This window comes from Curtobacterium sp. BNK-1, assembly GCF_048685235.1.
In the GTDB taxonomy this organism is placed as follows: Bacteria; Pseudomonadota; Gammaproteobacteria; order Enterobacterales; family Enterobacteriaceae; genus Pantoea; species Pantoea agglomerans.
The window spans coordinates 749103-1667925 of sequence record NZ_JBLQTJ010000001.1 but is presented as its reverse complement, the minus strand read 5'-3'; the positions used below and the strand labels follow the sequence as shown (position 1 = coordinate 1667925).

891 protein-coding genes, 20 tRNA genes, 3 other RNA genes, 3 pseudogenes, 1 riboswitch and 2 other annotated features (2 of these 920 only partly in view) are annotated in these 918823 nt (G+C 55.7%); of the genes and pseudogenes, 372 read left to right on the top strand and 545 right to left on the bottom strand.

Features of this window, described 5'->3' with window-relative positions:
* The 4 genes from ACMGGP_RS07950 to ACMGGP_RS07935 all read right to left on the bottom strand — a co-directional run.
* Positions 1-208, bottom strand: the 5' end (the start) of a protein-coding gene (locus ACMGGP_RS07950) for a type II toxin-antitoxin system HicB family antitoxin (protein WP_010245317.1). The gene continues 218 nt to the left of window position 1, outside the view; only the first 208 of its 426 coding nucleotides appear in the window; the start codon lies at positions 206-208; its stop codon lies off the left edge, out of view.
* Between the two features lie 22 nt (positions 209-230).
* Entirely contained in the window at positions 231-413 is a 183-nt protein-coding gene (locus tag ACMGGP_RS07945) for a type II toxin-antitoxin system HicA family toxin (protein WP_010245321.1), read from the bottom strand.
* A 196-nt stretch (positions 414-609) separates the two neighbouring features.
* Positions 610-1104: an RrF2 family transcriptional regulator gene (locus ACMGGP_RS07940; protein WP_010245324.1), complete on the bottom strand. Its 495-nt coding sequence runs from the start codon at positions 1102-1104 to the stop codon at positions 610-612.
* 207 nt (positions 1105-1311) lie between these two features.
* Complete coding sequence (locus ACMGGP_RS07935) at positions 1312-2496, bottom strand: MFS transporter (RefSeq protein ID WP_346450222.1); 1185 nt, start codon at positions 2494-2496, stop codon at positions 1312-1314.
* Positions 2497-2698: 202 nt separating this feature from the next.
* On the opposite strand from ACMGGP_RS07935, the gene tus reads away from it, so the two are divergent.
* Positions 2699-3628, top strand: a complete 930-nt coding sequence (gene tus, locus ACMGGP_RS07930; RefSeq protein WP_010245329.1) for a DNA replication terminus site-binding protein — start codon at positions 2699-2701, stop codon at positions 3626-3628.
* A gap of 42 nt (positions 3629-3670) precedes the next feature.
* Here the strand turns inward: tus and fumC are convergent, their stop codons facing one another.
* Entirely contained in the window at positions 3671-5068 is a 1398-nt protein-coding gene (fumC, locus tag ACMGGP_RS07925) for a class II fumarate hydratase (RefSeq protein ID WP_064691288.1), read from the bottom strand.
* A gap of 199 nt (positions 5069-5267) precedes the next feature.
* Here fumC and manA point away from each other — a divergent pair, with 199 nt between their 5' ends.
* Together manA and ACMGGP_RS07915 are read left to right on the top strand one after the other, a co-directional pair.
* Positions 5268-6443 (top strand): mannose-6-phosphate isomerase, encoded by a 1176-nt coding sequence (manA, locus tag ACMGGP_RS07920; protein ID WP_022625703.1) that lies wholly within the window; start codon positions 5268-5270, stop codon positions 6441-6443.
* 132 nt (positions 6444-6575) lie between these two features.
* Positions 6576-8075: a YdgA family protein gene (locus tag ACMGGP_RS07915; protein ID WP_425042241.1), complete on the top strand. Its 1500-nt coding sequence runs from the start codon at positions 6576-6578 to the stop codon at positions 8073-8075.
* Positions 8076-8117: 42 nt separating this feature from the next.
* On the opposite strand, the gene malI is transcribed toward ACMGGP_RS07915, so the two are convergent.
* Positions 8118-9143, bottom strand: a complete 1026-nt coding sequence (gene malI / locus ACMGGP_RS07910; protein ID WP_010245345.1) for a Mal regulon transcriptional regulator MalI — start codon at positions 9141-9143, stop codon at positions 8118-8120.
* A gap of 174 nt (positions 9144-9317) precedes the next feature.
* Between malI and malX the strand changes: the two genes are divergently transcribed.
* The 3 genes from malX (at position 9318) to add (ending at position 13236) form a co-directional block, all read left to right on the top strand.
* Positions 9318-10907 (top strand): maltose/glucose-specific PTS transporter subunit IIBC, encoded by a 1590-nt coding sequence (malX, locus tag ACMGGP_RS07905; RefSeq protein ID WP_207253720.1) that lies wholly within the window; start codon positions 9318-9320, stop codon positions 10905-10907.
* Between the two features lie 17 nt (positions 10908-10924).
* Positions 10925-12097 carry a MalY/PatB family protein gene (locus ACMGGP_RS07900; protein ID WP_498798335.1) on the top strand — a complete coding sequence of 391 codons (1173 nt, stop codon included), beginning with the start codon at positions 10925-10927 and terminating at the stop codon, positions 12095-12097.
* A 143-nt stretch (positions 12098-12240) separates the two neighbouring features.
* On the top strand, positions 12241-13236 hold the full coding sequence (gene add / locus ACMGGP_RS07895; RefSeq protein WP_010245359.1) for an adenosine deaminase: 996 nt from the start codon (positions 12241-12243) through the stop codon (positions 13234-13236).
* Between the two features lie 82 nt (positions 13237-13318).
* Here the strand turns inward: add and ACMGGP_RS07890 are convergent, their stop codons facing one another.
* From ACMGGP_RS07890 to ACMGGP_RS07870, 5 genes are all read right to left on the bottom strand, one after another.
* Complete coding sequence (locus ACMGGP_RS07890; protein ID WP_498798334.1) at positions 13319-14365, bottom strand: oxidoreductase; 1047 nt, start codon at positions 14363-14365, stop codon at positions 13319-13321.
* A 102-nt stretch (positions 14366-14467) separates the two neighbouring features.
* The gene (araC, locus tag ACMGGP_RS07885) at positions 14468-15385 is read right to left on the bottom strand and encodes an arabinose operon transcriptional regulator AraC (RefSeq protein WP_003853440.1); all 918 of its coding nucleotides are present in this window, start codon (positions 15383-15385) and stop codon (positions 14468-14470) included.
* A 76-nt stretch (positions 15386-15461) separates the two neighbouring features.
* Complete coding sequence (gene araH / locus ACMGGP_RS07880; protein WP_010245363.1) at positions 15462-16445, bottom strand: L-arabinose ABC transporter permease AraH; 984 nt, start codon at positions 16443-16445, stop codon at positions 15462-15464.
* 12 nt (positions 16446-16457) lie between these two features.
* Positions 16458-17978: an L-arabinose ABC transporter ATP-binding protein AraG gene (araG, locus tag ACMGGP_RS07875; RefSeq protein ID WP_498798333.1), complete on the bottom strand. Its 1521-nt coding sequence runs from the start codon at positions 17976-17978 to the stop codon at positions 16458-16460.
* A gap of 99 nt (positions 17979-18077) precedes the next feature.
* Positions 18078-19061 carry an arabinose ABC transporter substrate-binding protein gene (locus tag ACMGGP_RS07870; RefSeq protein WP_010245365.1) on the bottom strand — a complete coding sequence of 328 codons (984 nt, stop codon included), beginning with the start codon at positions 19059-19061 and terminating at the stop codon, positions 18078-18080.
* Between the two features lie 365 nt (positions 19062-19426).
* On the opposite strand from ACMGGP_RS07870, the gene ACMGGP_RS07865 reads away from it, so the two are divergent.
* The 3 genes from ACMGGP_RS07865 to ACMGGP_RS07855 all read left to right on the top strand — a co-directional run bounded on the left by ACMGGP_RS07865 (position 19427) and on the right by ACMGGP_RS07855 (position 24165).
* Complete coding sequence (locus ACMGGP_RS07865; protein ID WP_498798332.1) at positions 19427-21130, top strand: ribulokinase; 1704 nt, start codon at positions 19427-19429, stop codon at positions 21128-21130.
* A 202-nt stretch (positions 21131-21332) separates the two neighbouring features.
* Positions 21333-22832 (top strand): L-arabinose isomerase, encoded by a 1500-nt coding sequence (gene araA / locus ACMGGP_RS07860; protein WP_010670082.1) that lies wholly within the window; start codon positions 21333-21335, stop codon positions 22830-22832.
* Positions 22833-23697: 865 nt separating this feature from the next.
* Entirely contained in the window at positions 23698-24165 is a 468-nt protein-coding gene (locus ACMGGP_RS07855) for a GNAT family N-acetyltransferase (protein ID WP_498798331.1), read from the top strand.
* Positions 24166-24209: 44 nt separating this feature from the next.
* Here the strand turns inward: ACMGGP_RS07855 and yjfF are convergent, their stop codons facing one another.
* The 4 genes from yjfF to ytfQ form a co-directional block, all read right to left on the bottom strand.
* Complete coding sequence (gene yjfF / locus ACMGGP_RS07850) at positions 24210-25196, bottom strand: galactofuranose ABC transporter, permease protein YjfF (protein ID WP_010245373.1); 987 nt, start codon at positions 25194-25196, stop codon at positions 24210-24212.
* Positions 25193-26194: a galactofuranose ABC transporter, ATP-binding protein YtfT gene (ytfT, locus tag ACMGGP_RS07845; RefSeq protein ID WP_250488570.1), complete on the bottom strand. Its 1002-nt coding sequence runs from the start codon at positions 26192-26194 to the stop codon at positions 25193-25195. The genes yjfF and ytfT overlap by 4 nt, the downstream gene beginning before the upstream one ends.
* 7 nt (positions 26195-26201) lie before the next feature.
* A complete protein-coding gene (locus ACMGGP_RS07840; RefSeq protein ID WP_010245377.1) occupies positions 26202-27722 on the bottom strand; it encodes a sugar ABC transporter ATP-binding protein in 1521 nt (506 codons plus the stop codon).
* Between the two features lie 76 nt (positions 27723-27798).
* On the bottom strand, positions 27799-28755 hold the full coding sequence (ytfQ, locus tag ACMGGP_RS07835) for a galactofuranose ABC transporter, galactofuranose-binding protein YtfQ (RefSeq protein ID WP_010245380.1): 957 nt from the start codon (positions 28753-28755) through the stop codon (positions 27799-27801).
* 684 nt (positions 28756-29439) lie between these two features.
* Between ytfQ and ydgT the strand changes: the two genes are divergently transcribed.
* The 12 genes from ydgT (at position 29440) to ACMGGP_RS07775 (ending at position 41038) form a co-directional block, all read left to right on the top strand.
* Positions 29440-29658 carry a transcription modulator YdgT gene (ydgT, locus tag ACMGGP_RS07830; protein ID WP_498798330.1) on the top strand — a complete coding sequence of 73 codons (219 nt, stop codon included), beginning with the start codon at positions 29440-29442 and terminating at the stop codon, positions 29656-29658.
* Between the two features lie 110 nt (positions 29659-29768).
* Positions 29769-30212 carry a DUF2569 domain-containing protein gene (locus ACMGGP_RS07825; RefSeq protein WP_010245382.1) on the top strand — a complete coding sequence of 148 codons (444 nt, stop codon included), beginning with the start codon at positions 29769-29771 and terminating at the stop codon, positions 30210-30212.
* Between the two features lie 123 nt (positions 30213-30335).
* On the top strand, positions 30336-30917 hold the full coding sequence (gene rsxA / locus ACMGGP_RS07820) for an electron transport complex subunit RsxA (RefSeq protein WP_498798329.1): 582 nt from the start codon (positions 30336-30338) through the stop codon (positions 30915-30917).
* The gene (gene rsxB, locus ACMGGP_RS07815; protein ID WP_010245386.1) at positions 30917-31495 is read left to right on the top strand and encodes an electron transport complex subunit RsxB; all 579 of its coding nucleotides are present in this window, start codon (positions 30917-30919) and stop codon (positions 31493-31495) included. Before rsxA ends, rsxB begins: the two co-directional genes overlap by 1 nt.
* The gene (gene rsxC, locus ACMGGP_RS07810; RefSeq protein WP_498798328.1) at positions 31488-34196 is read left to right on the top strand and encodes an electron transport complex subunit RsxC; all 2709 of its coding nucleotides are present in this window, start codon (positions 31488-31490) and stop codon (positions 34194-34196) included. Before rsxB ends, rsxC begins: the two co-directional genes overlap by 8 nt.
* Positions 34197-35255, top strand: a complete 1059-nt coding sequence (rsxD, locus tag ACMGGP_RS07805) for an electron transport complex subunit RsxD (RefSeq protein ID WP_010670076.1) — start codon at positions 34197-34199, stop codon at positions 35253-35255.
* A 3-nt stretch (positions 35256-35258) separates the two neighbouring features.
* A complete protein-coding gene (gene rsxG, locus ACMGGP_RS07800) occupies positions 35259-35891 on the top strand; it encodes an electron transport complex subunit RsxG (protein ID WP_010245397.1) in 633 nt (210 codons plus the stop codon).
* Positions 35884-36588, top strand: a complete 705-nt coding sequence (locus tag ACMGGP_RS07795; RefSeq protein WP_010245400.1) for an electron transport complex subunit E — start codon at positions 35884-35886, stop codon at positions 36586-36588. Before rsxG ends, ACMGGP_RS07795 begins: the two co-directional genes overlap by 8 nt.
* Positions 36585-37217: an endonuclease III gene (gene nth / locus ACMGGP_RS07790; protein ID WP_159226396.1), complete on the top strand. Its 633-nt coding sequence runs from the start codon at positions 36585-36587 to the stop codon at positions 37215-37217. Before ACMGGP_RS07795 ends, nth begins: the two co-directional genes overlap by 4 nt.
* 207 nt (positions 37218-37424) lie before the next feature.
* A complete protein-coding gene (locus ACMGGP_RS07785) occupies positions 37425-38144 on the top strand; it encodes an HPP family protein (RefSeq protein ID WP_010670074.1) in 720 nt (239 codons plus the stop codon).
* Positions 38145-38373: 229 nt separating this feature from the next.
* Positions 38374-39717: an MFS transporter gene (locus ACMGGP_RS07780; protein ID WP_010245410.1), complete on the top strand. Its 1344-nt coding sequence runs from the start codon at positions 38374-38376 to the stop codon at positions 39715-39717.
* Positions 39695-41038: an enolase C-terminal domain-like protein gene (locus ACMGGP_RS07775; RefSeq protein ID WP_158149340.1), complete on the top strand. Its 1344-nt coding sequence runs from the start codon at positions 39695-39697 to the stop codon at positions 41036-41038. The genes ACMGGP_RS07780 and ACMGGP_RS07775 overlap by 23 nt, the downstream gene beginning before the upstream one ends.
* 39 nt (positions 41039-41077) lie before the next feature.
* On the opposite strand, the gene ACMGGP_RS07770 is transcribed toward ACMGGP_RS07775, so the two are convergent.
* Positions 41078-41773, bottom strand: coding sequence for a CTP synthase C-terminal region-related (seleno)protein (locus ACMGGP_RS07770; protein ID WP_187505428.1), 696 nt, complete (start codon positions 41771-41773; stop codon positions 41078-41080).
* A gap of 669 nt (positions 41774-42442) precedes the next feature.
* Between ACMGGP_RS07770 and dtpA the strand changes: the two genes are divergently transcribed.
* Positions 42443-43939, top strand: coding sequence for a dipeptide/tripeptide permease DtpA (gene dtpA, locus ACMGGP_RS07765; protein ID WP_010245419.1), 1497 nt, complete (start codon positions 42443-42445; stop codon positions 43937-43939).
* A gap of 151 nt (positions 43940-44090) precedes the next feature.
* On the top strand, positions 44091-44696 hold the full coding sequence (gene gstA, locus ACMGGP_RS07760; RefSeq protein ID WP_033757533.1) for a glutathione transferase GstA: 606 nt from the start codon (positions 44091-44093) through the stop codon (positions 44694-44696).
* 32 nt (positions 44697-44728) lie between these two features.
* Here the strand turns inward: gstA and pdxY are convergent, their stop codons facing one another.
* From pdxY to ACMGGP_RS07740, 4 genes are all read right to left on the bottom strand, one after another.
* Positions 44729-45589: a pyridoxal kinase PdxY gene (gene pdxY, locus ACMGGP_RS07755; protein ID WP_010245428.1), complete on the bottom strand. Its 861-nt coding sequence runs from the start codon at positions 45587-45589 to the stop codon at positions 44729-44731.
* Positions 45590-45646: 57 nt separating this feature from the next.
* Entirely contained in the window at positions 45647-46921 is a 1275-nt protein-coding gene (tyrS, locus tag ACMGGP_RS07750; RefSeq protein WP_010245429.1) for a tyrosine--tRNA ligase, read from the bottom strand.
* Positions 46922-47061: 140 nt separating this feature from the next.
* The gene (gene pdxH / locus ACMGGP_RS07745; protein WP_010670068.1) at positions 47062-47718 is read right to left on the bottom strand and encodes a pyridoxamine 5'-phosphate oxidase; all 657 of its coding nucleotides are present in this window, start codon (positions 47716-47718) and stop codon (positions 47062-47064) included.
* A 25-nt stretch (positions 47719-47743) separates the two neighbouring features.
* Entirely contained in the window at positions 47744-48058 is a 315-nt protein-coding gene (locus ACMGGP_RS07740) for an MliC family protein (protein WP_187513612.1), read from the bottom strand.
* A 189-nt stretch (positions 48059-48247) separates the two neighbouring features.
* Here ACMGGP_RS07740 and ACMGGP_RS07735 point away from each other — a divergent pair, with 189 nt between their 5' ends.
* From ACMGGP_RS07735 to ACMGGP_RS07720, 4 genes are all read left to right on the top strand, one after another.
* The gene (locus ACMGGP_RS07735) at positions 48248-48451 is read left to right on the top strand and encodes a hypothetical protein (RefSeq protein WP_003848989.1); all 204 of its coding nucleotides are present in this window, start codon (positions 48248-48250) and stop codon (positions 48449-48451) included.
* Between the two features lie 367 nt (positions 48452-48818).
* Positions 48819-49052 (top strand): YgdI/YgdR family lipoprotein, encoded by a 234-nt coding sequence (locus tag ACMGGP_RS07730; RefSeq protein WP_010245442.1) that lies wholly within the window; start codon positions 48819-48821, stop codon positions 49050-49052.
* A gap of 15 nt (positions 49053-49067) precedes the next feature.
* Entirely contained in the window at positions 49068-49298 is a 231-nt protein-coding gene (locus ACMGGP_RS07725) for a YgdI/YgdR family lipoprotein (RefSeq protein WP_010245445.1), read from the top strand.
* Between the two features lie 443 nt (positions 49299-49741).
* Positions 49742-50014: a hypothetical protein gene (locus ACMGGP_RS07720; RefSeq protein WP_022625718.1), complete on the top strand. Its 273-nt coding sequence runs from the start codon at positions 49742-49744 to the stop codon at positions 50012-50014.
* Positions 50015-50565: 551 nt separating this feature from the next.
* On the opposite strand, the gene ACMGGP_RS07715 is transcribed toward ACMGGP_RS07720, so the two are convergent.
* From ACMGGP_RS07715 to umuD, 4 genes are all read right to left on the bottom strand, one after another.
* Positions 50566-51180, bottom strand: a complete 615-nt coding sequence (locus ACMGGP_RS07715) for a TetR/AcrR family transcriptional regulator (protein ID WP_033757531.1) — start codon at positions 51178-51180, stop codon at positions 50566-50568.
* A 185-nt stretch (positions 51181-51365) separates the two neighbouring features.
* Complete coding sequence (locus tag ACMGGP_RS07710; protein WP_033767133.1) at positions 51366-51641, bottom strand: hypothetical protein; 276 nt, start codon at positions 51639-51641, stop codon at positions 51366-51368.
* Positions 51642-51792: 151 nt separating this feature from the next.
* Positions 51793-53061, bottom strand: a complete 1269-nt coding sequence (umuC, locus tag ACMGGP_RS07705; RefSeq protein ID WP_045140393.1) for a translesion error-prone DNA polymerase V subunit UmuC — start codon at positions 53059-53061, stop codon at positions 51793-51795.
* A 2-nt stretch (positions 53062-53063) separates the two neighbouring features.
* Positions 53064-53483: a translesion error-prone DNA polymerase V autoproteolytic subunit gene (gene umuD, locus ACMGGP_RS07700; protein WP_010245460.1), complete on the bottom strand. Its 420-nt coding sequence runs from the start codon at positions 53481-53483 to the stop codon at positions 53064-53066.
* 335 nt (positions 53484-53818) lie between these two features.
* On the opposite strand from umuD, the gene ACMGGP_RS07695 reads away from it, so the two are divergent.
* The gene (locus ACMGGP_RS07695; RefSeq protein WP_010670062.1) at positions 53819-54070 is read left to right on the top strand and encodes a hypothetical protein; all 252 of its coding nucleotides are present in this window, start codon (positions 53819-53821) and stop codon (positions 54068-54070) included.
* A 109-nt stretch (positions 54071-54179) separates the two neighbouring features.
* Here the strand turns inward: ACMGGP_RS07695 and ACMGGP_RS07690 are convergent, their stop codons facing one another.
* Positions 54180-54404 carry a hypothetical protein gene (locus ACMGGP_RS07690; protein WP_010245468.1) on the bottom strand — a complete coding sequence of 75 codons (225 nt, stop codon included), beginning with the start codon at positions 54402-54404 and terminating at the stop codon, positions 54180-54182.
* Positions 54405-54989: 585 nt separating this feature from the next.
* Between ACMGGP_RS07690 and ACMGGP_RS07685 the strand changes: the two genes are divergently transcribed.
* The 3 genes from ACMGGP_RS07685 to ACMGGP_RS07675 all read left to right on the top strand — a co-directional run bounded on the left by ACMGGP_RS07685 (position 54990) and on the right by ACMGGP_RS07675 (position 57268).
* The gene (locus ACMGGP_RS07685) at positions 54990-55202 is read left to right on the top strand and encodes a biofilm development regulator YmgB/AriR family protein (protein WP_498798327.1); all 213 of its coding nucleotides are present in this window, start codon (positions 54990-54992) and stop codon (positions 55200-55202) included.
* Between the two features lie 289 nt (positions 55203-55491).
* A complete protein-coding gene (locus tag ACMGGP_RS07680) occupies positions 55492-56340 on the top strand; it encodes a manganese catalase family protein (protein WP_498798326.1) in 849 nt (282 codons plus the stop codon).
* A gap of 64 nt (positions 56341-56404) precedes the next feature.
* Positions 56405-57268 carry a glucose 1-dehydrogenase gene (locus ACMGGP_RS07675; RefSeq protein ID WP_498798325.1) on the top strand — a complete coding sequence of 288 codons (864 nt, stop codon included), beginning with the start codon at positions 56405-56407 and terminating at the stop codon, positions 57266-57268.
* Here the strand turns inward: ACMGGP_RS07675 and ACMGGP_RS07670 are convergent.
* A complete protein-coding gene (locus ACMGGP_RS07670) occupies positions 57261-58271 on the bottom strand; it encodes a UV damage endonuclease UvsE (protein ID WP_033779260.1) in 1011 nt (336 codons plus the stop codon). The two genes, ACMGGP_RS07675 and ACMGGP_RS07670, sit on opposite strands and share 8 nt — an antisense overlap.
* A 101-nt stretch (positions 58272-58372) precedes the next feature.
* On the opposite strand from ACMGGP_RS07670, the gene ACMGGP_RS07665 reads away from it, so the two are divergent.
* On the top strand, positions 58373-58738 hold the full coding sequence (locus ACMGGP_RS07665; protein WP_010245482.1) for an MmcQ/YjbR family DNA-binding protein: 366 nt from the start codon (positions 58373-58375) through the stop codon (positions 58736-58738).
* A 104-nt stretch (positions 58739-58842) separates the two neighbouring features.
* On the opposite strand, the gene ACMGGP_RS07660 is transcribed toward ACMGGP_RS07665, so the two are convergent.
* From ACMGGP_RS07660 to zinT, 3 genes are all read right to left on the bottom strand, one after another.
* Positions 58843-59127 (bottom strand): helix-turn-helix domain-containing protein, encoded by a 285-nt coding sequence (locus tag ACMGGP_RS07660; protein ID WP_010245485.1) that lies wholly within the window; start codon positions 59125-59127, stop codon positions 58843-58845.
* Positions 59120-59440 carry a type II toxin-antitoxin system RelE/ParE family toxin gene (locus tag ACMGGP_RS07655; protein WP_010245489.1) on the bottom strand — a complete coding sequence of 107 codons (321 nt, stop codon included), beginning with the start codon at positions 59438-59440 and terminating at the stop codon, positions 59120-59122. Before ACMGGP_RS07655 ends, ACMGGP_RS07660 begins: the two co-directional genes overlap by 8 nt.
* A 140-nt stretch (positions 59441-59580) precedes the next feature.
* A complete protein-coding gene (gene zinT, locus ACMGGP_RS07650) occupies positions 59581-60228 on the bottom strand; it encodes a metal-binding protein ZinT (protein ID WP_010245496.1) in 648 nt (215 codons plus the stop codon).
* Positions 60229-60617: 389 nt separating this feature from the next.
* Between zinT and katE the strand changes: the two genes are divergently transcribed.
* Complete coding sequence (katE, locus tag ACMGGP_RS07645) at positions 60618-62882, top strand: catalase HPII (protein WP_010245500.1); 2265 nt, start codon at positions 60618-60620, stop codon at positions 62880-62882.
* A 68-nt stretch (positions 62883-62950) separates the two neighbouring features.
* Here the strand turns inward: katE and ACMGGP_RS07640 are convergent, their stop codons facing one another.
* Positions 62951-64609, bottom strand: a complete 1659-nt coding sequence (locus tag ACMGGP_RS07640; RefSeq protein WP_498798324.1) for a methyl-accepting chemotaxis protein — start codon at positions 64607-64609, stop codon at positions 62951-62953.
* 222 nt (positions 64610-64831) lie between these two features.
* On the opposite strand from ACMGGP_RS07640, the gene ACMGGP_RS07635 reads away from it, so the two are divergent.
* The gene (locus ACMGGP_RS07635) at positions 64832-66088 is read left to right on the top strand and encodes a mechanosensitive ion channel family protein (protein WP_010245507.1); all 1257 of its coding nucleotides are present in this window, start codon (positions 64832-64834) and stop codon (positions 66086-66088) included.
* A 54-nt stretch (positions 66089-66142) separates the two neighbouring features.
* Here the strand turns inward: ACMGGP_RS07635 and ACMGGP_RS07630 are convergent, their stop codons facing one another.
* Positions 66143-66439, bottom strand: coding sequence for a hypothetical protein (locus ACMGGP_RS07630; RefSeq protein ID WP_033767119.1), 297 nt, complete (start codon positions 66437-66439; stop codon positions 66143-66145).
* Positions 66440-66873: 434 nt separating this feature from the next.
* Between ACMGGP_RS07630 and treZ the strand changes: the two genes are divergently transcribed.
* The 4 genes from treZ (at position 66874) to budC (ending at position 74209) form a co-directional block, all read left to right on the top strand.
* Entirely contained in the window at positions 66874-68658 is a 1785-nt protein-coding gene (treZ, locus tag ACMGGP_RS07625; RefSeq protein ID WP_307380030.1) for a malto-oligosyltrehalose trehalohydrolase, read from the top strand.
* Positions 68655-71183, top strand: a complete 2529-nt coding sequence (gene treY, locus ACMGGP_RS07620) for a malto-oligosyltrehalose synthase (RefSeq protein ID WP_498798323.1) — start codon at positions 68655-68657, stop codon at positions 71181-71183. The genes treZ and treY overlap by 4 nt, the downstream gene beginning before the upstream one ends.
* A 59-nt stretch (positions 71184-71242) precedes the next feature.
* Complete coding sequence (glgX, locus tag ACMGGP_RS07615) at positions 71243-73318, top strand: glycogen debranching protein GlgX (RefSeq protein WP_045140403.1); 2076 nt, start codon at positions 71243-71245, stop codon at positions 73316-73318.
* A gap of 126 nt (positions 73319-73444) precedes the next feature.
* Positions 73445-74209 (top strand): meso-2,3-butanediol dehydrogenase, encoded by a 765-nt coding sequence (budC, locus tag ACMGGP_RS07610; protein ID WP_010245522.1) that lies wholly within the window; start codon positions 73445-73447, stop codon positions 74207-74209.
* 114 nt (positions 74210-74323) lie between these two features.
* Here the strand turns inward: budC and ACMGGP_RS07605 are convergent, their stop codons facing one another.
* Positions 74324-74605, bottom strand: a complete 282-nt coding sequence (locus ACMGGP_RS07605; protein WP_498798322.1) for a hypothetical protein — start codon at positions 74603-74605, stop codon at positions 74324-74326.
* Positions 74606-74976: 371 nt separating this feature from the next.
* Between ACMGGP_RS07605 and ACMGGP_RS07600 the strand changes: the two genes are divergently transcribed.
* Genes ACMGGP_RS07600 through ACMGGP_RS07590 form a run of 3 tightly spaced genes read left to right on the top strand, consistent with a single transcriptional unit; the run spans position 74977 to position 76823 of the window.
* The gene (locus ACMGGP_RS07600; protein ID WP_022625733.1) at positions 74977-75135 is read left to right on the top strand and encodes a hypothetical protein; all 159 of its coding nucleotides are present in this window, start codon (positions 74977-74979) and stop codon (positions 75133-75135) included.
* Positions 75136-75138: 3 nt separating this feature from the next.
* Positions 75139-75678 carry a TetR/AcrR family transcriptional regulator gene (locus ACMGGP_RS07595; RefSeq protein WP_498798321.1) on the top strand — a complete coding sequence of 180 codons (540 nt, stop codon included), beginning with the start codon at positions 75139-75141 and terminating at the stop codon, positions 75676-75678.
* A complete protein-coding gene (locus ACMGGP_RS07590; protein ID WP_498798320.1) occupies positions 75675-76823 on the top strand; it encodes an MFS transporter in 1149 nt (382 codons plus the stop codon). Before ACMGGP_RS07595 ends, ACMGGP_RS07590 begins: the two co-directional genes overlap by 4 nt.
* Positions 76824-76974: 151 nt before the next feature.
* Here the strand turns inward: ACMGGP_RS07590 and ACMGGP_RS07585 are convergent, their stop codons facing one another.
* Positions 76975-77208 (bottom strand): hypothetical protein, encoded by a 234-nt coding sequence (locus ACMGGP_RS07585; RefSeq protein ID WP_010670048.1) that lies wholly within the window; start codon positions 77206-77208, stop codon positions 76975-76977.
* Between the two features lie 289 nt (positions 77209-77497).
* Here ACMGGP_RS07585 and ACMGGP_RS07580 point away from each other — a divergent pair, with 289 nt between their 5' ends.
* The 3 genes from ACMGGP_RS07580 (at position 77498) to ACMGGP_RS07570 (ending at position 79794) form a co-directional block, all read left to right on the top strand.
* Complete coding sequence (locus tag ACMGGP_RS07580) at positions 77498-78019, top strand: GNAT family N-acetyltransferase (protein WP_060680115.1); 522 nt, start codon at positions 77498-77500, stop codon at positions 78017-78019.
* A gap of 100 nt (positions 78020-78119) precedes the next feature.
* Entirely contained in the window at positions 78120-79331 is a 1212-nt protein-coding gene (locus ACMGGP_RS07575; protein ID WP_192033629.1) for a diguanylate phosphodiesterase, read from the top strand.
* A gap of 229 nt (positions 79332-79560) precedes the next feature.
* Positions 79561-79794 (top strand): DUF4060 family protein, encoded by a 234-nt coding sequence (locus ACMGGP_RS07570; RefSeq protein WP_010245542.1) that lies wholly within the window; start codon positions 79561-79563, stop codon positions 79792-79794.
* 46 nt (positions 79795-79840) lie between these two features.
* Here ACMGGP_RS07570 and anmK read toward each other — a convergent pair whose 3' ends face one another.
* Entirely contained in the window at positions 79841-80968 is a 1128-nt protein-coding gene (gene anmK, locus ACMGGP_RS07565) for an anhydro-N-acetylmuramic acid kinase (RefSeq protein WP_498798319.1), read from the bottom strand.
* Positions 80969-81244: 276 nt separating this feature from the next.
* Between anmK and slyB the strand changes: the two genes are divergently transcribed.
* Complete coding sequence (gene slyB, locus ACMGGP_RS07560) at positions 81245-81712, top strand: outer membrane lipoprotein SlyB (protein ID WP_010245548.1); 468 nt, start codon at positions 81245-81247, stop codon at positions 81710-81712.
* A 40-nt stretch (positions 81713-81752) separates the two neighbouring features.
* Here the strand turns inward: slyB and slyA are convergent, their stop codons facing one another.
* A complete protein-coding gene (gene slyA / locus ACMGGP_RS07555; RefSeq protein WP_010245551.1) occupies positions 81753-82190 on the bottom strand; it encodes a transcriptional regulator SlyA in 438 nt (145 codons plus the stop codon).
* A 150-nt stretch (positions 82191-82340) separates the two neighbouring features.
* Between slyA and ACMGGP_RS07550 the strand changes: the two genes are divergently transcribed.
* The 3 genes from ACMGGP_RS07550 to ACMGGP_RS07540 are packed head-to-tail and all read left to right on the top strand — an operon-like array spanning position 82341 to position 85437.
* Positions 82341-82577 (top strand): DUF1656 domain-containing protein, encoded by a 237-nt coding sequence (locus tag ACMGGP_RS07550; RefSeq protein WP_010245554.1) that lies wholly within the window; start codon positions 82341-82343, stop codon positions 82575-82577.
* Positions 82578-82582: 5 nt separating this feature from the next.
* The gene (locus ACMGGP_RS07545) at positions 82583-83440 is read left to right on the top strand and encodes an efflux RND transporter periplasmic adaptor subunit (RefSeq protein ID WP_033771647.1); all 858 of its coding nucleotides are present in this window, start codon (positions 82583-82585) and stop codon (positions 83438-83440) included.
* Positions 83437-85437, top strand: a complete 2001-nt coding sequence (locus ACMGGP_RS07540) for an FUSC family protein (protein ID WP_346551057.1) — start codon at positions 83437-83439, stop codon at positions 85435-85437. Before ACMGGP_RS07545 ends, ACMGGP_RS07540 begins: the two co-directional genes overlap by 4 nt.
* Here ACMGGP_RS07540 and ACMGGP_RS07535 read toward each other — a convergent pair whose 3' ends face one another.
* From ACMGGP_RS07535 to ACMGGP_RS07520, 4 genes are all read right to left on the bottom strand, one after another.
* Positions 85438-85905, bottom strand: a complete 468-nt coding sequence (locus tag ACMGGP_RS07535) for a hypothetical protein (RefSeq protein ID WP_010245563.1) — start codon at positions 85903-85905, stop codon at positions 85438-85440. It abuts the gene before it with no gap.
* Positions 85906-86035: 130 nt separating this feature from the next.
* A complete protein-coding gene (gene sodC / locus ACMGGP_RS07530) occupies positions 86036-86554 on the bottom strand; it encodes a superoxide dismutase family protein (RefSeq protein ID WP_033767102.1) in 519 nt (172 codons plus the stop codon).
* Positions 86555-86638: 84 nt separating this feature from the next.
* Positions 86639-87535 carry an aldo/keto reductase gene (locus ACMGGP_RS07525; protein ID WP_033757493.1) on the bottom strand — a complete coding sequence of 299 codons (897 nt, stop codon included), beginning with the start codon at positions 87533-87535 and terminating at the stop codon, positions 86639-86641.
* A 68-nt stretch (positions 87536-87603) separates the two neighbouring features.
* Positions 87604-87843, bottom strand: coding sequence for a DUF1289 domain-containing protein (locus ACMGGP_RS07520; RefSeq protein ID WP_010245573.1), 240 nt, complete (start codon positions 87841-87843; stop codon positions 87604-87606).
* 174 nt (positions 87844-88017) lie between these two features.
* On the opposite strand from ACMGGP_RS07520, the gene ACMGGP_RS07515 reads away from it, so the two are divergent.
* The 4 genes from ACMGGP_RS07515 to rnt all read left to right on the top strand — a co-directional run bounded on the left by ACMGGP_RS07515 (position 88018) and on the right by rnt (position 91075).
* On the top strand, positions 88018-88614 hold the full coding sequence (locus ACMGGP_RS07515; protein WP_010245576.1) for a TetR/AcrR family transcriptional regulator: 597 nt from the start codon (positions 88018-88020) through the stop codon (positions 88612-88614).
* Between the two features lie 50 nt (positions 88615-88664).
* Positions 88665-89762: an alkene reductase gene (locus ACMGGP_RS07510; RefSeq protein ID WP_010245578.1), complete on the top strand. Its 1098-nt coding sequence runs from the start codon at positions 88665-88667 to the stop codon at positions 89760-89762.
* Between the two features lie 116 nt (positions 89763-89878).
* Positions 89879-90286 carry a lactoylglutathione lyase gene (gene gloA / locus ACMGGP_RS07505; RefSeq protein ID WP_010245580.1) on the top strand — a complete coding sequence of 136 codons (408 nt, stop codon included), beginning with the start codon at positions 89879-89881 and terminating at the stop codon, positions 90284-90286.
* 120 nt (positions 90287-90406) lie between these two features.
* On the top strand, positions 90407-91075 hold the full coding sequence (gene rnt / locus ACMGGP_RS07500; RefSeq protein WP_010245582.1) for a ribonuclease T: 669 nt from the start codon (positions 90407-90409) through the stop codon (positions 91073-91075).
* 43 nt (positions 91076-91118) lie between these two features.
* On the opposite strand, the gene ACMGGP_RS07495 is transcribed toward rnt, so the two are convergent.
* On the bottom strand, positions 91119-91454 hold the full coding sequence (locus tag ACMGGP_RS07495; RefSeq protein WP_170933470.1) for a Grx4 family monothiol glutaredoxin: 336 nt from the start codon (positions 91452-91454) through the stop codon (positions 91119-91121).
* 278 nt (positions 91455-91732) lie between these two features.
* Here ACMGGP_RS07495 and ACMGGP_RS07490 point away from each other — a divergent pair, with 278 nt between their 5' ends.
* A complete protein-coding gene (locus tag ACMGGP_RS07490; RefSeq protein WP_498798318.1) occupies positions 91733-92617 on the top strand; it encodes a C40 family peptidase in 885 nt (294 codons plus the stop codon).
* 45 nt (positions 92618-92662) lie between these two features.
* Here ACMGGP_RS07490 and cydH read toward each other — a convergent pair whose 3' ends face one another.
* Entirely contained in the window at positions 92663-92752 is a 90-nt protein-coding gene (cydH, locus tag ACMGGP_RS07485) for a cytochrome bd-I oxidase subunit CydH (RefSeq protein WP_010245592.1), read from the bottom strand.
* A gap of 281 nt (positions 92753-93033) precedes the next feature.
* Between cydH and purR the strand changes: the two genes are divergently transcribed.
* On the top strand, positions 93034-94059 hold the full coding sequence (gene purR / locus ACMGGP_RS07480) for an HTH-type transcriptional repressor PurR (protein ID WP_010245595.1): 1026 nt from the start codon (positions 93034-93036) through the stop codon (positions 94057-94059).
* Here purR and punR read toward each other — a convergent pair.
* A complete protein-coding gene (gene punR, locus ACMGGP_RS07475; RefSeq protein ID WP_010245598.1) occupies positions 94056-94961 on the bottom strand; it encodes a DNA-binding transcriptional activator PunR in 906 nt (301 codons plus the stop codon). The two genes, purR and punR, sit on opposite strands and share 4 nt — an antisense overlap.
* Positions 94962-95068: 107 nt before the next feature.
* Between punR and punC the strand changes: the two genes are divergently transcribed.
* Together punC and cfa are read left to right on the top strand one after the other, a co-directional pair.
* Positions 95069-96271, top strand: coding sequence for a purine nucleoside transporter PunC (gene punC / locus ACMGGP_RS07470; protein WP_033771637.1), 1203 nt, complete (start codon positions 95069-95071; stop codon positions 96269-96271).
* A 310-nt stretch (positions 96272-96581) separates the two neighbouring features.
* Entirely contained in the window at positions 96582-97730 is a 1149-nt protein-coding gene (gene cfa / locus ACMGGP_RS07465) for a cyclopropane fatty acyl phospholipid synthase (protein WP_010245604.1), read from the top strand.
* A gap of 335 nt (positions 97731-98065) precedes the next feature.
* Here the strand turns inward: cfa and ACMGGP_RS07460 are convergent, their stop codons facing one another.
* Positions 98066-98725 (bottom strand): riboflavin synthase, encoded by a 660-nt coding sequence (locus tag ACMGGP_RS07460; RefSeq protein ID WP_010670039.1) that lies wholly within the window; start codon positions 98723-98725, stop codon positions 98066-98068.
* 202 nt (positions 98726-98927) lie between these two features.
* Here ACMGGP_RS07460 and ACMGGP_RS07455 point away from each other — a divergent pair, with 202 nt between their 5' ends.
* The 6 genes from ACMGGP_RS07455 to ACMGGP_RS07430 all read left to right on the top strand — a co-directional run bounded on the left by ACMGGP_RS07455 (position 98928) and on the right by ACMGGP_RS07430 (position 102996).
* Positions 98928-100301 carry an MATE family efflux transporter gene (locus ACMGGP_RS07455; RefSeq protein ID WP_022625743.1) on the top strand — a complete coding sequence of 458 codons (1374 nt, stop codon included), beginning with the start codon at positions 98928-98930 and terminating at the stop codon, positions 100299-100301.
* 152 nt (positions 100302-100453) lie between these two features.
* Positions 100454-100530, top strand: a tRNA-Val gene (locus tag ACMGGP_RS07450).
* 3 nt (positions 100531-100533) lie between these two features.
* A tRNA-Val gene (locus tag ACMGGP_RS07445) sits at positions 100534-100610 on the top strand.
* Between the two features lie 11 nt (positions 100611-100621).
* A tRNA-Val gene (locus tag ACMGGP_RS07440) sits at positions 100622-100698 on the top strand.
* Between the two features lie 344 nt (positions 100699-101042).
* Entirely contained in the window at positions 101043-102455 is a 1413-nt protein-coding gene (pykF, locus tag ACMGGP_RS07435) for a pyruvate kinase PykF (protein ID WP_010245613.1), read from the top strand.
* Positions 102456-102759: 304 nt separating this feature from the next.
* Positions 102760-102996 (top strand): major outer membrane lipoprotein, encoded by a 237-nt coding sequence (locus ACMGGP_RS07430; RefSeq protein ID WP_003853216.1) that lies wholly within the window; start codon positions 102760-102762, stop codon positions 102994-102996.
* Between the two features lie 81 nt (positions 102997-103077).
* On the opposite strand, the gene ACMGGP_RS07425 is transcribed toward ACMGGP_RS07430, so the two are convergent.
* Genes ACMGGP_RS07425 through sufA form a run of 7 tightly spaced genes read right to left on the bottom strand, consistent with a single transcriptional unit; the run spans position 103078 to position 109740 of the window.
* Positions 103078-104103 carry a L,D-transpeptidase family protein gene (locus tag ACMGGP_RS07425; protein ID WP_182499984.1) on the bottom strand — a complete coding sequence of 342 codons (1026 nt, stop codon included), beginning with the start codon at positions 104101-104103 and terminating at the stop codon, positions 103078-103080.
* Positions 104104-104159: 56 nt separating this feature from the next.
* Positions 104160-104576 carry a cysteine desulfuration protein SufE gene (gene sufE, locus ACMGGP_RS07420; protein ID WP_010245623.1) on the bottom strand — a complete coding sequence of 139 codons (417 nt, stop codon included), beginning with the start codon at positions 104574-104576 and terminating at the stop codon, positions 104160-104162.
* Positions 104577-104597: 21 nt separating this feature from the next.
* On the bottom strand, positions 104598-105824 hold the full coding sequence (sufS, locus tag ACMGGP_RS07415; RefSeq protein WP_498798317.1) for a cysteine desulfurase SufS: 1227 nt from the start codon (positions 105822-105824) through the stop codon (positions 104598-104600).
* Positions 105821-107101, bottom strand: a complete 1281-nt coding sequence (sufD, locus tag ACMGGP_RS07410) for a Fe-S cluster assembly protein SufD (RefSeq protein WP_498798316.1) — start codon at positions 107099-107101, stop codon at positions 105821-105823. Before sufD ends, sufS begins: the two co-directional genes overlap by 4 nt.
* Positions 107076-107822, bottom strand: coding sequence for a Fe-S cluster assembly ATPase SufC (gene sufC / locus ACMGGP_RS07405; RefSeq protein WP_010245631.1), 747 nt, complete (start codon positions 107820-107822; stop codon positions 107076-107078). The genes sufD and sufC overlap by 26 nt, the downstream gene beginning before the upstream one ends.
* A gap of 42 nt (positions 107823-107864) precedes the next feature.
* A complete protein-coding gene (gene sufB, locus ACMGGP_RS07400; protein ID WP_010245634.1) occupies positions 107865-109358 on the bottom strand; it encodes a Fe-S cluster assembly protein SufB in 1494 nt (497 codons plus the stop codon).
* Positions 109359-109365: 7 nt separating this feature from the next.
* A complete protein-coding gene (sufA, locus tag ACMGGP_RS07395; RefSeq protein ID WP_010245637.1) occupies positions 109366-109740 on the bottom strand; it encodes a Fe-S cluster assembly scaffold SufA in 375 nt (124 codons plus the stop codon).
* A 388-nt stretch (positions 109741-110128) separates the two neighbouring features.
* On the opposite strand from sufA, the gene ACMGGP_RS07390 reads away from it, so the two are divergent.
* On the top strand, positions 110129-110533 hold the full coding sequence (locus ACMGGP_RS07390) for a hypothetical protein (RefSeq protein WP_498798315.1): 405 nt from the start codon (positions 110129-110131) through the stop codon (positions 110531-110533).
* 33 nt (positions 110534-110566) lie between these two features.
* Here ACMGGP_RS07390 and ydiJ read toward each other — a convergent pair whose 3' ends face one another.
* Entirely contained in the window at positions 110567-113620 is a 3054-nt protein-coding gene (gene ydiJ / locus ACMGGP_RS07385; protein ID WP_498798314.1) for a D-2-hydroxyglutarate dehydrogenase YdiJ, read from the bottom strand.
* A 205-nt stretch (positions 113621-113825) separates the two neighbouring features.
* Here ydiJ and ydiK point away from each other — a divergent pair, with 205 nt between their 5' ends.
* Together ydiK and rprA are read left to right on the top strand one after the other, a co-directional pair.
* Positions 113826-114944, top strand: coding sequence for an AI-2E family transporter YdiK (gene ydiK, locus ACMGGP_RS07380; RefSeq protein ID WP_010670033.1), 1119 nt, complete (start codon positions 113826-113828; stop codon positions 114942-114944).
* Positions 114945-115236: 292 nt separating this feature from the next.
* Positions 115237-115344, top strand: an RNA gene (rprA, locus tag ACMGGP_RS07375) — antisense sRNA RprA.
* A gap of 69 nt (positions 115345-115413) precedes the next feature.
* Here the strand turns inward: rprA and ppsA are convergent.
* Entirely contained in the window at positions 115414-117798 is a 2385-nt protein-coding gene (gene ppsA / locus ACMGGP_RS07370; protein WP_498798313.1) for a phosphoenolpyruvate synthase, read from the bottom strand.
* A gap of 437 nt (positions 117799-118235) precedes the next feature.
* On the opposite strand from ppsA, the gene ppsR reads away from it, so the two are divergent.
* Together ppsR and ACMGGP_RS07360 are read left to right on the top strand one after the other, a co-directional pair.
* Entirely contained in the window at positions 118236-119063 is an 828-nt protein-coding gene (ppsR, locus tag ACMGGP_RS07365) for a posphoenolpyruvate synthetase regulatory kinase/phosphorylase PpsR (RefSeq protein ID WP_010245652.1), read from the top strand.
* Between the two features lie 151 nt (positions 119064-119214).
* Positions 119215-120261, top strand: a complete 1047-nt coding sequence (locus ACMGGP_RS07360; protein ID WP_010670032.1) for a 3-deoxy-7-phosphoheptulonate synthase — start codon at positions 119215-119217, stop codon at positions 120259-120261.
* A 7-nt stretch (positions 120262-120268) separates the two neighbouring features.
* On the opposite strand, the gene ACMGGP_RS07355 is transcribed toward ACMGGP_RS07360, so the two are convergent.
* The 15 genes from ACMGGP_RS07355 to ACMGGP_RS07285 form a co-directional block, all read right to left on the bottom strand.
* Positions 120269-121720 (bottom strand): protein adenylyltransferase SelO, encoded by a 1452-nt coding sequence (locus ACMGGP_RS07355; RefSeq protein WP_498798312.1) that lies wholly within the window; start codon positions 121718-121720, stop codon positions 120269-120271.
* Between the two features lie 80 nt (positions 121721-121800).
* Positions 121801-122547 carry an EAL domain-containing protein gene (locus ACMGGP_RS07350; RefSeq protein ID WP_010670031.1) on the bottom strand — a complete coding sequence of 249 codons (747 nt, stop codon included), beginning with the start codon at positions 122545-122547 and terminating at the stop codon, positions 121801-121803.
* 295 nt (positions 122548-122842) lie between these two features.
* Complete coding sequence (locus ACMGGP_RS07345; protein WP_010245666.1) at positions 122843-123301, bottom strand: C40 family peptidase; 459 nt, start codon at positions 123299-123301, stop codon at positions 122843-122845.
* Positions 123302-123369: 68 nt separating this feature from the next.
* A complete protein-coding gene (btuD, locus tag ACMGGP_RS07340; protein ID WP_498798311.1) occupies positions 123370-124119 on the bottom strand; it encodes a vitamin B12 ABC transporter ATP-binding protein BtuD in 750 nt (249 codons plus the stop codon).
* Positions 124120-124665 carry a glutathione peroxidase gene (locus ACMGGP_RS07335; protein WP_010670029.1) on the bottom strand — a complete coding sequence of 182 codons (546 nt, stop codon included), beginning with the start codon at positions 124663-124665 and terminating at the stop codon, positions 124120-124122. It abuts the gene before it with no gap.
* Between the two features lie 50 nt (positions 124666-124715).
* A complete protein-coding gene (btuC, locus tag ACMGGP_RS07330; protein ID WP_010670028.1) occupies positions 124716-125699 on the bottom strand; it encodes a vitamin B12 ABC transporter permease BtuC in 984 nt (327 codons plus the stop codon).
* Positions 125700-125878: 179 nt separating this feature from the next.
* Positions 125879-126181 (bottom strand): integration host factor subunit alpha, encoded by a 303-nt coding sequence (ihfA, locus tag ACMGGP_RS07325; protein ID WP_003853259.1) that lies wholly within the window; start codon positions 126179-126181, stop codon positions 125879-125881.
* A 4-nt stretch (positions 126182-126185) separates the two neighbouring features.
* A complete protein-coding gene (gene pheT / locus ACMGGP_RS07320) occupies positions 126186-128573 on the bottom strand; it encodes a phenylalanine--tRNA ligase subunit beta (protein ID WP_158149358.1) in 2388 nt (795 codons plus the stop codon).
* A gap of 14 nt (positions 128574-128587) precedes the next feature.
* Positions 128588-129571 (bottom strand): phenylalanine--tRNA ligase subunit alpha, encoded by a 984-nt coding sequence (gene pheS / locus ACMGGP_RS07315; protein ID WP_010245680.1) that lies wholly within the window; start codon positions 129569-129571, stop codon positions 128588-128590.
* A gap of 71 nt (positions 129572-129642) precedes the next feature.
* Positions 129643-129768: a sequence feature (Phe leader region), on the bottom strand.
* A complete protein-coding gene (gene pheM / locus ACMGGP_RS07310; RefSeq protein ID WP_106120997.1) occupies positions 129719-129763 on the bottom strand; it encodes a pheST operon leader peptide PheM in 45 nt (14 codons plus the stop codon). It overlaps the preceding feature by 45 nt.
* 117 nt (positions 129769-129885) lie before the next feature.
* Positions 129886-130242 carry a 50S ribosomal protein L20 gene (rplT, locus tag ACMGGP_RS07305; protein ID WP_003853267.1) on the bottom strand — a complete coding sequence of 119 codons (357 nt, stop codon included), beginning with the start codon at positions 130240-130242 and terminating at the stop codon, positions 129886-129888.
* Between the two features lie 42 nt (positions 130243-130284).
* Positions 130285-130482 (bottom strand): 50S ribosomal protein L35, encoded by a 198-nt coding sequence (gene rpmI / locus ACMGGP_RS07300; protein ID WP_010245683.1) that lies wholly within the window; start codon positions 130480-130482, stop codon positions 130285-130287.
* Positions 130483-130581: 99 nt separating this feature from the next.
* Complete coding sequence (gene infC, locus ACMGGP_RS07295) at positions 130582-131091, bottom strand: translation initiation factor IF-3 (RefSeq protein WP_498798714.1); 510 nt, start codon at positions 131089-131091, stop codon at positions 130582-130584.
* 45 nt (positions 131092-131136) lie between these two features.
* Positions 131137-133065, bottom strand: a complete 1929-nt coding sequence (gene thrS, locus ACMGGP_RS07290; RefSeq protein WP_010245687.1) for a threonine--tRNA ligase — start codon at positions 133063-133065, stop codon at positions 131137-131139.
* 246 nt (positions 133066-133311) lie between these two features.
* Complete coding sequence (locus ACMGGP_RS07285; RefSeq protein WP_010245689.1) at positions 133312-134073, bottom strand: DUF481 domain-containing protein; 762 nt, start codon at positions 134071-134073, stop codon at positions 133312-133314.
* Between the two features lie 350 nt (positions 134074-134423).
* On the opposite strand from ACMGGP_RS07285, the gene ghoS reads away from it, so the two are divergent.
* Positions 134424-134741 carry a type V toxin-antitoxin system endoribonuclease antitoxin GhoS gene (ghoS, locus tag ACMGGP_RS07280; protein ID WP_010670025.1) on the top strand — a complete coding sequence of 106 codons (318 nt, stop codon included), beginning with the start codon at positions 134424-134426 and terminating at the stop codon, positions 134739-134741.
* Between the two features lie 78 nt (positions 134742-134819).
* Positions 134820-135713: a fructosamine kinase family protein gene (locus ACMGGP_RS07275; RefSeq protein ID WP_033757473.1), complete on the top strand. Its 894-nt coding sequence runs from the start codon at positions 134820-134822 to the stop codon at positions 135711-135713.
* Between the two features lie 12 nt (positions 135714-135725).
* On the opposite strand, the gene ACMGGP_RS07270 is transcribed toward ACMGGP_RS07275, so the two are convergent.
* Positions 135726-136262 carry a YniB family protein gene (locus tag ACMGGP_RS07270; protein ID WP_010245694.1) on the bottom strand — a complete coding sequence of 179 codons (537 nt, stop codon included), beginning with the start codon at positions 136260-136262 and terminating at the stop codon, positions 135726-135728.
* A gap of 146 nt (positions 136263-136408) precedes the next feature.
* On the opposite strand from ACMGGP_RS07270, the gene hxpB reads away from it, so the two are divergent.
* From hxpB to ACMGGP_RS07240, 6 genes are all read left to right on the top strand, one after another.
* The gene (gene hxpB / locus ACMGGP_RS07265; RefSeq protein ID WP_010670023.1) at positions 136409-137077 is read left to right on the top strand and encodes a hexitol phosphatase HxpB; all 669 of its coding nucleotides are present in this window, start codon (positions 136409-136411) and stop codon (positions 137075-137077) included.
* 173 nt (positions 137078-137250) lie between these two features.
* Positions 137251-138087, top strand: a complete 837-nt coding sequence (kduI, locus tag ACMGGP_RS07260) for a 5-dehydro-4-deoxy-D-glucuronate isomerase (protein ID WP_010670022.1) — start codon at positions 137251-137253, stop codon at positions 138085-138087.
* Positions 138088-138103: 16 nt separating this feature from the next.
* Complete coding sequence (gene kduD / locus ACMGGP_RS07255; protein ID WP_010245706.1) at positions 138104-138865, top strand: 2-dehydro-3-deoxy-D-gluconate 5-dehydrogenase KduD; 762 nt, start codon at positions 138104-138106, stop codon at positions 138863-138865.
* A 140-nt stretch (positions 138866-139005) separates the two neighbouring features.
* Positions 139006-139596, top strand: coding sequence for a metal-dependent hydrolase (locus ACMGGP_RS07250; protein WP_010245708.1), 591 nt, complete (start codon positions 139006-139008; stop codon positions 139594-139596).
* Between the two features lie 151 nt (positions 139597-139747).
* Complete coding sequence (locus ACMGGP_RS07245) at positions 139748-141139, top strand: L-cystine transporter (RefSeq protein ID WP_010670021.1); 1392 nt, start codon at positions 139748-139750, stop codon at positions 141137-141139.
* Positions 141140-141327: 188 nt separating this feature from the next.
* The gene (locus tag ACMGGP_RS07240; RefSeq protein WP_033757987.1) at positions 141328-141720 is read left to right on the top strand and encodes a DUF6515 family protein; all 393 of its coding nucleotides are present in this window, start codon (positions 141328-141330) and stop codon (positions 141718-141720) included.
* 66 nt (positions 141721-141786) lie between these two features.
* Here the strand turns inward: ACMGGP_RS07240 and osmE are convergent, their stop codons facing one another.
* On the bottom strand, positions 141787-142122 hold the full coding sequence (gene osmE, locus ACMGGP_RS07235; RefSeq protein WP_010245718.1) for an osmotically-inducible lipoprotein OsmE: 336 nt from the start codon (positions 142120-142122) through the stop codon (positions 141787-141789).
* Positions 142123-142171: 49 nt separating this feature from the next.
* Here osmE and ACMGGP_RS07230 point away from each other — a divergent pair, with 49 nt between their 5' ends.
* The 5 genes from ACMGGP_RS07230 (at position 142172) to cho (ending at position 146449) form a co-directional block, all read left to right on the top strand.
* Entirely contained in the window at positions 142172-142378 is a 207-nt protein-coding gene (locus ACMGGP_RS07230) for a hypothetical protein (protein ID WP_301250268.1), read from the top strand.
* 46 nt (positions 142379-142424) lie between these two features.
* The gene (locus tag ACMGGP_RS07225; protein ID WP_022625759.1) at positions 142425-143627 is read left to right on the top strand and encodes a multidrug effflux MFS transporter; all 1203 of its coding nucleotides are present in this window, start codon (positions 142425-142427) and stop codon (positions 143625-143627) included.
* A 118-nt stretch (positions 143628-143745) separates the two neighbouring features.
* Complete coding sequence (gene nadE, locus ACMGGP_RS07220; protein ID WP_064691254.1) at positions 143746-144570, top strand: NAD(+) synthase; 825 nt, start codon at positions 143746-143748, stop codon at positions 144568-144570.
* 60 nt (positions 144571-144630) lie between these two features.
* Positions 144631-145521, top strand: a complete 891-nt coding sequence (yddG, locus tag ACMGGP_RS07215) for an aromatic amino acid DMT transporter YddG (RefSeq protein ID WP_061704022.1) — start codon at positions 144631-144633, stop codon at positions 145519-145521.
* A gap of 67 nt (positions 145522-145588) precedes the next feature.
* Positions 145589-146449, top strand: coding sequence for an excinuclease Cho (cho, locus tag ACMGGP_RS07210; protein ID WP_010245728.1), 861 nt, complete (start codon positions 145589-145591; stop codon positions 146447-146449).
* A gap of 73 nt (positions 146450-146522) precedes the next feature.
* On the opposite strand, the gene spy is transcribed toward cho, so the two are convergent.
* The 6 genes from spy to ACMGGP_RS07180 all read right to left on the bottom strand — a co-directional run bounded on the left by spy (position 146523) and on the right by ACMGGP_RS07180 (position 153411).
* Entirely contained in the window at positions 146523-147017 is a 495-nt protein-coding gene (spy, locus tag ACMGGP_RS07205; RefSeq protein WP_010245731.1) for an ATP-independent periplasmic protein-refolding chaperone Spy, read from the bottom strand.
* Between the two features lie 308 nt (positions 147018-147325).
* Positions 147326-148321 carry a succinylglutamate desuccinylase gene (astE, locus tag ACMGGP_RS07200; RefSeq protein WP_498798310.1) on the bottom strand — a complete coding sequence of 332 codons (996 nt, stop codon included), beginning with the start codon at positions 148319-148321 and terminating at the stop codon, positions 147326-147328.
* A 50-nt stretch (positions 148322-148371) separates the two neighbouring features.
* On the bottom strand, positions 148372-149700 hold the full coding sequence (astB, locus tag ACMGGP_RS07195) for an N-succinylarginine dihydrolase (protein WP_187507636.1): 1329 nt from the start codon (positions 149698-149700) through the stop codon (positions 148372-148374).
* On the bottom strand, positions 149697-151166 hold the full coding sequence (astD, locus tag ACMGGP_RS07190) for a succinylglutamate-semialdehyde dehydrogenase (protein ID WP_498798309.1): 1470 nt from the start codon (positions 151164-151166) through the stop codon (positions 149697-149699). Before astD ends, astB begins: the two co-directional genes overlap by 4 nt.
* The gene (gene astA, locus ACMGGP_RS07185; protein WP_033771605.1) at positions 151163-152194 is read right to left on the bottom strand and encodes an arginine N-succinyltransferase; all 1032 of its coding nucleotides are present in this window, start codon (positions 152192-152194) and stop codon (positions 151163-151165) included. The genes astD and astA overlap by 4 nt, the downstream gene beginning before the upstream one ends.
* A complete protein-coding gene (locus ACMGGP_RS07180) occupies positions 152191-153411 on the bottom strand; it encodes an aspartate aminotransferase family protein (protein ID WP_010245746.1) in 1221 nt (406 codons plus the stop codon). Before ACMGGP_RS07180 ends, astA begins: the two co-directional genes overlap by 4 nt.
* Before the next feature lie 928 nt (positions 153412-154339).
* On the opposite strand from ACMGGP_RS07180, the gene ACMGGP_RS07175 reads away from it, so the two are divergent.
* The gene (locus ACMGGP_RS07175) at positions 154340-155413 is read left to right on the top strand and encodes a porin (protein WP_010245750.1); all 1074 of its coding nucleotides are present in this window, start codon (positions 154340-154342) and stop codon (positions 155411-155413) included.
* 76 nt (positions 155414-155489) lie between these two features.
* On the opposite strand, the gene ACMGGP_RS07170 is transcribed toward ACMGGP_RS07175, so the two are convergent.
* Positions 155490-157046 carry a putative bifunctional diguanylate cyclase/phosphodiesterase gene (locus ACMGGP_RS07170; RefSeq protein ID WP_111533736.1) on the bottom strand — a complete coding sequence of 519 codons (1557 nt, stop codon included), beginning with the start codon at positions 157044-157046 and terminating at the stop codon, positions 155490-155492.
* Positions 157047-157598: 552 nt separating this feature from the next.
* Here ACMGGP_RS07170 and ACMGGP_RS07165 point away from each other — a divergent pair.
* From ACMGGP_RS07165 to ACMGGP_RS07155, 3 genes are all read left to right on the top strand, one after another.
* The gene (locus ACMGGP_RS07165; protein WP_033771601.1) at positions 157599-159143 is read left to right on the top strand and encodes a methyl-accepting chemotaxis protein; all 1545 of its coding nucleotides are present in this window, start codon (positions 157599-157601) and stop codon (positions 159141-159143) included.
* 333 nt (positions 159144-159476) lie between these two features.
* Positions 159477-159959: a MarR family transcriptional regulator gene (locus tag ACMGGP_RS07160; protein WP_050442343.1), complete on the top strand. Its 483-nt coding sequence runs from the start codon at positions 159477-159479 to the stop codon at positions 159957-159959.
* Between the two features lie 103 nt (positions 159960-160062).
* Positions 160063-160263 (top strand): hypothetical protein, encoded by a 201-nt coding sequence (locus tag ACMGGP_RS07155; RefSeq protein WP_194709459.1) that lies wholly within the window; start codon positions 160063-160065, stop codon positions 160261-160263.
* Between the two features lie 277 nt (positions 160264-160540).
* Here the strand turns inward: ACMGGP_RS07155 and ACMGGP_RS07150 are convergent, their stop codons facing one another.
* The 7 genes from ACMGGP_RS07150 to ACMGGP_RS07120 all read right to left on the bottom strand — a co-directional run bounded on the left by ACMGGP_RS07150 (position 160541) and on the right by ACMGGP_RS07120 (position 168240).
* On the bottom strand, positions 160541-161974 hold the full coding sequence (locus ACMGGP_RS07150; RefSeq protein ID WP_171820329.1) for a YchO/YchP family invasin: 1434 nt from the start codon (positions 161972-161974) through the stop codon (positions 160541-160543).
* A 173-nt stretch (positions 161975-162147) separates the two neighbouring features.
* Complete coding sequence (locus ACMGGP_RS07145) at positions 162148-162945, bottom strand: SDR family oxidoreductase (RefSeq protein ID WP_010245769.1); 798 nt, start codon at positions 162943-162945, stop codon at positions 162148-162150.
* A gap of 11 nt (positions 162946-162956) precedes the next feature.
* Positions 162957-164024 carry an ABC transporter permease gene (locus ACMGGP_RS07140; protein ID WP_498798308.1) on the bottom strand — a complete coding sequence of 356 codons (1068 nt, stop codon included), beginning with the start codon at positions 164022-164024 and terminating at the stop codon, positions 162957-162959.
* A gap of 227 nt (positions 164025-164251) precedes the next feature.
* A complete protein-coding gene (locus ACMGGP_RS07135) occupies positions 164252-165784 on the bottom strand; it encodes a sugar ABC transporter ATP-binding protein (protein WP_061901497.1) in 1533 nt (510 codons plus the stop codon).
* A gap of 10 nt (positions 165785-165794) precedes the next feature.
* Complete coding sequence (locus ACMGGP_RS07130) at positions 165795-166409, bottom strand: DUF2291 family protein (protein ID WP_498798307.1); 615 nt, start codon at positions 166407-166409, stop codon at positions 165795-165797.
* 42 nt (positions 166410-166451) lie between these two features.
* Positions 166452-167387, bottom strand: coding sequence for a D-ribose ABC transporter substrate-binding protein (locus ACMGGP_RS07125; protein ID WP_010670004.1), 936 nt, complete (start codon positions 167385-167387; stop codon positions 166452-166454).
* A 55-nt stretch (positions 167388-167442) separates the two neighbouring features.
* Positions 167443-168240 (bottom strand): GolD/DthD family dehydrogenase, encoded by a 798-nt coding sequence (locus ACMGGP_RS07120; RefSeq protein WP_010245786.1) that lies wholly within the window; start codon positions 168238-168240, stop codon positions 167443-167445.
* 352 nt (positions 168241-168592) lie between these two features.
* On the opposite strand from ACMGGP_RS07120, the gene ACMGGP_RS07115 reads away from it, so the two are divergent.
* Together ACMGGP_RS07115 and ACMGGP_RS07110 are read left to right on the top strand one after the other, a co-directional pair.
* The gene (locus ACMGGP_RS07115) at positions 168593-169405 is read left to right on the top strand and encodes a DeoR/GlpR family DNA-binding transcription regulator (protein WP_010245789.1); all 813 of its coding nucleotides are present in this window, start codon (positions 168593-168595) and stop codon (positions 169403-169405) included.
* A gap of 109 nt (positions 169406-169514) precedes the next feature.
* The gene (locus ACMGGP_RS07110; RefSeq protein WP_422457923.1) at positions 169515-169868 is read left to right on the top strand and encodes a DUF6404 family protein; all 354 of its coding nucleotides are present in this window, start codon (positions 169515-169517) and stop codon (positions 169866-169868) included.
* 608 nt (positions 169869-170476) lie between these two features.
* On the opposite strand, the gene cobA is transcribed toward ACMGGP_RS07110, so the two are convergent.
* The 7 genes from cobA to ACMGGP_RS07075 form a co-directional block, all read right to left on the bottom strand.
* Positions 170477-171319 (bottom strand): uroporphyrinogen-III C-methyltransferase, encoded by an 843-nt coding sequence (gene cobA / locus ACMGGP_RS07105; protein WP_250498554.1) that lies wholly within the window; start codon positions 171317-171319, stop codon positions 170477-170479.
* On the bottom strand, positions 171316-173934 hold the full coding sequence (locus ACMGGP_RS07100; RefSeq protein WP_422457925.1) for a nitrate reductase: 2619 nt from the start codon (positions 173932-173934) through the stop codon (positions 171316-171318). The genes cobA and ACMGGP_RS07100 overlap by 4 nt, the downstream gene beginning before the upstream one ends.
* Positions 173931-177995, bottom strand: a complete 4065-nt coding sequence (nirB, locus tag ACMGGP_RS07095) for a nitrite reductase large subunit NirB (protein ID WP_346460948.1) — start codon at positions 177993-177995, stop codon at positions 173931-173933. The genes ACMGGP_RS07100 and nirB overlap by 4 nt, the downstream gene beginning before the upstream one ends.
* 10 nt (positions 177996-178005) lie before the next feature.
* Entirely contained in the window at positions 178006-178794 is a 789-nt protein-coding gene (locus ACMGGP_RS07090) for an ABC transporter ATP-binding protein (protein WP_010245808.1), read from the bottom strand.
* 10 nt (positions 178795-178804) lie between these two features.
* Positions 178805-179677: a nitrate ABC transporter permease gene (gene ntrB / locus ACMGGP_RS07085; protein WP_010245811.1), complete on the bottom strand. Its 873-nt coding sequence runs from the start codon at positions 179675-179677 to the stop codon at positions 178805-178807.
* Positions 179678-179688: 11 nt separating this feature from the next.
* Positions 179689-180939: a CmpA/NrtA family ABC transporter substrate-binding protein gene (locus ACMGGP_RS07080; protein WP_010245814.1), complete on the bottom strand. Its 1251-nt coding sequence runs from the start codon at positions 180937-180939 to the stop codon at positions 179689-179691.
* A gap of 262 nt (positions 180940-181201) precedes the next feature.
* Positions 181202-182416 carry a nitrate- and nitrite sensing domain-containing protein gene (locus tag ACMGGP_RS07075; protein ID WP_498798306.1) on the bottom strand — a complete coding sequence of 405 codons (1215 nt, stop codon included), beginning with the start codon at positions 182414-182416 and terminating at the stop codon, positions 181202-181204.
* 488 nt (positions 182417-182904) lie between these two features.
* Between ACMGGP_RS07075 and ACMGGP_RS07070 the strand changes: the two genes are divergently transcribed.
* From ACMGGP_RS07070 to ACMGGP_RS07035, 8 genes are all read left to right on the top strand, one after another.
* On the top strand, positions 182905-183396 hold the full coding sequence (locus ACMGGP_RS07070; protein ID WP_010245819.1) for a hypothetical protein: 492 nt from the start codon (positions 182905-182907) through the stop codon (positions 183394-183396).
* Between the two features lie 85 nt (positions 183397-183481).
* On the top strand, positions 183482-184699 hold the full coding sequence (icmH, locus tag ACMGGP_RS07065) for a type IVB secretion system protein IcmH/DotU (protein ID WP_010669997.1): 1218 nt from the start codon (positions 183482-183484) through the stop codon (positions 184697-184699).
* Positions 184699-186813 carry a type VI secretion system membrane subunit TssM gene (tssM, locus tag ACMGGP_RS07060; protein ID WP_498798305.1) on the top strand — a complete coding sequence of 705 codons (2115 nt, stop codon included), beginning with the start codon at positions 184699-184701 and terminating at the stop codon, positions 186811-186813. The genes icmH and tssM (ACMGGP_RS07060) overlap by 1 nt, the downstream gene beginning before the upstream one ends.
* A 13-nt stretch (positions 186814-186826) precedes the next feature.
* On the top strand, positions 186827-187525 hold the full coding sequence (gene tagF, locus ACMGGP_RS07055; RefSeq protein WP_010245828.1) for a type VI secretion system-associated protein TagF: 699 nt from the start codon (positions 186827-186829) through the stop codon (positions 187523-187525).
* 36 nt (positions 187526-187561) lie between these two features.
* Complete coding sequence (gene tagH / locus ACMGGP_RS07050; RefSeq protein ID WP_010669995.1) at positions 187562-188698, top strand: type VI secretion system-associated FHA domain protein TagH; 1137 nt, start codon at positions 187562-187564, stop codon at positions 188696-188698.
* Positions 188695-189471 (top strand): PP2C family protein-serine/threonine phosphatase, encoded by a 777-nt coding sequence (locus ACMGGP_RS07045; protein WP_010669994.1) that lies wholly within the window; start codon positions 188695-188697, stop codon positions 189469-189471. The genes tagH (ACMGGP_RS07050) and ACMGGP_RS07045 overlap by 4 nt, the downstream gene beginning before the upstream one ends.
* Positions 189472-189485: 14 nt before the next feature.
* Positions 189486-190439 (top strand): hypothetical protein, encoded by a 954-nt coding sequence (locus tag ACMGGP_RS07040; protein WP_010245838.1) that lies wholly within the window; start codon positions 189486-189488, stop codon positions 190437-190439.
* A 44-nt stretch (positions 190440-190483) separates the two neighbouring features.
* Entirely contained in the window at positions 190484-191911 is a 1428-nt protein-coding gene (locus ACMGGP_RS07035; protein ID WP_022625780.1) for a serine/threonine protein kinase, read from the top strand.
* A 73-nt stretch (positions 191912-191984) separates the two neighbouring features.
* Here the strand turns inward: ACMGGP_RS07035 and ACMGGP_RS07030 are convergent, their stop codons facing one another.
* Complete coding sequence (locus ACMGGP_RS07030; protein ID WP_202940069.1) at positions 191985-192659, bottom strand: gamma-glutamylcyclotransferase; 675 nt, start codon at positions 192657-192659, stop codon at positions 191985-191987.
* A 48-nt stretch (positions 192660-192707) separates the two neighbouring features.
* Between ACMGGP_RS07030 and ACMGGP_RS07025 the strand changes: the two genes are divergently transcribed.
* Entirely contained in the window at positions 192708-192896 is a 189-nt protein-coding gene (locus ACMGGP_RS07025) for a hypothetical protein (protein ID WP_033771581.1), read from the top strand.
* On the opposite strand, the gene chaB is transcribed toward ACMGGP_RS07025, so the two are convergent.
* Complete coding sequence (chaB, locus tag ACMGGP_RS07020) at positions 192886-193116, bottom strand: putative cation transport regulator ChaB (RefSeq protein ID WP_010245846.1); 231 nt, start codon at positions 193114-193116, stop codon at positions 192886-192888. The genes ACMGGP_RS07025 and chaB overlap by 11 nt on opposite strands.
* Before the next feature lie 373 nt (positions 193117-193489).
* Between chaB and chaA the strand changes: the two genes are divergently transcribed.
* Positions 193490-194581, top strand: a complete 1092-nt coding sequence (gene chaA, locus ACMGGP_RS07015) for a sodium-potassium/proton antiporter ChaA (RefSeq protein WP_010669990.1) — start codon at positions 193490-193492, stop codon at positions 194579-194581.
* Between the two features lie 290 nt (positions 194582-194871).
* On the opposite strand, the gene kdsA is transcribed toward chaA, so the two are convergent.
* Genes kdsA through hemA form a run of 6 tightly spaced genes read right to left on the bottom strand, consistent with a single transcriptional unit; the run spans position 194872 to position 200193 of the window.
* Entirely contained in the window at positions 194872-195726 is an 855-nt protein-coding gene (gene kdsA / locus ACMGGP_RS07010; RefSeq protein ID WP_010669989.1) for a 3-deoxy-8-phosphooctulonate synthase, read from the bottom strand.
* Positions 195727-195751: 25 nt separating this feature from the next.
* Positions 195752-196561: an invasion regulator SirB1 gene (gene sirB1, locus ACMGGP_RS07005; RefSeq protein WP_010669988.1), complete on the bottom strand. Its 810-nt coding sequence runs from the start codon at positions 196559-196561 to the stop codon at positions 195752-195754.
* 1 nt (position 196562) lies between these two features.
* A complete protein-coding gene (locus ACMGGP_RS07000; protein WP_250488606.1) occupies positions 196563-196958 on the bottom strand; it encodes a SirB2 family protein in 396 nt (131 codons plus the stop codon).
* Between the two features lie 20 nt (positions 196959-196978).
* Positions 196979-197812, bottom strand: a complete 834-nt coding sequence (gene prmC, locus ACMGGP_RS06995) for a peptide chain release factor N(5)-glutamine methyltransferase (RefSeq protein WP_045140431.1) — start codon at positions 197810-197812, stop codon at positions 196979-196981.
* Positions 197812-198894, bottom strand: coding sequence for a peptide chain release factor 1 (gene prfA / locus ACMGGP_RS06990; protein WP_010245863.1), 1083 nt, complete (start codon positions 198892-198894; stop codon positions 197812-197814). The genes prmC and prfA overlap by 1 nt, the downstream gene beginning before the upstream one ends.
* Positions 198895-198936: 42 nt before the next feature.
* Positions 198937-200193, bottom strand: coding sequence for a glutamyl-tRNA reductase (hemA, locus tag ACMGGP_RS06985; RefSeq protein WP_010669985.1), 1257 nt, complete (start codon positions 200191-200193; stop codon positions 198937-198939).
* A 216-nt stretch (positions 200194-200409) separates the two neighbouring features.
* Between hemA and lolB the strand changes: the two genes are divergently transcribed.
* From lolB to ACMGGP_RS06965, 4 genes are all read left to right on the top strand, one after another.
* On the top strand, positions 200410-201033 hold the full coding sequence (lolB, locus tag ACMGGP_RS06980; protein WP_010669984.1) for a lipoprotein insertase outer membrane protein LolB: 624 nt from the start codon (positions 200410-200412) through the stop codon (positions 201031-201033).
* Positions 201030-201887 carry a 4-(cytidine 5'-diphospho)-2-C-methyl-D-erythritol kinase gene (gene ispE, locus ACMGGP_RS06975; protein ID WP_045140432.1) on the top strand — a complete coding sequence of 286 codons (858 nt, stop codon included), beginning with the start codon at positions 201030-201032 and terminating at the stop codon, positions 201885-201887. Before lolB ends, ispE begins: the two co-directional genes overlap by 4 nt.
* 136 nt (positions 201888-202023) lie before the next feature.
* Positions 202024-202971 carry a ribose-phosphate diphosphokinase gene (gene prs, locus ACMGGP_RS06970; protein ID WP_010245874.1) on the top strand — a complete coding sequence of 316 codons (948 nt, stop codon included), beginning with the start codon at positions 202024-202026 and terminating at the stop codon, positions 202969-202971.
* A gap of 214 nt (positions 202972-203185) precedes the next feature.
* Positions 203186-204337: a GGDEF domain-containing protein gene (locus ACMGGP_RS06965; protein ID WP_498798304.1), complete on the top strand. Its 1152-nt coding sequence runs from the start codon at positions 203186-203188 to the stop codon at positions 204335-204337.
* On the opposite strand, the gene ychH is transcribed toward ACMGGP_RS06965, so the two are convergent.
* Entirely contained in the window at positions 204334-204609 is a 276-nt protein-coding gene (ychH, locus tag ACMGGP_RS06960) for a stress-induced protein YchH (protein WP_159226360.1), read from the bottom strand. The genes ACMGGP_RS06965 and ychH overlap by 4 nt on opposite strands.
* Positions 204610-204864: 255 nt before the next feature.
* On the opposite strand from ychH, the gene pth reads away from it, so the two are divergent.
* The 3 genes from pth to ACMGGP_RS06945 all read left to right on the top strand — a co-directional run bounded on the left by pth (position 204865) and on the right by ACMGGP_RS06945 (position 207937).
* On the top strand, positions 204865-205452 hold the full coding sequence (gene pth / locus ACMGGP_RS06955) for an aminoacyl-tRNA hydrolase (protein WP_062757497.1): 588 nt from the start codon (positions 204865-204867) through the stop codon (positions 205450-205452).
* A 108-nt stretch (positions 205453-205560) separates the two neighbouring features.
* Entirely contained in the window at positions 205561-206652 is a 1092-nt protein-coding gene (gene ychF, locus ACMGGP_RS06950; protein WP_010245885.1) for a redox-regulated ATPase YchF, read from the top strand.
* Positions 206653-207220: 568 nt separating this feature from the next.
* Positions 207221-207937, top strand: a complete 717-nt coding sequence (locus tag ACMGGP_RS06945) for a hypothetical protein (RefSeq protein WP_498798303.1) — start codon at positions 207221-207223, stop codon at positions 207935-207937.
* 80 nt (positions 207938-208017) lie between these two features.
* Here ACMGGP_RS06945 and ACMGGP_RS06940 read toward each other — a convergent pair whose 3' ends face one another.
* The 30 genes from ACMGGP_RS06940 to ACMGGP_RS06795 all read right to left on the bottom strand — a co-directional run bounded on the left by ACMGGP_RS06940 (position 208018) and on the right by ACMGGP_RS06795 (position 241563).
* The gene (locus tag ACMGGP_RS06940; RefSeq protein WP_498798302.1) at positions 208018-209736 is read right to left on the bottom strand and encodes an AIPR family protein; all 1719 of its coding nucleotides are present in this window, start codon (positions 209734-209736) and stop codon (positions 208018-208020) included.
* A gap of 630 nt (positions 209737-210366) precedes the next feature.
* A complete protein-coding gene (locus ACMGGP_RS06935; protein ID WP_498798301.1) occupies positions 210367-210609 on the bottom strand; it encodes a hypothetical protein in 243 nt (80 codons plus the stop codon).
* A 103-nt stretch (positions 210610-210712) separates the two neighbouring features.
* The gene (locus tag ACMGGP_RS06930; protein ID WP_064691221.1) at positions 210713-210928 is read right to left on the bottom strand and encodes a hypothetical protein; all 216 of its coding nucleotides are present in this window, start codon (positions 210926-210928) and stop codon (positions 210713-210715) included.
* Positions 210929-211250: 322 nt separating this feature from the next.
* A complete protein-coding gene (locus ACMGGP_RS06925) occupies positions 211251-211562 on the bottom strand; it encodes a hypothetical protein (RefSeq protein ID WP_498798300.1) in 312 nt (103 codons plus the stop codon).
* A gap of 418 nt (positions 211563-211980) precedes the next feature.
* Positions 211981-212103 (bottom strand): hypothetical protein, encoded by a 123-nt coding sequence (locus ACMGGP_RS06920; protein WP_498798299.1) that lies wholly within the window; start codon positions 212101-212103, stop codon positions 211981-211983.
* Between the two features lie 276 nt (positions 212104-212379).
* Positions 212380-212643, bottom strand: a complete 264-nt coding sequence (locus tag ACMGGP_RS06915) for a hypothetical protein (protein WP_052271745.1) — start codon at positions 212641-212643, stop codon at positions 212380-212382.
* Between the two features lie 649 nt (positions 212644-213292).
* Positions 213293-213874 (bottom strand): immunity protein Sip4, encoded by a 582-nt coding sequence (ssi4, locus tag ACMGGP_RS06910; RefSeq protein WP_498798298.1) that lies wholly within the window; start codon positions 213872-213874, stop codon positions 213293-213295.
* Positions 213874-214836 (bottom strand): Ssp4 family T6SS effector, encoded by a 963-nt coding sequence (ssp4, locus tag ACMGGP_RS06905; RefSeq protein WP_307617969.1) that lies wholly within the window; start codon positions 214834-214836, stop codon positions 213874-213876. The genes ssi4 and ssp4 overlap by 1 nt, the downstream gene beginning before the upstream one ends.
* Before the next feature lie 453 nt (positions 214837-215289).
* Positions 215290-215760, bottom strand: a complete 471-nt coding sequence (locus ACMGGP_RS06900; RefSeq protein WP_235765019.1) for a hypothetical protein — start codon at positions 215758-215760, stop codon at positions 215290-215292.
* Positions 215757-220145 (bottom strand): RHS repeat-associated core domain-containing protein, encoded by a 4389-nt coding sequence (locus ACMGGP_RS06895; RefSeq protein ID WP_498798297.1) that lies wholly within the window; start codon positions 220143-220145, stop codon positions 215757-215759. The genes ACMGGP_RS06900 and ACMGGP_RS06895 overlap by 4 nt, the downstream gene beginning before the upstream one ends.
* Positions 220146-220148: 3 nt before the next feature.
* Positions 220149-220589 carry a DcrB-related protein gene (locus ACMGGP_RS06890; RefSeq protein WP_163637191.1) on the bottom strand — a complete coding sequence of 147 codons (441 nt, stop codon included), beginning with the start codon at positions 220587-220589 and terminating at the stop codon, positions 220149-220151.
* A 17-nt stretch (positions 220590-220606) separates the two neighbouring features.
* The gene (locus ACMGGP_RS06885; protein WP_425014030.1) at positions 220607-221452 is read right to left on the bottom strand and encodes a hypothetical protein; all 846 of its coding nucleotides are present in this window, start codon (positions 221450-221452) and stop codon (positions 220607-220609) included.
* 222 nt (positions 221453-221674) lie between these two features.
* Positions 221675-222391, bottom strand: a complete 717-nt coding sequence (locus ACMGGP_RS06880) for a hypothetical protein (RefSeq protein WP_498798296.1) — start codon at positions 222389-222391, stop codon at positions 221675-221677.
* A gap of 426 nt (positions 222392-222817) precedes the next feature.
* Entirely contained in the window at positions 222818-223597 is a 780-nt protein-coding gene (locus ACMGGP_RS06875; RefSeq protein ID WP_137241378.1) for an Ivy family c-type lysozyme inhibitor, read from the bottom strand.
* Between the two features lies 1 nt (position 223598).
* On the bottom strand, positions 223599-226184 hold the full coding sequence (locus ACMGGP_RS06870) for a type VI secretion system Vgr family protein (protein ID WP_498798295.1): 2586 nt from the start codon (positions 226182-226184) through the stop codon (positions 223599-223601).
* Positions 226185-226200: 16 nt separating this feature from the next.
* On the bottom strand, positions 226201-227706 hold the full coding sequence (locus tag ACMGGP_RS06865; RefSeq protein WP_159226338.1) for a serine/threonine protein kinase: 1506 nt from the start codon (positions 227704-227706) through the stop codon (positions 226201-226203).
* A gap of 27 nt (positions 227707-227733) precedes the next feature.
* Positions 227734-230343, bottom strand: coding sequence for a type VI secretion system ATPase TssH (gene tssH / locus ACMGGP_RS06860; protein WP_498798294.1), 2610 nt, complete (start codon positions 230341-230343; stop codon positions 227734-227736).
* A 54-nt stretch (positions 230344-230397) separates the two neighbouring features.
* Positions 230398-231444, bottom strand: coding sequence for a type VI secretion system baseplate subunit TssG (gene tssG / locus ACMGGP_RS06855; protein ID WP_050680026.1), 1047 nt, complete (start codon positions 231442-231444; stop codon positions 230398-230400).
* Positions 231441-233312, bottom strand: coding sequence for a type VI secretion system baseplate subunit TssF (gene tssF / locus ACMGGP_RS06850; protein ID WP_010669908.1), 1872 nt, complete (start codon positions 233310-233312; stop codon positions 231441-231443). Before tssF ends, tssG begins: the two co-directional genes overlap by 4 nt.
* 2 nt (positions 233313-233314) lie before the next feature.
* Entirely contained in the window at positions 233315-233890 is a 576-nt protein-coding gene (gene tssE, locus ACMGGP_RS06845) for a type VI secretion system baseplate subunit TssE (RefSeq protein ID WP_010669907.1), read from the bottom strand.
* Positions 233880-234707: a type VI secretion system accessory protein TagJ gene (locus ACMGGP_RS06840; protein ID WP_498798293.1), complete on the bottom strand. Its 828-nt coding sequence runs from the start codon at positions 234705-234707 to the stop codon at positions 233880-233882. Before ACMGGP_RS06840 ends, tssE begins: the two co-directional genes overlap by 11 nt.
* 16 nt (positions 234708-234723) lie before the next feature.
* Positions 234724-235698: a hypothetical protein gene (locus ACMGGP_RS06835; RefSeq protein WP_033767004.1), complete on the bottom strand. Its 975-nt coding sequence runs from the start codon at positions 235696-235698 to the stop codon at positions 234724-234726.
* A 10-nt stretch (positions 235699-235708) separates the two neighbouring features.
* Positions 235709-236500: a PP2C family protein-serine/threonine phosphatase gene (locus ACMGGP_RS06830; RefSeq protein WP_010246078.1), complete on the bottom strand. Its 792-nt coding sequence runs from the start codon at positions 236498-236500 to the stop codon at positions 235709-235711.
* Positions 236497-238368, bottom strand: a complete 1872-nt coding sequence (gene tagH, locus ACMGGP_RS06825) for a type VI secretion system-associated FHA domain protein TagH (protein ID WP_498798292.1) — start codon at positions 238366-238368, stop codon at positions 236497-236499. Before tagH (ACMGGP_RS06825) ends, ACMGGP_RS06830 begins: the two co-directional genes overlap by 4 nt.
* A 392-nt stretch (positions 238369-238760) precedes the next feature.
* On the bottom strand, positions 238761-239159 hold the full coding sequence (locus ACMGGP_RS06820) for a lysozyme inhibitor LprI family protein (protein WP_029519559.1): 399 nt from the start codon (positions 239157-239159) through the stop codon (positions 238761-238763).
* A 23-nt stretch (positions 239160-239182) separates the two neighbouring features.
* Positions 239183-239581, bottom strand: a complete 399-nt coding sequence (locus ACMGGP_RS06815; protein WP_064691204.1) for a lysozyme inhibitor LprI family protein — start codon at positions 239579-239581, stop codon at positions 239183-239185.
* A 79-nt stretch (positions 239582-239660) separates the two neighbouring features.
* Positions 239661-240035: a hypothetical protein gene (locus tag ACMGGP_RS06810; protein ID WP_010246091.1), complete on the bottom strand. Its 375-nt coding sequence runs from the start codon at positions 240033-240035 to the stop codon at positions 239661-239663.
* Between the two features lie 149 nt (positions 240036-240184).
* Positions 240185-240544 carry a T6SS amidase immunity protein Tai4 family protein gene (locus ACMGGP_RS06805; protein WP_010246094.1) on the bottom strand — a complete coding sequence of 120 codons (360 nt, stop codon included), beginning with the start codon at positions 240542-240544 and terminating at the stop codon, positions 240185-240187.
* A complete protein-coding gene (locus ACMGGP_RS06800; RefSeq protein ID WP_010246097.1) occupies positions 240541-241032 on the bottom strand; it encodes a type VI secretion system amidase effector protein Tae4 in 492 nt (163 codons plus the stop codon). The genes ACMGGP_RS06805 and ACMGGP_RS06800 overlap by 4 nt, the downstream gene beginning before the upstream one ends.
* A gap of 48 nt (positions 241033-241080) precedes the next feature.
* Complete coding sequence (locus tag ACMGGP_RS06795) at positions 241081-241563, bottom strand: Hcp family type VI secretion system effector (RefSeq protein ID WP_010246100.1); 483 nt, start codon at positions 241561-241563, stop codon at positions 241081-241083.
* Positions 241564-241885: 322 nt separating this feature from the next.
* On the opposite strand from ACMGGP_RS06795, the gene ACMGGP_RS06790 reads away from it, so the two are divergent.
* Positions 241886-242104, top strand: a complete 219-nt coding sequence (locus ACMGGP_RS06790) for a hypothetical protein (RefSeq protein WP_010246103.1) — start codon at positions 241886-241888, stop codon at positions 242102-242104.
* Between the two features lie 197 nt (positions 242105-242301).
* Here the strand turns inward: ACMGGP_RS06790 and ACMGGP_RS06785 are convergent, their stop codons facing one another.
* From ACMGGP_RS06785 to exaC, 11 genes are all read right to left on the bottom strand, one after another.
* Positions 242302-242961 carry an Ssp6 family T6SS pore-forming effector gene (locus ACMGGP_RS06785; RefSeq protein WP_010246109.1) on the bottom strand — a complete coding sequence of 220 codons (660 nt, stop codon included), beginning with the start codon at positions 242959-242961 and terminating at the stop codon, positions 242302-242304.
* 133 nt (positions 242962-243094) lie between these two features.
* Positions 243095-244594 (bottom strand): type VI secretion system contractile sheath large subunit, encoded by a 1500-nt coding sequence (gene tssC, locus ACMGGP_RS06780; RefSeq protein WP_010246111.1) that lies wholly within the window; start codon positions 244592-244594, stop codon positions 243095-243097.
* Positions 244591-245124: a type VI secretion system contractile sheath small subunit gene (gene tssB / locus ACMGGP_RS06775; RefSeq protein ID WP_010246114.1), complete on the bottom strand. Its 534-nt coding sequence runs from the start codon at positions 245122-245124 to the stop codon at positions 244591-244593. Before tssB ends, tssC begins: the two co-directional genes overlap by 4 nt.
* Before the next feature lie 81 nt (positions 245125-245205).
* On the bottom strand, positions 245206-246225 hold the full coding sequence (gene tssA / locus ACMGGP_RS06770; protein WP_080694259.1) for a type VI secretion system protein TssA: 1020 nt from the start codon (positions 246223-246225) through the stop codon (positions 245206-245208).
* 10 nt (positions 246226-246235) lie between these two features.
* Positions 246236-246952 carry a type VI secretion system-associated protein TagF gene (gene tagF, locus ACMGGP_RS06765; RefSeq protein WP_010246121.1) on the bottom strand — a complete coding sequence of 239 codons (717 nt, stop codon included), beginning with the start codon at positions 246950-246952 and terminating at the stop codon, positions 246236-246238.
* A 14-nt stretch (positions 246953-246966) separates the two neighbouring features.
* Complete coding sequence (gene tssM, locus ACMGGP_RS06760) at positions 246967-250596, bottom strand: type VI secretion system membrane subunit TssM (RefSeq protein WP_163798293.1); 3630 nt, start codon at positions 250594-250596, stop codon at positions 246967-246969.
* Between the two features lie 3 nt (positions 250597-250599).
* Positions 250600-251838 carry a DotU family type VI secretion system protein gene (locus ACMGGP_RS06755; protein WP_010246128.1) on the bottom strand — a complete coding sequence of 413 codons (1239 nt, stop codon included), beginning with the start codon at positions 251836-251838 and terminating at the stop codon, positions 250600-250602.
* 14 nt (positions 251839-251852) lie between these two features.
* Entirely contained in the window at positions 251853-253202 is a 1350-nt protein-coding gene (gene tssK / locus ACMGGP_RS06750; protein WP_498798291.1) for a type VI secretion system baseplate subunit TssK, read from the bottom strand.
* Positions 253202-253696: a type VI secretion system lipoprotein TssJ gene (gene tssJ, locus ACMGGP_RS06745; protein WP_010246135.1), complete on the bottom strand. Its 495-nt coding sequence runs from the start codon at positions 253694-253696 to the stop codon at positions 253202-253204. Before tssJ ends, tssK begins: the two co-directional genes overlap by 1 nt.
* Positions 253697-253719: 23 nt before the next feature.
* Positions 253720-254304: a hypothetical protein gene (locus ACMGGP_RS06740; protein ID WP_498798290.1), complete on the bottom strand. Its 585-nt coding sequence runs from the start codon at positions 254302-254304 to the stop codon at positions 253720-253722.
* A gap of 1079 nt (positions 254305-255383) precedes the next feature.
* The gene (gene exaC, locus ACMGGP_RS06735) at positions 255384-256907 is read right to left on the bottom strand and encodes an acetaldehyde dehydrogenase ExaC (protein WP_498798713.1); all 1524 of its coding nucleotides are present in this window, start codon (positions 256905-256907) and stop codon (positions 255384-255386) included.
* A gap of 229 nt (positions 256908-257136) precedes the next feature.
* Between exaC and ACMGGP_RS06730 the strand changes: the two genes are divergently transcribed.
* Positions 257137-257700: a class I SAM-dependent methyltransferase gene (locus tag ACMGGP_RS06730; RefSeq protein ID WP_033766984.1), complete on the top strand. Its 564-nt coding sequence runs from the start codon at positions 257137-257139 to the stop codon at positions 257698-257700.
* Here ACMGGP_RS06730 and ACMGGP_RS06725 read toward each other — a convergent pair.
* The gene (locus ACMGGP_RS06725) at positions 257688-258413 is read right to left on the bottom strand and encodes a glutamine amidotransferase (RefSeq protein ID WP_033757357.1); all 726 of its coding nucleotides are present in this window, start codon (positions 258411-258413) and stop codon (positions 257688-257690) included. The genes ACMGGP_RS06730 and ACMGGP_RS06725 overlap by 13 nt on opposite strands.
* Positions 258414-258585: 172 nt before the next feature.
* Here ACMGGP_RS06725 and ACMGGP_RS06720 point away from each other — a divergent pair, with 172 nt between their 5' ends.
* From ACMGGP_RS06720 to ACMGGP_RS06710, 3 genes are all read left to right on the top strand, one after another.
* Entirely contained in the window at positions 258586-259470 is an 885-nt protein-coding gene (locus ACMGGP_RS06720) for a DMT family transporter (protein WP_010669895.1), read from the top strand.
* A 46-nt stretch (positions 259471-259516) separates the two neighbouring features.
* Positions 259517-260893, top strand: a complete 1377-nt coding sequence (locus ACMGGP_RS06715) for a CoA transferase (RefSeq protein WP_498798289.1) — start codon at positions 259517-259519, stop codon at positions 260891-260893.
* Positions 260894-261186: 293 nt separating this feature from the next.
* Positions 261187-261552: a helix-turn-helix domain-containing protein gene (locus ACMGGP_RS06710; protein WP_010246157.1), complete on the top strand. Its 366-nt coding sequence runs from the start codon at positions 261187-261189 to the stop codon at positions 261550-261552.
* A gap of 124 nt (positions 261553-261676) precedes the next feature.
* On the opposite strand, the gene ACMGGP_RS06705 is transcribed toward ACMGGP_RS06710, so the two are convergent.
* The 4 genes from ACMGGP_RS06705 to ghrA form a co-directional block, all read right to left on the bottom strand.
* Positions 261677-262243: a TorD/DmsD family molecular chaperone gene (locus ACMGGP_RS06705; RefSeq protein ID WP_010246159.1), complete on the bottom strand. Its 567-nt coding sequence runs from the start codon at positions 262241-262243 to the stop codon at positions 261677-261679.
* A 687-nt stretch (positions 262244-262930) separates the two neighbouring features.
* Positions 262931-263626, bottom strand: a complete 696-nt coding sequence (locus ACMGGP_RS06700; RefSeq protein WP_045140493.1) for a hypothetical protein — start codon at positions 263624-263626, stop codon at positions 262931-262933.
* A 604-nt stretch (positions 263627-264230) separates the two neighbouring features.
* Entirely contained in the window at positions 264231-264968 is a 738-nt protein-coding gene (locus tag ACMGGP_RS06695; protein WP_033771485.1) for a phosphatase, read from the bottom strand.
* 39 nt (positions 264969-265007) lie between these two features.
* Entirely contained in the window at positions 265008-265949 is a 942-nt protein-coding gene (ghrA, locus tag ACMGGP_RS06690) for a glyoxylate/hydroxypyruvate reductase GhrA (RefSeq protein ID WP_045140494.1), read from the bottom strand.
* Between the two features lie 210 nt (positions 265950-266159).
* On the opposite strand from ghrA, the gene treA reads away from it, so the two are divergent.
* Together treA and ACMGGP_RS06680 are read left to right on the top strand one after the other, a co-directional pair.
* Positions 266160-267845, top strand: coding sequence for an alpha,alpha-trehalase TreA (gene treA, locus ACMGGP_RS06685; RefSeq protein ID WP_498798288.1), 1686 nt, complete (start codon positions 266160-266162; stop codon positions 267843-267845).
* Positions 267846-268036: 191 nt separating this feature from the next.
* Positions 268037-270136: a TonB-dependent siderophore receptor gene (locus ACMGGP_RS06680; protein WP_498798287.1), complete on the top strand. Its 2100-nt coding sequence runs from the start codon at positions 268037-268039 to the stop codon at positions 270134-270136.
* A gap of 67 nt (positions 270137-270203) precedes the next feature.
* On the opposite strand, the gene ACMGGP_RS06675 is transcribed toward ACMGGP_RS06680, so the two are convergent.
* Positions 270204-270452: a GlsB/YeaQ/YmgE family stress response membrane protein gene (locus ACMGGP_RS06675; protein WP_031375306.1), complete on the bottom strand. Its 249-nt coding sequence runs from the start codon at positions 270450-270452 to the stop codon at positions 270204-270206.
* 211 nt (positions 270453-270663) lie between these two features.
* Here ACMGGP_RS06675 and ACMGGP_RS06670 point away from each other — a divergent pair, with 211 nt between their 5' ends.
* Positions 270664-271398, top strand: coding sequence for a flagellar brake protein (locus ACMGGP_RS06670; RefSeq protein ID WP_031592913.1), 735 nt, complete (start codon positions 270664-270666; stop codon positions 271396-271398).
* A 96-nt stretch (positions 271399-271494) separates the two neighbouring features.
* A complete protein-coding gene (locus tag ACMGGP_RS06665) occupies positions 271495-272625 on the top strand; it encodes a mechanosensitive ion channel family protein (protein WP_064691169.1) in 1131 nt (376 codons plus the stop codon).
* Between the two features lie 111 nt (positions 272626-272736).
* On the opposite strand, the gene ACMGGP_RS06660 is transcribed toward ACMGGP_RS06665, so the two are convergent.
* The 8 genes from ACMGGP_RS06660 to ACMGGP_RS06625 form a co-directional block, all read right to left on the bottom strand.
* Positions 272737-274155, bottom strand: coding sequence for an L-fucose/L-arabinose isomerase family protein (locus tag ACMGGP_RS06660; RefSeq protein WP_250327408.1), 1419 nt, complete (start codon positions 274153-274155; stop codon positions 272737-272739).
* A gap of 20 nt (positions 274156-274175) precedes the next feature.
* The gene (locus ACMGGP_RS06655) at positions 274176-275663 is read right to left on the bottom strand and encodes an FGGY family carbohydrate kinase (RefSeq protein WP_498798286.1); all 1488 of its coding nucleotides are present in this window, start codon (positions 275661-275663) and stop codon (positions 274176-274178) included.
* A gap of 2 nt (positions 275664-275665) precedes the next feature.
* Positions 275666-276610, bottom strand: coding sequence for a transketolase family protein (locus ACMGGP_RS06650; protein ID WP_498798285.1), 945 nt, complete (start codon positions 276608-276610; stop codon positions 275666-275668).
* Complete coding sequence (locus ACMGGP_RS06645) at positions 276603-277433, bottom strand: transketolase (protein ID WP_010246187.1); 831 nt, start codon at positions 277431-277433, stop codon at positions 276603-276605. The genes ACMGGP_RS06650 and ACMGGP_RS06645 overlap by 8 nt, the downstream gene beginning before the upstream one ends.
* 189 nt (positions 277434-277622) lie before the next feature.
* Positions 277623-278729 (bottom strand): ABC transporter permease, encoded by a 1107-nt coding sequence (locus ACMGGP_RS06640; protein WP_010669880.1) that lies wholly within the window; start codon positions 278727-278729, stop codon positions 277623-277625.
* A 2-nt stretch (positions 278730-278731) separates the two neighbouring features.
* Positions 278732-280246, bottom strand: a complete 1515-nt coding sequence (locus ACMGGP_RS06635; protein ID WP_236351817.1) for a sugar ABC transporter ATP-binding protein — start codon at positions 280244-280246, stop codon at positions 278732-278734.
* On the bottom strand, positions 280246-280845 hold the full coding sequence (locus ACMGGP_RS06630; protein WP_158131791.1) for a DUF2291 family protein: 600 nt from the start codon (positions 280843-280845) through the stop codon (positions 280246-280248). Before ACMGGP_RS06630 ends, ACMGGP_RS06635 begins: the two co-directional genes overlap by 1 nt.
* A 2-nt stretch (positions 280846-280847) precedes the next feature.
* Complete coding sequence (locus tag ACMGGP_RS06625) at positions 280848-281789, bottom strand: D-ribose ABC transporter substrate-binding protein (RefSeq protein ID WP_010246199.1); 942 nt, start codon at positions 281787-281789, stop codon at positions 280848-280850.
* Between the two features lie 183 nt (positions 281790-281972).
* Here ACMGGP_RS06625 and ACMGGP_RS06620 point away from each other — a divergent pair, with 183 nt between their 5' ends.
* On the top strand, positions 281973-282947 hold the full coding sequence (locus tag ACMGGP_RS06620; RefSeq protein WP_045140498.1) for a sugar-binding transcriptional regulator: 975 nt from the start codon (positions 281973-281975) through the stop codon (positions 282945-282947).
* On the opposite strand, the gene emtA is transcribed toward ACMGGP_RS06620, so the two are convergent.
* On the bottom strand, positions 282940-283569 hold the full coding sequence (gene emtA, locus ACMGGP_RS06615) for a membrane-bound lytic murein transglycosylase EmtA (RefSeq protein ID WP_010246204.1): 630 nt from the start codon (positions 283567-283569) through the stop codon (positions 282940-282942). The two genes, ACMGGP_RS06620 and emtA, sit on opposite strands and share 8 nt — an antisense overlap.
* Before the next feature lie 161 nt (positions 283570-283730).
* On the opposite strand from emtA, the gene ldcA reads away from it, so the two are divergent.
* Together ldcA and ACMGGP_RS06605 are read left to right on the top strand one after the other, a co-directional pair.
* Positions 283731-284657 carry a muramoyltetrapeptide carboxypeptidase gene (gene ldcA / locus ACMGGP_RS06610; protein ID WP_045140499.1) on the top strand — a complete coding sequence of 309 codons (927 nt, stop codon included), beginning with the start codon at positions 283731-283733 and terminating at the stop codon, positions 284655-284657.
* Between the two features lie 22 nt (positions 284658-284679).
* Entirely contained in the window at positions 284680-285342 is a 663-nt protein-coding gene (locus tag ACMGGP_RS06605) for an MBL fold metallo-hydrolase (protein ID WP_010246210.1), read from the top strand.
* Here the strand turns inward: ACMGGP_RS06605 and ACMGGP_RS06600 are convergent, their stop codons facing one another.
* From ACMGGP_RS06600 to ACMGGP_RS06590, 3 genes are all read right to left on the bottom strand, one after another.
* Complete coding sequence (locus ACMGGP_RS06600; protein ID WP_010669877.1) at positions 285343-285756, bottom strand: GNAT family N-acetyltransferase; 414 nt, start codon at positions 285754-285756, stop codon at positions 285343-285345.
* A gap of 14 nt (positions 285757-285770) precedes the next feature.
* Entirely contained in the window at positions 285771-286154 is a 384-nt protein-coding gene (locus ACMGGP_RS06595) for a hypothetical protein (protein WP_010246217.1), read from the bottom strand.
* A gap of 184 nt (positions 286155-286338) precedes the next feature.
* On the bottom strand, positions 286339-286521 hold the full coding sequence (locus ACMGGP_RS06590; protein ID WP_250489689.1) for a hypothetical protein: 183 nt from the start codon (positions 286519-286521) through the stop codon (positions 286339-286341).
* A gap of 211 nt (positions 286522-286732) precedes the next feature.
* Here ACMGGP_RS06590 and ACMGGP_RS06585 point away from each other — a divergent pair, with 211 nt between their 5' ends.
* Genes ACMGGP_RS06585 through ACMGGP_RS06575 form a run of 3 tightly spaced genes read left to right on the top strand, consistent with a single transcriptional unit; the run spans position 286733 to position 288715 of the window.
* On the top strand, positions 286733-287062 hold the full coding sequence (locus ACMGGP_RS06585) for a hypothetical protein (protein WP_010246223.1): 330 nt from the start codon (positions 286733-286735) through the stop codon (positions 287060-287062).
* Between the two features lie 28 nt (positions 287063-287090).
* On the top strand, positions 287091-287681 hold the full coding sequence (locus ACMGGP_RS06580) for a hypothetical protein (RefSeq protein WP_498798284.1): 591 nt from the start codon (positions 287091-287093) through the stop codon (positions 287679-287681).
* A gap of 23 nt (positions 287682-287704) precedes the next feature.
* Positions 287705-288715 (top strand): Ppx/GppA phosphatase family protein, encoded by a 1011-nt coding sequence (locus tag ACMGGP_RS06575; RefSeq protein ID WP_060679962.1) that lies wholly within the window; start codon positions 287705-287707, stop codon positions 288713-288715.
* A 20-nt stretch (positions 288716-288735) separates the two neighbouring features.
* Here ACMGGP_RS06575 and ACMGGP_RS06570 read toward each other — a convergent pair whose 3' ends face one another.
* Positions 288736-288948: a DUF2767 family protein gene (locus ACMGGP_RS06570; RefSeq protein ID WP_010246232.1), complete on the bottom strand. Its 213-nt coding sequence runs from the start codon at positions 288946-288948 to the stop codon at positions 288736-288738.
* Positions 288949-289172: 224 nt separating this feature from the next.
* Between ACMGGP_RS06570 and ACMGGP_RS06565 the strand changes: the two genes are divergently transcribed.
* The 4 genes from ACMGGP_RS06565 (at position 289173) to ACMGGP_RS06550 (ending at position 291523) form a co-directional block, all read left to right on the top strand.
* A complete protein-coding gene (locus tag ACMGGP_RS06565) occupies positions 289173-289421 on the top strand; it encodes an ElaB/YgaM/YqjD family protein (protein WP_010246235.1) in 249 nt (82 codons plus the stop codon).
* A 168-nt stretch (positions 289422-289589) separates the two neighbouring features.
* Entirely contained in the window at positions 289590-289760 is a 171-nt protein-coding gene (locus ACMGGP_RS06560) for a hypothetical protein (protein WP_010246238.1), read from the top strand.
* Between the two features lie 471 nt (positions 289761-290231).
* Entirely contained in the window at positions 290232-291185 is a 954-nt protein-coding gene (locus tag ACMGGP_RS06555) for a glycosyltransferase family 9 protein (RefSeq protein WP_498798283.1), read from the top strand.
* Positions 291185-291523, top strand: coding sequence for a DUF1493 family protein (locus tag ACMGGP_RS06550; RefSeq protein WP_061704069.1), 339 nt, complete (start codon positions 291185-291187; stop codon positions 291521-291523). Before ACMGGP_RS06555 ends, ACMGGP_RS06550 begins: the two co-directional genes overlap by 1 nt.
* Here ACMGGP_RS06550 and ACMGGP_RS06545 read toward each other — a convergent pair.
* The 3 genes from ACMGGP_RS06545 to icd form a co-directional block, all read right to left on the bottom strand.
* Positions 291517-292524, bottom strand: coding sequence for a glycosyltransferase family 9 protein (locus tag ACMGGP_RS06545; RefSeq protein WP_425014016.1), 1008 nt, complete (start codon positions 292522-292524; stop codon positions 291517-291519). The genes ACMGGP_RS06550 and ACMGGP_RS06545 overlap by 7 nt on opposite strands.
* A 645-nt stretch (positions 292525-293169) precedes the next feature.
* Positions 293170-293367: a hypothetical protein gene (locus tag ACMGGP_RS06540; protein WP_010246253.1), complete on the bottom strand. Its 198-nt coding sequence runs from the start codon at positions 293365-293367 to the stop codon at positions 293170-293172.
* A 512-nt stretch (positions 293368-293879) separates the two neighbouring features.
* Positions 293880-295130 carry an NADP-dependent isocitrate dehydrogenase gene (gene icd / locus ACMGGP_RS06535; RefSeq protein ID WP_010246256.1) on the bottom strand — a complete coding sequence of 417 codons (1251 nt, stop codon included), beginning with the start codon at positions 295128-295130 and terminating at the stop codon, positions 293880-293882.
* Positions 295131-295255: 125 nt separating this feature from the next.
* On the opposite strand from icd, the gene rluE reads away from it, so the two are divergent.
* The 8 genes from rluE to ACMGGP_RS06495 all read left to right on the top strand — a co-directional run bounded on the left by rluE (position 295256) and on the right by ACMGGP_RS06495 (position 303087).
* Entirely contained in the window at positions 295256-295897 is a 642-nt protein-coding gene (gene rluE / locus ACMGGP_RS06530) for a 23S rRNA pseudouridine(2457) synthase RluE (protein WP_498798282.1), read from the top strand.
* Between the two features lie 44 nt (positions 295898-295941).
* The gene (locus tag ACMGGP_RS06525) at positions 295942-296415 is read left to right on the top strand and encodes an NUDIX domain-containing protein (protein ID WP_010246262.1); all 474 of its coding nucleotides are present in this window, start codon (positions 295942-295944) and stop codon (positions 296413-296415) included.
* Between the two features lie 42 nt (positions 296416-296457).
* Positions 296458-297570 (top strand): tRNA 2-thiouridine(34) synthase MnmA, encoded by a 1113-nt coding sequence (mnmA, locus tag ACMGGP_RS06520; RefSeq protein ID WP_010669869.1) that lies wholly within the window; start codon positions 296458-296460, stop codon positions 297568-297570.
* A gap of 42 nt (positions 297571-297612) precedes the next feature.
* Entirely contained in the window at positions 297613-298254 is a 642-nt protein-coding gene (hflD, locus tag ACMGGP_RS06515) for a high frequency lysogenization protein HflD (protein WP_010246266.1), read from the top strand.
* 44 nt (positions 298255-298298) lie between these two features.
* Complete coding sequence (gene purB, locus ACMGGP_RS06510; protein ID WP_010246268.1) at positions 298299-299669, top strand: adenylosuccinate lyase; 1371 nt, start codon at positions 298299-298301, stop codon at positions 299667-299669.
* Between the two features lie 104 nt (positions 299670-299773).
* Positions 299774-300442, top strand: coding sequence for a two-component system response regulator PhoP (phoP, locus tag ACMGGP_RS06505; RefSeq protein WP_010246270.1), 669 nt, complete (start codon positions 299774-299776; stop codon positions 300440-300442).
* A gap of 2 nt (positions 300443-300444) precedes the next feature.
* Positions 300445-301905 carry a two-component system sensor histidine kinase PhoQ gene (gene phoQ / locus ACMGGP_RS06500; RefSeq protein WP_010669868.1) on the top strand — a complete coding sequence of 487 codons (1461 nt, stop codon included), beginning with the start codon at positions 300445-300447 and terminating at the stop codon, positions 301903-301905.
* Between the two features lie 57 nt (positions 301906-301962).
* Positions 301963-303087 carry a ribosomal protein uL16 3-hydroxylase gene (locus ACMGGP_RS06495; RefSeq protein WP_010246274.1) on the top strand — a complete coding sequence of 375 codons (1125 nt, stop codon included), beginning with the start codon at positions 301963-301965 and terminating at the stop codon, positions 303085-303087.
* 65 nt (positions 303088-303152) lie between these two features.
* Here ACMGGP_RS06495 and pepT read toward each other — a convergent pair whose 3' ends face one another.
* The 5 genes from pepT to lolC all read right to left on the bottom strand — a co-directional run bounded on the left by pepT (position 303153) and on the right by lolC (position 308738).
* A complete protein-coding gene (gene pepT, locus ACMGGP_RS06490; RefSeq protein ID WP_010246276.1) occupies positions 303153-304382 on the bottom strand; it encodes a peptidase T in 1230 nt (409 codons plus the stop codon).
* A 236-nt stretch (positions 304383-304618) separates the two neighbouring features.
* Positions 304619-305452: a Sir2 family NAD+-dependent deacetylase gene (gene cobB / locus ACMGGP_RS06485; protein WP_010246278.1), complete on the bottom strand. Its 834-nt coding sequence runs from the start codon at positions 305450-305452 to the stop codon at positions 304619-304621.
* A gap of 145 nt (positions 305453-305597) precedes the next feature.
* Positions 305598-306842 (bottom strand): lipoprotein-releasing ABC transporter permease subunit LolE, encoded by a 1245-nt coding sequence (gene lolE / locus ACMGGP_RS06480; RefSeq protein ID WP_498798281.1) that lies wholly within the window; start codon positions 306840-306842, stop codon positions 305598-305600.
* Positions 306842-307546, bottom strand: coding sequence for a lipoprotein-releasing ABC transporter ATP-binding protein LolD (gene lolD, locus ACMGGP_RS06475; protein WP_010246282.1), 705 nt, complete (start codon positions 307544-307546; stop codon positions 306842-306844). Before lolD ends, lolE begins: the two co-directional genes overlap by 1 nt.
* On the bottom strand, positions 307539-308738 hold the full coding sequence (gene lolC, locus ACMGGP_RS06470) for a lipoprotein-releasing ABC transporter permease subunit LolC (protein WP_010246284.1): 1200 nt from the start codon (positions 308736-308738) through the stop codon (positions 307539-307541). Before lolC ends, lolD begins: the two co-directional genes overlap by 8 nt.
* Positions 308739-308986: 248 nt before the next feature.
* Between lolC and ACMGGP_RS06465 the strand changes: the two genes are divergently transcribed.
* Positions 308987-309196 (top strand): hypothetical protein, encoded by a 210-nt coding sequence (locus tag ACMGGP_RS06465; protein ID WP_003849845.1) that lies wholly within the window; start codon positions 308987-308989, stop codon positions 309194-309196.
* Positions 309197-309424: 228 nt separating this feature from the next.
* Positions 309425-312868 carry a transcription-repair coupling factor gene (gene mfd, locus ACMGGP_RS06460; RefSeq protein ID WP_498798280.1) on the top strand — a complete coding sequence of 1148 codons (3444 nt, stop codon included), beginning with the start codon at positions 309425-309427 and terminating at the stop codon, positions 312866-312868.
* A 144-nt stretch (positions 312869-313012) separates the two neighbouring features.
* Here the strand turns inward: mfd and ACMGGP_RS06455 are convergent, their stop codons facing one another.
* The 17 genes from ACMGGP_RS06455 to hinT form a co-directional block, all read right to left on the bottom strand.
* Positions 313013-313555, bottom strand: a complete 543-nt coding sequence (locus tag ACMGGP_RS06455; RefSeq protein WP_003849847.1) for a glycine zipper 2TM domain-containing protein — start codon at positions 313553-313555, stop codon at positions 313013-313015.
* 405 nt (positions 313556-313960) lie between these two features.
* Positions 313961-314500: a hypothetical protein gene (locus ACMGGP_RS06450; RefSeq protein ID WP_498798279.1), complete on the bottom strand. Its 540-nt coding sequence runs from the start codon at positions 314498-314500 to the stop codon at positions 313961-313963.
* A 117-nt stretch (positions 314501-314617) separates the two neighbouring features.
* On the bottom strand, positions 314618-315028 hold the full coding sequence (locus ACMGGP_RS06445) for a DUF2569 family protein (RefSeq protein ID WP_498798712.1): 411 nt from the start codon (positions 315026-315028) through the stop codon (positions 314618-314620).
* A 297-nt stretch (positions 315029-315325) separates the two neighbouring features.
* Positions 315326-315889, bottom strand: coding sequence for an Ail/Lom family outer membrane beta-barrel protein (locus tag ACMGGP_RS06440; protein WP_033785920.1), 564 nt, complete (start codon positions 315887-315889; stop codon positions 315326-315328).
* A 652-nt stretch (positions 315890-316541) separates the two neighbouring features.
* Positions 316542-316661 (bottom strand): hypothetical protein, encoded by a 120-nt coding sequence (locus ACMGGP_RS06435; RefSeq protein ID WP_498798711.1) that lies wholly within the window; start codon positions 316659-316661, stop codon positions 316542-316544.
* A gap of 182 nt (positions 316662-316843) precedes the next feature.
* Entirely contained in the window at positions 316844-317146 is a 303-nt protein-coding gene (locus ACMGGP_RS06430) for a hypothetical protein (protein WP_498798278.1), read from the bottom strand.
* A gap of 240 nt (positions 317147-317386) precedes the next feature.
* Positions 317387-318982, bottom strand: coding sequence for a hemagglutinin repeat-containing protein (locus tag ACMGGP_RS06425; protein WP_498798277.1), 1596 nt, complete (start codon positions 318980-318982; stop codon positions 317387-317389).
* Positions 318983-319080: 98 nt separating this feature from the next.
* Positions 319081-319701: a hypothetical protein gene (locus ACMGGP_RS06420; RefSeq protein WP_031377911.1), complete on the bottom strand. Its 621-nt coding sequence runs from the start codon at positions 319699-319701 to the stop codon at positions 319081-319083.
* Positions 319691-330067: a hemagglutinin repeat-containing protein gene (locus tag ACMGGP_RS06415; protein ID WP_498798276.1), complete on the bottom strand. Its 10377-nt coding sequence runs from the start codon at positions 330065-330067 to the stop codon at positions 319691-319693. Before ACMGGP_RS06415 ends, ACMGGP_RS06420 begins: the two co-directional genes overlap by 11 nt.
* 39 nt (positions 330068-330106) lie before the next feature.
* Positions 330107-331825, bottom strand: coding sequence for a ShlB/FhaC/HecB family hemolysin secretion/activation protein (locus ACMGGP_RS06410; protein ID WP_498798275.1), 1719 nt, complete (start codon positions 331823-331825; stop codon positions 330107-330109).
* 590 nt (positions 331826-332415) lie between these two features.
* Entirely contained in the window at positions 332416-333720 is a 1305-nt protein-coding gene (locus ACMGGP_RS06405; protein WP_498798274.1) for an NAD(P)/FAD-dependent oxidoreductase, read from the bottom strand.
* A 212-nt stretch (positions 333721-333932) separates the two neighbouring features.
* Positions 333933-334475 carry an alpha/beta hydrolase YcfP gene (gene ycfP / locus ACMGGP_RS06400; protein WP_010246299.1) on the bottom strand — a complete coding sequence of 181 codons (543 nt, stop codon included), beginning with the start codon at positions 334473-334475 and terminating at the stop codon, positions 333933-333935.
* A gap of 40 nt (positions 334476-334515) precedes the next feature.
* Positions 334516-335556, bottom strand: coding sequence for a beta-N-acetylhexosaminidase (gene nagZ / locus ACMGGP_RS06395; protein ID WP_022625859.1), 1041 nt, complete (start codon positions 335554-335556; stop codon positions 334516-334518).
* Positions 335557-335595: 39 nt separating this feature from the next.
* Positions 335596-336408: a thiamine kinase gene (thiK, locus tag ACMGGP_RS06390; protein ID WP_498798273.1), complete on the bottom strand. Its 813-nt coding sequence runs from the start codon at positions 336406-336408 to the stop codon at positions 335596-335598.
* Entirely contained in the window at positions 336395-336952 is a 558-nt protein-coding gene (gene lpoB / locus ACMGGP_RS06385; protein WP_010246306.1) for a penicillin-binding protein activator LpoB, read from the bottom strand. Before lpoB ends, thiK begins: the two co-directional genes overlap by 14 nt.
* 47 nt (positions 336953-336999) lie before the next feature.
* A complete protein-coding gene (locus ACMGGP_RS06380; protein ID WP_010669861.1) occupies positions 337000-337368 on the bottom strand; it encodes a YcfL family putative periplasmic lipoprotein in 369 nt (122 codons plus the stop codon).
* A 20-nt stretch (positions 337369-337388) separates the two neighbouring features.
* On the bottom strand, positions 337389-337739 hold the full coding sequence (gene hinT / locus ACMGGP_RS06375; RefSeq protein ID WP_009090851.1) for a purine nucleoside phosphoramidase: 351 nt from the start codon (positions 337737-337739) through the stop codon (positions 337389-337391).
* Positions 337740-338097: 358 nt separating this feature from the next.
* Here hinT and ACMGGP_RS06370 point away from each other — a divergent pair, with 358 nt between their 5' ends.
* On the top strand, positions 338098-339696 hold the full coding sequence (locus tag ACMGGP_RS06370) for an MFS transporter (RefSeq protein ID WP_010669860.1): 1599 nt from the start codon (positions 338098-338100) through the stop codon (positions 339694-339696).
* Positions 339697-339699: 3 nt separating this feature from the next.
* On the top strand, positions 339700-340839 hold the full coding sequence (bglB, locus tag ACMGGP_RS06365) for a beta-galactosidase BglB (protein ID WP_498798272.1): 1140 nt from the start codon (positions 339700-339702) through the stop codon (positions 340837-340839).
* A gap of 54 nt (positions 340840-340893) precedes the next feature.
* On the opposite strand, the gene ptsG is transcribed toward bglB, so the two are convergent.
* The 14 genes from ptsG to yceD all read right to left on the bottom strand — a co-directional run bounded on the left by ptsG (position 340894) and on the right by yceD (position 353102).
* Positions 340894-342330, bottom strand: a complete 1437-nt coding sequence (gene ptsG, locus ACMGGP_RS06360; RefSeq protein WP_010669858.1) for a PTS glucose transporter subunit IIBC — start codon at positions 342328-342330, stop codon at positions 340894-340896.
* A gap of 289 nt (positions 342331-342619) precedes the next feature.
* Positions 342620-343411, bottom strand: a complete 792-nt coding sequence (locus ACMGGP_RS06355; protein ID WP_033757273.1) for a metal-dependent hydrolase — start codon at positions 343409-343411, stop codon at positions 342620-342622.
* A gap of 18 nt (positions 343412-343429) precedes the next feature.
* Complete coding sequence (gene holB, locus ACMGGP_RS06350; protein ID WP_010246320.1) at positions 343430-344419, bottom strand: DNA polymerase III subunit delta'; 990 nt, start codon at positions 344417-344419, stop codon at positions 343430-343432.
* Positions 344419-345051 (bottom strand): dTMP kinase, encoded by a 633-nt coding sequence (gene tmk / locus ACMGGP_RS06345; protein WP_010246322.1) that lies wholly within the window; start codon positions 345049-345051, stop codon positions 344419-344421. The genes holB and tmk overlap by 1 nt, the downstream gene beginning before the upstream one ends.
* Positions 345041-346060, bottom strand: a complete 1020-nt coding sequence (gene yceG / locus ACMGGP_RS06340; RefSeq protein ID WP_010246324.1) for a cell division protein YceG — start codon at positions 346058-346060, stop codon at positions 345041-345043. The genes tmk and yceG overlap by 11 nt, the downstream gene beginning before the upstream one ends.
* Positions 346057-346872 carry an aminodeoxychorismate lyase gene (gene pabC / locus ACMGGP_RS06335; protein WP_089414327.1) on the bottom strand — a complete coding sequence of 272 codons (816 nt, stop codon included), beginning with the start codon at positions 346870-346872 and terminating at the stop codon, positions 346057-346059. The genes yceG and pabC overlap by 4 nt, the downstream gene beginning before the upstream one ends.
* 91 nt (positions 346873-346963) lie before the next feature.
* Positions 346964-348205, bottom strand: coding sequence for a beta-ketoacyl-ACP synthase II (gene fabF / locus ACMGGP_RS06330; RefSeq protein ID WP_010246329.1), 1242 nt, complete (start codon positions 348203-348205; stop codon positions 346964-346966).
* 85 nt (positions 348206-348290) lie between these two features.
* Positions 348291-348527 (bottom strand): acyl carrier protein, encoded by a 237-nt coding sequence (acpP, locus tag ACMGGP_RS06325; protein WP_003849865.1) that lies wholly within the window; start codon positions 348525-348527, stop codon positions 348291-348293.
* 154 nt (positions 348528-348681) lie between these two features.
* Positions 348682-349416, bottom strand: a complete 735-nt coding sequence (fabG, locus tag ACMGGP_RS06320) for a 3-oxoacyl-ACP reductase FabG (protein ID WP_010246337.1) — start codon at positions 349414-349416, stop codon at positions 348682-348684.
* 10 nt (positions 349417-349426) lie between these two features.
* A complete protein-coding gene (gene fabD, locus ACMGGP_RS06315) occupies positions 349427-350359 on the bottom strand; it encodes an ACP S-malonyltransferase (RefSeq protein ID WP_010669852.1) in 933 nt (310 codons plus the stop codon).
* Between the two features lie 16 nt (positions 350360-350375).
* Positions 350376-351329 (bottom strand): beta-ketoacyl-ACP synthase III, encoded by a 954-nt coding sequence (locus ACMGGP_RS06310; protein WP_010246341.1) that lies wholly within the window; start codon positions 351327-351329, stop codon positions 350376-350378.
* Positions 351330-352370: a phosphate acyltransferase PlsX gene (gene plsX, locus ACMGGP_RS06305; protein ID WP_062757396.1), complete on the bottom strand. Its 1041-nt coding sequence runs from the start codon at positions 352368-352370 to the stop codon at positions 351330-351332.
* A 25-nt stretch (positions 352371-352395) separates the two neighbouring features.
* A complete protein-coding gene (gene rpmF / locus ACMGGP_RS06300) occupies positions 352396-352566 on the bottom strand; it encodes a 50S ribosomal protein L32 (RefSeq protein ID WP_003849870.1) in 171 nt (56 codons plus the stop codon).
* A 14-nt stretch (positions 352567-352580) separates the two neighbouring features.
* Complete coding sequence (gene yceD, locus ACMGGP_RS06295) at positions 352581-353102, bottom strand: 23S rRNA accumulation protein YceD (RefSeq protein ID WP_010246346.1); 522 nt, start codon at positions 353100-353102, stop codon at positions 352581-352583.
* A 140-nt stretch (positions 353103-353242) separates the two neighbouring features.
* On the opposite strand from yceD, the gene ACMGGP_RS06290 reads away from it, so the two are divergent.
* Positions 353243-353830, top strand: coding sequence for a Maf family protein (locus ACMGGP_RS06290; RefSeq protein WP_167422813.1), 588 nt, complete (start codon positions 353243-353245; stop codon positions 353828-353830).
* 11 nt (positions 353831-353841) lie between these two features.
* Here ACMGGP_RS06290 and rluC read toward each other — a convergent pair whose 3' ends face one another.
* On the bottom strand, positions 353842-354798 hold the full coding sequence (gene rluC / locus ACMGGP_RS06285) for a 23S rRNA pseudouridine(955/2504/2580) synthase RluC (RefSeq protein ID WP_010669849.1): 957 nt from the start codon (positions 354796-354798) through the stop codon (positions 353842-353844).
* 582 nt (positions 354799-355380) lie between these two features.
* Here rluC and rne point away from each other — a divergent pair.
* On the top strand, positions 355381-358812 hold the full coding sequence (gene rne / locus ACMGGP_RS06280; RefSeq protein ID WP_498798271.1) for a ribonuclease E: 3432 nt from the start codon (positions 355381-355383) through the stop codon (positions 358810-358812).
* A gap of 372 nt (positions 358813-359184) precedes the next feature.
* Here rne and flgL read toward each other — a convergent pair whose 3' ends face one another.
* The 11 genes from flgL to flgB all read right to left on the bottom strand — a co-directional run bounded on the left by flgL (position 359185) and on the right by flgB (position 369156).
* Entirely contained in the window at positions 359185-360150 is a 966-nt protein-coding gene (flgL, locus tag ACMGGP_RS06275) for a flagellar hook-associated protein FlgL (RefSeq protein WP_033766930.1), read from the bottom strand.
* A 14-nt stretch (positions 360151-360164) separates the two neighbouring features.
* Positions 360165-361814 (bottom strand): flagellar hook-associated protein FlgK, encoded by a 1650-nt coding sequence (gene flgK / locus ACMGGP_RS06270; RefSeq protein ID WP_010669846.1) that lies wholly within the window; start codon positions 361812-361814, stop codon positions 360165-360167.
* Positions 361815-361937: 123 nt separating this feature from the next.
* Positions 361938-362900 carry a flagellar assembly peptidoglycan hydrolase FlgJ gene (flgJ, locus tag ACMGGP_RS06265; protein WP_010246357.1) on the bottom strand — a complete coding sequence of 321 codons (963 nt, stop codon included), beginning with the start codon at positions 362898-362900 and terminating at the stop codon, positions 361938-361940.
* Positions 362900-364009 carry a flagellar basal body P-ring protein FlgI gene (locus ACMGGP_RS06260; RefSeq protein ID WP_010246359.1) on the bottom strand — a complete coding sequence of 370 codons (1110 nt, stop codon included), beginning with the start codon at positions 364007-364009 and terminating at the stop codon, positions 362900-362902. Before ACMGGP_RS06260 ends, flgJ begins: the two co-directional genes overlap by 1 nt.
* Before the next feature lie 9 nt (positions 364010-364018).
* A complete protein-coding gene (locus ACMGGP_RS06255; RefSeq protein ID WP_029519565.1) occupies positions 364019-364729 on the bottom strand; it encodes a flagellar basal body L-ring protein FlgH in 711 nt (236 codons plus the stop codon).
* Positions 364730-364789: 60 nt separating this feature from the next.
* Positions 364790-365572 (bottom strand): flagellar basal-body rod protein FlgG, encoded by a 783-nt coding sequence (flgG, locus tag ACMGGP_RS06250; protein ID WP_003849881.1) that lies wholly within the window; start codon positions 365570-365572, stop codon positions 364790-364792.
* 17 nt (positions 365573-365589) lie between these two features.
* Positions 365590-366345 carry a flagellar basal body rod protein FlgF gene (locus tag ACMGGP_RS06245; RefSeq protein ID WP_010246364.1) on the bottom strand — a complete coding sequence of 252 codons (756 nt, stop codon included), beginning with the start codon at positions 366343-366345 and terminating at the stop codon, positions 365590-365592.
* A gap of 20 nt (positions 366346-366365) precedes the next feature.
* A complete protein-coding gene (gene flgE / locus ACMGGP_RS06240) occupies positions 366366-367622 on the bottom strand; it encodes a flagellar hook protein FlgE (RefSeq protein ID WP_010246367.1) in 1257 nt (418 codons plus the stop codon).
* 26 nt (positions 367623-367648) lie between these two features.
* The gene (gene flgD / locus ACMGGP_RS06235; RefSeq protein ID WP_010246369.1) at positions 367649-368323 is read right to left on the bottom strand and encodes a flagellar hook assembly protein FlgD; all 675 of its coding nucleotides are present in this window, start codon (positions 368321-368323) and stop codon (positions 367649-367651) included.
* Between the two features lie 12 nt (positions 368324-368335).
* Positions 368336-368740 (bottom strand): flagellar basal body rod protein FlgC, encoded by a 405-nt coding sequence (gene flgC / locus ACMGGP_RS06230; RefSeq protein WP_003849888.1) that lies wholly within the window; start codon positions 368738-368740, stop codon positions 368336-368338.
* 2 nt (positions 368741-368742) lie between these two features.
* Entirely contained in the window at positions 368743-369156 is a 414-nt protein-coding gene (gene flgB, locus ACMGGP_RS06225) for a flagellar basal body rod protein FlgB (protein WP_003849889.1), read from the bottom strand.
* Positions 369157-369310: 154 nt separating this feature from the next.
* On the opposite strand from flgB, the gene flgA reads away from it, so the two are divergent.
* From flgA to flgN, 3 genes are all read left to right on the top strand, one after another.
* The gene (gene flgA / locus ACMGGP_RS06220; RefSeq protein ID WP_010669839.1) at positions 369311-369970 is read left to right on the top strand and encodes a flagellar basal body P-ring formation chaperone FlgA; all 660 of its coding nucleotides are present in this window, start codon (positions 369311-369313) and stop codon (positions 369968-369970) included.
* 104 nt (positions 369971-370074) lie between these two features.
* Positions 370075-370383, top strand: a complete 309-nt coding sequence (flgM, locus tag ACMGGP_RS06215; RefSeq protein ID WP_010669838.1) for a flagellar biosynthesis anti-sigma factor FlgM — start codon at positions 370075-370077, stop codon at positions 370381-370383.
* A gap of 5 nt (positions 370384-370388) precedes the next feature.
* A complete protein-coding gene (gene flgN / locus ACMGGP_RS06210) occupies positions 370389-370820 on the top strand; it encodes a flagellar export chaperone FlgN (protein ID WP_010246377.1) in 432 nt (143 codons plus the stop codon).
* Between the two features lie 306 nt (positions 370821-371126).
* Here flgN and murJ read toward each other — a convergent pair whose 3' ends face one another.
* From murJ to rimJ, 4 genes are all read right to left on the bottom strand, one after another.
* Positions 371127-372665 carry a murein biosynthesis integral membrane protein MurJ gene (gene murJ, locus ACMGGP_RS06205; protein ID WP_010246379.1) on the bottom strand — a complete coding sequence of 513 codons (1539 nt, stop codon included), beginning with the start codon at positions 372663-372665 and terminating at the stop codon, positions 371127-371129.
* 122 nt (positions 372666-372787) lie between these two features.
* Complete coding sequence (locus tag ACMGGP_RS06200; protein WP_010246381.1) at positions 372788-373708, bottom strand: Gfo/Idh/MocA family protein; 921 nt, start codon at positions 373706-373708, stop codon at positions 372788-372790.
* A 1-nt stretch (position 373709) separates the two neighbouring features.
* Complete coding sequence (locus tag ACMGGP_RS06195) at positions 373710-374348, bottom strand: YceH family protein (protein WP_010669835.1); 639 nt, start codon at positions 374346-374348, stop codon at positions 373710-373712.
* 16 nt (positions 374349-374364) lie between these two features.
* Positions 374365-374955, bottom strand: coding sequence for a ribosomal protein S5-alanine N-acetyltransferase (rimJ, locus tag ACMGGP_RS06190; RefSeq protein WP_010246386.1), 591 nt, complete (start codon positions 374953-374955; stop codon positions 374365-374367).
* 299 nt (positions 374956-375254) lie between these two features.
* Between rimJ and grxB the strand changes: the two genes are divergently transcribed.
* From grxB to ACMGGP_RS06145, 9 genes are all read left to right on the top strand, one after another.
* Positions 375255-375902 (top strand): glutaredoxin 2, encoded by a 648-nt coding sequence (gene grxB, locus ACMGGP_RS06185; protein ID WP_033757257.1) that lies wholly within the window; start codon positions 375255-375257, stop codon positions 375900-375902.
* A 114-nt stretch (positions 375903-376016) separates the two neighbouring features.
* Positions 376017-376580, top strand: coding sequence for a lipoprotein (locus tag ACMGGP_RS06180; protein ID WP_010246390.1), 564 nt, complete (start codon positions 376017-376019; stop codon positions 376578-376580).
* Between the two features lie 685 nt (positions 376581-377265).
* Entirely contained in the window at positions 377266-378309 is a 1044-nt protein-coding gene (pyrC, locus tag ACMGGP_RS06175; protein ID WP_033766918.1) for a dihydroorotase, read from the top strand.
* 62 nt (positions 378310-378371) lie between these two features.
* Positions 378372-378617 (top strand): DNA damage-inducible protein I, encoded by a 246-nt coding sequence (dinI, locus tag ACMGGP_RS06170; RefSeq protein ID WP_010246395.1) that lies wholly within the window; start codon positions 378372-378374, stop codon positions 378615-378617.
* 145 nt (positions 378618-378762) lie between these two features.
* Positions 378763-379035 (top strand): hypothetical protein, encoded by a 273-nt coding sequence (locus ACMGGP_RS06165; RefSeq protein WP_010246397.1) that lies wholly within the window; start codon positions 378763-378765, stop codon positions 379033-379035.
* 246 nt (positions 379036-379281) lie between these two features.
* Positions 379282-379536 (top strand): biofilm formation regulator BssS, encoded by a 255-nt coding sequence (gene bssS, locus ACMGGP_RS06160; protein ID WP_010246399.1) that lies wholly within the window; start codon positions 379282-379284, stop codon positions 379534-379536.
* 94 nt (positions 379537-379630) lie between these two features.
* The gene (solA, locus tag ACMGGP_RS06155) at positions 379631-380743 is read left to right on the top strand and encodes an N-methyl-L-tryptophan oxidase (protein WP_022625882.1); all 1113 of its coding nucleotides are present in this window, start codon (positions 379631-379633) and stop codon (positions 380741-380743) included.
* 294 nt (positions 380744-381037) lie between these two features.
* Positions 381038-381613, top strand: coding sequence for a cytochrome b (locus tag ACMGGP_RS06150; protein ID WP_050680549.1), 576 nt, complete (start codon positions 381038-381040; stop codon positions 381611-381613).
* 1 nt (position 381614) lies between these two features.
* Positions 381615-382190 carry a YceI family protein gene (locus tag ACMGGP_RS06145; RefSeq protein WP_022625884.1) on the top strand — a complete coding sequence of 192 codons (576 nt, stop codon included), beginning with the start codon at positions 381615-381617 and terminating at the stop codon, positions 382188-382190.
* 39 nt (positions 382191-382229) lie between these two features.
* Here the strand turns inward: ACMGGP_RS06145 and trhO are convergent, their stop codons facing one another.
* The gene (gene trhO / locus ACMGGP_RS06140) at positions 382230-383279 is read right to left on the bottom strand and encodes an oxygen-dependent tRNA uridine(34) hydroxylase TrhO (protein WP_010246407.1); all 1050 of its coding nucleotides are present in this window, start codon (positions 383277-383279) and stop codon (positions 382230-382232) included.
* A gap of 252 nt (positions 383280-383531) precedes the next feature.
* On the opposite strand from trhO, the gene ACMGGP_RS06135 reads away from it, so the two are divergent.
* Both ACMGGP_RS06135 and ACMGGP_RS06130 read left to right on the top strand, forming a co-directional pair.
* Positions 383532-384455 carry a Kdo(2)-lipid IV(A) acyltransferase gene (locus tag ACMGGP_RS06135; protein ID WP_010246409.1) on the top strand — a complete coding sequence of 308 codons (924 nt, stop codon included), beginning with the start codon at positions 383532-383534 and terminating at the stop codon, positions 384453-384455.
* Between the two features lie 926 nt (positions 384456-385381).
* Positions 385382-385783 carry a MysB family protein gene (locus ACMGGP_RS06130; protein WP_010246413.1) on the top strand — a complete coding sequence of 134 codons (402 nt, stop codon included), beginning with the start codon at positions 385382-385384 and terminating at the stop codon, positions 385781-385783.
* On the opposite strand, the gene ACMGGP_RS06125 is transcribed toward ACMGGP_RS06130, so the two are convergent.
* The 3 genes from ACMGGP_RS06125 to ACMGGP_RS06115 form a co-directional block, all read right to left on the bottom strand.
* Positions 385774-386013 (bottom strand): YceK/YidQ family lipoprotein, encoded by a 240-nt coding sequence (locus ACMGGP_RS06125; RefSeq protein WP_033767370.1) that lies wholly within the window; start codon positions 386011-386013, stop codon positions 385774-385776. The genes ACMGGP_RS06130 and ACMGGP_RS06125 overlap by 10 nt on opposite strands.
* 134 nt (positions 386014-386147) lie before the next feature.
* Positions 386148-388700, bottom strand: a complete 2553-nt coding sequence (mdoH, locus tag ACMGGP_RS06120; RefSeq protein ID WP_010669828.1) for a glucans biosynthesis glucosyltransferase MdoH — start codon at positions 388698-388700, stop codon at positions 386148-386150.
* On the bottom strand, positions 388693-390228 hold the full coding sequence (locus ACMGGP_RS06115) for a glucan biosynthesis protein G (RefSeq protein ID WP_170933489.1): 1536 nt from the start codon (positions 390226-390228) through the stop codon (positions 388693-388695). The genes mdoH and ACMGGP_RS06115 overlap by 8 nt, the downstream gene beginning before the upstream one ends.
* Before the next feature lie 268 nt (positions 390229-390496).
* On the opposite strand from ACMGGP_RS06115, the gene mdoC reads away from it, so the two are divergent.
* Positions 390497-391630, top strand: a complete 1134-nt coding sequence (gene mdoC, locus ACMGGP_RS06110) for a glucans biosynthesis protein MdoC (protein ID WP_010246421.1) — start codon at positions 390497-390499, stop codon at positions 391628-391630.
* Positions 391631-391926: 296 nt separating this feature from the next.
* Here mdoC and ACMGGP_RS06105 read toward each other — a convergent pair whose 3' ends face one another.
* A complete protein-coding gene (locus tag ACMGGP_RS06105) occupies positions 391927-393387 on the bottom strand; it encodes a phospholipase D family protein (protein WP_498798270.1) in 1461 nt (486 codons plus the stop codon).
* Positions 393388-393542: 155 nt separating this feature from the next.
* On the opposite strand from ACMGGP_RS06105, the gene ACMGGP_RS06100 reads away from it, so the two are divergent.
* Entirely contained in the window at positions 393543-394706 is a 1164-nt protein-coding gene (locus ACMGGP_RS06100; protein ID WP_010246425.1) for a glycoside hydrolase family 1 protein, read from the top strand.
* Here ACMGGP_RS06100 and ACMGGP_RS06095 read toward each other — a convergent pair.
* The 23 genes from ACMGGP_RS06095 to ACMGGP_RS05985 all read right to left on the bottom strand — a co-directional run bounded on the left by ACMGGP_RS06095 (position 394694) and on the right by ACMGGP_RS05985 (position 414101).
* A complete protein-coding gene (locus tag ACMGGP_RS06095) occupies positions 394694-394867 on the bottom strand; it encodes a hypothetical protein (protein WP_010246427.1) in 174 nt (57 codons plus the stop codon). The two genes, ACMGGP_RS06100 and ACMGGP_RS06095, sit on opposite strands and share 13 nt — an antisense overlap.
* A gap of 39 nt (positions 394868-394906) precedes the next feature.
* Positions 394907-395050, bottom strand: coding sequence for a hypothetical protein (locus ACMGGP_RS06090; protein WP_010246429.1), 144 nt, complete (start codon positions 395048-395050; stop codon positions 394907-394909).
* Positions 395051-395182: 132 nt separating this feature from the next.
* Positions 395183-396418 (bottom strand): beta-ketoacyl-ACP synthase, encoded by a 1236-nt coding sequence (locus tag ACMGGP_RS06085; protein WP_187499923.1) that lies wholly within the window; start codon positions 396416-396418, stop codon positions 395183-395185.
* Positions 396415-397146 carry a 3-ketoacyl-ACP reductase FabG2 gene (locus tag ACMGGP_RS06080; protein ID WP_498798269.1) on the bottom strand — a complete coding sequence of 244 codons (732 nt, stop codon included), beginning with the start codon at positions 397144-397146 and terminating at the stop codon, positions 396415-396417. Before ACMGGP_RS06080 ends, ACMGGP_RS06085 begins: the two co-directional genes overlap by 4 nt.
* A complete protein-coding gene (locus tag ACMGGP_RS06075; protein WP_498798268.1) occupies positions 397112-397618 on the bottom strand; it encodes a hotdog family protein in 507 nt (168 codons plus the stop codon). Before ACMGGP_RS06075 ends, ACMGGP_RS06080 begins: the two co-directional genes overlap by 35 nt.
* Positions 397608-398768: a beta-ketoacyl-[acyl-carrier-protein] synthase family protein gene (locus ACMGGP_RS06070; RefSeq protein ID WP_266093624.1), complete on the bottom strand. Its 1161-nt coding sequence runs from the start codon at positions 398766-398768 to the stop codon at positions 397608-397610. Before ACMGGP_RS06070 ends, ACMGGP_RS06075 begins: the two co-directional genes overlap by 11 nt.
* A complete protein-coding gene (locus tag ACMGGP_RS06065; RefSeq protein WP_031593666.1) occupies positions 398765-399337 on the bottom strand; it encodes a DUF3261 domain-containing protein in 573 nt (190 codons plus the stop codon). The genes ACMGGP_RS06070 and ACMGGP_RS06065 overlap by 4 nt, the downstream gene beginning before the upstream one ends.
* Entirely contained in the window at positions 399334-401640 is a 2307-nt protein-coding gene (locus ACMGGP_RS06060; RefSeq protein ID WP_062757372.1) for an MMPL family transporter, read from the bottom strand. Before ACMGGP_RS06060 ends, ACMGGP_RS06065 begins: the two co-directional genes overlap by 4 nt.
* On the bottom strand, positions 401627-402235 hold the full coding sequence (locus tag ACMGGP_RS06055) for a LolA family protein (RefSeq protein WP_010246442.1): 609 nt from the start codon (positions 402233-402235) through the stop codon (positions 401627-401629). Before ACMGGP_RS06055 ends, ACMGGP_RS06060 begins: the two co-directional genes overlap by 14 nt.
* Positions 402229-402642: an acyl-CoA thioesterase gene (locus ACMGGP_RS06050; protein ID WP_031594668.1), complete on the bottom strand. Its 414-nt coding sequence runs from the start codon at positions 402640-402642 to the stop codon at positions 402229-402231. The genes ACMGGP_RS06055 and ACMGGP_RS06050 overlap by 7 nt, the downstream gene beginning before the upstream one ends.
* Entirely contained in the window at positions 402635-404344 is a 1710-nt protein-coding gene (locus ACMGGP_RS06045) for a glycosyltransferase (protein ID WP_495921308.1), read from the bottom strand. Before ACMGGP_RS06045 ends, ACMGGP_RS06050 begins: the two co-directional genes overlap by 8 nt.
* Positions 404338-404685 (bottom strand): 3-hydroxyacyl-ACP dehydratase FabZ family protein, encoded by a 348-nt coding sequence (locus ACMGGP_RS06040; protein ID WP_010669819.1) that lies wholly within the window; start codon positions 404683-404685, stop codon positions 404338-404340. Before ACMGGP_RS06040 ends, ACMGGP_RS06045 begins: the two co-directional genes overlap by 7 nt.
* On the bottom strand, positions 404672-406024 hold the full coding sequence (locus ACMGGP_RS06035) for an AMP-binding protein (protein WP_498798267.1): 1353 nt from the start codon (positions 406022-406024) through the stop codon (positions 404672-404674). Before ACMGGP_RS06035 ends, ACMGGP_RS06040 begins: the two co-directional genes overlap by 14 nt.
* On the bottom strand, positions 405988-406551 hold the full coding sequence (locus ACMGGP_RS06030; RefSeq protein WP_033779443.1) for a COG4648 family protein: 564 nt from the start codon (positions 406549-406551) through the stop codon (positions 405988-405990). The genes ACMGGP_RS06035 and ACMGGP_RS06030 overlap by 37 nt, the downstream gene beginning before the upstream one ends.
* A gap of 7 nt (positions 406552-406558) precedes the next feature.
* The gene (locus ACMGGP_RS06025) at positions 406559-406813 is read right to left on the bottom strand and encodes an acyl carrier protein (protein ID WP_498798266.1); all 255 of its coding nucleotides are present in this window, start codon (positions 406811-406813) and stop codon (positions 406559-406561) included.
* A gap of 16 nt (positions 406814-406829) precedes the next feature.
* Complete coding sequence (locus ACMGGP_RS06020) at positions 406830-407087, bottom strand: phosphopantetheine-binding protein (protein ID WP_010669816.1); 258 nt, start codon at positions 407085-407087, stop codon at positions 406830-406832.
* A gap of 13 nt (positions 407088-407100) precedes the next feature.
* Entirely contained in the window at positions 407101-407901 is an 801-nt protein-coding gene (locus ACMGGP_RS06015) for a lysophospholipid acyltransferase family protein (RefSeq protein ID WP_022625895.1), read from the bottom strand.
* On the bottom strand, positions 407894-408625 hold the full coding sequence (locus ACMGGP_RS06010; protein ID WP_045140532.1) for a beta-ketoacyl synthase chain length factor: 732 nt from the start codon (positions 408623-408625) through the stop codon (positions 407894-407896). The genes ACMGGP_RS06015 and ACMGGP_RS06010 overlap by 8 nt, the downstream gene beginning before the upstream one ends.
* A 230-nt stretch (positions 408626-408855) precedes the next feature.
* Positions 408856-409242, bottom strand: a complete 387-nt coding sequence (locus ACMGGP_RS06005) for a hypothetical protein (protein WP_010669813.1) — start codon at positions 409240-409242, stop codon at positions 408856-408858.
* 266 nt (positions 409243-409508) lie between these two features.
* Positions 409509-410876: an efflux transporter outer membrane subunit gene (locus ACMGGP_RS06000; RefSeq protein ID WP_498798265.1), complete on the bottom strand. Its 1368-nt coding sequence runs from the start codon at positions 410874-410876 to the stop codon at positions 409509-409511.
* Positions 410877-410890: 14 nt separating this feature from the next.
* Entirely contained in the window at positions 410891-411985 is a 1095-nt protein-coding gene (locus ACMGGP_RS05995) for an HlyD family secretion protein (RefSeq protein ID WP_010246464.1), read from the bottom strand.
* Complete coding sequence (locus ACMGGP_RS05990) at positions 411982-413667, bottom strand: MFS transporter (RefSeq protein WP_029518976.1); 1686 nt, start codon at positions 413665-413667, stop codon at positions 411982-411984. The genes ACMGGP_RS05995 and ACMGGP_RS05990 overlap by 4 nt, the downstream gene beginning before the upstream one ends.
* A 2-nt stretch (positions 413668-413669) precedes the next feature.
* The gene (locus ACMGGP_RS05985; protein WP_010669811.1) at positions 413670-414101 is read right to left on the bottom strand and encodes a MarR family winged helix-turn-helix transcriptional regulator; all 432 of its coding nucleotides are present in this window, start codon (positions 414099-414101) and stop codon (positions 413670-413672) included.
* A 145-nt stretch (positions 414102-414246) separates the two neighbouring features.
* Here ACMGGP_RS05985 and ACMGGP_RS05980 point away from each other — a divergent pair, with 145 nt between their 5' ends.
* The 4 genes from ACMGGP_RS05980 to ACMGGP_RS05965 all read left to right on the top strand — a co-directional run bounded on the left by ACMGGP_RS05980 (position 414247) and on the right by ACMGGP_RS05965 (position 417840).
* A complete protein-coding gene (locus ACMGGP_RS05980; RefSeq protein ID WP_498798264.1) occupies positions 414247-415095 on the top strand; it encodes an AraC family transcriptional regulator in 849 nt (282 codons plus the stop codon).
* Between the two features lie 41 nt (positions 415096-415136).
* Entirely contained in the window at positions 415137-415544 is a 408-nt protein-coding gene (locus ACMGGP_RS05975; RefSeq protein WP_010246471.1) for a DUF2000 domain-containing protein, read from the top strand.
* A gap of 390 nt (positions 415545-415934) precedes the next feature.
* Positions 415935-416195, top strand: coding sequence for a biofilm/acid-resistance regulator YmgB/AriR (locus tag ACMGGP_RS05970; protein ID WP_010246474.1), 261 nt, complete (start codon positions 415935-415937; stop codon positions 416193-416195).
* 139 nt (positions 416196-416334) lie between these two features.
* The gene (locus ACMGGP_RS05965) at positions 416335-417840 is read left to right on the top strand and encodes a SulP family inorganic anion transporter (protein ID WP_022625901.1); all 1506 of its coding nucleotides are present in this window, start codon (positions 416335-416337) and stop codon (positions 417838-417840) included.
* A 34-nt stretch (positions 417841-417874) separates the two neighbouring features.
* Here ACMGGP_RS05965 and ACMGGP_RS05960 read toward each other — a convergent pair whose 3' ends face one another.
* On the bottom strand, positions 417875-418066 hold the full coding sequence (locus tag ACMGGP_RS05960) for a DUF6404 family protein (RefSeq protein WP_498798263.1): 192 nt from the start codon (positions 418064-418066) through the stop codon (positions 417875-417877).
* Between the two features lie 202 nt (positions 418067-418268).
* Here ACMGGP_RS05960 and ACMGGP_RS05955 point away from each other — a divergent pair, with 202 nt between their 5' ends.
* Positions 418269-418436: a hypothetical protein gene (locus tag ACMGGP_RS05955; protein WP_010246480.1), complete on the top strand. Its 168-nt coding sequence runs from the start codon at positions 418269-418271 to the stop codon at positions 418434-418436.
* Between the two features lie 31 nt (positions 418437-418467).
* On the opposite strand, the gene ACMGGP_RS05950 is transcribed toward ACMGGP_RS05955, so the two are convergent.
* Positions 418468-419319: a substrate-binding domain-containing protein gene (locus ACMGGP_RS05950; RefSeq protein WP_498798262.1), complete on the bottom strand. Its 852-nt coding sequence runs from the start codon at positions 419317-419319 to the stop codon at positions 418468-418470.
* A gap of 179 nt (positions 419320-419498) precedes the next feature.
* A tRNA-OTHER gene (locus ACMGGP_RS05945) sits at positions 419499-419571 on the bottom strand.
* A gap of 235 nt (positions 419572-419806) precedes the next feature.
* On the opposite strand from ACMGGP_RS05945, the gene ACMGGP_RS05940 reads away from it, so the two are divergent.
* Positions 419807-420043 (top strand): hypothetical protein, encoded by a 237-nt coding sequence (locus tag ACMGGP_RS05940; RefSeq protein ID WP_010246484.1) that lies wholly within the window; start codon positions 419807-419809, stop codon positions 420041-420043.
* Between the two features lie 135 nt (positions 420044-420178).
* Here ACMGGP_RS05940 and ACMGGP_RS05935 read toward each other — a convergent pair.
* The 6 genes from ACMGGP_RS05935 to uvrY all read right to left on the bottom strand — a co-directional run bounded on the left by ACMGGP_RS05935 (position 420179) and on the right by uvrY (position 423709).
* Positions 420179-420265 (bottom strand) — tRNA-Leu (locus tag ACMGGP_RS05935).
* A gap of 10 nt (positions 420266-420275) precedes the next feature.
* Positions 420276-420349, bottom strand: a tRNA-Cys gene (locus ACMGGP_RS05930).
* A gap of 40 nt (positions 420350-420389) precedes the next feature.
* Positions 420390-420465, bottom strand: a tRNA-Gly gene (locus ACMGGP_RS05925).
* A gap of 150 nt (positions 420466-420615) precedes the next feature.
* Positions 420616-421164 carry a CDP-diacylglycerol--glycerol-3-phosphate 3-phosphatidyltransferase gene (gene pgsA / locus ACMGGP_RS05920; RefSeq protein ID WP_010246604.1) on the bottom strand — a complete coding sequence of 183 codons (549 nt, stop codon included), beginning with the start codon at positions 421162-421164 and terminating at the stop codon, positions 420616-420618.
* A 69-nt stretch (positions 421165-421233) separates the two neighbouring features.
* Positions 421234-423066, bottom strand: coding sequence for an excinuclease ABC subunit UvrC (gene uvrC / locus ACMGGP_RS05915; RefSeq protein ID WP_010246606.1), 1833 nt, complete (start codon positions 423064-423066; stop codon positions 421234-421236).
* The gene (uvrY, locus tag ACMGGP_RS05910) at positions 423059-423709 is read right to left on the bottom strand and encodes a UvrY/SirA/GacA family response regulator transcription factor (RefSeq protein WP_250488757.1); all 651 of its coding nucleotides are present in this window, start codon (positions 423707-423709) and stop codon (positions 423059-423061) included. The genes uvrC and uvrY overlap by 8 nt, the downstream gene beginning before the upstream one ends.
* Positions 423710-424150: 441 nt before the next feature.
* Here uvrY and ACMGGP_RS05905 point away from each other — a divergent pair, with 441 nt between their 5' ends.
* Positions 424151-424375 (top strand): DUF2594 family protein, encoded by a 225-nt coding sequence (locus ACMGGP_RS05905; protein WP_003849983.1) that lies wholly within the window; start codon positions 424151-424153, stop codon positions 424373-424375.
* A gap of 35 nt (positions 424376-424410) precedes the next feature.
* On the opposite strand, the gene ACMGGP_RS05900 is transcribed toward ACMGGP_RS05905, so the two are convergent.
* The 3 genes from ACMGGP_RS05900 to ACMGGP_RS05890 form a co-directional block, all read right to left on the bottom strand.
* Complete coding sequence (locus tag ACMGGP_RS05900; protein WP_498798261.1) at positions 424411-425013, bottom strand: acyl-homoserine-lactone synthase; 603 nt, start codon at positions 425011-425013, stop codon at positions 424411-424413.
* Between the two features lie 131 nt (positions 425014-425144).
* The gene (locus ACMGGP_RS05895) at positions 425145-425867 is read right to left on the bottom strand and encodes an autoinducer binding domain-containing protein (RefSeq protein WP_191919030.1); all 723 of its coding nucleotides are present in this window, start codon (positions 425865-425867) and stop codon (positions 425145-425147) included.
* Between the two features lie 1168 nt (positions 425868-427035).
* Complete coding sequence (locus tag ACMGGP_RS05890; protein ID WP_010669801.1) at positions 427036-427731, bottom strand: extensin-like domain-containing protein; 696 nt, start codon at positions 427729-427731, stop codon at positions 427036-427038.
* A 286-nt stretch (positions 427732-428017) separates the two neighbouring features.
* Here ACMGGP_RS05890 and cycA point away from each other — a divergent pair, with 286 nt between their 5' ends.
* Entirely contained in the window at positions 428018-429412 is a 1395-nt protein-coding gene (gene cycA, locus ACMGGP_RS05885) for a D-serine/D-alanine/glycine transporter (protein WP_022625909.1), read from the top strand.
* 46 nt (positions 429413-429458) lie between these two features.
* On the opposite strand, the gene ACMGGP_RS05880 is transcribed toward cycA, so the two are convergent.
* Together ACMGGP_RS05880 and rutR are read right to left on the bottom strand one after the other, a co-directional pair.
* Positions 429459-430433, bottom strand: a complete 975-nt coding sequence (locus ACMGGP_RS05880; protein ID WP_163851133.1) for a metal-dependent hydrolase — start codon at positions 430431-430433, stop codon at positions 429459-429461.
* Between the two features lie 38 nt (positions 430434-430471).
* Positions 430472-431107 carry an HTH-type transcriptional regulator RutR gene (gene rutR, locus ACMGGP_RS05875; RefSeq protein ID WP_003849991.1) on the bottom strand — a complete coding sequence of 212 codons (636 nt, stop codon included), beginning with the start codon at positions 431105-431107 and terminating at the stop codon, positions 430472-430474.
* A 306-nt stretch (positions 431108-431413) separates the two neighbouring features.
* On the opposite strand from rutR, the gene rutA reads away from it, so the two are divergent.
* Genes rutA through rutG form a run of 6 tightly spaced genes read left to right on the top strand, consistent with a single transcriptional unit; the run spans position 431414 to position 436353 of the window.
* Positions 431414-432505 (top strand): pyrimidine utilization protein A, encoded by a 1092-nt coding sequence (rutA, locus tag ACMGGP_RS05870; protein ID WP_010669800.1) that lies wholly within the window; start codon positions 431414-431416, stop codon positions 432503-432505.
* Positions 432502-433218 (top strand): pyrimidine utilization protein B, encoded by a 717-nt coding sequence (gene rutB / locus ACMGGP_RS05865; protein WP_022625911.1) that lies wholly within the window; start codon positions 432502-432504, stop codon positions 433216-433218. Before rutA ends, rutB begins: the two co-directional genes overlap by 4 nt.
* A gap of 20 nt (positions 433219-433238) precedes the next feature.
* Positions 433239-433634: a pyrimidine utilization protein C gene (rutC, locus tag ACMGGP_RS05860; RefSeq protein ID WP_033766884.1), complete on the top strand. Its 396-nt coding sequence runs from the start codon at positions 433239-433241 to the stop codon at positions 433632-433634.
* Positions 433634-434443 (top strand): pyrimidine utilization protein D, encoded by an 810-nt coding sequence (gene rutD, locus ACMGGP_RS05855; RefSeq protein ID WP_498798260.1) that lies wholly within the window; start codon positions 433634-433636, stop codon positions 434441-434443. Before rutC ends, rutD begins: the two co-directional genes overlap by 1 nt.
* 19 nt (positions 434444-434462) lie before the next feature.
* The gene (gene rutF / locus ACMGGP_RS05850) at positions 434463-434978 is read left to right on the top strand and encodes an NADH-dependent FMN reductase RutF (protein WP_029518970.1); all 516 of its coding nucleotides are present in this window, start codon (positions 434463-434465) and stop codon (positions 434976-434978) included.
* Between the two features lie 46 nt (positions 434979-435024).
* Positions 435025-436353, top strand: a complete 1329-nt coding sequence (rutG, locus tag ACMGGP_RS05845) for a pyrimidine utilization transport protein G (RefSeq protein ID WP_010669797.1) — start codon at positions 435025-435027, stop codon at positions 436351-436353.
* Positions 436354-436357: 4 nt separating this feature from the next.
* On the opposite strand, the gene ACMGGP_RS05840 is transcribed toward rutG, so the two are convergent.
* Together ACMGGP_RS05840 and ACMGGP_RS05835 are read right to left on the bottom strand one after the other, a co-directional pair.
* The gene (locus tag ACMGGP_RS05840; RefSeq protein WP_010669796.1) at positions 436358-437272 is read right to left on the bottom strand and encodes a DMT family transporter; all 915 of its coding nucleotides are present in this window, start codon (positions 437270-437272) and stop codon (positions 436358-436360) included.
* Positions 437273-437368: 96 nt separating this feature from the next.
* Positions 437369-437542 carry a con-10 family general stress protein gene (locus ACMGGP_RS05835; RefSeq protein WP_010246636.1) on the bottom strand — a complete coding sequence of 58 codons (174 nt, stop codon included), beginning with the start codon at positions 437540-437542 and terminating at the stop codon, positions 437369-437371.
* A gap of 300 nt (positions 437543-437842) precedes the next feature.
* Here ACMGGP_RS05835 and wrbA point away from each other — a divergent pair, with 300 nt between their 5' ends.
* Genes wrbA through ACMGGP_RS05820 form a run of 3 tightly spaced genes read left to right on the top strand, consistent with a single transcriptional unit; the run spans position 437843 to position 440119 of the window.
* Positions 437843-438442 (top strand): NAD(P)H:quinone oxidoreductase, encoded by a 600-nt coding sequence (gene wrbA, locus ACMGGP_RS05830; protein ID WP_022625914.1) that lies wholly within the window; start codon positions 437843-437845, stop codon positions 438440-438442.
* A gap of 19 nt (positions 438443-438461) precedes the next feature.
* Complete coding sequence (locus ACMGGP_RS05825) at positions 438462-438692, top strand: YccJ family protein (RefSeq protein ID WP_010246639.1); 231 nt, start codon at positions 438462-438464, stop codon at positions 438690-438692.
* A gap of 53 nt (positions 438693-438745) precedes the next feature.
* Entirely contained in the window at positions 438746-440119 is a 1374-nt protein-coding gene (locus ACMGGP_RS05820) for an NAD-dependent succinate-semialdehyde dehydrogenase (RefSeq protein ID WP_122889031.1), read from the top strand.
* Between the two features lie 65 nt (positions 440120-440184).
* Here the strand turns inward: ACMGGP_RS05820 and agp are convergent, their stop codons facing one another.
* The 3 genes from agp to ACMGGP_RS05805 all read right to left on the bottom strand — a co-directional run bounded on the left by agp (position 440185) and on the right by ACMGGP_RS05805 (position 442402).
* Complete coding sequence (agp, locus tag ACMGGP_RS05815; RefSeq protein WP_174819587.1) at positions 440185-441888, bottom strand: bifunctional glucose-1-phosphatase/inositol phosphatase; 1704 nt, start codon at positions 441886-441888, stop codon at positions 440185-440187.
* A 271-nt stretch (positions 441889-442159) separates the two neighbouring features.
* Positions 442160-442247 (bottom strand) — tRNA-Ser (locus tag ACMGGP_RS05810).
* A gap of 67 nt (positions 442248-442314) precedes the next feature.
* Positions 442315-442402, bottom strand: a tRNA-Ser gene (locus tag ACMGGP_RS05805).
* A 220-nt stretch (positions 442403-442622) separates the two neighbouring features.
* Here ACMGGP_RS05805 and yccA point away from each other — a divergent pair.
* Together yccA and ACMGGP_RS05795 are read left to right on the top strand one after the other, a co-directional pair.
* Positions 442623-443276: an FtsH protease modulator YccA gene (gene yccA, locus ACMGGP_RS05800; RefSeq protein WP_003850014.1), complete on the top strand. Its 654-nt coding sequence runs from the start codon at positions 442623-442625 to the stop codon at positions 443274-443276.
* Between the two features lie 104 nt (positions 443277-443380).
* Complete coding sequence (locus ACMGGP_RS05795; RefSeq protein ID WP_022625917.1) at positions 443381-443707, top strand: TusE/DsrC/DsvC family sulfur relay protein; 327 nt, start codon at positions 443381-443383, stop codon at positions 443705-443707.
* On the opposite strand, the gene yccX is transcribed toward ACMGGP_RS05795, so the two are convergent.
* Positions 443708-443986 carry an acylphosphatase gene (yccX, locus tag ACMGGP_RS05790; RefSeq protein WP_498798259.1) on the bottom strand — a complete coding sequence of 93 codons (279 nt, stop codon included), beginning with the start codon at positions 443984-443986 and terminating at the stop codon, positions 443708-443710. It lies immediately after the preceding gene.
* An 85-nt stretch (positions 443987-444071) separates the two neighbouring features.
* Here yccX and rlmI point away from each other — a divergent pair, with 85 nt between their 5' ends.
* On the top strand, positions 444072-445262 hold the full coding sequence (gene rlmI, locus ACMGGP_RS05785) for a 23S rRNA (cytosine(1962)-C(5))-methyltransferase RlmI (protein WP_022625919.1): 1191 nt from the start codon (positions 444072-444074) through the stop codon (positions 445260-445262).
* A 59-nt stretch (positions 445263-445321) separates the two neighbouring features.
* A complete protein-coding gene (gene hspQ / locus ACMGGP_RS05780) occupies positions 445322-445639 on the top strand; it encodes a heat shock protein HspQ (protein WP_010246651.1) in 318 nt (105 codons plus the stop codon).
* A 31-nt stretch (positions 445640-445670) separates the two neighbouring features.
* Here hspQ and ACMGGP_RS05775 read toward each other — a convergent pair whose 3' ends face one another.
* Positions 445671-446090: a CoA-binding protein gene (locus ACMGGP_RS05775; RefSeq protein WP_010669789.1), complete on the bottom strand. Its 420-nt coding sequence runs from the start codon at positions 446088-446090 to the stop codon at positions 445671-445673.
* A gap of 176 nt (positions 446091-446266) precedes the next feature.
* Between ACMGGP_RS05775 and ACMGGP_RS05770 the strand changes: the two genes are divergently transcribed.
* Entirely contained in the window at positions 446267-446908 is a 642-nt protein-coding gene (locus ACMGGP_RS05770) for a YccT family protein (RefSeq protein ID WP_010669788.1), read from the top strand.
* A gap of 69 nt (positions 446909-446977) precedes the next feature.
* Positions 446978-447436 (top strand): methylglyoxal synthase, encoded by a 459-nt coding sequence (mgsA, locus tag ACMGGP_RS05765; protein WP_010246657.1) that lies wholly within the window; start codon positions 446978-446980, stop codon positions 447434-447436.
* 1 nt (position 447437) lies between these two features.
* On the opposite strand, the gene helD is transcribed toward mgsA, so the two are convergent.
* Positions 447438-449492 carry a DNA helicase IV gene (helD, locus tag ACMGGP_RS05760; protein ID WP_124889831.1) on the bottom strand — a complete coding sequence of 685 codons (2055 nt, stop codon included), beginning with the start codon at positions 449490-449492 and terminating at the stop codon, positions 447438-447440.
* 123 nt (positions 449493-449615) lie between these two features.
* Here helD and ACMGGP_RS05755 point away from each other — a divergent pair, with 123 nt between their 5' ends.
* The gene (locus ACMGGP_RS05755; RefSeq protein WP_167429951.1) at positions 449616-450056 is read left to right on the top strand and encodes a YccF domain-containing protein; all 441 of its coding nucleotides are present in this window, start codon (positions 449616-449618) and stop codon (positions 450054-450056) included.
* Entirely contained in the window at positions 450040-452199 is a 2160-nt protein-coding gene (yccS, locus tag ACMGGP_RS05750) for a YccS family putative transporter (RefSeq protein ID WP_031592830.1), read from the top strand. Before ACMGGP_RS05755 ends, yccS begins: the two co-directional genes overlap by 17 nt.
* Here the strand turns inward: yccS and ACMGGP_RS05745 are convergent.
* Positions 452196-452825 (bottom strand): TfoX/Sxy family DNA transformation protein, encoded by a 630-nt coding sequence (locus ACMGGP_RS05745; protein ID WP_022625925.1) that lies wholly within the window; start codon positions 452823-452825, stop codon positions 452196-452198. The genes yccS and ACMGGP_RS05745 overlap by 4 nt on opposite strands.
* 210 nt (positions 452826-453035) lie before the next feature.
* On the opposite strand from ACMGGP_RS05745, the gene sulA reads away from it, so the two are divergent.
* Positions 453036-453527 carry an SOS-induced cell division inhibitor SulA gene (gene sulA, locus ACMGGP_RS05740; RefSeq protein ID WP_111533593.1) on the top strand — a complete coding sequence of 164 codons (492 nt, stop codon included), beginning with the start codon at positions 453036-453038 and terminating at the stop codon, positions 453525-453527.
* 350 nt (positions 453528-453877) lie between these two features.
* Positions 453878-454948 carry a porin OmpA gene (ompA, locus tag ACMGGP_RS05735; protein WP_010255028.1) on the top strand — a complete coding sequence of 357 codons (1071 nt, stop codon included), beginning with the start codon at positions 453878-453880 and terminating at the stop codon, positions 454946-454948.
* Between the two features lie 95 nt (positions 454949-455043).
* Here ompA and matP read toward each other — a convergent pair whose 3' ends face one another.
* Positions 455044-455511: a macrodomain Ter protein MatP gene (gene matP, locus ACMGGP_RS05730; RefSeq protein WP_138919647.1), complete on the bottom strand. Its 468-nt coding sequence runs from the start codon at positions 455509-455511 to the stop codon at positions 455044-455046.
* A gap of 170 nt (positions 455512-455681) precedes the next feature.
* Here matP and ACMGGP_RS05725 point away from each other — a divergent pair, with 170 nt between their 5' ends.
* Both ACMGGP_RS05725 and fabA read left to right on the top strand, forming a co-directional pair.
* Complete coding sequence (locus ACMGGP_RS05725) at positions 455682-457433, top strand: AAA family ATPase (protein WP_498798258.1); 1752 nt, start codon at positions 455682-455684, stop codon at positions 457431-457433.
* Positions 457434-457501: 68 nt separating this feature from the next.
* Positions 457502-458020, top strand: coding sequence for a bifunctional 3-hydroxydecanoyl-ACP dehydratase/trans-2-decenoyl-ACP isomerase (gene fabA / locus ACMGGP_RS05720; protein ID WP_009091047.1), 519 nt, complete (start codon positions 457502-457504; stop codon positions 458018-458020).
* A 68-nt stretch (positions 458021-458088) separates the two neighbouring features.
* Here the strand turns inward: fabA and rmf are convergent, their stop codons facing one another.
* From rmf to rlmKL, 6 genes are all read right to left on the bottom strand, one after another.
* Complete coding sequence (gene rmf / locus ACMGGP_RS05715; protein WP_008925875.1) at positions 458089-458256, bottom strand: ribosome modulation factor; 168 nt, start codon at positions 458254-458256, stop codon at positions 458089-458091.
* Between the two features lie 279 nt (positions 458257-458535).
* Positions 458536-459105 carry a membrane integrity-associated transporter subunit PqiC gene (gene pqiC, locus ACMGGP_RS05710; RefSeq protein WP_033757190.1) on the bottom strand — a complete coding sequence of 190 codons (570 nt, stop codon included), beginning with the start codon at positions 459103-459105 and terminating at the stop codon, positions 458536-458538.
* Positions 459102-460745, bottom strand: a complete 1644-nt coding sequence (gene pqiB / locus ACMGGP_RS05705) for an intermembrane transport protein PqiB (protein WP_010255015.1) — start codon at positions 460743-460745, stop codon at positions 459102-459104. The genes pqiC and pqiB overlap by 4 nt, the downstream gene beginning before the upstream one ends.
* Entirely contained in the window at positions 460732-462000 is a 1269-nt protein-coding gene (gene pqiA / locus ACMGGP_RS05700) for a membrane integrity-associated transporter subunit PqiA (RefSeq protein WP_010669781.1), read from the bottom strand. The genes pqiB and pqiA overlap by 14 nt, the downstream gene beginning before the upstream one ends.
* A 14-nt stretch (positions 462001-462014) precedes the next feature.
* The gene (locus ACMGGP_RS05695) at positions 462015-463931 is read right to left on the bottom strand and encodes an ABC transporter ATP-binding protein (RefSeq protein WP_187492710.1); all 1917 of its coding nucleotides are present in this window, start codon (positions 463929-463931) and stop codon (positions 462015-462017) included.
* 6 nt (positions 463932-463937) lie between these two features.
* Positions 463938-466052 (bottom strand): bifunctional 23S rRNA (guanine(2069)-N(7))-methyltransferase RlmK/23S rRNA (guanine(2445)-N(2))-methyltransferase RlmL, encoded by a 2115-nt coding sequence (gene rlmKL, locus ACMGGP_RS05690; protein WP_033785545.1) that lies wholly within the window; start codon positions 466050-466052, stop codon positions 463938-463940.
* A 110-nt stretch (positions 466053-466162) separates the two neighbouring features.
* Here rlmKL and ACMGGP_RS05685 point away from each other — a divergent pair, with 110 nt between their 5' ends.
* Complete coding sequence (locus ACMGGP_RS05685; protein WP_010255007.1) at positions 466163-467272, top strand: YcbX family protein; 1110 nt, start codon at positions 466163-466165, stop codon at positions 467270-467272.
* On the opposite strand, the gene ACMGGP_RS05680 is transcribed toward ACMGGP_RS05685, so the two are convergent.
* From ACMGGP_RS05680 to ACMGGP_RS05665, 4 genes are all read right to left on the bottom strand, one after another.
* Positions 467273-467815 (bottom strand): cell division protein ZapC, encoded by a 543-nt coding sequence (locus ACMGGP_RS05680; RefSeq protein WP_010255003.1) that lies wholly within the window; start codon positions 467813-467815, stop codon positions 467273-467275. It lies immediately after the preceding gene.
* A 153-nt stretch (positions 467816-467968) separates the two neighbouring features.
* Entirely contained in the window at positions 467969-468979 is a 1011-nt protein-coding gene (gene pyrD, locus ACMGGP_RS05675; protein ID WP_010255000.1) for a quinone-dependent dihydroorotate dehydrogenase, read from the bottom strand.
* A gap of 134 nt (positions 468980-469113) precedes the next feature.
* Positions 469114-470415, bottom strand: a complete 1302-nt coding sequence (locus ACMGGP_RS05670; protein WP_122889039.1) for a flippase — start codon at positions 470413-470415, stop codon at positions 469114-469116.
* A gap of 101 nt (positions 470416-470516) precedes the next feature.
* On the bottom strand, positions 470517-471497 hold the full coding sequence (locus tag ACMGGP_RS05665; protein WP_498798257.1) for a glycosyltransferase family 2 protein: 981 nt from the start codon (positions 471495-471497) through the stop codon (positions 470517-470519).
* Positions 471498-472242: 745 nt separating this feature from the next.
* On the opposite strand from ACMGGP_RS05665, the gene ssuE reads away from it, so the two are divergent.
* The 5 genes from ssuE to ssuB are packed head-to-tail and all read left to right on the top strand — an operon-like array spanning position 472243 to position 476507.
* Entirely contained in the window at positions 472243-472797 is a 555-nt protein-coding gene (gene ssuE, locus ACMGGP_RS05660) for an NADPH-dependent FMN reductase (RefSeq protein WP_498798256.1), read from the top strand.
* Between the two features lie 11 nt (positions 472798-472808).
* The gene (locus ACMGGP_RS05655; protein WP_346554728.1) at positions 472809-473762 is read left to right on the top strand and encodes a sulfonate ABC transporter substrate-binding protein; all 954 of its coding nucleotides are present in this window, start codon (positions 472809-472811) and stop codon (positions 473760-473762) included.
* 9 nt (positions 473763-473771) lie between these two features.
* The gene (ssuD, locus tag ACMGGP_RS05650) at positions 473772-474920 is read left to right on the top strand and encodes an FMNH2-dependent alkanesulfonate monooxygenase (RefSeq protein WP_033757171.1); all 1149 of its coding nucleotides are present in this window, start codon (positions 473772-473774) and stop codon (positions 474918-474920) included.
* A 7-nt stretch (positions 474921-474927) separates the two neighbouring features.
* The gene (gene ssuC / locus ACMGGP_RS05645) at positions 474928-475722 is read left to right on the top strand and encodes an aliphatic sulfonate ABC transporter permease SsuC (protein WP_498798255.1); all 795 of its coding nucleotides are present in this window, start codon (positions 474928-474930) and stop codon (positions 475720-475722) included.
* Positions 475719-476507, top strand: coding sequence for an aliphatic sulfonates ABC transporter ATP-binding protein (gene ssuB / locus ACMGGP_RS05640; protein WP_010254985.1), 789 nt, complete (start codon positions 475719-475721; stop codon positions 476505-476507). Before ssuC ends, ssuB begins: the two co-directional genes overlap by 4 nt.
* Positions 476508-476544: 37 nt before the next feature.
* On the opposite strand, the gene pepN is transcribed toward ssuB, so the two are convergent.
* Positions 476545-479160, bottom strand: a complete 2616-nt coding sequence (gene pepN, locus ACMGGP_RS05635) for an aminopeptidase N (RefSeq protein ID WP_033766848.1) — start codon at positions 479158-479160, stop codon at positions 476545-476547.
* A gap of 243 nt (positions 479161-479403) precedes the next feature.
* Between pepN and pncB the strand changes: the two genes are divergently transcribed.
* The 4 genes from pncB to ACMGGP_RS05615 all read left to right on the top strand — a co-directional run bounded on the left by pncB (position 479404) and on the right by ACMGGP_RS05615 (position 485015).
* The gene (gene pncB / locus ACMGGP_RS05630) at positions 479404-480609 is read left to right on the top strand and encodes a nicotinate phosphoribosyltransferase (RefSeq protein WP_010669771.1); all 1206 of its coding nucleotides are present in this window, start codon (positions 479404-479406) and stop codon (positions 480607-480609) included.
* Between the two features lie 157 nt (positions 480610-480766).
* A complete protein-coding gene (gene asnS, locus ACMGGP_RS05625) occupies positions 480767-482167 on the top strand; it encodes an asparagine--tRNA ligase (RefSeq protein ID WP_010254981.1) in 1401 nt (466 codons plus the stop codon).
* A gap of 301 nt (positions 482168-482468) precedes the next feature.
* On the top strand, positions 482469-483590 hold the full coding sequence (gene ompC, locus ACMGGP_RS05620) for a porin OmpC (protein ID WP_277950702.1): 1122 nt from the start codon (positions 482469-482471) through the stop codon (positions 483588-483590).
* Between the two features lie 234 nt (positions 483591-483824).
* The gene (locus ACMGGP_RS05615) at positions 483825-485015 is read left to right on the top strand and encodes an amino acid aminotransferase (protein ID WP_163762869.1); all 1191 of its coding nucleotides are present in this window, start codon (positions 483825-483827) and stop codon (positions 485013-485015) included.
* A 42-nt stretch (positions 485016-485057) separates the two neighbouring features.
* Here ACMGGP_RS05615 and ACMGGP_RS05610 read toward each other — a convergent pair whose 3' ends face one another.
* The 7 genes from ACMGGP_RS05610 to cmoM form a co-directional block, all read right to left on the bottom strand.
* The gene (locus tag ACMGGP_RS05610; protein WP_498798254.1) at positions 485058-485687 is read right to left on the bottom strand and encodes an MBL fold metallo-hydrolase; all 630 of its coding nucleotides are present in this window, start codon (positions 485685-485687) and stop codon (positions 485058-485060) included.
* Positions 485688-485726: 39 nt separating this feature from the next.
* Complete coding sequence (mepK, locus tag ACMGGP_RS05605; protein WP_010254972.1) at positions 485727-486275, bottom strand: peptidoglycan L,D-endopeptidase MepK; 549 nt, start codon at positions 486273-486275, stop codon at positions 485727-485729.
* 185 nt (positions 486276-486460) lie between these two features.
* Positions 486461-488272 (bottom strand): L,D-transpeptidase, encoded by a 1812-nt coding sequence (ldtD, locus tag ACMGGP_RS05600; RefSeq protein WP_010254970.1) that lies wholly within the window; start codon positions 488270-488272, stop codon positions 486461-486463.
* A 147-nt stretch (positions 488273-488419) separates the two neighbouring features.
* On the bottom strand, positions 488420-492907 hold the full coding sequence (gene mukB, locus ACMGGP_RS05595) for a chromosome partition protein MukB (protein ID WP_498798253.1): 4488 nt from the start codon (positions 492905-492907) through the stop codon (positions 488420-488422).
* On the bottom strand, positions 492904-493629 hold the full coding sequence (gene mukE / locus ACMGGP_RS05590; RefSeq protein WP_022625940.1) for a chromosome partition protein MukE: 726 nt from the start codon (positions 493627-493629) through the stop codon (positions 492904-492906). Before mukE ends, mukB begins: the two co-directional genes overlap by 4 nt.
* The gene (gene mukF / locus ACMGGP_RS05585) at positions 493610-494932 is read right to left on the bottom strand and encodes a chromosome partition protein MukF (protein WP_010254963.1); all 1323 of its coding nucleotides are present in this window, start codon (positions 494930-494932) and stop codon (positions 493610-493612) included. Before mukF ends, mukE begins: the two co-directional genes overlap by 20 nt.
* Positions 494929-495714, bottom strand: a complete 786-nt coding sequence (gene cmoM / locus ACMGGP_RS05580) for a tRNA uridine 5-oxyacetic acid(34) methyltransferase CmoM (protein ID WP_346556271.1) — start codon at positions 495712-495714, stop codon at positions 494929-494931. Before cmoM ends, mukF begins: the two co-directional genes overlap by 4 nt.
* Positions 495715-495839: 125 nt before the next feature.
* Here cmoM and elyC point away from each other — a divergent pair, with 125 nt between their 5' ends.
* On the top strand, positions 495840-496625 hold the full coding sequence (gene elyC / locus ACMGGP_RS05575; protein ID WP_207253945.1) for an envelope biogenesis factor ElyC: 786 nt from the start codon (positions 495840-495842) through the stop codon (positions 496623-496625).
* On the opposite strand, the gene ACMGGP_RS05570 is transcribed toward elyC, so the two are convergent.
* The 12 genes from ACMGGP_RS05570 to serC form a co-directional block, all read right to left on the bottom strand.
* Positions 496605-497498, bottom strand: a complete 894-nt coding sequence (locus tag ACMGGP_RS05570) for a phosphotransferase (RefSeq protein ID WP_498798252.1) — start codon at positions 497496-497498, stop codon at positions 496605-496607. The genes elyC and ACMGGP_RS05570 overlap by 21 nt on opposite strands.
* 111 nt (positions 497499-497609) lie before the next feature.
* Positions 497610-498359 (bottom strand): 3-deoxy-manno-octulosonate cytidylyltransferase, encoded by a 750-nt coding sequence (kdsB, locus tag ACMGGP_RS05565; protein ID WP_010254955.1) that lies wholly within the window; start codon positions 498357-498359, stop codon positions 497610-497612.
* Entirely contained in the window at positions 498356-498538 is a 183-nt protein-coding gene (locus tag ACMGGP_RS05560; protein WP_003849374.1) for a Trm112 family protein, read from the bottom strand. The genes kdsB and ACMGGP_RS05560 overlap by 4 nt, the downstream gene beginning before the upstream one ends.
* Positions 498539-498643: 105 nt before the next feature.
* Positions 498644-499858 (bottom strand): winged helix-turn-helix domain-containing protein, encoded by a 1215-nt coding sequence (locus ACMGGP_RS05555; RefSeq protein WP_187501363.1) that lies wholly within the window; start codon positions 499856-499858, stop codon positions 498644-498646.
* Positions 499859-499897: 39 nt separating this feature from the next.
* Entirely contained in the window at positions 499898-500884 is a 987-nt protein-coding gene (gene lpxK, locus ACMGGP_RS05550; RefSeq protein WP_163851164.1) for a tetraacyldisaccharide 4'-kinase, read from the bottom strand.
* Positions 500881-502629: a lipid A ABC transporter ATP-binding protein/permease MsbA gene (gene msbA / locus ACMGGP_RS05545; protein WP_010669759.1), complete on the bottom strand. Its 1749-nt coding sequence runs from the start codon at positions 502627-502629 to the stop codon at positions 500881-500883. Before msbA ends, lpxK begins: the two co-directional genes overlap by 4 nt.
* A 34-nt stretch (positions 502630-502663) precedes the next feature.
* A complete protein-coding gene (locus tag ACMGGP_RS05540) occupies positions 502664-504919 on the bottom strand; it encodes a DNA internalization-related competence protein ComEC/Rec2 (RefSeq protein WP_498798251.1) in 2256 nt (751 codons plus the stop codon).
* Between the two features lie 204 nt (positions 504920-505123).
* The gene (gene ihfB / locus ACMGGP_RS05535; protein ID WP_003849360.1) at positions 505124-505408 is read right to left on the bottom strand and encodes an integration host factor subunit beta; all 285 of its coding nucleotides are present in this window, start codon (positions 505406-505408) and stop codon (positions 505124-505126) included.
* Between the two features lie 82 nt (positions 505409-505490).
* A complete protein-coding gene (gene rpsA / locus ACMGGP_RS05530) occupies positions 505491-507164 on the bottom strand; it encodes a 30S ribosomal protein S1 (protein WP_003849352.1) in 1674 nt (557 codons plus the stop codon).
* 108 nt (positions 507165-507272) lie between these two features.
* Complete coding sequence (cmk, locus tag ACMGGP_RS05525) at positions 507273-507959, bottom strand: (d)CMP kinase (RefSeq protein WP_010254946.1); 687 nt, start codon at positions 507957-507959, stop codon at positions 507273-507275.
* 198 nt (positions 507960-508157) lie between these two features.
* Complete coding sequence (gene aroA, locus ACMGGP_RS05520; RefSeq protein WP_010254943.1) at positions 508158-509444, bottom strand: 3-phosphoshikimate 1-carboxyvinyltransferase; 1287 nt, start codon at positions 509442-509444, stop codon at positions 508158-508160.
* 82 nt (positions 509445-509526) lie between these two features.
* Positions 509527-510612 (bottom strand): 3-phosphoserine/phosphohydroxythreonine transaminase, encoded by a 1086-nt coding sequence (serC, locus tag ACMGGP_RS05515; RefSeq protein ID WP_033757140.1) that lies wholly within the window; start codon positions 510610-510612, stop codon positions 509527-509529.
* 326 nt (positions 510613-510938) lie between these two features.
* Here serC and ycaO point away from each other — a divergent pair, with 326 nt between their 5' ends.
* From ycaO to pflA, 4 genes are all read left to right on the top strand, one after another.
* A complete protein-coding gene (gene ycaO / locus ACMGGP_RS05510; RefSeq protein ID WP_010254940.1) occupies positions 510939-512702 on the top strand; it encodes a 30S ribosomal protein S12 methylthiotransferase accessory factor YcaO in 1764 nt (587 codons plus the stop codon).
* Positions 512703-513075: 373 nt separating this feature from the next.
* Positions 513076-513936: a formate transporter FocA gene (gene focA, locus ACMGGP_RS05505; RefSeq protein WP_010254939.1), complete on the top strand. Its 861-nt coding sequence runs from the start codon at positions 513076-513078 to the stop codon at positions 513934-513936.
* Positions 513937-514007: 71 nt separating this feature from the next.
* Entirely contained in the window at positions 514008-516290 is a 2283-nt protein-coding gene (gene pflB, locus ACMGGP_RS05500) for a formate C-acetyltransferase (protein ID WP_010254936.1), read from the top strand.
* 164 nt (positions 516291-516454) lie between these two features.
* The gene (gene pflA, locus ACMGGP_RS05495; protein ID WP_010254935.1) at positions 516455-517195 is read left to right on the top strand and encodes a pyruvate formate lyase 1-activating protein; all 741 of its coding nucleotides are present in this window, start codon (positions 516455-516457) and stop codon (positions 517193-517195) included.
* A 53-nt stretch (positions 517196-517248) separates the two neighbouring features.
* Here pflA and ACMGGP_RS05490 read toward each other — a convergent pair whose 3' ends face one another.
* The 6 genes from ACMGGP_RS05490 to lrp form a co-directional block, all read right to left on the bottom strand.
* Positions 517249-518400: an MFS transporter gene (locus ACMGGP_RS05490; protein WP_010254932.1), complete on the bottom strand. Its 1152-nt coding sequence runs from the start codon at positions 518398-518400 to the stop codon at positions 517249-517251.
* Positions 518401-518718: 318 nt separating this feature from the next.
* The gene (gene serS / locus ACMGGP_RS05485; protein ID WP_010254930.1) at positions 518719-520011 is read right to left on the bottom strand and encodes a serine--tRNA ligase; all 1293 of its coding nucleotides are present in this window, start codon (positions 520009-520011) and stop codon (positions 518719-518721) included.
* A 92-nt stretch (positions 520012-520103) separates the two neighbouring features.
* Positions 520104-521447, bottom strand: coding sequence for a replication-associated recombination protein A (locus ACMGGP_RS05480; protein WP_323169915.1), 1344 nt, complete (start codon positions 521445-521447; stop codon positions 520104-520106).
* A 7-nt stretch (positions 521448-521454) separates the two neighbouring features.
* On the bottom strand, positions 521455-522066 hold the full coding sequence (gene lolA, locus ACMGGP_RS05475) for an outer membrane lipoprotein periplasmic chaperone LolA (protein WP_003849334.1): 612 nt from the start codon (positions 522064-522066) through the stop codon (positions 521455-521457).
* A 177-nt stretch (positions 522067-522243) separates the two neighbouring features.
* Positions 522244-525786 (bottom strand): DNA translocase FtsK 4TM domain-containing protein, encoded by a 3543-nt coding sequence (locus ACMGGP_RS05470; protein ID WP_498798250.1) that lies wholly within the window; start codon positions 525784-525786, stop codon positions 522244-522246.
* Between the two features lie 118 nt (positions 525787-525904).
* Positions 525905-526399 carry a leucine-responsive transcriptional regulator Lrp gene (lrp, locus tag ACMGGP_RS05465; RefSeq protein WP_006118610.1) on the bottom strand — a complete coding sequence of 165 codons (495 nt, stop codon included), beginning with the start codon at positions 526397-526399 and terminating at the stop codon, positions 525905-525907.
* Between the two features lie 520 nt (positions 526400-526919).
* Here lrp and trxB point away from each other — a divergent pair.
* The 5 genes from trxB (at position 526920) to infA (ending at position 532821) form a co-directional block, all read left to right on the top strand.
* The gene (gene trxB, locus ACMGGP_RS05460) at positions 526920-527888 is read left to right on the top strand and encodes a thioredoxin-disulfide reductase (protein WP_003849329.1); all 969 of its coding nucleotides are present in this window, start codon (positions 526920-526922) and stop codon (positions 527886-527888) included.
* 143 nt (positions 527889-528031) lie between these two features.
* Positions 528032-529801, top strand: coding sequence for a heme ABC transporter permease/ATP-binding protein CydD (gene cydD / locus ACMGGP_RS05455; protein WP_010254926.1), 1770 nt, complete (start codon positions 528032-528034; stop codon positions 529799-529801).
* The gene (gene cydC, locus ACMGGP_RS05450; protein WP_498798249.1) at positions 529801-531531 is read left to right on the top strand and encodes a heme ABC transporter ATP-binding protein/permease CydC; all 1731 of its coding nucleotides are present in this window, start codon (positions 529801-529803) and stop codon (positions 531529-531531) included. The genes cydD and cydC overlap by 1 nt, the downstream gene beginning before the upstream one ends.
* Positions 531532-531594: 63 nt before the next feature.
* Complete coding sequence (gene aat, locus ACMGGP_RS05445; protein ID WP_498798248.1) at positions 531595-532257, top strand: leucyl/phenylalanyl-tRNA--protein transferase; 663 nt, start codon at positions 531595-531597, stop codon at positions 532255-532257.
* 345 nt (positions 532258-532602) lie between these two features.
* Entirely contained in the window at positions 532603-532821 is a 219-nt protein-coding gene (gene infA, locus ACMGGP_RS05440; protein WP_002211347.1) for a translation initiation factor IF-1, read from the top strand.
* Positions 532822-532907: 86 nt separating this feature from the next.
* On the opposite strand, the gene clpA is transcribed toward infA, so the two are convergent.
* On the bottom strand, positions 532908-535184 hold the full coding sequence (clpA, locus tag ACMGGP_RS05435; RefSeq protein ID WP_010254457.1) for an ATP-dependent Clp protease ATP-binding subunit ClpA: 2277 nt from the start codon (positions 535182-535184) through the stop codon (positions 532908-532910).
* 52 nt (positions 535185-535236) lie between these two features.
* Positions 535237-535557: an ATP-dependent Clp protease adapter ClpS gene (gene clpS / locus ACMGGP_RS05430; RefSeq protein WP_010254453.1), complete on the bottom strand. Its 321-nt coding sequence runs from the start codon at positions 535555-535557 to the stop codon at positions 535237-535239.
* A 316-nt stretch (positions 535558-535873) separates the two neighbouring features.
* Here clpS and cspD point away from each other — a divergent pair, with 316 nt between their 5' ends.
* On the top strand, positions 535874-536095 hold the full coding sequence (cspD, locus tag ACMGGP_RS05425) for a cold shock-like protein CspD (protein ID WP_010254451.1): 222 nt from the start codon (positions 535874-535876) through the stop codon (positions 536093-536095).
* A gap of 73 nt (positions 536096-536168) precedes the next feature.
* On the opposite strand, the gene ACMGGP_RS05420 is transcribed toward cspD, so the two are convergent.
* Entirely contained in the window at positions 536169-537806 is a 1638-nt protein-coding gene (locus tag ACMGGP_RS05420) for a DUF2813 domain-containing protein (RefSeq protein WP_498798247.1), read from the bottom strand.
* Between the two features lie 132 nt (positions 537807-537938).
* Here ACMGGP_RS05420 and ACMGGP_RS05415 point away from each other — a divergent pair, with 132 nt between their 5' ends.
* From ACMGGP_RS05415 to ltaE, 3 genes are all read left to right on the top strand, one after another.
* Positions 537939-538838: a LysO family transporter gene (locus ACMGGP_RS05415; protein WP_010254448.1), complete on the top strand. Its 900-nt coding sequence runs from the start codon at positions 537939-537941 to the stop codon at positions 538836-538838.
* Between the two features lie 130 nt (positions 538839-538968).
* Positions 538969-540690 carry a ubiquinone-dependent pyruvate dehydrogenase gene (gene poxB / locus ACMGGP_RS05410; protein ID WP_061901623.1) on the top strand — a complete coding sequence of 574 codons (1722 nt, stop codon included), beginning with the start codon at positions 538969-538971 and terminating at the stop codon, positions 540688-540690.
* A gap of 68 nt (positions 540691-540758) precedes the next feature.
* On the top strand, positions 540759-541760 hold the full coding sequence (ltaE, locus tag ACMGGP_RS05405; protein ID WP_010254443.1) for a low-specificity L-threonine aldolase: 1002 nt from the start codon (positions 540759-540761) through the stop codon (positions 541758-541760).
* A 4-nt stretch (positions 541761-541764) separates the two neighbouring features.
* Here ltaE and ACMGGP_RS05400 read toward each other — a convergent pair whose 3' ends face one another.
* Together ACMGGP_RS05400 and ACMGGP_RS05395 are read right to left on the bottom strand one after the other, a co-directional pair.
* Positions 541765-542589, bottom strand: coding sequence for an N-acetylmuramoyl-L-alanine amidase (locus ACMGGP_RS05400; RefSeq protein ID WP_498798246.1), 825 nt, complete (start codon positions 542587-542589; stop codon positions 541765-541767).
* Complete coding sequence (locus ACMGGP_RS05395; protein ID WP_003849304.1) at positions 542586-542906, bottom strand: heavy metal-binding domain-containing protein; 321 nt, start codon at positions 542904-542906, stop codon at positions 542586-542588. Before ACMGGP_RS05395 ends, ACMGGP_RS05400 begins: the two co-directional genes overlap by 4 nt.
* 106 nt (positions 542907-543012) lie before the next feature.
* Between ACMGGP_RS05395 and ACMGGP_RS05390 the strand changes: the two genes are divergently transcribed.
* The 6 genes from ACMGGP_RS05390 (at position 543013) to ACMGGP_RS05365 (ending at position 547490) form a co-directional block, all read left to right on the top strand.
* Positions 543013-543552: a lipoprotein gene (locus ACMGGP_RS05390; protein WP_498798245.1), complete on the top strand. Its 540-nt coding sequence runs from the start codon at positions 543013-543015 to the stop codon at positions 543550-543552.
* Between the two features lie 224 nt (positions 543553-543776).
* Positions 543777-544505, top strand: coding sequence for an arginine ABC transporter ATP-binding protein ArtP (artP, locus tag ACMGGP_RS05385; RefSeq protein ID WP_010254433.1), 729 nt, complete (start codon positions 543777-543779; stop codon positions 544503-544505).
* A 15-nt stretch (positions 544506-544520) separates the two neighbouring features.
* Positions 544521-545252, top strand: a complete 732-nt coding sequence (gene artJ / locus ACMGGP_RS05380) for an arginine ABC transporter substrate-binding protein (protein WP_010669747.1) — start codon at positions 544521-544523, stop codon at positions 545250-545252.
* Between the two features lie 15 nt (positions 545253-545267).
* Positions 545268-545975: an arginine ABC transporter permease ArtQ gene (artQ, locus tag ACMGGP_RS05375; RefSeq protein ID WP_498798244.1), complete on the top strand. Its 708-nt coding sequence runs from the start codon at positions 545268-545270 to the stop codon at positions 545973-545975.
* On the top strand, positions 545975-546643 hold the full coding sequence (gene artM / locus ACMGGP_RS05370) for an arginine ABC transporter permease ArtM (RefSeq protein ID WP_031593159.1): 669 nt from the start codon (positions 545975-545977) through the stop codon (positions 546641-546643). The genes artQ and artM overlap by 1 nt, the downstream gene beginning before the upstream one ends.
* A gap of 115 nt (positions 546644-546758) precedes the next feature.
* Positions 546759-547490: an arginine ABC transporter substrate-binding protein gene (locus ACMGGP_RS05365; RefSeq protein ID WP_010254425.1), complete on the top strand. Its 732-nt coding sequence runs from the start codon at positions 546759-546761 to the stop codon at positions 547488-547490.
* Here the strand turns inward: ACMGGP_RS05365 and rlmC are convergent.
* The 10 genes from rlmC to ACMGGP_RS05315 form a co-directional block, all read right to left on the bottom strand.
* Positions 547469-548659 (bottom strand): 23S rRNA (uracil(747)-C(5))-methyltransferase RlmC, encoded by a 1191-nt coding sequence (gene rlmC / locus ACMGGP_RS05360; RefSeq protein ID WP_324700312.1) that lies wholly within the window; start codon positions 548657-548659, stop codon positions 547469-547471. The genes ACMGGP_RS05365 and rlmC overlap by 22 nt on opposite strands.
* Before the next feature lie 41 nt (positions 548660-548700).
* Complete coding sequence (locus ACMGGP_RS05355; RefSeq protein ID WP_498798243.1) at positions 548701-549168, bottom strand: YbjO family protein; 468 nt, start codon at positions 549166-549168, stop codon at positions 548701-548703.
* A gap of 75 nt (positions 549169-549243) precedes the next feature.
* A complete protein-coding gene (gene potI / locus ACMGGP_RS05350; protein ID WP_010254422.1) occupies positions 549244-550089 on the bottom strand; it encodes a putrescine ABC transporter permease PotI in 846 nt (281 codons plus the stop codon).
* Entirely contained in the window at positions 550086-551048 is a 963-nt protein-coding gene (potH, locus tag ACMGGP_RS05345; RefSeq protein ID WP_010254421.1) for a putrescine ABC transporter permease PotH, read from the bottom strand. Before potH ends, potI begins: the two co-directional genes overlap by 4 nt.
* 9 nt (positions 551049-551057) lie before the next feature.
* The gene (potG, locus tag ACMGGP_RS05340) at positions 551058-552266 is read right to left on the bottom strand and encodes a putrescine ABC transporter ATP-binding subunit PotG (RefSeq protein WP_498798242.1); all 1209 of its coding nucleotides are present in this window, start codon (positions 552264-552266) and stop codon (positions 551058-551060) included.
* A gap of 47 nt (positions 552267-552313) precedes the next feature.
* Positions 552314-553423 carry a spermidine/putrescine ABC transporter substrate-binding protein PotF gene (gene potF, locus ACMGGP_RS05335; protein ID WP_485525010.1) on the bottom strand — a complete coding sequence of 370 codons (1110 nt, stop codon included), beginning with the start codon at positions 553421-553423 and terminating at the stop codon, positions 552314-552316.
* Positions 553424-553810: 387 nt separating this feature from the next.
* A complete protein-coding gene (locus ACMGGP_RS05330) occupies positions 553811-554290 on the bottom strand; it encodes a YbjN domain-containing protein (RefSeq protein ID WP_022625960.1) in 480 nt (159 codons plus the stop codon).
* 87 nt (positions 554291-554377) lie between these two features.
* A complete protein-coding gene (gene rimK, locus ACMGGP_RS05325) occupies positions 554378-555280 on the bottom strand; it encodes a 30S ribosomal protein S6--L-glutamate ligase (RefSeq protein WP_111533566.1) in 903 nt (300 codons plus the stop codon).
* A 20-nt stretch (positions 555281-555300) separates the two neighbouring features.
* Entirely contained in the window at positions 555301-556023 is a 723-nt protein-coding gene (gene nfsA / locus ACMGGP_RS05320; protein ID WP_010254415.1) for an oxygen-insensitive NADPH nitroreductase, read from the bottom strand.
* A 16-nt stretch (positions 556024-556039) separates the two neighbouring features.
* Positions 556040-556291, bottom strand: coding sequence for a DUF1418 family protein (locus ACMGGP_RS05315; RefSeq protein WP_010254414.1), 252 nt, complete (start codon positions 556289-556291; stop codon positions 556040-556042).
* Positions 556292-556546: 255 nt separating this feature from the next.
* Between ACMGGP_RS05315 and ACMGGP_RS05310 the strand changes: the two genes are divergently transcribed.
* Entirely contained in the window at positions 556547-556810 is a 264-nt protein-coding gene (locus ACMGGP_RS05310; RefSeq protein WP_010254413.1) for a GrxA family glutaredoxin, read from the top strand.
* An 87-nt stretch (positions 556811-556897) separates the two neighbouring features.
* Here ACMGGP_RS05310 and ybjM read toward each other — a convergent pair whose 3' ends face one another.
* Positions 556898-557263 carry an inner membrane protein YbjM gene (gene ybjM / locus ACMGGP_RS05305; protein WP_010254412.1) on the bottom strand — a complete coding sequence of 122 codons (366 nt, stop codon included), beginning with the start codon at positions 557261-557263 and terminating at the stop codon, positions 556898-556900.
* 258 nt (positions 557264-557521) lie between these two features.
* Between ybjM and ACMGGP_RS05300 the strand changes: the two genes are divergently transcribed.
* Complete coding sequence (locus tag ACMGGP_RS05300) at positions 557522-559210, top strand: aspartate:alanine antiporter (protein ID WP_010254410.1); 1689 nt, start codon at positions 557522-557524, stop codon at positions 559208-559210.
* A gap of 403 nt (positions 559211-559613) precedes the next feature.
* On the top strand, positions 559614-560219 hold the full coding sequence (gene ybjG / locus ACMGGP_RS05295) for an undecaprenyl-diphosphate phosphatase (RefSeq protein ID WP_010254408.1): 606 nt from the start codon (positions 559614-559616) through the stop codon (positions 560217-560219).
* Between the two features lie 263 nt (positions 560220-560482).
* Here the strand turns inward: ybjG and ACMGGP_RS05290 are convergent, their stop codons facing one another.
* On the bottom strand, positions 560483-561685 hold the full coding sequence (locus tag ACMGGP_RS05290) for a serine hydrolase (RefSeq protein ID WP_010254406.1): 1203 nt from the start codon (positions 561683-561685) through the stop codon (positions 560483-560485).
* Between the two features lie 272 nt (positions 561686-561957).
* Between ACMGGP_RS05290 and ACMGGP_RS05285 the strand changes: the two genes are divergently transcribed.
* Positions 561958-562614: an HAD family hydrolase gene (locus ACMGGP_RS05285; RefSeq protein ID WP_022625965.1), complete on the top strand. Its 657-nt coding sequence runs from the start codon at positions 561958-561960 to the stop codon at positions 562612-562614.
* Between the two features lie 209 nt (positions 562615-562823).
* Here ACMGGP_RS05285 and ACMGGP_RS05280 read toward each other — a convergent pair whose 3' ends face one another.
* From ACMGGP_RS05280 to ACMGGP_RS05240, 9 genes are all read right to left on the bottom strand, one after another.
* Positions 562824-563960, bottom strand: a complete 1137-nt coding sequence (locus ACMGGP_RS05280; protein WP_498798241.1) for a PQQ-dependent sugar dehydrogenase — start codon at positions 563958-563960, stop codon at positions 562824-562826.
* Between the two features lie 115 nt (positions 563961-564075).
* Positions 564076-564738, bottom strand: a complete 663-nt coding sequence (locus tag ACMGGP_RS05275) for a DUF3313 family protein (RefSeq protein ID WP_250488697.1) — start codon at positions 564736-564738, stop codon at positions 564076-564078.
* A gap of 138 nt (positions 564739-564876) precedes the next feature.
* Entirely contained in the window at positions 564877-565512 is a 636-nt protein-coding gene (locus ACMGGP_RS05270) for a carbonic anhydrase (RefSeq protein ID WP_010254395.1), read from the bottom strand.
* 513 nt (positions 565513-566025) lie between these two features.
* Positions 566026-566475, bottom strand: coding sequence for a DUF4385 domain-containing protein (locus ACMGGP_RS05265; protein ID WP_010254385.1), 450 nt, complete (start codon positions 566473-566475; stop codon positions 566026-566028).
* Positions 566472-567377, bottom strand: coding sequence for a glutathione ABC transporter permease GsiD (gene gsiD / locus ACMGGP_RS05260; protein ID WP_010254377.1), 906 nt, complete (start codon positions 567375-567377; stop codon positions 566472-566474). Before gsiD ends, ACMGGP_RS05265 begins: the two co-directional genes overlap by 4 nt.
* A complete protein-coding gene (gsiC, locus tag ACMGGP_RS05255) occupies positions 567374-568303 on the bottom strand; it encodes a glutathione ABC transporter permease GsiC (protein ID WP_010254376.1) in 930 nt (309 codons plus the stop codon). The genes gsiD and gsiC overlap by 4 nt, the downstream gene beginning before the upstream one ends.
* 46 nt (positions 568304-568349) lie before the next feature.
* Positions 568350-569885 carry a glutathione ABC transporter substrate-binding protein GsiB gene (gene gsiB / locus ACMGGP_RS05250; RefSeq protein WP_010669736.1) on the bottom strand — a complete coding sequence of 512 codons (1536 nt, stop codon included), beginning with the start codon at positions 569883-569885 and terminating at the stop codon, positions 568350-568352.
* Between the two features lie 54 nt (positions 569886-569939).
* Positions 569940-571796: a dipeptide ABC transporter ATP-binding protein gene (locus ACMGGP_RS05245; protein ID WP_498798240.1), complete on the bottom strand. Its 1857-nt coding sequence runs from the start codon at positions 571794-571796 to the stop codon at positions 569940-569942.
* Between the two features lie 9 nt (positions 571797-571805).
* Positions 571806-572765 (bottom strand): isoaspartyl peptidase/L-asparaginase family protein, encoded by a 960-nt coding sequence (locus ACMGGP_RS05240; protein ID WP_010254371.1) that lies wholly within the window; start codon positions 572763-572765, stop codon positions 571806-571808.
* A gap of 256 nt (positions 572766-573021) precedes the next feature.
* On the opposite strand from ACMGGP_RS05240, the gene moeA reads away from it, so the two are divergent.
* Both moeA and moeB read left to right on the top strand, forming a co-directional pair.
* A complete protein-coding gene (moeA, locus tag ACMGGP_RS05235; RefSeq protein WP_045140591.1) occupies positions 573022-574257 on the top strand; it encodes a molybdopterin molybdotransferase MoeA in 1236 nt (411 codons plus the stop codon).
* On the top strand, positions 574258-575016 hold the full coding sequence (moeB, locus tag ACMGGP_RS05230) for a molybdopterin-synthase adenylyltransferase MoeB (RefSeq protein ID WP_033771233.1): 759 nt from the start codon (positions 574258-574260) through the stop codon (positions 575014-575016). It abuts the gene before it with no gap.
* 301 nt (positions 575017-575317) lie between these two features.
* Here the strand turns inward: moeB and ACMGGP_RS05225 are convergent, their stop codons facing one another.
* The 7 genes from ACMGGP_RS05225 to mntR all read right to left on the bottom strand — a co-directional run bounded on the left by ACMGGP_RS05225 (position 575318) and on the right by mntR (position 584336).
* Positions 575318-576910 (bottom strand): ABC-F family ATPase, encoded by a 1593-nt coding sequence (locus ACMGGP_RS05225; protein WP_010254366.1) that lies wholly within the window; start codon positions 576908-576910, stop codon positions 575318-575320.
* 178 nt (positions 576911-577088) lie between these two features.
* The gene (locus ACMGGP_RS05220) at positions 577089-577490 is read right to left on the bottom strand and encodes an H-NS family histone-like protein (RefSeq protein WP_003850507.1); all 402 of its coding nucleotides are present in this window, start codon (positions 577488-577490) and stop codon (positions 577089-577091) included.
* 865 nt (positions 577491-578355) lie between these two features.
* Entirely contained in the window at positions 578356-579885 is a 1530-nt protein-coding gene (locus ACMGGP_RS05215; RefSeq protein ID WP_010669731.1) for an efflux transporter outer membrane subunit, read from the bottom strand.
* 1 nt (position 579886) lies between these two features.
* Complete coding sequence (locus ACMGGP_RS05210) at positions 579887-581455, bottom strand: DHA2 family efflux MFS transporter permease subunit (protein WP_010254360.1); 1569 nt, start codon at positions 581453-581455, stop codon at positions 579887-579889.
* Complete coding sequence (locus ACMGGP_RS05205) at positions 581452-582597, bottom strand: HlyD family secretion protein (protein WP_010254357.1); 1146 nt, start codon at positions 582595-582597, stop codon at positions 581452-581454. Before ACMGGP_RS05205 ends, ACMGGP_RS05210 begins: the two co-directional genes overlap by 4 nt.
* A 150-nt stretch (positions 582598-582747) precedes the next feature.
* Positions 582748-583818 (bottom strand): SLC13 family permease, encoded by a 1071-nt coding sequence (locus tag ACMGGP_RS05200; RefSeq protein ID WP_010254354.1) that lies wholly within the window; start codon positions 583816-583818, stop codon positions 582748-582750.
* 59 nt (positions 583819-583877) lie between these two features.
* A complete protein-coding gene (gene mntR / locus ACMGGP_RS05195) occupies positions 583878-584336 on the bottom strand; it encodes a manganese-binding transcriptional regulator MntR (protein WP_010254350.1) in 459 nt (152 codons plus the stop codon).
* Between the two features lie 322 nt (positions 584337-584658).
* Here mntR and ACMGGP_RS05190 point away from each other — a divergent pair, with 322 nt between their 5' ends.
* Positions 584659-584781 carry a hypothetical protein gene (locus tag ACMGGP_RS05190; protein ID WP_498798239.1) on the top strand — a complete coding sequence of 41 codons (123 nt, stop codon included), beginning with the start codon at positions 584659-584661 and terminating at the stop codon, positions 584779-584781.
* Positions 584782-585021: 240 nt separating this feature from the next.
* Here the strand turns inward: ACMGGP_RS05190 and ompX are convergent, their stop codons facing one another.
* Positions 585022-585534 (bottom strand): outer membrane protein OmpX, encoded by a 513-nt coding sequence (gene ompX / locus ACMGGP_RS05185; protein WP_010254344.1) that lies wholly within the window; start codon positions 585532-585534, stop codon positions 585022-585024.
* A 368-nt stretch (positions 585535-585902) separates the two neighbouring features.
* On the opposite strand from ompX, the gene rhtA reads away from it, so the two are divergent.
* The 5 genes from rhtA to glnQ all read left to right on the top strand — a co-directional run bounded on the left by rhtA (position 585903) and on the right by glnQ (position 590170).
* Positions 585903-586817 (top strand): threonine/homoserine exporter RhtA, encoded by a 915-nt coding sequence (gene rhtA, locus ACMGGP_RS05180; RefSeq protein WP_263054273.1) that lies wholly within the window; start codon positions 585903-585905, stop codon positions 586815-586817.
* Positions 586818-587143: 326 nt separating this feature from the next.
* Positions 587144-587647 (top strand): DNA starvation/stationary phase protection protein Dps, encoded by a 504-nt coding sequence (dps, locus tag ACMGGP_RS05175; RefSeq protein ID WP_010254336.1) that lies wholly within the window; start codon positions 587144-587146, stop codon positions 587645-587647.
* A gap of 316 nt (positions 587648-587963) precedes the next feature.
* Positions 587964-588713, top strand: coding sequence for a glutamine ABC transporter substrate-binding protein GlnH (gene glnH / locus ACMGGP_RS05170; protein ID WP_498798238.1), 750 nt, complete (start codon positions 587964-587966; stop codon positions 588711-588713).
* Between the two features lie 78 nt (positions 588714-588791).
* Complete coding sequence (gene glnP, locus ACMGGP_RS05165) at positions 588792-589451, top strand: glutamine ABC transporter permease GlnP (protein ID WP_022625976.1); 660 nt, start codon at positions 588792-588794, stop codon at positions 589449-589451.
* On the top strand, positions 589448-590170 hold the full coding sequence (gene glnQ / locus ACMGGP_RS05160) for a glutamine ABC transporter ATP-binding protein GlnQ (protein ID WP_010254327.1): 723 nt from the start codon (positions 589448-589450) through the stop codon (positions 590168-590170). The genes glnP and glnQ overlap by 4 nt, the downstream gene beginning before the upstream one ends.
* Positions 590171-590248: 78 nt before the next feature.
* Here glnQ and rlmF read toward each other — a convergent pair whose 3' ends face one another.
* Positions 590249-591181: a 23S rRNA (adenine(1618)-N(6))-methyltransferase RlmF gene (gene rlmF / locus ACMGGP_RS05155; protein ID WP_010254323.1), complete on the bottom strand. Its 933-nt coding sequence runs from the start codon at positions 591179-591181 to the stop codon at positions 590249-590251.
* A gap of 141 nt (positions 591182-591322) precedes the next feature.
* Here rlmF and ACMGGP_RS05150 point away from each other — a divergent pair, with 141 nt between their 5' ends.
* On the top strand, positions 591323-591955 hold the full coding sequence (locus ACMGGP_RS05150) for a flavin reductase family protein (RefSeq protein WP_010254320.1): 633 nt from the start codon (positions 591323-591325) through the stop codon (positions 591953-591955).
* 3 nt (positions 591956-591958) lie between these two features.
* Here the strand turns inward: ACMGGP_RS05150 and ACMGGP_RS05145 are convergent, their stop codons facing one another.
* From ACMGGP_RS05145 to hutI, 7 genes and pseudogenes are all read right to left on the bottom strand, one after another.
* Positions 591959-593476: an HAL/PAL/TAL family ammonia-lyase gene (locus ACMGGP_RS05145; RefSeq protein WP_498798237.1), complete on the bottom strand. Its 1518-nt coding sequence runs from the start codon at positions 593474-593476 to the stop codon at positions 591959-591961.
* Positions 593473-594245 (bottom strand): annotated as a pseudogene (locus ACMGGP_RS05140) (ABC transporter ATP-binding protein). Before ACMGGP_RS05140 ends, ACMGGP_RS05145 begins: the two are co-directional and overlap by 4 nt.
* Positions 594246-594247: 2 nt before the next feature.
* On the bottom strand, positions 594248-594979 hold the full coding sequence (locus tag ACMGGP_RS05135) for an ABC transporter permease (protein ID WP_010254311.1): 732 nt from the start codon (positions 594977-594979) through the stop codon (positions 594248-594250).
* 8 nt (positions 594980-594987) lie between these two features.
* Entirely contained in the window at positions 594988-595707 is a 720-nt protein-coding gene (locus tag ACMGGP_RS05130; RefSeq protein WP_010254310.1) for an ABC transporter permease, read from the bottom strand.
* A gap of 12 nt (positions 595708-595719) precedes the next feature.
* Positions 595720-596568, bottom strand: a complete 849-nt coding sequence (locus ACMGGP_RS05125; protein WP_031591733.1) for a transporter substrate-binding domain-containing protein — start codon at positions 596566-596568, stop codon at positions 595720-595722.
* A gap of 315 nt (positions 596569-596883) precedes the next feature.
* Positions 596884-597675 carry an N-formylglutamate deformylase gene (hutG, locus tag ACMGGP_RS05120; protein ID WP_010254308.1) on the bottom strand — a complete coding sequence of 264 codons (792 nt, stop codon included), beginning with the start codon at positions 597673-597675 and terminating at the stop codon, positions 596884-596886.
* Positions 597672-598889: an imidazolonepropionase gene (gene hutI / locus ACMGGP_RS05115; RefSeq protein ID WP_031293039.1), complete on the bottom strand. Its 1218-nt coding sequence runs from the start codon at positions 598887-598889 to the stop codon at positions 597672-597674. The genes hutG and hutI overlap by 4 nt, the downstream gene beginning before the upstream one ends.
* 81 nt (positions 598890-598970) lie before the next feature.
* On the opposite strand from hutI, the gene ACMGGP_RS05110 reads away from it, so the two are divergent.
* Positions 598971-600326 carry a formimidoylglutamate deiminase gene (locus ACMGGP_RS05110; RefSeq protein ID WP_122889066.1) on the top strand — a complete coding sequence of 452 codons (1356 nt, stop codon included), beginning with the start codon at positions 598971-598973 and terminating at the stop codon, positions 600324-600326.
* Complete coding sequence (locus tag ACMGGP_RS05105; RefSeq protein ID WP_498798236.1) at positions 600323-600865, top strand: HutD/Ves family protein; 543 nt, start codon at positions 600323-600325, stop codon at positions 600863-600865. The genes ACMGGP_RS05110 and ACMGGP_RS05105 overlap by 4 nt, the downstream gene beginning before the upstream one ends.
* Here ACMGGP_RS05105 and hutC read toward each other — a convergent pair.
* Complete coding sequence (gene hutC / locus ACMGGP_RS05100; protein WP_187496012.1) at positions 600849-601604, bottom strand: histidine utilization transcriptional repressor HutC; 756 nt, start codon at positions 601602-601604, stop codon at positions 600849-600851. The two genes, ACMGGP_RS05105 and hutC, sit on opposite strands and share 17 nt — an antisense overlap.
* Positions 601605-601930: 326 nt before the next feature.
* Between hutC and hutH the strand changes: the two genes are divergently transcribed.
* The 3 genes from hutH to ACMGGP_RS05085 all read left to right on the top strand — a co-directional run bounded on the left by hutH (position 601931) and on the right by ACMGGP_RS05085 (position 606540).
* Positions 601931-603481 (top strand): histidine ammonia-lyase, encoded by a 1551-nt coding sequence (gene hutH / locus ACMGGP_RS05095; RefSeq protein ID WP_346451301.1) that lies wholly within the window; start codon positions 601931-601933, stop codon positions 603479-603481.
* A gap of 15 nt (positions 603482-603496) precedes the next feature.
* A complete protein-coding gene (hutU, locus tag ACMGGP_RS05090; protein WP_033757077.1) occupies positions 603497-605182 on the top strand; it encodes a urocanate hydratase in 1686 nt (561 codons plus the stop codon).
* A 200-nt stretch (positions 605183-605382) separates the two neighbouring features.
* Positions 605383-606540, top strand: a complete 1158-nt coding sequence (locus tag ACMGGP_RS05085) for a M20 aminoacylase family protein (RefSeq protein ID WP_307593891.1) — start codon at positions 605383-605385, stop codon at positions 606538-606540.
* A 1-nt stretch (position 606541) separates the two neighbouring features.
* Here ACMGGP_RS05085 and ybiB read toward each other — a convergent pair whose 3' ends face one another.
* The 4 genes from ybiB to ACMGGP_RS05065 all read right to left on the bottom strand — a co-directional run bounded on the left by ybiB (position 606542) and on the right by ACMGGP_RS05065 (position 610975).
* Entirely contained in the window at positions 606542-607510 is a 969-nt protein-coding gene (gene ybiB, locus ACMGGP_RS05080; protein ID WP_498798235.1) for a DNA-binding protein YbiB, read from the bottom strand.
* Positions 607511-607536: 26 nt separating this feature from the next.
* Positions 607537-609705, bottom strand: a complete 2169-nt coding sequence (gene dinG / locus ACMGGP_RS05075; RefSeq protein WP_010254283.1) for an ATP-dependent DNA helicase DinG — start codon at positions 609703-609705, stop codon at positions 607537-607539.
* Positions 609706-609896: 191 nt separating this feature from the next.
* Positions 609897-610415: a GNAT family N-acetyltransferase gene (locus tag ACMGGP_RS05070; RefSeq protein WP_346456490.1), complete on the bottom strand. Its 519-nt coding sequence runs from the start codon at positions 610413-610415 to the stop codon at positions 609897-609899.
* Positions 610412-610975: a helix-turn-helix domain-containing protein gene (locus tag ACMGGP_RS05065; protein WP_422881647.1), complete on the bottom strand. Its 564-nt coding sequence runs from the start codon at positions 610973-610975 to the stop codon at positions 610412-610414. Before ACMGGP_RS05065 ends, ACMGGP_RS05070 begins: the two co-directional genes overlap by 4 nt.
* Positions 610976-611124: 149 nt before the next feature.
* Between ACMGGP_RS05065 and ACMGGP_RS05060 the strand changes: the two genes are divergently transcribed.
* Positions 611125-611859, top strand: coding sequence for a MerR family transcriptional regulator (locus ACMGGP_RS05060; RefSeq protein ID WP_498798234.1), 735 nt, complete (start codon positions 611125-611127; stop codon positions 611857-611859).
* Between the two features lie 87 nt (positions 611860-611946).
* Complete coding sequence (locus tag ACMGGP_RS05055) at positions 611947-612054, top strand: YohO family small membrane protein (protein ID WP_010254271.1); 108 nt, start codon at positions 611947-611949, stop codon at positions 612052-612054.
* Here ACMGGP_RS05055 and ACMGGP_RS05050 read toward each other — a convergent pair.
* The 4 genes from ACMGGP_RS05050 to osmF are packed head-to-tail and all read right to left on the bottom strand — an operon-like array spanning position 612035 to position 615784.
* The gene (locus tag ACMGGP_RS05050; protein WP_010669716.1) at positions 612035-612766 is read right to left on the bottom strand and encodes an ABC transporter permease; all 732 of its coding nucleotides are present in this window, start codon (positions 612764-612766) and stop codon (positions 612035-612037) included. The two genes, ACMGGP_RS05055 and ACMGGP_RS05050, sit on opposite strands and share 20 nt — an antisense overlap.
* Positions 612754-613701: an ABC transporter ATP-binding protein gene (locus ACMGGP_RS05045; RefSeq protein WP_010254263.1), complete on the bottom strand. Its 948-nt coding sequence runs from the start codon at positions 613699-613701 to the stop codon at positions 612754-612756. The genes ACMGGP_RS05050 and ACMGGP_RS05045 overlap by 13 nt, the downstream gene beginning before the upstream one ends.
* Entirely contained in the window at positions 613694-614869 is a 1176-nt protein-coding gene (locus ACMGGP_RS05040; protein ID WP_498798233.1) for an ABC transporter permease, read from the bottom strand. The genes ACMGGP_RS05045 and ACMGGP_RS05040 overlap by 8 nt, the downstream gene beginning before the upstream one ends.
* Positions 614870-614872: 3 nt before the next feature.
* Positions 614873-615784: a glycine betaine ABC transporter substrate-binding protein OsmF gene (osmF, locus tag ACMGGP_RS05035; RefSeq protein ID WP_050679471.1), complete on the bottom strand. Its 912-nt coding sequence runs from the start codon at positions 615782-615784 to the stop codon at positions 614873-614875.
* A gap of 306 nt (positions 615785-616090) precedes the next feature.
* Between osmF and ACMGGP_RS05030 the strand changes: the two genes are divergently transcribed.
* A complete protein-coding gene (locus ACMGGP_RS05030) occupies positions 616091-617566 on the top strand; it encodes an MFS transporter (RefSeq protein WP_010254254.1) in 1476 nt (491 codons plus the stop codon).
* Positions 617567-617690: 124 nt separating this feature from the next.
* Here ACMGGP_RS05030 and idi read toward each other — a convergent pair whose 3' ends face one another.
* From idi to ACMGGP_RS05000, 6 genes are all read right to left on the bottom strand, one after another.
* Positions 617691-618233 carry an isopentenyl-diphosphate Delta-isomerase gene (gene idi, locus ACMGGP_RS05025; RefSeq protein WP_010669710.1) on the bottom strand — a complete coding sequence of 181 codons (543 nt, stop codon included), beginning with the start codon at positions 618231-618233 and terminating at the stop codon, positions 617691-617693.
* A 146-nt stretch (positions 618234-618379) separates the two neighbouring features.
* Positions 618380-620275: a methyl-accepting chemotaxis protein gene (locus ACMGGP_RS05020; protein ID WP_498798232.1), complete on the bottom strand. Its 1896-nt coding sequence runs from the start codon at positions 620273-620275 to the stop codon at positions 618380-618382.
* Between the two features lie 191 nt (positions 620276-620466).
* The gene (locus ACMGGP_RS05015; protein ID WP_498798231.1) at positions 620467-621576 is read right to left on the bottom strand and encodes a suppressor of fused domain protein; all 1110 of its coding nucleotides are present in this window, start codon (positions 621574-621576) and stop codon (positions 620467-620469) included.
* 329 nt (positions 621577-621905) lie between these two features.
* On the bottom strand, positions 621906-622133 hold the full coding sequence (locus ACMGGP_RS05010) for a hypothetical protein (RefSeq protein WP_208443142.1): 228 nt from the start codon (positions 622131-622133) through the stop codon (positions 621906-621908).
* Positions 622134-622135: 2 nt separating this feature from the next.
* Complete coding sequence (locus ACMGGP_RS05005) at positions 622136-622621, bottom strand: DUF2778 domain-containing protein (protein ID WP_311974605.1); 486 nt, start codon at positions 622619-622621, stop codon at positions 622136-622138.
* Positions 622622-622803: 182 nt separating this feature from the next.
* Positions 622804-623109 (bottom strand): EexN family lipoprotein, encoded by a 306-nt coding sequence (locus ACMGGP_RS05000; RefSeq protein WP_437382477.1) that lies wholly within the window; start codon positions 623107-623109, stop codon positions 622804-622806.
* Between the two features lie 147 nt (positions 623110-623256).
* Between ACMGGP_RS05000 and ACMGGP_RS04995 the strand changes: the two genes are divergently transcribed.
* From ACMGGP_RS04995 to ACMGGP_RS04985, 3 genes are all read left to right on the top strand, one after another.
* A complete protein-coding gene (locus tag ACMGGP_RS04995; RefSeq protein WP_498798230.1) occupies positions 623257-623598 on the top strand; it encodes a hypothetical protein in 342 nt (113 codons plus the stop codon).
* A gap of 203 nt (positions 623599-623801) precedes the next feature.
* Entirely contained in the window at positions 623802-624728 is a 927-nt protein-coding gene (locus ACMGGP_RS04990; protein ID WP_498798229.1) for a hypothetical protein, read from the top strand.
* A gap of 218 nt (positions 624729-624946) precedes the next feature.
* Positions 624947-625351, top strand: a complete 405-nt coding sequence (locus ACMGGP_RS04985; RefSeq protein ID WP_010254222.1) for a tautomerase family protein — start codon at positions 624947-624949, stop codon at positions 625349-625351.
* A 167-nt stretch (positions 625352-625518) separates the two neighbouring features.
* Here ACMGGP_RS04985 and ACMGGP_RS04980 read toward each other — a convergent pair whose 3' ends face one another.
* The 3 genes from ACMGGP_RS04980 to bglX form a co-directional block, all read right to left on the bottom strand.
* Positions 625519-626259, bottom strand: a complete 741-nt coding sequence (locus tag ACMGGP_RS04980; protein WP_498798228.1) for an SDR family oxidoreductase — start codon at positions 626257-626259, stop codon at positions 625519-625521.
* Between the two features lie 314 nt (positions 626260-626573).
* A complete protein-coding gene (locus ACMGGP_RS04975) occupies positions 626574-627446 on the bottom strand; it encodes an oxygenase MpaB family protein (protein ID WP_480255577.1) in 873 nt (290 codons plus the stop codon).
* Between the two features lie 96 nt (positions 627447-627542).
* Positions 627543-629840 (bottom strand): beta-glucosidase BglX, encoded by a 2298-nt coding sequence (gene bglX, locus ACMGGP_RS04970; protein WP_480255578.1) that lies wholly within the window; start codon positions 629838-629840, stop codon positions 627543-627545.
* 155 nt (positions 629841-629995) lie between these two features.
* On the opposite strand from bglX, the gene dld reads away from it, so the two are divergent.
* The 3 genes from dld (at position 629996) to ACMGGP_RS04955 (ending at position 636090) form a co-directional block, all read left to right on the top strand.
* Positions 629996-631699, top strand: coding sequence for a D-lactate dehydrogenase (gene dld / locus ACMGGP_RS04965; protein WP_010260312.1), 1704 nt, complete (start codon positions 629996-629998; stop codon positions 631697-631699).
* A 293-nt stretch (positions 631700-631992) separates the two neighbouring features.
* A complete protein-coding gene (gene chiP / locus ACMGGP_RS04960; RefSeq protein ID WP_498798227.1) occupies positions 631993-633390 on the top strand; it encodes a chitoporin ChiP in 1398 nt (465 codons plus the stop codon).
* Between the two features lie 48 nt (positions 633391-633438).
* Positions 633439-636090 carry a beta-N-acetylhexosaminidase gene (locus ACMGGP_RS04955; protein WP_498798226.1) on the top strand — a complete coding sequence of 884 codons (2652 nt, stop codon included), beginning with the start codon at positions 633439-633441 and terminating at the stop codon, positions 636088-636090.
* A 454-nt stretch (positions 636091-636544) separates the two neighbouring features.
* Here ACMGGP_RS04955 and ACMGGP_RS04950 read toward each other — a convergent pair whose 3' ends face one another.
* The 3 genes from ACMGGP_RS04950 to ACMGGP_RS04940 form a co-directional block, all read right to left on the bottom strand.
* The gene (locus tag ACMGGP_RS04950) at positions 636545-638992 is read right to left on the bottom strand and encodes a DUF3772 domain-containing protein (protein WP_010260302.1); all 2448 of its coding nucleotides are present in this window, start codon (positions 638990-638992) and stop codon (positions 636545-636547) included.
* Between the two features lie 226 nt (positions 638993-639218).
* A complete protein-coding gene (gene pbpG, locus ACMGGP_RS04945; protein WP_010669685.1) occupies positions 639219-640166 on the bottom strand; it encodes a D-alanyl-D-alanine endopeptidase in 948 nt (315 codons plus the stop codon).
* A gap of 178 nt (positions 640167-640344) precedes the next feature.
* The gene (locus tag ACMGGP_RS04940; RefSeq protein ID WP_010260296.1) at positions 640345-640932 is read right to left on the bottom strand and encodes a Yip1 family protein; all 588 of its coding nucleotides are present in this window, start codon (positions 640930-640932) and stop codon (positions 640345-640347) included.
* 205 nt (positions 640933-641137) lie between these two features.
* Here ACMGGP_RS04940 and ACMGGP_RS04935 point away from each other — a divergent pair, with 205 nt between their 5' ends.
* The 4 genes from ACMGGP_RS04935 to ACMGGP_RS04920 all read left to right on the top strand — a co-directional run bounded on the left by ACMGGP_RS04935 (position 641138) and on the right by ACMGGP_RS04920 (position 646890).
* A complete protein-coding gene (locus tag ACMGGP_RS04935) occupies positions 641138-641719 on the top strand; it encodes a DedA family protein (RefSeq protein ID WP_498798225.1) in 582 nt (193 codons plus the stop codon).
* Positions 641720-641950: 231 nt separating this feature from the next.
* Positions 641951-643765 carry a glycoside hydrolase family 15 protein gene (locus ACMGGP_RS04930; RefSeq protein WP_498798224.1) on the top strand — a complete coding sequence of 605 codons (1815 nt, stop codon included), beginning with the start codon at positions 641951-641953 and terminating at the stop codon, positions 643763-643765.
* 214 nt (positions 643766-643979) lie between these two features.
* Entirely contained in the window at positions 643980-645101 is a 1122-nt protein-coding gene (locus ACMGGP_RS04925; protein WP_010260287.1) for a L,D-transpeptidase family protein, read from the top strand.
* Between the two features lie 187 nt (positions 645102-645288).
* Positions 645289-646890, top strand: coding sequence for an inorganic phosphate transporter (locus ACMGGP_RS04920; protein ID WP_033785492.1), 1602 nt, complete (start codon positions 645289-645291; stop codon positions 646888-646890).
* A 21-nt stretch (positions 646891-646911) separates the two neighbouring features.
* Here ACMGGP_RS04920 and ACMGGP_RS04915 read toward each other — a convergent pair whose 3' ends face one another.
* From ACMGGP_RS04915 to ACMGGP_RS04900, 4 genes are all read right to left on the bottom strand, one after another.
* A complete protein-coding gene (locus ACMGGP_RS04915) occupies positions 646912-648099 on the bottom strand; it encodes an MFS transporter (protein WP_010260279.1) in 1188 nt (395 codons plus the stop codon).
* Between the two features lie 70 nt (positions 648100-648169).
* Positions 648170-649120, bottom strand: coding sequence for a tRNA dihydrouridine(16) synthase DusC (dusC, locus tag ACMGGP_RS04910; RefSeq protein WP_010260276.1), 951 nt, complete (start codon positions 649118-649120; stop codon positions 648170-648172).
* A gap of 2 nt (positions 649121-649122) precedes the next feature.
* Entirely contained in the window at positions 649123-650502 is a 1380-nt protein-coding gene (gene rhlE / locus ACMGGP_RS04905; protein ID WP_022626008.1) for an ATP-dependent RNA helicase RhlE, read from the bottom strand.
* Between the two features lie 217 nt (positions 650503-650719).
* Positions 650720-651112, bottom strand: a complete 393-nt coding sequence (locus tag ACMGGP_RS04900; protein WP_010669681.1) for a YbhQ family protein — start codon at positions 651110-651112, stop codon at positions 650720-650722.
* A 179-nt stretch (positions 651113-651291) separates the two neighbouring features.
* Between ACMGGP_RS04900 and ACMGGP_RS04895 the strand changes: the two genes are divergently transcribed.
* From ACMGGP_RS04895 to ACMGGP_RS04885, 3 genes are read left to right on the top strand one after another with little or no spacing between them, the layout of a single operon-like run.
* Positions 651292-652053: an endonuclease/exonuclease/phosphatase family protein gene (locus tag ACMGGP_RS04895; RefSeq protein WP_022626009.1), complete on the top strand. Its 762-nt coding sequence runs from the start codon at positions 651292-651294 to the stop codon at positions 652051-652053.
* Positions 652050-653294 carry a cardiolipin synthase ClsB gene (gene clsB, locus ACMGGP_RS04890; protein ID WP_010260263.1) on the top strand — a complete coding sequence of 415 codons (1245 nt, stop codon included), beginning with the start codon at positions 652050-652052 and terminating at the stop codon, positions 653292-653294. Before ACMGGP_RS04895 ends, clsB begins: the two co-directional genes overlap by 4 nt.
* Positions 653294-654259: a lysylphosphatidylglycerol synthase domain-containing protein gene (locus ACMGGP_RS04885; protein ID WP_498798223.1), complete on the top strand. Its 966-nt coding sequence runs from the start codon at positions 653294-653296 to the stop codon at positions 654257-654259. The genes clsB and ACMGGP_RS04885 overlap by 1 nt, the downstream gene beginning before the upstream one ends.
* 50 nt (positions 654260-654309) lie before the next feature.
* On the opposite strand, the gene ACMGGP_RS04880 is transcribed toward ACMGGP_RS04885, so the two are convergent.
* Positions 654310-655017: a Bax inhibitor-1/YccA family protein gene (locus tag ACMGGP_RS04880; protein WP_010260256.1), complete on the bottom strand. Its 708-nt coding sequence runs from the start codon at positions 655015-655017 to the stop codon at positions 654310-654312.
* 246 nt (positions 655018-655263) lie between these two features.
* Entirely contained in the window at positions 655264-656358 is a 1095-nt protein-coding gene (locus ACMGGP_RS04875; RefSeq protein WP_089414453.1) for a DUF1615 domain-containing protein, read from the bottom strand.
* A gap of 106 nt (positions 656359-656464) precedes the next feature.
* On the opposite strand from ACMGGP_RS04875, the gene ACMGGP_RS04870 reads away from it, so the two are divergent.
* Positions 656465-657250, top strand: coding sequence for an OBAP family protein (locus ACMGGP_RS04870; RefSeq protein WP_425033815.1), 786 nt, complete (start codon positions 656465-656467; stop codon positions 657248-657250).
* A gap of 105 nt (positions 657251-657355) precedes the next feature.
* On the opposite strand, the gene moaE is transcribed toward ACMGGP_RS04870, so the two are convergent.
* The 5 genes from moaE to moaA form a co-directional block, all read right to left on the bottom strand.
* The gene (gene moaE / locus ACMGGP_RS04865) at positions 657356-657808 is read right to left on the bottom strand and encodes a molybdopterin synthase catalytic subunit MoaE (protein ID WP_010669678.1); all 453 of its coding nucleotides are present in this window, start codon (positions 657806-657808) and stop codon (positions 657356-657358) included.
* Between the two features lies 1 nt (position 657809).
* Positions 657810-658055, bottom strand: coding sequence for a molybdopterin synthase sulfur carrier subunit (gene moaD, locus ACMGGP_RS04860; RefSeq protein WP_010260243.1), 246 nt, complete (start codon positions 658053-658055; stop codon positions 657810-657812).
* The gene (moaC, locus tag ACMGGP_RS04855) at positions 658048-658533 is read right to left on the bottom strand and encodes a cyclic pyranopterin monophosphate synthase MoaC (protein ID WP_010260240.1); all 486 of its coding nucleotides are present in this window, start codon (positions 658531-658533) and stop codon (positions 658048-658050) included. Before moaC ends, moaD begins: the two co-directional genes overlap by 8 nt.
* 2 nt (positions 658534-658535) lie before the next feature.
* Positions 658536-659051, bottom strand: a complete 516-nt coding sequence (gene moaB, locus ACMGGP_RS04850) for a molybdenum cofactor biosynthesis protein B (protein ID WP_010669676.1) — start codon at positions 659049-659051, stop codon at positions 658536-658538.
* Between the two features lie 14 nt (positions 659052-659065).
* Positions 659066-660052 carry a GTP 3',8-cyclase MoaA gene (gene moaA / locus ACMGGP_RS04845; RefSeq protein ID WP_022626014.1) on the bottom strand — a complete coding sequence of 329 codons (987 nt, stop codon included), beginning with the start codon at positions 660050-660052 and terminating at the stop codon, positions 659066-659068.
* Positions 660042-660175, bottom strand: a riboswitch (molybdenum cofactor riboswitch). Its footprint overlaps the gene before it by 11 nt.
* Before the next feature lie 204 nt (positions 660176-660379).
* Here moaA and ACMGGP_RS04840 point away from each other — a divergent pair.
* On the top strand, positions 660380-661303 hold the full coding sequence (locus ACMGGP_RS04840) for a gluconeogenesis factor YvcK family protein (RefSeq protein WP_010669674.1): 924 nt from the start codon (positions 660380-660382) through the stop codon (positions 661301-661303).
* Here the strand turns inward: ACMGGP_RS04840 and uvrB are convergent.
* Positions 661287-663308, bottom strand: a complete 2022-nt coding sequence (gene uvrB, locus ACMGGP_RS04835) for an excinuclease ABC subunit UvrB (protein WP_010260230.1) — start codon at positions 663306-663308, stop codon at positions 661287-661289. The two genes, ACMGGP_RS04840 and uvrB, sit on opposite strands and share 17 nt — an antisense overlap.
* Before the next feature lie 895 nt (positions 663309-664203).
* Here uvrB and ACMGGP_RS04830 point away from each other — a divergent pair.
* Positions 664204-664926, top strand: coding sequence for an ABC transporter ATP-binding protein (locus tag ACMGGP_RS04830; protein WP_010260222.1), 723 nt, complete (start codon positions 664204-664206; stop codon positions 664924-664926).
* A gap of 146 nt (positions 664927-665072) precedes the next feature.
* Here the strand turns inward: ACMGGP_RS04830 and bioD are convergent, their stop codons facing one another.
* Genes bioD through bioB form a run of 4 tightly spaced genes read right to left on the bottom strand, consistent with a single transcriptional unit; the run spans position 665073 to position 668662 of the window.
* Positions 665073-665744 (bottom strand): dethiobiotin synthase, encoded by a 672-nt coding sequence (gene bioD / locus ACMGGP_RS04825; protein WP_062758126.1) that lies wholly within the window; start codon positions 665742-665744, stop codon positions 665073-665075.
* Positions 665741-666496 carry a malonyl-ACP O-methyltransferase BioC gene (gene bioC, locus ACMGGP_RS04820; RefSeq protein ID WP_022626017.1) on the bottom strand — a complete coding sequence of 252 codons (756 nt, stop codon included), beginning with the start codon at positions 666494-666496 and terminating at the stop codon, positions 665741-665743. Before bioC ends, bioD begins: the two co-directional genes overlap by 4 nt.
* Positions 666480-667631 (bottom strand): 8-amino-7-oxononanoate synthase, encoded by a 1152-nt coding sequence (gene bioF, locus ACMGGP_RS04815; RefSeq protein WP_033766721.1) that lies wholly within the window; start codon positions 667629-667631, stop codon positions 666480-666482. The genes bioC and bioF overlap by 17 nt, the downstream gene beginning before the upstream one ends.
* Complete coding sequence (gene bioB, locus ACMGGP_RS04810; RefSeq protein WP_122459028.1) at positions 667631-668662, bottom strand: biotin synthase BioB; 1032 nt, start codon at positions 668660-668662, stop codon at positions 667631-667633. Before bioB ends, bioF begins: the two co-directional genes overlap by 1 nt.
* Before the next feature lie 85 nt (positions 668663-668747).
* On the opposite strand from bioB, the gene bioA reads away from it, so the two are divergent.
* Both bioA and ACMGGP_RS04800 read left to right on the top strand, forming a co-directional pair.
* On the top strand, positions 668748-670052 hold the full coding sequence (bioA, locus tag ACMGGP_RS04805) for an adenosylmethionine--8-amino-7-oxononanoate transaminase (protein ID WP_498798222.1): 1305 nt from the start codon (positions 668748-668750) through the stop codon (positions 670050-670052).
* Positions 670053-670127: 75 nt separating this feature from the next.
* Complete coding sequence (locus tag ACMGGP_RS04800; protein ID WP_013357177.1) at positions 670128-670604, top strand: kinase inhibitor; 477 nt, start codon at positions 670128-670130, stop codon at positions 670602-670604.
* A gap of 343 nt (positions 670605-670947) precedes the next feature.
* Here ACMGGP_RS04800 and pgl read toward each other — a convergent pair whose 3' ends face one another.
* A complete protein-coding gene (pgl, locus tag ACMGGP_RS04795; protein WP_498798221.1) occupies positions 670948-671949 on the bottom strand; it encodes a 6-phosphogluconolactonase in 1002 nt (333 codons plus the stop codon).
* Positions 671950-672104: 155 nt separating this feature from the next.
* Between pgl and ACMGGP_RS04790 the strand changes: the two genes are divergently transcribed.
* Positions 672105-672923 (top strand): pyridoxal phosphatase, encoded by an 819-nt coding sequence (locus ACMGGP_RS04790; protein WP_010669666.1) that lies wholly within the window; start codon positions 672105-672107, stop codon positions 672921-672923.
* Here the strand turns inward: ACMGGP_RS04790 and modC are convergent, their stop codons facing one another.
* The 4 genes from modC to ACMGGP_RS04770 form a co-directional block, all read right to left on the bottom strand.
* Positions 672924-673982 carry a molybdenum ABC transporter ATP-binding protein ModC gene (gene modC, locus ACMGGP_RS04785; RefSeq protein WP_498798220.1) on the bottom strand — a complete coding sequence of 353 codons (1059 nt, stop codon included), beginning with the start codon at positions 673980-673982 and terminating at the stop codon, positions 672924-672926.
* Positions 673982-674671, bottom strand: a complete 690-nt coding sequence (gene modB / locus ACMGGP_RS04780) for a molybdate ABC transporter permease subunit (protein WP_010260189.1) — start codon at positions 674669-674671, stop codon at positions 673982-673984. Before modB ends, modC begins: the two co-directional genes overlap by 1 nt.
* Positions 674668-675441: a molybdate ABC transporter substrate-binding protein gene (gene modA, locus ACMGGP_RS04775; protein ID WP_498798219.1), complete on the bottom strand. Its 774-nt coding sequence runs from the start codon at positions 675439-675441 to the stop codon at positions 674668-674670. Before modA ends, modB begins: the two co-directional genes overlap by 4 nt.
* Positions 675442-675585: 144 nt before the next feature.
* Complete coding sequence (locus ACMGGP_RS04770; RefSeq protein ID WP_010260183.1) at positions 675586-675741, bottom strand: AcrZ family multidrug efflux pump-associated protein; 156 nt, start codon at positions 675739-675741, stop codon at positions 675586-675588.
* Positions 675742-675877: 136 nt separating this feature from the next.
* Here ACMGGP_RS04770 and modE point away from each other — a divergent pair, with 136 nt between their 5' ends.
* From modE to gpmA, 6 genes are all read left to right on the top strand, one after another.
* Positions 675878-676660: a molybdenum-dependent transcriptional regulator gene (gene modE / locus ACMGGP_RS04765; protein ID WP_400368398.1), complete on the top strand. Its 783-nt coding sequence runs from the start codon at positions 675878-675880 to the stop codon at positions 676658-676660.
* 69 nt (positions 676661-676729) lie between these two features.
* Positions 676730-678202, top strand: a complete 1473-nt coding sequence (gene modF / locus ACMGGP_RS04760; RefSeq protein ID WP_157351717.1) for a molybdate ABC transporter ATP-binding protein ModF — start codon at positions 676730-676732, stop codon at positions 678200-678202.
* A 237-nt stretch (positions 678203-678439) separates the two neighbouring features.
* Positions 678440-679486 (top strand): galactose-1-phosphate uridylyltransferase, encoded by a 1047-nt coding sequence (galT, locus tag ACMGGP_RS04755; RefSeq protein WP_010669661.1) that lies wholly within the window; start codon positions 678440-678442, stop codon positions 679484-679486.
* The gene (gene galK / locus ACMGGP_RS04750; protein ID WP_498798218.1) at positions 679483-680631 is read left to right on the top strand and encodes a galactokinase; all 1149 of its coding nucleotides are present in this window, start codon (positions 679483-679485) and stop codon (positions 680629-680631) included. The genes galT and galK overlap by 4 nt, the downstream gene beginning before the upstream one ends.
* Positions 680625-681659, top strand: a complete 1035-nt coding sequence (gene galM / locus ACMGGP_RS04745; RefSeq protein ID WP_157351713.1) for a galactose-1-epimerase — start codon at positions 680625-680627, stop codon at positions 681657-681659. Before galK ends, galM begins: the two co-directional genes overlap by 7 nt.
* Before the next feature lie 151 nt (positions 681660-681810).
* On the top strand, positions 681811-682563 hold the full coding sequence (gpmA, locus tag ACMGGP_RS04740; RefSeq protein ID WP_346465270.1) for a 2,3-diphosphoglycerate-dependent phosphoglycerate mutase: 753 nt from the start codon (positions 681811-681813) through the stop codon (positions 682561-682563).
* A gap of 202 nt (positions 682564-682765) precedes the next feature.
* On the opposite strand, the gene aroG is transcribed toward gpmA, so the two are convergent.
* Complete coding sequence (gene aroG / locus ACMGGP_RS04735) at positions 682766-683818, bottom strand: 3-deoxy-7-phosphoheptulonate synthase AroG (protein WP_010669658.1); 1053 nt, start codon at positions 683816-683818, stop codon at positions 682766-682768.
* Between the two features lie 287 nt (positions 683819-684105).
* Here aroG and ACMGGP_RS04730 point away from each other — a divergent pair, with 287 nt between their 5' ends.
* From ACMGGP_RS04730 to zitB, 4 genes are all read left to right on the top strand, one after another.
* Entirely contained in the window at positions 684106-684474 is a 369-nt protein-coding gene (locus ACMGGP_RS04730) for a YbgS-like family protein (protein ID WP_022626030.1), read from the top strand.
* A 98-nt stretch (positions 684475-684572) separates the two neighbouring features.
* A complete protein-coding gene (locus ACMGGP_RS04725) occupies positions 684573-685154 on the top strand; it encodes a response regulator (protein ID WP_346554758.1) in 582 nt (193 codons plus the stop codon).
* A complete protein-coding gene (locus ACMGGP_RS04720; RefSeq protein WP_498798217.1) occupies positions 685151-688213 on the top strand; it encodes a hybrid sensor histidine kinase/response regulator in 3063 nt (1020 codons plus the stop codon). The genes ACMGGP_RS04725 and ACMGGP_RS04720 overlap by 4 nt, the downstream gene beginning before the upstream one ends.
* Positions 688191-689138 carry a CDF family zinc transporter ZitB gene (gene zitB / locus ACMGGP_RS04715; protein ID WP_498798216.1) on the top strand — a complete coding sequence of 316 codons (948 nt, stop codon included), beginning with the start codon at positions 688191-688193 and terminating at the stop codon, positions 689136-689138. The genes ACMGGP_RS04720 and zitB overlap by 23 nt, the downstream gene beginning before the upstream one ends.
* Before the next feature lie 29 nt (positions 689139-689167).
* Here zitB and pnuC read toward each other — a convergent pair whose 3' ends face one another.
* The 3 genes from pnuC to ACMGGP_RS04700 form a co-directional block, all read right to left on the bottom strand.
* Complete coding sequence (gene pnuC / locus ACMGGP_RS04710) at positions 689168-689890, bottom strand: nicotinamide riboside transporter PnuC (protein WP_498798215.1); 723 nt, start codon at positions 689888-689890, stop codon at positions 689168-689170.
* Between the two features lie 24 nt (positions 689891-689914).
* Positions 689915-690967, bottom strand: coding sequence for a quinolinate synthase NadA (nadA, locus tag ACMGGP_RS04705; protein ID WP_498798214.1), 1053 nt, complete (start codon positions 690965-690967; stop codon positions 689915-689917).
* Positions 690968-691102: 135 nt separating this feature from the next.
* Positions 691103-691645 (bottom strand): methylated-DNA--[protein]-cysteine S-methyltransferase, encoded by a 543-nt coding sequence (locus tag ACMGGP_RS04700; RefSeq protein WP_033771153.1) that lies wholly within the window; start codon positions 691643-691645, stop codon positions 691103-691105.
* A 158-nt stretch (positions 691646-691803) separates the two neighbouring features.
* Between ACMGGP_RS04700 and ACMGGP_RS04695 the strand changes: the two genes are divergently transcribed.
* Positions 691804-693279 carry an AlkA N-terminal domain-containing protein gene (locus ACMGGP_RS04695; protein ID WP_010260146.1) on the top strand — a complete coding sequence of 492 codons (1476 nt, stop codon included), beginning with the start codon at positions 691804-691806 and terminating at the stop codon, positions 693277-693279.
* 363 nt (positions 693280-693642) lie between these two features.
* On the opposite strand, the gene ACMGGP_RS04690 is transcribed toward ACMGGP_RS04695, so the two are convergent.
* The 23 genes from ACMGGP_RS04690 to sdhC form a co-directional block, all read right to left on the bottom strand.
* Positions 693643-693776: non-coding RNA, RtT sRNA (locus ACMGGP_RS04690), on the bottom strand.
* Positions 693777-693819: 43 nt separating this feature from the next.
* Positions 693820-693895 (bottom strand) — tRNA-Lys (locus ACMGGP_RS04685).
* A 46-nt stretch (positions 693896-693941) separates the two neighbouring features.
* Positions 693942-694017 (bottom strand) — tRNA-Lys (locus ACMGGP_RS04680).
* Between the two features lie 70 nt (positions 694018-694087).
* A tRNA-Lys gene (locus ACMGGP_RS04675) sits at positions 694088-694163 on the bottom strand.
* Positions 694164-694327: 164 nt separating this feature from the next.
* Positions 694328-695122, bottom strand: a complete 795-nt coding sequence (gene cpoB, locus ACMGGP_RS04670) for a cell division protein CpoB (RefSeq protein ID WP_010260773.1) — start codon at positions 695120-695122, stop codon at positions 694328-694330.
* A gap of 9 nt (positions 695123-695131) precedes the next feature.
* Complete coding sequence (gene pal, locus ACMGGP_RS04665) at positions 695132-695662, bottom strand: peptidoglycan-associated lipoprotein Pal (RefSeq protein WP_010260771.1); 531 nt, start codon at positions 695660-695662, stop codon at positions 695132-695134.
* Between the two features lie 50 nt (positions 695663-695712).
* Positions 695713-697008, bottom strand: a complete 1296-nt coding sequence (gene tolB, locus ACMGGP_RS04660; protein ID WP_010260769.1) for a Tol-Pal system beta propeller repeat protein TolB — start codon at positions 697006-697008, stop codon at positions 695713-695715.
* A gap of 115 nt (positions 697009-697123) precedes the next feature.
* A complete protein-coding gene (gene tolA / locus ACMGGP_RS04655; RefSeq protein ID WP_163792456.1) occupies positions 697124-698425 on the bottom strand; it encodes a cell envelope integrity protein TolA in 1302 nt (433 codons plus the stop codon).
* Between the two features lie 27 nt (positions 698426-698452).
* On the bottom strand, positions 698453-698884 hold the full coding sequence (gene tolR, locus ACMGGP_RS04650; protein WP_498798213.1) for a colicin uptake protein TolR: 432 nt from the start codon (positions 698882-698884) through the stop codon (positions 698453-698455).
* 10 nt (positions 698885-698894) lie between these two features.
* The gene (gene tolQ / locus ACMGGP_RS04645; protein ID WP_022626039.1) at positions 698895-699572 is read right to left on the bottom strand and encodes a Tol-Pal system protein TolQ; all 678 of its coding nucleotides are present in this window, start codon (positions 699570-699572) and stop codon (positions 698895-698897) included.
* Between the two features lie 5 nt (positions 699573-699577).
* Complete coding sequence (gene ybgC / locus ACMGGP_RS04640; protein ID WP_010260759.1) at positions 699578-699982, bottom strand: tol-pal system-associated acyl-CoA thioesterase; 405 nt, start codon at positions 699980-699982, stop codon at positions 699578-699580.
* A gap of 178 nt (positions 699983-700160) precedes the next feature.
* The gene (ybgE, locus tag ACMGGP_RS04635; RefSeq protein WP_346457834.1) at positions 700161-700454 is read right to left on the bottom strand and encodes a cyd operon protein YbgE; all 294 of its coding nucleotides are present in this window, start codon (positions 700452-700454) and stop codon (positions 700161-700163) included.
* On the bottom strand, positions 700454-700558 hold the full coding sequence (gene cydX / locus ACMGGP_RS04630; RefSeq protein ID WP_010260755.1) for a cytochrome bd-I oxidase subunit CydX: 105 nt from the start codon (positions 700556-700558) through the stop codon (positions 700454-700456). The genes ybgE and cydX overlap by 1 nt, the downstream gene beginning before the upstream one ends.
* Positions 700559-700573: 15 nt before the next feature.
* The gene (cydB, locus tag ACMGGP_RS04625; protein WP_022626041.1) at positions 700574-701713 is read right to left on the bottom strand and encodes a cytochrome d ubiquinol oxidase subunit II; all 1140 of its coding nucleotides are present in this window, start codon (positions 701711-701713) and stop codon (positions 700574-700576) included.
* A gap of 11 nt (positions 701714-701724) precedes the next feature.
* Positions 701725-703296 carry a cytochrome ubiquinol oxidase subunit I gene (cydA, locus tag ACMGGP_RS04620; RefSeq protein WP_033779579.1) on the bottom strand — a complete coding sequence of 524 codons (1572 nt, stop codon included), beginning with the start codon at positions 703294-703296 and terminating at the stop codon, positions 701725-701727.
* Between the two features lie 574 nt (positions 703297-703870).
* Entirely contained in the window at positions 703871-704746 is an 876-nt protein-coding gene (gene sucD, locus ACMGGP_RS04615; protein ID WP_010260744.1) for a succinate--CoA ligase subunit alpha, read from the bottom strand.
* Positions 704746-705912 (bottom strand): ADP-forming succinate--CoA ligase subunit beta, encoded by a 1167-nt coding sequence (gene sucC, locus ACMGGP_RS04610; RefSeq protein WP_003853151.1) that lies wholly within the window; start codon positions 705910-705912, stop codon positions 704746-704748. The genes sucD and sucC overlap by 1 nt, the downstream gene beginning before the upstream one ends.
* 70 nt (positions 705913-705982) lie before the next feature.
* Positions 705983-707206, bottom strand: coding sequence for a 2-oxoglutarate dehydrogenase complex dihydrolipoyllysine-residue succinyltransferase (gene odhB / locus ACMGGP_RS04605; RefSeq protein ID WP_010260740.1), 1224 nt, complete (start codon positions 707204-707206; stop codon positions 705983-705985).
* Between the two features lie 15 nt (positions 707207-707221).
* The gene (gene sucA, locus ACMGGP_RS04600; RefSeq protein ID WP_010260738.1) at positions 707222-710029 is read right to left on the bottom strand and encodes a 2-oxoglutarate dehydrogenase E1 component; all 2808 of its coding nucleotides are present in this window, start codon (positions 710027-710029) and stop codon (positions 707222-707224) included.
* Between the two features lie 200 nt (positions 710030-710229).
* Positions 710230-710946 (bottom strand): succinate dehydrogenase iron-sulfur subunit, encoded by a 717-nt coding sequence (locus ACMGGP_RS04595; RefSeq protein ID WP_010260736.1) that lies wholly within the window; start codon positions 710944-710946, stop codon positions 710230-710232.
* A 14-nt stretch (positions 710947-710960) separates the two neighbouring features.
* Entirely contained in the window at positions 710961-712727 is a 1767-nt protein-coding gene (gene sdhA / locus ACMGGP_RS04590) for a succinate dehydrogenase flavoprotein subunit (RefSeq protein WP_022626042.1), read from the bottom strand.
* Entirely contained in the window at positions 712728-713075 is a 348-nt protein-coding gene (gene sdhD, locus ACMGGP_RS04585; RefSeq protein ID WP_009091417.1) for a succinate dehydrogenase membrane anchor subunit, read from the bottom strand.
* A complete protein-coding gene (sdhC, locus tag ACMGGP_RS04580; protein ID WP_029519433.1) occupies positions 713069-713458 on the bottom strand; it encodes a succinate dehydrogenase cytochrome b556 subunit in 390 nt (129 codons plus the stop codon). The genes sdhD and sdhC overlap by 7 nt, the downstream gene beginning before the upstream one ends.
* A gap of 633 nt (positions 713459-714091) precedes the next feature.
* On the opposite strand from sdhC, the gene ACMGGP_RS04575 reads away from it, so the two are divergent.
* Positions 714092-715375: a citrate synthase gene (locus ACMGGP_RS04575; RefSeq protein WP_010260725.1), complete on the top strand. Its 1284-nt coding sequence runs from the start codon at positions 714092-714094 to the stop codon at positions 715373-715375.
* A gap of 286 nt (positions 715376-715661) precedes the next feature.
* Here ACMGGP_RS04575 and nei read toward each other — a convergent pair whose 3' ends face one another.
* The 11 genes from nei to ACMGGP_RS04520 form a co-directional block, all read right to left on the bottom strand.
* Positions 715662-716450 carry an endonuclease VIII gene (gene nei / locus ACMGGP_RS04570; protein WP_010671297.1) on the bottom strand — a complete coding sequence of 263 codons (789 nt, stop codon included), beginning with the start codon at positions 716448-716450 and terminating at the stop codon, positions 715662-715664.
* Positions 716451-716461: 11 nt separating this feature from the next.
* Positions 716462-717109, bottom strand: a complete 648-nt coding sequence (gene pcp / locus ACMGGP_RS04565; protein ID WP_010671296.1) for a pyroglutamyl-peptidase I — start codon at positions 717107-717109, stop codon at positions 716462-716464.
* Positions 717110-717115: 6 nt separating this feature from the next.
* Complete coding sequence (locus ACMGGP_RS04560; RefSeq protein WP_031592206.1) at positions 717116-718132, bottom strand: DUF979 domain-containing protein; 1017 nt, start codon at positions 718130-718132, stop codon at positions 717116-717118.
* Positions 718132-718860, bottom strand: coding sequence for a DUF969 domain-containing protein (locus ACMGGP_RS04555; RefSeq protein ID WP_010671295.1), 729 nt, complete (start codon positions 718858-718860; stop codon positions 718132-718134). Before ACMGGP_RS04555 ends, ACMGGP_RS04560 begins: the two co-directional genes overlap by 1 nt.
* Before the next feature lie 53 nt (positions 718861-718913).
* On the bottom strand, positions 718914-719651 hold the full coding sequence (pxpA, locus tag ACMGGP_RS04550) for a 5-oxoprolinase subunit PxpA (RefSeq protein ID WP_498798212.1): 738 nt from the start codon (positions 719649-719651) through the stop codon (positions 718914-718916).
* Positions 719641-720570: a 5-oxoprolinase subunit PxpC gene (gene pxpC, locus ACMGGP_RS04545; protein ID WP_010260710.1), complete on the bottom strand. Its 930-nt coding sequence runs from the start codon at positions 720568-720570 to the stop codon at positions 719641-719643. The genes pxpA and pxpC overlap by 11 nt, the downstream gene beginning before the upstream one ends.
* Positions 720564-721196, bottom strand: coding sequence for a 5-oxoprolinase subunit PxpB (gene pxpB / locus ACMGGP_RS04540; RefSeq protein WP_498798211.1), 633 nt, complete (start codon positions 721194-721196; stop codon positions 720564-720566). The genes pxpC and pxpB overlap by 7 nt, the downstream gene beginning before the upstream one ends.
* Before the next feature lie 183 nt (positions 721197-721379).
* Complete coding sequence (locus ACMGGP_RS04535) at positions 721380-722123, bottom strand: type 2 GTP cyclohydrolase I (protein ID WP_010260703.1); 744 nt, start codon at positions 722121-722123, stop codon at positions 721380-721382.
* A gap of 18 nt (positions 722124-722141) precedes the next feature.
* Entirely contained in the window at positions 722142-723566 is a 1425-nt protein-coding gene (gene phrB / locus ACMGGP_RS04530) for a deoxyribodipyrimidine photo-lyase (RefSeq protein WP_033771141.1), read from the bottom strand.
* A gap of 12 nt (positions 723567-723578) precedes the next feature.
* Positions 723579-724535, bottom strand: a complete 957-nt coding sequence (locus tag ACMGGP_RS04525; protein WP_010671291.1) for a YbgA family protein — start codon at positions 724533-724535, stop codon at positions 723579-723581.
* Positions 724536-724689: 154 nt separating this feature from the next.
* Positions 724690-724890 (bottom strand): DUF2517 family protein, encoded by a 201-nt coding sequence (locus tag ACMGGP_RS04520; RefSeq protein WP_010671290.1) that lies wholly within the window; start codon positions 724888-724890, stop codon positions 724690-724692.
* A gap of 257 nt (positions 724891-725147) precedes the next feature.
* On the opposite strand from ACMGGP_RS04520, the gene kdpE reads away from it, so the two are divergent.
* Complete coding sequence (gene kdpE, locus ACMGGP_RS04515) at positions 725148-725822, top strand: two-component system response regulator KdpE (RefSeq protein ID WP_010260694.1); 675 nt, start codon at positions 725148-725150, stop codon at positions 725820-725822.
* A gap of 276 nt (positions 725823-726098) precedes the next feature.
* Here the strand turns inward: kdpE and pgm are convergent, their stop codons facing one another.
* Both pgm and seqA read right to left on the bottom strand, forming a co-directional pair.
* Entirely contained in the window at positions 726099-727739 is a 1641-nt protein-coding gene (gene pgm / locus ACMGGP_RS04510) for a phosphoglucomutase (alpha-D-glucose-1,6-bisphosphate-dependent) (RefSeq protein ID WP_010260692.1), read from the bottom strand.
* A 26-nt stretch (positions 727740-727765) separates the two neighbouring features.
* Positions 727766-728314, bottom strand: coding sequence for a replication initiation negative regulator SeqA (seqA, locus tag ACMGGP_RS04505; protein WP_010260690.1), 549 nt, complete (start codon positions 728312-728314; stop codon positions 727766-727768).
* A gap of 250 nt (positions 728315-728564) precedes the next feature.
* Between seqA and ybfF the strand changes: the two genes are divergently transcribed.
* The 4 genes from ybfF to fur all read left to right on the top strand — a co-directional run bounded on the left by ybfF (position 728565) and on the right by fur (position 731228).
* Positions 728565-729329 (top strand): esterase, encoded by a 765-nt coding sequence (gene ybfF, locus ACMGGP_RS04500; RefSeq protein ID WP_033766681.1) that lies wholly within the window; start codon positions 728565-728567, stop codon positions 729327-729329.
* A 168-nt stretch (positions 729330-729497) separates the two neighbouring features.
* Positions 729498-729773: a LexA regulated protein gene (ybfE, locus tag ACMGGP_RS04495; protein ID WP_010260688.1), complete on the top strand. Its 276-nt coding sequence runs from the start codon at positions 729498-729500 to the stop codon at positions 729771-729773.
* Between the two features lie 132 nt (positions 729774-729905).
* On the top strand, positions 729906-730436 hold the full coding sequence (gene fldA / locus ACMGGP_RS04490; RefSeq protein WP_498798210.1) for a flavodoxin FldA: 531 nt from the start codon (positions 729906-729908) through the stop codon (positions 730434-730436).
* Between the two features lie 348 nt (positions 730437-730784).
* A complete protein-coding gene (gene fur, locus ACMGGP_RS04485) occupies positions 730785-731228 on the top strand; it encodes a ferric iron uptake transcriptional regulator (protein ID WP_009091454.1) in 444 nt (147 codons plus the stop codon).
* 71 nt (positions 731229-731299) lie between these two features.
* On the opposite strand, the gene ACMGGP_RS04480 is transcribed toward fur, so the two are convergent.
* The 3 genes from ACMGGP_RS04480 to nagE all read right to left on the bottom strand — a co-directional run bounded on the left by ACMGGP_RS04480 (position 731300) and on the right by nagE (position 735778).
* Positions 731300-731695 (bottom strand): hypothetical protein, encoded by a 396-nt coding sequence (locus ACMGGP_RS04480; RefSeq protein WP_010260686.1) that lies wholly within the window; start codon positions 731693-731695, stop codon positions 731300-731302.
* A gap of 235 nt (positions 731696-731930) precedes the next feature.
* Entirely contained in the window at positions 731931-733598 is a 1668-nt protein-coding gene (gene glnS, locus ACMGGP_RS04475; protein WP_010671287.1) for a glutamine--tRNA ligase, read from the bottom strand.
* Positions 733599-733750: 152 nt separating this feature from the next.
* Positions 733751-735778 (bottom strand): N-acetylglucosamine-specific PTS transporter subunit IIBC, encoded by a 2028-nt coding sequence (gene nagE, locus ACMGGP_RS04470; RefSeq protein ID WP_031293061.1) that lies wholly within the window; start codon positions 735776-735778, stop codon positions 733751-733753.
* A gap of 328 nt (positions 735779-736106) precedes the next feature.
* Between nagE and nagB the strand changes: the two genes are divergently transcribed.
* The 12 genes from nagB to ACMGGP_RS04410 all read left to right on the top strand — a co-directional run bounded on the left by nagB (position 736107) and on the right by ACMGGP_RS04410 (position 743141).
* On the top strand, positions 736107-736907 hold the full coding sequence (gene nagB / locus ACMGGP_RS04465; protein ID WP_010260676.1) for a glucosamine-6-phosphate deaminase: 801 nt from the start codon (positions 736107-736109) through the stop codon (positions 736905-736907).
* Positions 736908-736969: 62 nt separating this feature from the next.
* Positions 736970-738118, top strand: coding sequence for an N-acetylglucosamine-6-phosphate deacetylase (nagA, locus tag ACMGGP_RS04460; protein ID WP_122459053.1), 1149 nt, complete (start codon positions 736970-736972; stop codon positions 738116-738118).
* Positions 738119-738125: 7 nt separating this feature from the next.
* Complete coding sequence (gene nagC, locus ACMGGP_RS04455; RefSeq protein ID WP_010260667.1) at positions 738126-739346, top strand: DNA-binding transcriptional regulator NagC; 1221 nt, start codon at positions 738126-738128, stop codon at positions 739344-739346.
* Between the two features lie 186 nt (positions 739347-739532).
* Entirely contained in the window at positions 739533-740285 is a 753-nt protein-coding gene (locus ACMGGP_RS04450; protein ID WP_010260664.1) for an HAD-IIA family hydrolase, read from the top strand.
* 307 nt (positions 740286-740592) lie between these two features.
* Positions 740593-742260: an asparagine synthase B gene (gene asnB, locus ACMGGP_RS04445; protein WP_010671283.1), complete on the top strand. Its 1668-nt coding sequence runs from the start codon at positions 740593-740595 to the stop codon at positions 742258-742260.
* Positions 742261-742479: 219 nt separating this feature from the next.
* Positions 742480-742556 (top strand) — tRNA-Met (locus tag ACMGGP_RS04440).
* Positions 742557-742565: 9 nt separating this feature from the next.
* Positions 742566-742650 (top strand) — tRNA-Leu (locus ACMGGP_RS04435).
* Positions 742651-742672: 22 nt separating this feature from the next.
* Positions 742673-742747, top strand: a tRNA-Gln gene (locus ACMGGP_RS04430).
* A 34-nt stretch (positions 742748-742781) separates the two neighbouring features.
* Positions 742782-742856, top strand: a tRNA-Gln gene (locus ACMGGP_RS04425).
* Between the two features lie 22 nt (positions 742857-742878).
* Positions 742879-742955: transfer RNA gene (locus ACMGGP_RS04420), tRNA-Met, on the top strand.
* Positions 742956-742961: 6 nt separating this feature from the next.
* Positions 742962-743036 (top strand) — tRNA-Gln (locus tag ACMGGP_RS04415).
* Between the two features lie 30 nt (positions 743037-743066).
* Positions 743067-743141 (top strand) — tRNA-Gln (locus tag ACMGGP_RS04410).
* Between the two features lie 107 nt (positions 743142-743248).
* On the opposite strand, the gene ubiF is transcribed toward ACMGGP_RS04410, so the two are convergent.
* Entirely contained in the window at positions 743249-744421 is a 1173-nt protein-coding gene (gene ubiF / locus ACMGGP_RS04405; protein WP_022626049.1) for a 3-demethoxyubiquinol 3-hydroxylase, read from the bottom strand.
* Between the two features lie 172 nt (positions 744422-744593).
* On the opposite strand from ubiF, the gene miaB reads away from it, so the two are divergent.
* The 9 genes from miaB to ACMGGP_RS04360 all read left to right on the top strand — a co-directional run bounded on the left by miaB (position 744594) and on the right by ACMGGP_RS04360 (position 754012).
* Positions 744594-746018: a tRNA (N6-isopentenyl adenosine(37)-C2)-methylthiotransferase MiaB gene (gene miaB, locus ACMGGP_RS04400; RefSeq protein ID WP_498798209.1), complete on the top strand. Its 1425-nt coding sequence runs from the start codon at positions 744594-744596 to the stop codon at positions 746016-746018.
* A 209-nt stretch (positions 746019-746227) separates the two neighbouring features.
* Complete coding sequence (locus tag ACMGGP_RS04395) at positions 746228-747289, top strand: PhoH family protein (protein WP_498798208.1); 1062 nt, start codon at positions 746228-746230, stop codon at positions 747287-747289.
* A complete protein-coding gene (gene ybeY, locus ACMGGP_RS04390; RefSeq protein WP_010671280.1) occupies positions 747286-747759 on the top strand; it encodes an rRNA maturation RNase YbeY in 474 nt (157 codons plus the stop codon). The genes ACMGGP_RS04395 and ybeY overlap by 4 nt, the downstream gene beginning before the upstream one ends.
* An 82-nt stretch (positions 747760-747841) precedes the next feature.
* The gene (gene corC / locus ACMGGP_RS04385; protein ID WP_008925004.1) at positions 747842-748723 is read left to right on the top strand and encodes a CNNM family magnesium/cobalt transport protein CorC; all 882 of its coding nucleotides are present in this window, start codon (positions 747842-747844) and stop codon (positions 748721-748723) included.
* Positions 748724-748727: 4 nt separating this feature from the next.
* A complete protein-coding gene (gene lnt / locus ACMGGP_RS04380) occupies positions 748728-750251 on the top strand; it encodes an apolipoprotein N-acyltransferase (RefSeq protein WP_010258955.1) in 1524 nt (507 codons plus the stop codon).
* Positions 750252-750691: 440 nt separating this feature from the next.
* Entirely contained in the window at positions 750692-751588 is an 897-nt protein-coding gene (locus tag ACMGGP_RS04375; RefSeq protein WP_010258958.1) for an amino acid ABC transporter substrate-binding protein, read from the top strand.
* A gap of 280 nt (positions 751589-751868) precedes the next feature.
* Positions 751869-752609, top strand: a complete 741-nt coding sequence (locus tag ACMGGP_RS04370) for an amino acid ABC transporter permease (protein WP_010258960.1) — start codon at positions 751869-751871, stop codon at positions 752607-752609.
* On the top strand, positions 752609-753286 hold the full coding sequence (gene gltK, locus ACMGGP_RS04365; RefSeq protein ID WP_010258961.1) for a glutamate/aspartate ABC transporter permease GltK: 678 nt from the start codon (positions 752609-752611) through the stop codon (positions 753284-753286). The genes ACMGGP_RS04370 and gltK overlap by 1 nt, the downstream gene beginning before the upstream one ends.
* Positions 753287-754012, top strand: a complete 726-nt coding sequence (locus ACMGGP_RS04360; RefSeq protein WP_010258962.1) for an amino acid ABC transporter ATP-binding protein — start codon at positions 753287-753289, stop codon at positions 754010-754012.
* Between the two features lie 58 nt (positions 754013-754070).
* Here ACMGGP_RS04360 and ACMGGP_RS04355 read toward each other — a convergent pair whose 3' ends face one another.
* The gene (locus tag ACMGGP_RS04355; protein ID WP_010258963.1) at positions 754071-754553 is read right to left on the bottom strand and encodes a zinc ribbon-containing protein; all 483 of its coding nucleotides are present in this window, start codon (positions 754551-754553) and stop codon (positions 754071-754073) included.
* A 222-nt stretch (positions 754554-754775) separates the two neighbouring features.
* Here ACMGGP_RS04355 and leuS point away from each other — a divergent pair, with 222 nt between their 5' ends.
* The 13 genes from leuS to lipA all read left to right on the top strand — a co-directional run bounded on the left by leuS (position 754776) and on the right by lipA (position 768271).
* The gene (gene leuS, locus ACMGGP_RS04350) at positions 754776-757358 is read left to right on the top strand and encodes a leucine--tRNA ligase (RefSeq protein ID WP_010258964.1); all 2583 of its coding nucleotides are present in this window, start codon (positions 754776-754778) and stop codon (positions 757356-757358) included.
* 14 nt (positions 757359-757372) lie between these two features.
* A complete protein-coding gene (gene lptE, locus ACMGGP_RS04345; protein ID WP_010258965.1) occupies positions 757373-757972 on the top strand; it encodes an LPS assembly lipoprotein LptE in 600 nt (199 codons plus the stop codon).
* The gene (gene holA, locus ACMGGP_RS04340) at positions 757969-759000 is read left to right on the top strand and encodes a DNA polymerase III subunit delta (RefSeq protein ID WP_010258966.1); all 1032 of its coding nucleotides are present in this window, start codon (positions 757969-757971) and stop codon (positions 758998-759000) included. Before lptE ends, holA begins: the two co-directional genes overlap by 4 nt.
* Positions 758993-759637, top strand: a complete 645-nt coding sequence (gene nadD / locus ACMGGP_RS04335) for a nicotinate-nucleotide adenylyltransferase (RefSeq protein WP_022626055.1) — start codon at positions 758993-758995, stop codon at positions 759635-759637. Before holA ends, nadD begins: the two co-directional genes overlap by 8 nt.
* Positions 759638-759729: 92 nt before the next feature.
* Complete coding sequence (rsfS, locus tag ACMGGP_RS04330) at positions 759730-760047, top strand: ribosome silencing factor (protein ID WP_010258968.1); 318 nt, start codon at positions 759730-759732, stop codon at positions 760045-760047.
* A 3-nt stretch (positions 760048-760050) separates the two neighbouring features.
* Positions 760051-760521 (top strand): 23S rRNA (pseudouridine(1915)-N(3))-methyltransferase RlmH, encoded by a 471-nt coding sequence (rlmH, locus tag ACMGGP_RS04325; protein ID WP_010258969.1) that lies wholly within the window; start codon positions 760051-760053, stop codon positions 760519-760521.
* A gap of 34 nt (positions 760522-760555) precedes the next feature.
* Complete coding sequence (gene mrdA / locus ACMGGP_RS04320; RefSeq protein ID WP_010258971.1) at positions 760556-762460, top strand: peptidoglycan DD-transpeptidase MrdA; 1905 nt, start codon at positions 760556-760558, stop codon at positions 762458-762460.
* A gap of 2 nt (positions 762461-762462) precedes the next feature.
* Complete coding sequence (gene mrdB / locus ACMGGP_RS04315) at positions 762463-763581, top strand: peptidoglycan glycosyltransferase MrdB (RefSeq protein ID WP_022626056.1); 1119 nt, start codon at positions 762463-762465, stop codon at positions 763579-763581.
* A 10-nt stretch (positions 763582-763591) separates the two neighbouring features.
* Complete coding sequence (gene rlpA, locus ACMGGP_RS04310; protein ID WP_498798207.1) at positions 763592-764689, top strand: endolytic peptidoglycan transglycosylase RlpA; 1098 nt, start codon at positions 763592-763594, stop codon at positions 764687-764689.
* 80 nt (positions 764690-764769) lie between these two features.
* Positions 764770-766032 (top strand): D-alanyl-D-alanine carboxypeptidase DacA, encoded by a 1263-nt coding sequence (gene dacA / locus ACMGGP_RS04305; RefSeq protein ID WP_498798206.1) that lies wholly within the window; start codon positions 764770-764772, stop codon positions 766030-766032.
* A gap of 100 nt (positions 766033-766132) precedes the next feature.
* On the top strand, positions 766133-766396 hold the full coding sequence (gene ybeD, locus ACMGGP_RS04300) for a DUF493 family protein YbeD (protein ID WP_003854030.1): 264 nt from the start codon (positions 766133-766135) through the stop codon (positions 766394-766396).
* An 80-nt stretch (positions 766397-766476) separates the two neighbouring features.
* Complete coding sequence (gene lipB, locus ACMGGP_RS04295) at positions 766477-767136, top strand: lipoyl(octanoyl) transferase LipB (RefSeq protein ID WP_498798205.1); 660 nt, start codon at positions 766477-766479, stop codon at positions 767134-767136.
* Between the two features lie 169 nt (positions 767137-767305).
* Positions 767306-768271, top strand: coding sequence for a lipoyl synthase (gene lipA, locus ACMGGP_RS04290; protein ID WP_010258979.1), 966 nt, complete (start codon positions 767306-767308; stop codon positions 768269-768271).
* Between the two features lie 112 nt (positions 768272-768383).
* Here the strand turns inward: lipA and tatE are convergent, their stop codons facing one another.
* From tatE to ACMGGP_RS04260, 6 genes are all read right to left on the bottom strand, one after another.
* Positions 768384-768587, bottom strand: a complete 204-nt coding sequence (gene tatE / locus ACMGGP_RS04285) for a twin-arginine translocase subunit TatE (protein WP_010671272.1) — start codon at positions 768585-768587, stop codon at positions 768384-768386.
* 92 nt (positions 768588-768679) lie between these two features.
* Positions 768680-769450, bottom strand: a complete 771-nt coding sequence (locus ACMGGP_RS04280) for an amino acid ABC transporter ATP-binding protein (RefSeq protein WP_498798204.1) — start codon at positions 769448-769450, stop codon at positions 768680-768682.
* Positions 769447-770382: an amino acid ABC transporter permease gene (locus tag ACMGGP_RS04275; protein ID WP_498798203.1), complete on the bottom strand. Its 936-nt coding sequence runs from the start codon at positions 770380-770382 to the stop codon at positions 769447-769449. Before ACMGGP_RS04275 ends, ACMGGP_RS04280 begins: the two co-directional genes overlap by 4 nt.
* Positions 770379-771266, bottom strand: coding sequence for an ABC transporter substrate-binding protein (locus ACMGGP_RS04270; RefSeq protein ID WP_061704241.1), 888 nt, complete (start codon positions 771264-771266; stop codon positions 770379-770381). Before ACMGGP_RS04270 ends, ACMGGP_RS04275 begins: the two co-directional genes overlap by 4 nt.
* 22 nt (positions 771267-771288) lie before the next feature.
* On the bottom strand, positions 771289-772080 hold the full coding sequence (locus tag ACMGGP_RS04265) for a deaminated glutathione amidase (RefSeq protein WP_498798202.1): 792 nt from the start codon (positions 772078-772080) through the stop codon (positions 771289-771291).
* The gene (locus ACMGGP_RS04260; RefSeq protein ID WP_425013801.1) at positions 772077-773045 is read right to left on the bottom strand and encodes a substrate-binding domain-containing protein; all 969 of its coding nucleotides are present in this window, start codon (positions 773043-773045) and stop codon (positions 772077-772079) included. Before ACMGGP_RS04260 ends, ACMGGP_RS04265 begins: the two co-directional genes overlap by 4 nt.
* Before the next feature lie 120 nt (positions 773046-773165).
* On the opposite strand from ACMGGP_RS04260, the gene ACMGGP_RS04255 reads away from it, so the two are divergent.
* Positions 773166-774521, top strand: a complete 1356-nt coding sequence (locus ACMGGP_RS04255) for an aminotransferase-like domain-containing protein (RefSeq protein ID WP_425013800.1) — start codon at positions 773166-773168, stop codon at positions 774519-774521.
* Here the strand turns inward: ACMGGP_RS04255 and ACMGGP_RS04250 are convergent.
* The 3 genes from ACMGGP_RS04250 to ACMGGP_RS04240 form a co-directional block, all read right to left on the bottom strand.
* A complete protein-coding gene (locus tag ACMGGP_RS04250) occupies positions 774499-774930 on the bottom strand; it encodes a GNAT family N-acetyltransferase (protein ID WP_010258992.1) in 432 nt (143 codons plus the stop codon). The two genes, ACMGGP_RS04255 and ACMGGP_RS04250, sit on opposite strands and share 23 nt — an antisense overlap.
* 226 nt (positions 774931-775156) lie before the next feature.
* Positions 775157-775366, bottom strand: a complete 210-nt coding sequence (gene cspE / locus ACMGGP_RS04245) for a transcription antiterminator/RNA stability regulator CspE (RefSeq protein WP_006118399.1) — start codon at positions 775364-775366, stop codon at positions 775157-775159.
* Positions 775367-776323: 957 nt separating this feature from the next.
* A complete protein-coding gene (locus ACMGGP_RS04240; RefSeq protein ID WP_019105993.1) occupies positions 776324-776407 on the bottom strand; it encodes a small membrane protein YohP in 84 nt (27 codons plus the stop codon).
* Between the two features lie 256 nt (positions 776408-776663).
* On the opposite strand from ACMGGP_RS04240, the gene ACMGGP_RS04235 reads away from it, so the two are divergent.
* The gene (locus ACMGGP_RS04235) at positions 776664-776909 is read left to right on the top strand and encodes a hypothetical protein (protein ID WP_010258994.1); all 246 of its coding nucleotides are present in this window, start codon (positions 776664-776666) and stop codon (positions 776907-776909) included.
* A gap of 198 nt (positions 776910-777107) precedes the next feature.
* Here the strand turns inward: ACMGGP_RS04235 and gntT are convergent, their stop codons facing one another.
* Positions 777108-778424 carry a gluconate transporter gene (gene gntT, locus ACMGGP_RS04230; protein WP_010258995.1) on the bottom strand — a complete coding sequence of 439 codons (1317 nt, stop codon included), beginning with the start codon at positions 778422-778424 and terminating at the stop codon, positions 777108-777110.
* A gap of 291 nt (positions 778425-778715) precedes the next feature.
* On the opposite strand from gntT, the gene ACMGGP_RS04225 reads away from it, so the two are divergent.
* On the top strand, positions 778716-779864 hold the full coding sequence (locus ACMGGP_RS04225) for an iron-containing alcohol dehydrogenase (RefSeq protein ID WP_498798201.1): 1149 nt from the start codon (positions 778716-778718) through the stop codon (positions 779862-779864).
* Between the two features lie 165 nt (positions 779865-780029).
* On the opposite strand, the gene ACMGGP_RS04220 is transcribed toward ACMGGP_RS04225, so the two are convergent.
* The 4 genes from ACMGGP_RS04220 to ACMGGP_RS04205 all read right to left on the bottom strand — a co-directional run bounded on the left by ACMGGP_RS04220 (position 780030) and on the right by ACMGGP_RS04205 (position 784337).
* On the bottom strand, positions 780030-780869 hold the full coding sequence (locus ACMGGP_RS04220) for a Cof-type HAD-IIB family hydrolase (protein WP_498798200.1): 840 nt from the start codon (positions 780867-780869) through the stop codon (positions 780030-780032).
* Between the two features lie 99 nt (positions 780870-780968).
* Positions 780969-781433: an RcnB family protein gene (locus ACMGGP_RS04215; protein WP_010671265.1), complete on the bottom strand. Its 465-nt coding sequence runs from the start codon at positions 781431-781433 to the stop codon at positions 780969-780971.
* Between the two features lie 278 nt (positions 781434-781711).
* Positions 781712-782809 (bottom strand): ABC transporter substrate-binding protein, encoded by a 1098-nt coding sequence (locus tag ACMGGP_RS04210; protein ID WP_061704246.1) that lies wholly within the window; start codon positions 782807-782809, stop codon positions 781712-781714.
* A 241-nt stretch (positions 782810-783050) separates the two neighbouring features.
* On the bottom strand, positions 783051-784337 hold the full coding sequence (locus ACMGGP_RS04205; protein ID WP_498798199.1) for an HAAAP family serine/threonine permease: 1287 nt from the start codon (positions 784335-784337) through the stop codon (positions 783051-783053).
* 364 nt (positions 784338-784701) lie between these two features.
* On the opposite strand from ACMGGP_RS04205, the gene ACMGGP_RS04200 reads away from it, so the two are divergent.
* A complete protein-coding gene (locus ACMGGP_RS04200; RefSeq protein WP_033771112.1) occupies positions 784702-785292 on the top strand; it encodes a hypothetical protein in 591 nt (196 codons plus the stop codon).
* Between the two features lie 149 nt (positions 785293-785441).
* Entirely contained in the window at positions 785442-786635 is a 1194-nt protein-coding gene (locus ACMGGP_RS04195; RefSeq protein ID WP_010259005.1) for a zinc-dependent alcohol dehydrogenase, read from the top strand.
* A gap of 65 nt (positions 786636-786700) precedes the next feature.
* Here ACMGGP_RS04195 and ACMGGP_RS04190 read toward each other — a convergent pair whose 3' ends face one another.
* Together ACMGGP_RS04190 and ACMGGP_RS04185 are read right to left on the bottom strand one after the other, a co-directional pair.
* Positions 786701-786907 carry a hypothetical protein gene (locus ACMGGP_RS04190; protein ID WP_122889111.1) on the bottom strand — a complete coding sequence of 69 codons (207 nt, stop codon included), beginning with the start codon at positions 786905-786907 and terminating at the stop codon, positions 786701-786703.
* Between the two features lie 139 nt (positions 786908-787046).
* Positions 787047-787739 (bottom strand): DUF421 domain-containing protein, encoded by a 693-nt coding sequence (locus ACMGGP_RS04185; RefSeq protein ID WP_052271545.1) that lies wholly within the window; start codon positions 787737-787739, stop codon positions 787047-787049.
* A 600-nt stretch (positions 787740-788339) separates the two neighbouring features.
* Here ACMGGP_RS04185 and ACMGGP_RS04180 point away from each other — a divergent pair.
* A complete protein-coding gene (locus ACMGGP_RS04180; RefSeq protein ID WP_498798198.1) occupies positions 788340-792101 on the top strand; it encodes an NAD(P)-binding protein in 3762 nt (1253 codons plus the stop codon).
* A gap of 13 nt (positions 792102-792114) precedes the next feature.
* On the opposite strand, the gene ACMGGP_RS04175 is transcribed toward ACMGGP_RS04180, so the two are convergent.
* On the bottom strand, positions 792115-792444 hold the full coding sequence (locus ACMGGP_RS04175; RefSeq protein WP_045140688.1) for a hypothetical protein: 330 nt from the start codon (positions 792442-792444) through the stop codon (positions 792115-792117).
* A gap of 352 nt (positions 792445-792796) precedes the next feature.
* On the opposite strand from ACMGGP_RS04175, the gene ACMGGP_RS04170 reads away from it, so the two are divergent.
* Complete coding sequence (locus ACMGGP_RS04170) at positions 792797-794020, top strand: AI-2E family transporter (RefSeq protein WP_010671259.1); 1224 nt, start codon at positions 792797-792799, stop codon at positions 794018-794020.
* 343 nt (positions 794021-794363) lie between these two features.
* Here ACMGGP_RS04170 and ACMGGP_RS04165 read toward each other — a convergent pair whose 3' ends face one another.
* From ACMGGP_RS04165 to ACMGGP_RS04155, 3 genes are all read right to left on the bottom strand, one after another.
* Positions 794364-794681, bottom strand: coding sequence for a KPN_00521 family repetitive protein (locus ACMGGP_RS04165; RefSeq protein ID WP_010259015.1), 318 nt, complete (start codon positions 794679-794681; stop codon positions 794364-794366).
* A gap of 138 nt (positions 794682-794819) precedes the next feature.
* Entirely contained in the window at positions 794820-795245 is a 426-nt protein-coding gene (locus tag ACMGGP_RS04160) for a DUF4186 domain-containing protein (RefSeq protein WP_033766668.1), read from the bottom strand.
* Between the two features lie 12 nt (positions 795246-795257).
* Positions 795258-795530: a cupin domain-containing protein gene (locus tag ACMGGP_RS04155; RefSeq protein ID WP_010259018.1), complete on the bottom strand. Its 273-nt coding sequence runs from the start codon at positions 795528-795530 to the stop codon at positions 795258-795260.
* Between the two features lie 171 nt (positions 795531-795701).
* Between ACMGGP_RS04155 and ACMGGP_RS04150 the strand changes: the two genes are divergently transcribed.
* Positions 795702-796598, top strand: coding sequence for a lipid kinase (locus ACMGGP_RS04150; protein WP_060679624.1), 897 nt, complete (start codon positions 795702-795704; stop codon positions 796596-796598).
* 37 nt (positions 796599-796635) lie between these two features.
* Here ACMGGP_RS04150 and ACMGGP_RS04145 read toward each other — a convergent pair whose 3' ends face one another.
* The 6 genes from ACMGGP_RS04145 to ACMGGP_RS04120 all read right to left on the bottom strand — a co-directional run bounded on the left by ACMGGP_RS04145 (position 796636) and on the right by ACMGGP_RS04120 (position 801023).
* Positions 796636-796869 (bottom strand): BssS family protein, encoded by a 234-nt coding sequence (locus ACMGGP_RS04145; protein ID WP_010259022.1) that lies wholly within the window; start codon positions 796867-796869, stop codon positions 796636-796638.
* 255 nt (positions 796870-797124) lie between these two features.
* Positions 797125-797580: a DUF421 domain-containing protein gene (locus tag ACMGGP_RS04140; RefSeq protein ID WP_010671255.1), complete on the bottom strand. Its 456-nt coding sequence runs from the start codon at positions 797578-797580 to the stop codon at positions 797125-797127.
* A 12-nt stretch (positions 797581-797592) separates the two neighbouring features.
* A complete protein-coding gene (locus ACMGGP_RS04135; protein ID WP_223565618.1) occupies positions 797593-798102 on the bottom strand; it encodes a hypothetical protein in 510 nt (169 codons plus the stop codon).
* 131 nt (positions 798103-798233) lie between these two features.
* On the bottom strand, positions 798234-799199 hold the full coding sequence (locus tag ACMGGP_RS04130) for a magnesium and cobalt transport protein CorA (RefSeq protein WP_010259025.1): 966 nt from the start codon (positions 799197-799199) through the stop codon (positions 798234-798236).
* A gap of 103 nt (positions 799200-799302) precedes the next feature.
* Entirely contained in the window at positions 799303-800322 is a 1020-nt protein-coding gene (locus ACMGGP_RS04125) for a DUF481 domain-containing protein (RefSeq protein WP_163799274.1), read from the bottom strand.
* Between the two features lie 104 nt (positions 800323-800426).
* The gene (locus ACMGGP_RS04120) at positions 800427-801023 is read right to left on the bottom strand and encodes a DUF1349 domain-containing protein (RefSeq protein WP_050498552.1); all 597 of its coding nucleotides are present in this window, start codon (positions 801021-801023) and stop codon (positions 800427-800429) included.
* A 355-nt stretch (positions 801024-801378) separates the two neighbouring features.
* On the opposite strand from ACMGGP_RS04120, the gene ACMGGP_RS04115 reads away from it, so the two are divergent.
* A complete protein-coding gene (locus ACMGGP_RS04115; protein ID WP_003854080.1) occupies positions 801379-801615 on the top strand; it encodes a DUF2171 domain-containing protein in 237 nt (78 codons plus the stop codon).
* 346 nt (positions 801616-801961) lie between these two features.
* On the opposite strand, the gene ACMGGP_RS04110 is transcribed toward ACMGGP_RS04115, so the two are convergent.
* From ACMGGP_RS04110 to ACMGGP_RS04095, 4 genes are all read right to left on the bottom strand, one after another.
* A complete protein-coding gene (locus ACMGGP_RS04110; protein WP_022626071.1) occupies positions 801962-802765 on the bottom strand; it encodes a carboxymuconolactone decarboxylase family protein in 804 nt (267 codons plus the stop codon).
* 25 nt (positions 802766-802790) lie between these two features.
* Positions 802791-803513, bottom strand: coding sequence for a putative quinol monooxygenase (locus ACMGGP_RS04105; protein WP_022626072.1), 723 nt, complete (start codon positions 803511-803513; stop codon positions 802791-802793).
* Between the two features lie 80 nt (positions 803514-803593).
* The gene (locus tag ACMGGP_RS04100) at positions 803594-804157 is read right to left on the bottom strand and encodes an NAD(P)H-dependent oxidoreductase (RefSeq protein ID WP_498798197.1); all 564 of its coding nucleotides are present in this window, start codon (positions 804155-804157) and stop codon (positions 803594-803596) included.
* A 212-nt stretch (positions 804158-804369) separates the two neighbouring features.
* Positions 804370-804693, bottom strand: coding sequence for a hypothetical protein (locus tag ACMGGP_RS04095; protein WP_060679616.1), 324 nt, complete (start codon positions 804691-804693; stop codon positions 804370-804372).
* A gap of 141 nt (positions 804694-804834) precedes the next feature.
* On the opposite strand from ACMGGP_RS04095, the gene ACMGGP_RS04090 reads away from it, so the two are divergent.
* Positions 804835-805734 (top strand): LysR family transcriptional regulator, encoded by a 900-nt coding sequence (locus tag ACMGGP_RS04090; RefSeq protein WP_010671249.1) that lies wholly within the window; start codon positions 804835-804837, stop codon positions 805732-805734.
* Between the two features lie 302 nt (positions 805735-806036).
* On the top strand, positions 806037-806363 hold the full coding sequence (locus ACMGGP_RS04085; RefSeq protein ID WP_022626076.1) for a SymE family type I addiction module toxin: 327 nt from the start codon (positions 806037-806039) through the stop codon (positions 806361-806363).
* 317 nt (positions 806364-806680) lie between these two features.
* Here the strand turns inward: ACMGGP_RS04085 and ACMGGP_RS04080 are convergent, their stop codons facing one another.
* Positions 806681-807004: a hypothetical protein gene (locus ACMGGP_RS04080; protein WP_498798196.1), complete on the bottom strand. Its 324-nt coding sequence runs from the start codon at positions 807002-807004 to the stop codon at positions 806681-806683.
* Between the two features lie 498 nt (positions 807005-807502).
* Between ACMGGP_RS04080 and ACMGGP_RS04075 the strand changes: the two genes are divergently transcribed.
* On the top strand, positions 807503-807730 hold the full coding sequence (locus tag ACMGGP_RS04075; RefSeq protein WP_089414547.1) for a putative hemolysin: 228 nt from the start codon (positions 807503-807505) through the stop codon (positions 807728-807730).
* Positions 807731-807859: 129 nt separating this feature from the next.
* Positions 807860-808072, top strand: a complete 213-nt coding sequence (locus ACMGGP_RS04070) for a hypothetical protein (RefSeq protein ID WP_064689934.1) — start codon at positions 807860-807862, stop codon at positions 808070-808072.
* Between the two features lie 1029 nt (positions 808073-809101).
* Here ACMGGP_RS04070 and ACMGGP_RS04065 read toward each other — a convergent pair.
* Positions 809102-809395, bottom strand: coding sequence for a DUF2542 family protein (locus tag ACMGGP_RS04065; RefSeq protein ID WP_033766659.1), 294 nt, complete (start codon positions 809393-809395; stop codon positions 809102-809104).
* A gap of 172 nt (positions 809396-809567) precedes the next feature.
* Here ACMGGP_RS04065 and ACMGGP_RS04060 point away from each other — a divergent pair.
* A pseudogene (locus ACMGGP_RS04060) lies at positions 809568-810098 on the top strand (site-specific integrase).
* Between the two features lie 340 nt (positions 810099-810438).
* Here the strand turns inward: ACMGGP_RS04060 and ACMGGP_RS04055 are convergent.
* Together ACMGGP_RS04055 and ACMGGP_RS04050 are read right to left on the bottom strand one after the other, a co-directional pair.
* Positions 810439-810762, bottom strand: a complete 324-nt coding sequence (locus tag ACMGGP_RS04055; RefSeq protein ID WP_498798195.1) for a S24/S26 family peptidase — start codon at positions 810760-810762, stop codon at positions 810439-810441.
* A gap of 2 nt (positions 810763-810764) precedes the next feature.
* On the bottom strand, positions 810765-811004 hold the full coding sequence (locus ACMGGP_RS04050; protein WP_498798194.1) for a hypothetical protein: 240 nt from the start codon (positions 811002-811004) through the stop codon (positions 810765-810767).
* 280 nt (positions 811005-811284) lie between these two features.
* Here ACMGGP_RS04050 and ACMGGP_RS04045 point away from each other — a divergent pair, with 280 nt between their 5' ends.
* The gene (locus tag ACMGGP_RS04045) at positions 811285-812376 is read left to right on the top strand and encodes an acyltransferase family protein (protein ID WP_498798193.1); all 1092 of its coding nucleotides are present in this window, start codon (positions 811285-811287) and stop codon (positions 812374-812376) included.
* Between the two features lie 346 nt (positions 812377-812722).
* On the opposite strand, the gene ACMGGP_RS04040 is transcribed toward ACMGGP_RS04045, so the two are convergent.
* Positions 812723-814582 carry a phage tailspike protein gene (locus ACMGGP_RS04040; RefSeq protein WP_498798192.1) on the bottom strand — a complete coding sequence of 620 codons (1860 nt, stop codon included), beginning with the start codon at positions 814580-814582 and terminating at the stop codon, positions 812723-812725.
* A 43-nt stretch (positions 814583-814625) separates the two neighbouring features.
* Here ACMGGP_RS04040 and ACMGGP_RS04035 point away from each other — a divergent pair, with 43 nt between their 5' ends.
* Complete coding sequence (locus ACMGGP_RS04035; protein ID WP_498798191.1) at positions 814626-814976, top strand: hypothetical protein; 351 nt, start codon at positions 814626-814628, stop codon at positions 814974-814976.
* Here ACMGGP_RS04035 and ACMGGP_RS04030 read toward each other — a convergent pair.
* The 42 genes from ACMGGP_RS04030 to ACMGGP_RS03825 all read right to left on the bottom strand — a co-directional run bounded on the left by ACMGGP_RS04030 (position 814918) and on the right by ACMGGP_RS03825 (position 840111).
* Positions 814918-817194 (bottom strand): P22-gp16 family phage DNA ejection protein, encoded by a 2277-nt coding sequence (locus ACMGGP_RS04030; protein ID WP_498798190.1) that lies wholly within the window; start codon positions 817192-817194, stop codon positions 814918-814920. The genes ACMGGP_RS04035 and ACMGGP_RS04030 overlap by 59 nt on opposite strands.
* On the bottom strand, positions 817191-818432 hold the full coding sequence (locus ACMGGP_RS04025; RefSeq protein ID WP_498798189.1) for a phage DNA ejection protein: 1242 nt from the start codon (positions 818430-818432) through the stop codon (positions 817191-817193). Before ACMGGP_RS04025 ends, ACMGGP_RS04030 begins: the two co-directional genes overlap by 4 nt.
* Positions 818432-819094 (bottom strand): P22-gp17 family phage DNA ejection protein, encoded by a 663-nt coding sequence (locus tag ACMGGP_RS04020; protein WP_406548721.1) that lies wholly within the window; start codon positions 819092-819094, stop codon positions 818432-818434. The genes ACMGGP_RS04025 and ACMGGP_RS04020 overlap by 1 nt, the downstream gene beginning before the upstream one ends.
* 369 nt (positions 819095-819463) lie before the next feature.
* The gene (locus ACMGGP_RS04015) at positions 819464-820060 is read right to left on the bottom strand and encodes a hypothetical protein (protein ID WP_498798188.1); all 597 of its coding nucleotides are present in this window, start codon (positions 820058-820060) and stop codon (positions 819464-819466) included.
* On the bottom strand, positions 820060-821478 hold the full coding sequence (locus ACMGGP_RS04010) for a packaged DNA stabilization protein (protein WP_498798187.1): 1419 nt from the start codon (positions 821476-821478) through the stop codon (positions 820060-820062). The genes ACMGGP_RS04015 and ACMGGP_RS04010 overlap by 1 nt, the downstream gene beginning before the upstream one ends.
* Positions 821432-821956, bottom strand: a complete 525-nt coding sequence (locus tag ACMGGP_RS04005; RefSeq protein ID WP_498798186.1) for a packaged DNA stabilization gp4 family protein — start codon at positions 821954-821956, stop codon at positions 821432-821434. The genes ACMGGP_RS04010 and ACMGGP_RS04005 overlap by 47 nt, the downstream gene beginning before the upstream one ends.
* Entirely contained in the window at positions 821931-822521 is a 591-nt protein-coding gene (locus ACMGGP_RS04000) for a WDGH domain-containing protein (RefSeq protein WP_498798185.1), read from the bottom strand. Before ACMGGP_RS04000 ends, ACMGGP_RS04005 begins: the two co-directional genes overlap by 26 nt.
* 39 nt (positions 822522-822560) lie before the next feature.
* A complete protein-coding gene (locus tag ACMGGP_RS03995) occupies positions 822561-823865 on the bottom strand; it encodes a P22 phage major capsid protein family protein (RefSeq protein WP_498798184.1) in 1305 nt (434 codons plus the stop codon).
* Entirely contained in the window at positions 823865-824776 is a 912-nt protein-coding gene (locus ACMGGP_RS03990) for a hypothetical protein (RefSeq protein WP_498798183.1), read from the bottom strand. Before ACMGGP_RS03990 ends, ACMGGP_RS03995 begins: the two co-directional genes overlap by 1 nt.
* Positions 824777-824790: 14 nt before the next feature.
* Entirely contained in the window at positions 824791-826974 is a 2184-nt protein-coding gene (locus ACMGGP_RS03985; RefSeq protein ID WP_498798182.1) for a portal protein, read from the bottom strand.
* Positions 826974-828422 carry a phage terminase large subunit family protein gene (locus tag ACMGGP_RS03980; protein WP_498798181.1) on the bottom strand — a complete coding sequence of 483 codons (1449 nt, stop codon included), beginning with the start codon at positions 828420-828422 and terminating at the stop codon, positions 826974-826976. Before ACMGGP_RS03980 ends, ACMGGP_RS03985 begins: the two co-directional genes overlap by 1 nt.
* Positions 828391-828888 carry a terminase small subunit gene (locus ACMGGP_RS03975; RefSeq protein ID WP_498798180.1) on the bottom strand — a complete coding sequence of 166 codons (498 nt, stop codon included), beginning with the start codon at positions 828886-828888 and terminating at the stop codon, positions 828391-828393. The genes ACMGGP_RS03980 and ACMGGP_RS03975 overlap by 32 nt, the downstream gene beginning before the upstream one ends.
* A 12-nt stretch (positions 828889-828900) precedes the next feature.
* A complete protein-coding gene (locus tag ACMGGP_RS03970) occupies positions 828901-829143 on the bottom strand; it encodes a DUF2560 family protein (RefSeq protein ID WP_498798179.1) in 243 nt (80 codons plus the stop codon).
* Entirely contained in the window at positions 829131-829517 is a 387-nt protein-coding gene (locus ACMGGP_RS03965; RefSeq protein ID WP_498798178.1) for a hypothetical protein, read from the bottom strand. Before ACMGGP_RS03965 ends, ACMGGP_RS03970 begins: the two co-directional genes overlap by 13 nt.
* A gap of 56 nt (positions 829518-829573) precedes the next feature.
* Positions 829574-829849 (bottom strand): DUF2829 domain-containing protein, encoded by a 276-nt coding sequence (locus tag ACMGGP_RS03960; protein WP_498798177.1) that lies wholly within the window; start codon positions 829847-829849, stop codon positions 829574-829576.
* Between the two features lie 9 nt (positions 829850-829858).
* Complete coding sequence (locus tag ACMGGP_RS03955) at positions 829859-830374, bottom strand: hypothetical protein (protein WP_498798176.1); 516 nt, start codon at positions 830372-830374, stop codon at positions 829859-829861.
* Between the two features lie 12 nt (positions 830375-830386).
* Positions 830387-830653 carry a hypothetical protein gene (locus tag ACMGGP_RS03950; RefSeq protein WP_498798175.1) on the bottom strand — a complete coding sequence of 89 codons (267 nt, stop codon included), beginning with the start codon at positions 830651-830653 and terminating at the stop codon, positions 830387-830389.
* A 20-nt stretch (positions 830654-830673) separates the two neighbouring features.
* On the bottom strand, positions 830674-830844 hold the full coding sequence (locus ACMGGP_RS03945; protein ID WP_498798174.1) for a hypothetical protein: 171 nt from the start codon (positions 830842-830844) through the stop codon (positions 830674-830676).
* Entirely contained in the window at positions 830841-831020 is a 180-nt protein-coding gene (locus ACMGGP_RS03940) for a hypothetical protein (RefSeq protein WP_498798173.1), read from the bottom strand. The genes ACMGGP_RS03945 and ACMGGP_RS03940 overlap by 4 nt, the downstream gene beginning before the upstream one ends.
* Entirely contained in the window at positions 830983-831255 is a 273-nt protein-coding gene (locus ACMGGP_RS03935) for a hypothetical protein (protein ID WP_498798172.1), read from the bottom strand. The genes ACMGGP_RS03940 and ACMGGP_RS03935 overlap by 38 nt, the downstream gene beginning before the upstream one ends.
* The gene (locus ACMGGP_RS03930) at positions 831252-831506 is read right to left on the bottom strand and encodes a DUF2644 domain-containing protein (protein WP_191921319.1); all 255 of its coding nucleotides are present in this window, start codon (positions 831504-831506) and stop codon (positions 831252-831254) included. Before ACMGGP_RS03930 ends, ACMGGP_RS03935 begins: the two co-directional genes overlap by 4 nt.
* Complete coding sequence (locus ACMGGP_RS03925) at positions 831506-831979, bottom strand: hypothetical protein (protein WP_498798171.1); 474 nt, start codon at positions 831977-831979, stop codon at positions 831506-831508. The genes ACMGGP_RS03930 and ACMGGP_RS03925 overlap by 1 nt, the downstream gene beginning before the upstream one ends.
* Positions 831976-832281 (bottom strand): hypothetical protein, encoded by a 306-nt coding sequence (locus ACMGGP_RS03920; protein WP_223563942.1) that lies wholly within the window; start codon positions 832279-832281, stop codon positions 831976-831978. Before ACMGGP_RS03920 ends, ACMGGP_RS03925 begins: the two co-directional genes overlap by 4 nt.
* Positions 832265-832663 carry a hypothetical protein gene (locus ACMGGP_RS03915; protein WP_223563943.1) on the bottom strand — a complete coding sequence of 133 codons (399 nt, stop codon included), beginning with the start codon at positions 832661-832663 and terminating at the stop codon, positions 832265-832267. Before ACMGGP_RS03915 ends, ACMGGP_RS03920 begins: the two co-directional genes overlap by 17 nt.
* A gap of 404 nt (positions 832664-833067) precedes the next feature.
* A complete protein-coding gene (locus ACMGGP_RS03910) occupies positions 833068-833556 on the bottom strand; it encodes an antiterminator Q family protein (protein WP_279856454.1) in 489 nt (162 codons plus the stop codon).
* A complete protein-coding gene (locus ACMGGP_RS03905) occupies positions 833537-833674 on the bottom strand; it encodes a YlcG family protein (protein WP_498798170.1) in 138 nt (45 codons plus the stop codon). The genes ACMGGP_RS03910 and ACMGGP_RS03905 overlap by 20 nt, the downstream gene beginning before the upstream one ends.
* Before the next feature lie 190 nt (positions 833675-833864).
* A complete protein-coding gene (locus ACMGGP_RS03900) occupies positions 833865-834443 on the bottom strand; it encodes a recombination protein NinG (protein WP_498798169.1) in 579 nt (192 codons plus the stop codon).
* Positions 834436-834750 carry a hypothetical protein gene (locus tag ACMGGP_RS03895; protein WP_498798168.1) on the bottom strand — a complete coding sequence of 105 codons (315 nt, stop codon included), beginning with the start codon at positions 834748-834750 and terminating at the stop codon, positions 834436-834438. The genes ACMGGP_RS03900 and ACMGGP_RS03895 overlap by 8 nt, the downstream gene beginning before the upstream one ends.
* Before the next feature lie 276 nt (positions 834751-835026).
* Positions 835027-835302, bottom strand: coding sequence for a dATP/dGTP diphosphohydrolase domain-containing protein (locus ACMGGP_RS03890; RefSeq protein ID WP_498798167.1), 276 nt, complete (start codon positions 835300-835302; stop codon positions 835027-835029).
* 2 nt (positions 835303-835304) lie between these two features.
* Positions 835305-835505, bottom strand: a complete 201-nt coding sequence (locus ACMGGP_RS03885; protein WP_498798166.1) for a hypothetical protein — start codon at positions 835503-835505, stop codon at positions 835305-835307.
* On the bottom strand, positions 835498-835710 hold the full coding sequence (locus ACMGGP_RS03880; RefSeq protein ID WP_213014100.1) for a hypothetical protein: 213 nt from the start codon (positions 835708-835710) through the stop codon (positions 835498-835500). Before ACMGGP_RS03880 ends, ACMGGP_RS03885 begins: the two co-directional genes overlap by 8 nt.
* Positions 835703-836158: a YbcN family protein gene (locus ACMGGP_RS03875; RefSeq protein ID WP_498798165.1), complete on the bottom strand. Its 456-nt coding sequence runs from the start codon at positions 836156-836158 to the stop codon at positions 835703-835705. Before ACMGGP_RS03875 ends, ACMGGP_RS03880 begins: the two co-directional genes overlap by 8 nt.
* Positions 836124-836327: a hypothetical protein gene (locus ACMGGP_RS03870; RefSeq protein WP_498798164.1), complete on the bottom strand. Its 204-nt coding sequence runs from the start codon at positions 836325-836327 to the stop codon at positions 836124-836126. The genes ACMGGP_RS03875 and ACMGGP_RS03870 overlap by 35 nt, the downstream gene beginning before the upstream one ends.
* The gene (locus tag ACMGGP_RS03865; RefSeq protein ID WP_498798163.1) at positions 836324-836542 is read right to left on the bottom strand and encodes a hypothetical protein; all 219 of its coding nucleotides are present in this window, start codon (positions 836540-836542) and stop codon (positions 836324-836326) included. Before ACMGGP_RS03865 ends, ACMGGP_RS03870 begins: the two co-directional genes overlap by 4 nt.
* Position 836543: 1 nt before the next feature.
* Positions 836544-836852 carry a hypothetical protein gene (locus ACMGGP_RS03860; protein WP_498798162.1) on the bottom strand — a complete coding sequence of 103 codons (309 nt, stop codon included), beginning with the start codon at positions 836850-836852 and terminating at the stop codon, positions 836544-836546.
* Positions 836840-837217, bottom strand: a complete 378-nt coding sequence (locus ACMGGP_RS03855) for a hypothetical protein (protein WP_498798161.1) — start codon at positions 837215-837217, stop codon at positions 836840-836842. Before ACMGGP_RS03855 ends, ACMGGP_RS03860 begins: the two co-directional genes overlap by 13 nt.
* Positions 837214-837423: a hypothetical protein gene (locus ACMGGP_RS03850; protein WP_498798160.1), complete on the bottom strand. Its 210-nt coding sequence runs from the start codon at positions 837421-837423 to the stop codon at positions 837214-837216. The genes ACMGGP_RS03855 and ACMGGP_RS03850 overlap by 4 nt, the downstream gene beginning before the upstream one ends.
* Positions 837420-837611 carry a hypothetical protein gene (locus tag ACMGGP_RS03845; protein WP_498798159.1) on the bottom strand — a complete coding sequence of 64 codons (192 nt, stop codon included), beginning with the start codon at positions 837609-837611 and terminating at the stop codon, positions 837420-837422. Before ACMGGP_RS03845 ends, ACMGGP_RS03850 begins: the two co-directional genes overlap by 4 nt.
* Entirely contained in the window at positions 837608-838489 is an 882-nt protein-coding gene (locus ACMGGP_RS03840) for an ATP-binding protein (RefSeq protein ID WP_498798158.1), read from the bottom strand. Before ACMGGP_RS03840 ends, ACMGGP_RS03845 begins: the two co-directional genes overlap by 4 nt.
* A gap of 3 nt (positions 838490-838492) precedes the next feature.
* Positions 838493-839374 carry a replication protein gene (locus tag ACMGGP_RS03835; RefSeq protein WP_498798157.1) on the bottom strand — a complete coding sequence of 294 codons (882 nt, stop codon included), beginning with the start codon at positions 839372-839374 and terminating at the stop codon, positions 838493-838495.
* A 78-nt stretch (positions 839375-839452) separates the two neighbouring features.
* Complete coding sequence (locus ACMGGP_RS03830; RefSeq protein WP_058956886.1) at positions 839453-839752, bottom strand: CII family transcriptional regulator; 300 nt, start codon at positions 839750-839752, stop codon at positions 839453-839455.
* 125 nt (positions 839753-839877) lie between these two features.
* On the bottom strand, positions 839878-840111 hold the full coding sequence (locus tag ACMGGP_RS03825; RefSeq protein ID WP_498798156.1) for a hypothetical protein: 234 nt from the start codon (positions 840109-840111) through the stop codon (positions 839878-839880).
* 118 nt (positions 840112-840229) lie between these two features.
* On the opposite strand from ACMGGP_RS03825, the gene ACMGGP_RS03820 reads away from it, so the two are divergent.
* From ACMGGP_RS03820 to ACMGGP_RS03720, 21 genes and pseudogenes are all read left to right on the top strand, one after another.
* The gene (locus ACMGGP_RS03820; RefSeq protein ID WP_498798155.1) at positions 840230-840967 is read left to right on the top strand and encodes a S24 family peptidase; all 738 of its coding nucleotides are present in this window, start codon (positions 840230-840232) and stop codon (positions 840965-840967) included.
* A gap of 333 nt (positions 840968-841300) precedes the next feature.
* Positions 841301-841459 carry a hypothetical protein gene (locus ACMGGP_RS03815; RefSeq protein ID WP_498798154.1) on the top strand — a complete coding sequence of 53 codons (159 nt, stop codon included), beginning with the start codon at positions 841301-841303 and terminating at the stop codon, positions 841457-841459.
* Positions 841460-841850: 391 nt separating this feature from the next.
* Positions 841851-842030: an antirestriction Ral family protein gene (locus ACMGGP_RS03810; protein ID WP_498798153.1), complete on the top strand. Its 180-nt coding sequence runs from the start codon at positions 841851-841853 to the stop codon at positions 842028-842030.
* A gap of 109 nt (positions 842031-842139) precedes the next feature.
* A complete protein-coding gene (locus ACMGGP_RS03805; RefSeq protein WP_498798152.1) occupies positions 842140-842493 on the top strand; it encodes a hypothetical protein in 354 nt (117 codons plus the stop codon).
* A gap of 19 nt (positions 842494-842512) precedes the next feature.
* Positions 842513-842734 carry a DUF551 domain-containing protein gene (locus tag ACMGGP_RS03800; RefSeq protein WP_498798151.1) on the top strand — a complete coding sequence of 74 codons (222 nt, stop codon included), beginning with the start codon at positions 842513-842515 and terminating at the stop codon, positions 842732-842734.
* Between the two features lie 138 nt (positions 842735-842872).
* Positions 842873-843874, top strand: a complete 1002-nt coding sequence (locus ACMGGP_RS03795) for a hypothetical protein (RefSeq protein WP_498798150.1) — start codon at positions 842873-842875, stop codon at positions 843872-843874.
* Between the two features lie 33 nt (positions 843875-843907).
* The gene (locus ACMGGP_RS03790; RefSeq protein WP_167861880.1) at positions 843908-844072 is read left to right on the top strand and encodes a hypothetical protein; all 165 of its coding nucleotides are present in this window, start codon (positions 843908-843910) and stop codon (positions 844070-844072) included.
* The gene (locus ACMGGP_RS03785; protein WP_158001809.1) at positions 844069-844209 is read left to right on the top strand and encodes a hypothetical protein; all 141 of its coding nucleotides are present in this window, start codon (positions 844069-844071) and stop codon (positions 844207-844209) included. The genes ACMGGP_RS03790 and ACMGGP_RS03785 overlap by 4 nt, the downstream gene beginning before the upstream one ends.
* A complete protein-coding gene (locus ACMGGP_RS03780) occupies positions 844206-844517 on the top strand; it encodes a hypothetical protein (protein ID WP_498798149.1) in 312 nt (103 codons plus the stop codon). The genes ACMGGP_RS03785 and ACMGGP_RS03780 overlap by 4 nt, the downstream gene beginning before the upstream one ends.
* The gene (locus ACMGGP_RS03775) at positions 844517-845335 is read left to right on the top strand and encodes a PD-(D/E)XK nuclease-like domain-containing protein (protein WP_498798148.1); all 819 of its coding nucleotides are present in this window, start codon (positions 844517-844519) and stop codon (positions 845333-845335) included. The genes ACMGGP_RS03780 and ACMGGP_RS03775 overlap by 1 nt, the downstream gene beginning before the upstream one ends.
* Positions 845332-846231, top strand: a complete 900-nt coding sequence (locus ACMGGP_RS03770) for a RecT family recombinase (RefSeq protein WP_498798147.1) — start codon at positions 845332-845334, stop codon at positions 846229-846231. The genes ACMGGP_RS03775 and ACMGGP_RS03770 overlap by 4 nt, the downstream gene beginning before the upstream one ends.
* A gap of 2 nt (positions 846232-846233) precedes the next feature.
* On the top strand, positions 846234-846632 hold the full coding sequence (locus tag ACMGGP_RS03765) for a hypothetical protein (RefSeq protein WP_498798146.1): 399 nt from the start codon (positions 846234-846236) through the stop codon (positions 846630-846632).
* 248 nt (positions 846633-846880) lie between these two features.
* Entirely contained in the window at positions 846881-847306 is a 426-nt protein-coding gene (locus ACMGGP_RS03760; protein ID WP_498798145.1) for a hypothetical protein, read from the top strand.
* Positions 847307-847500: 194 nt separating this feature from the next.
* Positions 847501-847743, top strand: coding sequence for a DNA polymerase III subunit theta (locus ACMGGP_RS03755; protein WP_354475755.1), 243 nt, complete (start codon positions 847501-847503; stop codon positions 847741-847743).
* Positions 847740-847982, top strand: coding sequence for a hypothetical protein (locus ACMGGP_RS03750; RefSeq protein WP_498798144.1), 243 nt, complete (start codon positions 847740-847742; stop codon positions 847980-847982). Before ACMGGP_RS03755 ends, ACMGGP_RS03750 begins: the two co-directional genes overlap by 4 nt.
* A gap of 61 nt (positions 847983-848043) precedes the next feature.
* Positions 848044-848283: a hypothetical protein gene (locus ACMGGP_RS03745; RefSeq protein WP_498798143.1), complete on the top strand. Its 240-nt coding sequence runs from the start codon at positions 848044-848046 to the stop codon at positions 848281-848283.
* Positions 848284-848288: 5 nt separating this feature from the next.
* Positions 848289-848501 (top strand): hypothetical protein, encoded by a 213-nt coding sequence (locus ACMGGP_RS03740; protein ID WP_498798142.1) that lies wholly within the window; start codon positions 848289-848291, stop codon positions 848499-848501.
* The gene (locus ACMGGP_RS03735) at positions 848498-849034 is read left to right on the top strand and encodes a hypothetical protein (RefSeq protein WP_498798141.1); all 537 of its coding nucleotides are present in this window, start codon (positions 848498-848500) and stop codon (positions 849032-849034) included. The genes ACMGGP_RS03740 and ACMGGP_RS03735 overlap by 4 nt, the downstream gene beginning before the upstream one ends.
* Before the next feature lie 46 nt (positions 849035-849080).
* Positions 849081-849245 (top strand): hypothetical protein, encoded by a 165-nt coding sequence (locus ACMGGP_RS03730; protein ID WP_498798140.1) that lies wholly within the window; start codon positions 849081-849083, stop codon positions 849243-849245.
* Positions 849246-849339: 94 nt separating this feature from the next.
* Positions 849340-849429, top strand: a pseudogene (locus tag ACMGGP_RS03725) (helix-turn-helix domain-containing protein); the annotation flags it as partial.
* 137 nt (positions 849430-849566) lie between these two features.
* Complete coding sequence (locus tag ACMGGP_RS03720; RefSeq protein WP_498798139.1) at positions 849567-850727, top strand: tyrosine-type recombinase/integrase; 1161 nt, start codon at positions 849567-849569, stop codon at positions 850725-850727.
* An 18-nt stretch (positions 850728-850745) separates the two neighbouring features.
* On the opposite strand, the gene ACMGGP_RS03715 is transcribed toward ACMGGP_RS03720, so the two are convergent.
* A tRNA-Arg gene (locus ACMGGP_RS03715) sits at positions 850746-850822 on the bottom strand.
* A gap of 94 nt (positions 850823-850916) precedes the next feature.
* On the bottom strand, positions 850917-851420 hold the full coding sequence (locus ACMGGP_RS03710) for a DUF1198 family protein (protein ID WP_132499485.1): 504 nt from the start codon (positions 851418-851420) through the stop codon (positions 850917-850919).
* Positions 851421-851593: 173 nt separating this feature from the next.
* On the opposite strand from ACMGGP_RS03710, the gene folD reads away from it, so the two are divergent.
* Positions 851594-852460 (top strand): bifunctional methylenetetrahydrofolate dehydrogenase/methenyltetrahydrofolate cyclohydrolase FolD, encoded by an 867-nt coding sequence (gene folD, locus ACMGGP_RS03705; RefSeq protein ID WP_010671240.1) that lies wholly within the window; start codon positions 851594-851596, stop codon positions 852458-852460.
* Complete coding sequence (gene ybcJ / locus ACMGGP_RS03700) at positions 852461-852673, top strand: ribosome-associated protein YbcJ (RefSeq protein ID WP_003849455.1); 213 nt, start codon at positions 852461-852463, stop codon at positions 852671-852673.
* 27 nt (positions 852674-852700) lie between these two features.
* On the opposite strand, the gene ACMGGP_RS03695 is transcribed toward ybcJ, so the two are convergent.
* Both ACMGGP_RS03695 and cysS read right to left on the bottom strand, forming a co-directional pair.
* Complete coding sequence (locus tag ACMGGP_RS03695) at positions 852701-853807, bottom strand: AAA family ATPase (protein ID WP_010671239.1); 1107 nt, start codon at positions 853805-853807, stop codon at positions 852701-852703.
* Between the two features lie 33 nt (positions 853808-853840).
* On the bottom strand, positions 853841-855226 hold the full coding sequence (gene cysS, locus ACMGGP_RS03690) for a cysteine--tRNA ligase (RefSeq protein WP_010259051.1): 1386 nt from the start codon (positions 855224-855226) through the stop codon (positions 853841-853843).
* Positions 855227-855438: 212 nt separating this feature from the next.
* On the opposite strand from cysS, the gene ppiB reads away from it, so the two are divergent.
* The 4 genes from ppiB (at position 855439) to purK (ending at position 858348) form a co-directional block, all read left to right on the top strand.
* Positions 855439-855933, top strand: a complete 495-nt coding sequence (ppiB, locus tag ACMGGP_RS03685; protein ID WP_010259052.1) for a peptidylprolyl isomerase B — start codon at positions 855439-855441, stop codon at positions 855931-855933.
* Positions 855933-856649 (top strand): UDP-2,3-diacylglucosamine diphosphatase, encoded by a 717-nt coding sequence (gene lpxH, locus ACMGGP_RS03680; RefSeq protein ID WP_033766656.1) that lies wholly within the window; start codon positions 855933-855935, stop codon positions 856647-856649. The genes ppiB and lpxH overlap by 1 nt, the downstream gene beginning before the upstream one ends.
* A gap of 131 nt (positions 856650-856780) precedes the next feature.
* Positions 856781-857287, top strand: a complete 507-nt coding sequence (purE, locus tag ACMGGP_RS03675) for a 5-(carboxyamino)imidazole ribonucleotide mutase (RefSeq protein ID WP_010259054.1) — start codon at positions 856781-856783, stop codon at positions 857285-857287.
* The gene (gene purK, locus ACMGGP_RS03670; RefSeq protein WP_158131935.1) at positions 857284-858348 is read left to right on the top strand and encodes a 5-(carboxyamino)imidazole ribonucleotide synthase; all 1065 of its coding nucleotides are present in this window, start codon (positions 857284-857286) and stop codon (positions 858346-858348) included. Before purE ends, purK begins: the two co-directional genes overlap by 4 nt.
* 268 nt (positions 858349-858616) lie before the next feature.
* Here the strand turns inward: purK and ybbP are convergent, their stop codons facing one another.
* Positions 858617-861034 carry a putative ABC transporter permease subunit YbbP gene (ybbP, locus tag ACMGGP_RS03665; protein ID WP_167429853.1) on the bottom strand — a complete coding sequence of 806 codons (2418 nt, stop codon included), beginning with the start codon at positions 861032-861034 and terminating at the stop codon, positions 858617-858619.
* A complete protein-coding gene (ybbA, locus tag ACMGGP_RS03660) occupies positions 861031-861717 on the bottom strand; it encodes a putative ABC transporter ATP-binding protein YbbA (RefSeq protein WP_010259059.1) in 687 nt (228 codons plus the stop codon). The genes ybbP and ybbA overlap by 4 nt, the downstream gene beginning before the upstream one ends.
* Here ybbA and tesA point away from each other — a divergent pair.
* The 6 genes from tesA (at position 861655) to ACMGGP_RS03630 (ending at position 866405) form a co-directional block, all read left to right on the top strand.
* Positions 861655-862311, top strand: a complete 657-nt coding sequence (tesA, locus tag ACMGGP_RS03655; RefSeq protein ID WP_033756808.1) for a multifunctional acyl-CoA thioesterase I/protease I/lysophospholipase L1 — start codon at positions 861655-861657, stop codon at positions 862309-862311. The genes ybbA and tesA overlap by 63 nt on opposite strands.
* A gap of 333 nt (positions 862312-862644) precedes the next feature.
* Complete coding sequence (locus ACMGGP_RS03650) at positions 862645-863094, top strand: lysozyme inhibitor LprI family protein (RefSeq protein WP_080701257.1); 450 nt, start codon at positions 862645-862647, stop codon at positions 863092-863094.
* Between the two features lie 181 nt (positions 863095-863275).
* Positions 863276-864049 (top strand): SDR family oxidoreductase, encoded by a 774-nt coding sequence (locus ACMGGP_RS03645; protein WP_010259063.1) that lies wholly within the window; start codon positions 863276-863278, stop codon positions 864047-864049.
* A 79-nt stretch (positions 864050-864128) separates the two neighbouring features.
* Positions 864129-864986 (top strand): thioredoxin family protein, encoded by an 858-nt coding sequence (locus tag ACMGGP_RS03640; protein ID WP_010259064.1) that lies wholly within the window; start codon positions 864129-864131, stop codon positions 864984-864986.
* A 58-nt stretch (positions 864987-865044) separates the two neighbouring features.
* A complete protein-coding gene (locus ACMGGP_RS03635; RefSeq protein WP_010259065.1) occupies positions 865045-865959 on the top strand; it encodes an SPFH domain-containing protein in 915 nt (304 codons plus the stop codon).
* On the top strand, positions 865959-866405 hold the full coding sequence (locus ACMGGP_RS03630; protein WP_010671234.1) for an NfeD family protein: 447 nt from the start codon (positions 865959-865961) through the stop codon (positions 866403-866405). The genes ACMGGP_RS03635 and ACMGGP_RS03630 overlap by 1 nt, the downstream gene beginning before the upstream one ends.
* Here ACMGGP_RS03630 and cueR read toward each other — a convergent pair.
* A complete protein-coding gene (cueR, locus tag ACMGGP_RS03625; RefSeq protein WP_010259067.1) occupies positions 866393-866797 on the bottom strand; it encodes a Cu(I)-responsive transcriptional regulator in 405 nt (134 codons plus the stop codon). The genes ACMGGP_RS03630 and cueR overlap by 13 nt on opposite strands.
* A gap of 97 nt (positions 866798-866894) precedes the next feature.
* Here cueR and copA point away from each other — a divergent pair, with 97 nt between their 5' ends.
* The 3 genes from copA (at position 866895) to ybaK (ending at position 870938) form a co-directional block, all read left to right on the top strand.
* Positions 866895-869408, top strand: a complete 2514-nt coding sequence (gene copA, locus ACMGGP_RS03620; RefSeq protein WP_158149502.1) for a copper-exporting P-type ATPase CopA — start codon at positions 866895-866897, stop codon at positions 869406-869408.
* A 71-nt stretch (positions 869409-869479) separates the two neighbouring features.
* The gene (locus ACMGGP_RS03615; RefSeq protein ID WP_498798138.1) at positions 869480-870283 is read left to right on the top strand and encodes a TraB/GumN family protein; all 804 of its coding nucleotides are present in this window, start codon (positions 869480-869482) and stop codon (positions 870281-870283) included.
* A gap of 175 nt (positions 870284-870458) precedes the next feature.
* A complete protein-coding gene (ybaK, locus tag ACMGGP_RS03610; RefSeq protein ID WP_498798137.1) occupies positions 870459-870938 on the top strand; it encodes a Cys-tRNA(Pro)/Cys-tRNA(Cys) deacylase YbaK in 480 nt (159 codons plus the stop codon).
* Here ybaK and ACMGGP_RS03605 read toward each other — a convergent pair.
* Positions 870935-871804: a LysR family transcriptional regulator gene (locus tag ACMGGP_RS03605; protein ID WP_010671230.1), complete on the bottom strand. Its 870-nt coding sequence runs from the start codon at positions 871802-871804 to the stop codon at positions 870935-870937. The two genes, ybaK and ACMGGP_RS03605, sit on opposite strands and share 4 nt — an antisense overlap.
* An 89-nt stretch (positions 871805-871893) precedes the next feature.
* Between ACMGGP_RS03605 and ACMGGP_RS03600 the strand changes: the two genes are divergently transcribed.
* Entirely contained in the window at positions 871894-872325 is a 432-nt protein-coding gene (locus tag ACMGGP_RS03600) for a multidrug/biocide efflux PACE transporter (protein ID WP_010671229.1), read from the top strand.
* Positions 872326-872359: 34 nt separating this feature from the next.
* Here the strand turns inward: ACMGGP_RS03600 and ushA are convergent, their stop codons facing one another.
* The gene (gene ushA / locus ACMGGP_RS03595; RefSeq protein ID WP_498798136.1) at positions 872360-874126 is read right to left on the bottom strand and encodes a bifunctional UDP-sugar hydrolase/5'-nucleotidase UshA; all 1767 of its coding nucleotides are present in this window, start codon (positions 874124-874126) and stop codon (positions 872360-872362) included.
* 531 nt (positions 874127-874657) lie between these two features.
* On the opposite strand from ushA, the gene ybaL reads away from it, so the two are divergent.
* The gene (ybaL, locus tag ACMGGP_RS03590) at positions 874658-876352 is read left to right on the top strand and encodes a YbaL family putative K(+) efflux transporter (protein WP_498798135.1); all 1695 of its coding nucleotides are present in this window, start codon (positions 874658-874660) and stop codon (positions 876350-876352) included.
* Between the two features lie 513 nt (positions 876353-876865).
* Here ybaL and ACMGGP_RS03585 read toward each other — a convergent pair.
* From ACMGGP_RS03585 to ACMGGP_RS03570, 4 genes are all read right to left on the bottom strand, one after another.
* The gene (locus ACMGGP_RS03585; protein ID WP_010255936.1) at positions 876866-878167 is read right to left on the bottom strand and encodes an inosine/guanosine kinase; all 1302 of its coding nucleotides are present in this window, start codon (positions 878165-878167) and stop codon (positions 876866-876868) included.
* A 58-nt stretch (positions 878168-878225) separates the two neighbouring features.
* A complete protein-coding gene (gene hemH, locus ACMGGP_RS03580; protein ID WP_022626102.1) occupies positions 878226-879185 on the bottom strand; it encodes a ferrochelatase in 960 nt (319 codons plus the stop codon).
* A 113-nt stretch (positions 879186-879298) separates the two neighbouring features.
* Entirely contained in the window at positions 879299-879943 is a 645-nt protein-coding gene (adk, locus tag ACMGGP_RS03575; protein WP_010255934.1) for an adenylate kinase, read from the bottom strand.
* A 129-nt stretch (positions 879944-880072) separates the two neighbouring features.
* The gene (locus ACMGGP_RS03570; RefSeq protein ID WP_010255933.1) at positions 880073-880933 is read right to left on the bottom strand and encodes a DUF6024 family protein; all 861 of its coding nucleotides are present in this window, start codon (positions 880931-880933) and stop codon (positions 880073-880075) included.
* Between the two features lie 186 nt (positions 880934-881119).
* Between ACMGGP_RS03570 and ACMGGP_RS03565 the strand changes: the two genes are divergently transcribed.
* Entirely contained in the window at positions 881120-881989 is an 870-nt protein-coding gene (locus ACMGGP_RS03565) for a LysR substrate-binding domain-containing protein (RefSeq protein WP_022626103.1), read from the top strand.
* A 280-nt stretch (positions 881990-882269) separates the two neighbouring features.
* Here the strand turns inward: ACMGGP_RS03565 and htpG are convergent, their stop codons facing one another.
* The 6 genes from htpG to ACMGGP_RS03535 all read right to left on the bottom strand — a co-directional run bounded on the left by htpG (position 882270) and on the right by ACMGGP_RS03535 (position 888575).
* A complete protein-coding gene (htpG, locus tag ACMGGP_RS03560) occupies positions 882270-884138 on the bottom strand; it encodes a molecular chaperone HtpG (protein WP_498798134.1) in 1869 nt (622 codons plus the stop codon).
* Positions 884139-884241: 103 nt separating this feature from the next.
* On the bottom strand, positions 884242-884847 hold the full coding sequence (gene recR / locus ACMGGP_RS03555; RefSeq protein WP_003850420.1) for a recombination mediator RecR: 606 nt from the start codon (positions 884845-884847) through the stop codon (positions 884242-884244).
* Entirely contained in the window at positions 884847-885179 is a 333-nt protein-coding gene (locus tag ACMGGP_RS03550; protein WP_003850423.1) for a YbaB/EbfC family nucleoid-associated protein, read from the bottom strand. Before ACMGGP_RS03550 ends, recR begins: the two co-directional genes overlap by 1 nt.
* Positions 885180-885234: 55 nt before the next feature.
* Positions 885235-887331, bottom strand: coding sequence for a DNA polymerase III subunit gamma/tau (gene dnaX, locus ACMGGP_RS03545; protein ID WP_498798133.1), 2097 nt, complete (start codon positions 887329-887331; stop codon positions 885235-885237).
* Positions 885832-885893 (bottom strand) — a sequence feature (DnaX frameshifting element). (Overlaps the previous gene by 62 nt.)
* A gap of 158 nt (positions 887332-887489) precedes the next feature.
* Positions 887490-888041, bottom strand: coding sequence for an adenine phosphoribosyltransferase (gene apt / locus ACMGGP_RS03540; protein WP_010671221.1), 552 nt, complete (start codon positions 888039-888041; stop codon positions 887490-887492).
* Positions 888042-888185: 144 nt separating this feature from the next.
* The gene (locus tag ACMGGP_RS03535) at positions 888186-888575 is read right to left on the bottom strand and encodes a DUF454 family protein (RefSeq protein ID WP_010255914.1); all 390 of its coding nucleotides are present in this window, start codon (positions 888573-888575) and stop codon (positions 888186-888188) included.
* A gap of 57 nt (positions 888576-888632) precedes the next feature.
* Here ACMGGP_RS03535 and priC point away from each other — a divergent pair, with 57 nt between their 5' ends.
* From priC to rsmS, 3 genes are read left to right on the top strand one after another with little or no spacing between them, the layout of a single operon-like run.
* Entirely contained in the window at positions 888633-889154 is a 522-nt protein-coding gene (priC, locus tag ACMGGP_RS03530) for a primosomal replication protein PriC (protein ID WP_010255912.1), read from the top strand.
* Between the two features lie 57 nt (positions 889155-889211).
* On the top strand, positions 889212-889457 hold the full coding sequence (locus tag ACMGGP_RS03525) for a GlsB/YeaQ/YmgE family stress response membrane protein (protein WP_498798132.1): 246 nt from the start codon (positions 889212-889214) through the stop codon (positions 889455-889457).
* A gap of 8 nt (positions 889458-889465) precedes the next feature.
* Complete coding sequence (gene rsmS / locus ACMGGP_RS03520) at positions 889466-889618, top strand: pleiotropic regulatory protein RsmS (protein ID WP_010255907.1); 153 nt, start codon at positions 889466-889468, stop codon at positions 889616-889618.
* Here rsmS and acrR read toward each other — a convergent pair.
* Positions 889615-890253, bottom strand: a complete 639-nt coding sequence (gene acrR, locus ACMGGP_RS03515) for a multidrug efflux transporter transcriptional repressor AcrR (protein ID WP_010255906.1) — start codon at positions 890251-890253, stop codon at positions 889615-889617. The genes rsmS and acrR overlap by 4 nt on opposite strands.
* 142 nt (positions 890254-890395) lie before the next feature.
* On the opposite strand from acrR, the gene ACMGGP_RS03510 reads away from it, so the two are divergent.
* The 4 genes from ACMGGP_RS03510 to ykgO all read left to right on the top strand — a co-directional run bounded on the left by ACMGGP_RS03510 (position 890396) and on the right by ykgO (position 895330).
* A complete protein-coding gene (locus ACMGGP_RS03510) occupies positions 890396-891589 on the top strand; it encodes an efflux RND transporter periplasmic adaptor subunit (protein WP_010255904.1) in 1194 nt (397 codons plus the stop codon).
* A gap of 16 nt (positions 891590-891605) precedes the next feature.
* Complete coding sequence (locus tag ACMGGP_RS03505) at positions 891606-894761, top strand: multidrug efflux RND transporter permease subunit AcrB (protein ID WP_010255902.1); 3156 nt, start codon at positions 891606-891608, stop codon at positions 894759-894761.
* A 162-nt stretch (positions 894762-894923) separates the two neighbouring features.
* Positions 894924-895178, top strand: coding sequence for a type B 50S ribosomal protein L31 (locus ACMGGP_RS03500; protein WP_010671219.1), 255 nt, complete (start codon positions 894924-894926; stop codon positions 895176-895178).
* Between the two features lie 11 nt (positions 895179-895189).
* Positions 895190-895330 (top strand): type B 50S ribosomal protein L36, encoded by a 141-nt coding sequence (gene ykgO, locus ACMGGP_RS03495; protein WP_010255896.1) that lies wholly within the window; start codon positions 895190-895192, stop codon positions 895328-895330.
* A gap of 45 nt (positions 895331-895375) precedes the next feature.
* Here ykgO and ACMGGP_RS03490 read toward each other — a convergent pair whose 3' ends face one another.
* From ACMGGP_RS03490 to ACMGGP_RS03480, 3 genes are read right to left on the bottom strand one after another with little or no spacing between them, the layout of a single operon-like run.
* Positions 895376-896254, bottom strand: coding sequence for a metal ABC transporter substrate-binding protein (locus tag ACMGGP_RS03490; protein ID WP_475009788.1), 879 nt, complete (start codon positions 896252-896254; stop codon positions 895376-895378).
* 15 nt (positions 896255-896269) lie between these two features.
* Entirely contained in the window at positions 896270-897109 is an 840-nt protein-coding gene (locus ACMGGP_RS03485) for a metal ABC transporter permease (RefSeq protein WP_187512285.1), read from the bottom strand.
* Positions 897106-897774 (bottom strand): metal ABC transporter ATP-binding protein, encoded by a 669-nt coding sequence (locus ACMGGP_RS03480; RefSeq protein WP_033772778.1) that lies wholly within the window; start codon positions 897772-897774, stop codon positions 897106-897108. The genes ACMGGP_RS03485 and ACMGGP_RS03480 overlap by 4 nt, the downstream gene beginning before the upstream one ends.
* A gap of 341 nt (positions 897775-898115) precedes the next feature.
* Here ACMGGP_RS03480 and ACMGGP_RS03475 point away from each other — a divergent pair, with 341 nt between their 5' ends.
* The 3 genes from ACMGGP_RS03475 (at position 898116) to hha (ending at position 899234) form a co-directional block, all read left to right on the top strand.
* Positions 898116-898469, top strand: a complete 354-nt coding sequence (locus tag ACMGGP_RS03475; protein WP_010255885.1) for a hypothetical protein — start codon at positions 898116-898118, stop codon at positions 898467-898469.
* Between the two features lie 147 nt (positions 898470-898616).
* The gene (tomB, locus tag ACMGGP_RS03470; RefSeq protein WP_003850455.1) at positions 898617-898994 is read left to right on the top strand and encodes an Hha toxicity modulator TomB; all 378 of its coding nucleotides are present in this window, start codon (positions 898617-898619) and stop codon (positions 898992-898994) included.
* A 24-nt stretch (positions 898995-899018) separates the two neighbouring features.
* Complete coding sequence (gene hha, locus ACMGGP_RS03465) at positions 899019-899234, top strand: hemolysin expression-modulating protein Hha (RefSeq protein WP_003850458.1); 216 nt, start codon at positions 899019-899021, stop codon at positions 899232-899234.
* Positions 899235-899368: 134 nt separating this feature from the next.
* Here the strand turns inward: hha and ffs are convergent.
* Positions 899369-899465: signal recognition particle sRNA small type (gene ffs / locus ACMGGP_RS03460), an RNA gene on the bottom strand.
* A gap of 175 nt (positions 899466-899640) precedes the next feature.
* Between ffs and ACMGGP_RS03455 the strand changes: the two genes are divergently transcribed.
* The gene (locus tag ACMGGP_RS03455; RefSeq protein ID WP_031293095.1) at positions 899641-899952 is read left to right on the top strand and encodes an MGMT family protein; all 312 of its coding nucleotides are present in this window, start codon (positions 899641-899643) and stop codon (positions 899950-899952) included.
* 39 nt (positions 899953-899991) lie between these two features.
* Here the strand turns inward: ACMGGP_RS03455 and ACMGGP_RS03450 are convergent, their stop codons facing one another.
* Complete coding sequence (locus tag ACMGGP_RS03450) at positions 899992-900516, bottom strand: YbaY family lipoprotein (RefSeq protein WP_498798131.1); 525 nt, start codon at positions 900514-900516, stop codon at positions 899992-899994.
* 223 nt (positions 900517-900739) lie between these two features.
* Here ACMGGP_RS03450 and tesB point away from each other — a divergent pair, with 223 nt between their 5' ends.
* On the top strand, positions 900740-901603 hold the full coding sequence (gene tesB / locus ACMGGP_RS03445) for an acyl-CoA thioesterase II (protein ID WP_124889747.1): 864 nt from the start codon (positions 900740-900742) through the stop codon (positions 901601-901603).
* A gap of 50 nt (positions 901604-901653) precedes the next feature.
* On the opposite strand, the gene amtB is transcribed toward tesB, so the two are convergent.
* From amtB to ACMGGP_RS03420, 5 genes are all read right to left on the bottom strand, one after another.
* Positions 901654-902940, bottom strand: a complete 1287-nt coding sequence (gene amtB, locus ACMGGP_RS03440; RefSeq protein ID WP_010255877.1) for an ammonium transporter AmtB — start codon at positions 902938-902940, stop codon at positions 901654-901656.
* A 34-nt stretch (positions 902941-902974) separates the two neighbouring features.
* The gene (gene glnK, locus ACMGGP_RS03435) at positions 902975-903313 is read right to left on the bottom strand and encodes a P-II family nitrogen regulator (protein WP_003850469.1); all 339 of its coding nucleotides are present in this window, start codon (positions 903311-903313) and stop codon (positions 902975-902977) included.
* A 257-nt stretch (positions 903314-903570) separates the two neighbouring features.
* Positions 903571-905346 (bottom strand): SmdB family multidrug efflux ABC transporter permease/ATP-binding protein, encoded by a 1776-nt coding sequence (locus ACMGGP_RS03430; protein ID WP_010671215.1) that lies wholly within the window; start codon positions 905344-905346, stop codon positions 903571-903573.
* Positions 905339-907108: a SmdA family multidrug ABC transporter permease/ATP-binding protein gene (locus ACMGGP_RS03425; RefSeq protein ID WP_033756779.1), complete on the bottom strand. Its 1770-nt coding sequence runs from the start codon at positions 907106-907108 to the stop codon at positions 905339-905341. The genes ACMGGP_RS03430 and ACMGGP_RS03425 overlap by 8 nt, the downstream gene beginning before the upstream one ends.
* 24 nt (positions 907109-907132) lie before the next feature.
* On the bottom strand, positions 907133-907594 hold the full coding sequence (locus ACMGGP_RS03420; RefSeq protein WP_010671213.1) for an Lrp/AsnC family transcriptional regulator: 462 nt from the start codon (positions 907592-907594) through the stop codon (positions 907133-907135).
* A 117-nt stretch (positions 907595-907711) separates the two neighbouring features.
* Between ACMGGP_RS03420 and ACMGGP_RS03415 the strand changes: the two genes are divergently transcribed.
* Positions 907712-908746 (top strand): PLP-dependent cysteine synthase family protein, encoded by a 1035-nt coding sequence (locus ACMGGP_RS03415; protein WP_122889137.1) that lies wholly within the window; start codon positions 907712-907714, stop codon positions 908744-908746.
* A 34-nt stretch (positions 908747-908780) separates the two neighbouring features.
* Here ACMGGP_RS03415 and cof read toward each other — a convergent pair whose 3' ends face one another.
* Positions 908781-909602, bottom strand: a complete 822-nt coding sequence (gene cof / locus ACMGGP_RS03410) for an HMP-PP phosphatase (protein ID WP_158131947.1) — start codon at positions 909600-909602, stop codon at positions 908781-908783.
* A 92-nt stretch (positions 909603-909694) separates the two neighbouring features.
* Between cof and ACMGGP_RS03405 the strand changes: the two genes are divergently transcribed.
* Both ACMGGP_RS03405 and queC read left to right on the top strand, forming a co-directional pair.
* Positions 909695-911413, top strand: a complete 1719-nt coding sequence (locus ACMGGP_RS03405; protein ID WP_346461050.1) for an SgrR family transcriptional regulator — start codon at positions 909695-909697, stop codon at positions 911411-911413.
* Positions 911414-911454: 41 nt separating this feature from the next.
* On the top strand, positions 911455-912150 hold the full coding sequence (gene queC / locus ACMGGP_RS03400; protein ID WP_031592184.1) for a 7-cyano-7-deazaguanine synthase QueC: 696 nt from the start codon (positions 911455-911457) through the stop codon (positions 912148-912150).
* 50 nt (positions 912151-912200) lie between these two features.
* On the opposite strand, the gene ACMGGP_RS03395 is transcribed toward queC, so the two are convergent.
* From ACMGGP_RS03395 to clpX, 6 genes are all read right to left on the bottom strand, one after another.
* Complete coding sequence (locus tag ACMGGP_RS03395; RefSeq protein ID WP_010671209.1) at positions 912201-912599, bottom strand: YbgC/FadM family acyl-CoA thioesterase; 399 nt, start codon at positions 912597-912599, stop codon at positions 912201-912203.
* Positions 912600-912699: 100 nt separating this feature from the next.
* Positions 912700-913053, bottom strand: a complete 354-nt coding sequence (locus ACMGGP_RS03390) for a ComEA family DNA-binding protein (protein WP_022626117.1) — start codon at positions 913051-913053, stop codon at positions 912700-912702.
* Between the two features lie 140 nt (positions 913054-913193).
* Positions 913194-915062, bottom strand: a complete 1869-nt coding sequence (ppiD, locus tag ACMGGP_RS03385; protein ID WP_022626118.1) for a peptidylprolyl isomerase — start codon at positions 915060-915062, stop codon at positions 913194-913196.
* Positions 915063-915309: 247 nt separating this feature from the next.
* A complete protein-coding gene (gene hupB / locus ACMGGP_RS03380; protein ID WP_009091701.1) occupies positions 915310-915582 on the bottom strand; it encodes a nucleoid-associated protein HU-beta in 273 nt (90 codons plus the stop codon).
* Between the two features lie 214 nt (positions 915583-915796).
* Entirely contained in the window at positions 915797-918151 is a 2355-nt protein-coding gene (gene lon, locus ACMGGP_RS03375) for an endopeptidase La (RefSeq protein ID WP_010671206.1), read from the bottom strand.
* A gap of 186 nt (positions 918152-918337) precedes the next feature.
* On the bottom strand, positions 918338-918823 hold the end of the coding sequence (gene clpX, locus ACMGGP_RS03370; RefSeq protein ID WP_010671205.1) for an ATP-dependent protease ATP-binding subunit ClpX. 786 nt of this gene lie beyond the right edge of the window; 486 of the gene's 1272 nt are visible here — the last part of the coding sequence; its start codon lies off the right edge, out of view; its stop codon occupies positions 918338-918340.

Below are 918823 nucleotides of genomic sequence, written 5' to 3'. Positions count from 1 at the left end.
ACTCTCCTTCCAGCGGTTTACTGGCAACCGGAATCGGACGACGCGTATCCATCTCGAGAGAGATTGCCGTCACCAGCCCATCTTCGGCTTCTGCAAGTGCTTCCTCAACGGTGTCACCCACGGAATGCAGTAACGGCAAATCACGACACGAGACCTCATAGGTATCGGTTTTGGCGTCATGAGTTAATCTGACGGCATAATTAAACATAGAGTTACCTCTCTGATCGGGCTCACAGGCCCAGATCTTTTAAAATTTTTCTGCGCGTACCTTCAGGCATTTCTTTTGCTCCGTGATCCGGAAAAATGGATTGCCTGTCGCCCAGGAAGACCTTGAAATGGCTGCTTCCACTGCGGTGCTTAGTCAAAATAGCGCCCTGCTGAATGAGCCAGCGTCTGAATTCACTGTACTTCATCGCGTTCCCTCGCTGTGTATAACAGCAAGAATAACATTGGTGATAATCAATACAACATTAATGTTGTGATGGATGCTGAATTTTCAAATGTTTATCAGATTCAGCGTGATAACCGACCCCAGGAAAGTGAGTTATTGGCTTATGGCAGATTTGAGGCAGGAAGTTAGTGACCAGCAGGCATAAAAAAAGCCGCTAATCAGCGGCTTTTTTTGCAGAGATCATCAATCTCTTCGGGTTCAGGTTCCGGCACGGCGGTGCAGTTGCTGGTGTCGCGTTTCTTCAGTTCGTTCAGTGCGTCTGCCACGGTGCGTTTTGCCAGCACATCCAGCGACGCCTGCTCGGCTTCATCGGCTATCGACTTGAAGTACCAGCAGAGGTTGGCACTGACCAGACAGCGTGGCGCGACGTCGGGACGCGCGGCCCAGATTTTTTTGTCTTCGATCACGGAGACATAGATATCCCGCAGGGTAATTTCCGCAGCAGGACGGCCCAGATGAATCGAACCGGTACGGCCCAGCGTGGAGACGATAATGCCGTCACGGGTCAGCGGGACCATTAATTTTCGTATGAAACTGGGATTCGCTTCCAGCCCGTAGGCCAGAATCGCGCTGGTAGAGCGTTTTCCCATTTGCTCCGCCATCGCTACGCTCAGAACCATTTGCAAAGCTGTCGGGAAGCGGTAATCAAGCATTTCTTTATCCTGAGTTGCGGTGCATCTTATTGTTTTATTGCCGCATAAGTGAACAATCAATGAGCAATAAATATAACAAACACTGTTGCTTTTTTGAAGCAAACCGGCGGTGACAAGGCACGTATTCACCAAAGGCTGAGGCCCGATAGCACAAGGTGCTTAGCCTGCTAACGGCCCTCTTCCTGCGGAGCAAGGAGAACCGTTCCGTTATGCCGTGGTGGCCGCTGTCGCCGGTAATCGCTGCTTCAGCGCAATAACCAGTACCACGTTAAAGATTGCCAGGGCGCAAAGCAACCACAGCGTCGCCGATGCTCCCATCTTTTCAAACACATATCCACCTATCAACGGCGTCAGTGCCTGCCCCATCAACGCCGGGCGGGCCATTTTACCCACCACAATCGCATAGGACTCTGGTTTGACCATCGCCAGCGGTAAAGTTCCCCGCACGATGGCACGTAAGCCATTTCCTGCGCCATACAACACCATGCTCAGCAACGCCATCTGCGGAAAGAGTGCCAGTAACAGCAAGCCCAGCGCCACCAGGCCGACGGAAAAAAAGGTGGTACGGATGGGATGACTGCGTTTAAAGGCGATATCGACGAGTCGGGATCCCACCTGACACGGGCCAAGTACGGCGCTGATTGCCAGCGCCGAGGTCAGCGTATGGCCACTGGCCTGCAACAAGGCGATAAGCTGCACGGAAATAGCCGTCATGATCACTGACGCCAGGGTAAAAATGGCACACAGCAGCCAGAACAGCGCAGGCGCAATCTCCGCCGAGCCAGGCTGCGGACTCAGTCGTTTCTCCGGCCGCTTAGCGTGACTGTCGGGTAAGGCAAACAGATAGGCAGGCAGCACGCAGACGACCATCAGTGCCGCAATTATCAGCGACGCGTTTCGCCAGCCGAATCCGTGGATTAACAACGCCGTTCCCGGCCAGACCAGCGTGGTGCAGAAGCCAGATATCAGGGTGATACCGGTGATCGCTGCACGCGCCTGACCGCCATAGCAGGTGCCGAGCGTGGCAAACAGTGCGTCATAAAGGCCCATCGCCATACCGATGCCAATAATTACCCAGGCAAACAGAAACAGCGGCAGAGAGTGGCTATAAGCCATGATCATCAGCCCCACCGCCATCACCATGCCACTCAGTGCCAGCAACAGGCGGCCACCGGTGCGGGCGATAATCCTGCCTGCCAGCGGTGACAGCAGGCCCGATACCAGAATCCCGGTCGAGAGTGCGCCATAAATCCACTGCTGTGACCAGCCTGTCTCAGCCGCAATCGGATTCGCCATCACCGCCATCAGGTAGAACGACCCGCCCCATGACAGGATCTGCACCCAGCCCAGGGTAATAATGGCGGCGATGCCGGGTTTGTTGTTCTGATTCACAGGCAATCTCCTGGTTAGCAGGCGAACCGTTTTTATAACATGTTCTGCGATAAGCCAAAATGCGTGATGCCCTTTTGACTGGATAGCCATGCAGGCCGCACGGTTTTGAGTAAACCATCTATAGTATGTTGTAACTATATGACGCTTGCATCCTCGCCAGGCTTCTGCCACATTGTGGACGTTGTAACTATGGAGGCACAACATGACGCGCTACGACTTAGTGGCTGATATGCATCAATGTGTAAATGACCTGGAACTGGCGCTGGGTGAATTGCGTCAGCAGATTGAAGTGCAGCCTCTGCTGATCGCCCGCGTCTTCAGCCTGCCGCCGGTGGTTAAAGGTCGCGAACATGAAGCGATCACCCGGATTGCCGTCGAGCAGCATCTCGGGGAGAGCGCGTTAAAGATGGCGCTTGACCACTACTGCCGCCTGTTTATGCAGCATCAGTCAGAACAACTGAGCACCAAGGCTGCCGTGCGCTTGCCTGGCGCACTCTGTATCGAATGCGACGCGCAGCAGGAGGCGGAGATCGGCGCACTGGTCGACGTCATCAATCAGCTGAAAGCACGGCTGGAGCAGCTGATTACGGTGGACTCTGGCCTGCCGAGTGAAGCGCGTTTTGAGTTCGTCCACCAGCATTTGCGCGGGCTGATCACCCTGAATGCCTATCGCACTATCACCCTTCTGAGCGCACCGGACAGCCTGCGTTTCGGCTGGGCCAACAAGCACATTATCAAGAATCTCAAGCGTGAAGAGGTGATCGCCCAGCTGGAAAAAAGCCTGAAGTCGGGACGTGCAAAAGCGCCGTGGTCACGTGAACAGTGGGCGGAAAAAGTGCAGGAGGAGCTGGCAAGCGTGCGCGCCCTGCCCGCCTCAGCACGGCTGAAAATCAAGCGCCCGGTGAAAGTCCAGCCGGTTGCCCGCGTCTGGCGCGCGGATGAACAAAAACAGACTCAGCTGGCCTGTCCTTCTCCGATTCTGGTTATCTGTCGCGATCGCAGCCAGGTTCCGGTTCTGGGTGAATTGCTTAACTACGATGCCGATAACATTAACCATCGTTATAAACCTGCTGCAGAACCGCTGAATCTTTTAATCCCCAGACTGCATCTGTGGGTCGATTGTCCGATATAAATAAAAAGGCCAGCTTTCGCTGGCCTCTGATTCACTCAAACCCTACGACTTCATGCTGCCGACCATCTCTTCCGGACGAACCCAGGCATCAAACTCCTCTTCGGTAAGATAACCCAGCTTCAGCGCCGAGCCTTTCAGCGTCAGCCCCTCTTTGTGTGCCTTCTTGGCAATTTCTGCCGCTTTGTCATAGCCAATATGGGTATTCAGCGCCGTCACCAGCATCAGCGATTCGTTAAGCAGTTGATCGATGCGCTCACGCACCGGCTCAATGCCGACCGCGCAGTGATGATTAAAGCTGTCCATGCCATCCGCCAGCAGGCGAATCGATTGCAGGAAGTTATGGATTACCATCGGACGGAACACGTTAAGCTCAAAGTTACCGGATGCGCCGCCCATGTTGATCGCCACATCGTTACCCATCACCTGACAGCAGAGCATGGTCATCGCTTCGCACTGTGTCGGGTTAACTTTACCCGGCATGATGGAGCTGCCTGGCTCATTTTCCGGGATGGCGATTTCGCCGATGCCGCAACGCGGGCCGGAAGAAAGCCAGCGCACGTCGTTCGCGATTTTCATCAGCGAGGCGGCCAGCCCTTTCAGCGCGCCATGCGAATGCACCAGCGCATCACAGGTTGCCAGCGCCTCAAACTTGTTTGGCGCAGTGACAAACGGCTGCTGCGTGAGATCGGCCAGCGCCTTCGCCACGCGCACCGCATATTCCGGATGGGTGTTCAGGCCCGTACCTACTGCCGTGCCGCCCAGCGCCAGTTCCGCCACGTGCGGAATGCTCTGCTCAATATGCTTCAGGTTATGCTCCAGCATCGCCACCCAGCCGGAAATCTCCTGGCCCAGGGTCAGCGGCGTGGCATCCTGCAGGTGAGTACGGCCAATCTTGACGATATCTTTGAAGGCGTCGGACTTCTGGCTCAACGTCTTTTTCAGTACCTGAATCTGAGGGATCAGCTGTTCGCGCAAGGCGATAACGGCGGCAACGTGCATCGCCGTCGGGAAAACATCGTTGGAGCTCTGGCTCTTGTTCACATCGTCGTTGGGATGAACCAGCCGCGCCATACCACGCTCGCCGCCGAGGATTTCACTGGCGCGGTTCGCCAGCACTTCATTCATGTTCATATTGGTCTGGGTGCCGGAACCGGTCTGCCAGATCGCCAGCGGGAATTCATCCGCATGCTTGTCAGCCAGCACCTCATCGGCCGCGCTGACAATCGCCTCGGCGCGGTCAGCGGGCAGCAGTCCCAGATCGCGGTTAACGCTGGCCGCGGCGCGCTTGGTCAATGCCAGTGCATGCACCAGCGCGGTCGGCATTTTTTCGGTTGAGATGCGGAAGTGCTCCAGTGAGCGCTGTGTCTGCGCGCCCCACAGTTTGTCTGCCGGTACGTCGATGGGGCCCATTGAATCTTTCTCAATGCGATTGGCTGCCATGAATACGTCTCCTTCATCTGGTTTTTAAAAGAATGACCGCCCGGTACGTCATTACGATCGACTGCCGGGCGGTCAGGATAGTAATACACAATAATTTAACATTATCAGAGCTTAGCGTCCTTTTGCGCTGGAGATGTATTTTTACCGGCAGTTTCTGCTTTAATACTGGCAATAATTTCCCGTGATAAAGGGTTATACAATGCAAAAAATGAACAATACGCTGCAAAACTACGCATGGGGCAGCAAAACTGCGTTGACTGAGCTTTACGGAATCGCCAATCCACAGGGACTGCCGATGGCGGAACTCTGGATGGGCGCACATCCGAAAAGCCCCTCCACCGTGATTGACCAGGGCAGCGAGCGTTCGCTGCGTGACGTGATTGATGCCGCGCCTGCCGCCATGCTGGGCGAAGCGGTGGCGCAGCGTTTTGGTGAACTGCCCTTCCTGTTCAAAGTGTTGTCTGCCGATCAGCCGCTGTCGATTCAGGTCCATCCCAGCAAACGCGCGGCCGAAGTGGGCTTTGCCCGTGAGAATGCGGCGGGTATTCCGCTGACAGCTGCTGAGCGTAATTATAAAGATGCCAACCACAAGCCGGAGCTGGTCTACGCGCTGACGCCCTTCCAGGCGATGAATGGCTTTCGCACCCTGACGGAGATGGTCTCACTGCTGGAGCCGGTTGCGGGCGCACATCCACAGATAGCCCATTTTCTGCAGCATCCCGATCAGGATACGCTGGCCGCGCTCTTCTCTACCCTGCTGTCACTGGAGGGTGAGGCGAAATCGCTGGCGCTGGGCATCCTGAAATCCGCGGTTGATGCACAACAGGGTGAGCCGTGGCAGACCATTCGCATGATTGCGGCAGAGTATCCTGACGACAGCGGCCTGTTTTCGCCGCTGCTGCTGAACGTAATCACGCTGCAACCGGGCGAGGCGATGTTCCTCTACGCGGAGACCCCGCACGCTTATCTGAAAGGCGTGGCGCTGGAGGTGATGGCAAACTCTGATAACGTGTTGCGGGCCGGGTTAACCCCGAAATATATCGATATTGCCGAGCTGATGGCGAACCTGAAGTTTGAAGAGAAGCCAGCCAGCACCCTGCTGACTGAGCCAGAGCAACAGGGCAACGCGCTGCGCTTCCCGATTCCGGTGGAGGATTTTGCCTTTGCCATTCATACCCTGAACGCAGAGCCACAGCCGCTGGCGCAGCAGAGCGCCGCACTGCTGTTCTGCATTGAAGGCCAGACGGTGATCGCCAAAGGCGAGCAGCAGGTAACGCTGAAACCAGGTGAATCCTGCTTCATTGCCGCCAGCGAATCCCCCGTAACGGTCGCAGGCACGGGCCGACTGGCGCGGGTATTTAACGACTTAGGGTGAAGCGGCTGACGGAGTGCCTGTTAACTGCTATTATTTCAACCTATTAGCTTTTAAACGCCTGCGGGCGTTTTTCTTCAGTCGCTGGGGTAAACCTGCGGCATAAGCGGACTCAAGGATAAGGACGAATCAGCAATGAAAAAGACCAATGTTGCCGTAGGTGTCATCATCGCACTGGGCGTAGTCTGGACTGGCGCGGCATGGTTCACCGGCAAGCAGATTGAAAACCACAGGGATGAGCTGGTGCAGAACGCCAATGCCCAGCTGAATGCTTATGCCCCTAACAGCCGACTGAAGATCAGCTATCAGGACTATCAGCGCGGCGTGTTCAGCAGCAAAGTGAATCTGGTGATTCAGGCCAACTCGCAGACGGAAGATAATCCCCTGCTGAAACCAGGCCAGAGCATCATCCTGAACGAAACCATCGATCATGGCCCTTTCCCGTTTGCTCAGCTGAAGCATTTCAATCTGATCCCGAGCATGGCGTCGGTTCATACCGAACTGGCTAACACCGATGCGGTGAAAAAGCTGTTTGAGCTGACCGGCAACAAGTCGCTGATTAACGCCGATACCCGTATCGGCTACAGCGGTGCCACCGATACGGCGCTGCGCGTTCTGCCGGTTGATTATCAGAATGCGCAAAGCGGCGAGCGTCTTGCCACCAATGGGGGCACCTTCAACGTCAGCGCGGATAACAAAGGCGACAAAGTCTCGCTGGACAGTGATGTTGATAGCCTCGCGCTGACCAGTAAAAATGAGATGGGCCAGCCGGTGCTGTTCACCATTAATGGTCTGAAGCTGAGCGGTAACACCCATCTCAGCCCGGAAGGCGTACGTATTGGCGACCAGTCAGTGGATATTGAGAAGGTCAATGCCAGCATCAATGGTCAGGACGCCCTGACGCTGCACAAAATGAAAGGCACCTCCTCTTTCGATAACAACGCCGGTAAGATTGGCGGCAATATCGACTACAAGGTTGAAGGCATTCAGCTGCAGAAGCAGGATTTTGGTCAGGCAGCGCTGAAGATGAAACTGTCACAGTTTGATGCGCAGGCGGTAAAAGCCTTCTCCGATCGTTACAACGCGCAGATGCAGGAACTGCTGAGCCAGCCTGGCGTCGCGGAAGATCCTATCCGCTACCAGGCGGGTGTGCATCAGATTCTGATGAGCAACCTGCCGATGCTGCTGAAGGGCTCACCTGCGATCAGTATCGCCCCGCTGAGCTGGAAAAATGATAAAGGTGAAAGCACCTTTAACCTGAACGCTAATTTCAACGATCCCTCTGCGGTGACCGGCGAAGCCCAGACACTCAGCGCCATGGTTGATCGGGTACTGAAGAGCCTGGACAGCAAGCTGGTCATCAATATGCCAATGGCGACCGAAACCATGCATAAAGTGGGACTGGCTGAAGGATATCAGGCCGATGACGCACAGAAGCTGGCAGATCAGCAGGTGAAAGGACTGGCGGCGATGGGTCAGATGTTCCGCCTGACCCAGCAGCAGGATAACAATATCGTCACCAGCCTGCAGTATACCAACGGTCAGGTGAACATGAACGGCGACAAAATGACGCTGGAGCAGTTCCTCTCCCGCTATATGCTGGGTATGCCGACCAGCGAAGGGATGCCGCAGTAATTCTCTACTCTTCCTTTAAAGGCGACCTCCGGGTCGCCTTTTTTATGCCGAGCCGCGAATAACCAGCTGCGGCGGCATAATCACGTTCTGCCGGGCGGCATCGGGTTGCGCTATCCGTTGCAGGATACGCTCAGCTGCCACACGGCCAATCTCCCGGGCTGAACTGGTGACAAACGTCAGCGGCGGATCGGTCAGTTCCGCCTGCGGTTCATCGCCAAAGCCCATCAGAGCCAGTTGCTGATCGTAATAGCTGTCGACTGCACCCCGGGCGAATGTTCGCCCGGTGCGCAACAGCCCAAAATAGCATCCCAGCGCGGTAGTGGCGTTATAGGCCAGCACGGCAGTCAGCCGCGGATGGTGCTGAAACAGCTGTACCGCTGCTTCCGCCGCCTCTTTTTGCGTGTTACCGCATTCAATAATCCACTCAGGCCGGAACGGCAGCCCATATTGCAGCAGGGTGGCGCAGTAGCCGCCAAGACGTTCTGCCCGGGTCAGTGATGCGCTATGGCCGCCCAGCCAGGCAATGCGCTGATGCCCCTGACGAATCAGGTATTCTGTGGCCAGACGCGCAGCCTGAGCATTATCGGGGCGGATAGCGTCCACCTCCTCCAGACTACTGGCGCGCGCGGCACAGACTAAGGCCATATTCACCTCTCTGGCCCGCGTCACAATCTGACTGGCCTTATCGGCACCGCCTCCCAGCACCACGCCATCCACTCCCTGAGCGACCAGTGACTCAAAGCAGCGATGCAGATGCTGTCCCTGGGCGCCGCTCTGCGTCAGGAACAGCAATTTGCCCTGCTTCTCCAGCGCTTCACTCAGACCTGCCGTCATTTCGGCATAAAATGGCTGGCTGAGATCGCGGACGATCAAGCCAATCACGCCACTCTCACCCCCGCGCAGCATGGTTGCCGAACGGTTACGCACGAAACCGAGTTGCTCAATGGCCTCGTTCACGCGCGCCATGGTGGCCGCAGAGATCCGTCCTTTGCCGGATAACACCAGCGATACCGTAGTCACCGACACGCCCGCCGCCGCCGCAACATCATTGATGGTGATTTTACTCATCAGATTACTCAACTGAACTACAGCATTAGAAAACAAGGTAAAACGTTACACCTTATGACGTCAGAATTATATCGTCCATGACCTGAAGAGTGTGATTCAGCGCGCATAAGATCCAGGTAAAACGTTTTATCATCCCGCCACTTCACTCAGTGGTCCGTTTATCCAGGAGCGTTCATGTCACCCTCTCACCAAAAAATGTCCGTCTGGGAATTTTTCCAGAGTCTGGGGAAAACCTTTATGCTGCCGGTTGCCCTGCTTTCCTTCTGCGGCATCATGCTCGGGATTGGCAGTTCGCTGAGCAGTCGTGATGTCCTGACCCTGTTACCTGTGCTGGATCACCCCTGGCTGCAATATCTGTTTCTCTGGATGGCCAAACTGGGATCGTTCGCCTTTAGCTATCTGCCGGTGATGTTCGCCATTGCGATTCCGCTGGGTATGGCGCGCGAGAACAAGGGCGTGGCAGCGTTTGCCGGCTTTGTGGGGTATGCCGTGCTAAACCTCAGCATCAACTTCTGGCTCAATATCCACGGCATTCTGCCAACCACCGATGCCGCCGTGCTGAAAGCTAACAACGTTCAGCCGATCCTGGGGATCCCGTCGATCGATACCGGCATTCTGGGCGCGGTCATTGTGGGTATTGTGGTGTTCTGGCTGCATGAGCGCTTTCATAACATCCGACTGCCCGATGCGCTGGCTTTCTTTGGCGGCACCCGGTTTGTGCCGATTATCACCACGCTGGTGATTGGTTTACTGGGACTGGTCGTCCCGCTGATCTGGCCTTTTTTCGCGCGGGGTATCACCGGATTAGGCTGGATGATTAACAGCGCGGGTGATTTTGGCCCGATGATCTTTGGAACCGGCGAACGTCTGCTGCTGCCGTTTGGCCTGCAGCATATTCTGGTCGCCATCATGCGCTTTACCGATGCAGGCGGCACACTGGATGTGTGTGGCAAGAGCGTGAGCGGTGCCTTAACCATTTTCCAGGCGCAGCTCGCCTGCCCGGAAACCCACGGTTTTGCTGAAAGCGCGACCCGCTTCCTGTCACAGGGTAAAATGCCTGCGTTCCTGGGTGGTCTGCCAGGTGCTGCCCTGGCCATCTATCACTGCGCCCGCCCGGAGAATCGTCATAAGATCAAAGGCCTGTTGATCTCTGGCGTGGTGGCCTGCGTGGTTGGCGGCACCACCGAACCTATCGAATTCCTGTTTCTGTTTGTCGCCCCGTTCCTCTATCTGATCCACGCCCTGCTGACCGGCGTTGGCTTCAGCATCATGGCGATACTGGGCGTCACTATCGGCAATACAGACGGCAATATCATCGACTTTGTGGTGTTTGGTGTGCTGCACGGGCTGTCGACCAAATGGTACTGGGTACCCGTTGTTGCAGCGATATGGTTTGTTGGTTACTACCTGATTTTCCGATTCGCCATTCTGCACTTCAATATCAAAACACCGGGACGCGAAGTGGAAAGTGCCAGTGCGGTTGCGCAGCAGGTCAGCAATGCCGGTAAAGGCAAATCTGGCTATAACTCACCAGCTATTCTGGCGGCACTTGGCGGCGTAGAGAATATTACCTCGCTGGATAATTGTCTGACGCGTCTGCGTCTGAACCTGGCGGATATGAGTAAAGTGGATGATGCGGCGCTGAAAGCCAACGGCGCGATAGGTGTGGTCCATCTTAATCAGACCAGCCTGCAGGTGGTTATTGGTCCACAGGTGCAGTCGGTGAAAGATGAACTGTCACACCTGATGAATGTCCCTGCCTGATGTGCCGGAGCCGATTAATGTTTAACTTTGACGAAGTCATCGATCGCCGCGGCAGCTGGTCGACCCAGTGGGATTTCGTGGCTGACCGCTTTGGCGTCCCCGATTTGCTGCCGTTTACCATTTCGGATATGGACTTCAGAACCGCGCCAGCGGTTCAGCAGGCGATGGCCCAGCGCGTAGCACACGGCGTGTTGGGTTACAGTCGCTGGCAGCATGACGATTTTCTTTCCGCCTGCTGCCACTGGATGTCCAGCCGTTTCGGCTACCAGCCCGATGCTGACAGCCTGGTTTATGGACCCTCGGTGATCTATATGGTGGCGCAGATGCTGCGCCGCTGGAGCAACCCGGATGATGAAGTGGTGCTCCACACTCCCGCCTACGATGCTTTTTATAAAACGGTACGCGGCAATCAGCGACAGGTGCTGGAGATGCCGCTGCAGCGGGATAACGGTAGCTGGCGATGTGATATGGCCGCGCTGGAGACGCGGCTGGCGCGCCCGCGCTGTAAAATCCTGTTGCTCTGCAGCCCGCACAATCCCACCGGCAAAGTGTGGACAGCAGCTGAGCTGCAACAGATGGCGGCGCTCTGCGATCGTCACGGCGTGCGGGTGATCAGCGATGAAATCCATATGGATATGATAGTGGGTAATCAGCCCCATACTCCGTGGGCCAGCGTGGCGCGCAGTGACTGGGCGCTGTTTACCTCGGCGTCGAAAAGCTTCAACGTGCCAAGCCTGACCGGTGCGTGGGGAATTATCCCGGATGTGGCAGACAGAGCCGCCTGGTTTCAGGCGCTGAAAAATGCTGACGGCCTTTCGTCTCCGGCCGTTCTGGCCGTCACGGCACACGTTGCCGCCTACCGACAAGGCGCACCCTGGCTGGATGCCCTGCGCAGCTATCTTTATGGTAATTTCACACTGGTTGCCAATCGGCTTAACGCTGAGTTTCCCGCACTGAACTGGCACATTCCCGAGGCGACCTATCTCGCCTGGCTCGATATCAATCCGCTGGGCATTCCAGAAGAGGCCCTGCAACAGGCGCTGATCCAGCAACGGGTCGCAATTATGCCCGGCTCGACCTACGGTGATGCAGGCAAAGGGTTTTTGCGTCTTAACGTTGGCTGTCCGCGCAGCAAAGTTGATGAGGGCGTTTCACGCCTGATTGCGGCGATCCATCATTTACAGAAGTGATATTAACCGGCGAGGCAACCATTGCTCGCCGGTTATGCGTAATTAAGCAGCATCCGGCGCGGCTGTTGCGCAAATAGCTGGCGCTGTTGCGCAAGATATTTTTATAATGCTCTGCACTTCACCGACAACTGAGCGAGTGCGCCATGATCGATTCTAAAATTCCTCTGACTGATATTCACCGCCACCTTGATGGCAACATCCGTGCACAAACCATTCTCGATTTAGGTCGCCAGTTTAACCTCGCCCTGCCTGCTTCCACGCTGGAGACGCTGCGTCCGCATGTGCAGGTCGGCCAGAATGAGCCTGACCTGGTGAGCTTCCTGCAGAAGCTCGACTGGGGTGTAAAAGTGCTGGGTGATCTGGATGCCTGCCGCCGGATCGCGCAGGAGAATGTCGAAGATGCCGCCCGCGCGGGCATTCACTATGCTGAACTGCGTTTTTCCCCTGGTTATATGGCGATGACCCACAACCTGCCGATTGCCGGTGTGGTTGAAGCGGTAATTGAGGGCGTGCGCGCAGGCCGTCAGCAGCACGATATCGACGTGCGTCTGATCGGTATCATGAGTCGTACCTTTGGCGAAGATGCCTGCCTCAGCGAACTGGAAGGTTTGCTTGCCCATCGTGATCACATCACCGCGGTCGATCTGGCGGGTGATGAGCTGGGCTTCCCGGGCAGCGAGTTCCTGAGCCACTTTACCCAGGCGCGCGATGCCGGTTTCCGCGTGACCGTCCATGCGGGCGAGGCGGCCGGACCCGAGAGCATCTGGCAGGCGATTCGGGAGCTGGGTGCAGAACGTATCGGTCACGGCGTGAAAGCGATTGAAGATCGCGCGCTGATGGATTTCCTGGCGGAGCACCGTATTGGTATTGAATCCTGCCTGACCTCCAATATTCAGACCAGCACCGTGCCATCACTGGCGCAGCATCCGCTGAAGACCTTCCTGGAGCATGGCATTCTGGCGACGATTAACACGGATGATCCTGCGGTTCAGGGCATTGAACTGGCGCATGAGTATCATCACGCCGCTCCGGCTGCCGGTCTGAGCGCGGCGCAGATCCGTCAGGCGCAGGAAAATGGTCTGACGATTGCGTTCCTGAGCGAAGCAGAGAAAGCGGCTCTTCGCGCACGGGTGCAGTAATCCTGAAGCGTAGCGACAAAAAACGGGCCGGATATCCGGCCCGTTTCGCTTTTTTACTTATTGCGTTTTAAGCACCGACCGATTAAACGCGCTTCAGCGACATCGTCTGGCGTTTCTCGGCAGATTGCAGACCTAACTCGATCAGCTCCATCACATGAATCGCCTCTTCCGCTGTCACCGGATTGTTACCACGTCCGGCAATCGCATCGCGGATGCCCGCATAGTAAGCGGGATAGTTGCCTGGCTGGGTCAGCTGGGTCGTTTCGGTCAGGGAATCTCCGTCAACCAGCGTCAGAGTGCCATCACGCATGTCATAGCCCCAGTCTTCCTGCGGCGGGAAATCACCTGACTTCAGGCGATCTTCCTGTGGATCAAGACCATATTTGACGTAACTGCCGCGCGTGCCGTGGACGGTATAACGGGCAGATTCTGCCGCGACCAGCATGCTGGCGTGCAGCACGACACGGCGCTGCGGATAAGTCAGCGTCGCGTGGAAGTAGTCCGTAGTCTGCGCGCCCGGACGCATCTCGGCCAGATCAACCGTGATAGCGACCGGCGGGCCAAACAGCTGCAGCGCCTGGTCCAGCAGATGCGGCCCCAGGTCATACCAGATTCCGCTGCCTGCGCCTTTCATTTCACGCCAGCGATTACGCACTTCCAGACGGAAGCGGTCAAAGTGCGATTCGAAGTAGCGCACTTCACCCAGCGTACCGGCCTCAATCAGCGATTTCAGCGTCAGGAAGTCACTGTCCCAGCGGCGGTTGTGGAACACCGACAGCAGCAGCCCTTTGGCTTTCGCCAGCGCATCCAGTTCACGTGCCTGTGACAACGTCACGGTGAACGGCTTATCGACTACCACATGTTTACCGGCGTTCAGCGCTGCTTTTGCCAGCGGGAAGTGCGTGTCGTTGGGGGTAGGAATAACGATCAGTTGCAGCGTCGGGTCGTCCAGCAGCGCCTGAGGGTCGGCCACTACCTTAACGGCGGGCCAGTCGGCGTAGACTTTGCTGGCGTCGCTACTGGAAATGGCTGCCAGCTCGACGTCCGGCGTCCCCGCAATCAGCGGGGCGTGAAACGTTTTACTGGCAAAACCGTAGCCGATCAGACCAACACGTAATTTATCGCTCATTTGGATTCCTCTCAGAGCCTGATTGACCAGACTCTTAGTTGATAACCTGATTGATTTAAGACTATTAACCAAATGACGACAAGCCGGAATTCCCCGAAAAAACTAAGAGATAGCACTTCGCGCCAGCGGCCAGGCGGTCTGAGCGGCCAGGCTGTCGTGCGCATCCTGATTACGGCGGCGGAAGTCGCTGGGACTGACGCCGACCCGCTTGCGGAACACCCGCGAGAAGTAGAGCTGATCGTCATAGCCCACTTCACGTCCTACCGAGGCGATCGGCTCCTGGGTGGTCTGCAGCAGCAGTTTCGCGCGGATTACACGCTGATCTTCACGCCAGCGCAGCAGGTTCACGCCCATCTGCTCGCGGAACAGGTGCGCCAGCCGCGACGGTGACAGACAGACGTGGCGCGCCACCTCTTCAATCTTAACCTCACTGGCGAGATGGTTAGTGACGTACTGGCAGGCTTCAATCACGCGCGGATCGCGAATTAACTGATGGCTACGAGGATCTTCTTCAACGGCGCGCAGCAGCAGCCGTTCCAGCAGGTTCATCGCCAGCTCTTCCGCAAAGCGACGGCCCGAATTGTGGGTCTGTTCGATACTGGCAAACAGGCGGTCAAATTCGCCGCGCAGCGATTCAGGCAGCAGCAGACGTCCCACGCCCTCCTGCTCATCCTGCCAGCGCAGCCAGTCGTGCCAGTAGGCGCGCGGACGGAAATAGACCCAGCGGTGAAACCACTGCGGGCTGTCCGGCGCGCGACCATAATAGTGAGCCGTTTTCGGCTGAAACAGCAGCATTTCGCCAGGTTCGCAGTCAAATGCCCGCTCGCCGTCAAATACCCGCCCTTTACCTTTGATAGTGAGATTCAGAATGTAACCTTTCATGCCGTGCGGGCGATCGATAAAGAAATCGAGCGGACCATCGGCGGTGATCGGCGTCAGCCCCGCCACCAGCCAGGCATTGAATGAATAGCCCGGCAACAAGGGGTTTTGCTGCTCGGCCGGTAATTCGCGGTGATACATAGCGTCCTCACTCAGTCTGTTATTGTTCGGATAGCCCGCAGAGGCTTCTGCCTCTGCGGACCAACGGCTCGCTCAATCAGGCTTTTTTCTGTTTGTAACGGTCAAAAATCACCGCAGCTAACAGTATCAGACCGCGTACCACATACTGTGAGAATGGCGAGATATTCAATAAATTCATCGCATTCTCTACCGTGCCGAGGATCAGCACCCCTGCCACCACATAGGAGATTTTACCGATGCCGCCCTTCAGCGAAACGCCACCCAGCACGCAGGCAGAAATCACCACCAGCTCATAGCCGATGGAGGTCATTGGCTGGCCGCTGGTCATACGTGACGCCAGAATGATGCCCGCCGCCGCTGAAACCAGACCGGAGAGGATAAAGATGATGATGCGGGTGCGCACCACCGGCACACCGGCCAGACGTGCGGCTTCTTCATTGCCGCCAATTGCCAGGGTGTTACGGCCAAAGGTGGTTTTGTTGAGCAGGAAGCCGAAGATCAGCATGGTGGCCAGAGTCAGCCAGATGGGCGCAGGCACGCCAAGCCAGTTGGCAAAGCCCAGTTCGAAGAAACGCTCATCTTCGATACCGACCGCTTTACCGTCAGAGAAGATATAGGCCAGGCCGCGGACAATCTGCATGGTCGCCAGCGTGGTGATCAGCGCATTGATCTTGAGTCGGGCAATGACAAAGCCGTTGATAAAGCCGGTGATCATACCGAGAACCAGGCCGGCACCCACGCCAATCCACAGGCTTTCGGTCATGTTAATCACCACGGCGGTAACCACACCCGCACAGGCGATGACGGAAGCGACCGACAGGTCAAAATCACCGGAAGCCAGACAGAACAGCATGCCGCAGGCGACCATGCCGGACATTGACATTGCCAGCCCTAAGCCTTTCATATTGATAAACGAGCCGAAGTTCGGCACAAAGATCGCACAGACAATAAACAGCAGTGCAAATACCACCAGCATGCCGAAGTTGTCCCAGATGCGACCTAACTGCAGGCCGCCGCGTGAAGCGGGCTGCGGCGTATTTGAGGTCGTGGATGAAGCCATGATGATCTCCTGTCAGGCCACGGCGGCCGCTTGAGTGGTTTTGGGCATCGCCAGGCTCAGCGTCTGCTGTTCCGTGGCGTCGTCGTGTAGCAGTTCACCGGCAATGGCACCTTCGCGCATCACCACGATGCGATCGGCCAGGCCCATCACTTCCGGTAAATCGCTGGAGGCGAACAGCACCGCAATGCCCCGGTTCGCCAGCTGATAAATCAGGTTATAGATTTCATGTTTGGCACCGACATCGATACCGCGCGTTGGCTCATCCAGCAGGATCACTTTCATATCCTCTGACAGCCAGCGTCCCAGAATCGCCTTCTGCTGGTTGCCGCCGGAAAGGTTCATGATCAGCTGATCGGCGCTGGGCGTTTTGATGTTCAGCGAGCGGATATGGCTGTCGGCATTTTTATTTTCCCAGCCGTTTTTAATCAGGCAGCCCGCAGTAAGGTTATGACGACGGGCGCTGATGTTGATGTTGTCGCGCACCGAATGCACCGGAATAATGCCCTCGGCTTTGCGATCTTCCGGGCAGAGCATGATGCCCGCACGGATGGCATCGATCGGCTCCCGCAGCGGCAGCGGTTTGCCGTCCAGAATCACCTGACCGCCGCGCAGACGCGTGCCGCCAAACAGCCCTTTCAGCAGTTCACTGCGACCGGCACCGACCAGGCCAAACAGGCCGACGATTTCACCGGCATGGACTTTCAGCGAAATCGGCGTCCGCACGCCCTTCGCTTCGACCTTGTCCAGCTCCAGCCGCACCGCGCCTTTGGCACGCGGTGAATAGCCATAGATATCACCGAGGTTTCGTCCCACCATCGCCTGCACCAGATCGTCGTGATGGGTGTTAGCCATATCGGTAAACGTCCGCACGTAGCGGCCATCTTTAAAGACGGTGATGGCATCGCTGAGGGCGAAGATCTCCTCCATGCGGTGTGAAACGTAGAGCACCACCCGGCCCTCCTCACGGAGCTGACGGATGACGCGGAACAGGTTGTCGATTTCACGCGCTGAAAGTGAGCTGGTTGGCTCATCAAAGGCGATAATACGCGCGTTACGCGCCAGCGCTTTGGCAATCTCCACCATCTGCCACTGCCCCAGCGACAGATATTTCAGCGGCATATCGGGATCGATATCCATGCCGAGATTTTTCAGTTGCAGGCCCGCCTCAAAACGCATCAGCTTACGGTTGACCAGCCCATGTTTGTGCGGGATCTGACCGAGATAGATGTTCTCTGCCACGCTCATTTCCGGCACCAGATGCAGTTCCTGGTAAATAATGGCGACGCCTGCGTCCAGCGCATCGGTGGTGCGCTGAAAGCTCATCGGCTGGCCTTTAATACGAATCTCACCGCCGCTCGGCTGATAACTGCCGCTGAGTATTTTTAACAGCGTCGATTTGCCTGCGCCGTTCTCGCCCATCAGAGCATGGACTTCACCGCCACGGCAGTCGAAAGAGATATCCTGCAACGCTTGCACGCCAGGGAAGGTTTTACTGATGCCATGAAACGACAGAAATGCTGAATCAGTGTTCATGTTTTTCCTCACTCTTTCGCGCCACCGGCCGGTTATGGCGGGCGGCGCGAAATTGGCTATTAAGGATGCCAGGCGACAAACTGCCTGGCAGGCTCAGGGTTACATCAGTCCTTTTTTCGCCAGTTCAGTTTTGAAGTTGTCACGGGTGATCAGCACCACATCGGTAACTTCGGTGAATTTCGGTGGCTCTTCACCTTTGCTGACCCAGTTGTAAAGCATCTGGCTGCTTTTGTAGCCGTGGATATCCGGGCTTGGCAGCAGCGAGCCGTAGAAGCCGGTCGCCTTCTCTTTCGACAGTTCACTGATGGCATCCACGCCGTTGATGCCGATACCGATGACGTCAGCCGCTTTAAAGCCCTGACCTTCGGTCGCACGCACGCCGCCCAGCACGGTGTTGTCGTTCATGCCGACAATCAGCCAGTGTTTGACTTCAGGATGCTGAACCAGCAGAGAGTTACCGGCGTCAAACGCGCCAGGGATGTCGTTAGATTTGGTGGGGACCTGGTAGATCTGCGCTGCCGGGAAGCCAGCGGCTTTGATGGCGTCCATGGAGCCGCCGGTACGACGACGAGCAGTGTCGAGTTCGTTAGCGGTAATCGCCATCACGCCGGTGGTTTTCACATCCCAGCCGCGTTTCTGCATCTCTTTATAGAGTTCCTGACCCTGACGCTCACCAATTTTGGTCGCAGCCATCATCACCAGCGGCACGGTATCCATTGGTTTGCCTTTGGCGGTGACGAACTGGTCATCGACCGCGATGACTTTCAGACCGTAGCCACGCGCTTTTGCCATGATGGCAGAGCCGAGTTTCGGATCGGGCGTACAGATAACAAAACCTTTCGCGCCGTTAGCCGCCAGGCTGTCGATGGCATTCAGGGTTTTTTCACCATCCGGCACGGCAATTTTAATGACATCAAAGCCAAGATCTTTGCCCGCTTTGTCGGCGAATTTCCATTCAGTCTGGAACCAGGGTTCTTCTGGTTGCTTGACTAAGAATCCCAGCTTCATGGTCTCGGCGATAGCGGATTGTGACATAACCGCTGCCAGGCCGATGGCCGCGAACGCTTTAGTGAATTTATGCATGATGCTCTCCGGTACCAGGTTATTTTTCGCTGCTAATAACGAATCGGTGTAAACGCTACCAGTTTGTTTTGTTTTGTGGGTACAGCCATAAATCAGTGCGTTAGGCTGGCATGTGCTGACAGACTGTCCAGACGCTGGGCTAGTTTTAGCGGTATTAGCGAAGAAAAATGTAGAGCGGTATCACATCTTAAAATCACGACAAAATGATCCATATATTCAGCAAATTTAACCGGACCTTAACTTTTGCAATGGATCACAAAATCACTGCCGATGACAGAAAAGTGCATATTGTCAGCCAGCGATGACTAACTGATTTGGCGCGCCGAACCCAGGATACAGGAGTTAACTAACTACAGGAGATTCCGATGCGTGCTGGAGCCATCACCCTTGGGCTGGACTTTGGTAGTGATTCGGTGCGTGCGCTGGCCGTGGATTGTCATAGCGGCAAAGAGCTGCAGAGTGCGGTGTTCAGCTATCCGCGCTGGCAACAGGGCTTATACAGCGATCCGCACACTAACCGTTTTCGTCACCATCCACAGGATTACATCGACGCCATGGAGCAGGCGCTGCTCGGCGTGCTGAATGCACTGAGTGAAGATCAGCGCAACGCCGTGGTCGGCATTGGTGTTGACAGCACCGGTTCGACCCCTGCCCCTATTGACCGCGACGGCAACGTGCTGGCGCTGCGTCCGGAGTTCGCCGACAACCCCAACGCGATGTTTGTGTTGTGGAAAGATCACACCGCTATAGAAGAAGCGGAAGAGATCAATCAGCTGTGCCACAACGGCCGCTTCCAGGATTACAGCCGCTATATTGGCGGAATTTACTCCTCAGAGTGGTTCTGGGCGAAGATTCTGCACGTGTCGCGTGAAGATGCGGCCGTGCGTGACGCCGCTGTCTCCTGGGTCGAGCTGTGCGACTGGGTGCCAGCCCTGTTAAGCGGCACCACCGCACCTGACAAATTGCGTCGGGGCCGCTGTGCGGCCGGGCACAAGGCGCTGTGGCACGGCGACTGGAACGGTCTGCCCGATGTCGATTTTCTCAATGCGCTGGACCCGCTGTTGACGCAACAGCTCGACTCTCCCCTGTTTACCGATACCTGGACCGCTGATCTGCCTGTCGGCACGCTTAGTCCTGAATGGGCGCAGCGTCTTGGCCTGACGCAAACCGTGACGCTTTCGGGTGGCGCATTTGACTGCCATATGGGCGCGGTCGGTGGCGGTGCCAAACCCTATACCTTGGTGAAAGTGATCGGCACCTCGACCTGCGACATCCTGATTGCGGATAGTGAAAAGGTCGGCGATCGCGACATCAAAGGCATCTGTGGTCAGGTCGATGGCAGCGTAATGCCAGGCGCTATCGGGCTGGAGGCGGGTCAGTCTGCCTTTGGTGATATCTACGCCTGGTTCAGCCGTTTACTGGGCTGGCCGCTGCAGCTGGCGGCGCAGCAGCATCCGGAGCTGAAGCCTCAGCTGGCTGAGATGCAAAAGAGTCTGATTAAAGATCTGACCGAGGCCTGGGCCGCAAACCCGCAGCTCGACCATCTGCCGGTGGTGCTGGACTGGTTTAACGGTCGCCGCACGCCAAATGCTAATCAGCGGCTGAAAGGGGTGATTACCGACCTCAATCTGGGCACCGATGCCCCCGCGCTGTTTGGTGGTCTGGTCGCCGCCACCGCATTTGGCGCACGCGCAATTATGGAGTGCTTCGAACAGCAGCAGATCCCGGTCGAGAGCATTCTGACCCTGGGCGGCATCGCGCGGAAATCCCCGGCGATTATGCAGGCCTGCTGCGATGTGATGAACCGCCCACTGGATATCGTCGCCTCTGACGAGTGCTGTGCGCTGGGTGCGGCCATTTTCGCCGCCGTCGCCGCCGGTGTGCATGCCAGCGTTCCCGACGCCCAGCAGGTGATGGCCAGCCCGATTGCCGTGACGCTGCAGCCCGATCCGGCGCGCGTCGCACGCTATCAACAACTTTATCAACGCTATCAACAATGGTGCGTGGCGGCTGAACCGCAATACGCCGCACGCCCCGCTTCCGCTAAGAGCCTATCTCAGCAGGCGTAATGTTGCAGGCAGTCTGGACACGGACAGCGCGGAACAATCCGTAGTACACGGAGTACGTGAGGATTACTCGCTACGCTCGCCCTTTCAGGGCCGCCCTGACGGGCGTTCAGGTTGCTAAAGCAGCCTGTGTGAGCACTGCCCAGGTTCAGACTGACAAATAAAATAGCCTATTGAGGTAGGCTCAAAGTAAAGGAGTGATTTTATGGAACAGTCAAACAGCTACAGCGTGTGGTTTGTCATCGGCACGCAGCACCTCTACGGGGCGGAGACGTTACGCCAGGTTGAACAGAATGCACGTCAGGTGGTAGAGGGTTTAAATCAGGCCGGTTTACCGCTGCGTCTGGAGCTGAAACCGCTGGTTAAGTCACCGGATGAAGCGCTGGCTCTGTGTCGCGACGCCAATTATGACAAGGAGTGCGTCGGTATTATTACCTGGCTGCACACCTTCTCCCCGGCCAAAATGTGGATCGGTGGTCTGAGCGTGCTGAATAAGCCGCTGCTGCAATTCCATACCCAGTTCAATGCGGAGATTCCGTGGGACAGCATGGACATGGACTTTATGAACCTGAACCAGACCGCACACGGCGGCCGCGAGTTCGGTTTCATCGGCGCCCGTATGGGCCTGCAGCACAGCGTGGTGACCGGTCACTGGCAGGATAGCGCCAGCCAGCAGCGCCTCGGCAACTGGATGCGTGCAGCACTGACAAAACAGGCCAGTCAGCAGCTGAAAGTTGCGCGTTTTGGCGACAACATGCGTGAAGTGGCCGTGACCGAAGGCGATAAAGTCGCCGCGCAGATTCAGTTCGGTTATTCGGTGAATGGCTGGGGCGTCGGCGATCTGGTTGAGGTGATCAATGGCGTCAGCGATGGCGACGTGAATGCGCTGGTCGATGAATATGAAAGCCTTTATCGCTTTACCGATGTTGCCGCTTCCGGCGGCGAAAAGCGTCAGAACGTGCTGGATGCCGCGCGCATCGAGCTGGGTCTGAAGCGTTTCCTGGAAGCAGAAGGCTGCCACGCTTTCACCACCAACTTCCAGACGCTGCATGGCATGACGCAGTTGCCAGGTCTGGCGGTTCAGCGTCTGATGGGTCAGGGTTATGGCTTCGCAGGTGAAGGTGACTGGAAGACCGCTGCGCTGCTGCGTATTTTCAAAGTGCTGGCTGGCGATCGCAAAGGTGGCACCTCCTTTATGGAGGATTACACCTATCACTTCTCACCCGGTAACGATCTGGTTCTCGGCTCGCATATGCTGGAGGTCTGCCCGTCGATTGCCATTGAAGAGAAGCCATTGATCGATGTGCAGTTCCTGGGCATTGGTGATAAAGCCGATCCGGCGCGCATGATTTTCTCAACGCCAGCGGGTCGCGCGATTAACGCCAGCGTAATTGATATGGGTGATCGTTTCCGTCTGCTGGTTAACGTGGTGGATGCTATCGAACAGCCGAAACCGCTGCCGAAGTTGCCGGTTGCGCGCGCACTGTGGAAAGCCCAGCCGTCACTGGCAACGGCATCCGAAGCGTGGATTCTGGGCGGCGGCGCGCACCATACGGTGTTCAGCCAGGCGCTGACGCTGGATGATATGTATCTGTACGGTGAGATGAACGATATCGAAGTGCTGGTGATTGATGAGCACACGCGTTTACCTGCGTTTAAAGACGCACTGCGCTGGAACGAAGCGTATTACCGTTTGAAACGTTAATAACTAAAGGGCGCTGTTCGATTTTTTAATTAACAGCGCTCTTAAGTAAGTTAATGAAACGGCCGACGCAGGATTATGTGGCATCAGTTTTTGATAAATACTGTGCTATTCAGTCGGGAATTGAAAATTCCATGCGGCGAACACCTTAATTTACTGCTCGTTATCTACCCCTTATTAATACTTTCTCGCATGTTTTTAAAAGCAATGATTAAGCCTAATCGGGAAGGAAAGGTATGCCTGAAAAGCAAAGCGTCCGTGCCAGGGATGGCGCGGCCGATCCGCATGGATGCGGGAATCCTTTGCGATCAGGCATATCTTTCCTGACCTTTCTCATCAGCCAACAGCAATTTGAATTAATCCACCATCAATAGAAATATCCACTGTCCTGCTTCTTAAAGCGATGCATCAGCCCAACCGGGAAGGAAAGATATGCCTGAAGAGCAAAGCGTCCGCGCCAGGGATGGCGCGGCCGATCCGCATGGATGCGGGAATCCTTTGCGATCAGGCATACCTTTCCTGACCTTTCTCATCAGCCAACAGCAATTTGAATTAATCCACCATCAATAGAAATATCCACTGTCCTGCTTCTTAAAGCGATGCATCAGCCCAACCGGGAAGGAAAGATATGCCTGAAGAGCAAAGCGTCCGCGCCAGGGATGACGCGGCCGATCCGCATGGATGCGGGAATCCTTTGCGATCAGGCATATCTTTCCTGACCCTGCTCCTTAATCTAAAGCGATTGTTTTTCCTGTCATACAAAAGAGAACCAAAGTCTTTGCTATAACTTAACCCTTTCTTGAACTTGCACTTTCCCCCACCAGCCTGTATTGCTTGTAGCCTGACAAAAACAAAGGTCGCCAGCGCCATGCAAATTGCCGAGCTAAACCAACATCCCGGCTATGCCGGACAAACTGCACAACTGTTGCACACTGAATGGTCACACCTTCCTGCATGGTCTCACTCGCCTGCCATCCTTGAGCGTTTAAAGCAGCGCAATCAGAAACCTTCGGCAGAATTTACTCTTATTGCCACACCGGATGGCGAAACGGTGGTCGCGACCTGTAGCGTCATTCGCTATGAACTGGATGACATTCCGGCACGAGAATTCTGGATTGGTGAGGTGGTGACGGACAAGGCATTCCGGGGTCAGGGCGTGGCAAAAGCGTTGATACAGCAGGCGATTGCGCGAGCCAGACAACAGCAGATGGGTGAACTGTGGCTCTATACACCCGATCAACAGGCGTACTATCAGCGTTCAGGATGGCAGGCGGTGGAGCAGCGGCAAATCGCGGGTGAAGAAGTCACGGTCATGGTGCTGCGCCTTGCGCAGTAAAAGGCGGCTCCTGCGAGCCGCCATTGACCGGAGTACTGAAGAACTCAGGAAGGTAATCGCTTAACGGGCGCGTTCTGCTGACGATCCCAGATGACCGTCAGTAACCGCTGCAGGGCGATAAACGCAAACAGCAGAATTCCGATGGCGATCTTGGTCCACCAGGAACTCAGCGTACCGTCGAAGTTAATCCAGGTCTGAATCAGCCCCTGAATCAACACACCGAACAGCGTGCCCAAAACTGTACCGACACCACCCGACAGCAGCGTGCCGCCAATCACCACTGACGCGATCGCATCCAGCTCTACACCCAGCCCTGCCAGCGCATAACCTGCCGAGGTATAAATCGAGAATACGATCCCGGCCAGCGTCGCCAGCGTGGTGGAAAGCATATAAATCTTAATGGTGGTCGCACGTGTCGAAACGCCCATCAGCTGGGCGGATGTCATATTGCCACCGATGGCGTAAACCCGGTTACCAAAACGCGTGCGGTGCGCCAGAATAATCCCGCCAGACACCACCACCAGCATAATCACCGCCAGCAGGCTGAGACGCCCACCGCCCGGCACTTTCCACGCCAGACTGGAAAGCATGCTGTAGAACGGATGATCGATAGGAATTGAGTTCTCCGACACCAGATAACTGCATCCGCGCAGGAAAAACATCCCCGCCAGCGTAATGATAAATGCCGGAATCTTCAGCGCATCGATCAGCCAGCCCATCATGGCCCCGAACAGCGCGCCCAGCGACAGAATCAGCGCAAAGGCCAGCAAGGGATCGATATGAAAATCACCGATCGCCCGGGCAAGAAACACGCCGGTAAAGGCGATCACGGCACCCACAGACAGATCGATACCGCCCGATAAAATCACGAAGGTCATGCCGACGGCGATAATCCCAAGGAAAGCATTATCGGTCAGAATATTGCAGATTACCCGGGTGGAGGCAAAGCCCGGAAACTGACTCAGACAAAACAGGTAACCCGCCACAAACACCAGCAAGGTGATCATCAGCGGAAGATGACGTTTAATCATGTCGGGCGTCTCCGTTTCAACATCGCAATAAACCGTGGTGACTGCAGCAACAGCACGCACATCACCACCACCGCTTTCACCACCTGATTCAGCTCAGGCGGGAAGCCGGAGAGCAAAATCCCGGTATTCATCGACTGAATAATCAGCGCGCCGATCAGCGACAACACCAGATTAAAGCGGCCACCCATCAGCGACGCACCGCCAATCACCACGGCGAGAATCGCATCCAGCTCCAGCCATAATCCGGCGTTATTAGCATCCGCACCGCGAATATCCGCCGCGACGATCAGCCCCGCAACAGCGGCACAAACGCCACTTATGGCGTAGGTTGACATCACCACCAGCCAGCCTGTCACACCCGCGTTACGGGCCGCGCGCAGATTAATCCCCACAGCTTCGATAAACAGACCCAGCGCGGTTTTGCGCGTCAGCAACCAGACCGCCAGCGCTACCACCAGCGTGATCCAGACCGGGACCGGCAACATCCACAGCGAGCCGTTACCAAACCAGCCAAGACTGTCACTGTCGAACGTCACAATCTGCCCCTGCGTAATCAGCTGAGCGATTCCGCGCCCGGCGACCATCAGAATCAGCGTGGCAACAAATGGCTGAATACGCAGCAACGCCACCAGCACGCCATTCCATACGCCACAGGCTAAACCGGTTCCCAGCGTGCAGAGAATAATAAACGGCACACCGTGTCCGGCTACGGTCAATGTCGCAGCCGTCGCGCCTGCGATCGCCATCACCGCACCCACGGAAAGATCGATGCCGCCGGTGGCGATCACCAGCGTCATCCCAATCGCCAGCAGGGCAACCGGTGCCGCACGGTTAAGAATATCGATCGGACTGCCGAACAGACGCCCATCCTGCAGATGCACGGCAAAAAAGTTATTGGCCACCAGACTGTCAATCAACAGCACCAACAGCAGCGCGGCGATTTGCGGCATCCCTGGCGGGAGTTTCAGCTTACGACGTGGCGTTTTTTCAGATGTCATAGGGGACTCAAGCATGTTTTACCCCTCCGTCCGCGATAGCATTGACGATCGACGCTACCGAAAGCTGCTCCAGCGGAATTTCTGCCACCTGCTTCAGATCGCGCATAATCAACACCCGATCGGCATAACCGACCAGCTCTTCGAGTTCAGAGGAGATCACCAGCAGCGCCAGACCGTCGGCGCACAGGGATTCAATTAAACGGATAATCTCGGCGTGCGCGCCCACATCAATGCCGCGCGTCGGTTCGTCGAGGATTAAAAACTGCGGTTTGGTCACCAGCCAGCGCGACAGCAGCACCTTCTGCTGGTTGCCGCCCGATAACAGCTCCACAGGCTGCTCTGCATGCGGCGTACGAATACCCAGACTCTTGATAAAACGATCGGCAATCGCCTGCTGCTCGCGCTTCTTAATCGGCCGTAGCCAGCCGCGCTGCGCCTGCAACGCCAGAATAATATTTTCACGCACCGAGGCCGCGCCGATAATCCCATCTGTCTTACGGTCTTCCGGGCAAAAACCCATGCCCAGCTGCGAGGCTTTCGCCGGATTAGTAATGCGCTGCACCTTGCCTTTGATCTTCGCTGTTCCTCGGTCGGCACGACGAATACCAAACAACACCTCGGCGGTTTCGGTGCGGCCCGAACCCAGCAGCCCCGCCAGTCCCACTACTTCGCCTGGACGAACTTCCAGATTAAAGGGCTCAATGGTGCCTTTCCTGCCGTAATCTTCAAACGACACCACCGGCTGATTGCTGCGCAGCGTGCTGCCCTGCCGCTGCAGCGCCGTCTCCAGCAGTTCGCGACCCAGCATCAGCTTAATCAGCTCAATCTGCGGCAGCGTGGCGGTATCGCGGGTGGCGATAAATTGCCCGTTACGCAGCACGGTAATCCGGTCAGTAATGCGGTACACCTGGTCGAGAAAGTGCGTCACAAAAATCAGGCTCATCCCTTTGGCTTTTAACTGCGCCATCAGGGTAAACAGCATCTCAACCTCGCTGGCATCCAGACTGGCTGTCGGCTCATCCAGGATCAAAACCTGGGCGGAAAGATCGACCGCGCGGCAGATGGCGATAATCTGCTGCATCGCCACCGAGTAGTGGCCCAGCGGACGTGTCACATCAAGGGAAAAACCATAGTTCCGCATCAGCGCATCGGCCTCCCGCACCATCCGGCGACGGTCAATCATGCCAAAGCGGCGCGGTTCGCGGCCAATATAGAGGTTATCTGCCACCGACATGTTCGGCAGCATATTCACTTCCTGATAAACGGTGCCGATGCCCATCTCCTGCGCCTGCGCCGTATTATGCGGCGTAATCGGCTCACCATTCAGGGTGATGGTCCCTGCATCACGGCTGTAAACACCGGTCAGCACTTTAATCAGGGTGGATTTGCCGGCACCGTTCTCCCCCAGCAGCGCCATGATCTCCCCTTTACGGATATCAAAGGAAACATTATTCAGCGCTTTGACGCCGGGAAAACCTTTGCTGACGCCGCTGATGGATAACAGCGGTGTTTCATTTTGCGTGGTCATTCTGCTCACTCCGCCTCACGTCATGAAAAACCGCCCCGTAGGGCGGTCTGCGGCTGGTCTGCGGCTGATCGGTGAATCAGTAACCCATGCCTTTTTTGGTATCCAGCTCCTTCTGCGCGTCGGCAGGCAGGAACAGCTTAGATTCGGTCTTGATCACTTTTGGCGGCAGCGTGCCATCTTTCTTGAATTTTTCCAGCGCATCAAACGCCGGGCCAGCCATGTTTGGCGTCAGCTCCACGTTGGCGTTAGCCTCACCCGCCAGCATCGCTTTATAGATATCCGGTACACCATCAATCGAGCCGGTCAGAATATCTTTGCCCGGTTTCAGGCCAGCTTCTTTAATCGCCTGAATGGCACCGATCGCCATATCATCGTTATGCGCGTAAACCATGCAGATGTTTTTGCCGTTGTTCTCCGCCTTGATAAAGCTCTCCATCACCTCTTTACCCTTACTGCGGGTAAAGTCACCCGACTGCGAGCGGATCACTTTAATGTTTGGATGGTTGCTGATCGCTTCAGCAAAGCCTTTCTTACGATCGATTGCCACGCTGGCACCCACCGTGCCCTGCAGTTCCACCACGTTACACTGCTTGTCACCCACGGTTTTCACCAGCCAGTCGCCAATCAGCTTGCCTTCCAGCACGTTGTCAGCCGTCACCACCGCCTGATAGAGCGATTTGTCTTTTACCACAATGGCGCGGTCCAGCAGGTAAACCGGGATTTTGGCATCTTTGGCTTCTTCCAGTACCGGCTCCCAGCCGGTCTGCACCACCGGTGCGATGAAGATGGCATCAACGCCCTGAGCAATGAACGAACGTACCGCCTTGATCTGATTCTCTTGTTTCTGCTGTCCGTCGGCGATTTTCAGGGTGATTCCGCGTTTTTTGGCTTCGCTTTTCGCTACGTTGGTTTCCGCCGAACGCCAGCCAGATTCCGAACCTACCTGCGAGAAGCCGACCGTCATATCTGCAGCGAGTACCGGGCCGGTTAACGCGGCGCTGACCAGCGTGGTCAGAAGTAAACGTTTCCACATAGTTTTTAATCCTCTGAAAGGCGTTTGCTGTTTAGGGTAGAGAGCCTGCTTAGACTGGACTAAAAAAGCGTGCATAATGGCGACACACTTCACAAAACAGAGCAATTTAAAGGGGTTACGTGTAGTCACACGGTTTGGCTGACGAGGGAGTTATGGATAAAACGGCTGAGTAGAAAAAATCTGCTCGTTAAATAATTGTAATAAACAGAATCGCTTATGCTTACTGCCACTGGAAACGATTACAGCCAGGCGTACAAAACGGGTTATCCGGCCTGCGATGAACAAAAAATGGGATTTGTGATAGTCCGCACAGTAGATCGCTGGCCTGAGTCAGGGGCGAAACGTTTCTCTGGCACTAAGTGCAGAATGGTTAATTTTTTTGGGCTAAAAGGGTGATAAAGAAGCCACTAATGCATTGTCAGCGCTGAATAAGAAAAAAAATAATATTCAACCTCTGCTTTTAAACGCTTTATGCCGGCTCTGTCCGTAATAAGTTAGTGAGGTGTTTAAGATAGAGACGCTGAGTTGCTGGCTCAGACAATAGTAAAAAAGCCAGATATGGAGTTTTAGTGACTAATAAGGTGCTTTTATCTGATTTTCGCCTTTTTTAAGCCGCATGATCTGGACAGCATAAGCTTGCCCCCTATACTGAGCACTCCTTTGTTACTTCTATCTGTTATGGCAATGATGACTGCGCACGATTACCTGCTTAAATTCCGCAAAGTAAATAATTCAGACAGTCTGGAAAAGCTTTTCGATCATCTTAATTACTCCCTGACGAATGATCTGGAAATCATCAATATGTACCGGGCTGCCGATCACCGACGTGCTGAACTGGTCTCTGGCGGACGGTTATATGATCTCGGCTGTGTCCCTAAAACGGTGTGGCGCTACGTGGTCTGATTTTCGGCTGATTTATCGCTGTTTATCCCGCTGATCTTGTCCGGATGGGCGTGCCCCTCTGGACATGTTATTCTGCTGCGCTTCGACTCCCCGAGACAGGAATAACCACGATGAATGAACAGGTTGCTGCGCCGCGTATTGGTGGCTGGCTTTTGCTGCCGCTGGCCTGGCTGATAATGACCCTGTTAACCACCGTTCTGGTGCTGGCGATGTATCTGACACCACTGTTTAATCCGGAATGGCGTGTGGCGCTGTTTTCTCACGGCAGCACACTCTTCTCTTACTGGGCTATTTCCCTGCTCACCGCCGTGGCGGTCTGGGCTTATAGTCTCTGGATCAGCTGGCTGTTCTTTAAGCGCTCCCGCCGCCTGCCGCGTCACTACCTGCTCTGGCTGCTGATTACCGTGCTGCTGGCGCTGAAAACCTTTGCCTTTACGCCGGTTACCGATAGCCGTGCCCTCCAGACATTACTGCTGTCACTGCTGGCCGCTGCGGTGTTTGCGCCCTACTTCAAACGCTCAAAACGGGTAAAAACGACCTTTATCGCGCCATAACGCTGTGAGTTATGTCAGGAATTTAATTCTGAGTGCGGTCTGCCGCTCAGCAGATGGCGCAGGTGTTGAGATACGCCGCGCTATCAATGATAATAAGCCGCTTTCTGGCTCCCAGGCGAAAAAATGACCGATTATCTGCTTCTCTTTGTTGGCACCGTGCTGGTGAATAACTTCGTCTTAGTGAAGTTTCTCGGCCTGTGTCCTTTTATGGGCGTTTCCAAAAAACTGGAAACGGCGATTGGCATGGGCCTCGCCACGACATTCGTCATTACCCTGGCCTCGATCTGCTCATGGCTGGTCAACCATCTGATCCTGCTGCCGCTGGATCTGGTCTATCTGCGTACCATGGCCTATATCCTGGTGATCGCCGTCGTGGTGCAGTTCACCGAAATGGTGGTGCGTAAAACCAGCCCGTCGCTCTATCGTCTGCTGGGTATCTTTCTGCCGCTGATCACCACCAACTGTGCGGTGCTGGGCGTACCTCTGCTGAGCGTCAACCTTAACCACACCTTTATGCAGGCCGCGCTGTATGGTTTCAGTGCCTCTATCGGCTTCTCGCTGGTGATGGTGCTGTTCGCCGGTATGCGCGAGCGGCTGGTGCTGGCTAATGTTCCTGCCCCGTTTAAAGGCAACTCCATCGCCCTGATTACCGCGGGCCTGATGGCGCTGGCATTTATGGGCTTCAGCGGTCTGGTGAAATTCTGATGACCGCGATCTGGATTGCTGTTGCCGTATTAAGTGCGCTGAGCCTGGTGTTCGGCGCGCTGCTGGGTTACGCCTCGCGCCGCTTTGAAGTCGAAGAAGATCCTATTGTTGAGCAGATTGATGCCATCCTGCCGCAGAGCCAGTGCGGTCAGTGTGGCTATCCGGGTTGTCGTCCCTATGCGGATGCGGTCGGCAATAATGGTGAAGCGATCAATAAATGCGCGCCAGGTGGTGAGCAGACCATGCTTAAGCTGGCAGCCCTGCTTAACGTTGAACCGCAGCCGATTGATGGCGACGAAACGGCGAAAGAGCCGGTGCGCACCGTGGCGTTTATTGATGAAGCCAACTGCATTGGCTGCACCAAATGTATTCAGGCCTGTCCGGTGGATGCGATTGTCGGGGCAACCCGCGCCATGCACACCGTGCTGAGCGATGTCTGCACCGGCTGCGATCTCTGTGTCGCGCCCTGCCCGACTGACTGTATTGAAATGCGTCCGGTTGCCACCACGCCAGCTAACTGGAAGTGGGATTTAAATACCATTCCTGTACGGGTGATCCCGGTAGAAACTCATGCTTAATCTGTTTAACTTCCTGAAAAAAGAGAAGGTCTGGGATTTTCAGGGTGGTATTCATCCGCCGGAAATGAAAACCCAGTCCAACGGCACGCCGCTCTCCGAACTGCCGTTGCCGCACCGTTTTATTATCCCACTGAAACAGCATATCGGACATGAAGGTGAGATCTGCGTTGCGCCTGGCGACAAAGTGCTGCGCGGTCAGCCTCTGACATTTGGCACTGGCCGCATGCTGCCAGTCCATGCGCCCACCTCCGGCGTGATTGAAGATATCGGTCAGCATATGACCGCGCACCCTTCCGGTCTCTCTGAGCTTTGCATTTTCCTGACGCCAGATGGCGACGACCGCTGGATGCCGCTGGATCCGCTGCCTGACTACCGTCAGCATCCGCGCGCCGACATTGTTAAGCGTATTCACGACGCCGGCATCGCCGGTCTCGGCGGCGCGGGTTTCCCTACCGCCACCAAACTGAAGGGCGGCCTGCGCGGGGTTAAAACCCTGATTATTAACGCGGCGGAGTGTGAACCTTATATCACCGCTGACGATCGTCTGATGCAGGACTACGCTGCCGAAGTCCTGGAAGGCAGCCGTATTCTCGCCTGGGTGTTACAGGCTGAACAGGTGCTGATTGGCATTGAAGATAACAAGCCTAAAGCCATTGCCGCACTGAAGCAGGCGCTGGGTAGCGAGCGCGATCTGCACATCCGGGTCATCCCGACCAAATATCCCTCCGGCGGTGCCAAGCAGTTGACCCGCATCCTGACCGGGAAGGAAGTGCCGCACGGCGGGCGTTCCTCCGATATCGGCGTGCTGATGCAGAACGTCGGCACCGCCTGGGCGGTTAAGCGGGCCATTATCAATGGTGAACCGATCACCGAACGCGTTGTGACGCTGACCGGCGAGGCGATTGCCCAGCCGCGTAACGTCTGGAGTCGTCTCGGCACCCCGATCAGCCATCTGTTACACCAGGTCGGGTTCACGCCTGCGCCGCGTCAGATGGTGATCATGGGCGGTCCGCTGATGGGCTTTACTCTGCCATCGCTGGATGTGCCAGTGGTGAAGATCACCAACTGTATTCTGGCTCCATCTGCCAGTGAAATGGGCAACAACGACGAAGAGCAGTCCTGCATTCGCTGTTCAGCCTGTGCCGATGCCTGTCCGGCCAAACTGCTGCCGCAGCAGCTTTACTGGTACAGCCAGGGCGGCGATCACGATAAAGCGCGCGCTCACCATATTGATGACTGCATCGAATGTGGTGCCTGCGCCTATGTCTGCCCGAGCAATATTCCGCTGGTGCAATATTACCGTCAGGAAAAAGCGGAACTGCGCGCCATCGATCTGGAAGCGAAACGCACGCTGGAAGCCAAAGCACGCTTCGAAGCACGCCAGGCGCGACTGGAGCGTGAAAAGCAGGCTCGTGAAGCGCGTCATGAAGAGGCGAAGCAACGCGTTGCCCGCACCGATACCAGCGAACTGGCTGCGGCCAAAGCGCGGGTGAAAGCCCGCCAGACGGCCGAACCGGATGAGGCAACGCTTGAAGCCCAGCGTGAAGCCCGCCATGCGCAGGCGCGTCTGCGTCAGGCCGAGGCGCAGGCTGAAACACAGCCGGTGACGCGTCAGACCGTCGATCCGCGTAAAGCGGCGGTTGAAGCGGCTATTGCCCGGGCGAAAGCGAAGAAAACAGTGCCGGTTGATGCGGCGGATAACCAGGCTGAGGCCATTGTCGATCCGCGTAAAGCGGCAGTCGAAGCCGCCATCGCCCGTGCCAAAGCGAAGAAAGCCGCTCAGGCTGAAGGCACCGAGGCACCGCAGGCCGCAACCGACAGCGCTGCAGAAGCCGTGCCAGCCGACGCCGCTGAGACCGAGCCGCGTAAAGCCGCGGTTCAGGCAGCCATTGCCCGCGCCAAAGCGAAGAAAGCCGTGCAGGCGGAAAACGCCGAGGCACCGCAGGCCGCAACCGACAGCGCTGCAGAAGCCGTGCCAGACGCCGCCGCTGAAAGCGATCCGCGTAAAGCCGCGGTTCAGGCCGCCATCGCCCGCGCCAAAGCGAAGAAAGCCGCACAGGCTGAAAACGCCGAGGCACAGGCCGCAGGCGACAAAACTGCAGAAGCCGCGACAGACGCCGCCGCTGAGACCGATCCGCGTAAAGCCGCGGTTCAGGCCGCCATCGCCCGCGCCAAAGCGAAGAAAGCCGCACAGGCTGAAAACGCCGAGGCACCGCAGGCCGCAACCGACAAAACTGCAGAAGCCGCGACAGACGCCGCCGCTGAGACCGATCCGCGTAAAGCCGCGGTTCAGGCCGCTATCGCCCGCGCCAAAGCGAAGAAAGCCGCACAGGCTGAAAACGCCGAGGCACAGGCCGCAGGCGACAGCGCTGCAGAGGCTGCGCCAGATGCCGCCGCTGAGACCGATCCGCGTAAAGCCGCGATTCAGGCCGCCATCGCCCGCGCCAAAGCGAAGAAAGCCGCACAGGCGGAAAGTGAGGCGGATGCCGCTTCACGTGATGCCGCAGCACTGGCCACCGCCGCGCATTTTGCGGTGGATAAAGCGGAGCAGGCCCAGGAGCAGGCAAACAACGCCAATGCAGAACCTGAACAGGCACCTGAACTGAATCAACCCGATGATGCGCGCAAGGCCGCTATTGCTGCCGCCATCGCCCGTGCCAAAGTGCGTAAAGCGCAGTCGTCTACGACGCTTGAGGATTAAATGGCTTTTCGTATCGCAAGTTCTCCTTACACCCATAATCGCCGCAGCACCGGCAATATCATGCTGCTGGTGGTGCTGGCCGCGGTGCCAGGTTTTGCTGCACAGTGTTATTTCTTTGGCTACGGCACCTTTTTACAGGTCTTACTGGCGACGCTGACCGCCTGGCTGACAGAGGCAGCGATTCTGCGACTGCGCAAAGCGCCCGTTGCCAGCACGCTGGCAGATAACTCGGCGCTGCTGACCGCCGTCCTGATCGGTATCAGCCTGCCGCCGCTGGCGCCGTGGTGGCTGGTGGTGATCGGTACCCTGTTTGCTGTCGTCATTGCGAAGCAGCTCTATGGCGGACTGGGCCAGAATCCGTTTAACCCGGCGATGGTCGGCTATGTGGTCCTGCTCATCTCCTTCCCGGTGCAGATGACCAGCTGGTTGCCGCCCGATACGCTTCAGGCGATCAAACCCGGGCTGATGGACAGCCTGAGCATGGTGTTCCAGGGCCACACGCTGGCGGGTGAAACCATGCAGCAGCTACAGATGGGTGTTGATGGCATCAGCCAGGCGACGCCGCTTGATACGTTTAAAACTGGTTTACGCGCGGGGCACAGTGCTGAACATCTGCTGGCGCAGCCGATTTACAGCGGTGTGCTGGCGGGCCTCGGCTGGCAGTGGGTTAACGTGGGTTATCTGGCCGGCGGCCTGTTCCTGCTGTGGAAAAATGCTATCCGCTGGCATGTCCCTGCCGCCATGCTGCTGTCACTGGCCTTCTGCGCGACGCTGGGCTGGTTCTTCTCACCAGAATCGCTGAACAGCCCGCTGATTCATCTTTTCTCCGGTGCCACCATGCTGGGTGCGTTCTTCATTGCCACCGATCCGGTGACCGCTTCAACCACCAACCGTGGCCGCCTGGTGTATGGCGCGCTGATTGGACTGCTGGTCTGGCTGATCCGCAGTTTTGGCGGTTATCCCGATGGCGTAGCGTTTGCTGTGCTGCTGGCGAACATCTGTGTGCCGCTCATCGATTACTACACCCAGCCGCGCGTTTACGGCCATCAGAAGGATTAAGCGATGCTGGAGACGATTCGCAAAAACGGGGTTACGCTGGCGATTTTTGCTGCGATCACTACCGCCGCCACGGCAGTGGTAAATACGGTAACCAAGCCGACGGTGGAACATCAGACCCTGTTGCAGCAGAAAAACCTGCTGGACCAGGTGGTGCCTGTTGAGCTTTATGACAACAACATCCAGCAGGACTGTTACGTTGTCACGGATGCAGCGCTGGGCAACAGTGCGCCGCATCATCTCTTCCTGGCGCGTAAAGGCGGCCAGCCGGTCGCGGCTGCACTGGAGACGACTGCACCTGACGGCTATTCTGGTGCGATACAGATGCTGGTCGGTGCCGATTTCCAGGGTAAAGTATTGGGCGTGCGGGTGATTGAACACCACGAAACGCCCGGTCTGGGGGATAAGATCGAACTGCGTATCTCTGACTGGATCAACAGCTTTAATGGCAAAGTGGTTCATGGTCCGGCGGATAAAGCTTTTGCGGTTAAGAAAGATGGCGGTGAATTCGATCAGTTCACCGGTGCCACCATTACCCCACGCGCGGTGGTCAATGCGACCAAACGCACCGCGCTGTTAATGAAAACGCTTCCGGAGAGACTCTCTTCGTTACCGGTATGTGGAGACGCAAATGAGTGAAGCTAAAAGCCTGCTGGTCGGTGGATTATGGAAGAACAACTCAGCGCTGGTGCAGCTGCTGGGCCTCTGTCCGCTGCTGGCGGTCACGGCAACCGCCACCAACGCGCTGGGTTTAGGTCTGGCGACCACGCTGGTGCTGACCCTGACCAACAGTTTTATTTCCGCCTCGCGCCGCTGGGTGCCATCGGAAATCCGTATCCCGATTTATGTGATGATCATCGCCTCGGTGGTGAGCTGCGTACAGATGCTGATCAACGCCTATGCCTATGGTCTTTATCAGTCGCTTGGGATTTTTATCCCGCTGATCGTGACCAACTGCATCGTGGTTGGCCGTGCTGAAGCCGTCGCCTCTAAAAGCAGCATCCCGCTTGCCGCGCTGGATGGCTTTGCCATCGGCATGGGCGCGACCTGCGCCATGGTGGTGCTGGGATCGCTGCGCGAAATTATCGGCAGCGGCACGCTGTTTAACGGTGCCGACCAGCTGCTCGGTCCCTGGGCGAAGTCGCTGCGAATCGAAGTGGTCCATTTCGACTCGCCAATGCTGCTGGCAATGTTGCCGCCAGGCGCCTTTATCGGCCTGGGCATGATGCTGGCGGGTAAATATCTGATCGATCAGAAGATGAAACAGCGGGCAGCACTGCGTGCTCAGGCGGCTGAAACCGCGCCGCCTCAGGACGCTGTCGGGAAACCGGTGTGAATCAGACCAAGCGCACCGAAATTCTCCGTCGGCTGCAGCAGAATAATCCGCATCCGACCACCGAACTCAACTTCAGCACGCCGTTTGAGTTGCTGATCGCGGTGCTGCTCTCGGCGCAGGCGACCGATGTCAGCGTGAACAAAGCCACCGCAAAGCTCTATCCGGTGGCCAATACGCCTGCCGCGATGCTGGCGCTGGGTGTGGATGGCGTGAAGGAGTGCATTAAAACCATCGGCCTGTTTAACAGCAAAGCGGAAAATGTGATTAAAACCTGCCGCATTCTGCTTGAGCAGCACAACGGCGAAGTGCCGGAAGATCGTGCGGCACTGGAAGCCCTGCCCGGTGTCGGCCGTAAAACCGCCAATGTGGTGCTCAACACCGCCTTTGGCTGGCCGACGATAGCCGTCGATACCCATATTTTTCGCGTCAGCAACCGGACGAAATTTGCGCCGGGTAAGAATGTGGAAGAGGTGGAGCAGAAGCTGCTGAAGGTGGTTCCGGCGGCGTATAAGGTTGATTGCCATCACTGGCTGATTCTGCACGGTCGCTACACCTGCGTAGCGCGTAAACCCCGCTGTGGCTCCTGCCTGATTGAAGATCTCTGCGAGTATCCCGACAAAGTCGAGTGATTGCACTGATGAAAGACCCGCTGCGGCGGGTTTTTTATTATCCGGCGATCACTTCTGCTAACGCGTCTCCTGCCCGATCCCCCTTTTCGCTGCTCTCCCTGCTCGTACGAATAACAGTACAGTTTGTCGGGTTGTTACATTGATGTTGATGATGGAAAATCGCCGCCCCTGACGATAAGAAAATGTTATGACACAGTGAGTAAAGTAATGAACAAAAGCGCTTCTGCCGGAAGCCATCCTCTGCGCCTGTTTCTGGCGCGCCTCTGGCCACATCCGCTGGCAGTGAGTAAAAAGCATGTGGTGATCGCCGGACTGGGTGCCGGTATCGGCTTGATCCTGACCAGCCTGCTGAGCCACTGGGTGCTGGGCGAACTGAACCTGTGGTTTGTCGCGCCGGTCGGTGCCTCGGCGGTTTTACTCTTTGGTCTGCCCGCCAGTCCGCTGGCTCAGCCGTGGGCAATCGTCGGCGGCAACAGCCTGTCAGCGCTGGCGGGCGTTACCGTCAGCCAGCTGATCCCTGATCCTGCCCTTGCCTGCGGCGTCGCAGCCTGTGTGGCGATCCTGTTAATGTTCCAGCTGCGCTGTCTGCATCCGCCCGGCGGTGCCGTTGCGCTGACCGCTATTCTGGGCGGCCCTTCGGTGCAGCAGCTTGGATATCACTTTGTCCTGACGCCGATCCTGCTCAATTCACTGACCCTCGCCCTGCTGGCTCTGCTGTTTAATAATCTGGCCGGTCGTCGCTATCCGCATCCGCTGGCCCCGGAAGAAGTTAAACCCGATCCGGTAGCCATGCCGGTGCCGCTGACGCGCGCCGATCTGCATCAGGCTTTGCAGGACGGTGAACTGCTGGATATTGACGAGGATGATTTGCAGGCGCTGCTGCTGCGTGCTGAAGAGATTGCCCAGCGCCGTCAGTTCAGTGGCTGAAACCTGTCGGCGCGAATTCTGGCATTCAGGTCTCCCCTGAACCCTGGTCCTGAGAAGTTGATCGCTGCCACAGTTTTACTCTGCCGCTTCGCCCACGCCACTCCGTAACATACTGATAACACAACCGTCCAGGCCGTACGCCCATCGGCTCCTGGGCGGATGCCCATAGAGCTGGCCTTTTCAGCGCCCTACACTTTGCTCTTCTTTACGTTTCTCACGAGGAAGACCGATGGATAGCGCCTTGTCCCCGCAGCACGATGAGCTGATCGCCTCCGCCATCAAAAAGTTCTTCACCCATATCATCCCGATGCTGGTGGTGATGCTGATTATTAACCAGATCGACCGCGCCAATATTGGCTTTATCAAAGCGGAGTTGCGAACCGATGCCGGGATCAGCGCGGCGGCCTTTGGGCTGGGCGCGGGCCTCTTTTTTATCGGCTATGCGCTGTTTGAGGTGCCGAGCAACCTGATGATGAAGCGCTTCGGCGCCCGCGTCTGGCTGACGCGCATTATGATTACCTGGGGACTGGTGGTGGTCCTGACCGGTTTCGTCACCTCACCGATCCAGTTTTACCTGCTGCGTTTTTTACTTGGCGTAGCGGAAGCAGGCTTCTTTCCTGGCGTGCTGTTCTATTTCCGTCAGTGGGTGCCCAATGCCTGGCGCGGCCGCGCCACCGCGATGGTGCTGAGTGCCACCGCTGGCGCCTTTCTCTTCTCCGGCCCCATCACCGGCGCGATCCTGATGATGCACAATTTCATGGGGATTGCAGGCTGGAAGTGGGTGATGTTTCTCGAAGGCGGTGCGTCGGTGCTGGTCGGCATTCTCGCCGCCTGGGTGCTGGTGTCACGACCTGGCGAGGCGCGCTGGCTGAGTGCCGCGGAGAAACAGGCGCTGGTGCAGCAGCTGCAGAATGAAGAGGCGCAGCGTGACGAGCTTAACCGCGAGCCAGGCAAAATGTCGCTGCTACGTAATCGCAGCCTGCTGTTCTTCTGCGCGATCTTTTTCACTATGACCATGACCGGCTATACGCTGGTGTTCTGGCTGCCGCAGATTATTCAGCGCATTCAGGGCTTCAGCAGTTTTGGCATCGGCATTCTCACCGCCGTGCCCTGGCTGTGCGCCATTATTGCCATTAATCTGCTGAGCCGTTTTTCAGACCGCCACCGCGACAAGCTCGATAAAGCGCTGGGTGTCGCCATGCTGGTCGCGGCCTGCGGTACCTTTATGGCCACGCTGGGTTCCCCGTGGTTTGGCTTCCTGGCGATGATCGTGGCCTGTATCGGCTCGAAAGTCAGCGCGACCTTTTTCTGGCCGATGCCACAGGGAGAGCTGCCCGCCTCGATTGTTGCGCCCGGTATTGCGCTGGTGAATTCCGTTGGCAACCTTGGCGGCTTCTTCGCACCGACGGTGTTTGGCTATCTGGAGATGAAGACCGGCTCCACTACCGGCGGTCTCTATGCCCTGACCAGCGTCTCGTTGCTGACCGGACTGTGGCTGCTGCTGCGCCGCAAGCCATCCCCGCCTTCCCTTGATCCTATGGAGAATCAACATGTCAGACAGTCCAGTCATTAAAACAATGCGGGTAGTGCCGGTCGCCGGATATGACAGCATGCTGCTGAACATTGGCGGCGCACACAACTGCTACTTTACCCGTATCCTGGTGATCCTGACTGACTCGGCTGGCCGTACCGGCGTCGGCGAAAGTCCCTGTCACGCTTCAACGCTGGCGCTGCTTGAGCGCTTTCGTCCGCAGATTGAGGGCAGCGAACTCCTGCGGCTGAATGCCACTATCGCCACGCTGTTTGCCAGCGACGCACGACACCAGCAGACCGCGCATACCGACGACATTCATATTCCGCAGATGAACCCGGAGAAGTTTTACAACGCCACCGCGGCGATTGAAGCGGCGCTGCTTGATCTGCTGGGTCAGCACCTGAATCTGCCGGTGGCCGAGTTACTTGCCAGCGGCAAGCAGCGCGATCGGGTGCCGGTCCTCGGCTATCTGTTCTATATCGCCGACCGTAATCTGACCAGCATGAACTATCAGGCGGGCCACGCGGGTGGTGATGCCTGGCTGCAACTGCGTCATGAGAAAGCGATGGACGCGGAAGGCGTGGTGCGGCTGGCGGAGGCGGCAGCGGATCGCTATGGCTTCCGCGATTTCAAACTCAAGGGCGGTGTGCATCACGGCGAAGTGGAAGTGGAGACGGTCAATGCCCTGCTGGCGCGCTTCCCGCAGGCCCGGGTAACGGTTGATCCTAACGCCAGCTGGTCGCTGGATGAGGCCATTTATTATGGCAAACAGCTGGCGGGCCGCATTCCCTATCTGGAAGATCCCTGCGGCGCGGAGCATGGCTATTCCGGTCGGGAAACGCTGGCAGAATTCAGGCGGGCCACCGGCATTCCGGTTGCCACGAATATGATCGCCAATGACTGGCGACAGTTGCAGCATGCGCTGCAGCTCAATGCCATCGACATTCCCCTGGCCGACCCACACTTCTGGACGATGCGTAACGCACACACCGTGGCGCAGCTCTGCCATGAGTGGGGCCTGACCACCGGCTGCCACTCAAACAACCACTTTGACGTGTCGCTGGCGATGGTGGCGCATCTGGGGGCAGCCGCACCCGGTGATCGCCTGACCGCCTTTGATACCCACTGGATCTGGCAGGATGGGCAGCAGCTGACGCAGCATGCGCCGCAGATTCGGGATGGCTATCTGGAACTGCCAGAGGGTCCAGGGCTGGGGATTACCCTGAATATGGCGCGGGTTGAAGCGGCACATGCGCTCTACAACTCGCTACCGGACAAAAACCGAAACGATGCGCTGGGCATGCAGTTTCTGATCGATAACTGGTCCTTTAACGCAAAACGTCCGGCCATGCTGCGCTGATACACATCATCCTGTGACAGTGTCACAGGATGATTGCGTTTAGCGTTGCGCCAGCGCCGCCTGCATCCAGGCAATCACCAGCGGAGAATCTTTGTCCTGCAGGGCGGCGCGTTCCGACTGAAACAGCGTCGCGACATAGAATGGGTGATCCGGTAGCTCAACGCCACGCACATCGCCCGCGTTGTCCCAGGCAGTAATGCGCAGCGTATTATCGCCCAGCGCTGCACTGAATTCCGGGTTAACACCAAAGTTACAGTGATAACCTTCATCGCTCTCCAGCGCGCCATAGGCTCTGGCAATGCGTGACCCGGGTCCGAACCTCACCGCGCCGCGCTGTTCCACCAGCGAACAGCTCAGCGGGGCAATCACCATCCTCCCCTCGGTGTCCGTCTCGGCATGACTGGCATCCTGCCAGCCCAGTACGTTGCGCGCATACTCGATCAGCGCATACTGGAATCCACCGCAGGAGCCAAGAAAAGGCTTTCCGGTTTCACGCACCCAGCGGAGTGTTTCAAACACGCCGGCATCATTTCGATAGGGGCTACCGGGCACCACCCAGACGGCGTGGCTGAGTTGCAGTTCTGACTCATCCAGTCGGTCAGTGGCGATCCACTCCGCTTCAGCGGTGATATTCAGCCAGCGGGCAGCACGTTCAATAGCAAGGGGGATAGCCTGATGGGCAACCGCATCGGCGCGGTAGTCACCAACCAGGGATAAGCGCAGGGGGGACGACATAAACAGATCCTTCTCGGGGAAATTGAGAGGTTACAGTAATGTTAATTTTCTGTCGAGGGCGAGCTGAAAGCGGATTATCGCGATACGTTTTTTAACACGCACGGGCGGCTTTTCACCGGCAGGCTGAGCTGATTTTTATCTTGCCTGCGCCTGCGAGCCCCCTCAGCTCCCGCGTCAGACGAGACGACGCAACCGGTTTCTTTTTTTCCTTTCTGAAATAAATCATCTGTTTGTGCACAGGATCATCATTTGACGGTTTTTGCGGCAATGCCAGGCGTGTAATGTCCGATAATTCGGCAGATTGACTGTGAATTAATCAGCAACCTGCCGTTAGTGCTGCCTGATTATCATTCAGCAAACTATTTATCTGGTTAATCACGCATTAGCAGTTAATGTTAATACTCTCCAGTGCGAGGCGCTTATCCAGCGCTTATGCGCTGCTATTTTCCCTACACTCAAAATTAAAAACCAATTAACAGTTTGCTATAAGTTTTTTAACCCAACATTCCAGGGTCGGGCGGGTTGTCAGAAAATTCTTGCCCTGCCGCCCGTAATCAGCCAAATTAGTCGCCGCTTTTCCCTTCTAATAACAATCTTGCGCATGGAAAACTCACATGACGCGGACTTAATTCCTGTCCCGAAACAGGGTATGAAAAAACTGAGGTACATGTGTCAACTGCAAACAAACACACTGATGAGGCTGTCAGTCTCAATGCGTTTAAACAGCCGAAGGCGTTCTACTTAATCTTCTCGATTGAGTTATGGGAACGTTTTGGCTTCTATGGCCTGCAGGCCATTATGGCGGTTTACCTGGTGAAGCAACTGGGGTTGTCTGAATCAGACTCCATTACCCTGTTCTCTTCATTCAGTGCGCTGGTGTATGGTCTGGTCGCGATTGGCGGCTGGCTCGGTGATAAGGTGCTGGGTACTAAACGCGTCATCGTGCTGGGTGTCCTGGTGCTGGCGCTGGGCTATGCGCTGGTGGCGTTCTCCGGTCATAACGTCAGCATTGTCTACATCGGTATGGCGACCATCGCGGTGGGTAGCGGCCTGTTTAAGGCAAACCCCTCTTCGCTGCTCTCTACCTGCTATGACAAAGATGATCCGCGTCTCGACGGTGCTTTCACCATGTTCTATATGTCGATCAACATCGGTTCACTCTTCTCAATGATGCTGACACCGTGGTTAGCGGCGAAATATGGTTATAGCGTAGCCTTCTCACTGTGCGTTATCGGTCTGATCATCACCCTGTTTAACTTCCTGTTCTGCAAACGCATGGTTAAGGATTACGGTTCTAAACCCGATTTCGCTCCGTTGCAGATCGGAAAACTGCTGATGACGCTGGTCGGCATCGTCGTACTGATCGCACTGGCCAACTGGATGCTGCATCACCAGTCTATCGCACGACTGGTGCTGGCCGTGATTGCCCTGGGTATCGTGCTGGTGTTTGCCAAAGAGGCCTTTGCACTGCAGGGAGCGGCACGTCGTAAGATGATTGTTGCCTTCCTGCTGATGGTCGAAGCGATTCTGTTCTTCGTGCTTTATATGCAGATGCCAACGTCACTCAACTTCTTTGCTATCCGCAACGTTGAGCACACCATTCTCGGCATTACTTTTGCCCCCGAGCAGTTCCAGGCGCTGAACCCGTTCTGGATTATGCTGGCCAGTCCGCTGCTGGCGGCGCTCTATAACAAGCTGGGCGATAAACTGCCGATGCCGCACAAGTTTGCCTTTGGTATGGTGCTCTGCTCCGCTGCGTTCCTGGTGCTGCCGGTGGGTGCGAAGTTCGCCAGCGATGCCGGTATCGTTTCCGTTAACTGGCTGATCCTGAGCTATGCGCTGCAGAGTATCGGTGAGCTGATGATCTCTGGCCTCGGCCTGGCGATGGTGGCACAGCTGGTGCCTCAGCGTCTGATGGGCTTTATCATGGGTTCCTGGTTCCTGACTACCGCTGGCGCGGCAGTGATTGCCGGTAAAGTGGCAAATCTGATGGCCGTGCCTGAAAACGTTACCGATCCACTGATTTCGCTGGCGACCTACAGCCGCGTATTCCAGCAGATTGGTATCGTGACGGCGGTGATCGCCCTGCTGATGCTGATTACGGCGCCGATGCTGAACCGCATGGCGCAGGATCCTGACGCGAAAAAAAATAACGTGCAGGCGTAATTCACGCTGCACTTCAGCTAAGCCGGGCTCTGCCCGGCTTTTTTTATGGCTTGCCGCAACGCCCTTCGCAGATCCCTGATCTTTGTCACTGGTAATCCCGCTTTGACTCTTTACTATGCAAGGATCCCATTGCAACAAGGAGTACCTGGTCATGAAACTGTTTTGCAAAGCGGGTGCCTGCTCTCTCTCACCCCATATTGTTATGCGTGAATGCGGACTCGACTTCACTCAGGTGAGTGTTGATCTGGCCACAAAAATCACTGAACGGGGCGATGACTTCCGCCAAATCAATCCTAAAGGCCAGGTGCCCGCGCTGCAGCTCAGCGACGGTTCTGTGCTGACAGAAGGCGTTGCCATTGTTCAGTACCTGGCGGATCTTAAGCCCGATCGCCATCTGCTGGCACCGGTTGGCAGCCTGACGCGTTATCACACCGTGGAGTGGCTCAGCTACATCGGCAGTGAGCTGCATAAAAGCTTTGGGCCACTGTTTCGCCCCGGTTACTCCGATGAGGTGAAAGCGCAGACCCGCAGCCAGCTGGAAGCAAAATTCCGCTATGTCGATGAGTCACTGCGCGACAAACAGTGGCTGATGGGGCTGCATTTCAGCGTGGCGGATGCCTATCTGTTTGTGGTGACGCGCTGGGCAAAAGCGCTGGGACTGGATTTATCCGGCTTTACGGCGCTGGGCGCGTGGTTTGATCGTGTCGCGGAACGTCCTGCGGTGCAGGCGGCGCTTAAAGCGGAAGGCTTAGCCTGAGTCAACAGGGCCGGTTATCCGGCCCTGATGCGTTACAGTTTTTCTGCCGCGAAGTGCTGCGTCGGCGTGGCGATGGCATCCTGTGCCGCCACCAGCTGCAGTTCATATTCGCCCATCTGATGGGTTTTCAGCATCACCTCGTATACCGCTGCGGTGACATGCTCCAGCGCATCCTGCAATGATTTGCCGTGTAGCAGATTCACCAGCAGCAGACCGCTGGTGAGATCGCCCACGCCGACCGGCTGACGGACACCGAAATCGACCAGCGGACGGCTGATGTGCCAGGCATCTTCAGCCGTCACCAGCAGCATTTCAAAGCGATCGCTGCGACGACCCGCACGCGCCAGATGCTTCACCAGCACCACGCGTGGTCCCTGGGCAATCAGTGCCCGCGCAGCGTCTACCGCCGCGTCGACGTCTGTGACGGTGCGCTCGCTCAGCATCTCCAGTTCAAGCAGGTTCGGAGCGATAATGTCGCTGGCAGGCATCGCCATTTTACAGTGAAACTCCGCCACACCCGGCGCCACGATGCAGCCTTTCTCCGGATGGCCCATGACCGGATCGCAGAAGTACCAGGCATTCGGGTTGGCCGCTTTGACCTGACGGACAATCTGCAGAATCTGCTCGCCCTGCTCTGCCGAGCCCAGATAACCGCTCAGGACCGCGTCACAGGTCTTCAGGCGGTCGATGTCAGCAATGCCTTTAACAATGTCGGTTAAATGCGTTGCAGGCATCACCGTGCCGGTCCAGTGGCCATATTGTGTATGGTTGGAAAACTGCACAGTATTCAGCGGCCAGACGTTTGCGCCCATACGGCGCATCGGAAACTCAGCCGCCGCGTTACCGGCGTGACCAAAAACAACGTGCGACTGAATCGCTAAAATATTTTTCACTTGTTTGCCCTGTCCTGCCTTGCCATAAAAAAAGGGCCGGAAACCGGCCCTGAAATCTTACTGCCAGTTAATCAGGCAGTAATGTTTCTTGCCGCGACGCAGCAGCGTATAGCGGTTAAACAGTTTGTCACTGTCGCTGAAGCGGTACTCCGCATCGGACTGCTTTTCACCGTTCAGTGAAACGGCATTGGAGCCGATCATGGTGCGCGCCTGGCCACGGGACGGCACCAGCTCTGCTTTTACCAGCGCCTGCTGCAGATCATCGTCAGCGCCCAGCACGATAGTTGGCATACCATCCTGCGCCAGCTGTTCAAAATCGGCTTCGGTCATTTCGCTCACGGATCCGGAGAAGAGGCTGGCAGTAATGCGTTTCGCCGCCGACAGACCCGCTTCGCCATGTACCAGACGCGTCACCTGCTCAGCCAGCACGTACTGCGCACGTGGCGCGGTGCCGCTGTTTTTGTCCTCTTCTTCCAGCGCGTTGATCTCTTCCATGCTCAGGAAGGTGAAGAACTTCAGGAAGCGATAGACGTCAGCATCCGCGGTGTTGATCCAGAACTGATAGAACTTGTACGGGCTGGTTTTCTTCGCATCCAGCCAGACTGCGCCGCCTTCGGTTTTACCGAATTTGGTGCCGTCAGACTTGGTGATCAGCGGAACGGTCAGGCCAAAGACCTGGTTCTGATGCAGACGACGGGTCAGATCGATACCGGAGGTGATGTTGCCCCACTGATCAGAACCACCAATCTGCAGGGACACACCGTGCAGCTCGTTCAGACAGGCGAAGTCATAGCCCTGCAGCAGATTATAGGAGAACTCGGTAAAGGAGATGCCCTGATCGTCACGGTTCAGACGCTGCTTCACCGCTTCTTTGTTGATCATCTGGTTAACAGAGAAGTGCTTGCCGATATCACGCAGGAAGGTCAGCACGTTCATGCCGCCAAACCAGTCGTAGTTGTTGGCAGCGATGGCGCTGTTGCTGCCGCAATCGAAGTCGAGGAATGGCGCCACCTGCTGGCGGATCTTTTCAACCCATTCGTTGACGGTTTCACTGGTATTAAGTTTACGCTCTGCGGCTTTGAAGCTCGGGTCACCAATCAGGCCGGTTGCACCACCGACCAGCGCCACCGGCTTGTGGCCGGCATCCTGAAAACGCTTCAGGCAGAGCAGCGGTACCAGATGGCCCAAATGCAAGCTGTCAGCAGTGGGGTCAAAGCCGCAATAGAGCGAAATTGGCCCCTGCGCCAGTTTCTCTGTTAACGCGTCTTCATCCGTCACCTGGGCGATTAGGCCCCTCTCCTGCAATTGTTGTATCAGGTTACTGCTGGTCATTACTGACTCCAAATTGATCAGACTGCACCTATGCTGGTACACAGCTTTCCGCTGAGTTGCGGAATCGAAAAAAATCAGGGCTATAGCATAAAGCGCTGACGCTTTCTGTGCCAGCGCTGATAGGGGCGAATCGTGCAGATTCAGGGTGCCAGACGGTCGATTTTCCAGCCGTCGTGATCGCGCTGATAGATGAAACGATCGTGCAGACGATGTTCGCCACCCTGCCAGAACTCCAGCGTGTGAAATTTCACCCGGTAGCCACCCCAGAAGCTGGGCAGCGGCACTTCGCCCTGCTGGAACTTCTGTTTAAGCTCCAGGAACTTTCCTTCCAGAATACCGCGTGCCGAAATACGGCTTGACTGCTTCGACACCCAGGCACCAATCTGACTGTCGCGCGGACGACTGTGGAAATATTTCAGCACCTCGAGGGGCGACAGTTTTTCCACTTCACCCAGCACCATCACCTGACGCTCCAGATAGTGCCACGGGAAGTGCAGAGAGATGCGCGGATTGTGCGCCAGCTGCAGCGCCTTACGGCTGCCGAGGTTGGTGTAAAACACCATGCCCTGCGCATCGTAGTGCTTCAGCAGCACGATACGCTGCCATGGCTGGCCCTGCTCATCCACGGTTGCCACGGTCATGGCGGTAGGATCGGGCAGTTTTGCCTCGCAGGCCTGGCTTAGCCACTGTTCAAATAGCGCGATCGGATCGTCCGGCAGATCCTTACGACGCAATCCACCGCGGGTATATTCACGCCGCAGATGGGCAATGGTGTGTAGCGTTTCGCTGTCGCTCATAATGCTCGCCTATTCAGATAACAAGTCAGCTGGCAGGTTGCAGCTCACAATCATTCACGACAATTTTATCGTTACGTTCGATAAATGCGCCGTTTCCTTTGGACCAGAACACATAGGTGTTATCGCTGTAGCGTGCGCCGGAAGCGGATACCGTCTGCTTCAGCGTCAGAGGCTGCCCATCCATAATGAAACTGACCTGCTGCTGCGCCTCGTCCAGCGTCACGGTCAGGGGCATGGTTCCGCAGCGATAGTGCAGGGTCTGCGGCGACGGCGGCTGTTTATGCATCAGGCTACAGCCTGACAGCAGTAGCACCGCGGCAATGGTTAATCCTTTCAACATTAGCGGGTCTCCTTCACGAGTGAAGCTGGCATTATAAGAAGGATTGGGCGCGAAGTAAGTGGGAATCCACGCCAATCTGGCAGATGCTGTCAGTCAGGCTGAATTATTGCGCCTTTTCAGACGGTTGTCTGAATGCACAGGCCGCGTTCTCAGGCTACGCTCTATAGATCTTAAGCGAGGAAGACAAACATGAAATTTGATAACGAAGATGCATTTAAGCTGGCAGTGGCGTTTATGAACCACAAAGAGAATGCCACCATCGCCAGCAGCTACTTTAAAACCTTTATCGACACCTACCAGAAATTTGACCGCTGGCTGAGCGCATCAGACCCGGTCAGCGCCATGAAAGCAGAAAAAGCGGCCGCCAAAGCGGGCGAAGACTCCATCCTCTGATCCGCTTCTCCACGGGTCCGATAGCCTTCAGGGTATCGGACCCATGAATCCCGCCAGACATTCCCCCACATGCTGACTATTTCCGCACAGCTATTCTGGCTTTTACGGAAATATCCGCTCTGGCTGCCGTGCTTATTTCCCGCATCAGCATCGATCTTATTTTGATACAGCGCATCTTCTGCTGAAATGGCACAGAACGGCTGGGTACATTTGCAATAAATGCTATTTCACGTCGTCATACCCCCTAATCAGCACCACACACTCCGGTTTTGTTTAAAAAACAGGCAGCGAGACGCGACAGGGCCAGCAAACCTGATAAAGCCGACTATGCTGTAAACGTTCGGATATACTTCATGGAGCAGAAAAAATGAAAATGAAATCCCTGTCAGCCATTGCGTTGCTGGCTCTCTCTTTAGGTACGCTGGCAGGTTGTGCCTCAAACCAGTCGATTAAGACCACCGATGGCCGCACGATTGTCACCGATGGTAAACCGCAGATTGATTCAGATACTGGTCTGGTTTCTTACCGCGATGCTCAGACAGGAAAAACTGAGCAGATCAATCGTAATGAGATCAGTAATATGAGTGAACTCGACAACTAATATAAGGTGAATAAGATGAAAAAAGCGCTGATTTTACCTCTCGCCGCATTGATTGGTATGACCGTATTAACCGGCTGCACCCGTACCAGTTATGCGATTCAGACTAACGATGGACGCACCATTATTAGTGATGGCAAGCCTTCTGAATCGGATGCCGGCCTGCTGGCTTATACCGATGCAAATGGCGTGAAGCAGCAGATTAATAAAGCGGACGTTAAAGCGGTCTCTGAAGTACCGAAGAAATAATCCGATCGCTGTTGCCCGATGAATAAAGCCGCCCACGAGCGGCTTTATTTTTGTCTGCGCCTGGCACGAAGTGGCGCACAGGCCCGGTTTTATTCCCCGGTGGTTTATAAATCAGAAATATCCGCTGCGGCGTGGCCATAATATGGCAGGCAACCGTGCGGATAGTGGTGCAGATAATAATCTGATAACGAAATGCGCCGTTCCGCCCTTATCTGAATTTCCGGCAACTCCCAGCTTTTTTAACCAGCATAATAGCTCAGCTTATTTCTCACAAAAAACCTCAGCCTGTTTTTATGCTTTGATATGAGTGGTTTACCGCCTCGATTAAAGGTTCACTTTATTTTCGGTAAATTTTAATCATAGCGCCCTGCTGTTTCCCACCTTTTAGTCCAGAGCGCCTTTAACTAGACTCTTTATATCGCTACTTAATCAGGAGGGTGCAGATGGTTTATCACGACAAAACAACGGGTCATATGATTCTTGGTGAAGCTGCAATTAATCTGGCTTTTGACGAACAGGAGATTACGCTGGTAGCACTGATTCGCCAACTGAGCGAAATGGCCGAACAGGAGCGCAACGATGAGCGGGTCACGCAGATTGCCGATGCGCGGAACTGGCTCAAAGGTTTTATCGAATCCTCAACGCGCGACCGTGCCGAATTAAACTGGCTGGTCGAGACCGGACAGGCGCCGGTTAATCTTAAAGATTATCGTTAGTTATGTGCGGGTCATTGCTGTTTATTTTGGGTGCCGGGCGCGCGCCTGGCCTCTCAGCCAGAGAAGCAGGGACAGCGTGGCAGTGGAATAGTGCATGTCGGCCAGAACGTGACCAGAACGTGAATTGCAACGCTCTGCACCCGGCTCCCGTGTCGGCCTGAAACGGCTTCCACGCAGATTGATGAGTGCTATTGCTCTGCACTCATCGGCCTGCCATCTGGCCGTTAACCGGCCTTCATCGGCTTCTCCCCACCTGCCGTCACGCTCAGCGCGTCAGCGGCTCCCCGTTTTCAGTCACCTGCAGCGTTTTTGGATGTTTCGCTGTAGGGGTTTCAAACCCACCACGGGCAGCAAAAACAGAACAGCCAATGGCTGCCACAAGTGTCAGTAAGATTGAGGTTTTCACGAAACGCGCCTTAATTTTCTTCGCTACAGGATAAAGCGTGAAAGCCTGGCACATAATCAGATGGGGGGAAAGGAAAGTGCAGAATTTCTCTGTCTGGAAGCCCAGGTCCGGGAAGTCTGTTTACTGATTGAGCGGCCTTGCCTGGTTACCCCAGTACTTTCAATGCCAGCGCCAGCGTCTTTTCTTCGTTAGTCACATCGCTGACCTTACCTGCCACCCGCAATCCAAAAGCAATACAGAGAATTAAACCGGCTGCCGCCTCGCTGTCCAGCGTGTTATCGATAGATCCATCCTGTTGTCCCAGCTCCAGCAGCGAGACCAGGAAGCGTTGATTACGCTGAACGACCTCATCAATGCGCTGCGCGAGTGGCTGATCCATCGTCTGCAGCGCAATCGCGCTGGCGACGACCAGACAGCCGCAACGCCCTTCTGTGGCACGTGCCGAATCCAGGTAGAATTGCAATAGCTCGGTTATTTTCCCCCGCCCGCTGGCACAGGGTGCCAGACGACGGTGCAACTCACTATTTCTCAGCAACAGATAGCGTTCGAATACCAGCAGGAAGAGCGAGCGCTTATCTTTAAACGCCTTATAGATGCTGCCTGCGGAGAGATGCATCGCCTCACCCAGATCGTTCATTGAGGCCGCGTGATACCCTTTTTGCCGGAAAACGATCATGGCGTGATCCAGAGCCTGTTCGATCCCGAACTCTCTGGGGCGTCCCCGCTCTTTGTTTTTATACGTTTTGGCTGTCGTGATCATTGCTACCGGCCTGGGGGGTGTGTTGCTGTCAAAATCAGTGGCGATTCTATCCCAGGCGCGGGTAACAAGCCAGGCCGTCCGTCACCCGTCACGCGCAGACGGCCCGTTATTTCCCGGACGCATTAATATGATTCGCCGCTGTCTGACCAGCCGCCGTCTGGTCTGCGGTGCAAGCCGGACGCGGTTCATTCAGATAAAGATGTTGTCTCTGTGCGGCCTTTTTCCCGCTGCTGGCTGCGCTTCAGCGCGTTTATTTTTATCAGCCATAACGTAAATTGCTTAATAAGCAGGCTGGCGTGGTTTTCATTGTCAGCAAAACAGAGAAAGAGTCGGGTTTTTATATTGCTGTTATCGTCGATCGCATAAATCTCATATTCGTCATGATGGCGGGATTTTATGATTGCTGTGAAATGTATTGCGGGCCAGAGCATCACTCTGGCTTCAAACTGCCTGAAATCCATTATATTTACCTGGTAATTTGCTTAAAATACCCGATGAAAAACTACTCATCGGGTCAGGCAAAGCATAACTTCCTGCCACTTTAATCGCGTGATAAAAAAAGCTTTTAGCAGAGGCCGCGGCTTCAGCAGCAGAGGAACATCGGGTCAGCCTTCACTTAAGCGCAACCACAGGCAGATCGGTTATCCGGGTGGTATAGGCAGGCGACAGCATCTCGCGTTTCATCGACCAGGCTTTGTTGATCCCCTGCCCGGCAAACCACAACTTCCCGCTGCCGAGCTTGTTGACTGTGTCGATCAGCTTCATCAGCTCTTCGCTATTGCGGCGTGGCTGATGTTCGTCAAACAGATCAAACTGAGCCACGCCCTGGCTGAAAAAATCCCCCAGCACGATGCCGGCCTTCATATAGCGATGTCCCTCAATCCAGATGTTATCCAGGCACGCCATTGCAACTCTGATGATGTCGCGTGTGTCCTGCGTCGGAATCAGCAGTTGCTCCATCGACTGATTGCCATAAAAGGGTTCGTCAGTCGCATGCGGACTGGTGCGCACAAATACCCCTACCTGACGGCAATATTGATTCTCACGGCGCAGCTTCTCCGCCGCACGCTCGGCATACGCGCAGACAGCCTCGCGCATCTGATCGTAGTCGGAGATACGGCTGCCAAACGAACGCGAACACATGATTTGCTGTTTTACCGGCGTCACTGACTCCAGCTCCAGACAGGATTCGCCACGCAGCTCTCTGACAGTGCGCTCCAGCACGACGCTGAACTGTTTGCGGATGGCCTCGGTGCTTTGATCGGCCAGATCTTTCGCCGTCATGACGCCCATGGCGTTGAGCCGTTTGCCGATCCGATGACCCACGCCCCAGACTTCCGCCACATCAATCAGCGCCAGCAGCTTTTTTTGTCGTTCAGGGTCCGACAGGTCGACAATGCCGCCGGTTTTGCTCCACTTTTTGGCCGCAAAATTCGCCAGCTTGGCCAGCGTTTTAGTCTGTGCAATGCCGACGCCCACGGTCAGATGGGTCTCTTTGCCTATTCGTTCTCTGACCTGGCGACCAAAGGTCTCCAGCGCCATACAGTTCTGCACGCCGGTGAGATCCATAAACGCCTCGTCGATCGAGTAGATCTCCACCGACGGCGCCATCTCTTCCAGTATGGTCATCACCCGATGGCTCATGTCGGCGTAGAGCGCATAATTTGAGCTGAAGACCTGCACCGCGTGACGCGTTAGTTCTTCACGCATTTTAAAATAGGGCGCGCCCATTTTGATGCCGACTTTCTTTGCCTCGGCGCTGCGCGCAATCACGCAGCCGTCGTTGTTCGACAGCACTACTACCGGTTTACCTTTAAGGTCAGGCCGGAAAACGGTCTCACACGACGCGTAAAAGCAGTTCACATCGACCAGCGCGAACATGGTCAGTGGGTCGCTTTAATAACAAAGGTCACAACGCCAAACACTTCCAGCGCATCTTCGGTCTGGATAGCGATCGGTTTAAATTTGGTATTCATCGGCATCAGTTGCAGGCAGGGATGAAGCTGGAGACGTTTAACGGTGAATTCACCTTCCACCGCGGCGACCACAATATCGCCGTGTGAGGCGGTGAGTGAACTGTCGACCACCAGCATGTCACCATCATTGATGCCCGCCTCAATCATTGACTCGCCGCTGACACGGACAAAATAGGTGGCGCTGGGGTGCTGAACCATCAGCGCATTGAGATCAATACGTTGTTCGACATAATCCTGCGCCGGGGATGGAAACCCGCACGGCACACGTTCGATATATAGCGGTAAAGGCATAACGGCACGAATGTCCGCAGGTTTAATGAATTCCATAATTTCGCTCCTTTTTCAGATTACTGTATATAAACACAGTAATAGCTAATCCCCCTTTTAATCAAGTGACATGGAACATCTTTAAGCGAAAGGGTTGATGGTAATGCACTTTTTTTTAAACGTTTTTTCGCATTGCCGTCAGAGTAAGCGGAAACGGGTTACTTTCACCGCACCGCCGGAATAGCGTCGATTTCTTCTTACAGTAAAGAATCTTATAAATTCACCGGCTGATTATTTTTACTTAAGGAAAATCTGACAACGCTTCTCTGGCATTCGGAGAGGTTTGAATATTACGGGCGGGCTGGTTATTCTGCTTTTTTAAGCATGGAGGGATTATGGCAGACGACGATCGAATCAAACATCTTGAAGAGGCAGTTGCGCAGTTAAGGGTTGAGACTACGGTATTAAAAGCGATACTCGGTCAGCAAATTGCGCTGAATAATCTCAATTACAAAGGGAAGTTTGACGATGTACTGGCGGCGCTGGCGAAAGAGTATGCCGAACGCGGTCTGGAAGAGGGCAATAACCAGGCTATCCATGATGCCCTGCGTCAGTATATTAAATATGAGCCACCCGCAATGGAATAAGCGGATTTTCCGGCAGCGTCCGATTGCCGGACTTTATCGGCTCCTGAACGCTGCCACCGCCCTGTCCTGCACCGCCTCCGCAGCAGCCTCAGACGATACCGGTTAGTATTTACACCTCGCTGTCACTCTCCAGCGCATCCTGAATCGCGTCGGCCAGATTAGCAACTTCATTCGCCACGGCCTGCAGATCCCAGGCGGTTTTTGAGCCGGTTGCAGAGGTGGAGGCGCTGACGGACTCCTTTGCCACTGACAGAGCAGCAGCCACGGCGACCGAACGTTTATGTTGTTCCTGAGTCATGCCCGCAGGCGGAATTGCGAAATAGTCGTGAACCATGATCATTTCCTTGTGATAAATAAGGGGTCAACCTTAGCCTTCTGCATCAGGCGTGGGAAGTGAATTATGCGGCATGGCCTGTCAGACGGCCAGGATTGCAGCAGCACAATCGCACCCGCCACTTTTCCAGCGCTGAAACCTGTACAACTTTGGCTGAAATCTGCGGAAAAAAGCGGTTTTAACGCATTGATGTGTCGTCAGCACAATCCCCAGCCTCCTGGTCTGAAAATCGCCACCCCTCTGAAAACCTCACCAACTCACTGTATTTATTCAATTAACCATCGAAAGCCTCTTTTTTCACTTTAAACATGCTTTTTACATACACCACCGACCAGTTAAATTTTGTCAAATTTCATTGTACAACTTTGCGATTCTTGTATAACTTTGTCTCGTGATGTTAAATCACTTGTAACGAAAGGTGCTTTGCACCGCATCTGAAGGTGTTGTGGATTTCCACCTTCAGATGCATTTTTTTTTGCGTCAGCCGGTAACCGGATCTGAATCGACGCGTTCTTCCCCCCATTTCTTATGAGGCCTGACATGCAAACAACGATGAATACAGAGTCTCAGATTTCTGATTACTTCATGAACTCTGGCACAGCGCTGACCACTGAAAAACAGGTTATCGCCGCAGTCCATGCCGAGCTCGCCCATGCGAAAACCCATGTCTCCGATAAAGACATTGTGCTGGGCCTGATTCACCGCCTGGAGAGTGAGCGTGACGTGGTTAAGCAGGATATTTACCGTCAGGCGCTTGAACATGTTCTGCAGCGCGCTTCGGCGACCAGCGACAGCTAAAAATCTGTGTCTGTTATGAGGGAACGCGAATTAGCATGGATGCTTTTCCCGTCCGGAATCAGCCCCTGTTATGGGGCTTTTTTTATTCCTCCTGCTCTGAATCACTTGTCCCCTTCACACCGCTAAGATTGCCTGCCCCACCGGACCAGATATAGCTCCGGAAAACACCGTTTTCGCCATTTATTTAACCTGAAATTCCGGTTAATTGCTGTCGTTTCGCTTTATTTATCCGATATCTGTGTCCAGGCTTTTTCTGCATCTACTGCAAACACAGATGAGGAAAATAATCATGTTTCATCATTCATCAAAACTTCAATTCCCGGTTCGTGTAGAGAAACCCGATCCAGAATTTGCCATGCTGCTCCAGCAGGCCATCGGCGGCGTCGAAGGTGAGATTCGTGTAGCGATGCAATACTTTTTCCAGGCGATGGGCGCGCGCGGTGATGTGCGGATTCGTGATCTGCTGATCTCGACCGCTACCGAAGAGCTGAGCCATATCGAAATGCTGGGCTACGCCGTGGCGCTTAACCTTGAAGGCGCCCCGCTCTCTTACCAGGAAGCGTCAGCGAAAGATCCGGTAGTTAATGCAATTCTGGGTGGAATGAACCCGCGCCATATCCTCTCTTCCGGTCTGGCAGCGATGCCGGTTAACGCCAACGGCATGCCTTTTGATATGAGTCATATCTATGCCTCCGGCAACGTGGCGGCCGATATGCTGGCTAACGTCACCGCAGAAGCCACCGGCCGCGTACTGGCTACCCGCCTCTACAACATGACGGAAGACAAGGGCATGAAGGACTTCCTCTCCTTCCTGATCGCTCGTGACACTATGCATCAGCAGCAGTGGCTGACGGTGATCGAAGAGATGGGCGGACTGAACGCGTCGCTGCCGATCCCGAACAGCTTCCCGCAGGAGCATGAGGCGCAGGAGCACTCTTACTACTGTCTGAATACCTCGCTGGATAAACCGCTGCCGGAAGGTCGCTGGAGCAGTGGCCCGGCTTACGATGGCCATGGTCAGTTCAGCGCGAAACAGCAGCCAGAGATTCTGGGTGATGAGCCGCTGCTCGGCAATGCCCGTCCCGGTTCTGGTGCGCAGTCAGAGCAGATTGACGGCGTTACACCACCGAAACTGTAATTACTCGCCTGTCAGGGTTTGATGCCCTGACAGGCTTGTCCCACCTTTTGACGGAGGAATAGTCATGTCATCGACTCAACGCCCGCAACCCCCTTTTGCCGAACAGCAACAAACGCCACCGGGTAAAACCGCGGCGATGCAGCCTCAGCCCGATCACGGCGAAGAGAGTTATCAGGGTTCAGGCCGCCTCACGGGGAAAAAAGCCATTATTACCGGTGGCGATTCCGGCATTGGCCGGGCCGTCGCCATTGCCTTTGCCCGGGAAGGGGCCGATGTCCTGATCTCCTATCTTGATGAACATGAGGATGCGCAGGATACCGCCCGGCTGGTTGAAGAAGCGGAACAGAAAGCGGTTCTGGTGCCTGGCGATATTACTGAGGCGTCACACTGCAACGCCCTGGTCGATAAAGCCGTCGAAGCCTTTGGTGAGATTAATATTCTGGTGAACAACGCGGCGTATCAGATGACGCGCGAATCGCTGGATGAGATCAGCGACGAAGAGTTTGACCGGACCATGAAGACCAACCTTTACGCGATGTTTTACATCACTAAAGCGGCAACACGGCATATGCCTGCTGGTGGATCGATCATTAATACGGCCTCGATCAATGCTGACCAGCCGAAACCGAAGCTGCTCGCCTACTCCGCCACCAAAGCCGCCATCGTTAATTTCTCTGGCGGCCTGGCAGCCTTACTGGCTGAAAAAGGTATCCGTGCCAATGCGGTCGCGCCCGGCCCTATCTGGACGCCACTGATCCCGTCGACCATGCCGGTTGAACAGGTGAAGAACTTTGGCAGCGAAGTGCCGCTGCAGCGTGCCGGTCAGCCTGCAGAACTGGCTGCAACCTATGTGATGCTGGCCAGTGATGAAGCCAGCTACATTTCAGGTGCGACCATCGCCGTGACGGGCGGTGTGGCCATTATTTAACGTTCGCCGATTCCCTGGTCGCTTCGGCCAGGGGATTAGCTATCAGCTTCTGTGTTATCCCCCACTGGTAGAGTTGTTCCCGCGCCAGATTCTTCATTTTCACTTCGCACATGATATCGAAATCCTGAAACGACAGTGCCCATGCATTCAGCGTCGGATTAAAGAAGTAATCAGAGTGCGCCCGCAGTTTGCTTTTGCTCACGCCCAGCTGCTGCTGATCGGGCCAGCCCTCCTGCGGAATCATCCCCTCCTGCGAAATCGAATAGTGCAGCACCGGCCGCACGCCGCGCCAGGATTCGATCACTCTGGCTACACGCGCGTCATCCGGCTGAATAAACTCACTCTCTTTTACCCAGTGATGGTGAATATCCAGCACCACCGGACAGAGCGGTGCTGCCTGCAGCACGTCATCCAGCGAGCAGGAGATCTCATCATTCTCCACCGTCAGCATCCGCCGCGCTTCCGGGCTGAGCTGATTAAACGACCGTTTGAAACCGTCGAATCCCGCCTTGCCGTTCATATGAATGTTGATTTTAAAATCCTGGAAGGTCTTGCCATATCCCATCAGACAGGCGCAGAGCGTGTGATACTCCACATCCTCCAGCGCGCGCACCACCACATCGGGATTATCGGAGGCGAGCACGGTATATTGTCCTGGATGGAATGAGAGACGGATGTGATGCGCCCGCGCCAGCTCGCCACAGCGGGCAAAGAGCGGATAGAGTTCGGGCAGAAATTCGGTGAACAGTGGCGTGGCCTCGGGAACCGTATAGAGCGGTAACAGATCGCTGCCAATACGCATCATCCTGAGTGGCTCAGGTAAGGTGGCCAGATGCTCAAGCGTCAGGTAGAGATTGTTGAGGTTAGTGACGGTAATCTCATAGATCAGCTGATGACGTTCATCGTGCGATAAACTCAGAAACCGTTTACGGGTGGTGGCGCGAAGCGGGAAAAACTGTTTGCCATCGCTGTTGAGATACTTACATGCAAAGCCTAATTTCATGTCTGCTCCTGATTTATGCTTATCAGAAGTGTAACAGGCCCCTGGCGACCAGCCAGTCGCGGGCCGCAGACTCAGGCTGAATAATTACAGGGAGACTCACTATGCAGGGCCATGAGATCCAGCGCATCGCCATTGAAGCGGCTGAGCGGCTGCCCGCCGCTGAATGCAGCTATCCATTCGGGCCGGAACATCAGGTCTATAAAGTGTGTGGCAAAGTGTTTTTACTGCTGACCGAACTGCGGGGTGTGCCGATTATCACCCTGAAATGCGAGCCGCAGCAGGCGGAGCTGCACCGGGTGATCTATCCCTCGATCACCGCCGGTTATCATATGAATAAACGTCACTGGATCACGGCCTATCCCGGTGACGACCTCTCGCCTGGCTTGATTCAGCAGCTGGTTGAGGATTCGTATCAGCGTGTGGTTAAGGGTATACCCGCCTCGCGCCGCCCGGCCTGGGTGGGATAAAACCCGTGGAGGGGTGCGTGTGCACCGGAAAGAAAGTTTGCTTGATAGCAGGCAAGATAAATAGCAGGGCCAGCATTGTTCTGGCACCTGCCGTCATCTCTCAATCAAAGAGAGATCTGGGGATTTTCAACGCCACAGGCACGGGCATAGCGGGCGAGTGTTTCAACTGTGGCTTTATCTGCGCGACGCTCGGTGCGTGACACTGCCGACGGGCTGACACCGAGCGCCTCCGCGACCTGAGCGCTGGTCATTCCGGCGCTTTCCCGCCATTTGGCTAACTGCTCGCGCAGGTGCTCTGCCCGAACTTCTGCCTCGTAATGTTCGCGAACAGCCGGATCAGATAAAATTTCTTTGCGGGCCGTCGTCCACGCAACTGATTTCTTACTCATCGTTTAACATCTCCTCTAAACGGTGCGCCGCTGCCGTCATGACTGCTGCTGGCGTTTTCTTTGTCTCTTTCACAAAAGCTTTCAGGATAAAAATACGTCTGCCTTTCTGGTAAACATACACCGCTCGCCCAATCTCATTGGCCTTCGCCCTGAGCTCAAAAAAACCCGACCCTAACGGTTTGGTATCCGGCTCTCTCAAATCAGTTCCACGGGCAGCCAGTTTATCTATTTGCCGGGCCAGCTTAGCCCGGAGCATCTCTGGCATTGCCTTAATTTCAGTGAGCGCGTCCTTGTGTATCGTTATCTCAAACATAGATCCTCCGTTGGAGTTAAGTTAACTCATGAGTTAACTTAACTCAAGGATCTATATTTCCTCAAACGGGGGAAATGAATCCAGTCGCTATCCTTGCGAAACAGCTCTGATCCGCGGAGCATCTGACACCGGCCCGGCTCTCAGTGGTGCAGCATCTCCTCCACGACCTGTGAGTTCATCATCTGGTAAGGGTAATAGGTCGGCCAGTTATCCATCTCCGCCAGCAGGGCTTGCTGAGAATCGTTGCCCATAAAGATATGGAAATGGGCAGATTTACGCGGCCCGATGGTGTGGTCGCTGAACTGCACATATTTCGGCGCTTTGCTGCCCGCGTCCTGGCATTCAAACAGGTAGCGCACCCCTTTTTTACCTGAGGCATAGGTCAGGATTTTGTGGCCCGCATACCGGTAGTGGCAGGCGCTGACCTGGTCGCCGATGTGGAACTCCATCACGCCATTTTCAATACCGATGGTATCGACGTCGGTGGCGTAGCCTTTGCGGTAATACGCTTTATACTCCTCTGCCGTTTTGCTGTGATCCTGCTGCGCTTTCTTCTGCCAGACCGGGTCCAGCTCCCCGCTTTGCAGCAGCGGATAAACCGACTGCCACAGGCCATCCCAGTCAGCGAGCGGACGATCTTTCACATCGCTGTCAGCAAAAACCCCTTCTGCCGCTTTCTGCTCCAGGGCTGACAGCGGTTTTCCATGTGCATGCGTGCCGTGTGCCAGCGACGGCTGGCTGACTAACAGTGCGCCCAGTAGCCCAATCCATTTACCTGCATGATTCATCAAAGTCTGATACCCCGGTCAACGTTACAAAATGAAATGTTATGATATAACATTTCTAACTTCAACCAAAAGCAGCAAACTCCAGCATTAATTTTATTAATCGGTTAATGCCCTGCATCAGGCAATGAGCGCCTCCTGCGGCGGCAGATTCTGCATCCTCTGAAACCTCACTTTCCGTATAGCAGGCGCGGGCTGGAACGCCGTTAAGCCAGACGGCACAAGGCATGAATAAGCGAAGCGATAATCCGGATTGAGAGATAAGTGCGCTTTTCTGGCGGACAAAAAAGGCACAGTCGTCACAGTTAAATGCCCGATTTAACCTCAGTATTGTTCAGGTTGTTCTATATTTAGTGTCGTCGAAAGTAAAATAACAGCTGGAGCATGAATTAATGTCGAAAGAAACAGAGAAGAAACCCCTGAGCGAGCGCGCCCCCACCACCGGTCCGGAATCCTCAGAGCCGGGTCTGGGTTCACTGGCACCAAAAGATGGTTCGCATCAGCCCCCAGCCGAACCGACTCCGCCAGGCAAGCAGCCCACCGCCCCAGGCAGCCTGAAAGCGCCTCAGACGCACAACGCCAAACTTGACCAGCTTGAAGCCAGCCGCAAAAACGGCACCGACCGCGCCCTCACCACCAACCAGGGCACACGCATCGCCAACGATCAAAACTCACTGCGTGCCGGTTCGCGCGGTCCGACGCTGCTGGAAGACTTTATTATGCGTGAGAAAATCACGCACTTTGATCATGAGCGTATCCCGGAACGTATTGTTCATGCCCGTGGCTCAGCCGCACATGGCTATTTTCAGCCTTACCGCTCCCTGAAAGATCTGACCAAAGCGCAGTTCCTCAGCGATCCCGAGCAGACCACGCCGGTTTTCGTGCGTTTCTCCACGGTTCAGGGCGGTGCCGGATCGGCTGATACCGTGCGTGACATTCGCGGTTTCGCCGCCAAGTTCTACACCGAAGAGGGTGTCTTTGACCTGGTGGGCAACAACACGCCGGTGTTCTTTATTCAGGATGCGCATAAGTTCCCTGACTTTGTGCATGCCGTTAAGCCGGAACCGCATAACGAAATCCCGCAGGGCCAGAGCGCCCATGACACCTTCTGGGATTACGTCTCTCTGCAGCCGGAAACCATGCACAACGTCATCTGGGCGATGTCTGACCGGGGTATTCCGCGCAGCTATCGCACCATGGAAGGCTTTGGTATTCACACCTTCCGCCTGATTAACGCAGAAGGTAAAGCGACCTTTGTCCGTTTCCACTGGAAGCCGGTGGCCGGTAAAGCGTCGCTGCTGTGGGACGAGTCACAGAAACTGACCGGTCGCGATCCCGATTTCCATCGCCGCGATCTGTGGGAAGCCATTGAAGCGGGTGATTTCCCGGAATATGAACTGGGCCTGCAGCTGATCCCGGAAGAGGATGAGTTCAAATTTGACTTCGATATTCTGGATGCCACCAAGCTGATCCCGGAAGCGCTGGTGCCGGTTGAGATTGTCGGCAAGATGGTACTTAACCGTAATCCGGACAACTTCTTTGCTGAAACCGAGCAGGTGGCGTTCCACCCGGGTCATATCGTGCCGGGCCTCGATTTCTCCAACGATCCGCTGCTGCAGGGTCGTCTGTTCTCCTATACCGATACGCAAATCAGTCGTCTGGGCGGACCGAACTTCCATGAGATCCCGATCAACCGTCCGACCTGCCCGTACCATAACTTCCAGCGTCAGGGCATGCATCGTCAGGATATCGACACCAATCCGGCGAACTACGAGCCGAATTCGATCAACGATAACTGGCCGCGTGAAACCCCACCTGCTGCAGAAGGCGGCGGCTTCGAGAGCTATCAGGAGCGGATTGAGGGCCATAAAGTGCGCGAGCGCAGCCCCTCATTTGGTGAGTACTATGCGCAGCCTCGCCTGTTCTGGCTGAGCCAGACTGAAGTCGAGCAGCAGCACATCATTGGCGCCTACTCGTTTGAACTGAGTAAAGTGGCGCGTGCTTATATCCGTGAGCGTGTGGTGGATCATCTGGCACGCATCGATACTAAACTGGCGCAGGGCGTGGCGGATAACCTGGGACTCGCTCTGACGGATGAGCAGCTCAACATTCAGCCGCCTGCACCAGTGAATGGCCTGACTAAAGATGACAGCCTGAGCCTCTACGCCATTCCGGATGGCGAGATTAAAGGTCGCCAGGTCGCACTGCTGCTCAGCGATGGTGTGAAGGCGGCTGATGTGCTGGCGATTTTGCAGGCGCTGAAAGCGGTGGGTGTTCACGCCAAACTGCTGGCTCCGCATATGGGCCAGGTGCGCGCCGATGATGGTTCAGTGCTGCCGGTCGATGCGACGTTCGCCGGTCTGCCCTCTCTGACCTTTGATGCGGTGATGGTGCCGGATGGCAATATCGATGCCCTGCTGCTGAGCGGCGATGCCCGTTACTTCCTGCTGGAAGCCTACAAGCACCTCAAGGTGATTGGTCTGGTGGGCGAAGCGCGCCGCTTTAAAGCACAGTTTGGTCTGGAGGATGCGGATCAGGAAGAAGGTATTGTGCAGGGCGACTCGGCGGAGAGCGCGCTGATGTCTGAGTTCACTCAGGCGATGAAAGCGCACCGCGTCTGGTCGCGCAGCCAGAAGGCACAGTCCGTCCCGGCCTGATGTCAGCGGCATGATGCTGCATGCCGCGTCACAAAATAAAAAACCGCCCTTCGGGGCGGTTTTTTTTATCAGAAGGTCTGCCAGTTATCGTTGTCCGCCAGGCGGGCAGGCTGAAGTTTTGGCACGGCAAGGGCTTTCGCCACCGGCGCAGCAGAGAACGCCACCTGCAGAGTGCCGGTTTTGAATACCGATACCGTTTTACGCAGGTAGCTTGCCTGCTCTTCCAGTGAGGCGGCAGCAGTCGCGGACTCCTCCACCAGCGCGGCGTTCTGCTGCGTCACACCATCCATTTCCGAGACCGCTTTGCAGACCTGCTCAATGCCACGGGTCTGTTCAGTAGAGGAGGCCGCGATCTCTTCGATCAGCTGCGTGACACGACTCACCGACGTCACGATGCTCTCCATCGCGACGCCCGCCTGAGAAGCATGACCGGCACCGGTTTTAATCCGCTCGGCTGAGCGGTCGATCAGTCCCCGGATCTCCTGCGCGGCGCTGGCGCTGCGCCCGGCCAGCGAGCGCACTTCACCCGCTACCACTGCAAATCCACGACCCTGCTCACCGGCACGCGCGGCTTCAACGGCGGCGTTCAGCGCCAGAATATTGGTCTGGAAGGCAATACTGTCGATAATGGCGATGATACCGGCGATCTGATTCGAGCTTTCGCTGATCTGATCCATGTTGGCGATGACCCGGGCGACAGTCTCACCGCCCTGCATGGCCGTGGCTGAAGCCTCTTTCGCTACCGTGGTCGCCTGCTGCGCATTGTCTGCATTGAGTTTCACCGTTGAGGTGAGCTGCTCCATACTGGCTGCGGTCTGTTCCAGCGCGGCAGCCTGCTGTTCGGTACGGGAAGAGAGATCGGTGCTGCCCGCAGAGATTTCCGCTGCACCGGTAAAGATAGAGCGGGTGGCGTCATCGACCGAGGTAATGGTCACCACCAGCGCATCGCGCATCTGTTGCAGCTCCTGAATCAGCAGGCCCATCTCATTGCGGCCTTCGTGCTGAATATCGGAGGTCAGATCGCCGCCCGAAATGGCGCGCATATGGCCGGTCAGCCTGCCCAGTGGGCCAATCAGCAATTTCTGCAGCCCAATCCAGACCGCGACCCCAATCACGCCGGTGATCAGGCCGATAGTCAGCAGCGCCCAGAGCGCATCCGTCAGGCTACGCTGGTTATGCTCCGAGGACGCTTTCATCAGCTGGATGTTCACTGCACGCCAGGCCTCATAAGCACTGTCGAGCTGGTCCTGCGCCGCCTGCGCTTCAAGGTTGCCGTAGCCCGCGTAGTTGCCCTGCTTCAGAAAGGTAATCGAGGCCAGCATGGTGTCACGCATCTGCTGGTAGGCTGACTGCACCTGCGTCGCCTGGGCTTCACCCTGGCCCTCTTTGCGCGGCAGCGCCTGCCAGGCTTTGAAGTCCGCATCGGCGGCAGCAGCAGACTTTCCAGCCTGCTCCAGCAGCGCAGCCATGGCTGCCAGTGATTTTGGATCCTGCTGATTTTTCAGGAAACGGATTGCCACGCGGTTGATGGTGACGCGGGTTTTGATCAGGGTTTTTACCGCGTCACTCAGGTGCTGCTGCTGCAGCGTAAGCTGCTCTGCCGCCACGAAGTTTTTGTCGGCTTTTGAGACGCCGTTATAGAACAGGAATCCGGTCAGGGTCAGTAACGCCACAAAGATCACCAGAACAGCAGCGATACCGTGAGTGATTTTAATATTTTTAAGCATGTCCGCAGGCTCATATCAGAGGAGATAAAGCTGTTATCGGCCAGCGCGGCGTTTATCTGAGTGTTGCACCAGAGAAGGTAACAATCCGCAGGATGGAGGGTGCTGTCAGCGCGCCGTTACGCAAAAAAAGCGGTGCGGCTCAGCCTGAACGCATTCGGCGCTTAACAACCGTCCCCGTGCTGTGGTTGAATTCGCCCCTTATCTTTTTTGCACGTGGTTATCATGCATTACATTCAGAGTCTGATGAGTTTTATTGAGGGAAACAGGGTACTGTCGATCAGCTTCAGCCTGTTGCTGCTGATTATGGCCGGGATGGTCACTCACCTGATCTGCAAATTTTTCATTGTCAAAGTGATCAGGAAGGTCTTTTTCAGCAGCCACAAAAAGGGCGTGCCGCTGGATAAAGATGTCCGCCTCTCTCAGAAGCTGTCAAATTTTGTGCCGGTGATTGTGGTCTACAATTTCCTGCAGTTTATGCCGGGCCTGCCTGAAAATCTGAAAGTGGCGATTCAGACCATCTGCGGCATCCTGTTTTTTGTCTATCTGTCGATCTTCTTCAACGAAGTGCTGGAGATTGTTAACAACTCCTATTCGCGCAAATCAAAACGCAAGAATCACTCGATCAAAGGCTATATCCAGATCGGAAAAATTCTGGTGCATATTATCGCCGCGATCATGATTCTGGCGATTATGTCCAACAAGTCGCCGGCGATTATCATCTCCTCGCTGGGTGCGGTCGCCGCGGTGCTGATGCTGATTTTCCAGCATACGCTGCTGTCGCTGGTGGCGAATATTCAGCTCTCCTCTAACGATGTGCTGCAACTGGGCGACTGGATTGAGATGCCGGACAGAAATATCAGTGGTGAAGTGATCGATATTGCTCTGCATACCATCACCATCCGCAACTGGGACAACACCATTTCGCGCATCCCGACCAAGAACTTCCTGACCGAGACCTACACCAACTGGCAGGCGATGTTCTCCTCGGGCGCACGCCGCATCATGCGCAGCTTTTATCTTGATCAGAAGTCGATCACCTTTGTGAATCAGGAGATGCTGCAGGCGATGAGCCAGATCCGTCTCGCTGGCGAATCGATCACTGAGCTGCTGGATGGGCGTGATATCAATGCCGTGGGCGACCGCTGGTTTATGGAGAACGGCATCACCAATCTGATGGTGTTCCGTAAATACCTGACCGCCTGGCTGGCGCAGCGTGACGACATTCAGAAAGAGATGTATATCGTGGTGCGACCGCTGAAACCGTCGCCGGATGGATTGCCGGTGGAGATCTACTGCTTCACCTCCTCTATTTTCTGGGCCGATTATGAAAATACTCAGGCAGCGATCTTTGAGTATATCTACGCGATGGCCCGCCACTTTGAGCTGCAGATTTATCAGCATCCGGCAGGATCCGATTTTGCCCGTCTGGCTCAGCCGCGCCCCGACAGCCGGGATGCACAGCAGAGCGGCGGGCAGTAACCAGAATACGCGGTGGCGATCTGCCGCCGCCGTGATTCACGTTTGCTCAGCGCATTAACTTTTACTCAGCGCATAGTTCAGCACTTTGTCATTTTTCATCTGCACGGTCAGCGTCTGCCCTTCGGTGGTATTCAGGGTGCGCGCCTCGCTGTAGGTCCACTTCAGCAACCGTTGCCCGTCCGGGTAAGGCGTTTCACTGTCAGGCTGACCGAACAGCGCGATCAGCTGGGCTTTAGTGGTCTGACCGGCATGAATTTGCTGCAGATTACTGCTGTCCAGCCTGTGTCCGACCCGGTTAGAACAGGCGGAGACCAGCAACAACAACGCGGCTAACAGAACTCTTTTCCTCACGTAACATCCTTCTGAAGTGTTCAGCGCCGCAGGTCATCCGGAGCGACCTGCGCCATCGCGCATAAGCTTATAGCGAATCGGCGCCATCCGGCAGGCTTTTCTGCGCCTGGTTCCTGCTTTCGCCCCGCCGGATGCAGATTCACAGCAATTAACGCAAATTAATGCCTCTCCACCTCCCGCCGCCCTGCGATTGCAACATCTTAGTCTATGATTACTCTCTGTATGCCGCGTGGAAGCGGTCTCACGGCCCGTTTTCCGCCACACCACGCTGAATACCAGTCCGGCTTTCTGACTGAAGAGACGCGCCAGCCCACCTGGCCTCCTGGTCTCCTGGTCTCGCTGATAGCTTTAAGATTTTTTGACGCTTGCGTCATCGACATCCTTTTCGTGCGGTGGCCACCATCGCGCATTTCCAGGCTAAATGAGGCAACTGAATGGAATCCAAATCTTTTTTTAAAAGTTGGGGCGCTGAACGGGTTGCCAGCGACGAGGTGCGTTTCCGCCTCTGGGCAACCGGTCAGCAACGCGTGACGCTACGGCTCTCCGGTAAAGACATTGAGATGACGCCGCAGGCTGACGGCTGGTTTGAAACTCAGGTCGCTGGTGTGGCAGCCAATGCCGAATATGATTATGTGCTGGCCGATGGTACAACGGTGCCCGATCCCGCCGCCCGCGCTCAGAAAGCAGAGGTCAATGGCCCGTCGCTGGTGATCGATCCTGACGCTTATCAGTGGCAGAACACGAGCTGGAAGGGTCGTCCATGGCAGGAGTCGGTGGTGTATGAACTGCACATCGGCACCTTTACGACTGAGGGCACCTTCCGGGCGGCGATTGAGAAGCTGCCAACGCTGGCTGAAACCGGCATTACCATGATTGAAGTGCTGCCGGTGTCGCAGTTCGGCGGGAATCGCGGCTGGGGCTACGATGGCGTGCTGCTCTATGCACCGCATGCTGCCTACGGCACACCCGATGATTTTAAAGCCTTTATTGACGCAGCACACGGCCACGGTCTGTCGGTAGTGCTGGATATCGTGCTGAACCACTTCGGCCCTGAGGGCAACTATCTGCCGCTGCTCTCACCAGACTTCTTCCACAAAGAGCGCCAGACGCCATGGGGCGCCGGTATCGCCTATGACGTTGATGCGGTGCGCCGCTATATCGTGGAAGCGCCGCTCTACTGGCTGCAGGAGTTTAATCTGGATGGCCTGCGCTTTGACGCCATCGATCAGATTGACGATCCCAGCGACAAGCATGTGCTGATTGACATTGCTGAGCGCATCCGCGCCACGATTACCGATCGCCCTATTCATCTGACCACCGAAGATTGCCGTAACGTCACCTTCCTGCATCCGCGTGACGAAAACGGGGACGCTCCGCTGTTTACTGGCGAATGGAACGATGACTTCCACAACGCCGTGCATGTGCTGGCAACCGGTGAAAGCCACGCCTATTACCAGGATTTCGCCGACCAGCCAGAACAGCGGGTTGCGCGGGCGCTGGCAGAAGGCTTTGTCTATCAGGGCGAAGTCTCGCCGCAGTCGGGTGAACCACGCGGCGTGAAAAGCAGCAGCCAGCCGCCGGTCGCCTTTGTCGACTTCATCCAGAACCATGACCAGACGGGCAACCGTGCGCAGGGCGAAAGGCTCATCAGCCTGGCCGGCGCAGAGCGCACCCAGGTGCTGCTGGCGATGTTACTGGTCTCGCCTCATATTCCGCTGCTGTTTATGGGTGAAGAGTATGGCGAAACCCGGCCGTTCCTGTTCTTCACCGATTTCCACGGCGATCTGGCCAAAGCGGTGCGTGAAGGTCGCGCAAGAGAGTTTGAAGGCCATGCCGGTCACGGCGAAACTGTGCCGGATCCCAACGATGTCACCACCTTTGAACAGTCGAAGCTTAACTGGCAGCGAACAGAAACGCCGGAAGGTCAGCAGTGGCTGGCGCTGACGCGTCAGCTGCTGGCCCTGCGTCAGCAACATATCGTGCCGCTGCTGCAGACTGCCGGTGGCGATGCCGGTCAGGTGGTGAAAACGGCGGAAGGTTTCCTCGCGGTGCGCTGGGACTTCCCGCAGGGCACGCTGTCACTGGCGCTGAACGTCGGCAACAGCACACAGCCGATCCCCGATCTGCCAGGCGAAACGCTGTTTGCCTGGCCGCAGGCCGCCAGCGAACTGATTCCCAACGCTATCGTGGTTCGCCTGGCTAAGAGAGAAGCAGAATGAATATTCCAACCGCAACGTACCGCATTCAGTTCCGCAACGGCATGACGTTTGACCGTGCGGCGGCGCTGGTGCCCTACCTGAAACAGCTGGGTATCAGCCATCTTTACGCGTCACCGATCTTCAGCGCTACTGCTGAATCGACCCACGGCTATGACGTGACCGACGTTAACCAGATCGAGCCGTCGATTGGCGGCCGTGAAGGATTTGATCGCATGGCTGCTGCGCTGAAAGCGGCCGGGCTGGGGCTGATCCTCGACATCGTGCCCAACCATATGGCCGCCTCGCTGGAGAACCCGTGGTGGCGCGACGTCATTGAGCATGGCGAACAGAGCCGCTATGCGCATTACTTCGATATCGACTGGTCACGCCGCCTGACGCTGCCGTTCCTCGGTGACACCTTTGAGGCGGTGCTGGCCAACGGCGAGATCAGCGTGAAGCGCGATCCGCAGACCGGCAAACCGGCGCTGGCCTACTTCGACAATTTCTATCCGCTGGCACCTGAGACCTGGCAGGATCGGGAAGAAGCGGTGCTCGCCCTGCGCGACGCGGCGGAGATTGCTGAACTGCATGACCAGCAGCCGTGGCGGCTGATGTCGTGGCGCGATGCGCCCAACGATCTCTCCTACCGTCGCTTCTTTGAAGTCACCGGTCTGGTAGGCGTGCGCGTGGAAGACAAAACGGTCTTTGATGCCGCGCATGAGCTGATCCTGGAACTGGTTCACAGCGGTGCGGTGCAGGGCTTACGCGTCGACCACGTGGATGGCCTGGCCGATCCGCACGGCTATCTGGAGCAGTTACGCCAGGCTGCCGGTCCCGACTGCTATCTCACCGTGGAGAAAATCCTGGGTGACAATGAACAGCTGCCTGATGCATGGCCGGTTTCCGGCACCACCGGATATGAATTTATGGCCGCACTCGCCAATCTGCTGGTCGACAGCGATCAGCTGAGCGGACTGCGCAAAGCGTATCAGGCCGTCATCGGTAAAACCGTTGATATGAAAGCGGAGCTGCGCGCCGCCAAACTGTTGATGGCAAACCGCAATTTTGCCGGTGAATTTAACCGGTTACTGCAGCTGGCACTGAAGATTGCCGACGCAGAAGGTACGCCACAGCCGGAAGCGGAACTGAAGAATGCGCTGCGTGAACTGCTGGTGGCGTTCCCGGTCTATCGCACCTATGGTACGCCGCAGGGCCTGACCCCAGCCGACACCGCGCTGTTGCAACAGGTGGTCAGCGAGGTGAAAGCCAGTGCCCATGCGCCCGACAGTCAGGCGCTTGATTTCCTGACCCATATTCTGCGCGCAGAGGTTGCCGACTCCGCTCGCGACGATGCCACGCAATTCCGCACCCGCTTCCAGCAGCTGACCGGACCGCTGATGGCGAAATCGGTGGAAGATACCCTCTTCTTCCGTCAGCACATGGCGCTGGCGCTGAATGAAGTCGGCGCTGAACCGCTGGCGCGCCACTTCTCGCTGGATCAGTTTCACGCTGAAATGCAGGCGCGGCGCGAACATCAGCCCGATGCGCTGTCGGGCACCTCTACGCACGACACCAAGCGCGGTGAAGATGCGCGTGCGCGACTCTATACCCTTACCGAAGCGCCGCAACGCTGGGCGGATTGCGTCAACCGCTGGCGGGAGATGAACCACGATCAGGTCGTACGTCTGAAAGATGGTCCGGCACCCGAACCGGCCGTGGAATGGATGCTGTATGAAGCGCTGGCGGGCGTCTGGCCAACCACCCTGCTGCCGCAGGATGCGGAAGGTCTGGCGGCGCTGGAAGCCCGCTTTGTGGTCTATGTGGAAAAAGCGCTGCGTGAAGCCAAGCTGCGTACCGACTGGGCCGACAATAACGACGCCTATGAGGAGGCAGTGCTGGGCTATGCCCGTCACCTGCTTGCGCCCGCCAACAGCACCTTCCTCAATGACTTCTGCCAGTCGCTGCAACCCTTTATGCGTGCCGGTCTGGTCAACAGTCTGACACAGACTGTGGTGAAGCTTACCGCGCCTGGCGTACCCGATATTTATCAGGGCAGCGAGGCACTGGACTTCAGCCTGGTCGATCCGGATAACCGCCGCGAACCCGATTTCGACGCGCTGGCGGCGATGCTTAACGCGCCACAGCACGACGGCAGCGAGGCGCACTGGCTGCGTGGTCAGGTCAATCAGCAGGCGATTGTGACGCTGCTGACGCTGCGTCAGCAACAGCCTGCCCTGTTCCGCCACGGTGACTATCTGGCACTGTCGGCAGAGGGCGAGCAGCAGAATAATGTGCTGGCCTTTGCCCGCACCAAACAGGATCAGGCGGTGATAGTGGTTGTGTCACGCCGGGTCTTTAACCAGCTTCCGGAGAATCTCGACCAGCCGCCCGCTGCGCGCTGGGCTGACACGGTCATTGCGCTGCCCACCGCACTGAGCCAGCGCCGCTACCAGGATGTGCTGACCGGTAAAACGGTGGCTGCGGGCGACCAGTTGCCGCTTACCGGGCTGGCATCGCAGTGGTGTGCCGTGCTGGTGGCACAGTGAATTCCGGAAAGAACTTTTTTTATTACGCGTCAATCTGTTCATTGAATAACGAGGCATAAATGTCAAACAGTCAGCGTTTTGAAATTACGGCGGGATACAGCCATTTACTGGGGGCCAACTTTGATGGTCAGGGCGTGAACTTCGCCCTGTTCAGCGCCCACGCCGAGCGGGTTGAACTCTGTCTGTACGATCCCAGCGGTAAAACGGAAATTGCCCGTCTGGAGCTGCCGGAATATACCCATGAAGTATGGCACGGCTATATTCCGGGCCTGCAGCCCGGCGCGCTCTATGGCTATCGCGTTTATGGCCCTTATGACCCGGAAAATGGTCATCGCTTTAACCCGAACAAGCTGCTGCTCGATCCCTACGCCCGTGAACTGGCGGGAGACATCGCGTGGAACGAGGCGCACTTCGCTTACGATCTCTATCATGACGATAAAGATCTGACCTTCGACAGCCGCGACAGCGCGCCGTTTACGCCAAAGTGCCGGGTGATCGATCCCAACGAATTCGACTGGCAGGATAAAAACCGCCCGAATGTGCCGTGGCCGAAAACCGTCATCTATGAAACCCACGTTAAGGGCTTCACGCAGCTCAACACCGCCCTGCCACCTGAAATGCGCGGCACCTTTGACGGCATGAGCCACAAATCGACCGTCGACTACATCAAAAGCCTGGGCATTACCTCGGTCGAACTGCTGCCGGTACACTGGTTCCCGGATGACCAGCACCTGCTGGATAAAGGGTTGAAAAACTTCTGGGGATATAACACGCTGAACTTCTTTGCCCCCGCCACCCGCTACTTTGGGCCGCGCGGCATTCAGGGCTTCCGTGACATGGTGCGAGCCTTCCATGATGCCGGTATTGAGGTGATCCTCGACGTGGTTTACAACCACACCGCCGAGGGGAATGAGCTGGGGCCAACGCTGTCGTTTAAAGGCATCGATAACTTCTCCTATTACCGTACGTTGCCAGACCAGCATCGCTATTACATCAACGACACCGGTACCGGTAACACCGTCAACACCTCGCATCCGCGTGTGCTGCAGATGGTGCTCGATTCGCTGCGTTACTGGTCAGAATCAATGCATATCGACGGCTTCCGTTTCGATCTGGGTACCATTCTCGGTCGCGAGCCTGATGGTTTTGACCCGCGCGGCGGCTTCTTCGATGCCATCATGCAGGACCCGGTCCTGTCGCAGAAAAAGCTGATTGGTGAACCCTGGGATATCGGTCCGGGCGGCTATCAGGTGGGCAGCTTCCCGCCAGGCTGGGCAGAATGGAACGATCAGTATCGCGATACGGTGCGTGACTACTGGAAAGGCAACAACGTCTCCACAGACTTTGCTGCCCGCCTGCTGGGTTCCGGCGATCTCTACGATCAGCACGGTCGTCGTCCATGGGCCAGCGTCAACTTTATCACCGCACACGATGGCTTCACCCTCAACGATCTGGTGTCGTACAACGACAAACATAACGCGGAGAATGGCGAAGACAACAACGACGGCCACAACGACAACCGCTCCTACAACTACGGAGTTGAAGGCCCGACCGATGATGAAGGCATCAACGCGGTGCGCGAGCGTCAGAAGCGCAACTTCCTCGCCACGCTGATCTTCTCACACGGTACGCCAATGCTGCTGGCGGGCGACGAGTTTGGCCGCAGCCAGATGGGCAACAACAATGGCTACTGCCAGGACAGCGAAATCTCCTGGGTACACTGGGATAACCTGCCGGAATCTGCCGAGGCGCTGCGCGAGTTCACCCGCCAGATCCTGACGTTACGTGCTCAGCAGCCGTTACTGCGCCGTGAAAACTGGCGTGATGGCATGGATATTAAATGGTTTAACGCCGGTGGCGGCTTCCAGCAGGCTGAGCAGTGGGACGAAGGCTCAACGCTGGGGGTTTATATCGGCCGACCAGACCTCCAGACCGAGGAAGGCATCTGGCACGACGTCCTGATGCTGTTCAATCCGTTTGAAGGCAATGTACCGTTCCAGATCCCGCAGTTTGGTGAAGGCGGCTGGGTGCTGGAACTGACCACCAGCGACACCGAGAAGCGCGGTCTGGTGATCACCAAAGAGAAGGATTTCGAACTGGAAGGACGCAGCTTCGCCCTGTTCAGACGTCCATAGCCGCTCACCCGGTTAAAAAGCAGTCATCTGGCGCAGCGCATTTCGCGCTGCGCTTGTGTTTCTGGCGATCGCTGCCAGGCTTAACCGGTTGTTAACAGTGAGAATTGATGCTGAAAAGGAGGCATAATGTCCAGATTTACGCAGAAAGTTGTGGTTGTGACAGGTGCCGGATCCGGCATTGGCGAAGCCAGCGCAAAACGCTTCGCTGAAGAGGGTGCATCAGTGGTGCTGGTGGGCCGTACCGCGCAGAAACTGGAAGAGACGCTGGCCGACATGACGCCAGGCGATCACCTGGTGGCTGCCTGCGACGTCTCAGAAGCCGCACAGGTTAAACAGCTGTCAGAAACCGTGCTGAAGAAGTATGGCCGTGTTGACGTGCTGGTAAATAATGCCGGCGTCATCGTGCAGGGCCGCATTCATGAAGTCGACCTCGACGCATGGAAAACCCTGATGAAAACTGACCTTGATGGGGTCTTCCACGGCGTACACTATTTCATGCCTGCCCTGTTAAAGAGCAAAGGCAACGTGGTTAACATCTCTTCCGTTTCCGGCTTAGGCGGCGACTGGGGTATGAGCATCTACAACGCGGCTAAAGGGGCGATTACCAACTTCACCCGTGCGCTGGCGATGGACTACGGCGCAGATGGCGTGCGGGTCAATGCAATCTGTCCCGGCTTTACCTTTACCGATCTGACCGAAGATGCCAAACAGGATCAGGCGCTGCTGGAGCGCTTTTACGACCGTATTCCACTGCGCCGGGCCGGTGAAGCGGATGATATCGCCCGTGCCATTCTCTTTATTGCCAGCGATGAAGCCAGTTATATTACCGGCGTTAATCTGCCGGTTGATGGCGGAATTACCGCTTCAAATGGCCAGCCTAAACAGGCTTAAATAAAGAACAGGGCAGCGTCTTTACGCTGCCTTTTTTTATTCTAACCGGCCCGCAGCATTAATTCCCTTTATTATCCTTCTGCCACAGCAGAACAATAACTGCCTGCATACAAATTAATGTTTTGGCGTATGGCGGGTTGGCGTTGCCGCGCGTGCCGGTTTAATTGCCGTGCTGCTGGTCGGGCAAATAAAAGTGCTCAGGCAGGCATTACAGAGTATGGCATTAGCGTGATGGACTTTCGCCACGGCCAGCGCCTGCTGGCGGGTATAAAGCGAACCAATAAAAACGCGTTTATCGTTCTTTGACAGATTAACGCAACCTTCTTTGTGTAAAATCCATCCACCCATGGGACGCGGGCACAGATAATAGTAGCTGGCTTTGAGCATGGTAGTCATCCTGATAGTTGCTGTATGTATCTTAAAAAACGAACCAAAATTCGTAAGAGGTTTTTTTTGTAATCTGAAGCTTTATTAAACTAACTGAGAATTATCCCTAAAACCACTTTATTGCGTGAGTCTGGCTGACTTTGAGAATATGCCCTTTCTCATTGCTTATGTCGCTTCAGGCATTCCACGCGCTGTAACGCCCTCACCCTCACTGTCGCCCCGCTTACATTTATACTGCTAATGCATCATTAAAAAAGCAAAAAACAAAATAAAATTTAAAAAACAATAGTTTATAAAATCAATCCGCGCGCCATGGGTGACGCGCTACTCAGATATGATTAGAGCAGAAGCTGAAAAATATCATCCCCGCAGGGGTATTTATGAGTATTGATAAACTGAACCTGAATAAGAGTGAAAGTGGTGCACAGCGTGCCTTTAAGCGGAACGCCAGCTCCCCTGGCATCAGGGATTTATCAATACCAGCGGGCGTAATTAACAGCGACCGGCTTGAAAAAGTAAAACGATCGGTTTACTTTTAAAGCATGAAAAAGAGAAACGATATCATCCAGGCCGCCGAGCGGCTCTTCTACACCCACGGTTTCCACGCCACCAGCACCGACAATATCTGTCGCGAAGCGGGCGTCTCTACCCGCACGCTCTATCATCACTTCGCCTCACGCGAAGCGCTGACCGCAGCGGTACTCGACGCGCGCGAGCAGCGCTTTATGGCCGATCTGCTGCCACCGCAACAGCCTGATGCGATAGCGCATCTGTTCAGGGTACTGGGCGAGTGGACGGAGGCGAACGGTGCCCGGGGCTGCTTTTTTCTGAAAGCCTGGGGAGAGTATGCCGAGCGGGACAGCGAACTGGCCGCTCAGGCGCTGGCCTTCCGGACCACGATGCGTGCTTATATCACCCATTGTGTGACGCATCTGCGCGGTGCTGAAGACAAGTCGCTGAGCGATGCTATCTGGATACTCTTTGAGGGTGCCATTACCACGGCGCTGATTACCGGTCCCGCCGCTGCTCAACAGGCGGCGCAGGTCGTCAGTCAGTTACTTCAGAACAGGGCGACAGGATGAGATCGCCCATCGCGCTGGCGCTGACCGGCTTCAGCCTGATCGCCGTGACCTATGGCATGGCGCGCTTCTCATGGGGATTGATGCTGCCCGCTATCTCAGCGGAGATCCCGTTCAACCCGCAGCAGGCGGGTATGCTGTCAGCCTGCAGCTTTGTGGCATATTGCCTCACCATTCTTACCGCAGCCGCGCTGGCGGATCGCTATGGCACCCGGCTGACGGCGCTGCTGGCCTCACTCAGTGCGACGGCGGGTCTGCTGCTGCTCGCCTGTGCCTCATCAACGCTGCTGCTGGCGGCCGGACTCTTTATTGCCGGATTGAGTGCCGGTCTGGCTTCACCTGCCCTGGCGGCGGCGGTCAGCGATCGAATCCCTGCTGCGGGTCAGCCGCGCATCAATACCCTGATCAATGCCGGCACCAGCGCGGGCATTATCCTGACGGTGGTCATCCTGAGCGTTCTGCCCGGCGGCTGGCGTGCCGCCTGTCTGCTGTTCGCTTTGCTGTCGCTGGCCTGTGTGCTGCCGGTGATGCGCGTGTTATCGGGTCACGCCGCCAGCCGCCCCACCAGAGTGGGTCACTGGCACCAGCGGCTGTATCGCCGCTCCATGCATCGGCTGATGAGTATTGCGTTGATTTCGGGTCTGGTCAGTGCAGCCTGGTGGAGCTTTGGGTCAGCGCTGCTGCGACAGCATGTCGGTGTGGATGAAGAGACCGCCCGCTTACTCTGGCTGATTGCCGGAGGAGCAGGCATCGTGGGTGCGGCAACCGGCCCGGTCGCTGCCCGTATCGGGCTGAAGGGTGTATACCGGCTCTCACTGTGCGGGATGGCAGTGCCACTGCTGGTGCTGGCCTGGAGTCGGGGCGAATCCACCGGTTTAGCGATCGCGGTTGCCTGCTGTGGCGCAGGTTACGTCACGCTATCGGGCGTGCTGCTGGTGTGGGGCGCACGCGCCACTGCTGAAGATCCGGCGACCGGCGTCGGCATCCTGTTTTTTATGCTGGCGGTGGGCCAGGTAGCGGGATCGCTGCTGTTTGGTCAGCTCTACGCCTCTTTGGGTGCCAGTACGGCATTGACGCTGTTTGCGGTCAGCTCCCTGCTGTTGCTGTTTATTGCACCCGCGCAGAACAGCAGCGAGTCGGCTAAATAAGCAGGCGTAAACGAATGGGTTGGCAGAAAACAGGGAAGTTAGAAATAGCGTCGATGCTATTTACCAGACAGTGCCAATATTATCGCCCGGAGAATGAGGAAATATTACGCAGGTGTTATGGCTGAAGCGATAAACTCATCGCGGCGTCCGTTCAGATCGCGCGGATATTTTTAATGCGTGGATTTATTTTCTGCTGAAGCAAATCTTCTTCGGGACCCAGATAATAAGGCACAGCACACTGCTTACCATCTTTGGTAAAAATAATCTGGTTATCATGCAGGAATAACGCAGTAAAATGGCCAAGTACCACACCATTTAATTCAAAGCAGTGATTTCTTGCTGCACGCAGCCCCTGCTTACTATTCAGAAAATCAACAAATCGCATCACGCTGCGCCTCCAGTTAATAAATCAATTCCATCAGAATCGCGAAGATAATAGCCTTAACGCAGGCCCGGATCATCCGGCTGACGCTGTTTTCAGAATAGGCTTAATTACCATTCAGTAGTGGCACTAAACCGACGTGATTTTTTATCTGCTTCCTGCCAGGAATAATCCTGGAGAACGACGCACTCATAAAATTTCATGAGCGCGTAATATTTATATTGCGCCCTCACATCGCCCGCTATACCGTTGTTTTTCCACCAGGTGCAGACTTTCGGGGCAAAACCGCATAATGGAAATTTTTGAGGCAGATGAACGCCACATCATGGCGATTCAACAGATCTACGCCTGGCATGTCCTTAACGGCACCGGCTCATTTGAGACAGTGCCGCCCGACGCGGCAGAGATTGACGAGCGGATGCGGAAGATTCAGCAGGCGGGCCTGCCGTGGTTTATCGCCGTCAGCGAGGGAGAAGTGCGTGGGTTCTGTTATCTGACGCCTTATCGTCCGCGCCATGCCTACCGGCATACGCTGGAAGACTCAATTTACATCGATCCCGGATTTCAGAAGCGCGGAGCCGGTTCGCGCCTGTTAAACCATGCAATCCGCTGGGCTGAGCAGGCAGGATTCCGCCAGTTGATCGCCAACGTCGGCGACAGCGAGAATCAGGGCTCGATTGCCGTACATCGCGCCGCAGGCTTTGAGATGACAGGTATCCTGCGCTCGGTGGGTTTCAAACAGGGTCGCTGGCTGGATACCGTTTTTATGCAGCGCTCTCTGGGAACGGGCAATACCACGCTGCCGGTTGATTAAAACAGACTCAGAGTGAGAAAGACGTACTGGCCCTCGTTTTCCCCGGAAGAAGCTTCTGGTAAGGTGCCATAACAAAAAATAAAAAATTCCGGAAACCTTTATGTTGTCGACAATCATCTATCGCAGCCACATTACTGAACATGTGCCGCTTGAGATCCTGAATGGTTTGGCGCGGAAAGCGAATAAAATCAATAAATCCTCAAGCGTCACCGGAATTTTATTATTCAATGGCACGCATTTTTTCCAGCTGCTGGAAGGGCCGGAGGCGGCGGTAAATGCAGTCTATAGCCGGATTTGCCAGGATCCACGCCACCATAATCTGGTCGAACTGCTGCGCGATTACGCCCCGGCACGCCGTTTTGGCCACGTCGGTATGGAGCTGTTCGATCTACGGCTGCATGATAAAGAGACGGTACTGGAGGCGGTGCTGGCAAAGTGCACCACAAAGTATCAGCTGACCTATGCCGATCGCGCACTGCAGTTCCTGCGCACTTTTGTCGAAGCGCGGGAAAAAGAGAACTATTTTGAGATCCCGGCCGCCAGCGGCTGGACGTTTATCCGTGACGAGTCAGAACAGCGTGAAGGCAACGCATCGCTGGTGGCTGCGGATGAGGTCAGCTTTGCTTTTCAGCCGATCGTTGACCCCTTCGCCTGCGAAATCGTCTCGCTGGAAGCGCTGCTGCGCGGCCCGCACGGTGAACCGCCGCTCGACTATTTTGCCCGACTGTCACGTGAGCAGCTCTATCAGCTCGATCTGAGGTCGAAAAAGATCGCCTTCGCCCAGGCGAAGCAGCTGGGGATTGAGGGCATGACTCTGTCGATCAATCTGCTGCCGATGACGCTAGTGGAAGTGCCCGACGCCGTCCCGTTTTTGCTGGATGAGATTGCTGCGCAGGGACTGGTGCCAGAGCAGATCATGGTTGAATTCACCGAGAATGAAATTATCTCGCAGCCTGAGGCCTTTGAAGCCGCCATCAGGCAGCTGAAGGCGGCCGGCATCAGCCTGGCGCTGGATGATTTCGGTGCCGGTTTTGCCGGCCTGTCGCTGCTGACGCGCATTCAGCCTGACAAGATTAAAATCGACCGAACCATCATCGCTGATGTGCATAAAAGTGGGCCGAAGCAGGCGATCATTCATGCCATTCTGAAATGCTGCTCCTCGCTGGAGATCGGTGTTATCGCCGAGGGCATTGAACAGCCGGAAGAGTGGATGTGGCTTGAAGCGGCAGGCGTGACCCAGTTTCAGGGCTTTCTGTTCTCAAAACCTGTACTCAATGGCGTTGCGGCCGTGGCCTGGCCGGAGCTGATCTGACCGCCTCTGCGATTTGGATGAATTTGCGATTTCCTGCCTTGCTGGATCACCCGGTGGCTGCTAATTAATTAACAGCCCCGGGGGATCATCTTTCTGTCATCTTCCCGCGGCAGAGTCAGTCATTACCCAGTCAGTGATTAAATGTTTAGCAGTCAGATGTTCAGTGTTTAGGCCAGCGCTACGCGCCATGCGTGCGACGTGACTCCAGGGACAGCATTTGAGGAACTGAATGAAGCAAATCATCCGCGGTGATAAAGAACCCTCCCATATTCTCGCAGCGACCCGTGCGCTTGAAGCGCACTACTCCCGCTACGGAGAAGGTAATAAGTACCATCCCGTTATCTATTCCATCGCCTACCGCAGCCGGTTTTATCAGGTTGAGGTGATTACCCGACGTGAAACCATGGTTGCCTCGGTGATTACTGGCGTTCGCAACCTGACGCATCTCTCCGGCGCCGCCTGACGGCCGCCTGTCATCCTGCGGGGGCAGATTGCCCCCGACTCACTGCTTAGCGTCGATAGAGTGAATTCGCCGGAAAAATTGCGCCAATCACGCTTTTTTCCCGTGCGCCCGTCACCGCAGGCAGATTGCCCGGCAGGCCGGAGAGCGTGCGGAAAGCCAGCCAGGCAAACGCCAGCGCCTCCATATCGTCACCACTGACACCCGCCGCATCGGTAGTCGTTACTTCCGTTCCCGGAAGATGCGCTGCCAGTCGTGCCATCAGCAGCGGATTGCGGCTGCCGCCGCCACACACCAGCAGACGGTCGCAGCCATCATTGAGTAACACCTGCTGCGTGATGGTGATGGCGGTCAGCTCGACCAGCGTAGCCTGCACGTCCTGCGCAGCCAGACCCGGGAAATAGCGCAGATGCTGCTCCAGCCAGCTGAGGTTGAAATGTTCGCGCCCGGTGCTTTTCGGCGGCGGCAACGCAAACCAGGGCTCACGTAGCAGCGCCTCCAGCAGTGCCGGAATCACTGACCCGCTGCGCGCCCACTGCGCATCTTTGTCATACGGCTGAGCCTGATTACGCCAGATCCAGGCGTCCAGCAGCATATTGCCGGGGCCGGTATCGAAGCCGCGCACCGGCTGACCCGGGATCAGCAGCGAGAGATTGGCGATGCCGCCAATATTCAGCACCATGCGGCGTTCAGTGGCATCCATCAGCAGCGCCTGATGAAAGGCAGGCACCAGCGGCGCGCCCTGCCCGCCCAGCGCCATGTCACGGCGGCGGAAATCTCCTACCACGGTGACGCCGGTGGCCGCCACGATCTGATTATGATCGCCAATCTGCAGCGTATTGGGTGCGTCACTCTGTGGCTCATGCCAGACGGTCTGACCATGACAGCCAATCGCCGTGATATCGCTGGCGTCAAGCGATTCGCGCTTCATGAATGTCACTACCGCTTCAGCAAACAGCTGGCCGAGGCGGGTATCAAGCTGGCCGAGCTGCGACAGCGTCAGGGACTGTCCCTGACATATCCCCAGAATCGCCTGACGCAGTTCTGGTGGCATCGGATGGCAGTAGCTCGCCTGCTGCGCCACCATATTTTCATCAATGGCAGCCAGCACCACATCCACTCCATCCAGGCTGGTGCCTGACATTACCCCAATATAGCGTCCTGATTTCATAGCCATTCCTTACTTCCGGCGGGAAGTGCGATTCATCTGCGGTTAGCCTGACAAATAATGATCGCTAATTCTATGATTAAATTCTTTTTATCCAATCGTGCTGACTGATAACGTAATGGGACTATTTTTAGTCCACGATTGAATTATTGTTGATCCTGCATAGTCTATGCTTCGTCCAGCCGTGTTTTATTCGGACAGGGATTAATTTGCCAGGTTTGTGTCTTATACTGTGAGCAGGATACAGCGGTAAACGTGGCACCTTCTCAACTAAAGGAGTTTCAAATGATTAAGCGTGTAATTGTGGTCGCTCTGGCCGGTGTGATGCTGGCAGGTTGTAGCAATACCAGTACGCTGTCGGGTGATACCTACAGTGCCAGTGAAGCTAAGCAGGTGCAGAGCGTTTCGTACGGTACCTTAGTCTCAGTACGTCCGGTGAAAATCCAGGGCGGCGATGAGAGCAATGTCATCGGTGCTATCGGTGGTGCGGTGCTGGGTGGCTTCCTGGGTAACACCATTGGTGGCGGCAGCGGACGTAGCCTGGCGACAGCCGGTGGTGCGGTTCTGGGTGGCGTAGCAGGCCAGGGCGTACAGGGCGCAGTCAATAAAACCGATGGCGTTGAGCTGGAAATCCGTAAGGATGATGGCAACACCATCATGGTGGTTCAGAAACAGGCCGCCACGCGTTACTCTGTTGGCCAGCGCGTTGTGATGGCATCCAACGGCAGCCAGGTGACGGTTTCACCTCGCTAATGAAGCTAAACAAAAAACCGACGCCTGGGCGTCGGTTTTTTTATTTCTCTTTATGCTGAAGTTCGAGAATGTTTTTTTCAAGCCGGGCGATCAGCGTCACCATCTGACTGATCTCTTCCCGACTGATGCCGGACAAAATGTCATCCCGCGTCTCATCAATCACACTCTCAACCTGTTCGATAATCGGCTCGGCCTGCTGCGTCAGCTTAATGCGCTTGGCACGACGATCGTTGGCGCAGGTCGAACGGGTGATTAATCCTTTCTCTTCCAGCTGATCCAGCGTGCGCACCAGCGAAGGCTGTTCAATACCAATCGCCTTGGCTAACTGAATCTGGGACTGTTCGGGCGGCAGTTGATGAATATTGTGCAACGTCACCCAGTGAGTCTGAGTCAGCTCAAGCGGCTTCAGCCGCTGATCAATCAACGCGCGCCAGATGCGCACCAGGCGAGATAAATCCGTTCCGAGGGGCGTATCCATTTCATCTCCTTATAATTAGCTTGCTAGCTATCAAGCCAGATTTTACACTATTCTGCGAGTTTACAGGACAAATTACAAATCCCGGACCAGGCCACCATAACGTGGCAGCGCTTTCACTCTGCTGTTTGGGTTAACGAAGGATGTTATCACGTGCTCACTCCTGCTTTTTCAGGTGCGAATCCGCTGACCGATCTGGTGGTGGGCGCCTCACTGTTTTTCCCGCCGATATTCAAAGCGGTGATCCTCGGCTTCTTTTTCTGGCTGCTGATCCACCCTCTGGTGCGTGGCTGGATCTACTCCGGCGATGTCTGGCATCCCACCCTGTTTGATCTCTCCCTGTTTGTGCTGTGCGTTACCGCCGCACTCTGGCTCATCGGTCACGGATAATCGATATGAAATTTAACGCGGTAAAATACTTCTCCACGCTGATCGTGTTTGCCCTGGCGCTGCTGGCCGCTGGCTGGCTCTGGAACTACTACATGCAGTCGCCCTGGACCCGTGACGGGAAAGTACGGGCAGAGCTGGTGGATATCACGCCTCAGGTGTCGGGACGAATTACGCAACTGAAGGTCAAAGACAATCAGTTTGTGCATCAGGGCCAGCAGCTGTTAACGCTGGACCCGGTGCCGTGGCAGATCGCGCTCGACAATGCCGCCGCCCAGCTCAGCAAAGCGCAGGCGGATCTCGCGAAAGCGCAGCATGAATTTAACCGTCGCAGCAGCCTGCCGCGCAACATCATCTCCGCAGAGGACCTTGATGCCGCGCGATTAAGCGCCGGCGCGGCGGCCGCCAGCACCAAAGCGGCACAGGCGGAGTGGGAACGGGCGCGCTGGAATCTGCAGCAGACGACGCTGACCGCACCGGCGGATGGCTGGATCACCAATCTGACGCTGCGTCCCGGCAACTATGCCACCGCGGGTTCGCCTCTGTTTGCTCTGGTCGACAGCCACTCTTACTACGTAATGGGCTACTTCGAAGAGACCAAACTGCGCCATATTCACCCAGGCGCAGCGGCCCAGGTGGTGCTCTACAGCAATGGTATGCGGCTGCAGGGTCAGGTGGATAGCATTGGCCGCGCCATCTATGACCAGAGCATTGAGACCGACAGCGGCCTGGTGCCCGATATCAAACCCAACGTGCCCTGGGTGCGGCTGGCGCAGCGAGTGCCGGTGCGTATTCGTCTCGACCCGCTTCCTGCCGATGCAGACCTGGTGGCGGGAACCAGCTGCACCATCACCATCCAGCCATGAATTTTCAGTGGCTGGCCTGGGATCAACTGCCCTGGATTAAGGCGAACGCCGGCCAGTGGCGCTATGCGTTGCGCAACGCTATTGCGATGTGCCTGGCGCTGAGCATCGCCTACGCACTGGATCTGGATGAGCCGTACTGGGCAATGACCTCTGCTGCCGTGATTAGCTTTCCCACCGTCGGCGGCGCGATCAGTAAAAGTCTGGGGCGCATCGTTGGCAGTCTGATGGGGGCCAGCGCTGCGCTGCTGATCGCCGGACATACGCTTAATGAGCCGTGGCTGTTTACCTTTGCCATTGCCGGCTGGCTGGCGCTCTGTACCGGCATAGCGAATCACTACCAGAATAACGTTGCCTACGCCTTTTCGCTGGCGGGCTACACCGCCGCCATCATCGCCTTTAGCAGCGTTAATATCACCGATATCACCTCGCTATGGACCATCGCTCAGGCACGGGTTTGCGAGGTGATCTCCGGCATTCTCTGCGCCGGATTGATGATGATGGTACTGCCGAGTACTTCCGATGGTGAGACGCTGATTACCTCACTGAAACAGATGCATGCCCGGCTGCTGGAACATGCGGTGTTACTGCTGCAGCCCTCAGCCAGCGAGACCATCCGGACCGCGCATGAAAATGTCATCAGCCAGATCCTGACCATGAATCTGCTGCGAATTCAGGCGTTCTGGAGCCACTACCGCTTTCGCCGACAGAACAACGTGCTGAACTATGTGCTGCACCAGCAGCTGCGACTCACCAGCGTGCTCTCCAGCCTGCGACGCATGCTGCTGAACTGGCCCGACGCGCCAGAGGCGCTGTTTGAGGCGCTGCAACAACTGCTGGCGGAGCTGGCGAAACCGGCGTGTGATAAATATCGTCTGGCGCAAATCCTGCGCAGCGTGACCCCGGCAGCGGATGGCGACTACCGGCAGCGCGCTTTTTGTCAGCGGCTACGCTACTTCTGCTGGATGTACCTCAACGTGCTGCGCTGGATCCGCCTGCTGGATCGCGCCGATGCCTACACCCGCTTTCAGCCACCGCCGGTTCCGGCGCTGGCGCGCGACAGTGACAGCGCCGAGGCGGGCTGGAGCGCCCTGCGTACCTTCTGCGTTATCGTGCTGGGCTGCGCCTTCTGGATCAATACGCAATGGTCTTCCGGTGCCGCCGCGCTCACCTTAACCGCCATTGCCTGTGTGCTCTACGCTTCATCACCCTCACCTGGCGGCAGCGTCACGCTGCTGCTGAAGACCCTGCTGTGGCTGTTTGCGTTTAGTTTTGTGATGAAGTTTGGGCTGATGGTGCAGATCAGTCAGCTGTGGCAGTTTTTACTGTTTCTGTTCCCGCTGCTGGTGACGCTACAACTCTTTAAGCTGCAGCAGAAGCAGCGCGCCGGGATGTGGGGACAGTTCATCGTCTTTATGGGTTCGTTTATCGCGGTGACTAATCCGCCCACATGGGATTATCAGGACTTCTTTAACGATAACATCGCCAAAGTCTGCGGGGTGCTGCTCGCCTGGCTGGCGTTCCAGATTCTGCGACCCAGCTCTGATGCGCGGCGCAGCCGACGGCATATCCGGGCGCTGCGGCTGGCGTTTCTCGATCAGCTGCGGCAGCGGCCCCGGCTCAGCGAGAGCCGCTTCGAATCGCAGATTTACCACCGTATCAGCCAGCTCAGTCACAGCCGGGACGAGCAGGCACGCGTCTGGCTACTGCGCTGGGGCGTGGTGCTGCTCAACTGCTCGCATATCGTCTGGCAGCTGCGTGAATGGCGCGCCGGTTCAGCCGCACTGATGGGGTTTCGCGATCACTGCCTGCAAGAGTTACAGCAGATTATCAGCAGCCGCGGCGTGCGCCACAGCTCGCTGGATCGAATGCTGACGCAACTGGAGGAGACCATCACCGCGTTACTGGCACTGGAAAGCAACGAGGCCAGCGAGCTGGCGGGGATTATCTGGCGGTTACGCTGTTCACTGGCACAGCTGAAGCAGGCGGTGCCGGAGTGATCACTGGCAATATTGCTGCTGTTGCCGGTTAAAATCATCCTGCAGCTGTTGCAGCGTTTTATGGCCTTCGAAGCGGGTTTTATCCATTTCGGTCATCGGTTCAATCACCAGCACTTTCTCATCGGGTGAGAAGATAAACCGGCGTGTCAGTTCGGTACCGGTAAAACTCTGACCATGAATGCCACCGCACACCATAGTCATGGTGCGGCGATAAATAGTGCTATCCGTGAAATTGGTTTCGGTGGCGCTGCGAAAGACCTGATCGCAACCCTGCGCTTCCAGCTTACGCACCATGTTTCGGCTCAGCCATTCACGACCCTTCGCGATCTTTTCACAGGTGATACGCATTGGGTTGGTATCGATGGTGCGCTGCAGTTCGCGTCCGGTTTCGGTGACCAGTTGCGTATCATTGGGTTTATCGCATCCCACCAGCAGCAGACACAGCAGTAATGCGCCCTTGAATTTCATTTTCCTGCTCCTTTCCCGATCACGCTTTCTTACCTGAATCAATATCATAGGGGGGAAATGTCAGGGATGGTACAACAATTCATAAACAGGCAGGAGAAAAGCGGGCGGCCATCGCCTGCCGCCCGGAAACTCAGATGACACCGCAGGCGTAGCGTGCCCCGCCACCGCCCAGCGGTTTAGGATGGTCGGCATGATTGTCACCGCCGACGTGCACCATCAGCGCTTTGCCTTTGATCTCTTTTAACGATTTCAGACGCGGCGCCAGCACCGGATAAGTGGCGCTGCCTTTGTCATCGACATAGACCGCGGGCAGGTCGCCCAGGTGCCCCTCTGCATAAGGCCCCAGATGTTTGCCGCTGTTGGCTGGATCAAGGTGACCACCCGCCGCACCGGCGGCGACCACTTTGCCTTCAGACTCGCCCGGTTCACAGCTGCCTTTAGCATGAACATGGAAACCATGAATGCCCGGCTGAAGGCCCTGCAGATCCGGCGTGAACTGCAGACCATACTGTGTCTCGTCAATCTTAACGGTGCCCAGCGATTTCCCAATCCCTTCAGCGGTAACCTGATGGATCGTAACCTGCTCGCTGGCAGCCTGTGCTGAGCCGCAGGCGATCAGTGCGAATAGGGCAACTACTTTCATTTTCATGGTGACTCCATTTGCATACCAGGGTTTGAGATAAGTCTGGTCGCTGTTGCACTATTTTGCCGGAGATTGACGCAGTTTTACGCTTCAGGGCACATCAAATCCCAGCGCCGCCTTGCGAATACGGAACCACTGCTGACGCGACAGGGATAAGTTCAGTGCTCCGGCGGCTTCGCTGACCCGCGCCGTTTTACCTGAGCCGATGATTGGCAGCGGGCGCGATGGCAGCATCAGTATCCAGGCATAGACCACCTGCTCAAGGCTGGTGGCACCGGTTTCCTGCCGCACGGCTTCCAGTTCGTCTCGCAGCGGCTGGAAATGGGGATCGTTAAACAGGCGACCGCCACCCAGACAGGACCAGGCCATCGGACGAATACGCAGCTGCTGACACTGATCCAGCGATCCATCCAGCAGCACACTTTGCTGCACGGGTGAGATCTCCAGCTGATTTGTCACCAGCGAGAACGGCAGACGGGATTGCAGCAGGGAAAACTGTGATGGTGTGAAGTTAGAGACGCCAAAATGCAGAACCTTGCCGCTGTGATGCAGCGCCATAAAGGCTTCGGCCACCTCGTCAGCCTCCATCAGCGGATCGGGACGATGGATCAGCAGCAGGTCGAGACGATCGGTATGGATATGGCGCAGTGAGTTTTCAGCACTCTGCAGGATATGACGTTTGTCGGTAATGTAGTGGCCTATCTGATGCTCAGGCTGGGCGCGGGTGGCGATGCCGCACTTGGTGACAATCTGTAGCTGGTCGCGCAAGCCGGGTGCCAGTTTCAGTGCCTCGCCAAACGCCGCCTCACACTGGTAGTCACCGTAGATGTCCGCATGGTCAACGGTAGTGATGCCGAGCCTCACGTGGTGCTCAATAAAGGCGACCCGTTCCTGTGGCGACATCCCCCACTCCATCAGACGCCAGTACCCCATGACCAGCGGTGAAAAATCGGGCCCCTGTGAAGCGATGGCTTGCGGTTCTAACATGACGTTCTCCCTGTTGCGCGTTGGCTGAAATTAGCGTGTCAGAGAGTATAACGGAAAGCGCAAAGTCGTCAGAATAACTCCGGCTGTTGTGGCGCGTGTGGCTCCTCACCTTTCTGTTGCCGTTGCAGACGCTGACGCCGCTGCTGACAAAGACGAATGACCTCACGCTTTTGCGCATCGCTGAAGCGCAGCCAGTTGAACCGCTCATCGCGGCTGCGTAAACATCCCAGGCAGTAGCCGCGCGCATCCGTCTGGCAGATGCCGCGACAGGGGCTGGGAACCGGGAAAAACTCAAGCTGCTCGGCCACCACGCCTCCGGATTCACAGAATAAACAGTCCAGTAAAAAGCGTAGCCTGGTTGCGCAGGAAGTAAGCCCCACCCGGTCAGAATTATCCTGTTCTTTGACTCAGGAGTGAACACTCTGTGCCAAATAGTGAGAGTTGCGTTGCATTAGACCGACTGGTCTACTAATCTCACTGCCATGAATAAGACGCTACAACGCAACGAAACCCGCGAACACCTGCTCCAGACAGGTGAGCAACTCTGTCTGCAACGCGGCTTTACCGGAATGGGCCTCAGCGAACTGCTGACGCAGGCGGCGGTGCCGAAAGGCTCCTTCTACTACTACTTCCGTTCTAAAGAGGCGTTTGGCGTGGCGTTACTGGAGCGCTATTTTGCGCGTTTCCTGCAGGATGTGGCGTTGCAGCTTAACCAGACCGAAGGCACGCCGCGTGAGCGTCTGCTTAACCACTTTCGTGCTGCCGTTGATCTGTTTGTTCAGCAGGGCCACATCGTAGGCTGTCTGGGCGTCAAAGTCTCCGCGGAGGTGTGCGATCTCTCAGAGCCGATGCGTGATGCATTGCAGCAGGGTGCCGGAAAGATCACGGCACTCTACGCCCGGACCCTGATTGCCGCAGAGCAGCAGGAGTCGCTGAGCCTGCCGCAGCCCCCCGCGCAGATGGCGGAATTGCTGTCGCTGCTGTGGCTGGGTGCCAGCCTGCAGAGCAAAATTTCCCGCGAGGCGCAGCCACTGCGTCTGGCATTGAGTACCATCGAACAGTGGCTTGAACGCCGCTGATTTTTAAAAAACATGTTTGTAGACGACTGGTCTACTAATCAGGAGCTATTATGGCGAGTACCCAGCTGTTTCGTCCGCTAAAAGTCGGTGCAATTACCGTCCCAAACCGCGTATTTATGGCACCGCTGACCCGTCTGCGCAGCATTGAGCCAGGCGACATTCCTACCCCAATGATGGCGGAGTATTATCGCCAGCGCGCCAGCGCCGGTTTGATCATCACCGAAGCGACCCAGATCTCTTTCCAGGCGAAAGGCTATGCCGGTGCGCCAGGCTTACATACTCAGCCACAGATTGCAGCGTGGAAAGCGATTAACGAAGGCGTGCATCAGGCTGGCGGTCACACCGCAGTACAGTTATGGCACACCGGTCGTATCTCACATAACAGCGTGCAGCCGGAAGGCAAAGCACCGGTTGCGCCATCGGCGATTGCCGCTGGCACCCGTACCTCACTGCGTGCTGAAGATGGCAGCGTCTATCGCGAAGATACCTCAACGCCGCGTGAGCTGACAGTGCCAGAGATTAAGCAGATTGTGGCAGATTTTGGCCAGGCTGCGGCCAACGCGCGTGAAGCGGACTTTGACCTGCTTGAGCTGCACTCGGCGCACGGTTACCTGATGCACCAGTTCCTGGCTCCTGGCTCAAACCAGCGTACTGATGAATATGGCGGCAGCATCGAAAAACGCGGTCGCTTTGCGCTGGAAGTGGTTGATGCGGTGATCGCTAACTGGTCAGCCGATCGCATTGGTATTCGCGTCTCACCTATCGGCAGCTTCCAGAATCTGGACAACGGCCCGGATGAAGAGGAAGCGGCGCTGTGGTATATCGGCGAGCTGGCAAAACGCAACATCGCCTATCTGCACCTTTCCGAGCCAGACTGGGCCGGCGGTCAGCCTTACACCGATGCCTTCCGTCAGAAAGTGCGTGATCTCTTCCCGGGTGCCATCATTGGTGCCGGTGCCTATACCGTTGAGAAAGCGGATGACCTGATTGGTCGCGGTCTGATCGATGCGGTTGCGTTTGGTCGCGATTACATTGCTAACCCGGATCTGGTTGAGCGTCTGCAGCAGGACGCCCCACTCAATCCACAGCGTCCGGAAAGCTTCTACGGCGGCGGCGCGGAAGGTTATATCGACTACCCGACGCTGTAACCGGTTCGGGCTGCCGTCCGGGATGATGACGGCAGCCATTATTCAATAGCGATTTTCATCGCTATACTTAGCGCCTGAGTCATCGGGCGATGGCGTTTTATTTAAAAGAGGATGTTATGCGTTTACTTCATACCATGCTGCGCGTTGGCGATCTGCAACGTTCAATCGATTTCTACACCCGTGTGCTGGGCATGCGCGTGTTGCGTCAGAGCGAAAACACCGAATACAAATATACCCTGGCATTTGTGGGCTACACCGACGAGAGCGAAGGTGCGGTGATCGAACTGACCTACAACTGGGGCGTCGATAAGTATGACCTCGGTGATGCCTATGGTCATATTGCGCTGGGCGTTGATGACGCAGCAGCGGCCTGCGAACGTATCCGCAAAGATGGCGGCAACGTGACGCGTGAAGCTGGCCCGGTTAAAGGCGGCTCCACCATTATTGCCTTTGTTGAAGATCCCGATGGTTACAAAATCGAGCTGATCGAAAACAAAGATGCCGGTAACGGCCTCGGCAACTAAACCTGCCTGTCAGCCTGCCCGATCGGGTGGGCTGAATCCCCTTCTCTGCGCTTCATCTGCTGCACCCGGCCCCGTTTTTTGCCATAATACGCGCTGCCCTTTTTCTGCAACGAGATCCTGATGTCTGAATCGAATTCCCCTAATGCACTCAATCAACGTTTCCGTGGCTTCTATCCGGTGGTGATCGACGTTGAAACCGCGGGTTTCAATGCGCAAACCGATGCGTTACTGGAGATTGCCGCTATCACGCTGAAAATGGATGAAGAGGGATGGATTCAGATTGACCAGACGCTGCATTTCAACGTCGAACCTTTTGTCGGGTCGCTGCTGCATCCCGAAGCCCTGGCCTTTACCGGCATCGATCCCAGCAATCCGCTGCGCGGCGCGGTCAGTGAATATGAGGCGCTGCACGCCATTTTCAAAATGGTGCGCAAGGGCATTAAAGACAGCGGCTGCAATCGCGCCATTATGGTGGCACATAATGCCACCTTCGACCTGAACTTTATGTCAGCGGCGGCGGAACGAGCCAGCCTGAAGCGCAACCCGTTTCACCCGTTTGCCACCTTTGACACCGCGGCCCTGAGCGGGCTGGTTTTGGGTCAGACGGTGCTGGCGAAGGCCTGTATTGCGGCGGGAATGGAGTTTGACAGCACGCAGGCGCATTCGGCGCTCTATGACACTCAGCAGACGGCAACGCTGTTCTGCGAGCTGGTGAACCGCTGGAAACGGTTAGGCGGCTGGCCGCTGCCCTTCGCGGAAGGCGATGCAGAAGCCACGACATCCGCATAAGGGATGCCGCAATGAAAAAGGCCGACGTGATGTCGGCCTTTTTTTATTCTGCTTCTTTAAATTTTTCTGCGGTCTCTTTGATCAGCGTCTGCAGTTCACCACGCTGTAACATCTCAACGATGATGTCGCATCCACCGACCAGCTCGCCATCGACCCACAGCTGCGGGAAAGTTGGCCAGTTAGCGAATTTCGGCATCTCGGCACGAATGTCCGGGTTCTGCAGAATATCCACGTAAGCAAAACGCTCACCGCAGGCTGACAGCGCCTGCACCGCCTGTGCAGAGAAACCGCAGCTTGGCAGTTTCGGGGAACCTTTCATGTACAGCAGGATCGGGTTTTCTGCGATCTGGCGCTGAATTTTTTCTACAGTACTCATAATTGCCTTCCTTAATTCGTTACATCGTGTTTGTTTATTGTAGCGACTTCGCAGCGTGACTGAAAACGAGATTTTGATCGCTGCCCGATTAAATCGCCATCATTGTTAAGTCCTGCTCCGGGACACCTGAATTCCTGATTATTAACAGCAGGTAACAGATTAATAATTCGTAATAATTTCGTTGATATAAGACGCTGAAAATGTTCATTTTCAGCACAATTGCGTGGGTTGCAAAGATTAATATTAAAAGGCATTACAGTTTTTAAAAGAACTGGACTAGAATGGCCTGGGCGCTGATCCTGGATCAGATTAATCTCAACTTTGTCGCGGTGCGTAGTGGCCCTGACAACTTAACTAATCAACGGACTATGCGTTTAATCATTACGTTTTTCATGCTGGCCTTTGCGCAACTGTTTTTCAACATCGCCGCTGCGTCGCCTCACGCGCCGGTGAACGTCAGTACGCATAAAGCAGAGAAAAAGAGTGCGCGCGACGATGAGCGTCGCAAGCGTCGCCCGGTCAAAACGGTGACGAAAAAGACTCGCCTCAGCCCGGTTCAAAAACTAAAAACAAAAAAACTGAAAAAAGTCGAACTCGCCGCGAAACAGACGCCTGCTAAGAAGACCTCGCTAAAAACCGCCCGTCTCAGTAAGAACAAAGAGAAAAAACGTTATGGTCATCAGCGCCTGCTGAAAACCGCTGAGGTCACCACCAGCGAAACCGGCACGATTAAGATGAGCAAATCTCACCGTCAGCGCTACCAGAAGGCCCGCGAAACCGCGATGACCAAGCTAATGGGTCAGTTGGGTAAACCCTATCAGTGGGGCGGCACCTCTCCCCATACCGGTTTCGATTGCAGCGGCCTGGTCTGGTACGCCTATAAAGATCTGGTGAAGTTTAAGATCCCACGTACCGCTAACGAGATGTACCACCTGCGTGATGCCGCACCGATCAAGCGTGAGTCGCTGGAGAAAGGCGATCTGGTCTTCTTCCGTATCAATGGACGCGGTACTGCGGACCATGTCGGCGTTTACCTGGGTGATGGCAAGTTTATCCAGTCGCCACGCACCGGCAAAGATATTCAGATCAGCGCGTTAGGAGAAGATTACTGGCAGCGTCACTATATTGGTGCACGTCGGGTGATGACGCCAAAAACCATACGCTGAGCAGCAGAACAACCAGAAGAGAGCCGGGATAATCCCGGCTTTTTTTTAGTGCAGAATAGCGGTAAAACTAAAGGCCACAATCATCAGCAGACAGCCCGCGGTGGTCATTAAAGCCAGTTTAAGATCGGTACTCATTGCTTGCTCCTTAGTCACACAATCAGTAGGGGTATCGCATTTTCCCACAGGGCCCGGTAAAAATCTCGTTTTATCCGTTCAGCCTTGTTAGAATCCCGCCTTTGTTGCGCAACGCGCGCAACCCTGATTCCGTTTGCGCACGTTTTCAGGCGCTTTTACGCCGCCAGCGGCCTGTTTCCTGGCCATGAAAGCTGCATTTTTGCGGAAAAAACCCTGAGCAGACGCAAACGTTTAACACTACGCTTATCATAGAGTTAGATAAGCACTGGAGTCCGATTTTCATGGCAACAATTAAAGATGTGGCGAAACGCGCTGGCGTCTCAACGACCACCGTTTCGCACGTCATCAATAAAACCCGCTTTGTGGCTGAAGAGACGCGCAACGCGGTCTGGCAGGCGATTAAAGAGCTGCACTACTCGCCGAGCGCCGTGGCGCGCAGCCTGAAAGTAAACCACACCAAGACGCTGGGCCTGCTTGCCACCTCCAGCGAAGCACCCTATTTCGCTGAAATTATCGAGGCGGTTGAAAATCACTGTTTTGACAAAGGCTATACGCTGATTCTGGGTAATGCGCATAACGATCTGCAAAAACAGCGCGCCTATCTCAGCATGATGGCGCAGAAACGCGTCGATGGGCTGCTGGTGATGTGTTCTGAATATCCGGACGATCTGCTGCAGATGCTGGAAGAGAACCGCAATATCCCGATGGTGGTGATGGACTGGGGCGAGTCGCGCGCTGACTTCACCGACACGGTACTGGATAATGCTTTCCAGGGCGGCTATCTGGCGGGACGCTATCTGATTGAACGCGGACACCGGGATATTGGTGCAATCCCCGGCCAGATGGAGCGTAACACCGGTGGCGGACGTCATGCCGGTTTCCTGAAGGCGATGGAAGAAGCGGGTATTCAGCCACGCGCCGAGTGGATTGTGCAGGGTGACTTTGAGCCGGAGTCGGGCTATCAGGCGATGCAGCAGATCCTGTCGCAGAAGCAGCGTCCGACGGCGGTGTTCTGTGGCGGTGACATCATGGCGATGGGCGCGATTTGCGCCGCCGACGAGATGGGTTTGCGCGTACCCCAGGATATTTCGGTGATCGGCTATGACAACGTGCGCAACGCCCGTTATTTTGCACCGGCCCTGACCACAGTGCATCAGCCTAAAGCCCAGCTGGGTGAGAAAGCGCTGGAAATGCTGCTGGACCGCATTACCAGTAAGCGCGAAGTGTCACAAACGATTGAGGTCCATCCCACGCTGATTGAGCGCCGTTCCGTGGCCGATGGCCCGTTCCGCGACTATCGCCGTTAATGCTCGCTTAACCACTCCTGATTAAGCGTTTGCGCATCACCCAGATAGCTGAGCAACCAGCCTGTCGCGGGTGATGCGCGATCTTCTGCCCAGCTGACGCAGCATGGACTGTCCGGAAACGCCACCGGCAGCGTCAGTTCTACCAGCTCGCCGCTGTCGAGCAGTGGCCTGGCCAGGTGACCGGGCACCATCGCCACACACAATCCCGCCTGCACGCACTCCAGCCCGGTTTGCCACTCCGGCACCACCAGCCGGCGCTGGTTATCCAGCGTCCATGTCATACGACGCGGCAGTGCGCGAGAAGTATCTTCCAGCACCAGGGAGGGCCAGCTCCGCAGCGTGTCATCATCTATCTGGCTCGCCTGTGTCAGAGGATGGTCGGGCGCAACCACGCAGCGCCAGTTAAGTGTGCCCATATCCCGAAAAGCAAAACGTCCGCCCACCGGTATCGCCTGAGTGGCACCAATCGCCACTTCCACCCGGCCATCGGCCAGCGCATCCCAGACGCCGTTAAAAACTTCATAGCTGATGATCAGCTCCATATCGGGAAAGTGGCGATAGAAATCTTTGACCAGTTGCCGGGTGCGCTGAGGTTTAGCGATACGGTCAACGGCAATGCTTAGCTGGCCGCGCCAGCCGTTAGCCAGTTGCTGACACTGTCGCCGGGTGGCAAGCATTTTTTTGATGACGCTGCGCCCTTCCCGGACAAAATGCTCACCCGCCGGGGTCAGAACCACTTCGCGATGCTGCCGTTCAAATAGCGGTACCGCCAGCCAGTTTTCCAGCTGACGCACCGTATAGCTGATGGCAGAGGGCACCCGATGTAACTCCTGCGCGGCGGCGCTGAAGCTCCCTCCGCGGGCGACAGCGTCAACCACTTCTAATGCATATTCTGACCACATAATCTGCCTTCAAAAATTTTAACAGCAATCGGCAAATATTACCGTTTCACAGCAGCAAACGCACCTTTTACACTCTGCCGCGTTTATCCTGCAAAAATGAGAATCAGATGCTGTCGAATAAAGGGTTTATGCCCTACCTTGCCCTGCTGAGCATGCTGGGCTTTTTAGCCACTGATATGTACCTGCCCGCCTTTGGTGCGATGCAGCAAACCTTTAACACTTCACCCGGTCTGATCAGCGCCAGTATGAGTCTCTTCCTGGGCGGCTTCGCCGTGGGTCAGCTCTTCTGGGGACCGCTTTCCGATCGCATCGGTCGTAAACCGGTGCTGCTGTCCGGACTGGCCATGTTTGGCGCTGGCTGCGCAGGCATGCTGTGGGTGAATGATATCTATCTGATGCTGGCGCTGCGTTTTGTCCAGGCGATTGGCGTCTGTGCCGCTGCCGTAAGCTGGCAGGCGCTGGTGGTGGATCGCTATCCTGCAGCGCGCGCTAACAAAGTCTTTGCCACCATTATGCCGCTGGTTGCGCTCTCTCCGGCGCTGGCTCCGCTGCTGGGTGCCTGGCTGATCGGCCACTTCCACTGGCGTTCGATTTTCCTGGTGCTGACCCTGATTGCGGTGGCGTTGATTCTGACCACGCTGCGTCTGCCCACCGTGCGCAAGGCAGCGGGAGAAAAAGGTGCGCAGCCCGGCTTTTTCACGCTGCTTAAATCCCGGGTCTACAGCGGCAACGTGCTGATCTACTCCGCCTGCTCAGCCAGCTTCTTTGCCTGGCTGACCGGATCGCCCTTTATTCTGGCGGATCTGGGTCTGTCGCCCGCCGATATCGGTCTGAGTTATGTGCCCCAGACGCTCGCCTTTTTAATTGGCGGCTTCGGCTGTCGCACCCTGCTCAACCGCTTTAACGGCGCACAGTTGCTGCCCTGGCTGCTGGCCGTCTACAGCCTGAGCATTCTGGCGCTGTTTGCTGTTGCGCTTGCTGGCAGCAGCACGCTGGTGAGTCTGATGGTACCGTTCTGCGGTATGGCGCTGGCTAACGGCGCGATCTATCCGATTGTGGTGTCCAGTGCGCTGATGCCCTTCCCGACCGCTACCGGTAAAGCCGCCGCGTTGCAGAATACACTGCAGTTAGGACTCTGTTTCGCTGCCAGCCTGGCGGTGTCGGCCGGCTTAACTCAGCCGCTATTTACCACCACACTGATGATGACGGTGACAATTGTGCTGGCGCTGTTGGGTTACGCCATGCAGCGTGCCGCAAGCGCACAAACTGTTGTTGCCTCTGCGCAAACTGCCTGCCAGGATAATCAGTGACACACTGACTTTTTAGTTAGCGCCCTAACAATAAGTTATTGAATATTGACCCGCGTGAGCATATACTCATCCGGGTCAACAAATCTGTAATAAATCAACAATATAATAACGTAATAATCTGATTGGCACCCTGCTGCCGGGACGGTATTCGCGCGCGTTATTCTCACCTTACCCGACCTGCTGCAGGCTGTTCCAGTCCTCTGTATCACACAGATAACCGGTTTGCGGAGCCATCCGCATCGTTTCTCATTGCCTGAATAAATTGGCTACTCTTTGTTCAGGTTCAGATTGGACAGGTGGTGGAAAATCTATGAGTTCATCTTATGCAGAAGAAGTGAGCCTCGAAGAAAACCATTGGTATCGCATCGTTCATGAACTGCTGGAAAAAGCGGATATCGAAATTAATGGTTCACGTCCCTGGGATATTCATATTAATCATCCTGGTTTTTTTAAACGTGTTCTGCAGGAGGGCTCTCTTGGGCTCGGTGAGAGCTATATGGATGGATGGTGGGAGTGTGACCGGCTGGATATTTTCTTCCACCAGGTACTTAAACATAAACTCGATCAGCAGCTGCCTCATCACTTCAAAGATACGCTGCGCATTGCCGCCGCACGCTTAACCAATCTGCAGTCAAAAAAACGGGCGTGGATTGTCGGTAAAGAGCATTACGACCTGGGCAACGACCTCTTTTCACTGATGCTCGATCCCTATATGCAATACTCCTGTGGTTACTGGAAAGAGGCGACGACACTGGCGACGGCGCAGGAAGCCAAGCTGGATATGATCTGCCGTAAATTAGCGCTGGAACCCGGAATGTCACTGCTGGATATCGGCTGTGGCTGGGGCGGACTCGCGGAATTTGCCGCACGTCATTATGGCGTTAAAGTGCATGGCGTGACGATTTCCGCCGAACAACAGAAACTGGCGCAGCAGCGCTGTAGCGGATTAGACGTCACGATTCTGTTGCAGGATTATCGCGACCTGAATGAGCAGTTTGATCGTATTGTGTCGGTGGGTATGTTTGAACATGTCGGACCGAAAAATTACGCGACCTATTTTGACGTGGTCGATCGTAATTTAAAGCCTGACGGTATTTTCCTGCTTCACACCATCGGCGCGATTAAAACCGATATGAGTGTCGATCCCTGGATCGATAAATATATCTTCCCCAACGGCTGCCTGCCTTCGGTGCGCCATGTGGCCGATGCCAGCGAGCCCCATTTTATTCTGGAAGACTGGCACAATTTCGGCGCAGACTACGATAAAACACTGATGGCCTGGCATGAACGCTTTTTGCAGGCCTGGCCAGAGCTGGCCGATAAATATGGCGAACGCTTTAAGCGGATGTTCTCCTATTATCTGAATGCCTGTGCCGGTGCCTTCCGGGCGCGTGATATTCAGCTGTGGCAGATCGTGTTCAGTCGCGGTGTTGAGGGGGGATTACGGGTGGCGCGGTAGGGGTTAAAAAGCGGGCAATTAACAAGGCGCTGCCCCGGCTGAACACTTGAAAAGAAGGGCCTGCTTTGCTTTAACAGGGAGCGTTGCGCAAGGAACGGGGTCAGATCGGAAAGTCGCAAAACCTGTCATCCCTGACACGCCCGGCCCACGCGATTACGCACCTCATCCTGAGGTGCGCCCGTTGCCGGGTCAACGCTTTGCGTTGTTCAAAAACGCTCCTGACGTTTTTGTCCATGGCGTGGGACGCTTTCCTCTTCTGACCCGGCGCCCTGCGCTTTTATAATGCTGACAGAGTAAAACCGATTAGGCTGTCTGCGGTGCTTACGCGCCTTTTATTAACTCTCTGTCGTTGACTGGCCGGTCAGCATGCTCATCGCCGCCGCGGCATCGCGCTGTGCTAACACCCGCTCAACAGTCTCCACGATTGCCTGCGTGTGCGGATCGATTTCAATATTCACCCGGTCGCCAAAGGTCTTCGCCCCCAGCGTGGTACGCTCCAGCGTTTCCGGGATCAGATAGACGCAGAACTTAGTCTTAGTCACATCGCCTACCGTCAGGCTGATACCGTCGATGCCGACAAACCCTTTATGCAGAATATATTTCATCTGCGCCGCATCCTGGATTTTAAACCAGACCTCGCGGTTATGTTCTGACTGGATAATCTTGCAGATTTCAGCGGTGGTCATAATATGACCAGACATCAGATGTCCGCCTATTTCATCGCTGAATTTCGCTGCACGCTCAATATTGACCACATCGCCCTGACGTAAATCGCCAAGGTTAGTCACCCGCAATGTCTCTTTAATTAAATCAAAACTGACGCGGTCGCCTTCAATTGCCGTTACGGTTAAACAGCAACCGTTATGGGCTACGGATGCGCCCAGCGCCAGACCCGGTAAGAGCTCTTCCGGCAGGCGGACAGTGTGGGTGCGAAACAGTTCTTTCTCTTCAATGGACACGATTTCTGCGGTGCCCTGCACAATACCGGTAAACATAGTCTTTGCCTCTGCGAAGTTTACGCTAGTTTATCACAGCTCAGGTCGGCTGTTAGATTTCAGCCCGCACCGCCGCTTTATAGCGGAGCAAACCGCATTGTGTGACAAAGATTGGCGAATTCTGTTACGCCAGTTACACTAGCTCGCGAAATTCCCCGGGCTTCCTGCCCCTTTTAATTCATTCAATAAGTCAGGTGTTAACGTGCAGAAGTATTTAACAGAAGCGCGTCAATTGCTGGCCCTTGCGATTCCGGTCATCCTTGCTCAGGTGGCTCAAACCGCAATGGGATTTGTGGATACCATTATGGCCGGCGCAGTCAGCGCCACGGATATGGCCGCCGTTGCTGTCGGCACCTCTGTCTGGCTACCGGCCATCCTGTTTGGTCATGGTCTTCTGCTTGCATTGACGCCCACCGTTGCGCAACTCAATGGTTCTGGCCGCCGCGAACGCATCGGTGAACAGATCCGCCAGGGATACTGGCTCGCCTTTTTCGTCTCCCTGCTGATTATGGTGCTGTTGTGGCATGCCGGTTATCTTATCCGGGCGATGCATGACATTGATCCAGTGCTGGCGCTGAAGGCAGAAGGCTATCTGCATGCCCTGCTGTTCGGCGCGCCTGGCTACCTCTTCTTCCAGGTGCTCCGCAATCAATGCGAGGGGCTGTCGAAAACCAAACCCGGCATGGTGCTGGGCTTTTTAGGCCTGATGTTCAACATCCCGCTTAACTATGTCTTTATCTATGGCCACTTCGGCATGCCTGCCCTGGGCGGTGTCGGCTGCGGCGTGGCGACCGCCTCGGTCTACTGGGTGATGTTTATCTGCATGCGCTTCTGGGTGCGCCGGATGGGTAGCATGCGCGATATCCGTATGGAGAGCCGCTGGTCACCCCCTTCCCGTCCGATTCTGAGCCGCCTGATGACGCTGGGATTGCCGGTGGCGCTGGCACTCTTCTTTGAGGTCACGCTGTTCGCCGTTGTCGCCCTGCTGGTTTCGCCACTGGGCATCGTTAACGTGGCCGGTCACCAGATTGCGCTCAATTTCAGTTCACTGATGTTCGTATTGCCGCTGTCGCTGGGTGTCGCGACCACCATCCGCGTCGGTTATCGTCTGGGCCAGGGCTCCACCGAGCAGGCACGGGTCGCGGCCTGGACCGCACAGGGTGTAGGCATCAGCATGGCGGCGCTAACCGCCATTTTTACCGTGACGTTCCGTCATCAGATTGCCCTGCTCTATAACGACAACCCTGAAGTGGTGACGCTGGCGGCACAGCTGATGTTGCTGGCGGCAATTTATCAGTTCTCAGACTCGATACAGGTGATTGGCAGCGGGATCCTGCGCGGCTATAAAGATACGCGGTCGATTTTCTTTATTACCTTTATCGCTTACTGGCTGCTGGGGCTGCCAGCCGGTTATCTGCTGGCGCTGACCGACTGGGTGGTGCCGCGCATGGGACCTGCGGGCTTCTGGTGCGGCTTTATTATCGGCCTGACCTCGGCTGCGGTGATGATGATATGGCGCATCAGACGCTTACAGCAATCACCGGCGGAAATTATCCTGACGCGTGCAGCGCGATAACGTTCGAGGCGGGTCATTCATGGCCCGCAATGACGAAAAAAACGACGGTTAGCACAGTTGCTGTGCAGTCAAGGCGAAAAAACTATTTTCCCCTTGCCAGCCTCACACGCTGCCGTTAATATTCGTCCCCGCTGTCGCCCTGACAGCATGTTGCGCTCTTAGCTCAGTTGGTTAGAGCACCACCTTGACATGGTGGGGGTCGATGGTTCGAGTCCATTAGAGCGCACCAAGTGCGTCCGTAGCTCAGTTGGTTAGAGCACCACCTTGACATGGTGGGGGTCGGTGGTTCGAGTCCACTCGGACGCACCAATATTCAGTATGCGCTCTTAGCTCAGTTGGTTAGAGCACCACCTTGACATGGTGGGGGTCGATGGTTCGAGTCCATTAGAGCGCACCACTTTCAGAATTCCTTCAGCTTGCGCAACTCCACTTTTATTGATCTGCATCGCTTCCCCCTTCTGCTTTTTGATTGGTTTTCGCATACTTAGCGTCTATACTGTCCCGCGTTGCTTACTTGAAAGGTTTCAGCGATCACGTGCTTACTGCGATAACTCAAATGATTTGCGCAACAACAGCGTGGTGGTTACCAACCGTAACCGCACAACTTCCCTGCACGCCTGGCCTTCGTCACCTATTCTTACTCAGTACTGCCCATTTCAGTCTCAATCAGAAATTTCACTTCGATGCGCTGCCATCGGATTCCGCCCTTATTCATCCATCACAACTTACAGAAAATCCGTCATGAAAAAGACTAAAATCGTTTGTACAATCGGCCCGAAAACCGAATCCGAAGAGATGCTGACTCAGCTGCTTGAAGCTGGCATGAATGTTATGCGTCTTAACTTCTCTCACGGCGACTACGCTGAGCATGGTCAACGCATCACCAACATGCGTGCCGTTATGCAGAAAACCGGCCGTCAGGCCGCTATCCTGCTGGATACCAAAGGCCCTGAAATCCGCACCATGAAACTGGAAGGCGGCAACGATGCGGCTCTGAAAGCCGGTCAGACCTTTACCTTTACTACAGACCAGAGCGTGATTGGCAACAGCGAGCGCGTTGCGGTGACCTACCCGGGTTTCACTGCTGACCTGAAAATCGGCAACACGGTGCTGGTCGATGATGGCCTGATTGGTATGGAAGTGACCGAAGTCACTGAAAATACCGTGGTGTGTAAAGTCCTGAACAATGGCGATCTGGGCGAAAACAAAGGCGTTAACCTGCCAGGCGTCTCTATCCAGCTGCCAGCACTGGCCGAAAAAGATAAGCGCGACCTGATTTTTGGCTGTGAGCAGGGCGTAGACTTCGTCGCCGCCTCTTTCATCCGTAAACGTTCAGACGTGCTGGAAATTCGCGAACACCTGAAACAGAACGGCGGCGAGCATATCCAGATCATCTCCAAAATCGAAAACCAGGAAGGCCTGAACAACTTCGACGAAATCCTCGAAGCCTCAGACGGCATCATGGTTGCGCGTGGCGACCTGGGCGTTGAGATCCCGGTTGAAGAAGTGATCTTCGCGCAGAAGATGATGATCAAAAAATGTAATAAAGCACGCAAAGTGGTCATCACGGCTACCCAGATGCTCGATTCCATGATCAAGAACCCGCGCCCTACCCGCGCAGAAGCCGGTGACGTGGCAAACGCCATTCTCGACGGTACCGATGCTGTCATGCTGTCAGGTGAGAGCGCCAAAGGCCGTTATCCGCTGGAGTCGGTCACCATCATGGCGACCATCTGTGAGCGTACCGATCGCGTGATGAAGTCCCGCATCGACAGCCAGAGTGATAACCGCAAAATGCGTATCACAGAAGCCGTCTGCCGTGGTGCTGTAGAGACCGCTGAGAAGCTGGAAGCGCCACTGATTGTGGTTGCTACCGAAGGGGGTAAATCTGCTAAAGCCGTACGTAAATATTTCCCGAACGCGACCATCCTGGCACTGACCACCAATCCGATGACTGCCCGTCAGCTGATCCTGAGCAAAGGGATTGAGACACGTCTGGTGACTGAGATCGCTTCAACCGACGATTTCTATCGTCTGGGTAAAGAAGCGGCGCTGGAAAGTGGCTATGGCCAGAAAGGCGATGTCGTGGTACTGGTGTCAGGCGCATTAGTACCAAGCGGAACTACCAACACCGCTTCTGTACACGTTCTGTAAAACTCTCTCTGACCATTATTTTGAAGCGCCTTTATCGGGCGCTTTTTTTTATTTCTACTTAAACCAAATGTCAGAAAATTCCAATCGAAAATAACTATTCAAATACTCTTAATATTAAGGTTAATCCGATTAAATCTCTCTGTTTTCGCTAAATTTTTTTATCATATTCTGTGATTCGCTGCTTCTTTGAGCGAACGATCAAATTTAAGCATCTTCTCATCAAAAATTTATTCTCAACTTAAAAAGCTTTGTGTAATACTTGTAACGCTACATGGAGATTAACTCAATCTAGAGGGTATAAATAATGAATCGTACTAAACTGGTACTGGGCGCGGTAGTTCTGGCTTCAACTATGCTGGCTGGTTGCTCAAGCAACGCTAAAATCGACCAGCTGTCTTCAGACGTTCAGACTCTGAACGCTAAAGTTGACCAGCTGAGCAACGACGTGAACGCAGTGCGTTCAGACGTTCAGGCTGCTAAAGATGACGCAGCACGCGCTAACCAGCGTCTGGACAACCAGGCTCACTCTTACCGTAAGTAAGAGTTCTGGTTTAAAAATGGCGCCTTTATGGCGCCATTTTTTTTGCTCCGAATTCAGTGCCCTTCACAGGCACTTATCCGTTCAGGGCTGAACCGCGTTGCCCTCAGCCTGTGTCACCGGGATATCAGCCCCCACAGACGCGCTCTCCAGCCCTGCAGGCGGCACCGTATCACTCTGCACCGGCTCCCCACTGCTGACCAGCACAGGCATGCCTGAGCGTCGCGCTAAGCTGGCTTTAATCAGGGAACTATCACTCTTCTCACTTTTCATAAACTGCTTCACTCCGGCAGTGAGTGCAATCGGCATGGTCTGTGGATCGTCCTTATCGTTGCGTGACAGCGGCTGATGCACTTCCACGTAGCGTTTCCCATCCGGCTCTACAGCGTACTTCACCGGCTGATTGATGATCTGTACCCGCGTCCCTTTCGGGGCTGAATTAAACAGCGCTTCGATATCTTCTGAACGCAAGCGGATGCAGCCTGAACTGACGCGCATGCCGATGCCGAATTTCGCATTAGTGCCATGGATCAGATACTGGCCGGTGCCGCGCGCCAGACGCATGGCAAACTGCCCCATCGGGTTATCCGGTCCGGCGGGGACCACGCCAGGCAGCGTAATGCCCTCTTTAGCGTAGCGTTTGCGGATGTTCGCCGTGGGCGTCCAGGTGGGATTAGGGATCTTCTGGCTGATCTGCGTCACCATCACTGGCGTGGCTGCACCCAGCTGGCCAATACCGATGGGATAGACAATGACCTTATCCTCCCCTTTGGGATAGTAGTAGAGACGCAGCTCGGCCAGATTCACCACAATCCCTTCGCGCGGCGTATCGGGCAGGATCATCTGCAGTGGAACCGTCAGCTGGGTGCCCGCTTTGGGCAGCCAGGGATCGGTACCGGGATTTGCCTCCAGCATGCTCAGCAGGCCGACCTGGTAGCGCGCCGCAATCGCTTCCAGAGGTTGTTTATTGTCAGGAACCTGAGTCAGGACGTTTTCGCCAATCAGGCGACTGTCAGGTGGTGGCAGCGGATATTCGGTGGCGAACGCGGGTGCAGAGAGCCCAAAGCAGGTCAGCAGCAATGCACCGGCTAAACGTAAAGCAGGTTTCATGCAATTTTCTCGTCAGATAAAAAAACAGACGCCGGATGGCGTCTGTGGAGTGTAACTTAGCTGAGGTTCTGAGCGGTATGGCGAATAGACCGAATCATCGCCTCCAGCCCCTGCGACCGGGTGGGCGTCAGGTGCTGCATCAGTGCCAGTTCGCCAAACCAGTGGCGCACATCCAGCGCCAGGATATCGGCGGGCGGCAGGTTCTGATAAAGGCTAAATACGATAGCAATCAAACCTTTAACAATAGCGGCATCGCTGTCGCCTTCAAACGCAATGGAACCATCCGCCTGCGGGGTCATTCTGATCCACACCTGACTCTGACAACCCGAAATCACGTTCTCCGGCTGGTGCAAGGTTTCAGAAGATTCCGGAAGCTTTGAACCCAGCTCAATAATGTAGAGGTACTTCTCTTCCCAGTTAGCGCAACGGTTGAAGTTGCGAACCAGTTTCTCTTTTTCAGGCAAATTCGCCATCAGTGACTCCGTTAAAACTGTTCAGCCGCCCAGCAGACGATGAATGCGCGTCAAACCGGCAGCCAGACGATCCACTTCCTCTTCACTGTTATAGAACGTGAAGGAGGCACGGCACATCGCCGGTACATTGTAATGCTGCATCAGCGGCATCGCGCAGTGATGTCCGGTGCGGATGGCAATGCCATATTGATCCAGGAAGCTGCCAACATCGTAGGCGTGGTGTTTACCGAGATTGAAGGCGATAACGCCAGCTCGTGACTGCGGACCGTAGATCTGGATATCCGGAACGGTGCCCAGCTTATCGAGCGCATAGTTCATCAGTGCCGTCTCGCGCTGATGAATCGTATCCAGTCCCAGCGCCTGCACATAGGCCATCGCCGCACCAAAGCCAATAATGCCGCCGGTATTCGGCGTACCCGCTTCAAAGCGCCACGGCGCACTGTTCCAGGTGGTGCCGGTGGGCAGCATGACGCGCTCAATCATTGAACCGCCCCCTTCCCATGGTGGCATCTGATCCAGCAGCGCTTTACGGCCGTAGAGGATACCCACGCCGTTGGGGCCATAGAGTTTATGGCTGGAGAAGGCGTAGAAGTCGCAGCCGATATCCTGCACATCAACCTTGTCATGCATCACCGCCTGGGCACCATCCACCAGCGTGATGACGCCAGCCGCTTTTGCCTGAGCAACGATCGCTTTAACCGGGTTAACCGTGCCGAGCACATTTGAAACATGCGTCACCGCCAGCAACCGCGTACGGCTGTCGATCAGCCCCGCCAGTTTCTCCAGCGCCAGCTCACCGTTGTCATTTAATGGCAGGACCCGCACTTCTGCGCCGGTGCGCTGGGCCAGCATCTGCCATGGAACGATATTGGCGTGATGCTCCATCTCAGTGATGATCAGGTTATCGCCAGCCTGGAGGTTACTGCTGCCCCAGGTGTTCGCCACCAGATTGATGCCTTCGGTGGTGCCTTTGACGAAGACAATCTCTTCCTGTGACTGCGCATTGATAAAACGGGCAGCCTGATCGCGCACGTTCTCCATGTCGCTGGTCGCCTGCTGGCTCAGCGTATGGATACCACGATGCACGGCCGCATAGCCGTGCTGATAGAAATGACTCTCGGCGTTAATCACCGAGAGTGGACGCTGTGCGCTGGCCGCACTGTCAAGATAGGCCAGCGGATGACCGTTGACCTCACGCTTCAGGATAGGAAAATCAGCCCTGACGCGTTCGAGATCGAAGTTCATCATATCTCGCCTCCGGGAAAACGTTGCGCGATACGCTGCAGCACGGCCTGACGCATCACCTCATTTTCCAGTGTTTCGGTCAGTTCTGCGGCAAACGCATGAATAATCATGGTCTGTGCAGCATCCTGCTCAATACCGCGCGAACGCAGGTAGAACATCTGCTCATCATCAATACGACCGATGGTGGCACCGTGGCTGCACTTGACGTCATCCGCATAAATTTCCAGCTGCGGTTTGGTATCGACTTCTGAGAGCTTGCCCAGCAACAGGTTGTTGTTGGTCATCTGCCCGTCGGTCTTCAGCGCATGCTGTGCCACTTTAATGTGGCCGTTAAACACCGCACGGCCTTTGTCACGCACGATGGTTTTATGCATCTGGCGGCTGACGCAGTAGCCCTTGTTGTGCTCCAGGTAAGTACGGGTATCCGCCACTTCCTGTTTCACCGGCAGCACCAGGCTGTTGATCGCCAGCGTGGTGTTTTCGCCGTTCAGCTGGGTACTGGTGTTGTGACGCGACAGCCCGGCACCCAGCAGGAAGCTGGTGCTGCTGACCTGGCCATCGTTGCCAATGACCAGATCGTTATGCGCAAAGTGATAGCTGGCGCTGCTTTCAAAGGCCAGCTTCGTGTGCGTCAGTTTGGCATTGTCGCCTACCGCAAAGGTAAAGCGCGTGCCGGTGAAATGGGCGCGCTCATCCAGTGAAACGTAGTGCTCAATCACTTCCGCTTCGGCACTCTCTTCCAGCTGCAGGTGATGACGATAGTGAACCGTGTTCATACCCGTCTGCTGACCGCTGGTGATGTGCAGCAGATAGACTGGACGCGCAGCGGATTTACCGCGTGCCAGACGCAGGGTCGTCACCTCTTCTGCCAGACTTTCTGTCAGATGCAGGAAGACTTCAGGCTGAACCGCAGCAGGCAGCGGACGGCGCTCGGCGGCCACGCTGTGCTGAACCTCAAACAGTTCGCAGTCGCGACTGCTGAAGGCTGGCTGGAACTGACCGTCAACATAGACCAGACGGATCGCATCCAGCGGCAGCGCCAGTGCATCAACCTGTTCAGCGCTCAGGGTCTGCGGCGCGTCAGGCAGTACAAACTGCTGTGACAGTAAGGTGTCCAGCGGCGTGTACTTCCAGTTTTCGTGCTTGCGGGTTGGCAGGCCAACGCGCATCAGTTGCTGCCAGTGCTGCTGTGCCTGCAGAGAACGCACGTCGCCACGCGACTCAAACAGGTGATGCCACTGTTGCAGCGCAGAATCACTCTTCGTCGGTAAGCCAGCCATAACCTTGCTCCTCCAGCTGTTTCACCAGCGAGAAGTCGCCAGATTTCACGATTTTGCCCTGATACAGAACATGAACGAAGTCTGGCTTGATGTAATCCAGAATACGCTGGTAGTGGGTCACGATGATAAAGGCACGCTTCTCGTCGCGCAGGCTGTTTACGCCATTCGCCACGATTTTCAGCGCATCGATATCCAGGCCTGAGTCGGTCTCATCCAGGATGCAGAGTTCTGGCTCCAGTGCCGCCATCTGCAGGATGTCGTTACGCTTCTTCTCACCGCCGGAGAAGCCAACGTTGACTGAGCGGGTCAGCAGATCTGCCGGCATCTTCAGCAGCTCAATTTTCTCTTCAATGAAGTCCTGGAAATCGAAGCGATCCAGCTCTTCCTGCTGACGATATTTGCGTACCGCATTGACCGAGGTCTGCAAAAAGAACTGGTTGCTGACGCCCGGAATTTCTACCGGATACTGGAATGCCATAAAGATGCCTTCACCGGCGCGCTCTTCAGGGGCCAGTTCCAGCAGATCTTTACCTTTGAAGCTGACCGAACCGCCGGTTACTTCATAATCTTCACGGCCTGCCAGCGTCGCTGACAGGGTACTTTTACCTGAGCCGTTCGGGCCCATGATGGCATGCACTTCGCCGGGTTTAATTTCGAGATTCAGGCCACGCAGAATGGCTTTATCTTCAACACTGACCTGCAAATCTTTAATGCTTAACATACTTATTCCTTCACATTGCTTCCGGCAACGCGTGTGACGGCATCAGCCCACACTGTGCTCAAGGCTGATGGCTAACAATTTCTGGGCTTCCACAGCAAATTCCAGTGGCAACTCCGAGAATACGTCTTTACAGAAGCCGTTCACGATCATCGAGATGGCGTCTTCTTCACTGATACCGCGTTGCAGACAGTAGAACATCTGATCTTCGCCGATACGTGATGTCGTGGCTTCATGCTCAAGCTGAGCGGTATTGTTGCGGGTCTCCACATACGGGAAGGTATGTGCGCCGCAATCAGGACCGATCAGCATCGAGTCACACTGCGTAAAGTTACGGGCATTGGTCGCGGTTGGCATGATTTTCACCAGCCCGCGATAGGTGTTCTGACTTTTACCGGCCGAAATCCCTTTAGAGATGATGGTCGACTTGGTGTTTTTACCAATGTGGATCATCTTGGTGCCGGTATCGGCCTGCTGACGACCGCTGGTCAGTGCCACTGAGTAGAATTCACCCACTGAATAGTCCCCGCGCAGAATGCAGCTTGGGTATTTCCAGGTGATAGCAGAGCCGGTTTCAGACTGTGTCCAGGACATCTTGCTGTGGTCGCCTTCACACAGCGCGCGCTTGGTTACGAAGTTCAGGATACCCCCCTCACCTTCGCCGCCTGGGAACCAGTTCTGAACCGTCGAATATTTCACTTCGGCATTTTTGTGGATGATGACTTCCACCACGGCCGCGTGCAGCTGATAGGTGTCACGCACTGGCGCTGAACAGCCTTCGATGTAGCTGACGTAGCTGTCTTCATCGGCAATCAGGATGGTGCGTTCGAACTGACCGGTTTTCGCTGCGTTGATGCGGAAATAGGTCGACAACTCCATCGGGCAACGCACCCCTTTCGGGATATAAACGAAGGTGCCGTCAGAGGCGACTGCCGAGTTCAGCGCCGCAAAGAAGTTATCGTTCGCCGGAACAACCGTGCCGAGATACTGCTTCACCAGCTCCGGGTGCTCCTGGATCGCTTCGCCAAAGGAACAGAAGATAATCCCCTGCTCCGCCAGCTTGCCGCGATAGGTGGTCGCCACCGAAACGGAGTCAAAAATGGCGTCAACCGCCACTTCACGGCCTTCACGCACCGGGACACCCAGCTGATTAAAGGCGTTTTCCACTTCCTGTGTCAGATAATCGCTGGCTGGCGCGCTGCCTGAAGCCTGCAGTGCACCGGGTTCTGATGCGCAGCTGTCATCACAGTTGCCGCAGGAAGGCGCGGAGTAGTAGCTGTAATCCTGGTAGTCGAGTTTTTCGTAGTGCGCTTTCAGCCAGTGTGGCTCTTCCATTTCAAGCCAGGCACGAAACGCTTTAAGACGAAACTCCAGCATCCACTCTGGCTCGTTACGCTTGGCCGAGATCGCCCGCACCACATCTTCATTGATGCCGTTGGCAAATTCTTCGGTTTGCAGTTGGGTAAAGAAGCCCTCTTTGTAGTTGAGCTTGCCTTCCCAGATTTGTACATCGTCAGATGTTTCGCTGTGTCGTGACATATTTCACTTACTCGACGCCAAAGCTCTCACCGCACCCGCAGGCGTGCTGAGCTTTAGGGTTATTGAATTTAAAAATCTGATTCAGGCCTTCACGAACGTAGTCCAGTTCGGTGCCATCAACGAATGGCATCGCCTGTAGCGGCACAAACAGCGTTGCGCCATGGAATGAGAACTGCAAATCATCCTCGACTGGCTCTTTCACCAGATCCATGACGTAACCAAACCCGGCGCAGCCGGATTGTTTTACGCCGAGCCGCAGACCCTTGACATCGGGGTCCTGAGCCGCCAGATTGAGAATTTGTTGCGCTGCGGTTTCAGTCAGCGTCAGCCCTTTCCAGACAAAATCGTCGGGTGAGAAAGAGTCTGTATTAACGGATGCCATGTTGATACCTCTTGAGTCCGGACCTTTTCAGGCTATCCCCCTATGGTAGTGATCTGACCAATCACTTCAACCTCTTGTTTTGCAGGGATAATCATCTTGTGCGGTTTTATTTGCTTAATTATTAAGCATAGCCTCTTCAGCTCACCTTGTGGTGAGCGCGTCAGCATAAATAAGCCAGTGTTAACCTATTAATAAATCACTCTTTTTTAAATAACCATTTTTGATAAAAATGCTTATTGATAGGTTACGCCTTTCTGCGATGTAAACAGATTGTTATTTCCGATTATACCGACAGGCAGGATAAATCGATAAATTTTTCTGCCCGCCAATTGCAATCACAGCTCAATTGAATATGATAATTATTATCATTCACATTCAGGGTGGCGTTATGACGCTTTCTGTCTCAGCCTGGCTGCAGCACAAAATCGACGAATATCAGTTTGCGGTGCGTGATATCACCGTCGACTTTTATATGGCGCAGGCAAAGCTCGACCGGGCCGACTGCACGATTCATCAGCTACGTCAGTTTAACGATGCCTGTCAGGATATGGCAGAAATCTGCCAGTTGAACGGTGACGACCAGAGTTACCTGCATGCCATGGGTAAACTGCATCACCGACTGGTGCAGGAGATGGGAAACAGCGATCGCGATCGCCTGTTTCGCCTTCAGGCTTATCAACTGGCGCGATTGTCCCTGACCCTCCTCTGCCATCAACTGGCAATGGTCGGGGAGTGGAACCAGGCCACTGCGCTGCAAAGTGACTTCATGCGTCACGCAGGCTGGATATTCTAATCCAGCCAGGGCGTGACGTCGCGCACAATTTTTTTACATTAGCTCTAACAATGCCTGAAGCGGATGACGCATTCCGTTGCCCTCTACACGCTTGACCTGACTGCGGCACGAATAGCCAGTGGCCAGGCAGCGCTGGCGTGGCAGTCGCTGAAGCTGGGGATGCCAGGAGAGCGCGTAGATCCCCAGCGAGTTTTCAAGGTTCTTACTTTCGTGACCGTAGGTGCCAGCCATACCGCAGCAGCCAACATTGATGTTCTCCAGCTTCGCGCCAAAAAGGGAGAAGATCGCCTGCCACTGATTCGGTGTGGAGGGCAGCGCGGTCACCTCGGTGCAGTGTGCAAACAGATACCAGGATTCTCCGCCCGTGGCCTGCACGTCACGCTCTGCCAGTGCACGCTCTAACCACTCATGTACCAGCAGGACGTTAAAGTCGCCGCGTGATTCGCCCAGCGTCTGACGATACTCATCGCGATAGCAGAGCACCGTGGCCGGATCGACACCGACCATGGGCAACCCCAGTTTTGCCACCCGATTCAGGAAATCGGCTGTGCGGGACGCCGTGCGGGCGAAACGTTGCAGGAAACCTTTCACATGTTGCGCTTTGCCATTTGGCGAGAATGGCAGGAGCACGGGCCGGTAGCCCAGTTTCTCAATCAGCCTGACAAAATCGTTAACCAGCTGCGCCTCATAGAAGCTGGTAAAAGGATCCTGCACCACCAGCACACAGTTTGCGCGTTCAGCGGCTGACAGCCCTTCCAGCTGCTCCAGCGTCATGTTCATGGCGGGATGACCACTGAGCTGCTGTTTCAGATTTGGGGCCGAAAGCAGAGGCAGATCGACCATACCGATATGGGTTTTACTTATCTCTTTCAGCCACGGCTGGCGCAGGAAGAAGTTAAACACTTTCGGTGCTTTTGCCATCAGCGGCGCGTAGCCCTCCACTGCAGCCACCAGGTGATCGCTGACCGGACGCAGATAACGGGTATGGTAGAGCTGTAAGAAGCGCGAGCGGAAAGCGGGCACGTCAATTTTAATCGGACACTGGGTAGAGCAGGCTTTGCAGGCCAGACAGCCAGACATCGCCTCTTTCACCTCGTGCGAGAAGTCATACTCCCCTTTGCTGGCGTGCCAGCTATTGCGGGTACGGGTAATCAGGGTGCGAAGCGACAGCCGATTTTCAGGCAGCTGCTTTTCCAGGGTGAGCGGATCGACGCCCTGCCCGGCCAGCAGCCGCAGCCACTCCCGCGTCAGTGTTGCCCGCCCTTTGGGCGAGTGAATGCGGTTGCGGGTGATCTTCATGGAGGGACACATCGGGCTGCGGGCATCAAAGTTAAAACACAACCCATTGCCGTTACACTCCATCGCGCCACGCCATTCATCCCGGACCGTTAACGGGATCTGACGATCATAGGTTCCGCGCTTCACCGCATCGACCTGCATCATTTCATCATTACTGTTGTATGGCGTACAGATCTTGCCCGGGTTCAGGCGATTGAGCGGATCAAAGGCCGCTTTGATGCGGCGCAATTCGTTAAACAGCGTCTCACCGAAGAATGCCGGACTGTACTGGGCTCGAAACCCTTTGCCATGTTCACCCCACAGCAGGCCGCCGTAGCGCGCTGTCAGCGCTACGACTTCGTCGGAGATCTGCTTCATCATCATCTCCTGCTGCGGATCACACATATCCAGCGCCGGACGCACATGCAGTACGCCTGCATCGACATGGCCAAACATGCCGTAGCTCAGCCCGTGGCTGTCGAGCAGCGAGCGAAACTCGACGATGTAGTCCGCCAGTTTTTCCGGTGGAACCGCGGTATCTTCCACAAAGGGAATGGGTTTAGCCCGGCCTTTGGCATTTCCCAACAGACCCACCGCTTTTTTACGCATGTTATAGATGCGTTCAATGCCATCCAGGTCGTTACAGAACTGATAGCCAATCACGCCGCCCTGCTGCTGCGCCATCAGTGCGTCAAGGCGGCCACAAAGCTGTTCAATCTGCTGATCGATCAGCGCGGCGTTGTCACCGGCAAACTCAACAATATTCAGACCCAGCATCTCTTTGTCGGGTACATCGGCGATCAATTCACGCACCGAGTGCCAGACAATGTCTTCGCGCGCCAGGTTCAGCACCTTAGAGTCAACGGTCTCTACCGAGAGCGCCTGCGCTTCCACCATAAAAGGCGCATTGCGCAGGGCGGAGTCAAAGGAGTCATATTTGATATTTACCAGCCGGCGCACTTTAGGCAGCGGCGTGATATCAAGCCGCGCTTCCGTGACAAAGGCCAGCGTGCCCTCTGCGCCGCACAGCAGGCGCGTCAGGTCAAAGGTTTGCATATCGTCGCTGAAGACATGGCGCAGGTCATATCCGGTCAGGAACCGATTCAGCTTTGGAAACTTTTCCAGAATCAGCGCACGATGCTCGCGGCAGCGCGTCAGCACCTGCTGATAGAGCCGGCCTTCGGGCGTCGCCGTCTGCGCCAGGGTTTCAGCCAGCGCGGTGGCCATTGGACGCGTATCAAGGATATCGCCGCCCAGCAGCACGGCGCGCAGGCCCAGCACATGGTCCGAGGTTTTGCCATAGACCAGTGAGCCCTGGCCGGACGCATCGGTATTAATCATGCCGCCCAGCGTGGCACGGTTACTGGTGGATAACTCCGGCGAGAAGAAAAAGCCGAATGGCTTCAGCCAGGCGTTAAGCTGATCTTTGATCACCCCCGCTTCAACCCGCACCCAGCCCTCATCCGTATTGATCTCCAGGATACGGTTCATGTAGCGCGACATATCCACCACAATCCCCTGATTCAGCGACTGACCGTTGGTGCCGGTACCGCCGCCGCGCGGGGTAAATACCAGACTGGCAAAGCGCGCTTCTCCGGCCACGCGGGCGAGCAGCGCAACATCCGCAGTCGAGCGCGGAAAGAGCGCCGCGTCGGGCAGCAATTGATAGATGCTGTTATCGGTAGAGAGTGAGAGACGGTCGGCATAGCTGGTTGCCATGTCACCGGTAAAACCCTGCTCTTTCAACGACTCAAGGAACGTCAGCACCAGTTGAACGAGGCCCGGTGCCTGCGAAATCTGTGGGATCATGATTGTCTGACCGAAGGTGTTGTAAACGTTTGCGTTTATAGATTAGCGATTTCTCGTTTTATCATATTTTTCCTGCGCCTGCCCTTTTTTCAGAAAAGGCAAAAACCTTTCTCCGCAACTCTGTTTAAACCTCAGCAAATAGATCATGATAAAAACGGGCATCCGAATGCCTGAAAATGAAGGATTAAGACGAGGTTATGAGTCAATGATGAAAAGCCAGTACCGGGATATGGATTTACCGCAAATACTCTTCACCCTGATGTTCATTCTGCTGCTGATTGTCGCCTGTTTATGGGTCGTGCAGCCGTTTATTCTGGGCTTTGCCTGGGCCAGCATGGTGGTGATTGCCACCTGGCCATTGATGCTGAAATTCCAGCGACTGTTATGGGGACGCCGTTCCCTGGCGGTGATCGTGATGACACTGCTGCTGCTGCTGCTGTTTATTATCCCTATCGCCCTGCTGGTCAGCAGCCTGATTGATAACAGCGCGCCGGTGATTGCCTGGGTTACCCAGGGGCATATGATGCCGCGACTGTTATGGCTCAACGATGTACCTATGGTCGGCAAGAAGCTTTATGTCAGTTATGACACGCTGGTGGCGAGCGGCGGTGCCGGCGTCATGGCAAAAATACAGCCCTATATCGGCCGTACCACCGGCTTTTTTGTCGCGCAGGCCGGTCATTTCGGACGCTTTATGATCCATCTGGGCGTGATGTTACTGTTCAGCGTGCTGCTTTACTGGCGTGGCGAACAGGCTGCCCAGGGCATTCGTCACTTTGCTTTCCGCATGGCGGGACGGCGCGGTGATGCCGCCGTACTGCTGGCGGCGCAGTCGATTCGTGCCGTGGCGCTTGGCGTAGTGGTGACGGCGCTGGTGCAGGGCGTGCTGGGCGGTATCGGTCTGGCGATCTCCGGCATTCCTTACGCCACGCTGTTGACGGTACTGATGATCCTCTGCTGTCTGGTACAGCTCGGCCCGCTACTGGTGCTGGTTCCCGCCATTATCTACCTCTACTGGAGCGGAGATACAACATGGGGAACGGTGCTGCTGGTCTGGAGCTGTGTGGTCGGCACGATGGATAACGTGCTGCGCCCGATGCTGATCCGTATGGGTGCCGATCTGCCGATGATCCTGATTCTTTCTGGTGTTATTGGTGGACTGTTTGCGTTCGGGATGATTGGTCTGTTTATTGGGCCAGTGGTTCTGGCGGTCTCTTATCGTCTGGTTTCCGTCTGGGTTCATGAAGCGCCTGCCCCGGATAGTGACCAACTGGCCGTGGCTGATGCCCTGGCGGATCACGATGATACCCCGCCTGCTGTATGATGGGATGCAATAACCCGCTGCGCCGCTAGCCCCCATAAGCATTGATTAGTGCGGTTAATGATGATTAACCGCACCCCTTCTCTCAGATCAGATAAATTCTGTTTTCCATTAGCGATTTTTAAGAAAAAAGCCACCTTTGGCCTGAAAGTGACCTTTTCGGGCCAAAAAAGATTACTTTCTGCACTGTTTCTTAAGCCAAATGGCGAAGTAAAGGTCACAAAAGATTATTGGCTTTAAACTAATAAGAGGATTCTTAAAGACGACAGCCAGCCGTATGAATAACATGTTTCCTATGTTCGAAATCAACCTGATGATTTTCAGACAATCTCATTCCCCTGAGTAGAGTAAAGAATTGCTGTGTGTAGTCTTTGCCCATCCCCTGTGATGGGCTTTTTTTTTGCCTGAATCTGACCAGATATAAACAGAAAAGGCCCGCATAGCGGGCCCTGAAGAGTGCTAACAACCCGTATCAGGCTGTTTTATTTAACTGCGCCAGACTCACCCAGGTCTCCACCACCGTGTCCGGGTTCAGTGACAGACTGTCGATGCCCTCTTCCATCAGCCATGCGGCGAAATCCTGATGGTCTGACGGTCCCTGCCCGCAGATTCCGACATATTTCCCCTTCTGCTTCGCGGCCCTTATGGCCATTGAAAGCAGCATCTTCACGGCCTCGTTACGCTCGTCAAACAGCGCGGAGACGACGCCAGAGTCGCGGTCCAGCCCCAGCGTCAGCTGAGTCATGTCGTTTGAGCCAATAGAGAAGCCATCGAAGTGCTCCAGGAACTGATCCGCCAGCAGGGCATTGGACGGGATCTCGCACATCATAATGATCTTCAGCCCGTTCTCGCCGCGCTTCAGTCCCTGACGCCCCAGCTCTTCCACCACAGCCTTCGCCTGCTCAACGGTGCGCACAAACGGAACCATAATCTCGACGTTTGTCAGGCCCATCTCGTTGCGAACACGTTTCACCGCTTCGCACTCCAGTGCAAAGCAGTCCCGGAAGCTGTCAGCGACATAGCGACCCGCACCCCGGAATCCCAGCATCGGGTTTTCCTCTTCCGGCTCGTAGCGTTCTCCACCCACCAGGTTGGCATATTCATTGGTTTTAAAGTCAGAAAGTCGGACAATTACGCGTTTCGGCGCAAAAGCGGCGCCAAGCGTGGCAATTCCTTCAGTCAGGCGAGCGATGTAAAACTCCACCGGATCATCAAATCCTTTCATCATTTTACGGATCTGCTGCTGCAGCTCCGGCGTCTGTTGGTCAAACTCCAGCAGCGCTTTAGGGTGGACGCCGATCATACGGTTAATGATAAATTCCAGCCGCGCCAGACCCACGCCTTCGTTAGGAAGACAGGCGAAATCAAAGGCGCGATCGGGGTTGCCCACGTTCATCATGATCTTCAGCGGCAGTTCAGGCAGTGAATCGACCTGCGAACTGGTGACGTCGAAGTCGAGCAGTTGATCATAAACGTAGCCGGTATCACCTTCGGCACATGAGACCGTGACGTTATGCCCCTCTTTCAGCCGATCAGTGGCATCGCCACAGCCCACCACTGCCGGAATGCCCAGCTCACGCGCGATGATCGCAGCATGACAGGTCCGTCCGCCACGGTTAGTCACAATCGCTGATGCTTTTTTCATGATCGGTTCCCAGTCCGGGTCGGTCATGTCGGTCACCAGCACATCGCCTTTTTCAATGCGATTCATTTCGCTGATATCGTGGATGACCTTCACCACGCCTGCGCCAATACGATGACCGATAGCACGACCTTCCACGACGACGCTGCCCTGCCCCTGCAGCGTGTAACGCTCCATTACCTGACCATTTGAGCGTACGGTTTCAGGGCGCGCCTGAACAATAAACAGTTTGCCGGTGTGCCCATCTTTGGCCCACTCAATATCCATCGGGCGCTGATAATGCTGTTCAATCAGCACCGCCTGCTTCGCCAGCGCCTGCACTTCCTCATCGCTCAGGCAGAAACGGTCGCGTTCGGCCTCAGGCACATCTTCGATCCGCACCTGCTCGCCATGCGCCTGGGAATCGGCATAGACCATGCGAACCTTTTTCGAGCCCATATTGCGGCGCACAATCGACGGACGATCGGCTGCCAGGGTTGGCTTGTGCACATAGAACTCATCGGGGTTAACGGCACCCTGCACCACCATTTCCCCCAGCCCCAGTGCGGCGGTGATAAAGACCACCTGATCAAAGCCGGACTCGGTATCAATGGTGAACATCACACCCGAGGCGGCCAGGTCTGAACGCACCATGCGCTGTATTCCCGCTGAGAGCGCAACACCACGATGGTCATAGCCCTGATGCACACGGTAGGAGATAGCGCGGTCATTAAACAGCGAGGCGAAGACATGCTTTACCGCCACCATGACGGCGTCGATGCCCTGTACATTCAGGAAGGTTTCCTGCTGGCCGGCAAAAGAGGCATCAGGCATATCTTCTGCGGTTGCAGAGGAGCGCACGGCAAACGACGCGGCATCATCATCAGCAGAAAGCTGCTTATAGGCGTCCAGAATGGCGGACTCCAGCTCGGGCAGGAACGGTGTCTCCACGACCCACTGACGAATCTGCTTACCCGCTTTTGCCAGCGCATCAACGTCATCAATATCGGTCTCATCCAGCAGCGCATAAATACGCTGATTCAGCCCGCTTTGATCGAGGAACAGGTTAAAGGCGTAGGATGTGGTCGCGAAACCATTGGGCACGGAAACGCCCAGCGACGTCAGATTAGTAATCATTTCACCCAGAGAGGCATTTTTGCCCCCCACCCGGTCAACATCATGCATGCCAAGCTGGTTATACCAGAGCACGAGTGGCTGTTCGCCTTTACTGGACATTGAGCTTATCCTTTATCAATTATCAATGAATGGACACAGGGAGTAATCTGTCTTCAGCCTGGCATATCACCCTCTCAATAACGATCTGTTGAATCGTTAAAGCAGAATCTCAGCCACAGTTTCGGAATTGTGAGCGCATTATTTTGCTGTTGCGCAAAGTCGCCTTTTTTCTCTAAATGATTGATGCCACAGGAAATGGCAGATTTTCAGCCACTTAAGCATTCTGTTTTGTTGCGCAACAACTGCGTGGCTATTTGCGGCTTAACGACAGATTAAAAAGAATGCTGGCTCAACGAGCCACCCTTTCATTTTTAGTATCATGATGAAACGACAGACAAATAATCCGGACAGACATTCCAGAAATTAAAATCAGAGATGATTTATTTAATCGCATGGCCCATGCTGAATGCTCACTCTTGTCTGAGGCTGATTTCGTTATGACAACTGACAGAAGCGTTTTTTATATCTCCGATGGTACGGCCATTACGGCTGAGGTGCTGGGTCATGCGGTGCTGTCGCAGTTTCCGGTCAATATCACCAGCCTGACGCTGCCGTTTGTGGAAAATGTTCAGCGGGCGCTGGCGGTTAAAGCCCAGATTAACGCGCTCTATCAGCAGAGCGGTGTCCGGCCGCTGGTCTTTTTCTCCATCGTGACGCCGGAAGTGCGCGACATCATCGTACAGAGTGACGGCTTTTGTCAGGATATCGTCCAGGCGCTGGTCGCCCCGCTTCAGCAGGAGCTGGGGTTATCGCCCGCGCCGGTGGCACACCGTACCCATGGACTGGATGCCAGTAACCTGGGTAAATATGACGCACGTATCGCGGCCATCGATTACACCCTGGCGCATGATGACGGCATCTCGCTGCGCGGACTGGAAGATGCGCAGGTGATTCTGTTAGGCGTCTCGCGCTGTGGCAAAACCCCCACCAGCCTCTATCTGGCAATGCAGTTTGGTATTCGCGCCGCCAACTATCCATTCATTGCCGACGATATGGATAACCTTAAACTCCCGCCCGCGCTGCGCGCGCATCAGAATAAACTGTTCGGGCTGACCATCGATCCGGAACGGCTGGCTGCGATACGTCAGGAGCGAGCGGAAAATACCCGTTACGCCTCGATGCGTCAGTGCCGGCTGGAGGTGGGCGAAGTGGAAGCGCTGTTTCGCACTCATCAGATCCGCTATCTCAACAGCACCAACTACTCCGTGGAGGAGATTGCGACCAAAATTCTCGACATTATGGGCCTGACTCGCCGCATGTACTGATGGGTAACCGGCGCTGAACTGTAAAGCGGCGCTGCCGTCGCTTTTGATTTCATTATTAAATTCCGGGTTGAATTCGCAGACTAATGGTTTATTGTGACCACCATCACTTCCCGGTATTTCACCGCTGCGAAGAACCGTTTTCGAGAAACCCATGAACAAAACCGACGAACTGCGTACCGCACGCATTGGTAGTCTGATTACCCCCGCCAGCCTGGCGGCTGAGCATCCTGTCTCTCCGGCAATTGCCGACAATGTCACCGCTGCCCGTAAACGTATTGCCCGTATTCTGACTGGTGAAGATCCCCGCCTGCTGGTGGTGATTGGCCCCTGCTCGCTGCACGACCCGAAAGCGGCGCTGGAATATGCTGAGCGTCTGAACGCGTTACGCCGCCGCTATGAAGATCGGCTGGAGATTGTGATGCGCGCCTACTTTGAAAAGCCGCGCACCGTAGTGGGCTGGAAAGGCTTAATCTCCGATCCGGATCTGGATGGGAGCTACGATGTGAACCGCGGCATAGGCATCGCCCGCCAGCTGCTGATTGATATCAACGCGCTGGGCCTGCCTACCGCCACGGAATTCCTGGATATGGTGATCGGCCAGTTTATTGCCGATCTGATTAGCTGGGGCGCGATTGGCGCACGTACCACCGAAAGCCAGATCCACCGCGAAATGGCATCGGCCCTCTCCTGCCCGGTCGGCTTTAAAAATGGCACCGATGGTAACGTACAGATTGCCGTGGATGCGATTCGCGCCGCGCGCGCCAGCCACATGTTCCTTTCGCCCGATAAGCTGGGCCAGATGACTATCTATCAGACCAGCGGCAACCCGCATGGTCATGTGATCCTGCGTGGCGGCAAACAGCCTAACTATCATGCCAGTGATGTCGCCGCCGCAGCCGAAAGTCTGTCGGCGTTTAATCTGCCACAGCAGCTGGTGATCGACTTCAGTCACGGTAACTGCCTGAAGCAGCATCGTCGTCAGATGGATGTCGCGGCAGAGGTGGCAGAACAGATTAAAGCGGGATCGCAGGCCGTTGCTGGTGTGATGATTGAAAGCTTCCTGGAAGAGGGCAATCAGAAAGTTGTCAGCGGCGAACCGCTGGTCTACGGCAAGTCGATTACCGATCCCTGCCTCGGCTGGCAGGAGAGCGAAAAGGTGCTCGCCCTGCTGGCCGAGGCGGTTTCTCACCGCCTCTGAGTCTGCATCAGCTGGAGCAGCTCACTTCCAGGGTTTTGCCCCAGTCTGGCGGCCGCTGACGATATTCAGCGGCTGTCTGATCGCTAAAGGGTTGCTGTAACGCCTGATGCAGACGTGCCAGCGCCCCCTGCTCTCCCCGCTCCGCCTCTTCAATCGCCTGCTGCGCCAGATAGTTGCGCAGAATCACCGCCGGATTGGCCGCCTTCATCACGGCCTGACGTTCTGCATCGCTGACCTGCTCATCCATCAGACGGCTGCGGTAGCGCTGATACCAGCTATCAAACGCCTCACGATCGATAAACTCATCCCGCAGCGGTGAACGGCTGTCAGCCTGTTGCGTCTCACTAAGCAGGCGGAACGTCAGGGTGTAATCGCTATGCTCCTGCGTCATCAGTGCCAGCAGATCGGTCAGAATCTCATTATCGCTGCTCTGCTGCGTCAGCAGACCGAGTTTCGCCCGCATCCGTTCGCCCCAGACCCGCATCAGTTCAGGTTCGTAGGCGCTCAGTGCCGTCCGCAACTGCTCGGTGGTCAGCAGACCCGACAGCGTATGTGCCAGCCGGTTAAGATTCCACATACCGATCATTGGCTGATTTTCAAAGCTGTAGCGCCCCTGATAGTCGCTGTGATTACAGATGAAGTCAGGCTGATAATCATCCAGAAAACCAAAGGGGCCATAGTCGATGGTCAGACCCAGAATCGACATGTTGTCCGTGTTCATCACTCCATGAGCAAAGCCCACGCTCTGCCACAGCGCAATCAGACGCGCAGTGCGTAACACAATGTCGGTAAACCACTGTTGATAGCGGTCTGCTTCAGCGTCCAGATGCGGCCAGTGATGGCGAATGGCGTAGTCGGCCAGTTGCTGCACTTTCTCCTGCTGCTGGCTGTAAAAGAAATGCTCGAAATGACCGAAACGCAGATGACTTGGGGAAATGCGCATCAGCATCGCGCCACGCTCTGTTGTTTCGCGGTAGACCGGCTCATCACCTATCGACAGCGTCAGCGCACGCGTAGTGGGAATGCCCAGATGATGCAGCGCTTCCGAGGCGAGAAACTCACGCACGCTGGAACGGATCACGGCACGACCATCCCCCATGCGGGAATAAGGCGTCAGGCCTGCGCCCTTGAGATGCCAGTCCAGCTTGCTGCCATCCTCCAGACGCTGCTCACCCAGCAGAATGCCGCGCCCGTCGCCAAGCTGGCCCGCCCAGACGCCAAACTGATGGCCGCTGTAGACCTGCGCCAGCGGCTGCATGCCGGGCAGCAGTGCGGCACCGTGCCAGACGGCATGACCCTTATCGGCAAAGAGCGCGCTATCCAGCCCCATTGAGGCTGCAAGCGGTGCGTTATGATACAGCAGGCGTCCGCCTGCCAGTGGCGTGGGGTTTAGCGCGGTGTAACACCCGGTAAGTTCACGGAACCAGGTGTTGTCAAAAGAGGCCTTGCCTGAGGACATTGTTTCTCCCATGCGATGCTCAGCGTTACTTAAGGTTAGTCCTCTAGTGTAACGCTGATAGCGGGGATTAACAGGAAGTATCAGCCGGGATGCTGCGCGGATGGCACACGATCGTCGGCGCAGATCAGCGAACGCAGCGCGTCAGATTTTACCACCGGGAAGAGCGCACCCTGAAACTCGGCACCGCTCAGCTGGCTGACTTTATCCAGCAGCACGTCGTCATCAATGCCACAAATAATGAGCCGGTCACAATGGGCGCGGAAATTATCGATAATGCTCTGAATAAATGGCACGAATGAAGCGCGCTTTGCCAGCGAATGAATAAACTCTTTGTCCAGGCAGATGCAGCTGAATAAATTATCGTAGACCGCATTAGAGGGGGTCTTACCCGCGCCGAAATGAGAAATCGCTAAATTAAACTCAGCATGCAGGCTTGCCAGCAGGGGATTATTTTTTCCCAGTTTTAGTTGCGGAAACGTTTCAGTGATATTCAACAGAATGAATGGCAACTGCTTTATTTTGCGCATCACTAATTCGCTGGCCAGCAGCGTCCGGGCCATGCCTTCATCAATACGTATAAATGCTGACACGGAATGCGCTTCAAAAAAGCCGCGATTCTGCTCCAGCAATCCAATCTGACTTTGCAGCAGGCGCAGCTGCTGCGACTCATCGAGCTGCGGCAGCAACAGATCCTGCGGCAGGGTGATGGGGGCACTTTCATGCACAAACTGCGTGACCAGCTCGACAGCGGTCAGTCGCCCATTAACATCACAGACAGGATAAAACCAGATTTCCGACTGATAGTCGGCCGAAAGATGAATTTTCATTTTAATGCCAGAATATGCGGCGATGGGGATATCGTATAGTAATGGTCAGGCGCAGGCAATAGTGCCAAATCATTGAAGAGACGAACTTCTTTACTCTTCCATTGCCGTTTGGCAGCAGGCGATCACCCTTAAGCCAAATAGTAGCGATAAAACAGCGGTTATTAGTGGAATTAAATAAGCGTTTATTATGTTTATTAAAACCCACGCTCAATAACTGTCATTTAAAATAAACCTTTTACTCTCTGTTTTAACTCTATTTAAAATTGGACTTAAGTCTGATTCCCCGGACCTGCGTTTAAATACGACGCGCCTGCCAGAACACTTTTCGCCAGTAGACATTGTCGAGCGAGGAGCGGATGACGCCCTGGCTGGTTGAGGCATGAATAAAAGCATTATCGGTGTCATAAATGCCAACATGCAGGCCATTCTCCCCGCGACCGGTTTTGAAGAAGACCAGATCGCCTGGCAGCAGCTCGTCTTTGCTGATTCGGGTGCCGATATCGCTTTGAGCTGAGGTGGTGCGCGGCAGTTGCAGCGCAAATTTATCGCGGAAAGTCAGATAGACAAAGCCGGAGCAGTCAACCCCGTTACGACTCATGCCGCCATAGCGATAAGGCGTCCCACGCCAGTTACCGAGCTGATCGTTCAGTTCCGCAATCACGGTGATCGAATCGGAAAGACGGCCATTAATCGGCGGAGCGTGATGACTGCATCCCGTCAGCAGCAGAACTAAAATCAGCAAACCCAGGCGCATCGCCAAATGTCCTTATCAGAAGTTGCAACCGGCTTAATGTAGCGGTAAAGCCCGCAGGGTAGCAAGTGTCAGGGCAATACGGTCAGCAGCGTGCGTCCTTCGAGTTCAAGCTGCCGGAAAGCAATCTGGTAGAGCGGTGTCAGGCGCTGCGGCGTCAGAACCTCTGCCGGTTCACCCTGGGCTATCAACGCTCCCTGATCCATCAGCCAGACCCGATCCGCCTGTTGCAGGCTGTGGTTGAGGTCGTGACTGCTGGCGATAACGCTGATGCCCGCCGCGCACAGGTCGGCAATCAGATCGTCCACCGCTTTTTGCTGGGCGATATCCAGCGCGGTCATGGGCTCATCAAGGATCAGCAGCCGCCCGTGTGGATTGATGTGGGGATCAATCTGCATACAGACCGCCGCCAGCCTGACGCGCTGCCATTCACCACCGGAGAGCCGGGTCAGTGAACGCGATAACTTATCCTGCAGCTGAAGCCGTTTCAGCAGCGTGCTGAGACGATCGTCTGTCTGCCCCCCCGCCTGTTTCAGATGCAGACGCAAATAGTGCCAGACCGGCATCTTGCTCAGCGGTGCCTGCTGCTGAGGCAGCCAGCCGCGAACCCGGGCCATCGCCGCGCCGTTCCAGTCACTCAGCGGCTGTTCGTCCAGCAGCACCGTGCCGGAGGCGGGTTGCAGTCCCGCAATCACACTGAGTAAGGTGCTTTTGCCTGCACCGTTCGGGCCTGCCACGTGCAGCAGCTGACCGGCGGCAAGCTCACCGGTCAGTGGCAGCAGCCGTCCGGGGACGGCTGCCTGTTGCAGGCGCAACAGCATCTATTTTGCCAACGCCTGCTTAATGGTTTCCAGAATGATCGGATCTTCCGGCGTCATGTCAGGTGCAAAACGCTGGATCACGCTGCCGTCACGGCCAATAAGGAATTTTTCGAAGTTCCACAGGATGTCGCCCTGCTCTTTCGGCGCGCGTCCTTTGCTCTCCATGCGCTCGTAAAAGCCGCTGCCTTCCGGGCGCACCGCGTCAGGTCGGGCCGCAATCAGCTGGGCATAGAGCGGATGGCGGCCTGCGCCATTCACCTCGGTTTTGGCAAACATCGGGAACGTGACACCATACGTGGTGCTGCAGAAGGTTTTAATCTCCTCACTGCTGCCCGGCTCCTGCTCCAGAAACTGGTTGCAGGGAAAACCGAGTACGCTGAAGCCCTGATCCTGCCAGGCTTTCTGCAGGTTCTCCAGCTCTTCATATTGCGGCGTCAGACCACATTTCGAGGCAACATTGACCACCAGCAGTACCTTGCCCTGCCATTGTGATAGCGTGGTTTTTTCCCCATCGAGCGTAACCAGTTCAGTTTGATATATGTTCATGCTGTTTCCTGTTGTGGATGCTGTTGTGGATGCAGAGTCGCCAGCCGAAGCTAGCGTGAAGATTTCACCAGTAAAATAATAAACAGCGGCGCGCCCAGTGTCGCCGTCACGACGCCTATCGGTAATTCCGCCGACGTCAGCGCCAGGCGTGCCACAATATCGGCTGCCAGTAATACACCGGCGCCAGCCAGCGCCGATGCCGGCAGCAGATAACGGTGATCGCTGATGCCGCTCATACGCAGCAGATGCGGGATCACCAGTCCGACAAAGCCAATAGCACCGGCCATCGCAACGCTGATGCCGACCAGCCAGCCCATGGCGAGCACCAGCAGGTTACGCCAGTAGAAGAGAGACAGTCCGAGCTGGCGGGCGGATGTCTCGCCCAGCGCCAGCAGATTAAGAATCTGCCCGGTCGCCCCCAGGGCCAGCATCACCGGCAGCAGCGCCAGCATCATCCAGCCATAGCGCCAGTCAATCCCGCTGAATCCCCCCATCATCCAGTACATCAACTGACGCAGATCGAGGCTGGTACTGAAGTAGACCGCCCAGGTCATGATGGCACTACAGATAATCCCCAGCGCTACGCCGGTAAGCAACAGCCGGGTGACTGAGAGCTGACGATGGGCAAAATGCAGCAGGATGAGCGTAATTATCAGTGCACCGGCCATCGCCGCCAGCCCAAGGCTCCACAGCGAGCCGCTGCCCAGCAGCACGCCGAGCACCAGGCCAATACCGGCACCATTTGAGACGCCGAGCAGGCCGGGCTCCGCCAGCGGATTTGTAAACAGCGCCTGCATCACGACACCGCATACCGCCAGCGATGCCCCGACCAGCACCACCGCCAGACTGCGAGGCAGCCGCAACTGCCAGACAAAGAGCCTGCCGCTTTCCGTGAACCAGTCTGAGGGCGCGATCCAGCTGTCACCGGCACACAGGCTGAGACAGAGCAGAGCAGAGAGCATAAGTGCTAACACAATAAGCCATTTCTGGCCGCGCTGGTCGGCCTGGCGCGCGAGCTGGTCGAGCAGAGACATAAGCGGGATTAGCTGAGAAAACAGAGATTTGATTGTAGAGGGATTGCAGAAAAAAGAAAGGCAGATGAGGCGGTTTGCATTTTGCTGTCAGGGAGATTAACGGGCGTGGGAGGCGGGATTGCTGCGTACTGAAACCATGAAAAAAGGCCGCTTGCGCGGCCTTTTTGAAACGCTGAAATTCAGTCAGTCTCTTTGGGTGTAGCGTTCTCTACGCGGCTTTTCAGCTTCTGTCCTGGGCGGAACGTTACTACGCGACGCGCAGTAATCGGAATATCTTCACCCGTTTTCGGGTTTCTGCCAGGACGCTGGTTTTTGTCACGCAGGTCAAAATTACCAAACCCAGACAGTTTTACCTGTTCTCCATTCTCCAAAGCGCGACGTACCTCTTCGAAAAACAGCTCAACTAACTCTTTGGCATCGCGTTTGCTCAGCCCGAGTTTCTCAAACAGGTACTCTGACATCTCAGCTTTTGTAAGCGCCATAGGTTCAATCCCTCAAGGTTGCCTGGAATCGCTCTTTTAATGCCGCAACGCATTTGCCAACGGTCGCGGCAATCTCCTCTTCTTCGAGTGTCCGGCTGGTATCCTGCAAAATCAGGCTGATTGCGAGGCTCTTGTAGCCCTCAGAAACGCCCTTACCGCGGTACACGTCAAACAAGTTTACGCCAACTACCTGATTTACGCCAACTTTCTTACACTCCGCGATGATATCTGCTGCGGGGACGTTTTCAGCCACCACAACGGCAATATCACGACGGTTCGCCGGGAAGCGAGAAATCTCGCGCGCGTCAGGCAGGACGCGGTCTGCGACCTTATTCCAAAGCAGTTCAAAGACTAAGGTGCGGCCATTGAGATCAAGCTTACGTTCCAGCTCAGGATGAACCACGCCGATAAATCCGATATGTTCATCATGCAAATAAATCGCCGCGCTCTGTCCTGGATGCAACGCCGGATTCGCTTCAGCACGGAAGCTGATGTCATCCAGTTTGCCGGTTAAATCGAGCAGCGATTCTAAATCGCCTTTCAAATCATAGAAGTCAACTGTCTGACGCGCCAGATCCCAGTGCTCTTCAACGCGGTTACCGCTGATGACGCCAGCCAGCATAAGATCCTGACGGATGCCCAAATCTGCCTGGGTATCCGGCACAAAGCGTAAGCCGCTCTCAAACAGGCGCACGCGGCTCTGCTGACGGTTCTGGTTGTAGACTACCGCGCTGAGCAGGCCGGTCCAGAGTGAGAGACGCATGGTCGACATATCGCTGGAGATTGGGCTCGGCAGCAACAGCGCCTCTTCACCCGGGTGCAGCAGCTGCTGAATTTTCGGATCGACGAAACTGTAGGTAATCGCTTCCTGATAGCCCTTGTCCACCAGCAGGTTTTTCGCGCGCTTCAGCGACAGATTCGCTTCGCGATGCTGAGTCATCACCAGACCCGCCTGTACCGGCACATCCGGAATGTTGTTGTAGCCATAAATACGGGCCACTTCTTCAACCAGATCTTCTTCAATCGCCATATCGAAGCGCCAGCTCGGGGCGATGGCCTGCCACTGCCCTTCTCCCACGGTCACTTCACAGCCGAGACGCGTCAGAATGTCAGTCACCTGCTCATCCGCGATCACGTGGCCAATCAGACGGTCCAGCTTTTCACGACGCAGCGTGATCGTCGCTGGCACAGGCAGGGCTGCCTGATGGGTCTGATCGATGATCGGGCCCGCTTCACCGCCGCAGATTGACAGCAGCAGCTGGGTAGCACGCTCCAGTGCGGTATGTTGCAGCGCCGGGTCAACACCACGCTCGTAGCGATGTGACGCGTCGGTATGCAGACCATGACGACGGGCGCGGCCGGTAATAGAGAGCGGATCAAAGTAAGCGCACTCGAACAGGATGTTCTGCGTTTCGCCGTTCACGCCCGAATGTTCGCCACCAAAGATACCGGCCATCGCCAGCGCTTTCTGATGATCGGCGATCACTAAGGTATCACTCTGCAGGCTGGCTTCAGTGCCATCCAGCAGCGTCAGCTTTTCGCCCTCTTTCGCCATACGCACCACGATACCACCGTCGATGCGGTCGAGATCGAAAGCGTGCATCGGCTGACCCAGCTCCAGCAGAACGTAGTTAGTGATATCCACCACCGGATCGATAGAACGAATACCACAACGACGCAGCTTCTCTTTCATCCACAATGGCGTTGACGCCTTTACGTTAATCCCTTTTACTACACGGCCCAGATAGCGTGGACAGGCTTCTGTCGCGTCAACCTGAATCGGGAAAGTGTCGTTCAGCGTCGCAGCGACCGGCTGCATCTCCGGCACGTTCAGTGGCAAACCGTTGAGGACGGCGACATCACGGGCGATACCGATCAGACCCAGACAGTCAGCGCGGTTAGGCGTGACGCTGATTTCGATGGTGTTGTCATCAAGCTGCAGGTAGGTGCGGATGTCAGTGCCAATCGGCGCATCGGCTGGCAGTTCGATGATGCCGTTGTGGTCGTCGGAAATCCCCAGCTCGGAGAAAGAGCAGAGCATGCCTTCAGACGGCTCGCCACGCAGTTTGGCCGCTTTGATTTTGAAATCACCTGGCAGCACGGCGCCGACGGTGGCGACCGCGACTTTCAGTCCCTGACGGCAGTTCGGCGCGCCACAGACGATATCCAGCAGGCGATCGCCGCCCACGTTGATTTTGGTCACACGCAGCTTGTCTGCATTCGGGTGCTGGCCGCACTCCACCACTTCCCCGACCACGACGCCGTGGAAGGCACCGGCAACCGGATCAACGCCGTCCACTTCCAGACCGGCCATAGTGATTTGTTCAGACAGCGCAGCGCTGTCCAGGGCTGGATTTACCCATTCGCGTAACCAGAGTTCACTGAATTTCATTGGATATCCTGCCCTTACTTAAATTGTTTGAGAAAACGTAAATCATTTTCAAAGAAGGCACGCAGATCGGTCACGCCGTAGCGCAACATGGTCAGACGCTCCATGCCCATACCAAAGGCGAAACCGGAGTAGACTTCCGGATCGATGCCGACATTACGCAGCACGTTAGGGTGAACCATGCCGCAACCCAGCACTTCCAGCCACTTGCCGTTTTTACCCATGACGTCTACTTCTGCTGATGGCTCAGTAAACGGGAAATAGGAAGGACGGAAACGAATCTGCAGATCTTCTTCGAAGAAGTTGTTCAGGAAATCGTGCAGCGTGCCTTTCAGGTTGGTAAAGCTGATGTTTTTATCCACAATCAGCCCTTCCATCTGATGGAACATCGGGGTATGGGTCTGATCGTAATCGTTACGATAGACGCGGCCTGGCGCAATAATGCGAATCGGCGGCTGCTGAGCCTTCATAGTACGGATCTGCACGCCGGACGTCTGGGTACGCAGCAGGCGCGTGGCGTCGAACCAGAAGGTGTCGTGATCGGCACGGGCCGGGTGATGGGCAGGAATATTCAGCGCATCGAAGTTATGGTAATCATCTTCAATTTCTGGCCCGGTTACGACGCCAAAGCCTAACTCACCAAAGAAGGTCTCAATGCGATCCATGGTGCGGGTCACCGGATGCAGGCCGCCATTCTCAATGCGACGGCCAGGCAGAGAGACATCAATGGTCTCTTCAGCCAGACGGGCATTCAGCACCGCAGCTTCCAGGGCATCTTTGCGCGCATTCAGACGCTCGGTGACCTGCTGCTTCGCTTCATTGATTACCGCACCCGCTGCCGGGCGCTCTTCGGCTGGCAGCTCGCGTAACGTAGTCATCTGCAGTGTCAGATGTCCTTTCTTACCCAGGTATTCGACGCGCACCGCGTCAAGGGCGGCGATATCCGTCGCCCCGTCGATGGCCGCCGTGGCGCTGGCCACCAGTTCTGCGAGTTGGGACATAGTTTCCTCTTTTTCCAGTCAGGCTGGTCAGTTCTCGTTGGGACCTGCCGGTCCAATATGCTAGCGCCAGAAACAAAAAAGCCTCCACGAGGGAGGCTTTTAGCGCGATTTTTCGTTTCTTTTCTTATGCGCAAAAGCCCCTGGATGTCAGGCGCTAAAGTAAAAAAAGAAACGGAAAATAGCAGCGTTCATGCTTGCGGTTACCTTGTCATGCGATACAGGGGGTCTATTGAAATGCTCAGCGACGGAAATGTCAATCTTTTGCGTAAGTTACAGGCAATAAAAAAGGGAGCAAGCTCCCTTTTCCATCTGACTTACGCCAGGGCTGATTTCGCTTTTTCGACCAGTGCAGAGAATGCCACTTTATCGAATACCGCGATGTCGGCCAGGATCTTACGGTCAATCTCAATGGCTGCTTTTTTCAGACCATTGATGAAACGGCTGTAAGACATGCCGTTCTGACGAGCCGCTGCGTTGATACGCGCGATCCACAGCTGACGGAACTGACGCTTACGTTGACGACGGTCACGGTAAGCATACTGACCAGCTTTGATAACAGCCTGGAAGGCAACGCGGTAAACACGTGAACGTGCACCGTAATAGCCTTTAGCTTGTTTTAAGATTTTTTTGTGACGTGCGCGAGCAACTACACCACGTTTTACACGAGCCATTTAGCTCTCCTGTTTAATATTCTGATTTAATGAAAAAATTACTTATGCGTACGGCAGGCAGGCAATTACCAGACCCAGATCGCCTTTTGACACCATGCCTTTAGGGCGCAGGTGACGTTTACGCTTAGTAGATTTTTTGGTCAGAATATGACGCAGGTTTGCGTGTTTACGCTTGAAGCCGCCAGAAGCGGTCTTGCGGAAACGCTTAGCCGCACCACGTACAGTTTTAATCTTTGGCATTTTAAAAATATCCACTTCGCATTGTTAATAACATGACCCAGACAGGCGAACAGTTAACCGCACAGCGCGAACGCTGCGCGGTTAGTGTTACTTGAAAGCCTACTGTTTCTTCTTAGGAGCGAGCACCATGATCATCTGGCGGCCTTCGATCTTCGAAGGGAAGGATTCGACAATGGCCAAATCCAGATCTTCACACAGGTCTTTACGGACGCGGTTAAGCACTTCCATACCGATCTGCTGGTGCGCCATCTCACGACCGCGGAAACGCAGCGTGATTTTGGCTTTATCGCCTTCTTCCAGAAAGCGAATCAGGTTGCGTAGTTTGACCTGATAGTCGCCATCATCGGTTCCAGGACGGAATTTGATTTCCTTAACCTGAATAACTTTTTGCTTCTTCTTCTGTTCCTTAGAAGATTTGCTTTTTTCATAGAGGAACTTGCCGTAATCCATGATGCGGCAGACCGGCGGTTCGGCATTCGGGCTGATTTCGACTAAGTCGCCGCCCGCTTCCTCGGCTTTTTCCAAAGCTTCGCGTAATGTGACAATGCCAATCGGCTCGCCATCCATGCCTGTTAAGCGCACTTCAGTTGCGCGGATTTCACTGTTGATTTTGTTCGGACGCGTCGGTAGTACTCGTTTTCCGCCTTTAATACTTTATTCCTCCAATTGTTGAAGATTTCGGCTGCGAATCTCTTGTTGAAGTTTCTCAACAAACACATCGACATCCATCGACCCAAGGTCTTTACCACGGCGGGTGCGAACGGCAACTTTGCCAGATTCCACCTCTTTATCACCGCAGACCAACATATAAGGGACGCGACGTAATGTGTGCTCGCGGATTTTAAAGCCTATCTTCTCATTTCTCAAGTCTGCCTTCACACGAATGCCAGCATTCTGCAGCTTACGCGTCAAAGACTCAACATATTCTGCTTGTCCGTCGGTAATATTCATTACCACGACTTGCAGCGGTGCCAGCCAGGTTGGGAAGAAACCGGCGAATTCTTCGGTCAGAATACCGATGAAACGCTCCATTGACCCCAGAATCGCACGGTGAATCATCACTGGCGTCTGACGATCATTGTTTTCACCCACGTAGGTTGCTTCAAGGCGTTTTGGCAGGGAGAAGTCTAGCTGAACTGTTCCGCACTGCCAGGCGCGATCAAGACAATCGTACAAAGTAAACTCAATTTTAGGACCGTAGAACGCGCCTTCGCCTGGCTGGAACTCAAACTCAATATTGTTTTCGTTCAGCGCCGCAGCCAGATCTTCCTCGGCACGATCCCACATCTCATCCGTACCGATGCGCTTCTCAGGACGGGTGGATAACTTCACCACAATCTTTTCAAAACCGAAGGTGCTGTACATGTCATAAACCATGCGGATACAGCTGTTCACTTCGTCACGCACCTGCTCTTCAGTACAGAAGACGTGTGCATCATCCTGGGTAAAGCCACGAACACGCATCAGGCCGTGCAGTGCGCCTGAGGGTTCATTACGGTGACAGCTGCCGAACTCTGCCATACGCAGCGGCAGGTCACGGTAGGATTTCAGACCCTGATTAAAGATCTGAACATGCCCAGGACAGTTCATCGGTTTGATGCAATATTCACGGTTCTCAGATGAGGTGGTGAACATTGCTTCTTTATAGTTTTCCCAGTGCCCGGTTTTTTCCCACAGGACGCGATCCATCATGAATGGACCTTTAACTTCCTGGTACTGGTACTCTTTTAACTTGCTGCGGACAAACACTTCCAGCTCGCGGAAGATGGTCCAGCCGTCATTATGCCAGAAGACCATGCCTGGTGCTTCTTCCTGCATGTGGTAGAGATCCAGCTGCTTACCAATCTTACGATGGTCACGCTTCGCCGCCTCTTCCAGACGCTGCAGATAGGCTGCCAGCTGCTTTTTGTCTGCCCATGCGGTGCCATAAATACGCTGCAGCATTTTGTTGTTGCTGTCGCCGCGCCAGTAGGCACCGGAGATCTTCTGCAGTTTAAAATGATGGCAGAACCGCATGTTCGGCACGTGCGGACCGCGGCACATGTCGACATATTCTTCGTGATGATACAGGCCAGGCTTATCGTCATGGCTGATGTTTTCATCAAGAATGGTGGTCTTGTAAATTTCGCCGCGCGCCGCAAAGACGTCGCGAGCTTCCTGCCAGCTGACCTTCTTCTTCACCACATCGTAGTTGGTTTCAGCCAACTGATGCATGCGTTTTTCCAGCAGGTCGATATCTTCCTGGGTCAGGGTACGATCGATGTCGACATCATAATAGAAGCCGTTATCGATGACCGGGCCAATCGCCATTTTGGTATCCGGCCACAGCTGTTTAATCGCATGCCCTAACAGGTGCGCACAGGAGTGACGGATGATTTCCAGACCCGCTTCATCTTTAGCGGTAATGATCGCTACGGCGGCATCTTCAGTGATGGGATCAACAGCATCAACCAGTTCACCGTTAACACGGCCAGCGATACAGGCTTTCGCCAGACCAGGACCGATGTCCAGCGCAATATCCATCACACTGACAGGGCGGTCAAACACGCGCTGGCTGCCATCAGGAAGCGTAATTACAGGCATTTCATATCCTTATTTGCAGTGGTAAGCCACACGAAAGCCTACATGCAACGTAATGTAAAATTAGTGACCCGGCGTGATATCAGACCCACATTGTCGGAATGTCGCCAGGATTTCAGTGCGGGGCCGATGATAGCAGTTTTCCCCGGCGAGAAAAACCCATGCCTTTTTCGCTAAGCCCTGGAGAAATCAAAAAAAATCGGCCTGACACACTGTCAGGCCGCTGTGAATGCTGCTGCAAAAATGCGCTTACATAGCGTAAGAGAGCATGATTGAGGTTTTGGTATCGGTGCGATCAGGTGCCGATTCCGCCGGATTGTTGTTCCAGCTGACGTTGTAAGCCAGCTTCAGCGCGAAGTGGCTGTTGATCGCCACCTGCAGACCAGTTTCGGAGTTCACCGTGGTGTCTTCTCCGAAGCTGCTCAGCACTGACACGCCCTGAATAAATTTAGTGGTGTCGGTCAGCTGCCACTGATAGCTGACTGCGCCATAGCCCAGCGCTTTGGTCTGATGACCACCCGCGTGATAATCGTCATAACGTACACCCGGACCCAATTCCGCACGCAGCGAGTGCACCGGTCCATTCAGAATCTGACGACCGTAACCGGCTGTCAGCACGTCGCGTGAATCGTAACCATTGAAACGATCGCTTAACCAGCTCGCCTGTCCAAACAGGTAGTCATACGAGTTGAGGTTGTAACGTGAACGACCACCGATGTTGTAAGTTTCAGAAGAGCGCTCATCGTTTGACGAGGTGTTGGCTGCGTTACCCCACAAGCTGTAAGCCATAGATGACTGATACCAGGTCATATTGGTCTGAGCCGTCATTGATGAACTGGTGGTGTTACCGGTTTGCGCCAGATATCCCGCAGCAGCAGAACCTTCAAACGGCTTTTTAGCTGTTGAAGGGTCATCCATTGACGTAAATACGGCGTTATCGGCCATTGCCTGGTGACAAAAAGCTCCGGCGGAGAGCAAAAGAACAGCAGACAGCTTGTTATAGGCTTTCATTAAATGTGATCCGTGCGACTGTTTAAAAAACGGAGAGTCTGAAGCGTTTTGCCGGGCATTCAATGCAATTTACGGTAAGTTTTGTAAAAAATTATTAACTTACACAAAATGCCTGGAATCGCCCTGACAACCCCTGTTAATTGGGACTCATCTTATTAACGTCGCGCATTATAGTGCTGCCCAAACGAAAAGCCAGACGCAACGGCAGAAGATTTTTACGTTATGCTGCTGGCTCCTGACACGAATTTACGCTATGCATCACGTCACACACACGGCATCTCCTTCATAATTCGCCTGATTTTTCACCATGGTCTACGCTCAGTTCAGTTTCCCTTCCCCGGAGGTGCCTCATGAGCAACACCTTAACCCGCTATATCGTGACCTTTCACTATCAGGAGTCGGGCTTAAGTGACATCCTGGAGCTGACCAGCGCAATGACCGCTGCAGGTTTCACGACCACGATGACAGATGACGACGGCCATCCGCATGAACTCGGTACGAACAGCTATGGCATCGTCAGCACGCTGGAGGCTGAGGATCTGCGGCAACAGGTCACTACGGCCGGTGAAAGCGCGCTGGGTCAGGAACCCGAGGTGACCGTCACGACCTTCGAAGAGTATCTGCGCGATGCTGCCGATCATCGCCCTGCCACCTCAGCGCCAGAATAAAGGGTGCAATTGCGCGGTTTTTGGTGAATATTTACGCAATACAATCGAACTTACGCAGCGAATAACGAGGATAGCCCAATGTGGTCAGCCATTAGTCGTCTGTTAAGCGAGCAGTTAGGCAACGCCGAAATCACTCAACGTCACGCCCTCGCGGGGGGTGATATCCATCCCACCTGGCAGATCCGCTACGGTGATCACGACGTCTTCGTCAAAAGTAACAGCCGCGATATGCTGTCGCTCTTTACCTGGGAAGCAGACCAGTTGGATTTGCTGGCGCGCACCGGCACGGTTCGGGTGCCTAAAGTCTATGGTGTGGGTCATCATCGCGAGGAGAGCTTTCTGCTGCTGGAATATATCAGGCCACAGCCGCTTGATGAGCAGAGTGCATATCAGCTCGGTCAGCAACTGGCGCATCTGCATCAGTGGAGCGAGCAGACGCAGTTCGGCCTCGATTTCGACAATAACATCACCACGACGCCCCAACCCAATAGCTGGCTGCGACGCTGGTCGGTTTTTTTTGCTGAACAGCGCATTGGCTGGCAGCTGCAGCTGGCGGCAGAAAAGGGAATTCAGTACGGGGATACAGAGCTGATCGTTGCCTGCGTGCAGCGGGTGCTCGCGTCACATCATCCGCAACCGTCGCTGCTGCATGGCGATCTCTGGCCGGCTAACTGCGCCAGCAGTGAGAGTGGCCCCTGGCTGTTCGACCCTGCCTGTTACTGGGGCGACCGTGAGTGCGATTTAGCCATGCTGAGCTGGTACCCTGACCTGCCTCGCCAGATTTACGACGGTTATCAGGCGGTGTGGCCGCTACCGGATGGTTTTTCGCAGCGTCTGCCGGTCTACCAGCTCTACTATCTGCTCAACCGGGCTAACGTCTTTGGCGGGCACTGGCCAGGCGATGCACAGTTCGCCATTGGCCAGTTGCTGGATGAGGATGCGCTGGGCGCCAGTCAGGCCAGACCGGCCTGACAAAGCTCGCGGTCAGATAAAGCCCAGCAGCGACAGCGCAAAATAACCGGCTATCGCAATCACCACCGGCAGGACATAGAGCGGGAAGATCTGCAGGAAGATGGTGTGCCGAGGTACGCGCACCTTCTCTTCCAGTTGCTGACGGCTACGCCCTTCACTGCCTTTTGCCTGCTCCAGAATCATCTGATCCTCAATGCCTTCTTTGACGTGACGCGCCTGACGTCCCATCCGCGCGCCTGACGACTCCAGCGCCAGCCCGACAAAAATCAGAATGTAGATCAGCCAGAAACCCAGGTTCATCTGACCGTTAAATTCCGGTACCGGCGAGTTATGCCAGAAGACATTCAGGAATGGCGTGTTAAAGCGCAGCATATCGACGATGACGTGGACGAAATCGAGCATGACGGCATCAATGCCTGGCTGCTTTTCGCTGTGCTTAAACATAAAGCTCAATACAGAAATAATGGTCGACAGCAGCGCCACTAAAAAGAGCACCCAGCCTGCCACTCGCTTGAGGATGGCGATACGGCCAGCCTGTTGATAGGTCATAATATCTCCTGAACCCGGAATCCAATTTGCCGTCAGTTTACCTGCCAACGGTGAAATTTCCCAAATAAAGCGTGGCCTGTCGGGCAGAGCGTGCGCCAGCAAAGAATGATGGTAAGGTAAAGCTGACTTTAAAAGGAGACCCCCTGATGCCTTATCACCGCCCTGTCCTTGCCGCCCTGTTTGATATGGATGGCTTACTGATCGATTCTGAGCCTCTGTGGGATCAGGCTGAGCTGGATATCTTTTCAACGCTGGATGTTGACCTGTCACGTCGCAGTGAAATGCCCGATACCCTGGGTCTGCGCATCGATCAGACTGTACGGATGTGGTACGAAACGCTGCCCTGGCATGGCCCCTCTCAGCAGGAGGTCACTGAGCGGATTATTACGCGCGCCATGACGCTGGTGGATCAGACGCGGCCACTGCTGCCGGGCGTGGAAACGGCGCTGCAACTGTGCCGGGAACAGGGGCTGAAAATCGGCCTTGCCTCAGCATCACCGCTAAAGATGCTGGAACAGGTGCTGGAGATCTTCAATCTGCGCCCTTATTTCGACGTACTGGCTTCAGCAGAAGCGCTGCCCTACAGCAAGCCCCATCCGCAGGTCTATCTCAACGCCGCCGCCAGCCTTGCGATCGATCCGCTCAACTGCGTCACGCTGGAAGATTCGTTTAACGGCATGATCGCCACCAAAGCAGCGCGAATGCGATCGATTGTGGTGCCCGCCGCTGAACACCGTGACGATCCCCGCTGGACGCTGGCGGATGTCCGGCTGGACAATCTGACCCAGCTTAGCCTGCAGCATCTGCAGGGATAATATCAGCCCGCTTATGGCGGGCTTTTTATTGCCTGTTGCACCTGTCACTTGATCTGACCCGCAAAAAATAAAACAACGTTTCATTTTTATTGAATTCCCATCCCGCTCTGCCTAAGATGCCAAAAGCGTCCCCGTTTGGGGCATGAATAACCTGACCTGCAGAGAGGCCTGAGATGGACGTTCGTCAAAGCATTCACAGCGATCACGCTAAGCAACTCGACACTGAAGCACTGCGCCGCGAGTTCCTGATTGAGAAGATATTTACTGCCGATGATTACACCCTGACCTACAGCCATATCGACCGCATCATTATTGGCGGCGTCATGCCGGTGAATAATCCGGTCACTATCGGTGATGAGATGGGAAAACAGCTGGGCGTCGCTTATTTTCTTGAACGCCGCGAGCTGGGCATGATCAATATTGGCGGCCCGGGTCTGGTAGAAGTTGACGGTAAAGCGTGGGAAATCGGTCACGAAGAGGCACTTTACATAGGCAAAGGTGCGCGCAACCTGCAGTTCCGCAGCCTGAACCCTGCGCAGCCGGCCAAATTCTATTACAACAGTGCGCCAGCACACAGCACCTTCCCGGACAAGAAAATCACGCTGCAGGAAGCCGCCACCGCGACGCTGGGTGATGCCGCGACATCCAATCGCCGCACCATTAACAAATTTATCGTGCCGGATGTGTTGCCCACCTGTCAGCTCACCATGGGCTTAACCAAACTGGATGAAGGCAGCCTGTGGAACACCATGCCCTGCCACACCCACGAACGCCGCATGGAAGTCTATTTCTACTTCGATATGAGCGAAGAGTGCGCCGTCTTCCACATGATGGGGCAACCGCAGCAAACCCGCCATCTGCTGGTACACAACGAGCAGGCGGTGATCTCACCCAGCTGGTCAATTCACGCCGGTGTCGGCACCCAGCGTTACACCTTTATCTGGGGCATGGTGGGTGAGAATCAGGTCTTTGATGACATGGACCACGTCAAAATCAGTGAACTGCGCTGAGCAGAGGAGAAATACCATGGTACTGAGTACGTTTAACCTGGAAGGTAAAGTCGCGCTGGTGACCGGCTGTAATACCGGTTTAGGGCAAGGTATGGCGCTGGGTCTGGCCCAGGCGGGTTGTGATATCGTCGGCGTTAACCGTGATGGCCCGGATGATACCCAAAGTAAAGTGGAGGCGCTGGGTCGCCGGTTCTGGCCGGTACAGGCCGATCTGATGCAGACCAGCGTGGTGGCCTCAGTGGTTGAACAGGCGCTGGCCGCTGCCGGTAAAATTGACATTCTGGTCAACAATGCCGGCATTATCCGCCGTGAGGACGCACTGAATTTCAGTGAGCAGGACTGGGATGACGTGATGAATCTTAACAGCAAGAGCCTGTTTTTCCTGTCGCAGCAGGTTGCCCGTCAGTTTATCGCGCAGGGTAATGGCGGCAAGATCATCAATATCGCCTCCATGCTCTCCTTCCAGGGCGGTATCCGGGTGCCCTCTTATACGGCGTCGAAAAGTGCCGTGATGGGACTGACCCGTCTGATGGCGAACGAGTGGGCAAAACATGGCATTAACGTCAATGCCATCGCTCCCGGTTACATGGCCACCAACAATACGGAACAGCTTCGTAATGATGAGTCGCGTAGTGAAGAGATTCTGGGCCGTATTCCGGCAGGCCGCTGGGGCGTGCCGGATGACATGATGGGCCCGGTAGTCTTCCTGGCCTCTTCCGCGTCTGACTACGTGAATGGCTACACCCTGGCGGTGGATGGCGGCTGGCTGGCGCGTTAATCTTACTGGCGGACAGTGTTTCATCGCTGTCCGCCTTGTTAATAATATTCATGCTTCGTTACAGCGTCACATGTTCTCATTTACTGGATAAATCCCTATACTGGATGCATCGACAGTTTTCTTTGCAACCAGGTTCTATCATGACGGGCGAAGGCCACATCATTTTTGCCATTGCCAGCGCTATCTTTGCGAAGCGTGCTGAGCTGACACCGGTGCTGGCGCAGGCCGACTGGTGGCATCTTGTCCCCTCAGCGCTGCTGACATGTCTGTTGCCCGATATCGATCACCCTAAATCTCTGCTGGGACAGCGACTACGCTGGCTCTCTCATCCTATTGCGCGCGCGTTCGGCCATCGCGGCTTTACCCACAGTTTGCTGGCGATAGCCGCCGGTTTGTGGCTTTTTCAGATAAACCTGCCCCAGTCGTCGCCGATACCGCCTGATGTCCTGCAGGGTCTGACGCTGGGCTACCTTAGCCATATTGTGGCCGATATGCTGACGCCTGCCGGGGTTCCGCTGCTGTGGCCCTGCCGCTGGCGTTTCCGGCTGCCGATTCTGCGCAGTCAGAAAGGCAACCAGCTTGAACGGGCATTGTGCCTGGGACTGGTGGGATATGCGCTCTGGTTTCCGGTGGGCATGCCATCTTTTGGTGCAAACGGCTGGCCGTCACAGCTGTTCGATACGCTACAAAATGGCGTAGGACGGTTGATTTCCAGTCATACTGCGCAATAAATCAGCACAAAACGCCTTTAAGTTATAAACCATGCCATTTGGATATAAGGCACCCTCTTCGCCTGCTGTTACCATTCCTGCTGTCTTAATTCGTGATTAACATTATGCGGCCTTTCCAGAGCGAAAGGCCGCATTACTCTGGAGTTTCAGTATGGACCTTCCTCTTACGCTTAATATCGTAGCCTTTGTGGTGCTGCTGGTATTGCTCTCTCGCTTCAGCCGTCAGAACTGGAGCCTGTCGAAAAAAGTGCTGACCGGTCTGGTAATCGGCGTACTGTTCGGCCTGGTTTTGCAGTTGATCTACGGCGAAAACAGCGCAGTGGTCAAAGAGTCTATCAGCTGGTTTAACATCGTCGGTAATGGCTATGTCCAGTTGCTGCAGATGGTCGTAATGCCGCTGGTGTTCGTTTCCATTCTGAGTGCGGTTGCCCGTCTGCATAACGCCTCGTCGCTGGGAAAAATCAGCGTACTGACGATTGGCGTACTGCTGTTTACCACCGCGATCTCGGCGCTGGTCGGCGTCTTCGTGACCGGCCTGTTTGGCCTGAGCGCTGAAGGTCTGGTTCAGGGCGTGCAGGAGACTGCGCGTCTCAGTGCGATCCAGAGCAACTATGTCGGCAAAGTGGCTGACCTGACCGTGCCGCAACTGGTGCTCTCCTTTATCCCGAAAAACCCGTTTGCCGATCTGACCGGAGCCAGTCCGACCTCGATTATCAGCGTCGTTATCTTCGCCGCCTTCCTGGGTGTAGCTGCACTGCAGTTGCTGAAAGATGATGAAGTTAAAGGTCAGCGCGTGCTGGTCGCGATCGATACGCTGCAGTCCTGGGTCATGAAGCTGGTGCGTTTAGTGATGAAGCTGACACCTTATGGTGTGCTGGCGCTGATGACCAAAGTGGTTGCCGGTTCTAACCTGCAGGACATCATCAAGCTGGGCAGCTTTGTGGTTGCCTCTTACCTCGGTCTGGCCATCATGTTTGGTGTCCACGCCCTGCTGCTGTCGGTAAATGGTATCAACCCGATGCGCTTCTTCCGTAAAGTGTGGCCGGTTATTACCTTCGCCTTTACCAGCCGCTCCAGCGCAGCCAGCATTCCGCTGAGCGTGGAAACCCAGACCCGTCGTCTTGGCGTGCCTGAGTCAATTGCCAGCTTTGCGGCCTCTTTTGGTGCCACTATCGGCCAGAACGGCTGTGCCGGTCTCTATCCAACTATGCTGGCAGTGATGGTTGCGCCAACCGTCGGGATCAACCCGTTTGACCCACTGTGGATTGCGACGCTGGTCGGGATCGTGACGCTGAGCTCAGCAGGCGTTGCCGGTGTCGGCGGTGGTGCAACCTTCGCGGCACTGATTGTCCTGCCTGCGATGGGCCTGCCGGTCACCCTGGTGGCGCTGCTGATCTCCATTGAGCCGCTGATCGATATGGGTCGTACAGCCCTGAACGTCAACGGTTCCATGACCGCCGGTTCTCTCACCAGTCGCTGGTTAGGTCTGACCGATAAGCGCGTCCTGGAAAGCGACGACAACGCCGAACTGGCACACCGCTAATCTGCTCTGAACCTGGCGCGCCCGCGCCAGGTTATTCCCGCCCTTCTTCTCCATAATCTCCCCCATTAATGGCAACGCCGTTAAGAAAGCGTTAAGCATGGTAAACAGGCGAAAAATCGCCGCTTTATTGCTTGTCTTTGCCGGGTAAAAAGCGAATTCTGCATCCAGTCTTATGAGGAGAACACCTGATGAAAAAGATAATCGCCTCGCTTCTGACGCTGACGCTTTTGACACCCGCTCTGGCTTTCGCTCATCCTGGCGACTGGGGCCCGCCGGGTGGATGGGATCGCCATGGCGGCCACGGGCCACACTGGGGCGGACCCGGGCCGGTGCGCTTTTTGCCTGAAGCCGCAACCGCGGTGCTGATAGGCGGACTGACCTACTATCTGCTCAATGGCAATTATTATCAGCGTCACGGCGATGAGTATGTGGTGGCAGAGCCGCCTGCAGAGTCGCGGGTCAGCAGTGAAATGCGGGTACTAGACTTTAACGGCAAACGCTTCTATGTGCAGGCTGGCCACTTCTACCAGCGGCAGATAGATGGCGATTATGTTGAGGTGCCGCGCCCGGCAGGTTTGTAGTCAGTGCCACAACGAAAAACGGCCCGTCATGATGACGGGCCGTTTACTATTCAGGGGTGCTAAGAGTTACTGCTGAACCTGCGGGTCGGTGTCATATTCCGCACAGCTCTGGAAGCCGTAGTTCATGACACGGCCGGTGTCGTTATAGCTCACGAAGTAAGTCTGAGCTTTACCGTCGCGCTGACCCAGTACATAAGTCTGGCAGGTGCCGCGCGCGTGAACCATGGTGATTTCAGTAGAAGGCGTACCGGCGATCTGACGAACCTGATCACGGGTCATACCCTTTTTAACATCCTTTACCACTGGCTTAGTCACGTAGCTTTCCGCACGATCGTAAGTCGTACAACCAGACAGTGCAGCCAGCGTCAGCGCCGCAGCGATACATCCCATCACTTTATTCATCTTGTTGTTCCTCATTTATTGTCCATGTGGAAACAAGCCTGGAACATAAATGCTGATTTATCAAGTTTATGACGAACAATTAGTGGCCTTCCAAATGTCAGGATTTCGTAAAGAAGGCTGTTTTGCTGTCAACGCAGACGTATACTGCCCGGCAAAACAGGTACCCGATAGCGCCCCGTTTTCAGAGACCACACCGTCATCCGCGCAGTCGCAGATCGGCGTAAATGTCACGTTACCGGACGCTGTTATTCACTGACTTACCCGCTTTCTGTTTACCCCATCGCTGACAATCCCGAGGATAAATGACCCCTGTACACTCCAATCGCCTGGTTTATGCCATTACGCTGGGCCTGCTGGCCGCACTGGGCCCGCTCTGCATCGACCTCTATCTGCCTGCACTGCCACAAATGGCCCAGGACCTGCACACTGAAACCGCTACCGCGCAGCTGAGTCTGACCGCTGGCCTGTTAGGTCTCGGCTTTGGCCAGCTGCTCTTTGGCCCGATGAGCGATAAGTTCGGCCGCCTGCGCCCGCTGACCCTGTCACTGGTGTTGCTATTTATCGCCTCGATGGGCTGTGCGCTGGCGCAGGATATTAACCAGCTGCTGCTGGCGCGGCTGTTCGAAGGATTAGCGGGTGCGGGCGGCGCGGTGCTGTCACGGGCGATTGCACGCGATATGTACAGCGGCCACGAGCTGACGCGGTTCTTCGCTCTGCTGATGCTGGTCAACGGTCTGGCACCGATCGGCGCACCGGTATTAGGCGGCGTGCTGATGACGATTTTAAACTGGCGCGGCATCTTCATGGTGCTGGGCGGCATTGCCATTTTGCTGATCCTGCTGGCCCGCTGGAAGCTGCATGAAACCCTGCCTGAGGCACGCCGCAGTAAAGGATCAATATTCTCCGCCTACGCAGCATTGGGTCAGGTGATTACCCATCGCCCCTTCATGGGCTTCTGCCTGACCCAGGGGTTTATGATGTCCGGCATGTTCGCCTACATCGGTGCCTCGCCGTTCGTGCTGCAGCAACTCTATGGTCTTTCGCCTCAGGCCTTTAGCTTCTGCTTTGCGGCCAACGGGTTTGGCCTGGTGATTGCTTCACAGACCAGCGCCCGCCTCTGTCCATTGTGGGGCGAATATCGGGTGCTGAAAGGCGGACTGACGCTGGCCTTTGTCGCCTCCAGCCTGCTGCTGCTGGCCGCGCTGCTGCATGCTCCCTTAGCGCTGCTGCTGGTGGCACTGTTCTTTACCATTGCCAGCAACGGCGTTATCGCTACCACCGCCTCGTCCCTGGCGATGCAGAGTCAGGGCCATCGCGCTGGTAGCGCCTCCGCGGTGATTGGCGTCACGATGTTTACGCTGGGTGCGATTACCGTGCCGATTACCGGCATCGGTGGTACCTCGGTGCTGAGCATGTGCGCCACCATTTTTGGCTGCTTTATGACGGCGATTCTGATGTTTAGCGTGCTGGCGAAAAAACCGCTGCCGCAGGTAAAAACTCACTGATTTCGCAACGTTTCATGGTAATGAGTTACCGCTTTGGCTTGTTGTTTTCGCAAAGGCACGTTAGCTTTAATAAAACGTTCGCATCGAGCCGACAGGCCACTGACCTGAGGAGAAGTTCATGTCACTGCAGCAGGAAATTATTGAAGCCCTGGGTGTGAAGCCCACTATCGACGCCGACCAGGAAGTGCGCGTCAGCATCGATTTTCTTAAAGCCTACCTGAAACGCCACAGCGGCCTGAAAACGCTGGTGCTGGGGATCAGCGGCGGTCAGGATTCAACCCTGGCGGGCGCGCTGGCACAGCGGGCGATCACCGAACTGCGTCAGGAGAGCGGTGATAACGACTACACCTTTATTGCCGTGCGTCTGCCCTATGGTGTGCAGGCGGATGAGCAGGATTGTCAGGACGCGCTGGCCTTTATCAAACCCGACCGTTCGCTGGTGGTAAACATCAAAGAGTCGGTGCTGGCCAGTGAGCGCGCGCTGAAAGAGGCGGGTATTACGCTTTCCGATTTTGTCCGCGGCAATGAAAAAGCCCGTGAGCGGATGAAAGCGCAATACAGCATCGCCGGCATGACCAAAGGCGTGGTGGTCGGCACCGATCACGCGGCTGAAGCCGTGACCGGTTTCTTCACCAAGTATGGCGATGGCGGCACGGACATCAATCCCCTGTTCCGCCTGAACAAGCGTCAGGGCAAGCAGTTGCTGAAACACCTTGGCTGCCCGGAGCATCTCTATCTGAAGAAACCGACTGCCGATCTGGAAGATGATCGTCCAGGCCTGCAGGATGAAGTGGCGCTGGGCGTCACCTATGAGATGATTGATGACTACCTGGAAGGCAAAAGCATCAATCCTGAGAGCGCCCGTATCATCGAAGGCTGGTATCAGAAAACCGAGCACAAACGTCGTCCGCCGATCACGGTATTCGACGACTTCTGGAAGTAATCCTGCCCCTCCCTTGCCGCGGCAAGGGAGGCTTCTCTCACTGACTTTGTTGATCGCTGCATGCCTGCCACCGTTTCGCGCGCGACCCTCATCGGGCTTGTCGCCATTCTGCTCTGGAGTACGACCGTTGGCCTGCTGCGCAGCGTCAGTGAAGCCTTTGGCGCCACCGGTGGTGCGGCGCTGATCTACACCACCACGGCGTGTCTCCTTTGCCTGACCCGGGGCCTGCCCAGACCCGGCGCGATGCCAGCCATCTACCTGTGGTTGGGCGGCGTACTCTTTGTCGGCTATGAAATCTGTCTGGCACTGGCCATCGGGCTGGCCAGCGATCGCAGCCAGTCGCTGGAGCTGGGGATGATTAACTATCTCTGGCCCTGTCTGACCATCGTGCTGGCGATCCCATTTAATCAGCAGCGTTTCCGTGTCTGGCTGTGGCCAGGACTGCTGCTGTCGCTGCTGGGGATCGTCTGGGTAATGAAAGGCAGCGGCAGCGGATCGCCGGCGCTGTTGTGGCAGAATATGCTGCGCAACCCGGTCGCCTATGCACTGGCCTTTATCGCCGCCCTGACCTGGGCGCTCTACAATAATCTCACCCGCCGCTTTGCCCGTGGTTCCAATGGCGTCACGCTGTTTTTTATCCTGACTGCACTGGCGCTGTGGCTGAAATATGCCTTCAGCGATCACACTGTGCCGATGGCCTTTACGCTGGTGCCGCTGCTGGAGGTGCTGTTTGTCGGGCTCTCCACCGCCATCGCCTATTCCGCCTGGAATCACGGGATTCAGCAGGGCAATCTGACGCTGCTGGCCACCGCCTCCTACTTTACGCCGGTGCTGTCGGCCCTGATGGGATCGCTGTGGCTCGGCCTGACGCCGCCGCTGGCCTTCTGGCAGGGCGTGGCGATGATCACGCTCGGCTCGCTGATCTGCTGGCGGGCAACACGGTCTTTGTAACCAGACGGCTGGCGATCATTTCACCTGCCTGTTATGCTGTATGGACAACCAGTAAATGGAGTCCATCTTGGTCAGACGTTCTGCCATACTTCGCCCCGAACCCGATGCGAATGCAATTTATCAATATCCCGAACACCTGCGTGAATGGCTGGAAGGCCTGCCAAATCATCCTGGCGTCTATACCTTTCATGGCGAAAGTGAGTCGCTGCCGCTCTATATCGGTAAAAGTGTGAATCTGCGTTCGCGGGTGATGTCCCATTTCCGCACCCCGGATGAGGCGAAAATGCTGCGCCAGTCGCGGCGTGTAAGCTGGATCCCTACCGCGGGCGACCTCGGCGCGCTGCTGCTGGAAGCGCAGATGATCAAAACCCAGCAGCCGCTGTTCAATAAGCGACTGCGCAAAAACCGGCAGCTCTGTTCATTGCAGATTACCGACGGCAAACCGAATGTGGTCTATGCAAAAGACCTCGATTTCAGCCAGTCCCCCAACCTGTTTGGGCTCTATCGCAGTCGCTTCGCCGCGCTGGAACGGCTCAAGCAGCTCGCGGATGAGTATCAGCTCTGTCATGGCCTGCTGGGTCTGGAAGCGCTGAGTGCGGGGCGAGGCTGCTTCCGCTCGGCACTGCGCCGTTGCGCCGGGGCCTGCTGTGGAAAAGAGCCGGTCAGCGATCATCAGGATCGACTGCTGGAGGCGCTGGAAAACGTGCGGGTGTTCTGCTGGCCATGGCAGGGTGCCGTGGGGCTGGTGGAGGAAGGCAAAGAGATGACGCAGATCCACGTTATCGACCACTGGTTCTATCTCGGTTCGGTCAGCAGCATGGATGAGGCCAGAAAACTGCAGCGGCCCAAAGGCGGTTTTGATCATGACGGCTACAAAATCCTCTGCCGCCCGATTCTGTCAGGTGCCTACCCTATTCTGCCGCTATAAAAAAACCGCCGACGCTGCCCACTCACCTTCAGTGGACAGCGCCGGCGGTCTCAGACCGTTCGCTTAACGAGTGTTATTCAGCCGGTTCTGCTGGCGGTGCCATTTTGCCCTCGTGCGGGCCTTTCTCAGTCAGACGCTTTTCAAAGTTAGCGTTGTACTGTTTCTTCTGCTCCGGCGTCAGCACGTTATAGAGCTTGTTCTGGGTTTCCAGCATCTTCAGCGCATGCTCTTTGGCATTGGCGGACATCTTCTCTGCCTGTGCTTCTGCTTTGCTCTGGTCGAAGCTGTCAGAGGCAATAATGCTGTGGGCCGCACGACGCTCGTCCAGTGACGGGCGTTTCATATCTTTGTGGCTCTCTTTCATGATGTCGCGCATCTGAGTTTTCTGCGCGTCGGTCAGGTTCAGACCTTTAAACATCATCTCCATGCCGTGGCGCATTGGCGGCTTGTGCATCGCTTTTTCGCTGCCTGCTGGCGGTGGAGTCAGGTTGTCAGCGGCTGCATGGACGGCGCTGGCTGCACCAAACGCCAGCGAGGAAGCCAGTAAAAGGGAAGTCAGTTTGCGCATAATAGTGTCCTTATAATTCATGATAATGACGACAGCACTCTGTCGCGTCTTCGGAAACAAGCATACGACGCTGAACGTCAACTACTCAGAGCCTGAGTAAAGCCGTGAAAGCATAAAAGATAAAAATCGGGCAATCATGAAGAGAATAAGAAGAAAGGCGTGAGGAATTGAAAATGTTTATGAATTTAAAGCGAATTTGGCAGAAATCATGGAGGAGTGTAAGGGTTACGACAGGAAAGCGGAAGCCGATCTTCCACTTTTCCTGTCGGTTTTTTAGCGCCGAGGGTCTGCGCTGTTAACAACCGCTATCAGACCGGCAGCGCCTGAGTCTGTTCGCTCTCTTCAATCAGCATCAGTCCGGCACGCAGCCCGGCGGCCACGTTAGGGTTAGGGAACAGCACATACTCCCGCGCCTGCTGCACGTAATAGCGGGTGCTACCATCTTCCGCCAGCAACGTCCCCTGTGGAAACGCGGTAAAGTTCAGCGTTTCCGGCGACATATGCAGCGTAAAGTGCTCACTCAGTCGGGTGATCTGCTGCGCGACCCGATAGTGACGCGGTTTAACCGCCGCCGCAGGCAGCACTTCGCCATAGAGTAAAGACGCCAGCGCCTGTTGTGCCGCACTGAAATGACTGAGGTCGTTTTCGCCAAACGGCAGCGCTTTGCCCAGCTCCAGGGTACAGCTGGCCGCACCGAAGTGCTCGCAGCTGAAGTGGGTAAAGGTGCCGCCCGGCGAGCGATGGAACACCAGCGCTTCCAGCCCGGCAGCGGCCAGCCAGTCAAGAAACGTGGGCGGCCAGGGGCGTTCATTATGCGGCATTACGCCGAACTGAGGATGATAAGAGCCACGAATAGCCGTGTGCATGTCGAGATGCCAGCGCGTTTCATCGCACTCGCCCAGCTGCCAGAAGGTCTCCAGCGTCTGCTCCAGCCGCAGCACGCGGCGGGCCTCATCACCATCATCAATCTGCTGCCAGCGTCCGCCAAACAGCCGGTTAATGTCATAACGCACATAGCGCTTACCGGCGCGTAGCGCTGAGGGATTACCCAGAATCACCAGCATGCGCTGCTGTAACGGCTTTTCGCCCCGCAGCAGCGGATTAACCAGCTGGTTCACCATTTCTACCGGGGCCGTTTCATTGCCGTGGATCCCGGCAGAGAGCACCAGCGCCTGTTTAACCGGCACCGTCGGCTCCATCAACAGTATGCCGTGATACAACCATTGCCAGCGAAGATGCGCCGTTTCACCACTACGCTTACGCGGCACCTCGCCGGAGAGCGTTTGCTGTAAAAAGTCCTGCATCGTTCCTCCTTTTCGCCCTGAGCAGGCGGCAGACTGTGCTGCCCCCTCCTTCACTGCTGAAATGCATATACATTTCCTAAGTCTAGCAGCTTCGTCAGTTCATCCAGCGCGTCGCGTCCCTCACGCAGCAATTCTGGGTCGACCAGATCGGCCTGGGTCAGGCGATCGCGGTAATGACGGTCAACCCAGTTATTCAGCGTGCTGAAGAGCCGATCGTTCATCAGCACCGCCGGATTCACTGCCTGCTGCTCCTGTGGTGTCAGCACCACCCGCAAACGCAGGCAGGCTGGACCACCCCCGTTATACATGCTTTCGCGCAGATCAAACACCTTCAGGGCTTTGAGTGGCGTGTCAGCCTCAACCTGTTCACACAAGTAGCGCCAGACACCCGGATGCTGACGTGACTCCTCCGGCAGCACCAGCATCATGGTGCCGTCGGGACGGCTCAGCAACTGACTGTTAAACAGATAGGTCTCTACCGCATCTTTCACTGACACCCGATTTTCCGGCACTTCCAGCGCAACAAAACCGGGGACGCGCGACCGAAGCTGCGCCAGCAGTTCAGGCTGATTAACAAAGGCGTGCTGGTGACAGAAGAGCATCTGCTGGTTACTTACCGCAATCACATCGTTATGGAACACGCCCTGATCGATCACCGCAGGATTCTGCTGCGCATACAGCACGCTTTCCGGTGAGAGCTGATGCAGACGGGCGACAGCCTCGCTGGCTTCCCGGGTCTGACGTGCCGGATAGCGCTGCGGGGCTTTGCCCTCATGGCTGCTGTCGCGGCCATAGACAAACAGCTGCACGCCGCGCTCACCATAGGCGCCGCCCAGTCGGTTATGGTTCGCCGCCCCTTCATCGCCAAACATCGCCACCTGCGGCAAAGCATCATGCACCGCAAAATGGCGATCGTCGCGGAAGATGGAACGCAGCAGCCAGGCCGTTTCCGGCGCTTCTATCGCACGGTGGAATTTGTTGTTAAGGTTCGCCACCGTCAGGTGAACCCGGCCATCAAGGCTGTCCGCTGACGGCGAGACCGTGGCAGCATTGGCGACCCACATCGCCGAGGCTGAACTGACGGCGGAGAGTAATCCCGGCGCAGTTTTCCCGGCCGCAGCCAGCACCTGCTCATCGCTGCCACCAAAGCCGAGCTGGCGCAGCGCCGCAATATTGGGCCGCTCATGCGGCGGGATCACCCCCTGCACGTAGCCCATATCGGCCAGCGCTTTCATCTTGAGCAACCCCTGCTTTGCCGCCAGACGGGGATTCGACGGCTGCAGCTGATTGCGGGTCGAGGCTTCGTTACCAAACGATAGCCCGGCATAGTGGTGTGTTAACCCCACCAGCCCATCAAAGTTGGCCTCGGTTGCCTTCATGACGTCGTCTCCTGGGTGGAGAAATCGAGGCCCGGCGACAGCGTGGCGGGCAGCGTCAGGTCAGGCGTCTCCAGCGAGGCCATTGGCCAGGCGCAGTAATCCGCCGCATACCAGGCGCTGGCGCGATGGTTGCCCGAGGCACCAATGCCGCCAAACGGTGCGGTACTGGCTGCGCCGGTCAGCGGTTTGTTCCAGTTGACGATACCGGCACGCGCTTCAAGCAGCAACTGATCAAACTGCTGGCGTGAAGGCGAGATCAATCCGCACGACAGGCCATAACGGGTCTGGTTCGCCAGCGCTATCGCCTCTTCAAATGTCTCATAGCGGACTATGCCTAACAGCGGACCAAAGACCTCTTCATCCGGAATGCCCTGCACGCCGGTTAAATCGATAATACCTGGCGTCAGGATGGCAGTGTGGCGATCCGGCCAGCGCATTTCCAGCAGCACCTCGCCGCCCGCCTCAACCCGCCGTTGCCACTCACCCATAATCTTCTCTGCTGCGCCGGTGGAGATCACGCTGCCCATAAACGGCTGCGGTTCAGCATTCCAGGCGGCGGGTTGCAGTCGCCCCGCCACCTCCACCAGTCGCCGCAGAAACGCATCCCCTGCATCGCCGCGTCTGACCAGCAGACGCCGCGCGCAGGTGCAGCGCTGACCGGCGGTTATAAAGGCTGACTGCAACGTGATGTTGACAGCCGCATCAGTGTCCGCCGGATCTTCAACAATCAGGGCATTGTTACCGCCCATCTCCAGCGCCAGCATCTTTTCAGGCTGACCGGCAAACTGGCGATGCAGCTGATAGCCGGTATGGGCGCTGCCGGTAAACAGCAGGCCATCAATCTGCTGACAGTTGGCCAGCGCCTGACCAGTCTCACGTCCGCCCTGTAACAGTGCCAGCACACCGGCAGGCAGGCCCGCAGCCAGCCAGAGCTCAACGGTTTTTTCGGCGGTCAGCGGCGTCAGTTCGCTGGGTTTAAATACCACACAGTTGCCCGCCAGCAGCGCCGGAACGATATGGCCATTTGGCAGATGTCCCGGGAAGTTATAGGGACCAAACACCGCCAGTACCCCATGCGGGCGGTGGCGCAGGGAGCTTTCGCCTTCACGCTGTTCACCGGTGCGGCTATGGTATGCCTTCACCGAAAAGCCGATTTTGTTGATCATCGCGCCCACTTCGGTCAGCGCTTCCCAGCGCGGCTTGCCGGTTTCACGGGCGATGGTTTCCGCCAGCGCCGTTTTATGCGCCTCAAGCCCGGCGGCAAATTTCTCGACGATCGCCTGCCGTTCCGCCAGCGGGCGTCTGGCCCAGGCTGGAAATGCGTCGCGCGCCGCCTCACAGGCTGCGGTGACCTGAGCGGCTGATGCCGCGTGGCCCTGCCATAACGTCTCGCCGCTGACCGGATCCGCTTTCGTCAGAATCTCAGCGTCACCGTTCAGCCATTGTCCATTTATCAGATGTGTCATGCTGTTTTCTCCTCTTTGCAGAGCGTCACCACACGCAGGCTGTCGCCCGGCTGGCAATGGAGCGCCCGCATCTGTTCATCCGTGAGTTGCACGCTGTCGCTGTCAGCCTTTGCCGGAATCAGCGCCACACGGAACTGGCGATAATCGCTATTGGCAACCAGACAGAGCGGGCCATCAGCCGGGTTTTCGCCCCGTTCTGCGCTGCGCAGACGGCTTTTACGCACCGCACGGATATGATCGATATCGCACTCCAGGGTCGGGCCGCCATCAAAAATGTCGACATAATTGAGGTAGCGGAAGCCCTCTGCTTCAAGCACCGCCCGCGCAGGCGCGGTTTGCGGATGGACCTGTCCAATCACCGCCTGCGCTTCCGGTGTCAGGTAGTCGATGTAGAGCGGATGTTTCGGCATCAGTTCAGCGATAAACGATTTCTGTCCGGTGCCACTAAGGAAATCCGCTTTGCTGAATTCCATAGAGAAGAAGCGACTGCCGACGCTCTCCCAGAACGGCGAATGGCCCTGCTCATCGCTAACGCCACGCATCTCGGCCACCACCCGGTTGGTGAAACGTTCACGGAAACTGGCCATAAACAGGAAGCGTGACTTCGACAGCAGATAGCCGTTTTTGCCATCACGGTAATCGGGATCGAGAAACAGCGTGCAGAGCTCACTGCTGCCGGTATGGTCGTTACTCAGCGACAGGGTGGGCAGCGCGGCATAAACATTCAGCTCTTTTGAGGCGTGCACCTGGGTACCGACGCGAAAGTTGTACCAGGGATCCTGCAGACCCACCGCCACCTCAATAGCGCAGATACCGACGGCGCGGTTATCTTCGCTGTCGGCCAGCACAAAGACATAGCCCTGTTCGGCACGTGGCAGAGAATCCTCCCAGGTCTGCAGCGATCGATCGATACGCGCCTGAAGCGTCGCGCTATCAACCGGCAACGAGGTCAGCCCGCCACCGGTTTTGCCCGCCAGCGCCATCAGCTGGCTTAAGTCATCGCGTTCAACCGGACGGATTACCATCATGATGTTGACCCTCGCACCAGGCTTTCACACACTTCGGCAAAGCGGGCCATGCCCAGCTTCACTTCCTGCTCACTGATATTCAGCGCCGGGGCAAAACGCACCACATTGGCACCCGCAATCAGCACCATGACGCCCATTTCCGCGGCGGCAAGGTTGATCGCTTTGGCTTTACCGGCAAAATCGTCGCTGAGCACCGCGCCAATCAGCAGGCCAAGACCGCGCACTTCTTTGAACAGGTGCAAACGCTGGTTGATCTCATCCAGTGCCGCCACAATCCACTGGTGACGTTCTGTTACACCCGCCATCAGTTCAGGCTGGTTGATCAGCTCCATGACTTTACCTGCCACTGCGCCCGCCAGCGGATTGCCGCCATAGGTGGTGCCGTGGGTGCCAACGCCCATCACCAGCGCCAGATCTTCGCGCGTCAGCATCGCACCAATCGGGAAGCCGCCGCCCAGCGCTTTGGCGCTGGTGAGCACATCCGGCGTGACGCCATAATGCATGTAGGCATAAAGCGAACCGGTACGGCCAACGCCGCTCTGCACTTCATCAAAAATCAGCAGAGCCTGATGCTTATCACAGAGCTCACGCAATCCACGCAGGAACGCCGGATCGGCAGGCAGCACGCCGCCTTCACCCTGAATGGGTTCAACAATGACTGCGCAGGTATGGTCATTAATCAGTTCAGCCGCCGCAGCCAGATCGTTAAACGGGGCATGCTGGATCTCTGGCGGCAGCGGCGCAAAATCTTTTGAGTAAGCGGGCTGACCCCCGGCTGTTACCGTAAACAGGGTGCGGCCATGAAATGCATTCTTAAACGCCACGATGCCACTTTTATGCGGACCGACACGATCATGTGCCACCTTGCGCGCCAGTTTCAGCGCCGCTTCGTTCGCCTCCGCCCCGGAGTTACAGAAGAACACCCGGTCAGCGAAGGTGGCATCGATCAACTGCTTCGCCAGTCGCAGGATCGGTTCGTTGGTATAGCCATTACCGGTGTGCCATAAACGTGCGGCCTGTTCCTGCAGCGCCTGTTGTAATGCCGGATGCGCATGCCCTAACGCATTGACGGCGATGCCACCGGCGAAGTCGATATAATCTTTGCCGTTTTGATCCCAGACGGTGGAGCCTTCCGCGCGAACCGGTATAAAAGTCGCAGGCGCATAAACCGGCATCATCCATTGATCGAAATCGTGACGTGAAACGTGCAGTGCCATAACCCACTCTCCTGCTTTACTTTACCGGCCGGGTAAAGCTTATGTTTTAAAATTGTTAAAAGATGTTGTAGTGCAGCCCTACTGTAGAGTGCAGTTAACGTGCCAGCCAGAGAATTAATGCATAAAATGGTCTTCACGACGTAATATCAATGAGTTAGATGCTGACAATATTCACTTAATTTGCATATATAGTGAATAGCTGTCTGATTGCAGCGCCAGAACCGGGTTTTAAACAGCAGAATTATGCATTCACGGGATGAAATATCGCTTTTGTGATCGCTGATAAATTATCTCTCCAGAAAAGCCCCTTCACTGCCCTGTTTTAGCGCAGTTTGCCTCGCGCTGGTGCAGCGATTACGCGGGAACTCGCCCGGAAATGTCAGAACACCCTGGCTTTATTTAACAAAAGTTTTTCATTTCCCCCTGCAGACACATTAATCTGCGTATCTTTATCAGGCTATTTTATAAACAGGATGATCAATATTTAATCAGCAACTCTGACTATTATTCCGGAGGTGATTATCGGGCCAGAAAGAATATTCTATAAAGATGAACAAATATTAATACGCAGACTAATGGTTAGGATAAAAGCCTTATAAGGCTATTCTTAGCGGATAATCACCCATAATTAAATCAGGGGTTATATTGATTTAAAAATGTACAAAAAATGCCCATTTAAGACCACTACATACAAACATAACCCATTGATAAATAAAGATATAAAATCAGATAACTCATAATTACTTATTAGAAGAAAATCTTATTACTTTACAATTTAATCTTCTGTTCCTCGCTGTTATCCATCAGCTGAATATAGACATCACATTTTGTTACTTTTATTGCACTTTGTAGTTTTACCTTTTTGTGTCATTTTCTTTTCACCCCATATCAGGGGAATAATAATTAATGAATACAGGGTAATAATTAAATGATGAAGCGCACTTTACTGGCGGCTGTCATGCCGTTACTGATCGGTCTCTCCTCCGCGCAGGCCGCAGAAGTTTATAACAAGGATGGCAATAAGCTGGATCTGGTCGGCAAGATTAACGTGTCACACCTCTTTTCTGACGATAACAACAACGATGGTGATACCTCCTCTTATGCCCGCTTTGGCTTTAAAGGCGAGACAAAGATTACTGACCAGCTTACCGGCTACGGTTTCTGGCAGTATCAGTACAGTCTGCATAACTCCGAGGGCAGTGATGCCCAGGCCACCAATCGTACCCGTCTGGGCTATGCTGGCCTGAAGTTTGGCGAGGCGGGTTCGCTGGATTACGGACGTAACTACGGCCTGGTCTATGACGTGCTGAGTTATACCGATATGCTGCCGTTCTTTGGCGGCGACTCCGGTTATACCGACGCCTTTCTCTCTGGCCGCTCAACCGGTGTGCTGACCTGGCGTAACAGCAATTTCTTTGGTCTGGTTGACGGCTTAAACCTTGCCGCGCAGTATCAGGGCAAAAACGATCGCAGCAGTAACATTGACGGCGTGCGTCGTTCCAACGGCGACGGCTTCGCCCTCTCCGCTTCCTATGACTTCGATTTCGGCCTGAGTTTTGCCGGCGCGTTTGCCAGCCTGGATCGCACCACGGCGCAGAACGCTGCCGCACGCGGAGAAGGCGAAAAAGCCCAGCACTGGGCGACCTCGGTGAAATATGATGCGAACCAGGTCTATCTGGCTGCCATGTACGGTGAAACTCTGAACGCCACGCCAATTACTGGCGGTTTCGCTAACAAAGCGCAGAACTTTGAAGCCGTGGCGCAGTATCAGTTCCTGAACGGCTTCCGTCCGTCCGTGGGTTACGTCTCATCCAAAGGCAAGGAAATTGAGAATATCGGCGATGCCGACATCATTAAATACACCGCCGTGGGTGCCACTTACTACTTCAACAAGAACATGTCGGTCTATGGTGAATACCGCATCAACCTGTTGAAAGATAACAATCCGCTTCGCCTGCCGACCGACGACATCACAGCCCTGGGTCTGATTTACCAGTTCTGATGTGACAGCGGGCCCGGCTCTGACCGCCGGGCCCGTTTATTGTTTTAATCCCGGCCACAGAGAGTGTTGCGCGCTTTCAGCCCAGCGACCTGACTAAGCTAACGGCCATCGCCTCTTCCTGCATCAATTCCTCCACGTTAGCGGACGCCAGCAACGTGGTGGCCTGCCCGGCAGGAACCGGACGGCTGAAGAGATAGCCCTGACCGTAATCACAGCCGCGCTTTCTCAGCCACCTCAGCGTGGCGACATCCTCAATGCCCTCTGCAGTAATGATCACATTAAGCCCCTGACAGAGTGCCAGCAGCGTTTCCACCACTTTTCGCTGCTCAGATCCGGTCACGATTCCGGCGATAAACGTCTGGTCAATTTTGATTTTGGTAATACCCAGCCCCAGCAAAACCGACAGGTTGGAGTAGCCGGTGCCAAAATCATCCAGCACCACTCCGATACCGGCCTCTTTCAGCAGACGGATCGCCTGGCGGGCATCGTCAGAAATGGCCATGACATTCTGTTCGGTGATTTCAAGTTCCAGCATTACCGGCCCGGCATGCTGCATAATGCTGGACAAACAGCTGGTCAGCGACGGTCTCAGCAACTGCTCCGGGGTAATGTTCAGCGACAGGCAGAGCCCGGCTGGCCATGCCCGGGTTGCACTGACAGCATCCTGCAGCAGCGCCACGGTCATGCTGTCCATCAACCCCAGCCGCTCCACCACTGGCAGAAACTCTGCAGGTGAAACCGTCTGACCGGACGCAGTGATCCAGCGCGCCAGTATCTCAAAGCCGGTAATGTTACCGGTGCGCAGTGAAACCAGCGGCTGCAGAAAGGGAACGATGGCGTGACCGCTTACAGCGGCAACAACCTCCTGCTCCAGCCTTTCCCGCTGGCGAAAGCGCAGCTCCATGTCCGGGGAGAATCGTGCCAGACAGGCGCACTTATCCTGCTTCGCCTCGTACAGCGCCAGATCCGCCGCCCGCACGACATCGGCCTGACCCGTGCAGGATGAGCTGGCGATGCCTGCTGAAAGGCTCAGGAAGGTGTGCGGACCGGTCCGGATGGATGCCGCATGCTGGCAGAAGCTTTCGGCGGCGGCCAGCGCCTGATCTGCCTGTGAAGCCTGGGCAACAATGGCAAATTCATCCCCGCCGATGCGAAACACCTGACTCCCGGTACCCGCCGAGGTGGTCAACAGATTGGCCAGCGCGACCAGCGTGGCGTCGCCCTGACGATGACCGTTCAGATCATTGATATTCTTAAAGTCATTGATGTCGAGCAGCGTCAGTGTGTAAGACGTCCCGTCGGCATCAAGCGCAGCAATGTGTGCAGTGAACGATCGGCGGTTCATGACCCCCGTCAGCGCATCAGTTCCGGCCAGCCTGAGGGCATTTTTTTCCGCACGCAGCGTGTTGCGGATCAGACCCGCAATAAGCAGCGCCGGAATAATCATTGCCAGTCCGGCAAACGAGGTGGAGGTCAGGATAAACCGCAGCCGCTCGCTGGTTTCAAAATCGGGATCATAGCTCAGGCCCAGCAGGCTGGAGATCCACGCCTCGAGCCCGAATTCCCACAGCGTCGAGAGTAAAATGATGGTCGCAATATTCAGCATTGCGAGCCAGAAAAGTTTCAGGCGCATGCGTTAGTTCCCGGTGATGGAAAGTGTCAGAGTTTTGTTTTAATTTTCAGTAAAAAACCGGGGCGTACTTCTCATACAATGCCTGCTAAGCTGCCGACAATTATCACCCCTCCGCTATTTTTACTCATCGCATTTGCACGTTCTCACCCGCCTTACGGCAGTGAGGCAGACGTTTTGCGAAGCCCGATGCGTGTCGGTTACGTCATCAATGTCGAATAGTGTTCTATCGGCAGCAGCGGCCAGATTAACAGGCCCGTCCGGTTAAATTTGTGCATTCCGGTGTTTTTAACCGGTTACGCTGCTGGCGTATCGCGCCGCTGAACAGCGCGAAAAGGCGCACACTCGCCAGACGATAAAAAGCGATTTATCAGGATATTGGCCGGGTTTTCGTTATCAATTCCGTTACGATTTTTGTGGCATAACGAGGTGGGTATACGTGCAGTTTTTAATTTCGTTAAATTAAATAGCGAACAATTTAGTTAAACGTAACTCTCCAGAAGTTCTCTCGCCTGCCGATACCGGTTTACCCAATGAACTCTTTCGGAACGAGAGATGAAAATTTCAACGCGCCTTAGCGCAGGTTTTGGCTTGCTTATTCTGCTGTTTATTATCTGTACCGGCACCGCGATTCACGCCCTGGATAGCGCTCGCGATGGTATGGACGAGGTGGTTAATGTCCGTTTGAAAAAGTACCAGACGGTGCTGGATATGCGCGGTGGCGTGCGGGATATGGCAATCGCGGTGCGTAACCTTGCTCTGCTGACCGATCCCGTTGCCATGAAGCCAGAATGGGAACGTCTGCAAAAACAGCGCGCGCTCTACATCAGCAACCGCGAAGTACTCTCAGGCATGATGCAGACCGACCCCGGACAGGCAGGACGGGAGGCGATGAGCAGAATCGAGTCCACTGAAGAAGCCGCTCTCTCCACGCTGATGACCGCCGGGAAACTGGGGATGGAAAATCGTCAGCAGGAGGTCACCGACTATCTGTTAAAGGTGGCGCGTCCGGCTCAGCAGAGCCTGCTGAAGGCGATAAACGATCTGACCGAGCTTGAGATGCGCAGCAGCCGGGATGCGGTAGTGGATAACGGCATCGCTATCGCCCGCACCACCTGGATACTGATCATCCTGGCGGTGCTCTCCGTGCTGGCTGCCGTCGTCACCTGCGCGTTTATTGTGCGGATACTGATGCGCCAGCTGGGCGGCGAACCGGTGCAGGCTCAGACGCTGGCTGCTGCGATTGCCGCCGGTGATCTCACCTCGCCGGTCACGCTGCGCCGTGGCGACAGCACCAGCCTGCTTGCCTCGCTCAGCGGCATGCAGACCAACCTGCGTGAACTGGTTACGCAGATCAAAGGGGCATCCGCCTCGGTGGCGCTGGCGGCCGATGAGATTTCGCAGGGCAATACCGAGCTTTCATCCCGTACCGAGCAGCAGGCTGCTGCGCTGCAGGAAACGGCCGCCAGCATGGAGCAACTCACCGCCACGGTAAAAAGCAACGCCGCGGGCGCGCAGCAGACTGCCGGTTCAGCGCGCGAGGCCGCCACCCTGGCCCAGGCGGGCGAAGCAGATGTCCAGCGCCTGTCCGAAACCATGCATGACATTTCACTGAGTGCCGTTCGGGTGCGCGATATTACCTCGGTGATTGAAGGCATCGCTTTCCAGACCAATATTCTGGCGCTCAACGCCGCCGTCGAAGCCGCGCGCGCCGGTGAAGAGGGCCGCGGATTTGCCGTGGTCGCGGGTGAAGTCCGCTCGCTGGCCCAGCGCAGCGCCACCGCAGCACGCGACATTAAGCAGCTGATTGAGCAGGCCGTGACGCAGGTCGAGGATGGCGTGACCGTAGCGGCCGGAACGGGTGAGCGCATCCTGAAGATTGTCAGCCGCGTCGGTGAACTCGCCGATGCTATGGACAACCTCTCCCTCTCCTCCGGTGAACAGATGCAGGGCATCTCCCAGGTCAGTATTGCGGTGAGTCAGATGGATGGCGTCACGCAGAATAACGCCGCGCTGGTGGAAGAGTCCTCTTCTGCATCGCAGTCACTGCTGGCCCAGGCGCGCGACCTGCGCGGTATGGTAGAGACCTTCACCGTATAAGCCGTATCGGCGGGCGGCTTCAGCCTGGGTTAAATGCTGAAATTGTCCTGCCGATCTTAGCTGCGTTGCACCCGGCGCACGTTGTGCGCAAGGGTTGCGACCGGTTATGTTGACTTCAATTTAATTTGACTCAATACTGTGCCGACTTTCAATCGGCGGCGCAGCTAAAGGCTTTTTCTCCCGCTGCGATAGCGCTTAAAAGTCTGGTGTCTTACACCAGAAAGAGATGCTGCCGAAATCAACATCTCCCCGAGATACTATTCGCGAGACTTCACGGCTGACCAATAGCCTGGGGTCTGGCTGTCCCACCCCGGACTCAGAATGAGTAAAGATATGAATGACGAACCCGCGGGGATCTCCGATACGCCTCCCGCCAGTGCAGCGCCTGAAACCATCGACCAGTTTCTCTGCTTTGCGCTCTATTCCGCCTCACTTGCCATGACAAAGCTCTATCAGTCGCGGTTAAAACCGCTGGGTCTGACCTATCCGCAATATCTGGTGCTGCTGGTGCTGTGGGAGAAAGATCGCCTGACCGTCTCTGATATTGGTGCACGCGTCCGGCTTGATTCCGGCACGCTCAGCCAGCTTCTGAAGCGGCTTGAAAGCGCGGGCATTATCTGCCGCCAGCGTGACACGGGAAATGATGAGCGCCGGGTGCTGATCTCCCTGACAGAACAGGGCCACCAGCTTAAAGTCGCGGCGGCTGGCGTCCCGGCTGATATGATCTCGGTGATGGATACCGCCTGTAGTGAACTCGGTGAGCTGACAACCCAGGTGGCAACGCTGCGTGAAAAGCTGCTTAAGGCCCTGCCATGATGCTGGCTTATAAAAAAACCTGTGACCAGGCTGATAAAGCTGAATCGCCTGAGTGTTGCCTCTTCAGGTGCTATTCAACAGAACGGTTGCGCTGGAGTTTCAATTGAGTACCGATAAACCGGCAGATATGGCTGACGTCCATGCCGTTGTAGGGCAGGCCGTGTCGAGCCTGCTGAAGTCAGGCAAGACGGCAGGCTTACAGGACATAATTGCATTCCTGCAGCATCAGCAGGCACGGTCGGTAAACGGTCAGCGAGAAGTCTACGCCAGAGCGGTGCGTATTGTGATGAGCATGGTTAACTGATAACCGGGCCGCTGTGCTAAATGGCGGCGCTGCCCGCGCCTTCTTAATATCAATACCCTGCCCGCAGCGCAGCGTCGTTCCTGCTTTCACCCAGTGGTTCCCGCTCTCATTTCAGGATCAATCGTGATGTCACTCTGCCGCACCCGCGCCTTCGTCAACCCGACAACTTATCTCTGCCAGTAACCGCTGTCGGGCCTGCAGACGTTAACAACAGCGTCTGCACACCACCGCCGCTATTCACTCCCCCCAATCCTTTCTGTGCAGTAAAGCATCCCAACTAAAGTGTGGTGCCGCCGGGTGCCATCAAATCATAACGATCGTTCTGCGGGGCCTCGTCCACGGTCATCGGTGGCTGAATTTTCAGGGTGATCCAGTTAGAGGTCACACGCTGCTGCTTGCTGTCCTCCAGCGTTACCGACAGGCGATATTCGTTGCTGGCGTCTGGCGACGGATCCCACTGCGGTAAGATCACACTCCAGCCCTGCGGATCGGCGTTATTGGCCGGAGGTGTCAGGCTCAGCGCCTGCGTATCGCCCTGCCAGCTTACCGCCTTGATAGCATTGCTGGCGCGCACCTGCAGCTTCAGCGGCAGACTCTCGCCACTGCTTAACTGCCAGGGCGGTGTGGCCAGAAACACGGACAGCGTTTTGCGCTGACGGAAAGCGAGCACCGGCGTATCACTGCGGGTGACGGTATCGTAACGGCTGCCGCGCAGGGAGTGCGCCTCCGCAACGTTTCCGGCATCGAGCTGACGTCGCAGCGCCACGCCAAAGCGATAGTTGAGTTTCAGCCCCAGCTGATCCTGACTCTCACCGGCGCTGCTGGTTTTATGGGTAGCGGACAGCGTCACCAGCGGCACGGGAGTGTAAGAGAGGCCAAACGACATGGCGGAGGGATTGTGATAGCGGTTGCCGCTGTTAAACAGATCGACATTCTCACCCAGATATTGCTGATAGCTCACCGAAACGCCCAGCTGACGATAAAAGGGCAGATAGCTCTGGCTGGTAATATCGTAGCCGCGCGCCATGCGCTGCTGCTGCGAATCGCCCAGATTTTTCCAGCCGGAAAGCGGCTGATAGTAGTTGGCCGAGAAGCGCATTGAATCGCTCCACGCTTCCGTACCCACAGAGGCGCGCTGCAGGCCGCTGCTGAACACGCGGTCAACAAAGCCGTTGTAACCCAGCAGCCAGTCACCGGCATCCCAGCGTTGCCCCAGTCCTGCATTGCCAACCAGGCCATCGCCGGTATCGTGCAGACCAAGCTGGCTGAAGGTGAGCCGGCTGTTTTCGTCGGCCAGTGCGCTGAAGAGATCGCCGCCGGTGCCGGTAAAGTTTCCGTTCATGTCGACTTTCAGATCCAGCTGCGCGGTGCCGTAAGGGGAAAGCAGTGACTGCCCTTCGCTCTCAACCCGATCGGCCACTTCATCGCGCAGATGATTGAACGCCCAGACGCCCGCCTGCTGACCAAACGTGACATTGCTGTCGCTGTTGTTACTCGCTTCACCGATACTTTTGGCCACGGCCGCCAGCTTTTTGCTCCACTCTTCATCCTGATCGCTGGCACCGCCGAGCGTCGGCAGCGACTGACTGTAGCGCGCAGGATTGTCGAATGGCGTCTCTGACACCGCTGTTTCAGTCTGGAAGGCGCGGGCGCTCTGCGTGGCAGTCAGCGACAGCGCAATCAAAGAGAGAACCCCTGTTTTCCGTATCATGTCACCCGGCACATTGATTAGTTCGTAGCTGCAATTAAAGAAAAATCATCAGCTATTACCTTAACATATTGTGACGGCGATGCAGGACAGCAGCGGCGAATTGTGCATATAACAGAAAAGTCCGGGTCAGAAAAAGGCCTGCGTTTACAGCAGGCCTGCGATCTCTCACCGCATCAGGAGAAGATCAGCCCGCCATCCACATTGATTGTCTGCCCGGTGATGTAGCGCGCATCCTCTGATGCCAGAAACGCCACCAGTCCGGCGACATCTTCCGGCTGACCGGCACGCTTCAGCGGAATGTTTTTCACCCACTCCGCCATCAGCTCCCCTTTACCGTAGGTTTTCTCCTCGCTGCTGAGGATCTCGCCCCAGACGCGATCGTTGTAGTCCCACATCTCACTCTCAATGATGCCAGGGCAAAAAGCGTTGACCGTAATGTTCCACGGCGCCAGTTCCAGCGCCAGACTCTGGGTAATGCCTATCACCCCCATTTTGCTGGCGGCGTAGTGCGGCGTGTAAATAAAGCCCTGTCGTCCCTGCCCCGATGAGGTGTTGATCAGGCTGCCACTGCGCTGCTGCACCATATATTTCGCCGCTTCACGGCAGCAAAGCCAGACGCCGGTGGTGTTAACCGCCAGAATCCGCTCAAAGTCGCTTTTCGGCATGGTGTCGAAGCGGTCGATGGTGATCACACCCGCATTCTGTATCGAGACGTCGATCTGACCAAAGCGTTCAAAGGCCTGCTGATAGAGCTGCTGAACCGCAGCTTCATCCGTGATATCGACCTGCAGCGCCAGAATCTCACTGCCATACTGCTGCTGAAGCTGGTCGGCTGTAGCGAACACCCGGTCAGCATTCGACACCATCACCAGCCTGGCCCCGTCGCGGGCGAAACGCGCCGCGATCCCGGCCCCGATGCCACGACAGGCACCGGTTATCACCACTGTTTTTCCACGTTGTTCGCGGCTCATAATCGCTCCTGTTAACTGTGACGAATATCAGTAAGGGGGGCTGCCTGCTGCTTTTTTTCATGGCGACGCAGCAGCACCACTTTGCTTTGCAGACGTTGCTGGAACTGGTCGATGACTACCGCAGTCACAATCACCAGACCTTTGATCACCATCTGCCAGAAATCGCTGACGCCCATCATCACCATGCCATCCGCCAGGAAGACGATAACGAAAGCGCCAATAATCGAGCCGGAAACCCGGCCACGTCCACCTGCCAGCGCCGTGCCGCCCAGCACGGTGGCACCAATGGCATCCATCTCAAACATGTTGCCGGTCATCGGGTGCGCAGTCTGCAACTGAGAGGCCACCACCAGCCCGACAAGCCCCGCGCATAGGCCGGAAAAGGCGTAGACAAAGACTTTCACCTTGATAATCGGCACACCCGCCAGTCGCGCGGCGGACTCATTGCCGCCAATGGCGTAGATGTAACGACCCAGCGGGGTTTTGCGCGTCAGGTAGAGGCCGAGCAGTAAAAAGCCGAGCATCAGCCAGATTGGCAGATAAACGCCCAGTACGGTGCCGGAGCCGAGCAGCGAAAAGCCGGTGTTGCCCAGCGCGGGCACTCCCACCAGGTTGGCGTAGGTACCGCCGTCGTTGAACAGCAACGCCGCACCGCGCGCCACATACATCATGCCCAGGGTGCAGATAAAGGGTGCGACGCCCAGTTGGGTGATCACCGTGCCGTTAATCAGTCCTACCAGCACGCCAAAGATGGCCACCACCAGAATCACTTCAGGCACGTTGAGAAACAGCGTATTGCCGCCCCACAACGGGATGCCATTGGTGAGCAGTGCGCCCGCCACCATGCCGCAGATCCCGGCGACCGCACCCACCGAGAGATCGATACCGCCGGTCAGGATCACCAGCGTCATACCAATGGCCAGCAGGCCGGTAATCGCCACGTGCTGCGTCATGATCAGCAGGTTAGAGGGGGTAAGAAAGTTCGGCACCATCACGCTGAAAAAGCCGACCACAATCAGCAACGCAATAAAGGTGCGGGCCTTGAGCAGGTACATATAGAGCAGATATTTTTGGTTCATGAAATTCTCCGGCCAGCTTAGAGCCTGGCCCGCCAGGCGTAATGGTTTCAGGCAGTCTGGACACGGACAGCGCGGAACAACCGGCACGTACACGCAGTACGTCAGGATTACTCGCTGTGCTCGCCCCTTCAGGGCCGCCCTGACGGGCGTTCAGGTTGCTAAAGCAGCCTGTGTGACCACTGCCCAGGTTCAGACGGACAAATAAAATAGCCTGATGGGTCAGGCTCTTAATCCTGCGGGGTTGATGCCGCAATCAGATGTTCTCGCGTCGCCGCTGCGCGCGGCAGATCGGCAGTAATCCGGCCATCGGCCATCACTAAAATGCGGTCCGCCAGCGCCATCACCTCATCCAGTTCAGACGAGGAGAACATCACTGCCAGCCCCTGCTGTGCCAGACTGCCAATCAGGTGATAGACGTCGGTTTTGGCACCCACGTCGATACCGCGCGTTGGCTCATCCAGCAGCACCACCTGCGGCCCGGTCATCAGCGCTTTACCCAGCACCACCTTCTGCTGATTACCGCCGCTCAGCGCCGTAACCGGCAGGTCGGGATCGCTGACTTTAATCGCCAGATGGCCGATCATCTCACTGACCCGCTGCTGCTCCCTGGCAGGATTCAACAGCCCCAGCGCACGTCGAAAACCGCGCAGGCTGAAGTCAGAGAGCGTCATGTTGGCGGTGACCGACATCAGTTCAATCACCCCTTCGCCTTTGCGATCTTCGGGCACCAGCGCTATGCCACTTTTCAGCCGCTGCTGGAAGCTGCGTTTCGCCAGATCCCTGCCCGCTAAACGTACCCGGCCCGACTGACAGGGCATCAGGCCAATCAGCCCCTTGAACAGCTCGGTGCGTCCGGCACCCAGCAGACCATAAATGCCGATCACCTCGCCTTTGCGCAGCGTAAAACTGACCTCATTAAGCTTGTAACCGCCGTTCTGATGCAGCGCAGTCAGGCCCTCTACCTCCAGCACCGTTTCCCCCTGTGGCGCAGGCTGATAGTCGAACTGCTTTTTCTTGTCACCCACCATCTGGGCGATAATCCACGGCACGCTGGCGTCCCGTACCTCGCGCTCACTGATAAAACGGCCATCGCGGAAAATGGTGATGTGATCGCCAATCTCCATCAGCTCTTCCAGCCGGTGAGAGATGTAGATAATGGTGACACCGCGTCGCTTAAGCTGATCGATGACGTTAAACAGCACTTTCACTTCAGACTGGCTCAGGGCGCTGGTCGGTTCATCCATAATCAGCACCCGGGTATCCTTCGACAGCGCCCGGGCGATCTCCACCAACTGCTGATGACCAATACCCAGCTCACCCAGCGGCGCGTAAGGATCGACATCCAGCTGCAGCCGCTCCAGCAGCGACTTTGCCAGTGCGTACTGATACTTTTCATTGATCACCCCGCGCTGGAAATACTCATTGGCGATAAAGATGTTGTCCATCACGTTCATGTTGGGAAACAGATTCAGCTCCTGAAAAATGATGCTGATCCCCTGCTTCTCTGCCTGATGCGTGGAGTTCAGCGACACCACCTTGCCATCCAGCAGAATCTCGCCCGACGACGGCGTCTCTACACCCGCCAGCATCTTCATCATGGTGGACTTACCGGCGCCGTTCTCACCGATCAGCACGTTAACTTTATTGCGGTAGACCCGATAACTGACCTGATCGAGCGCGGTAACGCCGGGATAAAGACGCGACACGTTGCGCGTTTCGATAATCACGTCGCCGGACTGTTGCGGTTGAGGATTTTGCATCTGCCGCTCCTTATTGCCGGGTGATCGCAGCCGGAGTGATATCCGGCAGCTGCTGCGGAATGTCCCAGCTGCTGAACACGCCGGAAACCCTCACTTTATCGCCCACCTTCGGCGCAAACTGCTGCATCAGAGTGGAGGCGTGCTGGTTAATCGCCTTGCCGTAATCACCAAACAGCACCTGGTCATTGAAGTCCTGATAGCTCACGCCTTTGTAGACATCCCGCAAAGCGGTGCCACGAATGATTGGCCCGACCTGAATAGTGACACTGTCACCTGATTCATCTTTCACGGTCATCTTCCCGCTCCGTGACGTGGTATTCACGGCGGTCACCTCGCCGCTAACCGAGACGCTGAAGACACAGGGATTCTCAGCCTGACTGCGATAGCCGTAGCTCTGACAGGCACTGTCGAAGTCTTTAGCAGACTGCAGCGACTTCATCAGCGTCGCCAGCGGTTTAGCCTCTGCCTGAACCTGTGGCACCAGTTTCTGCTGCCAGAGCTGGTCGATGTTCGCCATTTTCGGATTGGGGGGATTTTTCAGGGCAGCCAGCTCCTGCTGCGACACAATTTTGCAGCCGCTTAACAGCAAGACCACCAGCGTCAGCCAGACTCTTCGGGACATCATCTTCTCCCTGGCGCCCGCTTTCGCAGGCGCGACAGCGTTTAATTACGACTTGTAGTTAAAGTCCTGTACACCTTTAGCGTTTTCCGGGGTAATCAGAATGCCGCGGAACATCACCCGCTGTTTTTCCGGCTTCACGCCCTTCTGAATGAAGTTATCGAGATCGGTCACCCCTTCAGCGGCAATCGCCTGCGCCTGCAACATGACCGTGGCTTTCAGCGTGCCCGCTTTCACTGCATCGCGTTCGTCGTTGCTGCCATCAATCCCCACCACGATGACATCATTGCGACCGGCCGCCTTCAGCGCGGCAATGGCGCCCAGCGCCACCGGGCCGTTACCGCAGATCACCCCTTTCACATCCGGATGCGCCTGCAGGATGCTGTCCATAATGCGCTTGCCGTCGATCAGCGTGCCTTTGGCATCCTGCCGTGCCACGCTCTGCATATCAGGATACTGATCCAGCACCTGATGGAACGATTTCGAGCGTGTCACGCAGTTGTTATCCGCCAGGTTACAGGCGAGTTCGGCGTATTTGCCCTTTTCGCCCATCTTTTCAACAAAGACGTTGGCAACGTCTGAACCCGCCTGGAAGTTGTTGTGGGTGATCTGCGCCAGCGCCACGTCATCCACCGGGATTTCGCGGTTGATCAGCACCACCGGGATCCCGGCATCTTTGGCTTTTTTAATCGCCGCCACGCTGGCGGTGGAGTCGGCGTTATCCAGCACGATACCCTGCACTTTTTTACCGATAGCGGCGTCGATCAGTTCGCTCTGCTTTTTCACATCTTCGCCGTGCGACAGCACCGTTGTTTTGTAACCCAGCTCCTGCGCTTTGAGATTGGCGCCTTTGGCTTCGGAGGCGTAGTAGGGATTATCGAGTGAGTTAACCAGAATCATAATGGTGCCCTTTTCGGCGGCAAACGCCGCCTGCGAAACCAGACAGGCAGCCACGGCAGTGCACAGCAAGGTACGGTTTTTCATGATGTTCTCTCTTATCGTTATGGCAGGGTATGAATTCCCGGGTGCTGGATTGGCCTTACCAGATGGTAAAGCCCCCATCAATCATCAAATCGGCGCCAGTGATCATGTCGCTGCCGTTGCTGGCGAAAAACAGCACCGCAGCGGCGATCTCATCGGTATAGGCAAAGCGTCCGAGCGGAATCAGCTTCTTCATCTGCTCGCCCTTCTCGCCGCGCCAGGCCTTTTCGCCCATCGGCGTCAGCACCACGGTGGGCGACAGGGTGTTAACGTTAATGCGATGCGGGGCAAACTCTTTGGCCATCACTTTGGTCATGCCTAGCAGGCCCGCTTTGGCTGAGGTGTAGGCGACATGGTTGTCGATAGCGATGGATGCCGCCTGGGAGGCGATATTAATAATTTTGCCGCCCGCACCGGCACGGATCATCAGCCGTGCGGCGGCCTGTGAGCAGAGAAAAGGCCCGGTGAGATTCACCGCAATTTGCTTCTGCCACTCGGCAAAATCGGTCTCGATCACCGGCTGCAGCATCACGTAGCCTGCGCAGTTCACCAGGATATCGATCCGGCCATAGTGGGAAACCACATCGTCAAAAGCCTGTTCAACCGACGCGGGATCGGTAACGTCACAGCAGACAAACTGCACCCGCTCGACGGGGAAATCTGCCCTCAGGCTGGCCACCTTCTCTGCTTCAAACGGCGGATAGAGTAGTGCCAGACTCGCGCCCTTCTCCAGCAACATGCCATTGGTCGCCATCGCGATACCGCCCAGCCCGCCGGTCACGACGGCCACTTTGCCGGCCAGATTCATTGCGGTATCCACGCCGTAGCGCAGGTTTACGTCATATTCACCACTCATCCCACTCTTCCCCTCAGATTTTTGCCGATGCCGTTGACTCACTCATTTTCGAACAAAAATATAAGCTATCGAAAAGAAATGTTGTGTGGAGCAGATCAAATTTCGACCATCTGCCCTGCAAAGCGGCTTATCTGATTGAAAAGACGTGATCTGGCTTCCAGTCCCGAAATAAAGGCAGCTGGTTGCAATCCGGAAAGCGTGAGAGATTCAATAACCTGCACATTTTATATTTTCGTTCGAAAACCAAAGGCAGATCAGGCTATCTCGCATTCATAAAAATGGCGCGTTAAACTCAGCCACAAAGACCTTGTTCGCCCGACTTCTCAGGTTATTGGAAAAGGGAGCATTTCGATTGAAAAGCAAAAGTGAGCAGTTCGCTGACATGCAGCAACGCCGCGAGAAAATTCTGGAGATGATCCGTGAGGATGGCACGGTCACGGTTAAAGCTTTGACGGAGACCTTTGGACTGACCGAAGCCACCTTACGCAGCGACCTTCGCATGCTGCAAAAACAGGGTTTTGTGCAGCGCTACCATGGTGGCGCGACGCTGATGACGGGCAAACAGAATACCGGGGCGATGCTGCTGGAGCGGCAGACACATCTGGAAGAGAAAGAGGCGATTGGCCGACTGGCGGCGCAGCATATCGAAAATGGCGACACGGTGATTTTCGATTCCGGCACCACGACCACCGCGATCACCGATGCCATCAGCCACATCCGCCGCCTGTCGGTCGTGACAACCGCGGTGAATATCGCCCTGAAACTGGGCGGCGAGCCGGGGATCAACATCCTGCTGACCGGCGGTACCTTTAAATTTCCGACGCTCTCAACCTCCGGCGAAAAGGCGGCCAGCTTCTTCGAAAATGTGCTGGCCGGTAAACTCTTCCTGGCGACCGCCTGCATCTCACCGCGTCTGGGCCTGAGCTTCCCCAGTGAAACTGACATCAAGGTAAAGCTGGCGATGATCAAATCCGCCAGCACGGTTTACGTGGTCGCTGACTCCAGCAAAATCGACAAGGTTTCGATGTTCGCGCTGCCCTGTGACTGGAGCAATATCCACTACCTGATCACCGACAGCGGCATCAGCACTGCGCAGGTAAAAGCGTTTGAAGCGCTAGGCGTGAAAGTGCTGGTGGCCCCGCTGCCGCTGAAGCGGGCGATGTAATGCTTGTTGAAACAACATCGATTCAGCCACTCGCTGTCATCAGACAGCCACAGGATTAAGTTACGCTCCAGAGCGAATGCTAAGCAGGGATGTAACGGATGATAAAACGATGAAAAACGAGATTTTCGAGCGCAGGAAAGCGCGGGCTTTAGCCCTGATGGCAGCGAAGAAAATATGGCCGAGTAACTCTGCTCCGCCATTACATCGTTTGTTATGGAAAATGAATATCCATCTTCCACCCCCGAGTTTCACTCCTTTCTGGCTCAATCTTGTGGTGTTTGCCAGCATGTACACGCTTATGATGCCACTGCTGCTCTTATTGCCTTCTCTTCCGGGCGTGTCTGACGACAACTATTCGCTGATACCCAATCTGATCGCAGGTCTGTTCTTCGGTGCGACAATGGCACTGTTTCACGCATATCGAAAAAAGGTTCACAACCTGCCTGTGTGGGAGGAGCTTTAAAGCCAGCTAAAGCTCCATCGTCTTTTATACAGTGCACCTGCACGATGGTGCCTCCACTGTAAGCACGTACTATCGCTAATCGTGCAGGTAAGGCCTGCTGAAGAGCAAAGTGTGCGAGCCAGGGATGGCGAGCCCAGTCCGCAGGGATGCGGGATCCCTTTGCGATCAGGCAAGCCTTTCCTGCACGACGCACCGTCTTACCAACCCTCACCTGCCTTCCCACACTGGACTGCTCTTTTCGTCCTGCTCGGGCACTTCCACTCTCATCAACCGCACTCAATCCAGATCTGATCCCAAAAAAAACCGCACCGCCGCCAGCCGGGCAGGAAGGGCCTGCCTGAAGATCAAAGTGTGCGAGCCAGGGATGGCGAGCCCAGTCTGCAGGGATGCGTGATCCCTTTGCGATCGGGCAGGCCTTTCCTGCACGCCGCACCGTCTTGCCGCACCGTTCCGGCCTTACCACCAAGACATACGCCCACTCAATCCAGACCTGATCCCGCAAAACCCCGCACCAATGCCAACAGTGCAGGTAAGCCCTGCCTGAAGAGCAAAGTGTGCGAGCCAGGGATGGCGAGCTCAGTCCGCAGGGATGCGGGATCCCTTTGCGATCAGGCAGGTCTTTCCTGCACGACGCACCGGCTCACCGTCTCCCCACCCCGCACCTGCAAATCCGCCCGATAAAACCGCACCACTTCACCCACCATCAGCAACGACGGAGACACCGGCTTATCCCGCGCCACCGTCTCCGCTAATCCCCCCAGCGTGGTAATCAACACCCGCTGATCGGGCCGGGTCCCATTCTCAATAATCGCCACCGGCGTCTCCGCATCACGTCCCTGCGCCTGCAACTGCGCACTGATCGACGCACTCCAGCTCAACCCCATATAAAACACCAGCGTCTGATTCACCGCCGTCAGCGCAGCCGCCTCCAGCTGCGGCTCGCCGTTCCGCCCATGCCCGGTAATCAACCGCAAAGACTGCGCGCAATCCCGATGCGTCAACGGAATTCCGCTGGCTGCCGCACAGCCCACAGCCGCCGTAATCCCTGGCACGACCTCACAGCGAATCCCGGCCTGCTGCACGCTCACCATCTCCTCGCCTCCGCGACCAAAAACAAACGGATCGCCCCCCTTCAGCCGGATTACATTGCGTCCACTGCGCGCCAGTTCCACCAGCAACTGATTAATCTGCGCCTGCTTCAGACCATGCTGCCCCGGCTGCTTACCCACATCAATACACAACGCCTGCTCCGGCACCTCCGCCATCACCGCGTCACTCACCAGCCGGTCATATACCACCACCTCAGCACGCTGCAGCAACCGCAACGCCTTAACGGTCAGCAGTTCCACATCGCCAGGGCCCGCACCCACCAGCCACACCGCGCCCTGTTGCGACACGGCATCCACCGGGGCCAGTAACTTATCCAGAGAATCAATTGCTCGTGTCATCATTCCTCCGACATCACTTCGGACAGCAACAACTGCTTCAGCTCCGGAATACAGGAGCCGCACTGCGTGCCGCACTTTAGCTTTTCGCCCAACGCCTGAGTTGTACGACACCCCTGCGCCACCGCCTGTAAAATCGTCTGCTCACCCACCGCCATACAACTGCAAATAATCCGTCCCGTGGCCGCGCCCTGCGCGGGCTGTCCTGCCAGTACACTGTGCCGCCCTGCCGCATCCTGCGGCGCATGACTAAAGGCCTCGGCGACCCACGCACTATCAATCGACGGCAACACGGAGCCGGCATAAAACGCCAGCTGCAACTCGCCGTCACGCCATGCCAGCAACCGGTAATCATTGCCGCTGCCGGTCGCAAACTGCCTGTGACAGCCTGAAAGAACAACCTGCCCGTCCAGCCAGACCTGCGGCGAGCCCTCGCCCGCCACCGCATAACGCTGCACCGCCGGATAGGGGGTACGCGCCCAGTAACGCAACCCTGTGGGCTGCGCTATCTCGCGCTGCCATAGCCAGCCCTGCCAGCTCACCCTCAACGGCAGAATCCGCACCGACGTCTGCTTCAGCGCGGGCTGCCCCGAAAACGGACAGGCGCGGGCGGCCACCAGTAAATCGACGTGACTCTGCTGACTGAACTGCCGGTTCCAGTGCATCGGCACAAACAGCTCGCCGCGCCGCATCCCGGCATCGACACGCACCCGCACGCTAATCCAGCCCTGAACAGACTGCACCCGCGCCAGTCCGCCCGCCGTCACGCCATACGTTGCCGCATCCGCCGGATGCAGCGCGACAAACGGTTCATCGCAATGCTGCATCAGACGCGGCACCAGCCCGGTACGCGTCATGGTGTGCCACTGATCGCGCACCCGTCCGGTATTCATCAACAACGGATACGCCGGTTCGCGCGGGGCGACAACCGGCGTGGCCGGCACCCGCAACCGGGCCTTACCATCCGGATGAAAAAACCGACGATTGCCAAACAGCCGGGCGCAGCCCTGCGGACAGGCCGCGTTAACCGGCCACTGCACCGGACGCAGCGCATCCCAGTCAGCATTACTCAATTGCGCCAGGCCGCTGATATCAAACGCCCTGGCGCCCCGGTTCTCGAAACCTGACAACGCCGCATGCTCACGGAAAATCTCTGCCGGATGCTGCCAGTTAAAGCCTTCATCAAACCCTAAACGCCTGGCCACCTGCGACAGCAACCACCAGTCAGGCCGGGCGTCACCGGGTGCGGCGGCAAAAGCGCGCTGACGTGAAATACGCCGCTCGGAATTGGTCACCGTGCCGTTCTTCTCGCCCCACCCCTGGGCGGGCAGCAGAATATTGGCAAAGGCGCTGGTATCGGTCTGCGCCATCACATCTGATACAATCACCAGCGGACAGGCCGCCAGCGCCTGCGCGACGCGGTTGCCCTCAGGCATCGACACCGCCGGATTGGTGCCCATAATCCACACTGCTTTCACCGTGCCATCCGCCAGTGCCCGGAAAAGATCCAGTGCAGTCAGTCCCGGTTCCCGGGCAATGGCCGGACTGCGCCAGAAACGCTGCACCCGTTCGCAATCCGCTTCAGTAAAATTCATATGCGCCGCCAGCTGATTCGCCAGGCCACCCACCTCCCGTCCTCCCATGGCATTTGGCTGTCCGGTCAGCGAAAAAGGACCACAGCCCGCGCGGCCTATTTTGCCCGTCAGCAGATGCAGATTAAGAATCGCCTGGTTATTGTCGCTGCCGGTGGCGGACTGATTAATCCCCATGCACCATAGCGTCAGCACCCGATCGTGCTGGCTGAAAAGCTGGAAAAAGTGCGCGACCTGCTGCACGGTTAAGTCACATGCCTCTGCCACTCGCGCCACACCCCACTGCGCTGCGGCGGTCAGCGTCTCGTCCACACCATTCAGGTGCGGCAACATGCTGGCATCAATGCCATCCTGCTGCGCCAGCCAGTGCAGCAGACCGGAAAACAACGCCGTATCGCTGCCGGGCCGCAACGGCAGGTGGAGATCGGCCTGATCGCAACTCGCCGTACGCCGCGGATCGATAACGACAATACACATCGCCGGACGTTGCAGCTTCGCCTGCATCAGCCGCTGCCACACCACCGGATGCGCCCAGGCAGCATTAGACCCCACCAGCAGCACCAGGTCGGCCTGCTCCAGATCCTCATAGCAGCAGGGCACCGCATCGGCCCCCAGCGCCCGCTTATAACCGACCACCGCCGACGCCATGCAGAGCCGCGAATTCGTATCGATGTTGGCTGCACCGATGTAGCCCTTCATCAGCTTATTGGCGACGTAGTAATCCTCGGTCAACAGCTGGCCGGAGCCGTAAAACGCCACCGCCTGCGGGCCATACTGATCGATAACCGCCCGCAATCCCGCCGCCGCCGCATCCAGCGCAGCGTCCAGGCTGACGCGCTGCCCGTTAACCTCGGCGTTCAGCAAACGCCCTTGCGGCGTCAGGGTCTGGCCCAGCGCTGCGCCTTTTACGCACAACCGACCTGCATTCGCGGGATGGTGCGGATCGCCGATCACGGTTGCCTGATGCGCCCCCTGCGGGGTGACGCAGACGCCACAGCCGACGCCGCAATAGGGACAGGTACTGTTCATGATGCCTGCGCCAGCTGATCCAGCGGACGATTTGCCAGCCAGATCTGACCCGCTTCCAACTTCACCGGCCAGCAGCGCAGCTGATGCTGCGGGTTATCCAGGCTCTGTCCGTCACGCAACCGTATCCGCTGCTTATAGAGCGGGGAGATCACCACCGGCTCGCCGCCCACATCGCCAAGGATCCCACGTGAGAGCACGCTGGCGTCGCTGCCGGGTTCGCGGTCTTCCAGCGCAAAAAGCGCATCGCCAAAGCGGAACAGCGCAACACGTTCGCTACCCAGTCGCGCCCCGATCCCCGCCTGCTGAGGAATCGCCTCCAGTGTACACACCGCGCTCCACGGCTCGGCTGGCGGCGGTAACAGCGGACGATCGGTAACGGCCTCCGGCTGACGCTGACCGCGCACCCGGCTGTAGTGCAGAGTCTCATCCGGGCGATCGCTGTTGACCGTAGGGGTAAACAGCGCAAGTCGTGAAGGATCCGCCAGCGTGGTCTGCCACTCGCACTGATACGCGTCCACCACCCGCTGCATCTCCTGCTCCAGCGTCTCGCCCAGACCGAGGCTATCCTCAATCACCACCTGACGCAGATAGTCCAGGCCGCCTTCCAGATTGTCCATCCAGACGCTGGTGCGCTGCAGCCTGTCTGCGGTGCGGATATAGAACATCAGCAGGCGGTCGACATAACGCAGCAGCGTGGCATCATCGAGATCGCTGGCGAACAGGTCGGCGTGGCGCGGCTTCATGCCGCCATTGCCACACACATAGAGATTCCAGCCCTTTTCCGTGGCGATCACCCCGATATCTTTGCTCTGCGCTTCCGCACATTCGCGGGTACAGCCCGATACCGCCATCTTGATCTTGTGTGGGGCGCGCAGCCCCTTGTAGCGGTTCTCCAGCGCAATGGCGAAAGCGGTTGAATCCTGCACGCCGTAGCGGCACCAGGTCGACCCCACACAGGACTTCACAGTGCGCAGCGACTTGCCGTAGGCGTGACCGGTTTCAAAACCCGCCGCCAGTAGCGTCTGCCAGATATCAGGCAGTTGATCGAGCCGCGCGCCAAACAGGTCGATACGCTGACCGCCGGTGATTTTGGTGTAAAGATCGTAACGCGCCGCCACCTCGCCAATCGCGATCAACCCCTGCGGCGTGATTTCGCCCGCCGGGACGCGCGGCACCACCGAATAGGTGCCATCTTTCTGGATATTGGCGAAATAGCGGTCGTTGGTGTCCTGCAACGGCAGATGCGCCGGTTTTAGCAGATAGTCGTTCCAGCATGAGGCGAGCAGTGACGCCACCAGCGGTTTGCACACTTCACAACCCTGCCCCCGACCATGTGACGTCAGCAGCGCATCAAAGGTTCTGAACTCACCGGCCCGCACCAGGTGATAAAGTTCCTGGCGCGAATAGCTGAAATGTTCACAGATATCTTTTTTTACCTCGACACCGAGGTTTTCCAGCTCAAACTCCATCACCTGTTTTACCAGTGCCGCACAGCCGCCGCAGCCCGTAGCCGCTTTGGTGCAGCTTTTGATGCTGCTCATCTCACCGCATCCGCCTTTCACCGCCGCGCAGATTTCGCCCTTGCTGACGTTGTGACAGGAGCAGACCTGGGCGCTGTCAGGCAACGCCGCGACGCCTGGCGCTTTCGGCGCCCCCGACAGCGCAGGCAGGATAAGGCTTTCTGGCGCGGCAGGCAGCGGTAACTCATTGAGCATCATCTGCAGCAGCGTGGCGTAGTCGCTGCTGTCACCGACCAGCACGCCGCCCAGCAGCCGGGTGCTGTCGGCAGAAACCACGATTTTCTTGTAGATGCCTTTTGGCCCGTCGGTCCAGTGATAGTGCTGACTGCCCGGCGTGCGGCCATGCGCGTCACCAAACGACGCCACCTCCACCCCCAGCAGTTTCAGTCTGGTACTCATGTCCGCGCCGCTGAAGGCGGTGGATTCAGCCGCCAGATGCCCGGCCAGCACGCGTGCCATCTGATAGCCTGGCGCGACCAGACCAAAGATCTGACCGTTCCACAGTGCGCATTCACCAATGGCAAACACCTCTTCATCGCTGGTCTGGCAGCGATCGTTGATCTCAATGCCGCCGCGCGGTCCCAGCGTCAGGCCCGCTTCACGTGCCAGCTCATCGCGCGGCCGGATACCGGCGGAGAACAGCACCAGATCGCCGGGTAAACTGCTGCCGTCAGCAAAGCGCAGCACCACGCTACCGTCGGTCTGACGCTCAATCAGTTCGGTCTGTTTTGAGGTGTGAACCGTGACGCCCAGCGCATCGATCTTCTGGCGCAGCATCAGCGCCCCGCCCTCATCGAGCTGCACTGCCATCAGGCGTGGCGCAAACTCCACCACATGCGTTTCCAGCCCGAGCTGCTGCAGCGCATTCGCCGCCTCCAGACCCAGCAGGCCGCCGCCAATCACGATGCCGCGCTGGCTATTGCGGGCGCAGGCAGCAATGGCATCAAGGTCATCCAGCGTGCGGTAGACAAAGCAGCGTTCGTCGTCGTGGCCCGGCACCGGCGGCACAAAAGCACGCGAGCCGGTGGCCAGCACCAGCTTATCCCACGCCAGCTCATTGCCCGCGCTGTCACGCAGACTGCGCTGCTGACGATTGATCGCCACGACTGCGCAGCCGCTGCGCAGTTCGATGCCGTGCAGGGTAAAAAAGTCCGCGCTGACCAGCGACAGATCGTCGGCCGTTTTGCCGTTGAAATAGTCCGACAGATGCACCCGATCGTAAGCCTGCTGACGCTCCTCGCCGTAAACCACGATGTGGTAGTGCTGATGCAGTTCGCGGGCAACCAGCTGTTCAAGAAAGTGGTGACTGACCATGCCGTGACCCACCACGGCTAATACCGGTTTACTCATCTCAGGACTCTCTGCAGCCTGCGGCTGCGGTTCAGGTTGACGGGAATCGAACAGGGCTTCGAGCGTGACAGCTTCGGTGTGCAGCAGACGCGCCAGCAGCGCGGGACCCTGCCGGGTGTCGCCAGAGAGCAATACGCCACAGAGGCGGCCCTGACGAAGAAACAGACGGCGGTAGTCGCCGGAGATCGGATCAAAACTGCTGATGGAGGGTGCCTCACTAACATCCCCGGCGCTGAACAGCGAAATGCCACTGACTTTGAGCCGCGTCGCCTGCGGCTGGCTGACAAAATCCGCCAGTGGCGACCCCGCCAGCTGTGCGGCCAGAATCTGCGCCTGCGTCAGGCAGGGTGCGACCAGGCCAAAGGTTTCGCCGGCAATTTCGCAGCACTCGCCTACGGCGTACACCGACGGGACCGCTGTGCGTAACTGCCCATCGACCAGAATACCGCGCTGACACGGCAGCCCCGCCGCCTGCGCCAGCGTTATCTCCGGCTGAACGCCGATGGCAATCACCACCTGCGTGGCGGCGCAGTGACGACCGCTGGTCAGCGTCACACCCGCCTCGTCAATCGCCGTGAGTCCGCTGTTCAGCACGCAGCGGATACCGCGCTGCTGGAGTGCCGTCAGCAACAGCTCGCCCGCCTTTGCATCCAGCTGGCGATCCAGCAGCCAGGGTTTGTGATGAACCAGCATAACCTCACGCCCACGGGCACAGAGTGCCGCCGCCGCTTCAATGCCGAGAAAACCACCGCCCAACACCACCACCGGTCCCTGGCCCGTCAGGAGTTGCCGGACGTCGGCGATACTGCGAAAACCCAGTACGCAATCCGCGTTGATGCCGGGAATGGCGGGCAAACGGGGCTGTGAACCGGTGGCAAACACCAGCCGATCCCAGCCCAGCTGGCGATAATCGGTCTGCACTGTACGTGCCGCCAGATCGACCTGCAGCACGGTTTCGCCGTTCAGCAGCGTGACGCCGTGCCGCTCATACCAGTCGCGATCGTGGATCAGCGTTTCACTGAACGGCGTTTCACCTGCCAGCACCGGCGACAGCAGCACACGGTTATAGTTGCCGTGCGGCTCGCGGCCAATGACCGTGATGGCGTAGCGCTGCGGCGCACGTTGCAGCAGGCTCTCCACCATCTGCATTCCCGCCATGCCATTACCTATCACCAGCAACCGTTGCTTCATGGTCTGTTCCTTACGCCGCAGTCGTCTGTTTTTCATAGAGGAAATGCAGCACTTTCTGTCGCAACTGGTGGTAGCGCGGCTCATCCGCCAGCGCCACCCGTGAACGCGGACGTGGCAGATCGACAGTGAGGATCTCGCCAACCTGCGCCGCCGGGCCGTTAGTCATCATCAGCACCCGGTCTGACAGCAGCACGGCTTCATCCACGTCATGGGTAATCAGCACGATGGTGGTGTTCAGCTCCTGCTGAATGCGCATCACGCTGTCCTGCAGATGAGCGCGGGTTAAGGCGTCCAGCGCGCCAAACGGCTCATCCAGCAGCAGCACGCGTGGCTTCATCGCCAGCGCCCGCGCAATACCGACGCGTTGCTTCATGCCGCCGGATATTTCGCCGGGCCGCTTGTGCATGGCATGGCTCATCTGCACCCGGTTAAGGTTGTGCTCGATCCAGTCACGCATCTCCGCTTTGCTGAAGCGCCCTTTAAACACCTGTTGCACCGCCAGCTCGACATTCTGAAATGCCGTCAGCCACGGCAGCAGCGAATGGTTCTGAAACACCACCGCGCGCTCCGGACCGGGGCCAGTGATTTCGCGGTTATCACACAGCAGCACGCCGCTGCTGGGCCGGGTTAAACCGGCAATCAGGTTCAGCAGCGTCGATTTGCCGCAGCCGGAGTGGCCGATCAGGCTCAGGGTTTCCCCTTCGTGAATATCAAAACTGACATTGTCCAGCGCCAGAAACTCGCCGCTGGCGGTGGCAAAACGCTGGCTGACCTGCTGGACGCGAATGATCTGTTGCATCGTGCTCTCCTTATTTATCCCAGCTAAAACGACGGACCAGCAGCATCAGCCCCTGTTCCAGCAGCAGCCCGATTACGCCGATGACCAGAATGGCGACCAGAATATTTTCCACGTTGAGGTTGTTCCACTCATTCCAGATCCAGAAGCCGATGCCCAGTCCGCCGGTCAGCATTTCGGCGGCGACGATCACCAGCCAGGCGATGCCGATAGAGAGACGGACCCCGGTCAGCACCGCGGGCAGCACGGCGGGCAGCAGGATCCGGCGCATCACCGTCCACTCAGAAAGCTGTAACACCCGCGCCACGTTGAGGTAATCCTGCGGAATACGCTGTACCCCTTCGGCGGTGTTAATGATCATTGGCCAGATCGAACAGATAAAAATGGTCCAGCTGGCGGCAGGCTCGGCGCGCTGAAACAGCAGCAGGCCAATCGGCAGCCAGGCCAGCGGACTCACCGGCCGCAGCAGGGCGATGACGGGATTGAACATCTGCGCCATAAAGCTAAAGCGACCGATTAAAAAGCCCGCCGGAATGCCGACCAGCGCGGCCAGGCCGAATCCAATGCCGACGCGTTGCAGCGACGCCAGCACGTTCCAGCCGATGCCCTGATCGTTGGGGCCGTTGCTGTAGAACGGGTCAGCGAACAGGACCTGAGCGGCCTGCCAGGTGGCGTAAGGCGAAGGGAAACCCGGTTGCGACAGCGCCGCGATCTGCCACACCAGCAGCATTAATAACAGGCCACCGGTGGCGGGAATGGCGCGCTGCAACAGCGGACGCAGACGCGCCGGACGGGCTGCGGCTTTCGGGGTGACCTGTAACGGAATAACGGTGGCACTGTTGTGACTCTGCACCGGCTGCGCCAGGGCGCGCGCGTCAGTTTTCATAGCAACCTCTCTTAACGTTTGATAGCGAAACTGGCGGCATAGGCGGCAGGATCGCTGCCATCCCAGACCTTGCCGTCGATGAAGGTACTGCTGCGCATTTCACTGGCGGGCAGTGCAACCTGTCCGACTGCGCTGGCGGCCTGTTTGTAGATGTCGATGCGGTTGATCTGGCGCGCCACCGCGAGGTAGTCGGGATCGCTGGCAAGCAGGCCCCAGCGTTTCATCTGGGTCAGGAACCACATGCCGTCTGAGAGCCAGGGAAAACTGACGTTGCCGTTGTCAAAGAAGCGCATCGGGTGAGCGTCCTGCCACGACTGCCCCAGGCCGTTCTGATACTGACCGAGCATCCGACCCTGTAACGTCTCCACTTTGGTATTGATCCAGGCGCGGCCGGCTAACACCTGCGCGGTTTCACGGCGGTTGTCGTCCGAGGCATCAATCCAGCGCGCGGCCTCCAGCACAGCGGCGGTGAGTGCACGGGCCGTGTTGGGGTTCTCTTTCACCCACTCTGCGCGGGTGCCGAGCACTTTTTCCGGATGCTCCGGCCAGATCTGCTGGCTGGTGGCGGCGGTAAAACCGATGTTGTCGCTGATGGCGCGCTGGTTCCACGGCTCACCAACGCAGAAGCCGCTCATGTTGCCAATTTTCATGTTCATCACCATCTGCGGCGGCGGCACGACCACGGTGCGCACGTCATCAAACGGGTGGATGCCCGCATTGGCGAGCCAGTAATAGAGCCACATGGCATGGGTGCTGGTCGGAAAGGTATGGGCGAAGGTAAAGCTGCCTTTGGCGCTGCCATCAATGGCCTTTTTCAGGCTGGCCGCATCGGTGACCCCACTGGCTTTCAGCTGGTTCGACAGGGTGATCGCCTGGCCGTTATGGTTGAGCGTCATCAGGTTCGCCATGTCGTGCTGCGGACCCGCTACGCCCAGTTGCAGGGCGTAGATCATGCCGTAGAGCACATGCGCCGCATCCAGCTCACCGGAGGTCAGTTTGTCGCGCACCGCCGCCCAGCTCGCCTCTTTGCTGACCTGCAATGTGAGACCATACTTTTTGTCGAAGCCTTTCACAGAGGCCATCACCACCGGCGCGCAGTCAGTGAGCGGGATAAAGCCGACCCGCACCTGCGCTTTTTCTGGCGCATCTGATCCCGCTGCCCAGACCGCATTTCGTAATCCCGGAACGATCCAGGCCGCACCCAGCGCGGCGCCGGAGATCAGCGCCTGACGTCGTGTCAGTGAAAATGGCGTTTTGCTCATCTTGTTGCCCCTGAACAGAAATAAAAAAAGGCGTCCTCCGACAAGCCGAAGCCTGCGGATGGACGCCTTTATCCAAAGCACTGACCCCACCGCCATTGGCGGGAGCAATGCGTACTCTCTATAGGGATTAAGCAAAGGGTGTGCCAGATCGCCGAAACAGCCTTAATGCCGATCTGCGGTGACGCACTGTTGAAAAATTAACCGTTTTTGCACGTTTCTGACGCAGATCACGCACAAAGGTTGTGCAGCTACCTCATCCGGGTTAGTTGCTCAGGGTCTTCGCTACTGCCAGTACCGCCTGCGCGATCTCCAGTACCCGCTTATTCTGATTCATCGCACTTTTGCGTAATGCCTGCCAGGCGGCCTCTTCTGTGAAACCCTGCTGCTGCATCAGCCAGTGTTTGGCCTGATCGATCACCCGCCGCTCGTCTAGTGAGGCGCGCATCGCCGCCAGTTCATCCGCCTGCTGCTGCAAACGCTGCGACTGTTCGCCAATCAGCGATAGCACCGAGCGCCCCAGCTGCGGGGCCAGACCGTCGCTGTCGAGCGCCGCCGCGCCAGGCAGCCAGTCCGCCCCGGAGACGTAAAGCGAAAAATTGCTGTCGCCCTGCACCACTGTTCCTGCCGCCTGCTGTTGTGCCTGATCAATGGTAGCCCGGCAGCGCTGCATCAATGTCGCCGTCAGGGCATCCTCCAGCATTTTCATCTGATCCAGCCGCTCAGAGAGCAGGGAAAACCAGTGCAGCGCGCCGGTCTCATCACAACGGCCGCCGGTGCAGGCGATGCGACGAAGGCGTTCGATGTCGCGGCTGGCCTGAGCCAGCGGCTGCCAGGATTCACACGCGGCGCTGTCAGCAAACTCCCGGAAGGTGATAAAGCTCTGCTCCTGTGCCGCAATCAGGGCGACCATCTGGCTGCGCTGGTCGGGGGTGAACTGACGCGCCGCAAAGCCGGCTGAGCCGATGGCCCGCTCCTGCCCGGCCAGTTCTTTGCCCTGCATAAAACTGAACAGGGCGATCAGTGCACGGGAGATGCCGGGATAGCTGGCGGTGTCGGCCGCCTCAAACACCAGATTGAGTAAAGTACGGATAACCTTGTTAAAGGCGGCCATCGCCGCGGCCTGATCAAGCTCACGCTGGCTGATTTGCTGGCGCAGCGCAGGCAGTCCGGCCAGCGCCTGCAGGGCAGCGGCAATCAGGTTGCAGAAGCGGCTGTAGCCGGGCTGCGCTATGGCGGCCGGCAGCGCCTGATAAAAATGCTCCAGGCCGGCGCTGACCTCCTGCTGGCGGGCATGACGTTCGGCGCTGAACAGCGCTCCGTCAGAGCAGATCCAGAGATTGTTTGCGCCACGTTCCCGCTGCAACCGATGGACCAGTTCACTGACGGCAGCCATCAGCTCGCCGGTTTCCAGAAGACGTTGCAGGCTGGCGATATCGCTCGCGCGTGATGCCTGCAGCCAGGTCAGGGCGTCCCTCATTGCTCACCTCAGTGCGGTTAAAACCTTTCAGAAGCAAAAGGCGTGCCGCTTTCCTGAAAAAAGAGGGTCTGAGCAGGGGCGTAAAATCTGATTTTGATAAGTTTCTTAACGCAAACTGATAAATTTTTTCGGCAACAAGTTATTAGTAAATCTTAATAGTTTCCAATCGGATTCATTGCATGTCAGAATGCGCGGCACTGTTCTCAACCAGTTTGTCTCTGCGATAATTCAGTTCGCTTTAACTATCACATTACCTGGCGCTTTTCTTATACCGAAACCCGCCCGTAAAGCGCCTGCTATCACGCATCAGCAGCGGGTGCAATGGTTTGAATTCTCAAAAGTCTTAGGTAAACTGAATGCGTTACTATCCCGATGTAATCTGACCCTTTTTTTAAAAACAGAATTTCGGCACGATGCGGCGCGATAAAGATCGCCCCATGGCATCGGGCCTGGCAATATGCAGATACTTTGATGAGATCACGAGGAACATGGTGAAAAAGAGTCTTGCGTTAACGCTGCTGGCGGTTCTTACCCTGGCAGGCTGTAAGGCCCCGCCGCCGCCCGTCACTGACGATACGCTGGTTACCAGCGAAATTAACGGCGTCAAACTGGTCCATCGACACGCTGTCGCGGCACCGACTGAATTTGAGCCGGTCAATCAGACCTGGCGGGCGCTTTATGGCGCATCCGTCATGACCTCGCCTGATTACGGCGGCAAAGTGGTTCGCTATCTCGAAACGGGTAAACCGTTCGAAGTATTAGGTAATGTGGAACACAGCTGGCTGGCGATTGCTGACCAGGCTGACGGCCCACTGATCGGTTATGTGCCATTAAAAGCGGGTGTAGAGAGCAGCCGTTATGATGCCACCGTGCAGAGCGATCGTCCCCGTCCCCGCAAAACGAAACAGGTCTGTGTGGCCGTCGGCGGCGCCAGCAAAGCCTGCCGGACTAACGATACCGCGACCTGGATCTTAGACTGAATATGAAATCCGGCGCATATTGCCCGCAGAACCGTCCCGGGCTGCGGGTACAGGGATTTGCCATTGGCTGGAAGATCACGAATTAATGACTGTGGAATCCCCTGCGCGTGAGGCGACCCCCTCAGGCAATGAGAATCTCTTACTTCAGGCTGCGGCGCCACTGCTGAACGCGGTGGTGCAAATTCGTCAGGCAGCCACCCACGATGACCCTGCGGGTCTGCGCCAGTCTCTGATCGATGAAATCCGCCAGTTTGAACAACGCTGTAAACAGGCAGGGCTGCCGTTTGAGATGATTATCGGCGCGCGTTACTGCATCTGCAGCGCGCTCGATGAAGCGGCAGCACAAACCCCCTGGGGCACGCGCGGCGTCTGGTCTGGCAATGGCATGCTGGTGACCTTCCATAATGAAAGCTGGGGCGGCGAGAAATTCTTTCAACTGCTGTCGCGCATTTCACAAAGCCCGCAACAACACCTCTGGCTGCTGGAAGTGGTGCAATACTGTCTGCTGCTAGGCTATGAAGGCCGCTATCGCGGCAGTGAAAATGGTCGCGCCCAGTGCGATGGTATCCGTAAACGCCTGAAAACCCTGATTGACGAAACGCGTGCCCAGCGCCAGACAGCGCAACCGCCACTGGTTGAAGTGCATCCGCTGGTTAGCACCCTCGCCCGCCCGATGGTGCCGCTCTGGGCCTGTGCCATGCTGGTCGCGCTGATCGGCTGCCTGATCTACAGCGGCCTGAACTGGCGTCTCGGTAATGCCGCCGAACCGCTGCTGCGTACCATCTATCAGACGCCGCTGCCGCAGATTACCGCGGGCCGTCGTCCCTCTTCCCCGCAGGCGCTGCTCGATCTGCGTCAGCGCCTGAATGATGTGATTGCAGCCGGGCAGCTTGAGGTCAGCGATGGTGCCTTTGGCAGCAAAGTGATCATCCCCGCGGACAAACTGTTCGCCGAACAGGGCACGGTGATCAATCCAGTCGGGCGCGCCCTGCTGGCCCGCGTCTCAACCGCAATGAAAGATGTCAAAGGGACCATTCTGGTGTCGGTGTTTACCGATGATCATCCGGTGGATAACAGCCGCTTTGCCTCCAGCTATGAGTTCTCATTTGCCCGCGCCCGCGCCATCACCCAGTTGTTACAACTGCAACTGGCTGACGGTCATACGGTTCGCTCCGAAGGCCGCGGCGACAGCGACCCCTTGCTGCCCAACGACAGCAGCGAAAACCGGACCCGCAACCGCCGTGTTGAAATCACCCTGTTTGCCGCGCCTGAAACGCTCAGTAATCATCAAGGAGCACAATAATGCGCGCCTCCCTTCGCCTGCTGCTAACGCATCGCCTGCTGTGGAGCTTTATTGGCGTCACGGCGCTGAGCTGCCTGGTCTGGATGCTGGGTCCGTTCTGGTCATGGGGGGAATCGCGCCCCCTGGAACCCGTACTGCCTCGCCAGCTTACCGTGAGCGCTCTCTATTTTCTCTGGATCCTGTTCCAGCTGATCCCGTCGCTCTATCGTGCCTGGTTCAACAGCCGCTTACTGACCCAGCTTCAGCTGTCGGGCAACGACGACCCGGCGGAACGTCAGATGACCGAAGAGCGGCTCAACCAGCGCTTCAGCGAAGCTGCGATGCAGCTGAAACGCACCCAGTTTGGCCGTCGTCACAGCGGGAACCTGCTCTCACGCTTTAACGCTAATTATCTCTATCAGCTGCCCTGGTACCTGGTCATGGGTGCGCCCGGCGCTGGTAAAACCACCGCACTGTTTAATGCCGGCCTCGATTTCCCGCTGACCGATACGCTGGGCAAAAATGCGGTCCGCGGCGTCGGGGGCACCCGCAACTGTGACTGGTGGTTTACTGACAGCGCGGTGCTGATTGATACCGCCGGTCGTTATGCGTTGCAGGAGAGCCAGCGCGTGCGAGATGCCGCGGAATGGCACAGCTTTATCAACCTGCTGAAACGCTATCGCACCCGCCAGCCGATTAACGGTGTGATCATGACCATCAGCGTCGCCGATCTGCTGAGTGATTCAGCCGAGGCGCGTTTCGCCCAGGCCAGCGCGCTGCGAGAGCGCATGGCAGAACTGCATCAGCAGACCGGTATTCACTTCCCGGTTTATGTGATGGTCACCAAAACCGATCTGCTGAAAGGCTTTATGAGTTACTTCGGCTCGATTGATAAAGCGCGGCGTGATGCTATCTGGGGCTTCACGTTCAACTGGGAGCTGGGCAAGCCGCACAAAGATGACTGGCATCGCCATTTTGGACAGCAGTTTCAGCGGCTGGAACAGCAGCTCCAGCAACAACTGGCGGAGCAGATGACCCATGAGCGCGACCTGAACGAGCGCGCTGAGTGCTTCCTCTTCCCGCAGGAGTTCGCCTCGCTGCGTCCACTGCTGAACGAATATCTGGATATCGTTTTTTCTGATCACCAGGATGCGGTCGCCTGGAGCCCGCGCGGCCTCTTCTTCACCAGCGGAACGCAGGAAGGCCTGCCGTTTGATCGGGTGATGGGTGAACTGAGCCGCAAACTGCAGTTGCGTCAGGCGGGCGATCACTCGATTGCGGCCTGGGACAGCGTTAATCGCAACAGTCCAATTCCCGGCAACAAAGGCCAGAGCTTTTTTATTCGTGACCTGCTCAGCGATCTGATATTCAAAGAGAGCGGCCTGGCCGGCAGTAATCGCCGCTGGGAGTACCGTAATCAGCTGTTCCACTGGATTGGCTACGGCGTGCTGGCAGGCGCCCTGCTGATCGCCTCCAGCCTGTGGGGCATCAGTTACTACCAGAATCAACAGTATCTGCAGCAGGTAGCCGCACGGGTACCGCTTATCCGTGAGCAAAGTCAGCAGGTGATTCATCAGCCTGCTGATAATATTTTTGATCTGCTACCCTTTCTGAATAACCTGGTGAAGTTGCCGCTCTCGGCGCGCTTTTCCCTCGATAATCCGCCGCTTACTATGCGGGCGGGCTTATACCGGGGTAATCAGATCAGCGATGCCGCCTGGGTGCTTTATCAAAATGCGCTTAAGTCTTTGTTGCTGCCGCGTGTGGCGCAGCAGATCACGAATATCCTGCGCAACGACCCGGGTGATGATAACGCCTACAGCCGCAATGCGCTGCGCGCCTATCAGATGCTCTATCAACCGCGTAATTATGATGGCGAGTTTTTACGGGCCTGGCTGCTGCAAAATTTACAGCGCTCCCTGCCCGATACGGTAAGCGCCCGCGACCTGCAGCAGCTTGACTGGCACCTGAGCCAGCTGCTGGATCAGCAGATTCAGTCGTCGCCTTATGCACGTGATAATGCACTGATGATGCGCAAGCTTGCAGAGAATCTGCAAATTGCGGACCAGGCGGGCGGCGTGCTGGCGGTAGCGCCGCGGCACCCGGCCCCGCAATCAAACTCGCATAGCGAGTAATGGTGAGGTGAACATGGCTGCTTACACGGCCCCCGGCTGGTATGGCAAGCTGCCGTCGACCGGTGACTTTCTGCACCATCGACTGAGCGAGCAACAGATTAGCCCGTGGAATCACTGGTTCCAGCAGGGATTAATGCACTGGCATCAGCAGGCGTATTCCTACAGCGCGGACTTTCTCCATGCGCCGGTGTGGAACTTTGTGCTGCCGGTTACCGCGACCCGGCCGCAGATACAGATGGGCTGTCTGCTGCCCTCCTGTGACCGCGTCGGACGCGCCTGGCCGCTGCTGGCCCTGCACAGCTTCACGCTGGCTCAGTGGCATCCTGCTCAGCTGACCATTTCCGGCGACTGGTTTCAGGATCTGGGCGCGACACTGTTACGGGCGGTTCAGACACCGCTGAACGGCGAGCAGTTAGAGCAGCAGATACAGGCTTTACCACCGCTGCTGGTGCCGGCCAGGAAGCCCTCTGAAATCATGGATGTGATCGGTTTTCAGGATCTGCCCTGCACGCTGAGCTGGCGTGAAGTGGCTGAACGTTTCGACCCTCAGCAGCATATGAGCTACTGGTGGAGTAACCGCAGTGATGGTTTTGCCCACGCGACCCACAAGCACAGCGGCAACCTCACCGCGCAACTGTTTTCGTTACTGTTTAACCCGGCGGCAGGTTCACAGCCGGGACGTAATGGCCTCTATCCTCCGATGTTCGAGTGAGGCCGGAAGCGTTTGCCGTTCAATCTGGGATAACTCATGCAATTTACCATTGTGCAATGCACTACGGATGTTCCGGTCAGAAGCGTCGCGTTTCAACCGCCTGGCGGCACCATTGGCCGCAGTCAGGACAACGATCTGGTGCTGCCAGATGAGACTCGGGCCATTTCGCGTCTGCAGGCGCTGGTTCACCTGTCGCATGACGGAGAGTGCCGTCTGACGAACCAGGGCAGCGTGACCCCGGTGGAGCATAACGGCATTACCCTGGGTCGCGGCATGCAGGTCGTGCTGAAGCATGGCGATGCGCTGCGCATCGGTGACTATGCGCTGGAAGTACGAGACCCCGCCTGCCACGACACGCAGAGCGATCCGCTGGCGCTGTTTGCTGGCGACAGCGCTCAGCCCGCGAATCCGCTGGGCATCCACGAACATCATGAGGTTGAGGACCGGCTGCTGGTCAGTGAGGCAACGCCCTCACGCCACGAGCGCCACAACGATGCGCGACTGGCTATCGATCCCCAGGCCAGCGAGCCGCGTCGGGCGCTGACGGCGCAGCCGGTGGATCAGGATCGGCTAATCGCCGCACTGCTGGAGGGGATGGGGCTGAGCAACGGTCACGCCACGCCGGTGGATGAAGAGCAGATGCGCATTACTGGCCGGATGCTGAGCCTCTTTTCCCAGGGCACCGTCGCGCTGCTCTCTTCGCGATCCATTCTCAAGCGTGGTGTCAAAGCGGACATGACGATGATCCTGAATGAGGCCAACAATCCGTTCAAGATCCTGCCCTCCGGCAAAACCGTGCTGATGCAGATGTACCAGAGCCAGATGCCCGGGTTTATGCCGCCGGAACAGGCGGTACGCGATGCCCTGGTCGATTTGCAGGCCCACCAGCTGGGGATGATTGCCGGTATCCGCGCCATTATTGCGGCGATGCTGCAATCCTTTAATCCGCAGCGGCTGGAGGAGCAGGCGCGTGCCGATGGCGTGGTGTCAAAAATGCCCTTTTCCGCCATGAAGAAGGCGGCGCTGTGGGACTACTTCACCCGTAATTATCAGCGTACGGCCGGAGAGATCGAAGATGATTTCCATACGCTGTTTGGCGAGGCCTTTCTCCATGCCTATGACATGGAGGTGAATCAGTATAAGGACTCTCAGACGCGGGTAGATGAACCATGAAAATCGTTTTTGCCAGCCGCTGCCAGCAGGGGCTACGCGATGAGAATCAGGATCGCACCGGCGCAGAGCTGGATGAGCGTAAAGCCTGCTTTGTGGTCTGCGATGGCGTGGCCGGTCTGCCCGGCGGCGAGATGGCGGCACAGCTGGTGCGTGACACCCTGCTGAGCCAGTTACAGGCGCACGCCGACCTGACGCCGGAGATAACCCATCAGGCGATTGAACAGTGCCGCTTAGCGCTGCATGAGGCACAGGGTAAAAATCCGAAATATTCACGCATGAGCACCACGCTGGCGGCCCTGTTTATTGACCGCGAAAAACAGCGCGCATGGTGGGCGCATGCCGGTGACAGCCGGGTTTACCACTTCCGCCGCGGCGTGCTTCATGAGGTCACTCGCGATCATAGTCTGGCCCAGCAGCTGAAAGAAGCGGGCTATGAAAATACCGGCATTAACAGTAATTTACTCTATAATGCGCTCGGCGCTGAACCGCCTCGCTTAGTAAGCTTTTCGCAGGAGATTGCGCTGGAGGATGGCGACGCGTTTCTGGTCTGCACCGATGGCTTCTGGCTGAATCTGGCCAGTCATGAAATGGAACAGGCGCTGCGCATGGTGAATGCCTGCGAAGAGTGGCTGGCTCTGATGGAACAGGCGGTAAGCCGCAACGTTAAGAAAGATAATCTCAGCGCACTGGCGGTCTGGATTGGTGAGCCGGAGGAGGCAACGCTACTCTATTCACTGGCTGATTCGGCGCGCTTTCTGCCGCCTCGTTTTTGATTCCAAGGATCCTTATGAAACTGTGGTTGCCCGGCATCATCACCCTGCTGATTGCCTTTCACGCCCAGGCTGAAAATTATCGGGTTGTCTACTCCCCCAGCCTGGCGCTGGAGGTCTATATCGATAATGTGGTGAGTAAAGCGCCTGACGACTGGTGCAAAGAGACGCTGCCACTGCGCATCGTCTCCGGCAAAAGTAAGGATTCGGCGGTGCTGACCACCTTTTTACCGCGCGTCGGCACCCTGCTCGCTAATCAGTGCGGATTACTGGACGAGCTACCCTGGCAGATGACCAGTAAAGAGGGTGGCGTACTGGCCAGCGGCAGCGCCAGTAAGCTGCAGAACTGGCGTCCTATCGTGATGGCAGATGCCACCGCCAGCGCCAGTGAGAGTAATGCTGCACCGCTTGACCTGTCTCGGCCCGCCAACAGCACGCCGCTGCAACATTTTGATCTCCCCAGCGGCTGCCATTTTCGCACCGCCTGGGATGAAAATGCCCAGACCCTGTTTATCCCGGATGTCAGCAAGCAGCAGTGCTCACCGGATGGCTGGGCAGAAGGCAAAAGTGAGCTGATGCTGGCGACCCCAGACCACCCAACGCCGGTGGCAGTCACCTTTTATCAGGGCTATCCCATCGCCAATCTGACGATCCCGGACAGCAAGCTGGAGGTTATCGCCGCGAACAATCAGCGCATGATTGTGACACGCCCGGATGCGAATGATAGCTGGCTGGTGCTGCCCTTTGATGCCAAACAACATGTCTGGCGCTTCAATGGTGCCCTGTTGATAAAGATGGATAAGAATGCTGCGCAGCAGGATGCTGACGCTGTGAAATCGCGAGTTGATACGTTGCGCAGCCACTGGGCGCCCTATTTCATGCCACAGCAAAAAGTGAATGTGTTACTCATCGACACCCTGCACGCGGATCTGGTTGATCCTGCCATTGGTGCCTGGCGTAACATCAATTAATTACCGCGCAGCCTGGCGAGCAGGCCGTGTACAGAGAGTTCACTATGTCGGCAAATGATAATCCGAAAACCGTTCCGAATGCCCTGCCTGACGGATACCGTTTCAATGAGTTTGAGATCAAGGAAGTGATCGGAGGCGGCGGCTTCGGCATCGTCTATCGCGCGTGGGATCACCAGCTTGAACGCACTATTGCAATCAAAGAGTACATGCCGGTGTCGCTGGCAGTCCGTGCCGCCGATTTAACGCTGGAGCTGCGCGGTGAGCGTTTCCAGAAGCTGTTTAATGCCGGGCTCACCAGCTTTATTCAGGAAGCGCGTCTGCTGGCCCGCTTTAATCATCCGGGACTGCTGCACGTGCTGCGCTTCTGGGAGCAGAACGGCACAGCCTATATGGGCACGCTCTACTACAGCGGTATGACGCTGAAAGAGTGGCAGGTAACCAGCCCGGCGTCGATCACTGAAGCCTGGATCCGCCGCCTGCTGCCGCCGCTGTTGGGTGCCATCAGCACCATCCATCAGGCCGGCTATCTGCATCGCGATATCTCGCTCGACAATATTCAGATTCAGGAGAACCAGCTGCCGGTTCTGCTCGATTTTGGCTCGGCGCGTAAAGAGATTGGCAACCTCTCTGACGAAACGGAAATCATGCTTAAACCTGGCTTTGCGCCGATTGAGCAGTACAGCGAAGAGGGTGAAGTTGAACAGGGGCCGTGGACCGATATCTACGCCCTGGGCGCGGTGCTGCATAACCTGATTACCGGTAATCCGCCGCCGGTCAGCGTGGTGCGCTGCATTGAAGATAATTATCAGCCGCTGGTGGAACGCCAGCCAGAAGGCTACTCACTGCCGCTGCTGCATGCCATTGACTGCGCGCTGGCAATGAAGCCAGGCGATCGCCCACAAACGATTGATGCCTTTGCCGCGTTGATTGATCTGCCGGTCAGTGATGTGGAAGCGGTGGTAAACAGCTTCCCGGTGCCGGGCGAGTCGCCTGCTCTGCCGGTCGAGGAGCCGGTGGAGGCTGCTGCGCCGGTGGTGATGGCGATGAATCATGCCGCCGCGTCCGCCGAGCCGGTGACGCCGCGCACGGTGCGTAAACTGTCGCCTGGATTGCTGGGTCTGGCTGCCGTGGCTATTCTGGCCGTGGTTGTCGCCACCTGGCTGGCGAATCGCCACAGTGCCACACCAGAGGTGGTTAACAACAGTTCAGCCATGACGCAGGCGCCCGCATCGATTCCGTCAGCCGCTGCCGTTCCGGCCGCGCTGGCGACCGTCTATCTTAAGCTGGAGAGCGGTGAAAGCGTGGTGCTTAACGGACAGCCGGTTGAGGTAAAACCGGGCAGCAGCGGATTTGCCGCACTGAATCTGGCGGCGGGACAGTACAAAATTGACGTTAAGAATGGCAGTGAGACGCACACACAATCCCTGACCATCGATAAACCCGGTACCTGGCTGATTAATCCGGGTAATTAAGCCCGGTAACCCGCACCCGGATCGTAAAAGGGCGCGACCCTGTCGCGCCCTTTTACTCTGCTTATGCCCCGGTTCAGGCCTGCTTCAGACAGGCTTGCTGAAGTGTTCGCACCTGATGGGCCAGCCGGCTCAGACTCTCCTCCTCCATGCCGCGCCGGGTCAGCTCCTCTTCCAGAGCAAACAGATATTGCGCATTCGAGCCGAGCGGGCCGCTGGCCGCGGCGATTAATGGCGCAATCGCCTCCGGACAGGAGTCCGATTCATACAGCGGATGACGCGGATCCATAATAAAGGTCAGCGCAGTGACGCTGCGACCATCCTCCAGCTGTAATTCACACCAGGTTGGAAGATAGCAGCCGGTGATCATCTCACGCTTCCACAGCAGCGCCAGCTCTTCATGCAGCCGCTCTTCCGGCAGACGAAACGCCAGACCCGTGGTTCTGCCGCCCTGCTTCAGCGCCAGCATGCGACCGGGATGCGTGGCGGTGCCACGTCCGGCAATCAGCCGCAGGCAGAAAGCACGGTGCCAGCCCTCCAGCGCACCGGACGCCACTTCATCCGCCTCAAAAATCGGGTTCCACATCAGCGAGCCGTAACCAAAGATCCATACCGGGCTGTGATCGGGACGACAGGCCAGGGTGGCTGCCAGCGAGGCCGCGCGCTGCTCGCAACTCCAGAGCAACGCCTCTTCGATATCCCCGAACGACGTTTTACAATCCGCTTTTAATAGAAATTCCCGGGTAAGCAATGCGACCTCCTCAACATCAACGGCGTCCTGCAGAATGGCTCCTGTAACATGATCTCCAAAACGGCGCTGCGTTTCGTTCATCAAATTGACATTAATCTATTTCCGCGCGGGGTTACAAGCGTGATTCCGGTCGCAGGTCAAAAAAAACCAGATAAACCTTATAGCGAAGATGAAAAAAAGGGCCAGATAATCCTGGCCCTTTGGCGTGAACAGGCTAGCGACGGCATTAACGTTTAGGATGCCACTTATCGTCATCACCTTTTTCATACTCTTTCTTCACGGCTGCCCAGGCGACTTTGTGCGCCACCTCTTCCCGCGAATCATCGCCCCGTCGATCCTTAGCTTCTTTATATTCTTCCCACGCGCTGTTAAATGCCTGCTGATAGATATCCTGCGCATGCGCGGGAAGCACGTGTTTTACGTTGTCAGGTAAGTCGGTTCGTTTAGAGTAAGGCATAACGGCTCCTCAGTTTATGGATTCCTGTTAAGCCTGGCGCAACAGAATAAAAATACAAACAGCCACTTATCTCCCCTTCAAATTAAAAACCAGAAACAGGCGACACAAGTTACAATGATAAGCAGATTTTCCGGCGTTTGACGGTCAGATAGGTGGGTAAAGAGAAGTTGTTGTGGCCTGATTAATATTGCAATATTTGAGATAACTTCAGGTTAATACTGCTTCGACCATTTATTGCATTTAAGTAAAAAGCAGTAAATTTTTCCCGTTCGGACCGGTGAAAAGATAAACTGCGCCCTGCCCTAAAACTGATTATATTTCTAACAGCAGCACTCGCTGTGTCCGGATAATCATTAACCAGAGAGGATGGTGAATGCCTTCACATGAAAAAACACGTCACAAGGAATTCTCGCTGATACTTCCCCTTATCACGCTGGGTATACTCTATTTTTTTGGTGCAACCACATCATTTCCGATTGTAGTCGGTATCAACTTAGTGGCGCTGGTTGCCATTCTGAGCAGCGCCTTTAGCGTTGTACGACATGCCGACGTGCTGGCGCACCGGCTGGGCGAGCCCTATGGCTCTCTGATCCTGAGTCTGTCCGTGGTGATTCTGGAAGTGAGCCTGATCTCGGCGCTGATGGCGACCGGCGATGCCGCCCCCGGGCTGATGCGCGATACGCTCTATTCGATCGTAATGATTGTGACTGGCGGACTGGTTGGCTTTGCGCTGCTGCTGGGCGGTAATAAGTTTGCGACGCAATACGTGAATCTGGCGGGCGTGAAGCAATACCTGATCGCTATCTTTCCCCTGGCGATTCTGGTGCTGGTGTTTCCCAACGCACTGCCGGGCGGTAATTTCTCTGTCACTCAGGCACTGCTGATCGCGGCGATTTCAGCGGCGATGTATGGCGTGTTCCTGCTGATTCAGACCAAAACCCACCAGAGCCTGTTTGTCTATGAGCATGAAGATGAGAGCGATGATGGCGACCCGCATCATGGCAAACCCTCTGCCCACAGCAGCTTCTGGCATACCAGCTGGCTGATCGTGCATCTGATTGCGGTCATTGCCGTGACCAAGATGAATGCTAATACGCTGGAAAGCCTGCTGACGGATCTGAATGCACCGGCACAGTTTACCGGTTTCCTGGTGGCCCTGCTGATCCTCTCACCGGAAGGCCTGGGGGCGATCAGGGCCGTGCTGATGAATCAGGTGCAGCGCGCCATGAACCTCTTCTTTGGTTCAGTGCTGGCGACCATCTCACTCACGGTACCGGCGGTAACCATTATCGCCACCCTGACCGGACAGGAGCTGATATTTGGTCTGGAGCCGCCGCAGATGGTGATTATGATGGCGTCGCTGATTCTCTGTCAGCTCTCCTTCTCGACCGGACGCACAAATGTACTGAATGGAGCCGCGCATCTGGCGTTGTTTATCGGTTATCTGATGACCATCATGCTGTAACGTCACCGGATTTCAGGCGAAAAAAAAGAGCGATTAATCGCTCTTTTTTTGTCGTTGAAAACCCAGGTCAGAATACATCTGGCAGCAACAGATGAACTCGACGTGAAGGGAACAGGGGCAGAGGAGAAAAGCGTCCCGCGCCAGGGACGGCGCGGGCCGAGCGGCCATGGATGGCTTTAGCGTCTTTTCGATCTGCCCCTGTTCTCTGAACTGGCTCGATTTCACAGCGAATCCAGCAGCACTTTCCCACAATCTTATTAAACGACTCAGTGCTCTTTTTTACTGCAAACTTATTTGCTGGTATCGAGTTCCGGGAAGCTTTTCACCAGATCGTCAATCGCTTTCATCTGCACCAGGAATGGCTCCAGCTTATCCAGCGGCAACGCGGATGGGCCGTCACACAGGGCGTGTTCAGGATCCGGGTGCGCTTCGATAAACAGACCGGCAATGCCGACCGCCATACCGGCACGCGCCAGCTCAGCCACCTGAGCACGACGACCACCTGATGCTGCGCCAAACGGATCGCGTGTCTGCAGCGCATGGGTCACATCGAAAATCACCGGGCTGTTTTTGGTGACTTTCTTCATCACGTTAAAGCCGAGCATATCGACAACCAGATTGTCGTAGCCGAAATTGCTGCCGCGATCGCACAGGATGACCTGCTCGTTGCCACCTTCAGCGAACTTATCAACGATGTTGCCCATCTGACCCGGGCTGACGAACTGGGGCTTCTTGACGTTAATGACCGCGCCGGTTTTCGCCATCGCTTCCACCAGGTCAGTCTGACGCGCCAGGAACGCGGGCAGCTGGATCACATCAACCACTTCAGAGACCGGCTGCGCCTGGGACGCTTCATGCACATCAGTGATAATTTTGACGCCGAAAGCCTGCTTCAGCTCCTGGAAAATCTTCATTCCCTCTTCCAGGCCTGGGCCACGATAGGAGTGAATAGAGGAGCGGTTCGCTTTATCAAATGACGCTTTGAATACGTAAGGAATACCAAGCTTACTGGTGACGGTAACGTAGTGTTCGCAGATGCGCATCGCCAGGTCGCGCGACTCCAGAACGTTCATCCCGCCAAACAGCACAAATGGCAGATCGTTTGCAACCTTGATATCGCCAATACTCACGACTTTCTGTGTCATGCCCTTTCCTTTTCAGTGGGTCCGCTTAGTGCAGCGTGACCTGTTTTTGTTCGATTGCGTGAATCTGAACTTTGATCATTTCGCTGACCGGGTCTTCAGGACACTGCTCAACGAAGTAGGTTAAATCATTCAGGGCGATATGTTCGCACTCCAGCTGCGCGTAGATCAAACCGCGATCGCGGATTTCGTAGGGATCGTCAGGATCGATACGTAACAGCACCTGACTGACGTTCAGCGCCAGCTCCATCTTCTTCTCTTCCATCAACGCCGCTTTCAGCGTGTCGAGCATCTTGCGCATCACGGTGACGGTTTTGGCTTCGTCGAGATCATCGTCATACAGACGCGCTGTCGGGCTGATATTGCCTTTGAGCCACACTTCCAGCGTGTGCCGGTCAAGGGTTTCGCCATTAAACGGGTTGATCATCCACTTATCGCCATCAATCCAGTCGGCGCGCAGAATCAGCTGCGTCGGGAAGATCACCGGCATCAGCGGCAGTTCCAGCTCGGCGGCGATGTGCAGCAGGATAACGCCCAGTGACACCGCCGTGCCCCGGCGGGTCTTCAGCACATTGTCGATCCAGAGGGCATCAGAAAGATTGTAGACGCCACTGGCACCGCAAAATCCCCACTGGCGATAGAACAGTTCCAGCAGCTTTTCGAGCTGCATGTCAGCATCTTCAGTATGGCTGACATAGTCACGTGCTTCGGCGACTAACGCCGCAAGTTGTGCTTCCACCGACAACGCCGGGAAATCGGCGCGGATGGCAAGCGTGGCACCAATCACCGCTTCACACAGCGGTGTCTGGCTGAAATCTAATTGTTCGGTCGAGGTCATGCTATCCCCATAACGGCATTTTGGTCAGCGCCAGCTTAATGATGGCCACCAGGGCGATTAACGCTACCAGAAAAGCGATCCAGCGGGTGCGATCAGTGCGTGGACGGCGACTCAATGCCACAAATCCTAAGGCGATGTAGATGATAACCGCTAAAAGCTTCTCCGTCAGCCAGCTTCCTTGCGGTGTAAAGGGATAGAAGTGGGTAATCATCACCAGCGAGACGCCGGTCACCAGTAACAGGGTGTCGTTAGCGTGCGGCAGGATGCGCACCCAGCGTTTCGTCATCATTGCCGATCCACGGCGCAGCCAGTAAAACCGCAGCAGGAACAGCGTCACGGTAAGCACCACCGTTAAGATGTGCAGATTTTTAATTAAGGGATAAAAGGCGAACATCATGAATCCTTTTCAAAGCGCTTTTATGAAGGGAACTGGCCTAAGGTCACACGCGGATTGCCGCCGTAATCATCGACGGTTTCCACGGCGTGATAGCCTTTTTGCCGCATCAGCGTGGCCACCGCCTCGCCCTGCTGCCAGCCATGTTCCAGCAGCAGCCAGCCACCCGGCAGCAGCCATGTGGGTGCCTGCTCGATCAGCGTGCGCAGATCCGCCAGTCCCGCTTCATCCGCCACCAGCGCGCTGCGCGGTTCAAAGCGCACGTCACCCTGCTCCAGATGAACATCGCTGGCATCTATGTAGGGTGGGTTACTGACAATGAGGGTAAAGCGCTGTGGCGTCAGCGCCTGGAACCAGTGACTGAGCAGAAAGGTGGTGTTGGTGAGGCTGAGCTGCTGCGCATTACTGTTCGCCAGCTCAACGGCGGCTTCAATGCGATCCACGCCGGTCACCTGACAATCGGGACGCTCGCTGGCCAGCGCCAGCGCAATCGCTCCGGTGCCGGTGCCCATGTCCAGAATGGTTGCCGGTGTCGCGGGCAGATGTGCCAGCGCCTGTTCAACCAGCAGTTCGGTATCCGGGCGCGGGATCAGCGTGGCGTCATTGACGCGCAATGGCAGCGACCAGAATTCGCGTTCGCCCACCAGATGCGCCACCGGCTCACCGCGGGCGCGACGCGCCAGCAGGCTATCCAGCTGCGTCAGCTGTTCTTCGCTGAGCACCGTTTCATCAAAGGCGATTAACCAGCTGCGTGATTTGCCGGTCACAAAACCTAACAGGATCTCTGCGTCACGCTTCGGACTGTCACCACCGCACAGCGTGGCGACCGCCTGTTTCAGCCAGTGACGAATATCCATTAATCCTGACCAGCCAGCGCCGCCAGCTGATCGGCCTGGTACTCCTGAACAATCGGCTCAATCAGGCTGTCGAGTTTCCCTTCCATCACTTCATCCAGACGGTAGATGGTCAGGTTGATACGGTGATCGGTCACGCGGCCCTGCGGGAAGTTGTAGGTGCGGTTACGGTCAGAACGATCGCCGCTGCCCAGCAGGTTGCGTCGGGTACTGGCTTCGGCGGCGTGACGGCGGGCCATCTCTGCAGCGTGAATACGCGAGCCCAGCACCGCCAGCGCTTTGGCTTTGTTTTTATGCTGTGAACGTTCGTCCTGACACTCCACCACGATACCGGTTGGCAGGTGGGTAATACGAATAGCGGAGTCGGTGGTGTTAACGTGCTGACCGCCTGCGCCGGATGAGCGGAAAGTATCGATCTTCAGATCGCCCGCATTAATTTCCGGCAGTTCCGCTTCCGGGATTTCCGGCATCACGGCAACGGTACAGGCTGAGGTGTGAATGCGGCCCTGGGATTCGGTCTCCGGCACGCGCTGCACGCGATGGCCGCCTGACTCAAACTTCAGGCGTCCATAGGCACCTTCGCCGGTGACGCGGGCAATCACTTCTTTGTAACCGCCATGCTCGCCTTCGTTGGCGCTGATGATCTCCACGCGCCAGCGACGCGCTTCGGCATAGCGGCTGTACATGCGGAAGAGATCGCCGGCGAAAATCGCCGCTTCATCGCCGCCGGTTCCGGCGCGCACTTCGATAAAACAGGCGCGCTCATCATCCGGATCTTTCGGCAGCAACAGAACCTGCAACTGCTGCTCCAGCACGTCACTCTTCTCACGCGCTTCCTGCAACTCTTCCTGAGCCATGTCACGCATTTCAGGATCGTCGAGCATCTGCTGCGCGGTTTCGATATCTTCCTGCACCTGCTGCCAGTCGCGGAAGCAACGGGTCACATCGGTCAGCTGAGCATATTCGCGTGACAGCGCACGGAAACGCTCCTGATCGGCGATCACGCCTGCATCGCCCAGCATCGCTTCCACTTCTTCGTGGCGCTCCTGCAGGGCTTCCAGTTTGGCAACTATAGAGGTTTTCATTTAAATGTGGGATTCCCGTAACAGGTGGCGACAGCGGTGTGCCTAATCGAGACCCAGGCTGTCGCGTAAAATCTGCAGGCGTTCATTATCGCCGTCGCGGGCGGCCTGCTGAAGTGATTTGGTTGGAGCGTGTATTAAACGGTTGGTCAGCTTGTGCGCCAGTTCCTGCATGACTTTCTGCGGATCGGCACCCTGCTGCAGCGCCTGCAGCGCACGGCCTTCCAGCTCAGCGCGGATCTCTTCCGCCTGAGAACGATATTCACGGATCGTATTCACAGCGCCCTGTGAGCGCAGCCACGCCATGAATTCGCTGCTTTCCTGAACCACGATGCTTTCGGCCTGAACCGCGGCCGCTTTGCGCTGCGCCAGGTTCTGCTCGATGATCGCCTGCAGGTCATCCACGCTGTAGAGATAGGCGTTAGGCAGGTCGCCCACTTCCGGCTCTACGTCGCGCGGAACTGCAATGTCGACCAGCAGCATTGGCTTGTTACGTCGCGCTTTCAGCGCGCGCTCCATCATCCCCTTACCGATAATCGGTAGCGGACTGGAGGTTGACGAGATAATAATGTCGGCTTCTGCCAGACGGGCGTCGATCTCCGCCAGGGTGATCACCTCTGCACCCACTTCCGACGCCAGCGTTTCGGCGCGTTCGCGGGTACGGTTGGCGATGATCAGATTTTTAACCTGATGTTCACGCAGATGACGCGCCACCAGCTCAATGGTCTCACCTGCGCCAACCAGCAAGACATTGACGGAGGAGAGCGATTCGAAGATCTGACGGGCCAGCGTACAGGCGGCAAACGCCACCGACACCGCGTTGGCACCGATATCGGTTTCCGTACGTACGCGTTTGGCAACCGAGAAGGTTTTCTGGAACATGCGTTCCAGTTCACTGCTCAGCGCCTGACCGCGTGAGGAGTCGGCAAAGGCTTTTTTCACCTGACCGAGGATTTGCGGTTCGCCCAGCACCAGTGAGTCGAGTCCGCTGGCGACGCGCATCAGGTGGCTGACCGCCTCGTTATCCTGATGCCAGTAGAGGCTGTTTCGCACATCCTCTTCATCCAGCTGATGATAATTGCATAACCAGCTCACCAGACGCGCCTGTAAGTCGGCCTGCTGCTCTACACTCAGGTAGAGTTCAGTCCGGTTACAGGTGGACAACACCACGCCGCTCTGCACCATTGGCTGTGATAACAGGCTGTTTAACGCCTGCTCAAGCGTCTCCGGCCCGAACGAGACGCGTTCGCGCAGAGCAATGGGGGCTGTCTTGTGATTGATTCCGAGAGCGAGCAGCGTCATAGCGGTTTTGGTTGGGATGTCCCAATAATGTCAGGGTTTTGTGAGGCGCATTCTACAAGATGCGGCAGATCAAGAAAAGCCATACAAAGGCTATGACTGTAATAAGATTAACCCGATCGTGCTCAATTTGCTGCATAACAGCATTGACGGTTAAAACCGGGACGGTTAGCGTTATCCGTTACGAATAATAAATGTGTCCGAGGAGATGACCACTTGATGCTTAATTCACCACGCAATCTGTTGCGCCTTTTGCCCCTTGCCAGCGTGCTGCTGGCAGCCTGTAGCGTCAACAAACCGCAAGGCCCGGGCCCCAGCGTTACCGCGCCACAGTGGCAACAGCATCAGCAGGCGGTCTCAAAGGTCACGCACTATCAGACCCGCGGCGCCTTTGCCTATCTTTCTGACAAGCAGAAAGTCTATGCCCGCTTTAACTGGCAGCAGACCGCGCCCGATCGCTATCGCCTGCTGCTGACCAATCCGCTGGGCAGCACCGAACTGCAGCTGGATGCGCAGGGCTCGGTGGTACAGATCGTCGATAACAAAGGCAAGCGTTACGTCAGCAACGATGCGCAGAAAATGATTTCGCAGCTGACCGGCATGAACATTCCGCTGGCGAATCTGCGCCAGTGGATGATGGGTCTGCCAGGCGATGCCACCGACTATCAGCTCAACGAGAGCTATCAGCTGAGCAGCCTGAACTACAGCCGCGACGGTCAGAACTGGCAGGTCTCTATTGCGGGCTACGACAGCAAAGTCACCCCGCCGCTTCCTTCGAGCCTGGAGCTGAAAGAGGGTGACCAGCGGATTAAACTGCGTATGGACGGCTGGACCGTTCAATGATCACCCACTGGCCTGCCCCGGCAAAACTGAATCTTTTTCTCTACATCACCGGCCGTCGTCCCGACGGCTATCACAACCTGCAGACGCTGTTTCAGTTTCTTGATTACGGTGACCAGCTGCAGATTACCGTCAATCAAAGCGGCTCGATTACACTGTTAACGCCCGTGGCAGGCGTTGCGGATGCGGATAACCTGATTGTCCGCGCCGCAAACATGCTGAAACAGGCGGCGCAGGATAACCACCGCCTGTCCGCTCACGCGGGCGCGCAGATTGCCGTTGAGAAAAACCTGCCCATGGGTGGCGGTCTCGGTGGCGGCTCCTCTGATGCGGCAACCGTGCTGGTGGCGCTGAATCATCTGTGGCAAACCGGCTTCACGCCGGATGAGCTGGCGGCGATGGGCGTGAAGCTGGGCGCGGATGTGCCGGTGTTTGTCCAGGGCTTCGCGGCCTTCGCCCAGGGTGTGGGTGAACAACTTCATCCCGCAGAGCCGGAAGAAAAGTGGTATCTTGTCGCCCATCCCGGCGTGAATATCAGCACCCCAGTAGTATTCAACGACCCCGAACTGACGCGAGATACTCCATCGCGCAGTTTATCGACGCTTTTAGCATCACCCTTCACCAATGATTGTGAAGCAGTGGTAAGAAAACGTTTTCGTGAGGTTGATGAGCTTGTTTCCTGGCTGCTAGAATACGCGCCGTCACGCCTGACTGGCACGGGCGCTTGTGTGTTTGCTGAGTTCGACACCGAGTCTGCTGCCCGCCAGGTGCTGGAGCTTGCCCCGAATGGGGTACGCGCATTTGTAGCCCGGGGCGTAAATGTTTCGCCGCTACAGCGTACCCTGCGAGGCGATTAGCGAATGCGTGACAGTGTCACCACGTTCCGGACACTGCACGTTTCGCATCAACACACCCGTGTGAACGCACATGACCGTACGCGCCGGTTACAGTCATGCCGTTCATTCTCTGGACGCAAAGCCTGAGGTTCTTCTCGTGCCTGATATGAAGCTATTTGCTGGTAACGCCACCCCGGAACTAGCACAACGTATTGCCAACCGCCTTTACACCAGCCTGGGAGACGCCGCTGTAGGACGTTTCAGTGATGGTGAAGTGAGCGTACAGATCAACGAAAATGTACGCGGTGGTGATATTTTCATCATCCAGTCCACCTGTGCCCCCACCAACGATAATCTGATGGAACTGGTTGTGATGGTCGACGCGCTGCGTCGTGCTTCTGCTGGTCGTATTACCGCAGTCATCCCCTACTTTGGTTATGCCCGTCAGGATCGCCGCGTGCGTTCCGCGCGTGTACCTATCACCGCTAAAGTAGTGGCAGACTTCCTTTCCAGCGTCGGTGTTGACCGTGTTCTGACGGTTGACCTGCACGCCGAGCAGATCCAGGGCTTCTTCGACGTCCCGGTTGATAACGTATTTGGCAGTCCGATCCTGCTGGAAGATATGATGCAGATCGGTCTGGAAAACCCGATTGTTGTTTCTCCCGATATTGGTGGCGTAGTACGTGCCCGTGCTATCGCTAAACTGCTGAACGACACCGATATGGCCATCATCGATAAACGCCGCCCTCGCGCGAACGTTTCTCAGGTGATGCACATCATTGGTGACGTTGCTGGCCGCGACTGCGTGCTGGTCGACGACATGATCGACACCGGCGGCACGCTGTGCAAAGCGGCTGAAGCGCTGAAAGAGCGTGGTGCTAAACGCGTATTTGCCTACGCGACCCACCCGATCTTCTCCGGCAATGCGGTTGAAAACCTGCGTAAATCTGTGCTCGACCAGGTAATCGTCTGCGATACCATCCCACTCTCTCAGGAGATTAAGTCACTGCCGAATGTGCGCACGCTGACCTTATCTGGCATGCTGGCCGAAGCCATTCGCCGCATCAGTAACGAAGAATCAATCTCGGCAATGTTCGAGCATTAATCTTCGCGGAACCGGGCCCTGTGCCCGGTTTTTTTATGCCTGCCGGGCGCCCGATTAACGCGCTTCTTTTTCTGATATTTTCGCGATAAATTTCCCCAAAATCGCCTGTTTTCAACGCCACCCACTCTTTTGATAAAACGCCGCGTTCCCCGCTTCTGCCCTGTGCCGTTAAGTGGTAATTTGCAGCGCACTTTTCATAAGAACCCTGACCGCCATGAGCCTCGATATCTATACGTTATTTGTCTGCGAGCTTTATGTGCTGGGGTTTCTGAGCATCATCATGTTTTTTGCCTGGATCGGATCGCAGTATGATCGCGTTCTCGGCTTCACCTGCCTGTCGCTGGTTTTTACCCTGATTGCGGTATTCTTAAGTAGCCTGCGCAGCAGTGGCCTGCATTTCCTGCCCGTTGCAGTGGGTAACGTTTTAGTGATGCTGGCTTACGGCGGATTGTTAAATGCGTTCCGGCGCTTCTGCGGCAAGCCCATCGGCACTCACTGGCTATTGGGCGCCCTGCTCTGGGCACTCCTCTGCTGTTTCCCGGCGTTCTATTACAGCTTACCCAAACGGGTGCTGGTGCTCTGCATCGCCTGCATCGCCTATACCGCCGCACTGATCCAGCTGGTCTGGCTGGCGCGTGCCACGCTAAAGGTGACCTTCTGGCCTGCACAGTTGCTGCTGTGGATCCATCTGCTGTTTCACCTGGCTCGCCTGTTTCTGGACAGCGCGATTCCCAGCACGCTGCCTGGCGCCATTGGCGGATCAAACTTCTCGATTTACGTCATCCTGGAATCGATTCTGTTTGTCATCGGTCTGACATTTACTATCCTGGCCATGGTGAATGAACAGATGCAGTCAGTCTTAAAACATGCCTCGATGCACGATCCTCTGACCAGCGTCTGGAATCGTCGGGCTTTATTTAATGAAGCAGAGAAGATTGTGGCGCGATGCCGCCGTCAGAACCGGCCGTTTAGCGCGATTCTGTTCGATCTGGATCATTTTAAGAGCATTAACGATCGGTATGGCCATCAACAGGGCGACCAGATATTGATTCACTTTTGCGACATTGTCAGAGGGCTAATACCGGCTGAGGGGCGTTTTGCGCGACTGGGCGGAGAGGAGTTTGCGGCGATAATTCCGGCGGCGGCAACAGAGGCAGAGGCATGGTGCGAGACTATCCGGCGGGAGGTCTGTGCGTCACAACCCAATTCAATTGCCTATTCGGTAAGCATTGGGTTTGCCACGGTCTCACATCAGCAGCAGGGTTTTGACGATTTACTCGCACTGGCGGATAAAGCGCTCTATCACGCTAAGGCCAGCGGCCGGAACCGCATCGCGCAGCATCCGGTCACTGCTGGCATCGGTTAATGGTGAGAATTGTGCGACCGGCGACAACGTTTGTCATAGTGACGATGCCAGTAATAACGATCTTCAACCTTTTCACGACCACTCAAACCCGCCCCGACCAGCCACATCATTGCACCAACAAAGATGCCGAGGATTGCGCCCTGCGCCAGCGCATCTGGCAGATCAAGCGCGGGAAGCTGGTTCATAATTGAGAAACCCACGCCCAGCACCATTGTGACTAATCCCAGTACCATCAAGCTGTTACCCGCTACGCGGCAGTGTTGATGTTTCATGCTGCACCTCCATCCATATGAGTCAATAACCGCACACAATGTTAAGTGCCATAAGCTTAGGCAATGGGTGAAGATAACGTTGCGGAGTGGATCACACATCAGCCATAAATAATTAACTGGCCCTGATTGCAGCCTGTTGATTTCGATAGAAAATGATTAATCACCGTCATGAACCATTTCGATGCTTGTACTTTGTCATCTCGCCCGTGGCGAAGTAAACTAACGCCCTTTCGCGATAACAGCAGGATAATCATTGTGAGCAGCATTAAACTGATTGTGGGCCTAGCCAATCCAGGCGCTGAATATGCCGCCACGCGCCACAATGCGGGTGCCTGGTATCTGGATTTACTGGCTGAGCGCCACAATCAGTCACTGAAAGAGGAAGGCAAATTCTATGGCTATACCGCGCGCCTGGCGATAGCCGGAGAGGATGTACGCCTGCTGGTGCCGACCACCTTTATGAACCTGAGCGGGAAAGCCGTGGCGGCGATGGCGACTTTTTATCGCATCGCGCCAGAAGAGATCCTGGTAGCGCATGATGAACTCGATCTGCCACCCGGCGTGGCGAAGTTCAAGCAGGGCGGCGGGCATGGCGGCCATAACGGGCTGAAAGATATCATCAGTAAAATGGGCAACAACAACAATTTCCATCGGCTGCGCATCGGTATCGGGCATCCCGGCGATCGCAACAAGGTGACCGGATTTGTGCTGGGCAAGCCGCCCGCCAGTGAGCAGAAGCTGATTGATGATGCCATTGATGAGGCGGCGCGCTGCACCGAACTGTGGCTGAAAGAGGATCGTATCAAGGCGATGAACCGGCTGCACGCCTTCAAGCCTGCTTAAACGCCCGAATCGTCGTGATTCCGTGTATAATGCGCGAAATTTTTCAATTCGTCTCCGACAGTCCGCCTTCTGGCGCACTGTCCATCCAGTTATAAAGGGTATCAAACCATGGGATTCAAATGCGGTATCGTGGGCCTGCCGAACGTCGGTAAATCCACTCTGTTTAACGCGCTGACTAAAGCGGGCATCGAAGCGGCTAACTTCCCCTTCTGCACCATTGAGCCAAACACGGGCGTGGTGCCGATGCCTGACCTGCGTCTCGACCAGCTTTCTGAGATTGTTAAGCCGCAGCGCGTGGTGCCGACTACCATGGAATTCGTCGATATCGCCGGTCTGGTAAAAGGCGCGTCAAAAGGTGAAGGTCTGGGCAACCAGTTCCTGACCAACATCCGCGAAACCGAAGCGATTGGTCACGTAGTGCGCTGCTTTGAAAACGACAACATCATCCACGTGGCGGGCAAAGTTAACCCGGCTGAAGATATTGACGTGATCAACACTGAGCTGGCGCTGTCCGATCTTGAAACCTGTGAACGTGCGATTCAGCGTGTGCAGAAGAAAGCCAAAGGCGGCGACAAAGATGCCAAAGCCGAGCTGGCTGCGCTGGAGAAGTGCCTGCCGCATCTTTCTGAAGCGGGCATGCTGCGTTCACTGAATCTGGATGAGGACGACAAAGCGGCAATCCGCTATCTGAGCTTCCTGACCCTGAAACCCACTATGTACATTGCTAACGTCAATGAAGATGGTTTCGAGAATAACCCGTACCTGGATCAGGTGCGCGCTATCGCCGAAGCGGAAGGTTCAGTCGTGGTGCCAGTGTGCGCCGCCGTTGAGTCGGATATCGCCGAGCTGGAAGATGAAGACCGTGACGAGTTCATGGCAGAGCTGGGACTGGAAGAGCCAGGCCTGAACCGCGTTATCCGCGCTGGTTACTCCCTGCTGAACCTGCAGACCTACTTCACCGCTGGCGTAAAAGAAGTGCGTGCATGGACTATCCCGGTTGGCGCGACGGCTCCGCAGGCTGCTGGTAAAATCCATACCGACTTCGAGAAAGGCTTTATCCGCGCCCAGACCATCGCGTTTGAAGATTTCATCGCTTATAAAGGCGAGCAAGGTGCTAAAGAAGCAGGCAAGATGCGTTCAGAAGGTAAAGAGTACATCGTGAAAGATGGCGATGTGATGAACTTCCTGTTCAACGTCTGATTAAAGATTGTTGTCTTATGGGGTTTAACTGAATCTCATGACCATCACAGAATAAATCCACGCTCTTGCGTGGATTTTTTATTTCATAAAGTCTGACTTCATTTCGTAATGACGCAATCATAAATTAGTATATGGATGAGTATTAATTTTTCCATCTTCATTTAAGTGAGTTCAAGAACGGTATTAAAAAAACAAGGCACCGTTATGCTCATAGATAATCAATGCCGCGCTGTCTAGCCGAAAAAAAACCATCGGCTCAAGGATTTCAGCGGCCTCAAACTTGAAATAAAAACAAGTGGCAATTGGGCATGACGCGATCATTTTAAAAAAACAGTAAACCCAGCATGTTTGCGTTGGGTGAGTATCCGACGGTTAAACCTGCCGAGTCTCGCGATAAATGCGAGCAAGCGCGTAAAATAGGGATCTTTCCTTTCAAAGGAAAAATGAATAAAATTTAACCTCACCCTCCAATAGCATTTATTTGTGAGAATAAAATGCAGTAATAAATGACAAGTTATATATTTACAAAATAAAAATCGAAAAATAGCATCTTCTAGGAAGATTTAAAATGAAAAAAATTTTTACACTAGCTTTGAACTGGCTTTTTGAAAAAAAATATAATGTCATTACATTTATAGCATATACGATTATTGCTGCCCTCCTGTTAAAGCAACATATTTACTCTGCTTTTGTATTGATGTTTTTAATCAGCCTAAAAGAAATATACCCCATCAGTAAAAAACTAATAATAATAGCTAAAAGTGCTTTCATGATAAAATTTTACAATATATTCATTTGGTTCATATCTTATATAATATCACTTAAAATATTAAGCTATTCAATTGGCATTAGCGAGGACAAGTTAAAATTTGCACCTTTAATTATGGCAGTACCTGTGTCTATCATATTAGTTTATATACTAATAGCCTTGCTTTCTCTTTTTTTATTATTATCAATCCAGGTCTTAGCTCAACTATCCTTTTTCATGACTACAAATTTAAAAAATAGAATTACAAAATCAGGATATTATATCTTCGCAAATAGATTTTATTTTCTAATGATTTTACTTATTCCCTTCTTAATGGGTGTTGCTTATATTTCACCCTATTTCATAAGGCTGGCGTTGCTTGCAGATTCAACATTCATATCGGACTGTGGTGAAAAAGAGAAAAACAGAAGTTATTTAAGGATTGATGATAAATCATGCCTCGCATTTGATTTAAACTGGTCGGTTATCACTGAAACACCAAAAAAAATAATAATTGATGAAAAAGATAAGCATTAATAATGCTGTAAACTATGTGCTTCTATTTTTGCATGATTTATAATCAGTGGGCTTGATTAAATTAAGCCCTTCCATTGATGTTATCCAAGACTTTCCAATTTTTGTTTAAGAGATAATTCAAGACCTTCCCGGAAGCGCACCTGTATCATTTTCCTTGCATCTGACAAAGATTTATCACCCTCACGGAAAGTGGATATTTCTTCCTCAAGAATACTAATAAGAATATCAACATTACATGATGGGTATTTGCTAATCATATAAACTAAATAATAAATTTTTTGTTCCATAAAAACAACATCTGGTCGATTATAATATGCTGCAATTGATTTTTTATATTTATTAATAATTTCAAGTGATTCGGAAACATCAAAACCATTTAAGAAAAGGTCATCATAATATTTGCTGAAAATGTATTGCTTATGATTTGATGATTTGTCCGGCTCTCCTTTTTTAATCGCTAATAAAAGCTGACCAAATTTCTCCATTGTGATTTGATAATTGTAATTTTTATCACTATCACCTATATCGCCGCTCTTCCTAGAGTAAAGAATGTCATAATTAGATAAATAGTTTTCAATATCGATCTGTTCTGAGCTTAAAGATTTTAGATCGGCTGTAGAAATTGAATTTTGGCTGTTTGTATATTCCGCAATCTTATTTATTGTATTATCATTACCACTAGATGAGAAAATTCTCACAAGAATTTCACATTCATTAAGAATGTCAGTTATATTCTTTTCCGACTCTTTATTAAAGTCGTGGATAGTTCGTAATGTTTGCCCACCATTCAAAACCTGAAAATCATTTATCCTCATCTTTTGTTTTCTGTTACCATTGATACCTTCAGAATGTATTTCCTTAGCTACCATTGTAATTCCATTATTATACATAAATAATTTTGACGGACTATTGCTTAGTGTTTTCTTTATGTTTACATTATACTTTGAGTTCATAACAAAACCACGAACATTATCAAACAAAACACCATAATCTAATTCGGTTTTTGACAAAGGATGTATATCTTCAATATTATAATCATCCCTTAGCGAAGAATTTTTAGAAGTAATTCTTATTAATTCACTCGCTTTCATTCTAACTATATAGGATTTAGAAGATGACAATTCATGTTCAACATAAGGCATAATACAAGTTGAATCAAACAGTATTGATGCACATATTGGCTCTGGCCTTAAAGACATCATATCAGAAATATAATCTAATGATATTGACTTCACTTCAAGATCATATATATCTCTCAATCTATCCAAATGAGGATCGTTTAACCGTATGTTATTACTCTCATTACTTACGGCGTAAAAAGTTATTTTCCATATATTATTGCCATTTAATAACTCTATGATTCTTTCTAACGAATCCTTCACCTTTCCGTTAACACCAGATAGATTTTCAGTTTCAATTGCGTTGAAATACTTTGAACTTATAAAGGGATCATTAATAGCTTGCGTTGATGTTGCGCTAAACTTTTCTCTGTATTTAAAGTTGAAGAGGTTTATCTCTTGATTTTCGTCATCAAACAGGACAGCATCAATACCAAGATCATCATGCCCCACACCATAAACAATATCATTGAAATCAGAATCAATAATACATTGTGAAAGATCAACGATATCCTTTCCTCTGCCAAAAGACTCTAAAATAAAAAGATAGAATCCAATCCTGCGCTTATCAATTACTTTCTCTTCTGATAGTACTTTTTTAATGGGAATCGTTTTTGTAAGAAGGTTATAATACTTCTCACATTTAACATTCAAATTTTTAAAGGTATTTAACCCTGCCATTTTAACCACCTCTATCTATAATAATTGTGTTAATTATACATCTGAAATAAAAATAACATACAATTTATCACTCCACTTTAATGTAGGAATGGAGTTGACACGAAAGCATAAATAATACAGCCCAGAAATTTAGTTGGAAAATAGCAGCCAAATACATGATGGTATCTCTTTCGCTTTTCTGACAAGACCATTCCAGTAATGATATTTCAAGCTTTGTCTTTTTGACAGATATCCGTTTATCGCATTACCCGCCTGAAGCGTTACATCTTCCCAGTCGACGCTCGTTATATGGCTGATAAAATATGATTCAGCAGTTATGTTTTTTATATCATTCAAATAACCGCCTCTACCTAAATTAACAAACCACGGGATATTCTGAAGACGATCTACAGCAGTCCTGGAGATTTCCATCTGTATTTTTCTTCCGGGCAATACTAGTGTCTTCTACCAGTCCGGCGAGAGCTATGCAATGTAAAATTTACTTTAATCGTTGCCTTATCAACGTTCGCAGACTGCCATGATCCTCAATGCCACTCTTTACTTCATTTTTTACGCGTTAAATCGAGAGTCGATTCAGCTAGCCTTATTTACCCTGGCAGATTCAAGTGGCTTTACGCAAAAAATACTCAATCACAAGTTACATTTTCTTGCTCTGGACTGGGACCTTAACATCACTTCATAAGCTTCCAGCCCACTTTGGCGAGCTTTAATAGCCTCCTGTTCACTTATTTCATATCTTATATCTTTATTGCTAATGCCGCCTTCATCAAAGTTGATGTAATACTTACTATTCTCTTCAGTGATGAACATGCCATAGCCACTAAATATAATTTTTTCCATCACCAACACCTTAGCGACACGTTGTATTGTCATAAAACTGGCCTGAGCATCCTGTTATAAGGACAGAAATATAGTATCTTAAGCAAACCTTTCTCATACATTGGAATAAAATTTACGATAAAAATCTTTAAATCCTTCAGGTTTTTCGTGGGACTTTTTTAATCCTGTCTCCTAATGACATAATAACTTCATAGGCATCCTGTTGGCTTTTTTTGATTTTTAGAGCTTCATGCATGCTAATTTCAGCTTCAAGATATTCAGGAACAAGCCTGCCCGAGTCAAACAAAGCAATAAGAATCCCATCCCTGTCTACAAGGGTTATCCCATAATCGCAAAAGATTTGATATTGCATATTCAATACCGATTAATAATTAAAGGGGTCTGATGAACATGTCAGAAACCTGACTGCACTTCTCCGGGCCTGAGCAAAACGCCTGATTGAAGTGCTCTTCGCACCCAGACTTATTTTCAACACCGTCGTTCACATAACGAATAGGTCAGGATGTAAAGCTGCCACATGAGTCTCCATAAGCTTTCCTATGGATGCACGGCGCTATTTTTGCATGCCCTGCCTGACAATATAGAAAACGCAACAGGCTGGAAACACTTTTAACCGCGTTATGGAATGACAGATAGGAAAACATGAAACCGATAATCTCCAGACAAACGATTTGCTATTTTTCCACGTAATCAAGAATCTTAGCGATATTACTCTTTATTGAATCCAGCGGAATATTACGTTTAACCCTCTCATTGTAATCATCATGCCAGAGATGATAATCAGAGAAAGAACCATTTCCGCCATACATTAACCTCCATGTATCACATGCATCCTTACAATAACTTGCTGATTCAACCCCCTGAGAGTCGATAGAAACCCTGAGCTTTTCTATTATTGATAAAACGCCTCTAATCCAGTTACGCTCTCCATCATTGATTAGAATGTTTTTTAAATTCATAAATTCAATTAATAGTTTTTGAGCCATTTCTTTACAATACACTACCCACCTCACAGGCCATGCTTCTGATACCTCAACCCACTCACACGACCGAATTCACAGGCCATTTAATCATTAGTATAACATTCGCATTGCAGGCAGTGAGGGCCGGTATAATTCGCTGCGGCCATTATGATTTATATTAACTTTTACAGCATCAGTAAGCTCGTGATAACCGCACCAGTTGATTAGTTTGCTGATGGAAAGAGAAATGCCAGTCACTCCAGCCATCAATTTTGCCAGTAAAAACGCAGACTATTAAGACTTCTTTTTTTGAATCCACCGTCATGTAGTAGAATGCTCCACCATCGGGCGGTGAAAAAGATGATAAAATTTTGCCCTGCGCATTTATTATAGTGAGTCTTTCAGGCAAACTTTCCTTCTGATCAAGAACAAATATTAAATCTCAGCTTTCATCAACCAACACCTGATCGATTCCTGATAATGTCAATGTAAATTCTTCATCCATAAATCCCCACTGAATAGTGGATTGATCAGCTAACAATGTTAACCCACTGATGTTATTCATTTAAACACTTTTCTTATTGACTGACGACTTATTAGCGAAAAACACATTAATTTTTCCATCAATAAATCAACTTTAACTCTCACTTTTATTCAATGCAAAAAGCACTTATTCAGTATTTAGCCAGGCCATAAATTGACAGCATGGAGCATGGTTAGGTGAGAAAAATTCTGGCATTAATTGCAGCTCTCATTCTCCAAAAATAACCAAAAACCATCAGTAATCATTAAAGCAGAAGATGACCTGTGATGTGAGTGATGAGCCATGATCCGACATGCGTTATTTTTCACTGGACAACTTACCCTTAAAAACATAAATAAGATCAGTCCATTCCTTATAGCTGAAATCACTAATGTAATAATCCCCAAGCCATTTAACGTGGCTACGGGAAATCAAATCATCAATAGCAGATATTCTGTTCTTATCATTCTTTTCCAGTGTACTAATCATTAAAACCATCGAGCTAATCTCACTGGCCTCTTTGTTAAAACCAGACCTACTCAGAATATCGCACACTGTTCGGCTTATTTCTTCGAAAGTCATAATGGTTCCGTTTTTCAACGCAGACAAAGTGGATGACGTGATATTTTCACGCTGCGATTAGCATAATAAGCAATCTACTCTTTGTGTAATGACCTGTTCTGGATTCACCATGCCTGATGCGACGCTCCAGTGGATCGTAGCGGAAGCTCACCTTCGTGCATGGCTTATTGCGGCCCCACGGTTCGCTGAGGAAGTTCGTCAAACGGTGCTCACCATTGTAACGGTAGTATTAGTGGGGCTGACCATGCTACTTCCCGGTGGTACGCCCATGGAAATTATATTGCAAGCGGATATTGTTTCGTGCGGTTATGGCGGAACCAGCCTTGCAATCCAGCGTGTTGCCTGCATTGTCCCATCGCAATTGCTCACAACTCAGCTGCGCGTCATCATAAGGCAAACAAACAACCGGTATTATCGTAGTTCCATAATGTCTGTTGAAAGGATATCGTCGCGCTCTTCGAGTTTGAGGTTGTTAGCGTAATCGTAATAACGCTAATGAAACCTGCATATCGCAGAGCTATCCTCATCATCAATACTTACAAGGGGGTAACTTGCATCTGGCTTTTGGTTTCAGTTTGAGAGAAAGTGGATGAAGACCAGAGTCGCGGAATGGGTATTCCGCGATAACAGTACTACAGATCAGTATGGGTTATTTCATGCGACCCTGCCGGGCGACGCTGGCGAGGCGTTGTGTCCGGCAGTAAATGGCAAAAAGGATGAAAGCCTGCCCGTTAAGTATCCAGCGAGCCCCCACCAAAGCCGCGAGTGCCAGAAGCAGCCACAGACCCGAGTGGCTACCCGTAACTACGCTGTAGCTCAAGAGTAAAACGGTCGATATAAACAACATCGCACAGACGTAAGCCAGCCCCGCCACACCGGCTGTATGGCCTCGCGCAAGCAGGTAACTGGCCGTGAGTATCGCGCCAATAACGACGATTGAGGGAACAAAAAAACTCAACGCATGTATCTGTGGACTGAGCGGAGGTAAAGCGTGCAGAAACGTCAGCAAATTAAATGCAAATGAAACCAGCAACAGCATCAGCACTATCGCAACCGGGAAGCCGTTTTGCCTGGGAAGCGACTCAGCAGGCTGTTTAAAATAACGTTCAAGCTCTGTAGTGGAACGGGCAAGTATCGAATTATCCTGCCGTGCGATTAGCTGATCTATTTCGCGACCATGTTGCAGTAGTTCAGTGATATTTCGCCCGACAAGCCATGATAGAAATTGCATTAAAATACCGCCAGTGATTGAATTGTCCCCACAATATAGCGCCCGGAGCGTGGCACATTACCTGGAGCAGCAATGATACCACTGACAGCACTGCCTGCCACAGCAGCTGCGCTCGTAACGACCTGCGCGAGTTGCTTAACAAGTTCTTTTTGCACCGACTCTACAGGGAAACGCTTTGGATAAAGTCCTGCACGGATGGCGGCTTTAAGCTCTTTATTACTTATACCAGGGTTTTGTGCCTTAATGATTAATTCAGTAAGGCGAGCCCGGTCCTGCCTTGGATAGTTCCGGAGCCACTCCGTTGCTTTTAAAGAAGAGACTGATTTCATCGCTCGCCATGTTGCAAGGGCTTCTTTTAACGCACCGCCCACACTGGCTAGTGAAATAAGGTCAAGAGACGTTGAAGTGGCAACGTACCAATCCTGAGAGTCCAGCCACGCTACGTTTTCACCACCATTTTCGACGAGATCATAAACCCGGTAAATACCATTGACACATTGCACGCCTGTTGCGGCAGCGCCAGCATAACCAATAGCAACAAGCACGCCGCTACTGCCAGCGGTTATAGGCGTTGCTGAAGCGCCGATAACCGCTACACCAGCGGTGATAATCATTGCACCACAGGAAAGCACGGTCGAGGCAATCTCCGTTCCCATTGAGGTTACGCTTACGGCTTCACTAAGTGACTTGCCCGTATTAGACGCTGTGGCTTGCTTAGGCGTTTTGGTCACAATCAGATGTGTAACGATACCACTTTGACCATTGGGATGACGCTGACCAGGCCGAACAAGATAACGCTGTGCGCCATCTGCATAGATGATGCCAGCCTGATAAAACTCCCGAGTACAATCCATTGCTGCACCCAGCGCTTTGAAATCAAAATCAGGTGCCCCATAACCGGTCATCCTGGCGATGTCATAACCCGGTAAGTTATTCTCGGGATTTATTCCTGGCAGGTTCATTTTATCTCCTTATAGGCTCAAACTGATGAAGAGAGAGTTCTTAAAAATTGAAATTTGGAATGCAGGCCCAGTCATTACCGCAACAGGATTACATATCAATAAGCATGTAATACGCTAAAAAAGCATCATGTTTTAATTAAACAAAAGAACAATAGTTATTCTACTTAACCTTTCACCAAGGACATATAATAGCAGAACCACACTCCATCATAAAAAACCTTTAAAATAAATTGACATCAAAAATAACATTATTCAGGCGGTAGTCACCATAGTAGCAATAGCGCTAACAGGCATGCCCGTCATCTTTTTCAATCGTTCGTCCTTGAATATCGTAGTGCCTGCAGGCATTTATAATCCTTACCAAGATTAATAGTTAAACCTTAACGCCCTACATTATAATTTTCTGCAATAGCACTACGCATTAATATATTAACAGGGTGATTAACTTTAAATTTATCTCCACTCAATATATATCCCACACGTAAATGATCTTTCATTAGACTGTACTGTCATCTCACCCCATGAAAATTCCCAAACATGACCATAAGGAGGATCTTTTAATTCACCCTTGTAATTATTTGGATACTTTTTCATCATCCACTCATACAATCTTTTCTCTTCATCAATTAAAACGTTTAAATTTGCTCTTTTTTCCCAATTATTAATGTTTTTATAAAAATAACCAGTTTTACTGATCAGGAACACGCTCTTATTAATAGAAAAAATAGCAGGCCTAAATTGCACATGGAACGGTTCATTGTGCCACATGACATTTTTTGCAGAAAAATAATATTCCCCTACACTTATAAGATCATCAGATGATTTAAAAAACGAAGAATTAATAAATTTTTCGTAAGAAGAAAGTTCTATTTTACTTCCATCTACAAGCAAAGCACCATTCTCTTCTAAAATCATTTTTTTCATATATCAATTACTTTTCCAGGTTTCAGTTTAAGCCGAGCCTCTTCCGGTATATAAAACTGTAGCCCCCCTCCTCGACCATACTGAGCATTAGCTTCAGCACGTCCTCTGGCTACATATATATCTTCGGTAACGTAGTAAGCTCTCACCTTTGAACGCATTGTAAATGCTGGGTCTAGCATAACTTGCAAAGCTTTATGATAGCCAAGTGGATCACCTTTATACTGCCTGACTGTAGGATGGCTTACAGTATAAGCAGGTAACCGATCTCCATTAGGATGAAGAGCATAAAGTATCGTCCCTTTTTTTATAACCGTATTCTCATAAACATCGATGCCTGGATAATCTCTATTCCCTGGCCCCTGCCACTTCGTCGCTTCTTTCGCAGGGTCTTTACACTTCATCAAACCCCATGGATCCACCCAACCCAGCGCGTTCGGCGCATACTGGTAGAGGTTGATCCCGCCCGCCAGCCCTATCGGGTCCTGCTGGGTAAATCGTCCGCTGTCCGGATCATAATATCGAAACAGATTGTAGTGCAGTCCTGTTTCCCGGTCCAGGTACTGGCCCTGCATACGCAGGTTCTGCTCCACCACAGGAACACGCTGGCTGGACTCGCGCAGCAGCTTGCCCCAAGGGCTGTTAATTCCTTCCCAGGCTTTTTGCCCTTCACCGTCAGTCAGCAGCTCCGGCATTCCGTTGGCCGCATTATGGAACCAGTAAATCTCTGGGCTTTCAACACCATCAATACGGGCCAGCGGCTCATAGCTCTGACTGTCGCTGTAAACGTAGGTCAGCGGGATCCCGTCGTGGATTTCCTGCAGCAGGCGGTAGCCTTCCCACACAAAGCGCGTCGTGACGGCGTTCCCCGACGGTCTTCCCTGCAACAGCTGCTGGCTGGTTTTACTGATGCGGCGCCCAAGCGGATCGTAGCGGAAACTCACCTTAGTGCGCGGCTTATTACGGTCCCGTGGCTCGCTGATGACGTCCGTCAGGCGATGCTCACCATCGTAGCGATAACGCCAGCGGGTGTGCCCGTCATCTTTCTCAGTGGTACGGCCATGAATGTCATATTGCCAGCGGATACCGTTCAGTTCGGTGACACGGTTGTGCAGGACATGTGCGGCAGTATGGCGATCCAGCGGGTTGCCTGCGCTATCCCAGCGCCACTGTTCATTACCCGGCTGCGCACCGTCCTGAGACAACAGCCGCCCGGCGTTATCGTAGTTCCATAATGTCTGGCTGAAAGGATTATCGTCGCGCTCTTCACGGATCAGGTTGTTGCCGTAATCGAATTCGCGTCGGCGGGACCAGACGCGCGGTGCAGGACGCTGTGAGTCACCCTTAAACACGTCACGGCGGCGCAGTCTGCCTAAGCGATCGTACTCACTGCGCATGGTCAGGCCGCCCTGCGTCCGGCTCAGCTCCCGATGCAGTGTATCCCGGGTAAATTCCGTGACCGGCAGGTTGTCTAATGCGATGCTCAGCAGATGCCCGCTACCATAATAAAGCTGCTTCAGGTTGCGGCCATCCGGCAGCGTCAGGGCAGTGCAGTTGCCCAGCGCGTCATACTCCCACGCCAGTTCGCCCTGCTCCCCCTGCTCAGCAACGATGCGGCCCAGCGCATCATACTTAAAGGTGATCTCCTGCTCGGCCTGCTGGCTCCACTCGGTGTCAGACAGCGGCAGATGCTGCGACACTTTGCCCAGTTGCCCCCCACCGCTGTAGTGATAGCGCGTCTGGCCTTCCGGCGTGGATCGCGCCAGCAGTTGCCCCGCACGGCTCCAGTGATAGCGATGGGTAATGGACTGAGGATGTCCGGCGGCAAAGGTGCGTGATACCGTGCGGCCCGCCGCATCATAGTCATATCGTGTGGCAACGCCATCCAGCCCGACCTGGGCCAGCAACAGAGAATCTGCGCCCCACTCGAACTGATACTGCTCGCCGTTCTCATTTTGCAGCGCCGTCAACCGGCCACGGCTGTCCCAGCTTCGCTGAACCGTCTCACCCTGCGCATTACGGTTGGCGATCAATCGCCCGACATTGTCGTAACGGAATTCACTGCGCTTGCCATCAGCCGATTCATAGGCCAGCGGCAGTCCGTTTTCACTCCAGTGCAACCGCTCTTCCCATCCTTCTGCGCGTTCCAGCTGAAGAGGACGGCCTGCTGCGTCATAGTGATAACGGGTTTCTTCACCATCCGGCGCGATGACACAGCTGAGCCAGCCCAGGGGATGATAACGGTAGCGCGTGGTCAGCCCTGAACAGTCGGTTTCACGGATAACCTGGCCGGCATCATTAAACTCACGGCGGTAGCTATTACCTGCTGCGTCAGTCTCTTCGACAACCAGTCCGAACTCATCCCGCTGATAGAGCGTGCTTTGCCCGAGCGCATCAACAACGCGTTCAAGGCCGTGATGGGGATCGTAATAGTATTTCGTTGTGGAACCGTCTGCTCCGGCAACAACCGTGGGCAGCGAACGGTGTGACAGCCATTGCACCGCCTGCACACCACCGTCAGCATCCTTCTCTTCAACACGGTTGCCCAGATCGTCATAGGTGAAGCTCACCGCGTTGCCCAGCGGATCGATGCGACGCGTCAGGAGTTCGTTTTCATCCCACTCATAACGCCATTTCTCACCACGCTCATCGATAAAACAGGTGATGAGCCCCGCGGCATTCCAGTGGTGTTCGCGCTGCTGACCGTCATAGGTCGACACGCGCGTGATGCCCGCCTCAAGATCGTAATGCATGTGGCAGCCATCACCGCTGTTGGTGCGGTTTTCTACAACGCGCCAGTGATCCAGCTTCTGCCAGCGATATTCACTCTCCAGCCCGCCCGGCAGTTGGTGCCAGACCATTAACCCTTCGTCGTTGTAACGGAAGCGTCGTGAGACAACGCCTGCGGCATCAGTAACGCTGGCAAGCTGGCCCCGATCATTGTAGGTCCAGCGTGCTAATGACCAGTGCTGATCGCCATCAAAATGGCTGGCTGATGTCGGACGCCGCGCGTGCTGTTTGTCGTCGTAGTGCAGCGTGACGTCAATCGCCAGCGGCGCGTCATGGATACGCACCAGGCGGGCCTGTTCATCCCAGCCCATCTCCAGCGCATTACCGTACTCGTCGCTCAGTGAAGCCAGGCGCAGCACCTGCGGATCAGCGGCCGTGCGCCTGTAAAGACGCCATACCGCACCGTCATCATCGGCAATGGCGATATCGCCAGACTCGTTGCGGCGCACCATCAGCCCTTCGCTGATGCTGTAGAGCACCTCTTTTTCACCGGGAACGTCAAAACTCAGTTCGCGCCCGTTGTCATCAAACCAGGTCGCCCGATTCCCTTCCAGCGTCAGGTAGCTGTCAAACACCGTGGCCCAGCTCTGACCAAACAAGCCAGCGCGCTGAGTCAGACTGTTATAGCTGCGCTGAAAACTGAGCGGGAAACGTCCTGGAAGGGAAAAATCGCGCTCGGCATCATCATTAAGGACTTTGACGCCGGTCGCCGCATGAACCGGAAACAGCGACGAGAAGGCCGCATTGATAGCCATGTCCGCCGCCATACCGCCCACGGCACCGGCCAGCGCGCAGGGCATGTTTTTGATGATCTGACTGGGGCGACCACGGATGAGGGAAAGGCCGATCATCATCACGGCCAGACCTGGCACCTTGCCACTTTTGATCTCTCTGACCGTGACGGTTTCACCACCAATGATGACATTGGGGGAAACATCGTCGCTCACGGTGGCGTCACAGGTGGTTTTATCCTTTGCGCGCACTGCAGGCTGGCCATTGATAAAGACGCTTTTCGATCCCTGAGCCAGATATTGCGGTGCGCTGTGTTTTTCACAGGCCACTTTGTCCTGCTCCAGCGGAGAGGTGCCCGCATCGGCGGAGGCTACCGTGGGCTGCCACATTGCACTGCCAAACTGGCCGACCGCAGAGAGCAACATGCCGCCATAGTCGGCGAAGCTCTGCGGCGATTGTGGTTCCGGTGGCGGTGTCTCGCCGGGCGTGAGCATCCCGGCCGCGCGTGCGGCTAAAAGACCATTAACGTAGACATTCACTGATCCAGTGGCGATTACTCCGGCAGGTGACGGCGGGAATATCATGTTTCCCAGCCCATCGGCCGCTTTGCTGATCTCCTGTGACAGACCAACGGCATTGGCCAGTACACCACCCAGAATACCGCTGAGCAGGCAACTGTTACCCACGGCTGCTACACTCGCCGCTGCCGCCCCTGTGCCCAGCAGAGGCGCTGCCGAGACGATAGCAGCACCCACTGCGGCACCAATGACGGCATAGGCCGCACCTTCCGCAACAATGCTTGTGATATCAGCGAAAATGCTGGAGTGAATGATCTCGTCGCCCACGCGGGCAGCAGGGTTATCCATAGGTTATGCTTTCCGTGGATTGTTCAGACTCAGGCTTTGTTTAAATGCACTCCAGCGCTGTCCATCCTCTTCATTGAATGGACGCATGGCTGATAGCGTAAAAATCATTAAGATGTTCGAGTCAGGCACCTGTGTAGCCAGCTGTTTCTGCCACACGGCTTGCCCGTTACGGTCAAATACGGTTTCAACTTCTACCGCGTGTAATGTGTTATCCACACCTGCCATCAAACGTACAAATTCAGTCTGCTGGATATGGCCCATCTGACTCCGCAATGTGTCCCACTGACGCTGGAACTCTTTTTCCGCATCACTGCCCTCAGAAATAACACCACGGCTCACAACCCAGGCCAGCCCACTGGCTTCATCGCGGAGAATATTCATGGTGGTGTCCTGCCAGGCAGCAGGAAAAAGCGCAAAGGCGCCCTCATTGAACTGATAATTCATATTGGGTGTCCGTTTTATTAATTGTTTGTGGCGGGTGGAATCAGGCTATGGTATTCGCCATCAACGTTATCGGCATTAGTGAGTATCTGTGTATTATCACGCGCAACTTTAATGTCGAAAAGTCGATGCGTAATATCAGGATCGCCACCGCAACTGTCGTCGTGATTATCTTCACGAACCGTAATGACAAAGAAACTTTCATCACTGCTGTCGTCAAGATCATATCGCAGGCATTTCTCATCGAGGGTGGTCAGTTGCCAGGTATGAATTGCTTCGGTTGCAGCGCTGATAGCCTGGTCAGCGCTGATTTCGCTTTGCTCTGCACCCATATCTGTTTTCAACATGATGCAGCTGACTTTTCCCTGGTCAATCTGGAACATCAACTGTTTCCCGCTCGACTGGTAGACAAGCCAGTGCTGATTATCACTGTTATCTTCTTTTCCGGGTCCATAGGCTTGCTGAACCTGTTCCAGGCTATCGCCTACCTTTATATTTCGGGACGTCGGAACATTGGCATTTTCCAGTAGGATCTCAGCCAGAACCGTGTGGCTGGCATCTCCAGCCGCCGCAGCGCTGAACAACTCAAAGCCGTCATAGCTATGCTGGAAGTAGTTGTACTGCTGGTTATTGATAGCCACTTCTCCGGCCAGAACTGAACTCAGAGCCTTACCAGCCCGTATGAAGCTTTCATTGCTCCATGTGTCTCCGGGAGTGAAAGCATAGTCGTTTAGCAGAACGGAAAAATCGCCCTCGTTAAGAGCAGGAACGGTCAATTCCGTGCTGGATTCAGCCCTGGCAATGCAGGATAAAACCATGAGGACAGGCACAAATATAATGCTGGCGAAATAACGGTTTACAATCATTATGTTTTTATCGGGGGTTGACAATAGAAAACAAGAAGGGTATTTAATCACTAAGAGCAACGTAATTAAAATATTTTAAATTAAAGAAATTACTCACACTTCAACATTATGTGGGGTGGAGAGTACTCATCACCACCCTAATGAAACCCATAACATTATTATAATGTCATTCTTATTAATTGAAATACAGTAAAGATCTCACTTGAGTGATAATGAAAATTATCATTCCCACTTGCCACCTTGCTTAACAAGCGTTTTATTACCCTGTACCACCTTCAATTCAAGCGGATTAAAGCTCACAACATAATCTACACCGCTATTATTGAAAAGCATCCCTTCAGCTTTATTTGAGTTTACAGGCTGCGTAGTTTTACCTTCAAGAGTAATTTGTTTTCCATCTTTATTTCTGAGGCCTATGTATTTAACCTTATCACACACAGTATAAAAATCCCCACAGCTATTCAATAAAGTAATCGTGAAATCAGATGTAGACAAAACCTTCATATCTGATTTTAAATCCCCTTCACTAACATCTTTGTCAAGATTATAGGTTTTTGGCGCATAAAAACCCCCATTCTCAGGGTCTTTGATTAATTTCCATAAAACTTTATTATCTTTAAGTTCTAAATTTGCTTTACCCTTCATTCCGCCAAATGAAGAATCAAATTCAACCAAAGCATTTTTACCATTTGTAGTGCCTTTGAGATTGCTGTCATTATCATCAGGGCAATCTATTTTATTTCCGCCCCTTGTCACATAACAATAACTACCCGTTATGTTATTATTATTCTGTTTTAACTTTAATGTTAGAGTGGAATATAATGATCCATTATCATTTTTCTCTTGCCCACTCCACTGACCAGTAAAATTATCAGTAGCAAACAAGGATAATGAAGAAATTGACAACAAAACCGCTAAGCTAAATCCAACTTTATTCATTTGATTAACCTTTAAAATCCAGACAATCATTAACCCTATTAATCCAGCCGTTAAGATTAGGTAAATTTAGAGTTACAGCGCCTGGCTGAGCGAGTTGCCATCACGCTTTTCACAGATTAGGTTATTGTCATAGTCAAAGTTTTCACTTATCTGCGTGCCCGCCTGCTTCTGAGTTTAACTGCTACAATCTTCACCTAAAGCAAAACAATGATGATTAATAATTATACGAAAGTCAGAGGCATTCAGTTCAGTACTGAAATAATCCGCCATTACACAATGAGCATAAAAAATAACAGACAGCAGCACACTTAATCGAAAAATAAATTATATTTAAGATCTGCCACTTTAAAAATCCATTTATATATGATGTGCAAAAATCGTGTGTGATAGTGCGTAAAATTAGCACACCATCACACAGAAATTTAATTACTCGGAATCACTCTTCCATTTTCCGTCTTCAGATAGTACGATTTTATTATTAACAACAACAGTAAGATTACTAATTACATTATTGATAATATAGGTTGCATCATGATTACGGAATTTATAACTCAACACCGGGCAGGATGCTTGATCACAATCACTTTTCATGGCTTTGCCTTTTAATCTGACAACTGCCCCATCTGATTTCCTTACACCCTCATAACTAACGTCATTACACTCCGAACCCACAGGGCAAAGCGACGTTATTCTGATTTTGAATTTTTCCGTCTCGAAAACTTTCTCGCCATTGCTTTGCATTTCTTTTTGGTTTTTAGCAGGAGTAACTGACTGTTCTTTATCAAAACGCTTTGCCCAACTCGCAATATCTTCCTGCATTTTATTATTTGCACGATCATTGCTTACATAATGTATTTTATTATCTTCAGGCAGCATCCATGCAGCATACACTTTACCGTCAGGCTGTATAACAAATGCTGAAGCCTGCTCAAGATAAAGATCTTTTAACCAGCCCTCGACAAATATACCCCCCTTAGCTGTTTTGTGAGGCTCGCCAAATACATCAAAATTCTGGCTAAAGTCACTGTACTCGCTGCCTAAAACAGATTTTAAACTGGAAACGACTTTCTGGTCATTAAAAATAGCTGAAACACTATTCAGGTTATTATACTGAGAATAAGCCGTCTGAGTATCCGATGCTGTTGCAACACCTATTGAGCCACCTGTAAAAACAACCAGAAAAAATAACTTAATAAATAGATTCATTTCATTCACCTGAAAACTTCAAAAATTCAGCAGCTTCATTGGTATAGCGCTTAGTCAAACCGGTTGAATAATGATCCCACCAGTTATATGAAACACCATTTTTCACCGTAGTGGTTGAACCATATATAGCCTTGTCATAATTCAATCTGGCGCTGACAAGGTCATTTTGGAATTCAGAAGAACCCATTTTTTCAACATAGTCAATAGATTTTTCAGTGAGTTGTGAAGATTTGACGATATCATCACCACTCATAGAATTGAGTATAGCCTGAGCACCTCCCACTCCTCTCATGTGTGCTAATGACATAACGGCTGCTTGTTTTCCTGGATCACTAAAATTAAGCGCCCCGGCTTTTTGGGCTGTCTGGTTCATATATTTTGACACCACCTCAAATTCTTCATCACTCCCCTGACCATACTTCTTCCTGGCGGCTGCGATATCTTTATATGCAGGCCCAAATCCTTTTCTGAAACCGTACATTTCCGGAACACCGCCCTGTTCACCACCCGCTCCTTCTGACTTCATAATTGATCGAACAACACTGTCATCAAGTTTCTTAGCGTCATCCGAATTAGCGGTTTGTTTTAACGGTGCAGCCGCCCCTTTCGCCGGTGCCGCCGCAGCTTTTGGCGCAGCCGGAGCCGCCTGTCCTTTCTGCTTCGGCGGGAACAGATTCTCTACGGCCTGGCTGATATTCTGTTTATGACTGGAGCCCGGTGCGCTTGTGCCCGGCTTCGCGCCATCCGTGTTCAGGTTCAGTTTGCCGCCAGAGGTGGTGATATGACCATCACCCTGCACAAAAATATTGAAGCCCTTGCCCACAATATTGATCTGACCATTCGCATTAAGTTCGATAGCACTCTCTCCGCATTCAAGGCGAAGTTTGGTGCCCGAACCCACTACATAGGTATCGACCACCGCATCGAGTTTGCCCTTACCGGTCAGCCGCTCTTCGCCCCCTTTTACACCGTGGACACGGTTGGTTTCGACACGGTAGAGCTCATTGCCGCCCGCGTAATGGCTGTGATTGTTGGCGACTGAATGGCTGGCGTCATTTTTAACATGCGTATCCATGTTCTTCTGTGCCTGAATCCACAGATGTTCCTCACCCGACTTATCCTCAAACCTCAGCGCGTTCGCGGTGTCCGCCGTGCCATCCTTCGACCGGCTTAAAAAGCCCATCTGCGTCGCCGCTGCCGGCAGCGCCCACGGCGGCATGCTCGCCTCGTTGTAAACCCGGCCGATGATCAGCGGACGATCCGGATCGCCGTTGATGAAGTCCACCACCACTTCGTCGTTCACTCGCGGGATCTGCACCCCGCCAAATCCCTGGCCCGCCCAGGCGCTGGAGACGCGCACCCAGCAGGAGCTGGTGTCATCGCCCTTCGCCAGCCGGTCCCAGTGAAACTTCACCTTTACCCGGCCGTAGCGGTCGGTCCAGATCGACTCGCCTTTGGGTCCCACCACCTTCGCGGTCTGCGGGCCGTGCGTTTTCGGCCACGCCGTTTCCGGCGGCGTGCGGTAGGTCACTGACGACGGCAGCACCGTGAAGTGGATGTTGTGACGGCTGTCGCCGGTGTCGCCGCTGGCGTAACTGTTTTCGGCAAAGTCATAGGTCGCCGAGGTCACCAGATACTCGCCGTTGTCGCTGAAGTGCGGCGCGTTGATGATCGAGAAGGTAAAGCCCGGCGCGATGCCGGTGGCCGTGCCCGACCCGCTGACGCTGTGGTGCTCGGCCTGCCACACCTCCTGACGGATGCGCGCGTAGGACTCGCCGTGGCTGTGGTCGACAAAATGGCCCGGCCAGTCATAAACGTCCACCGAGCCCGGCACCGGCGACGCCGGGTTCTGCCGCGCCTGCAGCATCCAGGCGTTCGGCTTGCGGAAGTCATAGTCGTCGGTGCTGTAGATGCCCGGCGTCACGCTCTCCGCCAGCGACCACTGGCTGATGCCCTCTTCAGTGACGACGCCGCCCGACGGGGTGACGTGATAGGCAATGGTCTCATAGCCCGGAAACGCCTGATGCTGATCCGGCGCGTCGCACAGCACCAGCGTGTGTCTGTCCGCCTCGTGGCGGAAGAAGTAGTAAATCCCCTCCAGCTCCATCAGGCGGCTGATAAAGTCCAGGCTGCTCTCCTGATACTGCACGCAGTACTCCCACACCCGGTAGCTGCCCGCCAGGCGCGTCTCCACATTGACCCCGTACTCCTTCAGCAGCGTCTGCACAATCTGCGGCACCGTCTGGCTTTGGAAGATGCGCAGGTTGCGGTCGCGCTTCATCGGCCACAGGTCCGGCTCGACCGTCAGCTCATAGACCGCGTAGCGGGTGCCGCTCAGCTCCTGGCTGCGCACCGCCACCCGGGTGATTTTGCCGTTGAGGTAGCGCGGGCTCAGCGCGTTCATCAGGCCATCGGTCGGCAGCGTAAACGTCACCGGCTTCCCCAGCAGGGCGTGGCGGTCGATGCGCGCGTCGGTGGCCAGCAGTTCAGCGGTGAGCACAAACGGACGGGACAGCGTCTCGGTGCCCTTAAGCGTATGGAACAGCAGGCCGTCCGCCGGCAGCTGTGCGGTAATGCGTGAGAACATAAGTAATCCCTGACTATTAACTGTGTGGATCGAGCAACCAGACACCTTCTTCACTGATGTTCAGCGTTTGTTCGCGGGTGCCACTCTGGCCGCTGATGGCGAAGGTGTAGTTGCCCGGCGCCAGCTGCAGCGTGGCGAAGCCATTCACCGCCGGCACCAGCGCCTGCGGCTGACCGTTCACCTGAACGCGTTCACCCTGCTGCAGACGGATATAGACCTGGGCGACCGGAGCGGGCGGTGGTGCCGGTTGTGGATCAGGTTCACGCGCGGCGGTCTGCGCGGGCTCAGACGTCTGAGCCGGAGTGCTGGCAACGGTATCCGGCGGGGCCTCAGTCTGAGTCGGAGGCGCGGCAACCGGCTGGTTAACCGGCGCGACAGCGGCGGAAGGTGCGCTGTTCTGCGCCATCTCATCCGGCGGTGACTGCTCGTTGCCGCGTGACATCAGCAGACCGGCGCCCAGGCCGACCAGCACGCCAGCGGCAACCAGGCCCGGCAGTGCAAAGCGGTGTCCCAGCAGCGTTTTCAGTTTAGAGGCGGGTTTGATGACCTCCTCTTCTTCTTCAATCGGCACCAGCATGGTGCCCGGTCCGCTCATTTTTGCGCTGAGCAGCGGTTCCGGTTCACGTTCCGGCAGCGCCATCAGCGCAGCAAAATCATCAATGCTCTGCGGACGATCTTCCGGTTTCAGCGCCAGCGCACGATCGACGGCGCTCAGCAGCGCAGTCGAGTAGCCTGCCATACGGCGCTGCACCAGCGGCTGGTAGTTATCTTCGATGCTGCGCACCACGCTGACCGGCGGCGGCGCACCGGTGATCAGGGTATGCAGCACCGCGCCCAGCGCGTAAATATCGGTCCACGCGCCCTGCTCGCTCTCATCGTTGTCGCTGTACTGCTCAATCGGTGCATAGCCGGGACGCAGCATCGTCTCGCTCTCATCCGACAGATTGCCGATAGTTTTACGCGCCGACCCGAAGTCCAGCAGGATCGGCTCGCCACTGCTCTGAATCTGGACGTTATCCAGCGAAATATCGCGGTGCAGATAGCCCGCTTCATGGATGGTTTTGATCGCGCCCAGCAGCGGTGGCAACATGCGACGGATCCAGGCCTCATTTACCGACTGCGGATTACGTTCGCTGAAGTTCGAGAGCGTGGTGCCGCTGTAGAACACCGTGCCCATGTAGGCGGTGTCGTTCTGCACCCAGAAACGCAGCACGTGCAGCAGGTTGGGATGATTAAAGCGCGCCAGCAGACGCGCCTCCTGAATAAAGCTATTCAGTCCGGCGTGAAAGGTTTTGCTGAACCGTTCGCTGCGCAGCACCAGATTCAGATCATCGCTACGGACCGCCAGTGAGGCGGGCATAAACTCTTTGATGGCGATATCACGTTCCAGCTGGTGATCCCAGGCGCGATAGACGATGCCAAAGCCGCCACCGCCGATGACCTCTTTGATTTCAAACTCATTGAAGCGGTAACCCAGCGGCAAGGCGTTGGGGACATTCAGGGGTTGATCATGTTCCGACATATTCGATTACTCTCTGATAGCCAGGCTTTAAACCGCGAACTGGCAGACAAATTCACCCTGCTCACAACGCACATCGACGCGGCGATAGCGTTCATCACGGGCGTGGGCGCTCAGCAGGATCTGGCTCATCTGTGGCAACAGCGTGTTGGTAAGGATGGCATCCACCATGCGACCGCCCGACTCGACTTCGGTGCAGCGCTGAACGATCTGGCTCACCACTGACTCGTCGATCTGCGCCTCAATGCCGTGGTTCTCGGCCAGACGACGCACAATGCGCGCCAGCTGCAGCCGCACAATCTCCGCCAGCATCGCGTCGCTGAGCGGGTAGTAAGGCACCACCAGCAGACGGCCCAACAGCGCAGGCGGGAACACCTCCAGCAGCGGTTTACGCAGCGCGGTGCTCAGGGCATCGGGATCGGGCATCAGTTCAGGATCGGCACACATCGCGCTGATTAACTGCGTGCCGACATTGGAGGTCAGAATGATGATGGTGTTGCGGAAATCGATGTGCCGGCCTTCGCCATCCTCCATCCAGCCTTTATCAAACACCTGGAAGAAGAGCTCATGCACATCCGGATGGGCTTTCTCAATCTCATCCAGCAGCACCACGCTGTAGGGACGACGGCGAACGGCTTCGGTCAGCACGCCGCCCTCGCCGTAGCCGACGTAGCCCGGCGGTGCGCCTTTCAGCGTCGAGACGGTGTGCGCCTCCTGAAACTCACTCATGTTGATGGTGATGATGTTCTGCTCGCCGCCGTACAGCGACTCGGCCAGCGCCAGCGCGGTCTCGGTTTTACCGACACCGGAAGGCCCGCACAGCATAAACACACCGACCGGCTTGTTGGGATTATCAAGGCGCGCGCGCGAGGTGCGTACCCGTCTGGCGATCAGATCCAGACCGTGACGCTGGCCGATGACCCGCTGGTTCAGGGTATCGGCCAGATTCAGCACCGCGTCGATCTCATTCTTCACCATTCTGCCCAGCGGAATACCGGTCCAGTCAGAGACCACGGCAGCCACCACGCCTGCATCGACGGCGGCAAACAGCAGCGGCGTGTCGCCCTGCAGCGCAGTAAGCTGCTGCTGCGTCGCATCACGCTGTGCACGCAGCGCCGCATCCTCTTCTGTCACACAGCGGGCGCGCAACGCAATCAGCGTCTCGACCAGTTCGCGCTCCTGCAGCCAGCGCTGTTGCAGCGCATCCCGCTCGGCTTCCAGCGCAGTGCGCTGTGCTGCAATCGCCTGCTGGCGGGTGGCGTCGCCCAGGCCCACCCGGATTTCACGTTCAATGATCTCCGCTTCAATCTCCAGCGCCGCCAGGCGGTGCAGACAATCTTCCAGCGCCGCGGGCTGCGCACCCTGGCTGACCGCTACGCGGGCGCAGGCGGTATCCAGCAGCGCCACCGCTTTGTCAGGCAGCTGGCGCGCCGGAATGTAGCGATGCGACAGTTTCACCGCCGCACTGACCGCATCATCCAGCAACAGCACCCGATGATGTTTCTCCAGCGCGCTGACGGTGCTGCGGAGCATCAGAATCGCTTTGGCTTCATCCGGCTCCTGCACCTGCACGGTCTGGAAGCGACGGGTCAGCGCCGGATCTTTCTCGATGTACTTTTTGTATTCAGCCCAGGTGGTCGCGCCGATGGTGCGCAGCTGTCCACGTGCCAGCGCCGGTTTCAGCAGGTTGGCGGCATCACCGGTGCCCTGCTGACCGCCTGCCCCGACCAGGGTGTGGATCTCATCAACAAACAGCACAATCGGCGTCGGGCTGGACTGCACCTCATTGATCAGCGCCTGCAGTCGCGCTTCAAACTCCCCTTTCATGCCGGCACCCGCCTGCAGCATGCCGATGTCCAGCAGCCAGAGCTGCACATCGCGCAGCGGCGCAGGCACATCGCCCGCCGCGATACGCAGCGCAAGGCCTTCGACCACCGCGGTTTTGCCGACGCCCGCTTCGCCGGTCAGCAACGGGTTGTTCTGGCGGCGACGCATCAGGATATCGACCATCTGGCGGATTTCGTCGTCACGTCCGGTTACCGGATCAATGCGGCCTTCACGGGCGCGCGCCGTCAGGTCCTGCGCATATTGTGCCAGCGTACTGCCACTGGCGGCGGGCGGTGCGCCGCCAGCATCCGCCGGTGCGCTCAGCACCTGCTGTGCTTCCTTGCTGTTGCTGAGCAGCGTGTCGAACTCCGCCAGCAGCGCATCGGCGTTGACGCGGCTGAACTGACCGGAGATGCCTTTCAGCACGCTGGCCAGGTTGAAGGTTTTCAGCATGCCGATAAGCAGATGGCCGCCGCGAATGCGGGTCGCGCCATATTTCAGCGAGGCGTAAACCCACGCCCGTTCAACGGCGCTGTCGATATGCTCGGAGAGGTCGGAGACCGCACTGGCACCGCGCGGCAGGCGATCCAGCGCGGCAACGATATCCTGAGTCAGGGCCTTTTCATCCAGTGAAAAATGTGTGATGACCTGCTGTAAGTCACCATCCTGCTGCTGCATCAGCTGATGCAGCCAGTGCACCAGCTCGACATAGGGATTGCCGCGCAGTTTGCAAAAGGCGGTGGCGCTTTCCAGCGAGGTAAATAACAGCGTATCCAGTTTGCCGAATAGCACGGCACGGCTGATTTCTGACATAGGGGGCTCTCTTCAATGAAAGACGCAGGCTGTGTAACAGGGAAAGCGGCTGGGCTAGCGCGAAGCAGCCTCAACCTCAAACATAAAATCTTCACGATCTTGCGACTGCGGCGCGAGCCCCAGCCAGCTGGTATAGCCGAGTCGGGCAGTTCCACCCAGCGTCACACCCTGTACCTCGTCAGCGGCCAGGATCAGGCTGAGATCCCACTGCATTTCAATGCCGAGGTAGTGACGCACCCAGTCGCGTACTTCACACGCGCCGGGGGCATCCGGCAGAAAACGGGCATACTGCGCGGCGCTGAGCGGTCCCAGGTGCAGGCGAAAACGGTGCTGCACATCGCGCACCGCCACGCCGAGAAACGCAGAAGCGCCCAGCCGGGGCATATGGCGTCCCGCGCCCAGTCGGGCCTGATCGCGGCTGTCCAGCGTCAGCCAGTGCGGCAGGTTCTGCGTCAGCCTGACCGGCACGCCAAAGTAGTGACGCAGAATGCGCACCAGCCCTTCAGCATCGTGGCCGTGGCGGCTGAGATGGCCCACCAGCATCAGCCGGGCATGGAGGCTGAGCGAGCTGGCCTGCTGCTGGGCCGGTAAACCGATGCCCGCCAGGCAGGCGAGATAGTTCAGGAAGCGACTGTCGTCGGGGCGATCCAGCGACACGGTCGGCTGCGCATCGGCCCAGGCACGATAAAAAAGCAGCGTGGCGCGATGGTGAAACAGGTCAGCAAACGCCGAGAGGCTGTGATCCTGATGATGCACGATACGTTCATGCACATATTCGGTCAGATGGGTCGGCAGCGGGCCGTTGGGGCCAAACAGGCCGAAGCTGTAGATGGAGAGCTCATGACGTCCCGCCTCGTCACGCGGCGTGGCGCTGGCGACGGTGGCGGGCGCAAACGCCAGTGACGGTGTCTGACCGATGCGCACCGATTCGAACTTCGGCAGCGGCGCACGGCCCAGCGGATAGCGCTGACCGCCCTGCGCATCCAGCCGCCGCAGCAGCTGGAACAGATCGTAGCGCCACGGCGCGGCCATCACCCGCTGCCAGAAATCATCCGGCAGACGGGTGAGCCGGGGCAGCGAAATCACCTTTTCGCCACTCATATCAGCGCTTTCCGGCCCATGCGCGGCGGCCAGTAGCCCACTTCTCCACGCTGCTGGCTGTTCAGGGTGAACTCCGTGAAGCTGTTCAGCGCCACAAGGCGGCCACAGACCCGCTCCAGCACGCTGCCGAACAGCCACGGGCTGGCACCCGAAAACGCCTGCTCATCCACTTCCAGCGTGATGCTGACACCGCGCGCAAACACCACCGGGCCCGGCTCCGGCACGCGGCGGTTGACCGCGCTGAGCGTGCAGTGGCGGATGCCGTCAATCTGACGGGCGACCGGCGCTTCCGCCAGGTTGGCGTAGAGGCTCAGCAGCTGACGCAGCGCCGCCGCGCCTTCTCCGTCGCTGCTGTCCATCAGGCTGAGGTAGTTCATCTGCAGATGGCTGATCAGCCGCCACGCGGAAAGTCCCTCGGCCAGCGCCGGACGCGGAGGCGTCGGCCCTTTGCACAGCTTCAGCTCCGATACCGGAATGGAGTCCGGCATCACGAAGTTACCCTGATCCTGCTGCAGCATCAGCGGCAGATCGCGACTGGTGCACATCACGTCGGCGGAGAGATAGCGCACCTCGTCGTGCCACGGCGCGTGATGCTCATCCACCAGCGACAGAAAGACTTCTGAGCCGATGTAACCGGTGCGCGTGCCGTAGCGCTGCGCCTGCTCGGACAGCGTGCGCTGTTCGCGGCGCAGTGAAAAATAGGCACCGTAATCGCCCTGGTCACCGCTGAAGGTGCTCCAGAACGGACGGAAAACCTGCTCTTCGCGCTTGCCCTCTACCGTAGCGAACAGCCGCTGCACCGAGTGCACCTCATAATCCAGCGGACGGATGTTATCTACCACCAGATGATATTCATGCTGGCTGTCGCTGACCTTCAGGCGCTCGGCGGTTTTCGGAAACAGATTGATGACAGGCGTGCAGTGCAGCGCCAGATGGCTGTGATCAACCACGCTTTCCAGTGCGCTGTCCGCTTTGTCGAGCAGAATGATGATGTCGAACGCCATGGCATTGTCGCAGCGGCGCAGAAACGGGGCCAGCTGGCTCAGACTGATAAACTGGAAGCGCGCCGGAAAGGCGAAATACTCCTGCAACAGACGATAGCCGTCAAAGTTGCGCAGATCGTCCGGCAGCAGCGCCTGCTCCGGCGCAAAGCCCTGCTGCTGTAACGCGTCATCTGTCAGCACCTGACGCTGCGGACGCTTCTCAACCGACTGCAGCACGATGCCCACCCGGTGCTGCATCAGCAGCTCCAGTAGTTTCAGTGCCTGGATATCCGGGCCGCTGAGAAACAGCATCAGATCGTCCACGCTGAGCTGGCTAAGCGAGGAGATCCCTTCGCAGCTGATGCGGATACGCAGCGCACTGACCGCGCCCAGACCGCCGAGTTTCAGCTCGCCAGAGGGCAGATCGCCGGGCACGCCGCCGAGACTGGCTTCACTGATGCGCAGCGGATGCAGTACCACATCGTGCGCGGTGGTGTAGCTGCAGGTCACGCCGGTTTTTTTCAGGTTCTGGCTCTCCATCATGGTGCCGCGCGGCACGCGAAAGCCCTGGGTGATGTCGCCTTTGCGGCTGTCCGGCGTCAGCTGAGCGATCGCCATTGACGGCGTTGGCGAGAGATAGGATGGCGCAATCATCTCCAGCAGACGCTGCGAGAAACGCGGAAACTCCGCATCCATCTTCAGCTGCACGCGCGACGTCAGGAAGGCAAAACCTTCCATCAGCCGCTCGACATAAGGGTCCGCCACGTCAATGCCGCGCATGCCAAGACGTCCTGCCACTTTAGGATAGCGCGCAGCGAACTCGGCCCCCATCTCACGCAGGTAGGCCAGTTCACGGTTGTAATAGTCGAGCAGATTGCTGTCCATGATTACCCTGCATCCTGTAGTTCGAAATGGCCGCTCTCCAGATCAACCTGAGTGCGGAACAGAAACGCCAGCGGATAAGGCACGCACCAGAGCCGCCCTTTGATCTCAATCGACAGCACGTTGTGCAGGCTGAGCGAGCCGAGATCGCTGACGCAGCGCACCTGTAAACCCTGCGGCAGAATGCGCGGCTCGAAGTGCAGAATGGCGTTGGTCATTTTGCGCTGCATATCCTGCCATTCGATATCAGAGACGTTCTGCCCGGCCAGCGGTGCCACGCCGAAGTTCCAGACAGAGCGCTGCACCTGGTCAAAGCCGCTGAGATCCTGCTGCGCTTCGTTGTTGATGGTGTTGAACAGCCACTGCAGATCGCGCAGTACGTGGCGGCGCAGCGTGCTGTGAGTGATCAGCATGCTGTTGTCCGCCTCCTGCTGTTTATCCGGCGCGTTGTCGGTCAGGCGATCCAGCAGCGAGGATTGCAGCTTGTCGCGGGCGGTTAAAGCATCGCGCTTTTTGCGCGCGCGAAAGCCGCCATGCAGCTGGGCATAGCCGTCATTGTGCGCGCCTGAATCATGGCTCATCGGCGGACTCAACGTTGTCAAACGCGACCTGCTGCAGGCTCAGCAGCGAGAATTCCGCGCTGTCGCTGAGCCACATTTTTTGTCCCTGGCCGATAAACTGGTCCGGATCCTCACCCAGCGGCTGCCATTCGGTGACGCTGGCGCGCAGAAAACGTTCGTCAGATGCCGCCAGCAGCGGATAGCGCGCCGGGATCTGGCACACCTGCTCACTGCCATCAACCAGCTGCACACGCGTGTGACGCCACACCAGATCGGTGACGCTGGCGGGTGCCTGAAACTGCATCTCACGAATGGCGGCAAACGGGATCCAGTAATAACGGCCCTGACTGATAACTTCACACACTGGCCCGAAACGGCTGTCGCCATCCATCAGCCAGCTGAATGCGGTGGGCTGATCCTGCTGCGTCGCGGTGCCGGGATTGGCCGCCGCGAGCTCAAGCGCTTCAGCCCGCAGCGTGCTGCCGCGCGCGACATCACCCGCCGTTTCGGCCTTTAAGGCGGCCAGCAGCGTGTTGCACCAGTGCCAGGCGCTGCCCGGCAGCACCGGCCCGGCCTCGCCACGCAGCACCGCGTCACGCTGCAGCTCACCGGCGATCGCCTGTTGCAGCAGATTAACTGTCGGTTGCGCCTGCGGGCTTAACGCCAGCCAGGATTGCAGCTGCGTCTGCGCGCGCGACCAGTTGCCTGAAAGACAGAGCAGCTGCACAAAGGCGGCCCGCAGGTCAGCATTCGCCGGATTCGCCTGAATCTGGCGGGTCACGTCAGCGAGCGTCTCGCCGAGGGTGGCGCTGGCCAGACGGTGTTGTAAGGATTCCATGCAAACTCCTTTTGCGTCAGTTAAGGGTGCGGTAGACCGCAGCGGCGGGATCTTTCAGTTCAGGATGGAGTTTTTCCACCAGCTGCACGCTCAGCGCGGCATCGCCGCTGATCCACGGCGACCAGACTTTACGGACTTCCTGCAGACGCGCCTGCAGCGCACTCTGATCGGCGGCTTCGCTGACGGGCATCTGCACCACCACCTGACGCGTTGCCTGCCAGCCGTTAAAGCGGTTGCTGAACGGCAGAATCAGCCAGCTGTCCGGGGATTTTTCATTGCTCAGCACCATGCGTTCACTGTTGACCGTGGTGATGTGCAGTTCGGCAGTGGGCGACTGATTGCTCAACCCCATCACCGGAAAACCCTGCAGGAAGGTCACGCCGACTGCCGCAGGTGCGCCGTTACCCTGTTGCGTCAGTCGGCTGTGTCCGCTGAGCCAGCCATCCGAACCGCAGATCAGCCCCTGATTTGCCGGAACAAACAGCGCGCTGCCCTGTGCCGGGTGCTGCCACCAGGTACGGAAATGGCATCCGTCCAGCAGACTGAATTGCAGCCACGGCGACGTGTCGGCCTGAGCGGCGTTGCGTAGTGCGTCTGCGGGGACCGCTGTAGCCGTCGGCTGGACCGGCTGCGTCGCGGGCGGCGTCACCACGGTTTTCCACTGCTGCGCACGGGCGGCGCTGCCAGTAGCGATTTCACTCCCCTGCGCATCGGTCAGTTGCCAGTGCAACTGTTGCAGCGGTTTACACTGTGACGCCATCAGTCCGGCAACGCGCGGCAGAAAATCTTTCAGCACCGCGGCGTTTTTTTCGCCCAGGGTTACGATGCGCAGGTTAATGGTGCTGTTACACCAGCTCGACAGCTGATTGTTTTTTACGTCATCAATCCAGACATCCAGTTTCTGTGCCGGGGACTGTACGATGCGATAGTTTTCAGCATAAGCCTGCGTGCTGAGCAGCAGCGCAGCCAGACCCAGTAATCCATATTTCATGTTGGCGTTCTCAATCTCGCAGAGGGAAGAACTGCGCCGCTTCAGAGAGCGAGTGCAGCAAGGTGGTGTCCTGAGGTGATCCAATCCAGACGGCCAGCGCGCTGAAATTATCCTGCTGCCCCTGATCCGGCTGATCGTTCCTGATGATTTGCTGCATCAGCGTCAGCCACTCTTCCGGCGTATTCACCATGTGCAGCGACTGCTGCATCTGTTCCAGCGTCACGCCGTGCCAGAAACCATCGGTGCAGAGTAAAAAGGCGTCGCCATCTTCAATCCCGACCACCTCGCTGTAGCTGGCGTCACGCTGCTCATCGCCCATCCCCAGCGCAAAATAGAGCAGATTGCTGTTAATGCCTTCGGTGCGATGCCCGGCATCTTTCATCTGCTGCACCAGGCTGTGGTCGGTGGTGACAAGATAGAGATAGCCGCGACGGAACAGATAGAGGCGGCTGTCGCCTGCATGGGCCCAGCAGGCCAGATGGTAGTCGCGGTCAATGAACAGGCTGACCAGCGTAGTGCCCATCCGGCTGTGTTCGCTGCTGGCTTTCTGCTGCTGACGGATGGCGTGATTCGCCTGATTGACGTAGTTACGAATCGACTGCGCATTGAGATGCGCATCGCCATCAAACGACTGCAGCAGGCTGCTGCGGGCAATCGATGCCGCGATGTCCCCGCCGGGAAATCCGGCCACACCGTCGCAGACCACAAAGCAGGCCGAGCGCTTACCGATGACATCACCGATCTGATCCTGATTACTGGCGCGATCGCCCTGATTCGACGTCGAGGCAATAGTGATATTCATGCGTCATCCGTGTGGGTTTGTGAGTCTTTGTACTGATTAACTTCCAGGTCATAGGCGTGCAGGAACGCTTCGCCGAACAGGGTGTGGAAATCGTCTTCGATCTCGCCCGCCGTCTCGCCGTAGCGCTCAACAAAATGCTCCCAGAGCGCCGCTTTACGGCTGCCCGGCAGGCCGATACGTGACACCGATCCCGCCTGACGCGCCTCCTCCTCCAGCTGCTCCGGGTTAAAGGATTGCAGCATTGAGGCGATGATGGCGCGGATACCGGCGATCATGCCCAGCTGGTGCGCCTGCAGATCGATCAGCGCATCACGCACAGCCTGACGCGGCGGCATAAAGCCCGGCATCCGGCTGCCAAACATCTGCATTAAGACGGTTTTGCCTGAAGGCAGCAGCTTGAACGGGTTGTTGGCGTCGTCGAGGATCACCGTCATGTCAGCCTTCACACCGCGCTTGAGGATCGAACGCGATGAGAGCAGCGCCACCGTGCCCTGCGAAAACATGCTCAGCATCTGCCCGAATTGCAGCATCTGCTCACGGTCAAATTGCGGCGTCGGCTGCAGGTCGCGCAGACCCATTCCCTCCAGCAACGCATCCAGTAGTTCGCCCTTGAGAGCATCACCGCTGCTTTCGCTGGGTGTCGTCGGGTGCGCAGCGGCGGCATGGTGGCGACCGGAAGCTACGGGATCGATGCGCAACCGCCCTTTCGGCGTCGGTGATGGCGTACGCTGTACCGCCTGCGGCGTGGGCAGCGTAATTCCGCCGTAATCGATCTGTGGATTTACCGCGTCAGACTGGCCGGGCAGTTCCTCGTCAATCAGCTGTGTCTGCTGCTGTGCCTCAGGGTGAGGCTGGCTATGAGTCTCATGCTGTGATTCGTCGAAGCTGAACAACGGTGAGTGATCGGTGTCGGTCAGGCTGGCGGGATCCTGCTCCGATGGACGTGCGGCCATCGGCTCATTTTTTGCCACCGGTTGAGGTGGTACATGCAACGTGGCCGGCTTCGGCGTCGTCAGCTCCGGCTGCGCCAGCGGTACCGCGTTGCCCATCATCAGACCCAGCGGATCATCATGGTTGCGCGCATCCGTACTGCTCTCGCCGTCAAAAAGGCTCAGCGGATCAAGTTCAGCGGCAGGCGTTTCAGTCTGCGGTGGCGCCGTGTTTTGCTGAGCAGACAGCGTGCTTGGCGTCCGGTCGTCAAAAATACTCTGCTGCCCGAACAGCGCATCGCCTTCATCAAACAGGCTGCTGTTTTTTGGCTGCTGCCCATAATCCAGCGGCGCATCGTTAATCAGCTGAGCCAGCGGATCTTCCGGATTTCGGTCAGGACGAGCGGGCGCAGTCAGCGGATGGGCCTCAGGCATCTCTGGCGCAGCTTTGCGTTTAGAGAGATCGTCCGAAATCGAAAACTCTTTCGCCAGGCTGTCCCAGATTTCGCTGGGAATGGCGGCGGTGGTGCTGGCTTTTTCCGCTGCCGGTTCGCGAGCGGGTGCTACGGGCTGCACCGGCTCAGGACGCGGAACAGCTCTTTCACTCTGCGGTTGCTGTGCACTGTTGAGATCGCTGACCAGCAATTGGTAATCATCGATGCCCAGTATGTCTCCATCCTGCAGCTCAACCTGACGTCCGCGTTCCAGCGGAATATCGTTGAGTAACACGCGCGTCACATTGCCACGGTTGGTCAGGCGACATTCGCCATTTGCCGTGATGTGTACAATCGCCTGCAGGCGGGAGAGTGTGCGATCGTCATCCGGCAGCACCAGATTATTATCCACACCACGACCAATGGTGCCGCCAGGCGGAAAGAAATCACAATGAGTTTGCGGCGGCTGTTGGCCGGGTTTAGTCGTTATTATCGTAAAGCGCATAACGGATTCCTGCGGTTAGCGGTTCGGCATCTATACCGCGCACCTCTCAAGGAAAGGCGCGGGGTATAGAGAGCGGGGGGATTTAATTTTGGGAGTTGTTTTTTAATTACTCTGCCACTGGATTAATTCAATTTTTTAAACAGAGGTAGAGTTATATTTATTTAAGAAGATGAAGCTGCGTTAACGGCTTATTTTTAATTAACATACAGGGTAAACATTAAAATAGCTGCAAAGATGATTGCATTACAATCACCAGAAACCACTCTGCTGAAATATCATTTATGCAGAATTATTTACCGGCATTGAAAAAACGGGATTAAAGCGTAATGCAGAGAGTGATATTCATAGAGAATATCGTGCCCAGCCTGTAAACCCTGAGCACGACGACATAATCAGTAAGGCAGTTGCTTCAGAATAGCAGTGCGTTCTTTGTCGATGCGGATAACACAGAGGTTGGTGGCAACCGCATTCGCATTGCTGCCTTCTTCAGCGGCAAAGGCTTCCAGCTTGCACTGACCATCACGATACTTCAGCCAGTTACGCTGGGTATCCACCAGCGTGGCGACATAGTCATCAGCCAGTTTTTTCTGCGTGCCGTACATCTTTACAATGCGTTTTTTAGCCGTCTGGTATTCTTTGTTGAGGTCATCTTCCGCCAACTTCTTCTGCTGAACAGTACACTGAAATAGCGCACCGTCTGAAGGCTGTTTTGCACAGGTATCTTCAGCGAGCGCTGAAGCGCTGATGCAAAGAGACACAGTGATTAAAGCCAATTTATGCAGTCTCTTCATATTTTTCTCAGCAGTCTGTACCATCAATGATAAGGAATTAACTTAAGTTTTTTAATTCTTTGCTCGTTAAGTTCAGAAGTACACATATTAATATTAGCGTTACTTAAATCACTTCCCTTATCTGCAGCATAAGAAGCCAGTTTACAATCATTCTCTCTATACTTCAGCCAGGCTCGTTGTGCTTCAGTAAACGCATCCATATACTGGCTTAACTCTTTGTTGTCACCTTTAAAAAGCGTTTCAACTCTGATCTTAGCCAGCTTATATTCTTTGTTTAAATCAAGCTCAGTTTCGTTCCTGTTTTTCTGGGCACAGGTATAAACTTCCTGATCATTATTGCCGCTTGAGCAATCACTGGTTGCGTAGACGGGGGAAACATAAAAAACTGTGACACACAGCAACAAAGAAAAATAAGTTCTCATTAAAAATATCACCTGTAATAACACACCTATGTCTGAGAGCAAGTGCAGGCTCAATATGCAAGAATTTTTATAAGCGATGTTATTTAATCACCCCAAGATCCCGAGCAATAACTTTACTTTTAAAGGTTACGATATAATCCCAGAGGCCGTTGCCCTTCTGGCTTGGATAAAAAGAATAATCATACTGGCCGTTAGTAAAGCGATAACCCCGGAAGTCGCAGACGTCAGGACAATTTGAATTTATCGTTTCACCTTTAAGAAATATCGATGAATTGTCTTTTACTCTGGTTGACTTAAGCGAAACGTCATCACAGGTGACGTTTCCTTCATCACAACCATATTCAATATCCGCTTTGAATATTTTCCCTTCAAAGTGTGAAACTGACTTCGCCAAAGCAAATGAAGGTGAAACTATAAGCACCATCATAATCAAATGACTTACTTTGTTCATCATGTGGCAAGTTCCGTATAAGAGTAATTTACACTACACTGCTCAACTTCAGGATTAATTATCGGCTTCATTTAACTAAACATATTCTCTTTTGAAAATTCGCTGCTGATGTTTAGCGCTGCCTCAACTTTTAATTCCCTTAAAAATAAACGCTATTTCTTATACTTATTGTAAAGCGCCTCAGCATCCTGGCTTTGCGAAAGCAACGTGCATTTCATCATGTTGAAGTTTCCTGTGACCGAGCCAGTCAGGTTCATCTTCAGATAGGCATTGATTAACTTATCGCCTTCGCTGAAAGCTTCAACAGGGAGATGGCTTACCTCTAACCAGGCTGATGCGCTTTTAAAGGCATCATCGGTAAAAGCCTTGTCAGTGGCAGCTTTACCTGCACAACGGTTCAGAAGCCAGTTGCTGAAAATCTGCGGTTGCCTGAATGAGTCAGGCGCCGGTGGCGATATCGCCAGCGCGGCTGGAGATAACGTCAGGGCAAATAACATCAGGAATTTTTTCATTTTAGTATCCACAGGGAGGCAACATCAGGAACAAAACTACCATTTTCTGCGCCACCCAGGAAGTGACAGGTATCAGAACAGATGTTGCCATTCCAGAGTGTCACGTGTCCGCGGGCATTGCTCCAGCCACTGCCCTGAAAAACAATAATTCCCTGTTTACCGTTAAATGAACCGGGTTTTGGTGACGTCACGTTCAGGTCTGGCTGACCGAAGGCGCCGACTAAAAAGTCCATCATATCGTTGACGCGAAACATATAACGCTTTTTGTCTTTTCCCGTCACGGTTGCATAACGACTGTTGGCGGGTATGGGAACACCAGTGTAATTAAGGACATAGCTCATTCTGATGGGACAGGCATTCTCGAAAATTCCGGAGGAGATATTCGCTTCTACTTTACCACCCAATATTTCCCCAACCTTCTCAACGGGAACATTAACTTCTGAGAAGCGGTTCCAGGCGGCCGAAAATTGAGGTCTTAAATGTACCATCGCAAAACTCCTTTATAGCCTCCCCTGAGGGGAGGCTGCTGACCAGAATTACGCTTCTTTGTTGCCTTTGATGTCCCAGCCGGCGCTGCTCTCTGCGCCTTTGCCGCCGGAAGAGCTCTGCTCCCAGTACTGCTGCTTCACTTTAGAAGCCTGGAAGGAGTAGGTCATTCCCAGGGTATCGCCGTTGTCGGAACCATTGTAATTTACAGCGGTAACCAGAACATCTTCCAGGGTAATGCGTGCATACTCAACCTGAGAGCCACCCGCTTTACAGATAGAGAGTTCGACTTTAGCGAGATGTTTACCGCTTGCGCAGTTCTTCAGCAACGCCGTGGTCGATTTGTCAATCAGTGCATTAACGTGCAGGTCGTTGAAGTTAACCTTACCCGCACCGCCGCCGCCGCCAACAGACATGTTGCCTGGCTGAGAAGCACCCCATGAGAAAGAGGTGATATCAGTCCAGCCAGTGTGGTTTGAGTCTTTAGACTCGCCGGTGACTCCGTCAACCTTCATAAACATATCAATAGCCATTATCTTTCACTCTTTATTGGTTAAGATTATTGCTTTCAAAAAAGCAAGGATATGGCAAAAAGAAAAGCATGGGGCTGAATAAAACAGTCCATATTTTACCTTTGCCTTGCTTCTGAAATATCGTTATAAACCATATTCCAGACGTCGTATTGCCGGTTATTTAACCGGACAAAAATCGGTATGCATTTTCATGGCGAGAACAACAGCAGATAATCTGATGCCCTGCCATAGACCTCATGCCCAGGCGGTCATTTCATAGACAGCATCCTGGCAGATCGTTTATAGTAAGCAGGCGCTTATAAAGTTCACAGAAGGAATGAATATGAAAAAGATCATCTCACTTTTCCTGATAGTCGTGTTGTCGCTGCTCTCTCTCTATGCCATCGCTGATATTATTGGTTCGATATATCTGGTTGCTCGCTATGAAAACTTTACTCTTTCTTCCTCCGGGATTATTGCTGGTAAAATTCTCTTCACCGCCGTCTGCGTGGCCTTTATTTTTATTTTAATTAAGATATCACGCAGAAAACTGGTTAATTAATTTGCTTCAACTTTTGCGCCACGGCATAAAGCGATATTGACGCAGTTATTGAAATAATAATCAGGACTGCGTTAATAACCTTACCCATTACTGATATGTCCCAGTCAAAAAACAGAATATAATAACCCGAGCAGGTAATTAATATCAGGGCAGAAAAAAAGGTCAGCAGATAACTCATTAAAAAGAGAGCGGCCTTTTTAAACATCATGCATTCCTTCCACAAAGTTAGTAAAGACCTCATTGGCGAGCGGGGAGTTATTCTGTTGCAATGCAATTGCATCCAGCCAGGGATCAATGTTGTCCTCCAGCAGGAAATAGAGTAAATCAAGATCGCCCGCTCCGCGCAGCAATGCGTACACCTCCTTGTTCTTTTTCATCAAATCTCTGGAGGTATAGATCGATCTTGAAACTGATGCGCCAATTGTGATGATCCCTGTCATCCCCGCGCTAAAAAGAAACTTAGGTATGACCCGACTAAAAAATCGTGAGACGATCGCATCCACAAAAAGGTATTTAAACGTAAAAGAGCCTGCAGCGCTTCCGCCCATTTTGACCAGCATTTTTTCTAACTGCTGTTCATTAAGGCGTTTAATATATTGCTCAACCACCAGCTTAATTAGTTTCCTGAGATCGTCACTGGTCGCCCCTTTTTTCAGTAAGGTGAGCAATCGAATACGATCCGTCTCGTTATCCCAGCGATGATCGCTATCTAAAAAGTCTTTGGTCAGCGCATAGAGATCACCCGGAATAGAGGTAAATCCACTTATTGCACTCACCATAAACGTCTCAACGCCTGATTTCTTTTTGGTATTGAACAGGCCCAGCATGCCATCGGCGATATTTTTCGGTGAATCCATGTCCCACATCCTTTTTTATGCAGCAATCTTTCCCGTAAACCGGGAGCGTAAAACCCTTTGTCCCGGTTAACTCTGTGACTCAAGGGAAACGTGATGCCCGGTTATCCCAGGCATCACGCCTCCCTTTCAACCCTTACGCATTATCATTTTTCAGCGACGGCAGCTTAGAGACCAGACGCAGAGAAACCGTCAGCCCTTCCAGCTGGTAGTGCGGACGCAGGAAGAATTTCGCGGAGTAGTAGCCAGGATTATCCTCCTGCTCTTCCACATTCACCTCGGCAGCCGCCAGCGGCTTGCGTGACTTGGTCTCCTGCGAGGAGTTGGCCGGATCGCCATCGACATAGTTCATCACCCAGTCGTTCAGCCAGCGTTCCATTTCATCACGCTCCCGGAAGGAGCCGATCTTGTCGCGCACGATGCACTTCAGGTAGTGCGCGAAACGGCAGCAGGCGAACAGGTAAGGAAGACGCGCGGCCAGACGGGCATTGGCGGTGGCATCAGCGTCGTGATATTCCATCGGCTTCTGCAGTGACTGCGCACCAATAAAGGCAGCGAAGTCAGAGTTTTTGCGATGTACCAGCGGCATAAAGCCATTTTTCGCCAGTTCGGCTTCACGACGATCGCTGATGGCGATTTCGGTCGGGCACTTCATATCCACGCCGCCGTCATCGCTCGGGAAGGTGTGGCACGGCAGATTTTCCACTGCCCCACCCGACTCCACGCCGCGGATTGCGGTGCACCAGCCATACTCTTTGAAGGAGCGGTTGATGTTGGCGGCCATCGCGTAAGCCGCATTGCTCCACGTATAGTTGCCATGATCGGAACCATCGGTCTGCTCTTCAAAGTCAAAGCTGTCGACCGGGTTGGTACGGATGCCGTAAGGCAGACGCGCCAGGAAGCGCGGCATCACCAGGCCCAGATAGCGTGCATCTTCCGATTCACGCAGGCTGCGCCAGGCAGCATACTCAGTGTTCTGGAAGATTTTGGTCAGATCGCGTGGATTCGCCAGCTCCTGCCAGGACTCCATCTGCATCACTTCGGGCGCGGTGCCGGTGATAAACGGACAGTGCGCGGCTGAGCCGATACGCGCCATCTCACCCAGCAGCTCAACATCCTGCGGGCTGTGGTCGAAGTAGTAGTCGCCCACCAGGCAGCCAAACGGCTCGCCGCCGAACTGACCATACTCCTGCTCATAAATTTTCTTGAACAGCGGACTCTGATCCCAGCCGGCACCCTTGTAACGCTTCAGAGTGCGACCCAGCTCCTGCTTGGAGATGCTCATAAAGCGGATTTTGAGCATCTCGTCAGTTTCAGTGTTGTTCACCAGATAGCTCAGGCCGCGCCAGGCGCTTTCCAGCGACTGAAACTCCGGATGGTGAATAATCTGGTTCACCTGCTGCGACAGCTTTTCGTCGATCTCCGCGATCAGCGCCTGAATGGTGCGATAGGCATCGCTGGAGACGGTAACGGTGTTCTCCAGCGCCTGCTGTGCCAGGGTTTTCACCGCGCTTTCGACCGCAGCACGTGCCTGATCGCTTTTTGGCCGGAACTCTTTATTCAGCAGCGCGCTGAACTCATCCTGACTGAAACTGGCTGCGCCCTGCGACTGCGGTTGTTGTGAAGTCTGCGTCATGCCTGCGGCTCCTTACCTTCAGTGGCCTCATCCTGCTTTGGCAGATGGGTCAGGGCCTGCAGCAGCGTAGGATCCTGCAGCACCTTACCAATCAGCTCTTCCGCGCCGTTTTTGCCATCCATATAGGTCAGCAGGTTCGCCAGCTGGGTACGCGCTTCCAGCAGCTTGCTCAGCGGCTCCACGTTGCGGGCCACCGCGTCCGGCGAAAAGTCATCCATGCTGTCAAAGGTCAGATCGATGTTCAGCTTGCCTTCGCCATTCAGGGTATTGTCTACCTGGAACGCGGCGCGCGGCTTCAGTGCTTTCATGCGCTCATCGAAGTTGTCGATGTCGATTTCCATGAATTTACGATCATCAATGCCTGGCTGTGGCTCCAGCGGTTTACCCACCAGATCCGCCAGCACGCCCATTACAAACGGGAGCTGAATTTTGCGTTCCGCGCCATAAATTTCCACGTCATATTCAATCTGAACGCGAGGCGCGCGATTGCGGGCAATGAACTTCTGCCCACTGGATTTGCTTGTTGCCATGGTTTTCTCCATACATGATGCGCGGATAAAGTGTCACAGCAGGCGCGCAGGTCCCGCTGAGTGTGTGTGCGTCACGCCTGCTTAATCGCGACGTCCGAAAATGGTTTCCAGCTGATGTACGCCGTCGGGTGCCAGTTCGCGGATGATTTCCAGAAAGTCGCGCTCGATTAAGCGCTGTACACGGTCGATCATCAGCGGGGCCGGATGACTCGGCTCATGCTGGGTGAAGTAGAGCTTCACTTTCTCCAGCATCAGCTGCGCGTCGGCGCGGGAACTGATCTGCACCGTGCGCCAGTCAGCGGCAGCGCGCGGGCTGGCCGGTGCAGGCGATGCCGTGGTTTCTGCGGGCTGTTCCACGGCGGCTGTGGGGATCAGCGCATTCAGATCGGTGGCCTGGCAACGTTCAGCGATCAGCGCAATCTGTCTGCGCAGCTGTGTGAGTTCCGGCACCGCGGCTTCGCCCAGTCGTTCGGTCACGGTTTCGCAGATGGTCTGCAGCCGCTCATGAATCTGCAGCACCGCCTCAATACCAGGCTGGTCGCCGCGCGCCAGTTCGTCGATCAGACGCGGCAGGCCGCCAGGATAGTCCGCGACTTCGGTTTTACTGCCGTCGCACAGGGCGGCCGCATCGCGCAGCGTGATGCCGTCAGAGGGATAGCGCAGCAGCCAGCACTGACGCACCGCGCCGCTCAGATCAGTTTTGTCACCCAGCAGCGCCAGTGCATTAATGCGGTAGAAGGGATCCTGCTCGCCGAACTCCTCCAGCCGGGGCCACAGCGGCTCCCAGTAGAGCAACAGCGCCTGTTCAATCAGCTTCAGGCCCTGGGCATAGCCCGGCAGCCCTTTCAGTTCGGTCCAGGCGTGGGTCAGCGCCAGCATTACCCGTAAATCTTTGCTGCGCGCCAGCAGCGCTATCGCCAGCTTCTCAACTCTGTTCCAGTCGGCCGGTTCTGCCGGAATGATGGTATTGCCAAACTGCTGCTCCGCTTTACCGGCGCTGGCCTGCTCCATCGCCTGAAAATCAGCGTGGTACTCCAGGTTATCGCCGCCGGGATTGTCCTCGCTGACCGGAGCCAGCAGAGCCTCTGTATTCATCGTCATGCGTGTCGCCTCAGGATTCAAACATCGGGGGATAAAGTCCGTTTCGTCCCGGCTTTGCCCCACCGGCCGGATCAAACAGCAATGAAAAGAGCTGGGCGGTAAAATTACCGCTGTGGACCTGGGTATAAAGCGGGAAACCGTCGCTTTGATTGGTCCACCAGAAACTGGTGTAGAACTGCGGGTCGAAGTTCTCGCCCGGCAGTGTCCAGTTCAGCGTCGAAGGGGTATCGCCATGCCCGATGACGTTGAGAATGTCTGACGTCTCGTCCGACTCCTGCGGCGGCTGTGGCTGAGGAATGCTGATCAGCGCCTGATCCAGCTGCTCCGGTGACCCGCCGCCCTGCACCACCCGCAGCAGCGTGTTGCCCACCTGCTGATACCACTCGCCGGAGCGCGCCAGCAGGGCTGGCGACCACTCGGCGGGCGTGAAGTGGCGCAGTGCGCAGAGTGGGTAGTTACGGCCCACGCTGTCACGCGCGGCAATCAGGCAGCCCATCTGAATCAGCTGGCTGCCCAGCATCGGCGGCACCACAAAATTCCAGACCGGCGCGTTAAGGAACGGGCGCGACGGGGCGTTATCACTCTCCTGACTGCTCTGCCAGTGATGCAGGCCCACCTGAAACCAGCTGGACCATTGGCGATAAAGCACGTCCGGGAAGCGGCGCTTCACAAAGTCACCCGCGCTGGGCACTTTGCCGTACCAGCAGGGTGCAGCGTAATGAGTCATTGTCGGGTCCTGTTTCAGGGGCAGCTAAAGCCGGGAAGCTGGAACGGGTTACGAATGCTGCCAGGGGTGAACGACAGCGTGACCTGATGACCGTCCACGCTGAAACTCGCTTCGCGGGTCAGGCCGCCTGCCGCTGTCAGCCGGGCGCGGTCAAAGAAGCGATTGAGCGCCCAGGGACCGCTGGTGACCAGCGTGGAGGTGGTGCCGTTGGTCAGACCCAGCTGCATCCGCACCTGGCTGGTGCCGCCGGGGCCGGGCCAGCTGACCATCTGTACCGCCTGCGGTCCGTGGCTGTAGCGTAAAATCTGCCCATCCACATCCAGCGTCAGGTTAAGGATGTCGTTATCCATTTTTACCGTACGCAGCGTGACGCGGAAGCCGGGCGTGGTCGCACCATTGGCAAAGAAGGCATCGCGGATTGACTGCGCCTGCTGGAAAGGCCGCAGCAGGGCTTCGCCCCCCGGCAGGGTTTTACCGTCAATGCCCGGCGTAAAGCGCCACGCCGCGTTTGTGGTGTCGACTTTGCTGGCCAGGTTGTCGCGGAAGAAGCTGTCCATCATGCCGCTGCCGGGTGCAAACATCCGCGCCAGATCGTCTGGTGTGACCTCACTGCGCGCAGAGCGAACCAGCGGATAGCGACCGGCGATCGCCTGGCGGCAGAAACTGCCCACTTCCATGGTGATGCGTTTGCGGACGTTATCCATATCGCGGCGCTGTGCGTCGCTGCTGGCACCCACCGCCATGCTGGAAACCATGTTCTGCAATGAACCCGGCAGACGGCCGGCACTGGCCTGCAGACGACTGATGGCATCGCTGGCCGGGGGCGGCATCCCGCTGTTCGCCGCATCCTGCACGGCGGTGAGGTAGCGATAGAGATCGTCAATCTGATGCAGGAAATCATCCACCGCCAGCACCTTACTGCCCTGCTGTAACGGCTGAGCCAGCTCAAGAACCGGCGCAAAATGCACGGCAACCGCCTGTTCCGGAGACGCCTGCGCTGCCGCCTGTCCACGCGCCGCAGCCGCTTCGGGTGAGGTAAACAGCGCTTCAAGGGTGCGGGTGGCGCTGTTATCCGACGGCTTTGCTGCCTGCGCGGTTTTCTCATCCGGTTGCGCCCGGTTCAGCGTCAGCAGACCACCGAGATTGATCACCAGCTGGCGCAGCGGCGAATGGTTGCCCGACAGCAAACGGGCGGTGTTGATGCGTTGCGAGAGATCGGCGCTGCTGTTGAGCTGAATATCGCTGAGAAACTGCTCCCACTGCCGGATATAGTCCTGCACGTAGAGCTGGCGCACCGCAAGATCCGTCTGCTCACTTTTCTGCTGCGGCGCGGCGCCGCCCAGCACCCAGAGATCGTCCTGATACAACGCCTGGGTCACCGGGGCAATCTGCTTATCCACGTGCTGCCAGTAGCCATCCGGCGTATAGAGACCCGCCACACCGTCATTGACCGATTTACCGCTTTTGCGGGAAAACACCAGCTCGCTCTGGGGACCACCCAGCGCCGCCAGCGTCACCGGCTGCAGGCTGTCATCGCGTTGCAGCAGGCGCTTCAGCCGTCCATAGACGCGCTGTGACAGCGGCATCTGATTAATCAGCGCCTGCTCGCGCTTTACCAGCGCTTCATCCTTCGCATACGGCGACGAGTGAATCTGCGTCTCCAGCAACTGTTGCAGGTGCCACGCCAGCTGTTTCACCTGCTGCTGAGTGACGTTCTGCGGCAGTTCGCGTGACAGGTTGAGCATCAGCCACGCCTGCAGGAATTTGCCATCGTAGTGCTTTGGCTGATAGAGCATCTGATACGCCTTCAGCGCTTCGTAGCTGTAGTCAGCATCACTGCCGTTGTCATTACGCAGCCAGCGGGTGATGTTCTGCGCCACCTGCGGCAACAGCAGCTGTTTCAGTGCCTTGTCGTAGAGCGCACGGGTGGCATCGCTGACCTCGGTGCCGCGATAAAGCCCCATGCGGCGCGTCAGCGGCGGTGCTTCCAGTGAGAAGTCGGCGCTCTCCGGCAGGTGCAACAGAGTGTTGAGATAAGGCACCAGCGCAAAGAGGTCGCCATTGACCTGCTGCTGAAGCTGATCGCCCAGTTGTTCAACCTGCGGCGCTTTAGCGGCCATCTCCTGCAGATAGGCTTTGTTTTTACTGTAGCTGGTGAGCCACAGCGCCCCGGCCACCAGCAATACCATCAGCAGCGCCAGATAACCCGACCAGAGCCCGGCGCGGTTGCGCAGCTCCCACCAGCGGTTGCTGCCCGCCAGACCGGACTCCTGGAAAATCACATTTTCCAGCACCCCTTTCAGAAAGAAGCTCTGCCCTTTGTTCTGCGGGATGGGCGACTCTTTATCGACCTTATCCCAGCTTCCTGACTCGCCAGCCTGCTGCCCCGGCAGATTCAGTGCGCGGTTCAGCTCGCCCATCACCCTGTCAAACGGCAGTCCCTCCTGGGTGCCGCTGGCAAAGTAGATACCGCGCGGCGCGAACTGGGTTTCAAAATCGGAGCGGGCAAACAGCGTATCCAGCGCGTCTGCCAGCAACGGCCGCAGCGCCGCAAACTCCTGCGGGAAGAGATAGCTCTCTGCCCGCGCCTGCGCGTCGCTTTCCGTCAGCAGCCGATCGGCCAGTCCGGCATCCAGACGCTGTTGCAGCAGGGAATACTCCTGCTGGAACTGGTTATTAAGTTCGAAATCGGCGGCGGAGGCCTTCGCCCAGGGAAAGGTGAATCCCCAGATTTGTTCACGCTGCGCTTTATCCAGCGAGGCAAAGTAGCTGCGGAACCCTTTGAGCAAGTCCGCTTTAGTGACCAGCACATAGACCGGGAAACGGATGCCGAGGCGATCGTGCAGCTCCATTAACCGCTGACGCAGTGCCAGCGCCTGATTACGCAGCGCCTCGGGCGACTGCGACAGCAGGTCGGAAACGCTCAGCGTGACGATGACGCCGTTGATCGGCTGACGTCCGCGATATTTACGCAGCAGGTCGAGAAAATGATGCCATTCGCTGGCATCACGCTCCTGCTGACTCTCCTGGGTACTGTAGCGCCCGGCGGTATCGAGCAGCACCGCGTCATTGGTGAACCACCAGTCGCAGTTGCGGGTGCCGCCAATGCCGCGCAGCGCCGACTTGCCGAATTTATCTGCCAGCGGAAACTGCAGGCCCGAGTTGACCAGCGCGGTAGTTTTACCGGCACCGGGCGCGCCGATGATCATGTACCACGGCAGCTGATAGAGATACTGACGGCCAAAGCGCTGTGCCCAGAACGGCGTGCCCTTGCTGCTGTGGCGCTGGAAGTGCGCCTTTTTCAGCATGTCAGTGGCTTCGGAGAAACGCCCTGCCAGCACCTGCTCTTCACTGGTCAGGCGCTGACGATCGGCTTCCGGCGCATCGCTTTTGCCGGTTTCAAGGCTCGACATCAGCTTGCGATTGAGCCAGATGTTATAGAGCCGCGGAATCGCCTGGCCTAAGCCCCATACCAGATAGAGCAGCGCGATACTGATAATGCGGTTCTGCTCCGGCTCAAGCGGGCGCGAATCGACGATTGAGAACACCGGGCCAATTACCCAGATGATAAAAGAGAGCGCGGTAATGCCGACAAAGCCCCACGCGAGGCGGCTGGTCAGCACCGCAAACAGAATATTCAGCATGGATCAGTTCCCTCTCGCCAGGCCGTTGAGTTCGGCATGCGTCGCATCCGGTGCCACCAGCAGGGTAATTTCAACACGACGGTTACGTGCGCGATTTTCTGCGCTGTTATTAGGCACCAGCGGATTGCTTTCACCGCGTCCTTCCGCTTTCACCCGTGACGGCTGCGCCAGCTGCTGTTGCAACAGGGTCTGTACTGACCGGGCACGTGCCAGCGAAAGCTCAAAGTTGGAGGCGAAGCGGGCACTGCGGATCGGCACGTTATCGCTGTAGCCAATCACCTGAATCTGGCCGCTGACATTGTTCATGGCAGCAGCGATGCGCTGGATTACGTCGGTGTAACGTCCACGTACTTCGGTGGCCGCCGAGGCAAACAGTCCGTCCCCTTTCAGCGTCACCACGCTGCGGTCCGCTTCGTCACGCACCGCTACCAGCCCGGCATCAATTTCCGGTTTCAGGAAAGCGCGCAGGTTCAGCGTGGCGGGCGGTGGTGGCGCAGGATTGCCGATCTTCACTTCCGGCAGCGCCGTCTGATAGATACGGGCCAGTACCGGCGAGGTGTAATCGCCGAGACGCCAGTTGAGCACGATGTAGAACAGACAGGCCGCCAGCCCCGCCACCGCCGCACAGGCCCACAGCGGGATCATTGGCCGCCACAATTTGCGCAGGACCGGCTGATCGGTGGGATGCGGAGACAGCGCCGCTGCATAATTGCCACGCACGCTTTTGATCATCTGCAGCAGGCGCTGTTTGATGGTCTCCAGCTGCGAGCGACCGTTGTCCAGCACCCGGTAGCGTCCTTCGAACCCCAGCAGCAGGCAGAAGTAGATCAACTCCAGCATCAGAATGTGGCGTCTTGGGTTCTGCGACAGCTTAGCCAGCAGCTGAAAAAACTTTTCGCCGCCCCAGGTTTCATTGTGAAAGGTGACCAGCAGACCATTGCTGGTCCAGACGCCGCGGCTGCCCCACGGCGTCAGCGCCGCCGCCTCATCCAGCGCGGTACAGAGACAGTATCGCGCACCGATGATCACTTCATAGCCCAGGCCTGACTGCTGGCAGCTCAGCTCGAAGCGCCGAATCTGATCGATCAGCTGCTGACGCAGCTGCGCCGGGTCTTCATGTGATACCGAGTGACGGATCTGAGGAATGGCGTTAATCAGGGGGTTGGCCGCCGCGACCAGCACATTCTGATGGCTGGCCTCCGGCGCAAGATCGCTGTGTGATTTTTGTTGTTCCTGCATCATGCTGCGTGCTCAGTTTATGATTCTGACTGACTACGAATGGCCCAGAACTCCATGTTCAGACCTGGAAACTCACCGGCAAGATGCAGCGCAAAAGCGCCCGAGCGCTCCATCTCTTTCCATAGCTCGCTGTTCTTATCCAGTTCGAAATAGCTGTATCCGGCATGCCACGGGATCTGCGGCGGCGCGCCGGGCATCGCCCGAAGTGCCAGACCGGGCAACTGCAACTGCACCAGATCGCGAATTTTGCTGACCGGGGCGACTTTCATTTGCGCCGGGAAGTGGGTTTTGAGGGTGTCGGCTGGCACGCTGGCTTTCACCGCCAGCACAAAGCCAAACTCATGCACCATACTGCTCTCCGGCACGGTCGCGACGTTAAGACCGTGCGAACGCTGAATCAGCGGCAGCTGAATCGCGCTCTCTTCCATCACCTGGGACAGCCCCTGACGCAGCAGTAGTGACAGGCGGCTAAAACAGCTGTGCAGATCGTCATGATCATAGAGCGGCAGGCCATCGGGCGCGCGGGCTGGCGTCCAGGTACTGAGCTCCGCCGCCAGTTGCAGCCAGTGGTTGTAGAGCGTTTCAGGATGCAGCAGCGGCAGATGTTGCAGATGAGTGTGCAGGCCAAGCTGACGATTCAGCAGCGCCAGCAGCATAAAATCGACCATATCCGCGCTGTTAAAACGACCGGTGCCCGGCGCGCGCTGACTCAGCTGCTGGCTGCGTTGCTGGATCAGCCCGTGCAGATCGTTGAACATGTTTTGCAGCGGACGGCTGCTGTTAAGCGTCAGCATCGGCGGGATGTAGTCGCTGTCGAGCCGGATGTGGTTGTCGCTGCGTTTTTCAATCACCTGAGCCACGCCCATGGCGGTCCACTCGGCGGTCAGATCCTGTTCCAGCATCAGCCGCAGACGCAGTTTGCCGAACTGCACCGTGGCGCTGCCCACGGCCTGGGCATTGTCATCTTCCACTTCTGCTTCCCAGGCGAGGTAGCGCGCCAGAGAATCCTGCGACTCCTGAAAGGCGACCGCTTCACGGCCATTGCGCCGTGCCGGAATGGCCAGCACCACTTTGCTGCGGTCAACGGAGGCAGGCAGATCAAGCGGGGCCGGACCGTGCTGTGGCTGGCTGAAGGCAAAAAACGTGCCGTCAGGCAGACAACCGCTGGCGGCGCTCAGCGCCAGTTTCCCCTGGCGCAGCAGCGCTTCATCGAACTCCAGATCGTAAAAACCCCAGGTATAGGCGCGCTGCGACTGGCCCCACTCACGCAGGGTGCTGAGAAGATAATTTTCTGACTGCTGGAAATGGTGAGGACGCAGAAACATCCCCTCGGTCCAGACCACCTTTTCGGCTCTGTTCATAGACATCACTGTTTTTCCACGCGAAGGCCGTTAATCCCCGCCACAATGCGCGCATTCAGCTCACCATCGTCACGCTTCCAGAACGCCCAGAATGAGGGTGATTCGCCTTCGGGAACCGGCAGCGACAGTCGCCAGACCTTGCCATCCAGCGCCTGATATTCCGCCATGATGCCGATGAAGCGCGCCTCGGGCAGACTCTTAATCCGCAGCGTTTTATGGGGCTGAGTGGAAGTCAGGAAGAACTGTTGCGTATTGAGTTGCGCATTACCCAGCGCATTAGCGGACTGGTTTTGCAGGGAGTAGAAGTCAGCCGACATAAACTCCGCATCGGAGGTCAGTAATACCACCCGGACTTTCAGCGGCGCACCGCCGTTAACCTGGTTTTGCGCCTGAACGTCCAGGTTGTACCAGGCAACGGGCTGTGGAGTACTGCTGCACGCGGTCATCAGCCACGTCAGCAGCACTATCAGCGCCCCACGCCATTGCGTTGTTGTCATCATCCCGCCCTCCCTGCTTAGTGCGATTAGTTAATAATCCAGGTTCCGTTAGTGCTGTTCTGGCAGGCGGTGCTGTCACCGTTTACCGCAACACAGGTTTTCTTCTTGCTGCTGCGCACCCGGCGCTTCGGCTGGTCAGCCTTGATCGTCTGATCGTAAAGCTCGCTTTTCACCACGGCGCGAAACGGCACATAGCCGGTCAGCTGAACGGTTGCCTGCGGTGCTGCGGAGGGCGCTGACTCTTTAACGGCACTGCTGGCTTTACCCGGTTCAGGTTCTGCTGACGCCTGAGCGGGTTCACCCAGCGCCAGCCAGTTGTTCTCTACCTGACCAATCACGGTGTAGCTTTCGCCGGTTTTCAGCGTCTCCACCACCTTGCCGCCAAAACTCGGATGGCTCATCACTGAAGCGGGATAGAGCGCACGGTAGGTTTCATTGACCGGGCTGAACTGCGCAGGCGGTTTAACCGCATAACGGTGACTGATCACCACGCCATCCACGGTGCTGGTGACCAGCGTGTCATCCGTCATTTTTGGCGGCGTTTTACAACCCGCGACAGAAAAAACAAACATCAGGCCTAACGCAATACGGAGCTTCACCATTTTTTTCATGTTGTGTTCCATTCATATCCTGGAGAGTGGCCAGAGGCCGGTTGTCAGTAATGAAAATCGGGGATGTGGTGCTGAGAGAGCGCCACTTAGTGCCAGCCTAAAAGAAAAACCTTAAGCAAATAGCGTTAAAGTGCCATGGCGTGGCACGTTAACAGATCAACTAACGTTAACTATTAAAAAACAACTCTGGCGACCGGGACGGGCGCAGGGAGAAATCTGAGCTGGCGATAAATGATCAGAAACATGATCTATTTTTTTCCGTCAGATTGGATGAAGAAGGCAAAACCCAAGCTTTACTTATGCCATCCCTGGCCGAAAAACTGACATATTGACTCAGATTTACACTTGTGACGCTATTCGCTGACAATAGGAAAAAGCGCAGCGCACAGGCTGATTTTCCTGTTTTAACGATCACATTCAGTAAGTTACAAGATGTGTATAAGCTCATAGCTACCGCACGAGCCAGGTATATCCTGCCCGTAGGTATGAAATCACAATTCCTTTGTAAACATAAGCTGCGAGTTTACAGAAGATTGACAAAATTTCAACGGGCCACTTTCATAAGATTTTACTTAAGTAAAGTTTAAGTAATTTACTTAGTGCAAATATGTGTTACTTTTAATCACTCGCTTAGGATTATTCTTAACAAGATGAGCAACTATCAAGTATTCTTACACAGAAACCAGACACTCCTGTAGTCAGCATTAAAAAAACTCATGTAAAAAATGGCGCTGTTTCACCAGGCCGTAATGAAGGTTAACGCCGAGGTGACCGTAATACGTGGCAGTTTTTAGCGTAAAAACAGTGAGATAATGCTTACAAATCAGCAAGTTGTTTCATTATGGGACGATTCAGAAAGGGCTGAGGATGAGGTGGTCGTGAAGCGAGGTAAGCGAAGCGCAAAACGGCCCGGCGTCGCTTTAAGAAAGGACTGATTAATTGTTCTTTATCGGCATTGCAGCCATCGCCATGCTTCTGATGCTTCTCAGCATGCCCGGCTATGTGGAGCAAAAAAACCACGCCGTAGCGTGGTTCTGAGGGAAGAGTGCAGGGTTATCCTGGCAGGTTGCGGGCCAGAACTAGAAGAAGCCCAGCGGCTCGATACTGTAGCTGACCAGCAGGTTTTTAGTCTGCTGATAGTGATCCAGCATCATTTTGTGAGTCTCACGCCCGATACCCGACTTCTTATAACCGCCAAAGGCGGCGTGCGCCGGATAGAGGTGATAACAGTTGGTCCAGACGCGCCCTGCTTTAATCGCCCTGCCCACACGGTAAGCACGGTTGATATCGCGGGTCCAGACGCCAGCACCTAACCCATAGATGGAGTCGTTGGCGATACTGATTGCTTCCGCCTCATCTTTAAAGGTGGTGATACCAATGACCGGGCCAAAGATCTCCTCCTGGAAAACGCGCATGCTGTTGTTGCCTTTCAGCAGTGTCGGCTGAATGTAGTAGCCGCTGTTAAGTGAGTCATCCAGCTTCTCTACGCCACCGCCCACCAGCACTTCCGCGCCCTCCTGTCGGGCAACCTCAAGATAAGAGAGAATTTTATCAAACTGCTGCTGCGACGCCTGCGCGCCCACCATGGTTTCGGTATCCAGCGGATCGCCACGTTTGATGGTTTTTACCCGCTTCATCACGGCTGCCATAAAAGGTTCGTAGATCGACTCCTGTACCAGCGCACGCGACGGACAGGTACAGACTTCGCCCTGATTCAGGAAGCCCAGCACCACGCCTTCGGCGGCTTTCTCTATAAAGCTCTCCTCCGCCTGCATGATGTCTTCAAAGAAGATGTTAGGTGATTTACCGCCCAGCTCAACGGTCGAGGGGATCAGGCTTTTTGCTGCCAGCTCCAGAATATGACCGCCGGTTGCGGTAGAGCCGGTGAAGGCTACCTTGGCGATGCCGGAATGGGAGGCGAGCGCTTCACCCGCCTCTTTGCCGAACCCATGCACCACGTTCAGCACACCCGGCGGCAGCAGATCTTTAATCAGATCGACAAAAACGGTGATCGACAGCGGGGTCTGCTCAGCCGGTTTCAGCACCACACAGTTACCCGCGCCCAGTGCCGGAGCCAGTTTCCACGCCGCCATTAATAGCGGAAAGTTCCATGGAATGATCTGCGCTACCACGCCCAGCGGCTCATGGAAATGATAGGCGGCGGTGAACTCATCAATCTCGGCGGCACTGCCCTCCTGCGCCCGGACACAACCGGCAAAGTAACGGAAGTGATCGACGGCCAGCGGCATATCGGCCGCCAGGGTTTCGCGAACCGGTTTACCGTTATCCCAGGTTTCATAGACCGCCATCGTCTCCAGATGCTGTTCCAGCCGATCGGCGATTTTCAGTAACAGCAGCGAGCGTTGTTGCGGCGAGGTCTTGCCCCAGGCTTCCGCCGCCGCTGCCGCAGCAGCCACAGCGTTATTAACATCGGCAACGTCTGAGCGCGGAAACTCACCGGCCGCAGAGCCGTTCACCGGGGAGGTATTGGTGAAGTAGTTGCCGTTCACCGGCGCGACGAATTCACCATTAATGAAGTTGCCATAATTCTTTTGTAGGGTAATCAGAGAACCCTGTTCTCCGGGGGCGGCATAACGCATGATCATTCTCCTGACAGGTGACTGATGTAACAATGATGAAACTTATTATTAACATGAAGCATCATCAAGAGCCTGTCAGTTCTGTTAACCGGAAACTGTGACCGCCCCGAAGGAATGGGTGTTTACGCTTCGTCTTTAGATAATTCCGACTTTTACCCAAAAGGCTGGTCAGAGAGAAACTTGTGCGGCACAAAGGGGTCAACGTGAGGATGAATTCATTCTGGAGATGAGCATGCTGGCTTCAGCTTTTACCCTGATGCGCGCTAAAGCCAATTTCGTGCATCAGTTTATCCGCAACCCGCGCAAGATGGGCAGCATTACGCCCTCGTCAGAGGCGCTGTGCCGCACCATGATTACGTCGGTGGAATGGCCTGAAAAGTTACGTATTGCCGAACTCGGCGCGGGCGACGGTGTACTGACGCGGCAGATACTGGCGCAGATGTCACCCGATGCCACGCTGGATGCCTTTGAGATCAGCAGCACGCTGGCCGATAAGCTTAATGCGCTGAACGATCCGCGCATGACGGTGCGCACCTGTTCAGCGGAATACCTGAGCGGAGAATATGACGTGATCTTCTCTGGCCTGCCGCTGCTCTCATTACCCACTGAATTGCGTGAGGCGATTCTGCGTGCGGTGTATAACGCCCTCGGGCCCAACGGCGTCTTTGTACAGTTCCAGTATACCTCGCTGACTCAGCCAGACCTGTCGCGCTACTTCACCTGGGAGCGCCAGCGGGTGATGAAAAACGTGCCACCCGCCTGGGTCTATCGCTGCACGCGTCACTACGCACCCTGAGCTTGCGCCATTGCAGGGCGCGTTTGTTGCCAGAACGCCACCAGCAACTCACGCGCCCAGTCTTTCCCCTCCATCTCGTTTGCCCCATCTTCTGTACAGCCTTTGGGCATACAAACGTTCATGATGTGCCGTGAAAATTCAGGATGAAACTGCACCGATAGCGCCTGCGGCGAATAACGGACAATCTGACAGCCATCGCGCGCAGAGGCGGCCAGCACCTGCGCCTGTTGTGGCGCGCTGATCACCGACTGGCGATGTGACAGCCAGACGCTGAAGTCCTGTGGCAATTTCTTCAGTAGCGGATCGCGCTGCGCCTCCGGCATACAGTTGATTGGTAACAGCCCGCGCTCCCATCCATTGGGATTGTCCGCCACCTCGCCACCCAGCGCATAGGCCATCAGCTGGTGACCGTAGCAGACCCCCAGCAGCGGCAAGCCGTGATCCATCGCTGCGCGAATCCATACGGCGCTGCGTTCGCTCCATTCAGCGTGATCGGTGACCATCGCCCAGGAACCGCTGAGGATCGCCCCGGAAATCTGGTCGAAAGCGGGTAGCGCCTCGCCCAGATGGGGCCGTACAATCAGGTATTCATCGGGTTGCAGGTTTAACGCGTCGATGAACCAGCGCGGCTGTTCACCAATCTCTGAGACAACGTTTGCAGGTGGGACTTCAAGCTGAATTAACGCAAGGGGTAAGGCGGACGTGTAGGTCATACCGAATCAGTTCCTTTAAGAAGTCGTTTCAAATCAGTCTGCCAGCAACGCGCCCGAAAGTCTCATCAGGCTGCGCGGCAATCGCAGAAAATTTCTCCCTGCGATTGGCTGCAATGCCGCAGTTCGTGCCATCATTAGCGGGCTAAGCAAAAAACATCGAAAGGATATTATCGTGGCTGTGCGGCATTTTTTTCTGATTCTGATGGTGGTTTCAATCTGGGCCTTCAACAACGTTGCGGTGAAATGGGGCCTGCTGGAGCTTCCGCCACTTTTCCTGACGTTTATGCGCTTTGTGGTCGTCGCCATCGTACTGGTACCGTTTTGCCGGATTAACCGTCAGCAGCTACCCTGGCTGTTGCTGCTGGCTTTCACGTTCGGTTTTATGCACTTTTCGCTGCTGTTTGTCGGCCTGCGCTATACCGATGCCGGCACCGGCGCGATTGTGGTTCAGCTCGGTACACCCATTGCCATGCTGCTGGCGATGGTGGTGCTGAAAGAGAAGCTGAAGCTGGTGCAGCTGATGGGCATTATGATCTCGCTGAGCGGCGTCGTCGTGCTCTCCGGCAGCCCGACGATTCCGTCGTGGTGGGTGCTTTGTCTGTTGTTGTGCAGCGCCACCGGCTGGGCTGTCAGCAACCTGATTGTGAAAAAGTCACCGCCGATTAAACCGCTGACCATGACCGGCTGGATTGCGTTTCTGGCCATTCCTGTCGTCGGCGCATCCAGTCTGTTGATGGAATCACATCAGCTCTACGCCCTGCAAAATGCGGGCTGGCACGGCTGGTTTGCCATTCTTTACAGCGCTATCGCCTCGTCGATTGTCGCCTATACACTGTGGTATATGCTGCTGAAGAAATATAACGTTAACCTGATCATGCCCTACTCACTGCTGACGCCGGTATTATCCGTGCTGATGGGAATTGTGGTGCTGGGCGACAGCCTCAACAGCTTCAAGATTATCGGTGCGTCGCTGGTGATCCTTGGCACCGCTATTGCAGTAATCAACCTGCGTAGCCTGCGGATGCATGCCCGCTTCCCGCGCCTGCGGCGTCGTTAATCCCGCGTGCTATGCTTGAGAAATCACCTCTCTCAGGAAGCACAACATGGACTCACCGCTTGCCGCCTCTCTCTGGCAGCAGATGCAGCAGGGATTGCGAGGTCGCGACGCCGCCTGGCCTCTCCCCGCCTTCGTTGATCGCGCCACCTTCTCTTCTGCCTTTGCCGTCAGTGAACTGGCGGCCACCAGTATCGGTCTGGCAACGCAGGCTGCTGCTGCGCTTATCGCCACATCCCGCCCTGAACTCTCTCCGCCCGTCACCGTTAACGTCCGGCTGGCGTCACGCTGGTTTCAGCAGAGCTTCCATCCGCTGAATCGCGCGGCACCCGCGATGTGGGATGCGTTTGCCGGTGACTATCGCAGTCAGGATGGCTGGATCCGTCTGCACACCAACGCCGCACATCACCGGCTGGCGATGGAGCGGGTGCTGGGCGCGCACGCCGATCGCGCAGCACTGGCGCAGCAGGTGCAACAGTGGCAGGCCAGCGAACTGGAGCAGGCCGTTATTGATGCGGGTGGCTGTGCCGCAGAGATGCGCAGTGCCGCCGCCTGGCAGCAGCATCCGCAGGGCCTGGCCGTGCAGCGCGAACCGCTCTTTAGCTGGCAGACCACACAACAGGCAGCGGCGCCGGCGTGGCCGCTGGCCGAAGCTAGTCCTTTACTGGGCATCAAAGTACTGGATCTGACGCGGATTATTGCCGGGCCGGTCGCTACCCGTTTTCTTGCCAGCCTGGGAGCCAGCGTGCTGCGCATCGATCCGCCCGGCTGGCAGGAGCCGACGCTGGATGAAGAGATGAGTTGCGGCAAGCGACGAGCGGTGCTGGATCTGACTCAGCCCGCCGATCGCGAGCAGTTTATCCACCTGCTGCGTGAAGCGGACGTGCTGGTGCATGGCTATCGGGCGGATGCGCTGGAACGGCTCGGGTTTGACGCGGAGACCCTTCAGTCACTCTCACCCGGTCTGGTTGATGCCGGCCTGAATGCCTGGGGCTGGCAGGGTCCGTGGCGCAATCGCCGGGGTTTTGACAGTCTGGTGCAGATGGGATGCGGCATTGCTGAAAGAGGCATGCAGTGGCAGCAGAGCGACAAACCGGTTCCGCTGCCGGTGCAGGCGCTGGATCATGCCAGCGGCTATCTGCTGGCGGCGGCGGTGCTGGAGGGATTACGGCGACGCATTACTGAGCGCCACGGCAGCCAGGTCCGGCTGTCGCTGGCGCGCACCGCGTGGCTGTTGCAGCAGCATCCCACCGATCAGCGCACAGGCTCCGGCATTGCGCCGCAGGTTAACGATAACCTGCCCTGTTACGAATTAACGCCGTGGGGGCTTGGAGTGAGGCTGCGAGCGGCCGCCTGGCTGCCCGGCACCCCACAGCTCTGTGCGACGCCAGGCTGTGCGCCGGGTACGCACCCGGCGACGTGGTGAAGCGGATGCGGCTCGCGTCTGTTTAATCCGAACCGGAACATTTTATGTCTCAGGGATGAGCATCACGGCGTGGATGTAAGCTGTTAGCGCGTCTGTCTAAACCCGCATCACCATTTCCCCTCGCTTACTGGCATCATTAGATGATTAGAAAACTCATTTGATAGCATTAGATAATAACCTTATCATTCGCCATAATTCATGAACTCCGGCCACTTACTCAATACTATGCAGTTCCGGCATAGCCTTACGCACTCACGACCTCTGCTGCGACACACAATTACCACGGATAAACTATGTCAAAACAGTACATCTATGATGAAGCAGGCAAACCCCAGTTTGTGGTCTTGCCGGTGGCGGAATATGAAAGGCTGCTCTCGGCCAGCGATGGCGAATGGGAGACTATTCCTGTGGAGGCTGACGAGCACGACGATGAGACGATCCCGCACGACGTTGCAGGGATCATGATTGAGCAGGAAGTGAGTCTTCAGGCGGCCTGGCGCATCTGGCGGGGGCTCAGCCAGCATGATGTGGCTCAGCAGTTGGGAACCACGCAAAGTGCGATCTCTCAACTGGAGCGTATTGAAAGTAAGCCGCAGAAAAAGACGCGTGAACGTCTCGCAAAACTGTATGGTTGCCGACCCGGGCAGTTAATCCTGTAAGCCGATTGAGAGGGTTCAGGTGCCCGAAAAAAAGCACGCCGTATCCAGAGAATCCCCCCCCAGAACCCATTGAGAAAGATGATTCAGCACTGTGCGCCGGGTACGCACCCGGCGACGTGGTGAATCAGGCGTCAGGCGTCTCTTCGCTGCTATCCAGCAGTTCGTTGTACATCGCCTGGATCGCTTCGCGGCTCAGCATGGCAAGAGTACGATAAAAAGCGGTGGTCGCGTGCGCTTCCACTTTACCCAGGAAAGCACCGCACCACGGCAGCAGATACTCTTCAAACAGCGCCATCTGCGCCGCGCTCTCATCTTCCGCTGACTGATCTTCCAGCCATGACGCAGCCAGCATCAGCACACCAAAATGATCAGCAGGCGCATCGCTCAGCGGCATTCCGCGTGAGGTTAAAAACGCACGCACTTCTGGCTCCGTTTTGCCTTCCGGCCACTGTGAGGCGTACGGCGGCACGTTGCAATCGCTGCCAACAAACAGCGCGTTGTAATCGGCGGCCAGCGCCTGGGGATCGCTGTTCTGTTGCAGACGGGTCAGCAGCTCATCCTGCTCCAGTGGCCACTGCGACTGCAGTTTGCCTTCACGCAGCAGCGTAAACAGCGGCACCAGCAGCGGATCCTGCGGCTGACGATTAAACAGTGAGCCGATCACGCGGCACAGAATGGAAAACTCATTCATGAGTCAGATTTCCTTGAGGCAAGTAAATTAAAAGTCAGCCAGTTCAGCAATATGTTTTCCGCTGCGCAGCTCCAGAAAGTCGAGCAGGCGACGCGGCGTGACATTTAACACCCGATCCTCAGGAAAATCCACCTCACGGGCGATGCGCAGGCAGTGATCGAAGTGACCCAGCGTAAACGCCGTATGGGAATCGGAGCCAAATGCCAGCCGTCCACCGGCATCGGCGGTCTTAACAACGGCGATGACCGGGACTCTGAGTAATCCACCCTTACACCTGGCTATCTCAGCCAGAAAGTGAGTTCATACTTCAGAAAAAATCTTAAAGCAACTGGTTAATTTTGCATAGAAAACTTCAGAATACATCATCCAGCAACTTCTGATTCTGATGAACTATTAGCCAGGCGGAATGAAGATATGCAATAACAGGCTAATCAAACTCGTAAATTTTCATAAAAAAATAGAATAAAATAAAAAGCACTTTTCATACGGGGGCTTACCTCCACTAGTAATAGCGAAAATATTTTCCACAAAAATAAATAATTAAAAGGATCCATAGAAAAGCGAACAGCAGACCATATGTAGGAAAAACGCTTACAAAAAAAATGGCCCCGACCAGACCGGCCGCTGGTGGTATAAGTCCAAAGAAGGATTGACTTACCCAGGCATATAGCCAGCGAAGGAACGCCTTCATTTTATTAAAATCTTGTTTAGTAGATTTAAAATCTGCTCTTCGCTAGTGGAACCTGAATTTTTCAAATAGATTATTTTAGACATTTCCGGCTCAATCAAATAATAGAACATTTCTAAATTAGCATTATATAAGTCGAAGTAATACTCCGCATCATCGAAGCGTAATTTTCTTGCTGCTTTTGTGGCAATCTCAAACTTACCATAAAATTTAAAAGCGGTCACGGCATACGAACTTGTAGCATTAATTACATTAATATGTGACTGTTTGAAATCCCGGGATTGTGTAATAACGAGAGCGATTAACTGTGCTATAGCAAGTTTAGAGAATTTACCAGAAGCATAATCAGACGCTTTTTCAGCTAACAGTCTCTGTATGTTCTGGATGCCTGTATCACCAATACGGCTCAGTTTTTTTCTGAAGTATATTTCTACCATCTTTAAAACCACGTCCTGCCGGGTAAACAGCATTCTGAGTTGCTTCAGGTATCGCAAATCTTCCTGCTTAAGTTGATTACAAACATCCTTGTAGTCATCAAAAAAGCATGAACCATAGCCGCTTGCACGTTGAGCGCCAGACACAATCCCCCTTCCTGTATCAAGCATTGTTTGATGTAACTCAGCAAGTGCCTTCTCAAAGTTAAGCGCAATGGTTCGCTCTGCCTGAAGTTTAATCTTAAGATAAGACATGCTCATACTCATCCCTTTGTGTAGAATTCCTTATGCAACGATTGTATACTGAAGTGAAAGGTATGCAAAGAGAATGGCTTATGAAAAGGATCAAGTGGCTGGCTTTATACACCGTATTTACTCTATTTTATCTTATAGTGATCCCGGAAATCATCTTCAGAACCCTTTCGGAAGATGCTTACATGAAGCTCGGTGAAATCGTAAATCCATTTCAAATTTTTCCTTCAACAGCGAATGCATTATTCGTAGCAATAATAATTTCAGCTTTGCTATTAGCATGGTTAACTATTAAATTAGTAAAGCGCGTTACCAGGCGTGGTAATTCTACGCTTTGATCTAACGCGATCAATAAAGAGCAGAGTAGAACTTAAAGTTTACGCCATTACCCGCCCGGACGAACCGCCCCGTTGACATTGCTAACCCGAACGATTGAGACCATTTTTCAGTTATTAAGTGCTCTCTCAGCTTTAAGCTTCAGGTCTTGCCACACGCCCTTTCCGGGCTGATAAGAGAACAGGTTACGGTAAAATACTCGCCTCAGTCATTATATCCCCGCAGATAAAAGCGGGGATTTTCATCATGGTGAGCGTGTTGCTTACCTGGCATGGCGCTAAAAGTCAGCCAGTTCAGCAATATGTTTGCCGCTGCGCAGCTCCAGAAAGTCGAGCAGGCGACGCGGCGTGACATTTAACACCCGATCCTCGGGAAAATCCACCTCGCGGGCGATGCGCAGGCAGTGATCGAAGTGACCCAGCGTAAACGCGGTGTGGGAATCGGAGCCAAATGCCAGCCGTCCACCGGCATCGCGCACGGCGGCGGCGATAGCCCGGCAGTTCGGTTCACTGCCCGGACGCGAATGGGTAAAGGAGGAGTTGTTCAGCTCCAGCGCCACATCGTAGTGCGCGGCTGCCTCGGCGATAGCCGGGATATCGACCGGGAATTTCGGGTTGCCTGGATGACTGATAATATGGACCAGCCCGCCCGCCATCGCGGCGATCATCGCATCCGTGTGATGTTTCCGGTCGCGCGGCGCATAAACCGGCTCGTGAAAACCGGCGACGATCAAATCCAGCGCATCGAGCATCGGGCCGGAACAGTCGATTTCGCCCTGCTGATTTTTAATATTGGCTTCGATACCGCGCAGAATACCCACGCCATCGATCACGCGCGGCCAGACGCGCATATTAATGAAGTGCCAGTAGTGCGGCGCGTCGGCCATGTCGGGGCCGTGATCGGTAATGGCAAACAGTTTCATGCCGGTTTGCTTCGCCTGAGTCACGTAGTCGTGCAGCGTGCTGTAAGCATGCGTGCTGGCGATGGTGTGCATATGCAGATCTACCGGATACATCCTCTTCTCCTGCTGATTGCCCCTGACGGGGCCGGTTCATTAATAGCCGCGCTGACGATCCACCCTGCCCTGCGGCGGCTCGCCTGCCTGGTCCTGGGTGATGGCGCGGGCGATGTAGTCGATAGCTTCGTCGATCAAGGTTACCGCCGCATTATGGGGCGTGATCGTGACGCGCGGATGTGACCAGAGCGGATGCGCTTCGGGCAGCGGTTCAACCTGAAAGACATCCAGCGCCGCCGCTTTCAGCTGCCCGCTATTGAGCGCGGCCAGCAGATCTTCTTCCACCACCTGCGCGCCACGCGCGATGTTGAGGAAGAAAGCGCCGTGCGGCAGCTGCTGTAAAAAGTGGTGGTCGATAAGATTAATGGTTTCTTGCGTGCTCGGCAGCAGGTTGATCACCACCCGCGTCTCCTGCAGAAAGGCAGGCAATGCATCGCGACCGGCAAAGCTGGTCACGCCATCGATCGCTTTGGGCGAGCGGCTCCAGACGCGTAACGGGAATCCCCAGGGTTTAAGGCTTTCCGCCACACTCTGCCCCAGCACGCCCGCCCCCAGGATGCCGATAGTAAAGTTTTCACGCGTGTAAGCGGGCAGTGGCTGCCAGCACTGTTGCTGCTGCTGGAGACGGTAGTCGTCAAAACGGCGGAACCAGCTCAGTACGCTATGAACCGCATACTCCTGCATCTGCCGCGCCATGCCGGTATCTTCCAGCCGGTACAGTGGCACGCTGTCGGGCAGCATCTCAGGGTTCTGCTGCAGCTGTTTCAGAATCTCGTCCACGCCTGCCCCCAGCGCAAAGACGCCGCGCAGGGTGGCGCGTCCCTGCAGCATTTCTGTGGGGGGCGAGCGGACCAGCGCGTAATCAGCCGGACCGTTATCGCCTGGCTGCCAGGCACGCACCCGCGCCTGGGGCAGACGCTGTTGTAAACCGTTAATCCAGGCCGCTGCAGACTGCGACGGGTGATACCAGATGATCTCCATCCTGCTCTCCTTTTTTTCTTTCAGCGTCAGGGAAAAGTAGGGTGAGAGCAAGAAAAAACCAGCGTAATAAAGCGGTTTTTTCCATAAAAATAATTCCCGTGGCTTCACATTTCCGGCTCGCTTCAGGGTGAAGTGGTCAGATAAGGTCTAAAGTTGGTCCTGTGGTCAATGCGTTACGCGCGGCCGCGTTTCGGACAAGGAGAAAAACCGATGACAAAAATTGAGGTAAACGCCGCTCCACGGCGTCAGCGTTATGCGCCCTTTCTGCTCACGTTGCTGCTGAGCGTACCCGCCTTCACTGCCCAGGCCGACGACAACAGTCGCATGCTGAATAATCAGCCGCAGCCACCTGACGTTCGTTTAGGACCGCTGTTTAATGCCGTGCAACAGGCGAAGTTCTATCCCGATCAAAAGACCTTTGCGGATGCGGTGCCGAAATTCGATCCCGCCTCAATTCTTGCCGACTGGCAGATGCAGAAGAAACAGCGCAATTTCGATCTTAAGCGCTTTGTGGATGCCAACTTTATCCTGCCCGCGGCCGGTGACAAATATGTGCCGCCAGCCGGACAAAACCTGCGTGACCACATTGATGGCCTGTGGCCGGTGCTGACGCGTACCACCAGCAGCGCCGGTCAGTATGACTCGCTGCTGCCGTTGCCCAAACCCTATGTGGTGCCAGGCGGGCGCTTCCGCGAAGTCTATTACTGGGACAGCTACTTCACCATGCTGGGGCTGGCCGAGAGCGGGCACTGGGATAAAGTGCAGGATATGGTGGATAACTTCGCCTCGCTGCTCGACCGCTATGGCCACATTCCCAACGGCAACCGCAGCTACTATCTGAGCCGGTCACAGCCGCCGTTCTTCAGCCTGATGGTCGATCTGCTGGCGACGCACGATAACGGCAAAGCCTATACCCGTTATCTGCCGCAGCTGCAGAAAGAGTATGACTACTGGATGGCAGACAGCGATAAAGTCGTGGCGGGCGCAGCCAGCAAGCGTGTGATTAAGCTGGCGGACGGCAGCCTGCTCAACCGCTACTGGGATGCGCGCGACGTGCCACGCACTGAATCCTGGATGGATGACATTGCCACCGCCCAGAAAGCGCCGCAGAGGAATAAAGCCGAACTCTACCGGGAGCTGCGTTCCGGTGCGGCGTCGGGCTGGGATTTCAGTTCGCGCTGGTTTACCGATGCGCATAACCTGTCGACAATTCGTACCACGCAGCTGGCCCCGGTTGACCTCAACAGCCTGCTGTTCCATCTGGAGCAGACCCTGTCGAAAGGCTATCAGATGAACAAGCAGAGCGATCTGGCGAAGCAGTTTGCCGATCGCGCGGAGAAGCGCCAGGCGGCGATCAACCGCTATCTGTGGGACAGCAAACAGAACTGGTACGCCGATTATGACTGGCAGAAAAAGCAGGTCCATCCTCAGCTGACTGCTGCCGCGCTGTTCCCGCTCTATCTGCAGGTCGCCAGCGATAAGCAGGCTGAAAGCACCGCCAGCGCAGTGGAAAAACAGCTGCTGAAACCTGGTGGTCTGGTGACCACCACCGTGAACAACGGTCAGCAGTGGGATGCACCCAATGGCTGGGCACCGCTGCAGTGGGTCGCTGTGGAAGGTCTGGAGCACTACAACCAGCCGAAACTGGCGAAAGAGGTGGGATTACGCTTCCTGCAAAACGTTCAGAACACCTATGACCGTGAGCATAAGCTGGTGGAGAAATATGTCGTTGATGGCAAAAATCTCGGCGGCGGCGGTGGCGGTGAATATCCGCTGCAGGATGGCTTCGGCTGGACCAACGGCGTCACGCTGAAACTGCTGGATAAGTACTGCCCGAAAGATAAAACCTGTAACAGCGCCCACGATATTCCGCAGGCGTCTGCCTCACAACCTTAATCCTCTCTGGATACCTCTGGCCTTGCCGGGGGTATCCCCACTTCATTTCCGCGAATTTTACTTGACCTTCTTTCATCAACAGGCAAAATTGCAGCCAATTTACAAAAGGTAATAATTCTCATTATGATAATGAGATTGCCTATCAAAGCTTTTATTCACCTGCCTGAACCTTTGCCAAGAAAGGAATTTTGATGAAACTGTCATTGTCGCTGAAAGGTTATGTTCCCCTATGCACCCTGGCGCTGACCGCGCCTGCTCTGAGTTATGCTGCCGATATGGTGGTAACCGCGCAACCGCAGGAAGATTCGACCTCGCCGACCCAGGGCTATCTGGCGACGACCAGCCAGGGCGCAACCAAAAGCGATCGTCCGCTGATCACCACGCCGCAATCGATTTCCGTGGTTACCCGTCAGCAGATGCAGGATCAGGGCGCGCTGACCCTGAATCAGGCGCTGGGCTATAGTTCCGGCGTCTTCACCAACTTCGGCGGTGCCGCGACCCGTTACGACACCATTGCCCTGCGTGGCTTCCATGGCGGCGATGTCGATAACACCTTCCTCGACGGCATGCGGCTGATGAGCGACGGCGGCAGTTTCAACGGCCTGCAGGTGGATAACGCCTTCCTTGAACGCATCGACGTGATCAAAGGCCCCTCTTCTGCGCTCTATGGTCAGACGGTGCCGGGCGGACTGGTGAACATGGTCACCAAGCGTCCTCAGTTCAGCGAAGAGGGTCACATCCAGTTGCAGGCGGGCAGCAACGCCACTACCGGCACGATGTTTGACTACACCAATGCCATCAACGATCAGTGGGCGTTTCGCCTGACCGGCGTAACCCGCAACAGCGATACCCAGTACGATCACACCCGCGAAGAGAAATATGCGCTGATGCCGCAGCTGATGTGGCAGCCGGATGAAGATACGCATCTGATCCTGAAAGCCTATCTGCAGAAGGATCCGTCGGGCGGCTATCACGGTTCGGTACCGGGTGACGGCAGCCTCACCGAACACAACGGCTACAAGCTGAGCAACGGCTTTTATGAGGGCAACAGCAATCTCGATCAGTTCAAGCGTCGCGAGCAGATCTACAGCTTCGATTTCGCCCATCGCTTTAACGACGTCTGGTCATTCTCCTCGACCGGCAGCTACAGCCACTCGAATGTCGATCTCGATCAGGTCTATCAGATTGGCTGGGACAGCGTGAATCCCGATCTGCTGAACCGCTACTACTCTGGCGAGCGCTCGTCGCTCTCGGCCTGGTCCACCGATAACCGCTTACAGGCAGAGTTCGGCACCGGAGAACTGGAGCACCGCGTCACCCTGGGTGCTGAGTATCATCGTTATAAAAATGAGATCACTGCTGCTGGCGGCTCTGCCAACCAGCTTAATGCACGGACTGGTGAACAGGTTGGCGACATGCCTGATTACACCTGGGCCGATAAAACCCGTCGCTACTATCAGACCGGCCTCTATCTGCAGGATGAGATGACGCTGGATCGCTGGCATCTGGATCTCTCCGGTCGTTATGACCGCATCGTCGCCAATAACAGCGGCAGCGATCGTCGTCAGGACGATCACATCAGCGGCCGCGCAGCACTGCTCTATGCCTTCGACAACGGTATCTCGCCTTACGTCAGCTGGAGCCAGGCGATTACCCCGACCGCGCTCACCGATCCCAACAACAACCTGCTGAAGCCAACTACCGCCGAGCAGTATGAAGCCGGGGTGAAATATCAGCCGGTCGGCACCCGCGATCTCTATAGCGTGGCGGTCTATGACCTGACGCAGAAAGATGTGGCGAACCGCGACGTGCTGACGGCGACTTATACGCCATCAGGCAAAGTGCATTCACAGGGCATTGAGCTGGAAGCGCGTAATCAGTTAACCCCGCGTCTGAGCACCGTGGCGAGCTATACGCTGAATCATCTGCGCTTTAAAGAGTCGGTAGATGGCAACGACGGACATACGCCATATGTCACACCCAACAGCATGGCTGCACTCTGGGGTCACTATCAGTTTGATTACGGTCTGAGTGCGGGTGCGGGCGTGCGTTACATCGGCAAACAGTGGGCGGACAATGAAAACACCACGCGTGTGCCGTCTGTTACGCTGTTTGATGCGTCAGTGCGGGCCGATCTCGGCGTCTGGAACAGCAGCCTGAAAGGTGCCTGGGTGCAGGTCAATGCCAATAACCTGACCGATCGTACCTATGTAGCGGGCTGTTACGGCACGGGCTATTGCTACTGGGGCGCAGAGCGCAGTGTAATGGCGACAGTCGGTTACGACTTCTGATAGCAAAATAAGAGATAAAAAAAGGGGACGAATCGCTTCGTCCCCTTTTTCGTTTAAACCTTTACGGTCAACTGCGTACTTTGCGGTAGATAAACAGCACCACGATGGCACCGATAACAGCGACCACAAAACTGCCGAAGTTAAACCCATCGACGCGGCCGAAGCCAAACAGCGTACTGATCCAGCCACCCACTACTGCACCGATAATACCCAGAACGATAGTCAGAATGAAACCGCCACCGTCTTTACCCGGCATAATCCACTTCGCCAGAATACCTGCGATTAAGCCAAAGACGATCCAGGAAATAATACCCATCTGTTACTCCTTCCTTTTTATGATTAAATCGTGAACGCCTGATTAATCAAGCGGTTTACCGCGATAAGTATAACCCGCTTTTCAAAAAATGCCTGCCTGCTCACAGTTATTATTGATGAATGGCATGCTAAAGCTTTTTTTTGCGGCGCCGATAACCGAGACGAGGCAAAAAAACCGCATCAATAAAGTAACCCCCCTTGTGGAGCAGGACGTGAAAGAAGCCGACCAGGAACAATATCTAAAACGTGGCACGCTGGCGGTTCTTGGCGTTATGAAAGATCTGCTGCGATTGCAGACGCCATTACTGGTGCGCTTTCCGCGTGGGCAGTTTATCAGCCGGATGCTGGCTGCCGATGAAGATCGCCTGCTGTTTGACCTCGGCAGTAATAATCTGGATAACGATTATGCCCTGACCAGCGACGATCTCAGTATCACTGCGGAAACCTACGGCGCTAAGGTGGAATTCAGCCTCGCCGCGCTGGAAATCGTGGAGTTTGAAGGGTTACCCGCTTTCAGCGCGCCGCTGCCAGACCTGCTGTGGCAGATCCAGCGACGTGAGTTTTTCCGTGTCTGCGCCCCGCTGGAGCCGCAGTTCTGGTGTCATACCGTGTGGCCCGATGGCAGGAAAACGCGCCTGCGTCTGCAGGATCTGTCGCTGGGCGGTATCGGCGTGCTGGTGGATGAAGCGCTGCCGGACGGGTTGCAGGACGGTGACAGTTTCAACCCGTTCCGGGTCGAGTTGGGCGAGTATGGCCATTTTGACGTGCCGGTAAAGCTGCTGAGCATTGGCGAGCGCAGCGTGGTGACTGGCAAAAATGAAACCCGCATCACACCGCGACTGAGCTTTCGTTTTGCCACGCTGAACCCGGCGCAGGAGCGGCAGCTTCAGCAGATTATTTTTGCCCTTGAGCGCCTGGCGCGCGATAAATCGACCCGATTCCAGTAACTGCTTTACGGATGCGCCACACAGGTGGGCCGCATCCAGGCTATGCTTCTTGCTTGTTTTCTTTTAAACCGGAACCCAGCAAGGAGACCCTCCCCAATGGAAAACTGGCTCTCTTCACGTCGTTTTCACTCCCTCTTTTTTAATCAGGAACTCTGGCTAAACAGCGCCATCGTGGTGGTGTCCACGCTGGTGATTTACTGGATATTACGTACTCTTATTCGCTTTATCTCCAACCGGATTGCCCTTTACAGCGAACATCGTCATGTTCGCGCCACTGCGATTCTGGTGGAGATATTGCGCAGTACCAGCCAGACCCTGCTGCTGATCTTTTCGCTGCTGATTGCCCTGAAGTTTGTCGATCTGCCCGCGTCGTGGAGTGTAACCATCGCGCACGGCTGGTTCCTGGCGCTGATTGTGCAGCTCGCTCTGTGGCTCGACTGTGGCATCCGGCTATGGCTGAAAAGTCTGCTGCGTGACCCGCTGCACGTGCGCAACCCGGTCACTACGGTGATCCTCGGGATTCTGCTGCGGGTGGTGGTCTGGATCATGATGTTCCTGGCCATTCTGTCGAACATGGGCATCAACATTACCGCACTGGTCGCCAGTCTCGGGGTCGGGGGCATCGCGATTGCGCTGGCGATACAGACGGTACTGAGCGATGTGTTTGCTTCACTGGCGATAGGCTTTGATAAGCCGTTTGAGCATGGCGATTTTATTGTCTTTGGTGACATTGCCGGTTCCATTGAGCATATCGGCCTGAAAACCACCCGACTGCGCAGCCTGAGTGGCGAGCAGATTGTCTGCTCAAATACCATTCTGTTGCAGCAGACGATCCACAACTATAAGCGCATGCAGCAGCGCCGCATCGTCTTTAAGTTTGGTATCAGCTATGCCACGCCGTCAGAGCAGGTCCGGGAGATCAGCCCGCTGGTGAAAGAGATTATCCAGGGCGTTGAGACCACCCGTTTTGACCGCGCCCACTTCCTGGCCTTTGAGGATTCAAAACTGACCTTCGAAGTGGTCTATTTTGTGCTGGATGCGGATTACAACAAGTACATGGATATTCAGCAGGAGATTAACCTGCAACTGATGGCAGCACTGGAAGAGCGAAATATCCGCTTCGCCTTCCCGATTCGTCAGGTGGAGTTCAGCGGCGGCAATCTGCCACCGGTGGATCTGGTTGCGGTACAGAATGATGATGACGAGGTGCGCAGAATGACGCGCTAAATCAGTGCCCGCCTTCCTTTTCAGGCGTGGCGCGCATACAAGCCGGTGCGGGCGGAATCGTGACCGCACCGGCTGCTTCATCCCCTGCATTCAGCCGTTCCGCCTTACCGCTTACTGATGCCGGTAGCAGCTCACGCCGAGATACTCACTGAACGCTTCCTGCAGCACACCAGCCGTGGCAGAGTGGTTCATCGCCACATGATGCTCAAAGCCGTTACTGCAGATCCACGCCAGCAGTGTCTCCAGCTGCGGCACCTGGATCACCGCACGGCAACCTACCGTGTCCAGCGGATCGGTGACCGACATTCCCTCTCCCACATAGGCTTTGATTTCGCCGCTGAAGTCGTCGGTAGAGAGGCGGAAATAGGTCAGATCGCCCTGCTTCATGCGGCCATGCACTGCGCCACAGGTGTTCTCTTTGCCCACGGTGGTGCCGATGATATCCGCCGTGCCCATGGTCGCTGACTCCAGGCTGGCGCTGGCGAAATTACCGCAGTGAAACAGCACACATTTGTCCCGCTCGTCGCCAAAGTTGTTGTTCCAGTCTGCCAGCGAGGCGGGGTTCAGCGAGCAACTGGCGAGCGCATACATCGACAGCGCCCCCATCACATCCACTTCGCAGGCGCTGGGCATCAGCTGGCCCGACATCACGCTCATGATTGAGCAGACGTTAATGCCCAGGTTCTCCTGCAACGACGTCCAGCACTGGATGGCGGTGGTATCGATATCGTTGTCGCTGATCCACTCGCTGATCACCACAAACAGTTTGGCCATGGTCACCAGTTTTTCACCCGGAATCCCCCGCGCATCGGCGTTGGCCTCCAGGATTTCACGCTTCTCTGCCACGCGGATATCGTCATCGCGCAGCCGGTTGGTGCGGGTAAAGATCTCCGATAAATCCAGGGTCTCCACCGCGATACCCATCTTCTCCAGCAGCTTTTCGCTGTAGCGCACGGTGTTGAATCCGGCGGGCCGGGCACCAATTGCCCCGACGCGTACCCGGCGCATAGCATTCACCACCCGACAGAGCTGGCTGAACCGCTGCAGATCCTGCATAAACACGTCGCCGCTCAGGGCGCAGACGTGCTGGCGGGTCAGCGTAAACGGGATGCCATATTGCCGCAGGTTGTTGCAGAGCGAAATTTTGCCGCAGAAGCTGTCGCGGCGGGTCGCCAGTCCCATTTTATCCAGATTGTCCTCTTCGGCCTGCACCAGCACCGGCACGTTCAGCCCGGCGAGACGCAGTGCTTCCGCGATGGCTTTTTCATCACCAAAGTTAGGCAGCAGCACCACAATGCCGTGAATCGCTTCGCGATGCTGTCGAAACAGCGCGGCGCAGGTTTTCGCCTCCTGACGCGTCTCGACGCCGCCCAGGTTGGTCTGGTTCTCATCCAGCATCACCGTATTAATATTCATCTTTTCAAACAGCGCGACCGCCTGCTGGCGCGCCTCGCCCACCAGATAGCTGGGAAAAAAACCCCGGTTGCCAATAATGACGCCGAAGGTTAACTGCTGAGGAAGTGTTGACATGGCTCTGCTCCGGATAAGGATTAATGTGGCTGATAACGACAGCGTGCAACGGCGTCAATCCAGCCTTTATAGTTTTCCTGCATACGCTGCGCGTGCTCTTCACGCGGCATGATGACGCTGCCGCCCTGCAGCGCCTGCATATCACTGCCCTGCTGCCACCATCCCAGCACTTTGCCTGCCAGCAGTGCCGCGCCCAGCGCGGAGACCTCGGCGGTAGGCACCCGCTGCAACGGCCGCTGTAACACATCCGCCTGTAACTGCATCAGCCAGCTATTTTCGGTGGCGCTGCCATCCACACAGAGCGCCGGAAGCTGCTGGCCGCTGGCCTGCTCCATGGCAAAAAAGACGTCGGCGATTTGCCAGACGATCGACTCCAGCGCCACCCGCGCCAGCACGGCGGGTGTGGCGGCATCCGTCAATCCGCACACCATGCCGCGCGCCTGCAGATCCCACCAGGGCGCGCCCAGGCCAGAGAGCGCCGGGACAAAATAGATGCCCTGATTATCGTCGCAGCGCTGCGCCATCGCGGTGAGCTCGCGCGGCTCCTGCACGCCGAGCATTCTGCCCAGCCAGGCGGCACCGGAACCGGTGTGAGTGATGTTGCCTTCAAAGGCATAACGCAACGTGCCGTCATGCCAGGCCACGGTGGTGCTGAGGCCATTTTCCGTCAGCAGCGGCGTCGCCATGGACATCATCAGTGAAGACCCGGTGCCGTAGGTGGCTTTCACCACTTCAGACTCGCCGCGCCGCTGCGCCTGTAAGGCGGCATGTGAGTCGCCGATGCGCGCCAGAATCGGCGTGCCTGGCGCTAAGCCGGGAATATCATTCACCGCGACCACGCCCTGTTCACTGGCTGAGGCGGTGATGCGCGGCAGCGCGGAGCGCGGCAGCTGAAACAGCGTCAGCAGCTCGTCGTCCCAGTCATTAAGATGCAGGCTGTAGAGTTGAGTACGGGAGGCGTTAGCATGATCGGTAATAAATACCTCGCCGGCGCTGAGCTGCCAGCTGAGCCAGCTGTCGACCGTGCCGATACAGAGCTCACCCGCCGCCGCCCGCGCCGCGCCGTCGGGAATGGCGGCCAGCATCCCGGTCAGCTTGGCGGCCGGAAACATCGGGTCAACGGCCAGGCCGGTCAAACCGGTGATGCGAGGTGCTTTGCCCGCCTGACGCAGGTCGCGACAGAGTGACTCGGATCGTCGATCCTGCCAGCTCACCAGCGGCGTCAGCGGCTTGCCGTCACGCCGCTGCCAGATCAGTACCGACTCGCGCTGATTACTGATCGCCACTGCCGCGACAGGCGCGCCACCACAGGCTGCCAGGCAATGGGTAATGGCCTCTTTTACCGCCTGCCAGATCGCCACAGGGTCCTGCTCAGCCAGTCCCGGCTGCGGGTGTTGCAGGGTTAAGCTCTGGCTGCCGCGTGCCACCACGCGGCCATCGCGATCAACCGCAATCGCTTTAGCATTGGTAGTGCCTTCGTCGATCGCCAGAATCAGGGGTCCCACCATGTTTATGCTCCTGCGCAGATGCGCGTTGCACTGTTCACCACGCTACTGGCATCAATGCCATGATGGGCGCGGGTAGAGGCGCGATCGCCGGCAATTGCATATTCCCCATCAGCAATGCCGAGCCGCAACAGCGGGATGCCGCAGCCGCCTTCCGCCAGCACTTCGGCCACCAGGCTGCCGACACCGCCATTAACGTTATGCTCCTCTACGGTAATCACCGCTGGGTAGTGATTTAACAGGTTGCGCAGCTGTTGGGTATCACAAGGTCGAATCGATGGAACCGCGATCACACCGGCTGAAATGCCCTGCTCAGCCAGTTGCTCAGCAGCGTGAACCACCTCGTGAACCGTTGAGCCCATCGCCACCAGTGCGATGTCGCTGCCTTCACGCAGCAGGTCGATCGCGCCCGGCCTGAACTGGTAGCTTTCCGCGTGCAGCTGCGGCAGATCTTTGCCATCCAGACGAATATAGACCGGCCCGATATGCTCAAGGGCGTAATCGATGATCTGACGGCACTCCAGTGGACAGGAAGGCGCATAGATCTCGATGTTGCCGAAACCGCGCATCACCGCAATGTCATCAATGCTGTGATGGGTACTGGCTAACGGGCCATAGCTGGTCCCGGCATTCAGCCCGAACAGTTTGACGTTGGTGTTGTTGTAGCAGACGTCGACTTTTACCTGCTCATTGGCGCGTGACACCAGAAATGGCGCGGCGTTACAGGTCACTGCGACCTTGCCGCCCAGCGCCAGACCGGCCGCCGTGCCCACCAGCGTCTGCTCAGCGATGCCGACGTTAATCAGCCGGTCGGGAAACGCCTTGATAAAGGGGGCGATTTTGGCCGTCGACGTAGAGTCGGCTACCACCGGCACCAGATCCACACCGCGATTCACCGCGTCGATAAAGGCCGTGACCATGACGCTTGCTAAATGTTGTGCATTACTCATCTTTCAGTTCCTCCAGTGCCAGTGCGATCTCTTCGCCTTTCGGCACCCGGTGATGCCATTCCGCCTTGCTCTGGATAAATGAGACGCCAAATCCCTTCTCGGTATGCGCCACAATCACCTGCGGTTTGCCGTTCTTCGGCAGGTTTTCAATGGTGTCGACCACCGCCGCCATATCATTGCCGTTGCATTCGGTGACCTCCAGCCCGAAGGCGCGCCATTTTTCCGGCAGCGGATCGGTGTTCATGATGTCGCGGGTCGCGCCCGCCAGTTGCAGCTTGTTTTTGTCATTGATGATGATCAGGTTGTCGAGGCCGTAATGCGCCGCCACCAGCGCCGCCTCCCAGTTGCTGCCTTCAGCCAGTTCACCATCGCCGGTCACCACAAAGATGCGGCGCGGGCTGTTATCTTTTTTCGCCGCGATAGCGATGCCCACCGCCACCGGCAGGCCGTGACCCAGCGCACCAGTATTCAGCTCAACGCCCGGCGTTTTCTGCCGTACCGGATGGCCGGGCAGATGCGAGTCGGCATGCTGATAGGTTGCCAGCCAGTCGGTCGGGAAGTAGCCCGCTTCCGCCAGCACGCAGTAATAGCCCCCCACCGCATGCCCTTTGGACTGGATATAGATGTCACGCTGATCGTCGTCTGTGCGATCCGGTGCGCAGTTCAGAATGCGGAAGTAGAGCGCAGTAAGGATCTCTACCTGTGACAGGTCAGCGCCGGTATGACCGCCTGCCGGGCTGCCCGCGTTAAGCTGGATGATGCGGCGGCGGATTGCCCGCGCCCGGCGCTCAAGGTCATCGACCGGAAGATTGAAAGGATTCATACACTACCTCTGAATTTTAAATCGGTTATGAATATATATTCACGTCGGTTAAAAAATTTTGTGCCTGAAAAAAGGGGCTAATAAACTAAACCGCCCTTTGTTCACTACTCTGCCCATTAAACCGGGCAGGCCGTCCGCTGCCAGGAATCACTCAGCGGCACCCGCTGTCCGGTTCAACGCACTTTCCCGTCAGGGTTTTGCCGGTGTCCCCTCCTCGATTAACGCTTTCTGAGCCACCACGGCCGCCTTCTGCTGCATCCGGCTCTGGGTCTGGTCGATGATCACCGCGATGATAATCACGATGCCTTTGATCACCATCTGCCAGAATTCACTGACACCCATCATGATCAGGCCATCCGCCAGAAAGCCGATGACGAAGGCACCAATCAGCGTGCCGAGGATGGTGCCGCGTCCGCCCGCCAGCGACGTGCCACCCAGCACCACGGCGGCAATGGCATTCATCTCAAACGCGGTGCCGTTAGCCGGATGGCTGGCGACCAGTTGCGATGAGACCACGATGCCAGCAATCGCCGCGCAGAATCCTGACAGGGTGTAGACCAGAATTTTTACCTGCCGGGTTTTCACACCCGACAGTTCAGCGGCACGTTCATTGTCTCCGATGGCATAGACCTGACGGCCAAACGGCAGGCGACGGGCGATGTAGGCGATCACCAGCGCCAGCAGCACCATCATCCAGATGGCGTAAGGCAGCCCCAGAAAGGTTCCGGCACCAATCCGATCGAAACCGGTATTGCCCAGCAGCGGATTCCCCTGCAGACCAGGAAAGGTCTCGCCGCCGGAGGTGAGCATCGCCGCGCCGCGCAGGATATACATGGTGCCGAGGGTGCAGATAAAGGGTGCCACGTTGTAGCGGGTAATGATCCAGCCGTTGCCCGCGCCAATCAGCGCGCCGATCAGCAGCACCACCGGCACAATCACCCAGACGCTGGGAAAAATAGCGATGCCAAACATCGGCAGCACAATGCCTTTGGTAATCAGCCAGCCGGCGATCATGCCGCACAGTCCCAGCGTCGCCCCAATCGACAGGTCAATTCCCGCGGTGATAATGACAAAGGTGATGCCCAGCGCCAGAAAGGCGTTGATGGCGATATGTTTCACCATGATCACCAGGCTGCCGGTGGCGAGAAAGTCCGGCACGGTGATGGCGAAGAAGCCGACGATCAGAATCAGCGCAATAAAAGTGCGCAGCTTCAGAAGCAGCAGCAGAATGCTTTCACGTGAACTGAACGCCTTAGCCGGAAGTGTGGTCAGCGCGACGCTGTCATTGCTTTTCATGCTCAGAACCCCTGCGCACTTGCTTTCACCAGCGCTGCCTCTTCCGCCTGGTCGCGGGGAAGATCAGCCGTAAGTTTGCCGCCCGACATCACCAGGATGCGATCGGCTACCGCCATAATCTCTTTCAGGTCCGAAGTGGAGAACAGCACCGCAATGCCCTGCTGCGACAGCGCCACCATCATGCGAAACACCTCTGCTTTTGCACCGACATCAATGCCGCGACTCGGCTCATCCAGCAGCAGCAGGCGCGGATTGGTCAGCAGCGCGCGGCCAATCACCACTTTCTGCTGGTTGCCACCACTCAGCGCGCTAATGGCCACGTCCGGCGAGGAGATTTTGATCGCCAGGTTGCCCACCGTCTGGCTTACCGCCTGCTGCTCCGCCTGATGGGCAATGGCAAAGCGATGTGACAGACGCCGCCACAGGCTGGCGATGGTGAGATTACTGGCGACCGATGAGACCGGGAAAATCCCGGCGCGTTTGCGATCTTCCGGCACCAGACTCATGCCCATGCGGATACGGTCGGCGGTGGGCAGACGGGTCGGCAGCGGTTTGCTGTCGAGCCACAGCTTGCCCAGATAGTGACGCTGACTGCCAAGCAGACACTCAAACAGCTCGGTGCGGCCTGCGCCCATCAGCCCGTAAATCCCGACAATTTCCCCGGCCCGCACCTGAAAACTGACATCATCCACCAGGGTATTGCCGTTGGGGCTGACGCAGGTAATGTGCTGCGCCTCCAGCACCGGCACGCCAAACTCACGCGCTTCCGGCAGGAAGGTGGTGACCGGTTCACTGCCCAGCATCTCACGCACGATCCACGGTACATCGATGCTGCTGACCAGCGCTTCGGCCTGAAAGCGCCCGTCGCGCAGAATGGTGATCACGTCGCCAATTGCCATCAGCTCTTCCAGCCGGTGGGAGATGTAAATCACGGTAACGCCCTGCTGTGTCAGGTCGCGGATCACCCGGAACAGGATCTCCACTTCGGTTTTGCTCAGCGCCGAGGTCGGCTCGTCGAGGATCAGGATGTCCGCATCTTCCGCCAGCGCTTTGGCAATCTCGACCAGCTGCTGCTGACCCACTTTGAGATTACCGACCCGCTCATGGGGTGAAATCGGCTGATCCAGGCGCGCCATCAGCGCGGCGGTGCGGCGAGCCTGCTCTGCCTCGTTGATCGGGGCCAGGCCGCGCTGGATCTCCCGGCCCAGAAACAGGTTTTCAGCCACCGTCAGGTTCTCAAACAGATTCAGCTCCTGGTGCACCATGCCGATGCCGTGCCGGGCGGCGTCACGGGTGCTGCTCAGCGTCAGCGGCTCGCCATTCAGGAACAGCGAACCGGCCGTGGGCTGCTGTACCCCGGCCAGAATTTTCATCAGGGTCGATTTGCCCGCCCCATTCTCACCGATGATGACGTTAACTTTGCCGCGCCAGACCCGATAGTCGACGCGATCCAGCGCCAGCGTGCCGGGAAACAGCATCGATATCTGTTCGGCCCGCAGAATGATCTCATCGTCCATCAGGGCGTCCCCCGCTTCAGCTCAACCGCCACCACATCATCAACGCTGTTCTGCCCGATGGTTATGGCCAGCAGCGCCTGCACCGGCTGATTGACCCAGCTGGCATCCAGCGGTGGCAGTTGCTTCACCGCGTGACGGTTCAGCGCCCGCGTCAGCTGGGCGTACTGCACCTGATTGGTAAATTCTTCGAAACGGAAACCGGCGGCATCCCGGATAGCGTTACTGCGCAGCACCGGCCCGACACTGACCGCCACCGGCTTGCCGTTAATCATCAGCGTCAGCGTGCGTTCACGCGGGTTACTCTCATCAAAGGCGCTGGCTGTACCCCCGGCTCGCACGAAGACGCTTTCGCGCCCGCCGGGTTTGACCGTCTGACTTTTCGCCTCCATGTCGGCCCAGCTCAGCGCATGGCTGTTCGCAGTGGTCATCACGCGCGGCTGCCAGGTCTCTTCCGCAATCTGCTGCGGTGTCTGGGTGGTATAGCTGGGTTTCGCGTGCGGATCCTTCGGCAGAATCGGCTTACCGTCCGCGTCCAGATCCACCACGGTGCAGGCGCTGAGCAGCGCCATACCGGTCAATACCGCCAGCATCCGTTTCATGGTTATTTCGCCAGGTTGAAGTTTTTCAGCTTAGCGGCGTTGCTGTCGTCAATCAGCACGCAGTCCATCAGCTGCTTCTCCTGTTTCTGCGCTTTGCCGTTCTTCAGGTAGTAATCCGCCTGCGTGACCGCCATCTGCGCCTGATCCCAGCCCGGCTGCAGCACCGTCGCTTTAATATTGCCTTTGTTGAGGATCGAATCGCGGGTGTAGTCGCTGCCATCAAAGCCCACCACGATCACCGATGTTTTCCCGGCGGCTTTCAGCGCGGCTTCGGCACCCAGCGCCATGGTGTCGTTACCGGAGATGACGCCCACGATGTTGGGGTGTTTCTGCAGCAGGGTTTCCATGCGGCTGAAGGCTTCGGTCTGACTCCAGTTGGCGCTCTGCTGAGCCACCATTTTCATGTCGCTGTAGTCATCCAGCACATCGTGATAGCCCTGCGACCGCACGCCCGCGTTGGTGTCAGACTCTTTGCCCAGCAGTTCAACATAGTCCCCTTTGCCGCCCAGCAATTTCGCAAATTTCTCCGCGCCCAGCTGCGCCCCCTGATAGTTGTTAGAGACGATCTGCGCTACCGCGATGCCGGTTTTGTTGATCTCCCGGTCAATCAGGAAGGTCGGGATCCCGGCATCTTTGGCTTTCTGCACCGGCCCGACGGTGGCGTCGGCACCAGCGTTATCAAGAATGATCGCTTTGGCTTTGCGCGCAATCGCGGTCTCAATCAGCTGGTTTTGCTTGTTTACGTCATCATCGTGCGACGCCACCAGCGTGGCGTAACCCAGCTCTTTGGCTTTCGCTAAGGCCCCTTCCGCCTCGGCTTTAAAGAACGGGTTGTCATGGGATGGGGTGATAATCGCCAGCAGGCCTTGCTCTGCCGCCAGCGCGGTCGCTGAAAAGGCGAGCATCGATGCGAGCAGGGTCAGTTTGATCAGAGGACGAGTCATTATTTTTCTCCGCTTGAATATATATTCACACGCGATTTTATATGCATAATGACTATGCGCCCGCGCTGACGTGCCGTCCAATGCGCGATCGTCAAAAAGCGAAAACGATCACAAATTAGCCTGCGTTGTGATTTTGATCATCCTGGTTAACAATACCGGGCAGAATCAGAGAGGGAAAAACCGATGGCAAAACAGGATGAACAGCGACTGATGGTGAAGATTGCCACCCTTTACTATGTCGAAGGGTTGAAGCAGTCAGAGATTGCGGAGTCGCTGACCTTATCGCAGTCGTTTGTCTCACGCATTCTTAATCGCAGCGTGAAAGAAGGTGTGGTCAAGATCAGCGTGGTGCCACCAGCCAACGTTTATCCTGAGCTGGAAAAGGCCATTGAGCAGACCTATAACCTGCCGCAGGCGATTGTGGTGGATGTGCCGGATCAGGCGTCGCCGCTGCAGATTAAGCAGGCGATTGGATCGGCGGCCGCTCACTATCTGGAGACCCGACTGCGAAACGATGAGCTGATTGGTATTTCGTCATGGAGCGGCACGATCCGGGCGATGGTTGATGCGCTGCATCCGCTCAACAGCGCCTGCAAAGGGGTGATCCAGCTGCTGGGTGGCGTCGGGGCTAACGGCAATGTGCAGGCCACGATTCTGACGCAAAATCTGGCGGCGCTGCTGAACTGCCCCGCCTGGCTGCTGCCGTCGCAGTCGATTGAGCATTCGGTCAGCGATCGCCAGCGGCTCTCTGCCAACGCGGAGGTCGCCGAGGTGCTGAGTAAATTTGAGCAGGTCGACCTGGCGATTGTCGGCATTGGCGATCTGGAGCCGTCGGCGCTGTTACGTAATTCGGGCAACTACTACGATGGCAGGATGCTACAGACGCTGGCGGCGCGCGGTGCGGTAGGCGATATCTGTCTGCACTATTTCGACGCCTGCGGACAGCCGGTGCTGAAAGCAGAAGAAGATCCGGTGATTGGTATGGAGCTGGCACAGGTAAAACAGTGTCCACAGGTGGTCGGGCTGGCAGGCGGAAGAGAGAAAGCCCAGGCGATTCGCGGTGCGCTGCTGGGCGGCTACATCAAGGTGCTGATCATCGACTATCCCACGGCGCGGCTACTGCTCACGCCGCAGGATTCATCACAACCGGTCAGATAGTGCGGTAAGCCGTGGTGACTTTCCACAGATAGCGCGGGGCCTGCGCCGCCGGATGCTTGTTCTGCACATGCTGATAGAACTCATCCGGTGACATCGCATTGATCATCGCAATGGCCCGATCGCGATCGCTGGAGAAAGTCCGCAGTAACGCCCCTGCGCCGTTGGCATAAGAGACGATGGTGGCATAGCGCAGGGTCAGCGGATCGCGGATGCCCGACAGCGCGGAGTTCTGCAGAATGCGGATATAGGCGGTGCCGATATCAATATTTTTGGCCGGATCGCGCAACTCGGCATTCGACGGCTGACCACGACGGCCCAGCGTGCGATAGACTTCGCGCCCGGCGGTCGAAGCTTTAATCTGCATCAGCCCCACCGCATTTGAACGGCTCACCACGCCCGGATTTCCACCCGACTCGACACTGATAATGGCGCTGATCAACTTCTCATCAACGCCATAATGACTGGCGGCATCTTCGGTAAACATCGCCCAGGTGCCATTGACGCTGGACGGCGGTGCCTGAGTTAATGGCGTGTTGCGCTGCTTAACGGCATGGTGCGGTGGCTCGCTGGCACAGCCGGTCAGGAGTAACGCTGAGAGTATAAGGTGTCGGATTTTCAGCAATTTTTCATCTCGTAGCTGTTGTGGCGAATGCTATCATACCCAGGCAGCCTGAGAGCAAAATTACCGTTTATCCTAAATGCATGAAAATGCGGCGCGTACCGTGACTTCAGCGGCGCTTTTCGCCATCATCGCCGTCAGTCAGGCGCTAACAGCAGGAAAGTATGATGATTTCACGTTCAGTTCGTCTTATCTCCCCCTCCGGTTACTGTCACAATCAGTCTGCGGCGCTGCAGGGCATTGCACGACTGCGTGCGGCCGGCCATCAGGTAGAGAACGAGCAGGTGATCACCCGCCGTTTTCAGCGCTTCGCCGGTACGGACGCGGAGCGCCTGGCGGATATCAACCAGCTTGCCAGTCTCAGCACGCTGCCCGATGTGGTGCTGGCGGTGCGAGGCGGTTATGGTGCCAGCCGGTTACTGGATTCCATCGACTACATCGGCCTGCAACGCCGTCTGCTGAATCAGCCGCTGGCGCTGTGCGGCCACAGCGACTTCACCGCGATTCAGCTGGCGCTGCTGGCGCAGGTCGGCCTGATTACCTTCAGCGCACCGATGCTGGCCGGTAACTTCGGCGCCGCGACCTTATCTGAATTTACTCTTCACCACTTCTGGCAGGCACTGACTTCACCTACAGTAGAGGTGACATGGCAAAGCGAAACGCCTGACGAGGGCGAGTGGCAGGGTACGCTGTGGGGCGGGAATCTGGCGATGATCTGCTCACTGATTGGCACGCCGTGGATGCCGCAGTTTGAGAGCGGCATTCTGGTGATTGAGGATGTGAATGAGCATCCGTTCCGCATTGAACGCATGCTGATTCAGCTGCAGCAGAGCGGCATTCTGGCGCGACAGCGGGCGATCGTTACCGGCAGCTTCACCAGCACAGCCCTGACAGAATATGACAACGGGTTTGACTTCAGCACCGTCTGGCAGCGACTGCGTGACACCACCGGTCTGCCGCTGATTTGTGGATTAGATTTTGGTCATGCCGCTGACACCGTAACACTGCCTTTGGGTGCCAGCGCACGATTAGCGGTCAGCCAGGGCCACGCCCGTTTGCAGGCGACCGGGCATCCCGTCCTGCGGGAATAGCGTTTGTTTCAGGAGATCGACATTGAAGCCGTTGTATGACGATTTGTGGATCTCAACCCCGGAATTTCCGGTGGAAGATGCCGTTAATGACCTGATGATGCATGGCTTTATGCTGCGTCACCCTCGCGGCAATCTGTTGATTGGCCGCGTAGAAAATCCGCTCGATCATGAAGTCATGGCCGATACCGGCGGCGTGATCCGCCACTACCTCACCCACTGGCATGAATCCGCGCCCGGTGCGGCACTGATCCAGCAGCGCTTCAGCAGCGCACTTTACTGCCATAGCCGATCGCTGGGCCCCATCAGCCGTTTTGCTGAGCCTGATGACACCTTTTCGCAGCAGGAGACGCACTTCGGGGATTTCCATCTGCTGCCAACGCCAGGACACACACCGGGCAGTTGCAGCTATCTCTACACCTCGCCGCTGGGGCTGACCTATCTGTTTGTTGGCGATACCGTGACACGTTCGCATGACCGCTGGATCACGGTGCTGGTGCCGGACAGTAATCCGGCTGAGCTGAGCCAGACGCTGGAGTTTTACCGCTCCCTGCGTCCCGACGTGGTGCTGATGAGTACCACGCGCGGGCATCTCTCCTGGAAAAAAGTTACGCTGCAGAGCTGGCTGGCCGCGATTGATGAAGCAGAACAGCATCCGCTGGATTTGCGTCAGCAACCATTATTCTGATTACAGGGCTTTCGTCAGATAGTGGCGCTGATGATGCCGTGGATAGTTATCCAGGCTGAAGCGCAGTGTATAGCCAAGCTTTTCATAAAACGGCCGCGCCTGAAAACTGGCGGTATCCACCTGGGCAAAGCGGCAGCCGCGATCCCGCGCCTCCTGCTCTGCCGCCTGCATCAGCTTGCTGCCCGCCCCCTGCCCGCGTAGCGCCTCACTCACCCACAGCATATCAATCCGCAGCCAGTTTCCGGCGGTTGATCCGGTCAGTCCGGCCAGCTTTCTGCCCTGGTCATCACGAATAAACACGCCGATCGATCTGATCTCATCAATATTAATATATTTGCTGTTGAACGCAGTCAGACCCAGCCTGACTTCATCCAGATCCTGCGTTGTGACCTTATCGGTAATCTCGGGTTGCATAGTGGCTCCGTGGGTTAAGTGTCGGAGTGCTGACGATCGTCGTAACGCTCCAGGCTCAACGCATCAACATCGCGTTTTTCGCTGCGGCTGCAGGGCAGCAGTTTATCGCTGTCGCGGTAGACAAAAAAGGTCGCCTGGCTGCGCTGGTTCACAATCAGCTGATCGCCATTGCGAAAGCGGGTAATCGCCACCTTATCACCCGCCTCTAAACGGGTACGCTGCTGACCGGCGGCAATCTGGAAATGCCCCGGCGGCCACATTAACGTGGTTAAACCATATTCGGCACGCGAAACGGTCATGGTTGTCCGGCCGGGACAGTTAAGCTGAAATTCCGTCTCGCTCCAGGCGGGTGCGATGTGACAGGCCAGCAGGCCCAGGGCAATTAATGCTGCCTTCATGCTGTTTCTCCGCTGATTTTATTGAGATTTTTTAGCTTAACACATCACAGGACGGAGAAGGGACGCGGGGCAATCCGCAGCAAGACCATTGAAAGATAGAATCGGCGTGCGAAGTAATCTGAAAGTTGAGAAAAAATGAAGTAATCCGGCCAGCGTAACAGGCTGCCACACTGACCGGATATGATTATTCGGCTGCTACCTCGGCGGCCACTAACATCAGTGCCAGCCCGGCATTCTCGCTATCGTAAGCCTGCATTGCTGCACGTATATCCGCTGAACAAGCGATCACCTGTTGCTTCTTATCGGCTTCTAACTGGTCAATCGCATGGCGAATAATCATAAGACTTGCTTCTTCTTCGTTCATCATTTATCCCTGAATTTGCCTAAGTGGTGCGCAAAGGAGCCAAGAATAACGTTTATTGATAAGCAAAGTCACCCTTTTACATTCCTGTTGCTTAACGATTAAACAAATCACAAACAGGAAGCGCAGCGTAAACTGCTATGATTAAGTAATCAGTGACGCAGCAGGATAGACTCTGCGCCACGAAACTCCCAGGGATTGAAGCAGGTAGAAAATCATGATGCGTCTCAGCATTTTTATCCTCATCGCGATGGTGACTGGATGTTCATCTGGCCCGAAAGGGGTGGAATGTCCGGGTGAGGTCTCGACAATTTATGGTCAGTCGATGGGGCATACCCAGGGCGTGATTTTTGATCTGGTTAATAGCTTCACCGTGACCCGGGATAAGGTCAGCGTTAAGAGTGGCCCGCTGCAGTCGCTGGATCGCTTTAAATATGTTCCCTCCGCCGTCACGCCTGAGGGCTATTACGCGCAGCGCCTGTCAGATAAGCAGTTCCGCCTGATCAACCCTTACCAGGACACCCAAATCACCTGGACCTGTCCATAAGGGATGAATCCTGCTGCCAGATGGTTTATTGTCAGGAAACGTCAAGCAGCAGGTCTCCCCGATGGAAAAGCGTCTGGATAACAACGGTTATATCGACTTCCCCTTCCCCGCCACCCGCAATGCGGATGGCTCCGTGAATCCCTGTGGCTTTGATCTGACGCTGGAAACTGGTCGCCTTGAGGAGATCGCGGTGCTGAACCATTCAGTGAATCTGCGGCGGCTGGTCGAGGAGATCAATCTGCAGGAGGGGCTGTTTATGACCCTGGCCTGCGACTGGCAGCAGCAGGCAGATGCGGTCTGTGGCTTTATCGATGTGGCTTTTCGTCCCGACCTGCCGCAACACGGCTTTGAGGAGGCGCTGCAGCTGGAAGCGAACTTTTATCGCTACCTGACCGGGCAGGAGCAGCAACATCAGATGCCCGCGGAGACGCTGGTCAATTATGCCCGTTCGGTACTCGACTGGAGCTGGTCACCGCTGCGCCAGCGTCAGCGCGATTATGAAAAGATCACTATTCAGTTCTATTGCCCGCAGGCGGATGACGCCGAATGGTGTTTTGATCATCTGCGTCACTTCCTGGTGAGCGTCTATCCGGCCTGCGTCGCCGCCCGTTCACTCTGATCTTCATTGCCCCCGGAGTCGCTATGCGTTCTGCTGCGCTGTCTGCTGTCACGCTGTTCTGCTCACTGTTTTTTGCCGCTGCTGCCCAGGCCGATCGCTGCCAGCAAATCCGCGCCGGTCTGGATATCGGTTCCGGCACCACCAAAATTGCGGTAGCCCGTGTCAATGTCTGCCAGCTGCGCATCGAAAAGATGCTGTATCAGGATCAGCGCGCCGTGGCCTGGAACGAGGCCTTAGCGCATTCAACAGATAATCAGCTCAGCCCGGCAATGACTCATGAAGGTGCCGCCGCCCTGCAGCAGCTTTTAACGCAGGCACGGCGCTTTCATCCACAGCGGATCAGCGGCGTTGCCACCGCGGTGTTCCGCAACGCCAGCAACGGACAGGCGGTCATCGATCAGTTGCAGCGCCAGACCGGTGCGCAAATCAGCATCATCTCGCAGCAGCAGGAAGCGAAACTCGGTTTCCTCTCCGCTAAAGCCGCGCTTAACGATCCGGCGATCCGTGATGAGCAGCTGCTGGTCTGGGATATTGGTGGGGGATCGATGCAGATGACTGCCTGGCGACAGCAGGCGGGTCAGCCGGTTGCAGATATCTATCAGGGCAAACTGGCCTCGGTGACGCTGAAAAACTTTATTCTGACGGTGCTGAAGAACAGCCCGGAGGCCAAATCCCCTAATCCGATTGGCTCCTGGCGGCAGTCGGTGCTGCGCTTTGTGCAATTTTATGCCGCTAATGAGGTCAGTCCGCAGATTAAACAGGATCTGGCGAGCCGTCGGGTCATTGGCATCGGCGGCGTCCATGGTTTTTCAATCCGCAATCAGTTACCGGGCAAACCCCATCGTTACAGCCTGACGACATTAAGTCAGCTGTCGCAGCAGCAGGTCTGGAAAGGCGACAGTGAACTCCCGGGCGACTACCGGGCCACTGATGTCAGCAATCTCTTACTGGTTGAAGGTTATATGCAGGCGCTGAAAATTAATGAGGTTACGATTGTTGAGGCCAGTCTGATTCAGGGCGTGCTGCTGCAGTAGCGCAGCGTTTCCGCACTATGCTAAACCTCTGGCTTAATCAGCCGGATAGCATGATCCAGCATCCGCTGCTCATCCCGTTCACTGTGCGCGCGCTGCTGACGTATACGTTTAAGCAGGTCGTAGATTTCGCCACGGCGGGTGTCATGGCCGCGCTCCGACAGCACAATGACCGCATCGCCAATGACCCGGCAGACTTCATCATAGTCGTCATCATTCAGTGCATCACGTTTCATTGCTTATCCTCCGGCTGTAGCTTTGGCTTTGGCTATGGCTGTGGCTGTGGCAGCGCCTGAGTGCGCCTCTCTTTCCAAAGGCTAGACAGTAAATCCCTTACCCGCAAACGCAGCGCCATTAACAGCCAGAAATGATTTTTTAGCCCATTTTCCTCCGCTGGAGGAGCAGAATTCACTATCTTTGCTACGCTTTGAGGGTCTCACTCAAAACCAAGGAGCAATAAATGTCAGGAAAAATCGAAGATAAAGTAAAAGAAGCCGCTGGCGCAGTTCAGGAACAATGGGGTGCAGCAACCGGTTCATCTGAGCATCAGGCTAAAGGCGCAGCACGCCGTTACACCAATCAGGCAAGCTATGCTGCCCGCGATGCTGCTGACTGTATCAAGGATCAGGTTCAATCCAATCCTGTTGCAGGTCTGGCCGTTGCTGCAGGCGTTGGCGTATTTATCGGCTTCCTGCTGGGCCGCAAGTAATCGCGCTGAACGTCAACAGAACGGGAGCCACTGGCTTCCGTTTTTTTTGCCTGGACTCTCTCCGCCGGCTGAGAAACATCTGAAAGATAAGCCTTTTCAGGCCAGAATGCGGTAAGTATCTATGCTTAGTCTGGTTTCGTCTCTTTCTGACAACATCAAGGTGACCTTATGAAAACAATTCCTGCCCTGCTGCTGGTTGCAGCGACCTTAACCTCTCTGGCGGGCTGCTCGCAGAAGAGCGACGCAATTAAAGATGATGGCCGCCCTCATGCACCAAGCGGTCAGTCGTCACCGGGCGGTACGCTGGGTTCAGGCCCGGTGGGTCAGCCACAGTCGTAATACCCTGCCCCGGCACACGTGCCGGGGTTTGTTTTATCGCATGTTTTTTAATAGATAGAAGTCATAGAATAATTCCGCTAATAATTAACCTGCTATTAGTTATGACCGGAATCAGAATATTTTCCATACTTTCCTTTTTATAAGAATCATCCCATCTCTTTTTAATAATCTCTTACTTCTTTTACACAATTCTGTATATATACCCAGAATAAACAACATTAAAATTGTGGAAACAATTTAAACGAAACTTCTACGGCCGCGAAAAAATAAACCTTAATAATGAACTTTAGTCGCAGAAATATTCTCTAATAACACACAACACCTTTTGTTAAATATTATTGATACGTTTAAGAGAATTCAGACGTGAAGAAAAAAAAGATTTATCTGATAGACCGACTTTTAACGCTCTATTCTCGATTTTCCAGCAGAACAAAACCACAGGCCTTGCACGACCTGGCCCCACAAACAGTGGTGATATACTCCACCACGGCACTGGGCGATTTTCTGATGAATACGCCGGCTATCTGGAGCCTGAAAAATCGCTTTCCCACCAGCAAATTTATTCTGGTTTCCAGCAAGAAAAATAAGGATCTCGTCAGCCGTTATAACTGGTTTGATCAGATCTATATCTGGGATAACAAACTGGCGAATTTCCTGCCACTTTTTTTCAAACTGCGCCGCCAGAAACCTGACCTGTCAGTAATATTACACGCCCATTTCCCCTACGATATTATGAGCTCGGTACTGACCGGCAGTAAGGTAATTGTGCGCGATCATTACGGCCGCGAGTCGCCTCTGCTAAATAAATATCTCGATCACTATTCAGGCTATTTTGATGACCATACCATCAAGCGTAAGCTGAAACTGATTGAAGTCCTGGGCGCAGAGACAGAGCAGACCCGGATGCACCTTCCGGCACTGAACAACAGTCCGACTGCAAAGGCTGACCATCGCCGTATCGGTTTTCAGTTAGGGGCATCAAAAGATATTCGCCGCTGGCCGCTGGCCTCCTTCAGCCAGCTGGCGACAGCCTTGCTTGAACGCTGGCCTGACACGGAAATTATCGTTACCGGCACCGCCGCTGAGCAGCCTCTTGAGCAGGAATTTATTGAAAGCCTGCCCCTGCACTGCCGTCAGCGTGTGACCCCGATGGCGGGTAAAACGAATCTCAGCGGCCTGATTAGCCTGATTCGCACGCTGGATGTGCTGGTTACCGGGGACACCGGTCCATTGCACATCGCCGTGGCCGCACAGACGCCGACGGTCAGCCTGTTCTCCACCGCCAATCCGCGCTATACCGGTCCCTGCCAGGACAGCGCTCGGCACATCATTATTCACCGCCCGGATAAAACCGCCTCACAGCATCCGATGGCAACGATCAAGGCCGATGAGGTCGGGCAGGCCGTGGCGAAACTGGTGGGGTAATGAACGACCTTTCTCAATCCATCATTGCGCTGATTGAGCACCACAATCAGCCAACCGCACTGGGCTGGTTCCGTAAAGTGGATCGGGCGGGATTTCATCTGCAGCAGTTACCGCTGAGTGAGGTGGATTTCGCCATTCTGATGAGTGATTTTTTTATCACTTTCGGCGTCTGTTCAGAACAGTATGATGACGCCCGCTATTTTCCGGAGCCGCGCCGACGGCGTTTTGCAGTGGCAAACTGGTTTACTGCGGGCACAGCACAGCCTTATCGTCCACTGACGGTCGCCATGCTGTATGAAGCGGCCAGACTGGGACGCTGGCCTGAAGAGGCTTACTGAGTAATGGTATGGGCGAACGCGTCATAGACCTCGCTGCTGCTCAGCGCATTGACCTCACGTGACGCCGGTTGCAGCACCTGATAGTTAACCTGCCACGGGTGCCAGCATGCCGGATCGCTGTCGCCAAACAGCGCGACGACCGGCAATCCCAGCGCCGCACCAATGTGCATTGCCCCGCCATCACTGCTCACCAGCCCCTGACACAACGACATTGCTGCAATTAACTGCGGCAGGCTGGTGGTTGCCACCGCTTTGATCGGCAGATGCGGGCAGAGCGCCATAATTTCATGCGCTTTTTCATCATCTCCCGGATGACGCGGATTATCACGGCTGCCGGGTGACCAGAGCAGCATTATCTGGCAGGGATGACGCGCCGCGATTTTTTCAGCCAGCCCGGCAAACCGCGCGGCTTCCCACTGCTGGCTCGGCTTGCGGGCGCTGATTTGCAATGCATAGACCGGAACAGCGGGATCAATTGCACAGCTGTCACGCAGGCTGGCCGCGATTGCCGCATCCGGTAGCAGCGTCAGTTTGCCTGGCGCTGTGGCGCTGAGATTGAAAGGCCGCCCCAGGCTAAACAGGGTTTCACTGATATGACACGGCGACTGGCTGGGTGGCGGCAACAGATCGGTAATCAGCGGATGGGAATGGCCCAGGGCGATCACTCTGGCGGGACGCACTGTTTTAACCCACTTCAGGCCATGCTGATCCCAGCGGCTTTTTGCCAGAATCACCACATCGTAACGCTGTTTTTTCAGCGTCAGCATCAGCTTCAGTCGCTGTAATACACAGGCCAGTCGTCCCTGCCCTGCCTCACGGTGATGCAGTTTGGTGTAATAGAAGAGCTGCCGGATATCGGGATTATGCTGCAACACTGGCGCAGCATAATTGTTAGTCAGCACGTCGACCTGATGCTGCCCCGATTGCGCCAGCGCACTGATCAGCGGCGTGGTCAGTAAGGTGTCGCCAATATTATCCCGACAAATAATTAAAAACCGCATGTCTGACATCCTCTGCGCAAAGGCTACGCCGTTCTGGCTGAATAAAAGTAAGACTCGCCCGGTTAACGTTCTGAAAACGGTAACGTAACGGTATAGTCAGCAAATTAGTCAGCGCAGTGTCAGATTGGTTCCATAGTTGCGATATTGTTAAAATATGAGGCCAGCACGACAGGCCAGAGACAGGCCAGAGACAGGCCTGAATTATTAACCGGATTATTATTTTTACGGCGTCGGCCATGCCGGGCCAGCGTATAGGAAGGAAAAGGCCGCCCATGGCGTAATACTGGTCAGTTAAGATTAGATTTGTAAAGGCTGTCACGGTCAAACGGGGCAGCTTTTTTTCCGGGCGAGCGAGCCGCAGTGCGGGCCAGCGCAGGCCGGTGGCGATCAGGGGCAGGCAATCCGCAGCGCTGAACAGAATGAGTCTGCCAGGAGAGCCCGCAGGACGCGGGCGAAAGGCGGGGCGGCACAGGATGTGCCATCCCCGGCGGTCCGTCAGGCAGGCGAATGAAGTGAAGGAACCGCGCAGCGGCGCGAGGACCGCCAGCCCCTGAGCGGCACCAGACTGCGTTATCACCTGTCGCTTAACTGACTGGCATTACGCCCATGGCGGCCTGAGGTCTCTGGCTTGATGACCGGGATCGGTCAGTCGGCGCGGGTTGTCAGCAGGCTGATAGCCAGCGTCATCACGGGTTCCGGGTTGATTCCGGTAAACATTTGATGAATTTTTTCAGAAATGGCTTCGCCAGTCACCGGCTTATTTTCAGCCACGATTTCCATCACCGCCTGTCCAAATAGCAGGCGACATGCCGCAATAGCATCACTTACCGCTTCATCATCCATAATGCTCTCCCTCTGTATCGGCAGAAGCGTACACGTCTGCGGCAACCGGATCATGCGTAACTCTATTTTTTTGTGGTACAGGTTACAAAAATGAATCAGCTGTAAGGAGCAAATAACGTGGCCCGACGCATTTAATGCCGGGCGCTTAACTGATACTGAAAGAGATTAACAGAGGGTCGTTTAACAAATCAGGTGTGACAGGGTGGATGACAGATATGCGTTCACTCACTCTTTTACCGTGGCATCAGACAATTCAATTTGCAGAGAGAGTAAAATGCCATGCAGCGGGAAATGATTTAGCAGCACTCTCACTGAGAAAATGTCTTAAACAGTACGGTGCGAGAGCAATAAGCGCTTAGATGAGTAACCGCTATAACGATGATCGCGGCAAAGCCTGGATTGTGGTTGCTGCGTGAAGGTGATTTTATGAAGAGTTTTGGGGAAAGAAAGCGGGAAGTAAAAAGCCAACACGATTTTTACATCCGTGTTGGCTATATGTTATGTAATGCGGATTACATATTTTCGATGATCGCGTCACCAAACTCTGAACATTTCAGCAGTTTAGCGCCATCCATCAGGCGTTCGAAATCGTAAGTCACGGTCTTGTTAGCGATAGCGCCTTCAACACCTTTAACAATCAGGTCAGCCGCTTCGAACCACTCCATGTGACGCAGCATCATTTCTGCGGACAGAATAATTGAACCTGGGTTCACTTTATCCTGACCTGCATACTTAGGTGCTGTACCGTGGGTCGCTTCGAACAGCGCACACTCGTCACCGATGTTGGCGCCTGGTGCGATACCAATACCGCCAACCTGCGCTGCCAGAGCGTCAGAGATGTAGTCACCGTTCAGGTTCATACAGGCAATAACGTCATACTCAGCCGGACGCAGCAGGATCTGTTGCAGGAACGCATCAGCAATCACATCTTTAACGATGATCTCTTTGCCGGTGTTCGGGTTTTTGAACTTCATCCACGGGCCGCCGTCGATCAGTTCGCCGCCGAACTCTTCTTTCACTAACTGGTATCCCCAGTCTTTGAAAGAGCCTTCGGTGAACTTCATGATGTTGCCTTTGTGGACCAGGGTCAGTGAATCACGATCGTTAGTGATGGTGTATTCCACTGCCGCGCGCACCAGACGTTTGGTGCCCGCTTCTGAACATGGCTTAACGCCGATACCGCACTGCTCAGGGAAGCGAATTTTCTTCACGCCCATCTCTTCGCGCAGGAACTTGATCACTTTGTCCGCTTCGGCAGAGCCCGCTTTCCACTCGATACCGGCATAGATATCTTCGGAGTTTTCACGGAAGATCACCATGTCGGTCTCTTCAGGACGTTTAACCGGGCTTGGCGTGCCTTTGTAGTAACGTACCGGACGCAGGCAGACGTAGAGGTCAAGCTCCTGACGCAGGGCCACGTTCAGTGAACGAATACCGCCGCCGACCGGGGTGGTCAGTGGGCCTTTAATGGCCACGCGATATTCTTTGATTAAGTCGAGAGTTTCCTGTGGCAGCCAGACATCCTGGCCGTAGAGTTCAACTGACTTCTCACCGGTGTAAATCTCCATCCAGGAGATCTTACGCTCGCCGTTGTAGGCTTTCTTCACCGCCGCATCGACGACTTTCAGCATTACCGGGGAAACATCAACACCGATACCGTCACCCTCAATGTAAGGAATGACCGGATTGTTTGGCACTGTGAGCTTGCCCTGATTCAGGGTGATTTTCTGACCTTCCGCCGGAACAACTACTTTGCTTTCCATTAACCTCTCCTGGGCGTTTGTTAATGATTTGTAAGATGCGCGTCAATACTACTTGAATATTTCCGCCACGCCAATCACCGCAATTTCACGTTATAATGCGCCGAATGTTTCTGACTGCAAAGCCCATGCGAAAAACTTCTCAACGAATTCACCAGGATAAACGATTCAGCCGCCCGACGCGTGATGCGCGGCGTTCCCCTGCCCGCCCTGCGGCTCCGCGCCGCGTGATTCTGTTTAACAAACCGTTCGACGTGTTACCGCAGTTCACCGATGAAGCGGGCCGCCGAACACTGAAGGATTTTGTCAGCGTCGCAGAGGTTTATGCCGCAGGTCGCCTCGATCGCGACAGCGAAGGATTGATGGTGCTGACCAACGACGGCGCGCTGCAGGCTGCGCTGACTCAGCCCGGCAAACGCACAGGTAAGATCTATTATGTGCAGGTGGAAGGCGAGCCACAGGAGACGGATCTGCAGCCTTTGCGGGATGGGGTTAATCTGAAAGATGGGTTGACGCTGCCCGCTGGGGTAGAAAAAGTGGCTGAGCCTGAGTGGCTCTGGCCACGTCAGCCACCTATACGCGAACGTAAAAACATCCCGACGCAGTGGCTGAAAATCACGCTGTATGAAGGCCGTAATCGTCAGGTTCGCCGGATGACCGCCCACATTGGCTTTCCCACATTGCGATTGATCCGGTACGCGATGGGGAGTTATTCGCTCGACGATCTGGCTCCGGGCGCGTGGCGTGAACTCAGCGAAAGTGCGCTCTGAAAACCGGTTTTTTATAACCTCAGGTTAACAATTGCGGAGAAGTGATGTTTAAACCTCATGTTACTGTCGCCTGTCTGGTTCAGGCCGAAGGTGAATTACTGGTGGTGGAAGAGACGATCAACGGTCGCCCCACCTGGAACCAGCCCGCCGGGCATCTTGAAGCGGATGAAACTCTGCTGGAAGCCGCAGAGCGCGAACTCTATGAAGAGACCGGCATCGCCACGCCGATGCACTATTTCATCGCGATAAACCAGTGGATCGCACCCGACAGTACGCCTTTTGTGCGTTTTCTGTTTGGCGTGGATCTGGCGGAAAAAGCGCCAACCCAGCCGCAGGACAGCGACATCGATTGCTGCTGGTGGTTGCCGCCAGCGCAGATTCTCACTGCCTCTAACCTGCGTTCGCCGCTGGTCGCGGAAAGCGTACGCCTGTGGCAACAGGGCACGCGCTACCCGCTACATCTGGTCAGCCCGTTCCGGTGGCCGTTTCACGAGGGTGCGCGCCTGCCTTCTGCATGATAGAATGCGCCGCCTGTTTTTTTATCGTAATGCGAGCGTGTCATGTCTGACAACAGCCAGAAAAAAGTGATCGTCGGTATGTCCGGCGGCGTCGATTCTTCCGTTTCCGCCTGGTTACTGCAACAGCAGGGTTACCAGGTTGAAGGCCTGTTCATGAAGAACTGGGAGGAGGACGATGGCGAGGAGTATTGTACCGCCGCGGACGATCTGGCGGATGCGCAAGCGGTGTGCGACAAGCTGGGTATGAAGCTGCACAAAGTTAACTTTGCCGCTGAATACTGGGATAACGTCTTTGAGCATTTCCTCGAAGAGTACAAAGCGGGCCGCACGCCCAACCCCGATATTCTCTGCAACAAAGAGATCAAATTCAAAGCGTTCCTGGAGTTCGCGGCTGAGGATCTGGGCGCAGATTTTATCGCCACCGGTCACTACGTGCGTCGTCAGGACGTGGCTGGCCAGAGCCAGCTGTTGCGCGGTCTGGATGGCAACAAAGATCAGAGCTACTTCCTCTATACCCTGAGCCACCAGCAGATCGCCCAAAGTCTGTTCCCGGTTGGCGAGCTGGAAAAACCGGAAGTGCGCCGCATTGCCGAACAGCTGGACCTTATCACCGCGAAGAAGAAAGATTCGACCGGTATCTGCTTTATCGGTGAACGCAAATTCCGCGACTTCCTGGCGCGCTATCTCCCGGCTCAGCCTGGCGAAATAGAAACCACCGAAGGCCAGATCGTCGGTGAACATCAGGGGCTGATGTACCATACTCTGGGACAGCGTAAAGGCCTGGGTATTGGCGGCCTGAAAGAGAGCAAAGATGATCCCTGGTATGTGGTCGACAAAGATGTGGCGCGTAACCGCCTGATTGTTGCCCAGGGCGGCGATCATCCGCGTCTGATGTCCGTCGGCCTGATTGCGCAGCAGCTGCACTGGGTTGATCGCCAGCCGATTACCGCCCCGCTTCGCTGCACCGTGAAAACCCGCTATCGTCAGACCGATATTCCCTGTGAGATTATCCCACACGGCGACGATCGGATTGAGGTGCGTTTCGACGAGCCGGTTGCAGCGGTGACGCCGGGTCAGTCTGCGGTGTTTTACCTTGGCGAGGTCTGCCTCGGTGGCGGTATTATCGAACAGCGTCTGCCGTTAGTGGCGGAGTAAGCGGGCTCAGCCCGCATTGATGACGCGTAAACAGGAGTAACCGTGGCGAAAAATTATCAGGAAATTACGCTGGCGCTGGCGGGCATCTGTCAGTCGGCCCATCTGGTGCAGCAGCTGGCTCAGCAGGGTCACTGCCAGCCGGAGGCGCTGACCGTGTCGTTGCGCAGCGTACTGGACCTCAATCCTGGCTCAACGCTGGCGGTGTTTGGCAACAATGAAGCCAACCTGCGCCTCGGACTTGAAACCCTGATGGCGGTGCTGAACAGCAGCAGTCGTCAGGGCGCAGGTGCAGAGCTGACGCGTTACACCCTGAGCATGATGGTGCTGGAGCGCAAGCTCAGCGCCAGTAAAACGGCCATGGCGACGCTGGCCCAGCGCATCACTCAGCTGGATCGCCAGCTGGCGCATTATGAACTGGAGTCAGACACCATTCTCAGCGCGATGGCTGCCATCTATGTGGATGTGATCAGCCCGCTTGGCCCGCGTATTCAGGTCACCGGTTCGCCTGCGGTACTGCAGAATACGCAGGTACAGAGTAAAGTGCGCGCCACCCTGTTAGCCGGTATCCGTGCTGCCGTATTGTGGCAGCAGGTCGGTGGTGGCCGACTGCAACTGATGTTCTCGCGTCAGCGTTTGCTGCGTGAAGCGAAAACCCTCTTATCCCGGCTGCCACTGACTTACTAAGTCGGTGCGGCAAAACACTGCTAAATGATTCAGGAGTTGCACTGATGGAATTATCCTCTCTGACCGCCGTCTCACCTGTCGATGGTCGTTACGGCGATAAAGTCAGCCCGCTGCGTGCGATTTTCAGCGAATTCGGTTTGCTGAAATTCCGCGTTGAGGTTGAAGTTCGCTGGTTACAAAAACTGGCCGCGACCGCAGAGATCAAGGAAGTTCCTGCATTTGATGCCGACGCAAACGCTTTCCTTGATGCGATTGTCGCCGGTTTTTCCGAAGAAGATGCCGCGCGCATCAAAACCATTGAGCGCACCACCAACCACGACGTCAAAGCGGTTGAGTATTTCCTGAAAGAGAAAGTTGCCGACGTCCCTGCCCTGCATGCTGTTTCTGAATTTATCCACTTCGCCTGTACTTCTGAAGATATCAACAACCTGTCGCACGCCCTGATGCTGGAAACAGCCCGTCGTGACGTGATCCTGCCTTACTGGCAGCAGCTGATTACCGCTGTGAAAGATCTTGCCAGCGAATATCGTGACATTCCGCTGCTCTCCCGCACCCACGGCCAGCCGGCTACACCGTCGACGATGGGTAAAGAGATGGCGAACGTCGCTTACCGTCTTGAGCGTCAGTTACGTCAGCTGAAACAGATTGAGGTGCTGGGCAAAATCAACGGCGCTGTAGGGAATTACAACGCCCACATTGCCGCCTATCCCGAAGTGGACTGGCATGCGCTGAGCGAGAACTTCGTCACCTCGCTGGGGATCACCTGGAACCCTTACACCACGCAGATTGAGCCGCACGACTATATTGCCGAAATGTTTGACTGCATCGCCCGCTTTAACACCATCCTGATCGATTTCGATCGCGATATCTGGGGTTATGTGGCGCTGAACCATTTCAAGCAGAAGACCATTGCGGGCGAGATTGGCTCGTCGACCATGCCGCACAAAGTGAACCCAATCGACTTCGAAAACTCCGAAGGCAATCTGGGCCTGGCGAACGCGGTAATGCAGCATCTGGCCAGCAAACTGCCGGTCTCACGCTGGCAGCGCGATCTGACTGACTCCACCGTGCTGCGTAACCTCGGCGTGGGCGTCGGTTATGCGCTGATCGCCTATCAGGCGACGCTGAAAGGCATCTCGAAACTGGAAGTGAACCGCGATCGTCTGCTGGATGAACTGGATCACAACTGGGAAGTGCTGGCAGAACCGATTCAGACGGTAATGCGCCGTTACGGCATTGAGAAGCCTTATGAGAAGCTGAAGGAGCTGACGCGCGGTAAACGCGTCGATGCCGCCGGCATGCAGGCCTTTATCGACAGCCTGGCACTGCCGGAAGAGGAAAAAGTCCGTCTGAAGCAGATGACGCCTGCAAACTATATTGGCCGCGCTATCCAGATGGTTGACGATCTGAAATAATGCCCGCCGCAGACCGGCCCAGTCCGGTCTGCGTTAACATCTTGTTTAATACATTTCGCGTATACTTTCTGCAGGTTGACTCAAACAGAGTGTAAGGAATTTCTATGCGTGTTCTGGTTGTTGAAGACAATGCCCTGCTGCGCCATCATCTCGCCGTCCAGTTACGTGACATGGGCCATCAGGTCGATGCCGCCGAAGACGCCAAAGAAGCTGACTATTTTCTTCGGGAACATCTGCCAGATATCGCGCTGGTGGATCTCGGCCTGCCGGATGAAGATGGTATGTCTCTGATTCGCCGCTGGCGCAGCGATGCTGTGCGCCAGCCGATTCTGGTGCTGACCGCCCGTGAAGGCTGGCAGGCCAAAGTTGAGGCGCTGGAAGCCGGCGCGGATGACTACGTCACCAAACCGTTTCACATTGAAGAAGTCGCGGCACGCCTGCAGGCGCTGATGCGTCGTAACAGCGGACATGCCTCGCAAATCATCGATATGGCCCCGTTTCAGGTTGATCTCTCCCGCCGTGAACTGACGGTCAATGAACAGCCGGTGAAGCTTACGGCCTTTGAGTACACCATTGTTGAAACACTGATCCGTAACGCGGGCAAAGTGGTGAGCAAAGACTCGCTGATGCTGCAGCTGTATCCTGACGCTGAACTGCGTGAAAGCCACACCATCGACGTTCTTATGGGACGTCTGCGCAAAAAAATTCTGGCGTTGCATCCTACTGACGTGATCGCCACCGTGCGTGGCCAGGGCTACCGCTTTGATCTCTGACCATGTCCTGGTTTAATCGTTATCGCCCTATTTCGCTGCGCGCCCGCTTTCTGCTGGCCTCCGCAGCGATCGTCCTCTTCCTCTCACTCTCCTACGGCATGGTGGCGGTGATTGGCTATGTGGTCAGTTTCGATAAAAACACCTATCGCGTAATGCGCGGCGAGAGCAACCTGTTCTTTACGCTGGCGCAATGGCATGACAACAAACTCACCATCGCCCAGCCGGAACGGATGACGCTCAACTTCCCGACGCTGGTGTTTATTTACGATGAGCACGGCAAGCTGTTGTGGCAGCAACGCGACGTGCCGGAGATCCGCAAGAAGATCCGCCGTGAATGGCTGCTGAAGCCTGACTTCTACGAGATTGATACCAGTAACCGTACCAGCATGGTGGCGATGGGCAATAACCTGAATGCTCAGCAACGACTCAACGACTGGGACAATGACAGCAACGATACCTTTACCCACTCGGTCGCCGTTAACCGTTACGATGCCACCACGAATCTGCCCGCACTCACCATTGTGGTGGTCGACTCTATCCCGCAGGAGTTGCAGCATTCTGATGTGGTCTGGTCGTGGTTCAGCTATGTGCTGGCAGCCAACCTGATACTGATCATTCCGTTGCTGTGGCTGGCGGCGCACTGGAGTCTGCGGCCGATTGGCGCGCTGACACAGCAGGTGCGCGAACTGGAGACCAGTCAGCGCGAAAATCTGGCGGATAATCCGCCGCAGGAACTGCGCAGTCTGGTGCGTAACCTCAATCTGTTGCTGACCAATGAGCGGCAACGCTATACCCGCTATCGCACCACGCTTTCAGACCTGACCCACAGCCTGAAAACGCCGCTGGCCGTGTTGCAGAGCACCCTGCGCTCGCTGCGCAACGGCAAGGAACTGACGGTGGAACAGGCTGAGCCGGTGATGCTGGAGCAGATTAGTCGAATCTCGCAGCAGGTCGGTTATTATCTACATCGCGCCAGTATGCAGGCCGATCACAATCCGCTGCAGCGCGATCTGCATTCCGTTTCCGGTCTGCTCGACAAGCTCTGCTCAGCCCTGAATAAAGTCTATCAGCGTAAAGGCGTGGCGATTTCGCTGGATATCTCACCGGAGCTGACCTTTGTTGGCGACCAGAATGACTTTATGGAAGTGCTGGGCAACGTGCTCGATAACGCCTGCAAGTATTGCCTGGAATTTATCGAAATCAGCGCTTTTCAGAGCGAAAATGCACTCCATCTCTATATTGACGATGATGGTCCGGGCATTCCCGAGAGCAAGCGCGATTTAGTGTTTGTCCGGGGTCAGCGCGCCGACACCCTGCGTCCCGGTCAGGGACTGGGTCTGGCGGTGGTGCGCGATATTCTTGAGCAATATGAGGGCAACGTCATCGCCTCCAGTAGCGCACTCGGCGGAACACGCATGGAAGTGGTCTTTCAGCGCCAGGAAGTCGAACATCGCCGCGAGTAGAAAACCCTCAGGGCTGTTATACTTGCTGGCATTTACAGCCCTAAGCGGAACCCTTTTATGGACTATCAGCTCGATATTAACTGGCCCGATTTTATTCAGCGTTACTGGCAGAAACGCCCGGTAGTGCTGAAGCGTGGTTTTAAAAACTTTGTCGATCCTCTTTCACCGGATGAACTGGCCGGTCTGGCGATGGAAAACGAGGTGGATAGCCGCCTGGTCAGCCATCAGGATGGCAAATGGCAGGTCAGCCACGGCCCGTTCGAGAGCTATGATCATCTGGGTGAAAACAACTGGTCGCTGCTGGTACAGGCGGTCAATCACTGGCATGAAGCCTCTGCCGCACTGATGCGCCCTTTCCGTTTCCTGCCTGACTGGCGTGTTGATGACCTGATGGTGTCGTTTGCCGTGCCTGGCGGCGGCGTCGGTCCCCATTTTGATCAGTATGATGTCTTTATTATTCAGGGTGCTGGTCGCCGTCGCTGGCGCGTCGGTGAAAAGGTGCCGCTGAAGCAGCACTGTCCGCATCCGGATCTGCTGCAGGTTGAGCCATTCGACGCCATCATCGATGAAGAGATGGAGCCGGGTGATATTCTCTATATTCCGCCGGGGTTCCCGCATGAAGGCTACTCGCTGGAAAACGCCCTGAACTACTCCGTGGGTTTCCGTGCCCCCAGCGGACGCGAGTTAATCAGCGGCTTTGCGGATTACGCGCTGGCCAATGAGCTGGGCAGCCTGCGCTTCAGCGATCCGGATGTGCCTGCACGTGATTGCCCGTCGCAGATTCTGCCGCAGGAGATTGAAGGCGTACGTCAGTTGATGCTGGATGTGGTCAATCAGCCGGAGCAGTTCGCTCAGTGGTTTGGCGAATTCATTTCCCAGTCACGTCACGAACTCGATGTCGCGCCACCGGAACCGCCTTACCAGCCTGATGAAATTTATGATGCGCTGCAACAGGGCGATACCCTGAGCCGGTTAGGTGGCCTGCGTGTTCTGACGATTGGTGATGCGGTCTATGTCAACGGTGAGCGGGTTGAGTGTTCACATCCCGATGTGATGGCGGTACTGGCGCGCCACTATCGCATCACACTGGACGATCTGGGCGATGCGCTGGATGACCCGTCGGTACTGGCGCAGATCGCCGACCTGGTCAATGCCGGATACTGGTACTTCGGCGACGAATAATCTGAGCTGATACTGAATCAGGCTCTCTTGCCGCTGTGGCAGAGAGCCTTTTTTGTGCCTGCAGGTTAATTCTTCTTCTGCGCCGCCAGTTCTGACAGCCGCACAATCACTTCCACCGATTTCGCCATGATATTCAGCGAAGCAAACTCATGCTTGCCGTGATAGTTATAGCCACCGGTGAAGATATTCGGGCAAGGCAGCCCTTTCCACGACAGCGCCGATCCATCCGTACCGCCGCGAATCGGTTTCACTACCGGCTCAATGCCGCAGTCACGCATCGCCTGTAAAGCCAGTTCGATGATGTGCGGGAACGGCTCAACCTTTTCACGCATGTTGCGATAGCTGTTGGTGATCTCGACGGTGACCGAACAGTCCGGGTGCAGGGTTTTGTTGATCTCTGCGGCAATCTGCAGCAGCGTCTGTTTACGCTGTTCAAAACTCTCCGTTTCGAAGTCACGAATGATATAGAGCATCTCGGCGTGTTCAACGCTGCCTTTGATCTGATGCAGATGATAGAAGCCCTGATAGCCGTCAGTATATTGCGGTTTTTCGCTGGCCGGGACCGCGGCATGAAACTGGTTTGCCAGATCCAGCGCATTGACCATCACCCCTTTGGCGGAGCCAGGGTGCACGTTGTTACCGACGATTTTGACGGTGGCCGAAGCAGCGTTGAAGTTCTCATATTCGAACTCACCCAGATCACTGCCATCAATGGTGTAGGCCCAGTCAGCGGCAAAGCCTTCCACATCAAAGTGAGAAGTGCCGCGACCAATCTCTTCATCGGGCGTAAAGGCAACGCGGATCGCACCGTGCGGCGTATCGCTCGCAGCCAGTTGCGCCATCGCCGTCATGATCTCAGCGATACCCGCTTTATCATCCGCGCCCAGCAGGGTTTTGCCATCGGTAGTAATCAGCGTATGCCCAATCAGCTTGTGCAACACCGGGAACATCACCGGCGAGAGAATTTCGTTGCCGTTACCCAGCGCAATGTCTCCACCGCGATAATTTTCAATGATCTGCGGATTAACATGTTTCGCCGTAAAGTCTGGCGAGGTATCCATGTGAGAGATGAAACCGATGACTGGCGTCGGCCAGTCAACATTGGCAGGCAGTGTGCCCATGACGCAACAGTGATCGCTCAAGGAGACATCGACAAAACCCAGTGCCAGCAACTCCTCCTGCAGCTGACGCGCCAGCGTCCACTGCCCTTCACTGCTGGGCACCTGGCGCGCCTGCGGCTTAGCCTGTGTCTCAACGGCCACATAACTTAAAAAGCGCTCAAGTAACTGTTCCATATCCCATCCTTTAAAAGTGCCATCCGGTATTATTAACAGACCAGCCGGTTACAACGTTGCGTAAAATCATTCGCAGACAGGTTAGCGCTGTCGATAACCTTTGGGAAAGCAATAAGCCCGAAAAAAACGGCTGATTACGAGATTGTTGCGGCAAACCTCGCAATGTTGATAAACACCGGGCGGCTGGAATCAGCATGACGGGCAAAAAACGGCGAGGCGGCCATAGCCGCCCCTGCTTACTTATAAAGCGCGCGCAGCAGCTTATGCACAAACTCCGGCACCACTTCGCTCGCCAGGCCGTAATGCCGCTCGGCAAATTCGTTGCCCACCTGGCTTGGCTCCAGGTTCAGTTCAACAGTATGCGCGCCCTGCAGTTTGGCTTCATGGACGAAACCCGCGGCCGGATAGACATGGCCTGAGGTGCCGATAGCGATAAAGTAATCGGCCTGTTCAAGCGCCTGATAAATCTGCTCCATGCCCAGCGGCATCTCACCAAACCACACTACGTGCGGCCGCAGCGCCGAGGGGAACTGGCAGCAGGTGCAGCGATCGTCCGGCGTGATATCACCGGTCCACTCAATGACCTGACCGCTGGTGACACAGCGCACTTTTAGCAGCTCACCGTGCATATGCAGCACCCGGCTGTTTCCGGCACGTTCATGCAGATTGTCGATGTTTTGCGTGACCAGCAAAAAGTTATCGCCTAATACCTGTTCCAGCTCCGCCAGCGCCAGATGGGCCGCGTTAGGCTGAATCTCTGCCTCCTGCAATTGCTGGCGGCGCGCATTGTAGAAGCGCTGCACCAGCGCGGGATCGCGCTGAAATCCTTCGGGCGTCGCAACATCTTCAACGTGGTGCTCTTCCCACAGGCCGTCAGCGGCGCGGAAGGTCCGGATGCCGGACTCCGCTGAGATGCCTGCGCCGGTCAGCACAACAACATGCGGCTGAGGATGGGCGGCCAGTTCGGCCTGACGATCGCGCTCAAATATGCGCTGGCGAAAGCGCTGATGCACTTTTCTCCGGGTTTTCTTCAGGCGGGCAAGTCGTATGCGGCGACGTGGTGTACGCATAAAATCTCCTGGCGTAGCAGCTGCGGCGAGCCGCTCTAAACAGATTCCGGGTTAACATCACCCGATAGTAACGGTTGCTGAGGGCCGCGCCCAACAGCAAAGGTCTTAAACAGATGCGGCGCGAAAGGATTCGCGCCGCATTTTTTCACTGACCGCTTAATACCCGAGCCGGGTCAATGCGGCTGGCGCGTCTGGCGGGATACCAGCTCGCCAGCAGGCTCAGCAGAATCGCGGTAATCAATACTGAGAACACATCAATCCAGTGCAGTTCCGACGGCAGGAAATCAATGAAGTAGATATCACCCGCCAGCAGATGATGACCGGTAACCGACTCCAGCCCGCGCACCAGTGAGGTCAGATTCAGCGCCACCAGCACGCCCGCGATCACGCCGCTGACGCTGCCCAGCAGGCCTGCCAGCAAACCGTACCAGATGAAGATGGCGCGGATCAGCCGGTCTTTAGCACCGAGGGTACGAAGCACCGCAATGTCACTGCTCTTATCCTTCACCGCCATCACCAGCGTTGAGACAATGTTAAAGCAGGCGACGCCAATCACCAGCACCATCGCCAGATACATGATGGCGCGGATCATCTGAATATCGCGGTACATATAGCCGTAGGTGCCAATCCAGCTCTTGATGTAGACGTAGGAACGGGTCGCTTCACCGGCATCCCGCACCAGTTTGACCGCCTGGAACGGGTCGGTCATCTTCAGGGCGATGCCGGACACGCTGTCACCCATCTCCAGATAGTGCTGTGCATCGGCGAGTGGCACCAGCGCCAGGCTGTGATCGAGCATGCCGCTCAGTTGCAGAATACCGCTGACCTGAAGCCGGATACGTTTAGGCTGAAGCAGTTTGTTATCACCATCGTTGTTGGGGATCATTATGGTGATCCAGTCGCCCTGCTTCACGTTCAGCGATTTAGCAATGCCGCCGCCCAGAATGATCTGCTGCTTACCGGCGGCAAAAGAGGACCAGCCGTTATCTGCCACAAACTGTGGCAGGGCACTGAGACGCGGCTCCTGTGCCGGATCAACGCCCTTTACCTGCAGCGCTTCCAGCCGGGCGCCGCTCTCAATCAGGCCGGTGAAGTTCATATAAGGCGCTGCCGCCGCAATGCCGGGCACCTTTTCAATCGGGGCAATCATCGACTGCCAGTGCTGGAACGGCTGATTGACCGCCTCGATCTCGCCGTGCGGCACCACCGCCAGAATGCGGTTGTTCAGCTCACGCTCAAAACCATTCATGGCGCTCAGACCGATAATCAGCACCGCCACGCCCAGCGCAATACCGATGGTGGAGATCACCGAAATCAGCGACACCATGCCGCCACGACGGCGGCCACGGCTAAAGCGCAGGCCCAGCAACAGGGATAACGACGAACCCATTACACCGCTCCTGCCATGGTGAGCTGATCGCTTAACTGACCATCACGCATCTCCATCTGACGCGTCATGCGTTTTGCCAGCATCAGATCGTGGGTCACCACCAGAAACGCGGTGCCCTGACGCACGTTCAGTTCGCCCAGTAATTCAAAAATGGCGTCGGCGTTGCGTGCATCAAGGTTACCGGTTGGCTCATCCGCCATCACCAGCCGTGGGCGGTTAACCAGCGCACGGGCAATCGCCACGCGCTGGCGTTCGCCGCCTGACAGTTCTGAAGGCCGGTGCGCGGCGCGATGGTCCAGCCCGACCGCGGCCAGCATCTCACGGGCGCGATCCTGTGCTTCCGTTTTAGCCGTTTTGCCAATCAGCAGCGGCATCGCCACGTTCTCCAGCGCGCTGAAGTCCGGCAGCAGATGGTGGAACTGATAGATAAAGCCCAGCTCGCGGTTACGCAGCTCCGCTTTGGCCGACGAGGACATGGCATTCAGTGACTGGCCATCAAACACCACGTCGCCCGATGTCGGTGCATCCAGACCGCCGAGCAGATGCAGCAGCGTACTTTTACCGGAACCGGAGCTGCCGACAATCGCTGTCAGTTCACCGGGCTGGAGGCTGAAAGCCACATTGCGCAGCACATCGGTCTGCACGCTGCCTTCCTGATAGCGTTTGCACAGGTCGCGGCACTGCAACAAAGGAGTGTTACTCATAACGTAAAGCCTCAGCAGGTTGAACGGCGGCAGCGCGCCATGAAGGATAGAGCGTAGACAACAGCGCCACAATCATGGCGCTGAGGGCGATGGTGACCACCTGCCACACATTAATATCAACCGGCAATGCGGCACCATCAAGGAACAGGCCAATCACCGGCATTAAGTTGTTGAGCTGGCTGGCCAGCAAGACACCGAGCAGCGTGCCGAGCAGCGTGCCGATAATACCGGCGCTGGCACCCTGCACCATAAACACCGCCACTATTTGCCGGCGCGTCAGGCCCTGGGTTTGCAGGATCGCCACTTCGCCCTGCTTCTCCATGATCAGCAGGCCTAACGAAGTGATAATGTTAAAGGCAGCCACGGCGATGATCAGGCTCAGCAGCAGGCCCATCATGTTCTTCTCCATACGCACCGCCTGGAAGAGATCGCCTTTGCGCTCACGCCAGTCTTTCCAGACCAGGCCCGCAGGCAGTGTCTGCTGACTCAGACTGTCGACCGACAGCGGTTTATCCAGCCACAGTCGCCAGCCGGTAATATTACCGGCCGGATAGCGCATCACGCGCGACGCATCCTGAAGATTGACCAGAATCTGATAACCATCGACTTCGCTGTTAGCGGCATAGGTGCCCGCTACGGTAAACAGACGCTGACTTGGCACGCGTCCCATCGGGGTGAACTGGCTGACCGACGGCACCATCAGACGCAGTTGATCGCCACGTTTTACGCCAAGCTGGGATGCCAGCTGTTCACCGAGGATGACATTATACTGCCCGGCCTGCAGCACGCTCTGCCGGGTATTGACCAGGAAAGGGGTAAGCGGATCTTTTTCAGCCGGCTCAATGCCCAGCATCACGCCAACGGAGACGCTGTGCGGGCTTTGCAGCACCACATTGGCGGTGGTCAGCGGCGCAATACGGCTGACACCCTGCAGATTCAGCGAAGTGGCGGGTTGCTGTTGTGGATTGAGACTGCCTTTGTCGCTGGTGATCAGCGCCTGAGGCATCAGGCCAAGAATATTGCCTTCGAGTTCACGCTCAAAACCGTTCATCACCGATAACACGGTGACCATCGCCAGCACGCCGAGCGTAATGCCAATCGTTGAGAGCCAGGAGACAAAGCGACCGAAGCGATCCGATGCTCGTCCACGCATATAACGCAGACCGATAAATAGCGCGACAGGTTGATACATGGAATCCAGTAAGCCGTTGCCTGAAAATAGGTAGTGGGATGATAAAGGAGCGGCTGGCTTTATGAAACCTCTAACCCTCTGAGTCGGCAGCAAAGTTGCATCCGGATGCGTCACATTCCGCGCCAAAGCAGCGGAATAGCCGATAAAGCCACCGCTTATTGGCTGATTATTCAGCGTCCAGGGGGGTAGACTACAATCAGTACCATGATCACGGGTGATTTATTGCCGGGCAGTATGAGGTAGCGACCATGTTGAAATTTCCCAAAGGCAGCATCGTTAAACATAAATCCGGGGAGATCAGAGGCGAAATCATCAACGTCTTTGAGCAGGGAAACGCACCAGCCGGCTACTACGTAAAGTGGGACGACGGTAACCTTAGCTATCATCCTGAGCAGGAGTTATCCTGGGCGAATATCGACCGCCCACGCATGCATTACACACAGCAATCCATAAAATAAAATGCCCGTTTAACCCCGTCGCTGCATGGCGACGGCGGTTTTTTCTGATCCCTTGCCAGACTCCGTCTATCCTCTCTTTATCCGCACGATTACCGCTGACGCCCGGTAATGGCTGACCGATCCCCTGGTTCAGCGCGGCGCGGCAGGAAAATTGTGCCGCAGAGGTGATCCCCCTGACATAATATGGAATGATTACGTCCTGGAAAAATGGAGCAACCCCGAGATCCCATGCCCGAACAGACTCGTTATACCCTGCCCGTTAAATCCGGCGATCACCGTCAGCTCGGCCAGCTCATAGGCGCGGCGCACGCGGTGGAGTGTGCCAGCATTACCGAACGACATGCTGGTCCGGTGTTAATGATTACACCCGATACCCAAACCGCTCTGCGTCTGCTGGATGAAATCCGCCAGTTTACCGATCTGCCGGTGGCGCACCTTGCCGACTGGGAAACGCTGCCCTACGACAGCTTTTCGCCGCATCAGGATATTATCTCCGCCCGCCTGTCGACCCTCTACCAGCTGCCGGTGATGCAGCGCGGTATGCTGATCATGCCGGTCAACACCCTGATGCAGCGCGTCTGCCCGCACAGTTTCCTGCACGGCCATGCGCTGGTGATGAAGCAGGGACAAAAACTGTCTCGCGACCGGCTGCGCGACCAGCTTGAGCAGGCCGGTTATCGCCATGTCGATCAGGTGATGGAGCACGGTGAATACGCCACGCGCGGCGCCCTGCTCGATCTGTTCCCGATGGGCAGCGATCAGCCCTACCGCATCGACTTTTTCGATGATGAGATCGACAGCCTGCGCCTGTTCGACGTCGACAGTCAGCGCACGCTGGAAGCAGTCCCCGAAATTAACCTGTTGCCTGCGCATGAGTTTCCCAGCGACAAAGCCGCCATTGAGCTGTTCCGCAGCCGCTGGCGTGAAACGTTTGATGTGCGCCGTGAGTCGGAGCATGTCTATCAGCAGGTCAGCAAAGGCACGCTGCCAGCGGGCATCGAATACTGGCAGCCGCTGTTTTTTGAGCAGCCGTTGCCCAGCCTGTTCAGCTATCTGCCGGATAATACCCTGATTGTGAACTGCGGCGATCTTGAAGGCAGCGCCAGCCGCTTCTGGCAGGATGCCGAGGCGCGCTATGAAAATCGCCGCGTTGATCCGATGCGTCCACTGCTGGAGCCGGTCACCCTGTGGCTGCGTCCGGATGCATTAATGGGAGAGCTGAAAGCCTGGCCGCGCATCCAGATGACCAATGAGGTGCTGCCCGCCAAAGCCGCGAATACCAACCTCGGTTATACCCCGCTGCCTGACCTGACCGTTCAGGCGCAGGCAAAAGCGCCGCTGGATCATCTGCGTCAGTTTATTGAAACCTTCAGCGGCACCGTGGTCTTCTCGGTCGAAAATGAAGGCCGCCGTGAGAGCCTGCAGGATCTGCTGGCCCGGATTAAACTGCGTCCTCAGCCGGTGCACCGCTTCGATGAGACCGGCGAAGAGCGTTTCCGACTGATGATCGGCGCCAGCGAGCGCGGTTTTATTGATACCCAGGGCAACCGGGCGCTGATTTGCGAAAGCGATTTGCTGGGCGAACGCGTCAGCCGTCGCCGTCAGGATACCCGTCGCACTATCAATCCGGACATTCTGATCCGTAACCTGGCGGAACTGCATCCCGGCCAGCCGGTGGTGCATCTGGAACACGGTGTGGGTCGTTATATCGGCCTAACCACGCTGGAAGCCGGCGGCATTGAGGCGGAATACCTGATGCTCTCTTACGCCAACGACGCCAAACTTTATGTGCCGGTTTCATCGCTGCACCTGATCAGCCGCTACGCAGGCGGTGCCGACGATAATGCACCACTGCACAAACTGGGCAGCGATGCCTGGTCACGCGCACGGCAGAAAGCGGCTGAGAAAGTGCGTGATGTGGCGGCTGAACTGCTGGATATCTATGCTCAGCGCGCCGCCAAAACCGGCTTTGCCTTTAAGCATAATCGCGAGCAGTATCAGCTGTTCTGCGAAAGCTTCCCGTTTGAAACCACCCCGGACCAGGCGCAGGCGATCAACGCGGTGCTGAGTGATATGTGCGAGCCGCTGGCGATGGACCGTCTGGTGTGCGGCGACGTTGGTTTCGGTAAAACCGAAGTAGCCATGCGCGCGGCGTTTCTGGCGATTGAGAACCATAAACAGGTGGCCGTACTGGTGCCGACCACCCTGCTGGCACAGCAGCATTACGACAACTTCCGCGATCGCTTCGCCAACTGGCCGGTTCGCATTGAGATGCTTTCCCGTTTCCGTACTGCCAAAGAGCAGACGCAGGTGCTGGAACAGGCCAGCGATGGCAAGATCGACATCTTAATCGGCACCCATAAGCTGCTGATGAGCGATCTCAAATGGCACGATCTTGGTCTGCTGATTGTCGATGAAGAGCACCGTTTCGGGGTGCGTCACAAAGAGCGCATCAAGGCGATGCGCGCCGATGTGGACATTCTGACGCTGACCGCAACGCCAATCCCTCGCACCCTGAATATGGCCATGAGCGGCATGCGCGATCTCTCGATCATCGCCACGCCGCCTGCCCGCCGTTTAGCGGTGAAAACCTTTGTCCGTGAATTTGACGATCTGGTGATCCGCGAAGCGATCCTGCGTGAGGTTCTGCGTGGCGGACAGGTCTACTACCTCTACAATGACGTTGAAAATATCGAGAAAGCGGCGCAGCGTCTCAGCGAACTAGTGCCGGAAGCGCGTGTCGCTATTGGTCATGGTCAGATGCGTGAGCGTGATCTGGAACGGGTGATGAACGATTTCCACCATCAGCGTTTTAACGTGCTGGTTTGTACCACCATTATCGAAACCGGTATCGACATACCGACCGCCAATACCATCATCATTGAGCGGGCCGATCACTTTGGCCTGGCGCAGTTGCATCAGCTGCGTGGTCGCGTCGGGCGTTCGCATCATCAGGCTTATGCCTGGCTGTTAACACCTCATCCGAAGTCGATGACCGCCGATGCGCATAAGCGGCTGGAGGCGATCGCTTCACTGGAAGATCTGGGAGCGGGTTTTGCCCTGGCAACACACGACCTGGAGATTCGCGGTGCCGGCGAACTGCTGGGTGATGAGCAGAGCGGACAGATGGAGACGCTGGGCTTCACGCTTTATATGGAGCTGCTGGAGAATGCGGTCGAGGCGCTGAAAGCGGGTCGCGAGCCGTCACTGGAAGATCTCACCAGCAACCAGACCGAGGTGGAGCTGCGGATGCCCGCCCTGCTGCCCGAGACCTTTATCCCGGATGTCAGTACCCGTCTTTCACTCTATAAACGCATCGCCAGCGCGGAGGCTGAAGAGGAGTTGCAGGAGCTGAAGGTTGAGATGATCGACCGCTTTGGCCTGCTGCCCGATCCGGCGCGTAATCTGCTGGATGTGGCGATTATCCGGCTGAAAGCCCGCGCTGTCGGTCTGCGTAAGATCGAAGCCAGCGACAAAGGCGGTTATTTCGATTTTGCGCCGAAGAACAACGTGGATCCGGCATGGCTGATAGGCCTGCTGCAGAAAGAGCCTCAGCAGTGGAAGCTGGACGGTCCGACACGACTGCGGTTTACCCGTGAGCTATCGGAAAGAAAGGTGCGGCTTGAGTGGGTGCAGGGATTCGTTTCGCAACTGGCTCAACGGCAGGCGTAACACCCTGCCCGTGCGTTGGTGATCTAACCGGTAAAACGCCGGTTAGTTTGCCGCAAAAAAAGGCGCATCCTGAGATGCGCCTTTTTCATTACTGCTGTATTACGTTGTGCTGTGTGGCCGCGTGAGCGGCAAAGCTTTGCCCAATTACGCCTGATCGCCGTTGAGAACCAGCTGGCCATTGCGATCCAGTGGAATACGCGTGCCGGGGTCATTTTCCATACGGATTTTACCCTGCTGATCGCCTATTTTATAGGTCACGTCATATCCCAGTTTTTTCTCTTGTTTGTCGTAAACGGTTTTGCAGCGCTGTTCGGTTGTGGTGTAGGTATCCCGATCCTGCAGTCCGCCCTGGACCTGATTACCGGCATAACCACCCGCTACCGCACCTGCTACTGTCGCCACATCTCTGCCGCGACCGCCACCAAACTGGTGACCCAGCACTCCACCTGCCACTGCACCTAATACAGACCCGGCAAGACGGTTTTCATCCTGCACGGCCCGACGGTGGGTCAGAGTGACATTACGGCACTCCTGACGAGGCTGTTTAATGCTCTCTTTGATTGGCGTTGCAGACAGTACCTGAGCATATTGAGGACCGCGATCAAACACGTTCATGCCTGCTACGGCTGCAACACCCAGAGCTGCTGCCACACCAATACCGATACCCGCTAACATTGATTTATTCACAGGAAGTTCCTCCTGAAAAGTGTTACCGCGCAATCCTGCTGCTAAAGCATCCTCGTTAACTGAGGTATAACCGGCGTGCGCGACGCGCCGTGTTTGTTGAGATGAAGTTTTACAGATGGACCGAAAATGCAACATCAGATAAATGGAGGAAATTGGTCACTTTGCTATCAGGACCAGTTTTTAGGAGAGTTCTGAGGTGGGGAACGTTATTAATGATGCTTTTTCGCTAAGGAAATTAAACCAATTAAATCAACGGCATATAATTTTATATACCTTAAGCAAAGCCTGACTGCCCGTTATGGCAACGGCCTTTCCATCGTCACCCAAAAGTATCATCTTTATGTACCGTTATCGGGAACATTCATTCCTGAAGCACTCAGGCTTCAGGAATGAAGAAAAAGGAAACTAATCAAAAATGCTCTCGGATGGGCATACCTTTACCTCGCCCCAGCCCACAATGGTGCCATTGGGGGTAAGGTCTTTGATGGAAACGCTATCGCCTGAATATTCGGACCCTCTGACTACAATATCGTAGTCATGGTTAGCCTGAGGAATAAATTCAACAGTGGCCGATTTTTGAGTGTTCTGATGGTACCCAGCCTCTGTCCAGTAGTGAATGACACGAATCATTTGTCCCGGCTTCAGGGTAAATTCATTGATGAAAGCACCCTTGTTTTCAGACGACGCTGACATACCTATCCGTTTATTACCTGTAACGGGGATGCCCAGAATGGCAAAACCAGGAGTGATACGGCGTTCCAGCATTTTTTTATAGCAACCTGAACTCTGTTTTTCATAGAACTGAAGTGCCGTATTGCCCTCTGAACCCACCCGGATTCGGGCCGCATCCTGCCCTTTATAATCATCCAGTGAAGGTCTGAAGCCTGCCGTGCAACCACTCAATAATAGTGCTATCAATCCGGTGATCAAAATTTTTGCAGCCATTCTTTATTATCCTTAATCTAACTGACACAGACTGGAACTGGTTATTTTATTGGTACTATAACGAGGCAGGTGTTGCGTTACCCATCGTTTATTTTGTGACAAAAAATATTGACCGTATTAATGCACAAAGACTTTATTAATCCTGCTGGAAAAAATAAAATATGGTACCCATATCAGACAACTGATTAAGGCCCGAGCCAGCATATTGATAGCAGGCTGCGTAAGATTTACGTGAAAAACCAAAGCAGGATAAAGCGTGCAAAAACTCGCAAAGATAAGACCGTATAAATAGTACGTTATCATCACGTATCTGGTTTTTACTTTCTTCCTAAAGAAGAACCAGCAAGCCAGCACTGTTACGGGAGCATTAATAATGGACAGCGCTAATAATAAAACACTAAAACTATTAACCACACCTTGTTTCTGATAAGTGTTGGCAATCAAGGAAACAATACAAAAATCATTATACAGCATCGTAAAAGAACCAATAATCAAGCCTAAAGCTGGCAGATATAATAAGCCATTAATCCTGCCCTCTTCTTTTTTTCACAATTATCACAAAAGCCTGATTCTTTATTCTCTTCTGCTTCCTGACATTTAATGCATAACATTCTCGCCCCCTGAAGCTGTAATTGTTTTTCTTTGTTTTAACAAAATTCAAATCGGTTAATTCAGAAGATCGACGTCTTTGGTCAGACAGGATCAGGTACTATTTTAAATGTATCGAAGAACTGCCTGATTCGACCTTTATAAAAAACGATCCTTTCCAGAGTGCAAAAAAACAACCCTGACCAGATGACCAGGGTTGCGGTTTTTAGCGTTGAATCAGAAACGGTATCCGATGCCGATGTTAAAACCATTAATGGCAACATCTTCGTTATATTTTACGCGAGTACCTTCATAGCCAACACTCACAGAGAGGTTGCTAATAGGATTCACGACAACGCCAGCGCCATAGGCAAAAGAGGTTTTATTTTCGCTGTATTCTTCGGAATAGATACCGGGATAAGTCACGTTCTCATCCACTTTGGTATGGGCAACACCAATTAATCCATAGAAGCTGATGTAGTCATTGATGCGATATGCGGGACCTGCCATCAGTGAGTAATATTTAACTTTGGTTTTTCCATCATATCCGCTAACGTCGCCATAAAAATCTTCTCGCTCAGAAAAACTTTCATCGCCTTTCATGTAGCTGAATGAGCCAATCACACTGAGAGGAGAATTCCATTCATAGCGATACTGAACATTGACACCGCGGATGTTTTTAAAGTCTTCAACTTTACTTTGCGCATAACCAACCGAGACGGTGTGATTATCAGCCAGCGCATTGCTGCCCACGAGCAGACCGCCACACAGTAATGCCAGCATTGTCATTTTAGAGGTCATGTAATTAATTCCTTTTCATAATTTAACATTATTTCCCTGCGCTTAACGCAGGACTTCGTTCCCTGAATCACCAATACCCGACGGACAGGATGATTTTTTATCTATCCGCCTGTATCGGACAGGAATTTCATGTAGCGCTCCGCGCCTGATGTTCAGATCGGTCGGAGAGCATCTATTCATACCCGGATTTTTTTAAAACTGGCTGGCCTGAGTCAATGTGAAACTTAAACGCCAGCCTTATTAAATGGCACTTCGGCCATTTAATTTAGGTTAAGTAAAGAATTTAACCACAGGATTCATCCTGGCGATTAGTTATCAATCAATTCTTAATGGCACTATTAGACCAAAAAGAATTAGAGGTATCAAGACCGAGTTGCCATAAAAAAGCAAAACACCTGAAAACCATTACGGCACATACATCCAGAAAATTATCCTGCCTTATACAATCCATTAACGCAGATTATTAACTGACCTGATATGTTCCCAACCCTTTAAAAGACTAAGTTACAGTTCTATTTAAACCCCTCTGAATAAATGAAAGCATTCGGAAAAATAATACCTGTATTTTCCCAAAAAGCGGTACTTTCAAGCTGACTGCCAATGCTGCCGCCGGTACTCATGCCCATCCTTTACCTGTGACTGATTCTGCACATCAACACTGGTGATATTCAGCAAGCTGACGATCTGCCCGTAAGCATCCGGGGCTGGTAACCCTGCCATTACTACAGGCATCCATAACTTTCTTATCACTAATGATGTCATTCTCAGGCAGGTCGTTTATCAGACACTAGGTCTTTTGGCATGCTATCCGTAATAAAAACCTCGGTGAACATGCGCCGGGACAACCTAGCAGCTTAGCCTATGTGAATGAAACTTTTGTAATTCGCCTGCATCTCTTTCAAGAATACCAATGTAATGCTGGTATGACCTAATTAACTCAAAATAACCTAAAATTTAGATAATCCCAAATGCGTCATACAAGTCAGAATAATCTATTGTTTTCTCGGTAATGATACATCCCCAGTCAGGCGGCAACTTATCATCCAGTACATTAAAGATATTTGAAGGTACCCATAGTGGATTCTCACCTTCAGGGCATAGCAAAAAATCTATTCGAGTCGTATAAAACATAATACCGTAGACTTTATACTCCATACCAGTTTTTAGCGGCTCAAATAATGTTTCGTCAGTTTCCCCCATGATTCTTGCATCATCGGGTAAGCTTTTTCCGGATATTGAATTGCATATAACTAACATTTATCACACCCTACTTAAATTTGAAATCGTCTACTTGGCCAGTTTTGGTATTCCGAACATAGTGAACTTCAACACCATTAATATTTTGAGCCATTTTGACCCAACCATCTTCTCTAGGCCATCGTTTATCTGTCATTGGTATTGGCAGTTGACGTCCAGATTCTGGATTCGACAGTGCTTGTTCAATAGCCAGTTTTTCTTGCTAAGAATTAGGTTCCGTTCTACCAGTTGAACCACGGCCTAATTGTGCCGCTGCTCCTCACTCAGGTCTTCGCGCTTAACCCCCGGATACATCTGCTGCGCGATGTACTCGCCCATCGCCGCGCCAGAAGCACCCGCAAGTGCAGGATTACCCGACGCGTATGACGTCACCGCGCCCACCACCGCGTGCGCAATCAGGTTCGCCTGAACGTTCACCACCTCTTTGCCGTCCGGGCCTTTTGTGGTCGTCAGCTTGTGTATCTGCTCCGCCAGGTATGGCGCGGCCGCCCCGCTCACCGCCTGGGCAATGTTGCCCCCCGCCAGGCCCTGAATCGCCGCCGTCGCCGCGCTGATGCCCTGCTGCACCGGCCCGCCGGTTCCCATTCCGCTGGCCAGCATCTCCCGGTTGTACAGCGTCTGATAGACCTGTCCGGTGATGTCGGCCGCGGTCGGCTCCTGACCCGGATTCGCTTTGCGCCACTGCGCTTCGGCATCCTTCTTCTGGTCCGGCGAGATGTTCTTCATCTTCTCCGTGGCCGCTTTCGTCGCCGCAATCTCGCCCTGCGTCCGCGCAATGTCGCCCGCCTGGCTGCCGATTTCCGCCAGCAGCTGCGCCGTCTCCATCCGCCGCTGCTCTTTATCCTTATCGAAGATTTTATCCAGCCCCGGATTCGCACCCGCCGCGTCGCGGTTCAGGTCCGCCACGTCCTGCGTCTGCTTCGCCTTATCCCGGATAATGAGGGTGCCGTCGCTCACCGCCGCCTTCGTCACCGACGACGCGCTGCCGCTGCCGTTCAGCCCCGCCAGTAGACCGTTCGCCATGTAGCCTTCGAACTGGCTGCCGATGCTGCCGCCGGTGCTCATGCCCACGCTCTGGTGCTCGGTTTTATAGTCCGCGTGGTTCTCAATGTTGCTGAAGCCCAGCGTGCCGGTGTCGAGACGGTTTTTATCGGCGGTGGCGGTGGAACTGATGACCGCGCCGTTCAGTTGGGTGTGCTCACCCGCCGTCACGTCAAAGCCGCCCTTCCCGGCAAAGATGCCGGTCTGCTCGGCCACGCTCTGCCAGTTGCTGTGCATCTTATCCTGGCTGAGGTTGACGCTTGCGGAGCCGGTCATCGAGCCGAAGGTGAAGCTGCCGCCCGCGCTGGCGTTCTGCTGCTTACTGTCGTAGCGGTCGCTGTCCTGCTCTGAGGTCAGCGTCAGGTTGCGGCCGGTATCCACCTTCACGCTGTCCCCGCGCACCTGTGCGCCGGTCAGCGTGGTGTCGCGCCCGGCGTTCAGGCTCAGCCCGTTGCCCGCCGTGAGCGTAGTCTCGGTATGGGTCAGCCCGTTGCCGTTCTCGCGGCCTTTGCCCGCGTTGACGCTGGCTGAAACGCTGATACCGTAGCCGCCCGACCCGGCGGTCAGGCCGATACCCAGGCTGCCGCCCTTGCTGCTGTTAGTGCTGTCGGTGCGCTCGCTGTTCTGCGCTGAAACCAGGCTGATGTCGTTTTTCGCCGTCAGCCCGAGGTCGCCGCCCGCCTGAAGCTGGCTGCCCTGCACGAGGATGTCGCCCGCGCTGCCCGGCTGTGCGCCGGTGGCGGTGATGGCCAGGTTACCGCCCGCACCCAGCGTACTGCCACTACACCTCTGCATCCTTCTTCTGCTCTGGCGTTATCATTTTCAGCTTATCAGTGGCTGTTTTCGTCGCCGCAATCTGCCCCTGTGTCCTGGCGATGTCCACCGCCTTAACGTCAGGTGTACTTAAGTTTTTGCAGGTTTCTTTTTTGGCCTAAAGCAACAATTTCACAATCAGGTTCGTCATAACGCCCCAATGCAAAAAAAACAACACCATTATTTATCCAGATATTACTCATCCATTCTGTTATCTGCCTCGGTATGGAAGCAGTCATATTTACATTAGTTGATTGGATGGTTGAAAAAAACACCTTCTCGCCGCTATTAATTAAGCTTTCAATTACTCCCAAGCTATTTGATTTAACAGAACCTAAGCCGGAAAGAATCAACCCTTCACTTCCCTTAACTATCACATCTTTTTTTTCCTCAACCCCATTAACTTTAACACCTCTAACATTAAGTAAACCCCAGGTTTTTCTGTGGTTAACAATTGCGCTATCAGGTTGCTCCGCTGATAAAACGACAAATGTGTATATGTCTTCATCGCTAACACCTGCAGAATAACTCTCTACCATTTTTTTCAATAAACCTTCACCAAATTTCTTTAGTGGCGCATTGGGTAATTCCCAGCTCACTGCAGAGATACCCTTGCCGCTTATTGAAAATAAGTTAAAATCTGTAATCTCATTTTTTTCATTTATATCTTCAGCATATCTAATAACAACATCAGTAGTCATAGTGGTTACCTGCAGGATCGTTAAAATGTGAGCCTCGATTTTGAGGATCATCGACTCCAAAGAAATGGCCTCCAGCATCATCTCTTATATAAACTTTTTGCGTACCTCCTCCCGGTTTTTGAACTATAAATTCATATATATAACCTGGTTGAGGATTACCACGCTTGTCTATATTAGGGGATACCTTATTGGGGCTCTGACTCACTGGTATACCAGACTGTCTCTTCGCCTCATTAAAAGCACCTGAGCGACCAGCCCCTTCAGGAGAAAGATTTGCAGGCTTGTCCCCTTCAGCCAGATAAGCCAGATCATCCTTATTCTGCTCAGGGATCGGCGTAACCGTGGTATTGCCTCCCGTATCCGGCATACCATCCGTATTTCCGGTATTGCTGGATCCCTGCTCACCAGACTGATCCGGCGTGATCAGCGGAGTTCCCTTATTCTCATCCTGCGCCGGATTGACCAGCTTACCACCCGTCAAATCATCATTAACCGGTACGGTTTCAGTTTTGCTGCCTGCTCCGTTCGTGTGCTGCTGTGCCGTAACCACAGCCATTATCACACAGCTGGTATTCGCCAGGCAGGTCGCGTCCAGCCCTGCTTTTACCTTTTTGGTCAGCGCCAGTGCCGCCTGTTCATTTGCGCCGCCCTGGCCCGCTTCGGCCACTGCCGCCGCATCCAGCAACGATTTAGCCTGCATCATCTGCAACATGCCCATGCTGACCATATTGTTGCTGATTTCGTTCTGGCCCGCCTGCGCTCCGGCTACCGTGTCCGCCGTAGTCTCTCCAGCCAGACCACCTGCAAGACCCGCCGCAACCGTTCCCAGCGCAACCAGCGTCTGTTTCTGCTGTTCGCTAAGCTGACTGACCGGCACGTCACCGTACAGAACATTTTTGATGGCTTCACCCATCGCGGCGGTGGTAGCCGCGCCCGCCGCACCTGCTGCCGCTGAATTACCCTGTGCGGCAGCTATAACTCCGGCTACCGCAGCATGTGCCATTATACGACTGGCCTCATCCGGCGCTTTCTGCTTAATCAGTTCTGCAAGGTAAGGGGCCGAACCGCCAGCCAGAGCGGCTTTCAAATCGCCCCCCGCCAGGCCCTGTATCGCCGCCGTCGCCGCGCTGATACCCTGCTGCACCGGCCCGCCAGTTCCCATTCCGCCGGCCAGCATCTCCCGGTTGTACAGCGTCTGATAGACCTGTCCGGTGATGTCGGCCGCGGTCGGCTCCTGACCCGGGTTCGCTTTCCGCCACTGCGCTTCGGCGTCCTTCTTCTGGTCCGGCGAGATGTTCTTCATCTTCTCCGTGGCCGCTTTCGTCGCCGCAATCTCGCCCTGCGTCCGCGCAATGTCGCCCGCCTGGCTGCCGATTTCCGCCAGCAGCTGCGCCGTCTCCATCCGCCGCTGCTCTTTCTCCTTATCGAAGATTTTATCCAGCCCCGGATTCGCACCCGCCGCGTCGCGGCTCAGGTCCGCCACGTCCTGCGTCTGCTTCGCCTTATCCCGGATAATGAGGGTGCCGTCGCTCACCGCCGCCTTCGTCACCGACGACGCGCTGCCGCTGCCGTTCAGCCCCGCCAGCAGACCGTTCGCCATGTTGCCTTCGAACTGGCTGCCGATGCTGCCGCCGGTGCTCATGCCCACGCTCTGGTGCTCGGTTTTATAGTCCGCGTGGTTCTCTATGTTGCTGAAGCCCAGCGTGCCGGTGTCGAGACGGTTTTTATCGGCGGTGGCGGTGGAACTGATGACCGCGCCGTTCAGTTGGGTGTGCTCACCCGCCGTCACGTCAAAGCCGCCCTTCCCGGCAAAGATGCCGGTCTGCTCGGCCACGCTCTGCCAGTTGCTGTGCATCTTATCCTGGCTGAGGTTGACGCTCGCGGAGCCGGTCATCGAGCCGAAGGTGAAGCTGCCGCCCGCGCTGGCGTTCTGCTGCTTGCTGTCGTAGCGGTCGCTGTCCTGTTCTGAGGTCAGCGTCAGGTTGCGGCCGGTATCCACCTTCACGCTGTCCCCGCGCACCTGTGCGCCGGTCAGCGTGGTGTCGCGCCCGGCGTTCAGGCTCAGCCCGTTGCCCGCCGTGAGCGTAGTCTCGGTATGGGTCAGCCCGTTGCCGTTCTCGCGGCCTTTGCCCGCGTTGACGCTGGCTGAAACGCTGATACCGTAGCCGCCCGACCCGGCGGTCAGGCCGATACCCAGGCTGCCGCCCTTGCTGCTGTTAGTGCTGTCGGTGCGCTCGCTGTTCTGCGCTGAAACCAGGCTGATGTCGTTTTTCGCCGTCAGCCCGAGGTCGCCGCCCGCCTGAAGCTGGCTGCCCTGCACGAGGATGTTGCCCGCGCTGCCCGGCTGTGCGCCGGTGGCGGTGATGTTCAGGTTACCGCCCGCGCCCAGCGTACTGCCCTGCGCTTCACGGCTTTCGGTGCGGGTCTCGCTTTTCGACGACTGGCTGCCGTAAGAAAGACTGATGCCGATCGAGTTGGTGGAGCCTTCTTCATAACCTTTGTCGCCCGGCTTCAGGCCTGCGGCGGTGTTTCTGGCGTTCGCCGCGTCGGTCTGCGCGCCGTCCATCTGGTACGCCTGCGCGGCCTGAGCCGCCGTCAGCGCCGCTTTGGTGCCCTGCAGCGCCTTCAGCCGGTCATCGCCGCTCTCATCGGCCGTGCGGGCGGTCTGCACTGCCGTGTTCAGCGCCGCGCCCACCGTGCCGGACAGCGCCAGCGTCAGCCCGCTCTGCTTCTGCTCGGTTTTCGTCAGTGCGGTGTGGCTGTTTTCGGCCGCACTGAGGGTCACGTCGCTGCCGCTCAGGGAGAGATCTTTACCGGCGATTACGTCGCTGCCGTGCACGTTAAGCTGGTTACCGGCGCTGAGGGTGACGCTTCCGTCGCTGCTCCCCACCGTGCTGCCGCGGCTGAGTGCGCCGCTGGCGTCGGTGCTGCTCTTCTGCATCGCCTGACCCACGGTGAAACCGATGCCGCCAGTGCCCATCAGGCCAGATTTTTTCTCCTCGCGCTGATGCACTTCATCACGCGTTTCTGTGGCGGTCGTGATGCTGAGATCGCGGCCGGCGGCCAGGGCAACATCCTGCGTACCGGCGACGTTGCTGCCGGTCACGGCAATGTCGCGGCCCGCCTGAAGCCGGACGCTGTCGCCGCTCAGCGTGGTACTGAGCGCCTCGCTGCTGTGCAGTTCGTCGTGGGTTTCCAGACTGCTGCCCGACAGCAACCCTTTGCTTGACTGCCTGCTGTGTTCGGTGAGATCGGTACGGCTGTTGCCCGCGCTGAGCACGATGTCGCGTCCGGCACTGGCGGTCAGTGCCCCGCCCGACGTGACGTCCGCTGCCGTAGCGCGGATATCCTGTCCGGCACTCAGCTGCAGCGCGCCGCCGGCGGTGATGCGTGACCCGGCATCGCTCTGCTGTGACAGGCGACGGTAGTTGCTGCTGTTCCAGCTGTCATTTTCAGTGTGCTGCGTGCTGAGGGTGCCGAGCGTCAGGTCATTGCCCGCCTGAATCTTCGTGGTGCTCTTCTCTCCGGCGTTGCCGATATCGCTGGCGGCCAGGGTGATGTTGTTCAGCGCGCTCAGCGTCAGCGCACCGTCGGTGCCCTGCACGTAGATACCGGCCGGACGATCTATCCAGCGGTCGGTACCGTCGCCGCGCAACGTTGACTGGCTGGTAATATCCCGTCCGGCCAGCAGCGACACCTGCTTATCACCGCTGATGACGCCGCCCAGGTTAGTGATATCCTGACGGGCGGTGAGATTGATCGTGTTGCCGCTGATGTAGCCGCTGTTGGTCAGCGACTGCGCCGTCAGCTGCGTCACGTCGCGGCCCTTAATGGTCCCGCTATTAGTGATGTCGTTGCGGGCATTCAGCGCCACGCTACCGCCCCCGATCAACGCGCCGTCGCCGGTTAAGTCACCCTCTTTCACCTTCGCATAAACCTGCGGCACCAGCACGGTTTGCTGTGTGCCATCCGGCAGCGTCACGGTCTGATTCACCAGCCAGACGATATCGCTGGTGAGCAGCGCCATCTGCGCCGGGGTCAGCGCCACGCCAAGTTCCAGGTCGTAGGCTTTGCCGAAGGCTACCCCATTATTCATCAGTCCGCGATACTGATCTTCATCACTGCCATACCCGCTGATATAGCGGTTGCCGGTCAGCTGGATAATTTGATCGCGCACCAGTCGCTGCTCGTAATAACCATCGCCCAGCCGCTTCAGGATCCGGCTGCTGTCGGTGGTCAGCGCGTTCTGCATATAGTCGCTGCTGAGCCACTGCTTCTGATTCACAAAGCGCGGATCGGTCTCGACCAGGTAATGGCTGTCACTGCCAGGTTGCAGCTGGTACAGGCTGTTGTCCGGCAGCCGGATATCAGGTGAGACGGCGCGGATCACCGGCGTAATCGTCTGTCCGTCGACGACCGTTGCTGGCAGTGTCAGCGAGAATTGTTGCCCGGCAGGTAACAGGAGTGGCCGGTCTTTGAGGCTGCCGAGCTTGTCCAGCGTCAGCGCACTGTCATAGCGTAATCCGACTGGCAGTAACGCACTGCCGCTATCCGTGGTACTCAGCGCCACGGCCGCAACCGTCTGCTGGAGAGCAGGTGTGCCGATGCGGTCAGCCTGCGCGGTGACGCCCTGCTGCTGGCGGTTGCCGGTCTGATAGCCATTTCCCTGCGGCGCAGCATTCGCCTGCCAGCTCAGCGTCTGCAGATCGATGGTTTCCGTCACGGGTGCCGGGCGGTAGTTTTTCTTATCTTTGCCCTGCGACGTTTTGGTTCCACCCAGTTTCTTTTTCTTCTTCTTCGCATACCAGCGAACCGATTTCCCGTCGTCCGTGGTAACGCGCGTTCCTTTTGTCGCCTGATTATTCAGCTCGCCTATCTGACCGCCGAGCACAGCACCCGCGACAATCTGGCTGTCGTGGTTGTTAAGACGACCGGCGCTAAAGGTCATGTTACCGCCCGACAGAATCTTGCCCGGATCGCTCTCCAGAATCTGGGTTTCTTTCACTATCCGCCGGTAGTCATACTCATAAAACTCGCTGCCGCTGGTGCCATCCGGCATTTTTGCCGTGTGCACGCCATATTTGTTTTTTTTGCTGGTATCCACGTCGGCCCAGTCAAAACGATCGGTGTGGCCTTTTAGCACCGCGTCGTGATGCTGGCTATCTTCGGTCGTAACGACCTGCGTGGTCAGGTGGCGGTTGGTATTGTTGATTTCCGCCATGCTGATCGTGGCATCCTGCCCGGCCTCAATTGTTGCCCCGTCATTGTTGAGCTGCTGCCCCTGTCCGGTGGCCTGATTATTCGCATCCAGCTGGCCGCCAATGTGCAGATCGCCATCACTGTAGATCAGCGCATGGTCGCGGTTGTTCAGCGTGCCAGCCGCAATATCCAGTCGCTGCCGCGCCGCAATCACCGCTGCTTTGCCCGCTTCACTGAGGTTGTTGAGCAGCGTAGCCGCAATGGCAATGTGATCGCCATAGATACGGCCGGTGCCGCTGTTATTCAGGACGCCCGCAACCAGGTGTGTCAGTCCGCCGTCAATCAGACCGCGATTGTTCAGGGTGTCGGCTGCAGTAATTTCGGTCTGCCCGCCGCTGATCTCGCCATTTGCCTGATTACTGATATTTTGCGCGGTAAGGAATAGCGCCTGCTGAGCAGCAAGGGTGCCGTCGTTGGTCACGTTTCCGCCCGCCGTCAGCCGCAGCGTGCCGTTGGCTTTGACCTCAGAGAGGTTATGGAAATCACCTGCCAGCGTGATGCCGAGATTCCCCTGCGACAACACCTGTCCGTCGCCACTCAGGGAAGCTGCGTTGATCTGCGCCTCTTTATCAGCAATCAGCGTGCCCTGCTGATTGTTGATGGCGAGCGCCTGCCCCTGGGCTGAGTCCTGAATAGTCAGCGTATCCGCTGACGAGATCAGCCCGCTGACGTTATCCAGTGCCTGTTGCACGGTAAGCGCCAGCCTCTGTTTTGCGCGCAGAGCACCCTGACTGTTGTCCAGCGTGCCGGTTTCGATGGTTAAACTGCCCGCTTCAATGCCTTTACCGCTCTGTCGTGTATCACGGTTGATCAGCGATGGCGTGGTGATCGTCATCTGCTGGCCGCCCTGAATCATCCCGCTACGGTTATCCAGCTGCTGGCTCAGTGACAGGGTACCGGTGCCGACGCTTTGCACCAGGCCGTCATTGTTGACCAACTGACCCGCCGTCAGCGATAGCGTGCCTGCCGAAAGGAGTTTGCCCGCCTGATTAAGCAGCGCATTTTGTCCCGCATTGAGCGTCAGATCGGTGCCACCCTGGATCTGTCCCTGCTGGTTATCCAGCGCACCACTTTCAATATTGAGGTTACCGGCACCGGCAATAAGTCCGCGCTGGTTAGTCAATGTCTGACCTGCCGTGGTGAGGGTGATATCCCCCGCCGACTGCAGTTTACCGTCACTGTTGTTCAGCGCCTGACCGTTGAAAGTCAGCCCGCCATTGCCTGCGACCTGCCCCTGGCTATTGTTCAGTTCACTGGCGCTGAGTGATGCCTGCTGTCCTGCAGCAATGAAACCCGCCTGGTTATCAATTGCCCCGCTGCGCAGATCCAGACTGTTGAGGGCAACGATACCGCGCTGGTCACCACTGTCGCGATTGATCAGGGCGTGCCCCTGGGTGTTCAGCGTCATGTCGCTGCCAGCCTGTAACAGGCCACCCTGGTTTTGCAGCTCCCCGCTGGTGAGATCGAGGCGCCCTTTGCCGCCCGTCAGCGTGCCGGACTGGTTGTTGATATCGCCCGTCACAACCTGCGCGCCGCTATGACCGGTGATGAAGCCGCGCAGATTATCCAATGCGCCGCTGTAGAGCTTCAGCATGCCCGCACTGAACAGGCCGCCTGCGGCTCCGCTCTCACGATTGATCAGGCTGTTGCCGTGGGTGTCCAGTTGCAGATCGCCACCCGACTCAATCCTGCCTGCCCGGTTGTTGAGGAGTCCGCTATCCAGTTGCAGGATGCCTTTAGCACCCAGTTGACCCTGTTGGTGGTCGAAGGTCTGCTGATGAGTATCGATGCGAATATTCTGTCCCAGCATCACCCCGCTACGGCCATCAATCTGGCCGCTGGAGAGCAGCAGATCGCCGCCTGCAACAATGCCACCGCGTTCGCCACTGTCGCGGTTATTCAGTTCGCCGCCCCGGGTGTTGACGGACAACGCCTCACCCGACTGAAGCAGGCCGCGCTGGTTATCCACGCTGCTGCTTTCCAGCGTTAATCCATGATCGGCATTAATAATCCCATCGACGTTGTTCAGTCCACCGCTGGTGAGCCGCATAGCGCCCGCCGAGACCAGCGAGCCCGTGCTGTTATCAAGATCACCACTGCTGATATGCAGATTAGCTCCCGCAATAACGCCGCCTGATGCCGCATTATTCAGCGCCTCTCCGTGCGTATTAAGCTGCATATCACCGCCGGACTGCAGTCGCCCGCCGCTGTTATCCAGCGCGCCACTGCTCAGCAATAGTTCGCCGCTGGCGCTGAGCAGAGCAGACCTGAAATCAGCGGCCTGGCCCTGCGTATCGATTACCAGGTTTTGTCCCTGAATGACGCCGTGATCACCGGCTAACTTTCCGGTTGAGAGTTGCAGATCGCCGCGTGCCACAATGCCGCCGCGATCGCCGCTGGCGCTGTTGTTCAGCTGCGCGCCGTGAGTATCCAGTGAGAGCGCCTGACCCGATTGTAATAAGCCTCGCTGATTGTCGAGCGCGCCGGTCTTCAGCGTCAGCGCCCCATCAGACATCAGTGTGCCGTCAATGTTGGTCAGCAGGCCGCTGCTGATGCTGGCCGCCGAGGCAGCGGCGATAACGCCGTACTGGTTATCCAGGTCGCCACTGTTAAGGGCAAGTGCGCCACCGCTGATTATTCCTGCTTTACCGCTGTCACGGTTAATCAGCGCCTGTCCGTGGGTATCAAGTGTCAGATCGCCGCCTGACTGGATCAGACCGCTGTGATTGTCCGTTGTCCCGCTGGAAATGCTGAGATCGGTACGGGCGACCAGGTTACCGCCAGTATTGTTCAGTTCACCCTGCTGCGTGTCGATGGTCACGCCGCGGCCGAGCAGGGTTCCACGCTGATTATCCAGCGCCTGACTGCGCAAAGTGACCTGCTGACCCGCTTCGATGCGACCCTGGGTGTTATCAATAGCCTCGCGGGTCATCAGCGTAGCGTCACCGCCAGTTGAAGCAATCAGGCCCTGCTGATTATCCAGGCTTGCGCTGGTGAGTTGCAGATTGTGACTGGCCTGCAGCACACCCTGCGCGTTCGTCAGGGACTCCTGAACCTGCAGTTGCAGATCGCCGCTGCCCGCAGCCAGCAGCGTGCCACCGCTGTTATCCAGGCTACCTGAGGCAAGATTCAGATTACCGCCGCTCTCAATCCGTCCACCACGGTTGTCTGTGTCACCCGAAACCGCGATCGCCATCTCGCCAGCGCCACGCTGCGACAGCAGACCCTGACGGTGATCCAGCGTGCCCGCCTTCAGCGTCAGCGCCTCTGCCTGGGTGTGTGCCTGTGAGAGATCGAGCCTGTCGCCGCTGAGCGTTAACGAACCCGCTGACAGCAGATTGCCCTGATTGCCCTCCAGCCGGGTCGCATTAAGGTTCAGCGCGCCATTATTGCCCGCCAGCTGCACGGTGCCGCCCTGATTATCCAGCCATGGCGTATCCAGCTGCAGTAAGTCACCGTTACCTGCGATGAGCCCGCTGCGGTTTTCAATATGCTCTGCCTGCAGCCGGGTATCACCTTCATTGCTCAGCGTGCCCTGATTGTTGAGCAACGACCCCGTGGAGATCGTCAGGGCTTCGCGGTTTTGCTGCCGCAGCAGGCCGCGATTGTTACTGACGTTTTGTGCCGCGACAGCGAGGCTGCCCGCCGCCAGTTTGCCGTCATCATTGTTAAGCGCCGTCGCAGCCTGAATCCCGAGTGTACGGCCCGCCACCGTGGCGCCCTGGGTGCTGATATCCGCCTGCGTAGAGGTCAGCGCGATGGCATCTGCTGAGGTCTGGCTCCCGGCGAGATCGACCCGGCTGCCCCGCGCCTGAATCTGGTCGTGCGCCAGGTTTTTACCCCGCGCCTTAAGCTCACCCTGGCTGGTCAGCAGCAAATTACCGGGCTGGCTCAGCGTCTCATTGCCGCCAACGCCTGCCGCCAGCGTACTTTCAGCGGTGCTCTCAATGGTGCTGGCGGAGAGCGTCGCGTTACGGCCTGCGCTCACCAGCCCACTGTTGCGCAGCGTGCCGCTGGAGGCCAGCGTGACATCCTGCTGTGACACGATGTTGCCGCGGTTCTCCTGGTCGCCATTGCTGGCTATCTGCAGCGCGGCCTGACTTTGCAGCGTGCCGCTGTTCTCCAGTCTGCCATCCACTGTCAGGTGCAGCTCACCGGCACTGGCACCCAGTTCACCGGCATTACGCACGCCAACGCCCTTTTCAGTGCCGGTCAGGGTGATTTTATGGGCATACATGCCGCCAATAGCTGCGACGTCGAGCGCAAACTCAGGCCGTGTCGTCCCATTATCCCCTTTCACCGTAGTGACGGTACCTTCGGTCGCAACCTGGTTCCTGCCTGTGACCACATTGAGTTCGCGGGCATGAACTTTTGCGTTAACCGCTACCGACTGCGCAATGATCTGGGTGTAGTCAGCATCGCTGTCATTCAGGCCCTGACCTTCGATATTGATTCGGCCGCCATTAACATCGAAGCCTTTGAGCTGGCCGTTTTCAATCAGCGCCTGTCCGGTGGTCAGCGTATTGCGGCTGGCGTTAATAAATCCGCAGCCGTTACAGGTAATGCCTGACGGGTTTGCAATGACTACCGCAGCCCGTTTACCGGCTACTTCGATAAACCCGTTAAGCTGGCTGGGATTACGGCTGTTGACTTCGTTAAGGATAACCGTGGCTTCCTGCTTTGACAGCCACGGGTTAGCCGCCACCATGCCACCCAGTTGAGTAGCCGTGTTCTGATGGCTGTTGTTCAGGATTGCGCCGCGCGCGTCAACGTCGAGCTGGCTGTAATGGTTGCGGGAAACACCCTGGCTATTGGGCGTCTGAATGTTGATTTGCGGCAGACCATTTGCGGTGGCCATGACGGTAGGCTGCTGGCTGCCCGGCGCGCTGTTGTCTGCCACAATGTTGGCCTGCACCGGCAGACTGACCCCACCCGCTGCCAGCCAGAGTGCAAAGCTGAGCGGTGAGATCCGCACCCTCACCTCTGCATATGAGGTGCGCTTCGGGCTTCGGGCAACACGTGAATAGCCGCTACGGGTGATGTCAGACACCACCATTAACATGCCGCGAACCCGGTTGAAAATAAGGCGATAGCAGAGTTTATTCATAATGCGCACAGTCCATTGTCAGCAATATCGATAAAAGGTTTAGTAGTTCCAGTTCACGCTGAAACCATAGGTGACAGGATCGGTTTTGAAGCCGTCCGGTTTCGACAGAGGAATCCCGGCAAAAAAGTCGTAGCTCAGGCTGGCGGGCGTGATCGCGCCGCGCAATCCGATGACGCCGCCCGCCAGATGTCGTCCCAGAGGTCCACCCTGGGAGGCGCTGTTGCCGCCCACCTCGCCATAGTCGGCACCCAGGTAAAGCTCCTGAGTGGGCAGCGGCGTCTGCCAGGCCAGCGTGTTCTGAACGGTCCAGCCGCGACTGGCACTGAGGGTGCGTTCACCATCAAAACCGCGCACCGTCCAGCGGTTGCCAATCGCGAACTCATCCTGCGGTGTCAGCGGGGTGTTGCTCATCTGGCGACGATATTGGATGTTGTAACTTAAACGCTGATTACCCAGCGCGAACGGCGTGGTGAGTCCCGCCTGCCAGGTCAGGATTTTAGAAAGCGCGGTGGCATAGGTAGAGTCCTGATATGACTCCTCCCAGGCGGGCAGCGCACCGAACCAGCGCGTACCACGCTGATAACTGACACCGGCGTCCAGCGTCGCCGGACCGATGAAGTGCCGGTGCGACAGGCCGAGTCGCCATGCGCTGGTACGGCGCTGCTGGCTGCTGATTTCGGTGTCGTTGATGAAGTTGCGCGACTCTTTAACCAGCACATCGGCGCTGACGGTGGTTTTGGCGGCGGCATTGCGGTAGATCACCCGGCTGGCCTGCACATCCAGCGAGCGGCTCTTTCCGGCGTAGAGAAAATCGCGGCTGTAACCGGCGACTGTCTGATGGTAGTCGTAGTCGCTGGCGGTAAGGCCAAACAGCCAGTAGCCCACAGGCACCGCGTAATGTCCCGACAGGCTTTTGCTGCTTTTTCTGCCAGCAAATCCCAGGTCGCGACTGGCGGTCAGGTAGAAGAGATCGCTGAGAGAGGTCGGGTTATCCAGCGCCAGCATAATCCCGCTCTGATAGCGCCCGGTACTTTCGGTGCCGGAATCATCCAGCCATGCGCCGAGTCGCCAGAAACGGCGCTGCGTGCGTTCAATCACGATGTCACTTTCACCCGGATTGAGGCCTGGACGGAGCGCCATATGCGCTTCCACCGTCGGCAGACGCTGCAGGTTTTCCAGCCCCTGTTCAATATCCCGTAAATCCAGCAGATTGCCTGCATGGGCGGGTAATGTCGGCCACAGGCTGACATAGCGGGATGATGAGGGTGACAATTCCACACTGCGGATTTTGCCAGGCACTATCAGAAGTTGCAGCACGCCCTGACGCAGATCCTGCTGCGGAGCCAGCACGCGCGTAGTGACCCAGCCATGATTGATCAGCCGGTTTTGCAGCGTGCTCATTAACTGGCTGATGCCTTTCACGCCGAGACAATGACCATTGGCCTGACTGGCCAGACGCTGCAAAGGCACCCAGTGCGGCAGCGCCTCCTGCCCGGACAGAGTGACCTGCTGAATAACAAAACAGGGTGTTTCCTGCGGGAACGTCAGGTGGGAAGGTGCCGGAACCGTTTCTGAGAGACGCACATCAGGCACCTGTGGCATCAGCCGCTGCTGACGCGCTTTTTGTTGCTCCTGCTGATGCTGTAATTGCTCATCACCCGGTGCCGCCTGCACAGTGCAAACTGGCAGGGTGGTAATCAGCAGAGCGCAAAGCAGAGGTGCCAGCGTTATTAAAACTCCATTTTTTTGGGGCTGCATAACCGATCCGTGTGGTTAAGTTGTAACAAAATGTATATTACTGCTTTCCTGCGCACATTATGCCGCTGGAATCAAAAACCACAAGAAAAATTATAGAAAAACTTACACTAAACTTACAAAAGTTAGTGAGACAGGCCATTTAAAAAAGTACCAGTAATTATCCGTAGTTCAGGGGCTGCTGAGTCTGGCGAATCGCCGGGATTAGCTAAAGGCGCAGAGACGGATATTTTTAGCCAATGAATAACAAGGAATTAGCCATTCGTTCTGCGCGTCAGAGACCAGCTTTGTAGCCGGGCTAACGACGGAACTGAAGTAGCCGAACTCGTTACCTGTAAAGTTTTCTGGCTATAGCAAATATTCTTACGGTTACTCTCTTGTTATTAATGGTACGCATTTCAGGCATCACCAACATACTACCCTGCCATGCTCATAAAATTTTACTTTAGTCAAAATTATGAATGCATTTTGCTTTAGTCGATATCGCACTCTCCTGCGCCAGCGTCTGTTTCAGGGGCTTCTCCAGGACATAAAAAAAGCCCCCTCATAAAGGAGGAGGCTTAACATTAATTAGCCAGCGTTATTGCTGTTGCTTAGTGCAGCTTCAGCCGGGGACGAATAACCCGGTTAATACTGCCGACCAGCATCATCAGCCCGGTTTTGAAGTAGCCGTGCAGCGCAATCTGGTGCATACGGTAAAGCGAGATGTAGACAAAGCGCGCGATGCGCCCTTCCACCATCATTGAGCCACGCATCAGGTTGCCCATCAGGCTGCCGACCGTACTGAAGCGGGAGAGCGATACCAGCGAGCCATGATCTTTATAGACATAGGCTTTCAGCGGTTTACCGTCACGCTGCGCCAGAATGTTGTTCATGGCGCGTGAAGCCATCTGATGCGCTGACTGGGCGCGCGGTGGTACAAAACCGCCGCCCGGCAAGGCGCAGGAGGCGCAGTCACCAATCGCGTAGATGTCATCGTCCAGCGTGGTTTGCAGCGTCTCTTTGACCACCAGCTGATTGATGCGGTTGGTTTCCAGTCCGCCAATCTCTTTCAGGAAGTCGGGTGCTTTAATCCCAGCCGCCCAGACCATCAGATCGGCTTCGATAAACTCACCGCCTTTGGTATTCAGGCCATTACGCTCGGCGCTGGTGACCATGGTCTGCGTCAGCACGCGAACGCCCAGCTTGGTCAGCTCCTGATGTGCCGCAGCAGAGATGCGTGGTGGCAGTGCAGGCAGGATACGTTCACCCGCTTCAACCAGCGTCACATTCAGCGCTTCGCGTCCCAGGCCTTTGAAGCCGTAGCTGTGCAGCTGTTTCACCGCGTTGTGCAATTCAGCTGACAGCTCAACGCCTGTTGCCCCGCCGCCCACGATGGCGATGTTAACTTTCTCGACCCTGCCTTCGCTGGCGGAGAATTTCAGGAACAGGTTGAGCATTTCGTTATGGAAACGACGCGCCTGATGCGGATTATCCAGGAAGATGCAGTGATCTTTGACGCCTGGCGTACCGAAATCATTCGAGGTGCTGCCCAGCGCCATCACCAGCTGGTCGTAGGCCACTTCACGCTGTGGCACCAGCACTTCGCCCTGCGCATTCAGCACTTCGGCCAGGCGGATCACTTTTCGGGTGCGATCGATATCGGTGAGTGAACCCAGCTGGAACTCAAAACCGTGATTGCGGGCATGAGCCAGATAGCTCAATGCATCAATGCCTTCGTCCATTGAGCCGGTCGCCACTTCGTGCAGTAGGGGCTTCCACAAATGACTGTGGTTACGATCAACCAGGATAATCTCGGCCTTCTTTTTTCGGCCCAGTTTATGGCCCAGCTGCGTGGCCATTTCCAGGCCGCCCGCTCCCCCTCCGACAATAACAATTTTCTTAACAGACGTAGTCAACAAAGACCCCCTCAAATTGTGAACCAAAAGTTAACCAAAGGTTAAATTAAACCTTAAGAAACATAGGGTTGGCGAAGTTAAAATCGCAATCTGCTGGGAGAATAGCATGGCGGGAAGAGGAGAACATAAGAATATTGATATACATCAAAGCGGGAAAATAAAACTCAGATAATTACGTAATAAAAACAGGCACCTTGCGATGCCTTTGCTGCTTAACCTAATGTTTTAAAAGCTTTTATCCGCTTAAGATGTGGGGATATATTTTTGAATTTGTGCCCTTCCGTCTCATCCCAGACAATTTCATAAAACGGATGCAGCTGGTCAGCAATGTGCTGGCTGTCGAGCGCCTCATCGTGACGGGAGAGAATGGCCAGACAGCGGTCACGATTACGCTCGCGAAAATCGCTGACGCACTTCGTTGCGATATCCTGATACTCCTCCGGCCGGTCGATCTTCCCTTCCATGTTCGCCTGCGGCGAGAGGTTGGGATTAAAAATCACCTGCCGGATGCCGCACAGAAATCCAATGCGCTCTGACCAGAAGCCGCCCAGTCCGACGCCGCAAATCAGCGGCCGGTCGTCGTCAGAAAGCGTCAGCATCTTATCGGTCTCTTTTAGCAGAAACTGCATGTCATGTTTGGGATGGCGGGTGCTGTAACTGATCAACCTGACGTCAGGATCGATAAATTGCAGTTGCAGCACTTTTTCGTGATTGCCCGGACTGTTGGAATCAAAACCGTGCAGATAGATGATCATGATAATCCTCAAGGTAGTGATAGCGCCGGGCAGTCACTGCTTACCACGACGCCTTATGAGCCAGCCAGCGTTCCTGAAGCGCACTCAGTTGCTGAGCATTATTTTTCCAGCGATGCGTTCCCCGCAGTTCATCGCGGGTAAACCTGCCCTGATGATACAGCTGTGTAACCCGCTCTGACCCGACCGGGATCAGGTTATCCAGTACACTGATGGCACCCTGACGCTGATTGCAGACCAGAATCATGTCACAGCCCGCGGAAAGGGACTGCTGCGCCCGCTCAGGATAGCTGCCCATCACCGCTGCGCCCTCCATCGACAGATCGTCGGAGAAAATAATACCGTCAAAGCCCAGTTGCTCACGCAGCACGGTTTTAAGCCAGTATGGCGAACCACTGGCGGGCAGCGGATCAACTTCGGAGTAGATGACGTGTGCGGGCATGATGGCGTCCAGTGCCTGTTCGGTAATCAGCTTGCTGAAGATTGCCATGTCATGCTCACGCAGCGTCTTTTCGTCCCGCGGATCGCGTGGGGTCTCTTTATGCGAATCCGCACTCACCGCACCGTGACCCGGAAAATGTTTACCCGTAGTCTTCATGCCCGCCTCGTGCATCCCGGCAATAAAGCGGCGGGCGACATCAAGGGCGATGGCCGGATCGGCATGGAAAGAACGGTCACCAATCGCGGCGCTGATATGACCAATATCGAGTACCGGCGCAAAGCTGATATCGATATCCATGGCGATCATCTCGGCCGCCATTTGCCATCCCGCCTGTTGCGCCAGTTCACCGGCGGTATCCAGGTCGTGCAACGCAGCAAAAGATTGCATGGCAGGCAGTTGGGTGAAGCCGTCACGGAAACGCTGCACGCGACCTCCCTCCTGATCCACCGCCACCACCAGCCGAGTGTGAGAGGCGGCGCGGATCTGCCGCACCAGCTCAGCCAGCTGTGCGGGATCATGATAATTTCGGGCAAATAAAATTAAACCGCCCACCAGCGGATGCTGCAGGATGTCGCGCTCTTCGCCATCCAGTTCATAACCCTCGACGTCAAGCATCAGTGGGCCGGGTAAATCTGATCTCATATCATGAATCCTGTAGCGAAACGCACCTGCGTAACGCGATTAAATCTGTTCCCAGCTCTGTCGAGCCAGATGTTGTAATGTGTCGTCGTCACGCTGACCGGCACGGAGCTGATACCAGCTGGCCATCAGCAACTGCAGCCAGGGCTGCCAGCGTCTGACCTGCTGCACCAGCGCGGTAAGCGGCAACTGCATCGCCGCGGCATACTCAGCCAGCCACTCGGCATGGTGCTGCGGATCGCTGGCACAGACAGCCGCCAGCTCCAGCGCCACGTCGCCATCGGCGGCATACTCCCAGTCGATCAGACGCAGACCTTCGGGACCTTGTATGACATTTCCGGCATGCAGATCCATGTGCAGCGGAGCCAGCCGCAGCGGGTGAGGTTCACCCTGCTGCGTCAGACGCCTGAGCGCCCGCAACCAGCGGTGATGCCGCTGTGGAGTGAGCTGCCAGTAGCGCCATAACAGCGGCAACAACTGCAGACGATAGCCGGTCAGCGGCTGCTGATGCAGCTGCTGTAGCAGTGCCACGATCTGTGGACGCTGCTGGCTGAAACGGTGTTCATCCAGCGCTTCGCCTGCGCACCAGGTCAGGATGATTCCCTGACGATGGCCCGCCACGGGCTGCGGTGCCACTCCGCTGGCTTGCAGTTTGCGTAACAGACGGAATTCGCGCTGCCGATCCACAAACGGAATAACAGGTTGCGGTGCCGCCCGCGCGATAAAAGTTCCGCGCGGGCTGACAATCTTCTGGCTGTGCCCGGTCAGACCGGCAAGCGGGATAAAGGATGTCTTTTCTGGTTCGCCGGTGACCTGCTGAATCATCCGCTGGAAAGCGGGATTAATTCTGTGCAATGCCGTTGCCGGACCAGATGATCTCACCGGTCTGGACCAGCATCAGTTGCATTTGCAGCGTCGGCGCTTTGACATCGCCACGCGCGTTGCTGTAGAGCACATACTGAGCATTAACGTTACGCGCCAGGCCAATCGCTTTACTGCGCGAGTTCAGGCTGTCATCCGGCGATAATCCCAGCGTCTGCTTGGCCTGCGCCAGTTGGTCAGCAGAAACCAGGGTGAATTTGCCGTTGTTATTCAGCGCATTCTGGATAGCTGCCGTCGCTTTCTCGCTTTGCAGCGCACCGTTGGTGCTGTTTTTAACCCGATCCACCAGCAACACGCTGCCCGGCTCGGCGCTGGCGGCCTGCAACATCTGCGCCACCAGCGGCTGAACGCTGGCATCCCAGTTGATAGTGACCAGTTTCGGTGGCTGCGGCACAGGCTGCGGTTGCGGCACCGGTTCAGGTTGTGGAACGGGCTGCACCGGCTCCACAGGCTGGGTCGGTTCAACCGGTGCAGGCTGCTGCTGTTTCACGACACAGCCGGTCAGAATGAGCGCCATCAGTATCGCTCCGGTACGATTAACACTGCGTATCACGTAGAAAATCCTTAAAGATAGAGATAAAGACGAACCTTGCTGGCCGTCAGGTTACCCAGTTGCGAAGTGGCGATAATGCTGCCCTGCGCCGGAACGGTAACGGTCTGCGCCGGTTCCTGCGGGGTGATTTCCAGCCCTTTGTCGTCATACCAGTAGTAACGATAGTGCACAACAACCGGTGTTTCGCGCTGATTATAGAGCACGCTGGTGGCACGCTTCAGTCCATCGTTCTCATCCAGCGTCGGTTCATCGGTAATGATCCCTGCCGACAACACAGAGGACTCCATCACCAGCGACTGTGACGTATTGATCATCGGTTTATCACTGCTGCAGGCCGTCAGGCAGAGCAGGATCGGCAGGCCAGTCAGCCAGGATCGCATAGCACGCTTCCGTTATCAGGTCAGTTAGAGAGCATCGGTCCCAGCGGTTCACCGCCCAGCAGATGCATATGAATGTGATAAACCTCCTGACCACCATGTTGATTGCAGTTCACAATCAGACGATAACCATTTTGATCGATACCTTCCTGACGGGCGATTTTCGCCGCGGTAGTAAACATACGTCCCAGCGCATGCTCATGCGCCGCTTCCGCCTCGTTGACCGTTGGGATCAGCACATTCGGCACGATTAAAATATGGGTCGGCGCTTTGGGCGAAATGTCGCGGAAGGCAGTGACCAGCTCATCCTGATAAACCACATCAGCGGGGATTTCGCGGCGGATAATTTTACTAAAAATGGTTTCTTCTGCCATGGTGCAATTCCTTTAGCCTGAGTCTTAATCAATCAGTATGCGGGAGAAATTTGTTTTCTTTCAACCTCAGGACCACTTTTCTTGCATTGTTCGCCTGCCTTTGCAGCAGCCCCCTCTCTCCGTGACCCGCACGCTGTTCAGAATGCTAACAACGCCCCTGCCACACCAGAAAATGAAACGCTGTTTTATAAATTAGAATTTCGCCACCCTTTTCTTTGTATGACTGCCACTTCAGCGCCAGCACTTGCCAAATTGCGAAGGTTTAGCCGACCCGTCAGTTCTACTTTGCTAACCAGTCCGGGTGAGATGACCGGCGTCACCAGGGATAAACCGCCATAAACATCAAGGAGCATCAGACATGCGCTCACGTAAAATTGGTCTTGGCCACTATCTGGCCTACGGTTCCGGAGATTTTCTTGGAGCAGGCACCACGGCGCTGACCGCCGCCTGGTTGCTCTATTTTTACACCACCTTTTGTGGGTTAACCCCGATTCAGGCCACGCTGATCTTTGCCGCTGCCCGCGTGCTGGATGCGATAGTCAGTCCGCTGATGGGCTTTCTGACCGATAACTTCGGTTCGACCTGGCTGGGCAAACGCTTTGGCCGCCGCAAATTCTTTATCCTGCTCGGCATACCCTCTGTATTCAGTTATAGCCTGATGTGGCTCAGCGACATGAGTTTCTGGTGGTATCTCTGCACGTATCTGTTGTTTGATATCGTCTACACCATGATCCTGGTGCCGTATGAAACGCTGGTGCCGGAAATGACCGACGATTTCAAACAGAAAACCCGCTTCTCCGGTGCCCGCATCGGCCTGGCACAGCTGTCGGCCATTCTGGCTGCCTTTTTACCCGGTATTTTGCTGGGTATGCTGGGCAAAGATAATCCTCTCTCCTTCTTCTACGCCAGCCTGGTGTTTTCGGTAATCTGCGCGCTGGTGCTGACGCTGGTGTGGTGTTTTACCTGGGAGCGTCACCCCGATGACTTTTCCGCCGAGTCACGCCGTGCAGAACAGGAAAAGCAGCAGCTGACGCTGATGCAGAATCTCAAGCGGCTCTATGTCGAGCTGGCTTCAACCTTACGCATCCGCATCTTCCGCCAGCACCTTGGCATGTACCTCGGCGGCTATATCGCCCAGGATGTGTTTAACGCCGTCTTTACCTGGTATGTGGTATTTGTGCTGATGCAGAGCGCTCAGGTCGCCTCCAGCCTGATGGGCACCATGGCGGTGCTGCAGTTTATTGCCGTGATGGCGATGATTCCGCTCTGCATCCGCATGGGACCCGCGCCCGCCTACCGTCTGGTGGCTGTACTGTTTGGACTTGCGGCGCTCTCTTACGCTGGATTGTGGTATGCCGGAATGAACGACAACATGTCACTGCTGCTGGTGATCTCCGCCCTGGCAGGCCTGGGACGTGGCGGCATCAACTATGTGCCGTGGAACACCTATACCTATATCGCCGATGTGGATGAGGTGATCACCGGACAGCGCCGTGAAGGGATTTTTGCCGGCATCATGACCCTGACGCGTAAAGCGTCGCAGGCTGGCGCAGTTATGCTGGTCGGTATCGTGCTGCAGCTCTCCGGCTTTGTTTCTGGCCAGGCGACCCAGGTACCCGGCGTCAGCCACACTATTCTGGCGATTCTCAGCATTGGCACTGTGGCCGTACTGGCCTGCGGCTTTATCGTGTCACTGCGCTTTAAGCTTAATCTGCAGACCCACACTGTGCTGCGCCAGGAGACGCTGAAGATGCGCGACGCGGGCCGCATCGTGCCGGAAAGCATCACGCCGGAAGCACGCGGAATTGTAGAAACGCTGGCTGGCATGCCTTACGAAAATCTTTGGGGCAACAACAACATTGGCTTCCTTAATCGTAATAAGCCAGCGCCGGAAAAATTGTCCGCACATCCCACTTTAAACCCTTCTTTAAACCCGACCTTAAAACGACAGGAATAAACCATGACTGTATTTCCCGTTAAACACAGCAAATTATTGTGCCAGCCCGAACATCTGTTGCCACGCAGCGAACTGGTACAGCTGATTCAAAAGCTGACACAGAATCTGGTTAACATCACCGATGAGACAGGCGAATTTTTATTACGGCTGGACGATGGCCGGGTGATTGATACCAAAGGCTGGGCGGGTTGGGAATGGACACACGGCATCGGTCTGTATGGCATGCTGCACTACTATCAGCAGACCGGTGACCAGCAGACGCTGGCCATTATTGATGAGTGGTTTAGGCAGCGTCTGGCGGAAGGCACGCCGACCAAAAATGTGAATACCGTTTGTCCTTTTCTGACGCTGGCCTACCGTTACGAAGAGACCGGGAATCCGGCCTGGGTGCCGGTGCTGGAGCGCTGGGCAGAATGGGTTATGTATGAGATGCCGCGTACCGAACAGGGCGGCCTGCAGCACATTGTCTATAACAACGAAAACCCACAGCAGCTCTGGGACGATACGCTGATGATGAGCGTGATGGCGCTGGCTAAAATTGGCCAGTTGCTGAAGCGCGATGAGTGGATTGAAGAAGCGAGTTATCAGTTCCTGCTGCACACCCAGTATCTGATGGATCGCAAAACCGGCTTATGGTTCCACGGCTGGAACTTTGACGGCCGCCATAACTTTGCTGATGCACGCTGGGCGCGCGGTAACAGCTGGGTGACGATTGTCATTCCCGACTTCCTGGAGATGATGAACTGGCCTGAGCATCACGCTACCCGCCGTTTTCTGCAGCAGGTGCTGGAGACCCAGGTTAAAGCGCTCAGGGAGTGTCAGCACAGCAGCGGATTGTGGCACACCCTGCTTGATGATCCGCACAGCTACCCGGAAGCCTCCGCCACCGCCGGGTTTGCCTATGGCATTCTGAAAGGGGTTCGTAAACGTTATCTGCCCGCGGAGTATCGCGAGGTGGCAGAAAAAGCGTTGCGCGGCGTGATTGCCAATATTGATGACGATGGCGAGTTAAAACAGGTCTCCTTTGGTACCGCAATGGGCATGGATCTGGATTACTACCGCACGGTTCCTCTGACCTCTATGCCCTACGGCCAGGCGATGGCCCTGCTCTGCCTGACAGAGTATCTGCGCGTTTACCTCTGAATCCCGGCCAAAAAAAAGCCCCGCTTAGCGGGGCTTTTTCATCGCTGTAAATCATTACATGCTGCGGATGTAATCATCCATATCGGTTTTCAGGTTATCGGATTTAGTCCCGAAAATCGCCTGCACACCGGAACCGGCAACCACCACGCCACGGGCGCCGAGGTTTTTCAGTTCAGTCTGATCCACTTTCGCCACATCGGCGACGCTGACACGTAAACGGGTGATACAGGCATCCAGGTTGGTGATGTTCTCTTTACCACCAAACGCCGCCACCAGTTTGCCCGCCATCTCTGTACCGGTCGCGGTAGATTGCTCGCTGCTGCTGCTCTCTTCACGGCCAGGTGTTTTCAGATCCAGCTTCGCGATCAGTACACGGAATATGGTGTAGTAAACCAGACCATAGATGATACCAACAATCGGGAACAGCCAGATTTTACTGCTGTTGCCGCTCAGGACGATAAAGTCGATCAGACCGTGAGAGAAGCTGGTGCCATCACGCATCCCAAGCAGGATACAGATTGGGAATGCCAGACCCGCCAGCAGCGCATGGATCACATACAGGATTGGTGCCACGAACATGAATGAGAATTCAATCGGTTCGGTGATACCGGTCAGGAATGCGGTCAGCGCGGCGGAGATCATGATACCGCCCACTTTGGCGCGATTTTCAGGCTTCGCTGAATGCCAGATAGCAATCGCTGCCGCTGGCAGACCGTACATTTTGAACAGGAAGCCGCCAGAGAGTTTACCTGCGGTCGGGTCACCCGCCATATAGCGCGGGATATCACCGTGGAACACCTGACCTGCCGCATTGGTGTATTCACCGATCTGCATCTGGAAAGGAACGTTCCAGATGTGATGCAGACCAAATGGCACCAACGCACGTTCAATTACGCCATAAATACCAAAGGCGACAACCGGGTTTTGATAGGCTGCCCACTGCGAGAACTCCTGAATCGCGGAACCTATCGGTGGCCAGATAAAGGAGAGCAGCACGCCGAGAATGATAGCTGCCAGACCGGAAATAATCGGCACAAAACGCTTACCGGCAAAGAAGCCCAGATATTCTGGCAGCTTGATGCGGTAGAAGCGATTAAACATGTAAGCGGCGATGGAACCGGCGATAATACCGCCCAGCACCCCGGTGTCGGCGAGGTGTTTAGCCTCGATCTCCGCCGCAGGCAGATGCAGCACCAGCGGGGCAACCACCGCCATGGTTTTCACCATGATGCCATAGGCAACAACCGCTGCCAGCGCCGAAACGCCGTCATTATTGGTAAAGCCCAGCGCCACACCAATAGCGAAAATCAGCGGCATGTTGGCGAACACCGATCCACCCGCTTCTGCCATCACATGCGAAACCACTGCAGGTAACCAGCTGAAATTGGCTGAACCGACCCCTAACAAAATACCGGCAATCGGCAGAACCGATACCGGCAGCATCAGCGATTTACCGACCTTTTGAAGGTTGGCAAAAGCATTTTTGAACATAGCGTGAAGCTCCTGAGTAAGAGTGCATATTTGCGCAGTGCGCGTGGCAAAGAGGGAGGATTCTTTGCCGGGCTGGCGGTGACCGCCTTTTGATTTATTACGAAGGGTAAAATAATTCCCGATTTGTTACTTTGACGGGTATCACGTTTCGACAATCACAAGGGCGCACTTTACGAAATTTCTTACTGATCCGCACCAGTAATCGGCGATAAAAAGCTGACCCTGTCTGAAAAAACAGGGTCATATACGCAGGTTACAGATTAATTACAGAGGCTGAAATAATAGCTGATCAGGCGCCCAGCTGGCTCATCGGGATATGAAACAGCGTTGAGAAGTTTTGGGTTGTTGTGGCTGCCAGCGTTTCTAAATCCACCCCTTTTAGTACAGCCAGATATTCGGCAACATCGCGCGTATAAGCGGGCTGATTCTCTTTACCACGGAAAGGCACCGGGGCCAGATAAGGCGAATCCGTTTCCACCAGCATCCGATCCAGCGGCACATAGCGTGCGGCTTCACGTAACTGCTCGGCATTGCGGAATGTGACGATGCCGGAAAAAGAGATGTAGAAGCCCATATCCAGCAGTTTTGCTGCGGTGGGCTGATCCTCAGTGAAGCAGTGCAGCACGCCGCCGCAACGTTCAACCTGCTCTTCACGCAGAATCGCCAGCGTATCTTCGCGGGCATCACGGGTGTGAACAATGATCGGTTTGTTCAGCGCAATACCGGTACGGATATGTTCCCGGAACGAGCGCTGCTGCTGATCTTTTGTTTCTGGCTGATAGTGATAATCCAGCCCGGTTTCTCCCAGAGCCACCACCTGAGGATCGGCAGAGAGCCGACGAAACTCCTCAACATCATAGGCCTCTTCCTGATTCAGCGGATGCACACCGCAGGAGAGCGCTATATTTTTCCGTTCGCCGACCAGACTTTTAAGGGTATGAAAACCCGGCAGCGTGGTGGCGATTGCCAGCATAAATTTCACATCACGCGCCGCCGCTTTGGCGATCACATCATCCAGGTCACGATGGTTCTTTTCATAGTCCAGGCCATCAAGATGGCAATGGGAATCCACAATAAACATAATTACTCTCAGATAGGTTTAGCCGACAAGCGCGGGCTTCTGTTTGTCCGCCCAGCTCAGAAGCTGATCGGTCAGCAATAATTCGCGATTCACCGATGCCACATGCAGTAGCTGCTCGCGACAGCGCATCCAATCCTGGAGGCTGCTGTTGAGCGCGCTGGCAGAAAAGTATCCGGCCAGCAACTGCACCACATCCTGACGATCGATATTACTCAGCCACTGACCTGCATGTTGCTGCCACTTCATTGCATCCAGCAGCAAAGAGAGCAGCCAGCCGATACGCGCTGCCGCGTCGTCGGCGTTCAGCGCAGGCAGCAGTTGCAGGATGTCCTGCTGCAACGCAGCGGACAGCGCATCGCAGAGCTTCTGCCGGGCCTGCCACGGTCCGTTTTCCAGCAGGCTCAGCGCCGCACCGGGTGCACCTGCGCTCAGACGCAGAGCCGCCAGCAGCATCTGTTCGTCGTGCGCAGCGTGCTTCTTCAGCCAGAGCAGGCTTTGTCCTTCGTCCGGCGGCGTCAGATGCAGCGCCATGCAGCGGCTGCGCAGCGTGGCCAGCAGGCGCGAGGGATCCCGGCTGCTGAGGAAGAACCAGCTGTTGGCTGGCGGCTCTTCCAGCGTTTTCAGCAAGGCGTTGGCCGCCGCTTCCGAAAGCTGCGCGGCATCCGGCAGCCAGACCACTTTCGCGCCGCCCTGCTGACCAAAGTGGTACATTTTTTCCGTTACCTGCCGCACCGCGTCGATGCCCAGGGTACTTTTGCCCTTCTCCGCCTCAAGCCGATACCAGTCAGGATGGGTATTGGCCTGCATCAGCTGGCAACCGTGACACTGTCCGCAACTTTTCAGGCCATCCCGCTGCTGGCACATCAGCCAGCGGCTCATCCCCCAGACCAGCGCCTCATCGCCCATACCTGCCATCGCCTGGATCAACAACGCATGGTGAGCGCGATTCTCCTGATGCTGGCCAATCACCTGGCGATAAGGCTGATTCAGCCACGGATACCAGTGCATCACGCCTGCTCCGCCAGCCAGCCATCCAGCGCCGCCTGAAGTGACGCTGTCACATCGCCCAGTGATTGTGTCGCATCGATGGTGATGATGGTGGGGTCCTCCGCTGCCAGCGCCAGATAGCGCGCGCGGGTGCGTTCAAAGAAGCGCAATGACTCCTGCTCAATGCGATCCAGCTCACCGCGCGCACGGGCGCGCTGCAGACCGATGTCGGGTGTCACATCAAGATAGAGCGTGAGATCGGGACGGAAATCGCCTAAGACGGTATCACGCAGCGTCTGCATCAGACCGGCGTCAACTCCACGTCCGCCTCCCTGATAAGCCTGAGAAGAGAGATCATGACGGTCGCCGATCACCCAGGCACCGCGCGCCAGCGCCGGTTTAATGACCGTTTCCACCAGCTGAACCCGCGCCGCATAGAGCATCAGCAGTTCCGCTTTATCTGTAACCTGCTCGCCCTCAATACCCTGCTTAACCAGCATCCGCAGCTGTTCTGCCAGCGGCGTTCCGCCAGGCTCACGGGTAAAGACCAGATCGTGAATGCCCCGGGCACGCAGCGTGGCGACGATGGCATCACGCGCGGTGGTTTTACCGGCGCCTTCCAATCCTTCAATGACGATAAACTTACTGTTCATTTTTTTCCTTTAGCGTCTGCCGGTAAACCTGCACCGCCTTGTTATGGCTGGCAAGATTAGTCGTAAAGGTATGGCCGCCCTTGCCGTCCGCAACAAAGTAGAGATAGTTGGTTTTCTCGGGATGAGCCGCTGCCTGCAGAGAGGCTTTACCCGGCATGGCGATCGGACCCGGCGGCAGACCGTTAATGATATAGGTATTGTAAGCGCTGGCCGTCTCAAGATCTTTGCGGGTCAGCGTCCCGTTATAGCTGTCGCCCATGCCATAGATGACGGTGGGATCGGTCTGTAACCGCATACCGGTGCGCAGGCGATTGATAAATACCGAGGCTACGCGCGCGCGCTCCTCGCTGACGCCGGTCTCTTTCTCAATGATTGAGGCCATGGTCACCAGATCCTGTGGGGTTTTATAGGGCAGATTATCCGCCCGTCCCTGCCACACCTCAGCAATGGTTTTTTTCATCCGCTCATGAGCGCGCTGTAGCAGCGCCATATCGGTGGTGTTAGCCGTGTAAAGCCAGGTATCCGGGAAGAAGTTGCCCTCCAGCTGCTCAGGCTCCACTTTTAGTGCGCTGGCAAGGGTGGCGAACTGATCATCTTTCAGGGTATGCCGGATATAAGGCGCTTTGCGCAGCTCACTCAGCCACTCTTTCAGCCGCTGGCCTTCCACGAACCGCACCGGGAACTGCGCCTCTTTACCGCTGGCCAGCAGCTGTAACAGCGAGCGCACCGTCATGGTCGGCTCAAGGCGATAGGTACCCGCCTTGAAGGTAGCCAGTTCAGGTTCCAGACGCAGCAGCGCGCCAAACCAGATACTGTGCGGAATAATCTTCTGCTCTTCCAGCTGCGCTTCAAGTGCGACCCGGCCCGTGCCGGCAGGCAGCGTGTAGATCGTTTCCTGCTGCAGGGTTAACGGGGTGGCCGCAAACCGCTTAACCTGCCAGTAACTCAGCACAGCCGCGAGACCCACGATCGCCAGCAGGCTGACGACGATTTTTTTGCTTCGAATCATGATGCATCCATTATCTTTTCACAGCTTGCGCGCAACTGATTAAACAGCGAACGCTCAGTAAACTCTACCGCTTCTATCTGTCGGACCGGCAGGACCGGCATCAGCGCGTTACATATCACCACTTCATCGGCGGCCAGCAGCTGCGCCGGTTCGCTTTTTATTACCTGGCAAGCCTGGCCTGCGGCAGCAAGTTGCGCCATCAGACTTCGCCGCATAATGCCATCCACACCCGACGCTGATAGATCAGGCGTGAAAATTTGCGAGCCCTGACGCCAGAATAAATTGGCCGCACAGCATTCCACCACCCAACCTTCAGTGTCAAGCACCAGCGCCTCGTCGGCGTCTGTCTGGTCAAGATGAGCTCTGATCATCACCTGCTCCAGACGATTAAGGTGCTTGATACCGGCAAACTGTGGATTACGTGCCAGACGGACCGGGCTGAGCCGGAGTGACACGCCACGCTGCTGTAAATCGGAGTAGTGTTGCGGCCAGGGCGCCAGCGAGACAATTCGCGTGGGTTCACCACAGCCGCGCCGGCTGTAGCCCCGTCCGCCGCTGCCCGTGCTGATAATCACTTTTAGCACCGCCTGGGTTTGTTGCTGCGCGGCCTGTCGCATTTCAGTCTCAAGCTGAAGCCAGTCGACGCCATCAATCCATAACCGCTCACAGCCCTCTTTGAGGCGCTGAATGTGACTTTCCAGCAGCACGATTTTACCCTGACGCACGGCGGCGGTAGTAAAACAGCCATCCCCAAACTGCAGGCCGCGGTCGCTGGCGGCCAGCATCGATTGTTTTAACCCGTTAATCCACATGGTTCTCTCCTGAGCGTGACTCGTGATTTCAGCGCATTCTGCAGGATAAAAAAAGGCCCGCATCGCGGGCCTTTTTAGCAATCAACAACGATTACACTTTACGGAAGATCAACGAACCGTTGGTTCCGCCGAAACCGAAGGAGTTACACAGGGTGTACTCCAGACCGGGAACCTGACGCGCGGTGTGGGGCACGAAGTCGAGATCGCAGCCCTCATCCGGATTGTCGAGGTTAATGGTCGGTGGAATGGCCTGGTCGCGCAGCGCCAGAATCGAGTAGATCGATTCAACCGCGCCTGCCGCACCCAGTAAGTGCCCGGTCATTGATTTGGTCGAGCTCACCATCACGCTGCTGGCTGCTGCCCCAAAGACCGATTTCACCGCCCGCGCTTCCGCTTTATCACCCGCTGGCGTGGAGGTGCCGTGCGCGTTGACATAGCCAATCTGCTCTGGCGTAAGCTGAGCATCGCGCAATGCGTTGATCATTGCCGCGGCGGCGCCTGATCCATCTTCTGGTGGTGAAGTCATGTGGTAGGCATCGCTGCTCATACCAAAACCTACGATTTCCGCGTAGATTTTCGCACCACGTTTCTTCGCATGTTCATACTCTTCGAGTACCACAATGCCAGCGCCGTCACCCAGCACAAAACCGTCACGATCTTTATCCCACGGGCGGCTGGCCGCTTGCGGGTTTTCATTACGGGTTGAGAGAGCACGTGCTGCACCAAAGCCACCGACGCCTAATGGCGTACTGGCTTTCTCTGTGCCACCCGCCAGCATCACATCAGCATCGTTATAGGCGATGATGCGTGCGGCATGACCGATGTTATGCACACCAGAGGTACAGGCTGTCGCGATAGAGATGCTTGGACCTTTCAGGCCATACATGATGCTGAGATGACCCGCCACCATGTTAACGATGGTTGAAGGCACAAAAAATGGGCTGATTTTGCGCGGGCCGCCGTTGACCAGTGAAGTATGATTCTCTTCAATCAGACCTAAACCACCGATGCCGGAGCCAATTGCTGCGCCCATACGGCTTGCATTTTCGTCGGTAACAACCAGACCACTGTCCTGCATGGCCTGCATACCGGCCACAATGCCGTACTGGATGAAGGCATCCATCTTGCGCTGATCTTTGCGCGAGATGTAGTCATCACAATTAAAATCTCTTACCAGACCTGCAAAACGTGTTGCATAAGCACTGGTATCAAAATGGTCGATCAGGGTAATGCCGCTCTGACCGGCAAGGAGAGCACTCCAGGTAGACTCTACGGTATTGCCGACAGGAGACAACATGCCAAGACCAGTCACAACTACACGACGCTTAGACACGTTCGTCCTCCAGGGAGGGGAAATAGGGAACTATGTGGGACAAACAAAAAAATCAGGCGGTCGAGCGACCGCCTGAAGATATTCATTAGCCTTTATGGCTATTGATATAGTCGATCGCTGCCTGAACGGTAGTGATTTTCTCAGCTTCTTCGTCTGGAATCTCAGTATCAAACTCTTCTTCCAGAGCCATCACCAGCTCAACGGTATCAAGAGAATCGGCACCCAGGTCTTCTACGAAAGATGCAGAGTTGGTGACTTCTTCCTCTTTCACACCCAGCTGCTCACTGATGATTTTCTTAACGCGTTGTTCGATATCGCTCATACTATTTAATTTCCTATCAAAACTCGCTTTCGCGATGGTTTTCGTAGTGTATAAAATGGTGAAAAAGATGCAACAAAATCCCGGCTGGTCGAACCACGATTTTGCGTTATTTTGCGGTTCTAACCGCAAATAAAGCAAATCATTTCGTGATTTATCAGACCATGTACATTCCGCCGTTGACGTGCAGCGTTTCACCTGTGATGTAGGCTGCTTCGTCAGAGGCTAAAAATGCCACAGCATTGGCGATTTCCTGAGCATCGCCTAAGCGACCCGCAGGAACTTCCGCCAAAATACCGGAACGTTGATCTTCGTTCAGTGCCCGCGTCATGTCAGTCTCAATAAAGCCTGGAGCCACGACGTTGACGGTAATGCCACGTGACGCGATTTCGCGCGCCAGTGATTTGCTAAAGCCAATCAAACCCGCTTTTGCTGCCGCATAGTTTGCCTGGCCCGCATTACCCATAGTTCCAACAACGGAACCAATGGTGATGATACGGCCCACGCGCTTTTTCATCATGGCACGCAGGACCGCCTTGGAAAGGCGGAATACCGATGTGAGGTTGGTATCCAGGATATCCTCCCACTCATCGTCCTTCATGCGCATGAGAAGATTATCACGCGTAATGCCTGCATTATTGACTAAAATATCCACTTCGCCAAATTCAGCACGAATATTCTCTAAAACAGTGCTGATTGAGTCAGCGTCAGTCACATTCAGTAACAGGCCTTTGCCCTTGTCGCCAAGGTAAGCACTGATGGCGTCGGCGCCACTCTGGCTGGTTGCAGTTCCTACCACTTTAGCACCGCGTGCCGCCAGTGTTTCTGCAATCGCACGACCAATGCCGCGACTCGCGCCGGTAACCAGCGCAACTTTACCTTCAAAGCTCATGATTTTCCTCTTATTCCTTACCGAGTGCAGCCGTCAGGGATGCAGTATCGTTAACGGCAGCCGCTGTCAGGCTATCGACAATACGTTTCGTCAGTCCGGTCAGGACTTTACCTGGCCCCATCTCCAGGAGCTGCGTCACGCCCTGTGCTGCCATCGCTTCCACGCTCTCGGTCCAGCGAACCGGGCTGTAGAGCTGACGGACCAGCGCATGGCGGATGGCCGCAGCGTCGGTTTCAGCTTTCACATCGACGTTGTTGATCACCGGTACCGCAGGCGCGTTAAAGGTGATGCTCTCCAGCGCCACCGCCAGTTTATCGGCCGCAGGCTTCATCAGTGCGCAGTGAGAAGGAACGCTGACCGGCAGTGGCAAGGCACGCTTAGCGCCCGCTGCTTTACAGGCGGCACCCGCACGTTCAACGGCTTCTTTGTTACCCGCAATAACCACCTGGCCCGGCGAGTTAAAGTTAACCGGTGAGACAACCTGACCCTGCGCGCTCTCTTCACAGGCTTTGCGGATAGCCGCGTCATCCAGGCCAATAATCGCCTGCATCGCGCCAGTGCCTTCAGGCACCGCTTCCTGCATCAGTTTGCCGCGCAGTTCAACCAGCTTCACTGCATCCGCAAAGTTAAGCACACCCGCGCAAACCAGCGCTGAATATTCACCCAGGCTGTGACCGGCCATCAGGGCTGGCTGTTCACCGCCCTGCTGCTGCCAGACACGGTAGATTGCCACGGAGGCGGCTAACAGTGCAGGCTGAGTCTGCCAGGTTTTGTTCAGCTCTTCAGCCGGACCCTGACTTACTAATTGCCACAGATCATATCCCAGCGCGTCAGAGGCTTCACGGAAGGTCTCTTCTACCAGCGGATACGTTGCCGCTAATTCAGTCAGCATGCCCACGGTCTGTGAACCCTGACCGGGGAAAACAAATGCAAATTGCGTCATTTTTCGTTCCTGTCAATCAAAAGCGAACCAGCGCAGAACCCCAGGTGAATCCACCACCAAAGGCTTCCAGCAGAATAAGGTGTCCGGGTTTGATGCGGCCATCACGGACCGCTTCATCCAGTGCGCTTGGCACCGATGCGGCAGAGGTATTGCCATGACGATCCAGTGTGACGACCACTTTATCCATGGTCATGCCGAGTTTTTTCGCGGTGGCGCTGATAATGCGCAGGTTCGCCTGATGCGGCACCAGCCAGTCCAGCATTTCACGATCGAGATTATTGGCCTGCAGCGTTTCATCAACGATGTGAGCCAGCTCGGTGACGGCAACCTTGAAGACTTCGTTGCCTGACATGGTGACATAAGCAGGCTGATCCTGATGCGCACGATCCTGATAAGGCAGCGTCAGCAGCTGTGAATAGCGACCATCAGCATGAAGATGGGTAGAGATGATCCCCTGCTCTTCGCTCTGACCCAGCACGACCGCGCCTGCACCATCGCCAAACAGGATGATGGTGCCACGATCTTCCGGATCAAGTGCGCGTGCCAGGACATCCGCACCAATCACCAGAGCATGCTTCACCGCGCCATTTTTGATGTATTGATCGGCCACGCTCAGTGCATAGGTGAAACCTGCACAGGCGGCAGCGAGGTCAAACGCCGCGCAGTCTTTGATTTCAAGCATTTGCTGGATCATGCAGGCAGAGCTGGGGAAGGCATGGCTGGAAGAGGTTGTGGCGACAATAATCAGCCCAACATCGTTCGCTTCAATGCCTGCCATTTCAAGGGCGCGTTGCGCCGCACTGAATCCCATGGTGGCGACGGTTTCGTCAGGCGCAGCAATACGGCGCTCGCGGATGCCGGTACGGGTAACAATCCACTCGTCCGACGTCTCCACCATTTTTTCCAGATCGGCATTGGTGCGGATCTGGCTTGGCAGATAACTGCCCGTACCGATAATTTTGGTATACATCTAGGCTTTGTCACTCCTGGCTAATACAGCATCAAGGCGCGCAGCAATTCGCTCGGGAATTTGCTGCCTCACCGCCTGCTCTGCCTGTTCTATCGCCACAGCGAAGGCGTATTGATTTGCCGCACCGTGACTCTTGATCACTGTTCCGCGCAATCCTAACAGACAAGCGCCATTGTACTGGTCAGGGTTGAGATGCCCGAAGCGCTTCGTCAGACGTTTCTGAATCCAGCGCCCCAGCAACTGAAGCCACCATGACCGTTTTTTACCTTCCCCTGATGACTTCAGCAGAGAAAGAAACATTCTTACCACGCCTTCCATAGTCTTCAGCGTGACGTTTCCGACAAAACCGTCACAGACCATCACATCCGTTTTACCGGTGAGCAGTTCGTTACCTTCAAGGTAACCAATATAGTTGATTTGCGGTGATTCTCGCAGCACTGCCGCGGCGTCGCGGATCGTTTCCAGCCCTTTGGTCTCTTCATGACCAATATTGAGCAACGCGACACGGGGCCGTGCAATACCAAGCACATGCTCAGCCATTACCGACCCCATTACAGCAAACTGCACCAGCATCGCACTGTCTGAGCCCACATTTGCGCCCAGATCCAGCACCACGGTTTTACCCTGTTGCTGGTGCGGTAAAACGGACATCAGCGCCGGACGTTTAATGCCATCCAGCGGTTTTAATAAGAGCGTCGACAGCCCCATCAGCGCACCGGTATTCCCGGCGCTGATGCAGGCCTGCGCACGTCCCTCTTTAACCATCTCCAGTGCCACACGCATTGAGCTGCCGCGACTGTTGCGGATGGCCTGAGCGGGCCGCGCATCACTTGCAATAACCGATTCGGCAGGGATGACCTGCAAACGCCCCATCAGGGAGGAATCCGCTTTGGCAAGCAATGGCATGAGGGTGTCGGGATGTCCGACCAGAAGAAGGAATAGTTCCGAATGAGAGGCCAGTGCCTGCAATGCTGCAGGCACTGTCACGCAGGGACCGAAGTCCCCGCCCATGGCATCAATCGCCAGGGTCAAACGTGTCAAGGTATCGCCTTGCTAAGCAAGAAACTTACTTAACGATAACCTTGCGACCGCGGTAGTAACCGTCCGCAGTGATGTGGTGACGCAGATGAGTTTCGCCAGAAACTTTATCTACTGACAGAGCAGCAGTGGTCAGCGCATCGTGCGAACGACGCATACCACGCTTAGAACGGGTGGGTTTATTCTGTTGTACGGCCATGGACCTTACTCCTATTACTTACGCTTTAAACTGGCTAATACGGCAAATGGATTTGGTTTCTCCACCTCTGCAGGCAGTTTACCAAAGACCATGTCCGCCTCGGACACTTCACAGTGTTCAGAATCGTGCACCGGAACGACCGGCAGCGCGAGAATAATTTCATCCTCGACAACCGCCAGCAGATCGATCTCACCAAACTCGTTGACATCGACCGGCTCGTACGCTTCCGGCAATGCCTCGGCCTGCTCTTCAGAAGAGACAGGGCTGAAGCAGTAACTCACTTTTACGTGATGAGGAAAGGTCTGGTTGCAGCGCTGGCAACGCAACGTCACTTGTACTTCAGCAGTACCCGTCAGTACTGCCAGACGTTGGTTATCAACCGCAAACGACATGGCACAATCCACATCACTGTCCACACTAACGACCGACTCGGCCACACGCTCCACCTGTACAGATGTGTAGACACCCTGATAATCAAGGCGCTTCTGAGCAGTGCGGACAGGGTCCAGCGTTAGGGGTAATTTTACCTTTTGCATAGGGCGCGCATATTAACTTTGTAATGTCATAGAGTCAAAGAAAAAGGCCGTTAAACAGCATCTTTCAACCACTATTCGCATCCAGTGCGGCGCACAGTTTAAAATGACTGTCACCAATTCGCTATCACTATTGAAAAAAAATGACGCCATCGATTCTTTTAGCTTCAACCTCGCCCTTTCGGCAGGCATTACTGCATAAACTGGGCCTGCCTTTTATTACCGCCGCGCCTGAGGTTGATGAGTCACCCCAGCCCGATGAAACCGCTGAAGCGCTGGTAACCCGTCTTGCCGTAGCTAAAGCGCAGGCACTGGCAAAAACGTATCCCAGCCACTGGATAATCGGCTCCGACCAGGTTTGCGTGCTGGATGGCGCAATCGCCGGTAAGCCTCACTCGGCTGAGAATGCGCGGGCGCAACTGCGTGCCGCCAGCGGAAAAGCCATTATCTTTTATACCGGTCTGGCGCTATTTCATCCGGTCAGTGGCACGCTGCTGCACTGCTGTGAGCCCTTTGTGGTTCATTTCCGCACGTTAACTGACGCTGAAATCAGCGGCTATGTGGAAAAGGAGCAGCCGCTTCAGTGTGCGGGCAGTTTTAAGAGTGAAGGTCTGGGGATTTGTCTGTTTGATCGGCTGGAGGGACGCGATCCCAATACGCTGGTCGGGCTGCCGTTGATCGCGCTCAATGAGATGTTGCAGCAGGCCGGCATCAATCCTTTAACGAACTGATGCCGGAGAGATTACGCTTTCCGCTGACGCAGCTTAAGCAGGCATTGCTTCAGGCCATCATCCAGTGGCGCTTCGACCCGCATCACTTCGCCGGTGCCGGGATGCGTAAAGGTCAGCGCCGCAGCATGCAGGAACAGACGTTTTAAACCGGTTGCCGCCAGCTGACTGTCAAACTCACGTTCTCCGTAGCGATCGTCGAAGGCAATGGGATGCCCGGCATGCAGCGTATGGACGCGAATCTGATGCGTACGACCGGTGACCGGGCTCGCTTTCACCAGCGTGGCAAACTCGAACCGCTCTTCTACTTTAAAGCGGGTTTCTGAGGCTTTGCCTTCGCTGCTGACGCGCACCACGCGCTCACCGCTCTGCAGAATGTTTTTCAGCAGCGGCGCCTGAACCACCTTCAGGTGTGACGGCCAGTTGCCGCGCACCAGGGCCAGATAGTCTTTCTGCATCCCCTTTTCACGCAGTTGCTCATGAAGAGAACGCAGCGCCGAACGCTTTTTAGCGACCAGCAGAATGCCGGAGGTGTCACGATCCAGGCGATGCACCAGCTCCAGAAAGCGTGCTTCCGGTCGCAGGGCACGTAACCCTTCAATCACCCCAAAGCTGAGTCCGCTACCGCCATGCACGGCTGTGCCGGAAGGCTTGTTCATCACCAGCAGCGACTCATCCTCAAACAGGATGGCATCGGCCAGTGAAGCCACTTTCGCCAGTTTGGGGGAAACGGCATCTTCATCGCGTTCCGCTACCCGAACCGGCGGAATGCGCACCTCATCGCCCTCCTCCAGCTTATATTCTGGCTTGACGCGCTTTTTATTCACCCGCACCTCGCCTTTGCGAACGATGCGATAAATCATGCTTTTGGGCACACCCTTGAGCTGGGTGCGCAAAAAGTTATCAATGCGTTGTCCGGCATTTTCAGCCGTGATGGCGACAAAATGTACGCCGGGATTCTCTGTTTTCATGGCGGCGATTCTAAATAGTGTCCCCTGATAGCGCCACCCCTTTTTCTGTGCTTAACTCTGGAGTTGATGTGACGGCAGGTCGCCTCTCTGCTGGCTTTTTCAGCAAAGCGCTGTTTTGTCCGACACATTAGCGATTTAAATGTAAAGAAACTTCACAAGCTGGCTAAAGTCGCCTTGCTATATGAAGGTTAGCAATGGAATAATGCTTGAGTTTCTTACCTGAACCATTTCAGGGCAGAAAAAGAGCGAAATTGTCATTTTGCCGGATTGAGCAGACACGCAGCAATGGCGTAAGACGTAATGCGAAATCAGGCACTTAGCGGGCTGCGGGTTGCGGCCTGGACAACAGTATGGGATGCACGGGTTTTCTTTATTCTCTCAGGCATTTCCACTATCTGGTGCTGTTTTCCCTTATGAAAAACAGGCCACCGACGTTATTTGCGCCCCTCGCGCGGTCGACAGCCGTGAGGTTGACGACATTGCACTAAGTCACGGGGCCATCGGTTGATACTCGTCCAGGGTAACTATGCCCGCAGCTGTAATCACTCATGAAAGAATAACGAGTAAGTCACGATGAAAAGAATGTTAATAAACGCAACTCAGCAGGAGGAGTTGCGCGTTGCCCTGGTTGACGGTCAGCGTCTGTACGATCTGGATATTGAAAGTCCTGGACACGAGCAGAAAAAAGCCAACATTTACAAAGGTAAAATCACTCGCATTGAACCCAGCCTTGAAGCTGCGTTTGTCGATTACGGCGCAGAGCGTCACGGTTTCCTCCCGTTAAAAGAAATCTCCCGCGAATACTTCCCCTCCAGCTATAACGCGCATGGTCGTCCGAATATTAAAGACGTGCTGCGTGAAGGTCAGGAAGTCATTGTTCAGATCGATAAAGAAGAACGCGGCAATAAAGGCGCTGCGCTGACCACCTTTATCTCTCTGGCGGGCAGCTACCTGGTACTGATGCCGAACAACCCACGTGCAGGCGGTATCTCTCGCCGTATCGAAGGTGACGATCGTACCGAGCTGAAAGAAGCCCTGTCGGCGCTGGAACTGCCGGAAGGCATGGGCCTGATTGTCCGTACTGCGGGCGTCGGTAAATCAGCCGAATCGCTGCAGTGGGATTTAAGCTTCCGTCTAAAACACTGGGAAGCGATCAAGAAAGCCGCTGAAAACCGCCCTGCTCCGTTCCTGATCCATCAGGAAAGTAACGTGATTGTGCGTGCCTTCCGCGACTATCTGCGTCAGGACATCGGTGAAATCCTTATCGATAACCCGAAAGTACTGGAACTGGCGCGTCAGCATATCGCTGCGCTGGGCCGTCCGGACTTCAGCAGCAAAATTAAGCTCTACACCGGTGAAATCCCGCTGTTCAGCCACTATCAGATCGAATCGCAAATCGAATCCGCTTTCCAGCGTGAAGTCCGCCTGCCTTCCGGTGGCTCGATTGTGATCGACAGTACCGAAGCGCTGACCGCTATCGATATCAACTCAGCACGTGCAACGCGCGGCGGTGATATCGAAGAGACGGCGTTCAACACCAACCTTGAAGCGGCCGATGAGATTGCTCGTCAGCTGCGTCTGCGTGACCTGGGCGGCCTGATCGTTATCGATTACATCGATATGACGCCGGTACGCCATCAGCGCGCGGTTGAGAATCGTCTGCGTGAAGCTGTCCGTCAGGACCGCGCCCGCATTCAGATCAGCCACATTTCACGTTTCGGCCTGCTGGAGATGTCCCGTCAGCGTCTGAGCCCGTCATTAGGTGAATCCAGCCATCACGTCTGCCCACGCTGTAGCGGCACCGGCACCATCCGTGATAACGAGTCACTGGCGCTGTCGATCCTGCGTCTGATTGAAGAAGAAGCGCTGAAAGACAACACCAAAGAAGTTCACGCCATTGTTCCGGTTCAGGTGGCCTCTTACCTGCTGAATGAAAAACGTGAAGCGGTTAACGCTATTGAAACACGCCAGGGTGGCGTGCGGGCTATCATCGTTCCTGATGACAAGATGCAGACCCCACACTACTCCGTGCTGCGCGTGCGCAAAGGCGAAGAGACGCAGACCCTGAGCTATCATCTGCCGAAGCTGCATGAAGCCGAAATGGCGATGCCGTCGGAAGAGGAACATGCTGAACGTCGTCGTCCTGAGCAGCCTGCTCTGGCCGCGTTTGTGATGCCTGATGCGCCTCCGGCACCGGTAGAAGTTGAGCCAGAAGCGCAGCGCGCTGAAGCCCAGCCAGCCGCAAAAGCAGCACCTGCTGTGGCTGCGCCTGCTACCGTCAGCACCGGCTTCTTTGGCCGTCTGCTTGGTGGCCTGAAAAAAATGTTCGCAGGCGAAGAAGCCCCTGCCGCCGCACCCGTGGCCACTGAGGTTGCAGAACCGCAGAAAGCGCCTGAAAGCGAGCAGGAAAACGGCAACGGCCGTGGCGAGCGCCGCAGCAACAATAACAACCGTCGTAACAATAATCGTCGTGAGCGTACGCCGCGTAACGGAGATAACGCGCAGTCGCGTGAAGGCCGTGAACCACGCGAAAACCGTGAGCCTCGTGAAAACCGCGAACCTCGTGAAAGTCGTGAACCGCGCGAAAGTCGCGAGCCACGTGAAAATCGCGAGCCGCGCGAGGGTAACGATAATCGCCGTAACAAGCGTCAGTCCCAGGCTGGTGAAGTGCGTGAAGAGCGTCCGGCACTGAGCGAAGAAGCGCGCCAGCAGCGTGATGAGCAGCAGCAACAGCGCCGTGAACAGCGTGCTGAGCGTCAGCGTCGTCGTCAGGAAGAGAAACGTGCCGGTGAAGAAGCCGCCAAAGTGGCTGAGCAGCCGGTAGTGGTAGCCGATGTTCCGGACGTGACCGAGCCGCAGGATGATGAGCGCGTACAGGTTATGCCGCGTCGCAAGCCGCGTCAGCTGAACCAGAAGGTGCGTGTTGATGATAACCGTCCACCTATGCCAGCCGAAGCCAGCGACTTCGCCCAGCCGGCTGAAGTGCGTCAGCCTCAGCAGACAGACGTGGCTCAGCCGCAGCCTGAGTTCCAGGCACCGCAGGGTGAAGAGCAGGATGACAACGACAACCGTGATAACGCCAATATGCCGCGTCGTTCACGTCGTTCGCCTCGTCATCTGCGCGTCAGCGGACAGCGTCGTCGTCGTTACCGTGATGAGCGTTATCCGACTCAGTCAGCAATGCCGCTGACCGCTGCAGCTGCATCACCAGAGATGGCATCCGGTAAAGTCTGGATCCGTTACCCGGTGAGCCAGGCCAGCGAAGAGCAGGTTCAGAATGTGACTCACGAGACGCCAGCGTACAACCGCGAAGAGACAGCAGACGCCGCCAGTGCGCAGCCCGTTGCTGCCGCTGTTGAATCTGTTGCTCAGGAAGCGCCTGTGCAACAGGCCGAGCCGCAGGCAGAAACGCCAGTGCCGGTCGTGAACACTGACGATACCCGTGCTATCGACGCGCCGGTTGACGAGCAGCCTTCCGTTGTTCCGGCGGCAGATGAAGCAAAAGCGGAAGCGGTAGCAGCCGAAGCCGTGCCTGCTGAGCCTGTCACCGAAGCGCCGGTTGTGACACCTGCGGTTGAGACTGCACAGCCTGCAGCGGTTGCAGAAGAAGCACAGCCTTCAGAGGTTGCTGAGCAATCGGCTACCGACGTCAGCGAAGCGATCGCAGCGGAAGTTGAAGAAGTTCTGAATGCGCCGGTCGCTGCTGAAGCTGAAACAGCGCCAGTTCGTGAACCTCATGCTCCGGTGGCCGCACGCGATGTCGCCCCTGCAGCACCGGTGACTGCGGCCGAACCTGTTGCATCAGTACCTGCAACGGCATCAGTGCCGAATGACGGTACGCGCTGGAAGCATTTTGCCTCTGCGCCGATGACTAAAGCGCCGGCGCCAGTCTGGCAGTCAGAACCGGCACCGCACAGTGACTGGGTGCGTGCACCCTATGAGTTCGACGGTCGCGGTTCTGCGGGTGGTCATAGCGCCACACATCATGCCACTGCCCCGGCGACCAAGCCGTAACGCATAAGCTGTTGTGAACTAAACCCCGGCCTGCAAGCCGGGGTTTTTTTATGCCTGCGATTCTGCCCGCCAGCGGACAGAGGATAATTAACCTCCCCTCCTCGCTTATCAGGAATCAGGAAAGTGCGTGTGTGCGTGTGTGCGTGTGTGCGTGTGTGCGTGAAAGCGTGAAAGCGTGAAAGCGTGAAAGCGTGAAAGCGTGAAAGCAAGACTGACATGCGAGCTGACTGTCGCTGTAAATCAACCCGGTTTAATTTCTATGGTTCCCACCACCGGCTGAATCGCAGGCAAAAAAATCCCACCCTCCTTTAGCGGGAGGGTGGGAAAAAGTAAGCGTATCCGGTTAAAGTACGCTCAAAATTTCAGGTCAGACTACGAGTTCATCTGGAACAGGGACATCTTAGACATGTCGGTAAAGGTCTTATAGGACGCCTGTAATGCCGTCTGCTGCATGGTGTAGTTAGAAGCTGCTTCGGTTAAATCCACGTTAACCAGATCACTCATCTGCGAGCTGTAAATCACACTACGGTCATCGCCCTGGGCATTCAGCGTATCGATCTCTGAAAGCTGGGTACCAATCTCAGAACGCACGGTTAAGACATTATTCAGCGAGTTACCCAGGCCACGGTTGGTTTTATCCATCGCCGCCTGGAAGGTCTGTTTGGTTGCGGCGTCAGCATCATCCTGCGGCACTTTCAGCGCAGCAATGGCGCTATCCAGCATCTTAAACACATTCGTTTCGCTGGCGCTGCCATCCGGCTCTTTGGTGGCATTGCCGGAGATCGCCATAAAGATATTGTCACCGGTATGGCCCACAGTCATGGTACGGCTGGTATCGACCTTCTGAGTGATCGCCTCGGTGCCGCCTGCGTAGCCGACGCCGGTGCCTGCCGCATCCACAAATGGCGCACTGTCAGTTTTATAACCGGCAAAAATATAGCGGCCATTGGCATCCTGGCTGTTTGCCTGGTTCAGCAACTGGGCGCGGATACCCTCCAGCTGGGTAGCAATCGAACCACGGTCATCGTCGCTCAGCGTACCGGTTGAACCGTTGACGATCAGCCCTTGCGCAGCAATGATCCCATCGGTGACGCCTTTCAGCGTATTCTCTTCCAGTGAGAGACCCTGCTCGGCAAAGGTACGCGCCAGCGCATACTGCTTGCCCTGCTGCTGGGTTTGTGACAACACGACAGCACGAGACGCGGCAATCGGATCGTCCGAAGGATTATTCACACGGCGGCCGCTGGAGAGCTCCTGGCCTGATTTCAGCCAGGAGGCCTGTGAGTCAGTGATGCCACGCACCTGCTGCTCAAAAATCATATTTGTACTGATTCGCATGTTATCTCCTGCCCTTAGCGAATATTGATCAATGCATTAAACACGGTGCTGGCAGTCTGCAGCACCTGCGCATTGGCCATGTAATATTGCTGATATTTGGTCAGGTTGGCGTACTCCTCATCGAGGTTTACCCCAGAGACCGATTGCTGGCGCTGGGTCAGCTGACTGACCACGCTTTTCTGAGTGGTGCTGGTGGTTTCCAGTGAACTGGTTTTGTTACCCACGCTGCTGACGATGGTGGCGTAGGCCTGAGACAGCGTGGCGTTACCGCCGACCAGTTTCACATCCTGCAGATTCAGCAGTTTTTGCGCATTACGGTTATCACTCTCCCCGCCTACGGCACCCGCGGCGGCCACCTGAGATTCACTGGTGATCGCGACTGACATATCGTTGATGGCGTTCTGGACCGGCTTCACCAGGAAACTGTCTTTGGCAGCAGGTGCAGGCGTGCCGGCGACGGTCAGTTTCAGACCGTCAAAGCTCAGCGTGGTGTTGCCACTGGCATCGGTACCTGGCGTGATGGTAACGGCCGTACTGTCTGAGGCGCGGGTCGCGGTCCAGTTATTGCCGTCATAACTCACGGTGTAATTGGATGCTTTCAGTGCACTGGTATCGGTCCACTCAGCGGTGACGGACGCGGCGGTGCTGTTTTTACTGTTGCCCACCACGATCGGGCTGCCGATATTAAAGAAATCGACACCCTGATTGCCTTTGCTATCGAAGCCCTGCTTGTGAACATCGTTGAAACTGGTGGTAAACGCCGCCGCTAACTGACCCAGCTGGTTCTGTGCCAGATCCAGATCCTGAGTACGGAACGCCAGCAGACCGCCCAGCGAACCGGTGGTGATCAGCTTCTCCGGGATCTCGACGTTGCCCGCCTGTTTATCGACATAGCCGATGGTGGTGCGGGTCGGATCGCTGCTGGAGGGCATCGCCACCAGATCGTGAGATTTGTCGCCGTTTACCAGCGTCAGGCCATTGGCCATCGCGACCGTGTAACCGCCATCCTGCTGCGATACCGTCACACCAACCACGTTATTCAGGGTATTCACCAGCTGATCGCGCTTATCGAGCAGATCGTTAGGTGCGGCACCGTTTGCCGTGCTCAGTTTGCCAATCTGTTTGTTCAGATCGGCAATCTGGCTGGTAATGGTATTGACCTGCTTGATGCTGGAATCGACATCGGCGTTGACGCTGTTCTGCATATTATTCAGGTATTGCGCTGACGTCTGGAACTGACTGACCAGCCCCTGCGCATTGCTGAGCATCGACTGACGCGCCGACGGATCGTTGGCGTTGCTGACCACGTTCTGCAGGTTAGTAAAGAAGCCCTGCAGCGAGGTCGACAGGCTGGTAGTCGAGGTCGACAGCAGATCGTCAATGTTAGAAATCTGGCTGTGCTGGGTGCTTACCGCGCTGTAGTTCGCGCTAGAACCGCGCAGCTGCGTAGCAATAAACGCATCATATTCACGTTGTACACCGGTGATATTCACGCCGTTACCATAATAGCTATTGCCCTGCAGGGTACTGTTCGCCTGCGCCAGTACCGTGGTCTGACGTGAATAGCCCGCCACGGTGTAATTGGAAATGTTGTTACTCGTGGTGCTCAGAGCGGCCTGCGCGGCACTCAATCCGCTCATCGCGGAGTTAATTATGCTGGACATCTCGGTTCCTTACGTTCCCCGTCAACCGGGCTGGCAGACATCAAAGTGGGCGCCAGCAGGCGAAAACGCTTCTGGCTATAGGGATGTTATCGGCTTGCTAAAGTGAAACTTGAGGCGCAATGATCAGAACAGGTCGCCCATATCCTGACTGTAAGCTTTGACGACTTTGTCGCCCATACTTTTGAATTGCTGAATCATTCCCACCAGCTTTTGCGCATATTTTGGATCGGTGGCATAACCGGCCGCCTGTAAGGCCTGCGCACCCTGCTCTGCGCTTGAGGCGTTCGTCACCGCCGCATAGCGTGGGTTTTTGGTCAGGAGTTTGACGTAGTCGGTCAGCGCCTCGAAATAGGAGTTATAGACGCGGAAGCTGGCACGCACTTTCTTCGCTTCGCCCTGCTCATATTCGGTGGTCATGATATCGGTGGTGTCACCTTTCCAGTCGCCGCTGGCTTTAATCCCGAACACGTTGTAGCTCGGTTTGCCGTCGCGGGTCAGGATCTGACGCTGGCCCCAGCCCGACTCCAGCGCAGCCTGCGCCAGAATCAGGTGATGAGGAATGCCACTCTGCTGGCTGGCAGCCTGCGCCGGTTGCGTCAGCTGGGCGATAAACTCGCGGCTGTCACTGGGCAGACCCGTCGGTGAAGCGACCGGCGGCAGACGCGGCATTGCCTTACGCACAATCTGCTCCAGCTGCTGCGCGGGCAGTGGTGTTGCCCCGCTGGTGCTGAGAATAAAGCTGTTATCCAGCTTCATCGGCACCGTACCGGCTTTTTCATCCGGCGCGGTGGCGGGCTGCATCTGTTTGACGATGGTTTCCGCCAGGCCGAGGCCGCGCTTCCCCATCTCCTGTGCAATCTGCTGGTCATACATAGAGGTAAAGAGTTTGGTCTGCTCGTTGCCCATAATGCCGTCCTGCGGCAACGCCTCGCGCATACTCTTCAGCATCATCTGTACAAACATCCCTTCGACCTGACGCGCCACCTGCAACGCTTGTCCTTTCGGATCGTTGCTGGCCTGGCGTTTCAGTTCATTCAGGGAACGGCTGTCGAAAGCCGAACTCGTCAGAGATTGCATATCAGCCATCAGATAATTTCCAGTTTGGCACGCAGACAGCCGGCACTCTGCATCGACTGCAGAATTGACATCAGTTCGATAGGTGACGCACCCAGCGCATTCAGCGCACGCACCACGTTGTTCAGGTTGGCGCTGGCGTTGACGCGTTGCAGCGCACCGCCGGTCTGGCGCAGATCGATCTGAGTCTGCGTCGTCGCCACCGTCTGACCACCGGCCAGGGGGGTATCAGGCTGACTGACGTTCTGCTGCTGATTAACCGTCACCGACAGGTTGCCCTGCGCCACAGCACACTGATTCAGCGTCACTTCACGGTTCATGACGACTGAGCCGGTACGGGAGTTGATGATCACCTTCGCATCTTCAACCGGAATCGAGACATCAATATTCTGGATCTCAGCCAGCAGACGCACCTGCGCACCATTATTAGGCGACACGCGGATCTGCACGGTACGGGCATCCAGCGGCTGCGCCGCGCCGTAACCGCCACGGGCGTTGATTGCATCAGCAATACGCTGCGCCATCGAAAAATCTTCGCTGTTAAGCTGCAGGTTAATGGTGTTCTGCGAACCAAAGTTGCTCTGCAGTTCACGCTCAACGGTGGCGCCACTGGTAATACGGCCACCGTTCAGCTGGTTAACCTGAACACTGCTGCCGCCCGCTGAGGCACCCGCACCACCGACCAGGATGTTACCCTGTGCCAGCGCATAGACCTGGTTATCTACCCCTTTCATCGGCGTCATTAACAGTGTGCCGCCGCGCAGGCTTTTGGCGTTACCCAGCGATGAGACCACCACATCCAGCGTCTGTCCCTGACGGGCAAACGATGGCAGTTTCGCGGTGACCATAACGGCCGCCACGTTTTTCAGCTGCATGTTAGTTCCGGTCGGAACGGTAATGCCAAGCTGTGACAGCATGTTGCTCACGGTCTGCGTAGTAAATGGCGTCTGAGTCGTCTGGTCACCGGTGCCATCCAGGCCCACCACCAGGCCGTAGCCCAGCAGCTGGTTATCACGTACGCCCTGTACCGTGGTTAAATCACGAATCAAATCGGCTTTTGCCAGCAGGCTGACGCCCAGCAGCAGCGCCAGCCCGGCGCGTAACAGCGTTAACTTTTTCATTGAAACCTCTTACATCGGCGAGATGTTCAGGAAGAAACGCTGGAACCAACCCATGGTCTGCGCCTCATTGATGTAACCATTTCCGACGTACTCAATACGTGCATCGGCGACAGCAGTAGATAACACGGCGTTGCTGGCGCTAATGGTGCGTGGGTTGACCACGCCCGAGAAGCGAATGAACTCCGTGCCCTGATTAATGGCAATCTGTTTTTCACCGACCACGTGCAGGTTGCCGTTTGACAACACCTGATCCACGGTGACGGTAATGGTGCCGGTAAAGGTGTTATTGGCAGATGCGCCGCCTTTACCTGCGAAATCGTTTTTGCCTGTCGCGTCGATGTTGGCTTTTTCACCACCTGCACCCACCAGGCCTGCCAGTCCGGTCGGCACCGCGCTCACGCCAAAGCTGCTGCTGCCATCGCGGCTGGCATTGGCTGAGGAGCTTTTGCTGGCGCTGACGTTTTCCTGCAGCGTAATGGTCAGGGTATCGCCAATGTTGCGTGGACGACGATCTTCAAACAGCGGCTGATAGCCGTAGTTAAGCGGCGCGACGCCCTGGAATATAGAGCCGTTGACCACCGGTGGCGCAGACGGCATGGGTTGCGCTGTGGTTGCACCTTCGACCAGCGGGGTACGCGGGACCAGGGCACATCCGTTAAGAGTTAGCAGCAACGAGGCAACTAACCAATGTCCAGGCTTGAGAATCTGTTGCTTCGCCACGGCGTCACGACCTTATTAATGTCTGTCATTCAGGCCAGCACGGGCTGGCCCTGTTCGGGATTAAAGCTGTGTTAATTTCGCCAGCATCTGATCAGAGGTGCTGATCGCCTTGCTGTTGATTTCGTAGGCGCGCTGCGTCTGGATCATGGTGACCAGCTCTTCCGCCACGTTAACGTTCGAGGTTTCGGTGTAGCCCTGATAGAGCAGACCTGCGCCGTTCTGGCCTGGCGTGCTGTCTGTCGGTGCGCCCGATGCCTGAGTTTCCTTGTAGAGGTTTTCACCCACGCTATCGAGACCGGCGTCATTCATAAAGGTGCTCAGGGTTAACTGCCCCACCTGCGCGGCCTGAGCCTGACCCTGCTGCGTCACGCTGACCACACCGTCACGCGACACGGTAATGCTGGTGGCGTTGGCCGGAATGGTGATGCCTGGCTGCACCGGGAAACCGGAGTTGGTCACCAGCTGGCCGTTCTGATCAACCTGAAACGCGCCGTCACGGGTATAAGCAGAGGTGCCATCCGGCATCTGAATCTGAAAATAGCCCTGGCCGTTAATGGCGATATCTTTTGAGTTACTGGTCTGCGACAGGTTGCCCTGCGTATGCAGACGCTCAGTGGTCACCGGACGAACACCGGTACCGATCTGCAAACCGGATGGCAGCGTTGTCTGCTCTGATGACTGTGTGCCCGGCTGGCGCATGGTCTGGTACATCAGATCTTCGAACACGGCACGTGAACGCTTAAAGCCGTTGGTGCTGACGTTTGCCAGGTTGTTGGCAATGACGTCCATGTTCATCTGCTGCGCATCAAGACCGGTCTTAGCGATCCATAAAGAACGAATCATGTTGTTATCCTCGTGCCTTAGCCCATGCTCAGGAGCTGGTTGGCTTTTTGTTCATTTTCGTCGACGTTGGTGATGACTTTCATCTGCATCTCAAAACGTCGGGCGTTGGCGATCATATCGACCATGGTTTCTACCGGTTTGACGTTGCTGCCTTCCAGCACGCCAGGCATCACCTGCATGGTGGGATCGGCCTGCAGCGCGGCACCGCGGGTTGTCTGCGTCGACGCAGTCGGACGGAACATGCCGTCATCACTGCGCTGCAGCTCCTGCCCTGTTGCCCTGACCAGCTTCAGCTTGCCCAGCTGAACCGTGGCATTCGGTGAATCACCGGCATTCAGCCCGGTGATCGAGCCGTCGGCTGCAATGGTGATTTGCGTGCCCTGCGGAATCACAATCGGACCGCCATCGCCCATCACAGGATTGCCCTGAACCGTCAGCGTACCGGTCGGACTGATTTGCATATTGCCGTTGCGGGTATAGGCTTCGCTGCCGTCAGCGGTACGTACCGCCAGCCAGCCATCCTGCTGCACCGCCACATCGAGTGGACGCTCGGTGTAATCCATCGCGCCCTGACTCATGTCGGCGCCCGGTGTTGAGGCGGCGACCAGCGTGCGGGTTGGCAGTGACCAGCCACTCACCGGCACTGCGCGCAGCGCATTCAGCTGTGCACGAAAACCGGGTGTAGAGGCGTTGGCGAGGTTGCTGGCGGTAACCGCCTGCTGATCCAGCGTCTGGCTGGCCGCGCCCATCGCGGTATATATCGCGTGATCCATATGGCAATCCTGTTAGCGAATTAACGTAAGTTAACCAGCGTGTTGAGAATCTGGTCCTGAGTTTTGATGGTCTGCGCATTCGCCTGATAGTTACGCTGCGCGACGATCATATTCACCAGCTCTTTACTCATGTCGACGTTGGACGATTCCAGTGCGCCGGCGGTCAGTGAACCAAAGGTACCGGTGTTAGCCAGACCAGTTGCTGCCTGACCGGATGCGCTCGAAGCCTGCCAGACGTTGTCGCCTTTAGACTGCAGGCCTTCCGGGTTAGAGAAGCTCGACAGGACAATCTGACCCAGCAGCTGGGTTTTCTGGTTTGAGTAGCTGCCAGTGATGGTGCCGTCATTATTGATCGCGTAGCTGGTCAGATCGCCAGGTGCATAACCATCCTGGGTCGGGCTGCCAAAGTTGGTGGCGCCGGTGTTCTGCTGCAGGCTGCCCAGCATGCTCAGGTTGATGGGCTGATTGGCTACTGCGCCATTGGCGCCGCCCACGTTCAGCGTCAGGCCGACGGTGCCATCCGTCGTGGTGCTGACAACCGCGCCGCTGGCATCCAGCTTAGAAACGCTGGTCAGCTTACCGCTGGTGTCAAACGCCATTCGGAAGTCACCCGCGGAGGTGCCGGTGGTGCCATCAATGGTACGCACGGTCCAGCTGTTGCTGGTGGTGTCTTTCGAGAAATACATGTCGAGCGCGTGGTCATTACCCTGCGAGTCGAACACGGTTGCCGTGGTTTTCTTGTTGTAGCTGTCTGCGTTCGCCGTCGAGAAGGTAGGCACGGATGGCGTGGTATCCGTTGAGTTCAGGTTGGCAACCAGACCGGCGGTGGTGGTGGCGCGGGCTGACATCTGCTCGGTAGGAATACGCAACGCTACCGGGTTAGCACCGGCCTGAATGGTGGCCGGTGAACCGCTGGCCGGATAGCCGGTCACGTTCAGACCCTGGGTGTTGACCAGGTTACGGTTAGCATCCAGCGTTAACTGGCCATTACGTGAATAGAAGACGCCGCCGCTGCTGTCGGTCATACGGAAGAAACCGTTACCGCTCAGCGCAACGTCCAGGCCACGGCTGGTGGTGGTGGTCGCACCGTCGTTAAAGTTCTGAATCACCGCCGCGACTTTGGTGCCGAGACCGACGTTAGAACCGGCAAACATATCGGCAAACGCGATGGTGCTCGATTTAAAGCCCGCTGTTGCGGAGTTAGCAATGTTGTTACCGATGACATCAAGGTTACTTGAAGCAGCACCAAGGCCGCTGACCGCTTGGGAAAATGACATTTATAGGTTTCCTGTCTACAGGTTAATCAGAGAATCTGACGTACGTCGTCAAGGGTGGCGGAGCCCATGGTGCCGAGATCCAGTTTTGTGGTGTTGTTCGCAGTACTCACCCCATTGACGTAGGCGTAGTTAAGCGGTTGTGCCACCAGTTGTGTGTTGCCATTGCTTGCGGCAATCGCAACGCTGTATTTACCATCCGGTGCTTCAGAGCCATCGGTCAGCTTGCCGTCCCACGAGAAGGTGTGCACGCCAGCACTGAGCGCGCCCAGATCGACGGTATCGATCACGTTGCCACTGGCATCTTTAATCGTGGCCGATGCGCCGGTTGAGGCAGAGGCCAGTTCAACGCCAAATGGTGTTGTGGTGCCTTTGCCGACCAGAATCTGTCCGCCATTCACCATCACGCCATGTCCAATCAGCGTGGAGCTCTGCAGTGACTGGCTCGTGGTGATCTGGCCGGAGATCGATCCCAGCGTGGTATTCAGTTTTTCAATACCGCTCAGGGTATTGATCTGTGCCAGCTGCGTGGTGAGCTGGCTGTTATCCATTGGATTGGTTGGATCCTGGTTTTTTAACTGCGTCACCAGCATGGTCAGGAACTGGTTCTGCAGATCCTGTGCATTGTTGCCGGTGCCACTGGTGTTTGAAGAGCTAAGGACCGTGGGGTCCAGCTTGTCGTTAACGCCTACCGCGATAGCCATAATTTTTCTCCGTTATTGCCCGAGGGTCAGGGTTTTCATCATCATCGACTTCACGGTGTTGAGCACTTCGACGTTGGCCTGGTAACTGCGTGACGCCGACATGGTGTTGACGCTTTCAGAAACGACATCCACGTTCGGCATCTTCACGTAGCCTTTGGCATCTGCCATCGGATTGCCCGGGTCATAGACCAGCTTCGCTGGCGTGGGGTCATCCACAACTTTTGCCACTTTCACGCCGCCGGTCGCTGAACCTGGCGCCGCATCGGTCTGGAAGACCACCTGCTTGGCCACGTAAGGCTTACCATCCGGGCCGGTGACGCTGTCGGCGTTCGCCAGGTTACTGGCACTGACGTTTAATCGCTGTGATTGCGCGGTCATCGCTGAGCCGGCAATGTCAAAAATATTCAGCAAGGCCATAATTATTGCCCTTGTAACACGCTCATCATGCCTTTGATCTGGCTACTGATGAGGGTGAGGTCGGTTTGATATTTCAGGCTGTTATCCGCGAACTGCGTACGTTCACGGTCCATATCAACGGTGTTGCCGTCGGCAGAAGGCTGATCGGGAATGCGATAAAGCATATCCATCGATGGCGCGCCGTTTGTCTGTGCTTCAATGTGGCGAGCTGACGTGACTTTTAACGCCATGCTGCTGCCTTCCGCACGACCATTGGACATCACCCGACTCAGCTCGCTGGCAAAGTCGATATCCCGGGCCTGATAACCAGGGGTATCGGCGTTGGCAATATTTGACGCCAGGATCTCCTGACGTTGAGCACGCAGGTTGAGGGCCTCCGTACCAAATTTCAGCGCCGCATCCAGTTTGTCGAGCATGTTTCCTCCGCGTATGAGAATTTCGAGTTCGCAGCTTAATTTGAAAAAGCAAGAGGTCATCGTCTGAATAGCGACTCAAATGACCGCTATTTTGACAATTGAGGATTTTTCTTAACGGGTACACTCGTCGCCATCATCAGTGAGGAAATGCACAATGCGTCGATATCTGACCCTGCTGACCAGCCTGCTGGTCGCGTTCGCCCTGCCAGCTTCTGCCGGGGATCTCAATGCACAACTGAATCAATTTTTTAAAGCGCGTGACGCCCAGCATGCTGATGGCATGGTCGTGGTAGTCCGCACGCCGAAGGAACAGTGGCCAGCCTGTGAGACGCCACAGTTCACTCTGCCCGGCAACAGCCGGTTGTGGGGCAATATGAGCGTGGCGGCAAACTGCGGTGAGAATCGCCGTTATATCCAGGTACAGGTTCAGGTCACCGGGTCCTATCTGGTGGCAAACCGGCTGCTGAGCCAGGGCAGTAGCGTCAGCGAGAGTGATTTCACGCTGCAGACTGGTCGCCTGGATACCCTGCCCGCCCGCGCCCTGCTGAATGCGGACTCGGTCGCAGATGCCGTGGTATTGCGCGATATCCCGCCAGGACAGCCGATTAACCCATCCACACTGCGTCAGCCGTGGCGGGTCAAGGCGGGTCAGAATGTGATGGTGATTGCCAGCGGCGACGGATTTGATGCCAGCGGTGAGGGCAAGGCACTGAATAACGCCGCCCGATCGCAGTCGGTCCGGGTCAGGATGGGAAATGGTCAGGTTGTCAGCGGTAAGGTACGAGAGGATGGGAATATTCTTATAACGCTGTAAAGTGTTAAAGAAGCCCGTAGTGCTGCCGATAGAAGAATCAACTAAGCGATAACGCTATTCTGATTCAGGTGGCAGACTTCCCCTGACCGTACAGGAGCCCGAACATGAGCATTGACAGAACGCAACCTCTGAAACCCGCCAGCACCGTACAGAGCCGCGATAGCAGTGAGTCCGGTAACAGCAAAGTGCGCCAGAGCGCCAGCCCGGTGGCAGCAGCCACGACCCCTGCTGCAGCCCAGGTAAAACTGAGCAGCGCGCAGTCGCAGCTGATGCAGCCGAGCAGCAAAGATATTAACGTCGAGCGCGTTGAACAACTGAAAACCGCCATTCGTAATGGCGAACTGAAGATGGATACCGGCAAAATCGCCGATGCGCTGATTGCCGACACCAAGGCGTATTTAGAGGGTAATTAATTCCCATGAGTAATTTGCAGACCACCTTAGATAAGATGCAGGATGTGCTGGCGTCGCTGTCAGCCGTGCTGGAAGAAGAGCAGCAGCAGCTGGCAGCCGGAAACATTAACAGCAATCTGCTGCAGCGTATCACCGAAGATAAAAGCGCGCTGCTCAGTACGCTGAACTATCTGGACGAGATGCGCCGCACCGCTGAACAGAGCCAGGCGACCTCGGCTCCTTATCGTGGTCAGAACGACATGGCGCGCCGCTGGGACACTATCCAGCAGCATTCCCGTCGTCTGCAGGATGCCAATGTTCATAACGGCCTGCTGCTGCAACACCAGATCCGCTACACCCAGGATGCGCTTGACGTGCTGAAGCCGCATCAGACCCAGGCCTTTTACGGCCCGGATGGGATGGGTAAAGGCCAGGCGACGTTAAGTCGCAAAGCCTGAACCGGAAAGTAGCGAAAAAAAATCCCGCCTGGTGCGGGATTTTTTATTGGTGCGTTTTTTCCTTCACCATGATGAGCTTTAAAATTGAGCCTGCACAGGGAACAGGGGCAGATCGGAAAGACGCTAAAGCCAATCCCTGGCCGCTCGGCCCGCGCGATTACGCACCTCATCCCTGAGGTGCGCCCGTTGCCGGGCCAACGCGTTGCGTTGTTCAAAAACGCTCCCGGCGTTTTTGTCCATGGCGCGGGACGCTTTCCTCCTCTGCCCCTGTTCCCTGCGCGTTGAATTTATTTATTGCGGCAAGCTTTACACAGCGGTGCGACGCGCATAGTCGCGAAGCCGGAAGCCCAGCAGCCCCAGCGCCAGGAAATAGGCCCCGCCGCCCACACCACAGACCGCGGCCAGACGCAGCAGCCGCCACAGCATCGATCCCTGCTCCCAGGCTGGCATCCACTGCAGCATGGCAAACAGCGCGCCTGCCATCACCACTACAGCTATCAGCAGGCGGATCAGGAAGCTGCTCCAGCCCGGCTGCGGCATAAAGATATTCTTCTTACGCAGCTGCCAGTAGAGCAGCGACGCATTCAGACAGGCTGCCAGCCCAATCGACAGTGACAGACCGGCGTGTTTCAGCGGACCAATAAACGCCAGGTTCATTACCTGCGTCATGATCAGCGTGATAATCGCAATTTTAACCGGCGTTTTGATGTCCTGACGGGAATAGAAGCCCGGAGCCAGCACCTTGACCACGATCAGCCCCATCAGTCCGACGGAGTAGGCGATCAGAGCGCGCTGAGTCATCAGTGCATCAAAGGCAGTGAATTTGCCGTACTGGAACAGCGCCACGGTCAGCGGGCCGGAGAGCATGCCCAGTGCCACCGCGCTGGGAAGCGCCAGCAGGAAACAGAGGCGCAGACCCCAGTCCATCAGCCGGGAATATTCATCATGGTTGCCGCTGGCAAAACTTTTGGCCAGCGACGGCAGCAGAATGGTGCCCAGCGCCACGCCCAGCACACCCGAGGGGAACTCCATCAGGCGGTCCGCGTAGTACATCCAGGAGACCGAACCTGAGACCAGAAACGAGGCGAAGATGGTGTTGATGATCAGCGAGATCTGACTGACAGAAACGCCCAGAATGGCAGGTCCCATCTGACGCATGACCCGCCAGACGCCCGCATCACGCAGATTCAGGCGTGGCAGCACCAGCATCCCGAGCTTCTTCAGGTGTGGCAGCTGATAGCCGAGTTGCAGCACGCCACCTGCTACCACTGCCCAGGCCAGCGCCATTACCGGTGGGTGGAAGTGCGGCGCGGCAAACAGCGCAAAGCCAATCATGCTGACGTTCAGCAGGGTTGGTGCAAAGGCCGGTACCGAGAAGCGGTTCCAGGTGTTCAGCACCGCACCCGCCAGTGACGCCAGCGAAATCAGCATAATGTAGGGAAAGGTCACCCGCAGCAGCGAGCTGGTGAGCGCAAACTTATCGGGACTGTCGGCAAAGCCGGGGGCCGTCACCATGATGACCCAGGGCGCAGCAATCATGCCCGCCACCGTGACCAGCGCCAGCGCCAGCGTCAGCAGGCCCGAGACGTAGGCCAGGAACAGTTTCGTCGCCTCTTCGCCCTGCTTGCTTTTATATTCAGCCAGAATGGGCACGAAGGCCTGAGAAAAGGCGCCTTCAGCAAAAATACGCCGCAGCAGATTGGGAAGTTTAAACGCAACAAAGAACGCATCGGTCGCCATTCCGGCGCCAAACACCCGCGCCACGATGGCATCACGGGCAAAGCCCAGTACGCGGGAAAACAGGGTCATAGAACTGACCGCTGCCAGCGATTTCAACAAATTCATAATTGACGGCGCATCCTGAAAAGAATCGGCAAAAAAGGAGAATTAGCGCGGGCACCCAGAAGATGCCCGGCGACAGTCTACTGCCACGGAGGGAAATGACCAGCACGGAGTGTTACAAGGCGTTATTCCTGCGTCGCCTCACGCCACAATTTTTCCACCACACGCTGCGCCATCAGCGCCTGCTCACCGCTGGTTTCAGGCTTCGTCTGATTTTGTACGCAGTCGATGAAATGGCGAGCCGCACCGCTGAAACCGCGCTGGGTCAGATGACTCTGCCAGGCGGGCGGTGGCGTAATCAGCAGCCCGTCACGCCGTTCTTCCTGCCAGTCGCGCATCTCACTGATGTCGATGCACTTACCGTCACATACTGCGCTTACCCGCTCGCGCTGACTGCCTGCGCGCCGGTGCATGCTGGTGGTAATCGACAAGCCCTCAACAGCGAAATGGTGCTCAGCATAGAGCATCTGCCCCTGTTCGTTGGTGTCGATGCGTCCCTGAACCTGGCGAAAGGGTTTCCCGCCCAGCCAGAGGGCGGTGTCCACCACATGCAGATAGTCATCGAGCAGGGTAAAGCGGAGATCCTGTGGCCCGACGCTGTCGCTACGGTGCTTTTCAATCCGCAGAGAAGCGGCGTCCGCCATCTCCGCCCGTAGCTGCTGATAGCGCGGGGCAAACCGCCGGTTAAACGCCACCATCAGTTTACGCTGCCGTTTTTCCGCCAGCGCCACCAGCGCCTCAGCCTGTTCCAGGGTTTCAGCCAGCGGCTTATCGACGCAGACATCCTTTCCTGCCAGCAGCAGCGCCCTGACCACTTCATAGTGCGTGGCGGTGCTGCTGTGGACAAAGACCGCGTCGCAGGCAGCGGCTAATTCATTCAGCGAACCAAAATATGGCATGCGATAGCTGTCACAGACCGGCCGGGCTTTGGCCTGGTTCGGGGAAAACGCCCCTGCCAGGGTCCAGTCCGTCGCCGCCGACAGCACCGGCAGCCAGGCTTTCTGCGCGATACCGCCTAATCCCACCATGCCAATACGTAAGGTCATCTCAGCTCTCCGGTTGCAGCAGTTGGGTGAGTTGTGCCTGAAGCGCTGCAACCTGCTGTTCCAGCGTTGCGACGCGCGCCGCCAGTTCGCCCTGCTCTTCCGACGCGTCTGCGGCCTGCGGCTGGTCAGGCTCATCGCCCAGCAGATGCATAAAGCGACTTTCGCGCCTGCCAGGTTCACGCGGCAGACGGATCACCTGAGCACTGTCGTCGCGCTGCATCAATCCTTCCAGCGTTTGCTCAACTTCGCTGACATCACTGAACTCGTGCAGACGGCCGCTGCGGGTACGCAGTTCGCCTGGCGTCTGGGGCCCGCGCAGTAACAGCAGCGTCAACAGAGCGACTTCTGCGCTGTTAAGCTTTAGTGTGCCAAACGCGGAGTTGCAGAAACGCTGCTCATATTTCACGACCCGCTGCCCGGCGGCGCTGCTGGCGGTAATCAGATGCCGTTTTTCCAGCTGATCGAGCTGATCCTGTACCTCACTTTCGCTCAGCTCCATCACCGGCTCGCGGTTCGATTTCTGGTTACAGGCCACCACCACGCCATTCAGCGACAGCGGATACTGTTCCGGCGTGGTGACCTGCTTCTCCAGCAGGCAGCCCAGCACGCGCATCGCCTGCGCCGATAAAGTCATCTTCATGCTCGCATCCTCATTATTATCCACGCCGGTCAGGCGTCCATTCCCGCAGGGTTAAGGCTGTCAGCACGTGATCCTGCCAGCGTCCGTCGATCAGCAGATAATCTTTCGCGTAACCCTCTTTCTCAAAACCGAGTCGCGCCAGCAGATCGCCGCTGCGCTGGTTGTGCGGCATGTAGTTAGCCATGATGCGGTGAATATGCTGCTGGCGCTGCATATAGCGGATTGCCACCTGCAACGCTTCGAACATGAACCCCTGCCCCTGCCACTTTTCACCCAGTGAATAGCCGAGATAACAGGCATGAAAGGATCCGCGCAACACATTGCTGAAGTTCGCCACTCCCCTCACTTCGGTTTCATCGCTGTCCATTAAAATGAAATAGAAGGCCGAACCCTGCTTATGCATGTCGGAAATCAGCCCAAGCCGCGCCTGCCAGCCCGAGGGGTAGCAGTGGCTGTCATCACGCACCGGCTCCCACGGTTTTAAAAACAGGCGGTTTTCCGCGTAGTAATCTGCCATTCGCCAGGCATCACGCTCGTGAACCAGACGGACCACCAGCCGATCGGTGGTTAATCGCACCCTGGGCGCGGCAGAACGATAGCCAAACATCCTGACTCCTGAAATCAATGGCTGATAGAGATGAGCCGTCATTACCCGGCTTTCACTATAACCGCCGCCTGGGCTCCGGTAAAACGTTACAGCGGTTTAGCGATAAAGAGGCTGATTTTGCTCGGGTCGCACCGCGGATAACCCCTGCTGCAGGCGGCATCACCAGCGGATCCTGCAGCGCACCTGACAGGCAGGTTTGCCCTGTGGAGTAATCTCTTCCATACTTTTTACGAGCCCGAAAGCAGGATGAATTGATTCACTCTGTTAAACACTAAACCTGTAAAATCCGGGAGATCAGGATGAAGCTCTATATCTACGACCACTGCCCTTTCTGCGTTAAAGCACGAATGATTTTTGGCCTGAAAAACAAACCGGTTGAGCTGGTGGTAATGCTCAACGACGATGAAGAGACGCCAAAACGACTGATCGGACAGAAAATGGCGCCCATTCTGCAGAAGCAGGATGGCAGCGCGATGCCTGAGAGTATGGAGATCGTACACTATGTCGATCAGCAGGATGGCGAGCCGCTGATCATCGGCGCGCTAAATCCGGCGATCGGCGACTGGCTGCGTCACATGAACAGCTATGTCAATAAACTGCTGCTGCCGCGTATTGCAGAGGCGGCGTTTGCCGAATTCGCGACGCCGGAGGCGCGTGACTATTTCCGCAACAAAAAGCAGGCGAGCATCGGTGATTTCGACACGCTGAAAAGTCATTCTGCCGGCCTGATTAAGAACGTCAGCGACGATCTGCGCAAGCTGGACAAATTAATCGCCCAGCCCAATGCGGTGAATGGCGAGCTGTCCGAAGATGATTTTAATCTCTTCCCGCTGCTGCGCTCTCTGACGCTGGTGGCCGGAATCGACTGGCCGAGCCGGGTCGCTGACTACCGCGATAACATGGCTAAACAGACCCAGGTGAATCTGCTCTCCTCGATAGCTCACTAACCCCTCCCGATGAGAGACGCTGCGGCGTTTCTCATCTCTTTCCTGATGACACCCGCTACGCATTCAGGCAGGCTATGGCCTGTTTATTGGCTCTGATATTCAGGATAAAGATCGATGAAAAAGGCTTTTTTCGGGCTGACTGCCCTGTTGATCGCGCTGCTGGTGAGCGGCTGTAATCAACTGACGCAATACACCATCAGCGAACAGGAAGTAAACCAGGCGCTGCAGAAGCACAACAACTATGAGAAAGATATAGGCGTTTCCGGGCTGGTTAATGCGCACATCGTCCTGAACAACCTGACCAGTCAGATTGGCCGTGAAGAGCCAGGTAAAGTGACGCTCTCTGGCAATGCTAAAATCAATGTGACGTCACTGTTTGGTCCGCAGCAGGCCGATATGCAACTGAAGATGCGTGCTCAGCCGGTCTATGACCAGCAGCAGGGTGCAATCTATCTGCGCGATCTGGAAATAGTTGATGCGCAGGTCGCTCCGGAAAAAATGGCCTCCATTATGAAAACGCTGACGCCTTATCTGAATCAGTCGCTGAAAAACTACTTTGATCAAAAGCCGGCTTACGTGCTCAGCGCCGACCGCAGCAAAGGCGAGTCGCTGGCGAAGAAATTTGCCAAAGGACTGGAAGTAAAACCTGGCGAACTGGTTATTCCCTTTACGCAGTAATGCCAGTCAGTTAAGCGACAGGTGACAACGCAGTCTGGTGCCGCTCAGGGGCTGACGGTCCTCGCGCCGCTGCGCGGTTCCTTCACGTCATTCGCCTGCCTGACGGACCGCCGGGGATGGCACATCCTGTGCCGCCCCGCCTTTCGCCCGCGTCCTGCGGGCTCTCCTGGCAGACTCATTCTGTTCAGCGCTGCGGATTGCCTGCTCCTGAGCGGCACCGGCCTGCTCTGAAACTTCAGTGCATGTTGTCAGAAAGGGCACGAAAGTGGAGGCCTGAGCGCCTCTGCTGCTGAAAGGGCTATCCGCAGCGCTGAGGCGTGACGGTGGGCCAGAAGTCCACGCCGGGAAGCGTGGACAGTTCGGGGCCGGCCAGGGAGGGCCGATCCCCGAACGGTTCGTCGGCACGACGTCAAAGCCGAAGGTACCGCGTGAGCGGCGCGAGGACGGCCCGGCAGCAGCAGAGGTGCGCTGGCCCGCACTGAGGCTCGCTCGCCCGGAAAAAAAGGCTGCCACGTCTGACCGTGACAGCCTTTACAAATCTAATCTTAACTGACCAGCATTACCCTGTTGGGCAGCGGATTTTCTTTATCAGCATAAAAAGCAGGTGCAAACGGTTGCCTGAATCCTTATGCTTAGACCCCGGCCAAAACACGCCTTTTGTTTCCCTTCTGCCGGAGCTTCACTGATGACAGCACAACCTCAGCAACTTACCCTGCGTCGCCCTGACGACTGGCATATTCATCTGCGCGACGATGAGATGCTCAACACGGTCCTGCCCTATACCAGCGCGGTGAATGGTCGTGCCATTGTGATGCCTAACCTGGTGCCACCGGTGACCAGCGTGGCAGCAGGTGAAGCGTACCGCGATCGCATCCTGGCGGCGCTGCCCGCCGATCACGCCTTTACGCCGCTGATGACCTGCTATCTGACCGACTCGCTTGATCCTGATGAGCTTGAGCGCGGTTTCACCTCCGGTCTGTTTACCGCGGCTAAGCTCTATCCGGCGCACGCTACGACGAACTCCAGCCATGGCGTTACCGATATCGCCTCCATTGCCCGCGTGCTGGAGCGGATGCAGAAGCTCGGTATGCCACTGCTGATCCACGGCGAAGTCACCGATGCGCATGTCGACATTTTTGACCGCGAAGCCCGGTTTATCGAAACGGTTATGGTGCCGCTGCGCAGCCAGTTTCCGGCACTGAAAGTAGTGATGGAGCACATTACCACTCAGGACGCCGCAGAATATGTTGCCGCCGCCGATGAGACGCTGGGCGCGACCATTACCCCGCAGCATTTGATGTTTAACCGCAATCACATGCTGGTGGGCGGTATTCGTCCGCACCTCTATTGCCTGCCGATTCTTAAACGCAACGTGCATCAGGAAGCATTGCGCAAATTAGTGGCGAGTGGTCATCCGCGCGTCTTCCTCGGCACCGACACAGCACCGCATCTGCGTCATCTCAAAGAGGCCAGTTGCGGCTGCGCGGGGGTATTTAATGCGCCAGTGTCGTTACCCGCTTACGCCACCGTTTTTGAAGAGCTGAACGCGCTGGAACATTTTGAAGCGTTCTGTTCGGAGAATGGCCCGCGTTTTTACGGCCTGCCGCTGAATGAAGGGACGATTACTTTGGTGCGTGAGTCCTGGCAGGTGCCAGAGTCCATCGCGCTCGGCAGCCATTCACTGGTGCCGTTCCTGGCGGGTGAAACACTGAACTGGCGCATCGCATAATTTTACTTGCCTCCGGCCTGCCGATACTGTAAATATATACAGTATCTTAAACGGAGGCTGTTATGCGCGTTGAAATTACCGTATCAAATACCCGACCTCTTCCTGCTGGCGCGATAGAAGCGTTGAGCGATGAATTATCGCGCCGCATTGATGAACAGTTCCCTGACTCGACCAATCACGTCAAGGTACGTTATGCCAGTGCCAATAATCTCAGCGTGCTGGGCGGTGGAAAAGAGACGCGCGACCAGATCAGCGAGATCCTGCAGCAGACGTGGGAAAGCGCTGACGACTGGTTCAATACTGATTAACCGCCACTGTGCTTTTTTTCCGGGTGTCGCCACCCGGTTTTTTTATCTTTTCTCCCCTCTCGCACTTACCCCGTCCTGCATCTAGACTCTTAATGATCAATGCCCTATCCTTGCGCTCGTCACGCATAACAGGAGGTGCGACACCATGACTACTGATAAACCGGAAGAGGCGATGACCTTTGGTGAGTTGTTAGCACTGATTGGTGATCAGAAGCGTCGTTTAACGGTGCTGGAAAATGCCTTTTCCAGTCTGATTTTCTGTCTTGACGATCGTGCCAGTCAGCTACTGGTACACAATCTGTCGCTGGAAGCCCAAAATCAAAACCATGATGAGCAGCTTCAGCAGCACTTTGCCCGTCTGGCAGAAACACTGCAAAAACGCGGCGGCGGCGTAGTGCCAGAAACGCCGGCTCTCTGAGTCCGGTCACGCGGCTAAGCCCGCTTTTTGCCTGTCTTTTGACTGCTGATAAAAATGCCTGCCCGTCAGGCATTTTATTTTTTTACGCCCGCCTTTCAAACGCAAATATTCTGTGAGAAGCTGACTCACGGCATTTTTTAAACAGTGATACCCTCGTTTACTGTTATAATTGTTTCGCTATTGGAATAAAAAAGCCGCATTGAACCTCATCATGCACTTCGTTTAACGAGTAATAAGGAGGTTATAATGGACAGAAGAAAAGATGTTATACAGACTCACCCACTGGTGGGCTGGGATATCAGTACCGTTGACAGCTATGACGCCATGATGATCCGCCTGCACTCGTTGTCGTCGCAGGATCAAAAAGAAGAAGAAGCGGATGTTGGCCCGACATACTGGCTGACAACGGATGTGGCAAGGCAATTTATCTCGATCCTCGAAGCAGGCATCGCCAAGATAGAATCAGCCGAGCAGATAGAACGACTCCTCAAAAAGCATTAATTTCTGCCGCATCAAAGAGGCGCCCTCAGGGGTGCCTTTTTCGTTTCTGTTTCTGGTATGCTTTTGATTATCTGTCTCTTAGAGCGTAGTTACCATGATTTATGATCTTATCGTCGTTGGCAGCGGTTCCGTGGGCGCGGCGGCAGGCTACTATGCCACCCAGGCGGGTTTATCGGTGTTAATGATCGACAGCGCCCATCCTCCCCATAATCAGGGCACACATCATGGCGAGAGCCGGCTGATTCGTCACGCCTATGGTGAAGGTGAACGCTATGTCCCCCTGGTTCTGCGGGCGCAAACGCTGTGGGATGAGCTGGAACAGCGTGCCGGTGAGCGCATCATGCATCGCAGTGGCGTACTTAACCTCGCCCCGAATCAGTCGCCGTTTATTCAGAACGTCATCGACAGCGCGACCCGCTGGCAGCTCAATATTGAGGTGATGCAGCCAGATGACGTGCGCAAGCGCTGGCCACAAATCAATGTGCCTGAGGGCTATCTGGGCGTATTTGAGCCGCAGTCCGGCTATCTGAAATGTGAACAGGCGGTACGCAGCTGGATCCAGCTGGCGGAGCAGGCGGGCTGCGCGCAGCTGTTTAACTGCCCGGTTTCAGAGCTGGGTCGCGATGGCGATCTGCAGCAGGTCACTACCCTGGATGGCGTCTACCGGGGCCGCAAAATGTTGATCAGTGCGGGCACATGGGTTGGCAAATTAGTTCCTGACCTGCCGGTCGCGCCCACCCGCAAGGTGTTCGCCTGGTATCAGGCAGATGGCCGCTACAGTGAGAACAATAAGTTTCCCGGTTTTACGGTGGAAATGGGCGATGGCAGCCAGTTTTATGGCTTCCCGGCGGATAACAACGCCCTGAAAGTGGGTCGTCATGATGGCGGTCAGCTGATGCAGCAGCCTGAGGATCGTAAGCCTTTTGGCGCGGTGGCGGCCGATGGCAGCGAAGCTTTTGGATTCCTCCGTCAGTTTTTACCTGGCGTCGGTGTCTGTCTGCATGGCGAAGCCTGCAGCTACGATTTTAGCCCGGATGAAGACTTTATAATTGATACCCTGCCGGGTGAACCAGACCGCTTGTTAATCACCGGGCTCAGTGGACACGGGTTTAAATTCGCCAGCGTATTGGGCGAACTGGCTGCAGAATTTGCCCAGCAAAAACCGTTCTCTTTTGATCTGACACCCTTCCGCCTCTCACGTTTCTGACTCGATAAAGGGTGGTATCAGCCTGATGCCGCCCGACTGACAGACTTTGACGAAAATTGACTCTTACTGACATAAAGTCAGAATATATTTCGCCCTTTTGGTTAATTCCGGCTCTTTTTAGTTAACGACCAGCGCCTCACAAATAACTCATTCAGTAATATTGCGCATTTCACACCTGATTTATTCAACCTTTTCACAATATAAAATTAAAGTTATAGAAGCGTAAGGATGATTGCTTTTATATTTCATAATGTGGATGCTTATTTCAGATTATTACTTCATGAAAACCTCATTATGTTATTACGTAATTCATCTCATCAGTTTGGCCTGGTTGCCGTGCTGCTGCACTGGTCGATGGCGCTGGCAATTTACGCCATGTTTGCGCTGGGATTATGGATGGTCGGCCTCGGCTATTACGACAGCTGGTATCACGACGCGCCTGAGATCCATAAAAGCATCGGCGTGATCCTGTTGCTGACGCTGATCGTTCGCCTGCTGTGGCGCGTTATATCACCGCCGCCAAAACCGCTTAGCAGTTATTCTTCGCTGGTACGCATCAGTTCGGTGGTGGCCCACCTGTTACTGTATACCCTTCTGCTGGCGATTCTGATCAGCGGCTATCTGATCTCCACCGCCGATGGCAAACCCATCTCAGTATTCAGCTGGTTCACCCTGCCCGCGCTGTTCAGCGGTGCTGGCGAACAGGCTGATCTTGCGGGCGACATTCACCTCTGGCTGGCCTGGACGGTTGTGGTCCTGTCACTGCTGCATGGGCTGGCTGCGGTAAAACATCACTTTATCGATCGCGATATCACCTTAAAACGGATGTCGGGTTTGCGTTTCACCTCTCCCTCTGAAAAGGATAAATAATATGTTTAAAAAGACCCTGCTGGCGATGACCGGTGCCAGTCTGCTGCTCGGCTCACTCACCGCCTCTGCCGCTGACTACAAAATCGATAAAGAGGGCCAGCACGCCTTTATTCAGTTCCGTATCCAGCATCTGGGTTACAGCTGGCTCTACGGCACCTTTAAGGATTTTGATGGCCGCTTTACCTTTGATGAGAAGAATCCTGCCGCAGATAAAGTCGACGTCACCATTAACACCAGCAGCATCGATACTAACCATGCTGAACGTGACAAGCACCTGCGCAGTGCCGACTTCCTGAACACCAGCAAAAACCCGCAGGCCACGTTCAAATCCACAGCGGTGGAAAAAGAGGGTGATGAGCTGAAGATTACTGGCGATCTTACGCTGAATGGCGTGACCAAACCGGTAACGCTCGAGGCGAAAATGCTGGGTGAAGGTAAAGATCCGTGGGGCGGCTACCGCGCTGGCTTTGAGGCTGAAGGGGAAATTGCACTGAAAGATTTCAACATCACCAAAGATCTGGGGCCAGCTTCGCAGAAGGTTCAGCTGATGATTTCGGTTGAGGGTGTACGCCAGTAAAACAGCAAGCCGCCTGAAGCTGACTTCAGGCGGCCACGCTTATTTCTTCAGCGGCGAGGGAATGGTCATGTTTAACAGGCCACGCGACTTGTTAAAGATTTTGTTGCCATTTTCACGTCCTGCCCGACGCGCGCGCTGCTCTTCCGGTGAGAGCTTCGCCTCTTCCTGGCAGATCGGGCTACAGCAGTTCTCAAACTTCTCCGCGCAGCTTTTGCACTGAATAAACAGCAGATGACAACCGTCATTGACACAATTAACGTGGGTATCACAGGGTTCGCCGCACTGATGACAGTTCGACAACACATCGTCAGAGATCCGCTCACCCATCCGCTCATCAAAAACAAAGTTTTTGCCTTTGAAACGTACCGGTAATCCCTGCTCACGGGCACGTCGGGCATACTCGATGATACCGCCCTCAATGTGATAGACATCTTCAAAGCCGTTGTGCCGCATCCAGGCACTGGCCTTTTCACAGCGGATCCCGCCGGTGCAGTACATCACGATCTTTTTGTCTTTCTGATCCTGCAGCATCTCAACCGCCATCGGCAGCTGATCGCGGAAGGTGTCAGCAGGCACTTCCAGCGCATTATCAAAGCGACCCACTTCATATTCATAGTGGTTACGCATATCCACGAACAGGGCGTCAGGATCGTCCAGCATGGCGTTAACGTCCGCCGCTTTAAGATACTGACCCACATCGCTGGCATCAAAACTGTCGTCTTCAATACCGTCCGCGACAATACGGTCGCGTACTTTCAGACGCAGCACCCAGAACGATTTACCATCATCATCCAGCGCAATATTCATCCGCAGGTTGTTCAGCGCCGGATCAAAGCCATATAGCCATTCTTTCATCTTTTCATACTGGCTGGCTGGCACGCTGATCTGCGCATTGATGCCTTCGTGGGCGACGTAGACGCGACCAAAGACCTTAAGAGCTGTCAGGCCAAGATAGAGCGCGTCACGGAATGCTTTGGGATCGGCAATCTGGAAATATTTATAAAAAGAGACAGTGGTGCGCGGCTCGGTTTCAGCCAGCATGCGCGCCTTCAGCTCTTTATTGGAAACGAGGTTATGTAACACTGGCATGGTGTTCGTCCTGTTATCAATAGAAGAAATTTAGCGCGCACATGATACCTGATTTCACCGGGATGCAAAGGCCAGTGACCAGATTGATCGCCTGTTGCCGTTTTTTGCAGCAACATTGGACTATTAACCTTTGTTCATTGATGGCACGTTCCAATAGTGATATTTAAGCGCACGTCAAAAACTGGCACAATGGTGTAAATCAACGAGATATCAGCACCGCACGGTGCGCGACGCAGGAAAATTAACCTTCACATGACTCAGTTGCCTCAGTTTTCACGAGAACTGCTTCACCCGCGCTATTGGCTGACCTGGCTGGGTGTCGCTTCTCTTTATCTTTTGGTGCTACTTCCTTATCCCCTGCTTTATGTTCTCGGCTGTAATATTGGCCGCATTGGGATGCGTTTTATGAAACACCGCGTCAGTATTTCCCGGCGTAATCTGGAATTAAGTTTTCCGGATATGCCGGTAAATGAACGCGAAGCGATGGTTAAACACAATTTCGAATCGGTCGGCATGGGATTAATTGAGACCGGTATGGCGTGGTTCTGGCCTGACTGGCGCATCAATAAATGGCATACGCCTTCAGGGCTGGAGCATATTCAGCAGGCGCGCGATAGCCAGCGCGGCGTGCTGCTTATCGGCATGCACTTTCTGACGCTGGAGATTGGTGCACGCATGTTTGGTATCCATAACCCTGGCATTGGCGTCTATCGCCCGAATGACAACAAACTGATCGACTGGCTTCAGGTCAAAGGTCGGATGCGGTCGAATAAAAGCATGCTCGATCGTAAAGATCTCAAAGGAATGATCCGCGCACTGAAACAGGGTGACATTATCTGGTATGCGCCCGACCACGATTATGGCCCGCGCAGCAGCGTCTTTGTCCCCTTCTTTGGCGTGGAAAAAGCAGCCACAACGGTGGGCACTCATCTGCTGATCCGCACCGGTAAACCGGCTGTCATCCCTTTCGTACCGCGTCGTCTGCCTGGGGGTCGTGGCTATGAACTGATGATACTGCCTGACATCAGCGGCGAATTTACGCTGGAAAGTGATGTCGCAACCGCAACCAGAATGAATCAGGTTGTTGAAGAGGGTGTGCTGCTGGCACCTGAACAGTATATGTGGCTCCACCGCCGCTTTAAAACGCGCCCCGAGGGCGAACCCTCCCGTTATTAATCTGTTCGCGCTAAATGTCTGTCAGGCATTTAGCGCGTTTTACTCCCCTCTTAAATAAATCACTCATGGCTGACTCAGCCTGTAAGCGAAACCGCAGGTCCAGTAATTAATAAACACCTATATTCATAATATAATTTCTCTCTTTTTAAAGTTAAAAAAGCTAATCAATTAACAGGACGGCAGGCGGCATTCAGCCTGTTTCGCTATTTATTAATTAATATTGCAGCGAGTGCTATTAAATCTGTTATGGCGCTGATTATTCTGCACGCCAGGCCTAATCCTATTTAGCTGGTCTTAACGGTGTCTCACCGCTTATGAATCGATAAAAATTAACTTATTTTACAAGCGATTGCCTTGCTGATTTAGCTTATATTCCATTTTACATTTTTTTAACACCCCGATAGACCATTATGGAATTTGAACTCATTAATGCTTATCGGTAGTTTCGTTTGTAACAGTCAGGCCTTTAAGGGCTCTGGCCAGAATTATAAAAAAGACAACACAGCAAACCTCTAATGGGACAGTTAATATGAACAAAGGTCTCTACTATTACGTTACAATCGGTACCGATCAGGAAAATTATCACTTTCTTCATCGTAAAGGGTGCAAGCGTATGCCTGATAAAGAAGAGGTCATATTTATCGGCACGTTATATAATTTGAGTCAGGCCCTCTCCATCGCCAGAATTAATTTTAAGAAAGTTAAGCCATGTATAAAATGTTGTATCCGCTACTCAGCCCCCGTGATTCATGAGTCCGTTCAACCTGTTTTGCATTTCCCGCAAAAGATGATCTGACCCTGACTGGCGGGAAATGGCTTATTTCCCGCCAGTTGCACCGGCCTGACCTTTCCCTCCTTCAGATTTCGTCTATCCTTCACTGAAATCAAATAAATCCATAGTCAAAGACCCGTGAAGGAGAAGAGCGATGAGCATGTACAGTACCTTAGAGGAAGCCATCGATGCTGCACGTGAAGAGTTCCTCGCTAACCACCCGGAGCTCGAGGAAGGGGATGCATCAATCAGCCAGTTTGGTCTGCAAAAGTATGTGATGCAGGATGGCGATATCATGTGGCAGGCTGAATTCATGGCAGAAGAAGGTGAAGCAGGCGAATGTCTGCCTTATCGTAGCGGTGAAGCGGCACAGGCCATTTTTGATGCAGATTTTGACGAAGTTGAACTACGTCAGGAGTGGTTAGCAGAAAATACCCTGCACGAGTGGGATGACGGCGAGTTCCAGCTGGAGCCGCCGCTGGACACCGAAGAGGGTGAAGCCGCCGCGCAAGAGTGGGAAGATGATAACAGCGATTCCGATCGCAGTTACTCGTAAGGACCGTGGCTGGCATCCACCGGTAACAACAGGGTATCAACCACCAGCGACAGCGGCAGGTCGAGGATCGTCAGGACCCGCCATCCGCTGTCGCGAACATCCCACTGTACGCCGGGATAGTACTGATTACCGTGCCCCTGCCCGGGAATGGTACGGCTGATAATACTGCCGCATCCGCTTAAGCAGAGCACAGCCGCGACGATAACAGCCGCCTTTAAGCACCCTTTCACCACACATATCCGCCATGAAGAAACAGCCATTGAGATCGTCACGCGCTGCTCGCGGTGACTGCCAGCAATAAATTTATCAGCCAATCGCTGTTTTAATCCGATAAAAAAAGCGGCATCGCTGCCGCTTTTTCAGATTACGCGTTGTTTGCCAGCGCGTTGGGGTTGAGCGTGAGTTTCTGATAACTCTCAACCCACTGATGATACTTGTCCGCATCTTCCCACAGTCGGGTATGAACACGGGCCAGCACCACCGGATCGCTGATCAACTGCAGACGCTGTTCGCGGCCCAGTTTATCCGGCGCATCGCTCAGCGCCTGATCAACCCGACGGTCACGCGCATAGTCCAGTAACTGACTCTGCTTGTGGCGCGATGTGGCCAGTGCCGTTGCCAGCGCGTTGAAGGCAGGATGGAATAAGGCATGCATAAAGCCATTTTCCAGCGCGCGCTCACGGTTCAGTACCACATAGCGATCGGTATCCACCAGCTCCTGCGGCGGTGAGTACTCTTCCGGGATCAGGAACAGCTTCGCTTTCTTGCTCTTAATGCCCAGCGTTGCGCGGCTCGACATGACCGAGACAAACGGCGACAGAATCAGTGAGAAGACGATCGGTGCCAGCCACCACAGGAAGTTAAGATCCAGCAGTCCCATACCAATCGCCCACACCAGACCCAATGCCATCTGCGAACCGTGACGTTTAAACGCCTCGCTCCACGGTGTCGCATCGTCATCACGCTGCGGTGAGTTCCACACCACTTCCCAGCCGAGGAAGGCGCTGACCACAAACACCGTATGGAACAGCATACGCACCGGTGCCAGCAGCACCGAGAACAGCGTTTCCAGCACCAGTGAAGCCAGCAGCCGCAGAGGTCCGCCGTAGGCCTTCGATCCTTTAAACCAGATCAACACGACACTCAGCATTTTCGGCAGGAACAGCAGCACCATGGTGGTTGAGAACAGCGCTATTGCCAGTTCCGGACGCCACTGAGGCCAGACCGGGAAGAGCTGCCGCGGTTGCAGGAAGTAGGTCGGTTCCATCAGCGTATGCACTACCTGCAGGGCAGTGGAGAGCGCCAGGAACATAAACCACAGCGGAGCCGAGAGGTAGGACATCACACCCGTCAGGAACACCGCACGGTGAACCGGGTGCATCCCTTTCACCAGGAACAGGCGGAAGTTCATCAGGTTGCCGTGACACCAGCGGCGGTCACGTTTCAGCTCATCCAGCAGGTTCGGTGGCAGTTCTTCATAGGATCCCGGCAGGTCATAGGCAATCCAGACGCCCCAACCGGCACGACGCATCAGCGCAGCTTCTACGAAGTCATGCGACATGATTGAACCCGCAAAGGAGCCCTCTCCCGGTAACGGTGCCAGGGCACAGTGCTCAATAAAGGGTTTCACGCGGATAATGGCGTTGTGACCCCAGTAGTGAGACTCACCCAGCTGCCAGAAGTGCAGACCGGCGGTAAACAACGGACCGTAGACGCGGGTCGCAAACTGCTGACAGCGCGCATAAAGCGTATCCATACCCGATGCTTTCGGCGACGACTGGATGATCCCGGCATTCGGGTTGGCATCCATCATGCGTACCAGACCGGTGAGACACTCTCCGCTCATGACGCTATCGGCATCCAGCACCACCATGTAGCTGTAGTTGCTGCCCCAGCGACGGCAGAAGTCATCGATGTTTCCGCTTTTACGCTTCACGCGACGACGACGACGGCGATAGAAAATCTTGCCTGCCCCGCCAACATCCCGCACCAGTTCCATCCAGGCTTTCTGTTCGGCAATCGCGATATCCGCATCGTAACTGTCGCTGAGGATGTAGACGTCGAAGTGTTCAGCGTTACCGGTACGAACCACCGACTCCCAGGTCGCACGCAGACCGGCGTAAACACGCTCAACGTCTTCATTACAGATCGGCATAATCAGCGCGGTACGATGTTCCGGGTTAAGCGGTTCATCTCCGACCGTTGAGTAAGAGATACTGTATTTATCACGTCCAATCAGCAGCTGCAGGAAGCCCATCAACGCCGTCCAGAAACCGGCAGAGACCCAGCAGAAAAGTATGGCGAACAGGAACAGGATGCCGGTCTGCAACAAATAAGGCAGGATCTGCATCACTGACTGCTGCCAGTTCTGATTGATCATCTCCATCGGATCCAGAAGCGTCCAGCCCTGATACGGCAGAATACTCTTCATGTACCAGGTGGCGACCACGGTCTGGAAAATGGTCAGGATCAGCAGAATGTAGCGGCGAATTGAACCGACATGACGCCACTTCTCCTCGGCACGCCGCTCTTCGGCATTGCTATAACGCGGCACCGATTTGTGTCCACGCAGTGAGTCCCAGGCACGGGCGACCGGGTTGGTACGCCAGGCTTCCGGGAACATCAGTGAGCGTTTGACCTTCGGCATCGCCTTTAGCGTGGTGCGGTCGAGGTAATCTTTACCCAACTGCTGACCTTCGGCCAGCGAATCGGGCCAGGCCATTTCAACCCGCGATGAGACCGATTTTAACGGCGCATCGTCGGGACGGTCACTGGCTGCGACATCCCTGCCCAGCACATCATGGATGAAGTGGAACTCGCTGGCATTCTGCAATGAGACGCTCAGGCGGGCCTTCCCTGCCGCATCCAGCGGCAGAGATTCCACATAACGTTGAGGTGTAAAAGTCGATTTATTCATTGGCAGGTAACTGATAGCTCCAGGTTTCCGTCAATGTCTTGTCGCCGCTAACCAAGGCCGCACGCATTTCGGTGGACTGTTTGGCATCTTTCACACGCAGACGCAACACCAGACGCCAGCCTTTGGTGACCGGGTTATAACGTACGCTCTGCTCAACCACATCAGCATTTTTACCCACGCTGACCTGCGGTGCCACCTGACTGTTTTCCGCCATCTTGCTCATGTCTTTACCCACGAAGTCGATGGTGAAAGCCACGGTGCCATCCGGCTGACGCACCAGATTAGACTGCTTCACGTCACCCGCTGAACGCAGGGTATTTTTGACCCAGGCGGTATCATCGGAGTGCAGCTGGTTTTCGTCGCGCGAGAAGTGCAGACGATATTTGAAGTTCATCTCTTTGCCAGGCTCTGGCAGCGTCTCCGGCGTCCAGAACGCAACGATGTTGTCGTTGGTTTCATCTGCCGTCGGGATTTCAACCAGTTCAACCCGGCCTTTACCCCAGTCGCCTATTGGCTCAACCCAGCCGCTTGGACGAAGATCATAGCGGTCATCAAGATCCTGATAGTTGTTAAAGTCACGCCCACGCTGCAGCAGACCAAACCCTTTCGGATTCTCGATGGTGAAGGTGCTCACTGCCAGATGACGCGGGTTGTTCAGCGGACGCCAAATCCACTCCCCGTTGCCATTGTGGATAGAGAGACCGTCAGAGTCGTGCAGTGCCGGACGGAAGTTGTTCACCGTCGATGGCTGGTTCTGACCAAACAGGAACATACTGGTCAGCGGTGCAACACCCAGTTTGCCGACGTTATCACGCAGGTAAACTTTTGACTGCACATCAACCGTTGAAGCGTCACCCGGATGCAGCACAAAGCGATACGCACCCGCCGCACGCGGCGAATCGAGCAGTGCGTAGATCACCAGCTGTTTGTCCTGTGGTTTAGGACGCTGAATCCAGAACTCTTTAAAGCGCGGGAACTCTTCACCGGACGGCAGCGCCGTATCGATGGCAAGTCCACGCGCCGACAGGCCATAAACCTGACCGGCACCGATGACACGGAAATAGCTCGCGCCCAGGAAGCTGGCGATCTCATCGTTTTTACCCTTGTTGTTGAGTGGGTAAAGTACTTTGAAACCGGCAAAACCGAGGTTTTTTACCGCATCCGCGTCATGTTTTACATTACCGAAATTAAAATAATCGGGGTTGTATTTAATCTCGCGCACCGCGCTGGCGGTCACTTCGTTGATCTGCACCGGGGTATCGAAATACATTCCCTGATGATAAAACTCCAGCTTGAACGGCGTGCGCAGTTTGCCCCAATACGCTTTATCGTGGTTAAACTGGATCTGCTGATAATCAGCAAATTTCATTTCACGAAATTGAGAGGGTAAATTGCTTTTAGGCGCTTCGAAGCTTTTCCCTGCCAACGCTTTGGCTTGTTTGGCAACATCGTCGATGTTAAACGCCCAACTGTTATTGGCGTACAACGCCAGCAGAACTGCAGTACCAATCCAGCGTACCTTCATCAGTCCGGCTTTATTTTTTTCTTTAGTCAGCACATCCCCCCCTTTCGTGTGCTTAAATCAAACCCGTTTATCTTAAAGGATTATTCGGTTTTCCGACAGCTTATGCGCAACATTGTTCCCGCATTTCGTCAGGCTTAACCCTGCTTTTAGGACAATTAGACACTACGGATTCCACTGATAGTATACCTGGTTTATCCCAGGTAGAATTTTCACAGAGCATAATCCGGTTTCAGGGTGAAACCGGTTAAACGTACTAACGAACTGGAACTTTATGAGTACTGTAAAACCTGAACGTGAATACTTCCTCGACTCCATCCGCGCGTATCTGATGTTACTGGGGGTGCCGTTTCACGTTTCCCTCATCTACTCTGCGCAGAAATGGGCAGTAAACAGTCATGAAGCGTCGTTATGGCTGACGCTGCTGAATGATTTTATTCATGCGTTTCGTATGCAGGTGTTTTTCGTCATTTCGGGCTATTTCTCCTACATGCTGTATCTGCGCTATCAGCCACGTCGCTTCCTGAAGGTGCGTCTGGAACGGGTAGGTATCCCAATGCTGACCGCCATTCCGCTGCTGACGCTGCCGCAATTTTTTATGCTGAAAGAGTGGACGGATAAGCTGGCTGACTGGCCCCGTTTCACGCCCTATCAGAAGTTTAATAACCTGATGTGGGAGCTGATTTCACACCTGTGGTTCCTGGTGGTGCTGGTGATGCTGACCACGCTGGGGATGGTGACCTTCCGCTGGCTGCGCGATCAGCATCGCACCATTGATTATTCGCGGGTTGGCTGGGGATCGCTGACGGCGGGCGTACTGGCGTGGGCGCTGCTCTGGTGCGTGTTCCGGCGTCTGGTGTTTATTTTCCAGCCTGCGTGGCTGATGGATGGTTTGTTTAGCATCATTGTGATGCAGACACTCTTCTATCTGCCGTTCTTTATGCTGGGAGCGCTGGCGTGGAAACATCCCCCGCTGAAGCAGCTGTTTGTCCGCTTCAATCTGGTGATGTGGGTCGGTGCGCTGCTGATGTTTGCGGCCTATTGCGCCAACCAGCGACTGAGCAGCGGTGAGGGCTGGTTGTATGAGCTGGATGCGATTATCTCGACGCTGATGGGCATTTGCATGCTGAACGTCTGCTTCTGCTTTGGTCATAAGCTGCTGAATTCACATTCGCCGCGCATTATGTATCTGGTCAATGCGTCACTGTTTATCTATCTGGTGCACCATCCGCTGACGCTACTGTATGGCATTTACGTGACGCCACGGATTGAAAATAACACGCTGGGCTTCTTCGTTGGCCTGCTGATGGTGTTTGGCATCGCGTTTCTGCTGTATGAGATTCACCTGCGCATCCCGCTGCTGCGGTTCCTGTTCTCGGGGAAATTTGAGCGTAAACAAGCACAATGACAGGCGATCAGTGACCTCGGGCCATAAGTGAGGTCAGGCTATAAATGATGTGTCTCACAGACAGCTTAAGAGTTTAAAGCGATGGGAGCATACGCCAGTAGCAAAGCATAGCGGGCCAGGGACAAAAACGCCGGGAGCGTTTTTGAACAAAGCAACGCGTTGGCCCGGCAACGGGCGCACCTCAGGGATGAGGTGCGTAATCGCCCGCGCTGAGCCCGCCAGGGATGGCGGGTTTTGCGTCTTTACGGAGGGCGCATGCTTCCTGAGCCAGCGCCTGTACCCAGGCAAGGTCCAGCTTACAGCAGCCACTCAATCGGCAGTCGCCACACCAGGCGTACCTGCAGGCGCTGCCACCAGGAGCAGCCTGGCTCGTGTTTATGCACAATCTGCTCCGGCTCACCCGGATACTCCAGCCAGTTTACCCTGCCCCAATTATCCAGCCGCAGCGTCCATGCCCGATCGCGCATTGACTGGCTGAAACGCTGATGCGTCTCTCCGGCGAGCGCCGCACTCTCAATCACCAGTCCCATTTCCGTATTCAGCACCGCTGAACGGGGATCGAAGTTAAACGAGCCGATAAACAGCGTCTGTTGATCCACTGAGAAGGTTTTGGCATGCAGGCTGGAGCCGGAGTTACCGGTTAATCCCCGGTCGTGCGGGGCATCAGGCACTCCCGCCTGCGGTTTCAGCTCATAGAGCGCAATACCATGACGCAGCAGTTTTTTGCGCCACTTAGCGTAGCCGGCATGGACAATCGACACATCGTTAGCCGCCAGCGAATTGGTCAGAATGGCAATTTTTACCCCTTTGCGCTTCAGCGACAGCAGCTGAGCGACCCCTGCGCGGGTCGGCACGAAATAGGCCGAGATGATGTCGAACTGCTTTTGCGGCGTGCCTATCACCTCCAGCATTCGCTGCGGCAGCAGGCTTCTGGCACGCGCTTTGCCCAGCCCTTTACGCGGATCATCGCTCAGCAGGCGCGCTTTTGCCCAGGTCAGAGCCAGCGTGCCCTCTTCCAGCTCCTGTAGCAGCGAAGAATTTTCCAGCCGCTGAAGATAGCGCTGCACCGGTTCACTGTGACGCCACTCTGCTGGCAGACTCACACTGTCCTCTTCCGGCTCCTCTTCATCCAGCACCTGCTGCAGCGGAGAGACCGGCTTGCTGCGCCAGTAGCGCTCAAAATCCTCTGCGACTTCTTTAACCACCGGGCCTATTGCCATGACGTCGAGATCGGCAAACAGCGGTTCATTGCCAGTGCCGAAATATTCGTCGCCGATATTGCGCCCACCGACCACGGTCGTGACGCCATCCACCGTAAAGCTTTTGTTGTGCATGCGGCGGTTCAGACGGGCAAAGTCGGTGAGATAACCCAGCGCGCGCAGGGTGCGAAACGAGAACGGATTAAACAGCCGCACCTCGATGTTGGGATGGCGGTTGAGCTGGGCCAGCGTGTCGTCCAGGCCCGGCGTATTATTGTCATCCAGCAGCAGCCGCACTTTCACCCCGCGTCGGGCAGCTTCCAGCACGGCACTGAACAGCAACCGGCCAGAGAGATCGTTTTGCCAGATGTAATACTGGATATCGAGTGAACGCTCCGCTTTTTGCATCAGCAGATAGCGGGCAGCAAAGGCATCCAGCCCGTCGCTCAGCTGATGGACGCCGCTCAGCCCCGGATGGCGCAGACACTCTGGCTCCAGCTGTGTTTCCAGCCAGCTGGACCGTTCCAATGGCTGGGAGAGCTCAAACGCTTCGGTCATGACATTTCCCTGTAAAATGCAGTTATTTTTATTATTCCCCGGTCCGACCTCTGATGCTATTCCTCTGTTCTGAGTTAGTGAGGGGTCACGGGCGTTTTTTAGTCTAGACTTAACCGGACGATCTGTGACCGGCATTATCCCGGCAGGAGAGGAATATGTCTCATCAATCCCTTACAGATGCCCGCCAGCGCTATCATCCCAGCCTGTTTCGCAGCTTTTTCCAGGGCAGTTTCCCCTGTTCCACAGCCTGCCGTACACCCGGGAAACGGCTGGATATGGTGATCAGCAGCGGACACGATATGCTGCTGGAAAAAGATTATGCCGCCCTGGCTGAGCAGCATCTGCTCACCGCCCGCGACGGTGCGCGCTGGCATCTGATCGAAAAGATCCCTGGCCAGTATGACTGGCAGAGCTTTCTGCCGATGGTCGACGCCGCGCGACGTCAGCAGATGGAGATCATCTGGGAGCTGGCTCATTTCGGTTATCCCGATCATCTTAATATCTGGAAAGCCGAATTTGTTGACCATTTTAGTCGTTTCGCTCGCGCGATGGCACAACTGATGCGCGATCAGGGCATCGAACGCCCCTTCTTTACACCGGTTAATCAAATCTCATTCTGGTCATGGGCTGGGGCGGATGTGGCCTGGTTTAATCCTCATGCTGCGCAGCGCGGTAAAGAGCTGAAGCGCCAGCTGGTTCGCGCCTCGCTGGCGGCGATACATGCCATTCGCGAGGTCTATCCGGAGGCGCGCTTTGTGCTGACTGACCCGCTGGTGCAGATCGCTCATCATCCCGATAATCCGGACAGCAAACCCTATGCCGATGCGCAGCATCAGGCGCAGTTCGAAGCCTGGGACATGCTGGCCGGTCGCGTCGATAAGGAGCTAGGCGGCAGTGAAGATTGCCTGGATATCCTCGGCCTGAACTACTATCCCGATAACCACTGGTTTTTCCCCGACCAGCCGATGTCGCTGGAGGATCCGGAGCGTGTGCCGCTGCATATCCTGCTGGCGCAGTGCTGGCAGCGCTACCAGCGTCCGATGCTGATTGCCGAAACCGGCGCTGAGGGTGAAGCGCGCGCCCCCTGGCTGCAGGAGATCAGTGAAAACGTGGCGCTGGCGCTGGATCAGGGCATTGCGGTGGAGGGGATTTCGCTCTATCCGGTAGTGGAGTATCCCGCCTGGGCCGATGACCGGCGTTCCCCTGGCCCGCTGCTGGGATTAGCCGATCCCAATGGCAACCGTAATCTGCATGAGCCGCTGGCGCTGGTATTGCGCAGTCAGCAGATTAAGTTTGCGACACGAAATCAGACGTGCTGAGAAGGTGGCTTTTTAGGGTAACAGGAGCGAACGTCGAGAGAGGGATCGGCAGGATGACGTACGTCGGTCAGCCAGACCATGGTAAACAGGAAGGTCACCCCGATCAGGCAGGCCGCCAGCAAACCGATAATTGCGATTAATTTGTCATCTCCGGAGTCCATCGCCTTCTCCTTATTCAATCCGTTGAATCCCTGTGCGTGTCAGCTCATCCAGAGCGTAATCATCAGGACAAAGATTATAAGCGTTACCGAGGTCACCGCAAGCACCACTATCGCAAAGTGCGCATCGTCAAGTGACTGGCGAATTGGCTCATCGTGATCGTCGGGTGGCAAGGGTAAAGACATAACTATCCTGTGAAAAACATGGGCCGCCGGGAGTGATGCGGTGAGTGACAGTGTAGATGAAAGGCTGATTATCGTCCGGTTCTTTCGTCCGAAAAATAAACTGGCCCGTGCCAGCGCGGCACGGGCCTGAGATCAGACGCCGCCCCAGCGTTTGAAGATCAATGAAGTGTTAATGCCACCAAAGGCAAAGTTGTTGCTCTGGATATAGTCGGTTTCAATCTCACGCGGCTCACCCATGATGTAATCCAGCTGGCCGCCATCTGCTGCCGGTTGCGTCAGGTTCAGGGTTGGCGCAAACCACCCTTCCCGCATCATCTCAATGCTCATCCAGGCTTCCAGCGCCCCACAGGCACCCAGCGTATGGCCAAAATAGGACTTCAGCGAAGAGATCGGCGTCGTTTCGCCAAACACCGCCGCCGTCGCCAGACTTTCGGCCATATCACCCCGTTCAGTGGCGGTGCCGTGCGCATTCACATAACCAACGTCTGCGGCCGTGATACCGGCGCTTTGCAACGCCCGCTCGATGCAGATCTGCATGGTTTCCCGCTGCGGCTGAGTAATATGGGCGGCATCGCAGTTGGTATGGAAACCGGTGAGCTCTGCGTAGATCGTTGCACCGCGTGCCAGGGCATGTTCCAGCGACTCAAGGATCAGCGTGCCCGCCCCTTCGCCAATCACCAGACCATCGCGCTGCTGATCAAAGGGTGCAGGCGTGGTGTGCGGCGCGTCATTACGCTGGCTGGTGGCAAACAGGGTGTCAAACACCGCGGCTTCCGACGGACAGAGCTCTTCTGCGCCGCCAGCCACCATCACCGTCTGATACCCGTGACGAATCGCTTCCCAGGCATAGCCAATCGCCTGGCTGCCAGAGGTACAGGCGCTGGAGGTCGGGATCACCCGGCCGCGCAGGCCGAAAAAGAGTCCGGCATTGACGGCCGTGGTATGCGGCATCATCTGCACATAGGTGGTGCCGGTGATATTGTTGGTGTGCTTTTCGGTCAGCATGGTGGCGAACTCGCTGACCGGCCCGGTGCTGCCGGTGGAAGAACCGTAGGCGATACCCGTTTCTCCGCTGGTCAGCACCGGATGGTCAATCAGGCCCGCCTGGGTCAGCGCCAGCTCGGTCGCGCGCGTTGCCAGCAGCGAAACGCGGCCCATGGCGCGGATACGCTTGCGGGTGTAGTGCGCCGGCAGCACAAAGTCATCCACCGGTGCGCCGAGCAGCGTATGCAGCCCGTCGTAGATCTGCCACTCCGGCATAAAGCGCACCGCATTGCGGCCCGCACGGATCCGTGCCGAAACTTCAGCCCAGGACTCACCAAAGGCGGTTACGCCACCCATACCGGTTACGACTACCCGCTGGATCACAGCATGCCTCCGTTAATAGAAATGACCTGACGCGTCACGTAGCCTGCGATATCGGACATCAGATAGCTCGCCAGTCCGGCGACCTCTTCAGCCGCGCCCATGCGCTTCATCGGCACGATCTTCATCGCTTCCTCAATCACCTGAGGTTCCAGCCCCTCCATACCGGTATCAATCAGGCCTGGCGCGATGCAGTTAACGGTGATTTTGCGTTTCGCCAGCTCAATCGCCAGCGCCTTAGTGGCACCAATAATGCCCGCTTTCGCCGCGCTGTAGTTCACCTGACCGCGATTACCCATTATCCCCGACACCGACGAAAGCGTAATAATGCGGCCGCCGCGCCGCAGACCGATCATCGGCATCACGCAGGGCTGGATCACATTGTAAAAACTGTCGAGATTGGTGTGGATGACGCTGTCCCACTCCTGATCCGTCAGGGCAGGAAACGCCGCATCGCGGGTGATACCGGCGTTGCTCACCACACCATAATAGGCGCCATGTTGCTCAATATCCGCCTCCAGCGCAGCGCGGGTTGCTGCCCGATCGGTCACATCAAATCCCAGCACACGGCCGCTGCCGCCTGCGGTTTCGATCTGCTGCAGGCACTGCTCAGCGCCTGCGCGGTCACGGTTGAAATGGACGATAACCTGATAGCCATCCTGGGCGAGACGCAACGCAATCGCGCGGCCAATCCCTTTACTGGCGCCCGTCACTAATACCGAATCTGTCATGGCTGATTTCCTTTGACATCAATTGCTGTAATTCTGCTTCATTGGGTTGATACGTATTCAGACGACCGCTGGCAAGCCGCTGGGTGCCGTAATGAATGTCACCCTCAAAGCTGCCCATGCGGTCATCGCGCATCAGCAGCGTCATTCTGATATCCAGCGTAACACTGGCGGGAAAGAGGGATCGCTCTGCCCGCCAGCCGCGTCCGCCCAGCAGCATGCCGAGCGGGATAAGGGTGGCGCCGCCCTGCTTTGCATGCCAGCCCGACCAGACGCCCACGGTTTGCGCCATCATCTCGACGCCAAACCAGGCGGGCAGTTCACCCTGAGGCGTCAGAAACGGTGTCAGTACGCCACCGGCGCAGGTCGACACCTGACAGTGAACCTGCTCATCATCCACGGCGATCAGCTGATCAAGCAGCAGCATCGGCGCAGCGTGCGGCAGCCAGCGTGCCGCGGGAGAATTAATAACCATGTTGGCGTCCCAGAATCAGACAGGTGTTGTTGCCGCCAAAGGCGAAGGAGTTAGAGGCGATGACCGGCCGTTGCAGCGCCTGCGGCTGTAATAACAATCCGCAATCCGGCAGCGTCTCATCCGGCGCCATCTCACTGAAATCCTGCGCGGGCAGCGGCAGATTGTTTTGCAGGATCAGCGCACTGAGAGCGGCTTCACACACTCCCGCCGCGCCGAGCGTATGGCCGGTCAGATGTTTGGTCGAGCTGCACGGCACCGCATTGCCAAACAGGCGCTGAATCACGGCGGCTTCCATCTGGTCGTTAAGCGGCGTCGCGGTGCCGTGCAGATTGATATAACCCACCTGCTCTGGCAACAAATTCGCCTGTTGCAGCGCCATACGCATCGCCCGTTCAGCGCCCTCGCCCTGCGGATGGGGAGCGGACATGTGCCAGGCGTCAGACGATTCGCCAGCTCCCAGTAGCGCCAGCGGCTGCGGTTCCCGCGTCAGCAGCATCAGTGCGGCCCCTTCGCCAATCGAGATACCGTCGCGATCGCGGCTGAAAGGGGCGCAGCGACGTTCAGAGAGCGACTCCAGGCTGTCGAATCCGTTGATGGGCATCCGGCTCAGCGAGTCCGCACCGCCCACCAGCGCCACATCCACCAGCCCCGCCGCGATCAGCCGCTCACCACTGATAATGGCGCGGGCGCTGGAGGAGCAGGCGGTTGAAATGGTATAGGCCGGGCCATCCAGACGCAGATAGTGAGCCAGGAAACGGGAGGGATCGCCCAGCTCCTGCATCTGATAGTGATAACCGGACTGACTGCCGCCAATCTGCTGATCGCCCTCATCCACGCCCGAGGTGCTGGTTCCCAGCACAACTGCCACTCTGCTGGCACCATAGTGCGCAATCGCCGCGTCGAGCGCCGGACGGATTTGCGCCAGCGCGGCCAGCAGCAGCTGGTTATTACGGGTGTTGTGCACGCTCAGGGCAGCAGGAATCGATGGCAAATCGCCTTCAACCCTGCCAAGCCAGCAGGCGCGGTCACCGCTCAGCCAGCCATGACGCAACTGCATGCCGGGTGCCTCACCCCTGGTAAGGCTGGCCGCAATCTGCTGAGTGTTGTTCCCCAGGGCATTCAGCATGCCGATGGCAGAGATGTAAATCATGAGCCGTCCAGATGTTGAATGCGGATCTGATAGCCAAACGCATGCTGCTGAATGCTGATGGGCTGGCGCTGATTACCGCGTTGCAGATAGTCGATTTCGGTAACCAGCTGGTTATCGGCATCGATCAGCCGTCGCTTTAACCCCTGATCCTGCAACGTCCAGCCTGGCGGCAGCTGTTTTTGCCACAGCTCCCGTGGCCAGTAGCTGAGCATAATATCCGCCAGCACCTGACTGGCAGGCGGCATCTGCGGCAGCGGCATCAGCTGCTGGGTGTGAATACCGCTGGCATCGTAGCGCAGGCTGAACAGGCGAATACCCACCGAGGAGAGTCCGGCCAGATCAATTTGCTGTTCATCGGCGCTGAGCAGCACCAGCAGTGACTGACTCTGGCCTTTCACCTGTCCGGTCAGCAACTGCTGCTGCTGGAAGGCGGGACGGATGCCCGGCGGTGGCAGCGTCACCTTCACGCCCGGTTTCAGCCAGGCGGTGGGACGACTGCTGTCGGGTGCAGGTCCGGCACAGGCGCTGAGCAGCAGAGCCGTCAGCAGAATAAGAGCGGCGCGGATCATCGTTTACTCCTTGATCGGGTGGGTCGCATCGCCAGCGGCGACAGCAGGAAAGCGCTGAAGATGCCGCTGCATAACACTGTGCCAAAACTGGCAATCGCGCTGGTGCTGCTGAATACCAGCATACCCAGCGTCAGTAAGGTGGTAATCATCGCCAGCGACACTGCCAGCAACGAGGTCAGCGGCGTACCCTGCGGGTTGCTGAAAAAGAGCGTGTAGTTAATGCCGATGCCCAGCACCAGAATCAGTGCCAGCAGCGCAAACAGGTTCAGCGACGCGCCGATCCAGCCCAGCGTTGCCAGCGCCATCGCCAGCGACAGCACTGACGGCAGCGCGCTGCGTAAGCCCGCCTTTAACCCCAGTCGCAGGACAAAACTCAGGGTGATCAGCAGCAGCGCCAGCGCCAGTAACCCGCTCAGCAGGGTGCGCCAGAAGCTGAACAGCGAATCGTAACCTGATTTGCGGTCAATCCAGCTGACGCCCGGACGCTGTTTGGTCAGCTCCGCGAGTGCAGCGCTGTTTTTTACACCGCTGGTGGGGATCAAAACACCGCTGCGCCCGTCTGGCAGCGTCAGCCACAGCAGTCGCCAGCCTTCACTCAGCGGACTCGACAGCCACGCCTCTGGCGTTACCGGCATCGGGGTCAGATCCGGTGCCGGCAGCGTGATACCCGCCTGCTGCAGGCGGGCCGTAATATCCGGTACTGCCTGTTTCAACAGCTGAAGATCCCGCTGTTGCTGCGCCAGCGACGTCAGCGGCAGCAGACGATAGTGCTGCAGCCAGCCCTGCTGCTGCGCCTGGTGCAGATCCGGTGCCAGTTTTTCCAGCCGCTGCAGCGTCTGCTGCGCGTCATCGCCCCAGACCACAAACCAGGTCTGATCGGCGCGCTGTCCGGTCAGGGTTGCCAGCTGGCGATCCTGCTCCAGCAGATGCGCAGGCGCACTTTGCAGATGGGCGATGTCATCATCCACCTTTAACTGGGCGATACCGGCCAGCGCGAAGATCGCCATCGCCATCGGTAATCCGACGCGCAGCCCGCGCTGGCGACGCCAGGCGGCAAGCCAGCGCGCCAGAGGCACCATCAGCGGCACCGGACGCACCGGTAATCCGCGTACCAGCCACGGATAGATCAGAATCACCGTCAGACAGGAGGCCGTTAATCCGCTGGCGGCAAACACCGCCAGCTGCCGCAGCCCCGGGAACGGTGCCAGCAGCATCAGCAGCCAGGCGATGGCGGTGGTCGCCAGCGCCAGCAGCAGCGTGCCGCGGACTTTTCGCAGGCTCTGCCACGGCGTCTGCTGATCGCCGTGCACCATGCGCTCGGTGAGATAATAGAGCGTGTAATCCGCAGAGATGCCGACAATACTCAGGCTCATCACCAGCGTCATCAGATGCAGTTCACCGAAGCAAAGCAGCGTCATCACCGTGCCCGCCATCGCGCCGATGGCCACAGACGTGACCGTCAGCAACAGCGGGCGCAGTGAGCGAAAGACCAGCAGCACCAGCAGGACGACGCCACCCAGCGTCACACTGCCCAGCGTTTTAACGTCATGCTGCGCACGCTGGCTGGCGTTGTCGCTGAACAGCACCGTGCCACGCGTCAGCAGTTTCGCCTGCGGCCAGCGGCTTTTAAGCTGTTGCTCCAGCGCGCTAAGTCGGGTAACCAGCGCATGACTTTGCTGCATACTGAAGGCGTTGTTCGCCAGTTCGCCATGCAGAAAATACCACTGCTGACCCTGTGCATCTTTTACTGTCAGCCAGCCATCATGCAGCGTCATGCGCCCGGCGTTTTGTGCCAGCGCCAGCTGCGAACCCCGCACCAGCATCAGGGGATCGCCCTGCAACTCTTTGCTGCTGACGCCAGAGAAGGCCGAAAAGAGCTGCGCCAGCAGCCAGTCAGCCTGCGCCTCGCCGCCGTTCTGCAAGCGGTCGCGCGTCACCTCATCGATCAGGCCGTTACGGTGTTGCCAGGCAAAGCGGCCCCACTGCTGCTGCTGTTGCCCGTCGAGATCACCCTGCACCTGTTTCAGGTCAGGCAGCGCGCGCAGCTGGGCCAGCCACCAGGCGGCGACCTGGGGATCGTCCTGCTCACCGGGTGAAACCAGCCACACCAGCTGGCGATCCAGCCGCTGCATAAAGCCCTGCTGCAGCGCAGGCGGTGCCGCCCCCAGATTCTGCTGCGGCAGCAGCGCCAGCACGCTGCTGTTGAGCTGACTGCGCGGCAGCAAAAAAGAGAGCGCAGCCGCCAGCAGCAGACAGAGGGCCAGCCACAGGAGGGCCAGCAGCCGATCGTTACGGCCCGGCAAAACGCGCCTGCTCCTCGTCGCTTAACTGCGGCGGTTCAATTCGGGTGTTGCTGAGCTCTATTTGCGTTTTATCGCCCTGCTTATCATCCAGGTTGATGCTGTCCAGGTAGGCGCTGCCCGCCAGCGAGATACGGTTGAAGATTTTGTTGAGCGGCGCCGCTTTGGGCGTCAGCTCCAGCGTCCAGGCTCCGTTGCCGCGATCGCTGAAGGCCACGCTGAAGTTCTCGTTCAGCACTTTCTGGTCGGCCTGGAACAGCGCCCGCAAGAGATGGTTGAACTGAAACATCTGCGGGTTGCTGTCGGCGGTGATCACCTGAGGCTTCTGGCCGCTAAGGCTCTGCACCATGCGTTTATCATCCAGCAGCAGCGTCATCACAAAGGGTGTCTGCTGATGCCACCATAAGCCCTGCTCGCGAGCGATCAGCATCTGCCCGTGCGAGACCAGCGGCTGACGCATGCCGGAAATGGTGCGCGTCTGGATAAAGTCTGCCCGAATCACAGGCTGGCTGGCAAAACGCTGCTGCAGCTGATCCAGCGTGACCGCGCTGGCGGCACTGGCCCACAGCAGCAGGCTGGTAAGCACAATTTTCAGCATCCTTTCACTCCTAAACGTTCCAGTAAAATATCGGGTGAAACAAAGCACAACGCCTGACTCTCCTGCTCCACCGCCACCTGCAGAGTATGCGCTTTGGTGGTGATCTGGCCGGCAGCATTTCGCACTTCATAGTCGATGCGCAGACGGTTCTCATATTCCGTAATCCGGGCGCTGACGCGGATCGTCTCTTCGCAGCGCAGTGGCTGGCGGTATTTGACCCGGGTATCGACCACCGGCCAGACGTAGCCGCTGGCGGCCATCTCGGCATAGCTGTAGTTAATGCTGCGCAGCAGGGCTTCACGCGCCACTTCGAAAAAGCGGAAATAGTTGCCGTGCCAGACCACGCCCATAGGATCGCAGTCGTGGAATGAGACGGTCAGCACGACTTCAGCATGATGTTCAGTCATGGTCAGACTCCTTGTGGTGCGCCTGTTGATCAGGCAGCGTCCAGAAATCGAAAAAGTTAAACCAGTCGAGCGGCGCCAGCAGTGCGTAATGGGCCAGCCGCGCTGCGTAACGATCGACCGCCTGTTGCAGTGCCTGCTGACGTTGCGCACGCGGCAGCAGCAGCGGATCGGCGAAGGGCTCACAGTGAATACGCAGTTTACCCTGTTGCTGCAGGGCGAACATCAGCAGCACCGGACAGCGCAACGCGGCCGCCAGTACAAACGGCCCCTGTGGAAAGGGCGCGGCGCGGCCCAGAAAGTCGCTCCAGATCACCCGCCGCTCGCCGCCGCGCTGCGGATTGACCGCGGTGCGATCCCCGACAATCGCCACCCATTCGCCCGCATCCAGCTTCTGTTGCAGCAGGATAGCGGTCTCCGGCCCGATATCGCTCACCGGCATCAGATTCACCCCCGCCTGCGGGGCGACGGTTTCCAGCACCGCCCGAAAACGCCGGGCGTTGTCGGTAAACACCAGCGCATTAATCACCAGCCCGCTGACCTGCTGCGCCATCGCGCGACAGGCTTCAATGTCACCAAGATGGGAAGCGAGAATCAGCTTGCCCTGCGGCGTGGGTGTGCGGATCACCGCTTCTGCGCCTGGCGCAAAATCGATATCACGTCCCCAGCGCAGATCGCCGCGCCAGCTGGCCACTTTATCCAGCATTGCCCCGGCGAACCGCAGGAAATGGCGGTAGCTGTTAAGCCGTGGCGGTAACGCAATCTGCTGCTGCTGCGCGGCGGTAGCGACCTGCGCCAGCCACTGCCGGGAAGCGCGTCGCGCGCGCTGACCGCTCAGCCAATAGACCGCCACTACCGGCCAGAGTAGCAGCGTAAAGGGCAGCCGCCCGCCGTAGCGATAGACCGCCAGCATAAAACGTAATCCCCACTGTCCGCGCCGCTCCGTTTCCGCAGACCAGTGCGTCGGCGGTTTACGCATCGCCAGCAGACGAGGAATGCGCGGCAGCATGCCGAAAAACAGCCGGGTGTGCATCCAGGAGATGCGCAGGTTGTCGTAGAGCGCATCGAAGTGTGACAGCCCGCTGGCCGGATAGGTGACGCGGGTCGGGATAAAGCGACTGCGGGTTCCCTGCCAGTAGAGCCGCACCATGATCTCGGTGTCAAAATCCATGCGCTGACCGATGGCCCGGCGATCGCACAGCGCCAGCGTCGCGGCCAGGGGATAGACGCGGAAGCCGCACATGCTGTCGCGGATCGACAGCGACAGCGTTTCAATCCAGACCCAGAAGTGGGTGATGTAGCGACCATAAAGGCGTGATTTGGGGATCGAGTCGTCATAGAGCGGCTGACCGGAGATCAGCGCGTCGGGATAACGCTCCGCTTCCGCCAGCATCAGCGGCAGATCTTCCGCCTGATGCTGGCCGTCCGCGTCAAGCTGCACCGCATGGGTGAAGCCGCGTGCCGCCGCGGCCCGCAGTCCGTGGATCACCGCCGCGCCTTTACCCTGATTGCTGTCGAGTCGCAGCAGGCTGAGCTGCGGGGCGTGCAGCGTCGCCAGCTGAAGCTGAGTGGCCGCATCGCTGCCATCATCCACCACGATTACCGGCAGATTAAAGGGTGCCAGCCGTGCCAGCACTGACGCCATCATCGCGCCGTGGTTGTAGCAGGGGATCACCACGCAGGGTGAAAACGGGGCGCTTAACACAGCGCGATCTTCCCGCTGCTGGCGATCTGCTCGCCGTCGTTCTTCAGCAGGCTGTAACGGAAACTCAGGCGGGATTTTTCAGCGTCCCAGTCCAGATGCAGTTGCAATAGCGAGTCGGGTAATACCGGCTGCTGAAATTTAATGTTATCAACGGCGGCAAACTGTTTACCGGGCGCAAGCAGTGATACGCCGTAGTGCATCACCCAGTCGAGCTGAGCCACACCCGGCAGAATGGGCAGATGCGGAAAGTGGCCCTGAAACCAGAAGAGTCCGGCATCTATCTGCAGGATCAGCGTGACGCTGTCAGCCCGCAGCTCCCGGCTGCGTTCAATCGGCAACATGAAAAAGTTCCTCTATTTGCGGCCAGGCGCGTTTGCTTTGGGTGGTCACCGGAATAGTGGCCACAATCCGCCAGTAGCGTGGCATCGCCAGCGGTTCCAGCCAACGCTGCAGCTGGCGTTTCCACTGCTGCCTGCGCTGATGCAGAGCCGCCTCATCCAGTGCGCTGTTCAGCGCCAGCACGACGCCAATCGCCTGACGCTCATGACGCGTGACCACCAGCGCTACGGCATCCTCTATTTCCGGCAGGTCGGTCAGACGGCGCTCTATCTCGCTTAATGAGATGCGCTTGTCACCGATTTTTACGATGCGATCGTGGCGGCCTGCAAGCTGAAATCCGCCGTCCGGCTGCATAGTCAGTCGATCGTCGAGCTGCAGCCCGCTGTCACCGGCAATCAGCGGCGACCAGACCTGCCAGCGATCGGGCGTCACCTGCTCCAGCCTGACCTGCGGGAAGCGGCGCCACGGCGCCTCCGCCTGAACGCACTGACGCCAGGCCAGAATGCCGGTTTCGGTGCTGCCGTAGATTTCACTGACCTGACAGCCAAACCGCTGCCAGACCTTCTCCGCATCAGAGTCGCGCAGTGCGCCACCGGCAGAGACAATCAGTTCACAGGCGGGCGCTTTCAGCGTGCTGTCCAGCCGCGATAAAAAGGCCGGGCTGCTGATAAAGGCATAGCGAACGTCGCGCGGAAGCTGGGCCAGTTGTTCGCCGTAAAACAGCGGCTGGGCGGCAAACGGCAGCCTGAGCGTCATCGGCAGGAAAAGTCGAAACGATAAACCGTAGAGATGCTGATGGCTGACCGAGGCGATGACCCGGCACCCACGCAACGGTTCGCCCCACAGGCTGCTGAGCCAGCGACTCTCCTGCTCCATCACCGCCAGCGACTTCACTACCTGACGCGGTGCACCGGTGGATCCCGAGGTGAAGAGCACCAGTTCTGCACTCTCCGGCAGCGGCGGCAGCGGCCCCTGCGCTTCTGCGTCGTCCCACGCCAGCAGCGGCAGGCTGACCGCCAGCGGCATGTCGCACAGCACGCCATCCAGCCGATCCTGCCTCTCATCCAGCAGCGCGGCGCGGCAGTGACCCGGCATCACCGGCGTTTTGCCGGCATACCAGCATGCCAGCAGCGCCACACAAAAACGATAACTGTCATCAAAACAGAGCGCCCAGTAGCTGCCCGGTTGTGCTGCCAAGCGCTGGCGGAGCGCCACGACCTGACGATGCATCGCGCTGAGCATCAAACGTTGGTCGCCGCGCCAGGCGACCTCGCGATCGTCTCCCGTCAGCCAGTCGGCCACTCTCATGCTTTTCGCCTCACGCGCTGACGTACCAGCCATTCAGCGCTCATCAGCACTGCGATTAGCAGATAACTTATGCCGCCATTCCACAGCGTCCAGAGCCGCAGATCGCCCAGCAAACAGGTATAGATCGCCATGCTGCCGTTGCCGATAAAAAACAGGCACCAGATTTGGGTGACGCGGCGGGTATAGCGCACTGCCGCAGGGGGAAGCACGGGCTCACGCAGCCGGGCGATGCGTTCCACCAGCGGCATCGCACTCCAGAGTGAGGCGCCAAACACCAGCAGCATCGCCAGATTGACCGCCACCGGATACCACAGCAGCAGATGCTGAGTGCGTAATAGCTGGCTGCTGACACAGAGCAGTGCACCGAGCAGCGCCAGCCAGCCCATGACCGCGCCCATGGCGTTTTGCTGACGACGCAGCTGCAGCCAGCGCAGGCCAAACAGCAGTGCCAGCAGCCAGAAAAGCCCCTGCCAGCGCGGCTGGGTCAGCGCCAGCCAGACCAGCAGTGGCCAGGCCAGTAGCGTAAGCAGATTCAGCAGGCGAAGCGTAGCAGCAGGCACGGCGGGATCAGGCGTCTTCGCGCATCAGTTGTTCCACGGCATCCACCACATCCTGCACGGTGCGCACTGCGCGGAAGGTTTCCGGTTTAATTTTACGGCCGGTACGTTTTTGCAGATGAACCACCATATCGACGGCATCAATGCTGTCGAGTTCGAGATCTTCATTCAGACGTGCCTCGGGATGGATATCCTCAGGCGCAATTTCAAACAGGCTGGTCAGCAGCGAAGCCACTTCCTGATAGATCTGTTCTTTGTTCATCATAAGGTTGTCTCCGCTTTCAGCCGCGCTGTTGGTTGACGAACGCAGCCAGCGTCGCAACAGAGAAAAAGTGGGCGCGCAGGGTTTCACTCTCAGCGGACAGCGCCACGCCGTAGCGATTTTTCACTGCCAGGCCAAGTTCCAGTGCATCAATCGAGTCCAGCCCCAGTCCGTCGCCAAACAGTGCAGCGTCGGTCTCTATATCATCGGGACTGAGATCTTCAAGGTTCAGCGTGTCGATAATCATCTGTTTGATATCGTTAATTAATGAATCCATACCGGTTTTCGTCTTACCTGTTCTGGGGGACCAGCGCCTGCTGTAAATGGCGGGTCAGGCGACGCGCGGCCAGCGGCTGCGCGTCGGGATTGCTTTCACAAAACGACTGACTGTCGATTCGCGTTTGTACACGCACGGTAAACAGTGGTTTAACCGGCGGAATCTGATACCAGCGGCTCTGTTTATCGAGCATACGCTGGCTACAGGTGATGTGAACCACACGCAGATCGCATCCGGCGCGCACCGCAATATTGGCTGCCCCGCGCTGCAGAGTCAGTGGATGACCGTAGCGGGTGCGGGTGCCTTCCGGAAAGATCAGGATATTGTCGCCGCGCGCCAGTCGCTGCTGGCTGTCCGGCAACAGCGTCTCCGCTTCACTGTTGATCAGATAGTCCGCGGCGCGGATCACCCCACGCATAAAGGGGTTCTTTTGCAGATCGGCTTTAACCAGACAATCCATCTCTGGCAGTACCGAAGCGATCATCACGTAGTCGATCAGTGATGGATGATTAGCGACAATCAGGCATCCGCGATCCTGTTGCAGCAGCTCTGCGCCTTCAATCCGGTAGTCATAGACCCCGGTCATCCGGCAGAATCGCAGAAAGCAACGGAAGCTAAAGGCGATAGCGCGTCGGGCCAGCAGGCGGCGGCGCAGCGAATCGCGTTGTACCAGCAGCAGCAGGTTGAAGCCAATCAGCGACAGCAGCAGTCCGCCTATGCCAAACAGCGTAAAACTCACCGCCGTCATCACCAGCCGCCAGCAATAGTTCATGCGGCTGCCGGTGTAGTGCGCCGGTTGTGAACAATCAGCCATGATGAATCTCCCAGTGCCATGTCAGGCGTTCGCCCGGCAGGCTGAAGGTGGGCGATTCCGCCAGCCACTGCTGCAGAAAGCGCAGGCTTTGCGGTAACCCTGTTTCTGCCCTCTCCTCTCTGCCAGCACGGCCAGTGCAGTGCAGCTGGTCGCCCGGGCGCAGCAGCAGCGCCACCGCATAGGGAAAGTTCACACGCTGTTCCGGCAGCCACGGCAGATAGTAGTCAGGCACGATGCCGTCGAAATCAACCAGCAGTACCTGCTGATAACCCGCCTGATGCAGCGCGCTGACTTCGATCAATCCCTGCTGAAACGAGTCGACTCCGGCGGCGATTGAGGTGGAGACCAGTGGTGCTTTGGCTGCAATAGTCAGGCTGCCGACCGCCGAATTGTGAACTGACATGGCAAAATCCGTGGGTGACATTGACTGCTGATCGGCCAGCGTAGTGAGGATACGCAGATTACGTTCCAGTTCACCATGACGACTGGTGAACACGATAGCGTCAACCTGCTGACGCGCGAGCAGCGCCAGCCCACACTCTACCGCCGCACGACTGCCGCCGCTCAGACGACGTGCAGTCATCATCGGTAAAAATTGCGGCTTTGCCATCGCCTCTTTAGGGTCTATGACGATGCCCTGTTGCGCCCAGTGCTGCCAGCCCTCGCCCCCGTGTAATCCCGGAGCCAGAGCCTGCCAGTCGACCAGTGAGTAAGCGAGTCTCATCTCAACACTCTTTTTGTCATATGTGTGGCATCGGCGTTTATCGGGGCGTCATCCCGGCCCTCTGCAAAAAAAGTGCGTCCGGGAAACCCTCTGCCGATTCCGCATCAGGCCTTCACGGTAGAGGGTTACTCAGTGGTTCAGCAATAGCAGCTCATCTGATTTGTCGGCCGGCTGCCGGAGATCTTTATGCTTTGATCGGCTGTCGACACATCATTGCGACAGCGCACGCATTACTGAGCGGCAAGAGCAGAGAGTCGTAACTGAATATCCTGATCGAGATTGGCAATCCAGCGGTTGTAGTTATTGTGGATCTCGCCCTGCTCCGCTTTCAGGTTCTCACTGCTGACATAATCGATGCGGTAGTTCTGGCTGGTATACGTGATGCGAATAGTCGCCACGAAATCACGCTGAGCCAGACGACCATTGATCACGCCAGGCGAAACGGGAGTCATCACCCATTTCCGGCCAATACCCGCTTCGATGATCGCCAGTTTCATCTGGTTGTCGCTGTAACGCTGAGTGAGCGTTTGATTCACGTTATGAATCGGCGCAGTGCGCGCACAGCCGGTTAATAACGCAGCGACCACGGCCAGCGTGCAAATAGTTTTTTTATTCATGATGAATCCCTTCTTTTATTTTTATATCAGTAAGTTAAACGGATAATCCGTCTCGCGCAGGCTAAGCTTTCAGTGCGCTTTTCCGTCTGGCTGGCTTAAAACCCGCGCATGATACCACCGAATGTAAAGACAGGTAAGCAGAAGTATGCATGGGTTTTAGGGGGTTATTTGGGGGATTAAAGCGGGGAATATGCGCAGTCGCCGCGACAGCGCAGAGGCCGATCCCGGCCGCAGAAACTCTGGCTGCGGCTGGATCGGTCTGGGGATTACTGTGTGGAGGCGGGTGTCCAGCCACCGCCCAGCGCGCGGTAGAGATCGATCTGCGCCAGCAGCAGGTTATTTTTGACAGTCACCCGATTCAGCTGCGTTGAAAACAGGGTGCGCTGCGCATCCAGTTCATCCAGATAGGAGGCGTAGCCGTTCTGATAGCGATTGCGGGCAATGCGCAGCGCCTCCGTTACATAGGCTTCCTGCTTTTGCAGCTCCTGAAGTTGTGCCTCACGCTGCCTGATAGCGTCTATTGCATCGTTAACTTCCGAGAAGGCGTTGCGCACCACTTTTTCATAGCCATAAAGTGCCTGATTTCGCGTCGCCATTGAGACATCCACCTGCGCCGTCAGCGCTTCACGGTTCAGCAGCGGTGCCAGAATGCTGCCGCCCACGCTCCACAGCCGGAACGGATCATCCGCGAGCTGGTGCAGAACCGAACTCTGCAGATTGCCGGTCGCAGTGAGGTTAAGCCCAGGCAGCAGCTTAGCGCGCGACGATGCCAGGCTGGCATCTGCGGCCAGTAACTGACGCTGAGCCTGCACAATATCCGGACGGCGATTGAGTAGCTCTGATGGCAGCAGTGACGGCATCCGCTGCGGTGAAATCTGGTCAAACTGCTGACGACGGGCGATGCTGCGCGGGTTCATACCCACCAGAAGGCTCAGCGCATTCTCCTGCTGGGTGATCTGGTGCTGCAACTGAGGCATCTGCGCTTTAGCCGACTGATATTCCGAGGCGGCCTGCATCCACTCCAGCCTGGAGGTGTAGCCGGTTTCAAACTGACGCTGTGCCAGCTTCAGCGAATTGTTGCGGGTCGCCAGCGTTGCCTCCGTGACCCGCAACTGCTCATCCAGCGCGCACAGGTTGAGATAACCTGACGCCACCGAACTGGCGATGGTCAGCTCGGCGGCAGACGCAGCGGCCTGCTGCGCCGCTAGACTCGCCTGCGATGCTGTGATGCTGCTGCTGCGTGCTCCCCAGAGATCGACCTCGTAGTTCGCCTGTAATAAGCCCTGAAAAATATCGGTTTCATAGGGCTGGCCCGTCACTGACGAGAGCGTACGCTCACGGGTCGCGGCCACACCGGCGCTCAGGGTCGGAAAGTTATCGCCCTGCGTGGCGCGCAGCTGGGCGCGATACTGGTCAACCCGGGATCGCGCCGTGAGGATATCGGGGTTATTGCGCAGCGCCTGCGTCACCAGCCGGTTGAGATTTTCATCATGAAAAGCGCGCCACCACTCCGCCTCCGGTGCAGCAGATGGCCCGACACTATTGCGCCAGGCGTCAGGGATCGGCAGAGAGGCCGGTGCCTTTTCAACCTGCGTGGCACAGCCGGTCAGAAGGAGTGCCAGTGCGCTTACCATTAAGCTGCGCCGCATCATGGCGCACCCTCACCGGCGGGTTGTGCGGCGGTGTCGATGTTGACTTCGACCGACATACCCGGGCGTAACTGATGCATATCCTGGCCATTGATGCGGATGCGAACCGGAATGCGCTGCGCAATTTTAACGAAGTTACCGGTGGCGTTGTCGGGCGAAATCGCGCTGAACTCTGAGCCTGCGGCCGGAGAGATAAATTCAACCTGACCCGTAAAGCGTTTGCCATCCAGCGCATCGACCCGAATCGTCACCGGCAGGCCAGGACGAATATTTGCCAGCTGGGTCTCTTTCAGATTCGCGATAATCCATTTGTGATTAGGCACCACCGAGGTCAGGCGCGTACCTGCCGTGACATAGGCGCCGGTGCGCACCGCCAGCTGGCCGAGCTGGCCATCATCGGGCGCGGTAATCCGGGTATTCGCCAGATCGATCTCCGCCAGCTCCAGCGCGGCGCGGGCGCTGTCGACATCGCCTTTCAGCGCGTCACGGTTAACGATGACGGTTTGCAGATTCTGCTGGGCGACGGCGATCTGCGCCGCAGCCTGACGAACCTGCGCCTGCGCCTGGGCGTCTGCGGCCCGGGCGGCGTCGCGCTCACGCACTGACAGGGATCCATCCGCCGTGAGATTTTCGACACGCTTCAGATCGAAGCCGCTTTTCAGCGCCTGTGCTTTGGCATTCTCCAGTGCCGCTTTATTGCTCTGAATGGTCGCTTCTGCGCTGCGACGCTGCTGCAGGTTATTGTTCAGCGCCGCCTGCTTCATCGCCAGCTGCGCCTGCGCCTGATGCACCCGCTGGCGATAGATACGGTCGTCAATCGTCATCAGCAACTGCCCTTTTTTCACCGGCTGCAGATCGATCACTTCGACTGAGGTGAGATAGCCATTAACCTGCGGGCTGATAAAGGTCACCTGACCGCGCACATAGGCATTCTCGGTGCTTTGTATTGCGCTGGTGAAGGGCCAGAGTTGCCAGGCGTAAAGAATAACCAGTACACCAATCACCACAATGCCGCTACCTGCGGCGATAGAAAGAATACGGCGGCGATTCGCGCGTTCGCGTTCCGCCGCCTGAAGCTCATCCTGCTGACTCATTGTTTCTCCGTTGATTCCTGTAATGCGGCCAGCTGTTGCTGCTCACGCAGGTTAAATTGCGCCTGACGCCAGTCAAGATAACGACGACGTGTCAAACGCCAGATCACCCACATCAGGGTGACCAGTGCCAGCGCAGCGGTTAACAGGTAGGTGTCGTTATAGGCGAGCACGTTGGCCTGCAGCGTGGCGATTACCTGTAACTGGCTGGTGCTCTGCGCGCCGCGCAGAACGTCGTCACCCACCAGCGAATTAAACAGCGCATTATACTGGCTGAGCCGTTCGGTGACGTTGGGATCGAGCAGTGAGAGCTGATCGCCCAGCAGGCTGGAGTGATATTTTTCCCGCCAGACCTGAAACGTGCCAAGAATAGCCGAGCCGATCAGCCCGCCGAGGTTCTGACTCATGCCAAACAGCACCACGAAGCTCACCAGATTTTTCGGCTGAGTCACCACGCTGCCAATGCCCATCAGCATCGCGGGCGCCATGAAAAAGGCGCTGCTGAAGCCCAGCAGAAACTGGCTGAAATACATATTGCTGGCGCGGGTCAGTGGACTGGATTGCGCATCCATCAGCGAGGCGATAATCATCACTACCAGCGAGGTAACAATCGGCCAGTTGAGATGATTGGGCTTGATAGTCAGCGCACTGGCGGCGATGCCCGCAATAACCCCGGCCATGATCGCCAGCGCCAGACCGCGCATTTGATCGTTCTGCAAGCCAATCTGCTGCAGAAAGCCGATTGCACCGGTGTTCTGTTCCGCCAGTACGATACGGATCATGATCATCACAATGCCCAGCCGCACCATCATGCCGCTGCTGAGCCAGCGGGTATTGATCAGCGGGTTGCGCCGGTTATGCTCAATGACGATCGCAGCGACAATCAGCGTCAGGGCGATCGCGGTACAGATACCGAGCCAGGGCGTGGTAAACCACCACTCAATACGGCCCAGCGTCAGTACGCCGCACAGCAGCGCCATACCGGGTGCCAGCAGGATAAAGGTGACGAAATCCATCTTTTCAAAGGTTTTGATGCGATCGCCCGGTGGCAGTTTCACCAGCAGTACCCCGCCCAGCGCAATCAGCGCCAGACCGAGTTCAAACAGATAGAGACCGCGCCACTCGTTGAGCTGCAGCAATTCCGAAGAGAATAAGCGGGCCAGCGGGATAGCCAGTTGCGATACCGTCAGGCCAATCACCAGCGCTTTCAGCCGATGTTTCGCAGGCCAGGCCTGTACCTGATAGTAGATGCCCAGAGAGCTGAGCGCCGCAGCCACCATACCGTGAGCGGTGCGCACAATGATTGCCGAACTGAGATCGTTGGCGAAGAGATGGAAAAACGCCACCAGTACATACAGCACCAGAAACGCCTCGGTAAAGACACGCAGGCCAAACTGCTGGCGGAATTTCACCAGCAGCAGGTTAATAGAGATGTTGCCCATCACGTAGACCGCGGGCAGCCAGGCAATCTCATTCGACCAGGCACCAAAGGTACCCTGCAGGTTGACCAGATTCGCCGTGACCAGCGCGTTACTCAGCGCACCGGTCAGCGAGATAAGTAAACCGATCAGGCCAAACGCCAGGCGTTTTGGCATCGGATGCAGCGGCGTCGAGGGCGATCCCGGCAGCATCGGTTTTTCGTGCGGCAACCACTCGCGTGCAGCGTAGGGATTTCGCTTTGCCACTGCTACATACTTCCCATGCGGCTCAGGAGTTGTTGCAATACGCGCTCGGTCACGGCCAGATCCTGAGGGTCAATATCGGCCAGCATTTCAGTACGGAGTGCGTCAGCCTCGGTTTTCACTTTGGCGAACGCTTCGTTACCCTTATCAGTCAGCACCAGGTGACGCTTACGTCGATCTTCTGGCGGCTGTACCCGCATCAGCAGTGACTGTTTCACCAGCCGATCCACCAGCGGTACCATGCTGGCATCTTCCAGCCCCAGCAGCTGTGCCAGCTCGGTCTGGGTCATGCGTTGCGGCTCACTGGCAATCAGCCCGATGGCCATCCAGCTGCTCATGCTTAAGCCGCTATCTTTAAGGTGACGATCCACCGCCAGGCGCCAGGCATGTGCGGTCAGATGCAATAAGTGGGTAAAGGTACGCGTGTGCTGAGACAAATGTTAGCAGCCTAATAGTAAGAGTTCTAATTGAGTGGTGACGTTATTATACGCAAAGCGAAACGCCAATGAAAAGCGTCCGGTCTGTTAAAAATTAGTGGATCGCGGCAGAATGTCCAGAGGCCGCAACCGGGAGCCGGATAACATGAAACAGGCATCAGCAAACTGGGTCGATCTGCGCCGTGACGCCGTCAGCGGTATTGAGGCGCTACGCGCCCATTTTACCGGACACGCCTATGATCCTCACTGGCACGACAGTTATCTGATTGGCGTGACCGAGCAAGGTGTACAGCAGTTTCATTCGCGGCGCAAACAGCATCAGAGCCGACCAGGCACGGTCTTTATGCTGGAGCCGGAGGAGCTGCATGATGGTGATGCCATCAACGAAAGCGGTTTTACCTACCGGATGCTCTATCTTTCGCCGCAGCAGATTGCGCAGCACCTGGCTCCGATGCTGGCTGATAAACCCTCACTGCGTGAGCTACGTTTTGCCGTCACGCTGCGCGACGAGCGTCCACTGGCTTATGCCGTCTGGCATGCGTTCGATGCGCTGTGGCACAACCATCCCGCCATCATCAAAGAGGCGGCGCTGGACCGGATGTTTGGGCAGCTCATCCCGCACCGGCAGTGGTCACTGCCCGCTCAGCCCCCGGATAAAGATGCCCGGCTGGCACTGCAGGCGCGTGACTGGCTGATTGCCCATCATGCGGATAATCCCGGCCTGGAGCAGATGGCGCAGCACCTGCAGGTGGATCGCTTCCGGTTATCGCGCCTGTTCCAGACTCACTGGGGTTTACCGCCCCACGCCTGGCTGGTGCAGTGGCGGCTGAGCCAGGCGCGTCGTCAGCTGGCGCAGGGCCAGCCCGTCGCCGATGTGGCAGCCGCGCTGGGTTTCGCCGATCAGAGTCACCTGGGCCGCTGGTTCAAACGCGCCTGCCAGCTTACCCCTTCCCGTTATCAGCACGCCTGCACAAATCTTCCAGACCTGGGTTAAGCCACTTGCCACAATGCGTTTTTTTAGTCAGGAGAAGCGCAATGCAAGACCCACGCTGTGTAATGATACTCAATGCCGCTCTGCCGCCTGGCAAAGCCACCAATGCTGCCGCCGTGATGGCATTAACCCTGGGACAGCGACATCCGGCGCTGGTTGGCGACACCCTGGAGGATGCTGAAAGGCGCCCTTCTCCCGGTTTGATCACTACCGGGATTCCGGTGCTGGCCGCGACTGATGAACAGCTCAGTGCATTGCGGGAACAGTGCGAACAGGCTGAATACGATCTGGTGCTGTTTCCGGAAGAGGGTCAGACCACCACCGATTATCAGGCGCTGAGCGCCGTCCTGCGACAGCAACCGCGTCAGCAGTGGCGCCTGCTGGGCGTCGCCATCGTCGGCGATAAAAAAGCCCTGCGAAAGCTGACGGCAAAACTGGCGCTATTCAGCTAATCTTTTTGCGGGAAGCTGGTCATGGCTTCCTGTTTTTCCCCTCCCGCCCCTCGGCCCCGCCGTTTGTACAGGTTACTTGTACAGCTTTCGTTTCGGAATAGTCCTTATAAGCTGCTGATAAGTGTCAAATAGCACACTTTGTTAAAGAATCCGATTGTACAGATTGGGCTTCATTGTATAAGTTTACTGCCACGAGTTGTCATGCGACTCTGTAACGAATGATGCACTTGCGTCGCCTCTGAAGGTGTCAGTGGATTTCCACCTTCAGAGGTTATTTTTTCTGTTCAATTTGTGACACTGGTACCATCGCATCTGTCCATGCGGTGGTTTTTTTGATCGCTTTTGTCCTGACATCCGAACCGGAATCGGGCTGTTCTGAAGGGCTTACACATGCAATATATTCTTCCCCGGACCAATCAGGAAATTGCTGATTATTTTAATCCTGCCGCCAATAAACCCGCCAGCGAGATGGAGATGCTGGGTATCCTGGTTGCAGAAATTTTGCAGTCAGGCATGCCAGTGAACAATAAAGCGATTATCTCAAAGCTTATTCATCGGCTGGAGCTGGAAAGCGACAGGGAATTACTGGATATCTACCGACAGCTGCTTGAACTGGTGGTCCATAAAACCCCGGACGATTTTTCACTGTAGCATCGACTCCACGGAGGGAGTCATCCGCCTTTTTCTGGTATCTTCGCCAGTCGCCCGGTACTATCTGCCCCTCACTGTTTATCCTGATCTTCCCGCCCCTCGCGCGGGAGCAAAATAACTAAAGAGCCTGCAATCCTTTATGACTCAAACCAATGATATTGCCGCAACCGACGTTGTGGCGGGCGATATCAGTGTAGGGCGCGTTCTGCGTTCGCCTGCGCTGCTGACCCGCGAATGCCTGGCCGGGGTGATTACCGCGCTGGCGCTGATCCCTGAAGTGATCTCCTTTTCCGTTATTGCCGGTGTAGACCCTAAAGTCAGCCTCGTCGCCTCGGTGGTGCTCTGCCTGACCCTGTCGATACTAGGCGGACGTCCGGCGATGGTAACAGCGGCTGCGGGTTCAGTGGCGCTGGTTATCGGGCCGATGGTCCATCTGCATGGCGTCGAATATATTCTGCCCGCGGTGGTGATGGGCGGCGTCATTCAGATTCTGTTTGGTGTGGCTGGTCTGGCGCGCATGATGCGGTATATTCCCCGTTCGGTGATGCTGGGATTTGTGAATGCGCTCGGGGTGCTGATTTTCTTTGCTCAGGTGCCGCACGTCTGGGGACAGTCATCACTGGTGTGGATCTTCTTTGCCGTCACACTGGCTATCGTGCTGTTGTTGCCGCGTCTGATAAAAAGTGTTCCTTCACCGCTGGTTGCCATTGTGGTAGTGACTGCCGTCGCGCTGTTAATGGGCTATCGCATGCCGAACGTGGGCGATGAAGGGCCGATGAGTCCCGGTCTGCCCGGTTTTAACAGCCTGCTGGTGCCACTTAACCTGCAGACCCTGCAGATTATCTGGCCCACGGCCCTGAGCATCGCCTTTGTCGGGCTGATGGAGTCACTGCTGACCGCCAAACTGGTCGATGACCTGACCGATACCCCATCCAGTAAGCGTCGCGAATCCTGGGGCCTGGGCGTGGCGAATATTCTGGCGGGCTTTTATGGCGGTATCGCCGGGTGCGCGATGATAGGTCAGACCATCGTCAATGTTGAGCTGGGCCGGGCGCGCAGCCGGGTCTCCACCGTGGCCGCCGGTCTGGTGCTGCTGTTACTGGTGACCGGACTGAGCCGGATTATGGCGCAAATCCCGATGGTGGTACTGGCCGGGATCATGATGGTGGTGGCCGTGAAAACCGTTAACTGGCATAGCCTGCAACCCGCTACCCTGAAACGTATGCCGTGGTCAGAGACGCTGATTATGGTGCTGACGGTAGCGGTGACTGTCTGGACAGGTAATCTGGCACTGGGCGTTCTGGCTGGGGTAATCCTGGCTATGCTGCTGTTTGCCCGCCGTATTGCGCACGTTATTCATGCGGAGCGTCAGCTGAGCGAAGATGGCGAGTCGGTGCGCTATGTGGTGCGCGGCCCGCTGTTTTTCGCCAGCAGCAACGATCTGTTTGAGCATTTCGATTATGCCCATGACCCTAAAAAGGTCACTATCGATTTAACGCACGCGCAAATCTGGGATGCGTCCAGCGTCGCGGCGCTGGACGGCATTGAGTATCGCTATCAGCGTTATGGTGCAGAGGTGACCATTGAGGGGCTGGATCCACGCAGCACGGACTTCCATCAGCGTCTGACCGGTAATTTCGGCTAAAAACGCCGTTCTGCTGCCTCTCCGGCAGCAGAACTCACTCAGCCTGTTGCCGCCGCGCGCGGTAGCGGCCAACCATGGTAATCAGCGCCTGGTAGATTAAACCGGCGTAGAGACTTGTCAGAATCGCCAGACCAGGCTCTTTGCCCTGCTGATGCCATGACATAAACCACATGAATACGCCCCACAGTACAGAGAACACCAGCCACCCGCGGACGAACTTCATCATGCCATTCATAACAACTCCTCTTAAATGAAGCGCTACCTTAGCGCGCTCCGGCCTGAAACGCATTGCCAGCATGCACGAGTTGCGAGGCGTCTCAAATAATCGTCGACAATTTGCCATGCGTATTGATGATTTAGTCCTGTCCGGGCGGTTTTGTTGCAATTCTCTATACTCAACGTTCCGCTTACCTGATCGGGGAATTACGATGAAACGTACTGCTTATCTGTTATCCACACTGGCTATCCTCGCCACGCTTACGGCCTGTGCACCGCCGCCACCGGGCAGAGATGCCCCGCCACCGCCACCACCTGGCGGGCAGCAGCCGGTGGGCGCACCCGGCGGCAGCGGCCCGGCAGGACAACCGCAGGCCTGACATTATTCTGCCAGCCTGCGTTGCGGGCTGGTTAATGCCGGAAGGCGCAGCCGCAGGCTGACATCTCACCCGGCAGCACTTTGCCTGCGTGAGAGTGACGCCGCTGTAATTGCTCCTGCTCTTCAGCACTGCTGTTGCCTGCCTGCTGTCCCAGCCAGCGATCCAGCGCGCGGCCAGCGATCTGCCGGATGTCAGGTGACCAGCTGGTAAGATGCCAGGTTGAGCTGCGGGCTTCTTCACTATCGCCAAAACCTGCCACTGCCAGATGGATACCCTGACCAAAATCCCGAATCGCCTGCATTGCTCCAAAGGCCATCAGATCGCTTTCACAGAAGAGTGCCTGGATACGCTCAGCAGCACGTGTCTTTTTCAGGTAAGACATCATCGCCTGATAAGCGCAGTCACGATCATCACTGCCCACAGTCAGTTCGGCGTTCAACGCCGTGCCCGCCGCCAGCAGGGCGGCGCGATAGCCCTGTTTTTGCGCCAGTTCGCCTGGCTGAGCCTGCATAAAGCCAAACCGCTGATGCCCCTGTTTAAGCAATAATTCCGCTGTCACCTCACCCGCCCGCAGTGCATCCGCCTGCAGTTCAGGCTCAGCGTCAATCTGAAGCACTGGCAAATTGCAGGCATCAGTAACGCGGTTACCGGGGAGTAACAGCAAACCACGCAGCCCGAGTGGTGTAGCCTGCCGGATGAGTGCGGTCAGTGTGACGTCGGTTTCGGCACTCAGTAGCACCGAGATAACACCGCGCGCGTTAAGCTGGCGCATCACTTCGTCCAGCATTTTTTGTTGATACGGATTGAGCAACTGGCTGGCGATAACACCGATAACCGGAGGGACCGCCGGTTCAGTTAAGTCAGGTGTGGAAGGTGTAATCATTGGCATTAATTCTCTGCGACGGCAAACAATAGCCACCACAATACGGTAAACCACAACGTTTCAACAGGTTACAGAGTTCGACACAGGCCGCAAAAATGAGTGAAATCGGATGTAATTGGGATGGATCGGCAGAAACCCAAAAGGGATAAGGCTGGCGTTAACGTAGATGCAGGAGAGGGACCGGGCAGCAGGAGTTGAACCCGCATCGTCAACCCGTTAAGAGTTGCAGTAATACCTTTATACCATGCCCGAATGGCGTGCCTGGAAAAGCCGCGCTGTGTGAACAAGAAGCGTAGTACGACTCTCTGACCAGACAAGCGCAAGCGGCAGGTATTTTTGCAACCGTCGTATGAAATCAAAAAAGAGGTGCCGCCGCCTGTAGGCATTGATTATTCAGCTAACCTTAAGTTTCAGGCAGCCTGTTCCGACCGGGACTTATGGCCAACATTTTGCAGAGGTCAAGACTATGCCGTCAGGACAATTTTACGTGGTTGATCAACCCGAACTGAATTTTACCGCCAATTATCATATTGATACGGTTAATGATAAACCCTACCCCTCGCGCATGGTACTGGAGATCCGGAAGCAGTCACAGCCGACTGAGGCCTTTGATGATATCAGCATCGGCCATGAAGTGACCTTTGTCTCTTCCAGTGGTGAGGCGCAACGGATGGTGCTGGTAAGTGACACTGATGATGAGCTGGTGTTCAGCTCCCGGGGCTGATGCCGGCTTATACCGCTAAACAGAGGTTGCAGTCGCCGTATCCGCCAGATAGCAGGCACAAAAAAACCGCCCTTGGGCGGTTACGACATTACTGCATATTGCTTTTATTTTATTAGATTTTCTTCGGCAGAAATATGGTGCCCGGGGCGGGACTTGAACCCGCACAGCCTTACAGCCGAGGGATTTTAAATCCCTTGTGTCTACCGATTTCACCACCCGGGCAGGGTGTAACTGGAGGCGCGTCCCGGAGTCGAACCGAGGTACACGGATTTGCAATCCGCTGCATAGCCACTCTGCCAACGCGCCTTAAACTGATGTGCCGTCAGGTTAACCTGACCTGCGAATCTGGAGCGGGAAACGAGACTCGAACTCGCGACCCCGACCTTGGCAAGGTCGTGCTCTACCAACTGAGCTATTCCCGCAATTCAGCAATTTCGTCGAACCTGCTGATTTTATTTATCTTCTGGCAGCCTGGCTGCCGTTCGATGCGATGCATTCTACTTAGATGACGCAATGAGTCAATAAAATTATCCTCACAGCGCGTCCGTTTGCTGCTTTTTAAATCGTATCGATCACGGTTCGAGCAGATCACCGCGCGCGGCGCTTAAATACTGGAACATAGACCAGAAAGTCAGCACGGCAGCAATGTATAACGCCACCACACCAATCGCCACGACGGTCGCATCAGGACGCCACAGCAAGGCAAACAGTGAGAACATCTGGGCAGTGGTTTTCACTTTACCAATCCAGGAAACCGACACGCTGCTGCGTTTACCAATCTCCGCCATCCATTCACGCAGCGCAGAGATAATGATCTCGCGTGCAATCATGGTGGCGGCGGGCAGCGTAATCCACCAGGCGTGGAAATATTCCGCCACCAGCACCAGCGCAATGGCCACCATCACTTTATCCGCTACCGGATCGAGAAACGCACCAAAGCGTGTCGTCTGCTTCCAGCGGCGCGCCAGAAAGCCATCAAACCAGTCGGTGATGGCAGCAAAAACAAAAATCAGTGCAGTCGCCAGCGGCGCCCAGGTGAACGGCAGATAGAAAGCCAGCACAAAGAACGGGATGAGCACGACTCGAAACAGGGTGAGACACGTCGGAATGTTTAATTGCATATGCCGGTAACTGTCTGGATATAGGTAGAATTTAGCCTATGTTCCTACATTGCCCCCCCCGTTTCAATGCTAGTGTTTCAACGAGTAGTATATTTTTTCTGCCAGAGCATGTGAGATACCGGGTACATTGGCGATCTCCTCCACCGACGCGTTCATCAGCGGTTGCAGGCCCCCCATGTACTTAAGCAGTTGCTGACGCCGTTTCGGCCCCACCCCTTCGATGCTTTCCAGTGCGCTGGTGTTCTTTACTTTGGCCCGTTTTTTACGGTGGCCTGAAATGGCATGATTGTGAGCGTCATCACGAATATGCTGGATCACATGCAGCGCTGGCGCATCGGGTGGCAGCGAAACGCCCTCACCTTCCGCTTCAAAGAACAGCGTCTCCAGTCCGGCTTTACGATCGCTGCCTTTCGCTACGCCGAGTAAAATCGGCCGGCTTTTGTCCCAGGGCACATCCAGTTCCGCGAAGACCTGCTTCGCCTGAGACAGCTGGCCTTTACCGCCATCGATCAGAATCACATCCGGAATCTTATCTTCTTCAATGGCTTTACCATAACGGCGGCGTAACACCTGATTCATGGCGGCATAGTCATCACCCGGCGTAATGCCGCTGATGTTGTAGCGACGATAATCGGCACGCAGCGGACCATTCTGGTCGAACACTACACAGGAGGCGATGGTCTGCTCACCCATGGTATGACTGATATCGAAACACTCCATGCGTTTAATTTTGTCCAGCTCAAGAAACTCCGCCAGCGCCATCAGCCGCTGATGAATTGTGGAGTGCTGTGACAGCCGCGTGGTTAACGCCGTCGCGGCGTTGGTGCGCGCCAGTTTGAGATAACGGGCGCGATCCCCGCGCGGCTTGCTCTGAATACTCACCCGACGTCCGGCCAGTTCACTGAGCGACTCAGCCAGCAGTTCACGCTCTGGCAAGGTGAAGTCCAGCAAAATATCGCCAGGCAGCGTACGTGCCTCGCTGCCCTGCAGGTAGAACTGCCCGACAAAGGTCTGAACGACCTCAGCCAGATCGGTATCGACGGGCACTTTCGGGAAGTAGCTGCGGCTGCCTAACACTTTGCCCTGACGGATAAACAGCACGTGGAGACAGGCCATGCCCGCTTCATAAGCCACACCCATCACATCAAGGTCATCACCCTGATTCGAGACAAACTGCTTTTCGGTGATCCGTCGCACAGCCTGAATCTGATCGCGCAGGCGTGCCGCCTCTTCGAAACGCAGGCCCGTGCTCGCCTCTTCCATCCGTTTGACCAGCTGGTTGAGAACCTGATCGTCTTTACCCGCAAGGAACAGACGCACGTAATCGGTCTGCTGCGCATACTCCTCCTCACTGACCAGTCCCGCGACACAGGGACCCAGACAGCGACCAATCTGATATTGCAGACAGGGCCGGGAGCGATTGCGGTAGACGCTGTTTTCGCACTGGCGGATAGGGAAAACTTTTTGCAGCAGCCCCAGCGTTTCACGCACCGCATAGCCGTTGGGGAACGGGCCAAAGTATTCGCCTTTGGCATGCTTTGCACCACGGTGCATCGCCAGTCGCGGATGGGTATCGCTGCTAAGAAAGATGTAAGGGTAAGATTTATCGTCGCGCAGCAGCACGTTGTAGCGCGGCTGGTAGAGCTTGATGTAGTTATGCTCAAGCAGCAGCGCTTCGGTTTCGGTGTGGGTTACGGTGACATCGATGTGCTGGATATTACTAACCAGCGCTTCGGTTTTGCGGCTGCCGACCTGAGTGCGGAAGTAGCTGGTCAAACGCTTCTTCAGGTCTTTGGCTTTGCCCACATAGATGACGGTGCCTGAGGCGTCATACATGCGGTAAACACCGGGCTTGCTGGTTACCGTACTCAGAAAGGCTTTGGAATCAAAAACGTCATTCACTACTGATTAACGGCTCCGCATTATAGAGGCCATGTCGAATGGCCAGATGCGTTAACTCTACATCGCCACTGATATTCAGCTTGCTGAACATCCTGTAGCGGTAACTGTTAACGGTTTTAGGACTGAGATTTAACTGCTCGGAAATTTCCGTCACCTTTTGTCCACGGGTGATCATCAGCATAATCTGCAATTCCCTTTCCGACAAACAGCTGAAGGGGGATTCCGCTTTTTGTGGCTCAATCTGGCTCAGCGCCATCTGCTGAGCGATATCTGAAGCGATGTAGCGCTGTCCGGCATTGACCGAGCGAATCGCATTGATCACCTCCTGCGGCGCAGCCCCTTTACTGAGGTAGCCTGCAGCCCCCGCCTGCATCACTTTCGCAGGCAGCGGATTTTCCGTGTGAATGGTCAGCATGATGATTTTGATATCGGGATTGTAACGCACGATTTTGCGCGTCGCCTCCAGTCCACCGATGCCCGGCATGTTCATATCCATGAGGATCACATCAACCTGATTGGCACGGCACCACTTAGCGGCATCCTCGCCACAGTTGACCTCTCCGACCACGGCCAGACCTTTGACATCCTCCAGGATGCGACGGATTCCGGCACGGACAAGTTCATGGTCATCAACAAGAAGCACACTGATCAACGGGGAAACTCCAGAGGCTAAAAAAAGAGGAATCAATTAACGAATACAGGCGATAATCATACCCGCTTTTACCTCAAAAGCACATCAACAAAGCAAAACAGTCGACGCTTCGCATAACGATTTCCAGCCCCGTGCAGCCAGCAATAACAGAGATTTCTTACAACCGACAGGCGTACTGAATAATCCTTAAACTCTTACTATTTCATGGTATTAACATCAGACTTTGCTGTGCCTTATCGCTGCAGGCCCTTGTGATATCTGGCCCGGCAACACCTGTAATTACTTTCAGCGATTGATTAGTTGTACTGGACAAACCAGCTGTTTATAGCGAAGCGAACCGGCTGCTCCAGCAACTTACTGACCCTGTGATATACTCACGCACTGCTGTTCGGACAGATTGCCGACATATTGTCATTCACCAAGGAGAAACGCATGAGCGATGAAGATTTTGCAACTTCGCAGGAAGCCCGGAAATTAGCGGATGAAATCGCGGGTCTGAAGATGATGATCACCCTGATCCTGAAAGGTATGGGCCAGGCTGATGCCGGCAAAGTGATTATCAACATGGAACGCTATGTACAGACGCTGGGCGACAAGCCTCAGGCGGAAGTATTCAGCAATACCATTAAGCAGATCAAAACAGCCTACCGTCAGTAAGCTTGCTTGCCCCCACAGCCGCGGGGGCAAATTAATTAACTGTGCGCCTGCCAGTTAACCGAAACGCCCAGCGTAGGCAGTACCTCTTCCGGACTAAAGCGCCGCGTTCCCCGATACTTTTCAGCCAGCGCTGGCTGAACCACCGGAATACGGATCGCAAACAGATTATCTTCTGACAGAATAAGTCCCGGCGTCAGCGGCTCATACACCACCTGATGCTCTTCAAACATCTTCTCCAGCATCGGCGTTGCCGAACTGATGATGTATTCCATACCGTTCAATTCTGCCAGCTGCACGGCGTGCCAGAGAATATTCAGTGGCAGCTCAGCGTCCACATCCAGCCGTGCCGAGAAGCGCGACATTTCCCACACTTTCTCATGGCTGAAAGGCAGTACGATGCCTTCACTCAGTTCAGGTTCGAACCAGGGCATCAGACGCGCACAGCCGCTGATGCCCTCCCGCGCATTCCATGCGATCAGCCAGGTGACATCTGAACGATCGTAGCGATCATATTCCTGTCCTGGCGTGCTCAGACGTGGCGGAATTGACCACCCTTCGCCGCGCGCAAAGACGCTGTATCGGTAGCTGCCGAGTTCGGCAAGCAAAGAGGATGGCATATCCTTTAATTGCGTTTGCACTATTTTCATCATGCGCCTCTGACATCCCCATGTTTGCAATGATTTCTTTGCGCCAGCCTGGCAAAGTCCCGGCGCAGAATAGACAACAGACCTGTGCAAAGGAACAGCTAAATGTAGCCGTTGCTTTAAGTTCAGATCAGTCCGATTGCCGCTGCATAGCAGGCAATCTGCGTTTTATTGGAAACATTGAAACGCTTTTGCATATTTTTTTGGTGAAAGTTAACGGTATGTTCAGAGATGGATAAAATAAGTGAAATTTCGACCGCCGTTTTTCCTTCGGCTGTCCATTTCAAAATTTCCAGCTCGCGCTGACTAAACTCTTTTTTTAGTACCATCATTGCATCATCGCTAAAGCGTTCCAGCGTATCCAGACTTAGTTCCGCTAAAAGGTGTAGTTTCACCTCCAGCTCAGCATGGCAGAGCTGGACAGAAATGGGCTGTTGCGACGATATAGATAATATACCAATGACGCGATTTGGTGCCATTGCAGAGCAAGAAAATCCGCTCTGCAGCCCATATTCTCTCGCCTCACGCCACAAATTGCCGGCGTCAGCGAACAGTTCCTCCGTCCACGCCATGCCTCTGCCCGGTCGCTGACACAACCTGAGCACCGGATCGACAGCGTAATAATTCTGCTTCTCATAGCGTTTAACCCATAATCTGGGATAGGTGCTATGTAAATGAATGCGCGGTCGGTTAAAAGGCACCGGGTGCTGAATCAAAAAGGCAAAATAATCGAAGCCTAATGATTCAGTAAATTGTTGCAATAACGGCTTCAATTCAGAAGAAACCGTTAATGCCTGAAATTGTTCTTTCGCTTCATGTCGCCAGGCGAAATAATTTTCAGTGCTCATATTGCCTCAGCGTTAATTTCACTCGCCCTTCCGGTAATATTCATTCGGATTCATCGGATAAAATAAATTTGCACAAGAAAATTAATTTATCGTTCAGGACGAATCTGTCGCGATCTACAGCGCATTTAACCTTTCACCGTTGGAGCGGAGTGAAAAAGTGTTCCTGCCTTTACAAGGTGAGGCCGATCACAGCAATTTCAATCACCCCAGGAGAATAAGATTTTTCTGATAGGATTTCAATCCCTGACCTCCAGTGCAATTTTATCTCAGACCCGAAACGTCTGCTGAAAATATTGAATCGCGATGCTGATTGTTGGGTAAATAACGAGTAAACAAGGCGTTAATTACTCTTTTATAAGCGAAGCGGCAGTGACAAATTTCTGACATATTTTTCGTCAGGAAATAAGCCCGGCTCTCTCTTTGCAGCATCAGGATCGGTTTCGTCAGACGTCCCCGCAGCCCCTGTGGCGTCTGTTGAGGCAGCTAACCGGCATGCTGCCCGCGCCACGCGCTTGCCGGTGACAGACCTGTCCCGGTTTTCCGAGGCAGCCCTGTAAGCGTAACGATGTGCTGTTTAATAAACCTTTTCTGGTCTCCTCTACCCGACCATGCTCTGTGCCCGTCGATTCACATCCTGCTGGTTTATCCACTTATCTGACTGCAAATACCTGATCCAGGACAGCGCATTCGTAAAAGTCTCGTTTACTTACTTTGCTGTCTGACCGCAATACGTGGCGGAGATCACTATTTACGGCGTAATGCTCAGCACTGACTCTATTTTAATCAGTTAAATCACTTTCCCGATAGTCACGCAACTAAATCATCTGAAAATAAATTTGCAGGTAAAATCCGTTCTTTTCTTAATCACGCACTTTTTTATTTATGCGATACCTTTCCCTTATTTCTGCCAGCGCAATCATGAAATAATTTCATCATGCCGCCAACAAGCGCTGAGCAAATGACGCTGAGAATCTGCACAAGGGTTTTATCCCGCAGGCATCGTTTTATTCTTACAAATGGCCCTGAAATCGGTTTTTTTAGGAGCATCCAGACCTGTTGTCAGACTATTTCAGTAAGGGATCAGGTTCAGCAATGATAACTGGATGGGTTTTACTGGCACCATAAGAACATTTCTTAATCAAACACGGTATTAATCCTGTCTGATGATTTATCGGCAGTAGCCTGCACCTCGCATACCCAGATGAAAATGTGAGGCGTGAGCGGCGTTATAGTCCGGCCCCAGCGCATTGCCGAATACCTCACAGCCGCCACGCCACAGCGTATGAAGCATTGCCGCTTTTTCTTCCGGCTGTTGCCAGTGACGACTGACCTCAAGCCGCTGGCCATCAGCCAGCTGAAAGCCTGTCACATCCCAGGCATCGGCGGTGGCATGTTCACTGAGCCGCCCCTGGGCACGATGATAAATATTACGGCAGGCGTAACTGCCGACATGGGTAATTCGTACCAGTGGACTGTGCATCTCTCTGGCGGTCTGTTCACGACTGCGCAGAGCATACATGGTGCTGGCGACGGCCATAGGACAGCTGGCCAGAAAGCTGCTGCTGAGGCTGACCGGGCCAAATTTCTGAACCCGCAGCGGATGACTGAGCGGACAGTGACCCGTGACGTCCGGACGCTCGCTGAAGCTGACCCAGCCCGCCTGTTGAGCGCGGCGCATCACCGCCAGACATGCGTCGGGATCGCTGGCCAGCCTTTTCATCTTAATCTGCGTCATCCAGCCCGGCGGATCGGTAACAGAGAGTGGCGTAAAGGGATTAAACTGCGGCGGCAGATGCTGCTTAAGCCAGGGTAAGCTGACCCATCCCAGCGCAAGCAATAGCAAAAACAGGATAAGCGTGCGCATAGTCCCTCTCGCAGCATGATGATTAGCAAACAAAAAGTGTAGAAGCCCATCGCCCTTCACGCCGCCTGACTGACATAACGTGATGAATAATTACCCAGGCTGACGAAGGTTTGAACAAAATCGCGCTTTATTGCCGCTTCCGGGATGGCAGGCATCACAATTGGTAAAAAAGCGTTACCCGATTCCGGCTCTCTTCCTCTATCTTATGCCGACTTGCCCTCAGGCAGACGCCTTGACTAACAGCCAGCAGAGCTGAACACAACATCACGACAGGAAAGACAATTCTATGGTTGATCAATCTAAAGAAACCGCAAGCACCCACGAAACGCCCGATAAACTCCAGCGCAATCTGCACAATCGTCACATCCAGCTGATCGCCATTGGTGGCGCTATCGGTACCGGCCTGTTTATGGGCTCAGGTAAAACCATCAGCCTGGCTGGCCCCTCGATCATTTTTGTCTATATGATCATCGGTTTTATGCTGTTCTTTGTGATGCGCGCCATGGGGGAGCTGCTGCTCTCCAACCTTGAGTACAAATCCTTTAGCGATTTTGCCGCTGATCTGCTTGGCCCGTGGGCGGGCTACTTTACCGGCTGGACCTACTGGTTCTGTTGGGTGGTAACCGGCATTGCCGACGTGGTGGCAATCAGCGCCTATTTCCAGCTCTGGTTTCCGGGCTTCTCGATCTGGATGAGCGCCCTGCTTTGCGTGGTGGTTTTTCTGGCGCTCAATATTGCCACCGTCAAGCTGTTTGGCGAGATGGAGTTCTGGTTTGCGATCATTAAAATCGTCGCCATTGTGGCACTGATCGTAACCGGGATTGTGCTGGTATCGATTCACTACCCCTCACCGGGCGGCGGCACAGCGTCACTCAGCAACATCTGGGATCACGGCGGCATGTTCCCGAAAGGCCTCAGCGGCTTCTTTGCCGGCTTCCAGATTGCGGTGTTTGCCTTTGTCGGCATTGAACTGGTGGGCACGGCAGCGGCTGAAACCCACAATCCGCATAAAGTTTTACCGCGCGCAATTAATGCGATTCCGTTGCGGGTCATTATGTTTTACGTGCTGGCGCTGATGGTGATTATGGCGGTAACGCCCTGGACCCAGGTGATGGCCGATCGCAGTCCGTTTGTTGAGATGTTCGTTCTGATTGGTCTGCCTGCGGCTGCGAGTATCGTTAACTTTGTGGTGCTGACTTCTGCCGCCTCCTCAGCCAACAGCGGCATCTTCTCCACCAGCCGTATGCTCTATGGCCTGTCGCAGCAGGGTGTGGCCAGCCGCGCCTTTGGCCGACTCTCTGCCCGTGCGGTGCCGACTACCGGCCTGTTTTTCTCCTGCCTGTGCCTGCTGATTGGTGTGGCGTTGATCTACCTGATCCCGGATGTAATGAAGGTCTTCACGCTGGTGACCACCGTCTCGGCCATTCTGTTTATGTTCGTCTGGACCATCATTCTGTGCAGCTATCTGGCCTACCGTAAAAAGCATCCGCAGCGCCATGCGGAGTCGGCATTTAAGATGCCGCTGGGCAAATTCATGTGCTGGGTCTGCATGGCATTCTTCGCATTTGTGCTGGTGCTGCTGACGCTGCAGGAAGATACGCGCCAGGCGCTGATGGTTACGCCACTCTGGTTTGCCCTGCTGGGTGTCGGCTGGATGCTGCGTAATCGTCGTAGCCGCTAATCGGTAATATCATGAAAAAAGCCCGGTCAGATGACCGGGCTTTTTTTTACAGGCGATCGCCCAGCGCAGAGAAAATGGCGGATAAAGAGGGGCGTTCATAAGGTATGCGCTGCGGCCGGGGATCGGGCTGCTGAGGCGTGCCCAGACCAAAGGTGAAGGTATACTTATCGCCTTCGCCCATGCGCAGGTCGGCAATCGTCGTCTGCCCGTCCTGCTCACGCAGTGCGTAGAAGCCGTGGCTGAACCAGGCGACACGTTCTGCATACCAGCTGCCCCGAAAGGCGTCGAACAGTTCAGGATGACGCGGATACCACGCCACCTGCAGTGGTCGTGAGGGCGACAACAGCGACCAGTAAACTTCGCCATAGCGATCCGGCGTCATAATCACGCTGCGCCATACCAGCGTATTAAAGGCCGTGGGCGTCACCAGCACTTTATTGTCCGGAATACCCTGCTCCGCCAGCGACGCTCTGATCTGCCAGCCTGCGACGCCCTGAATCACCACGCTCCAGACCAGATAAAGGGTACTCAGCATCAGCCCGAGCCGGTTTCCGCGCAGCCCTTTATCACTGCGCCGCCAGAGCGCGATGCCCAGGCCTGCCAGCAGCGGCAGGGTATAGAGTGGATCGACGATGTAGATACTGCCGATGGCATAAGGATAATCGGTGATCGGCAGGCCAAGCTGGGTGCCATACACCGTCATCAAATCGAGCAGCGGATGGGTAATCAGCGCCAGCCAGATGGCAGGCCACCATGCTGCCCACTTCACCCGCTGGCGAAACAGACCCGCCACCAGCCATGCAATCAGTGGCGAGAGCAGCGTGAGCCAGAGCAGCGCATGCGTTTCCGTGCGATGCAGGGTCATGTTGCGTATCGCATCGCCATGATCAAGAAAGACATCGAGATCGGGTAAGGTGCCGCAGACGCCGCCCACCAGCGCGGCCTGCCAGACCGGCACCCGACGTCCCATCACTGCGACACTGACTGAGGCACCCAGCACCAGTTGCGAAACAGAATCCATTGATTAACTCCGTACCTGAACCGTGGATGTATCCTGAATTAGCGTACGCGAATCCCTTCGATGATCATGCGCTGCACGTTATCAACAGCCTGATCGAAAAACGCCGGATCGCTGAGCGTCTGGCCGGTAACGGCCTCAACCTGAGTGGCAAAATCGGCGTAATGCTGCGTGGTGGCCCACAGCATAAAGATCAGATGCTGCGGCTGTACGCCCGCCAGTCGTCCTTCATCAATCCAGCGTTCAATAATTGCCGCTTTGTCATCCACCAGCTGCTTAAGATCGCCTGCCAGCTCCCCTTTCAGAAGCGGAGCACCCTGCAGCATCTCCAGACAGAAGAGCCGGGAAGCCTGAGGATGATCGCGCGACACTTCCAGCTTCAGCCGGATGTAGCGCCGAATCGCGACCAGTGGATCCTGATCGTGCGCCAGCGCGCGCAACGGTGCCAGCCAGACATCCAGAATCTGCTTAAGCACGGCCACATAGAGCACTTCTTTAGAGGGAAAATAGTAGAGCAGATTGGTTTTAGAGACATCGGCCAGTTCGGCCACCTTATCGAGGCTGGTGCCGTGAATGCCAAACTGTGAGAAGAAGGTTAATGCCGCTTCCAGTATGGCGGCCCGCTTCGCTGCGACCGCACGCGAACGTCGCGTTGGCTTTTTTTCATCGGTATTCACACGTTTACCTCATCCTTCTGGTGTCAGCGCATCATAGCAAAGGGATTCATCGCTGCCCAATCCGCGCCCTGCACCTTTTTTGCTCAGCCTGCATGGAAAACGTGCAGCGAATTTTGACCAGACGGTCTGAAATGGACCAGTTACTCCACTTACCTCTTTCGGGTTAATTTTAACTCACTGTTATATAAAACATTAAAAAAAGTGGCACACCGTTTGCAGAATTGTGACTGAGCGCGGCCCACACGGACGATGCAGGATGCAGTGCAGCGCGTGAAACACCTTTCCCCCATCGCAACGAGGTTTCACATGAAGATAGGCGTCTTTATTCCGATTGGTAACAATGGCTGGCTGATTTCGTCCAATGCGCCGCAGTACATGCCGACCTTTGAACTGAACAAAGCGATCGTGCTGAAAGCAGAGCATTACCATTTCGATTTTGCGCTCTCGATGATCAAACTGCGCGGCTTCGGCGGAAAAACCGAGTTCTGGGATCATAATCTCGAATCGTTCACCCTGATGGCAGGCCTGGCCGCCGTGACATCACGCATTGAGATCTACGCCACCGCCGCCACCCTGACGCTGCCTCCGGCGATTGTGGCGCGCATGGCGTCCACCATCGATTCCATTTCAGGCGGTCGCTTTGGCGTCAACCTGGTGACCGGCTGGCAGAAGCCGGAATATGAACAGATGGGAATGTGGCCTGGCGATGAGTACTTCAGCAGCCGCTACGCTTATCTGACCGAATACGTTACCGTGCTGCGCGACCTGTGGGGCACCGGAAAATCGGACTTTAAAGGTGAGTTCTTCACCATGAACGACTGCCGGGTGAGTCCGCAGCCGCAGCGCCCGATGAAGGTGATCTGCGCCGGACAGAGCGATGCCGGTATGGCCTTCTCTGCTCAGCACGCCGATTACAACTTCTGCTTTGGTAAAGGTGTTAACACGCCTGCCGCGTTCAGCTCTACCTCGATTCGCATGAAGCAGGCCGCTGAAAAAGCGGGCCGCGATGTCGGCTCCTATGTGCTGTTTATGATCATCGCTGCTGAAACGGACGAAGAAGCGCGGGCGAAGTGGGAACACTACAAAGCCGGTGCGGATGAAGAGGCGCTCTCCTGGCTTACCACTCAGAGTCAGCAGGACACCAAATCGGGCAGCGACACCAATGTGCGCCAGATGGCGGATCCGACCTCGGCAGTCAATATCAATATGGGCACCCTGGTGGGGTCGTATGCCAGCGTGGCGCGGATGCTGGATGAGGTTGCGCAGGTCGAAGGCACCCACGGCGTGCTGCTGACGTTTGATGACTTCCTGCAGGGTATCGAGAACTTCGGGCAGCACATTCAGCCGCTGATGGCCTGTCGCAGCGCCCTGCTCGACGCACAGCAGGAGGTGGCATGATGGCTACTGTTTATTGTGCTCACACGCCGGATGTTCCCCAGGTTGAACTGCCGGCGCGGCCAGAGCCGATCGCCTTTCCGCCTGGCCAGACCGCGCTGATTGTCGTGGATATGCAGAACGCCTACGCCACTGAAGGCGGCTATCTCGATCTGGCGGGCTTCGATGTTTCCGCCACCAAGCCGGTGATTGCGAAAATCCATCAGGCGGTGACGGCAGCCCGTGCGGCAGGTGTCCAGATCATCTGGTTCCAGAACGGCTGGGACAGTGACTATGTAGAAGCGGGCGACGCCGGTTCCCCCAATTTCCACAAATCGAATGCCCTGAAAACCATGCGTAAACGGCCTGAACTGCAGGGCTCGCTGCTGTCGAAAGGCGGCTGGGATTACGCGCTGGTCGATGAACTGGTGCCGCAACCCGGTGACATCGTGCTGCCGAAATCACGTTACAGCGGCTTCTATAACACCCCGCTCGACAGCATGCTGCGCAGCCGCGGGATCCGTCATCTGATGTTTACCGGCATCGCGACCAACGTCTGCGTTGAATCGACGCTGCGCGACGGCTTCTTTCTGGAGTACTTCGGCGTGGTGCTGGAAGACGCCACTTATCAGGCCGGCCCGCCCTTTGCTCAGCAGGCTGCCCTGTTCAATATCGAAACCTTTTTTGGCTGGGTATCGGATGTCGATACCTTCTGCGAAAGCCTGAATGCCCGCTAATCCACGATAAGGACGACGCTATGCCGAAAAGTATTATTGTTCCGCCAGGCACCACCACCCCCATTGCCCCGTTCGTTCCCGGCACGCTGGCGGATGGCGTGGTCTATGTCTCGGGTACGCTGCCGTTTGATGCTGACAACAACGTGGTGCATGTGGGTGATGCCGCAGCGCAGACCCGCCACGTGCTGGAAACCATTAAAAAGGTGATCGAGACCGCCGGTGGCAGCATGACCGATGTGACGTTTAATTCGATTTTTATCACCGACTGGTCGAACTACGCCGCGGTGAATCAGGTTTATGCCGAGTTCTTTCCCGGCGAAAAACCGGCGCGCTTCTGTATTCAGTGCGGTCTGGTCAAGCCTGATGCGCTGATTGAGATCGCCAGCGTGGCGCACATCGGCAAAGCGGAGGTCTGATGCAGCTGGATATTCTGGGTCTGCAAAATCCCGATGCACCGACACTGGTGCTCTCATCCGGTCTGGGCGGCGTGGCGGGTTTCTGGCAGCCGCAGCTGGCCGCGCTAACGGCACGCTATCGCGTGGTGACCTATGACCAGCGCGGCACCGGTCGCAGCGCTGACAGCCTGCCGGAAGGCTACAGCATGGCGATGATGGCGGCGGAACTGGCCGCCGCGCTGGCGCAGCACGGCATCCTGCGCTTCAGCCTGATCGGTCACGCGCTTGGCGGTCTGATGGGGATGCAGCTGGCGCTGGATTATCCGGATCGGATCGAACGGATCGCGGTGATCAATGGCTGGCTGACGCTGCATCCCCATACCCGTCGTTGCTTTCAGGTACGTCAGGACCTGCTGCTCAACGTCGGCGTCGAGGCATTTGTCCGCGCTCAGCCGCTGTTTCTCTATCCTGCGGAGTGGATGGCACAGCATCAGACACGGCTGGATCAGGAAGATAGCCATCACGTCGCACATTTTCAGGGGATGGAAAATCTGATGCGGCGGCTGCACGCCCTGATGAGCGCCGACTTCAGCGCGCGGGCTGCTGCCATTCCACAACCGGTGCTGGTGATTGCCAGCCAGGACGATCTGCTGGTGCCGTGGAGCTGCTCCACTGAGCTGGCCGCGGCCCTGCCCAATGCGACTGAACAGATGATGGCCTGGGGCGGCCACGCCATGAGCGTCACCGCCCCCGAAAACTTTAATGCCCTGCTGCTGCTGTGGCTGGATCAGACTGATGACGTGCAGCCGCTGCAGCGCGTCGTCGGATAACCTTTTCGCGGAGAACACGATGAGCCTGGATACCCTTACCCCTGCCGTTGAGAAAACTGAGTTTCGTAATGCGATGTCGCGGCTGGGTGCTGCGGTCAACATCATCACCACTGAAGGCCCGGCCGGACGCGCAGGCTTTACGGCCTCGGCGGTGTGCAGCGTCACGGATTCGCCGCCGACGCTGCTGGTCTGCCTTAACCGCTCTGCCTCGGTTTACCCGGTGTTCCGCGAAAACATGCAGCTCTGCGTCAATACGCTGGCGGCGGGCCATGAAACGCTCTCCAATCTGTTCGGCGGCAAAACGCCAATGGCTGATCGTTTTATTGCCGCTGAGTGGTCAACGGCCGTGACCGGCTCGCCGGTGCTGAGCGGCGCCGTCGCGTCCTTTGACTGCCGCATCACTCAGATTGTCAGCGTCGGTACGCATGACACGCTGTTCTGCGAAGTCGTGGGGTTAGTGCGCAATGATGACACCCACGGTCTGGCGTGGTTTGACCGGGGATACCATCCCCTGTTGCGGCAGGATGCCTGTTAACGCTTCCCTGAATCCCACCGGCATTCATAACGCTCTGGAGTAGACGATGGCACGATCCTGGTTTCCGCAATGGCAAAAGAAGTCGGCATTAACAGAAAACGGTATTATCGCCCCGGATGAGACCCTGCCTCTGGGGCAGACGCTGGTGCTGGGTTTACAGCATGCGGTAGCGATGTTTGGCGCAACGGTGCTGATGCCCCTGCTGATGGGGCTGGATCCCAATCTGGCCATTCTGGTCTCGGGTATAGGCACGCTGCTGTTCTTCTTTATCACCGGCGGTCGGGTGCCCAGTTATCTCGGGTCGAGCGCTGCCTTTGTCGGCGTGGTCATTGCGGTAACCGGCTTCAGTGGTCAGGGGCTGAATCCCAATCTCAGCGTGGCGCTGGGCGGCGTGATCGCCTGCGGCCTGCTCTACACGCTGATTGGTCTGGTGGTGATGAAGTCCGGCACGCGCTGGATTGAAAATCTGATGCCGCCGGTCGTGACCGGTGCGGTGGTGATGGCTATCGGGCTGAATCTGGCCCCTATTGCGGTTCACAGCGTCTCCGCCTCGTCATTCGACAGCTGGGTTGCGGTGATGACCGTACTCTGCATTGGTCTGGTAGCGGTATTTACCCACGGGATGATTCAGCGACTGCTGATTCTGGTCGGCCTGATTCTGGCCTGGGCGATCTATGCACTGCTGACCAACGGTCTGGGGCTGGGTAAGCCGGTCGATTTTACCCTGCTGTCACAGGCCGCCTGGTTTGGTCTGCCGCACACCACCGCTCCCACCTTTGATCTGCAGGCGATGGTGCTTATCGCCCCGGTGGCGATCATTCTGGTGGCTGAAAACCTCGGGCATCTGAAAGCGGTGGCGGGCATGACCGGACGCAATCTCGATCCTTACATGGGACGCGCTTTTGTTGGCGATGGCCTGGCCACCATGCTCTCCGGCTCAATCGGCGGCAGTGGCGTCACCACCTATGCCGAAAATATCGGGGTGATGGCGGTGACCAAAGTCTATTCTACGCTGGCATTTGTCGCCGCGGCGGTCATCGCCATCCTCGCCGGTTTCTCGCCGAAGTTTGGTGCGCTGATCCACACTATTCCGGCCCCGGTGATTGGCGGCGCATCCATTGTAGTGTTCGGGCTGATTGCGGTAGCGGGTGCCCGCATCTGGGTACAGAACCATGTTGATTTAGGCCAGAACAGTAACCTGATCATGGTGGCGACCACACTGGTGCTCGGAGCCGGGGATTTCGCGCTGAAAATCGGTTCTTTCACGCTGGGGGGTATCGGTACCGCCACCTTTGGCGCGATTATCCTCAATGCGATTCTGCGCCGACGCAGTGCGGCAAAGCAGGACAAGCCACTGGCGCGACAGCAGGGTTAACGACCTACTCCAGCGGTGTGGCAGCAGGCTGCACCGCTTTTTTTCGTTTCAGCCGCAGCTCACTGACGATCACCCCGCAGACGATCAGCGCGCCGCCCAGCAACGCCAGCGCAGGCAGGCGCTCACCCGCAATACGCCCCACGACGCCGGCCCAGACCGGTTCCCCGGCATAAATCACCGTAGCGCGGGTTGGCGAAACGCTGCGTTGCGCCCAGTTCATGGTGACCTGAATCAGGGCGCTGGCTGCACCCAGCCCCAGCGCGCTGAGCAGCAGCGGCGTTGAGATGGCAGGCACCGTTTCCCCATTGGGGATCATCAGACCAAAGGCGCACAGCGATGCCACCGCCAGCTGGATCAGGGTCACACGGCGCACATCGACCTTACCGGCATAGCGGCTGATTAAGATGATCTCGGCGGCGATCGCCAGGGTACTGATCAGCGTCGCTATTTCACCTGCATTCAGAGTGATGCGACCATCCTGCGGCCCGGCCACCAGCAGCAGGCCGGTAAACGCCAGTACAATCCCCAGCCACGACATCAATCCCGGCGGACGGCGCAGAAACAGCCATTGCAGCAACGGCACGACAGGGACATAGAGCGCGGTGAGAAAGGCGGACTGACTGCTGGAAATGGTCTGCATTCCCCACGTCTGAAGACCATAGCCCCCGGCGATCGACAGGCCAATCAGCGCGCCCGCTTTCACCTCCAGCCAGGTCATGCCTGCCAGATAGCGGCGGAAAAAGAGCGCCAGCAGCAGCGCGGCGGTGGCAAAACGCAGGCCGACAAAGAAGAACGGGCCGGAGTGCTGCATCGCACGATGCACCACCAGAAAGGTGCCGCCCCAGATCATGGTTATGAAAAGTAATACCAGCTCCTGCCGCGTCAGGCGCAGGGTTAAACCGCGGAGTGTGTCCGACATAATTCACCTGATGATGTGTCCGGACAATATTGTGGGGAGAGCGAGGGGGAAAAGCAACGACGTTAACCGCCGGTCTCAACCGGCGGCAGTGTGGGGTTATGCGTCCGGTTTTTTAGGACTGCTGCGTCCCCCTTTCTCCCCGGCACGCGCGGCGCGCTGCGGATCGTTTTTAAAATTACCGCCGCTGTTTTTCCCCCCTTTACGTCCCGCTTCTGCGGCACGTTCACGGTTTTCAGCAAAATTTCCAGAACCCCCACGATGTGTTGTCATGATTTGCTCCTGTCGCGTAGTGCGATAATTAAGAATTAAAAACAGAGGGCTGACGGCCCGAAACGCGAGCTCAGCCCATGTTTAAATAATAGCCAGATTATCCTTTCACTCGTCCGCCAGTCACATTTAGCAACAGAGTAATCACCAGAAATTTGGCTAAACAACGAACACTCTGCCGACTTACAACCGATTAGCTGCTGATTTATTGCCCGACTCCTCCGTTCCGGCTTCGGCATCGCCTGCGTAAAACGAAAGCTCTTCTATACTTTTTCTGGACGTCAAAACCATCTGGAGAGATCAATGGCTAAGATTCTGGTGCTCTACTACTCGATGTACGGACATATTGAAACAATGGCGAACGCGGTTGCAGAAGGCGCTCGTCGGGTTCCCGGCGCGGAAGTGGATATCCTGCGGGTACCAGAAACGATGGAGGCCGATCGCTTTGCCCAGGTGGGCGGCAAAACCGATCAGCAGGCAGCAGAAGCCACGCCTGAGGTGCTGCCGCACTATGACGCAATTATCGTCGGTACCCCGACCCGCTTCGGCAACATGGCCGGACAGATGCGGACATTCTGGGATCGCACCGGCGGACTCTGGGCGTCAGGCGCGCTGTTTGGCAAGGTTGCCAGCGTCTTTACCTCAACCGGCACCGGCGGCGGTCAGGAACAGACCATCACGTCTGTCTGGACCACCCTGGCGCATCACGGCATGGTGATTGTGCCAATCGGCTACGGAACCAAAGAGTTGTTCGATATTTCACAGGTTCGCGGTGGAACGCCTTATGGAGCCACCACCCTGGCGGGCGGCGATGGTTCGCGTCAGCCTACCGAAGCGGAACTGAATATCGCCCGTTTTCAGGGCGAACATGTTGCCGGACTGACCGTCAAACTGCAGGACTGATTTAATCAAGGAGAAAAGTATGTCTACTGAACAATCGAAAGCACATCACGTTGGCGAATGGGCAAGTCTGCGTCATACCTCCCCTGAAATTGCCGAGGCCATTTTCGAAGTGGCTGACTACGATGAAAAACTGGCAGAAGAGATCTGGCGTCAGCAAGGCAGTGATGACGTGCTGATTCGCGCCTTTGAAAAAACCGATAAAGATCTCCTGACCTGGGATGACAAGCCCGTAGAACGTAAGAACGTCTGATTCAGGGGCGGGACTTTCCCGCCCTCAATTTTTAGCTCACCAAGGAGTACGCTATGTCTTCCTATCAAAGCATTAATCCCGCAAACAACCAGTTGCTGAAAAGCTGGCCGTCACACGATGAAGCCGCCGTCAGCCATGCCCTCGAAGTGGCCGATCGCCTTTTCCATTCTTCATGGAGCAAAGGTGATATTCAGCCGCGTCTGCAGGTACTGAAAAAACTGGCTGACCTGATTGATAGCCGCGCGGAAGAACTGGCCACCATCGCCAGTAAAGAGATGGGTAAACTGATTGGTCAGAGCCGCGGAGAAGTGAAAATCTGCTCGCAGATTGCCCGCTACTACGCAGAGAATGCGGAACGTATTCTGCAGCCGCAGTCCTATCCCAGCGATCTGGGCGAAGCCTGGGTTGAGTATCACCCGATTGGCGTTTTAGTCGCCGTCGAGCCGTGGAACTTCCCTTACTATCAGCTGATGCGCGTGCTGGCACCTAACCTGGCGCTGGGTAACCCGGTGCTGGCAAAACATGCCAATATCGTGCCGCACTGTGCCGATATCTTTGAGAAGCTGGTTCGTGAAGCGGGTGCGCCTGAAGGGGCCTGGACTAACCTGTTCATCTCCACCGATCAGGTCGCCGATCTGATTGCTGACGACCGCGTACAGGGTGTCGCCCTGACTGGTTCCGAGCGCGCGGGCAGCGCCGTGGCTGAGCAGGCCGGTAAGCATCTTAAGAAATCGACGCTGGAGCTGGGTGGCAATGACGTGTTTGTGGTGCTGGATGATGCCGATCTTGATGAAGCGGTACGTCAGGGCGTGCAGGCTCGCCTCAGCAACTGCGGACAGGTCTGTACCGCCGCAAAACGTTTTATTCTGCATGAGAAGATTGCCGATCGCTTTATCAGCCAGTTCAGCGCTGCACTGAGTTCCGCTACGCTGGGCGATCCGCTGGATGAGAAGACTACGCTTGGCCCGCTCTCCTCCGCTGACGCGCGTGACCGTCTGGTGAAACAGGTAGACGAAGCCGTCGCCAATGGCGCAAAACTGGTCACGGGCGGCAAAGCCGTTGAAGGTGCAGGTTGCTATTATCAGCCAACCATTCTCACTGGCATTACTCCGGATAATCCCGCCTATTATCAGGAGTTCTTCGGTCCGGTCGCGCAGGTTTATGTCATAGGGGACGATCAGGCGGCTGTGGCGCTGGCGAACGACTCTCACTATGGTCTGGGCGGCTCGGTCTGGACACGCGATATTGCACGCGGTCGTAAACTGGCCTCTGCCATTGAAACCGGCATGGTGTTTATCAACTCTCAGAGCGACACCTCAGCGGAACTGCCCTTTGGTGGCGTGAAACGTTCAGGTTATGGCCGTGAGCTGTCTGATCTGGGCATTAAAGAGTTTGCTAACCAGAAACTGGTGGTCGTGGCGGGTTAATCGCCTTGCAGCCATAAAAAAACCCCGTCTCGACGGGGTTTTTTATTATCAGCCGGATAGCGCGATTACTGTGTTGCCACAGCTGCTGACTTTGAGTCGTCGTTGTGCGCTGTTGCAGGCGTGTTCGAGGCGTTAGCCTGGTCAGCCGCACCTTTATCGGCACTGGCTGATTTCGCTGCCGCGTTGTCCGCTTTCGCTTTCTCAGCGGCGGCTTTATCCGCTGCTGCCTTGTCCGCTTTTGCCTTCTCAGCCGCAGCTTTATCGGCTGCTGCCTTGTCCGCTTTTGCCTTCTCAGCCGCAGCTTTATCGGCTGCTGCCTTGTCCGCTTTTGCTTTTTCAGCGGCGGCTTTATCCGCTTCAGACTTCTCAGCGGCAGCTTTATCGGCGTCAGCCTTCTCTTTGGCTGCGGTCGCTTTATCCGCTTCAGCCTTATCAGCAGCAGCATCATTGGTCGCTGCGGCTTTCGCAGTGTCGTCGTCAGACTGGGCTGCCGGTTGTGGTGCCGCCACTGGCTGCATTGGCGTGCCCTGCAACGCAGCATTCAGCACCTGAGAGAACTGATCCCAGCTGCAATAGCCGTTTGCATCGGTCTCACAACCCGCCAGCTGCAGCGTAACGCGCTTCGGTGGGTTCTTCAGGCTCAGCACGTCTGCGTTGCGCAGCTGATCGGCGCTCTGATAGACATACTCAACTTTGAGCAGGTCTTTATCATTTTTCGCATCATGCCAGCGTTCGAAAACAACCTGACCGCCAATCGGCGTTTTTTCGAAGGTATCAGGCAGTTCATAAGGCTTGACCTGCAACGCGCTCAGCAGCGAGGCGATGTTTGAGTCATGGCCTACCATCAGCGTAATTTTTGGCGCGTTGGCTTTGTCCTGATCCACTAACTGACTGCGGATGTAGTCCACCAGCGGTGCCGCCACTTCACGGGAAATGTCCGGGCTGGTAAACAGCGCATCCTGGTAACCATTTTTAATCGCTGACAGCTCTTTCCACTGCTCAGGCGTTTTGATCTGGCCCCATGCAACCTGATCCAGCGGGAAACCTTCGTAATATTGCAGCGTGAACGCATCCATCAGGGAATTCCCCGTTTTCAGCGGGCCACTGACATTCGGTTCTTTACCATTTTCAGCGCTGAAGGTGTTCTGACCACTGCTGAGGTCGCACTGCTTTTTATTGTTGCAGGCAGGCGATGCTTTGTAATCGACAATCTTTTCCAGGCGCTGGAAGGCAGGCTTCAGCGACAGTTTTTCATTTGCAGCGGCCATCTCAGCCAGCGCTTTCTTATTGAATGCTTCACTGCCATCTGTGATAACCGGATTGAAGATAGGATCCATGGAACCCATTTCATCCTGATGAGAAACAGCGACGTCACAGCCCGGGAAGGCGCCATTAACAAAGAACTGGGCGGTGGCCACAGTGCGCTGCAGGCTGTTGGCGTAAACAAAGACGTTATTGCTGTCAGGACAGCTGCCGTTCTTCACCAGGCCCTGCTGTGCCAGCCACTGACGGGTATAGTTACCCATGTAGACTTCCAGCACACCACCTTTCGTGGTCAGCTGTCCGCCGGGAACATCCCACTGCGGCCAGCTCTTTTTGGTCGACTGCGCCAGCACGCTGCCATTATCAGCCAGCGGTGCACGCAGATTGTGACGACTTAACATCAGCACCTGTTGCAACTGCATATCACCCTCAGCAGCAAATGCTACCGTTCCGACCGGCAATGCAGCGAGCACTGACAATGCGCAAAGACTCAGTTTCTTGATCATTGTGCCTATTCCATTCATTCAGTAAAGAAACACTCTGGCTATCAACCCATTAGCTCGCCTCAGAGCGATGTAATCAACAGTGTAACTCAGCTCGCCTCAGAAAAGCGCCAGATGTTTGCAAAAACGGTGAGTGGACTATAGCAGAGATGCACCGGAGAGATGAATGCGCAGCCACGCGTCACAGAGAGTGGCACGCTTTTTTCGGACAGGAAGAAGTAACAGAGAGAGCAGAAACGAAACAGGCCAGCACTGCGTGCTGGCCTGTAAAATGTGGCGGAGGAGGAGAGATTCGAACTCTCGGATGGTTTCCCATCGGCGGTTTTCAAGACCGCTGCCTTAAGCCGCTCGGCCACCCCTCCGTTTTGAAACTGTACTGCATTGGCAAAACATCTATTTTTGCCGCTTTATTGCCCAGGGCAGATAAAGTGGCGGAGGAGGAGAGATTCGAACTCTCGGATGGTTTCCCATCGGCGGTTTTCAAGACCGCTGCCTTAAGCCGCTCGGCCACCCCTCCGCAATGACGCGCACTATAAACACCCCGTTTAGGGATGTAAAGCACCTATCTGTCTATTCGCCTGAAAAACAGCCAGATTGTGATTTTTCGGTGTCAAAATCGCCACTCTGCTCAAACAATTAGCAGTTTAGCGCGTAAAGAAGGGTAAAACGCCTTTTCCCTCTTTAATGGCCTGCGTATTCTCGGCACATATTTGGTGTTCTGCTTAAAGGAGCGCAACATGGAAAGAATTGTCACCTCATCGCAGTCCTCACTGCTGTCTACGCACAGAGTTCTGCGCAATACCTATTTTCTTCTCGGACTGACCCTGGCCTTCTCGGCCGTTACGGCTACCGCCAGCACCCTGCTGGCCCTGCCTGCGCCGGGTTTAATCCTGATGCTGGTTGGCTTCTATGGCTTAATGTTTTTAACCTACCGTCTGGCTAACAGCCCGATGGGCATTCTGGCCGCTTTTGCCTTTACCGGCTTCCTGGGTTATTGCCTGGGGCCTATCCTGAGCTCATTCTTAACCGCAGGCATGGGTGACGTGATAGCGCTGGCGCTGGGCGGCACGGCGCTGGTGTTCTTCTGCTGTTCGGCCTACGTGCTGACCACCCGTCGTGATATGTCCTTCCTCGGCGGCATGATGATGGCAGGTTTCGTTGTGTTGCTGGTTGCTGTGGTAGCCAACATCTTCCTGCAGCTGCCTGCATTGCATCTGGCCATCAGCGCCCTGTTCATTCTGTTTTCAGCCGGTGCGATTTTGTGGGAAACCAGCAACATCATTCACGGTGGCGAAACCAACTACATCCGGGCGACGGTCAGCCTCTATGTTTCGCTCTATAACATCTTTGTCAGCCTGCTGAGCCTGCTGGGGTTTGCCCGCAGTAACTAATCCGCAGTGACAGTGGCCTGTAAAACCCCGCTTCGGCGGGGTTTTTGCTTTTACTGCCCGCCAGGTTTGATAAACTGCGCCGTCATTTACTAAGAGGATGTCACGTGAATTTTAACGGTAACGAAATCGTCGTCGATGCCGAAGGCTATCTGAAGCATCCCGGCGACTGGAGTGAAGCACTGGCTGTCCACATCGCTGAGCAGGAAGGCCTGACCCTGACCGAAGCACACTGGGAAGTGGTCCATTTTGTGCGCGCCTTTTATCTGGAATATAACACCTCACCCGCCGTGCGAATGCTGGTGAAGGCGATGGCGCAGAAATATGGCGAAGAGAAAGGCAATAGCCGCTATCTGTTCCGCCTGTTCCCTGAAGGGCCGGCTAAACAGGCGACGAAAATCGCCGGCCTGCCTAAACCGGCGAAATGTCTGTAATTAACCGCTCGTAAAATCGCGGGGTGGCTCTACGGGCTGGTGCGGCTCCACCAGCACCTTTTCAACGCGCGCGCTGCGTGGCCCGCCCGCTTTAAGCCAGGCGATCAGCGCATCGACCTGCTCCGCCTCACCCCAGGCCAGCACCTCGACACTGCCGTCATCCAGATTTCGCGCATAGCCCAGTACGCCCAGCGTCCTGGCTTCTGCCTGAGTACTGTAACGAAACCCGACGCCCTGGACGCGGCCATGAACCCATGCTTTAAAACAGGCTGCTGACATTATTCTCTCCTGCTGCTGTTCGTTGCAATTTCCCGTTATCCACCGGACAATGGCGCCTCATTTTTTCAGGTAAGCATAGCAAACTATGACAGTCAGATTGATTCTCGCAAAGGGACGTGAAAAGTCCCTGCTCCGTCGCCATCCATGGGTCTTTTCAGGTGCCGTTGCGCGTCTGGAAGGTAAAGCGCAACTGGGTGAAACCATTGACGTTTGTGACAGCAACGGTAAATGGCTGGCTCGCGCCGCTTATTCACCCGAGTCGCAGATCCGCGCCCGCGTCTGGAGCTGGCAGGCCGATGAATCCATCGATATCGCCTTCTTTGTCCGCCGTTTTGAACAGGCACAGCAGTGGCGCGAATGGCTGGCGGCCCGCGATGGTCTGGACAGCTATCGCCTGATCGCCGGTGAATCTGATGGTTTACCGGGCGTCACCATTGACCGCTTTGGCAACTTTTTAGTGATGCAGCTGCTCTCAGCAGGCGCAGAATATCAGCGTGCAGCGATCATCACCGCCCTGCAGCACTGTTTCCCTGGCTGCGCCATCTATGACCGTTCTGACGTCGCCGTTCGTAAGAAAGAGGGGCTGGCGCTGACGCAGGGCACCGTTACCGGTGAACTGCCACCGCCGCTGCTGCCGATTACCGAACATGGCATGAAGCTGCTGGTGGATATCCAGGGCGGTCACAAAACCGGCTATTACCTTGATCAGCGTGATAGCCGTCTCGCCACGCGTCGTTACGCACAGGATGCCCGCGTCCTTAACTGCTTCTCTTACACCGGCGGATTCGCGGTTTCTGCGCTGATGGGTGGCTGTAAAGAAGTGATCAGCGTGGATACCTCCCAGGAGGCGCTGGACGTTGCCCGTCAGAACGTTGAACTCAATGAGCTGGATCTCTCCCGCGCGCAATTTGAGCGTGATGATGTTTTCAAACTGCTGCGCCGTTATCGTGACAGTGGCGAGAAATTTGATCTGATTATTATGGATCCGCCAAAGTTCGTTGAAAACAAAAGCCAGTTGATGGGCGCCTGTCGCGGCTATAAAGACATTAATATGCTCGCCATTCAGTTACTGAATCCGGGCGGCGTATTAATGACCTTCTCCTGCTCCGGTCTGATGGCCACCGATCTGTTCCAGAAGATTATCGCCGATGCCGCGCTGGATGCGGGCCGCGAAGTACAGTTTATCGAGCAGTTCCGCCAGGCCGCAGATCATCCGGTGATCGCCAGCTATCCGGAAGGTCTCTACCTGAAAGGTTTCGCCTGCCGCGTCATGTGACTTGAAAAAACGGCTCCTGCCCCCATATTGGTAAGAGAGCTTTTTTTTCGGAGGTCACAATGATTGCCAGTAAATTTGGTATTGGTCAGCAGGTTCGTCATCGTTTGTCCGGCGTACTGGGCGTTATCGTCGATGTCGATCCTGAATACTCGTTAGATGAGCCTAAAATTGAAGATGTTGGCGCGGAAGAGAAAATGCGCACCGCGCCCTGGTATCATGTGGTGATGGAAGATGAGGAAGGCGATCAGGTACATACCTACGTTGCTGAGATTCAGCTTTCCGGCGAAACCAGCATTGAACACCCTGAGCAGCCTTCAATGGATGAGCTGGCAGCATCGGTACGTCAGCAATTACAGGCACCTCATCTGCGACATTAATCTGTGGCGGCACGCTCTGCCGCCACACTCATTATTTCTGACGCGTTATTCCCAGGCGCGGAATTTCAATCTTCGGGCAGCGATCCATAATTACCGTCATGCCCGCATCCTGTGCCAGAACCGCCGCCTGCTCATTAATCACACCCAGCTGCAGCCATAATGTTTTTGCCCCCACGGCAATAGCCTCCTGGGCCACGCCCCACGCGGCTTCAGAATTGCGAAAGACATCCACCATATCAATCTTGCCCGGTACATCCGCCAGGCTGGCATACCCCTGCTGCCCCAGCAGCGTTTTCCCTGCCAGTTTCGGGCTGACCGGGATCACCTCATATCCCTGGTCGAGCAGATATTTCATCACACCGTAACTGGGACGTTCGGGGCGATCGCTTGCTCCGACTAAGGCGATACGTTGGGTGCGCGTCAGCACCTCACGAATTGTCTGATCGTTCATGTTTATCTCCTTTCAGGCCAGTGTTGAGTGTAGATTGGCGTGCCCTTTAGCGGGTAAGTCCTCAGCAAAATTAATTGAACCCGCGCACGAATAAATATGTTTAAATGTAAATTAACTGCCATAATGTAAGAATTTGCTACACACCATCCTTTGTGTCTTCAGTTACCGGAGTTGAAATGAAGCTGTCGCTGGCTGTAACGGGGTTAATTACCCTCCTCGTTTCGGCGTCCTGTTCTGCCATCACATTAAAGCTCGATCCTCAGATCGATTTGCTGGTGCTGGATGGTCGAAAAATTTCAGGCTCCCTTCTCAAAGGTGCAGACAGCCTGGAGCTGGACCGCGGTCAGCATCAGTTTCTGTTTCGGGTAGAGCAGCAGCGCAAAGGTCAGAATGAGAACGTCATCGCTTATCAGTCGGTACCGATGATTGTCACGTTCACCGCGGTTGCCAAAACCATTACCATTCGGTTGCCTGCGCTGGAGACAAAACGCGAGCGTTATCATTTTGACCGCAGCCTGAACTTTCAGCTGGTGGATGAAAAAGGCACGGAGATTACCAGCGTGCGCGACCACCTGCCGGTCACCACATCCGCAGATATGGAAAAAGCGATGCTGAATTATAATCGCACCCGCCAGATTGCCTCTGTGCCGCGGTTTGCAAATACCCCTTCTGCAACGCCCTCTTCCGTCCGGCTTACCGCCGATCTGGACTGGACTACTCAGGCCGAACTGCCCTCGCTGCACCGCTGGTTTCACCGCTTCGATGAAGCCACGCGTCAGCAGCTTCTGACGCTGGTCAAAATGCTACGTACGAGTTGATAGAGTCGAAAGGCCAGAGGTACACTCGTGCTCTCTCTTCTTGCGCATGAGCCTTACCAGGACGCCTTTATGGAACAGACTGTTCGTACCCTCGGCACCACAAAACATATCGCGCTGGTCGCCCACGACCACTGCAAAGCTGCCCTGCTTGACTGGGTGAAACAAAACCAGCCCGCGCTGGAATCGCACATCCTCTATGCTACCGGCACTACCGGGAATCTGATCAATCGCGATACGGGTCTGAATGTGACAGCCATGCTGAGCGGCCCGATGGGCGGCGATCAGCAGGTGGGTGCGCTGATTTCGGAAGGGAAGATCGATGCACTGATTTTTTTCTGGGATCCGCTCAACGCAGTGCCGCACGATCCGGATGTCAAAGCGCTGCTGCGTCTGGCTACCGTATGGAATATCCCGGTAGCCACTAACCGCTCCACGGCTGACTTTATCATTCAGTCGCCACTGTTTGCGCAAAGTGTAGAGATTATGATCCCCGACTATCAGCGCTATCTGGCCGATCGTCTGAAGTAACTCAGGCTTTACGCAGCACCGGCACACCCAGCTCGCGGAAGTGATCGACAAACGGTGACGGCGCTGCCTTATCGAACATCAGAAAAACCTGCTGACGCGCGCGCGTCAGTGCCACATAGGCCAGACGGCGCTCTTCTGCATCAGGGAACGCTTCTGGCTGCGGTAATAAGCCCTGTTCAATAATCGATTCGCGCGCCTCTGCCGGGAAGCCCTCTTTACCCTGCTGTAATCCCAGCAAAATGACGTAATCTGCCTGCTGACCTTTGCTGGCATGAATCGTCATAAATTCCAGATTGAGCTTTGGCCAGCGGGTTCTGGCTTTATCCAGTAAATCCGGCCGCAGATAGTGATAACGCGCCAGCAGCAGAATTCGCTCATCAGGCTTCGCGTAACCGCTGAGTTTGTTCAGCAAGGCTTCCAGCTGATCCTGCGCCAGCAGCGAAATCGACTTTTTATTGCCTTTGGTGACGCTGTTCAGCGGTTTTGCCAGCTGCTGCGGATTCTGTTGTATAAACCGGTTGGCAATGTCGCCGATGCGGTCGTTGAAACGGTAGGTTGTGTCTAGTACGCAGCGGTCTCCCTCACCAAAATAGTGATGGAATGCCGTCGTCAGCGTCATCTCCGCCCCACTAAAGCGGTAGATGGCCTGCCAGTCATCGCCAACAGCAAACAGTGCGGTACGCTTATTCTGCTGGCGCAATGCGCTCAGCAACGCGGCACGCTGAGGCGAGATATCCTGGAATTCATCCACCAGAATGTGTTTCCACGGACTGATAAACCGTCCTTTTTCCAGAATGGCAATCGCCTGGTGAATCAGACCTGAGAAATCGACCGCGCCCTCCTCTTTTAATGCGCTCTTCCACGCTTTCAGCAACGGTGCCATCAGTTTAATGCGCTTACTGAAGAGATCGCGGATCTCTTCGGGCACGTCGGCGATCATCGCTGCCTGCGCGCCGCCATGCATGCGCATCAGACCAAGCCAGCGCTCCAGCCGTGACGCCAGCCGGTTTGCCAGCCTGTCGTCCTCCCAGAATGGCCCCTCGGGCAACTCCCACTCCAGTTCATCACGCAGCCACTGACGCCAGCCGTTTGCCTGCGCCTTCTTCTCATGGCACTGCTGCCGCCACTGCTGGATCAGCAGCGTGCGACGCGCATCGGCATCACTCTCAAGTTTGCTGATAACCGGCTGCTTATTACTGCCTTCACGAATAATATGCAGTGCCAGAGAATGGAAAGTCCGCGCCTGGATGTCAGCGGCGGAGAGCCGCGACTGGAGACGTGCGTTCATCTCTTCAGCCGCCTGGCGGCCAAATGCCAGTAACAGGATTTGATCGGCGCTGGCCAGCTTGCGCTGCATTAACCAGCCTGCACGAGCCACCAGCACCGAGGTTTTACCGCTGCCCGCGCCTGCCAGCACCAGCAGAGAATTCTCGCCATTAACCACCGCCTCACATTGCGACTGATTGAGTGGCGTGCTCTCGACGCTGGCAAAGAAATCCTGATAGCGGGTGAGCATGGCGGCCGTCCAGTCGCGGTTTCGCTGCCGCAACGCCGTTTCACCCTGCTCCAGCCAGCGCTGACAGAATTGCCAGTTATCCCGGCAGTCAGCAAAATCTTTTAAGCGGGAGAGCGGCATCGGCAATGCATCGAACTGTTTGAGGATGTTGGTTTTCAGCGCCTGCAACTCGTGGCGGTTCAGCCAGCGATCCTGCGCGCCAAACGCCTCGATTTCGTCGCGTAGCGCCTGCAGCACCTCGCGGCACACTGCGCTCATCTCCAGACTCCAGCTCTGCCAGGCCTGCAGCAGATAGTGGTGAAAGCGCTGCGTTTCCTGCCATTCCGTGCCATGCAGGCGGACCACTTTTTCATCGGCCAGCAAAAACTCCAGCTCGCCCCACACCAGCCCGCGCTTGCAGGCGATATCCAGTAACTGGTTAAAGGGGATCAGATACTCATGCTTATCGCCGCTGACTTCGACGCCTGCCGCCATCAAACGGACACGATTATAAGGATGCTGGGCAAGCCGTTTGCCCATCGAGGTTGCTTTCAGTTCCACGCCGACACCAACGTCAGAGAATAGGATTAGGGGGAGTTTACCTGTCAGACCCTTAGCGCTCCAGCCTTAAAACAGGCTAAACTTGGCGTCACATCTTGCGGAATGCAAAAGGAAAAGAAGATCATGCGCACCGTTTTAAATATTCTTAATTTTGTTCTGGGCGGTTTTTTCACCACCCTGAGCTGGCTGTTTGCCACGTTAATCAGCATCGTGCTGATTTTTACCCTGCCGCTGACCCGCTCCTGCTGGGAAATCACCAAACTCTCGTTGCTGCCATTTGGCAACGAGGCGGTGCATGTTGATGTGCTGCGTCCGGAAAGTAAGAGTCATATTCTGAATACCGGCGGCACCTTTCTGAATATCTTCTGGCTGGTTTTCTTTGGCTGGTGGCTCTGCCTTTCGCACATCTCCGTGGGGATTGTGCAGTGCATCAGTATCATCGGTATTCCGGTAGGGATTGCGAACTTTAAGATCGCCGCTATCGCGCTCTGGCCGGTTGGCCGCAGGGTGGTATCAGTGGAAGAGGCGCGCGCCGCGCGCGAAGCCAATGCCCGCCGCTATTAATATGATGTCGGATGCCGTGCCAGGCTGGCGCAAATATCTGTTTAACAGTACGTGGCGCTATCTGCTGCGGATCCTGTTTGCACTGAGTGGCTGCGCCGCCATTCCCTGGTGGCTGCATCAGATTGAGTGGACGATCCCTCTGACGCTGGGAGTGGTCGCTGCTGCGCTGGCCGATCTCGATGATCGCCTGGCCGGTCGCCTGAAGAATCTGCTGATTACCCTGCTCTGCTTCTGCATCGCCTCGGTTTCAGTCGAGTTACTGTTTCCCTATCCATTCGCCTTTATTATCGGGCTGGCAATCTCGACCTGGGGCTTTATTCTGCTGGGCGCCCTTGGCCAGCGCTACGCGACTATCGCCTTTGGTGCTCTGCTGATTGCGGTCTATACCATGCTCGGCATCGGACTGTTCAGCCAGTGGTATATGCAGCCGATGCTGCTGCTGGTCGGAGCGCTGTGGTACAACCTGCTGACATTACTGGGCCATCTGATGTTTCCGGTCCGGCCGGTGCAGGAGCAACTGGCCGGGAGTTTTTCACAACTGGCGCGTTACCTTGATGCCAAAGCGAACCTTTTCGATCCCGACGCAGGCGATCAGGATGATGCCGCGTTTATCGATGCGGCGATGGTCAACAGCCAGTTAGTGGCGCAACTTAATCTGACCAAGACCACACTGCAGAGTCGTCTGCGCGGCGATCGCGGGTCGCGCGGCACCCGCCGTAGTCTGCACTACTACTTTGTGGCGCAGGATATCCATGAACGGGCCAGCTCTTCCCATCTGCAATATCATCTGCTGCGCGGCGACTGGCGCTACAACGAAATTCTGTTTCGCTTTCAGCGCCTGCTGAATATGCAGGCTCAGGCCTGTCGCCAGCTGGCACATTGCATTCTGATGCGTCAAAGGTGGGTGCATGACAGCCGTTTTGAGCGTGCATTTGAACGATTACAGAAAGCGATAGAACGTCTGGAGCAGCATGATCCTGACGCTACGCATACCCGTGCTCTTTTCTGGCTGCTGCGCAACCTGCGCGCCATCGACGCACAGCTTGCTTCGATCGAATCAGAACAGACGCTGGCCGGTGAAGATCCTCAGCACAGTGACAATCTGCTGTCACGCGAAGGATTGAGTGGCTGGAGTGATATCCGGCTGCGCTTCAGCCGACACCTCTCGCCCGCATCGGCGCTGTTCCGGCATGCGGTTCGCATGTCTGTGGTGCTCTGTATTGGATATGGTTTTATTCAGGTAACCGGGCTGGAGCGGGGATACTGGATTTTGCTGACCAGCCTGTTTGTCTGCCAGCCCAACTACAATGCAACGCAGCGACGACTGGCCTTGCGCATCGGCGGAACGCTGGCGGGGATTGCGATTGGTCTGCCCGTTTTATGGCTGGTGCCTTCGATTGAGGGTCAGTTAATCCTGATAGTGATCACGGGCGTCCTGTTCTTCGCTTTCAGGCAGGTGCAGTATGCACAGGCCACGCTGTTTATCACTCTGCTGGTGCTGCTCTGCTTTAACCTGCTGGGTGAAGGATTTGAAGTTGCCCTGCCGCGGGTAGTGGATACCCTACTGGGCTGTGGGCTGGCCTGGCTGGCTGTCGCGTTTATCTGGCCAGACTGGCGCTTTCGTCAGTTACCTGCCGTGGCAGAACGAACGCTGAAAGCGAATTGCCGCTATCTGGACGCGATCATGGAGCAATATCATCAGGGCAAAGATAACCGTCTCGCCTATCGCATTGCACGGCGTGATGCGCATAACGCGGATGCTGAACTGGCGTCAGTGGTCTCAAACATGAGCAGTGAAAGTCGCACCAGCCAGAAGTTGCGCGATTCGGCTTTTCAACTGCTTTGCTCCAACCATTCGTTTCTGAGTTACATTTCTGCGCTGGGCGCTCACCGCGATAAAATTACCGCACCCGAACTGCTGACATTGCTGGATGATACGGTTTGCTATGTGGAGGATGTGCTGCAAACGGAAGTTGTCAGCGATGAGCACGTAGAAACGATGCGCCATCAACTGGCTCAGCGAATCAGCCAGCTGGCCGCAGATGCGGATACGCGTGCGCCGCTGGTGCTCCAGCAACTCGGTCTGCTGGTGGCCTTAATGCCCGATGTGGCTCGCCTGCGCCGCACGCTAATCACTGATTAGCCTTCGCCGCTTCTGAGATTGGGGTTTGATAAAAGCGTGCGCTGGAACCACGCATTCAGCTCCGCCCGTGTCGCCTGCGGCAGCGCGGCAGCATGGTGGCCCGTGATGGCCCCCTGCAGCGCAAGTAACGTCTGGAACCCAACGTGCTGGTTGATCGCTTTAAGCTTCAGCCAGCACTGTTTAGCCCCCATCTGGTAGAGATGATTGACGCTCATGACGCCCGCCTCGTACAGCATCATCTCCATACGTACGCTGAGATTTGGCAGATCTTTTAACCGCGGTGAGGATTGTCGGTCCTGCAACTCCAGCTGCGCCGTTTCTAAAGAGGCAGCGGAGAGCGCCAGCAGATGGTCAGGGTCGCGCCACAACGCCTCATCGACCCGAAAGTAATTGAGACTCACCAGCTTGCCGCGCTTGCGAAAAATCAGGGGTTGCAGCGGACGATCTGTAAGGTATTCCCGCAAAGGTTCACTGGCACGCAGATAGAGTTCGTCTTTATTAATTAAGGCAAAAACCACACTTTCTACAGCCAGGGCATAGCCTCCGAACTGGGTGCGCGACTCTATTGTTCCTAATGGGGCCAGGCGCGCTCTGGAGCGCTCTACAACCGGATTCACCTTTTTCATTGCACCACCTCCATGTAAGAAATATATCGTAAATTACCTTGGGTATCAGGTAATTAGAAGATAAAAAAAAGCGTCAACGGGTTCAATGAATAAATAGCGTTTCAACTAATCTTGTCGCGATTTTGCGAGGCGTTTTCAGAAATTTGGGTTGATCTTTATCCAGGATGACAGTACTGTATATTCATACAGTCCACTGCTGGTGATTAACTTATGCGAACACAACATCCTAATAATGCACGCTATGCTCATCATTATGCGTCCTCTTCCGTTTCGGCCTCTCAGGGCGGTGGAATTACTGAGTTACGCTACAGCGAACAGCCCGGTATGATGCAGATGTTACTGTTGCCATTATTGCAGCAGCTGAGTCAGCAATCGCGCTGGCAGTTGTGGTTAACACCGGCATATAAACTGAATCGCACCTGGCTGCAGGAATCAGGATTACCACTGGATAAAAGTATGCATATCGCCGATTCTGAACGTCTGAATGCGGTTGAAGCGATGGTTAAAGCATTGCGTACAGGAAATTACAGTGTCGTTCTGGCATGGATTCCTTACGATCTTGACGAAGATGAACGACGTCAACTTGAAAATGCGGCGGCAGAGGGTGAAGCGTTAGGATTGATTTTGCGTGCAAGCGGGACATCAGAAGCGCCTCTCAGACCGCAAACTGCGATAAAAATTCAGTCGGATTTGTTTCATTAAGTAAAAATCAGAAGTTTCCCAAGCTATTTTTCTTATCTGTCGCAGCTAAACCACTGATTCTGTTAGTTCGAGCGTTGACAATGGTTTAGCAAGTTTTTAGGGCTTTTTGCCGCGGCAATAAGACCAGCCTAATTGTTAGAAATTGTGTATAAATCGCTGTTTTTTTACATAAGCGCCTCACATCATACTTGTAAGTTTCCAATCTCGTTGTAGACTTTAGCTCGCCAGGGTGCTCAATAACCTCCGTTTTTTGCGGTAGAGTCATAAGCGAGCGTTTTGACCCGGCGAAGGATTTAAACCAAGAGCAACCTTTTTGCTCATTGCCTATTTGGATGATAACGAGGCGCAAAATGAAAAAGACAGCTATCGCAATTGCAGTGGCACTGGCTGGCTTCGCTACCGTAGCGCAGGCCGCTCCGAAAGATGACACCTGGTACACCGGTGCTAAACTGGGCTGGTCTCAGTATCACGACACTGGTTACTACGGTAACGGTTACGAAAACAATGACGGTCCAACTCATGAAAGCCAGCTGGGTGCAGGTGCATTCGTTGGTTACCAGGCAAATCCATACCTGGGCTTCGAGCTGGGCTATGACTGGCTGGGTCGCATGCCTAACAAAGGCAACGTGACTAACGGCGCATTCAAAGCACAGGGCGTTCAGCTGGCTGCTAAACTGAGCTACCCAATCTATGACGATCTGGACGTGTATACTCGTCTGGGCGGCATGGTATGGCGTGCAGACTCAACGCAGACTAACCCAACTACTGGCCGCATCAGCGACCACGACACCGGCGTATCTCCGCTGGCTGCTGTTGGTGTTGAATATGCGCTGACCAAAAACTGGGCTACCCGTCTGGATTACCAGTGGGTTAACAACATCGGTGATGCACAGACCGTTGGTACTCGTCCAGACAACGGCATGCTGAGCGTAGGCGTTTCATACCGCTTCGGTCAGGATGACGTCGCTGCTCCGGCGCCAGCTCCGGCTCCAGCACCAGCTCCAGTTGTTGAAACCAAGCGTTTCACTCTGAAGTCTGACGTTCTGTTCACCTTCAACAAATCTACCCTGAAGCCAGAAGGCCAGCAGGCTCTGGATCAGCTGTACAGCCAGCTGAGCTCAATGGATCCTAAAGATGGTTCCGTTGTCGTACTGGGCTTCACCGATCGCATCGGTTCAGAGCAGTACAACCAGAAACTGTCTGAGAAACGTGCTCAGTCAGTCGTAGATTACCTGGTATCTAAAGGTATTCCTTCTAACAAGATCTCTGCACGTGGCATGGGTGAATCTAACCCAGTTACCGGCAACACCTGTGACAGCGTGAAAGGCCGTAATGCCCTGATCGACTGCCTGGCGCCGGACCGTCGTGTAGAAATCGACGTTAAAGGTATCAAAGACGTTGTAACTCAGCCACAGGCTTAAGTTTATACGTAATAAAAAACCCCGCTAAGGCGGGGTTTTTTTATGCCGGTAATAAAACCGGACTGAGAGATGAAGGCTCTGATTGCCCTGCCCGTTTATTCGCTCTCTGAACCGGAGTTACCCAGAATCGCCTGCAAATCCTGCTTCAGGCTCGACATCTGAGTGGCATATTTCTCTTTACGTTCTGCATCTTCTATCAGCTGAACAATCGTTTCAGAGAGCGTGCAGCCGCGCCGCTGTGCCAGACCTGCCAGTCGCTGCCAGACCAGATACTCCAGGTCTATCGATTTTTTTCGCGTATGCTGATGTTCAGCGTTGAAATGGCGTTTTCGTCGGGCACGGATGGTCTGCTTCAGTCGGTTATCCAGATCAGCGTGAATATGTTCTGCGATCCATTCATTCACTGTAACCGGATTATTTTCCATTGCCAGCAGCTTATCCACTGCTGCCTGCGCCGCGCTTAACTCAAGGTGACGCGTGATCAGTTCACCTTCCCGATGTTTTTTCACCAGGTATTTCCACTTCCATCCACATTCAAGATTTTCGAGTTGCTGGTATTTCATCGGAATCTCATCGTGATCACGTAACGAACTAAGAATAACAGCTTTTTTCCCGGATGCAGCAACGAAAAACATGCTGTCACCATCACATCTTCAACAGGAAGTCTGCAGTGCTTAACAAGGGTGAATCCTGTATAATCTCGCTTTTCTTAAAACAGACAAATGCGATTATTTTGACCAGCACTCAACTTACGTGGCAGACCTTACAGCCAGATAGCGCGCAATACCAATCCGTTTTCTCCCGAATTGCTGATGAAGAAACTGATGCTCTGGCAACGGTACAGCCCCGGTTGCTGAATGCACTGGCGCATTTACACCATCAGACGCAGGGTTTCCCATTACTGCTGGTTCGTAGCCAGGAGAATCGCGATTATCTGACATTCATTGCCCAGGCCGCAGAGCGGGTTATGGCCGACAGTACCACTCTATTCGGCGGTGATTACCATATCATGGCCGACAACGTCACGCTCCAGCCCCCCTCCGATCCTCAACGCCCATTCACCAGTCAGGGTGGTATTCACTTTGCTGAATGGACTGAGATGGAGCAGTTGTTTGGCTGCGTGCGCCAGTATAAAGATCGCATCCAGCTGGAACCGGGCCTGATCCATCGTGCTAATGGCGGCACGCTGCTGCTTTCACTGCGTAGCCTGATGACGCAGCCGATTCTCTGGTTGCGCCTGAAAAAGTGTATTGAGCAGGGCTATGTTGAGTGGACATCTCAGGATGAACGCCGGCCGCTGCCAGTCTCGATTCCTCCCTTGCCCCTCAATCTGAAACTGGTCCTGTGTGGCGATCGGGAAGCGCTGGCAGAATTTCAGGAGCTGGATCCCGAAGCTCACGAAATGGCCATCTATACTGAATTTGAAGAGAATATTCAGATTCTGGATGAAGATGACATGCTTGCCTGGTGTCGCTGGAACATCGAACTGGCGCAACAGGCGGGGCTGCCCCAGCCGGAAGTGGACTTCTGGCCAGAACTGATTAAAGAAGGCGTCCGCTACAGCGGCGATCAGGAAACGCTGCCACTCTGCCCCCGCTGGCTACAACGCCAGATGCGCGAATCGGCCCTGATGGGCGATGAACTGAACGCTGAAGCGCTGCGTGATGCGCTGGAAGCGCGTTTGTGGCGCGAGAATTATCTCAATGAGCGGATGCGTGACGAGATCCTGCTGCGACAGATTCTGATTGAAACCGAAGGCGAAGTGGTTGGTCAGATTAATGGCCTGTCGGTCGTTGAATATCCTGGCCATCCCCGTGCCTGGGGCGATCCCTCGCGTATTACCTGCGTGGTACATCCCGGCGATGGTGAATTCATGGATATCGAGCGTAAAGCGGAGCTGGGCGGTAATATTCATGCCAAAGGCATGATGATTATGCAGGCTTACCTGATTGCCGAACTGGAACTCGATCAGCAACTGCCCTTCTCGGCCTCAATAGTCTTTGAGCAATCTTACTCCGAGGTGGACGGTGACAGTGCTTCACTGGCTGAACTCTGTGCCTTAATCAGCGCGCTGGCTAATCAGCCCATCAATCAGCAAATTGCGGTGACCGGCTCGGTTGATCAGTTCGGCAACGTACAACCGGTGGGCGGACTGAATGAGAAAATCGAAGGCTTCTTTGATATCTGCCATCAGCGAGAACTGACAGGTCAGCAGGGTGTGATTATTCCCGCCAGCAATGTCCGTCATCTCAGCCTCAGCCAGGCGGTTGTCAGTGCGGTTGAACAAGGTCATTTCCATATCTGGGCAATTGACCGTGCCGATGAAGCGCTACCGCTGCTGACCGGTAAAATCTGGAGTACCGAGGATGGCCTGGGCGACTGCCTGCTGAATACCATCCAGGAACGCATTAGCCTGTTCAACCAGCCGGACGGTCCGCAACGTCCCTGGGCGCTGCGCTGGCTTAACTGGTTCAACCACCGTTAATCCGATTTGCTCAGCGTACAACTGTTCGCTAATATTCGTGATTCACTAAAACAAGGCTTATTGAAAACATGGTAGATAAACGCGAATCCTATACCAAAGAAGATCTGATTCTGTCAGGTCGTGGTGAACTGTTTGGCGAAAATGGTCCGCCGCTTCCATCCGGCAACATGCTGATGATGGACCGCGTGGTCAAAATGACCGAAGACGGCGGCAAATATGACAAAGGCTTTGTTGAAGCGGAGCTGGATATCAATCCTGATCTCTGGTTCTTCGGCTGTCACTTTATTGGCGATCCGGTGATGCCGGGTTGTCTGGGCCTTGATGCCATGTGGCAGCTGGTTGGTTTCTATCTGGGCTGGCTGGGCGGCGAAGGTAAAGGTCGTGCGCTGGGCGTGGGTGAAGTGAAATTCACCGGTCAGGTCCTGCCAGATGCGAAGAAAGTGACTTACCGCATTCACTTCAAACGCGTTATTAACCGCAAACTGGTTATGGGCGTGGCAGATGGTGAAGTGCTGGTTGACGGTAATCTGATCTATACCGCCAGCGATCTTAAAGTCGGCCTGTTTAAAGATACCGCAGCTTTCTAAGCGTTTCCTCCGGAAACAAAAACCTCCGCGCATGGCGGAGGTTATATTCCCTTTTCAGTGACATCCGGTTATGCAGCTACCGACCTGTCCTCCATGGCTTGTCGCCAACCTCCCAACCAGTGAGACTTAGCGTCAATCAACTGATACGGACACATCTCTTTTGAGCGTCCAGTAATGCCTGCCTGATAACCACGTGAATGGGCGCGTTCGAGGCGGTCTCGTTTCTGTCTCTTCATACTCCGTGTCCCTCATGTAAGGTCTGTGGAATCTGGTGGAAAGAAAAGTGGTGAATTAATGTTCAACCACCCTTATGTTCTACCTCCTGCGCACCCAAAGATCAATGCCCAATCTTCATGCCAGTGTCATAAATGTGACCTTAATCGGTAAAAATAATGACGTTCTGTGATGCATGCAACAACACTATCTTTCTGATTAAGCTAATAAAAAAGCCCCTGACCTCTGTCGAAAAAGCACGACAATCGGTCAGGGGCTTAGCTTATTTATTCACATCAATCTTAATTTAACGCAACCACACTATTGGCAATCTTCTGTGCTGTCTGTTGCCAGCCCGCCGCCAGCGTTCTGACCATCGCATCGTAGCCATCTTCGGTCTGCGGCAGTACCAGGTTAAACGCCTGTTTAGTCAGCCGGCCCTGATGTTCCAGCGTCCATTCGCCACTGACGATTGCTTTGCCATCATAGCGCCCCTGGAAGCCTGTTACGGTCACATTCAGCGTATCGTGCTGCGCGCCTAAAGGTGAACCGGCTACCAGTCGGCCTGGCAGCGCCTTGCTCAGGTTAGTGATCAATGTCTGCTGCAACTGCTGATCGAGCGGGCTGGCCCAGAGATTATTCGCGGCGATAACGTATTTGACATCGCTGGTCTGATAAACCAGTCCGTTGCCTGCCAGATAGTCCGGCACCGTCACCTGCTGCACCCATAACATCGGTTGCGCTTCATTCAGCTGGCTGCTGCTGACCTGCATGGAAGCCGCCCCGGAGGGCAGCTGATACCAGGTATTGTCAACGCTGCTACTGCACGCACTCAACACCAGCGCGGCACAAAGTATCAATCCTTTATTCACTGTTTCGCCCTCTTCGGCTGGGGATCCTGTCCCGGTTTTGCCTCAAATACCAGCGCATTGCTCTTGGTGTTAAGCGTTCTTAACACCGGCTGGAGTTCACGCAGAACCTTATCCAGGCGCTGCATATCCCCCACCAGCTTGCTGTAGGCTGGTGAACCTGGCTGCAGGCCTTTCATGCTGCGGTTCAGCTCGCGCAATGTCTGCTGCAGGTCTTCCGGCAGGGTTTTCATAGCCGGACTGGCGGTGACTTTGTTGATGTTGTCGATGGTGCGCTGCAGATCACGCATCGTTTTCTGGCTCTCTTTAAGCGTACCTGTCGCTTCATTGACCATACCGTTCAGTGGCAGACTGTTAATCTTATCCAGCGCCGCCATCAGCTTCTGCTGAATCTGGCTCAGGCCACCGCTGACCGTTGGGATAACTTCATAGCCAGAGACTTTCTGCGGCCCTTTGTAAGGCGGTGCATTGTCATAGAAGTCGAGATCGACATAGAGCGCACCCGACAACAGGCTACCGGTTTTCAGCGTCGCACGCAGGCCACGTTTTTTACCATCCTGCAGATGCTGTTGCAGATCGAAGTTCTCACCCAGTCGGCTGATAAAGCGATCCGGCTCAATGCGAATCAGCACCGGCACGCGGTAATCATTGTTCAGCGCCTGGTCCAGACCGGCTTTCATCAATGGCGCTTCTGAGACGGTACCCAGGCGAATGCCGCGGAACTCAACCGGCGCCCCCGCCTGCAGACCACGAATGGAGTCGGTGAAGAACATCAGGTAATCAATATGGTTGGTGTAGAGCGAGTCCTGAATGCTGCGCTGATCGTCAAACAGATGATAATCAGACTTATTCTGCGCAGGCTGACCCAGCTCCCAGCCATCCGGCACGTCAAAACTGACGCCGCCACTGAACAGCGTGGTCAGCGATCCCATTTCCACCCGCATTCCTGAAGCGGACATATCCACGGCGATGCCGCTGTCCTTCCAGAAGCGAACGTTGGTTGTAATCAGGCGATCGTAAGGCGCAGCGACGAACAGCTGATAGGTCATCATGCGTTTTTCGGTATCAAAAGCGCTGGTCTCGACCGTACCGACGCGATAGCCACGGAACAGCACCGGATCCCCCGGATTGAGCTGACCCGCTTTCTTGCTGTCCAGCACGATGCGAATCCCTTTGGCATCCGGTGGCGCTAACGGCGGCGCATCCAGCAGCTTAAACTGCTCGGGTGCCTGGCTTTTAGTGCCCGGCTGTAATTCGATATAGGCACCGGATAACAGAGTGCCGAGACCGCTGATCCCTTCGCGACCCACCTGCGGTTTCACCACCCAGAAAACGCTGTCGCTGTGCAGCAGTTTTTCCATGCCTGAATTCAGGCGCGCTTTGATTTCCACATGGTGAAGGTCGTCGCTTAACACCGCGCTTTCCACCACACCGACATCCACACTGCGGCTTTTAATCGTGGTTTTACCCGCAACAATGCCTTCGGCGTTTTCGGTGATGAGGGTGACTTCCGGCCCCTGATGGCTGAAGTGATAAAAGAGGATCCATCCGCCGATTAACAGCGTAACGATGGGGACAATCCAGACTGGCGACCAGCGCTTAATCTGTTCCACCTTTGCATGGCCGTGATTAGTTTCCGTCAAGGCGCGACTCCTTCATATTGTTTTCGCGTACACGATCCCAGGTTAATCGCGGGTCAAAGGTCATGGCAGCAATCATGGTGATAATCACCACCATTGCAAACAATACTGCCCCCCACGCGGGATAAACATTCATTAATTGCCCCATGCGCACCAGCGCAGAGAGCACGGCAATAACAAACACGTCGATCATTGACCAGCGGCCAACAAATTCGACCACTTCATAAATTTTGTGCATCCTGTGGCTGTCACGCTGTCCGCGTCCGCTGGCATCCCAGCAAAGCCAGCCAATCGCCAGCATTTTCAGCGTAGGCACCATGATACTGGCGATAAAGATCACCAACGCCACCGGATAGGAGCCATCACCCCACAGCACAATCACCCCCGCCATGATATTGGAAGGATAGGCAGTGCCGAGGGTTTCCGTCACCATAATCGGCAACAGGTTGGCCGGGATATAAAGCAGTATGGAGGTGAACAACAGCGCCAGCGTCCACTGCAGGCTGTGCTTACGCCGTGCCTCAGCCGTGACGCCGCAGCGGGGACACTTATGCTCTGCTTCCGGCAGAATGGCCGTACAGCAGGGACAGGAGCGCAGACCCTGCTCTAAACCACTGATGCCCACTTCGGGCGGATGGGGCAGTGCAGGTCGGGGTGACAGACTGTCCCACAAGCCGCGTCGATCAACGCACTGAAAGGCCCGCAACTGCAGCAGACAGAACAGAACCCACGGCCAGAAGCTGGTCTCCAGGCCGATCTCGCCATAGGCCATCAGCTTGACGAAACTGACCAGCACGCCCGCCATAAAGATTTCTGCCATGCCCCAGTTACGCAGCTGAAACAGAATACGTGCCAGACCAGTTTTGAGTCCAGTCGGCAACGGGACCCGATTGACCAACAGGATAATGGTGATCATGCAGAAGGCCGGGACCGCCTGCACAAAGAGAAGGAACAGCGTCGCCAGACTGCTGTAATCTTCCGTCACCATCACCTGAGGTATCTGCGCCAGGGTGATCTGGCTGGTCAGCCCCGCCACCTTCATTGAGACAAAAGGAAACAGATTCGCCAGCAGCAGCATAAACAGCGCTGCCAGCGCATAGCCTGTTGGCCGTTTACGCGGTTCGTGCCAGTTGGCCGTCAGGGAGGTGTGGCAGCGCGGGCATGACGCACGGCTGCCAACGGGAATGTCCGGCAGCTTAATCATTAAATCGCATTGTGGACAGAGCATCCACGCGTTACTTTTCACTGCTGAACACATCCGTTAACCCTGCCCTACGCGCCGTTTTTCAGTGACTCTAGCTCTTCCCAGCGCGCAAAAGCGGTTTCCAGCTCCTGCTCAGTCTGAGCCAGATTATCCAGCACCGGTTGCGTCTGATCGTGTGCCTGACTGAAGAAGTCGGGATGACTCATCTTCGCCTGCAGTTCTCCGATACGCGCTTCCAGCTGCTCCAGTTTTTGCGGCAGCTGTTCCAGCTCACGCGCCAGATTGTAGCTGAGTTTATTCACGCTACGCTTCGCATCACCCTTCTCGGCTGCAGGCTTAGAGCCGTTGCCCGTCGCTTTCGCCGGTGCTGCCGCCTTGTGCTGCCGGTAGGCGGCGCGCTGCTGCTGAGCATCGTGATAACCGCCAACAAAGGTGCCAATCTCACCGTTGCCTTCAAAAATCCAGCACTCGGTAACGGTATTATCGACGAACTGACGATCGTGGCTCACCAGTAACACGGTGCCCTGATAACCATCAATCAGCTCTTCCAGTAGTTCCAGCGTTTCGACGTCGAGGTCGTTAGTCGGTTCATCCAGAATCATCAGGTTGCTGGGACGCAGGAACAGGCGCGCCAGCAGCAGACGGTTTCGTTCACCGCCCGAAAGGGCGCGCACCGGCGTCATGGCACGTTTTGGATGGAACAGGAAGTCCTGCAGATAGCCCAGCACGTGGCGCGGTTTGCCGTTGACCAGTACTTCCTGCTTGCCTTCGGCCAGGTTGTCCATCACGGTGCGATCCGGATCCAGTTCAGCGCGATGCTGGTCAAAGTAGGCTACTTCCAGCTTGGTGCCGGAATGCACGCGGCCATGGTCAGCTTTCAGCTGCTGCAGCATCAGGCGCAGTAAGGTAGTTTTCCCGCAGCCGTTCGGTCCGATCAGCGCAATTTTGTCGCCACGCTGCACCTGGGTTGAGAAGTCCTTCACCAGCACTTTGCCATCGACCGCGTAGTCGACATTTTCCAGCTCAAACACAATCTTGCCGGAACGGGACGCTTCGCCCACCTGCATGTTGGCTTTGCCCATCACTTCACGACGTTCTGAATGTTCACGACGCAGCGCTTTGAGCGCACGCACACGACCTTCATTACGGGTACGACGGGCTTTGATGCCCTGACGGATCCACACCTCTTCCTGCGCCAGCTTACGGTCAAATTCCGCGTTCTGCATCTCTTCAACGCGCAACGCTTCCTCTTTGCCTTCCAGATAGAGATCGTAGTTGCCTGGCCAGGAGACCAGCTTGCCACGGTCCAGATCGACAATGCGCGTCGCCATGTTGCGGATAAACGAACGGTCATGGGAAATAAAGATGATGCTGCCGGTGAAGTTCTTCAGGAACGTTTCCAGCCAGTCGATGGTTTCGATATCGAGGTGGTTGGTTGGCTCATCCAGCATCAGGACGCGCGGGTTACTCACCAGCGCACGGCCCAGCGCCGCTTTACGCAGCCAGCCGCCCGAGAGCGACGACAGCTCGGTATCGGGCTGCAGACCAATCTGCTCCAGCACGTCATGGATGCGGCTCTCCAGCTGCCACAGATTCTGGTGGTCGAGAATGCTCTGCAGACGCGCCATCTCATTGAGGTTTTTATCGCTGGGATCTTCCATCACCACATGGGAAATGGCGTGATAGGCTTTCAGATGCTCAGCCTGCTCTTCAACGCCCTCGGCCACGAAGTCATACACCGAACCGGTAATATTGCGCGGCGGATCCTGTTGCAGACGCGCCACGACCAGATCGGTTTCATAAATAATGCGGCCATCATCCAGTGGCTGTTCGCCATTGATGATTTTCATCAGCGTGGATTTACCCGCACCGTTACGGCCCACCAGACAGACGCGTTCGTTCTCTTCGATGTGCAGTTCGGTATTGTCTAACAGCGGCGCATCGCTGAAGGAGAGATAAGCGCCGTGGATACTGATTAATGACATGTAAGCTTATTCCTTACCGGCGTGAGTGATCAGCCAGCAGTTGTGAATTTGACGGTTACGCGCGAAGTCCTGCGACTGCGTTTTCTGGGTAATATCCTGCGCCTGCAGGCCCAGTGATTTCAGGCCATCCATGTCCATTTTGAAACCGCGTTTGTTATTGGAGAACATGATGGTGCCGCCGCGACGCAGCAGGCGCTTCAGGTTACGCATCAGCATCATATGATCGCGCTGAACGTCGAAGCTCTCTTCCATACGTTTTGAGTTGGAGAACGTTGGCGGATCGATAAAGATCAGGTCAAAGTTCTCGTCACTCTCATTCAGCCAGCTCAGACAGTCCGCCTGCATCAGACGATGCTGACGCCCGGTCAGTCCGTTAAGACGCAGGTTGCGCTCCGCCCACTCCAGATAGGTACGCGACATATCTACCGTGGTGGTTGAACGCGCGCCACCCAGACCGGCATGCACACTGGCAGTACCGGTATAGGCAAACAGGTTCAGGAAATCTTTGCCCTGACTCATCTGGCCCAGCATTTTACGGGCAATGCGGTGATCGAGGAACAGGCCGGTATCGAGATAGTCGGTCAGATTCACCCAGAAACGCGCATTAAACTCTTTAACTTCGAAATAGTCGCCCTTCTCGCTGAGCTTCTGATACTGCGCTTTGCCTTTCTGGCGTTCACGCGTTTTCATAATCAGACGGTCGGCAGGCAGTTGCAGCACGCTCAGCGTTGCGCTGATGACATCGAACAGACGCTGACGCGCTTTATCAGGATCGATGGTTTTCGGTGGCGCATACTCCTGGATAATCACCCAGTCGCCATAGCGATCGACAGCAACGTTGTAGTCTGGCAGATCGGCATCATAAATACGGTAGCATTCAATGCCTTCCTGACGCGCCCACTTCTCCAGTTTCTTCACGTTTTTACGCAGGCGGTTAGCGTAATCTTCCGCAATCTGTCCGGCGCTTTCATGACTGTTAACCGCCAGCTTATAGTTTTTCTGCACGCAATCCAGCGGACCGTTCTTCGCTTTAAACTGGCGATCGGCACGCAACTGCAGGCAGCTCAGCAGTTCTGGCGAGGCGCTGAACAGCGACAGGTTCCAGCCGCCAAAATGCTGCTTCATCAGACGTCCGAGCTGGCTGTGCAGCGCAATCAGGGCTGGTTCGCTCTCCAGACGTTCACCGTAAGGAGGATTACTCAGCACCGTACCGTGAACCGCCGGATCGACCGGATTAGTCAGCTTCAGCAGATCCTGCTGGCCGAAGGTGAAAAGTTCAAAGACGCCAGCGCGGCGGGCATTCGCCTGCGCCCACTCCAGCACCCGACCATTATTGTCGTAGCCAAAGAAGCGCGCCTGAGTGGCAGCCGTACCAGTGCGGGCACGATTCTGCGCCTCGGTTTTAACGTCCTGCCACAACGCAGCGTTAAACTGGCTCCAGGCGGTGAAGCCCCAGTGCTTGCGCAGCAGGCCAGGCGCACGATCGCAGGCAATCAGTGCGGCTTCAATCAGCAGCGTACCGGAACCACACATCGGATCGATCAGCGGTGTCGTCGGCTCCCAGCCAGAACGCAGCACGATGGCCGCCGCCAGGGTCTCTTTTAACGGCGCCTGACCGGTCTGCTGGCGATAACCACGCTGATGCAGTGAGCTGCCGCTGAGATCCAGTGCAATGCTGGCGCGATCGTCATTCAGCCAGACGTTGACACGGATATCTGCCTGTTCACGATCGACGTTAGGTCGTTCGAGATTCTGACGGGTAAAGCTGTCCACGATGGCATCTTTAACTTTCAGCGCACCAAACTGGCTGTTACGAATCGAATCGTTGGTGCCGCTGAAATGCACAACAAAGGTTTTGTCACTGCCGAACATCGTCGGCCAGTCCACGCTCTGCACACCCAGATAGAGATCCAGATCGCTGTAGACGCCAAACTCTCCCAGCGGCAACAGGATGCGTGATGCTAAACGACTCCACATCAGGCTTTGGTACATAGTGCGATCGTCGGCTTCGTAGTGAACGCCTCCCTGCACCACTTGCAAATCCTGCGCGCCCAGCGCGTCCAGCTCACTTTTTAACAGCTCTTCGAGCCCACGCGCCGTGCTGGCAAACAGAGAATTCATATCGTCACTTTTTAACTCTTGAGAAAATTGTCGCGCATTATAGCGAATCGGAGACCTATGTCATAAAGTTAGCTTCTTTTGTGCTGCGCGTCGGGTTCAAGGAGAACACCATGATCACGCTTTCCCGCTTATTTATTCATCCTGTGAAGTCGATGCGGGGATTAGCGCTGTCACACGCGCTGGTCACTGACAGCGGACTGGCATTTGATCGTCTGTTTATGGTGACCGAACCTGATGGCACCTTTATTACCGCGCGTCAGCATCCGGAGATGGTGCGCTTCACGCCCGCGATTTTACCGGATGGCCTGCTGCTGACGGCCCCGGATGGCAGTCACTCCCTGATCCGCTTCAGCGATTTCGATGAGCAGGATCACCCCACCGAAGTCTGGGGAAATCATTTCACCGCGCGCATAGCGCCGCCTGCGATTAACCAATGGCTGAGCCAGTTCTTCCCGCGTGAGGTTCAGTTGCGCTGGGTCGGGCCGCAACCCAGCCGCCGGGTTAAAGCGTTTAATCATATTCCGCTGAGCTTTGCCGACGGCTTTCCGTTTTTGCTGATCAACAACGCGTCGCTGCATGATCTGCAACAGCGCTGCCCGGCCAGCGTCCGTGCCGAACAGTTTCGTCCGAATCTGGTCGTCAGCGGCGCTGCCGCATGGGATGAAGACAGCTGGGCGGAGATTCAGATTGGCGACGTGATATTCGAGGTGCCTAAGCCATGCAGTCGCTGCGTGCTCACCACTGTCAGCACCGAGACCGGCGTTAAGCATCCTGCCGGTCATCCACTGGCCACGCTGCAGACGTTCCGCACCGCCCTGGATGGCAGCGGGGATATTGATTTCGGTCTGAACTTAGTGGCGCGCAACAGTGGGGTGGTGCGCGCCGGTGATGAGATGATTGTCCTGAAACGTCATGCACCGCGCAGCTATGGTGCCGGTGAAGTGGTCGAAACACTGAAACCAAAGCAGCAGGCGCCAGATGCCGTGGCTATCACGTTTCAGGGTCAGACGTTCACCGGGGATAATCAGCAGGTATTACTGGATCAGCTGGAGATGCAGGGCTTCCGGATCCCCTACTCCTGTCGGGCGGGACTGTGCGGCAGTTGCAAGCTGAGTCTGGTCGCGGGTGAGGTTAAGGCGCTGAAACAGAGCGCCCTGCGTCAGGACGGCACGCTGTTGAGCTGCAGCTGTATTCCGGCTGGCGATGTAGAACTAAGGTAGTCAGACTGCGCGGGCGTAGCGCGGCGCGACATCCTGATACAGGGGCTGCAGGCGATCGTTCATCACCTTGATGGCATCGCCGAGCACCATGTTTTTTCCGGCCAGCGTCAATCCCGGCTGCGCCAGCAGGCAGAGCGCCGCATTATCGCCACTCTCAACCACCAGCAGTCGTGCCTGCGTTCCCTCTTCTGCCAGCGTAACCTGTACCATTTCACCGGGACGGGGCTGCATTGCCGGAGCATAAGAGGCGAAATGCCAGCTTTTCGGCATCAGTGGCTTGAGGAAGCGTGCAGCGACCAGCGCATTTAACACCAGTTCGGCGCGATGGCTGCCACTGAGTTTGCACTGACGGCAGGTCTCTTCAAAGGTGTAATAAAGGGCGGCGTCATCGACACAAAAACCCGATTCAGTGAAGGCATCCGGCGTGAGCATCTTGCGGGAATAACGGGAACGGAAAAGCATACCGTCTGCCAGGTCGAGCATCATTCGGTCGTGGCTGTTGTCAAAATACCAACGCCAGTTATCATCGGGTTTAATTTTCATCGTGTGCCCTGTATTTACCGCTGCGCCAAAAATCACGCAGAATTCAGCGAAAAAAGAAACATAAGGAAAAGCTGAAAAAGCGTGCAACAGGACAAAATATAAACGAGCCGAGGGGATAAATAAACCCCCCGGCCAATGATTGTGAGAATTGTCTTAGAGATGGGTGACGATATCTTTAATTAAGCCTGGCCCCTGATAAATAAAGCCTGAATAAATCTGAACCAGTGTTGCCCCGGCGGCGATTTTTTCACGCGCTGCCGTCAGAGAATCGATCCCGCCTACCCCAATAATCGGCAACCGCCCCTGCAGTTCCTGAGAGAGACGCTGGATCACCGCCGTGCTGCGCGACTGCACTGGCCGTCCACTTAACCCACCCGCTTCCTCAGCATGCTTAAGACCGCTCACCAGCGAACGATCGAGCGTGGTATTGCTGGCAATCACGCCATCAATCTGATGACGAATTAAACTGTCCGCGACCTGAATTAACTCTTCTTCAGAGAGATCGGGCGCAATTTTTACGGCCAGCGGAACATATTTCAGATGACGCTGTTCCAGCTCTTTTTGTTTCTGTTTGATGGAAGAAAGCAGATCATCCAGCGCCTCGCCATATTGCAGCGAACGTAAACCTGGGGTGTTAGGTGAGGAAATATTGATGGCGATATAACCGGCGTGGGCATAAACCTTTTCCATGCAGATGAGATAATCATCTTTGCCCTGCTCGACCGGCGTATCTTTATTTTTACCGATATTGATCCCCAGCACGCCGTTAAAGCGCGCTTTCTTCACGTTTTCAACCAGGTGATCAACACCCAGATTATTAAACCCCATCCGATTGATAATTCCGCCCGCTTCCACCAGACGAAACATGCGTGGCTTATCGTTCCCCGCCTGGGCGCGCGGCGTGACGGTGCCGACTTCAACAAAGCCAAAGCCCATCGCCGCAAACGCATCAATACACTCTGCGTTCTTATCCAGACCCGCCGCCAGGCCCAGGGCATTCTTAAAGGTCAGTCCCATACAGGTGACCGGACGCGATGGCAGATTCTGGCGATAAAACATCTCCAGTGGGGTGCCGTTCATAAAACGCAGTTGCTGAAAGGTGAGTTCGTGTGCGCGTTCGGGATCAAGTTTAAACAGCGCCGGTCGGACGATAGGATAAAACATGCACTCTCCTGAAGGACGGAAGCGATCGTGGAAGTCGGTGCACGGGAAAATGTGCGCCAGAATGGTAAAGTGCTCTGGCGCAAAAGTAAATCGAACAGCGGGGATGCATAAAACTATCTGAAAATGCTTTGATCTTACGCGGCGGAATCGTTTACGGGTTGATTTTTCACCTGAGAGGGAAACAGATATTCCCGCAGGATGCCGTGACGTTGCATGATGCCAAAAATACCGAGACAGACGAACGCTTCAGCCCCGACCATGGACCATGCGGCACCGATTGCGCCAAACTTCCACGCCAGGAAACAGCAGAGCGGCACGTTAACCACACCAGCGGCCATCATCACCCACATACGCTGGCGGGCCAGACCATGTGGGATCAGAATCTGTAATCCAGCCGGGTAGGCAATGTTGCCAAACAGGAAGCAGAGCACAAAGACGCGCAGCACATCCGCTGACTGGATAAAGTCTTTACCCAGCAATATTGAGACCACCAGGTCAGCAAAGAACCAGGTGAAGATTACAATCGACAGACTCAGGGAAAACGACAGCAGCAGGCTTTTGCGTGTCGCGGCAATCGCGGCCCGTTTATCCCGGCCGAACAGGTGGCTGACGCGCGGGAAGAAGGCGCTGCCGATCTGCTCCGGCACAGAGTTGGCCGCTTTACGCAGGCGATCGGCGCCGTTGTAGATCCCGACCATGTAAGTAGAAGCAAAGGTGGCGAGAATCACCACGTTGACGCTGTTGAAAAGGTTAGCGCCGGCGATGGCGATAAACACATCCATGCTGTCGGTGATGCGCTGTTTGATTTCGCGCGGTTCAAAGCGGTAGCGGCCTATGACTTTCATCTCCAGCACAAACTTCAGCGTAATCGCCGCGCTGATAATGGAGACCGCGCCAGGGATCAGGGCAGCCAGCCAGGTATCCTGCGGAGATTTCACCAGCAAAAAGGTCAGCGGAATCGCACAGAAGTTACCGAAGGTGGCGATCATCGCCGTCTTACCCAACTTCTCAAAGCCCTGCATCAGCCAGCCGAATGAAAACAGCGAGCCGACTAGCGTGGTGCAGTTCGCCAGAATGATGAAGAACAGAGGATGCCAGGAGGGATTGAACCACGTCGCAGTCAGCAGCGTGCCGCTGGTGACCACCAGCAGCATCAGCTTGGCGTTAAACGTTGACCAGAAGAGCTGGCTGACGCGTTCTTTGTCATCACGATGGTGAGCAATATCTTTGGTGGTAAAGACATTGAATCCCCAGTCGGAGATGGTGCTGCAATAGAGGACGCAGGCGATCGCCAGCGCCAGCGTACCCATCTGCTCTACGCCCAGAACGCGGGCAAGATAGGGCAGCGTGGCCAGCGGAAACAGAAACGACGCGCCACGGTAAGCCAGCAGCGAGAAAATATTAATAACCAGACTTTTATCGAGTACTTTTGCCATGTCGCAACAACCTTATACACATTGCATGTCTCACCTTCTCATTTCGCTAAGGCATAAACAATATCGCTTCACATTTTTCAGAATCAGGCTGTTTTTCAGAATCAGGCTGCGCGCCTGAGTTCTTTTTTGACCTTATAATGCTGCAGTGCAATAAACAGTTCAGGCCGATTGAACAATAGCCACTCTTTAATGTTCTCAGTTTTTACGTTGCGTCCCATAAAGCGAATAGCATTAAGAACATATTCTGGTACCGGCGTTTTATTATAGAGAGACAAATAGATCATCAGACGGAACGAGTGAAGTAAATAAGATTTTTCCAGCGAACTACGCCAGGCTGATTTAGGGAGCGAACTGGTTAACGTATTATAAGCATGCATAAAAGCGTCATAGCGCTGATAGAAAAACTCATTGCCTTTGGTACTGTTGGTCAGTGAACCACTGCGGATGCGCTGCTTATAATAGACCTGACGGCTGACCCATGCGTGCTGGCATTTCATAAACACGGAGAGCGTAAAGTTGTGGTCTTCATGAACCCGACGTACAAAGCGCAACTTATGCTGTTCAATGACGCTTTTTCTTAAGGCGTAATTCCAGACGGCAGAGGTATATCTGCCATTACGCAGCAGGCGCAGAAAGACCTCCTGTGGTTTCTGCTGGCCAAACTGGTCATGCTTCACTTTTGGCGAGGTGATATCAATGTGGCCATCTTCATAGACGCAGGAGTTAAAACAGAAAAGATCCGTTTCAGGATGCTTCTCCGCCACCATTGCCAGCTCAGTGACGAGGCCATCAACCACGACATCATCCGGGTCACAGAAAAAGAGAAACTGACCCTTTGCCAGTGCAATGCCGGTGTCCCGTGCATTGCCGAGGCCGCCATTTTCAATGGTGATCACTTTCACCTGAGAAAGGTGCGCATAATTCTGTTCAATTAAGGCTAATGTTCCATCAGTAGATCCATCATTCACAATGATTATTTCATTGGGCGCTTTAACCTGGCGTAATAACGAATCGACGCACTCTACAATATATTTCTCAACATTGTAGGTTGGAATAATAACGGATAACAGGATGTCAGACATATGCAATTCTCTGCTGTTAGAAAATGACAATACGATTCACCTGCCTGATGCAGGTTCTGACCAGAGGCGAAACGTCGAAAAGAGTAAGGCGCGATTATTATGATTGCTTTCATTGAGCCCGATTATCTTAAACCTGTAATGCGAAAAAAGACCAGCCGTAAAAATCATCTTAATGTTTCATGTGAGCATCACTCTTAACGAAAGTGCATCTATAGCCCGCAGTAATGTTAAAACCGTTGAGGATCGATTTAAATTAGCCCTGCAAAGCAGACGTAACCAGATTCAGAAATCTGTAAGCGAACATCTGAAACGATGAATAAGTTCAGCATTCCTTCATTATTATTACAGTTTGCTTTCTGCAATAAATCTTAATCTTTGGCAGAGGCTGCCGCAGATAAGCTGATTCTGTGCTGCTTCGCAGCGCTATTTTGTCAGCCGTTGCGCTTTATGGCCGCGCCACTCTCAGAAAAAATGATTAAGCAATCAGACGAAAGATATTTTTTCTGCTCAACCGACACATTTTGACGATCTCGTATCATGCCCCTTAATGAATTGTTCCGCTGCCAGCGCTTAATTTAAGAATTATCGGAAGCGGCGATGCTGACATCTGTCGCAACGCCTTCTATTTGCAGATTTCACCCTTACTTTGCCGGATAAATCATTTAAGCCCACTCCCCTGCTCTGACAGTATGAAGACATAAGTTCTCAACATTTGATAATCAATAACTTTTAGTTATAAGGAGTGATGATGCGAGTTATTACGCTGGCAGGCAGCCCACGATTCCCCTCCCGCTCAACCTCACTGCTGACGCTGTGTCAGCACAAGCTGGAGGCGCGTGGTATTGAAGTTATTCCGTGGAATATTCACAACTTTCAGCCTGACGATTTAATCAATGCGCGTTTTGATGCACCTGCGCTTCTCGCCCTGCGTGACGATCTGGCTTCGGCTGATGGACTGATTATTGCGACACCTATCTATAAAGCGTCGTTTTCGGGTGCGCTGAAGACGCTGCTCGATCTGCTGCCTGAACGCGCACTGGAACACAAAGTCGTTTTACCGCTGGCCAGCGGCGGCAGTGCCGGTCATATGCTGGCGCTGGACTACGCCATGAAGCCGGTGCTCAACGCCTTAAAGGCGCAGGAGATCCTGCATGGTGTTTATGCCGAGGATCATCAGATCAGTCATTACGACCGTCAGCCCGAACTGCAGGATTCACTGTCACAGCGCCTGGATGAGGCCGTCTCCGCCTTCTGGCTGGCACTGACCCGTCACCACCATCCCGTTGCGCAAGCGGTATAAGGAAGCGATCGATGAAGCTGAGATTAGGAAAGTGGCTGGTGGCCGGACTTCTGCTGGCCGGCCTTCAGGTACAGGCCGCCGAATCCGATCCGTCTGAGATTCGCATCGGCTATCAGAAAGGTTCGGTCAGCATGGTGCTGGCGAAGTCACATCAGTTACTGGAGAAGCGTTTTCCCCATACCCGGATTAAGTGGATCGAGTTTCCTGCAGGCCCACAAATGCTGGAAGCGCTGAATATTAACAGTATCGACCTGGGCAGTACCGGTGATCTTCCCCCGCTGTTTGCCCAGGCCGCGGGCGCGGATCTGCTCTATGTTGGCGCGGAGCCGCCAAAACCCAAAGCGGAAGTGATTCTGGTGCCAAAAAGCAGCCCGCTGAAACAGGTTGCGGATCTGAAAGGCAAGAAAGTGGCTTTCCAGAAAGGCTCCAGCTCTCACAACTTACTGCTGCGCGCCTTACAGCAGGCGGGTCTGACCTTTAAAGACATCACGCCGGTTTATCTCACTCCCGCCGATGCGCGCGCCGCCTTCCAGCAGGGTGACGTTGATGCCTGGGCAATCTGGGACCCCTACTATTCATCGGTGCTGCTGCAGGGAAATTCGCGCCTGCTGATTGATGGCAGCTCCCTTAACCTGACCGGCTCCTTCTATTTAGCGACCCGCAGCTACGCCGAAGGCCATGGCGCGTTTATTCAGCAGGTGCTCGACACCTTCAGCACTGCTGACGCGCTGACAATCAGCCAGCGTCAGCAGAGCACCACGTTACTGGCGCAGGCGATGGGCTTGCCGGAACCGGTTATCGCCAGCTACCTCAGCCATCGGCCACCCACCCGCATTTCGCCGGTCAGTGCCGAAACTGCCGCAGCTCAGCAGCGCACCGCTGACCTGTTCTATGCCAATCATCTCTTGCCAGTAAAAGTGACGATTCAGGATCGCATCTGGCATCCGCATACCGTGACGCAATAAGGAGCAACAATGAGCGTATCCATTTTCTGGTTCCTGCCGACGCATGGCGACGGCCACTATCTTGGTACCGCCGAAGGGGCGCGACCGGTTGATCACGCCTATCTGCAACAGGTGGCGCAGGCCGCTGACCGCCTCGGTTTTGGTGGCGTACTGATCCCGACCGGCCGCTCCTGCGAAGATGCCTGGCTGGTTGCCGCCTCGCTGATTCCGGTGACGCAGCGCCTGCGATTCCTGGTGGCGCTGCGTCCTGGGGTGATTTCACCGACCCAGGCAGCGCGTCAGGCCGCCACGCTGGACCGTCTTTCTAACGGACGTGCGCTGTTTAATCTGGTGACCGGCGGCGATCCGGAAGAGCTGGCGGGCGACGGCGTGTTTCTCGATCACCGCGAGCGTTACGCGGAATCCGCCGAGTTTACCCGCGTCTGGCGTCGGGTGCTGGAAGGCGAAACCGTCGATTATGAAGGCAAGCACGTGAAGGTACGCGGTGCGCGTCTGATGTTTAAACCGGTGCAGCAGCCTCGTCCCCCGCTGTGGTTTGGTGGCTCTTCTGAACCCGCCCAGGAGCTGGCGGCCGAACAGGTCGATGTCTACCTCACCTGGGGCGAACCCCCTGCGCAGGTTAAAGAGAAGATTGATCAGGTGCGTGCGAAAGCGGCAGCCCAGGGACGCACCGTCCGGTTCGGCATCCGTCTGCATGTGATCGTGCGTGAAACCAATGAAGAGGCCTGGCAGGCCGCAGACAAACTGATTGCCAATGTGGATGACGCCACCATCGCGAAAGCGCAGGCGGCGTTCCAGCGGGCAGATTCTGTGGGGCAGCGCCGGATGGCCGCACTGCATGGCGGTCGCCGCGACAAGCTCGAAATCAGCCCTAACCTGTGGGCAGGCGTCGGCCTGGTGCGCAGCGGAGCCGGGACCGCGCTGGTCGGCGATGGCCCGACCGTGGCCGCTCGCATCAAAGAGTATGAAGCGCTGGGCATCGAGACTTTTATCCTGTCGGGTTATCCGCACCTGGAAGAGGCGTATCGCGTTGGCGAACTGCTGTTCCCGCATCTTGATCTGCAGATTCCACTGGTGCCCCAGCCACGCGTGGTTCAGGCACACGGTGAAGCGGTAGCCAACGATTTTACCCCTGAGAAAAAAGTCGCCCGGGGCTGAGGAGAGCATGATGACCAGAACCCGAAAACGCCTTGCTGATACGCTGGTGCCCTGGCTGCTGCCGACGCTGCTGGTGGTGGTGTGGCAGATTGCCTCGCAAACCGGCTGGTTGTCGACCCGCATTCTGCCCGCACCGGAGAAAATTGTAACCACCTTCTGGCAGCTGACCGCCAGTGGTGAGCTCTGGCAACACCTGGCGATCAGTAGCTGGCGGGCGCTGATCGGCTTCAGTATCGGCGGTTCTATCGGCCTGCTGCTAGGGCTGATTACCGGCACCTCCAGAACCGGTGAACGACTGCTGGATACCTCGGTACAGATGCTGCGCAATGTGCCGCATCTGGCGCTGATCCCGCTGGTAATCCTCTGGTTCGGTATTGATGAGTCCGCCAAGATCTTTCTGGTGGCGCTGGGGACGCTGTTCCCGATCTACCTGAATACTTATCACGGCATCCGCAACATCGATCGCGGGCTGGTTGAGATGGCGCGCAGCTATGGCCTTTCCGGCTGGAGCCTGTTTATCCAGGTGATCCTGCCCGGCGCGCTGCCCAATATTATGGTCGGCGTGCGTTTCGCGCTGGGTCTGATGTGGCTGACGCTGATTGTCGCAGAGACCATCTCTGCCAACGCGGGTATCGGCTATCTGGCCATGAACGCGCGTGAATTCCTGCAGACCGACGTGGTAGTGGTCGCCATTATTCTTTACGCCCTGCTCGGCAAACTGGCAGATGTCGCCGCGTTGTTACTTGAACGTGTCTGGCTGCGCTGGCATCCCGCTTATCAACTGAAGGAGGAGAACGCATGAGTCAGACTCTCTCACCGGCGCGCCTTAACACCGGCACCCCGGTTGGCGTTAACGGCGTCAGCAAACAGTATGGCAGCCGCACCATTCTGAATAAGATTGACCTGCATATTCCCTCAGGTCAGTTTGTGGCGGTGGTGGGTCGCAGCGGCTGTGGCAAAAGCACGCTGCTGCGCCTGCTGGCCGGTCTCGAACAGAGCTCCAGCGGTGAACTGCTGGCAGGCAATGCGCCGCTGCAGTCGGCTCGTGAAGATACCCGCCTGATGTTTCAGGATGCGCGACTGCTGCCGTGGAAAAAAGTGATCGATAACGTCGGACTGGGTCTGCGCGGACGCGAATGGCGCAGCGCGGCGCTGGATGCGCTGGCGGCGGTAGGCCTCGCCGATCGGGCTGATGAGTGGCCAGCCGCCCTCTCCGGCGGCCAGAAACAGCGCGTCGCACTGGCCAGGGCGCTGATCCACCGGCCCGGTTTACTGCTGCTGGATGAACCGCTGGGGGCGCTGGATGCCCTGACACGCATTGAAATGCAGGGATTGATTGAGTCACTGTGGCAGCAGCATCACTTTACCGTGCTGCTGGTTACGCATGATGTCAGTGAAGCGGTGGTGATGGCAGATCGCGTGCTGTTGATCGAAGAGGGTCAGATCGGGCTGGATCTGCTGGTGGATCTGCCCCGTCCCCGCCGTCGCGGATCGGCGCGGCTGGCCGAGCTGGAAGCGGAGGTTCTGGATCGGGTCATGCAGCGTACGGAACGACCCCAGCCGGTTCGTTACGCGCAGCAGCGCTAAAAAAGGGGAGTGTCTCAGACGCTCCCCTTTTTAATTATCAGGCGTTCAGTGCCCGGGTAATTTTCTCGTAGAGGTCGCCAGAGAGTTTATCCAGCTCCAGCAGCTGCTCCAGCGCCTGGCGCATCATCGCCTGACGGCCTTCGTCATAACGTTTCAGGCGAATCAGCGGCTCCACCATCCGCGCCGCAACCTGCGGATTGCGGGTGTTGAGGTCGGTAAGCATCTCCACCAGGAACTTGTACCCGCTGCCATCTTTAGCATGGAAGGCGGCCGGGTTAGCCGAGGCAAAGGCACCCACCAGCGAGCGAACACGGTTCGGATTACTCATGGTGAAGGAGCGATGATTCAGAAGCTGACGCACATTGCGCATCACGTTAGCGGCCGGACTGGTCGCCTGCAGCACAAACCATTTGTCCATCACCAGACCATCCTGATGCCAGCGCTCATCGTAAGCTGCCAGCAGCGCATCACGGCACGGTAACTGTGCCGCAACCGCAGCAGAAAGCGCCGCCAGCGCATCGGTCATGTTGGTCGCCTGGTGATACTGCGTCTGCACCAGTTTATCCGCCAGTTGCGCATCGCTGAAGGCGAGATAGGTCAGGCAGATATTTTTCAGGCTGCGCTGACCTATCGCGTCATGCTCCACGCGGTATTCAGGCTGCTGATTGGCGTTGTAGATCGCAAAAAACTCATCGGCCAGTTCGCGTGCCAGCGTGCGTTGCAGCGCATCACGCACCAGCGCAATCGCCTGCGGATCGATAGTATCAAACAGCTCGGCAATCTCATTTTCCGACGGCAGCGTCAGGATCAGCGCGGTCAGCGCCGGGTCGCAGTCGGTATCCAGCAGCACCGCGCGGAAGGCGTCGGCGACATGCAGCGGCAGTGACAGATGCTGGCCCTGCTGATAGCGGGCGACATTCAGACGGATATAGGTCGCCAGCAGGCTCTGAGCCGCATCCCAGCGGGAGAAGTCGTTGCGTGCATGACGCATCAGGAAGGTGAGCTGAGCATCACTCCATTTGTAATCAAGCTTCACCGGAGCAGAGAATTCGCGCAGCAGCGACGGCACCGGCTGGAAGTAGACGTTATCGAAAATAAAGGTCTGGAACTCCTCGGTGACATTCAGCACATGATGTACCGGATGACCATTATTCTGCAGCGGGATCACCTTGCCTTCGCCATCGTAGAGTTCAATATCCAGCGGGATATGCAGCGGCAGCTTCTCTTTCTGATCGGCAGTCGCAGGCGTGTGCTGCGTGACGTGCAGCGTATACTGCTCCAGCTCCGGGTTGTAATCGTCGCGCACCGTCAGCACTGGCGTACCGGACTGGCTGTACCAGCGGCGGAACTGCGACAGGTCAACATTCGAGGCATCTTCCATCGCCTGAACAAAATCATCACAGGTGGCGGCGCTGCCGTCGTGGCGATCAAAATAGAGCTTCATGCCCTTCTGGAAATTCTCTTCACCCAGCAGGGTGTGCATCATACGGATCACTTCTGACCCTTTTTCATACACCGTCAGGGTATAGAAGTTGTTCATCTCGATGACCTGATCCGGACGGATCGGGTGTGCCATCGGGCTGGCATCTTCGGCGAACTGCGCACCGCGTACGATACGCACGTTATCAATGCGGTTCACCGCGCGTGAGCCCAGATCAGAGCTGAACTCCTGATCGCGGAACACTGTCAGTCCCTCTTTCAGGCTGAGCTGGAACCAGTCGCGGCAGGTCACGCGGTTACCGGTCCAGTTATGGAAATATTCGTGACCGATAACCGCTTCAATGCCCAGGTAATCTTTGTCCGTCGCCGTTTCCGCTTTAGCCAGCACATATTTGGCATTGAAGACGTTAAGGCCTTTGTTCTCCATGGCGCCCATGTTGAAGAAGTCCACCGCCACGATCATAAAGATGTCGAGGTCATACTCCAGACCGAAACGCTCTTCATCCCACTTCATGCTGTTTTTTAGCGAGGTCATCGCCCAGTCGGCACGGTCGAGGTTACCGCGATCGACGAAGATCTCCAGCGCCACATCACGTCCTGAACGGGTGGTGAAGCTGTCGCGCAGCACGTCGAAATCGCCCGCCACCAGCGCAAACAGGTAGCAGGGTTTCGGGAACGGATCCTGCCACTTCACCCAGCTGCGACCCTGCTCATCCCGGCCGCTGTCAATCCGGTTACCGTTGGAGAGCAGGAATGGATAGCGCTCACCGTCGGCATAGATGGTGGTGGTAAAGCGCGCCAGCACGTCGGGGCGATCGAGATACCAGGTAATATGACGGAAGCCTTCAGCCTCACATTGGGTGCAGAGCGCCTCGCCCGATTTGTACAGCCCTTCCAGCGCGGTGTTCTGGTCCGGATGAATATCGTTAATAATTTTCAGGGTGAAGCTTTCCGGCAGCTGGCTGATGACCAGTGCGCCCTCTTCTTCACGGAAGGCCGTCCAGGCTTGCCCGTCGACCTCCAGTGCAATCAGCGTTAACGCTTCGCCGTCCAGTCGCAGCTCAGCCTGGCTGTCGCCCAGTCGTTTAACCTGGCTGATGGCCGTTACGCGGGTGGTGGACGCATCCAGTTCAAAAGTTAAATCGATATCGGTGATGGTGTACTCAGGCGCACGGTAGTCGTGGCGATACTTGATTTGGGGCTGTTGCGTCATATTGCGTCTCGCGTTGTTATAAGTTTACCGGCAAAGTCTAAGCTTGTTACTACAAGCTTGCCACGCACAATGCACCTAAAGGGTGAAATGGCTACACTTTGTTAACAATGGCACAGATTGGCCTCGACCCGCCCGTCTGAAATATGCTGTGATCGGCTTCAGATAGTGAATTATACTTTTGCGTCTTTATGACTGTGTACAACACCGGGCTCTGCGCCACCGAACAGGATGCTGAAACGCGCCATGACAGGACATGCTTCCCCGATACTGACCTCGCTGCTGGATACGGACGCCTATAAGCTCCATATGCAGCAGGCCGTTTTCCACCGCTATCATGACATAACGGTGGCGGCGGAGTTTCGCTGCCGCGGCGACGAACTGCTGGGTCTCTACGCTGACGAAATTCGTGACGCGATAACCGCAATGCAACACCTGGCGCTGACTGATGATGAAGCGACCTGGTTGTCTCACCTTCCCTTCTTCCGGCAGGATTACCTCAGCTGGTTACGCCAGTTCCGCTATAACCCGGATCAGGTTGAGGTGCGCAATCACCATGGCAAGCTGGAACTCCGTATTCAGGGGCCGTGGCGCGAAGTGATCATGTGGGAGGTGCCGCTGCTGGCGCTGATCAGTGAGATTGTGCATCGTCATCGCACGCCACAGGTCACCACTCAGCAGGCACTTGACCATTTACATCAGAAACTCGGCGACTTTAAAGCCCAGGTGGCTGACCTTGATATGTCACGCTTCCGCCTGATGGATTTCGGCACCCGTCGTCGCTATTCGCAGGATGTGCAGCAGTCGATCGTCTCAACGCTGAAACAGGAATTTCCGTGGCTGATTGGCACCAGTAACTATGATCTGGCGCGCCGTTTGTCACTGACGCCGGTGGGAACACAGGCGCATGAGTGGTTCCAGGCCTTCCAGCAGATCAGTCCGGTACTGGCCAACAGCCAGCGCGCGGCGTTACAGGCGTGGCTGGATGAGTATGACGATAAGCTGGGCATCGCCCTGACCGATTGCATCGCCATGGACGCATTCCTGCGCGATTTCGGCCCGGTGTTTGCCCGCCGCTATCAGGGACTGCGCCACGACTCCGGCGATCCGGTCGAATGGGGCGAGAAAGCCCTCGCCCACTACCAGAAGCTGGGTATCGATCCGCAAAGCAAACACCTGGTCTTTTCTGACAACTTAAATCTCGACAAAGCGCTGGCGCTTTACCGCCACTTTGGTCAGCGGACGAACGTGGTGTTCGGCATCGGAACCCGTCTCACCTGCGATATTCCGGGCGTGACGCCACTGAACATCGTTATCAAACTGGTGCAGTGCAATGGCAAGCCGGTGGCGAAACTCTCAGACAGCCCGGGCAAAACCATCTGCCAGGATAAAGCTTTTGTCAGAGCCCTGCGTAAAGCTTTTGATCTGCCGCTGGTTAAAAAAGCGAGTTAATCCTCTTCTTATCGGGGCGTTGATACGCCCCGCCTCTGCTGTAATAAATCTGCTTTCCCCCTGAATTTTGCTTGTTTCCTGAAGACTCGCAAGTAACATAGCAAAACCCCGGATGGGGCAACTTTTTTACTCACTTCTTCTATATAGAGAGATATTTATGAGCGTAGTGCCTGTAGCGGACGTACTGCACGGTCGCGTCGCGGTTGACAGTGAAGTCACCGTACGTGGTTGGGTGCGTACCCGAAGAGATTCCAAAGCCGGTCTTTCCTTCATCGCTGTCTATGACGGCTCCTGCTTTAATCCCGTTCAGGCTGTCGTCAATAATTCTCTGAATAATTATCAGGATGAAGTGCTGCGTCTGACCACGGGCTGTTCCGTTATCGTCACCGGTAAAGTGGTGGCCTCGCCGGGTCAGGGCCAGGCGTTTGAGATTCAGGCGACCAGCCTGGAAGTCGTAGGGTGGGTGGAAGATCCCGACAGCTACCCGATGGCGGCGAAACGCCACAGCATCGAGTATCTGCGCGAAGTGGCTCACCTGCGTCCGCGCACCAACCTGATTGGCGCGGTCGCCCGCGTTCGCCACACCCTGGCGCAGGCGCTGCATCGCTTCTTCCATGAAAATGGCTATTTCTGGGTCTCGACGCCGCTGATTACCGCCTCCGATACCGAAGGTGCCGGCGAAATGTTCCGTGTCTCTACGCTGGATATGGAAAACCTGCCGCGTAACGATCAGGGCAAAGTTGACTTCAGCGAAGATTTCTTTGGTAAAGAGGCTTTCCTGACCGTTTCAGGTCAGCTGAATGGCGAAACCTATGCCAGCGCCCTGTCGAAGATCTACACCTTCGGTCCGACGTTCCGCGCAGAGAACTCCAACACCAGCCGCCATCTGGCGGAATTCTGGATGCTGGAGCCGGAAATCGCCTTTGCCTCACTGGATGATGCCGCTGCACTGGCCGAATCAATGCTGAAGTATGTCTTCAACGCGGTGCTGGAAGAGCGTGCCGATGACATGGCCTTCTTTGCTGAGCGGGTAGATAAAGAGGCGGTTGAGCGCCTGCAGCGTTTCATCACCACCGATTTCGCGCAGGTGGATTACACCGATGCGGTTGAGATCCTGATGAACTGCGGTCAGACCTTCGAAAACCCGGTTTCATGGGGTATTGACCTCTCATCTGAGCATGAGCGTTACCTGGCCGAGAAACATTTTAAAGCGCCGGTGGTGGTGAAAAACTATCCGAAAGACATTAAAGCGTTCTATATGCGCCTGAATGACGATGGCAAAACCGTGGCGGCGATGGATGTTCTGGCGCCAGGCATTGGTGAGATCATTGGCGGTTCACAGCGTGAAGAACGTCTGGATGTCCTGGATGCGCGTCTGGAAGAAATGGGTCTGAATAAAGAAGACTACTGGTGGTATCGTGACTTGCGTCGCTACGGTACCGTGCCACATTCTGGCTTTGGATTAGGCTTTGAACGTTTAATCGCCTATGTCACCGGCGTACAAAATGTCAGGGACGTAATCCCCTTCCCGCGCACCCCACGCAACGCGAGTTTCTGATATTCGGCATTAAATATAAGAAATTCATATATATAACGAGGTCGGCACTGCCGGCCTTTTTTTATTTTTGTAAATTTTGAGTTCTCTCACAAAGTTCCGTGTTTTTTACATTTTGTAATACATATTTTCTTACTGAAACAAGATTACGAGTTTAGTAGCATTTAAGCGCTAGAATTACGGCGGGTGGGATGGAAAGATGCGTGCAGACACAGGAAGACACCAAACTTCGTTCAGGGTTCCCGTAAAGGTTTCTTGACGGCAGTGGCAGGTGTACAAATAACTCCAATGAGGGTAATGAATAATGATGAAGCGCAATATTCTTGCAGTGGTTATCCCTGCTCTGTTAGTAGCTGGCGCAGCAAACGCTGCAGAAATCTATAACAAAGACGGCAACAAACTGGACCTGTACGGTAAAGTGGATGCGCGTCACCAATTCTCTGATAGCGCTGGTGATGATGGCGATCAGACTTATGTGCGCTTCGGCTTCAAAGGCGAAACCCAGATTAATGACCAGCTGACCGGTTACGGCCAGTGGGAATACAACATTCAGGCGAACAAATCTGAAGGTGATGACGCACGGGACGGCACCAAAACCCGTCTGGGCTTCGCGGGTCTGAAATTCGGCGATGCCGGTTCAATCGACTACGGCCGTAACTACGGTCTGGTTTACGATGCAATCGGCTGGACCGATATGCTGCCAGTATTTGGTGGTGACTGGGGCGGCTCAGATAACTTCCTGAACGGTCGCAGCACCGGCCTGCTGACCTACCGCAACACCAACTTCTTCGGCCTGGTTGATGGCTGGGACTTCGCAGTTCAGTATCAGGGCAAAAACGACCGTACCGACATTACTCGTGCTAACGGCGACGGATGGGGTGCATCAACCAGCTATACCTCACCAATCGGTGTAGGCATCGTTGGTGCCTACAGCAGCAGCGACCGTACTGATACACAGGCTGCAGGTGTTACTGATGTTAATGGTAATGTAATTGGACAGGGCAAACGTGCTGAGAACTGGGCAACTGCGCTGAAATATGATGCAAACAACGTTTACCTGGCAGCGATGTATGGTGAAGGTCGTAACTCTTCATACTTTACCGCCACTATTCCAGGCACCGCACCTAACACAACCGCCGATGCTAATGCAACCATTAACAAAACCCAGACTATTGAGTTAGTTGCACAGTACCAGTTTGATTTCGGCCTGCGTCCATCTATCGCATACGTACAGCAGAAAGGCAAAGATATCGAAGGTATCGGCGATGCTGACCTGTACAAATACATCGACGTTGGCGCGACTTACTACTTCAACAAAAACATGTCTACCTATGTTGATTACAAAATCAACCAGCTGGATGACAACAACCCACTGAATCTGAACACAGACGACATTGTTGGTGTAGGCCTGGTTTACCAGTTCTAATTCCGCTTAAAACATGTTGAAAAACGGGGCTAAGGCCCCGTTTTTTTATGGCTGCTATTCCCGACAGGTGCGTTTTCCCTCGCGCCGTTACCCCGCTTTAATCACTACCTTTCCCCGTCGCGCAATCCACACTGCAAAATGTATGAATTTGTCTCGCAAACGGTTGGCATTTGTCTGGCCGGACGCTAACCTGAGAGCTCTTTTCGCTAAAGTTCACGCTAATGGACCTGACACATGTTTGAATCGATCTCTGCTGCACCCGCCGATCCTATTCTTGGGCTGGCCGATCTGTTTCGTGCTGACGACCGCCCGGAAAAAATCAATCTGGGCATTGGCGTCTATAAAGACGAAACCGGCAAGACCCCGGTGCTGACCAGTGTTAAAAAAGCTGAGCAATATCTGCTGGAAAATGAAACCACCAAAAACTATCTCAGTATTGATGGTCTGGCTGATTTTGCCCGTTGCACACAGGCCCTGCTGTTCGGCAACCAGAGCCCGCTAATCACCGCTGGCCGTGCTCGCACGGCTCAGACACCGGGTGGTACCGGTGCGCTTCGCGTTGCAGCCGATTTCCTCGCCACGCAAACATCGGTGAAGCGGGTCTGGATCAGCAATCCGAGCTGGCCGAATCACAACAATGTGTTCAATGCTGCCGGTCTTGAAGTCTGTGAATACCACTATTATGACGCTGCAAACCATACGCTCGATTTCGATGGTATGCTGGCGTCACTGCAGCAGGTTCAGCCAGGCGACGTGGTGCTGTTCCACGGCTGCTGCCATAACCCGACCGGTATCGACCCGACCGCTGAGCAGTGGCAACAGCTGGCGGAGCTGTCACAGGCCAACGGCTGGCTGCCGTTGTTCGACTTCGCTTACCAGGGTTTTGCCCGTGGTCTGGAGGAAGATGCAGAAGGCCTGCGTATTTTTGCCGCCTCGCATCAGGAACTGATCGTCGCCAGCTCTTACTCCAAGAATTTCGGCCTGTATAACGAGCGTGTCGGTGCCATCACGCTGGTTGCCGCCGATGCGAGCGTGGCAGATACCGCGTTCAGTCAGGTGAAGTACACCATTCGCGCGAACTACTCCAATCCGCCGGCACATGGCGCCGCCATCGTCGCCACCATTCTGGGCAACGATACCCTGCGTACCATCTGGGAGCAGGAGCTGTCGGACATGCGTCAGCGCATTCAGCGCATGCGCCAGCTCTTCGTAAATACGCTGGCGGAGAAAGGCGCACAGCGCGACTTCAGCTTTATTATTAAGCAGAACGGCATGTTCTCGTTCAGTGGCTTAACCAAAGACCAGGTCATTCGCCTGCGTGAAGAGTTTGGCGTCTACGCGGTGAACTCAGGGCGTGTGAATGTGGCGGGCATGACGCCAGACAATATGTCGGCGCTGTGCGAAGCCATTGTCGCCGTGCTGTAAGCAGGATGACCGAATTGAAAAATGGGCCTGCTGGCCCATTTTTTATTGCAGGAAAGGATTGCTGATGCGTTCATGCCCCAGCGTAGAAATCGGGCCGTGACCGGGCAGAAAAGTGACATCATCGCCCAGCGGCAGCAGTTTCGTGCGGATAGCATCGATTAACTGTTGATGATCGCCCTGCGGGAAGTCTGTGCGTCCCACACCACCATTAAAAATCACGTCACCTGAAATCAGTAACCTTCCTGGCCGCTCGAAGAACACCACGTGGCCAGGCGAATGGCCCGGACAGTGCAGGACTTCCAGCGTGGTCAGCCCTACCTGTACGCTCTCCCCCTCTTCCAGCCAGCGATCGGGGGTAAAAGGCGCGCATTCATCAAGTCCGAACATCCGGCTCTGGGTAGGCAACGCCTCCAGCCAGAATGCATCACGCTTTTGCGGTCCGACAATCGGAATCTGCCAGAAGGCAGCCAGCTCGACGGCAGCCCCGACGTGATCAAGGTGCCCATGGGTCAGCAGAATCCGGGAAGGTTTAAGCTGGCGTTGTTCCAGCGTCTCTTTGATCAGATCGGCATCGCCGCCTGGATCAACCAGCGCGGCTTCACGAGTGGACTCGCACCAGATAACTGAACAGTTCTGGGCAAACGCGGTAACAGGAATAATGTGGTAATTCATAACGCTCCATGACCGGCTCACGCAGCGTTGCCGGTGTCATTACCAGTGCCTGATCGGCCCGGTATCAATATGTACAAAGTTACTGCGGGGATAATATCCTACACCACCCGCACGCAGAGATAACGCCGCTTTGCGTACATTGGCCAGAGAAACCCCTTCGATATGGAAATCCATTGCCTGGCCTTTGGTGTGATAGCTGTGCTTTGCCACCCCAGGACCGCTCTCACGTAACATGTTGTTGGTTGCCAGTGAACGGTAGCCCGAAACCAGCTGTATCGGTTTACGCATTCCCAGCAGCGCCTGCAGCCGGAAGATTTGATCAAACAGGTGCGGATCGATGCTTTTCACTTTATTGGCGCGATAGTCACGGAAAAAGTGATTTAATCGTGACAACTCATCCTTGTCGTAACTCTTACCATTAAAAAACTCAGTTTTAAGGGTTTCACCGGTATGAAGATTATTAAGCATCAATACACGCGGGCGAGAGGTAGAAAGCGAGGCCCTTGCAGAAGCGGGTAATAATGCCAGACCGGCGGCGGCGCTACCGCACAGCAGTAGTTTGCGACGAAAAGAATCAATAGTAGACATGTAACGATTTACCTGAGAGTGAAGCCATAGAAATGTGCAAAAAGCGCACAGCCCGAACCATAACTTTCTCTCAGTAGAGCGTCAACCCATCTGCAACCTGTTTCCGTGGCGATCCCTGCAGGAATCGCCATTTGATAACATTTTTCTGAATAACCGGCCCGCCGCTAACGATTTAAAATCAATCACTAGAGCAGCAATTGCTCAGCCCGACTCAAAGCCTGGCTGCCCGAACGCGCGGTGTCATCATAATTGTAAATATCTGTGCGGAACTGTGGTTTGCCATCATCAGCGACCCACGCCGTCAGATAATAGAGATTGACCGGAATACGATGCCGAATGGGCACGTAGCGGGTGTCACCCTCTTTTAACGTACTGGAGATGCGGGCATCGTTCCAGCCCGCGTCCTGCAGTAATAAACCTGCCAGTTCAGACGCTTTATTTACCCGGACGCAGCCTGAGCTGAGCGCGCGGATATCCCGCTGGAACAGGTTGTGGTTCGGCGTGTCGTGCAGATAGATCGCATCTGAGCTGGGCATATTAAATTTATAGCGGCCCAGCGCATTCGCCACACCCGGTGCCTGAATCAACCGATAGGGGAACGATGAAGCGGTGACCATGCGCCAGTCGATCATGCTGGGATCGATCACTTCAGCATCAGCGCTCCAGCCCGACAGCAGGGTATAACCGTGCTTATAGAGATAGGTCGGATCCTGCTTCACTTTCGGAATGATATCTTTGCGCACCAGCGTGGTTGGCACATTCCACGGCGGGTTCAGCACCACATTATTCAGCGCGCTGCGCATCAACGGCGTTTTGCGATCGGGACGCCCGACGATGACGCGTGATGAGAGGATCTTGTTGCCGTTGTTGTAATAAATCAGCGAGTAGTTGGCGATGTTCACCATAATGCCGTTGTGCATATCGTCCGGCAGCAGGCGCAGTCGCTGAATGTTCAGCGCCAGCAACGAAGCACGCATCTGCGGAGAGACGTTAAGCCACTGCCGCGTTCTGGCACCGATAGCACCGTCGCCATCCAGTCCCTGCCACTGCTGGAAACGCTTCACACCCGCCACCAGCGTCTCGTCATAGACATTGGCGGTGTTCCCTTCCAGCGTCTGACTCTGAACGTTACCCGGCGATTGCAGTGAAGGCGCAGACAGATCGGTGACTGGCGCGGCAGAAGGGCTGACCGCAACCGGCTGGTCGCTGTGGGTCACTGGTGAGGCGGCCACCGGCACCGCATCGTCATCCGGTGCCGGCGCATTAACCTGCGCCGTTAACATGCCGCTGCGCTGCAGGATTTCACGCAACGCAGGCACATCGTCACTGACCTGTCCCGGACGCAGCGTTTCACTGCTCTTCAGCTGCGGCCAGGGCTGCTTATCACCTAGCAGGGTTTTCAGCGCGGCGTGCATCGGCTGATACTGCGGGTGCTGCGGCTGCAGTGACGCAATAAACGTGTTGCCCGATCCTGCATTGACCGCGTTCTGCCACTGATTCACGACCGCCACCGACGGCTGTGTCAGCCGGTAGGGAACATTGCTGTAAAGCCAGGTTTCACCCTGCGTCGGCACATTAGAAACAAATTGCAGATAGCCCAGCATCGCATCGGACAGCGCGACATCCCGGGCAAAGCCGGTGATCGCCGGGTTAGTCAGACGCTCAATCCAGCGCGTGAATTGTGGCTGAACACCAGAAAGTGCCACTTCAGCCAGCTGCTGCTGAAATTTTTGTATCGCCTGAGGATCCTGCCAGAGTGGTTGCATATGGCGGGATGCATAGAGCGTCGCCAGCGGTGCCAGATAAAACGGCTGATCGGCGCTGGAAAACGCCTGCCGGATGCGTTGCTGACTTTCGGAAACGGAGATAGCCGCCTGCGTTGTCCCGGGCAAAGCGGCGATAACAGCGGCCTGCGGTAGCGTAAATGGAACAACGGTTAGCGCCAGCGCTAACAATGATAGAACGCGATGATGATTTAATTTTTTTACCAGCAACATCCCTGCCCCCTTGTTTTTCAACTTCGCAGTGTTCCCTGTATCCACTGCGACCGCGCCGTGACTCATCATGTGAGTATACAAACAAAAACGGCATTTGCCTCATGCGACAAATGCCGTAACCAGATTAACGAATGGTTCAGTTTTTGACTACGTTTCCGCCTGCGAATTTTCAGCGGTTAAATCGGGCAGCACATCTGCGTCGCTTCCCGCCCGCACCGGCGAAGGATCGGCAGCAAAACCACGCAGACCGACCACATGCACATGCTCGGTGTTATTAAACACCTTACGCACCAGTTTGTAGGTCGTGCCTTTTTCCGGACTGATATTCTCCGGTGCTGCAATCACCAGCTGCATCTCCAGTCGCTCACACAGTTCAAACAGCGTGGCGATGGAGCGGGCATCCAGACGGGCCGCTTCATCAAGGAACAGCAGTCGGCATGGCGAAATATCTTTGCCGCGCAGACGACGGGACTCCTCTTCCCAGCTCTGCACTACCATCACCAGAATGGACATACCGGTACCGATCGCTTCACCGGTTGAGAGCGCCCCGCTCTCTGCGCGCAGCCAGCCATCGGAACCTCGGTTGACTTCCACTTCCATCTCCAGATAGTTGCGGTAGTCCAGCAGCTCCTCACCGATGGTCTGCGGCGTACGCTGCCCCATGTCGATATGCGGATTAAGACGCTGATAGAGTTTCGCCAGCGCCTCCGAGAAGGTCAGCCGATTGCTGTTAAAGAGATCCTGATGCTGCTCGTGCTCTTCCGACAGCGTATCCAGCAGCATGGCGTGGGTTTCACGCACGTTCACGTTGAGCCGCACGCTGCGTACCTGACCAAAGCTGACGGTCTGCAGGCCCTGGTTGAGCTGGCGGATACGGTTCTGTTCACGCTGGATCGTTTTACGGATGATGTTGGCCGCACTGCGCGAACTGATTGCCAGCATCTGCTCACGCGCCGTCAGCTCTTCCGTCAGACGGTTCAGTTCGATTTCCATCTGCTCAATCGCTTCGACCGGATCGTCAGTCCGAATAATATCCTGACGAATACGCTCGCGCAGATGCTGATAAACCGCAATAAAGAACTGAATTTTACGTTCCGGACGTTTTGGATCTTCCGACAGTCGCAGCACGTCGCGCAGATGTTCGTTGTCCGCCACCGCCAGACGCAGCGCACCCAGCGCTTTATCCGACATAGAGCGCAGCTCATCGCCGCTCAGGTAGGCCAGTTCACGGCGATGCAGACGACGCTCAACGCCATTCTCTTTCACCAGACGCAGTACGGTACACCAGCCCGCTTTGGCGCTGACCACCTGTTCACGCACCTGATGATACTGACGCTCCAGCTGACGCAGTCGCTTCTGCAGGTTATCCATCTCCGCTTCGCAGAAGGTAAGCTGTTTCTCCAGCTGATTGCGGCGTGCGCGGTTGTGACTCAGTGCCGTGTAGAGCTCGTCACGGCGAACACGCGCGCGTTCTTCCGCGCTGCTGTCAGCCTGGACGCCAATATCCTGCATCTCCTGCTGCAGCTCTTTCAGCATGTCGCGTTTGGCGTCATAGGCGCTTTTCAGCGAGGCCAGCACCTGGGAGTATTGCGTCAGCTGCGCCTGATGTTCACGCAGGCGATCACGACTGCGGCTGCGTTCGCCCTCAGCCTGCTCCAGACGCTGACGCAGCTTATCGCTGAGGTCGTTGTTGCCATTGAGCATGCTGGCCGAGTCGTCGTAGCTGAAGTGGGCGCGACGCTGCACCACCTCTGTCAGGGCAAAGGCCTGCTGACGGGCGTTGCGCTGCTGCTGCTGCGCCTGCTTATAATCCGCCTGTAACTGCTCATGCTGTTCCGGATCGCTCTGCAGCACGGCGATAATCGGTTCCAGTTTCGCCAGCTTAGCGCCATGCTGATGCAGGAAGCGCGCCGCTTCCTGTGCGGCATCGACCTGCTCGCGGATCTCTTCACAGCGATCGCCCAGCGTGTCGTCCAGCAGCAGATTGACGCGTGGCAGCAGCCGGTTTAACTGTGACACGCCCTCTTTGGCCAGCTCATACTGCTGACGCTGCTGCTGATTGTTGCTCTCATGCTGATTCAGCGCCCGCTCCAGCTCACCCCGGCGCGCGCCGAGCTGACGGATCTGCGCTTCCGGATCGGCGTCAAAGGCGACGGCCAGATGACTGCCGATAAAGCGGCTGAATGACTGATGCAGACGCTGCGTTTTCTGCACGTCGAACGACAGCGTGGCGTATCGTTCGGCCAGCTTATCGCGCTCAAGGTGCAGCAGCTCCAGCTGATTCTCACGCGCCGCGCGGCCAAACAGCGGTATTTTCGGGAAGCGGGAGTAGCGCCACTGACGCTCCGCCACCTTCACCACCACTGCATTCTGCAGTTCATCGACGCTGAAGACGCTGTCATCGAACGACTGCGGATCACCCTCGATCAGGTAGAGATCTTCCGGACACTCTTCCAGACCATCCAGCAACTCACGAACGCGCGAGAGATCCGGCACCACAATCGCATGACGCGACGGACCGTAGAGCGCCGAGAAGTAAGGCGCATCATCCAGCGTCACATCATCGTAAATCTCTGACAGCAACACGCCGCCAAACCGTTCTGCCAGCTGGGTCAGGCGCGCATCTTCCGCACCGCCTGGCTGGCTAAGACGTTCAATCTGCCGCTCGATATCACGTTTTTGAGCGGCCACTTCGTCGCGCTCGACGGTGGTTTCACGCTCACGCTCCAGCAGCTGCTGCATATATTCGGTGACGTCCTGGCTGCTGTTCAGCGCCTGGCCGGTCTGTTCGCTGAGCTGGGTCAGGATCTCCTGCGCCGCCAGCCAGTGTGGCGCACGGGCGGTCAGGCTGGTGATGCGTTCGCGCAGCTGCTCCAGCTCCTGGCGCATCATCATGCGCTGCTCACCGGCGTCGGAGACGCTGCTATTCAGCTGTTCAATCTGTGCTTCAAGCTCCTGCTGCAGGCCTGCCAGCGCATCCGCTTCATAATGCTGCCCCTGACGCTTGCAGAATTCCGCCAGCAGACGCTCCGCCTCATGCTGCTCGCGCAGACGCTGCTCCAGCTCATTCAGACGCAGACGCAGCGACGAGAGCTGTTCGGCGTGATGACGCTGGTTGCTGGCATCACGCAGCAGTTCGCGGCCGGTTTGCCAGGCGTCCTGACGGGTCACGTCACCGGCAATGCTGGTCACCAGCGCCAGCGCCTGTTCAAACTGACTGTGCGCTGCTTCCGCTACGCTCAGCTTCTGCTCCAGGCGCAGCAACCGTTCTGTCGCCTCTTCCTCTTTGGCCTGGAAGCTTTCCTGCCATTCAGCCGCATTGTCAATGCTCAGATCGGGCAGCTGGCAGAGCGTGCGGGCGCGTTCCAGCGCCTGCAATGCCTGCTGATACTGGATAGCGCGGGTTTGCTGCACGTCGAGCGCCTGCTGGAAATCGGCCAGCTGGCTTTTCAGCTCATCTACTTCCAGCTCAGCCGCTTCGGCCCGCGCTTCATTCTCTTCCTGAATTTCACGCGCTTCGGCGACCACTTCGGTCTGCTCTTCCAGCCGCAGCGTCAGATCTTCGATATCCGCATCGTAGCGCTCAATCTTCTCCTGCTGACGCATCGCCGTCTGTACCAGGTTCAGGTGATCGCTGGCGGCCTGATAATCGACTTCTAGATCGTTTTCTGCACCACTGTGCTCGGCCAGTTCGCGCGCCATCTCAACATGACGATACTGCTCGGTGGCGAGCTGCTTACGGCTGCTGAACAGTTCGCTGCGCAGCTGTAACGCGCTGTCGAGGTGTCCCCGACGCTCGTTGGCGTGGCGCATATAGTCAGCCGAAACGTAGCTGGTCGCCTCGGAGATCAGATGCTTGAAGAGATCGCGGTCAGACTGGGTAACGCGGATCGCCTCCAGCGTCATGCGGTTCTCGCGCAGCGCGGCCTCCATATCCTGGAATGCTTTGCGCACGCCACTGTTTTCTGGCAGCAGGTAATCACGCAGCGATCGGGTGATGGCGCTGGAGATACCGCCATACAGCGAGGCTTCAATCAGACGATAAAACTTGCTGCGATCGCTGGCAGAGCGCAGACGACGCGGCACCACGCCAAGATCAAACAGCATGGCGTGATAATCGGTGACTGAGTTATAGGCGCGGAACTGCACGCCTTCCTGCGCCTCAACCCGATCTTTGACTTCGTTCAGCGGCAATACGCGAGCCTGACGGCTGTTGAGCACTTCCGTCAGCATATCGGTTGGGTTGGTGTCGGTGGGCAGGCCATGAATACTGAATGGCTTGATATCGACCTTTTTATCGCGTCCGGCGACCTGTTGCAGACGGACACCGACCACGACACGCTGATGGCGTGAGTTCACCACATCCAGCATGGAGTAGCAGACGCCAGCCCGCAGTTTACCGTGCAGACCCTTGTCACGAGATCCTGATGTCGCGCCCGCTTCGGTGGTGTTACGGAAGTGCAGCAGCGTTAAATCGGGGATCAGCGCGGTAACAAATGCCGCCATCGTGGTGGACTTACCCGCACCGTTACCGCCTGACAGCGTGGTCACTAATTCATCGAGATCAAAGGTACGGGCAAAAAAGCCGTTCCAGTTGATCAGCGTAAGCGAACGAAACTTTCCGCGCTCAATCATGCCTGTTCTTCCTCTGCGTTCTCACTCGCGTCACCTTCCTGCCCTTCACCTTCATCGGTGTCGACCGGTGCTGTCGCGTTTTCCAGTAGCATGGCTTCGCCATCACGAATCAGACGAAGCTGCGCTTCACGGGCATCATCACCGCCGCGCACGTCGGCACCAAAGCGGAACACCGATTCCGTGATGCGGAACTTGCTGCTGTCATTGCCGAAAAACCACACCATGCCAAGGCGACGCAGGCGGCTCAGAGAGGCGCGCACTTTCTCCTGCAGTTTGGTGCGATCCAGATCCGAACCGGTTGAACGCTGGTTGACCAGCTTCAGCAGGCGGTTCTCATCGGCCAGAGAGAGCAGTTCGTCGTACAACTCCTGCTGGGTGAAGATACCTTCATTGGCCAGTCGTTCCGGGCTGAGATAGAGATAGCAGAGAATCTTCCCGACCATCATGTCCAGTTCAGAGAGCACGGAACGCGGAATCAGCGTGGTTGAACGCGGACGCAGATAGAAAAAGCCTTCCGGCGCACGGATTAACTCAACGTTATAGCGGCTGTAAAACTCTTCGAGAAACGACTGGTAGTCCATCAGAAAAGCGTGATTATCCAGCTCTTCGATACCGATATGGCGTCCGGCGCGTAACTGGCTGTCCAGCGCGGGAAAAATCGGGTTGGCCAGTGCCTGTGCCAGCTTAACCGGCATCACTTGTTCAATATTTGTCGATGACATGTGCCTGCACCTTGGCTCCGTAATCATTGATGGCTTGCCATTCCACAGGCAAACCGGCTAAATCAGCTTCCGCTACGCCAAGGCGCACCGCCTGATCCACCACAATGCGCGCCAGATCGAAATGGCGGGCTCGGGGATACTGGGCCAGGTAGTCGCGCATCACTGACGCGAGGTTGAGCGGTTTTTGTTGCGATTTGTAGACCTGCAGCGCTTCTTCAATCATCGCTGCAAGCTGTTCGCGGATTTCGTTGATCTCTTCGTACTCCATCTCCGGCGGCAGTTCGCCCATCACTTCGTCGTTACGCAGCGTCAGCGCCTCATCACGCATGTCATACAGGCGGTCGGCGTTGGCATAGGTCAGCGCCCAGGGCGCGTCGAAGTAATTCTGCACCGATACCCGCAGGCGCTGCGCAAAGACGCGGTTTTTATCCATGTCGATGGCGGTACGAATAAATTTATGGACGTGGCGGTCATAGCCGATCCAGAGGTCAATCGCCTGCTGGCCCCAGCTGGTAATACGGTCGAGTTTGCTTTGCAGATCAAACACCAGCTTATCGACAAAGCCCAGATCGGGGCTGTCCAGCGTGGCATCCTGAATGCGCAGCAGATTTTCCTGAAGTTTGTCGCCCGCGGCTTCCAGCGTATCCTGCAGTTCACGCAGCGTTCCTGAGGTTTCAGAAAGCAGCATTTCACAGCTGGAGATGGCCGCGCGCCAGTCTTTATTCAGCAGTTCGGCGATATCATTTTTAACCGCCTGCTGCTGTTCATCCATCAGACGCTGGGTCATATCGATGCTGTCAAAGATCTCCGCCACGGAATATTTCAGCGGCGCGAAAACATTGCGGTGCCAGTGAAACTCATCGCCATTTTCCTGCGCGGCATCGGCTGCCCGCTTAAGCTCATTGGCCACAATCGACAGCTGCATCGACAGGCGCAGAGTCGAGAACTCACGCTGGCGGATGTAATAGTCGGTGATGCCGATCGCCAGCGGCGTCAGGCGATAGATGGCATTGCCTTCCGTGATTTCGCTGGTAAAACGGTTGAGCAGGCGCTGTCGCACCATGTCGTTGATGGCGTTGTTGGCACGAACCAATACGGTTTCATGGGTTTGTTCGAAAGCTTTGCTGACGTGACGGAAAGCATCAATCAGATCGCCTTCGCTCATTTCGCCATCCATCCGCTCACCGTTGAGGGTGGCGATAGCCAGCAAAAAGGCCAGACGTTCCACTGGCAGCGCAAGGGAAAAGTCATTTTTGCGCGCCCAGGAGACCAGTTCAGGTACCGTCTGGGAAAATTCACTCATAATTCGTCCTTCTGCCCGGGTTTACGCGCGGTCACGTGGATGTAGCGCCCTAAGCTCAAAAAGGGTTCCTGACGGCAGTAACGCCGCTCCATCTCAATAATTTCGTCGTCGCTTTTTGGCTCGCCCTTCGGCGGCTTCATGTAGTCACTGAACACCCGGATCCCGGCACGCTGCTCAATCATAAAGCCACACGCCTCCAGCCAGCGATAGACCTGCTCGGGGTCGCGCGGATAGTCAGGCGACAGCGTTCGCTTTTTGCGTTTAGTCAGGTTGGTGCGCAGATAGCCGAAGTTACCCAGCGTTAAAGTGCGCAATGTCAGGCCGTGCAGATTGTAAAACATCAGCGACATGACGCCCCCCGGACGCAGCAGATCGAACAGCGCTTTCAGCACCTTCTCCGGTTCAGCGACCCACTCAAGCACAGCGTGGAACAATACCAGATCCACCGGCTTATCCAAATGTTCGCCCACCTGCTGAGCGCTAATTTGTCTGAATTGCATGTTGTGGCTCACACCCTGTGCCGCTGCATTTTCCGCGGCCCGGCGCAGCATCTCGCTGGAAAGGTCGCACAGCAGAACCTGATGGCCCTGCGCAGCAAGCCCGCTGGAGACCTGGCCGACACCGCCGCCAGCATCCAGCACCGACAGCGGGTGCGGTGACAGACCGGGCAGTATCTTCTCCAGCTCATCCCAGAGGATGGCCTGGCGTATCTTCCCTTTAGTGGTGCCGTAAATATTTTGCGAAAATTTATCCGCGAGATCGTCAAAGTTACGATCCTGCATGGCATGCGCTCCGGTATGCTGCGGTGAGACTTGTGCTATTTTGTCACAGGCACCAGAAGAATGAACCTTTCATCCCCATCTTCCCTTCCGGGTGCTCTATTTTCGGACAACAGGACTCTTTTTTGATGTTATTTACCCTTAAAAAAGTTATCGGCGGGCTGCTTTTACCCCTGCCGTTTCTGCTTTTGCTGATGGCGCTTGGCATTTTACTGCTTTGGTTTACTGGCTGGCAGAAAAGCGGCAAAACCGTGATCTCCGTCAGCTGGCTGTTACTGCTGCTGCTGAGCCTGCAACCGCTGGCCGATCGTCTGCTTTTGCCGCTGGATAGCCGCTATCCGACCTGGAACGGATCAGAGAAGGTGGACTACATTGTGGTGCTGGGCGGAGGCTATACCTTTAACGCGGCGTGGGCGCCCAGCTCAAACCTGCTGAATAACAGTCTGCCGCGTGTGGCAGAAGGCGTTCGTCAGTGGCAGCGGAATCCGCAGTCGACGCTGATTTTTACCGGCGCAGCGGGCGGCACCAATCCAAAGAGTAGTGCCTGGGTAGCGGCACAGGTGGCGGAAAGTCTGGGCGTTCCCCGCGAACATATTCAGATTCTCGACCAGCCCCGCGACACCGCGGATGAAGCGCAGGCGGTCAAAACCGTGGTGGGCGATCGCCCGTTTCTGCTGGTCACATCCGCGAATCATATGCCGCGGGCAATACGCTTTTTCCACGCGATTGGGTTGAAGCCAATGGCCGCTCCCGCTAATCAGCTGGCGATTACGTCACCGCTGAATGGATGGGAACGGGCGATACCCTCATCAATCTGGCTGAGTCACAGCGAACGTGCGGTCTACGAAACGCTTGGCACACTATTGCAACGGCTGAAAGGCGAGGAATCGGACTCAGCCGAGCCAGGGAAGTAATTGCGCGCGTGCATGGTCAAAACGCGGACGATTAAACGTGCCGGTCTGTACCAGATGATCAATGCAGTCCCACAGTTGATAAACCCACCGACGCCAGACAAAACCTTCTGAAACCGGCGCCCGTTGCAGGTAGCTGTGCAGCAGCGCCGTTTCGGCAGGCGAGGTATCCAGATGGATAAGATCGTATTCACGGGGTGCCCAGAGGATGGTGCCCGGCTGTGTCATCGCGATTAACTGGTCACTGCGGCTATCTTTCAGCATGCTCTGCAACTGCACGTTGCCGTGAACCACCACGCAGGGATCGTCGAAGCCGCGAAACAGATACGCCAGTCGCGCCCGGCAGCGAAACAGAATCTGGCGATCTTCCAGCGTAAAGGCTGGCGGACGCAGATAGCTCAGGGTCGCCCATAGCACCTCAACCCGTTGTGCATACCAGGCGGGCCAGCTGTTCTGCTGCGTGCTGTCCACCGTACCGACCAGGCCATGGCTGTCGAGCCGGTGCCAGGCCAGCACTCCCTCGACCACCTGTTCGCAAAACTGTTGCCAGCGCTGAGCATCCCGCGCAGGTGCCTCCGCCGTCACGCCATTCAGTCGCGCCAGCAGGAGCATTTCATGCACCGGCGGCTGCTGGCTCATCACCAGACCATAGACCGCTGGCACGGCGATCAGTCCGGCCTGGCCCAGCAGCGCCAGCTTTCTGGCTTCCATCGCCGCCCGGCCCTGATGACGAAAATATTTCGCCACCACCGGCATGGGGCGCCCGTCCCGATCGTATAACGCATAAAGCCGGGTGGGTGGATGTTCACTGATCATTTCGAGGCGGCTGATGGTTTCACCCAGCGCCAGCGTGAGTTCCGATTTAAGCTGTTCCATGCGGCATCCTCCTCAGATGAGTATCACAATATCCTGAAGGAAGTGTTGGAGATAAGTTTAGCGGCGGATCAAGAACGTTGCGCTGAAACGGGGAGACAGGCTCCCCGTTTGTCAGGCCTGCATGGCATCACGAACGCGTTGCAAATCGTCTGGCGTATCCACACCCACACTGGGAATGGTTTTCGCGACGGCGACATGAATTTTTTCGCCGTACCATAGAACACGCAGTTGCTCGAGCAGCTCAATCTGTTCCAGAGGACAAGGCGCCCAGGCGACATAGCGGCGAATAAAACCAGCACGGTAGGCGTAGATGCCAATGTGGCGCAGCAGCGTATCACCGATCTGCTCGCGCGATGCGGCGTACCGTTCACGATCCCAGGGGATAGTCGCCCGTGAAAAATAGAGTGCGTAGCCATTCACATCCATGACGACTTTCACCGCATTCGGATTAAAGGCTTCTTCCACATCGGTGATCGGCACCGCCAGCGTCGCCATCCCGGCCGCCGACCCCGCCAGATTGGTCGCCACCTGACGCACAATCTCGGCCGGAATCATCGGCTCATCGCCCTGCACGTTTACGATGATTTCATCATCGGCAAACTGATATTTTTCGATCACTTCCGCCAGTCGCTCAGTACCAGACTGGTGATCGGCGCGCGTCATGCAGACTTCGCCGCCTGCCGCTTCCACTGCCTGCGCCACGTCGGGATGATCGGTGGCAACAATGACCCGGCTGGCACCCGATTCACGGGCCCGCTCCATTACATGCACGACCATCGGTTTACCGTGGATATCGAGCAGCGGCTTGCCGGGTAAGCGGGTTGACGCATAACGCGCAGGAATGATAGCGGTGAAACTCATGGATGAATCTCTTCAACTGACAGCGTGCGGGCTTCGGTTTCCAGCAGCACCGGAATGCCGTCCCGGACCGGGAAGGCCAGGCCATCAGGTTTGCAGATCAGCTCCTGTTGAGCATTGTTGAAGTAGAGTTTGCCATTGCAAACCGGGCAGGCAACGATTTCGAGTAAACGATGATCCATATGTCCTCCATCAGGGACCGAATGCTTAAGGATTCAAGCATACCATAGCGCGGCGCGTGCGGGATGGGGTAAAACGCCATCCCGCAGCGGCTGCCGCAAAATTGATTAATCCAGCGTCCACAGGGCTGGCCACTGATCGTTAAGCGCGTCGGGTGCCTGCAGGATAGCGACACTTTCAGCACCCTGCCACGTCGCGAAGCGTTCGATAGCACGCCGGATATCCAGCAAAAATCGCGCCGTAACGCGGGTCTTCTCCTCCAGCCAGATGTTTTTAATCTCCAGCTGTTTTGCCTGACGCAGCATGCGGGCATCCAGCCGCCCTTTTATCTGGCCGCGATGGAGGATGGGCAAAACAAAATAGCCAAATTTGCGTTTTTCCTCCGGGGTATAGCACTCAATACGGTAGTCAAAATTGAACAGCTCCCGCGCACGCTTGCGATCCCAGACTACCGGATCAAACGGCGACAGCAGCGCGCTGTGCGTCGCCTGCAGCGGCGTATCCAGCAACGGCACGTAGTCACGATGCAGCCACATCTCACCCAGTCCCTCTGTATTGACGGCGACCAGATCGCCCGCAGCCTGGGCGTCAGCGATAAAGTCGTTCACGGGTGCCCGCTTCAGGCGGTAGTAATCCGCCAGCCAGGCCGCGCGGAAAACCCCTAAGCTGCGGGCGCTGTTCATCAGCATCTGACGGGTTGCCTCCGCTTCACTGATGCCATGTATCGCATCCTGCCAGTCAGGCATTACGCGGCTGCGCAGATCGTAGACGCGCTGAAAATTACGGCGTTCGGTGACCATAAGCTCACCGGCGCTGAAGAGATTCTCCAGATGACGTTTGTGCGGTTTCCATGCCCACCAGCCTGACTTCGGGTTATCGGCATGGGTAAAATCGGCGGCGCGTACCGGGCCGTTGTCTCTGATCTGCTGCAGTAATTCGGCAATGGCCTGCTGGTGCTCAGCGACCCATTGCGCATTGTATTTCCAGCCCAGACGTTCCGGCGACAGCATGCGATGACGAAGAAGTCGGTAATCGGCACGGGGAATAAAGCAGGCTTCGTGCGCCCAGTACTCAAAGAGTTCGCCCTGTGCCAGAGCCTGTTCCAGCCATGCCTGAGGATAGTTCCCCAGGCGACTGAACAGCACCAGATACGGACTACGGGCCACCACATGAATGGTATCGATTTGCAGCAGCGACATGCGGGAAATGCAGTCAATCAGATCCTGATAAACAGCACGTTTTGCCGGAGTTCGCAGCAGGCCCTGCGCGGCGAGATGAAGGTGGCGTGCTTGCTGTAACGAAAGTGAATGCGTACTGTTCATCCTCTTCCTTATCAGGCTTCACCTGAACGGGGACGGGTATCAGGAAATATGGCGGCAGAGTTGTTCAATGTCATCCAGTAACGGCGTCACGGCATTACCAGTTAAATGGGCATCGACCGGCAAATACCACCAGTCAGGCTGGGCAAAGTGACGGCATTTCACCGCGTCTTTTTCGGTCATCAGCAGTTGCTGCCCCGCCTGGAGTAATCGGGTCAGTTCATCTTTGCTGTAGGCGTGATGATCGGCAAAGGCGATCTCTGCGACCGGCGTTATACCCTGCTGTTTCAGCGTGGTGAAAAAACGCGGGGGATGACCAATACCGGCCATGGCGACTACCGCACACAGTTGCTCCGGCGGGCAGGTTTCACCGGTCAGCAGATTGGTGGCCAGCCCGGGCTGAAGTTGCATGGCAATCTCGTCGGGCTGTGCTTCGCCGCCGTTAATGATCACGGCATCGACCTGCTGCAGACGATCGGCACGTTCACGCATCGGACCGGCAGGCAACCACCAGCCATTACCAAAACGACGGACCCCATCAACCACCACGATCTCGCGATCGCGCTGCAGGGCGTAATGTTGCAGGCCATCATCCGTGATGATCACATCCAGCGAACCCTGTTTCAGTAACGCCTCAATCGCCCGACGCCGTTGAGGGGCGACCGCGACCGGCGCCCCGGTGCGCTGGGCGATCAATACCGGCTCATCCCCGGCCTGTTCGGTGGGGGTCTGCGCCGTGACCAGCAAGGGATAGTGGTCCGCCTTGCCACCATATCCTCGGGAGACCACGCCAGCGCGCAGGCCGCGCTGCTGTAACGCCTCGACCAGCCAGATGACCACCGGCGTCTTTCCATTCCCGCCAGCAGTCAGGTTACCTACCACCACGACCGGCAGAGGCGCACGCCAGCTTTTACGCCAGCCGCGCCTGTAACTGAAGCGTATCAGGGCCGTGATCGCACCATACAGCAGGCTGAATGGCCATAGCAGCAGCCATAGCGGTGAGCGACCACTCCAGATACGTTCAATCATTGGCCGAATTGCATCTTGTGCAGCTGTGCATAGGCACCGCGTTCTGCTAACAGCACCTGATGCGTACCGCGTTCAACAATCTGGCCATCTTCAATTACCACGATTTCATCCGCTTTCTCGATGGTAGAGAGTCGGTGTGCAATCACCAGCGAGGTACGGTTCTTCTGCAACTCATCCAGTGCAGACTGAATCGCGCGTTCAGACTCGGTATCCAGCGCCGAGGTGGCTTCATCGAGGATCAGGATCGGGCAATCACGTAACAACGCACGGGCAATGGCAATACGCTGACGCTGACCGCCAGATAACAGCACGCCATTCTCGCCAATCATCGTATCCAGGCCCTTATCCATTTTATTGATAAAGTCCATGGCATGCGCCATGGTGGCCGCCTGCTCGATCTCTTCACGACTGTATTGCTCACTGCGGGCATACGCGATGTTATTGGCAATCGTGTCGTTGAAGAGGTGCACATTCTGTGACACCAGCGCCACCTGATTACGCAATGAGCGCAGGCTGTACTCACGCAGATCATGACCGTCCAGCAGGATTTCGCCCTGCTGGATATCATAAAAGCGGGTCAGCAGGCTCGCCATCGTAGACTTACCGGAACCGGAACGGCCCACCAGCGCCACCGTTTTTCCTGCTGGCAGCGACAGATTGATATTACGCAGTGCCGGAATTTCACGACCTGGGTAGGTAAAGGTCACATCACGGAATTCAATATCCCCTTTAGCACGGGTGATTTCGCGCGTACCGTTATCCACTTCCTGCTCACTATCCAGAATAGAGAACAGTGTCTGACAGGCCGCCATCCCACGCTGGAACTGGGCGTTGACGTTGGTCAGAGACTTAAGCGGGCGCATCAGGGCAATCATCGAGGAGAAGACCACGGTGATGGTACCGGCTGTCAGGGTATCCATGACGCTGGGGAAGCTGGCGGCATAGAGCACAAAAGCCAGTGCCAGCGACGCGATCAGCTGAATAATCGGATCGGAAATGGAGGAGGCTGAAACGAGTTTCATTCCCTGCTGACGCATCCGGTTACTGACGCGGGAAAAGCGCTCCGATTCAATGTCCTGTCCGCCAAAAATCAGCACTTCTTTGTGCCCTTTCAACATCTGCTCGGCGCTGGTTGTCACCTGCCCCATAGTGTTCTGCATACTTTTGCTGATGGTGCGGAAGCGCTTAGAAACGGTGCGGATAGCAAAAGAGACGATAGGTGCCAGTACAATCAGGATCAGCGACAGCTGCCAGCTGTAGTAGAACATCATGATAAACAGGCCAATAATGGAAGCCCCTTCACGCACTACGGTGACCAGCGCGCCCGAAGAAGAGGAGGCGACCTGCTCAGAATCGTAAGTAATGCGTGACAACAGGGTGCCGGTTGACTGCTGGTCGAAAAACGAAACCGGCATGCCCATCATATGGCTGAACAGACGACGGCGGATATTCATCACGACGTTGCCAGAGACCCAGGAGATGCAGTAGCTGGAGATATAACTGGTGACTCCGCGTACCAGCATCAGGCCAATAACCACTAACGGCAGCCACAGCATCACCGATCTGTCAGCTTTACCAAAACCATCATCCAGTAACGGTTTCAACAGTGAGAGCATTAAGGCGTCGCCCGCAGCATTAATAATCAGGGCGACTGAGGCCGCAATTAATCCCGCTTTATTAGGCGCGATCATCGGCCAGAGTCGGCGAAACGTCTGCCACGTAGAGAGATCTTTATCTTGATGCATTATTTATTCACGCTGTTGGAAATAGCCGGCCATTCTACCTGGATTCGCGTTTGACGCCAAACCACTGATGATACCAACGGGGCATTAATTGTTCCCGCAGGGTAGAAACCTGCGCTCTGCCCTGCTCTATCCTGATACTGATTTGTCCTGACTGGCCCGTATCCAGCCAGTGAAAACCGGCCGTTCGATAGTTTTCCAGCACATTTTTCGCGGGCATACGCCATGCATTGTAGCGTGCCAGCGAGGCGATAGCGGTGTGGCCTGCGGCTTTACGCAGCAGCAATGAGGTCGACGACGTCCGGCTACCGTGGTGCGGGACCTGCAGAATATCGACCTTCAGCCCCTGCTTCTCCAGCGCCACCAGCTGGCGTTCCGCTTTCGCTTCAATATCACCGGTTAACATCAGCCGGACCTGACCATCATCGACGATCACCACACAGGAGTCATTATTTCCGCCCGGCAGGGGTGCCGTCAGCGGCCAGACCACCCGAAAGTGGAGCTGCCGCCAGCGCCACTGCGTGCCCCGTACGCAGGGTAAGTGTGCCTCATCAGCCAGCGCACTTCTGACTTCAACCGCTGGCCAGCGTTGAGTAATCGCCGCCAGCCCGCCAGTATGATCCAGATGTTTATGACTCAGGATGACCTGTTTTAACCGTAACTGCCTGCGCTCCAGCCATGGAATGATCACCCGACTCCCCGCATTATCGTTCTGCCAGCGCGGGCCGGTGTCATACATCACGGCCTCGTCGCCCTGGCTGATCACCAGACTCAGACCGTGCCCGATATCCAGCATATCGATGCGCCAGCCCTGCTCCTGATTTGGCTGGCGACTCAGTATCATCGCCAGCGCTAAGGCGCAGCTGCTTAGTGGCAGAGAGAAGAAGAGCTGCGCACGCCAGAGAGTCAGGCCGCCCCATACCATAACCGTAAACCAGGTTGTGCCACTCAGCGGCCACCAGCCTGGTGGCAGCAACGTCAGGCAATGAAACAGTGCACGTAAAGAGAGATCGGCCGCTCCCCAGAAGAAGCCAGATAAATGCGCCACCGGCAGCAGCAGGGCGAGCGTCACCAGAGGCATGGTAATAAACGAGACGACCGGAATCGCGACAACATTCGCCACCAGCGCAGTCAGGCTGATGCCGTTAAAAATCGCCACCTGCAACGGCACCATTAAAATCATCATGCCCGCCTGTAAATGCAGCAACTGTACCGGAATCCAGCGCCGTTGCTGACGGAACGCCGCAGGCAGCGGGAACCAGTGATACCAGACCAGCAGCATGCCCACAGCCAGTACCGAGAGCCAGAAGCTGTCAGAGAGCACGGTCAGCGGGTCGGTTACCAGCAGCAATGCAATACAGAACGTCCAGACCTGCCAGCTATTCAGCTGAACTCCCGCAAACCGTGTTATCGCCCATAGCGTCAGGGCAAGCAGCGAACGCTCTGCGGGAGGCTGTGCACCGGAGAGCCAGGTATAGATTGCAGCAAACAGCCAGCTCACGATGAGGGGGAAAAGATAGCTGATATAACGTGCTGGCAAGATAAATTGCACCCCACGCGCAATCATCCAGCCGGTGCTGGCGGCCAGGGCGATATGCATGCCCGATATCGCCATCAGATGCGCGGTACCGGTATCCCGCAGTAGCTGACGCGTCTGCTGGCTCATCTCATCCCGAATGCCAAAAGCCAGTGCCTCCAGCGTTGCACGTGCAGGCATTGCACGGGTCCTGTCACGATGCCATAAAATAAATCGCCAGCGGCTATCACAGCGATCGCTTACCGCAGTCTGCTTAAGGATTCGTCCCTGAAGCGGCGTATTATTAGCCAGTGCAAAACGCTGTGCATCAAAATCGCCCTCATTAAGGCGGGCATGTACCGGTCGCAGACGTAGTTGCATCGTCCAGCGTTGTCCTGGACAGTAGACCTCCGGATCAGCATCAAACCAGATCCAGGCAAAGCGAGGCGGAAAAATCATCCTGCCCTCCTCTTTCAGCAGACGAACCCGGATTTGCTTCCGCTCTTTCCGCAGTTCACTGATCTGAAGGGTGTAGGTGACAGGACGCGCCGAGAACTTTTCGATATCCCGCACTATCAGACGGGCGTCGTTACAGGCCCATGCCAGCAACAGCAGAGTAATACCGGCCAGACGGACGGGTTGGTAAGGGCAATGCAGCAGAGCCAGTCCTGTGAGGAGGAAGCCCCACATCACCTCACCGGAAGGCAGCCGGGCCATCAGCATTAGCGGTAACGTTGCAACGATCGCCAGTCGCGCCAGAACGGTCCATGTCAGCATAATCGTATCCATTGATTCAGTTCGATTATTCTGGGCAAAGGAGATGAAAGTAACAGCGGATGATCAGGCAGGCTGGAGCGCTCTCACAAAGAGAGTGCGGTGTTGCAGTGTTGATGACAGCAATCCGGATGTCAGGTCTGAGCCTGAATCGCAGGCAAAAAAAAACGACATCCGGAGATGTCGTTTATCTGGTTCGGTATCGGCTTAGCCGTAGATATTTGCGCGATCGCGCAGCTCTTTGCCTGGCTTAAAGTGGGGAACGTATTTGCCTTCCAGATCCACTTTGTCACCCGTTTTCGGGTTACGTCCAGTACGCGGAGCGCGATAGTGCAAAGAAAAGCTGCCGAATCCCCGGATTTCGATGCGTTCGCCCTGTGCCAGCGTAGTGGCCATGTGCTCAAGCATCTCTTTTACTGCATCCTCAACGACTTTCGCCGGTATATGAGTATGCTGTCCCGCCAGTCTTTCGATCAGTTCTGACTTGGTCATGTAACCTCCGGTTTATCCCTATGGGAATGTATGACAGCTTTTACCGAAACCGGGTGGTTGCCCACCCGGTGCTTCAGGCCGATTACTCGCCTTTAGCCGCTTTGAACGCTTCAGCCATAGCGCTAGAGAAATTGCCTTCTTCCTGTTTGGTGTTAACAGTATTGATAGCTTCTTTCTCATCAGCCTGGTCTTTCGCACGGACAGACAGGCTTACGACACGGTTTTTACGATCAACGCCGGTGAACTTAGCTTCAACGTCGTCGCCAACGTTCAGAACCAGAGTTGCATCTTCAATGCGGTCCAGTGAAGCTTCAGAAGCGCGCAGGTAACCCTCAACGCCATCTGCTAATTCAACTGTAGCACCTTTAGCATCAACTGCAGTCACTTTACCGGTGACGATGGCACCTTTCTTGTTCAAAGTGATGTAGTTGTTGAACGGATCTTCTGCCAGCTGTTTAACGCCCAGAGAGATACGCTCGCGCTCTGCATCAACCTGCAGTACAACGGCAGCGATTTCGTCGCCTTTTTTGTACTCACGAACGGCTTCTTCGCCAGTCGCGTTCCAGGAGATGTCAGACAGGTGAACCAGACCGTCGATGCCGCCATCCAGGCCGATGAAGATACCGAAGTCAGTGATTGACTTGATTTTACCTTCAACACGATCGCCTTTGTTGTGCGTCTCAGCGAACAGCTGCCATGGGTTAGATTTACACTGCTTCAGACCCAGGGAGATACGACGACGCTCTTCGTCAATGTCCAGAACCATAACTTCAACCACGTCGCCTACGTTAACAACTTTAGACGGATGGATGTTTTTGTTGGTCCAGTCCATTTCAGACACGTGTACCAGACCTTCAACGCCTTCTTCGATTTCCACGAAGCAGCCGTAATCAGTCAGGTTGGTAACACGACCGGTCAGGCGGGTGCCTTCCGGATAGCGTTTAGCGATAGCAACCCATGGATCTTCGCCCAGCTGCTTCAGACCCAGAGAAACACGGGTACGCTCGCGGTCGAACTTCAGCACCTTAACGGTGATTTCGTCGCCCACGTTGACGATTTCGCTTGGATGCTTAACGCGTTTCCATGCCATGTCAGTGATGTGCAGCAGGCCATCAACGCCGCCCAGATCAACGAATGCACCGTAGTCAGTCAGGTTCTTAACGATACCTTTGACTTCCATGCCTTCCTGCAGGTTTTCCAGCAGCTGATCGCGCTCTGCGCTGTTTTCGGATTCGATAACCGCACGACGTGAAACCACGACGTTGTTGCGTTTCTGATCCAGCTTGATCACTTTGAATTCAAGCTCTTTGCCTTCCAGGTGCAGCGTATCGCGCACCGGACGCACATCTACCAGTGAACCTGGCAGGAACGCACGGATACCGTTGAGCTCAACTGTGAAGCCGCCTTTAACTTTGCCGTTGATAACACCGGTAACAGTTTCAGCGTCTTCGTAAGCTTTCTCCAGCGTGATCCATGCTTCATGGCGCTTAGCTTTCTCACGGGACAGCAGGGTTTCACCGAAGCCGTCTTCCACTGCATCCAGAGCAACATCAACTTCGTCGCCTACCTGGATTTCCAGTTCGCCGGCTGCGTTCTTGAACTGCTCTGCAGGAATTGCAGATTCAGATTTCAGACCCGCATCAACCAGAACGACATCTTTGTCGATAGAAACGACGATGCCACGAACGATAGAACCCGGGCGGGTTTCGATTGTTTTTAAGGATTCTTCAAATAGTTGAGCAAAAGATTCAGTCATATTGATAATCTTCAGGATTCTTCAATTTAACGTCCATCTGACTTCATGTCGGATGGGGTTGTTTCACATGCCCGGCACCGGATCCATGGTACAGGGTGGTAGATTCAGTTAAGCCGTAATACCCAGCTTCTCGCGGGCATATTGTAGCGCTTTTTCAATGACTTGATCGATAGACATCTCGGTAGAGTCCAGAACCAATGCATCGCCAGCGGCTACTAAAGGCGCAATTGCGCGATTACGATCGCGGTCGTCGCGTTCTTTTATCTCGGCTAAAAGGCGGTCAAAGTTAACATTAAAGCCATTATCCTGCAACTGTAGCATACGGCGCTGAGCTCGCTCTTCCGGGCTGGCATCAAGGAAAATTTTCACTGGCGCATCCGGAAAAACCACGGTGCCCATATCACGGCCATCAGCAATCAGGCCAGGCATCTCGCGGAAACCGCGCTGGCGGCGCAATAATGCTTCGCGTACCCGGGGAAAAGCGGCAACACGAGAAGCGGTGTTGCTGACCTCCTGAGTACGGATTTCACCGGTGACATCTTCACCTTCAAGTATGACCTGCATTTCACCATTTTGTGACACAAAGCGCACATCCAGGTGAGCGGCAATCGGCACCAGCGCCTCTTCAGATTCAATCTCCACCTGATGATGCAATGCGGCTAACGCCAGCACGCGATAAATAGCACCGGAGTCCAGCAGATGCCACTGCAGCGATTCCGCCATCGCTTTGCACAGGGTTCCCTTTCCCGCTCCACTTGGCCCATCAATAGTTATGACCGGGGCAGTTACTGTCATTATTCCCTCCTGTTGCTGCGTGCTTCCTGACCTTTCGGTCACCATTAATGACTAGCATTATACGCTGCATAGCACGGCTTGGTTACCCTTTCGCACTGATCAGGTTCGTAATCTTAGTCAATTCAGAGGATCTCTGGCCTGTTACAGCCAGATAAAATCAGGGGAGTTCCGGTGCGAACCGCACCGGAAAGGGAGATATCAGGCGCTCTGGCTGATTTTAGCCAGTTGAACGAAATAGTCCGGGAAGGTTTTTGCAGTACAGCCAGGATCGAGAATGGTCACCGGGGTATCAGAAAGTGCAACCAGAGAGAAACACATCGCCATGCGGTGGTCATTGTAGGTGCCAATATCCGCATGAATCAGCGTCGCTGGCGGCGTAATACGGATGTAGTCATGACCCTCTTCGACTTCTGCCCCGACTTTACGCAGCTCTGTGGCCATTGCGCTCAGTCGATCGGTCTCTTTTACCCGCCAGTTATAAATATTGCGTAACCGGGTGGTGCCCTCTGCAAATAGCGCCGTAGTCGCGATGGTCATTGCAGCATCCGGAATATGGTTCATGTCCATATCGATGGCCTGCAGTTTTCCGGCCGTACAGGCAATGTAATCATCGCCCCACTCAATCGTCGCGCCCATCTTTTCCAGCACGTCAGCAAACCGGATGTCACCCTGCACACTCTGGCGTCCAATCCCGGTGACGCGAACCGTGCCGCCTTTAATGGCGGCAGCGGCCAGGAAATAGGAAGCGGAAGAGGCATCGCCTTCAACCAGGTAATCACCCGGCGACTGATACTGTTGCTGTCCCTTGATCAGGAAGCGCTGATAGTTCTGATTCTCAACCTCGACGCCAAAGCACTGCATCAGATTAAGGGTAATATCGATGTAAGGTTTCGACACCAAATCACCTTTGATGGTGATGCAGGTATCCTGCTGTGCCAGCGGCGCGGTCATCAGCAGCGCGGTCAGGAACTGGCTGGAAACGCTGCCATCCACACTGACTTCACCCCCGGTAAAACCACCGCGTAAACGCAGCGGCGGATAGTTTTCGTTTTCCAGGTACTCAATGGTTGCTCCGCCCTGACGAAGTGCGTCAACCAGATGCCCGATTGGACGCTCTTTCATGCGGGGTTCGCCGGTCAGTTCGATATCGTGCTGGCCCAGACAAAGCGCCGCGGCCAGCGGACGCATTGCGGTTCCGGCATTGCCCAGAAACAGTGACAGCGGTTGAGATGCGTGCAGTGGCCCGGCATTTCCCGTCACTTCACACAGGGTGCGATCGCTGGAAAGCGTATAGCTTACACCAAGCGCGGTCAGCGCGTTCAGCATGTGCTTAACGTCGTCGCTGTCGAGCAGGTTGGTAAGACGGGTTGTACCTTTAGCCAGAGCAGCCAGCAGCAATGCACGATTGGAAACGCTCTTTGAGCCGGGCAGATTTACCGTGCCGTTGACGCGCGCAATCGGTTGGAGAGTCAGGGAGTCCTGCATGTGAAACGAAATCCTCAAAAAATACAGAGACCTCGCCGTGTGACGAGGTCTGGCATCAGCATCAATGCTGATATCTTAATAATCAGCCGTGACGGCGTTCAAAATCGACCATGAAATCGGTCAGGGCCTTCACACCTTCCAGCGGCATCGCATTATAAATAGAGGCGCGCATACCGCCTACTACACGATGGCCTTTAAGCGCGTGTAATCCCGCCTTAAACGACTCTTCCAGGAACAGCGCATCGAGTGAAGCATCGGCCAGCTGGAAAGGGATGTTCATGCGTGAGCGGTTTTCTGTTGCCACATCATTACGATAGAAGCCACTGTGATCGATTACGCCATAAAGCAGGTCAGATTTTGCCTGATTGATACGATCAATTTCAGCGACACCGCCCTTCTCTTTCAGCCATTTAAACACCAGCCCTGAGAGATACCACGCAAAAGTCGGCGGGGTGTTAAACATCGAATCGTTATCGGCCAGCACTTTGTAATCGAGGATTGAGGGCACAGAGGCGTGCGCCTGACCCAGCAGATCTTCGCGAACGACAACCAGCGTTAATCCGGCCGGGCCCACATTTTTCTGCGCACCCGCATAAATCACACCGTAACGACTCACATCGATAGGGCGTGACAGAATGGTGGATGAGAAATCAGCAACAACGGTTTTACTGCCAAAGTCGGGCTGTTCGTCAATCGCGATGCCATCAATGGTTTCATTCGGGCAGAAATGCAGGTAAGCGGACGTCTCACTCACCTCCCATTCGCTCATCGGCAGGATGGCTCGTTTACCGTCGCGCGTTGTTTTGACATCAAGCGTGCGTGGGGAACAAAACTTTTCCGCTTCTTTTATTGCGCTATGCGCCCAGTAACCGCCATCAACATAGTCGGCACTGGTCGCTTTACCCAGCAGATTTCCCGGTACGGCAGCGAACTGCGCACGCGCCCCACCATGACAGAATAAAACTTTGTAATTCGACGGTATTTTTAGCAGATCACGGAAGTCCTGCTCCGCTTCTTCAGCCACCTGAATAAACTCTTTACTGCGGTGACTGATCTCCATTACAGAGGTACCCAGACCGCGCCAGTTCGTCAGTTCCTGTTCTGCACGACGAAGCACTTCAACCGGTAGCATCGCCGGGCCAGAGCTAAAATTATAAACTTGCGTCATTTCCCCTCACCACTGTCATATCGAACGGTTATGAATAACCATCCGGTTTTATCACTGCATTCTGATAGCTGCAATCATAAATCAGGGAGCGGTCACATTTTCTGAATCCGGCTCGCCGGAGGTTATGTTACCAATGCAAATCTGCGCGGAATTTTGTGAGGCTTTATCCAGCGCCATTAATTCGCGTTTGGCCTGAGAGCGAAAGTGATGAAAACTAAGCCGGTAAAGTAAGCCGGTAAAAATGTCCCGCCCTGATAGCGGTCTGTTAGCAAAATCCGTATCATTGCGCGCTTTACGCACCCTATGACAACTGAGAGAGCGGCACTATGACGCAAACATTTATCCCGGGCAAAGATGCCGCACTGGAAGACTCCATTGCGCGTTTCCAGAACAAGCTGCAGGATCTTGGCTTTAACATTGAAGAAGCATCCTGGCTGAATCCTGTCCCCCATGTCTGGTCAGTGCATATCCGCGACCGCGATTGCCCGCTCTGTTTTACCAACGGCAAGGGCGCCAGTAAAAAAGCGGCGCTGGCCTCCGCGCTGGGCGAGTATTTCGAGCGTCTCTCAACTAACTATTTTTTTGCTGACTTCTGGCTGGGAAAAAAGATCGCTAACGGCGATTTTGTTCACTATCCCAATGAAAAATGGTTTGCGTTACCTGATGATGAGTCCTTACCTGAAGGTATTCTGGATCCGCGCCTGCGCGCATTTTACGATCCCGACAATGCCCTGACGGCTTCCGGCCTGATTGATCTGCAGTCCGGGAATACTGAACGTGGTATCTGCGCCCTGCCCTTTACCCGTCAGTCCGACCAGCAGACTGTCTATATCCCGATGAATATTATCGGCAACCTCTATGTCTCAAACGGCATGTCGGCAGGTAATACCGCGAACGAAGCGCGTGTTCAGGGGCTGTCTGAAGTGTTTGAGCGCTACATTAAAAACCGCATTATTGCTGAAGCGATCAGCCTGCCTGCGATTCCAGATGACGTGATGCAACGTTATCCTGAAGTGATCGAAGCTATTGCACGTCTTGAAGCGGAAGGCTTCCCGATTTTCGCTTATGACGCCTCTCTCGGCGGTAAATATCCGGTTATCTGCGTGGTGCTGTTTAACCCAACCAACGGAACCTGTTTTGCCTCATTTGGTGCTCACCCTGATTTCGGTGTGGCGCTGGAGCGTACCGTTACCGAGTTGCTGCAGGGCCGAAGCCTCAAAGATCTGGATGTGTTTACCCCACCGACCTTTGATGACGAAGAAGTGGCTGAGCATGCCAACCTTGAAACACACTTCATCGATTCAAGCGGCCTGATCTCCTGGGATCTGTTTAAAGAAACTGCGGATTATCCTTTTGTCGACTGGTCATTCGCGGGCAGCACCGAACAGGAATTCGCCACGCTGATGGCAATCTTCGCCTCGGAAGATCAGGAAGTCTATATTGCAGACTACGAGCATCTGGGTGTCTATGCCTGCCGCATCATCGTGCCAGGCATGTCTGATATCTACCCGGCAGAAGATCTGTTCCTGGCGAACAACAGCATGGGAGCGGGCATGCGTGAAACCCTGCTGGCCCTGCCTGACAGCAACTGGAATCCGGAAGAGTATCTGGATCTGATTGGACAGCTTGATGATGAAGGCTTTGACGACTTCACCCGTGTTCGTGAGCTGCTGGGTCTGGCGACCGGTAAAGACAATGGCTGGTACACGCTGCGTGTTGGCGAATTAAAAGCGATGCTGGCGCTGGCGGGCGGCGATCTGGATCAGGCATTGATCTGGACAGAATGGACGATGGAGTTTAACAGCTCAATCTTTACGCCAGAGCGCGCTAACTACTATCGTTGCCTGCAGACCCTGCTGTTACTGGCTATGGAAGATGAGCGTGATCCGTTGCAGTATCATCACGCTTTCCTGCGGATGTATGGTGAGAGCGCAATGGAAGCAGCTTCAGCCGCGATCAGTGGTGAGAATCCGTTTAATGGCCTTCAGGCTGTTGATGATGAGCTGCAGGCCTTCCCTGCCCATCAGTCGCTGCTTGCCGCCTACGAAAAACTGCAAAACGCCAAACGTCACTACTGGAAAAACGCGTAAGCCATAACGCGTCAGACTGAAAGCAGACGGCTAACCATGGCACTGGATTTATCTGGTGCCATCATTCCCCACTTTCTCTATGAAACATTAGCTACTTTAAAATTCCTTCTTATTACATCACATCATTTTAATTAACACATAAGCCATTAATTAATAACACAGCCTGAACTAAAAAAGTGGCGCATCACTTTATATTAAAATATTTTTGTATTTTTAAAATAAATTTATTTGTTGATATTCAGTTAGTTAACTCATTATTTTCTCATTAATTTGCGACCAGTGTGTTACCACCCTGGCAAACATGATCCATATCAATTACTGACCTATACTCCTTTGTTAGTATTTTTTCAGACAACTTCAGGAGTAAGTTAGTGTGAAAACTGACAACCCTTTTAATCTTTTATTACCCGCCGCGATGGCGAAAGTGGCCGAAGACGCGGGTATCTATAAAGCAACCAAACATCCTTTTACGACCTTCTTTCTGGCAATAAACGCCGGCGTATTTATCTCAATCGCATTCGTTTTTTATATTACAGCGACCACCGGTAGCGGCGCGATGCCCTATGGCATAGCCAAACTGATTGGAGGTATCTGCTTTTCACTCGGCTTAATGCTGGTCGTGGTATGTGGTGCTGACCTTTTTACCTCTACTGTATTAATCGTTGTCGCCAAAGCCAGTGGCCGCATCAGCTGGGGCCAGCTGGCCCGCAACTGGATTAACGTCTACGCCGGTAACCTTGCAGGTGCACTCTTCTTTGTCGCCCTGATGTGGTTTGCCGGACAGCACATGGTCGCGAATGGTGCCTGGGGATTAAATGTCCTGCAAACCGCCGACCACAAGATGCATCACACCTTCATAGAGGCGGTTTGTCTGGGTACATTGGCCAATCTGCTGGTCTGTCTCGCCGTCTGGATGAGTTACTCAGGCCGCACCCTGACCGATAAGCTGGTCGTGATGATTCTGCCTGTTGCGATGTTTGTCGCAAGCGGTTTCGAACACAGTATCGCCAACATGTTTCTTATACCCTATGCCATTGCTATTCGTGACTTCGCGACACCTGAATTCTGGCAGGCAGCTGGCACCACGGCGGCACAGTTTCACTCGCTGACCCTCAGTAACTTTATTATCGACAACCTGATTCCCGTGACCATCGGAAACATTATCGGCGGCGGCGTTCTGGTTGGGTTGACCTACTGGGTTATCTATCTCCGTAAAGGTGACCAGGTTCATTAAACGCATTTTTGACGGCACAGGAAGTTGGCTGTGCCCGACCGTAAAGTCTCCTCATATAAGGCAGGTATATTATGACCGAACTTAATGCAAAACTGGCTTCAGCATGGGAAGGATTTGCTGAAGGCGAATGGCAGAATAGCGTCAATGTGCGCGACTTCATTCAGAAAAACTACACCCCATATGAAGGTGACGAGTCATTCCTGGCGGGTGCCACTGAAGCGACCACCAAACTGTGGGAAAGCGTGCTGGAAGGCATCAAAATTGAGAACCGCACCCACGCGCCAGTCGACTTCGACACCGATCTCGCCTCAACCATTACCTCGCACGACGCGGGTTACATCATTAAGCCACTGGAAAAAATTGTTGGTCTGCAGACCGAAGCGCCATTAAAACGCGCCATCATTCCTTATGGCGGCATCAAAATGGTCGAAGGGTCATGCAAAGTGTATGGCCGTGAACTCGACCCTTCACTGAAAAAAATCTTCACCGAATACCGCAAAACGCACAACCAGGGCGTGTTCGATGTTTATACCCCGGACATTTTGCGCTGCCGTAAATCAGGTATCCTGACCGGCCTTCCTGATGCTTATGGTCGTGGCCGTATTATCGGTGACTATCGTCGTGTGGCGCTGTACGGCATCGATTTCCTGATGGCGGATAAATTCGCTCAGTTCGCCTCACTGCAGGAAGATTTAGAGAATGGCGTTAATCTGGAAGCGACTATTCGTCTGCGTGAAGAGATTTCTGATCAGCATCATGCGCTGGCCCAGATTAAAGAGATGGCAGCAAAATATGGCCATGACATCTCCGGTCCGGCTACCAATGCGGTTGAAGCAGTACAGTGGACTTACTATGGCTACCTGGCTGCAGTTAAATCACAAAACGGTGCTGCCATGTCATTTGGCCGCGTCTCAACCTTCCTTGATGTTTATATCGAACGTGACCTTAAAGCCGGTAAACTGACTGAAGAGCAGGCACAGGAACTGATTGACCATCTGGTGATGAAACTGCGTATGGTTCGCTTCCTGCGTACACCTGAATATGATGAGCTGTTCTCAGGTGACCCAATCTGGGCAACGGAATCCCTGGCAGGTATGGGCGTTGATGGCCGTACTCTGGTCTCAAAAAGTACGTTCCGCTTCCTGAATACCCTCTACACCATGGGTCCTTCACCTGAGCCGAACATGACCATCCTGTGGTCAGAAAAACTGCCGATTAATTTCAAAAAATATGCCGCTAAAGTCTCTATCGATACCTCATCTTTGCAGTATGAGAACGATGACCTGATGCGTGCTGATTTCGACAATGATGACTACGCAATCGCCTGCTGCGTGAGCCCGATGATTGTCGGCAAACAAATGCAGTTCTTTGGCGCACGTGCCAACCTGGCGAAAACGCTGCTCTACGCAATCAACGGCGGCGTGGATGAAAAGCTGAAAATGCAGGTTGGACCGAAAGGCGACAAAATCAGCGACGACGTACTGGATTTCGACACCGTCATGGAGCGTATGGATCACTTCATGGACTGGCTGGCAAAACAGTATGTGACTTCGCTGAACATCATTCACTACATGCATGATAAATACAGCTACGAAGCGGCGCTGATGGCCTTACATGATCGGGATGTCTACCGCACCATGGCCTGTGGTATCGCGGGTCTCTCCGTCGCTGCGGATTCACTTTCTGCCATTAAATATGCCAAAGTGAAACCGATTCGTGACGAAGATGGTCTGGCCATCGACTTCGACATTGAAGGCGAATATCCGCAGTTCGGTAACAACGACTCACGGGTAGATGACCTGGCCTGCGATCTGGTTGAACGCTTCATGAAGAAAATTCAGCAGCTGAACACCTATCGTAATGCCGTGCCGACGCAGTCTGTTCTGACCATTACCTCGAACGTGGTATATGGTAAGAAAACCGGTAACACACCAGATGGACGTCGCGCTGGCGCGCCGTTTGGACCAGGTGCTAACCCGATGCATGGTCGTGACCAGAAAGGTGCAGTTGCCTCACTGACTTCCGTCGCGAAACTGCCGTTTGCCTACGCGAAAGATGGTATCTCTTATACCTTCTCAATCGTACCAAACGCGCTGGGTAAAGATGATAACGTGCGGAAAACCAACCTTGCCGGTCTGATGGATGGTTACTTCCATCACGAAGCCAGCATCGAAGGCGGTCAGCACCTCAACGTTAACGTTATGAACCGTGAAATGCTGCTGGATGCGATGGAACATCCAGAGAAATATCCGCAGCTGACCATTCGCGTTTCCGGTTACGCTGTACGCTTTAACTCACTGACTAAAGAACAGCAGCAGGATGTGATTACCCGAACCTTCACTAAATCACTGTAATTACTGCTCTACCTGATAAAAAAGGCTCCTCGCGGAGCCTTTTAATTAAAAGTCTGTTCTGGTGGTCATCTCCATCAAGGTTCCCACCAGAATCGATTTCCTGCCCTGAGCGCTACAGAGATTGCGCCGTCTGTCCCGGCAGACTTACTGGAGAAAACATCGCAATGTCAGTTAACGGTCGTATCCACTCATTTGAATCCTGCGGCACCGTCGATGGTCCCGGTATCCGTTTTATCACCTTCTTCCAGGGCTGCCTGATGCGCTGCCTCTACTGTCACAACCGCGACACCTGGGATACGCACGGTGGCAAAGAGATCAGCGTCGAAGCGCTGATGGCGGATGTACTCTCCTATCGCCATTTTATGAACGCCTCTGGTGGCGGCGTCACGGCCTCAGGCGGTGAAGCCATTCTCCAGGCTGAATTTGTGCGCGACTGGTTCCGTGCCTGCAAGGCCGAAGGTATTCATACCTGTCTCGACACCAACGGCTTCGTACGCCGCTATGATCCGGTGATCGATGAACTGCTCGACGTTACCGACTTAGTGATGCTCGACCTGAAACAGATGAATGACGACGTGCATCAGATTCTGGTGGGTGTCTCCAATCACCGTACGCTGGACTTTGCCCGTTACCTGCAGAAAAAAGGCAAACGGACATGGATCCGTTTTGTCGTGGTGCCCGGCTATTCCGACGATGATGACACCGCGCATCGCTTGGGTGAATTCACGCGTGACATGGAGAACGTTGAGAAGATTGAATTGCTGCCCTATCACGAGCTGGGTAAGCATAAATGGATTGCGATGGGTGAAGAGTACAAGCTGGACGGGGTGAAGCCACCGAGCAAAGAGACAATGGAGCGCGTGAAAAACATTCTCGCCAGCTATGGCCACGAAGTGATGTACTGAAGAATCTGCCACAAAAAAAGGGAGCTTAACGCTCCCTTTTTGCTGTTCAGCGATCAGGCATGTGCCACTGGCGTAGCCTGATGATTCGCTTTGCGCAGCAGCATCACCAGATAAATCAGTGCCACAGCAGCGATCATCACGAACAGTAGCTGGTCAGAATAATTCTGCATCAGAACAGAGGTCATTGCCGGTCCAGCCAGACTGCCCACGGTATAACTCATCAGCAGTGCCTGATTCATCGCTACCAGTTCATGATGTGCGACCGTCTCGCAAGCCCAGGACATCGCCACCGGATAGAGTGTGAAGCCTGCCAGCCCCAGAACAAATAGCGCTGGTGCCATCGCGGCATTGGTTAACATGGCCATCGCACCCAGGATAACCACAAAGACCTGAACTCGCAGCACCAGCATGCGACCAAAACGATCGGCCAGACGGCCAATGGGCCACTGGCCCACAATGCCTGCGCTGACCAGCAACGCCATCCAGTAACCCACATTGGCATCACTCATTCCCTGATGTGACAGGTAAAGCGGCATCAGGCCATAAAGCGAGCCCAGAAGGATGCCAGAGATAATGCAGCCATTGATGCCCAGACGTGAGCTACGGCGACGCAGCATCGGCCAGATGCGGGCCGGAGCGGCTTCTGTCGCTTCACCGCTGGCGGAGACGCGAGTAAAGACCAGTGGCAGCACGGCGCAGAAGACCAGCGACGTCACCCACGGAATCACGCTGAGTAATTCCGTAGACAGTTTGCTGACCAGCAACTGGCCTGTCACGGTGCCGATGTAATAGACAACCATATAGGCCGCCAGCAGCTGTCCCCGATTACGTACCGTTCCGCTGCACAGAAGTGCGCTCTCGACCACCACCCACATCAGCGCACAGCCGACACCGGCGATGAAACGCATTGAACTCCATGCCCAGAAACCCGACATCATCGCCAGGCACAGGGTTGCGACGGCAAACATCAAGGTAGCCAGGTAGTAGCTGCGGTTGAAGCCGTAATGCCTGATTAACCAGCCAGCCAGCAGAGTTCCTGCGAGATTACCGGTGTAATAGGAGGAGCTTACGATGCCCACCTGCCAGGTTGTCAGTAAGTCATGCGTCAGCCACAGTGGAACGAGCGTATTCAGCACGGCAATTGCGACCGTCATTAACATCAGGCCGCAAAGCAGCAATATCACGGGGCGTGACCAGGTTGACATAGGGGATAGAAACCAGAGCAAATGAAGGAAATTGCGCGCAGTTTGCCATTGGCTTTTTTAAAGTCAATGGGCGAACTTTAACGGCAGCACATTTTGCTGTGCGACAATTTAATTTACTAATCTTCAGTGGGTTACAATCGTAAGAAGCGGCAGGTCGCTAAATGCTATCTCTATGAAAAATTAGGTTTTTAGCCATTCCGGCCTGGCTGGTATCGATAACGTTTATTTGTGATTAAAATGAGGCCTGACAGAACAGTTTTTCCGGAGCAATAACATAAAAAAACCCGGCCATGGCCGGGTTCAGAGAGTTACTGTTGCTTAGCCGATAATTTCGACGCCATTCATATAGGGGCGTAAAACCTCAGGCACAGTGATGCGGCCATCTTCCTGCTGATAATTTTCCAGCACCGCCACCAGGGTACGGCCTACGGCCAGCCCTGAGCCATTCAGGGTATGAACCAGACGCGGTTTCTTATCCTGTTTGTTGCGGCAACGCGCCTGCATACGACGCGCCTGGAAATCACCCATGTTGGAACAGGATGAAATTTCACGATAGGTATTCTGCGCCGGTAGCCAGACTTCCAGATCGTAAGTTTTAGTCGATCCAAAGCCCATATCGCCGGTGCAGAGTAAAACCTTACGATATGGCAGGTTCAGCAGCTGCAGCACTTTCTCAGCGTGACCGGTCAGCTCTTCCAGGGCATCCATTGACTGCTCCGGCGTGACGATCTGCACCATCTCAACTTTGTCGAACTGGTGCATACGGATCAGGCCACGCGTGTCACGACCGTAAGAACCCGCTTCAGAACGGAAGCACGGCGTATGCGCAGTCAGTTTAACCGGCAGGCTATCCTCTTCGAGGATCTCATCACGCACCAGGTTAGTCAGCGGCACTTCCGCAGTAGGAATTAACGCATAGTTGCTGCTGTCTGACTCCTCTTCCAGCGGACGGGTGTGGAACAGGTCTTCGCCAAACTTAGGCAGCTGTCCGGTACCGTAAAGCGTTTCGTGGTTAACCAGATAAGGCACGTAGGTTTCAAGGTAGCCATGCTGCTCGGTGTGCAGGTCAATCATAAACTGACTCAGTGCACGGTGCAGGCGGGCAATCTGCCCCTGCATGACCACAAAGCGTGAACCGGTCAGTTTCACGGCAGACGCAAAATCCAGGCCTTTAGCCGCTTCACCCAGCTCAACGTGATCTTTAACCGGGAAGCTGAACTCGCGCGGGGTACCCCAGCGGCTCACTTCCTGGTTTTCGCTGTCATCTTTGCCCAGCGGCACTTCATCGGCCGGAATGTTCGGCAGTGCCAGTGAGAAGTCACGGATTTGATTCTGCAGTTCATCCAGTTCTGCTTTTGCGGCATCCAGGCGTTCGCCCAGCGCGTTCACTTCCTGACGCAGCGGCTCGATGTCTTCCCCACGTGCTTTGGCCTGACCGATGGATTTGGATCGGGAGTTACGCTCTGCCTGCAGATTTTCTGTTTCCACCTGCAGCACTTTGCGACGCTCTTCAAGCGAACGCAGCGTTTCCACATCCAGTTTGTATCCCCGGCGTGCCAGTTTTTCTGCGACTGCGTCTGGCTCGTTACGCAGCAGATTGGGATCGAGCATGCTTATCCTGTGTATAAAAAGTTGGTTGAAAGAAGGGACGCATTCCAGCGGAATGCGTTGAAAACATTGCCCACATTACCGTAACGTCTGTTTCAGCGGTAGCGTTTTGTCGGGCTATTTTGATCCTGCTCAGCCAGCCAGCTTAGCTTTTCACCAATCTTGCCTTCAAGCCCGCGCTGGGTTGGGGTGTAATAGCGCGAGCTGGCCAGTTCCTGCGGAAAATAGACTTCACCCGCGGCATAGGCGTTGGTTTCATCATGGGCATAACGGTACTCTTTACCCAGGCCCATCTCTTTCATCAGCTTAGTCGGGGCATTGCGCAGATGTTCCGGCACATCGTAATCGGGATGGTCGCGTGCATCACGCATTGCGGCTTTAAACGCGTTGTAGACCGCATTACTTTTAGGCGCGCAAGCCAGATAAACAATGGCCTGGGCAATCGCGCGCTCCCCTTCTGCCGGACCGACGCGCGTGAAGCAATCCCAGGCCGCAATCGCCACCTGCATACCGCGCGGATCGGCGTTGCCGACATCTTCGGAGGCGATTGCCAGCAACCGACGAGCCACATAGAGCGGATCGCCGCCCGCAGTGATAATGCGCGCATACCAGTAGAGCGCCGCATCCGGTGCGGAGCCGCGTACCGATTTGTGCAGTGCAGAAATCAGATCGTAAAAACGATCGCCTTTATTATCAAACCGCGCGGATCGCTCACCAGAGACTTCGTTAAGCAGCTGCGGCGTCAGTTCTCGCTGACCTGATGCGGTGATTTCGGCCATATCAGCCATCATCTCCAGCGTGTTCAGCGCCCGACGTGCATCACCATTAACCAGTTCAGCGATCATCCTGCGTGTGTTGTCCGGCAGCACGATGTCACTGTCCCCATAGCCTCGCGCTTTATCCTGCATCGCCTGATCCAGCACCTGCTCAATATCTTCCAGAGTCAGTGATTTCAGCAGGTAAACGCGGGCGCGTGACAACAACGCAGAGTTAAGTTCAAAAGAGGGGTTTTCGGTGGTCGCACCAATAAAGGTAATGGTGCCATCTTCGATATGGGGCAGAAAGGCATCCTGCTGGCTCTTGTTGAACCGATGGACCTCGTCCACAAACAGGATCGTGCGCCGCCCGGCATGTTTATTCTGACGGGCCCGCTCAATCGCCTCACGGATCTCTTTTACGCCGGAGGTGACGGCCGAAATACGTTCCACATCGGCGTTACCGTAATGGGCAATGATCTCAGCCAGCGTGGTCTTGCCGGTCCCGGGAGGTCCCCACAGGATCATTGAATGCAGGTGCCCTGCTTCAATCGCGCGCGGCAGAGGTTTGCCTGCGCCCAGCAGATGTTGCTGACCAATGTACTGTTTCAATGTTTCTGGCCGCATACGCGCGGCCAGAGGTTTGAAATTTTCGGTGGAAAAATCCAGGGACAGGTTACTCACCGTGACCTCACTGACGTTGGTCGTCCACCGTCACGCCTTTTGGCGGTGTGAACGTGAATTTATCCGGGCTGATAGCGCCATTCTGCTGGCTTTTCAGCTGGTAATCGCTGCGCTGGCCATCCTGCTCGATAGCACTGAAGCGGTTGATGGTCCCGCTGGACGTCACCTGGATGGTGAACTGTTTCAGGTTGCCGTCGCTGTTCTTAGGTGTCAGTTCAAAATTGTCACCCTGCTGTTTGATATTGTACTGCTTCCAGTCATTTGACTGGTTGCGGGCAATCAGCATAAAGGGCGTGTTGCTGGTCGCATTCTGCAACAGGCTGACTGTCGCCTGCTCAACAAACGGGTTGTAGAACCACAGCGATTTACCGTCGGAGATGATGATGCTTTCGTCCGGCGCGGTCATGTGCCAGTTAAACAGGCTGGGACGTTTTACCCACAATTCGCCTTCGCCGTCCTGCACATTCGCGCCGCTGCTGTCGGTCACTTTTTGGGTGAAGCTGGCGTGGAAGCTGCTGACCTTGTTCAGGCGCTGTTGCAGATCACTGGAAGCATCAGCCAGAACGCTGGCTGAAGAAAAGGTGGCCAACAGGCCCAGAGCGATTACGCGTAATTTCATCTGCTTCAATTCCTTATTTAAACGTTCCCATCGATAACTGCATTAAGCCTGGCCGCCGTTCCGCCATCAGAACAGAGGAAAAAACCGAAAGCTGATTCAGATATGGGGTTTAACCGCATAAAAACAATGAGCCAGTCGGAACTGGCTCATTGCGTTGTGTTTCAAAACATTTAGCCACTACATATCGTGTGGCGGCGGCGACAGCACTTCACGGTTACCATTGTGTCCTGGTGCAGAAACGATGCCCTGCGCTTCCATCTGTTCAATGATACGTGCCGCGCGGTTATAGCCGATGCGGAACTGACGCTGAACGCCTGAAATCGAAGCACGGCGCTTATCAACCACAAATCCGACCGCCTGATCGAACAGCGGATCGAGCTCTTCATCACTGTCGATGCCACCGGCATTTTCGCTCTCTTCGCCCGCCGTAATGCTGTCGATATATTGCGGACGACCACGCGCTTTCCAGTCCTGAACCACTGCATGCACTTCCTGGTCACGAACAAATGCACCGTGAACACGAATCGGCAGCGAGGAGTTCGGCGGCATGTAGAGCATGTCACCCATACCCAGCAATGACTCCGCGCCGCCCTGATCGAGAATGGTACGTGAATCAATTTTGCTGGAAACGGTAAAGGCGATACGCGTCGGAATGTTCGCTTTGATCAGACCGGTAATGACATCCACAGATGGACGCTGTGTCGCCAGTACCAGATGGATACCGGCAGCACGGGCTTTCTGTGCCAGGCGGGCAATCAGCTCTTCCACCTTTTTACCGACTGCCATGATCAGGTCAGCAAACTCATCGACCATCACAACAATATAAGGCAGCTTCTCCAGAACCGGCGGCGTCATATCCATGCTGTCGCCCGGCTTCCAGAACGGATCGGGAATCGGACGACCCATCGCTTCGGCCTGTTCCACTTTTTCGTTGTAGCCCGCCAGATTACGCACGCCCAGCGCCGACATCAGCTTGTAGCGACGCTCCATTTCACCGACGCTCCAGCGCAGCGCATTGGCAGCATCCTTCATGTCTGTAACCACTTCGGTCAGCAGATGTGGAATACCTTCATAGACCGACAGCTCAAGCATTTTCGGGTCGATCATGATGAAGCGAACTTCTTCCGGCGTCGCCTTATACAGCATGCTGATAATCATGGCGTTCACGCCCACAGACTTACCGGAACCGGTGGTACCGGCGACCAGTAAGTGTGGCATTTTCGCCAGATCGGCCACCACCGGCTGACCGGCAATGTCTTTGCCCAGCACGACGGCCAGCGGTGAAGGGTTGTCGCGGAATTTAGGGCAATCCAGCACTTCACGCAGATAGACGGTCTGACGATGCTTGTTTGGCAGTTCCAGACCTACGTAAGGTTTGCCTGGGATCACTTCCACCACACGAACCGCTACCGTCGACAGCGAACGCGCCAGATCGCGGGACAGGTTGGAGATACGCGCCGCTTTCACGCCCGGTGCCAGGTCGAGTTCAAAACGGGTAATAACCGGGCCAGGCGAGATACCGACCACCTCCGCTTTGACGCGATAATCGCCTAAGCGCGACTCCACCAGACGGGCAGTCTGCTCCAGCGAGAACATATCAACCGGTTCTTCCTCTTCAGGCGGTGCGGTCAGCAGATCCAGCGAAGGCAGTGGCGTGGAAGGTTTCTCCAGCGGCTGCTCATGGCGCATCAGGAAAGGATGAATCAGGCTGTCATGCAGTGAAGGTTTCGCCTCTTCCACCGGCTGAAGCGGCGCTGCCGCTGGCGTGCCATAGGCAGGCGCAGCGTACGCCGGAGCCTGAGAAGCCGCAGGGGTACCATAAGCGGGCGCAGAGGTTGCCGCAGGCGCAGCATAGTCAGGTTCAGACGGTGCTGCCGGGGCGCTATAGGCAGGCTCTGCCGGAGCAAAGCTGGCTGGTGCAGGAACATGAGCCGGAGCCTGAGGTCTTGAAACCTCACTCACCTGCTGCCAGGGTTCGTGTGAAACCGCTGGGGCTTCAGGTTCTGGCGTCGCCGCAATGGTAAACAGCGGTTCAGAAGGACCGTCATCCACCAGATCTTTCATCGGTGAAAAATCAAACGCTGAGGCGGTATCAATATTTAATACCGGCTCTTTTTTCACTTCTGGCTCATAGCGCTGCTGTTGCTGCTCGGCGAACTGACGCGCCAGTGCATCCTGCTGCTGTGCATCCTGTTCATCTTCCTCGTCCTGCTGCCAGCTGGTGCCGTAACGCTGCTGCTGTTCAGACTGGAAAGCCTGTCGCAGTTCAGCCTGCTGCAGCGCCTCTTCAGCATCCGGAGCAGAGGAAACGGAGCCAGCACTAACCGGTTCGGTCTCTTCAGTTTTCGCTTTCTCTTCTGCCATGCGCTGAGAAGGCAGCTTAATGCCATAAGAGGCCAGCTCACGACGGGTTGGCAGTTTTACCGGGTTAGGACGCGGCAGTGCCGGGCCGATACCTTGTTTAACCTGCGGATTGAGATTGGTTTCAGGGGCTAAATCAAAAACAGGCGCAGTACGCGTTGTTGCCTGGGCTGCCGTTGCAGCGGATGCCGCTGCCGCCGATGCCGCAGGGATGGCTGACGTATCCCGCCAGTTACCCATTTTAGGTTCATCATCGTCGTAAGCACTGAACGACGGCGTAGCCGGAGCGTCGTCTGGCATTTCAAAGTGATAAAGCGGTGGTGAGTCTGCGGGTGCAGAAGCACTCTGCGCCGGGGAATTCGCCACACTCTGCGGAGCTGGCGCGCTCTGTGCGTACGCAGGCGCAGGTTGTGCAGACGGCGATGCAGGGATGGATGTCGCTGACGCGGCAGGCGCCGAAGCTGTAACCGCAGCAGCAGGTGCAGCGACAGATGCTGGCGTCACCGTGGCTGCAGGGGCGAGGGTCACCTCGGCGGCTTCAGCGGTGGCCGCGACTGCCGCACTGGTGGCTGCTGCAGCTTTAGCCAGCAGCGGATCCTGCTGTGACGCCGCAGGCTCAGCAGCTGCACGTGGGGCAGAAAGCAGCACATCATCATCCTGATCGGCGGCATGAAGCTCAGGCACATCCGCGTATTCACGCGCGTCCCGTTCGTCATCCTCTTCCTGCCAGGGTTCATCGTGACGAGAGCGGTTGCTGGCAAACGTCAGTACGCCCATGACTACGCCACCAATTCTTTCTGCAATGGTGAGCCATGACCAGCCGGTGTAAAGGGTAATGCCCGCCGCCCAGACGCAGAGCAGCATCAGCGTGCCGCCAGCCGGACTGAACCAGGGTGCAATAGCATTACTGACCAGGCTGCCGATCACGCCGCCCGAGGCAAAGTACCAGATATCATCGGCATTCAGCGCCGCCATACCACAGGTCGTCACCACCAGCGCGAGGACGCCAATTAAGCGCAGCCCGACGGCAAAGTAGTCAAAGTAGTCCTGGCTGTCGCGCTGACGGAAAGCAATCCAGCACAGTCCCAGGATGACGGGCGGAATGGCATACGCCATCACACCAAAGATGAAGAGTAAGGTGTCAGCCAGCCAGGCACCGACGCTGCCGCCGATATTATGGATAGGTTCATGCCAGGCCGTTTGCGACCAGCTCGGGTCGGAAGGGTTAAAACTGACCAGAGAAACCATCAGGTAGATGGCAAACAGCGCCACCAGAATGAGCATCGCTTCCAGCAGACGACGTCCACTGCTCATCGATTGTAACGAAACGTCTTTATCTTCTGTATATTCCTGGCTCAAGAGGACTCTCCAGGTGCCTGTAAAGTAAGAAGCAACAGCGCCGGGCGAGCCCGACGCTGATCCTGTATGAATGCACAGGAGTGTACCGAAATCTCACAGGTTTTGCACCTGCCCCGCATCAGCGAGTTTTGATCACCAGTCGATTGCTCTGTTTAACCTCTTCCATCACCACATACGTACGCGTGTCGTTTACGCCCGGCAGGCGCAACAGGGTTTCACCCAGCAGCTTACGGTAGGCTGACATATCAGGTACGCGCGTTTTCAGCAGGTAGTCGAAATCGCCGGAAACGAGGTGACACTCTTGAGTTTCCTCAAGTTTTTGCACAGCGGCGTTAAATTGCTCAAACACATCCGGTGCACCACGATTCAGAGTAATCTCAACGAACACCAGCAGCGACGCATCCAGATAGTGCGGGTTCAACTGCGCGGTGTAGCCAAGAATAAATCCCTGACGTTCGAGACGACGCACGCGCTCAAGACATGGCGTAGGCGATAAGCCTACGCGTTTGGAAAGCTCTACGTTTGAAATGCGACCATCTTTCTGAAGTTCATTCAGAATGTTCCTGTCAATTCTGTCGAGGTCTTTCCCGGGGCGTTTCTTATTGTCTACCATTATTATTGTCTCTCTTAATTCCTTCCCTTTACCTGCCACGCCCTGAAAACGCTCATTGTTCGGGGCATTTCTGAAGTGAGCTAACAGAGCCTGTGTTCTGACACCTATCGATATGACGCATGTTGTCTGTCCACATCATGCGTCATTATCCATATCAGGCTGCTTTTATTCGGCGTTACGTGCAAAACGGGCGATGAAAACCTGTTTTGTTCCGATAAATGTTATTCGCTTCTGATAATGTTTTCGCAAAAGCGCAGGCGATTGTCAAAGTAAAATCACCAAATTCAGGACAAGATGCCAGACAGTTCGCTGGGTATCTGTTTTTAAATGACTATTTTTCCACTATTGCCCCCCTCTAACCCGAGTTTTGCCCCCTTTTGGCGCATTGGCCAGGCAAAACCGTCGCTCATCGTCTACGCCGTTTGCAGCTATCGTTAACAAAATTGCCTAAGCCTTGTCATTGTCGCCGGATATTCCCTACAATCGCAGGCTATGTCAGCCGAATGAAACTGAGGAACGCATGAGTACGGCCAAACACAGTAAGTTACTCATTCTGGGCTCCGGCCCAGCGGGTTATACCGCAGCCGTTTATGCTGCACGCGCCAACCTGAACCCGGTACTGATCACGGGTCTGGAAAAAGGCGGACAGCTGACCACTACCACCGAGGTAGAGAACTGGCCGGGCGACCCGCACGATCTGACAGGTCCATCGCTGATGGAGCGGATGCATGAGCATGCCGAAAAATTTAATACTGAGATCATTTTCGATCACATTCACACCGTCGATTTGCAGAACCGTCCGTTCCGCCTTACGGGTGACAGCGGCGAATACACGGCAGATGCCCTGATCATCGCCACCGGTGCGTCAGCGCGCTACCTCGGTCTGCCTTCCGAAGAGGCCTTCAAAGGCAAAGGCGTCTCTGCCTGTGCAACCTGTGACGGCTTCTTCTATCGCAACCAGAAAGTCGCGGTGATTGGCGGTGGCAACACGGCTGTGGAAGAGGCGCTCTACCTGGCGAATATTGCGGCTGAAGTGCACCTTATTCACCGTCGTGACAGCTTCCGCGCAGAGAAGATCCTGATCGACCGCCTGATGGAAAAAGTGCGCAATGGCAATATCGTGCTGCACACCCATCGCACGCTGGAAGAAGTGGTGGGCGATCAGATGGGTGTCACTGGTCTGACACTGCGTTCTACCCAGAACAGTGATGAGACAGAAGCGCTGGAGGTGGCGGGTCTTTTTGTTGCTATCGGACACAGCCCGAATACGGCCATTTTTGAGGGTCAGCTGGCGCTGGAGAACGGTTACATCAAAGTTCAGTCAGGTCTGCACGGCAACGCCACTCAGACCAGCATCCCTGGCGTCTTTGCGGCAGGCGATGTGATGGACCATATCTATCGTCAGGCGATCACCTCTGCGGGCACCGGCTGTATGGCCGCGTTAGACGCTGAGCGCTTTCTTGACGGACTGGTTAAAAACGATCAGTAAGTTGTTAACCCTCTGATCTCAAATGTTCCAGGCGACGGTTTTTCCGTCGCCTTTTTTATTGCTCTCATGCTAGATTCTTGCGCCTGAAGAGATGGAAATGTCTTTCCATTTTCACCCGTCATCGACATTCATCATGGTCTCGCATGGACAAATCGCGGCAGCAGCATCTTACCCGCTGGCTTCGTCAGCAACGTCATTTCGCCGGTCGCTGGTTGCGACTCAACACCCTGCTGGGCATGGCAAGTGCACTTCTGATCATTGCTCAGGCGGGTTTACTGGCCTCGCTGCTGCAGGCTCTGATTGTTGACCAGCAGCCGCGTGAATCCCTGACTGTCAGCATCCTGCTGTTACTGCTCTGCTTTGTGCTCCGCGCCCTGATTAACTATGCCCGTGAACTGACCGGTTATCGTGCCGGACAGGCTATCCGTCAGGCTTTACGTCAGCAGGTATTAGACCGATTGTCTGATCTGGGGCCGGCGTGGATTCAGGGAAAGCCAGCCGGCAGCTGGGCGACGCTGCTGCTGGAGCAGATCGAAGAGATGCAGGAGTATTACGCGCGCTATCTGCCGCAGATGACCCTGGCGGTGCTGATCCCCTGCTGCATTCTGCTGACTATTTTTCCGCTCAACTGGACGGCGGGTCTGATCCTGTTTGCCACCGCGCCACTGATTCCGCTGTTTATGGCGCTGGTCGGGATGGGTGCGGCCGAGGCCAACCGCCGGAACTTCCTGGTGCTGGCCCGCCTGAGCGGTAACTTTCTCGACCGCCTGCGCGGCAGAGAGACGCTGCGGCTGTTTCATCGTGGCGCAGCGGAGCAGCAGGCGGTTGCCGCCGCCACCACCGATTTTCGCCAGCGCACCATGGAAGTGCTGCGCTTAGCCTTTCTCTCCTCTGCCGTGCTGGAGTTTTTTGCCTCGCTGGCGATTGCCGTGGTGGCCGTCTACTTTGGTTTCTCCTATCTGGGCGAATTGCATTTTGGTGATTACGGCCAGGGCGTGACGCTGTTTGCCGGCTTTCTGGTGCTGATCCTCGCCCCGGAGTTTTTCCAGCCGCTGCGCGATCTCGGCGCTTTCTATCACGCCAAAGCCCAGGCTGTAGGCGGTGCCGATGCCCTTGAAGCCTTTATGCAGGCGACGCCTGCCACCGCGCCGCAGGAAGGCCAGTTGCCCTTCACTGCCGATCGCTCAATCGCACTTACCGCCGAAGATCTGCGTGTCTGTGCGCCTGATGGTCAGGTGTTGTGCGGCCCGCTCTCTTTTACTGTCGTCCCTGGCGAACAGATTGCGCTGGTCGGTCAAAGCGGGGCCGGTAAAACGGCCCTGATGAACGCCCTGCTCGGTTTTCTGCCTTATCAGGGTTCGCTGAAAGCGAATGGCGTTGAACTTCGCGATATACGACGGAGTGACTGGCATCAGCAGCTCAGTTGGGTAGGACAGAATCCTCAGTTACCGGCCGCCACCTTGCGCGACAATATCGTGATGAATGCGGCCTGGGATGACGAGCGTTTTGCGGCGCTGCTGGAGTCGTGCGGCATTAATGAGTTCCTGCCTCGGCTGCCCCAGGGCATTGACACCCTGCCAGGCGATGGCGGTAATCAGCTGTCGGTGGGTCAGGCGCAGCGGGTCGCGGTCGCGCGCGCACTCTATAAATCCTCGCATTTTTTGCTGCTCGATGAACCCGCAGCCAGCCTGGATGCGCTCAGTGAACGTCATGTGATGCTGGCGCTGAACCAGGCGGCAGCCCGCCAGACCACGCTGATGATAACCCATCAGATTGATACGCTAAGTCACTGGCAGACCCTCTGGGTAATGGAAGCCGGTAAGCTGGTGCAACAGGGTAACTGGCAGCAGCTGTCGCAACAGCCGGGTGCTTTCAGTGAGATGCTGAAGCATCGTCAACAGGAGATTCGCTGATGTCCGCCTTGCGTCCTTTTCTTCGTCTCTGGCTGCGCCACCCTTATCGCCTGGTGCTGGGCATCGTGCTGGCGATTGTTACCCTGCTGGCCAGCATCGGCCTGCTGACGCTTTCAGGCTGGTTTCTGGCCGCCTCGTCAGTGGCAGGCGTAGCCGGTCTCTATACCTTCAACTATATGCTGCCTGCGGCAGGCGTACGTGGCGCCGCCATCATTCGCACTGCCGCACGCTATGCTGAACGGCTGGTCAGCCACGATGCAACATTCAGGGTTCTTCAGCATCTGCGTGTCCACACCTTCAGCCGCCTGATGGCCCTTTCGCCAGGCCAGCTTTTGCGGTTCCGGCAGGCGGACCTGCTCAACCGCTTCGTGGCCGATGTCGATACGCTGGATCACCTCTATCTGCGCGTCATCTCGCCGCTGATCGGCGCACTGGTGGTGATTGTCGTGGTTACCCTCGGAATGAGCTTCATCGATGTTCAGCTGGCACTGACGCTGGGCGGCATCATGCTGAGTACGCTGGTGGTGATGCCAGCGCTGTTTTACCGTCTGGGATCGCCCGCAGGCGGCGCGATTGCCCGTGGACGCGCCCGCTGGCGCTTACAGCTGATGCAGTGGCTGGCGGCTCAGGCTGAACTCACCCTGTACGGTGCCTCGCAGGGCTGGCGTCAGCAACTTGATGAAGATGAACAGCGCTGGCAGCAGGCTCAGAGCCAGCAACAGCGCTTGCAGGCTGCGGCACAGAGCCTGCTGCTGCTGATCAGCGGCGTAACCGTCACACTGTTGCTCTGGCTCAGTGCGGCGACAATCAGCCAGCAGCAGTTGCCCGGCTCGCTGATTGCCCTGGTGGTGTTTTGCGCGCTGGCTGCTTTCGAGGCGCTGGCACCAGTTGCGGGGGCCTTTCTGCCCATGTCACAGGTGATAAATGCCGCTCAGCGGGTCAATGACATTATCGATCAGTCACCCGCTATCACCTTTCCGGCAGATTCAGATGCCCGGCCAGGACGTCTCGCAGTCGATATCGATCAGCTCGACTTCAGCTATCCCGACCGCCCGGATAAGGTGCTGAACCGCTTTACCCTTAAGGTGGCAGCCGGTGAACACATTGCACTGCTGGGGCCGACCGGCTGCGGCAAATCGACTCTGCTGGCGCTGTTAACCCGTGGCTGGGATAGCCAGCACGGTGTCATCAGCCTGAATGACCTGCCGATCACCGCATGGTCAGAGCCAGCGCTGCGTCAGCGCATCAGCGTGGTGACTCAGCGGGTTCATCTCTTCAGTCAGAGCCTGCGTGATAACCTACTGCTGGCCTGTCCCGATGCTACTGATGAGCAGTTACGCCGCGTGCTGAATGACGTCGGCCTGCAGCGCCTGCTTGAGAGCCCGGAAGAATTAAACGCCTGGATGGGAGAAGGCGGTCGCCCGCTGTCAGGCGGCGAACTGCGTCGGCTGGCGCTGGCGCGTGCGTTACTGCATAACGGCGATCTCTGGCTGCTGGATGAACCCACCGAAGGACTGGATGCCACAACCGAGCAGCATATCCTCACCCTGCTGCAGCGGCTGACCGCAGGCAAGACCGTAATAATGGTCACGCACCGGCTCAGCGGCCTGGAGCAGATGGATCGCATCTGCGTGATGGATAATGGCGTGATTGTGGAACAGGGAAGTCATGCCGAATTAATCTCAAAAGCGGGTCGGTACTGGCGTTTCCGACAGCGGATTGCGCTATAGTCTTAGCGAAATGCTGATAGGTAACAAAACGCGATGAGACTGGTACAACTGTCACGGGAATCTTTGCAATTTCCTCCACCGGAGATGGCGCTGCGTGAGCCAAACGGCCTGCTGGCCATGGGGGGTGATCTCTCCCCTGCCCGGTTACTTAACGCTTATCAGCGCGGCATCTTTCCGTGGTTTTCTTCCGGCGACCCGATTCTGTGGTGGTCGCCCGATCCCCGTGCAGTGCTATTGCCTGAGCAGTTTCATCTCAGCCGGAGCATGAAGCGTTTCCACAGCCGTTCGCCCTATCGGGTGACGATGAATGAGTCATTTGCCGAGGTGATCGAGGGCTGTGCCACCGGTCGTGAGGAAGGCACCTGGATCACCTTTGAAATGAAGCGCGCCTGGTTGCGATTGTATGAACTGGGCCACGCCCACTCCATTGAAGTATGGGACGAACATCAGCTGGCAGGTGGCATGTATGGGCTGGCGATGGGGCAAATCTTCTGCGGCGAATCAATGTTCAGCCGTCAGCAGAATGCGTCCAAAACCGCACTTTGGGTATTTTGTCAGCATTTCCTCAGACATCAGGGCCGTCTGGTGGATTGTCAGGTACTTAACCCTCATACGGCCTCTTTGGGCGCGCAGGAGATCCCGCGCGCAGACTATCTGCAATATGTACAAAGCCTTGCGTGCCAGCCTGTCAGCGATGGCTGCTGGCAGACACAAACCCTTTTTTAGTCGCACAGAGATGTTTTGCACACATAAAGGCGTATTAAGTGGTATAATGGTCGAGTTTGGTATGTCGTCCGCGCTTCGCAATAACGAGCCGGAATTGCCAGGCTGGGAATCTCAACGCACTCTCGGAACTGTTTTCAATCGTGCGCGTGTAACCGGTTGATACAGATTCTTAGCCCGCTAATCCCCCGCAGACGTCACATAAACACCCTAATTTTACCGGATGCGCGCGACTGACGTGCACCCCGGCAAAGCGTTGGCAAAATCGCCGACGGTTCTTTACATAAATCGTTGAATTGGGCATTATCTTGCCGGTTCAACTGAAAGGTAGTACACCCAGAGGATTCGATGGCCAAAGAAGACAATATTGAAATGCAAGGTACCGTACTGGATACGTTACCTAACACCATGTTCCGCGTAGAACTTGAGAACGGACACGTGGTTACTGCTCATATCTCCGGTAAAATGCGCAAAAACTACATCCGTATCCTGACGGGTGACAAAGTGACCGTTGAGCTGACCCCGTACGACCTGAGCAAAGGCCGCATTGTCTTCCGTAGTCGCTAATTTGCAGTAATCTCATCGCTCTGCAATTTGCAGCGAAAAAAAAGGCCGGATTTTAATCCGGCCTTTTTCATATCTGCAGCAGGTGATTAATGCACCGTGCCTTCGGTTTTGCGTTTTTCAGCACTCAGGAAGTGATAGGTCAGTTCACCTTTCTCACGATCCAGCGCCACTGACACCGAGCCGCCATCCACCAGCGAACCAAACAGCAGTTCATTGGCTAACGGTTTCTTCAGGCTGTCCTGCACGGTGCGCGCCATCGGACGAGCGCCCATCGCTTTGTCGTAGCCTTTCTCAGCAAGCCAGTCGCGTGCTTCATCGCTGACTTCCAGCGACACGCCTTTGGCATCCAGCTGCGCCTGCAACTCGACAATGAACTTGTCGACCACCTGATGGATCACCTCTGGTGACAGGTGACTGAACCAGATAATGTTGTCGAGACGGTTACGAAACTCTGGAGAAAACATCTTTTTGATCTCTTCCATGGCATCGGTGCTGTTGTCCTGATGAATCAGGCCAATCGACTTACGTTCAGTCTCGCGGACACCGGCGTTAGTGGTCATGACCAGCACCACATTGCGGAAGTCCGCTTTGCGACCGTTGTTGTCGGTCAGCATACCGTTATCCATCACCTGCAGCAGCAGGTTGAAGACATCCGGGTGTGCTTTCTCAATCTCATCCAGCAACACCACCGCATGAGGATGCTTAATCACCGCATCCGTCAGCAGGCCGCCCTGATCAAAACCGACGTAACCCGGAGGCGCACCAATCAAACGGCTGACGGTGTGACGCTCCATATACTCGGACATATCAAAGCGCAGCAGCTCAATGCCCAGCGCTTTCGCCAGCTGCACGGTGACTTCCGTTTTACCGACACCGGTAGGCCCGGCAAACAGGAAGGAACCGACTGGCTTACGATCCTGACCCAGACCTGCACGGCTCATTTTGATCGCTTCCGTCAGCGCCTCAATCGCATTGTCCTGGCCAAACACCAGCATCTTCAGACGATCGCCCAGATTTTTCAGCGTATCGCGGTCGCTTGCTGACACGCTTTGCTCAGGAATACGGGCAATACGGGCCACCACCGTTTCAATGTCAGAGACGTTGATGGTTTTCTTGCGCTTACTGGCTGGCATCAGGCGCGCTCGCGCACCCGCTTCATCAATCACATCAATCGCCTTGTCAGGCAGATGACGGTCGTTGATATATTTCACCGCCAGTTCCACCGCTGCGCGCACCGCTTTCGCGGTATAGCGCACATCGTGATGCGCTTCGTACTTGGTCTTCAGGCCATTCAGAATCTGCACGGTCTCTTCTGGTGAAGGCTCCGTGATATCGATCTTCTGGAAGCGACGCGCCAGGGCACGATCTTTTTCAAAGATGTTGCTGAATTCCTGATAGGTGGTAGAACCCATCACCCGAATCTTGCCAGAGGAAAGAAGAGGTTTGATCAGGTTCGCAGCATCGACCTGGCCGCCGGATGCAGCACCCGCACCGATGATGGTATGGATCTCATCGATAAACAGAATGCTGTGTTCGTCCTGCTCCAGCTGCTTCAGCAGCGCTTTGAAACGTTTTTCAAAGTCACCACGGTACTTGGTGCCGGCTAATAACGAACCGATATCCAGCGAGTAGATCGTGCAGTCTTTCATCACTTCCGGTACATCGCCCTGCTCTATGCGCCAGGCGAGACCTTCAGCAATGGCGGTTTTACCCACACCCGACTCACCCACCAGCAGCGGGTTATTTTTACGGCGACGACATAGCACCTGAACGGTACGTTCCAGCTCTTTATCGCGACCAATCAGTGGATCAATACCACCGACGCGAGCAAGCTGATTAAGATTGGTGGTGAAGTTTTCCATACGCTCCTCCCCGCCTGCTTGCTCTTCGTTAACCGGATTTTCTGCGCCTGGCGCCTGGCCGGACTCATCTTTACGCGTACCGTGAGAGATGAAGTTCACCACGTCAAGGCGGCTCACTTCATGTTTGCGTAGCAGATAAGCCGCTTGCGACTCCTGCTCGCTGAAAATGGCGACCAGCACATTCGCACCGGAGACTTCGCTGCGACCGGATGACTGGACATGGAAAACCGCACGCTGCAGGACGCGCTGGAAGCTAAGCGTGGGTTGTGTATCACGCTCCTCTTCGCTGGCAGGCAGCACGGGCGTGGTTTGTTCGATGAAGGCTTCGAGTTCCTGCCGCAGAGCCACAATGTCCACCGTACAGGCTTCCAGTGCCTCTCTGGCCGACGGGTTACTGAGCAACGCCAGTAACAGATGCTCGACGGTCATAAACTCATGACGGTGCTCACGCGCTCTGGCGAAAGCCATATTTAAACTGAGTTCCAGTTCTTGATTGAGCATTAGGCACCTCCCCCAATTATCGCCCTTACCTGTTTCCTATATGGAGACGGGTTCAGGCCTTTTCCAGCGTACACAGCAACGGATGATGATTTTCCCGTGCATAGTTGTTCACCTGGGCCGCTTTTGTTTCGGCGACTTCTGCAGTAAATACACCACAGATCGCCTTGCCGTGATAGTGAACTTTCAACATCAGCTGCGTTGCACGTTCAACATCATAAGAAAAGAACTTTTGTACAACGTCAATAACAAATTCCATAGGTGTATAATCGTCATTATTCAGAATGACTTTATACATAGAAGGCGGCTTTAACCCTTCACGTACTTTATCGTCGGCCAGATGTTCAAAGTTAAGCCAGTCGTTTGCGTTTGCCATAGTGTTCCGTTGAGATTTTGCTTTTAGCCTTTAAGTAGCTACATATTGAGAGTTTAACATGCCTGTCAAGCCGCATGCCGCTGCTGAAAATTTATTCAGAAATTCTCCTGCGCGACCTGCATCACAAAATTTGCAATAGCGTTAACTGCCTCAAATTTTGATGATTTTTTCCCCACCTGGCCCGGTGGTTTGCTTGACGTCAGCCGCGCTTTCTCTACATTCTAGCTGCACAGGCTGATTGAGTTTTAATCAAATCCGACTCACAGCTTCGATGACCTCACCTACTTATAAAATGTCTTGCGAGGGAAGTAAAAGCATGGAGACGGGCACAGTTAAATGGTTCAACAATTCCAAAGGCTTTGGCTTTATCTGTCCGATTGGCGGTGGCGAAGATATTTTTGCGCACTACTCCACCATTCAGATGGAAGGCTACCGCACGCTTAAGGCAGGCCAGCAGGTTCAGTTCGATGTCCACGAAGGCCCGAAAGGCAATCACGCCAGCCTGATCGTGCCGGTCGAGGTGCAGGCTGTGGCCTGACACATATCGCCTTTCTGAACAAAGACCCAAAAATGCCAGCCAGTGCCGCTGGCATTTTCCTGTTCGATGTCACCTAATCTGCCTGGCCCTGCGCCAGTCCAATCACCCGGGCAAACATCTGCCGCATCAATGCCGGGATGGCCTCTGGCCCGCGTTCCGCCGCCGACGTAGCCACTGCGATCGCCAGTTCCGGCTTGGAGCTCTGGTGAATCGCTTTAGTAATAATACGCCTGGAACTCATCGGAACGTTTAACGGCAGGTGCGCCATCTGATGATAGACATCCTGAAAGCCGTGCTGATAGAGAAAATTTTCCATATCCAGCGCCGGTAATTGCGTCAGAAAACGCGGCTCCGGTTCACCCGGCTGTAACTGAGTGCGTGCCGTACTGGCATATTTATTCCCCGCCTGATCACCGTCAGTCAGGACATGCCAGGCGATACCCATGCGCCGGGCAAACTTCAGTAGCGGTTTTAACCCCGACTGCGCAAACTCAATCACCTTCACGCCTTCAGCAGCGAAGTTGTAACAGCACTGCTGCGCCAGCTCATTCATGATCCAGACTTCGGTTTCTCCCTCCACCAGCAGCCAGCAACGGGCGAACAGCGCAGCAGGCCGGTTGACCCGAATATGGAAGCCGATGCGCCGACTCTCTTCGGCACTCAGTCCCTCCGGACCGATGCGCCAGGCCGCTACGCGCGAGGGTCCACGCACCAGACGACAGACGTTTTCCACCGGCACCTGCGACAGCAGCTCCGGCGAATTAGTGGTGGCGATTTTTTGCAGCGGCAGCAGCCTCAGCAGATTCCATGCTACCGACAGCATAATCGGATGCAGCCGGGTTTCCGGATCTTCAATCAGCAGCAGCGGGCGTGCACCGGCGGCCAGCGGGACGTCTCCTCGTGCCTCAATCAGTAGGGTAAACATCTGCAGCAGTATCAGCTGACGGCTGCGGGAGTCGGTTCCGGCAATCAGCTGATTCAGGTGATCCAGCGCCCGCCATCCCTGTCCCCCCTCGCGCGTCTGCGGATCCCGTAGCCTGACCTCGTTGCCCGCATCAGGCGGCTGCACCAGGAAGTAGTGCTGCATCAGTTGCTGCATCGTCTTCAGCCCCTGCCGCAGCACCTCATCGCTGAGCTGTTGCGGATGGTGCTCCAGATCGCGCGCCAGCGTCTCCATACCCGCCAGTAGCTCAGGATGTGCGGTGGGGAGCGGCGCACTACTCCGCGTCCGCTTACTGAAACGCGCATCGCGCAATCGCAGAACCGGATACCGTTTCAGCAAAAGATCGATGGCCGCCGCGCAGTTCTGCTCAGGCAACAGCTGATAGTTCAGGTCAACAAAACGGCGGCGGGTTTCGATACCGCTGTCACGCCAGGTGGCGCTGACGCTGTAACAGAGCTGACGCTGGCCCTGAGCATCACGCTGCCAGAAGGTCGAGAGCAACGCATCCGGGTCGTTGCCGTCATCGCGAAAGTGGAACACCACCGACAGACGGCGCATCGCATCGGTCACATCGCCTGGGGTGAAATGGAAATCAGCCTCGGTAAAAACATAGGCCGGTTCATGGGGCGAAAGTAACAGGCTCAGGGCATCCAGCAGACTGGACTTGCCCCAGGCGTTCTCACCAATCAGCAGATTGGTCTGGGTTAAAGGCAGTGAGAGCTTATTGATGCCGCGGAAACCGCGAATGTCGATATGTTCCAGAATCATAGGCGTCCATCCTCAGTTTATAAACAGCATGGTTGCCGCTAGCGAGCCGGTCAAGCCGCTTTCTCAGGGTTTACTCCGTTACGCTTTTTCGCTAGCGTGTGGCCTCTTCTACCATGGATGGCCCTTATCGCTATGTACTCCGGACTCCTGATTATTCTTCTGCCGCTGATCGCCGGCTGGCTGCTACCGTTCCGTCAAACTTCAACCCTGCGCCGGGTCAATCAGCTGCTGGGCTGGATGGTTTACGTCATTCTGTTCTTTATGGGCATCAGCCTGGCCTTTCTCGACAACCTGAGCAGCAATCTGCTGGCGGTATTTCACACCGCGCTGGTAGCGGCCTTCTGCATTCTGCTGTGCAACCTGCTGGCGCTGCGCGGGCTGGAAAAATATGCCCCCTGGCAGCATGCACACCGGCAGGAGAAACTGCCCTCGCGGCTGCATATGGCGCTGGACTCTCTGAAGCTATGCGGCGTGGTTGTCATCGGTTTTCTGCTTGGCCTGACCCAGTGGCCACTGCTGCAACACGCCTCGACGGCCAGCGAATATGCGCTGATCTTCCTGCTGTTTCTGGTTGGCATTCAGCTGCGCGGCAGCGGCATGACGCTGCGTCAGATTATCCTGAACCGTCGTGGCCTGCTGGTTGCCAGCGTAGTGCTGGTCAGCGCGCTTATCGGCGGCATGATTGCGGCGTTGCTGCTGGGCGTGCCGCTGAAAACCGGTCTGGCGTTAGCCAGCGGTTTTGGCTGGTACTCTCTCTCCGGCATTCTGATGACCGAAGCTTTTGGTCCGGTCATCGGCAGCGCCGCCTTCTTCAACGACCTGATACGTGAACTGGTGGCAATCATGCTCATTCCGGCGTTGATTGGCCGTCATCGCTCCAGCGCACTGGGCCTGTGTGGCGCCACCTCAATGGACTTTACCCTGCCGGTGCTGCAACGGGCGGGCGGCAATGAGATCGTCCCGGCCGCCATTGTGCACGGCTTTGTGATGAGCCTGCTGGCCCCGATTCTTATCGCCCTCTTCTCCGCCTGAATCCTGTCTGATATGCGCTGAGCTCTGCCAGCGCATTTTTTCACGCCTGCTTTTCTGCCGTGTCGTCTACGCTTCTTTTTTCGGTTCTGGTCACGTCACTCTTCAGGGCGGGCCGACAAAGGAGAAGAGCATGAAACAAACCGTCGCGGCGCTGGTCGCCAAAACGCTGGAAAGCGCGGGCGTAAAACGCATCTGGGGCGTCACCGGGGATTCCCTTAACGGCCTGAGCGACAGTCTTAATCGCATGGGCACCATTGAATGGATGCCGACGCGCCATGAAGAAGTCGCCGCATTCGCAGCGGGCGCGGAAGCGCACATCAGCGGTGAACTGGCGGTCTGCGCCGGCTCCTGTGGGCCAGGCAACTTACATCTGATCAACGGTCTATTCGATTGCCATCGTAACCGCGTTCCTGTTCTGGCGATTGCGGCACATATTCCCTCCAGCGAAATCGGCAGCGGCTATTTTCAGGAAACCCATCCGCAGGAGCTGTTCCGCGAATGCAGCCACTACTGCGAACTGGTTTCGAACCCTGAGCAGCTCCCGCAGGTGCTGGGCATCGCGATGCGTAAAGCGATTCTGAATCGTGGTGTCTCGGTGGTGGTGCTGCCTGGGGATGTCGCGCTTAAACTGGCGCCAGAGAGCGCCAGCGCGGAATGGTATCCGCCACAGTTGCCGCAGGTCCTGCCACAGCCCGCCGAACTGGTGCAGCTGGCGCAGACGCTGAACGAAGCCAGCGATATTACGCTGCTGTGCGGCAGTGGCTGCGCCGGAGCGCATCAGGAGGTGGTAGCGCTGGCAGAAGCGCTGAAAGCCCCTATCGTCCATGCGCTGCGCGGCAAAGAACACATCGAATATGACAACCCTTATGATGTCGGCATGACCGGTCTGATCGGTTTCTCATCCGGTTTCCACGCCATGATGAATGCCGGGACGCTGGTGTTGCTGGGCACGCAGTTTCCCTATCGCGCCTTCTATCCGGAAAAGGCTAAAATCATCCAGATTGATATCAATCCGGGCAGCCTTGGGTCACATTGTCACGTCGATCAGGCCTATGTCGGCGATGTGAAAAGCACACTGCAGGCGCTGCTGCCACAACTGACACACAAAAGCGATCGCAGCCATCTCGACAGCGCGGTTAAGCACTATGGCGAGGCGCGCAAAAGTCTGGACGAACTGGCGCAGCCCAACGACAAGCAGCCGATCCATCCGCAATATCTGGCACAGCAGATCAGCCACTACGCCAGTGATGACGCCATCTTTACCTGCGATGTCGGGACACCGACCGTCTGGGCGGCGCGCTATCTGAAGATGAACGGCAGACGTCGCCTGCTGGGTTCGTTTAACCACGGCTCAATGGCGAACGCGATGCCACAGGCGCTGGGCGCGCAGTCGATTGATCGCAATCGTCAGGTGGTAGCACTGTGTGGCGACGGCGGCTTCAGCATGCTGATGGGGGATTTTATCTCGCTGGCGCAACTGAAAATGCCGGTCAAACTGGTGATCTTCAACAACAGCGTGCTGGGCTTTGTGGCGATGGAGATGAAAGCGGGTGGCTATCTCACCGATGGCACCGAGCTGGAGAATCCTGACTTTGCCGCTATTGCCGAGGCCTGCGGTATCCGGGGCATCCGGGTGGAAAAGGCATCTGATCTCAATGGCGCGCTGGAGCAGGCGTTTGCCCACGATGGCCCGGTGCTGGTGGATGTCATTACCGCCAAAGAGGAACTGGCGATGCCGCCCGAGATCAAAATGGAGCAGGCTAAAGGCTTCAGTCTCTACATGCTGCGCGCCATTATGAATGGTCGCGGTGATGAGGTGGTAGAACTGGCGAAAACCAACTGGCTGCGGTAAAACAGAGACTCCATCCAGGCGGGCGCGATGCCCGCCTTTTTTTCTTCCGCCATGTTCAGGAGCATAGGGTGATCGATTTACGCAGTGATACCGTAACCCGGCCCAGCGCCGCCATGTTAAGCGCGATGATGTCTGCCGAAACCGGTGATGACGTCTACCGTGACGACCCCACCGTAAATGCGCTGGAGGCGGAAGCCGCACGGCTGAGCGGCAAAGCAGCGGCGCTGTTTTTCCCGACCGGCACCCAGGCGAATCTGGTGGCGCTACTCAGCCATTGCGAACGCGGCGATGAATATATCGTCGGTCAGCAGGCGCACAACTACAAATATGAGGCGGGCGGCGCGGCGGTGCTGGGCAGTATTCAGCCACAGCCGATTCTGGCCGCCGACGATGGCACCCTGCCGCTCGACGTAGTAGCGGCCGCCATCAAGCCGGACGATATTCACTTTGCCCGCACCCGTCTGCTGAGTCTGGAGAACACGCATCACGGTAAAGTCCTGCCGCTGGCGTATCTGGAACAGGCGTGGACTTTTACCCGCGAGCACCAGCTGGCGCTGCACATTGATGGCGCACGCATTTTCAATGCGGTAGTCGCGCAGCAGACCACGCTGGCGGCGATTGCCCGCTACTGCGACACCCTGACCATCTGTCTCTCTAAAGGTCTGGGCACGCCTGTCGGTTCTCTGCTGTGTGGCGACACGGCGCTGATTGAGCGCGCACGTCGCTGGCGTAAAATGACCGGCGGCGGCATGCGCCAGGCCGGTATTCTGGCAGCGGCGGGTCTCTATGCGTTAGAACACAATGTGGCGCGGCTGCAGGAGGATCATGACAATGCCGCCTGGCTGGGACAGCAGTTGCATGAGCTGGGCGTTCAGGTCATCGATCAGCAGACCAACATGCTGTTTGTGGCGGTGCCGGAAGCCCAGGTCAAACCATTAGGTGAGTGGATGAAGGCGCGCGGGGTGTTAATCAGCGCAGGAACCCGCACCCGTCTGGTCACCCATCTGGATGCTGATCGTGCGGCACTGGCGCAGGTCGTCGCCCACTGGAAGGCGTTTTTACACCAATAATCCGCTATTGCGCCGCGCCATATTTATCCAGTAGCGCGGCGGCTATCGCGGCGGTTTCTGCATCGGGCTGGCCGCGATAATCCTCAGGCCGGAAATGCATCTGAAATGCGGCGATTACCCTCTGCTGTTCACGCGCGCTCATCCCTGCCGTCACCGGATAGCCATAGCGCTGCAAACTTTCCAGTAGTGGCTCCACGGGCACCACCGCGTGCGGATCCTGACCCGCTAAATGAAACTGCACTCGTCCGGCATCGGGCCAGGCACCCATTCCGCGCTGGGCCAGCTGATGCCACGGAAAGAGTGGGCCGGGATCCTGCTTACGCTGCGGCGCGATATCACTGTGACCGACAATATTTTCCGGTGTGATGCCGTAGCGCTGTGCAATATCGCGCAGCAGCGCCTCCAGCGTGGTGATCTGCGCAGCGGTAAATGGCTGCCATTCAAGATCGGTCAGGGTCCGGCGATACCCCTGGTTCACCAGTTCGATACCAATCGATGTGTCATTGATGCGGCTGGCTCCGCGCCAGAAGCTTGGACCGGCATGCCAGGCGAGTTGCTGCTCCGGCACCAGTTGCCAGATAACACCTTTCCCGGCGCGCTGTGGCGGCTGGCGGGGGATCAGATAGTGGGCGCTGACTTCCCGATCGGTCAGGGTCGCCAGCGACGAAGAAAAATCTTCGGCGGTGTAGTGGATCACAATCACCTTCACCCGCGGTCGCGCGCCCTGCGCCGGATGCCGCACATCGGCCCAGTAGCCGTCACGGGATTCTATCCCGGACTGGCAGCCCGCCAGCAGCAGCGTCAGTATCAGCCACAGCCAACGTTTCAACGAATGATCACCGCCGTGCCGCTGACGCTCACCATCAGCATGCTGCCATCTTTGCCGACCGTTTCGTAATCAATATCGATACCGACCACGGCGTTGGCGCCCAGCGCTTTTGCCTGCTCCTCCAGCTCTTCAAACGCGATCTCTCGCGCTTTGCGCAGCTCTTTCTCGTAAGCACCGGAGCGGCCACCGACCACATCACGGATGCCAGCGAAAAAGTCACGGAAGATGTTGGCACCCAGAATCGCTTCACCGGTGACGACGCCACAATATTCGCTGATGCTGTGACCTTCCAGCGTGGGGGTTGTTGAAAATTTCATCGCATTCTCCTTGTTGAAAACCGGGCTAAGGCTCTTTCGACTAAAAAGCACGGCTATACTCTATGCTAAAAAGGGCACCTTGCCAGAGAACCATAAGGAAATCGAGATGAGAAACAACGCGTTTGCGCTAATGATCCCGGCGGCCCTGCTGCTCAGCGCCTGTACCACCGTTGAGCCAGTGATTAAGGATAATGGCCCACGTACCGCACCGTGCATTGAAGGCGGTCCTGACCAGGTGGCCCAGCAGTTTTACGACCTGCGTATCGAACAGCCTACGCAGGGTCTGCCCGACAGCAACACCCTGGCAAAATATCGCCCTTACCTGAGTGATGCGCTGTACCACTCATTGCAGGCGGCCAGCGGCAGCAATGCAGGCGCACAGTGGCGCAATGGCGATCTCTTCTCCAGCCTGTCACAGGGTCCGACCGCTGCCAGCGTCGCTGATGCTTCCACCATTCCGAACCGCGATGCACGCAACATCCCGCTGCGGGTCGACCTGAGCCGCGACGGCAAGCAGTGGCAGGATGAAGTGCTGATGATCCATCAGCGCAGTTGCTGGGTGGTGGATGATGTGCGCTACATGGCCAACCCTGCGCATGCAGAGGGTGGCAGCCTGAGCCAGATGCTTGAGAAATCGAAAAAATAACCTCAGGCTTAACCGTTCAGAGAAGCGCAGTCGCCCCCGGGCGCTGCGCTTTTTTTATTTCCGCCGCCCGTCCCGCTGCAGCGCGCTGCTCCCAGGCAGTGCATGATATTGTGCTAAGCTTTTGCGGTTAGCCTGCTGTTTTAGAAATTTTAACCCACCTTATTTGCATAACTATTCTGGTGACGTTAAAATCCGCGACACTAATAGCTATTCAAATCTGGCGCATGAGTATTCAACTAAACGCAATAAACTGCTTCTACGGTGCTCATCAGGCGCTGTTCGACATTAACCTTGAGTGTCCGCAAGGCGAGACCCTGGTGCTGCTGGGTCCCAGCGGTGCGGGTAAGAGTTCGCTGCTGCGGGTGCTTAACCTGCTGGAGCAACCGCGTTCAGGTCAGTTGCAGATTGCCGGTAATCAGTTCGACTTCAGCCAGAAACCCTCCGATGCTGCGATTCGCGAACTGCGTCAGAACGTCGGTATGGTGTTTCAGCAGTACAATCTCTGGCCGCATCTTACCGTGCTGCAGAATCTGATTGAAGCGCCCTGCCGGGTACTGGGCCTCAGCAAAAGTGACGCCCGCGCCCGCGCCGACAAGCTGCTTGACCGGCTGCGCCTGACGCCCTACAGCGATCGCTTTCCGCTGCATCTCTCCGGTGGTCAGCAGCAGCGTGTGGCGATTGCCCGCGCGCTGATGATGGAGCCGCAGGTGCTGCTGTTCGATGAGCCGACTGCCGCGCTGGACCCTGAAATTACCGCACAGATTGTCAGTATCATTCGCGAACTGGCCCAGACCCGCATTACCCAGGTGATTGTGACCCATGAAGTGGAGGTGGCACGTAAAACGGCCAGCCGCGTCGTCTATATGGAGAACGGTCACATTGTGGAACAGGGCGATGCCAGCCGCTTTACACAGCCGCAAACCGAGGCGTTTGCTCACTATCTTTCGCACTAAGTCAGGATGCTAAAAATGAAAAAAATGGTACTTGCTGCACTGCTTGCTGGTTTTAGCCTGAGCGCTACGGCGGCACAGACGATTCGTTTTGCGACCGAAGCCTCTTATCCTCCTTTTGAGTTTGTGGATGCGGACAACAAGATTCAGGGCTTTGATGTCGATCTGGCCAATGCGCTGTGTAAAGAGATTGATGCGACCTGCACCTTCACCAATCAGGCGTTCGACAGCCTGATCCCAAGCCTGAAATTCCGTCGTTTTGATGCGGTGATGGCGGGCATGGATATCACACCAGATCGTGAAAAACAGGTCCTGTTCACCAAGCCTTACTACGACAACTCCGCGCTGTTTGTTGCCCAGAAAGGCAAAGTCGCCAGCGTGGAAGCGCTGAAAGGCAAGCGGGTTGGCGTCCAGAACGGCACCACGCATCAGAAATACCTGACTGAGAAACACAGCGAAATCACCACCGTTCCTTACGACAGCTATCAGAATGCGGTGCTGGATCTGAAAAATGGCCGTATTGATGCTGTGTTCGGTGACACCGCAGTCGTCAACGAATGGCTGAAGCAGAATGCCGCGCTGGCTGCCGTTGGTGAGAAAGTCACGGACAAAGCCTACTTTGGTACCGGCCTGGGCATTGCGGTACGTACCGGTAACACCGAGCTGCAGACCAAATTCAATGGCGCGCTCGATAAGATCAAAGCAGACGGCACGTACAAAACCATCTACAGCAAATGGTTCCAGCAGTAATCTCTGATGAATGAAATGATGACCCTCGCAAGCGCCGCCGGCATGACCGTCGGCCTTGCTGTTTGTGCTCTCATCGCTGGCCTGGTGCTGGCGATGATTTTCGCTGGCTGGGAGTCACTGCGCCTGAAACCGCTGGCGTGGATTGGCACCGGCCTGGTGACGCTGATCCGCGGCCTGCCGGAAATTCTGGTGGTGCTGTTTATCTATTTTGGCGCCTCACAGCTGCTGCTCACCCTCTCTGACGGCTTCACCCTGAATTTCGGCCTGTTTCAGTTACCGATTCAGGTTGAAATTGAAAACTTCGACGTCAGTCCGTTCCTGTGCGGTGTGATAGCGCTGGCGATGCTCTATGCCGCCTACGCCTCGCAGACGCTGCGCGGCGCGCTGAAAGCGGTGCCGATGGGTCAGTGGGAGTCGGGTCAGGCGCTGGGCATGAAAAAATCGGCCATCTTTCTCCGGCTGATTATGCCGCAGATGTGGCGTCACGCCCTGCCCGGTCTGGGCAATCAGTGGCTGGTGCTGCTGAAAGATACTGCGCTGGTCTCGCTGATTAGCGTCAACGATCTGATGCTGCAAACCAAAAGTATCGCCACCCGCACGCAGGAGCCGTTTACCTGGTTCCTGGTGGCGGCCGCTATCTACTTAGTGATCACGCTGTTCAGCCAGGCGGTGTTACGCCGCATCGAACTGCGCACCACCCGCTTTGAACGGGGGAACAGCTAATGCTGGCCTATCTGCCTGAACTCCTGAAAGGGTTGCATACCAGCCTGACGCTGACGGCAGCCTCGCTGGTCGTGGCCCTGCTGCTGGCGCTGCTCTTCACCGTGGTGCTGTCGCTGAAAACGCCGGTGTTCAACCCGCTGGTCAAAGGCTTTATTACACTGTTTACCGGCACACCGCTGCTGGTGCAGATCTTCCTGATCTATTACGGTCCGGGACAGTTTCCCTCGATCCAGCAGATCCCCTGGCTGTGGCATTTACTGTCGCAGCCCTGGCTGTGCGCGATGCTGGCGCTGTCGCTGAACAGCGCGGCTTACACCACGCAGCTGTTTTACGGTGCGGTGCGTGCGATTCCTTCCGGACAGTGGCAATCGTGTGCCGCGCTCGGCATGAGCCGCAAAGATACCCTGCGCATTCTGCTGCCATATGCATTTAAACGCGCCCTCTCATCCTACTCCAATGAAGTGGTGCTGGTGTTCAAAGGCACCTCGCTGGCCTACACCATCACCCTGATGGAAGTCATGGGCCACGGCCAGTTGCTCTATGGCCGCACCTACGACATCACGGTCTATGCCGCGGCGGGTCTGGTTTATCTCTGCGTTAACGGTCTGCTGACGCTGATGATGCGGCTGATCGAAAAACGCGCCCTGGCCTTTGAACGACGTAACTGATATCCGGGCGAGGCCCCTCGCCCTTTTCGCCTGAAAAATCACACTAATTGCATAAAAATGCATTTTATGGCAGGGTATCGCCTTCTCTGGCTGACCACATCACAGGAATCATAAAATGAAAAAATGGATTGTTGCCGCTGCGCTGGCTTCGCTGGCACTTACCGCCCAGGCAGCGGAAAAGATTCGCTTCGCCGCTTCAGCGACTTATCCGCCGTTTGAATCCCTGGATCGGGAAAATAACCTGGTGGGATTCGATATCGATCTGGCCAAAGCGCTGTGCCAGCAGATGAAAGCGGAGTGTACCTTTACCAACAATGCCTTCGACAGCCTGATCCCGTCACTGAAGTTCCGCCGCTATGACGCGGTGATTTCCGGCATGGATATCACCACTGAGCGCAGCAAGCAGGTCGATTTTACCCAGCCTTATTACGCTAACTCCGCCATCGTGATCGCCCGTAAAGGCCAGTTCAGCAGCTTTGCTGAGCTTAAGGGCAAACGCATCGGCGTGGAAAACGGCACCACTCACCAGAAGTACCTGCAGGATAAGCATCCGGAAGTGAAAGTGGTGGCCTATGACAGCTATCAGAATGCGATTCTGGATATGAAGAGTGGCCGGCTGGATGGCGTATTTGGCGACAGCGCGGTGGTGAATCAGTGGCTGAAGACCAATGCGGATCTCGCCACTGTCGGTGAACATGTTACGGATGCGGACTACTTTGGCACCGGTCTCGGCATTGCCGTGCGTAAAGGCAATACGGCGCTTCGCGATCAGTTCAATCAGGCGCTGAACGAACTGAAAGCCAACGGAAGCTGGCAGCAGCTTAATCAGAAGTGGTTCCCGGAGTAATTACCGGCTGAGGCAGCCTCTGCCGATGCTTTCCCGGACGCGTGCTGACGGCGGGTTAACAGCGTCAGCACTTCAGAATGGGCGGTGTGGGGAAACATATCGAACAGTTGCACCTTCGTCACCTCATAGGCGCTCAGTCGGGCAATATCCTGCGCCATGGTCTGCGGATTACAGCTTGAATAGAGCAGATAATCCGGGGCCATCTGGCTGAGATAGTCGCACAGCGCCTCACCAATCCCACGACGCGGCGGATTAACCAGCACCAGCTGCGGCACCGCATCGCGTCCGGTCGCAAACGCCGTAGAATCCAGCGCCGCAAACTGCACTTTTTCCAGTCCCAGCATCTCAGCGGAACGTTGGGCGCATTTTATCGCCTCGGCGCTGATCTCAATGCCCGTCAGTTCCATCTCCGCTGTCGCGCAGTGCAGACCAAAACCGCCTACGCCGCAGAAGAGATCCCACATGCTGTTGACCGGCAGCGCCCTGACCCAGTCGCGCGCGGTGGCATAGAGTGCGCTGGCAACCTGCGGGTTGGTCTGGAAGAAGCTTTGCGGGCGGATCCACAGCGGCACGCCGTTGAAGTTCTCTGCCAGCGACTGCGCGGGCGTCAGCGCAATCTCCTCTTCCCCCTCCAGAATCGCCATATGCACCGGCTGAATATTGGCAGAGATCACCGCCAGCTGCGGCAATTGCTGTTGCAGCCACGGCAATGCGGCGCGCAGCTGTTCCAGTTTCGCGGTTGAACGCAGGACAAAGCGCAGCATCACGCCGCCCTGCTGGCTTTCGGTTATCAGCAGGAATTTGAGTTCGCCGCGTTTGCGCGCCACGTTATAGGGCGTCAGTCCGGCACGGGCGATAAAGGGCTTAAGTGCAGCAAAAACCGGCTGGAAGCTGGCGGGATAGAGCGGACAATCGCACAGATCCACAGCTTCACCATCACGATGGATTAATCCCAGCACCGGACGCTCGACGCTGCCACTCACCACCATTTTGGCTTTATTACGAAATGCCTGCTGCGGTGATGCGACCGGCGGCAACCAGGCAGCGACCGGCTGCTCAGCCAGTAACTGTTCCAGCAGCGACTGTTTGTCGTTCAGCTGAGTGGGATAGGGTTTTTCCAGCCACTGACAGGAGCGGCAACGGTTAGCGTCATAAAGCGCGCAGTGCATGGTAAAGCCTTAACGATCGGGTCGGGCGGAGCGCGATTGTATCATCGCTTCCTGAAAAAAGCGCGGCTGCTGGCAGGCAGAAACAGCAGCAGGAGCACCAGCAGATCGGGGATTTTCTGCGACAGGGTATGGTGGATAATCTGGACGTTATTGTCGCCATCAATGCTGAAAATCTCGGGGTAGATCCAGCCCAGCGAGGCGACCAGCAAATAGCTGAGCACAATCACCTGCGTCGCCACATAGCCCCAGCGTCCACGGTTACTGCCGCGCATCAGGGTAAAGGCGCAGCGCAGTTCGAACAGGAAGATCAGCTGGCTGGCGATAAAGATGAGTGTCGCGTCCCAGGACTGGGCGCTGCGGTGAACAAAGTTGGCGAGTTCGCTGTAACCCAGCTCGTTTGCCAGCATCAGGACGCTCAGGCAGCGGGTCGCGATAATAGCAATGCCCGCAACCGTCACCGGAACCGGCGCGATTGAAAGCGTGGCACTGCTTTTGAAGATTTCTGACATAGTCCGTGACTCCACCTGACCGAAAAACGGGCCGGTCAGACCGGCCCGTTCATATAGTGGCAAAGGTTACGGATTTCAGCCACGTTTAGCTTTCTGAATATCGCTTAAACGTTGTTTTTCTTCGTGTGCCATCACCCGCCAGGCGATAAAACCCACTAAACCGACCACAAACAGGATCAATGAAGCCAGCGCATTGATTTCCGGGTTAACGCCGCGTCGCACGGTGGCGAAGATCGCCATCGGCAATGTGGTGGCACCCGGCCCGGTCACAAAGCTGGCGATCACCAGATCGTCGAGTGACAGGGTAAACGCCAGCAGCCAGCCGGTCACAATAGCCGGTGCAATCATGGGCACGGTAATCACAAAAAAGACCTTCAGCGGCGTTGCGCCTAAATCCATCGCCGCCTCTTCGATGGAGCGGTCCAGCTCACGCAGACGCGAGTTAATCACCACGGCCACATAGGCGGTACAGAAGGTGACGTGGGCCAGCCAGATGGTCAGCATGCCGCGTTCGCTCGGCCAGCCAAAGGCGTTACCCATTGCTACAAACAGCAGCAGCAGCGACAGTCCGGTGATGACGTCGGGCATCACCAGCGGCGCGGTCAGCATAAAGGCAAAACCGTTGTGGCCGCGGAAGCGACCAAAGCGCACGATAATCACCGCCGCCAGCGTGCCCAGCACCACCGCCATGGTGGCGGAGAGACCGGCAATGCTCAGACTCAGCAGCACGGCGTCAATCATCGCGCTGTCCTGGAAGAGCACCCTGTACCAGTGGAACGAGAAGCTCTCCCACACCGTCACCAGCGGTGAGCTGTTGAAGGAGTAAACCACCAGCAACAGCATCGGCGCATAGAGGAACAGGAAGCAGCAGACCAGAATACCGGTACGCCAGGGTGAGCGAATGGTTGGCAAATTATTCATGCCTTCTCTCCCATTTCACGGTTTTGATGCTTATGGAACCAGATGATCGGCAGAATCAGGATCAGCAGAATGATAACCGCCAGCGCGGAGGCCACCGGCCAGTCGCGGTTGTTAAAGAACTCCTGCCACAGGATACGGCCAATCATGATGCTATCCGGGCCACCCAGCAGTTCAGGGATCACGTACTCCCCCACCGCCGGGATAAACACCAGCATCGATCCGGCGATAATGCCCCCTTTTGTCAGCGGGACAATCACGCTGAAAAAGGTCTTCAGCGGACGCGCACCCAGATCCAGTGAGGCTTCCACCAGCGAGTAATCAATGCGGGTCAGCGCGGTGTAGATTGGCAGCACCATAAACGGCAGATAGCAGTAGACGATACCGATATAGACCGCTGTATTGGTGTAGAGGATCACCAGCGGATGATCGATCACCCCCAGCCACAGCAGGAACCGGTTCAGGATACCGTTGTTGTTAAGCAGCCCCATCCAGGCGTAGACGCGCACCAGAAATGAGGTCCACGACGGCAGGATCACCAGCAGCAGCAGAATGGTGCGCATGGATGGCTTGCTGTGCGCCACGGCCCAGGCGAGCGGGTAGCCAATCAGCAGACAGATCACCGTGGAGATCGCCGCCACTTTCAGCGACTGCAGATAGGCATCGACGTAGAGCGGATCGTCGGTCAGCGTCAGGTAGTTGCCGAAATTGAGCACAATGCTGAACTGGTCATCAGCCCAGCTCACCAGCTCGGTGTAGGGGGGAATCGCACGCGCAATGTCCGCGAAGCTGATCTTCAGCACCGTCAGAAACGGCAGCAGAAACAACAGCACCAGCCAGACATAAGGCAAGGCGATCACCAGCTTGCGGCCATGCTGCATTTTTATCCGCGTGGCCCAGCGTTGCAGCGGCGTGCCGACCAGTCGGGCAGGCGCTTTAGCGCGTTGGAAAATCTGGCTCATAGCCGCTCCTTAAACCGTCAACACCACGCAGCTGTCGCATTCCCAGCAGAGGCGGACTTCATCACCCCAGGTCGGCAACCCTTTGCGGTAGCGATGCGCGTTTTGCAACTGTGCGCTGATCATCTGTCCGCTGTGCAGACGGACATGGAAGATAGAGAGGTCGCCGAGATAGGCGATGTGGACCACTTCACCCACCGCAAAGTTACAGCCATCGGCAGGCACCTCATCGCACAACATCACTTTTTCCGGGCGCAGTGCGACATGGACCGGAACGTTATCCACCACTGAAACATCGGAGTCGACTTTCAGCGGATGCATCAGGCCGGGACTGTCGATCACCAGGCCATCCGCCTGACGTTCACGCAGTAAGCCTTCGAAAACGTTAACCGAACCGATAAATTCCGCGCTGTAGCGGCTGGTAGGATGCTCGTAGATCTCCTCCGGTTCACCAATCTGTACGAACTTGCCGCGATTCATAATCGCGATACGGCCCGCCATGGTCATCGCCTCTTCCTGATCGTGCGTCACCATCACACAGGTGGCGCCAACACGCTCCAGAATATCGACCACTTCCAGCTGCATCCTGTCGCGCAGCTTCTTGTCCAGTGCCCCCATCGGCTCATCCAGCAGCAGTAGTTTTGGCCGTTTCGCCAGGCTGCGGGCCAGCGCCACACGCTGACGCTGACCACCGGAGAGCTGGTGCGGTTTGCGTTTAGCAAACTCCTGCATATGCACCAGCGCCAGCATCTCTGCTACCCGGCTGGTGATCTCCCCTTTCGGCAGCCGATCCTGTTTCAGACCAAAGGCGATATTCTGCTCCACCGTCATGTGGGGAAACAGCGCGTAGGACTGGAACATCATGTTGATCGGGCGCTGATAGGGAGCAACGTGGGACAGATCCTGGCCATCCAGCACAATCTGCCCGCTGGTTGGCGGCTCAAAACCGGCCAGCATGCGCAGCAGCGTTGATTTACCACAGCCCGATGCGCCCAGCAGGGCAAAGATCTCACCTTTATAAATTGTCAGGCTGACATCATCCACGGCGTGTTGCCCGTCAAAGGATTTGGTCAGATTGCGAATTTCCAGCAGTGGCGTTAACGCCTTTGCGGTTTTATTTTGAGGACGGGGAATGGCATCGTTCACAAAGGTTCTCTCCGGAGCCAGGCGGAACATGGCGACAAAATTTGCCGCTAAAAATGGCACAACAGAGGCCGACACCGCGCCTCTGTTGCTGATACATGACAGGTCAATCCGTTAAGGACGAATTACTTACCACTTTTTACTTTAGTCCATGCGCGCGTACGCACACGATCCAGTTTAGGATCCTGGACTTTCAGCACAAACAATTTCGACATCGCTTCTGGCGTCGGGAAGATACCCGGGTTGTTGCGGACGTCGGCATTGATCAAGGGCAGCGACGCTTTGTTGCCGTTGGCGTAGTTCATTTTGTTGGAGACATCGGCGATCACTTTCGGATCCATGATGTAGTTCAGCCAGGCGTAAGCACCATCGAGGTTTTTCGCATCTTTCGGGATCGCCATCATATCGAAGAAGGCCAGTGCGCCCTCTTTCGGTACGCTGTAGCCCAGATGCACGCCATTTTTCGCCGCATCAGCACGGTTTTTCGCCTGCAGAATATCGCCTGACCAGCCAATGGCGACGCAGATATTACCGTTGGCCAGATCGTTGATGTACTGCGATGAATGGAAGTAGCGGATATTCGGACGCAGTTTCAGCAGCAGGTCAGTGGCCGCGCCCGAATACTCTTTAGCATCAGAGGTGTTAGGATCTTTGTCCAGGTAGTTGAGCACCGTGGCGAAAATCTCTTCTGGCGCATCCAGGAAGGAGACGCCGCAGCTTTTCAGCTTCTCCAGATTTTCCGGCTTCAGCACCAGATCCCAGCTGTTGACCGGCGCATCGGCGCCCAGTGCGGCTTTGACCTTGTCGACGTTGTAGCCGATACCGGTGGTGCCCCACAGATAAGGAATGGCATATTTATTACCCGGATCGTGCTGCGCCACTTTCTCCATCAGCGCCGGATCGAGGTTTTTGTAGTTAGGCAGTTTGCTCTTATCCAGCGGCTGGAATACCCCGGACTGCAGCTGACGCGCCAGGAAGCTGGAGGATGGCACCACCACATCATAGCCGGTGCTGCCCGCCATCAGTTTGCCTTCCAGGACTTCGTTGGAGTCAAACACATCGTAGACCACTTTGATGCCGGACTGCTTTTCAAAGTTCGGCACGGTATCTGGCGAAATATAATCGGACCAGTTGTAGACGTGCAGCGTTTTATCTTCCGCCATGCTGCTGGCCGATGCGGCCATTAGCGCAGCAGCTACCACAGCTGACAGCCATTTCTGACGTGAGTTGAACATATTTTTCCATCCTCCTGAGCGGGTCATTACAACGCTGCAAACCAGAGATCCCTGCATTGCGTTCTGTACAAGACGTCAGTGACACAATGAATCATTATTCAGCGGGAGTTTAATAGCAAAAACCTATAGCTGAGGCGCAGTTACGCGCCTGTTACAGCCCCGCAAGCATAGCCCCCCCGGTCAGGCTTCACCAGACCCCAGCGTAAAAAACGCCTGAAAGCGATATTTTATGCATGTTTGAGCTATGAGGTTCGGCTTTGATGGCATAAACCACGACTAATATCTGGCGTTAAAGGGCAAAATGCAGAATAAAAAATTATCGCGGCAGCGGATGGCGGGCATAAAAAAGCCGTCTCAGGGACGGCTTAGTGTGTGACCATGTCGGGCTTAGTGCAGCACAGAATGAACGCTGGTCACCGGAACGTGCTCTTCTTCTTCGCCCACGATCAACAGATTGTTGGCAAAGGCTTCCAGGATCACCATGGAGATCTGCTCTTCACTCTGTTTCATAAAGTGCGAGAACTGACCAAAGGTTAACCCGGCGGTGGTAATCATTGACTGACAGACAATGAGTTTCGGCAGATTATCATCCTGAATGTCGATAAATGCTTTCACCGTCAGCGAACTGGCATTGATCTGCGACAAATCGCCAACCAGTGGAATCAGCGCCGTCGGCTTCACTTCAGCCAGCGCCGAAAACAGAATGACGTTGTCGACCAGATCGATTTTGGCGTCAAACACCCCATCGAAGTTTTGCATGTGCGGCAGATGAAGTGCCTGACAGGCATCGCATTCGAACCAGGTGATATTTTGCTGATCCAGCCAGCGACGCAGCAGGTCGATATCCGGAACGACAAGAGAATCCATCGTAAAATCCCAGTGGGGTGATAAACAGGCGACTTAGCTTACGGAAAAATGCGCGACGATGCCATGAAAACCGCTGAAAAGCGCGTGTCAGCCAGCGGTTTTAGGACGGAGCCCGGGGATGGCCTGCTGCTCAATCCGCTCGATCATCAGGGCGGCGATGTTAAGGTCACTGCTGGTTTCAATGCCTTCAAGACCGGGCGAGGCGTTAACTTCCATCACCAGCGGGCCGCGATGGGCGCGCAGAATATCGACACCCGCCACTTCCAGCCCGAGCGTAGCCGCCGCTTTCACGGCGATCTGCCGCTCCTGTTGCGTAATGACGACCGGGTAAGCTTTGCCGCCGCGATGCAGATTAGAGCGGAAGTCGCCCTCTTTCGCTACCCGCTCAATCGCGGCCACCACCTGATTGCCAATTACAAGACAGCGAACATCACGACCCTGCGCTTCTTTAATAAACTCCTGCACCAGAATATGGGCATTCAGGCCGCGAAAGGCATCGATAACGCTTTCTGCCGCCTGCCGTGTCTCCGCCAGCACCACGCCAATGCCCTGGGTACCTTCCACCAGCTTGACCACCAGCGGCGCACCGCCGACAAGGGCGATCAGATCAGCGGTGTCATCGGGTGAGGAGGCAAAGCCGGTGACCGGCATGTCGATGCCTTCCCGTGCCAGCAGCTGCAGCGAGCGCAATTTGTCACGGGTGCGGGTAATGGCGGCGGACTCATTCAGCGGATAGCTGCCGCACATCTCAAACTGTCGCAGCACGGCCGTGCCATAAAAGGTAATAGGGTTGCCGATGCGCGGGATAACCGCATCAAAATGGCCCAGCGGTTCACCACAGTAGTGAACCGCTGGTGAGGCGGGATTAATATTCATATAGCAGGAGAGCGGATCGATGATCCGGACCTGGTGGCCGCGTGCGGCGGCCTCCTCACGCAGTCGCCGACTGGAGTAGAGCGTCTCATCACGTGACAGGATAGCTATCTTCATCGCTGCTCTCCCTTACTGGCTTAACGCGTGGCCCAGCCCTGCTGATGCAGATAATCGAGCATAAACGGACGCGTCTCTTTAATGATCAGGCGCTGGATCAGCTCACTCCAGGTTTCGCTGCGCTGGTTGCTGTCGCGCTGCTGATAATAGAGCTCTGTGCGGCTATCGTATTCGGCCAGTACCGCCGGATCCAGCGGCTGATAGCGGTTCTCATGCACCAGCATCGCGTGCGGCATACGCGGTTTGACGTCCGGCTTTGACTCCGGATGGCCCAGGCAAAAACCAAACAGCGGCAGAACAAATTTCGGCAGGCCCAGCAGTTCGGTTACTTCCACGATACTGTTACGGATTCCGCCGATAAAGACGCCGCCCAGATCCAGCGATTCCGCCGCGACCATGGCATTCTGACCCATCAGCGCGGTATCGACGCAGCCCAGCAGCAACTGCTCGGCACGACCCAGCTGCGCATCAGGGCAAATCTGCAGGTGGCGATTAAAGTCAGCGCAGAAGATCCAGAACTCAGGCGCATCCGCGACCCAGGTCTGTCCGCCCGTCAGCGTCACCAGCTTGTCGCGCAGGGCTTTGTCGGTGATACGGATAATGGAAGAACACTGTAAAAAACTGGATGTGGACGCCGATTGCGCCGCAGTAATAATCGCTTCACGCTGTGCTTCGCTGACCGGCTGGTCAGTAAAGGCGCGGATTGAACGATGGCTGCATAGTAAATCAATGGTCGGTGTCATAAAGTCTCCAGCAATATTATCTTTTTTTGTCAGTTTGATTAAACAGCTGTGGTGCTATCGCTTTCGCGGTGCGCCACATTAACAGCCAGGCAGCAGGAAGCATCAGAACCACGCCAGCAATAAACAGCACAGTGGCCAGCGTTTTTACATCCGCCTTGTCTGGCAGCGGAAGCCAGTGGTTGATCAGCAGCAGCGCGGCCACGATTAACAGGCCGCCAGCCGCCTCCAGCACCACCACAAACCGGGGTAATCTGGCTACACTCTGCATGATATCCTCCTGCCTTAGCGGCTGACTGAGCGTCAATTATGGTCAACAACCCAAAAATTGCGCGAGATACACGGGCTGCCGGCGCGAAAAAGCCTCTGATTCAGAGGCCTCCTGACCGGGCGGCAATAGCGTGCGGGCATCAGACTAACAGGCAAATCCTGCTTTCCTTAAGCGATACGAGCGGGCATCATGGTTGCCATTCTCTGTTTCATTGTGTGATACACATCACATAATAGTCGCTGCAAGGAGTTCTCAATGATTGCTGTTATTTTTGGTCGTCCGGGCTGTCCCTACTGTGTGCGTGCCCATGAACTGGCCGACAAGCTGACCGCTGAACGTGATGATTTTAGCTACCAGTATGTCGATATTAACGCAGAAGGCATTACTAAAGCCGACCTGGAAGCGAGCGCCGGTAAACCGGTCAGCACCGTGCCACAGATTTTCGTCGACGAAAAACATATCGGTGGCTACACCGAGTTTGCGGCCTGGACCAAAGAGAATCTGGGATTTGCCGCGTAAGCGCTGATAGCCGGAATGAAAAAGGCGAGCCAGGTTTTCCTGTCTCGCCTTTTTGCGCTCTGCCGGTCATCCATCGCCCAACACTGTTTAATTGAGTGAGGCCATCACTATCTGCATCAACCGTACCAGCAAGGCCCCGCAGCCTGCCCAGAACAGCGCGCTGAGGCTCCATGCGACCACAAAGAGTGCGTTGCTGTGGATAAACAGGCTGCTGTTTAACAGCAGTGCTGCCAGTAACGTACCCCATAGCCCCATCAGCAGGGTGCTTTTTAACGGGCTTTCCACCTGCACCAATGCCATCACGATACCGGGCAACATAAAGAGCAGTAATTCGGGCTGACCGCGAAGCGGGCCGGGACCGACCTGCCAGAAATGACAGGTAAAGACAAACACCAGACTATACAACACCACGCCGCACAGGCGGGTAGTCCAGAGATAAGAACGCTGCGGCATACCACCCCACTGATTAAAAGTAACCCCGACAATAACCTGCTGATAACCCTGATGCGTTCAGATGGAAATAAAAAGAAACAGTTCGCTGTGGCAACGAATGAAAACAGCCAATGGCTGTGAAAGATATTTGTGATTAGAATAGCGCCGCGGTAAAGGTTCCATTTGCAGTACTGATGCAACAGCACCTCAACGGCCTGCTCACGATAGCGAAAAACAGGCTACTCTTCAATAGGTTACATGTAAACAAGAAGTTAAACAGTGAATATTAACGTCGCAGGATTGTTAAGCGGAAATGACATTTTGTTATTGTTTGTCGTTTTAGCGCTCGGCCTCTGTCTGGGTAAGTTGCGTCTGGGCTCGGTTCAGCTGGGAAATTCGATTGGCGTATTAGTGGTTTCGCTCTTATTAGGCCAGCAGCACTTTACGATCAATACCGATGCATTGAGTCTGGGCTTTATGCTGTTTATTTTTTGTGTCGGCGTCGAAGCCGGTCCCAACTTTTTTTCCATTTTCTTTCGCGACGGCAAAAACTATTTCATGCTCGCCATCGTCATGGTGGTCAGCGCACTGTTGCTGGCGCTGGGACTGGGCAAACTCTTTGGCTGGGATATCGGTCTCACCGCCGGCATGCTGGCCGGGTCGATGACCTCAACGCCGGTGCTGGTCGGGGCGGGCGATACCCTGCGGCAAAGCATCAGCGATCCGAAGCAGCTTGGACTGATGCAGGATCAGCTGAGCCTCGGTTATGCCGTGACCTATCTGATAGGCCTGGTCAGTCTGATTTTCGGCGCACGTTATCTGCCCCGTCTGCAACATCAGGATCTGCCCACCTGCGCCCAGCAGATCGCCCGGGAGCGCGGTCTGGATGCGGACAGCCAGCGCAAAGTTTTCCTGCCGGTGATCCGCGCCTATCGCGTCGGTCCGGAACTGGTGGCATGGAGCGGCGGCAAAAACCTGCGCGAACTGGGTATCTATCGTCAGACCGGTTGCTACATTGAGCGCATCCGCCGCAACGGTATTCTCGCCAGTCCCGATGGTGATGCGGTGTTACAGCTCGGCGATGATATCTCGCTGGTGGGCTATCCCGATGCTCACGCCCGGCTCGACCCCAGCTTCCGCAACGGCAAAGAGGTTTTTGACCGCGACCTGCTGGATATGCGCATCGTCACTGAAGAGATCGTGGTGAAAAACCACAATGCGGTAAACAAACGCCTCAGCAAGTTAAACCTCACCGATCACGGCTGCTTCCTGAACCGGGTGATACGCAGTCAGATTGAGATGCCGATCGACGACAGTATCATGCTGAACAAAGGTGATGTGCTGCAGGTCAGCGGCGAGGCACGACGAGTGAAAAGCGTGGCGGATCGCATTGGCTTTATCGCGATTCACAGTCAGATGACCGATCTTTTAGCCTTCTGCGCCTTCTTTATCGTGGGTCTGATGATTGGTCTGATCACCTTCCAGTTCAGCAATTTCAGTTTTGGTATTGGTAACGCAGCGGGCCTGCTGTTTGCCGGTATTATGCTCGGCTTCCTGCGTGCCAACCATCCGACCTTTGGTTATATTCCGCAGGGCGCGCTCACTATGGTGAAAGAGTTCGGTCTGATGGTGTTTATGGCGGGAGTGGGATTGAGTGCCGGTAGCGGCATTAATCACGGCCTGAGCAGCGATGGTGCGCTGATGCTGCTGTGCGGCCTGCTGGTCAGCCTGATTCCGGTGATCATCTGCTATCTGTTTGGTGCTTATGTGTTGCGGATGAACCGCGCCCTGCTGTTTGGCGCCATCATGGGCGCACGTACCTGCGCACCGGCCATGGAGATCATCAGTGATACGGCACGCAGCAATATTCCGGCGCTGGGCTATGCCGGGACCTATGCCATCGCCAACGTGTTGCTGACGCTGGCTGGAACGCTGATTGTGATTATCTGGCCGATATTGCCCTTATAAAATTTTTTTGCCTGCGTCCAGAACTTTATTGTTAAGGGATAGTCATAATAAGTGCCACTGCTTTTCTTTGAAATTCCCAAATTGTGGAGCCCGCTGGTCTTTTTCCCGGCGGGTTTTTTTATGCCTTTTTTCGTCCCTCCCCGTCATTCCCCGCCTGATTCGCAACTTCAAGTGTCATAAAACTTAAACCGTTACACAACTCAACGGCAGATTAAGAGCCTTTCTATAGACGAACAAAACGGTAAAAAGCAGGATAGACCGCTGTTTAGTTAGCAATTTGTGCTGACTGATTGGGTGAGCGTGCTGTCGCTGACCGTTTTTTTTGCCGCTGTTATCGGACCGGGCTGGCGGGATGCTGCCAGCTGCCGTTAACCGGACTGTCTGCTGAGGAATTTATCCCGAAATGGAAGAGCTGAACCATTCACTGTTTACTGCCATTAATGCCACACCGGCTTCACCCGCCTGGTTACTGCAGCTGGCGACGTTTTTTGCCAAAGATCTGATCGCCATCGTGCCGCTGTTAATCGTAGCGATGTGGCTCTGGGGACCGCGTGATCAGGTGTCTTCGCAGCGGGTGCTGGTACTGAAAACCGGTATGGCGCTGATCTATGCGCTGGCGATCTCCTGGTCTGTGGGCCAGCTGTTGCCGCATCCCCGCCCTTTCGCTATCGGTTTTGGTTATCAGTTCCTGCATCACGCCGCCGATGACTCCTATCCCAGCGATCACGGCACCACGATATTCACCTTTGCACTGGCCTTTATCTTCTGGCATCGCCTCTGGTCAGGTGTGGTTCTGATGGTGGCCGGTTGCGCTATTGCCTGGTCGCGGGTCTACCTTGGCGTTCACTGGCCAATGGATATGCTGGGCGGGTTCCTGGTGGGTCTGCTGAGCTGTCTGGCTTCGCATCTGGCGTGGCAGTTCTATGGCGAGCGGATGCTGGCGGTAATCAATCCACTCTATCGGTCGCTATTTGCCGTGCCGATTCGCAAAGGCTGGACGCAGGATTAAGAAAGGGACGCGTTAGCGTCCCTGAAGCTGTCGGAAAAAAACTGCACCTGACAGCGGTGAGATCGAGCCTGCGCAGGGAACTGGGTCAGATCGGAAAGACGCAAAAACCGCCATCCATGGCATGCTCGGCCCGCGCCATCCCTGGCGCGGGACGCTTTCCTCTTCTGACCCAGCTCCCTGCGCGCTGAGCTAATGCGTTGCGGTTAGATCCTGTTTTAGAAACAGCGCTCGTCTGAGAGGAACATATCAGCGTCCCTGCTTACTTATGAAAACCACTTCCCGAACCAGCCATTGAATTTCATCATCACGAAATCAATCATCCGGCTGAAGAACCCGCCTTCCGGCACATCCTGCATCACCACCAGCGGCCGCTGCTCAATGGTTTTCCCGTCCAGCTGGAAATCGATGGTGCCGACTACCTGATTCTTCTTCAGCGGGGCTTCCAGCTGCGGCGTAGTGAGTCTGAAACTCGCCTTCAGATTCTTCATCTGCCCTTTAGGGATGGTCAGCGCAGCATCTTTCGCTACGCCCAGATTGACCTGGCTGCGATCACCGAACCAGACCCGCTGCTGCGCAAACGGTGCATCCGCTTTAATCGGCGTGACCGTTTCAAAGAAACGGAAGCCCCATGTCAGCAGCTTTTCACTTTCGCGGAAACGAATCGCATCGCTGGCGGTGCCCAGCACCACCGAGATCAGACGCATATCCCCTTCGGTTGCTGAAGCGACCAGATTATTCCCCGCGCCTGAGGTGTGGCCGGTTTTGACGCCATCAACCTTGAGATTGGTGCTCCACAACAGGCGGTTGCGGTTGATCTGGCGAATATTATTGAAGGTGAACTCTTTCTCTTTATTCAGCGCGTACTCTTCGGGCACATCGCGGATCAGCGCCTGAGCAATCAGCGCCATGTCACGCGCGGTACTGTACTGCCCTTCTGCATCCAGACCGTGTACCGTCATAAAGTGGGTATTCTGCAGTCCCAGCGCCTTCACGTAGTTGTTCATCAGGCCGATAAACGAATCCTGACTGCCCGCCACATAATCCGCCAGCGCAATACAGGCATCATTGCCGGACTGGATCACGATTCCCTTATTCAGCTCATGCACCGGAATACGATCGCCCGGCTTGAGGAACATCAGCGACGAGCCGCGCAGCTTAGGATTGCCGGTGGCCCAGGCATCCTGTCCGACGGTAACCAGGTCATCCGGCTTGATTTTCCCCGCTTTAATCGCCTGACCCACAACATAGCTGGTCATCATTTTAGTCAGACTGGCGGGGTCGAGGCGCTGATCGGCACTGGATTCGGTTAACACCTTACCGCTGGCGTAGTCGATCAGAATCCACGCTTTAGCATCAATGCCTGGCGCGGCGGGAGCCTGCTCAGCAAAAACGCTGACGGGGGCAAGAATCAGTAATGAAGTGGCAGCAAGGTGCCGCAGGCGAGATGTGAAGCGAGTGTTTGTCATGGGCTTGGCCGGATTGTCCTTGTTAAATCGAAATTCCAGGGGCAGAAAATTCTCACTCAAACGCTAACCCTTGACGGCAGCGAAAAAAACCGTCGAATCGTAAAGTTTTTTAGAGTTTAGTAGAGTAACCCTGGCATAAGTGCCGCGCGCGTGCCGCTTTTCCCCGATTCTGTCGCTATCAAAACTGCGTGAAATTCCGATTTTTCGCAGAAGAGTTAAGCCCGTCACAAATATCAGTTAACCTGAACGCCAGTCAGCCGAGGAGACCGACCATGGACTTAGCCCTTTTTGATCTGGATGAAACACTCATTTGTGAAGACAGCACCAGCCTGTGGCTGCGCTGGCTGGTATCACAGGGATTCGCCCCCAGTGAACTGATTGATCAGGAACAGGCATTAATGAGCCAGTACTATGCCGGTACGCTGTCGATTGAAGAGTATATGAATAAAACACTCTCCCCCCTGGCGGGCATGGCCACGCTTACCGTTGAAGGCTGGGTGCGCCGCTTCATTCACCGCGACATCATGCCACGCGTTTATCCTGCAGCCCGCGAGCGGATTGAGTGGCACCGGGCGCGTGGCGACAAGGTCATGATCATCTCCGCCAGCGGCGAGCATCTGGTGGTGCCGATTGCAGAGAAGCTGGGTGCCTGCGGCGCGCTGGCGATTGGCGTTGAAATCGTGGACGAGCGCTACAGCGGCAACACTTACGGCACCATGACCTATAAAGAGGGCAAAGTCACGCGACTGGGTGACTGGAAAGCGCTGCAGCAGGACGAGGCCTTTGACCGCACCTGGGCCTACAGCGATTCGATGAACGACCTGCCGCTACTGGAACAGGCCGATCATGCCCATGTCATCAACCCTGACGAACAGCTGCACAAGGAAGCGTTAAACCGCGGCTGGCAGGTTTATCACTGGGCGCGCTGACTCAGAGCCTGGTCCATCAGGCGTAACTGTTGCTGGCAGCCTGGACACGGACAGCGCGGCACAACCGAAACGGACACGTAGTCCGTGAGGATTACTCGCTGCGCTCGCCCCTTCAGGGCCGCCCTGACGGGCGTTCAGGTTGCTAAAGCAGCCTGTGTGAGCACTGCCCAGGCCCAGACTGACACATAAAATAGCCTGGGGACAGGCTCTTAGCCGCGGGACGCACCAGCGTCCTGCGCTAATCCCACTTTCAGCAGCTTGCCATCGGCCTCATCGGTCAGCACATAGAGCCAGCCATCCGGCCCCTGACGCACATCGCGAATGCGCGCCTTCTGATCGTCCAGCAGACGCTGCTCTTCCACCACTTTCTCGCCGTTGATACTCAGACGAATCAGGTTTTTCTCTTTCAGAGCGCCGATAAACAGCGAGTTTTTCCACTGCGGAAAACGGGCGCTATTGTAGAACGCCATGCCGCTGATGGCCGGAGAATCCTTCCAGTGATAAAGCGGCGGTTCGGTACCCGCAACCTGTGTGCCTTGTGACTCCGGCACTTTGTCACCGCTATAGTCGATGCCGTAGGTTGCCAGCGGCCAGCCGTAATTCTTGCCCCGCTCCATGATATTCACTTCATCGCCGCCGCGCGGGCCATGTTCATTTTCCCATATCTTGCCGGTCCAGGGGTTAAGCGCCAGCCCCTGCGGATTACGCAAACCATAGGCCCAGATCTCTGGCCGTGCGCCGCGCTGTTTCGCAAAGGGGTTATCGTCCGGCACGCTGCCATCGGCGTTGAGCCGCAGCAGTTTGCCCTGCAGCTTATCGAGATCCTGCGCAGCGCTGCTGGCAAAGTTATCGCCGAAGGCGATCCAGAGATAGCCCTGGGTATCAAACGCCAGCCGGGTACCGATGTTGTTGCCGCTGGAGAGCATCGGCGTCTGCCGAATCACCTCGCGGAAATCGCTGAGTTGCCGGTTATCCTTGCTCAGCGTGCCCACGCCTACCACCGCGCCCGCTTTGCCACTGCTGTTCGCTTCGGTATAGCTAAGCCAGACGCGACGACTGGTGGCAAAATCGGGTGCCAGCACGACGTCCAGCAGGCCACTCTGCCGTTCTGCCCAGACCTTTGGCACGCCCTGGATCGGCTGCGACAGGCCGCTCTCCGGGCTCCAGCTGCGCAGTTGTCCGCTACGTTCGGTAATCAGCAGCGTTTTGTTATCGGGCAGGAAGGCGACGGACCATGGATGTTGTAACTTATCCTGTAATACCTCGACCTTTACGTCGGCGGCAAACAGGGGGGCGGTACAGAACAGGGAGCCACTTAGCAACAAAGCAGTTGAGAAACGGGCCATAACGATCTCCTGACGGGATAGAATGCCCTTAAGCGTAGTCAGCCCCTCTGCAATGATGTTGAGGATTTACAAAAGATTAATCAGGGCGACAGCGCTCTGCTGTCGCCCGTCAGAGTCAGGGCGCGTTAAAACTTACCGTGTCACGCACCATCGTATCGATACCAGGCTTCAGCTCGTCAAAGGTGATCGGCGTATTGCTGTTACTGACCGTTTTGCCAAAGGCTTTGCGAACCACCCGGATCATCGGTTTGCCCGTCACCGCATCGCTGGCTTCTATCTCCAGAAACAGTTCGCTGTTCTGAGTACGATGCCCTGACGCCGCCATGGTGCTGGCAACGACCGCGGCAACCGGTACCACTTCATAAAACTGCACGCCCTGATTTTCTGCTGACACGGCGGTAATGGCGGCCCTTACCTTCAGAGTATGCGGCGTAGCCTGATTCACCAGCGGCAGGCGGGTGGCTATCGCGCCTTTTAGCTGGATCTCGGTGTAACTGAGCACCTGATCCAGCGTTTGCTGAGTGACGCGTGGCGTGGGGTGCGCCGCCGGGTAGTAGATCAGCGATGTATAAAGCACATCTTTATAATGGCTGCTTTGATAGTCAGGTGATATCCAGCGCAGAGTCGGTTCACCACTGGCTGACGACGTCGGTTGCAACTGGCTGTAATCGCTTAAAAAACCTGAATATTGCTGCTTATCAGCAACATGAGAAGTACAACCACTGAGCAGCACGGCAGAGACCGCCAGAAGAGCAGCAACGGAAGTTTTACGCATCATCAACTCGCTTGTATCAGGAAGGTTTAAGCAAGCATAGATAAGCCAGAGGGGTAATGCAGAATAACAGAGGCGATTTAACGCTGTTATGCAGAATAAATAGCAGGAAAACCCGCTGCAGAGCACAGCGGGCGAAAAAGATTACTCAAAGCAGGTATCAGGATTCTCAGACAGGGTGATGAACTGTTTGCCACCCTGGGTCAGCGCCATAATGGTGCCGCTTTCGATATCGTAAACCCAGCCGTGCAGACGCAGCTTACCGTTACGCAGCGCGACGGACACGGAAGGATGGGTTTTCATATTGTTCAGCTGGGCAATAACGTTCTCTTTGACCATCTCGTTCAGCTTCTTCTCTGGTGAGTCATACTCACGCTGCTCAACCACCGCTTTTGCCGCATCGGCATAGCGCAGCCAGTGCTCAACCGCAGGCATGGTATCCATGCAGGCGCAGGAGGCGATGGCGTTCATGGCACCACAGTTAGAGTGACCACAGATGATGATGTCGGAGACGCCCAGCGCGACCACCGCATATTCGATAGTGGCGGAGACACCGCCTGGCTCCGGGCCGAATGAGGGAACGATGTTGCCCGCATTGCGGATAACGAACAGCTCTCCTGGCTCCTGCTGCGTCACCAGTTCAGGCACCAGACGGCTATCTGAACAGGAGATGAACAGCGCTTTCGGATTTTGATTTGATGCCAGGCTTTTGAAAAGATCCTTCCTTTCAGGAAACACATTCTGCTGGAAATTCAGAAATCCGTTGATGATCTCTTTCATTATTTAGCTCTCACATTATCCATTTCATTACCTGAGGGGCATAGCCCCCTCAGTGGGGTTTGCCCGTTTATTATTAATGAAAACAAGTGAATATCAACCCGCCTTTTACCGGATGCTCTAAACAGCGGCCACTGTCAGCGTTTCGCTTGTTCACCAGTCAGAGGCTCCGCAGCCAATTTCTTTTTATAGCACGGGAAGTTATTGGAAAAAGCACGGTTTGAACCGCCCGTTTTTTTGCCTGTGCTGTAGATCGGCTTTTACGCGTTTTTTCACTACTTTACGCCCCCGGCTCGCCAGCAGAAAAGGTTTCTTGTCTGCTGTGTGAGTTTATCTGGCAAGCGTGGCGGGCTATGGCGTTTTGGGGCGTGGCGAAACGGCTGCGCATCTGGCAGCACGGGCGCTGCAGCAGAACCGTTGCAGGCAAGGAATGAGGGATAAGATTGAGCAGGACGGGTTCATTAAAACAACCCCGGCAGCAGGAGGTAACAGCTGCCGGGAGAGCAGGATTAACGCTTAGCCATACTGCTGCTGATGCGCTTTTTTACGTCGCAGATAGTCTTCATCTGCACGAAGTTTGTCCCAGTAGCCTTTGAAAACAGCCGCCGCCGCGGCTTTTTCTTCGTTGACGCCGCGCGGCAGCTCCTTGCCATCCGCATCATATTTGCGTCCGCCCTTGTGGTTGCTGTAACGGCGCGCACGGGTATACCCCATCTGAATAAATTTACGCGCCATATCCATGCCGACAAAATCATCTTTGCGCCGATACTCCTCAAACAGCGCCATGATTTTCTCAGCCGACTCTTCAGCAATGGGAACGGTACGAAAACGCCAGTGTGGCAGTATTTCGCCTTTATAAGGCTCGACCATCAGCACGCCCTGCTCACCACGCCCGACCTGATAAAGCTCGGGGTGCTGGCGGAAGTCGATAGTGCTGAAGTCCTGATCATAATCGAAAGGTTTCATCTCTTTAGTTTAGGATCAAGTGCGTCGCGCAGCCCGTCTCCGAGTAAATTAAATGCCAGAACGGTAAGGAAGATGGCCAGGCTGGGGAAAATTGCCACGTGAGGCGCGATAACCATGTCGGCCCGCGCCTCATTCAGCATCGCCCCCCACTCCGGCGTAGGCGGTTGTGCGCCCAGCCCCAGAAACGACAGGCTGGCCGCGGTAATGATTGAGGTACCGACCCGCATGGTGAAATAGACCACAATCGGCGATACCGTGCCGGGCAGGATATGCCGCATCAGGATAGTCCAGTCAGAAGCGCCGATGCTGCGTGCCGACTCAATATAGGTCTGATGCTTCAGCACCAGCGTATTGCCGCGAACCAGCCGGGCAAAAGCCGGGATACTGAAGATAGCGACTGCCACAATCACATTACTCATGCCGCTGCCCATAATCGCCACCACCGCAATCGCCAGCAAAATGCCGGGAAAGGCAAACAGCACATCGCAGATACGCATGGTGATGCGGTCCCACCAGCCTTCGTAATAGCCGGCTAACAGACCAAAGAATGTGCCGATCAGCGCGCCGATCACCACCGAAAAGAAGCCCGCAATCAGGGAAATCCGCGTGCCGACCAGCACCCGACTGAAAATGTCACGCCCCAGCGAATCGACGCCAAACAGATGCATCAGCGAGGGGCCGTCATTGAGCCGGTCATAATCGAAGTAGTTCTCTGCGTCGAACGGCGCAATCCATGGGGCGATAACCGCCAGCACAATCAGTACCAGCACAAACAGCCCGGCCAGCAGCGCCACCGGCTGCCCTCTGAAACGCCGCCAGAATTCACGCCACGGCGTTCGCACCCGATTCTCCGCAATCAGCGGCATCGTTTTCAGTGCCGCTTCGCGTCGCCAGTTTTTCATCGCGACTCCTTAAAGCGAATAGCGGGATTAATCACCGCATAGAGCATGTCGACAAACAGGTTAATCAGAATAAACTCCAGTGAAAACAGCAAAACTTCCGCCTGAATAACCGGGTAGTCGCGCATCGCCACGGAATCGACCAGCAGTCGCCCCAGGCCCGGCCAGTTAAACACCACCTCGACCACGATCGATCCGCCCAGCAGGAAACCAAACTGCAGCCCCATCATCGTCACCACCGGGATCATGGCGTTGCGCAGGCCATGCTTCACCACCACCAGCGACTCGCGCACCCCTTTGGCCCGGGCGGTCCGCATATAATCTTCCTGCATCACCTCCACGAACGAGGCACGGGTAAAGCGCGCCATCACCGCCGCCACCGCCGCACCCAGGGTGATGGAGGGCAGAATGTAATGTTTCCAGCTCTCTGCACCGACGGTTGGCAGCCATCCCAGTTCAACTGAGAAGACCTGCATCAGCAGCATGCCCAGCGCAAAGGCGGGAAACGAAATGCCCGACACCGCCAGCGTCATCCCCAGTCGATCGGGCCAGCGATTGCGCCAGACAGCAGAAACGATGCCGATTGCCATGCCAAAAATCACGGCCCAGATCATGCTGACCAGCGTCAGCCACAGGGTCGGCATAAAGCGTGAGGCGATCTCCTCCGCGACCGGCCGCTTCGAGACCATCGACTGGCCGAAATCGCCCTGCAGCGCATTCAGCATAAAGTGCCAGAACTGCTGCGGCAGCGGCAGGTCGAGTCCCAGCTCCTGACGCACCAGCGCCACCACCGAGGCATCGGCTTCCGGCCCGGCGATCAGACGCGCCGGGTCGCCCGGCAGCAGGTGAACAAACAGGAACACCAGCACCGCCACAATCAGCAGCGTGGGGATCAGCCCAAAGAGTCGTTTGAGAAAATAGTTAAACATGCAACATCCTGCAGCTGCGGCCAGCCTCACGGGCTGGCCGGCTCCGTTACTTCAGAGTTGCCTCATCGAAATTGAATGAGGTATCGGGCATCACATAAAAACCGCTCAGGTTTTTGCTGTTGGCAGAAACCAGCTGCTCAACTACCAGTGGGATCCACGGATGATCCTGCCAGATGGTATCCTGCGCATCTTTGTAGAGACGCGCTTTCTCGGCACGATCGGTGGTTTTCAGCGCATCAGCCAGATCTTTATCGACCTTAGGATTGCTGTAAAACGCGGTATTGAAGATCGCCGGTGGCCAGGCCGTAGTAGCAAACAGTGGCGTCAGTGCCCAGTCCGCTTCGCCGGTTGAGGCGGACCAGCCGGTGTAGAACATGCGCACGCCGCTCTCTTTCTGGCCCTTGCCTTCTACTTCAGCGGCACGCTGACCCGCATCCATCGCCGTAACTTTAACTTTCACGCCAACCTGCGCCAGCTGCTGCTGGGTGAACTGCAACACTTTCTGCGCGGTGCTGTGGTTGTGTGACGACCAGAGCGTGGTTTCAAACCCGTTCGGGTAACCCGCCTCTTTCAGCAGGGCTTTCGCTTTGGCCGGATCGTAGCTGATGGCCGGATAGGTCTGAGCGAAGTCGATGGTGGGCGGCACGATGCCGGTAGCAGGCGTGGCGTAACCGGAGAACGCCACTTTCGCCAGCGCCTGACGGTTGATGGCATACTCCAGCGCTTCACGCACCTTCGGATTATCGAACGGCTTCTGAGTGACGTTAAGGCTGATGTAACGCTGCATAATCGATGGCGTGGTTACCACAGCAAGCTTGCTGTTCTTCTCCAGCAGTTTTGCCTGCTCATAGGGCACCGGGAAAGCAAAGTTCGCTTCGCCGGTCTGCAGCATCGCCGCGCGGGTGTTGTTATCCACCACCGGTCGCCAGGTAATGCTGTCCAGCTTCGGATAGCCCGGCTTCCAGTAGCCGTCCCACTTTTTCACCTTCACAAAATCGGTCTGGTTCCAGGTTTCGAACACAAACGGGCCGGTTCCTACCGGATGGAAACCGATCTCTTTGCCATATTTTTTCAGCGCGGTGGGTGAAATCATCGCCGCCGCCGGATGGGCCAGAATGTTGATAAAGGCGGAGAACGGCTCTTTCAGCGTTACTTTTACCGTAGTTGGATCCACCACTTCGGTGCTGGCGATATGTTTAAACAGGTTGTAGCGCTTGAGATGGTTATCCGGATTGCTGGCGCGATCGAGGTTGACCTTTACCGCTTCCGCATTGAAGTCAGTGCCATCCTGGAATTTAACTCCGGAACGCAGTTTGATGGTGTAGGTCAGGCCGTCGGCGCTGGCCTGATAGCTCTCAGCCAGCACGTTAGTGAGCTTCATCTCTTTATCAAAGCCAAACAGGCCCTGATAGAAGGATTTCGCGACAGCCTGCGACAGCGTGTCGTTGGCGTCATAGGGATCGAGAGTGGTGAAGTTGGACGCGACGGCAATCACCGCATCCTGTGCTGCCCAGGCGGGCAATGCCATTGCGCTGCTTAACACGCCAGCCGCCAGTAACCCTTTACGCATCGTAATCTGCATCTTGTTCTCCTGTAATCCCTGTCGGGTTGGTCGCCGGGGCGACATCGTCACTGTTCAGGTCGCACTGATAACGTGGCGGGCGACGAAATGGCCCGGAGCCACCTCCATCAGCGGCGCCACTTCAGGTTCATCCCCTAACGCATGAATCGGGCTGGGGATCTCATCGACCAGTAAGGCTCGTTCGCGACGCCGGTGAGCCGGATCGGCTACCGGCACCGCCGCCATGAGTTTTCGGGTATAAGGGTGCTGAGGCTGCTCAAACACCGCCTGACGCGGCCCCATCTCGACAATCTGACCGAGATACATCACCGCCACGCGGTGGCTGATACGCTCCACCACCGCCATATCGTGAGAAATAAACAGGAAGGCGATGCCAAACTCGCGCTGCAGGTCGAGCATCAGATTAATTATCTGCGCCTGAATTGACACATCCAGCGCCGAGACGGACTCATCGGCGATCACCACTTTGGGGTTTAGCGCCAGCGCGCGGGCTATACAGATGCGCTGACGCTGGCCGCCGGAAAACTCATGGGGATAGCGCTGAGCATGTTCCGGCAGCAGACCCACTTTATCCAGCAGCCAGGCAACGCGCTGCTCCGCCTCGCGACGCGGCATCGCCTTGTGAACCAGCAGCGGCTCCATAATGGAGAAGCCAACCGTCAGCCGGGGATCGAGCGAGGCGTAGGGATCCTGGAAGATAAACTGAATGTCGCGTCGCAGATGGGCCAGCGCGGCACCCGACAAATGGTCTATCCGCTGTCCGTCAAAGATCAGGGTGCCACCCTGACTGGCAACCAGCTTCAGCAGCGATCGCCCGGTGGTCGATTTACCACAGCCAGACTCGCCCACCAGCGCCAGCGTCTCACCGGCATAGAGATCAAAACTGACTTTTTCGACGGCATGCACCCGGCTTTTGACGCGGTTCAGCAGGCCGCCGCGAATATCAAAGCGGGTGACCAGATCGCGCACCTGCAAAATGGGTGGCTGCAGGCGGCGAACCGTATCCTGCGGAACGTCATCAACGGCATCGCTGTGCAGCAACGGAAATTTGGCCGGCAGGGGCTGGCCCTGCATCGAACCGAGCTTTGGCACCGCCGCCAGCAGCGCCTGGGTATAGGGCTGCTGCGGTGCGCTGAACAGCTCAGCGACCGGAGCATTTTCTACCACTTCGCCGCGATACATCACCTGAACCCGATCGGCCATTTCGGCGACCACGCCCATATCGTGAGTGATAAAAATCACCCCCATCTGCATCTCTTTTTGCAGCACGCGGATAAGCTGCAGAATCTGCGCCTGGATGGTGACGTCGAGCGCGGTGGTCGGCTCATCGGCAATCAGCAGGGCCGGTTTGCAGCAGAGCGCCATGGCGATCATCACGCGCTGACGCATCCCGCCCGACAGTTGATGCGGGAAGCGGGATAACACATTTTGCGCATCCGGGATTCGTACCAGATCCAGCATACGGCGCGCTTCGGCCAGCGCGCCGGCGTGGCTCAGGCCCTGATGCAGACGGATGGATTCCGCGATCTGCTCGCCCACGGAGAAGACCGGATTCAGTGAGGTCATCGGCTCCTGAAAGATCATCGCCATATCCGCACCGCGCACCCGCCGCATCTGACCTTTTGAGGCGCGCATCAGATCCAGCACGTCGCCGTTGCGACGCCGCAACAGCACCTCGCCGCTGACCCTCCCGCCAGCCTGCTCAATCAGCCGCATCAACGCCAGCGAGGTCACTGATTTCCCCGAGCCTGACTCCCCCACCAGCGCCAGCGTTTCGCCGCGAAACAGATCGAGTGACAAATGACGCACCGCGTCAGTAACGGTGGTTTCGTGCTGAAAACGCACATTGAGATCGCGCACCGCCAGGACCTGCTCAGGGGCCAGCGGCGGTAACGTTTGCCTGTCGCTCATCTCTGCTCCTTAACTTTCGCGATAGATAGCGACGTCTGCCACTTCGCCAACCCGCGCCACACCGCGATACATCCCTTCGCTGTTGAACGGCAGCGCTACGTTGCCTGCGCGGTCGACGGCAATCAGCCCCCCGCTGCCGCCCAGCTCCAGCACGCTGTCATGAATAACATTAACCGTAGCCTGCTGCAGTGAGCGCCCGGCGTAGCGCATCTGCGCTGCCACATCGTAGGCCGCCAGCGTCCGCATAAAGACTTCCCCGGTGCCGGTACAGGAGACCGCCACGCTGTCGTTACTGGCGTAGCAGCCTGCGCCCGGCAGCGGCGAGTCGCCGACCCGTCCGGCCTGCTTGTTGGTCATACCGCCCGTTGACGTGGCGGCCGCGAGGTTGCCCTCAAGATCCAGCGCGACGGCCCCCACCGTACCAAACTTACGGTCCGGGTCGAGCGGGTCATCGCTGTGCGCGGCACCATCATGGTCCAGCACTGCCGTATCGCTGTTCAGCGCGCGCTGCAACTGCTCCCAGCGTTCCGGAGTCGAGAAGTAATCAGGCGTGACCGTTTCCAGCCCGTGCGCCTCAGCAAACTGCTCTGCGCCCTCGCCGATAAACAGCACATGCTCGCTATGTTCCAGCACGGCACGTGCCGCCAGCACCGGATTCCGTACCCGCGTTACGCCCGCGACCGCCCCTGCACCCAGCGTGCGGCCATCCATGATGCAGGCATCGAGTTCATGGGTGCCCTGATGGGTGAAGACCGCGCCTTTACCGGCGTTGAACAGCGGACACTCTTCCAGTAGCCGCACCGCTTCGGTCACCGCATCGAGTGCGCTGCCGCCCTGAGCCAGTATCTGCTGGCCCTGAGTGACAATATCGTGTAGCGCCTGACGATAGAGTTGCTCTTTTTCGGCGCTCATTGCTGAGCGCGTAATGGCACCGGCGCCTCCATGAATGGCGATCACTGCATTGACCATAACGATCTACCCTGTGGTTGCATCAGGACGAAAAACACTGATTTAAAATGGTTTTCACCCATTTTTGGTGATTTTTGACTATAGAAAGCCTGCTAAGTGTTGTAAAGCGGAAACTGTTCCTGTGGTTATAACCTTTTCTTACCGCCATATTTCACTTTGGCCACAACAACAGGCAAGTCAGGCCGACACCGATGTGACTCAGCGGCTAATTCCCACCATAATAGGCAGCATCTGAGATAACCAGGCTGGAATATCCATGGAAAGTTTTACTGCAGGCTTGATCTCCCTTGAGGAGGCACAACAAAAAATGCTGTCACAGCTGACGCCCGTCACCGACTCTCTTAGCGTGCCGCTGGCCGAAGCGGTCGGGCGTATCACCGCCAAAGCGGTGACCTCACCGATTGCCGTGCCGCCATTTGATAACTCTGCGATGGATGGCTACGCCGTCAGGCTGGCAGACGCCAGCAGCGGTCAGCCGCTGCCAGTGGCGGGTAAAGCCTTTGCCGGCGCACCGTTTAGCGGTGAGTGGCCGCAGGGCAGCGTGATTCGCATCATGACCGGTGCGCCGGTGCCTGCAGGCTGTGAAGCAGTAGTGATGCAGGAGCAGACCGAAACACAGGGTGATGCGATTATGATCACCGCGCCGGTCCGTCCCGGACAGAACATTCGTCTCATCGGCGATGACATTCAGCCAGGCACCGTGGTGCTGGAAGCGGGAACGCGTCTGGGTGCCGCGGAGCTGCCACTGCTCGCCTCACTGGGTATCGCGCAGGTCAGCGTGCTGCGAAAACTGCGGGTCGCTATCTTCTCCACCGGTGATGAACTCCAGCCGGTAGGCGAGCCGCTGGCCGAAGGCCAGATCTACGACACCAACCGCTTTGCGGTATCACTGATGCTGCATAAGCTGGGTTGCGAAGTCATCGACCTTGGCATCATCAAAGATGACCCGGCCGCACTGCGTGCTGCTTTCACCGAGGCCGATCGGCAGGCGGATGTCGTGATTACTACCGGCGGCGTCTCGGTGGGCGAAGCGGACTTCACCAAAACGATGCTGGAAGAGCTTGGTGCCATCAGCTTCTGGAAGCTGGCGATCAAGCCTGGCAAGCCATTTGCCTTTGGCCGCCTCAACAGCAGCTGGTTCTGCGGCCTGCCAGGTAATCCGGTCTCCGCCGCCGTGACCTTTTATCAGCTCGTTCAGCCGCTGCTTGCCACCCTCACCGGCCAGCAAAAATCAGCATTGCCACCACGTCAGAAAGTGCGCTGCGCCTCGCGGCTGAAAAAGTCACCTGGCCGGCTCGATTTTCAGCGCGGCATCCTGCGACAGACCGCACAGGGCGAACTGGAGGTGGAAACCACCGGGATGCAGGGTTCGCACGTCTTCAGCTCCTTCGCCCAGGCAAACTGTTTTATTGTGCTGGAACGGGATCGCGGCAATGTTGAACCGGGCGAATGGGTCGAGGTGGAACCGTTCAACGCCCTGCTGGAGGCGTAAATGCTGCCTGAATTAAGCGATGAGGAGATGCTGCGCTACAACCGGCAGATTGTATTGCGCGGCTTTGATTTCGACGGTCAGGAGCGGCTGAAAGCGAGTCATGCGCTGGTCGTGGGGCTGGGCGGACTCGGCTGCGCCGCTGCGCCCTATCTGGCGGCTGCCGGTGTCGGTAGCCTGACGCTGCTCGACTTCGATACCGTGTCGCACTCCAACCTGCAACGGCAGATCCTGCATCACGATGCTGACATTGGCCGCGCCAAAGTGGACTCCGCCGCACAAAGCCTGGCCGCCATCAATCCGCACTGCCAGCTGCATCCGGTTAATGGACAGCTGGACGATGCAGCGCTGCTGGCGCTGATCGCCCGGCAGCAGGTGGTGCTGGACTGCACTGACAACGTTGCAGTGCGTGAGCAGCTTAACCGGCTCTGTCGTCAGCAGCGGGTGCCACTGGTCTCCGGCGCCGCGATTCGGATGGAAGGTCAGATCAGCGTATTCAACTGGCAGCCCGGCACACCCTGCTATCGTTGCATCAGCCGCCTGTTTGGGGAACAAACCCTGAGTTGCGTGGAAGCGGGCGTCATGGCTCCGCTGGTTGGCGTGATTGGTGCGATGCAGGCGATGGAAGCGATTAAAGTGCTGACGGCATTTGGCACGCCCGCCACCAGCCGGTTGCTGATGTACGATGCGATGAGCGCGGAGTTCCGCAGCATGAAGGTGGCGCAGGATGCGCACTGTGAAGTGTGTGGTGGTAGCGCGTAGCGTCGGCAGGAACGCCTGTGCTTCATGAAGCCCGCACCGTGGTGAAGTTTTTACCTGCTTAGGGAACACGGTCAGATCGGAAAGTCGCTTAAACCATCCATGGGCGCTCGGCCCGCGCCATCCATGGCGCGGGACGCTTTCCTCCTCTGACCGTGTTCCCTGCGCCTTAAGTATATGCGTTGCTGCCAGATAATCCCTGAGCCTGGCATCCTGCCCAACCCACACCATCTAACAAGCTAAAAGCATATAACTCATTCATTGCCACCAAAAAAACAGGGTGGCCTGCGCCACCCCGTTTCAATCAGACGATACCCTGACTCCGCAGGTAATCTTCGTAATTACCGGTGAAGTCCACCACGCGGTCTGCTTTCAGCTCTATCACGCGGGTTGCCAGCGAGCTGACAAATTCACGGTCGTGTGAAACAAACACCAGCGTGCCTTCATACATCTCCAGCGCCATATTGAGCGATTCAATCGACTCCATATCGAGGTGGTTGGTCGGCTCATCCATAATCAGAATGTTCGGTTTTTCCATCATCAGCTTACCGAACAGCATACGACCCTTCTCTCCACCGGAAAGCACTTTGGCCGGCTTCTTAATATCATCCTGCGAAAACAGCAGGCGACCCAGAATACCGCGAATGGTCTGCTCATCATCGCCAGGCTGTTTCCACTGACTCATCCAGTCAAATACCGTCAGGTCATTGGCAAAATCATCGGCGTGATCCTGAGCGTAATAACCAATACGCGCATTCTCTGACCATTTAACGCTGCCGTTATCTGGCGTCAGCTGACCCACCAGCGATTTTAACAGTGTTGATTTACCGATACCGTTGGCACCGATCACCGCCAGCTTCTCACCCACTTCCAGCAGCAGATTTAAATTCTTAAACAGCGGACCGTTATCAAATCCTTTGGTCAAACCTTCCACTTCCAGCGCATTACGGAACAACTTCTTGTCCTGCTCAAAGCGGATAAACGGGTTCTGACGGCTGGAGGCTTTCACTTCATCCAGTTTAATTTTATCCATCTGCTTAGCGCGTGATGTCGCCTGACGCGATTTAGAGGCGTTGGCGCTAAAACGACTGACGAACGATTGTAAGTCAGCAATCTGCGCTTTTTTCTTGGCGTTATCGGATAACAGACGTTCACGCGCCTGGGTCGCCGCGGTCATATATTCGTCATAATTACCGGAATAAACCCGCAGCTCGCCATAATCCAAATCAGCCATGTGCGTACAGACCATATTAAGGAAGTGACGGTCATGCGAAATGATAATCATGGTGCTGTCACGCTCGTTCAGCACCTGCTCCAGCCAGCGAATAGTATCGATGTCCAGGTTGTTCGTCGGTTCGTCGAGTAACAGAATATCAGGATTAGAAAACAGCGCCTGCGCCAGCAGCACACGTAATTTAAAGCCCGGCGCAATTTCGCTCATCGGGCCATAATGCTGCTCAACCGGAATGCCGACGCCGAGTAATAACTCACCGGCACGAGACTCCGCGCTATAGCCGTCCATCTCACCGTAAAGTGCCTCAAGATCGCCGACTTTATACCCCTCTTCTTCGCTCATTTCTGGCAAAGAATAAATACGGTCGCGCTCCTGTTTCACTTCCCATAACTCATGGTGACCCATGATAACGGTGTCCAGTACGCTAAATTGTTCAAAGGCGAACTGATCCTGACGCAACTTACCGATGCGCTCGTTGGGATCGTAAGAAACATTGCCGCCTGAAGGCACCAGATCGCCACCCAAAATCTTCATGAAGGTGGATTTTCCGCTGCCGTTCGCACCGATTAAACCGTAACGATTACCGCCGCCAAATTTAACGGAGATATTTTCGAACAGTGGCTTGCTGCCAAACTGCATGGTGATATTGCTGCTAACTAACACGGCATTGACCTTTGTGAAGAGAATGGATGAAAAAACGGCGGCTATTATGCCAGATGTGACGCAGCGCACGCCAGCGTCAGCCGTGGATTCCTTGCGGGGTGATTGATATCCCGGCAGAAATAAAAAAGCCGGAAGGCCATGATGGCCCCCCGGCTCCCACTTACAAGGATTGTGTCGATCAATCGATCAGGAAACTGTCCAGGCTTTTACCGGAATCCAGCGCTTTTTTAATCGCTGCCGGGGTACGGCCCTGGCCAGTCCAGGATTTCTGCTCACCATTTTCGTCGGTGTAAGAATATTTAGCCGGACGCGGCGCACGCTTGGTACGTTTTTTTCCGCTTTCCAGTGCACCTAATAATTCATTAGGATCGATGCCGTCAGCCAGCAGCATTTCGCGATATTTAGAAAGCTTTTCTTCTTTTTCGCGATTCTGCGTCTCTTCCGCTTCTGCTTCTTCACGGCGCTCAGTAACAACAACCGTTAATTTTTCCAGGATCTCTTCAAGATCGGTCAGTGGCAGTTCACGAGCCTGGGCACGTAATGTGCGAATATTGTTCAGTACCTTAAATGCGTCACTCATCACAATGTCCTTGATTAAGGGGGGTTAATAAAACTGTAGCGCCAAGACTACCTAATTCAAATAAAAAAATAAATTATTTTTACGCTACAGATAATTCCTAAGTATTAATTCGGGCAAAACAGAGCTATTAAAATCGGGCGTGCCTGACCTTTTATTAACGCTGAATTAACAACAAATGGCACTTTTACTCAGGAGTTGAAAACGATTTCAGGCAGATTATCCCGGCATAAGGCAGTTAACGCTATCAACTAAATGCGGGCCATGCAGCCTCATTATTTACGCTTACGGGCCGGAGATAACAGATTAAAAATGTGCCTGCCCGTGACCCCAGTCACACCAGCTTACAGATTATGCTTAAAAAGCCACCCCCGGCACCGTTAAATAGCGCAAAAGAATTAACGCTCTGGTAGCTTTTTTAATTATGCCCTTTGCCACCTGTTAACCATTTTTGCCGCTGCGATTTATAGCAGAGTCGGATTATTCGCAGATCGCTTAGCTGCGCAATAACAGTTCCGCCCGGCTCAGGCTGACTGAATAGCCTCACGCGCCCCCACTCGTTCAGTCGTAAGTTGCCTTAAAAAAACGTCAAAGAAATAAACTGAGAAAGGTGACAGAGCTCAAAAACCTGAATCCGAAAAGTGCCTGCAACATAAAATTAATCGCTCGCCGGAGACGCTGATAATAACCCTGCGATTACCACTGTTTTATTTTCTGCTGGCTGCACCCGTTCCAGTGATGCTGAGAAGCTCTCTTTATCAACGAGTTAGATCATGATGAACAACATGGAGAGAAAGGCAGCATCGGTTTAACGCTGCCGGAGGAGAGATAAAGCGGTAACTGCGCAGAGGCAGCTACCGCCGGATAACTAATTCGCCTGCGTGGCCGGGCCAAATACCGGATATTGCGGCATATCCACGTTCTGATAAGTCTCCCAGCCGCCGCCCAGTGCTTTATAGAGCGCCACTAAATCGAGTGCACTCTGCATCCGCGCCTGTGTCGCCTGCTCCTCTGCCTGAGCCAGCTGACGCTGCGCATCCAGCACCTCCAGGAAGGTCGAGAGCCCCTGGCGATAACTGTCGCTGGCGAGATCAAACGCGCGCTGAAGCGCACCGGTTGTCTCATCCAGCGCGGTGACCCGCTGCTGATCGGCGCGATAGCTGACCAGCGCATTCTCCACATCCTGCAACGCCGTCAGCACCGTCTGGCGATAATCCAGCGCGGCACTGGCCTGCTGTGCCCGCGCTAACTTCACGCTCGACACCAGCTGTCCGCCCTGGAAAATCGGAATCGATAACGACGGGCCATAACTGTAGAAATGGCTGCTCCAGTTATCCAGATAGCTGACATCGGTGTTGCGCACGCCCAGCTGGCCGGTCAGTGACAGGCTCGGGAAAAGCTGCGCGACAGAAACCCCAATCTCAGCGGTTTGTGCATGCAGCGTCGCTTCAGCCTGACGAATATCAGGACGACGACGTGCCAGCGTAGAAGGAATGCCTACCGGGACAAACTGTGGCAGCGGGGGTAACGCTTTTGGCGTACTGAGTTCAGCATCCAGCGCCCCCGGCGTCTTGCCGAGCAGCACCGCTAACCCATTCATCGCCTGCCGTGCCTGCGACTGATACTGCGGCAGTTGCGCCTGCAGCGTGCTGAGCTGGGCACGCGCATTTTCCACATCGGTCAGCGGGGCTAGGCCATTACGCTGCTGGCTTTGGGTCAGCTCGGTCGTCTGCTGCGCCACCTCAATCTGCTGTTGCAGCGTCTGAATCGTGCTCTGCGCGCCACGCAGCTGCAGCCAGGCTCGCGCCACTTCGGCCTCCAGTGAGACCAGCGCATCGTTGCGCTGTTCTATCGCTGCCTGCTGCTGGGCATTAGCTGCCTCAACCTGACGGCGCACTTTGCCCCACAGATCCAGCTCCCAGCTGGCATCGAAGCTGCCCTGATAGAGGGTAACCGGCTGGGTCAATCCATTGAGCTGGCTGGCCACGTTGCTGTCGAGCTGATCGGTTGCGCCATTGGATTTAAGCAAGCCTTCCAGCCCGAGCTGCTGACGCGTCACTTTGGCTGAACCGCCCAGGGTGGGGAACAGGCTGCCCTGCGCCTGCGTCAGCTGTTCACGTGCTCCGGCAATGCGCAGCACCGTCTGCTGCAGGCTCAGGTTGCCCGCAATCGCCCGTTCAATCAGACTGTCGAGCTGCGGATCATTGAAGCTGCGCCACCAGCGTGAATTAATCGCGGCGTTTTGTGGCTTTGACGCCTCCTGCGAATCCAGGGTGTTGTAGCCACCCGGCACGGCAGGTTTCGGCGCCTGATAGTCAGGTCCGACAGCGCAGCCCGCCAGCCCGAGGGCCAGCAGTAAACTCAGGGGTTTCAGGCGATGAGAGTAAAAAACCTTCATGTTAGTGTGCTCCTGCACTGCCTTCGCTCTTAATCGGCGACAGCAGCCAACAAAATGGAATCAAAATCAGGGCGACAATACTCAGGCCTGAGAAGACATCGATGTAAGCGAGGATACGCGACTGCGCAATCATCTCCTGATAGAGCTGACCGGTTGCCAGCGTGACGGGATCGCCCACCGCCGAGGTAAAGTCGCGTATCGCCTGCGCCCAGTGCTGAAGCGTAATGTTGAACGGCTCATTCAGCGGCGTCATGTTATGCACCATGTGCGCTGACCGCACCTGTTCGCGCTCGGTAATGGCAGCGGTCGAGAGTGAAATCCCAATCGATCCGGCCACGTTACGGAACATGGTAAACAGCGCCGAGGCGTCAGCATTAAGCCGCTGCGGAATGGTGACAAAGGCGATAGTCGTCAGCGGGACAAACAGGAAACCCAGCCCGATTGACTGTGCGCTGCGCATCAACACCAAAGTGGTGAAATCGACGTTGGGCGTTAAGGTAGCGGAGTAGAGAAACGCCACGGCCAGACAGCTAAAGCCAAAGGCAATGATGTAGCGCGTCTGAACGATTGGCATCAGTTTCAGCACCAGCGGTATGGTCAGCACAATCAGCACCGCGCCAGGCGACAACACCAGACCTGACCAGGTGGCGGTGTACCCCAGATCCTGCTGCGCCAGCTGTGGCAGCACTACGGAACTGCCATACAGAATCATCGCCATCCCCGCCATCAACAGCCCGGCGACCCAGAAGTTACGGTCTTTCATCACCAGAATATCAACCACTGGCTTACGGGCATACATCAGCCAGTAGATGGCGCCGACGATCCCAATCAAGGCCAGAATGGCGAACAGCACGATAAAGTGCGAGGCAAACCAGTCCTCATCCTCTCCGCGATCCAGCATCACCTGCAGACAACCCAGTCCTAAGGTAATCAGGCTGATGCCGATATAGTCGATCTTCAGTTTACCTTTGGCCCACTTACGCTCCCACGGTGGATCTTCCAGCAGCTGATAGATCGCCAGCACGGTAAGCACGCCGACCGGAATGTTGATAAAGAACACCCAGCGCCAGCTGTAGTTGTCGGTAATCCAGCCACCTAATGTCGGGCCAATTACCGGCGCGACAATAATGGCAATAGAGGAGAGCCCAAATGCCTTGCCGCGATCTTCCGCCTTGAAGTAGTCCAGCAGCACAGACTGCTGAACCGGCTGTAATCCGCCACCAAAAAAGCCCTGCAGCACGCGGAACAGAATGATTTGCCACAGTTCGGTAGCGATGCCGCACAGGAAGGAGCAGATGGTAAACATCACGATGCAGATCAGGAAAAACTGTTTACGGCCAAACAGTCGGCTGAAGAACGCAGAGATAGGCAGCACAATGCCGTTCGCCACCAGATAAGAGGTCAGCACCCAGGTTGACTCATCGTAACTGGAGGAGAGCGAACCGGCGATATGCGGCAGCGCCACGTTAACAATGGTGGTGTCGAGGATCTCCATAAACACCGCCAGCGTGACCGTGATCGCCACTAACCACGGATTACTGGCGGGTTTCCAGCTCTGCGCCGTACTCATTCCACCGTTACCTTCGGTTCAACTGAGAGACCCAGCGGCAGAGGATGGTTCGGATCAAGGCCCTTGTCGATGACGATTTTCACCGGCACGCGCTGAACGATTTTCACATAGTTACCGGTGGCGTTTTCTGACGGGAAAGTCGAGAAGCGAGAACCAGAGCCCATCTGAATACTGTCGACATGCCCTTCCAGCTTCATATCCGGCCAGGCATCGACGCTGATTTCAACTTTGTCGCCAGGATTCATGTGTTGCAGCTGAGACTCTTTGAAGTTAGCGGTGACCCAGATCTCAGGCGAGACCAGCGAAAACAACGACGATCCCGCCTGCACCAGTGTGCCCAGCTGAACGTTACGCTTGGTGACAAACCCGTCATAGGGCGCGCGAACCTGGGTATAGGAGAGATTAAGATCGGCCGTGCTTAACTGCGCCTTCGCCTGCTCAACCTGTTGCTGACGCGCTTCAACATTGGTCTCCTGCTGGCGAATCTGCAGAGCAACCTGTGACGCCACTTCAACCTGTGCTTTCGCGCTTTGTAACTGCGCCTGCGCCGAACGTAACTGCGCGGACGCGCTATCGATATTACGCTGACTGGTCGCACGCGGGTCGACGCCGCGCTGGCGACGATAATCCGCCTGCGCATTAAGCAGATTCGCTTCGGCTTTCGCCTGATCCGCCAGCGCCTGATCGCGCTGTGCCGGATACTGTACCTTTGACAGCGCCAGTTGAGCCTGCGCCTGATGCAGCTGTGCGACAGCTAAACCGAGCTGCGCATTAGCCTGCTCACGCTGGGCACGATTGTCGCTGGGATCGATCTCCACCAGCAGATCGCCCTTCTTCACCCGCTGGTTATCTTTCACCAGCAGCTTCACGACATAGCCGGAGGCTTTAGGCGCAATGGTAACGGCATCGCCTTCGGTAAAGGCGTCGTCGGTAGTTTCAATATTGCGGGTAGTGAACCAGAACCAGAAGCCGACAATCAGCATAATCACCACCACTACCGCCAGAATAATCAGCGGCTTTTTACCGGGGCGTTTACGCTCAGGCTGCTGGTCGTTGTCCTGATTTTCCTCTGACTGACGGTTTTTATCCGTCGCATTCTCTGCGTCCTGCTGGTGTGGATCGCGTTGGTTATTCTCGCTCATAGTTCCCATCACTGGCTAAGGCCCTAATTCCCGGGCATAAAGGTCCTGTTAACCTTATATCGGAAACTGACAAAATCCAGCGCAACTTTACGAAACTTGAGAAATGGCGCACATCCTGCCACCTGTGGCGGGTAGCAGGATGCGTCGGGCCTAATTGAGCAGCCGCAACAGCAGCCAGCCGCTGGCCATCGACCAGGCAAGCAGAGGGAGAGAAAAGAGATGGAAATGCCACCAGACGGCCCGATCTTTCGCCATACGCAGGGCAATAAGGTTAGCGAGCGAACCCGGCAGCAGACCGAATCCGCCAATATTGACCGCCCAGGCCAGCACATCGCCAGGCGGGACTTTTTGCAGCAGCAGAATCGTCGCCGGAACGTTGCTGATCACCTGTGACAGACCAATCGCCAGCAGGTAGAGCTGCCCCTGACCGAAATGAGAAACCGCATCAAAGTGAGCCTGCATCACCGGCAGACGCGTCATCAGGAAGACGTCAATAAACATGGCGATAAACACCGCCAGCAGGCTCCAGTCGATGCGCAGCAGCACCGGACGCGCCATCACCAGGAACGTGGCAAGAATCAGCAGCAGGACCCAACCGGTGATTTCCAGCTCCAGGCCGGCGATAAACAGCAGGTATAGCACCACGCTGACAATAAACAGCGGCTTCTGCCACTGCGGCTGTTCCGGGTTGTCATGCTTATCAATCGACCGCTTTGAAAAGCTGAACCAGGTTAATACCATCAGGCTAAGCAGCAGCCAGGCGGCCAGCGGCAGCATCTGCACAATAAACGCGACAACGCTTAATTTGCCGTGGCTCCACAGCAGAATGTTTTGCGGGTTGCCGACCGGCGTCAGCAGGGATCCGGCGTTGACCGCCAGCGCTTCGAAGATGATCAGTCGAGAGATGGGTAAGTGAGAGAACTTACGCAGCGTCAGCGTCAGCGGCACCAGAATAAACAGCGCCACATCATTGGTCAGAAACGTAGAGAGCAACGCGGCAGCCAGCACCATAAACAGCGCCAGCGCACGTTCGTGCCGGAAACGCGCAATCAGTCGTCCCCCCAGCACGTCAAAGTAGCCACTGGTTTCCAGCCCTTTGGTCAGGATCAACAACCCGGTGAGCGTAATAATGGTATGCCAGTCTACGGCACCGGGCAGATCGGCCCAGCGAAAATCCGCCAGAAATGCCAGAACTACACCAATCACGATTAATAAATGCAAAACAGAGTCATGCAAAAAAGATCGAAGCAGTTGAGGCATGATGAAGGTACGCCTTAGCATTAGCGGGTTTCGGAGAATTTCTTAAATACGGCCAGCGTTTCATCACTGACGTGATGCTCAATCCCTTCTGAATCACGTCGGGCAGTTTCGGGACTGATGCCTAACGCCAGCAGAAAACTTTCAACAATGTGATGACGGGCGCGGCTCTCCTCTGCCAGTTTCTCTCCTTCACCGGTCAGGAAGACACCGCGGTAAGGCACCTGCTCAACCAGCCCGGCACTGCCAAGCCGCTTCAGCATTTTCGCTACGGTAGGTTGTGAAACGCCCAGGCGGGCCGCCATATCAACCTGACGCGCTTCGCCAAATTCACCAATCAAATCAGAGATTAACTCAACGTAGTCATCAATTAATTCCCGACGATGCGCTTCACGCACCTGCCGAAAACCTTCGACATGCTCTTCAATATCTTTCAGTGGTCCTTTTGGCGCAGAAACCACGCTTTTAGCACGACGACTCATTCAGCTTCCTCATTATTTTTTCCCGTACTGTCACTGCTGTACGGATTTAGCTGCGCTCATTGTAAACCAGCCGCAAAGAAGCTCAAATTTTTCGTCATTAGCCTTGGCTAAAGGATATAGCCAGTGCTATATTTGACGATAATGTAAGCAGCAAAAGAGCGATCCCTGGTGATCCTCTGTTGCTCCGGTGATGATGACGCCTCTCACCGCAGGCTGCTGACTACCGCGTCGACAATGATTGGGAGGTGATTCTATGAGCACCCTGAAATGTTGCTTAGATTGCAGTAAATGCTTCCAGGCTGAGAAGAAAACAACCACGGAGATGAAATCCTGGCTGTGCCTGCTGACGCGTTCACCGTTCACACTGCGTCTGATGTTGCTGGAAAAACTGCTGGGCCATAAGTCTGACGATCGTCGCTGTGAGAATCTCATCTGGCGCGGCTAATCCTGATTCTATGCCTTTCAGCCGCTGGCTGAGAGGCGCACTCTCCCTTTCTGCTCTCTCTTTTTCCTGTTTCCCCATCGAATCAATATGACCTGCGGCTTCAACCAGCATGGCTGCTGATCGGCTACAGCGATCCGGAAAAGTCGGGAAACGTGCAGATACGAGAGAAGGGTGAGTAAATAAGCACAATAAAAAACGGCCCACAAGGGGCCGCTTTTTTGCAGGTCAGCTAAGCTAAACTTAGAAGCTGTAACCTACGCCAGCAATCCAGGTGCCAACGTCAACGTTACGGATACGGCTCTGCTCGTAACCAACGTCAACTGCGAAGTCCTGAACTGGGTTAAACTGCAGACCTGCGCCGTAAGAGAAACCTACGTCGCTTGAATCAGTTTTATCGCGTGATGAAGTATCGTTCTGCTGGAATTTACCGTAGCCGATACCCACAACACCGTAGATGCTTGCCCAGTCGTTCAGACGGAAAGCAGGACCACCGGTCACACCGTAGTACTGGCCTTTGTTATAAATGCCAGAATCGGTGTTATCTTTTTCTGTGTAGGTGAATGAACCGATCCAACCCAGTGGGTTAGAACCGTCTTCGTAGCGGTATTTCAGGTTGAAGCCGTTAGCTTTGTTAGCTACGCCCTGATAGTCGCTCTGAGCATAGCCACCAGTTACGGTGCTCTGTGCCATTGCTGAACCTGCAGATACTGCCAGTACACAGGCTAATGCTGAAAGACATGCAATTTTTTTCATAACCACCTCAAATGTGAAAATACTTCTCTCCTGACAACGCTGAAAATATAACAAAAAATAGCGAGAAACTCTGCCCGGATTTTGTTGTCTAACAGAATGTTTGGTGTAACAGGAAGTTAATGCGACAACCTATGTCATTCATTTTTCTTATAAAATCCGTCATCTTTCTGCAATAATCATTTTGTGCTCATTTCGTTCTTTAAGTTAAATCCTAAAAAAACCTGACATTTCTTTACCTAAATGGCCCTGATTCTGGCCAAAAATTGCTCAGTTGAGAGAAATTTAAAACCCCATTCCGTGATTTTTTACCCGCTATTTCCTTTACACTGGCTGACTCATTACGTTGATGACCAGGAAAAGTACACAGGATGTTTGCCTCTCCCGCTTCTAAAAACCTTGCCCCGATAGTGATGCCGATTGCCGTGCTGCTGATTGCGATGCTGTCGCTTCAGGGCGGCGCTTCGCTGGCGAAAAGCCTGTTTCCTGCCGTTGGCGCTACCGGCATCACCGCGCTGCGTCTGGGCTTTGGCACCCTGATACTCTGTATTATCTTCAAACCCTGGCGTTTACGCTTTAGCCGGGAACAACGTCTGCCACTCCTGATGTATGGACTGGCGCTGGGCACAATGAATTTCACGTTCTATCTGGCGATTCGTACCGTGCCGCTGGGTGTGGCGGTGGGACTGGAATTTACCGGCCCACTGGCGCTGGCGCTATTCGGATCGCGCCGGCCACTGGATTTTGTCTGGGTGCTGCTGGCCGTGATTGGTCTGTGGTTCCTGCTGCCTTTTGGCACAGGCATGACTGCGATTGATCCGCTGGGCGCTGCGCTGGCAGTGAGTGCAGGCGCCTGCTGGGCGATCTATATCCTGGCGGGACAGCGGGCAGGCGCAGAACATGGCCCGGCGACAGTGGCTATCGGGTCGCTGATTGCCTCAGTGATTTTTGTACCGCTGGGGCTGACGTTCGCAGAAAGTGGCATCTGGACATGGGCCGTTATGCCGATCGCGTTGCTGGTTGCCCTGCTCTCCAGCGCCATCCCCTATTCGCTGGAGATGATCGCCCTCACCCGCTTACCGGCGCGCATCTTCGGCACGCTGATGAGTCTGGAACCCGCCATGGCTGCCTTTTCCGGCATGCTGTTTCTGGGGGAAACCCTGACCGGGCTTCAGTGGCTGGCGCTGCTGGCGATCATCATCGCCTCGGCAGGTTCAACGCTGACCATGCGGCCGAAAAAGAGTCAGTTAAACAGCGTTGAATTATCAGACGATATCCAAAAATAAACGCTATCCGCCCCGCCTGCAGGCGGGGCTAAATAATAATCATGCTCATCATGAGAATTATTCCTAATCTTCGCTCCTTCCTGAGTTGCCTATTTTGAAACAGACACTTACCAGTTATTTACATAATAGAATAACAACATGATTTAAATAGCTATTTATTTGTTTTTATATTTTAACATGGCATTAACCTTCTTAGCCCAGCTCTGCTTTGAGTAAAGACACACGCTATTTCATCCATCGACAAAGTCGTTTCTGCAAAGCTGAAAAGCGCTGCTATACTTATGCGGTACTTGATTAGGACAACCATCAAAGAGAGGACTGAAACGATGAGTACCGCTAAATTGGTTAAAACTAAATCTTCTGACCTGATTTATACCCGCAATGATGTGGCCGAAGACGATAAAAAAGCCACCATCGCGGTGTTAAACCGTCTGGTAGTCGAGTTTATTGACCTGTCATTGATCACTAAGCAGGCGCACTGGAACATGCGCGGTGCTAATTTTATCGGTGTGCATGAGATGCTGGACGGCTTCCGCACCGCGATTACCGATCATCAGGATACTATTGCCGAGCGTGTGGTTCAGCTGGGTGGCGTGGCGCTGGGCACCACGCAGGTCGTTAACGATACGACTCCGCTGAAGAGCTATCCGCTGAATATTCACAGCGTTCAGGATCATCTGAAAGCGCTGGCAGACCGTTACAGCGTTGTCGCTAATGACACCCGTAAAGCAATCACTGAAGTGAAAGACGAAGATACCGCTGACATCTTCACTGCGGCATCACGTGACCTTGATAAATTCCTGTGGTTTATCGAAGCGAACATCGAATAAGACTCAATGCAGTCTGTCAGGCGGGGAAACCCGCCTTTTTTACGTCTGTGTTACCGCATTTTTATGACCCTGTTAACAGTTCTTCCCTCCTCCGCTTCACAGCCTTAACATCTGAGGCACACTACCGCTTGCACCAAAACAGCCACCTGCACCAAAACTGAGCACCAAACTGGTGCAATGGCAGAATTAACTGCAAAATCGTGTCAGCTATGTTATTTAACTCTCTGATTTCGCAGATTTTGCAAAGTTGGCATAATTCTTTCATATGACAAGCCGCAAACGCAGGCCCTGCCGCCTGGTAGTAAAAAAAGGAAAAATGATGAAGTCACTGTTAAAAGTTTCTGTGGCCGCGCTGGCGCTGGCCTTCTCTCTCTCTTCCACTGCAGCAGACAAGAAGCTGGTCGTCGCCACGGATACCGCCTTTGTTCCGTTTGAATTTAAACAAGGTGACAAATATGTCGGCTTCGATGTGGATCTGTGGGATGCCATTGCGAAAGAGCTGAAGCTCGATTACACCCTGAAGCCAATGGACTTCAGCGGCATTATCCCTGCACTGCAAACGCGCAATGTCGATCTGGCACTGGCGGGTATCACCATTACCGAAGAACGTAAAAAAGCGATTGAGTTCTCTGACGGCTATTACAAAAGCGGTCTGCAGGTGATGGTGCGTAACAATGAAAACGACATCAAAGGCATCAGCGATCTGAACGGTAAAGTGGTCGCAGTGAAAAGCGGCACCGGCTCCGTGGAATACGCGAAAGCCAACATCAAATCCAAAGATCTGCGTCAGTTCCCGAATATCGACAGCGCCTATATGGAGCTGGGCACTAACCGTGCGGACGCCGTGCTGCATGACACGCCAAACATCCTTTACTTCATCCATACCGCCGGTAAAGGCCGCTTTAAAGCGGTAGGCGATTCAATTGAAGCGCAGCAGTATGGTATCGCCTTCCCGAAAGGCAGCGACGATTTGCGTGAAAAAGTCAACGGCGCACTGAAAACCCTGAAAGAGAACGGCACCTACAACACGCTCTATAAAAAATGGTTTGGCACCGAACCTAAATAATAATTTGCCCGTTATCTGATTTCAGCAGGGGAACTTTTTCCCTGCTTTTTTCCATCGCAACATATCTGGAGTGACACCATGGAGTTTGACTGGAGCGTCATCTGGCCCGCCATGCCAGCGCTGCTTGAAGGCGCTAAACTGACCTTAATTATCTCAATTATTGGACTGGTTGGCGGCCTCTTCATCGGCCTGGTAGCGGGCTTTGCCCGCGCTTACGGTGGCTGGATCACCAATAACATCGCACTGGTGTTTATCGAAATCATTCGCGGCACCCCTATCGTGGTGCAGGTGATGTTTATCTATTTTGCTTTGCCGATGGCGTTCCCCGACCTGCGCATTGATCCCTTCAGCGCGGCGGTGGTGACCATCATGATTAACTCCGGCGCTTACATTGCCGAGATTACCCGTGGTGCCGTGCTGTCGATCAACAAGGGCTTCCGCGAAGCCGGACTGGCGCTTGGCCTGTCGAGCCGCGAGACGCTGCGCTACGTGATTATGCCGCTGGCGCTGCGCCGTATGCTGCCACCGCTGGGCAACCAGTGGATTGTCAGCATCAAAGATACTTCGCTGTTTATCGTTATTGGTGTGGCTGAACTGACTCGTCAGGGTCAGGAGATTATTGCCGGTAACTTCCGCGCGCTGGAAATCTGGAGCGCCGTCGCGATTATCTATCTGGTTATTACGCTGGTGTTGAGCTTTGTGCTGCGCCGCATTGAGAAAAGGGTGAAAATCCTGTGATTGAATTTAAAGATGTCTCCAAGCATTTTGGCCAGACCCAGGTGCTGCACAATATTGACCTGAAGATTAACCAGGGCGAAGTGGTGGTGATTATCGGCCCATCCGGTTCCGGTAAATCAACTCTGCTGCGCTGCATTAACAAGCTGGAAGAGATCACCAGTGGCGAACTGATTGTCGATGGCCTGCGCGTCAATGATCCGAAAGTCGATGACCGCCTGATTCGTCAGGAAGCGGGCATGGTGTTTCAGCAGTTTCATCTGTTCCCACAGATGAGTGCGCTGGATAACGTCGCCTTTGGTCCTATCCGGGTGCGCGGCGCCAGCAAAGAGGCGGCACGCCAGCTGGCGCGTGAGCTGCTGGGCAAAGTGGGCCTCGCCGAACGCGCGCATCACTTCCCGTCTGAGCTTTCCGGCGGCCAGCAGCAGCGGGTGGCGATTGCCCGTGCGCTGGCAGTTAAGCCGAAAATGATGCTGTTTGATGAGCCAACCTCAGCGCTCGACCCGGAACTGCGTCACGAAGTGCTGAAGGTGATGCAGGATCTGGCGGAAGAAGGCATGACGATGGTGATTGTGACGCACGAAGTAGGCTTCGCACAGAAGGTGGCCTCACGGCTGATCTTTATCGATAAAGGCCGGATTGCGGAAGATGGCGATCCCGACAGCCTGATCAGCAACCCACCGAGCGAGCGTCTGCGCGAATTCCTGCAGCACGTCTCCTGATCAAAATGGGCCGCATCGCGGCCCGTTCTATTTTACTCTTCGCCCACAGATACACCTGTTACCATGTAAAGCGACACCTCAGTTCCCCAGGCGACTCAGCAGTTTAGTGCGCTGGGCGGCAGGCATAAAACTCCACGCCAGGAAGCGACTCTGCTTCTGACCCTGCGCCATATTAACCACGCGCATCTCCGCCACGTCGAGCGCCTGCAGCTGTTTTTCCAGCGCCGGTAAGTTCTCTTTGCGCGACACCAGCGAGGTAAACCAGCCGATCTGACGACTAAACGCCACGCTCTCGGCGATCATCTTGCCGATAAAGCCCTTTTCGCCACCGGGATACCATAATTCATTGTGCTGGCCGCCAAAGTTGAGCGGCGCACTCTTATCCAGTCCGAGATTGCGGACCTTACGCTGCGATCCCGATACCGCCTCTTCCGCCGAGGCGTGGAATGGCGGGTTACACATCACTGCACTGAAAAATTCAGTTTTACTGACCACACCTGCCAGCACTGCATCGCTGTTTTTCTGACGACGCAGACGGATCTGGCGCGTCAGGCGCGGATTGGCCGCAACAATGCGGTTAGCGGCTTTGATGGCGGCTTCATCGACTTCGGTGCCGGTAAAGCGCCAGCCATATTCTGCCGCGCCAATCAGCGGATAGATGCAGTTTGCACCGCAGCCGACATCCAGAACGTCCGCCGTCGGGATCACGCCGTTGTTATCCAGCGCCAGCAGATCGGCAAGGTAGTGCAGATAATCGGCGCGTCCCGGCACGGGCGGGCAGAGTGAGCCGGGAGCCAGCTGCCAGTCGATGTCGTAAAATAGTTTGATCAGCGCCTGGTTCAGCAGCATCACCGCCTCCGGGTCCGCGAAATCCACGGACTGCACGCCATACCCATTGGGCCGGACTTTGGCTTTCAGCGGCGGATGGGCAGCGGTTAACGCGGCAAAATCGTATTCGCCCTGATGGCGATTGCGGGCGTGGAAAGGCGACGTGCTGGCTGACTTTTTCATACGTTCTCTCAATTATTCAGGCGCGCGTACAATACGCTGTAGGCGGCGGAAAATAAACCCGCACCATCCGCTTACCTCTTTCCGATTCCGTCGGGCGATGCTGTCGGGCTAAGATAAATAAAATTCCCTGCTGGAGAAGTTATGACCCGGAAACGCTATTCCTATCAACCCCGTGCTGGTCACGGTCTGCCGCACGATCCGCTGAACGCCATTATCGGGCCGCGCCCGATCGGCTGGATTAGCTCAGTGAGCAGCAGCGGCCAGCGCAATCTGGCACCTTACAGCTTCTTTAACTGCTTCAACTATCATCCGCCGATTATCGGTTTCGCCAGCAGTGGCTGGAAAGACAGCGTGAGAAATATTGCTGAGACCAAAGAGTTTGTCTGGAACCTGGCGACGCGTCCTCTGGCGGAAGCGATGAACGAAAGTTCCGCCTCGCTGCCTGCCGATCAGGATGAGTTCGCCTTTGCCGGTTTAACGCCGCTGGCGGCTTCACAGGTCAGCGCCAGTCTGGTGGCAGAGAGCCCGGTCAACTTCGAGTGCCGACTGACGCAACTGATTCAGCTGCAGGATGCCAGCGGCAATCTGATCGACAGCTGGCTGGTGCTGGGGGAAGCGGTGGCGATTCACATCGATGAATCGCTGCTGGAAGAGGGCATTTATCAGACCGCTAAAGCCGAGCCGATTCTGCGCGCGGGCGGCCCCAGCGCCTATTACGGCATCAGCGAAGCGCAACGTTTTGATTTAGTCCGTCCGGACGCGCGCCGCAGGTAATCCTCACCCCACAAGCGCATCGGCCCGGTGCGCTTTAATCTGAGCTACCGCGCAGGCGATGTCGGGTGCCAGCCAGCGATCCTGCTGCCAGCGCTCAACAACCTGCCGCAAATGCTGCCAGGCGCGCCGCGTGCCTGCTGCCAGCTGTGATTCACCGTGAAACTCCAGCGCCTGCGCCGCCAGCAGATACTCAATCGCGATAATGTGATCAACATTGCTGACCAGTTTCAGCAGCTTCAGCGCCGAGCCGGTGCCGAGGCTCAGATGATCCTCCTGTAATCCTGAAGTGACATAGTTATCAAGCACCGCAGGCTGCGCCAGCTGACGGTTCTCCGCGCAGAGTGATGCCGCCACGTACTGTGCAATCATCATGCCGGAATTGACGCCCGGCTCGGCCACCAGAAACGGCGGCAGGCCGCTGACCAGCGGATTCACCAGCCGATCAAGCCGCCGCTCGGCGATGCTGCCCAGCTCCGCCATCGCAATCGCCAGCAGGTCGCAGGCCATTGCCACCGACTCGCCATGCGGATTGGACTGTGACACCACGCGCCAGGCCTGCGGCGTCCCCAGCACCAGCGGATTGTCGGTACAGGCGTTGAGTTCGGTCTCCACCTGACGAACAGCGTGACTAAACTGATCGCGACAGGCGCCGTGCACCTGCGGCATCGAGCGCAGACTGAGTGCATCCTGAGTCCGTATGCCAACGCTGGCTTTCAGCAGCGGGCTGTCACTCAGCAACTGGCGCAGGCGTTCGCCACTGCGCTGAATCCCCGGGCTGGCCTTCAGCGCCAGCACCTCAGGGTCAAACGCCACCATCTGACCGCGCAGCGCCTCAAAGCTCATCGCACCGGTAACGTCTGCCCAGTCCAGCAGCCGTTCGGCATCGTCCAGCGCCAGACAGGCTAAGCCGGTCATGCAGGGCGTGCCGTTGACCAGGCTCAGCCCCTCTTTGGCACCAGGCCGGTAAGGGGCTAATCCCGCCTGTGCCAGCGCCTGCTGCGCCGGCACGATTTCGCCCTTCCACTCCACCTCGCCGATGCCAATCAGCGCCAGGCCGATATGCGCCATGTGGGTCAGATACCCCACCGATCCCTGCGACGGTACCTGTGGGGTAATCTGCAGGTTTAGCAGCGCCAGGAGATGTTGCACCAGCGCCACTGAGACACCTGATTTGCCGTGACTGTAGTTCGCAATCGCAGCGCACAGAATGGCGCGGACCTCGGGTTTTGCCAGCACCGGCCCGACGCCACAGGCATGACTCAGCAGGGTATTGCGCGACAACTGGCTCAGTTCATCTTCAGACAGGGTGATGTTGCACAACGCCCCCAGCCCGGTATTGATGCCGTAAGCCACCTGCCCCGCCGCCACGATATTACCGACGATTTCACGGCTCTGCGCAATGCGCTGCCAGGCACTGTCGCTCAGCATCAGGGTGGCGCCGTGCCGGGCGACCTGCACCAGCGCCTGCCATTTCAGCGGGCCATCGCCCCAGACCAGCGTCTGACGTATTACCTCGCTCATACCACCGGCTCCACCTGATGATGACTGGAGATAAACTGCTTAAAGCGCGCCGATCCCGCCTCGCCGAACATCGCTTCTGGCGTGCCCTGACAATCAATAGTGCCCTGATGCATAAACACCACCCAGTTAGAGACGTTGCGGGCAAAACCCATCTCATGGGTCACCACCAGCATAGTGCGGCCCTCTTCCGCCAGGCTGCGCATGACCTTCAGCACCTCGCCTACCAGTTCCGGATCGAGTGCCGAAGTTGGCTCATCAAACAGCATCACCTCCGGGTCCATTGCCAGCGCCCGGGCGATCGCCACCCGCTGCTGCTGACCGCCTGAAAGCTGGGCGGGATAGAAATCTTTGCGATTCAGCAGACCGACCCGATCCAGCAGCTGTTCCGCCTGGGCAATACAGGCTTTTTTATCGCGCTTGAGGACGTAGTGCGGCCCTTCAATGACATTCTGCAGCACCGTCAGGTGCGACCAGAGGTTAGCCGGGAGCGCAGCCGCTCAATCTGACGCGGGTTAGCCGCCAGCTGGTGTCCCCGGGCATGGCGCTTCATCTCAATGGTTTCACCGCCCACGCTGACCACGCCCGCGTCAGGCGTCTCAAGCAGATTAATGCAGCGCAGCAGCGTACTTTTGCCCGAGCCGCTGGCACCGAGTATTGAGATAACATCGCCCTGGTGCGCCTGCAGCGAGATGCCTTTCAGCACCTCCATGGCGCCAAAGGATTTATGGATATCGCTGGCCGACAGCGTGACGGGTGGCAGTTCAGACATGTTTATTTTCCTCCAGGAATCGGCTTAGCGGCCGGTAACGGCTTTTTTTCCGGTTTATGAACCGGCGTCAGGCGCCGCTCCAGCAGGGCATAGAGTTGTACAATGATGAAGTTGAGGATCAGGTAGATTGCCGCCGCACAGAGAAACACCTCCATGGTGCGGTAAGTACGCTGAATAATCTGCTGCGCCACCCCGGTGACATCCCAGACCGTGACCAGACTGGCCAGCGCGGTCGACTTCACCAGCAGAATCGCCTCGGTGGAGTAAGCGGGCAGCGCATAACGCAGCATCACCGGCGCGATAATGCGCCGCAGCAGCAGCCCGCGCGACATGCCGCACGCCATCCCCGCCTCCACCTGACCGGGCGGCACAGCCAGCAGCGCACCGCGCAGGATCTCCGCGGTGTAGGCGGCGGTGCAGAGCGACAGTGCCAGCACCGCACAGGTAAAGGGCTCACGCAGAAACGGCCAGAAGAGACTGTGCCGGATCACACCAAACTGCCCCAGACCGTAGTAGATCAGAAACAGCTGGATCATCAGCGGCGAGCCGCGAAACACCAGAATGTAGCCACGGGCAAAAGCACTCAGCAGACGCCAGCGGCTCATGCGTAGCGCCAGAATACCCACCGCCAGCACGCCGCCGCACAGGAAGGCGCTGATAAACAGGCCCAGCGTAACCGGCAACGCGGCGCTGAGTTTCAGGAAGGTGTCAGTGAGGAACGCGAAATCGATCATAAATCTCCTTAATGCTGTGCAGCGGTGCGGCTTTGCCAGGCGCGACCAAGACGGGATTCAGCCCGCAGAAAGGCGCGGTTCGACAGCAGCGTCAGCAGCAGATAACAGGCACCGCCCACCAGATAAAAGGAGAAGTAATCACGGGTGGAGCCGGCCGCAATCTGGCTGGCCCGCATCAGCTCGACAATGCCGGTCACTGACACCAGCGCCGAGTCTTTCAGGCTCATCTGCCAGACGTTTGACAGGCCGGGCAGCGCATAGCGCGCTACCTGCGGCAGCAGGATGCGTTGCCGGATGCGCCAGCGCGGCATACCAATAGCGACAGCGGCTTCGATCTCCCCTTTCGCCAGGGCCAGCCGTGCGGCACGATAGACTTCCGCCTGGTAAGAGCCGGAAATAAGCCCGATGGCCAGCGCCCCGATCAGAAACGGCGGCGCTTCGATAAACCCGTCCGCGCCAAACAGTTGTCCGATCTGCGTGATCAATCCCGATCCGCCGAAGTAGAACAGGTAGATCACCAGCAGCTCAGGGATGCCACGAAAGATCACCGAGTAACCTTCCCCTGCCCAGCGCACCGCGCGGTGCGGGGATAACTTTGCAGCGGCAACGCCCGATCCCACTACCGCACCGACCAGCAGTGCGGCAAATGAGAGCAGCAACGTCGTCAGCGTGGCACTCAGAATCAACCGTCCCCAGCCCTCCGGGCCAAAACTCAGCAGGCTTATCATCAGTTACCTCACTCAGGGTGTGACGTCAGTTTTGAACCACTTCTCGCTCAGCTTTTTCACTGTGCCATCGGCCAGTGCGGCTTTGATCGCCTGATCCAGCCGGGCTTTCAGATCGTTGTCTGCCATGCGCACGCCCATCGCCTCACCCTCACCCCAGATTGGGCCGCCCAGCTGCGGACCGCTAAAGCTGAGGTTACGGTTATCCGGTCGCGCCAGCATCGACTGCGCAAAGGTCACATCGTCAAACACTGCGTCAATACGCCCCGCCTGCAAATCGAGGATCGCATCGGCTGAGCTGGTGTATTCCCGCACATCCGCCACCTCTTTGAAGTACTTGTCGATAAACGGCGTGTAGACGGTGCCGGAGGCGATACCGATGGTTTTGCCCTTCAGCGCCGCTTTCAGGGGTGCGATGGCAGGCTCCACGGTTTTCTCATCGTCGGTGAGTTTGATGATCTTACTGTCGGCAGGCAGCAACGACCCTTTCACCGTGATGAAGGTGGCGGGCGTTGAGGCGTAGGGCACGGTGAAATTGATCACTTTCTTGCGATCGGGGGTGATCACAATTGCATCCATGATCACGTCATATTTTCCGGCATTCAGACCGGCGATCATTCCATCCCAGTTCTGCACCACCAGCTTGCACTGTATCGCCATGCGCTGGCAGAGATCGGCCATCAGCTCCGGTTCAAAACCGCCCAGCTTGCCGCCTGGCAGGGTGAGGTTCCAGGGTTCATAACTGCCTTCGGTGGCAATGGTGATCGACTTCCACTCTTTGGCCTGGGCGCTGACGCCACAGAGCAGCAGGCTGGAAACCAGCGTAGTGAGACATAAACGACGAAGAGTCAGAGGGTGCGTCATACGGTTCTCCTGAAAGTAGCGGCCTGGTGATCGCCCTGACGAGATTTAACATAAATTTCACAGGATGATATGTCATGTATATACAAGTTAACGCAGCGCAGTTCATTGCCGGCTTTATCGTTTTGTGAGCCAGACAGAATTTATTACGCAGATGGCGGTGCTGCTGCACTTGTACATACAACCAAGCAAAGGTTATGCCAGCTCTGCAGAGGCGGAAAAAGGCGGCGGGAGTCTGGGAGCGGGCAGGCGACCTGCCTGACGCTGCACCCAATCAGGGCAGCAATGCACCGGAGTGGCGCATCGCTCTGGTGAGTTTTATTGCGATTTAGCCTGCGCCAGCATGGCGTGGATCAGTGCCTTAAGCACGTTCTGCAACCGGGCGGCACGCGCCTGCTGCCAGGCGTAAGGTGGGGTTTCATCCATATAGTTGAGCTGCGCCAGCTCCAGCTGGACCGCCTCAATCTGCTGCTGCGGCTGACCGTAGGCACGGGTGATGTAACCGCCTTTAAAGCGCCCGTTAATCACCCAGCTGTAGTCGTTCTGCGCCGCGCACACGGCCTCCAGCGCCGCACTCATTGCAGGCGTGCAGCTTGCGCCGTCGTTGGTGCCGATGTTGATATCGGGCAGACGGCCGTCAAACAGGCGGGGAATTTCACTGGCGATAGAGTGGGCATCAAACAGCAGCGCATAGCCATGCTGCGCTTTGAGCCGCGCCAGCTCCTGTTGAATCTGCTGATGATAGGGCTGCCAGATCTGATCGATGTAGCCCTGACGCGCCGTGTCGTCGGGTGTTTTGCCTGGTGCAAAGGTCGGTGTACCGTCGAACAGGGTTTCCGGGAACAGGCCGGTGGTGGCGCTGGTGTAGAGCGGCTGGTTATCGGGCGGGCGATTGAGATCGACCACAAAGCGGGAGTAGCGGCCGATTAACACGCTGGCCCCGAGATCACGCACAAAATCATACAGCAGGGGAATATGCCAGTCGGTGTCGGGTAAGCCGCGCGCGGCCTCACTCAGTCCGGCTTCCACGTCGGGCGTCAGCTCGGTACCGGCGTGGGGAATGCTGACCAGCAGCGGCAGACTGCCCTGGGTAAAATGGAAAGGGTTCATTGCGGTTCTCCACGATAGATAACGGTACAGGGCAGTTCACCACCCAGCCAGTAAACCAGTTCTGCCGGACGGGCCAGCGGCCAGTGAACGAAGTTCGCCACTTTTCCCGCCTCCAGCGAGCCGTGACTGTCAGCCAGCCCCAGCGCTTTTGCCCCCCACAGCGTGACGCCCGCCAGCGCCTCTTCCGGCGTCATGCCAAACAGGGTACAGCCCATATTAAGCATCAGACGCAGCGACAGCGCAGGCGAGGTGCCGGGATTGGCATCGCTGGCCAGCGCCATCGGCACGCCATAGCGCCGGAAGAGATCCACCGGCGGACGCTGGGTCTCCCGCAGCAGATAAAATGCACCAGGCAGCAGCACCGCCACGGTGCCATGTTGTGCCATCGCTCTGGCATCCTCCTCGGTGGCATATTCAAGGTGGTCGGCAGAGAGCGCCCCATAGCGGGCCGCCAGTGCTGCGCCACCTGACGCCGAGAGCTGCTCCGCATGCAGTTTCACCGGCATGCCAAGCGCCACTGCCCGATCAAACACCCGCGCCACCTGCTGCGGTGAAAAGGCGAGATGCTCGCAGAACGCATCCACCGCATCCGCCAGTCCCAGTGCCTGCACCTGCGGCAGCAGCCGTTCGCAGATGATATCAACCCAGCCATCCGGGTCGTGCTTAAACTCCGGCGGAAAAGCATGTGCCGCCAGACAGGTGGCACGGACGTCAGCGGCTACGCTCTCTCCCAGCTGACGAATCGCCCGCAGCATCCGCAGTTCGCTCTCTTCATCCAGGCCATAGCCGGACTTGATCTCCACGGTGGTGACGCCCTCGGCCAGCAGGCGGTTAAGCCGCCAGCGAGCCGATGCCACCAGTTCCTCTTCAGTGGCGGCGCGGGTAGCGCGCACGGTTGAGAGGATGCCACCGCCCTGCGCGGCAATCTCTGCATAGCTGACGCCATTCAGGCGCTGTTCAAACTCCTGGCTGCGGTCGCCGCCAAACACCAGGTGAGTATGACAATCCACCAGCCCCGGGGTCACGATGCCGCCCGGCAGATGATGATGCTGATCGGCGACGAACGCGGGCATCTCCGCCTGCGGCCCGACCCACACCAGCCTGCCCGCCCGCACCACCAGCGCCCCCTGCGGGATAAGATGGTACTTTCCGTCACGCATGGTGACCAGGTCAGCCCCGGTCCACACCGTCTCTACGCGCATCTCTTCTGCCATCGCTGCCTCATGCCTCCGCCGTTTACACTGTGCCTCAAAGTATGTATATGTATATACAACCACATCCGATGAGGATCAACCATGGCGACTTTTTTTGCCTCGCGTGCCCTGCTCGCGGAGGGCTGGCAGCAGCAGGTGCGTATCACGGTCAATCAGGCCGGTTTTATCGACTCTATTACTCCGGATAGCCACGCTGATCAGGCTATCCGGCTCAACGGCGAGGTGATCCCGGCAATCGCCAACCTGCACTCGCACGCCTTCCAGCGTGCCATGGCGGGTCTGGCTGAAGTGGCGGGCGATCCTCAGGACAGTTTCTGGACGTGGCGGGATCTGATGTACCGCATGGTGCAGCGCCTGACGCCGCAACAGGTGGGCGATATTGCCGCCCTGCTCTACATCGAGATGCTGAAAGGCGGCTACACCCAGGTGGCAGAGTTTCACTACCTGCACCACGACACACAGGGTGCGCCCTACAGTGATGATGCGATGCTGCAACAGCTGATTGAAGCGGCGGAGATCGCCGGTATCGGCCAGACGCTGCTGCCGGTGCTCTACACCTACAGCGGCTTCGGCAGCCAGCCAGCGTCGGCAGGTCAGAAGCGTTTTATCCAGCAGACCGATCGCTATCTGCAACAGCAGGCGCGGCTTGATGCGTGGCAGCAGCAAAGACCACTGCTGAACCGTGGCCTCTGTTTCCATTCACTGCGGGCGGTGAGTGAAAGCCAGATGCAGGACGTGCTGGCGGCCAGTGATCCGACGCTGCCGGTACATATCCATGTGGCTGAACAGCAGAAAGAGGTGAATGACTCGCTGGCGTGGAGCGGCGAGCGTCCGGTGGCCTGGCTGCTGAACCGCTTTGAGGTGGATGCGCGCTGGTGCCTGATCCACGCCACCCATCTGGATGAGAGTGAGCTGGCGCGTCTCGCCCGCAGTGGCGCAGTGGCGGGTCTCTGCCCGACCACCGAAGCCAACCTCGGTGACGGCATCTTTCCGGCAGTGGAGTACATCGCGCAGGGCGGACGCTGGGGCATCGGCTCTGACAGTCACGTTTCGCTGAGCGCCCAGGAGGAGCTGCGCTGGCTGGAGTATGCTCAGCGACTGCGCGACCAGCGCCGCAACCGGATTACCCTGCCCGGCCAGCCGTCGGTAGGCGATCTGCTGTGGCAACAGGCAGCTGCGGGCGGTGCGCAGGCGTGTGGCATTCAGCAGGGCACGCTGGCGGTGGGACAACGTGCCGACTGGCTGGTGCTGCGGGATGAGGCGTGGCTCGGCAGCGTCGGGTCGCACGCCGTCCTCAACCGCTGGCTCTTTGCCGGGCAGCGCGATCAGATTCGGGACGTTTATGTGGCGGGTAAAGCCGTGGTAGAAGATGGGGTGCATCCGCACCAGACGGCGTGTGCCGCCCGCTTTGCTCAGGCGATGGAGACGCTGCGATGATCGCCCGGTTCACATACGCGGAGCTGGCGGTCAGCCGCTGGCGCAACGGCGGCGGCGAAACCCGCGAAATCATCAGCTTTCCACCCGGCGCGGAGCGCTTCGGCTGGCGCGCCAGCATTGCGACGCTGGCGCAGGATGGTCCCTTCTCAGCCTTTTCTGACATTGATCGGGTGATTACCCTGCTGCATGGCGATCCGGTGTTGCTGACCGCGCCGGGCGTGCAGCACTTACTGACGCCTCAGCAGCCCTGGGCGTTTGCCGGCGAACTCGCCTTAACGGCAAAGCTGCAGGGCAGCGTCAGCGAAGATTTTAATATTATGACGCGGCGCGGGGAATGGCAGGCAGCGGTGGAGGTGGTGACCACGCCGGTCAGCACTCTGCATGGCGTCGCCTGGGTGCTGGCTGGCGCCTGGCAGACGGCTGCCGGGGAACGGCTGACTGCGCAGCAGGGCGCGTGGTGGGTCGATGAAGAAACAGCATTCAGCCCGTGCGATACCGATGCCCGGCTGCTGTTTACCCGTCTTAACCGTGTCCCCTGAAGCGGCCCAGTAGTTTGTAACGTGAGCCGGGATAGAGCAGCCGCGCATAGGTCACGATTTTAGTGTCGCTCCAGGTCTGACGGCGAATCAGCAGGCAGGGTTCGTGCTCATCCACCGACAGATGTTTACGCTGACGCGCATCGGGCAACACCGCTTCAACAATGTGCTCGCCCGCCGTCAGCGGCGCGACGCGCATCAGATAGGTGTAAGGCGTCATCTGCTGATAATCCTGCGTCAGGTAATCGGGCGCGACCAGCGGATTGACCAGACGGTCCTCCAGCTGCACCGGCAGATCATTTTCGTAATGCACAATCAGCGAATGATAAAGCGTCTGCCCGGTGGTCAGTCCCAGCACCGCCGCCTGCTCAGGATCGGCTTTGTCCTGGCCGAAGGCGAGAATTTTGCAGCTGTGCTGATGGCCGCGCTGAGCGATCTCATCGGCGATATTATGCACCTCCAGCATGGCGGTGTAGCCTTTCATCTCCGCCACGAAGGTTCCGACGCCCTGCATCCGCACCAGAAAGCCTTCGCTGGTGAGTTCACGCAGCGCCCGGTTAATGGTCATGCGGCTGACGCCCAGTTCATTAACCAGTTCACTTTCTGATGGCACACGCTGATTCGCTTTCCACAACCCTTCACGGATCTGGCTGACGATGGCCTGCTTCACCCGCTGATAAATCGGGGCAGGCTCATCGCTCATTGCCGCCGCCAGTTGTGCCAGTGCCGTATGCTCAACCATTTGCTGTTCCTTATGCTGAAAGTCCCCTAAGTTTACTGTCTCACCGTGTGAATGTATATACATCCAGTACGCTGCGCGGTGCCCCAATGGTGCAGTCTGCGCATCCTGATGGTGCAGCCTCTGAGTAGCGCTAAATAGTCAACCCGCAGCGGACGGGCAATCGATTTTTGTGATCGGCCTGGCACGGCACTTGCTTGCTCCCTTTGATTGTATAGACAAGCATAGACAAGAATTAACGCTTATGTTTCACTCGTATTATTCCGCTGGATCAGGGCAAGGAGAGCAGTTTAGCCACACCAGCACACTTGTATAGACAGGAGTAGACTATGTCAGGTTCGTTTCAGGTTTTGCGCCTGGTGCCAGGCGAGGTGGACCTCGCCACATTACGCGCTATCTATCAGGGCAACGTCACGCTGACGCTTGATGAGCCCGCGCGTCAGGCGATTGCGGCGGCGCAGCAGACCGTGGATGCGATTGTCGCCTCCGGCAACGTGGTGTATGGCATTAATACCGGCTTTGGCAAGCTGGCGCAGACGCAAATCCCGGCCAGTCGCCTGGCGGATCTGCAGCGTAATCTGGTGCTGTCACACAGCGTCGGGCTGGGCGATCTGCTGCCCGACAATGTTACCCGTCTGGTGGTCGCCACCAAAATCATCAGCCTGGCACGCGGTCACTCTGGCGTGCGAATCGAACTGGTTGAGGCGCTGCTGGCGCTGTTCAATGCGGGTGTCATGCCCTGCATCCCGGAAAAAGGCTCGGTCGGTGCCTCCGGCGATCTGGCGCCGCTGGCGCACATGTCCCTGATGCTGCTGGGCGAAGGTCAGGTCCGGCTCAGGGGTGAGTTGATCCCGGCAACCGAAGGCCTGGCAAGCGTAGGTCTGTCGCCGTTTGTACTCGGCCCGAAAGAGGGACTGGCGCTGCTTAACGGCACCCAGGTCTCAACTGCGCTGGCGCTGCGCGGCCTGTTTGAGGGTGAAAACCTGTTTGCCGCCGGTCTGATGGCCGGTGCGCTGTCGCTGGAGGCGATTAAAGGCTCGCTAAAACCGTTCGACGCCCGTATCCATCAGGCGCGCGGCCAGCATGGTCAGATTGCCGTCGCCGCTGCCGTCAGCACCCTGATTGAGGGCAGTGAAATAGTGCTGTCGCATAAGCATTGCGGCCGCGTTCAGGATCCCTACTCCATCCGCTGCGTGCCACAGGTGATGGGTGCCTGCCTGGACAACTTCAGCCACGCCGCGCGGATTCTGGAAATCGAAGCGAACGCGGCCTCTGACAACCCGCTGGTGTTCAGTGACAGCGGCGATGTGATCTCCGGCGGCAACTTCCACGCCGAACCGGTGGCCTTTGCTGCGGACATCCTGGCGCTGGCGATTGCCGAAGTCGGGGCCATCTCCGAGCGACGGCTGGCGCTGCTGCTGGACAGCGGCTTGTCGGGCCTGCCGCCCTTCCTGGTGCGCGACGGCGGCGTAAACTCCGGCTTTATGATCGCCCAGGTGACCGCCGCAGCCCTGGCCTCTGAGAACAAATCGCTGGCCCATCCGGGCAGCGTCGACAGCCTGCCGACCTCCGCTAATCAGGAAGATCACGTCTCGATGGCGACCTACGCCGCCCGCCGTCTCGGCAGCATGTGCTTTAACAGCGCCGCAGTCGTGGGCATTGAGGCGATGGCCGCCGCACAGGGCATTGAATTCAACCGGCCGCTGAAAAGCTCTGCGCTGATTGAGCAGGCCATCGACACCATTCGTGAGCAGGTCGCCTTCCTTGAGGAGGATCGCCTGCTGGCTCCCGATATCGAGGCAATGCGTCAGTGGGCAAGTCGCACTGACTGGCCTCAGGCATTGACCGCGCTGCTGCCGAGCATGCGCCCAACTTCTTGAATTAAGGAATCTTTCATGAGCGAAACTCTTTCTCAGGCTGTGGCACGTGAAATTCGCGCGCCTCACGGTACCACGCTGCACTGCGCCAACTGGCTGATTGAAGCCGCTTACCGCATGATTCAGAACAACCTCGATCCCGATGTTGCCGAGCGGCCGGAAGATCTGGTGGTTTACGGCGGCATCGGTAAGGCGGCGCGTAACTGGGAGTGCTTCGAGCAGATCCTGCGTTCGCTGCGGGCACTGCAGCCGGATGAAACCCTGCTGATCCAGAGCGGCAAGCCGGTCGGCATCTTCCGCACCCACGCGGATGCACCCCGCGTGCTGCTGGCGAACTCCAATCTGGTGCCGCACTGGGCGACCTGGGATCACTTCCATGAGCTGGATAAAGCGGGCCTGATGATGTACGGCCAGATGACCGCCGGTTCCTGGATCTATATCGGCGCGCAGGGCATCGTGCAGGGCACCTACGAAACCTTCGTGGAAGCGGGACGTCAGCACTACAACAACGACCTCAGCGGACGCTGGATCCTCACCGCCGGGCTGGGCGGCATGGGCGGCGCGCAACCGCTGGCGGGCGTTCTGGCCGGGGCCTGTGTGCTGGCGATTGAGTGTCAGGAGTCGCGCATCGATTTCCGCCTGCGTACCCGCTATGTAGATTACAAAGCCACCACGCTGGATGAAGCGCTGGCGTTAATCAGCGAAGCGACCGCGGCGAAAAAAGCGATTTCGGTCGGGCTGCTGGGCAATGCCGCCGAGATCCTGCCGGAGCTGGTGAAACGCGCCCGGGCGGGCGGGCCAAAACCGGATATCGTGACCGATCAGACCTCGGCGCACGATCCAATTAATGGCTATCTGCCGGCTGGCTGGGATCTGGCGCGCTGGCAGCAGGAGCGCGTCTCACAGCCGAAGGCAGTGGAGAAAGCGGCGCGTGCCTCAATGGCGGTCCACGTGCAGGCGATGCTCGACTTCTGTCATATGGGCATCCCGACCGTGGATTACGGCAACAATATCCGTCAGGTCGCGCTGGATGAGGGTGTCAGCAACGCCTTCGACTTCCCTGGCTTTGTACCGGCCTACATCCGTCCGCTGTTCTGCGAAGGAAAAGGCCCGTTCCGCTGGGTGGCGCTGTCCGGCGATCCGGAAGATATCTACAAGACCGACGCAAAACTCAAAGAACTGTTTCCGCACCACAAAACGCTGCATCGCTGGCTGGATATGGCGCAGGAGCGCATCGCATTCCAGGGACTACCAGCACGTATCTGCTGGCTGGGACTGGGCGAACGGCATCTTGCCGGTCTGGCGTTCAATGAAATGGTGCGCAACGGCGAGCTGAAAGCGCCGGTGGTGATTGGCCGCGACCATCTCGACTGCGGCTCTGTTGCCTCACCTAACCGTGAAACCGAAGCGATGAAGGATGGCTCGGATGCGATCTCAGACTGGCCGCTGCTCAACGCGCTGCTGAATACCGCAGGCGGTGCGACCTGGGTCAGCCTGCATCACGGCGGCGGTGTTGGCATGGGCTTCTCGCAGCACGCCGGTATGGTGATTGTCTGTGACGGCAGCAAAGAGGCGGATGCGCGTCTGGGTCGGGTATTGTGGAATGACCCGGCCACCGGCGTGATGCGTCATGCCGACGCGGGTTATGAGCTGGCACAAAGTTGCGCGGCAGAGCATGAACTGAACCTGCCGATGCAGAAGTAATACGCTGAACGGGGCGGGCAGCGACTTGCCCCGTTTTCTTCGCATTTTTCCCTTCTGAAGCCCTGCCCGGACATCACTTCCTTATTACTTATTCCATTTTGATTTAGCCTATAGCCAGATTTCGTCCTGCCGGCGATAGACGCAGCGCCACCCGACCTCTAAAGTGAAATCTTCTCATTCTGTATGGAGCGCGACTCTGCATGACCCTTTCCCCTGCCCTGTTTGAAGATGCCCTGCGCTGGCGCCGTGAGTTTCATCGCCACCCCGAATTAGGTTACCAGGAACAGCAAACCAGCCAGTTTATCGCTGATGAGTTAGAGCGGGCGGGATTGCAGGTGTTTCGTGGTCTGGCGGGCACCGGCGTGATCGGCACGCTGGAAAACGGTCCCGGCCCGGTTATCGGGCTGCGTGCGGATATGGATGCGCTGCCGATTACGGAAAAAGGCGACACTGAATGGCGCTCCGTCACTCCCGGCGTGATGCACGCCTGCGGGCACGACGGTCACAGCGCCATTCTGCTGGCCGCCGCCCGACAGCTGGCCGCCACACGCCAGTTCAGCGGCACGGTACATTTCATTTTTCAGCCTGCCGAAGAGAACCTGGGCGGTGCGCGCAAAATGGTGGAAGAGGGACTGTTCCAGCGCTTCCCGATGGATGCGATCTATGCGATGCACAACTGGCCGGGCCTGCCGCTGGGGTCACTGGCGGTTAACCCTGGCGCCATGATGGCGTCGCTGGATTCGTTTGAGATTACCCTGCACGGCAAAAGCTGCCACGCGGCGATGCCGGAAAGCGGTGCCGATCCGATGGTGGTGGCGGCCGAGCTGATTCTGGCGCTGCAGACGATTCCGTCACGTCGCCTCTCGCCGCTCGCCTCGGCGGTGGTCAGCGTGACGCAGATCCACGGTGGCGAAGCGATCAACGTGATCCCGGAACAGATTGTGCTGCGCGGCACGGTGCGCTGCCTGCAGACCAGCGTGCGCGAAAAAGTACGCGGGCTGATTGATGAGTTTGTCGCTACCCTGCCACGTCCGTTTGGCGTGAGCGGTGAGATTGAGTGGTTACCGGGCTATCCGGTGACCGCCAACCATGCTGCCCCGGCTGAGCAGGTGCGCGAGGTGGCGCTGGCGACGCTGGGGGCCGAACAGGTTCAGTGGCAGGTCAATCCGTCGATGGCGTCTGAAGATTTTGCCTGCATGATGGAGGCCTGTCCGGGTGCTTACTTCTGGCTGGGCGCGGATGGCGACACGCCTTCCGCCCCGCTGCACAACGCCCGCTATGACTTCAACGACGCGCTGCTGCCAATTGGCATTACTTTCTGGCAGAACCTGGTTGAACAGGCGCTGCCAGCAGCCTGAGTCAGTAACCGGCGGCGAGGATCTGCTGCTCTGCCGCCGCCAGCGAGTCGCACTGGCCGCTGGCGCGCAGGCAGCAGGCGAGTTGAAGTCGCAGTGATGCGGGCACCGGCCGCTGCTGATTCAGCACCTGCTCAATCCAGCGCGCGGTTACCTCTGCCGTCTTATCGGCCGGCAGTTCAACGGCCACTTCGGGCTGACGCTCAACCCACACTTCCGCTTCCGCGCCTGCGCCCTGAATCATGCTGATCGCCGGGCAGCGCTGTGGATTGGCATAGACCTCCCCTTCGGTGCCATTGAGCAGTATCGCAGGCGCATCGATGTCACTGAAAAATTTCGCCACACGCGGTACATACTCTGGGTGCGAAACGCTCGACAGACGCAGCGCCGCACGTTCGGCAAACGGGGTCGCCAGTTTTGCCAGCGTATGCGCGCTGTTACGCACGCCCATTCGCCAGCGCAGCGACAGCTGTTTCGCCATTGGCGGGCAGAGATGATCGATGGTGATAAAGGCGAGTTCGCCCTGATCGAGTTTTGCCTGCGCCGCCTCTGCGGTGGTGACGGGGGTAATACCCAGCGCGGCAAACACCGCTTCACTGGTGATGCGCGTCGCGTCGTCGCTGACGCCATGCACCAGCACCGGGAAGCCAAGTTTCACCAGCAGCAGCGCCAGCAACGGCGCGAGATTGCCCTGTCGGCGTGCACCGTTGTAGCTGGGGATCACAACCGGCATCGGGCGGTTTTCCGGCGCCTGCAGTTGCATCATCTGCGCCTGCATCGCCTGATAAAAGCCGCGCATTTCCGCTTCGCCTTCGCCTTTAATACGCAGCGCAATCAGAATGCCGCCCAGCTCCAGGTCCGGCACTTCGCCCGCCAGCATCGCGCCATAAAGCGCCACGGCAGTATCAAAGTCGATATCGCGGGCATGATTTTTACCGCGACCAATCTCTTTAATGATTTTATTCAGTTCCATCACTCGCTTCCGGTTAAGTGCGCGGCTCAGCGCCGCGTGGGACGTCGTTTACGCACCGTGTTTTTTGGCACCACGGTGGCCGGTATCGCTGCCGGCTCTGGCGTTTCCGGCTGCTCAATCGGGAAGATCGGCAGCGCCGCTAACAGCCGGCTGCCGTAGGATTTGCTCAGCAGACGGCGGTCGTAAATGACGATTTCGCCATAACATTGATGGCTGCGAATCAGGCGTCCGACCTGTTGAATCAGGGTAAAAGAGGCGCTGGGTAAGCTCTGCACCTCAAACGGATAGCGTTTCAGGCTTTTCAGCCACTCGCCTTCGGTCAAAATTACCGGACTGTCTACCGGGGGAAAAGCGATTTTATGGATATGCACCTGACTCAGCAGATCGCCTTTGAGATCCAGCCCTTCGGCAAACGACTGCAGGCCAATCAGGATGCTGGTTTCCCCTTTGGCGACGCGCTGACGATGCAGATCGACCAGGCGGCTGCGCGGCTGATCGCCCTGAACCAGCATTGAGAGGCGCAGGTCGGGCAGACAGGCGACAAACTGCTGCATCGCCCGGTTGCTGGCAAACAGCACCAGCACGCCTTTATGCTTTTTCTCCGCCATCTGCTGCCGGAAGAAACCGGCCATCTCCGCGATATGCTCCGCTTCGTGCGTCATCAGCGGCTCATAGCGCATCTGCGGGATCACCAGCTTGCCCTGCTCCACGTGGTTAAACGGGGAGTCCAGCGCCACAAAGCGGTCGCCCGCTTTCTCGCTGAGTCCCGACATCTCCTGCAGGCGGTTGAAACTGTTAAGCGATCGCAGCGTGGCGGAGGTCACAACCACGTGCGGAATTTTACGCCACAGCATCTTCTCCAGCTGGTCGCTGACGCGGATGCCAGCGCAGTGAAACAGCAGGTGCGCCTGACCTTCGCGCAGCTCGCGGGTGATCCACTTCGACACCGGCGCGCCAGAGGCTTTTTCCATCGCCGCCAGCCGCCACAGTTTGCTGACCGATTCAAACCAGCCAAACTGGCGATTGAGCTGCAGCAGATTGCGATGCAGTCGCACCACATCCACCTTGCCGGTCTGCTCGCTCAGCGCATTAATCAAACCTTCACTCAGGCCGCGCAGCGCATCGCTGAGCTTAAAGAGCCGGGCGCAGAGATCCAGCAACTCCTGGGGCAACGCCCCCAGCACAAAGCGGAATTCGCCCGGCTGATTATGCGGTGGCAGCAGCGGATTCAGCGCCTGAGCGGTAATCGTCAGCAGTTCGCGCAGCTCATCGCAGTGCGCTTTCAGCCGCTCCGGGTTAGCCAGCGGCGGCGGCGATTTTGGCCGCATCTGCGTCATAATGCTCTCTACCAGCTTGATAAAGAGGTCAAGCTGCAGGCTGCTCCAGCCCGGCGTGATGTCGGCGCTCATCTCCAGCGCATCGCGGGCCACTTCCGGCAGGTGATGCCCTTCATCCAGCACCAGCATCAGGTTTTTTGCCGGTGGCAGCACCGACTCATTCTCCATTGCGGCCATGACCAGCGCATGGTTCGCCACCACTACATCCACCTGCTCGATTTCGCGCCGCGCCACAAAGAACGGGCATTCACGATACCAGCGACAGTGTGCGCCAAGGCAGCTCGCTTTGTCGGTGGAGAGCCGCTGCCACAGGCTGTCGCTGACGTTCTCGTCGCTGTGATCGCGCAGGCCGTCCCACTGATAGCGATCCAGCGATTTCTGCAACCGGCCACACTGCGTCTGCTCCTCTTTAGTGCTGCTGACGGCGTCATCGTCCAGATAAAGCAGCAGATCGCCCTGCTCATCGTCATCGGCCGCCATCGCCGCCAGATTACGCGGACAGACATAGCGCCCGCGACCAAAGGCGGCGGTAAAGGTGAGATCGGGAATGATTTTTTTCAGCAGCGGCAGATCTTTGGTGAAGATTTGATCCTGCAGCGCCACGTTGGCGGTGCTGATCACCAGCCGCTTCTCCTGGGCGCGGCTGGCGGCGATACCCGGGATCAGATAAGAGAGGGTTTTGCCCACGCCGGTTGGCGCTTCAACCGCCAGATGGCGCGAATCGTCGCCCGCCAGGCATTTCGCCACTTCGGCGATCATCTGGCGCTGCGGCGCACGTGGGATGAAGTCAGGCACCTGCTGCTGAAGCGCTTTATACCACTGCGCTATCTGGCTTTTTACTGCGGCTGTCAGGGCCATGATTTGCGTTACCACACCGAAAATATGGCCTGTATTTTTACACAGTATCCTGTTGGCGTCAGCTTTCGCGCCGAATTTTTCGTGCGACGTCGTAAATTTCAGCAGTTGCCCGTTTCAGGGTCGTGCGGGCAGCCCGTCAACCCAGGCCGGTCCGGCACGAAGAAAGGCCAGCCGCATGAGCTCGCGGCTGGCTACGCCAGCACTTTGTACATATAGGTGGTGGCATCCAGCACGCCCGCGGTGGATTCGGCATAAAACGGGATCGACCCCGCCACCTGCCAGCCCAGCGAGCGATAGAGATCGCTGGCGACATCGCCGCTGCGCGTATCCAGCACCAGCAGCGTTTTGCCCTGCGCACGGGCCTGCTGCTCAGCGCGCTGCATCAGCTCACGCGCGATGCCCTGACGGCGCGCCTGCGGATGCACCAGCAGTTTGCTGATCTCCGCCCGGTGGCGGCCATTAGGCATCGCGCTGCCACTGAGAATGACCGTGCCCACGATGCGACCGTGCTGCCGCGCAACGAATAATTCGCTGTCGCCGTCTGCCAGACCGGCGATCCGCTGCTGCCAGAATCGCGTCATCACCTCTTCGTCTTCAGCATCAATAAAGCCGATGCTGGCACCGTCTGCCACACAGGCCTGCAGCACCGCAGTAAGTTCGCCCAGTTGCTGTTGCGCTTCGTCGGCGCGAAGTATTGTGTAATCGATCATGGTTTCGCCACCACCAGTAAATAGCGCGCACCGTCAGTCAGGTGCGCCTCAAAAGCCGATTTCCCGACCAGATGAAAACGTAAGCAGTCACCGGGCTTCAGCGCCCACTGCTGCGCCCCCATCGTGACGGTGAGGCCGCCCTCGCGCAGCCAGATATGCTGCTCCAGCCCCTGAATGGGTGGCGCATCATAATCTATACGTGCACCGGGTCGTAATTTGCCCTCAACCAGTTCGCATCGGAAATGAAGCGCAGGGGGTGAGACATTCCGGCGAATAAATCCGCTGGATTCATCCTGCCACACGGGCTGCTGGTCATCTCTGATCAGCAAACTGGACTCCTCCTCCACTTCACTGAGCAGGCGCGACATCGTTAATCCGTAGGCAACACACAGACGGTTAAGCAGCGCAGCAGTAGGGCTGGTCTCGCTTCGCTCAATGCGCGATAATGACGCACGACTGATGCCCGTTGCGACAGAAAGTTCATCCAGCGACCAGCCGCGTTGCAGGCGTAATTCTGCCAGCCTCACCGCCAGTCGTTGCTCTGTATTCAGCTCTGACATGGTGTTTTCTCATATTTGGGAATAATTCTCTTATATGAGATATAACGGAGAAACGGCGTATCAGTCAAGTTGTACATCGAGAAATGTATTGTACAACTTAGTCGGCTTCGTTATGGTAATTGCACTCAGACCAATCGAAAGAGGAATTTATGACCTTATACAGTATCGGTGACGTCGCCGAGCGCTGTGGCATAAACCCAGTCACCCTGCGCGCCTGGCAGCGTCGTTATGGCTTACTGAAGCCGCAACGTACCGAAGGCGGACATCGTCAGTTTGACGAAGAAGATGTTCATCGCATCGAAGAGATTATGCGCTGGATTGAAAGCGGCGTGCCGGTCGGTAAAGTTAAGGCACTACTGGAAGGTGGCGATGTTGATGCCCATGACGGCTGGACCACACTCCAGGATGAGCTGATCAGCGTCCTGCGTCACGTCAGACCCGCTAAACTTCGTAATAAAATTGCCGCGATTGGTCGCGAACATCCGATTGATGCACTGATCGACCATGTTTTTATGCCGGTGCGCCAGAAGCTGAGTCTGGACCAGAACACCGCCCGCACCATGTGCAGTCTGCTGGATGGTTTGCTGATCGATTATGTCGCGTTCTGCCTGACCGGCAGCCGCAAAAAATCGGGTAAAGATGCGCTGATTATTGGCTGGGGTATCGACGATCGTACCCGCATCTGGCTGGAAGGCTGGCGTCTGTCGCAGCATGGCTGGCGGATTGATGTGCTGGCAGAACCGCTGGATTTACCGCGTCCTGAACTCTTTCCCGGCATGAATATGTTTGTCTTTACCGGTAAAAAACTGACCCGCCGCCAGCAGGAACAGATGTCACACTGGCAGGAACAGGGCTATGCCGTGCGGTTGCACGATCCCGCCTGATAACAAAAACGCACGCCGGGCACTTTGCCTGCTGCCTTGCGCGCGCTATTATCCCCGCCTCACTGTTAACGAGCTCAGGTTTTACCCATGAACTGTAAAAAAGCTTTCTTCGCCACGCTGTTTTTTATTATGGCGGCAGGTGGCACCGGCGGTCTGATGCTGGTGGGATACTCTCTCATCGTTCACTCACGCTAAGCCAGCGCTGCAGGCGTTCAAACAGGCGATCGCTGACTATCGCCAGCAGCGCCACCAGTAATGCCCCCTGAATGACATAGGCTGTATTAAAGCCGCTTAAGCCGATAATCACCGGCGATCCCAGACTTTTCGCGCCGACCGTCGAGGCGATGGCAGCGGTGCCGATGTTGATGATCACCGAGGTGCGTATCCCGGCGATGATGACCGGCGCAGCCAGCGCAAGCTCAATCTGCCACAGTCGCTGCCAGCTACTCATGCCGACCCCGATGGCGATCTCCCGACTGCTGGCCGGTACGCTATCAATACCCGCCAGCGTCCCCTGTAAAATCGGCAGCAATCCGTAGAGCAGCAGCGCCACGACTGCGGGCCAGGCGCCAAATCCCATCACCGGCACCGCAATCGCCAGCACTGCCACCGGCGGAATCGTCTGCCCTGCCGCCACAATGGTTTCCATCAGCGGCCGGAAGGCCCGGCCCGCCCGCCGCGTCACCAGCACACCACTGCCAATGCCAATCACGATCGCCAGCAGGCTGGCGGTGATCACCAGAAACAGATGCGCCAGCGTCAGCTGCCAGAAGCTCTCCTGCTGATAGAGTGGCCGCGCCAGTTCGGGAAACCAGCGGTGAAACAGCGGCCCGCTGTAAGGCATCAGGGTCAGCAGCGCGCCGTAGAACAGCACCAGCCACAGCAGCGGATCCCTTAGCCTGCGCATGTTAAATCCTCGCGCAGTTGCAGCAGATCGCCAAAGTGGAGCACGCCCAGCGGCCGCTGCTGATCGTCAATGACCGGCAGTTTATCGGTACGCCGGGCGATAAACTGCGACAGGGCATCGCGCAGCGTCAGTGCCGCAGCGATCGGTTCGCCCGGCAGCCACTCGCCGCGCCGCACGGCATTACCGACCTGCTCCAGCGACAACAGCCGTACCCCCATTTCGCTGCGACCAAAGAAGTCGCGCACAAAATCATTTTTCGGCTGGGTCAGCAGCTCGACTGGCCTGCCCTGCTGAACAATCTCGCCGTTATCCATCAGCACAATACGGTCTGCCAGCGTCAGCGCTTCGTCGATGTCGTGCGTCACCAGCACGATGGTGCGGCCCGACAGTTGATGAATGCGCAACATCTCCTGTTGCAGCACCCCGCGCGTCACCGGGTCGAGTGCACCAAACGGCTCATCCATCAGTAACACTTCCGGATCCGCCGCCAGCGCCCGCGCCACGCCGATGCGCTGCTGCTGCCCACCCGAGAGCTGATGCGGATAGCGGTCCAGCAGCTGCGCATCGAGATTCAGCAGCGCCAGCAGCGCCGTGATACGTTCATTGACCTGTGCCCGGGGCCAGCCCAGCAGCACTGGCACCGTGGCGATATTCTTCCGCACCGTCCAGTGCGGAAACAGACCAATCGACTGGATCGCGTAGCCCATGCGCCGCCGCAGCGTGCGGGCATCGAGCTGGCGAATCGACTCTCCGGCAAAGCGGATTTCACCACTGTCAAACTCCACCAGCCGGTTGATCATCTTCAGGGTGGTCGATTTGCCCGAACCGGAGGTGCCAAGCAGCACGCAAAATTCCCCTTTCGCCACCTGTAACGACAGATCTTTCACCGCCGCTTTACCGTTAAACGCGCGGGAAACGCCGTCAAACTCAATCATCTTTTCTCTCCAGCAGTGAGATCAGCAGGCGGAACAGCGCATCGATGACCACCGCCAGCGCAATCACCGGGATTACCCCCAGCAACACCAAATCAAGCGCACTGCTTAGCAGTCCCTGGAAAATAATCGCGCCAAAGCCGCCCGCGCCAATCAGCGCCGCAACCACCGCCATGCCCAGCGTCTGCACCACCACTACCCGCAGGCCCGCCAGCCAGACCGGCAGCGCCAGCGGCACATCCACCGCAATAAACTGCTGCCAGCCACTCATGCCGACGCCACGTGCACTCTCACGCACCTCGTGCGGCACCTGTTGCAGCCCCACCACCACGCTGCGCACCAGCGGCAGCAGGGCGTAAAGCACCAGCGCGATCAGCGCCGGAGCCATCCCAATGCCGCTGATGCCCCAGTCGCCGAGCCACGGAAACTGCTGAGCCAGTCCGGCCAGCGGCGCAATCAGCAGACCAAACAGCGCCACCGAGGGCACAGTCTGAATCACATTCAGCACGCCGAACACCCCGCCCTGCCAGCCAGGCCGCCGGAACAGCGTGACGCCCAGCGGCAGCGCAATCATCAGCGCAGGCACCACCGTGCCCGCCAGCAGGGTGAGATGACGACTCAGCGCGGCATCAAACACCGCGTGGCGGTTGGCATACTCTTTCAGCAGGGAGAGATCGCTGAGCTGGCCACTGAACAGCAGCAGCAGCGGCAACAGCCAGACCTGCAGATTGAGCAGCAGCTGTGCCAGCCGATGGCGGGTCAGTTGCCGCACCTGATCGGTGATCAGCAGCAGGATCAGCGCGCCGCTGCACCACAATCCGCTGGCAAAGCTGGTGCGCGTCAGACGGCTGCCCTGCTGGCTGAGTAAAGTGGCCTGATGACCGCTGAGCCAGATAATCGCCGCCAGCATCAGTTCTGCCGCCAGCAGCGCCAGCATCAGCGTGATGCGGGTCGGCTGCCGCCACAGCAGCAGCCACAGCGTCACCAGCGGTAGCAGCAACAGCCCGAAGCGGCTAATCTGCCAGCCCATCAGCGGTTCACCCGCCACCAGGCGGTTCGGGGCGAAGTTCAGAAACGGCAATGCCACCAGCGCCAGAGTCAGCAGCGTCAGCAGCAGCAGTGCCACCGGCTGCTCAACCGGACGGCGTATCGCTTCCCGCGATATCTGCATCGGTTACAGCAGCTTTTTCTGCTGCAGCCATTCGGTCGCTACGCTGCTGGCATCCTGACCGTCGACCGCGATTCTGGCGTTGAGCTGTTGCAGCGTCTTCTCGTCAAGCGCGCTGAACACCGGCTTCAGCCACTCTGCAATCTCTGGATAGGCTTTGAGTACCGATTCACGGATCACCGGCGTCGGCGCATAAATCGGCTGAACCCCTTTAGGATCGCTGAGCGTCTGCAGACCTAATGCCGCTACCGGACCGTCGGTGCCGTACGCCATCGCCGCGTTTACGCCGGAAGTCTGCTGTGCCGCTGCGCTGATGGTGACAGCGGTATCGCCGCCAGCCAGCGACAGCAGCTGATCCTGCTTGAGGTCAAAGCCATAGGCTTTTTCAAAGGCGGGTAAGGCATCGCTGCGTTCAATAAATTCTGCTGAGGCCGCCAGTTTGAAGGTGCCGCCTTTTTTCAGCCAGGCGCTGAGGTCCGCCAGAGAGTTGAGCTGATTTTTTTCAGCCAGATCTTTTCGCACAGCGATGGTCCAGGTGTTATTGGCCGGAGCGGGTGTCAGCCAGACCAGATGGTTTTTCTCCGCATCCAGCTTCTTCACTTTCTCGTAGCCTTCGGCGGCATTTTTCCAGGCGCTGTCTTTCTCATCATTGAAGAAAAATGCACCGTTGCCGGTATATTCCGGATAGATATCAAGTTCGCCCGCCGTGATGGCACCGCGCACCACCTGCGTGGTGCCGAGCTGAATTTTATTGACGGTTTTTACCCCGTGCTTTTCCAGCACCTGAAGAATCACATTGCCCAGCAGCGATCCTTCGGTATCAATTTTTGAGCCGACCCGCACCGGGTCTGCCGCCTGTGCTATCCCCATGCTGAGCAGCAAAGCGCTGACGCCCATCCAACCCCGAATTCTGACCATGGCTTTTTCCTTATCGCAGTGTGTTGTTTTTACGTTTTGTTCGTGCGTGATGATTCACAAGGCGTTGTGCGCCTGCGCGTTCAGGCTGCCCTCCTGCCACTCTGCGGGAGGCTGGCAAGGCGTGCAGCGGAAATTATCTGCCTTAAAAGCGTAGCCTGGCGCAGCGGCGATGCAGCTGACTTTATCGCAAATTGATAACGATTTGAGATTATAAATTCATCTCATATAACCTAAATGAATTTACGTCTGGGCGTCTAAACGGCTATTCTCGGAAATCTGTTTTTATAATAAAAGACGCACAACATCATGTCCGACCTGACCTCTTCCGCCCATGTGGCAACAGCAGGGAGTTCGCCCGGTGGCGAAACACAGTGGATCCGCAGCGCAGCTGACGTCTCCCGATTAGTGAACAGTGGCGACAGCGCCCGTAATAATGCCCGCATTGTGGTGGCGATTGCGCTGGGGGGCGTCTTCCTTGACGCCTACGACCTGGGTGCGCTGGCCTTTGGCATCAAAGACATCACGCGCGAATTCAATCTCACCCCGACCGGCACCGGCATGGTCGCCTCGGCAATCACCTTCGGGGCCATTATCGGCGCACTGATCGGCGGCTATCTCACGGATAAAATTGGCCGTTATCGGGTGTTTATGGCCGATATGTTCTTTTTCGTGGTGGCGGCTATCGCCTGTGCGTTTGCCCCCAATGAGTACGTGCTGGCCGGCGCGCGTTTTGTGATGGGTCTGGGAGTCGGAATCGATCTGCCGGTGGCGATGGCGTTTCTGGCGGAGTTTTCCAGACTACGTGGCAAGGGAAATAAAGCGGCCAGCGTGGCGATGTGGTGCCCAACCTGGTATGCGGCGATCAGCATCTCTTATCTGCTGGTGCTCTTGCTCTATGCCGTGTTACCCGAAAGCCACACCGACTGGCTCTGGCGTCTAATCCTTGGTTTTGGTGCCGTTCCGGCGATTATCATCATCGCCATCCGTAGCCGTTACATGAGCGAATCCCCGGTTTGGGCGGCGAATCAGGGCGACCTGAAAGGTGCCGCGGCGATTTTACGCAGTGCGTGGAGTATTAATGCTCAGGTGGCAGCCGACGCCGCGCTGACGCCTGCCATGCCGGTGCGCAAGGCGAGCTGGCGTAACTATGGCGCGCTGTTACAGGGTGTTTATCGCCGCCGTACATTGCTGGCGACCATCACTTCCATTGCCTCATCCTTTGCTTATAACGCAGTGGCGTTTGGCTTGCCGGTGATCATCTCCAGCTTCTTTGCCCAGTCAATGCTTACCACCATTCTGGTGTCGCTGGCGCTGAATCTGCTGTTCGCCTTTGTCGGCGGGATACTGGCGGTGCGGCTGGTGCCGCGCCTCGGGGCGTGGAAGATGTCGGTGGCGGGTTATGCCTGTCAGTGCGTGGCGCTGCTCGGGCTGGCGCTGATTGGTCGTCCGGAAGGCGGTCAGGAAGCCGCGCTGGCGATCGGCATGCTGGCGCTGTTCCTGTTTGGACAGGGATTCGGGCCGGGTTCGCATACCATGACTTTTGCGTCGCTGAGCTATCCGACGTCGCTGCGCGGCGTGGGTGTCGGCTTTAACCAGACGCTGATGCGCGGCAGCTCTACCGTTTCGCTGTTTCTGTTTCCGGTGCTGGTCGCGGCGCTGGGCACCGGCGTGTTCTGGGTGATCTTCCTTGCACCACTGGCGGGCCTGCTGGCGCTGCTGGCGATCCGCTGGGAACCGTCGGGTTATGATGTGGATGCGGAAGATTTCGAGCTGCAGCGATAATCAACGCTCAGGGCGTGGATAGCGCGCAGGCTCAGGGAGCAAACGGGCTCATAACCCTGGCGCATTGTTTACACCGGCCCGACTTCTCCGGCCAGCATTGAAACCGCACTTTAGTGCGGTTTTTTTATGCGGTAACTGCCGGGAAAGGAAACTGCTCCAGATAGTCCGGGATGCGCGGGAAAGTGTGCAAAAACCACGGTGTGAACTGCTGTGGCTGCTGCTGCATCTGCTGCTCAATCAGCGCCATCGGGCGATAATCCCAGGCATCCGCTTCCTGCGGATTCAGCTGCGGCAGGCTGTCGCAGACGGCAAAGAAGACGTGACCATACTCATGTTCAGTCAGGCCATTGCTCAGTTTCAGGTTGTAGCTCAGCTCAAACACCGGCGTCAGCGTCACCACCATCCCCATCTCTTCACGCAGGCGGCGCTCGGCGGCGTCGCGGGTTGATTCATGGGGATAAGGATGACCACAGCAGGTATTACTCCACAAGCCACCACAATGATATTTATCGCTGGCACGCCGTTGTAGCAACAGCTCCTGCCGTGAATTGAAGACGTAGACCGTCACCGCGCGGTGCAGTAATCCTTTTTCATGCACTTCCAGCTTTTCCATCTTGCCGGTGGGACGATCGAGGTGGTCAACGAGGATAACTTCAATAGCAGACATGGCGTTTCCTTGAGATTATTCCCAACTATTCTGGCACAGAATTATCGGTTTGGGCGGATCATCGAGGATTTTTTACCCGGGTCAGGCGGAGATAAGCGGATGAAGCAGAGAGAAAATCAGGCCAGCAAGGCTGGCCTGGAGAGGGATTACAGTCGGAAGCTCTGAACCACCCGCTCAAGCTGGGTGCTCTGCGATTCCATCGCCTGCGCGGCAGCAGAAACCTGCTCCACCAGCACGGCGTTCTGCTGCGTGGTGCCATCCAGCTGGGTAATCGCAACGTTAACCTGTTCGATGCCCAGGCTCTGTTCGCGGCTGGCTGACATGATTTCACTCATCAGCGTTGTCACACTGCTCACGCCCTTCATCAGCTCATCCATGGTCTGACCCGCCTGCTCGACCAGCGCGCTGCCGGTATCGATGTTCGCCACCGACTCTTCGATTAACTTTTTAATCTCACGCGCCGAGTTGGCTGAACGCTGTGCCAGGTTGCGCACTTCTGATGCCACCACCGCAAAACCGCGACCCTGTTCACCGGCCCGTGCGGCTTCTACTGCGGCGTTCAGCGCCAGGATATTGGTCTGGAATGCGATGCTGTCGATCACGCTGATAATATCGACCACTTTACGGGATGAGTGATGAATCTCGCCCATGGTGGTCACCACCTGACGGACCACTTCGGTGCCACGTGCGGCCACCTGCGAGGCGTCACCCGCCAGCTGGTTAGCGTGGGTGGCGTTGTCAGCGTTCTGACGCACGGTGCCGGTCAGCTGCTCCATCGACGCGGCCGTTTCTACAATCGAGCTGGCCTGATCTTCGGTACGGGAAGAGAGATTGGCGTTGCCGCTGGCAATTTCCCGCGACGCGGCAGTGATCGCCAGCGCGCTGTCGCCCACCTGCTGGAGCAGCCCCTGCAGATAGCTGATGAACTGGTTAAAGCTCTGCGCGACGGCGTTGAACTCCGGGCTGTTGCTGGCTGGCAGACGCTGAGTCAGATCGGCACCACCGGTCGACAGTGCTTCGATATTGCTGTTCAGCACGTTAAGACGTTTCATCATGGCGCGGACAAAGCCCAGCGACACCAGCAGCAGGATCACCGCCAGAGGGATCTGCACCAGACCCAGGCGGGTCAGCATGTTATGCGACTGCGCTTTCAGCAGGCTGGTTGGCAGGCTGCTGGCGAGATACCACGGGCTGCCTGGAATGACCTGCACGAACAGCGTCTGCTCGCCTTCACTGCTGTCATAGGTGGTTTCCAGCGGCTGATTGCCAACACCGTTAAGCAGCGTTTTCAGCGGTGCTGCCATCGGCATCTGCACGTCAGCCAGGTTCTCCAGCTTCGGTGCGGCATTCACCAGTGCACCATTGCCCACGACTTTACCATCGGCTTCGACGATCAGGACGTTGCCCTGAATGGTTTCACCCATCTGCTTCGCCAGCTGGTTAAAGAACCCCAGCGTCACGTCGATGGTGGCGACACCCCAGGCCGTGCCGTTCTTGTAGATGGCCATAGCGCAGTTGGTGCGCGGCTGCGGGCTGGCGGCATCCTGATAGGCTTTTGCCCAGGCACACTGGCCTTTAGGAGCAGCCATGCCATCTTTGTACCAGGGTTGCTCCCAGTATTTGTCAGCCGCGTCGGAGTTCCAGTAGGTGTTCACCTGCAAGTCATTGCTGGCATTACGGGCAAAGAAGCTGCTGTCCTTCTCTTTGGCCGGGTCACGACGATTTGGCAGTGGCCAGATCCCGCCACCAAACACATTGCTGTCCTGATACTGGTTAACCAGCGTCGGTAACAGGGTGTCGATGGTGGCGCTGTCCATGACAGATGCGGCTTCGGTAATGGCGCGCTGCTGGGCCTGAACGCGGTTCATCTGTTCAACGATACCGGAAGCCAGTGAATCCACCTGATAGCGAACCAGACGGCTTTCGCTATCGACCAGCTGTGGCGCGACAAACTGATTAATAACCCAGACTGTAACGAGTAAAAGCGCAACAAAGAACGCGATCATTGTTGCGGTGAAGCGGGATTGTGTTGTTTTAAACATCTTCGTTCCCCTGAACCTGGTGCGGCGCGATTGCCTGATCGGGTTTAACGGCGCGGCAAGCGGGAACTTGAGATGAGCAGGATCACATATTTGAGAAATGTTTGATTTTTGTAAAAATTTAATTTCACATAGAAACTATCACATCCCCGGCGGGCGCCGGGGAATGGGCGAACAGGCGCATTATTGCTGGCCTATTCTTCTGAACTGACGACCTGCTGGCGCGGACGGAAGATGTGATTATTGCCATCCGCCGTTAACAATTCCCGTAACTTCTGACCACCATGTTCATCCGCCTGCGCGAACTGCCGTTCCGTTTCCGTAATCGGCGTAGTCCAGAGCAGAGTCGGGCGATCGCCGTCGCGTTTTGGCAGCGAGAACTGCGCCTGTTCGGTTGCCAGCTCATTGGCGAGCAGGAAGCTTTCAAAGCCGACGGGTGCCACTTCCGACGCCAGCGTATGGCCCTCGCCCAGCCAGGTCAGCCGCGCCCACGGCAGATGCACGAACTCCGCCAGCGCGCTGGCCATCTGCACCGCGTTGCCTTCGGTCATGACCTCACCGTCAACCGCCATACCCAGTTCAATACGGCGATACTGCGGCGCCAGCTCATCAAACAGATAATCGACCTGCGGCATCGGCCGGATGCTCATGCCGATGGTCAGGAAATACCAGATGCCCTGATGCCAGTGCTGGGAGATTGCCATCGGCGGCCAGCTGCCCTGATCGATAGCGTAATACTTCACTGACTCGCCAAAGCGCGCCTGATAGCAGGCCATCAGATCGTTCTGCACCTTATCCCACTCGCTGCCGTCGTGCCATTCGCGCCAGAACTGACGCTGATGCTCCGCACGGGCGTAGTAGTCATTGGTTGATGCCGACCCCAGCGGTGCCGTCAGCCGGTTCTTTTTGATGCAGCCTGCAGAGAAGCTCACCTGCTTCTCCTGATAGAGGCTCCAGCCGGGGATCACCGCCAGCAACTGGCCGTAATACCACAGCGCCGCGCCATCATCGCTCGGCTCCCATAGCACCTGCAGACCCACCGGATCCAGCGCGGGTTCGGCTTCCAGATTACGGCAATACTCGGCGCTGAGCAGCGGCGCTATGCCCTGCTCCATCGCCTCGCGATCTTCCTGCGCTGGTGCCGGCAGCAGGTTTCGTAGCCAGCAGCCGCGTACCGCATACTGGCTGCGGAACAGGTCGGTTGGCCAGATGTAAAAATAGGCAGTGCGCTCATCCTGTTCGACAATGGCGGTCAGGGTGCGCTGCTGATTGTGGACTTCAGCAATCAGGGATTTGTACGTCATAGTGCCTCGACAAAGCCTGGAGGAATCCATTTTCCCCGAGAATAGAGCAGGATCCTGGCTGCGGCTATCTGAGACAAGGGTAATAGTCTCAAAGTGTGGGAGTTGGAGTGCAGTGAAGAGTAGAGCAGGCGCAATTGGCGGGAGCAGAGGCCCATCTGGCAGCATACTTATACCATCACGGTCTGGTGGTGCTCTTGCAGTAACGGGTGGATGCAGCGAAGGAGCGCGATGCAATGCCCCATAAAGTTAACCGGATACGGTGTTGATTGTAGCGTTTACTCTGGTTAGCAGACTGACTTTTCTAATCAATGGTACTAATGCAGTCCTGTTTAATGCTTTTTGAAAAAAGCTTTCAGCACCCATAAAAGCGCAACAGACATAATGATAGAAATAAGGATGTTGGCTGAGAGTACAAAGTCGATGGTTGCCTCATCGCCATTAATATTGAAAAATCCTGCGATGGCATAAAAGAATGTTACCGGCACTATGACAGCAATAGCTTTTGAAATAGCAATCGCACAAAAAACAAACAGAAAAATAGTTAAAATAAAGCGCATCGTTAGTATACCTTTACCGTTCCATAGGCTTTGAGCTGGCTGCCCGGGATGTTAAGCGTTGGGCCAGATTTAAGGAACATGTCGCGCATGTAATTGAACTGAAGAGGATGTTGAAGTGTTATGCAGCCTTCACTCAACCCTAATGGCCCAATAGGGTGCAGACGGAAATTACCCCGCCTGATGCCTTGTACAAACGTGTAGTCATCGATTTTTCCATCGTCAAGAAATAGTCCAAACCATGTTGAGCGATCTGTACCGTATATCTCTTTCAACAACCGTTCTCTAAACGGCCCCAATCTTCCACCTGAAGGTCGTTCTACAATAAAGTAACGGCCACGAACTATTGGGCCTATATCAGGTACGTTTGTTTTTTCTGGATTATTGCGGCCTTCTTTTTGACCAGAAAAAGCAGGAAATGTACCAATACCAGGGCAGCTCAGGCTGGTCATTTCACGCCGATTGAGAAGTAAATAGCAGCTATATGACATGAGAACTCCATTCCTTATGTGCGAATATAGTAGATCCACTTGATTCTAAAATTTAACTATTGCCTTTTGGTAGTGTAATGTCAATTGTGCCCGGCATCTGCCTTTGAGTGGCTGACAGAAGGGACGTTATACCTGTGCCCGCAGAAGGGCATAAAAACCGCCAGGCGGCGGCTCGCCTGAATTTACCAACTTTTATTAGGACTCTTTGTAAAAGAGCCGCCGTGGACAGTGGCATCAATCGCATTGCGGCAGTCTTCGGTATCGCGTGGATCAAAGGCTTTCGTGCATTCCTCATATTTAGCTTTGCGCTCCGCGTCATGCGCTTTATACCAATCAATACCCTTCGCGCCAGCATCGCAACCGGTAAGCATCGTAATGGCCAGTAAAACCAGGGAAAGTAGTTCTGCTTTCGTCAGATCTCCCTTTAGAGAATTAATTACGACCGCAGTTATAGACCAGTAGTGCGCTCGAGCGGATGAAGCAGGCACTGTCAAAAACAATGTCCGCTATGAGCGAGAAGCGGACGTCATCATATACCGGAGTTTGCATGTAACTCGCGTAAAACAATCCCCAGTGTTAATTTGTAAGTGAACCTGTTAAGCAAAACCAATGTTTGAATGGTTAGTGGAGAGATCATGGGCGTACAGTTATATATAACACGGGCTGATTTTTGGGCTGAAAATGAAGAAGAAAAAATAACTCCTGAGGAGTGGCTTTCTCTCATTGATAGTGACAACGAATTAACGATAGACCTTAAAAATGGCGATTATCATGCTTTGTGGTCGGGTGCTTCATCGCATGATGAGGCATGGCTTGACTGGAACGATGGCAATATTTACACCAAATGGCCAGACACGCAGCTATATAGAAAAATGTTAGACATTGCCGGGTTCCTCGGCGCTCGGGTAATGGACGACGATGGTAATATTTACAGCGATCCATCTGCCTGGGAATATGACCCTCCTTCTACTCCTTAACGTCCGCTTCTGGCACAAAGCAGCCGGTTTTGCCTTCTTGACTGAAGGGGTAATTATCTAAGAGCCTTCTCAACTTTTTTAGACTAACGCCCTACAATCGCTTTATCATTTTTAAACTTATCGGGCCGTAAGTTTAGCAACGCTCAGGTGTGGAAAAGCGTAAAACAAGCAAGATACATAAGGAATGAAGATAAGGGACAGGCATGACTGCATATTCAAACTCTGATGCGGCAAGGGACTTACGCCCGGCATTAGACAAGGCACCCATTGGCGCTGTGAACGGTGAATGGTTCTTTATTACGGAACAGGCTGGTGTTTCCTCGCAATATGGAGGTTACATGCATGCTGATGGGAGTCACGTTACTGCTGGTGACCATGTTTTTCAGAGGGTCTGCAACGTTGTCGATAAACTCGAAGCATTACAGATACAGTCCTTTAATAAGGTTATTGTTCGCTGGACTAAGTCTAAAATACCGTTCATGCGCGGGCGCGTTACGGTTGACACAATTTTCGATGAGACAATAGTGCCGCGCGGTCCTCAGAGTCCGATGTATGAGGCTGCCGCTGTCGCAAGGCGAGCATTCTGGAAAAGGTATGGCGACGTGTCAGATAGCTTTATTGCTGAACGAGATGACGCAAACGTACACAACCAGACGAAGTGGTTCGGGCCCCATCGCCGGGTGCTCAGTACCAAAAGCAGCACCAAATTAACGCTGGCTACCGATGGTCTCTCGACGCCCTGGGCCGGCGTTGCAGACCCGGAAAACGGCGTAGAATGCGAACTTTTCATGGAGCTGGATGCTTCAGATAATACCAGCCAGCAGATTGATGACTGGGCTCATTTGTTAATTAGCTTGGGGGATCTCGTTGCCGACGGCTATCAGGTCGCTGCCGATGTTGAAAAATATAGAGCCATACTGTTTTGTTCTCTTACCGACGACTATAAACCATTGACCCGCATCATTCTCAGCCGTGATGCTCGTCAAATTGAGGGTTTGCCTTTCGGTTCAGTTCCGCTGATCCGTGTAACGCCGATAGCAGAGGCAGAGATTGAAAATCATGACCAGTCCGATGGATGGGCATCAAACGCAGCAAGGCATGCACTCGCGGAACGGCGGATAGAAGCGTAGATAATTATCATATGGTTATTCACGCTCCCTTCATGGCAGAGTGAGCCGGTCACTTTTATTAAGGGAGATCAGCAATCTTTATTCTGCTTTGAGCGAGAAGGGGACGAAAGTTGCCTTCACGTTTTCGATTATGCCATCTTAGTCATCTCGTATCGTTCAAAAAATGCGGCAACACTTTTAATAATCAAGCTAAGTAATGACACACTTAAGGAATCATTATGCCTGGAATAACGCTCACATTGTCTGGTTGCAAGGATCAAAAATTAACCAAAGAGTGTGTACTTTTAGCTACTCAAATCACATGCGAGATATTGAAGAAAAACAGCTTCGAAACCATGGTCATAGTAAGACATGTGGACGATGATGACTGGTTTATTGATGGCAAGAGTCTGGCTGAATGGGGGAAAAATTCGTTTAGACTTGAAGTTACTGTCGTGGATGAAACTTGTAGCAAAGATCAGAAAGGAGCGTATCAGAAAGCAATTTACAACGCTATGGAACAAGCTATTGGTAACCTACATCCTCAGTCAAATGTGCATCTTATTGATTGTAAAGCTGCTTCATATGGATACACAGGAATAACGCAAGAATACAGATATCAGCATAAAGATGAGTTTTACTAACCAAAATTTCTTTCCTATAACCGTTAATGTGGCGCATTTTGATTGTGGACTTAAGACGCCAACGTCCGTTGTTGGCACAAAGCGGACTTACATGTTGGCCCATGTCCGCTATGAGCGAGAAGCGGAAGTATGAATGTTTGTTTAACTCTATTGGCTTTTAGCCACTCTTATCCCAGGTCTTCGCGAGTTGGACCTTGAAAGTAGATACTGCTTATATGGCAACTACGTGGCTGAGTCAGCACAAAACGAATTGTTTCCCAGACTGAGCGCCCATTCATCAGACGTTCCCCCATTCTGGATTCACTGTCGACAAGCGTATCTAACCCTGTAAGTTCGAAATCCGGTGGATACAACCCGGTCACACGTATGTTTTCTTCGGACAACTGCTGTGACAGTTTGGTGATAAACCCGCTAAGCCCATGTTTACTGGCGAAAAAAGCAGGATGCGCAATTGAATCCGTAAAATTCGGGATCCCACATGAAGATATAATTGAGACGATATCAGCATTGTCTGAACGTCTTAACCCGGGCAGCAGAGCCTGAGTCAGCAGAATCGAACCTGTCAGACCTGAACTGACGGTATTGATAATTTCTGTGTCAGGCTGATCGTCTAATCTCCCTGATAACCACTGAGCAGCATTCAGGATTAAAATGTCTATAGGCTTGTCTGAAATTAACAGCTGTGAGGAAAACTGAGAAAGGGATTCAGGGCGTGTTAAATCACAGATATACCCTTTTGCAATGCCGCTTTCAGCAGTGATGATGCTGCAGGTTTTTTGAATATCTTCAGCCCGCCGTGCGCAAAAATCCACCTCGACGCCCTCTCGTGCCAGCCACACGCACAGCGCCTGGCCAAATCCCCCGCCGCCACCGGTAATAACAGCTCTTTTACCTCTCAGCATCTTCATTCATCCTTTTCCTGATGACTATATGTGGATGTAGATATACATGAGGAAGTTAAGTGACATCTTTCAGTTAATGCCTTTTTACATGGGAACAGAAATAAGCTGCACCGCAAACTGTTTAGCGTGTGCCAGGGGATTAGCAATGTCCGCTTCTGGCACAAAGCAGACGTTGAAATTAACCCCAATCAGCCTGTTGTAACTAATCCCAACAAACTGTCTGTCTGAACAAAGCGTCTATTCAGTTGCAGGCATCAATCACTCCAGTTGCATCATCCCTTTATGACCACTAACCACTCACATTTCTACCAGTGAACACCTCACCCCACCCTTCCCATCCGCACCATCGCCCGATACCAGGCACCGCGCTGAATCGACCACCTTAATCCCACCGCAATCGCATTAATCTTCCGGTCAATGATTGCCTGCTGAAAGCGGCCGATCTCCGTACCGGACATTGCCTGCGCCCAGGCTGGCATCAGCCCGAACCCTGACTTCAGCATGATTTTCATCACCGGTTTTGCCTGCCAGCTGGGTGCGGGAGCATTCATCAGCAATCGCGTCACTTCGGCAGTGCGATGATCAAAGCGCAGCTCTGAACGCATCTGTTGCAGATAATCCGCAACATCAACAACGCTTTTCGGTACCTTCTCCGCCCCCAGCGCTTCGGCAACCTGCGCCGCCTCCTGATAGTACTGATCCTGCTCGGCGCGGCTGAGGTGTGGATTTTTGTAGCGCAGATGGGCGGCCAGAAAACGGCTGGTCTCCGCCACATGCACCCAGGTCAGCAGATGCGGATCGCTGGCGGCATAGGGTTTGCCTTCGCTATCAACGCCGCTGACTTTCAGGTGAATGCGTTTCACCCGGTCAATCAGCGTCTGTGCATCCTGCGAATTACCGTAGGTGGTCACCGCGATAAACTGACTGGTGCGCCGCAGGCGGCCCATCATATCTTCACGGAAATTGGAGTGATCCCAGACGCCCGCCAGTGCCGCCGGATGCAGCATCTGCAACAGCAGCGCGCTGATCCCGCCGCACATCATTGAGGTGAAGTCACCGTGGACGCGCCAGATCACGCTGTCCGGGCCAAACAGGCCGGGATCGCCAGGCGGTTGAGAGAGGTCAAATTCATTCATCGACAGGCCGTTAAGGCGGAATACCTGCTGCTGAATGCGGTCACGCAGATTAATCATGATGGCTCTGATAGTGGATATGACGCGGCGCGCCGTAGCAGGACGCTAACGACGCGCCGCATCACCTTCCCCTGACGTCAGGGGAAAGGCTGACGGTTATAAATAGTTGAACTGCCCATCCTCGGTACGAACGGAATCGAGTCCAATCATCACGTTGAATTTGCCGGGTTCTGCAACATGCTTCATCTGCTGGTTCCAGAACTTCAGCGCATCCACGTCGATTTTAAAGGTCACGGTTTGCGACTCGCCTGCTTTCAGCATGATGCGCTTAAAGCCACGCAGCTCCTGCACCGGACGGCTGATGGAAGCGACCGGATCGTTGAGGTACATCTGCACCACCGTCGCGCCATCGCGTTTACCGCTGTTGGTCACGGTCACGCTGGCTTCAATGCTGCCGTTACGCGGCATGGTCGGTGAGGACATTTTTACCGGCGACACGGTGAAAGTGGTGTAGCTCAGGCCGTAACCAAACGGATAGAGCGGGCCATTAGCCGCGTCGTAGTAGTGCGAGGTGTATTTGTTCGGCTTAGCAAAGTTGTAAGGACGACCGGTTGGCAGATGGTTGTAGTAGATCGGAATCTGACCCACTGAACGCGGGAAGGAAACCGGCAGCTTGCCCGACGGGTTGTAGTCGCCGAACAGCACATCGGCGATGGCGTTGCCGCCTTCGGTGCCGCTGAACCAGGTTTCCAGCATCGCATCGGCCATCCGATCTTCATTCACCACTGACAGCGGGCGTCCGTTCATCAGCACAATCACCAGCGGCTTACCGGTGGCTTTCAGTGCCGCTAACAGCTTCTGCTGGCTCGGCGGGATCACCAGGTCGCTGCGGCTGGAGGCTTCGTGCGCCATACCCTGCGCTTCGCCCACGGCGGCAACTACCACATCGGCCTGTTTCGCTTTGGCGACCGCGTCATCAATCAACTGCTGCGGTGAACGCGTATCCACGGAAACCGCCTGCTCATAGAGGTTCAGGAAGTCCTGAATCCCTTTGTTGTCGGTGACGTTGGCGCCCTTCTCATAGAGCAGCGTAGCCTTGCCTTCGGTGGCATTGCGCATGCCCTGCAGCAGCGAAACGGATTGCTTCGCCACGCCAGCGGCGGACCAGCTGCCCATAATGTCGCGCTGGCTGTCTGCCAGCGGACCAATCAGGGCAATGGTGCCCGATTTTTTCAGCGGCAGCGTTTCCAGGCGGTTTTTCAGCAACACGATGCTTTTACGCGCGACGTCGCGCGCTTCAGCCCGGTGCAGACGGCTTTCCGAATTGGTGTCCTGCGGATCGCTCTCTTTCGGACCTAAATGGCTGTAGGGATCGTTAAACAGGCCCATGTCATATTTGACGTTGAGCACATGGCGCGCCGCATCGTCAATCTCCGCCATGGTGACGTCGCCGCTCTTCACCAGAGCGGGCAGATACTTGCTGTAATATTCGTCGCTCATGCTCATATCGACACCCGACTTCAGGGCGATGCGCACCGCTTCCTGCGGATCGCTGGCGACGCCATGTTTGATCAGCTCTTTAATTGCGCCGTGGTCGCTGATGGTGATGCCTTTGAACTTCCACTTATCGCGCAGCAGATCTTTCAGCAGCCAGCTGTCCGCCGTGGCGGGTACGCCATTGATCGAGTTCAGCGCCACCATCACGCCGCCGCTGCCGGCATCCAGTGAGGCTTTATAGGGCGGCAGATAGTCCTGAAACATGCGCTGCGGGCTCATGTCCACGGTGTTGTAATCGCGTCCGCCTTCCACTGCGCCGTAGAGCGCGAAGTGCTTCACGCTGGTCATCACGCTGTAGCGATCGGCAGCACTTTTGCCCTGCATCGACTGCACCATGCTGCGACCCATTTCGCTGGTGAGATACGTATCCTCACCGAAACCTTCAGAGCCACGGCCCCAGCGCGGTTCACGGCTGACATCCACCATCGGCGCCCAGGTCATGTTCAGGCCATCGTCGGCCGCTTCATAGGCAGAGACACGCCCCACCTCTTTCACCGCATCCAGATCCCAGCTCGACGCCAGCGCCAAAGGAATCGGGAAAATGGTGCGCTGACCATGAATAACGTCGTAGGCGAAAAACAGCGGGATCTTCAGGCGGCTGAGCTGCATCGCCTGATCCTGCATCGCGCGAATATCCTGACGGGTTACGGTATTAAAAATCGCGCCAACCTGACTCTTCTGAATCATGTCGCGAATCACTTCTTTCGGATTATCAGGTCCGACGCTGATTAAACGCAGCTGGCCGATCTTCTCGTCCAGCGTCATTTTTTTAAGCAGTTGGTTGACGAAGGCATCCCGCGCCTGTTCGGTCATCGGGTGGTTACCTGGCACTGTCTCAGCCAATGCCGGTTGCATCGCGAGGGAGACAGCGAGACTAACAGAGTAAATCCATTTCATCAGGTTGGGTTCTCTTAAGTAACTGCGCAATATCGAATAAACAGGCGGCAGTGTGCCACAAGATGAGAATAGCAGGTAGCTGCCGCTGTCACACTGCGTTGAGGTGAGTTGACGTGCTACAGTTAGGACGCACTGATAAGACAAGGGAATTGCTCATGATACAAACCTCTGCCCTGCTTTCTGACCTGCGCCGCCTGGTCGGCCCTACCCATCTGCTGACTGAACCTGAACAGACCGCGCGCTATCGCAAGGGCTTTCGCTCCGGCGAAGGCGAGGCGCTGGCGGTGGCGTTTCCCGGTACGCTGCTGGAGCTCTGGCGGGTACTGCAAACGCTGGTAAATGCCGATGTCATTATCCTGATGCAGGCGGCGAATACCGGCCTGACCGAGGGCTCGACGCCGCATGGCGACGATTACGATCGTCCGCTGGTGATTGTCAGCACCCTGCGGCTGGATAAGCTTCAGCTGATCGACGAAGGCCAGCAGGTGCTGGCGTTCCCCGGCAGCACACTCTACCAGCTGGAAAAAGCGCTGAAGCCGCTGGGGCGTGAACCCCACTCGGTGATTGGCTCATCCTGTATTGGTGCCTCGGTGCTGGGCGGCATCTGTAATAACTCCGGCGGATCGCTGATCAAGCGCGGCCCGGCCTACAGTGAAATGGCGCTGTTTGCCCAGATTGATGCGCAGGGAAAACTGAAGCTGGTGAACCATCTCGGTATCGATCTTGGGACGTCGCCGGAAGAGATTCTGGGGCGGCTGGATGATGACCGCTGGCAGCCCAAAGATGTGCAGCACGATGGCCGTCACGCCTCCGATCATGAATATGCCGATCGGGTTCGTGAAGTGGATGCGGATACGCCCGCCCGCTATAACGCCGATGCGCGTCGCCTGTTTGAAGCCTCCGGTTGTGCCGGGAAGCTGGCGGTCTTCGCGGTGCGACTCGATACCTTCGCCAGCGAACCGCAGCAGCAGGTGTTTTACATCGGCACCAACGAGCCCGGTGTTCTCAGCGATATCCGCCGTCACATGCTGGCGCATTTCACCCATCTGCCGGTGGCGGGCGAATATATGCACCGCGACATTTATGACATTGCGGAAGTCTACGGCAAAGATACCTTCCTGATGATCGACAAGCTGGGCACCGACAAGATGCCGCTGTTTTTCACGCTGAAGGGGCGGGTTGATGCCTGGCTGAGCAAACTCTCCTTCGTTAAACCGCACTTCAGCGATCGCCTGTTGCAGCGCCTGAGTAAACTGTTTCCGGCGCATCTGCCGAAACGCATGAAGCAGTATCGCGACAAATATGAACACCATCTGATGCTGAAGATGTCTGGCGACGGCGTGGCGGAAGCGCGTAACTATCTGCGCGACTACTTCCGCGAAGGCGGTGGCGAATTCTTCGAGTGTGAAGGCAAAGAAGGTGCGCACGCCTTTCTGCATCGCTTCGCAGCGGCGGGTGCGGCGGTGCGCTACCACGCGGTGCATTCTGATGAGGTCGAGGACATTCTGGCGCTGGATATCGCCCTGCGTCGTAATGATGCGGACTGGTTCGAAACCCTGCCCGATGAGATCCGCGCCTCGCTGAGCCATCGTCTCTACTATGGTCACTTCTTCTGTCATGTGTTTCATCAGGATTACATCGTCAGAAAAGGCGTCGATGTGCATGCGCTCAAAGCGCAGATGCTGGAGATTCTTCAGGCACGGGGCGCGGAATATCCCGCTGAACATAACGTCGGACATCTCTATCAGGCCAAACCGCAGCTGGCGGCGTTCTATCGCCAGCTCGATCCCACTAACAGCTTCAACCCTGGGATTGGCAAAACCAGCAAGCAAAAGGGATGGGCGGTGAAGCAGGTTTAATCGCCTTATCGGTCAGCCTGCTTATCTGAGCAGGCTGATTGTCATACAACCGGGAGGCCCGTTCGCACCGCCAGCTTCCCGTTGCAGTAGCCCTGCCAATAGCTAACATCTTCATCAAAATATTAATATCCCCTCCCATATTGCACCTGCTTTATTTTATCTCATCGGGTTCTGCGCAATAGTTCACAAATCACCACGCTGCTAATTGATAATTCGCGTCGCGAAAAATAGAGTACCGCCACAATAATAATATTCTGCTTAATTATCCGGATTGTATTCAGGGAGGAATGATCATGCGAAAAATTAATTATGCGTTAGCGTTAGTTGAAATAGCCACCGTATTAATAGCGTTAACTGCAATAAGTTCATCACCGGCTTACGCCAGCGGATTTATTGAGGACTCATCGCTTAAAGGTAATGTTTTTTACTGGCAGCGTCAGCGAGATCGCAGAGACACCGATCCCGCCAGTGAATATCAGGGACAGTATCGGGCTAATTTACATCATGCCTCGCTCAACAGTAATCTTGACTATCAGTCAGGCTATGCCGGAGAGTGGATTGGTCTGGACCTCGCCATTTTCGGTGCTGCTGAGCTTTCCAACAGCGGCCCCGCCGCACCCAATGAAATTGGCTTCAGTAAGGCGCGTACCCGCTGGGATGAAAAGTGGAATGGCGACAGCGGCGGTGCTTCTGTTTATAAAGCCGCACTGAAATTAAAATATAACGATTACTGGTTGCGTGCCGGTTATATTCAGCCAACCGGCCAGACAATTATTGCGCCACACTGGAGTTTCTTACCCGGAACCTATCGCGGCGTCGAAGTCGGTGCGCTGTATGATTTCCAGCAGGCCGGGGCATTATCACTCTCCTGGATGTGGAGCGATAAATATAAAGCGCCCTGGTATCGTGACTTATATGATTTTCGTCAGGCTGATGGCAAAACCCCTGTCAGCTACCTGCATTCGTTCGGTATGAAATATGACTTCAAAAATAACCTGGTGCTTGAGGGCGCATTTGGCCAGGCGGCGGATTATATGGATCAATATTTTGCCAAAGCCTCGTGGTCAGCCACGCCCGGTGGCAATGCACTTTACACCAGCTATCAGTTTTATGGGGCGCACGACAAAGTAGCGGGCGGTGCCGCTAATCCCCGTGATGTCTATGACGGCCTGGCCTGGTTACAGGCGATCACGGTCGGTTACACCGTCGGCCCGGTTGATCTGCGCCTGGAAGGCAGCTGGGTCAAAGCAGAGGGGAATCAGGGCTTCTTCCTGCAGCGCATGACGCCAGGCTACGCCAGCTCCAATGGACGACTGGATATCTGGTGGGATGCCCGTTCCGACTGGAACGCCAATGGCGAAAAAGCGATCTTTGCCGGGGCGATGCTCGACTTAACGCCGTGGCGACTGGCGGGATGGAAAGTGGGCGCATCGTACGTCTGGGGCTGGGATGCCAGACCCGCCACGCTGCCCACCGTTGACCAGAGCCAGCGGCTGAAAGAGTCCGCCTGGAACCTTGATCTGAGCTATCAAATCCAGCAGGGCCGCGCCAAAGATACCCTGTTTAAACTGCATTACACCCGCTACGACAATCACAGCAATCTGCCCAGTTACAGCGGCGGTTACGGCAACATTTTTCAGGACGAGAAGGACATCAAATTTATGGTTATCGTGCCGTTTACACTGTTCTGAGGCCCTGCAGACTCCCGGATATCTCTTCAGCAGCAAGGATGAATCAATATGTTTAAGTTAAGCCTTATCGCGCTCACTCTGCTGGGCGCTGCAGCCACAGGCCACGCCAGCTCGTCAGCGCAGCAGGTGGTGAATCAGATCAGCCAGTTTGGCGTCACTTATCAGGTGAACGATAATCAGGCCGCCCTGCATGGCACCGACTGCGCTGCTCTGGGTGCCGACTATGCCGCCTGCAATCGCGCCACCATTACCCTGACCAATAACGGCCCTGCCCTGACCGATAAACACTGGGCAATCTACATGAGCAACGTCCACCAGACGCTGCGGGTCGATAACGAACAGTTCAAAATGACCCATCTGGTCGGCGACCTGACCCGACTGGAGCCGACTGAGAGGTTCACCGGCATTGGCGCGGGCGAATCGGTGCAGATTCCGATCGTTAACGAATACTGGCAGCTGTTTGCCACGGATGTGATGCCGCGCTGGTATGTGACGTCCGGGCAGGCCACCCCCAAAATTATTGTCAGCACCGATCATGAAGATCCCAGTCAGTTTGTGTTGCCGTTGGGGGATAACTGGCGACGCAGTGCCGATGACCGGAATATCCTGATGCAACCCGCCAGCCGGTTTGATAAAAACAGCGATGTTGCCACCCTGCCCGCCTCCGTGCTGCGCGGTCAAATCACACCCACGCCGCTTGAGGTGAAACTGCGTCCCCAGGATGCCGACCTCAGCCGTGGCGTCAGTCTGTCACTGACCGGGCTGACCCGTGAAACCGGTGAGGCGGTGAAGCAGCGTCTGGCCCTGCTCGGCCTGAAAGAAGATCCTGCCGGATTTGCTATTAAGACGCAGATCAAACCGGATCATTTCAGCGGGAAAAAGGCTAAACCGGGCGCATACGATCTGGATATCACTCCCCGCCGCGCCATCGTGGTGGGCTACGATGCTGCCGGTGCGTTCTACGGTCTGATGTCGATTCTCTCGCTGATACCCACCGAAGGCGCGCCGCGTATTGCCACGCTGGAAGCCCATGACGCGCCACGCTTTGCCTATCGCGGCGCGTTTCTTGACGTTGCCCGCAACTTTCACACTAAGCAGGCAGTGATGCGGCTGCTTGATCAGATGGCGGCATGGAAGATGAACCGCTTCCACTTTCACCTCAGTGACGATGAGGGCTGGCGGATTGAGATTCCCGGCTTACCGGAACTGACTGAGGTGGGGGCTAAACGCTGCCATGACCTGAGCGAACAGCGCTGCCTGCTGCCGCAACTCGGTTCCGGTCCGTTCAGCGATAACAACGGCAGCGGCTATTTCAGTCGTGCCGACTACATCGAGATTGTGAAGTATGCGCAGGCCCGTCACATCCAGGTGATCCCGGAAATCGATATGCCCGCCCATGCCCGTGCCGCCGTCATCGCTATGGAAGCACGCTATCAGCGGCTGATGAAGGAGGGACAATCTGAACAGGCCAGTGCGTATCGCCTGATCGATCCCACCGACGACTCCAATACCACCTCGGTCCAGCTCTATGACCGCACCAGCTATCTCAATCCCTGCATTGCGGGTTCACAGCGGTTTGTCGATAAAGTGATCGGTGAAGTTCAGGCAATGCACCGGGAAGCGGGACAGCCGCTCGGTGTCTGGCATTTTGGCGGTGACGAAGCAAAGAATATCCGGCTGGGTGCTGGCTACTCGGATAAACGCGACCCTAAACCGGGCACCGGTCTGCGCGACTGGAGTAAAGAAGATCTGCCGTGGGCGAAATCGCAGGTTTGTCAGGCGCTGGTGAAGAGCGGCAAAGTGGACGATCTGGCGCACCTGCCGAGCTACTTTGCCCTGACCGTCAGTGACATTGTTAACCGGCACGGTATTGGCAAAATGCAGGCCTGGCAGGATGGTTTAAAACATGCCAAAGATTCAGCAGCCTTTGCCACACCGCGCGTCGCAGTCAACTTCTGGGACACCCTCTACTGGGGCGGTTTTGACACAGCCAGTGACTGGTCACAGAAAGGCTACGACGTGGTGATCTCCAGCCCCGACTATCTCTATCTGGATTTTCCGTATGAAGTTAACCCGCTGGAACGCGGCTATTACTGGGGCACGCGCTTCAACGACGAGCGCAAAATCTTTGGCTTCGCGCCGGACAACCTGCCGCAGAATGCTGAAACCTCAGTGGATCGCGATGGCAACTTTTTCAGCGCCAAATCAGAGAAGCCATGGAGCGGTGCTTACGGCATTTCGGCCCAGCTGTGGAGCGAAACGGTGCGCACTGACGCTCAAATGGAGCACATGATCTATCCTCGCCTGTTTGCAGTAGCGGAACGAAGCTGGCACCGCGCCAGCTGGGAGCAGGATTACAAGGCAGGTCAGGAGTATGTGGGGGGGAAAACCCATCTGGTCGATCAGCAGGCGCGTCTGAATGACTGGCAGAGATTTGCCAATCTGCTGGGACAGCGGGAACTGGCGAAGCTGGATAAGGCGGGTATCGATTATCGCCTGCCAGTGCCGGGAGCCAGAATCGTTGATGGCATCCTGTCGATGAACGTGGCCTTACCGGGCGTTACTCTGGAGTACAGCCTGGACAAGGGCACAAACTGGCAGCGCTACGATGCCACCAGACCGCCGCAGGTCAGCGGTGCGGTGGCAATTCGCTCGGTGAGCCGCGACGGGCAGCACACCAGCCGCGTTGAATCCCTGTAGAAAGCGAAGTGTGAACGGGCTGAGAAGCCAGCGTTTGAATATGAAAAAGGCCGACAGAAGTCTAATGGCAGTCAGTTAAGCGACAGGGGATAACGCAGTCTGGTGCCGGGCAGGGGCTGGCGGTCCTCGCGCCGCTGCGCGGTTCCTTCACTTCATTCGCCTGCCTGACGGACCGCCGGGGATGGCACATCCTGTGCCGCCCCGCCTTTCGCCCGCGTCCTGCGGGCTCTCCTGGCAGACTCATTCTGTTCAGCGCTGCGGATTACCTGCCCCTGCCCGGCCCCAGCCTGCTCTGAAACTTCAGTGTGTATTGTTAAAAAGGGCACGATAGTGAAGGCCTGAGCGCCGCTGTTGCTCGCTCGCCCAGAAAAAAAGCTGCCACGTTTGACCGTGGCAGCCTTTACAAATCTGATCTTAACTGATCAGCATTAGACAGCAGTCGGCCCTTTCACACCTAAACCAGCTTCTCTTCGGGTACCGGCTCCGCACCCGCCATCTGCTGACGGCGCTCGATAATCATGGTCTGCGGCGTGGAGAGCAGAATGCCCTCTTTACGGAGACGCGTCAGAATATCGAACAGCAGGTCGCTCTTCGCTCCTGCGATCTGGCGCTGACCCGCCACGTTACCGGTGACGCTCAGTATAATTCCCTGCTGAGTCAGATCTTTAAACGAAACGGATGGCTCTGGCGTCTCCAGAATGCGTTCATTTTCGTTGTAAACCTCCAGCAGGATATCGCGCACTTTCGCCGGATCGATGTCGAGCGGGAAAGTCAGCGTAATCGTGACCACCCCCTGCGCATTACCCATGGTGGCATTTCGCACGTTCTGCGAGATAAACTGCGAGTTCGGCACAATCACCGTGGATTTATCGCCCAGCTGGATCTCGGTGGCGCGCACGTTAATCCGGCGGATATCCCCTTCGATACCGCTGATGCTCACCAGATCGCCAACCTTCACTGGCCGCTCGGTCAACAGAATCAGCCCCGAGATAAAGTTCTTCACAATCTCCTGTAAGCCAAAACCGATACCTACCGACAAGGCACTGACGATCCAGGCCAGCTTATTCCACTGCAGGCCCATGATCGACAACGTCAGCAGGATGACCAGTACATAACCGATGTTGCTGAACAGCGTCACCAGCGACACCCGCATGCCCACGTCCATGGTGGTTTTCGGCAGAAAATCAGTGTCGAGCCAGCGGCGCACCGTTCGCAGCACATAGATGCCGACGATCAGGCAGATAATCGCATTCACCATGTGCGCCGGGACGATATTCAGGGATTCAAGTCCTTTACCGCCCCAGAACTCAATCACTTTTTGCAGCAGCTCAATCGGCGTTGAAGAGGCAAAGGTCCCGTTGACCAGCGCCAGCGCCACAACCAGCACCAGGAAGGTTTTGCCAATTGCCGTCAGCAACGTAGCCGTTTGCTGCAGATGACGCTCATTGATGTTAAGCGAACTCTGAATACGACGACCGGTTGCGTTACTGGTCGAGAACAGGCTCTCACAGCCATCGTTGAGCAGATGACTGAGGAAGTAGAACGAACCAAACAGCAGACCGCACCAGATCACTTCATAACTCAGGAAGCGCGCCAGCGTGACGTAACCGATGAGCAGCGACACCAGAATGGCGATGCCGGTCAGCGTCAGGCCCATCTGGATCAGTCCCACCAGCGTAGAACGGGCCTCTGGTGGTGTGCCCGCCTGGGTCATACGGCGACGAACCCGGTTGGTGCGCATGCTGATCGCCAGCGCGGTAGTACCAATCAGCAGTGCCGTCAGCCCGTTGGCAAAAATGGTGGTATTCAGGCTGGTGCCGACGCTGTAGTTAAACGCTTCGACCGTCTGGAAGATAAAGACCAGCACGGCGGTAATCGGTGGAAACGGTTTTAACGCCATCGCCACTTCATTGGAGATGGTCGGTAACCGCCAGCTGGGTCGACGGGTAGAGAGGAAAGCGCGTCCCAGTCCGGCAATCAGGCCACAAAAGACACTGAGCCGAACCAGTTGATCCACAAAGTCCTGAACGTTTTCAGAAACCTCATCACGGCGGGTAAAGGCCAGGGCGATGAAGTTAAAGGTGAGGACGACAGCCACAAGGGTGGTCAGGGCTATCGCTGCCGCCAGGAAACTGCGGCGCAGCTTCCCTTCCGGCAGTTTGTGAATGCTAATCCAGGCCAGAAACTCTTCGCTGTAACGACGGCCAGCCGTCATTACCAGCATGGCAGCCAGCAGCCAGAAAACACTGCCCACGCGCCAGCCCGGCTCCCATGAGAGTGCCGCAGTGTCCTGCAACTCCTGCAGGAATTCACCAATTTTCTCGCCATCCAGATCCTGACTATTGAGCAGTGGTGACCAGAAGCGCGGCCCCAGAATGGTGCCGGAGTTCAGCGCCAGCTGGCTTTTCAGCTGATCGCGGCGCAGGTTAACAATCTGCGAGGAGAGCATCAGCGCGCCATTTTTAATGCCTTCGGCCTGTTTAATCTGATCGTCGAGTTTGCTTTTCTGACTCTCCAGCGCGTTACGCTTGCGCGTAACTTCCGACGTCTCTTTTACGCCGCTGTCGGCTTTAGGTGCCGGCCCCAGAACCTGCAACTGGGCTTCCAGTTGCTGGCGATCGGGGAGCAGCGCCTGGCCCAGCGTGTCGGCACTGCCTGAGAGCTCAAGCGCCATTTCATTCAGCTGAGTCAGCTTGTTTTCGCCAGCATCAACGGAGACCTGACTTTTGATTTTATCGAGGATCTTCTGCATTTTCGGCAGTTCAACCGCAGCATTCAGCTTCGGCGGAGCATCCTGTTCCTGAGCAGCAGTGGCCTTATCATCCGCGGCCAGCGTCAGCGCCGGGGCAAACGCCACCAGCGCCAGCATTAACAATGCAAAAAAGGATCGTAGCTTAAACATATGAGTAAGATTCCGGCAGCTTAAATCAGGCGATCTTCCCTCGCCAGTCGCGCGTAGTGTAGGGCTTTGCAAGGGATGGCAATATAGGAATAACGGGCATTTTTCGGGCTAATTCGGTGCAGGCAGAAGCGTGAAAATCGCCGTACGCCTCTGCCTGCATCATCCCGGATACCCGCTCAGCCTGCAGATAATGCCAGTGTCCGCAGCGCGTAACACTGGCTGTTTTCTACTCAACGTCGGCGCTGCTGGCCCCATTACTGGCAACCTGGCCCGATTTCTGTTTTTTATAGGCCAGTGCGGCAGCCGGCACCGGCGCCGCTTTACCGGTCTCAATCCAGCTGCGCAGACGGTTAGCGTCGGCGAAGTGGGTATATTTGCCAAAGGCATCCAGCACCACCAGCGCCACCGGACGATTATTAATCATGGTGCGCATCACCAGGCAGTGGCCCGCCTCATCGGTGTAACCGGTTTTGGTCAGCTGAATGTGCCAGTCATCTTTATAGACCAGATGGTTGGTGTTGCGGAACGGCAGCGCATAGCTCGGATGGGCAAACACTGCCGTCTCCTCTTTAGTGGTGCTGAGCGCGCCAAGCAGCGGATATTCCCGCGTTGCTTTGAGTAATTTAACCAGATCCTGGGCGCTGGAGACGTTTTGCGTCGACAGGCCGGTTGGCTCCACGTAGCGGGTCTGTTTCATGCCCAGTGACCGCGCTTTCGCGTTCATCGCCCGGATAAAGGCGTTATAGCCGCCCGGATAAGCATGAGCCAGGCTGGCGGCGGCGCGGTTTTCTGAGGACATCAGCGCCAGCAGCAGCATATTCCGGCGGCTGATTTGGCTGTTGAGCTTAACGCGTGAGAATACACCTCGCATTTCCGGCGTCTGGCTGACATCGACAGTTATCATCTCGTTCATCGGCAGATGCGCATCCAGCACCACCATAGCAGTCATCAGCTTGGTGATGGAGGCAATGGGCCTGACCCGATCAGGGTGGCTTGAAAACAGCACTTTATTGGTCGTGAGATCGACAATCATCGCACTGCCAGAGGCGATCTGCGGCTGAGCAATCGGCGCCAGTTGCGACAGCGACGTCGTCGCCTGCGCCGGAAGTGAAACAATCTGCCCTGAAACGAGCAGCGCCAGCGAAAGCAGGGTGGAACGAATTTTTGCAGGCATCGTAGAAAAAACCCGGTTATGAATATGTACTGTGTCAGACCGACACAGGCCGCCCGCTTCAGTGAGGTCGGAGCGCGGGCTGGCGGCGATATCATACCCGTAAGGTTAAGAAATTTCCTGGTGAGAGTGTTTCCGGGCGTAAAAAGAGAACTGCCGCCAGAGCGGCGGCAGCGATCGGTCAGAACAGATGCGGTCCATATCCCCACAGCACCACGGTTAATGCCAGTAATACTTCAAATACCAGCACGCCGATGGCCAGCGTTGAACCGGAAAAACGCAGACTCTCTTCGCGGTCGATATTAAGAAACAGTGGAATACCGATATAGAGCAGATAGCCGGTGTAGAGTAGCGCCAGGGCGCCCGCCAGCACGCAGAGCCAGACCAGTGGATAGAGTGCCACCAGCCCGCTGAGAAACAGCGGCGTGGCCACATAGCCCGCAAACACCGTACAGCGCTGTACGCCGGGGCGCTGCGGATAATCACGTGCCATCCAGTGAATCACGCGTCCCATTACCGCGACGCCACCCAGAATAATCAGATAGAACAGAATGCCAAGCCCAATCCCGGTCAACAGGTTGAGTTGCACATATTGCCCCTCGCCCAGATTCCAGCCCAGCTGAGTTGTGCCGATAAAGGCGCAGATCACCGGAATCGCCGCCATCAGCAGAACATGGTGGGTGTAATGGTGCGATACGCTCTCATTCTCTTGCTTGATATGACGCATTTCCTGATTCGGATGCGCCAGCAGACCCCAGACATGATTCATAGATTCACTCCTCTGATGCAGTGGGCCGCCCGATGATGCATCCGTCTTTGGGGGCAGCGTCCTCTCAAGTATAAACGGCAGCGAAACTTTCGTGGTGATCGGACAAAAAAACAGCATAAATAAACGGACCCATGAGGCACGGGCGGAAGCGAAGCCAAATCGCGTATAGACTGGAAGAAACAGTCACTGAACAGGGAGGGTCATTTTGCATCTGGATATCAACGCATTAATTACGCAGTACGGTTATCTGGCACTTTTTATTGGCTGTATCGCCGAGGGGGAAACATTTACGTTGCTGGGCGGCGTCGCCGCGCATGAGGGGCTGCTGCATTACGTGGGAGTGGTGCTGGCCGCGATGGGTGGCGGTATTGTCGGCGATCAACTGCTCTACTGGGTCGGTCGCCACTGGGGCACGCAGATCCTGCGCCGCTTTAAAAAGCATCAGGATAAAGTGGTCAAGGCGAACCGCCTGATTAAACGCCGTCCCAGCCTGTTTGTGATTGGCGTGCGCTTTATGTATGGCTTTCGACTGATTGGCCCAATCATCATCGGGGCCAGCCGCCTCAATCCGATGAAATTTTTTATTCTTAACGTCATCGGGGCGGCCATCTGGGCGCTGATCTTTGTCACCCTGGGCTATTTCGCGGGCGGCATCATCGCGCCATGGCTGCATAAACTCGACCAGCATCTGAAGCATCTGCTGTGGCTGGTCGGCGCAGTGGTATTCGCCTTTGCGCTGCGCTGGGTGATCCGCCGCTGGCACAATCGTCGTGCCGATCAGGAATAAATGAACCACGGATTCGCCAGCAGACGCCACCCGCTATGAGAGTGAGCTGACCGGTGGTAAGGGTCGCCGACGCTGAGCAGCGCCAGGCGACCCTGCTGGCGATTTCCCATGTCTCACCCGCCCTCACCCCTTCCCTGCCTCATTCAACCGTACGTTAACCATCTGTGCCCAAACGAAGCCGCATCAGATGGCTCAGCTATAGTTAGGATGGACACTGACAGGGAGATGAGGATGAGTAAGGTAAAACGTAAGATTGAAGACCATGGCGTGATCGGAGATTTGCGCACCTGCGCACTGGTCGCGAATGATGGCACCATTGATTATCTCTGCTGGCCGGAACTCGACAGCCCGTCGGTCTTTGCCGCCCTGCTCGACAGCGATGATGCCGGGCTTTTCTCCCTGGCCCCTGACTGGCCCAATGCGCGACGTCAGCAGCTCTACCTGCCCGATACCAACATCCTGCAGACCCGCTGGCTGGATGATGAAGGCGTGGCGGAGATCACCGACTACATGCCGATTTGTGATGACAAGGACAAGCTGCCGCGTCTGATCCGGCGGGTCAAAATGGTTCGCGGCAGCGCGACCTTTAGCCTGCGCTGTTCACCGCGTCACGACTATGGCCGGGCGCAGACCCGCGCAGAGGCGCACAACGGCTGTATCGATTTTCATGCCGAGGGCCAGCCGTCGCTGCGCCTCGCCGCCAGCGTGGCGATGACGCTGGAAGATGAAAGTGCTACCGCCCTCTTCACGTTACAACCCGGTGAACATGCGCAGTTTGAATTTGGCAGCGTGGATGATGCGCATATCGAAGCGCTGACCACCGAACACTGCTTTGAAGAGACGCTGAACTACTGGCGACGCTGGAGCGCCCACAGTAACTATCAGGGACGCTGGCGCGAAATGGTGCAGCGTTCGGCGCTGGTCCTCAAACTGCTGACCTCACATCAGCACGGCTCTATTGCGGCAGCAGCGACCTTTGGCCTGCCCGAAGAGCTGGGCGGTGAACGCAACTGGGACTATCGCGCCTCCTGGATCCGTGACGCCTCGTTCAGCATGTATGCCCTGATGCGGCTGGGCTATATCGATGAAGCCAAACACTTTACCCACTGGGTTGGTCGCTGCGTTGAAAACAGCCATCACGATGAGATGCGCCTGCAGGTCATGTACCGGCTGGACAGCGGCACCGAACTGCACGAGATGGAGCTGCTGAATCTCTCCGGCTATGCCGACTCCCGTCCGGTGCGCATCGGCAATGACGCCTGGCAGCAGACACAGCTCGACATCTATGGCGAGCTGATGGATGCGGTCTATCTGGCCAATAAATATGGTGAGGCGATCTCCCAGCGCGGCTGGGAACATGTCGTCAAAATGATCGACTGGCTGTGTGATAACTGGGATCAGCCCGATGCCGGTATCTGGGAGATGCGCGGTGAACCGGAACATTTCCTGCACTCGCGTCTGATGTGCTGGGTGGCGATGGATCGCGCGCTGCGTCTGGGCATGAAGCGATCGCTGCCGATGCCTTATGAACGCTGGGATCGGGCGCGCCGGGAGATCCGCGAAGATATCTGGGCTAACTTCTGGAACAGTGAGCGGGGTCACTTCTCTTCGACCCGTCATGGCGAACATCTCGACGCCTCAATGCTGCTGATGCCGCTGGTGCGTTTTGTGGGAGCCACCGACCCGGACTGGATTGCCACGCTGGATGCGATCAAAACCAATCTGGTCAGCGACGGTATGGTGCGCCGTTACAATACGCATGAGACGCCCGCCGATGGCCTGAAAGGCTCAGAAGGGTCGTTCGGAGCCTGCTCCTTCTGGTATGTCGAGTGTCTGGCGCGCGCGGGCCGGATTCAGGAAGCGCATTTTGAATTTGAAAAGTTGCTGAGCTACGCCAATCCACTGGGCCTCTACGCGGAGGAGTTTGACAGCCACGGCCATGCGCTGGGCAACACGCCGCAGGCGCTGACCCATCTGGCGTTAATCAGTGCCGCCTTTTTCCTGAACCGCAAACTCAGCGGCGAACAAACACAGTGGCAACCTTAGTCAGCGATAAGCCCGGAAAGCCCCATTTTTAGCGCCCTGCTTTCCGGAAATGCGCTAACATCCGCGGTGAATTTACGTAAAGTATTGCAGGCAGGTTAAAATCCCGATTCACAACGTCAGATTAATGAACATATAATGCGCAGCAGGTCACATTGGCCAGCATGAATTCGACACACTGAACAGCCTGAAATATGGCGATAAAGAATTGTAAAATATGAAAATCATTCGCGCTTTCGCTTCAATCGCACTGGCTCTGGCGGCCTTCAGCCAGTCAGCCTTTGCTGTGGTTTACCCGTTACCGCCGGCCAACAGTCGTCTGATCGGCGAAAATATCGAAATTACTGTCCCTGAAGACAGCAAACTGCCGCTGGAAGCTTTTGCGGCGCAGTACCAGATGGGCCTCAGCAATATGCTGGAAGCCAATCCGGGCGTTGACGTTTATCTGCCTAAGGCTGGCAGCAAAATGATCATCCCACAGCAGTTGATCCTGCCGGACGCACCGCGTGAAGGCATTGTGATTAACAGCGCTGAGATGCGTCTTTACTACTATCCGAAAGGCAGCAAAACCGTGGTGGTGTTGCCTATTGGTATTGGTGAACTGGGTAAAGATACCCCGATTAACTGGACCACAGCGGTAGAACGTAAAAAAGATGGCCCGACCTGGACGCCAACCAAAGGCATGCATGCGGATTACGCGGCGCGCGGTGAAACCCTGCCAGCGGTCTTCCCGCCAGGCCCGGATAACCCGATGGGCCTGTATGCGCTCTATATCGGTCGTCTCTATGCGATTCACGGCACCAACGCCAACTTCGGTATCGGCCTGCGCGTGAGCCATGGTTGTGTGCGTCTGCGCGCTGACGATATCAAATGGCTGTATCAGAACGTGCCGGTCGGTACGCGCGTACAGTTTGTTGATCAGCCGGTAAAAGCGACCGTGGAGCCAGACGGTTCACGGTATGTAGAAGTGCATAACCCGCTGTCGACCACCGAAGAGCAGTTCAACTCGCGTGAGCTGGTGCCGATTACGCTGAATCAGGCGGTGAGCAAAGTTCTGGTTGATGCCAGCGTCAATCAGGATCAGGTTAATGGCGCGATTCAGGGCCGTACCGGTATGCCAGTAAAAGTGAACGGCGTGGAGAACAACATCCAGACTGCGCCAGTTCCGATGCCGGAAAATCCGCAGGCTGTGCCACAGGAAGAGCCAATGACGCCAGTCACCTCTCAGGGCGCAAACAGTGATGCCGCGCAGCCACAGCAGCCGGCCACTGAGCCAGCCGCACCGGCCGCTCCGGTAACACCAGCAGCACCTGCAGCCGCGGCCAATACCAGCTCGTAATTGCCGCCCTGCTTGCAGAAGCCAGCGCCTGTCGCTGGCTTTTTTATTGCCTGCGTTTCCGCGTTTTTCCCCGCACTCCGCTCAGAATGCCCCGTCCGACGATCATTAATCTGTCATATAAAGCGCGTATCACACTGCGTTGACCCGGTGCAAATCAGCATCCGGCATCAGCCACCAGAGGTACACCATGAGCGAAAACAGTCTCTCCTCCTCATCAGCCCGAGGTCGCCCCGATTTCAACGGCAAAAATAGCCGTTTCAGTAAACCACTGTTCTTTATTCTGCTGGTTGCCGGACTGGCGTTCGCCGGTCTCAATCTGGTCAGCGATGTTGAAGAGACCAATATGCCGGTCACCAGCTATCTGCCGTTCTTTCTGCTGGGGCTGGCACTGCTGATTGCGCTCGGCTTTGAGTTCGTGAATGGCTTTCACGATACCGCCAATGCCGTGGCGACCGTGATCTACACCCATTCGCTGACGCCCGGCGTCGCGGTGGTCTGGTCCGGTTTCTGTAACTTTCTGGGTGTGCTGCTCTCCAGCGGCGTGGTGGCGTTTGGCATTATCTCACTGCTGCCGGTGGAGTTGATCCTGCAAGCCAGCAGCGGCAGCGGGTTTGCCATGGTCTATGCGCTGCTCTTCTCAGCGATTATCTGGAACCTGGGCACCTGGTATTTAGGGCTGCCGTCGTCGTCGTCCCATACGCTGATCGGCTCGATCATCGGCGTCGGCGTTGCCAATGCGATGCTGCACGGACGCAGCGGTCTGAGCGGGGTTGACTGGGATCAGGCACTTAAGGTCGGCTATGCACTGCTGCTGTCGCCGGTGGTCGGCTTTGTCTGCGCCGGGCTGCTGCTGTGGGTGATGAAACTGTTTATCCGCAATCGCCAGCTTTATCAGGCGCCGGAAAGCAATCAGCCGCCACCAGTCTGGATCCGCGGCCTGCTGATCCTGACCTGTACCGGCGTGTCGTTTGCGCACGGCTCCAACGATGGTCAGAAAGGGATGGGGCTGATTATGCTGATCCTGGTGGGCACCATGCCGATCGCCTACGCCCTGAACCGATCGCTGCCACCCGATCAGATCCCGCGCGTCGCGGCGCTGAACGAAGTGACCGCCCATCAGCTGCTGCAACTGCAGCCCGCGTCAGCCAATCCTCCACCGGCCCGTGAGGTACTGACCGGCTTTGTTGGCAGCAACAGCATGAATCCCGACGTGCTGCCCGCGCTGGCGATGACGCTGCGCGAAGTCGGCGATGAGATTCGTCGTTACGGTTCAATGGAAAACATTCCAGCCCAGGCGGTGACCAATACCCGCAACCAGATGTATCTGGCGTCAGAATCGATCAAGCATCTGCAGGGCGCCGAGGTCAGACTGCCGCAGGAGACGGAACGCAATCTCAAGGCAGTGAAAACGGAACTCGACAGCGCCACCCGCTTTATTCCGATGTGGGTGAAAGTGGTGGTGGCGATTGCGCTGGGACTGGGCACCATGGTCGGCTGGCGCCGGATTGTGGTCACCGTGGGAGAACGGATCGGTAAAACCCATCTGAGCTATGCCCAGGGCGCCAGCGCCGAACTGGTGGCGATGATGACCATCGGCGCGGCAGACGGTTTCGGTTTACCGGTTTCTACCACCCACGTGCTCTCATCCGGCGTGGCGGGCACCATGGCGGCGAACCGTTCCGGCTTGCAGCTCTCAACGCTGCGTAACCTGGCCGTCGCCTGGATTTTAACGCTGCCGGTTTCTATTCTGCTCTCTGCCCTGCTCTACTGGGCGTTCAGCCATTTTTAACGGTTTGCGGCTTATCGTCATTCAGGCGATAAGCCGCTGCTGCCAGTAAAGCCGCAGGGTAATCAGCAGCGCCCCCAGCACCATCAACGCCGCCGCCAGATAGACTGACTGCATCCCCCAGTGTCCGATAAGCAATCCCGCCACCGGGCCGGTTAAACCCAGGCCCAGATCGAGAAAAGCGGAATAGGTGCCCAGCGCAGAGCCCTGATCCTGGCGCTCAACCCGTTTAACCGCCTCAACGCCCAGTGCCGGAAAGACCAGCGAAAATCCGCTGCCGGTAAGGAATGCGCCCGCCCCTACCAGCCAGGCGCTGTCCGCCTGCCAGATAATCAGCAGTCCCAGACATTCCAGCAGGAATGAGAAGAGCGACACGCGCAGCCCGCCGAAACGGGTAATAAAGCGACCAAACCCCAGACGCACCAGCACAAAACCCAGGCTGAACAGCGTCAGCGCATAGGCCGCGCCCTGCCAGTCACGGCTGGCAAAATAGAGGGTGATAAAGGTGGCGATAACGCCAAAACCGATGGTGCCGAAGCCCAGCGCCAGGCCATAAAGCCAGACGCGCGAAAAGACGCGGTGAAACGGAATGCGCTCGCCCACGCTGACCGTCACCGCCGGTTTGCGGCTGGCCATCAGATAGCCCGCCACGCCCATCAGCGCAATCAGCCCGGCAAATCCACTCATACCAAATTCACTGTTCAGCAGCACACCCAGCGGTGCACCGACGGCCATTGCCAGATAGGTCGCAACACCGTTCCAGGAGATCACGCGCGCGGTCTGCATCGGCCCGACGATATTCATACCCCACAGGGTAGAGCCGGTGCTGCTGAAGCTTTCACCTACGCCGAGAAACAGCCGTCCGATGGCCAGCAGCGCCAGACTCAGCCACGGCCAGCCGCTCAGCAGTGCGGCCACGATAGTCAGCACCCCGCTCATACCGCAGCAGAGCAGTCCCAGCATCACCACCCGCTTTGGCCCAAGGCGATCGGCCAGACGGCCCGACTGCGGACGGCTGAGCAGCGTCGCAAAGTATTGAATGCTGATAATCAGTCCGGCGATAAAGGAGCTGAAGCCAAGATGATTTTTGACGAAGCCTGGCAGCACGGCCAGCGGCAGTCCGACAGAGAGATAGCAGAAGAAGGTGAAGATAATAACGGAGAGGATTCGTTTGTTGAGCTGGCTGTTGCTCAACACAGCGGAGTCAGACATAGCAGGCAAGGGGTCCAGGAAATTTTTCCCACTATACCGTCAGGTCACTAAAGGGTCGCCTGATTTTTTATCACAAACCATGAACATGTGCGTGACGATCAATCGCCTGTGCAATGTCGCCCGACGATTTTAACGCACGGATTTCGCTGAATAAGCCATCGGCTTCGCCATAGGCTTTGCGCAGATAACCGAGCCACTGTTTGATACGCGCCACGTGGTAGAGGCCGGTATCGCCCTGCTTTTCCAGGCGGCTGTATTTCTGTAATAACCGCACCACATCAGGCCAGGCCATCGGCGGCTCGTTATATTTCACTACCCGGCTCAGGTTGGGGATGTTCAGTGCGCCACGGCCAATCATCACCGCATCGCAGCCGGTTACCGCCATACAGTGTTGCGCGCTTTGCCAGTCCCAGATTTCGCCATTGGCAATCACCGGAATGCGCAGCCGCTGACGAATATCGCCAATCGCCTGCCAGTTAATCGCCTCTGCACGGTAGCCCTCTTCTTTGGTTCGTCCATGCACCGCCAGCTCGCTGGCACCGGCCTGTTGCACCGCATCGGCAATCTCCAGACTGCGGGCGCTGGAGTCCCAGCCGAGCCGAACTTTTACCGTTACCGGCAAATCTTCAGGCACCGCTTCACGCATCGCTTTCGCGCCGCGATAGATCAGATCGGGATCTTTAAGAAGAGTTGCGCCGCCTCCGCTGCCGTTGACCAGTTTAGAAGGACAACCACAGTTGAGATCCACACCCCATGAGCCCAGTTCCACCGCACGTGCGGCGTTTTCGGCTAACCATTCGGGATGCTGCCCCAGCAGCTGCATACGCACCCGCGTGCCGGAAGGCGTGCGGCTGGCGTTATGCAGTTCGGGGCAGAGACGGTAGAAAGATTTTACCGGCAGCAGTTGATCGACCACGCGCAAAAACTCAGTGATGCAGAGATCGTAGTCGTTTACTTCCGATAACAGCTGGCGCACCAGTGAATCCAGCACGCCCTCCATCGGTGCCAGTAAAACCCTCATACTCAGACGTTTCCGGTACGCTTCGCTGCTGCCGGACGACGCGGACGGGCTGCGGGCCTATCGCCCTGAGGAGCGGCCTGGCTCTGACGACGCGCCTGAGGACGCTTTTCGCCGGATGAAGATGAGCGCGATGCGCCTGCACCCTGTCCGCCCTGGCTGCGACCACGGCCGCCGCCACCGCCACCTGCACCGCCGCGAGACTGCTGCTGACGACCGTTGATGATCGGCTCCGCTTTGATGCTCGGATCGGGTTCATAACCTTCAACGGCCAGACGCGGGATTTCACGCTTCAGCAGACGTTCGATATCACGCAGCAGCTTATGCTCATCGACGCAGACCAGTGACAGTGCGACACCGGTCGCAGCTGCACGGCCAGTACGACCAATACGGTGAACGTAATCTTCGGCGACGTTAGGCAGCTCATAGTTCACGACGTGTGGCAGCTCTTCGATATCCAGGCCACGGGCCGCGATATCGGTGGCAACCAGGACGCGAATTCCGCCTGACTTAAAGTCGGCCAGCGCGCGGGTACGTGCACCCTGGCTCTTGTTGCCGTGGATCGCGGCGGCGGAGATGCCATCTTTGCCCAGCTGCTCGGCAAGGTGGTTCGCGCCGTGTTTGGTACGGGTAAAGACCAGCACCTGCTGCCAGTTGCCTTCGCCAATCAGCTGCGACAACAATTCACGCTTACGCTTCTTATCAACGAAAGCCACCTGCTGCGCGACCTGCTCGGAGGCGGTGTTGCGGCGAGCCACTTCAATCATTTCCGGGTTGGTCAGCAGTTTCTCAGCCAGGCCTTTGATCTCATCAGAGAAGGTGGCAGAGAACAGCAGGTTCTGACGTTTGGCCGGCAGACGTGCCAGTACGCGACGGATGTCGTGGATAAAGCCCATATCCAGCATACGGTCCGCTTCATCCAGCACCAGAATTTCGACCTGTGACAGGTCAACTGCATTCTGTTGTGCCAGATCCAGCAGGCGTCCAGGCGTTGCCACCAGGATATCGACGCCGCCACGCAGTTTTACCATCTGTGGATTGATGCTGACGCCACCAAACACCACCATGGAACGCAGCGAGAGATATTTGCTGTAGTCGCTGACGTTTTCGCCAACCTGCGCTGCGAGTTCACGGGTTGGGGTCAGGATCAGGGCGCGCACCGGGCGACGACCGCGGATGGGCGTGGCAGTGGCAGAGAGTTTTTGTAACATCGGTAAGGTAAAGCCGGCTGTTTTGCCGGTGCCGGTCTGGGCGCTCGCCAGCAGATCGCGGCCTGCCAGCACAACAGGAATCGCCTGGCGCTGGATAGGTGTGGGTTCGCTGTAGCCTTGTTCGGCGACCGCGCGCAAAATATCGGCACTCAGGCCGAGAGAGTCAAAAGACATTAAGTGATTTACTCCGGTCCGCTCTGACCGTGATTCACGGTGTAGTTTTCAGAGGGATAGTGACGCCAGCCAGGGCTGACGCGTGAAAAGGGCGCAAACTACGATGCGTAAGCGGGCGAGTGTAACAGCTTTAAGAGAAGTGTGCGAGATAGCTCACATTTCCTGACACAACTTAACCGCCTGAAAACAGGAAGGCCACCTTCCGGTGGCCTTCAACTTAACTACGTTTGTTTTCGATTCGTCGCGGTGGCTCTTTCACCAGCAGCGAGACCAGCGCCGGACCCAGCAACATCACTACGCCGAGACACGCCAGCAGCAGGTTGTTGTGGTAAATCCGCGACACCAGGAACAGTGTCATCATGGCGGCGCCAAAGTAGTAAGTGGTGGTCGCTTCTTCAAGATAATCGCCGAGAGTACGTAAACGGGCAATGCGCTGTGTCACCAGCATGGCAACAAAAACCAGTGCGTACATCGCCACCAGCGTACTGCAGACATCAACCAGCGCTTTGTGCTTCCAGCCCCAGATCAGTGCAGCGATCACCAGCAGATGCATAGCAATATGCAACAACGTTTGACCCGTGATAATTTGAATACGATTAGACCATTTCATTCAGTTCTCCTGGCAGACCCAACAGGTCGCCCAAGTGCTACCGGCACAAGCCGGAAACGATTTCCTCAATGTAAAACAATTTTCGGATAACGCCCTAATTTTCGCCCTCTTTCACCACCCATTTGTGACAAAGACTACACTTTGATTCTATTGATGATGAAAAGGAGTGCGTCGCGAGTATGCCACAAAACAAGCAAGGATTTTCAATAAAAGTCCTGACGATCAATACACATAAGGGTTTCGCCCCTTTCAATCGCCGCTTCATCCTGCCCGAATTACGCGACGCCGTTCGCGCAACGGAGGCGGATGTGGTCTTTCTGCAGGAGGTGATGGGCACGCATGCCATCCACTCCCTTAACCATGAGGAGTGGCCCGACTCTCCTCATTATGAGTTTCTGGCCGACACCATATGGAACGATTTCGCCTATGGGCGTAATGCGGTCTATCCGGAGGGGCATCACGGCAATGCGGTGCTGTCTCGCTTCCCGATCGCCGACTATGAGAACCGGGATATCTCGGTGGCGGGCAGTGAAAACCGCGGCATGCTGCACTGCCAGATCGCCCTGCCCGAGCCGCATGGCACGCTGCATGTCATCTGCGTTCATCTGGGTCTGAAAGTGGCCCATCGTCACGCGCAGATGAAGAAAATATGTGAAATGGTTAACTCACTGCCGCCCGACGCGCCGGTGGTGGTGGCGGGCGATTTCAACGACTGGCAGCGACGCGCTAACTCCATTCTGAAACATGGCGCAGGCCTGAAAGAGGTATTCAGCATGAAAACCGGACGCCCGGCGCGCACCTTCCCGGCGCGCTTCCCGATCCTGCGGCTTGACCGCATCTATGTCCGCAACGCCACCGTCAGTCATCCGTGGGCGCTGCCGCGTAAGCCCTGGTCCCATCTTTCCGACCATGCGCCGCTGGCGGTGGAGATTCACCTATGAATTTTAGCTGGCAGGAAGGCAACCGGCTGCTGTTGCTGGAAAATGGCGAAGCGTTTTTCCCGCGGGTCTTTGGCGCGATCCAGCGGGCGGAACGTACGGTATTAATCGAAACCTTTATTCTGTTTGAGGATGACGTGGGCAACGCCCTGCACCGCGAACTGCTGGCGGCAGCCCAGCGCGGCGTGCGGGTCGAAGTGATGGTCGATGGTTATGGCTCTGCCGAACTCTCCGACAAATTTGTTAACAGCCTGACCAGCGCTGGCGTGCGTTTCATCTATTACGATCCGCGTCCGCTGGTGATGGGGATGCGCACCAACGTTTTCCGCCGCCTGCACCGCAAAACCGTGGTGGTGGATGACGTGGTAGCCTTTGTAGGCGGCATTAACTTCTCGGCCGAGCACAACACCGATTATGGCCCGGAAGCGAAACAGGATTATGCGGTACAGGTCAAAGGCCCGGTGGTGGGTGACATCGCCCGCTATCTGCAACAGGCGATTGGCAGCGAACAGAATACCCGCCGCTGGTGGGGATCGCGCTCTCATCGTCCGGCGGTCAACGCCACGCCCGGCGATGCTCAGGTGCTCTATGTTTATCGCGATAACGACGAGCATCGCGATGACATCGAAGTCCACTACCTGGAGATGCTGCGCGAGGCGAAGCGGGATGTGATTATCGCCAATGCCTACTTCTTCCCCGGCTACCGGCTGCTGCGTGAGATGCGCAATGCCGCGCAGCGTGGCGTCCGGGTACGACTGATTGTGCAGGGCGAACCGGATATGCCGATTGTGAAAGTGGGCGCGGAGCTGCTCTACAACTATCTGGTCGATGGCGGCGTTGAAGTCTACGAATATATCCGTCGCCCGCTGCACGGCAAGATCGCGGTAAAAGACGACTACTGGGCCACCGTCGGCTCCAGCAATCTCGATCCGCTCAGCCTGTCACTTAACCTTGAAGCCAATCTGATCATCCACGACAGGCCGTTTAACCAGACGCTGCGCGATAACCTGGAAGCGCTGCTGGCCAACGATTGCCAGCGCGTGCAGGAAGATCGCTTACCGCCGCGCAACTGGTGGCAACTGAGTAAAAGCGTGGTGGTATTCCACTTCCTGCGCCATTTCCCGGCCATCGCTGGCTGGCTGCCGGCGCATACGCCGCTGCTGGCCCAGGTGGGTGAGCCGGTACAGCCTGAAATGGAGACGCAGGATCGCGTTGAAACTGATAACCCGGGAGCAAAATCCTGATGGCAAAAAAACATCCACGCTGGCAACTGGCGAAAAAAATCCTCACCGTGCTCTTTTTCATCGCGGTGGTGGTTCTGCTGGTGGTCTATGCCCGCAAAGTGAACTGGGAAGATGTTTATGACGTCATCGTTAACTATAACCGCTTTGTGGTACTGACCGCCGCCGGACTGGTGGTGCTGAGTTACCTGGTGTATGGCTGCTATGACCTGATTGGACGCGCCTACTGCGGCCATAAGCTGGCGAAGCGGCAGGTGATGCTGGTGTCGTTTATCTGTTACGCCTTCAATCTGACGCTGAGTACCTGGGTGGGTGGCGTCGCGATGCGCTACCGGCTCTATTCACGGTTAGGGCTGGATAGCGGCACCATTACCCGCATCTTCTCTCTGAGCATCGCCACTAACTGGCTGGGCTATATCCTGCTGGCGGGCGTGGTATTCAGTGCGGGCATGGTCTCGATCCCCAGCGGCTGGTTTATTGGTGAAACCACCCTGCGGCTGATTGGTGGCGCTCTGCTGGTGCTGGTGGCGGCCTACCTCTGGGCCTGTGCCTTCTCAAAGCAGCGTCGCTGGACGGTAAAAGGCCAGACGCTGCAGCTGCCCTCGCTGCGCATGGCGCTGCTGCAGTTTGCGGTTTCCTGTGCCAACTGGATGGTGATGGGGGCGATTATCTGGCTGCTGCTGGGACGAGACGTCGGTTATCCGATGGTGCTGGGCGTGCTGCTGATCAGCAGTATTGCCGGTGTAATTATTCATATTCCGGCGGGCATTGGCGTACTGGAAGCGGTCTTCCTGGCGCTGCTTAGCGGTCAGCACGTCTCGCATGGCACTATCATTGCGGCGCTGCTGGCTTATCGCGTGCTCTACTTTATCCTGCCGCTGCTGTTAGCGCTGGTGCTCTATCTGGGGCTGGAGAGTCGGGCGAAGCATCTGCGTCAGAAGAACGAGCAGAAGTTGCAGAAGTCGTAATAAAAAAGGGGAGGCGCAGACAGTGCACCTCCCCCGCTACTCCCTCAGGCTTAACGGCGGTTGCCGAAAATCCGCAGCAGCATCAGGAACAGGTTGATAAAGTCGAGATACAGCGTCAGTGCGCCCATAATCGAGTAGCGACGCAGGTTTTCCGTATCGCGGGCATCGATCTGCTCACCGATATTTTTCAGCTTCTGCGTGTCATAGGCCGTTAACCCCACAAACACCACCACCCCGATGTAGGTAATCGCCCACATCAGCGCCGGGCTTTTCAGCCAGAAGTTCACCAGCGACGCCAGCACGATGCCAATCAGCGCCATAAACAGCAGGCTGCCAAAACGGCTGAGATCGCGTTTGGTGGTATAGCCGTAGAAGCTCATCGCGCCAAACATCCCCGCCGTGATAAAGAAGGTGCTGGCGATCGAGGAGTTAGTGTAAACCAGGAAGATACTCGCCATGGTCAGGCCGGTCAGCGCCGAGTAGAGCATAAACAGCCCGGTTGCCACGGCCCCGCTCAGGCGATGCACCATGCCTGACAGGAAGAAGACCAGCCCCAGCTGCACGATAATCAGTCCGAAGAAGGTGATGCGGTTAGCAAACACCAGCTCCATGATCGCTGGCGTGCGCGCAGCGTACCAGGAGACAAACGCCGTCAGTAACAGACCGCAGGTCATCCAGCCATAGACCTGCGCCATATAGGCTTGTAAACCGCGAGATGCGGATTGAACGATGGAATCATTTCGTGGATATCGGTCCATGATGCACCTCTTGTTAAACGGATTAGGACCGGCCCCACACAGGGAACCGGATGAATAACCTGGTCTGGCAGGCATACGTTGTTTCTGTTTCAGCCCGTTGGGCCAGCGACAGCGCGACACAACCGCCACGGGCTCATACGGCCTTATGAGGATGCGCACAGTTCAGGGCCAGAATAACAATAAAAGTCGCCCGGAACTGGCTCTAAGTGTGGCACAGCTCAGCTCAACTGCGCCACAACATGCCGCTTAACGTCGCGACAGGCACTGCTGATAACGGCTGTCGACACGCTGCGCAAACCACGCCGTGGTGAGATTACGGGTAATTTTCGGGCTTTCCAGCTTGATGCCCGGCAGCATTTCACGCGGTAACTTTCTGCCCGCCATTTTATCCGCCAGGGTAAAGACCTGTTTCCAGAGTTCGCTGTCGCTGAACGACGCTTTCTCCCCTTTCTCCAGATCGCGGCGGATGTCGCTGTTGCTCATATCGATCTGCTTCGACAGCGTGCGCACCGCCAGTTCGGTGCCGCCCGCCGCATCTGATCCATAAAGAATCAGATCGCCATCCAGCGCCAGCTTCATGCCGGTGGCGCGCGACACCGCCGCCTGGAAGGCCGCATTGCGGCTGGCATACCAGCCCGCATTGTAGTCGGCAAAGCGGTAGAGCGGCTGGCTGTAGTCAGCCGGATAGCCGAGCAGGTGCATCGTCCCGAAGTAGATCCCGCCGTGGCGGGTAAAGACTTCACGCCGGATGGTGCCATCAATCGGCCACGGGTAGCCTTTGGCATGCGCTTCGGCAAACGCAATGCTGACCTGCATCGGCCCGCCGGTGTGGATTGGATTGAGATTACCAAACAGCGTCTGGCCCATCGGCACCATATCGATCAGGTCATCGAAAATAGCGCTCAGCTCTTTCTCACTGCGCACTTTGTCCAGCCGGGCGGCGTAGCTTTCACCGGTAGGCGATTTGATCTGCAGCGCGGTACGCACCAGGAATGCCGGGACGTGCACCTGCGCCGCACGGCGGTTGATCTCGCCCCAGGCGATTTTTGGCAGACCCGGCACGGCGGCCTCGGCGCTGAAGTTGCTCTCCTGATCCGCCACGGCGATCACCGCGCAGAGGTTACTGGCGCTGGGATCGATCTGCTGAGTGCGGAAGGTGGTGTAGATATCGTCGCTCCACGCCGCTTTATTGCTGACGTGCGAGGGCAACAGCCGCTGGATCTGCGCTTTGACATCTTCAGGCTGCCGCATCGGCGCCTCAGGGGTTTTCTTGCTGCTACAACCTGCCAGCACCAGTGCGGCGACCAGTGTCAGACGTTGCAGAATCGGGGTGGATGACATGCCTGTCCTCAGAATGAACCAAAGCTCTACTCTACCATTGCCAGAGTTTCACAGGCAGGCGAGAACTGAACTAAGGTTATCTTTTTTACCGTTAAAGGAACTTACGATGTTTAAACTCTGGCCTGTTGCGGCATTCAGCCTGTTATTAACCGGCTGCGGCGCCAATAATACGCCTGCCCAGGTAAAATCACCGGGCGCACCCACCTCCTCCTCGCTTAAGGTGCTGGAGACCGGCGCCAGCGTGATGCAGTCACGTCCGCCCATCGACGCCATCAACACCTATCTTGACGGATTCCATTTTTATAACGGCGATAAGAACGGTCAGATGGAGGCGCACCACTATGTCACCGTGCTGAACGACGATGTGATGCAGGCGGTGATTTACGACGGCAACACGCGCGATGCACGGCTGATGGGCGTGGAGTACATTATCAGCGAACGGTTGTTTAACACCCTGCCGCCCGAAGAGAAGAAGCTCTGGCACAGCCATCAGTATGAGGTGAAATCGGGCACGCTGATTGCACCAGGCTTACCGGAAGCCGCCGACCACGCCCTGATGAAGCGCATTGTGAACACCTACGGGAAAACCTGGCACACCTGGCATACCGATCGCGACAAAACGCTGCCGATCGGCATTCCGGCGCTGATGATGGGCTTTACGGAGGATGGTCAGATGGACTCGCGACTGCTGGCGGACCGCGATCGTCGTTTTGACGTCGACAGCAAAAAGATCCGCGCCCAGCGTGCGGATATCGTGGCGCATCCTGCCGCAGCAGGTGCCAATGCCTGGCAACAGGGCCAGGTCGTTCAGCTGAAGCGCACCGCCGGCGGCGGCGAACACAGCCACGGTCAGACCGGTTTTGGTCCGGCTGAGCAGCTAAAGCAGCCTTAATCCCGCCCTAAGCGTCGTGATGTCCGGGGATGCGGGCAGCGGCGTGTCTGCGGTTAACGGCTCAGCGGGCGCAGACACTTCTGCCCGCTAAGCCGTTAACGCAGCTTAGTCCCAGCGCTGAGCCGCCTGGTGGTCGCTGTCGCGGGCATCCACCCAGCGATCGCCCTTCTCTGTCGCTTCTCGCTTCCAGAACGGCGCGCGGGTTTTCAGGTAATCCATGATGAACTCTGCAGCGGAAAAGGCGCTGCCACGATGGGCGCTGGTCACGCCCACCAGCACGATTTCATCGCCGGGAAACAGTTCGCCCACGCGATGGATCACCGTGACGCGCTGCAGCGGCCAGCGTTCGCGCGCCGCATCAACAATCTCCTGTAGCGCTTTTTCGGTCATGCCGGGATAGTGCTCCAGCGTCAGTGCCGCGACGTCGTTGCCCAGATTGTGGTTACGGACTTTGCCGGTAAAGGTCACTACCGCACCATCTTCATCACAGGCCGCCAGCCAGCGATACGCTTCCGCCATATCAAAGGGCGCGGGACCGACGCGAATCTGCGTTTCCATCTTAGCCTCCGGTCACGGGCGGGAAAAAGGCCACTTCATCACCGGCGTGCAGCGGATGACTCATCGGCACCAGCGTCTGATTCACCGCCGCCAGCAGCTTGCCCGACTCGAGCGCCAGCGCCCAGCGGTCATCGCGATCTGCCAGCGCACTGCGCAGCGCGGCCACATCCGGATAATCAGCACCGACCTCAAGCGATGAGGTGCCGATCAGCTCACGGACCTGGGCGAAAAACAGCACCTTAATCATGCGCGACCGCCTGGAAATCGCCGCTTTTGCCACCGCTCTTGCTGATTAACCGCAGCTGATCGATAACGATATCTTTCTGCACCGCTTTGCACATGTCGTAGATGGTGAGCGCGGCAACCGACGCGGCCGTCAGCGCTTCCATCTCCACGCCGGTTTTGCCGGTCAGGCGACAGAGCGTGGTGATGCGGACCCGGCTGTGGTCCGGTTCCGCCTCCAGGTTCACTTCCACTTTGCTCAGCATCAGCGGATGACAGAGCGGAATCAGTTCCCAGGTGCGTTTCGCCGCCTGAATACCGGCGATGCGCGCGGTGGCAAAGACATCCCCTTTGTGGTGGCTGCCTTCGATAATCATCTGCAGCGTTTCCGGCTGCATCAGCACCAGCACTTCTGCCCGCGCTTCGCGCACGGTTTCCGCCTTGGCGGAGACATCCACCATGTGCGCTTCGCCCGCGGCGTTAATGTGTGTGAGTTGAGACATACTTACCGTTTCTTGAGGTGTGAGACAAAATTACAGGGCGCGGTTCGCGCATCAAGCTGGTCAGCGATAATGCGTTCCCAGGCGGTGCGGCAGGCGCTGGTGGAACCCGGCACGGCCAGGATCAGCGTCTGATTAGCCAGACCGGCAATCGCGCGCGACTGCAATGTCGAACCGCCAATCTCTTCATAGGAGATCATCCGGAACAGTTCGCCAAATCCATCAATCTCGCGGTCGAACAGCGGCAGCAGCGCTTCCGGCGTGCTGTTTTTCAGGTTAAAGCCGGTTCCGCCATTAATAATCACGACCTGAACATCTTCACTGGCGATCCAGCGCGACACGGTGGCGCGAATACGATAGAGATTATCCGGCACGATGGCGTGATCGACCACCTCATGCCCCGCTTCGACTGCGGCTTCGCGCAGATAGTCGCCGGAGGTATCGTCACTGGCATCGCGACGATCTGACACTGTCATCACCGCAATCTGCACTGCCTGAAATTCGCTGGCTGGTTTACCCATACTGCCTCCTGAAATTAGCCGCCAATGTAAGAGAGATTCTGTGTGATGCCGGTGTTGCCCTGATGCAGAAAGTGCGTCTGCTTTTTCTGCCCCAGGCTGCTGGCGATGCGCGCCTGCAGTTCGGCCTGCTGGTCGTCTGACGCCAGCAGATCGCGCAGCGGCACACCGCCGTCACCAAACAGGCATAGATGCAGATTACCGTGCGCCGAAACGCGCAGACGGTTGCAGCTGGCACAGAAATCTTTGGCATAAGGCATGATCAGACCAATCTCGCCGACATAATCGGGATGGTAAAAGACCTGCGCCGGGCCGTCGCTGCGTCCGCTCTCCCGACGCTGCCAGCCCTGGGCGATCAGCTGATCGCGGATGACCATGCCGGAAACGTGCTGATCGCGAAACAGCGTGCCGCCGTCGCCGGTCTCCATCAGCTCGATAAAGCGCAGCTGAATCGGACGGGTGCGGATCCAGTCGAGGAACGTGGCCAGATTACGGCTGTTGAGATCGCGCATCAGCACGCTGTTGACTTTGACCTGGCGAAAACCGGCGTCGAGGGCAGCATCAATACCACTCATTACCTGATGGAATTTATCCTGGCCGGTAATGGCGTGAAACTGACGGGCATCCAGGCTGTCGACGCTGACGTTGAGTGCGGTTAACCCCGCGTCACGCCACTGTTTCACGTCACGCGCCAGCCGGTAGCCATTGGTGGTTACCGCGATCTGGCGAATGGAGGCGTTTTCGCGCACCGCCGCAATGATGTCGGTGAAATCACGGCGCAGCGACGGCTCACCGCCGGTCAGCCGCACTTTTTCCGTTCCGGCAGCGGCAAAGGCCCGCGTGACGCGGCGGATTTCATCCAGCGAGAGAAAGCTTTTGTTACGAATTCCCTGCGGTTTGTAGCCGTCAGGAAGACAGTAGGTACAGCGGAAATTACAGACATCCGTGACCGACAGGCGCAGGTAATAGAACTTACGCGCGTATGCATCAGTAAATTGTGACACCAGAACACCTTTCCAGATTGGGAGATGCAGTCATTTCTTCCTGCACCCTGGCAGCTCGATGGCTACGGCCTGAACCCCCTATCCGCAGACGTAGGCATTCAGGCTTGAGTGTACGCTGACCCGTTGATCAGCGCGGTAAGCATGATGGTAGCGTGATTTTCGTCACTCTTCCATTTACTGTTTTCGCTATATATTCTTATACATATCGAATTTTCACCGCATTTTCGCGACAGGATACGTTAAAATGCGATCCAGATTTTGACGTAAGTCATCCGCGCGGGCTTAGCGATTAGAGCCTCGCCACGCGAACGGATATTAAGGAGAAGTATGAATCGCACACTGGCCGATCTTGATCGCGTTGTGGCACTGGGAGGCGGACACGGTTTAGGCCGCGTCATGTCTGCCCTTTCCCCGCTGGGCTCGCGTCTCACCGGCATCGTCACCACCACCGACAACGGCGGATCGACCGGCCGTATTCGTCGCTCAGAAGGCGGCATCGCCTGGGGCGATATGCGTAACTGCCTTAACCAGCTGATTGCAGAACCCAGCGTCGCCTCGGCGATGTTTGAGTACCGTTTTGCCGGTAACGGCGAACTGGCCGGACATAACCTGGGTAATCTGATGCTGCGGGCGCTGGATCATCTCAGCGTTCGTCCGCTGGAAGCGATCAACATCATCCGTAACCTGCTTAAGGTCGACGCCTTTTTAATCCCGATGTCAGAGCAGCCGGTGGATCTGGTGGCGATGGATGTTGAAGGCAACATGGTTTATGGCGAAACCGCAATTGACGAGATGAAGCAGCCGCCGCAGGAGCTGATGCTGCATCCCAACGTCCAGCCAACGCGGGAAGCGCTGCAGGCGATTGGTGAAGCGGATCTGATCCTGATTGGACCCGGCAGCTTTTACACCAGCCTGATGCCGATTCTGCTGATGGAAGAGATGGCGCAGGCCTTGCGTCGCACGCCTGCCACTATGGTGTTTATCGGCAATCTGGGCCGCGAGCTGAGTCCTGCCGCCGCCAGTCTCTCAGTGGCTGACAAGCTGCAGATGATGGAGCGTTATATCGGCAAGCGGGTGATTGATGCGCTGGTCGTCAGCCCGGCAGTGGACACCCGTGGCATTGAAAACCGGCTGATTGTCCGTGAACCGCTGGAGGCCGCCGATATCCAATATCGTCACGACCGCCAGCTGTTACGGGTGGCGCTGGAACACGCCATTCAGGGCTTTAACGGCGCTACGAGGCCGCAATAAACAGCGTTCGCAGTTCATGCAGCTGATCGCGTACGTTGGCCGCCTGTTCGAACTCCAGGTTCTGAGCATGCTGCTGCATCTGCCCTTCCAGTTCGTGGATCTTCTTCTGAAGAGCCTGCGGCGTTAACAGCTGGAAATCGGCCAGCGCCTGGGCTTCGCCAGGACGGGCGGGTTTCGCTTTGCCGCGGGTTTTCACCACATTTTTGCCCAGTTCCAGAATATCGGTGATCTTCTTATTCAGGCCCTGCGGCACGATGCCATTCTCTTCGTTGTGCAGCTGCTGTTTCTCACGGCGGCGCTCGGTCTCTTCAATGGCGCGCGCCATCGACGGCGTGATTTTATCGCCATAGAGAATCGCCTTACCGTTGATGTTACGCGCCGCACGGCCAATGGTCTGAATCAGCGAGCGTTCGGAGCGCAGGAAGCCCTCTTTATCCGCATCGAGAATCGCCACCAGCGACACTTCCGGCATATCCAGCCCCTCACGCAGTAAGTTAATGCCCACCAGCACATCAAACTCGCCCAGACGTAAGTCGCGGATAATCTCCATACGCTCTACCGTGTCGATATCGGAGTGCAGATAACGCACCTTCTCACCATGCTCAGACAGATATTCGGTGAGGTCTTCCGCCATGCGTTTGGTCAGCACCGTCACCAGTACACGTTCGTTGATCGCCACGCGCTGACGGATTTCTGACAGCAGATCGTCGACCTGGGTACCGACCGGACGCACTTCGATGATCGGATCCAGCAGACCGGTAGGACGCACCACCTGATCGATCACTTCGTCGCCCGACTTTTCCAGCTCATATTTGCCCGGCGTCGCCGAAACATAGATGGTCTGCGGGGCCAGTGCCTCAAACTCTTCAAACTTCATCGGACGGTTATCCAGCGCCGACGGCAGGCGGAAGCCATACTCCACCAGCGTCTCTTTACGCGCCCGGTCGCCTTTGTACATGCCGCCAATCTGCGGAATGGTCACGTGCGACTCATCCACCACCAGCAGGCCATCGGCGGGCAGATAGTCAAACAGCGTCGGCGGCGCTTCGCCCGGTCCGCGTGCGGAGAGGTAGCGTGAGTAGTTCTCGATGCCGGAGCAGTAGCCCAGCTCGCTCATCATCTCCAGGTCAAACTGGGTACGCTGGGTAATGCGCTGCTCTTCCAGCAGCTTATTGTTCTCCAGCAGCACCCGGCGGCGGTCCGCCAGCTCAACTTTGATATCTTCCATCGCCTGCAGAATACGCTCACGCGGCGTCACGTAGTGCGTCTTGGGGTAGATGGTAAAGCGCGGCACGACCGAATCGATCTGGCCGGTCAGCGGGTCAAACAGCGACAGACGCTCAACCTCTTCGTCAAACAGCTCGACGCGCAGCGCAATATCGTCCGACTCCGCCGGGAAGATATCGATCACTTCGCCGCGCACCCGGAAGGTGCCGCGCTGGAACGCCTGGTCGTTGCGGGTGTACTGCAGCTCTGACAGACGGCGCAGAATACTGCGCTGATCGATAATCATGCCGCGGGTCAGGTGCAGCATCATTTTCAGATAGAGATCGGGATCGCCAAGACCGTAGATAGCCGAAACCGATGCCACCACAATGACATCGCGCCGTTCCAGCAGCGCCTTGGTGGCCGACAAACGCATCTGTTCGATATGTTCGTTCACCGACGCATCCTTTTCGATAAAGGTGTCGGAGCTCGGCACATAGGCTTCAGGCTGGTAGTAGTCGTAGTAAGAGACGAAAAACTCGACGGCGTTATCCGGGAAAAACTCTTTCATCTCGCCATAGAGCTGGGCGGCCAGCGTCTTGTTGGGTGCCAGCACCATGGTCGGACGGTTGAGGTCGGCAATCACGTTGGCGACGGTAAACGTTTTACCGGAGCCGGTTACGCCTAATAAGGTCTGATGGGCCAGTCCATCCTCCAGCCCCTCTTCCAGGCGACGTATCGCCTCAGGCTGGTCGCCCGAAGGTTTAAAGGCGGAGTTCAATTTAAAGGCTTTGCTCATGAATGCAGTTCCTGCTGGAGAAGTCGGCGGGCAGGCACTTATTTTACTCTGCTATGGTGATTTTGCCAGAAAATAATACTGGATATAAAAACAGTGTTGGTGCAATGTTAACGCCAGCAGGATGGCACCTGATGTCCCTGCAGGCTGGCAGCGTTATCGCTCAGCTTGTTGCGCAATGTTATCCCCAGGAAGGGATCTGATTTAACATTTGTCAATAGAGTGTCACAAAATTACAGTACGGTTACCTGACAGATAATTCTCAGGCTTGTTTTTTGATAAGCAACTGATTTTACTGACATAAGGCTATGAGGCCAGATTCTCGTCATTATGTTACCAGGCCGCGTATTTCCTCGCTTCCAACTGGTTTTCATTACCTAATGCACAAGGTTATCCACAGGAATGGTGGATAAGTGATGGCAGCCCCGACGCCATCTGCTGTGTATAATTTTTCCCTGCCTTCTCACTACCGTGAAAATAATTTTTTTTGCGTTAAATTTCGCGTCGCCTGCTGACGGATTATTCTGCAATTTTAATCTGTCACCGGGTGTCGTACGCAAATTTGCACGCCTCATACTAAGATTCTTAATCGGACTTCCTGCCACGTTACAGTACGTCTGCACCAGAAACAGCGCTCCAGGGCACTGCAAAAGTGCAGGTGCGTGGTCACCGTGGGTGAATTGATAAGTTTTTCTCACCTTTCATCCCTGACACGCGGCGCTGCAGCAGGAAACAGGGCCGTTTTTAGATCTGGCCTGGGAATTGCAGGAGTTCAGTGGCGTCACCGCGCGAAACGCGCACTGTGCTGCAATGGCGAGGCTGCCGTTGCTGATGACTTGTTTGCCAGACGACAGAGCGCGGAAGCAATCAGGCTAACGATCGGGAAGGAGAGTGTCAGATGCTGAGTTTACGTTCGGTAAATCAATTTTACGGTCAAAACCATATTCTGTGGGATGTGGACCTGGATCTGTCGCCTGGCACCTGCACCGGCATTCTGGGCCGTCCTGGCATGGGTAAAACCACGCTGGTGAACTGCATCATGGGCAGATTGCCGATTAACAGCGGCTCTATCTCCTGGAAAGAGGATGGCTCGCCGCCGGAAGATCTGCTGCTGCAACCGGCTGAACAGCGGGCGCAGATGGGGATTGGCTATGTGCCGCAGGGCCGCCATATTTTTACCCAGATGAGCGTGGAAGATAATCTGCTGATTGCCCTGCTGGCGGGTGCCAGCCAGCGCGACCGCCATCGCGCCATTCCCGAAATGGTATTCGACCTCTTCCCGGCGCTCTACTCACTGCGCCAGCAGCGCAGCGGCGATCTGCCGATCGATCAGCAGCAACAGCTGGCCCTGGCGCGCGCGCTGGTGCTGCAGCCCAAACTGCTGATTCTGGATGAGCCGACCGACGGGATGTCGCCGTGGCTGGAAGAGGAGATGGGCAATCTGATTCGTCGGCTTAACCTCGACTACGGGCTGACCATCCTGCTGCTGGAGCAGCGCCTGTCGCTGATCCGTCGCGTGGCGGACTATTTCCTGCTGCTGCACCGCGGCCGCAATGTGGCGCAGGGCAGCATGGAACAGCTTGATGACCACACCGTCGATAAATGGCTGACGGTGGCCTGACATTCAGCGCCTGCCCCACCGGGCGTAAGTGTTGCAGGCAGGCTGAAGACGGAGCGCGCGGAACCACCGGAGCGTGTACACAGCACGCAAGGATGGAGAGCACTGCCCGGATTCAGCATGACAAATAAAATAGCCAGGCCAGGCGGTTACTCCGGCAACGTCAGGTAGTGACCACAGGACGCCTGCTGCGCCGCATCGGTGAGAAACGGGATGGTGCCCAGACAGGGCGCAGGCAGTCGATTTTTCAGGCTGGTGAGATACTCCTGATAGCGTTTACCCGGGGGTTCGACGGTGTTGGCGATCCAGCCCACCAGCGGCAGGCCGCTTGCCCGCACCGCGTCAGCGGTGAGCATGGCGTGGTTGATGCAGCCGAGCTTAATCCCTACCACCAGAATCACGGGCAGCTTTTCGCTGACCACCCAGTCCGCATAGGTGTGCGTCTCCGACAACGGGGTATACCAGCCGCCCGCGCCCTCTACCAGAATCCAGTCTGCCAGCGGTTGCAGCGCCGCCAGACCCGCCGACAGCGCCAGATGGGTGATCGGCCTGCCCTCTTCGGCGCTGACGATGTGCGGCGATGTCGGCTCAAGAAACGCCAGCGGATTGACCTGCTGATAGCTTAACGGCACGCTGCTGTAACGCTGCAGCGCCAGCGCATCGCTGTTACGGATGCCCTCTGGCGTCATCTCACAGCCTGAGGCAACCGGCTTATAGCCCGCACAGCGATAGCCCGCTGCGGCGGCCGCCTGCAGCAGCCCGCCGCTGGCCACGGTTTTACCGACCTCGGTGTCGGTGCCAGTGATAAACAGGCGTTTCATGATGCACTTACTCCATAGATTAAATGGTAACTCAGGCGATAGCCGTGCCGATCGCGCGGCCAGTGCGCCTCTAACTGGTTGAGCCGTTGTCGGGTTAATACCTGCCCGTCACGCCCCTGATGCAGATGAGTCGCGCCAATCCCCTTCAGGGAGCGCATGGCGCTGAGCGCATCGGGAAAATGCAGGGTCACTACTTCTGAGGTACAGCGCAGCTGCTCTGCGTGGCAGGCCGCCGCAATCTGTGGCTCGCTGAGAAAGCGATTAGCGTGAGGCAGCGCATCCAGATGGGACCAGGCTTCATGAACCTCCTGCAGCGAACCGTCGCCCAGAGTGGAAAACAGCAGCGTGCCATCGGGCCGCAGCACCCGCCGGAACTGGCTCAGCGCGCCGGGCAGATCCTCGCTCCACTGCACCGCCAGGTTGCTCCACACCAGATCAATCGTGTTATCCGCCAGCGGCAGCGCGTCGATATCACCGGCCAGATAGTGCTGCGCCGCGTCATTGTCCCGCGCCTGTTGCAGCATCTGCGGAGAGAGATCCAGAGCCGTTACCTGTTTGCCACGTTCGCGCCACAGCCTGCTGTACCAGCCGGTGCCACAACCGGCATCCAGCAGTTGCAGACCACTCTGTGCGGGCGCCAGTGCCAGCAGGGCATCGCCGCTGAGGCGTTGCAGCGCCGCATGGGCATCGTAATGGCTGGCCGCCCGGCCAAAGGCGCGTGCCACCGCCTGCTTGTCAACCCGCAGCGTCATGCAGCGCCTCCAGTAACCGGTCAATATCCTCGGGGCGATGAGCCGCGGTCAGGGTGATGCGCAGCCGGGCCGTCCCCGGCGGCACGGTCGGTGGCCGGATCGCGCTGACCCAGCAGCCCGCCTCAGCCAGCCGCTGGGAGAGCGCCATCGCATCACCATTTTCGCCCACCAGCAGCGGCTGAATCGCGCTGCCGGAGTCCATCAGTTGCCACGGCAGCGAGGCCGCACCGCGCCGGAAATGGCCAATGTTCTGCTGCAGTTGCTGCCGCAGGGCATCGCCCTGCTGAACTTCACGCAGCGCCGCCTGCAGCGCGCTCGCCTGCGCCGCGGGCATCGCGGTGGAGTAGATCAGATGTCGGCTGAACTGCAGGAAATAGTCGGCGGTGGCTGCGTCGCACAGCAGCGCGGCACCGCTGACGCCAAAGGCTTTGCCAAAGGTGACCACCAGCAGTTCCGGTTTAACGTCCTGCTGCCAGCAGCTGCCGCGCCCCTGCTCACCCACCACGCCGATGCCGTGCGCATCATCCACCAGCAGCCAGCCCTCTGCCTGGCGCGTCTGTTGCGCCAGGGCGGCCAGCGGCGCACTGTCGCCATCCATGCTGAAAATACCTTCCGTCACCACCAGCGTTTCGCCCTCACAGGGAGAGGCGAGCCGGGCTGCCAGGCTCTCCGGCGCGTTGTGATGGAAACGTCGTAGCTGTGCCGGACTATGGCTGGCGGCATCGAGCAGCGAGGCGTGGCTGAGTTTATCGGCCAGGATGCGATCGTTTTTCTCGCCCAGCAGATGAATGACCGCCTGATTGGCCGCAAAGCCAGAGATAAACAGCAGCGCACGGTCGTAGCCGAGCCAGTCGGCCAGCTGCGCCTCAAGATCGGCGTGCTGACGGTGATAACCGGTGACATGCCCCGAGGCACCGGCACCTGCGCCCGCCTGCGCCGCGCCCTGTTGCCAGCCCGCAATCACCGCCGGATGCTGGGTTAAGCCGAGATAATCATTGCTGGAAAAGTGGAGATAGCTGCGGCCGCCGCTGTGCAGCGTGCGGGTCGATTGCTGATCGATCACCCGTCGCTGCCGCCAGCCATCGGCCGCCCGGCGCTGCGTCAGCGCCTGACGGATACGTTGCTGCCAGCCCATTACAGCGCCGCGTTGTAGAACTGTTCAGTGTCGGCATGGAATAGCTGCTCGCTGAGTTGCTGCTCCTGCTGCTGATCGCCGTGCTGAGTGTGAGTATGCTCCGGGTTAAGACCCAGTTTGCGGAACAGCACGCGGTCTTTGTCCTCTTCCGGATTCGGCGTGGTCAGCAGTTTGCAGCCGTAGAAAATCGAGTTCGCCCCGGCCATAAAGCACATCGCCTGGGTCTGCTCGCTCATCTGCTCACGGCCCGCTGAGAGGCGCACATGCGAGGTCGGCATCATGATGCGCGCCACCGCGATGGTGCGGATAAAATCGAACGGTTCCACATCATCGTTATCTGCCAGCGGCGTGCCTTTGACCTTCACCAGCATATTGATCGGTACACTCTCCGGCGGCGTTGGCAGGTTGGCTAACTGCACCAGCAGACCGGCGCGGTCGTTAACGGTTTCGCCCAGGCCGACAATGCCACCCGAACAGACCTTAATGCCGGCGTCGCGCACTTTGCCCAGCGTATCCAGACGTTCCTGATAGCTGCGGGTGGTGATGATGGAGCCGTAGAATTCCGGTGAGGTGTCGAGGTTATGGTTGTAGAAATCGAGACCCGCGCCCGCCAGTCGCTGCGCCTGGTGCTCGCTGAGCGTGCCCAGCGTCATGCAGGTTTCCATTCCCATCGCCTTCACGCCTTCCACCATCTTCTCCAGATAGGGCATATCGCGCTCGTGCGGATTTTTCCACGCGGCACCCATGCAGAAGCGGGTTGAACCGGCGGCTTTGGCCTGACGCGCTGAGGTCAGCACCTCTTCCACTTCCATCAGCCGCTCCGACTCCAGGCCGGTCTTGTAGCGCGCACTCTGCGGGCAGTATTTACAATCTTCCGGACAGGCGCCGGTTTTGATCGACAGCAGGGTACTGACCTGCACCTGGCGCGGATCGAAGTGCTGCCGATGTACCTGCTGCGCGTTAAACATCAGTTCAAGAAAAGGTTGATCAAACAGCGCTTGCGCCTGTGCAATTGTCCAGCGTTGAGCCATTACTTACTCCAAAAAGGGTGTCATCCCGACGAAAAGCAGGGTTATACTTGTAAACTATATTTTTTTATTTTGGTTTACAACTCCGATGACTATCCCCGTTTTCTCCTCAGACGATGCCCGCTTTGACCGCCAGCATATCTGGCATCCCTACACCTCGATGCAGGATCCGCTGCCCTGCTACCCGGTGGTCGCCGCACAGGGTTTTCAGCTGCAACTGGCCGATGGCCGTGAGCTGGTGGATGGGATGTCCTCGTGGTGGGCGGCGATCCACGGTTACAACCATCCGCGCCTGAACCGGGCACTCACAGAGCAGGTCACCCAGATGTCGCACGTGATGTTTGGCGGCATTACCCATCCGGCGGCGGTGGCGCTCTGCCGTCAGCTGGTGGCGATGACACCTGAGGCGCTGGAGTGCGTCTTCCTGGCCGATTCAGGCTCGGTGGCGGTGGAAGTGTCGATGAAGATGGCGCTGCAGTACTGGCTGGGGCGTGGCGAGACGCGTCAACAGTTCCTGACGCTGAAACGCGGCTATCACGGCGATACCTTTGCAGCGATGTCGGTGTGCGATCCCGAGAACTCGATGCACAGCCTGTGGCGCGGCTATCTGCCCGAGCATCACTTTGCGGCGGCCCCGGCCTGCGGCTTTGATGATGAATGGCACCAGCCTGATTTCGATGATTTCGCCAGGCTGATAGAACAGCATCACCGGCAACTGGCAGCCGTCATTCTGGAGCCGATTGTGCAGGGTGCGGGCGGCATGCGTTTCTACCATCCGCGCTATCTGCAGCAGGTACGGGAAGCCTGTGATCGCTATGGCGTGCTATTGATTGCAGATGAGATCGCCACCGGGTTTGGCCGTACCGGCAAACTCTTCGCCTGCGAGCATGCGGGCATTACCCCGGATATTCTCTGCGTCGGCAAAGCGCTGACCGGTGGCATGATGACGCTGGCGGCGACCCTGACCAGCCGCGAGGTCGCGGACACCATCAGCCGCAGCGCGGCGGGCTGCTTTATGCATGGCCCGACCTTTATGGGCAATCCGCTGGCCTGCGCGGTCGCGGCGGAGAGCCTGACCATGCTGGCGGAAGGTCACTGGCAGCGCCAGGTGGCGGCGATCGAACAGCAGTTACGGGCTGAGCTGCTGCCGCTGCGCAGTTCACCGCAGGTGGCCGATGTGCGCGTGCTGGGCGCGATTGGCGTAGTGGAAACCCATAAGGCGGTTAATATGGCGGCGCTGCAGCAGTTCTTTGTTGAACAGGGCGTCTGGATCCGGCCTTTTGGCCGGCTGATCTACCTGATGCCACCCTACATCATCACGCCGCAGGCGCTGAGCAGGCTGGTGCAGGCGATTGGCGGCGCACTGGAGCATTCTCAATATTTTGCCGCCTGAAGCGGGCTGACCGCTGGCACTGACGGCACTTTTGGTTATGATGACAGGCTATTCATCGACAATTAAGGAGATGTGATGCGCGTTTTTAGTCAGGATTTTAATGACGGCGAGAAGATGCCTGAAAAGCATGTTTTCAACGGCATGGGTTATCAGGGCGAGAATATCTCTCCCCACCTTGCCTGGGAAGCGGCGCCGGAAGGCACCAAAAGTTTTGTGGTGACCTGCTACGATCCTGATGCCCCGACCGGTTCCGGCTGGTGGCACTGGGTGGTGGCGAATATTCCGGCCAGCACGACGTCACTGCCGCAGGGTGCCGGTTCCGGCAAAGCGTCACTGCCAGCAGGCGCAATCCAGACCCGTACCGATTTCGGTCAGGCGGGTTACGGTGGCGCGGCGCCGCCACAGGGCGAAACCCATCGCTACATTTTCACCGTACATGCGCTGGATGTGGAGACAATTGAAGTAGATGAAGGCGCCAGTGGCGCAATGGTCGGCTTTAATGTGCATTTCCACGCACTGGCGAGCGCCTCGCTGACCGTGAATTATCAGTAATTCAGCACGCCAGACTACTGGCAAACCCAAGGCTGGGTGACCTGGCAGCAACGTATTAGCTCAAAACGCAGGGAACGGCGTCAGAAGAGGAAAGCGTCCCACGCCCAGGGACAAAAACGCCGGGAGCGTTTTTGAACAACGCAAAGCGTTGGCCCGGCTACGGGCGCACCTCAGGGATGAGGTGCGTAATCGCGGGGGCAGAGCGTGCCATGGATGGCGGTTTTTGCGTCTTTTCGATCTGACGCAGTTCCCTGTGTCTGCTCGATCTCACAGCTGGGCTGTGGCAGACTTCGTCAACTATCTCATACCTCTCCCTGACAGGAGAGGCGTTTTTCGTAGCGGGTTACGCCTGTAACTGATGAATCACAACCCACATCGGGCCCTGCCCCACCGCATAACGTCCCAGCGGCTTTAGCAGCCCTTTCGGTTCGGTAATCGCATAAACTTCGATGTGATGAGATTTCTGTCCCGCCGCCACCAGATAGCGTCCGCTGTGATCGATATTAAATCCGCGCGGCTGCGTTTCCGTCGGCTGGAACCCTTCCAGGGTCAGCTCATCGCCCAGGTCGCTGACGCTGAAGACTGCCAGCGTGCTGCTGGTGCGATCGCAGGCATAGAGGAAACGGCCATCCGGCGTCAGATGAATATCGGCTGCCCAGCGCGTACCGCTGAAGTCAGGCGGCATCATATCCAGCGTCTGAACGCTTTCTGCTTCGCCTTCGCCCGTATTTAATGCCCACACCTCAACCGTGCTGTCGAGCTCGTTCACGCAGTAAGCGTACTGGCCGCCCGGATGGAACTGCATATGACGCGGGCCAGCGCCTTCTACCGTCGTGACCTGCGTCTGTTTACGCGGCGTCAGATGACCATCTTCGCCCAGCGTAAACAAACAGATACGGTCCTGCTTCAGAGCCGGCACGTAGAGCGTCTTGTTGTCATTATCGATGTTGGCCGAGTGACAACCATCCAGTCCGCTGATCACCTGCAGCGGGGCCTGCGGAATGCCGTCATCGCCAATCGGGCTGACGCTGACGCTGGCATCATTGTAGGAGCCGCAGAACAGGAACCTGCCCTGGCGATCGGTGGAAATGTGAGTCGGACTGCCGGGCAACGGCGCCTGACCCGCTTCGGTCAGCGTGCCATCGGCGGCAATGCGAAACGCCAGCACGCGGAAATTGGGACGCACACCGACATAGAGAAAATCGCGGTTCGGACTCACCACCATCGGCTGAACCTGGCCGGCGACATCGGTCACCTGAAGCAACGTCAGCCCGCCCTCATCATTCATCTGCCAGACGTGGATCTGCTGGCTCTCGGGACTGGCGGTGTAGACAACTTGTTTCATGCATTCTCCTTTTTTGCTGCCTGATCATGATCTGTGAATCACTGTAGCCTGTTTTATTGCCCTGCGCTGGGATCATTTGTGCCCTGTTTTTTGTCTCCGGGCCGTGGTGAGGTGTAGACTTCAGCCCCTGCAAACCAGGAAAAACGAGAGGATTAATGAGCTACCGTGTAATTGCCCTCGACCTCGACGGCACGCTGCTGACCCCAGCCAAAACGATTCTGCCGCAGTCAATCGAAGCGCTAAATCAGGCACGCCAGGCGGGCGTTCATGTCGCTATCGTGACCGGACGCCATCACTGCGCTATCCACCCTTTTTATCAGGCGTTACAGCTGGATACACCCGCAATCTGCTGTAATGGCACCTATTTGTATGATTACCAGGCGAAAAAGGTGCTGGCGTCCGATCCCCTCGACCCGCAGCTGGCGTTGCAGGTGATTGAGATGCTGAATCAGCAGCAGATTCACGGGTTGCTCTACGTGGATGATGCGATGCTCTATCAGACCCCGACCGGCCACGTGATGCGCACCCTCAAGTGGGCCGAATCGCTGCCCGCCCACCAGCGTCCACTGTTCCGCCAGGTGCCCGACCTGGCCCAGGCGGCACGCGACGCCGGTTCGATCTGGAAGTTTGCCCTGTCGCACAACAACATCCCGGAACTGCAGCAGTTCGCCACCAGAGTGGAAGCGGAACTGGGGCTGGCCTGCGAATGGTCGTGGCACGATCAGGTCGATATCGCCAAAGGCGGCAACAGCAAAGGCAAACGACTGGCGCAGTGGGTTGAATCACTGGGGCTGAGTATGTCCGATGTGATCGCGTTCGGTGATAACTATAACGATCTCAGCATGCTGGAAACGGCCGGACTGGGCGTGGCGATGGGCAATGCCGATGAGGCGATCAAAGCGCGGGCGAAAATGGTGATCGGCACCAACCTTGAAACCGGTATTGCCGATACCCTCTATCAGTACGTGTTGTAATCAGGGCGTCACCGAGACGCTTTTGATCTGGGCATAAAGCCACTGATCTGGCCGGATGCCCAGCTCATCCCGCGCCCACGGCGTAATGCGCGCCCAGAGTTCGCTGATGCCGATGCGCAGCTTCACCTCAACCTGGTCCCCGACCTCCAGCAATTCCACCACCTGTGCCGGCAGGATATTGCGGATGGAAGTATTGTGCGGCGGCTGCAGCGCCAGCGAGACATCGGCCGAGGCAATGCGAATACGCAGCGGGGTTTTAACCGGCTGATTCACCCGGCTGACCCAGATGTGCTGATCGCCCAGCGACAGCGCGGTCATCGGATAGTCGGGATGCTGTTCCAGCACCTGCACCCGCAGCACGCTGGTCAGTTCACTCACCGGCAGCCAGGGCCGCATCGCGCTGCTGCTCCAGACCCGCTCCAGCGGACCAAAGGCTTTGACCTTGCCCGCATCCAGCACCAGCACGTTATCAGCCAGCTGCAGGATCTCCTCCAGACTGTGCGAAACGTAGAGCATCGGAATCTCAACCTGCTTCGCCAGCTTTTGCAGATAGGGCATCAGTTCACGTTTGCGTGGCAGATCCAGTGACGCCAGCGGCTCATCCAGCAGCAGCATATCCGGTGCGGTCAGCAGCGCACGGCCAATCGCGACCCGCTGCTTTTCCCCGCCCGACAGCGACAGCGGAAAGCGCGGCAGCAGCGCCTCCAGACCCAGCAGAGAGACCAGACTGTCGAACTGCGCTTTCATCTTAGGTGCCATACCATATTGCAGGTTGCCTCGGACCCGATAGTGCGGGAACAGCCGCGCATCCTGAAACACATAACCGATACGCCGTTTTTCCGGCGGCAGCGCAATCTTCTGCTCTGCATCAAACAGCAGGCGATCGTGTAGCTGGATCCGTCCCCTTTGCGGCTGAGTCAGCCCGCTGATCGCGTTGATCAGGGAGGTTTTTCCGGCGCCTGACACGCCGAAAATAGCGGTGATCCCTTTGGCCGGGATCTGCAGGTCGACCTCCAGCACGTGATCGCCCTGCTGCTGCATAACGTTGAGTGATAGCATCAGTTTCCCATCCGCTTACGGCCTGCGCGTGCCAGCCATTCCGACGCCAGCAGTGACGCCAGGGCCAGCACGATCGCGATGACGCAGAGCCGTGCCGCCGCCCCTTCCGCGCCCGGTGTCTCTATCAGGGTAAACATCGCCAGCGGCAGCGTGCGCGTCTCGCCGGGAATATTGGAAACAAAGGTGATGGTGGCGCCGAACTCGCCCAGCGATCGGGCAAACGCCAGCACCGTACCGACGATCACGCCTGGCAACGTCAGCGGGAGCGTAATGGTGAAAAAGACCCGCCAGCGTCCGGCGCCCAGCGTGCGCGCCGCCTGCTCCAGCCGGCTATCCACCGCCTCCAGCGCCAGCCGGATGGCACGCACCATCAACGGAAAGGCGATCACGGCAGAGGCCAGTGCGGCACCGCGCCAGCTGAAAGCAAAGCTGAAGCCAAACCAGTCATAAAGCTTTTCGCCTATGATGCCGCGCCGCCCAAGGCTAATCAGCAGCAGATAACCCACCACCACCGGTGGCAGCACTAGCGGCAGGTGGATCAGGCTGTCGAGCAGCGCTTTACCAGGAAAACGGCAGCGCACCAGAATCCAGGCCATCAGGATGCCAAACGGCAGACTGCCTATCACGGCTATGCCAGAGACTTTAAGGCTAAGCAGTACCGCCTGCCATTCGGGATCGCTGAGTATCATTTCGTCGGTGTGAATCCGTAATGTTTAAAGATAGCCGCGGCCTGGGGCCCTTTCAGATAATCATAAAACGCTTTAACGGCGGCGTTGTCGTGATCGTTCACTATCGCCATCGGATATTCTACGGGTTTATGGCTGGTTGCCGGAAAATGCCCGACGACCTGCACTTTGTCGCTGGCGACCGCGTCAGACCCGTAGACAATGCCATAGGGCGTTTCATTACGCTCGACCAGCGCCAGCGCTGCCCGCACATTATTGGCTGGCGCTAACGAAGGCGCAACGCCTTCCCAGGCACCCAGCTTTTGCAGCGCCTCTTTGGCGTAGATGCCCGCAGGAACGTGGTCCGGATCGCCGACTGCCAGACGCTCACCGTGCAGCAAGGTTTTCCAGTCAGTCTGCGGGTCCAGCGTCACCGCTTTCGCGTCAGCACTGCGTGGCGCAATCAATACCAGATCGTTGCCCAGCAGGGTATAGCGGCTACTGGTAATCACACTTTTTTTCGCCACCGCATCATCCATCCACTGCTGATCGGCAGAGATAAAGAGATCGGCAGGAGCACCCTGCTCAATCTGGCGCGCCAGCGTTGAAGAGGAGGCAAACGAAGAGACCACCGTCACCCCCTTTTCCTGCTTGTAACGGCTGGCAATATCCTGCATCGCGTTGGTCAGTGAAGCCGCGGCAAACACAGTGATGCTGTCGGCAGCCACAGCCTGCCCGACCAGCGAAACGGTGATCAGGGCCGCGACGCCCCAGCGATAGTGTTTAAATGACATGATTTTCTCCGGCTATTCGTTGTGTAGCGGATAATATAGCGCAATGTCAGTGAGGTTCAGTAAATTATCGGCAGGGGGAACAAAAGGTTAAATCAGGAGAGATAAAAACGACCACGCCCGCGCAGATGGCGGGCGTAGCAGCAATTAATTGTGCGAACGGGCTGAGGATTTTTCGCGATGACCAATTTTAGAGATGACGTTAAACACTTCACCCAGGCCATAAATCATGCCCAGCATCAGCGCCATCACGACAGGCACCATCAGTATGGCAACGGCGAGGCTTTTAAGTAGTTCCAGCATGGAGAGTCTCACTCTGCTAACAAAAAAGAGATTGTAACGGGTCAGCAAAATTTTGCGCAGCCCTTTTCGTGCTTTTACTTTGGTCACAAAACGCCGCTATCATCGGCCTTCGCCTTAACCCTTTGCCGGAGCTGTCATGGAAGCCGAACTGTCCCTTCATATCCGTTTACAACAGAAACTGTTTGCCGATCCGCGACGTATTGAGCTGCTGAAACGCGTACAGCAGACCGGGTCGATCAGTCAGGGGGCGAAGCTGGCCGGTATCAGCTACAAAAGTGCCTGGGATGCGATTAATGAGATGAACCAGATGGCGGATGAAACGCTGGTAGAGCGGGCCACCGGTGGTAAAGGCGGCGGTGGCGCAACGCTGACCCGCTACGGTGAACGCCTGATTCAGCTGTTCCAGCTGATGGAGCAGATCCAGCAGAAAGCCTTTGATGCGCTGCAGCAGGATACGTTACCGCTCGACAGTCTGCTGGCGGCCATCGCCCGCTTCTCGCTGCAGACCAGCGCCCGTAACCAGCTGTTTGGCACCGTCGTCAGTAAAGATGCGCAACAGGTGGTCCAGCATCTGCTGATTCAACTGGCCGATGGCGTCACGCAGCTTAATGTGGCGCTGACCCAGCGTAGCGCCGATCGCCTGCAACTGGCCGCCGGTAAAGAGGTGCTGGTGCTGATCAAGGCGCCGTGGATCCGCATCAGTCGTGACGCCGCACAGGATGACAATCAGCTGGCAGCGACGGTCAGTGCCATCGAACCCGGCGAGCAGATGAGTGAAGTGCTGATGAAGCTCGCCAGCGGCGAAACCCTGTGCGCGACCCTGAGCAACGATCAGCTTCAGCAACTCAGGCTGCAGCCCGGCGACGCCGTGATCGCCAGTTTCAATGCGGAACACGCCATCGTCGCCACCCTGCTCTAGCGGTTGATTTGACTTCATTACGGGCAATGGTTACAACTCAGTGACACGATGCAAAAAATGGAACAGAACATGGCTTCATTGCACATTTCGCAAGGCACATTTCGTCTTAGCGATACCCGGATACTGAGCCTGAATCAGGTGGAGCTGCAGCGCGGCGAAAGCTGGGCGTTTGTCGGAGCCAACGGCAGCGGCAAATCATCACTGGCGCGCGCACTCTCTGGAGAACTGCCGCCGCTGGCTGGTTCAGTCAGCAGCGACTTCAGACGGCCGGTCCGGCTGTCGCTGGAGCAGCTCCAAACCCTGGTGGCGCAGGAGTGGCAGCGCAACAACACCGATATGCTCAGCGAAGGTGAAGAGGATACCGGGCTGACCGTGGCAGAGGTGATTCAGGCGGAGGTGCAGCAGCCCGAGCGCTGCGAGCAGCTGGCACAGCAGTTCGGCATCGAAGCGCTGCTTTCACGCCGCTTCAAATATCTCTCTACCGGCGAAACCCGCAAAACCCTGCTCTGTCAGGCATTGATGAACCAGCCCGATTTGCTGATTCTGGATGAGCCGTTTGACGGGCTGGATGTGGCGTCGCGCGCCAGCCTGACCGACACGCTGCGCGGCCTGCAGCAACCGACATTTACCCTGGTGCTGGTGCTCAATCGCTTTGACGATATTCCCGATTTCATTCAGCAGGTTGGCGTGCTGGCGGAGTGCACCCTCACCCACAGCGGGCCACGCCAGGCTATTTTAACGGAAGCGCTGGTGGCGCAGCTGGCACACAGTGAACAGCTGATGGGAATGGCGTTACCTGAGGCGGATGCGCCGGATCAGCTGCCATCGCTGGCGGATGATGCGCCGCGCGTTATCCTGCGCAACGGCACCGTCTCGTATAACGATAAGCCAGTAATTCAGGGGCTGAACTGGCAGGTCAACGCCGGCGAGCACTGGCAGATTACCGGCCCGAACGGCGCCGGAAAATCGACCCTGCTCAGCCTGGTGACCGGCGATCATCCTCAGGGCTACAGCAATGATTTAACCCTGTTTGGCCGCCGTCGCGGCAGTGGTGAAACCATCTGGGATATCAAGCAGCATATTGGCTATGTCAGCAGCAGCCTGCATCTCGATTACCGCGTCAGCACCAATGTGCGCACGGTGATCCTGTCGGGCTTCTTCGACTCTATTGGTCTCTATCAGGCGGCTTCTGACCGGCAAAAAGCGCTGGCACAGCAGTGGCTGGCACTGCTGGGGATGGATAACGGACAGGCCGATGCGCCGTTCCACTCGCTCTCATGGGGACAGCAGCGGCTGGTGCTGATTGCCCGCGCGCTGGTTAAGCATCCGACGCTACTGATACTGGATGAGCCACTACAGGGGCTCGACCCGATTAACCGCCAGCTGGTGCGGCGCTTTGTCGATGTGCTGATTGGCGAGGGACGGACTCAACTGCTGTTTGTTTCGCATCACGCGGAAGATGCGCCCGCCTGCATCACACATCGCCTGAGCTTTATCGCCCATGACGGCGGCTATCACTATCAGCAGGAAACCCTGCACTAAGGCTCTTGTAACGCGTCACCCCACGCCGCTGCTGCGGCGTTTTAAAGCATCCTTGTGTAAGCGCTACCATTCCACATCACCTTTCACGCCATATATCCGCACACAATGCCACGAAATAAGAATATTCAGCTTGTGTAAACGATACCATTTATCCAGACTTGATCACGCTTTCGGGCGCGCTGATGTGCTACTTTTTACCGATGCCTCTTTGGCTTTTGACGCTTACCAGGATCTAACATGGAAAAATTCAACCCGGTCGATCACCCGCATCGCCGTTACAATCCACTGATTGATCAATGGATTTTAGTTTCACCTCATCGGGCCAAACGTCCGTGGCAAGGCGCGCAGGAAACCCCGGCGGTCAATACGTTACCGGCGCACGATCCGGACTGCTTCCTGTGTGCCGGAAACACCCGCATCACCGGCGACAAAAACCCGGACTATGCGGGCACCTACGTCTTTACCAATGACTTTGCTGCGCTGATGACCGACACGCCAGACGCGCCTGAGAGCGACGATATCCTGATGCGTTGTGAAAGCGCTCGCGGCACCAGTCGGGTCATCTGCTTCTCGCCCGATCACAGCAAAACCCTGCCGGAGATGTCGCTGAACGCGCTGGAAGAGGTGGTGCGTACCTGGCAGGCAGAGACCGCCGATCTGGGTCAGCACTATCCGTGGGTGCAGGTGTTTGAGAACAAAGGCGCGGCGATGGGCTGCTCCAACCCGCATCCGCATGGTCAGATCTGGGCCAACAGCTTCCTGCCGAATGAAGCGCAGCGTGAAGATGATCATCAGCGCGACTATTTCGCTAAACATGGCTCGCCGATGCTGGTCGATTATCTGGCTCGCGAACAGCAGGATGGCAGCCGCACCGTGGTGGAAACCGATCACTGGCTGGCGGTGGTGCCGTGGTGGGCCGCCTGGCCGTTTGAAACCCTGCTGCTGCCGAAAGCGCACGTCAAACGAATTACCGACCTCAATGAGGCGCAGCGTACCGACCTGGCGCTGGCGCTTAAGCTGCTGACCAGCCGCTACGACAACCTGTTCCAGTGCTCATTCCCCTACTCCATGGGCTGGCATGGCGCGCCGTTTAACGGCGAAGCCAACGATCACTGGCAGTTGCATGCTCACTTCTATCCGCCGCTGCTGCGCTCAGCAACGGTGCGTAAATTTATGGTTGGCTATGAAATGCTGGCCGAAACCCAACGCGATTTAACGGCGGAACAGGCGGCGGAACGTCTGCGTTCTGTCAGCGACGTTCACTTCCGTGAGGCACAACAATGAGCTTAAAAACCATCACGCAGCAGCTTTTCTCTGACACCTTCGGTTACGCCGCTACGCATACCATTCAGGCACCGGGCCGCGTTAACCTGATTGGCGAGCATACCGACTATAACGACGGCTTCGTGCTGCCGTGCGCCATCGATTACCAGACGGTGATTGCCTGTGCCCGCCGTGACGATCGCCAGATTCGGGTGGTCGCTGCGGATTATGAAAATGCGCAGGACACATTCTCTCTCGATGAAGAGATCGTCAGCCTGCAGGAACCGATGTGGGCCAACTATGTGCGCGGCGTGGTGAAACATCTGCAGCAGCGTCATGCCGATTTCGGCGGTATCGATATGGTGATCAGCGGCAACGTGCCTCAGGGCGCGGGCCTCAGCTCATCTGCGTCGCTGGAAGTGGCGGTCGGCACCGTGGTGCAGCAGCTCTATAATCTGCCGCTGGATGGCGCCGCCATTGCCGTGAATGGTCAGGAAGCGGAAAACCAGTTCGTCGGCTGTAACTGCGGCATCATGGACCAGCTGATCTCCGCGCTGGGCCGGAAAGATCACGCCATGCTGCTCGACTGCCGCACGCTGGGCACGCGTCCGGTGTCGATGCCGGAAGATATCGCGGTGGTGATCATCAACTCCAACTTCCGTCGTACCCTGGTTGGCAGCGAATACAACACGCGTCGTGAGCAGTGTGAAGCGGGCGCACGTTTCTTCAATAAGAAGGCGCTGCGTGACGTTGAACTGGCCGAGTTTGAAGCGGCACAGGCGCAGCTCAACCCGCAGGTGGCAAAACGCGTGCGTCACGTCCTGACCGAGAACGCCCGCACCCTGGAAGCAGCCGATGCGCTGACGCAGGGCGACCTGACCCGTATGGGCCAGCTGATGGCCGAATCTCACGCCTCGATGCGTGACGACTTTGAGATCACCGTGCCACCGATCGATACCCTGGTAGAGATCGTGAAAGCGCAGATCGGTGAGCGCGGCGGCGTGCGTATGACCGGCGGCGGCTTTGGTGGCTGTATCGTCGCGCTGATGCCACTGGATCTGGTCGATCAGGTCAAAGCCGCCGTAGCGGAGCAGTATGAAGCAGCAACCGGCATCAAAGAGACCTTCTACGTCTGCAAAGCCTCTGAAGGAGCTGGCCAATGCTGAACGACGTCAACTCCCATGCGCCCGACGGTCAGCCGTGGCGCATAACGGTGCTGCGCAATGCCAACGGCATGCTGGCCACCTTTATGGACTGGGGCGCAACCTGGCTCTCCGCCCGCGTGCCGATGCAGGATGGCACGGTGCGTGAAGCGCTGCTCGGCTGCGCCACGCCCTCTGACTATCTGCATCAGGATGCCTATCTGGGCGCGACGGTCGGCCGCTACGCTAACCGCATCGCCGGGGCAAAACTGAATAAACTGAACCGCCAGCTGGTGCCGAACCAGGGCGCACATCAGCTGCATGGCGGACCGGAAGGCTTTGATAAGCGCCGCTGGCAGATTGTCAGCCAGTCTGACAGCGAGGTGCACTACCGCATTGATTCGCCTGATGGCGATCAGGGCTATCCCGGCAATCTGATTGCCGATCTGCGCTATCAGCTGGATGACCAGAACTGCCTGAGCATTAGCTATGAAGCGCGCTGCGATCAGCCCTGCCCGGTCAATCTGACTAACCACGCCTACTTTAACCTTGATGCGCATCATGGCGACGCCCGCCAGCATCGCTTACAACTGCACGCCGACCATTATCTGCCGGTCGACAGCGAAGGCATCCCGAATGCGCCGCTGAAAGAGGTTGCCGGAACCAGTTTTGATTTCCGCGAGGCCAAAGTCGTGGCACAGGAGTTTCTGGCAGACGACGACCAGCGAGCGGTGAAGGGCTATGACCATGCGTTTCTGCTCAGCAGCGCAGGCGACGACACTCAGCCTGCGGCAGAACTCTGGTCGGAAGATGGCAGACTGCAGCTCAGCGTGACCACTTCGGCACCGGCGTTGCAGTTCTACTCCGGCAACTACCTGGCAGGCACCCGTGCCCGTGAACAGGCGAGCTATACTGCATTTCAGGGTATTGCGCTGGAGAGCGAATTTTTACCGGATTCGCCTAATCATGATGAATGGCCTCAGCCTGATTGCTGGCTGCAGCCGGGAGATCGCTGGGAATCCGTGACGCGTTATCGCTTCACGCCACGCTGAGCCTCCGGCTGAAAAACGCGCAGTGCGTCACACACAGGCTTACGCGCTGCCCGCTTTTCCGTTATGGTATGGCGCAATCAGCTCGCGTGTCAGGCGGGCAGCAGCAGGTTTCCAATCTCACAGAAACATCACAGTATTAAGGAGTTAAGCTATGGCTGTAACTAAGCTGGTTCTGGTGCGACACGGCGAAAGCCAGTGGAACAACGAAAACCGCTTTACCGGTTGGTATGATGTTGACCTTTCAGAGAAAGGTCGTGGCGAAGCCAAATCAGCAGGTCAGCTGCTGAAAAAAGAGGGCTTTGTTTTCGATTTCGCTTACACCTCAGTACTGAAGCGTGCCATTCACACGCTGTGGAATGTGCTGGATGAGCTGGATCAGGCCTGGCTGCCGGTTGAGAAAAACTGGCGTCTGAACGAGCGTCACTACGGTGCACTGCAGGGTCTGGATAAAGCGGAAACCGCTGCCAAATATGGTGATGAGCAGGTTAAGCAGTGGCGTCGCGGCTTTGCCGTTACTCCGCCAGAGCTGGATCGTTCAGATGAGCGCTTCCCGGGCCATGATCCGCGTTACGCGAAACTGACCCCAGAGCAGCTGCCAACCACCGAAAGCCTGGCGCTGACTATTGACCGCGTTATCCCTTACTGGAACGAAACCATTCTGCCGCGCATCAAAAGCGGTGAGAAAGTGATCATTGCCGCACACGGCAACTCACTGCGTGCGCTGGTGAAATATCTGGATAACCTGAGCGAAGATGAAATCCTCGAACTGAACATCCCTACCGGCGTACCGCTGGTTTATGAGTTCGATGAAAACTTCAAACCGTTGAAACGCTACTACCTGGGCGACCAGGACGAGATTGCCGCGAAAGCCGCAGCTGTTGCGAATCAGGGTAAAGCGAAGTAATTTCTCGCTGAAATGCAAAAAGGCCAGACGAAAGTCTGGCCTTTTTTATTGGGCTGCGCGCACGAACGCTGCGCACTGTGTTCGTTGTCAGAATAAAGAGATCAATGAGCCAGGCAACAACTGATTGGCTCAAAGCGCAGGGAATACGGTCAGAGGCACAATCCTCAACGCGAACCGGGTCAGACCTTGTCAGTTATCCCACTCAGCCGCGGCGCTGTTTAACCGCTGCCGCCAGCTGACGCAGCACCTTGTCGGTATCTTCCCAGCCGATACAGGCGTCGGTGACGCTTTTGCCATAGACCAGCGGCTCGCCGCTCTCCAGACTCTGGTTGCCTTCCACCAGATGACTCTCGATCATCACACCGACAATCGCCTGCTCACCATTAATCAGCTGCTGTGAGACATCGTCTGCCACAACCATCTGACGCTGGAACTGCTTGCTGCTGTTGGCGTGGCTGAAATCGATCATCACCTGCTGTGGCAGACCCGCTTTTGCCAGGCCCTCTTTGACCTCTGCAACATGCTGCGCACTATAGTTCGGCTCTTTGCCGCCGCGCAGAATGATATGGCAGTCACCGTTGCCGCTGGTTTCCACAATGGCGGAGTGACCATACTTCGTCACAGACAGGAAACAGTGCGGCGATCCCGCCGCGTTGATGGCATCGATCGCCACCTTAATGGTGCCATCGGTGCCGTTTTTGAAGCCGACCGGACAGGAGAGACCGGACGCCAGCTCACGGTGTACCTGGGATTCCGTGGTGCGCGCGCCAATCGCGCCCCAGCTCATCAGGTCAGCCACATATTGCGGGGTAATCATATCCAGAAACTCGCCCGCCGCCGGTAAGCCGCTGTCGTTAATATCCAGCAGCAGTTTACGCGCCAGACGCAGACCGTCGTTGAGCTGGTAGCTGTTATCCATGTAGGGATCGTTGATCAGCCCTTTCCAGCCCACCGTGGTGCGCGGCTTTTCAAAATAGACCCGCATCACCACTTCCAGCTCGCCTTTCAGCTCATCACGCAGCGCCAGCAGGCGGTCGGCATACTCTTTTGCCGCTTCAGTGTCATGAATTGAGCAGGGGCCGATCACCACCAGCAGGCGATCGTCCTTGCCCTGCAGGATCTGATGAATCGCCTGACGGGCCTGTGAAACGGTCTGTGCAGCACGATCGGTCGCCGGGAATTTTTCGAGCAGCGCAACCGGAGGTAACAGCTCTTTAATCTCTTTGATGCGTAAGTCATCGTTCTGGTAATTCATACTGATTCCATATTATTTCTGGCCCGGCGCCCGCCGGACACAACCTGCCCAATGTAGCCCGAAGCGCCTGGGGTGTAAATTCCCGCTGCGGGTTAAATGTGCGGGTGATATTTGCATTAATCAGGTTAGCGACTAGACTTTTTAATGGTAAGCACTGAGGAACGTCCCGCTTACAAAATTAAATCACCCTGTTTAAGCCAACCGGCGAATTATATTTCGTCAGGGATTTTCTTACCCGAAATTGCACCTCTGGGCTTAAAGCATCTTCATTTATTAACGGGAGCATAATGATGAAAAAGTTTGCCTTACTCTTTTTGACAGCAGCAATGACACTGAGCAGCGGTGCGGTACTGGCTGCAGACAGCAGCAGCAATAACGGTACATCGAATCAGGCAGCCAGTGCAGGTGCAGCAGCGGGCGGAGCGAAAGAGAATCTGCCGCCAAATAATGTCGATAACAGCAAAATTAATAACACTGGCAACGATACCAATCCTGCAACGTCCGGCAGCACCACCAGCCATGGTAATATGTCTGCTAACGAAATGGACCAGAACGCCCAGTGTAAAGATGGTAAATGTCCGAACATCAATAAAAAAGTTCAGACTAAAGTGGGCGGCGGTGACGTAGATACTAAAACCGACGGCACCACCCAGTAATTCTGTTTAGCCAGGAGAGCTGACGCTCTCCTGGTTTTTCTCCCCTCTGTCCCACTCTTCCGCTATGCTAATCCTGTGAATTTTACAGGAAATCCTTCATGGCCGTTTTGCTTCTGATTGACGATCATCCGCTGGTTGAAGTGGCACTTGAAGCCGCTCTGAGCCAGTCGCCTATTCCGGTTCAGCTCCTCTCTGCCAGCAGTGAAAAAGCCGCCCGTCCCCTGCTTCAGCAGCCACTGGACATCATCGTGCTGGATATTGGCCTGCCGGATAGCGATGGGCTGGAGTTCCTGCGTCGCCTGAAGATCCATCGCCCCGACTGTCCGGTATTGATCTACTCTGCTCAGCAGACCCGCCACTATGTGCGTCGTGCCCAGGCGCTGGGTGCCGCCGGTTATGTGGTGAAGAGCCAGCGCATGGCGCAACTGCTTAGCGCTATCCTGGCGGTGCTGGGCGGTCAGACGGCGTTTCCGGTGATGGATGATGAGCCGGAACTCCCGCTGACCCAGAAAGAGCGTCAGATTCTGGCGCTGCTGGCCAGCGGCCTGTCCAATCTGCAAATCGCCGCCCAGTTGCACATCAGTAATAAAACGGTCAGCACCCATAAAAAGAACATTCTGGAAAAAACCGGCACCCGTTCGGTGGTGGAACTGGCTGACCTGTGGAAGGCGCAGCAGTGAGAACTCTCCTGCTGATGCTGCTGTTGCTGTGCGGCTCCGTTCTGGCTGAGGTGCGTCCGGTGAGCAGCATCAATCTGCCGATGATGCTGCCGGTGACACACGCGGAAACCATGCAGGGCAAAATTCTGCGTGTTGGCCTGCTGGAAGAGAACCACGCCCCCTGGGCGATGCGCATCGGCAACGACCTGTATGGCATCAATGCTGACTATCTTTCCGCACTGCGCCAGCTGACTGGCGCGCAGTTCAGCCTCAACCTCTACAGCGATCAGCCGCATCTGATGCAGGCGCTGAACAGCGGCCAGATCGATTTTGCGCTTGGCATGTGGATTTCTCCCCTGCCAGCCGGCGCGCTGAGCAGCGATAACTGGTACAGCAGCCCGCTTCGGGTCTACCGCAATCAGCAAAACCAGCGTGCCGTGATGTTTAACAGCCAGAATGCCCAACTGGCGATCAGCGAAAGCACGCTGGCACAACTGCCGCCTGCGCTGGCGGCCCGCCACAGCTGGCGACGCTACAGCAGTGATCTGCAGGCGCTCTATACCCTGCTGAATCAGCAGAATGATTATGTGGTGGCGGATGAGACCAGCGCCGGATTTCTGCTGAGCCAGCTGCAACAGGGCCAGATTTATCAGATCGCCTCACACATCGAGGCCGGACAGCTCAACCTGCGCGCGGTCTCCCGCGATCCGGAGCTTATCAGCTGGATTAATCAGAGCCTGCGTCAGTTGCCAGCAGAACTGATGAACACGCTGCAGGCGCGCTGGAGCAGTACCCTGCCGCGCTACCAGGATACGCAGACCCTGATGCTCAGCCCCACTGAACGCGCCTGGATTGCCGATCATCCGCGTATTACTTACACCGCCGAACCGGACAACTATCCCTGGAGTTATCGCGATGCCAGCGGGACCGCCAGAGGCTATGGCGTGGATTTGCTGAAAGCGATAGCTCAGAGCACCGGCCTGCAGTTTGAACCGGTGTGGGTCAGCAATCCGCGTCAGGCGAACACGCTGATCGGTCAGCAGCAGGCGATGCTGCAGCTGATGCAGCCGCTGAACGGCGATGCGATGCAGAGCACCTCGCTGCCGGTGTGGCGCGCGCTGTGGGGCATCTACACCCTCCAGCCCGATACGCTGGCGCACTGGCGCGACCTGCGCGGCAAGCGGGTCGGCGTGTTACAGGATGACCTGGCGCTGCGTCTGCTGCCTGCGGATCTGCAGCCGCTGCAGTTTGCCGATCGTAATAGTCTCTATGACGCGCTGGCAAAAGGGCAGATCGATGCGCTGGTGGATAACGTGCTCTCCGCCCGCTGGCGTATCGCCAGCCGCGATGATGCGCGCATCCATCTCGCCTTTGCCGCCAGCGACATCGCCTGGCCGATCGCGCTGGGTGTGACGCCTGACCAGCCGGTGCTGCGCACCCTGCTGGATCGCGCGCTGCAGCAGATCCCGGCTGACACACAGAGCCAGATGCGCGACAGCTGGTCAACCCCGCCACAGCCCGGCAGCGTGATGGTGATGCGTTCGCTGCCGATGATGGTGCTGGCGGTGGCAGGTGCGGCCATTGCGCTGCTGCTGTTGCTGCTGGCGCGCCGCTACTGGCAACAGCGCCGGGAGCGTCAGCAGCGTGAACAGGCTGAGCACGCCAATGCGATGAAGAGCCAGTTCCTGGCGACCGTCAGCCATGAGCTGCGCACGCCGATGCAGGCGATCCTGGGACTGCTGGAGCTGGAGAAGCAGCAGCACAGCAGCCAGAACCTGACGCTGCTGCACAGCAGTGCGCAATCGCTGCTGACGTTGCTGAATGATCTGCAGGATCATGCGCGCATCGAGAGCAACAGTTTTACCCTGGCGCCCCGTCCGCTGGCGCTGGCGCAGTGGCTCAATCAGCAGCAGCACTTTTATCATCCGTTAATGCGCGAAGATGGCCCGCATCTGATCGTCGAGGCGCTGACGCCGCTGCCTGATGCCGTGATGATCGATGCCGATCGCCTGCAGCAGGTGGTCAACAACCTGATGACCAATGCGCTGAAATTTACCCGCCACGGCGCGATTCGCCTGACGCTGGCCGCACAGCAACAACAGCTGATTCTGACGGTGAGCGACAGCGGCAGCGGTATTCCGCCAGAGGAGCAGCAGAAGCTGTTTGACCCCTGGTATCAGGCACCGTCCGGTAAATCGGTTTCGGTGCAGGGCAGCGGCCTGGGGCTGTTTATCTGCCGGGAAATGGTGCAGCGGATGGGCGGCGATATCCGGCTCGCCTCTGAACCCGGTCACGGCACCCAGGTCACCGTGACGCTGCCACTGGCGGTCTGCGCACCAGCAAACCACGTGGATGAAACTGCCCTGCCCGACCTTCCACAACTGCGGGTGGCGATTGTCGATGACCATCCGACCAATCTGCTGGTGATGCAGCAGCAGCTGTCGCGTTTTGCGATTCAGGCTGACATCTTTGAGCAGGGACGCGCGCTGCTGCAGGCCGATGCGCAGCAGCCTTATGACCTGCTGTTTATCGACCAGATGATGCCGCGGCCTGACGGCACACTGCTTTTGCGGATATTGCGGCGGCGTGACCGTCAGCGGAAGCGTCAGGCGATGCGGGTGCTCTGCTCCGCGGATGCCCAGCTGCTGTCACGACCGCTGGAAGCGCGGGAGCGGGTAATAATAAAACCGGTGCAGTTAGCCGATCTCAGCGCGCTGCTGGCAGAGTGGCAGGAAGATCCGCTGGCGGCGCTGGATGATAATCTGTGGCAACTGGCGCAGCAGAATGAGAAATTCCTCCGCCGTCTGAGCCAGACGCTGCACAACACGGTGACGCAGGATCTGGCCGTGATGCGCGAAGCACGCGAGCGCGAGGCGTGGATGCCGTTCGCCGAAGCGGCGCACCGGATGAAAGGAAGCTGGTTACTGGTGGGACTGGAGCACGGCGCACAGCTCAGCCAGCAACTGGCGGAGCAGGCAAAACAGCATCAGGACACGTCTGAGACGTGGCAATTACTGATATTATTAGCAAACAGGTTACTGAAAAAACTGGAATCTTATGGCACATACCCACACTCATAGCGGGCAGGATAGTAATCGCACGCGTCTGGCGGCCGCCTTCGGGGTGACCGTTGTCTTTATGGTGGCTGAAGTGATTGGCGGCTGGCTCTCGGGTTCACTGGCGTTGCTGGCGGACGCCGGGCATATGCTGACCGATGCCGCAGCGCTGCTGATGGCGCTGCTGGCGGTGCAGTTCTCGCGCCGTAAACCCAATGCACGCCACACCTTTGGCCTGCTGCGTCTGACCACGCTGGCCGCATTTGTTAACGCCATTGCGCTGCTGGGCATTACCGCACTGATCGTCTGGGAGGCGGTGCGCCGCTTTGCCGACCCGCAACCGGTGACCGGCGGCCTGATGCTGGGGATTGCTATTGGCGGCCTGCTGGCCAATATTCTGTCGTTCTGGCTGCTGCATCACGGCAGCGAAGAGAAGAATCTCAACGTGCGGGCCGCGGCGCTGCATGTGATGGGCGACCTGCTTGGCTCGGTGGGTGCGATTGTCGCGGCGGTGATTATTATGCTGACCGGCTGGACCCCAATCGATCCGATTCTGTCGTTGCTGGTGTCACTGCTGGTGCTGCGCAGCGCCTGGGCGCTGCTGCGTGAGAGTCTGCAGGAGTTACTGGAAGGGGCGCCGCGTTCGCTGGATGTGAACCGGCTGATACGGGATCTCACCCTGAACATCGCAGAGGTGCGCAATGTTCACCATGTGCATCTGTGGCAGGTGGGCGAAAAGCCGATGCTGACGCTGCATGCGCAGGTGATCCCGCCTTACGATCACGATGCGCTGCTGCATCGTATCCACGACTATCTGCGCCAGCACTATCAGATTGCGCATGCGACCGTGCAGATGGAGTATCAGCCCTGTGCCGGTGCCGAGTGTGAACTCGGCTTAAGCGGCGCTGCCGCCACCGGCCATGATCACAGCCATTCACACGACCATTAGCATGCTCACGCTAAAGGCGAAGTGCACACTCACTGAGCCGACAGCGCGCGGGAACCCTGTTGCCGCGCGCTGCGGATCCACATGCGCGAGCCGTTCAGCGCAATCAGCGTCAGAATCACATACTCCAGCGACATCGCATAGACGCCTTGACGGGCAAAAATCATCACGCTAATCACGTTGATGATGACCCACAGCAGCCAGTTCTCAACATATTTGCGCGTCATCAGCACCATCGCCGCAATCGACAACACCATCATGCAGGAGTCCCAGAACGGGAACGCATCCGGCTGCAGCGCGGGCATCGCCACCGACAGGCCAACGCCGTTCATCAGCGTGACGGCCGCACGGGTTAACAGCGCAAACACCGGATCGATATAGAGGGTCATCAGCGCAATCGCAATCACACAGCCCGCCGTCCAGGCCAGCGCCTTAGGCAGCGGCAGCCAGCAGATTTTCAGCGCCGCCTGATGATCGGAGGTTTGCCGACTCCAGGCGTACCAACCGTAGATATTGGCGGCAAAAAAGAAGAGCTGCAGCAGCAGGCTGGCGTAGAGCTGGATCTGAAAGAAAATCACCGCAAACAGCGTGACGTTAATCAGGCCAAAGGGATAGTTGATGATTTTTTCCAGGCTGGCAAACCAGATGCAGAGTAAGCCTGCCAGCGTGCCGATAGCCTCAATCCATGAGAGATCGTAGCCTCCGGCACCCAGAGGAATGTGAACCAGAATATTATGTGTGCTGAAGAAGTCCATGCTGAGCACCTGTCCGAAAAACGCTTACGCGTTTCCCTTCACGTTGAGTTTAAGTTCCGCTGCAAAGGATAGCATGCGATTAAGCGGCAGTAACGCCGCCTCACGCAGCGTCTCATCCACCTGAATCTCATGTTCCACCCCACCCGACTCCAGCGCCTCTGCGATGGCTTTAAGGCCGTTCATCGCCATCCAGGGACAGTGAGCACAGCTGCGGCAGGTGGCACCTTCACCGGCGGTCGGCGCTTCAAGCAGCTCTTTATCCGGCACCGCCTGCTGCATTTTGTAGAAGATGCCGCGATCGGTCGCCACAATCATCTGCGGATGCGGCAGGGATTTGGCGGCCTGAATCAGCTGACTGGTCGAGCCGACCGCATCGGCCAGATCGACAATCGCCTGCGGTGACTCAGGATGCACCAGCACTGCCGCGTCGGGATAGAGCGCTTTCATACGCTGCAGCGCCTGGGTTTTGAACTCGTCGTGCACAATGCACGCGCCCTGCCAGCAGAGCACGTCCGCGCCCGATTTTTGGGTAACGTAGCGGCCAAGATGGCGATCCGGCGCCCAGATAATTTTTTCGCCCAGACTGTCGAGGTGCTCAATCAGCTCGACCGCAATGCTTGAGGTCACCACCCAGTCGGCCCGCGCTTTTATCGCCGCCGAGGTATTGGCGTAGACCACCACAGTGCGATCGGGATGGGCGTCGCAAAAGGCGTTAAACTCTTCAATCGGGCAGCCGAGATCCAGTGAGCACTCCGCCTGCAGCGTCGGCATCAGTACGGTTTTCTCCGGGCTGAGGATTTTGGCGGTTTCACCCATAAAGCGCACGCCGGCCACCAGCAGTGTCGTCGCCGAATGGTTGCTGCCAAAGCGTGCCATCTCCAGCGAGTCCGAAACGCAGCCGCCCGTTTCTTCTGCCAGCGCCTGAATTTCCGGATCGGTGTAGTAGTGCGCCACCATCACCGCGTTTCGTGCCTTCAGCAGCGCTTTAATTTTCTCACGGTAGAACGCCTTCTCGTCGTCACTCAGACGGGCGGGTTTGGGCGGAAAGGGATAAACGGCTCTTTCTGGATCGAACATCACACTCATGACACAGCTCTCGTTTTGTCTAATTAACGAAAATCGCCTGTTCCGGCGACTTATGGCGTCCAATCCGCCATCGTGTTTTATATGCTAAACACGATAGCGGAAAAGCCTGGCTGTGTCGTGCGATATTTATTCTGTCTGCATCACAGCGCCGACCCTGCCGGGCTGCGTTTCATCTGCCAGTACCAGCGGTTTTTGCGGCGCTTCCAGTGCCAGCAGAAAGGCTTTGATATCCAGTCCGCCCGCAAAGCCGGTAAGCTTGCCGTTGGCTCCAATCACGCGGTGGCACGGTGCGACAATCGAGAGCGGATTACGCCCATTGGCCGCCCCGACGGCACGCACCGCCAGCGGATGGCCGATCTCCCGCGCAATCTGGCTGTAGCTGCGCGTCTCACCAAACGGGATAGCCACCAGCGCCTGCCAGACTTTTTTCTGAAACTCAGTGCCGACAAAATCGAGCGGCAGCTCAAAGCAGCAACGAGCACCGGTGAAGTACTCGCTGAGCTGACGCTCAGTTTCGATCAGAATGGGATGATCGTCATCGCGCGTTTGCGGCAAAAACCGGGTGCGTTTTGGATCGTCGTTTTCCCACAAAATACCCGCCAGGCCGCTATCGCTGGCGACCAGTTTCAGTTCACCCACCGGGGTGACTATCGGTTTGAAGTAGTACATGGTGATTCTCCCGTCACGGTTCTGTCGCCTATTATCGCACTTTTCATCAGCCTGACTGGCTGTTTTCGGTCATGGCGATAAACTGTTGTGCTGTCCGAAAACAGCCAGTCTGCCGGGATTCACCGGTGTAGGCTGCGCTTATTTACCGGAGAACTGCCATGCTCGATCCCGACATTGCCTATCAGGCGCTGACCTCTCGTGATACCCGCTTTGACGGTGTTTTCTTTGTTGGCGTGACCTCAACCGGTATCTATTGTCGTCCGGTCTGCCCGGTCAAAGCGCCGATGCAGAAGAACTGCCTTTTCTTCAGCAGCGCGGAAGCGGCGGAGAAAGCCCGCTTTCGCCCCTGCCTGCGCTGTCGGCCCGAACTGGCACCCGGTAATGCGCCGGTTGATCAGCCGCATCGTGTGGCAGAGCGGCTGGTTCAGCGTATCGAGGAAGGCATGCTGGAGGAACGTGAAGGACTGGAGGCAATTGCCGCTGAATTCGGTATCAGCCTGCGTCAGCTGCGCCGTATCGTGCAGCAGGAGCTGGGTGTCTCGCCGCTGGAACTGAAGCAGACGCGGCGCATGCTGCTGGCTAAACAGCTGCTGACCGAAACCCGGCTGCCGATTATTGACGTTGCCTATGCCAGCGGCTTTGGCAGCCTGCGGCGCTTTAATGATGTCTTCCAGGCGCGTTACCGCATGACGCCAGGCGCGCTGCGCAGGGACGATACGGGCACTCAGTGCGCGCAGCCCGGCGACCGCGTGACGCTGCGGCTGGCCTATCGCCCTCCCTACGACTGGGCGGCGATGCTCTGGTTTTTGCAGACGCATCTGATGAAAGAGGTCGAGGCGGTGGAAGATGGCTGCTGGCGACGCACCGTGGTGCTCGGCCGCTGCCGGGGCTGGGTCTCTGTTTCGCATCTGCCGCAAAAGAATGCGCTGCAGGTGACGCTCTCCACCTCGCTGACGCCGGTTCTGCCTCTGCTGCTGCGCCGTCTGCGTGATCTGTTCGATCTCGACGCACAGCCGCAGCGTATCGCCGCCTGTCTGGCGCAGGACCCACTGCTGGCACCCAGCCTGATCTCGCATCCGGGTCTGCGTGTGCCTGGCGCATTCGACGCCTTTGAGCTGGGCGTGCGCGCCATTATCGGCCAGCAGGTGACGGTCAAAGCGGCCACCACGGTCAGCAGCCGTTTTGCCGCCGCCTTTGGCGAACCCTGTGAGACGCCGTTCGCCGATCTGACCCGCTACACCGCCCATCCTGAACGCATCGCCGGACTGACGGTAGACGATGTCGCGCCGATGGGGATTGTCAGTGCCGCCCGCTCCCGCGCCATCATCGCCTTTGCAAATGCCTGCGCCAGCGGAGATCTGCGTCTTAGTGCCGCTCAGGCGCCAGACGAGGTCATCAAAAAACTCGTCAGCCTGCCGGGTATTGGTCCCTGGACCGCGCACTACATCGCGATGCGCGCCCTGCGCTGGCCGGATGCCTTTCCCAAAGAGGATATTGCCATCCGGAATAACCTGGGCGGCATGTCATCGAAAGAAGCGGAGGCGCGATCGCAGTCATGGCGTCCCTGGCGCAGCTATGCAGTGATGCATATCTGGGAGAGCCTGGCAGTGGCAAAGGCAAAGAAAAAGCCGTGACGGCGAGAGTGGGGGCAAATCTGCCAGCAATACAGAAGCTCAACGCGCAGGGAACAGGGTCAGAAGAGGAAAGCGTCCCGCGCCTGGGACAAAAACGCCGGGAGCGTTTTTGAACAACGCAACGCGTTGGCCCGGCTACGGGCGCACCTCAGGGATGAGGTGCGTAATCGCGCGGGTTGAGCAGGTCATGGATTGGCTTTAGCGTCTTTCCGATCTGACCCTGTTCTCTGCGCAGGCTCAATCTCAAAGCGGCTTGCGGCAAACTTCATCGACAACTTTAAAAACCAATCACGTTTTGCTTTGAAAAAGTAATCAGATACCGCAGAAACAAAAAAAGCGCCCTGAGGGCGTTTTTTTCTTAATTGGTGGGTCGTGCAGGATTGCCTCGGCCCATCCGGGGCCTCGCCCTTCAGGTGATGCTGTCGCATCAGCCTGAATCGCCTGGCGATTCAGTCGAACCTGCTGCAGGTTCTCACCCTGCACGGGGAACGCCGTGCCGCAGAAACAAAAAAAGCGCCCTGAGGGCGCTTTTTTCTTAATTGGTGGGTCGTGCAGGATTCGAACCTGCGACCAATTGATTAAAAGTCAACTGCTCTACCAACTGAGCTAACGACCCGCTGGGGGCTTACAACCGTTCAACACGCCAGGCGGCTGAGATAAGATGGTGGGTCGTGCAGGATTCGAACCTGCGACCAATTGATTAAAAGTCAACTGCTCTACCAACTGAGCTAACGACCCATCTTAGGTTGTGAAGCAATGCTGAAGTGTTCTTCTTAAAACTGCGCGGTAAAAGCGCGTCTGAGGAAGATGGTGGGTCGTGCAGGATTCGAACCTGCGACCAATTGATTAAAAGTCAACTGCTCTACCAACTGAGCTAACGACCCATCTTCAGGCTTACCAGACACTTTGCAATGTGTCCCGGCAACGGCGGCATATATTACTGATTTAGCGGGGTAGCGCAACTCTTATTTCTGCTAAATGCTTCAGTTGCTTACCTTTCATACGGCAAGACCAGAAATCACACGATATCTGGCCTGAACCGTACAGATTACAGACTTGTCAGACGTTTTTGCGCCTGCTTAGCAGATTCGGTGTCTGGATAAAGTTTGATCACCTGCTGGAAGACCGCTTTAGCTTTCGCTGTGTCTTTTTTCTCCTGCATGATGACGCCCACTTTCAACAACGCTTCTGCAGCTTTCGGCGACTTCGGATAGTTTTTCACTACCGTGGCGTAATAGTAAGCCGCGTCGTCCTTTTTGCCTTTGTTATAGTTCAGCTGTCCCAGCCAGTAATTGGCGTTCGGCTGATAGGTCGAATCCGGGTAACGTTTTACCCACGCCTGGAGCGCGCTGATCGCCTGATCATACTGTTTCTTCTCCAGAATCAGCGCCACAGCCGCATTGTAATCGCTGTTAGCGTCACCGGTCTGCGCAGGTGCGCTATCCGTTGATGCTGCCGCGCCTGCGGTTGCTGCTGCGCCGGTATCCGCTGCGGCATTACTGCCCGCTGCCTGCTGACCGCCGCTGGTGCTGGCACTGCTCAGGCTGTCAATCTGCTGGTAAAGCTGCTTCTGCCGCTCAACCACCTGATTCAACTGATAGGTGTTTTGCTGGATTTGCCCACGCAGCGCGTCGATATCACGCTGGTTATCGCTCATCTGCTGCTGCAATTGCTGCATCAGCTGTGCCTGGGCATTAGAAATTCGTTCAAGAGTGGTGACACGGTCTTCGACCGAGCCGGAGCCAACGCTACTGATTGACGCTTGGGCATTAGCGGCCCAGGGGGCCGCTACGCCAATCAGTAACGACAGACTCAACAGGTGATGTCTGAAGTTACTAACCATGTGATTCTCTTAGTAGACCAGAACGGCACGACGGTTTTTAGAATACGCTGCTTCGTCATGACCCAGAACGGCTGGCTTCTCTTTACCGTAAGATACGATAGACATCTGATCAGCCGACACGCCTTTGCCCTGCAGGTACATTTTAACCGCGTTAGCACGACGTTCGCCCAGGGCGATGTTGTATTCCGGCGTACCGCGCTCATCCGCATGACCTTCGATGGTCACTTTGTATGACGGGTTGCTGCGCAGGAAGGTTGCATGCTGATCCAGCATCTGTGCGTAATCAGACTGAACGTCATACTTGTCCAGGCCGAAGTACACGATGTTGTTCTGCTGCAGCTGCTGCATCTGCAGACGAGCCTGCTCGTCAGAAGACATGTTGCCGCCGTTGCCGTTCATGCCAGAATTTGCACCGTAAGCGCCGCCATCAGCGCCCATGCCAGTCTGGTCATTGTTGTTGTTCTTGTGTGAGCTACAAGCCGCTACTGCCAGAACCGGCAGAGCCAGCATCAAACCCTTCAGCACTTTGTTCAGTTGCATTTCAAAATCCCATTATTGTTTATTGTTTGTGATGTCTGAACTGTCAGACATTACAGATACGGCGACCAGGCAGGAAATTTTACCTGTCCATCAGTTGCCGGAAGACGCGCTTTGAAACGGCCGTCGGTAGAAACCAACTGCAACACGGAACCCATACCCTGAGTAGAGCTGTAGATTACCATTGTGCCATTGGGTGCCAGGCTCGGCGTTTCATCCAGGAACGTGTCCGTTAACGTTTGAACGGCTCCCGTTTCCAGATCCTGTTTGGCGACGTGTTGAGCACCACCGTTGGTGCTAATCATCACCATTGACTTACCATCTGTTGCGACATCCGCATCCTGGTTCTGACCGCCTTCCCAGGTAATACGTTGTGGCGCGCCACCGTTAAGTCCGACTTTGTAGATTTGTGGAGCACCAGCCTGATCGGAGGTGTAAGCCAGCGTCTGGCTGTCCGGGAACCAGGTCGGTTCGGTGCTGTTATAGCGACCATCGGTAATCTGACGCGTCTGACCTGAGGCCAGATCCATCACATAGAGGTTCAGGCTGCCGGTTTTAGAGAGCGCGAACGCCAGTTTAGAGCCATCCGGCGAGAACGCTGGGGCACCGTTGTGACGTGGATAGGAGGCGATCTGACGGATAGCACCGTTCGACAGCGTCTGAACCACCAGCGCAGATTTGCCGCTTTCAAAGGTCACGTAGGCAACTTTGCTGCCATCCGGAGACCAGGCTGGCGACATCAGCGGCTGTGGTGAACGATGCACGACAAACTGGTTGTAACCATCGTAGTCAGCAACGCGCAGCTCATACGGGAACTGGCCGCCGTTGGTCTGCACCACATAGGCGATACGGGTACGGAAAGCGCCCTTGATGCCGGTCAGCTTCAGGAACGTTTCGTCACTGGCCGTGTGAGCGGCATAACGCAGCCACTGCTTCGTCACTTTATAACTGTTTTGTGCCAGCACGGTACCGGGAGCACCGCCGGTGTCGACCAGCTGGTACGAAACCTGATAGCTGCCATCCGGGTTAGACGCGACCTGACCGACGACCACGGCATCAATGCCGAGTGCACTCCACGCGGCAGGCTGAACTTCCTGCGCGCTGGCAGGCTGCTGTGGCAGACGCGAGCGATCCAGTGGATTAAATTTGCCACTGTTGCGCAGGTCAGCTGCAACGATGCCGCCGATATCTTCCGGCGCTGCGCCAGCACCGGCCCATTTAAACGGCACCACGCCAATCGGGCGCGCAGTGTTGACACCCTGGGTGATCTCAATTCGAACTTCTGCATGCAGCATGGCTGCCCACAGCAGAATAAAAAAGCCTAACGTAACGCGAAGAGCTTGCTTCATTTTATCTCCCTTATCTGAACCTCAGTCCACGATAATTGGCACTGTTCCTGGAAACCACGAGTACAACTTAAGTACGGCACGCTAAACATAGATCAACTTGCCGCCCGTTACTGCATTATTGCGGTTTAAAACGCATTGGGGCGTTTTTAAACACTTCGTAGACCGCCTGCGAAGGCGGCTTCGGAATACGTGCCTGTTTTGCGGCAGCAATCGCGGCCTGACAGAGCGCGGGATCGCCACCCTCTGACTTAACATCAATCAACAAGCCATCAGGCGCAAGTTTAATCCGCAAATCACAGGTTTTTCCGCGATACAGATCCGCATCATAGAATCGGCTCTGAATCGCACTCACAACCTGACCCATGTAGGAGTTGATTTCCGCGCCTGATGCACCCGCTTTCTTCTGGTTTCCCTGCCCTGCTGCGCCACCAGAGGTGCCGCTTTTCGGTGCATTTTTACCGGAAGCAAGTCCACCCAGCAAATCATCGACATCGCTGTCGTTGGCAGCATCGGCGGCGGCTTTCGCTTTAGCATCCGCTTTGGCCTTAGCGGCAGCATCGGCTTTGGCTTTCGCCGCGGCATCGGCTTTCGCTTTGGCGGCAGCTTCCGCCTTCTCTTTGGCGGCCTCTTTAGCCGCTTCCGCTTTCTCTTTTGCTGCTTCTGCGGCTTTCTCTTTCGCCGCCTCTGCGGCTTTTTCTTTGGCCTCAGCTGCTTTTTCTTTAGCCTCTTCAGCCGCTTTGGCTTTGGCATCCGCCGCCGCTTTCACTTTGGCCTCAGCCGCGGCTTTCGCATCTGCTTCAGATTTCGCCTTCGCTTCCGCAACGGCTTTCTCTTTTGCAGCAGCGGCAGCGGCGGCTTTCGCCTGCTGATCAGCCTGCTTCTTTGCTTCGGCTGCGGCCTGTTTCGCCTGCTCAGCCGCGGCTTTTGCCTGCGCATCTGCCTGAGCTTTTGCATCCGCTTTGGCTTTGGCAGCCGCCGCTTCCGCCGTTTTTTGCTGCTCCTGCGCCTGCTTAGCAGCGTCTTCGGCAGCCTTCTGCTGCTCAGCCTGCTGTTTTGCCTCTTCTTTCGCGGTTTCCTGCGCGGCTAAACGCTCTTTTTCCAGCGCTTTCAGACGCTGCTGTTCAGCAGCCTGTTTCTGTTGCAGCTCTTCAGCCTGCTGCTGCGCCTGCTTTTTACGCTGCTGCTCAGCCCGCTGGCTGTCACTTTGCTGGTTCTGCTGACGATTGTATTGACTCACGACGGCACCGGGATCGACCATCACTGCATCAATATCACTGCCTCCGCCACCCGCACTGCTGGCGTCAATGTGCTCATTAAACGAGCTCCAAATCAGCAGCGCGATCAGCACGATATGCAGAATCACCGAAATGATTATCGCGCGCTTTAACTTCTCGTTTTGCTCGGTTGCCTTCGACACACTCGGTTCCCAAAAAACGGTTCGATTTTAAATCGGCTGCGTCATCAAACCGACAGATTTAACACCCGCCTGGTGCAGCAGGTTGAGCGCTTTAATAATTTCATCGTAAGGCACCTCTTTCGCGCCCCCGATCAAAAAGACCGTCTTAGGATTCGCTTCCAGTCGACGCTGCGCTTCGCTGATTACCTGCTCTGGCGGAAGTTGATCCATACGATCGTGATCCACGACCAGGCTGTACTGACCCACGCCCGCCACTTCGACAATCACCGGCGGATTATCATCGCTGGCAACGGTTTTCGAATCGGTCGCATCAGGCAGATCCACTTCCACGCTCTGGGTAATAATGGGCGCCGTTGCCATGAAGATCAGCAACAGCACCAACAGGACGTCCAGTAGCGGAACGATGTTGATTTCCGACTTCAGGTCGCGGCGTTTGCGACCACGTACTCTGGCCATCATTAACCTCTATTTACTTAGCGCTATCGCTGGAGAAAGCCTGGCGATGCAGAATGGCAGTGAACTCTTCCATGAAGTTGTCGTAGCCCTGCTCCAGTTTGTTTACGCGCTGGTTCAGACGGTTGTACGCCATCACCGCCGGAATCGCGGCAAACAGACCGATAGCGGTCGCAATCAACGCTTCAGCGATACCCGGTGCAACCATCTGCAGGGTTGCCTGCTTCACGGCACCCAGTGCGATAAAGGCGTGCATGATCCCCCAGACGGTGCCGAACAGTCCGATATAAGGGCTGATAGAACCGACGGTGCCGAGGAATGGAATGTGGTTTTCCAGCGCTTCCAGCTCACGGTTCATCGAGATGCGCATCGCACGGCTCGCACCATCAATGACCGCTTCCGGCGCATGGCTGTTGGCGCGATGCAGGCGGGCGAACTCTTTAAAGCCGGAATAGAAAATCTGCTCCGAACCGCCCAGTTCTTCCCGGCGCTCCTGGCTCTCCTGATAGAGGCGCGAGAGTTCGATGCCGGACCAGAATTTGTCTTCAAACGCCTCCGCTTCTCTTCCCGCCGCATTCAGAATACGTGTGCGCTGAATAATGATGGCCCAGGAGGCAATAGAAAAGCCGATCAAAATCAACATGATAAGTTTGACCAGAAGGCTCGCCTTCAGGAACAAATCAAGAATGTTCATGTCAGTCACTGCTTGAACTCCGCGACAATAGACTTGGGAAGCGCAATCGGCTTCATTAGATGTGGGTTAATGCAGGCAATCAGGACTTCTGCCTCATTGAGCACTTTGCCTTCAGTATTCACGATACGCTGAGTGAACGTCATGGTAGCCCGTGTCATTGATGTGACCTCGCTCTGGATCTCCAGAAGGTCATCAAGACGCGCCGCCGCCAGATAGTCCACCGATATACGCCGTACCACAAAAGCGATCTGCTGTTCTAACAGCGTCTGCTGATTGAAATGGTGCTGTCGCAACATTTCAGTACGTGCTCGTTCATAAAAAGCGATATAGCTGGCGTGATAAACCACACCACCGGCATCAGTATCTTCGTAGTAGACCCGAACCGGCCAGCGAAACAGCGTTGTACTCACTCTACATCCCGGCCTCGTTTTAAACGTTGTTACTATACGCAAGAGAATTGGGGTTGGGAATGGCTCGTCAGAGCCAGGCGAAAATAATTATCGCTCCGTAACAAACGGAACGATTTCAGGGAGATTAATTGACCAGACGCTGACAAAAATTCACTGACAGCGCCGATGAGGCGGGGTCTTAAAGATAAAAACGGTAAAGCGCAATAAATAGCAACAGCATGGCGGGTAACGGGGCAAACAGCGCCTGCCATCGGGTTTGCTGTGGCCGGAAGCCCACACCGTGGATCACCCCACTGCAGACCGCCCAGATCAGCACCAGCCCCTGCAGAGCCGGTAACTGGCCTGCCTGACTGGCAAAGCGTGTCGGATCCCACATCACGCCGCCTGCGGTCAGCAGCGCCAGCAGCAGTGAAAGGGCCCGTAACGGGCCCTTATCCATCAGATCATACAGCATCCGAATTAGCGTTCGCATCAGTGAGGCTCATCCTGCGCTTCAATGTGCTCAATCGCCAGCGCGGTCACGATACCAAAGGCACAGGCCAGCAACGTGCCGAGAATCCAGGCAAAATACCACATGCGACGTCTCCTTAATTAATAGAGTGAGTGACTGTTGCTTTCAATATGCTCTTTGGTGATACGACCAAACATCTTCCAGTAGCACCAGGTGGTGTAGGCCAGAATGATCGGCACAAAGATAGCGGCGGCAACGGTCATGGTTTGCAGCGTCAGCAGGCTGGACGTTGCGTCCCACATGGTCAGGCTCATACCCGGCACCGTGCTGGATGGCATGATGAACGGGAACATCGCAATGCCGGCTGTCATGATGACGCAGGCCAGCGTCAGTGAGGAGAACAGGAACGCCCAGGCGCCCTTCTCAACCCGCGAGCAGAGTATGGTCAGCAGCGGCAGCACAGCGCCCAGCAGCGGGAACAGCCACAGCACAGGATGGTTCTGGAAGTTGACCATCCAGGCACCCGCTTCGCGCACCACGGTTTTGCCCAGTGGGTTAGAAGCAGCGAAGTGATCCATGGTGCTGGTCACCACATAACCATCGATACCATATTTCACCCAGACGCCCGCCAGGATAAAGCAGACCATCATCACCAGGGCGGCAAGTTGTGCTGCGGTGCGTGAACGCAGATGCAGTTCGCCGGTAGTGCGCATCTGCAGATAGGTTGCACCCTGCGCCAGAATCATCGCCACACTGACCACACCTGCCAGCAGACCAAACGGATTCAGCAGCTGGAAGAAGTTACCGGTATAGAACAGGCGCAGATACTCATCGGCATGGAACGGCACGCCCTGTAACAGGTTGCCAAACGCTACGCCGATCACCAGCGGCGGCACGAAGCTGCCAATGAAAATCCCCCAGTCCCAGGCACCGCGCCAGCGATTGTCTTCAATCTTCGAACGGTAATCGAAGCCAACCGGACGGAAGAACAGCGACGCGAGCACCAGAATCATCGCCACGTAGAAGCCAGAGAAGGCTGCCGCGTAAACCATCGGCCAGGCGGCAAACAGCGCGCCACCTGCGGTGATCAGCCAGACCTGGTTACCGTCCCAGTGTGGTGCGATACTGTTAATCATGATGCGACGTTCAGTATCATTCCGGCCCAGGATGCGTGTCAGCATCCCGACACCCATATCAAAACCATCTGCGACGGCAAAGCCAATCAGCAGCACGCCAATCAACAGCCACCAGACAAAGCGCAGAACTTCATAATCAAACATGGTCGCTCTCCTTATCCCTGTACCGGCTGGGTGATTGCCGTGATCTTCTCATGATGATAACGCCCGGTTTTCAGGCTGCTCGGCCCAAGGCGGGCGAATTTGAACATCAGGTACATCTCAGCCACCAGGAACATTGTGTAGAGTCCGCAGATCAGGATCATGGAGAACAGCAGATCGCCAACGGTCAGGGAGGAGTTGGCTACCGCAGTCGGCAGCACTTCACCGATAGCCCAGGGCTGACGACCATACTCCGCCACAAACCAGCCTGATTCGATAGCGATCCACGGCAGCGGAATACCAAACAGCGCCGCTTTCAGTAACCAGCGATTTTTGCCGATGCGGTTACGCAGTACGCTCCAGAACGCCAGCGCGATAATGCCCAGCAGCAGTACGCCACACAGCACCATGATGCGGAAAGCAAAATAGAGCGGAGCGACACGCGGGATAGAGTCCTGCGTCGCCTGTTTAATCTGCGCTTCGGTTGCATCAGCCACGTTGTCGGTATAACGCTTCAGCAGCAGACCGTAGCCGAGATCCTGTTTATGACTGTTGAACGCGTCACGTACCGCCGGATCCTGGCTGCCACCGCGCAGCTCATTCAGCAGGGCATAGGCTTTCATGCCGTTGCGGATGCGCACTTCATGCTGTGCCATCAGATCTTTCAGGCCGGTGACCGGCGTATCGGTTGATCGGGTGGCGATCAGGCCCAGCAGCCAGGGGATCTGTACTGCGTATCGGTTCTCCTGAGTGGCCTGATCGGGCAGGCCAAACAGGGTAAACGACGCCGGTGCCGGCTGGGTTTCCCACTCCGCTTCGATAGCGGCCAGTTTGGTTTTCTGCACGTCCCCCATCTCGTAACCTGACTCATCGCCAAGAACGATGACTGACAGCACCGCCGCCATGCCAAAGCTGGCCGCGATAGCGAACGAGCGTTTAGCAAAGGCGAAATCACGGCCTTTCAGCATGTACCAGGCGCTGATGCCCATAATAAACATTGCACCGGTGGTGTAACCGGCTGCCACGGTGTGCACGAATTTCACCTGCGCGACCGGGTTCAGCACCAGCTCTGAGAAGCTGACCATCTCCATGCGCATGGTTTCGAAGTTGAACTCAGAGGCGATCGGGTTCTGCATCCAGCCGTTAGCCACCAGAATCCACAGCGCCGACATGTTTGAGCCCAGCGCCACCAGCCAGGTGACGGCGAGGTGCTGCACTTTGCCCAGGCGATCCCAGCCAAAAAAGAACAGGCCAACAAAGGTGGATTCCAGGAAGAACGCCATCAGACCTTCGATGGCGAGCGGCGCGCCGAAGATATCGCCGACGTAGTGAGAGTAATATGACCAGTTAGTCCCGAACTGAAATTCCATGGTCAGGCCGGTGGCGACACCCAGCGCAAAGTTAATACCAAATAACTTGCCCCAGAACTTCGTCATATCTTTATAGATTTGTTTGCCGCTCAGGACATATACCGTTTCCATGATCGCCAGCAAGAACGCCATACCCAGCGTTAAAGGGACGAACAGAAAATGGTACATCGCCGTTAAGGCAAACTGTAACCGCGACAGCTCGACGATATCTAACATAAGGACTCCTTGCTCCTCGCTTTGTCTCCGTCACGCGCGCGATCAGATCGAACGCAATCAGAGTCAGCAACGACTGTTTATTGATTCCAGTTTTTTATTACCCGCAGAACAGGTCTGTGAGCTGCCCGAACAGGCGAGTAGCGAATGAAGCAGCTCAGAAAATTGTCAATCAGCGCTTTCGTTAACGCGTGCTTTAACAGGAGGAAAGCGGGTGTTATCCCGGGTTGAGCAGACGTTTGAAAATTTGTGTAAAAGGCTGGATTGATGCAGCGCAATTTACGCCCTTAGCGTTGCGCTTTGCCAGAGATATAGTTGGATATAAGTCGCGATTAATTGATCTGGATTAACGCAATAAGTTTCCAGATAGGGTCAGGTAGGTTTCTTGTTAATGAGATGTCAGTAATGAAATAAAGCGCGAAGAAATAATTTACCTTTGACACTTTTCCTTAACGTGATGAGCCGCAGACCGGTTATTTAACCGCGCACTCTTCTCTTTAGCTTCCTGCGTTATAGCTGTCATTTACAGGCATAAAAAAAGCCACCCGAAGGTGGCTTAGTCTCAGATGACGCTGACTTATTTAGCAGGTAATACGGCTTTAACTGCGTCACCGATATCCGCCAGGCTGCGGACGGTTTTCACGCCTGCCGCTTCCAGCGCAGCAAATTTCTCATCTGCTGTACCTTTACCACCAGCAATGATGGCGCCAGCATGGCCCATACGCTTGCCTTTCGGCGCGGTGACGCCAGCAATGTAGCCTACAACCGGCTTGGTCACGTGCTCTTTAATGAAGGCTGCAGCTTCTTCTTCTGCGCTACCGCCGATCTCACCGATCATCACGATAACTTCAGTCTGTGGATCATCCTGGAACATTTTCAGGATGTCGATGAAGTTAGAGCCTGGGATCGGGTCACCACCAATGCCAACACAGGTTGACTGGCCGTAGCCGATATCCGTGGTCTGCTTAACCGCTTCATAGGTCAGGGTGCCTGAACGTGACACGATACCGACGCGGCCCGGCTGGTGAATGTGGCCCGGCATGATGCCGATTTTACATTCGCCTGGGGTGATAACGCCTGGGCAGTTTGGACCGATCATCCGCACGCCTGCTTCATCCAGCTTCACTTTCACGGTCAGCATATCCAGGGTCGGGATGCCTTCGGTGATGGTGATGATCAGTTTGATGCCCGCGTCGATCGCTTCCAGGATGCCATCTTTACAGAAAGGAGCCGGAACGTAGATCACAGTGGCGGTCGCGCCTGTTGCTTCTACCGCTTCGCGAACGGTGTTGAACACAGGCAGGCCGAGATGGGTCGTGCCACCTTTGCCTGGCGTCACGCCGCCAACCAGTTGGGTGCCGTATGCCAGCGCCTGCTCAGAATGGAAAGTCCCCTGGCCACCGGTGAAACCCTGGCAAATGACTTTGGTGTTTTTGTCGATCAGAATGGACATTATTTACCCTCCGCGGCAGCAACAACACGCTGTGCGGCGTCTGTCAGGCTGGTTGCTGCAATGATGTTCAGACCGCTGTCCGCCAGTTTCTGGGCGCCCAGCTCGGCGTTGTTACCTTCCAGACGTACCACAACTGGTACGTTCACACCCACTTCAGCGACTGCGCCGATGATGCCGTCGGCAATCAGGTCGCAGCGTACGATACCGCCGAAGATGTTAACGAATACGGCTTTAACCGCATCGTCAGACAGGATGATTTTGAAGGCTTCGGTCACGCGCTCTTTGGTTGCGCCGCCGCCGACATCAAGGAAGTTGGCCGGTTGACCGCCGTGGTGTTTAACGATGTCCATGGTGCCCATCGCCAGACCTGCGCCGTTAACCATACAACCGATGTTGCCTTCCAGCGCAACATAGTTCAGTTCCCACTGTGTCGCATGGGCTTCACGCGGATCTTCCTGGCTTGGATCGCGCATTTCGCGCAGCTCTGGCTGACGGAACAGGGCGTTGCCATCGGCACCCAGTTTGCCATCCAGGCAGATCAGGTCGCCCTGTTTGGTGATCACCAGCGGGTTGATCTCAACCATCGCCAGATCGCGCTCCAGGAACAGCGTCGCCAGACCCATGAAGATTTTGGTGAACTGGCCAACCAGCTTGCCAGTAAGGCCAAGTTTGAACGCCAGCTCACGACCCTGATAAGGCTGCGGGCCAGTCAGTGGATCCAGCGCCATTTTGTGGATCAGGTGCGGGGTCTCTTCCGCCACTTTTTCAATTTCCACGCCGCCTTCAGTGGAGGCCATGAAAATTACGCGACGCGTTGCGCGATCGACCACAGCGCCCAGATAGAGCTCCTGATCGATATCGGTCGCCGCTTCAACCAGAATCTGGTTTACCGGCTGGCCGTTTGCGTCTGTCTGATAGGTAACCAGGCGTTTGCCCAGCCAGTTTTCAGCAAAAGCACGAATCTCTTCTTTGCTGTTAACCACTTTCACACCGCCCGCTTTACCGCGGCCACCGGCATGAACCTGACATTTAACTACCCACGGGCCTGCGCCAATTTTAGAGGCTGCTTCTTCCGCTTCACGTGGTGTAGTACAGGCGTAACCCGTTGGTGCCGGCATGCCATACCGTGCAAACAGTTGTTTCGCCTGGTATTCGTGTAAGTTCATGATGTTCTATCCATTCAGGTCTGAAAAGAGTAATGAGGTTGGGCGCGCGGCAAGGCGCGCCCGGTGAAAATCAGACATCCAGCAGCAGGCGCGCCGGATCTTCCAGCATCTCTTTCACTGCAACCAGATAACCAACTGATTCACGGCCATCGATCAGACGGTGGTCGTAGGAGAGCGCCAGATACATCATCGGCAGCACCACAACCTGACCATTGACCGCCATCGGGCGATCTTTGATGGCGTGCATGCCCAGGATGGCGCTCTGCGGTGGGTTGATGATCGGGGTGGACATCAGTGAACCAAAGACGCCGCCGTTGGTAATGGTAAAGTTACCGCCGGTCAGATCCTCAACTGTCAGCTTGCCGTCACGGCCTTTCACTGCCAGCTCTTTGATTTTCTTCTCGATGTCCGCCATGCTCAGCGCATCCACGTCACGCAGGACGGGTGTAACCAGACCACGTGGCGTCGAGACCGCAATGCTGACGTCGAAGTAGTTGTGGTAAACCACATCTTCACCATCGATGGAAGCATTCACTTCCGGATAGCGTTTCAGCGCTTCAACAACCGCTTTGATGTAGAAGGACATAAAGCCCAGACGTACACCGTGACGCTTCTCGAAGGCCTCACCATACTGCTTACGCAGATCCATGATGGGCTTCATGTTGATTTCGTTGAAGGTGGTCAGCATCGCGGTGCTGTTCTTCGCTTCCAGCAGACGCTCGGCAACACGCTTACGCAGACGGGTCATCGGCACGCGTTTTTCGCTGCGGTTAGCCACTGGCTGCTGCGCGGCGGCCGCATCAGCAGCTGGCGCAGCGGCTTTGGCAGCCTGCGGTTTGTTGGCCAGATGTTTTTCAACATCTTCACGGGTCAGACGACCACCAACACCGCTGCCTTTAATCTGCGAGGCATCAAGATTGTGCTCTGCAATCAGACGGCGGATAGCCGGGCTGAGCGCATCGTTGCTCTCTTCTTCCAGTGATGCAGTCTGACGCTGAGCCGGGGTAGACTCTTTGCTTTCAGACTTCGCGCTGCTCTCTTTACCGGCGCTGTTGCCCTCTTTCAGACGACCCAGGATCTGGCGGGAAGTGACGGTGGCGCCCTCTTCTTCCAGAACGGCTTCCAGGATACCGTCCGCAGAGGCTGGCACTTCCAGTACAACTTTGTCAGTTTCGATTTCGACCAGCACTTCATCGCGAGTGACTGCATCGCCTGGTTTTTTATGCCAGGTTGCCACAGAGGCATCGGCAACCGATTCAGGCAGGTCGGGAACGAGAATATCTACGCTACTCATTATCTTTCCTTTTAATTAATTAACGTTCAGCGCGTCATTAACCAGGTCTTGCTGCTGTTGTTGGTGTACGGACATGTAACCCACGGCCGGTGAGGCGGATGCCGGGCGGCCTGCATAACGTAAAGTGGCACCAAACGGCACAACTTCACGGAAATGATGCTGGCTGCAATACCAGGCGCCCTGATTCAGTGGCTCTTCCTGACACCAGACAAAATCCTGCACGTGAGCATACGCTTTTAATGCTTCCTGTACCGCGTGATGCGGGAACGGATAGAGCTGCTCGATGCGCACGATAGCCACATCGGTCTGCTCATTTTTACGACGCTGCTCCAGCAGGTCGTAATAGACTTTACCGGAGCACAGCACGACGCGTTTCACGCCCTGCGGATCCAGATCATCGACTTCGCCAATCGCAGGCTGGAAGCTGCCGTTAGCCAGTTCATCCAGCGTGGAGATCGCCAGCGGATGACGCAGCAGTGATTTCGGCGACATCACAATCAGCGGACGGCGCATACCGCGCAGCGCCTGACGACGCAGCATATGGTAAACCTGCGCAGGGGTAGACGGCACGCAGACCTGCATGTTCTGCTCAGCGCAGAGTTGCAGATAACGTTCCAGGCGCGCAGAGGAGTGCTCTGGCCCCTGACCTTCATAACCGTGCGGCAGCAGCATCACCAGGCCACACATCCGGCCCCATTTCTGCTCACCGGAGCTGATGAACTGGTCGATAACAACCTGTGCGCCGTTGGCGAAGTCACCAAACTGCGCTTCCCAGATGGTCAGGATGCGCGGCTCTGCGGTGGCATAACCATATTCAAAGGCCAGTACCGCCTCTTCTGACAGCACGGAGTCCCACACTTTGAACTGACCCTGACCGCTGTGCACATGGTGCAGAGGGGTATAGGTTGAGCCGTTCGCCTGGTTATGGACCACCGCGTGACGATGGAAGAAGGTTCCGCGACCGGTATCTTCACCCGACAGACGCACCGGAATGCCTTCATCAACCAGCGTGGCATATGCCAGGTTTTCCGCGCCGCCCCAGTCAAAGGCTTTCTCGCCTTCAGCCATCAGACGACGGTCGTTATAAATCTTGGCAACACGCGACTGCACTTCCACCTCTTCAGGCACCTGGCTGATACGCAGCGCCAGCTCCTTCAGACGTTTCATGTCGACCTGAGCCGGGTAAGGTTCATCCCACTCATGATTCAGGTAAGGTGACCAGGTAAAGGAGTGCAGGCTCATTGGACGCCATTCCGGCACCACGCACTCACCCGCATCCAGCGCGTCACGGTAGAGATTGACCATTTCGGTCGCATCTTCCTGCGTGGCAATGGCTTCACCTTCCAGACGGTCGGCATAGATTTTACGCGGCGTCGGGTGTTTTTTGATTTTCTGGTACATCAGCGGCTGGGTCGCACTTGGCTCATCCGCCTCGTTGTGACCATGACGGCGATAGCAGACCAGATCGATAAACACATCACGCTTAAAGGTGTTGCGATAGTCGAGCGCCAGACGGGTCACAAACGCGACCGCTTCCGGATCGTCAGCATTGACGTGGAAAATCGGTGCCAGCACCATTTTGCCGATATCGGTGCAGTAAGGGGTAGAACGCGCATCTTTCGGGTTGGAGGTGGTGAAGCCAACCTGGTTGTTGATGACGATGCGAACGGTACCGCCCACTTCATAACCGCGCGCCTGTGACATGTTCAGAGTTTCCTGAACCACGCCCTGGCCAATCACGGCCGCATCACCATGAATGGTGATCGGTAAGACTTTATTGCTGGCTGGCTCATCCAGACGATCCAGACGGGCACGTACTGAACCCATGACTACCGGGCTGACGATCTCCAGGTGCGACGGGTTAAACGCCAGCGCCAGGTGAACCAGACCGCCTTCGGTTTCCACGTCAGACGAGAAGCCCATGTGGTACTTCACGTCACCGGTGCCCAGATGCTCTTTGTGCTTACCGGCGAACTCGTCGAACAGATCCTGTGGCTTTTTACCCAGCACGTTGATCAGCACGTTGAGACGACCACGGTGCGCCATACCCAGTACGACTTCACGGGTTCCGCTCTTACCGGCATGACGGATCATTTCGCGCAGCATCGGAACCAGTGCATCGCCGCCTTCCAGCGAGAAGCGTTTGGCACCCGGGAATTTCGCTCCGAGATATTTTTCCAGCCCTTCGGCCGCGGTCAGCTCTTTCAGGAAACCTTTTTTCTCTTCATTGCTGAAGGCTGCACGGCCCGCGACTGACTCAAGACGCTGCTGAATCCAGCGTTTCTCATCAGTGTTGTTGATGTGCATATATTCTGCACCGATCGAGCCGCAGTAAGTCTGAGTCAGCGCCTCGAACAGTTCGGCCAGCTTCATGGTCTCTTTGCCAATGGCAAAAGAGCCGACGTTAAAGCTTTCCTGAAAATCGGCCTCGGTCAGATCGTGAAAAGCGGGATCGAGATCGGCTACCCGGTCCTGTTTCCACAGACCAAGCGGGTCAAGATTGGCGTGCTGATGACCGCGGAAACGAAACGCGTTAATCAGCTGCAGCACTTTTACTTGCTTGGAGTTGGTTTCAGGATCGGAGACAGATGAGGTGTAACGAGATGCGTCTTTCGCCAGGCGACGGAAGTACTCACGTGTGGTGGAGTGAAACTGCTCAGGTTTCATTCCGGTGCCCGGTAACTGCTGGAACATCGAGCGCCACACTGCATCGACAGAGTCAGGATCGGTCAGGAAATCCTCATAGAGCTGCTCTATGTAAGACTGATTCGCGCCGGCCAGCCAGGAAGAGTCCAGCCAGGGCTTCATCGCGCTGTTCTGCATTGTGATCCCTTAAGCATTGCTATGCTTTTTTGAGGTTTCATTTGTTGCCGCTTTCGCGGTTTGCCGTAGTGAGTTCAGCGATACGAGCACTTTGCGCAGCGCGCGTGGCCCGTAAGGGAACCTTTGTAAACGTGGTAATCACCGCGCTTACAGAGGCTTCCGTAAAACACCGGGAACCTGAGGTTCCCGGCAGAAACTGCTTATGCGCCGCGCTGCAGCAGCATCGACTTGATATGGCCGATGGCGCGCGTCGGGTTCAGCCCTTTCGGACATACGCTCACACAGTTCATGATGCTATGGCAGCGGAATACGCTGAAAGCATCATTCAGATTGTCGAGACGCGCCTCGGTTTCGGTGTCGCGGCTGTCAATCAGGAAGCGGTACGCGGCCAGCAGGCCAGCAGGACCGATGAACTTCTCAGGATTCCACCAGAATGATGGGCATGAGGTTGAGCAGCAGGCACAGAGTATACATTCGTACAGGCCATCCAGGTGTTCACGCTCATCCGGCGACTGCAGATGTTCACGAGCTGGCGGATTTTCCCCATTATTCAACAGGAAAGGCTTAATTTTCTCATACTGTGCATAAAACTGGCTCATGTCTACAACCAGGTCACGCACCACCGGTAAACCTGGCAGCGGACGGATAACAATTTTCTGTTTGCCGTTGCCCAGCGCCGAGACGGGCGTAATGCAGGCCAGTCCGTTTTTACCGTTCATGTTCAGGCCATCGGAACCGCAGACGCCTTCACGACAGGAGCGACGAAACGCCAGGGTCGGATCTTTCTCTTTCAGGCGAATCAGCGCGTCCAGCAGCATCATGTCGCGACCATCTTCCGCTTCCAGGGTGTAATCCTGCATGCGCGGTTTGTCATCGACATCCGGATTGTAGCGATAAATTGAAAACTCGAGTCTCATGATCGTCTCCGAAATTAGTAGGTACGCACTTTCGGCGGGAAGGCCGCGCGCAGTTTCGGCTGCATGTTCACCTCACGGCGCGTCATGCTTTCGGTTTCCGGGACATAAAGACTGTGGCACAGCCAGTTTTCATCATCACGATCCGGGAAGTCGAAGCGACTGTGCGCACCGCGGCTTTCGGTGCGATAGTTAGCCGCTACCGCCGTGGCAAAGGCCGTCTCCATCAGGTTATCCAGCTCCAGGCACTCAATACGCTGGGTGTTGAAATCCGGTGAGCGGTCATCCAGACGCGCTGACTTCAGGCGCTGGCGAATCTCTTTCAGCTCTTCCAGACCCTGAGCCATCGCTTCGCCTTCACGGAATACCGAGAAGTTATTCTGCATGCAGCGTTGCAGCGCTTTACGAATCTCAACCGGATCTTCACCCGTGGTGTTATTTTCCCAGCGGTTGAAACGCGCCATCGCCCCGGCGATCTCATCTTCTGTGGCATCACGCAGGTCGCCCTGCTCCTGAATACTTGCCAGCAGATGCAGACCCGCTGCACGGCCAAAGACCACCAGGTCGAGCAGTGAGTTACCGCCCAGACGGTTGGCACCATGTACCGATACGCAGGCGATTTCACCGACGGCGAACAGGCCTGGAATCACTACATCTTCGCCCTGCTCATTGACGCGCAGTGCCTGGCCGGTCACTTTGGTCGGAATACCGCCCATCATGTAGTGGCAGGTTGGAATGACCGGAATCGGCTCTTTAATCGGATCGGCGTGCGCAAAGGTGCGTGACAGCTCAAGGATGCCAGGCAGACGTGACTCAAGCACCTCTTTACCCAGATGATCCAGTTTCAGTTTGAGATGTGGACCCCACGGGCCATCACAGCCGCGACCTTCACGGATTTCAATCATCATCGAGCGCGCAACCACGTCGCGGCCCGCCAGATCTTTGGCGTTCGGCGCATAACGCTCCATGAAGCGTTCGCCATGTTTGTTCAGCAGATAGCCGCCTTCACCACGGCAGCCTTCGGTGACCAGCACGCCCGCACCGGCGATACCGGTTGGGTGGAACTGCCACATCTCCATATCCTGCACCGGTACGCCCGCACGCAGTGCCATACCTACGCCGTCACCGGTGTTGATATGCGCATTGGTGGTGGACTGGTAGATACGGCCCGCACCGCCAGTGGCCAGAATGGTCGCTTTCGCTTTGAAATAAACGGTTTCGCCGGTTTCGATGCAGATAGCGGTACAACCCACGACTGCGCCATCGGCGTTTTTCACCAGATCCAGTGCATACCACTCAGAGAAGATAGTGGTTTTGTTTTTCAGGTTCTGCTGATAAAGAGTGTGCAGCAATGCGTGACCGGTACGGTCAGCCGCAGCCGCCGTACGTGCCGCCTGCTCGCCACCAAAATTCTTTGACTGGCCACCAAACGGACGCTGATAGACACGACCATCTTCAAGACGCGAGAAAGGTAAACCCATGTGTTCCAGTTCCAGAATAGCTTCCGGGCCGGTTTTACACATATATTCAATCGCGTCCTGGTCGCCGATATAGTCGGAACCTTTGACGGTGTCGTACATGTGCCATTCCCAGTTATCTTCATGGGTATTACCCAGCGCAACGGTAATACCACCCTGCGCAGATACGGTGTGGGAACGGGTCGGGAAAACTTTAGATAACAGGGCACAGCTCTGGCCGCCCTGGGAGATTTGCAGTGCGGCTCGCATTCCTGCGCCACCTGCGCCGATTACCACGGCATCGAACTCTCTGATTGGCAAACTCATTTACACACCCCACACCACAACAAATCCATAAATCGCATACCACAACAGCGCCACGACAATCACAAACTGCAACAACAAGCGGGTTGGCAGTGATTTAACGTAGTCTGTTAACACCTGCCACATGCCAATCCAGCCGTGGATCAGAATGGAGAACAGCGTCAGCAGCGTGAACACTTTGGTGAATGCGGAAGCGAAGAAGCCACGCCACAGGTCATAAGTCAGCGTGTCTGTCATCACCACGAAACCGAGGATGTAGACGATGTAGAGCGTAATGAGAATTGCAGTTGCCCGCAGCAGCAGCCAGTCCTGAATGCCGTTGCGACCCAATGCGGATGCATTGCTTACCATACGAGGACTCCCGCCAGAATTGCCAGCACGACAGTGATCACAAAAGTCATATGAGCGGAACGCTTACCAACCTGCAGCGTTTCGGCCAGATAACCAAAATCCATCAACATATGACGAATCCCGCTCACCGCGTGATAGGCCAGCGCCGTTAAGATGCCCCACATAATGAACTTCGCGAAGAAGCCATCCATGATGGACGCAGCGTGCTGGAAACCTTCAGGAGAGGAGAGAGAGAGACCGAGCAGCCACAGCAGGATGCCAATGGCAACCAATGTGATTACGCCGGAGACGCGGTGAAGAATGGACGATATTGCAGTAACGGGAAACCGGATCGTCGAGAGATCCAAGTTGACAGGTCTTTGTTTTTTCACGGTTTTGCCCACACAGCTCTTTTTTATTTTGCTTCCTCCGGACCTGAGGCGGAGTCTAATCACAACGCGTGGCAGACTTTAACCGTCACCAAAAAAGCAACATCCAGTGTTAATTGACGCGGTAGTAAACGCTGGGTGGCTCCTGGTGTCAGGGTGTTCCGGAGACCTGCCTGGAGTATAGGAGGATCACATTCTGATTACAATTCCCCTACAAACTCTTTGGTATATTTTAGGTGGAACAGTGATCCTACTCACGATTTTCACAATTGATACAATTTTAATTATCTGATTTGACAATAGTTCAACAATTCAGTTACAAACTAAGCCTGTAAATTCCTATGATGCGCAAAAGTTATGGGGATACACTTTCCCCTAAGCGCAAGTTATGTAACATTGCGATAATGAGCATTAAAAAGCATCAGGTTATTGGTTACCAAGAAGTTATGTCCTGACCGGATCTTTAACAACCGCGATATGCAGCATGTCCATGGCTCACCGGTTCCCGCTGGGAACGCGCCGCTCACTCTGTACCCTGCACCCGTTTTATCCCCGCAGAGTGATACTGTGTAGTTTTGCCAACCGCAACATGAACGCGTTTCAGGTGTCTAAAGATCCTTACCCACATAAGGCGCTATGGAGACGAAAATGACAGATAAAAAAGTAACGCTAACCCTGCAAGATGGAACATCTATTGAACTGGACGTGCTGAAAGGTACGCTGGGCCAGGATGTCGTTGATGTCCGCACTCTGGGTTCAAGTGGCCTGTTCACCTTCGATCCCGGTTTTACGTCTACCGCGTCCTGCGAATCTGCAATCACCTTTATCGATGGGGATGAAGGTATCCTGCTGCACCGTGGTTTCCCTATTTCTGAGCTGGCGACCCACTCTAACTATCTGGAAGTCTGCTACATCCTGCTGAACGGCGAAGCACCAAACCAGAAACAGTTTGATGAGTTCCGTACCACGGTTACCCGCCACACCATGATTCATGAGCAGATTACCCGCCTGTTCCACGGCTTCCGTCGCGATTCGCATCCGATGGCGGTAATGTGCGGTGTTACTGGTGCACTGGCTGCGTTTTACCACGATTCGCTGGATGTAAACATTGAGCGCCACCGCGAAATCGCAGCGTTCCGTCTGCTTTCTAAAATGCCGACCATGGCAGCGATGTGTTACAAATATTCTATCGGCCAGCCGTTTGTCTATCCGCGCAACGACCTCTCCTATGCGGGTAACTTCCTGCACATGATGTTTGCCACGCCGTGCGAAGAGTACAAAGTGAATCCGGTGCTGGAACGCGCCATGGACCGCATCCTGATCCTGCATGCTGACCATGAGCAGAACGCCTCAACCTCTACCGTTCGTACCGCTGGTTCAAGCGGCGCGAATCCGTTTGCCTGTATCGCCGCCGGGATCGCCTCCCTGTGGGGACCGGCGCACGGCGGTGCCAACGAAGCGACCCTGCGTATGCTGGAAGAGATCAGCACCGTTGAGCACATTCCGGAATTTGTTAAACGCGCCAAAGACAAAAATGACTCTTTCCGTCTGATGGGCTTTGGTCACCGCGTTTACAAAAACTACGATCCACGCGCGACCGTGATGCGCGATACCTGCCATGAAGTCCTGAATGAGCTGGGTATGAAGGATGACCTGCTGGAAGTGGCGATGGAGCTGGAACACATTGCGCTGAACGACCCGTACTTCATCGAGCGTAAACTCTATCCAAACGTGGACTTCTACTCCGGTATCATTCTGAAAGCGATGGGTATTCCATCCTCCATGTTTACGGTGATCTTCGCGATGGCCCGTACTGTTGGCTGGATTGCACACTGGAAAGAGATGCACGACGAAGGCATGAAGATTGCCCGTCCACGTCAGCTCTACACCGGTTATACCGAGCGCGAATTCAGCTCACAGCTGAAAAAGTAAGGCTCAGTGGATAGCGGAGAGGGATCTCCGCTTGATGTTGCTTTAAAGCCGGGGGCGATTGGCTGTGATACCGCGCCTGCGCAGAGAACACGGTCAGATCGGAAAGTCGCTTAAACCATCCATGGCCGCTCGGCCCGCGCCGTCCCTGGCGCGGGACGCTTTCCTCCTCTGACCGTATTCCCTGCGCGTCAGACTTCTTCGTAGCGGCTGGACTCACCCGGATTCGAGTTTGTCAGCTGTTTGCAGTAAGAACCTTTTCCTGTTTTGTTCGCCAATGCGGTCGCCCCTATCTCTGACAACCCGGACACCAGTAAAAAGGCCGTGATGAGAGCGTGCCCTTCTCAATCACAGTGCCGCAGCGCCGGCATTTTTTGCCCTGTCGATGAAACACCTCAAACTGAAACGCCGCTTCCTCATGATATTTCTTCATGGTTCCACGCATCCGATAGGCATGGCGCGGCACTGAAAGCAGCGCTTCGCTGAAAGCAGTCAGCTGATCATTACTGAGATCCTGCGCCCGATGATTTGGCAGCAACTGTGCCAGCCAGAGAATTTCGGCACGCAGGTAGTTTCCCAGCCCGGCCAGAAAAGCCTGATCCAGCAACAGACCACTGAACTGCCGCCGCCGGAAACGGGGTGACAGCAGCCGCTCTTTCACCTCTTCCACTGTCAGGGCACTGTTCAGCACATCCGGTCCGATACGATTAAGAAACGGATGTGCCGCCAGCGTATCCGCATTAAGCAGCTCAATATCTGAGGCGCTGTAGAGCAGAATCGCTTTGCCCGCCGTCGCCAGTCGCACCCGCAACTGACGGGTGGAATTCAGTTCGGTGTCAGGTTTTACAATGCGCCAGACACCATAAAGCTGGTTATGGCTGTAGAGCGTCAGGCCATTGCTGAAATGAGTCAGCAGCGCTTTACCCCGCGTCTCAATCGCATTAACCTGCTCACCAATCAATGCCGGTTCATAGGTTTTGAGCTGAGGAAACGCGAACCACGCTTCCGTTAACGGCTGACCCACAATGGCGTCTTCAAGTTTATCCGCCACGCGGCGAATTTCCGGTCCTTCAGGCATCGTTCATCCTCTTAATGGGTAGCGCCGCCAGCCTGTCTGATATCCTCGCCGGTCTCCAGCGTGACCTTTACCGCAATTTCCAGCGCCTGAATAATGGACGCCAGCGCCATGCTCGGTGCGCCCGGATGCTGCGCCGCCTGTTCAGGCAGATAAGGAATATGGATAAAGCCTCCCCGCACCGGACTGTCATGCTGCTCAAGCCAGTGCAGCAGGCCGTACATTACGCGGTTACAGGTAAAGGTGCCCGCCGTTTGCGACACTGAAGCGGGGATCCCCGCTTCACGCACCGCCGCCACAATCGCTTTGATGGGCAGACGGGAAAAATAGGCTGCCGGGCCACCTGCTACAACGGGCTCATCCACCGGCTGATGACCGGCGTTGTCCGGGATACGGGCGTCATCGACATTAATACCAATACGTTCAACGGTAATGTCGCTACGGCCGCCCGCCTGCCCCACCGACAGAATCGCATCCGGTTTCACCTCTTCCAGCGCCTGATTCAGCACCCTGAGTACGTCGCTGAATACCACCGGCAACTGGCGGATCACTATCGTCGCCCCGCTAATCTGTTTACCTTCCAGCGCGCGCACCGCTTCCCATGAAGGGTTAATCGTTTCACCGCCAAAAGGTTCAAAGGCGGTCATCAGGACAGTTTTCATGCAACCTCACAGGAACATCAGGAAATAGAGCAGGAAAATATTAACGATTAACAGTAGCACACCGGTCGGAATCTGAGCCTTGATCACCGCGTTACGATCGGGCAGTTCCAGCAGCGCCGCCGGGACGATATTGAAGTTGGCCGCCATCGGCGTCATCAGCGTACCGCAGTAGCCGGAGAACATACCAATTGCCGCCATCACTGCCGGGTTTCCGCCGTGCTGCAACACCAGAATCGGGATGCCGACGCCTGCGGTGATTATCGGAAACGCCGCAAAAGCATTACCCATGATCATGGTTAACAGCGCCATCCCGACGGCATATACGGTGACCGCGACAAAGCGATTATCTACCGCCAGCCAGGTTTCTGTCAGATGCGAAATCGCACTGCCCACGCCTGCGCTGGTAAACAGCAGCCCCAGGGTGGCAAGGATCTGCGGCAGGATAAAGGCCCAGCCAATCGAATCCAGCAGGCGACGGGTCTCCTGCATCGACTGCACCGGTTTCTCGTGGGTCAGTTTTAACGCCACCAGCCAGCCAATCACACAGCCGACCATCATTGAAAACAGCGTCACCAGCGTGGCGTGGTTACCGGGGCCGAACACCGCATCCTGCAAACCGGGAATATGGTTAAACGCCAGCACACCGACCACGGTCACGACCGGAATCGACAGTGCAGGCAGAAACAGTTTATTGCGCAGACGCAGCGCACTGGCCTGTTTCTCTTCATCGCTGCGCTGATGATAGCGACCCAGCCTGACACCGCCAAACCCGGCAATCAGCGCCATCACCACCACAATGACACCGATGCCGATGTGCAGCATACGGGTGCCCGCCGCATCTGACCCCATCCAGGCGCTCATCAGTTGCGTCGTCCAGTCACCGACCAGAAAAACCAGGCCATACAAGGCCCAGAACAGTCCGGTGGTAAAACGACGCGGATTCGCGCTGTCACGCCAGGAAAGCACCGCCACCACCAGCAGGATAATGCCCGCCAGCCACATCAGATATTGTTGCTGGAACATTACTCACCTCCTTTGGCTTTCAGCGCCTGACGGTTCAGCTGCTGCAGCTCTCGCGCCAGTTGCCGATCCAGCCGCACCAGACGTGCCGAGTGGATCAGGAACGCGGCGACGGCAGTTGGAATGCCCCATAAGGCGATGTGCAGCGGTTCGGTCTGAATCCCGGCTGACTCCTGCATAAAGTTGTGCATAAAGATAATCGCGCCAAACGCCACGAAGATATCCTCACCAAAGAAGAGGCCGACATTATCGGTCGCCGCTGACATCGCGCGCAGCCGATGGCGCAACTCAGGTGAGATCTCGCCATAGCGGCTTTCAGTTGCTCCTTCCGCCATCGGTGCCAGCAACGGACGCACCATCTGCGGATGTCCGCCGAGACTGGTTAACCCCAGCGCGGCGGTGATTTCGCGCACAAACAGGTAGACGATCAGCAGCCGTCCGGCGGTTGCCGTTTTGATCTGTGCAATCCACGCCTGCGCCCGCTCTTTCAGTCCGTGACGCTCCAGCAGGCCAATGACCGCCAGCGGCAGCAGCAGGATCAGCGGCAGGTTGCGGGTGTTGAGAAAACCTGCCCCGAGCTTTTCCAGAATGTCCGCCAGCGGCATCATCGCGGCCAGACCGGTCACAAACCCGGCGACAATCACCACCAGCACCGGATTGAATCGTAACAGGAAGCCGACGACGATGGCGGCGATGCCCAGTAATGGCCAGAGATTTACTGCACTATCCATGGATTTCCCTCAGAGTTGAAAAACCCGGCATACGCCGGGCTAAGTGTGGTTATTCAGTTGCTGGTGACACGAATCTGCTGATCGGCAAACGCATCACGCAACCGCTGTGCAAATTGCAGGGCGTGCGCGCCGTCGCCATGTAAGCAGACAGTCTGTGCATTCACCGCAACCCATTCTCCGGTGATACTTTTTACTTTGCCCTGCTGCACCATCGTCAGCGTCTGACTGATAGCCTGCTGTTCATCTTCAATCAGCGCGCCCGGCTCGCTGCGCGGCACCAGCGCACCGCTACTGAGATAGCCACGGTCGGCGAACACCTCTTCCCGCGTGCGTAAGCCGTAGTGCGCCGCCGCACGAATCGATTCGCTGTTAGCCAGTCCCACCACAATCAGCTGGCTGTCGACCGCCCTGATGGCACGGGCAATGGCATCCGCCAGCACCGGATCGGCCGCTGCCTGGTTGTAAAGCATGCCGTGCGGTTTAACATGAAGCAGCCGCGCACCTTCGCTTTCCGCCAGACTTTTCAGCGCACCAATCTGGTAGATCATCTGGGCGTAGACCGTTTCCGGCGGCAGCTGCATGGCGCTGCGGCCAAAGTTCTCCCGATCGGGAAAAGCGGGATGTGCACCAATCGCGACGTCGGATGCCTGTGCCCAGCGCACCGACTGCAGCATGGTCTGCGCATCACCTGCGTGAAAGCCACAGGCGATGTTGGCGGAACTCACCAGTTGCAGCAGCGCCTGATCGCTGGCGCAGCCCTCGCCCAGGTCGGCGTTTAAATCAATTTTCATTGAGTCCCCACTTCATCTGGTCCAGGGCGCGTTGCTGATGCTGACGTGCCAGCATCGCTTCCGGCAGGGTGCAGTGAATAAAATGAATCGGCTCACCCAGCCGGATTTGTGCCAGGTGATAGAGATCGGCTTCGATAACCGAGGCGATGCGCGGATAGCCGCCGGTGGTCTGGGCATCCGCCATCAGCACGATAGGCTGTCCGTTCGGCGGCACCTGAATCACACCCGGCATCACGCCGTGTGACAGCAGCTCGCGCGGGCTCTCGCGCTCAAGCTTGCGTCCCTCAAGCCGGTATCCCATCCGGTTACTTTGCGGGCTGAGTTTCCATGCGGTACGCCAGAACGCCTGCTGCGCTTCGCGGCTGAACTCGTGATACTCCGGGCCAGGTAGTGCGCGGATGCGGTTGCCCCATAGCAGTTGCCGCACCCCGACTTTACGGTCAAACGTGCGGGTCGGTTTGCCCAGCGGGAGCTGATCGCCATCCTGCAAGGTTCGCCCCTGAAAGCCGCCAAATTTTGCTTTTAGATCGGTGCTGGCGGAGCCGAGCATCGCAGGGATATCAAAACCGCCCTGCACTGCCAGATAGCTGCGCATGCCGCGCTGCGGCATCGCCAGTGACAGGAGCTGCCCCCGTTTCACCGGCGTGCGCCAGCCCGTCCAGACCGGCTGGCCGTCAAGCTCCGCATGGCAGCCTGCGCCGGTCAGCGCAAACCAGCCATCGCGGGTAAACTCCGCTTTGAACTGGCCGAGCACCATCTCCAGCACCGCGCTGTCGGGATCATTGCCCACCAGCACATTGGCGGTGAACATCGCGGGATGATCCAGCACACCGCCAGGGCTGATGCCATACTGACGCCAGCCGTAACGGCCCGCATCCTGAATAGTGGCGGCCAGGCCGGCTCGCAGAATGTTTAACATACGCCCTCCTGTTGCGGCACAAAGCGAACCCTGTCACCGGGACGGAGCAGCGTGGGCGGTTGCTGCAGGGGATCAAACAGCGCGGTGCGCGTCTGGCCAATCAACTGCCAGCCGCCGGGCGAAGCCAGCGGATAGACGCCGGTCTGGCTGCCGCCGATGCCCACCGAGCCGGCGGGCACTGCAACCCTGGGCTCAGCACGCCGCGGGATGTGCAGGCGCGGATCCAGTCCGCCCAGATAGGGAAAACCGGGTTGAAAGCCGATAAAAAAGACCACATAGTCGCTGCTGCTGTGCAGCTCAACCACCTGACGGGGCGTCAGCGCGGCGTGTTCCGCCACCACCGTCAGATCGGGGCCAGACTCGCCGCCATAGATCACCGGGATCTCCACCTGACGCGACTCCGGCAACTGCGCTTCACTCTCTTCCCACCAGCGCTGAAGCCGCTCTATCGCGTCCAGCGCGCTCTGCTGGGGATCTCGCAGGATCAGGGTGATGTTGTTCATGCCGGGGATCACCTCCAGCACGCTGGCATAGTCGTGCAGGCGCTGATTCAGTCCCCAGATTCGTTGCTGGCTCTCCAGTGAGACCGGCGGTTCCAGCTCCAGCACGACAGCGCGTTCACCCAATAAATAACACCGTGCTCGTTGCAACAGCTACCTCCCGCTCAGTTGAGATCGCGCCTGGCCGACCTGACCGGATGCCCGGTACAGCCCATTGCTTATCTACGTAAAGCAAACAGTTATGCGAAAGTGACAGGGATGTGTCAACAGATTTAGGTCCTGCGCAGGCGCGCAGGACAAGGGAGAGTGTCAGGCAGGATTAGGGATATCGATGAAGGTCACATCAAGATCGTGGTGTTGCGCCAGCCAGTCGCCCAGCGCTTTTACGCCGCCGCGCTCGGTGGCGTGATGGCCTGCGGCAAAGAAATGCAGCCCCTGCTCACGCGCGCTGTGAATAGTCTGTTCAGAGACTTCACCGGTGATAAAGGCATCGACGCCCGCCGCCGCGGCCTGGTCGATAAAGCCCTGCCCGCCCCCGCTGCACCATGCAATACGACGGATCAGCGCTGGCGCGTTGTCACCACAATGCAGGGGTTCACGTCCCAGCCGCTCACCGATTCGGCGGGCCAGCTGTTCGCCTGACAGGGGCTCAGCCAGCTCACCCCAGAATACCAGCGGCATCACTTCGCCGCGCACTTCGATATCCAGCAGTTTCGCCAGCTGGGCGTTGTTGCCCAGTTCAGGATGCGCGTCGAGCGGCAGGTGCCAGCCATAGAGATTGATATCGTTGGCCAGCAGGGTCCGCAGACGACGGCGCTTCATGCCTTTAATCGCGGCCGGTTCACTTTTCCAGAAATAGCCATGATGGACAATAATCGCATCGGCCTGACGCGCCACCGCCTCATCCAGCAGGGCCTGACAGGCAGTGACGCCGGTGATAATCGTTTTGATCTCGCTGCGTCCCTCAACCTGCAAACCGTTGGGGGCGTAATCGCTGAAACTGTGGCTATCGAGTTGCTGATTGATCAGCGTCTCTAATTCGTAATGGTTCATTCAGGCTCCTTCGAGGCCTCAGGCTGCGCTCTTGGCGCGCTCAAAGGCGTCTAATGTCTTTTTACGTGCCACCTTATGATCCACGATTGGTGCCGGATAATCGAGTTTCTTATGATGCTTCTCCGCCCAGACATGGGGCTGGTGAATATCGCTGTCAGGGACCCCGGCCAGTTCAGGCAGATAGTGACGGATAAAATCCCCCTTCTCATCGAAGCGCTCGCCCTGCGTGGTCGGGTTAAAGATGCGGAAATAGGGCGCCGCGTCCGTGCCGGTCGAGGCCGCCCACTGCCAGCCTCCGTTGTTCGCGGCCAGGTCACCATCAATCAGCTGCTGCATGAAATAGCGTTCGCCTTCACGCCAGTCGATCAGCAGATCTTTGACCAGGAAACTGGCGGTGATCATCCGTAAGCGGTTGTGCATCCAGCCCAGCGCCTTCATCTGACGCATTGCGGCATCGACAATCGGATAGCCGGTTTTACCCGCTTTCCACGCGTCGAAATGTGCGTCGTTACGCTGCCATTCAACGTTTCGCGTCCAGTCGATAAACGGCTTGTGTCGGCACAGCGCCGGCCAGGCAACCAGCAGATGACGGTAGAATTCACGCCAGATCAGCTCGTTCAGCCAGGTGAACGCGCGGCTGTTGTCCAGCGCATCGGGATGTTCATGCAGCACGCGATGCAGGCACTGACGTGGCGACAGTACGCCGGTCGCCAGATAAACCGACAGACGGCTGGTGGCGTCCAGCGCCGGAAGGTCGCGCTTAGCGGGATAGTCGATAACCGGTTGCGTGGCGAAATGGCGCAACCGCTTCAATGCCGCCGCTTCGCCTGGCGGAAACAGATCCTGATCAAAGGCTTCGGTTGGATAGTCAAAGGCGGGAATCGGGGTAGCTTTCAGCGGTGCGCCTTCGCGCGCTTTCGGCGCAGGCACGCACTCAGGCAGCCCCTGCTGCAAGCGGCGGACAAAGGCTTTGCTGAACGGGGTAAACACCTTATACATCGAGCGATCGCCGCTCTGCACACTGCCGGGCGGCAGCAACAGGCTGTCATCAAAGCCCTGGCAAATCACGCCCGCGTCGTCGAGACGCTTTTCAGCCTCCGCATCGCGCTGGCGTTCATTAACTTCATACTGGTAATTGTAGAAGAGCTGATCGACCTGCTGCTTAGCGCAGAACTGCAGCAGCGCATCAATACTGTCGCTGAAGGCGTGACACGCCTGATAGTGCAGTTCAATGCCCCGCTCTGCCAGCGCACGCTGCACCTGCAACAGACTGGCGTGGATAAACGCCGCCTGCTTCGGTGACATGTCATGCTGCTGCCACTGTGCTGGCGTGGCAAGGTAGAGCGCAATCACTTTTGCATCGCTGTCGCGGCAGGCGGCGTGCAGCGCCAGATTGTCGTTGACGCGTAAATCGTTACGCAGCCAGACCAGATGGGTGGTCATACTCCTCCTGTATTACTGTCCGTAGCGTAAGCACAAGGCTTCGGGATAGGGATCGAAATAGCGTTGCTGGGCCAGCCACGGGTGCGGGTACTCCGCCATGTAGTGTTTGAGAATGGTAATCGGCACCAGCAGCGGTTGTGTGCCCTGACGATAGCGGTCAATCAGCGTTGCCAGCTCCTGGCGCTGCGGTGAACTCAGATGCGTGCGGAAGTAGCCCTGCACATGCATCAGCACATTGGTGTGATTGCGACGTGAGGCGGGACGTGACATCAGTTCCATCATGCGATTGCGGTATTCAAAGGCAAAGGCGTCCAGCGACTCCCACTGGCTCATGGAGGCGACAAAGGGTCCCAGCTCGCGGTATTTCTCCTGCGAATGCGCCAGCATCATCAGCTTGTAACGGCTGTGGAAGGCGATCAGTCCCTGCCGGGTCAGACCGCTTTCCCACATCTGATTAAATTCATGCAGCGCGCAGACACGACCGATAAAGTTCTCACGCAGGGCGGGATCGTGCAGACGACCATCTTCTTCCAGCGGCAGCCAGGGCATCTCGCGCTGCAGGAATTCAGTAAAAATACCGGTGCCTGCTTTGCGGTTATTGTTGTTATCGGGCTCATAGACCCGCACCCGCTCCATGCCACAACTGGGTGATTTGGCGCAGAGGATATAGCCACAGAGGTGATGCAGCGATTTTACCCGCTCAGCAGACCAGTCACGCATCTGCGTCGTAACCTCTTCTCCGCCATCTTTGCTGAAGCAGAGATGCAGCTCATCATCGCCCTGCTTCACCAGACGCAATGCCGGGCGCGGCGTTGGCAGACCAATCGCCATCTCAGGGCAGATGGGCTCAAAACGGACAAATGGGGTGAGATCGTCGGTCGCAAAAGTAAGACGCTTATGCCCACCATCAAATCTGACGCGGTCGCCGAGCAGGCATGCACTGATTCCAACGGGGATTTTGTTGCTCATACTTGTACAACCTCCGAAATCTTGTAGAGGTTTAAGTGTAGCGTAAAATGGTCAGGAATAAAGGGTTAAAACGGGATTCCGGATCGCTTATTCTCAGAAAAAACGCAAAAAAAAGCCCGGTCAGTTGACCAGGCCTGTTTTGCGGCAGGGGAAATCACCAGAACGCGCCACCACCCGCTTCAGCCTGCGCCAGCCAGACCGGCTTGGCGCTGGTCTTACACCAGACGCGGTGCAGGTAGCTGTAGAAACGTGCCCGATCCTGTCGAAACAGCATAACAGGAAGCGCCAGTACGCCGAGAAGAACCACCAGCGTACGTCGCGCAATAATTTTATAACGTGGATAAGCCCGATACATGGTTTCTCCTCCCGGTAAGTGAAATAGTGTGAATGTGATCTGTGTTCAACTTTACGCCAGGTTGTGTAATTTTACTACTCATCTGACCACTTATTTGCCGCTATTTTTGCTGTTTAAGAATTAACCTGTAATTAAGTTACAAAAAGGTTACCGCCTGGTTGCGTTAGCGTTGAAAGGGCCGACAGATTATGGTCGCGGACGCCAGCATAAAATGTTGATAAAGTAGCGCTTCGGTCCCCACTCAAGGCAGGTATTGCGTGACCACGGTTTTGATCGTTGAAGATGAAAAAGAGATCCGGCGCTTTGTCCGGCTGGCGCTGGAAAATGAAGCCCTTAAGGTGTTTGATGCCGATACACTGCAACGCGGACTGATTGAAGCGGCGACCCGCAAGCCGGACTTAGTGATCCTGGATCTGGGTCTGCCGGATGGAGATGGCACCGATTTCATTCGTGACCTGCGACAGTGGAGCGCCATACCGGTGATTGTGCTGTCAGCGCGCAGCGATGAGCAGGATAAGATCGCCGCACTGGATGCGGGGGCAGATGACTATCTGACTAAACCCTTTGGCATTGGCGAACTGCTGGCGCGCGTCCGGGTTGCGCTGCGTCGTCATAGTGGCCAGCAGCCGGATGCCAGGGTGACGTTCGCCGACGTCAGCGTCGATTTCGCCGCACGACGGGTACAGCGCGGCAGCAGCGAGATTCACCTTACCCCGATTGAATTTCGTCTGTTGAGTATTCTGCTTAACAATGCCGGCAAGGTGCTGACGCAGCGGCAGTTGCTGAGCCAGGTCTGGGGACCCAATGCGGTGGAGCACAGCCACTATCTGCGCATCTATATGGGACATCTGCGCCAGAAGCTGGAAGCCAATCCGACACAACCGGCTCATCTGCTGACGGAAACCGGGATCGGCTATCGCTTTATGCCATAAAAAAAGGCGCCAGAGGCGCCTTTCATGACTGCAAACAAACTCAAATCTGAGCAAATACTGACCGCAACGGATAAACCCCGAGGCGCAGGGAACAGGGTCAGAGGAGGAAAGCGTCCCGCGCCATGGATGGCGCGGGCCGAGCTGTCATGGATGACATCTTTTGCGTCTTTCCGATCTGATCCTGTTTCCTGTGCTGGCACGATCCAACAGCTAGCCGGGTTGGACTTTACCAGCAACCTTAATGGTACCGAGCGTACCTTTCATCTGCCCGACTAATCAGGCGTTTTTCAGCACTTCGCTGACAATCTCAACGGCTTCTTTCTCAATCTGCGCGCGGTGTTCAGCGCCCAGGAAGCTTTCACAGTAGATTTTGTAAGCGTCTTCGGTGCCTGAAGGACGGGCAGCAAACCAGCCATTCTCCGTCATCACTTTCAGACCGCCGATAGATGCACCATTACCTGGCGCGGCAGTCAGACGAGCGGTGATAGGATCACCTGCCAGCGTATCAGCGCTGACCATCTCCGGTGACAGCTTCGACAGCGCGGCTTTCTGCGCTGAGGTGGCTGATGCCTGCAGACGGTTGTAGCTTGGTGCGCCAAAGCGCGCTGCCAGTTCGTCATAGTGCTGCTGCGGGTTTTTACCGGTCACTGCAGTAATTTCAGCGGCCAGCAGACACATGATGATGCCATCTTTGTCCGTAGACCACGGCGTACCGTCGAAACGCAGGAATGAAGCGCCTGCGCTCTCTTCGCCACCGAAACCGAGGCTGCCGTCATACAGACCATCAACAAACCATTTGAAACCCACCGGCACTTCCACCAGCTTGCGACCAATGTCGTTGACCACACGGTCAATCATGGCGCTGGAGACCAGGGTTTTACCCACGGCAACATCCTGACCCCACTGTGGGCGGTGCTGGAACAGATAGTTGATCGCCACCGCCAGATAGTGGTTTGGATTCATCAGACCCGCCGGGGTCACAATGCCGTGACGGTCATAATCGGGATCGTTGCCGAACGCCAGATCGAACTTGTCACGGTAAGCCAGCAGGCCTGCCATTGCGCTTTCAGACGAGCAGTCCATGCGGACCACGCCATCTTTATCCAGATGCATAAAGCGGAAGGTCTGATCGACCGCGTCATTCACCAGCGTCAGATCCAGCTTGTAGTGCTCAGCAATACGCTGCCAGTAAGCAATACCGGAACCACCCAGTGGATCCACACCCAGCTTCAGGCCCGCTTTCTGAATCGCCGGGAAGTCGATAATCTCTGCCAGACCTTCAACATAAGGCTGGATCAGATCTTTCTCGACCACATGACCGCTGGCCATCGCCTGCTCCAGCGGCAGACGTTTCACCTCTTTCAGGCCATCTTTGATCAGCTGATTGGCACGATCTTCAACCACTTTGGTGACGTTGGTATCAGCAGGTCCGCCGTTAGGTGGGTTGTACTTGATGCCGCCATCTTCCGGTGGGTTATGCGACGGCGTAATCACGATGCCGTCAGCCAGCGCGCCACCCGCTTTGTTGTGCTCAAGAATCGCATTCGAGATCGCAGGGGTCGGCGTATAGCCATTATCCTGCTGCACGATCACATCAACGCCGTTTGCCGCCAGCACTTCCAGAACAGACAGGATGGCGGGTTCAGACAGCGCATGGGTGTCTTTACCGACGTAGCAAGGCCCGGTGATACCATTCTTTTTACGCTCTTCGGCAATCGCCTGAGCGATCGCCAGAATGTGCATCTCGTTGAAGCTTTGACGCCCTGCACTGCCGCGATGGCCGGAAGTGCCAAATTTCACCGCATGTTCCGGGTTCGCCACATCGGGCTGCAGGACATAATATTGTGACGTTAATTGTGCAACGTTAATCAAATCGCTCTGCTGGGCGGGTTGCCCGGCACGTGGGTGATTGGCCATTGGCGCTGCTCCCTGACGCTTAAGTTTTAAATGGTGCCGCAAACTTTCTCGGTCAGTTCCGCAGGGAACTGCATCGAGAGCATGATGTGTTCGATCATGCTGCATTTACGACCAGTATTGGTGTTGGTGATCACCCAGTACGGCGTGCCGGGCACATGCTTCGGCTTAGTATGGGTGCCATTCTGCAACAGCGTATGCTCATCACCTGCAAAATAGACGCGGGTGCGGCCCTGCAGAGATGCAGTAGCTTCAGCAAAGGCTGCGGTATCAAGACGATAGAGCGTTGACAAGATAAGCATAAAGCGATTCACCGCCCGCTTCTGCTCCGCATATTCATCGGAAAGCAGCAGCTCGCGCACCGCGCGGACACGATCCTGCGGGCGCGAGCCCACAGACGCAGGCTGGGACTCTTTCGCTGCATCTTTTGAGGCTGGCTGTGCAGGCGAAGCGGGTGCAGTCTGACCGGCCGTGAACTTCAGCATACGACGCAGAATGTCGGATGCGCTTTCACCAATGTGTTGCGTGTGGCTGGCAATATAACGGTAGAGCTCTTCGTCAACTTCGATCGTTTTCATCTTATTCCGTACGGTTCTTTCTCATGACAGAACCACCTGTTTCCTGAAAAGCTCTGAGTATAGTCAGGCAATTCAAAGGGTGTGTGGGTTCTAACATCAGGATTATAAAGTTAAAGTCAGGCGGGTTGTTAGCAATCAAACGGTTTACGGGCAAAAGTCAGAATATGTCCTAATGCCGCCGGAACCGGCGCGCCTGAAAAGGTGAAACCATGATAACCTAAGCTCAGGTCTCAAACTTAAGAACTTTGCTATGATTTTGAACGCCCGTCTGCAAACTGAACAATCCCCTGCTGATTCTCTGCCCATCCTGCTTATTCACGGTCTGTTTGGCAGTCTCGATAACCTTGGCGTGCTGGCGCGCGGGCTGAAAGATGCCGGTCCGTTGCTGCAGGTAGATGTCCGCAACCACGGACTTTCACCACGATCTGACGAGATGAACTACGCTGTAATGGCGCAGGATATGGTCGAAACACTGGATGCACATGGCATTGATCGCGTCGCGGTGATCGGACACTCGATGGGCGGTAAAATCGCCATGACCATGAGCGCGCTGGTGCCGGAACGCATTGAGCGCCTGGTGATGATCGATATCGCCCCGGTGGATTACCAGACGCGCCGTCATGACCAGATATTTGCCGGCATTCGTGCCGTCACCGATGCGGGCGTCTCATCCCGCAGCGAGGCGGCGAAGGTCATGCGAACGCTGATCGAGGAAGAAGGGGTGATCCAGTTCCTGCTGAAATCCTTCCAGGAGGGGGAGTGGCGCTTCAATGTCCCGGTGCTGTGGGATAACTACACCACGATATCTGGCTGGCAGCCGGTTCCCGCCTGGAATCACCCGGCGCTGTTTATTCGCGGCGGCGACTCCAGCTACCTGGATAACAGCTATCGCGATGCGTTGCTGCAGCAGTTCCCGGCCGCTCAGGCGCATGTGATCGGTGGCGCAGGACACTGGGTTCATGCAGAGAAACCCGATGCCGTTTTGCGCAGTGTCCGTCGCTTTTTTGCGCTTTAAAAGCAAATAGATGGCGGTAAAGGTTTAGGATTGGCGTCCGGCGTAAGCGTGAAGTATGATGGCGCGCTAAAATTTTGCCGCGGGTCAGTTTTGCTGCGGCAATGGCCAATAATTTATAATCTGCGCGGTGAGTGTCTGGCGCCCGCCCCCATTCAGTTTTACTAAGCCATGGCAAAAGAACAGACTGACCGCACGACGCTCGATCTCTTTGCTGATGAGCGCCGCCCTGGTCGACCCAAAACCAGTCCGCTTTCGCGTGATGAACAGCTGCGCATTAACAAGCGCAATCAACTGAAACGTGACAAAGGACGCGGGCTTCGTCGTGTCGAACTGAAAATGAACAGTGACGCCGTCGATGCACTCAATACGCTGGCAGAACAGCGCAATCTCAGCCGTAGCGAACTGATAGAACAGATGCTACTGGCACAGCTCAAACTGGATTAATGCGGGCAAATCGCACGCAGAGGCAAATGTCGGGGCTTTAACCGTTCACCGGTTTTCTCTCGTCTGCTATTATTCGCTGAAATGTGCTGCGGCACACATCTCATCATCAGGATTTAAGAGGTTATTTTACTCATGGCACTCGTAGGCATCTTCTTCGGCAGCGATACCGGCAATACCGAAAACATTGCAAAAATGATCCAGAAACAGCTGTGTACAGATGTTGCAGAAGTCCATGACATCGCAAAAAGCACAAAAGAAGATCTGGAAGCGTTTGATATCCTGCTGCTGGGTATTCCGACCTGGTACTACGGCGAAGCGCAGTGCGACTGGGATGACTTTTTCCCGACGCTGGAAGAGATCGATTTTAACGGCAAGCTGGTTGCACTGTTTGGCTGTGGCGACCAGGAAGATTACGCAGAGTATTTCTGTGATGCCATGGGCACGATTCGCGACATTATCGAACCGCACGGTGCCGTGATTGTCGGACACTGGCCAACTGAAGGCTACCACTTCGAAGCCTCGAAAGGCCTGGCCGATGACACCCACTTCCTGGGCCTGGCCATTGACGAAGATCGCCAGCCTGAGCTGACCAGCCAGCGTGTTGACCAATGGGTTAGGCAGATTTTTGATGAACTGCAGCTGAAAGAGATCATCGAAGCCTGATCCTGCCCGACTCAATGTGAGCGCCAGCTCACATTGAGGCAATGAAAATGCCTATAGAAATAATAGCCACATTTTTTTAACTTTCTCCGTTTAATCTGTAGAATACCCGCATCGATCTTCCGCTTATTTTCTCAGGCGGCAAGACTAAGTGATGTGCTAACAGACCTCTGTCAGAATCTTCCCCGGCCCGGTGACGAATCCCCAATAGCCCATGATGATTCAGACACGCCCTCTGGTTTTCATTTCATCGCTTCAGTTCTATAATGAGACGCAAATGAGAATGAGCACAGATCGACATTCAAGGCGATAAGCCACAAAAGTGAATATTAGTAACAGGACAAAATCCGCATGACTGACAACAACACCGCATTAAAGAAGGCTGGCCTGAAAGTAACGCTGCCCAGACTGAAAATTCTGGAAGTGCTTCAGGAACCTGAGTGCCATCACGTCAGTGCGGAAGATTTGTATAAACGCCTGATCGACATTGGCGAAGAGATTGGCCTGGCGACCGTTTACCGTGTTCTGAACCAGTTTGATGATGCCGGTATTGTGACTCGTCACAACTTTGAAGGCGGCAAGTCTGTCTTCGAACTGACGCAGCAGCATCACCACGATCACCTGATCTGCCTGGATTGCGGCAAGGTTATCGAGTTCAGCGACGAATCGATTGAAACGCGTCAGCGTGAAATCGCGACCCGCCATGGCATCAAGCTGACCAACCACAGCCTCTATCTCTATGGACACTGTACGCTGGGCGATTGCCGTGAAGACGAAACGCTGCACGACCAGTAACGCTGGCGCGGCCTGAAATAAAAAAACCGGTGAATTCACCGGTTTTTTTTCGTCTGTTTTCTGCCCTCACCTCACGCGACCAGCGTCTCCTGCAGATAGCGCCAGCGTGGAATAGAGCTGCTGCAATCCAGAATGGCCAGCGAAATGCGGCTCTGGTTATTGCCGTTCATCATCTGCATTTCGCGATACTGTACGACGATCTCTTTTTCATGATGAGAGAGAATGACATGTTCACAGGTGGCAATGCGCATCCCTTCCCGCTGCCCTTGTAACTGCTGGAAAAGATCCTCGACCTCGTTCAGATTGTACTCTTTGCCCTTTGGGGTCACCATGCGAAACTCAGGATGAAAATAGGACATCAGCAGCTGGAAACTGTCGTCAGATCCGGCTGGCTGATTAAAAATACGTTCAATGAGCTGATGTAAAACGACGACACTGTGTTTGGCTTCCTGGGCGAGAACTGTCATTTTTTTTCCTTCTGTAACCCGCTTTGCAACCTCTGAGAGCGGATAGCCTACCTGAAAGCTGACAATTCACATCCTGAAATTGATTAATTTTTTTAAACTCAGATTACTCCCACAAGTCGGTATTGAACCGGTTGTGGTTAGTGCAGAATAAACGTCGGCGATGGTAAAAATCGGGGCAATAAAAAAGGGCGATAAATCGCCCTTTTGTCATTTTATGAGGTCAGCCCCAAAAAATTTATTCGCCCGTTTTGGTCCAGGTATCACGAAGACCGACGGTGCGGTTAAACACCAGTTGCGTCGGTTTCGAGTAAACGCTGTCGGCGCAGAAATAACCTTCACGTTCAAACTGAAACGGTGTTGTCGGTTCCACATCGCGCAGGCTGGGTTCAACAAAGCCGTTTTTGATGGTCAGTGACTCAGGATTAATGACCGCCAGGAAATCCTCTGCAGCAGCCGGGTTTGGCACACTGAACAGACGATCATACAGACGGAACTCAGCTGGCTGCGCGTGATCCGCAGAAACCCAGTGAATCACGCCTTTGACTTTGCGGCCATCGGCTGGATCTTTGCTCAGCGTATCAACATCGCTGGTGCAGTAGATGCAGGTAATGTTGCCCGCTTCATCTTTGGCGACCCGCTCAGCACGAATCACATAGGCGTTACGCAGGCGGACTTCTTTGCCCAGCACCAGACGCTTATATTGTTTGTTCGCCTCTTCACGGAAATCCGCGCGATCGATCCAGATCTCGCGGCTGAACGGCACTTCACGCGTGCCCATCTCCGGTTTACCCGGATGATTTGGCATGGTGACGATTTCGCTATGGCCTGCTGGCAGGTTTTCAATCACCACTTTAAGCGGATCTAAAACCGCCATGGCGCGGGGCGCATTCTCGTTGAGATCATCGCGGATACAGGACTCCAGCGAAGCCATCTCCACGATGTTATCCTGCTTGGTCACGCCAATACGACGACAGAACTCACGGATAGACGCGGCGGTGTAACCACGACGACGCAGACCTGAAACGGTCAGCATGCGCGGATCGTCCCACCCTTCTACGTGCTTCTCGGTCACCAGCTGAGTGAGTTTACGTTTCGACATCACCGCATACTCCAGATTCAGGCGCGAGAATTCATACTGACGCGGATGAACCGGAATAGTGATGTTGTCCAGCACCCAGTCATAGAGACGGCGGTTGTCCTGAAACTCCAGCGTACAGAGCGAATGCGTAATGCCTTCCAGCGCATCGGAGATGCAGTGGGTAAAGTCATACATCGGGTAGATGCACCACTTATTGCCGGTCTGGTGGTGTTCCGCGAACTTGATGCGGTAAAGCACCGGATCGCGCATCACGATGAAATTAGAGGCCATGTCGATTTTGGCGCGCAGACAGGCGGTGCCTTCGGCAAACTCACCGTTTCGCATCTTCTCAAACAGCGCCAGATTCTCTTCCACGCTGCGATCGCGATAAGGGCTGTTTTTACCCGGCTCTTTCAGGGTGCCGCGATATTCACGAATCTCATCCGGACTCAGTTCATCAACGTAGGCCAGTCCTTTGGAAATCAGCTCGATGGCATAGTTGTAGAGCTGATCGAAATAGTTTGATGAGTAACAGACCTCACCGCTCCACTCAAAACCCAGCCACTGAACGTCACGCTTGATGGATTCAACGAATTCCATATCCTCTTTAACCGGATTGGTATCGTCGAAACGCAGGTTGCATTGCCCCTGATAATCCTGGGCGATGCCAAAATTCAGACAGATCGATTTCGCATGACCAATATGCAGATAGCCATTGGGCTCCGGCGGAAAACGGGTATGCACGCTGCTGTGCTTACCGCTCGCCAAATCTTCGTCAATGATCTGACGAATAAAGTTAGTTGGGCGGGCTTCAGCCTCACTCATCTCAAAAATCCTCAATACGAATAACGGGTGATTTGTACCACGAAGTAACGGAGTATGATCCACAAAGCGTCTGAGGGAAACAACCGTTTGTTAAGCCTTTAAAACAAAAAAGGCAGGAATCGCTTCCTGCCTGTGGGGTTCTGTTGCGGGGATTAGCCTTTCACTTCATACAGCGGGGTTTCCCCTGCTATTACCTGACCCTGTGCCAGTAAAGTCAGACCGGCGAAATCGTCGCTGTTGCTGACCACGACCGGACTCACCATTGAGCGGGCATTGGCGTTAAGGAATTCAAGGTCCATCTCCAGTACTCGCTGACCGGCGACCACGCTGGCCCCCTCTTCAACCAGACGGGTAAAGCCTTTACCTTCCAGCGCCACGGTATCCAGCCCCATGTGCACCACAATCTCCACGCCATTGTCGGTTTCCAGACAGAAGGCATGATTGGTGTTAAAGATTTTCACCAGCGTACCGGCAATCGGTGCCACTACCCATTTGTCGCTGGGCTTGATCGCCAGACCGTCGCCCACCGCTTTGCTGGCAAAGGCTTCATCCGGCACATCATCCAGCGCCACGACTTCACCGCTGACCGGCGCCAGCAGCGTGGCGATGACCTGCTTCTCACTGTTCAGCACCGCCTGCGGTTTAACGTCCGGCTCGGCCGGCGCACTGCTGGTAGCCGCTGCAGCGACCGGACCTTTGGTCAATACTTTTTTCATGGCCGAGGCGATGCTTTCTGCCTGGGTACCCACGATGATCTGCACGCTCTGTTTGTTAAGACGGATCACACCGGACGCGCCAAGACGCTTAGCAACCGCCTCATTCACCTGCGCCGAGTCATTCACGTTAAGACGCAGACGGGTGATACAGGCATCGATGCTGGTTAAGTTAGCTGAACCACCAATCGCCCCAATGTAGCGGCGCGCCAGTGACTCTGTGGCACTTTCACCGCTATCCGTTTTATCAACGTTAACGTCATAACCATCAGTTTCATCACCATCAACCGCCAGCTCGCGGCCCGGCGTCATCAGGTTGAATTTTTTGATGGTAAAGCGGAACACCACATAATAGATAACGAAGAAGACCAGACCCTGCGGGATCAGCATGTACCAGTGTGTCGCCAGCGGATTACGGGTCGACAGCACCATATCCACCAGCCCGGCGCTGAAACCAAATCCGGCAATCCAGTGCATGCTGGCAGCGATGAAGACAGAAATACCGGTGAGGACGGCGTGGATCAGATAAAGCACGGGTGCTACGAACATGAAGGAGAACTCCAGCGGTTCGGTAATACCCGTAAAGAAGGCAGCAAACGCCGCGGCCAGCATGATACTACCCACTTTGACGCGGTTCTCAGGACGCGCACAGTGGTAGATAGCCAGCGCAGCACCCGGCAGACCAAACATCATGATCGGGAAGAATCCCGCCTGATAACGACCGGTGATGCCGACGGTTGCCGATCCGTCAGCCAGTGACTGTGCACCGCCAAGGAATTTAGGAATGTCATTAATGCCCGCAACATCGAACCAGAACACCGAGTTCAGAGCGTGATGCAGACCGACCGGAATCAGCAGGCGGTTAAAGAAGGCGTAGATACCGGCACCGGCAGAGCCGAGCTTCTGGATATGTTCACCAAAGCCCACCAGACCGTTAAAGATAACCGGCCAGATATACATCAGGATAAAGGCGACCAGGATCATCAGGAACGAGACCAGTATCGGCACCAGTCGCCGTCCGCTGAAGAAGGAGAGTGCTTTCGGCAGCTCGACGTGGCTGAAGCGGTTATAGACCTCCGCCGACAGGATACCGACCAGAATACCGACAAACTGGTTATTAATTTTGCCAAACGCCACAGGTACCTGGTCAACCGGCATCTTCTGTATCATCGCCACCGCGGCCGGTGAGCAGAGCGTGGTGACTACCAGAAATCCGACAAAGCCGGTCAGGGCTGCCGCACCATCTTTATCTTTCGACATGCCATACGCGACACCAATCGCAAACAGCACTGACATGTTTTCGATGATGGCAGCACCAGATTTGATCAGTAACGCCGCCAGCGCATTACCTGCGCCCCAGCTGTCTGGATCGATCCAGTAGCCCACGCCCATTAATATCGCTGCTGCTGGCAGGGTTGCTACCGGCACCATCAGTGCGCGCCCCACCTTTTGTAAGTAACCTAACATATCCCCTTCCCCCTATGAGCCTGACTTGTCGCTTTGCGCTGCTTAATGTTGTTGTGTCAGCTGCAAAGATCGTTAATACACTTCATATCACGCAGCGAAGTGTAATGATAAATTAATTCGCCTCGCAAATTAAAAGCCTGGTAAATGTGATTTTTATCACTAAAAAACATCGTTTCATACGGCAACATCTGGCTATGACCGTAAACTTATTTTATGATCCGAAATATTGAATTATGCGCTGGCCATGGCGACAATGAATCATCTGTTCAGATTGGTGACTCACGCAACGGCTTAGCCATCCCCTTTCTATTTTCAATTGAGGTGAAACATGAGACTGATTCCTTTAGCGACACCAACCCAGGTGGGAAAATGGGCCGCCCGACATATTGTTAATCGTATCAATGCGTTTAACCCGACGGCGGATAAACCTTTTGTCCTGGGGCTGCCAACCGGCGGTACGCCACTGGAAGCGTACAAACACCTGATTGATATGCACAAAGCGGGCCAGGTCAGTTTTAAAAACGTCGTGACATTCAATATGGATGAATATGTTGGCCTGCCAAAAGAGCATCCTGAGAGCTATCACAGCTTCATGTATCGCAATTTCTTCGATCACGTTGATATTCAACCGGAAAATATCAACCTGCTGAATGGTAATGCCCCCGATATTGACGCAGAATGTCGTCAGTACGAAGAGAAAATTCGCGCGCTGGGTAAAATTCACCTGTTCATGGGCGGCGTTGGCAACGACGGTCATATCGCCTTTAACGAACCGGCTTCCTCTCTCGCTTCCCGTACCCGCATTAAAACCCTGACCCATGACACCCGCGTGGCGAACTCCCGCTTCTTTAACGGTGACGTTGATCAGGTGCCTAAATATGCGCTGACGGTCGGCGTCGGTACGCTGCTGGATGCAGAGGAAGTGATGATTCTGGTTACCGGCCATGTTAAAGCGCAGGCATTACAGGCGGCGGTTGAAGGCAACGTTAATCATATGTGGACCATCAGCTGCCTGCAGCTGCACGCGAAATCGGTGGTAGTGTGCGATGAGCCGGCCACCATGGAACTGAAAGTGAAAACCGTGAAATATTTCCGCGAAATGGAAGCGGAAAATATGAAAGGCGTGTAACAGAACATTGTCATGCCCTGCTGTTACGCTGAGTGACAGCAGGCCAGGACGGGAGAAGAGAGATGTACGCATTAGTTAACGGTCGAATCTACAGTGGCCATGAGGTTCTGGATAATTACGCGGTGGTGGTTGCCGATGGGCGTATAGCGCGCGTCTGTCCGCGTGAAGCCCTCCCGGCGGATATTGAGCAGCGGGATATGGCGGGGGCGAATATTGCGCCAGGCTTTATCGATCTCCAGCTCAATGGCTGCGGTGGCGTGCAGTTCAACGACAGCCTTGAGGCGCTCAGCATTGAAACGCTGGAAACGATGCAGCGCGCCAATGAAAAGTCTGGCTGCACCAGCTTTTTACCGACGCTGATAACCAGCAGCGACGCCCTGATGAAGCGGGCGATTGAAACCATGCGCGCCTACCTGCAGAAACATCAGAATCAGGCGCTGGGTCTGCATCTGGAAGGGCCCTGGCTGAGCAAAGCGAAAAAAGGCACCCACGATCCGGCGCAGATCCGCCTGCCGGATGCGGCGATGGTGCAGTACCTGTGTGACAACGCGGACGTCATCACCAAAGTCACGCTTGCCCCTGAAAATGCGGGTAGCGATGTGATTCGTCAATTGACTGATGCCGGGATTATTGTCTCAGCCGGTCACTCGAATGCGACCTATGAAGAGGCTAAAGCGGGCTTTTCTGCTGGTGTGAGTTTCGCGACGCACCTCTACAACGCCATGCCCACTTTTGCGGGACGTGAACCCGGGCTTATCGGTGCGCTGTTTGATTCGCCTGATGTATACTGCGGCATTATTGCGGACGGTTTACATGTACATTACGCTAACGTGCGCAATGCAAAACGCATCAAAGGCGACAAACTGGTGCTGGTCACGGATGCCACTGCACCGGCTGGCGCGGACATAAGCGAGTTTATTTTTGCAGGCAAAACAATCTATTATCGCGATGGGCTCTGTGTCGACGAAAACGGCACATTAAGTGGTTCTGCCCTGACGATGATTGAAGCGGTACAAAACAGCGTTGAGCATGCAGGGATCGCACTGGACGAAGCGTTGCGCATGGCAACACTCTACCCGGCACGGGCGATGGGCGTGGAAAGGCAGTCAGGCTCGATCGAAGCAGGAAAAATCGCGAACCTGACTGTGTTTACGCGCGACTTTAAAATCATAAAGACGTTTGTCAACGGAGACGACGTCCTGAGCGAGTAAGCACTGAATGACCACTGGCGGCCAGTCACAAATAGGAAATGTCGATCTTGTTAAGCAACTCAATAGCGCAGCGGTTTACCGGCTGATTGATCAACAGGGGCCGATATCGCGCATTCAGATTGCCGAACTTAGCCAGCTCGCGCCCGCCAGCGTCACCAAAATTACCCGTCAGTTGATTGAGCGCGGCCTGATCAAAGAGGTAGACCAGCAGGCGTCTACCGGTGGTCGCCGCGCCATCTCCATTATCACTGAAACCCGCCATTTCCATACCATCGGCGTCCGCCTCGGACGCAACGACGCCACCCTGACTCTGTTTGACCTCAGCGGTAAATCGCTGGCGCAGGAAGATTATGCGCTGCCGGAACGCACTCAGGAGACGCTGGAACATGCGCTGTTTAACGCCATCAGCAGCTTCATTGAGCAGCACCAGCGTAAAATTCGCGAGCTGATCGCGATTTCAGTGATCCTGCCTGGGCTGGTCGATCCGATTAACGGCGTGATCCGCTATATGCCACACATCTCTGTCAGCCGCTGGCCGCTGGTCGCCAGCCTGAAAAAACGTTTTAACGTTACCAGTTTTGTGGGTCATGATATTCGCAGCCTGGCGCTGGCCGAGCACTATTTCGGTGCAAGCCGCGACTGTGCTGACTCGATTCTGGTGCGTTTACACCGGGGCACGGGGGCCGGCATTATTGCCAACGGCCATATTTTTCTCGGCAGCAACGGCAATGTTGGCGAGATCGGCCACATTCAGGTCGACCCGCTTGGCGAGCGCTGTCACTGCGGCAACTTTGGCTGCCTTGAAACTATTGCCGCCAACGGCGCCATTGAAAATCGGGTACGCCATCTGCTGAATCAGGGCTATCCCAGCGTACTGACGCTGGAGGCGTGCCAGATATCCCACATCTGCAAAGCGGCCAATCAGGGTGATGCACTGGCCTGCGAAGTGGTGGAGCACGTTGGCCGTTATCTTGGCAAAGCTATCGCGATTGCGATCAACCTGTTTAATCCGCAAAAAGTGGTGCTGGCGGGTGAGATCACTGAAGCAGAAAAAGTGCTGCTGCCCGCGATTGAGGGCTGCATTAATACTCAGGCATTAGAGGCCTTCCGTAAAAATCTGCCGGTCGTGCGTTCCACCCTGGATCATCGTTCCGCTATTGGTGCCTTTGCGCTCGCTAAACGTGCCATGCTTAACGGCATTCTGCTGCAACATCTTCTGGAAGACTAAGAGCCTATCCCAGTAGGCGTAATTGGTGCAGGCAGTCTGGACACGGACAGCGCGGAACAACCGGAGCGTACACGTAGTACGTGAGGATTGTGAGCACTGCCCAGGTTCAGAATGACAAATTAAATAGCCTAATGGGATAGGCTCTAAGCTAACCCGCTGCTGTGGCGGGCCATATCGGATCTGACTATGACCATTAAAAGCGTAATTTGTGATATCGATGGCGTGCTGATGCACGACAACACGGCCGTTCCCGGCGCACAGGAGTTTTTACAGCGCATTCTGGCCAAAGAGATGCCGCTGGTGGTGCTGACGAACTATCCCTCGCAAACCGAGCAGGATCTGGCTAACCGCTTTGCCTCGGCCGGTGTCGAGGTGCCCGACTCCGTTTTCTATACCTCCGCAATGGCAACCGCCGACTTCCTGCGCCGTCAGGAGGGCAAAAAGGCGTATGTGATTGGTGAGGGCGCACTGATTCATGAACTCTACAAAGCGGGCTTTACCATTACCGATGTGAATCCCGATTTTGTCATTGTCGGAGAGACGCGCTCGTTTAACTGGGACATGATGCATAAAGCGGCTTTCTTCGTGGCTAATGGCGCTCGCTTTATCGCCACCAATCCGGATACCCATGCGCGCGGTTTTATTCCTGCCTGTGGTGCACTCTGTGCGGGTATTGAGAAGATATCAGGCCGTCGCCCTTTTGTTGTCGGCAAGCCCAGCCCCTACATCATGCGCGCCGCGCTGAACAAAATGCAGGCCCACTCGGAAGAGACCGTGATTGTCGGCGACAATCTGCGAACCGATATTCTGGCCGGTTTTCAGGCGGGTCTGGAGACGGTGCTGGTGCTCTCCGGCGTCTCGACGCTGAGTGATATCGATGCCATGCCGTTCCGTCCGGACTGGATCTACCCTTCTGTGGCCGATATCGACCTGTTCTGATTCATTTCTCTTATGACGCATCCGGCTAATCTGTGATGCGTCCCCCCTTTTTGCGCTATATCTCCCACTTTTACTGTCTGTTTTTTGCTCGAAAAAGCTATTTTATTGCCGATCCATTAACGAAACAGCTTTAAAATTATCGCTTATTCAATTTTATTGCCATGCAAGCAATCTTTTTATCAGTAAATCACGATTCCTCTTGCATTGAATGCACCAAATAGCGCATTTTCTTATGTATCACGCAGCATCAGGCTGCCGGACAAACGCAAAAGAAAACATCGCCGTAAGGTGAGCTCAGGAGTCAGTTATGTGTTCAATTTTTGGTGTGCTGGATCTGAAAACCGATCCTGTTGAGCTGCGCAAAAAAGCGCTGGAATGTTCACGCTTAATGCGTCATCGCGGCCCGGACTGGTCAGGCGTCTACGCCGATGACCATGCTATTCTGGCGCATGAACGTCTCTCAATTGTTGACGTTAACAATGGCGCACAGCCGCTATACAACGCCGATCACACCCACGTACTGGCAGTTAACGGCGAAATTTATAACCACCAGGCACTGCGCGCTGAACTCAGCGATCGCTACGCGTTTCAGACCGGTTCTGACTGTGAAGTGATTCTGGCGCTCTATCAGGAGAAAGGTGTCGATTTCCTCGATGAGCTGGAAGGCATGTTCGCCTTTATCCTCTATGACACCGTTAAAAAAACGTACCTGATTGGTCGCGACCACATCGGCATCATCCCGCTCTATATGGGTAACGATGAGCATGGCAACCTGTTTGTTGCTTCAGAAATGAAAGCGCTGGTGCCAGCCTGCCGTTCAATCAAAGAGTTCCCGCCGGGAAGCTACCTCTCCAGCACCGATGGCGAGATCCGCCGTTACTGGCAGCGCGACTGGATGGAATATAAAAACGTTGAGCACAACACCACCGACGCCGCTGGCCTGAAACATGCGCTGGAAGAGTCCGTGAAAAGCCACCTGATGTCAGATGTGCCTTACGGCGTGCTGCTGTCAGGCGGTCTGGACTCTTCCATCATTTCAGCCGTGACCAAGCGTTACGCGGCGAAGCGGGTTGAAGATCAGGATAAAAGTGATGCGTGGTGGCCACAGCTGCACTCCTTCGCGGTAGGGCTGGAAGGTTCACCCGACTTAAAAGCGGCGAAATCGGTGGCGGAGCATCTGGGCACCGTACACCATGAAATTCATTTCACCGTGCAGGAAGGTCTGGATGCCATTCGCGATGTGATTTATCACATTGAAACCTATGACGTCACCACCATTCGTGCCTCTACGCCAATGTACTTAATGTCGCGTAAAATTAAAGCGATGGGCATTAAGATGGTGCTGTCGGGCGAAGGCGCAGATGAAGTCTTCGGCGGCTATCTCTATTTCCATAAAGCGCCAAACGCCAAAGAGTTCCACGAAGAAAACGTACGTAAACTGCAGGCGCTGCATATGTTCGACTGCGCCCGTGCCAACAAAGCGATGTCCGCCTGGGGCGTTGAAGCCCGCGTACCGTTCCTGGATAAAAAATTCCTGGATGTGGCGATGCGAATCAACCCGGCCGATAAAATGTGCGGCAGCAACGGTAAAATGGAGAAGCACATTCTGCGTGAATGTTTCTCCTCTTACCTGCCGGAGAGCGTGGCGTGGCGTCAGAAAGAGCAGTTCTCGGATGGCGTGGGTTACAGCTGGATCGACTCACTGAAAGAAGTGGCTGCGAAGCAAATCAGCGATCAGCAGCTGGCTACCGCTCACTTCCGCTTCCCGTTCAACACGCCGGGTTCGAAAGAAGCCTATCTCTATCGTGAGATCTTTGAAGAGCTGTTCCCGTTGGCGAGCGCGGCAGAGTGTGTGCCTGGCGGTCCATCGGTCGCCTGTTCTTCTGCCAAAGCGATTGAATGGGATGAAGCGTTTAAAAACATGGACGATCCCTCTGGTCGTGCCGTGGGTGTGCATCAGTCAGCCTATAAATAAGCCGGCTGAAAGCAACCAGAATGGGCCCGCTGCGGCCCATTTTTTTTACGATTAGCGTTGTATTCACTGAAAAATTGCCGAATAAACATCCAGGCTGGTTATAAGCCAGTCAAACAGCGATTATCTGGCAAAAAACGGTAAAAAAATTGTTGACGCTGTCTGGTCAACTCCGCATAATGCGCCCCGCAACGCCGATGAAGGTAACGCGAAAAAAAAGATGGCTACGTAGCTCAGCTGGTTAGAGCACAGCACTCATAATGCTGGGGTCACAGGTTCGATTCCCGTCGTAGCCACCATCTTTTTTTGCGGGAGTGGCGAAATTGGTAGACGCACCAGATTTAGGTTCTGGCGCCGCAAGGTGTGCGAGTTCAAGTCTCGCCTCCCGCACCATTTCATTATTCGGCAGCGTGGATGGGATATCGCCAAGCGGTAAGGCACCGGTTTTTGATACCGGCATTCCCTGGTTCGAATCCAGGTATCCCAGCCAATTTCGATGATTCTCGAGGCTGAGAACGGACGAATGGGATATCGCCAAGCGGTAAGGCACCGGTTTTTGATACCGGCATTCCCTGGTTCGAATCCAGGTATCCCAGCCATCATTGAAATGCAGTACAATTTGGCTACGTAGCTCAGCTGGTTAGAGCACAGCACTCATAATGCTGGGGTCACAGGTTCGATTCCCGTCGTAGCCACCATATAATTGGGGTGTCGCCAAGCGGTAAGGCACTGGTTTCTGATACCAGCATTCCGGGGTTCGAATCCCTGCACCCCAGCCATACAAAAGACAATTTGAAAAACACCATTATTGGGGTGTCGCCAAGCGGTAAGGCACTGGTTTCTGATACCAGCATTCCGGGGTTCGAATCCCTGCACCCCAGCCAAATTGCACAACCTGGCCCGCTTTTGCGGGCTTTGTTGTTTTTGTCGTTCCCCTTCCTGATTTCCTGATTGCAGGCCCGCCGTGCGGCGAGCCGACATGCGCAATCTGCTATAACCCCAGCGCGTAGCGCAATACCTGCCGCTTCAGTACCCCGGAATGTTCGGCGGCAATCAATCCGAGATTACGTGCAAACCGCAGCGGTGCCAGCTGATTGCTGAAGGCAAAATAGAACAGATCCATGCCGCCCTGCATCAGCATATTGTCTTTACGACGTTGCCGGTGATAGCGCTGCAATACGCGCTCGGATGCCCAATCCTCCGCCGCACCGCGTGCGCTGACCAGCACATTAATCAACGCATCAATATCGCGATAGCCCAGATTCACGCCCTGCCCGGCCAGCGGATTAATGGTATGCGCGGCATCACCGACCAGCGCCAGTCCTGGCAGGACATACCGTGAAGCGTGACGCCGTACCAGCGGGAAGCCGCCCGCCGCGTGGGCTTTAAAACGTCCCAGCCGCGCCGGGAAATGGCTGGCTATCTCTTTTTCCAGCTGGGCCATCGGCATCGCCTGTAGCTGCCGGACTCTTGCAGGCGCGTCATACCAGACCAGCGAGGCCCGGTTGCCATACAGCGGCAAAAAGGCGCGCGGTCCCTGAGGCGTAAAGTGCTGCCAGGTCGCATCGCCTGCCGGATGTTCGCAGGTCACGCTGATCAGTAAACAGGATTGCGCATAGCTCCAGCCATGAATACCGATCCCGGCCATCTGTCGCACCTGAGAGTTCGCGCCATCAGCCCCAACCACCAGGCGGGCGTGTAAGGCAACGCCGTCGTTGAGGTCGATGCGCCAGCCGCCATTTTCTGGCTGCAGGTTCTCCAGTGTGGCCGGGCAATAGCAGGTCACGCCCAGCGACTGCATCTCCTCCCATAGCGCCCGCTGAAGAACGCTGTTCTCGACCATAAAGCCCAGCTCGGGCAGCCCCAGCGAGGCCGCATCAAAACTCACCTGCGCCGTCTGCCACTCCCAGGTTTCCAGCCTGCGATAGGGCGCGCTGCGCATCGCCTCTACCCGTGGCCAGACGTTGAGCTGCTTCAGCAACCCCACCGAGGATGACCCAATCGCCGAAATTCGCAGATCGGGATCGCTGTCGGCATCAAAAGGCGCGGGTTCGGCACGCTCAATCACCGCAACGCGAAAATGTTGCTGCGTCAGTCCACAGGCCAGCGCCGCACCGACCATGCCACCGCCAACAATCACTACATCAAACTGATTATCCTGCATTGCTTATGTCCCTCTCTTATTCCCGCCAGCCTGCGCAACACGGGTCTGAATAAAGCAAAGTGTACCGGAAAACCGGATTGCTGGCAGAAAAGCCCTGAGGCTGGTCACAACAGCATCAAAGCATTACAATACGCGCCCCGCACTTCACTGCACTGAATCAATGGTTAGCGCGATGACAAAAAAACTGCATATCAAAACCTGGGGATGTCAGATGAATGAGTATGATTCATCCAAGATGTCTGATCTGCTGAACAGTACGCACGGCTATACGCTGACCGAGGTTCCTGAAGAGGCGGAAATTCTGCTGCTTAACACCTGTTCTATTCGTGAGAAAGCGCAGGAGAAGGTATTCCACCTGCTGGGACGCTGGAGAAAACTCAAAGAGCGCAACCCGGATGTGATTATCGGCGTGGGCGGCTGCGTGGCGTCGCAGGAAGGTGATCATATCCGCCAGCGTGCGCCCTGCGTGGATATCGTTTTTGGTCCGCAGACACTGCACCGCCTGCCGGAGATGATCAACACCGTGCGCGGCACCAAAAGCCCGGTGGTCGACATCAGCTTCCCGGAAATCGAGAAATTTGATCGCCTGCCGGAACCGCGCGCAGACGGCCCGACGGCCTTTGTCTCCATCATGGAAGGCTGCAACAAATATTGTACTTTCTGCGTGGTGCCTTACACCCGTGGCGAGGAAGTGAGCCGTCCCAGCGATGACATTCTGCTGGAGATCGCTCAGCTGGCAGCGCAGGGCGTGCGTGAAGTTAACCTGCTTGGCCAGAACGTCAACGCCTATCGTGGTGCCACCTTTGATGGTGAAATCTGTACCTTCGCTGAGCTGCTGCGCCTGGTCGCCGCCATCGACGGTATCGACCGCATTCGCTTCACCACCAGCCACCCGATTGAGTTCACCGATGACATCATCGAGGTCTACCGCGATACGCCGGAACTGGTGAGCTTTCTGCACCTGCCGGTTCAGAGTGGATCAGACCGTATTCTGACGCTGATGAAGCGTGCTCATACCGCGCTGGAGTATAAGGCGATTATCCGCAAGCTGCGCGCGGCGCGCCCGGATATTGAGATCAGCTCTGACTTCATCATTGGTTTCCCCGGCGAAACTCAGCAGGATTTCGAGCAGACCATGAAGCTTATCGCCGAGATCAATTTCGACGTCAGCTTCAGCTTTATCTACTCTGCCCGTCCCGGCACGCCCGCCGCTGACCTGCCGGATGATGTCAGCGAAGAGGAGAAAAAGCAGCGTCTGTGGATCCTGCAGGACCGCATTAACCAGCAGGCGCAGGCGATCAGTCGCCGCATGGTGGGCACAGTGCAGCGTATTCTGGTGGAAGGCATCTCCCGCAAGAACGTGATGGAAGTCTCTGGCCGCACCGAAAATAACCGCGTGGTGAATTTCGAAGGCTCGCCTGAAATGATCGGCCGCTTTGTGGATGTTGAAATTGTCGATGTCTACACCAACTCGCTGCGCGGCAAACTGGTGCGTACTGAAGAAGAGATGGGGCTGCGCATGGCGGAAAGCCCGGCGTCCGTGATCGCCCGTACCCGTAAAGAAAATGAAATCGGCGTGAGTCTGTTCCAGCCGTGATGCCCGCTTTACTGTGCGGCAGCGCGCATCGCGTTGCCGCCAATTTCACTTTGCACCACTTGCTTTCTGAAAGTGTCGCCCAAATATCTCTCCATAAGCTTGCGCCCAGGCGTTACGGCATAAATAATTTCGTTATGGTGCATCCGGTTAAGCTTAACGGTGCGTCAGACACATCCCATAACTGGCCCTGAGTGACCCAAAGGATTCGTTTGAATATCGAAACTCGTGAAATCGCCCTTGAACCGGCTGATAACCGTCGTCTGATGAGCCTGTGTGGGCCTTTCGACGATAATGTAAAACAGCTTGAGCGTCGTCTGGGCATTAAGATCAATCGTCGCGACAACGTTTTTAAGCTGTCAGGACGTCCACTTTGCGTCAATGCCGCAGCAGATATTCTGAAAACCCTCTATGTCGATACCGCGCCTGTGCGTGGCGACATCCCGGATATCGAGCCTGATCAGATTCACCTGGCAATCAAAGAGAGCCGGGTACTGGAGCAAACCGCTGAGAGCGTGCCGGAGTATGGTAAAGCGGTCAATATCAAGACCAAGCGCGGTGTGATCAAGCCGCGCACCCCAAACCAGGCCCAGTACATCGCTAATGTGCTCGACCACGATATCACCTTTGGTGTCGGCCCGGCTGGTACCGGTAAAACCTATCTGGCGGTAGCCGCGGCAGTGGATGCGTTGGAGCGTCAGGAGATTCGCCGCATCATGCTGACCCGCCCTGCCGTCGAAGCGGGTGAAAAGCTCGGCTTTCTGCCAGGCGATCTGAGCCAGAAAGTCGACCCTTATCTGCGTCCGCTCTACGATGCGCTGTTCGAAATGCTCGGCTTCGAGCGGGTGGAAAAGCTGATGGAGCGCAACGTCATTGAGGTCGCCCCGCTGGCCTACATGCGTGGTCGTACCCTGAACGATGCGTTTATCATTCTTGATGAGAGCCAGAACACCACCATCGAACAGATGAAAATGTTCCTGACGCGTATCGGTTTTAACTCTAAAGCGGTGATTACCGGCGACGTTACCCAGATTGACCTGCCGCGTCACGTTAAGTCAGGCCTGCGTCATGCCATTGAGGTGCTGGCGGACGTTGAAGAGATCAGCTTCAACTTCTTCCACAGCGAAGATGTGGTGCGCCATCCGGTGGTTGCCCGCATTGTCACCGCCTATGAAGCCTGGGAAGCGGCCGATCAGACCCGTCGTGACCAGCAGGCCGAAGAGCGTAAACGTGAAGCACTGGCTGCACAGAGCGCCACGCAGGAGAGCAAATGAGCGAGGTGATTCTCGACCTGCAGGTCGCCTGTGACAGCACCGCTGACCTGCCTGATGAAAGCCAGTTTCATCGCTGGCTGTCAGCGGCTGTCACCCCTTTTCAGCCGGAAAGCGAAGTTACGGTGCGTCTGGTTGATGAAGCAGAGAGTCATGAGCTTAATCTGACTTATCGCGGCAAAGACAAGCCGACCAACGTCCTCTCCTTCCCGTTTGAAGCGCCGCCAGGCATTGAGCTGCCGCTGCTGGGCGATCTGATCATCTGCCGCCAGGTCGTTGAGCAGGAAGCCGCTGAACAGGGTAAAAGCGCTGAAGCCCACTGGGCACATATGGTGGTACACGGCACGCTGCATCTGCTGGGTTACGACCATATTGAAGACGACGAAGCGGACGAGATGGAAGGGCTGGAGACCGAGATAATGCTTGCTCTTGGGTATCCTGATCCGTACATTTCGGAGAAAGAAGACGCCTGAATCCTGAATTCAGTCAATCCTGCTGTCAGTACAGGCTACTGACAGCACCTATTCCTCACCAGAGAGATCTATAAAAACCGCCATGAGCGACGACCATTCTCAAAACAGCGATGCACCCAGTAGTAAAAAGGGATTTTTCTCCCTGTTGATCAACCAACTCTTTCACGGTGAACCAAAAAGCCGTGATGAGCTACTGGAGCTGATCCGCGACTCGAATAACAAAGAGCTGATTGACCAGGACACCCGCGACATGCTCGAAGGGGTACTGGATATTGCGGAGCAGCGCGTGCGTGACATCATGATCCCGCGCTCGCAAATGATCACCCTGAAACGTAATCAGAGCCTCGAAGAGTGTCTGGATGTCATCATCGAATCCGCCCATTCTCGTTTCCCGGTGATCAGCGAAGATAAAGATCATGTGGAAGGGATTCTGATGGCGAAAGATCTGCTGCCGTTTATGAGCAGCGAATCTGAGCCTTTCAGCATTGAGAAAGTGCTGCGTCCTGCGGTGGTTGTGCCTGAAAGTAAGCGTGTCGACCGGATGCTGAAAGAGTTCCGCTCCCAGCGTTACCATATGGCGATCGTCATTGATGAGTTTGGCGGTGTCTCCGGTCTGGTGACTATTGAAGACATCCTGGAGCTGATCGTCGGTGAAATTGAAGATGAGTATGACGACGAAGAAGATCGTGATATCCGTCAGCTCAACCGTCACACCTTTACCGTGCGCGCACTGACCGCCATTGAAGATTTCAACGAGGTGTTTGGCACCCAGTTCAGCGACGATGAAGTCGACACCATTGGTGGTCTGGTGATGCAGGGCTTCGGTCATCTGCCCGCTCGCGGTGAAAGCATCGAGATTGAGGGTTACCAGTTCAAGGTGGCGATGGCTGACAGCCGCCGCATCATCCAGGTTCACGTGACTATTCCGGAAAATTCGCCACAACCTCAACTGGAAGACGAATAAGTCTATGGCTTTAGCCTCACTCTACCCGCGTCAGCGGGTTCGCCTGCTGCTGGCTTTAATAACGGGTGCACTTGGCACCCTCGCCTTTTCTCCCTACGATTTCTGGCCCGCCGCACTGCTCTCGCTGTGCGGCTTACAGCTGCTGACTCTTAACCGCTCCAGCCCGCAGGCCAGCGCCATTGGGTTTGTCTGGGGTTTAGGTCTGTTCGGCAGTGGCATCAACTGGGTTTATGTCAGTGTCGCCACCTTTGGCGGCATGCCTGGCCCGGTCAATGTCTTTATCGTGGCGCTGCTGGCGGCTTATCTGGCGATCTACCCGGCGCTGTTTGCCGGCGTACTGAATCGCATCTGGCCGCGAACGACGCTGTGGCGCCTGGCGCTGGCGGCACCGGCATTGTGGCAGATCACCGAGTTCCTGCGCGGCTGGGTGCTGACCGGCTTTCCGTGGCTGCAGTTTGGTTACAGCCAGATCGATGGCCCGTTAAAAGGCCTGGCCCCACTGGCGGGCGTAGAGACGCTGACCTTCCTGCTGATGGTGGTGGCTGGCCTGCTGGCTTATGCCCTGCAACAGCGCAACGTCAGAAGTCTGGTAGCAGCGCTGCTGCTGCTGGCATTGCCATGGCCGTTGCGCTACATCCAGTGGGTTCAGCCGATGCCCGAGCGGGCCGTCGAGGTGGCGCTGGTGCAGGGAAACATCCCGCAATCGATGAAGTGGGATCCGCAGCAGCTGCTCACTACCCTGCGCATTTACAACGGTCTGAGTCAGCCGCTGATGGGCAAAGCGCCGATTATTATCTGGCCTGAATCGGCAATTACCGATCTGGAGAGTAATCAGCAGCCGTTCCTGCGTTCGCTGGATGACGAACTGCGTGAGCGCGGCAGTTCGCTGATCACCGGCATTGTGGACTCCCGGCTGGAGCAGAACCGATATCACGATTACAACACCGTAATCGTGCTGGGCGGTAAAGCGCCGTACAACTACTTCAGCGGCAATCGTTACCAGAAGAATCACCTGGTGCCGTTTGGCGAATTTGTGCCGCTGGCCGATCTGCTGCGTCCGCTGGCCCCGTTCTTCGATCTGCCGATGTCGGCATTCAGTCGTGGCAACTACCTCCAGCCGCAACTCAGCGTGGCGGGCTATAACCTGACCAGCGCCATCTGTTATGAGATCGTGCTGGGTGAACAGGTGCGGGCCAACTTCCATCCCGACACCAACTTCCTGTTGACCGTTTCGAACGATGCCTGGTTTGGTCACTCTATCGGCCCATGGCAGCACTTCCAGATGGCGAGGATGCGTGCGCTGGAACTGGGACGTCCGCTGTTGCGCAGCACCAATAATGGTGTGACGGCGGTGGTCAATGCCAGTGGTGATGTGGAAGCCATGCTGCCGCAGTTTACCCGCGATGTGCTGACCAGCAAGGTTACGCCAACGCAGGGAGAAACCCCGTATGCGCGGGCTGGCATCTGGCCAGTGTGGTCACTGACGCTGCTGGCGGCGGTGATAGCACTCCTGCGCCGTCGTCGATAACCTCCCCTCCTGTGCTCACTGAAGGCGAAGCACGTGCTTCGCCTTTTTCATGGTGACTCTCCGGTTTTTTTCACTCCCCACGCCGCACACTCTGCTGTCTTTCTAACCCATAACCTCTTTCTGGCACGATGATTGCAAAATGTTTCACTGCTTTTCGCAAACAGGCTGATTGCAGGCGCTGATGCCGGGCGGGTTGCACCAAAACAATTGACGCTGCTGCACCATTAACGCGCAGGGTGAAAAAATTGCCTTTTTTTGGTGCGTATCACCTCGCAAAAAAGAAACTTTTTTGTTTCATTGCGTTAACAATCCGCTATGTTAGTGACTCTTCTGCGCCCGTTTAAACCGCAGAATGAGCAGAAACGCAGCAGAAAACAGACACAACATCATAATCAGCGCAGGTTATATCCTGTGCCTTTTTCATACGAAGGAGTTGGAACATGCAACTACGCAAAGTGGCATTATCTCTTCTGCTGATCAGCGCAGCGGCGGGAGCGGCCCAGGCGGAAGATCTCAGCGGCACCCTGAAGAAGATCAATGACAATGGCGTCATTGTGGTCGGGCATCGCGAATCATCAGTTCCCTTTTCTTATTATGACAACCAGCAAAAAGTCGTCGGCTACTCACAGGCTTACTCAAACGCCATCGTTGAAGCGATTAAAGCAAAGCTGAACAAGCCTGATCTGCAGGTCAAAATGATCCCGATCACCTCACAAAACCGTATTCCGCTGCTGCAAAACGGCACCTACGATTATGAGTGTGGCTCGACCACTAATAACCTTGAGCGCCAGAAACAGGCCGCCTTCTCAGACACTATTTTTGTTATCGGCACCCGTCTGCTGGTTAAGAAAGATGGCCCGATCAAAGATTTCGCTGACCTGAAAGGCAAAACCGTAGTGGTGACCTCAGGTACCACCTCTGAAGTGCTGCTGCACAAACTCAACGACGAACAGAAACTGGATCTGCGCATCATCAGCGCAAAAGATCACGGTGACTCCTTCCGTACGCTGGAAACCGGTCGTGCCGTGGCCTTTATGATGGATGATGCCCTGCTGGCAGGCGAACGCGCCAAAGCCAAAAAGCCGGACAACTGGGAAATTCTGGGCACGCCACAGTCAAAAGAAGCCTATGGCTGCATGCTGCGTAAAGATGATCCGCAGTTCAAAGCGCTGGTGGATGAAACCATTGCTAAAGCCCAGACCTCTGGCCAGGCAGAAAAATGGTTCGACACCTGGTTCAAACAGCCGATTCCACCAAAGAACCTGAACATGAACTTTGAGCTCTCTGATGACATGAAAGCGCTGTTCAAAACACCAAATGATAAAGCACTGAATTAACAACAAAATACCCAATGGATTTCAGATTGCATTGAGGCAGCAGAAAAATGACTCCCGATGAGCCTACTCCGGTAAGTGATTCGGGTGAGTGAATGTAGCCAACAAAAATGCAGCCTGAAAGACGACGGGTATAACAAGGGCGGCCTGGCTGCCCTCTCGATTGCTGAAACCGCGGCATGGACAGACAGACTGACACGGGTCGTTCCCCTGAGTCAGGAAATAAAACGCCGTTCATCAATCTTCAGGGTAGCTTAGCTACCCTTTTTTTCCGGAGCTCGTTATGGGTATCGATTGGAACTGGGGCATATTCCTCGAACAGGCCCCGTTCGGTAACACGACCTACCTCGGCTGGCTGTGGTCCGGTTTTCAGGTGACGATTGCCGTCTCCTGCTGCGCCTGGATTATCGCCTTCTGCGTGGGTTCATTTTTCGGCATTCTGCGCACCGTGCCTAATCGCCTGCTGTCGACCATTGGCACCTGCTATGTCGAACTGTTTCGTAATATCCCACTGATCGTCCAGTTCTTCTTCTGGTATCTGGTGGCGCCCGAGCTGGTGGGCGAAAAGCTTGGCATGTGGTTTAAGTCTGAGCTGGATCCCAACATTCAGTTCTTCCTCTCCTCGATGATCTGTCTTGGCCTGTTTACCGCCGCCCGCGTCTGCGAGCAGGTGCGCGCAGCGATTCAGTCACTGCCGAGTGGACAGAAGAATGCCGGTCTGGCGATGGGATTAACCCTGCCGCAGACCTATCGCTATGTGCTGCTGCCGAATGCGTATCGCGTGATTGTGCCGCCGATGACCTCGGAAATGCTGAACCTGGTGAAGAACTCCGCTATCGCCTCCACCATAGGTCTGGTCGATATGGCGGCGCAGGCGGGCAAACTGCTCGACTATTCTGCCCACGCCTATGAATCCTTTACCGCCATTACGCTGGCCTACGTTGCGATTAACCTGGTGATTATGTTGTTGATGAGTCTGGTCGAGCGCAAAGTCCGGCTGCCAGGCAATGCGGGAGGCAAGTAATGTACGAGTTTGACTGGAGTTCGATTACACCCAGCCTGCCCTATCTGCTTAATGGCTTAGTGATCACCTTTAAGATCACGATTACCGCCGTGGTCTTCGGCATCCTGTGGGGCACTCTGCTGGCGGTGATGCGCCTGTCGACGTTTAAGCCTATCAGCTGGTTCGCTAAAATTTACGTCAACCTGTTCCGCTCGGTGCCGCTGGTCATGGTGCTGCTGTGGTTCTATCTGGTCGTGCCGAGTTTTCTGCAGCAGGTGCTGGGCCTGTCGCCCAAAACGGATATCCGACTGATTTCAGCCATGGTCGCCTTTTCGCTGTTCGAAGCGGCGTACTACTCTGAAATTATTCGCGCCGGCATCATCAGTATCTCGCGTGGACAGGGCAGTGCGGCTCTGGCGCTGGGCATGACGCAGTGGCAGGCAATGCGACTGATCATCCTGCCACAGGCGTTTCGCGCCATGGTTCCGCTGTTACTGACGCAGGGTATCGTGCTGTTCCAGGATACCTCGCTGGTTTATGTCTTAAGCCTGGCGGACTTCTTCCGTACCGCGTCCACCATTGGTGAGCGTGATGGCACCCAGGTTGAAATGGTTCTGTTTGCAGGTCTTGTCTACTTCGTTATCAGCCTGAGCGCATCGCTGTTGGTCAGCTATCTAAAAAGAAAAAGGACGGTTTAAATGATTAGCCTGAAAAATGTTTCTAAGTGGTATGGTCACTTTCAGGTGCTGACCGACTGCTCAACCGACGTCAAAACCGGTGAAGTGGTGGTGGTGTGCGGCCCGTCCGGCTCCGGTAAATCAACGCTGATCAAAACGGTGAACGGCCTTGAGCCGATTCAGCAGGGCGTGATTGCGGTGAACGGCACCGAGGTGAATAACAAAAAGACTAATCTTGCGCAGCTTCGCAGCCAGGTCGGGATGGTGTTCCAGCACTTCGAGCTGTTTCCGCATCTGAGCATTATCAACAACCTGGTTCTGGCGCAGGTGAAAGTGCTGAAGCGCGACAAAGCGGCAGCCCGCGATAAAGGGCTGAAGCTGCTGAAGCGTGTGGGTCTTTCCGCCCATGCTGAGAAGTTTCCCGGCCAGCTCTCAGGTGGTCAGCAGCAGCGTGTGGCGATTGCGCGAGCGCTCTGCATGGACCCTATCGCGATGCTGTTTGATGAACCCACCTCCGCGCTGGATCCGGAAATGATCAACGAAGTGCTGGATGTGATGGTTGAACTGGCACAGGAAGGGATGACGATGATGGTGGTGACCCATGAGATGGGCTTCGCCCGTAAGGTTGCCAATCGCGTGATCTTTATGGATGAAGGGAAAATTATCGAAGACACCAACAAAGATGACTTCTTTAATAACCCACAGTCTGAGCGCGCTAAAGATTTCCTCGCAAAAATCCTGCACTAAACCTGACGAACAGGCGGGTCACCCAGGGTGGCCCGCTTCATTTAGCTACGCCGCACTATCAGGGTTCAAACGGCTGACGCTGGAACTGATCGTTGCCGCATTCCGGACAACGTGACAGCGTTTCAGGCGTGTAGATTGCCCGGGTGAACTGGCATTTCTCACAGACCAGATTGCCCAGCCCCACCACTTCCCCGCTCTGATAAACCCCGTGATGATGCAGATCCTGGAAGACCTCTCGCCACTCCAGCTGACTTTTATCGGTGATATCCGCCAGCTCTTTCCAGACGCTCTCGCGGATGATGCGCATAAACAGTGAGTCCGCCAGCGGTTCTTCCACATCGGTGTAGCTGCGTGCAAACTCGCCCAGATCACGGCGCACTGAGCTGAGCGCCTGGTCAATCTCCTGTTCCGTCATATCATCACGCACCAGCAACTGGCTTCGTCGCCCGGCAATCAGCTCATCAAGGTTACGATCGCCCTGACGAAGACGTTCGGTCAATACGGCTAACGACTCGCGATATTCCTGAGCCACTTTATTCATTTTGTTCTCCTTTATGCAGACCCTCGCTGAACTAAGTTTAGTCGTAATGTTGCTTTTGCCGTGTCGTCTGTACAGTGAATTACAAAAGGGTGAAGGCTCTGACGCTTTCGGCAGAAATCGTGCCGGCAAAAGTGGGAAGTGTTGTTGATACGCGGCCTTATGGGTATGCTATGCGGATCTTAGAGCCAGAAAAATGTTTTTCATAAAGGACCACAGGCAGCCATGCAAGAGCAATACCGCCCGGAAGAAATTGAATCCCGTGTGCAGCAGCACTGGGATGAAAACGAAACGTTTAAAGTGACTGAGCAGGAAGGTAAAGAGAAATACTATTGCCTCTCCATGTTGCCCTATCCTTCTGGCCGCCTGCACATGGGCCACGTTCGTAACTACACCATCGGCGACGTAATCGCGCGTTATCAGCGTATGCTCGGCAAAAACGTACTACAGCCGATTGGCTGGGATGCTTTCGGCCTGCCTGCGGAAGGCGCTGCGGTGAAAAACAACACCGCTCCGGCGCCGTGGACTTACGACAACATCGCCTACATGAAAAACCAGCTCAAACTGCTGGGCTTTGGCTATGACTGGAGTCGTGAACTGGCAACCTGCCAGCCAGAGTACTATCGCTGGGAACAGTGGTTCTTTACCAAACTGTATGAAAAAGGCCTGGTCTATAAAAAGACCTCTGCCGTGAACTGGTGCCCGAACGATCAGACGGTGCTGGCGAACGAGCAGGTGATCGACGGCTGCTGCTGGCGCTGCGACACCAAAGTTGAGCGTAAAGAGATCCCGCAGTGGTTTATCAAAATCACCGATTATGCGGAGGAGCTGCTGAACGATCTGGATACGCTGGAAGAGTGGCCTGAGCAGGTCAAAACCATGCAGCGTAACTGGATTGGCCGCTCTGAAGGTGTCGAAATCACCTTCGATGTGGCTGACAGCGAAGAGAAGGTCACTGTCTACACCACCCGCCCGGATACCTTTATCGGCGCAACCTATGTTGCCGTTGCCGCAGGCCATCCGCTGGCGACCCAGGCGTCGGTCAATAATCCGGCGCTGGCTGACTTTATCGCTGAATGTCGCAATACCAAAGTGGCTGAAGCCGATATGGCGACCATGGAGAAGAAAGGCATGGCGACCGGCCTGTCTGTTGTTCATCCGCTGACCGGCGAGCTTATCCCGGTCTGGGTTGCCAACTTCGTACTGATGGAATATGGCACCGGTGCTGTGATGGCGGTTCCGGCGCACGATCAGCGCGACTGGGAGTTTGCCACTAAATATGATCTGCCGATTAAGCCGGTCATCCTGAATCTGGATGGTTCCATTCCTGATGTCAGCATCGCGGCGATGACTGACAAAGGTGCGCTGTTCAACTCAGGTGAGTTTAACGGCATGGATCACGCCACCGGTTTTAACGCCATTGCGGATTCGCTGGCGGCAAAAGGCGTGGGCGTGCGTAAAGTGAACTACCGCCTGCGCGACTGGGGTGTCTCCCGTCAGCGCTACTGGGGTGCCCCTATCCCGATGGTGACGCTGGAAGATGGCACCGTTATGCCTGCACCAGAAGACCAGTTGCCGGTGATCCTGCCGGAAGATGTGGTGATGGATGGCATTACCAGCCCAATCAAAGCGGATCCGGAGTGGGCTAAAACCACGGTAAACGGCCAGCCAGCCCTGCGTGAAACCGACACCTTTGACACCTTCATGGAGTCTTCCTGGTACTACGCGCGTTATACCTGCGCCAGCTACAAGGAAGGCATGCTGGATCCGGCAGCGGCAAACTACTGGCTGCCGGTCGATCAGTATGTGGGCGGTATTGAACACGCCATCATGCACCTGATGTATTTCCGCTTCTTCCACAAGCTGCTGCGTGACGCGGGCCTGGTGAACTCCAATGAGCCAGCCAAACGTCTGCTGTGCCAGGGCATGGTGCTGGCTGACGCCTTCTACTACCTTGGTGCCAACGGCGAGCGTAACTGGGTTTCACCGGTTGACGTTGAGGTTGAGCGGGATGAGAAAGGCCGCATTGTTAAAGCCACAGACACGCAGGGCCGCGAAGTGATCTACGCGGGCATGAGCAAAATGTCGAAGTCGAAAAACAACGGCATCGACCCACAGCTGATGGTTGAGCGTTACGGCGCGGATACCGTGCGTCTGTTTATGATGTTTGCTTCACCGGCGGATATGACGCTGGAGTGGCAGGAGTCGGGCGTTGAAGGGGCGAACCGCTTCCTGAAACGTGTCTGGAAGCTGGTCTTCGAGCATACACAGAAAGGTGCGACCGTGGCACTGGATGTGGAGAGCCTGAATGACGAGCAGAAATCGCTGCGTCGCGATCTGCACAAAACCATCGCCAAAGTGGCGGATGATATTGGCCGTCGTCAGACTTTCAACACCGCCATTGCGGCGATCATGGAGCTGATGAACAAACTGGCACGCGCCCCGCAGGAAAGCGAGCAGGATCGCGCCCTGATGCAGGAAGCGCTGCTGGCCATCGTCCGTCTGCTCTATCCGTTTACCCCGCACGCCTGCTATGTTCTGTGGCAGACGCTGGGTGGCGAAGGCACTATCGATGAAGCGAGCTGGCCGGTTGCGGATGAAGCCGCTATGGTTGAAGATTCGCTGCTGGTAGTGGTTCAGGTTAACGGTAAAGTGCGCGGTAAAATCACCGTGCCAGCCGATGCAACACAGGAACAGGTTCAGGCACGCGCTGCGCAGGAGCATCTGGTAGCGAAGTATCTGGACGGCGTGACTATCCGTAAAGTCATTTATGTACCGGGCAAACTGCTTAACCTGGTCGTAGGTTAAGTTCAGGAGGAACTGTGCGACATCCGATTATCAGGCTGTTTGTCATGCTGGCGGTGGTGATCACCGCTGGCTGTGGTTTTCATCCGCGCGGCACCACTCAGGTGCCCAGCGAACTGAAAACCCTGATTGTTTCAACCGGCGATCCTTATGGGCCGCTGGCGCGTACTGTGCGTCAGCAGCTGCGTATCAACGATGTCAAAATTGTTGAAGACAGCAAACAGAATCGCACCGATATTCCAACGCTGCGCCTGGGGCCTGAATCCTCGGGCCGTAACACGGCTTCGGTCTTTATCAGCGGCACCACTGCCGAGTATCAGCTGGTGATGACCCTCACCGCACAGGTGCTGCTGCCGGGCAAAGGTATCTATCCTATCAGCACCACGGTTTATCGGTCATTCTTCGATAACCCGAACGCTGCGCTGGCAAAAGATGCCGAGCAGGATCTGATTACGCAGGAGATGCGTCAGCGTGCTGCTGAACAGCTGGTACGTAAACTGCTGACGGTACACGCCGCGCAGATCAACAGCAAAGAGACCTTACCGGCGTCAGTGATTCCGGTGCCGGGTCAGGGTTCACAGGAAGCGCCCACTTCCTCTGCTACCAGCCTGCAATGATCAGGATTTATCCTGAGCAACTCAGCGCGCAGCTCCGTGAGGGGCTGCGCGCCTGTTATTTGTTAGCCGGTAACGAACCGCTGCTGCTGCAGGAAAGTTCAGATGCGATTCGCGTCGCCGCAACCGCGCAGGGATTCGAAGAACATTTTAGTTTTACGCTGGATGCACAGACTGACTGGGAGAGCCTGTTCGTCAGTTGCCAGTCACTGAGCCTGTTTGCTCAGCGTCAGACCATGACGCTGCAATTTCCCGATAATGGCCCTAACGCCGCGATGGCAGAACAGCTGGTTAAGCTGTCGCAGTTGCTGCACGCCGATATTCTGCTGATCTGCCGGATGGCGAAGCTGACCAAAGCGCAGGAAAACAGCGCCTGGTTTAAAGCGTTGTCCGCCTCTGCGGTACTGGTGCCCTGTCAGACGCCTGAACAGGCGCAACTGCCACGCTGGGTCGTTAATCGTGCTAAGGCGCTGAAGTTATCGGTAGATGACGCGGCCGTGCAACTGTTGTGTTACTGCTATGAAGGCAATCTGCTGGCGCTGGCGCAGGCGCTGGAGCGGCTCTCGCTGCAGTGGCCCGACGGCAAGCTGACCCTGCCCCGGGTTGAAGAGGCGGTCAGTGATGCCGCGCACTTTACTCCTTTCCACTGGGTGGATGCCCTGCTGGCGGGAAAAAGCCGCCGCGCCCTGCATATTCTGCATCAGCTGGAGAAAGAAGAGAGCGAAGTGGTGATACTGCTGCGTACGCTGCAGCGTGATCTGCTGACGCTGCTGCATCTGCAACGCCACCAGACAGCGCAGCCGCTTCGCACGCTGATGGATCAGCAGCGCATCTGGCAGAACCGCCGCGCGCTGTTTACCGACGCGCTGCAACGACTGGATGCCACGCGTCTGCAACGCGCCATTCATCTGCTGAGTCAGATTGAAATCACCCTGAAGCAGGATTATGGACAGCCGGTGTGGCCGCAGTTACAGACCCTGACGCTGCTGCTCAGCAGTCGTGCTTTTCCGACGAGCTTTGCCCATGTCTGAGTTACACGCACTGTTTGGCGGCACCTTTGATCCGATTCATTTTGGCCATCTGCGCCCGGTCGAAGCGCTGGCGCAACAGACCGGCCTGCAGCGTGTAACGCTGCTGCCCAACAATGTGCCGCCGCATCGTCCGCAACCGGAAGCCAGCGCTGCCCAGCGGGTTGCTATGCTGCGCTGCGCTATCCGCGACCTGCCGCTGTTTGAGATCGATACCCGCGAGCTGGAACGCGACACGCCGTCCTGGACCGTGACCACCCTGGAAGCCTGGCGCACCGAACGCGGTGCAGAGCAACCGCTGGGATTTATTATTGGTCAGGATTCATTGCTGAGCTTATCAAAATGGCATCGCTGGCAGGATCTGCTGTCACTCTGCCATCTGCTGGTGTGCCAGCGCCCCGGCTATCCGACCCGGTTCGACTCGCCTGACATGCAGCGCTGGCTTGAGCAACACCTCGCTCAGGATATCCGGCAGCTGCATCAGCAGCCCGCAGGCCATATCTGGCTGGCGGACACCCCTCTCTATGACATTTCGGCCACTGAAATTCGCCGCCGTCGCCACCAGAATCAGCCCTGCGACGATCTGTTGCCCGCTGCGGTTATCGATTATATCGACCGCGAAGGCTTATATCGCGACTGATCCGGGTATGCTATACTACGCCGCTTAATTTTTTGGCTGCACTCTCCGGGCTTACAGCCGGCTCGTTACCACCAGATTCCAAGGGGAACCTTTTGCAAGGTAAAGCACTCCAAGAGTTCGTTATTGATAAGATTGATGATCTCAAAGGCCAGGACATTGTCACCATCGACGTTCAGGGCAAATCCAGCATCACCGATTTCATGATCATCTGCACCGGCACCTCCACGCGTCATGTGACTTCGATCGCAGAACACGTAGAGCAGGAGTCGCGTTTAGCAGGCCTGATGCCATTAGGCATTGAAGGTAAAAGCGCGGCAGACTGGGTCGTGGTCGATCTGGGTGATGTCATCGTGCATGTGATGCAGGAAGAGAGTCGCCAGCTGTATGAGCTGGAAAAACTCTGGGGCTAATCGGTGAAACTGCAACTTGTTGCCGTCGGCACGAAAATGCCTGACTGGGTGCAGACCGGTTTTATGGAATATCTGCGCCGCTTCCCGAAAGATATGCCGCTTGAGCTGACCGAAGTGACCGCAGGTAAACGCGGTAAAAATGCTGATATCAAACGCATTCTTGAAAAAGAGGGTGAAGCGATGTTAGCGGCGGTCGGCAAAGGCAATCGCATCGTTACGCTGGATATTCCTGGTCATCCGTGGGAAACCCCGCAGCTGGCACAGCAGATTGAACGCTGGAAGCTGGATGGTCGCGATGTCAGCCTGCTGATTGGCGGGCCTGAAGGCCTGGCCCCCGCCTGTAAAGCGGCGGCAGAGCAGAGCTGGTCACTGTCAGCATTGACGTTGCCCCATCCGCTGGTGCGCGTGCTGGTAGCCGAAAGTCTGTATCGGGCCTGGAGCATAACGACAAATCATCCTTATCATCGTGAATGACCGATCAGCCCACATCAGACATGACAAGTAGCGGATGAAATTACAAAGCAACGCCTTTCGCGATTACAGCGCCGAACAGAAACTCTTTGTCCGTCGGGCCTTTATCGCCTTCGTCGGTATCTTACTGCTCTCTTCAGTACTGGTGGTTAACCTTTACCACCTGCAGATCCTTCGCTTTGATGATTACAGCACCCGCTCCAACCAGAACCGTATCAAACTGGTGCCTGTGGCCCCCAGCCGCGGCATAATTTACGATCGTACCGGCACGCCGCTGGCGCTGAACCGCACCATCTATCAGGCAGAACTGGTTCCGGAAAAAGTAGATAATCTGCAACAGACCCTGGAAAACTTACGCCCGATTCTTGAGCTGACTGACGACGACCTCGAAAACTTCCAGAAAGAGCGTAAACGCTCGCGTCGGTTCACCTCTATCCCGGTTAAAACCGGTCTGAATGACGTGCAGGTCGCGCGCTTTGCGGTCAATCAGTACCGCTTCCCCGGCGTGGAAGTTAAAGGTTACCAGCGCCGCTACTACCCTTACGGTGCCACGCTGACGCATGTGGTCGGCTACGTCTCAAAAATCAACGATCGTGACGTTGCACGCCTCGACAAAGAGGGCATATGGCCTAACTACGCCGCGACGCACGACATCGGTAAGCTGGGCATTGAAGCCTATTACGAAAATTTGCTGCACGGCAAAACCGGCTTTGAAGAGGTTGAGGTCAACAACCGTGGCCGGGTCATTCGCCAGCTGCATGAGGAGTCCCCTCAGGCAGGCCGTGATATCTATCTGACTATCGATCTCAAACTGCAGCAATATGTCGAGACCCTGCTGGCGGGCAGTCGCGCGGCCGTCGTGGTCAGCGATCCGCGCACCGGCGAAATCCTCGCCATGGTCTCAACGCCAAGCTATGACGCCAACATGTTTGTCGACGGTATTTCCAGTAAGGATTACCGCGGCCTGCTGGAAGATGAAAACCGTCCGCTCTATAACCGTGCGATTCAGGCTGCCTATCCACCGGCTTCGACGGTTAAACCTTATGTGGCGGTCTCTGCCCTGAGTGCTGGCGTGATTAACCGTAATACCAGCCTGTTTGATCCCGGCTGGTGGCAACTTCCTGGTTCAGAAAAACGCTTCCGCGACTGGAAAAAATGGGGCCACGGACGTCTGAACGTCACCAAAGCGCTGGAAGAGTCTGCCGATACCTTCTTCTATCAGGTTGCCTATGACATGGGTATCGACCGGCTGTCGGAGTGGATGAATAAATTTGGTTACGGCAGCCGTACCGGCATCGATTTACCGCAGGAGAGCGCCGGTAACATGCCGACCCGTGACTGGAAACAGAGACGCTTTAAAAAGCCGTGGTATCAGGGCGATACCATTCCGGTGGGGATCGGACAGGGTTACTGGACCGCCACGCCGTTGCAGATGAACAAAGCGATGATGATTCTGATCAACGACGGCGTCGTCAAGGTGCCCCATATGCTGCGCGCCACCCGCGAAGGCCGCACCCTGGTGCCCTATCGCCAGCCGCCTGAAGCCCCGATTGGTGATATCCATTCCGGCTACTGGGAAATTGCCAAAGATGGCATGTATGGCGTGGCGAACCGGCCCAACGGCACCGCGCACAAGAGCTTCGCCGATGCGCCCTATAAAATCGCCGCTAAGTCCGGTACGGCTCAGGTCTTTGGCCTGAAAGAGAACGAAACCTATAACGCCCATAAAATTGCTGAACGATTACGCGACCATAAATTAATGACCGCGTTTGCCCCTTATGACAAACCTCGGGTCGCCGTGACCATTATCCTGGAAAACGGTGGCGCCGGTCCGGCTGTCGGCACCGTCATGCGCCAGATTCTGGATCACATTATGTTGGGTGATAACAATACAGTCCTGCCGGACGCCGCTCCTGTGCCGCCCGGTTATGAAGGTGAATAAACATGTCGATGCAAGATAGTCCGCAGAAACGTTCGATCTGGATGCGCATCCACATCGATCCGCTGTTTATGCTGATCATTCTCGGCCTGCTGACCTACAGCGCTGTGGTGATCTGGAGCGCCAGTGGTCAGGACCCCGGCATGATGGAGCGTAAACTCGGTCAGATCGCGATGGGGCTGGTCATCATGATTGTGCTGGCGCAGGTACCGCCGCGCGTCTATGAAGGCTGGGCGCCCTATCTTTATATTGTCTGCGTCATTCTGCTGGTGGCGGTGGATGCCTTTGGGCAGATCAGTAAAGGCGCTCAACGCTGGCTCGATCTCGGCTTTGTGCGTTTTCAGCCCTCTGAGATTGCCAAGATAGCGGTGCCTTTAATGGTGGCGCGCTTTATCAACCGCGATGTCTGTCCGCCGACGCTGAAAAATACCGGCATTGCGCTGATTCTGATCTTCCTGCCCACCCTGCTGGTGGCGGCACAGCCCGATCTCGGCACCTCAATTCTGATTGCCGCCTCCGGCTTGTTTGTGCTGTTCCTCTCGGGTATGAGCTGGAAACTGATTGGCGTAGCCGTGTTGCTGGTCGCCGCCTTTATCCCGATTTTGTGGTTTTTCCTGATGCACGATTATCAGCGTGACCGCGTGATGATGCTGCTCGACCCGGAAACGGACCCGCTGGGTGCCGGTTATCACATTATCCAGTCGAAAATTGCTATTGGCTCAGGAGGCCTGCGCGGTAAAGGCTGGCTGCAGGGCACCCAGTCTCAGCTGGAGTTTTTGCCGGAACGTCATACCGACTTTATCTTTGCGGTTCTGGCTGAAGAGTTAGGCCTGGTTGGCGTGCTGCTGCTGCTGGCCCTTTATCTGCTGCTGATCATGCGGGGATTGGTTGTGGCAGCCCGGGCGCAGACCACCTTTGGCCGGGTAATGGCGGGCGGTTTAATGCTGATTTTATTCGTTTATGTTTTCGTTAACATTGGCATGGTTAGTGGTATCTTACCGGTAGTTGGCGTGCCGCTGCCGCTGGTCAGTTATGGCGGCTCCGCGCTTATCGTGCTTATGGCGGGATTTGGCATTGTGATGTCGATCCACACTCACCGAAAAATGTTATCTAAAAGTGTCTAAGAGGCTGCAGATGCGTAAGGAATGGCTTGGCGTTGCACTGGCATCACTGGTTCTGGCGGCCTGTACCACGCCGGAACCCCAAAATACGGCGCCGCCGCAACCGGCTTACAATGGACCGGTGGTGGAGATTCCAGGCGTTGAGCCACGTTATGAGCCGATCAATCCAGGCACAAGCCAGGATTACAGCGTGAACGGCAAAAATTATCGCGTCATCAAAGATCCGTCGAACTACAGTGAAGTCGGCCTCGCCACCTGGTACGGTGAAGAGGCGCAGGGCAACCGCACCGCTACCGGCGAAGCCTACGATCCTGATGCGCTGACTGCCGCCCACCCTACTCTGCCGCTGCCGAGCTATGTGCGCGTGACCAATATCGCGAATGGCCGTCAGATTGTGGTGCGCGTTAACGATCGCGGCCCTTACACGCCAGGACGCATTATCGACCTGTCGCGGGCTGCCGGTGACCGCCTGAATATCTCCAACAATTCGCGCGTGCGGGTTGATTACATCAAGGTCGCCCCAGACGGTTCGCTCTCTGGCCCCGGCACCATCGGGACCGTCGTGGCAAAACAGAGCTACTCTCTGCCTGCCCGTCCGGACCTGAGTGGTGGCGCGGTGATGAACGGCGGCAGCGCAGCACCCTCAGAGCCGCCTGCGCAAAATGTTGAGGCCATCAGCAACAGTACGCTGCAAAGCGGTGACAACATGGGCGCGCCGGTGCAGAGCAGCGGCTTTCTTGGTGCACCCCAGCCATTAGCAACCGGCGTACTGGAAGGTAACGAACCGCCAGCCGCCGCACCCGCCAGTTCCGCACCGGCAGTCAGCAATGCGGCTCCCGCAGCAGCCAGCGCCGCGCCTGCAGCCATCAATGGTGGTGCCGACGGATATGTGGTGCAGGTCGGTGCGCTGAATGACCCGGCGCGTGCCCAGCAGATGATGAAAAGCCTGAGCCAGCGTTATGGCGTGCCCGGTAAGGTAGAAGACGCGGGCAACAATGTGTATCGCGTTCAGCTCGGCGGTTACGCCTCCCGCGCCGAAGCGGCAGCGCTGCAACAGCGTCTGAGCAGTGAAGGCCAGGCCGCCTCATTTATTACTAACACGCGTCGCTGAACCGTTTATCAGACAGCTGCACGTTACGTCTGCTAACAACCCAATCATCACGCCCGGTGCCAGTTAATCTGGCATTGAGTATGATGAGTGACATTTTCAACCTCAAACTCACGGATGTTGTAGTCCTACTCATGAACACGCTGAAATCATCTCGTTTGCTGAAACGCCTGACAGTGGGATCACTGATCGCTTTCTCTCTCAGCCATGCTGCTATTGCTGATGACGTCAATCTCAAGACCATGATTCCGGGCGTGCCGGACATTGATGCCGAAGCGTACGTCCTTATCGACTACAACTCAGGCAAAGTGCTGGCAGAGAAAAATGCCGATGCACGCCGCGATCCTGCCAGTCTGACCAAGATGATGACCAGCTATGTCATTGGTCAGGCCGTTAAAGCGGGTAAAATTCATCAGGACGATATGGTCACCGTCGGCCCGGATGCCTGGGCGACCGGCAACCCGGTTTTCAAAGGCTCCTCGCTGATGTTCCTGAAGCCAGGCGACCGCGTGCCGGTTTCTCAGCTGACCCGTGGGATTGTGCTGCAGTCCGGTAACGACGCCTGTGTTGCAATGGCTGACTATGTCGCTGGCAGCCAGGATGCGTTCGTTAATCTGATGAACAACTACGTCAAAGCGATTGGCCTGCAGAATACCCACTTCCAGACCGTTCATGGTCTGGACGCGGAAGGTCAGTACAGCTCCGCGCGCGATATGGCGTTGATCGGTCAGGCGCTGATCCGTGACGTGCCGGAAGAGTATGCTGTCTATAAAGAGAAAGAGTTCACCTTCAATAATATCCGTCAGATGAACCGTAACGGTCTGCTGTGGGATACCAACCTGAATGTGGACGGCATCAAAACCGGTCACACCAACTCTGCCGGTTACAACCTGGTGGCGTCTGCGACTGAAGGCCAGATGCGCCTGATCTCCGCAGTCATGGGCGGTCATACCTACAAAGGCCGTGAAACTGAGAGTAAGAAACTGCTCACCTGGGGCTTCCGTTTCTTTGAAACCGTGGCGCCACTGAAAGCGGGCAAAGAGTTCGCCTCTGAGCCAGTCTGGTTCGGCGATAACGACCGTGTGCAGCTGGGCGTGGAAAAAGATGCTTACCTGACCATCCCACGTGGCCGCATGAAAGATCTGAAAGCCAGCTATGTGCTGACCAACACGGAACTGCATGCACCACTGAAGAAAAATCAGGTGGTCGGCAGCATCAACTTCCAGCTGGATGGCAAGACTATCGAACAGCGTCCGCTGGTGGTGCTGAACGAGATCTCTGAAGGAGGTTTCTTTGGCCGTATCGTTGATTACATCAAGCTGATGTTCCATCACTGGTTCGGTTAAGCGTAGCGGGTGATTGAAAAATCACCCCTTCGCCCCCATTACACGATATTATGTTGCTCCCGCTCAGGCGGGAGCCTGTTTTTTATGCACCGGAGTTAATATGAAAACCAAACTGAATGAGCTGCTCGAATTTCCTACCCCATTTACCTACAAAGTAATGGGTCTGGCACAACCGGAGCTGGTTGATCAAGTGGTTGAAGTGGTGCAACGCCATGCGCCAGGCGACTACAGCCCTGAAGTTAAGCCGAGCAGCAAAGGCAACTATCACTCCGTCAACATCACTATCACCGCCACCCACATCGAGCAGGTAGAACGCCTGTACGAAGAGCTGGGCAACATCGAAATTGTGCGGATGGTACTGTAATTTACGGGTCGGCAAGGCGCCTCTGCCTGACGGTTTGCCGACGTTATCCTCAGCGTTATTTCCTTTAGCGGGCTATCGTTTTGTCAGTTGAAACTCTTCTTGTCCGCCAGTCAGGTCTGCGCGACTGGCAATCTGTCTCCGACGCCATGCATCACTATACCGACCAGCGCAACGACCAGAGTCTAGATGAAATCTGGCTGGTTGAACATCCTCCGGTCTTCACTCAGGGTCAGGCGGGCAAAGCAGAGCATCTGCTGATGCCAGGCGAGATCCCGGTGGTGCAGAGTGACCGTGGGGGTCAGGTCACCTATCACGGGCCAGGACAGCAGGTGATGTACGTCCTGATCGATGTGAAACGCCGTAAGCTCGGCGTACGCCAGCTGGTGACCATTCTGGAAGAGACGGTTATCGCCACCCTGGCAGAGTTTGGCGTCAGCGCCCGCGCCCGTGCTGATGCACCTGGCGTCTACGTCGGGGAAGAGAAGATCTGCTCACTGGGATTACGCATCCGTAAAGGCTGCTCGTTTCACGGTCTGGCGCTGAATGTTGCTATGGATTTGTCGCCCTTCCTGCGCATCAATCCCTGTGGTTACGCCGGCATGAGCATGACCCAGTTGAAAAATTTCCAGCCAGAGGTGACGACGGAGCAGGTACACTCTCCGCTGGTCAGCGCGTTTGCACGGCTGTCAGGTTATGAAAATGTTGAATGGATTTCAGGGGATCTCCCTGTTAAACCTTAACGCAGAATGCGAATTTACAAATATGTAACTTATCCGCGCTGACTGTGGCTGCTTCGCAGGCGATGTGATGATATAATTTTTGCACTTTTTTCAAATAAAGTTGAAAGCAGCCTTCCCGGTTTGAGTGGGAACGCTTTCAAATCGCAATCCGACCGGAACCTGCTGATTTATGAGTAAACCAATTCAGATGGAACGCGGCGTCAAATATCGTGACGCAGACAAAATGGCGCTGATCCCGGTGAAAACCGTGGCTGTTGAACGGCAGGAGATGTTGCGTAAGCCGGAATGGATGAAAATCAAGCTGCCAGCTGACTCCAGTCGTATTCAGGGCATTAAAGCCGCGATGCGCAAAAACGGGCTGCACTCAGTCTGTGAAGAGGCATCCTGCCCTAACCTCGCCGAATGCTTCAACCACGGCACCGCCACCTTTATGATCCTTGGCGCAATCTGTACACGTCGTTGTCCGTTCTGCGATGTGGCACATGGCCGCCCCAATGCCCCTGACGCTAACGAACCCGCTAAACTGGCGCAGACGATTGCCGATATGGGCCTGCGCTACGTGGTGATCACCTCGGTTGACCGCGATGATTTGCGTGATGGTGGCGCACAGCACTTTGCCGACTGCATCAGCGCGATTCGCGAAAAAAATCCGACGATCAAAATCGAAACGCTGGTGCCGGACTTCCGTGGCCGTATGGATCGCGCGCTGGAGATTCTCACCGCGACGCCACCGGATGTGTTTAACCACAATCTGGAAAACGTACCGCGCGTCTACCGCCAGGTGCGTCCGGGCGCGAACTACGAGTGGTCACTGAAGCTGCTTGAACGTTTCAAAGAGGCGCATCCTCACATCCCGACAAAATCGGGTCTGATGGTGGGCCTGGGCGAAACCAATGCCGAAATCGTTGAAGTGATGCGCGATCTGCGTCGCCATGGTGTCACCATGCTGACGCTGGGCCAGTATCTGCAGCCGAGCCGCCACCACCTGCCAGTTCAGCGCTACGTCAGCCCGGCTGAGTTCGATGAGATGAAAGAAGAAGCGATGGCGATGGGCTTTACCCATGCCGCGTGCGGTCCGTTTGTCCGCTCTTCCTATCATGCGGATATGCAGGCCAAAGGCGAAGAAGTGAAATAAGCACGCTTTTGCTTCAGGAAGCCCGAAAAACAAAAAACCAGACTGGAAACAGTCTGGTTTTTTTATCTGTGCCTGAAATAAAAAGTAACAGTTATTTGCAGCAAATAACCGATTAATCTTTATGAACGACGCGTTCTGCCGGCACGTCTTCAGCCGCAGTTCGGGTTGCGCTGGTATCTTCATCTTTCATGGCTTTTTTAAAGCCCTTGATTGCGGAGCCCAGATCGCCACCCAGTGAGCGCAACTTGTTGGTACCAAAAAGCAGTACGATAAGCGCACCGATAATCAGCAGCTTGGCAATACTGATACCTTCCATATTTAACCTTTCAACTTTATCGAATCACGGTGACTGATATTTACGCGCAGTTTGCCTGCGGCGACAACTGGAATCTGTAACAGAGTAAGATCTCAGATGAAGCGACTCAGGAACGCCTGGGTGCGCGGATGCTGTGGATTCGCGATCACCTCTTCAGGCGTGCCCTGCTCCACCATCACCCCCCCATCCATAAAAACCACGCGATCGGCGGCTTCCCGCGCAAAGCTAATCTCATGAGTCACCACGATCATCGTTAATCCCTGGTCGGCCAGGGTACGCATGGTCGCCAGCACTTCGCCCACCAGTTCCGGATCGAGCGCGGAGGTCGGCTCATCAAACAGCATCAGCTGCGGCTTAATTGCCAGCGCCCGCGCAATCGCCACACGCTGTTGCTGTCCGCCCGACAGGTGACGTGGCCAGGCGTCCGCTTTATCGCTTAACCCCACCGTCGCCAGCAGCGATCGGGCATGGACCAACGCCTCCTGACGCGGGAATTTATGCACGCCGATGGGCGCTTCAGTGATGTTCTGCAGCACGGTCATATGGGGGTAGAGATTGAACTGCTGAAACACCATGCCAATTTTCTGGCGCTGACGGGCGATCTGGCGTGGCGACAACCGGTGCAGCACATGCCCTTTAAGTACATACCCGATCTGCTCATCGCCGACCCGAATCGATCCGGCGTTCATCTCTTCAAGATGATTGATGCAGCGCAGAAACGTGGATTTACCGGAACCAGATGGCCCGAGGATCACCACTACTTCACCGGGCCAGACATCCAGATCGATCCCTTTCAGAACCTGATTGTCGCCGTAATTCTTCTGCACATTGCGGGCGCAGACCAGGGGTTCACGCTGACTCATTGTTCCTCCTGCTGGGGTTGCACGTTAGCCGCGACGGCGGCGCGTCTGGGGGCGCTGGCCACCCGACGAGTGCCACGCGCGTAGTAACGCTCGATGGCGGACTGGCCCAGATTGAGGATCGAGGTGATCAGCAGATACCAGATCACCGCCACCATCAGCATCGGGATGATCTCGAAGGTACGGTTGTAGATGGCCTGCACCGAATAGAGCAGATCGCCCATTGCGATCACGCTGACCAGCGACGTCGCCTTGATCATGCTGATCAGCTGGTTGCCGGTGGGCGGAATAATCGACCGCATCGCCTGCGGAATAATGATGCGCCGCAGCGCCCGTGAACGACTCATGCCAAAGGCCTGTGTGGTCTCTACCTGACCGTTATCCACCGACAGCAGACCGGCGCGAATAATTTCCGCCATATAGGCCGCTTCATTCAGCGCCAGCCCGGCAATAGCAGCTGTCAGCGGCGTAATCAGATCGTTGGTATTCCAGCTGGCCAGCGTGATATCGGTCCACGGCAGCGTCAGCGACAGCGCCGGAAACAGCGTAGAAAGGTTGTACCAGAAGATCAGCTGTACCAGCAGCGGCGTGCCTCGAAAGAACCAGATATAGAGTCCGGCAATGCCGCGCAGCAACCGGTTCTCAGAGAGCCGCCAGACACCCAGCAGCAGACCGAGCAGCGTGCCGAGCACCATCGACACCACTGTCAGCCCCAGAGTGACCTGCAACCCTTTGAGCACGGATCCTTCAGTAAACCACTTGAGTACCACCTGCCATTCAAAATTAGGGTTGGTCGCCACCAGCCACAATAGATTGGTGCCGATCACCAGTACTAAAATCCAGCTGATCCAGCGTCCGTAAGTGGGGGCGCTGCGAGCGAACGCCACGTCGCGCAGCTGTGCCTCGCCGCTGTGCAGATGGCGCGGCGGGCTCATTTGCTGGCCTCTTTCGCCAGATTCAGTCCGGGTGCGGTGGTCATGTTGCCCTCAAGCTGCCACTTTTTCATGATGGCCGCATACGTCCCGTTCTGATACAGCTCTTTGTAGGCATCCAGCACCACCTGACCCAGCGGCGAGCCTTTCGGCACCACCGTGCCCTGGAAAATATCGCCAAAGCCGTTTTTCTGCCCTTTGCCCGCTAGCTCAAGCTGCCCTTTCGCCTGATTAACAAAGTAAGTCAGCGGCGCCTGTGATGAGAAGAACGCATCGGAGCGTTTAGAGCGTACCGCCAGAATTGATGAAGGCTGATCGGTAAAGGCCTGCACCGTCACGGCCGGTTTCCCGTCGGCCACACACCGGTCTGACTGCTTACGGATAACCTGTTCCGCAGAGCCAGCGGCCATAACGGCAATGCGCTTGCCGCAGGTGTCGTCCAGCTGATTGATTCTGGCTGGATTGCCCTTCTGCACGCCGAACACCACGAACTCCTGCACAAAATCGATGAAATCCACTTTCTGCTGACGGTCCGGATAATCACCAATCGGCCCAATTGCCAGCTGATAACGACCCGCATTGATGCCGGTGAGTACGCCCGATAAACCACTCACCGTCGCATGCTCGATCTTCACACCCAGCAGTTGTGCCAGTGCAGTCGTTAATTCGGCCGACGCGCCCTCCATTGAGTGCGGGCCATTCACAATTTCATAGGGCGGAAATGAACCGTTATTCACTGAAATCATTTTGCCCGATTTTTTGATCTCATCCGGCAGCCTGTCATGCAGGGCCTGGTCAACTTTTTGCACCGGAATAGCGTCGGCAGCCTGCGCCAGGGATGCAGTCAGCCCCAGCGCCACGATTAAGGCGGTTGCTCTCTTCGTCATAATGGATTCCTGGTTCAGCGGATCAGTTGAGTTCGGGACGGGCAAAGCGCCGGTTTTCCAGTACCGGCAGAACCCGGCGGGCATAGGCGACGCGCTCAGGATCGAGATCGGCAAACAGCAGCGCCGGCGATTCCGCCGCATTCGCCACCGCTACGCCCAGCGGATCGACCACCAGACTGTTGCCGATATTGCGCGGGCCACACTCCCCCACCGCCACCATATAGCAGGTGTTCTCCAGCGCGCGGGCACGGGTAAGCAGTTCCCAGTGCATCTCTTTCAGCGGACCTTTAACCCAGGCGGCAGGCAGCACCAGCACCTCTGCACCATCCAGCACCAGCCGACGCGCCAGCTCAGGGAAGCGCACGTCATAGCAGGTCATTAATCCGACTTTCATACCCGCGACCTCAATCAGCGGCGGAATGACGTGGCCGGGATTGACCCGCTGCGACTCCTGCATCGCAAAGGCATCGTACAGATGCAGCTTTTCATAGGCGGCGATGATCTCACCGTTGCGGATCGCTACCAGCACGTTGAGCGCTTTTTGCTCGCCGGTGGGAACGTGAATGCTCATCATGGTGGTCAGCGCAGTGTGCTTGCTGGCGGCCAGCAGCTGGCTCAGAAAAGGGCCATCCAGCGGCTGCGCCGCCTTCAGCACTAAATCGGGGTCGGCTATATCACGTGCCAGCACCCCTTCCGGCAGTACCAGCAGATCGGCGCCACCTTCTGTCGCCCGCTGCATTAAGTCCAGACAGATACGGGCGTTCTCCTGCCATTCGCGGCTCACCGCAAATTGTCCCAGTGCTACTTTCATCATTTCTCTTCTCCCGCAGCGGCCGGAAACATTGCTTCCGGCGTCAGTACCTGGTGAGTCAGCCCTTGCTCATAGAGCTCGCGACCAAAGTCCGCAATCATCTTTCTGTTAACGCTAAAACCATTCTGATTCCAGTCAGCGGGCAATTCCTGCGCAGTGCGTCGCAAATCGTCCAGCAGCCACGGCGTGGTGTCGGCATATTTCTCTCTTTTCTGCATCCACAGCCGGTAAGAGCGATCGATGACCTCACTTAACGCCGCAGGCAGCCACGGATGCTCCGCCGCCAGTGCCGGTTTCAGCGCCAGAATGTGGATGCCCGGCACATAGCCGACACGATTAAAGTAGTCCCGCTCCGCCTGATAAAAATCGGTCTGCAGCTGACGTAATCCCGAACCCGGCAGGAAAAAGCCCTCCGGCATAAATGGCGTGAAGATGGCATCCAGCTCACCCGCCTGCAGCATCTCTATCAGCGGTCGTTCGTCAGGCGCGGGTTCAATGCGGCCCGGGCGGCCAAATCCCGCCAGCCGATCGACAATCGGATGATCGGCAGTAAGACGACCGGCATACCAGAACACATCATCGATTTCGACGCCTGCTTCACGCAGCACCGTGCGTGTCCAGGTATTGCCCGAATCCTGCCAGCCGGTGACGCCGATTATCTTACCTTTCAGCTGCGCAGGCGTGGTGATGGGGCTGCTGCTGGTGGTGATAATGCAGCGCTGGCGGAAGCCGCGCATCAGGAAGTGTGGCAGGCCAAGCAGTGTTTCGTCTCCTCTGGCCCGGCCCTGAGCATAGCGGCTGAAGGAGACTTCGCCCGCGTCATAGTCGGGGCTGGTCGCCAGATCATTCACCAGCGTGCCGACGCGGTCGATCTGCAGTTCAAAACCTTCTGGTCTGATATCGCCCAGCGCCAGCGGGGTGAAGTAGTCCCAGTCGCGTACCGCCAGTCTGATGAGTAGCCTTGCCATGATCTCTCCGTTTACGCTGCACCGTCGGGACGGGGCATAAAATAGTGCTTGAATTTGATACTAGATCCGGAATACTTACCTGAACAATCATTAATTTGTTACTGAACAAAGTATTTTCTTATGACAGAGAGCGTCGACCTCAACTGGTTTTGCAGCCAGATAAAATCGCCTTCAGTGAAAGGCATTGCACAGGCAGCCTCCGCGCTGATTCGTGACGGACAGATCGCGACAGGTATGCAGATGCCTGCGGTGCGGGAGATAGCGGAGCAGCTGGGTGTCAGCTCGGCAACCGTTTCTGCTGCCTGGGCGCAACTCAGAAAGCAGAAAGTGCTGGCGGGCAAGGGGCGCAGTGGTGTCTGGGTCAGTAGTAATACGGTGATGCCGCGTCCGATTCGCTTTGAGAAGATCGGCAACTACGGTGATAACATCCGCGCCGATCTGACCCTCGCCGCGCCCGACCCCGCCCTGCTGCCTGACCTGCAGCGTGCGCTGCAGGCGGCCCTGCACTCACCGCAGCTCAACAGCTACACCCGTGAGGCGATTTCCGCGCCGCTGCTTCAGGCGATCGCGCCGCGCTGGCCCTATGCTGCAGAGGCGTTTCTGGCGACAGATGGCGGTTTTGACGCGATGAATCTGCTGGTGCAAACCCTGGTCTCGCCGGGAGACCGCGTGATTATTGAAGATCCGACCGCGACCCGGCTGCTCGATATACTGGATAACGTCGGCGCAGAGATTCTGCCGCTGGCGTGTGATGATCAAGGCCCGCTGCCAGAGGTTCTTTCTCTTCTGCTGGAGCAGGCACCGGTAATGTTGATCTATCAGCCCCGCACCCACTCGGCCACCGGGAACAGCATCAGCCCGGCGCGACGTCAGGCAATGGCGCAGGTTCTGCAACAGAGCAACACACTGATCGTTGAGGATGATGGTATTGGCGATCTCTCCGCGGAGGCGAGCTGGAGCCTGGGTTCAATCTTTCCTGAACGCACGCTGCACGTCCGTTCGTTTTCCAAAGCCTATGGACCGGACCTGCGGCTGGCAGTGCTCTCTGCCACCTCGGAGATGGTCAGGCGCATTCAGTCATGGCGAAATTTTGGCGTCAGCTGGACCAGCCGCATTCTGCAGGATGCGGTGGCGTGGCTGCTGGAGGATGAGGAAACGCAACGGCAGATCGCCACCGCACGCGCGACCTACCGGCAACGGCGTGAAGCGTTGCTCGCGGCGCTGGCACAGCGTGGGCTTGATCTGCCGCTTCGCGACGGATTAAGCCTCTATATTCCGGTGACTTCAGAGCAGTTTGCCATGATCACGCTGGCTGCCCGCGGTATTGCGGTCGTGCCAGGCGAGCGCTGTCGGCTCGGCCCAACCCAATTTATTCGCGTCAGTATCGCCAGCCTCAGGGATGAACAGCGGGAGATGATTGCCGGGGCGCTGGTCATCGCCAGCGGACGGGAATTTAACTCGCTTGCAGATCTTTGATGAGATAACAGGGGGATTCAACATAGCCTTCACGGGCGTAGAACTGGTTCGCCTTGAGACGTGACTGATGGCAATGGACTTCCATGCGATCGCAGCCACGACGAGCCGCCAGCATTTCAGCATGCTGAATCAGCTGCTGGCCGACGCCTTTACTGCGCTCACCTTCTGCAATGCAGAAATAGCTGATGCGGGCGAAATCACCGGCCAGCGCCAGCTGAGGAATAAAATGTAAGGAGAGAAACCCCAGCACCTGACTGCCATGTTCAGCCACCAACAGCGCTTCACTGGGATCGCTGCATAACTGCGCCAGGCGCTGTTCAATGAAGCTTTCAGTGCCGCCGTAGCCTAACTCGCTCAGTAATGCACTCAACGCAAAACTGTCTTTCAACTCTGCCTGACGTATGTTCATCCTGCCTCCTCACTCACCGGGTTCTGTCGCACAGTTATATAGCGTCGCAAGCCAAAAAGCTGCATATCGGGTTGTTATAAATATGTTACGGTTATTTAGTGTGAACCGCCGCGCAGTTTGTGCGGCAACACGCCGAGAGTGAGAGTACGACAGGGGGGATGAAGCGCAGATTACAGCCATAAAAAAACCCGCCATAAGGCGGGTTTTTAGAATTCTGACTGTTAACTTACAGACTGATAACGTTAGCAGCAGATGGGCCTTTAGCGCCGTCGGTGATTTCAAACTCTACGCGCTGACCTTCAGCCAGAGTTTTGAAGCCGTTGCTCTGGATTGCAGAGAAATGTACGAATACATCTTTGCTGCCATCTTCAGGAGTAATGAAACCGAATCCTTTAGATTCATTAAACCACTTAACGTTACCTTTGATCTTAGACATCTATATTACCTTTACATGAAAAATGGACACTAAACTGTGTCGGGGTCTAGTACAGCAATTGCTGAGGGATTTGTCCAGCATGATTTGATGAAAAAGTGATAAATATCGACATTCTGTACATCCATCACACTTTCCTGCTTTTCGACTTGCGAAACATCGCTCAACGCGTATCAGGCGCAGAGCGGGTATCGGTCGCTAACCTGCTGGAAACGAAACCCTTTTTAATTTTAAGCGGTTACGTTACTGACGTTAAAAAGAAAAATCTGATTAAGATATATTCCTGTTCTTAATGACGTTTACGCCGCTAAAAGGACATTTTTTTTCTATCATCCAGACGGTAAGTCCCATGACCTTAAACCCGTTTTTCTGCTTTTTCAGGCCTGCGTCCTGCCAGTGGCTATTTATTGTACGATAAATCTTAAATTCACTGGCGCAGATCCCGCTCCCTCGCCAAAAAAAATGAGTCGGCTGTGCAATTATCATCAGTCATGGCAGGCTATTCGCGGATATTTTAGCCAACAACTAATAAACACTGATCTGGATCAATGAAATGCTTTTTAGTGGCCGAATGCGCATTTGGCAACAAACAATCAAAAGTATAAGAAACTACTTTTCTTATCGCAGTGCGAAATAATATTGCCGCGCAATAGATAAAGTCCGCTTAACCTGTCAGGCACAGGCATCCGTTAATGCTGAGTAAAAGGAGGGTGAGACACAGGATGGTGATGAAGATACGTTGCGGTCAATGTGGAAGCGCCCGATTCGTTTTTACTGATTACCGCGAGGGCCAGCGAAACTTTCATGGTGCCTGCTGCGCATACTGTAAGAAACCTCTGGGCTCACAGGATCTGCTGCCCAATACGCCGATGGATCCCATTACAGACGCTCTGTTGGCCAGCCAGAAAACATTGCGGGCACCTGATTAGGTGCCCGCTGTTGCTGAAGCGTTAACAGATATCAGAAAATCAGTTTGAACACCCCTGTCAGGGTCAGTAAGCCAACGATAAAAATGATCGCAATAATCCACAGAATAATTTTCATTTCCTTTCCCCTCACCAATTAAACACTTTTCCTGTAAGCATTATAGACAGGAAAATGCGCCCTGCCGCTTCACTTACGGCTCAACTGGTCATAAGTTCATCAACCCTGAGCTTTATTTAAATTCTGAGATAACGATCGCAACACCACTTTTTAACGGCTCTCTTTCTTCGTTTTACAGAACACTCCTGGCTAAAATTTAGGCGGCAAGGCAGGCCTCAAGAGTGATGAGATTGAAAATGAGTCGCGAGGAGATCTTATGAGCACGATTAATACCAGCATGGGCCGCTACAGCCTCAAGGCAAAAAACAGCGGTAACCACATCAAAGGGACTTTCGCCATCAACGATGAAGGCGGCACGCAGCTCTCTCTGCAGGAGTTTGACGAGCACTACCTTGATGATGTGGTGAATAACGTTATCTACCCCGTTACCGGTGGCAACCGTGACATTGCACACGCGCTGCGGGAACAGATGGTGAAAGCCGGTTTTGAACCGCCTCATTAACGTGGCAGATTCAGACTGAATCTTCTCTGTCAGGCCGCACCTTGCGGCCTTTTTTATGCTGTCTGTCCCGCACATCCCGCCTTTCCGGTTTAACCGGCAACAGGGGCAGCAAGCGCGACGGGATGTTCAAAGCTCAAAGAGGCAGCGGGAGAAACGCGAAAGCGGAGAGCCGCTGGCAGGCTTGCCAGCGGCCAGAGGTTAAATCGCCCAGGAGAGCAGCAGGCAACCCACCAGACCACAGACCGAAATAATGGTTTCCAGCGCCGACCAAGAGCGGATGGTTTCGCCAATCGTCAGGTTGAAATACTCTTTGAACAGCCAGAAGCCCGGGTCATTAACGTGCGAGAAGATCACGCTACCGGACCCTACGGCGATGACCATCAGTTCCGGGCTGGCGCCGCTGGTAACAATCAGCGGTGCCACAATTCCCCCGGCGGTAATGGCCGCTACCGTGGCAGAACCCAGAGCAATACGCAGCACCGCGGCAATCGACCAGGCCATAAAGATTGGCGACAGCTGAGTAGAATGCATCATGCTGGCAATGTATTTATCCACGCCGCTATCCACCAGCACCTGTTTGAAGGCACCACCACCGCCGATGATCAACAACATCATGGCGATGATTTTGATCGAGTCGGTCAGGGTATCCATGACCTGTTCCATCGTACGGCCGCGATTCAGTCCAAAGGTGAAGATTGCAATCAGCACCGCAATCAGTGTCGCCATCACCGGGTCGCCAAAGAACTCCGCATAGGGCAGCAGCACATGGCCTTTAGGCAGCAGCATCTCTGCCACCGCACGCAGCGCCATCAGCACCACAGGTACCAGTGCCGTCCAGACGCTGACGCCAAACCCCGGCATTTCCGCCTCGGTAAAGGTTTTCGGGTTATAGAGACCCTCAGGAATCGGTTTGTCGATGCCTTTCAGGAAGCGGGCGTAGACCGGACCCGCCAGAATCACCGTAGGAATACCCAGCAGCGTACCAAACAGCAGCGTTTTACCCATGTCAGCGTTAAACAGCGTCGCGATTGCGGTCGGGCCAGGATGCGGCGGAAGAAAGCCGTGCGTCACTGACAGGGCAGCCGCCATCGGCACCCCGACATAGAGCAGCGGCACACGTGCCGACGCCGCAACGCTGAACACTAGTGGCAGCATCAGTACAAAGCCGACTTCATAGAACAGCGCAAATCCGACGATAAAACCGGTCAGCACCAGCGCCCACTGAATATGCTTAGTGCCGAATTTTTCAATCAGGGTGGTGGCAATACGCTGCGCACCGCCGCAGTCGGCCAGCAATTTACCGAGCATGGCACCAAAGCCCATGATCAGCGCCAGGCTGCCCAGTGTGCCACCCACGCCCGCTTTGATTGAGGTAATCACTTTATTAACCGGCATGCCCTGCATCACACCGACCGCCAGCGCCACCAGGATCAGCGCGATAAATCCATTAAGCTTAAAGCGAATCATCAGCAGCAGCAGTAACGCGACGCCAATCGCCACATAGAGTAATGGCATAGCTTTTCTCCACCTTGTGCACTGAACATCATTCAGTGTCGGTTTATTATCATGATCCCCTGAGGGCTACAAAACAGTGCGCTGTAAGATGTTTACACATCCCGACAAACGCTGTTACCGATAACATGTTAAGGGTAACATCAGCAGGAAAGCACCACCCCGCCGGGGGTGAATTTCTGTTTTGCGAAGGTGATCAACTTTTTGCCAATGCGTTATCAGAAAGTTTGCCAGTCCCGGCGCCTTGCTTTTCGTTACACTCAGATTTTAGCGAAATGTAAAAAGGATGCGCTGGTGAGTGAGAACCTGAGTGAGCTGTACAGTAATCAACGAACCCTCTTTGGCCGGGGCAGCCTGGATAAACTGGTGCCGCTGCTGGCCGCCCGGTCACAGCCTACTCTGCTGTTTTGTGGACAATCTTTTCTGCAAGGCCCCGCATATGCCCGGCTAAAAGCCGGACTCAACGATCATATTATTGGCTATGAAATTGTCAGTCATGAAGCCTCACCCGCCGAGATTGATGGCTGGGTTGCGCGCTGGCGCGGTCATGTCGATCGGGTCGTCGCGATTGGCGGCGGGAGCGTACTGGATGCGGCGAAAGCATTTAGCGCGATGGTACAACACCCGTTGCCAACCGCCCGCTATCTGGAAAAGGTGGGTGACACCGCGGTTCAGCCCATCACGTTGCCGCTGATTGCTATCCCGACCACCGCCGGTACCGGCAGTGAAGTGACGCAAAATGCGGTGGTGACTGATCAGCGTGACATTCAGATAAAAGCGTCACTGCGCCACCCGGTCTTTGTGCCGGAGGTGGCGATTCTCGATGCCGATCTGCTGAAAGGTGCGCCGGACCGGGTGCTGGCGACCTGCGGTATTGATGCGTTTACCCACCTGTTTGAAGCGTATCTCTCCGGCAAAGGCAGCCTCTTTACCCGACAGCTGGCGCTGACCGGCCTGCGTCAGTTTGTTCAGGCCTGGCCTGACCTTAATCGTGAGGATGCTGCTGGCGACGCGGCACGGGAAGCGATGATGATGGCGTCGTGGCTGGGCGGTGTCAGTCTCAGCAGTGCGGGTCTGGGGGTGATCCACGGTATTGCGGGGGAACTGGGCGCGATAAAGCCGTTCCATCACGGTGAAGTGTGCGGACGTCTGCTGTTTCCGTTCCTGGATCTGTTGTCCGACAGCGAACAGCCACTACAGCGTAAGCTGATGGCGGAACTGCACCCGCAGCTGTTCAGCGAAACTACGGACTCACCGGCGCAGTTTCTGAAACAGTGGCTGCAGCAGCAGGCGATCACCCCATTCTGGCAGGATGGCCCTTCACTGAGCCGCGCCGAGGTGGAGTGGATTCTGGCGCGTGCCAACAGCAAAAATTCGCTGGTGAATTACAGCCGCGAACAGATGCAGATGATGATCGCGCAGGCCTGGGAAATCACGGCGTGATCAGGAGCCGCGTTGCCCGCATTCGCTGACCAGACACAACCGGGCCTGCCAGCCTCGCCCGGCTTTGCTGCTCCTCAGCGCTATCCTGTTGCACCCGCTCTCTGAGCCAGGCGGCTGGCTGAATCACGGCGCTAACCGCCCTGGCTTAATCGCAGCGCCAGACGGCTAAGCCTGCATGGCGCTAAAAGGCCCCTCACCTGCCAGCATCTGCTCAATCACCTGCAGCACGCCCTGCTCGTTGTTAGAAGGCGCGGCATAGCGTGCCGCCTGTTTCACCCGCTGTGGCGCGTTGTCCATGGCAAAACTGAAGCCAGACTGTCTGAGCATCTCCAGATCGTTACCGCCATCACCAAAGGCCAGCACCTGGTCGTGCGAGATCCCCCAGCGTTGTGCCAGCAGATCCAGACCGTGCGCTTTATGATTCCCCGGCACGATCAAATCCACCGAGCCGTGACCGCTTGAGGTCGCTGCCACACGCCCCTGATGCAGACGTTCAATATCCGCCATCAGTGGCTCGATATAGTCATCAGAGAGATTCAGCGCGAACTTAAACAGCCGGTCATGCTGCACCTCATCCAGATGATGAATCGGCTTCAGCCGGTGACAGTAATGGCGCATCTTCTTCAGCCAGTTCTCTTCCATGCCGTCGAAGTACCATGCGCTCTCCCGGCCACACAGCAGGTAACGCAGACCCGGATAGTCGCCGTTTTGCAGGGTATCGATTACCGCGTCAACATCGCGGCGTTCAAAGGCACCGCAAAACAGTTCCTCATCACGATCGATAATCCATGCGCCGTTTTCGGCTACAAAGGCGATATCGCTGGCGATCTCCGGGAAGAATGATTTGAGCTGGTAATACTGATTGCCGCTGGCCACCACAAATTTGATGTCACGGGCGGTGAGTTGCTGATAGCAGTCGAGAAAGCGGGATCGATTGTACTGCTTGTTATCGTCCAAAAAGGTGCCATCCATATCTACCGCAACCATCTTAACCGTCGTCATCATGACTCCTTACACAGGGAATTTTCAGCGTGGAGTGTCAGGATAGCCGCTGGCGCAGCAAAACGGAAAGAAAGAGGGATGGCCGCAGCCATCCCCTGGGGATCAGTTCAGGGCGCTGTTCAGCACCAGCGCAGTAATTACCCCGGTTGCGGCAGCAATCAGCACATAGTTGCCGTCGATGTTTGCCCAGTGATAACCGCGTGGCGGTTCACGCAGACCGCGCTCATGCCAGTCGGCTACGCGGTAATGGTCGCCGCGGTACGCCTGCGGGACAGGATGCCCGCGACGGAAGTCGTGCCCCTGCCAGGCGAAATGGTCGCGATCATTACGTGCCTCTCTGCCCCGACCGTTGTTGTCCTGATCCGGGCGATGATTGACGCTGTCATGACGGTTGTTGCCACGCTCCTGATTCTGGTCAGAACCGCGATTGTCAGCACGATGGTCACCGTTCTGATGCGGCACAGGCTTGCGGTGCGCGTCATCACGATCGTCTGCCCGTGAGGCCTGAGAAAAGAGTGTGCTGCATGTCAAAAGTGAAGCGATAAGCGTTAATGTTGTTTTTTTCATGATACTGCCTCCGAAAATAACGGCTGTTCAGGCACCGTTGATCGGCATCATGGCAATAATTGTGGCGGGAGACATCTGTAAAAGTCTTAAAATCCGGTAACTTACACACTATTACGCTTGCTTAGCGCTTTCTTAACACAGGACATGCGATGACAACGTTGCTGACGTAATCCAGAGGTTAACCGGGCAACCTGCGCTGTCTGAAAATCACGCTCTGGTTGACGGATGATGGCCGATAAAAAGTCAGGATGCTGAAACGCACCCTGACATTTTTGCGGTTATGGCGTGCTGAGGATCACTGGCGCATCCGGTAACCCGGTAAAGTGCGTCACGATGTGGTGGTAATCAGCCGTCGGGTCCAGATCGCGGAACACTTCCGGATAGAGATCTTTTGCCAGAATTTCCATGCCGATAATGTTGTAAGGGTGATTATAAAAATGGTGATAAACGCCATACACCCGTTTCTGTTTCACCGGTTCGATCTGCTCCAGACCGGTGCGGCTCTGCAGGCGGTTAAAAGTGGCGGTCACGTCGGTCTGACTGGCACCGTAACCAAACGGCAGCACGTTACTGTTCGGGCGTTTAGAGCCGGTCATGATATAGACGTCCGGCTTCATGGCGATAATCTTCTCCAGTGACACAAATCCTGAGCTGCCGGGCAGCAGTGCAGAACCGATATTCTTGCCACCGACCGCTTCCACCAGCGCGCCCCAGCCGTTATGACCGTGGGTAAAGCAGCAGTTGTCGCTGTTACCGGCAATCGGTTCAATAAACACGGTTGGCTTGTGGGACACCTGCGCAATCTTCTGCTGAAGCATCTGCCAGCGCTGCTGGTAAAAATCGGCGTAGGCTTTCGCCTCGGCTTCGCGATTCAGAACGGTGCCCAGCACTTTCACGCTCTTCAGGGTGTTCTCTTTCGGATGAAGTTCAACATCAAGGAACAGCACCGGGATATGGAGATTTTTCAGGGTGGCGAGCACGCCTGACTGCGTCAGGGCCGGTTTGGCGCGCAGCTGCGCAATCATCAGATCGGGCTGCTTCGCCAGCACGCTCTCCAGATTGACCTGCCCCTGATCGTTAAAGCCCATATCAACAATCGATGCCGCCTGCGGCCAGCGCTGCTTCAGCAGGTCCCAGGTCTGGGTATCCTGCTTTTTCGGCAGGTTGTTCCAGGCAACGACACGCTGAAACGGGTTCTGGCGATCCAGTAATGCCAGCGCCATCACGTCACGCCCATCCTGTAAAATCACATGCTGCGGCTCTTTTTGCAGCGTAATTTTCTGACCATCCATATCGGTCACCGTGACCGGATAGGTGGTAGCCGCACAGGCGGTTGACAGTAAAAGTGTGGTGGCAGCAACTATCCCGATTTTCATTTTTCTCCTGTCCTTTTAGGGAATAATAATTATTCGCGTTAACTCTACCATGCTGATAAGTACCAAATGTAACTATTGCTAACCAGATGCGTCTGAGAGGCGGCATTAACAGCGCGGCAGCGGGCTTAAATCAGGGAGCGATATCGCTGAATGCGTGGAGGTGCACGGAGAGAATGGCGAAGGGCGGGCAGAATGGCAGGCGCATCCCAGGGGGATTGAGATGCGCCTGTTGCGCTAAATGTTACTTCACCAGCGAATAGAAGATTGCGGAGATGGCAATCAGTCCGATCAGCACGACAAACAGATTGCTGATGTGACCGCTGTACTTCCGCATCGCGGGTACTTTCTGGATAGCGTACATCGGCATCAGGAACAGAATCATCGCAATGACCGGCCCGCCAAGCGTCTCAATCATGCCGAGAATATTGGGGTCCAGCGTCGCCACCAGCCAGGTCGTCAGCAGCATAAAGAGTCCGGTCAGGCGATTCAGTCTGGCGGGCGCGATGGTTTTGCCGCGACTGCGCAGCGCCTTATTAACCATGCCGTTAAATCCTTCGCGCGCACCAAGATAGTGGCCGAGAAACGATTTCGTGATCGCCACAATGGCAATCAGCGGTCCCAGCCAGGCGATCATCGGCACCTTAAAATGGTTCGCCAGATAGGAAAGAATGGTGATGTTCTGCGCCTTGGCGGCGTGTAAATCTTCAGGCGACAGGCTCAGCACGCAGCTGAAGACAAAGAACATCACCGTCACCACCATCATCAGGTGCGAGCAGGCCAGAATGCGCGAACACTTTTTCTCTGCGGCATCGCCATACTCTTCCCGCTTTGCCAGCGCGAATGAGGAGATGATCGGCGAGTGATTAAACGAGAAGACCATCACCGGAATCGCCAGCCACAGCGTCATCCACAGGCTGCTGCCCGCGGGCTGAACGTTCAGGGTCGAAAGCACAGCGCCTTGCCAGTGCGGGATCAGATAGCAGGCCATCAGCATCAGCACCGCCACAAAGGGATAAACCAGCACGCTCATCGCTTTGACAATCATCTTCTCGCCGAAACGCACAATGGTCATCAGTCCGACAATCAGCAGCAGCGACAGCAGCACACGCGGTGGCGGCACCAGGCCGAGCTGATTCACCATCAGGCTCTCAACCGTGTTGGTGATCGCTACGCTGTACATCAGCAGAATCGGGTAGATAGCGAAGAAATAGAGCAGCGTAATCAGCTTGCCCGCACCAACGCCAAAATGCTCCTCGACCACCTCGGTGATATCCCCGGCCGGATTTTTACCGGAGAGAACGAATCGGGTCAGGGCGCGGTGCGCAAAAAAGGTCAGCGGAAACGCCAGTATCGCCATGATGATCAGCGGGATCAGCCCGCCGACGCCAGCATTGATAGGCAGGAACAGCACACCCGCCCCAATCGCCGTGCCGTATAAACCCAGCATCCACATGGTGTCGGTTTTACGCCATCCCGTATCGACGTCACTCTCAAGCGCGCCCAGCGTGCCAGTTTGCGTGGTTTTCATCAGATCTTCCGTTTTAAAAGCCGCCAGTAACCTGAGCCGTCAGGCAGGCAAATGTCCGCCCCACTCTGCGCCTCAGCTGCAACCGGATCAGTCAACGTGATGCTGACCCGCCCGTGCATAGGTAATCGATTGCGTGCGCCACTTTTTACACTACCTGACGATAAAAGTTCAAGCCGTGCAGATAAACATGCATGGATTGCTGAAAAAATCGTCAGGTTGTGCAAAGTGACTGCGCGGCGATCATGCCATCTTTGTGGCGGTTTTACCGCCCCTAAAAAGGTGATCCCTGTAACGGATCAGCGCAACGGGCTACGCTTAAACAGATTCTGTCGCGATCACGCCGACAGGTGCACAGGAGAAGAGAATGAAAATTGCCTGCCTCGGATGGGGATCGTTAATCTGGAAAGCTGGCGCATTGCCGGTGGCCAGTCAGTGGCATCATGATGGTCCTGAGCTACCGATTGAGTTTGTGCGCATCGCTGACGGCGGCGAGCTGTCGACCGCGATCTGCCTTAACGCCAGCCCGGTGCCGGTATACTGGGCCTGGCTGAATACCGCCTCACTTGAGAGCGCCTGCCGCGCGTTGCGCCTCCGTGAGGCCATTCCGGACAGCCGCATCGATGGCATCGGAATGATGACGGTGACAGCGACCTCCGCAGGTCCACTGGCAGAGTGGGCTAAGACCAAAGGCATAGAAGGTCTGATCTGGACCGGTCTGCCTGCCCGCATGGCGGGTGTTGAAGGCCAGATCCCGACGCTGGACGACGCGCGGCACTATCTGCAGCAGCTCACCGGTGAAACGCGTGAGCATGCCTGGCACTACATCGAACAGGTTCCGGCACAAATCGACACGGTTTATCGTCGTGCTTTTGCCGACCTCGCTCTCTGGCAACCCGACACCCGAGCCGTAACGGTCGCCACAACGCAGGTTCAGCCGCCCTGTCAGCCCGGCTGAAACTGACCAGCCTGCTGCACCGCTCTGCTTACTCCTTAAAGGATTACTACACTTCAGGCAGGTTTCGATTTCAGGTTTCCTGAGTCTTTCCCGTGCGTGGCCACGCCTTCTGGCCTGGCCGCCGTCCCTAATCATCAGGAGATGAACAGATGAAAGCATTAACTTATCACGGCCCCCATAAAGTCAGCGTCGATAACGTTCCCGATCCCGGTCTGGAAGCCGCAGATGACATTATTCTGCGTGTGACCGCCACCGCTATTTGCGGTTCAGACCTGCACCTTTACCGCGGCAAAATCCCCGGTACCGGGCACGGAGATATCTTTGGTCATGAGTTTATGGGCGAAGTGGTTGAAGCAGGCAGCGCAGTGACCGCCGTGGCCAAAGGCGATCGGGTGGTGATCCCGTTTGTTATCGCCTGTGGCGACTGTTTTTTCTGCCTGATGAGCCAGTATGCTGCCTGTGAAAATACCAACAGCGGACGGGGTGCCATCCTGAACCGGAAAAACATCACGCCGCCCGCAGCCCTGTTTGGTTTCAGCAAACTCTATGGCGGTGTGCCTGGTGGACAGGCGGAATATGTCCGGGTGCCAAAAGCCAATACCGGCCCGTTTAAAGTGCCGTCGGTACTGTCGGATGAGAAAGTGCTGTTCCTGTCAGACATTCTGCCCACCGCGTGGCAGGCGGTGAAAAACGCCGAGGTGAAACCCGGCTCCAGCCTGGCGATTTTCGGTGCCGGACCGGTTGGCCTGCTCAGTGCCGCCTGCGCCCGACAGCAGGGTGCCGAACAGATCTACATGATCGACCACAACAATTACCGCTTAAACTTTGCCCGCGAGCGCTACGGTGTTATCCCGATTAACTTCGATGAGATCGATGACCCGGCCGGCTGGATTATCGAACACAGCACCGGCAATCGCGGTGTGGATGCGGTAATTGATGCAGTAGGATTCGAGGCAAAAGGCAGCATGACCGAAACCGTGCTCACCAATCTCAAACTGGAAGGCAGCAGCGGTAAAGCGTTGCGTCAGTGTATTGCCGCAGTAAGGCGTGGCGGTATCGTCAGCGTGCCGGGCGTCTATGCCGGATTCATTCACGGCTTCCTGTTTGGTGACGCCTTTGATAAAGGGCTTACCTTTAAGATGGGACAGACCCACGTACACGCTTATCTGCCCGACCTGCTGAAGCTGATCGAACAGGGTCATCTGACGCCAGAAGAGATTGTGACCCACCATCTGCCGCTGGAAGATGCTGCGCGTGGCTACGATATTTTCGCCAAACGCGAAGAGGAGTGCCGCAAGGTGATTCTGGTGCCTGGCATGGCAGCGACACAGGCCACAATATAATTTCACAACGGGTCTGAAACGCTTAACCCCTGGCTCCCCGGCTGTTTTCCGCCGGGGATCTCATCTCAGAACGGCTTGCGTTGCAGGCTGCTTCGCCACTCCCGCCTCTCCAGCAGATGTTCATCCGGCGAATCCGCCGTATCAACCTGACTGCTCTGCTCCAGCCATCGCGCACTGCGTGAATGGGGATGACTTTCGCTGATAACCTGTTGTGAAAACGCGCCAAACGATAACAGCAAAAACAGTAATGCACTGGCCAGCCTCACTTTCATACGCACACCTCTTTGGTAACGGTGCCGCTATGCTGCCCGAAGGGTTTTCATTTTCTGTCAGTAACAGGCAAAGTTATGTGGTAGGCGGAGACAAGGCACAACCGGTTTAACTGCTGTTTAGCCCGATTTGCTGATCTCGTTAATGCAACCGACGCACGGTCAGTGCCGCGGACCAGCGCTGTCGCTGACAGCGCGGGCAGACAGCCTGCTGCTCAGCCTCAACGATCTGCGTCTGGCCGCAATGGGTGCAGGCATAGAGCGCGCTGACCGGCACAGTGCTGTAATCCTGCCGGTGCTCAGGAGGCAGTACGCTTAACCCGGCGCGCATCTCATCGTCATCGTAGAAATAGAGGCTGAGCTGACCATCGACCTCCACCAGCGCCAGCCGGATCTGCCCCAGATGCTCCACACCACTCTGCCGTAACTCCATATAAAACTCATCTTCAGAAATATTCAGACGATCCAGACTCTCCAGCACATACAATCCCTCTTTAATCAGGGTAATCACGTCGCCCTGAATAAGCCGTGAAAAGCGCGGGCTGTGCGCCGTCAGCCAGGTCGTGAAGCGGTAGAGCGCCAGCAGGACTACAAACACCATAATGACCGGCAGCACCGGCACATCATCGTAAAATGTCACATCACCGGACGCGGAACCCAGCGTCAGGATCACCACCAGCTCGAACAGCGACAGCTGGCGCACGCCGCGTCGTCCTGAGACTTTCAGAAAGGTGAACACCACCAGATAAGCGATCATGACCCGTACCACCACCTCAAACAAAAAGGTGGCCGGTTGATCGTTAAGTAAGAAACGGTGCCAGTCGAATGAGAACATAGTCTGTAAAACATCCTGTTTTAGGGGGCGCGCATCGTCGCATCACCCGTTGATAACCCGCAGATTCAGGCCAGTGATAAGTAAATCTTGTCGCCAGCCCGCCAAAAGGCAAGCGAAGCTGTAACGCGAAAGTGGGCGAGTCTGACCTCTCTGCATGTTGAGGAAAAGGTTAACAAAGCTGAAAATGGCGCTGACACTATTCACGCTGCGCTTATCGGACCGTTCGCAAAACCGCATGTTAAAACTTCCTGTTTCTGGCTTTATAATTTTTACCGCTGCGCTTTTTTCTTTTACTTCAATAAATTGCGAACCAAACCTTACTGCCTATACTTTCCAGTAAGGCTTCCGCAAATCCTTTCAACATCCAGAGAAGCCAGCCTTTTTCTGCCGATAGCGTCACTGGCCTATACCTGCTATCTCACTCGTCCACACCGCGACAGGCCCTGATGCCTGCAACTCAGTGTCTGTGGCTTATGGCATGGATCGCCCGTCCGTTCAGAGTGGTCAGATCGATCAGTCTGCAATGCAAACCCTGACACCCTGACCCGTTTCACGACGGCTCGTCAGCGGGAAGCGTGTTGCTTTTTTTCGGGAGATGCCATGACGCCCTTTTCCAGTTTCTGGCAGGCCGGCTACGAAGGTGCCGATCATATCAATCCTGCCGGCCTTGCGCTGTCGATGAACGATCTTAACCAGCATCAGGCGCGTGCAGCAGAAGATTATGCCGCGCTGGCCCCCTTTTCCATTCGCACAGTGCGCGAAAGCGTCGGCTGGCGGTTATGTGAGCACGATGGCCGCTATGACTTCTCGACGGTCGCGGCCCGGATGCAGGCCGCAGAGCAGCAGGGCATTCAGCTGAGCTGGACAATCTGCCACTACGGCTGGCCCGCTGGCGTCAGCCTGTTTGACCATGACTTTGTCAGCCGTTTCGCCGCCTTCTGTGGCGCACTGGCCCGCTTCCTGGCCCCCTGGTATCAGCAGGCGCCGGTCTACTCTCCGATGAATGAGATCTCCTTTGTCAGCTGGGGTATCTCGGTAGGGCTGTTCACCTGTGAGGCGATCGCTGAGGCGGATCGGGCGGATGCCGCCAAGCAGCAGCTGGTGCGCGCTACGCTGGCAGCCTGTGATGCCATCTGGCTGGCCGATCCGCGAGCCCGTCTGCTGCACTGTGATCCACTGATCCATATCGTGCCCGATCCCGCCGATCCGGCCAGCGACGTGCTGGCACGTGAGATGTGTGACACCCAGTATCAGGCATGGGACATGCTGAGCGGCAGGCTTAACCCGGAACTGGGCGGCGCCCCACGCTATCTCGATCTGATTGGCGTGAATTACTACCACGACAATCAGTGGGAGCAGGGATCAAACCGGCGGCTTTACTGGCATCTGGGCGACAGCCGACGCCTGCCGCTGCATCGGATGCTGCAGCAGGTCTGGCAGCGTTATCGGCGGCCACTGCTGCTGGCGGAAACCAGCCACGTCGGCAGCGGACGCGGAAGCTGGATCCTTGAGATCGCCGCGCAGGTTGCGCAGGCGCAACTGGCAGGCGTTGAGCTGCACGGCATCTGCCTCTATCCGATCCTGGATCGTCCCTTATGGGAGGAGACGACTTTCTGGACCCGCAGCGGTTTGTGGGATCTCGATCTGCTGGGGGCCGATCCCTATGCCCGCCAGCTACAGCAGCCTTATGCCGACGCATTACGTCAGGCGCAGCGCTTTTTGCAGCACATCCACTCCTCAAAATACCCCTGTCAGGAGCACCCTATGAAACCACCTGTTCTCATTGTTTTCAGCCATTTACGCTGGGGATTTGTTTTTCAGCGTCCGCAGCAGCTACTGACACGACTGGCACAGCACTATCGCGTGCTGTTTGTCGAAGAGCCGGTCTGGCAGGCGGGGCCACAGGGCCTGCATCAGAGCTCGCCTGCCGCTAACATCACGGTGATCCAGCCGCATACCGACAGCGACGCGCCTGGTTTCCACGACAGCCAGATCGCCCCGCTGATGCTGTTGCTGACGCCGCTGCTGGAGGAAGATGAACAGCCGCTGATCTGGTTCTATACGCCGATGGCGCTGCCGTTGCTGACACCTTTTGATCCCTCACTGGTGATTTACGACTGCATGGATGAGCTTTCCGCTTTTCAGAATGCCCCGCGCCAGCTGCAGCAGCGCGAATCCGCGCTGATGACCCGTGCCGATCTGGTCTTTACCGGCGGCACCAGCCTCTATGAAGCGAAGCGTGACAAACATCCTCAGGTTTACTGCTTTCCCAGCAGCGTTGATGCTATCCACTTTGAGCAGGCGCGCGATCGCAGCAATCGTCATCCGATGCAGGATGCGATTCCGGCACAGCGTCTTGGCTATTACGGCGTGCTGGATGAGCGCATAGACCTGCCGCTGATTGCGGCGCTAGCGGACAGCCACCCCGAGTGGCAGATCATTATGGTCGGGCCGGTGGTAAAAATTGATCCGGCCAGCCTGCCGCAGCGCGACAATATTCACTGGCTCGGACAGCAGCCCTATCAGGCGCTGCCACAGTTTCTGGCGGGCTGGGATGTCTGTCTGATGCCGTTTGCCATCAATGCCTCGACGCGCTACATCTCACCGACCAAGGTGCTGGAGTATATGGCGGCGCAGCTGCCGATTGTCAGTACCGCGATTATTGACGTAGCGCGGCATTACGCAGAGGAAGTGGCGGTGGCAGAGAATCACGCGGAATTTATTGCCGCCTGTGAACAGGCAATGGCGATTGGTGCCGCAGAACGGCTGGCGCTGGCGGGACGGATGCAGGCAAAGGTCGATGCCACCTCATGGGATCGCACCGCTGAACAGATTCATGGACTGATCCAGCAGGCGCTGACGCAGCGTCAGCCCGCACTAAGTTCGGTCAGCCAGGGCAGCGCACAGGCGAATATCACGCCGTTAACCTCATTGATGCTGGAGAGTGAAGCCGTTCCCTGCCTGATTATCGGAGCCGGGCCAACCGGGCTGAGCGCCGGTTATCACTATGGCGAAGGCGCAGTGTTGCTGGAGAAAAATGCCACGCCTGGCGGCTGGTGCCGCTCGATTGACGATCAGGGTTTTACCTTCGACTATGCCGGTCACATTATGTTCTCGCAGGACCCGTACGTCTTGCAGCTGTATGAGATGTTGCTGGGCGACAACCTGCACTGGCAGGCGCGTGAAGCCTGGGTCTACAGCGACGGCGTTTATACCCGCTATCCCTTCCAGTCCGCGCTGCACGGCTTGCCGGTCGAGGTGGTAAAAGAGTGCGTGCTGGGCGCTATCGAGGCGCGTTATGGCGAAACGGCCGCCGCCGCGGTGCCACTGGATCGGGCGCGGGCACGGCGGGACTGCTGCGCAGATGGCGCGATCCCCGATGAGGGCAGCAGCACAGGCGTGGTGGAAGGCGAAGAGGATTTCCAGCACTTCATTATGCGCACCTGGGGCAAAGGCATCGCGCGTCACTTTGCCCTGCCCTACAACCAGAAACTGTGGAAGGTGCCGCTGACCGATATGGAAACTTCATGGCTGGGCGGACGCGTACCGCTGCCCGATCTGGCGCAGATCATTGATGGCGCGCTGCAACCGCTGGCGAAACCGGTTGGCCCCAACGCCCGTTTCGGCTATCCGCTGCGCGGTGGCTTCCAGGCGCTGATGTCCGGCTTTTTGCCGCACCTGAAATGTACGCTGGAAACGGACGCCACCCTGACCCGCCTCTACCCGCAGGCGCACGTCGCGCTGCTGGCGGATGGCCGCCACTACCGTTATGAACAATTGATCGGCACCATGCCGCTGCCGGAGCTGATTAAACTGATGGGCGATGAAGTGCCGGATAGTGTGCAACGGGCGGCGCAGCAGTTGCAGTTTGTCTCGGTGCGCTGCGTTAATCTGGGGATTGGCCGCGCTGACCTGACCGAAAAGCACTGGATTTACTATCCTGGTGATACGCTGTTTCACCGCATCTTTGTGCAGGGCAATGCGAGTCCGCACTGCAACCCGCCGGGCGGTTTCGGCTTAACCTGCGAAATTACCTATAACGCGGCCAATCCGCTGCCGCTGGCGGGGGATGCGCTGATTGAGCGCTGCCGTCAGGATTGCATCAGAGTTGGCATGATCACCGCGGACGATCCGCTGCTCTGTGCCTCAGAGGTCGATATGCCCTACGCCTACGTGGTCTATGACCATGCGCGCAGCGCTAACGTGGCGCTGATCCGCCAGTGGCTGCTGACCCAGGACATTCATCTGTCAGGCCGCTACAGCGAGTGGGAATATTACAACTCGGATCACGCCTTCCTTGCCGGTAAACGCGCCGCCGAAAATGTCCGGCTGCAGCATGTCAGCGAACGGACGCTCGGCTGACCCGGCGCAGTCGCTACGAAAGCCGCTGGCTGCACTTCGCGGCTTTCAGCGACTGTAACTGCGTCAGTCGCCGCTCCGCCTTCTGGCTGGCATTGTATTTCGCAATGCCATTGCCCAGCCCGAAATCCCCGACAAAGCCCAGCACGGTCAGTGCATCGAACTGGCCGGTCTGCTCAATATCACTCTGCACGCTGTGCGCTTTCACCAGCTCCTGATCCAGCGCGCTGCAATTCAGCATCGCCGTCTCTTCCGGGGTGACCGCGGATGCCTGCGGATACTGCTTGGTGGCGCAGCCGGTTAATACCAGCGTCAGCAGCACGATTAAGACGCTCTGTTTACTCATTTTTCATTGCCTGTTTTTTATCCAGTTAATACTGTTATCGGCAGCATCCCCCGGGATCATGAGTCTCTGACCTACCAATAATGGTCGAAACCGCTACGCTAATGTAGGATTCAGCGCGCTGCTGTCAGTTGCAGCGTGTTACCTATAGGAAGTCACGCAGCGAACGCACATTGCCCGTTCATCACTTCTGCCAGACCTTTCAAAGAGTTAGCCAGCATGATGCTGTCATCAGCAGCGTTTAAAAAGCAAAGCCTGACCGATAATCAGTGATCGAGGCCGCCGCATAAGCAAAGCCAGACACAGAAAATTCGCGCGTCGGGTTTATCAGAGTTGTTCGAGATGAGGTTTTTCCATGCGTTTTAAAGGATTGAACATCGGGTTTTTCATTTTGATTCTGGCTATCGCCACCCTCGGTTTTTTCGAGGTGCTTTCGCCCTATTTCTCGCCGATTTTATGGGCGGCGATTCTGGCGGTGATTTTCCATCCGCTGAAAACGTATCTGCGGGTCCGAATGGGCGAACGCAATGGCCTGGCCGCGTTGATTACCCTGCTCTGTATCTGCCTGATTGTGTTCACGCCGCTGGCCATTATCGCCTCATCGCTGGTGGTCGAAACCAACGCGGTCTATCACAAACTGCAGACCAACTCGGCGCAGTTCCCGGCGGTCTTCGCCGATCTGTTGCAGCATCTGCCGCGCTGGGCAAAACATTATCTGGCTGAAAATAACCTGGATAACGCCGAACAGATTCAGCAGAAGCTCTCCTCGTTTGCCCTTAAGGGCGGTCAGTATGTGGCAGGCAGCGCCTTTATCATCGGTAAAGGGACGTTCAGCTTCACCGTCGGCTTTGGCGTGATGCTTTATCTGCTGTTCTTCCTGCTGAAAGATGGCTCCTATCTGGTGCATCTGATCCTGGAAGCGCTGCCGCTCTCAACCTACGTGAAGCATCACCTGATGGTGAAGTTTGCGGCCGTGGCTCGCGCGACGGTGAAAGGCACGGTGGTGGTCGGTATTGTTCAGGGTATTCTCGGTGGGCTGGCATTCTGGTTTACCGGCATCGACGGCAGCCTGCTGTGGGGCGCGCTGATGGCCTTCCTCTCCCTTATTCCGGCAGTCGGTTCCGCCATTATCTGGGTGCCTGCGGCGATCTTCTTCTTCGCCACCGGTGCACTGTGGAAAGGGCTGTTCCTGGTGGGCTTCTTCGTAGTGATCGTCGGACTGGTGGATAACATCCTGCGTCCGCTGCTGGTCGGCAAAGACACCAAAATGCCTGACTATCTGATTCTGATCGCCACGCTGGGCGGCATGGAGATTTACGGCATCAACGGTTTTGTTATCGGTCCGGTGATTGCCGCCTTGTTTATCGCCTGCTGGAACCTGCTCTCCGGACGCGATAACCGCGAAAACATCGAAGCCATCGACGAAGAGTTTATCGAAGAAGGTAAGAAACAGTCCGATACCGCGGCAGAGGCTGCGGCTGAAGCGGCGGCGGCCTCCGCCGATGCGGCTGCAGAGACGGAAAGGAAAGTCGCGGCGTTAGCCGCCTCAGAGAAAGAAACAGCGGAAAAGAAAGCCTAATCCGCGTCAGGCAAACCCAGGTTAGTATCGCAGTGAGAGCGAGACCTGCTCAGGAAACACGGTCAGATCGGAAAGGCGCAAAATCCGCCATCCATGGCATGCTCGTCCCGCGCGATTACGCACCTCATCCCTGAGGTGCGCCCGTAAACGGGCTAACGCTTTGCGTTGTTCAAAAACGCTCCCGGCGTTTTTGTCCCAGGCGCGGGACGCTTTCCTCTTCTGACCGTGTTCCCAGCGCGTTGAGCTTATGCGTTGCTGCCAGGGGCATTACGAGTCGGCTTTATCACCCATAAAAAAACCCACCTCTCGGTGGGTTTTTTTTTAACCTGAAAACAGCCGCGAATTAATTAGTCGCTTTGTTTTTCAGATCTTCAGCACCCTGCTTGGTTTTATCCCAGCCTTTCTCAGTGCCTTCTTTGGTTTTGTGCCAGCCTTTCTGCGTACCTTCGGTGATTTTACTGCCGGTGGTATCGCTTTTGCCTTCAGCGGCGTGCTCAGACTTCAGCTTCAGCTCTTTGCCTTCGTTCTGGGTCTGATGCAGTTTTTCCTTGGCGGTATCGGCGCCTTTATGCGCTTCCGCAACGGTGTTGTCTGTGGTGGTAGCAGCAAATACCGGCGAGGCCAGCAAAATAGCAGACAGTGCAATAATTGATTTCTTCATAATTCCCTCTGTATGAATCGTTGCCGTGTAGGTTTTAATCCTGGCATAGTGTTCCCAGGAAAGATTTAAGAATAAACCAGGAATGAAAAAGGGCCAGTTTTCACCAGAAAAAGCCGCCGGTTGTAGCTTTTTCGTCCATTACCAAAGTGCGAGTTGCGGATCGTCGTCCGGTTTCGGCTGGCTTCGGCTAACGCGAGCAGGCGGTGCAGGCTGCTGCATCTGATGAGTGATCCACTGCAGTAACACCGTCACTATATAGGTCTGCTGCTCCGCGCTCAGCGGCTGGTGCTGTCCGATATTGTGCCACTTACTCAGACAGCCACGACAGCAGGTTGCGGTGGCGTGCTGAGCGATAAACACCGGGTGGCCGCGCATCGGCGTCTGCTTGCCATCATTTTCAGGCTGCGCAGGCGCCAGCCGCTGTGCCACAAACTCAGCGGCGTGCTGGCGCAATACCGGCTCGCCTTTGCTGCTCGCATAATCATATTCCGCGCGTCCCAGACGAAAGCGCTGGCGGAACGGCGAGCGTGACAGCCGGGTAAAAAGATCGTCAGAAACCTTCATGCTGATTGCCAGTCACTCATATTTACGTCCCGCCAGATAGCGTACGCCCTGCGACCCGAACGCCTCACGATGGAGTTCATTTGGCTGCAGATGAAATGTCTCACCGGGATGATAGGTGGTATCGCCTTGTTCGGTACTGATGGTGATGTCACCACTCAGAATCAGTGCCAGTGCTTCAAAGGGATGTACATGATTATCAAGCTGGGCGGCGGCTGCACGCTCAATCAACAGAGGCTCGTCAAAACCCTGTTCGGCTAACAATTTTCTGAATTCGTGTTCTGTCATCGCAACTCCTCAGTGTGGATCTGACCCTTAGCAGTGTAGACGATCTTTATCGCCGCTTATGGCACTCAACAGGTTACGTAAAGTAGCGCAAGCAGGGTTGTTCACCGGTCAGGCCAGTGCTGTACTTGCCGTCTCGTTACAGCCATTTTGACATCGGGATAACGCAAAAGTATGTCTCAACAGGAGAAAACTGCCCTGCTGCTGATTAATCAGCGCTCGCGCAAAGGACGCGCCGAGGCCAGCCGCGCACAGTCGCTGCTGGCTCAGGCCGGGTTCACCCTGCTGCAACCGGCCGGAGATGATACCCGCAGCTACAGCGAATTAATCGCGGCGTATGCCCATCGCGTTGATGCGGTGATCGTCGGCGGTGGCGACGGCACGCTTAATGCGGCCGCGCCAGGACTGATGCAGACCGGCCTGCCGCTGGGCATTTTACCGCTGGGCACCGCCAACGATTTTGCCCGCACGCTGGGCATTCCTGCCAGCCTGGAGTCCGCGATAAAGATTATCGCTGACGGGCAGCTGCGCGCAGTGGACCTGGGTGAGGTGAATCAGCACCTGTTTCTGAACGTCTCCAGCATCGGCTTTTCGGTGGAACTGGCGCGCAACCTCACGGCGCAATCGAAAAAACGCTGGGGAGTGGGCGGTTATGCCCTGGCGGCTTTGCGGGTGCTGCGGCAGAGCCGTCCCTTCAGCGCTACGCTGGTGCATCAGGGCCATCGGACGCCGATCAAAACGGTTCAGGTGTCGGTGGGCAATGGACGGTTTTATGGGGGCGGCATGACAGTGGAACAGCGTGCCGCACCGGACGATGGGTTACTGGATGTCTACAGTCTGGAGCTGCAGCATAGCTGGCAGCTCATTGCGCTGCTGCCCTTTCTGCGGCGCGGCACTCACGGTCGCTGGCGTAACGTGCGGGCATTCAGCGCCACGGAGCTGACGATTGAGACGCGCCGTCCCCATTACATCAATGCAGATGGTGAGATTATCGGTCAGACACCCGCACATTTTCGCCTGATAGCCAGTGCACTGCGGGTTTATGCACCGGGCGACAGCGCAGCAAAATAGCCCGACGGTGGGCGTGGTAACCGATCGCGGTGAGAAACTAGTGCTGGGTGCTCTTTTTTTCAGCGTAGTCGATGTGTTCGGAAAGATTGGCGACCAGCTTTTTCGCCATTTCGAGGGTCAGACCCAGAAACAGGGTCTCCTGCGGGCCCTTTTCACGCGGGGCATTGGGATCGATATAACCGAATTTCACTACCAGTGCCTGATGGGTATTCAGGGGACCAATATGCCAGCCGGTAACCGGGTAGAAGGTAAATCGCGTAAATTCATTCATTTAATCCTGACTGTAAAAGCATAACGCTGATTGATAGTCAGGCCAGCTCTGATGATAAAGCATGAGTGGAATACTCAGTCTGAACGAAATCGACAGGATTACAAGGGAAGCGGCATAACAAGCGCAGCGTGACGCAATGAGGATCTGTAATGCATCCAGGGCCTGCTGCAGCAAGGGGATGAGGATATCTCAGGCGTGTGTAACCTGCGCGGCTCCGGCACGGGCGCTCTCCTGTCAGGCCAGGGCGAACGCCCCTCAGGACTCTTTATCGGCTCGGGGAATAATCGAGATATGGCCGTTAACCTCCAGCACCGCATATTTAATCTGATCAAATCGCTCCAGCCCCTGCCCGGAGCGCGCCGCTTCCAGCACATCATCAGGACTGATGCCGGTCATCTTCATGCGGTCAGTCAGCAGATTACCATTCTCGACCAGGATCACCGGGCCACCATCGATCACCTGCTCTACCACCGGAAAGCGGCTTTTCAGTTTGCCCAGCACGATATCAATCGCTACCAGCGTGATAATAGTCAGCGCCGCGCCGGTCACCGAAAAATCGTCGCCCAGCAGCGCCTGCTGAGTTGCTTCACTGATGATCAACAGCAGAATCAGATCGAAAGAGGTCATCTGCAACAGAGTGCGTCTGCCGGCAATTTTAAACACGACCATCAGCACCAGGTAGATCGCTGCGGCACGTAATACCGTTTCCATAAAGCGCCTCTGTCAGGGATAAATCCATTGGGTAAAACGGGCCGGAGCATGGCCGTCACCATGAATAGTGACGTGAATGCGGCCCGCATTGCGCGGCTGCAGGCCAAGCCAGATCGCGTGATCCGGTCCGGTGTTGCGGGCCGAAAAGGTCAGCCGCAGATCGCTGCCAATCGTCACCGCCTCCAGCGGTTGAGGCTGCAGCGTCTGGATTTGCAGGTTATCCAGGGCACCACCGCCAATCGTAACGGTAAAGCGATCGGTTACCGGTGCGTTGTAGCGAATGCGCATATCCATATTGCTCTCAACCCGGCCAAACCGTTCATACTCCACCTGGATGGTCCCGTCCGGCGAGCGGGCGCTGCCGTTACTCAGCACGCCTTTGGAAAAGAGTCCGCACGCACCCAGAATCACCAGCGCAATCAGGACGTATTCACCGATACGCTGAATCAGCCATTCACGGCGTACCCAGCGGAGGTTTTCCTGAATCGGTACTGCCTGACCGCTGCTATCCTCTTTTTTCACCGTGACCTCACACACTGTTGGCTCAGGAACAAAAACTGCACGCTGCGTTAAGCATAGCCAGACAGTATCGGTTCACTATCTGGCGGGTCGTGACCTTTTCACCGGGACAATCTGGCACCGCATCCTGCCGTTTACAGCCAGCCGGAGCGACGCAGTTTGGCCCACAGCCCGCCGCAGGCCAGCAGGGTCAGCCCCACCGCCAGCGGATAGCCATACAGCGACTTCAGCTCCGGCATATGCTCGAAGTTCATGCCATACATACTGAAGACCACGGTCGGGATCACCAGGATCGCACCCCAGCCTGCCAGCTTTTTCACCACTTCATTCTGCTGCACCGTCACCAGCGCCAGATTGACCTGCATGGCGCTGGTCAGCATCTCGCGCATATCTTCCGCGTCGGTGACGACATGCCGGGCGTGATCCTGCACGTCACGGATGTAGGCGCGCAGCGGACGCGGGATCAGATCTTCATGCAGGTGGATCAGCTGATTGCAGATCTCCTCCACGGGCAGCGCCGCATTGCGCAGTTTCAGCAGATGACGCCGCACGGTGTAGACCGACTGCACCGACTTGCGATCAAATTCACTGGTGAAGAGATCGTTCTCCATCTGTCCGACCCGTTCATTCAGCGAGGTAGAGAGCTCGGCATAGCGATCAACAATAAAATCGAGCAGGCAGTAGAGCGGATAAGCGGGACCAAACTTCAGCAGCGCCGGGTTTTCAGCCGCCCGCTGCCGCACTGGGGTGTAGCTTTCAGAGGCGCCGTGACGGATGCTGATCAGGAAGTTTTTTCCGACAAAAAGATGCGTTTCGCCCAGTTCGCAGCTGTCATCCTTAGCGCACACCGTTTTCACCACGATAAACAGCGATTCGCCATAATGTTCAATTTTAGGTCGCTGATGGGCATTGAGTGCATCCTCAACCGCCAGTTCATGAAGGCCGAACTCCTCTTTAATCTTCGCCATAAACTCAGCGTCTGGCTGCCACAACCCGAGCCAGATAAACGCCTCAGGCTCTTTGATCACTTCACTGATATCATCGACTTCGACCTCTTCGCCCGCGCATCCCGGACGATACACCCTGCTGCTTACGATCATCTTCTGCTTTCCCGTTGTGACAATACATGCAGCTTAGCCAATCCCGCGCCTGTAACCGGATAAAAACCGTAAGGATTTGCTGCGACGCTGTTCGATCAGCGGCTTACCACTTCAGCCCTAATCCGGTGGAGAAAATGCCTTCGTTCAGGGTATCGGGTATGCCGCTGACCAGATTACGGTGATAGCCAACGTGCAGCGTTGACCACGAAGTCAGGCTGTAGCGCAGCCCGACTTCGGCATCCAGCATAAATACGCCGTCATCATCCAGCGAATGGCCAACATCGCCATTGCTGTAAAGCGTGACCGACTTGCCCAGCAGATAGCGCTGATAGTTCCAGCGCAGCGAGCCGCCAAAGTGCCGCTCTTCCCGGTCATCGCTGTAGCCATACTCAAAGGCACCGCCCAGCACCGAGAGTGAGAACGCGCTGAGTTCGGTGTCCCACAACTGATAACCCGGACCGGTGCCGATTAGCGCCTGACGTGACAGATTTTCCACCCAGTCGCGCTTGTAGGTGGCGCGGGTCTGCCAGAAGAACTGCTCCCTGACCAGATAGTCAAAGGCGTAGCGCAGGCTGTAGTTATCGGTATTGACGCTCTCGTTTTCCTGCTCGCGATTGTAGGTCGCGCCGATATCATGACGCCATTTTCCCTGATTCAGTTTCGTGTTGAGCGCGAAGCTGTAGTCGTCAGTTTTGGTCGAGGCTTTTTTGACCTTCACGCCTGCATCGATGTTGCCGGTCCAGGCAAGCTGATCGCTGCGGACTTTGGCTTTCATAAACTCATCAATGCGCCGCAGCGAAACCTGCTGCTCCTGCTCGTTGCGTTCCACCCAGACATAGCCGGGATCGGATGAGGAGAGCCGCACCTGATAATGTTCGCCGGTCTTTTTGTTTTCGACATTCACCGGATTCTCGCTGGCGAGCGTACTGACCGCACTCCAGTCCAGCGTAACGGTACCGGCGTAGTGTGTCTCTATCCCCAGCTTGCCGTCGCTGAGATAACGAATCGTGCCGGTCAGCCGATCGCCATTATTCAGCCAGACGGTATCGGCAGTGGCCTGCTGTGCCCATCCGGCGCAGCAACTGATGACCAGCAGCGGGATAAACGAGGTGGCGCAACGCATAGCTTTCCCTGTTAAGGCGTCGTCTTGCACGGGCGACGCGTCACCGCAAATTCTGACCTGACAATTAAGCCGATTCTGCGACGATATGCAATGCGCCGCCTGGCTCAGGAGAGATCGTGCAGTGCTTTGCCGAGCGGTGGAGTAATAGCGAAGTCCGTAAAACTCATCGCCAGCCCTTCACGTTCAGGCGAGCAGCCCATTACTCCGACAAACCGCCGCGCCTGACCGGGCCACGGGCAGAGCCGTAACAGCGGCCAGCTCACGCCGTCGGTAGAGTACTGAATTCTTAAGGCTGCGTTTTCCAGCGTGGCGCGCAGCCAGAACTGGCGCGCATCGCCGGGAAACACACCAGTAGACCAGTCGGAAAACTCGCGCGTCACCACGCTGCCAATTGCGGGCTGGTCATCGTTAAACTCAATGCCCGCCTTAACCCAGTGCGTTTCGTTATCCTGAATAAACAGCCCGGCCTGATCGTAGAGCTGACTGAAATCCGCCCTCACCTGCACCTGAACGGTAAAGTCGTTTTCCACCCAGAAGCCAAAAGCGTGGCCGCTGTGCCGTTCGAACCCGTACCAGGTACGCTGCCAGAAATCGCTGTTCAGCGCGGTTTCGAACCTCAGCGTATCGCCATCCAGACTGTGTACCGGCGGCTGATTAATCCAGACGCCACCTTCAGTGGTAATTGAACTGACTGCTGTCATAGGCACTCCTTTGGGTAAGTTAAACCGCCCGCGTGCTGGCCGATCTGCGGCGTGGCGATTGACCTGATTATCATAGCGTTGATTGTTGAACGGGCGGCAGACGATTGCGGCAAATCTGATGATGCCGATGTGGCAGGCAGTGAGGTCAGCAGACCCATGGCTGCAGATACTCCGACTCTGTTTGCGGTTTCGCTTATATACCCTTTATTCTCTTGCCGGAAATAAATAACTGCGACCAGGTCCAGTTCACTGAACTATTTCATTTTGTTAATCCCCTGGCGAAAACAGCATTTAACAACCAGGCTTGTTTTGTCTGAGGGCAACTGAACTCATTAAATATAAGGATTAAGCCACCATGGTAGATAAATCAGAAATTTTAGATCACGCGCAGGTTGTTGATGTGAATGGCGAACATGTCGGGATTGTCGACCATTTCGAAGGCGACGACAAAATTAAGCTGGCGAAAAGCGATCCTGAAGCGGGCGGCAAACACCACATTATTCCATTCAGCTGGGTGAAAGAAGTTGATGATAATAAAGTCATCCTTTCTAAAGCCAAAGCGGATGTTGAAAGTGAGTGGCAGTCTGCATAAAACATTAGCCGTGGCGCCCGCCACGGCTTATTTTATTTATTCCGCAATGTAATTTCCGCCTCCTGCCCTGCCCATCTTTAATTTATTACTGCTTTATATTTCACACCGCCTGAAACGTCTTCAGCAATATCTGTCAGATTTTTACTTTCCATGACGCGGTGCTCCCTGTTTTTATGCCCGGTGGCGGGTGGTCGTTAGTGGAAGGTTTAGAGCGGTCATCATGGCATTGCGCCGGGAGGGAAAAAACCACCAGAATGGCGCAGCACTTTGCCGGATCTCTGTCGGTATCCGGCGGGCATAAGAAACGGCGGGTGAAGTAAAACCTGAGCTCCTCACCCGCTGCGGGTTATTCCTGTTTTGCTGCGCGATCCCGCAGCACTTCCCCCACCACCGGAACCGCTGAAAAGGCATTTGGCCAGCCAGCATAGAACGCGGCCTGAGTGATAATCTCGCCCGCTTCTTCAGCCGTCAATCCGTTGTCCATCGCCCGGTTGAGATGGTAGCTAATTTGCGCACTTTGTCCCGAAGCAATCAGTGCGCTGACCGTCACCAGACTTCTGTCACGAGGCTTTAGCGCTGGCCGCTGCCACAGATTGAGAAACAGCGGATCGGCGGTGAATCTGACCAGCCCGGGCGAGATCGGCCCCACATTTTTCTCTACCGTTGCAGAACGCTGCTGTTCTGCTGTCTGATTCAGTGGCAGCAGTGCCGGAGAGGCTTCGGCCAGTTGATCGGCACCAATGCCTCGCGCCTGAAACACATTTTTGGTCACCGCAATTGCGGACATCGCATTAGGCCAGCCGGAATAGAACGCCAGGTGAGTGATAATTTCAGAGACTTCAGCAGGCGTCACTCCACTGTCGAGCGCCACACCGGCGTAATGTTGTAACTCAGCGGGCTGGTTGCGGGCGATGAGAATGGCAAGCGTGACGATACTGCGGTCACGGATCGAAAGTGCATCGCGTTTCCAGAGATCGTCGGTTATCGCATCACGTCCGAAACGAGCCAGTGCGGGAGAGACGGACTCAATGTCGGCAACCGAAAGGCTGGATGGATTGACGTTCAACATAGTTTCACCTCTTTTGGGTTCAGCAGCGGCCAGGTCGGCCAGCATCATGGAGATCGCGGCGGCGGCAATCACTTTTTTCATCCTCTGATCAGCTCCCTGGTAAAGGTCAGTTAACAAAAGAGTTAAGAGCGCCGCGGTTTTTCAGCAGAGCAGGCACCACGGGGATCGCCTCTTTGCGGTCGGTCATCTCAGCTGTCAGCCGGATATAGTCGCGAAAATGGGGCGTTTCGCGGTGCTGCTGATAGGCGGCGTCACTCGCGTAGATTTCATAGAAGAACCAGCGGTATCTGTTTTTCGAATCGGTCGCGGCATACATCGCCAGTACGCCCGGTTCCACCTTCAGTGATTCCGCCATTTCAGGCAGCACAATATCGCGGAATGCCTGCTGATCGGCCGGTTTCACGTCAACAATCACCAGGTTATTAATGGTTTCTTTATTTTGTACGAAGGGTTTATCACCCAGAAACTGCGGCTCCAGCACGGTGCTCTTTTTCTGGCCGATAAGATCAGGTGCGCGTGTAATAAAAGACCGGTACGGCTCAGAACTGAGATGTTGCTGGTATGCCTCTTCACTCGCATAAATTTCAATCATATAAGCCTGATGAGCATTTTCTTTATGTTTCAGTGAATACATCGCCAGCGTACCTGGTTGCTCTGCCAGCGAACGGGTAATATTATCTCTGGCAACTTCATCGTACTGTCCGTTTTTCCCGGCCTTAATTTCCATTTCATGCAGATTAATGACACGGTTTGTGGGGTCTGTTAAAGCGGCTGCCGATGCCGGGCCGGCCATCAGCAGAGTCAGAGTCAGAGCGGTAATATTGTTCACGGTCTGCCTTAATTATCGGATGAGGTGATTTGCGATTCATTCGGTGTATTATCCGGCGTGATTTCTGTTTCATCTGGCTATTAAGCCGTTGTGAGTTCCGCATTGAGCTGAGCAATGAGTCGCGACGCGTGTTGCTTTGCTGCAGCAATTTGCTGCGTGATAATAGTTTCATTACGACTGGCATAGCTTATCCCGCAGGTATAAACCGGTTTCTGCATCTCCAGATTGCAGAGCCGGGCGGTGGTTTCAAACTGAATCAGATAATCCTCCAGCTGATGACCAAAGACGCCATCTGCCGCGTATAACGCCTGCGGTGCGCCAGTGGTGAAGGAGAGGATCAGTTTTTTACCGCCGAGTCTGGCCGTCGATCCGTGCGCAAACCCATGAACAAATACGTCATCCAGCCATAACTTCATGAGCCCTGGCAGCGAATACCATGAGAAGGGAAATTGCCAGACGATAATATCTGCCTTCAGCAGTGCATCCTGTTCGGCGCTGACATTGATGTTGTTGTCCGGATAAAGTGCATCCAGACGACGGATTTCAGCATCAGGCAGCGCAGAAGCGACTTTATTAAGAATGGTAGCATTACCGACCGAATGGCTCAGGTCAGGATGACCGGAAATAATTAATATATTTTTCATTTTCAGTTTTTAATCATCTATTTTTTAACAGATAGCCAGGCGTTGGCGATGCCATCACGCGCTGGTTACTTTTTGCCGTCCGGCACCGTTTAATCAAATCCAATCGCTACGGCTTCCGCCTTTCCTGCCGTTAGCGCTTCACGCAGCGTTTTTACTGCGCCGCCTCCCTGACACCTGTCGGATGACAACACACGGTAGCGGTTTGCAACTGATCATTGAGTCGCGCCCTCTTGCTGAGGCTTATACTCTGCAGCGAACAGGCTTTCCCAGTTGGTGAATGCACCTAACGGGATGCAGTCAAAACTCAGCAGACCGGATTTTGCCAGCGGAAAGTCAGCCAGCAGGCTTTGAGCCTGTTCCACCGAGTCGCATTCAAGGAAGATCGCGACACCGGGTCGATCCTGTCGGTAGTAAATATCGCGTAGCGCACCGGATTTAAACAGACTCCAGGCATGGAAAGCTTCGGCAGCCAGATGAGGATGATACTTTTCCAGCGTGGCATCGGGGGCGGGTTTATCCAGACACAAAATTCGCATATCAATCTCCTGAGATTCACGGCCAGGGGGAACTGATAAGGAGTATATGCTCGCGATTTAGTGAAGATTAGGCCACTATTGACTCAAAGATATTTAGCCTGCGGCTAATAATAAGCAGCCCGATTGTGTCAGGATTATCCCGTGAACAACGCCATCTATAATCAGATACGCATCTTCCAGAGCATTGCCCGCGAAGGAAATATTTCATCGGCTGCGCGCAAACTGGAGATTACTCCCCCCTCTGTCAGTAAGGCGCTGAAGCTGCTTGAAGCGCACATCGGTCATCCGCTATTTGTGCGAACCACGCGCCGGATTGAGCTGACCGATGCCGGACAGCAGCTGCTGGAACAAACCTCAGCAGCGGTAGCCTCGCTGGAAAAATCGCTGGAAAGCATCCGTGACCAGAATCAGGAACCGTCGGGACTGGTCAGAATCACCCTTTCGCGCTTTGCTTATCTGCTGGTGCTGAAACCTGCGATGGCCGCTTTCTGCCAGCAATATCCCGGTATTCAGCTGGAAATTTCGGTATACGATGGTACCGTGAACATCATTGATGAACGTTTTGATCTGGGGATCCGGTTTGGCGACATTCTGGAAGGTGGCGTGGTGGCGCGACCGCTGATGAAGCCGTTTCGCGAAGGTTTGTATGCCTCTTCTGCCTATCTGGCAGCGTTCGGCATTCCAGCGTCTCCGTCTGACCTGCATCAGCACCGGCTTATCGGTTACCGGTTTATCACCAATAATCGTATTCTGCCGCTGATTCTGGATCATCATGGCGAACAGCTGACCGTTGAGATGCCGGGTCAGTTGATGAGTAATGATATTGAGGTGATGGCTGATGGCATTCGCAACGGGCTGGGTATCGGGCGACTGTTTGAACCGGTTCATAATTTACAGCCGGATAAAGAGGCATTTATTCCGGTGATGGAGCGTTACTGGAAAACTTATCCGCCGGTTTATCTCTATTATCCTAAAAGCGCGGGTAAAACGAAAAGAGTAAAAACGTTAATCGACTTTCTGCTTAAGCACACTGCGGGTTAAGCACCTGTTACTGATAGCGGGCTTACTGAATACGGCTAATGGCAGATATTTATGACGAGATATCACCTGTGACTTTTCTTATATTCCGAACAATGAATGCTTTCAGTTAATTGCATTTTTTTGAGATCGTTATCGTAAAACTCGCTGTTTATCAGATGATTAAAGTCACTGATTTACATCGATTTTCAGCTGGACTTTTCCTGCAATAGTTGATTATATGTACAGGTATTTAGCGCGATACAGAGGTGTTGGAGCACTCCTGTATCGCTAATCACAATCACTATTGAAAAGGAATAGAGATCATGACTGAGTCAGAGTGTAATGCAGTTGGTTTAAATTCAGAAGCCCCTTCCGTTTCCCAGCGCAAATTAACGGTGAGTTACGCCAGCCGGTATCCCAGTTACGCGCGTATTCCGTCGATTATCATGAAAGGCCAGTGGCTGGCTGCCGCCGGATTTACCACCGGCACCGAAGTAGAAGTAAAAGTCACGGCGGGCCGTATTGTGCTGACCGTGAAACCACCAGAGCCGGTCGATGAGCAGCTGGTTAACGCGTTAGCGCAGCTGAATAAGCTGCCTGCAAGAAAACAGAAGCAGGTTCTGGCTTTGTCGGGTGTGGTTGCGGGTTAGTGGCGTTGAGGTAAAAGGATGCCGCTTCTGGTTGGGGAGCGGCAGATCAGTATTGCTGGCAATAATTATCCGCGTTTCTATATTTAAAGGATCTTTTGCCCCGCTAGCGTAGCGCTCCCCCGTTTTAATCGCCTTTTATAATGAGATTACAGATAATCTATAGATTGGAATGATTTCTGAAGAATTATTAAATGTTTATTATCAGATTGTTATCGAAAAATACAGATTATCGATGTACACACTATGTTCCTGTAAGGATCGTACTACTATAAATAAGTGCCAGAAACAGGAATCAGATAACTAACTTTGGATAAAAATTAGCGCTTACATTCTCTGGTAAATTTATATGATTTCCATGCTAGGTTGAGAGGTGTAACAAAATAGATCACAAGAAATGCAAACGTCAGAACAACAATATATGGAATAGCATTTGAAGCATCTGCATTGAAAATGTCACCCAGCCCAATAAGCATCAAAATAATAAGAGCAATGACTCCGCCCCAGAAGCGTTTACTTAGATCAATCACGAGGCTTTGAAGTGTATCTTTTTTTGACTCGTCTTTTTTTATAATACTTTTGAGTTTACCGATCTCTTTATCGGAGAAGCCGTTATTATAGAGTTCTTGCTCAAATTCGCTCATCTGATTCATCCTGAATGCCGTTGCGATACGAGCAAAATATAGCACAGTGTACCTGAGCCATGCTAACCCTCCTCTTTACATGGGCGGCACCGGTACCGCCCGATGAAATTGTCTAGGCTACTGTCATTGCTGTGGTGTAACCCGTTAATCCCGCGTTGGCTGCCCCTCCTTAAGTGCTCTATCAATGCGCCTGTTACAGCTGACGAATAAGCGGCCAGCAATGCAGCTGCTGAAAGCCGGTTGATGGGGCCAACGCAGCTCTGGCTGTAACCTGATGAGATGCGATCCCAAAGGTAAGGGATAGAGGTGATGCACCTAATGAACACGATGTATGTATAAATCCAGACTAACTGGCGGGATTAAGCCCAGGTTATGATCTGATTTCAATGGCTACACAGGGTCACAATAGCCGTTTAATTAAACAGAAAAACCAGCGCGAGATGAAGCAGCGTGGATATAACGATTAACCCTCATCAATCTCTTCAGATAAGGTTAAAAATGAAAACAATTACAATCGCAGCGACCATTTTATTACTCACAGCCTGTGTACCCCATAATGACAGACAACACGCTGTGGGCATGGCTAACCCAGCCTCTGTGTATTGTGAAAAGATGGGCGGCAAGCTGGACATAGTGAAGGGCGCGGATGGTGAATCAGGTTACTGTACTCTGCCAGGCGGAGAGCGCATCGAGGAGTGGGCGCTGTACAGAAGGGATAACCAATAGACTCGTTGGTCGGAAGGGATATCAGGGCAGCTATCAAGGAGCCGTAAGAATGGGACGTGGCTTTATGAAAGGAGGATTACCAGCATACGGCCGCATTGATGTTCCTGATTTCACAAAGTGTGTAGTGCGATGAAAATACTGATATTTATTATAATCTTCTCCGCAACTTGGTTTCTCAAACCTGAAAGCATCATCAGATCCCTGGTAGAAGGCCACATTAGCGGTGATGGTGAAGGCGCTATGGATAGTTTCGAATTCACAGTGATTGCACTTAAGGCGGTGCTTTCTGCTCTGCTGGCCTTTATCGGTGTCTGGCTATATCGCAAAGCTAACCAACGATAACGAAGCGACATTCAAGAAGCTGTTCATCGACGGCCAACAGAAGGACCTCAGGGGCTTAGCCTGAGCATTCATTCGCGCAAGGTTGGTGTAGTTGTCAGACAAAGCGGCTAAGCCGTTTTGAGAAATGGTAATTACTTTATCCATTTCTTCAGCTTTGATTCGTCGAAGTTAGTGCCTGTGTAGACGCGGCCGGAAAGCAATGTTGCAATAACCGCACCAAAAATCAGCTTCTTCATATCCCTATACCCAAAATAATAGACGGGATAAATCCTCGCATGGAGTAGTCGAAAAAAAGTGGAAAATGATCAATTTTGCTAAAAGTCATAGCGCGCCTGCCGATAAGCCAGAGAACGCAAATCACGGAGAAATCACAATGGAACACCCAAACCCACTCGCAGCGATGACGTTCATAATCTGGTTTTTTATGTTTATTCCATGCTTTCGTATGGCTCAAAAGGCGGGATTCGGATGGAAAATGGCTCTGTTACTATCATTCCCCGGCTTGCATTTCTTTACACTCTATATCTTCGCTTATAAGAAGTGGCCCAATCTGCCCAATGCTTGAGACCTGATAGCAAAAAAACCACCTGAGTGGGCTATGCCATTATGCACTTTATGAATTTATGGAAAGGCACTAGCGATTCTTTGTTGCAACAACTTCATTAGTCTTTTCATAAATTCTGGCTCTTCGAGCCCAATACTCCCTGAGTGCTCCCCCAGACTAACAAGAATCTCATCATCGCCACCTAAAAGGTGTGCAGCAAAAATGGTATAGCTACCTGAAGATTATAACCATCATGCGAAATATGGATTACCCATTCAAATTTTAATTCCTTTCAAACACTTCTCGCTGCTCAGCCCTAAATGTCTCCAATCAGAGGGTTGAGGTTCTACTGAGCCAGTTGAATGCCTTTTACTTGAATGCCCATAGCTTTCTCCGGGCAATAAAAAAACCGCAAGTTAGAGGTTTAAGATTGGGTAAACGATGAGGTTGTTTTTCCTAAGCAAAGGTTGAACTGCGAACGAGACCTAAAACCAAAATGCTGGCATTGTGCGGATTTCATTGTACCAATGGTTAACTGCGGGGATTTCCTGTAAGAACCAGAAGCCGATCCCAATCATCATGATGCTAATTCCAAAATGAAGAATAGTGCTGATCCAATATTCAATAGGTTTGGCATCCTTGTAGATGAATTCCTTGCGACTCGTTCCCTTAAAGGTTTTGGTATAGATTCCCCGATGCATGTAAATGAAAGACTCAGCCAGCGTTATTAGACCAACTATAAAGGCGGCACATACTGTGAACCAATACTGAAATCCCATTATTTTTCATCCCAGCCAATTTTTTAGGTTCATTATTACACAGCTATATAAGATTCCAGTAAGGGTGGCGTAATATTTCGCCACTCACTCAAAAGTGTCTGCATAGTGAATGCCTGAATAACCTCATCCATGCAGCCTTTATGCAATCGCTGCTGCGTGCAGCAGCAAATGAATGGGGCTGGATAAAGACAGCGCCGGATATCAAAACAAAGAAGCCTGTCAGCTAGCGCATCCGCTGTTAACGCGAGAGGAAGCGAACCGGCTGATTGATTGCATGCCGGAAAGCATAAAACCAGTGGTCATATTTGCGCTGGCTACCGGCCTTCGCCTTTCAAACAATCTGGATCTGGAATGGACGCAGGTTGATATGCAAAGGAAGGTCGCCTGGATTAATTCGGAGAACGCCAAAGCGGGCAAGGCTATTGGCGTGGCTCTGAATGATACGACATGCAAAGTGCTGAAGGGGCAGATAGATAAGCAGTCACGTTAGGTGTTCGTACAAACCAAGGCGAAGCATCGCAGCGATGGAACGCTGGCACCGGCAGGCAGGAAAATGCGCAGTGATGATAACACGGCGTGGAATATCGGTCTAAAAGCGCCAGGCATAGAAGACTTCCGCTTTCATGACTTACGGCATACGTGGGCGAGCTGGTTAATCCAGTCTGGTGTTCCGCTTTCCGCGCTGCAGGAAATGGGTGGATAGGAAAATATTGAAATGGTGCGTCGGTATGCTCACCTCGCACCTAACCACCTGACCGAACATGCGCGCAAAATTGACTCACTTTTGGGTGAGAGCGACACAAATACGACACAAATACGACACAAGAAGATAATCAGGTAGGATTGAAGCTGGCGTAAACCGATGATTTTATTTGGTACGCCCTACAGGATTCGAACCTGTGACCTACGGCTTAGAAGTTCATAGAATGACCTTTTAACACAGTTACTTACCGCATCCTGCCGCGCTCACACGTCCCATGATGCGAAAACATGCAAAGGCATGAAAAGAGATTCAAACCTTTGCGTGTCTCAAATCTGTCCCATTAGATAATCGGGCGCAGAGGCTCATAAACGGACACGACCTCCGCCGTCACTTTCCCCAGCACAATGATGCCTTCCATGCCCTCTCCGTCGATAGTCTCTCCGTCTGAGGTGATAATTCCTGTGATGAACAATCGGCCCAGTTGTGGGTACTCGCCCATCTGGAATGCAATCTTGTCGCCCGGTGCGGGCTTGAGTGACTTGTCCGCCAGCACGAACCCGTCAGGTGTCTCAATCAGGATCATGTTGTTGCGGTGAGGCATCAGTACATCGTTCAGGTCGATGCGTCGCTCTATGTAATCGGACGCTGGTGATGGAAATCCCATAGTTACCTCACGTATCCCATGTTGCGTAACGACCAAGTCTTATTCTCGCTTTCCTCGGTAACGAGCTCGAAGAAGAAGTTCTGGTAACGCCGAATCCACCGGTTGCACTCCGCCAGCGTCCAGACGTGATTCACGTCATCCAGACGCTTCTGGAATGCCGCAGTGGTGACAATCTGCCTACCACGCCCATCCTTCGTTATCGCGCCCATGAACGCCGCCTGTATGTCACTCTCTCTCGCCATGATAAATTCCCCTCTGATAAATACTGTATGGATAAACAGTAATATCAATCGGTGGTTTTGATCAAGGCGGAGCGACTGAGAGATTTGTAAAGGCGTCGAGGTTATGGGGTTTAATGCATGATTTATAAGCGAGCTAACTTATCTTGACTACACCATCATAAAATTAGGTTACTATATCTTATCACTTCCTTAACGACTTCATGACATCCTGCTAGCGCTCAAAGAGTGCGCGACAGTCATGTCAAAATAACAATGTCTGATTCATGAGAGATGACGATAGATGCACCTATCAAAAGAAGAAAGTAACGCCCTTTATCTGGTGAAGGCCATTGGCATCATTGCCGTTGTTTTAGGTCACTATGCAGATTTTATGAGCGTCCTGAAGCCTTATTACTTTCACATGCCGCTATTCTTTTTTGTCGGCGGAATCACGTTAAAAGACCGATTAAACGTCAAAAAGCTTTTTAAATCAGTCGGTACAGCTTTAACATATCTTATTATTCGCTATACGATCATTGGCTGCCTCGCGCTGGCCCTCATTGATATTGGCTTTTCATCGCTGTCGAGTCCATTTGGCACCGACATTGTTGACAGCATCGGTAAGGCATACTTCGGCAATATGCATAACAACCAGTTGTTTCTGGTGGCGTGGTTTTTGTTAGCCTACATCGTTGCTTTGGTGCTTTGCACTATCATCGTCGCTCTGTTCAACAAAATACCGGCCAGGGAGTCGGTCCGATCTTCATTGCTGATAGCGCTCGCCCTGACTGGCGGTGTGATTGCCATGAACATTGTAGCGGTTGAATACCAGTCGTCACACAAGCAGATTTATAACCTGGCAACGCAGTCAATGTATGGCGCAATGTTTATGCTTATCGGTTATGCAGTCAGGGAATTTATATTCCGCGCATACTCTTTTAGCGCACTGTTGCTGCTGTTCATACTGACGACGGTCATAACTGTGTCGTATGGCACAACCCCTATGGTTATGTCATGGAGTGAATATAAAGATGGTTTTATCCTGACAACGCTGATCGCCATGCTCATCATCTATTGTGTGTTTATCCTGGCTAACGCGTTCTCAAGGTCCGTCAGTGACAGTTCAGCAGTGATTCTGGTAGGGAAAAGCACGCGCTCCATCATGACATGGCACCTAAGCATATTTATTTTATTAGACCTATTATCAACATTCATCGCCAAGCCAGCGCCGTTATCATCGTTCGGAGTGTTTCAGCATTTCCATAATGACTTTTCAATTGCGACATACACACTCGCTGGAGTTTTGATTCCAACTTATATGGCAAATTTAAATGTAATTAACAAACTCAAATCACTGTATTTTAAAGTCCCTGCCAGAGAAGTGAGCCAGTAAGAAAGACAATCACAGGTAAGCCTTTTCGATGCTGCCTGTGATTTTTCCATGCCTGCACCAGGCATCCGCAACACAGGATGCCTTGACAAACAGATGCCATTTACTAGGATCACCGCCAAATTCCTGCAAAACAAATAATTCAAGAATGAATCTTCAGCAGCTTTTCAGGCTAACCACGCGCGTAAGTGGGGTCACCTCTGCCATCACCATACTGATGACAAAAAACATCCTCTATTTCAACGGGCTTTTTATTCTGGTGGTGGCCGTATGGCTGTGGGGGGAGTATGACTGGCACATGGAGCGCAAAAGCAAGTAAACCTCTGCGCCCCGCCACCGTCTGTTTTGTTTAGCCTGCACCACCGATGTAGTGTGCCGCAAACTCCGTCCTGCTCGCCGTAATAGTTCCATCGCCGGTTGATAACGTTATCTTCATGAATAGCGCATCACCGGCAACAACGTTCACTTCCGAGTTAAGACAGCCCGCAGCCGCCGTTGTGCTGTATGTCGGGATAGTCTGATACACCACGTCCTCATTTGCCACGCCAGCCCTCACCCTTACGACAGTCAGGTATATCGTCGCACCAGAGGTCATGCCAGTGACATGAATCTTTGTGCTCACCGCCACCCTGCCAGAGATGCGGCAGTACTTGTATCCCATGGTTGCCGCGTTGGTTACGTCCATGGTTTTCTGCGGGTCGCGAGCTGAGAAGTTAAAGGCCATGCGGCCGGCAAAGTTGGTATTGAGGTAGCTGATTAATGTGTTGCCCTGGAACGTTGCTTCAGAGTGAGCGTAGAAGACGTCGTTCCGGGATGAGTAGCCGCTCTGATCGTACAGGTCGGTAATGACGATGCCTTCAGGATTGCTGCCTGATCGGAAGAAGGCGAAGTTATTGTTGTTGTAACAGCCAATCACGAAGTTGGTGCCGGGGCCATCGTTATAAATGCTTGCCTCAAAATTACCGCCCACAAACTTAACGCCGCGGCATCGGTCAAGGCGGACTGCGCCTGCGGTAGGGCTGTCACCATAGATGCTGCAACCACTGAATGTTAAACCTGCAGTCTGTGCGACCATGTTCACGTTATATCGGGAATTGTGTGCAATCGTCATTCCCACCACTTGCCCATGAGTGGTGTTGGTTCCGCCCTCCGGGCAGGTGAAGCCTTCGACGTTATCAACCAGCATGCCGCCGATAAACTGACAGTTGCCTGCCGTTGTGCGTGATGCAATTTCACAGCCTGATGATTTAAAGTTTACCCAGGTCGTGAACTCACCTACAAGATTGGTGCTAATTGATGCGGCAACGTCATCACGACCACAGTAGCTGAAATAGGATGAGCAGTTGGTCCACACCCCTTTATTGCCGCGAGGAGCTTCCCATGTGCCGTTAGGTGGCTGATAGAAGCCGCGCCCTGAAATGCCGGATGCCGTGATATTCTCAACGCGGTAATTCTGGCAGCCACTTTCGAGGAATCCGTTCTGCCCCTGGTCTGTTGTAGTACCGGTACCGATCAGTGTCAGTCGGCCTTCTACACTCCAGTCGTCTACGTTGAACGCATAGATAAACGCCGCGGTGGTAGAGTTGCTTTTGACGCGTGCGCCATCTGAATAAAGACGCGTTCCGGCCAGGATGTTAATTGAGCCTGATGAAACGTTATAAAATTTGCTCAACTTAACAGGGAGTCCCACGGCGATCGCGCTGTTAATCGCTACGCGGTCGTCAGTAACACCATCGCCTTTCGCACCAAACTCCTCAGGCGTCACGTAATAAAGGCGAAATCCCGCCCGGTCTGCAAACTGTTGGAGCGTTAAGCCATCGCTGAGGCCAATCATCGAGCCGCCTGCGCTGGAACTCAATTCCTGACGCAGCTGGTCTGGAGCATATTTCAGAACGTTGGGGAAATAAAATTGCAGCACACCATAGCTGTCATAAACAGACATGGCGTGGTTTTCTACAGTGACAAACTTTGCAATGCTGCCGTTGTACACAGGGAATCCACCGGCATTAATCATGACGGGCTGAGGTACTGCAATAACAGAGCCGTCTTCCTGCTCAACGTATACCTGAATCTGGTTCTCAGGCAATGTCGGGTCGGTATCCGGCCTGCCGATATATACCGTTCCGTTAGCCAGAGCTTTAAGGGCGCGGGATGCTGTAAAAAGCTGAGCCGGCATTGAAATAACAACGTTGGCTTTGATATCTGCCATTGGTTTGCTCCGTGATGGCTATGTTTATTTAACAGGAGTTTTTATGCACCCAGTTATTCAGATGACAGCTGCAGTGATGATGGTGGTGATAGCGGCGCGCATGTGGCCGCCCCTGCTGTATTGGCTGGCTGGCATCGTTGCGCTGTTGATGGTGATAAAAGGGATTAGAAGGTTTATAGGCTGGATTGCGATCAGCAAAGGGAAGCTAAGCGGTCTGGCATATTCGGTCGCCTTATGCTTATGCTGGCTCGTTGTTGCTGCGGGATTAGACTTCCTTCACCCGCAAAAAATAAGCGCAGTGAGCATTGTCCTGTGCTTCATCTGCGCCTGCATTGCTATTGGAATACTGCTTTCTGTTGCTGACTGGTGTCGTCGCTATCTCCATCGCCGCTAAGCCAGCCGATAATTCCCACCCTCGCAATCTTCTGCTTCTCAGCCTTTGGCAACGTGCGGAAGAATTCCTTCCATGCTTTAGTCGAGCCTATTCTCTTCTCTGCATCAGCAACAATTTTCGCCTGCGCTGCGGTACCCGGCTTGTTGCGGGCTGCCGCTGCCAGGCTCTTGAATGTTGAACTCCCCATCATCTCCTGCACGGCTGATGCACCAGAGCGCTGAGTTGCTGCCCGCGCCCCCATTTGCGCCGCAATGGCAGTGTTCAGGACCGGGCCCGCCACAGGGACGTGACCGAGCACCGTTGCGATCGTCGCCATCTTTCCATGAGTCGCAAGTTTGTCGAGGAATCCACCGGGCTTATCAAATTTCTCCAGAAAGGAATTAAGTTTGCCTGTCGCCAGGTAGTAACGGTTTGCAGAAGTCACGTTGCGGGCGAGCGTGTAAAAGTCCTCAAGCTCACGCACGGTCTGAGGTGGAAGCTCTTTGTGCAGCAGCCGGTCCGTACCCTTACGCTTAAGGTCAGCATAGAAATTAACGAATCCGTTGATGTTGTTATCCACCTCGTTTCGCGATCCCTTCCTGAACATATCCCTGAGACCCGTAGCCACCAGTTGAGCGCGAGTATCCTTATCGGGAACTGTGCGCATCAGCTGCGTGAATCCCTTCGTATCACCACTCTGCAAACCATCCAGAGCGTTTTTCGCCTTCACTGTGACGTTACCGCTAAGGTCTTTACCAAGGAGACTGTAAACGTTCTCCTCCATCATTTTTCGCTGAGCTGTAACCGCATTGGCGAGCTTAATCTGATCGCCAAATCCTGCCGCCTTCGCCACCGTATCCCGATCGTTCGACAACTGACTATAAAGCTGAGCCAGATTCCTTTCTTCCGCGCTGCCAAATGGCGTTCCTGATTTGCGTAACTCAGCCCCAACAATGCTTCTGGCCTGATTTAGCCGGGCATATGTCATGCCGCCGGTTTTATCAGATGTCGGAGACACGGATTCATAAATGCGCTTTTCAATGGGGGACAGGTGTTGAGCGCCGTTCAGGTCATCAGCCAGGTTATCGAGATAGGCGCGGGTGTTTTCCGCAGCCACAGGCTGACGAGCCGGAATGGCATCCTGAACAGGCTTGTAGAGCTGCTCTTCCTGAGCCTTCAGTGCTTCGCGGGCCGTATTGAATCGCGTCTTAAACGCATCATCCATAGCGAGGCGGTCAGGCATGGCTCCGGCGTCATCGATAATCTTTGCAGCCCGTGAAGAAATACGGCTCAGGCTATCGCGACGCACGGCTGCAAGCGCTGATTCATCCTGCGAGGCGAGGCCAATCTGCACTGCCTTAAACGCGTCATTGCCCGATGTGTACGCTTCCAGCATGTCATCAGGATTGATATCTAGTCGCTGCATTGCCTCGACAACTTTCTGGTCAGGCTGAATGTCGTTCACTACCTGAGCAATGCGACCTTCTTTGCCTGACTGCGCAGCCCTGGCATATTCAGGAGCCATCTGAGCGCTCTGAACCTCAGGCGTTACTGCCGTTTGGGCAAGTGGTTGCGTTGCAGCCGGTGCTGCCTCAGCAGCCTCGCGCCCAAGGAGATTTCGTACACCGCGTACGGCAGCGCCTCCCCCTGCCACCAAAGCCCTGCCCGCCACACTGCCTGCAGCGCCCAGCGCCAGATCGCCTGCCAGAGAGCCAGCATCATTCTGGTCGCTGTTCTGCGCCAGCACGCCCGGGACGTTTTCTGCCAGCATGTTAGATGCCTGCGTAGCCAGCCGTTCGCCCCTGCCTGCACCCGCCACGCTGCCGAGAGCTGCGGCTGTTCTCTCTGCGCCAACGCCGGGAATCAGGTAAGGGCCAATCTCTGCGCCAATTTTCGCGTACTCATCCTGCGGTTGAAGGTTCTGTGGCAGCTCAACACGCTGCGTTGGCTGATATGTACCGTCGCCCAATCCGAGCTTGCCGGCAGCCCATGAGCCAGCGCTTTTGAATGCATCCATAACTTCAGCCGGGATGTTGGCAACGTTAACGCCAGCCTGAAGGAGGCCCTTACCTGCTTCCTGAAGTGGATTTGCCGGCTGATTCACCGCGTCACTCGTTGGCGCGGCAGAGTTTACGGAACTAGCCTGGCCGGAAAAGTAGTCATCAATTGCTGACCCGATATCATCAGTGCTTGTTCCATCTGGAAACTCAAAAGTCTTTCCGTTGGCGGTAACTTTCATGGTTGCACCTTGAATTTAATTCCCGACTTTGACTGGTAACTTCCATTCGGCTGACTTGAGGTGGGGGTAATTGGCTGGCTTTGCATAGGCACACCAAATGTCTTCTGAGCTAAATCTAATTTGTTTTTTAACTGACCTTCGATACGATCTAGGGAGCGGTTAAACTCCGACTCGCTCATTTTTGGACTTAGCGCGCCTACTGCATCCGTCAGCTTTTTGCCCTCTGCATCCGACAATGCGCCCATGCCTTTCATTGACTGCACCATTGGCAGGAATGTCTGAGCCTTGAAGGTATCGAGAGTAGCCTCAAAGTTTGCGGCGTCCGACCCGGGCAGCGTCGGGAACATTGAACTCAGGCCCACAGCCTTACCAAGTCCGGGCGATGCTTTGAGGTCGGCAATCGTACCGAGTGCTGTATTGAAAGTGTCGTACGTCTGCTGAGCCTGCTGCACCTTCGCCTGCTTTGCGTCCGCCGCCTTTTGTTGTGCCTCGGCTTGCTTCTGCTGCAGGTCGGTAAGCCTGGCCAGGTTGGTTTCACGGGCAATCTGCCGGTCAAGCCCCTTGTCCTGCAACTCAGCCATGCGAATCTGTCGGTCAAATGCAGAGTTCTGAGCTGAAATATTCTGCCCGCGAACAGTGATGTCCTGACCACGGCGTGCAGTCTCTGCTGACAGGTCCTGACCGCGCTGGGTAAGCGCGTTTTTCTGCTGGTCGTTCTGCACACCAAACTGGTCTTTGGCACTCAGCGCGCCAAGCTTCACGGTACTGATGAAGTTACTGAATTGCGCAGGGTCAGTCACATACATCTGCATCAGCTGCTGAGGTGTTGCGCCTTTCTGCTGCACTGTGCCAGCATGCCGTACCAGCGCCTGCGCCACTGCCTCCGGACCCGCCTGCGCAGCGGCCTGAAGGTCAGATGTTGCTGAGCTTACTGCTGACACATCCTGTGCGTCTTTGAACTGCAACTGATCTCTGATAGCGCCGATCTGCGTTGGGTACTTAACGGCCAGCGCCTGAAGTTTGGCTGGGTCATTAATCGCAGATGGCAGCTCGGATTGGAACGCCTTCTGCTGTGCGGCAGCGGCCTGTTGCTGCTGCTGTTGGGCGGCATACTGCTGAAGTTGAGCCTGACCAAGCTGGTTCTGCGTTTCCTGCAAAGCTTCGCTACGGAAGTCGGGGATCATGTTGTAGTAGTTAATCGGCGCACCGAGTCCGCCGATACCTCCGAATTGAGCCATCAGAACGAACCTCCCATCATTCCGCCAAACATGCTGGTAAATGAGTTGGCATCCTGAGCCGCACCATTAGCCATGCTTGAATTCGCACTCGCTGCCACCTGATATGGCAGCGCAGCCTTTCCAGCCATAATCTGACCTTTCTGCTGATACATGCCCGCCATCGTATTCCCCTGCCCGATCGCATAGTTGCCCAGCGCGTTAGCAGACTCCGCACCCAAACCTGACAGGCTCATTAGCTGGGAGTACATCGTTTGCTGCTGGTTGGTCATATCATTGAGGTAGTTCTGCCCGAGCATGGGCGCAATCGCGCCGAGCTGGTTTGACTGAACCGTGCTACCAAGGCCTCCGGTTGCCTCAGATGCGGCGAGAGACTGATAGCGCGCCTGATTAGCCAGCTGCTGATACTCGGGGCTGACGAAATAGTCAGATAGAAGCTGATTGCGATCGATTGGCACGCCAGCTGTAGACTGCAATCCTGCCAGTGCTGATTGCCCCGCCTTCTCGTAAGGAGAGACCCAGTTTACGGCGTTCTCATAACCCTCACGGGTCTGGTTCATCGCCTTGTCTTGATATTTCTGCTGCTGCTTAGCTGCCTTTCTCGCGCCGATGCCGCCGATGACGCTACTTACTGCTGCGCCTGAACCACTAATTGCTCCGCCCATTGTATTCTCCTGGCTTTCGCCACATAACAAAAAAGGAGCTTTCGCTCCCGTCTATGGTTTTAAGGCGCTCGGTTGTTTTATCGGTGAAGCCCATCCTCGCGGCATAGTTGCAGACCCTTGGCCTGTCGGGGAGGATGACCGCCCGGAGAGTGAGATGGCCTATCAGGCTAAGAATTGCTGCGCCAGCCGCCCGACATTCATGAATCCGGTTTGCATCCATAGCCATGTGAATGTCCACGAACCCATCCTGCTGGACCAGTGCAAACACGCACGCGTCATACCAGGTAACATACGTCGCGCCCGGGTCTTCCCAGTCATCAACGCCCCATCTGCGCATAAGCTCTGAGCCTGCCTGCGCTGATATCTCGTTCATATGCTTATTAACCCATGAGCTTTCAGTGCATCTTCGAGAGCCTTTATCCTGCGACGCGCTGTCTGTATCTGAGTTGCCAGAGCCTGCGACTCTGCCTGAACGTAGGTTGCACTGATGCTTTGCGTCAGGTCGGCGTTAAAGGTTCCGTAATAACCGGTTCCGCCCAGGTCGGGGAACCCGGTAACTCGCGCACCCACAACCTTGATCCCGCCCACCGATAGTGAGGTGGTGACACTGAGTGGAGACTGAATTGTCTGCTGAGTGGTTACAGATTTTGAAACATAGTTATTCTGGATGGTGCCGATAGCGTTTTCAGCACTATCAACTCGCCCACCAAGAGACTGAATACCCTGCTCACTCGCCGATACTCGACCATCCAGAGCGTCAATCTGCTGGCCCTGCTCATCATTTGTTAACTGAGCCTGATACGCACCCTCTGCTGCCTGGTTGGCCTTTTCGGCAACGCCTGACCCACTTTGGTTTTGCTGCAACAGGTAAAGGGTGAAAGCCTGACTGAACCCCGGAGGGAGAACAGTAGCGTCCAGCCTCGCCGCCTGATAGCTGACGGGTTTTAATAAATCCGGATTAGCCATTACTCCACCCTTACTGATGCGCCTGATAGTGTTACAGGAGAGGTAGTAATAATCCTCACCTTGAACCCGATGTTCTTTCTGATACGCCCTATGCGCCTCCACAGCACTCTGCGGTCATACGCAAACGGCTTGTTGGCCTCTACCAATTGCTCTTTGCCATACACCACACCATCAGCAGTAGCCGACAGAAAAAGCCGGTGCGCAATCTGAGCGATGCCGGTAGATGACTCCAGTTCGAAATCGAATATTCGCGCGTTATCTGCTTTGAACATTGGCGTATAGAGCAGGTGCTCCACTGCCTTGCCGTACTGCGATGTCACCTCGAAGGAGAGCGTGCCGGTAACGGCTTCCGTCTTGTCGCCAACGCCGATCTCATTACCCTCGTACATGTAATCAATGGCGCGGTGTGCATCGTCGGCTATCCCGCTTTTAAGCAGGGTCCACTGAGGACCATTAACCGATGCTGACGCGTCGTAACACAGGACATGCCGGGGGAGATGAACAAGCAACAACTCATGAGCGTCGAACCTCACCGTTTCCAGTACGCCGGTAGACAGCTCAGTAGCCGAATAGCTACGGAGAATTTTTTCAATCTGCGCCGTGGCAATCGGCACTGTACGGCCAGAGTCGATGACGTAGACAGAAGGCGATCCGGTTGCCGGGTGACTGATGAATGCAAAGCTGTCAGCAAACCCGACTTTGCAGTGGGTGCCGGCAATGCCTTTGGTGACCATCAGCGAAGGCTGAGAGATGTAGATGGCTGAATTGACATCCGATGAGCCGGTCAGGGAGAAGTATTCAATCGTGGTGCTGCCGAAGCACACGATAAAGTCACGCCATGCTGCTATACCGATGATGCCATCGGGCTGTGACTCAGCACGATACAGCGCCCGGTAGCGGTCAGGGTGGGACTCATCCTCAAGGTCAGTAACTCCGAATGTATCAGAACGGTCTTTAGCCCATGCAAACCTGCCGCGCGCCCTGCAGATATCACGCACCGCGCCGATGTCGTACTGCGCATATCCCGTCGCACCATCCCAGTTAGTGAGGTATTTCTCACCACCGTCATAACGGAATATTTTCATGCTGCCAATTGAGCATACAGCCTGACTGATATCACTGTAGGCAAGGCTGACCCGCTCCTCGCCATCAACCTCACCAATGTATCTGCCGGACAGGTAGAGACCCTTACCCAGAACGCGATAAACGCCATTCTGAGCGGAGTTATATTGCACGCCACGTGATGTGCCGTTTACATCCAGGCTCTTTGTCAGGCCGGGGAATGAGCGCATATATCCGTTTGCGCCCAGCACCTCTTTGGGCGTTGCCAGAAAGTTTACCGGCAACAGGTCAATATAATCCGCGCTGCCTTTATCCTTCCCCAGCCCCTTCATCAATGGCAATTGAGTCGTCGGCATCGTCGGATTCCCGTCTGTAGAAATAGTTAAACCCGTTGCGTCCTAAGCCAATATTCCCCGAGCCAACAGGCATGCGGTTAGGGTATGGAAGGCGACCGGCTTTAGCGGCGCGCTGCAGGGCTGAGTTTTTGTAGAGAAGTTCTTTGCCATTTCTGGCAGACATTATGATTTTACTGACCGGCTCGATTGCGTAGTCGGAGGAGATACGTACCGCGAGGTTATAAACAACAGCGCTGACAGCCTGAGGCTTCATCCCGTGCAGGTCACCCGCCTGAGGACCCTCCTCGGTGGCAGTGAATAGGTAGCCGGTATCAATACCCGCTCCGTCCTGGTACCACTCGGCCATCATCATCTCAAGGTCAGTTACGGCATCCTGAGTGGACTGAGGCTCGACATCGGTTACGGTTGCGTCTGAGGCTATGCCAAGCTTGCGCAGCGCGGCGTTAACCAGATCAGCTTTCGTTGTCAGGTTCATCATTTACCTCTGCATGAGGTTCAGCTTCTGGCTCTGGATTAGGCTTGCGTCCACCCTTCTTTTTCGCTTCGGGGCGGATAGTCAACAGGCGAGACAGAACATCATCAGCAGTGTGACCATCCCACTCTTTGCCAAACTCGATCTCCGTTCCGTGCGGAAGGTTTTCGATTTCGCTCTCTGGCAGATGGTACGTTACTGCGCCTTCAGGAGTGTCAATTCCAGCCAGAATCCAACCTTCCCACTGCTCACCATCATGATGCTGAAAGCTCCACCACGCCTGCTTAGGGAATGCATTCATCAGGGTAGAGAAAAGACGAACACGATGCGCATAGAGTTCGTTGAAGGTGTGATATCCATCAGATACTTCACCCATGTCTTCTGTGGTATCAGTATTAACATCTACGCCGGTATCTTCATCGGATCCTGCTTCTTCAGGTACGTCGCCGGGGTGCTCATACCAGCCATCTGCAAGCAATTCTTCAACATCATCATCGCTAACTACTTTTGATTGCAGTTCTTTGCCCCACACCTTGGTGCCGCGGCCTGACTTATAAAGCATTACGCTCATGATCTTCTCCAGTAAAAAAGGGGCCGAAGCCCCTTATCATCAACCTTCTACGGCGGTTGCTACATCCTGATTCGCCAGGCCAACGCCGATTGCTTCCGGACGCACGGCGGTAGACTTGTACCACAGTGCAATACGGCACTTACCGCCCAGCGTGTTGATATCACCCTGGAAGGCGATGACCCCATTCAGGCCAGTGCCCGGAATGGAGAACGCTTCAGACTTCATGCCAGCGAACAGTGAGTGGTTCAGCGGGATAGGCTGCGATACCAGACGGATAGAGTCATCAGCCCAAAACACGTTGGTTGCCACGGTATCAGTGTTCAGCACATTGATAGCAGCACCGGCAGCCAGTGACGTGTTGACGTTGGCATACGCACGCTCTGCAGCAGTCAGGCTGGTATCATCCAGCGCAACAGGCTTCGGAGTGATGGTGATGGCGTTGCCGTTAACAGCCACGACAGAGAAGGTCGCATCCTGAACAAGCACGTTCTTCGCCATCTGCGCGAGGAACTTAACGCCTGCGAATGAAATCTTATCGCCGCGTTTGAAGCCGGTACCGGAGCTGACGTTGACGGTCGCAAAGCGGTTATCCACGTTCTCACGGCTGTTGTCTTCGTTCAGACGCCATGACTGAGGCTTGAACTTCTGCGCGCCACTGACAGTAACGCCGGTAGCATCAGACTTAACCAGAGTCGGCAGTTTTGGAGAACGCAGCACGTCGTTGAAGCCTGCAACCTGCTTCTGAATCACGCCTTTGGTGTAAGCGTCATCCTGAATGCGTCCGTAGAAATCCTTGCCAGCCAGGTCACGTCCCGCGCCGCGATAATCATTGGCGTTGAAGAAGAATGACAGGCCTGCATCGCGATTCAGCTCGCGTGAGAACATCAGAGATTCAGCTTCAGAGATGAAGTCCCAACCGGTGTTGGCGCTGCCGACCGGGCCGGTGCTGGTCACAATCAGTGAGCCCATTTCTGCTGCGGTGCGGGCGATCTCTGCTTCCACGTTGTTCGCCAGCTTCTTGGCTGAAGCGGCAATGCGGCGGCGGTAGGTTGACTCGTCACGCACATCATCGGCACGAATGTCGAAGAAGTCATTATCCGGCTCATCCAGAGTGACCTTCACGTTCAGCTCCAGCAGGTCGGTTTCTTTGTCGGTCAGGTCCCAGCCGCGCTGAGTCGGCGCTTCCTGTTCGACCGGCATCCAGATGGTGTTATCACCGCGCTGCATTTCGCGGCCTGGCGGAGTGTACTTATCCACCTTCATAACCATCGGCATGATGTTCTGCATTGTTTCGATAACTTCGTCTACTGCGAGAGTTACCATCTGACCTTCGTTAAGTGCCATTAGCGTATTCCTTTAATCTGTTCTTTAATTTTGCGATATGTCGCTGTGTCACCACGTCGTGCGGCTTCATCCATCTTCTTCTGAAGAGCGGACACATTGGCCGCGCCAACACTGCCCTGAATCGGCTCATCGACCGGTGGGGCTGCTGACACCTGCTTACCGCGGGGCTTGAGAGTTAAACGATCTGAGAGGCGCGTGATTTCAATCAGCGCCTGCTGTGAGTTCATGCTCAGGATTTGTCGGGTCTTCTCCGGGTTTTTACCCAGGTGATAGATGATCGCAGCAGACTTCTCAGGGAAGAGGTTCATAATTTCCACGTCAGTGCCAGGTGGCACCAGTGCGTTGAAAGCCTCTTCTGTTTCCTGATAGTCGCTGAGGTTCAGTTTCTCTGCGGCGTCATAGTGCTTGCGCGCCGCCTCGACAACCTGTGTGGAGTTGCGGGTGTAATCCTGTGTCTTGCGACCCTGCTCAGCTACAGCATTGCTGCGTGCGTCCTGAGCCTTAATCAGCCAGTCTGTATTGGCAGCGTTAAAAGCAGCCAGCGCGCGACTGGTGTCGTAGTCATACTTTGCTAAAGCATCGTCTGACAGGAACTCATTCACGTCCGGCTGCTTGGGTAAATCAGGATTAACCCGCAGGGTTTCCGGAAGCTCGCCACGACTCACCGCCTCCATCTGCTGTTCAAGTTCACGCTGGCGCTTACGTGCCAGTCGGCGAGCAGCAAACTTCGCGTTTGTTTCGTGGTCCTGCTTCGGCTTGTTCTCATCGTCATTCAGGACAATGTCAAAGCCCTCATCCTGCCCTTCGGTGCCGGTGGCATTACCGTCAACCTGACTTTCAACTGATGCCGCAGTGTGATCGCCGGGCAGGGTTTGTTCTTCAGTGCTCTGAATTTCGGTGGTATCGCTCATGTTGTTTAACTCTCTCACATGGTTCGAGGAATCTCGCCGGGATTGGCGGAAGTTTGATTTTGTCTCTGCGATTGCAGGAATTTAGTCATGTCCATCCGCTGCGAATGCTGTTGGCCCGTACCTTTCAGCAGGAGCTCTGCATTTGCGCGACTGTCATCACTGGTTTGTTTCTGGAAATGACCCATAAGCTCAAGGTATTCACGGAATGCCTTCTGCTTGTCGAGGTCCATGCCGTTGAAGATTTCCGCTATCTTCGCAGCGTTGAGCTGGCTGGTAGCGTCGACCTTAGCGGCCTCAATAGTGAGTGACTGCTGGTCATTCTGCGCTTTCATCAGGTCAGCCTGACCCTGCAGATAAACGCCCTGCGCCTGAACCATTGCCGGGTCTGGCGTGTTCTGTTGCTGCTGCTGAGCGTCAGATACCCATTGCTGCTCTTCAGGTGTCTCAGGTTTCTTGAGGCCCATCGTGACCAGCTGCCGGTTGGCGTACTCGCGCATCATCTCAACACCCTTACCATCAAGCAGGGTGAAGTACTGAAGCAGGAGCATCTGGTATTCCGGTGTGCCAGGCGGAACCTTCGACAGCAGGTCGAGAAGCTCTGATCGGTTCTGATTCTTCATCGACTGGAACGATGGGCCGACATCGGTGTAGGTCTCATACCGTCCACGGATATCATTCAGCGTGACAACATCACCTGACTGGAAGTCCACAACCTGAGTGAGCAGCTGAACCTCTTTCTCGCTACCATCTTCCAGCGTCATTGAGACGTTGCGTGGCACGTCGTAGATGTCATTGACCATCGCCGCGTAAATCTCCCCGTCACGGCGCATTGCTGTAGCCAGGTTGTCCTGAAACACGTATGTCTCAAGGTCAGCGCGCATGTTGAGCTGGTTGACGGTATCGAACGCCACCTGCCCGCCCGCTGCTTCTGCGTCCACACCAAGGGTTGCCACTTCCTTCACCGCGCCGGTAGCTGCTTCCAGCATGTAGGCGTTGGCTTGCGGAACCTCGGGGTTTTCGTAGTAACCGAGAGGCTGCAGCGGCAGGTCGCCGTTGTTCTCATCGGTGCGGTTAATCAGGTAGTACGGGAAATCATCTGTCCCGCTGTACATGTGCTCGTAACCGGCAATCTGCTCGGGGAAGAAGAACGGTTTCTTTTTCGGTGAGCGGGCAACAATATCGGCATTGAAGGACATGATCATGTTGCGCAGGCGCTGACCATCTTTCGTCAGCCTGACAACGCCCTCATACACCTCTTTGTCACCAGCAAATGACCACTCGCCAAATACCGGCACGATCGGGATGTGCTCACCCGCAATCAGCTCACGGTCTTTCAGAATCATCGTGTTGGTCAGTAGGCTTTTGTAGACGCGGCGGCGCTTAACCTTGCGCTCACCAATCTTCTCCATGCCCCTATCTGCCAGCTCATCGATGACGTCTTTGATGTCGCGCTTGAAGTAGCTGACCGGCTCACCTGTCATTGGGTCCTGATAGATGAATACCGTCTCTTTCTTCTCTTCAACCTCATAGTACTCAGCAATGTAGTAAACATCGTTGGTAGACCACGGGAACGCCCAGTTAGAGGATGGCGACTGGAAGTCAGGCAAATCCTCCTCATCGAGGTCATGCTCTTCCGCAAACGCTTCCCAGCCGTCTTTACTCATGGCGCTGATGACTGTGCAGTGCTTAGCGTCGCTCTTATCCATCTGCTTGGCGTTGGCATCCCAAACAACGTGAGTGCACGCCTCATGGATGGGTACGCGGCGAATAACCTGATTGTTGCTGGTCGGGTCCTGGTCTTCGTAGTCAGTAACCAGACGCCACGCACCAACACCCGCTTCAATCTGCTCGCGCACAGCCACGTTGACGGATATCTTCGCGGTGTTGTGCCGCATGTCGGTGCGATACATACCCATCAGGATGTCGGCAGCGTTTGGGTCAGCACCATCTTTCGGCTTGAACAGCACATCGACAGGGTTCTGGCGCATCTCCGCGACCAGTTTGCGGACTACCGGGCGCACCACGTCGAACTGACCGCGGTACTGCAGGGTGGTGTATTCATTTAGCCAGTCATCCCACTGGCTGATGCGGCTGAAGAACAGATCGTTGGTTGCTTCAGTTCTGGCCTCATCGCTTGCTGTCCAGTCCCGGTCGAACTTCCTGAGAATGGTCTGCAATTTTTCATCTTTGTCGGCCATTATCTACTCCGGGGAATTGGGCGAATTGGCGCCGGTAATTTCTTCTCTTTAACAATGCCGATGTCGCCATAGCGCTTAGCAAAGCGGCGCATCATGTAGGCGTAGCGCGTGGCATCCAGAAGGTCATCACGCGTCTTAACGATGCGGCCCCTGTCGTCACGGTGATAGAAGTTGAACTCTTCGAACCAGTCACGCAGTCCGGCAAACACCTTGAAGCGGCCGGTGCTCATCAGGTCGTGCAATTCGAACAGGCCCGCCTCAACAGAGCGGGAGCCATCAGGCCACTGTGCGCAGTCTGGCAGCATCTGGAAGCCCGCCTCTGAGTAGTAGGACTTCTGCTGCAACCCGCTACCCTTCTCTGTCTGCAATCCATCCTGCGGCCACGCTGTCGGAACCTTGTTGGCCCATGACTTCGTGGCACCCCATGCTTCTGAGGGTGATGTCTTGCTGGCCTTCCACGCCTTGGTGACGTAATAGGTGTCGCTGTCCATATCGATAGCGAGCTGAATGCGGCTCTGCGGGTGGTCCCAGCCAAAGTCCATACCGTCGATGACCATGTAATGCTTCGGTATCGGGAATGGCTCAATGGTGATTGTGTCTTCGCTGAAGTCGAAGATGCGGCCCTGACCGAGCATCGGTATACCCTTGGTTCGCATGTCGCGCTGATGAGGTGGATATGACTCAAGCAGGCTTTTCTTCGTCTCTTCAGTGAGGTGAGGCGCGTCATCCCAGCCAACGTTCATGCATGACTGTGAATCTGCCGGGTCGTCGAGCAGTTTGATAACCAGCTCTGTGCGCCCGTTCTCTGGTGTAAACGTCAGGATGCCTCTGCCGCCTCTCCCTCGGTCACCAGTAGCCGTGCGTGTCAGCACCTGCGGGTAAATCGTCTGGTCTTCAGGCTCTTCATCGATATGAAACCAGTCGATGTCATCACCCATCAGTGCGTGCTGCCCCTGCGTGTATGACCAGAACTGAACTTTACTCAGGTCGCCGCTGCTGTGCCGGATGTAGGCAGAGCGAGCAGCGTTGGGTGTGCCTGTCATTGGCTCAGTGGAGACGATGCGATCTGGAGGAACAAGGCCGCCAGTAAACTCACCGTTAATCTTCTTGCCGATGATTGCTGCCTGAAGCAGGTCACGACACTTCTCACCGGAATAGCCCAGGCACCACATCAATGGCGCATGGTCAAAGCGATGGCCTTCCCACCCTTCCGGATACTCTCCGAGCAGGTGGATGGCGTCGATATAGGTAGCCGTGTCAGTCTTGCCTACGCGGTTTGCAGCGATTAATGCGCACTGGCGATAGTTGGCGGTTTGCGCGATGAACTTGCGCTGCCAGGGGTAACGGGTGTCGAAGTAGGAGCGGTAACGATTAACGACGGCGCGGCGGGCTTTCTCTTCCAGCAGGCGAATTAGCTCAAGCTTCTCCTCTCGCTTCAGATTGTCCATTTACAAGCCTCGCGAGTTTCGCATTGAGTTCTTCGTCTGACAGGGTTTCGATGCTGCCTGAGTGCTCTACTTTGTCCGTGAATAGCTTCAGGTGCTTACCGAGGAGTTCATAGCCTTTCAGGGCGGAAGCCGACTCGTATCGGAAGACGGCTGCGACCTCTCCATCCTCTGTCTCGCACATAAGCGTATCGCCATTTGGTAGGCGAACTCGCTCCGATTGTTCGCACCGACGAATGTTTTTGATAATTCCATCAATAACAAACTGAGAGCTGAGTCCTACTGCCTCATTGCGCTCTTTCGCCAATTCCTTAATGCGATTGCGAATATTCGGCTTTCTAAGGTTTTCACTGGCGATTTGTGCCGCTGACTTCTCACTGTACCCAGCCCGTATGGCTGCCTGAGTACCATTCAAATCGATGATGTACTCATGGCAGAAACGGTCCTGCTGGTCGTTTATATCTGCCATCAGGTTTCTCTCTTACTGAAACAGCTCCAGAGCTTCTTTCATGCCCCGGATAGCTTTAGTTGTGCGGGATACGGCAGTAGGCTCACCCTGTGCGAGTGCGTACTGGCGCTTGAATAGTTCGAACTTCAGCTGATCGTCTTTAATCTCTGCGATGGCATCCTGAGCGGCGGCAGTGTCGTACTGCACCAGTGACAGGAGTTCTAAGCGGAGTTTCTGTTGGTCGGTCAGCGATGTTTGCAGGTTCAAGTCGGACATGATGATTCCTGTTTTATGTGCGGGAGGAAGTGGCTAAACATTCTGTCGAGCAGGTAGCAGTAGGTTTCGTTTGGCTGGTCTGTCTCTATTGTCACGCCCACGTCGTGGCAGCAGTAGAAGGTTGCGTGAGCGCACTCATGAACTAGCGTGGAAACTGATTTATCAAACACCCCTACCAAATAGAGGTTTTCACCAGTTGAGTCGTTGCAGAAGTGCATGGTGCGACCGTTCGAGAATGAAAGATCTTGTTCAGGCTGTTTTAGGTTCGACAGCGCCTGCTGCCATTCAGCTTTACTGACACAAAGATAAACATTTGCGCAGTGAAATAATGGAACCAAGAAACGCGGAAGCTTAGGCCACTTAGGTTTTGCCATTCTCGACTCCTTAACTCATTATCCAGCCCACTCAGTGAATGAGCTGTGTAATGGGCTTATTTGCTATGCTCTGCTACCCAGTCAGTGGCAAACAAATCACCCTGTGAGGGAACCCATCCTGGCTGCATGTTTCCTTGTGCGTTTTTCAAATCCAAATGCGGCTGGATCATGAAGTCAGCGGTAATGCCGTGCTTAGCGTAGTCACTGCCCGGTCGAGATTCTTTCACGGCATAGCCTCCAGCCTTTATCACAAACTGACCTTTGCCGTTCCATCCTTCGCGGTAAATCTTCGCGCCACCTTTTGCGGCTTCTAATGCATCACCAAAATTCATATTGTTTCCTTATGCCAGCTCGCCACCGGCCTTCAGCTTGGTGAGGATGCTGTTAACCTTTGTCACGATGGTGTTGATTGAGGTCTGCGCTCCGGCAATGTCTGCAACCGTCTGAGCGGGGATAGCCGCCTCTGCTGCCTGCTGCAGTACGCCACCACGGTCTGCTGTGGTTGGTGCCTTGTTGCCCGCCATCGCTGTTGTCGCTGTCGTGCCGATGGTCGGCGCAAACGTTGTTGGCTTTCCTGTGATGCTCGCCCATGTTGCGGCGGCACCGGCTGCACTGTACTGCGCTTCGAACTTGGTCTTGCTCATGTAGAGCAGTTCACCTGACGCGCTGGTAAACAGGTATCCGCCAGCTACCGGACGGAAGATGCCCATGAACTGAGGTGAGAGGTATTGCTCATCAAAGTCACCATCAAAGCTGGCGTAGGCGTAACCGTCTACTGTCTGCCTGATTGACTTAATGGGTAGCGCATAAACAAAGTTGTTGTCCGTGTCGCTGTAGGTAGGCCATTGGCGTTTCATGTTTTCCCCTGGTTACTTCATCAGTGTGTATTGCTTGGAGAAGTCTTTGGCATCCATGTAAATCGGATCGCCATCAATCAGCTCGACGTAGTAACCGCCCTTCTTAGGCTGATACTTACTCATGTACTCACCTGACACCTGAAACTCAGGGTAGAAGTCATCTTCAGGCACAATGTAGCCTGCGCCGTCTACATCCTGACGCACTTCTTTGATTTTGAGTGCCAGCACCTGGTTGTCTTTACCCTGGTAGCGAGGCAGTTGGTTGCGCTTAAGCGACATGGTTATTTCCTCTTGAGGATTTACTTTCTGAGGCTGTTCTTCACTTCGGTGATGATCTGCTGCTGCATCCTGCTTAATTCGTTGCGGTGCCGCTTCTCCTGGCGCTGGTGAATCCAGAAGCCAATCCACGTCATTACCAGTGCGCCTATGCAGGCACCAGAGAGGATGTTGTAGATTGAGTACCCACTCATTGGGTCACCGTTCCGCAGTTGGCCTTCCACGTCTTGTTGTGGGTCAGGATGGCGCGCTTTGTCCGGTCATCCATCGTCATGATGTCGGCTTCGGTAAGCAGAATCGGCTTCACCCAGGTGCAGGCGGTATCGACTACCTCAACCCTTGTTGATCCATTCTCTGCGCAGCTCGCCATCAACATCACCATCAGACATGCGGGTAACAGTGCTTTGAACATCGGATGCCTCTTTGGCGGTTTCGGTCTGGCGGGTAGCAACTGCCTGCTCTGACGCGATGGCGGCTTTGGTTTCTCTCTCAGTCGCTGAGGCTTCTGCTTTAGCCTTGCCTTTAGAGTGACCAATGCCGAATGCGCCAGCCACCCCAGCGATTATTACGCCCATTACAGTCAGTAGCAGTTGAATGGTCGTCATGGCTTCGCTCCCGGGTCAATTCCTGCATCCAGCTTCTGTTCGCTCAGGTCTTTGTCAGATGCGATTTTCTTCGCGCCGATATATCCGGCCGTAGAGAAACCAAAGTAAGCGATGAAGATTGCTTCGCTCAGCTCGCCTTTGTATGCCTGCCAGATGAGGATACCGCTACACACCAGAAAGCCGAGGATGGCCTGAGTACGGCTTAGCGAGATGTTGCCACTTGAACCGCGCAGCATGCTTAAGGCGTCCATCAGATGAGGCCCTTATAGATATCGTATGTGCCGGTGCGCATCACATCAGAGTGACGCTTAGCGCGATTCGGTGTCTGCTTAGCCCAAAGGCTATTCAGCATGCCGCTGGCCGCAGAGTTGAAATCACCATTTGCGATCATGCCAAGCGTGTTCTTGAAGCCAGCCAGACCATCAACGCCCATCTGATATGCCATGCTGATTAGAATGTCGCGCCGCGGCGAGTTGCATTGGCCTAATGCAGCCTTGATGATTGGACGCTGGTTCATATCATTCAGCTTCTGCTGCACCAGGACCTCTTTCCAGAAGTCACCAACCACGCGCGGCACAGTGAACTGATAGTTGGAAATACTCGCACCTTGCGGGCCGATGAGGATGCCACCGGCAACAGTAGGAAAGCCTCGCGAGTCCAGATATGGTTTTTCGCGGTACCCTTCCTCGTAATTAAGGATCGGGATGATTTTGCTGTCTGTCATTTGCCCTCATCCTCCTTCACTACCTGCTTGACCTGAGCGGCGGTTTTGTTGGCTGTGCGATCTGGTAATGAACTCATCTGCTGCTGAAGGGATGCCACCTGATTAGCAAGGCTGGCAACCTTTGCATCGCGTCGCTCGGCAACCTTGCGGTAATCATTGCGGATGTTTTCAATCTGGCGGTTTGCATCATTTGTCACGTAAACAAATAGGCAGGTCATTGCAATGCAGATGAGCGTCATCATGGTGAGAACGCAGCCGACTATCAGGCTACGTTTGTGATTATATTTAGCGCTGTTCGTCATCGCTGTGGGTCTCCATTTTCGCAATCAGCCGGTCTATCTCGGTTCTGAATCGCTCATTTCCGACAGCGGTACTGGCCTCAGACATCGCAAGGAGGATGCTCAGGGCGTTTTTAATCAGCTTCAGGTCAGTCTCAAGGGTTGATATACGGCGTAAGTTACGGTCATGACGCTCCCGCAACTCGTCGTTTTCTTCGCGGAGAATGGCATTGCTCTCTTTCAGCAACTGCACCTGCTCTTTGTAATTGGAGATTATCTCTCCGCCAGCGCGATTACTTATGCCAAGAGAGACAAGGCTGGCCGCTAATGGTTTCCAGAGAACTGCCACTGCGCCGCCGCCAAATAAGAGGCCGAGCACGCCTGTGATTATGCTGCTTTCACCCATGAGCTACCTCGCGGGCTACTGTTTGTGTGTTTGTCATGGCCGTCTCCGGCGTAGCCCGGATATTCCGGCTTCATGCTGTGAGAATAAAAAGCACCCGAGTGAAAAAACACAGGAAGAACTCAGAGGGAAATCCTTGGGCGCTGAAACGAAAAAAGGCCGCTCTAATGGCGACCCTTTGAAATAGTTTAGTGATGTTACTTATCCGCTACAGGGTATGCGGCGAATCTTATCCCCTGTGGGGTATACAAATAAAAAACGCCCTCGCAGTTGGTGAGACCGCAGGGCGCTTTGACTATCACAAATCGATGGAACTGACTGGATTTAAGTGCCGCAGCATCCTTAAGAACACGTACGGCAGCTTATATCCAAATTGTGGCTCAATGGCTCATTAGTGTCAATACTTACTATGCGACTTTTCTAATTTTAACTACACGTTTGCGATCGTTAAATGCAGATAGCAGCGGAGTGTAAAGAAGATAGAGGCTGGCATTGAGTATTTCGTCCACTTCACGTCGGCAGGTAATCATGGATGGTCGCCTGGTGCTTTCTCCGCTGCGCCCTGACATTTTGCGGGGACTTGCGACCTTATGATAGTAGGATGCAATGGCTCGCTTAGAGGAGCCGTGAGCGTAGTAGCTAAGCAGGATGCCAAATGCTTTTTTATCGATGAACATGACGGAGTCCACGACCTGAGAAATCAAGAGTCCGTCATCATCATTGCACATTGGCCGGTATGGATAGGATTGCGGCTCAACAGTCGCCATGTATTGCGCTATGACACTGCTCTGGCGCTTTTCCAGCCTCCCTGAGTAAACCCACGCACCCCACAGCTCCAGCCAGTTATTCAACCAGTCGTGCTGCTCTTTAGTCAGGTTAAGCTCGCGTACTGGCATTGGTCACCCCCATCATCTTCGCCGTGTTCCGGATTATCCGGTAGTTGATCTCGTACATGCCGCGCATCTTTAGAATGCGAAGGCGGAGCCACTTCTCTCTGAGGTATTCGGTCACCATGATGTGTGCTCCCCGGTACCACCACAGCGCTGACAAGGCTGCCGCACTATCTCAGCCGTTCCAGCCCGGTTAAATGTTGGGTAACAAGCAACATCTCCACGCCCAAAGCAGATTGAGCATTTAACTTTCGGTGTGAATCTGTTTTCCGCTATCCGCCTGCGTGCATCCTCTAAGATTTCCTGAAATGTTTTCATGCTGCCTCTCTTTGCTTATTCAGTTCACGCAGAGCCGCCCTGTAACGCGCACGAATGCCGTCCAGTTCTTCTCTGGTGTATCGGTGAGGTTCGTTGTTTGATTCGAGCGCCAGAACGCGCTGAAGGCCGATTTTGGTGATGAGGTTGATTCTGTATGGACCAATTGCGCCTGAGTGATGCACGTTGCAGGCTGCACACTGGCTGTGAACATTGTCCTCGTTGAAACGTAACTGCGAAGCCGCTGCTGTTGTCCTGTAATGCCCTGCGTGATAGCTCACTGCTGTTGTGCTACCACAGCTGATGCAGATATTCCCGTCCCGCGCCCGGATGTAGTCGTTAAATGCCCGCTGGGTCATGTTCATCCAGTGGCTTAACGGCTTCACATCGGCTTTGCGTTTGTTCCATGCGGCACGCTGCTCTTTCTCCAGGCGCTTTTGCTTGCGCTCGGACATCTGGTTAGCGAGTTGAATGGCACATTTGGGAGAACAGACGGTCTGGAGGCTATTGCGTGGGATAAACTTTTCAGGACAGCATTTGCATTTCTTCGGCTTCGGCGGCTTGATGCCTTTAGCCATGCGTCAACTCCTTCTGTTGCTCGTCTTCATGACTGAAACCACCATCACTCAACGGCATTAACTGCATTGGTTCAAACATTGCCCATCCATGTATTAGTGTTTCTTGGCGAACCCCAATAACGCGAACGTCCCCTTCAACAGCCCATGAAATAACTCCATTTTTCATGCTGTAAAGCTCGCCACTCGGGGCTTTAGCGGACTTTCCAGTGCTGATGAGCTCAATTAGTTTTACTATCTTCCCTAAGTCATATGGGTCATCTGAAAGAATGACTAAGGCAAGCCCACCTGCCCTTAACTCAGCCATCATTCACCTCTCCGCTCATCAAAAAGTTGGGGTCCTGCATCAGGCTTATTTCGCAGCTTGTGCAGCAGTACACTACTGACTCTGGCAGCGCCGCAGAACAGAAAGCGCAGGCAGAAGCACACTGCTCGCCAACGCCAGTAGGCAGATTTGATTGGGTTATCTCGTTCATGGTTCTCCCATTCGATATCGCATTCGCACGACTCGCAGCTAATGGAATAGTGATACTTGTCTTCTGAGGTGAGTGTTATGTGACAGCGGCAGCAGCGTTCACGCATTGGGTTACTCCTCATCAAGCCAGAGAAGAAACAGGAGGCAGCAGATTGCGTGAGCCAGATGTGGCAGTCCGCTTTCGCTATCGTCTTTCTCCCCACTCCACCACGCTGTGACGTGACGGATGGTCGCATCGAAATATCTCGTTCTGGCATCAGGAACTGTCTTCCAGTTGTCCGGCGCGTATTTCTTAGCTCCGAATTCCAGCACCTCGATAACCGACCTGATCGCATTCATTGGCACCAGGCTGAACCGCCACTTACCGGCGTCATACTTTGTTGTCATGCTCAGCTCCACATTGGGTTTTTATACTGCCTGCTCGGTATTGGCTCGTTACGGAACTCAGGCAGCAAGGCGCTCACCAGCCAGAGGCGCGGGTCTGTTGCGAGTGTCTTCTGAGTTTTGATGTTGCGAGAGGCGTAGCGGGAAAGGAGTTCGTTAGCGGTTTCATTGTCTACAGGGTCGTGACAGAACCAGGTTTCACGCATGGCTGCTCCCCTCGGTTACATACTCAGGCCAGTGCTTTCTCAGTACATCCACGGGCACCCTGAGCTTTAAGCCGATGGAATAAGCCTTCACCTTTACAGCTGGCACCGTTTTGTTAATCGCTGCCGCCATGACAGGTACTGGAACTTTTCCTGCTACGCGTTCGATATACGCTAAGTCTTTATCTGACCACGCTTTCTTAGGCATTTTGTTTATCCTTCAGTTTCTGGTACTCGGAGTCAGCGGGGATAGTCAGCGCCAGGCCGAACTGCGCGCACCACCGTTCCACCTGATTCAGGAAGTAATGCATCTCGCCTGTATCAAGACTGGATGTGTGCCGGGGTTCCCATGTGCTGACCTTCTCGCCGGTCACAAAGTCGGTGTATTCGACCTGCTCACAGCCCAGATAGGTTTTCTTGAGGTTCCGCTTTACCCACTCTGGCGAGGCGTCAGTGCGCCCGGACTTAATCAGGTATTCGCTGATTTCGCCGTACCACATATGAGAAAGGGAGTTCTGATTGAGACTGCGTTTTTCTTTCCACGGCTTGAGGATTAGCCGGTAACAGTCGCCGGATTCGAGCAGGGGTTGAAGCTGTTGCCCGATGGCGTTGAAGTTGGTCTTATGAAGCCTCAGGCCCTCTTTGGGTATCTCCATCGCGTTTGTCTCGCTTTAATGCGTCGCTAAGGGTTTTGCGGATAGCTGCAGGGAGTGACATAAAGCCTGCATAGCGCGTGGCGATAACAGTAAGGTCATTTGCCAGCTTATCCAGTTCAACGTCTGATATGACGTGCTCAGAGCGTTTTAAGGGGATTACGTTTTTCATACCAAACCCCAGCTAATGTTGTTTTTAAAGAATGGAGATTTGACGCGCTTTACCAGCCCCTTCTCCTCTAAACATTTGAGCCTCGCCCTCAGTTGCTGGGTCGTAATTTCATGCCCGTCAAACAGCAAGCAATTCCTGATGTAATACGTTGGTTTTCCGTCACGACCTACACCCTGAAGTTCGGCGATGATGTCTGAATCTTGTGGTTTACCCATATCACTGCTCTCCGTTCTGATTGGTGGGCTGCTCCGGCCGCTCAAAGTTATTGAGCAGTGGCTGGTAAACAACGCGGTGCACAAAGGGGATGAAGGCCGAAAAGAATTTGGCGTAGGTGTCATTGCGATACCCGGTCGTCTCATCAATCATCGCTTCAAGTCCATTGCGCGGCTGGCGTGGAAGCTCTACTTCGTAAATCCTGCAGAAGTTTGAAATGAGCTCAGGCACTTCAAGACATCTCTCGAGCACGTGAGTGAAGGCTTCGTTGGTGTGAAGCTCTGCCCTGATTTCATCGGTCAATTCGAGCATGATTCCTCCCAATCCGGGACGATGCGGTAGGCGATGATGTTAATAGTGTATCGTGAGTGCTCCCATCTAAAATCTCTGGCATGGCCTATATCGGTTGAGCCTGTACTCCACCGCACTTCGACAACTCCATCTACCGGCGTAACAGAGCCACCACACCACACAATCCACTGATCACCAGACACAGCGCTATCCGTCACCACTTCACTGTTATCCGTTATCATCTCCTGCTGCTCCAGTATGGGGAGTGCAAGTTCATAAGCCTGAATGTCGTATTCATCACGGATAGACATGCCCGGGCCTTCGGCAGCCATCCACTTAAAGCCTTCGATAACACTTCTGCATTTCTCTGCTGTTAGCTTTTTCATTGGTGACTCCTGTCCTGCTGCTCAAACTCAGCATCAACAATCGTGTCGTGTGCTTCACGTGCCAGCATGTCGATGGCGTGCAGGCGGTCCCGGAACTGCTCCGGCGTCAGGTCGCGCTTCTTAGTCAGGTCGATGATTGCCAGCGTCATGTTGCGGGCCTGACGCATCAGCGGTGGTATGATTACCAGTTGAGTTACCTGTGTCATGGCTTCACCTCGTAGTAACGCTGCCAGTTTTCTGAGTAGGCTCCGACAGCAATAAACACATGAGCAACCTCCAGGCTGAAATCAACCAGCCGTTGCACCTTGTCGACGGTCGAGACGTTGTCTTTCCAGGTGTTGTTACCGTTGGCGTACATCTCAATAACGACGTAGTCCATCAAGTCGATATTCATGCAGCACCCCGTGAGCGGTAGGAATCCCATGTGAAAGCCAGAGTGCAGCCGCCGCCATCGTTCATGCGGTCAATGACGCGCTCGCCGATGAACACTGTCAGTTCTTCCAGTGGGAGGTTGCTGATAAGAATCGTTGGTTTCATCTGCTCATAGCGGGTGTTGATGACCTCAAACAGAATCAGTTTTTCCGCCTCGCTGCCGAACTGAACGCCAACCTCATCGATGATAAGCAGGTCGGGATCGGTGTATGCGCTGATAACGTCGTACTCAGTGCGCTCAGCGTTCTTACCCCAGGTTGATTTAAAGGCCCGAGCTACACGCAATGCAGTGGTGAACATGGCTGAATGTTGATGCTCGTTGATAACATGCTTAGCGATAGCCAGGGCAAGGTGGTTCTTGCCAGTGCCGGGTTTGCCACACATGACCATGCCGCCACCCTGCTTGCGGCGATCTGCCCATTTGGCTGCGTAGGCTTTGCATAGCTTCAGGCAGCGGGCTGCGTCCTGATTTGTTGGCTCGTAGTTATCCAGAGTTGACGGTGAAAAGCGTTGTGGCAGGTTCAGGTTTCCCATCAGGCGCATGATTTCGCTTTCCCGGCGGCGTCGTGCAATGCTGTCTTCATCGCTTTTCAGCTTGGCTAATTTCTCTTCCAGGCATTTTTTGCACTCGCTCTTGGTGACCATCTCTTTTCCACCAAAACCGATAGTCATTTTCCTGCAGCGCTGTTCGAACGCGCCATGCTTGTCACATACAGCCTGAATAAATTCGAACACGGTATTTTCAATCTGCTTTGGTGGTGCATCCAGTTCTTCAATCTGACGCTGAACTTTTGCGATCTTCTCGCGGGTATCGCTGGCAATCTGGTTTTCATAGCTCATGAGTTACTCCTGCGCCCAGGAAGGCATTTGAGTTTGTCCATAATCTTTCTCGCTAAACCGCTCAGCAACAGCTCTCGCTGGCCCATTATTCTGGCGCGGCGCTACCTTGGCCTGTTTAGGTTCAAACAGTCCGGTCCAGCCGTTCGCGATGCTGTTGTTGATGATCTCTTCAGGCAGATGACCATTTGCATGACACCGGCTTAACAGGTTGAGAGCCTGAGTTACGGTCTGCTTAGATTTGATTGCCTGCTTGATATCCCTGCGATATGAGACCCATGAAAGCCACAGTTCTGCAGAAACGCATTCGGGCAGTACGGCGTCCATTGGATCGAAGGTTTTTGTTTTTGGCTTTTCAGCCGATTTAGTTTCTTCAGGACGGGGGACTATAGGGGGTTTATTAATATTGTCTTTCTTGTCTTTTGAATAATGTCTTTTGTGTGTCTCTAGCTTCGAGACATCCAAAGTCTCTAACTTAGAGACATTTGAAGTCTCTGGCTTAGAGACTAAATTGCTAACTTGGAGACACTTGCTGAATTGCCACGCTGAGACCTCCTTGTTAACACCGATTTGACTCCCTTCGACTAACAGACACTTCATGGAAATCAGCTCTTTCTTGGCTTTGTTCACGTTCTGCCGTGACAGGCCGGTAAGTTGAGCTATCTGCTCATCGGCGATGCGATCTGATTTCTTGTTGAAGCCATACGTTTTGCGGATGTACGCCAGCATGAGCTTCAACTGACGAGCTGTTAAATCGGCGCTTGCGATAGCCTCCAGTAGTTCGTTAGCGACTCTGGTAAACCCATTATCGGTATCGACCACACGGCGCTCCACGGCCTCTGTATCAGGCCTGATTGGTGAGACGTTGTTGTAAGCGAGATTACTCATAAAGAACCTCGCCACTGTTTACATATCCAGTTAGTCCTGGCATAATTTCCTCCAGTTATTTGTGTTCGCAAATTGCTATCAGGCCTCGAAGCTGTTCGCGCAGCTCGGGGCTTTTTCTTTTGTCAGTAGCTGCTCAATACGCAACAACCTCTGAGCCATTTCCGACTCCGGCGACACCACATCCAGATACGCCAGCGCCAGACTCATCATCTGGAAGAAGCTGTGACGCTGCTTTCCTGATGGACGCTTCATGCGGCTTACAGCTGCGTCGTCCAGGTCGAGTACCTTTGCCAGTGTTCCCTGTCCACGTTCAGCCAGTTTGTTCAGTAACTGGCTTTCAATCTCTCTCGCTTTTTTGCGATAGCTTGCAATTTCCATGATGTAAAATTCCTTTGATGGTTAAGTAATTGCGTGACATTGCGGTGAGCATCGTCACTTGAGTTTTTCACCAGACACCTTCTCGGCATAGGGTGAGGATTCAGATTGATAAAGAGCGGCACTGCCTAAGCTGCTTTGGTTTTCAGTTCTGCAAAAACCAATTTTTCTTTTGAAACTGCTTTCAATCGCTTGAAGATTTTGGTGCCTTTCTCAATGCTCTCAGCCATCTGAGGAGAAGCGCGGCGATATCCATATGCAATCTGGTCGAGATAGCCAACGGATGTCTTCGCAAGCTGAGCGAGATGAGACCAATCTTCTTTTGTGGCTTCCTGACGCCACCGGAGAAGGTCGTTAGTCATCTGCTTTACCTTTTTTGTTGAAGATTAATCAAAGTTTATCTTACTGATAAATTATTGGCAAGCTGATTTATCAATCTGCATATTTATCATTTTGCTAAGTAATGGGAATATGTAAGACATGGAAACTAAAGAGATAAGACGCATTAACTTGCGCGCCCTGCTTAGCGAGTACACTTCGAAGGGGCTAACAAAAGCAGAGTTTGCGGAGCAGCTAGGCGTAACAGCTAGTCAGCTCAGCCAGACAACATCAGCTAATCCAGTGCGAAATATTGGAGATGCAATCGCGCGCAGAGTGGAGGTCGCATTTAGTAAACCGAAGGGATGGATGGACAGTATTCATACTAATCGTGTGGAAAATCCAAGCGATACTGGTGACGCTGGAAATTACAACTTGCAAAACCTTTCAAGAAACTATACTGATCATACATACAGGATAGAGCAGCTTGATGTGGAGATGAGTTGTGGTGGAGGAAGGATGAATAGTGATTATCCAGAGATAATTCAATCAATTGAAATTGACCCTGAATATGCAAAGCGCATGTTTGGCGGCAGGCCGGCATCTTCTCTAAAGATAACGACCGCTGTAGGTGACAGCATGAGAGGATCCGTAGAGCCTGGTGAATTGGTGGTACTGGATGTCACTGTCAGCCGCTTCGTCAGTGATGGTATCTATGCTTTCGCCTATGGAGACAGCATGCACATTAAGAGGCTTCAGAAGCTTAAGGATCGCCTCATAGTCATAAGCGACAACCAAACCTATGAGAAGTGGGAGATCACCTCAGAGGATGAAGCTCAGTTCCACGTTCAGGGCTTCGTAGTTGGCAAATGGGAGATGAGCTACACCCGCCTCGGCTAAGCCAAACCCCTTCATATTGCTAAGAAAGCCAGCCTCGAGCTGGTTTTTTTACGCCCAAAACAAATTTGATAAAATTATTTATCCTTTTCTTACAGTCATTTATCTAAAAACCCCTCCAATTTGATAAATTATTTATCACGCTGCTATTTACCAATGTTTATCTTTGAGATAAATTAAATCCCATCAGCAGGAAGCTGGCGAACAAGTAAACGGACTTTTGCTCTTTAACAATCTGGTGTTGTACCACCTTATGCCGAGAAGGCGTCTGGTGTGGAAAATGTCAGTTTCAGGTCGTTTGAAAAGCGGCCTGAGCCGGACAAATAAGGAGTCGATATGAACGCAAGAGAACGTTGTCGGGCGCGTCGTCATGCACGCCGGGAGAATGAGCGCAGCATAATGGCAGCAACGGGTGCGAACTACCGTGGCGGCAGCATCGAGCCACTTTATAACGCAGGTCATCGCAAGGTGGCGGGCGCAGTCACGGCGAGGTAGCAAATGCACGAAATAATATATTCCGCAAAGATTCTGCTGGTCTGGTTCCTGAGTCTTCACGTGATTGCAATATGCGTGAACCTTGGTGACGGGAAGGAGGTAAGGATGCCGTGGAAGCAACTCTTCATGCGTACCTGCAGGCACGCGGCTCTGATGACGCTTGCCGGGTTGGTCATAGTCGGGATGGCATATCTGCTGCTCAAGCGTTAAGTCTCCCCTTCTCTGCGTGACAGGCATGAGAGCACATCACAGTGCTTACCAGAAATAGCGATATTTGCTGCAGGGTATCGCAACTCAAAAGACATCGTAACGGCGAGGTAACTGGTAATGGATGAAGAAGAGTTCGACGAACACCCGGCTGACGATATGAGTCAGTATCAGGATTATCCATATGAATTCGATTACTGATAAATGGTGCGGCCAGTTCAAAAAATGCAACGGCTGCAAGTTGCAGTCTGAGTGCATGGTTAAGCCTGAAGAGATGGTCCCGATATTTGTAGACGGGAAGATGGTCGACAAATGGGCCATTCGCACGACGAAGATGATTGAACGAGAACTGGCCGCCATGTAGCGGATTTTTTCACATTTGGAGCCCCCATGATAAGCACTGGTAACTACATATTCGGGTGGCTGGTTATTGGTGTGTTGATGGGGCTGGGGTTTATAGCAGGAGGGAATATATGAGCACAGGAATAGGGAATCACAAGTTCAGCACCAGTAACGGCAGCATATGGAGTCCTGATGAAGCCATATGTCCTTACTGCAGTTACGAGCACTGCGAGGCAGACCACTGCGATGTGGGTATAGGCATGGTTCAGTGCGGGCCCTATCACTGCCCGGTTTGTGAGGCCTCTGAGATAAGCAGCCTTGATACGCGTGAGCTTACCGAAAGAGAAAAAGAAACAGGATGGTTTGAGCCGGGAAGCCGGGCAAGCGACGTTGCCAATACAGTTAACGGACGCCTTGTTGATCACCGTGAGGCGAAAGAATTTTACGATATCGGCCTCTTGGATAAAAAAGCATTGGGCCAGTAACCACTAACAGGAGAAGAGGATGGAGTGGGTTAAGTGCAGTGAAAGCCTGCCTGAAGCACAACAGCAGGTTTTGGTGAATGACCTTAACGGAGAGGGTGTTCTGATTGCATGGCGGGCTTTGTGGTTTGGTGCTGGGGGCATCCCGACAGGGGAATGGAAGTGGGTTTTTCAGATTGCAGGCATTGATGAGTCTGAAGTGAAGATAAAGCAATGGTGCGCATATCCAGCACCAACTGAGTGACACCGTAAAGCCGCCTACTCAGACGGCTTTGAGGTGCTACGCACCAACGCTGTGAAGTTTCAAATGATAGAGACAGAACAGGATGCGATTTGGCCGCTTAGTGCGGCCTTCTTTTTTACCAAAATTCAGGAGACGGAAATGACTGAAGCTACCGATTTAGCAGTGCTGGAGATTAAACCTGAACAAGCTCCGGCACTGTATGTACCTAACGGCCTCGACGCTTATCTTGAGCAGATTCGCCTGCAGGTTAACGAAGTGCCTGACCTGAGCACTGCTAAAGGTCGGGCCCGCGTTGCATCACTGGCGGCTCAGGTATCACGCAGCAAGACGGCAATTGAGAAGCCGGGCCGTGACTATCTTAAGCGCCTCAAAGAGGCTGTGAAGCCTGCTGAAGCAGAGATTAAGCGGTTCGTTGATGCCTGTGACAATCTCCGTGACATGACGCGCAAGCCACTCACTGAGTGGGAAGAAGAACAGGAACGCATCGCCGCAGAGAAAGCTGCTGAAGATGAGCGCCTGCGCATTGAAGCCGAGCAGAAAGCTGCTGAAGAAGCCCTAAAAAAGCAGATTGAGTCCGATCACGAAATGGCTCTGCTGCTGAACGATAAGCTTGACCGCGACGCTGCAGAAGCGAAAGCCGAAGCAGAACTTCAGCGCGCAGCACACGAAGAAGAGATTCGCCGCCAGGCTGCTGAACAGGCTCGCATTGAAGCAGAGCAGGCAGCACAGCGTGAGCGTGAAGCAGCGGCTAAACGTGAGGCAGATTTACAAGCAGCCAAGGAAAAGGCGGAAGCCGACGCTAAAGCCGCTCAGGAGCGCGCAGAGCGCGAATCCAGAGAGGCGAAGGAACGAGCCGAGCGACAGGCACAGGAAGCGCGCGAAAAGGCAGAGCGTGAGAAGCAAGCCGCTATCGAAGCTGAGCAGCGCAAAGCCCGTGAAGCAGAAGCTGCCCGCCTGGCTGAAGAGAAACGAATTGCTGACGAAGCGGCCGCCCGCGCAGCTGATGTTGCTCACCGCAAAGCAGTAAACAACAAAGCGCTGGCTGACCTCGTCGCTGTAGGCCTGACCGAAGAGCAGGCGCGTATCGCAATCACGGCGATCGCCAAAGGTGAAGTTACTTCCATTCGCATCACTTACTAAACCAACAACCCACCCATTCAACGGAGTATCCCCATGCAAGCTTTCGCTATCGCTGGGGCGGCATCGGGCTGCCCCAAAAACACCATGTTCGATTTCAAACTCACCGGCGCTGACGTTATGTCGTGGAAGCCTAAGAGCCGCTTACAGCAGCTTTGGGAGCGCCTGTTACAGGTCGTATCGCAGGAGGGCAAGCCATGAAGACTCAATCACCCACCCTGCCTTACCAGAAGCAGCAGGAAGAGTTAGAGCGCCATCGCAAGATGCTGGAGAACTCGAAGGATTTCACCTTCATCAACCTGATGCTGAAAAGCCTCGGACTGGGAGAGAAGAAATGAGACTGAACAGAACAGCCCGGCATGAGGTGCAGGATATCGCCGACAACCTGCCTGAGAATGAGCTGGAGTGTATTGCCGCTGAAGTCGATGCGCGCATGAACCAGCACAAGACTAACCCGTTAATGCCCGCTCTGTGCGCCTTCCTGACAAAGCATTACGACTACCCTGCCATTGAGATGTTCGATGAAGACGACGAGCAGCACGAAGCCGCTGACGCGTTTTTGCGTGAGGCGATGGTGCGGGTTGCGCGGCGTGAAATTGCGATCGGGATTTACCGCAACAAACACGGAAATCAGGAGGCAGCGTAATGCAGCCGGGCATCTATTACGACATCAGCAACGAGGACTATCACGGCGGCCCGGGCATCAGCAAATCACAGCTGGATGACATTGCCATCAACCCGGCCATATTCCAGTGGCGCAAAGAAGCGCCGGAGGATGACGAGAAGAAAGCGGCGCTAGATATGGGGACTGCGCTGCACTGCCTGCTGCTGGAGCCTGAAGAGTTCGACAATCGCTTTATCGTGGCTCCGGCATTCAACCGGCGAACCAATGAAGGTAAGGCCGATGAGCAGCGGTTCCTGAAGGACTGCGAAAGCACGGGAATGACGGTCATGGATGCCGAGCAGGGCCGGAAGCTACAGCTGATGCGCGCCAGCGCCCTCGCCCATCCTGCGGCACGCTGGCTGCTTGAGGCTGAAGGTCATCAGGAGGCGTCAATTTACTGGAACGACGAGCAGACAGGCGAACTTTGCCGGATCCGGCCAGACAAATTTCTCTCAGGTCAGCCCGTCATCGTCGACGTGAAGAAAGTGGCGGATATGTCACGCTTCGCACGACACGTTGAAGAGTTCCGCTATCACGTTCAGGACGCCTATTACCGAGAAGGCTTCAGCAAGCACTTCGGTGAATATCCACTTTTCGTTTTCATCGCAGTCAGCGAGGCGATCGACTGCGGCCGGTACCCGGTGCGCACCTTCCAGCTGCAGGAGGACGATGTTGCCGTGGGCTATGACCTGTTCCGCCGCAACCTCGATACCTATCACGAATGCATGCTGTCCGGTAACTGGGGCGGCATCGAAGAAATTACACGCCCTGACTGGGCTAAGAGAAAGGATTACGCATGAGCAACGACATCATCACGGCGCCAGTCAATGAGGCTGACACCAAGGCGGCAATCTTCAGCCCGAGTGGCCTGCATAAGCTGCAGGCGTTTGCTGAAGTCATGGCGCAGGGCAAGGCAACGGTTCCTGCTCACCTGTCCGGCAAGCCTGCTGACTGTCTGGCGATAGCATTACAGGCTGCTCAGTGGGGAATGAATCCTTACGCGGTGGCGCAGAAAACGCATCTGGTTAACGGCACGCTGGGTTATGAGGCTCAGCTGGTCAATGCGGTAATCACGAGTTCAACCGCCGTTCAGGGCCGATTCAAATATGAGTACGGCGGCGACTGGGAGAAGTTCAAGCCGGGCGCAGCAAACGCATCGAATGAGCGCGGCCTGTCTGTACGCGTCGGCGCAGTGCTGCGAGGTGAAACAGAAATCACGTGGGGTGAACCGCTTTACATGGAGTATGTCACCACTCGCAATTCCCCGTTGTGGAAGACAGCACCAAAGCAGCAACTGGCATATCTGGCTGTTAAATACTGGGCGCGCCTCTACTGCCCGGACGTGATTCTCGGTGTTTATACCCCGGATGAGTTTGAACCGGCTCAGCGCGCAGAACGCGACGTCACCCCGGCACGCAGTCGCGCTGACCTGAACAACCTGATTAACAGCAAACCTGAAACGCAGCAGCCTGAGCGCGAAATTAACCCGGCGACGAATACCAGTGCATCAGCGCGCACGCCGGACGAGCTGCTTGCCGATTTCACCACTGCAGCAGCTGAAGCTGAAAACGTTGCCGGGCTGGACCGATGCTATAAGTACGCGGCGCGCATGCTGGCAAGCGAGGCTGAAACGCTGGAAAAAGCCACAGATGTTTATCTGCTTCGCAAAGCGGAGATTGAAGAGGCCGGAGAGTAACCATGCGAAAGCTCGCTCAGTACCGGCGCAACAATCACCCGAACAGCGGATTCAAAGAGAAAGTCACCTTCCAGCTATCCAAAAGACCACAAACAGGGCGCGAATTAAGCGCCTTTTTTCATATGACGCTTGGTGAGTTTAACGGGCTGATGCGTGGATGCCTGCGCGGTAAAACAGCGGTGATTGAGGCGACCAGCCCGATGCCGGTAGATGGATGCACCGATTACACTTACACGCTTATCAGCACAAGTCGCCTCACGCCAACCCGACCGCAAACCATGCTCATCAGCAGACGGTCACTTGCTGAGCGCGGTGAAGACAAGCGCCAGCAAAACATCATCGCAGCCGAAAAACGGGCGCGCCTCATTAGGCGTGGCTGGTATCCGGGCTGCCTGGACTAACTATTTTCTCCGCGGCATTGAGCCTGACAGCGGCATAAGGGGTAAGATAATGAGTGCACATTGCGATGATTGCGGATGCCGTAAAGTGTCTGGCTACTGCACAAACTGCCAGGAAGAAGCGTATATCGCTTTCGAGCAGGCGCCAGAAATGCATTTCAGCGAAGAGTTCATGCAGAAAGCATGGGAGCAAGAATCGACGCGTAAGGAGCCATCATGAACGCAGAGCAGAGGCTGGCGATGATTGAGCGTTGCGAAAAATATCAGAATGGCGTGAGAAATATGGCGACTATGCAAACGTCATGCTTCCTGCCGTAGAGGCCCAGCAGATTGCGCAAATCGCGCTGTCCGCTCTGACCGCGCAGCCCATTGGACGCGTTGACCGCGGAGAGGTATCCGATAATAACGAATACCCAAATGCTCGCGTAGTGTGCCTGCATGACCAAGCTGATTGGGAAAACTTTCATGATGGCACAGAGTTGTTCCTGCGCCCCGCGCCCGCCGCTGACCTGGCTGAGCTGGTGCCGGATGAAATAACCCACGCAGATGCGCCTGAACTACAGGAAATCGCATCAAGCGCACAAGCCATCGGCATAAAAGGTGCTTATGCCGGATTTGCTGTGGGCGCAAACTGGATGCGCGCCGCCATCCTGCGCAACATTGAGGAGGCGAAATGACTAGATTCAGATACTCGCTTCTCATTGCATTGCCTGCTCTCATCGTATGCTGGCCGGTTGGCAAGGCAGCCAAAAGGACTGAGATTTGGGCGCGTAGGATTAGGATGATGTGCGCAAGGAAGATGCACAGAGTGATATCAGGAGCGCCAAAGCAAGTCGAATAAGCGATATACTCCCCACAGGAGGACATCGCCATGTCACACAACTTAGCAGCACGCAGCAGAGAAGAACGCGACAGGATTAACGTGGATTTAGCCGCGTCAGGAGTCGCATACAAGGAGCGTATGAATATGCCGGTTATCGCCATGGAGGTGGAGATGCAGCAGCCGGAAGCGCTGAAGGAATATTTCAGGGAGAGATTGCAGCATTACAGAAACGTTGCGCTGCAGTACCCCCGCGGCACTGACCCGGTTTATCAGAAGGAGGATATTAAGTGATTGAGATAATAGTGTTCAGACCACATCAATTCAGTTACAAGACCCTGCTTGAAATATCTGGAGAGGAAGCCATGCATCATGGGCTTATCTTCGAAGGAAAGAATTTCTCTGTTAACTATGTTGAATACCCGGCACCGAATAATGGTGGCATCAAGCGAATATGGTATGCGGTAGAAGAAGGGCTTGCTGTAGCTGAAGAGCAAGTTCTACACGCCGAGAGAAACATAGCGGCAAAATGAGTGACTTTTTTTAAATCAACCTCGCCACGGCGGGGTTTTTTATTGCCTATAGGACACCGAAATGATTAACACCGACCATCCGAAAGAGCTACGCAATAACCTTATTTCCGCGGTGAAAGGTTGCTTTTCTGATTGTTCTGACCAGCGCGAACTGTATATCGCTGGCAACTGCATCGTTGAGATTCTTTCTGCGCTCTCTATGTCCGACGATGAGCTGGTTTCAGTGCTTCAGGATGCGTCAGGCGATGCAGCTGAAGTTGATGATTACATCGATGAGATGATCGCCAATATCAAGGAGTAAAACCCATGAGCCATGCCGATATTTTGGATGAAGCAGCAGAACGCGAGCAGCAGATGATTGAGATTGCCCTGGCGAACCGTAAACGCCCTGAAATGAAGTTTACCGGTGCCTGCTATAACTGCGAGGAGTCAGTAGATAAAGGCTTCTTCTGCTGCCCGGAATGCTGCGAAGACTACCAGCGCATTGAGCGCGCTAAGCAGCATAGGAGAGTGGCATGAAGCTGATTGACTGCCTTTTAGAAGTACTGCCATCCCACGGAGGATGGAAGCCTGGGGCCGATTTCGTTGCGGTGAGTTTTGGCGAGGCGAAATTCTACAGCGAAAAAGGTGGATGGCTATCTACGATTGATGGCGTTGTGGATGGAATGGAAGGAATGAAGGTGAATCGAGAAGAGTATGAACTGGCACTTGCTAAGTCTAATCGGCCTGCGTGGAGTGGCGAAGGCCTGCCGCCGGTTGGGTCTGAGTGTGAGGTGAAAGGTGCGCACGGCGATGAATCATGGTCTGTTGGAAAAATCCTGTCGCATACGAACTTTAAGGGGAGAAATTGCGCGGTTTTTCAGACCGAGGAAACGGTGAGCGTTTCGAGTTCTGAATACTTCCGCCCCATTCGCACCGACGCAGAGCGCAAGCGTGAGGAGACGATAGCAGACCTTCAGAATGCTTTGGGTCATGCGCACGGACTCTTTGACCTGGTATTTCTCTATAAAGCCCTCACGTCCGGCAGCATCCGTCACATCACCCTGAAGTAACCCTTACCCACCCTATTCACTATCGCGCTCTGCGTGAGGAGTTGTTATGTCCAGAGAAGAGGCTCTAGCGAAATTGCACATACTGCAGGGGCTCCGTGACAAAGAAATTGCCCATGCAAATGCTGATGATGTGATTTGCGAATTACTGAACTCCCTCGGCTATCAAGATGTGGTCGAAGAGTACGACAAAATCGACAAGTGGTTCGCATGAACACCATCTGCGACATCACCCCCGGCGAGTTCATGTGGCTCGTCGTTTTTATTTGCATCGTGCTGGCCTGGAACTGGCCGTATAAGGAGTAGATATGGAAACCTATGCCCTGTCTATGGATGAGGCGTGCGCGTTCCTCGGCATTTCCCGGCCTACGTGTCAGCAGTGGATTCGTACCGGACGCCTGATGGCTACGCGCAAAGACCCGTCCAAGCCAAAGTCGCCCTACCTCCTCACCCGTCAGGCCTGTATTGCCGCTCTCAACAATCCAATGCACACTGTCGCCGTGAGCGCGGCAGATGCACATGAGGAGAATAAATCATGTCGATCTTCCGCAGAGGTACCGTCTGGTACGGGAGTTACACGACGCCAGGCGGGAAGCGCATTAAGGAATCTCTTGGCACAGAGGACCGAAAGCAAGCACAGGAGCTTCACGACCGGCGAAAGGCTGAGCTATGGCGAATAGAGCGGTTGGGTGATTTCCCTGACGTAACGTTCGAAGAGGCATGTCTGCGCTGGCTGGAAGAAAAGGCGCACAAGAAATCACTCGATGCAGATAAGGGCCGGATCGGATTCTGGCTCATGCATTTTGAGGGGGTGTTGCTGAAGGACATCAGCGAGGCGAAGATTTATGCCGCGGTCAGCAGGATGACCAACCGTAAGGCAAAGGAGCGATGGGAGCAACGCGCTGTTTCAATGGCGAAGAAGGGGCTGGATATCGGGGAGTACAAACCGGCTGCCGTTTCCACCTCTACCAAAGCAAAGCACCTGGCATTAATGAAGGCGCTGATGCGTGCAGCGGAAAGGGAATGGAAGTGGATCGAGAAGTCGCCGGTTATCAAAGTGCCTCAGGAAAGAAATAAGCGGGTGCGGTGGCTCGAACCCGCTGAGGCAAAGCGACTGATTGATGAGTGTCCGGAACCTCTAAAGTCTACCGTAGAGTTCGCACTGGCAACAGGCCTGCGCCGCTCGAACATCGTCGACCTGAAATGGCAGCAGATTGACCTGCAGCGGAAGGTGGCGTGGATATACCCGGAAGAGAGTAAGTCAGGCAGAGCTATTGGCGTAGCGCTGAATGGCCTGGCTGAATCAGTCCTGAGACGACAAATCGGCCGGCACAACAACTGGGTATTTGTTCACACCGAATCGGTGAAGCGGAATGACGGCACGACTACGGCAAGCGTCAGGAAGATGCGGGTCGATTCAAACACTGCGTGGCGCGCAGCACTGAAACGGGCCGGTATAGAGGATTTCAGGTTTCACGACTTGCGGCATACCTGGGCAAGCTGGCTAATTCAGGCTGGCGTTCCATTATCTGCACTTCAGGAAATGGGCGGCTGGGAAAGCATTGAAATGGTCCAGCGATATGCGCACCTTGCACCTAATCATTTAACGGAGCATGCACGGCAAATTGATGCGATTTTTGGCAGTCGTGTCCCAAATCTGTCCCATGTGGAAAATCTGGTAGTCGGAGGGAGGTGATAACTCGTTGATTTTATATGGTACGCCCTACAGGATTCGAACCTGTGACCTACGGCTTAGAAGGCCGGTGCTCTATCCAACTGAGCTAAGGGCGCATGGAGATGGCACGGATTATACGTCGGGAAGCGGGTACGTCAACGTTTTTGCCGTTTCTCCGCAGCGAAGTGCTGCGGTAATGACCAATTGGCGTCAGTGACGCCTGCGCCATTCGCTGAGCGACACGAGTTTACTGTTGTCGGTAAATTCTCCTTCCAGCTCAATCCCTTGTGATGTGAAACGCGCATTGTATTGCTCACGAAGTGCATGCAGCGCCTGGATGTCCGGCTCCAGCTGGCGCAGAAAGCCCAGCGCGAGCAGCAGCTGCTGGCGGCTAATAAGCGGTGGAAAACCGGCTCGACTGAGAATCGCATGCCAGCGCTGGCTGTTCTCCTCGCTGCCGTCAACAATGAACACCTGCCAGATCAGCAGTACAGCTGCGCCATTATGCAGGTGCGTTTCATTATCCTTGCTGAGATAGTCGGTAAACTCTTTTGCCGCCTCTTTCCCCATCATAGAGATCATTGATTCCACCTGTACCGGTGGCAGCTGCAGCCGTTTGCTGAGCCGCTGAGCGGCGTGGCGTGAGCCAGCGGTGAGCAGCTGAAATCCAGCGACAAACACCACCGCCAGAGTAGCAAGTATTATCCAAATCATTACATCGTCCCCGGATTGTCCTGCAGATATCATACGCATGCAGGCTGGCACTCGTCGCGACGAAAAAGCCGGAAAGCACATACGCGGCTGAAACTGTAACTGACAGCGCGCCGCGCTTCTGACAAAATACCCCCCTTCCCCGATTCAACACAACACAGTGGATTTCCTCTCTGATGGCAGCAAAAATTATTGACGGTAAAACGATTGCGCAGCAGGTGCGCGTTGAGGTTGCGGAAAAAGTGAAGCAGCGTCTGGCCGCCGGAAAACGCGCGCCGGGTCTGGCAGTGGTTCTGGTGGGTGAAAACCCGGCATCACAGATCTACGTGGCCAGCAAACGCCGCGCCTGTGAAGAAGTGGGTTTCCACTCCCGCTCTTACGATTTGCCTGCCACGACCCGCGAAGCTGAGCTGCTGGAGCTGATTGATGCGCTCAATCAGGACGACGAAATCGATGGCATCCTGGTGCAACTGCCACTGCCAGCCGGCATTGATAATGTCAAAGTGCTGGAGCGCATCACGCCTGATAAAGATGTCGATGGATTCCACCCTTATAACGTCGGTCGCCTCTGTCAGCGTGCGCCAACCCTGCGTCCCTGCACGCCACGCGGTATCGTGACGCTGCTGGAGCGCTACAACATTGACACCTACGGCCTGAATGCCGTGGTGGTTGGCGCATCCAACATTGTTGGTCGTCCGATGAGTATGGAACTGCTGCTGGCGGGCTGCACCACGACCGTCACTCATCGCTTTACCAAAGATCTGCGCCATCACGTTGAGCATGCCGATCTGCTGGTCGTTGCAGTGGGTAAGCCAGGGTTTATTCCGGGTGACTGGATCAAACCGGGCGCCATCGTCATCGACGTGGGCATTAACCGGCTGGAGAGCGGCAAAGTGGTGGGCGATGTTGATTTTGATAGTGCATCCGAGCGCGCCTCCTACATTACCCCGGTGCCGGGCGGTGTTGGTCCGATGACAGTAGCTACACTGATTCAAAACACGCTGCAGGCGTGCGAAGAGTTTCATGATAAAGAGGTGGTTTAAATGACAAGTTTTTCACTGGGTAAATTCCCGCACGTCGATCTGTGTGACCTGCTGAAACTGGAAGGCTGGGTTCAGAGCGGCGCACAGGCGAAAGTCGTGATTGCCGAGGGTGAAGTGAAGGTCAACGGTGCGGTAGAAACCCGCAAGCGCTGCAAAATCGTAGCCGGTCAGACCGTGGAATTCGCGGGTTTCCGCATTACTGTGGTCGAGTAATTTCCGGGCGTCCCTGCGGGGACGCTGTTACACCCGCTCATCCCCCTTTACGCACGTCTCCCCTTCCCGCTGTTCCAGTGCAATATGATTCACCGCCGTATGCTGCGCTATCAACGTCGCGAGCCGGGGTGAATGGCTGGTGATCCAGAGCTGACTGAACTCGCTGGCTTCGGCGATTAAGCGCGCCAGCGCAGGCAACAGATCTTCATGCAGGCTGTTTTCCGGCTCATTCAGTGCCATAAAGGCCGGCGGACGCGGGCTGAGCAGTGCGACAACCAGACAGAGAAACCGCAGCGTGCCATCAGAAAACTCGGCGCTCTCCAGCGGACGCAGAATGCCCTGGCGCGACATCAGCATCTGGAAACGGCCATTCTGCACATCGACATCAAACTGGCTGTCGGGAAACGCCTGTTCCATCACCTCAGACAGGAGTTCGGAATGACCACGCTCAACAATGGTCGCCCAGGCCGCCGCCAGATTGCTGCCATCATGGCTCAGCACCGGCGCACGCACGCCAATCTGCGGTGCCCGTATCGGTGAGCCAGGCCAGACCGCAAACTCATGGTAAAAGCGCCACTGCTGCAGACGTTCGCGCAACTGCGAAAGCTCCGGATAGCGATGCGGTTCGCCAAGCTGACCAAACAGCGACTCTTCGGGATGCAGCACCGCCGGATAGGCGACGCGCTCGCCCTCAACGTTGTGCAGAAAGGCAGTCTGATTTTCGCGCTGCATAATACAGGCGGAAGGACGGCGCTGCTGACCGCTCAGCCAGAGTCGCTCCTGCTTCACCAGCGGATCGAGATTAAACAGGCTGGTCACCAGCGGCTCGGGAAAGCCAATCTCCAGCTGGTAATCCATGTCATCCATCACCACGGCCAGCTCCAGGCGCTTTGGATCGTGTCGGCGATCGCCCCGGCGTAAGCCGCCCGCCCACATCGCTTTCTGAATACCGCCTTCTTCAGCCAGCGCCAGTGCCAGGCGACCGCTGGCCGCCTCATGCAGCAGCCGCACCGCTTTGTAGAGGTTGGATTTACCGCAGCCGTTAGGACCGCTCACCACATTCAGCTGCTGCAGCGACAGCGTCAGGTTACGTATCGAGCGGAAGCCGCGGATCTGAATCTGTTCAATCGCCATAATAAAAAAGGGCGATTGCTCGCCCTCTCCGGTTTATTTTCGACGCCAGCTGGAGCCCTGTGGCCCATCCTCGACGATGACACCCAGCGCGTTAAGCTTGTCGCGCGCGATGTCCGCTTCCGCCCAGGCTTTGGCGGCGCGCGCATCGGCACGGGCTTTCACCCAGTGCTCAATCTCGGCAACCTCTTCGTCATTGACCTGCGCGCCGCTTTGCAGGAACAACTCAGGGTCCTGCTGCAGAATGCCCAGCACGTTGGCCATCTCGCGCAGCTTCGACGCCAGCCCGTGCGCTGAAGCGCCATCTTCACTTTTCAGGCGGTTCACTTCACGCGCCATGTCGAACAGCACCGAATAGGCTTCCGGGGTGTTGAAATCATCATCCATCGCGCTGCGGAACCGCGCTTCAAACGCTTCGCCGCCGTGGGCAGGCACGCTGCTGTCGGTGTGACGCAGTGCCGTATAGAGACGCTCCAGCGCCGCACGCGCCTGATTCAGGTTATCTTCGCCGTAGTTAAGCTGGCTGCGATAGTGACCGGACATCAGGAAGTAACGCACCGTCTCCGCATCATAATGTTGCAGCACGTCACGCACGGTGAAGAAGTTACCGAGCGATTTGGACATCTTCTCGCGGTCAACCATCACCATGCCGGAGTGCATCCAGTAGTTGACGTAAGGACCGTCATGGGCGCAGCTCGACTGGGCGATTTCGTTTTCATGGTGCGGGAACATCAGGTCTGAACCGCCGCCGTGGATATCGAAATGGGTGCCCAGCTGTTTGCAGTTCATTGCCGAGCACTCGATGTGCCAGCCGGGACGACCGTTGCCCCACGGCGATGACCAGGCTGGCTCATCCGCTTTGGACATTTTCCACAGCACGAAGTCCATCGGATTGCGTTTCACGTCGGCGACTTCAACACGCGCGCCCGCCTGCAACTGCTCCAGATCCTGACGCGACAGCGCGCCGTAATCGGTGTCGCTAAGCACATCGAACATCACATCGCCATTGTCCGCCACATAAGCGTGACCGCGAGCGATCAGTGTTTCCACCAGCTCGATAATCTCAGCGATGTGACGGGTAGCGCGCGGCTCCTCATCGGGCGGCAGAATCCCCAGCGCGGCGAAGTCATTGTGCATCTCGCCAATCATGCGGTTAGTCAGGGTTTCGATGCTCTCGCCGTTTTCGTTGGCGCGCCTGATGATTTTGTCATCAATGTCGGTGATGTTACGTACATAATTAAGCTGATAACCGAGGTAACGCAGGTAGCGCGCCACCACGTCAAACGCCACGAACGTCCGCCCATGACCAATGTGACAGAGGTCATACACCGTGATGCCGCAAACATACATCCCGATTTTACCGGCATGAATGGGTTTGAATTCCTCTTTCTGTCGACTCAGGGTGTTATAAATCTTAAGCATTGAACGGTTCCGTTTTCGCGTGTGGTTGGCACTTTTAAGTATCCAGACATTGTGCCGTATTTTTATCGCTCGCGCGACGCAAAGCAAGCCAACTGCGCCGCGCTGCTGACGCGTCATTGGAAATTATGATATAAGAACGGTCGACAAAAAGGGGGACGCCCATCGACAGAGCGACCTCAGCAACTGATGACAACCTTTACAGGACGACAAAAATGGTAACTTTCCAGACGAACCATGGCGATATCGTAATCAAAACTTTCGATGATAAAGCGCCGGCAACCGTACAGAACTTCCTGGATTACTGCCGTGAAGGTTTTTACGACAACACCATTTTTCACCGCGTAATCAACGGCTTTATGATTCAGGGCGGCGGCTTCGAGCCGGGCATGAAGCAGAAAGAAACTAAAGCCGAAATTCAGAACGAAGCCAGTAATGGCCTGAAAAACACCAAAGGTACGCTGGCAATGGCACGTACCTCTGCGCCGCACTCTGCGACCGCACAGTTTTTCATCAACGTAGCTGACAACGACTTCCTGAACTTCCGTGACGAAAGCGTTCAGGGCTGGGGCTACTGCGTATTCGCTGAAGTGGTTGAAGGTATGGATGTGGTCGAGAAGATCAAAGCGGTCTCTACCGGCCGCAGCGGCATGCACCAGGATGTGCCAAAAGACGACGTCGTTATCCAGAAAGTGACCGTCAGCGAGTAATGTCGCGCACGCTGTTTATCGCAGATCTCCATCTGTGTCAGGAAGAACCGGCGATTACCGCCGGTTTTCTGCATTTTTTACAGCGCGAAGCGCCCCACTGCGACGCGCTCTATATTCTCGGCGATCTGTTTGAAGCCTGGATTGGCGACGACGATCCCAATCCGCTGCATCAGCAGGTTGCCCGCGCCCTGCGCGCCCTTCCGGTTCCGGTTTACTTTATCCATGGCAATCGCGACTTCCTGATTGGCCGACGCTTTGCGCAGGCCTGCGGCATGACGCTGCTGCCGGAAGAGCAGGTGCTGACGCTCTACGGCCATCGGTTGCTGATCATGCATGGCGATACGCTCTGTACCGACGATGCGGGTTACCTGCGTTTTCGGGCCAAAGTGCATAATCCCTGGATCCAGCGGCTGTTTCTCGCGTTGCCGTTGTGGATACGTAAACGTATTGCCGCCCGGATGCGCGCCGACAGTAAACAGGCCAACCAGCATAAATCCCAGACCATCATGGATGTGAATCAGGAAGCGGTCGTCGCCACTATGCTGCGCCAGCAGGTGCCGCTGTTAATCCACGGTCACACTCATCGCCCGGCGATTCATACGCTGAGCCTGCAGGGTGAAACGGCGCAACGCGCAGTGCTGGGTGCCTGGCACAGCCGGGGTTCCATGATCCAGCTCGACGCCAGTGGCATTCAGCTTATCCATTTCGACTTTTAATCTGCGGTTAAATCCACGACCTTAAGCCCGACGCAACCGTTTTCCTTGCGTGCTTCTCATGCTATTCTCGGTGCCCTTCAAAACCTGTCCGCCCGGCCAGGTCTGTTTGTTCATTCACAGGAGTTGACCCCATGTCATCCAACGCCCCGGCCCGCATCGCCATTGTTATGGGTTCCAGAAGTGACTGGGCCACCATGCAGTTCGCCGCTGAAATCCTCTCCAGCCTGGACGTCCCTTTTGATGTTGAAGTGGTCTCTGCGCACCGCACCCCGGATAAACTGTTCAGCTTCGCCGAAACGGCAGCCGACAAGGGTCTTCAGGTGATTATTGCTGGCGCAGGTGGCGCGGCACATCTGCCGGGTATGCTGGCGGCAAAAACGCTGGTGCCAGTGCTGGGTGTGCCGGTGCAGAGCGCAGCACTGAGCGGCGTCGATAGCCTCTATTCGATTGTGCAGATGCCGCGCGGTATTCCGGTCGGTACGCTGGCGATTGGCAAGGCGGGCGCAGCCAATGCCGCGCTGCTGGCGGCGCAGATTCTGGCGCTGCATGACAGTGCGCTGGCGTTACGCCTGACCACCTGGCGTCAGAGCCAGACCGATGAGGTGCTGAACCATCCCGATCCGCGGGTGGATGCATGAAGCCGGTTTGCGTACTGGGCAACGGCCAGTTAGGTCGTATGCTGCGTCAGGCGGGTGAACCCCTGGGCATCGCGGTTTATCCGGTGGGCTTAGACGCCGATCCTACCGCGCTCCCTATCGCCGACAGCGTGATCACCGCCGAAATCGAACGCTGGCCGGAGACGGCGCTGACGCGTGAGCTGGCCAGCCATCCGGCCTTTGTTAACCGCGATATCTTTCCGCGTCTGGCGGATCGTCTGACGCAGAAACAGCTGCTGGATCAGCTGGGACTGGCCACCGCGCCGTGGCAGTTGCTGGCAGATAAAAGCGAATGGCCAGCGGTGTTCGACTCGCTGGGCGAGTTAGCGATTGTGAAAAGCCGCACCGGCGGTTACGACGGCCGGGGTCAGTGGCGTCTGCGTGCTGATGAGACTCACACCCTGCCGGAGGCGTGCTACGGCGAATGCATCGTTGAGCAGGGCATCAACTTTTCCGGTGAAGTCTCACTGGTGGGGGCGCGCGGTCACGATGGCCAGGTGGTGTTCTATCCGCTGACGCATAACCTGCATCAGGATGGCATTCTGCGCACCAGCGTTGCGCTGCCGCAGGCGGATCAGGCACAGCAGCAGCAGGCCGAAGCGATGCTGAGTGCGATCATGCAGGAACTGAATTACGTCGGCGTAATGGCGATGGAGTGTTTCATTACGCCAGAGGGATTGCTGATCAATGAGCTGGCGCCGCGCGTCCATAACAGTGGGCACTGGACGCAGAACGGTGCGTCGATCAGCCAGTTTGAGCTGCATCTGCGCGCCATTCTTGGCCTGGCATTACCGCAGCCGGTGGTGTTTGCGCCGTCGGCGATGGTCAATCTGATTGGCACCGACGTGAATCTGAGCTGGCTGCAGCAGCCGCTGGTGCATCTGCACTGGTATGACAAAGAGGTGCGTCCGGGTCGTAAAGTGGGCCATCTGAATCTGACCGACAGCGATACAGAACGGCTCAGGGCTGCCCTTAATGCGCTGGTGCCGCAGCTACCGGAAGCGTACGCCAGCGGCATCGCCTGGGCGGTTGAAAAACTGTAATCCTCCGCACCTGAGTCTGGAAATGGCTTTACCAGGCAGCTCAGAAGCTTAATGCGATGGGAGCATACGCCTGGAGCAAAGCATCGCGCCGCCCGGCTAAAAACGCCGGGAGCGTTTTTGAACAACGCAAAGCGTTGGCCCGGCTACGGGCGCACCTCAGGGATGAGCAGCGTAATCGCCCGCGCTGAGCCTGCCATGGATGGCGTTTTTGCGGAGGGCGTATGCTCCCTGAGCCAGCACCTTACCGTCGAGCGCTACGGGTGCTAACTCACGCCGCATCAAACTTCCTGAACAACGCTTTCCCTTTGAGTAATCGGATCCCCAGCCAGCCACCGCACAGCGATAACAGCAGCGCGCCACACAACGGCAGCGCCAGCCACAGGGTCCAGTCAGGCTGCCACGGGAAGTCGAAAATCTTAGTCTGTAATCCCCACAATGCCGCTTCTGCCCCCATCGCCGCCGCCACGCCGGAGACCACGCCGAGCAGGGCAAACTCACACCACAGCGTCGTGCGCAGCAGGCGTTTACCGGCACCCAGCGTGCGATAGACCACCAGCTCCTGACGCCGCTGGCGCATACCGACCTGAATCTGCGCCAGCAGCAGCAACACGCCGCAGGCGGTCACCAGCACCACCATGATCTCCAGCGCCTGGCTGACCTGCGCCAGCACCTGACCGATCTGCCGCATTATGCTGCCGATATCCAGCAGACTTAGCGCCGGAAAAGCACGGTTAAGCTGCGCCAGCAGAACAGGATTCGCCTCCATGCGGAAGCTGGTGAGCCAGGTCTGCGGCTGGCTGTCGAGCGCGCCCGGCGGGAAGATAAAGAAGAAGTTCGGCTTCAGGCTTTCCCAGTCCACTTTACGCAAACTGGTAATGCGCGCGCTGAAGGTCTGCGTATCGCCGTCGAACGTCAGGGTATCGCCGAGCTTCAGCCCCAGCCGATCGGCCAGCTCCACTTCCATCGACACTTCACCCGCTTTGGGTGGCCAGTTGCCTGCCACCAGCGGATTATGATCCGGGCGATCGGCCAGTTCCGTCAGGTTGAGCTCACGGTTCAGGGCATTATCCAGCTTCGGATCGGCCGGTTTGCCGTTGAGTTCACTGAGCCGCACCCGCGCAATCGGGTAAAAGGTCCCGGGCGTGATCTGATGCGACTGCAGGAAATCACGCACCTGCGGCACCTGATCTGCCGTCATGTTCAGCAGGAAGAAGTTCGGGCTATCCGCCGGTAACTGCTGCTGCCAGCGATCCAGCAGATCGCCACGCATTACCAGCAGCAGCGCCAGCAGCATGAACGACAGCGAAAAGGCCGCAAGCTGGCTCAGCGTCATGCCGGGCTGGCGCAGCAGCCGGTTGATCGCCAGTCGTAACGCCAGGTTGCGCACTACCAGCCGACGCAGCAGCAGCAGGGTTCCCCAGCCGAGTAGTGCCAGCAATCCCGCCAGCACCACCACACCCGCCAGCAGCGCCCAGAGCATTTTACTGCCGCCAACCAGCAGCGCTAACAGCGTCACCACAACAGCAATCATCACCGGAATATAGATCTTCAGCGGCCAGAGGTTCGCCACCGCATCGCGCCGCAACACCCGCAGCGGCTGCGTCGCCAGCAGCAGACGATAGGGACGCAGACCCACCAGCAGCGAAATCACAAACAGCGATCCCACCGCCCAGATCCATGGCCAGACGCTGGCCGCCGGTAAGCTGGCAGGCAGCACGGGTTTCAGCATCGCCATCAGGATCGCTTCAACGCCCTGCCCCACCAGGCCACCGGCAATCGCCGCCAGCAGCAGTACCGCCAGCCACTGACCGATGATCAGCCGCTGCAACGCGCCGTGCGTCGCACCCAGGGTTTTCAGCACCGCCACCAGATCGTAGCGGCTGCGGCAATAGTGGCTCATGGCAACCGCCACGGCCGCAATCGCCAGCATCAGCGTCAGCAAGGCCGAGAGCAGCAGGAACTGCTGCGCGCGCTGCATCGAACGGCCTAATGCATCTTCCGAGTTCTCCACGCTGATCCAGCGCTGGTCCGCCTTCAGCTGCGGTTCAATCCAGCGGTCATAGCTGGCCAGCTGATCGGGATTACCGGAGAACTTATAGCGCCAGGTGATGCGGCTGCCTGGCTGAATCGCACCGGTTTTGGCGGCATCCGCCAGATTGATCAGCAGACGCGGCGCCATCTCAAACGGGTTAAAGCCGCCATCCGGCTCCTGGATCACCTCCCCGCTGATGCGCAGCTGGGTGTCACCCACTTCCAGCGTGTCGCCCACTTTCAGGTTCAGCAGCGCCATCAGGCGCGGTGCCGCCAGCGCGGTACCCGCCTGCGGCCTCAGCCCTGGCGGCTGCGTCTGCAGCGTGCCAAACATCGGGTAGCGATCGTCCACCGCTTTTACTGAGGCAAGCTGCGGGGACTGATCGGCAAATGTCATGGTCATAAAGGTCAGCTGACGGCTCACCGTCAGACCGCTTTCAGCCGCTTTTGCCAGCCAGGCTTCTGGCGCTGCATCACTGCTGCGCAGCGTACGGTCGCCGGCCATAAAATCACGGCTCTGCTGATTCAGCCCTTTTTCCATGCGATCGCTGATCGACCCCAGCGCCAGCACGCAGGCCACCGCCAGCGTCAGCGCCAGCCAGACAATCAGCAGCGAGGGCGAACGCCACTCGCGCCAGAACCAGCGCCAGATCATTGCTCCTCCCACAATTTACCGTCGCGCAGCCGCAGGCGACGATCGCAGCGCGCCGCCAGTTGCTCGTCATGCGTCACCAGAATCAGCGTGGTGGCGAAGTCGCGGTTAAGGGAAAACAGCAGATCGGCAATGCGGTCACCGGTTTTACGATCGAGATTGCCGGTCGGTTCATCGGCAAACAGCAGACCAGGACGGCCACTGAAGGCGCGGGCCAGCGCCACGCGCTGCTGCTCGCCGCCTGAAAGCTGGGCGGGCAGATGATGCAGACGTTCACCCAGTCCGAGCAGCGTCAGAAGCTCTCTCGCCTGTTCACGGCTCTGACGGTCGCTGTCGCCGCGCAGCAGCGAAGGCAGCTGCACGTTCTCCTGGGCATTCAGGGTTGGCACCAGCATAAATGACTGGAATACAAAGCCGACCTGCCGGGCACGCAGGGCCGCACGCTGCTCTTCGTTCATCTGGTGCAGTGGCTGCCCCAGCAGATGGACTTCGCCGCTGCTGCCATCGTCCAGCCCGGCCAGAATTCCGAGCAGGGTTGACTTGCCGGAACCGGATTCGCCAATCAGCGCAATGGTCTCAGCTGGTTTGACAACCAACTCAACTCCGGTAAGGATGGTTAACTGATGCTCTCCCTGACCGACGGACTTAGTAAGATGATGAACTTCAACAATGTTTTCCGCTGGCATTATCCCTTCCTGTTATTGATTCTTCTGCTGGTGTCGCGTCTTGCTGCTGCAGATACGCTGATGGTGCTGGGCGACAGCCTGAGTGCGGGCTATCGCATGTCTGCCACTGCGGCCTGGCCCAGCCTGCTTGATAAGCAGTGGCAGCAAAAACCTAAAGTGATCAACGCCAGTATCAGCGGTGATACGGCTGCACAGGGGTTGGCGCGCCTGCCCGCACTATTAAAACAGCATCAGCCGCAATGGGTGTTAATCGAATTGGGCGGTAACGATGGTTTGCGCGGTTTCCCGCCCGACGCTATCGCGCAGAATCTGAGTAAAGTTATCGACGATGTTAAAGCCGCCAATGCGAAGCCGCTGCTGATGCAGATTCGTCTGCCTGCCAACTATGGCCGCCGCTACACCGAAGCGTTCAGCGGCATCTATCCCGGATTAGCGCAGCAGCATAACATTCCTCTGGTGCCCTTTTTCATGGAACAGGTTTATCTGAAACCCGAGTGGATGCAGCAGGATGGCATTCATCCTAATCCTGATGCCCAGCCTTTTATCGCCCAGTTAATGGCAAAAGACCTGGCCCCCTTAGTTAAGCAGCCGTAGCGCGCCGGGATGCGCCAAAAGGGTAAAGAAATGCAAAAGCACTAAATAACGGCAAGGTGGCGACTGAGATTTTCGACCGCTTTGCCATTCCTGAGTGTCCAGGCTTCCTCTCTAAACAATATCAATGCGAAAAGATAATTCCGCCCCAATATGGGAACAGTTAGACCCCAAAATTCGAGATGTCGTAACCGATATTTTCTATCAGGGTGTTCACAATGCCAGAGCACTGTTTCAGGCCGCAATTGAAGGTAAGCCCGCATTAATAGCCCATATTAAAAGTAGTCCTGCATACATGACCTACGAAAACCACAGAAACAGAATAAGGTATCTACAGTGAAAAAAGTCTTAATTCTAATGGTCGCTCTTATTGCACCTGCTATGGCGCAGGCTGAATTATCATCAGGGCCAGAACGTGACGCCTGCTTCAAACAGAATGAAGACATACCAACTGCATATAACTGTCTGTCTGCCAAAAGAGACAACAGCAATAAAGCGCTGGATGCGCTAATAGCGGATACAGTTAAGAGAATCAAAGCCAACAATGTCGGCCCTTTTAATGGAAAAGAGTCCAGCAAAGAAACGTCCGGAGACGTTTACTCTCGGCGCTTTCTGGATGCGCAAAAAAAATGGAAGGATTACCGGACTCAACTTTGCCTGTCTGTAGCTACAGAGCTTAACGAGGACGCATACGACTACCAGTCATATATCGACCAGTGCCAAATTAATCTGAACAAAAACCATTCTGCTGAAATCACACAAATGGGACTGCCACCCGTCAATTAAGCACACTGGTCTCACTGCTCAGACGTAAAATCTGAAATCGGGCATTTTTTACGGGGCTGTATAGCCCCGTTTACCGCCCGTTCTGTCAGCCGGTGCGGGCGACAAACTGTCAATCCACAACATAAAAGCATTAACGAATATAACTTATTGATTATTAAATCTTATTCAAGGGCGTAAATTTGTGCAAAAAACCATTCTGATTACAGGTTGTTCGAGCGGTATTGGCCTGGTTGCCGCTCACGATTTACTGGCGCGGGGCTACCGGGTGATCGCCGCCTGCCGTAAAGCAGAGGATGTCGCCCGCATGGAAACACTGGGCTTTACCGGGCTGCAGCTGGATCTCGACGATCCGCAAAGTGTGGATCGGGCTGCCGATACTGTGCTCGCGCTCTGCGATAACCGTCTGACGGCGCTGTTTAACAATGCCGGATTTGGTCTCTATGGCCCGCTGCACACCCTCTCCCGCCAGCAGCTGGAACAGCAGTTTTCCAGCAACTTTTTCGGCGTCCATCAGCTGACACTGCGTCTGTTGCCCGCGTTGCAGGCCAGCGGCGATGGCCGCATTATTAATACCAGCTCGGTGCTGGGGCTGATCTCCACACCAGGCCGGGGCGCCTATGCCGCCAGTAAATATGCACTGGAAGCCTGGAGCGATGCGCTGCGGCTTGAAGTGCGCAGCCGCGGCATCCGGGTCAGCCTGATTGAACCGGGTCCGATTCAGACCCGCTTTACCGACAATGTGACGCAGGGCGAACAGCATAACCCGGTGCGCAACCCTGGCATCGCGGCACGTTTTACCCTGCCACCGGAAGCCATTCTGCCTAAACTTCGTCATGCACTCGAGAGTAAACATCCGCGTTTACGCTATCCGGTGACACTGGTCGCACACATAATGAGCCTGCTGAAACGGTTACTCCCCGGCTGGATGCTGGATCGCATTTTGCGCAGCCATTAATCAGCCATGCGCAATAGCGCTTGAAGCCGGGCCAGTTGGCCCCATATTCTTAGAACACTTTTTGCAAAGAGACTTATCCATGTCACCACAAGCTTCGATCATCGACATCAACGAATCTAACCTGCAGCAGACCCTTGAGCAGTCGATGCAGCTGCCGGTGCTGTTCTACTTCTGGTCTGAGCGCAGCCAGCACTGTCAGGATCTGACGCCTGTGCTGGAGCGCCTTGCGCAGGAGTACGCGGGTCAGTTTATTCTCGCAAAACTGGATTGCGACAAAGAGCAAAGGGTGGCGTCGCAGTTTGGTCTGCGTTCAATCCCGACCGTCTATCTGTTTCAGGATGGTCAGCCGGTTGATGGCTTCCAGGGTCCACAGCCGGAAGAAGCGATCCGCGCCCTGCTGGAAAAAGTCCTGCCGCGCGAAGAAGAGCTGAAAGCGCAGCAGGCGATGGCGCTGATGCAGGAAGGTAAACCGCTGGAGGCGCTGCCGTTATTAAAAGATGCGTGGCAGCTGAGCAACCAGTCCAGCGAGATCGGTTTCCTGCTGGCTGACGTACTAATTACCCTGAACCGCAGCGATGAAGCGGAAGCGGTGCTGAAAGTGGTGCCATTGCAGGATCAGGATACCCGCTATCAGAGCCTGATGGCACAGATCGATCTGCTGAAACAGGCAGCGGATACGCCGGAAATTCAGCAGTTGCAATCCCAGCTGGAGGCTGACCCGACTAACGCCGGGCTGGCTGCTAAACTCTCGTTGCAGCTCCATCAGGTGGGTCGTAATGAAGAAGCGCTGGAACTGCTGTTCAGCTTCCTGAAATCCGATCTTAATGCCGCTGATGGCCAGGCGCGTAAAATGCTGCAGGAGATTCTGGCGGCGCTGGGTACCGGCGATGCACTTGCCGCGCGTTATCGTCGTCAGCTCTATTCCCTGCTCTACTAAGCGGCAGCACCCCGGGCCGAAGCGACTCGGCCCGTTAATCTGACAACGCGGAGGTTGTATGATAACTGTAATTCCTGCCCTGATTATTCTGGCGCTGGTGGCGGTCTGGGCCACCGTCAAGATCGTGCCACAAGGTTTTCAATGGACGGTTGAGCGCTTTGGCCGTTATACCCGCACCCTGCAGCCAGGATTAAGCCTGGTGGTGCCGTTCATGGATCGTGTGGGTCGTAAGATCAACATGATGGAACAGGTACTCGATATTCCCTCGCAGGAGATCATCTCCAAAGACAATGCCAACGTCACCATCGATGCAGTCTGCTTTATTCAGGTCGTTGACCCGGCGCGTGCCGCGTATGAAGTCAGCAATCTTGAGCAGGCGATTCTTAACCTCACCATGACCAATATGCGTACCGTGCTTGGCAGCATGGAGCTGGACGAAATGCTGTCACAGCGCGACAGCATCAACACCCGCCTGCTGCATATCGTGGATGAAGCGACCAATCCGTGGGGCGTCAAGATCACCCGCATCGAGATCCGCGATGTGCGTCCGCCGCAGGAGCTGATTGGCGCGATGAATGCGCAGATGAAAGCGGAGCGAACTAAACGCGCCGATATTCTGACAGCCGAAGGGGTGCGACAGGCGGCGATCCTGCGCGCTGAAGGGGATAAGCAGTCGCAAATCCTCAAAGCAGAAGGTGAACGGACCTCGGCGTTCCTGCAGGCAGAAGCGCGCGAACGTCAGGCGGAAGCGGAAGCTAACGCCACTAAGATGGTCTCGGAAGCGATCGCATCAGGTGATATTCAGGCCATTAACTACTTTGTGGCACAGAAATATACCGATGCGCTGCAAAAAATCGGTGAAGCTAATAACAGCAAAGTGGTGATGATGCCGCTGGAGGCGAGCAGTCTGCTGGGTTCGATTGCAGGCATCGGTGAACTGCTGAAGGAATCACGCACTGAGTCGAAACGCTGATGCTGGTCGATATTATCGCGCATCCGCACTGGTTCTGGCTGACGCTGGGTGGGTTACTGCTGGCGGCTGAGATGCTGGGCACCAGCGGTTACCTGCTCTGGAGCGGGCTGGCGGCGGTCATCGTCGGCCTCATTGAGTGGTTTGTGCCGGTGAGCTGGACGGCGCAGGGCTCTCTGTTTGCCGTGCTGACGCTGATCTGCGTCTTTTTATGGTATCGCTGGATGCGCCACCGTGAAGCGCGTCAGAAACCCAATGCCCTGAACCAGCGCGGCAGTCAGATGATCGGGTTGCAGCTGACGCTGGATACCGCGCTGCATAACCGCACCGGCCATGTGCGGATCGGGGACAGCAGCTGGCGGGTCGAGGCGGAGCAAGATCTGCCTGCGGGCACAGCAGTGGTCGTAACCGGCATTGAAGGGATTACGCTGCGTATTCAGCCACGCTGACCGCAGCACCCGGCCAGATTGTTGATAATCGGACATTCGGCGCCGTCATCGCCGGGACAGGCCTCTGCCAGCGCCAGCAGGCGAGCCCGCATGACGTGTAGCTCTTCAATATGCGCCGCAATTTCATCCGCTTTCTGCAGAGTACGGGCTTTTACATCGGCACTGTGGCGCGACGGATTGTTAAACAGCGCCACCAGCTCACGACACTCATCCAGCGTGAAGCCAACCTGTCGCGCCTGACGTAACAGGTTGAGCTCCTCAAGATGGTGTCCGTTGTAGCTGCGGTAGCCATTCTCACTGCGCAACGGCGGCGTCACCACCCCCTTCTCTTCGTAAAAACGAATCGCCTTGCTGGTCAGTCCGGTCTTTTTTGCCACATCGCTGATGTTCATTTTCGTCCCCTTGACCTTCCCCTTGATGGAAGGTTTATGCTTAAGCATGAATCGAAAATGACCAATCGGTCAAATGGGATTACAGAAGGAGTTGATTATGTCACACACTATTTCTCTGGCACTGGACGGCTTGTCCTGCGGCCACTGTGTCAAACGTGTCAAAGAGGCACTGGAACAACGCGATGATGTTGACCAGGCCGACGTGACCCAACAGGAAGCGCAGGTTTCCGGTCACGCAGATGCGGCCGCGCTGATCGCCACCGTGGAGCAGGCGGGTTATCACGCGACGCTGAAAACCGCGGACGCTTCCCCAAAGTCTGAACCGTTGACAGCATCAGAGCCGCCGCCGGAGGCGCTGACAACGGAGACTGCTTCCCGTCCGGCAGAAACAACCCTCCCCACCCATATGCTGCTGATTGAGGGCATGACCTGCGCCAGTTGCGTGAGCCGGGTGGAAAAAGCACTGCAGCAGGTCGCAGGCGTCAGTCAGGCGCGCGTCAATCTCGGCGAACGCAGTGCGCTGGTGCTGGGCGACGCTGATCCGCAGCAGCTGGTAGCGGCCGTCGATGCCGCGGGTTATGGCGCGCAGGTAGTGGATGACGAGCAGGAGCGACGAGAGAAGCAGCAGCTCAGCGCCCGCAGCGCGATGCGGCGTTTCAGCTGGCAGGCTGCTGTTGCCCTGGCGTTTGGCCTGCCGCTGATGATCTGGGGCATGGTGGGCGACAACATGATGCTCACCGACCACAACCACGGCGTCTGGCTGACGCTGGGCATCGTGACTCTGCTGATCATGATCGTCACCGGCAGCCATTTTTATCGCAGTGCCTGGCGCAGTTTACGCAATGGCAGCGCCACCATGGATACGCTGGTGGCACTCGGCACAGGCGCCGCCTGGATTTACTCCTTTAGCGTGGTGTTGTGGCCCGACTTTTTCCCGCCGCAGGCGCGCCATCTCTATTTCGAAGCCAGCGTCATGATCCTGGGCCTGATCAATCTGGGGCATGCCCTGGAGCAGCGGGCGCGTCAGCGATCTTCTAAAGCGCTGGAAAGATTGCTGGATCTGACGCCAGCCCAGGCGCGGCAGGTTGATCAACAGGGCGACAGGCTGATTCCGGTCAGCGAAGTGCAGCCCGGCATGACGCTGCGCCTGGTCACCGGCGATCGGGTGCCGGTCGATGGCGAAATCGCTACCGGTGAAGCCTGGTTTGATGAAGCGATGCTGACCGGCGAGGCGGTGCCGCAAAGCAAGACCCCGGGCGCAGCCATCTTTGCCGGCACCCTGGTGCAGGATGGCTCGGTAGAATTTATCGCCCGGGCGACGGGTAATCACACCACCCTGTCGCGCATTATCCGGCTGGTGCGTCAGGCGCAGAGCAGCAAACCGGATGTGGGCCGCCTGGCGGATCGCATCTCCGCCGTTTTTGTCCCGGTGGTGGTGTTGATCGCACTGCTCAGCGGCGCAGTGTGGTATCTGTTCGGACCGCAGCCACAAATTGCCTACATGCTGGTGATCGCGACAACCGTGCTGATTATCGCCTGTCCTTGTGCGCTGGGCCTGGCGACGCCGATGTCGATTATTGCCGGTGTTGGCCGCGCCGCCGAGCTGGGGGTGCTGGTGCGCGACGCCGATGCCTTGCAGCGCGCCAGCCAAATCGACACCCTGGTGTTTGATAAAACCGGCACACTCACTGCCGGCAGGCCGCAGGTCAGTGACGTGCAGGTCTGGGGGGATGCCACCCGTGAATCAGTGTTAGCGACCGCGGCTGCGCTGGAGTTCGCCTCGGGCCATCCGCTGGCAAAAGCGATTGTCGCCGAAGCGAAACTGACCCAGCCGCCTCTGTTAGCGCAATTTCGTACAATACGCGGCAAAGGGGTCAGCGGTAGTCTGGATGGCAGAACGCTGCTACTGGGTAATGCCGCGCTGATGCAGGATAACGGCGTCGATTACCAGGCGGCGGAAGCAGAGATTGCGCGGCTGACGCAACAGGGTGCAACGCCGGTGTTACTGGCTGAGCAGGGCCAGCTAACCGGGCTTATCGCGCTGCGCGATCAGCTTCGACCGGAAAGCGGCGCAGCTCTGAAGCGACTGCATCAGCAGGGTTATCGCCTGATTATGCTGACCGGCGATCATGAAAATACCGCGCGCGCCATTGCTGCCGAGGTCGGTATTGATGAAGTGATTGCGGGCGTGATGCCGGAAGGTAAAGCAGCTGCAATTGAACACTTACAGCAGCAGGGCCGTCGCGTCGCGATGGTGGGTGATGGCATCAATGACGCGCCCGCACTGGCGCAGGCCGATGTGGGCATTGCCATGGGTGGCGGCAGCGATGTGGCGGTGGAAACCGCGGGCATTACGTTGATGCGTGCCGACCTGAACAGCGTGGCAGACGCATTAGCGCTCTCTTCCGCAACGCTGCGCAATATCCGGCAGAACCTGTTTGGGGCATTTATCTATAACAGCATCGGCATTCCGGTGGCAGCGGGTGTGCTCTATCCGCTGACCGGTACCCTGCTCAGCCCGATTGTGGCGGGTGCAGCGATGGCGCTCTCCTCCATTACCGTGGTCAGCAATGCTAACCGCCTGCTGCGTTACCGGCCACCGCGCGAGTAATCGCCGTTTCAGCGCTGTTTTTCGCGCGCTGAAGTCGCTAGCATGGGGTTTTGAATCGCAAAGGACCGGGAATGACAGGCAACATCTGGCGCTCACTGCGCGGCTTTATCAGCCAACTTTTTCCCGCCAGTTACCGCTGGCCTGCGATGGATGTCCGGCTTGGCGATCGTCAGCTGCATCTGGTCGGCAGCATCCACATGGGGACGCGCGACATGCAGCCGTTGCCCGCCCGTCTGCTGCGTCAGTTGCAGCAGGCGGATGCACTGATTGTGGAAGCGGATATTACTCAGGGTGGTTCACCCTTTGATCACCACGGCGATCGTCCCACGCTCTCCACCCGGCTGGATAGCCACGCGATGCAGACGCTCACCGCACTCTGTCAGGAGATGAGCCTCAATCTGAGCCTGTTTGATGATCTGCCCGCCTGGCAGGTGGCGCTGATGTTACAGGCGCAGCAGGCACAAAGGCTGGGATTGCGACCTGACTACGGCATCGATTATCAGCTGTTGCAGGCCGCGAAAAGTCTGAACAAACCGGTGATTGAACTGGAAGGCGCAGAGGCGCAGATCGCCCTGCTGACTGCGCTGCCGGATGATGGCATGGCGCTGTTACAGGATACGCTGCTGCACTGGCACACCAATGCGCGCCTGCTGCAGATGATGGTGAGCTGGTGGCTCGATACGCCGCCACGCCAGCCGGAAATCACCCTGCCCGCCACCTTCAGCCAGGCGCTGAATGATACGTTGATCGGTCAGCGAAATGCGCAGTGGTGTGACCGGCTTCAGGGGTTATCGGCGGGAAACTATGTGGTAGCGGTCGGTGCTCTGCATCTCTATGGCGAAGATAACCTGCCTGAGATGCTGAAGAAGCCCTGAAAAAAAGAGAGCCGATAATATTATCGGCCCGTCAAAGAGGAATTTGTTTATGATTTTGGTTATCGCTCAGCAATCAGATTGCTGGCGCGCGGCTAATTTTCACTCAAAGAACAAAGTTTCGCCACCTTTTTTCCACGATTCTGCGTAATAAGATTATTCTTAGTAAGGAACCTGTATGACGCCCGCCGTAAAATTGCTGGAAAAACAAAAAGTCAGCTTCACCCTGCATCCCTATGAGCATGACAGCAGCGAAACCCATTTTGGTGACGAAGCGGTACGTAAACTCAATCTGGATGCGCGCCAGGTCTATAAGACGCTGCTGGTGGCGCTGAATGGCGAGGCAAAACAGCTGGCAGTGGCGATTACGCCGGTATCGACGCAACTGGATCTCAAGAAAGTGGCAAAAGCGCTGGGCGCGAAGAAAGCGGATATCGCCGACCCACAGCTGGCCCAGCGGGTCACTGGCTATCTGGTGGGCGGCATCAGTCCGCTGGGCCAGAAAAAACGGCTGCCTACGGTGATCGACCACTCAGCCAGCGCGTTTGACGCCATGTTTATCTCAGGCGGCAAGCGTGGACTGGATATCGAACTGGCTCCCCAGGATCTTTCACGACTGCTGGACGCTCCGTTTGCGGATATCGCCCGCCACGACTAAACCCGTGGCTGTGCGCAGAGCTGATCGATCATCCAGCGACCCGCCGGACCGGGTGGCGTACGGCGTGACCAGACCACCTCAATGGCGATATGCTGCGGCCAGCCCGGCATCGACAACTCTTTCAGAACGCCATGACCAAACTGTTTCACCAGCCAGCGCGGCAGAATCGTCCAGCCAAATCCCTGCTCCGCCATCTCCAGCAGTAACAGATAGGTCGGTGCCGACCAGATGCGCCCCATTGGCGCGGGTTCAGATGCCTCAACCCAGGTATTTAATCGCAGGTGACGAACCCCTTCCAGCTCGCTTTCGCTCAGGGTCTTAAGCTGAGCCAGCGGATGATCGCGATGTAAAAAGACCGCCATCTGTGCTTCAACCTGCAGTCGCGCCACCGCGATATCCACCGGCAGATTGGGCTGTGCCCGCACCACGCCCAGATGTACCCGCCCGGCCTGCAGCAGATCCAGCACATCACCATCCTCGGCAATCATGACCTCCAGTTCAATCTCCGGATAACGGGCATCAAATTGCCTGAGCAGATGCTCGTGATGATCGGTTTGCCAGAAGTCTGACATGGCAAAACTGAGCCGGGGTTCAACGCCCTGCGACAGCCGTATCGCCAGCGCATCCAGCCGCTCGCTGGCTGCCAGGATCTGCTGAACCTGAGGAATAACGCGGCGTCCCTGCTCGGTGAGGACCGGCTGCCGACCTGCCCGTTCAAACAGCGCAAAGCCGAGATCGTCTTCAAGACTGGCTACTGCCGCGCTGATGGTGGACTGACTTTTACCTAGCGCGCGCGCAGCGGCAGAGAAAGAACCGCTCGCCACAGTCTGCATAAAAGCCTCAAGGGATTCCGGGGAGTAACGCATCTGAACCATCGCTTTTTTCGATAGGTGTTTATTTTATCTTAGCATTCCGACGTGTGAAAATGTGCCGCATTATTGAAGGAGAACTCACAATGCGTACCCGCTCACTTAAAGAACGTATTCTTCATGCTGTCTGCTTTGAAACGCTGGCGATTCTGACCGTTTCGCCGCTGGCGGCATGGGCAATGAATAAACCGCTGTTTCAGATGGGATCGCTGGCGATTATGCTCTCTACGGTCGCGATGCTATGGAACATGATTTACAACAGCGGATTTGATCGCCTCTATGCGCCAGGCCAGAAACGTGGCCCGGGCGTGCGTGTATTACATGCGCTGGGGTTTGAAGGTGGATTTATCCTGATTGGTCTGCCCATTGCCGCCTGGATGCTGGATATCTCTCTGGGTCAGGCTTTCCTGGTCGAAGTGGCTTTTTTCCTCTTCTTCCTGCCCTACACCATGGCCTACAACTGGGTGTGGGACAAACTGCGCGAGCGCTGGATCAGACGTCACGCCTGCCGGGCGTAAGAAAAACGGGAGGCGCAAGCGCCTCCCGGTCAGTTCAATGCGTGGCGGCTGTTTCGTTCCCCCACGGCCAGATCCACGCCAGGATCATTTTTGGATAGTTACGCTTCCGCGCTTTTTCCGCAGCTTCATCCCGCGCCCGGATCTGCTCATCGGTCAGATGCACAATCTGCCCTTTCGGCTGATAGTCGCTGGCTTTGACCGGCGAGTGCGTCTTGATCCAGTCACGCAACACCTGCGCATCGACTGCCCCGCTGTTGAGATAACCCGCATGATTATCCAGACGCGGATAACCGTCGCCGCCAGCCGCATTGAAGCTGTTGGTTGCCATGCGATAATGCTGCGCATCCTGCAGCGGTTTACCGTTAATGCTGACGTCGCTGACATGTTTACCGTCTGCGGTCAGGCTGATACCGGCAAACTGGGCGTAGCCACCTGAGTCAGGCTGAATATTGGCGACCACATCCAGATATTTTTTGATCTCCGCCCCGGTCAGGCTGACCGAGACCACCTGATTGCCAAACGGCTGGACCTGCAGCAGGTCACGCCAGCTCAGCTTGCCCGATTTCAGCGAGGTGCGAATACCACCACCGCTCATCACCGCAAAATCGGCTTTGGTGTGCGCCATCTGGGCGCGCAGAATCAGCTGGCCGAGATTCGTCTGCTCAAAGCGAACCTGCTCTTTTTCACCGCTGAAGTTGCCGTCGGCGCTGCCGACATTCACGGTTAACTTCGCCTCAGCCCGTTTCTGGAATGGCATCAGCAGTTTCATCATGGCGGTGTTTTTCGGGATCTCTTCCTGCCAGGTGAGCCAGGTTTCGCTGCCATCCGCGTTCTTTATCTGATGTTTAAGGTTGACCGGCACCAGCTGATAAGCCTCCAGCGTCACCTGCCCGTTACGGAAGGTGAAGTCACCACGTCCGACATATTTGCCCCATTTATCCGCCTGCATAATCCAGATCCCGTTCTGCTGATCGGGTTTGCAGGGCTGGCCCGGCTGATAATTTTTAACGCTGACGTTCTCTTTTTCCATGCAGACCGCATCATGCGAATGACCACCCACAATCAGATCGATGGTGCCGGCAGGCAGGCTGCGCGCCAGGGTGACGTCATCAATGCCATTGCTGCCATGCTTACCGTCGTCATAGTGACCAAGGTGGGTCAGCGCGACAATCACGTCCGGCTTCTCTGTGGCGCGCAGTTCGGCCACCGCCTTCTCCGCCTCCGCAATCGGATCGCGGAACTCGGTATCCGTCAGGCCCGCCGGATTGGCCAGTTTCGCCGTATCCGGGGTGATCAGCCCGACCACCGCAATTTTCAGCCCGAGGCGATTGAATACCGCCCAGGGCTTAAACAGGCGCTGACCGGTACTTTTCTGATAAAAGTTGGCGGCGAGCAGCGGGAATCGCGCCCACTTCTCCTGCTTGCGCAGGACCGCGATGGGCTTGTCGAACTCATGGTTGCCCAGCGACATGGCATCATAGCCAATCAGGTTCATCGCGCGAAAATCGGGTTCAGCATCCAGCTCATCGGACTCCGGCACGCCCGTGTTCACATCACCGGCAGAGAGAATCAATGCGCCGCCGCCTCTGGACTGCACATCGTAGCGCATCGTATCCATCAAGGTTTTCTGCGCCGCCAGACCATATTCACCCTGCTCAGTAAACCAGAAATGACCATGCTCATCGTTGGTGTGCAGCAGGCTGAAACGATAGGTGCGATCGGCCTGGGCGGCCTGTGAAAACAGCGGCATCAGGGCCACCAGTAGTGCCACGCCCGCCCCTGTCCATTTAGATAACAACACTGTGATTCTCCTTAATTTGCCGTCTGGCCCGACTTTACTGCCGGTTTGCCCCACTGTGTCGCACATTCCCCCGGCGAACTCAAGGCCAACGCACATTCGCCTGTCTCTGTATGCCACTCTTTTTATCTCCGGACCGCTTTTGCTGAGCATGACAACAGCCGCAAGGCCGCGCCCGCGTCAGACTGGTTTGTTCCGGATAAGCCAGAACGGGTAGCCAGACCTGTTGTTAACCAGTTGTTTACTCCTGCAAAAGTGCCGCTGACGGGCTTTACCCTGTCTGTGCGCGCATTTAACCCTTATTTGTGTCATACCCACGGCATTTAAGGATGCTAATTTTTATTTACCCGGACCGCTTTAAACCGTCAAATCAGCCAATATTATGGATAATGAACAAAAACACCCTTTCGATTGTGCATTTGACTTTTTTTCCTGCTTTTTTAGAGTATTCCCGCAAATTGCTCAGCGAAAGAATAGATTTTGTTTTAAACTCATTTGTTACAAGCGGATACATTTGTATACAAGGAGACAGGCATGCATCACACCACACCGTTGATCACTACCATTGTCGGAGCACTGGTTCTGGCATTTCTCCTTGGGATGCTGGCAAACCGCCTGCGTATTTCGCCCCTGGTTGGCTACCTGATGGCAGGCGTGCTGGCTGGCCCTTTTACCCCCGGCTTTGTTGCCGATACCAATCTGGCTCCTGAACTGGCAGAACTCGGCGTTATCCTGCTGATGTTTGGTGTCGGCCTGCACTTCTCAATGAAAGATCTCATGTCGGTAAAGTCGATAGCCATTCCCGGTGCCATCGCACAGATCGCGGTCGCGACGTTACTGGGAATGGGCTTATCGTGGACAATGGGATGGTCGTGGATGACCGGCCTGGTGTTTGGTCTCTGCCTCTCTACCGCCAGTACCGTGGTGTTACTGCGCGCGCTTGAAGAGCGGCAACTGATCGATAGCCAGCGCGGGCAGATTGCGATTGGCTGGCTGATTGTTGAAGATCTGGTGATGGTGCTGACACTGGTGCTGCTGCCTGCGATTGCCGGCATGATGGAACAGGGCAACGCCAGTGCCGGACTGCTGGCCTGGGACCTGCTGTGGACCATCGGCAAAGTCGCCGCCTTTATGGTGCTGATGATGGTGGTGGGACGGCGTGCCGTCCCCTGGATCCTCGCCCGCAGCGCCGCCACCGGCTCGCGTGAGCTGTTTACTCTGGCGGTATTAGCGCTGGCGCTGGGCATCGCCTTTGGTGCTGTTGAATTCTTTGATGTTTCGTTTGCGCTGGGCGCTTTCTTTGCCGGTATGGTGCTGAACGAGTCGGAACTGAGCCACCGCGCCGCGCACGATACGCTGCCGCTGCGTGATGCCTTTGCCGTGCTGTTCTTTGTCTCGGTCGGCATGCTGTTTGACCCGTCGATTCTGGTGACGCAGCCGCTGGCAGTGCTGGGCGCGCTGGTGATTATTGTGGTGGGTAAATCGGTCGCCGCCTGGCTGCTGGTATCACTGCTCGGCCATTCACGTCGTACAGCGTTGACCATTTCGGTCAGTCTGGCGCAGATTGGTGAATTCGCCTTTATTCTGGCCGGTCTGGGTATCTCGCTGGGCCTGCTGAATGATGAGGGCCGCAACCTGGTGCTGGCCGCCGCCATCCTGTCGATTATGCTTAATCCGATCCTGTTTACCCTGCTGGAGCGTTTCCTGGCGAAAACGGAGACGATGGAAGAGCAGACGCTGGAAGAGGCGATTGAAGAAGAGAAGCAGATCCCGGTGGATTTCTGCAATCACGCGGTAATTGTAGGTTACGGCCGGGTGGGCAGTCTGATTGGTCAGAAGCTTCTTGAGGCCAATGTTCCGCTGGTGGTGGTTGAAAACTCCCGCGCGCGTGTTGAAGCGCTGCGCGAGCGCGGCATCAAGGCGGTGCTGGGTAATGCTGCCCGCGCTGACACCATGGAACTGGCCCGACTCGACTGCGCCCGCTGGCTGTTACTGACTATTCCGAATGGCTATGAAGCGGGTGAAGTGGTCACCGCCGCGCGTGAAAAACATCAGAATATCGAGATTATCGCCCGCGCCCACTATGACGATGAAGTCGAGTACATCATGGAACGGGGTGCCACCCGTGTGGTGATGGGCGAACGTGAGATCGCCAGCAGTATGCTGCAAATCCTGCAGGATGAGATGACCCAGGGCGAAGATTTACAGCCCTGCGATGTCGTGCGCTGATTCGTGTTAAGCAAAACCTGGCAGCCTACTGATCTATCAAAATCAGGGTGAATTTTACCGCAACGAATAAACTCAACACGCAGGGAACACGGGCAGAAGAGGAAAGCGTCCCGCCGCCCGGACAAAAACGCCGGGAGCGTTTTTGAACAACGCGAAGCGTTGGCCCGGCTACGGGCGCACCTCAGGGATGAGGTGCGTACTAAAAACGCCGGGAGCGTTTTTGAACAACGCGAAGCGTTGGCCCGGCTACGGGCGCACCTCAGGGATGAGGTGCGTACTAAAAACGCCGGGAGCGTTTTGAACAACGCAAAGCATTGGCCCAGCTATGGGCGCACCTCAGGGATGAGGTGCGTAGTCGTGCGGGACGAGCGGCCAGGGATGGCTTAACCGACTTTCCGGTCTGACCGTGTTCCCTGAGCAGGCTCGATCTCATCGCTAACCGAGCCAGACGTTGCCAGTCTTCTAAGGCCCTTCTCTTCAGAAGGGCTTTTTTATGCGCGGCAGCTGCCAGCTTTACCGATCCCAGTAAGACTCTTCCAGACTGTCTTCCCGCTCCGGCAGACCGCGGGTCAGACGCGGCGAATGCTGATTCAGCACCTGGTAGCTGACGCGGTTGGCATATTTACATACCTGCGCCAGCGATGAGTAGGTCAGGTAAGGACGCGCATGTTTGCTGGAGTTCGGCACATTCAGGCTGTGATAGTTGTTGGCGGTGATGTCATGCAGTAACGCCGCCAGCGCACCATCTCCGGCGCCGTTGGTGTTCATGATCTTTTCCGGTCCGCCCATATAAGGCGCGATGTGCGAGAAAATGCGCAGCGGCTGCTGGCAATCCTGCTGGCGCATCACCCGGCTGAACTCATACTGGTTGAATTCAGCAATCGCGCCAGGCAGCAGCGGATGGTTGGTTTTGCGTTTGAACTCTTCTTCGGTGTAACCCGCCATATAGAGCCCAATCGGGCCAGCAGTACACAGCACCAGATCGACCCAGTCCAGCGCCATATTGGCGGCGAGCAGCGGATCGCTTTCGCCGGTCAGCGCCAGCGCTTCCTCTTCATTCATCGCCACGATGCTGACATGCTCGCGCAGGAAATCGCGCCAGAACTGAGGATTGTCGCCAATCACATGTTTGGTGCCCAGCGTCAGCACCACCGGCACGTTGTGGCGTTTGGCATACTCAATCGCCCGCAACGTTGCCTGTGGCATCGGTTCACCTTCGGCACAGCGCACCAGATAGGAGGTCAGTACCAGCGCAGAGGCTCCGGCGATCACCTCTTCCGGTACGTTATCCGGATGCAGCTGGTTCATCTGGCCGGGGCTGATAGCAAAGGTTCGCTCGCCATGTTCGCCAATCAGCGTAAAGCAGCGTCCAATGGCGCCATCCACGCCCTGCAGATAGTTAAGATCGACCCGGCTTGAGGTGTTACAGAGATAGCGATAGGCGTAGCCGCCAATCTGGATGTTATTGCACATGACGCCCAGCAGCACGGAGCGGTCATCGGCCAGCACCGAGAAATTATGCAGCGTGTTACCGATGGTGCCACCAGCAAACTGATGGGTGATCAGCGCTTCCTGCATCAGCTCGTTGTACAACGCTTCCGCGACGGCATTATCGATAACCAGCGAGTGCCCGGCACTCAGGCCATAACGTGCGAGAAAAGCGTCATCGACTTTGGCTTCGATATCCACCAGCGTCTGGTCGATACCCACCACCCAGCTGCCTGCATCAACATCGTGCTGGGCGGGCTGTAACAGGGGATCGCGTGCGCTGACAGGAAAGTAGTGTTTGGATTTGCGTTTGCCGGGAAATTTCATCGGGAGGTGCCGTCTGGAAAAACAGGCAGAGAATGATATCACACTCTCCGCCTGCGCTTTAACGGCGTGCGTCGACCAGTTGCACCATCATGTCGATATGCGCCTCATCGGCGTTCAGCGCAGGGATATACTCAAACTTCTCACCCCCGGCATGCATGAAGATTTCGCAGTTTTCACCACTGATCTCTTCCAGCGTCTCCAGGCAGTCTGACGAGAAGCCCGGGCTCATCACCTGAACATGTTTGATCCCTTTAGCGGGCAGGCTTTCCATGGTTTTATCGGTGTAGGGCATCAGCCACGGCTCACGACCAAAACGCGACTGAAAGGTCATCATATACTGATCGTCACGCAGGCCAAGTGCTTTGACCAGGGCCGCCGTGGTATCCGCACAGCGCTGCGGGTAGTCATCGCCTTCGTTAGCAAAACGCTGCGGAATGCCGTGGAAGGATAACACCAGCAGATCGGGCTGACCGTGCCGCTCAAAGGATCGCTCCACCGTCGCTTTCAGCGCGGCGATATAGGCCGGATGTTCGGCGTAGTCGCGGATAAACTGCACATCAGGCAGCGAGCGGTAATCTTTGAATACCGCGGTCAGGCCATCCCACACTGCCGCCACGGTGGAGCAGGAGAATTGCGGATAGAGCGGCAGCACAATCAGGCGGGTCACGCCCTGCGCCATTAGCTTATCAACCGCGCTTTTCAGGCTGGGATTACCGTAGCTCATGCCCACCTCGACGGGCATATCGACCCGTGCCGCCAGCGCATCGCGCTGACGCATGCTGTAAACCAGCAGCGGTGAACCGCCTTCCATCCAGACCGATGAGTAGAGCTTAGAGACGCGCGGCGAGCGAAACGGCAGAATAACGGCATTGAGAACCGGCCACCAGAGCCAGCGCGGCGCATCGACCACGCGCGGATCGCTTAAAAACTGTTTCAGATAGCGTTTAACTGCAGGTGTGGTGGGCGCGTCTGGCGTACCTAAATTAACCAATAACACGCCGGCCTTATCTTGCCTCATTTGAGTTCCTTGATAACAACGGGGATGCGTGAAAACGGGGAAATTGTAGCGGAATTAGTGGGAGGTAAAAGCGATTACTGCAAAAGGGGCCAGTAATACCGGCCCCTGTGAACTTAGCCCAGGATCTTAGCCAGCTCGGCACTGACTTCGGTCACCTTACGGGTGCCGTCGATTTTGTGATAGGCAGTGTTGCCCGCTTCCGCTTCGTTGCTGTAGTAAGCAATCAGCGGCGCGGTCATCTGATGATATTCCACCAGGCGCTTACGCACGGTCTCTTCCTGATCGTCTTTACGCATGGTCAGCTCTTCGCCGGTCACATCATCTTTGCCTTCCACTTTCGGTGGATTAAAAGTGACGTGATAAACGCGGCCTGATGGCGTGTGAACGCGACGGCCCACGATACGCTCAACGATCAGTTCATCCGGTACGGCGAACTCCAGCACGTGATCAACGGTGATCCCGGCCTCTTTCATTGCATCTGCCTGAGGAATGGTGCGCGGGAAACCGTCCAGCAGGAAACCGTTTTTGCAGTCTTCCTGGGTGATACGCTCTTTGACCAGCGCAATCACCAGCTCATCGGTCACCAGTTTGCCAGCATCCATGATGGCTTTCGCCTGGTTGCCCAGCTCGCTGCCTGCTTTTACTGCTGCACGCAACATGTCGCCGGTGGAGATTTGCGGAATGCCATACTTCTCCATGATGAATTGGGCCTGAGTCCCCTTACCTGCGCCCGGAGCTCCGAGCAGAATAATACGCATTGCGTAAATCCCCTTGCGAATCGCATTGATCTATCTTAGAAGCGAAAGAACATACCATTATGACCCGCTCATCACAAGGAAGGGCGCGGATCGCGCAGGGCGACCTGAGCTGCTTTTTGGCCCTGCCCCCTACCCGCCTGGCCTGCCGGACGCTTTTTCAGATTTACCGCCTGAGCCGAGCAGGAATTGCAGTCGTCGGCTCAGATGATGGGTCATATTCACGCTTTTTTTGCCGCTGCCGCGCACGTTAGCATTCAGCAGCAGCCGCGCCTGCTGCGGCCATTTCACCACATCTTCCGCATCTGACAGCGATGTGATCACGGAGGCCGGGACATTAAAGCTGGCAAACGGCAAACCGGGCTGATGGCAGGAGTTCAGCGGCAGCGGGTCTGACAGGGAGAGCGCATCGACGGTGGCGGCATTGTAAGGCCGCCAGTGCGGATCGTCGAAGCGGCGCAGTGCCTCATGCGTGGCGGTCAGGGTCAGCCCCTGTTCGAAAAGCCGCAGTTCGCTGCGCACCAGCGTACTGAAGTCATGGGTCCGCAACGCCACCAGCACCAGATCGCTGCAGATCTCAGCGTGGCGATCCAGTCGGGTGACAAACAGATGGGCTTCGTCGATCAGTTTCTGATGCAGCACGCTGGCAAAACTCTCGCTCGCCTCCGTCACACCCTGGTTCTGGCAATCCCGCAGCGGACGCACGCGGCCATTGGGCAATTCGACATGCGGTACCAGCATGATGCTGCCCGCGATCAGCGGAACTGCTGGCAGGATGTTGAGTTCGGTTACCGGAAAGTGCGAGGCGTAACGGTGCTGATTGCGCGCCTGCTCCTGCCGCAGAAAGAGCTGAGAAAGAAGGACCTGCGCCACATGCAGCGAGGGCGCGAAGAAGAGATCGAACTGCTCCAGCCGGTAAAAACGTGAGAGCGCCAGGCGTAACCGATGGCGCGCCTCTGCTGAAGTTTCAGAGGATAAAGAGCGGTGTGCCATGGTTGTCTCGCTTCGGGGAGTGTGCGGCGTGAACGCTGGTTAAGCGAGGCGGAATACCCTGAAAAATCACAGATATAAGGCTGAGTCAACCCGCCAGAATTTGCCCTACAGAGTAGGTCAATGCGGCTGGACTTTAAAATGATATAAATTGACAATCCCTGTTAGATTTTTGCACAGGGGAAGAGGATGAACGGACTGCCGCCACTGAGAGCGCTGCACTATTTTCACCAGGCAGCCTTACACAGCAGTTTTAGCGTGGCGGCTGAACATCTGCATGTTACGCACAGCGCCATCAGCCATCAGATTCGCCAGCTGGAGAGCTGGATGGGCAAACCACTTTTTGTCCGCAGCCATGGCCGCGTGAAACTGACCTCACACGGTGAACGTCTGCTGCTGAGCTGTCAGCAGGCGTTCAGTGAGTTGCGCAGCAGCTGCGAAAGCATTCGTACCGGGCTGCTTCAGCAGATTCGGGTCTCCTGCGCCCCCAGCTTTTTGTCGCAATGGCTGATCCCCCGTATCGCCAGCTTTTATCAACGCTATCCGGAGATTGAAGTTCACTTCCAGCCGCTGACGCAGATCTCGCAACTGCGCAGCGAACATGTGGATGTGCTGATCCTCAGTCACGGCGAGCCACCTGAATCTGACATAGACGCCACGCTGGTCAGCGAGGATGAGATTGGACCGCTCTGCGCACCTCACTTTGCTTCGCAACTGCGGGTCGGCGAGGATCTGGCCGCGATGCCCCTGCTGCATGCGGATACCCGGCTGCACGCCTGGTCAGAGTGGGCGGACAAAGCTGGGGTCAGCGGCCGTTTTAACGGCGGTAAGCATTTTGAGAGTCTGACACTGGGGATTCAGGCCGCACGAAGTGGTCTTGGCGTCCTGATGGCACCCCGTTTGCTGGTACGCAAAGAGCTGGAGGATGGCACGCTGCTTGCGCCGCTTGGCTTTGTACGCGTCGAGCGGGCCACATGGATGATGACGAAACAGAGCCGTCGGCACGATACAGAGATCAGCCTGTTTCGCGACTGGCTGCAGGATGCCGCAAAACCATAAAAAAAGCCGGTGAGGGTCACCGGCTTCAGACAGCTGACAAATTTACTGCTTTTTAACCCTGAAATCCCGCTCACAATCAGCGCTGACTGATTCAGACAGACGGCATCAGAGTCAATGCGATGGGAGCATACGCCTGGAGCAAAGCATCGCGGGCCATGGATGGCCCGCGCTGAGCCCGCCAGGGATGGCGGCTTTTTGCGTCTTTGCGGAGGGCGTATGCTCCCTGAGCCAGCATCGTAGCTGCAACTTCAGGCCGGTGAAAACCACCGGCCTGTTACCATTATGCGGTCAGCAACTGGTTCATGCGGCGGATAAACTGGTTAGGATCGTCCAGCGTGCCGCGCTCGGCCAGCAAGGCCTGATCCAGCAGCAGCTCAATCCACTCACCGAAGCGTACTTCATCCTGCGTATCCGCAACACGTTTCACCAGCGGATGATCCGGGTTGATTTCGAACAGGTACTTCACTTCCGGCACTTCCTGTCCGGCCGCGGCAAACAGCTTCGCCATCTGCGTGGTCATCTCGTTGGCGTCGGTGGTGACAATCGCCGGAGTATCGGTCAGGCGATGCGTCAGACGCACCTCTTTCACGCGTTCGCCCAGCAGAGTTTTCACCCGCTCAACAAAAGGCTCCAGCGCTTTTTCCGCCTCTTTCTGCTCTTCGGTCTCTTCATCCGCCAGCTTGCTCAGCGATTCATCCGCTTTGCTGACTGACTGGAAGGTTTTACCATCGAACTCAGTGAGGTAGCTCATCATCCATTCGTCGATGCGATCGGAGAGCAGCAGCACCTCAATGCCTTTTTTGCGGAACAGTTCCAGATGCGGGCTGCTCTTCGCGGCGGCATAGCTGTCAGCGGTTATGTAGTAAATCTTCTCCTGACCTTCCACCATGCGGCTGACGTAATCTTCCAGCGAAATGGTCTGTGCTGAACCTTCGCTCTGGGTAGTGGCGAAACGCAGCAGCTTAGCGATCGTCTCCTGGTTAGCGTGATCTTCCGCCGGGCCCTCTTTCAGCACCAGACCAAACTCATTCCAGAAGGTCTGGTATTTCTCGTTGTCATCTTTCGCCAGTTTTTCCAGCATCTGCAGGGTACGCTTCGTCAGCGCAGCGCGCAGGCTCTGGGTCACGCGGCTATCCTGCAGGATCTCACGGGAGACGTTCAGCGGCAGATCGTTGGAGTCAATCAGGCCACGCACAAAGCGCAGATAGTTCGGCATAAACTGCTCAGCGTCATCCATGATAAAGACGCGCTGTACGTAGAGTTTCAGGCCATGTTTCTGATCGCGGTTCCACATATCGAATGGCGCACGCGCCGGAATGTAGAGCAGGCTGGTATATTCCTGCTTACCTTCCACCCGATTGTGGCTCCAGGCGACCGGATCGCTGTAATCGTGGGCGATATGCTTGTAGAACTCGTTGTACTCTTCGTCGCTGATCTCAGATTTGTTGCGGGTCCACAGCGCCTGGGCTTTGTTAATCTTCTCCCAGTGTGTCCCTTCGCCTTCTTCATCTTTGCTTTCGATCTCAACCGGCAGCGCGATGTGATCGGAATATTTGCTGATGATGTTGCGCACGCGCCATGCATCCAGGAACTCATCCTCGTCTTCGCGCAGATGCAGGGTGATCTCGGTACCGCGATCGGCTTTCTCAATCTCAGCCAGGGTATATTCGCCCTCGCCTGCGGATTCCCAGAACACGCCTTCTTCGGCTGACGCGCCCGCGGCACGGGTACGCACCGTGACTTTATCCGCCACGATGAATGCAGAATAGAAACCGACACCGAACTGACCAATCAGCTGGCTATCTTTCGCCTGATCGGAGCCCAGCGATTCAAGGAAGGATTTGGTGCCTGACTTGGCGATAGTCCCGAGGTTCTCAATGACCTCATCGCGACGCATACCGATACCGTTGTCGCTGAGCGTAATGGTACGGTTGTCCTTATCAACAGAGAGACGAACGTGCAGCTCGCCATCACCTTCATACAGGCTGGAATCTGACAGGGCACGGAAGCGCAGTTTGTCTGCCGCATCCGAGGCGTTGGAGATCAGCTCACGCAGGAAAATTTCTTTGTTTGAATAGAGAGAATGGATCATCAGGTGCAGAAGTTGTTTTACTTCCGACTGAAAGCCACGGGTCTCTTGTCCTTTCATGGTCATTGCTACCTCAACAAAACAGGTTGAACAAACGTTGAGGTTGATGTGGGGGTGACAGGGAGATTTTCAAGCCGGTGTCTGTCACAACACCGGCAAGTGATTAAAATTTAAACTTCTGGCGGCCCGCCAGTGAATGGGACAGCGTGGTGCCATCAACCATCTCCAGCTCACCGCCCACCGGCACGCCGTGCGCGATACGGCTGGCGTCGACGCCATACTGACCACAGAGTTCCGCGATGTAGTTCGCGGTCGCCTCGCCTTCAACCGTCGGGTTGGTGGCGAGGATCACTTCCTGCAGGGTTTCACTCTCCAGTCGCTGCTCCAGACGATCCAGGCCAATATCAGCCGGACCGATGCCGTCGAGCGGCGAGAGATGTCCCATCAGCACAAAGTAGCGACCGCCAAACTGGCCGGTTTGCTCAATGGCGTGAATATCCGCCGGGCTTTCCACCACGCAGATTTGACCATTCTGCTGACGCCTTGGATTGGCGCAGATGGTGCAAATTTCCTGCTCGGTGAATGTCCGGCAATCGGCGCAGTGTCCGATCTCCGACATCGCCCGGGTCAGCGCCTGCGCCAGCCGCATGCCACCGCTGCGATCGCGCTGCAGCAGCTGAAACGCCATGCGCTGCGCCGACTTCGGCCCAACGCCGGGCAGACAGCGCAGCGACTCCATCAAAGATTCAAGCAGTGGACTGGTTTGCATCAGAACGGCATCTTAAAGCCTGGTGGCAGCTGCATGCCTGAAGAGACAGAAGCCATCTTCTCTTTCTGGGTTTCATCAATGCGACGTGCCGCATCGTTGAACGCGGCTGCAATCAGATCTTCCAGCATATCTTTGTCATCTTCCAGCAGGCTGGGATCGACTTCCACGCGACGGCAGTTGTGCGCGCCGTTAATGGTGACTTTTACCAGGCCAGCACCAGACTCACCGGTCACTTCAATCGCGGCAATCTCTTCCTGAACCTTGGCCATTTTGTCCTGCATCTGCTGGGCCTGTTTCATCAGGTTGCCCAATCCGCCTTTACCACCAAACATAGTTTTCTCTCTCAGCTGAGGCTACAACGCTATCGTTAAGATAGCAGCAGCGTGTTCAAACAGGTCGGATACTCTCCTCATCCAGATCGGCATCAAAAAAGCGCTGCAGCGTCTGGATGTGGGTATCACAGGTGATTGACTGACGCGCCTGCGCCAGTTTCTCTTCGTAAATGGCCTGACGCCATTCAAGTGGCGTCAACACCGATGAATTATCGTCTTCAACTACCGAGAGTTCAACTCTCTGCCCGGCATGCTGACTCAGCGCATCGCTTAATACCTGCTGCGCCGACGGTGAATTAAGGTGACGCTGGCTGCTACGCAAATGCAGGCAGACCCCAGTTTCGGTGGTCTCTTTCCAGGCATTTAACGCCAGCTGCTGCACCAGTTTCGGCAGCGGCAGGATCGCAATCTCTGCGGCCCAGGGATCGCGCTGCTGTGCTTCTTCGGCCAGACGCGCCGCCAGCTCAGGGGTTTTCTCATGCTCCAGCGCAGAACGCAAGGCCTTTGGCGTCGCCACCGGCTCCGCCACTTCCACCGGCTGATTGACCGCTTTCCAGCGGTACGCTTCCTCTTTTACCGGGGCAGCAGGCTCGCGATCGCGGATACGCTGCTGACTGCGCTCGGTGACCGAGGCCAGCCGCTCCAGCGCGGAGTTGGCCGGCCGCGCACCTGGCGCTGCCGGCTCACGCTTTTTTGGCTTGTTCGCTCCCTGACGCAACAACTGAGTGCGCGCCTGCAGGAGCTGACTGGTGGAACTGGAAAGTGCGGTATCCGGTGTGGCATCTGGCGACGGCGAATGCTGCGGTGCAGCATCGGGCGCGGCCATCTGCGGCTGAGCGGCAACCTGCTGCTGCGTCTGCTCCGGCACCTGCTGTTGAGTCTGCTGCGCGACGGGCGACGCGGTGTGCGACGGCGGCGTAGCGGCAGGTGACGGTGAGGCTGGCTGTGCTGCCGGTTGCCGTGCTAACGACGATGGGCCGGATGCTGCCGGTGACGTCTGCGCAGGGGCGACAGGCGCCGTCTGCTGAGTTAATGCGGGACGCGCAATGGGTTCAGCCACGGCAGCTTTAGGATGAAACGCCAGTGCACGCAGCAGCGTCATCTCCACACCCATGCGACGATCGGGCGCAATAGGCAGATCCTTGCGGCCCATCAGCAGGGTCTGATAATAGAGTTGCAGATCGGCGGGCGGCACCACCCGCGCCAGTTCACGCAAGCGAAGTGCGTTACTCTCATCATCGTCATTAAGCGAGGTCGGCAGCAATTGCACCATCGCAATCTGGTGCAGCAGGCGCAGCATTTCTACCAGCAGCGCTTCCCATTCCACACCCCGTGACGCGGCCTGGCTCAACAGGCTCATCACCTGCTGACCGTCACCGTCGACCAGCGCTTCCAGCAGCCCCAGCGGCTGTTCATCGTCCAGCGTGCCGAGCATGACGCTGACCGTACTGCTGGTCACCGCGCCCTGCCCCATGGCAATGGCCTGGTCGGTAAGGCTCAGCGCATCGCGCATACTGCCATCGGCAGCCCGCGCCAGCAGCTGCAGCGCCCGGGTTTCACTCTCAATCTGTTCCTGCTTCAGAACATGCTCAAGCTGCTGACGGATTTGATCCACATCCAGCGCTTTGAGGTGGAACTGCAGGCAGCGCGAGAGAATGGTCACCGGCAGTTTCTGCGGATCGGTGGTCGCCAGCAGGAATTTAACGTGTGAAGGGGGCTCTTCCAGCGTCTTTAACAGCGCATTGAAGCTGTGACGCGACAACATATGCACTTCATCGATCAGATAGACTTTGAAGCGGCCACGCGCCGGGGCGTACTGCACGTTGTCGAGCAGATCGCGGGTATCTTCAACTTTGGTACGCGATGCGGCGTCAATCTCAATCAGATCGACAAAGCGGCCCTGCTCAATTTCACGGCAGTTATCACACTGACCACAGGGGGTGGCAGTGATACCGGTTTCGCAGTTAAGGCCTTTGGCCAGCAGACGCGCAATAGTGGTTTTCCCTACTCCGCGGGTGCCGGAGAAGAGATAAGCATGATGGATGCGTCCCAGAGACAATCCATTCGCCAGCGCCGTCAGAACATGTTCCTGACCGACAACATCAGCAAAAGCCTGGGGACGCCATTTTCGCGCAAGTACCTGATAGCTCATGTGGAGTTCGACGAAGTTGGATGGAAAGATGAGCGCAGACGCTCTGCAACCCCTGTATAAGATTGCAGTAGTCTATCAGCTACGCTTTTGGCTGGCACTCGTTATCTTGACGCCGAAGGCGTGACGGCCTCGCCGGATGGCAAGGCCGAAAGAGTGGCTTAGTGGCCGGGGAATTTAACCAGGCTGTAGCTCTCAACGCCCATGGCATTAAGACGCGTTTCTCCGGTCAGATCGAACAGATTAATAATGAAAGCCGCGTCTTTAACTTCACCGCCTGCACGACGAATCAGTTTAACGGTCGCTTCAATCGTCCCGCCGGTCGCCAGCAGGTCGTCAACCACCAGCACCAGATCGCCTGGCTGGATGGCATCTTTGTGCAATTCCAGCTTATCGGTGCCGTACTCCAGCTCATAGGATTCGCTGTAGACTTCACGGGGCAGTTTGCCGGGCTTACGCACCGGAACAAAACCGACGCCGAGGCCTAACGCCACCGGTGCACCAAACAGGAAACCGCGCGCTTCCGTCCCCACCACCTTAGTGATGCCTTTATTACGGTAACGCTCAACCAGCAGCGCAATCGACGCGGCATAGGCTTTGGGATCTTCCAGCAGGCTGGTGACATCGCGGAACAGGATGCCTGGCTTAGGATAATCGGGAATGCTTTTAATGCTGTTTTTAATGAATTCAAGCTGCTGCGCAGTGTCGGTCATAATGATACGCCTGGTAAAAAATTCTGTTTCGCGCAGCTTCAAAAGCGCTAATACCTGATAACAGGCTCAGCGGAAGTCAATTCACAAAGGGAAGCCACGCACGAAGACGCCCAAATCTAAGCAAATGACCGGCTAAATGCAACTTTATCGCGGCGGCGGCGGTGCGTCCGCTGCTTCTGCCACCACCGGAATACGCCACATAAACAGCAGCAGCGCCGCCAGCATGATCAGCAGCATGATGCGTACCCAGAGCTGATGCACCAGGAAGAGTGAGAGACTAAAGGTGGCGACTATCAGGCAGATAGCGCGTACTTTAGCCCCTGGCGGCATCGCGCGATGCTGCTGCCAGTGACGCAGATAGCGGCCAAATGGCGATTTCCACAGCAGCCAGTGATGAAAACGCGGCGATGAACGGGCAAAACACCAGGCCGCCAGCAGCATGAATGGCGTGGTAGGTAATAAAGGTAATACAATGCCCAGCGTCCCCAGCACAATCGCCAGCCAGCCGAGGGTTAATAACAGAATGCGTTGCATGAATGCCGCCCAACTCTTTCCTCATCAGCGTACGTTAGCACAATTGAGCGTCACGCGATGAGTGCGATCGCCATACAACAGCGCCTGCAACAGCTCCTTATCGCCCTGCGGCAGGAGCTTGCCTGCCATTCAGATGGAGTTTGCCGTCTGCCACGTTTTGATACTCAGCTGTTTCGCACCAAAGGCACGCGGCTGGCTGATTACCTGCTGGAAGTGGAACAGAATTTTGCCCGGCTCTGCGACAGCAGCCACGATCTGGCCCGCAGTGCCTGGCTGGCTGAACGCCTGGTCGATCAGATTGCCGCCCTGCAACGTGAGGCGAGTACGCAACAGCTGCGTACCCGACGCGAACAGCCCGTCAGGAACCCACGCGCCGCAAAATATCAGGAGTACCGTGAATTTGAACGGCGTTTGCTGGCAATGATCGATCAGCGTGAGCAGCGGCTGGCGCTGGCCGAAACGCTGGCGGTACAGCATCAGCTGAAACAGGATCTGGAAACGTTAGAGCAGCGACTGGCACGCTGTCGGCAGGCGATTCGCTCTGTCGAATGGGCCTCTTCGTTGCGCGGCAGCGAATAAAGCGCAGCGTGACAAAAGCGCTCCTATACTGGGTGTGATTCGGCGCGGAGAAGAACCATGGCTTTACTTGTGTGGCTGTTAAGCGGTTTACTGCTGGGGTTGCTGAAGCGCCTGCTGATGCCGGGACCACCGGGCGGCCTGGTTGCTACCCTGACGCTGTCGATGATCGGTGCACTGATTGGCGGCTATATCGCCTCCTATTTTGAACTGGGCACCCTGGCAACGCTGCATATTGGCGCACTGGGCATGGCGATTCTCGGTGCATTAGTGATGCTGCTGGTCGCGGCCCGACTACGTATTTAGGAGAAGAAATGTCACTGGAAAATGCCCCTGACGACGTCAAACTGGCAGTTGATCTGATTCAGCTACTGGAAGAGCATCAACTGCCGGTAGAAACCGTGCTCTCAGCGCTGGCCATGGTGCAGCGCGATTTCGAAAACAAGCGTGATCGCCCATCGGCTTAGTGGTGGGCAGTCAGCGTCGGACTGAGGCGCAGCATATCGATAAAAGCATTGACCAGCGTCGGCGCGTCTCCGGCTAAATCAAAACTGTCCGGCGCAAACAGCCAGCTTTCCATCATACCGTTGACGTAACCGCGCAGGATAAGAGCGGCCTGACGCGTGCTGAGACTGCCCGGAAGTTGTCCGGCTTCGATACACTGGCGCAGCACATCTTCAATTTTGTCGTAGCATTCCAGCAGTAAGCTCTGCTGCATATTCTTCAGCGCCGACATTTCGCCCACAAATTCACATTTGTGGAAAATGATCTCCATCAAGGCGCGGCGCTGCGGATCCTTTGCTGTCGCGTCAAAGATATAGACCAGCATCGCTCGCAACACAGAGAGTGGATCGCCAGGGTATTTTGTCTGATACTCAAGTTCCACATCGTCCAGACCAGCATCACAACGAAGCCATATTTCATGTAATACATCGGCTTTATTTTTGAAGTGCCAGTAGATGGCCCCTCGCGTGACGCTGGCAGCGGTTGCAATATCCGCCAGAGAAGTGGCTGAAACGCCCTGCTGCGAAAACAGAACAATGGCGGCATCAAGAATTTGATGTCGCGTTTCAAGTGCTTGCGCTTTGGTTTTTCGTGCCATAAGGGGCTTTTTTTACAAACAGGTAAGTTTACATACATTTGCGAATGTATGTACCATAGCATGACCTGCGACTTGACACAGCAATGGGTTTTTCAGTTTGTGATCCATTGACCAATTGATATCGGACACTAGAGGTTTATTTATGAATAAAATCAGAGGATTATCGCCTCTGGCGGCCGTCCTGATGCTATCAGGCAGCTTTTTGTTAACAGGATGTGACAACAATAAATCCGAACAAGCCGCCCAGCAACCGCCAGCAGTGGGGGTTGTAACACTGAAAACTGAACCCCTGAAAATCTCGACTGAATTACCTGGCCGCACCTCGGCATATCGTGTCGCCGAAGTCCGTCCGCAGGTTTCCGGTATCATTCTGAAGCGTAACTTTGTTGAAGGCAGCGATGTCAAAGCGGGTCAGTCTCTTTATCAGATCGATCCTGCTACCTATCAGGCCGCCTATGACAGCGCCAAAGGTGACTTAACTCAGGCGCAGGCCAATGCACGCATCGCTCAGCTGACCGTCAAACGTTATAAGCCTTTACTCGGCACCAAATATATCAGTCAGCAGGATTACGACACCGCCGTTGCCACGGCCGCGCAAAACGATGCTGCGGTTCAGGTAGCAAAAGCCAATGTAGAAACGGCCCGCATTAACCTGGCTTATACCAAAGTCACCTCGCCTATCAGTGGCCGCATCGGCAAATCGTCAGTAACGGAAGGTGCGCTGGTACAAAACGCACAAACCACCGCTCTGGCCACTGTGCAGCAACTTGACCCGATGTATGTCGACGTCACCCAGTCGAGCGAAGATTTCATGCGCTTACGTTCAGAACTGGAGTCGGGTCAGCTGAAGCAGAACGATGGCAAAGCCAACGTGACCCTGCTGATGCAGAACGGCAACAGCTATCCACAGACAGGTACGCTGGAGTTCTCTGACGTTACCGTTGATGAAACCACGGGTTCTATCACCCTGCGCGCCATTGTCCCGAACCCGAACCATGCGCTGTTACCGGGCATGTTTGTTCGCGCTCGTCTGGATGAAGGTACCAATCCTAATGCGTTGCTGGTTCCGCAACAGGCGGTAGCCCGCACCCCAACGGGTCAGGCAACGGTCATGGTGGTAGGTGCAGATAACAAAGTGGAAGCTCGTCAGGTCACCACCTCTCAGGCGATTGGCGACAAGTGGTTAGTCACCGACGGTGTTAAAGCGGGTGAACGTGTGATCAGCACGGGTCTGCAGCGAGCCAAGCCGGGCGCACAGGTTACCCCACAAGAAGTCTCAGACGATGCGAAAGCGGCACCCGATTCAAAGCCGCAGTCTGACAAGTCATCGTCATAACAGGAGCCGTTGATTCATGGCTAAGTTCTTTATCGATCGGCCCATCTTTGCGTGGGTGCTCGCCATCATCATTATGCTGGTCGGTGCGCTATCGATTCTCAAACTTCCGATTGAGCAATATCCCAATGTTGCACCGCCGGCGATTGAGATTCAGGCCACCTACCCTGGTGCAGATGCTAAAACGCTGCAGGACTCGGTGACCCAGGTCATCGAACAAAATATGAACGGCATTGATGGACTGATGTATATGTCCTCAAGCAGCGACTCATCCGGTACGCTGACCCTGACGATCTCCTTTGAGTCAGGAACAGATGCCGATATCGCGCAGGTTCAGGTGCAGAACAAACTGCAGCTGGCGACGCCGCTGTTACCGCAGGAAGTACAGCAACAGGGGATTCAGGTTAAGAAATCTTCCAGTAGCTTCCTGATGGTAGCGGGCTTCATCAGCGACGATGACAATATGACGCAGAATGATATTTCTGACTTTATTTCATCGTCCATCAAAGACCCGATCAGCCGTACCAAAGGCGTGGGTGATACCCAGGTATTTGGTGCGCAGTACGCGATGCGTATCTGGATGGATCCGCACAAGCTGAACAACTACAACCTGACGCCGGTTGATGTTATCAGCGCCCTGAATACGCAGAACACCCAGGTTGCTGCCGGTCAGTTGGGCGGTACGCCTCCGGTTCCGGGACAGCAGCTTAACGCCTCGATCATTGCGCAAACCCGTCTCACCTCTACCGATGAATTCGGCAAAATCCTGCTGAAAGTGAATGAAGATGGTTCTCAGGTTCGTCTGCGTGATGTGGCAAGGATTGAACTTGGCGCGGAAAACTACGAAATCGTTGCCCGTTATAACGGCAAGCCTGCGTCCGGTATCGGTATCAAGCTGGCCACCGGTGCGAATGCGCTGGATACCGCCAATGCGGTGAAAGAAGAACTGGCCAAATTGCAGCCGACGTTCCCGGCCGGTTTGAAAGTGGTCTATCCGTATGACACCACGCCTTTCGTTAAAATCTCGATTTTCGAAGTGGTGAAAACGCTGATCGAAGCGATCGTGCTGGTGTTCCTGGTCATGTATCTGTTTCTGCAGAACTTCCGCGCCACGCTCATTCCTACCATCGCGGTCCCTGTGGTATTGCTGGGTACGTTTGCCGTTATCAGCGCTTTTGGCTATTCGATAAACACCCTGACGATGTTCGGGATGGTGCTGGCCATCGGCTTGCTGGTGGATGACGCCATCGTGGTGGTCGAGAACGTTGAGCGCGTAATGGCGGAAGAGGGATTACCGCCAAAAGAAGCGACTAAGCGTTCTATGGAGCAGATCCAGGGCGCACTGGTCGGTATCGCGCTGGTGCTGGCTGCCGTATTTATTCCGATGGCGTTCTTTGGTGGTTCGACCGGTGTTATCTACCGTCAGTTCTCCATCACTATCGTTTCGGCAATGGCGCTGTCGGTGCTGGTCGCCTTTATTCTGACGCCGGCACTCTGTGCCACCATGCTGAAACCGATTAAAAAAGGCGAGCACGGTAAAACCACCGGTTTCTTCGGCTGGTTCAACCGCATGTTCGACAAAAGCACCAACCACTATGTGGATGGTGTGGGTCACATGGTTCGCAGTACGGGTCGCTATATGGTGATCTATCTGGTGATCGTGGTCGGTATGGCGTTTCTGTTTGTGAGACTGCCCTCTTCATTCTTACCGGAAGAGGATCAGGGTCTGCTGCTGGCTCAGGCGCAGCTGCCTGCTGGTGCAACCCAGGAGCGTACGCAGAAAGTGCTGGACCAGGTGACGGATTACTTCCTGACCCAGGAGAAAGACACGGTTAAATCGGTGTTTACCGTTAACGGCTTCGGCTTTGCCGGTCGTGGACAGAACACCGGTATCGCCTTCGTCAGTCTCAAGCCGTGGGATGAGCGTACCGGCAGCGACATGAAAGTACCGGCGATTGCTGGCCGTGCCATGCAGGCGCTGGGCGCGATCAAAGATGCAATGGTCATTCCTTTCAACCTGCCAGCCATTATTGAACTGGGTAACGCGACCGGCTTCGACTTTGAGCTGATCGACCAGAATAACCTTGGCCACGATAAGCTGACGGAAGCGCGTAATCAGCTGTTCGGCATGATTGCGCAGCATCCTGATACGCTGGTTGGCGTCCGTCCTAACGGGATGGAAGATACCCCGCAGTACAAGCTGACCATCGATCAGGAGAAAGCACAGGCGCTGGGCGTATCACTGAGTGATATCAACACCACGCTGGCGGCTTCCTGGGGCGGTTCCTACGTCAATGACTTCATTGACCGCGGTCGCGTGAAGAAAGTTTACGTCATGGGTAAAGCGGACGCCCGCATGCTGCCGGACGACATTGGTAAATGGTACGTGCGCAACAGCAGCGGAACCATGGTGCCCTTCTCTGCCTTCTCGTCAGCGAAATGGCAATATGGCTCACCGCGCCTTGAGCGTTACAACGGTCTGCCTGCGATGGAAATCCTGGGACAGGCTGCGCCAGGCAAAAGTTCGGGTGCGGCAATGGACCTGATGGAAGAGCTGGCGGCGAAACTGCCTGCCGGTATCGGCTATGACTGGACCGGTATGTCCTATCAGGAACGCTTGTCAGGTAACCAGGCCCCTGCGCTCTATGCCATCTCGCTGATTGTGGTCTTCCTGTGTCTCGCCGCACTGTACGAGAGCTGGTCGATTCCATTCTCGGTTATGCTGGTTGTCCCGCTCGGGGTCATTGGTGCACTGATCTTTACCACCCTGCGTGGCCTGAGTAATGACGTCTACTTCGTAGTGGGGTTACTGACAACCATCGGCCTCTCCACCAAGAACGCCATCCTTATAGTCGAATTTGCTAAAGATTTGATGGATAAAGAGGGTAAAGGGCTGATTGAAGCTGCGCTGGAAGCGTGCCGTATGCGTCTGCGTCCTATCCTGATGACGTCACTGGCGTTTATTCTCGGGGTACTGCCGCTGGCGATCAGTACCGGTGCCGGTTCCGGTTCGCAAAACGCCGTAGGTACCGGCGTTATCGGTGGTATGGTCACCGCGACCATACTGGCGATCTTCTTCGTTCCTGTGTTCTTTGTGGTGGTACGCCGCCGCTTTGGCAAGAAAAAAGAAGAATCAGCGAATAGTCATCCGGTTGAGCATAACCAGACTCACTAAGCTGTAAATCATCTGAGGCCGCGCAAGCGGCCTTTTTTTATGCCTGCGATTCAGCCCTTCTCATTTCCTGTCCCCTTGCTTTTCCTGTCTCACGGACAGTTGCAATCCTGGCCTGTGCATCGCATAATATTGTTATAGTATAACATTACATAGGTGTGCATTATGAAAGCGAATATTCATCCTCACTATCGTCACGTGGTTTTCCATGACACATCGGCTGATGTCTGGTTCAAAATCGGATCAACCATCAAAACCGATCGCACCGTGGAGTTCGAAGGCGAAACGCTGCCCTACGTCACCCTGGATGTGTCGTCTGCCTCACATGTGTTCTACACCGGTAAACAGAAAGATTTTGCCAAAGAGGGCAGCACCGCGCGCTTTAACCAGCGTTTCGGGCGCTTTCTTGGAAAGAAATAGAGGAGAGGATCATGCAGGTATTAAGCTCGCTGCGTTCAGCAAAAAATCGCCATCGGGATTGTAAAGTGGTCCGCCGCAAAGGCCGTATTTACGTTATCTGTAAATCGAACCCGCGGTTTAAAGCAGTACAGGGAAGAAAGAAAAAACGCTAGTTTGTGTCGTGATGACTGGCCGGGCTTGCCCGGCCTTTTTTATGCTTAGTGCATGCTCTTCAGCATCGCATTCACGTTGTGTTTAAAAGCCGCCTGATAGGTGGCTGCCGGGCCAGAGGCCGTGGATAACGCTTCCGGATAGAGCTCACCACCCGGCTCTGCCCCGGTGGCGCTGGCAATCTGTTTTACCAGACGCGGGTCGGTCTGGTTCTCAATGAAATAGCGATTGATGTGCTGCTGCTTAAGCAGGGTGATTAAATTACCCACGTTGCTGGCACTCGCTTCCGCCTCAGTAGAGAACCCTACCGGCGCCAGGAAAGTCACGCCATATCGCTGTCCAAAGTAACCAAACGCATCGTGACTGGTCAGCACTTTACGCTTATCGGCTGGCACAGCGTCAAAGGCGGTTTTTGCCCAGCGATCCAGCGCCTGCAGTTGCTGAATGTAATTCTGTCCACGCTGACGAATGGCCGGAGCATCTTCAGGATCGGCTTTGACCAGCGCATTCATCACGTTGGTCGCGTAGATAACGCCGTTCTGCATGCTGTTCCAGGCGTGAGGATCGGTAACGGTTTTACCCTCCTCCTCCATGCTGCGGGTGGTGACACCGGTTGAAGCGACAACGGGCTGACCGCGATACCCTGAGGCGCTGACCAGCCGATCCATCCACCCTTCCAGTCCCAGTCCGCTGACAAACACCAGATCGGCCTTCGCCAGCGCCTGACTGTCCTGCGGTGTCGGTTCAAAAGTATGAGGATCGCCATTCGGCCCCACCAGGCTTTTAACCTTTACATGATCGCCGCCGACCTGCTTAACGATGTCAGCCAGCACGGTAAAGCTGGCCACGACATCCACCGTTTTGGCCATCGCCAGAGGCGTGGTAAACAGCGCAGCGAGCGCCAGGCTAACCGATAATTTTTTCATAGATACCCCTTAAGATTAATGGCGGCGTAAAATTCCGCCGCACGGCCCTGTAAGAATGGAGAAAAAAAACAGCATGGCGGCGCTCAGCACTACAGCGGGACCCGCCGGCAATGAGAAGTGCCAGGAGATCATCAGCCCGGCCAGCGACGAAATCATTGCCATGAAAATGGCGATAACCAGCATTGCGGCGAGATGGCGACTCCAGAAGCGGGCGCTGGCGGCGGGCAACATCATTAAACCCACCGACATCAGGGTGCCCAGCACCTGAAAACCCGCCACCAGATTCAGCACCACCAGCATTAAAAACAGACCATGCACCAGCGGCGCGCTCCATTTTCCCTGCGCACGCAGGAAGTCGCCGTCAAACGCATCGATGACCAGCGGACGATAGATCACCGCCAGCAGAATCAGCGTAAAGGCAGCGATGCCGCCCACCAGCAACAGCGCTGCGTTGTCTACCGCCAGCAGCGAGCCAAACAGAACGTGCAGCAGATCCACGCTTGAGCCGCGTAATGAAACCAGCGTGACGCCCAGCGCCAGTGAACCCAGATAGAAGCCGGCAAAACTGGCATCCTCTTTCAGCGGCGTGTAGCGACTGACCGCGCCAGAGAGCAGCGCCACGGCTAAACCAGCGATCAGGCCGCCAACACCCATCGCGACCAGTGACAATCCGGAGATCAGATAGCCAATGGCGGCACCAGGCAGTACCGCGTGTGATAAGGCATCGCCAATCAGGCTCATACGTCGCAGGGAGAGGAATACCCCGAGCGGCGTGGCGCTGACGGCCAGCGCCAGACAGGCCACCAGCGCGCGTCGCATAAAACCAAACTCAATAAAGGGTTGAATCAGGGTCACGGCGCACGACTCCGCAGAGAGGAAGCAGGCAGGCAGGTGCAGTTAACCTCACGTTCATCCATCGACATCACGTTACTGAAGTAGCGCGCCACCAGCGGACGATCGTGCAGCACCACCAGCAGGGTTGTTCCGGCCTGCTGTTGCTGCTCAAGGATCGACATCAGTAGCGTCACCGTCTGGCTGTCAATGCCGTTAAAAGGCTCATCCAGAAGCCAGAGCTGGCTGCGCTGCAGCATCAGCCGCGCAAACAATACCCGCTGCAGTTGTCCGCCGGATAACGTCGCGGGCTGCGCATCCGCATAATCACTCATCTGAACCGCTTCCAGCGCCTGCCAGATCTCCCGACGCAGTATCCGGTTAATGCCGCCGAACCAGCCGCAGCGTGGCCAGCAGCCAATAGAGACCAGTTCAAATACCGTCAGGGGAAAGCGGGTCTCAAGTTCGGTGCGCTGCGGCAACCAGCCGATATCCCGGCGTGCAACCTGCAGCTCGCAGCGCCCGGCTATCGGTGGCAGTAAGCCAGCAATGGTTTTTAACAGGGTTGATTTGCCGCTACCGTTCGCGCCGACCAGCGCGGTCATCGAGCCGGCTGCGAGCTGGCCGGTAATAGCCGGGGTCACAACCTGTCCCTGGTAGCCCGCGCGAAGCGCGTTAAACAGGATCATGCGCTGATCCCCCATTTTATTGCCACGGCAAGCAGCATGATAAATAGCAGTGCTACTCCCAGCCGCCCGCCCAGTGACATAAGTAGTCCACTCTGACGCATTACTTCACCATAATGTTATAACATAACAGTAAAGATACCTGATGTTGCTCTCTGTTGAATGTGGGATTGTGTATCAAAAGATAAATACCAGCTGCACGCACTGGCAGACCCGCGCTGGCGATAAGGCCTGCGGCGGCGTCTGGCAAATCTCATAAACTGAGAGTTTTGTGCTCAACTGGCTTGCAAACCAGTTGCAGAAAACCAATGATAGGTTTATTAACGGTTATAAGTGGAACAGATATGCTGTCACGCATTGAATGTGATATTGCCGCGGGTGAATCGGACTGCGCAAAAATAGCAGAGATTGTTCAGCGGAATATTCTCAAAATAACCGATTTGCTGGTAGGGGATTTACGCTGGTACTCACAAAATGCCCGGTTAGTTCCAGGCAGTTTAAAAATCATTTCGGTTGAATACCAGGATCTGAATAGTTTTAAATTACTTTACGATTTTGACTGGAATTTATTTAGTCCCTGCCTGGATCTAAATGAAACCGTGACGCAGTCAGAACAGGTAAACTTTCACATTAAGCCCGGTGCACTTGAGTTTGATGTGATCGACAATGAGCAACCCTCCCCTGGCGATGAATTGTAATATTTAGTAATGGAGGTGAGCAGAACTAATGGTTTTACACTATCTTTAAGGTATCCCGTTTAATAACTGCCCGAATAATCGCTTCCTGGCCGCGTGATCTTCTCTCGCCGCCCTGCGGCAACTGTGCTAGCTATGGAGGGGAAAAAGATGGACGAATACTCACCGAAACGGCATGATATTGCCCAGCTTAAATACCTTTGTGAGAGTCTGTTTGACGACAGCATGGCAACATTAACCGACAGTCATCATGGCTGGGTTAATGATCCCACTTCTGAAAGCAATCTACAGCTTAACGATTTGATTGAGCATATCGCCTCTTTCACCATGAATTACAAAATTAAGCACGTTGAAGATGAAGCGCTGATTTCGCAAATCGATGAATATCTTGATGATACTTTTATGCTATTCAGCAATTATGGTGTCAATAGTCCGGATCTTCAGCGGTGGCAACGTTCAGCAAAACGCTTATTTAATCTGTTCACTGAAGAGTGCGCTTTTCTCCAGCAACCGAGCCATTCATTATAGTAAAGACATGAGAACGGTTTATTTATGAACAAAACCCTGACTAAAACCGATTATTTGATGCGACTGCGGCGCTGCCGCTCTCTTGATACCCTGGAAAGGGTGATTGAAAAAAATAAGTATGAATTACCGGAAGATGAATTAGCGGTATTTTACTCAGCAGCTGACCATCGCCTGGCGGAACTGACGATGAACAAGCTCTACGATAAAGTCCCGGGTTCAGTATGGAAATTTGTCCGTTAATCTGATCGCTTACAGCTCAGTTTTACCCCAATAAAGTACCGGATAATCCTGCCTGCCGGCAAAGGATCGGCCCAGGCGGGTTTTGCCTGTCTGCAGCTTAGGGGGAGAATATCGAAGGGAGAAAGTGGTGGGGGCCCTGCCAGCTACATCCCGGCACACGCGTCACCTGCTACGGCTGCTTCCTTCCGGATCTGACCGAGTTCACAAGCTAGCATTGCGGGAGAACCAACAGGGCCCCCATTGACAAGCCCTCTTTACGAGAGCGGGGGCATTATCTGGGAAGGAGGTGGCAATTGCAAGCGTAGTCGGGACAACCGTTGTTTTCTTGAACAACCACCGCTTTTACGCTTTTTCCGCCTTTTCCCCGTGCTAAAGTTAAAACCCTTTTTCCTGATGAAATAAGTACATGAATCAGCCAGACACTTTCCAGCAACGCATCTGGCAAATTGTTGCCGCTATTCCGGCTGGCCGCGTCACCACCTATGGCGATGTGGCGCTACTGGCCGGTTCTCCGCGCGCGGCGCGTCAGGTTGGTGGCGTGCTGAGTCGCTTACCCGAGGGAACTACCCTTCCCTGGCATCGCGTCGTAAACCGACACGGCACAATTTCTCTTCAGGGTGACCGTCTGTTGCGGCAGCGGGATGCACTGGAGGCGGAAGGCATAGAGGTGAGTGATGACGGACAGCTCGATCTCGAGACTTATCGCTGGCGATTTTAGACAGGGTAAAAAGGGCGACAATGTCGCCCCGAAATGAGTTTACAGACGGGTTGGAGCAGGAACCGCAGCAGACGGCGTCACCTGAGTCGGTGAGGTCGAAGGAACGGTGGTCGCTGCGCCCGGCTGGGTTGGCATCGCCATAGACGGTACCGGTACCAGCAGCAGCTCTGCTTTGGTGCCACCCTGGTTAATCACTGGCTTCACGCCTTCAGTGATAAAGGCCAGCTTACCGTCGATTGAGATAGCTGCGCTTAACAGAATGCGTGCATCAGGCTTGATGTCGGCTGGGTTAAACGGCAGCACGAACTGGAACGGTGCCTGTTTGCCTTCGGTACGCACCACGCGCTGCGACAGCACTTTTGAGGGTGCATCGGCGACGGACGCATCAGAGAGCGTCACGGTTAATACCGCATCCGGCGGCAGCGCAATGCGCTGGCGGATAAAGACTGAACCACTTACGTTGGGCTGCGCAATCGCCGCCGTCTGTCCTGCAACCGCAGAACCCAGAGTTGGCGTTGGCACGGGTTTACTCTTGTCGGCGCATCCTACAACAGCAACCGCCATAACTACTCCACTGAACACATGCCTGAGTTTCATTGATGTCGTCTCCATTTGATCAAAATGATTGTCGGCAGCGAATCCTGCTTACAGCGCTTCACTCGCCGTATGTCCTTAATGTTGGCACAAAAATGAAATTTTGCCTGGCACCGACAATGTAGAAAGTCTGATTGACGTCAACTGGTCCGATCTTTCACACTGAGCAGGTCACTATATTGAGGAACGCGCCATGAGTCAGGCACTGCAAAATCTGCTGAATTTATTAAATCTGGAAAAACTGGAAGAGGGTTTATATCGCGGCCAGAGCGAAGATATTGGCCTTCGTCAGGTGTTTGGCGGTCAGGTGGTGGGTCAGGCGCTGTATGCCGCAAAGCAAACTGTGGCGGAAGATCGCATTATTCACTCTTTTCACAGCTATTTTTTGCGGCCCGGCGATAGTCAGAAAGCGATTATTTACGATGTTGAAACGCTGCGTGATGGCAAAAGTTTCAGCGCACGTAGGGTCAGTGCCATTCAGAATGGGCAGCCGATTTTTTATATGACCGCCTCGTTCCAGTCACCGGAAAGCGGCTTTGAACATCAGAATCCGATGCCACAGGTGGAGGGGCCAGAGAATCTGTTAACTGAACAGGCGATGGCGCAGAAAATGGCGCATCTGCTGCCAGAAAAGCTACGTGAAAAATTCATTGCTGAGCGTCCGCTGGAGATCCGCCCGGTACAGATTCACAATCCTCTCCGGGGCCATGTGGATAAGCCTGAACGCCAGGTCTGGATCCGTGCCACCGGCCCACTGCCCGACGATTTGCGTATCCATCAGTATCTGCTCGGCTATGCTTCCGATCTCAATTTCCTGCCGGTCGCGCTCCAGCCGCACGGCAAAGGCTTTTTAGAGCCGGACATGCAGGTCGCCACTATCGACCACTCAATGTGGTTCCACCGCCCGTTCGACTTCAGTGAATGGCTGCTCTATAGCGTAGTCAGTACTTCGGCGTCAGGCGCACGGGGTTTTGTCCGGGGCGAGTTCTACAATCAGCAGGGTGTGCTGGTGGCCTCAACGGTTCAGGAAGGGGTGATGCGTCAGCGCAGCGAATAAAAAAAGGGGGCGATTACTCGCCCCCGGTTGATCTTTTCACTGCCCATCCATTACTGGTTGTAAGCATTCTCGCCGTGGCTGTTTACATCCAGACCTTCACGCTCATGCTCTTCCGGAACGCGCAGACCGACAATCAAATCAGCCAGCTTGAAGCCGATGAAGGCGACAACGCCCGACCAGACGATAGTCAGGCCCACGCTGAAGAGCTGTACCCAGACCTGATGGCCCATGGTGACACCCTCTGCATAGCCTACGCCGCCCAGTGAAGAGGAGGCAAACACGCCAGTCAGGATACAGCCGACAATGCCGCACACGCCATGCACGCCGAACACATCGCAGGGATCATCCACGCGCAGCCATTTTTTCAGAGTGGTCACGCCCCACAGTCCCGCCAGTCCGCCGACCAGGCCGATAATTAATGCACCGCCGACGCCGACATAACCACAGGCAGGCGTAATCGCTACCAGCCCGGCAATAAAGCCTGAACAGGCACCCAGCAGCGAAGGCTTACCACGTACCGCCCACTCGCCAAAGGTCCATGACAACACGGCGCCCGCTGTGGCGACAACGGTGTTCAGGAAGGCCAGCGCCGCGATTTCGTTTGCTGCAGAAGCAGAACCGGCGTTGAAACCGAACCAGCCGACATACAGAATGGCGGTGCCGGTGAATACCATTGGCAGGTTGTGTGGTTTGAAGGCCTCTTTACCAAAGCCGGCACGTTTGCCCACCAGATAAGCGCCCACCAGACCGGCGACAGCGGCGTTAATATGCACCACGGTGCCGCCAGCAAAGTCCAGCGCGCCATCCTGTGCCAGGAAACCGCCAGCCCACACCATGTGCGCGATAGGCAGGTAAGCCAGGGTCAGCCAGACGCCGACAAAAATCAGTACGGCAGAGAAACGGATGCGTTCTGCGATAGCACCGACAATCAGGCCCACCGTGATACAGGCAAACGAGGCCTGGAACGCGACATGAATATATTGATAGAAGCTGCCCATGACGGCGGTCAGCTGAATGTTTTTCAGCATCACCCAGTTAAAGCTGCCAAAGAAGGCGTTGCCTTCACTGAACGCCAGTGAATAGCCGTAAACCATCCATAATACGCAGACCAGTGAGAAGGTGACGGCAACCTGAGTCAGCATCGACAGCACGTTTTTACCGCGAATCAAACCACCATAAAACAGCGCGATACCTGGAATTGACATAAACAGCACCAGCGCGGTGCAAATCATCATAAATGCGTTATCAGCCTTGTCCGCAACGGCAGGCGCAGCCATTGCGAGTGAGGGTAACAGTGCCAGGCTGGTGAGGCCCAACTTAGCGAAAATTTTATTCATTTTTATTCCATCCCATCACAGTACTGAGTCTTTATTACAGAGCGGCTTCGTCGGTCTCGCCGGTACGAATACGGATGACGCGCTGCAGTTCAGCTACGAAAATTTTACCGTCGCCAATTTTGCCGGTGTAAGCCGCTTTACTGATGACATCCACCACTTCGTCTAACTGATCGTCGGCAATAGCGATATCAATTTTGACCTTAGGCAGGAAGTTCACGCTGTACTCTGCGCCACGATAAAGCTCTGCATGGCCCTTCTGACGGCCAAAACCTTTCACTTCGGAGACGGTCAGTCCCTGAATGCCGATAGAGGATAAAGCTTCACGTACATCCTCCAGCTTGAATGGCTTAATTACGACGGTAACCAGCTTCATTGGATCCCCTCCAGCGAGTAAATAGGTAAGGTTTACGGACACGCAGGGATATAAGCAAAGCCTGTGCCAGAGTGTGAAAATGACGGTAATACGTTGTTCAGGCGAGACGCGACAAGGGATGCTTTAAAGAGGATGGGAAACAGAGAGGCCGTACAGGGGTAATTGCAGCGGAGGGCTGCACTCCTTTGGTGCTTCAGGCGTCAAAGGAGTGCATTTATACAGATTAATCTGATAAAGGTGCGCAAAAAAGGTGCAACTCAGCCTTCAGTTGTTACAGCGACGCCCGATACCAGATCTTCACCTGCCTGCTGCAGCTGATACATCTGCCAGTAACGTCCCTGCATCGCCAGCAGTTGCTGATGCGTACCCTGCTCAACCACACGACCACGATGCAGCACCAGAATCTTGTCTGCTTCAATAATCGTTGAGAGGCGGTGAGCAATCACCACCAGCGTGCTGTGCTGGCGCAGCGTCTCAAGCGTCTGCTGAATGGCCTGCTCGGTGCCGGAATCAATATTGGCCGTCGCTTCGTCGAGGATCAGTATCTGCGGCAGATCAACCAGCACCCGGGCCAGTGCCAGCAGCTGCTTCTGCCCGACCGACAGATTATTGCCCTGCTCACCCAGCCGGGTATGAATTCCCTCCGGCAACGCATGCGCCAGCGGAGCCAGCTGCACCTGTTCCAGCACCGTCCAGACGGCCTCTTCGCTGATGTCACGTCCCAGCCGCACATTCGCCAGCAGCGTATCGGCCAGCACCACCGGATCCTGCTGCACCATCGCAATACCGCGCCGCAGCACGGCATGGCTCAGGTCGCTAATGGGTCGATCATCAATGCGGATCTCGCCGCGCGTCACCGGGTAGTAACCCATTAACAGGTTCGCCAGCGTGCTTTTACCGCTGCCGGTATGTCCCACCAGCGCCACAAACTCGCGTGGGGCAACCTCAAGATTGATATCACTGAGCACATCGCGGTTTTCACGGTAGGCAAAGCTCAGATTGTTCAGGGTGATACGACCTGAAGCCAGCGGTTGTTGATCGGCACCATACTGCTGCTGTGCAGCATCCATCAGTTCGAAAATACGCTCACCTGAAACTACCGCCTGCTGCAGCATCGATTGCTGAGTGGTCAGCTCAATCAGCGGCTCATTCAGACGCCCCAGATAGGTAATAAAGGCATAGAGTACCCCCACTTCAAACACGCCAGGCATCGAGAAACTAAACAGGATCAGCAGCCCACACAACACCATCGCTGAAAACAGACTCAACAGCGGACGCAGCAGAAAACCATCCAGACGCAGCGTTTCCATTCGCGCCAGATAGTGAGAGCGGCTTGCTTCGCCCATTCGCTCACCAAATCGCGCCTGCTGACGAAACTGCTGGATCACGCTCATACCGCTGATGACTTCGTTAAAGCCATTATTGATGTCTGCCAGATAGCTGCGAACCCGACGGGCAATGGGCGTGCTGTAACGCTGATAGATGAACATCACCACCAGTACCAGCGGGAAGATCATCATCGCCACCAGCGCCATGCGCCAGTCAAGGCTGAACATCGCCACCATCATGGCGCCGACCAGTGCGGCACTGCGCAGCACGGTTGAAACCACCGTGACGTAGAGATCGCGGATGACTTCGGTGTCGTTAGTCACGCGTGAAATAATCTGCCCGACCGGCTGGGTATCAAAGGCACTCAGCGGCTGACAGAGTGCGGCATTCATCACGTCACTGCGTAACCGCTGTACCACGCCGATAGCGGCTCGGTTAAACAACAGCGCCTGCCAGTAGTGCAGCCCGGCGGCCAGCAGCTGAAGCAGGATAAAACTGACCACCAGTCCGGCGACCACTCCCCAGGGCATCTGATGTTTCGCCACCAGGTTGTCGATAAAATAGCTGACCAGCACCGGTCCGGTCACTTCCGCCGCGGCAGCGATCCACAGCATCCCTACCGCCAGCGACAGGGATTTGCGCCACGGCTTACCGTAGCTCAGCAGACGCTTCAGGGTAGGCCACAAGCGTGCAGACTTAGCCATGCGGCACTCCTTTCTCATTTTCATCATCATCCAGCGCCGCTTCCAGTTGCTGGTAACGGTACATGTCCCGATACCAGCCAGCCCTGCCGGTCAGCGCGTCGTGGTCGCCCCGCTGCGCCACTCTGCCCTGCTGCAGGACCAGGATTTCACTGGCTTCCGTCAGTGCCGATAAGCGGTGCGCGCTGATAATCAGCGTGCGTCCCTGCCCCCAGATGCGCAGGTTATGCAGGATTTCGTGTTCGGTACGGCCATCGACCGCGGAAAGCGCGTCGTCCAGAATCAGGATTTCCGCATTCAGCAGCAGCGCCCGGGCAATCGAAAGACGCTGCTTCTGCCCACCCGACAGCATCACACCGCGCTCCCCGACTTCCGTTTCATAGCCCTGCGGCAAACGCAGGATATCGTCATGAACGCAGGCCAGCGTGGCGGCATGCTCAATCTCCTGCTGGGTTGCGCCCGGTTTTCCCAGCGCAATATTGTTCGCCACGCTGTCTGAGAACAGGAACGGTGTCTGGCTGACCACGGCCAGACGGCTGCGCCAGCTGTCCAGCCGCAACTGCGGCAGCGGGATCTGGTGATAACGGATGTCGCCCTGCTGAATATCAAAGTGGCGCTGAATCAGGCTAAGCAGCGTACTTTTGCCACTGCCGGTTGGCCCGCACAGCCCCAGCATCTCGCCGGGTTTCAGCTGGAAGCTGACATCGCTTAAGACCGGACCCACGCTGGCCGGATAGTTAAAGGCACGAATCGCGACCTGCAGCGTGCCCGGCTCAGATGGCAGTGACTTATCGCCATCTTCCACCGCTGGCGCTTCAGCCAGCAGCGCGCCGATACGGCTCCAGGCGGCGCTGCCGCGTTCAACAATATTAAACATCCACGCCAGCGCCAGCATCGGCCAGATCATCAGGCCGAGATACATCACAAAGCTGGTGAGCTGCCCCAGCGTCATCTCTCCATGCCAGACCAGCCAGCTGCCGCCACCAATCGCCAGCAGGTTTGAGAAGCCGATAGCGATATAGATAGTGGGATCGAAACGGGCATCGACCCGCGCCACGCGCAGGTTTTTTTCACCGGTATCGCGGGCGATATCGGAAAATTGCTGCGACTGATGCTGTTCAAGGCCAAAGGATTTAATCATCCGGATGCTGGTCAGGCTCTCCTGCGTCTGATCGTTGAGACTGGAGAAGGCGGCCTGTGCCAGCTTAAAGCGATGGTGCAGTTGATTACCGTAGCGATGGATCACGATGGCCATAATGGGCATCGGCACCAGCGCAAGCAGCGTCAGCTGCCAGCTGATCTGCGTGCTCATTACCAGCAGCACCACGCAGCCCATGACCAGCGAGTCGACCAGCGTCAGAACCCCTTCCCCGGCCGCAAACACCACCCGATCCACGTCGTTGGTGGCGCGCGCAATCAGGTCGCCGGTGCGGTGACGCAGATAAAATGCCGGTTGCTGACGACTCAGCTGGCGATAGAAATCTTCGCGCAGCTCAACCGCCAGCTGGTAGGAGGCACCAAACAGCAGCACGCGCCAGACATAGCGCAGCAGATAGACCACCACCGCCGTTGCCAGCATGATCCCAATCCACATCATGATGCGGCTGGTGCTCATGTTGTCACGCGTCACGCCATCGACAATCACCCCGACCACATGCGGTGGCAGCAGCTGCAGAATAGCAATAACAATCAGCAGGAGGACCGCGCCCAGATAGCGCCGCCACTCCCGCAGAAAATACCAACTTAATTGACTGAATAATCGCACAACGCTGCTCTCAATCTCAGGCCCTCAGGGGGCAACAGGTAAAGCCGTGGTGTATTTAATCTCTTCCATGGCGAAGCTGGATGTCACATCAATCAGGCCAGGCACCCCATTCACTAATCGCTTGTAGAAAGCATCATAGCTTTTCATGTCGGCCACCTGAATGCGCAGCAGGTAATCATACTCGCCTGCCATACGGTAAAAGGCCATTACCTCCGGCATGCTGCTCACCACCGAGACAAATGCCTGATACCAGTCGCGACTGTGCTGCTGCGTTTTAACAAACATAAACGCCGTCAGTGACAGTCCGATTTTATCTCCATCCAGCAACGCCACCCGTGCGCGAATAATGCCATCATCTTCAAGCTTTTTCAGGCGCTTCCAGCAGGGTGTGGTGGTGAGGTTGACGGCATCCGCCAGCGCCTGCAGCGACAGCGTGCAGTCATGCTGCAGCAGTGAGAGCAATTTAAGGTCAGTTTTATCTAACATTCGCGGCTCCGGGAGAATCATTTTCTCCATTACCGCCATTTTAACGGTAATTGTGCAATCTCTTTTTCCTGCACGTGCCATAAAATAGCCGCATCACTTTTTTACCGGACGCCTGAGATGCACACCTGCTGGATTCGCCACGCTATCAACGAAATTAACGCTGATTTTCAACGATCGGCTGAGACCCATTTGATCCGTTTCGATCTGGCGGACTTTCCCGGTATCTGGTTCTATCTGAAAGATGAAAGTACCCATCCCAGTGGCAGTCTTAAACACCGGCTGGCACGATCCCTGTTCCTCTACGGCCTCTCCAACGGCTGGATTAAACAGGATACGCCGATTATCGAAGCTTCGTCAGGCAGCACTGCCGTTTCTGAGGCGTACTTCGCAAGGCTGCTGGGTCTGCCCTTTATTGCGGTGATGCCGGCGAGCACGGCGAAGCGTAAAATTGAGCAGATCACCTTTTATGGCGGACAGTGCCATTTTGTTGAAGATCCCTGCCAGCTCTATGCTGAATCTGAACGGCTGGCGCGGGAGCTCAATGGCCATTTTATGGATCAGTTTACCTATGCTGAACGTGCCACCGACTGGCGCGGCAATAACAATATTGCAGAGAGCATTTTCCGTCAGATGGAGCATGAACCTTATCCGATTCCCCATACGATAATCATGAGTGCGGGCACCGGCGGCACCTCAGCCACGCTGGGCCGCTATATCCGTTATCAGGGACTGGAAACCAAACTGCTGGTGGTTGATCCGCAGCATTCGGTGTTTTTTGATTACTGGCAGAAGCGTGATGCCACCCTGACCAGCGCGCGCGGCAGCATGATCGAAGGAATTGGCCGTCCGCGAGTGGAGCCGTCGTTTATGCCTGACGTGATCGACGAAATGATCAAAGTGCCGGATGGTGCAACGCTGGCCGCCATGCTGAAACTGGAAAAGATTCTGGGACGCAAGCCTGGCGCCTCTACCGGCACCAATTTCTGGGGCATGATGCAGGTGGCAAAACGCTTACGGGCAGCGAATCAGCAGGGAGCACTGGTGACACTGCTGTGCGACAGCGGCGAACGTTATCCCGATAGCTACTATCAGCCTGAGTGGGTGGCAAAACATATTGGCGATATCACGCCATGGCAGCGCGAGCTGGAATAAAAAACCGGACATCCTGTCCGGTTCACGGCAATCCTCAGCATTCGGGGGAATACGCGAGGTCGGGTGTTGCCAGCCAGTGATTTAAATAGTGAGACACCGCCTGTGTCTCGCAATGCCCTAATACCGGCAGATGCGGTAGCGCGGCTTTCAGCTGCGCCATCGCATTGCCCATGATAAAACCCTGTCCGGCCTGCGCCAGCATCTCGCGATCGTTCATCGCATCACCAAACGCCATACACTCCGCCATGGTCAGCGACAGATGGTCACATAACAGTGCCAGCGCGCTGCCTTTATTGCAGCTGGCGGGTAACACCTCCAGACAATCCACAGCAGAGAAGCAGATGTTAGCCTGCTCACCCAGTGCGGCATCCAGCTCTGTTTTTAGATGACAGAGGCGCTGATGCTGATCGATAAAGCAGATTTTTGTCACCTGATGCGCGGGCAACCTTTTAAGATCGCACAGCTGATAGCCAAATCCGCTGATCTGATGGGCCACCAGCAGTTCAGGCTGTGGGTGATCGGTAAACCACCCCTGATCGTTGAAAACATGCAGGGTGGCGTGCGTATCCCAGCGGCGGTGGATCACCTCTTCGGCGACCGAAGAGGGCAGATCACGCGCAAAGATCAGATTGCCCTGCCTGTCGTGTACACGGGTACCATTACCGGTAATCAGCCACGCGGGCAGTGTCATTTTTTCCCGTAAGATCTGCATCTCCAGCAGATGGCGGCCCGTCGCTAGCGCCAGATTAACGCCACGCAGATGCAACGCCTGCAGGCTATCCAGCGTCTGCTGACCCAGCTGATGATCCGGCAGCAATAATGTGCCATCCATATCGAACGCGGCTAAACGCACCATGATTTACCTCCTGCTGAAAGATGAACTCCACTATTGCCTGTTAATTGCGGAACTAATAGTGAATACTTTTAAAAAACTGTTCCGGGTTTAACATGCGCCAGCTTAACCGTCTTAATCAGTTCCAGCGTCTGTGGCAGCAGAGTCAGGGCGCCCCACAGCAAACCTGCGTGGCGGAGATGGCCCGCCACTGTATCTGCAGCGAGCGTCATCTGCGCACGTTGCTGTCACAGTGGCAGCATGCAGGCTGGCTCAGCTGGCGCGGCGAGCCTGGCCGTGGCAAACAGGGACAGATAGTATTTCTGCGCTCACCTGAACAATTACGGCAGCAGTTGCTGCAACAACAGCTCGACGCCGGAGACGCCGCTGAGGCCTTGCAGCTGCTGGATCTGCCGCCGGAAAGGCTAATCAATATGCTGCGGCCATTAATGGGTGGACAGTGGCAGAACGATACGCCGGTTCTGCGCATCCCCTACTATCGTCCGATGGAGAGCACAGAGCCGCGCCAGATTACTGGTCGGGCCGAACAGCACCTGGCTCGCCAGATCTATTCCGGTCTGACCCGCTTTGAGCAGGATGAGCCGGTCGGCGATCTGGCGCATCACTGGCAATATGACGAGGCGTCATCTGGCTGGTTATTCTGGTTACGACCTCAGCTGATGTGGCACAACGACGAGCCTCTGCAGGCCGCACAACTGGTGGCGCAGTTCCACCAGCTGTTGCGGGATAGGCGCGTCAGTGTGTTGCTGGCCGATGTGGTCAGCGTGGATGCGCCCCATCCGCTTGCGGTGCGTTTCGTACTGCGACGCCCTGATTTCTGGCTGCCCCATCGGCTCGCCCACTTGTTGTGCCTGCTGCCCCATCCCATCGATCCCGCCACGGGCAGCGGGCCGTGGAAACTCAGGCACTTCAGCGCCGAGCTGGTCAGGATTGAAAGTCACGCGCGCTGGCATCTGCAGCGCCCTCTGCTGCAGGCAGTAGAGTACTGGATTACCCCTCAGCTGTTTGATCCCGCTCTCGGCAGCAGCTGTCGTCATCCGGTGCAGATTGCGATAGGCGATGCCACAGAGCTCAGGACGCTGCAACCGGTCAGCAGCAGTATCAGCCTCGGCTTCTGTTATCTGGTCTGCCGGCCGCGAGCCGGATTTACCGCTGATCAGGCGCGCACGCTTTTCCAGCTGATCCAGCAAAGCGGCATTGTCAGCCGGTTGCCTCTGGATGAGGGACTCATCACTCCCAGTAAAGAGCTGTTACCTGGCTGGAGTGTGCCGCTGATTGATGCTGTCAGGGTTCCCTTACCGGCAACCCTGACGCTGCATTATCAGTTGCCGGTTGAGCTGCATCAGATGTCACAGGCGCTGGTTGCACTGTTAAAACAGCACGGCTGCACCCTGAAGGTTGTTTTTCATCCGGTAAAAAACTGGCACGGCATCGACCCGCTTGATAAGGCAGATATCGTGATGGGCGACAGACTGATTGGTGATGCGCCGGTCTTTACGCTGGCCAGCTGGTTGCAGACTGACCCGCTATGGCGGCCGCTGTGGCCCACACTGCAGGGCGAAGAGATTCAGGCGCAACTGCTGGCTATCCAGCAAATTGCTGACGACGAAACCCGTGCCCGCTCGCTGCATCAGCTTTATCATCAGCTGATGACGGGCGGCATCCTGCTGCCACTGTTCAATTATCGCTATCAAATCTACGCGCCGCCGGGCGTTGAAGGGATTGAACTGAATACGCTGGGCTGGTTCGATTTCAGCCGCGCATGGATCCCGCCGCCCATTGATCTGCCATGCAGCTGTTCAGCGGCGGACTGAGGCATTACCATAAGCGCAAAATTAATTATCAGGAAAACACCATGAAACGCGCTGTTGTAGTTTTCAGCGGTGGACAAGACTCCACTACCTGCCTGATTCAGGCCTTAGAACAATATGATGACGTTCATTGCGTCACTTTCGACTATGGACAACGCCATCGGGAAGAGATCGATGTCGCCCGCGACCTGGCGATTAAATTGGGCGCGCGCGCGCATAAAGTGCTGGATGTCACCATGCTGAACGAACTCGCCGTCAGCAGCCTGACGCGGGATAACATTCCGGTGCCGGCTTATAATCCCGAGGCCAGTGGATTACCCAGTACGTTTGTGCCGGGACGCAATATTCTCTTTCTGACGCTGGCCTCGGTTTACGCTTATCAGGTCGAAGCGGAAGCGGTGATCACTGGTGTCTGTGAGACCGATTTCTCCGGCTATCCCGATTGCCGCGATGAGTTTGTCAAAGCGCTGAACCATGCGGTGTCGCTGGGCATGGCGCGCGATGTTCGTTTTGAGACGCCGCTGATGTGGCTCAATAAAGCGGAAACCTGGGCGCTGGCGGATTACTGGCAGCAGCTTGCGCTGGTACGCGAGCAGACGCTGACCTGCTATAACGGCGTGAAAGGTGATGGATGTGGTGAGTGTGCAGCCTGTCATTTACGGGCCAATGGCCTGCAGGGTTATCTCAACGATCGTGCTGGCGTAATGGCGGCAATGAAAGCAAAAAGCGGTCTTAACTAAGAGTGTCTGAGGTGGCGGCAGAGAATACGGGTTGCCGCCTTTTTATCGACTCATGCCATCAGACGCATCAGTCGCTCGCGCAACTCCCCTTCCAGCGCAACCGCCTTCTGAGTCCGCAAATCAATACAGACAAAAGTGAGTGCGGCATCCGCCACCACGGTCTCCTGCCCTGCCAGCAAAACACGCTGCGCAATAATGCCGCTTTTGCCATTCAACTGCGTGATCTCACTGTCGATAGTCAGTACGTCACCCAGCACGGCCGGACGACGGTAGTTGATGTTGATGTTTACCACCACAAAAGCCAGTTTCTGTTCCTGCAACCAGTGGAATGCTTCCACCTCTTCCAGCCACTCCCAGCGCGCCTCCTCCAGAAACTCAAGATAGCGCGCATTATTGACGTGCTGATAGACATCCAGATGATAGCCGCGCACTTTTATGGTGGTCTGCATGATCATGCTCTCCTGCTGCTGTGAATTAACTGGTTGGACCTGTTCACTTTAGCAGAGTCGCCTGTCTATCGTGGGTTAAGCATCACAGATGTGTACTGCTTCACAATTTCAGCCGGGCCGCATTTCGCTCTATCAACGCATTGCCGATACCCGGCACTTCACTGAGTTGCTGAATTGCGCTAAACGGTCCGTACTGTTCGCGATAGCTCACAATTGCCTGCGCCTTTTTCAGCCCCACCCCATTCATAACGGCAGAGAGCTGTTCGGCTGTTGCTTCATTAATGCTGACCTGATCCTGCTGTGGCTGCGCGGCGGCTTCCGGCTTCGACGCAGGATGTGAGCTCTGCGTGACGGCTGCGCTGACAGGTTCAGGTGCCGCAGAGACGCTGCTGTGACAGAGTGCGCCGCCCAGCGCGAGTGAAAGATAAAAGGCAACGAGTTTAGGTTTAGCCATGCTGTGTTTCTCCTTGTGTGTAAACAGCAGCGACAGAGTGGCACTACTGCACACAAGGCTCAAAAGCGGGATTTCAGAAATGGAAAAGGCCGCGAATGCGGCCTTTGATTGTTACAGTCGTTGCGCAGTTTCTGCGAGGCTTACTGCATTTGTGCGGCAGCGCCGTACTTAATTTTGGCCTCTTTACGCAGGTTTTGCAGTAACGCTTCAAACGCCAGCTGCGCATTATTCTGCGTAACGCCTTTGACCATTTCGTCAATCTGCGCCTGCGGCATGCTGCCGGTTTTAACTTTATCAACCGCCACCAGTACCACATTGCCCTGCATATCTTCGCTGACACCCCAGGAAGGTTTATTTTCCGCAGGCTGAGGCAGGTTAAAGGCAGTCTGTGCCACCGGATCCTGCGCATTGCGATCAACGGTCTTGCTGGCGCTCAGCGTCAGACCTGCGGCAGTCAGCGCATCCTGCTTACCGGCTTTGAGATCGGCCAGCAGCTTATCGGCCTGAGCTTTGGCCTGCTGCGTCGCTTTATCATGCTTAAGCGTGTCAGTGATCTGCGCCTTAACCTGCTCAAGCGGTTTTACCGCTTCCGGTTTATGCTCACTGATACGCAGCACAAAGGCACGATCGCCATCGACAGTGATGATATCGGAGTTGTTGCCCGGCGCGCCGTTTTGCCCGACCAGACCGCCATTAAAGATCGCCTGCTTCACTGCATCAAAGTTAAGCTCATCTGGCAGCGTATCCTGACTGAACCAGCCAGTCTCTTTCGCTTTCAGACCAGAAGCCTGCTCTGCACCCGCCAGTGACTCATTGTCATTGCTGGCCGCTTCGCTGACTTTCTGTTGCACTTTGTAGAAGGCATCAACGCCCTTCTCCTGCTTCACTTTCGCTGCAATGGCGCTGCGCACTTCATCCAGTGGTTTAACCTGCTCTGGCTGAATATCGTCAAGACGAACCACCAGGAAGCCCACTGAAGATTTGATGACGCCTGACATCTGGCCTTTCTCAGTCAGACCGGCATTTTTCAGCTCATCCGGCGTCGTAGAGGGTTCCAGCCAGCCCATATCGCCGCCCTTACGCGCAGAGATCGGGTCAATGGATTTGGCTTTTGCCACGTCAGCGAAGCTGGCACCTGCTTTCAGCTGCGCCAGGACCGCACTGGCATCGGCTTCAGTTTTGGTCTGAATGACGCTGTAGCGCGTACGCTGTGGCTGCGAATAGTCCGCTTTATGCTGGTCGTACCAGGCCTGAATGTCGGCCTCGCTGGCATCCTGCTGCATGCTGGCCGCATCCATCAGGAGGTAGCTGACACGGAACTGCTCTGGTGCCATAAAGCTGGTTTTATGCTGCTGATAATACTGACTGATTTCGTCGTCAGTAACGGCCTGCTTCGCCGCCAGTGCATTGACGTCCAGCGTCGCCTGACGAATCTCACGCTGCTGTGAAACCAGGTCCACCAGTTTGCTGGCTTCGCCTTTCAGCGTGAAGTCGGTGTTAGCCACGGCATTGATCAGCTGTTGATTAGAGAGCTGCTTACGCAACGCTTCGGCATACTGGTCGGCGCTGAAGCCCATATTGCTGATCAGACTCAGATATTTGGCATTGTCGAATTTACCGTTGGTCTGAAAAGCCTGCTGATTGAAGATAGCCTGCTTCACCTGATCGTCACTGATGCTGAGGTGGAGATCTTTGATGTAGCTATCAAGCAGCGCCTGATCGATTAGCTGCGACAGCGCCTGCTGGCGAATCTGCTGCATGTAGCCATCGTTGCTGGCCAGCTGTGAGAACTGATCGCCCAGCATCTGCTGCTGACGACTGCGCTCGCTGTTGAACGCCTGCTCCAGCTGTCCCCGGCTAATCTCCTGGCCGTTAACTTTGGCCGCATAGTCGTTATTGCCGCCAATCAGATAGTTGCCAACGCCCGTCAGCACAAAGGAGAGGATAATCAGCCCCAAAATAATCTTGAGCACGACATGGTTCGACGCCGCGCGTAAATTGTCCATCATGGTATGGCAACACTCCGCTGTAGTGTGAATGTAAAGCTCGGTCGCAATTCGCCATTGGCTGGCGACTCACGCAACTGCTGGCTTAGCTGGCAGTCTCAATCCGGTCCAGGTCCATCTTACGGCCCGATTCTCACCGGTTAAAACAAAAAAGGCACATCTGATTGATGTGCCCGTATGTTACATGAGAACGGGTTAATCGTCCTCTAATCCACTGAAGAAAATGCGTCAATGAATCTATTCGTTGTTATTAATTGACAGCGTCTTTCAATGCTTTACCAGCACGGAAGCCTGGTACTTTACCGGCCGGGATGGTGATCTCTTTACCGGTTTGCGGGTTGCGGCCGGTACGTGCAGCGCGGTCACGCACAGAGAATGTGCCGAAACCTACCAGAGCCACTTCATCACCGTCTTTCAGCGCATCTGAAACTGAGCCCATAAATGCATCTAAAACACGTCCCGCTGCAGCTTTAGAAATATCAGCATCGGCAGCAATTTTGTCGATCAATTGTGACTTATTCACTCTCTTCATCCCCTCTTTTATTATTTCACATCGTACCCTGCATCCGGCAGGGTGCGAACGCGCAGCAAGTTATATCAAGCCTGTGGAGCCGAAACAACGGAATTTCTCTGAGAACGTCGCGTCGGCAGCCACCTAAATTAACGGCACAAAAAAAAGCTGGCAAGCGCCAATTGCCTTGCCAGCTCCGCTTTTTAACGGTTTTTGCCGTTAATCACTATTTTGCTGTTACAACCTGCATACCGTATGGCGCATTTTCCAGTGCCAGATTCAGCACCTCTTCAATGCGTTTCACCGGATGAATCTCCAGATCGGCAATCACGTTCTGTGGAATCTCTTCCAGGTCGCGCTTGTTGTCGTCAGGGATCAGCACGGTTTTAATGCCACCACGGTGCGCTGCCAGCAGTTTCTCTTTCAGCCCGCCAATTGGCAACACCTGACCACGCAGGGTGATCTCACCGGTCATCGCCACATCCGCCCGCACCGGGTTACCGGTCAGACAGGAGACCAGGGCAGTACACATGGCGATACCGGCACTTGGACCATCTTTCGGCGTAGCGCCTTCAGGGACGTGAACGTGAATATCACGTTTTTCGTAGAAGTCACCATTGATGCCCAGCTTCTCGGCACGCGCACGCACCACGGTCAGCGCAGCCTGAATCGACTCCTGCATCACTTCACCCAGAGAACCGGTGTAAGTCAGCTTGCCTTTACCTGGTACGCAGGCGGTTTCGATAGTCAGCAAATCGCCACCCACTTCCGTCCACGCCAGACCCGTTACCTGACCCACACGGTTTTCGCTGTCCGCACGACCGTAGTCGAAGCGCTGAACGCCCAGGAAATCCTTGAGGTTTTCGCCATTGATGTTGATGTGCTTTTTCGTCTTGTCCATCAGCAGTGATTTCACCGCTTTACGGCACAATTTCGACAGCTCACGCTCAAGGCTACGCACACCGGCTTCACGGGTGTAGTAACGGATAATGCCCACAATCGCGCTGTCTTCAACCGTAATTTCATTGGCTTTCAGGGCGTTGCGCTCAATCTGCTTGGTCAGCAGATGCTGCTTAGCGATGTTCAGTTTTTCATCTTCGGTGTAACCCGACAGACGAATCACTTCCATACGGTCCAGCAGCGGTGCCGGGATGTTCATTGAGTTCGATGTAGCAACGAACATCACATCAGAGAGGTCATAGTCGACTTCCAGATAGTGGTCGTTGAACGCAATGTTCTGCTCAGGATCAAGCACTTCCAGCAGCGCTGAAGCCGGATCGCCGCGCATGTCAGAGGACATTTTGTCGATTTCATCCAGCAGGAACAGTGGGTTTTTAACCCCGACTTTCGCCATTTTCTGGATTAATTTACCCGGCATAGAGCCGATGTAAGTACGACGGTGACCGCGGATTTCAGCTTCATCACGCACGCCACCCAGCGCCATACGCACATATTTGCGTCCGGTCGCTTTGGCGATCGACTGACCGAGAGAGGTTTTACCTACCCCTGGCGGTCCGACCAGGCACAAAATCGGCCCTTTGATTTTGCTGACGCGACTCTGAACCGCAAGATACTCAAGAATACGATCCTTCACGCGCTCCAGCCCGTAATGGTCGGTATCCAGCGTCTCCTGCGCTTTACGCAGATCTTTCTTCACTTTGCTGCGCGCGTTCCACGGAACCTGCACCATCCAGTCGATATAGCCGCGAACCACGGTCGCTTCAGCGGACATCGGGGACATCATCTTCAGCTTCTGCAGCTCAGCTTCCGCTTTCTCGCGCGCTTCTTCCGGCATTTTTGCCGCATCGATTTTGCGTTTTAACGCTTCGTACTCGTCGGGCGCGTCGTCCATCTCGCCCAGCTCTTTCTGAATCGCCTTCATCTGCTCATTCAGATAGTACTCGCGCTGGCTCTTCTCCATCTGCTTCTTAACACGGTTGCGAATGCGCTTCTCAACCTGCAGCAGATCGATTTCAGATTCCATCATCGCCATCAGATATTCCAGACGTTCGTTGACGTCGGACATCTCCAGCACAGACTGTTTGTCTGCCAGCTTCAGTGGCATATGTGCTGCGACGGTGTCGGCAAGGCGGGCCGCATCGTCAATGTTGTTCAGCGAGGTTAAAACCTCGGGTGGGATCTTTTTGTTGAGTTTGATGTAGCCTTCAAACTGATTGATCGCCGTGCGCACCAGCACTTCCTGCTCGCGCTCTTCAATCTCTGGCGAAACCAGATATTCAGCTTGTGCCACAAAATGGTCACCGTTATCGGCCAGCGTCGTAATGTGGGCGCGCTGTAAACCTTCGACCAGGACTTTGACGGTGCCATCCGGCAGTTTCAGCATTTGTAATACTGAGGCAACGGTCCCTACTGAGAAGAGATCGTTAATGCCAGGTTCATCCGTTGAAGCCTCTTTCTGTGCGACCAGCATGATTTTTTTATCATGATCCATTGCGGCTTCAAGGCACCGAATTGATTTTTCCCGGCCAACAAACAACGGAATTACCATGTGCGGATAAACCACCACGTCGCGCAGCGGCAACACGGGGATTTCAATGCGTTCAGAACGCTCAGGATTCATAGAGCTCTCTCTTTGTTTAATGTCCGCCAGGTGATGGGAACCGCATCAGGCAGGTATGCAGTTAAACCCACAGGTATCTGAGTATATGGGGATGATTGTCCGACATTCAACGTCACAGAGGCGAGAAAAGCAAAAGGGGAAACATTTTCCCCTTTTTTATTACGACAAGATGGACGATCTGTTTAATTATTCGCCAGATGCCTGGGCTTCATGCTTACCGTAGATCAACATGGGCTCAGACTGACCTTCAATAACTGATTCATCAATCACTACTTTTTCCACGTCGTCCATGGAAGGCAGGTCATACATCGTTTCCAGTAACGCGCCTTCTACAATTGAACGCAGACCACGTGCACCGGTTTTACGTGACATCGCTTTCTTAGCAATGGCGGTTAACGCCTCGTCACGGAACTCCAGCTCAACGCCTTCCAGGTTAAACAGCGCCTGGTACTGTTTGGTCAGGGCGTTCTTAGGCTCACGCAGAATCTGAATCAGCGCTTCTTCGCTCAGCTCGCTCAGGGTCGCAACAACAGGCAGACGACCGATGAACTCAGGGATCAGACCAAATTTGATCAAATCTTCTGGTTCACACTGCGCAAGCAGTTCGCCTTCGCTGGCTTTCTGCGATTTCCCTTTCACGGTCGCGCCGAAGCCGATACCGGATCCGGTTTC

Coding starts and splice junctions, on each gene's coding strand:
- ACMGGP_RS05085 (WP_307593891.1), top strand. CDS start 605,383: ATGACCCTTTCCCCTGCCCTGTTTGAAGATGCCCTGCGCTGGCGCCGT.
- ACMGGP_RS04075 (WP_089414547.1), top strand. CDS start 807,503: ATGAAAACAATTACAATCGCAGCGACCATTTTATTACTCACAGCCTGT.
- ACMGGP_RS07150 (WP_171820329.1), bottom strand. CDS start 161,974: ATGATACGGAAAACAGGGGTTCTCTCTTTGATTGCGCTGTCGCTGACT.
- flgE (WP_010246367.1), bottom strand. CDS start 367,622: ATGTCATTTTCCCAAGCGGTCAGCGGCCTTGGTGCTGCTTCAAGTAAC.
- ghrA (WP_045140494.1), bottom strand. CDS start 265,949: ATGGAGATCATCTGGTATCACCCGTCGCAGTCTGCAGCGGCCTGGATT.
- ACMGGP_RS06700 (WP_045140493.1), bottom strand. CDS start 263,626: ATGAGCATGTCTTATCTTAAGATTAAACTTCAGGCAGAGCGAACCATT.
- ACMGGP_RS04170 (WP_010671259.1), top strand. CDS start 792,797: ATGCGTTTTAAAGGATTGAACATCGGGTTTTTCATTTTGATTCTGGCT.
- ACMGGP_RS03510 (WP_010255904.1), top strand. CDS start 890,396: ATGAATAAAATCAGAGGATTATCGCCTCTGGCGGCCGTCCTGATGCTA.
- ACMGGP_RS04900 (WP_010669681.1), bottom strand. CDS start 651,112: ATGAAATGGTCTAATCGTATTCAAATTATCACGGGTCAAACGTTGTTG.
- hspQ (WP_010246651.1), top strand. CDS start 445,322: ATGATTGCCAGTAAATTTGGTATTGGTCAGCAGGTTCGTCATCGTTTG.
- ACMGGP_RS06900 (WP_235765019.1), bottom strand. CDS start 215,760: ATGAAAAAAATGATTTTAGAAGAGAATGGTGCTTTGCTTGTAGATGGA.
- cobA (WP_250498554.1), bottom strand. CDS start 171,319: ATGATGACACGAGCAATTGATTCTCTGGATAAGTTACTGGCCCCGGTG.
- ACMGGP_RS05975 (WP_010246471.1), top strand. CDS start 415,137: ATGCAAGACCCACGCTGTGTAATGATACTCAATGCCGCTCTGCCGCCT.
- galT (WP_010669661.1), top strand. CDS start 678,440: ATGGAAAAATTCAACCCGGTCGATCACCCGCATCGCCGTTACAATCCA.
- pxpA (WP_498798212.1), bottom strand. CDS start 719,651: ATGAAAATTGATTTAAACGCCGACCTGGGCGAGGGCTGCGCCAGCGAT.
- pqiA (WP_010669781.1), bottom strand. CDS start 462,000: ATGTGTTCAGCAGTGAAAAGTAACGCGTGGATGCTCTGTCCACAATGC.
- ACMGGP_RS04790 (WP_010669666.1), top strand. CDS start 672,105: ATGAGCTACCGTGTAATTGCCCTCGACCTCGACGGCACGCTGCTGACC.
- ACMGGP_RS07140 (WP_498798308.1), bottom strand. CDS start 164,024: ATGAACCAAAAATATCTGCTCTATATGTACCTGCTCAAGGCCCGCACC.
- ACMGGP_RS05415 (WP_010254448.1), top strand. CDS start 537,939: ATGTACTCCGGACTCCTGATTATTCTTCTGCCGCTGATCGCCGGCTGG.
- bglB (WP_498798272.1), top strand. CDS start 339,700: ATGACTGTATTTCCCGTTAAACACAGCAAATTATTGTGCCAGCCCGAA.
- miaB (WP_498798209.1), top strand. CDS start 744,594: ATGACAAAAAAACTGCATATCAAAACCTGGGGATGTCAGATGAATGAG.
- ACMGGP_RS06000 (WP_498798265.1), bottom strand. CDS start 410,876: ATGGTAAGCGCACTGGCACTCCTTCTGACCGGCTGTGCCACGCAGGTT.
- ACMGGP_RS06870 (WP_498798295.1), bottom strand. CDS start 226,184: ATGTTCTCACGCATTACCGCACAGCTGCCGGCGGACGGCCTGCTGTTC.
- ACMGGP_RS07240 (WP_033757987.1), top strand. CDS start 141,328: ATGAAAAAGATAATCGCCTCGCTTCTGACGCTGACGCTTTTGACACCC.
- ACMGGP_RS03925 (WP_498798171.1), bottom strand. CDS start 831,979: ATGACAGACAGCAAAATCATCCCGATCCTTAATTACGAGGAAGGGTAC.
- ACMGGP_RS05665 (WP_498798257.1), bottom strand. CDS start 471,497: ATGTCTGACATCCTGTTATCCGTTATTATTCCAACCTACAATGTTGAG.
- ACMGGP_RS07540 (WP_346551057.1), top strand. CDS start 83,437: ATGAATTTTCAGTGGCTGGCCTGGGATCAACTGCCCTGGATTAAGGCG.
- ACMGGP_RS06080 (WP_498798269.1), bottom strand. CDS start 397,146: ATGACAGATTCGGTATTAGTGACGGGCGCCAGTAAAGGGATTGGCCGC.
- ACMGGP_RS05965 (WP_022625901.1), top strand. CDS start 416,335: ATGACTCAAACCAATGATATTGCCGCAACCGACGTTGTGGCGGGCGAT.
- tssE (WP_010669907.1), bottom strand. CDS start 233,890: ATGAGCCATGATTCAGGCGCGCACAATGACGGCTATGCCCAGCTGCAT.
- ACMGGP_RS05270 (WP_010254395.1), bottom strand. CDS start 565,512: ATGAAAGAGATCATCAACGGATTTCTGAATTTCCAGCAGAATGTGTTT.
- cydH (WP_010245592.1), bottom strand. CDS start 92,752: ATGAGTACCGATCTTAAACTGGCTTTAATGACCACCGCGGGCTGTCTG.
- slyA (WP_010245551.1), bottom strand. CDS start 82,190: ATGGATACGCCCCTCGGAACGGATTTATCTCGCCTGGTGCGCATCTGG.
- mgsA (WP_010246657.1), top strand. CDS start 446,978: ATGGAACAGACTGTTCGTACCCTCGGCACCACAAAACATATCGCGCTG.
- cspE (WP_006118399.1), bottom strand. CDS start 775,366: ATGTCTAAGATCAAAGGTAACGTTAAGTGGTTTAATGAATCTAAAGGA.
- ACMGGP_RS07735 (WP_003848989.1), top strand. CDS start 48,248: ATGAAATTTGATAACGAAGATGCATTTAAGCTGGCAGTGGCGTTTATG.
- ACMGGP_RS05820 (WP_122889031.1), top strand. CDS start 438,746: ATGTCTTCCTATCAAAGCATTAATCCCGCAAACAACCAGTTGCTGAAA.
- tmk (WP_010246322.1), bottom strand. CDS start 345,051: ATGAACAGTAAGTTTATCGTCATTGAAGGATTGGAAGGCGCCGGTAAA.
- ACMGGP_RS04070 (WP_064689934.1), top strand. CDS start 807,860: ATGAAAATACTGATATTTATTATAATCTTCTCCGCAACTTGGTTTCTC.
- ACMGGP_RS05560 (WP_003849374.1), bottom strand. CDS start 498,538: ATGGATCATCGTTTACTCGAAATCGTTGCCTGCCCGGTTTGCAATGGC.
- araC (WP_003853440.1), bottom strand. CDS start 15,385: ATGTATCACCGCGAATTACCGGCCGAGCAGCAAAACCCCTTGTTGCCG.
- ACMGGP_RS06935 (WP_498798301.1), bottom strand. CDS start 210,609: ATGACAATACAACGTGTCGCTAAGGTGTTGGTGATGGAAAAAATTATA.
- sufB (WP_010245634.1), bottom strand. CDS start 109,358: ATGTCACGACACAGCGAAACATCTGACGATGTACAAATCTGGGAAGGC.
- aroA (WP_010254943.1), bottom strand. CDS start 509,444: ATGCAGGACTCCCTGACTCTCCAACCGATTGCGCGCGTCAACGGCACG.
- ACMGGP_RS07175 (WP_010245750.1), top strand. CDS start 154,340: ATGATGAAGCGCACTTTACTGGCGGCTGTCATGCCGTTACTGATCGGT.
- ACMGGP_RS05125 (WP_031591733.1), bottom strand. CDS start 596,568: ATGACGCACCCTCTGACTCTTCGTCGTTTATGTCTCACTACGCTGGTT.
- ACMGGP_RS03405 (WP_346461050.1), top strand. CDS start 909,695: ATGCGCCAGCTTAACCGTCTTAATCAGTTCCAGCGTCTGTGGCAGCAG.
- ACMGGP_RS03960 (WP_498798177.1), bottom strand. CDS start 829,849: ATGAATTTTGGTGATGCATTAGAAGCCGCAAAAGGTGGCGCGAAGATT.
- ACMGGP_RS07040 (WP_010245838.1), top strand. CDS start 189,486: ATGAAACTGTGGTTGCCCGGCATCATCACCCTGCTGATTGCCTTTCAC.
- flgB (WP_003849889.1), bottom strand. CDS start 369,156: ATGCTCGACAAACTGGATGCGGCGCTGAAATTTGGTACGGAGGCCCTC.
- ACMGGP_RS07170 (WP_111533736.1), bottom strand. CDS start 157,046: ATGCGCCTGAAACTTTTCTGGCTCGCAATGCTGAATATTGCGACCATC.
- ACMGGP_RS05970 (WP_010246474.1), top strand. CDS start 415,935: ATGCAATATATTCTTCCCCGGACCAATCAGGAAATTGCTGATTATTTT.
- ACMGGP_RS03900 (WP_498798169.1), bottom strand. CDS start 834,443: ATGGCTAAAGGCATCAAGCCGCCGAAGCCGAAGAAATGCAAATGCTGT.
- treA (WP_498798288.1), top strand. CDS start 266,160: ATGACAAAAATTGAGGTAAACGCCGCTCCACGGCGTCAGCGTTATGCG.
- ACMGGP_RS07600 (WP_022625733.1), top strand. CDS start 74,977: ATGAGTATTGATAAACTGAACCTGAATAAGAGTGAAAGTGGTGCACAG.
- ACMGGP_RS06800 (WP_010246097.1), bottom strand. CDS start 241,032: ATGGTACATTTAAGACCTCAATTTTCGGCCGCCTGGAACCGCTTCTCA.
- ACMGGP_RS03915 (WP_223563943.1), bottom strand. CDS start 832,663: ATGGGTGAAAGCAGCATAATCACAGGCGTGCTCGGCCTCTTATTTGGC.
- ACMGGP_RS05880 (WP_163851133.1), bottom strand. CDS start 430,433: ATGGATTCTGTTTCGCAACTGGTGCTGGGTGCCTCAGTCAGTGTCGCA.
- ACMGGP_RS07665 (WP_010245482.1), top strand. CDS start 58,373: ATGCAGGGCCATGAGATCCAGCGCATCGCCATTGAAGCGGCTGAGCGG.
- ACMGGP_RS06070 (WP_266093624.1), bottom strand. CDS start 398,768: ATGATTTACATCTCTGCCATCGGCATGCTGAATGCCCTGGGGAACAAC.
- pyrC (WP_033766918.1), top strand. CDS start 377,266: ATGACAGCACAACCTCAGCAACTTACCCTGCGTCGCCCTGACGACTGG.
- rsxB (WP_010245386.1), top strand. CDS start 30,917: ATGACCGCGATCTGGATTGCTGTTGCCGTATTAAGTGCGCTGAGCCTG.
- ACMGGP_RS04015 (WP_498798188.1), bottom strand. CDS start 820,060: ATGGCTAATCCGGATTTATTAAAACCCGTCAGCTATCAGGCGGCGAGG.
- ACMGGP_RS03790 (WP_167861880.1), top strand. CDS start 843,908: ATGCAAGCTTTCGCTATCGCTGGGGCGGCATCGGGCTGCCCCAAAAAC.
- ydgT (WP_498798330.1), top strand. CDS start 29,440: ATGATGACTGCGCACGATTACCTGCTTAAATTCCGCAAAGTAAATAAT.
- ACMGGP_RS04140 (WP_010671255.1), bottom strand. CDS start 797,580: ATGGAAACGGTATTACGTGCCGCAGCGATCTACCTGGTGCTGATGGTC.
- pheS (WP_010245680.1), bottom strand. CDS start 129,571: ATGTCCCAACTCGCAGAACTGGTGGCCAGCGCCACGGCGGCCATCGAC.
- flgL (WP_033766930.1), bottom strand. CDS start 360,150: ATGCGAATCAGTACAAATATGATTTTTGAGCAGCAGGTGCGTGGCATC.
- ACMGGP_RS06660 (WP_250327408.1), bottom strand. CDS start 274,155: ATGTCAACACTTCCTCAGCAGTTAACCTTCGGCGTCATTATTGGCAAC.
- nei (WP_010671297.1), bottom strand. CDS start 716,450: ATGCCTGAAGGACCGGAAATTCGCCGCGTGGCGGATAAACTTGAAGAC.
- ACMGGP_RS04045 (WP_498798193.1), top strand. CDS start 811,285: ATGCACCTATCAAAAGAAGAAAGTAACGCCCTTTATCTGGTGAAGGCC.
- ACMGGP_RS06595 (WP_010246217.1), bottom strand. CDS start 286,154: ATGAAGGCAGCATTAATTGCCCTGGGCCTGCTGGCCTGTCACATCGCA.
- purK (WP_158131935.1), top strand. CDS start 857,284: ATGAAGCCGGTTTGCGTACTGGGCAACGGCCAGTTAGGTCGTATGCTG.
- tagF (WP_010246121.1), bottom strand. CDS start 246,952: ATGACTCATTACGCTGCACCCTGCTGGTACGGCAAAGTGCCCAGCGCG.
- ACMGGP_RS03740 (WP_498798142.1), top strand. CDS start 848,289: ATGAGCCATGCCGATATTTTGGATGAAGCAGCAGAACGCGAGCAGCAG.
- ubiF (WP_022626049.1), bottom strand. CDS start 744,421: ATGCAGGATAATCAGTTTGATGTAGTGATTGTTGGCGGTGGCATGGTC.
- ACMGGP_RS04695 (WP_010260146.1), top strand. CDS start 691,804: ATGCTCGATCCCGACATTGCCTATCAGGCGCTGACCTCTCGTGATACC.
- potI (WP_010254422.1), bottom strand. CDS start 550,089: ATGAATAATTTGCCAACCATTCGCTCACCCTGGCGTACCGGTATTCTG.
- ACMGGP_RS04130 (WP_010259025.1), bottom strand. CDS start 799,199: ATGATCGTAAGCAGCAGGGTGTATCGTCCGGGATGCGCGGGCGAAGAG.
- slyB (WP_010245548.1), top strand. CDS start 81,245: ATGATTAAGCGTGTAATTGTGGTCGCTCTGGCCGGTGTGATGCTGGCA.
- ACMGGP_RS05285 (WP_022625965.1), top strand. CDS start 561,958: ATGGACTTAGCCCTTTTTGATCTGGATGAAACACTCATTTGTGAAGAC.
- ACMGGP_RS03755 (WP_354475755.1), top strand. CDS start 847,501: ATGTCACACAACTTAGCAGCACGCAGCAGAGAAGAACGCGACAGGATT.
- ACMGGP_RS06740 (WP_498798290.1), bottom strand. CDS start 254,304: ATGAAAAAAATGGTGAAGCTCCGTATTGCGTTAGGCCTGATGTTTGTT.
- mrdB (WP_022626056.1), top strand. CDS start 762,463: ATGTCGATGCAAGATAGTCCGCAGAAACGTTCGATCTGGATGCGCATC.
- bioB (WP_122459028.1), bottom strand. CDS start 668,662: ATGGCTCAACGCTGGACAATTGCACAGGCGCAAGCGCTGTTTGATCAA.
- ACMGGP_RS05955 (WP_010246480.1), top strand. CDS start 418,269: ATGAAACGTACTGCTTATCTGTTATCCACACTGGCTATCCTCGCCACG.
- ACMGGP_RS03450 (WP_498798131.1), bottom strand. CDS start 900,516: ATGGCGGTTGCTGTTGTAGGATGCGCCGACAAGAGTAAACCCGTGCCA.
- ACMGGP_RS07125 (WP_010670004.1), bottom strand. CDS start 167,387: ATGAAAAACCGTACCTTGCTGTGCACTGCCGTGGCTGCCTGTCTGGTT.
- sufA (WP_010245637.1), bottom strand. CDS start 109,740: ATGGCATCCGTTAATACAGACTCTTTCTCACCCGACGATTTTGTCTGG.
- bioD (WP_062758126.1), bottom strand. CDS start 665,744: ATGAAACGCCTGTTTATCACTGGCACCGACACCGAGGTCGGTAAAACC.
- rutB (WP_022625911.1), top strand. CDS start 432,502: ATGATGGCTACTGTTTATTGTGCTCACACGCCGGATGTTCCCCAGGTT.
- fur (WP_009091454.1), top strand. CDS start 730,785: ATGACTGACAACAACACCGCATTAAAGAAGGCTGGCCTGAAAGTAACG.
- ACMGGP_RS06915 (WP_052271745.1), bottom strand. CDS start 212,643: ATGACTTTCGAAGAAATAAGCCGAACAGTGTGCGATATTCTGAGTAGG.
- ACMGGP_RS03930 (WP_191921319.1), bottom strand. CDS start 831,506: ATGGACGCCTTAAGCATGCTGCGCGGTTCAAGTGGCAACATCTCGCTA.
- ACMGGP_RS06940 (WP_498798302.1), bottom strand. CDS start 209,736: ATGGCAGGGTTAAATACCTTTAAAAATTTGAATGTTAAATGTGAGAAG.
- ACMGGP_RS03605 (WP_010671230.1), bottom strand. CDS start 871,804: ATGCGTTACTCCCCGGAATCCCTTGAGGCTTTTATGCAGACTGTGGCG.
- ACMGGP_RS07490 (WP_498798318.1), top strand. CDS start 91,733: ATGGCCTGGGCGCTGATCCTGGATCAGATTAATCTCAACTTTGTCGCG.
- cfa (WP_010245604.1), top strand. CDS start 96,582: ATGAGTTCATCTTATGCAGAAGAAGTGAGCCTCGAAGAAAACCATTGG.
- dps (WP_010254336.1), top strand. CDS start 587,144: ATGAGTACCGCTAAATTGGTTAAAACTAAATCTTCTGACCTGATTTAT.
- ACMGGP_RS04275 (WP_498798203.1), bottom strand. CDS start 770,382: ATGAGCCCGCCGCGCCATCTGCACAGCGGCGAGGCACAGCTGCGCGAC.
- pxpC (WP_010260710.1), bottom strand. CDS start 720,570: ATGTTAAACATTCTGCGAGCCGGCCTGGCCGCCACTATTCAGGATGCG.
- ACMGGP_RS04725 (WP_346554758.1), top strand. CDS start 684,573: ATGGCCGTTTTGCTTCTGATTGACGATCATCCGCTGGTTGAAGTGGCA.
- ycfP (WP_010246299.1), bottom strand. CDS start 334,475: ATGATCATCTATCTGCACGGTTTTGATTCCAACAGTCCGGGCAATCAC.
- ppiB (WP_010259052.1), top strand. CDS start 855,439: ATGGTAACTTTCCAGACGAACCATGGCGATATCGTAATCAAAACTTTC.
- ACMGGP_RS05030 (WP_010254254.1), top strand. CDS start 616,091: ATGTCCGACCTGACCTCTTCCGCCCATGTGGCAACAGCAGGGAGTTCG.
- fabD (WP_010669852.1), bottom strand. CDS start 350,359: ATGACGCAATTTGCATTTGTTTTCCCCGGTCAGGGTTCACAGACCGTG.
- holA (WP_010258966.1), top strand. CDS start 757,969: ATGATCAGGATTTATCCTGAGCAACTCAGCGCGCAGCTCCGTGAGGGG.
- ACMGGP_RS03795 (WP_498798150.1), top strand. CDS start 842,873: ATGACTGAAGCTACCGATTTAGCAGTGCTGGAGATTAAACCTGAACAA.
- pgl (WP_498798221.1), bottom strand. CDS start 671,949: ATGAAACAAGTTGTCTACACCGCCAGTCCCGAGAGCCAGCAGATCCAC.
- ACMGGP_RS05130 (WP_010254310.1), bottom strand. CDS start 595,707: ATGATAAGCCTGCTGAGTTTTGGCCCGGAGGGCTGGGGACGGTTGATT.
- ACMGGP_RS05775 (WP_010669789.1), bottom strand. CDS start 446,090: ATGAACGATCAGACAATTCGTGAGGTGCTGACGCGCACCCAACGTATC.
- rnt (WP_010245582.1), top strand. CDS start 90,407: ATGTCTGAATCGAATTCCCCTAATGCACTCAATCAACGTTTCCGTGGC.
- tagF (WP_010245828.1), top strand. CDS start 186,827: ATGGCTGCTTACACGGCCCCCGGCTGGTATGGCAAGCTGCCGTCGACC.
- tssF (WP_010669908.1), bottom strand. CDS start 233,312: ATGGACAGCAATCTGCTCGACTATTACAACCGTGAACTGGCCTACCTG.
- ACMGGP_RS06640 (WP_010669880.1), bottom strand. CDS start 278,729: ATGAAAAGCAATGACAGCGTCGCGCTGACCACACTTCCGGCTAAGGCG.
- adk (WP_010255934.1), bottom strand. CDS start 879,943: ATGCGTATTATTCTGCTCGGAGCTCCGGGCGCAGGTAAGGGGACTCAG.
- ACMGGP_RS05135 (WP_010254311.1), bottom strand. CDS start 594,979: ATGATCGATTTCGCGTTCCTCACTGACACCTTCCTGAAACTCAGCGCC.
- amtB (WP_010255877.1), bottom strand. CDS start 902,940: ATGAATAAAATTTTCGCTAAGTTGGGCCTCACCAGCCTGGCACTGTTA.
- ACMGGP_RS04870 (WP_425033815.1), top strand. CDS start 656,465: ATGTTTAAACTCTGGCCTGTTGCGGCATTCAGCCTGTTATTAACCGGC.
- tesA (WP_033756808.1), top strand. CDS start 861,655: ATGCTCTCCCTGACCGACGGACTTAGTAAGATGATGAACTTCAACAAT.
- chiP (WP_498798227.1), top strand. CDS start 631,993: ATGCGAAAAATTAATTATGCGTTAGCGTTAGTTGAAATAGCCACCGTA.
- sufS (WP_498798317.1), bottom strand. CDS start 105,824: ATGATGAACTTCGATCTCGAACGCGTCAGGGCTGATTTTCCTATCCTG.
- pepT (WP_010246276.1), bottom strand. CDS start 304,382: ATGGAACAGTTACTTGAGCGCTTTTTAAGTTATGTGGCCGTTGAGACA.
- ACMGGP_RS06565 (WP_010246235.1), top strand. CDS start 289,173: ATGTCAGGAAAAATCGAAGATAAAGTAAAAGAAGCCGCTGGCGCAGTT.
- ACMGGP_RS06560 (WP_010246238.1), top strand. CDS start 289,590: ATGAAAACAATTCCTGCCCTGCTGCTGGTTGCAGCGACCTTAACCTCT.
- ACMGGP_RS07535 (WP_010245563.1), bottom strand. CDS start 85,905: ATGAAATTCAAGGGCGCATTACTGCTGTGTCTGCTGCTGGTGGGATGC.
- ACMGGP_RS04000 (WP_498798185.1), bottom strand. CDS start 822,521: ATGAGCGTAATGCTTTATAAGTCAGGCCGCGGCACCAAGGTGTGGGGC.
- ACMGGP_RS04210 (WP_061704246.1), bottom strand. CDS start 782,809: ATGAAAATCGGGATAGTTGCTGCCACCACACTTTTACTGTCAACCGCC.
- ACMGGP_RS07655 (WP_010245489.1), bottom strand. CDS start 59,440: ATGTTTGAGATAACGATACACAAGGACGCGCTCACTGAAATTAAGGCA.
- ybaK (WP_498798137.1), top strand. CDS start 870,459: ATGACGCCCGCCGTAAAATTGCTGGAAAAACAAAAAGTCAGCTTCACC.
- ACMGGP_RS05050 (WP_010669716.1), bottom strand. CDS start 612,766: ATGCGCAGGCTAAGGGATCCGCTGCTGTGGCTGGTGCTGTTCTACGGC.
- ACMGGP_RS06035 (WP_498798267.1), bottom strand. CDS start 406,024: ATGGCTGGTACGTCAGCGCGTGAGGCGAAAAGCATGAGAGTGGCCGAC.
- cueR (WP_010259067.1), bottom strand. CDS start 866,797: ATGAACATCAGCGATGTGGCAAAAAAGACCGGACTGACCAGCAAGGCG.
- nagZ (WP_022625859.1), bottom strand. CDS start 335,556: ATGAGATCAGATTTACCCGGCCCACTGATGCTTGACGTCGAGGGTTAT.
- htpG (WP_498798134.1), bottom strand. CDS start 884,138: ATGAAAGGACAAGAGACCCGTGGCTTTCAGTCGGAAGTAAAACAACTT.
- nadE (WP_064691254.1), top strand. CDS start 143,746: ATGTCACTGCAGCAGGAAATTATTGAAGCCCTGGGTGTGAAGCCCACT.
- pcp (WP_010671296.1), bottom strand. CDS start 717,109: ATGAAAACTGTCCTGATGACCGCCTTTGAACCTTTTGGCGGTGAAACG.
- ACMGGP_RS03600 (WP_010671229.1), top strand. CDS start 871,894: ATGCGTACCCGCTCACTTAAAGAACGTATTCTTCATGCTGTCTGCTTT.
- tssK (WP_498798291.1), bottom strand. CDS start 253,202: ATGTCTATGAACAGAGCCGAAAAGGTGGTCTGGACCGAGGGGATGTTT.
- kduI (WP_010670022.1), top strand. CDS start 137,251: ATGGACGTTCGTCAAAGCATTCACAGCGATCACGCTAAGCAACTCGAC.
- dnaX (WP_498798133.1), bottom strand. CDS start 887,331: ATGAGCTATCAGGTACTTGCGCGAAAATGGCGTCCCCAGGCTTTTGCT.
- ACMGGP_RS07160 (WP_050442343.1), top strand. CDS start 159,477: ATGAATGACGAACCCGCGGGGATCTCCGATACGCCTCCCGCCAGTGCA.
- ACMGGP_RS04370 (WP_010258960.1), top strand. CDS start 751,869: ATGGGTATCGATTGGAACTGGGGCATATTCCTCGAACAGGCCCCGTTC.
- moeA (WP_045140591.1), top strand. CDS start 573,022: ATGGAAAGTTTTACTGCAGGCTTGATCTCCCTTGAGGAGGCACAACAA.
- tyrS (WP_010245429.1), bottom strand. CDS start 46,921: ATGACCAGCAGTAACCTGATACAACAATTGCAGGAGAGGGGCCTAATC.
- gsiD (WP_010254377.1), bottom strand. CDS start 567,377: ATGAAAAACTGGCGACGCGAAGCGGCACTGAAAACGATGCCGCTGATT.
- flgC (WP_003849888.1), bottom strand. CDS start 368,740: ATGGCCTTGCTGAATATTTTTGACATTGCCGGCTCAGCGATGACCGCG.
- rsxC (WP_498798328.1), top strand. CDS start 31,488: ATGCTTAATCTGTTTAACTTCCTGAAAAAAGAGAAGGTCTGGGATTTT.
- cmoM (WP_346556271.1), bottom strand. CDS start 495,714: ATGCAGGATCGTAACTTTGACGATCTCGCGGATAAATTTTCGCAAAAT.
- ACMGGP_RS07245 (WP_010670021.1), top strand. CDS start 139,748: ATGGACCTTCCTCTTACGCTTAATATCGTAGCCTTTGTGGTGCTGCTG.
- ACMGGP_RS03880 (WP_213014100.1), bottom strand. CDS start 835,710: ATGCCTAAGAAAGCGTGGTCAGATAAAGACTTAGCGTATATCGAACGC.
- clpS (WP_010254453.1), bottom strand. CDS start 535,557: ATGGCAAACGCAAACGACTGGCTTAACTTTGAACATCTGGCCGACGAT.
- ACMGGP_RS05110 (WP_122889066.1), top strand. CDS start 598,971: ATGGCGACTTTTTTTGCCTCGCGTGCCCTGCTCGCGGAGGGCTGGCAG.
- ACMGGP_RS05895 (WP_191919030.1), bottom strand. CDS start 425,867: ATGAGCACTGAAAATTATTTCGCCTGGCGACATGAAGCGAAAGAACAA.
- ACMGGP_RS04915 (WP_010260279.1), bottom strand. CDS start 648,099: ATGTCTGACTCCGCTGTGTTGAGCAACAGCCAGCTCAACAAACGAATC.
- modF (WP_157351717.1), top strand. CDS start 676,730: ATGGCTTCATTGCACATTTCGCAAGGCACATTTCGTCTTAGCGATACC.
- punR (WP_010245598.1), bottom strand. CDS start 94,961: ATGTGGTCAGAATATGCATTAGAAGTGGTTGACGCTGTCGCCCGCGGA.
- ACMGGP_RS07180 (WP_010245746.1), bottom strand. CDS start 153,411: ATGGCACTGCACGTTTCACGTCACGATTTCGATCAATGGATGATGCCG.
- nagB (WP_010260676.1), top strand. CDS start 736,107: ATGAGACTGATTCCTTTAGCGACACCAACCCAGGTGGGAAAATGGGCC.
- ACMGGP_RS04205 (WP_498798199.1), bottom strand. CDS start 784,337: ATGAAAACCACGCAAACTGGCACGCTGGGCGCGCTTGAGAGTGACGTC.
- glnK (WP_003850469.1), bottom strand. CDS start 903,313: ATGAAGCTGGTTACCGTCGTAATTAAGCCATTCAAGCTGGAGGATGTA.
- grxB (WP_033757257.1), top strand. CDS start 375,255: ATGAAGCTCTATATCTACGACCACTGCCCTTTCTGCGTTAAAGCACGA.
- modB (WP_010260189.1), bottom strand. CDS start 674,671: ATGATACTCAGCGATCCCGAATGGCAGGCGGTACTGCTTAGCCTTAAA.
- lrp (WP_006118610.1), bottom strand. CDS start 526,399: ATGGTAGACAATAAGAAACGCCCCGGGAAAGACCTCGACAGAATTGAC.
- moaC (WP_010260240.1), bottom strand. CDS start 658,533: ATGTCTCAACTCACACACATTAACGCCGCGGGCGAAGCGCACATGGTG.
- bioF (WP_033766721.1), bottom strand. CDS start 667,631: ATGGGCTGGCAGCAACGTATCCGTCAGGCGCTGACGCAGCGCCGGGCG.
- yceG (WP_010246324.1), bottom strand. CDS start 346,060: ATGATTCGAAGCAAAAAAATCGTCGTCAGCCTGCTGGCGATCGTGGGT.
- ybeD (WP_003854030.1), top strand. CDS start 766,133: ATGAAAACCAAACTGAATGAGCTGCTCGAATTTCCTACCCCATTTACC.
- ACMGGP_RS04190 (WP_122889111.1), bottom strand. CDS start 786,907: ATGAAAGTGAGGCTGGCCAGTGCATTACTGTTTTTGCTGTTATCGTTT.
- tolQ (WP_022626039.1), bottom strand. CDS start 699,572: ATGAACATTCTTGATTTGTTCCTGAAGGCGAGCCTTCTGGTCAAACTT.
- ACMGGP_RS04480 (WP_010260686.1), bottom strand. CDS start 731,695: ATGACAGTTCTCGCCCAGGAAGCCAAACACAGTGTCGTCGTTTTACAT.
- ACMGGP_RS05210 (WP_010254360.1), bottom strand. CDS start 581,455: ATGAGTACGGCGCAGAGCTGGAAACCCGCCAGTAATCCGTGGTTAGTG.
- ACMGGP_RS04200 (WP_033771112.1), top strand. CDS start 784,702: ATGAAAATTGCCTGCCTCGGATGGGGATCGTTAATCTGGAAAGCTGGC.
- sdhA (WP_022626042.1), bottom strand. CDS start 712,727: ATGAGTTTGCCAATCAGAGAGTTCGATGCCGTGGTAATCGGCGCAGGT.
- ACMGGP_RS04575 (WP_010260725.1), top strand. CDS start 714,092: ATGACAGATAAAAAAGTAACGCTAACCCTGCAAGATGGAACATCTATT.
- ACMGGP_RS03865 (WP_498798163.1), bottom strand. CDS start 836,542: ATGGGTAAACCACAAGATTCAGACATCATCGCCGAACTTCAGGGTGTA.
- mfd (WP_498798280.1), top strand. CDS start 309,425: ATGCCCGAACAGACTCGTTATACCCTGCCCGTTAAATCCGGCGATCAC.
- ACMGGP_RS07135 (WP_061901497.1), bottom strand. CDS start 165,784: ATGCAAAATCCTCAACCGCAACAGTCCGGCGACGTGATTATCGAAACG.
- ACMGGP_RS05980 (WP_498798264.1), top strand. CDS start 414,247: ATGAAACAGGCATCAGCAAACTGGGTCGATCTGCGCCGTGACGCCGTC.
- ACMGGP_RS06705 (WP_010246159.1), bottom strand. CDS start 262,243: ATGAATGAGTTTTCCATTCTGTGCCGCGTGATCGGCTCACTGTTTAAT.
- ACMGGP_RS06820 (WP_029519559.1), bottom strand. CDS start 239,159: ATGAAGAGACTGCATAAATTGGCTTTAATCACTGTGTCTCTTTGCATC.
- cof (WP_158131947.1), bottom strand. CDS start 909,602: ATGGTGCGTTTAGCCGCGTTCGATATGGATGGCACATTATTGCTGCCG.
- ybjG (WP_010254408.1), top strand. CDS start 559,614: ATGGAAGAGCTGAACCATTCACTGTTTACTGCCATTAATGCCACACCG.
- odhB (WP_010260740.1), bottom strand. CDS start 707,206: ATGAGTAGCGTAGATATTCTCGTTCCCGACCTGCCTGAATCGGTTGCC.
- idi (WP_010669710.1), bottom strand. CDS start 618,233: ATGTCTGCTATTGAAGTTATCCTCGTTGACCACCTCGATCGTCCCACC.
- ACMGGP_RS03710 (WP_132499485.1), bottom strand. CDS start 851,420: ATGATTTGGATAATACTTGCTACTCTGGCGGTGGTGTTTGTCGCTGGA.
- ACMGGP_RS06810 (WP_010246091.1), bottom strand. CDS start 240,035: ATGATGAACAAAGTAAGTCATTTGATTATGATGGTGCTTATAGTTTCA.
- ldcA (WP_045140499.1), top strand. CDS start 283,731: ATGATGATTTCACGTTCAGTTCGTCTTATCTCCCCCTCCGGTTACTGT.
- galM (WP_157351713.1), top strand. CDS start 680,625: ATGCTGAACGACGTCAACTCCCATGCGCCCGACGGTCAGCCGTGGCGC.
- ybbP (WP_167429853.1), bottom strand. CDS start 861,034: ATGATCTGGCGCTGGTTCTGGCGCGAGTGGCGTTCGCCCTCGCTGCTG.
- ACMGGP_RS03825 (WP_498798156.1), bottom strand. CDS start 840,111: ATGACTAACGACCTTCTCCGGTGGCGTCAGGAAGCCACAAAAGAAGAT.
- ACMGGP_RS06165 (WP_010246397.1), top strand. CDS start 378,763: ATGACTACTGATAAACCGGAAGAGGCGATGACCTTTGGTGAGTTGTTA.
- ACMGGP_RS04160 (WP_033766668.1), bottom strand. CDS start 795,245: ATGAAGGTTTCTGACGATCTTTTTACCCGGCTGTCACGCTCGCCGTTC.
- ACMGGP_RS05265 (WP_010254385.1), bottom strand. CDS start 566,475: ATGAAACCTTTCGATTATGATCAGGACTTCAGCACTATCGACTTCCGC.
- ACMGGP_RS06420 (WP_031377911.1), bottom strand. CDS start 319,701: ATGACTACTGATGTTGTTATTAGATATGCTGAAGATATAAATGAAAAA.
- ssuB (WP_010254985.1), top strand. CDS start 475,719: ATGAGTCAGACTCTCTCACCGGCGCGCCTTAACACCGGCACCCCGGTT.
- punC (WP_033771637.1), top strand. CDS start 95,069: ATGCTGTCGAATAAAGGGTTTATGCCCTACCTTGCCCTGCTGAGCATG.
- ACMGGP_RS06650 (WP_498798285.1), bottom strand. CDS start 276,610: ATGAGTAATGCACAACATTTAGCAAGCGTCATGGTCACGGCCTTTATC.
- ACMGGP_RS04270 (WP_061704241.1), bottom strand. CDS start 771,266: ATGACGAAGAGAGCAACCGCCTTAATCGTGGCGCTGGGGCTGACTGCA.
- ACMGGP_RS03975 (WP_498798180.1), bottom strand. CDS start 828,888: ATGGCAGATATAAACGACCAGCAGGACCGTTTCTGCCATGAGTACATC.
- gpmA (WP_346465270.1), top strand. CDS start 681,811: ATGGCTGTAACTAAGCTGGTTCTGGTGCGACACGGCGAAAGCCAGTGG.
- ACMGGP_RS03480 (WP_033772778.1), bottom strand. CDS start 897,774: ATGATCCTGTTTAACGCGCTTCGCGCGGGCTACCAGGGACAGGTTGTG.
- nagA (WP_122459053.1), top strand. CDS start 736,970: ATGTACGCATTAGTTAACGGTCGAATCTACAGTGGCCATGAGGTTCTG.
- ACMGGP_RS04260 (WP_425013801.1), bottom strand. CDS start 773,045: ATGGCAAGGCTACTCATCAGACTGGCGGTACGCGACTGGGACTACTTC.
- ACMGGP_RS04280 (WP_498798204.1), bottom strand. CDS start 769,450: ATGAGTCAGCGTGAACCCCTGGTCTGCGCCCGCAATGTGCAGAAGAAT.
- ACMGGP_RS06585 (WP_010246223.1), top strand. CDS start 286,733: ATGATGCGTCTCAGCATTTTTATCCTCATCGCGATGGTGACTGGATGT.
- ompA (WP_010255028.1), top strand. CDS start 453,878: ATGAAAAAGACAGCTATCGCAATTGCAGTGGCACTGGCTGGCTTCGCT.
- rluE (WP_498798282.1), top strand. CDS start 295,256: ATGCGAAAAACTTCTCAACGAATTCACCAGGATAAACGATTCAGCCGC.
- dld (WP_010260312.1), top strand. CDS start 629,996: ATGATACAAACCTCTGCCCTGCTTTCTGACCTGCGCCGCCTGGTCGGC.
- ACMGGP_RS07345 (WP_010245666.1), bottom strand. CDS start 123,301: ATGCGCCTGGGTTTGCTGATTTTAGTTCTGCTGCTGACGGGATGCAGT.
- ACMGGP_RS07915 (WP_425042241.1), top strand. CDS start 6,576: ATGAAAAAGACCAATGTTGCCGTAGGTGTCATCATCGCACTGGGCGTA.
- ACMGGP_RS03895 (WP_498798168.1), bottom strand. CDS start 834,750: ATGATGGCTGAGTTAAGGGCAGGTGGGCTTGCCTTAGTCATTCTTTCA.
- ACMGGP_RS03490 (WP_475009788.1), bottom strand. CDS start 896,254: ATGAAAAAATTATCGGTTAGCCTGGCGCTCGCTGCGCTGTTTACCACG.
- ACMGGP_RS07825 (WP_010245382.1), top strand. CDS start 29,769: ATGAATGAACAGGTTGCTGCGCCGCGTATTGGTGGCTGGCTTTTGCTG.
- fabG (WP_010246337.1), bottom strand. CDS start 349,416: ATGAGCTTTGAAGGTAAAGTTGCGCTGGTTACCGGCGCGAGTCGCGGC.
- ACMGGP_RS07570 (WP_010245542.1), top strand. CDS start 79,561: ATGAAGCAAATCATCCGCGGTGATAAAGAACCCTCCCATATTCTCGCA.
- ACMGGP_RS05005 (WP_311974605.1), bottom strand. CDS start 622,621: ATGTCATATAGCTGCTATTTACTTCTCAATCGGCGTGAAATGACCAGC.
- purE (WP_010259054.1), top strand. CDS start 856,781: ATGTCATCCAACGCCCCGGCCCGCATCGCCATTGTTATGGGTTCCAGA.
- pbpG (WP_010669685.1), bottom strand. CDS start 640,166: ATGCCTGCAAAAATTCGTTCCACCCTGCTTTCGCTGGCGCTGCTCGTT.
- ACMGGP_RS07890 (WP_498798334.1), bottom strand. CDS start 14,365: ATGAGCGATAAATTACGTGTTGGTCTGATCGGCTACGGTTTTGCCAGT.
- ACMGGP_RS05745 (WP_022625925.1), bottom strand. CDS start 452,825: ATGAAAAAGGTGAATCCGGTTGTAGAGCGCTCCAGAGCGCGCCTGGCC.
- ACMGGP_RS05770 (WP_010669788.1), top strand. CDS start 446,267: ATGAAGCTGTCGCTGGCTGTAACGGGGTTAATTACCCTCCTCGTTTCG.
- ACMGGP_RS04525 (WP_010671291.1), bottom strand. CDS start 724,535: ATGAGCAACAAAATCCCCGTTGGAATCAGTGCATGCCTGCTCGGCGAC.
- sodC (WP_033767102.1), bottom strand. CDS start 86,554: ATGAAAATGAAAGTAGTTGCCCTATTCGCACTGATCGCCTGCGGCTCA.
- ACMGGP_RS06930 (WP_064691221.1), bottom strand. CDS start 210,928: ATGCAATATCAAATCTTTTGCGATTATGGGATAACCCTTGTAGACAGG.
- ACMGGP_RS05890 (WP_010669801.1), bottom strand. CDS start 427,731: ATGCGCACGCTTATCCTGTTTTTGCTATTGCTTGCGCTGGGATGGGTC.
- rlmF (WP_010254323.1), bottom strand. CDS start 591,181: ATGAAAAAGTCAGCCAGCACGTCGCCTTTCCACGCCCGCAATCGCCAT.
- ACMGGP_RS06525 (WP_010246262.1), top strand. CDS start 295,942: ATGTTTAAACCTCATGTTACTGTCGCCTGTCTGGTTCAGGCCGAAGGT.
- modA (WP_498798219.1), bottom strand. CDS start 675,441: ATGTCATTTAAACACTATCGCTGGGGCGTCGCGGCCCTGATCACCGTT.
- cspD (WP_010254451.1), top strand. CDS start 535,874: ATGGAGACGGGCACAGTTAAATGGTTCAACAATTCCAAAGGCTTTGGC.
- manA (WP_022625703.1), top strand. CDS start 5,268: ATGCAAAAAATGAACAATACGCTGCAAAACTACGCATGGGGCAGCAAA.
- lolE (WP_498798281.1), bottom strand. CDS start 306,842: ATGGGTTCGTCGTTATCCCTGTTGCTGGGCCTGCGCTTTAGCCGTGGC.
- lolC (WP_010246284.1), bottom strand. CDS start 308,738: ATGTATCAACCTGTCGCGCTATTTATCGGTCTGCGTTATATGCGTGGA.
- ybcJ (WP_003849455.1), top strand. CDS start 852,461: ATGACAAGTTTTTCACTGGGTAAATTCCCGCACGTCGATCTGTGTGAC.
- tssM (WP_498798305.1), top strand. CDS start 184,699: ATGCGCGCCTCCCTTCGCCTGCTGCTAACGCATCGCCTGCTGTGGAGC.
- ACMGGP_RS04255 (WP_425013800.1), top strand. CDS start 773,166: ATGACAGAGAGCGTCGACCTCAACTGGTTTTGCAGCCAGATAAAATCG.
- ACMGGP_RS03920 (WP_223563942.1), bottom strand. CDS start 832,281: ATGACGAACAGCGCTAAATATAATCACAAACGTAGCCTGATAGTCGGC.
- ACMGGP_RS03785 (WP_158001809.1), top strand. CDS start 844,069: ATGAAGACTCAATCACCCACCCTGCCTTACCAGAAGCAGCAGGAAGAG.
- ACMGGP_RS07130 (WP_498798307.1), bottom strand. CDS start 166,409: ATGATGTCCCGAAGAGTCTGGCTGACGCTGGTGGTCTTGCTGTTAAGC.
- uvrB (WP_010260230.1), bottom strand. CDS start 663,308: ATGAGCAAAGCCTTTAAATTGAACTCCGCCTTTAAACCTTCGGGCGAC.
- ACMGGP_RS04010 (WP_498798187.1), bottom strand. CDS start 821,478: ATGCCGACGACTCAATTGCCATTGATGAAGGGGCTGGGGAAGGATAAA.
- rutF (WP_029518970.1), top strand. CDS start 434,463: ATGAGCCTGGATACCCTTACCCCTGCCGTTGAGAAAACTGAGTTTCGT.
- ACMGGP_RS07690 (WP_010245468.1), bottom strand. CDS start 54,404: ATGGTTCACGACTATTTCGCAATTCCGCCTGCGGGCATGACTCAGGAA.
- ACMGGP_RS03940 (WP_498798173.1), bottom strand. CDS start 831,020: ATGGCGAGCTGCGCAGAGAATGGATCAACAAGGGTTGAGGTAGTCGAT.
- ACMGGP_RS06425 (WP_498798277.1), bottom strand. CDS start 318,982: ATGCAGAGGTGTAGTGGCAGTACGCTGGGTGCGGGCGGTAACCTGGCC.
- pal (WP_010260771.1), bottom strand. CDS start 695,662: ATGCAACTGAACAAAGTGCTGAAGGGTTTGATGCTGGCTCTGCCGGTT.
- astB (WP_187507636.1), bottom strand. CDS start 149,700: ATGAAGGCAACCGAGGCCAACTTTGATGGGCTGGTGGGGTTAACACAC.
- ntrB (WP_010245811.1), bottom strand. CDS start 179,677: ATGAAAACTGACGCGCGCGCCCTGGCGCAGCCGGTGCAGAGTCACAAC.
- trhO (WP_010246407.1), bottom strand. CDS start 383,279: ATGCCAGTGTTACATAACCTCGTTTCCAATAAAGAGCTGAAGGCGCGC.
- ACMGGP_RS04800 (WP_013357177.1), top strand. CDS start 670,128: ATGCGCGTTTTTAGTCAGGATTTTAATGACGGCGAGAAGATGCCTGAA.
- tomB (WP_003850455.1), top strand. CDS start 898,617: ATGGACGAATACTCACCGAAACGGCATGATATTGCCCAGCTTAAATAC.
- zinT (WP_010245496.1), bottom strand. CDS start 60,228: ATGAATCATGCAGGTAAATGGATTGGGCTACTGGGCGCACTGTTAGTC.
- ACMGGP_RS05020 (WP_498798232.1), bottom strand. CDS start 620,275: ATGTTTAAAACAACACAATCCCGCTTCACCGCAACAATGATCGCGTTC.
- ACMGGP_RS06655 (WP_498798286.1), bottom strand. CDS start 275,663: ATGGTGGGACCCCTGATTCTGGCGATCGACGAAGGCACTACCAATGCT.
- moaE (WP_010669678.1), bottom strand. CDS start 657,808: ATGGAAACGCAGATTCGCGTCGGTCCCGCGCCCTTTGATATGGCGGAA.
- ACMGGP_RS06260 (WP_010246359.1), bottom strand. CDS start 364,009: ATGAAAAAGTTAACGCTGTTACGCGCCGGGCTGGCGCTGCTGCTGGGC.
- ACMGGP_RS04950 (WP_010260302.1), bottom strand. CDS start 638,992: ATGTTTAAGCTACGATCCTTTTTTGCATTGTTAATGCTGGCGCTGGTG.
- ACMGGP_RS05905 (WP_003849983.1), top strand. CDS start 424,151: ATGAGCGATGAAGATTTTGCAACTTCGCAGGAAGCCCGGAAATTAGCG.
- ACMGGP_RS06135 (WP_010246409.1), top strand. CDS start 383,532: ATGACTCAGTTGCCTCAGTTTTCACGAGAACTGCTTCACCCGCGCTAT.
- ACMGGP_RS07430 (WP_003853216.1), top strand. CDS start 102,760: ATGAATCGTACTAAACTGGTACTGGGCGCGGTAGTTCTGGCTTCAACT.
- ACMGGP_RS03955 (WP_498798176.1), bottom strand. CDS start 830,374: ATGAAACGCCAATGGCCTACCTACAGCGACACGGACAACAACTTTGTT.
- ACMGGP_RS05150 (WP_010254320.1), top strand. CDS start 591,323: ATGACCCGGAAACGCTATTCCTATCAACCCCGTGCTGGTCACGGTCTG.
- gntT (WP_010258995.1), bottom strand. CDS start 778,424: ATGCCATTACTCTATGTGGCGATTGGCGTCGCGTTACTGCTGCTGCTG.
- ACMGGP_RS04110 (WP_022626071.1), bottom strand. CDS start 802,765: ATGAAAAAAGTGATTGCCGCCGCCGCGATCTCCATGATGCTGGCCGAC.
- ACMGGP_RS04980 (WP_498798228.1), bottom strand. CDS start 626,259: ATGAAGATGCTGAGAGGTAAAAGAGCTGTTATTACCGGTGGCGGCGGG.
- ACMGGP_RS04220 (WP_498798200.1), bottom strand. CDS start 780,869: ATGATGACGACGGTTAAGATGGTTGCGGTAGATATGGATGGCACCTTT.
- ACMGGP_RS07770 (WP_187505428.1), bottom strand. CDS start 41,773: ATGTCGTCCCCCCTGCGCTTATCCCTGGTTGGTGACTACCGCGCCGAT.
- ACMGGP_RS03570 (WP_010255933.1), bottom strand. CDS start 880,933: ATGGCACACCGCTCTTTATCCTCTGAAACTTCAGCAGAGGCGCGCCAT.
- ACMGGP_RS04265 (WP_498798202.1), bottom strand. CDS start 772,080: ATGATGAAAGTAGCACTGGGACAATTTGCGGTGAGCCGCGAATGGCAG.
- fumC (WP_064691288.1), bottom strand. CDS start 5,068: ATGGCAGCCAATCGCATTGAGAAAGATTCAATGGGCCCCATCGACGTA.
- ACMGGP_RS07230 (WP_301250268.1), top strand. CDS start 142,172: ATGCTGATTTATCAAGTTTATGACGAACAATTAGTGGCCTTCCAAATG.
- ACMGGP_RS03395 (WP_010671209.1), bottom strand. CDS start 912,599: ATGCAGACCACCATAAAAGTGCGCGGCTATCATCTGGATGTCTATCAG.
- ACMGGP_RS06830 (WP_010246078.1), bottom strand. CDS start 236,500: ATGAATATCACTATTGCCTCGACGTCGAATCAGGGCGATCGCGCCAGT.
- ACMGGP_RS04100 (WP_498798197.1), bottom strand. CDS start 804,157: ATGAAAAATATATTAATTATTTCCGGTCATCCTGACCTGAGCCATTCG.
- ACMGGP_RS04050 (WP_498798194.1), bottom strand. CDS start 811,004: ATGGCGAGAGAGAGTGACATACAGGCGGCGTTCATGGGCGCGATAACG.
- serS (WP_010254930.1), bottom strand. CDS start 520,011: ATGCTCGATCCCAATCTGCTGCGTAACGAGCCAGACGCAGTCGCAGAA.
- ACMGGP_RS07335 (WP_010670029.1), bottom strand. CDS start 124,665: ATGAACATATATCAAACTGAACTGGTTACGCTCGATGGGGAAAAAACC.
- ACMGGP_RS06630 (WP_158131791.1), bottom strand. CDS start 280,845: ATGAAACGGATGCTGGCGGTATTGACCGGTATGGCGCTGCTCAGCGCC.
- gstA (WP_033757533.1), top strand. CDS start 44,091: ATGAAACTGTTTTGCAAAGCGGGTGCCTGCTCTCTCTCACCCCATATT.
- sulA (WP_111533593.1), top strand. CDS start 453,036: ATGCGAACACAACATCCTAATAATGCACGCTATGCTCATCATTATGCG.
- ACMGGP_RS04375 (WP_010258958.1), top strand. CDS start 750,692: ATGCAACTACGCAAAGTGGCATTATCTCTTCTGCTGATCAGCGCAGCG.
- pheT (WP_158149358.1), bottom strand. CDS start 128,573: ATGAAATTCAGTGAACTCTGGTTACGCGAATGGGTAAATCCAGCCCTG.
- ACMGGP_RS07090 (WP_010245808.1), bottom strand. CDS start 178,794: ATGCAACAGATCATTCGCGTCCAGCAGGTCAGCCAGCGTTTTGCCACC.
- ACMGGP_RS06880 (WP_498798296.1), bottom strand. CDS start 222,391: ATGAATAAAGTTGGATTTAGCTTAGCGGTTTTGTTGTCAATTTCTTCA.
- ykgO (WP_010255896.1), top strand. CDS start 895,190: ATGCAGGTATTAAGCTCGCTGCGTTCAGCAAAAAATCGCCATCGGGAT.
- ACMGGP_RS06835 (WP_033767004.1), bottom strand. CDS start 235,698: ATGAAATATGGATTACTGGGTCTGGCTGCGCTGCTGCTCAGCACGCAG.
- glnP (WP_022625976.1), top strand. CDS start 588,792: ATGGAGTTTGACTGGAGCGTCATCTGGCCCGCCATGCCAGCGCTGCTT.
- tatE (WP_010671272.1), bottom strand. CDS start 768,587: ATGGAAGGTATCAGTATTGCCAAGCTGCTGATTATCGGTGCGCTTATC.
- cycA (WP_022625909.1), top strand. CDS start 428,018: ATGGTTGATCAATCTAAAGAAACCGCAAGCACCCACGAAACGCCCGAT.
- umuD (WP_010245460.1), bottom strand. CDS start 53,483: ATGGAATTCATTAAACCTGCGGACATTCGTGCCGTTATGCCTTTACCG.
- artP (WP_010254433.1), top strand. CDS start 543,777: ATGAGTATTCAACTAAACGCAATAAACTGCTTCTACGGTGCTCATCAG.
- ACMGGP_RS05355 (WP_498798243.1), bottom strand. CDS start 549,168: ATGTCAGAAATCTTCAAAAGCAGTGCCACGCTTTCAATCGCGCCGGTT.
- ACMGGP_RS06200 (WP_010246381.1), bottom strand. CDS start 373,708: ATGACCTTACGTATTGGCATGGTGGGATTAGGCGGTATCGCGCAGAAA.
- mnmA (WP_010669869.1), top strand. CDS start 296,458: ATGTCTGACAACAGCCAGAAAAAAGTGATCGTCGGTATGTCCGGCGGC.
- ACMGGP_RS04990 (WP_498798229.1), top strand. CDS start 623,802: ATGACTGCATATTCAAACTCTGATGCGGCAAGGGACTTACGCCCGGCA.
- potF (WP_485525010.1), bottom strand. CDS start 553,423: ATGTTCAACTCACGTCAGAAATGGCTGTCAGCTGTGGTAGCTGCTGCG.
- ACMGGP_RS06785 (WP_010246109.1), bottom strand. CDS start 242,961: ATGGATTCACCGAAAAATATCGCCGATGGCATGCTGGGCCTGTTCAAT.
- moaD (WP_010260243.1), bottom strand. CDS start 658,055: ATGATTAAGGTGCTGTTTTTCGCCCAGGTCCGTGAGCTGATCGGCACC.
- ACMGGP_RS06095 (WP_010246427.1), bottom strand. CDS start 394,867: ATGGACTCCGGAGATGACAAATTAATCGCAATTATCGGTTTGCTGGCG.
- ACMGGP_RS05290 (WP_010254406.1), bottom strand. CDS start 561,685: ATGACAAACACTCGCTTCACATCTCGCCTGCGGCACCTTGCTGCCACT.
- ACMGGP_RS06885 (WP_425014030.1), bottom strand. CDS start 221,452: ATGATTGTAAACCGTTATTTCGCCAGCATTATATTTGTGCCTGTCCTC.
- araH (WP_010245363.1), bottom strand. CDS start 16,445: ATGGCTTCATCCACGACCTCAAATACGCCGCAGCCCGCTTCACGCGGC.
- ACMGGP_RS05555 (WP_187501363.1), bottom strand. CDS start 499,858: ATGAACAGTACGCATTCACTTTCGTTACAGCAAGCACGCCACCTTCAT.
- ACMGGP_RS06495 (WP_010246274.1), top strand. CDS start 301,963: ATGGACTATCAGCTCGATATTAACTGGCCCGATTTTATTCAGCGTTAC.
- ACMGGP_RS03780 (WP_498798149.1), top strand. CDS start 844,206: ATGAGACTGAACAGAACAGCCCGGCATGAGGTGCAGGATATCGCCGAC.
- pdxH (WP_010670068.1), bottom strand. CDS start 47,718: ATGAGCGACAGCGAAACGCTACACACCATTGCCCATCTGCGGCGTGAA.
- tolR (WP_498798213.1), bottom strand. CDS start 698,884: ATGATGGCCAGAGTACGTGGTCGCAAACGCCGCGACCTGAAGTCGGAA.
- ACMGGP_RS05245 (WP_498798240.1), bottom strand. CDS start 571,796: ATGAGCGACAGGCAAACGTTACCGCCGCTGGCCCCTGAGCAGGTCCTG.
- ybfE (WP_010260688.1), top strand. CDS start 729,498: ATGGCAAAAGAACAGACTGACCGCACGACGCTCGATCTCTTTGCTGAT.
- tssA (WP_080694259.1), bottom strand. CDS start 246,225: ATGACGATGAATACAGAGGCTCTGCTGGCTCCGGTCAGCGAGGACAAT.
- ACMGGP_RS03535 (WP_010255914.1), bottom strand. CDS start 888,575: ATGCAACGCATTCTGTTATTAACCCTCGGCTGGCTGGCGATTGTGCTG.
- ACMGGP_RS03430 (WP_010671215.1), bottom strand. CDS start 905,346: ATGGCTAAGTCTGCACGCTTGTGGCCTACCCTGAAGCGTCTGCTGAGC.
- ACMGGP_RS07670 (WP_033779260.1), bottom strand. CDS start 58,271: ATGAAATTAGGCTTTGCATGTAAGTATCTCAACAGCGATGGCAAACAG.
- copA (WP_158149502.1), top strand. CDS start 866,895: ATGTCACACACTATTTCTCTGGCACTGGACGGCTTGTCCTGCGGCCAC.
- ACMGGP_RS07000 (WP_250488606.1), bottom strand. CDS start 196,958: ATGATGTTCGCCTTTTATCCCTTAATTAAAAATCTGCACATCTTAACG.
- ACMGGP_RS06015 (WP_022625895.1), bottom strand. CDS start 407,901: ATGGCTGATTGTTCACAACCGGCGCACTACACCGGCAGCCGCATGAAC.
- ACMGGP_RS06895 (WP_498798297.1), bottom strand. CDS start 220,145: ATGGATAACCCTGCTGCCCGCGTGGGCGACGAGATCATTCACTCCAGC.
- ACMGGP_RS04165 (WP_010259015.1), bottom strand. CDS start 794,681: ATGAAGAAATCAATTATTGCACTGTCTGCTATTTTGCTGGCCTCGCCG.
- ACMGGP_RS06965 (WP_498798304.1), top strand. CDS start 203,186: ATGAGCCTCGATATCTATACGTTATTTGTCTGCGAGCTTTATGTGCTG.
- ACMGGP_RS07635 (WP_010245507.1), top strand. CDS start 64,832: ATGCATTACATTCAGAGTCTGATGAGTTTTATTGAGGGAAACAGGGTA.
- katE (WP_010245500.1), top strand. CDS start 60,618: ATGTCGAAAGAAACAGAGAAGAAACCCCTGAGCGAGCGCGCCCCCACC.
- ACMGGP_RS04975 (WP_480255577.1), bottom strand. CDS start 627,446: ATGATTAATCTGCGTGACCGCATTCAGCAGCAGGTATTCCGCCTTAAC.
- ACMGGP_RS04955 (WP_498798226.1), top strand. CDS start 633,439: ATGTTTAAGTTAAGCCTTATCGCGCTCACTCTGCTGGGCGCTGCAGCC.
- ACMGGP_RS06815 (WP_064691204.1), bottom strand. CDS start 239,581: ATGAGAACTTATTTTTCTTTGTTGCTGTGTGTCACAGTTTTTTATGTT.
- ACMGGP_RS04215 (WP_010671265.1), bottom strand. CDS start 781,433: ATGAAAAAAACAACATTAACGCTTATCGCTTCACTTTTGACATGCAGC.
- ACMGGP_RS07515 (WP_010245576.1), top strand. CDS start 88,018: ATGAATAAGACGCTACAACGCAACGAAACCCGCGAACACCTGCTCCAG.
- ACMGGP_RS04040 (WP_498798192.1), bottom strand. CDS start 814,582: ATGGCAGATATCAAAGCCAACGTTGTTATTTCAATGCCGGCTCAGCTT.
- rutC (WP_033766884.1), top strand. CDS start 433,239: ATGCCGAAAAGTATTATTGTTCCGCCAGGCACCACCACCCCCATTGCC.
- ACMGGP_RS03735 (WP_498798141.1), top strand. CDS start 848,498: ATGAAGCTGATTGACTGCCTTTTAGAAGTACTGCCATCCCACGGAGGA.
- ACMGGP_RS04035 (WP_498798191.1), top strand. CDS start 814,626: ATGCACCCAGTTATTCAGATGACAGCTGCAGTGATGATGGTGGTGATA.
- ACMGGP_RS05995 (WP_010246464.1), bottom strand. CDS start 411,985: ATGAGTCAGCAGGATGAGCTTCAGGCGGCGGAACGCGAACGCGCGAAT.
- ACMGGP_RS06005 (WP_010669813.1), bottom strand. CDS start 409,242: ATGAATAAAAAAACTATTTGCACGCTGGCCGTGGTCGCTGCGTTATTA.
- ACMGGP_RS03950 (WP_498798175.1), bottom strand. CDS start 830,653: ATGTCGCTTAAGCGCAACCAACTGCCTCGCTACCAGGGTAAAGACAAC.
- ACMGGP_RS04005 (WP_498798186.1), bottom strand. CDS start 821,956: ATGATGAACCTGACAACGAAAGCTGATCTGGTTAACGCCGCGCTGCGC.
- ACMGGP_RS04995 (WP_498798230.1), top strand. CDS start 623,257: ATGGGCGTACAGTTATATATAACACGGGCTGATTTTTGGGCTGAAAAT.
- bssS (WP_010246399.1), top strand. CDS start 379,282: ATGGACAGAAGAAAAGATGTTATACAGACTCACCCACTGGTGGGCTGG.
- ACMGGP_RS04175 (WP_045140688.1), bottom strand. CDS start 792,444: ATGAGTAAACAGAGCGTCTTAATCGTGCTGCTGACGCTGGTATTAACC.
- ACMGGP_RS04940 (WP_010260296.1), bottom strand. CDS start 640,932: ATGAATCATGTCTGGGGTCTGCTGGCGCATCCGAATCAGGAAATGCGT.
- ybiB (WP_498798235.1), bottom strand. CDS start 607,510: ATGGAACTGAATAAAATCATTAAAGAGATTGGTCGCGGTAAAAATCAT.
- ACMGGP_RS05330 (WP_022625960.1), bottom strand. CDS start 554,290: ATGGATTCTCTTGTCGTTCCGGATATCGACCTGCTGCGTCGCTGGCTG.
- ybfF (WP_033766681.1), top strand. CDS start 728,565: ATGATTTTGAACGCCCGTCTGCAAACTGAACAATCCCCTGCTGATTCT.
- astE (WP_498798310.1), bottom strand. CDS start 148,321: ATGCAGGACTTTTTACAGCAAACGCTCTCCGGCGAGGTGCCGCGTAAG.
- malX (WP_207253720.1), top strand. CDS start 9,318: ATGTCACCCTCTCACCAAAAAATGTCCGTCTGGGAATTTTTCCAGAGT.
- ssi4 (WP_498798298.1), bottom strand. CDS start 213,874: ATGCAATTTCTATCATGGCTTGTCGGGCGAAATATCACTGAACTACTG.
- ACMGGP_RS07075 (WP_498798306.1), bottom strand. CDS start 182,416: ATGAGGGACGCCCTGACCTGGCTGCAGGCATCACGCGCGAGCGATATC.
- ssuC (WP_498798255.1), top strand. CDS start 474,928: ATGATGACCAGAACCCGAAAACGCCTTGCTGATACGCTGGTGCCCTGG.
- araG (WP_498798333.1), bottom strand. CDS start 17,978: ATGAACACTGATTCAGCATTTCTGTCGTTTCATGGCATCAGTAAAACC.
- lpxK (WP_163851164.1), bottom strand. CDS start 500,884: ATGATTGAACGTATCTGGAGTGGTCGCTCACCGCTATGGCTGCTGCTA.
- ACMGGP_RS06105 (WP_498798270.1), bottom strand. CDS start 393,387: ATGACCGAAGCGTTTGAGCTCTCCCAGCCATTGGAACGGTCCAGCTGG.
- ssuE (WP_498798256.1), top strand. CDS start 472,243: ATGATGCGAGTTATTACGCTGGCAGGCAGCCCACGATTCCCCTCCCGC.
- ACMGGP_RS06075 (WP_498798268.1), bottom strand. CDS start 397,618: ATGGTTATTAATTCTCCCGCGGCACGCTGGCTGCCGCACGCTGCGCCG.
- ACMGGP_RS06790 (WP_010246103.1), top strand. CDS start 241,886: ATGAAAAAGATCATCTCACTTTTCCTGATAGTCGTGTTGTCGCTGCTC.
- ACMGGP_RS06545 (WP_425014016.1), bottom strand. CDS start 292,524: ATGCGGTTTTTAATTATTTGTCGGGATAATATTGGCGACACCTTACTG.
- ytfQ (WP_010245380.1), bottom strand. CDS start 28,755: ATGTGGAAACGTTTACTTCTGACCACGCTGGTCAGCGCCGCGTTAACC.
- ACMGGP_RS06355 (WP_033757273.1), bottom strand. CDS start 343,411: ATGTTTATTGTGGATTCCCATTGCCATCTTGATGGCCTGGACTATGAA.
- tssB (WP_010246114.1), bottom strand. CDS start 245,124: ATGGCAACAAGCAAATCCAGTGGGCAGAAGTTCATTGCCCGCAATCGC.
- ACMGGP_RS03420 (WP_010671213.1), bottom strand. CDS start 907,594: ATGTTAGATAAAACTGACCTTAAATTGCTCTCACTGCTGCAGCATGAC.
- nadA (WP_498798214.1), bottom strand. CDS start 690,967: ATGTTCGATCCAGAAAGAGCCGTTTATCCCTTTCCGCCCAAACCCGCC.
- ompX (WP_010254344.1), bottom strand. CDS start 585,534: ATGAAAAAAATTGCATGTCTTTCAGCATTAGCCTGTGTACTGGCAGTA.
- ssuD (WP_033757171.1), top strand. CDS start 473,772: ATGAGCGTATCCATTTTCTGGTTCCTGCCGACGCATGGCGACGGCCAC.
- yccX (WP_498798259.1), bottom strand. CDS start 443,986: ATGTCAGCAGCCTGTTTTAAAGCATGGGTTCATGGCCGCGTCCAGGGC.
- yceD (WP_010246346.1), bottom strand. CDS start 353,102: ATGCAAAAGGTAAAATTACCCCTAACGCTGGACCCTGTCCGCACTGCT.
- prmC (WP_045140431.1), bottom strand. CDS start 197,812: ATGGATATTCGTCACTGGCTGAAACAGGCGGTCGCCACGCTGTGCGGT.
- ybaL (WP_498798135.1), top strand. CDS start 874,658: ATGCATCACACCACACCGTTGATCACTACCATTGTCGGAGCACTGGTT.
- ACMGGP_RS07525 (WP_033757493.1), bottom strand. CDS start 87,535: ATGTTAGAACCGCAAGCCATCGCTTCACAGGGGCCCGATTTTTCACCG.
- ACMGGP_RS05950 (WP_498798262.1), bottom strand. CDS start 419,319: ATGATTACACCTTCCACACCTGACTTAACTGAACCGGCGGTCCCTCCG.
- ACMGGP_RS04880 (WP_010260256.1), bottom strand. CDS start 655,017: ATGGACCGATATCCACGAAATGATTCCATCGTTCAATCCGCATCTCGC.
- rpsA (WP_003849352.1), bottom strand. CDS start 507,164: ATGACTGAATCTTTTGCTCAACTATTTGAAGAATCCTTAAAAACAATC.
- ACMGGP_RS03455 (WP_031293095.1), top strand. CDS start 899,641: ATGAATCAGCCAGACACTTTCCAGCAACGCATCTGGCAAATTGTTGCC.
- mukF (WP_010254963.1), bottom strand. CDS start 494,932: ATGAGTGAATTTTCCCAGACGGTACCTGAACTGGTCTCCTGGGCGCGC.
- ACMGGP_RS06575 (WP_060679962.1), top strand. CDS start 287,705: ATGCGTTCTGCTGCGCTGTCTGCTGTCACGCTGTTCTGCTCACTGTTT.
- astD (WP_498798309.1), bottom strand. CDS start 151,166: ATGACACATCTGATAAATGGACAATGGCTGAACGGTGACGCTGAGATT.
- ybgE (WP_346457834.1), bottom strand. CDS start 700,454: ATGCGAACGCTAATTCGGATGCTGTATGATCTGATGGATAAGGGCCCG.
- pykF (WP_010245613.1), top strand. CDS start 101,043: ATGAAAAAGACTAAAATCGTTTGTACAATCGGCCCGAAAACCGAATCC.
- cydA (WP_033779579.1), bottom strand. CDS start 703,296: ATGTTAGATATCGTCGAGCTGTCGCGGTTACAGTTTGCCTTAACGGCG.
- ACMGGP_RS05655 (WP_346554728.1), top strand. CDS start 472,809: ATGAAGCTGAGATTAGGAAAGTGGCTGGTGGCCGGACTTCTGCTGGCC.
- ACMGGP_RS03730 (WP_498798140.1), top strand. CDS start 849,081: ATGTCCAGAGAAGAGGCTCTAGCGAAATTGCACATACTGCAGGGGCTC.
- pncB (WP_010669771.1), top strand. CDS start 479,404: ATGACAGGACATGCTTCCCCGATACTGACCTCGCTGCTGGATACGGAC.
- hinT (WP_009090851.1), bottom strand. CDS start 337,739: ATGGCAGAAGAAACCATTTTTAGTAAAATTATCCGCCGCGAAATCCCC.
- ACMGGP_RS06730 (WP_033766984.1), top strand. CDS start 257,137: ATGCTGGCTTCAGCTTTTACCCTGATGCGCGCTAAAGCCAATTTCGTG.
- ACMGGP_RS07685 (WP_498798327.1), top strand. CDS start 54,990: ATGAACTCTGGCACAGCGCTGACCACTGAAAAACAGGTTATCGCCGCA.
- ACMGGP_RS03885 (WP_498798166.1), bottom strand. CDS start 835,505: ATGCGTGAAACCTGGTTCTGTCACGACCCTGTAGACAATGAAACCGCT.
- moeB (WP_033771233.1), top strand. CDS start 574,258: ATGCTGCCTGAATTAAGCGATGAGGAGATGCTGCGCTACAACCGGCAG.
- phrB (WP_033771141.1), bottom strand. CDS start 723,566: ATGACCACCCATCTGGTCTGGCTGCGTAACGATTTACGCGTCAACGAC.
- ACMGGP_RS06065 (WP_031593666.1), bottom strand. CDS start 399,337: ATGATCCGCGCCGCTCTTATTCTGCTGACGGCTCTGCTGCTCAGCGCC.
- sucD (WP_010260744.1), bottom strand. CDS start 704,746: ATGTCCATTCTGATCGACAAAAACACCAAAGTCATTTGCCAGGGTTTC.
- yddG (WP_061704022.1), top strand. CDS start 144,631: ATGCCTGCCACCGTTTCGCGCGCGACCCTCATCGGGCTTGTCGCCATT.
- ACMGGP_RS05275 (WP_250488697.1), bottom strand. CDS start 564,738: ATGATGCGTAAAACTTCCGTTGCTGCTCTTCTGGCGGTCTCTGCCGTG.
- nfsA (WP_010254415.1), bottom strand. CDS start 556,023: ATGACACCGACCATTGATTTACTATGCAGCCATCGTTCAATCCGCGCC.
- ybjM (WP_010254412.1), bottom strand. CDS start 557,263: ATGCCGCAGCGTTCTTATCTCTGGACTACCCGCCTGTGCGGCGTGGTG.
- ldtD (WP_010254970.1), bottom strand. CDS start 488,272: ATGTTGCTGGTAAAAAAATTAAATCATCATCGCGTTCTATCATTGTTA.
- sdhD (WP_009091417.1), bottom strand. CDS start 713,075: ATGGTAAGCAATGCATCCGCATTGGGTCGCAACGGCATTCAGGACTGG.
- ACMGGP_RS07590 (WP_498798320.1), top strand. CDS start 75,675: ATGAGATCGCCCATCGCGCTGGCGCTGACCGGCTTCAGCCTGATCGCC.
- pyrD (WP_010255000.1), bottom strand. CDS start 468,979: ATGTTTTATCCTATCGTCCGACCGGCGCTGTTTAAACTTGATCCCGAA.
- trxB (WP_003849329.1), top strand. CDS start 526,920: ATGAGTACGGCCAAACACAGTAAGTTACTCATTCTGGGCTCCGGCCCA.
- ACMGGP_RS06570 (WP_010246232.1), bottom strand. CDS start 288,948: ATGAAACGTGATGCACTGAATGATGACGACTATGATGAAGTCTGCCGG.
- ACMGGP_RS04240 (WP_019105993.1), bottom strand. CDS start 776,407: ATGAAAATTATTCTGTGGATTATTGCGATCATTTTTATCGTTGGCTTA.
- ACMGGP_RS05670 (WP_122889039.1), bottom strand. CDS start 470,415: ATGGCAAAAGTACTCGATAAAAGTCTGGTTATTAATATTTTCTCGCTG.
- ACMGGP_RS06840 (WP_498798293.1), bottom strand. CDS start 234,707: ATGGAATCCTTACAACACCGTCTGGCCAGCGCCACCCTCGGCGAGACG.
- serC (WP_033757140.1), bottom strand. CDS start 510,612: ATGACGCAAGTTTATAATTTTAGCTCTGGCCCGGCGATGCTACCGGTT.
- ACMGGP_RS04150 (WP_060679624.1), top strand. CDS start 795,702: ATGTCTCAACAGGAGAAAACTGCCCTGCTGCTGATTAATCAGCGCTCG.
- cysS (WP_010259051.1), bottom strand. CDS start 855,226: ATGCTTAAGATTTATAACACCCTGAGTCGACAGAAAGAGGAATTCAAA.
- tssJ (WP_010246135.1), bottom strand. CDS start 253,696: ATGATGACAACAACGCAATGGCGTGGGGCGCTGATAGTGCTGCTGACG.
- rpmF (WP_003849870.1), bottom strand. CDS start 352,566: ATGGCCGTACAACAGAATAAACCCACCCGTTCTAAGCGTGGTATGCGT.
- ACMGGP_RS03980 (WP_498798181.1), bottom strand. CDS start 828,422: ATGGACAATCTGAAGCGAGAGGAGAAGCTTGAGCTAATTCGCCTGCTG.
- dacA (WP_498798206.1), top strand. CDS start 764,770: ATGATGAGTGACATTTTCAACCTCAAACTCACGGATGTTGTAGTCCTA.
- solA (WP_022625882.1), top strand. CDS start 379,631: ATGATTTATGATCTTATCGTCGTTGGCAGCGGTTCCGTGGGCGCGGCG.
- ACMGGP_RS06450 (WP_498798279.1), bottom strand. CDS start 314,500: ATGGCTGCAAAAATTTTGATCACCGGATTGATAGCACTATTATTGAGT.
- ACMGGP_RS05365 (WP_010254425.1), top strand. CDS start 546,759: ATGAAAAAATGGATTGTTGCCGCTGCGCTGGCTTCGCTGGCACTTACC.
- ACMGGP_RS06370 (WP_010669860.1), top strand. CDS start 338,098: ATGCGCTCACGTAAAATTGGTCTTGGCCACTATCTGGCCTACGGTTCC.
- tssM (WP_163798293.1), bottom strand. CDS start 250,596: ATGCTGAATATTCTGTTTGCGGTGCTGACCAGCCGCCTCGCGTGGGGC.
- ACMGGP_RS03815 (WP_498798154.1), top strand. CDS start 841,301: ATGAACGCAAGAGAACGTTGTCGGGCGCGTCGTCATGCACGCCGGGAG.
- ghoS (WP_010670025.1), top strand. CDS start 134,424: ATGAGCAACACCTTAACCCGCTATATCGTGACCTTTCACTATCAGGAG.
- rimJ (WP_010246386.1), bottom strand. CDS start 374,955: ATGTTTGGCTATCGTTCTGCCGCGCCCAGGGTGCGATTAACCACCGAT.
- artQ (WP_498798244.1), top strand. CDS start 545,268: ATGATGACCCTCGCAAGCGCCGCCGGCATGACCGTCGGCCTTGCTGTT.
- ACMGGP_RS04985 (WP_010254222.1), top strand. CDS start 624,947: ATGCCTGGAATAACGCTCACATTGTCTGGTTGCAAGGATCAAAAATTA.
- ACMGGP_RS03840 (WP_498798158.1), bottom strand. CDS start 838,489: ATGAGCTATGAAAACCAGATTGCCAGCGATACCCGCGAGAAGATCGCA.
- ACMGGP_RS04355 (WP_010258963.1), bottom strand. CDS start 754,553: ATGAATAAAGTGGCTCAGGAATATCGCGAGTCGTTAGCCGTATTGACC.
- bioC (WP_022626017.1), bottom strand. CDS start 666,496: ATGACGCTGCGGGTTGACAAGCAGGCGGTGGCACGCGCCTTTGGCCGG.
- ACMGGP_RS04920 (WP_033785492.1), top strand. CDS start 645,289: ATGAGCGAAAACAGTCTCTCCTCCTCATCAGCCCGAGGTCGCCCCGAT.
- rplT (WP_003853267.1), bottom strand. CDS start 130,242: ATGGCTCGTGTAAAACGTGGTGTAGTTGCTCGCGCACGTCACAAAAAA.
- ACMGGP_RS05615 (WP_163762869.1), top strand. CDS start 483,825: ATGTTTGAATCGATCTCTGCTGCACCCGCCGATCCTATTCTTGGGCTG.
- leuS (WP_010258964.1), top strand. CDS start 754,776: ATGCAAGAGCAATACCGCCCGGAAGAAATTGAATCCCGTGTGCAGCAG.
- asnS (WP_010254981.1), top strand. CDS start 480,767: ATGAGCGTAGTGCCTGTAGCGGACGTACTGCACGGTCGCGTCGCGGTT.
- ssp4 (WP_307617969.1), bottom strand. CDS start 214,836: ATGAACCTGCCAGGAATAAATCCCGAGAATAACTTACCGGGTTATGAC.
- ACMGGP_RS04925 (WP_010260287.1), top strand. CDS start 643,980: ATGAAAATCATTCGCGCTTTCGCTTCAATCGCACTGGCTCTGGCGGCC.
- ACMGGP_RS06310 (WP_010246341.1), bottom strand. CDS start 351,329: ATGTATACCAAAATTATCGGTACGGGCAGTTATCTGCCAAGCCAGATC.
- ACMGGP_RS06010 (WP_045140532.1), bottom strand. CDS start 408,625: ATGAGACTCGCTTACTCACTGGTCGACTGGCAGGCTCTGGCTCCGGGA.
- mdoH (WP_010669828.1), bottom strand. CDS start 388,700: ATGAATAAATCGACTTTTACACCTCAACGTTATGTGGAATCTCTGCCG.
- ACMGGP_RS05835 (WP_010246636.1), bottom strand. CDS start 437,542: ATGACAACACATCGTGGGGGTTCTGGAAATTTTGCTGAAAACCGTGAA.
- rne (WP_498798271.1), top strand. CDS start 355,381: ATGTTAATAAACGCAACTCAGCAGGAGGAGTTGCGCGTTGCCCTGGTT.
- ACMGGP_RS07710 (WP_033767133.1), bottom strand. CDS start 51,641: ATGGATTTCAGGCAGTTTGAAGCCAGAGTGATGCTCTGGCCCGCAATA.
- ACMGGP_RS03695 (WP_010671239.1), bottom strand. CDS start 853,807: ATGGCGATTGAACAGATTCAGATCCGCGGCTTCCGCTCGATACGTAAC.
- hutI (WP_031293039.1), bottom strand. CDS start 598,889: ATGGCAGAAGAGATGCGCGTAGAGACGGTGTGGACCGGGGCTGACCTG.
- ACMGGP_RS07275 (WP_033757473.1), top strand. CDS start 134,820: ATGTGGTCAGCCATTAGTCGTCTGTTAAGCGAGCAGTTAGGCAACGCC.
- ACMGGP_RS04085 (WP_022626076.1), top strand. CDS start 806,037: ATGACTGAGTCAGAGTGTAATGCAGTTGGTTTAAATTCAGAAGCCCCT.
- ACMGGP_RS06180 (WP_010246390.1), top strand. CDS start 376,017: ATGAAAAAGGCTTTTTTCGGGCTGACTGCCCTGTTGATCGCGCTGCTG.
- ACMGGP_RS05205 (WP_010254357.1), bottom strand. CDS start 582,597: ATGAGCGAGAATAACCAACGCGATCCACACCAGCAGGACGCAGAGAAT.
- ACMGGP_RS05825 (WP_010246639.1), top strand. CDS start 438,462: ATGTCTACTGAACAATCGAAAGCACATCACGTTGGCGAATGGGCAAGT.
- mrdA (WP_010258971.1), top strand. CDS start 760,556: ATGAAATTACAAAGCAACGCCTTTCGCGATTACAGCGCCGAACAGAAA.
- ydiK (WP_010670033.1), top strand. CDS start 113,826: ATGATGAAAAGCCAGTACCGGGATATGGATTTACCGCAAATACTCTTC.
- ACMGGP_RS03835 (WP_498798157.1), bottom strand. CDS start 839,374: ATGAGTAATCTCGCTTACAACAACGTCTCACCAATCAGGCCTGATACA.
- ACMGGP_RS07660 (WP_010245485.1), bottom strand. CDS start 59,127: ATGAGTAAGAAATCAGTTGCGTGGACGACGGCCCGCAAAGAAATTTTA.
- rlmKL (WP_033785545.1), bottom strand. CDS start 466,052: ATGAATTCTCTGTTTGCCAGCACGGCGCGTGGGCTCGAAGAGCTGTTA.
- hutU (WP_033757077.1), top strand. CDS start 603,497: ATGAGCGAAACTCTTTCTCAGGCTGTGGCACGTGAAATTCGCGCGCCT.
- hha (WP_003850458.1), top strand. CDS start 899,019: ATGAACAAAACCCTGACTAAAACCGATTATTTGATGCGACTGCGGCGC.
- ACMGGP_RS03945 (WP_498798174.1), bottom strand. CDS start 830,844: ATGAGTGGGTACTCAATCTACAACATCCTCTCTGGTGCCTGCATAGGC.
- ACMGGP_RS04555 (WP_010671295.1), bottom strand. CDS start 718,860: ATGGATAGTGCAGTAAATCTCTGGCCATTACTGGGCATCGCCGCCATC.
- kdsB (WP_010254955.1), bottom strand. CDS start 498,359: ATGAGTTTCACCGCTATCATTCCTGCGCGTTATGCGTCAACCCGCTTA.
- ACMGGP_RS03965 (WP_498798178.1), bottom strand. CDS start 829,517: ATGGCAAAACCTAAGTGGCCTAAGCTTCCGCGTTTCTTGGTTCCATTA.
- holB (WP_010246320.1), bottom strand. CDS start 344,419: ATGCACTGGTATCCGTGGCTGAATCAGCCTTATCGCCAGGTGATTGGC.
- ACMGGP_RS05045 (WP_010254263.1), bottom strand. CDS start 613,701: ATGATTGAGTTTGACGGCGTTTCCCGCGCGTTTAACGGTAAAGCGGCG.
- clsB (WP_010260263.1), top strand. CDS start 652,050: ATGAATTTTAGCTGGCAGGAAGGCAACCGGCTGCTGTTGCTGGAAAAT.
- ACMGGP_RS03860 (WP_498798162.1), bottom strand. CDS start 836,852: ATGCTCGAATTGACCGATGAAATCAGGGCAGAGCTTCACACCAACGAA.
- ACMGGP_RS07120 (WP_010245786.1), bottom strand. CDS start 168,240: ATGAGTGGTGAATATGACGTAAACCTGCGCTACGGCGTGGATACCGCA.
- fldA (WP_498798210.1), top strand. CDS start 729,906: ATGGCACTCGTAGGCATCTTCTTCGGCAGCGATACCGGCAATACCGAA.
- galK (WP_498798218.1), top strand. CDS start 679,483: ATGAGCTTAAAAACCATCACGCAGCAGCTTTTCTCTGACACCTTCGGT.
- infA (WP_002211347.1), top strand. CDS start 532,603: ATGGCCAAAGAAGACAATATTGAAATGCAAGGTACCGTACTGGATACG.
- ACMGGP_RS03935 (WP_498798172.1), bottom strand. CDS start 831,255: ATGACGACCATTCAACTGCTACTGACTGTAATGGGCGTAATAATCGCT.
- ACMGGP_RS04360 (WP_010258962.1), top strand. CDS start 753,287: ATGATTAGCCTGAAAAATGTTTCTAAGTGGTATGGTCACTTTCAGGTG.
- rhlE (WP_022626008.1), bottom strand. CDS start 650,502: ATGTCTTTTGACTCTCTCGGCCTGAGTGCCGATATTTTGCGCGCGGTC.
- rlmI (WP_022625919.1), top strand. CDS start 444,072: ATGACAGTCAGATTGATTCTCGCAAAGGGACGTGAAAAGTCCCTGCTC.
- ACMGGP_RS03475 (WP_010255885.1), top strand. CDS start 898,116: ATGCTGTCACGCATTGAATGTGATATTGCCGCGGGTGAATCGGACTGC.
- hemH (WP_022626102.1), bottom strand. CDS start 879,185: ATGAGGCAAGATAAGGCCGGCGTGTTATTGGTTAATTTAGGTACGCCA.
- ACMGGP_RS06875 (WP_137241378.1), bottom strand. CDS start 223,597: ATGAATCTATTTATTAAGTTATTTTTTCTGGTTGTTTTTACAGGTGGC.
- ACMGGP_RS05610 (WP_498798254.1), bottom strand. CDS start 485,687: ATGAATTACCACATTATTCCTGTTACCGCGTTTGCCCAGAACTGTTCA.
- tesB (WP_124889747.1), top strand. CDS start 900,740: ATGAGTCAGGCACTGCAAAATCTGCTGAATTTATTAAATCTGGAAAAA.
- tssC (WP_010246111.1), bottom strand. CDS start 244,594: ATGACGCAGACTTCACAACAACCGCAGTCGCAGGGCGCAGCCAGTTTC.
- gsiB (WP_010669736.1), bottom strand. CDS start 569,885: ATGCAGATTACGATGCGTAAAGGGTTACTGGCGGCTGGCGTGTTAAGC.
- sufC (WP_010245631.1), bottom strand. CDS start 107,822: ATGTTAAGCATTAAAGATTTGCAGGTCAGTGTTGAAGATAAAGCCATT.
- ACMGGP_RS07225 (WP_022625759.1), top strand. CDS start 142,425: ATGACCCCTGTACACTCCAATCGCCTGGTTTATGCCATTACGCTGGGC.
- rimK (WP_111533566.1), bottom strand. CDS start 555,280: ATGAAGATAGCTATCCTGTCACGTGATGAGACGCTCTACTCCAGTCGG.
- ACMGGP_RS03850 (WP_498798160.1), bottom strand. CDS start 837,423: ATGACACAGGTAACTCAACTGGTAATCATACCACCGCTGATGCGTCAG.
- glgX (WP_045140403.1), top strand. CDS start 71,243: ATGTCAAACAGTCAGCGTTTTGAAATTACGGCGGGATACAGCCATTTA.
- ACMGGP_RS05390 (WP_498798245.1), top strand. CDS start 543,013: ATGAGAAACAACGCGTTTGCGCTAATGATCCCGGCGGCCCTGCTGCTC.
- ACMGGP_RS03585 (WP_010255936.1), bottom strand. CDS start 878,167: ATGAAATTTCCCGGCAAACGCAAATCCAAACACTACTTTCCTGTCAGC.
- cydD (WP_010254926.1), top strand. CDS start 528,032: ATGGACAAATCGCGGCAGCAGCATCTTACCCGCTGGCTTCGTCAGCAA.
- ppiD (WP_022626118.1), bottom strand. CDS start 915,062: ATGATGGACAATTTACGCGCGGCGTCGAACCATGTCGTGCTCAAGATT.
- flgM (WP_010669838.1), top strand. CDS start 370,075: ATGAGCATTGACAGAACGCAACCTCTGAAACCCGCCAGCACCGTACAG.
- ACMGGP_RS06945 (WP_498798303.1), top strand. CDS start 207,221: ATGAAAAAAATTTTTACACTAGCTTTGAACTGGCTTTTTGAAAAAAAA.
- rutD (WP_498798260.1), top strand. CDS start 433,634: ATGCAGCTGGATATTCTGGGTCTGCAAAATCCCGATGCACCGACACTG.
- ACMGGP_RS04120 (WP_050498552.1), bottom strand. CDS start 801,023: ATGACAGCAGTCAGTTCAATTACCACTGAAGGTGGCGTCTGGATTAAT.
- ACMGGP_RS03855 (WP_498798161.1), bottom strand. CDS start 837,217: ATGAAAAAGCTAACAGCAGAGAAATGCAGAAGTGTTATCGAAGGCTTT.
- ACMGGP_RS07545 (WP_033771647.1), top strand. CDS start 82,583: ATGAAATTTAACGCGGTAAAATACTTCTCCACGCTGATCGTGTTTGCC.
- potH (WP_010254421.1), bottom strand. CDS start 551,048: ATGAGCCAGATTTTCCAACGCGCTAAAGCGCCTGCCCGACTGGTCGGC.
- ispE (WP_045140432.1), top strand. CDS start 201,030: ATGATCACCCACTGGCCTGCCCCGGCAAAACTGAATCTTTTTCTCTAC.
- umuC (WP_045140393.1), bottom strand. CDS start 53,061: ATGTTCGCGCTGGTCGATGTGAACTGCTTTTACGCGTCGTGTGAGACC.
- ACMGGP_RS06600 (WP_010669877.1), bottom strand. CDS start 285,756: ATGCAACCCGAGATTACCGATAAGGTCACAACGCAGGATCTGGATGAA.
- ACMGGP_RS05490 (WP_010254932.1), bottom strand. CDS start 518,400: ATGTCAACCTGGTCACGCCCCGTGATATTGCTGCTTTGCGGCCTGATG.
- ihfA (WP_003853259.1), bottom strand. CDS start 126,181: ATGGCGCTTACAAAAGCTGAGATGTCAGAGTACCTGTTTGAGAAACTC.
- btuC (WP_010670028.1), bottom strand. CDS start 125,699: ATGTCTCTGCTCGACCAGCTCGCGCGCCAGGCCGACCAGCGCGGCCAG.
- aroG (WP_010669658.1), bottom strand. CDS start 683,818: ATGAATTACCAGAACGATGACTTACGCATCAAAGAGATTAAAGAGCTG.
- lolB (WP_010669984.1), top strand. CDS start 200,410: ATGCTTAATTCACCACGCAATCTGTTGCGCCTTTTGCCCCTTGCCAGC.
- modE (WP_400368398.1), top strand. CDS start 675,878: ATGGAAGCCGAACTGTCCCTTCATATCCGTTTACAACAGAAACTGTTT.
- ACMGGP_RS06145 (WP_022625884.1), top strand. CDS start 381,615: ATGTTTAAAAAGACCCTGCTGGCGATGACCGGTGCCAGTCTGCTGCTC.
- ACMGGP_RS06920 (WP_498798299.1), bottom strand. CDS start 212,103: ATGAATAACATCAGTGGGTTAACATTGTTAGCTGATCAATCCACTATT.
- flgK (WP_010669846.1), bottom strand. CDS start 361,814: ATGTCCAGCATAATTAACTCCGCGATGAGCGGATTGAGTGCCGCGCAG.
- ACMGGP_RS07640 (WP_498798324.1), bottom strand. CDS start 64,609: ATGCTTAAAAATATTAAAATCACTCACGGTATCGCTGCTGTTCTGGTG.
- ACMGGP_RS07775 (WP_158149340.1), top strand. CDS start 39,695: ATGTCAGACAGTCCAGTCATTAAAACAATGCGGGTAGTGCCGGTCGCC.
- ACMGGP_RS04030 (WP_498798190.1), bottom strand. CDS start 817,194: ATGAAAGTTACCGCCAACGGAAAGACTTTTGAGTTTCCAGATGGAACA.
- ACMGGP_RS07350 (WP_010670031.1), bottom strand. CDS start 122,547: ATGAAAATTCATCTTTCGGCCGACTATCAGTCGGAAATCTGGTTTTAT.
- ACMGGP_RS05010 (WP_208443142.1), bottom strand. CDS start 622,133: ATGCGCTTTATTTTAACTATTTTTCTGTTTGTTTTTTGTGCGATTGCT.
- cmk (WP_010254946.1), bottom strand. CDS start 507,959: ATGACAGTAACTGCCCCGGTCATAACTATTGATGGGCCAAGTGGAGCG.
- treY (WP_498798323.1), top strand. CDS start 68,655: ATGAATATTCCAACCGCAACGTACCGCATTCAGTTCCGCAACGGCATG.
- ACMGGP_RS03910 (WP_279856454.1), bottom strand. CDS start 833,556: ATGCCAGTACGCGAGCTTAACCTGACTAAAGAGCAGCACGACTGGTTG.
- ACMGGP_RS04065 (WP_033766659.1), bottom strand. CDS start 809,395: ATGGGATTTCAGTATTGGTTCACAGTATGTGCCGCCTTTATAGTTGGT.
- purR (WP_010245595.1), top strand. CDS start 93,034: ATGGCAACAATTAAAGATGTGGCGAAACGCGCTGGCGTCTCAACGACC.
- ACMGGP_RS05685 (WP_010255007.1), top strand. CDS start 466,163: ATGATCACGCTTTCCCGCTTATTTATTCATCCTGTGAAGTCGATGCGG.
- ACMGGP_RS07080 (WP_010245814.1), bottom strand. CDS start 180,939: ATGAGCAAAACGCCATTTTCACTGACACGACGTCAGGCGCTGATCTCC.
- lolA (WP_003849334.1), bottom strand. CDS start 522,066: ATGAAATTACGCGTAATCGCTCTGGGCCTGTTGGCCACCTTTTCTTCA.
- ACMGGP_RS03820 (WP_498798155.1), top strand. CDS start 840,230: ATGGAAACTAAAGAGATAAGACGCATTAACTTGCGCGCCCTGCTTAGC.
- yccS (WP_031592830.1), top strand. CDS start 450,040: ATGCCCGCCGCTATTAATATGATGTCGGATGCCGTGCCAGGCTGGCGC.
- phoP (WP_010246270.1), top strand. CDS start 299,774: ATGCGTGTTCTGGTTGTTGAAGACAATGCCCTGCTGCGCCATCATCTC.
- ACMGGP_RS07580 (WP_060680115.1), top strand. CDS start 77,498: ATGGAAATTTTTGAGGCAGATGAACGCCACATCATGGCGATTCAACAG.
- yjfF (WP_010245373.1), bottom strand. CDS start 25,196: ATGATTAAACGTCATCTTCCGCTGATGATCACCTTGCTGGTGTTTGTG.
- ydiJ (WP_498798314.1), bottom strand. CDS start 113,620: ATGATCCCACAGATTTCGCAGGCACCGGGCCTCGTTCAACTGGTGCTG.
- rsmS (WP_010255907.1), top strand. CDS start 889,466: ATGTCACTGGAAAATGCCCCTGACGACGTCAAACTGGCAGTTGATCTG.
- ACMGGP_RS06130 (WP_010246413.1), top strand. CDS start 385,382: ATGAGCATGTACAGTACCTTAGAGGAAGCCATCGATGCTGCACGTGAA.
- ACMGGP_RS04080 (WP_498798196.1), bottom strand. CDS start 807,004: ATGAGCGAATTTGAGCAAGAACTCTATAATAACGGCTTCTCCGATAAA.
- pflA (WP_010254935.1), top strand. CDS start 516,455: ATGTCAGTTAACGGTCGTATCCACTCATTTGAATCCTGCGGCACCGTC.
- anmK (WP_498798319.1), bottom strand. CDS start 80,968: ATGGCTATGAAATCAGGACGCTATATTGGGGTAATGTCAGGCACCAGC.
- ACMGGP_RS06540 (WP_010246253.1), bottom strand. CDS start 293,367: ATGGATGATGAAGCGGTAAGTGATGCTATTGCGGCATGTCGCCTGCTA.
- ACMGGP_RS06805 (WP_010246094.1), bottom strand. CDS start 240,544: ATGAAAAAATTCCTGATGTTATTTGCCCTGACGTTATCTCCAGCCGCG.
- ACMGGP_RS05015 (WP_498798231.1), bottom strand. CDS start 621,576: ATGACGTACAAATCCCTGATTGCTGAAGTCCACAATCAGCAGCGCACC.
- ACMGGP_RS05310 (WP_010254413.1), top strand. CDS start 556,547: ATGATTGCTGTTATTTTTGGTCGTCCGGGCTGTCCCTACTGTGTGCGT.
- lon (WP_010671206.1), bottom strand. CDS start 918,151: ATGAATCCTGAGCGTTCTGAACGCATTGAAATCCCCGTGTTGCCGCTG.
- hutH (WP_346451301.1), top strand. CDS start 601,931: ATGTCAGGTTCGTTTCAGGTTTTGCGCCTGGTGCCAGGCGAGGTGGAC.
- ACMGGP_RS07510 (WP_010245578.1), top strand. CDS start 88,665: ATGGCGAGTACCCAGCTGTTTCGTCCGCTAAAAGTCGGTGCAATTACC.
- ACMGGP_RS07740 (WP_187513612.1), bottom strand. CDS start 48,058: ATGTTGAAAGGATTAACCATTGCCGCGGTGCTACTGCTGTCAGGCTGT.
- ACMGGP_RS07900 (WP_498798335.1), top strand. CDS start 10,925: ATGTTTAACTTTGACGAAGTCATCGATCGCCGCGGCAGCTGGTCGACC.
- sucA (WP_010260738.1), bottom strand. CDS start 710,029: ATGCAGAACAGCGCGATGAAGCCCTGGCTGGACTCTTCCTGGCTGGCC.
- ACMGGP_RS05070 (WP_346456490.1), bottom strand. CDS start 610,415: ATGATCGATTACACAATACTTCGCGCCGACGAAGCGCAACAGCAACTG.
- ACMGGP_RS06710 (WP_010246157.1), top strand. CDS start 261,187: ATGTCAAAACAGTACATCTATGATGAAGCAGGCAAACCCCAGTTTGTG.
- kdsA (WP_010669989.1), bottom strand. CDS start 195,726: ATGACACAGAAAGTCGTGAGTATTGGCGATATCAAGGTTGCAAACGAT.
- osmE (WP_010245718.1), bottom strand. CDS start 142,122: ATGAATAAAGTGATGGGATGTATCGCTGCGGCGCTGACGCTGGCTGCA.
- gsiC (WP_010254376.1), bottom strand. CDS start 568,303: ATGTTTAACTATTTTCTCAAACGACTCTTTGGGCTGATCCCCACGCTG.
- ACMGGP_RS07165 (WP_033771601.1), top strand. CDS start 157,599: ATGAAAATTTCAACGCGCCTTAGCGCAGGTTTTGGCTTGCTTATTCTG.
- asnB (WP_010671283.1), top strand. CDS start 740,593: ATGTGTTCAATTTTTGGTGTGCTGGATCTGAAAACCGATCCTGTTGAG.
- ychF (WP_010245885.1), top strand. CDS start 205,561: ATGGGATTCAAATGCGGTATCGTGGGCCTGCCGAACGTCGGTAAATCC.
- nirB (WP_346460948.1), bottom strand. CDS start 177,995: ATGAAGCAACGGTTGCTGGTGATAGGTAATGGCATGGCGGGAATGCAG.
- ACMGGP_RS07720 (WP_022625718.1), top strand. CDS start 49,742: ATGGTTTATCACGACAAAACAACGGGTCATATGATTCTTGGTGAAGCT.
- rutA (WP_010669800.1), top strand. CDS start 431,414: ATGAAGATAGGCGTCTTTATTCCGATTGGTAACAATGGCTGGCTGATT.
- cydX (WP_010260755.1), bottom strand. CDS start 700,558: ATGTGGTATTTTGCCTGGATTCTCGGCACGTTGCTGGCCTGTGCCTTT.
- ACMGGP_RS03830 (WP_058956886.1), bottom strand. CDS start 839,752: ATGGAAATTGCAAGCTATCGCAAAAAAGCGAGAGAGATTGAAAGCCAG.
- ACMGGP_RS06025 (WP_498798266.1), bottom strand. CDS start 406,813: ATGATGAACAAAGAACAGATCTATCAGGAAGTGGCTTCGCTGCTGACC.
- bioA (WP_498798222.1), top strand. CDS start 668,748: ATGACTATCCCCGTTTTCTCCTCAGACGATGCCCGCTTTGACCGCCAG.
- ACMGGP_RS04830 (WP_010260222.1), top strand. CDS start 664,204: ATGCTGAGTTTACGTTCGGTAAATCAATTTTACGGTCAAAACCATATT.
- ACMGGP_RS07100 (WP_422457925.1), bottom strand. CDS start 173,934: ATGAACAGTACCTGTCCCTATTGCGGCGTCGGCTGTGGCGTCTGCGTC.
- modC (WP_498798220.1), bottom strand. CDS start 673,982: ATGCTATCACTCAACGTTATGCAGCAGCAGGGCGATCACGTGCTGGAG.
- zitB (WP_498798216.1), top strand. CDS start 688,191: ATGGCACATACCCACACTCATAGCGGGCAGGATAGTAATCGCACGCGT.
- ACMGGP_RS03565 (WP_022626103.1), top strand. CDS start 881,120: ATGAACGGACTGCCGCCACTGAGAGCGCTGCACTATTTTCACCAGGCA.
- ACMGGP_RS05145 (WP_498798237.1), bottom strand. CDS start 593,476: ATGAGCGAGGTAATACGTCAGACGCTGGTCTGGGGCGATGGCCCGCTG.
- ACMGGP_RS07595 (WP_498798321.1), top strand. CDS start 75,139: ATGAAAAAGAGAAACGATATCATCCAGGCCGCCGAGCGGCTCTTCTAC.
- ACMGGP_RS03630 (WP_010671234.1), top strand. CDS start 865,959: ATGCTGGTCGATATTATCGCGCATCCGCACTGGTTCTGGCTGACGCTG.
- ACMGGP_RS06755 (WP_010246128.1), bottom strand. CDS start 251,838: ATGATGCAGGAACAACAAAAATCACACAGCGATCTTGCGCCGGAGGCC.
- ACMGGP_RS03615 (WP_498798138.1), top strand. CDS start 869,480: ATGACAGGCAACATCTGGCGCTCACTGCGCGGCTTTATCAGCCAACTT.
- ACMGGP_RS06680 (WP_498798287.1), top strand. CDS start 268,037: ATGAAACTGTCATTGTCGCTGAAAGGTTATGTTCCCCTATGCACCCTG.
- ACMGGP_RS04520 (WP_010671290.1), bottom strand. CDS start 724,890: ATGTATCGGGCTTATCCACGTTATAAAATTATTGCGCGACGTACGCTG.
- msbA (WP_010669759.1), bottom strand. CDS start 502,629: ATGCATCAAGATAAAGATCTCTCTACGTGGCAGACGTTTCGCCGACTC.
- ACMGGP_RS07840 (WP_010245377.1), bottom strand. CDS start 27,722: ATGACCACGCAAAATGAAACACCGCTGTTATCCATCAGCGGCGTCAGC.
- ACMGGP_RS05960 (WP_498798263.1), bottom strand. CDS start 418,066: ATGATGAAGTTCGTCCGCGGGTGGCTGGTGTTCTCTGTACTGTGGGGC.
- ACMGGP_RS03870 (WP_498798164.1), bottom strand. CDS start 836,327: ATGAAAAACGTAATCCCCTTAAAACGCTCTGAGCACGTCATATCAGAC.
- astA (WP_033771605.1), bottom strand. CDS start 152,194: ATGATGGTAATCCGTCCGGTTGAACGCGATGACTTAAGCCAGCTGATG.
- ybeY (WP_010671280.1), top strand. CDS start 747,286: ATGAGCGAGGTGATTCTCGACCTGCAGGTCGCCTGTGACAGCACCGCT.
- dusC (WP_010260276.1), bottom strand. CDS start 649,120: ATGAGGGTTTTACTGGCACCGATGGAGGGCGTGCTGGATTCACTGGTG.
- ACMGGP_RS07425 (WP_182499984.1), bottom strand. CDS start 104,103: ATGAAACCTGCTTTACGTTTAGCCGGTGCATTGCTGCTGACCTGCTTT.
- tagH (WP_498798292.1), bottom strand. CDS start 238,368: ATGCGCTTTACGATAATAACGACTAAACCCGGCCAACAGCCGCCGCAA.
- ACMGGP_RS06675 (WP_031375306.1), bottom strand. CDS start 270,452: ATGGGTATTATTTCCTGGATCGTCTTTGGCTTAATCGCAGGTATTCTG.
- ACMGGP_RS03525 (WP_498798132.1), top strand. CDS start 889,212: ATGGCTTTACTTGTGTGGCTGTTAAGCGGTTTACTGCTGGGGTTGCTG.
- ACMGGP_RS06715 (WP_498798289.1), top strand. CDS start 259,517: ATGGACTCACCGCTTGCCGCCTCTCTCTGGCAGCAGATGCAGCAGGGA.
- icd (WP_010246256.1), bottom strand. CDS start 295,130: ATGGAAAGCAAAGTAGTTGTTCCGGCGGAAGGTCAGAAAATCACCCTG.
- araA (WP_010670082.1), top strand. CDS start 21,333: ATGGAACAGTCAAACAGCTACAGCGTGTGGTTTGTCATCGGCACGCAG.
- ACMGGP_RS05395 (WP_003849304.1), bottom strand. CDS start 542,906: ATGAAATTTTCAACAACCCCCACGCTGGAAGGTCACAGCATCAGCGAA.
- ACMGGP_RS06090 (WP_010246429.1), bottom strand. CDS start 395,050: ATGTCTTTACCCTTGCCACCCGACGATCACGATGAGCCAATTCGCCAG.
- sucC (WP_003853151.1), bottom strand. CDS start 705,912: ATGAACTTACACGAATACCAGGCGAAACAACTGTTTGCACGGTATGGC.
- queC (WP_031592184.1), top strand. CDS start 911,455: ATGAAACGCGCTGTTGTAGTTTTCAGCGGTGGACAAGACTCCACTACC.
- hemA (WP_010669985.1), bottom strand. CDS start 200,193: ATGACGCTGCTCGCTCTCGGAATCAATCACAAGACAGCCCCCATTGCT.
- ACMGGP_RS04885 (WP_498798223.1), top strand. CDS start 653,294: ATGGCAAAAAAACATCCACGCTGGCAACTGGCGAAAAAAATCCTCACC.
- ACMGGP_RS03550 (WP_003850423.1), bottom strand. CDS start 885,179: ATGTTTGGTGGTAAAGGCGGATTGGGCAACCTGATGAAACAGGCCCAG.
- pabC (WP_089414327.1), bottom strand. CDS start 346,872: ATGTGGATTAACGGGTTAAAACAATCGATGCTGGCCGCCAGCGACCGC.
- ACMGGP_RS07575 (WP_192033629.1), top strand. CDS start 78,120: ATGTTGTCGACAATCATCTATCGCAGCCACATTACTGAACATGTGCCG.
- ACMGGP_RS03635 (WP_010259065.1), top strand. CDS start 865,045: ATGATAACTGTAATTCCTGCCCTGATTATTCTGGCGCTGGTGGCGGTC.
- ACMGGP_RS05755 (WP_167429951.1), top strand. CDS start 449,616: ATGCGCACCGTTTTAAATATTCTTAATTTTGTTCTGGGCGGTTTTTTC.
- ACMGGP_RS07725 (WP_010245445.1), top strand. CDS start 49,068: ATGAAAAAAGCGCTGATTTTACCTCTCGCCGCATTGATTGGTATGACC.
- ACMGGP_RS06550 (WP_061704069.1), top strand. CDS start 291,185: ATGAACGACCTTTCTCAATCCATCATTGCGCTGATTGAGCACCACAAT.
- ACMGGP_RS05055 (WP_010254271.1), top strand. CDS start 611,947: ATGAACTGTAAAAAAGCTTTCTTCGCCACGCTGTTTTTTATTATGGCG.
- cydB (WP_022626041.1), bottom strand. CDS start 701,713: ATGTTTGATTATGAAGTTCTGCGCTTTGTCTGGTGGCTGTTGATTGGC.
- ACMGGP_RS03505 (WP_010255902.1), top strand. CDS start 891,606: ATGGCTAAGTTCTTTATCGATCGGCCCATCTTTGCGTGGGTGCTCGCC.
- ACMGGP_RS03970 (WP_498798179.1), bottom strand. CDS start 829,143: ATGTCCGACTTGAACCTGCAAACATCGCTGACCGACCAACAGAAACTC.
- ACMGGP_RS05840 (WP_010669796.1), bottom strand. CDS start 437,272: ATGTCGGACACACTCCGCGGTTTAACCCTGCGCCTGACGCGGCAGGAG.
- ACMGGP_RS04115 (WP_003854080.1), top strand. CDS start 801,379: ATGGTAGATAAATCAGAAATTTTAGATCACGCGCAGGTTGTTGATGTG.
- ACMGGP_RS06410 (WP_498798275.1), bottom strand. CDS start 331,825: ATGCAGCCCCAAAAAAATGGAGTTTTAATAACGCTGGCACCTCTGCTT.
- ACMGGP_RS07285 (WP_010245689.1), bottom strand. CDS start 134,073: ATGAAAGCCTATAACAAGCTGTCTGCTGTTCTTTTGCTCTCCGCCGGA.
- ACMGGP_RS07045 (WP_010669994.1), top strand. CDS start 188,695: ATGAAAATCGTTTTTGCCAGCCGCTGCCAGCAGGGGCTACGCGATGAG.
- ACMGGP_RS04535 (WP_010260703.1), bottom strand. CDS start 722,123: ATGAACCATTACGAATTAGAGACGCTGATCAATCAGCAACTCGATAGC.
- osmF (WP_050679471.1), bottom strand. CDS start 615,784: ATGGTCAGAATTCGGGGTTGGATGGGCGTCAGCGCTTTGCTGCTCAGC.
- ACMGGP_RS04020 (WP_406548721.1), bottom strand. CDS start 819,094: ATGGGCGGAGCAATTAGTGGTTCAGGCGCAGCAGTAAGTAGCGTCATC.
- ACMGGP_RS07695 (WP_010670062.1), top strand. CDS start 53,819: ATGGCAGACGACGATCGAATCAAACATCTTGAAGAGGCAGTTGCGCAG.
- rutG (WP_010669797.1), top strand. CDS start 435,025: ATGGCACGATCCTGGTTTCCGCAATGGCAAAAGAAGTCGGCATTAACA.
- sirB1 (WP_010669988.1), bottom strand. CDS start 196,561: ATGACCTCGACCGAACAATTAGATTTCAGCCAGACACCGCTGTGTGAA.
- tssG (WP_050680026.1), bottom strand. CDS start 231,444: ATGAGTGGCGAAAAGGTGATTTCGCTGCCCCGGCTCACCCGTCTGCCG.
- rsxD (WP_010670076.1), top strand. CDS start 34,197: ATGGCTTTTCGTATCGCAAGTTCTCCTTACACCCATAATCGCCGCAGC.
- sufD (WP_498798316.1), bottom strand. CDS start 107,101: ATGGCTGGCTTACCGACGAAGAGTGATTCTGCGCTGCAACAGTGGCAT.
- rmf (WP_008925875.1), bottom strand. CDS start 458,256: ATGAAGAGACAGAAACGAGACCGCCTCGAACGCGCCCATTCACGTGGT.
- nagE (WP_031293061.1), bottom strand. CDS start 735,778: ATGTTAGGTTACTTACAAAAGGTGGGGCGCGCACTGATGGTGCCGGTA.
- ACMGGP_RS06925 (WP_498798300.1), bottom strand. CDS start 211,562: ATGGCTCAAAAACTATTAATTGAATTTATGAATTTAAAAAACATTCTA.
- mepK (WP_010254972.1), bottom strand. CDS start 486,275: ATGTCTACTATTGATTCTTTTCGTCGCAAACTACTGCTGTGCGGTAGC.
- ACMGGP_RS04840 (WP_010669674.1), top strand. CDS start 660,380: ATGAATCGCACACTGGCCGATCTTGATCGCGTTGTGGCACTGGGAGGC.
- ACMGGP_RS06665 (WP_064691169.1), top strand. CDS start 271,495: ATGGAAAACTGGCTCTCTTCACGTCGTTTTCACTCCCTCTTTTTTAAT.
- pgsA (WP_010246604.1), bottom strand. CDS start 421,164: ATGCAATTAAACATTCCGACGTGTCTCACCCTGTTTCGAGTCGTGCTC.
- ACMGGP_RS07270 (WP_010245694.1), bottom strand. CDS start 136,262: ATGACCTATCAACAGGCTGGCCGTATCGCCATCCTCAAGCGAGTGGCA.
- apt (WP_010671221.1), bottom strand. CDS start 888,041: ATGACCGACACTGCGCAGCAGCTTGAATTCATTAAAAACAGCATTAAA.
- moaB (WP_010669676.1), bottom strand. CDS start 659,051: ATGGGTAAACCAGCCAGCGAATTTCAGGCAGTGCAGATTGCGGTGATG.
- ACMGGP_RS03800 (WP_498798151.1), top strand. CDS start 842,513: ATGGAGTGGGTTAAGTGCAGTGAAAGCCTGCCTGAAGCACAACAGCAG.
- ACMGGP_RS05420 (WP_498798247.1), bottom strand. CDS start 537,806: ATGATTCTGGAACATATCGACATTCGCGGTTTCCGCGGCATCAATAAG.
- yccA (WP_003850014.1), top strand. CDS start 442,623: ATGGAAAGAATTGTCACCTCATCGCAGTCCTCACTGCTGTCTACGCAC.
- poxB (WP_061901623.1), top strand. CDS start 538,969: ATGAAACAAACCGTCGCGGCGCTGGTCGCCAAAACGCTGGAAAGCGCG.
- ACMGGP_RS03640 (WP_010259064.1), top strand. CDS start 864,129: ATGTCACCACAAGCTTCGATCATCGACATCAACGAATCTAACCTGCAG.
- ACMGGP_RS06430 (WP_498798278.1), bottom strand. CDS start 317,146: ATGTTAGTTATATGCAATTCAATATCCGGAAAAAGCTTACCCGATGAT.
- ppsA (WP_498798313.1), bottom strand. CDS start 117,798: ATGTCCAGTAAAGGCGAACAGCCACTCGTGCTCTGGTATAACCAGCTT.
- ptsG (WP_010669858.1), bottom strand. CDS start 342,330: ATGTTCAAAAATGCTTTTGCCAACCTTCAAAAGGTCGGTAAATCGCTG.
- ACMGGP_RS06020 (WP_010669816.1), bottom strand. CDS start 407,087: ATGGATTCATTAATTAACGATATCAAACAGATGATTATCGACACGCTG.
- ACMGGP_RS03765 (WP_498798146.1), top strand. CDS start 846,234: ATGCGAAAGCTCGCTCAGTACCGGCGCAACAATCACCCGAACAGCGGA.
- ACMGGP_RS07250 (WP_010245708.1), top strand. CDS start 139,006: ATGACGGGCGAAGGCCACATCATTTTTGCCATTGCCAGCGCTATCTTT.
- pepN (WP_033766848.1), bottom strand. CDS start 479,160: ATGACGCAACAGCCCCAAATCAAGTATCGCCACGACTACCGTGCGCCT.
- ACMGGP_RS07795 (WP_010245400.1), top strand. CDS start 35,884: ATGAGTGAAGCTAAAAGCCTGCTGGTCGGTGGATTATGGAAGAACAAC.
- rlmC (WP_324700312.1), bottom strand. CDS start 548,659: ATGCACTGCGCGCTTTATGACGCTAACCGTTGCCGCTCCTGTCAGTGG.
- murJ (WP_010246379.1), bottom strand. CDS start 372,665: ATGAATTTGTTGAAATCGCTGGCAGCGGTCAGTTCTATGACCCTGTTT.
- ACMGGP_RS03390 (WP_022626117.1), bottom strand. CDS start 913,053: ATGGCTAAACCTAAACTCGTTGCCTTTTATCTTTCACTCGCGCTGGGC.
- ACMGGP_RS04195 (WP_010259005.1), top strand. CDS start 785,442: ATGAAAGCATTAACTTATCACGGCCCCCATAAAGTCAGCGTCGATAAC.
- rhtA (WP_263054273.1), top strand. CDS start 585,903: ATGTTTGCCTCTCCCGCTTCTAAAAACCTTGCCCCGATAGTGATGCCG.
- mntR (WP_010254350.1), bottom strand. CDS start 584,336: ATGAGTCGTCGTGCTAAAAGCGTGGTTTCTGCGCCAAAAGGACCACTG.
- ACMGGP_RS06415 (WP_498798276.1), bottom strand. CDS start 330,067: ATGAATAAACTCTGCTATCGCCTTATTTTCAACCGGGTTCGCGGCATG.
- ACMGGP_RS03415 (WP_122889137.1), top strand. CDS start 907,712: ATGCACACCTGCTGGATTCGCCACGCTATCAACGAAATTAACGCTGAT.
- ACMGGP_RS06725 (WP_033757357.1), bottom strand. CDS start 258,413: ATGACCTACACGTCCGCCTTACCCCTTGCGTTAATTCAGCTTGAAGTC.
- ACMGGP_RS06100 (WP_010246425.1), top strand. CDS start 393,543: ATGTCTCATCAATCCCTTACAGATGCCCGCCAGCGCTATCATCCCAGC.
- ACMGGP_RS03805 (WP_498798152.1), top strand. CDS start 842,140: ATGAGCACAGGAATAGGGAATCACAAGTTCAGCACCAGTAACGGCAGC.
- ACMGGP_RS03810 (WP_498798153.1), top strand. CDS start 841,851: ATGAATTCGATTACTGATAAATGGTGCGGCCAGTTCAAAAAATGCAAC.
- ACMGGP_RS03990 (WP_498798183.1), bottom strand. CDS start 824,776: ATGAGCGATACCACCGAAATTCAGAGCACTGAAGAACAAACCCTGCCC.
- ychH (WP_159226360.1), bottom strand. CDS start 204,609: ATGAAACATCAACACTGCCGCGTAGCGGGTAACAGCTTGATGGTACTG.
- hutG (WP_010254308.1), bottom strand. CDS start 597,675: ATGAACCCTTTCCATTTTACCCAGGGCAGTCTGCCGCTGCTGGTCAGC.
- tolB (WP_010260769.1), bottom strand. CDS start 697,008: ATGAAGCAAGCTCTTCGCGTTACGTTAGGCTTTTTTATTCTGCTGTGG.
- hutC (WP_187496012.1), bottom strand. CDS start 601,604: ATGGTTGAGCATACGGCACTGGCACAACTGGCGGCGGCAATGAGCGAT.
- ACMGGP_RS06625 (WP_010246199.1), bottom strand. CDS start 281,789: ATGACTCGTCCTCTGATCAAACTGACCCTGCTCGCATCGATGCTCGCC.
- ACMGGP_RS04145 (WP_010259022.1), bottom strand. CDS start 796,869: ATGAATGAATTTACGCGATTTACCTTCTACCCGGTTACCGGCTGGCAT.
- acpP (WP_003849865.1), bottom strand. CDS start 348,527: ATGAGCGATATCGAACAACGCGTTAAGAAAATCATCAGTGAGCAGCTG.
- rluC (WP_010669849.1), bottom strand. CDS start 354,798: ATGAAAACAGAGAATCCCGGCGTACATTTTGTCGCCATCACGGCTGAA.
- agp (WP_174819587.1), bottom strand. CDS start 441,888: ATGATCAAGAAACTGAGTCTTTGCGCATTGTCAGTGCTCGCTGCATTG.
- rsxA (WP_498798329.1), top strand. CDS start 30,336: ATGACCGATTATCTGCTTCTCTTTGTTGGCACCGTGCTGGTGAATAAC.
- mdoC (WP_010246421.1), top strand. CDS start 390,497: ATGAGTACTGTAAAACCTGAACGTGAATACTTCCTCGACTCCATCCGC.
- cobB (WP_010246278.1), bottom strand. CDS start 305,452: ATGCGTACACCACGTCGCCGCATACGACTTGCCCGCCTGAAGAAAACC.
- ihfB (WP_003849360.1), bottom strand. CDS start 505,408: ATGACCAAGTCAGAACTGATCGAAAGACTGGCGGGACAGCATACTCAT.
- gltK (WP_010258961.1), top strand. CDS start 752,609: ATGTACGAGTTTGACTGGAGTTCGATTACACCCAGCCTGCCCTATCTG.
- artM (WP_031593159.1), top strand. CDS start 545,975: ATGCTGGCCTATCTGCCTGAACTCCTGAAAGGGTTGCATACCAGCCTG.
- ACMGGP_RS07025 (WP_033771581.1), top strand. CDS start 192,708: ATGATCTCCAAAACGGCGCTGCGTTTCGTTCATCAAATTGACATTAAT.
- ppsR (WP_010245652.1), top strand. CDS start 118,236: ATGACAACTGACAGAAGCGTTTTTTATATCTCCGATGGTACGGCCATT.
- btuD (WP_498798311.1), bottom strand. CDS start 124,119: ATGCTGTTGCGCCTGCAACAGGCAGCCGTCCCCGGACGGCTGCTGCCA.
- ACMGGP_RS03845 (WP_498798159.1), bottom strand. CDS start 837,611: ATGAATATCGACTTGATGGACTACGTCGTTATTGAGATGTACGCCAAC.
- ACMGGP_RS05540 (WP_498798251.1), bottom strand. CDS start 504,919: ATGCTGACATGGACCGTTCTGGCGCGACTGGCGATCGTTGCAACGTTA.
- ACMGGP_RS06245 (WP_010246364.1), bottom strand. CDS start 366,345: ATGGATCACGCGATATATACCGCGATGGGCGCGGCCAGCCAGACGCTG.
- priC (WP_010255912.1), top strand. CDS start 888,633: ATGAGTGCGATCGCCATACAACAGCGCCTGCAACAGCTCCTTATCGCC.
- budC (WP_010245522.1), top strand. CDS start 73,445: ATGTCCAGATTTACGCAGAAAGTTGTGGTTGTGACAGGTGCCGGATCC.
- ACMGGP_RS04875 (WP_089414453.1), bottom strand. CDS start 656,358: ATGTCATCCACCCCGATTCTGCAACGTCTGACACTGGTCGCCGCACTG.
- tus (WP_010245329.1), top strand. CDS start 2,699: ATGACGCGCTACGACTTAGTGGCTGATATGCATCAATGTGTAAATGAC.
- malI (WP_010245345.1), bottom strand. CDS start 9,143: ATGAGTAAAATCACCATCAATGATGTTGCGGCGGCGGCGGGCGTGTCG.
- ACMGGP_RS07145 (WP_010245769.1), bottom strand. CDS start 162,945: ATGAGCCGCGAACAACGTGGAAAAACAGTGGTGATAACCGGTGCCTGT.
- pflB (WP_010254936.1), top strand. CDS start 514,008: ATGACCGAACTTAATGCAAAACTGGCTTCAGCATGGGAAGGATTTGCT.
- rsxG (WP_010245397.1), top strand. CDS start 35,259: ATGCTGGAGACGATTCGCAAAAACGGGGTTACGCTGGCGATTTTTGCT.
- thrS (WP_010245687.1), bottom strand. CDS start 133,065: ATGCCTGTAATTACGCTTCCTGATGGCAGCCAGCGCGTGTTTGACCGC.
- ACMGGP_RS04155 (WP_010259018.1), bottom strand. CDS start 795,530: ATGACAGAACACGAATTCAGAAAATTGTTAGCCGAACAGGGTTTTGAC.
- chaA (WP_010669990.1), top strand. CDS start 193,490: ATGCCTTCACATGAAAAAACACGTCACAAGGAATTCTCGCTGATACTT.
- add (WP_010245359.1), top strand. CDS start 12,241: ATGATCGATTCTAAAATTCCTCTGACTGATATTCACCGCCACCTTGAT.
- ACMGGP_RS05215 (WP_010669731.1), bottom strand. CDS start 579,885: ATGAAGGTTTTTTACTCTCATCGCCTGAAACCCCTGAGTTTACTGCTG.
- glnH (WP_498798238.1), top strand. CDS start 587,964: ATGATGAAGTCACTGTTAAAAGTTTCTGTGGCCGCGCTGGCGCTGGCC.
- ACMGGP_RS06465 (WP_003849845.1), top strand. CDS start 308,987: ATGTTGAAATTTCCCAAAGGCAGCATCGTTAAACATAAATCCGGGGAG.
- ACMGGP_RS05065 (WP_422881647.1), bottom strand. CDS start 610,975: ATGTCAGAGCTGAATACAGAGCAACGACTGGCGGTGAGGCTGGCAGAA.
- ACMGGP_RS06795 (WP_010246100.1), bottom strand. CDS start 241,563: ATGGCTATTGATATGTTTATGAAGGTTGACGGAGTCACCGGCGAGTCT.
- lipA (WP_010258979.1), top strand. CDS start 767,306: ATGAGTAAACCAATTCAGATGGAACGCGGCGTCAAATATCGTGACGCA.
- ACMGGP_RS06590 (WP_250489689.1), bottom strand. CDS start 286,521: ATGATGAACGAAGAAGAAGCAAGTCTTATGATTATTCGCCATGCGATT.
- ycaO (WP_010254940.1), top strand. CDS start 510,939: ATGACGCAAACATTTATCCCGGGCAAAGATGCCGCACTGGAAGACTCC.
- fabA (WP_009091047.1), top strand. CDS start 457,502: ATGGTAGATAAACGCGAATCCTATACCAAAGAAGATCTGATTCTGTCA.
- ACMGGP_RS04125 (WP_163799274.1), bottom strand. CDS start 800,322: ATGCGTTGCGCCACCTCGTTTATCCCGCTGCTGGTCATCAGTTGCTGC.
- ACMGGP_RS07675 (WP_498798325.1), top strand. CDS start 56,405: ATGTCATCGACTCAACGCCCGCAACCCCCTTTTGCCGAACAGCAACAA.
- ACMGGP_RS03995 (WP_498798184.1), bottom strand. CDS start 823,865: ATGGCACTTAACGAAGGTCAGATGGTAACTCTCGCAGTAGACGAAGTT.
- ACMGGP_RS04180 (WP_498798198.1), top strand. CDS start 788,340: ATGACGCCCTTTTCCAGTTTCTGGCAGGCCGGCTACGAAGGTGCCGAT.
- ACMGGP_RS04770 (WP_010260183.1), bottom strand. CDS start 675,741: ATGCTGGAACTACTTAAAAGCCTCGCCGTTGCCATACTGATGGTGCCT.
- flgJ (WP_010246357.1), bottom strand. CDS start 362,900: ATGGCTGATATGCAATCTCTGACGAGTTCGGCTTTCGACAGCCGTTCC.
- flgD (WP_010246369.1), bottom strand. CDS start 368,323: ATGGCTATCGCGGTAGGCGTTAACGACAAGCTGGACCCCACGGTCCTT.
- ACMGGP_RS07855 (WP_498798331.1), top strand. CDS start 23,698: ATGCAAATTGCCGAGCTAAACCAACATCCCGGCTATGCCGGACAAACT.
- ACMGGP_RS04700 (WP_033771153.1), bottom strand. CDS start 691,645: ATGTACTACTTCAAACCGATAGTCACCCCGGTGGGTGAACTGAAACTG.
- flgG (WP_003849881.1), bottom strand. CDS start 365,572: ATGATTCGTTCTTTATGGATCGCTAAGACCGGTCTTGATGCGCAGCAG.
- ACMGGP_RS05240 (WP_010254371.1), bottom strand. CDS start 572,765: ATGGTCAATGCAGTGATCGCCATTCATGGAGGCGCCGGTGCCATTACG.
- ACMGGP_RS07460 (WP_010670039.1), bottom strand. CDS start 98,725: ATGTTTACCGGTATTGTGCAGGGCACCGCAGAAATCGTGTCCATTGAA.
- rpmI (WP_010245683.1), bottom strand. CDS start 130,482: ATGCCAAAGATTAAAACTGTACGTGGTGCGGCTAAGCGTTTCCGCAAG.
- pnuC (WP_498798215.1), bottom strand. CDS start 689,890: ATGGACTTCTTCAGCACACATAATATTCTGGTTCACATTCCTCTGGGT.
- ACMGGP_RS06695 (WP_033771485.1), bottom strand. CDS start 264,968: ATGTATCCGGTAGATCTGCATATGCACACCATCGCCAGCACGCATGCT.
- kduD (WP_010245706.1), top strand. CDS start 138,104: ATGGTACTGAGTACGTTTAACCTGGAAGGTAAAGTCGCGCTGGTGACC.
- ACMGGP_RS04250 (WP_010258992.1), bottom strand. CDS start 774,930: ATGAACATACGTCAGGCAGAGTTGAAAGACAGTTTTGCGTTGAGTGCA.
- ACMGGP_RS07070 (WP_010245819.1), top strand. CDS start 182,905: ATGGTGAAAAAGAGTCTTGCGTTAACGCTGCTGGCGGTTCTTACCCTG.
- hxpB (WP_010670023.1), top strand. CDS start 136,409: ATGCCTTATCACCGCCCTGTCCTTGCCGCCCTGTTTGATATGGATGGC.
- chaB (WP_010245846.1), bottom strand. CDS start 193,116: ATGCCTTACTCTAAACGAACCGACTTACCTGACAACGTAAAACACGTG.
- ACMGGP_RS07945 (WP_010245321.1), bottom strand. CDS start 413: ATGAAGTACAGTGAATTCAGACGCTGGCTCATTCAGCAGGGCGCTATT.
- ACMGGP_RS05220 (WP_003850507.1), bottom strand. CDS start 577,490: ATGAGTGACGCATTTAAGGTACTGAACAATATTCGCACATTACGTGCC.
- ACMGGP_RS03745 (WP_498798143.1), top strand. CDS start 848,044: ATGATTAACACCGACCATCCGAAAGAGCTACGCAATAACCTTATTTCC.
- flgA (WP_010669839.1), top strand. CDS start 369,311: ATGCGTCGATATCTGACCCTGCTGACCAGCCTGCTGGTCGCGTTCGCC.
- ACMGGP_RS06195 (WP_010669835.1), bottom strand. CDS start 374,348: ATGAAGATGACTTTATCGGCGCAGGCGATGCGCGTGCTGGGCTGCCTG.
- tagH (WP_010669995.1), top strand. CDS start 187,562: ATGCAATTTACCATTGTGCAATGCACTACGGATGTTCCGGTCAGAAGC.
- flgN (WP_010246377.1), top strand. CDS start 370,389: ATGAGTAATTTGCAGACCACCTTAGATAAGATGCAGGATGTGCTGGCG.
- ACMGGP_RS03500 (WP_010671219.1), top strand. CDS start 894,924: ATGAAAGCGAATATTCATCCTCACTATCGTCACGTGGTTTTCCATGAC.
- ACMGGP_RS04450 (WP_010260664.1), top strand. CDS start 739,533: ATGACCATTAAAAGCGTAATTTGTGATATCGATGGCGTGCTGATGCAC.
- ACMGGP_RS04595 (WP_010260736.1), bottom strand. CDS start 710,946: ATGAGACTCGAGTTTTCAATTTATCGCTACAATCCGGATGTCGATGAC.
- acrR (WP_010255906.1), bottom strand. CDS start 890,253: ATGGCACGAAAAACCAAAGCGCAAGCACTTGAAACGCGACATCAAATT.
- ompC (WP_277950702.1), top strand. CDS start 482,469: ATGATGAAGCGCAATATTCTTGCAGTGGTTATCCCTGCTCTGTTAGTA.
- ACMGGP_RS06865 (WP_159226338.1), bottom strand. CDS start 227,706: ATGTCGGAACATGATCAACCCCTGAATGTCCCCAACGCCTTGCCGCTG.
- phoQ (WP_010669868.1), top strand. CDS start 300,445: ATGTCCTGGTTTAATCGTTATCGCCCTATTTCGCTGCGCGCCCGCTTT.
- corC (WP_008925004.1), top strand. CDS start 747,842: ATGAGCGACGACCATTCTCAAAACAGCGATGCACCCAGTAGTAAAAAG.
- ACMGGP_RS03720 (WP_498798139.1), top strand. CDS start 849,567: ATGTCGATCTTCCGCAGAGGTACCGTCTGGTACGGGAGTTACACGACG.
- matP (WP_138919647.1), bottom strand. CDS start 455,511: ATGAAATACCAGCAACTCGAAAATCTTGAATGTGGATGGAAGTGGAAA.
- ACMGGP_RS04095 (WP_060679616.1), bottom strand. CDS start 804,693: ATGCGAATTTTGTGTCTGGATAAACCCGCCCCCGATGCCACGCTGGAA.
- treZ (WP_307380030.1), top strand. CDS start 66,874: ATGGAATCCAAATCTTTTTTTAAAAGTTGGGGCGCTGAACGGGTTGCC.
- ACMGGP_RS04930 (WP_498798224.1), top strand. CDS start 641,951: ATGAGTAAGGTAAAACGTAAGATTGAAGACCATGGCGTGATCGGAGAT.
- ACMGGP_RS03905 (WP_498798170.1), bottom strand. CDS start 833,674: ATGGTGACCGAATACCTCAGAGAGAAGTGGCTCCGCCTTCGCATTCTA.
- ACMGGP_RS07355 (WP_498798312.1), bottom strand. CDS start 121,720: ATGTCCTCAGGCAAGGCCTCTTTTGACAACACCTGGTTCCGTGAACTT.
- ACMGGP_RS06890 (WP_163637191.1), bottom strand. CDS start 220,589: ATGAATTATCAGTTCAATGAGGGCGCCTTTGCGCTTTTTCCTGCTGCC.
- ACMGGP_RS04560 (WP_031592206.1), bottom strand. CDS start 718,132: ATGTTCCAGCAACAATATCTGATGTGGCTGGCGGGCATTATCCTGCTG.
- ACMGGP_RS06290 (WP_167422813.1), top strand. CDS start 353,243: ATGACGCCATCGATTCTTTTAGCTTCAACCTCGCCCTTTCGGCAGGCA.
- ACMGGP_RS07715 (WP_033757531.1), bottom strand. CDS start 51,180: ATGATCACGACAGCCAAAACGTATAAAAACAAAGAGCGGGGACGCCCC.
- spy (WP_010245731.1), bottom strand. CDS start 147,017: ATGCGCAAACTGACTTCCCTTTTACTGGCTTCCTCGCTGGCGTTTGGT.
- dinG (WP_010254283.1), bottom strand. CDS start 609,705: ATGGCCCTGACAGCCGCAGTAAAAAGCCAGATAGCGCAGTGGTATAAA.
- elyC (WP_207253945.1), top strand. CDS start 495,840: ATGTTATTTACCCTTAAAAAAGTTATCGGCGGGCTGCTTTTACCCCTG.
- bglX (WP_480255578.1), bottom strand. CDS start 629,840: ATGAAATGGATTTACTCTGTTAGTCTCGCTGTCTCCCTCGCGATGCAA.
- ACMGGP_RS05040 (WP_498798233.1), bottom strand. CDS start 614,869: ATGCAGATATCGCGGGAAGCGATACGCCGTCCGGTTGAGCAGCCGGTG.
- ytfT (WP_250488570.1), bottom strand. CDS start 26,194: ATGACATCTGAAAAAACGCCACGTCGTAAGCTGAAACTCCCGCCAGGG.
- ACMGGP_RS04895 (WP_022626009.1), top strand. CDS start 651,292: ATGCCACAAAACAAGCAAGGATTTTCAATAAAAGTCCTGACGATCAAT.
- ACMGGP_RS07360 (WP_010670032.1), top strand. CDS start 119,215: ATGAACAAAACCGACGAACTGCGTACCGCACGCATTGGTAGTCTGATT.
- ACMGGP_RS05105 (WP_498798236.1), top strand. CDS start 600,323: ATGATCGCCCGGTTCACATACGCGGAGCTGGCGGTCAGCCGCTGGCGC.
- ACMGGP_RS05280 (WP_498798241.1), bottom strand. CDS start 563,960: ATGGCCCGTTTCTCAACTGCTTTGTTGCTAAGTGGCTCCCTGTTCTGT.
- sufE (WP_010245623.1), bottom strand. CDS start 104,576: ATGGCGAATTTGCCTGAAAAAGAGAAACTGGTTCGCAACTTCAACCGT.
- artJ (WP_010669747.1), top strand. CDS start 544,521: ATGAAAAAAATGGTACTTGCTGCACTGCTTGCTGGTTTTAGCCTGAGC.
- cpoB (WP_010260773.1), bottom strand. CDS start 695,122: ATGGTTAGTAACTTCAGACATCACCTGTTGAGTCTGTCGTTACTGATT.
- pgm (WP_010260692.1), bottom strand. CDS start 727,739: ATGGCCAATCACCCACGTGCCGGGCAACCCGCCCAGCAGAGCGATTTG.
- nagC (WP_010260667.1), top strand. CDS start 738,126: ATGACCACTGGCGGCCAGTCACAAATAGGAAATGTCGATCTTGTTAAG.
- folD (WP_010671240.1), top strand. CDS start 851,594: ATGGCAGCAAAAATTATTGACGGTAAAACGATTGCGCAGCAGGTGCGC.
- purB (WP_010246268.1), top strand. CDS start 298,299: ATGGAATTATCCTCTCTGACCGCCGTCTCACCTGTCGATGGTCGTTAC.
- lolD (WP_010246282.1), bottom strand. CDS start 307,546: ATGAGTAACACTCCTTTGTTGCAGTGCCGCGACCTGTGCAAACGCTAT.
- gloA (WP_010245580.1), top strand. CDS start 89,879: ATGCGTTTACTTCATACCATGCTGCGCGTTGGCGATCTGCAACGTTCA.
- ACMGGP_RS07870 (WP_010245365.1), bottom strand. CDS start 19,061: ATGCATAAATTCACTAAAGCGTTCGCGGCCATCGGCCTGGCAGCGGTT.
- ACMGGP_RS07585 (WP_010670048.1), bottom strand. CDS start 77,208: ATGCGATTTGTTGATTTTCTGAATAGTAAGCAGGGGCTGCGTGCAGCA.
- prfA (WP_010245863.1), bottom strand. CDS start 198,894: ATGAAAACCTCTATAGTTGCCAAACTGGAAGCCCTGCAGGAGCGCCAC.
- rlpA (WP_498798207.1), top strand. CDS start 763,592: ATGCGTAAGGAATGGCTTGGCGTTGCACTGGCATCACTGGTTCTGGCG.
- ACMGGP_RS04185 (WP_052271545.1), bottom strand. CDS start 787,739: ATGTTCTCATTCGACTGGCACCGTTTCTTACTTAACGATCAACCGGCC.
- ACMGGP_RS07780 (WP_010245410.1), top strand. CDS start 38,374: ATGGATAGCGCCTTGTCCCCGCAGCACGATGAGCTGATCGCCTCCGCC.
- ACMGGP_RS07605 (WP_498798322.1), bottom strand. CDS start 74,605: ATGACTACCATGCTCAAAGCCAGCTACTATTATCTGTGCCCGCGTCCC.
- ACMGGP_RS07730 (WP_010245442.1), top strand. CDS start 48,819: ATGAAAATGAAATCCCTGTCAGCCATTGCGTTGCTGGCTCTCTCTTTA.
- ACMGGP_RS06380 (WP_010669861.1), bottom strand. CDS start 337,368: ATGCGATCCTGGCTGACTGGCCTGCCGATCCTGCTCTGCCTGACGGCC.
- clpA (WP_010254457.1), bottom strand. CDS start 535,184: ATGCTCAATCAAGAACTGGAACTCAGTTTAAATATGGCTTTCGCCAGA.
- recR (WP_003850420.1), bottom strand. CDS start 884,847: ATGCAAACCAGTCCACTGCTTGAATCTTTGATGGAGTCGCTGCGCTGT.
- dinI (WP_010246395.1), top strand. CDS start 378,372: ATGCGCGTTGAAATTACCGTATCAAATACCCGACCTCTTCCTGCTGGC.
- ACMGGP_RS06150 (WP_050680549.1), top strand. CDS start 381,038: ATGTTATTACGTAATTCATCTCATCAGTTTGGCCTGGTTGCCGTGCTG.
- lpxH (WP_033766656.1), top strand. CDS start 855,933: ATGTCGCGCACGCTGTTTATCGCAGATCTCCATCTGTGTCAGGAAGAA.
- ACMGGP_RS07035 (WP_022625780.1), top strand. CDS start 190,484: ATGTCGGCAAATGATAATCCGAAAACCGTTCCGAATGCCCTGCCTGAC.
- ACMGGP_RS06050 (WP_031594668.1), bottom strand. CDS start 402,642: ATGACTGAACATCATGCTGAAGTCGTGCTGACCGTCTCATTCCACGAC.
- tssH (WP_498798294.1), bottom strand. CDS start 230,343: ATGTCAGAAATCAGCCGTGCCGTGCTATTCGGCAAACTGGATACGCTG.
- ACMGGP_RS07785 (WP_010670074.1), top strand. CDS start 37,425: ATGAACAAAAGCGCTTCTGCCGGAAGCCATCCTCTGCGCCTGTTTCTG.
- ACMGGP_RS07865 (WP_498798332.1), top strand. CDS start 19,427: ATGCGTGCTGGAGCCATCACCCTTGGGCTGGACTTTGGTAGTGATTCG.
- ACMGGP_RS06635 (WP_236351817.1), bottom strand. CDS start 280,246: ATGGACGATGAGATCATTCTGCGGGCCGAACAGATATCGATGCTGTTT.
- ACMGGP_RS04730 (WP_022626030.1), top strand. CDS start 684,106: ATGATGAAAAAGTTTGCCTTACTCTTTTTGACAGCAGCAATGACACTG.
- mukB (WP_498798253.1), bottom strand. CDS start 492,907: ATGATTGAGCGCGGAAAGTTTCGTTCGCTTACGCTGATCAACTGGAAC.
- glnS (WP_010671287.1), bottom strand. CDS start 733,598: ATGAGTGAGGCTGAAGCCCGCCCAACTAACTTTATTCGTCAGATCATT.
- ACMGGP_RS05680 (WP_010255003.1), bottom strand. CDS start 467,815: ATGAAAATTAAACCCGATGATAACTGGCGTTGGTATTTTGACAACAGC.
- mukE (WP_022625940.1), bottom strand. CDS start 493,629: ATGTCATCGACAAATATTGAACAAGTGATGCCGGTTAAGCTGGCACAG.
- ACMGGP_RS05060 (WP_498798234.1), top strand. CDS start 611,125: ATGACCTTATACAGTATCGGTGACGTCGCCGAGCGCTGTGGCATAAAC.
- nadD (WP_022626055.1), top strand. CDS start 758,993: ATGTCTGAGTTACACGCACTGTTTGGCGGCACCTTTGATCCGATTCAT.
- ACMGGP_RS07680 (WP_498798326.1), top strand. CDS start 55,492: ATGTTTCATCATTCATCAAAACTTCAATTCCCGGTTCGTGTAGAGAAA.
- cydC (WP_498798249.1), top strand. CDS start 529,801: ATGTCCGCCTTGCGTCCTTTTCTTCGTCTCTGGCTGCGCCACCCTTAT.
- ybbA (WP_010259059.1), bottom strand. CDS start 861,717: ATGCCAGCGGAAAACATTGTTGAAGTTCATCATCTTACTAAGTCCGTC.
- ACMGGP_RS07390 (WP_498798315.1), top strand. CDS start 110,129: ATGACGCTTTCTGTCTCAGCCTGGCTGCAGCACAAAATCGACGAATAT.
- ACMGGP_RS06055 (WP_010246442.1), bottom strand. CDS start 402,235: ATGCTGAAAATTGTGCTTACCAGCCTGCTGCTGTGGGCCAGTGCCGCC.
- ACMGGP_RS03985 (WP_498798182.1), bottom strand. CDS start 826,974: ATGGCCGACAAAGATGAAAAATTGCAGACCATTCTCAGGAAGTTCGAC.
- ACMGGP_RS05190 (WP_498798239.1), top strand. CDS start 584,659: ATGAAATCCTGGCTGTGCCTGCTGACGCGTTCACCGTTCACACTGCGT.
- ACMGGP_RS06040 (WP_010669819.1), bottom strand. CDS start 404,685: ATGTTGCCGATTGAACGCAGCCGGGAGCTGCGGGCTGACAGCGTCACG.
- lpoB (WP_010246306.1), bottom strand. CDS start 336,952: ATGGCGCTCATTCTGACCGGCTGTGTCGTGAAACAGCAGCAGCCTGCA.
- ACMGGP_RS03770 (WP_498798147.1), top strand. CDS start 845,332: ATGAGCAACGACATCATCACGGCGCCAGTCAATGAGGCTGACACCAAG.
- lnt (WP_010258955.1), top strand. CDS start 748,728: ATGGCTTTAGCCTCACTCTACCCGCGTCAGCGGGTTCGCCTGCTGCTG.
- ACMGGP_RS03875 (WP_498798165.1), bottom strand. CDS start 836,158: ATGGAGATACCCAAAGAGGGCCTGAGGCTTCATAAGACCAACTTCAAC.
- ACMGGP_RS05315 (WP_010254414.1), bottom strand. CDS start 556,291: ATGCAGAGTGTAGCCAGATTACCCCGGTTTGTGGTGGTGCTGGAGGCG.
- ACMGGP_RS07110 (WP_422457923.1), top strand. CDS start 169,515: ATGAAAAACGAGATTTTCGAGCGCAGGAAAGCGCGGGCTTTAGCCCTG.
- ACMGGP_RS06645 (WP_010246187.1), bottom strand. CDS start 277,433: ATGAATCCTTTCAATCTTCCGGTCGATGACCTTGAGCGCCGGGCGCGG.
- ACMGGP_RS07940 (WP_010245324.1), bottom strand. CDS start 1,104: ATGCTTGATTACCGCTTCCCGACAGCTTTGCAAATGGTTCTGAGCGTA.
- icmH (WP_010669997.1), top strand. CDS start 183,482: ATGACTGTGGAATCCCCTGCGCGTGAGGCGACCCCCTCAGGCAATGAG.
- ACMGGP_RS05695 (WP_187492710.1), bottom strand. CDS start 463,931: ATGTCATTAATCAGTATCCACGGCGCTTATCTCTCCTTCAGCGATGCG.
- ACMGGP_RS04055 (WP_498798195.1), bottom strand. CDS start 810,762: ATGGGATTTCCATCACCAGCGTCCGATTACATAGAGCGACGCATCGAC.
- ACMGGP_RS05570 (WP_498798252.1), bottom strand. CDS start 497,498: ATGGAACAGCTTAAATCGGAACTCACGCTGGCGCTGGGTGAAACCATC.
- ACMGGP_RS06440 (WP_033785920.1), bottom strand. CDS start 315,889: ATGACCTCTAAAATGACAATGCTGGCATTACTGTGTGGCGGTCTGCTC.
- seqA (WP_010260690.1), bottom strand. CDS start 728,314: ATGAAAACGATCGAAGTTGACGAAGAGCTCTACCGTTATATTGCCAGC.
- ACMGGP_RS04025 (WP_498798189.1), bottom strand. CDS start 818,432: ATGGCTCAATTCGGAGGTATCGGCGGACTCGGTGCGCCGATTAACTAC.
- ACMGGP_RS06620 (WP_045140498.1), top strand. CDS start 281,973: ATGGCAAAACAGGATGAACAGCGACTGATGGTGAAGATTGCCACCCTT.
- ACMGGP_RS04235 (WP_010258994.1), top strand. CDS start 776,664: ATGAGCACGATTAATACCAGCATGGGCCGCTACAGCCTCAAGGCAAAA.
- wrbA (WP_022625914.1), top strand. CDS start 437,843: ATGGCTAAGATTCTGGTGCTCTACTACTCGATGTACGGACATATTGAA.
- ACMGGP_RS03775 (WP_498798148.1), top strand. CDS start 844,517: ATGCAGCCGGGCATCTATTACGACATCAGCAACGAGGACTATCACGGC.
- ACMGGP_RS03890 (WP_498798167.1), bottom strand. CDS start 835,302: ATGACAACAAAGTATGACGCCGGTAAGTGGCGGTTCAGCCTGGTGCCA.